Origin of the sequence: Bacillus sp. FSL K6-0069 (assembly GCF_038007785.1) — a bacterium.
Lineage (GTDB): Bacteria > Bacillota > Bacilli > Bacillales > Bacillaceae_G > Bacillus_A > Bacillus_A mobilis.
Genome location: NZ_JBBOXN010000001.1, coordinates 3706243 through 4628988 on the forward strand (window position 1 = coordinate 3706243; position 922746 = coordinate 4628988).

988 protein-coding genes, 3 tRNA genes, 17 pseudogenes, 9 riboswitches and 15 other annotated features (1 of these 1032 only partly in view) are annotated in these 922746 nt (G+C 36.3%); of the genes and pseudogenes, 264 read left to right on the forward strand and 744 right to left on the reverse strand.

The features are described 5' to 3' along the window. The 14 genes from rsgA to MHB74_RS18945 form a co-directional block, all read right to left on the reverse strand. Positions 1–92, reverse strand: partial view of a ribosome small subunit-dependent GTPase A gene (gene rsgA / locus MHB74_RS18880; protein WP_001113938.1) — the 5' end (the start) only. It extends 790 nt beyond the left edge of the window; 92 of the gene's 882 nt are visible here — the first part of the coding sequence; it begins with the start codon at positions 90–92; its stop codon lies off the left edge, out of view. Positions 93–360: 268 nt separating this feature from the next. Continuing rightward, a complete protein-coding gene (gene prkC, locus MHB74_RS18885) occupies positions 361–2334 on the reverse strand; it encodes a serine/threonine protein kinase PrkC (protein ID WP_061678217.1) in 1974 nt (657 codons plus the stop codon). Positions 2335–2342: 8 nt separating this feature from the next. Then, the gene (locus tag MHB74_RS18890) at positions 2343–3095 is read right to left on the reverse strand and encodes a Stp1/IreP family PP2C-type Ser/Thr phosphatase (RefSeq protein ID WP_061678218.1); all 753 of its coding nucleotides are present in this window, start codon (positions 3093–3095) and stop codon (positions 2343–2345) included. Positions 3096–3099: 4 nt separating this feature from the next. Then, positions 3100–4188 carry a 23S rRNA (adenine(2503)-C(2))-methyltransferase RlmN gene (gene rlmN / locus MHB74_RS18895; protein WP_000450538.1) on the reverse strand — a complete coding sequence of 363 codons (1089 nt, stop codon included), beginning with the start codon at positions 4186–4188 and terminating at the stop codon, positions 3100–3102. Between the two features lie 4 nt (positions 4189–4192). Continuing rightward, positions 4193–5527 (reverse strand): 16S rRNA (cytosine(967)-C(5))-methyltransferase RsmB, encoded by a 1335-nt coding sequence (gene rsmB / locus MHB74_RS18900; RefSeq protein WP_061678219.1) that lies wholly within the window; start codon positions 5525–5527, stop codon positions 4193–4195. After that, positions 5524–6468: a methionyl-tRNA formyltransferase gene (gene fmt / locus MHB74_RS18905; RefSeq protein ID WP_061678220.1), complete on the reverse strand. Its 945-nt coding sequence runs from the start codon at positions 6466–6468 to the stop codon at positions 5524–5526. Before fmt ends, rsmB begins: the two co-directional genes overlap by 4 nt. Positions 6469–6491: 23 nt before the next feature. Beyond that, positions 6492–6962 carry a peptide deformylase gene (def, locus tag MHB74_RS18910; protein WP_061678221.1) on the reverse strand — a complete coding sequence of 157 codons (471 nt, stop codon included), beginning with the start codon at positions 6960–6962 and terminating at the stop codon, positions 6492–6494. Between the two features lie 11 nt (positions 6963–6973). After that, on the reverse strand, positions 6974–9379 hold the full coding sequence (gene priA / locus MHB74_RS18915; protein ID WP_061678222.1) for a primosomal protein N': 2406 nt from the start codon (positions 9377–9379) through the stop codon (positions 6974–6976). Continuing rightward, entirely contained in the window at positions 9376–10581 is a 1206-nt protein-coding gene (coaBC, locus tag MHB74_RS18920; RefSeq protein ID WP_061678223.1) for a bifunctional phosphopantothenoylcysteine decarboxylase/phosphopantothenate--cysteine ligase CoaBC, read from the reverse strand. Before coaBC ends, priA begins: the two co-directional genes overlap by 4 nt. Before the next feature lie 172 nt (positions 10582–10753). Beyond that, complete coding sequence (gene rpoZ, locus MHB74_RS18925; protein WP_000933965.1) at positions 10754–10966, reverse strand: DNA-directed RNA polymerase subunit omega; 213 nt, start codon at positions 10964–10966, stop codon at positions 10754–10756. 2 nt (positions 10967–10968) lie between these two features. After that, entirely contained in the window at positions 10969–11586 is a 618-nt protein-coding gene (gmk, locus tag MHB74_RS18930) for a guanylate kinase (protein ID WP_001257740.1), read from the reverse strand. Between the two features lie 13 nt (positions 11587–11599). Further along, positions 11600–11863 carry an extracellular matrix/biofilm regulator RemA gene (remA, locus tag MHB74_RS18935; RefSeq protein ID WP_001251456.1) on the reverse strand — a complete coding sequence of 88 codons (264 nt, stop codon included), beginning with the start codon at positions 11861–11863 and terminating at the stop codon, positions 11600–11602. A gap of 67 nt (positions 11864–11930) precedes the next feature. After that, complete coding sequence (locus MHB74_RS18940; RefSeq protein ID WP_061678224.1) at positions 11931–12806, reverse strand: YicC/YloC family endoribonuclease; 876 nt, start codon at positions 12804–12806, stop codon at positions 11931–11933. Positions 12807–12906: 100 nt separating this feature from the next. Then, the gene (locus MHB74_RS18945) at positions 12907–15630 is read right to left on the reverse strand and encodes a calcium-translocating P-type ATPase, SERCA-type (protein WP_061678225.1); all 2724 of its coding nucleotides are present in this window, start codon (positions 15628–15630) and stop codon (positions 12907–12909) included. Positions 15631–15734: 104 nt separating this feature from the next. On the opposite strand from MHB74_RS18945, the gene MHB74_RS18950 reads away from it, so the two are divergent. The 3 genes from MHB74_RS18950 (at position 15735) to MHB74_RS18960 (ending at position 19469) form a co-directional block, all read left to right on the forward strand. Further along, positions 15735–17444 carry an Rqc2 family fibronectin-binding protein gene (locus MHB74_RS18950; protein WP_000863265.1) on the forward strand — a complete coding sequence of 570 codons (1710 nt, stop codon included), beginning with the start codon at positions 15735–15737 and terminating at the stop codon, positions 17442–17444. A gap of 345 nt (positions 17445–17789) precedes the next feature. Next, a complete protein-coding gene (locus tag MHB74_RS18955; protein WP_061678226.1) occupies positions 17790–18860 on the forward strand; it encodes a M24 family metallopeptidase in 1071 nt (356 codons plus the stop codon). An 84-nt stretch (positions 18861–18944) separates the two neighbouring features. After that, on the forward strand, positions 18945–19469 hold the full coding sequence (locus MHB74_RS18960; protein ID WP_061678227.1) for a DinB family protein: 525 nt from the start codon (positions 18945–18947) through the stop codon (positions 19467–19469). A gap of 32 nt (positions 19470–19501) precedes the next feature. On the opposite strand, the gene MHB74_RS18965 is transcribed toward MHB74_RS18960, so the two are convergent. Then, positions 19502–19870 (reverse strand): YoqO family protein, encoded by a 369-nt coding sequence (locus MHB74_RS18965; RefSeq protein ID WP_061678228.1) that lies wholly within the window; start codon positions 19868–19870, stop codon positions 19502–19504. 15 nt (positions 19871–19885) lie between these two features. After that, positions 19886–20251: a YoqO family protein gene (locus MHB74_RS18970; RefSeq protein ID WP_061678229.1), complete on the reverse strand. Its 366-nt coding sequence runs from the start codon at positions 20249–20251 to the stop codon at positions 19886–19888. A gap of 156 nt (positions 20252–20407) precedes the next feature. Here MHB74_RS18970 and MHB74_RS18975 point away from each other — a divergent pair, with 156 nt between their 5' ends. From MHB74_RS18975 to MHB74_RS18985, 3 genes are all read left to right on the forward strand, one after another. After that, the gene (locus MHB74_RS18975) at positions 20408–21793 is read left to right on the forward strand and encodes a hypothetical protein (protein WP_061678230.1); all 1386 of its coding nucleotides are present in this window, start codon (positions 20408–20410) and stop codon (positions 21791–21793) included. Between the two features lie 167 nt (positions 21794–21960). Then, positions 21961–22215, forward strand: a complete 255-nt coding sequence (locus tag MHB74_RS18980; protein ID WP_025689243.1) for a YbeF family protein — start codon at positions 21961–21963, stop codon at positions 22213–22215. A gap of 22 nt (positions 22216–22237) precedes the next feature. Then, positions 22238–22915, forward strand: coding sequence for an HAD family hydrolase (locus tag MHB74_RS18985; RefSeq protein WP_061678231.1), 678 nt, complete (start codon positions 22238–22240; stop codon positions 22913–22915). Between the two features lie 38 nt (positions 22916–22953). On the opposite strand, the gene pyrE is transcribed toward MHB74_RS18985, so the two are convergent. From pyrE to panE, 39 genes are all read right to left on the reverse strand, one after another. Then, positions 22954–23586, reverse strand: coding sequence for an orotate phosphoribosyltransferase (pyrE, locus tag MHB74_RS18990; RefSeq protein ID WP_061678232.1), 633 nt, complete (start codon positions 23584–23586; stop codon positions 22954–22956). Next, positions 23583–24299, reverse strand: coding sequence for an orotidine-5'-phosphate decarboxylase (gene pyrF, locus MHB74_RS18995; protein ID WP_000083496.1), 717 nt, complete (start codon positions 24297–24299; stop codon positions 23583–23585). Before pyrF ends, pyrE begins: the two co-directional genes overlap by 4 nt. Continuing rightward, a complete protein-coding gene (gene pyrD / locus MHB74_RS19000; protein WP_001081057.1) occupies positions 24284–25213 on the reverse strand; it encodes a dihydroorotate oxidase B catalytic subunit in 930 nt (309 codons plus the stop codon). The genes pyrF and pyrD overlap by 16 nt, the downstream gene beginning before the upstream one ends. Beyond that, the gene (pyrK, locus tag MHB74_RS19005; RefSeq protein ID WP_061678233.1) at positions 25210–25989 is read right to left on the reverse strand and encodes a dihydroorotate oxidase B electron transfer subunit; all 780 of its coding nucleotides are present in this window, start codon (positions 25987–25989) and stop codon (positions 25210–25212) included. Before pyrK ends, pyrD begins: the two co-directional genes overlap by 4 nt. Beyond that, positions 25986–29204 (reverse strand): carbamoyl-phosphate synthase large subunit, encoded by a 3219-nt coding sequence (carB, locus tag MHB74_RS19010; RefSeq protein ID WP_061678234.1) that lies wholly within the window; start codon positions 29202–29204, stop codon positions 25986–25988. Before carB ends, pyrK begins: the two co-directional genes overlap by 4 nt. Next, positions 29189–30286, reverse strand: a complete 1098-nt coding sequence (locus MHB74_RS19015) for a carbamoyl phosphate synthase small subunit (RefSeq protein ID WP_000828668.1) — start codon at positions 30284–30286, stop codon at positions 29189–29191. Before MHB74_RS19015 ends, carB begins: the two co-directional genes overlap by 16 nt. Next, on the reverse strand, positions 30283–31569 hold the full coding sequence (gene pyrC / locus MHB74_RS19020) for a dihydroorotase (RefSeq protein ID WP_061678235.1): 1287 nt from the start codon (positions 31567–31569) through the stop codon (positions 30283–30285). Before pyrC ends, MHB74_RS19015 begins: the two co-directional genes overlap by 4 nt. Beyond that, a complete protein-coding gene (pyrB, locus tag MHB74_RS19025; RefSeq protein ID WP_000018864.1) occupies positions 31553–32467 on the reverse strand; it encodes an aspartate carbamoyltransferase in 915 nt (304 codons plus the stop codon). The genes pyrC and pyrB overlap by 17 nt, the downstream gene beginning before the upstream one ends. A gap of 148 nt (positions 32468–32615) precedes the next feature. Continuing rightward, positions 32616–33899 carry a uracil permease gene (gene uraA / locus MHB74_RS19030; protein ID WP_061678236.1) on the reverse strand — a complete coding sequence of 428 codons (1284 nt, stop codon included), beginning with the start codon at positions 33897–33899 and terminating at the stop codon, positions 32616–32618. Between the two features lie 152 nt (positions 33900–34051). After that, a complete protein-coding gene (gene pyrR / locus MHB74_RS19035; protein ID WP_001156490.1) occupies positions 34052–34594 on the reverse strand; it encodes a bifunctional pyrimidine operon transcriptional regulator/uracil phosphoribosyltransferase in 543 nt (180 codons plus the stop codon). Positions 34595–34798: 204 nt separating this feature from the next. Then, the gene (locus MHB74_RS19040) at positions 34799–35707 is read right to left on the reverse strand and encodes an RluA family pseudouridine synthase (protein ID WP_061678237.1); all 909 of its coding nucleotides are present in this window, start codon (positions 35705–35707) and stop codon (positions 34799–34801) included. 4 nt (positions 35708–35711) lie between these two features. Next, positions 35712–36170: a lipoprotein signal peptidase LspA gene (gene lspA / locus MHB74_RS19045; RefSeq protein WP_000642179.1), complete on the reverse strand. Its 459-nt coding sequence runs from the start codon at positions 36168–36170 to the stop codon at positions 35712–35714. 124 nt (positions 36171–36294) lie between these two features. Then, positions 36295–36624, reverse strand: a complete 330-nt coding sequence (locus MHB74_RS19050) for a molecular chaperone DnaK (protein ID WP_001004659.1) — start codon at positions 36622–36624, stop codon at positions 36295–36297. A gap of 157 nt (positions 36625–36781) precedes the next feature. Further along, positions 36782–39547: an isoleucine--tRNA ligase gene (gene ileS2, locus MHB74_RS19055; RefSeq protein ID WP_061678238.1), complete on the reverse strand. Its 2766-nt coding sequence runs from the start codon at positions 39545–39547 to the stop codon at positions 36782–36784. A 71-nt stretch (positions 39548–39618) separates the two neighbouring features. Further along, positions 39619–39842: a binding site (T-box leader), on the reverse strand. 51 nt (positions 39843–39893) lie between these two features. Further along, positions 39894–40400: a septum site-determining protein DivIVA gene (divIVA, locus tag MHB74_RS19060; protein ID WP_001131611.1), complete on the reverse strand. Its 507-nt coding sequence runs from the start codon at positions 40398–40400 to the stop codon at positions 39894–39896. Positions 40401–40489: 89 nt separating this feature from the next. Beyond that, complete coding sequence (locus MHB74_RS19065; protein WP_061678239.1) at positions 40490–41257, reverse strand: YlmH family RNA-binding protein; 768 nt, start codon at positions 41255–41257, stop codon at positions 40490–40492. Positions 41258–41272: 15 nt separating this feature from the next. Further along, a complete protein-coding gene (locus MHB74_RS19070; RefSeq protein ID WP_061678240.1) occupies positions 41273–41536 on the reverse strand; it encodes a YggT family protein in 264 nt (87 codons plus the stop codon). Positions 41537–41542: 6 nt separating this feature from the next. Further along, positions 41543–42013 (reverse strand): cell division protein SepF, encoded by a 471-nt coding sequence (locus MHB74_RS19075; protein ID WP_000119136.1) that lies wholly within the window; start codon positions 42011–42013, stop codon positions 41543–41545. A gap of 19 nt (positions 42014–42032) precedes the next feature. Next, entirely contained in the window at positions 42033–42707 is a 675-nt protein-coding gene (locus tag MHB74_RS19080) for a YggS family pyridoxal phosphate-dependent enzyme (RefSeq protein ID WP_061678241.1), read from the reverse strand. Next, complete coding sequence (gene pgeF / locus MHB74_RS19085; protein ID WP_061678242.1) at positions 42704–43522, reverse strand: peptidoglycan editing factor PgeF; 819 nt, start codon at positions 43520–43522, stop codon at positions 42704–42706. The genes MHB74_RS19080 and pgeF overlap by 4 nt, the downstream gene beginning before the upstream one ends. A 121-nt stretch (positions 43523–43643) precedes the next feature. Then, positions 43644–43928 carry a YlmC/YmxH family sporulation protein gene (locus tag MHB74_RS19090; protein WP_061678243.1) on the reverse strand — a complete coding sequence of 95 codons (285 nt, stop codon included), beginning with the start codon at positions 43926–43928 and terminating at the stop codon, positions 43644–43646. 165 nt (positions 43929–44093) lie between these two features. Continuing rightward, positions 44094–44873 (reverse strand): RNA polymerase sporulation sigma factor SigG, encoded by a 780-nt coding sequence (sigG, locus tag MHB74_RS19095; RefSeq protein WP_000197753.1) that lies wholly within the window; start codon positions 44871–44873, stop codon positions 44094–44096. Between the two features lie 157 nt (positions 44874–45030). Then, positions 45031–45750 carry an RNA polymerase sporulation sigma factor SigE gene (gene sigE, locus MHB74_RS19100; protein ID WP_000976947.1) on the reverse strand — a complete coding sequence of 240 codons (720 nt, stop codon included), beginning with the start codon at positions 45748–45750 and terminating at the stop codon, positions 45031–45033. 19 nt (positions 45751–45769) lie between these two features. Further along, the gene (gene spoIIGA / locus MHB74_RS19105; RefSeq protein WP_061678244.1) at positions 45770–46687 is read right to left on the reverse strand and encodes a sigma-E processing peptidase SpoIIGA; all 918 of its coding nucleotides are present in this window, start codon (positions 46685–46687) and stop codon (positions 45770–45772) included. Positions 46688–46987: 300 nt separating this feature from the next. Beyond that, complete coding sequence (ftsZ, locus tag MHB74_RS19110; RefSeq protein WP_000888981.1) at positions 46988–48142, reverse strand: cell division protein FtsZ; 1155 nt, start codon at positions 48140–48142, stop codon at positions 46988–46990. A 39-nt stretch (positions 48143–48181) separates the two neighbouring features. Next, the gene (gene ftsA / locus MHB74_RS19115) at positions 48182–49489 is read right to left on the reverse strand and encodes a cell division protein FtsA (protein WP_001087544.1); all 1308 of its coding nucleotides are present in this window, start codon (positions 49487–49489) and stop codon (positions 48182–48184) included. Between the two features lie 400 nt (positions 49490–49889). Then, the gene (gene divIB / locus MHB74_RS19120; RefSeq protein WP_000798232.1) at positions 49890–50660 is read right to left on the reverse strand and encodes a cell division protein DivIB; all 771 of its coding nucleotides are present in this window, start codon (positions 50658–50660) and stop codon (positions 49890–49892) included. 98 nt (positions 50661–50758) lie between these two features. After that, the gene (gene murB, locus MHB74_RS19125; protein ID WP_061678245.1) at positions 50759–51664 is read right to left on the reverse strand and encodes a UDP-N-acetylmuramate dehydrogenase; all 906 of its coding nucleotides are present in this window, start codon (positions 51662–51664) and stop codon (positions 50759–50761) included. 61 nt (positions 51665–51725) lie between these two features. Then, positions 51726–52820, reverse strand: coding sequence for an undecaprenyldiphospho-muramoylpentapeptide beta-N-acetylglucosaminyltransferase (murG, locus tag MHB74_RS19130; RefSeq protein ID WP_061678246.1), 1095 nt, complete (start codon positions 52818–52820; stop codon positions 51726–51728). Between the two features lie 104 nt (positions 52821–52924). Next, positions 52925–54016, reverse strand: coding sequence for a stage V sporulation protein E (gene spoVE / locus MHB74_RS19135; RefSeq protein ID WP_000753515.1), 1092 nt, complete (start codon positions 54014–54016; stop codon positions 52925–52927). 89 nt (positions 54017–54105) lie between these two features. Further along, positions 54106–55458: a UDP-N-acetylmuramoyl-L-alanine--D-glutamate ligase gene (murD, locus tag MHB74_RS19140; RefSeq protein ID WP_061678247.1), complete on the reverse strand. Its 1353-nt coding sequence runs from the start codon at positions 55456–55458 to the stop codon at positions 54106–54108. Then, a complete protein-coding gene (mraY, locus tag MHB74_RS19145) occupies positions 55459–56433 on the reverse strand; it encodes a phospho-N-acetylmuramoyl-pentapeptide-transferase (protein ID WP_000893058.1) in 975 nt (324 codons plus the stop codon). It lies immediately after the preceding gene. A gap of 22 nt (positions 56434–56455) precedes the next feature. Continuing rightward, the gene (gene murE / locus MHB74_RS19150; RefSeq protein ID WP_061678248.1) at positions 56456–57931 is read right to left on the reverse strand and encodes a UDP-N-acetylmuramoyl-L-alanyl-D-glutamate--2,6-diaminopimelate ligase; all 1476 of its coding nucleotides are present in this window, start codon (positions 57929–57931) and stop codon (positions 56456–56458) included. 207 nt (positions 57932–58138) lie between these two features. Next, positions 58139–60055 carry a stage V sporulation protein D gene (locus MHB74_RS19155; protein WP_061678249.1) on the reverse strand — a complete coding sequence of 639 codons (1917 nt, stop codon included), beginning with the start codon at positions 60053–60055 and terminating at the stop codon, positions 58139–58141. An 81-nt stretch (positions 60056–60136) separates the two neighbouring features. Beyond that, a complete protein-coding gene (locus tag MHB74_RS19160; protein ID WP_081110249.1) occupies positions 60137–62284 on the reverse strand; it encodes a penicillin-binding protein in 2148 nt (715 codons plus the stop codon). 21 nt (positions 62285–62305) lie between these two features. Then, the gene (gene ftsL, locus MHB74_RS19165; RefSeq protein WP_000067081.1) at positions 62306–62668 is read right to left on the reverse strand and encodes a cell division protein FtsL; all 363 of its coding nucleotides are present in this window, start codon (positions 62666–62668) and stop codon (positions 62306–62308) included. A 15-nt stretch (positions 62669–62683) separates the two neighbouring features. Next, on the reverse strand, positions 62684–63616 hold the full coding sequence (gene rsmH / locus MHB74_RS19170) for a 16S rRNA (cytosine(1402)-N(4))-methyltransferase RsmH (protein ID WP_061678251.1): 933 nt from the start codon (positions 63614–63616) through the stop codon (positions 62684–62686). A gap of 368 nt (positions 63617–63984) precedes the next feature. Next, positions 63985–65601 (reverse strand): bacillithiol biosynthesis cysteine-adding enzyme BshC, encoded by a 1617-nt coding sequence (gene bshC / locus MHB74_RS19175; protein ID WP_061678252.1) that lies wholly within the window; start codon positions 65599–65601, stop codon positions 63985–63987. 79 nt (positions 65602–65680) lie between these two features. Then, a complete protein-coding gene (gene panE / locus MHB74_RS19180) occupies positions 65681–66571 on the reverse strand; it encodes a 2-dehydropantoate 2-reductase (RefSeq protein ID WP_081110250.1) in 891 nt (296 codons plus the stop codon). Positions 66572–66945: 374 nt separating this feature from the next. Here panE and MHB74_RS19185 point away from each other — a divergent pair, with 374 nt between their 5' ends. Then, positions 66946–67419 carry an N-acetyltransferase gene (locus MHB74_RS19185; RefSeq protein ID WP_061678253.1) on the forward strand — a complete coding sequence of 158 codons (474 nt, stop codon included), beginning with the start codon at positions 66946–66948 and terminating at the stop codon, positions 67417–67419. 34 nt (positions 67420–67453) lie between these two features. Here the strand turns inward: MHB74_RS19185 and MHB74_RS19190 are convergent, their stop codons facing one another. The 3 genes from MHB74_RS19190 to MHB74_RS19200 form a co-directional block, all read right to left on the reverse strand. After that, positions 67454–67960: an RsfA family transcriptional regulator gene (locus MHB74_RS19190; RefSeq protein WP_061678254.1), complete on the reverse strand. Its 507-nt coding sequence runs from the start codon at positions 67958–67960 to the stop codon at positions 67454–67456. A 128-nt stretch (positions 67961–68088) separates the two neighbouring features. Then, positions 68089–68262: a 50S ribosomal protein L32 gene (gene rpmF, locus MHB74_RS19195; protein WP_001984764.1), complete on the reverse strand. Its 174-nt coding sequence runs from the start codon at positions 68260–68262 to the stop codon at positions 68089–68091. A 61-nt stretch (positions 68263–68323) separates the two neighbouring features. Further along, a complete protein-coding gene (locus MHB74_RS19200; RefSeq protein WP_061678255.1) occupies positions 68324–68824 on the reverse strand; it encodes a YceD family protein in 501 nt (166 codons plus the stop codon). A 153-nt stretch (positions 68825–68977) separates the two neighbouring features. Between MHB74_RS19200 and MHB74_RS19205 the strand changes: the two genes are divergently transcribed. Continuing rightward, positions 68978–70219: a nucleotidyltransferase gene (locus MHB74_RS19205; RefSeq protein WP_168216093.1), complete on the forward strand. Its 1242-nt coding sequence runs from the start codon at positions 68978–68980 to the stop codon at positions 70217–70219. A 25-nt stretch (positions 70220–70244) separates the two neighbouring features. On the opposite strand, the gene MHB74_RS19210 is transcribed toward MHB74_RS19205, so the two are convergent. Together MHB74_RS19210 and MHB74_RS19215 are read right to left on the reverse strand one after the other, a co-directional pair. After that, positions 70245–71270, reverse strand: a complete 1026-nt coding sequence (locus MHB74_RS19210; RefSeq protein WP_061678257.1) for a SepM family pheromone-processing serine protease — start codon at positions 71268–71270, stop codon at positions 70245–70247. Next, complete coding sequence (locus tag MHB74_RS19215) at positions 71263–72054, reverse strand: patatin-like phospholipase family protein (RefSeq protein WP_061678258.1); 792 nt, start codon at positions 72052–72054, stop codon at positions 71263–71265. Before MHB74_RS19215 ends, MHB74_RS19210 begins: the two co-directional genes overlap by 8 nt. A 113-nt stretch (positions 72055–72167) precedes the next feature. On the opposite strand from MHB74_RS19215, the gene ylbJ reads away from it, so the two are divergent. Beyond that, positions 72168–73397 (forward strand): sporulation integral membrane protein YlbJ, encoded by a 1230-nt coding sequence (ylbJ, locus tag MHB74_RS19220; RefSeq protein ID WP_061678259.1) that lies wholly within the window; start codon positions 72168–72170, stop codon positions 73395–73397. Here ylbJ and coaD read toward each other — a convergent pair. Then, positions 73389–73880, reverse strand: coding sequence for a pantetheine-phosphate adenylyltransferase (gene coaD, locus MHB74_RS19225; protein WP_000200598.1), 492 nt, complete (start codon positions 73878–73880; stop codon positions 73389–73391). The genes ylbJ and coaD overlap by 9 nt on opposite strands. Then, positions 73877–74443, reverse strand: a complete 567-nt coding sequence (rsmD, locus tag MHB74_RS19230) for a 16S rRNA (guanine(966)-N(2))-methyltransferase RsmD (RefSeq protein ID WP_001266982.1) — start codon at positions 74441–74443, stop codon at positions 73877–73879. The genes coaD and rsmD overlap by 4 nt, the downstream gene beginning before the upstream one ends. Positions 74444–74950: 507 nt before the next feature. Here rsmD and MHB74_RS19235 point away from each other — a divergent pair. After that, positions 74951–75340, forward strand: a complete 390-nt coding sequence (locus MHB74_RS19235; RefSeq protein ID WP_000616014.1) for a DUF7147 family protein — start codon at positions 74951–74953, stop codon at positions 75338–75340. Positions 75341–75394: 54 nt separating this feature from the next. Here MHB74_RS19235 and MHB74_RS19240 read toward each other — a convergent pair whose 3' ends face one another. The 6 genes from MHB74_RS19240 to MHB74_RS19265 all read right to left on the reverse strand — a co-directional run bounded on the left by MHB74_RS19240 (position 75395) and on the right by MHB74_RS19265 (position 78925). Next, positions 75395–75661 carry a YlbG family protein gene (locus MHB74_RS19240; protein ID WP_061678315.1) on the reverse strand — a complete coding sequence of 89 codons (267 nt, stop codon included), beginning with the start codon at positions 75659–75661 and terminating at the stop codon, positions 75395–75397. A 126-nt stretch (positions 75662–75787) separates the two neighbouring features. Further along, positions 75788–76237, reverse strand: coding sequence for a YlbF family regulator (locus MHB74_RS19245; RefSeq protein WP_061678260.1), 450 nt, complete (start codon positions 76235–76237; stop codon positions 75788–75790). A 116-nt stretch (positions 76238–76353) separates the two neighbouring features. Beyond that, positions 76354–76926 (reverse strand): histidine phosphatase family protein, encoded by a 573-nt coding sequence (locus tag MHB74_RS19250; protein ID WP_061678316.1) that lies wholly within the window; start codon positions 76924–76926, stop codon positions 76354–76356. Positions 76927–77008: 82 nt separating this feature from the next. After that, positions 77009–77254 carry a YlbE-like family protein gene (locus tag MHB74_RS19255; RefSeq protein WP_001200991.1) on the reverse strand — a complete coding sequence of 82 codons (246 nt, stop codon included), beginning with the start codon at positions 77252–77254 and terminating at the stop codon, positions 77009–77011. A 12-nt stretch (positions 77255–77266) separates the two neighbouring features. After that, positions 77267–77704: a YlbD family protein gene (locus MHB74_RS19260; protein ID WP_061678261.1), complete on the reverse strand. Its 438-nt coding sequence runs from the start codon at positions 77702–77704 to the stop codon at positions 77267–77269. A 186-nt stretch (positions 77705–77890) separates the two neighbouring features. Further along, positions 77891–78925 carry a CAP domain-containing protein gene (locus tag MHB74_RS19265; RefSeq protein ID WP_061678262.1) on the reverse strand — a complete coding sequence of 345 codons (1035 nt, stop codon included), beginning with the start codon at positions 78923–78925 and terminating at the stop codon, positions 77891–77893. A 206-nt stretch (positions 78926–79131) separates the two neighbouring features. Between MHB74_RS19265 and MHB74_RS19270 the strand changes: the two genes are divergently transcribed. Beyond that, positions 79132–79497 carry a YugN family protein gene (locus tag MHB74_RS19270; protein ID WP_061678263.1) on the forward strand — a complete coding sequence of 122 codons (366 nt, stop codon included), beginning with the start codon at positions 79132–79134 and terminating at the stop codon, positions 79495–79497. Between the two features lie 36 nt (positions 79498–79533). Here MHB74_RS19270 and ctaG read toward each other — a convergent pair whose 3' ends face one another. The 6 genes from ctaG to ctaB form a co-directional block, all read right to left on the reverse strand. After that, positions 79534–80439, reverse strand: coding sequence for a cytochrome c oxidase assembly factor CtaG (gene ctaG / locus MHB74_RS19275; protein WP_061678264.1), 906 nt, complete (start codon positions 80437–80439; stop codon positions 79534–79536). 85 nt (positions 80440–80524) lie between these two features. Then, complete coding sequence (gene ctaF / locus MHB74_RS19280) at positions 80525–80857, reverse strand: cytochrome c oxidase subunit IVB (RefSeq protein ID WP_061678265.1); 333 nt, start codon at positions 80855–80857, stop codon at positions 80525–80527. 3 nt (positions 80858–80860) lie between these two features. Next, positions 80861–81484, reverse strand: a complete 624-nt coding sequence (gene ctaE, locus MHB74_RS19285; protein ID WP_000557861.1) for a cytochrome c oxidase subunit III — start codon at positions 81482–81484, stop codon at positions 80861–80863. Further along, positions 81484–83319 (reverse strand): cytochrome c oxidase subunit I, encoded by a 1836-nt coding sequence (gene ctaD, locus MHB74_RS19290; protein WP_170955056.1) that lies wholly within the window; start codon positions 83317–83319, stop codon positions 81484–81486. The genes ctaE and ctaD overlap by 1 nt, the downstream gene beginning before the upstream one ends. A 60-nt stretch (positions 83320–83379) precedes the next feature. Beyond that, the gene (coxB, locus tag MHB74_RS19295) at positions 83380–84429 is read right to left on the reverse strand and encodes a cytochrome c oxidase subunit II (protein WP_000745278.1); all 1050 of its coding nucleotides are present in this window, start codon (positions 84427–84429) and stop codon (positions 83380–83382) included. 93 nt (positions 84430–84522) lie between these two features. Then, positions 84523–85446, reverse strand: a complete 924-nt coding sequence (gene ctaB / locus MHB74_RS19300) for a protoheme IX farnesyltransferase (RefSeq protein ID WP_001015058.1) — start codon at positions 85444–85446, stop codon at positions 84523–84525. A 497-nt stretch (positions 85447–85943) separates the two neighbouring features. On the opposite strand from ctaB, the gene ctaA reads away from it, so the two are divergent. Beyond that, complete coding sequence (ctaA, locus tag MHB74_RS19305; protein ID WP_061678266.1) at positions 85944–86879, forward strand: heme A synthase; 936 nt, start codon at positions 85944–85946, stop codon at positions 86877–86879. Between the two features lie 112 nt (positions 86880–86991). Here the strand turns inward: ctaA and pyc are convergent, their stop codons facing one another. The 3 genes from pyc to MHB74_RS19320 form a co-directional block, all read right to left on the reverse strand. Further along, positions 86992–90438, reverse strand: coding sequence for a pyruvate carboxylase (pyc, locus tag MHB74_RS19310; RefSeq protein ID WP_061678267.1), 3447 nt, complete (start codon positions 90436–90438; stop codon positions 86992–86994). A gap of 333 nt (positions 90439–90771) precedes the next feature. Beyond that, positions 90772–91953, reverse strand: a complete 1182-nt coding sequence (ftsW, locus tag MHB74_RS19315; protein ID WP_061678268.1) for a putative lipid II flippase FtsW — start codon at positions 91951–91953, stop codon at positions 90772–90774. A gap of 125 nt (positions 91954–92078) precedes the next feature. Beyond that, the gene (locus tag MHB74_RS19320) at positions 92079–92366 is read right to left on the reverse strand and encodes a YlaN family protein (protein WP_000135698.1); all 288 of its coding nucleotides are present in this window, start codon (positions 92364–92366) and stop codon (positions 92079–92081) included. 150 nt (positions 92367–92516) lie between these two features. Between MHB74_RS19320 and MHB74_RS19325 the strand changes: the two genes are divergently transcribed. Next, positions 92517–93014 (forward strand): hypothetical protein, encoded by a 498-nt coding sequence (locus MHB74_RS19325; RefSeq protein ID WP_061678269.1) that lies wholly within the window; start codon positions 92517–92519, stop codon positions 93012–93014. Positions 93015–93059: 45 nt separating this feature from the next. Here the strand turns inward: MHB74_RS19325 and MHB74_RS19330 are convergent, their stop codons facing one another. Continuing rightward, positions 93060–94388: a PhoH family protein gene (locus MHB74_RS19330; protein ID WP_000358079.1), complete on the reverse strand. Its 1329-nt coding sequence runs from the start codon at positions 94386–94388 to the stop codon at positions 93060–93062. A gap of 246 nt (positions 94389–94634) precedes the next feature. Further along, on the reverse strand, positions 94635–95090 hold the full coding sequence (locus MHB74_RS19335; protein WP_061678270.1) for a pyridoxamine 5'-phosphate oxidase family protein: 456 nt from the start codon (positions 95088–95090) through the stop codon (positions 94635–94637). Between the two features lie 145 nt (positions 95091–95235). Between MHB74_RS19335 and MHB74_RS19340 the strand changes: the two genes are divergently transcribed. Next, positions 95236–95436, forward strand: a complete 201-nt coding sequence (locus tag MHB74_RS19340) for a YlaI family protein (protein WP_001995040.1) — start codon at positions 95236–95238, stop codon at positions 95434–95436. Positions 95437–95471: 35 nt separating this feature from the next. On the opposite strand, the gene MHB74_RS19345 is transcribed toward MHB74_RS19340, so the two are convergent. From MHB74_RS19345 to typA, 3 genes are all read right to left on the reverse strand, one after another. Beyond that, positions 95472–95747 (reverse strand): hypothetical protein, encoded by a 276-nt coding sequence (locus tag MHB74_RS19345; RefSeq protein WP_061678271.1) that lies wholly within the window; start codon positions 95745–95747, stop codon positions 95472–95474. Positions 95748–95761: 14 nt separating this feature from the next. Then, a complete protein-coding gene (locus MHB74_RS19350; RefSeq protein WP_000893660.1) occupies positions 95762–96064 on the reverse strand; it encodes a YlaH-like family protein in 303 nt (100 codons plus the stop codon). 156 nt (positions 96065–96220) lie between these two features. After that, complete coding sequence (typA, locus tag MHB74_RS19355; RefSeq protein ID WP_000914755.1) at positions 96221–98065, reverse strand: translational GTPase TypA; 1845 nt, start codon at positions 98063–98065, stop codon at positions 96221–96223. Positions 98066–98205: 140 nt separating this feature from the next. Here typA and MHB74_RS19360 point away from each other — a divergent pair, with 140 nt between their 5' ends. Next, positions 98206–98385: a DUF5325 family protein gene (locus MHB74_RS19360; protein WP_000400130.1), complete on the forward strand. Its 180-nt coding sequence runs from the start codon at positions 98206–98208 to the stop codon at positions 98383–98385. A 44-nt stretch (positions 98386–98429) separates the two neighbouring features. Here MHB74_RS19360 and MHB74_RS19365 read toward each other — a convergent pair whose 3' ends face one another. Then, positions 98430–99221, reverse strand: coding sequence for an inositol monophosphatase family protein (locus MHB74_RS19365; RefSeq protein ID WP_061678272.1), 792 nt, complete (start codon positions 99219–99221; stop codon positions 98430–98432). An 88-nt stretch (positions 99222–99309) separates the two neighbouring features. Next, positions 99310–99498, reverse strand: a complete 189-nt coding sequence (locus MHB74_RS19370; protein WP_001250166.1) for a hypothetical protein — start codon at positions 99496–99498, stop codon at positions 99310–99312. A 206-nt stretch (positions 99499–99704) separates the two neighbouring features. On the opposite strand from MHB74_RS19370, the gene MHB74_RS19375 reads away from it, so the two are divergent. Further along, positions 99705–100331 (forward strand): YktB family protein, encoded by a 627-nt coding sequence (locus tag MHB74_RS19375; RefSeq protein WP_000175088.1) that lies wholly within the window; start codon positions 99705–99707, stop codon positions 100329–100331. A gap of 81 nt (positions 100332–100412) precedes the next feature. On the opposite strand, the gene MHB74_RS19380 is transcribed toward MHB74_RS19375, so the two are convergent. After that, positions 100413–100682 carry a UPF0223 family protein gene (locus tag MHB74_RS19380; protein WP_000456541.1) on the reverse strand — a complete coding sequence of 90 codons (270 nt, stop codon included), beginning with the start codon at positions 100680–100682 and terminating at the stop codon, positions 100413–100415. 366 nt (positions 100683–101048) lie between these two features. Here MHB74_RS19380 and speA point away from each other — a divergent pair, with 366 nt between their 5' ends. Further along, positions 101049–102521: an arginine decarboxylase gene (speA, locus tag MHB74_RS19385; protein WP_061678273.1), complete on the forward strand. Its 1473-nt coding sequence runs from the start codon at positions 101049–101051 to the stop codon at positions 102519–102521. 75 nt (positions 102522–102596) lie between these two features. Next, entirely contained in the window at positions 102597–103427 is an 831-nt protein-coding gene (locus MHB74_RS19390; RefSeq protein WP_061678274.1) for a protein-glutamine gamma-glutamyltransferase, read from the forward strand. 38 nt (positions 103428–103465) lie between these two features. Here MHB74_RS19390 and MHB74_RS19395 read toward each other — a convergent pair whose 3' ends face one another. The 4 genes from MHB74_RS19395 to MHB74_RS19410 all read right to left on the reverse strand — a co-directional run bounded on the left by MHB74_RS19395 (position 103466) and on the right by MHB74_RS19410 (position 104446). Further along, on the reverse strand, positions 103466–103594 hold the full coding sequence (locus tag MHB74_RS19395) for a GapA-binding peptide SR1P (RefSeq protein ID WP_000536796.1): 129 nt from the start codon (positions 103592–103594) through the stop codon (positions 103466–103468). A gap of 45 nt (positions 103595–103639) precedes the next feature. After that, positions 103640–103768: a GapA-binding peptide SR1P gene (locus tag MHB74_RS19400; protein ID WP_061678275.1), complete on the reverse strand. Its 129-nt coding sequence runs from the start codon at positions 103766–103768 to the stop codon at positions 103640–103642. A gap of 58 nt (positions 103769–103826) precedes the next feature. Further along, positions 103827–103955, reverse strand: coding sequence for a GapA-binding peptide SR1P (locus MHB74_RS19405; protein WP_000536778.1), 129 nt, complete (start codon positions 103953–103955; stop codon positions 103827–103829). Between the two features lie 194 nt (positions 103956–104149). Continuing rightward, positions 104150–104446, reverse strand: coding sequence for a DUF3055 domain-containing protein (locus MHB74_RS19410; protein WP_033656384.1), 297 nt, complete (start codon positions 104444–104446; stop codon positions 104150–104152). Positions 104447–104575: 129 nt separating this feature from the next. Between MHB74_RS19410 and MHB74_RS19415 the strand changes: the two genes are divergently transcribed. Further along, on the forward strand, positions 104576–104968 hold the full coding sequence (locus MHB74_RS19415; RefSeq protein WP_061678276.1) for a DUF1885 family protein: 393 nt from the start codon (positions 104576–104578) through the stop codon (positions 104966–104968). A 1-nt stretch (position 104969) separates the two neighbouring features. Here MHB74_RS19415 and MHB74_RS19420 read toward each other — a convergent pair whose 3' ends face one another. The 5 genes from MHB74_RS19420 to pdhA form a co-directional block, all read right to left on the reverse strand. Then, entirely contained in the window at positions 104970–105197 is a 228-nt protein-coding gene (locus tag MHB74_RS19420) for a hypothetical protein (protein WP_061678277.1), read from the reverse strand. Between the two features lie 236 nt (positions 105198–105433). After that, complete coding sequence (gene lpdA / locus MHB74_RS19425; RefSeq protein WP_061678278.1) at positions 105434–106846, reverse strand: dihydrolipoyl dehydrogenase; 1413 nt, start codon at positions 106844–106846, stop codon at positions 105434–105436. A gap of 5 nt (positions 106847–106851) precedes the next feature. After that, positions 106852–108144, reverse strand: a complete 1293-nt coding sequence (pdhC, locus tag MHB74_RS19430; RefSeq protein WP_061678279.1) for a pyruvate dehydrogenase complex dihydrolipoyllysine-residue acetyltransferase — start codon at positions 108142–108144, stop codon at positions 106852–106854. A gap of 93 nt (positions 108145–108237) precedes the next feature. Beyond that, positions 108238–109215: a pyruvate dehydrogenase complex E1 component subunit beta gene (gene pdhB / locus MHB74_RS19435; RefSeq protein WP_000068166.1), complete on the reverse strand. Its 978-nt coding sequence runs from the start codon at positions 109213–109215 to the stop codon at positions 108238–108240. A 3-nt stretch (positions 109216–109218) separates the two neighbouring features. Continuing rightward, a complete protein-coding gene (gene pdhA / locus MHB74_RS19440; RefSeq protein WP_000536893.1) occupies positions 109219–110334 on the reverse strand; it encodes a pyruvate dehydrogenase E1 component subunit alpha in 1116 nt (371 codons plus the stop codon). A 579-nt stretch (positions 110335–110913) separates the two neighbouring features. Here pdhA and MHB74_RS29230 point away from each other — a divergent pair. Further along, a pseudogene (locus MHB74_RS29230) lies at positions 110914–110994 on the forward strand (YjcZ family sporulation protein); the annotation flags it as partial. A gap of 165 nt (positions 110995–111159) precedes the next feature. Then, positions 111160–111714, forward strand: a complete 555-nt coding sequence (gene def, locus MHB74_RS19450; protein WP_061678281.1) for a peptide deformylase — start codon at positions 111160–111162, stop codon at positions 111712–111714. A 58-nt stretch (positions 111715–111772) separates the two neighbouring features. Here the strand turns inward: def (MHB74_RS19450) and MHB74_RS19455 are convergent, their stop codons facing one another. Then, a complete protein-coding gene (locus MHB74_RS19455) occupies positions 111773–112546 on the reverse strand; it encodes a Cof-type HAD-IIB family hydrolase (RefSeq protein WP_061678282.1) in 774 nt (257 codons plus the stop codon). 547 nt (positions 112547–113093) lie between these two features. Here MHB74_RS19455 and MHB74_RS19460 point away from each other — a divergent pair. Both MHB74_RS19460 and rnjA read left to right on the forward strand, forming a co-directional pair. After that, positions 113094–113306 carry a DNA-dependent RNA polymerase subunit epsilon gene (locus tag MHB74_RS19460; protein ID WP_000576434.1) on the forward strand — a complete coding sequence of 71 codons (213 nt, stop codon included), beginning with the start codon at positions 113094–113096 and terminating at the stop codon, positions 113304–113306. A 4-nt stretch (positions 113307–113310) separates the two neighbouring features. Beyond that, positions 113311–114978: a ribonuclease J1 gene (gene rnjA, locus MHB74_RS19465; RefSeq protein WP_000670372.1), complete on the forward strand. Its 1668-nt coding sequence runs from the start codon at positions 113311–113313 to the stop codon at positions 114976–114978. Positions 114979–115016: 38 nt separating this feature from the next. Here rnjA and MHB74_RS19470 read toward each other — a convergent pair whose 3' ends face one another. The 10 genes from MHB74_RS19470 to MHB74_RS19515 form a co-directional block, all read right to left on the reverse strand. Continuing rightward, positions 115017–115682, reverse strand: coding sequence for a potassium channel family protein (locus MHB74_RS19470; RefSeq protein WP_000504032.1), 666 nt, complete (start codon positions 115680–115682; stop codon positions 115017–115019). Between the two features lie 83 nt (positions 115683–115765). Then, positions 115766–116632, reverse strand: a complete 867-nt coding sequence (locus tag MHB74_RS19475; RefSeq protein WP_061678283.1) for a hypothetical protein — start codon at positions 116630–116632, stop codon at positions 115766–115768. A gap of 254 nt (positions 116633–116886) precedes the next feature. Then, entirely contained in the window at positions 116887–118017 is a 1131-nt protein-coding gene (locus tag MHB74_RS19480; protein WP_061678284.1) for an N-acetyldiaminopimelate deacetylase, read from the reverse strand. A 61-nt stretch (positions 118018–118078) separates the two neighbouring features. After that, a complete protein-coding gene (dapD, locus tag MHB74_RS19485) occupies positions 118079–118801 on the reverse strand; it encodes a 2,3,4,5-tetrahydropyridine-2,6-dicarboxylate N-acetyltransferase (RefSeq protein ID WP_061678285.1) in 723 nt (240 codons plus the stop codon). Positions 118802–118872: 71 nt separating this feature from the next. After that, positions 118873–119757: a LysR family transcriptional regulator gene (locus tag MHB74_RS19490; protein ID WP_061678286.1), complete on the reverse strand. Its 885-nt coding sequence runs from the start codon at positions 119755–119757 to the stop codon at positions 118873–118875. A 141-nt stretch (positions 119758–119898) separates the two neighbouring features. After that, positions 119899–120342 carry a cyclic-di-AMP-binding protein CbpB gene (gene cbpB / locus MHB74_RS19495; protein WP_016086509.1) on the reverse strand — a complete coding sequence of 148 codons (444 nt, stop codon included), beginning with the start codon at positions 120340–120342 and terminating at the stop codon, positions 119899–119901. 168 nt (positions 120343–120510) lie between these two features. Then, positions 120511–120702, reverse strand: a complete 192-nt coding sequence (gene abbA / locus MHB74_RS19500) for an antirepressor AbbA (RefSeq protein ID WP_000818083.1) — start codon at positions 120700–120702, stop codon at positions 120511–120513. A gap of 108 nt (positions 120703–120810) precedes the next feature. Next, positions 120811–121329, reverse strand: coding sequence for a ribonuclease H-like YkuK family protein (locus tag MHB74_RS19505; RefSeq protein ID WP_000896653.1), 519 nt, complete (start codon positions 121327–121329; stop codon positions 120811–120813). Positions 121330–121403: 74 nt separating this feature from the next. After that, positions 121404–121553, reverse strand: coding sequence for a hypothetical protein (locus MHB74_RS19510; RefSeq protein WP_061678287.1), 150 nt, complete (start codon positions 121551–121553; stop codon positions 121404–121406). Between the two features lie 215 nt (positions 121554–121768). Then, the gene (locus tag MHB74_RS19515) at positions 121769–122005 is read right to left on the reverse strand and encodes a YkuJ family protein (RefSeq protein WP_000055151.1); all 237 of its coding nucleotides are present in this window, start codon (positions 122003–122005) and stop codon (positions 121769–121771) included. A gap of 233 nt (positions 122006–122238) precedes the next feature. Here MHB74_RS19515 and MHB74_RS19520 point away from each other — a divergent pair, with 233 nt between their 5' ends. Continuing rightward, positions 122239–122475 carry a glutaredoxin family protein gene (locus tag MHB74_RS19520; protein WP_000717880.1) on the forward strand — a complete coding sequence of 79 codons (237 nt, stop codon included), beginning with the start codon at positions 122239–122241 and terminating at the stop codon, positions 122473–122475. Between the two features lie 110 nt (positions 122476–122585). Here the strand turns inward: MHB74_RS19520 and MHB74_RS19525 are convergent, their stop codons facing one another. The 3 genes from MHB74_RS19525 to fadH form a co-directional block, all read right to left on the reverse strand. After that, positions 122586–123074 (reverse strand): DUF3993 domain-containing protein, encoded by a 489-nt coding sequence (locus MHB74_RS19525; protein ID WP_061678288.1) that lies wholly within the window; start codon positions 123072–123074, stop codon positions 122586–122588. Between the two features lie 182 nt (positions 123075–123256). Further along, entirely contained in the window at positions 123257–124474 is a 1218-nt protein-coding gene (locus MHB74_RS19530; protein WP_000564301.1) for an EAL domain-containing protein, read from the reverse strand. A 254-nt stretch (positions 124475–124728) separates the two neighbouring features. Continuing rightward, the gene (fadH, locus tag MHB74_RS19535) at positions 124729–125493 is read right to left on the reverse strand and encodes a 2,4-dienoyl-CoA reductase (protein ID WP_061678289.1); all 765 of its coding nucleotides are present in this window, start codon (positions 125491–125493) and stop codon (positions 124729–124731) included. A gap of 244 nt (positions 125494–125737) precedes the next feature. On the opposite strand from fadH, the gene MHB74_RS19540 reads away from it, so the two are divergent. Together MHB74_RS19540 and MHB74_RS19545 are read left to right on the forward strand one after the other, a co-directional pair. Then, a complete protein-coding gene (locus tag MHB74_RS19540; RefSeq protein ID WP_061678290.1) occupies positions 125738–126598 on the forward strand; it encodes a metallophosphoesterase in 861 nt (286 codons plus the stop codon). Positions 126599–126692: 94 nt separating this feature from the next. Beyond that, entirely contained in the window at positions 126693–126929 is a 237-nt protein-coding gene (locus MHB74_RS19545) for a hypothetical protein (protein ID WP_061678291.1), read from the forward strand. Positions 126930–127104: 175 nt separating this feature from the next. Here the strand turns inward: MHB74_RS19545 and MHB74_RS19550 are convergent, their stop codons facing one another. Further along, positions 127105–129213 (reverse strand): polyphosphate kinase, encoded by a 2109-nt coding sequence (locus tag MHB74_RS19550; protein WP_061678292.1) that lies wholly within the window; start codon positions 129211–129213, stop codon positions 127105–127107. A gap of 107 nt (positions 129214–129320) precedes the next feature. After that, positions 129321–130859 (reverse strand): exopolyphosphatase, encoded by a 1539-nt coding sequence (ppx, locus tag MHB74_RS19555; protein ID WP_061678293.1) that lies wholly within the window; start codon positions 130857–130859, stop codon positions 129321–129323. Positions 130860–131036: 177 nt separating this feature from the next. Here ppx and MHB74_RS19560 point away from each other — a divergent pair, with 177 nt between their 5' ends. Then, positions 131037–131495 (forward strand): YkyB family protein, encoded by a 459-nt coding sequence (locus tag MHB74_RS19560; RefSeq protein WP_000804861.1) that lies wholly within the window; start codon positions 131037–131039, stop codon positions 131493–131495. 31 nt (positions 131496–131526) lie between these two features. Here the strand turns inward: MHB74_RS19560 and MHB74_RS19565 are convergent, their stop codons facing one another. Both MHB74_RS19565 and MHB74_RS19570 read right to left on the reverse strand, forming a co-directional pair. Continuing rightward, complete coding sequence (locus tag MHB74_RS19565; protein ID WP_061678294.1) at positions 131527–132189, reverse strand: YkyA family protein; 663 nt, start codon at positions 132187–132189, stop codon at positions 131527–131529. 659 nt (positions 132190–132848) lie between these two features. Then, entirely contained in the window at positions 132849–133490 is a 642-nt protein-coding gene (locus MHB74_RS19570) for a diguanylate cyclase domain-containing protein (RefSeq protein WP_061678295.1), read from the reverse strand. Positions 133491–133654: 164 nt separating this feature from the next. On the opposite strand from MHB74_RS19570, the gene MHB74_RS19575 reads away from it, so the two are divergent. Further along, positions 133655–133888 (forward strand): phage holin, encoded by a 234-nt coding sequence (locus MHB74_RS19575; protein ID WP_061678296.1) that lies wholly within the window; start codon positions 133655–133657, stop codon positions 133886–133888. A 32-nt stretch (positions 133889–133920) separates the two neighbouring features. Here MHB74_RS19575 and MHB74_RS19580 read toward each other — a convergent pair whose 3' ends face one another. Next, the gene (locus tag MHB74_RS19580) at positions 133921–134421 is read right to left on the reverse strand and encodes a hypothetical protein (protein ID WP_061678297.1); all 501 of its coding nucleotides are present in this window, start codon (positions 134419–134421) and stop codon (positions 133921–133923) included. A gap of 421 nt (positions 134422–134842) precedes the next feature. Here MHB74_RS19580 and MHB74_RS19585 point away from each other — a divergent pair, with 421 nt between their 5' ends. Together MHB74_RS19585 and MHB74_RS19590 are read left to right on the forward strand one after the other, a co-directional pair. Beyond that, positions 134843–136390 (forward strand): MDR family MFS transporter, encoded by a 1548-nt coding sequence (locus tag MHB74_RS19585; protein WP_061678298.1) that lies wholly within the window; start codon positions 134843–134845, stop codon positions 136388–136390. Positions 136391–136481: 91 nt separating this feature from the next. After that, entirely contained in the window at positions 136482–137039 is a 558-nt protein-coding gene (locus tag MHB74_RS19590) for a PadR family transcriptional regulator (RefSeq protein WP_061678299.1), read from the forward strand. 186 nt (positions 137040–137225) lie between these two features. Here the strand turns inward: MHB74_RS19590 and MHB74_RS19595 are convergent, their stop codons facing one another. Beyond that, the gene (locus tag MHB74_RS19595; protein ID WP_061678300.1) at positions 137226–137657 is read right to left on the reverse strand and encodes an NUDIX hydrolase; all 432 of its coding nucleotides are present in this window, start codon (positions 137655–137657) and stop codon (positions 137226–137228) included. 329 nt (positions 137658–137986) lie between these two features. Next, a riboswitch (cobalamin riboswitch) is annotated at positions 137987–138174 on the forward strand. A 128-nt stretch (positions 138175–138302) separates the two neighbouring features. On the opposite strand from MHB74_RS19595, the gene metE reads away from it, so the two are divergent. Then, entirely contained in the window at positions 138303–140591 is a 2289-nt protein-coding gene (gene metE / locus MHB74_RS19600) for a 5-methyltetrahydropteroyltriglutamate--homocysteine S-methyltransferase (protein WP_061678301.1), read from the forward strand. A gap of 37 nt (positions 140592–140628) precedes the next feature. Here the strand turns inward: metE and comJ are convergent, their stop codons facing one another. Together comJ and nucA are read right to left on the reverse strand one after the other, a co-directional pair. After that, positions 140629–141018, reverse strand: a complete 390-nt coding sequence (gene comJ / locus MHB74_RS19605) for a competence protein ComJ (RefSeq protein WP_061678302.1) — start codon at positions 141016–141018, stop codon at positions 140629–140631. A gap of 36 nt (positions 141019–141054) precedes the next feature. Beyond that, on the reverse strand, positions 141055–141489 hold the full coding sequence (nucA, locus tag MHB74_RS19610) for a DNA-entry nuclease (RefSeq protein ID WP_000811502.1): 435 nt from the start codon (positions 141487–141489) through the stop codon (positions 141055–141057). A 237-nt stretch (positions 141490–141726) separates the two neighbouring features. Here nucA and MHB74_RS19615 point away from each other — a divergent pair, with 237 nt between their 5' ends. Next, positions 141727–142476 carry a DUF3967 domain-containing protein gene (locus MHB74_RS19615; RefSeq protein WP_061678303.1) on the forward strand — a complete coding sequence of 250 codons (750 nt, stop codon included), beginning with the start codon at positions 141727–141729 and terminating at the stop codon, positions 142474–142476. 53 nt (positions 142477–142529) lie between these two features. Here MHB74_RS19615 and kinB read toward each other — a convergent pair whose 3' ends face one another. Beyond that, entirely contained in the window at positions 142530–143804 is a 1275-nt protein-coding gene (gene kinB, locus MHB74_RS19620; protein ID WP_061678304.1) for a sporulation sensor histidine kinase KinB, read from the reverse strand. A 310-nt stretch (positions 143805–144114) separates the two neighbouring features. Between kinB and MHB74_RS19625 the strand changes: the two genes are divergently transcribed. Both MHB74_RS19625 and MHB74_RS19630 read left to right on the forward strand, forming a co-directional pair. After that, the gene (locus MHB74_RS19625) at positions 144115–144315 is read left to right on the forward strand and encodes a hypothetical protein (protein ID WP_000929281.1); all 201 of its coding nucleotides are present in this window, start codon (positions 144115–144117) and stop codon (positions 144313–144315) included. A 124-nt stretch (positions 144316–144439) separates the two neighbouring features. Next, positions 144440–145603, forward strand: coding sequence for an aminotransferase A (locus MHB74_RS19630; protein WP_061678305.1), 1164 nt, complete (start codon positions 144440–144442; stop codon positions 145601–145603). 14 nt (positions 145604–145617) lie between these two features. On the opposite strand, the gene malR is transcribed toward MHB74_RS19630, so the two are convergent. The 4 genes from malR to MHB74_RS19650 form a co-directional block, all read right to left on the reverse strand. After that, on the reverse strand, positions 145618–146640 hold the full coding sequence (gene malR, locus MHB74_RS19635) for a maltose operon transcriptional repressor MalR (RefSeq protein WP_061678306.1): 1023 nt from the start codon (positions 146638–146640) through the stop codon (positions 145618–145620). Positions 146641–146920: 280 nt separating this feature from the next. Beyond that, positions 146921–147763: a maltosaccharide ABC transporter permease MalD gene (gene malD, locus MHB74_RS19640; protein ID WP_001022594.1), complete on the reverse strand. Its 843-nt coding sequence runs from the start codon at positions 147761–147763 to the stop codon at positions 146921–146923. Next, entirely contained in the window at positions 147764–149062 is a 1299-nt protein-coding gene (malC, locus tag MHB74_RS19645; protein WP_061678307.1) for a maltosaccharide ABC transporter permease MalC, read from the reverse strand. Positions 149063–149126: 64 nt separating this feature from the next. Continuing rightward, positions 149127–150386, reverse strand: coding sequence for an extracellular solute-binding protein (locus MHB74_RS19650; RefSeq protein ID WP_061678308.1), 1260 nt, complete (start codon positions 150384–150386; stop codon positions 149127–149129). 324 nt (positions 150387–150710) lie between these two features. On the opposite strand from MHB74_RS19650, the gene MHB74_RS19655 reads away from it, so the two are divergent. Continuing rightward, positions 150711–152471 (forward strand): alpha-glycosidase, encoded by a 1761-nt coding sequence (locus MHB74_RS19655; protein WP_061678309.1) that lies wholly within the window; start codon positions 150711–150713, stop codon positions 152469–152471. Positions 152472–152509: 38 nt separating this feature from the next. On the opposite strand, the gene malL is transcribed toward MHB74_RS19655, so the two are convergent. Next, positions 152510–154186 carry an oligo-1,6-glucosidase gene (malL, locus tag MHB74_RS19660; RefSeq protein WP_061678310.1) on the reverse strand — a complete coding sequence of 559 codons (1677 nt, stop codon included), beginning with the start codon at positions 154184–154186 and terminating at the stop codon, positions 152510–152512. Between the two features lie 260 nt (positions 154187–154446). On the opposite strand from malL, the gene MHB74_RS19665 reads away from it, so the two are divergent. Next, positions 154447–155547 carry an ABC transporter ATP-binding protein gene (locus tag MHB74_RS19665; protein ID WP_061678311.1) on the forward strand — a complete coding sequence of 367 codons (1101 nt, stop codon included), beginning with the start codon at positions 154447–154449 and terminating at the stop codon, positions 155545–155547. A 66-nt stretch (positions 155548–155613) separates the two neighbouring features. On the opposite strand, the gene MHB74_RS19670 is transcribed toward MHB74_RS19665, so the two are convergent. The 3 genes from MHB74_RS19670 to MHB74_RS19680 all read right to left on the reverse strand — a co-directional run bounded on the left by MHB74_RS19670 (position 155614) and on the right by MHB74_RS19680 (position 157076). Then, positions 155614–156123 carry an SDR family NAD(P)-dependent oxidoreductase gene (locus MHB74_RS19670; RefSeq protein ID WP_000218416.1) on the reverse strand — a complete coding sequence of 170 codons (510 nt, stop codon included), beginning with the start codon at positions 156121–156123 and terminating at the stop codon, positions 155614–155616. 64 nt (positions 156124–156187) lie between these two features. Continuing rightward, the gene (locus tag MHB74_RS19675; protein WP_061678312.1) at positions 156188–156286 is read right to left on the reverse strand and encodes a hypothetical protein; all 99 of its coding nucleotides are present in this window, start codon (positions 156284–156286) and stop codon (positions 156188–156190) included. A gap of 334 nt (positions 156287–156620) precedes the next feature. Next, a complete protein-coding gene (locus tag MHB74_RS19680) occupies positions 156621–157076 on the reverse strand; it encodes an RDD family protein (RefSeq protein ID WP_061680451.1) in 456 nt (151 codons plus the stop codon). A 131-nt stretch (positions 157077–157207) separates the two neighbouring features. Between MHB74_RS19680 and MHB74_RS19685 the strand changes: the two genes are divergently transcribed. Beyond that, positions 157208–157639, forward strand: coding sequence for a DUF3997 domain-containing protein (locus MHB74_RS19685; RefSeq protein WP_000758776.1), 432 nt, complete (start codon positions 157208–157210; stop codon positions 157637–157639). A 46-nt stretch (positions 157640–157685) separates the two neighbouring features. Here the strand turns inward: MHB74_RS19685 and MHB74_RS19690 are convergent, their stop codons facing one another. Next, positions 157686–158450: a hypothetical protein gene (locus tag MHB74_RS19690; protein ID WP_061680450.1), complete on the reverse strand. Its 765-nt coding sequence runs from the start codon at positions 158448–158450 to the stop codon at positions 157686–157688. 36 nt (positions 158451–158486) lie between these two features. After that, positions 158487–159215 (reverse strand): DUF4184 family protein, encoded by a 729-nt coding sequence (locus MHB74_RS19695; protein ID WP_061680449.1) that lies wholly within the window; start codon positions 159213–159215, stop codon positions 158487–158489. A 148-nt stretch (positions 159216–159363) separates the two neighbouring features. Here MHB74_RS19695 and MHB74_RS19700 point away from each other — a divergent pair, with 148 nt between their 5' ends. Together MHB74_RS19700 and MHB74_RS19705 are read left to right on the forward strand one after the other, a co-directional pair. Then, positions 159364–159633, forward strand: a complete 270-nt coding sequence (locus MHB74_RS19700; RefSeq protein ID WP_061680448.1) for a hypothetical protein — start codon at positions 159364–159366, stop codon at positions 159631–159633. 10 nt (positions 159634–159643) lie between these two features. Continuing rightward, complete coding sequence (locus MHB74_RS19705) at positions 159644–160396, forward strand: AAA family ATPase (RefSeq protein WP_061680447.1); 753 nt, start codon at positions 159644–159646, stop codon at positions 160394–160396. Positions 160397–160424: 28 nt separating this feature from the next. Here MHB74_RS19705 and MHB74_RS19710 read toward each other — a convergent pair whose 3' ends face one another. From MHB74_RS19710 to MHB74_RS19720, 3 genes are all read right to left on the reverse strand, one after another. Then, complete coding sequence (locus MHB74_RS19710) at positions 160425–161600, reverse strand: acetyl-CoA C-acetyltransferase (protein WP_061680446.1); 1176 nt, start codon at positions 161598–161600, stop codon at positions 160425–160427. Positions 161601–161739: 139 nt separating this feature from the next. After that, a complete protein-coding gene (locus MHB74_RS19715) occupies positions 161740–162189 on the reverse strand; it encodes an NUDIX hydrolase (RefSeq protein ID WP_061680445.1) in 450 nt (149 codons plus the stop codon). 110 nt (positions 162190–162299) lie between these two features. Next, positions 162300–162593: a DUF3928 family protein gene (locus MHB74_RS19720; RefSeq protein WP_000288327.1), complete on the reverse strand. Its 294-nt coding sequence runs from the start codon at positions 162591–162593 to the stop codon at positions 162300–162302. A gap of 160 nt (positions 162594–162753) precedes the next feature. On the opposite strand from MHB74_RS19720, the gene MHB74_RS19725 reads away from it, so the two are divergent. Then, positions 162754–163371, forward strand: coding sequence for an ImmA/IrrE family metallo-endopeptidase (locus tag MHB74_RS19725; protein ID WP_061680444.1), 618 nt, complete (start codon positions 162754–162756; stop codon positions 163369–163371). A gap of 78 nt (positions 163372–163449) precedes the next feature. Here MHB74_RS19725 and MHB74_RS19730 read toward each other — a convergent pair. The 4 genes and pseudogenes from MHB74_RS19730 to MHB74_RS19745 form a co-directional block, all read right to left on the reverse strand. Then, positions 163450–163545 (reverse strand): annotated as a pseudogene (locus MHB74_RS19730) (DNA-binding protein); the annotation flags it as partial. Positions 163546–163567: 22 nt separating this feature from the next. Then, positions 163568–164329 (reverse strand): DUF1129 domain-containing protein, encoded by a 762-nt coding sequence (locus MHB74_RS19735; protein WP_061680443.1) that lies wholly within the window; start codon positions 164327–164329, stop codon positions 163568–163570. Between the two features lie 13 nt (positions 164330–164342). Beyond that, complete coding sequence (locus MHB74_RS19740; RefSeq protein ID WP_061680442.1) at positions 164343–165110, reverse strand: DUF1129 domain-containing protein; 768 nt, start codon at positions 165108–165110, stop codon at positions 164343–164345. Next, positions 165110–165442 (reverse strand): PadR family transcriptional regulator, encoded by a 333-nt coding sequence (locus MHB74_RS19745; RefSeq protein ID WP_000107987.1) that lies wholly within the window; start codon positions 165440–165442, stop codon positions 165110–165112. The genes MHB74_RS19740 and MHB74_RS19745 overlap by 1 nt, the downstream gene beginning before the upstream one ends. A gap of 194 nt (positions 165443–165636) precedes the next feature. On the opposite strand from MHB74_RS19745, the gene MHB74_RS19750 reads away from it, so the two are divergent. Further along, the gene (locus tag MHB74_RS19750; protein ID WP_061680441.1) at positions 165637–166413 is read left to right on the forward strand and encodes a 3-hydroxybutyrate dehydrogenase; all 777 of its coding nucleotides are present in this window, start codon (positions 165637–165639) and stop codon (positions 166411–166413) included. Positions 166414–166587: 174 nt separating this feature from the next. Here MHB74_RS19750 and MHB74_RS19755 read toward each other — a convergent pair whose 3' ends face one another. The 4 genes from MHB74_RS19755 to MHB74_RS19770 form a co-directional block, all read right to left on the reverse strand. Next, on the reverse strand, positions 166588–166725 hold the full coding sequence (locus tag MHB74_RS19755) for a YvrJ family protein (protein ID WP_000393345.1): 138 nt from the start codon (positions 166723–166725) through the stop codon (positions 166588–166590). A gap of 219 nt (positions 166726–166944) precedes the next feature. Continuing rightward, on the reverse strand, positions 166945–168006 hold the full coding sequence (gene mtnA, locus MHB74_RS19760) for an S-methyl-5-thioribose-1-phosphate isomerase (RefSeq protein WP_061680339.1): 1062 nt from the start codon (positions 168004–168006) through the stop codon (positions 166945–166947). Beyond that, complete coding sequence (gene mtnK, locus MHB74_RS19765; RefSeq protein WP_061680349.1) at positions 168003–169184, reverse strand: S-methyl-5-thioribose kinase; 1182 nt, start codon at positions 169182–169184, stop codon at positions 168003–168005. Before mtnK ends, mtnA begins: the two co-directional genes overlap by 4 nt. 88 nt (positions 169185–169272) lie before the next feature. Continuing rightward, positions 169273–169415: riboswitch (SAM riboswitch) on the reverse strand. A gap of 71 nt (positions 169416–169486) precedes the next feature. Next, positions 169487–170266 carry a carbon-nitrogen family hydrolase gene (locus tag MHB74_RS19770; RefSeq protein WP_061680340.1) on the reverse strand — a complete coding sequence of 260 codons (780 nt, stop codon included), beginning with the start codon at positions 170264–170266 and terminating at the stop codon, positions 169487–169489. Between the two features lie 99 nt (positions 170267–170365). Here MHB74_RS19770 and MHB74_RS19775 point away from each other — a divergent pair, with 99 nt between their 5' ends. The 6 genes from MHB74_RS19775 (at position 170366) to MHB74_RS19800 (ending at position 175386) form a co-directional block, all read left to right on the forward strand. Continuing rightward, a complete protein-coding gene (locus MHB74_RS19775) occupies positions 170366–171544 on the forward strand; it encodes a pyridoxal phosphate-dependent aminotransferase (RefSeq protein ID WP_061680341.1) in 1179 nt (392 codons plus the stop codon). A gap of 64 nt (positions 171545–171608) precedes the next feature. Then, positions 171609–171714, forward strand: a riboswitch (SAM riboswitch). Between the two features lie 64 nt (positions 171715–171778). Further along, positions 171779–173023, forward strand: a complete 1245-nt coding sequence (mtnW, locus tag MHB74_RS19780; RefSeq protein WP_061680342.1) for a 2,3-diketo-5-methylthiopentyl-1-phosphate enolase — start codon at positions 171779–171781, stop codon at positions 173021–173023. Next, a complete protein-coding gene (locus tag MHB74_RS19785) occupies positions 173020–173679 on the forward strand; it encodes a 2-hydroxy-3-keto-5-methylthiopentenyl-1-phosphate phosphatase (protein ID WP_061680343.1) in 660 nt (219 codons plus the stop codon). The genes mtnW and MHB74_RS19785 overlap by 4 nt, the downstream gene beginning before the upstream one ends. Further along, entirely contained in the window at positions 173676–174314 is a 639-nt protein-coding gene (locus MHB74_RS19790; protein ID WP_061680344.1) for a methylthioribulose 1-phosphate dehydratase, read from the forward strand. Before MHB74_RS19785 ends, MHB74_RS19790 begins: the two co-directional genes overlap by 4 nt. Beyond that, positions 174292–174804: a 1,2-dihydroxy-3-keto-5-methylthiopentene dioxygenase gene (locus MHB74_RS19795; RefSeq protein ID WP_061680345.1), complete on the forward strand. Its 513-nt coding sequence runs from the start codon at positions 174292–174294 to the stop codon at positions 174802–174804. The genes MHB74_RS19790 and MHB74_RS19795 overlap by 23 nt, the downstream gene beginning before the upstream one ends. A gap of 306 nt (positions 174805–175110) precedes the next feature. Continuing rightward, entirely contained in the window at positions 175111–175386 is a 276-nt protein-coding gene (locus tag MHB74_RS19800) for a hypothetical protein (RefSeq protein ID WP_000054671.1), read from the forward strand. Positions 175387–175428: 42 nt separating this feature from the next. On the opposite strand, the gene MHB74_RS19805 is transcribed toward MHB74_RS19800, so the two are convergent. From MHB74_RS19805 to MHB74_RS19825, 6 genes and pseudogenes are all read right to left on the reverse strand, one after another. Continuing rightward, positions 175429–175761: a DUF3909 family protein gene (locus tag MHB74_RS19805; RefSeq protein WP_061680346.1), complete on the reverse strand. Its 333-nt coding sequence runs from the start codon at positions 175759–175761 to the stop codon at positions 175429–175431. Between the two features lie 5 nt (positions 175762–175766). Further along, positions 175767–176645 (reverse strand): NAD(P)-dependent oxidoreductase, encoded by an 879-nt coding sequence (locus tag MHB74_RS19810; RefSeq protein WP_061680347.1) that lies wholly within the window; start codon positions 176643–176645, stop codon positions 175767–175769. Between the two features lie 4 nt (positions 176646–176649). Then, positions 176650–177786, reverse strand: coding sequence for a serine hydrolase domain-containing protein (locus tag MHB74_RS19815; protein ID WP_061680348.1), 1137 nt, complete (start codon positions 177784–177786; stop codon positions 176650–176652). 343 nt (positions 177787–178129) lie between these two features. After that, entirely contained in the window at positions 178130–179485 is a 1356-nt protein-coding gene (locus MHB74_RS19820) for an RNA-guided endonuclease TnpB family protein (protein WP_061679122.1), read from the reverse strand. A 36-nt stretch (positions 179486–179521) separates the two neighbouring features. Beyond that, positions 179522–179664, reverse strand: a pseudogene (locus MHB74_RS29235) (transposase); the annotation flags it as partial. A gap of 244 nt (positions 179665–179908) precedes the next feature. Further along, positions 179909–181201: a GGDEF domain-containing protein gene (locus MHB74_RS19825; protein WP_061679121.1), complete on the reverse strand. Its 1293-nt coding sequence runs from the start codon at positions 181199–181201 to the stop codon at positions 179909–179911. Positions 181202–181532: 331 nt separating this feature from the next. Between MHB74_RS19825 and MHB74_RS19830 the strand changes: the two genes are divergently transcribed. The 3 genes from MHB74_RS19830 (at position 181533) to MHB74_RS19840 (ending at position 183224) form a co-directional block, all read left to right on the forward strand. Continuing rightward, a complete protein-coding gene (locus MHB74_RS19830) occupies positions 181533–182150 on the forward strand; it encodes a nitroreductase family protein (protein ID WP_061679120.1) in 618 nt (205 codons plus the stop codon). Positions 182151–182440: 290 nt separating this feature from the next. Next, the gene (locus MHB74_RS19835) at positions 182441–182659 is read left to right on the forward strand and encodes a hypothetical protein (protein WP_000100490.1); all 219 of its coding nucleotides are present in this window, start codon (positions 182441–182443) and stop codon (positions 182657–182659) included. Between the two features lie 196 nt (positions 182660–182855). After that, complete coding sequence (locus MHB74_RS19840) at positions 182856–183224, forward strand: DUF3915 domain-containing protein (protein WP_000468032.1); 369 nt, start codon at positions 182856–182858, stop codon at positions 183222–183224. 97 nt (positions 183225–183321) lie between these two features. On the opposite strand, the gene ptsP is transcribed toward MHB74_RS19840, so the two are convergent. The 4 genes from ptsP to glcT form a co-directional block, all read right to left on the reverse strand. Next, positions 183322–185034 carry a phosphoenolpyruvate--protein phosphotransferase gene (ptsP, locus tag MHB74_RS19845; RefSeq protein WP_061679119.1) on the reverse strand — a complete coding sequence of 571 codons (1713 nt, stop codon included), beginning with the start codon at positions 185032–185034 and terminating at the stop codon, positions 183322–183324. Then, positions 185034–185297: a phosphocarrier protein HPr gene (ptsH, locus tag MHB74_RS19850; RefSeq protein ID WP_000411080.1), complete on the reverse strand. Its 264-nt coding sequence runs from the start codon at positions 185295–185297 to the stop codon at positions 185034–185036. Before ptsH ends, ptsP begins: the two co-directional genes overlap by 1 nt. Before the next feature lie 135 nt (positions 185298–185432). Further along, positions 185433–187496 (reverse strand): PTS glucose transporter subunit IIABC, encoded by a 2064-nt coding sequence (gene ptsG, locus MHB74_RS19855; RefSeq protein WP_061679118.1) that lies wholly within the window; start codon positions 187494–187496, stop codon positions 185433–185435. A gap of 339 nt (positions 187497–187835) precedes the next feature. Beyond that, positions 187836–188684, reverse strand: a complete 849-nt coding sequence (gene glcT, locus MHB74_RS19860) for a glucose PTS transporter transcription antiterminator GlcT (RefSeq protein WP_061679117.1) — start codon at positions 188682–188684, stop codon at positions 187836–187838. 165 nt (positions 188685–188849) lie between these two features. Between glcT and MHB74_RS19865 the strand changes: the two genes are divergently transcribed. Continuing rightward, entirely contained in the window at positions 188850–189656 is an 807-nt protein-coding gene (locus MHB74_RS19865) for a Cof-type HAD-IIB family hydrolase (RefSeq protein ID WP_061679116.1), read from the forward strand. 70 nt (positions 189657–189726) lie between these two features. Here the strand turns inward: MHB74_RS19865 and phnF are convergent, their stop codons facing one another. The 6 genes from phnF to scpA form a co-directional block, all read right to left on the reverse strand. After that, on the reverse strand, positions 189727–190458 hold the full coding sequence (phnF, locus tag MHB74_RS19870; protein WP_002194085.1) for a phosphonate metabolism transcriptional regulator PhnF: 732 nt from the start codon (positions 190456–190458) through the stop codon (positions 189727–189729). Next, complete coding sequence (gene nagB / locus MHB74_RS19875; protein ID WP_001024205.1) at positions 190388–191176, reverse strand: glucosamine-6-phosphate deaminase; 789 nt, start codon at positions 191174–191176, stop codon at positions 190388–190390. Before nagB ends, phnF begins: the two co-directional genes overlap by 71 nt. 4 nt (positions 191177–191180) lie before the next feature. Next, positions 191181–192323, reverse strand: coding sequence for an N-acetylglucosamine-6-phosphate deacetylase (nagA, locus tag MHB74_RS19880; protein ID WP_002107769.1), 1143 nt, complete (start codon positions 192321–192323; stop codon positions 191181–191183). 208 nt (positions 192324–192531) lie between these two features. Then, positions 192532–193434, reverse strand: a complete 903-nt coding sequence (locus tag MHB74_RS19885) for a ComEC/Rec2 family competence protein (protein WP_061679115.1) — start codon at positions 193432–193434, stop codon at positions 192532–192534. A gap of 78 nt (positions 193435–193512) precedes the next feature. Next, positions 193513–194085 (reverse strand): segregation/condensation protein ScpB, encoded by a 573-nt coding sequence (scpB, locus tag MHB74_RS19890; RefSeq protein ID WP_061679114.1) that lies wholly within the window; start codon positions 194083–194085, stop codon positions 193513–193515. Between the two features lie 159 nt (positions 194086–194244). Then, complete coding sequence (gene scpA, locus MHB74_RS19895; protein ID WP_061679113.1) at positions 194245–194988, reverse strand: segregation/condensation protein A; 744 nt, start codon at positions 194986–194988, stop codon at positions 194245–194247. A 169-nt stretch (positions 194989–195157) separates the two neighbouring features. On the opposite strand from scpA, the gene MHB74_RS19900 reads away from it, so the two are divergent. Continuing rightward, positions 195158–195253, forward strand: coding sequence for a YjcZ family sporulation protein (locus tag MHB74_RS19900; RefSeq protein ID WP_000510194.1), 96 nt, complete (start codon positions 195158–195160; stop codon positions 195251–195253). Between the two features lie 97 nt (positions 195254–195350). Further along, entirely contained in the window at positions 195351–195869 is a 519-nt protein-coding gene (locus tag MHB74_RS19905; protein ID WP_061679112.1) for a DUF309 domain-containing protein, read from the forward strand. 20 nt (positions 195870–195889) lie between these two features. Here the strand turns inward: MHB74_RS19905 and ribT are convergent, their stop codons facing one another. From ribT to MHB74_RS19920, 3 genes are all read right to left on the reverse strand, one after another. Beyond that, positions 195890–196258: a GNAT family N-acetyltransferase RibT gene (ribT, locus tag MHB74_RS19910; RefSeq protein ID WP_000908397.1), complete on the reverse strand. Its 369-nt coding sequence runs from the start codon at positions 196256–196258 to the stop codon at positions 195890–195892. Between the two features lie 67 nt (positions 196259–196325). Next, on the reverse strand, positions 196326–196508 hold the full coding sequence (locus MHB74_RS19915) for a hypothetical protein (protein WP_081110333.1): 183 nt from the start codon (positions 196506–196508) through the stop codon (positions 196326–196328). Between the two features lie 221 nt (positions 196509–196729). Further along, positions 196730–197167: a peptidylprolyl isomerase gene (locus MHB74_RS19920; RefSeq protein ID WP_000853785.1), complete on the reverse strand. Its 438-nt coding sequence runs from the start codon at positions 197165–197167 to the stop codon at positions 196730–196732. A 187-nt stretch (positions 197168–197354) separates the two neighbouring features. On the opposite strand from MHB74_RS19920, the gene MHB74_RS19925 reads away from it, so the two are divergent. Beyond that, entirely contained in the window at positions 197355–198221 is an 867-nt protein-coding gene (locus MHB74_RS19925) for a DUF1002 domain-containing protein (protein ID WP_000850509.1), read from the forward strand. A 31-nt stretch (positions 198222–198252) separates the two neighbouring features. Here MHB74_RS19925 and MHB74_RS19930 read toward each other — a convergent pair whose 3' ends face one another. The 14 genes from MHB74_RS19930 to dacF form a co-directional block, all read right to left on the reverse strand. After that, entirely contained in the window at positions 198253–199056 is an 804-nt protein-coding gene (locus tag MHB74_RS19930; RefSeq protein ID WP_061679111.1) for a Cof-type HAD-IIB family hydrolase, read from the reverse strand. A gap of 96 nt (positions 199057–199152) precedes the next feature. Continuing rightward, the gene (gene spoVAF, locus MHB74_RS19935) at positions 199153–200625 is read right to left on the reverse strand and encodes a spore germination protein SpoVAF (RefSeq protein WP_061679110.1); all 1473 of its coding nucleotides are present in this window, start codon (positions 200623–200625) and stop codon (positions 199153–199155) included. Then, complete coding sequence (locus MHB74_RS19940) at positions 200612–201181, reverse strand: stage V sporulation protein AE (protein WP_061679109.1); 570 nt, start codon at positions 201179–201181, stop codon at positions 200612–200614. The genes spoVAF and MHB74_RS19940 overlap by 14 nt, the downstream gene beginning before the upstream one ends. Before the next feature lie 5 nt (positions 201182–201186). After that, a complete protein-coding gene (gene spoVAE, locus MHB74_RS19945; protein ID WP_061679108.1) occupies positions 201187–201537 on the reverse strand; it encodes a stage V sporulation protein AE in 351 nt (116 codons plus the stop codon). A 3-nt stretch (positions 201538–201540) separates the two neighbouring features. Further along, the gene (gene spoVAD, locus MHB74_RS19950) at positions 201541–202557 is read right to left on the reverse strand and encodes a stage V sporulation protein AD (RefSeq protein WP_061679107.1); all 1017 of its coding nucleotides are present in this window, start codon (positions 202555–202557) and stop codon (positions 201541–201543) included. A 13-nt stretch (positions 202558–202570) separates the two neighbouring features. Further along, on the reverse strand, positions 202571–203029 hold the full coding sequence (gene spoVAC / locus MHB74_RS19955) for a stage V sporulation protein AC (RefSeq protein ID WP_061679106.1): 459 nt from the start codon (positions 203027–203029) through the stop codon (positions 202571–202573). Between the two features lie 14 nt (positions 203030–203043). Continuing rightward, positions 203044–203460: a stage V sporulation protein SpoVAB gene (spoVAB, locus tag MHB74_RS19960; protein WP_061679105.1), complete on the reverse strand. Its 417-nt coding sequence runs from the start codon at positions 203458–203460 to the stop codon at positions 203044–203046. Further along, entirely contained in the window at positions 203453–204073 is a 621-nt protein-coding gene (gene spoVAA / locus MHB74_RS19965) for a stage V sporulation protein SpoVAA (protein ID WP_061679104.1), read from the reverse strand. Before spoVAA ends, spoVAB begins: the two co-directional genes overlap by 8 nt. A gap of 116 nt (positions 204074–204189) precedes the next feature. Then, positions 204190–204288, reverse strand: a complete 99-nt coding sequence (locus tag MHB74_RS19970; RefSeq protein WP_000016829.1) for a methionine/alanine import family NSS transporter small subunit — start codon at positions 204286–204288, stop codon at positions 204190–204192. Beyond that, a complete protein-coding gene (locus MHB74_RS19975; protein ID WP_061679103.1) occupies positions 204288–205814 on the reverse strand; it encodes a sodium-dependent transporter in 1527 nt (508 codons plus the stop codon). Before MHB74_RS19975 ends, MHB74_RS19970 begins: the two co-directional genes overlap by 1 nt. Positions 205815–205951: 137 nt before the next feature. Beyond that, on the reverse strand, positions 205952–206710 hold the full coding sequence (sigF, locus tag MHB74_RS19980) for an RNA polymerase sporulation sigma factor SigF (RefSeq protein WP_000350734.1): 759 nt from the start codon (positions 206708–206710) through the stop codon (positions 205952–205954). Positions 206711–206722: 12 nt separating this feature from the next. Then, complete coding sequence (gene spoIIAB, locus MHB74_RS19985; protein WP_001243399.1) at positions 206723–207163, reverse strand: anti-sigma F factor; 441 nt, start codon at positions 207161–207163, stop codon at positions 206723–206725. Then, positions 207164–207514, reverse strand: a complete 351-nt coding sequence (gene spoIIAA, locus MHB74_RS19990; protein ID WP_000059133.1) for an anti-sigma F factor antagonist — start codon at positions 207512–207514, stop codon at positions 207164–207166. Between the two features lie 170 nt (positions 207515–207684). Then, entirely contained in the window at positions 207685–208875 is a 1191-nt protein-coding gene (gene dacF / locus MHB74_RS19995; protein WP_061679102.1) for a serine-type D-Ala-D-Ala carboxypeptidase DacF, read from the reverse strand. A 166-nt stretch (positions 208876–209041) separates the two neighbouring features. On the opposite strand from dacF, the gene MHB74_RS20000 reads away from it, so the two are divergent. The 3 genes from MHB74_RS20000 to MHB74_RS20010 are packed head-to-tail and all read left to right on the forward strand — an operon-like array spanning position 209042 to position 211386. Continuing rightward, positions 209042–209461, forward strand: a complete 420-nt coding sequence (locus MHB74_RS20000) for a GntR family transcriptional regulator (RefSeq protein ID WP_061679101.1) — start codon at positions 209042–209044, stop codon at positions 209459–209461. Continuing rightward, positions 209427–210308, forward strand: a complete 882-nt coding sequence (locus MHB74_RS20005; RefSeq protein ID WP_061679100.1) for an ABC transporter ATP-binding protein — start codon at positions 209427–209429, stop codon at positions 210306–210308. The genes MHB74_RS20000 and MHB74_RS20005 overlap by 35 nt, the downstream gene beginning before the upstream one ends. After that, positions 210298–211386 (forward strand): ABC transporter permease subunit, encoded by a 1089-nt coding sequence (locus MHB74_RS20010; RefSeq protein WP_061679099.1) that lies wholly within the window; start codon positions 210298–210300, stop codon positions 211384–211386. Before MHB74_RS20005 ends, MHB74_RS20010 begins: the two co-directional genes overlap by 11 nt. Before the next feature lie 218 nt (positions 211387–211604). Here the strand turns inward: MHB74_RS20010 and MHB74_RS20015 are convergent, their stop codons facing one another. Together MHB74_RS20015 and MHB74_RS20020 are read right to left on the reverse strand one after the other, a co-directional pair. Further along, the gene (locus MHB74_RS20015) at positions 211605–212150 is read right to left on the reverse strand and encodes a hypothetical protein (protein ID WP_061679098.1); all 546 of its coding nucleotides are present in this window, start codon (positions 212148–212150) and stop codon (positions 211605–211607) included. Between the two features lie 102 nt (positions 212151–212252). Then, positions 212253–212672, reverse strand: a complete 420-nt coding sequence (locus tag MHB74_RS20020; protein ID WP_061679124.1) for a MarR family winged helix-turn-helix transcriptional regulator — start codon at positions 212670–212672, stop codon at positions 212253–212255. Positions 212673–212831: 159 nt separating this feature from the next. Between MHB74_RS20020 and MHB74_RS20025 the strand changes: the two genes are divergently transcribed. Then, a complete protein-coding gene (locus MHB74_RS20025) occupies positions 212832–213503 on the forward strand; it encodes an SIMPL domain-containing protein (RefSeq protein ID WP_061679097.1) in 672 nt (223 codons plus the stop codon). Positions 213504–213637: 134 nt separating this feature from the next. Then, a complete protein-coding gene (locus tag MHB74_RS20030; RefSeq protein WP_061679096.1) occupies positions 213638–214927 on the forward strand; it encodes an NCS2 family permease in 1290 nt (429 codons plus the stop codon). Positions 214928–214961: 34 nt separating this feature from the next. On the opposite strand, the gene corA is transcribed toward MHB74_RS20030, so the two are convergent. From corA to spoIIM, 9 genes are all read right to left on the reverse strand, one after another. After that, on the reverse strand, positions 214962–215924 hold the full coding sequence (gene corA, locus MHB74_RS20035; protein ID WP_061679123.1) for a magnesium/cobalt transporter CorA: 963 nt from the start codon (positions 215922–215924) through the stop codon (positions 214962–214964). Positions 215925–215986: 62 nt separating this feature from the next. Then, positions 215987–217291 carry a pyrimidine-nucleoside phosphorylase gene (locus tag MHB74_RS20040; RefSeq protein ID WP_061679095.1) on the reverse strand — a complete coding sequence of 435 codons (1305 nt, stop codon included), beginning with the start codon at positions 217289–217291 and terminating at the stop codon, positions 215987–215989. Between the two features lie 7 nt (positions 217292–217298). Further along, positions 217299–218120, reverse strand: coding sequence for a purine-nucleoside phosphorylase (locus MHB74_RS20045; RefSeq protein ID WP_001078444.1), 822 nt, complete (start codon positions 218118–218120; stop codon positions 217299–217301). Between the two features lie 12 nt (positions 218121–218132). Next, positions 218133–219317: a phosphopentomutase gene (deoB, locus tag MHB74_RS20050; RefSeq protein WP_061679094.1), complete on the reverse strand. Its 1185-nt coding sequence runs from the start codon at positions 219315–219317 to the stop codon at positions 218133–218135. Between the two features lie 554 nt (positions 219318–219871). Next, the gene (locus MHB74_RS20055; RefSeq protein WP_061678132.1) at positions 219872–220612 is read right to left on the reverse strand and encodes a FixH family protein; all 741 of its coding nucleotides are present in this window, start codon (positions 220610–220612) and stop codon (positions 219872–219874) included. A 147-nt stretch (positions 220613–220759) separates the two neighbouring features. Next, positions 220760–221650, reverse strand: a complete 891-nt coding sequence (gene xerD / locus MHB74_RS20060; RefSeq protein ID WP_000390083.1) for a site-specific tyrosine recombinase XerD — start codon at positions 221648–221650, stop codon at positions 220760–220762. 6 nt (positions 221651–221656) lie between these two features. Next, positions 221657–221887 carry a YqzK family protein gene (locus MHB74_RS20065; protein ID WP_001250433.1) on the reverse strand — a complete coding sequence of 77 codons (231 nt, stop codon included), beginning with the start codon at positions 221885–221887 and terminating at the stop codon, positions 221657–221659. 103 nt (positions 221888–221990) lie between these two features. Then, a complete protein-coding gene (gene fur, locus MHB74_RS20070; protein ID WP_000392657.1) occupies positions 221991–222446 on the reverse strand; it encodes a ferric iron uptake transcriptional regulator in 456 nt (151 codons plus the stop codon). 106 nt (positions 222447–222552) lie between these two features. Further along, positions 222553–223170 carry a stage II sporulation protein M gene (gene spoIIM, locus MHB74_RS20075; RefSeq protein ID WP_226544967.1) on the reverse strand — a complete coding sequence of 206 codons (618 nt, stop codon included), beginning with the start codon at positions 223168–223170 and terminating at the stop codon, positions 222553–222555. A gap of 155 nt (positions 223171–223325) precedes the next feature. On the opposite strand from spoIIM, the gene MHB74_RS20080 reads away from it, so the two are divergent. Then, a complete protein-coding gene (locus tag MHB74_RS20080) occupies positions 223326–223877 on the forward strand; it encodes a GNAT family N-acetyltransferase (RefSeq protein ID WP_061678131.1) in 552 nt (183 codons plus the stop codon). Between the two features lie 24 nt (positions 223878–223901). Here MHB74_RS20080 and MHB74_RS20085 read toward each other — a convergent pair whose 3' ends face one another. Continuing rightward, complete coding sequence (locus MHB74_RS20085; protein WP_061678130.1) at positions 223902–224441, reverse strand: NUDIX hydrolase; 540 nt, start codon at positions 224439–224441, stop codon at positions 223902–223904. Between the two features lie 74 nt (positions 224442–224515). Here MHB74_RS20085 and mciZ point away from each other — a divergent pair, with 74 nt between their 5' ends. Together mciZ and lolS are read left to right on the forward strand one after the other, a co-directional pair. Continuing rightward, complete coding sequence (gene mciZ, locus MHB74_RS20090) at positions 224516–224644, forward strand: Z-ring formation inhibitor MciZ (RefSeq protein WP_000870295.1); 129 nt, start codon at positions 224516–224518, stop codon at positions 224642–224644. Positions 224645–224697: 53 nt separating this feature from the next. After that, on the forward strand, positions 224698–225612 hold the full coding sequence (gene lolS, locus MHB74_RS20095) for an aldo/keto reductase (RefSeq protein WP_061678129.1): 915 nt from the start codon (positions 224698–224700) through the stop codon (positions 225610–225612). Positions 225613–225641: 29 nt separating this feature from the next. Here the strand turns inward: lolS and MHB74_RS20100 are convergent, their stop codons facing one another. The 3 genes and pseudogenes from MHB74_RS20100 to MHB74_RS20110 all read right to left on the reverse strand — a co-directional run bounded on the left by MHB74_RS20100 (position 225642) and on the right by MHB74_RS20110 (position 227379). Continuing rightward, positions 225642–226469, reverse strand: a complete 828-nt coding sequence (locus MHB74_RS20100; RefSeq protein ID WP_061678128.1) for an aldo/keto reductase — start codon at positions 226467–226469, stop codon at positions 225642–225644. A 121-nt stretch (positions 226470–226590) separates the two neighbouring features. Then, a pseudogene (locus MHB74_RS20105) lies at positions 226591–227045 on the reverse strand (GrpB family protein). 70 nt (positions 227046–227115) lie between these two features. Beyond that, positions 227116–227379, reverse strand: a complete 264-nt coding sequence (locus MHB74_RS20110; RefSeq protein ID WP_000727552.1) for a YqkE family protein — start codon at positions 227377–227379, stop codon at positions 227116–227118. Between the two features lie 202 nt (positions 227380–227581). On the opposite strand from MHB74_RS20110, the gene MHB74_RS20115 reads away from it, so the two are divergent. Next, on the forward strand, positions 227582–229171 hold the full coding sequence (locus tag MHB74_RS20115; RefSeq protein ID WP_061678127.1) for a bifunctional metallophosphatase/5'-nucleotidase: 1590 nt from the start codon (positions 227582–227584) through the stop codon (positions 229169–229171). Between the two features lie 124 nt (positions 229172–229295). Here MHB74_RS20115 and MHB74_RS20120 read toward each other — a convergent pair whose 3' ends face one another. Further along, positions 229296–229772 carry a ribbon-helix-helix domain-containing protein gene (locus tag MHB74_RS20120; RefSeq protein WP_061678126.1) on the reverse strand — a complete coding sequence of 159 codons (477 nt, stop codon included), beginning with the start codon at positions 229770–229772 and terminating at the stop codon, positions 229296–229298. A 121-nt stretch (positions 229773–229893) separates the two neighbouring features. Between MHB74_RS20120 and MHB74_RS20125 the strand changes: the two genes are divergently transcribed. Further along, positions 229894–230892, forward strand: coding sequence for an alpha/beta fold hydrolase (locus MHB74_RS20125; protein WP_061678125.1), 999 nt, complete (start codon positions 229894–229896; stop codon positions 230890–230892). A gap of 281 nt (positions 230893–231173) precedes the next feature. Then, on the forward strand, positions 231174–232493 hold the full coding sequence (locus MHB74_RS20130) for a Na+/H+ antiporter family protein (RefSeq protein ID WP_061678124.1): 1320 nt from the start codon (positions 231174–231176) through the stop codon (positions 232491–232493). A gap of 23 nt (positions 232494–232516) precedes the next feature. On the opposite strand, the gene MHB74_RS20135 is transcribed toward MHB74_RS20130, so the two are convergent. Then, positions 232517–233380 carry a LacI family DNA-binding transcriptional regulator gene (locus MHB74_RS20135; RefSeq protein ID WP_061678123.1) on the reverse strand — a complete coding sequence of 288 codons (864 nt, stop codon included), beginning with the start codon at positions 233378–233380 and terminating at the stop codon, positions 232517–232519. Positions 233381–233482: 102 nt separating this feature from the next. After that, a complete protein-coding gene (locus MHB74_RS20140) occupies positions 233483–233962 on the reverse strand; it encodes a GNAT family N-acetyltransferase (protein ID WP_061678122.1) in 480 nt (159 codons plus the stop codon). A gap of 81 nt (positions 233963–234043) precedes the next feature. Between MHB74_RS20140 and MHB74_RS20145 the strand changes: the two genes are divergently transcribed. Beyond that, positions 234044–234967 carry an alpha/beta hydrolase gene (locus MHB74_RS20145; protein ID WP_061678121.1) on the forward strand — a complete coding sequence of 308 codons (924 nt, stop codon included), beginning with the start codon at positions 234044–234046 and terminating at the stop codon, positions 234965–234967. A 10-nt stretch (positions 234968–234977) separates the two neighbouring features. On the opposite strand, the gene MHB74_RS20150 is transcribed toward MHB74_RS20145, so the two are convergent. After that, positions 234978–235223: a DUF2552 family protein gene (locus MHB74_RS20150; protein WP_061678120.1), complete on the reverse strand. Its 246-nt coding sequence runs from the start codon at positions 235221–235223 to the stop codon at positions 234978–234980. A 139-nt stretch (positions 235224–235362) separates the two neighbouring features. Here MHB74_RS20150 and MHB74_RS20155 point away from each other — a divergent pair, with 139 nt between their 5' ends. The 5 genes from MHB74_RS20155 (at position 235363) to ribH (ending at position 239636) form a co-directional block, all read left to right on the forward strand. After that, entirely contained in the window at positions 235363–235569 is a 207-nt protein-coding gene (locus tag MHB74_RS20155; RefSeq protein WP_001151582.1) for a CDGSH iron-sulfur domain-containing protein, read from the forward strand. Positions 235570–235758: 189 nt separating this feature from the next. Further along, positions 235759–235902, forward strand: a riboswitch (FMN riboswitch). A gap of 309 nt (positions 235903–236211) precedes the next feature. Then, the gene (ribD, locus tag MHB74_RS20160; protein ID WP_061678119.1) at positions 236212–237324 is read left to right on the forward strand and encodes a bifunctional diaminohydroxyphosphoribosylaminopyrimidine deaminase/5-amino-6-(5-phosphoribosylamino)uracil reductase RibD; all 1113 of its coding nucleotides are present in this window, start codon (positions 236212–236214) and stop codon (positions 237322–237324) included. After that, on the forward strand, positions 237306–237950 hold the full coding sequence (ribE, locus tag MHB74_RS20165; RefSeq protein WP_061678118.1) for a riboflavin synthase subunit alpha: 645 nt from the start codon (positions 237306–237308) through the stop codon (positions 237948–237950). The genes ribD and ribE overlap by 19 nt, the downstream gene beginning before the upstream one ends. A gap of 12 nt (positions 237951–237962) precedes the next feature. Beyond that, complete coding sequence (gene ribBA / locus MHB74_RS20170) at positions 237963–239156, forward strand: bifunctional 3,4-dihydroxy-2-butanone 4-phosphate synthase/GTP cyclohydrolase II (protein ID WP_061678117.1); 1194 nt, start codon at positions 237963–237965, stop codon at positions 239154–239156. Between the two features lie 18 nt (positions 239157–239174). Further along, on the forward strand, positions 239175–239636 hold the full coding sequence (gene ribH / locus MHB74_RS20175; protein WP_000230897.1) for a 6,7-dimethyl-8-ribityllumazine synthase: 462 nt from the start codon (positions 239175–239177) through the stop codon (positions 239634–239636). Between the two features lie 29 nt (positions 239637–239665). Here ribH and MHB74_RS20180 read toward each other — a convergent pair whose 3' ends face one another. From MHB74_RS20180 to MHB74_RS20215, 8 genes are all read right to left on the reverse strand, one after another. Continuing rightward, positions 239666–239986: a hypothetical protein gene (locus MHB74_RS20180; protein ID WP_000549787.1), complete on the reverse strand. Its 321-nt coding sequence runs from the start codon at positions 239984–239986 to the stop codon at positions 239666–239668. A gap of 181 nt (positions 239987–240167) precedes the next feature. Next, positions 240168–241166 (reverse strand): biotin synthase, encoded by a 999-nt coding sequence (bioB, locus tag MHB74_RS20185; RefSeq protein ID WP_000815865.1) that lies wholly within the window; start codon positions 241164–241166, stop codon positions 240168–240170. A gap of 1 nt (position 241167) precedes the next feature. Continuing rightward, positions 241168–241977 (reverse strand): malonyl-ACP O-methyltransferase BioC, encoded by an 810-nt coding sequence (bioC, locus tag MHB74_RS20190; RefSeq protein WP_061678116.1) that lies wholly within the window; start codon positions 241975–241977, stop codon positions 241168–241170. Beyond that, complete coding sequence (locus tag MHB74_RS20195) at positions 241943–242683, reverse strand: alpha/beta fold hydrolase (protein ID WP_061678115.1); 741 nt, start codon at positions 242681–242683, stop codon at positions 241943–241945. The genes bioC and MHB74_RS20195 overlap by 35 nt, the downstream gene beginning before the upstream one ends. Then, positions 242680–243867: an 8-amino-7-oxononanoate synthase gene (gene bioF / locus MHB74_RS20200; protein ID WP_061678114.1), complete on the reverse strand. Its 1188-nt coding sequence runs from the start codon at positions 243865–243867 to the stop codon at positions 242680–242682. Before bioF ends, MHB74_RS20195 begins: the two co-directional genes overlap by 4 nt. Beyond that, positions 243833–244561: an ATP-dependent dethiobiotin synthetase BioD gene (gene bioD, locus MHB74_RS20205; RefSeq protein WP_061678113.1), complete on the reverse strand. Its 729-nt coding sequence runs from the start codon at positions 244559–244561 to the stop codon at positions 243833–243835. Before bioD ends, bioF begins: the two co-directional genes overlap by 35 nt. Beyond that, positions 244561–245949 (reverse strand): adenosylmethionine--8-amino-7-oxononanoate transaminase, encoded by a 1389-nt coding sequence (gene bioA, locus MHB74_RS20210; protein WP_061678112.1) that lies wholly within the window; start codon positions 245947–245949, stop codon positions 244561–244563. The genes bioD and bioA overlap by 1 nt, the downstream gene beginning before the upstream one ends. Positions 245950–246071: 122 nt before the next feature. Beyond that, positions 246072–246428: a hypothetical protein gene (locus MHB74_RS20215; protein ID WP_061678111.1), complete on the reverse strand. Its 357-nt coding sequence runs from the start codon at positions 246426–246428 to the stop codon at positions 246072–246074. A gap of 142 nt (positions 246429–246570) precedes the next feature. Next, positions 246571–246791, forward strand: a binding site (T-box leader). A 277-nt stretch (positions 246792–247068) separates the two neighbouring features. Here MHB74_RS20215 and nhaC point away from each other — a divergent pair. Beyond that, complete coding sequence (nhaC, locus tag MHB74_RS20220; RefSeq protein WP_061678110.1) at positions 247069–248442, forward strand: Na+/H+ antiporter NhaC; 1374 nt, start codon at positions 247069–247071, stop codon at positions 248440–248442. Between the two features lie 45 nt (positions 248443–248487). On the opposite strand, the gene cpdB is transcribed toward nhaC, so the two are convergent. Next, positions 248488–250830 (reverse strand): bifunctional 2',3'-cyclic-nucleotide 2'-phosphodiesterase/3'-nucleotidase, encoded by a 2343-nt coding sequence (gene cpdB / locus MHB74_RS20225; protein WP_061678109.1) that lies wholly within the window; start codon positions 250828–250830, stop codon positions 248488–248490. Positions 250831–251194: 364 nt separating this feature from the next. On the opposite strand from cpdB, the gene MHB74_RS20230 reads away from it, so the two are divergent. Continuing rightward, the gene (locus tag MHB74_RS20230) at positions 251195–251974 is read left to right on the forward strand and encodes a GDSL-type esterase/lipase family protein (RefSeq protein WP_061678108.1); all 780 of its coding nucleotides are present in this window, start codon (positions 251195–251197) and stop codon (positions 251972–251974) included. Positions 251975–252048: 74 nt separating this feature from the next. Next, positions 252049–252495, forward strand: coding sequence for a MarR family winged helix-turn-helix transcriptional regulator (locus tag MHB74_RS20235; RefSeq protein WP_000445817.1), 447 nt, complete (start codon positions 252049–252051; stop codon positions 252493–252495). A 24-nt stretch (positions 252496–252519) separates the two neighbouring features. On the opposite strand, the gene MHB74_RS20240 is transcribed toward MHB74_RS20235, so the two are convergent. The 7 genes from MHB74_RS20240 to argC form a co-directional block, all read right to left on the reverse strand. Continuing rightward, the gene (locus MHB74_RS20240; protein ID WP_061678107.1) at positions 252520–252726 is read right to left on the reverse strand and encodes a hypothetical protein; all 207 of its coding nucleotides are present in this window, start codon (positions 252724–252726) and stop codon (positions 252520–252522) included. 58 nt (positions 252727–252784) lie between these two features. Beyond that, on the reverse strand, positions 252785–253345 hold the full coding sequence (locus tag MHB74_RS20245; RefSeq protein ID WP_061678133.1) for a DUF2062 domain-containing protein: 561 nt from the start codon (positions 253343–253345) through the stop codon (positions 252785–252787). Between the two features lie 180 nt (positions 253346–253525). Beyond that, a complete protein-coding gene (argF, locus tag MHB74_RS20250; protein WP_061678106.1) occupies positions 253526–254476 on the reverse strand; it encodes an ornithine carbamoyltransferase in 951 nt (316 codons plus the stop codon). A 12-nt stretch (positions 254477–254488) separates the two neighbouring features. Next, the gene (locus MHB74_RS20255; RefSeq protein ID WP_061678105.1) at positions 254489–255649 is read right to left on the reverse strand and encodes an acetylornithine transaminase; all 1161 of its coding nucleotides are present in this window, start codon (positions 255647–255649) and stop codon (positions 254489–254491) included. Further along, entirely contained in the window at positions 255646–256413 is a 768-nt protein-coding gene (gene argB / locus MHB74_RS20260; RefSeq protein WP_061678104.1) for an acetylglutamate kinase, read from the reverse strand. The genes MHB74_RS20255 and argB overlap by 4 nt, the downstream gene beginning before the upstream one ends. 11 nt (positions 256414–256424) lie before the next feature. Beyond that, complete coding sequence (gene argJ, locus MHB74_RS20265) at positions 256425–257648, reverse strand: bifunctional glutamate N-acetyltransferase/amino-acid acetyltransferase ArgJ (RefSeq protein ID WP_061678103.1); 1224 nt, start codon at positions 257646–257648, stop codon at positions 256425–256427. Positions 257649–257658: 10 nt separating this feature from the next. Further along, the gene (gene argC, locus MHB74_RS20270) at positions 257659–258702 is read right to left on the reverse strand and encodes an N-acetyl-gamma-glutamyl-phosphate reductase (RefSeq protein WP_061678102.1); all 1044 of its coding nucleotides are present in this window, start codon (positions 258700–258702) and stop codon (positions 257659–257661) included. A gap of 224 nt (positions 258703–258926) precedes the next feature. On the opposite strand from argC, the gene MHB74_RS20275 reads away from it, so the two are divergent. Beyond that, positions 258927–259112 carry a YqzH family protein gene (locus MHB74_RS20275; protein ID WP_061678101.1) on the forward strand — a complete coding sequence of 62 codons (186 nt, stop codon included), beginning with the start codon at positions 258927–258929 and terminating at the stop codon, positions 259110–259112. A gap of 30 nt (positions 259113–259142) precedes the next feature. Here MHB74_RS20275 and MHB74_RS20280 read toward each other — a convergent pair whose 3' ends face one another. Together MHB74_RS20280 and MHB74_RS20285 are read right to left on the reverse strand one after the other, a co-directional pair. After that, positions 259143–259937 (reverse strand): SDR family oxidoreductase, encoded by a 795-nt coding sequence (locus MHB74_RS20280; RefSeq protein ID WP_061678100.1) that lies wholly within the window; start codon positions 259935–259937, stop codon positions 259143–259145. Positions 259938–259946: 9 nt separating this feature from the next. Further along, the gene (locus MHB74_RS20285; protein WP_061678099.1) at positions 259947–260900 is read right to left on the reverse strand and encodes an MBL fold metallo-hydrolase; all 954 of its coding nucleotides are present in this window, start codon (positions 260898–260900) and stop codon (positions 259947–259949) included. 165 nt (positions 260901–261065) lie between these two features. Here MHB74_RS20285 and proI point away from each other — a divergent pair, with 165 nt between their 5' ends. Beyond that, positions 261066–261905: a pyrroline-5-carboxylate reductase ProI gene (gene proI / locus MHB74_RS20290; protein WP_000027261.1), complete on the forward strand. Its 840-nt coding sequence runs from the start codon at positions 261066–261068 to the stop codon at positions 261903–261905. A 53-nt stretch (positions 261906–261958) separates the two neighbouring features. On the opposite strand, the gene sdaAA is transcribed toward proI, so the two are convergent. From sdaAA to rnz, 4 genes and pseudogenes are all read right to left on the reverse strand, one after another. Beyond that, complete coding sequence (gene sdaAA, locus MHB74_RS20295; RefSeq protein WP_061678098.1) at positions 261959–262837, reverse strand: L-serine ammonia-lyase, iron-sulfur-dependent, subunit alpha; 879 nt, start codon at positions 262835–262837, stop codon at positions 261959–261961. Positions 262838–262855: 18 nt separating this feature from the next. After that, entirely contained in the window at positions 262856–263515 is a 660-nt protein-coding gene (gene sdaAB, locus MHB74_RS20300) for an L-serine ammonia-lyase, iron-sulfur-dependent subunit beta (protein ID WP_061678097.1), read from the reverse strand. A 79-nt stretch (positions 263516–263594) separates the two neighbouring features. Then, positions 263595–263831 (reverse strand): annotated as a pseudogene (locus MHB74_RS29240) (hypothetical protein). Positions 263832–264150: 319 nt separating this feature from the next. Further along, entirely contained in the window at positions 264151–265074 is a 924-nt protein-coding gene (rnz, locus tag MHB74_RS20305) for a ribonuclease Z (RefSeq protein ID WP_061678096.1), read from the reverse strand. A gap of 189 nt (positions 265075–265263) precedes the next feature. Here rnz and MHB74_RS20310 point away from each other — a divergent pair, with 189 nt between their 5' ends. The 3 genes from MHB74_RS20310 (at position 265264) to MHB74_RS20320 (ending at position 269716) form a co-directional block, all read left to right on the forward strand. After that, complete coding sequence (locus MHB74_RS20310; protein WP_061678095.1) at positions 265264–265515, forward strand: DUF3932 family protein; 252 nt, start codon at positions 265264–265266, stop codon at positions 265513–265515. Positions 265516–265702: 187 nt separating this feature from the next. Beyond that, a riboswitch (M-box (ykoK) riboswitch) is annotated at positions 265703–265870 on the forward strand. A 328-nt stretch (positions 265871–266198) separates the two neighbouring features. Continuing rightward, positions 266199–268904 (forward strand): magnesium-translocating P-type ATPase, encoded by a 2706-nt coding sequence (mgtA, locus tag MHB74_RS20315; RefSeq protein WP_061678093.1) that lies wholly within the window; start codon positions 266199–266201, stop codon positions 268902–268904. A gap of 110 nt (positions 268905–269014) precedes the next feature. Further along, a complete protein-coding gene (locus MHB74_RS20320) occupies positions 269015–269716 on the forward strand; it encodes an MgtC/SapB family protein (protein ID WP_061678092.1) in 702 nt (233 codons plus the stop codon). Between the two features lie 41 nt (positions 269717–269757). Here the strand turns inward: MHB74_RS20320 and MHB74_RS20325 are convergent, their stop codons facing one another. After that, positions 269758–270996: a DNA polymerase IV gene (locus MHB74_RS20325; RefSeq protein ID WP_061678091.1), complete on the reverse strand. Its 1239-nt coding sequence runs from the start codon at positions 270994–270996 to the stop codon at positions 269758–269760. Between the two features lie 141 nt (positions 270997–271137). Here MHB74_RS20325 and MHB74_RS20330 point away from each other — a divergent pair, with 141 nt between their 5' ends. Continuing rightward, positions 271138–271338 carry a hypothetical protein gene (locus tag MHB74_RS20330; protein ID WP_061678090.1) on the forward strand — a complete coding sequence of 67 codons (201 nt, stop codon included), beginning with the start codon at positions 271138–271140 and terminating at the stop codon, positions 271336–271338. A gap of 44 nt (positions 271339–271382) precedes the next feature. On the opposite strand, the gene MHB74_RS20335 is transcribed toward MHB74_RS20330, so the two are convergent. Both MHB74_RS20335 and MHB74_RS20340 read right to left on the reverse strand, forming a co-directional pair. Beyond that, on the reverse strand, positions 271383–272501 hold the full coding sequence (locus MHB74_RS20335; RefSeq protein WP_000609805.1) for a tripeptidase T: 1119 nt from the start codon (positions 272499–272501) through the stop codon (positions 271383–271385). A gap of 127 nt (positions 272502–272628) precedes the next feature. Beyond that, positions 272629–273174, reverse strand: a complete 546-nt coding sequence (locus MHB74_RS20340; RefSeq protein ID WP_061678089.1) for a GNAT family N-acetyltransferase — start codon at positions 273172–273174, stop codon at positions 272629–272631. 189 nt (positions 273175–273363) lie between these two features. On the opposite strand from MHB74_RS20340, the gene prli42 reads away from it, so the two are divergent. Next, on the forward strand, positions 273364–273456 hold the full coding sequence (prli42, locus tag MHB74_RS20345; RefSeq protein ID WP_000549040.1) for a stressosome-associated protein Prli42: 93 nt from the start codon (positions 273364–273366) through the stop codon (positions 273454–273456). Positions 273457–273528: 72 nt separating this feature from the next. On the opposite strand, the gene MHB74_RS20350 is transcribed toward prli42, so the two are convergent. The 21 genes and pseudogenes from MHB74_RS20350 to MHB74_RS20450 all read right to left on the reverse strand — a co-directional run bounded on the left by MHB74_RS20350 (position 273529) and on the right by MHB74_RS20450 (position 294071). Next, positions 273529–273768 (reverse strand): DUF3894 domain-containing protein, encoded by a 240-nt coding sequence (locus tag MHB74_RS20350; protein WP_061678088.1) that lies wholly within the window; start codon positions 273766–273768, stop codon positions 273529–273531. 131 nt (positions 273769–273899) lie between these two features. After that, complete coding sequence (locus MHB74_RS20355) at positions 273900–274460, reverse strand: L,D-transpeptidase (RefSeq protein WP_061678087.1); 561 nt, start codon at positions 274458–274460, stop codon at positions 273900–273902. Positions 274461–274476: 16 nt separating this feature from the next. After that, entirely contained in the window at positions 274477–275445 is a 969-nt protein-coding gene (locus MHB74_RS20360) for an aromatic acid exporter family protein (protein ID WP_061678086.1), read from the reverse strand. A gap of 100 nt (positions 275446–275545) precedes the next feature. Beyond that, on the reverse strand, positions 275546–276268 hold the full coding sequence (locus MHB74_RS20365) for an amino acid ABC transporter ATP-binding protein (protein WP_061678085.1): 723 nt from the start codon (positions 276266–276268) through the stop codon (positions 275546–275548). Then, entirely contained in the window at positions 276261–276920 is a 660-nt protein-coding gene (locus tag MHB74_RS20370) for an amino acid ABC transporter permease (protein WP_001046924.1), read from the reverse strand. The genes MHB74_RS20365 and MHB74_RS20370 overlap by 8 nt, the downstream gene beginning before the upstream one ends. 36 nt (positions 276921–276956) lie before the next feature. After that, positions 276957–277736: a transporter substrate-binding domain-containing protein gene (locus MHB74_RS20375; RefSeq protein WP_061678084.1), complete on the reverse strand. Its 780-nt coding sequence runs from the start codon at positions 277734–277736 to the stop codon at positions 276957–276959. Between the two features lie 355 nt (positions 277737–278091). Next, positions 278092–278505, reverse strand: a complete 414-nt coding sequence (locus MHB74_RS20380) for a BrxA/BrxB family bacilliredoxin (protein ID WP_002008492.1) — start codon at positions 278503–278505, stop codon at positions 278092–278094. Positions 278506–278648: 143 nt separating this feature from the next. Beyond that, positions 278649–279056, reverse strand: a complete 408-nt coding sequence (locus tag MHB74_RS20385; protein WP_061678083.1) for a YjdF family protein — start codon at positions 279054–279056, stop codon at positions 278649–278651. Positions 279057–279177: 121 nt separating this feature from the next. After that, positions 279178–279642 carry an NUDIX hydrolase gene (locus MHB74_RS20390; protein WP_061678082.1) on the reverse strand — a complete coding sequence of 155 codons (465 nt, stop codon included), beginning with the start codon at positions 279640–279642 and terminating at the stop codon, positions 279178–279180. Positions 279643–279711: 69 nt separating this feature from the next. Further along, positions 279712–280416 (reverse strand): DUF421 domain-containing protein, encoded by a 705-nt coding sequence (locus MHB74_RS20395; protein WP_061678081.1) that lies wholly within the window; start codon positions 280414–280416, stop codon positions 279712–279714. Positions 280417–280574: 158 nt separating this feature from the next. Then, a complete protein-coding gene (locus MHB74_RS20400) occupies positions 280575–281732 on the reverse strand; it encodes an RNA-guided endonuclease InsQ/TnpB family protein (protein ID WP_098373992.1) in 1158 nt (385 codons plus the stop codon). Further along, positions 281729–282141: pseudogene (locus tag MHB74_RS20405) on the reverse strand (IS607 family transposase); the annotation flags it as partial. The pseudogene MHB74_RS20405 and the gene MHB74_RS20400, both read right to left, overlap by 4 nt. A 133-nt stretch (positions 282142–282274) precedes the next feature. Further along, on the reverse strand, positions 282275–283453 hold the full coding sequence (locus MHB74_RS20410; protein ID WP_061677489.1) for an FtsW/RodA/SpoVE family cell cycle protein: 1179 nt from the start codon (positions 283451–283453) through the stop codon (positions 282275–282277). Between the two features lie 340 nt (positions 283454–283793). Next, positions 283794–285110, reverse strand: coding sequence for a dihydrolipoamide acetyltransferase family protein (locus tag MHB74_RS20415; protein ID WP_061677488.1), 1317 nt, complete (start codon positions 285108–285110; stop codon positions 283794–283796). 15 nt (positions 285111–285125) lie between these two features. Continuing rightward, positions 285126–286109: a 3-methyl-2-oxobutanoate dehydrogenase subunit beta gene (gene bfmBAB / locus MHB74_RS20420; protein WP_000290073.1), complete on the reverse strand. Its 984-nt coding sequence runs from the start codon at positions 286107–286109 to the stop codon at positions 285126–285128. A 13-nt stretch (positions 286110–286122) separates the two neighbouring features. After that, on the reverse strand, positions 286123–287124 hold the full coding sequence (gene bfmBAA, locus MHB74_RS20425) for a 3-methyl-2-oxobutanoate dehydrogenase subunit alpha (RefSeq protein ID WP_061677485.1): 1002 nt from the start codon (positions 287122–287124) through the stop codon (positions 286123–286125). Between the two features lie 27 nt (positions 287125–287151). Next, positions 287152–288573, reverse strand: coding sequence for a dihydrolipoyl dehydrogenase (gene lpdA / locus MHB74_RS20430; protein WP_000090438.1), 1422 nt, complete (start codon positions 288571–288573; stop codon positions 287152–287154). Positions 288574–288577: 4 nt separating this feature from the next. Beyond that, positions 288578–289681 carry a butyrate kinase gene (gene buk, locus MHB74_RS20435; protein ID WP_000056195.1) on the reverse strand — a complete coding sequence of 368 codons (1104 nt, stop codon included), beginning with the start codon at positions 289679–289681 and terminating at the stop codon, positions 288578–288580. Between the two features lie 87 nt (positions 289682–289768). Beyond that, complete coding sequence (locus tag MHB74_RS20440) at positions 289769–290869, reverse strand: leucine dehydrogenase (RefSeq protein ID WP_000171356.1); 1101 nt, start codon at positions 290867–290869, stop codon at positions 289769–289771. 34 nt (positions 290870–290903) lie between these two features. Further along, positions 290904–291803 carry a phosphate butyryltransferase gene (yqiS, locus tag MHB74_RS20445; RefSeq protein ID WP_061677483.1) on the reverse strand — a complete coding sequence of 300 codons (900 nt, stop codon included), beginning with the start codon at positions 291801–291803 and terminating at the stop codon, positions 290904–290906. Positions 291804–291998: 195 nt separating this feature from the next. Then, a complete protein-coding gene (locus MHB74_RS20450; RefSeq protein WP_061677481.1) occupies positions 291999–294071 on the reverse strand; it encodes a sigma-54 interaction domain-containing protein in 2073 nt (690 codons plus the stop codon). 136 nt (positions 294072–294207) lie between these two features. Here MHB74_RS20450 and MHB74_RS20455 point away from each other — a divergent pair, with 136 nt between their 5' ends. Next, the gene (locus tag MHB74_RS20455; protein WP_001190187.1) at positions 294208–294441 is read left to right on the forward strand and encodes a DUF2627 domain-containing protein; all 234 of its coding nucleotides are present in this window, start codon (positions 294208–294210) and stop codon (positions 294439–294441) included. Between the two features lie 153 nt (positions 294442–294594). On the opposite strand, the gene MHB74_RS20460 is transcribed toward MHB74_RS20455, so the two are convergent. Next, the gene (locus MHB74_RS20460) at positions 294595–295323 is read right to left on the reverse strand and encodes a glycerophosphodiester phosphodiesterase (protein WP_061677478.1); all 729 of its coding nucleotides are present in this window, start codon (positions 295321–295323) and stop codon (positions 294595–294597) included. Between the two features lie 50 nt (positions 295324–295373). On the opposite strand from MHB74_RS20460, the gene MHB74_RS20465 reads away from it, so the two are divergent. Further along, positions 295374–295520 carry a YycC family protein gene (locus tag MHB74_RS20465; RefSeq protein WP_001247671.1) on the forward strand — a complete coding sequence of 49 codons (147 nt, stop codon included), beginning with the start codon at positions 295374–295376 and terminating at the stop codon, positions 295518–295520. Between the two features lie 186 nt (positions 295521–295706). Here MHB74_RS20465 and MHB74_RS20470 read toward each other — a convergent pair whose 3' ends face one another. The 15 genes from MHB74_RS20470 to accB all read right to left on the reverse strand — a co-directional run bounded on the left by MHB74_RS20470 (position 295707) and on the right by accB (position 312047). Further along, the gene (locus tag MHB74_RS20470) at positions 295707–297233 is read right to left on the reverse strand and encodes a hypothetical protein (RefSeq protein ID WP_061677476.1); all 1527 of its coding nucleotides are present in this window, start codon (positions 297231–297233) and stop codon (positions 295707–295709) included. Positions 297234–297520: 287 nt separating this feature from the next. After that, positions 297521–298315, reverse strand: a complete 795-nt coding sequence (gene spo0A, locus MHB74_RS20475) for a sporulation transcription factor Spo0A (RefSeq protein ID WP_000411416.1) — start codon at positions 298313–298315, stop codon at positions 297521–297523. 287 nt (positions 298316–298602) lie between these two features. Then, positions 298603–299901 carry a SpoIVB peptidase gene (spoIVB, locus tag MHB74_RS20480; protein WP_061677474.1) on the reverse strand — a complete coding sequence of 433 codons (1299 nt, stop codon included), beginning with the start codon at positions 299899–299901 and terminating at the stop codon, positions 298603–298605. A gap of 118 nt (positions 299902–300019) precedes the next feature. Next, positions 300020–301759 (reverse strand): DNA repair protein RecN, encoded by a 1740-nt coding sequence (gene recN / locus MHB74_RS20485; protein WP_061677473.1) that lies wholly within the window; start codon positions 301757–301759, stop codon positions 300020–300022. A gap of 267 nt (positions 301760–302026) precedes the next feature. Further along, positions 302027–302476, reverse strand: a complete 450-nt coding sequence (gene argR, locus MHB74_RS20490; protein ID WP_001032581.1) for an arginine repressor ArgR — start codon at positions 302474–302476, stop codon at positions 302027–302029. A 142-nt stretch (positions 302477–302618) separates the two neighbouring features. Continuing rightward, positions 302619–303458: a TlyA family RNA methyltransferase gene (locus MHB74_RS20495; RefSeq protein ID WP_061677472.1), complete on the reverse strand. Its 840-nt coding sequence runs from the start codon at positions 303456–303458 to the stop codon at positions 302619–302621. A 3-nt stretch (positions 303459–303461) separates the two neighbouring features. Further along, the gene (gene dxs, locus MHB74_RS20500) at positions 303462–305354 is read right to left on the reverse strand and encodes a 1-deoxy-D-xylulose-5-phosphate synthase (RefSeq protein ID WP_061677471.1); all 1893 of its coding nucleotides are present in this window, start codon (positions 305352–305354) and stop codon (positions 303462–303464) included. A 301-nt stretch (positions 305355–305655) separates the two neighbouring features. After that, positions 305656–306546: a (2E,6E)-farnesyl diphosphate synthase gene (gene ispA, locus MHB74_RS20505; RefSeq protein WP_061677470.1), complete on the reverse strand. Its 891-nt coding sequence runs from the start codon at positions 306544–306546 to the stop codon at positions 305656–305658. Further along, positions 306546–306776, reverse strand: a complete 231-nt coding sequence (gene xseB / locus MHB74_RS20510) for an exodeoxyribonuclease VII small subunit (RefSeq protein WP_000428423.1) — start codon at positions 306774–306776, stop codon at positions 306546–306548. The genes ispA and xseB overlap by 1 nt, the downstream gene beginning before the upstream one ends. Further along, positions 306766–308124: an exodeoxyribonuclease VII large subunit gene (xseA, locus tag MHB74_RS20515; protein WP_061677469.1), complete on the reverse strand. Its 1359-nt coding sequence runs from the start codon at positions 308122–308124 to the stop codon at positions 306766–306768. The genes xseB and xseA overlap by 11 nt, the downstream gene beginning before the upstream one ends. A 26-nt stretch (positions 308125–308150) precedes the next feature. Continuing rightward, entirely contained in the window at positions 308151–309011 is an 861-nt protein-coding gene (folD, locus tag MHB74_RS20520; RefSeq protein WP_061677468.1) for a bifunctional methylenetetrahydrofolate dehydrogenase/methenyltetrahydrofolate cyclohydrolase FolD, read from the reverse strand. Positions 309012–309034: 23 nt separating this feature from the next. After that, entirely contained in the window at positions 309035–309427 is a 393-nt protein-coding gene (nusB, locus tag MHB74_RS20525) for a N utilization substance protein NusB (RefSeq protein ID WP_061677465.1), read from the reverse strand. Positions 309428–309774: 347 nt separating this feature from the next. Next, positions 309775–310167, reverse strand: a complete 393-nt coding sequence (locus MHB74_RS20530) for an Asp23/Gls24 family envelope stress response protein (protein WP_000807630.1) — start codon at positions 310165–310167, stop codon at positions 309775–309777. A 22-nt stretch (positions 310168–310189) separates the two neighbouring features. Beyond that, on the reverse strand, positions 310190–311542 hold the full coding sequence (accC, locus tag MHB74_RS20535; protein ID WP_061677463.1) for an acetyl-CoA carboxylase biotin carboxylase subunit: 1353 nt from the start codon (positions 311540–311542) through the stop codon (positions 310190–310192). 16 nt (positions 311543–311558) lie between these two features. Beyond that, complete coding sequence (gene accB / locus MHB74_RS20540) at positions 311559–312047, reverse strand: acetyl-CoA carboxylase biotin carboxyl carrier protein (protein WP_061677461.1); 489 nt, start codon at positions 312045–312047, stop codon at positions 311559–311561. A 470-nt stretch (positions 312048–312517) separates the two neighbouring features. On the opposite strand from accB, the gene MHB74_RS20545 reads away from it, so the two are divergent. Further along, on the forward strand, positions 312518–312712 hold the full coding sequence (locus tag MHB74_RS20545; protein ID WP_081110186.1) for a DNA recombination protein RecO: 195 nt from the start codon (positions 312518–312520) through the stop codon (positions 312710–312712). A 99-nt stretch (positions 312713–312811) separates the two neighbouring features. Here the strand turns inward: MHB74_RS20545 and MHB74_RS20550 are convergent, their stop codons facing one another. From MHB74_RS20550 to MHB74_RS20590, 9 genes are read right to left on the reverse strand one after another with little or no spacing between them, the layout of a single operon-like run. Next, positions 312812–313468, reverse strand: a complete 657-nt coding sequence (locus MHB74_RS20550) for a SpoIIIAH-like family protein (protein WP_061677457.1) — start codon at positions 313466–313468, stop codon at positions 312812–312814. 15 nt (positions 313469–313483) lie between these two features. Further along, a complete protein-coding gene (gene spoIIIAG / locus MHB74_RS20555) occupies positions 313484–314146 on the reverse strand; it encodes a stage III sporulation protein AG (protein WP_061677455.1) in 663 nt (220 codons plus the stop codon). Further along, positions 314136–314768: a stage III sporulation protein AF gene (gene spoIIIAF / locus MHB74_RS20560; RefSeq protein WP_061677453.1), complete on the reverse strand. Its 633-nt coding sequence runs from the start codon at positions 314766–314768 to the stop codon at positions 314136–314138. Before spoIIIAF ends, spoIIIAG begins: the two co-directional genes overlap by 11 nt. Before the next feature lie 12 nt (positions 314769–314780). Then, a complete protein-coding gene (spoIIIAE, locus tag MHB74_RS20565) occupies positions 314781–315953 on the reverse strand; it encodes a stage III sporulation protein AE (RefSeq protein WP_000943696.1) in 1173 nt (390 codons plus the stop codon). A 10-nt stretch (positions 315954–315963) separates the two neighbouring features. Continuing rightward, entirely contained in the window at positions 315964–316347 is a 384-nt protein-coding gene (spoIIIAD, locus tag MHB74_RS20570) for a stage III sporulation protein AD (RefSeq protein ID WP_079998460.1), read from the reverse strand. A 23-nt stretch (positions 316348–316370) separates the two neighbouring features. Continuing rightward, positions 316371–316574, reverse strand: a complete 204-nt coding sequence (gene spoIIIAC, locus MHB74_RS20575; protein WP_000020914.1) for a stage III sporulation protein AC — start codon at positions 316572–316574, stop codon at positions 316371–316373. 14 nt (positions 316575–316588) lie between these two features. After that, positions 316589–317104 carry a stage III sporulation protein SpoIIIAB gene (gene spoIIIAB / locus MHB74_RS20580; protein WP_000238690.1) on the reverse strand — a complete coding sequence of 172 codons (516 nt, stop codon included), beginning with the start codon at positions 317102–317104 and terminating at the stop codon, positions 316589–316591. Beyond that, positions 317098–318024, reverse strand: a complete 927-nt coding sequence (spoIIIAA, locus tag MHB74_RS20585) for a stage III sporulation protein AA (RefSeq protein ID WP_061677451.1) — start codon at positions 318022–318024, stop codon at positions 317098–317100. Before spoIIIAA ends, spoIIIAB begins: the two co-directional genes overlap by 7 nt. Positions 318025–318051: 27 nt before the next feature. Next, complete coding sequence (locus MHB74_RS20590) at positions 318052–318333, reverse strand: YqhV family protein (protein WP_000816054.1); 282 nt, start codon at positions 318331–318333, stop codon at positions 318052–318054. Between the two features lie 190 nt (positions 318334–318523). Here MHB74_RS20590 and MHB74_RS20595 point away from each other — a divergent pair, with 190 nt between their 5' ends. Together MHB74_RS20595 and MHB74_RS20600 are read left to right on the forward strand one after the other, a co-directional pair. Beyond that, the gene (locus MHB74_RS20595) at positions 318524–319102 is read left to right on the forward strand and encodes a GNAT family N-acetyltransferase (RefSeq protein WP_061677449.1); all 579 of its coding nucleotides are present in this window, start codon (positions 318524–318526) and stop codon (positions 319100–319102) included. Beyond that, a complete protein-coding gene (locus MHB74_RS20600; protein ID WP_061677447.1) occupies positions 319083–319391 on the forward strand; it encodes a hypothetical protein in 309 nt (102 codons plus the stop codon). Before MHB74_RS20595 ends, MHB74_RS20600 begins: the two co-directional genes overlap by 20 nt. A gap of 35 nt (positions 319392–319426) precedes the next feature. Here MHB74_RS20600 and efp read toward each other — a convergent pair whose 3' ends face one another. Genes efp through MHB74_RS20620 form a run of 4 tightly spaced genes read right to left on the reverse strand, consistent with a single transcriptional unit; the run spans position 319427 to position 322053 of the window. Further along, on the reverse strand, positions 319427–319984 hold the full coding sequence (gene efp, locus MHB74_RS20605) for an elongation factor P (protein WP_000626520.1): 558 nt from the start codon (positions 319982–319984) through the stop codon (positions 319427–319429). A 21-nt stretch (positions 319985–320005) separates the two neighbouring features. Beyond that, complete coding sequence (gene pepQ / locus MHB74_RS20610) at positions 320006–321067, reverse strand: Xaa-Pro dipeptidase (protein ID WP_061677445.1); 1062 nt, start codon at positions 321065–321067, stop codon at positions 320006–320008. 4 nt (positions 321068–321071) lie between these two features. Continuing rightward, positions 321072–321512 carry a type II 3-dehydroquinate dehydratase gene (gene aroQ / locus MHB74_RS20615; protein WP_061677443.1) on the reverse strand — a complete coding sequence of 147 codons (441 nt, stop codon included), beginning with the start codon at positions 321510–321512 and terminating at the stop codon, positions 321072–321074. 52 nt (positions 321513–321564) lie between these two features. After that, positions 321565–322053 (reverse strand): YqhR family membrane protein, encoded by a 489-nt coding sequence (locus MHB74_RS20620; RefSeq protein ID WP_061677441.1) that lies wholly within the window; start codon positions 322051–322053, stop codon positions 321565–321567. Positions 322054–322297: 244 nt separating this feature from the next. Here MHB74_RS20620 and MHB74_RS20625 point away from each other — a divergent pair, with 244 nt between their 5' ends. Both MHB74_RS20625 and MHB74_RS20630 read left to right on the forward strand, forming a co-directional pair. Then, on the forward strand, positions 322298–323218 hold the full coding sequence (locus MHB74_RS20625; protein WP_000807116.1) for a DUF1385 domain-containing protein: 921 nt from the start codon (positions 322298–322300) through the stop codon (positions 323216–323218). A gap of 79 nt (positions 323219–323297) precedes the next feature. Continuing rightward, positions 323298–323699: an SA1362 family protein gene (locus MHB74_RS20630; protein WP_061677439.1), complete on the forward strand. Its 402-nt coding sequence runs from the start codon at positions 323298–323300 to the stop codon at positions 323697–323699. Here MHB74_RS20630 and MHB74_RS20635 read toward each other — a convergent pair. From MHB74_RS20635 to splB, 3 genes are all read right to left on the reverse strand, one after another. Beyond that, on the reverse strand, positions 323696–324358 hold the full coding sequence (locus MHB74_RS20635) for an HAD family hydrolase (RefSeq protein WP_061677437.1): 663 nt from the start codon (positions 324356–324358) through the stop codon (positions 323696–323698). The two genes, MHB74_RS20630 and MHB74_RS20635, sit on opposite strands and share 4 nt — an antisense overlap. Before the next feature lie 53 nt (positions 324359–324411). Next, positions 324412–324840: a transcriptional regulator MntR gene (gene mntR / locus MHB74_RS20640; protein WP_001143071.1), complete on the reverse strand. Its 429-nt coding sequence runs from the start codon at positions 324838–324840 to the stop codon at positions 324412–324414. 144 nt (positions 324841–324984) lie between these two features. Then, a complete protein-coding gene (gene splB / locus MHB74_RS20645; RefSeq protein ID WP_061677432.1) occupies positions 324985–326010 on the reverse strand; it encodes a spore photoproduct lyase in 1026 nt (341 codons plus the stop codon). 156 nt (positions 326011–326166) lie between these two features. Between splB and MHB74_RS20650 the strand changes: the two genes are divergently transcribed. The 3 genes from MHB74_RS20650 (at position 326167) to MHB74_RS20660 (ending at position 328201) form a co-directional block, all read left to right on the forward strand. Continuing rightward, positions 326167–326484 (forward strand): PadR family transcriptional regulator, encoded by a 318-nt coding sequence (locus MHB74_RS20650; RefSeq protein WP_061677431.1) that lies wholly within the window; start codon positions 326167–326169, stop codon positions 326482–326484. Positions 326485–326489: 5 nt separating this feature from the next. After that, positions 326490–327161: a DUF1129 family protein gene (locus tag MHB74_RS20655; RefSeq protein WP_061677426.1), complete on the forward strand. Its 672-nt coding sequence runs from the start codon at positions 326490–326492 to the stop codon at positions 327159–327161. 200 nt (positions 327162–327361) lie between these two features. After that, entirely contained in the window at positions 327362–328201 is an 840-nt protein-coding gene (locus MHB74_RS20660; RefSeq protein ID WP_061677424.1) for a hypothetical protein, read from the forward strand. A 27-nt stretch (positions 328202–328228) separates the two neighbouring features. Here MHB74_RS20660 and MHB74_RS20665 read toward each other — a convergent pair whose 3' ends face one another. Continuing rightward, entirely contained in the window at positions 328229–329065 is an 837-nt protein-coding gene (locus MHB74_RS20665) for a lipoate--protein ligase family protein (RefSeq protein WP_000514071.1), read from the reverse strand. Positions 329066–329235: 170 nt separating this feature from the next. Here MHB74_RS20665 and MHB74_RS20670 point away from each other — a divergent pair, with 170 nt between their 5' ends. Further along, positions 329236–329619 (forward strand): rhodanese-like domain-containing protein, encoded by a 384-nt coding sequence (locus MHB74_RS20670; RefSeq protein WP_048531103.1) that lies wholly within the window; start codon positions 329236–329238, stop codon positions 329617–329619. A gap of 39 nt (positions 329620–329658) precedes the next feature. Here the strand turns inward: MHB74_RS20670 and MHB74_RS20675 are convergent, their stop codons facing one another. Next, the gene (locus tag MHB74_RS20675) at positions 329659–330195 is read right to left on the reverse strand and encodes a hypothetical protein (RefSeq protein WP_061677526.1); all 537 of its coding nucleotides are present in this window, start codon (positions 330193–330195) and stop codon (positions 329659–329661) included. 321 nt (positions 330196–330516) lie between these two features. On the opposite strand from MHB74_RS20675, the gene MHB74_RS20680 reads away from it, so the two are divergent. The 5 genes from MHB74_RS20680 to MHB74_RS20700 all read left to right on the forward strand — a co-directional run bounded on the left by MHB74_RS20680 (position 330517) and on the right by MHB74_RS20700 (position 333165). After that, complete coding sequence (locus MHB74_RS20680; protein ID WP_061677422.1) at positions 330517–331494, forward strand: LacI family DNA-binding transcriptional regulator; 978 nt, start codon at positions 330517–330519, stop codon at positions 331492–331494. 96 nt (positions 331495–331590) lie between these two features. Further along, the gene (locus tag MHB74_RS20685; RefSeq protein ID WP_002073006.1) at positions 331591–332172 is read left to right on the forward strand and encodes a TetR/AcrR family transcriptional regulator; all 582 of its coding nucleotides are present in this window, start codon (positions 331591–331593) and stop codon (positions 332170–332172) included. Between the two features lie 71 nt (positions 332173–332243). After that, positions 332244–332576: a DMT family transporter gene (locus tag MHB74_RS20690; RefSeq protein WP_061677420.1), complete on the forward strand. Its 333-nt coding sequence runs from the start codon at positions 332244–332246 to the stop codon at positions 332574–332576. 1 nt (position 332577) lies between these two features. Beyond that, positions 332578–332892, forward strand: coding sequence for a DMT family transporter (locus MHB74_RS20695; protein ID WP_000312621.1), 315 nt, complete (start codon positions 332578–332580; stop codon positions 332890–332892). 15 nt (positions 332893–332907) lie between these two features. Beyond that, complete coding sequence (locus MHB74_RS20700; protein WP_061677417.1) at positions 332908–333165, forward strand: DUF3975 family protein; 258 nt, start codon at positions 332908–332910, stop codon at positions 333163–333165. Between the two features lie 16 nt (positions 333166–333181). Here the strand turns inward: MHB74_RS20700 and MHB74_RS20705 are convergent, their stop codons facing one another. After that, positions 333182–333370, reverse strand: a complete 189-nt coding sequence (locus tag MHB74_RS20705) for a hypothetical protein (RefSeq protein WP_081110183.1) — start codon at positions 333368–333370, stop codon at positions 333182–333184. A gap of 409 nt (positions 333371–333779) precedes the next feature. Between MHB74_RS20705 and tnpA the strand changes: the two genes are divergently transcribed. Then, positions 333780–334184: an IS200/IS605 family transposase gene (gene tnpA, locus MHB74_RS20710; protein ID WP_061677413.1), complete on the forward strand. Its 405-nt coding sequence runs from the start codon at positions 333780–333782 to the stop codon at positions 334182–334184. Positions 334185–334187: 3 nt separating this feature from the next. Next, positions 334188–335276, forward strand: a complete 1089-nt coding sequence (gene tnpB, locus MHB74_RS20715; RefSeq protein WP_061677411.1) for an IS200/IS605 family element RNA-guided endonuclease TnpB — start codon at positions 334188–334190, stop codon at positions 335274–335276. A 127-nt stretch (positions 335277–335403) separates the two neighbouring features. Here the strand turns inward: tnpB (MHB74_RS20715) and MHB74_RS20720 are convergent, their stop codons facing one another. The 11 genes from MHB74_RS20720 to gcvT all read right to left on the reverse strand — a co-directional run bounded on the left by MHB74_RS20720 (position 335404) and on the right by gcvT (position 344101). Then, positions 335404–335997: an ABC-2 transporter permease gene (locus MHB74_RS20720; protein WP_061677409.1), complete on the reverse strand. Its 594-nt coding sequence runs from the start codon at positions 335995–335997 to the stop codon at positions 335404–335406. Positions 335998–336014: 17 nt separating this feature from the next. After that, the gene (locus MHB74_RS20725; protein WP_061677405.1) at positions 336015–336638 is read right to left on the reverse strand and encodes an ABC-2 transporter permease; all 624 of its coding nucleotides are present in this window, start codon (positions 336636–336638) and stop codon (positions 336015–336017) included. 32 nt (positions 336639–336670) lie between these two features. Continuing rightward, positions 336671–337303 carry an ABC-2 transporter permease gene (locus tag MHB74_RS20730; protein WP_061677404.1) on the reverse strand — a complete coding sequence of 211 codons (633 nt, stop codon included), beginning with the start codon at positions 337301–337303 and terminating at the stop codon, positions 336671–336673. A gap of 14 nt (positions 337304–337317) precedes the next feature. Next, complete coding sequence (locus MHB74_RS20735; RefSeq protein WP_061677403.1) at positions 337318–337986, reverse strand: ABC-2 transporter permease; 669 nt, start codon at positions 337984–337986, stop codon at positions 337318–337320. After that, the gene (locus MHB74_RS20740; RefSeq protein WP_061677402.1) at positions 337967–338839 is read right to left on the reverse strand and encodes an ABC transporter ATP-binding protein; all 873 of its coding nucleotides are present in this window, start codon (positions 338837–338839) and stop codon (positions 337967–337969) included. Before MHB74_RS20740 ends, MHB74_RS20735 begins: the two co-directional genes overlap by 20 nt. Positions 338840–338842: 3 nt before the next feature. After that, entirely contained in the window at positions 338843–339217 is a 375-nt protein-coding gene (locus MHB74_RS20745) for a GntR family transcriptional regulator (RefSeq protein ID WP_061677401.1), read from the reverse strand. Positions 339218–339335: 118 nt separating this feature from the next. Beyond that, positions 339336–339527, reverse strand: a complete 192-nt coding sequence (locus MHB74_RS20750; protein ID WP_000535935.1) for a hypothetical protein — start codon at positions 339525–339527, stop codon at positions 339336–339338. A 70-nt stretch (positions 339528–339597) separates the two neighbouring features. Continuing rightward, positions 339598–339801, reverse strand: coding sequence for a DUF3929 family protein (locus MHB74_RS20755; RefSeq protein ID WP_061677400.1), 204 nt, complete (start codon positions 339799–339801; stop codon positions 339598–339600). Positions 339802–340164: 363 nt separating this feature from the next. Continuing rightward, positions 340165–341640, reverse strand: coding sequence for an aminomethyl-transferring glycine dehydrogenase subunit 2 (gcvPB, locus tag MHB74_RS20760; protein WP_061677399.1), 1476 nt, complete (start codon positions 341638–341640; stop codon positions 340165–340167). Further along, positions 341637–342980 (reverse strand): aminomethyl-transferring glycine dehydrogenase subunit 1, encoded by a 1344-nt coding sequence (gene gcvPA, locus MHB74_RS20765; protein ID WP_000903236.1) that lies wholly within the window; start codon positions 342978–342980, stop codon positions 341637–341639. Before gcvPA ends, gcvPB begins: the two co-directional genes overlap by 4 nt. Positions 342981–343000: 20 nt before the next feature. Further along, positions 343001–344101 carry a glycine cleavage system aminomethyltransferase GcvT gene (gcvT, locus tag MHB74_RS20770; RefSeq protein WP_000631760.1) on the reverse strand — a complete coding sequence of 367 codons (1101 nt, stop codon included), beginning with the start codon at positions 344099–344101 and terminating at the stop codon, positions 343001–343003. Between the two features lie 392 nt (positions 344102–344493). Between gcvT and MHB74_RS20775 the strand changes: the two genes are divergently transcribed. Together MHB74_RS20775 and MHB74_RS20780 are read left to right on the forward strand one after the other, a co-directional pair. After that, positions 344494–346176: a DEAD/DEAH box helicase gene (locus MHB74_RS20775; RefSeq protein WP_061677397.1), complete on the forward strand. Its 1683-nt coding sequence runs from the start codon at positions 344494–344496 to the stop codon at positions 346174–346176. Continuing rightward, on the forward strand, positions 346163–346957 hold the full coding sequence (locus tag MHB74_RS20780; protein ID WP_061677395.1) for a YqhG family protein: 795 nt from the start codon (positions 346163–346165) through the stop codon (positions 346955–346957). Before MHB74_RS20775 ends, MHB74_RS20780 begins: the two co-directional genes overlap by 14 nt. A 38-nt stretch (positions 346958–346995) precedes the next feature. On the opposite strand, the gene MHB74_RS20785 is transcribed toward MHB74_RS20780, so the two are convergent. Together MHB74_RS20785 and MHB74_RS20790 are read right to left on the reverse strand one after the other, a co-directional pair. After that, positions 346996–347127 (reverse strand): hypothetical protein, encoded by a 132-nt coding sequence (locus MHB74_RS20785; RefSeq protein WP_061677393.1) that lies wholly within the window; start codon positions 347125–347127, stop codon positions 346996–346998. Between the two features lie 96 nt (positions 347128–347223). After that, positions 347224–347451, reverse strand: a complete 228-nt coding sequence (locus MHB74_RS20790) for a hypothetical protein (protein WP_000032702.1) — start codon at positions 347449–347451, stop codon at positions 347224–347226. A gap of 73 nt (positions 347452–347524) precedes the next feature. Between MHB74_RS20790 and MHB74_RS20795 the strand changes: the two genes are divergently transcribed. Continuing rightward, positions 347525–347641 (forward strand): hypothetical protein, encoded by a 117-nt coding sequence (locus MHB74_RS20795; protein WP_003279814.1) that lies wholly within the window; start codon positions 347525–347527, stop codon positions 347639–347641. 140 nt (positions 347642–347781) lie between these two features. Beyond that, the gene (locus MHB74_RS20800; RefSeq protein ID WP_001073110.1) at positions 347782–348414 is read left to right on the forward strand and encodes a VC0807 family protein; all 633 of its coding nucleotides are present in this window, start codon (positions 347782–347784) and stop codon (positions 348412–348414) included. A 67-nt stretch (positions 348415–348481) separates the two neighbouring features. Here MHB74_RS20800 and MHB74_RS20805 read toward each other — a convergent pair whose 3' ends face one another. The 10 genes from MHB74_RS20805 to comGA form a co-directional block, all read right to left on the reverse strand. After that, complete coding sequence (locus tag MHB74_RS20805) at positions 348482–348682, reverse strand: YqzE family protein (RefSeq protein ID WP_000106081.1); 201 nt, start codon at positions 348680–348682, stop codon at positions 348482–348484. Between the two features lie 38 nt (positions 348683–348720). Further along, positions 348721–349218, reverse strand: a complete 498-nt coding sequence (gene aroK, locus MHB74_RS20810; RefSeq protein ID WP_061677391.1) for a shikimate kinase AroK — start codon at positions 349216–349218, stop codon at positions 348721–348723. A gap of 118 nt (positions 349219–349336) precedes the next feature. Then, positions 349337–349987 carry a 2OG-Fe(II) oxygenase gene (locus MHB74_RS20815; protein WP_061677389.1) on the reverse strand — a complete coding sequence of 217 codons (651 nt, stop codon included), beginning with the start codon at positions 349985–349987 and terminating at the stop codon, positions 349337–349339. Between the two features lie 175 nt (positions 349988–350162). Next, a complete protein-coding gene (gene comGG, locus MHB74_RS20820; protein WP_061677387.1) occupies positions 350163–350534 on the reverse strand; it encodes a competence type IV pilus minor pilin ComGG in 372 nt (123 codons plus the stop codon). Further along, a complete protein-coding gene (gene comGF, locus MHB74_RS20825; protein WP_061677385.1) occupies positions 350531–351001 on the reverse strand; it encodes a competence type IV pilus minor pilin ComGF in 471 nt (156 codons plus the stop codon). The genes comGG and comGF overlap by 4 nt, the downstream gene beginning before the upstream one ends. After that, positions 350971–351273 (reverse strand): competence type IV pilus minor pilin ComGE, encoded by a 303-nt coding sequence (comGE, locus tag MHB74_RS20830; protein ID WP_061677523.1) that lies wholly within the window; start codon positions 351271–351273, stop codon positions 350971–350973. Before comGE ends, comGF begins: the two co-directional genes overlap by 31 nt. Continuing rightward, positions 351266–351721: a competence type IV pilus minor pilin ComGD gene (gene comGD, locus MHB74_RS20835; RefSeq protein WP_061677384.1), complete on the reverse strand. Its 456-nt coding sequence runs from the start codon at positions 351719–351721 to the stop codon at positions 351266–351268. Before comGD ends, comGE begins: the two co-directional genes overlap by 8 nt. Then, positions 351718–352017 carry a competence type IV pilus major pilin ComGC gene (gene comGC / locus MHB74_RS20840; protein WP_061677382.1) on the reverse strand — a complete coding sequence of 100 codons (300 nt, stop codon included), beginning with the start codon at positions 352015–352017 and terminating at the stop codon, positions 351718–351720. Before comGC ends, comGD begins: the two co-directional genes overlap by 4 nt. An 11-nt stretch (positions 352018–352028) precedes the next feature. Further along, a complete protein-coding gene (gene comGB, locus MHB74_RS20845) occupies positions 352029–353060 on the reverse strand; it encodes a competence type IV pilus assembly protein ComGB (RefSeq protein WP_081110180.1) in 1032 nt (343 codons plus the stop codon). Continuing rightward, positions 353053–354096: a competence protein ComGA gene (gene comGA, locus MHB74_RS20850; protein WP_061677380.1), complete on the reverse strand. Its 1044-nt coding sequence runs from the start codon at positions 354094–354096 to the stop codon at positions 353053–353055. The genes comGB and comGA overlap by 8 nt, the downstream gene beginning before the upstream one ends. A gap of 205 nt (positions 354097–354301) precedes the next feature. On the opposite strand from comGA, the gene MHB74_RS20855 reads away from it, so the two are divergent. The 3 genes from MHB74_RS20855 (at position 354302) to MHB74_RS20865 (ending at position 356867) form a co-directional block, all read left to right on the forward strand. Next, positions 354302–354997 carry a helix-turn-helix transcriptional regulator gene (locus tag MHB74_RS20855; protein WP_061677379.1) on the forward strand — a complete coding sequence of 232 codons (696 nt, stop codon included), beginning with the start codon at positions 354302–354304 and terminating at the stop codon, positions 354995–354997. Positions 354998–355123: 126 nt separating this feature from the next. Continuing rightward, positions 355124–355366, forward strand: a complete 243-nt coding sequence (locus tag MHB74_RS20860) for a DUF2626 domain-containing protein (protein ID WP_000440714.1) — start codon at positions 355124–355126, stop codon at positions 355364–355366. Positions 355367–355472: 106 nt separating this feature from the next. Beyond that, entirely contained in the window at positions 355473–356867 is a 1395-nt protein-coding gene (locus MHB74_RS20865) for an L-cystine transporter (protein ID WP_001094339.1), read from the forward strand. Positions 356868–357022: 155 nt separating this feature from the next. Here MHB74_RS20865 and MHB74_RS20870 read toward each other — a convergent pair whose 3' ends face one another. Both MHB74_RS20870 and MHB74_RS20875 read right to left on the reverse strand, forming a co-directional pair. After that, positions 357023–357430, reverse strand: a complete 408-nt coding sequence (locus MHB74_RS20870; protein WP_061677378.1) for a hypothetical protein — start codon at positions 357428–357430, stop codon at positions 357023–357025. Positions 357431–357517: 87 nt separating this feature from the next. Next, positions 357518–357733, reverse strand: coding sequence for a DUF3912 family protein (locus MHB74_RS20875; RefSeq protein WP_061677377.1), 216 nt, complete (start codon positions 357731–357733; stop codon positions 357518–357520). Positions 357734–357985: 252 nt separating this feature from the next. On the opposite strand from MHB74_RS20875, the gene MHB74_RS20880 reads away from it, so the two are divergent. Then, on the forward strand, positions 357986–358297 hold the full coding sequence (locus MHB74_RS20880; RefSeq protein ID WP_001093241.1) for a hypothetical protein: 312 nt from the start codon (positions 357986–357988) through the stop codon (positions 358295–358297). Positions 358298–358335: 38 nt separating this feature from the next. Here MHB74_RS20880 and MHB74_RS20885 read toward each other — a convergent pair whose 3' ends face one another. From MHB74_RS20885 to MHB74_RS20910, 6 genes are all read right to left on the reverse strand, one after another. Further along, positions 358336–358824 (reverse strand): hypothetical protein, encoded by a 489-nt coding sequence (locus tag MHB74_RS20885; RefSeq protein WP_061677376.1) that lies wholly within the window; start codon positions 358822–358824, stop codon positions 358336–358338. A gap of 79 nt (positions 358825–358903) precedes the next feature. Then, on the reverse strand, positions 358904–359278 hold the full coding sequence (locus tag MHB74_RS20890) for a nucleoside 2-deoxyribosyltransferase (RefSeq protein WP_061677374.1): 375 nt from the start codon (positions 359276–359278) through the stop codon (positions 358904–358906). A gap of 94 nt (positions 359279–359372) precedes the next feature. Next, positions 359373–359633, reverse strand: a complete 261-nt coding sequence (locus tag MHB74_RS20895) for a DUF3966 domain-containing protein (protein WP_000817963.1) — start codon at positions 359631–359633, stop codon at positions 359373–359375. Between the two features lie 96 nt (positions 359634–359729). Further along, complete coding sequence (murG, locus tag MHB74_RS20900; protein WP_061677372.1) at positions 359730–360788, reverse strand: undecaprenyldiphospho-muramoylpentapeptide beta-N-acetylglucosaminyltransferase; 1059 nt, start codon at positions 360786–360788, stop codon at positions 359730–359732. A gap of 18 nt (positions 360789–360806) precedes the next feature. Continuing rightward, complete coding sequence (gene metH, locus MHB74_RS20905; protein ID WP_061677370.1) at positions 360807–364205, reverse strand: methionine synthase; 3399 nt, start codon at positions 364203–364205, stop codon at positions 360807–360809. Next, positions 364205–366037 carry a bifunctional homocysteine S-methyltransferase/methylenetetrahydrofolate reductase gene (locus tag MHB74_RS20910; RefSeq protein ID WP_061677368.1) on the reverse strand — a complete coding sequence of 611 codons (1833 nt, stop codon included), beginning with the start codon at positions 366035–366037 and terminating at the stop codon, positions 364205–364207. The genes metH and MHB74_RS20910 overlap by 1 nt, the downstream gene beginning before the upstream one ends. A 70-nt stretch (positions 366038–366107) precedes the next feature. Continuing rightward, a riboswitch (SAM riboswitch) is annotated at positions 366108–366217 on the reverse strand. A 203-nt stretch (positions 366218–366420) separates the two neighbouring features. After that, positions 366421–366530, forward strand: a riboswitch (SAM riboswitch). Positions 366531–366770: 240 nt separating this feature from the next. Between MHB74_RS20910 and metI the strand changes: the two genes are divergently transcribed. The 4 genes from metI to MHB74_RS20930 all read left to right on the forward strand — a co-directional run bounded on the left by metI (position 366771) and on the right by MHB74_RS20930 (position 370439). Then, complete coding sequence (gene metI, locus MHB74_RS20915; RefSeq protein ID WP_061677367.1) at positions 366771–367883, forward strand: cystathionine gamma-synthase/O-acetylhomoserine thiolyase; 1113 nt, start codon at positions 366771–366773, stop codon at positions 367881–367883. Beyond that, entirely contained in the window at positions 367880–369043 is a 1164-nt protein-coding gene (gene metC / locus MHB74_RS20920; RefSeq protein ID WP_061677365.1) for a cystathionine beta-lyase, read from the forward strand. The genes metI and metC overlap by 4 nt, the downstream gene beginning before the upstream one ends. Positions 369044–369202: 159 nt before the next feature. Next, positions 369203–369715: a cysteine hydrolase family protein gene (locus MHB74_RS20925; protein WP_061677363.1), complete on the forward strand. Its 513-nt coding sequence runs from the start codon at positions 369203–369205 to the stop codon at positions 369713–369715. 433 nt (positions 369716–370148) lie between these two features. Further along, positions 370149–370439, forward strand: a complete 291-nt coding sequence (locus tag MHB74_RS20930) for an ArsR/SmtB family transcription factor (RefSeq protein WP_000894375.1) — start codon at positions 370149–370151, stop codon at positions 370437–370439. Positions 370440–370584: 145 nt separating this feature from the next. On the opposite strand, the gene MHB74_RS20935 is transcribed toward MHB74_RS20930, so the two are convergent. Continuing rightward, the gene (locus MHB74_RS20935) at positions 370585–371697 is read right to left on the reverse strand and encodes a class I SAM-dependent methyltransferase (RefSeq protein WP_061677361.1); all 1113 of its coding nucleotides are present in this window, start codon (positions 371695–371697) and stop codon (positions 370585–370587) included. Between the two features lie 9 nt (positions 371698–371706). Beyond that, a complete protein-coding gene (locus MHB74_RS20940; RefSeq protein ID WP_061677359.1) occupies positions 371707–372336 on the reverse strand; it encodes an MBL fold metallo-hydrolase in 630 nt (209 codons plus the stop codon). Positions 372337–372506: 170 nt separating this feature from the next. On the opposite strand from MHB74_RS20940, the gene MHB74_RS20945 reads away from it, so the two are divergent. Then, positions 372507–372680 carry a DUF2759 domain-containing protein gene (locus MHB74_RS20945; protein ID WP_000524846.1) on the forward strand — a complete coding sequence of 58 codons (174 nt, stop codon included), beginning with the start codon at positions 372507–372509 and terminating at the stop codon, positions 372678–372680. An 80-nt stretch (positions 372681–372760) separates the two neighbouring features. Here the strand turns inward: MHB74_RS20945 and glcK are convergent, their stop codons facing one another. The 14 genes from glcK to MHB74_RS21015 form a co-directional block, all read right to left on the reverse strand. Next, the gene (gene glcK / locus MHB74_RS20950) at positions 372761–373744 is read right to left on the reverse strand and encodes a glucokinase (RefSeq protein ID WP_061677357.1); all 984 of its coding nucleotides are present in this window, start codon (positions 373742–373744) and stop codon (positions 372761–372763) included. Positions 373745–373763: 19 nt separating this feature from the next. Continuing rightward, entirely contained in the window at positions 373764–373964 is a 201-nt protein-coding gene (locus tag MHB74_RS20955) for a YqgQ family protein (protein ID WP_000253699.1), read from the reverse strand. Positions 373965–374067: 103 nt separating this feature from the next. Next, positions 374068–374646, reverse strand: coding sequence for a 5-formyltetrahydrofolate cyclo-ligase (locus tag MHB74_RS20960; protein ID WP_061677355.1), 579 nt, complete (start codon positions 374644–374646; stop codon positions 374068–374070). A gap of 104 nt (positions 374647–374750) precedes the next feature. Beyond that, the gene (gene rpmG, locus MHB74_RS20965) at positions 374751–374900 is read right to left on the reverse strand and encodes a 50S ribosomal protein L33 (protein ID WP_001265616.1); all 150 of its coding nucleotides are present in this window, start codon (positions 374898–374900) and stop codon (positions 374751–374753) included. A 69-nt stretch (positions 374901–374969) separates the two neighbouring features. Then, positions 374970–377324, reverse strand: a complete 2355-nt coding sequence (locus MHB74_RS20970; RefSeq protein WP_061677353.1) for a sugar phosphate nucleotidyltransferase — start codon at positions 377322–377324, stop codon at positions 374970–374972. Between the two features lie 380 nt (positions 377325–377704). Further along, on the reverse strand, positions 377705–378361 hold the full coding sequence (gene phoU, locus MHB74_RS20975; RefSeq protein WP_033656402.1) for a phosphate signaling complex protein PhoU: 657 nt from the start codon (positions 378359–378361) through the stop codon (positions 377705–377707). A 163-nt stretch (positions 378362–378524) separates the two neighbouring features. Continuing rightward, positions 378525–379340, reverse strand: coding sequence for a phosphate ABC transporter ATP-binding protein (pstB, locus tag MHB74_RS20980; RefSeq protein ID WP_000226681.1), 816 nt, complete (start codon positions 379338–379340; stop codon positions 378525–378527). A 28-nt stretch (positions 379341–379368) separates the two neighbouring features. Then, a complete protein-coding gene (gene pstA / locus MHB74_RS20985) occupies positions 379369–380235 on the reverse strand; it encodes a phosphate ABC transporter permease PstA (protein ID WP_061677351.1) in 867 nt (288 codons plus the stop codon). A 1-nt stretch (position 380236) separates the two neighbouring features. Next, entirely contained in the window at positions 380237–381187 is a 951-nt protein-coding gene (gene pstC / locus MHB74_RS20990) for a phosphate ABC transporter permease subunit PstC (protein WP_061677345.1), read from the reverse strand. A gap of 27 nt (positions 381188–381214) precedes the next feature. Beyond that, positions 381215–382132 (reverse strand): phosphate ABC transporter substrate-binding protein PhoX, encoded by a 918-nt coding sequence (phoX, locus tag MHB74_RS20995; protein WP_061677340.1) that lies wholly within the window; start codon positions 382130–382132, stop codon positions 381215–381217. A gap of 328 nt (positions 382133–382460) precedes the next feature. After that, positions 382461–384590 (reverse strand): peptidoglycan D,D-transpeptidase FtsI family protein, encoded by a 2130-nt coding sequence (locus MHB74_RS21000; protein WP_061677339.1) that lies wholly within the window; start codon positions 384588–384590, stop codon positions 382461–382463. A 109-nt stretch (positions 384591–384699) separates the two neighbouring features. Continuing rightward, positions 384700–385977, reverse strand: coding sequence for an MFS transporter (locus tag MHB74_RS21005; protein ID WP_061677338.1), 1278 nt, complete (start codon positions 385975–385977; stop codon positions 384700–384702). Between the two features lie 117 nt (positions 385978–386094). Then, on the reverse strand, positions 386095–386706 hold the full coding sequence (sodA, locus tag MHB74_RS21010; RefSeq protein WP_001052034.1) for a superoxide dismutase [Mn]: 612 nt from the start codon (positions 386704–386706) through the stop codon (positions 386095–386097). Positions 386707–386927: 221 nt separating this feature from the next. After that, positions 386928–387001 (reverse strand) — tRNA-Ile (locus MHB74_RS21015). Between the two features lie 242 nt (positions 387002–387243). Between MHB74_RS21015 and MHB74_RS21020 the strand changes: the two genes are divergently transcribed. The 3 genes from MHB74_RS21020 (at position 387244) to ispG (ending at position 389689) form a co-directional block, all read left to right on the forward strand. Next, positions 387244–388008: a DUF1189 domain-containing protein gene (locus MHB74_RS21020; protein WP_061677337.1), complete on the forward strand. Its 765-nt coding sequence runs from the start codon at positions 387244–387246 to the stop codon at positions 388006–388008. A gap of 53 nt (positions 388009–388061) precedes the next feature. Then, positions 388062–388427, forward strand: coding sequence for a hypothetical protein (locus MHB74_RS21025; protein ID WP_061677335.1), 366 nt, complete (start codon positions 388062–388064; stop codon positions 388425–388427). Positions 388428–388591: 164 nt separating this feature from the next. Beyond that, positions 388592–389689, forward strand: a complete 1098-nt coding sequence (gene ispG, locus MHB74_RS21030) for a flavodoxin-dependent (E)-4-hydroxy-3-methylbut-2-enyl-diphosphate synthase (RefSeq protein ID WP_131802508.1) — start codon at positions 388592–388594, stop codon at positions 389687–389689. 78 nt (positions 389690–389767) lie between these two features. Here ispG and MHB74_RS21035 read toward each other — a convergent pair whose 3' ends face one another. The 4 genes from MHB74_RS21035 to MHB74_RS21050 all read right to left on the reverse strand — a co-directional run bounded on the left by MHB74_RS21035 (position 389768) and on the right by MHB74_RS21050 (position 392920). Continuing rightward, the gene (locus MHB74_RS21035; protein ID WP_001054512.1) at positions 389768–390181 is read right to left on the reverse strand and encodes a Fur family transcriptional regulator; all 414 of its coding nucleotides are present in this window, start codon (positions 390179–390181) and stop codon (positions 389768–389770) included. Positions 390182–390194: 13 nt separating this feature from the next. Further along, a complete protein-coding gene (locus MHB74_RS21040) occupies positions 390195–391028 on the reverse strand; it encodes a metal ABC transporter permease (RefSeq protein ID WP_061677330.1) in 834 nt (277 codons plus the stop codon). After that, positions 391028–391798 (reverse strand): metal ABC transporter ATP-binding protein, encoded by a 771-nt coding sequence (locus tag MHB74_RS21045; protein WP_061677328.1) that lies wholly within the window; start codon positions 391796–391798, stop codon positions 391028–391030. The genes MHB74_RS21040 and MHB74_RS21045 overlap by 1 nt, the downstream gene beginning before the upstream one ends. A 243-nt stretch (positions 391799–392041) precedes the next feature. Next, entirely contained in the window at positions 392042–392920 is an 879-nt protein-coding gene (locus tag MHB74_RS21050; protein ID WP_061677326.1) for a YitT family protein, read from the reverse strand. A 149-nt stretch (positions 392921–393069) separates the two neighbouring features. Between MHB74_RS21050 and MHB74_RS21055 the strand changes: the two genes are divergently transcribed. Then, entirely contained in the window at positions 393070–393324 is a 255-nt protein-coding gene (locus tag MHB74_RS21055; RefSeq protein ID WP_061677324.1) for a DUF2624 domain-containing protein, read from the forward strand. Between the two features lie 26 nt (positions 393325–393350). Here the strand turns inward: MHB74_RS21055 and MHB74_RS21060 are convergent, their stop codons facing one another. Together MHB74_RS21060 and MHB74_RS21065 are read right to left on the reverse strand one after the other, a co-directional pair. Continuing rightward, a complete protein-coding gene (locus MHB74_RS21060) occupies positions 393351–394247 on the reverse strand; it encodes a deoxyribonuclease IV (protein ID WP_061677322.1) in 897 nt (298 codons plus the stop codon). A gap of 275 nt (positions 394248–394522) precedes the next feature. Then, a complete protein-coding gene (locus tag MHB74_RS21065; protein WP_061677320.1) occupies positions 394523–395833 on the reverse strand; it encodes a DEAD/DEAH box helicase in 1311 nt (436 codons plus the stop codon). 180 nt (positions 395834–396013) lie between these two features. Between MHB74_RS21065 and vrrA the strand changes: the two genes are divergently transcribed. After that, on the forward strand, positions 396014–396760 hold the full coding sequence (gene vrrA, locus MHB74_RS21070) for a VrrA/YqfQ family protein (RefSeq protein WP_061677318.1): 747 nt from the start codon (positions 396014–396016) through the stop codon (positions 396758–396760). Positions 396761–396849: 89 nt separating this feature from the next. Then, the gene (locus MHB74_RS21075) at positions 396850–397803 is read left to right on the forward strand and encodes a 4-hydroxy-3-methylbut-2-enyl diphosphate reductase (protein ID WP_061677317.1); all 954 of its coding nucleotides are present in this window, start codon (positions 396850–396852) and stop codon (positions 397801–397803) included. A 37-nt stretch (positions 397804–397840) separates the two neighbouring features. Here the strand turns inward: MHB74_RS21075 and MHB74_RS21080 are convergent, their stop codons facing one another. The 32 genes from MHB74_RS21080 to gpr form a co-directional block, all read right to left on the reverse strand. Then, positions 397841–398962: a Nif3-like dinuclear metal center hexameric protein gene (locus MHB74_RS21080; RefSeq protein WP_061677315.1), complete on the reverse strand. Its 1122-nt coding sequence runs from the start codon at positions 398960–398962 to the stop codon at positions 397841–397843. Beyond that, positions 398959–399666, reverse strand: a complete 708-nt coding sequence (locus MHB74_RS21085; RefSeq protein WP_061677313.1) for a tRNA (adenine(22)-N(1))-methyltransferase — start codon at positions 399664–399666, stop codon at positions 398959–398961. The genes MHB74_RS21080 and MHB74_RS21085 overlap by 4 nt, the downstream gene beginning before the upstream one ends. 165 nt (positions 399667–399831) lie before the next feature. After that, the gene (cccA, locus tag MHB74_RS21090; protein WP_000828145.1) at positions 399832–400188 is read right to left on the reverse strand and encodes a cytochrome c550; all 357 of its coding nucleotides are present in this window, start codon (positions 400186–400188) and stop codon (positions 399832–399834) included. A 385-nt stretch (positions 400189–400573) separates the two neighbouring features. Beyond that, a complete protein-coding gene (gene rpoD / locus MHB74_RS21095) occupies positions 400574–401701 on the reverse strand; it encodes an RNA polymerase sigma factor RpoD (protein ID WP_000764063.1) in 1128 nt (375 codons plus the stop codon). A 59-nt stretch (positions 401702–401760) separates the two neighbouring features. Next, positions 401761–403557 (reverse strand): DNA primase, encoded by a 1797-nt coding sequence (gene dnaG / locus MHB74_RS21100; protein WP_061677311.1) that lies wholly within the window; start codon positions 403555–403557, stop codon positions 401761–401763. Between the two features lie 330 nt (positions 403558–403887). Next, positions 403888–404043 (reverse strand): hypothetical protein, encoded by a 156-nt coding sequence (locus MHB74_RS21105; protein WP_169833821.1) that lies wholly within the window; start codon positions 404041–404043, stop codon positions 403888–403890. 367 nt (positions 404044–404410) lie between these two features. Continuing rightward, a complete protein-coding gene (locus MHB74_RS21110; RefSeq protein ID WP_000368939.1) occupies positions 404411–405223 on the reverse strand; it encodes a pyruvate, water dikinase regulatory protein in 813 nt (270 codons plus the stop codon). A 29-nt stretch (positions 405224–405252) separates the two neighbouring features. Next, positions 405253–405885 (reverse strand): helix-turn-helix transcriptional regulator, encoded by a 633-nt coding sequence (locus MHB74_RS21115; protein ID WP_000583755.1) that lies wholly within the window; start codon positions 405883–405885, stop codon positions 405253–405255. A gap of 107 nt (positions 405886–405992) precedes the next feature. Beyond that, complete coding sequence (gene recO, locus MHB74_RS21120; protein WP_000487012.1) at positions 405993–406739, reverse strand: DNA repair protein RecO; 747 nt, start codon at positions 406737–406739, stop codon at positions 405993–405995. Positions 406740–406772: 33 nt separating this feature from the next. Beyond that, positions 406773–406916, reverse strand: a complete 144-nt coding sequence (locus MHB74_RS21125; protein WP_000883924.1) for a YqzL family protein — start codon at positions 406914–406916, stop codon at positions 406773–406775. 176 nt (positions 406917–407092) lie between these two features. Next, a complete protein-coding gene (gene era, locus MHB74_RS21130; RefSeq protein ID WP_061677310.1) occupies positions 407093–407998 on the reverse strand; it encodes a GTPase Era in 906 nt (301 codons plus the stop codon). Beyond that, positions 407991–408389, reverse strand: coding sequence for a cytidine deaminase (locus MHB74_RS21135; protein WP_061677309.1), 399 nt, complete (start codon positions 408387–408389; stop codon positions 407991–407993). The genes era and MHB74_RS21135 overlap by 8 nt, the downstream gene beginning before the upstream one ends. Positions 408390–408488: 99 nt before the next feature. Beyond that, the gene (locus MHB74_RS21140) at positions 408489–408842 is read right to left on the reverse strand and encodes a diacylglycerol kinase family protein (RefSeq protein WP_000715483.1); all 354 of its coding nucleotides are present in this window, start codon (positions 408840–408842) and stop codon (positions 408489–408491) included. Then, positions 408839–409309 (reverse strand): rRNA maturation RNase YbeY, encoded by a 471-nt coding sequence (ybeY, locus tag MHB74_RS21145; RefSeq protein ID WP_000054689.1) that lies wholly within the window; start codon positions 409307–409309, stop codon positions 408839–408841. The genes MHB74_RS21140 and ybeY overlap by 4 nt, the downstream gene beginning before the upstream one ends. Continuing rightward, positions 409306–411450, reverse strand: coding sequence for an HD family phosphohydrolase (locus MHB74_RS21150; RefSeq protein ID WP_000942638.1), 2145 nt, complete (start codon positions 411448–411450; stop codon positions 409306–409308). The genes ybeY and MHB74_RS21150 overlap by 4 nt, the downstream gene beginning before the upstream one ends. A 193-nt stretch (positions 411451–411643) precedes the next feature. Further along, the gene (locus MHB74_RS21155) at positions 411644–412603 is read right to left on the reverse strand and encodes a PhoH family protein (protein WP_061677308.1); all 960 of its coding nucleotides are present in this window, start codon (positions 412601–412603) and stop codon (positions 411644–411646) included. A gap of 3 nt (positions 412604–412606) precedes the next feature. Beyond that, a complete protein-coding gene (gene yqfD / locus MHB74_RS21160) occupies positions 412607–413806 on the reverse strand; it encodes a sporulation protein YqfD (RefSeq protein WP_061677307.1) in 1200 nt (399 codons plus the stop codon). Positions 413807–413984: 178 nt separating this feature from the next. Then, entirely contained in the window at positions 413985–414278 is a 294-nt protein-coding gene (gene yqfC, locus MHB74_RS21165) for a sporulation protein YqfC (protein ID WP_000732264.1), read from the reverse strand. Between the two features lie 108 nt (positions 414279–414386). Next, positions 414387–414830: a GatB/YqeY domain-containing protein gene (locus MHB74_RS21170; RefSeq protein WP_000054579.1), complete on the reverse strand. Its 444-nt coding sequence runs from the start codon at positions 414828–414830 to the stop codon at positions 414387–414389. Positions 414831–414845: 15 nt separating this feature from the next. Beyond that, a complete protein-coding gene (gene rpsU / locus MHB74_RS21175) occupies positions 414846–415019 on the reverse strand; it encodes a 30S ribosomal protein S21 (protein ID WP_000048061.1) in 174 nt (57 codons plus the stop codon). 484 nt (positions 415020–415503) lie between these two features. Further along, positions 415504–416856 carry a tRNA (N(6)-L-threonylcarbamoyladenosine(37)-C(2))-methylthiotransferase MtaB gene (gene mtaB, locus MHB74_RS21180; protein ID WP_061677306.1) on the reverse strand — a complete coding sequence of 451 codons (1353 nt, stop codon included), beginning with the start codon at positions 416854–416856 and terminating at the stop codon, positions 415504–415506. Between the two features lie 6 nt (positions 416857–416862). Then, positions 416863–417612 carry a 16S rRNA (uracil(1498)-N(3))-methyltransferase gene (locus MHB74_RS21185; protein WP_061677305.1) on the reverse strand — a complete coding sequence of 250 codons (750 nt, stop codon included), beginning with the start codon at positions 417610–417612 and terminating at the stop codon, positions 416863–416865. Positions 417613–417756: 144 nt separating this feature from the next. Continuing rightward, on the reverse strand, positions 417757–418695 hold the full coding sequence (gene prmA / locus MHB74_RS21190) for a 50S ribosomal protein L11 methyltransferase (protein WP_061677303.1): 939 nt from the start codon (positions 418693–418695) through the stop codon (positions 417757–417759). A 28-nt stretch (positions 418696–418723) separates the two neighbouring features. Then, on the reverse strand, positions 418724–419842 hold the full coding sequence (gene dnaJ, locus MHB74_RS21195; RefSeq protein ID WP_061677301.1) for a chaperone protein DnaJ: 1119 nt from the start codon (positions 419840–419842) through the stop codon (positions 418724–418726). Between the two features lie 193 nt (positions 419843–420035). After that, positions 420036–421871, reverse strand: a complete 1836-nt coding sequence (gene dnaK / locus MHB74_RS21200) for a chaperone protein DnaK (RefSeq protein WP_061677299.1) — start codon at positions 421869–421871, stop codon at positions 420036–420038. Positions 421872–421897: 26 nt separating this feature from the next. Further along, entirely contained in the window at positions 421898–422464 is a 567-nt protein-coding gene (gene grpE / locus MHB74_RS21205; RefSeq protein WP_061677297.1) for a nucleotide exchange factor GrpE, read from the reverse strand. 114 nt (positions 422465–422578) lie between these two features. Further along, on the reverse strand, positions 422579–423595 hold the full coding sequence (gene hrcA, locus MHB74_RS21210) for a heat-inducible transcriptional repressor HrcA (RefSeq protein ID WP_000954946.1): 1017 nt from the start codon (positions 423593–423595) through the stop codon (positions 422579–422581). A gap of 133 nt (positions 423596–423728) precedes the next feature. Then, positions 423729–424868, reverse strand: coding sequence for a radical SAM family heme chaperone HemW (hemW, locus tag MHB74_RS21215; protein WP_061677295.1), 1140 nt, complete (start codon positions 424866–424868; stop codon positions 423729–423731). Between the two features lie 51 nt (positions 424869–424919). Next, positions 424920–425294 (reverse strand): winged helix-turn-helix transcriptional regulator, encoded by a 375-nt coding sequence (locus tag MHB74_RS21220; protein ID WP_001293536.1) that lies wholly within the window; start codon positions 425292–425294, stop codon positions 424920–424922. 150 nt (positions 425295–425444) lie between these two features. Beyond that, entirely contained in the window at positions 425445–427268 is a 1824-nt protein-coding gene (lepA, locus tag MHB74_RS21225; protein ID WP_061677293.1) for an elongation factor 4, read from the reverse strand. A 210-nt stretch (positions 427269–427478) separates the two neighbouring features. Then, entirely contained in the window at positions 427479–427844 is a 366-nt protein-coding gene (locus MHB74_RS21230) for a YqxA family protein (protein ID WP_081110177.1), read from the reverse strand. Further along, complete coding sequence (gene gpr / locus MHB74_RS21235) at positions 427841–428944, reverse strand: GPR endopeptidase (protein WP_061677289.1); 1104 nt, start codon at positions 428942–428944, stop codon at positions 427841–427843. The genes MHB74_RS21230 and gpr overlap by 4 nt, the downstream gene beginning before the upstream one ends. Before the next feature lie 181 nt (positions 428945–429125). Between gpr and rpsT the strand changes: the two genes are divergently transcribed. After that, positions 429126–429383, forward strand: coding sequence for a 30S ribosomal protein S20 (gene rpsT / locus MHB74_RS21240; protein WP_001274014.1), 258 nt, complete (start codon positions 429126–429128; stop codon positions 429381–429383). Positions 429384–429465: 82 nt separating this feature from the next. Here the strand turns inward: rpsT and holA are convergent, their stop codons facing one another. Beyond that, on the reverse strand, positions 429466–430476 hold the full coding sequence (gene holA, locus MHB74_RS21245) for a DNA polymerase III subunit delta (protein ID WP_061677286.1): 1011 nt from the start codon (positions 430474–430476) through the stop codon (positions 429466–429468). Positions 430477–430823: 347 nt separating this feature from the next. On the opposite strand from holA, the gene MHB74_RS21250 reads away from it, so the two are divergent. Continuing rightward, entirely contained in the window at positions 430824–430958 is a 135-nt protein-coding gene (locus MHB74_RS21250; RefSeq protein WP_000997609.1) for a YqzM family protein, read from the forward strand. Between the two features lie 29 nt (positions 430959–430987). Here the strand turns inward: MHB74_RS21250 and MHB74_RS21255 are convergent, their stop codons facing one another. From MHB74_RS21255 to MHB74_RS21265, 3 genes are all read right to left on the reverse strand, one after another. Further along, positions 430988–433309 carry a DNA internalization-related competence protein ComEC/Rec2 gene (locus MHB74_RS21255; protein WP_061677284.1) on the reverse strand — a complete coding sequence of 774 codons (2322 nt, stop codon included), beginning with the start codon at positions 433307–433309 and terminating at the stop codon, positions 430988–430990. A 14-nt stretch (positions 433310–433323) separates the two neighbouring features. Then, positions 433324–433881 (reverse strand): ComE operon protein 2, encoded by a 558-nt coding sequence (locus MHB74_RS21260; protein WP_061677282.1) that lies wholly within the window; start codon positions 433879–433881, stop codon positions 433324–433326. A 63-nt stretch (positions 433882–433944) separates the two neighbouring features. After that, complete coding sequence (locus MHB74_RS21265; RefSeq protein ID WP_061677280.1) at positions 433945–434544, reverse strand: helix-hairpin-helix domain-containing protein; 600 nt, start codon at positions 434542–434544, stop codon at positions 433945–433947. Positions 434545–434621: 77 nt separating this feature from the next. On the opposite strand from MHB74_RS21265, the gene comER reads away from it, so the two are divergent. Beyond that, positions 434622–435449, forward strand: a complete 828-nt coding sequence (comER, locus tag MHB74_RS21270) for a late competence protein ComER (protein WP_061677278.1) — start codon at positions 434622–434624, stop codon at positions 435447–435449. 171 nt (positions 435450–435620) lie between these two features. Here comER and MHB74_RS21275 read toward each other — a convergent pair whose 3' ends face one another. The 8 genes from MHB74_RS21275 to MHB74_RS21310 form a co-directional block, all read right to left on the reverse strand. Continuing rightward, positions 435621–436370: a class I SAM-dependent DNA methyltransferase gene (locus MHB74_RS21275; RefSeq protein ID WP_000873065.1), complete on the reverse strand. Its 750-nt coding sequence runs from the start codon at positions 436368–436370 to the stop codon at positions 435621–435623. Further along, on the reverse strand, positions 436367–436723 hold the full coding sequence (gene rsfS, locus MHB74_RS21280; RefSeq protein WP_061677276.1) for a ribosome silencing factor: 357 nt from the start codon (positions 436721–436723) through the stop codon (positions 436367–436369). Before rsfS ends, MHB74_RS21275 begins: the two co-directional genes overlap by 4 nt. Next, entirely contained in the window at positions 436720–437289 is a 570-nt protein-coding gene (gene yqeK / locus MHB74_RS21285; protein ID WP_061677275.1) for a bis(5'-nucleosyl)-tetraphosphatase (symmetrical) YqeK, read from the reverse strand. Before yqeK ends, rsfS begins: the two co-directional genes overlap by 4 nt. Next, positions 437279–437848 carry a nicotinate-nucleotide adenylyltransferase gene (gene nadD / locus MHB74_RS21290; protein ID WP_061677274.1) on the reverse strand — a complete coding sequence of 190 codons (570 nt, stop codon included), beginning with the start codon at positions 437846–437848 and terminating at the stop codon, positions 437279–437281. The genes yqeK and nadD overlap by 11 nt, the downstream gene beginning before the upstream one ends. Positions 437849–437986: 138 nt before the next feature. Further along, a complete protein-coding gene (gene yhbY / locus MHB74_RS21295; RefSeq protein ID WP_000955226.1) occupies positions 437987–438280 on the reverse strand; it encodes a ribosome assembly RNA-binding protein YhbY in 294 nt (97 codons plus the stop codon). 5 nt (positions 438281–438285) lie between these two features. Then, complete coding sequence (gene aroE, locus MHB74_RS21300) at positions 438286–439119, reverse strand: shikimate dehydrogenase (RefSeq protein WP_061677273.1); 834 nt, start codon at positions 439117–439119, stop codon at positions 438286–438288. 15 nt (positions 439120–439134) lie between these two features. After that, positions 439135–440241 carry a ribosome biogenesis GTPase YqeH gene (gene yqeH / locus MHB74_RS21305; RefSeq protein ID WP_000140794.1) on the reverse strand — a complete coding sequence of 369 codons (1107 nt, stop codon included), beginning with the start codon at positions 440239–440241 and terminating at the stop codon, positions 439135–439137. A 3-nt stretch (positions 440242–440244) separates the two neighbouring features. Further along, positions 440245–440757 (reverse strand): YqeG family HAD IIIA-type phosphatase, encoded by a 513-nt coding sequence (locus MHB74_RS21310; protein ID WP_000765309.1) that lies wholly within the window; start codon positions 440755–440757, stop codon positions 440245–440247. Positions 440758–441004: 247 nt separating this feature from the next. Here MHB74_RS21310 and MHB74_RS21315 point away from each other — a divergent pair, with 247 nt between their 5' ends. Beyond that, positions 441005–441160 (forward strand): sporulation histidine kinase inhibitor Sda, encoded by a 156-nt coding sequence (locus MHB74_RS21315; RefSeq protein ID WP_000853283.1) that lies wholly within the window; start codon positions 441005–441007, stop codon positions 441158–441160. A 148-nt stretch (positions 441161–441308) separates the two neighbouring features. On the opposite strand, the gene MHB74_RS21320 is transcribed toward MHB74_RS21315, so the two are convergent. Beyond that, entirely contained in the window at positions 441309–442097 is a 789-nt protein-coding gene (locus MHB74_RS21320; RefSeq protein ID WP_061677272.1) for a phosphatidylserine decarboxylase, read from the reverse strand. A 290-nt stretch (positions 442098–442387) separates the two neighbouring features. Further along, entirely contained in the window at positions 442388–443101 is a 714-nt protein-coding gene (gene sigK, locus MHB74_RS21325; RefSeq protein WP_000051382.1) for an RNA polymerase sporulation sigma factor SigK, read from the reverse strand. Positions 443102–443288: 187 nt separating this feature from the next. Here sigK and MHB74_RS21330 point away from each other — a divergent pair, with 187 nt between their 5' ends. Beyond that, positions 443289–443993: a hypothetical protein gene (locus MHB74_RS21330; RefSeq protein ID WP_061677271.1), complete on the forward strand. Its 705-nt coding sequence runs from the start codon at positions 443289–443291 to the stop codon at positions 443991–443993. 158 nt (positions 443994–444151) lie between these two features. Here the strand turns inward: MHB74_RS21330 and MHB74_RS21335 are convergent, their stop codons facing one another. Continuing rightward, positions 444152–445648 carry a YcdB/YcdC domain-containing protein gene (locus MHB74_RS21335; RefSeq protein ID WP_061677269.1) on the reverse strand — a complete coding sequence of 499 codons (1497 nt, stop codon included), beginning with the start codon at positions 445646–445648 and terminating at the stop codon, positions 444152–444154. Positions 445649–445720: 72 nt separating this feature from the next. After that, on the reverse strand, positions 445721–445870 hold the full coding sequence (gene rpmG / locus MHB74_RS21340; protein ID WP_001265617.1) for a 50S ribosomal protein L33: 150 nt from the start codon (positions 445868–445870) through the stop codon (positions 445721–445723). Between the two features lie 337 nt (positions 445871–446207). Here rpmG (MHB74_RS21340) and MHB74_RS21345 point away from each other — a divergent pair, with 337 nt between their 5' ends. Then, entirely contained in the window at positions 446208–446858 is a 651-nt protein-coding gene (locus tag MHB74_RS21345; protein WP_001978618.1) for a GTP pyrophosphokinase, read from the forward strand. A 77-nt stretch (positions 446859–446935) separates the two neighbouring features. Here the strand turns inward: MHB74_RS21345 and MHB74_RS21350 are convergent, their stop codons facing one another. After that, positions 446936–447403, reverse strand: coding sequence for a hypothetical protein (locus MHB74_RS21350; RefSeq protein ID WP_061677267.1), 468 nt, complete (start codon positions 447401–447403; stop codon positions 446936–446938). Between the two features lie 54 nt (positions 447404–447457). Beyond that, positions 447458–448843 (reverse strand): alkaline phosphatase, encoded by a 1386-nt coding sequence (locus MHB74_RS21355; protein WP_061677265.1) that lies wholly within the window; start codon positions 448841–448843, stop codon positions 447458–447460. A 261-nt stretch (positions 448844–449104) separates the two neighbouring features. On the opposite strand from MHB74_RS21355, the gene MHB74_RS21360 reads away from it, so the two are divergent. Together MHB74_RS21360 and MHB74_RS21365 are read left to right on the forward strand one after the other, a co-directional pair. Next, positions 449105–449938 carry a GNAT family N-acetyltransferase gene (locus tag MHB74_RS21360; protein ID WP_061677263.1) on the forward strand — a complete coding sequence of 278 codons (834 nt, stop codon included), beginning with the start codon at positions 449105–449107 and terminating at the stop codon, positions 449936–449938. 15 nt (positions 449939–449953) lie between these two features. Then, entirely contained in the window at positions 449954–450838 is an 885-nt protein-coding gene (locus MHB74_RS21365) for an alpha/beta fold hydrolase (RefSeq protein WP_061677262.1), read from the forward strand. Between the two features lie 41 nt (positions 450839–450879). Here MHB74_RS21365 and MHB74_RS21370 read toward each other — a convergent pair whose 3' ends face one another. From MHB74_RS21370 to MHB74_RS21380, 3 genes are all read right to left on the reverse strand, one after another. Further along, positions 450880–451380, reverse strand: a complete 501-nt coding sequence (locus tag MHB74_RS21370; protein WP_061677260.1) for a DoxX family protein — start codon at positions 451378–451380, stop codon at positions 450880–450882. Between the two features lie 263 nt (positions 451381–451643). Beyond that, positions 451644–452180 (reverse strand): hypothetical protein, encoded by a 537-nt coding sequence (locus tag MHB74_RS21375; RefSeq protein ID WP_061677258.1) that lies wholly within the window; start codon positions 452178–452180, stop codon positions 451644–451646. A gap of 18 nt (positions 452181–452198) precedes the next feature. Beyond that, the gene (locus MHB74_RS21380) at positions 452199–452801 is read right to left on the reverse strand and encodes a phosphoglycerate mutase family protein (RefSeq protein WP_061677256.1); all 603 of its coding nucleotides are present in this window, start codon (positions 452799–452801) and stop codon (positions 452199–452201) included. Positions 452802–452972: 171 nt separating this feature from the next. Here MHB74_RS21380 and MHB74_RS21385 point away from each other — a divergent pair, with 171 nt between their 5' ends. Then, positions 452973–453311 carry a hypothetical protein gene (locus tag MHB74_RS21385; RefSeq protein ID WP_061677254.1) on the forward strand — a complete coding sequence of 113 codons (339 nt, stop codon included), beginning with the start codon at positions 452973–452975 and terminating at the stop codon, positions 453309–453311. Positions 453312–453380: 69 nt separating this feature from the next. Continuing rightward, on the forward strand, positions 453381–453503 hold the full coding sequence (locus MHB74_RS21390) for a DUF4023 domain-containing protein (protein WP_061677252.1): 123 nt from the start codon (positions 453381–453383) through the stop codon (positions 453501–453503). A gap of 455 nt (positions 453504–453958) precedes the next feature. Here the strand turns inward: MHB74_RS21390 and MHB74_RS21395 are convergent. Next, positions 453959–454219: pseudogene (locus tag MHB74_RS21395) on the reverse strand (RNA-guided endonuclease TnpB family protein); the annotation flags it as partial. A 376-nt stretch (positions 454220–454595) separates the two neighbouring features. Continuing rightward, complete coding sequence (locus tag MHB74_RS21400) at positions 454596–455834, reverse strand: eIF2A-related protein (protein WP_061677248.1); 1239 nt, start codon at positions 455832–455834, stop codon at positions 454596–454598. Positions 455835–456131: 297 nt separating this feature from the next. On the opposite strand from MHB74_RS21400, the gene MHB74_RS21405 reads away from it, so the two are divergent. The 3 genes from MHB74_RS21405 (at position 456132) to MHB74_RS21415 (ending at position 461819) form a co-directional block, all read left to right on the forward strand. Beyond that, positions 456132–458879: a S8 family serine peptidase gene (locus tag MHB74_RS21405; RefSeq protein WP_061677246.1), complete on the forward strand. Its 2748-nt coding sequence runs from the start codon at positions 456132–456134 to the stop codon at positions 458877–458879. A gap of 220 nt (positions 458880–459099) precedes the next feature. Continuing rightward, positions 459100–459328: a binding site (T-box leader), on the forward strand. A gap of 50 nt (positions 459329–459378) precedes the next feature. Further along, positions 459379–459606: a binding site (T-box leader), on the forward strand. A gap of 163 nt (positions 459607–459769) precedes the next feature. Next, a complete protein-coding gene (locus tag MHB74_RS21410; protein WP_061677244.1) occupies positions 459770–461524 on the forward strand; it encodes an aromatic amino acid hydroxylase in 1755 nt (584 codons plus the stop codon). Then, positions 461505–461819, forward strand: a complete 315-nt coding sequence (locus MHB74_RS21415; protein WP_016086202.1) for a 4a-hydroxytetrahydrobiopterin dehydratase — start codon at positions 461505–461507, stop codon at positions 461817–461819. Before MHB74_RS21410 ends, MHB74_RS21415 begins: the two co-directional genes overlap by 20 nt. Before the next feature lie 15 nt (positions 461820–461834). On the opposite strand, the gene MHB74_RS21420 is transcribed toward MHB74_RS21415, so the two are convergent. Together MHB74_RS21420 and MHB74_RS21425 are read right to left on the reverse strand one after the other, a co-directional pair. Beyond that, entirely contained in the window at positions 461835–462692 is an 858-nt protein-coding gene (locus MHB74_RS21420) for a VOC family protein (RefSeq protein WP_061677242.1), read from the reverse strand. A gap of 20 nt (positions 462693–462712) precedes the next feature. Further along, on the reverse strand, positions 462713–463117 hold the full coding sequence (locus tag MHB74_RS21425; RefSeq protein ID WP_061677240.1) for a DoxX family protein: 405 nt from the start codon (positions 463115–463117) through the stop codon (positions 462713–462715). A 156-nt stretch (positions 463118–463273) separates the two neighbouring features. Between MHB74_RS21425 and MHB74_RS21430 the strand changes: the two genes are divergently transcribed. After that, complete coding sequence (locus MHB74_RS21430; protein WP_061677238.1) at positions 463274–463819, forward strand: helix-turn-helix domain-containing protein; 546 nt, start codon at positions 463274–463276, stop codon at positions 463817–463819. Positions 463820–463853: 34 nt separating this feature from the next. On the opposite strand, the gene MHB74_RS21435 is transcribed toward MHB74_RS21430, so the two are convergent. The 13 genes from MHB74_RS21435 to MHB74_RS21495 form a co-directional block, all read right to left on the reverse strand. Continuing rightward, on the reverse strand, positions 463854–464231 hold the full coding sequence (locus MHB74_RS21435; RefSeq protein ID WP_061677236.1) for a MaoC/PaaZ C-terminal domain-containing protein: 378 nt from the start codon (positions 464229–464231) through the stop codon (positions 463854–463856). Positions 464232–464340: 109 nt separating this feature from the next. Continuing rightward, positions 464341–464799, reverse strand: coding sequence for a GNAT family N-acetyltransferase (locus tag MHB74_RS21440; protein WP_061677234.1), 459 nt, complete (start codon positions 464797–464799; stop codon positions 464341–464343). Between the two features lie 56 nt (positions 464800–464855). Beyond that, positions 464856–465362, reverse strand: coding sequence for a GNAT family N-acetyltransferase (locus MHB74_RS21445; RefSeq protein ID WP_000469127.1), 507 nt, complete (start codon positions 465360–465362; stop codon positions 464856–464858). 309 nt (positions 465363–465671) lie between these two features. Beyond that, positions 465672–466067, reverse strand: coding sequence for an ankyrin repeat domain-containing protein (locus MHB74_RS21450; RefSeq protein ID WP_061677232.1), 396 nt, complete (start codon positions 466065–466067; stop codon positions 465672–465674). Continuing rightward, a complete protein-coding gene (locus MHB74_RS21455; RefSeq protein ID WP_061677229.1) occupies positions 466034–466852 on the reverse strand; it encodes an ABC transporter ATP-binding protein in 819 nt (272 codons plus the stop codon). Before MHB74_RS21455 ends, MHB74_RS21450 begins: the two co-directional genes overlap by 34 nt. Next, positions 466839–467867, reverse strand: a complete 1029-nt coding sequence (locus MHB74_RS21460; RefSeq protein ID WP_061677522.1) for a FecCD family ABC transporter permease — start codon at positions 467865–467867, stop codon at positions 466839–466841. Before MHB74_RS21460 ends, MHB74_RS21455 begins: the two co-directional genes overlap by 14 nt. Before the next feature lie 5 nt (positions 467868–467872). Then, positions 467873–468820: an ABC transporter substrate-binding protein gene (locus MHB74_RS21465; RefSeq protein ID WP_061677227.1), complete on the reverse strand. Its 948-nt coding sequence runs from the start codon at positions 468818–468820 to the stop codon at positions 467873–467875. Positions 468821–468977: 157 nt separating this feature from the next. Continuing rightward, positions 468978–469205, reverse strand: coding sequence for a YrhC family protein (locus MHB74_RS21470; protein ID WP_061677521.1), 228 nt, complete (start codon positions 469203–469205; stop codon positions 468978–468980). 126 nt (positions 469206–469331) lie between these two features. Then, positions 469332–471935 (reverse strand): bifunctional acetaldehyde-CoA/alcohol dehydrogenase, encoded by a 2604-nt coding sequence (adhE, locus tag MHB74_RS21475; RefSeq protein ID WP_061677225.1) that lies wholly within the window; start codon positions 471933–471935, stop codon positions 469332–469334. Positions 471936–472194: 259 nt separating this feature from the next. Continuing rightward, complete coding sequence (locus MHB74_RS21480) at positions 472195–473328, reverse strand: bifunctional cystathionine gamma-lyase/homocysteine desulfhydrase (protein ID WP_061677223.1); 1134 nt, start codon at positions 473326–473328, stop codon at positions 472195–472197. A gap of 3 nt (positions 473329–473331) precedes the next feature. Continuing rightward, entirely contained in the window at positions 473332–474255 is a 924-nt protein-coding gene (locus MHB74_RS21485; protein ID WP_061677221.1) for an O-acetylserine dependent cystathionine beta-synthase, read from the reverse strand. A gap of 82 nt (positions 474256–474337) precedes the next feature. Next, positions 474338–475033 carry a 5'-methylthioadenosine/S-adenosylhomocysteine nucleosidase gene (gene mtnN / locus MHB74_RS21490; protein ID WP_061677219.1) on the reverse strand — a complete coding sequence of 232 codons (696 nt, stop codon included), beginning with the start codon at positions 475031–475033 and terminating at the stop codon, positions 474338–474340. A 14-nt stretch (positions 475034–475047) separates the two neighbouring features. After that, the gene (locus MHB74_RS21495; RefSeq protein ID WP_000536334.1) at positions 475048–475686 is read right to left on the reverse strand and encodes a class I SAM-dependent DNA methyltransferase; all 639 of its coding nucleotides are present in this window, start codon (positions 475684–475686) and stop codon (positions 475048–475050) included. Between the two features lie 136 nt (positions 475687–475822). Between MHB74_RS21495 and MHB74_RS21500 the strand changes: the two genes are divergently transcribed. Further along, positions 475823–476038 (forward strand): YrzA family protein, encoded by a 216-nt coding sequence (locus MHB74_RS21500; RefSeq protein ID WP_000010984.1) that lies wholly within the window; start codon positions 475823–475825, stop codon positions 476036–476038. Positions 476039–476073: 35 nt separating this feature from the next. Here the strand turns inward: MHB74_RS21500 and MHB74_RS21505 are convergent, their stop codons facing one another. The 12 genes from MHB74_RS21505 to alaS form a co-directional block, all read right to left on the reverse strand. Further along, on the reverse strand, positions 476074–476721 hold the full coding sequence (locus MHB74_RS21505; RefSeq protein ID WP_061677217.1) for a YrrS family protein: 648 nt from the start codon (positions 476719–476721) through the stop codon (positions 476074–476076). Between the two features lie 116 nt (positions 476722–476837). Beyond that, positions 476838–478592 (reverse strand): peptidoglycan D,D-transpeptidase FtsI family protein, encoded by a 1755-nt coding sequence (locus MHB74_RS21510; RefSeq protein WP_061677216.1) that lies wholly within the window; start codon positions 478590–478592, stop codon positions 476838–476840. Positions 478593–478684: 92 nt separating this feature from the next. Then, on the reverse strand, positions 478685–479161 hold the full coding sequence (greA, locus tag MHB74_RS21515) for a transcription elongation factor GreA (protein ID WP_000179964.1): 477 nt from the start codon (positions 479159–479161) through the stop codon (positions 478685–478687). Positions 479162–479439: 278 nt separating this feature from the next. Continuing rightward, positions 479440–480078: a uridine kinase gene (udk, locus tag MHB74_RS21520; RefSeq protein ID WP_000537082.1), complete on the reverse strand. Its 639-nt coding sequence runs from the start codon at positions 480076–480078 to the stop codon at positions 479440–479442. A gap of 17 nt (positions 480079–480095) precedes the next feature. Further along, complete coding sequence (locus tag MHB74_RS21525; RefSeq protein WP_061677215.1) at positions 480096–481376, reverse strand: peptidase U32 family protein; 1281 nt, start codon at positions 481374–481376, stop codon at positions 480096–480098. An 18-nt stretch (positions 481377–481394) separates the two neighbouring features. Continuing rightward, on the reverse strand, positions 481395–482324 hold the full coding sequence (locus MHB74_RS21530; RefSeq protein ID WP_061677214.1) for a peptidase U32 family protein: 930 nt from the start codon (positions 482322–482324) through the stop codon (positions 481395–481397). A gap of 7 nt (positions 482325–482331) precedes the next feature. Further along, a complete protein-coding gene (locus MHB74_RS21535) occupies positions 482332–482973 on the reverse strand; it encodes an O-methyltransferase (protein WP_000389094.1) in 642 nt (213 codons plus the stop codon). A gap of 202 nt (positions 482974–483175) precedes the next feature. Then, on the reverse strand, positions 483176–484246 hold the full coding sequence (mltG, locus tag MHB74_RS21540; protein ID WP_061677213.1) for an endolytic transglycosylase MltG: 1071 nt from the start codon (positions 484244–484246) through the stop codon (positions 483176–483178). A gap of 219 nt (positions 484247–484465) precedes the next feature. Beyond that, the gene (locus MHB74_RS21545; RefSeq protein WP_000392245.1) at positions 484466–484744 is read right to left on the reverse strand and encodes a DUF1292 domain-containing protein; all 279 of its coding nucleotides are present in this window, start codon (positions 484742–484744) and stop codon (positions 484466–484468) included. 12 nt (positions 484745–484756) lie between these two features. Further along, on the reverse strand, positions 484757–485170 hold the full coding sequence (ruvX, locus tag MHB74_RS21550; protein WP_061677211.1) for a Holliday junction resolvase RuvX: 414 nt from the start codon (positions 485168–485170) through the stop codon (positions 484757–484759). A gap of 3 nt (positions 485171–485173) precedes the next feature. After that, complete coding sequence (locus MHB74_RS21555) at positions 485174–485440, reverse strand: IreB family regulatory phosphoprotein (protein WP_000348590.1); 267 nt, start codon at positions 485438–485440, stop codon at positions 485174–485176. Positions 485441–485516: 76 nt separating this feature from the next. Next, the gene (gene alaS / locus MHB74_RS21560; RefSeq protein ID WP_061677209.1) at positions 485517–488159 is read right to left on the reverse strand and encodes an alanine--tRNA ligase; all 2643 of its coding nucleotides are present in this window, start codon (positions 488157–488159) and stop codon (positions 485517–485519) included. Positions 488160–488199: 40 nt separating this feature from the next. Further along, positions 488200–488419: a binding site (T-box leader), on the reverse strand. Positions 488420–488641: 222 nt separating this feature from the next. Here alaS and MHB74_RS21565 point away from each other — a divergent pair. After that, a complete protein-coding gene (locus MHB74_RS21565) occupies positions 488642–488986 on the forward strand; it encodes a PH domain-containing protein (RefSeq protein ID WP_061677208.1) in 345 nt (114 codons plus the stop codon). Between the two features lie 38 nt (positions 488987–489024). On the opposite strand, the gene MHB74_RS21570 is transcribed toward MHB74_RS21565, so the two are convergent. Further along, positions 489025–490092, reverse strand: coding sequence for an AI-2E family transporter (locus MHB74_RS21570; protein WP_061677207.1), 1068 nt, complete (start codon positions 490090–490092; stop codon positions 489025–489027). 176 nt (positions 490093–490268) lie between these two features. Here MHB74_RS21570 and MHB74_RS21575 point away from each other — a divergent pair, with 176 nt between their 5' ends. Then, the gene (locus MHB74_RS21575; protein WP_000242555.1) at positions 490269–490481 is read left to right on the forward strand and encodes a hypothetical protein; all 213 of its coding nucleotides are present in this window, start codon (positions 490269–490271) and stop codon (positions 490479–490481) included. 35 nt (positions 490482–490516) lie between these two features. Here MHB74_RS21575 and MHB74_RS21580 read toward each other — a convergent pair whose 3' ends face one another. From MHB74_RS21580 to cymR, 7 genes are all read right to left on the reverse strand, one after another. After that, positions 490517–490645 (reverse strand): YrzQ family protein, encoded by a 129-nt coding sequence (locus MHB74_RS21580; protein WP_001053553.1) that lies wholly within the window; start codon positions 490643–490645, stop codon positions 490517–490519. An 18-nt stretch (positions 490646–490663) separates the two neighbouring features. Continuing rightward, complete coding sequence (locus MHB74_RS21585) at positions 490664–490852, reverse strand: hypothetical protein (RefSeq protein WP_000469281.1); 189 nt, start codon at positions 490850–490852, stop codon at positions 490664–490666. A gap of 127 nt (positions 490853–490979) precedes the next feature. Continuing rightward, positions 490980–493316 (reverse strand): SF1B family DNA helicase RecD2, encoded by a 2337-nt coding sequence (recD2, locus tag MHB74_RS21590; protein ID WP_061677206.1) that lies wholly within the window; start codon positions 493314–493316, stop codon positions 490980–490982. 97 nt (positions 493317–493413) lie between these two features. Beyond that, positions 493414–494073, reverse strand: a complete 660-nt coding sequence (locus MHB74_RS21595; protein ID WP_000066395.1) for a tetratricopeptide repeat protein — start codon at positions 494071–494073, stop codon at positions 493414–493416. Positions 494074–494183: 110 nt separating this feature from the next. Further along, positions 494184–495299 (reverse strand): tRNA 2-thiouridine(34) synthase MnmA, encoded by a 1116-nt coding sequence (mnmA, locus tag MHB74_RS21600; protein WP_048531354.1) that lies wholly within the window; start codon positions 495297–495299, stop codon positions 494184–494186. Between the two features lie 16 nt (positions 495300–495315). Then, the gene (locus MHB74_RS21605) at positions 495316–496461 is read right to left on the reverse strand and encodes a cysteine desulfurase family protein (protein ID WP_061677205.1); all 1146 of its coding nucleotides are present in this window, start codon (positions 496459–496461) and stop codon (positions 495316–495318) included. A 35-nt stretch (positions 496462–496496) separates the two neighbouring features. Next, positions 496497–496913: a cysteine metabolism transcriptional regulator CymR gene (cymR, locus tag MHB74_RS21610; RefSeq protein WP_000704116.1), complete on the reverse strand. Its 417-nt coding sequence runs from the start codon at positions 496911–496913 to the stop codon at positions 496497–496499. A gap of 292 nt (positions 496914–497205) precedes the next feature. Here cymR and MHB74_RS21615 point away from each other — a divergent pair, with 292 nt between their 5' ends. After that, positions 497206–498492, forward strand: a complete 1287-nt coding sequence (locus MHB74_RS21615) for a replication-associated recombination protein A (protein WP_000812939.1) — start codon at positions 497206–497208, stop codon at positions 498490–498492. 37 nt (positions 498493–498529) lie between these two features. After that, complete coding sequence (locus MHB74_RS21620) at positions 498530–499171, forward strand: RsfA family transcriptional regulator (RefSeq protein WP_061677204.1); 642 nt, start codon at positions 498530–498532, stop codon at positions 499169–499171. Between the two features lie 480 nt (positions 499172–499651). On the opposite strand, the gene MHB74_RS21625 is transcribed toward MHB74_RS21620, so the two are convergent. From MHB74_RS21625 to MHB74_RS21675, 11 genes are all read right to left on the reverse strand, one after another. Next, positions 499652–500419 carry a tRNA threonylcarbamoyladenosine dehydratase gene (locus MHB74_RS21625; protein ID WP_000903182.1) on the reverse strand — a complete coding sequence of 256 codons (768 nt, stop codon included), beginning with the start codon at positions 500417–500419 and terminating at the stop codon, positions 499652–499654. A 346-nt stretch (positions 500420–500765) separates the two neighbouring features. Next, positions 500766–502541 (reverse strand): aspartate--tRNA ligase, encoded by a 1776-nt coding sequence (gene aspS, locus MHB74_RS21630; RefSeq protein ID WP_000840887.1) that lies wholly within the window; start codon positions 502539–502541, stop codon positions 500766–500768. Between the two features lie 12 nt (positions 502542–502553). Then, positions 502554–503825: a histidine--tRNA ligase gene (hisS, locus tag MHB74_RS21635; protein ID WP_033656406.1), complete on the reverse strand. Its 1272-nt coding sequence runs from the start codon at positions 503823–503825 to the stop codon at positions 502554–502556. Between the two features lie 69 nt (positions 503826–503894). Next, positions 503895–504125, reverse strand: a binding site (T-box leader). 54 nt (positions 504126–504179) lie between these two features. Beyond that, positions 504180–504356: a hypothetical protein gene (locus MHB74_RS21640; protein WP_001242605.1), complete on the reverse strand. Its 177-nt coding sequence runs from the start codon at positions 504354–504356 to the stop codon at positions 504180–504182. A 214-nt stretch (positions 504357–504570) separates the two neighbouring features. Further along, positions 504571–505011 (reverse strand): D-tyrosyl-tRNA(Tyr) deacylase, encoded by a 441-nt coding sequence (locus MHB74_RS21645; RefSeq protein WP_061677203.1) that lies wholly within the window; start codon positions 505009–505011, stop codon positions 504571–504573. A gap of 17 nt (positions 505012–505028) precedes the next feature. Then, positions 505029–507212 (reverse strand): GTP diphosphokinase, encoded by a 2184-nt coding sequence (relA, locus tag MHB74_RS21650; RefSeq protein WP_001262800.1) that lies wholly within the window; start codon positions 507210–507212, stop codon positions 505029–505031. Positions 507213–507422: 210 nt separating this feature from the next. Then, the gene (locus MHB74_RS21655) at positions 507423–507935 is read right to left on the reverse strand and encodes an adenine phosphoribosyltransferase (protein ID WP_000346221.1); all 513 of its coding nucleotides are present in this window, start codon (positions 507933–507935) and stop codon (positions 507423–507425) included. A gap of 47 nt (positions 507936–507982) precedes the next feature. Continuing rightward, positions 507983–510322, reverse strand: a complete 2340-nt coding sequence (gene recJ, locus MHB74_RS21660; protein ID WP_061677201.1) for a single-stranded-DNA-specific exonuclease RecJ — start codon at positions 510320–510322, stop codon at positions 507983–507985. Positions 510323–510423: 101 nt separating this feature from the next. Continuing rightward, positions 510424–511317, reverse strand: a complete 894-nt coding sequence (locus tag MHB74_RS21665; RefSeq protein ID WP_061677200.1) for a cation diffusion facilitator family transporter — start codon at positions 511315–511317, stop codon at positions 510424–510426. A gap of 306 nt (positions 511318–511623) precedes the next feature. Continuing rightward, entirely contained in the window at positions 511624–513888 is a 2265-nt protein-coding gene (gene secDF, locus MHB74_RS21670) for a protein translocase subunit SecDF (RefSeq protein ID WP_061677198.1), read from the reverse strand. A gap of 270 nt (positions 513889–514158) precedes the next feature. After that, on the reverse strand, positions 514159–514443 hold the full coding sequence (locus MHB74_RS21675; RefSeq protein WP_000890213.1) for a post-transcriptional regulator: 285 nt from the start codon (positions 514441–514443) through the stop codon (positions 514159–514161). 185 nt (positions 514444–514628) lie between these two features. On the opposite strand from MHB74_RS21675, the gene spoVB reads away from it, so the two are divergent. Next, a complete protein-coding gene (gene spoVB, locus MHB74_RS21680; RefSeq protein ID WP_061677197.1) occupies positions 514629–516188 on the forward strand; it encodes a stage V sporulation protein B in 1560 nt (519 codons plus the stop codon). A gap of 29 nt (positions 516189–516217) precedes the next feature. Here the strand turns inward: spoVB and MHB74_RS21685 are convergent, their stop codons facing one another. Further along, the gene (locus tag MHB74_RS21685) at positions 516218–516874 is read right to left on the reverse strand and encodes a DUF421 domain-containing protein (protein WP_061677196.1); all 657 of its coding nucleotides are present in this window, start codon (positions 516872–516874) and stop codon (positions 516218–516220) included. A gap of 103 nt (positions 516875–516977) precedes the next feature. On the opposite strand from MHB74_RS21685, the gene MHB74_RS21690 reads away from it, so the two are divergent. Beyond that, positions 516978–517361 (forward strand): TIGR04086 family membrane protein, encoded by a 384-nt coding sequence (locus tag MHB74_RS21690; protein WP_000349143.1) that lies wholly within the window; start codon positions 516978–516980, stop codon positions 517359–517361. Between the two features lie 36 nt (positions 517362–517397). On the opposite strand, the gene yajC is transcribed toward MHB74_RS21690, so the two are convergent. From yajC to ruvA, 6 genes are read right to left on the reverse strand one after another with little or no spacing between them, the layout of a single operon-like run. After that, complete coding sequence (gene yajC, locus MHB74_RS21695) at positions 517398–517658, reverse strand: preprotein translocase subunit YajC (RefSeq protein ID WP_001068068.1); 261 nt, start codon at positions 517656–517658, stop codon at positions 517398–517400. Positions 517659–517685: 27 nt separating this feature from the next. Further along, entirely contained in the window at positions 517686–518825 is a 1140-nt protein-coding gene (tgt, locus tag MHB74_RS21700) for a tRNA guanosine(34) transglycosylase Tgt (RefSeq protein WP_000125362.1), read from the reverse strand. Positions 518826–518837: 12 nt separating this feature from the next. Further along, a complete protein-coding gene (queA, locus tag MHB74_RS21705) occupies positions 518838–519890 on the reverse strand; it encodes a tRNA preQ1(34) S-adenosylmethionine ribosyltransferase-isomerase QueA (protein WP_061677195.1) in 1053 nt (350 codons plus the stop codon). A gap of 19 nt (positions 519891–519909) precedes the next feature. After that, positions 519910–520110, reverse strand: a complete 201-nt coding sequence (locus tag MHB74_RS21710; RefSeq protein WP_000138162.1) for a DUF2905 domain-containing protein — start codon at positions 520108–520110, stop codon at positions 519910–519912. Then, complete coding sequence (gene ruvB / locus MHB74_RS21715; RefSeq protein ID WP_061677194.1) at positions 520107–521108, reverse strand: Holliday junction branch migration DNA helicase RuvB; 1002 nt, start codon at positions 521106–521108, stop codon at positions 520107–520109. Before ruvB ends, MHB74_RS21710 begins: the two co-directional genes overlap by 4 nt. A gap of 5 nt (positions 521109–521113) precedes the next feature. Then, positions 521114–521731, reverse strand: a complete 618-nt coding sequence (ruvA, locus tag MHB74_RS21720; RefSeq protein WP_061677193.1) for a Holliday junction DNA helicase RuvA — start codon at positions 521729–521731, stop codon at positions 521114–521116. A gap of 188 nt (positions 521732–521919) precedes the next feature. Between ruvA and MHB74_RS21725 the strand changes: the two genes are divergently transcribed. Beyond that, a complete protein-coding gene (locus MHB74_RS21725; protein ID WP_061677191.1) occupies positions 521920–522864 on the forward strand; it encodes an iron-hydroxamate ABC transporter substrate-binding protein in 945 nt (314 codons plus the stop codon). Positions 522865–522874: 10 nt separating this feature from the next. Here MHB74_RS21725 and MHB74_RS21730 read toward each other — a convergent pair whose 3' ends face one another. The 9 genes and pseudogenes from MHB74_RS21730 to nadB all read right to left on the reverse strand — a co-directional run bounded on the left by MHB74_RS21730 (position 522875) and on the right by nadB (position 533479). After that, positions 522875–523405, reverse strand: coding sequence for a BofC C-terminal domain-containing protein (locus MHB74_RS21730; protein ID WP_061677189.1), 531 nt, complete (start codon positions 523403–523405; stop codon positions 522875–522877). A gap of 120 nt (positions 523406–523525) precedes the next feature. After that, complete coding sequence (locus MHB74_RS21735; protein ID WP_061677186.1) at positions 523526–524455, reverse strand: DMT family transporter; 930 nt, start codon at positions 524453–524455, stop codon at positions 523526–523528. Positions 524456–524522: 67 nt separating this feature from the next. After that, the gene (locus tag MHB74_RS21740) at positions 524523–524843 is read right to left on the reverse strand and encodes an ArsR/SmtB family transcription factor (protein ID WP_061677185.1); all 321 of its coding nucleotides are present in this window, start codon (positions 524841–524843) and stop codon (positions 524523–524525) included. Positions 524844–525186: 343 nt separating this feature from the next. Further along, a complete protein-coding gene (locus tag MHB74_RS21745; protein ID WP_061677183.1) occupies positions 525187–526869 on the reverse strand; it encodes a hypothetical protein in 1683 nt (560 codons plus the stop codon). A 162-nt stretch (positions 526870–527031) separates the two neighbouring features. Then, positions 527032–527679, reverse strand: a complete 648-nt coding sequence (locus MHB74_RS21750) for a YhcN/YlaJ family sporulation lipoprotein (RefSeq protein WP_061677182.1) — start codon at positions 527677–527679, stop codon at positions 527032–527034. Between the two features lie 1897 nt (positions 527680–529576). Beyond that, a pseudogene (gene safA / locus MHB74_RS29245) lies at positions 529577–529733 on the reverse strand (SafA/ExsA family spore coat assembly protein); the annotation flags it as partial. 226 nt (positions 529734–529959) lie between these two features. Next, on the reverse strand, positions 529960–531066 hold the full coding sequence (gene nadA / locus MHB74_RS21760) for a quinolinate synthase NadA (RefSeq protein WP_061677180.1): 1107 nt from the start codon (positions 531064–531066) through the stop codon (positions 529960–529962). A 30-nt stretch (positions 531067–531096) separates the two neighbouring features. Beyond that, on the reverse strand, positions 531097–531930 hold the full coding sequence (nadC, locus tag MHB74_RS21765; protein ID WP_001092213.1) for a carboxylating nicotinate-nucleotide diphosphorylase: 834 nt from the start codon (positions 531928–531930) through the stop codon (positions 531097–531099). Positions 531931–531949: 19 nt separating this feature from the next. After that, positions 531950–533479 carry an L-aspartate oxidase gene (nadB, locus tag MHB74_RS21770; RefSeq protein WP_061677179.1) on the reverse strand — a complete coding sequence of 510 codons (1530 nt, stop codon included), beginning with the start codon at positions 533477–533479 and terminating at the stop codon, positions 531950–531952. A 151-nt stretch (positions 533480–533630) separates the two neighbouring features. On the opposite strand from nadB, the gene MHB74_RS21775 reads away from it, so the two are divergent. The 3 genes from MHB74_RS21775 (at position 533631) to MHB74_RS21785 (ending at position 536046) form a co-directional block, all read left to right on the forward strand. Further along, positions 533631–534773, forward strand: a complete 1143-nt coding sequence (locus MHB74_RS21775; RefSeq protein ID WP_061677178.1) for an IscS subfamily cysteine desulfurase — start codon at positions 533631–533633, stop codon at positions 534771–534773. Continuing rightward, complete coding sequence (locus tag MHB74_RS21780) at positions 534773–535315, forward strand: transcription repressor NadR (protein WP_000812273.1); 543 nt, start codon at positions 534773–534775, stop codon at positions 535313–535315. The genes MHB74_RS21775 and MHB74_RS21780 overlap by 1 nt, the downstream gene beginning before the upstream one ends. A gap of 83 nt (positions 535316–535398) precedes the next feature. Beyond that, entirely contained in the window at positions 535399–536046 is a 648-nt protein-coding gene (locus tag MHB74_RS21785) for an MOSC domain-containing protein (protein WP_061677176.1), read from the forward strand. Between the two features lie 62 nt (positions 536047–536108). On the opposite strand, the gene pheA is transcribed toward MHB74_RS21785, so the two are convergent. The 32 genes from pheA to hemA form a co-directional block, all read right to left on the reverse strand. After that, positions 536109–536960 carry a prephenate dehydratase gene (gene pheA / locus MHB74_RS21790; RefSeq protein WP_061677174.1) on the reverse strand — a complete coding sequence of 284 codons (852 nt, stop codon included), beginning with the start codon at positions 536958–536960 and terminating at the stop codon, positions 536109–536111. 96 nt (positions 536961–537056) lie between these two features. Further along, the gene (locus tag MHB74_RS21795; protein WP_061677172.1) at positions 537057–538970 is read right to left on the reverse strand and encodes an ABC transporter permease; all 1914 of its coding nucleotides are present in this window, start codon (positions 538968–538970) and stop codon (positions 537057–537059) included. Positions 538971–539019: 49 nt separating this feature from the next. After that, positions 539020–540942, reverse strand: coding sequence for an ABC transporter permease (locus MHB74_RS21800; protein WP_061677170.1), 1923 nt, complete (start codon positions 540940–540942; stop codon positions 539020–539022). Further along, the gene (locus tag MHB74_RS21805) at positions 540917–541693 is read right to left on the reverse strand and encodes an ABC transporter ATP-binding protein (RefSeq protein ID WP_000114530.1); all 777 of its coding nucleotides are present in this window, start codon (positions 541691–541693) and stop codon (positions 540917–540919) included. The genes MHB74_RS21800 and MHB74_RS21805 overlap by 26 nt, the downstream gene beginning before the upstream one ends. Positions 541694–541786: 93 nt before the next feature. Then, a complete protein-coding gene (locus tag MHB74_RS21810; protein WP_061677168.1) occupies positions 541787–542869 on the reverse strand; it encodes a HAMP domain-containing histidine kinase in 1083 nt (360 codons plus the stop codon). Further along, the gene (locus MHB74_RS21815) at positions 542859–543566 is read right to left on the reverse strand and encodes a response regulator transcription factor (protein WP_061677518.1); all 708 of its coding nucleotides are present in this window, start codon (positions 543564–543566) and stop codon (positions 542859–542861) included. Before MHB74_RS21815 ends, MHB74_RS21810 begins: the two co-directional genes overlap by 11 nt. A gap of 138 nt (positions 543567–543704) precedes the next feature. Then, positions 543705–544991: a GTPase ObgE gene (gene obgE / locus MHB74_RS21820; protein ID WP_061677166.1), complete on the reverse strand. Its 1287-nt coding sequence runs from the start codon at positions 544989–544991 to the stop codon at positions 543705–543707. Next, positions 544991–545539 (reverse strand): sporulation initiation phosphotransferase B, encoded by a 549-nt coding sequence (locus MHB74_RS21825; protein WP_061677164.1) that lies wholly within the window; start codon positions 545537–545539, stop codon positions 544991–544993. The genes obgE and MHB74_RS21825 overlap by 1 nt, the downstream gene beginning before the upstream one ends. A 63-nt stretch (positions 545540–545602) precedes the next feature. Further along, entirely contained in the window at positions 545603–545893 is a 291-nt protein-coding gene (rpmA, locus tag MHB74_RS21830) for a 50S ribosomal protein L27 (protein WP_000944957.1), read from the reverse strand. 3 nt (positions 545894–545896) lie between these two features. Then, positions 545897–546241: a ribosomal-processing cysteine protease Prp gene (locus MHB74_RS21835; protein WP_061677162.1), complete on the reverse strand. Its 345-nt coding sequence runs from the start codon at positions 546239–546241 to the stop codon at positions 545897–545899. Positions 546242–546252: 11 nt separating this feature from the next. Then, positions 546253–546561 carry a 50S ribosomal protein L21 gene (gene rplU, locus MHB74_RS21840; protein WP_000270907.1) on the reverse strand — a complete coding sequence of 103 codons (309 nt, stop codon included), beginning with the start codon at positions 546559–546561 and terminating at the stop codon, positions 546253–546255. A gap of 14 nt (positions 546562–546575) precedes the next feature. Continuing rightward, positions 546576–546653 (reverse strand) — a sequence feature (ribosomal protein L21 leader region). Positions 546654–546730: 77 nt separating this feature from the next. Then, positions 546731–548119, reverse strand: coding sequence for an Rne/Rng family ribonuclease (locus MHB74_RS21845; RefSeq protein WP_061677159.1), 1389 nt, complete (start codon positions 548117–548119; stop codon positions 546731–546733). Between the two features lie 67 nt (positions 548120–548186). Then, positions 548187–549047, reverse strand: coding sequence for a stage IV sporulation intramembrane metalloprotease SpoIVFB (spoIVFB, locus tag MHB74_RS21850; protein ID WP_061677157.1), 861 nt, complete (start codon positions 549045–549047; stop codon positions 548187–548189). Then, a complete protein-coding gene (gene spoIVFA / locus MHB74_RS21855; RefSeq protein WP_061677155.1) occupies positions 549040–549786 on the reverse strand; it encodes a stage IV sporulation protein SpoIVFA in 747 nt (248 codons plus the stop codon). Before spoIVFA ends, spoIVFB begins: the two co-directional genes overlap by 8 nt. Positions 549787–549919: 133 nt before the next feature. Next, positions 549920–550717, reverse strand: coding sequence for a septum site-determining protein MinD (minD, locus tag MHB74_RS21860; RefSeq protein ID WP_000503310.1), 798 nt, complete (start codon positions 550715–550717; stop codon positions 549920–549922). Between the two features lie 2 nt (positions 550718–550719). Continuing rightward, positions 550720–551406 carry a septum site-determining protein MinC gene (gene minC, locus MHB74_RS21865; protein ID WP_000391511.1) on the reverse strand — a complete coding sequence of 229 codons (687 nt, stop codon included), beginning with the start codon at positions 551404–551406 and terminating at the stop codon, positions 550720–550722. Between the two features lie 35 nt (positions 551407–551441). Further along, positions 551442–551987 (reverse strand): rod shape-determining protein MreD, encoded by a 546-nt coding sequence (gene mreD / locus MHB74_RS21870; RefSeq protein WP_061677153.1) that lies wholly within the window; start codon positions 551985–551987, stop codon positions 551442–551444. A gap of 14 nt (positions 551988–552001) precedes the next feature. Then, a complete protein-coding gene (gene mreC / locus MHB74_RS21875; protein WP_061677151.1) occupies positions 552002–552853 on the reverse strand; it encodes a rod shape-determining protein MreC in 852 nt (283 codons plus the stop codon). Between the two features lie 41 nt (positions 552854–552894). Continuing rightward, positions 552895–553914 carry a cell shape-determining protein MreB gene (mreB, locus tag MHB74_RS21880; RefSeq protein ID WP_000466737.1) on the reverse strand — a complete coding sequence of 340 codons (1020 nt, stop codon included), beginning with the start codon at positions 553912–553914 and terminating at the stop codon, positions 552895–552897. 157 nt (positions 553915–554071) lie between these two features. Then, positions 554072–554749: a DNA repair protein RadC gene (gene radC, locus MHB74_RS21885; protein ID WP_001013378.1), complete on the reverse strand. Its 678-nt coding sequence runs from the start codon at positions 554747–554749 to the stop codon at positions 554072–554074. A gap of 47 nt (positions 554750–554796) precedes the next feature. Continuing rightward, positions 554797–555372, reverse strand: coding sequence for a Maf family protein (locus MHB74_RS21890; RefSeq protein WP_061677149.1), 576 nt, complete (start codon positions 555370–555372; stop codon positions 554797–554799). 221 nt (positions 555373–555593) lie between these two features. After that, positions 555594–556556: a hypothetical protein gene (locus tag MHB74_RS21895; protein ID WP_061677147.1), complete on the reverse strand. Its 963-nt coding sequence runs from the start codon at positions 556554–556556 to the stop codon at positions 555594–555596. 165 nt (positions 556557–556721) lie between these two features. Then, positions 556722–558023, reverse strand: coding sequence for a bifunctional folylpolyglutamate synthase/dihydrofolate synthase (locus tag MHB74_RS21900; protein WP_061677145.1), 1302 nt, complete (start codon positions 558021–558023; stop codon positions 556722–556724). 92 nt (positions 558024–558115) lie between these two features. Continuing rightward, positions 558116–560761: a valine--tRNA ligase gene (locus MHB74_RS21905; RefSeq protein WP_061677143.1), complete on the reverse strand. Its 2646-nt coding sequence runs from the start codon at positions 560759–560761 to the stop codon at positions 558116–558118. 38 nt (positions 560762–560799) lie between these two features. Then, positions 560800–561031, reverse strand: a binding site (T-box leader). 120 nt (positions 561032–561151) lie between these two features. Then, a complete protein-coding gene (gene ysxE / locus MHB74_RS21910; RefSeq protein WP_061677141.1) occupies positions 561152–562177 on the reverse strand; it encodes a spore coat protein YsxE in 1026 nt (341 codons plus the stop codon). 63 nt (positions 562178–562240) lie between these two features. Further along, positions 562241–563224: a stage VI sporulation protein D gene (gene spoVID, locus MHB74_RS21915; protein WP_061677139.1), complete on the reverse strand. Its 984-nt coding sequence runs from the start codon at positions 563222–563224 to the stop codon at positions 562241–562243. 109 nt (positions 563225–563333) lie between these two features. After that, complete coding sequence (gene hemL, locus MHB74_RS21920; RefSeq protein ID WP_061677137.1) at positions 563334–564623, reverse strand: glutamate-1-semialdehyde 2,1-aminomutase; 1290 nt, start codon at positions 564621–564623, stop codon at positions 563334–563336. After that, positions 564623–565612 carry a porphobilinogen synthase gene (hemB, locus tag MHB74_RS21925; RefSeq protein WP_001087079.1) on the reverse strand — a complete coding sequence of 330 codons (990 nt, stop codon included), beginning with the start codon at positions 565610–565612 and terminating at the stop codon, positions 564623–564625. Before hemB ends, hemL begins: the two co-directional genes overlap by 1 nt. Positions 565613–565681: 69 nt before the next feature. Then, the gene (gene hemD / locus MHB74_RS21930; RefSeq protein ID WP_061677135.1) at positions 565682–566434 is read right to left on the reverse strand and encodes a uroporphyrinogen-III synthase; all 753 of its coding nucleotides are present in this window, start codon (positions 566432–566434) and stop codon (positions 565682–565684) included. Positions 566435–566436: 2 nt separating this feature from the next. After that, entirely contained in the window at positions 566437–567366 is a 930-nt protein-coding gene (hemC, locus tag MHB74_RS21935) for a hydroxymethylbilane synthase (protein WP_061677133.1), read from the reverse strand. Between the two features lie 15 nt (positions 567367–567381). After that, positions 567382–568215, reverse strand: a complete 834-nt coding sequence (locus MHB74_RS21940; protein ID WP_000008998.1) for a cytochrome c biogenesis protein — start codon at positions 568213–568215, stop codon at positions 567382–567384. Positions 568216–568232: 17 nt separating this feature from the next. Next, the gene (gene hemA / locus MHB74_RS21945) at positions 568233–569567 is read right to left on the reverse strand and encodes a glutamyl-tRNA reductase (RefSeq protein ID WP_061677131.1); all 1335 of its coding nucleotides are present in this window, start codon (positions 569565–569567) and stop codon (positions 568233–568235) included. A gap of 415 nt (positions 569568–569982) precedes the next feature. Here hemA and MHB74_RS21950 point away from each other — a divergent pair, with 415 nt between their 5' ends. Together MHB74_RS21950 and MHB74_RS21955 are read left to right on the forward strand one after the other, a co-directional pair. After that, positions 569983–570435 carry a MarR family winged helix-turn-helix transcriptional regulator gene (locus MHB74_RS21950; protein ID WP_061677130.1) on the forward strand — a complete coding sequence of 151 codons (453 nt, stop codon included), beginning with the start codon at positions 569983–569985 and terminating at the stop codon, positions 570433–570435. Between the two features lie 2 nt (positions 570436–570437). Next, the gene (locus MHB74_RS21955; RefSeq protein WP_061677128.1) at positions 570438–570854 is read left to right on the forward strand and encodes an organic hydroperoxide resistance protein; all 417 of its coding nucleotides are present in this window, start codon (positions 570438–570440) and stop codon (positions 570852–570854) included. Positions 570855–570890: 36 nt separating this feature from the next. On the opposite strand, the gene ysxC is transcribed toward MHB74_RS21955, so the two are convergent. From ysxC to MHB74_RS21990, 7 genes are all read right to left on the reverse strand, one after another. Then, entirely contained in the window at positions 570891–571487 is a 597-nt protein-coding gene (gene ysxC, locus MHB74_RS21960; protein WP_000869114.1) for a ribosome biogenesis GTP-binding protein YsxC, read from the reverse strand. Beyond that, entirely contained in the window at positions 571484–573814 is a 2331-nt protein-coding gene (lon, locus tag MHB74_RS21965) for an endopeptidase La (protein ID WP_061677126.1), read from the reverse strand. Before lon ends, ysxC begins: the two co-directional genes overlap by 4 nt. A 183-nt stretch (positions 573815–573997) precedes the next feature. Beyond that, positions 573998–575668, reverse strand: a complete 1671-nt coding sequence (gene lonB, locus MHB74_RS21970) for an ATP-dependent protease LonB (RefSeq protein WP_061677509.1) — start codon at positions 575666–575668, stop codon at positions 573998–574000. Positions 575669–575774: 106 nt separating this feature from the next. Continuing rightward, the gene (clpX, locus tag MHB74_RS21975; RefSeq protein WP_000472283.1) at positions 575775–577034 is read right to left on the reverse strand and encodes an ATP-dependent protease ATP-binding subunit ClpX; all 1260 of its coding nucleotides are present in this window, start codon (positions 577032–577034) and stop codon (positions 575775–575777) included. A gap of 264 nt (positions 577035–577298) precedes the next feature. Next, a complete protein-coding gene (gene tig, locus MHB74_RS21980; protein ID WP_061677124.1) occupies positions 577299–578576 on the reverse strand; it encodes a trigger factor in 1278 nt (425 codons plus the stop codon). 309 nt (positions 578577–578885) lie between these two features. After that, positions 578886–579884 (reverse strand): hypothetical protein, encoded by a 999-nt coding sequence (locus tag MHB74_RS21985; protein ID WP_061677122.1) that lies wholly within the window; start codon positions 579882–579884, stop codon positions 578886–578888. Positions 579885–580081: 197 nt separating this feature from the next. After that, on the reverse strand, positions 580082–580330 hold the full coding sequence (locus MHB74_RS21990; RefSeq protein WP_081110174.1) for a hypothetical protein: 249 nt from the start codon (positions 580328–580330) through the stop codon (positions 580082–580084). Positions 580331–580835: 505 nt separating this feature from the next. On the opposite strand from MHB74_RS21990, the gene MHB74_RS21995 reads away from it, so the two are divergent. Further along, a complete protein-coding gene (locus tag MHB74_RS21995) occupies positions 580836–581450 on the forward strand; it encodes a PH domain-containing protein (RefSeq protein WP_061677120.1) in 615 nt (204 codons plus the stop codon). 83 nt (positions 581451–581533) lie between these two features. Here the strand turns inward: MHB74_RS21995 and MHB74_RS22000 are convergent, their stop codons facing one another. From MHB74_RS22000 to MHB74_RS22040, 9 genes are all read right to left on the reverse strand, one after another. Next, complete coding sequence (locus MHB74_RS22000; protein ID WP_000124458.1) at positions 581534–581734, reverse strand: hypothetical protein; 201 nt, start codon at positions 581732–581734, stop codon at positions 581534–581536. A gap of 412 nt (positions 581735–582146) precedes the next feature. Beyond that, positions 582147–582220, reverse strand: a tRNA-Arg gene (locus tag MHB74_RS22005). Between the two features lies 1 nt (position 582221). After that, positions 582222–582295, reverse strand: a tRNA-Gly gene (locus tag MHB74_RS22010). A gap of 109 nt (positions 582296–582404) precedes the next feature. Further along, entirely contained in the window at positions 582405–582908 is a 504-nt protein-coding gene (locus MHB74_RS22015; protein WP_061677117.1) for a metallophosphoesterase, read from the reverse strand. A gap of 13 nt (positions 582909–582921) precedes the next feature. Beyond that, on the reverse strand, positions 582922–583530 hold the full coding sequence (locus MHB74_RS22020) for an XTP/dITP diphosphatase (RefSeq protein ID WP_061677116.1): 609 nt from the start codon (positions 583528–583530) through the stop codon (positions 582922–582924). Between the two features lie 11 nt (positions 583531–583541). Next, entirely contained in the window at positions 583542–584279 is a 738-nt protein-coding gene (gene rph / locus MHB74_RS22025) for a ribonuclease PH (protein WP_061677115.1), read from the reverse strand. Between the two features lie 128 nt (positions 584280–584407). Further along, a complete protein-coding gene (gerM, locus tag MHB74_RS22030) occupies positions 584408–585457 on the reverse strand; it encodes a spore germination protein GerM (protein WP_061677114.1) in 1050 nt (349 codons plus the stop codon). A gap of 130 nt (positions 585458–585587) precedes the next feature. Further along, positions 585588–586397 (reverse strand): glutamate racemase, encoded by an 810-nt coding sequence (gene racE / locus MHB74_RS22035; protein ID WP_000774000.1) that lies wholly within the window; start codon positions 586395–586397, stop codon positions 585588–585590. A gap of 211 nt (positions 586398–586608) precedes the next feature. Beyond that, positions 586609–587934 (reverse strand): MFS transporter, encoded by a 1326-nt coding sequence (locus MHB74_RS22040; protein WP_061677113.1) that lies wholly within the window; start codon positions 587932–587934, stop codon positions 586609–586611. Positions 587935–588310: 376 nt separating this feature from the next. On the opposite strand from MHB74_RS22040, the gene MHB74_RS22045 reads away from it, so the two are divergent. After that, positions 588311–588994 (forward strand): type 1 glutamine amidotransferase domain-containing protein, encoded by a 684-nt coding sequence (locus MHB74_RS22045; RefSeq protein ID WP_061677112.1) that lies wholly within the window; start codon positions 588311–588313, stop codon positions 588992–588994. Positions 588995–589044: 50 nt separating this feature from the next. On the opposite strand, the gene MHB74_RS22050 is transcribed toward MHB74_RS22045, so the two are convergent. The 6 genes from MHB74_RS22050 to MHB74_RS22075 all read right to left on the reverse strand — a co-directional run bounded on the left by MHB74_RS22050 (position 589045) and on the right by MHB74_RS22075 (position 594161). After that, positions 589045–589683, reverse strand: a complete 639-nt coding sequence (locus tag MHB74_RS22050) for a TetR/AcrR family transcriptional regulator (protein ID WP_061677111.1) — start codon at positions 589681–589683, stop codon at positions 589045–589047. A 156-nt stretch (positions 589684–589839) separates the two neighbouring features. Continuing rightward, positions 589840–590502 (reverse strand): type 1 glutamine amidotransferase domain-containing protein, encoded by a 663-nt coding sequence (locus MHB74_RS22055; RefSeq protein ID WP_061677110.1) that lies wholly within the window; start codon positions 590500–590502, stop codon positions 589840–589842. A 157-nt stretch (positions 590503–590659) separates the two neighbouring features. Then, a complete protein-coding gene (locus tag MHB74_RS22060) occupies positions 590660–590947 on the reverse strand; it encodes a hypothetical protein (protein WP_061677109.1) in 288 nt (95 codons plus the stop codon). Between the two features lie 188 nt (positions 590948–591135). Then, the gene (gene gerE / locus MHB74_RS22065; RefSeq protein ID WP_000659484.1) at positions 591136–591360 is read right to left on the reverse strand and encodes a spore germination transcription factor GerE; all 225 of its coding nucleotides are present in this window, start codon (positions 591358–591360) and stop codon (positions 591136–591138) included. Positions 591361–591525: 165 nt separating this feature from the next. After that, positions 591526–592821: a purine/pyrimidine permease gene (locus MHB74_RS22070; RefSeq protein ID WP_061677107.1), complete on the reverse strand. Its 1296-nt coding sequence runs from the start codon at positions 592819–592821 to the stop codon at positions 591526–591528. Positions 592822–592919: 98 nt separating this feature from the next. After that, a complete protein-coding gene (locus MHB74_RS22075) occupies positions 592920–594161 on the reverse strand; it encodes an amidohydrolase family protein (protein ID WP_061677104.1) in 1242 nt (413 codons plus the stop codon). Positions 594162–594348: 187 nt separating this feature from the next. Here MHB74_RS22075 and MHB74_RS22080 point away from each other — a divergent pair, with 187 nt between their 5' ends. Further along, positions 594349–594534 (forward strand): PspC domain-containing protein, encoded by a 186-nt coding sequence (locus MHB74_RS22080; RefSeq protein WP_000044433.1) that lies wholly within the window; start codon positions 594349–594351, stop codon positions 594532–594534. Positions 594535–594599: 65 nt separating this feature from the next. On the opposite strand, the gene MHB74_RS22085 is transcribed toward MHB74_RS22080, so the two are convergent. Beyond that, positions 594600–595172 (reverse strand): helix-turn-helix domain-containing protein, encoded by a 573-nt coding sequence (locus MHB74_RS22085; protein WP_061677102.1) that lies wholly within the window; start codon positions 595170–595172, stop codon positions 594600–594602. Between the two features lie 100 nt (positions 595173–595272). Here MHB74_RS22085 and MHB74_RS22090 point away from each other — a divergent pair, with 100 nt between their 5' ends. Together MHB74_RS22090 and MHB74_RS22095 are read left to right on the forward strand one after the other, a co-directional pair. Beyond that, positions 595273–596238 (forward strand): DMT family transporter, encoded by a 966-nt coding sequence (locus MHB74_RS22090; RefSeq protein WP_061677100.1) that lies wholly within the window; start codon positions 595273–595275, stop codon positions 596236–596238. A 143-nt stretch (positions 596239–596381) separates the two neighbouring features. Continuing rightward, positions 596382–597047 (forward strand): MIP/aquaporin family protein, encoded by a 666-nt coding sequence (locus MHB74_RS22095; RefSeq protein WP_000913204.1) that lies wholly within the window; start codon positions 596382–596384, stop codon positions 597045–597047. Positions 597048–597106: 59 nt separating this feature from the next. Here the strand turns inward: MHB74_RS22095 and MHB74_RS22100 are convergent, their stop codons facing one another. The 3 genes from MHB74_RS22100 to MHB74_RS22110 form a co-directional block, all read right to left on the reverse strand. After that, a complete protein-coding gene (locus MHB74_RS22100) occupies positions 597107–597538 on the reverse strand; it encodes an Rrf2 family transcriptional regulator (RefSeq protein WP_000512998.1) in 432 nt (143 codons plus the stop codon). 118 nt (positions 597539–597656) lie between these two features. Then, positions 597657–598877, reverse strand: a complete 1221-nt coding sequence (locus MHB74_RS22105) for an ABC transporter permease (RefSeq protein WP_061677098.1) — start codon at positions 598875–598877, stop codon at positions 597657–597659. Between the two features lie 2 nt (positions 598878–598879). Next, the gene (locus MHB74_RS22110) at positions 598880–599764 is read right to left on the reverse strand and encodes an ABC transporter ATP-binding protein (protein ID WP_061677097.1); all 885 of its coding nucleotides are present in this window, start codon (positions 599762–599764) and stop codon (positions 598880–598882) included. A gap of 343 nt (positions 599765–600107) precedes the next feature. Between MHB74_RS22110 and MHB74_RS22115 the strand changes: the two genes are divergently transcribed. After that, positions 600108–600935 carry a 5'-nucleotidase, lipoprotein e(P4) family gene (locus tag MHB74_RS22115; protein ID WP_061677096.1) on the forward strand — a complete coding sequence of 276 codons (828 nt, stop codon included), beginning with the start codon at positions 600108–600110 and terminating at the stop codon, positions 600933–600935. A 25-nt stretch (positions 600936–600960) separates the two neighbouring features. Here MHB74_RS22115 and motB read toward each other — a convergent pair whose 3' ends face one another. After that, positions 600961–601749: a flagellar motor protein MotB gene (gene motB, locus MHB74_RS22120; RefSeq protein ID WP_001256741.1), complete on the reverse strand. Its 789-nt coding sequence runs from the start codon at positions 601747–601749 to the stop codon at positions 600961–600963. Then, positions 601739–602533: a flagellar motor stator protein MotA gene (gene motA, locus MHB74_RS22125; protein ID WP_048562183.1), complete on the reverse strand. Its 795-nt coding sequence runs from the start codon at positions 602531–602533 to the stop codon at positions 601739–601741. Before motA ends, motB begins: the two co-directional genes overlap by 11 nt. Positions 602534–602797: 264 nt before the next feature. Here motA and MHB74_RS22130 point away from each other — a divergent pair, with 264 nt between their 5' ends. Continuing rightward, positions 602798–603577: a M15 family metallopeptidase gene (locus MHB74_RS22130; protein WP_061677095.1), complete on the forward strand. Its 780-nt coding sequence runs from the start codon at positions 602798–602800 to the stop codon at positions 603575–603577. A 36-nt stretch (positions 603578–603613) separates the two neighbouring features. Here the strand turns inward: MHB74_RS22130 and MHB74_RS22135 are convergent, their stop codons facing one another. The 4 genes from MHB74_RS22135 to sdhC all read right to left on the reverse strand — a co-directional run bounded on the left by MHB74_RS22135 (position 603614) and on the right by sdhC (position 607340). Continuing rightward, positions 603614–604060, reverse strand: coding sequence for an acyl-CoA thioesterase (locus MHB74_RS22135; RefSeq protein WP_000822734.1), 447 nt, complete (start codon positions 604058–604060; stop codon positions 603614–603616). 92 nt (positions 604061–604152) lie between these two features. After that, positions 604153–604914, reverse strand: coding sequence for a succinate dehydrogenase iron-sulfur subunit (sdhB, locus tag MHB74_RS22140; RefSeq protein WP_001291830.1), 762 nt, complete (start codon positions 604912–604914; stop codon positions 604153–604155). Next, positions 604907–606700 (reverse strand): succinate dehydrogenase flavoprotein subunit, encoded by a 1794-nt coding sequence (gene sdhA, locus MHB74_RS22145; protein ID WP_061677094.1) that lies wholly within the window; start codon positions 606698–606700, stop codon positions 604907–604909. Before sdhA ends, sdhB begins: the two co-directional genes overlap by 8 nt. Before the next feature lie 13 nt (positions 606701–606713). Beyond that, entirely contained in the window at positions 606714–607340 is a 627-nt protein-coding gene (gene sdhC, locus MHB74_RS22150; RefSeq protein ID WP_000678354.1) for a succinate dehydrogenase cytochrome B558, read from the reverse strand. Between the two features lie 300 nt (positions 607341–607640). Here sdhC and MHB74_RS22155 point away from each other — a divergent pair, with 300 nt between their 5' ends. Next, entirely contained in the window at positions 607641–608090 is a 450-nt protein-coding gene (locus MHB74_RS22155) for a YslB family protein (protein ID WP_000042227.1), read from the forward strand. Between the two features lie 114 nt (positions 608091–608204). Here MHB74_RS22155 and uvrC read toward each other — a convergent pair whose 3' ends face one another. The 8 genes from uvrC to MHB74_RS22195 form a co-directional block, all read right to left on the reverse strand. Further along, entirely contained in the window at positions 608205–609989 is a 1785-nt protein-coding gene (gene uvrC / locus MHB74_RS22160) for an excinuclease ABC subunit C (RefSeq protein WP_061677093.1), read from the reverse strand. 148 nt (positions 609990–610137) lie between these two features. Then, positions 610138–610452, reverse strand: coding sequence for a thioredoxin (gene trxA / locus MHB74_RS22165; RefSeq protein ID WP_001018946.1), 315 nt, complete (start codon positions 610450–610452; stop codon positions 610138–610140). 211 nt (positions 610453–610663) lie between these two features. After that, complete coding sequence (gene etfA, locus MHB74_RS22170) at positions 610664–611641, reverse strand: electron transfer flavoprotein subunit alpha (protein ID WP_061677092.1); 978 nt, start codon at positions 611639–611641, stop codon at positions 610664–610666. Between the two features lie 36 nt (positions 611642–611677). Further along, complete coding sequence (gene etfB / locus MHB74_RS22175; protein WP_061677091.1) at positions 611678–612451, reverse strand: electron transfer flavoprotein subunit beta; 774 nt, start codon at positions 612449–612451, stop codon at positions 611678–611680. A 78-nt stretch (positions 612452–612529) separates the two neighbouring features. Next, the gene (locus tag MHB74_RS22180) at positions 612530–613306 is read right to left on the reverse strand and encodes an enoyl-CoA hydratase (RefSeq protein ID WP_061677090.1); all 777 of its coding nucleotides are present in this window, start codon (positions 613304–613306) and stop codon (positions 612530–612532) included. Between the two features lie 11 nt (positions 613307–613317). Continuing rightward, positions 613318–613905 carry a TetR/AcrR family transcriptional regulator gene (locus tag MHB74_RS22185; RefSeq protein ID WP_081110171.1) on the reverse strand — a complete coding sequence of 196 codons (588 nt, stop codon included), beginning with the start codon at positions 613903–613905 and terminating at the stop codon, positions 613318–613320. A gap of 106 nt (positions 613906–614011) precedes the next feature. Beyond that, positions 614012–615697, reverse strand: a complete 1686-nt coding sequence (locus MHB74_RS22190; protein ID WP_061677088.1) for a long-chain-fatty-acid--CoA ligase — start codon at positions 615695–615697, stop codon at positions 614012–614014. A gap of 191 nt (positions 615698–615888) precedes the next feature. Further along, entirely contained in the window at positions 615889–617232 is a 1344-nt protein-coding gene (locus MHB74_RS22195; RefSeq protein WP_061677087.1) for a BclA C-terminal domain-containing protein, read from the reverse strand. 536 nt (positions 617233–617768) lie between these two features. Between MHB74_RS22195 and MHB74_RS22200 the strand changes: the two genes are divergently transcribed. Both MHB74_RS22200 and MHB74_RS22205 read left to right on the forward strand, forming a co-directional pair. After that, the gene (locus MHB74_RS22200; protein WP_061677086.1) at positions 617769–618272 is read left to right on the forward strand and encodes a DinB family protein; all 504 of its coding nucleotides are present in this window, start codon (positions 617769–617771) and stop codon (positions 618270–618272) included. 138 nt (positions 618273–618410) lie between these two features. After that, positions 618411–618743, forward strand: a complete 333-nt coding sequence (locus MHB74_RS22205) for a YfjL-like protein (RefSeq protein ID WP_061677085.1) — start codon at positions 618411–618413, stop codon at positions 618741–618743. Between the two features lie 63 nt (positions 618744–618806). Here MHB74_RS22205 and MHB74_RS22210 read toward each other — a convergent pair whose 3' ends face one another. From MHB74_RS22210 to MHB74_RS22240, 7 genes are all read right to left on the reverse strand, one after another. Beyond that, positions 618807–619499, reverse strand: a complete 693-nt coding sequence (locus MHB74_RS22210) for an ABC transporter permease (RefSeq protein ID WP_061677084.1) — start codon at positions 619497–619499, stop codon at positions 618807–618809. A 24-nt stretch (positions 619500–619523) separates the two neighbouring features. Further along, the gene (locus MHB74_RS22215) at positions 619524–620396 is read right to left on the reverse strand and encodes a DUF4097 family beta strand repeat-containing protein (protein WP_061677083.1); all 873 of its coding nucleotides are present in this window, start codon (positions 620394–620396) and stop codon (positions 619524–619526) included. Between the two features lie 34 nt (positions 620397–620430). Continuing rightward, complete coding sequence (locus tag MHB74_RS22220; RefSeq protein ID WP_061677082.1) at positions 620431–621135, reverse strand: ABC transporter permease; 705 nt, start codon at positions 621133–621135, stop codon at positions 620431–620433. Positions 621136–621169: 34 nt separating this feature from the next. After that, positions 621170–621331 (reverse strand): hypothetical protein, encoded by a 162-nt coding sequence (locus MHB74_RS22225; RefSeq protein ID WP_270400522.1) that lies wholly within the window; start codon positions 621329–621331, stop codon positions 621170–621172. Further along, the gene (locus MHB74_RS22230; protein ID WP_061677081.1) at positions 621324–622247 is read right to left on the reverse strand and encodes an ABC transporter ATP-binding protein; all 924 of its coding nucleotides are present in this window, start codon (positions 622245–622247) and stop codon (positions 621324–621326) included. Before MHB74_RS22230 ends, MHB74_RS22225 begins: the two co-directional genes overlap by 8 nt. A gap of 125 nt (positions 622248–622372) precedes the next feature. Beyond that, positions 622373–623308, reverse strand: a complete 936-nt coding sequence (locus tag MHB74_RS22235; protein WP_061677080.1) for a HAMP domain-containing histidine kinase — start codon at positions 623306–623308, stop codon at positions 622373–622375. 1 nt (position 623309) lies between these two features. Further along, a complete protein-coding gene (locus tag MHB74_RS22240) occupies positions 623310–624002 on the reverse strand; it encodes a response regulator transcription factor (protein WP_000018026.1) in 693 nt (230 codons plus the stop codon). Between the two features lie 170 nt (positions 624003–624172). Between MHB74_RS22240 and MHB74_RS22245 the strand changes: the two genes are divergently transcribed. After that, positions 624173–624346, forward strand: coding sequence for a hypothetical protein (locus MHB74_RS22245; RefSeq protein WP_001293586.1), 174 nt, complete (start codon positions 624173–624175; stop codon positions 624344–624346). Next, entirely contained in the window at positions 624347–624541 is a 195-nt protein-coding gene (locus MHB74_RS22250; protein WP_001014310.1) for a YwbE family protein, read from the forward strand. It abuts the gene before it with no gap. 39 nt (positions 624542–624580) lie between these two features. Here MHB74_RS22250 and MHB74_RS22255 read toward each other — a convergent pair whose 3' ends face one another. After that, positions 624581–625780: a class I SAM-dependent rRNA methyltransferase gene (locus MHB74_RS22255; RefSeq protein WP_061677079.1), complete on the reverse strand. Its 1200-nt coding sequence runs from the start codon at positions 625778–625780 to the stop codon at positions 624581–624583. 301 nt (positions 625781–626081) lie between these two features. On the opposite strand from MHB74_RS22255, the gene isdG reads away from it, so the two are divergent. Then, a complete protein-coding gene (gene isdG / locus MHB74_RS22260; RefSeq protein ID WP_000587815.1) occupies positions 626082–626405 on the forward strand; it encodes a heme oxygenase in 324 nt (107 codons plus the stop codon). A gap of 69 nt (positions 626406–626474) precedes the next feature. On the opposite strand, the gene srtB is transcribed toward isdG, so the two are convergent. The 13 genes from srtB to zapA form a co-directional block, all read right to left on the reverse strand. Continuing rightward, positions 626475–627239, reverse strand: coding sequence for a class B sortase (gene srtB / locus MHB74_RS22265; protein ID WP_061677078.1), 765 nt, complete (start codon positions 627237–627239; stop codon positions 626475–626477). A 31-nt stretch (positions 627240–627270) separates the two neighbouring features. Further along, positions 627271–628041 (reverse strand): ABC transporter ATP-binding protein, encoded by a 771-nt coding sequence (locus MHB74_RS22270; RefSeq protein WP_016086040.1) that lies wholly within the window; start codon positions 628039–628041, stop codon positions 627271–627273. Further along, positions 628031–629014 carry a FecCD family ABC transporter permease gene (locus MHB74_RS22275; RefSeq protein WP_061677077.1) on the reverse strand — a complete coding sequence of 328 codons (984 nt, stop codon included), beginning with the start codon at positions 629012–629014 and terminating at the stop codon, positions 628031–628033. The genes MHB74_RS22270 and MHB74_RS22275 overlap by 11 nt, the downstream gene beginning before the upstream one ends. A gap of 27 nt (positions 629015–629041) precedes the next feature. Further along, positions 629042–629923 carry a heme ABC transporter substrate-binding protein IsdE gene (isdE, locus tag MHB74_RS22280; protein ID WP_061677076.1) on the reverse strand — a complete coding sequence of 294 codons (882 nt, stop codon included), beginning with the start codon at positions 629921–629923 and terminating at the stop codon, positions 629042–629044. Positions 629924–629992: 69 nt separating this feature from the next. Then, positions 629993–633133, reverse strand: coding sequence for an NEAT domain-containing protein (locus tag MHB74_RS22285; RefSeq protein ID WP_068987163.1), 3141 nt, complete (start codon positions 633131–633133; stop codon positions 629993–629995). Positions 633134–633165: 32 nt separating this feature from the next. Next, positions 633166–633624, reverse strand: coding sequence for an NEAT domain-containing protein (locus tag MHB74_RS22290; protein ID WP_061677075.1), 459 nt, complete (start codon positions 633622–633624; stop codon positions 633166–633168). A 23-nt stretch (positions 633625–633647) separates the two neighbouring features. Beyond that, entirely contained in the window at positions 633648–634370 is a 723-nt protein-coding gene (gene isdC / locus MHB74_RS22295; protein ID WP_061677074.1) for a heme uptake protein IsdC, read from the reverse strand. A 497-nt stretch (positions 634371–634867) separates the two neighbouring features. Further along, positions 634868–636193, reverse strand: a complete 1326-nt coding sequence (gene brnQ6 / locus MHB74_RS22300; RefSeq protein WP_061677073.1) for a branched-chain amino acid transport system II carrier protein BrnQ6 — start codon at positions 636191–636193, stop codon at positions 634868–634870. Positions 636194–636307: 114 nt separating this feature from the next. Beyond that, positions 636308–636558 (reverse strand) — a binding site (T-box leader). Positions 636559–636666: 108 nt separating this feature from the next. Beyond that, on the reverse strand, positions 636667–637356 hold the full coding sequence (locus tag MHB74_RS22305) for a 23S rRNA pseudouridine(2604) synthase RluF (RefSeq protein WP_061677072.1): 690 nt from the start codon (positions 637354–637356) through the stop codon (positions 636667–636669). A 195-nt stretch (positions 637357–637551) separates the two neighbouring features. Further along, positions 637552–639912 (reverse strand): endonuclease MutS2, encoded by a 2361-nt coding sequence (locus MHB74_RS22310; RefSeq protein WP_061677071.1) that lies wholly within the window; start codon positions 639910–639912, stop codon positions 637552–637554. A 19-nt stretch (positions 639913–639931) separates the two neighbouring features. Then, positions 639932–641650, reverse strand: coding sequence for a DNA polymerase/3'-5' exonuclease PolX (gene polX, locus MHB74_RS22315; RefSeq protein ID WP_061677070.1), 1719 nt, complete (start codon positions 641648–641650; stop codon positions 639932–639934). 55 nt (positions 641651–641705) lie between these two features. Next, positions 641706–642245: a CvpA family protein gene (locus MHB74_RS22320; RefSeq protein ID WP_000565411.1), complete on the reverse strand. Its 540-nt coding sequence runs from the start codon at positions 642243–642245 to the stop codon at positions 641706–641708. A gap of 1 nt (position 642246) precedes the next feature. Beyond that, positions 642247–642516 (reverse strand): cell division protein ZapA, encoded by a 270-nt coding sequence (gene zapA, locus MHB74_RS22325; RefSeq protein WP_000082701.1) that lies wholly within the window; start codon positions 642514–642516, stop codon positions 642247–642249. Positions 642517–642640: 124 nt separating this feature from the next. Here zapA and rnhC point away from each other — a divergent pair, with 124 nt between their 5' ends. The 3 genes from rnhC to MHB74_RS22340 all read left to right on the forward strand — a co-directional run bounded on the left by rnhC (position 642641) and on the right by MHB74_RS22340 (position 644228). Next, a complete protein-coding gene (gene rnhC, locus MHB74_RS22330; RefSeq protein ID WP_061677069.1) occupies positions 642641–643576 on the forward strand; it encodes a ribonuclease HIII in 936 nt (311 codons plus the stop codon). Positions 643577–643693: 117 nt separating this feature from the next. Further along, the gene (locus tag MHB74_RS22335; RefSeq protein WP_061677068.1) at positions 643694–643963 is read left to right on the forward strand and encodes a hypothetical protein; all 270 of its coding nucleotides are present in this window, start codon (positions 643694–643696) and stop codon (positions 643961–643963) included. A gap of 13 nt (positions 643964–643976) precedes the next feature. After that, a complete protein-coding gene (locus tag MHB74_RS22340) occupies positions 643977–644228 on the forward strand; it encodes a hypothetical protein (protein ID WP_061677067.1) in 252 nt (83 codons plus the stop codon). Positions 644229–644271: 43 nt separating this feature from the next. Here MHB74_RS22340 and MHB74_RS22345 read toward each other — a convergent pair whose 3' ends face one another. The 6 genes from MHB74_RS22345 to MHB74_RS22370 form a co-directional block, all read right to left on the reverse strand. Next, entirely contained in the window at positions 644272–644406 is a 135-nt protein-coding gene (locus MHB74_RS22345) for a YuzL family protein (RefSeq protein ID WP_061677066.1), read from the reverse strand. 83 nt (positions 644407–644489) lie between these two features. Continuing rightward, positions 644490–645392, reverse strand: a complete 903-nt coding sequence (locus MHB74_RS22350) for an SDR family NAD(P)-dependent oxidoreductase (RefSeq protein WP_061677065.1) — start codon at positions 645390–645392, stop codon at positions 644490–644492. 175 nt (positions 645393–645567) lie between these two features. Beyond that, entirely contained in the window at positions 645568–646959 is a 1392-nt protein-coding gene (gene asnS / locus MHB74_RS22355) for an asparagine--tRNA ligase (protein WP_000432171.1), read from the reverse strand. Positions 646960–647011: 52 nt separating this feature from the next. After that, positions 647012–647263, reverse strand: a binding site (T-box leader). 134 nt (positions 647264–647397) lie between these two features. Beyond that, entirely contained in the window at positions 647398–649818 is a 2421-nt protein-coding gene (gene pheT, locus MHB74_RS22360) for a phenylalanine--tRNA ligase subunit beta (protein WP_061677064.1), read from the reverse strand. 18 nt (positions 649819–649836) lie between these two features. Next, on the reverse strand, positions 649837–650871 hold the full coding sequence (gene pheS / locus MHB74_RS22365; protein WP_000388220.1) for a phenylalanine--tRNA ligase subunit alpha: 1035 nt from the start codon (positions 650869–650871) through the stop codon (positions 649837–649839). 43 nt (positions 650872–650914) lie between these two features. Continuing rightward, positions 650915–651143: a binding site (T-box leader), on the reverse strand. 48 nt (positions 651144–651191) lie between these two features. Continuing rightward, complete coding sequence (locus MHB74_RS22370) at positions 651192–651989, reverse strand: TrmH family RNA methyltransferase (protein WP_061677063.1); 798 nt, start codon at positions 651987–651989, stop codon at positions 651192–651194. A gap of 82 nt (positions 651990–652071) precedes the next feature. On the opposite strand from MHB74_RS22370, the gene sspI reads away from it, so the two are divergent. The 3 genes from sspI to MHB74_RS22390 all read left to right on the forward strand — a co-directional run bounded on the left by sspI (position 652072) and on the right by MHB74_RS22390 (position 654020). Continuing rightward, positions 652072–652281, forward strand: a complete 210-nt coding sequence (gene sspI / locus MHB74_RS22375; RefSeq protein WP_000009509.1) for a small acid-soluble spore protein SspI — start codon at positions 652072–652074, stop codon at positions 652279–652281. Between the two features lie 328 nt (positions 652282–652609). After that, positions 652610–653167 carry an HD domain-containing protein gene (locus tag MHB74_RS22385; RefSeq protein ID WP_061677062.1) on the forward strand — a complete coding sequence of 186 codons (558 nt, stop codon included), beginning with the start codon at positions 652610–652612 and terminating at the stop codon, positions 653165–653167. A 139-nt stretch (positions 653168–653306) separates the two neighbouring features. Then, entirely contained in the window at positions 653307–654020 is a 714-nt protein-coding gene (locus tag MHB74_RS22390; RefSeq protein WP_061677061.1) for a CPBP family intramembrane glutamic endopeptidase, read from the forward strand. 27 nt (positions 654021–654047) lie between these two features. On the opposite strand, the gene MHB74_RS22395 is transcribed toward MHB74_RS22390, so the two are convergent. Continuing rightward, the gene (locus MHB74_RS22395) at positions 654048–655073 is read right to left on the reverse strand and encodes a DUF4179 domain-containing protein (RefSeq protein ID WP_061677060.1); all 1026 of its coding nucleotides are present in this window, start codon (positions 655071–655073) and stop codon (positions 654048–654050) included. Between the two features lie 21 nt (positions 655074–655094). Beyond that, positions 655095–655637 carry a sigma-70 family RNA polymerase sigma factor gene (locus tag MHB74_RS22400; RefSeq protein WP_061677059.1) on the reverse strand — a complete coding sequence of 181 codons (543 nt, stop codon included), beginning with the start codon at positions 655635–655637 and terminating at the stop codon, positions 655095–655097. A 145-nt stretch (positions 655638–655782) separates the two neighbouring features. Between MHB74_RS22400 and MHB74_RS22405 the strand changes: the two genes are divergently transcribed. Then, on the forward strand, positions 655783–656160 hold the full coding sequence (locus MHB74_RS22405; protein WP_061677058.1) for a hypothetical protein: 378 nt from the start codon (positions 655783–655785) through the stop codon (positions 656158–656160). A 38-nt stretch (positions 656161–656198) separates the two neighbouring features. Then, on the forward strand, positions 656199–656555 hold the full coding sequence (locus MHB74_RS22410; RefSeq protein ID WP_061677057.1) for a hypothetical protein: 357 nt from the start codon (positions 656199–656201) through the stop codon (positions 656553–656555). 21 nt (positions 656556–656576) lie between these two features. On the opposite strand, the gene MHB74_RS22415 is transcribed toward MHB74_RS22410, so the two are convergent. Beyond that, positions 656577–658376, reverse strand: coding sequence for a DHA2 family efflux MFS transporter permease subunit (locus MHB74_RS22415; protein ID WP_061677056.1), 1800 nt, complete (start codon positions 658374–658376; stop codon positions 656577–656579). A 12-nt stretch (positions 658377–658388) separates the two neighbouring features. Continuing rightward, positions 658389–659042 carry an HlyD family secretion protein gene (locus MHB74_RS22420; RefSeq protein WP_016080108.1) on the reverse strand — a complete coding sequence of 218 codons (654 nt, stop codon included), beginning with the start codon at positions 659040–659042 and terminating at the stop codon, positions 658389–658391. Between the two features lie 297 nt (positions 659043–659339). Here MHB74_RS22420 and MHB74_RS22425 point away from each other — a divergent pair, with 297 nt between their 5' ends. After that, positions 659340–659957: a TetR/AcrR family transcriptional regulator gene (locus MHB74_RS22425; protein ID WP_061677055.1), complete on the forward strand. Its 618-nt coding sequence runs from the start codon at positions 659340–659342 to the stop codon at positions 659955–659957. Between the two features lie 40 nt (positions 659958–659997). On the opposite strand, the gene MHB74_RS22430 is transcribed toward MHB74_RS22425, so the two are convergent. From MHB74_RS22430 to MHB74_RS22520, 19 genes are all read right to left on the reverse strand, one after another. Further along, positions 659998–661083, reverse strand: a complete 1086-nt coding sequence (locus MHB74_RS22430) for a M42 family metallopeptidase (RefSeq protein WP_061677054.1) — start codon at positions 661081–661083, stop codon at positions 659998–660000. A gap of 69 nt (positions 661084–661152) precedes the next feature. Then, positions 661153–661644 carry a dUTP diphosphatase gene (locus MHB74_RS22435; RefSeq protein WP_061677053.1) on the reverse strand — a complete coding sequence of 164 codons (492 nt, stop codon included), beginning with the start codon at positions 661642–661644 and terminating at the stop codon, positions 661153–661155. Positions 661645–662115: 471 nt separating this feature from the next. Beyond that, positions 662116–662472, reverse strand: a complete 357-nt coding sequence (rplT, locus tag MHB74_RS22440; protein WP_001138364.1) for a 50S ribosomal protein L20 — start codon at positions 662470–662472, stop codon at positions 662116–662118. 37 nt (positions 662473–662509) lie between these two features. Beyond that, entirely contained in the window at positions 662510–662710 is a 201-nt protein-coding gene (rpmI, locus tag MHB74_RS22445) for a 50S ribosomal protein L35 (RefSeq protein ID WP_001125946.1), read from the reverse strand. A gap of 21 nt (positions 662711–662731) precedes the next feature. After that, positions 662732–663235: a translation initiation factor IF-3 gene (infC, locus tag MHB74_RS22450; protein ID WP_000973214.1), complete on the reverse strand. Its 504-nt coding sequence runs from the start codon at positions 663233–663235 to the stop codon at positions 662732–662734. A 62-nt stretch (positions 663236–663297) separates the two neighbouring features. Then, positions 663298–663418 (reverse strand) — a sequence feature (ribosomal protein L20 leader region). Positions 663419–663628: 210 nt separating this feature from the next. Then, complete coding sequence (gene thrS, locus MHB74_RS22455) at positions 663629–665566, reverse strand: threonine--tRNA ligase (RefSeq protein WP_000786073.1); 1938 nt, start codon at positions 665564–665566, stop codon at positions 663629–663631. Positions 665567–665613: 47 nt separating this feature from the next. Then, positions 665614–665842, reverse strand: a binding site (T-box leader). Positions 665843–665873: 31 nt separating this feature from the next. Continuing rightward, complete coding sequence (ytxC, locus tag MHB74_RS22460) at positions 665874–666755, reverse strand: putative sporulation protein YtxC (RefSeq protein WP_061677052.1); 882 nt, start codon at positions 666753–666755, stop codon at positions 665874–665876. Positions 666756–667032: 277 nt separating this feature from the next. Continuing rightward, a complete protein-coding gene (dnaI, locus tag MHB74_RS22465) occupies positions 667033–667971 on the reverse strand; it encodes a primosomal protein DnaI (RefSeq protein WP_000400114.1) in 939 nt (312 codons plus the stop codon). A gap of 33 nt (positions 667972–668004) precedes the next feature. Continuing rightward, on the reverse strand, positions 668005–669411 hold the full coding sequence (locus tag MHB74_RS22470; protein ID WP_061677051.1) for a replication initiation and membrane attachment family protein: 1407 nt from the start codon (positions 669409–669411) through the stop codon (positions 668005–668007). 152 nt (positions 669412–669563) lie between these two features. Beyond that, positions 669564–670025 carry a transcriptional regulator NrdR gene (gene nrdR, locus MHB74_RS22475; protein ID WP_001203687.1) on the reverse strand — a complete coding sequence of 154 codons (462 nt, stop codon included), beginning with the start codon at positions 670023–670025 and terminating at the stop codon, positions 669564–669566. Positions 670026–670310: 285 nt separating this feature from the next. Then, positions 670311–670694 carry an adenosylmethionine decarboxylase gene (gene speD / locus MHB74_RS22480; RefSeq protein ID WP_002003660.1) on the reverse strand — a complete coding sequence of 128 codons (384 nt, stop codon included), beginning with the start codon at positions 670692–670694 and terminating at the stop codon, positions 670311–670313. A 387-nt stretch (positions 670695–671081) separates the two neighbouring features. Continuing rightward, positions 671082–672110 (reverse strand): glyceraldehyde-3-phosphate dehydrogenase, encoded by a 1029-nt coding sequence (locus MHB74_RS22485; RefSeq protein WP_061677050.1) that lies wholly within the window; start codon positions 672108–672110, stop codon positions 671082–671084. A 109-nt stretch (positions 672111–672219) separates the two neighbouring features. Continuing rightward, entirely contained in the window at positions 672220–672822 is a 603-nt protein-coding gene (gene coaE / locus MHB74_RS22490) for a dephospho-CoA kinase (RefSeq protein ID WP_061677049.1), read from the reverse strand. 53 nt (positions 672823–672875) lie between these two features. Continuing rightward, a complete protein-coding gene (gene ytaF, locus MHB74_RS22495; RefSeq protein WP_061677048.1) occupies positions 672876–673508 on the reverse strand; it encodes a sporulation membrane protein YtaF in 633 nt (210 codons plus the stop codon). Between the two features lie 72 nt (positions 673509–673580). Then, positions 673581–674411: a DNA-formamidopyrimidine glycosylase gene (gene mutM / locus MHB74_RS22500; protein WP_061677047.1), complete on the reverse strand. Its 831-nt coding sequence runs from the start codon at positions 674409–674411 to the stop codon at positions 673581–673583. A 12-nt stretch (positions 674412–674423) separates the two neighbouring features. Next, entirely contained in the window at positions 674424–677057 is a 2634-nt protein-coding gene (polA, locus tag MHB74_RS22505) for a DNA polymerase I (protein ID WP_061677046.1), read from the reverse strand. A 283-nt stretch (positions 677058–677340) separates the two neighbouring features. Beyond that, positions 677341–679104, reverse strand: coding sequence for a sensory box histidine kinase PhoR (phoR, locus tag MHB74_RS22510; protein WP_061677045.1), 1764 nt, complete (start codon positions 679102–679104; stop codon positions 677341–677343). Then, complete coding sequence (phoP, locus tag MHB74_RS22515; RefSeq protein WP_061677044.1) at positions 679097–679816, reverse strand: two-component system response regulator PhoP; 720 nt, start codon at positions 679814–679816, stop codon at positions 679097–679099. Before phoP ends, phoR begins: the two co-directional genes overlap by 8 nt. Before the next feature lie 159 nt (positions 679817–679975). Continuing rightward, a complete protein-coding gene (locus tag MHB74_RS22520; protein WP_061677043.1) occupies positions 679976–680212 on the reverse strand; it encodes a hypothetical protein in 237 nt (78 codons plus the stop codon). 91 nt (positions 680213–680303) lie between these two features. On the opposite strand from MHB74_RS22520, the gene MHB74_RS22525 reads away from it, so the two are divergent. After that, positions 680304–680435, forward strand: coding sequence for a hypothetical protein (locus MHB74_RS22525; protein WP_081110167.1), 132 nt, complete (start codon positions 680304–680306; stop codon positions 680433–680435). A gap of 56 nt (positions 680436–680491) precedes the next feature. Here the strand turns inward: MHB74_RS22525 and MHB74_RS22530 are convergent, their stop codons facing one another. From MHB74_RS22530 to MHB74_RS22550, 5 genes are all read right to left on the reverse strand, one after another. Beyond that, positions 680492–680965: a MaoC family dehydratase gene (locus MHB74_RS22530; protein WP_000914190.1), complete on the reverse strand. Its 474-nt coding sequence runs from the start codon at positions 680963–680965 to the stop codon at positions 680492–680494. Between the two features lie 216 nt (positions 680966–681181). Continuing rightward, complete coding sequence (gene mdh / locus MHB74_RS22535; protein WP_061677042.1) at positions 681182–682120, reverse strand: malate dehydrogenase; 939 nt, start codon at positions 682118–682120, stop codon at positions 681182–681184. Positions 682121–682139: 19 nt separating this feature from the next. Next, on the reverse strand, positions 682140–683432 hold the full coding sequence (gene icd, locus MHB74_RS22540; RefSeq protein WP_000206899.1) for an NADP-dependent isocitrate dehydrogenase: 1293 nt from the start codon (positions 683430–683432) through the stop codon (positions 682140–682142). Positions 683433–683592: 160 nt separating this feature from the next. Further along, positions 683593–684741, reverse strand: coding sequence for a citrate synthase (citZ, locus tag MHB74_RS22545; protein ID WP_170956880.1), 1149 nt, complete (start codon positions 684739–684741; stop codon positions 683593–683595). Positions 684742–685127: 386 nt separating this feature from the next. Then, on the reverse strand, positions 685128–685589 hold the full coding sequence (locus tag MHB74_RS22550) for a DUF441 domain-containing protein (protein WP_000625507.1): 462 nt from the start codon (positions 685587–685589) through the stop codon (positions 685128–685130). A gap of 421 nt (positions 685590–686010) precedes the next feature. Here MHB74_RS22550 and ytvI point away from each other — a divergent pair, with 421 nt between their 5' ends. Continuing rightward, positions 686011–687129, forward strand: a complete 1119-nt coding sequence (gene ytvI, locus MHB74_RS22555; protein ID WP_061677041.1) for a sporulation integral membrane protein YtvI — start codon at positions 686011–686013, stop codon at positions 687127–687129. 625 nt (positions 687130–687754) lie between these two features. Here ytvI and MHB74_RS22560 read toward each other — a convergent pair. From MHB74_RS22560 to dnaE, 8 genes are all read right to left on the reverse strand, one after another. Beyond that, positions 687755–688144 carry an FxsA family protein gene (locus tag MHB74_RS22560; RefSeq protein ID WP_061677040.1) on the reverse strand — a complete coding sequence of 130 codons (390 nt, stop codon included), beginning with the start codon at positions 688142–688144 and terminating at the stop codon, positions 687755–687757. A gap of 197 nt (positions 688145–688341) precedes the next feature. Continuing rightward, positions 688342–690099: a pyruvate kinase gene (gene pyk / locus MHB74_RS22565; RefSeq protein ID WP_061677039.1), complete on the reverse strand. Its 1758-nt coding sequence runs from the start codon at positions 690097–690099 to the stop codon at positions 688342–688344. A 53-nt stretch (positions 690100–690152) separates the two neighbouring features. Continuing rightward, complete coding sequence (pfkA, locus tag MHB74_RS22570) at positions 690153–691112, reverse strand: 6-phosphofructokinase (RefSeq protein WP_000821161.1); 960 nt, start codon at positions 691110–691112, stop codon at positions 690153–690155. A 128-nt stretch (positions 691113–691240) separates the two neighbouring features. Next, positions 691241–692215 (reverse strand): acetyl-CoA carboxylase carboxyl transferase subunit alpha, encoded by a 975-nt coding sequence (gene accA, locus MHB74_RS22575; protein WP_000818786.1) that lies wholly within the window; start codon positions 692213–692215, stop codon positions 691241–691243. Then, positions 692203–693072, reverse strand: a complete 870-nt coding sequence (accD, locus tag MHB74_RS22580) for an acetyl-CoA carboxylase, carboxyltransferase subunit beta (RefSeq protein WP_000942872.1) — start codon at positions 693070–693072, stop codon at positions 692203–692205. The genes accA and accD overlap by 13 nt, the downstream gene beginning before the upstream one ends. A gap of 185 nt (positions 693073–693257) precedes the next feature. Then, a complete protein-coding gene (locus tag MHB74_RS22585; RefSeq protein ID WP_061677038.1) occupies positions 693258–693902 on the reverse strand; it encodes a FadR/GntR family transcriptional regulator in 645 nt (214 codons plus the stop codon). 14 nt (positions 693903–693916) lie between these two features. Beyond that, positions 693917–695125 carry an NAD(P)-dependent malic enzyme gene (locus MHB74_RS22590; RefSeq protein ID WP_161940843.1) on the reverse strand — a complete coding sequence of 403 codons (1209 nt, stop codon included), beginning with the start codon at positions 695123–695125 and terminating at the stop codon, positions 693917–693919. Between the two features lie 133 nt (positions 695126–695258). Continuing rightward, positions 695259–698585, reverse strand: a complete 3327-nt coding sequence (gene dnaE / locus MHB74_RS22595) for a DNA polymerase III subunit alpha (RefSeq protein WP_061677036.1) — start codon at positions 698583–698585, stop codon at positions 695259–695261. 42 nt (positions 698586–698627) lie between these two features. On the opposite strand from dnaE, the gene MHB74_RS22600 reads away from it, so the two are divergent. Continuing rightward, the gene (locus MHB74_RS22600; RefSeq protein ID WP_073516695.1) at positions 698628–699041 is read left to right on the forward strand and encodes a YtrH family sporulation protein; all 414 of its coding nucleotides are present in this window, start codon (positions 698628–698630) and stop codon (positions 699039–699041) included. Continuing rightward, a complete protein-coding gene (ytrI, locus tag MHB74_RS22605) occupies positions 699038–699541 on the forward strand; it encodes a sporulation membrane protein YtrI (RefSeq protein ID WP_061677035.1) in 504 nt (167 codons plus the stop codon). Before MHB74_RS22600 ends, ytrI begins: the two co-directional genes overlap by 4 nt. Positions 699542–699592: 51 nt before the next feature. Here the strand turns inward: ytrI and MHB74_RS22610 are convergent, their stop codons facing one another. After that, the gene (locus tag MHB74_RS22610) at positions 699593–700525 is read right to left on the reverse strand and encodes a DHH family phosphoesterase (RefSeq protein WP_061677034.1); all 933 of its coding nucleotides are present in this window, start codon (positions 700523–700525) and stop codon (positions 699593–699595) included. 159 nt (positions 700526–700684) lie between these two features. Between MHB74_RS22610 and MHB74_RS22615 the strand changes: the two genes are divergently transcribed. Then, the gene (locus MHB74_RS22615; protein ID WP_001144772.1) at positions 700685–700981 is read left to right on the forward strand and encodes a YtpI family protein; all 297 of its coding nucleotides are present in this window, start codon (positions 700685–700687) and stop codon (positions 700979–700981) included. Between the two features lie 18 nt (positions 700982–700999). On the opposite strand, the gene MHB74_RS22620 is transcribed toward MHB74_RS22615, so the two are convergent. The 4 genes from MHB74_RS22620 to MHB74_RS22635 all read right to left on the reverse strand — a co-directional run bounded on the left by MHB74_RS22620 (position 701000) and on the right by MHB74_RS22635 (position 704214). Then, positions 701000–701263, reverse strand: coding sequence for a DUF3949 domain-containing protein (locus MHB74_RS22620; RefSeq protein ID WP_061677033.1), 264 nt, complete (start codon positions 701261–701263; stop codon positions 701000–701002). 89 nt (positions 701264–701352) lie between these two features. Then, positions 701353–702294 carry a phosphotransferase enzyme family protein gene (locus MHB74_RS22625; protein ID WP_061677032.1) on the reverse strand — a complete coding sequence of 314 codons (942 nt, stop codon included), beginning with the start codon at positions 702292–702294 and terminating at the stop codon, positions 701353–701355. Between the two features lie 126 nt (positions 702295–702420). After that, entirely contained in the window at positions 702421–702744 is a 324-nt protein-coding gene (locus tag MHB74_RS22630; protein WP_061677031.1) for a hypothetical protein, read from the reverse strand. 156 nt (positions 702745–702900) lie between these two features. Further along, positions 702901–704214 carry a CBS domain-containing protein gene (locus tag MHB74_RS22635; RefSeq protein ID WP_061677030.1) on the reverse strand — a complete coding sequence of 438 codons (1314 nt, stop codon included), beginning with the start codon at positions 704212–704214 and terminating at the stop codon, positions 702901–702903. A 244-nt stretch (positions 704215–704458) separates the two neighbouring features. On the opposite strand from MHB74_RS22635, the gene MHB74_RS22640 reads away from it, so the two are divergent. Further along, entirely contained in the window at positions 704459–704620 is a 162-nt protein-coding gene (locus MHB74_RS22640; protein ID WP_000976299.1) for a hypothetical protein, read from the forward strand. Between the two features lie 40 nt (positions 704621–704660). Here MHB74_RS22640 and MHB74_RS22645 read toward each other — a convergent pair whose 3' ends face one another. Continuing rightward, positions 704661–705344 carry a metal-dependent hydrolase gene (locus MHB74_RS22645; protein ID WP_061677029.1) on the reverse strand — a complete coding sequence of 228 codons (684 nt, stop codon included), beginning with the start codon at positions 705342–705344 and terminating at the stop codon, positions 704661–704663. Between the two features lie 149 nt (positions 705345–705493). On the opposite strand from MHB74_RS22645, the gene pepQ (MHB74_RS22650) reads away from it, so the two are divergent. After that, positions 705494–706591 carry a Xaa-Pro dipeptidase gene (gene pepQ, locus MHB74_RS22650; protein ID WP_061677028.1) on the forward strand — a complete coding sequence of 366 codons (1098 nt, stop codon included), beginning with the start codon at positions 705494–705496 and terminating at the stop codon, positions 706589–706591. Here the strand turns inward: pepQ (MHB74_RS22650) and MHB74_RS22655 are convergent. Both MHB74_RS22655 and MHB74_RS22660 read right to left on the reverse strand, forming a co-directional pair. After that, on the reverse strand, positions 706574–706969 hold the full coding sequence (locus tag MHB74_RS22655; RefSeq protein WP_061677027.1) for a DUF3221 domain-containing protein: 396 nt from the start codon (positions 706967–706969) through the stop codon (positions 706574–706576). The two genes, pepQ (MHB74_RS22650) and MHB74_RS22655, sit on opposite strands and share 18 nt — an antisense overlap. Positions 706970–706989: 20 nt before the next feature. Then, positions 706990–707364 carry a hypothetical protein gene (locus MHB74_RS22660; RefSeq protein ID WP_061677026.1) on the reverse strand — a complete coding sequence of 125 codons (375 nt, stop codon included), beginning with the start codon at positions 707362–707364 and terminating at the stop codon, positions 706990–706992. Positions 707365–707456: 92 nt separating this feature from the next. Between MHB74_RS22660 and MHB74_RS22665 the strand changes: the two genes are divergently transcribed. After that, complete coding sequence (locus MHB74_RS22665) at positions 707457–708284, forward strand: DUF2785 domain-containing protein (protein WP_061677025.1); 828 nt, start codon at positions 707457–707459, stop codon at positions 708282–708284. A gap of 14 nt (positions 708285–708298) precedes the next feature. Here MHB74_RS22665 and MHB74_RS22670 read toward each other — a convergent pair whose 3' ends face one another. From MHB74_RS22670 to MHB74_RS22705, 8 genes are all read right to left on the reverse strand, one after another. Continuing rightward, positions 708299–708505 (reverse strand): hypothetical protein, encoded by a 207-nt coding sequence (locus MHB74_RS22670; RefSeq protein WP_001248905.1) that lies wholly within the window; start codon positions 708503–708505, stop codon positions 708299–708301. A gap of 63 nt (positions 708506–708568) precedes the next feature. Continuing rightward, complete coding sequence (locus MHB74_RS22675) at positions 708569–709573, reverse strand: anti sigma factor C-terminal domain-containing protein (protein WP_061677024.1); 1005 nt, start codon at positions 709571–709573, stop codon at positions 708569–708571. Beyond that, the gene (locus tag MHB74_RS22680) at positions 709554–710063 is read right to left on the reverse strand and encodes an RNA polymerase sigma factor (protein ID WP_061677023.1); all 510 of its coding nucleotides are present in this window, start codon (positions 710061–710063) and stop codon (positions 709554–709556) included. The genes MHB74_RS22675 and MHB74_RS22680 overlap by 20 nt, the downstream gene beginning before the upstream one ends. A 123-nt stretch (positions 710064–710186) precedes the next feature. Next, positions 710187–710531, reverse strand: a complete 345-nt coding sequence (locus MHB74_RS22685; protein WP_061677022.1) for a DUF6176 family protein — start codon at positions 710529–710531, stop codon at positions 710187–710189. A gap of 2 nt (positions 710532–710533) precedes the next feature. Continuing rightward, on the reverse strand, positions 710534–711322 hold the full coding sequence (locus MHB74_RS22690; RefSeq protein ID WP_061677021.1) for a GNAT family N-acetyltransferase: 789 nt from the start codon (positions 711320–711322) through the stop codon (positions 710534–710536). Next, complete coding sequence (locus MHB74_RS22695; protein ID WP_061677020.1) at positions 711319–711651, reverse strand: cupin domain-containing protein; 333 nt, start codon at positions 711649–711651, stop codon at positions 711319–711321. Before MHB74_RS22695 ends, MHB74_RS22690 begins: the two co-directional genes overlap by 4 nt. A gap of 139 nt (positions 711652–711790) precedes the next feature. Further along, a complete protein-coding gene (ald, locus tag MHB74_RS22700) occupies positions 711791–712924 on the reverse strand; it encodes an alanine dehydrogenase (RefSeq protein ID WP_061677019.1) in 1134 nt (377 codons plus the stop codon). A 213-nt stretch (positions 712925–713137) separates the two neighbouring features. Next, positions 713138–713929 (reverse strand): SDR family oxidoreductase, encoded by a 792-nt coding sequence (locus tag MHB74_RS22705; protein ID WP_061677493.1) that lies wholly within the window; start codon positions 713927–713929, stop codon positions 713138–713140. A 147-nt stretch (positions 713930–714076) separates the two neighbouring features. Here MHB74_RS22705 and MHB74_RS22710 point away from each other — a divergent pair, with 147 nt between their 5' ends. From MHB74_RS22710 to MHB74_RS22720, 3 genes are all read left to right on the forward strand, one after another. Beyond that, the gene (locus MHB74_RS22710; protein ID WP_061677018.1) at positions 714077–714535 is read left to right on the forward strand and encodes a universal stress protein; all 459 of its coding nucleotides are present in this window, start codon (positions 714077–714079) and stop codon (positions 714533–714535) included. Between the two features lie 547 nt (positions 714536–715082). Then, positions 715083–715535: an ArsR/SmtB family transcription factor gene (locus tag MHB74_RS22715; protein ID WP_061677017.1), complete on the forward strand. Its 453-nt coding sequence runs from the start codon at positions 715083–715085 to the stop codon at positions 715533–715535. 104 nt (positions 715536–715639) lie between these two features. Then, positions 715640–716929 carry an MFS transporter gene (locus tag MHB74_RS22720; RefSeq protein WP_061677016.1) on the forward strand — a complete coding sequence of 430 codons (1290 nt, stop codon included), beginning with the start codon at positions 715640–715642 and terminating at the stop codon, positions 716927–716929. Between the two features lie 95 nt (positions 716930–717024). On the opposite strand, the gene MHB74_RS22725 is transcribed toward MHB74_RS22720, so the two are convergent. The 6 genes from MHB74_RS22725 to MHB74_RS22750 form a co-directional block, all read right to left on the reverse strand. Continuing rightward, a complete protein-coding gene (locus tag MHB74_RS22725; protein ID WP_061676303.1) occupies positions 717025–719541 on the reverse strand; it encodes a class III lanthionine synthetase LanKC N-terminal domain-containing protein in 2517 nt (838 codons plus the stop codon). 68 nt (positions 719542–719609) lie between these two features. Next, positions 719610–720119: a GNAT family N-acetyltransferase gene (locus tag MHB74_RS22730; RefSeq protein WP_061676302.1), complete on the reverse strand. Its 510-nt coding sequence runs from the start codon at positions 720117–720119 to the stop codon at positions 719610–719612. Between the two features lie 63 nt (positions 720120–720182). Beyond that, positions 720183–720272, reverse strand: coding sequence for a class III lanthipeptide (locus tag MHB74_RS22735; protein ID WP_270400605.1), 90 nt, complete (start codon positions 720270–720272; stop codon positions 720183–720185). A gap of 44 nt (positions 720273–720316) precedes the next feature. Beyond that, positions 720317–720406, reverse strand: a complete 90-nt coding sequence (locus MHB74_RS22740) for a class III lanthipeptide (RefSeq protein ID WP_000994777.1) — start codon at positions 720404–720406, stop codon at positions 720317–720319. A gap of 82 nt (positions 720407–720488) precedes the next feature. Then, complete coding sequence (locus MHB74_RS22745; protein ID WP_270400608.1) at positions 720489–720578, reverse strand: class III lanthipeptide; 90 nt, start codon at positions 720576–720578, stop codon at positions 720489–720491. Positions 720579–721132: 554 nt separating this feature from the next. Next, positions 721133–721828: a hypothetical protein gene (locus MHB74_RS22750; protein WP_061679883.1), complete on the reverse strand. Its 696-nt coding sequence runs from the start codon at positions 721826–721828 to the stop codon at positions 721133–721135. Between the two features lie 95 nt (positions 721829–721923). On the opposite strand from MHB74_RS22750, the gene MHB74_RS22755 reads away from it, so the two are divergent. Continuing rightward, positions 721924–722103, forward strand: coding sequence for a hypothetical protein (locus tag MHB74_RS22755; RefSeq protein WP_052943339.1), 180 nt, complete (start codon positions 721924–721926; stop codon positions 722101–722103). A gap of 71 nt (positions 722104–722174) precedes the next feature. On the opposite strand, the gene argH is transcribed toward MHB74_RS22755, so the two are convergent. After that, on the reverse strand, positions 722175–723563 hold the full coding sequence (argH, locus tag MHB74_RS22760) for an argininosuccinate lyase (protein WP_061679882.1): 1389 nt from the start codon (positions 723561–723563) through the stop codon (positions 722175–722177). After that, positions 723560–724765: an argininosuccinate synthase gene (locus MHB74_RS22765; protein ID WP_061679881.1), complete on the reverse strand. Its 1206-nt coding sequence runs from the start codon at positions 724763–724765 to the stop codon at positions 723560–723562. Before MHB74_RS22765 ends, argH begins: the two co-directional genes overlap by 4 nt. A 166-nt stretch (positions 724766–724931) precedes the next feature. Here MHB74_RS22765 and MHB74_RS22770 point away from each other — a divergent pair, with 166 nt between their 5' ends. Next, a complete protein-coding gene (locus MHB74_RS22770; RefSeq protein ID WP_061679880.1) occupies positions 724932–725249 on the forward strand; it encodes a hypothetical protein in 318 nt (105 codons plus the stop codon). A 28-nt stretch (positions 725250–725277) separates the two neighbouring features. Here MHB74_RS22770 and MHB74_RS22775 read toward each other — a convergent pair whose 3' ends face one another. After that, positions 725278–725472, reverse strand: coding sequence for a hypothetical protein (locus MHB74_RS22775; protein WP_061679879.1), 195 nt, complete (start codon positions 725470–725472; stop codon positions 725278–725280). An 853-nt stretch (positions 725473–726325) separates the two neighbouring features. Here MHB74_RS22775 and MHB74_RS22780 point away from each other — a divergent pair. After that, on the forward strand, positions 726326–726988 hold the full coding sequence (locus MHB74_RS22780) for a YitT family protein (RefSeq protein WP_001244511.1): 663 nt from the start codon (positions 726326–726328) through the stop codon (positions 726986–726988). 32 nt (positions 726989–727020) lie between these two features. Here the strand turns inward: MHB74_RS22780 and MHB74_RS22785 are convergent, their stop codons facing one another. Next, positions 727021–727854 carry an EcsC family protein gene (locus MHB74_RS22785; protein ID WP_061679878.1) on the reverse strand — a complete coding sequence of 278 codons (834 nt, stop codon included), beginning with the start codon at positions 727852–727854 and terminating at the stop codon, positions 727021–727023. A gap of 137 nt (positions 727855–727991) precedes the next feature. Here MHB74_RS22785 and MHB74_RS22790 point away from each other — a divergent pair, with 137 nt between their 5' ends. Then, positions 727992–728627: a DUF1796 family putative cysteine peptidase gene (locus MHB74_RS22790; RefSeq protein ID WP_061679877.1), complete on the forward strand. Its 636-nt coding sequence runs from the start codon at positions 727992–727994 to the stop codon at positions 728625–728627. Between the two features lie 72 nt (positions 728628–728699). After that, positions 728700–729113, forward strand: a complete 414-nt coding sequence (locus tag MHB74_RS22795; protein WP_061679876.1) for an NUDIX hydrolase — start codon at positions 728700–728702, stop codon at positions 729111–729113. A 46-nt stretch (positions 729114–729159) separates the two neighbouring features. Here MHB74_RS22795 and ackA read toward each other — a convergent pair whose 3' ends face one another. The 5 genes from ackA to MHB74_RS22820 form a co-directional block, all read right to left on the reverse strand. Continuing rightward, positions 729160–730353: an acetate kinase gene (ackA, locus tag MHB74_RS22800; RefSeq protein ID WP_000034584.1), complete on the reverse strand. Its 1194-nt coding sequence runs from the start codon at positions 730351–730353 to the stop codon at positions 729160–729162. Between the two features lie 299 nt (positions 730354–730652). Then, positions 730653–731639 (reverse strand): class I SAM-dependent methyltransferase, encoded by a 987-nt coding sequence (locus MHB74_RS22805; protein WP_000084362.1) that lies wholly within the window; start codon positions 731637–731639, stop codon positions 730653–730655. A gap of 199 nt (positions 731640–731838) precedes the next feature. Continuing rightward, positions 731839–732339 (reverse strand): thiol peroxidase, encoded by a 501-nt coding sequence (tpx, locus tag MHB74_RS22810; protein ID WP_000024525.1) that lies wholly within the window; start codon positions 732337–732339, stop codon positions 731839–731841. A 134-nt stretch (positions 732340–732473) separates the two neighbouring features. Next, complete coding sequence (gene ytfJ, locus MHB74_RS22815) at positions 732474–732869, reverse strand: GerW family sporulation protein (RefSeq protein WP_000350003.1); 396 nt, start codon at positions 732867–732869, stop codon at positions 732474–732476. Positions 732870–732881: 12 nt separating this feature from the next. Next, positions 732882–733520: a DUF2953 domain-containing protein gene (locus MHB74_RS22820; RefSeq protein ID WP_061679875.1), complete on the reverse strand. Its 639-nt coding sequence runs from the start codon at positions 733518–733520 to the stop codon at positions 732882–732884. A 205-nt stretch (positions 733521–733725) separates the two neighbouring features. Here MHB74_RS22820 and MHB74_RS22825 point away from each other — a divergent pair, with 205 nt between their 5' ends. Further along, on the forward strand, positions 733726–734529 hold the full coding sequence (locus MHB74_RS22825) for an NAD kinase (protein WP_000785179.1): 804 nt from the start codon (positions 733726–733728) through the stop codon (positions 734527–734529). A gap of 96 nt (positions 734530–734625) precedes the next feature. On the opposite strand, the gene MHB74_RS22830 is transcribed toward MHB74_RS22825, so the two are convergent. From MHB74_RS22830 to MHB74_RS22865, 8 genes and pseudogenes are all read right to left on the reverse strand, one after another. Beyond that, entirely contained in the window at positions 734626–736194 is a 1569-nt protein-coding gene (locus MHB74_RS22830; protein ID WP_061679874.1) for an amidohydrolase, read from the reverse strand. Positions 736195–736282: 88 nt separating this feature from the next. Then, on the reverse strand, positions 736283–736714 hold the full coding sequence (locus tag MHB74_RS22835) for a VOC family protein (protein ID WP_061679873.1): 432 nt from the start codon (positions 736712–736714) through the stop codon (positions 736283–736285). 91 nt (positions 736715–736805) lie between these two features. Beyond that, entirely contained in the window at positions 736806–738392 is a 1587-nt protein-coding gene (gene mbcS / locus MHB74_RS22840; RefSeq protein WP_061679872.1) for an acyl-CoA synthetase MbcS, read from the reverse strand. A 176-nt stretch (positions 738393–738568) separates the two neighbouring features. Next, entirely contained in the window at positions 738569–738763 is a 195-nt protein-coding gene (locus MHB74_RS22845; RefSeq protein WP_061679871.1) for an alpha/beta-type small acid-soluble spore protein, read from the reverse strand. An 80-nt stretch (positions 738764–738843) separates the two neighbouring features. Beyond that, a complete protein-coding gene (thiI, locus tag MHB74_RS22850; RefSeq protein ID WP_000989279.1) occupies positions 738844–740058 on the reverse strand; it encodes a tRNA uracil 4-sulfurtransferase ThiI in 1215 nt (404 codons plus the stop codon). 6 nt (positions 740059–740064) lie between these two features. After that, positions 740065–741207: a cysteine desulfurase family protein gene (locus MHB74_RS22855; RefSeq protein ID WP_000638956.1), complete on the reverse strand. Its 1143-nt coding sequence runs from the start codon at positions 741205–741207 to the stop codon at positions 740065–740067. 228 nt (positions 741208–741435) lie between these two features. Beyond that, positions 741436–743148, reverse strand: a complete 1713-nt coding sequence (gene ezrA, locus MHB74_RS22860) for a septation ring formation regulator EzrA (protein WP_061679870.1) — start codon at positions 743146–743148, stop codon at positions 741436–741438. A gap of 216 nt (positions 743149–743364) precedes the next feature. Then, a pseudogene (locus MHB74_RS22865) lies at positions 743365–744198 on the reverse strand (LysR family transcriptional regulator); the annotation flags it as partial. 124 nt (positions 744199–744322) lie between these two features. Here MHB74_RS22865 and MHB74_RS22870 point away from each other — a divergent pair. After that, positions 744323–745267 (forward strand): DMT family transporter, encoded by a 945-nt coding sequence (locus MHB74_RS22870; protein ID WP_061679868.1) that lies wholly within the window; start codon positions 744323–744325, stop codon positions 745265–745267. Between the two features lie 11 nt (positions 745268–745278). On the opposite strand, the gene refZ is transcribed toward MHB74_RS22870, so the two are convergent. Further along, complete coding sequence (refZ, locus tag MHB74_RS22875) at positions 745279–745917, reverse strand: forespore capture DNA-binding protein RefZ (protein ID WP_061679867.1); 639 nt, start codon at positions 745915–745917, stop codon at positions 745279–745281. A gap of 147 nt (positions 745918–746064) precedes the next feature. Between refZ and MHB74_RS22880 the strand changes: the two genes are divergently transcribed. Further along, positions 746065–746544: a GAF domain-containing protein gene (locus MHB74_RS22880; protein ID WP_061679866.1), complete on the forward strand. Its 480-nt coding sequence runs from the start codon at positions 746065–746067 to the stop codon at positions 746542–746544. Between the two features lie 62 nt (positions 746545–746606). Here MHB74_RS22880 and megL read toward each other — a convergent pair whose 3' ends face one another. After that, complete coding sequence (gene megL / locus MHB74_RS22885) at positions 746607–747782, reverse strand: methionine gamma-lyase (RefSeq protein ID WP_061679865.1); 1176 nt, start codon at positions 747780–747782, stop codon at positions 746607–746609. Between the two features lie 398 nt (positions 747783–748180). On the opposite strand from megL, the gene rpsD reads away from it, so the two are divergent. Continuing rightward, positions 748181–748783 (forward strand): 30S ribosomal protein S4, encoded by a 603-nt coding sequence (rpsD, locus tag MHB74_RS22890; protein ID WP_000135322.1) that lies wholly within the window; start codon positions 748181–748183, stop codon positions 748781–748783. 168 nt (positions 748784–748951) lie between these two features. On the opposite strand, the gene MHB74_RS22895 is transcribed toward rpsD, so the two are convergent. Beyond that, entirely contained in the window at positions 748952–749089 is a 138-nt protein-coding gene (locus MHB74_RS22895) for a hypothetical protein (protein WP_179885497.1), read from the reverse strand. Between the two features lie 282 nt (positions 749090–749371). Here MHB74_RS22895 and MHB74_RS22900 point away from each other — a divergent pair, with 282 nt between their 5' ends. From MHB74_RS22900 to MHB74_RS22915, 4 genes and pseudogenes are all read left to right on the forward strand, one after another. Then, positions 749372–751057 (forward strand): T7SS effector LXG polymorphic toxin, encoded by a 1686-nt coding sequence (locus MHB74_RS22900; RefSeq protein WP_340844498.1) that lies wholly within the window; start codon positions 749372–749374, stop codon positions 751055–751057. Positions 751058–751079: 22 nt separating this feature from the next. Continuing rightward, on the forward strand, positions 751080–751298 hold the full coding sequence (locus MHB74_RS22905; protein ID WP_061680126.1) for a bacteriocin immunity protein: 219 nt from the start codon (positions 751080–751082) through the stop codon (positions 751296–751298). A 440-nt stretch (positions 751299–751738) separates the two neighbouring features. Continuing rightward, positions 751739–752341, forward strand: a pseudogene (locus tag MHB74_RS22910) (T7SS effector LXG polymorphic toxin); the annotation flags it as partial. A gap of 559 nt (positions 752342–752900) precedes the next feature. Then, positions 752901–753365 carry a hypothetical protein gene (locus MHB74_RS22915; RefSeq protein ID WP_061680127.1) on the forward strand — a complete coding sequence of 155 codons (465 nt, stop codon included), beginning with the start codon at positions 752901–752903 and terminating at the stop codon, positions 753363–753365. Positions 753366–753431: 66 nt separating this feature from the next. Here MHB74_RS22915 and MHB74_RS22920 read toward each other — a convergent pair whose 3' ends face one another. Further along, a complete protein-coding gene (locus MHB74_RS22920) occupies positions 753432–753560 on the reverse strand; it encodes a hypothetical protein (RefSeq protein ID WP_000050944.1) in 129 nt (42 codons plus the stop codon). Positions 753561–753710: 150 nt separating this feature from the next. Between MHB74_RS22920 and MHB74_RS22925 the strand changes: the two genes are divergently transcribed. Beyond that, positions 753711–754013, forward strand: a complete 303-nt coding sequence (locus MHB74_RS22925; protein ID WP_061680128.1) for a YjdJ family protein — start codon at positions 753711–753713, stop codon at positions 754011–754013. Between the two features lie 78 nt (positions 754014–754091). Here MHB74_RS22925 and tyrS read toward each other — a convergent pair whose 3' ends face one another. From tyrS to acsA, 6 genes are all read right to left on the reverse strand, one after another. Further along, the gene (gene tyrS, locus MHB74_RS22930; RefSeq protein ID WP_000512075.1) at positions 754092–755348 is read right to left on the reverse strand and encodes a tyrosine--tRNA ligase; all 1257 of its coding nucleotides are present in this window, start codon (positions 755346–755348) and stop codon (positions 754092–754094) included. A gap of 70 nt (positions 755349–755418) precedes the next feature. After that, positions 755419–755647 (reverse strand) — a binding site (T-box leader). 77 nt (positions 755648–755724) lie between these two features. Next, positions 755725–755970, reverse strand: coding sequence for a hypothetical protein (locus MHB74_RS22935; protein ID WP_061680129.1), 246 nt, complete (start codon positions 755968–755970; stop codon positions 755725–755727). After that, on the reverse strand, positions 755951–756496 hold the full coding sequence (locus tag MHB74_RS22940) for an RNA polymerase sigma factor (RefSeq protein WP_000057187.1): 546 nt from the start codon (positions 756494–756496) through the stop codon (positions 755951–755953). Before MHB74_RS22940 ends, MHB74_RS22935 begins: the two co-directional genes overlap by 20 nt. Further along, positions 756477–756932 (reverse strand): hypothetical protein, encoded by a 456-nt coding sequence (locus tag MHB74_RS22945; protein WP_061680130.1) that lies wholly within the window; start codon positions 756930–756932, stop codon positions 756477–756479. Before MHB74_RS22945 ends, MHB74_RS22940 begins: the two co-directional genes overlap by 20 nt. A gap of 66 nt (positions 756933–756998) precedes the next feature. Next, the gene (locus MHB74_RS22950; protein ID WP_048544469.1) at positions 756999–757556 is read right to left on the reverse strand and encodes a maltose acetyltransferase domain-containing protein; all 558 of its coding nucleotides are present in this window, start codon (positions 757554–757556) and stop codon (positions 756999–757001) included. Positions 757557–757645: 89 nt separating this feature from the next. After that, positions 757646–759364, reverse strand: coding sequence for an acetate--CoA ligase (acsA, locus tag MHB74_RS22955; protein ID WP_016130337.1), 1719 nt, complete (start codon positions 759362–759364; stop codon positions 757646–757648). 176 nt (positions 759365–759540) lie between these two features. Here acsA and acuA point away from each other — a divergent pair, with 176 nt between their 5' ends. From acuA to MHB74_RS22975, 4 genes and pseudogenes are all read left to right on the forward strand, one after another. Next, entirely contained in the window at positions 759541–760173 is a 633-nt protein-coding gene (gene acuA, locus MHB74_RS22960; RefSeq protein ID WP_061680131.1) for an acetoin utilization protein acetyltransferase AcuA, read from the forward strand. 17 nt (positions 760174–760190) lie between these two features. Next, positions 760191–760835, forward strand: coding sequence for an acetoin utilization AcuB family protein (locus MHB74_RS22965; protein WP_061680132.1), 645 nt, complete (start codon positions 760191–760193; stop codon positions 760833–760835). Beyond that, a complete protein-coding gene (acuC, locus tag MHB74_RS22970) occupies positions 760832–761998 on the forward strand; it encodes an acetoin utilization protein AcuC (RefSeq protein WP_081110423.1) in 1167 nt (388 codons plus the stop codon). Before MHB74_RS22965 ends, acuC begins: the two co-directional genes overlap by 4 nt. A gap of 174 nt (positions 761999–762172) precedes the next feature. After that, positions 762173–763031 (forward strand): annotated as a pseudogene (locus tag MHB74_RS22975) (alpha/beta fold hydrolase). 217 nt (positions 763032–763248) lie between these two features. Here the strand turns inward: MHB74_RS22975 and MHB74_RS22980 are convergent. The 3 genes from MHB74_RS22980 to MHB74_RS22990 form a co-directional block, all read right to left on the reverse strand. Next, positions 763249–763476: a hypothetical protein gene (locus MHB74_RS22980; RefSeq protein ID WP_257144621.1), complete on the reverse strand. Its 228-nt coding sequence runs from the start codon at positions 763474–763476 to the stop codon at positions 763249–763251. A 169-nt stretch (positions 763477–763645) separates the two neighbouring features. Then, a complete protein-coding gene (locus tag MHB74_RS22985; protein WP_061680135.1) occupies positions 763646–764335 on the reverse strand; it encodes a response regulator transcription factor in 690 nt (229 codons plus the stop codon). A gap of 1 nt (position 764336) precedes the next feature. Further along, positions 764337–765791, reverse strand: coding sequence for a sensor histidine kinase (locus MHB74_RS22990; protein ID WP_061680136.1), 1455 nt, complete (start codon positions 765789–765791; stop codon positions 764337–764339). A gap of 149 nt (positions 765792–765940) precedes the next feature. On the opposite strand from MHB74_RS22990, the gene MHB74_RS22995 reads away from it, so the two are divergent. The 3 genes from MHB74_RS22995 to mscL all read left to right on the forward strand — a co-directional run bounded on the left by MHB74_RS22995 (position 765941) and on the right by mscL (position 768157). After that, complete coding sequence (locus tag MHB74_RS22995; protein WP_061680137.1) at positions 765941–766621, forward strand: ankyrin repeat domain-containing protein; 681 nt, start codon at positions 765941–765943, stop codon at positions 766619–766621. A 79-nt stretch (positions 766622–766700) separates the two neighbouring features. Beyond that, positions 766701–767627, forward strand: a complete 927-nt coding sequence (locus tag MHB74_RS23000) for a Gfo/Idh/MocA family protein (protein WP_061680138.1) — start codon at positions 766701–766703, stop codon at positions 767625–767627. Between the two features lie 128 nt (positions 767628–767755). Beyond that, complete coding sequence (gene mscL / locus MHB74_RS23005) at positions 767756–768157, forward strand: large-conductance mechanosensitive channel protein MscL (protein ID WP_061680139.1); 402 nt, start codon at positions 767756–767758, stop codon at positions 768155–768157. Positions 768158–768205: 48 nt separating this feature from the next. Here the strand turns inward: mscL and MHB74_RS23010 are convergent, their stop codons facing one another. Further along, positions 768206–768478 carry a DUF3917 domain-containing protein gene (locus tag MHB74_RS23010; RefSeq protein ID WP_061680140.1) on the reverse strand — a complete coding sequence of 91 codons (273 nt, stop codon included), beginning with the start codon at positions 768476–768478 and terminating at the stop codon, positions 768206–768208. Between the two features lie 300 nt (positions 768479–768778). Between MHB74_RS23010 and dhp61 the strand changes: the two genes are divergently transcribed. The 3 genes from dhp61 to MHB74_RS23025 all read left to right on the forward strand — a co-directional run bounded on the left by dhp61 (position 768779) and on the right by MHB74_RS23025 (position 769757). Then, on the forward strand, positions 768779–769075 hold the full coding sequence (dhp61, locus tag MHB74_RS23015; protein WP_061680492.1) for a protein Dhp61: 297 nt from the start codon (positions 768779–768781) through the stop codon (positions 769073–769075). Positions 769076–769156: 81 nt separating this feature from the next. Further along, entirely contained in the window at positions 769157–769393 is a 237-nt protein-coding gene (locus MHB74_RS23020; protein ID WP_061680491.1) for a DUF3949 domain-containing protein, read from the forward strand. A 1-nt stretch (position 769394) separates the two neighbouring features. Then, entirely contained in the window at positions 769395–769757 is a 363-nt protein-coding gene (locus MHB74_RS23025) for a DUF4288 domain-containing protein (protein WP_061680493.1), read from the forward strand. A gap of 35 nt (positions 769758–769792) precedes the next feature. Here the strand turns inward: MHB74_RS23025 and ccpA are convergent, their stop codons facing one another. The 4 genes from ccpA to MHB74_RS23045 form a co-directional block, all read right to left on the reverse strand. After that, positions 769793–770791, reverse strand: a complete 999-nt coding sequence (gene ccpA / locus MHB74_RS23030; protein WP_061680490.1) for a catabolite control protein A — start codon at positions 770789–770791, stop codon at positions 769793–769795. 587 nt (positions 770792–771378) lie between these two features. Further along, a complete protein-coding gene (locus MHB74_RS23035) occupies positions 771379–772395 on the reverse strand; it encodes a CamS family sex pheromone protein (RefSeq protein ID WP_061680489.1) in 1017 nt (338 codons plus the stop codon). Between the two features lie 116 nt (positions 772396–772511). Continuing rightward, the gene (gene ytxJ, locus MHB74_RS23040) at positions 772512–772838 is read right to left on the reverse strand and encodes a bacillithiol system redox-active protein YtxJ (RefSeq protein ID WP_001057490.1); all 327 of its coding nucleotides are present in this window, start codon (positions 772836–772838) and stop codon (positions 772512–772514) included. Beyond that, positions 772838–773350, reverse strand: a complete 513-nt coding sequence (locus MHB74_RS23045) for a DUF948 domain-containing protein (protein WP_001197726.1) — start codon at positions 773348–773350, stop codon at positions 772838–772840. Before MHB74_RS23045 ends, ytxJ begins: the two co-directional genes overlap by 1 nt. A 187-nt stretch (positions 773351–773537) precedes the next feature. On the opposite strand from MHB74_RS23045, the gene MHB74_RS23050 reads away from it, so the two are divergent. Continuing rightward, positions 773538–774653 (forward strand): aminopeptidase, encoded by a 1116-nt coding sequence (locus tag MHB74_RS23050; RefSeq protein WP_000654740.1) that lies wholly within the window; start codon positions 773538–773540, stop codon positions 774651–774653. Positions 774654–774689: 36 nt separating this feature from the next. Here MHB74_RS23050 and MHB74_RS23055 read toward each other — a convergent pair whose 3' ends face one another. The 6 genes and pseudogenes from MHB74_RS23055 to MHB74_RS23080 form a co-directional block, all read right to left on the reverse strand. Continuing rightward, on the reverse strand, positions 774690–775124 hold the full coding sequence (locus MHB74_RS23055) for a hypothetical protein (RefSeq protein WP_061680488.1): 435 nt from the start codon (positions 775122–775124) through the stop codon (positions 774690–774692). Positions 775125–775140: 16 nt separating this feature from the next. After that, positions 775141–775323, reverse strand: a complete 183-nt coding sequence (locus MHB74_RS23060) for a hypothetical protein (protein WP_061680487.1) — start codon at positions 775321–775323, stop codon at positions 775141–775143. Beyond that, complete coding sequence (locus MHB74_RS23065) at positions 775320–775724, reverse strand: PH domain-containing protein (protein ID WP_061680486.1); 405 nt, start codon at positions 775722–775724, stop codon at positions 775320–775322. Before MHB74_RS23065 ends, MHB74_RS23060 begins: the two co-directional genes overlap by 4 nt. A 171-nt stretch (positions 775725–775895) precedes the next feature. Next, positions 775896–777022: pseudogene (tnpB, locus tag MHB74_RS23070) on the reverse strand (IS200/IS605 family element RNA-guided endonuclease TnpB). Between the two features lie 347 nt (positions 777023–777369). Then, positions 777370–777876 (reverse strand): GNAT family N-acetyltransferase, encoded by a 507-nt coding sequence (locus tag MHB74_RS23075; RefSeq protein WP_061680498.1) that lies wholly within the window; start codon positions 777874–777876, stop codon positions 777370–777372. Next, complete coding sequence (locus MHB74_RS23080) at positions 777873–778421, reverse strand: GNAT family N-acetyltransferase (protein WP_061680499.1); 549 nt, start codon at positions 778419–778421, stop codon at positions 777873–777875. The genes MHB74_RS23075 and MHB74_RS23080 overlap by 4 nt, the downstream gene beginning before the upstream one ends. Positions 778422–778565: 144 nt before the next feature. Between MHB74_RS23080 and MHB74_RS23085 the strand changes: the two genes are divergently transcribed. Together MHB74_RS23085 and MHB74_RS23090 are read left to right on the forward strand one after the other, a co-directional pair. Continuing rightward, positions 778566–778910 carry a PadR family transcriptional regulator gene (locus MHB74_RS23085; RefSeq protein WP_000414140.1) on the forward strand — a complete coding sequence of 115 codons (345 nt, stop codon included), beginning with the start codon at positions 778566–778568 and terminating at the stop codon, positions 778908–778910. Next, a complete protein-coding gene (locus MHB74_RS23090) occupies positions 778907–779569 on the forward strand; it encodes an HAAS signaling domain-containing protein (protein ID WP_061680500.1) in 663 nt (220 codons plus the stop codon). Before MHB74_RS23085 ends, MHB74_RS23090 begins: the two co-directional genes overlap by 4 nt. Positions 779570–779623: 54 nt before the next feature. On the opposite strand, the gene murC is transcribed toward MHB74_RS23090, so the two are convergent. The 10 genes from murC to MHB74_RS23140 form a co-directional block, all read right to left on the reverse strand. Then, entirely contained in the window at positions 779624–780934 is a 1311-nt protein-coding gene (gene murC, locus MHB74_RS23095) for a UDP-N-acetylmuramate--L-alanine ligase (protein WP_000219461.1), read from the reverse strand. A 252-nt stretch (positions 780935–781186) separates the two neighbouring features. Then, positions 781187–782305, reverse strand: coding sequence for a nicotinate phosphoribosyltransferase (locus MHB74_RS23100; RefSeq protein WP_000658380.1), 1119 nt, complete (start codon positions 782303–782305; stop codon positions 781187–781189). Between the two features lie 61 nt (positions 782306–782366). Continuing rightward, positions 782367–786368, reverse strand: coding sequence for a DNA translocase FtsK (locus tag MHB74_RS23105; protein WP_340844513.1), 4002 nt, complete (start codon positions 786366–786368; stop codon positions 782367–782369). A gap of 155 nt (positions 786369–786523) precedes the next feature. Continuing rightward, positions 786524–787480, reverse strand: a complete 957-nt coding sequence (locus MHB74_RS23110) for an N-acetylmuramoyl-L-alanine amidase (protein ID WP_061676821.1) — start codon at positions 787478–787480, stop codon at positions 786524–786526. A 40-nt stretch (positions 787481–787520) separates the two neighbouring features. Beyond that, on the reverse strand, positions 787521–787865 hold the full coding sequence (locus MHB74_RS23115) for a hypothetical protein (protein ID WP_061676820.1): 345 nt from the start codon (positions 787863–787865) through the stop codon (positions 787521–787523). Between the two features lie 194 nt (positions 787866–788059). Next, entirely contained in the window at positions 788060–788674 is a 615-nt protein-coding gene (ytpR, locus tag MHB74_RS23120) for a YtpR family tRNA-binding protein (protein ID WP_061676819.1), read from the reverse strand. Beyond that, entirely contained in the window at positions 788671–789483 is an 813-nt protein-coding gene (locus MHB74_RS23125) for a DUF1444 domain-containing protein (protein WP_000784608.1), read from the reverse strand. The genes ytpR and MHB74_RS23125 overlap by 4 nt, the downstream gene beginning before the upstream one ends. A gap of 78 nt (positions 789484–789561) precedes the next feature. Next, positions 789562–789876 (reverse strand): thioredoxin family protein, encoded by a 315-nt coding sequence (locus MHB74_RS23130; RefSeq protein WP_000838193.1) that lies wholly within the window; start codon positions 789874–789876, stop codon positions 789562–789564. An 83-nt stretch (positions 789877–789959) separates the two neighbouring features. Continuing rightward, positions 789960–790469: a DUF84 family protein gene (locus MHB74_RS23135; RefSeq protein ID WP_061676818.1), complete on the reverse strand. Its 510-nt coding sequence runs from the start codon at positions 790467–790469 to the stop codon at positions 789960–789962. A gap of 261 nt (positions 790470–790730) precedes the next feature. Continuing rightward, entirely contained in the window at positions 790731–791804 is a 1074-nt protein-coding gene (locus tag MHB74_RS23140) for a M42 family metallopeptidase (RefSeq protein ID WP_002123132.1), read from the reverse strand. 148 nt (positions 791805–791952) lie between these two features. Between MHB74_RS23140 and MHB74_RS23145 the strand changes: the two genes are divergently transcribed. Beyond that, positions 791953–792264: a PepSY domain-containing protein gene (locus tag MHB74_RS23145; protein WP_000118541.1), complete on the forward strand. Its 312-nt coding sequence runs from the start codon at positions 791953–791955 to the stop codon at positions 792262–792264. Between the two features lie 174 nt (positions 792265–792438). Here MHB74_RS23145 and MHB74_RS23150 read toward each other — a convergent pair whose 3' ends face one another. Both MHB74_RS23150 and trmB read right to left on the reverse strand, forming a co-directional pair. Next, positions 792439–793293 (reverse strand): YtnP family quorum-quenching lactonase, encoded by an 855-nt coding sequence (locus MHB74_RS23150; RefSeq protein ID WP_061676817.1) that lies wholly within the window; start codon positions 793291–793293, stop codon positions 792439–792441. 69 nt (positions 793294–793362) lie between these two features. Continuing rightward, positions 793363–794016, reverse strand: a complete 654-nt coding sequence (trmB, locus tag MHB74_RS23155) for a tRNA (guanosine(46)-N7)-methyltransferase TrmB (protein ID WP_061676816.1) — start codon at positions 794014–794016, stop codon at positions 793363–793365. A 232-nt stretch (positions 794017–794248) separates the two neighbouring features. On the opposite strand from trmB, the gene MHB74_RS23160 reads away from it, so the two are divergent. Then, complete coding sequence (locus MHB74_RS23160) at positions 794249–794527, forward strand: YtzH-like family protein (RefSeq protein WP_001122236.1); 279 nt, start codon at positions 794249–794251, stop codon at positions 794525–794527. Positions 794528–794530: 3 nt separating this feature from the next. On the opposite strand, the gene MHB74_RS23165 is transcribed toward MHB74_RS23160, so the two are convergent. The 4 genes from MHB74_RS23165 to pepV all read right to left on the reverse strand — a co-directional run bounded on the left by MHB74_RS23165 (position 794531) and on the right by pepV (position 799981). After that, positions 794531–795328: a phosphotransferase family protein gene (locus MHB74_RS23165; protein ID WP_061676815.1), complete on the reverse strand. Its 798-nt coding sequence runs from the start codon at positions 795326–795328 to the stop codon at positions 794531–794533. A gap of 227 nt (positions 795329–795555) precedes the next feature. Beyond that, positions 795556–797697: a type I pullulanase gene (gene pulA, locus MHB74_RS23170; protein ID WP_061676814.1), complete on the reverse strand. Its 2142-nt coding sequence runs from the start codon at positions 797695–797697 to the stop codon at positions 795556–795558. Between the two features lie 113 nt (positions 797698–797810). Then, positions 797811–798356: an RNA 2',3'-cyclic phosphodiesterase gene (gene thpR / locus MHB74_RS23175; protein WP_061676813.1), complete on the reverse strand. Its 546-nt coding sequence runs from the start codon at positions 798354–798356 to the stop codon at positions 797811–797813. A gap of 218 nt (positions 798357–798574) precedes the next feature. Beyond that, entirely contained in the window at positions 798575–799981 is a 1407-nt protein-coding gene (pepV, locus tag MHB74_RS23180; RefSeq protein ID WP_061676812.1) for a dipeptidase PepV, read from the reverse strand. A 357-nt stretch (positions 799982–800338) separates the two neighbouring features. Between pepV and MHB74_RS23185 the strand changes: the two genes are divergently transcribed. Next, the gene (locus tag MHB74_RS23185; protein WP_000805512.1) at positions 800339–800560 is read left to right on the forward strand and encodes a DeoR family transcriptional regulator; all 222 of its coding nucleotides are present in this window, start codon (positions 800339–800341) and stop codon (positions 800558–800560) included. Between the two features lie 82 nt (positions 800561–800642). On the opposite strand, the gene MHB74_RS23190 is transcribed toward MHB74_RS23185, so the two are convergent. Together MHB74_RS23190 and MHB74_RS23195 are read right to left on the reverse strand one after the other, a co-directional pair. Beyond that, positions 800643–801371 carry a pseudouridine synthase gene (locus MHB74_RS23190; protein ID WP_061676811.1) on the reverse strand — a complete coding sequence of 243 codons (729 nt, stop codon included), beginning with the start codon at positions 801369–801371 and terminating at the stop codon, positions 800643–800645. 41 nt (positions 801372–801412) lie between these two features. After that, entirely contained in the window at positions 801413–803065 is a 1653-nt protein-coding gene (locus tag MHB74_RS23195; protein WP_061676810.1) for a putative polysaccharide biosynthesis protein, read from the reverse strand. Positions 803066–803362: 297 nt separating this feature from the next. Here MHB74_RS23195 and MHB74_RS23200 point away from each other — a divergent pair, with 297 nt between their 5' ends. Next, on the forward strand, positions 803363–804634 hold the full coding sequence (locus MHB74_RS23200; RefSeq protein WP_061676809.1) for a BaiN/RdsA family NAD(P)/FAD-dependent oxidoreductase: 1272 nt from the start codon (positions 803363–803365) through the stop codon (positions 804632–804634). 242 nt (positions 804635–804876) lie between these two features. Next, the gene (locus MHB74_RS23205; RefSeq protein WP_061676808.1) at positions 804877–806316 is read left to right on the forward strand and encodes an MDR family MFS transporter; all 1440 of its coding nucleotides are present in this window, start codon (positions 804877–804879) and stop codon (positions 806314–806316) included. Positions 806317–806348: 32 nt separating this feature from the next. Here MHB74_RS23205 and MHB74_RS23210 read toward each other — a convergent pair whose 3' ends face one another. Then, positions 806349–806672 (reverse strand): ArsR/SmtB family transcription factor, encoded by a 324-nt coding sequence (locus MHB74_RS23210; RefSeq protein ID WP_000098837.1) that lies wholly within the window; start codon positions 806670–806672, stop codon positions 806349–806351. Beyond that, on the reverse strand, positions 806673–807104 hold the full coding sequence (locus tag MHB74_RS23215) for an SRPBCC family protein (protein WP_061676807.1): 432 nt from the start codon (positions 807102–807104) through the stop codon (positions 806673–806675). Positions 807105–807529: 425 nt separating this feature from the next. Here MHB74_RS23215 and MHB74_RS23220 point away from each other — a divergent pair, with 425 nt between their 5' ends. After that, complete coding sequence (locus MHB74_RS23220; protein ID WP_061676806.1) at positions 807530–807757, forward strand: DUF3973 domain-containing protein; 228 nt, start codon at positions 807530–807532, stop codon at positions 807755–807757. A gap of 34 nt (positions 807758–807791) precedes the next feature. Here the strand turns inward: MHB74_RS23220 and MHB74_RS23225 are convergent, their stop codons facing one another. Further along, positions 807792–807974, reverse strand: coding sequence for a sporulation protein Cse60 (locus MHB74_RS23225; RefSeq protein WP_000621751.1), 183 nt, complete (start codon positions 807972–807974; stop codon positions 807792–807794). Between the two features lies 1 nt (position 807975). Then, the gene (locus tag MHB74_RS23230; protein WP_000533797.1) at positions 807976–808212 is read right to left on the reverse strand and encodes a DUF2553 family protein; all 237 of its coding nucleotides are present in this window, start codon (positions 808210–808212) and stop codon (positions 807976–807978) included. A gap of 256 nt (positions 808213–808468) precedes the next feature. Here MHB74_RS23230 and MHB74_RS23235 point away from each other — a divergent pair, with 256 nt between their 5' ends. After that, entirely contained in the window at positions 808469–808963 is a 495-nt protein-coding gene (locus tag MHB74_RS23235; protein ID WP_061676805.1) for a CarD family transcriptional regulator, read from the forward strand. A gap of 72 nt (positions 808964–809035) precedes the next feature. Here the strand turns inward: MHB74_RS23235 and MHB74_RS23240 are convergent, their stop codons facing one another. The 7 genes from MHB74_RS23240 to moeA all read right to left on the reverse strand — a co-directional run bounded on the left by MHB74_RS23240 (position 809036) and on the right by moeA (position 813713). Then, on the reverse strand, positions 809036–809821 hold the full coding sequence (locus MHB74_RS23240; RefSeq protein ID WP_061676804.1) for a glucose 1-dehydrogenase: 786 nt from the start codon (positions 809819–809821) through the stop codon (positions 809036–809038). A gap of 13 nt (positions 809822–809834) precedes the next feature. Then, entirely contained in the window at positions 809835–810692 is an 858-nt protein-coding gene (glcU, locus tag MHB74_RS23245) for a glucose uptake protein GlcU (RefSeq protein WP_061676803.1), read from the reverse strand. A gap of 36 nt (positions 810693–810728) precedes the next feature. Further along, on the reverse strand, positions 810729–811148 hold the full coding sequence (locus MHB74_RS23250; RefSeq protein ID WP_061676802.1) for a DUF3888 domain-containing protein: 420 nt from the start codon (positions 811146–811148) through the stop codon (positions 810729–810731). A 93-nt stretch (positions 811149–811241) separates the two neighbouring features. Beyond that, on the reverse strand, positions 811242–811475 hold the full coding sequence (gene moaD, locus MHB74_RS23255) for a molybdopterin converting factor subunit 1 (protein WP_061676801.1): 234 nt from the start codon (positions 811473–811475) through the stop codon (positions 811242–811244). A gap of 2 nt (positions 811476–811477) precedes the next feature. Beyond that, positions 811478–811942: a molybdopterin synthase catalytic subunit MoaE gene (gene moaE / locus MHB74_RS23260; protein WP_001994514.1), complete on the reverse strand. Its 465-nt coding sequence runs from the start codon at positions 811940–811942 to the stop codon at positions 811478–811480. After that, positions 811939–812454, reverse strand: a complete 516-nt coding sequence (mobB, locus tag MHB74_RS23265) for a molybdopterin-guanine dinucleotide biosynthesis protein B (RefSeq protein WP_061676800.1) — start codon at positions 812452–812454, stop codon at positions 811939–811941. Before mobB ends, moaE begins: the two co-directional genes overlap by 4 nt. Beyond that, the gene (gene moeA, locus MHB74_RS23270; protein WP_061676799.1) at positions 812424–813713 is read right to left on the reverse strand and encodes a molybdopterin molybdotransferase MoeA; all 1290 of its coding nucleotides are present in this window, start codon (positions 813711–813713) and stop codon (positions 812424–812426) included. Before moeA ends, mobB begins: the two co-directional genes overlap by 31 nt. Before the next feature lie 83 nt (positions 813714–813796). Between moeA and moaC the strand changes: the two genes are divergently transcribed. Continuing rightward, complete coding sequence (moaC, locus tag MHB74_RS23275) at positions 813797–814282, forward strand: cyclic pyranopterin monophosphate synthase MoaC (protein ID WP_061676798.1); 486 nt, start codon at positions 813797–813799, stop codon at positions 814280–814282. Between the two features lie 37 nt (positions 814283–814319). Here moaC and MHB74_RS23280 read toward each other — a convergent pair whose 3' ends face one another. From MHB74_RS23280 to MHB74_RS23305, 6 genes are all read right to left on the reverse strand, one after another. Then, positions 814320–815333: a molybdopterin-synthase adenylyltransferase MoeB gene (locus MHB74_RS23280; RefSeq protein ID WP_061676797.1), complete on the reverse strand. Its 1014-nt coding sequence runs from the start codon at positions 815331–815333 to the stop codon at positions 814320–814322. Between the two features lie 16 nt (positions 815334–815349). After that, positions 815350–816363: a GTP 3',8-cyclase MoaA gene (moaA, locus tag MHB74_RS23285; protein WP_061676796.1), complete on the reverse strand. Its 1014-nt coding sequence runs from the start codon at positions 816361–816363 to the stop codon at positions 815350–815352. Positions 816364–816535: 172 nt separating this feature from the next. Further along, the gene (locus tag MHB74_RS23290) at positions 816536–819391 is read right to left on the reverse strand and encodes a BclA-related collagen-like exosporium protein (RefSeq protein ID WP_061676795.1); all 2856 of its coding nucleotides are present in this window, start codon (positions 819389–819391) and stop codon (positions 816536–816538) included. A gap of 121 nt (positions 819392–819512) precedes the next feature. Then, positions 819513–819836: a hypothetical protein gene (locus MHB74_RS23295; protein ID WP_061676794.1), complete on the reverse strand. Its 324-nt coding sequence runs from the start codon at positions 819834–819836 to the stop codon at positions 819513–819515. 20 nt (positions 819837–819856) lie between these two features. Further along, the gene (locus tag MHB74_RS23300) at positions 819857–820081 is read right to left on the reverse strand and encodes a spore germination protein (RefSeq protein WP_002067672.1); all 225 of its coding nucleotides are present in this window, start codon (positions 820079–820081) and stop codon (positions 819857–819859) included. Between the two features lie 76 nt (positions 820082–820157). Further along, a complete protein-coding gene (locus tag MHB74_RS23305) occupies positions 820158–820463 on the reverse strand; it encodes a rhodanese-like domain-containing protein (protein WP_061676793.1) in 306 nt (101 codons plus the stop codon). Between the two features lie 198 nt (positions 820464–820661). Here MHB74_RS23305 and MHB74_RS23310 point away from each other — a divergent pair, with 198 nt between their 5' ends. Further along, entirely contained in the window at positions 820662–820844 is a 183-nt protein-coding gene (locus MHB74_RS23310) for a hypothetical protein (protein WP_016085879.1), read from the forward strand. 49 nt (positions 820845–820893) lie between these two features. Here MHB74_RS23310 and MHB74_RS23315 read toward each other — a convergent pair whose 3' ends face one another. Further along, positions 820894–822018, reverse strand: coding sequence for an alpha/beta fold hydrolase (locus tag MHB74_RS23315; RefSeq protein WP_061676792.1), 1125 nt, complete (start codon positions 822016–822018; stop codon positions 820894–820896). A gap of 152 nt (positions 822019–822170) precedes the next feature. Here MHB74_RS23315 and MHB74_RS23320 point away from each other — a divergent pair, with 152 nt between their 5' ends. From MHB74_RS23320 to MHB74_RS23340, 5 genes are all read left to right on the forward strand, one after another. After that, on the forward strand, positions 822171–824483 hold the full coding sequence (locus MHB74_RS23320; RefSeq protein ID WP_081110141.1) for a spore germination protein: 2313 nt from the start codon (positions 822171–822173) through the stop codon (positions 824481–824483). Positions 824484–824499: 16 nt separating this feature from the next. Continuing rightward, positions 824500–825594 (forward strand): spore germination protein, encoded by a 1095-nt coding sequence (locus tag MHB74_RS23325; protein WP_061676791.1) that lies wholly within the window; start codon positions 824500–824502, stop codon positions 825592–825594. After that, complete coding sequence (gene gerHC, locus MHB74_RS23330) at positions 825570–826649, forward strand: spore germination protein GerHC (RefSeq protein WP_061676790.1); 1080 nt, start codon at positions 825570–825572, stop codon at positions 826647–826649. The genes MHB74_RS23325 and gerHC overlap by 25 nt, the downstream gene beginning before the upstream one ends. A gap of 90 nt (positions 826650–826739) precedes the next feature. Next, the gene (locus MHB74_RS23335; RefSeq protein ID WP_000038782.1) at positions 826740–826925 is read left to right on the forward strand and encodes a hypothetical protein; all 186 of its coding nucleotides are present in this window, start codon (positions 826740–826742) and stop codon (positions 826923–826925) included. A 195-nt stretch (positions 826926–827120) separates the two neighbouring features. Next, positions 827121–827543, forward strand: coding sequence for an HAD family hydrolase (locus tag MHB74_RS23340; protein WP_048540789.1), 423 nt, complete (start codon positions 827121–827123; stop codon positions 827541–827543). 44 nt (positions 827544–827587) lie between these two features. Here the strand turns inward: MHB74_RS23340 and MHB74_RS23345 are convergent, their stop codons facing one another. Further along, positions 827588–828541 (reverse strand): hypothetical protein, encoded by a 954-nt coding sequence (locus tag MHB74_RS23345; RefSeq protein ID WP_061676789.1) that lies wholly within the window; start codon positions 828539–828541, stop codon positions 827588–827590. Between the two features lie 150 nt (positions 828542–828691). Between MHB74_RS23345 and MHB74_RS23350 the strand changes: the two genes are divergently transcribed. Further along, positions 828692–829120 carry a GNAT family N-acetyltransferase gene (locus MHB74_RS23350; RefSeq protein WP_061676788.1) on the forward strand — a complete coding sequence of 143 codons (429 nt, stop codon included), beginning with the start codon at positions 828692–828694 and terminating at the stop codon, positions 829118–829120. A gap of 26 nt (positions 829121–829146) precedes the next feature. Here MHB74_RS23350 and leuS read toward each other — a convergent pair whose 3' ends face one another. The 10 genes from leuS to MHB74_RS23400 form a co-directional block, all read right to left on the reverse strand. Further along, a complete protein-coding gene (gene leuS, locus MHB74_RS23355; protein WP_061676787.1) occupies positions 829147–831555 on the reverse strand; it encodes a leucine--tRNA ligase in 2409 nt (802 codons plus the stop codon). A 66-nt stretch (positions 831556–831621) separates the two neighbouring features. Next, positions 831622–831841 (reverse strand) — a binding site (T-box leader). A gap of 188 nt (positions 831842–832029) precedes the next feature. Continuing rightward, the gene (locus MHB74_RS23360) at positions 832030–833223 is read right to left on the reverse strand and encodes an MDR family MFS transporter (protein WP_061676786.1); all 1194 of its coding nucleotides are present in this window, start codon (positions 833221–833223) and stop codon (positions 832030–832032) included. Positions 833224–833477: 254 nt separating this feature from the next. Beyond that, positions 833478–834701: a cation:proton antiporter gene (locus MHB74_RS23365; RefSeq protein ID WP_000380190.1), complete on the reverse strand. Its 1224-nt coding sequence runs from the start codon at positions 834699–834701 to the stop codon at positions 833478–833480. A gap of 3 nt (positions 834702–834704) precedes the next feature. Further along, complete coding sequence (locus MHB74_RS23370) at positions 834705–835202, reverse strand: cation:proton antiporter regulatory subunit (protein WP_001026050.1); 498 nt, start codon at positions 835200–835202, stop codon at positions 834705–834707. A gap of 34 nt (positions 835203–835236) precedes the next feature. Further along, positions 835237–835803: a tyrosine-type recombinase/integrase gene (locus MHB74_RS23375; protein WP_000454199.1), complete on the reverse strand. Its 567-nt coding sequence runs from the start codon at positions 835801–835803 to the stop codon at positions 835237–835239. A 345-nt stretch (positions 835804–836148) separates the two neighbouring features. Beyond that, on the reverse strand, positions 836149–838008 hold the full coding sequence (locus MHB74_RS23380) for an FtsX-like permease family protein (RefSeq protein ID WP_061676785.1): 1860 nt from the start codon (positions 838006–838008) through the stop codon (positions 836149–836151). 16 nt (positions 838009–838024) lie between these two features. Further along, a complete protein-coding gene (locus MHB74_RS23385; RefSeq protein ID WP_000165844.1) occupies positions 838025–838786 on the reverse strand; it encodes an ABC transporter ATP-binding protein in 762 nt (253 codons plus the stop codon). 449 nt (positions 838787–839235) lie between these two features. Further along, complete coding sequence (locus MHB74_RS23390) at positions 839236–840258, reverse strand: DUF418 domain-containing protein (RefSeq protein WP_061676784.1); 1023 nt, start codon at positions 840256–840258, stop codon at positions 839236–839238. 136 nt (positions 840259–840394) lie between these two features. Further along, positions 840395–840544 carry a hypothetical protein gene (locus MHB74_RS23395; protein WP_060750066.1) on the reverse strand — a complete coding sequence of 50 codons (150 nt, stop codon included), beginning with the start codon at positions 840542–840544 and terminating at the stop codon, positions 840395–840397. 15 nt (positions 840545–840559) lie between these two features. Next, positions 840560–840823, reverse strand: coding sequence for a YtzC family protein (locus tag MHB74_RS23400; RefSeq protein WP_061676783.1), 264 nt, complete (start codon positions 840821–840823; stop codon positions 840560–840562). A 111-nt stretch (positions 840824–840934) separates the two neighbouring features. Between MHB74_RS23400 and MHB74_RS23405 the strand changes: the two genes are divergently transcribed. From MHB74_RS23405 to MHB74_RS23430, 6 genes are all read left to right on the forward strand, one after another. Further along, a complete protein-coding gene (locus MHB74_RS23405; protein ID WP_061676782.1) occupies positions 840935–841894 on the forward strand; it encodes a TIGR01212 family radical SAM protein in 960 nt (319 codons plus the stop codon). After that, positions 841891–842463, forward strand: a complete 573-nt coding sequence (locus MHB74_RS23410) for a class I SAM-dependent methyltransferase (RefSeq protein WP_061676781.1) — start codon at positions 841891–841893, stop codon at positions 842461–842463. Before MHB74_RS23405 ends, MHB74_RS23410 begins: the two co-directional genes overlap by 4 nt. Before the next feature lie 198 nt (positions 842464–842661). Then, positions 842662–843495, forward strand: a complete 834-nt coding sequence (locus tag MHB74_RS23415) for an ABC transporter ATP-binding protein (protein WP_061676780.1) — start codon at positions 842662–842664, stop codon at positions 843493–843495. 18 nt (positions 843496–843513) lie between these two features. Further along, positions 843514–844194: a hypothetical protein gene (locus MHB74_RS23420; RefSeq protein WP_061676779.1), complete on the forward strand. Its 681-nt coding sequence runs from the start codon at positions 843514–843516 to the stop codon at positions 844192–844194. Between the two features lie 24 nt (positions 844195–844218). Continuing rightward, positions 844219–844893 (forward strand): aspartate/glutamate racemase family protein, encoded by a 675-nt coding sequence (locus MHB74_RS23425; RefSeq protein WP_061676778.1) that lies wholly within the window; start codon positions 844219–844221, stop codon positions 844891–844893. A gap of 158 nt (positions 844894–845051) precedes the next feature. After that, positions 845052–846353 (forward strand): PepSY-associated TM helix domain-containing protein, encoded by a 1302-nt coding sequence (locus tag MHB74_RS23430; protein ID WP_061676777.1) that lies wholly within the window; start codon positions 845052–845054, stop codon positions 846351–846353. A gap of 35 nt (positions 846354–846388) precedes the next feature. Here MHB74_RS23430 and MHB74_RS23435 read toward each other — a convergent pair whose 3' ends face one another. Genes MHB74_RS23435 through MHB74_RS23445 form a run of 3 tightly spaced genes read right to left on the reverse strand, consistent with a single transcriptional unit; the run spans position 846389 to position 848568 of the window. Continuing rightward, entirely contained in the window at positions 846389–846622 is a 234-nt protein-coding gene (locus MHB74_RS23435) for a hypothetical protein (RefSeq protein ID WP_141658041.1), read from the reverse strand. A 40-nt stretch (positions 846623–846662) separates the two neighbouring features. Next, on the reverse strand, positions 846663–847727 hold the full coding sequence (locus MHB74_RS23440) for a tetraprenyl-beta-curcumene synthase family protein (protein ID WP_061676775.1): 1065 nt from the start codon (positions 847725–847727) through the stop codon (positions 846663–846665). Between the two features lie 37 nt (positions 847728–847764). Further along, on the reverse strand, positions 847765–848568 hold the full coding sequence (locus MHB74_RS23445) for an alpha/beta hydrolase (protein ID WP_061676774.1): 804 nt from the start codon (positions 848566–848568) through the stop codon (positions 847765–847767). A 74-nt stretch (positions 848569–848642) separates the two neighbouring features. Between MHB74_RS23445 and MHB74_RS23450 the strand changes: the two genes are divergently transcribed. The 3 genes from MHB74_RS23450 (at position 848643) to MHB74_RS23460 (ending at position 850987) form a co-directional block, all read left to right on the forward strand. Then, positions 848643–849155, forward strand: coding sequence for a gamma carbonic anhydrase (locus MHB74_RS23450; RefSeq protein WP_000640195.1), 513 nt, complete (start codon positions 848643–848645; stop codon positions 849153–849155). Positions 849156–849298: 143 nt separating this feature from the next. After that, complete coding sequence (locus MHB74_RS23455) at positions 849299–849832, forward strand: phosphatase PAP2 family protein (protein ID WP_061676773.1); 534 nt, start codon at positions 849299–849301, stop codon at positions 849830–849832. A gap of 12 nt (positions 849833–849844) precedes the next feature. Next, the gene (locus MHB74_RS23460) at positions 849845–850987 is read left to right on the forward strand and encodes a glycosyltransferase family 4 protein (protein ID WP_061676772.1); all 1143 of its coding nucleotides are present in this window, start codon (positions 849845–849847) and stop codon (positions 850985–850987) included. A gap of 282 nt (positions 850988–851269) precedes the next feature. Here MHB74_RS23460 and MHB74_RS23465 read toward each other — a convergent pair whose 3' ends face one another. Together MHB74_RS23465 and MHB74_RS23470 are read right to left on the reverse strand one after the other, a co-directional pair. Further along, positions 851270–851872 (reverse strand): molybdenum cofactor guanylyltransferase, encoded by a 603-nt coding sequence (locus MHB74_RS23465; protein WP_061676771.1) that lies wholly within the window; start codon positions 851870–851872, stop codon positions 851270–851272. Beyond that, the gene (locus MHB74_RS23470; RefSeq protein ID WP_061676770.1) at positions 851869–852378 is read right to left on the reverse strand and encodes a MogA/MoaB family molybdenum cofactor biosynthesis protein; all 510 of its coding nucleotides are present in this window, start codon (positions 852376–852378) and stop codon (positions 851869–851871) included. Before MHB74_RS23470 ends, MHB74_RS23465 begins: the two co-directional genes overlap by 4 nt. 101 nt (positions 852379–852479) lie before the next feature. Here MHB74_RS23470 and MHB74_RS23475 point away from each other — a divergent pair, with 101 nt between their 5' ends. From MHB74_RS23475 to MHB74_RS23485, 3 genes are read left to right on the forward strand one after another with little or no spacing between them, the layout of a single operon-like run. After that, positions 852480–852695, forward strand: a complete 216-nt coding sequence (locus MHB74_RS23475; protein WP_071724541.1) for a hypothetical protein — start codon at positions 852480–852482, stop codon at positions 852693–852695. A gap of 15 nt (positions 852696–852710) precedes the next feature. After that, complete coding sequence (locus MHB74_RS23480) at positions 852711–852890, forward strand: hypothetical protein (RefSeq protein ID WP_000424805.1); 180 nt, start codon at positions 852711–852713, stop codon at positions 852888–852890. Between the two features lie 6 nt (positions 852891–852896). Further along, complete coding sequence (locus MHB74_RS23485) at positions 852897–853076, forward strand: hypothetical protein (RefSeq protein WP_061676769.1); 180 nt, start codon at positions 852897–852899, stop codon at positions 853074–853076. Between the two features lie 41 nt (positions 853077–853117). On the opposite strand, the gene metK is transcribed toward MHB74_RS23485, so the two are convergent. Next, positions 853118–854317 (reverse strand): methionine adenosyltransferase, encoded by a 1200-nt coding sequence (gene metK, locus MHB74_RS23490; protein WP_000163118.1) that lies wholly within the window; start codon positions 854315–854317, stop codon positions 853118–853120. A 169-nt stretch (positions 854318–854486) separates the two neighbouring features. Next, a riboswitch (SAM riboswitch) is annotated at positions 854487–854608 on the reverse strand. Between the two features lie 228 nt (positions 854609–854836). Between metK and pckA the strand changes: the two genes are divergently transcribed. Both pckA and MHB74_RS23500 read left to right on the forward strand, forming a co-directional pair. Beyond that, a complete protein-coding gene (gene pckA / locus MHB74_RS23495) occupies positions 854837–856423 on the forward strand; it encodes a phosphoenolpyruvate carboxykinase (ATP) (protein WP_061676768.1) in 1587 nt (528 codons plus the stop codon). A gap of 266 nt (positions 856424–856689) precedes the next feature. Further along, on the forward strand, positions 856690–856887 hold the full coding sequence (locus tag MHB74_RS23500; RefSeq protein ID WP_061676767.1) for a hypothetical protein: 198 nt from the start codon (positions 856690–856692) through the stop codon (positions 856885–856887). Between the two features lie 257 nt (positions 856888–857144). Here the strand turns inward: MHB74_RS23500 and MHB74_RS23505 are convergent, their stop codons facing one another. Beyond that, positions 857145–857528 carry an ATP synthase subunit I gene (locus MHB74_RS23505; protein WP_000624932.1) on the reverse strand — a complete coding sequence of 128 codons (384 nt, stop codon included), beginning with the start codon at positions 857526–857528 and terminating at the stop codon, positions 857145–857147. Positions 857529–857973: 445 nt separating this feature from the next. Here MHB74_RS23505 and MHB74_RS23510 point away from each other — a divergent pair, with 445 nt between their 5' ends. Then, the gene (locus MHB74_RS23510; protein WP_000639043.1) at positions 857974–858195 is read left to right on the forward strand and encodes a hypothetical protein; all 222 of its coding nucleotides are present in this window, start codon (positions 857974–857976) and stop codon (positions 858193–858195) included. Positions 858196–858223: 28 nt separating this feature from the next. On the opposite strand, the gene MHB74_RS23515 is transcribed toward MHB74_RS23510, so the two are convergent. Continuing rightward, on the reverse strand, positions 858224–859129 hold the full coding sequence (locus MHB74_RS23515; RefSeq protein ID WP_061676766.1) for a DMT family transporter: 906 nt from the start codon (positions 859127–859129) through the stop codon (positions 858224–858226). A 226-nt stretch (positions 859130–859355) separates the two neighbouring features. After that, complete coding sequence (locus MHB74_RS23520; protein WP_000289561.1) at positions 859356–859679, reverse strand: iron-sulfur cluster biosynthesis family protein; 324 nt, start codon at positions 859677–859679, stop codon at positions 859356–859358. Positions 859680–859799: 120 nt separating this feature from the next. Here MHB74_RS23520 and MHB74_RS23525 point away from each other — a divergent pair, with 120 nt between their 5' ends. Both MHB74_RS23525 and MHB74_RS23530 read left to right on the forward strand, forming a co-directional pair. After that, positions 859800–859973, forward strand: coding sequence for a hypothetical protein (locus MHB74_RS23525; RefSeq protein ID WP_080467724.1), 174 nt, complete (start codon positions 859800–859802; stop codon positions 859971–859973). Between the two features lie 181 nt (positions 859974–860154). Continuing rightward, positions 860155–861297, forward strand: a complete 1143-nt coding sequence (locus tag MHB74_RS23530) for a collagen-like protein (RefSeq protein ID WP_061676765.1) — start codon at positions 860155–860157, stop codon at positions 861295–861297. A gap of 77 nt (positions 861298–861374) precedes the next feature. On the opposite strand, the gene MHB74_RS23535 is transcribed toward MHB74_RS23530, so the two are convergent. After that, on the reverse strand, positions 861375–862595 hold the full coding sequence (locus MHB74_RS23535) for an ATP-binding protein (protein WP_061676764.1): 1221 nt from the start codon (positions 862593–862595) through the stop codon (positions 861375–861377). Next, positions 862592–863848: an ATP-binding protein gene (locus MHB74_RS23540; RefSeq protein ID WP_061676763.1), complete on the reverse strand. Its 1257-nt coding sequence runs from the start codon at positions 863846–863848 to the stop codon at positions 862592–862594. The genes MHB74_RS23535 and MHB74_RS23540 overlap by 4 nt, the downstream gene beginning before the upstream one ends. Positions 863849–864034: 186 nt before the next feature. On the opposite strand from MHB74_RS23540, the gene MHB74_RS23545 reads away from it, so the two are divergent. Beyond that, positions 864035–866065 (forward strand): catalase, encoded by a 2031-nt coding sequence (locus MHB74_RS23545; protein WP_061676762.1) that lies wholly within the window; start codon positions 864035–864037, stop codon positions 866063–866065. A gap of 16 nt (positions 866066–866081) precedes the next feature. Next, complete coding sequence (locus tag MHB74_RS23550; protein WP_061676761.1) at positions 866082–866891, forward strand: alpha/beta fold hydrolase; 810 nt, start codon at positions 866082–866084, stop codon at positions 866889–866891. Between the two features lie 231 nt (positions 866892–867122). Here MHB74_RS23550 and MHB74_RS23555 read toward each other — a convergent pair whose 3' ends face one another. The 3 genes from MHB74_RS23555 to MHB74_RS23565 form a co-directional block, all read right to left on the reverse strand. Next, on the reverse strand, positions 867123–869267 hold the full coding sequence (locus MHB74_RS23555; RefSeq protein ID WP_061676760.1) for an LTA synthase family protein: 2145 nt from the start codon (positions 869265–869267) through the stop codon (positions 867123–867125). A 425-nt stretch (positions 869268–869692) separates the two neighbouring features. Further along, the gene (locus MHB74_RS23560; protein WP_061680460.1) at positions 869693–869923 is read right to left on the reverse strand and encodes a hypothetical protein; all 231 of its coding nucleotides are present in this window, start codon (positions 869921–869923) and stop codon (positions 869693–869695) included. 11 nt (positions 869924–869934) lie between these two features. Further along, positions 869935–870231, reverse strand: a complete 297-nt coding sequence (locus MHB74_RS23565; RefSeq protein WP_000455571.1) for a DUF3986 family protein — start codon at positions 870229–870231, stop codon at positions 869935–869937. Between the two features lie 120 nt (positions 870232–870351). Here MHB74_RS23565 and MHB74_RS23570 point away from each other — a divergent pair, with 120 nt between their 5' ends. Genes MHB74_RS23570 through MHB74_RS23580 form a run of 3 tightly spaced genes read left to right on the forward strand, consistent with a single transcriptional unit; the run spans position 870352 to position 872934 of the window. Beyond that, entirely contained in the window at positions 870352–871359 is a 1008-nt protein-coding gene (locus tag MHB74_RS23570) for an ABC transporter substrate-binding protein (protein WP_061680461.1), read from the forward strand. Between the two features lie 11 nt (positions 871360–871370). Continuing rightward, positions 871371–872135 carry an ABC transporter ATP-binding protein gene (locus MHB74_RS23575; protein ID WP_061680462.1) on the forward strand — a complete coding sequence of 255 codons (765 nt, stop codon included), beginning with the start codon at positions 871371–871373 and terminating at the stop codon, positions 872133–872135. Then, on the forward strand, positions 872128–872934 hold the full coding sequence (locus MHB74_RS23580) for an ABC transporter permease (protein WP_061680463.1): 807 nt from the start codon (positions 872128–872130) through the stop codon (positions 872932–872934). The genes MHB74_RS23575 and MHB74_RS23580 overlap by 8 nt, the downstream gene beginning before the upstream one ends. A 33-nt stretch (positions 872935–872967) precedes the next feature. Here the strand turns inward: MHB74_RS23580 and MHB74_RS23585 are convergent, their stop codons facing one another. Further along, the gene (locus tag MHB74_RS23585) at positions 872968–873195 is read right to left on the reverse strand and encodes a hypothetical protein (protein WP_061680464.1); all 228 of its coding nucleotides are present in this window, start codon (positions 873193–873195) and stop codon (positions 872968–872970) included. A gap of 212 nt (positions 873196–873407) precedes the next feature. Next, the gene (locus MHB74_RS23590) at positions 873408–874520 is read right to left on the reverse strand and encodes a hypothetical protein (protein WP_061680465.1); all 1113 of its coding nucleotides are present in this window, start codon (positions 874518–874520) and stop codon (positions 873408–873410) included. 93 nt (positions 874521–874613) lie between these two features. Here MHB74_RS23590 and MHB74_RS23595 point away from each other — a divergent pair, with 93 nt between their 5' ends. Next, on the forward strand, positions 874614–875285 hold the full coding sequence (locus MHB74_RS23595) for an HAD family hydrolase (protein ID WP_061680466.1): 672 nt from the start codon (positions 874614–874616) through the stop codon (positions 875283–875285). Positions 875286–875385: 100 nt separating this feature from the next. Here the strand turns inward: MHB74_RS23595 and MHB74_RS23600 are convergent, their stop codons facing one another. The 3 genes from MHB74_RS23600 to MHB74_RS23610 all read right to left on the reverse strand — a co-directional run bounded on the left by MHB74_RS23600 (position 875386) and on the right by MHB74_RS23610 (position 876919). After that, positions 875386–875925, reverse strand: coding sequence for a DUF3267 domain-containing protein (locus MHB74_RS23600; protein ID WP_061680467.1), 540 nt, complete (start codon positions 875923–875925; stop codon positions 875386–875388). A gap of 112 nt (positions 875926–876037) precedes the next feature. Continuing rightward, on the reverse strand, positions 876038–876517 hold the full coding sequence (mutTA, locus tag MHB74_RS23605) for an antimutator 8-oxo-(dGTP/GTP)ase (protein WP_000276386.1): 480 nt from the start codon (positions 876515–876517) through the stop codon (positions 876038–876040). Between the two features lie 84 nt (positions 876518–876601). Then, entirely contained in the window at positions 876602–876919 is a 318-nt protein-coding gene (locus MHB74_RS23610) for a hypothetical protein (protein WP_061680468.1), read from the reverse strand. 83 nt (positions 876920–877002) lie between these two features. Here MHB74_RS23610 and ytzI point away from each other — a divergent pair, with 83 nt between their 5' ends. The 6 genes and pseudogenes from ytzI to MHB74_RS23640 form a co-directional block, all read left to right on the forward strand. Beyond that, complete coding sequence (gene ytzI, locus MHB74_RS23615; protein WP_000912935.1) at positions 877003–877152, forward strand: YtzI protein; 150 nt, start codon at positions 877003–877005, stop codon at positions 877150–877152. After that, positions 877145–877369, forward strand: a pseudogene (locus tag MHB74_RS23620) (hypothetical protein); the annotation flags it as partial. The gene ytzI and the pseudogene MHB74_RS23620, both read left to right, overlap by 8 nt. Before the next feature lie 16 nt (positions 877370–877385). Further along, positions 877386–877619: a YczI family protein gene (locus MHB74_RS23625; protein ID WP_061680469.1), complete on the forward strand. Its 234-nt coding sequence runs from the start codon at positions 877386–877388 to the stop codon at positions 877617–877619. A gap of 28 nt (positions 877620–877647) precedes the next feature. Next, positions 877648–877881, forward strand: a complete 234-nt coding sequence (locus tag MHB74_RS23630; protein WP_061680470.1) for a DUF3953 domain-containing protein — start codon at positions 877648–877650, stop codon at positions 877879–877881. Positions 877882–878320: 439 nt separating this feature from the next. Further along, the gene (gene tnpB / locus MHB74_RS23635) at positions 878321–879448 is read left to right on the forward strand and encodes an IS200/IS605 family element RNA-guided endonuclease TnpB (RefSeq protein WP_340844533.1); all 1128 of its coding nucleotides are present in this window, start codon (positions 878321–878323) and stop codon (positions 879446–879448) included. A gap of 102 nt (positions 879449–879550) precedes the next feature. Further along, a pseudogene (locus MHB74_RS23640) lies at positions 879551–879663 on the forward strand (DUF3953 domain-containing protein); the annotation flags it as partial. 27 nt (positions 879664–879690) lie between these two features. Here the strand turns inward: MHB74_RS23640 and MHB74_RS23645 are convergent. From MHB74_RS23645 to luxS, 4 genes are all read right to left on the reverse strand, one after another. Further along, complete coding sequence (locus MHB74_RS23645) at positions 879691–880005, reverse strand: DMT family transporter (RefSeq protein ID WP_061677528.1); 315 nt, start codon at positions 880003–880005, stop codon at positions 879691–879693. Between the two features lies 1 nt (position 880006). Next, on the reverse strand, positions 880007–880702 hold the full coding sequence (locus MHB74_RS23650) for a DMT family transporter (protein WP_081110193.1): 696 nt from the start codon (positions 880700–880702) through the stop codon (positions 880007–880009). Beyond that, entirely contained in the window at positions 880699–881463 is a 765-nt protein-coding gene (locus MHB74_RS23655) for a MerR family transcriptional regulator (protein ID WP_061677531.1), read from the reverse strand. The genes MHB74_RS23650 and MHB74_RS23655 overlap by 4 nt, the downstream gene beginning before the upstream one ends. 127 nt (positions 881464–881590) lie before the next feature. Then, a complete protein-coding gene (gene luxS, locus MHB74_RS23660; RefSeq protein WP_001141371.1) occupies positions 881591–882064 on the reverse strand; it encodes an S-ribosylhomocysteine lyase LuxS in 474 nt (157 codons plus the stop codon). A 128-nt stretch (positions 882065–882192) separates the two neighbouring features. Here luxS and yidD point away from each other — a divergent pair, with 128 nt between their 5' ends. Next, a complete protein-coding gene (yidD, locus tag MHB74_RS23665) occupies positions 882193–882429 on the forward strand; it encodes a membrane protein insertion efficiency factor YidD (RefSeq protein ID WP_000809334.1) in 237 nt (78 codons plus the stop codon). On the opposite strand, the gene MHB74_RS23670 is transcribed toward yidD, so the two are convergent. Continuing rightward, entirely contained in the window at positions 882426–882989 is a 564-nt protein-coding gene (locus tag MHB74_RS23670) for a beta-class carbonic anhydrase (RefSeq protein ID WP_061677533.1), read from the reverse strand. The two genes, yidD and MHB74_RS23670, sit on opposite strands and share 4 nt — an antisense overlap. 224 nt (positions 882990–883213) lie before the next feature. On the opposite strand from MHB74_RS23670, the gene cydA reads away from it, so the two are divergent. Both cydA and cydB read left to right on the forward strand, forming a co-directional pair. After that, positions 883214–884563 (forward strand): cytochrome ubiquinol oxidase subunit I, encoded by a 1350-nt coding sequence (cydA, locus tag MHB74_RS23675; RefSeq protein WP_061677535.1) that lies wholly within the window; start codon positions 883214–883216, stop codon positions 884561–884563. Next, a complete protein-coding gene (gene cydB / locus MHB74_RS23680) occupies positions 884553–885581 on the forward strand; it encodes a cytochrome d ubiquinol oxidase subunit II (RefSeq protein ID WP_061677536.1) in 1029 nt (342 codons plus the stop codon). The genes cydA and cydB overlap by 11 nt, the downstream gene beginning before the upstream one ends. A 167-nt stretch (positions 885582–885748) precedes the next feature. Here cydB and MHB74_RS23685 read toward each other — a convergent pair whose 3' ends face one another. Together MHB74_RS23685 and MHB74_RS23690 are read right to left on the reverse strand one after the other, a co-directional pair. Next, positions 885749–885982 carry a spore germination protein gene (locus MHB74_RS23685; RefSeq protein ID WP_061677538.1) on the reverse strand — a complete coding sequence of 78 codons (234 nt, stop codon included), beginning with the start codon at positions 885980–885982 and terminating at the stop codon, positions 885749–885751. 82 nt (positions 885983–886064) lie between these two features. Continuing rightward, positions 886065–886838 carry an S-layer homology domain-containing protein gene (locus tag MHB74_RS23690; RefSeq protein ID WP_061677539.1) on the reverse strand — a complete coding sequence of 258 codons (774 nt, stop codon included), beginning with the start codon at positions 886836–886838 and terminating at the stop codon, positions 886065–886067. 711 nt (positions 886839–887549) lie between these two features. Here MHB74_RS23690 and MHB74_RS23695 point away from each other — a divergent pair. Together MHB74_RS23695 and MHB74_RS23700 are read left to right on the forward strand one after the other, a co-directional pair. Next, positions 887550–888584: a YdcF family protein gene (locus MHB74_RS23695; protein WP_061677540.1), complete on the forward strand. Its 1035-nt coding sequence runs from the start codon at positions 887550–887552 to the stop codon at positions 888582–888584. A gap of 187 nt (positions 888585–888771) precedes the next feature. Next, positions 888772–889644 carry a YitT family protein gene (locus MHB74_RS23700; protein ID WP_000411242.1) on the forward strand — a complete coding sequence of 291 codons (873 nt, stop codon included), beginning with the start codon at positions 888772–888774 and terminating at the stop codon, positions 889642–889644. 95 nt (positions 889645–889739) lie between these two features. Here MHB74_RS23700 and MHB74_RS23705 read toward each other — a convergent pair whose 3' ends face one another. From MHB74_RS23705 to MHB74_RS23725, 5 genes are all read right to left on the reverse strand, one after another. Beyond that, positions 889740–889958, reverse strand: coding sequence for a hypothetical protein (locus tag MHB74_RS23705; RefSeq protein ID WP_061677546.1), 219 nt, complete (start codon positions 889956–889958; stop codon positions 889740–889742). A gap of 98 nt (positions 889959–890056) precedes the next feature. Continuing rightward, positions 890057–890872, reverse strand: a complete 816-nt coding sequence (locus MHB74_RS23710; protein WP_061677556.1) for a DUF4247 domain-containing protein — start codon at positions 890870–890872, stop codon at positions 890057–890059. Positions 890873–890884: 12 nt separating this feature from the next. Continuing rightward, positions 890885–891391, reverse strand: a complete 507-nt coding sequence (locus MHB74_RS23715; RefSeq protein WP_061677557.1) for a DUF4178 domain-containing protein — start codon at positions 891389–891391, stop codon at positions 890885–890887. A 21-nt stretch (positions 891392–891412) separates the two neighbouring features. Next, a complete protein-coding gene (locus MHB74_RS23720; protein ID WP_061677558.1) occupies positions 891413–891817 on the reverse strand; it encodes a DUF350 domain-containing protein in 405 nt (134 codons plus the stop codon). A gap of 80 nt (positions 891818–891897) precedes the next feature. Further along, positions 891898–892563 (reverse strand): PspA/IM30 family protein, encoded by a 666-nt coding sequence (locus tag MHB74_RS23725; protein WP_000110287.1) that lies wholly within the window; start codon positions 892561–892563, stop codon positions 891898–891900. A 402-nt stretch (positions 892564–892965) separates the two neighbouring features. Here MHB74_RS23725 and MHB74_RS23730 point away from each other — a divergent pair, with 402 nt between their 5' ends. Then, positions 892966–893544 carry a lipoprotein BA_5634 family protein gene (locus tag MHB74_RS23730; protein ID WP_061677560.1) on the forward strand — a complete coding sequence of 193 codons (579 nt, stop codon included), beginning with the start codon at positions 892966–892968 and terminating at the stop codon, positions 893542–893544. Positions 893545–893588: 44 nt separating this feature from the next. Here the strand turns inward: MHB74_RS23730 and MHB74_RS23735 are convergent, their stop codons facing one another. From MHB74_RS23735 to MHB74_RS23745, 3 genes are read right to left on the reverse strand one after another with little or no spacing between them, the layout of a single operon-like run. Further along, positions 893589–893756: a FeoB-associated Cys-rich membrane protein gene (locus MHB74_RS23735; protein ID WP_061677562.1), complete on the reverse strand. Its 168-nt coding sequence runs from the start codon at positions 893754–893756 to the stop codon at positions 893589–893591. 16 nt (positions 893757–893772) lie between these two features. After that, the gene (gene feoB, locus MHB74_RS23740) at positions 893773–895761 is read right to left on the reverse strand and encodes a ferrous iron transport protein B (protein WP_061677564.1); all 1989 of its coding nucleotides are present in this window, start codon (positions 895759–895761) and stop codon (positions 893773–893775) included. Further along, positions 895758–895985 (reverse strand): FeoA family protein, encoded by a 228-nt coding sequence (locus MHB74_RS23745; RefSeq protein ID WP_061677566.1) that lies wholly within the window; start codon positions 895983–895985, stop codon positions 895758–895760. Before MHB74_RS23745 ends, feoB begins: the two co-directional genes overlap by 4 nt. Before the next feature lie 194 nt (positions 895986–896179). After that, positions 896180–896281, forward strand: a riboswitch (TPP riboswitch). Between the two features lie 85 nt (positions 896282–896366). On the opposite strand from MHB74_RS23745, the gene thiT reads away from it, so the two are divergent. After that, entirely contained in the window at positions 896367–897035 is a 669-nt protein-coding gene (gene thiT, locus MHB74_RS23750; protein ID WP_061677568.1) for an energy-coupled thiamine transporter ThiT, read from the forward strand. A 208-nt stretch (positions 897036–897243) separates the two neighbouring features. Here the strand turns inward: thiT and MHB74_RS23755 are convergent, their stop codons facing one another. The 6 genes from MHB74_RS23755 to MHB74_RS23780 all read right to left on the reverse strand — a co-directional run bounded on the left by MHB74_RS23755 (position 897244) and on the right by MHB74_RS23780 (position 901946). After that, positions 897244–899094, reverse strand: coding sequence for a sensor histidine kinase (locus MHB74_RS23755; protein WP_061677571.1), 1851 nt, complete (start codon positions 899092–899094; stop codon positions 897244–897246). After that, positions 899091–899780 (reverse strand): response regulator transcription factor, encoded by a 690-nt coding sequence (locus MHB74_RS23760; protein ID WP_061677572.1) that lies wholly within the window; start codon positions 899778–899780, stop codon positions 899091–899093. Before MHB74_RS23760 ends, MHB74_RS23755 begins: the two co-directional genes overlap by 4 nt. Before the next feature lie 37 nt (positions 899781–899817). Continuing rightward, positions 899818–900438 carry a class D sortase gene (locus tag MHB74_RS23765; RefSeq protein ID WP_061677573.1) on the reverse strand — a complete coding sequence of 207 codons (621 nt, stop codon included), beginning with the start codon at positions 900436–900438 and terminating at the stop codon, positions 899818–899820. A gap of 89 nt (positions 900439–900527) precedes the next feature. Beyond that, positions 900528–901037: an LPXTG cell wall anchor domain-containing protein gene (locus MHB74_RS23770; protein WP_061677574.1), complete on the reverse strand. Its 510-nt coding sequence runs from the start codon at positions 901035–901037 to the stop codon at positions 900528–900530. Between the two features lie 177 nt (positions 901038–901214). Next, positions 901215–901547 (reverse strand): hypothetical protein, encoded by a 333-nt coding sequence (locus tag MHB74_RS23775; RefSeq protein WP_061677575.1) that lies wholly within the window; start codon positions 901545–901547, stop codon positions 901215–901217. Between the two features lie 183 nt (positions 901548–901730). Then, positions 901731–901946, reverse strand: a complete 216-nt coding sequence (locus MHB74_RS23780; RefSeq protein WP_061677576.1) for a hypothetical protein — start codon at positions 901944–901946, stop codon at positions 901731–901733. Between the two features lie 161 nt (positions 901947–902107). Between MHB74_RS23780 and hpt the strand changes: the two genes are divergently transcribed. Both hpt and MHB74_RS23790 read left to right on the forward strand, forming a co-directional pair. Next, a complete protein-coding gene (hpt, locus tag MHB74_RS23785; protein WP_001019292.1) occupies positions 902108–902635 on the forward strand; it encodes a hypoxanthine phosphoribosyltransferase in 528 nt (175 codons plus the stop codon). An 83-nt stretch (positions 902636–902718) separates the two neighbouring features. Further along, positions 902719–903621 (forward strand): diacylglycerol/lipid kinase family protein, encoded by a 903-nt coding sequence (locus tag MHB74_RS23790; RefSeq protein ID WP_000167910.1) that lies wholly within the window; start codon positions 902719–902721, stop codon positions 903619–903621. A gap of 76 nt (positions 903622–903697) precedes the next feature. Here MHB74_RS23790 and MHB74_RS23795 read toward each other — a convergent pair. After that, positions 903698–903823 (reverse strand): annotated as a pseudogene (locus MHB74_RS23795) (DUF7003 family protein); the annotation flags it as partial. 141 nt (positions 903824–903964) lie between these two features. Between MHB74_RS23795 and MHB74_RS23800 the strand changes: the two are divergent. Continuing rightward, positions 903965–904912, forward strand: coding sequence for an Rpn family recombination-promoting nuclease/putative transposase (locus tag MHB74_RS23800; protein WP_061677577.1), 948 nt, complete (start codon positions 903965–903967; stop codon positions 904910–904912). A 39-nt stretch (positions 904913–904951) separates the two neighbouring features. On the opposite strand, the gene MHB74_RS23805 is transcribed toward MHB74_RS23800, so the two are convergent. From MHB74_RS23805 to MHB74_RS23815, 3 genes and pseudogenes are all read right to left on the reverse strand, one after another. Beyond that, positions 904952–905170 (reverse strand): hypothetical protein, encoded by a 219-nt coding sequence (locus MHB74_RS23805; protein ID WP_002203737.1) that lies wholly within the window; start codon positions 905168–905170, stop codon positions 904952–904954. 43 nt (positions 905171–905213) lie between these two features. Beyond that, on the reverse strand, positions 905214–905393 hold the full coding sequence (locus tag MHB74_RS23810; RefSeq protein WP_002096244.1) for a hypothetical protein: 180 nt from the start codon (positions 905391–905393) through the stop codon (positions 905214–905216). A 74-nt stretch (positions 905394–905467) separates the two neighbouring features. Further along, positions 905468–905819, reverse strand: a pseudogene (locus tag MHB74_RS23815) (YxeA family protein). A gap of 216 nt (positions 905820–906035) precedes the next feature. Between MHB74_RS23815 and MHB74_RS23820 the strand changes: the two are divergent. The 3 genes from MHB74_RS23820 to MHB74_RS23830 all read left to right on the forward strand — a co-directional run bounded on the left by MHB74_RS23820 (position 906036) and on the right by MHB74_RS23830 (position 907163). Beyond that, the gene (locus MHB74_RS23820) at positions 906036–906494 is read left to right on the forward strand and encodes a helix-turn-helix transcriptional regulator (protein WP_000360680.1); all 459 of its coding nucleotides are present in this window, start codon (positions 906036–906038) and stop codon (positions 906492–906494) included. 122 nt (positions 906495–906616) lie between these two features. After that, the gene (locus MHB74_RS29250; protein WP_061677578.1) at positions 906617–906832 is read left to right on the forward strand and encodes a hypothetical protein; all 216 of its coding nucleotides are present in this window, start codon (positions 906617–906619) and stop codon (positions 906830–906832) included. Positions 906833–906983: 151 nt separating this feature from the next. Beyond that, positions 906984–907163, forward strand: coding sequence for a cold-inducible protein YdjO-related protein (locus MHB74_RS23830; protein ID WP_000289929.1), 180 nt, complete (start codon positions 906984–906986; stop codon positions 907161–907163). Between the two features lie 542 nt (positions 907164–907705). Here the strand turns inward: MHB74_RS23830 and MHB74_RS23840 are convergent. The 10 genes and pseudogenes from MHB74_RS23840 to MHB74_RS23885 form a co-directional block, all read right to left on the reverse strand. Further along, a pseudogene (locus tag MHB74_RS23840) lies at positions 907706–907819 on the reverse strand (LPXTG cell wall anchor domain-containing protein); the annotation flags it as partial. Between the two features lie 145 nt (positions 907820–907964). Further along, positions 907965–908621: a YkyA family protein gene (locus tag MHB74_RS23845; RefSeq protein WP_061677580.1), complete on the reverse strand. Its 657-nt coding sequence runs from the start codon at positions 908619–908621 to the stop codon at positions 907965–907967. A 17-nt stretch (positions 908622–908638) separates the two neighbouring features. Continuing rightward, positions 908639–909460 (reverse strand): peptidoglycan-N-acetylglucosamine deacetylase, encoded by an 822-nt coding sequence (locus MHB74_RS23850; protein WP_061677582.1) that lies wholly within the window; start codon positions 909458–909460, stop codon positions 908639–908641. Positions 909461–909543: 83 nt separating this feature from the next. Next, positions 909544–911406: an FtsX-like permease family protein gene (locus MHB74_RS23855; RefSeq protein WP_061677585.1), complete on the reverse strand. Its 1863-nt coding sequence runs from the start codon at positions 911404–911406 to the stop codon at positions 909544–909546. Positions 911407–912048: 642 nt separating this feature from the next. Beyond that, complete coding sequence (gene mreC / locus MHB74_RS23860) at positions 912049–912810, reverse strand: rod shape-determining protein MreC (RefSeq protein ID WP_001198151.1); 762 nt, start codon at positions 912808–912810, stop codon at positions 912049–912051. A 200-nt stretch (positions 912811–913010) separates the two neighbouring features. Then, a complete protein-coding gene (locus tag MHB74_RS23865) occupies positions 913011–913364 on the reverse strand; it encodes a YxeA family protein (protein ID WP_000724320.1) in 354 nt (117 codons plus the stop codon). 112 nt (positions 913365–913476) lie between these two features. Then, a complete protein-coding gene (locus MHB74_RS23870) occupies positions 913477–914985 on the reverse strand; it encodes a sensor histidine kinase (protein WP_001225801.1) in 1509 nt (502 codons plus the stop codon). After that, a complete protein-coding gene (locus MHB74_RS23875; RefSeq protein ID WP_000033681.1) occupies positions 914969–915670 on the reverse strand; it encodes a response regulator transcription factor in 702 nt (233 codons plus the stop codon). Before MHB74_RS23875 ends, MHB74_RS23870 begins: the two co-directional genes overlap by 17 nt. A 28-nt stretch (positions 915671–915698) precedes the next feature. Further along, complete coding sequence (locus MHB74_RS23880; RefSeq protein WP_000418951.1) at positions 915699–916313, reverse strand: DedA family protein; 615 nt, start codon at positions 916311–916313, stop codon at positions 915699–915701. Beyond that, on the reverse strand, positions 916313–916891 hold the full coding sequence (locus MHB74_RS23885) for a class I SAM-dependent methyltransferase (RefSeq protein ID WP_001176096.1): 579 nt from the start codon (positions 916889–916891) through the stop codon (positions 916313–916315). Before MHB74_RS23885 ends, MHB74_RS23880 begins: the two co-directional genes overlap by 1 nt. 308 nt (positions 916892–917199) lie before the next feature. On the opposite strand from MHB74_RS23885, the gene MHB74_RS23890 reads away from it, so the two are divergent. Continuing rightward, positions 917200–917658: a hypothetical protein gene (locus MHB74_RS23890; protein ID WP_001064712.1), complete on the forward strand. Its 459-nt coding sequence runs from the start codon at positions 917200–917202 to the stop codon at positions 917656–917658. Positions 917659–917725: 67 nt separating this feature from the next. Here MHB74_RS23890 and MHB74_RS23895 read toward each other — a convergent pair whose 3' ends face one another. After that, positions 917726–919675, reverse strand: a complete 1950-nt coding sequence (locus MHB74_RS23895; protein WP_000176143.1) for an ABC transporter permease — start codon at positions 919673–919675, stop codon at positions 917726–917728. Next, entirely contained in the window at positions 919662–920432 is a 771-nt protein-coding gene (locus tag MHB74_RS23900; RefSeq protein ID WP_000859659.1) for an ABC transporter ATP-binding protein, read from the reverse strand. The genes MHB74_RS23895 and MHB74_RS23900 overlap by 14 nt, the downstream gene beginning before the upstream one ends. A 306-nt stretch (positions 920433–920738) precedes the next feature. Here MHB74_RS23900 and MHB74_RS23905 point away from each other — a divergent pair, with 306 nt between their 5' ends. Further along, positions 920739–921611: an AraC family transcriptional regulator gene (locus MHB74_RS23905; RefSeq protein WP_000377706.1), complete on the forward strand. Its 873-nt coding sequence runs from the start codon at positions 920739–920741 to the stop codon at positions 921609–921611. A gap of 147 nt (positions 921612–921758) precedes the next feature. On the opposite strand, the gene MHB74_RS23910 is transcribed toward MHB74_RS23905, so the two are convergent. Together MHB74_RS23910 and MHB74_RS23915 are read right to left on the reverse strand one after the other, a co-directional pair. Then, entirely contained in the window at positions 921759–922394 is a 636-nt protein-coding gene (locus MHB74_RS23910) for an SdpI family protein (protein ID WP_061677587.1), read from the reverse strand. Next, positions 922391–922663 carry an autorepressor SdpR family transcription factor gene (locus MHB74_RS23915; protein ID WP_001070523.1) on the reverse strand — a complete coding sequence of 91 codons (273 nt, stop codon included), beginning with the start codon at positions 922661–922663 and terminating at the stop codon, positions 922391–922393. Before MHB74_RS23915 ends, MHB74_RS23910 begins: the two co-directional genes overlap by 4 nt. Positions 922664–922746 lie beyond the last annotated feature (83 nt).

Below are 922746 nucleotides of genomic sequence, written 5' to 3' on the forward strand. Positions count from 1 at the left end.
AACACACCACGCCCGCGGCATTGGGTAATCCCTTCTTCATGCTGCACATAATAAAACCCACTTAGAGCTTTTACAATTTTTCCTTCTGGCATATAATTCTCCTTTATTTTGTATAAAGTGAACCTGTAATTCATATTGAATGGATTAGAATTCTTTAAATACTTATTTCAAAACCCGTCATATATACAAGTTAATATATTTAATCTACCATCAAATTCAACATATTATTTATAACAGTATCACTTTTATAACTTTTTGAATCATATATTTTTGCCTGTTATACATTCCACTATAAGTGGACAGCATAACAGGCAAGAGTAATACGTTCCATCCCCTCTAGAAAGAAAATGGAAGTCATCATTATTGAGTTGGGTATGGTACTTCTTTGTCGATAATCGTTACACCATCTCGTACAATTTTATAGTGTCCTTTTGTACCTTCTTGAATTACAAATTCTAAAGAAATAGTTGCCGACTCTGAAATTGTTCTAGTTTCAATTGGTCTATCCATTTTTTGTTGCATATCTTCTTTATAAATTTCTATCGTTTGCGGTTTTTTCTCACCTATTATAGAAGACTCATACGGAATAGAAATATTATCCACTTTCACTGTTTTCGTTACTTTCGGCTTAGGACCCTCTGAGATGACAATCGTCACTTTATCTCCTTCTTTTAACGGTGTTCCTGGTTTTGGAGATTGCGAAATTACAAGTCCTTTATCAACAGTATCGGAATACTCTCGTTTTATATCTGGAGTTAGTTTTCTCTCATTCAAATAACCATTTACGCTATTTTCAGTCCATCCTGAAAAATCACCTGGCCTAATTTGATAAGGACCTTTACTTACCCAAATTTTCAGTTCTTGTTCCGCCTCTACTACCATTTGATCCGGCGTTGGGATTTGCTCTACGATTTCACCTTTCGGCCTATCATTTTCAATATAATTTATTGTAACTTGCTTATATTTTTCTTCTAATTCAGCCCTTATACTCTCAAAATCTTTTCCTGTGAAATCACTCATCTTACTTTTCTTTTTTCCGCCTGATTGATAGATAGTAATTTTAGAGTTTTCTTTCACGACTCTTCCTGCCACAGGGTCTGTTTTTATCACATCACCGGCTTCAACATCATCTGTATATACAATATTAGGTTCCGTAACCTCAAAACCCTTTTCAACTAATTTATTTACCGCTGTCGCGTACTTCATACCAGCCACATCAGGGACTTTTACATCTTTTGGAATAAAGAATCCTGGAATTACAGTAAGCGCTAACGTTATTCCAATTGCTAAAAGTAAAAATGTCGTTATTAAAACCTTGATCCATTTATTACTTCTTTTTTTCTTCTTATTTGATTCCGTTTCTTCTTTTCTTTTCTGTTCATCCACTTTACTTCCTTTTAAAACAATTGTTTCATCAGTTACATTTTCGAATAATTGTTCTTGTTGAATAATAGGAATCGCTTTTGTCGCTTCCATATCTTCCGGTATGTAAAATGGCTGCTCATTTATCCTCTCTGGATATAGCGCAGTTTCAATATCTCGTTTCATCGCATTGGCAGATTGATATCGGTGAAACGGATCTTTCGCAGTTGCCTTTAATATAATATTTTCGACACTTTGCGGAATATTTTCATTCCATCTCTTTGGAGACGGAATTTCACTTTGTAAATGTTTTAAAGCTATAGCAACAGCAGATTCGCCAGAAAACGGTTGTCTTCCTGTTAACAACTCAAACATAACGATTCCTAGAGAATAAATATCTGATTGTTTATTTGCTATCCCGCCGCGTGCTTGTTCTGGTGATAAATAATGCACCGAACCGAGTACCGAATTTGTATGTGTAATTGTTGTTGCACTTGTAGCTGTCGCAATTCCAAAATCTGTTACTTTTATTACTCCATCAGCTCGAATTAAAATATTGTGTGGTTTAATATCACGGTGCACAATTTCAAAATGATGGGCGTGTGCCATGGCGGATGTTAACTGCTCCATAATATCAAGAGCTTCTCCTATAGGTAACATCCCTCTCTCAATTATGTATTGCTTCAATGTTTGTCCTGGTACATACTCCATTACAAGATAATATATACCATCTTCTTCTCCGACATCATACATATTCACAATATTTGGATGCGACAACGTTGTAACAGACTGCGCTTCTCGATGGAAACGTTTAATAAACTCTTCGTTATTTGAATAGTCGAGTCTTAATATTTTTACCGCTACATCTCGGCCAAGTATATCATCATGAGCTAAATACACATTGGCCATTCCACCGCCACCAATCATTTTCAGTAGCTTATAACGGTCATTTAAGCGTTTTCCAATCAGCACGTTGCACTTCACCTACTTTCGTTTGTCGAACCCGCATAATCAATAAGAACAAGGGTGATATTATCTTCCCCGCCACGATCATTCGCCAATTGAATGAGACGTTGTCCCTTAGCTTCAAGCTGTTCATTTAGCTGTAAAATTTGTTGCATATCAGCAATAGAAACTTTGTTAGATAATCCATCAGAGCAAAGAAGTAACTGATCATCTTCCTCAAGCACCAATGTTTTCACATCTAATCCGACTTTTTCTTCTGTTCCTAATGCTCTTAACAAAACATTCTTCTTCGGGTGATATTCTGCGTCTTCTTTTGAAATTTCACCATGTCTCACAAGTTCATTTACAAGGGAATGATCTTCCGTTACAAGCGAGATTTCCCCCTCTGATACCATATAACAACGACTATCTCCTATATGACCTATTGTCACAAAGTTTGGCGTACAAATCGCTATTATAAGTGTTGTTCCCATACCATTACATTCTACATGTTGTTTAGAGTACTCATATATACGCTCATTAATAATCCCAACACTCGTATGTAACCACTCTTCTACTTTTTTTGGTTCATTCATATTATGCGTTTGCTTCCAATAATCATGGAATAATTGAATGGTCATCGAGCTAGCCACATCACCAGCTCGATGACCTCCCATTCCATCTGCTACTACCGCTAAAATATTTCCATCTAAATTGTGAAAAACTCCTGCACTATCTTCATTATGTTGACGAACTTTTCCTTTATCCGATAGAAACACGGCTTTCATCTCGTCACCTCGTCTCTTCTTTACGCTCCTTCGCACGTAACTGACCGCAGGCTGCATCAATATCATGACCTTGTTCACGGCGAATTGTTACATTCACTCCACGATCTTTTAACGTTTTTTCAAATAAGAAAATTTGTTCACGTGGCGTACGTACATAATCACGTTCAGGTACGTAGTTTACCGGAATTAAGTTTACATGACATTTTACACCTTTTAAAAGCGCAGCAAGTTCTTCAGCTTGCTCAACTTGGTCATTTTCTCCTCCAAATAAGCCATATTCAAACGTAATACGACGCCCTGTTTTATTTACATAGTATTTAACAGCTTCCATTAAGTCTGGTAGCTTATAAGCACGGTTAATCGGCATTAATTTTGAACGTAACTCTGTATTTGCAGAATGCAATGAAATCGCAAAATTAATTTGCATATCTTCTTCAGCGAACTTATAAATTTTTGGAACAATTCCACTTGTTGAAACTGTCATATGTCTTGCGCCAATATGAATTCCTTTTTCATGGTTTATAATGCGTAAGAATGACATTAAGTTGTCGTAATTATCAAACGGCTCTCCAATTCCCATAACAACAAGTGAACTTACACGTTCTTCTGTTTCATCAAGTGCACGTTGCACTTCTACTACTTGCGCTACAATCTCTCCAGCCTCTAAGTTTCGTTTTAACCCACCAAGTGTAGATGCACAGAACGTACAACCAATACGGCATCCGACCTGTGTTGTTACACAAATAGAATTTCCATATTCATGTCGCATTAACACTGTTTCAATAGAATAACCATCATATAATTGGAATAAGAATTTAATTGTTCCATCAGAAGACGTTTGTTTTACCAATGTATTTAAAGTAGTAATATCAAAGGAATTCGACAATTTATCGCGTAATCCTTTAGAAAGATTCGACATGTCGTCATAATTTTTTACACGTTTTTTATATAGCCAATCAAAGATTTGTCCTGCACGGAACTTTGGTTCTCCTTGTTCCTTTAACCAATCTTGCATTTCATGAAGTTGTAAAGAATAAATTGATGGTTTCTTCGTTTCTAGATTTTTCTTTTGTTTTCTCACAGTCGTTTCCACGATGCTACACCTTCTTCCTTAAACAAGCAATATAAAAGCCATCTGTTGCAAAATAATGCGGTAAAATTCGTACTTGACCTTCATCAATATACGGATTTAACTTTTCTGGCATGCGATCTTTTATCGTAGTATCCCATTCAAATTCAGGATGCTCTTGTAAAAATTGCTTAATTACTTGTTCATTTTCTATTTTTTCTATTGTGCACGTACTATAAACAAGGCGACCACCTTGTTTTAACAATGGTGCTATTTTTTCTAGTATTGCAAGTTGAATCGTCGATAATCTTTCACTATCGCCTTTATTTTTACCTAACTTAATATCAGGTTTACGTCTAATCACACCAAATCCAGAACATGGTGCATCTACTAATATTTTATCAAATGTTTCATTTGCAAAGTGTTCTTGCACTTTTCTAGCATCTAGTGCTTTTGTTTCGACATTTTCTAGACCAAGTCGCTCTGCTTGTTGTTTAATTAAACGTACTTTGTGTGCATGTAAATCAAGAGACATAACTTGACCTGTTCCTTTTAATCGCTCTGCAATGTGCGTTGTTTTTCCGCCCGGAGCAGCACAACTATCAAGAACTACATCTCCCTCATTTGGTTCTAAAGCGCGCGCTACAAGCATAGAACTTTCATCTTGAATAGAAAGAAAACCTTTTTTGAACGCATCTGTATGCGCTACATTCCCTCTTTCAATTTGAATTGCATCCTCTGATAAATCGCCGCGCTTCGCTTCAATACCTTCACTAGCCAACAACTCAATCGCTTCTTCTACTGTTATTTTATCAACATTTACACGCGCTGTTGGTACTGGGGGTAACATGTTCACTTCACACATTTTCTCTGCTGTATCTAAACCATATTCAGATGCCCAGTCTTGAACAAGCCACATTGGATGACTTGTTGCAATTGCCAAACGTTCTACTGGATCCTTGATTTCATCTACAGAAGGTACCCCTTCTCTCTGAATCGAACGTAATACCCCGTTTACCATACCAGCAATCCCTTTATGCCCGCGACGCTTTGCAATTTCAACTGCTTCATGAATAGCCGCTCTTTCGGGCACTCGATCTAAATAAATCATTTGGTATAAAGATAAGCGAAGTAATACTCTTACCCACGCCTCAACCTTCTTTTTTAAAAAAGGCTGTAAATAATAATCTAATGTGTCACGACGTTGAATCGTTCCATATACAATTTCAGTTAACAAACCAATATCTTTTCTATCAATTGCATTTTTTTCAATTAGATTGTTTAAAAGTAAGTTACTGTATGCACCACTTTTTTCTACTTGAATTAAGCCATCAAGAGCTAACTCACGAACATTTTTACTCATGCATTTTCTCCTAACTTCGTTCCAATTTCAGGTTTTGTGCCGCGTAAAAATTGTGAACAACTCATACGTTTTTTACCAGAAGGTTGCAATTCAGTGATTTTAACACTTGTCTCATTCCCTGTTGCAACAACAAATCCATCTTCTTCAAGAGCTACTATTGTACCTGGTTCAGCTTTCTCTGTAATAGAGACCTTCTCTCCCCACCATACTTTAATAACTTGTCCTGCCAAAGTCGTATAAGCAACTGGCCATGGATTCAATCCGCGAATGTGATTGTATACTTCTTCACCTGTTTTTGTCCAATCAATTTTCTCTTGCTCACGTTTTATATTATATGCAAACGTTACTTCTTCTTCGTTTTGTTTAATTGGTTCTAACTTACCTTGGATTAATAAAGGTACTGTTTTAGATAGAAGGTGTGCCCCTGCTTCACTTAACTTATCGAATAAAGAACCTGTCGTTTCACGCTCTTCAATCTCCACTTCTACTTGCGTTAAGATATCACCAGCATCCAATTTCTCTACCATATACATAATTGTAATACCCGTTTTTTCTTTACCTTCCATAATTGCATAATGGATTGGTGCACCACCACGAAGTTCAGGTAGTAAAGACGCGTGGACGTTAATACATCCATACTTCGGTGCTTCTAAAATTTCATTTGGTACAATTTGACCGAAAGCAGCTGTTACAATTAAATCTGGCTCTAATGCCAAGACTTGTTCATATTCGTCTTTTTCACGAATTCTTAACGGTTGTAACACCGGAATACCATGTTTTTCTGCTTCAACTTTAACAGGTGTAGGTGTTAATACTTTTTTTCTACCTACCGGACGATCAGGCTGCGTCACAACACCTATTACATCATAGCCATCTTCGATAAGACGACGAAGCACCGGCACTGAAAAGTCCGGTGTTCCCATAAATACTACTTTTATCATTAAAAAACCGCTCCTTTTAATACCTATTCTAATTCGTTTTCTTCATAATATCTTGTCACTTTCGATGTAAATAACACACCGTGTAAATGATCGATTTCATGTTGAATGGCACGTGCTAAAAATCCTTCTGCTTCTAGTAAAAATACTTTACCTCGGCGATTTTGCGCACGTACTTTAATATAATCCGCACGTTCCACTTCACCATAAAGTCCCGGGAAGCTTAGACAACCCTCGGGACCTACTTGTTCACCACGTTTTTCTAGTATCGATGGATTGATTAACTCGATTTTCCCCGTATCATCATCGATATCAACTACCGCTACTTGCAAGCTTACACCTACTTGAGGCGCGGCTAAACCGACTCCGTCCGCAATTAACATTGTTTCATGCATATCTTTCAACAATTTCACTAACTTTTTATCAAAGTTAATTACTCTTTCGCATGGTGTTTCTAACACTTCATTTGGATGCTTTACTATTTCTAAAACTGCCATATTTCCCTCCGCTACATTAACATTGTTGGATTAAAATCAATTGAGATTTGTAGCTCTTTTTGCATTTCTGCTTGATAATGTTCATTTACCATTTTGAGCACGTTCTTTAAGTTTGGTTCCCGTTTGTATTTTATCATGCATTGATAACGATATCTATCTTTTATCCTTGGAATTGCTGAAGCAACCGGTCCTAACACCATCGTTTGCTGCGTGCAGTGCGCCCGTAAATGACCGACAATTTTTTCCGTCACTTGCACTGCCTTTAATAATTCTGGATGAGATACTGTTACAAGTACAACATAGTAATAAGGTGGATATTGTCTTGTTCGTCTCATTTGCATTTCTTGATCAAAAAACACATCATAATGTTGGTTCTTTGCTAATTCTATACTGTAATGTTCTGGCGTATACGTTTGAATTATAACTTCCCCTGGCAATTCATGTCTGCCTGCCCGTCCACTTACTTGCGTCAATAACTGATACGTCTTTTCACTCGCTCGAAAATCAGGTAAGTGAAGCATCGTATCTGCAGTTAAAACCCCGACAAGCGTTACTTTAGGAAAATCTAATCCTTTCGCAATCATTTGTGTTCCAAGTAGTATATCTGCTTTTTCTTCCCCGAACGCCTTTAATAATTTTTCATGCATTCCTTTGCGACTTGTCGTATCTACATCCATTCGAATGACTCGTGCCTCTGGAAATAGTTTTGTAATTTCTTCTTCTACCTTTTGTGTACCTGTACCAAAGAAACGAATATATGTACTTTGACAAGCAGGACACTCAGTCGGCATATTCTCTTCGTGACTGCAATAATGACATTTTAAACGATGGTTCATTTTATGATATGTCAGCGAGATATCACAATGCGGACATTGTACAACATACCCGCAATCACGGCACATAACAAATGTAGAATGACCTCTTCTATTTAAAAAGAGCACCATCTGTTCTTTCTTTTCTAATCGATCTGCTATTTTTTCATGCAATGCCTTCGAAAACATTGAACGATTCCCGTCACGAAGTTCCTCACGCATATCAACAATCTCTACTGTTGGTAAAGCTTGTTCGTTCATACGTTTTTCCATCGTTAGTAATTCATACACACCTTTTTTCGCCCTTGCAAACGATTCAAGTGTCGGTGTTGCACTACCAAGAACAATAGGACATTTATGATATTGTCCCCTCCACACAGCTACATCCCTTGCATGATACCTCGGATTATCTTCTTGCTTATAGCTCGATTCGTGCTCCTCATCAATAATAATAATCCCTAAATTTTCAAAAGGTGCAAATACGGCTGAACGTGCACCAACTACAACTTTCACTTCTTTTCTTAAAATCTTACGCCATTCATCATATTTTTCTCCAACAGACAGCGCACTATGAAGAACCGCAACTTGCGAGCCAAATCTACCTTTAAAACGATCTACCATTTGAGGCGTTAGTGCAATTTCAGGAACAAGCACAATAGCTTCTTTCCCTTTCGCGAGTACCGCTGCTATAGATTGTAAATACACTTCTGTTTTTCCGCTTCCTGTAACACCATATAGTAAAAATGGATTGTAAGTTTCATTTGTAATTGATGATAAAATCGGTGTAATAACTTGCTTTTGTTCCTCCGTAAGTGGGAATGGTTTCGTTTGTTCAAAATCATCATCGTCATACGGATTCCGATATACTTCCACATACTTTTCTGAGATTATCCCTTTTTTAACAAGTGCTTTAATCGGAGCATCTGTTATTTGCAACTCTTCTGTTATCACTTTCAACGGCACACTTTTATAATTTTCCACAAAATAATAGAGTACATCTTGTTGTTTTTTACTTTTCAGTTCAAATGCTGCTAATTCCAATTTATCTTCTGGCAACTCCGGTTGGACGACTCTTTGTTTCTTCTTTTGCACTTTATCTTTTACTTGATAAACAACTTCAATCGTGCCATTTTTAATTTCTTGTTGAATCGTGCGGTATAGATGTGGCTGCGTCTCAATAACTTCCCAATCTATCGCTTCTTTGTCCTGAAATAAAAACAGTAGTTCAGGTGCTACTTCTTCTTGTTTACGAAGTTGTAGACGCTTTTTATACGTCGCTTTTATCGCCGTTGGAAGCATGACTTGAAAGGCTGAAATCATATAACATAACGTTTCGCTTGTAAGCCAATATCCAAGCTTTAATAATTCCTCGTTTAAAACTGGTGTTACATCTAATATTTCATGGATTGTCTTTAATTTCTTACTTTCTACTTCAGCCGAATCTTTGATCCCAATAATAAAGCCTTGCAATTTCCTTGGGCCAAATGGAACTACTACACGCATGCCTGTCTGGACAATATCTTCCCACTTTTTAGGGATAATATAATCAAATGGTCGATCTGTCTGACGTGCAGGTACATCAACAATTACACTTGCAAATTTCATAGACGATCATCTTCTAACATCATTTCAATTTGCTTTAATATTTCACGAGCAACCTCTTTCTTCGTTAAAAGTGGCAACTCTATAACTTCTCCATCTTTTCTATACATTGTTACAATGTTCGTATCTGTACCAAATCCAGCTCCTTGCGCCTTTACATCGTTCGCAACAATCATATTCGCATTTTTCTCACGTAATTTTTTTGTTGCGTATTCTTCTACGTTTGTCGTTTCAGCCGCAAAACCGATAAGTAACTGTTTGTCCTTCATCTCACCTAACGTTTTTAAAATATCTACTGTTCTCTCGAGTTCGATTACAGCATCACCATTTTTCTTTTTCATTTTATTATCATGAACATATTTCGGGCGATAATCTGCAACTGCTGCTGTTTTAATGACAACATCTACGTTTTGATACTGTTGCAGAACTACTTCTAACATATCTTGTGCAGATTCCACTTGTACCGTATTTACATGTAATGGTGGGTTTAATGCTGTCGGTCCCGAAACAAGTATGACATCAGCACCTAAGTTCGCTGCCACTTCCGCAATTGCATATCCCATTTTTCCAGAAGAAAAATTCGTCATAAAACGAACTGGATCAATCTTTTCACGAGTTGGGCCAGCTGTTATTAATATTTTTTTTCCTCGCAATGGTTTTTGTTCTGAAAAAGCCTCTACTAATCGTGCAATAATTGCTTCCGGTTCTTCTAGTCTCCCCTTCGCTACATAACCACACGCTAAAAAACCTTCTCCAGGCTCAATAAATGTATATCCTAACGTTTTTAACGTCATCATATTTTTTTGAACAATTTTATTTTCATACATATGCACATTCATAGCAGGTGCAATCCACACTGGGGCTGTAGTAGCTAACAAAGTAGTTGTAATCATATCGTCTGCAATACCGCCAGCTAACTTCCCAATACAATTGGCAGTAGCAGGTGCAACAAGTACTACATCTGCCCAATCTGCTAAATCGATATGTGCAATAACAGCTGAGTCTTTCTCATCGAATGTATCTGTATATACGTCATGGCGAGAAAGTGCTTGAAATGTAAGAGGCGTAACAAACTTCATTGCCGACTCACTCATCATTACTTTTACAATAGCACCAGCTTGTGTCAATTTACTAGTTAACGCAGCCGCTTTAAAGACCGCAATGCCTCCTGTTACACATAGAAGTATCTTTTTCCCTTTTAGCATATGGCTCGTCCTCTTTCTTTTTCAAACTTATAATACTGAATCAGAATTCCCAGCTCGTCAGTACCAATATTTCTTCCCTATCGTAAAAAAATAACAACCTACTTGTAAATAGGTTGTTACCGTTACATAGAAAATTATAAAGTCTATGTTTTCATTTGTCGAAAAGAATGTCTTAATCGATGATTTTGCCTTCGCTTGGTACATATTTTAATACTTCTGCATCGATTTCTTCTAGTGATTTACCTACACATTTATGAGAAACAGGTTGCTCGATAACACAGTTATCAGCAAGTTGCATTTCACGCGCACGTTTTGCAGCTACTGTTACAAGTGTATATTTAGAATCGATTTTTGTTAATAATGAATCAATTGATGGATTTAACATAATTATAGACCCTCCGTCATTTCTTTATAATATTTTGCTACTCTTTCGCGGCGGCAATGTTCACCAACCACAATTGCTTTAATTCTTTCACAAGCTAGTTCAACTTGATCGTTTTCTACAACATAGTCGTAAGCGTCCATCATTTCGATTTCTTCTTTCGCTACCGTTAAACGATTTTCAATAACATCTTCAGTTTCTGTACCACGACCGACAATACGGTTCTTTAGTTCAGATAAACTTGGAGGTGCTAAGAAAATAAATACACCTTCTGGGAATGCTTTCTTAACTTGAATTGCTCCTTGCACTTCAATTTCTAAGAATACATCTTTTCCTTCTTGTAATGTTTTTTCAACATAGTCAATCGGTGTTCCGTAATAATTACCTACGAACTCAGCCCACTCAAGTAATTTTTCATTACGAATCATTTCCTCAAATTCTTCTCTCTCTTTAAAGAAATAATCCACACCATCTACTTCACCTTCACGTGGCTTACGTGTCGTTACTGAAATCGAGTACTGAAAACGTGTATCCTCATGACTAAACAGCTCTTTTCGAACCGTTCCTTTACCAACCCCAGAAGGTCCTGAAAGAACGATGAGCAATCCTCTTCTACTTCTCATAAATATGTAAAACCTACCCTTCCTCACTTAAATCTTCTTTATTATTCAAACGATGTGCAATCGTCTCTGGCTGAATTGGACTTAATACCACATGCCCATCATCCATAACAATAACCGCCCTTGTTTTTCTCCCATACGTAGCATCAAGCAAAGCATTATGTTCGCGTGCTTCCTGTACTGTTCGTTTAATAGGAGCTGACTCCGGACTTACAATAGCAATAATTCGATGAGCAGATACAATATTTCCGTATCCAATATTTAAAAACCGCATGGCCATAGTTTGCGCCTCCTAGTAAGTCTATCCGATTTCTCCACCACGTATAACTTTATATATTTTTTGAAAGCTACTCAATATTTTGTACTTGTTCACGAATTTTTTCAAGGTTATTTTTCATTTCTACAACATATTTTGAAATTGTTAAGTCATTTGCCTTAGAACCAATCGTATTAATTTCTCTATGCATCTCTTGTACGATGAAATCCATTTTCCTTCCAACAGGCTCTTCAATCTGCAGTGTTTCACGAAATTGCTCTAAATGACTTTGCAAACGAACTAACTCTTCGTGAATATCACAACGCTCTGCAAAGATTGCGACTTCTGTTAACAATCTTTGTTCATCTAGTTCTTGATTATGTAATTCTTTTAAGCGATTTTCTAATCGTTCACGATATTTTTGCGTAACAATCGGTGCATGCGGAATAATTGCATTTACACAATTGTGAATCTCTTGTAAACGATACGCTATATCTTTATGTAATCGTTCTCCTTCGCCATCTCTCATCGTTTTTAACATATGAGCAGCTTGGCGAACAGCCTCATATAAACTGTTCTCAAATTGTTCATTTACATTTTCCACTTCTTCAATCGCTGTTACTTCTGGCATTGCCATTAATTGCTGAAGTGTAATAGAATCTTGTAATTGAAATTTTCCTTTTATATCTTCCATAATCGATTGGTACTGCTCAAGAAGCGACCAATTCACACTTAATTTTCTTTCAACAAGCCCTTCACCCGTTATACTAATAGACACTTCAATGCGCCCACGTCGAACTTGTTCTGCAATTATTTTACGAATTTTGTCTTCAAATACCATCATTTGCTTCGGAAGTCGAATACTCATCTCTAGAAAACGGTGGTTCACCGATTTCATTTCTACTGTAATTTGAAAAGTATCATTTTCTACTCTCGATCTTCCAAATCCTGTCATACTACAAATCATTTTTTATCACATCCAAGCCATGAAATAACTCAATGAAAAAGGTAATAGAGACAAGGCTCTACTACCTTCTGTAAATTATATCACATTTTCATATCATTGACTATTTCAAGTTTAATCCCTTCTTATATAATACTGGCTTTTCCTTCTTCCCTTTTTTCCCTGTTAATAAAGAACCTACTAATAAGAAGGTCGGAATTGATGACAAACCTCCAATTAACAACCAATCTCTCGCTTGTATTGGCATTGTACTAAAGATCGGTTGTAGCGGTGGGTAATATATAACCACTAACATTAACAGTAAAGAAATGATAACCGCTCCTACTAAATACACGTTCCCAAACGGATTACGGTGGAAAATAGAATGTTCACTTCGGCAATCAAATACATGAATAAGTTGTGCAAGTACCAACGTCGCAAACGCCACAGTTTGTGCATATTTCAGCTCATTTGGGTGTTGATTATAAGCAATAATAAACGCCACTAACGTCACTGCTCCAATTAGAAAACCACGGCTTATAATTTTCCATGCAAGCCCTCTAGCAAATACCCCTTCTTTCGGATGACGCGGCGTTCTCTTCATCACGTCCCCCTCCGCCTTATCCAATCCTAATGCCATCGCCGGTAAACCGTCAGTAACTAAGTTCACCCATAAAATTTGAATGGGAACCATCGGCAGCGGTAATGCAAGTATCATTGCAAATAACATGACTAAAATTTCTCCTACGTTCGATGCTAATAAATAACGAATAAACTTACGTATATTCTCGTATATATTTCTACCTTCTTTAATTGCTGATTTAATTGTAGCAAAATTATCATCTAACAAAACAAGAGAAGAAGCTTCTTTCGCAACGTCTGTTCCTGTAATTCCCATCGCTATCCCAATATCCGCTGTTTTTATAGCCGGAGCATCGTTTACTCCATCACCTGTCATCGCTACTATATGCCCTTTATTTTGCAACGCCTTAACAATTTTCAATTTATGTTCGGGTGATACTCGAGCAAATACATACGTATCTTCTACAACACTTTCTAGTTCCTCTACATCCATATTCGCGAGTTCTACTCCTTCAACAACACGTCCACCAGGTGGTAAAACCCCTAATTGTTCCGCAATTGCCATTGCTGTTACTTTATGATCTCCTGTAATCATCACTGTTCGAATACCAGCTTCTCTGCACTCTTTTACAGCCTGTTCTACCTCTGGTCTTGGCGGATCAATCATTCCCTGTATCCCGACCAACATAAAATCTTTTTCAACGTCTCTTTCATGTTCAATAGAATCCGTTACTTTTAACGGCTTAAATGCTACTGCAATTGTTCGAAGCGCTTGACTACCTAAGCTATGAATAGCTGCCTGTACTTCTTTTCTATATAACTCACTTAACGGTTGTTGCTTATCCCCCCATAAAATCGTTTGACTCATTTGCAGGAGGACATCTGGCGCTCCCTTCGTAACAAGAAACTTTTTCCCTTCTCCATCTCGCACAATAACACTCATCATTTTCCGAGTTGAATCGAATGGAAATTCACGAATAATTTCAAATTTCCCTTTCAGTGCCTCACGCGTTATCCCTGCTTTCATTGCTGCAGCTACAAGCGCTCCCTCAGTTGGATCTCCATCTAATACATACGCCTTTTTCTTTTGAATAATATTTGCGTTATTACATAATGAACCAAATGTGAGTAGTTGATAAAGCGCTTTCGTCTTAGCTGGATTGATTTCTTTTTCACCTTTCAAAAAAGAGCCATTAGGTTCATATCCTTGCCCCGTCACTTTCCATAACTCTCCACCTGACCACATATGTGTTACCATCATTTTGTTTTGCGTCATTGTTCCTGTTTTATCAGAGCATATAACAGAAGCACATCCTAACGTTTCTACTGCTGGTAACTTCCTTACAATTGCTCTCTTTTTAATCATACGCTGTACGCCAAGCGATAAAGCTACTGTAACGATTGCTGGTAATCCTTCAGGAATAGCAGCAACAGCTAGCGACACGCCTGCTAAAAACATATGATATACTTCATTCCCTTGATACACACCGGCTAATACGACAAGTGCTGTCAAAATAAGTGCCACAATAATTAATATTTTTCCGAGTTGCTCTAATCTTCTTTGTAGTGGCGTTTCCATTTGCTCTGCATTTTGTAACATATTTGCAATTTGGCCCATCGCTGTATTCATACCCGTTGCTACAACGACTCCTGTTCCAGCTCCTCGTGTAATCATCGTACCCATAAAAGCCATATTTTTTTGATCACCAATTGAAACATCTTGCCCCTGCAGAGCTTCTACCTTCTTCTGCACTGGTACTGACTCTCCTGTCAAAGCTGATTCTTCGATATATAAACTTGATGCCTCAACAAGACGTACGTCTGCCCCAATACGATCACCACTAGAAAATTTAATAACATCCCCTAAAACGAGTGCTTTAGATGGTGCCTTTACCCACTTTCCATTCCGCAGCACAGTAACTTGCGGGGCGGCTAGCTCTTTTAAAGCTTCCAGTGATTTTTCAGCCTTTCTTTCTTGAAAAAATCCAAGAATACCATTGATAATAACAATTGCCACAATCGCAATAGAATCAATGTATTCACCTAAAAAAGCCGACACTATTGTTGCACCAAATAAAACAAGTACCATAAAATCTTTAAATTGCGCCAAAAATACCATCAGTGCAGAAGGCCTTTTTGCTTCATCCAATTCATTTGCACCAAATTTTTCTATTCGCCCTTCTGCTTCTTTCTCTGTAAGTCCAACCTTCACATTCGTATTCGTTCTTTCTTCCACTTCATGTGCGCGCATTCCATACCAGTTCATCCCACTATCGACCTCCTGATTCCAGACATACTCTATTGAAAGCTTATTCAGCCTCGTCCAAAAAAATGCTATAATTAACTTTTAGTTAGAAAGGAGTGTTTTTTATGGCATTCGATGGATTATTTACAAGAGCAATTACACATGAAATTGCAAATTCTCTTTACACGGGCAGAATTTCAAAAATATATCAACCTTCAAAATATGAGATTTTATTACATATTCGAGCAAACGGAAAAAATCAAAAACTAATTCTTTCCGCTCATCCGACATATGCACGTTTACACTTAACAAATCAAAATTACGATTCACCTGCACTTCCGCCAATGTTTTGTATGCTTCTTCGTAAGCATCTAGAAGGTGGTTTCATTGAAAAAATTGAACAAATTGATTTAGAGCGCATTATTCAAATTACAGTTCGCAGCAGAAATGAAATTGGTGACGAATCGCTAAAAACATTAGTAATTGAAATAATGGGACGACATAGTAACATCATTTTGGTAGACACAAAAACAAACAATATTTTAGATAGCTTAAAACACGTTTCTTTAGCAGTGAACCGACATCGAACGGTATACGCTGGAGCTGAATATGTTGCGCCACCAGCACAACATAAAATTAACCCACTTCAGATTGAAACAAATGAGGAATTTATTAGACCACTAGACTTTCTATCTGGAAACATGGATAAACAGCTTGTCGGCACCTTTACTGGGATATCGCCGTTATTCGCAAAAGAAGTAGTGAAAAAAGCAGGTATGGTAAATGAAAAAGCATTAGCGGACGCTTTTTTCTCCATACAACGACCATTACTAACTCATACATATTCACCAACGATGACCACTTCAAATGGGAAAGAATTCTTCTATCTTTTCCCTCTTGCACACTTGCAAGGAGAGGACAAAGCATTCTCATCTGTTAGTGAATTGCTAGACCGTTTCTTTTTCGGAAAAGCAGAGCGCGACCGTGTAAAACAACAAGCTTATGATTTAGAGCGCTTTATGCAAAACGAAAAAAATAAAAATGAGAAAAAACTCATTAAACTAGAAAAAACATTACAAGATGCTGGAAAAGCAGATAAATATCAACTATTTGGCGAACTACTTACAGCCAATATGTACGCCTTGAAAAAAGGTGATAAAGATATTGAAGTCGTTAACTATTACGATGAAAATGGTGGAACTGTAAAGATCACATTAGATCCTTTAAAAACGCCTTCTGACAATGCGCAACGCTATTTCCAAAAGTATCAAAAGGCGAAAAATTCAGTTGTTGTTGTAGAAGAACAAATCGAAAAAACAAATGAAGAAATTCTTTATTTTGATAGCTTACTTCAACAAATGGAAGCTGCTTCTTCAAAAGATATTGAAGAAATTCGTGAAGAATTAGCTGAAGAAGGTTATATGCGCAATCGTAAAACGAAAAACGCAAAGAAAAAGCCTACTAAACCAGTATTGGACAAATATTTAGCTAGTGACGGAACAGAAATTTTCGTCGGTAAAAACAACAAGCAAAATGATTATTTAACAACGAAGTTTGCCCGTCGTGATGAAATTTGGTTACATACGAAAGATATCCCTGGGTCTCATGTTGTCATTCGTTCTCTTGAACCTACCGAAGAAACTGTGTTAGAAGCTGCTAAAATCGCTGCCTATTTTAGTAAAGCAAAAGATTCTAGTTCTGTTCCTGTAGATTTCACTAAAATACGCCATGTCAAAAAACCGAGTGGTGCAAAACTTGGTTTTGTTACGTACGACAATCAGCAAACCGTATATGTAACGCCGGATGCTGATACTGTAATGAAATTAAAAGCGTAAATATAAAAAAAATGCGTTGCTTATAAGCAACGCATTTTTTATTTATTTTCAATGTAGTTGCTATATCCATTCAATATTGTCAAAAAAATTGACAGTGTCATTTCACATTTGTATAAAATTTTTTACAGCATGTAAATAAAGTACGAGGGTAACTCCAATCAATATTTTTTCATCCCCTGCTATTTATTGAAGCAATCTGGATTTTATGAATAAACCGTCTCCCGCAAATGGCGGGCTATTTTCTTATCTCCCCTAAAATATATGTTTTCCCTACTATCCTTTCTTCAAATATACATTTTGGCACGCTATTTGCTTTATTCAATACTGTGAATAGGGGGAATTAACATGACTTTGAAAATTAATAAAATCCAAAATCAACTTCAAAACTATGAAATTGACGGATTACTGATTACAAAAAAAGAAAATCGCCAATATGCAACAGGCTTTACAGGTAGTGCTGGCGTCGTCTTAATCTCTGCGGATAAAGCTGTTTTTATCACTGATTTTCGCTATGTAGATCAAGCGAAATCACAAATAAAAGATGCTGAAATTATTATGCATACAGGAAATTTAGAAAAAGAAATTGCAAATCAAGTATCGAAATTAAACATTCAAAAACTCGGAATTGAAGAAAACAACATGACATTGCAACAATATAAAAACTTACAAAAATACGTACATGCGGAAATGGTTCAAGTGTGCGAAATCATCGAAAATATTCGTATCATTAAAGACACGCCTGAAATAGAAACAATGAAAATCGCAGCTAATATTGCTGACGAAGCATTTCACCACATCCTTACGTTTCTAAAACCAGGAATTAGTGAAAATGATGTACGAGATGAATTAGAATTTTTCATGCGAAAAAAAGGGGCTACATCCTCTTCCTTCCAAATCATTGTAGCTTCTGGCGTCCGTTCTTCACTCCCTCATGGAGTTGCATCAAATAAAATAATCGAACGAGGCGACGTCGTTACATTAGATTTCGGTGCACTTTATAATGGATATTGTTCCGATATAACACGTACTGTAGCAATTGGGGAACCGTCAGAAGAATTCAAAAAGATATACAATATTGTACGAGAAGCGTTAAAACGTGGGACGGAAGCAATTAAACCTGGGGAAACTGCGAAAAATATCGATGATATAACGAGAGATTACATTACAGAACATGGATACGGTCAATATTTTGGACACTCTACTGGTCATGGTCTTGGGTTAGAAATTCATGAGCCTCTCCGCTTATCCCAAGAAAGTAAGGCTACTTTAGAAGCAGGTATGGTTGTTACAGTTGAACCTGGTATTTACATTCCGAACTGGGGCGGTTGTAGAATTGAAGACGATATTGTCATTACAAAAGACGGATATGAAGTTATTACAAAATCAAATCGGGAACTAATTGTTATTCCTTGCTAAAATCATGACCTTTTTTAAAAGGAGTTTTTCTCTGCACATAGAATTCTTTCTCTGGAGTCATCGTTTAAAGAGGGGGAATTTAAATTGAATTTTGTAATTGATAAAATAGATGGTTTACAGCCTGAATTTTCAAAACTTGTTTCCATGATGAATTACGCTCGCCATACAACAATGCAAGCGGTGGAAGGTTTAACAATTGAAGAACTTGATTACTTATATGATGAGGAAGCAAACTCAATCGGCATGCTTTTGTACCATATGGCCGCTATTGAATTTTACTACCAGATTCATACTTTTGAAGACCGTGAACCTACGGAGGCTGAGTTAGAACGGTGGTTACCTGCTATTGAGTTAGGAGCTCTTGGCCGCGAGAAAATAAAAGGAAACTCTATAGAATTTTACATAAACACATTACAAGAAGTACGTTCCAAAACGATCGAGACTTTTCAATCGTTACCTGATGAATGGCTATTTAAAACGACAGACTTTTGGTATGACAAACCAGCAAATAACTACTTTAAGTGGTTTCACGTATTTGAAGATGAAATCAATCATCGCGGACAAATTCGTTTAGTTAAAAAGATGCAAAAAGCTCATTCAGTAAAATGAGAAAATGCCACCGAATAAGGTGGCATTTTCTTTTATTCATTAGCGAATAGCTTTTCATTTACTTTTTTGGCGACTACCGCTATCAACATTAAAATGCATATTAAATATATCAATTTCGCAATAAATAACCAGCCTTGAAACATTACAATTCCATCTATTATCTCATTTCCTTTCAATAACAAAAATGGAATCGTGCTTATTACAATGATAAACTCGATGCTGAAAACAATTTTCTTTTTTCGGCTATATGCCTTCCATTCTTTCCAGCGATACATAGGTGCAAAAATCAATACTCCTATACATAATATAACTGGCACCCATTCACTTTTAAGAAATTGCCCTGAAATAACAGATAACAGTAAACAAACGAGCACACCATAATAACCTATTCTCTCTCTCATTCATACTCCCCCATTCTACTTTCCCTTTAATATGTAACTTGCTATGCTTATAACAATTTTTAGAAAAATAACTACTACAATGACAATATAAAGACCTTTTGCAGACGACATCCATTCTTGAAAAATAGACATTTTCTCCATTTGCTTCTGACCTTCTATTAAAACAAACCCTATGACAAACGAACTAACAACAATGATACCTATCATAATTCCAATACTTTTCTTCCTATATTGTTTCATATCATCCCAGTTATATAAAAGTACAAATACAAACCCGAAAACAGGTATGATACTGATCCATTCATTGTTTGTAAACAGGTTTAAAATGATTAATAGACTACAAGATATAATGAATCCCCAAAATCCAATTTTTTTGTGCATAAGCCCTCCTCAAATTCCATTTTTAGGATTAATTGTATTGTAACATCCATTTACCATTACAGTACATGAAATTTCACTTTTTCTTTTTCCTATACTCACATACTTTCACTGCTTTCATACAATAAACTACACGAATGCCTAAAGGATGTGAATGTTATGGGAGTTGAATTAACGCTGTTACACGCTCTCTATATTCTTTGTTTACTCTCTATTATCGCCTTTTTTATTCTCCGGAAAGATACGACGATTATTTGTATCGTTTTTATCTTTTTATTAGCATTAACCGCTACAAGTTCTATCCCTCTTGCCATTAGCGGTATTTTTCAAAGTTTCATTTACGCTATTACTGAGCTATTACCAACTATATTAATCATCTCCATTATCGTATCAATGAGCAATCTACTCGTTCATACAGGCATAAATGATACGATGATTTCACCATTTACAAAAATGATTCGTACCCCTACCCTCGCCTACTGGATTATCGGCCTTTTGATGATGACAATTTCTTTCTTCTTTTGGCCTTCCCCAGCTGTCGCTTTAATGGGAGCTATTTTATTACCCGTCGCTGTACGCGTCGGTCTTCCGCCAATTGGAGTTGCCATTGCTATGAACTTATTCGGACACGGCATCGCCTTATCTGGTGACTTCGTTATTCAAGGTGCACCGAAATTAACAGCGGATGCTGCTGGTCTTCCTGTTTCCAGCGTTGTTTCTGCCAGTGTTCCCCTCGTAATCGTTATGGGCATTGTGACAACTTCCATCGCATTTTTCTTCTTACGAAAAGAATTTCATACAGGCTTATCTATACAAGAATCTATTCCATCAACTGAGTCTTCTAAAACGCTCACTTCATTATCTTCTCGGACAAAAAAATGGCTCGCTATTTGCATTCCGATCGTATATGCCATCGATATCCTTTGCATGATTCAATTTAAACTACAAGGAAGCGACGCAACTGCACTTATCGGCGGGACGACTGTTATTATGATTATCATCATTTCCCTTATCGCCTACAAAGGTAATGGACTAAATAAAACGACCGATTATTTTATAGAAGGGCTCCAGTTTGGATTTAAAATCTTTGGTCCAGTTATCCCAATTGCTGCACTCTTTTATTTAGGAGATAGCGGGTTTGTGAAAATTATCGGGGACTATTTACCGAAAGGTTCACATGGAATCATTAACGACTTAGGGATCGCCTTATCTCAAACTGTCCCTTTAAACCAATATGTATCAGCGGGAACATTAACTATCGTTGGTGTCATAACAGGCTTAGATGGATCTGGCTTTTCTGGTATATCACTTGCTGGTTCGATTGCCAATCTTTTCGGAACAGCACTTGGGCATGGAACAGCTACCTTAACAGCACTCGGGCAAATTGCTGCAATCTGGACCGGAGGCGGGACTTTAATTCCTTGGGCGCTTATTCCTGCCGCTGCCATTTGTAAAGTGGATCCGTTTGAACTTGCACGCCGAAACTTTTTACCAGTTGTGATTGGCTTAATTGTCACCACCATCGTTGCTATGTTTATCCTATAACATAAGCAAGTGTTCTCTTGCTTATGTTTTTTCATTGTAAAATTCATCATGAATTATTGGCTTTCAAAAGGGATTATGTATATGTTAGCGAAGTTATATTAGGAGAGTATTTATTTCAAAACGTTTACGAGAAACAGATTACTTCCATTCGCAAAGGGGACATAACTATGAATGAATTGATTTTCGTCTTATTAATTTGTCCATTACTTATCTTTATCGTTTCTGTTATTGGAACACGCAAGACGAAAACGTATTACGTCATGCCGATTGTAACGTTTGCTAGTTTTTTAATAATAGGTGTTATCGCCTTTACTCCAAAATTTTTCTTTTGGGTTGGCATGTACAGCATCTTCTCATTTATTGTTTCTTATATGACGCTATTGTTTGTGAAAGGATATGAGGTTGCGGAAAACGCTAAATAGTTATTAACGAGGAGATTGTCATATGATTTTTTTTGATATCGACGGAACTTTACTTGATTATGAGGCCGCGGAAAGAAATAGTATTATAGATTTCTTTCAAGTATATAGTACTATTTTTTCAGATAATGAATTAGAGGCCACGAAAGTCTGGCATGAATTATCCGAAGAATATTTCAACAAATTTTTATCCAAGGAATTATCTTTTCAAGAACAACAAGGGATGCGAATGTATCATTTATTTAAAACATATGGATTAAACTTATCACCCGAGGAATCTCAGCACAGATTCAATCAATATATAGAACTATATAAGAACAACTGGACCTTGTTTGAAGATGTACACTATACATTACAGACCTTGCAGCATGGTGGACACTCATTAGGTATCATTAGTAATGGTGACTATGAACAACAAGTCGAAAAATTAACCGCTCTAAACATTCTACAATATTTCAAATGCATATTTACTTCTAGTGAAATTGGTATATCGAAACCAAACCCTGAAATTTTTCAAAGAGCTGTATTACAATCGAATCTTGAAATGAAAGATTGCTATTATATTGGCGATCGATTAGAAACAGATGCAATTAGTAGTACAGCAGCTGGAATGCAAGGGGTATGGTTAAATCGGGATAACTTGCAACTCAATTGTGATGTTCCTATTATCTGTTCTTTACATGAATTTTTAACAATAATATAAAAAAACGACCGCGTTCCCCCGCGGTCGTTTTTTTCGTGTTACGCTGTGATCCAAGCTTCGTTAGCTGGATTTTTACGCCACTCTTGTAATTTTTTCGTTTCAGCTTGTCCGATCATACCTTTTTCTGCTGCTACTTCAGTTAATGCACTGTAGTCGCTTAAAGAATATGATGCTACGTTAGCTGATTCTAGTTTTCCTTTTCCTGCTTCTAGCTCGTATGTGAAGATTGATACGATTCCTAATACTTCACAGCCAGCTTCGCGAAGTGCTTCTACACATGTAATTGCACTACCGCCAGTTGAAATTAGGTCCTCTACTACTACTACTTTTTGACCTTTTTCAGCTTTTCCTTCGATTTGGTTCCCTTTACCGTGACCTTTTGCTTTACTACGTACGTAGCACATTGGTAAATCCATACGATCACTTACCCATGCAGCGTGCGCAATACCAGCAGTTGCTGTTCCTGCAATAACTTCTACAGTTGGGAAGTACTCTTTAATTAACTCTTCTAATCCAGCTGCAATTGCTTGACGTACTTTTGGATAAGATAAAGTTAAACGGTTATCACAATAAATTGGTGATTTCATACCTGAAGACCAAGTGAATGGATCATTCGGTTGTAAAAATACTGCTCCAATTTCTAATAAATGCGATGCGATTTCTTTTTTCATACTGTTACACCTTCCCACTGTTGTTTTACTGTTTTATACGCTTCAAGCGGATTTTCTGCTTTTGTAATACTACGTCCAACTACGATGTAGCTTGAGCCAAGTTCCCTCGCACGTTTCGGTGTTGCTACGCGCACCTGGTCATTTACATCATCGCTTGCAAGACGAATCCCCGGTGTTACTGTTACAAATTCATTTCCGCATACTTCACGTAATTTTGGAACTTCAAGTGTTGAACAAACAACGCCATCAAGTCCACTTTCTTTCGTTAGTTTTGCATAATGAGCAACCGCTTCTTCTAACGTTTTCTCAATGCCGATCTCTTTTTTCATCATAGCTTCCGAAGTGCTTGTTAGTTGTGTAACTGCAATACAAATCGGTCTCTCTTTTCCTTCTTGCTTACCTTCCTCTAATCCCTCAATCGCAGCTTTCATCATACTGCTTCCCCCAGCAGCATGAACATTTACCATATCAACATCTAGACTAGCTAGGCTACGCATAGCGCTTTTTACTGTATTCGGAATATCATGAAGTTTTAAATCTAGAAAGATCTTATGTCCTTTTTCTTTTAAGTACGTAATAATCGCAGGACCTTCTTTATAAAATAATTCCATACCAACTTTGACAAATAACTCTTCCCCTTCAAAGTGGCGCAAGAATTGTTCTACATCTTGTTTCCCTGGAAAATCTAGTGCAACGATTAACGACTGTGACATGTTTGCTTCCAGCTCCTTCCTTGACATTCCGAAATGTGATCAAATCCTAATTCATCTAATAGTGCTGGTAACTCTTCAATAATCGTTGGACATACGAACGGATCGATAAAGTTCGCTGTACCTACTGCAACTGCGCTTGCGCCAGCGTAGAAGAATTCAATTACATCTTCCGCTGTTTCAATACCACCCATTCCGATAATTGGAATGTTAACCGCTTGGCTTACTTCATGTACCATACGAATCGCTACTGGCTTAATCGCAGGACCTGATAATCCGCCTGTACGGTTTGCTAAAATTGGTTTAGCTGTTTTTAAATCTAGACGCATACCAAGCAATGTATTAATCATCGTTAAACCGTCTGCACCTGCATTTTCAATCGCTTTTGCAATTTCCACAATGTTTGCCACGTTCGGTGACAACTTCACGTATACAGGTACTTCAGAAACCTCTTTTACTCGCTTCGTTAAATCAGCAGCAATTTCAGGATTTGTACCAAAGGCGATACCACCTGTTTTTACGTTCGGACAAGAAATATTTAATTCTAGTGCGTGGACATTAGGCGCTTTAGAAATTTCCTTTGCAACCGCTACGTAATCCTCAGCTTGTGAGCCTGCAACGTTCGCAATAATTGGAAGATCAAATTGTTCTAACCATGGTAATTCAGAATTCATTACTTTTTCTAACCCTGGGTTTTGAAGTCCGATTGCATTTAACATGCCGCCCGGTGTTTCAGCAACACGAGGCGTCGGATTTCCATAACGTGGTTGTTCTGTCGTCGCTTTGATCATGATTGATCCTAGTACACTTAAATCGTAAAACTGTGCATATTCACGACCAAATCCAAAGCATCCAGATGCCGGTATAATTGGATTTTTTAATGACAATCCCGGTAATTCAACTTGCAATCTGTTCATAGTACAACCTCCCCGATTGGAAATACTGGTCCGTCGCTACACACCTTCTTGTAAGAATGTCCACTTGGATCTTCTTGTAAGTGGCATACACATGCGAAACAAGCTCCAATACCACAGCCCATACGTTCTTCTAAAGAAATATAAGCTTTTTTCTCTTTGTAACGTCCTTCTAATGCACGAAGCATCGCTAACGGACCACATGAATAAAGAATATCAAAGTCAATTCCGTAATTATCAATTACATCTGTGACAAATCCTTTTGTGCCGTGTGTACCGTCTACTGTCGCAACGTACGTATCACCAAGTTCTGCAAATTTCTCTTCATAGAAAACGACATCTTTCGTTTGAAAACCTAAGATGTGAATTACGCGTACACCTTTTGCAACAAGGCGCTGTGATAATTCATAAAGTGGTGGTACGCCAATCCCCCCGCCGACTAGTAAAGCTGTTTGACCAGCTTCTGCTTCTTCTACAGGAAAACCGTGTCCTAGTGGTCCTAGTACGTCTACCATTTCACCTTTTTTTCTAGTTGCTAATGTTTTTGTCCCTTGTCCTTCTGCACGATATAGCATTGTAAATTCGTTCTTCTCTTGATCTACATTACAAATACTAATCGGGCGGCGCAGAAGGGGCGCAATGCCCTCTGCTACCTTAATGTGTACAAACTGCCCTGGTTCGTTCATTTGCTGTACTAACGTTCCTTGAAGCACTAATTCGTAAATGTTTTTTGCGATTTCTTTTTGATTAACGACGATCATATTTTGCTTTTGCATCATGCATGTACCACCTCGTGACGCTTTGTTTGCGTAATTTCTTTCATTGAATGAGCTGAGAATGTCATAGATTCTAGTACTCGTAAGATTGCTCTCGTTGTATCAAGTGATGTTAAGCAAGCCACACCATTTTCTACTGATTCACGGCGAATGCGGAAACCATCACGCGCTGGTTGTTTGCCTTTTGTTAATGTATTGATTACAAACTGCGCTTTTCCTTGACGGATAATGTCTAGTAAGTTGTAGTCTTCAGAATCAATTTTGTTTACAACTTGTACTGGAATGTTTTGCTCTGCTAACGATTGTGCTGTTCCAGCTGTTGCTAATAAGTTATAGCCGATTTCATGGAAACGTTTTGCAATTTCCATCGCCTCTTCTTTATCTTTATCCGCTACAGTAATGATTACTGATCCGTGCGTTGGAATGTTAATTCCAGAAGCAACTAACCCTTTGTATAATGCTTTTTCAAGTGTTAAGTCTTTCCCCATTACTTCCCCTGTTGACTTCATTTCAGGTCCTAATGTTGTATCAACTGAACGTAGTTTCGCAAATGAGAATACCGGTGCTTTTACATACACTTCTTTCTCTTCTGGGTGATAACCAGTTCCGTATCCTTGTTCTACAAGATTTTGACCTAAAATAACTTTCGTTGCAACATTCGCCATCGGTACACCTGTAATTTTACTTAAGAATGGTACTGTACGGCTCGCACGTGGGTTTACTTCAATTACATACACTTGATCTTCAAATACTACAAACTGGATATTTAGTAATCCAACAATATTTAAACCTTTTCCAAGTGCAATTGTATGTTCAATAATTTGTTCTTTCAGTTTTGCAGATAAGCTTTGTGGTGGATATACTCCGATTGAGTCACCAGAGTGAACTCCAGCGCGTTCAATATGTTCCATAATACCTGGAATGAATACATTCTCACCGTCTGAAATTGCATCTACTTCAATTTCTTTACCAACCATGTAACGATCGATTAATACTGGGTGATCAGCGTGAACTTTAACCGCATTTTTCATGTAGTGCAGCAGTTCTTCTTGACGATATACGATTTCCATCGCACGTCCACCTAGTACGTAAGATGGTCTTACTAATACTGGGTAACCAATTTTGTCAGCGATTGCTACTGCTTGCTCTACAGTCGTTGCTGTTTTACCAACTGGTTGCGGGATACCAAGCTGTGTTAGAGCTGCTTCAAACTTATCACGATCTTCTGCACGGTCTAAATCTTCAAGTGATGTTCCTAAGATTTTCACACCGTGAGCTTCTAATTTAGCCGCTAAGTTAATTGCCGTTTGTCCACCGAATTGGACGATAACACCTTCTGGCTTTTCTAAATCGATAATGTGCATTACATCTTCGATTGTTAATGGTTCAAAGTATAATTTGTCAGAAATACTGAAGTCTGTTGAAACTGTTTCTGGGTTGTTATTAACAATGATTGCCTCATATCCAGCTTCTTTAATTGCCCATACAGAGTGAACTGTTGCATAGTCAAACTCAACACCTTGACCGATACGGATTGGACCAGACCCTAGTACGACAACACTCTTACGATCTGTTCTAACCGATTCATTCTCGTCACCATATGTGCTGTAGTAGTATGGTGTTGCAGATTCAAACTCTGCCGCACAAGTATCTACCATTTTATAAATAGGAGTTATATTGCTTTCTTTACGCATATCGTAAATTTCACGCTCTGTTTTGTTCCAAGCTGCTGCAATGTAGTGATCACTGAAGCCCATTTCTTTCGCAGATTGTAGTACTTCCATATTTCCTACATTTGCTTTTACTTCGCGTTCCATATTTACGATGTTTTCAACTTTTTGTAAGAAGAAGAAGTCCATTTCACACCAATCGTTGATTTCTTCTTTCGTTACACCTTGACGAATTGCTTCTGCCACAATAAACAGTCGCTCATCATCAGCTTTTATAATGCGTTTTTTCATTGTCTCTTTATCAAGCTCTTTTAAATGCGCTAACTCTAAGTGATAAACGCCAAGTTCTAAAGAACGGATCGCTTTTAATAATGATTGCTCTAGGTTACGTCCGATTGACATAACTTCACCAGTTGCTTTCATCTGCGTTCCAAGCGTTCTATTTGCTGATTCAAACTTATCAAATGGCCAGCGCGGAATTTTTGAAACAACATAGTCTAATGCTGGTTCGAAACAAGCGTATGTTTTTTGTGTTACTGGATTTATAATTTCATCTAATGTTAAACCGACTGCAATTTTTGCCGCTAGCTTCGCAATTGGATATCCAGTTGCTTTAGATGCTAGTGCAGATGAACGACTTACACGTGGGTTTACTTCGATTACATAGTATTGGAAGCTATGTGGATCAAGTGCAAGCTGAACGTTACATCCACCTTCAATTCCTAATGCACGAATAATTCGTAATGAAGTGTTTCGTAACATTTGATATTCACGGTCACTTAATGTTTGGCTCGGTGCTACAACGATAGAATCACCTGTGTGAACTCCAACTGGATCGATATTTTCCATGTTACATACTACAATCGCGTTATCATTTGAATCACGCATTACTTCATATTCAATTTCCTTACAACCAGCAATACTCTTTTCTAATAAACATTGTGTTACTGGACTATGTTTTAATCCACCTGATACGATTTCAATTAGTTCTTCTTCATTACTACAGATTCCGCCACCTGTTCCCCCCATTGTAAATGCTGGGCGAACAATAACTGGATATCCAATTTCTTTTACAAATTCATGTGCTTCTTCTAGCGTATGGATAATGGTACTAGATGGAATTGGTTCATTTAATTCCTGCATTAATGTACGGAATAAATCACGATCCTCCGCTTGCTCAATTGCTGATAATTTTGTTCCTAAAATTTCAACTCCGCACTCTTCAAGTATGCCTGATTTCGCAAGTTCAACAGCCATATTCAGGCCTGTTTGACCACCTAATGTTGGTAAGATTGCATCTGGACGTTCTTTACGAATGATTCGGCTTACGAATTCTAATGTTAAAGGCTCAATGTATACTTTATCTGCTGTTGCAGTATCTGTCATAATTGTTGCTGGGTTAGAGTTAACAAGGATTACTTTGTAACCTTCTTCTCTAAGAGATTGACAAGCTTGTGTACCAGAGTAGTCAAACTCTGCTGCTTGCCCAATTACAATTGGTCCTGATCCGATTACTAAAATTGTGTTAATGTCTAGGCGTTTTGGCATAACTCTTCCCCTTCTTTCTTGAAGTTTTCAATCATTGCTAAGAAATCTTCGAATAAATCATTTGCATCTTCTGGTCCTGCTGAAGCTTCTGGATGATATTGTACTGTAAATGCTGGGAACTTCGTATGACGAAGACCTTCTACTGTTCCATCATTTAAAGCGACATGTGTAATTTCAAGCTCTGTATTTTTAACTGATTCTTCTTCTACTGCGTAACCATGGTTTTGAGATGTAATTGCTACTTTTCCAGTTGCAAGATGTTTTACTGGATGATTTAAACCACGGTGACCGAATTTTAACTTACTTGTATTCGCACCAGATGCTAGAGCGAACAATTGATGTCCTAGGCAAATTCCGAATAAAGGAACTTTACCGATAATGTCTTTTAACATTTCAATTGCTTCTGGTACATCTTTTGGATCCCCAGGTCCGTTACTTAACATAATTCCATCTGGGCTAAGGCGTAAAATCTCTTCTGCTGTTGTATTGTAAGGTACTACAATTACATCACAATCACGTTTATTTAATTCTCTTAAAATACCATGTTTCATTCCGAAGTCTACAAGTACAACTCGGTGTCCACGGCCTGGGCTTGGGTATGGATCTTTCGTTGATACGCGTTTCACGTGATCTGTAAATACTGTCGCTTTTAATTGGCTCACGATGTATTCTACATCTGCATCCATGTTACATAGACGCCCACGTAACGTACCGTATTGACGAATTTTTCTCGTTAATTTTCTCGTATCAATTCCTGCTAAGCCTGGGATATTTCTTTCTTTTAAGTAATCATTTAACGAAATTTCATTACGGAAGTTTGATGGGTGATCACAAATTTCGTTTACGATTAAACCATTTACAGATGGATGAATCGATTCAAAATCGTCACGATTGATGCCGTAGTTTCCGATTAATGGGTACGTGAATGTTACGATTTGACCGCAATATGATGGATCAGATAATGTTTCTTGATATCCAGTCATTCCTGTTGTAAATACAACCTCACCTGACTTTTCGATTTCTCCTCCGAAACCTTTTCCAATTAATACTGTTCCATCTTCTAAGATAAGTTGTCTTTTCATACTAATGCACTCTCCTTTTGCCATGCGATCTTACCACCAACGATTGTCATTACCGGCCATCCTTGGCATTTCCAACCTGCGAATGGTGTATTTTTTCCTTTTGATAAGAATGTTGTTGGGTCAATCTCTTCTTCTTGTTCTAAATCAATGATTGTAATATCAGCTGTTCTGCCTTCTTTCAGGCGACCTGCTTCTAAGCCGAATGTATCAGCTGGCTTTTCTGTTAAGAATTGAATTAACTGTTCTAATGTAATAATTCCTTTTTTCACAAGGTTTGTGTATAAAAGTGGGAATGCTGTTTCAAAACCAGTAATTCCGAATGGTGCTCTTTCAATTCCTTGTGCTTTCTCTTCCGCTGTATGCGGTGCATGATCAGTTGCGATCATATCGATTGTTCCATCTAGTAGACCTTCAATTAATGCTGCGTGATCTTCTTTTCCACGAAGCGGTGGGTTCATTTTAAAGTTAGGATCAGCTGATGGGATATCATCTTCACATAACACTAGATGGTGAGGTGTTACTTCTGCTGTTACTTTAATTCCAGCGCGTTTCGCATCACGGATTACACGTACAGATCCTTTCGTACTTACGTGACATACGTGATAGTGACAATCTGCCGCTTCAGCTAGCAGTATATCCCTTGCAATATGTACAGATTCACATACTGATGGGATACCGTTTAATCCGTGTTTCTCAGAAAACTTCCCTTCATGTACACAACCTTTATTAATAAGAGTATTCTCTTCACAGTGCGCAACCACTGCCATATTTAATTTCGCTGCACGCTTCATAGCAGCTAACATCATGCTAGCATCTTGTACGCCTACACCGTCATCAGTGAAAGCAAATGCTCCAAGTTCTTTTAACGTCTCGAAATCTGTCATTTCAGAACCCGCTTGGCGTACTGTAATTGCTCCGTATGGTAGTACGTTGACATGCGCTTTTTCTTTAATACGATTTTGCAAGTCTTCCATATGTTCTCTGCAATCTGGTACTGGGCGTGTATTTGGCATTGCACAAATTGTAGTGAATCCACCTTTTGCCGCTGCTAGTGTACCTGTTTCAATTGTTTCTTTATGTTCACCACCTGGTTCACGAAGATGTACGTGTACATCTACTAATCCAGGTGCGATTAACTTTCCGTTCACTTCGATTACTTCAGCATTATCTGCCGTAATATTTTCTGCTACCTTAGCGATTTTACCGTCTTGTACGAGAAGATCTGTTGCTACGATTTTTCCTTCTTCATTCATATAACGACCATTTTTAAACAAGTAATTCATGTTTCATTCCTCCTAATACATTTGGTAAGGCGCGTTTTAGTACAGCCATTCTTACGTAAACTCCATTTTCCATTTGTTTAAATATGCGTGAACGCTCACACTCAACAAGTTCACTTGCAATTTCAACATCACGGTTTACAGGAGCTGGATGCATAATAATGCTTCCTTCTTTCATACGCTTTTCTCTTTCCACTGTTAATCCGTGTTTCTCATGATACTCTTTCATAATGTCTGTTTCATAATGATCATGACGCTCATGTTGTACACGAAGTAACATCATTACATCCACTTCTGGAACAAGTTCATCTAATGGTTTGTATGTTCCAAATGTGCTGTCTTCATCTTTCCACTCTTCTGGACTTGCAAAGTAAATTGTTGCACCCAGTTTCGTTAATGCTTCTGCATTAGAACGTGCTACTCGGCTATGACGAACATCTCCTACTATCGCAATCTTTAATCCTTCAAATCTTCCAAACTCTTGTTTAATTGTAAGAAGATCGAGTAGGCACTGCGTTGGGTGGTTTCCACATCCATCTCCAGCGTTTAAGATTGGGATATTTACCTGATCTTTCAGTTCATCGAAGTAGCGATCTTGCTCATGGCGGACGATTACCGCTTTTGTTCCGATTGATTCTAGTGTTCTTATCGTATCGTATAAGGTTTCTCCTTTTTGTACGCTAGATGCATCAGCTGAAAAATTTAAAACTTCAAGTCCTAATCTCTTCTCAGCAACTTCAAAGCTAAATCTCGTTCTCGTACTATTCTCAAAGAACAAGTTCGCAACAAAAGTTTGCTCTGTCGTTTTGCTCTCTTTTCCATTCGCGAAATCTTCTGCGTCTTTTAGGATTTCTGAAATTTCTACTTCCGATAATTCACTCATCGTTAACAAATGGCTCATCGTCATCCCTCATCTTTCTGATTTTTATGTTACCACTTTTGTATATTTATAACAACCTTTGTATAAAAATACCCTAGTCATGTGAGACTAGGGTGCAAGAAAGAAGCCACCCTTTCCGGTCTCACAGGACTGAATTAAAAGGTTATTATTATGAAGCAATCTGCTTAGATTGTGTTATTTGTTTCGTTTCTGGTAGTAGTAGATTTAACAGTACACCTACAATTGCTGCTAGTGCCATTCCTTCAACTTGGAACGATTCTCCTACGTGAAGTACCGCTCCACCAATACCGATTACTAGTATTACTGATGCAATCATTAAGTTTCGTTTGTCACTTAGGTCTGTTTTATCATCTACCATCATGCGTAATCCGCTTGATGCGATTACACCGAATAGTAAGATTGATACGCCACCCATAACCGGTGTTGGGATCGAATGAATCAGTGCAGAAATCTTACCGATAAACCCGAACATGATTGCGAACACTGCTGAACCGATGAATAAGTATACACTGTATGCTCTCGTAATTGCTAGCACACCGATGTTTTCACCATACGTTGTATTCGGTGGCCCACCGATAAGGGATGCGATTAATGTTGCTACTCCATCACCGAAGATTGAACGGTGTAAACCTGGTTTTTCAATTAAATCTCTTTTAATAACATTTCCAAGTACAATTTGATGTCCGATATGCTCTGAAATTGTTACTAGTGCAACTGGTACCATCAAGAGTACAATCTTCCACGAAAACTCCGGAGTATATGTTACAAATGGTACTGTGAAATCTGGTACAACAAACCATTTTGCCTCAGCTATTGGCTTTAAGTCTACTAGCCCTTGGAAGTAAGCGAAGATATATCCGCCGATAATGCCCAGTAACACTGGTATGATACTGAAAAACCCTCTTCCGAATATAGAGCAGATAATTGTAATTGCTAATGTTACTAACGCTACTGAAAAGTGTGTAAAGCTATATTTGCCATCCGCGCCGTTCATCGCCATGTTAACTGCTGTATGTGCTAAAGCTAGACCGATTACCATTACTACTGGACCAACTACGATTGGCGGAAGTAATTTCATAATCCACTGTGATCCTGACTTCTTAATTCCGAGTGAAATTAAGATGTACACAAGTCCCGCTAACAAACCACCGAGCATTGCTGCTCCAGGTCCACCTGCTGTTTTCGCTGTTATTATCGGTGCGATAAAGGCGAATGATGATCCTAGATAGGCAGGTACTTGACCTTTCGTTATAAGAAGAAACGCTAGCGTTCCTAATCCACTTGATATTAATGCTACTGACGGATTCAATCCTGTTAAAAACGGAACCAGCACTGTTGATCCAAACATCGCGAACAAATGTTGTATACTTAAAAATAACCATTTTCCCGGTTTCGGTACTTCATTAACGTCTAACACTGGCTTTTGTTCCATTGTTACATCCTCCTTCAGTTTAAGTTTAATTCTTTGCAATAAAAAAACTCTTTGTGCCTGTGCACAAAGAGTCCTACACTTTCGTATGCCAAATTTGACATATGAAAGCCAAGACCCTTTGGCAGCCTCACAGGACTACATTTAAAAGGGCTTTACTTATCGTATATGCTTACTCGATCTTGTTGATCTGTCTCTTGCAAATCAACTTCGATACGCTCTTCACTTGATGTTGGAATATTCTTCCCTACATAATCAGCGCGAATTGGTAGTTCACGATGACCTCTATCAACAAGAACCGCCAGTTGGATTTGTGATGGTCTACCTAAATCCATAAGAGCATCCATTGCTGCTCGAACTGTTCTTCCTGTATATAATACATCATCTACAAGGATAACTTTTTTCTTCGTAATATCTACAGGGATATCAGAACCTTTTACAAGTGGTTCTTCATTTTTTGATTGTAGTGTTAGATCATCACGATATAACGTAATATCTAGCTCTCCAACTTCCATTTCTTTTCCTTCAATTTGACCAATTCGTTCTGCCAAACGTTGTGCAATAAAAATTCCACGAGTTTTAATTCCGACAAGAACACAATTATCGACACCTTTATTTCGTTCCACGATTTCATGACTAATTCGTGTTAAAGCGCGGCGAATCATTTGGTCATCTAAAACGACTGCTTTCTCTTGCATGCTCTACACCTCCAAGCTTTTTTTCTTGCGTGAGAGTAATGGTATAAAAAAAGTCCTCTCAGCGTGTGCGAGAGGACTTTTGAAAAAAGGGTACATCATACCCTATGTATTTCAAACCGTTACCTTCTCAACCTCACGGGGCTGTGTTAAAGGATCATTATTTAACTGTTGTCAGTATCTCAGTTTTCTTATGATTTGTCAATACTATTTTCTTAAAATATTTAATGCATCTTCAAACACTTCTGGAATCGGTGCCTCAAACTGAATATACTCACCCGTGCGAGGATGATCGAATCCTAAAATACCTGCGTGAAGCGCTTGTCCATTCATGTCTAATGTTTTCTTCGGACCATACTTTGGATCTCCAGCAAGTGGATAACCAATATATTTCATATGAACACGAATTTGGTGCGTACGTCCCGTTTCTAAGCGACATTCTACAAGCGTAAAGTCTTTAAAACGTTCTAACACTTGGAAGTGCGTAACAGCATTCTTACCATTTTCATCAACTGTCATGCTTTGACGCTCTTTCTTATCGCGACCAATTGGTGCATCGATAGTTCCTTTATCATGCGGAATAACACCGTGTACGATCGCTTTGTAACGTCTTGTTACTGTTTTTGCTACAAGTTGATTTACAAGTGATTCATGCGCCACATCATTTTTAGCAACCATTAATAGGCCTGATGTATCTTTATCAATACGATGCACGATACCTGGACGCATTACACCGTTAATGCCTGATAAGTCTGTACAGTGGTGCATAAGACCGTTCACAAGCGTACCACTTGTATGACCTGGTGCTGGATGTACAACCATACCACGCGGCTTGTTAACAACGAGTACATCTGCATCTTCATAATAAATTTCTAAGTTCATATCTTCTGCTTGAATATCTAACTCTTCTGGATCAGGAATCGTTACTGTAATTTCATCGTTTTCTCTAACTTTATAATTCACTTTTACCGACTTTCCATTAACTGTAACAACATCATCTTTAATCCATTGTTGTACTTGTGAACGTGACCATTCACTGTTTATTTCTGCAACGAATTTATCAATTCGCTCGCTTTTTTGTTCTTCTGCAACTGTTACTTGTACTACTTCACTCATTCAATTACTCCTTCGTTTTCTTGCCTTCTAATAATGTTTGAATAATAATTAATACAACACCAATACATAATGCTGAATCAGCTATATTAAATACTGGATAGTTGTACGAGAAAATATACACGTGAATGAAATCCACTACTTCTTGTCTAAATACACGATCAATGAAATTACCAATTGCTCCGCCTAATATTAGACCTAATGAAATTCCTAGAAGTTTGTCTGTTTTCGCATATTTTTTCATATAAATTACGATAAATGCTACAAAAACGACTGTAATAATGTAGAAGAACCACATTTTGTTTTCTAAAATCCCCCAGGCAGCTCCTCTATTTCGATGTGATGTTATGTATAATACATTATCGATAATCGGAATGCTCGTACCCAATTCCATGTTCTTTACAATTAGCCATTTCGATATTTGATCGATGGCAATGACAAATAACGCTATTACATAATATATCATTTTCATTTCCCCCACAAAGACAGTGTACCTCAAAATTTTAGCATAGCTGCAACCTTTTCACAATGAACCTTTATAGAAGAATAAAATAAATTAAAAAAAGGTAATATAATATCGTTGTGCGCATTCATACATTTACTTTTTCATAGAAAAATTCATGAATGGTACGGGCAGTCGGCATCGTCTTCATTTGTTTTACCGAGATTACTCTCCCTGTCTCTTCACAAATACCATACATATCTATTTCCATTTTAAATAATGCACGTTCTACATCTTTTAAGTCCTCTTTTATATCATGTAATAGGAGTTTTTTCTTTATCTCTTCCTTAATTTCATATCCAAGCTCTTCGCTAAACTCTGTATCATATTTGTGCATGACCTCTTTAGCTAGCCTCTCTTGTAACTCTTTTCGCATCAATTGCAATTCTTCTTTGATTTCCATATACATTTCATTCACGTGTACATTCCTCCCAGCTGCAATGTACGATTAGTGTGTCCGAAATTTCTATGCTTACCTCACACACATTTTTCCTTCATAGGAAAGAGAGTGAAAGTTATTTCAATATATCGTCAATAAAAAAACTGACTGCACTTAGGCACAGTCAGTTTTTTTATTATTTTACATAGTTTTCTTTAACAACTGTTGCACAACGCTCACATAATGTTTCATGTTCAGCATCTTTACCAATTGTTTCTGAAACTACCCAACAACGTTCACATGTTTCACCAGTTGCTTGAGCAACAACAACCGCTGTATGCTCATACTTCGGCGCATCTGCTGGCGCTTCTTCCATCATGCCACCAAGTTTATACTCAGAGACGATGAATAATTGCTTTAAGTCTTCACTAATAGACTCTAACATAGCTTTCATTTCTGCAGTTGGATATAGTGTAATGCTTGCATTTAATGACTTACCGATTACTTTTTCATTACGAGCTACTTCTAACGCTTTTAATACATCATCACGTAATGTCATAAATGCATCCCATTTTGTTTTTAATTCTTCCGCACCATCTAATTGTACAGCTTCTGGCATATCAGTTAATTGTACACTTTCTTCTGTTACACCTGGAACGTATGGCCATACTTCATCAGCCGTATGCGGTAAGATTGGTGTTACAAGTTTCGTCAACGCAACAAGAACATCATATAATACAGTTTGAATTGCACGACGATCTTCATGGTTTGCACCTTCAATGTATAAAATGTCTTTTGCAAAGTCTAAGTAGAATGAACTTAAATCAATTGTACAGAAGTTATGAATTGCATGATATACAGCCGCGAAGTCGTATGTTTCATATGCTTCTTTTACTTTTGTAATTAAGTCATTTAATTTCACTAACATGTAACGATCTACTTCACGAAGTTCAGCTACAGCTACTGTATTTTCACTTGGCTTAAAGTCATCTAAGTTTCCTAATAAGAAACGGAATGTGTTACGGATTTTACGATACACTTCTGCTACTTGTTTTAAAATATCATCTGAAATACGTACATCAGATTGATAGTCAACTGAAGATACCCATAAGCGTAAAATGTCTCCGCCTAGTTGATCCATAATTTTCTTCGGTACGACGATATTTCCAATCGACTTACTCATTTTACGTCCTTCACCATCTAATACGAAACCATGGCTTAGTACGCCTTTATATGGAGCTTTACCTGTTACAGCAACTGCTGTTGATAATGAAGAGTTAAACCAACCACGGTACTGGTCAGATCCTTCTAAATATAAATCAGCTGGACGTTGTAAGTCATCGCGCTCTTCTAATACCGCTTGGTGAGAAGAACCTGAATCGAACCATACATCCATGATGTCTGTTTCTTTACGGAATTCACCATTCGGGCTACCTGTATGTGTAAATCCTTCTGGTAATAGATCTTTCGCTTCACGCTCGAACCATACGTTAGAACCGTGCTCACGGAATAAATCTGCTACATGGTTAATTGTTTCATCTGTAATAATTGGATCGCCATTCTCTGCATAGAATACAGGGATTGGTACACCCCATGCACGCTGACGAGAAATACACCAGTCACCACGGTCACGAACCATATTATGAAGACGAGTTTCTCCCCATGCTGGTACCCATTTTGTTTCCGCAACAGCTTCTAATAATTCTTTACGGAACGCTTCAATAGATGCAAACCACTGTGCTGTCGCACGGAAAATAATTGGTTTTTTCGTTCTCCAATCATGTGGGTATGAATGCGTAATGAATGTTAGTTTCAGTAACGCGCCTACTTCTTCTAATTTCTCTGCAATTGGCTTGTTAGCTTTATCATAGAATAAGCCTTCAAATCCAGGTGCTTCATTTGTTAATACACCTTTATCATCAACTGGACAAAGTACTTCTAATCCATACTTTTTACCAACAACAAAGTCATCTTCCCCGTGTCCTGGTGCTGTATGAACACAACCTGTACCTGCATCTGTTGTTACGTGATCTCCTAGCATAACTAATGAATCACGATCGTAGAATGGATGTTTTGCAACTGTATACTCAAGTTCGCTACCTTTTACCGTTTTCACAACTTCAGTATTTTCCCACTCTAACGTTTTTGCAACTGTCTCAAATAGTTCAGAAGCAATAATATATTTTTCATCATTTACTTTTACAATAGCGTATTCAAGTTCTGGGTGAACAGAAATACCTAAGTTTGCAGGTAACGTCCAAGGTGTTGTTGTCCAGATAATGAATTTCTCATCACCTTCTAATACGTTCTTTCCGTCTTTTACAGGGAATGCTACGTAAATAGATGCTGATTTTTTATCTTGGTATTCAATTTCAGCTTCTGCTAAAGCAGATTCACTCGTTGGAGACCAATAAACTGGTTTTTGCCCTTTATAGATATAACCTTTTTTCGCCATATCACCAAACACTTTAATTTGTTGCGCTTCATAAGCTGGCTCTAAAGTAATGTATGGGTTATCCCAATCAGCACGTACACCTAAACGCTTAAATTGTTCACGTTGACGTTCTACTTGTTCATATGCATACTCTGCACATAACTTACGGAACTCAGCAACTGTCATTTCTTTACGCTTTACACCTTTATTTGTTAAAGCTTGCTCAATTGGTAAACCGTGTGTATCCCAACCTGGTACATATGGTGCACAGTAACCAGTCATTGATTTATAACGAACAATAAAGTCTTTTAACACTTTATTTAACGCATGTCCCATATGAATGTCACCATTCGCATATGGAGGGCCATCATGCAATACAAATAAAGGACGACCTTTCGTATGTTCTTGTACCTTTTCATAAATATTCATTTCAGCCCACTGTTCTTGCATTGCAGGCTCACGTTTTGGTAAATTCCCACGCATTGGGAACTCTGTTTTTGGCATTAGTAATGTATTTTTGTACTCCATGCTCAATTCCTCCTTACATGTATAAAAGAAACACTTAAAAAACGGAATAAAAAAGAGACCTTCTCATCCCAAAAAGGGACGAGAAAGTCTCCCGCGGTACCACCCTAGTAGATCCTATACATATGTATACAATCCTCTTTATATTCTTAACGCGAATATACGCCTACGCTTACTCTATTTGTTCAGCGCGGAACTCCAGGGTGATATTCCCATTATCTCCTTATCCTGAGCTTACACCATCCTCAGTTCGCTATATAAGGTATGAAAAGGTACTTATCCCTATCTTCGTTTTTCTTAATAAATATGTTGTTTAAAATTATATGTAATAATGAGAAAAACGTCAAGCTTACACTGTTTCTTCTTTTTTCAACAGTTCATCTACTTCGTCTTCTAGCTCAATTAGTTTATCCCAATCATCGTTGTTTAACATTTCAAGCTGTGTTTCTAGTAACATACGGAAACGAGTGCGGAATACTTTCGCTTGTTTCTTTAGCTCTTCAATATCAAAAGCAACTTTTCTTGATTTTACTAACGCTTCGTTAATAATACGGTCTGCATTCTTTTCAGCTTCACGTACGATTAATTTTGCTTCTTTTTGCGCATTACGTTTTACTTCTTCCGCTGCTTCTTGTGCAACAACGATCGATTTGTTTAACGTATCTTCAATATTAGAGAAATGATCTAACTTTCCTTCTAATTGCGCAACTTTTTCTTCTAAAGCTTTTTTCTCACGAATGACTAATTCATAATCTTTGATAATTTGATCAAGAAACTCATTTACTTGATCTTCATCATAGCCACGGAATCCGCGACCAAATTCTTTGTTATGAATATCTAATGGTGTTAACGGCACAACGCCACCTCCAAGTAATTATCTAAATTTCCTCTTTCAATTATATCTTTTCTTCGACAAAATAGGAGGATTTCCTTCTAAAAAACCAATCATTTTAGTATACCATACAAAATTCTCCATTTGTCGCGCTTTGTTCTACCTTCTACAGAAAACAATTTACTTCGCCCATATCCTCTCACTGAAAAAACATCTCCTGGATAACATTCATAAGAAGTTTGCTCCACTGTTTTCCAGTTCACTTTTACTAAACCATTTTTTATGAAAGGTTGTACTTTTTGTCTGGATATATGTAACATTTCAGCTAACATAACATCTAAACGAAGTGAAGAAACCGTTCCAGATTTCTCTCCCCATGTTTCTTGCATCTGTAGAATTTTTTCTCCTTGCACTGGCGCTAAGGAAACTTTCGTTTTCCCTATAGATTGTAAGTTCATCTCAATATAAGATACAACTTCTTTTGCGACTACAATTTGGGCACGATCTTCTTGAAGCAAAATATCACCACACTTTTCTCTCGTTAAACCGAGAGACATAAATGTACCTAATATTTGCCTATGTTCTAGCGTATAAAACTTGGAAGGATAGTCAATTTCCAATACTTCTACTTGAAATTCTTCTTCATTTACTACTAGATAGTCCGGATAAATGAGTGCTCTTTTGCGCTCCGCATGAGGCGTTGCACCATCAAACTGTACAGAAACATCCCCTTGTCCTATCACCATAGTGACAATTTGTTGTTGTCTTGGATCAAGGAAGTCTGTTAACTTCACTTGATGGTACTCCGCTACTCGCTTCCACTCTAACACCTTATCCACAAAGACCTCTTCATCGGGTCTGAAATGTTCATAGATGCTCATGTATTTAACCTCTTACTATAAGAAATAGCCGAATATACTTACTAAACCCTTCGTAGCAAGCTTTAATGTAAAAATCGCAACGAGTGGAGAGATATCAATCATACCAAGCGGCGGGATAAATCTGCGAAATGGTTCTAAATACGGTTCACAAATACGCGCAAGAACATCTCCAAAAGTTGATTCCTTTGCACCTGGGAACCATGATAGGAGAATGTAAATAATAAGTGCCCACGAGTAAATCTCGATAGCATAAACTAAAAGCCTTAAAACTGTTTCCATGGCGTATTACCACCTCTTTATATTTGTGTCTTCTTCTTCACCGAATAACTCTGAAATTGCACCAACAATATCTACATTTTCAGGGGTACACATAAATGTTTTCGGTCCTATTTTTTGAATGTCCCCGCCTATAGCGTATACAGTACCACTTAAAAAGTCAACGATACGTACAGCTTGATCAGTAGACATTCGTTGTAAATTAATTACAACAGCTCGTCTACCTTTTAAATGGTCCGCAATCCCTTGCGCCTCTGAATATGTGCGTGGTTCTAATAAAACAACTTTTGAAGATTGCTTTGCCGTTTCAATGCTCACAACATTTTGTTTCGGTTGCGCTTTTGGAAACGTAACATCTTGTTGTTCTGGCGGATCTTGCTGCTTCTTCATGTCTGTTTGCTCCTTTTCATAACTATATTGAGCTGCTTCTTTTTCTTCCGGTGTATCAAAAAAGAAGTATTTTACTTTTGACCAACTCATAATAAGTTTCTCCTTCCTTTTACGCTTTTCCTACTAAAATCGTCCCCAAACGAATATATGTAGCACCTTCTTCAATTGCAATCGTGTAATCATTGGACATTCCCATTGATAACTCTCTGCATGGCGCATGTAATAATTCTAGCTCCTGCACCTCTGTTTGTAGCTTACGTAACTCCTTAAAACAGCGTCTGATTTCTCCCTCTTCTTCTGTAAACGGAGCCATTGTCATTAGTCCAACCACTTCAATCTTATCCAGTTCTTGCAAACTTTGAATAAAAGAAATAGTTTCTTCTATTGCCAATCCTTGCTTTGATTCTTCAGATGATGTTTTCACTTGAATAAAACATTTCACTTTCTTATCAGCACGTTTTTGAATTTCTTTTGCAAGTGAAAGGCGATCTAACGAATGTAAATAATCAATTTCATTAATGATTTCTTTTACTTTTCTCGTTTGTAATGATCCAATAAAATGCCAATTCACTTTTGAACCGAAATGTTCGTACTTCTGTAAGAAACCTTCATTTCTATTTTCACCTAAATCAATAATTCCAGCTTCAATTACTTCGTTTGTCTTTTCAATTCCTACCGTTTTTGTAACTGCAACGAGTTTAATATCTTGCAACGAACGTCCTGCTCGTGCGCAAGATTGTTTAATTGCTTCGTTTACAGTTGTTAAATTTTTTTGTACTGTCACTTGCTTTCTTCCTCCTTAAAACCTATGAAACTCAACATTCTCCCTGTCTTACCTTGATCACGGCGATGAGAGAAAAATAGTTGCTCTTCACAGCTTGTACAAAGAGATGACATTACAATATTCTCTTCTTTTATGCCTGCTTGTACACATAATATACGATTAATTTCTTTTAAATTAATTGCGTACTGCCCATCAGAAATTTTTTTATAAGGGACAGAACCGTTTACTACTTGCTCTGCTGCTGTTAACACTCTATCATCAACAACGTAACAACAAGATCCAATTGCTGGTCCAATTGCAACATGAATTTCATCACTTGAAATCCCTTCTGCATTCCATTTTTGAATCATTTCCTTTGCAATCTCTTTTACAGTCCCTTTCCATCCAGCATGCGCAAGTCCTATCATACCATGTGATGGCGCATAAAAATAGAGTGGAACACAATCCGCGTAACATGATGTTAAAAGAACATCATTATCAGTCGTATAAATGCCATCTGTTTTTGAAATACCGTCTTCATATGAATAGACGCCACTTCCTTTTTCCTGTTGTCCTACTTTTTCAACATGATGATCATGAACTTGTTCAGAGCAAATCCAGTTTTCTAATGGTTTTTGTAACTTATTTGCTAAAATACGTCTGTTTTCATGAACGTTCTCCACGATATCATTCACATGTAATCCTAAATTCATCGCATGAAAGGAGCCCGTACTTATCCCATCATTTTTTGTCGTAAATCCAGCAGTAATGTTTCCAAGTTCTTTCCACGCTTGTAAATACAGTATACCGTCCACATATTTAAATGGTTCTCTCATAACAAAGCGACCCCTTTTTAATTAAAATAACATAAAAAAGCATGGTACTTCCTGTCTATTTTACCATACTTTTATTTTTTCATAATCCCAACAGAAAAAAAAGAGGAATTTGTAATATTCTTTATGAAATTGTCGGTGTTTGTATTGATTCTGTTACAGAATTAACCGGATTTACTCTAACAAGTATGACATCTTCCCCAATTTTCACAATTTCCTTCCAAGGAATTACAATTTCTACATCTTTCCCAAAAATCCCTAACATGCGTGCCTGTTTGGAAATAATAATAGACCCGATCTTCCCTGTGTTTATATCGATTTCGATATCTCCAATATTTCCAAGCCTTTTTCCATCTGAAACATTTATTATCTCTTTCATCTGCAACTCCGAAATTTTTATCACTTTCATCCTCTCCCTTATATATGACGAATTGAAAAAACACCGTTTCTCAAATTTACAGGAAGCACCTCTACTAACCCCATATGATTTTCATTATATGAACACAACTTCCCTACTATGAGCGAAGACAAACTATATTACATATAAAAAGGTTTCACCATAAATGGTGAAACCTTATCCTTGAATCGTCTTATTCATTTGTTTAATAGCCGATTTCTCTAAACGTGACACTTGCGCTTGAGAAATCCCAATTTCTTCTGCGACTTCCATTTGTGTTTTTCCTTGGAAGAAACGTTTTCGAATAATCATTTTCTCACGATCATTTAAACGCTTCATTCCTTCTTTCAATGCTAACTCTTCAACCCACTGCTCGTCCTTTTGTTTTTCATCACTTAACTGATCCATAACAAAAATAGGATCTCCCCCATCGTTATAAATCGGCTCAAATAATGAAACTGGATCTTGAATCGCATCTAAAGCAAAAACAATTTCTTCATGAGTCACTTCAAGCACTTTTGCAATATCCATTGCTGTTGGTTCTTTTGAATTTTCTGCAATCAATTTCTCTCTTACTTGTAACGCTTTATACGCAATATCTCGTAATGATCGAGATACGCGAATCGGATTGTTATCACGCAAATATCTGCGTATTTCCCCAATAATCATCGGCACAGCATACGTTGAAAATTTTACATTTTGGCCTAAATCAAAATTATCAATGGATTTCATAAGTCCGATACAACCAACTTGAAATAAATCGTCAACATATTCTCCTCTGTTATTAAATCTTTGGATGACGCTCAGTACAAGACGTAAGTTTCCATTCACTAATTTCTCTCTTGCGCTTATCTCTCCACTTTGCATTTCACGAAATAATTTACGCATTTCATCATTTTTTAGTACGGGAAGTTTAGCTGTATCAACACCGCAAATTTCTACTTTGTTTCTCGTCAAAGTGTTCCCTCCTATCGGGAGTTGCTGTACAGTGTAAAGTATTTCCTTTGGAGGGGATTTTATGCATGCGGTTTTCTCTTCATTTTTCATTTTCGTTGTCTCTTCCCATACAACGAAAGAGAAGAAGACCAGCCTAGATAACGGCTGGTCTTCTTCTTTACACCATTTTATTAAATTCTTTTCGTAATCTTTTTATGATTCTTTTTTCTAAACGCGAAATGTATGACTGTGAAATCCCAAGCATATCTGCCACATCTTTTTGCGTCTTTTCCTCTTCGCCAGCAAGCCCAAACCGGAGTTCCATAATTTGTTTTTCACGATCATTTAATTGATGCAATGCTTTCATTAGAAGATGACGATCTACAGTAGCTTCTAAATCTTTTGTAATAATATCATCGTCTGTACCTAATACATCCGATAATAAAAGTTCATTCCCGTCCCAATCGATGTTAAGCGGTTCATCAAAAGAAACTTCTGATCGGTTTTTATTATTTCGGCGCAAATGCATTAAAATTTCATTTTCTATACAACGTGAGGCATACGTTGCTAATTTTATTTTCTTTTCTGGATTAAATGTATTAACCGCTTTAATAAGGCCGATTGTTCCAATACTAATCAAATCTTCAATATTTATCCCTGTATTTTCAAACTTTCTTGCTATATATACAACTAGCCGTAAGTTTCGTTCAATCAGTAACGACCTTGCTGCCTGATCTCCTTTTGGCAATTTATTCAAAAGAACTTCCTCTTCTTCTTTCGTTAACGGTGGTGGCAACGCTTCACTTCCACCAATATAATAAATTTCATCGGTCTTAATTCCTAATTTCAACAATACTTTATACCAAAGGTATACTAAATAAAATTTTAATTTCATCATATTATCCCGCCTCCCATTATTAAGCAATTACTACTTTTTGCGAAATTAACATTTTCGGATGCACAATACATTGATACTCTCCATTGGTTGACAACTGTTGTGTATTTAATCCAATCAATACTTTGCTGACTACAATAGAACTACCTTCATAATCAATTTGCACACTGTCTGGCTTAACGGCCCATAAAAATTGACTCTCTACTCCTACTGCTCGGAAAGGAATTAATCGTAATTTTGTCGCCCACCCAGAATCATTCTCTGGTATTTGAGGAATCTCTGTTTTGGAATAAATTTGTTCTGTTAACCACGCTGGCAAGCAATGTTCTAATGATGAAATATGCATAATCATAACGGGTGTTTTTGTTAACGGGTCGTAAAGTTGGTTCCCACTATCAATTAAACCTGCAAGTTCTAGTTCCTCTTCAGCTAATTGAATTTTCAATTTCACAATTTGATCATAGTGTATTTTTGTAACCTCTACGCTTTCAATACGCTTTTTAGAAAAATAATAAATTACTGGAAAACCAAAAACGACAAACAACCAGCTAATTGGATCACCATAAGAAATGGATTGAGATTGAACCAATCCATTTACCATTTCATTCGTTTGCAAAAAGAAATGAGTGCCAATTAACCCTCCGCCAACCATAAAGGTTACAAAGTAAAAAGTAAAAACAGTTTGTGCATAATTTCTAAACGTTGTAAACCCAAATGCTGTATACACAATTAGTAACGAGTACAGTAGTTTCATAATTGGATGTGTCATCATAGAAGCAAAAGGAGTAAAGGCAAAAATAACAATGGTTGAACCTATAAATGCCCCTAACACAAGCCTCCATCTTTTGATCTTCTTTTTTAACACGGTAGCTGTTAATAAAAGTAAAAGAAAATCAATGCAGGCGTTTAGCAACCAAACAACGTCGGCGTAAACAACCAAACAATTCACCTCTTTTTTTGAGTTGAGACTAGTATAATGCATATCCAATAGGAAAGTGTGTCAATTTGCGGAGGTGTTTTTTTGTTATTTTGTGCTTTCTAGACAGAATCTGTCGGTAAAAAATAAAAGTATATGTTTCATAGAATACTATACTTGTTTGCTTTCGCCGAATTTTCAGGTTGGGGGCTTACTGCCCGAAAAACAGCTGGATAAATCGAAATATATAAAATAAAAAAAGACCTGCTTAGCAGATCTTTTTCCTTTATAAAACAAAAAAGGAGCATGAAAGCTCCTTTTCTTTTATCGTCTACGACGGTTACGTAAGAATGCTGGAATATCGATGTCATCTGAATCTGTATGACGCTCATGCACAACCGGCTCTTCACGTTTCATTTCACGCTTAACTTCACGTTGTTTTGAAGGTTGAGCTACTTGCTGTTGCTGTTGTTGCGTGTGATTCGCAGTCGGACGGATAATTGGTTTTGGTGGCTGCGTCGCAGCACTATCATCAAAACCAGTTGCAATTACAGTTACAACGATATCATCTTTTAATCCTTCATTAATAACAGAACCGAAGATCATATTTACTTCTGGATCTGAAGCTGAAGCTACAATGTCTGCCGCTTCTTGTACTTCATATAAGCTTAAGTTAGCTCCACCCGTAATATTCATGATAACACCTTGAGCTCCATCAATAGATGTTTCTAATAATGGACTAGAAATCGCTTTTTTCGCAGCTTCAGCAGCACGATTTTCTCCATTACCAGAACCAATACCCATTAAAGCAGAACCTCTATTAGACATAATTGTCTTTACGTCTGCGAAGTCTAAGTTAATTAAACCTGGTGTTGCAATTAAATCAGAAATACCTTGAACACCTTGACGTAATACGTTATCTGCTTCACGGAATGCTTCTAACATCGGCGTATTTTTATCAACAATCTCTAATAAGCGATCATTTGGAATTACAATAAGTGTATCTACATTTTCTTTAAATGCCGCAATACCAGATGCTGCTTGTGTTGCACGCTTGCGTCCTTCAAATGTAAATGGACGTGTTACAACACCAACTGTTAATGCACCTAATTCTTTTGCAACTTGGGCAACAACTGGAGCTGCACCAGTTCCAGTTCCGCCGCCCATACCAGCAGTTACGAAGACCATATCTGCACCACGAAGTGCTTCTTGGATCTGTTCTTTACTTTCTTCTGCAGCTTTTTTCCCTACTTCAGGGTTTGCACCTGCACCAAGTCCACGTGTTAATTTTCCACCAATTTGCATTTTTGTTTCAGCTTTTGATAGATTTAATGCTTGTGCATCAGTATTCACAGCGATAAAGTCTACACCTTGTACACCGTGTTCAATCATACGGTTTACAGCATTGTTTCCGCCACCGCCGACACCGATAACTTTTATATTCGCTAATTGATCTTGAGTAGTATCAAACTCTAACATGTCGAAATCCCCCTAGAACCTCATTTTTCGTGTCCAATTTTAATCCCATAAATAACGGAATACACGTTTTACTTTTGACATCATACGGTCATCATTTTGATTATTATTGTTTTGATTACGAGTTTTTTGTTTCGCAGGTTGCTGTTGTACCGGCGTTGGTGCTGGTGCTGGTACTGGTTCAAAATGTTCTTGCTTTTCCTGCACATTTTTTCCACGTAATTTAGCTTTTTGATAAGAATGTTTAATTAATCCTACTCCACTTGTATATTGGGGCTCACGCACACCAATATAATCAGGAGTCGCTATACGAACATTTTCATGTAAAATATCATATGCAAGATCAAGAACACCAGGCATAGAAGCAATTCCACCAGTTAGTACATAACCAGAAGCTACTTGCTTTACTCCTAACTTACGCACTTCATCTTGAACAAACATTAAAATTTCCTCTACACGAGCCTCTATTATATCCGATAATTCCAACTGAGAATATTGTTCTGTTTGATCGCTTCCCATAATAGGAACCGTAAACATCTCTTCTTCAGATGCTGTATCATAAAAAGCATGTCCATATTTCAACTTAATTTGATCTGCATTTTCTGTTGAAGTTTTCAACCCAATCGCAATATCCTTCGTTATATGGTCTCCACCTAACGGTAATACGCTCGTCGCTTGTAACTCTCCATCTTTAAAAATAGATAAAGTTGTAGATCCTCCCCCCATATCAACAAGGGCTACTCCTCTATGTTTTTCATCTGAAGATATAGCAACTGTTGCAGCCGCTAAAGGTTGAAGACAAATATCAACTATTTCAAGACCTGCTTTTTCTACACAACGAAGTAGGTTATGTAGTAAAGTTCTCGAGCCTGTTATAAGTGTACCTTCCATTTCTAATCTTACACCGATCATCCCGCGTGGATCGTTAATCTCGTCAAGACCGTCTACAATGAACTGTCGAGGTACCACATCAATAAACTCACGTTCTGGAGCAATTGACACAACTTGTGCTGCATCTAGAACGCGTAAGACATCTTCATTCCCGATTTCACGATCTTCATTTGAAACAGCGACTACTCCATGACAAGGAAGTAGCTGTACCTGGTTTGCATTGACACCTACTACAACTTGCTCAATGTGGATTCCCACCATGCGCTCAGCTTGTTCAATTGCTTTTTTAATTGATCGAACAGTCTCGTCTATATCAACTATCGATCCCTTCTTTAAACCATTTGATTTTACATTTCCAACACCAATAATGTTTAAGCTGTCATTAACCATTTCACCAATGATGACTTTAACATTGGATGTACCGATGTCAAGACTAACATATATTTCATTGCTGTTCATTCTTTGGCACCTCCTTCTTTATTTATACCATACAACTCAATATATGGAACAACAATCGCAACTTTACTATTTATAAGAAAAATATTCAACGTCTTTATACGTTTCCCTTTTTTAACCCTATATTTTTCTTATTTTTATTTAACATTCATTTAAGAATATCGCAGTAAACTGTGAATAACTGCTTATCTTGAAATAATTCTATTTCAAGTGTAAAGATTACCGCCAAGTATAAGTCTACACTAAGATGTACTCATAGAAAAGTGAAACTTGTACCAATCCTAGTATGAATCTAAGAATTTTTACATCTTTTTCATCAAATGAACCATTCTTGTAAATTCAGATGCATCAAGCAGAACATTCGTTTCGTTTTTTCTACCATGACGTAGTGAAAACTATCTTTCTATTCTTTTTTTTCTTCCGCTCCTAATTCTTTCGTATATGCCCCTACTTCTAAGTCAATTAATACCTTTTTACCCGGCTCAATTGTTTTTAGGATAAGCGGATAAGCTTCCATACGCTTTGCGAAATTTTGAATCGTAGTGCTCACTTCGTATCCTTCGTTCATATATAAAGTAAGATGATCTTCATTCGCATTCGTCGGTGAATAACGAATCTCAGAAATAGATCTTAAAATAGTTGGTGTTAATTTTTCAAGCTCAGCAATTAACTCCTTCATTTTCTCCTCTTTAAAAGGTTCAAAAATTGGCGCTGCAACAGGGAGTTTTCCGTTCGGAAGTACATCGAGTGTTTTCCCGTTCTCTAATAACGGTTGTAATTTCCCATCTTTGTTTATATAACCAATCGTTAAATATTCTTCAATATGAACATCAATTTTATTTGGAAAACGTTTTTTTACATTTACCGCTTTAATTTCTTTTCGTTTCGTTAGGTTTTCTTCTGCTTTATGTGCTGTCACTCGGAAATAACTTGTATCATACGTCACACCTGATTCTTTCATCACTTGTTCATCTGTCATATAATGATTTCCAAACACACTTATCTTTTTGATATTGCTTAGTGGAGACCGAAAGTAAATTAAAAAGAGCACTAATAAAAATAAAATTGATATGTATAAAATCAACCGATGATTAACATTTTTCTTGTTTTTCTTCTGTTGATTTTTTAACTTTGGTACACGATCCTGTAGTTTAATCACTTTACTATTTTTCATGTACGATCCCCCTACGTAACATAAAGAACGGCATGTTCCTCATGCCGTTCTTATCTTCTTATTATAACATAAATGATAATGAGCGGAACGAATAACCGTTATCTTCCAATGATTTCTACTTCTGTATGCATTTCTACGCCAAATTTATCCTTGATTGTTTGTTTTATGAATGCAATTAAAGATAAGACATCTTGCGCACTGGCTCCCCCAGTATTAATAATAAAATTCCCATGCATTTCAGAAATTTGAGCTCCGCCTATTTGATAACCACGAAGCCCCGCCTTTTCTATTAAGTTTCCTGCAAAGTATGGAATTGGGTTCCGAAATATACTTCCTGCACAAGGATGATTCCACGGCTGTGTTTCACGGCGGTAGTCTTTATTCTTTTGCATGACGCTTACGATTCCTTCACGCTCTCCTACCTGCAATTGAAACTCAGCTTCCAAAACAATACCAGGACGTTTCGTTTGCAATACAGAAGTACGATAGGAAAACCCCATTTCTTCATGCGTTAACCAATCAATTGTTCCGTTTTCAAACAAAATAAGAGCTTTTGATAATATGTTTGATATATCCGATTGATGTGCTCCTGCATTCATATACACTGCACCACCAACACTTCCTGGAATACCACTGGCAAATTCCAGACCGGATAACCCTTGACGACTAAGTAAAGTTGATAATTTAATAAGGGGATACCCACCACCAACTCTTACTCTATGTTTTTCGACTTCTAAGTGGTCTAATCCTTCTCCTAAACGAATAACGACACCTTCTATACCTAGATCAGATACAAGAAGGTTCGAACCGCGACCAATTACTGTCCACTTTGTTTTATATTTTTTTACTAACTGCAACGTTTTTTCAATACCGGCAACATGCTTTGGCACAATTAAAATATCAGCTGGTCCACCTATTTTCATAGTGGTATAACGCGCTAATGCTTCATTCACTAACACGCGACCAACATTTGCTTCTATAAGCTCATTTACTAATTGCTCCATAAACAATCTCCCCCATACTAATTATCCTTATTACAGTAGTATGCAGGGCGTTCACCTAACGTTATTTTTTTACAAGCTTATTCATTACTTCATACAGCTTATTTGCTGCATCTGGAATACCTAATTGTGCCGCAGCCAGCTTCATATTTTGTAATGTTTGTGCATCTAATAAAATTTCATCAATATCACGAATAAGCGTTTCTGCTGTTAAATCTTTTTCAAGTAACATTTTTGCTGCTCCTTTATCGACAACAGAACGCGCATTTTTTTCCTGATGGTTATTTGTTACGTAAGGACTCGGAATTAACACACTTGGCTTACCTAGCGCTGTTAATTCTGCAAGTGTTGTTGCCCCCGCTCTTGAAACAACAAGGTCTACACCTGTAAGTACCTCTGGCATATTATGAATGAAAGGTTTAATAATAACATTATTCGGATTCCCTTTTTGCTTCACAGCTTCCATCACTTTATCATAATGAACTTCACCGGTTACATACAATATTTCGTAACTTTTATTTCCAAACTGTTCAATTGCCTCAACGAAAGCATCGTTAATTGGTCTAGCCCCACGGCTTCCACCAAAAATAAGTACGGACTTTTTAGGAAGAGATAAACCTACGGAACGTTTTCCTTTCATTCCATTCTGATCCATTACTTCTGATGCTCGTGGATTTCCTGTCATTACCACTTTTGACTGTGGAAAATGTTCTGCAGCCGCTTCAAAACAAACTGCAACTTTATCAACATAGCGGCTTAAAAATTTATTCGTTACACCAGGTACACTATTTTGTTCATGTACAATAGTTGGAATACCTAATTTTGCCGCAGCATATACAACTGGTCCACATACATATCCACCCGTTCCAATCACAATATCCGGATTAAAACGACGAATATATCGTTTACTATCTTGTACACCCTTTAGGAAACGCATCACCGTTTTCACATTATCTAACGATATTTTACGCTTAAATCCACTTATAACAATAGATTGAAACGGTATACCTGCTTTTGGAACGATTGTGCTCTCTAATCCACTCTCCGTACCAATATATAAAAACCTTGCTTCCGGATTTAATTTTTTTATTTCTCTTATTAAAGCAAGAGCCGGATAAATATGACCTCCAGTGCCCCCACCACTTACTAATACACGCACTACTAACTCCTCCGCTTCTCTTTTCTGATTTCAGTCGTATTTATTTCTATATACATCATGTTTCTTCTTGCACATACGAAAAACCCTGTCTTATAAAACAGGGTTTAGTAGCGAGAATGGCGACTTATATTTAATAATACACCTACTGCCATTAACATTAATGTCAAACTTGATCCACCATAACTTAAAAACGGCAAAGTAATACCCGTAACAGGCATCAATCCTGTTACAACACCAACATTAATCATTACTTGAATCGCAATCATCGCCACAATACCTACTGCTAAAAACGTACCATATAAATCTGGCGCTCCTAAAGCTATACGAATCCCACGCCATAATAACAGACTAAATAATAATAACACAAATGAACCACCAATAAAACCTAATTCCTCAGATAAGATTGCAAATATAAAGTCTGTTTGTGGTTCAGGTAAATAAAGAAACTTTTGTCTACTTTGTCCAAGTCCGAGCCCGAATAATCCACCAGGTCCAATTGCGAGTAACGATTGAATAATTTGAAATCCACTTCCAAGCGGATCTGACCACGGATCTAAATATGATGTAATACGTTTCATCCGATACGGTGCTGATGCAATTAGCCCTACAAATCCTGCTACACCAAGCAAACCAAACATTGCAAAGTGAAAGACCCTTGCTCCCGAGACAAATATCATGATGATACATGTCCCAACCATTACCGTTCCTGTCCCAAGATCTGGCTGTAACATAATCATTCCAAAAGCAAGAAATACAAAACCTAGTGCTGGTAGTAAGCCACGTTTAAAAGAGGTAATTAATTTTTGTCGTTCCGCTAAAAACTTCGCTAAAAAAATAATCATCGCAAACTTCATAAATTCTGACGGTTGAATGGAAAATGCCCCGATTCCAATCCAACTTCGCGCTCCTCCTCGAACAAGTCCTACTCCAGGAATAAGAACAAGAATAAGAAGAATGAAGCAAACTAGCAAAATTACTTTTGAATACGTACGCCACACCCAATAATCAATCTTCATAATAAAAAACATAGCCACTACACCTAGACTTGCAAATAGTAATTGCCTTTTTGCAAAAAAGAATGAATCCCCCATTTTATAAGAGGCCCAAACCGCACTCGCACTATACACCATAATCATTCCGATTGTTAACAACGCAAGTGTAACGATGATGAGAATAAAATCAGGCGTTTTCTTCATTACCCATAAACACCACCTCTTTAGGCAGAAACTTTTGCCTATGTAACAAAACATCAGTAGGTGTTAGCCTACTGATGTTTTGATTTACTTTATATAAGTTTATGCACAGCTTGTATAAAAATGTCTCCTCTTTCTTCAAATGTTTTAAATTGATCCCAGCTTGCACATGCTGGAGAAAGAAGGATTACATCGCCATCTGTAGAATGAGCATAAGCTTTCACTACAGCTTCATCTAAAGTATCGACACTTTCAATTGTATCTAATCCCGCTTTTTCTGCAGCTCTTACTAATTTTGGAGCTGTTTGTCCAAATGTCACAATTGCTTTTACATTTTTGAAATACGGAATTAAATCATCGAATTCATTTCCACGATCAAGCCCACCTGCTAATAACACAATCGGTTGTGTAAACGCAGATAAAGCTTTCTCAGTCGCTAACATATTCGTTGCTTTTGAGTCATTATAAACCTTACGATTGTTAATAGTTGTTACATATTCTAAACGATGTTTTACACCTGTAAAACGTTTTAACACCGCCGTAATCGCTTCATTAGAAACACCCAATAATTTTGCGATACTCATCGCTGCTAAAATATTTTCTAAATTATGTTGACCAGGTAAAACGATATCGCCTACTTCAACAACTTTTTCACCTTTAAAATAAAGAGCATTCTCTTTTATACACGCACCATCTTCAATTTCTTTCGTTGTCGAGAATAGTACTTTTTGCCCTTTACTATAAGCAGATAAAGCCATCACATCTGCATCATCTGCATTTATTACACTATAATCATTTTCTGTTTGGTTTTTAAAGATATTTGCTTTTGCTAAACCATATTCCTTCTTCGTCCCGTGATAATCTAAGTGGGCCTCAAATAAATTTAAAAACGCAGCAATTTTAGGTTGGAACAATTCTACTCCCATCAATTGGAAAGATGAAAGTTCTGTAACTACAACTTCATTTTCTTTTGCATCCTGTGCTACTTCACACGCTACAGTTCCAATGTTCCCTGCAATTACAGGATGCTTTTGTCCTTCTTTTAGCATTTCAAATGTAAGCATTGTCGTCGTCGTTTTACCGTTAGACCCCGTAATCCCAACAAATGGAGCTTCTGAAATACGATATGCTAATTCCACTTCCGTAACAATCGGAATTTGCTTTTCTTTCGCAGCTACTAATATTGGATTAGAATACGGGATTCCTGGATTTTTTACTACAAGAGAAATATTTCTCTCTAACAATTCTAAAGGATGACCACCGCATACAACGTCCATTCCTTTTGCTTGTAATTCTGCAGCAAGTACATTATCCGCTAAAGGCTTTCCGTCATTTACAATAACATTTGCCCCTAATTTTTGTAACAGCGTCGCTGCTGCATAACCACTTTTTGCAATGCCTAATACAAGAATATTTTTATTTTGAAATTCAGTTACAGTTTTCAATTACATCCACACCCCGATATAAATTCCTAACACAGCTAATAAAAATCCTACAGACCAAAACGTCACAACAACACGCCACTCTGACCAACCACATAATTCATAATGATGGTGTAATGGACTCATTTTAAAGACACGTTTTCCTGTTGTTTTAAAAGAAATGACCTGAATAATAACAGATAAAGTTTCCATTACGAATACTCCACCAATGATTACAAGTAGTAATTCTTGTTTTAATAAAATCGCTACAGCTGCAATGGCTCCACCTAAAGCTAAAGAACCTGTATCTCCCATAAACACTTTCGCTGGATTTGCATTGAATACTAAAAATCCAAGTACAGCTCCTACAACTGCCATACAGAATATAGCTACTCCAAATTGCTCTTGTGCGACTGCAATAATACTAAACGCTCCAAATGCAATAGCAGCTGTTCCTGATAATAAACCATCTAAACCGTCAGTTAAGTTAACTGCATTTGATCCACCAATAAGCATAAATAATACAAGTACAAAATACGCCCAACCTAGTTCAAACTTAACGTCTGTTCCCGGAATCATGATGTATGTGTGGAACGCTTGCCCTTTTCCAATTAAAAAGAACGCAATAGCAATAACAAGCTGACCTACTAGTTTTTGTTTTGATGTTAAACCAAGATTTCTCTTCTTAACTACCTTTATGTAGTCATCTAAAAATCCAATTAATCCGTAGCCAAAAGTCACTAATAATAATAACGAAACCTCTGCACCTAAATGATTAAATTTAATTGCCATAATAAGTGAAGTTACCATCATAGATACGTATATGACAATACCACCCATTGTCGGTGTCCCTGATTTTTTTTGATGTGACTTTGGTCCCTCATCACGAATACTCTGTCCGAACTTTAATTTCCTTAAAAATGGAATAAACAATGGCGAAAGGGCAACAGAAATTAAGAATGCTACCCCAGCCGTTACTAATAAACCTTGCTCAAGCACATGTAGTCCTCCTCTCACGTTGTTACTCTTCGTTGTTTAAACGCTCTGTAATTGCTTCTTTAGCGACTTCACGATCGTCAAAATGATGAACATCTTTACCAATAATTTGATACGTTTCATGACCCTTACCAGCAATAATGATGATATCTTCAGCTTTCGCGTTAGCAATTGCATGGTATATCGCTTCTTTTCTATCAATAATTACTTCATAATTATTCCCATTTGCACCCTGCACCATATCATCTAAAATAGCCCCCGGCTCTTCACTTCTTGGGTTATCTGAAGTGTAAATTGCGTGAGTTGCATATTTTGTTGCAACACTTGCCATGATTGGTCTTTTTGTTCGATCTCTATCTCCGCCACAACCGACGATACAATATACATCGCCTTTTGCAAACTGTTTTGCTGTTTTTAATACATTCTCTAAGCTATCTGGTGTATGTGCATAATCAACAATAACTGTATAATTTTGTCCACCATCAACTACTTCAAAACGTCCCGGAACTCCAGCTAGTTGCTTGATTACATCAATAACCGTTTCTAAACTTACACCAGAAACAAGTCCTGCCGCTGTTGCCGCTAATACGTTATATACATTAAATTTCCCAATCAATTTCATCGTAACATTTACACTTTCATACGGTGTGACAAGCGTAAATGTAGTTCCACCACTCGTCATAACGATATCTTTGGCCATAATATCACTTGTTGTATCAATTCCATACGTTACAACAGTCGCCGCAGTACTTCTCATATATTCCGGAGTTACAGCATCATCGTTATTCAGTACCGCGTACTTTTCACGATTATGATTATAACTATTGCCAAGTTGTGCAAATAGCAACCCTTTTGCATGTTTATATTCTTCCATCGTTTTATGATAGTCTAAATGATCTTGTGTTAAATTTGTAAACACTGCTACATCGTAATCACATCCGTGTACACGACCAAGATCTAAAGCATGTGACGAAACTTCCATTACTGTACTATCTACACCGTGCTCAACCATTTTTGAAAATGTCTGTTGAAGTGTTAGTGCATCTGGTGTTGTATTTTTCACCTCAAATGTTTCATCACCGATTTTCATATTAATCGTTCCAATTAACCCCGTTTTATGACCATGTGCGCGCATAATCTCATCCATAATATGCGATGTTGTTGTCTTTCCATTTGTACCTGTAATTCCGATTAAATGTAACTTGTGTGTTGGTTGACCATAAAAATAATCAGCTAAAATCGCTAACGAACGAAAAGTGTTTTTCACAAGTACAACTGGAACGTCAACATCAATTGGTCTTTCCGCAACAATAGCAGCCGCTCCTTGTGCCGCTGCTTGCTTAGCAAAATCATGGCTATCAACCGTATATCCTTTCATACATATAAATAAGCTTCCCTCTTTCACTTTACGTGAATCAGCTTCTATAGATGTGATTTCTGGATTTTCTTTTGGAACAACTGGAAAATCATGCAAACATGATACAAGTGTATGCAACTTCATTTCACTAAACCCTCTCTACATTGTGTATTTATCTCTTTTTTAATAAGCAACACGTTACCTCCTAAATATGTAAAATAGGAGGTAAGTGCTACTGTGTCTAATAAATAGACTTATTTATAATTGAAACTCTTACGGTCTCAAATTAAGTAACTCTTCTATAAAGAACTCACTTCCACCAATTGTACCATAAAACGTACTAGGTTACCTTTAATTCCCGAAGTAAATTCTAATTTTTGAGCCCTCTTTTACTTTAGCTCCTGCTTCTGGGGATTGTTTAATAACTTTATCTCCGTCTCCGCTTATATCAAGCTTCAAATCGACGAGTTGCGTCTGTAAATCTTTCTTTTTCATACCAATTAAATTCGGAACTTCCACCGTTGGTATATCGCCCCATTTATATTCTCTCTCAACTTGTTCTGTTCTCGGTTTCACGCCCATAACAGGAAGTGCATCACGAAGAATGTTCCCAACAATTGGCGCTGCTACCACTCCACCAAATTGCGTTACACCTTTCGGATTATCAACAGCAACATAAACAACAATTTCCGGATCGTCCGCTGGAGCAAAGCCGATAAAAGATACTATATAATTATTCTCTAAATATTTACCATCTTTCACTTTTTGAGCCGTACCTGTTTTTCCACCTACACGATAGCCATCAATGAAAGCACCTTTACCAGATCCCTTTGCTACAACATTCTCTAATGCATACCGAACTTTTTCTGAAGTTTCCTTGGAAATAACTTTTCTTTTTTCCACAGGTGTCTTTTTGCTTACAACTTGATTGTTCTTCGGATCAATAAATTCCTTAGCTATATACGGTTGATACAATGTTCCACCATTCACAGCCGCTGCTACTGCCGCTACTTGTTGAATTGGCGTAACAGAAACACCTTGACCGAATGAAGTTGTCGCTTGCTCGACTGGACCGACTTTATCTAAATTAAATAAAATCCCACTACCTTCACCTTGCAAATCAATTCCGGTTTTCTGTCCAAAGCCGAAATTACGAATATATTTAAACAATCGGTCTTTACCAAGACGATCACCAAGTTCAATAAATCCTGGGTTACATGAGTTTTGAACTACTTCTAAAAACGTTTGGCTACCATGGCCTCCTGCTTTCCAGCATTTCAATCTAGCTCCACCCACTTCAGCTGCTCCATCATCATAAAACGTATCTTTCTCTAAGTCTACTAAATTTTCATTCAAGGCTGCTGCTAACGTAATGATCTTAAATGTTGAACCAGGCTCATACGTACTCCATACTGGTAAATTTCTATTATACACTTCTGGAGAAACACTTTGAAAATCTGCTGGATCAAAGCTCGGCCGACTCGACATACCTAAAATTTCACCATTTTTCGGATTCATTGCAATCGCAATCATACCATCTGGATTATATGTCGACTCTGCAATATTCATTTCTCTTTCCATAATTCTATTAATACGTGCATCAATTGTTAAACCTAAATTCAAACCAGCTTCTGGTTTTTTGAAATCATCACCAACATTAGGCATCCTTTGTCCTTTTGCATCTGCAAAAAAACGCACATGACCGTCATCACCATTTAACTCTTTATCATAATATTTTTCTAGTCCCATAAGACCTTGGTTATCACTACCTGCAAATCCTAATACGTGTGATAAAAAGTTGCCAAATGGATAGTACCGGATCGAGTCCTCTGCGATATAAACACCTTTCAAACTTAATCCTCGTACCTCTTTCGCTTTATCATGCGATATTTTCCTTCCGCCTTTATCTAACCTTACAATTGATTCTTTTTTTGTAATTCTTTTATAAATCTCATCTTTTTCCACACCTAATACTGCAGCTAACTTCTCTGCAGTCTCTGCTGGTTTTTCAATTTGCCTCGGTACAACAAAGACAGTTGGGGCACTTTTATTCGTAGCAAGTTCCACACCATTTCGGTCTAAAATTTTCCCACGTTCAGGTTCAAAAGTAATATTACGACTCCATGAATCCTTCGCACGATCTGTTAACATATTGCCAAGAAAAAATTGCACATACCCAAGACGAATATCGATGATAGTGAAAATAAGTATACCTGATATGAGTATAAAAATAAGTCGTTTTCTAACCGTTACATTTGATACACGCATATTGGAACAAGCCTCCCTTACGCCTAGCTTGTTCCAATATATGCTTGTACTTATGTAATTAGAACTTCTTCTCTTTTACCATTACGGCTTTTCCGCTTCTTGTTGTGGTTCAAGTGGCGGTACAAGTGTTACACCTAACTCTGTACCAGGTTGCAACAATGTTCCTTCTGCCACACTTTGTTCAGTTACGTATCCTGTACCAGTAGGTTTTAGGTTAAGCTTTAATGTTTTCGCTAAATTCATAACATCACGCAGTGCCCAGCCTTGTATATTTGGCATTGTAGGTTTATCTCCTACTAAGAAGACTCGGTCACCCTTCAATGTTTGCTCAGTCGCTTTCGGCACTTGCTGCTGCACTTTCCCTTCACCTAATACGATTGGACGAAGTTTTGCTTTATCAATAGCTTTTTTCGCTTCTTCCATCGTTTTTCCGGTTACATCTGGAACAGCAGTTTGTTGTTCCTTCACATATTTCTTCGGATCTTTTACTTCATTAGGCTTAATCTTTAAATACTCTAAACTATTCTTCGTTACATATTTAAAAATATCAGCTAAAGGTTGTGCGCCACTCTCATCATCTTTTAATTTCGGTTGTTTAACAGCTACATATACAACAAGTTGCGGATCATCCATAGGTGCCATACCTAAGAACGAGAATATATAATTCTCTCTTCCTGTCATATAGCCACCTTTTCCATCCGGAATTTGCGCTGTTCCCGTTTTACCACCAACTGAATAACCATCGACTTTATAAGCAGTTCCTGTTCCTTTCGGCGATGTAACAACGCGTTCTAATAACTGTCTTACTTGCGCTGCTGTTTCTTTTGTAACAGGTTTTCCCACTTCTTCTGGCTTATGTTCTAATTTCACTTCGCCTGTTATTGGATTTACAATTTTATCAACCGTATAAGGTTTCATCATTTTTCCATCATTTGCAATAGCAGTTGCAGCTTGCACAAGCTGAATTGGCGTTACAGTAGAACCTTGTCCAAATGCTGTTGTTACTTGCTGTATTTGCTGATCGAATATAATTGTATTTGAACCTTCACCAGGTAAATCAATGTTTGTTTTTTCATCTAATCCAAAGCTATGAATATACTTTCGGAAACGTTCTGGACCAAGTTTTTGATCCCCTAAAATCGCAAACGCTACGTTTGAAGAGCGCTCTACCCCTTCATCAAATGTGATAGAACCCCATCCAGCGCCGCCGTTATGATCTTTAATTTTTCGGTTTCCGACTTGATATGTACCAGACTGATAATAATCTTGTCCTTTATACACACCTTCATTAATAGCTGCTGCTAACGTGAATATTTTCATTGTTGATCCAGGTTCAAATGCATTTGCAATTGCGTCATTATAAAAGTACTTATTATTCTCTTGGTTCGGATCATAACTAGGCTTACTAGACATCCCTAGTATTTTCCCTGTTTTTGGATCCGCAACAATCCCTATTAAACTTTCTGGTTCATAATGTTTACTCGCTTCTTTCATTGCGTCTTCTAAATAACTTTGAATACGCTGGTCAAGCGTTAAATATACATTTTCTCCATTTTTAGGTGCCTTTACATTCACTTTTCCGCCGTCAAGAGATACGCCTCTACGATCGCCTGTATAAGCTACTTCTCCGTTAGAAGCTCCTAAATACTTATCCAAACTCTTTTCTAAACCAAATTGTCCTATAGCAATCCCCTTATCATCAGGTCTCGCATGACCTACGACATAAGATGCGAAATCACCGTTTGGATATACTCTGGCATTTTCAGTAATAAAAGTTATACCTGGCAATTTTAATGCTTCTATTTGATCTTTCTGTTCTTTCGTCAAGCCCTTACCTAATTTGCCGAATTCCACTTGACTTTTATCTTTATTTAACGCAGCTAAAATATCCTCTTCGCCTTTTCCAAGTACTCCTGCAATTTTCTTTGCAGTGTCCTCTTTATTCTCAACCGGCTTCGCACCTTTTAATTCCGCTACAAGTTTATAAGAGTTTGCATCTTGCGCTAATACATGACCATTTTGGTCATAAATCGTTCCTCGATTTGCTTCGAGAACTCCTGCTTTACTATGTTTTTGCTGAGCGAGTTTATCCAAATCCTGATTATGCACTGTTCCTGTTGCTTGTATGTAAAAAAATCGGGCTAATAATAGCAAAAAGAGCAGGAGGAATAAAATCATAAAGTACCCTGCTCCCTTATTGGTATGAAATTTAGTCATATTTCTCTTCATTTTCCCTTCACACCTATTGCCTTATTTGAGGCCCTTCACATTATTCGCATTAATTTCTAGCCCGTGTTTTTTTGCAACTTCAGCGATTCGTTCATAGCGACTTAACTTCTCTACTTCAGCCTGTAACTCTTGATTCTCTTTTTGCTGCTGCACAATCTTTTGTTCTATCGTCGCTGCTTCTACATTAACTTGATAAAGGCCTGCTTTATTTCCAATAAACGCTACACAGGCATACAATAAAAAGCCAATAAATGCTACATACAACAGTTTTTCGATTCTTGTAATCTTCGCTTTAGCTTTTGGCTGAACCATTTGCTGTGGGGGCGTTTGAATCTGTACCTCTTCTTGCGCTTGTTGTTTGTACTTTACAGCTAAGTTACTCATACCTCTCTCCCCTTTTTATCGTTTTTCAGCGATTCTCAATTTCGCAGAACGCGCTCGATTATTTTCTTCTAACTCTATATCAGAAGGTAAAATCGGTTTTCTTGTAATAAGCTTTAATTTCGGCTTAAATTCGTCAGGAATAATCGGTAATCCTGGTGGCAATTGTGGAGTTGTACTATTTCGCTTAAACGTCGTTTTACAAATACGGTCTTCTAAAGAATGGAATGTTATAACACTAACTCTTCCGCCTGGCTTGACCATCTCAATTGCAGATTCCAACGCTTCTTCAAATACTTTCAATTCATCATTTACGGCAATACGGATTGCTTGGAACACTCGCTTCGCAGGATGTCCACCCGTTCTACGAGCAGGAGCTGGGATACCCTCTTTAATTAGTTCTACTAATTCCGCTGTCGTTTCAATAGCTTTATTCTCACGGTATGCTTCAATTTTCCTAGCTATTTGTTTTGAAAATTTCTCTTCACCATACTGGAAGAAAATTCTTACAAGTTGCTCATATGACCAGCTATTTACAACATCATATGCTGTTAAGGGGGCATCTTGATCCATTCGCATATCTAACGGTGCATCATGATGATAACTAAAGCCACGCTCTGGTGTATCTAATTGCGGGGATGAAACACCTAAATCAAATAAAATACCGTCTACTTCTGTTATACCTAATTCCTGTAGTTTTTCAGATAAATAACGGAAATTACTTTTTACTGTTATGAACTGCTCACCGTATGAAGAAAACTTTTCTTTCGCATTTTGAATCGCTATCTCATCTTGATCAAACGCGATTAATTTTCCACCTTCAGTTAATTGGGATAATAAATAAGAACTATGTCCTCCTCCCCCCAGTGTACAATCTACATATGTACCACCTGGCTTTATATCTAAGCCGTCTACTGTTTCCTTTAAAAGCACTGTTACGTGTTTAAACATTGTTGCACCTACTCTTTTTTCAATTAATTATGTTGAATGCATCTCTTCCCCTAAACGCACATTTCACGATTAGAGAACGAAATACTATGAAAGAACGACTCATTTAACTTACCTACAAAGGCAGCATACTATACAAATCGCTATTTTCTTTTATTATATACTAAATTTTATCATCTTTTGCGGGAATTTAAATAAAAAACTGTCGAAAAAGATAATAATACGTTTACATTTTGTGCTATTTTGTCATATATTTAAGTATCCTGCATAATTACGATATCCATCGTTTTTAAATTAATAATTCAGAAAAATTTCACTTCACAGTAAATTCAACGGGACAAAAATAAAATCCTGCTCCTAAGAGCAAGATTCTATAGTTTTATAACATGATGTTTTCCATCCCAAGAAAACGGGTTTTCCATTACACGATCAACAAAATCCAAACCGAACTGATTTAAATAGTAACATACATTCCACACACGCTCTTGCGGCGCCCCTAATGGACGAAGCGCAAATTGTATGCGACGGAATTTATTTAACTGCACTTCATGTTTTTTCTCAACATTTCTTTTCAACATTCTTTCCAACAGTTCAATTTGTTCATTAATTTTGAATTCATTTTTCCCTGCAAACGTACTTAATCCAGGATCTATTTTCTTCACAAACTGTTGCAATGACGTATGGATATCAATGATTTCTTTTTTCGCCTCTACAAATCGATCATCTATCGGTTCCTCTATTTGATTAGATAACCAGTTTTCACGCAGCGTATCCACGTTATTTAAAAACGGATCACTGTCTTGCAATTGTAAATCGTGTAAATCTGTCGCAATATCCCTCTCTATATAAGTGATTGTAATACGCGGAACGACAGGTGGCATTCGGAAACCGATAGTATGGAAGACTTGTTGTAATTCACTCCAGTAAGCTAATTCCCCTGGCCCTCCAATAAACGCGAGCGTAGGAAATACATACTCTTGCATAAGAGGGCGCGTTACGACATTATTACTAAAGCGTTCCGGGCTTCTCTCCATCTCTTCCATCAATTCCTCATACGAAAAGGAATACGCTCCATCCTTCCCAACGAACTTTCCTTGATTATCTTCAAGTAACACTCGCTCGTTATCAATTTCCATGAATATATGCACTGCATTATACTTTGTTTCAATAATCGGTTTATATCCTAATTCTTTAATTACTTCCTGTTGGTTATGAAGCCCCTCTTGCACTTCTTTATACTTACCTATAATTCGCTTGAAAAACGGCACTTCTAATTTTCTTAATTCAGGATGATGCGAATCGACAAGAATTAAACCAGAATTCACGAACATTTTCATAATAAGATGGCCAAAGAAATCTACATACGTATTCGATTTCCCCAAAGAATCATCAATAAATTGCAATACATCCTTTGTAAAATTCGTTTCAGGGTATGTTTTGAAAATTTCTTCAATCCACTTTCTACAGTCTTCCAAAGAAAGCTCAGACTCTGAAGCACTCGCTTTTTTCGGATTACGATCATGAAAAATAGTCTTTTTTATTTTTTTATTCTTCGTTACAAAAGTATGATTAATTTCATCCATATCATGGTCTTCACCAGCAATCCAGAAAACAGGAACAACTTTAACACCTAAACTTTCTTCCTTTTCTCTGGCAAGCTGTAAAACTGAAATAATTTTATGAATTGTATAAAGTGGTCCAGTTAATAACCCAGCTTGTTGTCCAGCTATAACAACATATGTATTTTCATCTCCAAGCGCTTTTACATTTTGAATCGTAGCTTCTCCCGCTTGTAATTTTGTATTATATTCTAATAAATGCGCTACTAAATCTTGGCGGAAAAACTCCCTCTCACGCAAATCATGTACACGCTGCTTAAAAGCATCTTCTGTTAACATATAGTCAAAACACGACTGTATCTCTTTTTTACCGTTCATATAGTCCGCTACAACACCTTGTTGCGGAACAGAGATCTCTTTTATCTCCATATAATTCTTCCTTTCGTATCCTGTTCTCTCACCAATCCACATTGTAGTCAATGTTGCACGTAAAAGCAAAGAATTACACTTATTCTTTTACTTCTAATCCTTTTATTGCATCGAACAAAAATTGAAGTGTTGGAACAGATCGTTGCTGTTTCTTAGCTTCTTCTATCACATATCCAACAATCGCACCAATTTCCGTTTGTCTATTCGCTCTGACATCTGCCAGCATAGATGATGTATTATGAGACGTTCTTTCACATACGCGGCGTACCATTTCCCATACCATTTCTTTTTCTTCTTTAACGAGAAAGACGACTTCCTGAAATACTTGTTCCATCAATCGATAAAAAAATGGGTTCGTAATCAACTCTCCGTTCTGAACTTGTAATAATGCTGTCAAAGGATTAATACATACATTAACTACTAATTTTTTGTGCATAACATTCTTCCAATCATCTTCTATTTGAATCGGAAAATGAGGAAAAGGAAAACAATTAAATATTTTTTCAAACTGCATAGACTGGCCGTGCACGATTCCAAACTTCGTTACACCTATCCCTGTATGATAAACGATATGTTTTTCTTCTTTTTTCGCACCATGCTCTACAATCCCAACCGCAATATTTTCATTCCCGATTTGCTTCATAGCATGAAGATGCGACATTCCATTTTGCAAAAAGATTAATGAGGATTCCCCTCGCACAAAAGGCAGTATGTCCGTTATATGATATTGCTTAACAGCAATAAATATATAGTCTAGCTTCTGATCTAGCATACTTTCTATTGGTAAAACAGGCGGGAATACCGTTTCACATTCCCCCTCCCTCATACAAGTTACACCCGTTACATTCAATTCCTCAGCCTGTTTAGCTGTCCTTGTAAACAACGTAACATCTTGCTTACTTTTTTGTAAATAAAATGCATACAATAGACCGATAGCTCCTGGTCCTACAATTCCGATTTTCATTTTCACACAAGGAACTCATATGAACACGATACATAAGTCCCTTTTCCCTCCCCCTTTTCATCCCGCAAAAACCTGATTGGTGCGGAATCATAATTAACTACAGGTGAACAAATCCCACCGATTACAGTTTCACTTTATCTTCCTTAATTGCATGAATACAGTTTACAATTTCATTGCTCTTTGACAAACAAATGCAACCTCTTCTTCAATATGTATATACTACCTATTCATATACTTCTACTCTTAGTTTAGCAAATCCTCAAAAAAATAATAAAAGAAATATACTATAATCTTCATAAAAATAAAAAAATGAGTTATAATATTATTATAAATATTTTTACTTTTCTGCATTCAACGAGACAAGAAAAGGATGTGATGTTATGGGATTCCCAAAAGTTGAGCGCTTGCTCATCAATTATAAAACATTAGACGAGTTTAAAAAATTTAAAGGTTGCGGAGCTCAAGAACTATCCATGTTAGAAGAATTACAGGCAAATATTATTGAAAATGATAGTGAATCTCCATATTACGGTATTTATTATGGCGGATCACTAATTGCACGTATGAGTCTATATATGAAAAGGAACGGCGGGGAACCATTCGAAATTACAGGTACTTACCTAGAACTCTATAAACTTGAAGTGTTACCAACTTTCCAAAAACAAGGATTCGGAGAAATGCTTGTAAATTATGCGAAGGGGCTACAGTTCCCAATTAAAACGATCGCACGTATCCATTCAGCTGGTTTTTGGGATAAATTAAATTTCCAGCCTGTATCAGTACCCGATGGTGATTTTTATGTTTGGAAACCAGAAACAAATTTGAATGCGGTTACAAATGAAGAGTCTGCATAAGAAATAAAAAAACAGCTACATAGCAGCTGTTTTTTTATTTCTTTAACTTTTCTAACTTCCCATTCGAACGAGCACTATTTCTTTCTGCTACCATTACACTTCTTTTTTGATCGATATAATCAAGCAATGTTCTATATTCTTCCTCATATACTGATAATCGCTCCAAAAGACTCTCTCTCTCTGTTTGTAACGATTCAATTTGCTGTTGCAACACCATTAAGGAGTTTTCATCTTTATAATTTTGCAAGAAATCAATAACATCATTCAAAGTAATTGACGTGGGCTCTAATACCTTCGTCTCTTTCACTTCATAATTTTCTACTTTACGTAGTTGCTTCGCTTCTTCGATACGTTCTTTGTATTGCTTCCTAACGTAAGAATTCCATCTAAATCCACATGCTGCTGGTGTACGAGATAAATGTCTTCCCACTTCTTTAAAGGCAGATAATTGCGTTCCACCTTCTTGAATATGCCGGAGTACTACTTCTGCCAGAAGCAAATCTTCATCATCAGTCCAAGCATCTTGTCTTGTTGTCGCCATCTCTCTAGTCCTCCCTATGCATTTTTTATTAAACATATGCAGTTACTAGAAAAGATAGAATACAACAAATGAAGAATAAGACAAAAAAAATAAACGCAGAAGATATCTTCTACGTTTATTTCCCGCAATTACTTGCTGATTACTTCTTTACCTTTGTAAGTACCGCATGCTTTACATACACGGTGAGCTAATTTCGCTTCACCACAGCTTGGGCACTCTACCATACCAGGTACTGATAATTTGAAATGCGTACGACGCTTTCTTTTTACTGTTTTAGAAGTTCTTCTAAAAGGTACAGCCATTCTTCCCACCTCCTTAAAAGAAATAGTTATTTTCATATGAAGGCCTAAACCAGTCTTCCGATTATTTGTCAAAAAACTTTGCAAGTCCTGCTAATCGTGGATCAACAGTCTTTTCTTTGTTTTCTTCCGAAATCACTTGCCAGTCTTGACCTTGCATCGGTGCTCCACCAGAAACATCATCACTGAAAATTTGCATTGGAATCTCCAAAAGTATATTTTCCTTGATTACGGGCAGTAAGTCAAGTACTTCTCCTTCTAAACAATGAATTTCAGCTTCAGTTTCAAATTCTTCTTGTGAAGTTTGGAACACCTCAGTTGTTTTAATGTCAAATGGTAATGTCACATCTACTAAAGAGCGAGAACATGGTAAAACCATGCTTCCAGTTATATGTAGATGGAACGTAAACTTACCGGAGCCAAAATCAACCCTTCCTGTTACATGAACAGGATTAATTTCACGAATATCTTTCTCGACCTCTTGTAGCTCACTTACATCTACCATCTCATCCAATGTCAATCCTTTATTTCTCAATTTATTCAATTGATGGATGGACCATTTCATATCATATCACCTCAAGGCAACAAACAAAATTATAGCTAGCCATTTTATATTTGTCAATGTTTTTTCTTTACACTATAATGAAGTCATCATAGTAAATAATATATAGAGTATCACGTTTTTCAAAAAGATGCTACATCGAAAGGAGAGATTACCATAAAAGCCAGTGGTATTGTTGTTGAATATAACCCTTTTCATAACGGTCATGATTATCATGTGCAACAAACAAAAAAGTTAACACACGCTGATATTACAATCGCTGTTATGAGTGGCCCTTTTTTACAGCGTGGTGAGCCAGCGCTCCTATCCAAATGGTATCGTACCAAAATGGCCTTATCATGCGGTGTAGACCTTGTTGTAGAGCTTCCATATGCCTTTTCAACACAAAAGGCTGAAACCTTTGCAAATGGTGCTATTTCCATTTTAAACGCCCTACACGTTTCTGAAATTTGTTTCGGTAGTGAAGATGGACAGATCGAAAATTTTCATAACACCATCTCTGCGCAAAAAAATGAAGAAGAGACTTTTAATCGTCTTGTAAAGCAATTTATGAATGCGGGTAACAGTTACGCAAAAGCTACATCTGACGCCTTCCTACACATTTTACCATCCGAAAAAAACATAGACATGTCACAACCGAATAACATATTAGGATTCCAATACATGAAATCAATTTTCTTACAAAATAGTTCTATACAAGCACAAACGATAAAAAGATTCGCATCTCATTATCATGATGAAACATTTAGCGATCAACATATTGCAAGCGCAACTAGTATTCGCAAGCAACTTTTTAGCGAAAATAGTTCTTTTGCAGAAATTAAACCTTTTATCCCAAAAGCGACTGCTTCTCTTTTAGCAAGTTACAAACAAAACTACGGGATTTTACATAATTGGGAACAATACTTTCCATTTTTCAAATACAAACTCATGACGATGTCTCCGGAAGACTTACGACATATATATGAAATAGAAGAAGGTTTAGAGCATCGTATTTTATCAAAAATACAAACCAGTTCCTCCTTCCATTCATTCATGGAAGCATTAAAAACGAAGCGTTATACGTGGACTAGATTACAAAGAGCTTGTACACACATTTTAACAAATACAACAAAAGAAGAAATACATAGCGCAAATATAGAGCAGCATGCACCGTACATTCGTCTACTAGGCATGTCACAAAAAGGACAAACTTACCTTTCAAAAAACAAGAAAAAAATAGAACTTCCCATCCTTACCCATACAAAAACATTTGACCATCCTATTTTACATATAGAGAGAAAAGCCAATTCTGTATATTTCTCCATCATGCAAGAACCATTACGAACACAACTACTAAAACAAGATGCAACACACCACCCAATTCGTTATGATGAATCAACTGCAAAATTTCTATAAAAAAACCTCTCTTTTTCAGAGAGGTTTATTTTTTCTCGCCCATTTTTTCCAAATACAGTAATGCATCATCCAGCGTATCAACTGGCACAACTTTCATTTTTGTTTTAATATCTTTCGCAGCCTCAAGTGCATCTTTATAATTCGATTTCTCCGCACCTTTTTCATTTGGCGCAAAGAACACTTCAGCACCAGCATCACTTGCAGCGACCACTTTTTGCTGAATACCACCAATCGGTCCAATTTCTCCCTTTTCATTAATCGTCCCTGTTCCAGCTATTTCATGCCCTCTTGTTAAATCATCTTCCACAAGTTGATTATATATTTCTAATGTAAACATTAGGCCTGCCGATGGTCCGCCTATTTCATGAGAATCAATTTTCACTTTCGGATCTACCACTAATTCTCTTTCCGTAACGATAGAAACCCCTATGCCAACGCGTCCATTTCCATTTGGGATGGTCTTTGCATTTAGATCTTCTTTTAACTGTTTTCCATTCCTCTTGTACTCAATATTTACTGTATCTCCTTCTTTTTTCCCTGTCATATATTCAATAAATTGCTCCGTCTTTTCAAAAGTTTTTCCGTCGACAGCTACGATAACATCTCCAAGTTTAAGCTTTCCTTCTGACGGCATCCCTTTCGCTACACCAGCAACCAATACACCTTTATTTTCAAAAGAAACAGTACGATTTGCACGTTTATAAGCATTATAGATGGCTGCATTTTGCGAATCTTTCATCGCATAATTTTGCCGAAATTGATATTCTTCATCACTTTCACCTTTTTGCAATATTTCTTCCGCTTTCGAAATATGTGTATATTTATTAAACTGTGCCGCTATTAAATTCACCACATTTGCTGGTCCCATTGAAACCGTAACAAGCATAAAATCACCAGATTCTTTCGTTCCACCCTCCACTTGAACGTAAGGCTCTAATTTGGCCGCCATCCCTGGTTTTGTTACATAATACGGTAAACGTACGTAAACAAGTAACATCGCCAATATAACCCCTATTAAAATTGCATATATAAACCGAAAACGCTTAAACATTATGTTTCTCCTTCCATTGCTCAATTAATAAAAAAATATTTGCAACATGTTTTTCAGCTTCTACTTCTCCAACTCGAATAATGTCTTCAATATTTGTAAAAGCACGTGAACTAAATTGTTCTACAGCTGGTCGCATCATTAAATCCGATGCAATTTGCCGATTCATCACAAGCTCATGTTGCATAATTTCAATACTCTGCATAATTACATCATAAATAGACGTAACCTCTCCATTCACTTTAATCGGGGATACATCAACAGCAATAACAATATCGGCACCTAACTCTTTCACAACCGATACTGGAATGCGATCAATCACTCCACCATCCACCAATAATCGTCCATCTATTTTTTCTGGCACAAACACTCCAGGTACAGATATGCTAGCTCTCACCGCCTCTGCAACAGGACCACTTGTAAAAACTACTTTTTCCCCCTTCAAGATGTCAGTAGCCACAACAGCCGTCGGGATATCTAACTCTTCTAAATTTTTATTATATGTAAACATTTTAATCATATCTTTGACACGTTTTCCAGCAATAAATCCCATTTTCGGAACCGTAAAATCTAAATAATATTTCCTCTTAAAAACATTTGCCAGTTTATACAGCCTTTCAACGTTTGAGCTAGCTGCATAAAATGTACCTACTAATGCCCCCATACTACTTCCTGCAATCATATGAATCGGTATACCATTTTCCCTTAAAACTTTTATAACACCAATATGAGCAAATCCTTTTGCCCCCCCAGACCCAAGAGCTAAACCAATTTTCGGTTCTTTCATTTTTCTCACCCTTTATTTTTTTTCATTCCTTTTTTCATACTTATGGTCTAAATTCACCACGTATCCACGTATACTGAAATGAACGTTTTTGGGACAAAGGGGGATTTACTTACATGTATGAAAAATGGAAAACGGCTTTCCTTACCATATCAACATTGTTTTTAACCTTTTCTCTTGTACTTCACCCCCAAGCTGCTTTGCAAGCTTCCATTCGAGGGTTAAATATATGGTGGGAAGTTGTATTCCCTTCACTTTTACCGTTTTTCATCATTGCGGAACTTCTAATTAGTATTGGTGTTGTAAAATTTATAGGTGTTATATTAGAACCACTCATGCGACCACTTTTTCGCGTTCCAGGGATAGGCGGATTTGTCTGGGCAATGGGAATGGCTTCAGGATTCCCTGCTGGCGCCAAATTAAGCGCTAGACTGCGTAAAAGTAATCAGCTAACACAAATCGAAGCAGAGCGCCTCGTATCTTTTACAAACTCATCTAATCCACTCTTTATTTTTGGAGCTGTTTCTATCGGTTTTTTCAATAATCCGAAATTAGGAATCGTGTTAGCTACTGCACATTATTTAAGTAACTTTGCCGTCGGGTTATTGATGCGTTTTTACGGCAATAACAACGTTTCCACGAATGATAAACATACTACTAAAAAACGTCCTTTTCAAAACCCTTTTTCAATCCTACACGAGACACGCATGCAAGAAAAAAGACCAATAGGAAAATTACTTGGGGACGCTATCGTTTCTTCTATTCAAACGTTACTTATGATTGGTGGATTTATTATTTTATTCTCTGTTTTAAATAAAATGATTACTGTATTCCATATTACAGCAGCACTTTCTTTTATTATGCAACATATTTTATCATTCTTCCAACTAACTACAGAATTTAGCCTTCCGATATTATCAGGCATTTTTGAAATGACACTCGGAAGCCAAATGATTAGTCAAGTAAATGAAACACCCCTCCTGCAGCAAGCTATGGTAACAAGCTTTATTTTAGCATTTAGCGGCCTTTCTATTCAGGCACAAGTTGCTAGCATATTAGCTGAAACAGACATCCGATTTAAGCCCTATTTTTTCGCGCGAATTATTCAAAGTATTCTTGCTCCTATTTTCACTCTTGTATTTTGGAAACCATTTTATGAAAAAGTAACCTCTTTTTCACCTATGCAAAAAGATATCCCCGTATTTTTACCAAATCATTCTTCTATATTGCATGAAATTTGGACATCTTTTGTGCATTATGGACCGATATTCACATTATTTTGTTTATATGTATATGTTATCTTATTATTTTTTCGTAGCAACAAAGAAAAACCCCGTTCACTTTAACGGGGTTTGAAACTTTTCTTTTAAAGCACGTTCTACAACAGGAGGTACAAGATCTACTACGCTTCCGCCATATCTCGCAACTTCCTTCACAATGCTCGAGCTTAAAAATGAATATTGATTGTTTGTCATAATAAAAAATGTTTCAATATTTTCATCTAATTTTCGATTCATAGAAGTAATTTGCATCTCATATTCAAAATCAGAAACCGCTCGTAACCCACGTAAAATCGCGTTTGCATTACGCATTTTCGCATACTCCACTAATAGTCCACTATGTGAATCTACCTTTACATTCGGGATATCCTTTGTTGCTTCTCGAATTAAATCTAAGCGCTCTTCAACTGAAAAGAACGGTTTTTTTGACGAGTTGTTTAAAACTACTACGTATACCTCATCAAATACTTTTGCTCCCCTTTTAATAATATCCAGATGCCCAAGGGTAATTGGATCAAAACTTCCCGAAGAAATAGCTATACTAGTCATTCCGTCCCCTCACCTTCATACTTATAAATCGATATTGCTGTAATCCCATAATTTTCAGCTCTTACTTTTACAAGTCTCCCTATAGACTCAGGTAAAACCACATCATTACCATGCTCTGACATAATTAATCCATCTCTATGTAACAATCCATGTTGATCCATCACACTAATTAAAGATACAATTTTTTGATCTTTATATGGAGGATCAATTAATATAAGGTCGAATGATATTTCACGTTTTATAAGAGCCTTTACCGCACGTTCTGCATCATTTCGATATACTTCAGCTTGTTCCTGAATTCGACAACTTTCTAAATTTTGATGGATTACCTTTATCGCTTTATTATCTCGATCAACAAAGATTGCTTTATCAATCCCTCTACTTATAGCCTCGATTCCAAGACCACCACTACCGCCAAATAAATCAAGAGCGGTACCGCCATCAAAATAAGGGCCTATCATATTAAAAATTGATTCTTTTACTTTATCTGTCGTTGGACGTGTTGTATTACCTGGCACCGCTTTAAGTGGATGCCCTTTACATTTTCCTGAAACTACTCTCATCTGTTGTCACTACCTTTATTTCAATCTATCGAGCAATTATAGAAAGCCTTTCTCCATTCGGTAACCGCTACCAAACTATACGATTCCATTCATCTTTCAACAAACATTAGAAGAACTTAGCTTAAAATAATCGCTCAGCATTTTTATGTATTCATCTCACTATTCGCTAACACGAACTATTCATTTCACTTTACCTTTTTTATCCTATCATAAAATAAAAAAAAGAAAAATAAAAAGCCAAACATAAAATTTAATTTCATGATGTATATCTTCATTTAGATTGGACATAAATAATTATAACAACATCACCTTCGATGTTGTTGCCAACCGCGGAGAAGACTTACGTTTCCCCATAAGTTCTTCCTCCGGTTTCTCCTCTCCCTTTGCCTTCTTACTAGTACAAGCTAGTATAAGAAGGGCCCTGCTTTGCAGGGTTTTTTTTCTTTGTCTACTTTTCATTTAAAAAGTGAGATGGTACAGTAAGTAAAAGAAAGAGGAGGAAAAAATATGATTCAACGTTTTATAGAACTCGGAGAAGGCTACTCTGATTTATATGAATTACTTGAAATTGCCAAATCAAATCAAGAACGTATAACACATATGTTACAATTTGAAACGATTAAAAATGAAAAAAAAGTGTGCTCACTTGTTGTAATATTAAAACCAACTACTACTGGTGATTTCCAACCATTATACATATGTCGTGAAGGTATTCCTGTACTTGAAAATAAAAAAAGTAAACGCGTCATTTTATTTGAAGAAACAGCTGAACAACTAGGAAAAAAAGTAACTACCTTTACGGTAAAACCATCCACAACTTTCCCAGAAAAAGAACTATTCTTCAATCATTTAATTGGTATTTTACGAATGAATAATTTCATTCCTCCAATGAAATAACACTTTATTTCAAACGAAAAAATCCCCCGCTAAAATTAGCAAGGGATTTTTTTATTAGCTATAATCGTATTCTTTTGCCCGATCAGGACGTGAATTTTCAAATTCCGTTTTTAAATACGGGCGGTACGACGGTTCTATCTTTTTCACAAAAGGAAGTTTGTTCAACTTTTGCATCATATGCTCAATTTGTTCCATATCACAATATACTACTGCGTATTTTAAGCGTTTTGATATGTAATGTATGTTACCATATTTCCTTAAAATCTTGGCATGTTTCAATGAATGTAAATAAACAATCATACTTTGTCGTTGCCCGAACATAATCTTCTCCATCTTCTCCTTTTAAAAACATATATTTTATATTTTATGAAAACCAATCAGAAATTTATGACATTACAGGACAAACTCTGTATACGTTTTCTTCTACCTTCTAAAAAACGGGGTGATTTACCCCGTTTTACAGCCACAACCTCCGCCGGTACCACAACCGCCACCACAGCCACCAGCATCAAAAAATGGATTTCCTGTTGGAACTTTGATGGAAGAAGACACCTCCGAACCGATTGCTACACTAACTTCATCTAACAACTTTTGCAAAGCTGTTTCTACTCGTTTAAAAGCTGCAATCTTGTCGTGTAAGTCTATAGAACGCTTTAACTCCCTCATTTTCGTCGAAACGAAAGTATAATCAGGATGGTATTTACCGAAACGTTGCACTTCTTCATATCGTTCTTTCATCGCTGTAAATTGCTGAATTAACGTCTGAACTTCCACATCTTCATGCAATTCTTTATAACACTTACGATAATCTTCTGCTATATCTGAACAGATGATCGCTTTTGCAAGCTGCTCTGCCTTATCTAATATCAATACGCTTTCCAGCGTCGCTACAATCATGAGAGACACCTCCGAGTATTCATCATACCACATTTAGAATAGAACTACTAATTGAAGTGCCTCACTAAACAGAAAGATATCACTCTAACTATTTTCCATATAATTCTAGCACATACTTATACATTAATATGTTCCGCAATATTATATTTCAGAACATCCCATTTCCCACTATTTTCTTTCACGTAACTAATACATGCGTTTTTTAATGGTGTCTTAAACGAAATATCTTCCGGTGCAATTGCATGTAAAATTGCTTTTATCGCATGTGAATGAGCTACAATGATAATACGTTTGCCAGAATGAGTTTCTGCAACATCTTTTACAGCAGCAAAGCAACGAGTTACAATCTCTTCATCTTGCTCCATACCTTCTACTTTACCTTCTGCAATTAGCTCCCTAACAGTCGCAACCGGCTTCCCAGAAGCTTCACCAAAATTACGTTCAACAAATCGCTCATCTAATAAAATCGATTCCAGTCCTGTAGCCCCTGCAATTTCCTTAGCTGTTTCGTGCGCTCTAATTAATGGGCTACTTATAATCACATCCCATGCTTCCGCTTGCAAAGCAACTGCACTTTGACTTGCTTGCTTCTTTCCCACTTCATTAAGTGGAATATCTTCACGTCCCTGAATAATCTCTTGAAAATTCCAATCAGTTTGTCCATGTCGTACTAAACAAATTTCCGTCATGCTCATGCTGCAACTCCTTTTTAAATAATCCGCTTCTATTGTATCAAAAGTTCTGCATGACGGACATAGTTTTCCCTTCCAATTATGTTGTATTTTGCTGCTTCATATACTGAAACATATCGATCATAATGGAAGCCACTGCCAATTGATTTTGAAATTTCTCAACTTTATCTGGTATCGTTTTTTTGAAATGTTGCATAGCCGCTAACTCAAATGCCTCTTTTTCTTCAGGGTTTCGCGTTAATTTTCTATACCAGTACGGTTGCTCCCTAATATAGCGAGATAAATCCTCATCCGCCTTTATAAACTCCATAATTTCTGCTCTCATCCGCTTTCCCCCCTAATCCTTCTGAAAGAAAAATGGATTATTTTCGGAAGTACTTTCTTCTTGCCGCGCGGGCTTCCCTTGAAATTGTTGAAACACTTGTTGCACACTACCAATAGCACTCGTCACATTCGCTAAATGGTGTTGCATCTGTTCCACATCTAGCTTTTTAAAGAAAGAAAGCATTTGTCCCATCACATCAGCAGTTTTTTCCTCTTCAGTTCGATTATCTTTTTCTTGTTTATTTTCCTTTACCGAAGAAAAAGCTGGCGCTCCATCCGGTCTGAAAGTTGCCCATATCGGATCTTCTTCACCAAGTAAGTACCATTCTTCATAAAACTGTTGCCAAGTTTTGTGACCACTTCTAACCTCATGAACCATTTTAGGGTGATGGTTTACAAACTCTTTAAACTGTTGAACCGATGGATGTAACGGTCCTTTTGTTGTTGGCATAATCCTCACCTCTTCATGTATATCTACTATATAGTAAGAAAAAAAAGGCACATGGTTCGCCTATTTTTAGACGATTCATGCACCTTTTTATCCTGCTATTTGCATACGGTAAGATTCTCACCTACAATTCAGTAAATACGAAGTACTGAAACGCCAGGTGTCCCCTACACAACTTAAAGTTTCACTTTATTTCCGAATAAAGTTTTGTGTATAAAACTTATCGTATACCCCAACACCTAACCCTGTAAATTGTTCATTTAATACATTCTTTCTATGCCCTTCACTATTTAACCAACCTTGCACCGCCGCAATTCCATCACTATGTTGCGCCGCTATGTTCTCACCAGCAAGTTGAAACCCTACTTTCCCGCGCTGTAAACGATCTCCTAACGTACCTTGTGTAGGTGAATCGTGTGCAAAGTAATTATTATCCTTCATATCTTTACTATGCCCTATAGCCACATCTGCTGTTTCTTGATCCCAAGCTAACAACGGTAACTTATGACGACTTCGAATAATATTTGTTAAATCAAAAATTTGTTGCATATTCCCATTCTCTATTTGTTTCATTTTATCTGGAGTCAATGGTTGTTCCGCTAGTAATTCACCTGAATAAACAAGCTGATACGGTTTTTGGCGTAATAATGTTTCATCATCCATATAACGAACACCAACAAGCTCATGTGTAAAATGATCAAAATATAATTGTGCCCAGCCATCTTCTACAGGTATTAATGGTTGTTCCATCACTTCCGTGTCAGATAACTCAAATTGATAACTATTTTTCCCTCTTTTTAACGAAATCTCATGCGAGAGTGGATTCTTTTTATACACTTCTTCATACTTTTCATTTATATAATAAGGCGGCACCTTAACTTGCTCTCCAGCAACATACGCCGTTACAACTTTTCGTTCTGCAACCCCAAATTGCACATACTGAGTTAAATCTTGATTGTATACCCACCATTCATATCCGTAAGCAGATGGCTCTATTCGAGATGGTTCGCCCCATTTTGCTAATAAATTTTCAGAGTCCCCACCAATTATACTTAAAACAGTATCGGACGAGTCTTCATTTACTTGTTTTTTCTTTTTCACAATTTTATTTTCTTGCTTTGATTGAGATGGGGTTAATATATATTGTGAAACGAGTAATTTCCCGTATAAATCAATAGCTAAAATTAAAAATGTAATCATTACGATACGCAATAATTTCTTCACTCGATATACCTCCTGCACAAAACATAAAATTGAGATATACACAAATCCTTTTCTTTCCTTTTTTGTGTGTACCGTACTCTTTTCACTATATCATATTTTCGCAAAAAAAGTCTGGATTATCCCTTTTCTCTCAATATGAATTGCACTTTCTCATTATTCATACTATTATAAAAACAATGACATAACATGAAAAGAGGAGGTATTATATGCAATTTACAAATACGAAATTTAATGGGGCAGTCGTTGATTTAACACTATTAACAGAAATTATGGAAAAGAACCATTTTGTACTTGCTGGACAATGGGATTATGAGCGGGTTACATACGATTATAAATTCGAAATATTAGACGATGTTTATTATTTGCGTGTACAAGGTTTTGCTGTTGAAGGTGACATTGGTAGCAGACACGCTGAAGTAAAGTTACTTCCTCCCTTATTAGGAAAACATTATTATCCTCATGGCGTTGAATATGGTGATGGTGAAACTTTCCCAACGAATGTACTTCAAAAAAGCGAACAACTCCTACAAAATGTCGAAAAAGAGTTAAAAGAGTTCCAAATCATTGAATAAAATAAAAGTGAGTGCATCAATATGATGCACTCACTTTTATTTCGTTTGTAAATACGGTGGCAATTGTTGCAACTGCTCTTTATCCTTTTCACGTTCTCGACGCGCCCATCGAAAGAATACATAGCCGATAATTGTACCATACACTATTTCCTGGACAATTTTCATAATGATGCCGCCTGTTTGTTGGTCTTGTACGACTGGCATCCAGTGTAAAAATTCTGGTCCTGTTATATTTAAATCTGATAAAGTTCCCGCCGGTACACATAGTTCCATCGCCTTCATCCAAGCAGCTGAATCCGTATACGTTGCAAATAACGGTGCAGTCGCAAAAATGATTAACGCGCAAGCTGGCGTTAATAATATACCGTTAGCAAACATATAACCAAGTTTCTTTATATCACTTAACGTTTGATATTCGGGTAATGGATTTAGCATCGGCCACCACATCATGATTGCCGTAAAGAACAATATAGCAAGACAAATAGGATGTGCAATTTGACTTTGTTTTACTGTATCGAAAACAACTGGTAAATGATAAAAAGAAAACAGGCCATTAAATACAAACAATGCAATTAGCGGCTTAGCAAATACCTTTAATATAATTTGAACGAACTTAAAAGAAGTAATATAACGATATAACCAAACTGGTATACCAAGCAACAATAACGGCGGAACTGCAATATACATAACTGCCATTTCAAACATATGTGCACTAAATATAATATGACCAATTAAATCAATAGGCCCTCCCTTTACAAAGTACAAAAGAACAATCCCGGTCGTAAAATAAAAAATTTGCTTCTTACTTACCTTCGTCGCATTTTCAAATCGCGTTCTATATGGCCCAATAATTAAAAAGTACCCAATAAGAATCGAAAGCATAAATAATAAAAAGATCGGACTCCATAAAGCTTGAAAACCAAATATCCACAAGTTGCTCATTGCCACACCCACCTTCTGAAGGTTACCCTTTCACATAATATGAAGAGGGAGCTGTGACAACACAAGCTCCCTTATTTTTCACTTTTCAAATCCACACAATTGTCATAAAAGCTAAAATTGTAATTAACCCGATTAACAGACCAGAATAAAGAAAGAAACTCGCCGCTTCATGTCCTTTATGACTCATATGCATAAAATAATACAATTGAAAAATTACTTGTACCACTGCTAATAGTAAAATAAATGGTACTGAGAAAGTCGGACTAAAAGTTTTCGGATATGCTACTGCTGCAAATGCAACTAATGTTAAAAAAATCATTAATGTAAATGTAATAACTTGATGCTTCATTTCCTCCGCACTTTTTCTCTTCCGATAAACAAGATCAACTTTAGGATTATTCGTTTGCTTTATCGCCATTGTTTATCCCACCATTCCCATCAAATATACTACAGTGAAAATAAACACCCAAACTACGTCAATAAAGTGCCAATAAATCGATGCAACATAAAACTTCGGTGCATTGTATAAATTTAGCCCTCTCTTCGCATTTCTAAAGATTAATGTTAAAATCCAACACAATCCAAACAATACGTGGAGTCCATGCGTACCAACAAGAGCATAAAACGCGGAACCAAACGCACTACTTCTCATAGTATGCTTAAATTCATGCGTATAATGATAAAACTCATATATCTCAAACCCTAAAAATCCTAAACCTAGCAACACTGTTACTAGTAGCCAAAGTTGCATTTTCTTAAAGTTAAAGTTTTTCATATGATACATCGCATATACGCTCGTTAAACTACTCGTTAATAAAAGCATCGTCATAATGAAAACGAGTGGCATTTGGAACATCTCTTGAGATGTCGGTCCACCATTTGTAGAATTTTTTAACGCTAAATATGTGCCAAACAAGGAAGCGAACAATACTGTTTCGCCTCCAAGAAATAACCAAAAACCGACAAACTTATTTTTTCCCTCAAGGGTTGCTTTTTCAGGCTCTGCTGGAAATGTTTCATTCGTTAATTTTTCATCTACATGCATTATGCCTTGCCCCCCTTATCTTCTAAATCTTCCTTATGAATATGATATCCATGATCATCGATTACTGAACGTAGGAACATCGTTCCAAAGGTAATGATTAAACCAATAATTGCTACTAATAACCAAAACTTATCTTTTCCGCCCTGCATATACATTGCACCGAAAGCCGCTATAAACAATCCTAACGAAATGATAAATGGTGAAAACGATGGATTTGGCATATGAATATCGCCAACTGGTTCCGCCGCTGTCATCTCTTTATTCCCTTCACGTTTTTCAATCCAAAACGGATCTAATCCACGCACAAATGGTAATTGTTTAAAGTTATATTCCGGTGTAGGTGCTGGCATTGTCCATTCTAATGTACGTGCATCCCATGGATCACGACCAGCCTTTTCTTTTGATACCGTTGTTTTAATTACATTGAATAGAAGAACAATCGTTCCAAGAGCCATAAACACCGCTCCAATAGAACTAATCATATTCCCCATTTCCAATCCTTGACCTTCAAGATATGTGTAGTAACGACGAGGCATACCAATTAACCCTAGGAAATGCTGAATAAAGAACGTTAAATGGAAACCGATAAAGAATAGCCAAAACGTTATCTTCCCTAACGTTTCATTCAATACTTTATTAAACATCAGTGGCCAATAATAATGAGCTCCTGCTAGTAAACCAAATACAACACCGCCGACAATTACATAATGAAAGTGTGCTACTACGAAATAGTTATCATGAAATTGATAATCAGCTGGTGCAGATGCTAGCATAACACCTGTAACTCCACCCATTACAAATGATGGAATGAAAGCTACTGCCCACATCATCGGTGTCGTAAAACGAATACTTCCGCCCCACATTGTAAAGAGCCAGTTGAATATTTTGATACCGGTCGGAACCGCAATCGCCATTGTTGCAACTGAGAAAATAGCATTTGCAACTGGACCAAGCCCAACAGTAAACATATGATGCGCCCATACCATAAATCCTAAGAATCCAATTAATACCGTCGCAAACACCATCGATGAATAACCAAATAATCGCTTTTTCGAAAATGTCGCGAAGATTTCTGAGAATATTCCGAAAGCTGGGAGTATAAGAATGTATACTTCCGGATGACCGAAAATCCAGAATAAATGCTCCCATATAATTGTATTCCCGCCCAATGCTGGATTAAAGAAACTTGTTCCAAATAAACGATCTAACATTAAAAGTCCTAATCCTACAGTTAACGGCGGAAAAGCGAATAATATTAGCGAAGATGTTACAAATGTCGTCCATGTAAACATCGGCATACGCATATACGTCATCCCTGGCGCACGCATATTAATAATGGTTACAAGGAAGTTAATACCTCCAATTAATGTACCAATACCAGAGATTTGCAAACCGAGTACATAAAAATCAACACCATGGCCTTTAGAGGCTAAAGCTAAAGATGCATAAGACGTCCATCCTGCATCAGGTGCTCCACCTAAAAACCAACTTAAATTTAAAAATACTCCACCAAAGAAAAACAACCAAAATCCGAGTGAATTCAAAAACGGGAACGCTACATCGCGTGCACCAATTTGAAGTGGTACAGCGGCGTTCATAAATGCGAACACGAGTGGCATAGCTGCGAGGAAAATCATTGTTGTACCGTGCATCGTTAATACTTGATTATAAGCATCCCCAACAAGAAAAGCGTTGTTAGGAATCGCTAATTGAAGGCGAATAAATAGAGCTTCTATTCCGCCTATTACAAAAAACAATCCACCTGCAATTAAATAGAGAATGGCAATCTTTTTATGGTCTACTGTCGTTAAATAATCCCATATGACAGCACCCATCCCCTGTTTTTTTGCTACAGAACTCACGTTTTCAACCTCCCCTTCGCGAATAATCCCTCTTTACTTTTCAACTTTTAACGTTTGTAAGTATGCATTTAATGCATCAATTTGATCATCCGTTAAGTTGCCATATTTACCAGTCATTTTATTTCCTGGTTTCATATTTTCAGGATCTTTCAGCCATTTTTTTAAGTTTTCTTCATTGTTTTCGGCAATACCGGCAACCATATCGCGATCCGCAAAGTTTGCTAAGTTTGGTGCGATACGAGCGGAAGGTGGTCTACTATCATTAGATCCAACTGCGTGACAACCAATACAGCTTTTATTAAATATTTCTTGGCCCTCTTGCGCCTTTGTTGAAGCTACTTCTTTCTTCCCATCAATCTTCTTCATATCAGCAAGCCATTTTTTGTACTCGCTTTCATCTAAAGCTTTCACTTTGAATTGCATTAAAGAATGTGATGGGCCGCAAAATTCTGTACAAAAACCATTATAAGTGCCCGATTTATCTGCCTTTAACCACATTTTGTTCACATTATCTGTATTTGTATCCATTTTCCCAGCTAAAGATGGAACCCAAAACGAATGTTTAATATCGGCACCCTTCAAATTCAAATACACTTTCTTACCTGTGGGGATGACTAAATCTTGAGAAGTTACTATTTTTTCTGATTTATAAGAAAATTCCCACCAATAAAGATTCGCTGTTACATCAACAACGATAGTATCTTTATCAATATTCTTTTTCTCCATCGCACTTACATCAGCAAGTTTGAATGTATATGTAACCGTTGGAACAGCTAAGATTAACAAAAGAATAATCGGAATAACTGTCCATATAATTTCTAGTTTGTGATTCCCTTCAACTTGCTCCGGAATATAATCTTCCTGACCCTTCTTTTGTCGGAAACGCACAATTACATATAAGAAAATAATAGTAACTACTAGTACTACTCCTACCATAATCGCAGTTGCTAGTAAGAGCAAATCATATTGCATTTTTGCTACTTCTCCTTGCGGAATTAAAGTAGATTGAAAGGCTTTACCGCATCCCCCTAACAGTAAAGCCAGCAGTGAAACGAACGAAAGCAGTCGCCACTGTTTCTTCATACAAACAACCCCCACTTTCCTTGTGAATTAGATTGTACTTTATAGTTAAGTAAAGTAAATCTCAACGTAAAGAAATCCAATTATGTCGTTGTCTTAGAAGAATGTAACTACAATCATTGATACAAATAAGATTGTTAAATAATTTAGGGAATAAACAAACATTTGTACGGACCATTTGATGTCATCTTTCTTACGGAAGCCATAAAATCCTAAAACGATCCATCCGATGTTTAACAATGTTGCAATTACCATAAATGTTATCCCTAGACCACTCATATAAAATGGTAGTGGTAATAAACATACTGTCCAAATCATAATTTGGCGTTTCGTAATTTCAAATCCATGAACTACAGGAAGCATTGGAATTCCTGCATTTCGATATTCATCAACACGTTTCATTGCTAATGCAAGGAAATGTGGGATTTGCCAAATAAACATAATCAAAAATAGCATCCAAGCAATTGGATGGCCTAAAGATGGATCGATTGCTGCCCATCCAATTAAAGGTGGAACTGCACCAGAGATACTACCTACAACAGTATTTAGTGTATACTTTCTCTTTGTCCATAAACTATATAGAACAACATATGTGAAAGCACCAATAAAGCCCATTAATACTGCCATTGGTGTTGTTAATAATAAAAATACAAACCCAAGAAGTAATATAACTAATCCAAATGTAAGTGCAAATCCTGGTTTATACTTTCCAGTAACCGTTGGACGGGTCTTTGTTCTTTCCATTAATGGATCGATGTCTCGATCAATGTAGTTGTTTAAACAACATACCCCTGCCATAACTAATCCAGAACCAACGATTGTAAAAAATAACTTATCCAGATTGTCCATCACACTTAATCCATTAAAGTGTAATGCCAACCAAAATCCTGTAAATACAGTAAGTGTATTTGAGTTTACAATCCCCATTTTAACGAGCGCTTTTAAATCTTGTAACCGAGTTGTTTCCGGTACACTTGTAACAGCAGACTCATCATGCAGCTCACTTGTTGCATGGTTCATCACTTTAACCCCCTCTTAAAACTTTCATCTTTCTTTTCGCGCCTATTTCGAATGAAATATTTCGCTTCTATATAGCAATATTATTACAGTAGAAACATTGTTAACCCATTCTACTACTAATCTACGCCCATACTCCAATATATTAAATCATATTTCCCGAACATTTTGTGAAGAAAACATGAACTTTTTGTGTCGAACATAAAAAACTTAATTCTTACTTGTCCTTATCATAACATGATGTTACCTTCTATCATAAACTTTTTTGTCATATTTAACACGTATTCTCCCCATTTCTTTTCAAAATAGCCTATTTTCCCCCTATTTTTTTCCTTATATATCCTATTTCTACACCCATTTTCTCTCCCCTGTCTTCCCCCGCCATTTCTTTGCTATTTTATTATTTTTTATATATCATAGGAACTAGCGCGTTTTATTCTATACATAATGGAATGAAAATATTTCGCAATAACTTCATAGCAGAAAGATGGTGAAAGAGATTGCAACGCTTTATTAAATGGTTAGCAGTCATTACAAGTCTTGATTTATTAATAGTTTTACTAGGAGGCGCCTTAGTTACAAAAACGGGTTCTGGCCAAGGCTGCGGTAAATCATGGCCACTTTGTAACGGTGAATTTGTTCCATCTAATTTATCAATGGAAACTATTATTGAACTGAGTCACCGCCTTACATCAGGATCCGCAGGAATTCTTGTCACTCTCCTTTGTATTTTGTCCTGGAAATATTATAAACATGTGCGCGAAACAAAAACGTTAGCAATTTTATCCTTCGTATTTTTAGTTGCACAAGCATTAATGGGGGCTGCAGCAGTTGTTTGGGGACAAATGCCAGCTGTACTTGCTATCCATTTCGGTATTTCCTTAATTTCATTTGCTTCTGTTATTTTATTAACGTGTCTTATCTTTGAAATTGACCAAAAATTTGATGCACGTTCACTTATTATGGACAAAAAAATGAAATTTCATATTTATGGTGTAACAATTTACTGTTATCTCGTTGTCTACACAGGAGCTTTAGTACGCCACGAACGAGCTAGCTTAGCCTGTCCAGACTTCCCTTTATGTAGCAAAAATAGACCTATGCCAACTCAACTCCATGAATGGGTTCAAATGGGACATAGAGTTGCAGCGATGTTAATTTTCGCTTGGATACTATACGCGATGATTCTCGCTATTCGCCATTACAAACAGCAGCCTGTCGTATACTGGGGATGGATCATTTCATTTATCCTTGTTACACTTCAAGCTATCGTAGGAATTTTAGTCGTATTTACAAATGCTAGTTTAGCAATGGCATTATTACATTCACTATTCATTTCTTGCTTGTTTGCTGTACTATGCTATTTAGTTATGTTAGGTACAAGAAGTAAAGCGAATGCAAAAGAAGCTGAATCAACTTCTAAACAAACAAAATAAATTCAAATTAAAATACCTTGCCGAATTGGCAAGGTATTTTTTGCGATAAAGTGAAACTTTAATCAATGGGGATAAAGAAAAAGAGCTGCATGTACACAGCTCTTTTTCTATTTTAGTGATCTAATTCAATCAGTAAATCACCCGTTTGAATTGCATCTCCATCGTTAACATATACTTTTTTCACTTTACCATTGAACGGCGCTTGAACTGTCGTTTCCATTTTCATCGCTTCTGTAATTGCCATAGAATCGCCTTTTTTCACTTCATCGCCTTCTTTAACAACTACTTTAATAACCGTTCCTGGCATTGTTGCACTAATGTGGTTTGGATTTTCACGGTTTCCTTTCACACGTTGTGCCACTGTTGCTTTCACACTTTCGTCTTTCACAACAATCTCACGTGGTTGACCGTTAAACTCCAAGTAAAGAACACGATTTCCATCTGGCTGAGGCTCTCCGATTGATACTAGTTTTACCATCAATGTTTTACCTTGTTCGATTTCCACATTGATTTCTTCACCAAGTCTCATACCATAGAAGAATGTCGGTGTATCAAGCACAGATACACTTCCATAAAGCTCAGCAACTTTTTCGTAATCCATAAATACTTTTGGATATAATGCATATGCAACGACATCAAAAATCGTCACTTCGCGTCCAAGTTTATGGAATAGCTCTTCTTTTAACGCATCGAAATCTACTGGCTCTAATAATTCACCCGGTCTTACTGTTAATGGCTCTTTCCCTTTTAAAATAATTTCTTGTAATTGTTTCGGGAAACCACCGTATGGTTGTCCTAAATCTCCTGAGAACATTTCAACAACAGATCCCGGGAAGTCCATAGAATGCCCACGTTCTAAAACATCTTGTTCTGTTAAGTGGTTTTGAACCATAAATAATGCCATATCACCGACAACTTTAGATGATGGTGTTACTTTAACAATATCGCCAAACATGTCATTCACACGGCGATACATTACTTTCACTTCATCGAAGCGATCTCCTAAGCCAACCGCTTTCGCCTGTTGTTGTAGATTACTATACTGTCCGCCTGGCATTTCGTGCATATATACCTCTGTATGGGGTGCATTCATACCACTTTCAAACGGTGCGTAGTATTTACGTACATCTTCCCAGTAATGAGATAATTTTTCTAATGAATCTATATTAACGTCTGGCTGTCTTTCGTTTCCACCTAATGCATAGTATAGCGTGTTCGCACTTGGTTGTGACGTTTGACCAGCCATAGAACTTACTGCTACATCGACAATGTCAACACCTGCTTCAATTGCCTTTGTATACGTTAATATACCATTTCCACTCGTATCGTGTGTATGCAAGTGAATCGGAATCGATACCGTCTCTTTTAATGCAGAAACTAAATCATATGCCGCATTAGGTTTTAATAAGCCTGCCATATCTTTAATTCCTAATATATGTGCTCCTGATGCTTCTAACTCTTTTGCTAAGTTTTTATAGTAATTTAAATCATATTTACTACGTAACGGATCATGAATATCTCCTGTGTAGCACATTGTTGCTTCTGCAATTTTGCCAGTATCTCGCACAGCATCAATCGCAACTCTCATACCTTCTACCCAGTTTAAGCTATCAAAAATACGGAACACATCAATTCCAGCTTGAGCAGAACATTCCACAAATTTTTGAATTAAATTATCTGGATAGTTTTTGTAACCAACTGCGTTTGAAGAACGCAGTAACATTTGGAATAAAACGTTTGGCATTTTTTCACGAAGATCTAGTAATCGTTCCCATGGATCTTCCTTTAAGAAACGATATGCAACATCAAACGTTGCACCGCCCCACATTTCCGCTGAGAATAGGTTCGGTAACATTCTCGCTGTCGGCTCTGCAATTTGATGTAAATCTTTTGTACGAATACGCGTTGCAAGTAATGATTGATGCGCATCACGGAATGTTGTATCCGTTAAAAGTACACGATTTTGATCTTGTACCCACTTTACTAATCCGTCTGCTCCACGCGCATCCAAAATTTGTTTCGTTCCATCTTGGATCGGCTCTGAGTGTAATACATTCGGTATACGAGCATCCGGGAAAATTGGTTTCTCTTTTTTTCCTACTCCTGGGAAGCCATTGACCGTTACTGTCCCAATGTAATTTAACATTTTCGTTCCGCGGTCTTTACGTTTCGGGAACAAGAATAGTTCAGGTGACGCATCAATAAATGAAGTGTCATATTCTCCTGATAAGAAGTTCTTATGTTTTACTACATTCTCTAGGAATGGAATATTTGTTTTAATACCACGAATACGGAATTCTTTTAAGTTACGTTCCATTTTCGCAGCAGCTTGTTCAAAAGTAAGTGCCCATGTTGTAACTTTTACAAGTAAAGAATCGTAGTACGGTGTAATAACAGCACCTTGGAAACTATTACCTGTATCAAGACGAACACCGAAACCACCACCTGAGCGGTATGCCATAATTTTCCCTGTATCCGGCATAAAATTATTTAATGGGTCTTCAGTCGTTACACGAGATTGTATTGCAAATCCATGTACAACTACTTCCTCTTGCTTCGGAACACCCACTATTTTACTATGTAATGCATGTCCATCAGCTATTAAAATTTGCGATTGAACGATGTCCACTCCTGTAATCATTTCTGTAATCGTATGTTCAACTTGAACACGTGGATTTACTTCTATGAAGTAAAACTCATCACCTTTTACAAGAAATTCTACTGTTCCTGCGTTTAAATAATTTACATTTTTCGTTAACTTAACAGCAGCATCACAAATACGCTGGCGCAAATCATCTGAAAGTGACACACTAGGTGCAATTTCTACAACTTTTTGATGACGACGTTGTACAGAACAGTCACGCTCGTATAAATGAACAACATTGCCCTCTTCATCTGCTAAAATTTGAACTTCTATATGTTTAGGTTTTTCAACGAATTTTTCTACGTATACTTCATCATTACCAAAGGCTGCTTTTGCTTCTGACTTCGCTCGATTATACGACTCTCTTAATTCTTCACTAGTACGTACAATGCGCATACCACGACCGCCACCGCCAAGGGAAGCTTTAATAATAATCGGGTAATCATACTTTTCAGCAAATTCTTTGACTTCTTCTATTGAATTTACTGGCCCATCACTACCAGGAATAACTGGAATTTGTGCTAGCTGCGCTTGTGTTCTTGCTTTCACTTTATCTCCAAACATATCTAAATGCTTACTCTTTGGACCGATAAAGATAATTCCCTCTTCTTCACAACGTTTTGCGAATTGAATATTTTCTGACAAGAAACCATATCCAGGGTGGATTGCATCTACATGATTACTTTTCGCAATCTCAATAATGCCCTCAATATCTAGATAAGCATCAATTGGCTTTTTCCCTTCCCCAACTAAATAGGACTCATCGGCTTTATAACGATGATAAGAACCACTATCCTCTTTAGAATAGATTGCAACTGTTTTTAATCCAAGTTCCGAACAAGCTCGAAACACACGAATTGCAATCTCTCCACGGTTAGCTACCAATACTTTTTGAATACGTTGCAGCTTTGTCATGATTTTCCCCCTCTACTTTCCTACCACTCTAGAGATAAAATATATACACACCATAAAGAGCGTGAAGTTCTTCACTTTCTACATTATATTATACTTAGAAAGCTTCACTTTATTTTTATCCATCATACCTTATTTTTTAACAAATGATAAGTTTTCTGATCAATTTGTTTCACAAAAATAGTATAGCATACCTCTTCCTTTTCTAACAACCTAATTGTATATCACATTAGTTTGAATGTGATATATTTTTTATTATAAATACTGATTAATGTATCCTATTTAATATTTTTAAAAAATAAAAAACACATCGCGCTCTAAAGCACAATGTGTTTTTTATTTTACAACAACAAGACGCGGTCCATCTTGTTCTCTTTCTTTCATTTCCTCATTTTGCTGCTTTTCTTGTCGTTTTACATGACTAGCAATATTTAACAATATACCCATCGAGATTAGATTAGCCAACAGGGAACTACCACCATAACTAATAAACGGTAAAGGTACCCCTGTAAGCGGTATTAATCCAGACATACCACCAACATTAACAAAGGTTTGTATCCCAAGTAAACTTGCAATTCCAATCGCAACTAAACTTCCAAATGGATCTTTACATTTTTGTGCCACTCTAAACGAACGAATAATAATAAGTAATAAACAGATTAAAATGATAGCTACTCCTATAAACCCGAGTTCTTCAGATATAATCGCCATAATAAAATCCGTTTGCGGCTCTGGCAAGTAGCCATACTTTTGTATACTATTTCCTAATCCTCTACCATTTAACCCACCTGAAGCAATTCCAATAAAAGAATTAACTAATTGAAATCCATCATTTTGAGGATCACTAAACGGATCAAGAAAAACTGAAAATCGAGCTTTTTGGTAGTCACTTAATTTGTAGTTTCCAATAAAATACAACGCTGGAATCCACACGACAGATGTTAATAAAAATCTTTTTATCCACAAGTTCACATTAACCCCTGAACAAAAGAACATGATTAACACTGTTCCACCTATTAAAATGTCAGTCCCTAAGTCATTTTGTAATAAAATTAATACCATCGATCCACCGACAATAACCAAGGGAGGTATTATCCCTTGGAAAAAAGGGGTTTGCCTCTCTTGTTTCTTAGCAAAAAAGGTTGCTAGCGTAATAATAACCGTTATTTTTACAAACTCAGCCGGTTGTATACCTAATATCCATCCTTTTGCACCATTTATAACCTGCCCGAAAACTAAGGCTGCTGTTAGTAAGGCTAGACTCCCGAACCCAATTGCTGCTAGAACTATTTGTTCTCTCCAAAATTTATAAGGGATTATAACGACAATCACTAGTATTACCGTTCCAATAGCAAGAGCAACTAATTGTTTTTTAAAAAAGTGATCTGCTGGCCAGTTATTTTTCGACGAAATCGCGACAATGGAACTAGAACTATATACCATTATAACTCCCAAAACACATAAGATAACAAGAGGAAGTAATAATGAATAATCCATTGATTTCCATACTCTTTTCATTTCATTTCCTCTTTCTGTTTCAATTTAATTATTGTTGTATTCCATATGTACATTGATTCTTCCTGCTTTATTATACAAATAAAAAGCCCAAACTATTTCAGTTTGAGCCCCCCTATTTGAACCCGTTATTGTTGTTTGTTTGTAAATGCTTCATGAAGTGCAGATAACTCACGTTCAAGCTCTCCTAACATTGCTTTCCCTTGTTCTTCTGCAATAAGACCAAGGCGAACTGCAAAATCGACCTCGCGGGATAGTCCAAACATTTGTGTGTCTAACACTTCTTCATATAATGGACATTGCGGCATTGTAAGATTGTCCATTTGCACCTTAATAAGTCTTAAAATCTTCTCCGCATCCGCTTGTAGAAGGGCTAGTGCCTTTTCCTGATGATTTGATACTGTCTCAGACGCCAAATTGATTCCCTCCGTTTCCGTCCTACTCTCTCCTATCTATTAATATTAGCGATAGTTTTAGTAAATTGCAATAGAAACATTTTTTGTGACAACCGTGTCTAATGCTATTATACTGAAAAGTGGGAGTATAATACAAATGGGGGAACAACAATGAGCGAAATTTTATTTATTAATGGAAAAGTTCGTTTTCCAATCACTATCGATCCAACTGTTTGGATCTTTGATGATCGAAAAGTAGATTTGACAACTTACTTTAATGAAACAAGAGAAAACACATCAGAACTAGAAACTTATTTAAAAAACACTTCAGAACATTGGGATCGCGAAATTCGTGATGGTGCTGCGTTTCCACCGATACAACAAAGTGTAAAAAAATATAAAAAAGAACAACTAATTACTGGAACGTTCGGTATACCATTTCATCCATTCCTTGCTAACGCCGAAATTTCAGATGACGCTACGCAAGTCGAAATTGAAACAGTAGATCAAACGATAATACTTCCATTAGAAACTGTAGAAAATGCTATTCTTGGTTTTTCAAAAGAAGGAAAGCCATTAAAAGAGGATGGACCTGTTCATCTATATTACAATGATGGATCTAATAGACAAAATCCAATCCGTAACATCCGTAAATTCACAATTATTTAAAGTGTATAATTGGAAGAAAAAGGAGTGAGCCTCAGCTCACTCCTTTTATAATAAATCTGCTGCTAGTTGAGCTAAATTCGATCGCTCCCCTTTAACAAACTTTACATGACCACTAATACGCTGCTCTTTAAACTTCTCTACAACATATGTTAAACCGTTATTATACTCATCCAAATACGGATGATCAATTTGCTGAGGATCTCCCATTAATACGATTTTACTTTTTTCTCCTACTCTCGTTAGTATCGTTTTCACTTCATGTTTCGTTAAATTTTGTGCTTCGTCAATTATAATGAACTGATCCGGAATACTTCTCCCACGTATATAGGTAAGAGCTTCTACTTCAATCGAACCCATTCCAGCTAAAATAGCATCTAACTCTCCTGGCTTTTTCGTATTAAATAAATACTCTAGATTATCAAAAATCGGTTGCATCCACGGTCTTAACTTTTCTTCTTTTTCTCCTGGTAAATAACCGATATCTTTTCCGACTGGAACAATTGGTCTTGCGACGAGTAATTTTTTATATAGCCCTAAATCTTCAGTTTGCATGAGCCCCGAAGCTAAAGCTAGTAATGTTTTTCCTGTACCAGCTTTCCCTGTTAATGTTACTAGCGGAATATCTTCACGAAGCAACAATTCTAATCCCATAATTTGCTGCACATTTCGTGGTCGTATCCCCCATACTTGTTCATTGTGAAAAATAAGTTTCTTTACCTTCTTACCTAAGTGATCCACAATACCAAGTGCTGAACTAGATCCCCCTAATGCATCTTTCATTACTACAAATTGATTTGGATAAAAAGGGTGATTTGCAATTTCGGATAAAGGTAATTCACCTTTTTCATAAAAATAATCCAATTGCTCTTTTGATATATACCCTTCTAAAAATCCTGAATATATATTATCTACTTCAATTACACGATCACTTAAATAATCTTCCGCCTTCAAACCAATTGCATCAGCTTTTACCCTTACGAGTACGTCTTTACTTACTAAAATAACAGACTTCCCATCCTCTTTTTCTTGCTCTTCTAAAGATAAATTTTTTGCTACAGCTAAAATTCGATTATCATTTGTTTTTTCTACAAAAATATCTTGTAGTTGAACAAATGAACGATGATTTAATTCTATACGAAATGTACCGCCGTTTTCTAGCGGAATACTTTCATGCAGCTTTCCTATTTCACGAAATTTGTCTATTAACTTAGATACATAACGAGCATTTCGTCCTACTTCATCCATATAACGTTTTTTCGAATCAACCTCTTCTAATACAACTGCTGGAATCACTACTTCATTTGTTTCAAATGAAAAAATAGATAAAGGATCCTGCAAAAGTACATTCGTATCTAACACATAAATTTTATCCAACCTGTTACCCCCTGACTCCACTTTTAAATTTGTAGAACAAGGGTTTCATCCATAAAATATGGACGAACCATTGTTATAATTATATGTACCGTATAAACGAGGTAGAATCGAAATCCATAGTCATTAAACCTTTTATTTATTTTTTATTCATTTCTATTCAATATATTACTTTTAATTATAATTATTAACATAAAATCACAATAACTAATTACAAAAGTTAATAACTGACTTTCTTATTTATCACATTTATAATTCTTTTATTCCTACTAACACCTGGTTATCCAACTTCTTCGCTGCGCGAATATCATATGTTTTTTCATACGTTGGTTCAGTTGCAAGTTTCGCTCCATAAAACATAACATCACGTACTTCTTGTACATTTACTTCTATTACAGTTAATTTTAGAGGAATGCCTTCCATTCTATCAGTCAAAATTTCACCTACACCACTTATGGAAAATACGGATTCATTCGCCATTATAGTCAATACCACCCCAGTACTATGCCGTATATTTTCCACAATACGTGAACGCTGATCTACTGCAAATCGAATACTAGTTTTACTCACTGCATACACCCAAGAAATAGCACTTACGTTAGGAACTTGTTTTTCGAAGTCTGTTGTTGCTATCATAACAATACATTCTTTACGTAACGTTTGTACTAAATCATCTGTTAATGTAGGCTCTACTACATTCGCCATATTTCCACCTCCAAATATACTTAATATATCCTTATCATAACTTATTTTTCGAATTGCGAAAATATTATTTTTTCCCGCTATTATTCAAAAACATTATACTTCCATGATATACTTATACTGATAGAATTCGTATTGAGGTGACGAAATGAGAGTCAAATGTATGATTTGTGATAAAAAAGATATGTTAGATGATGAAAATCCTATGGCAAAAAAACTGCGTAACCGCCCTATTCATACATATATGTGCATGGAATGTTCGGAACGAATTGCAGAACGTACGATGGAACGTCATGCAAGTGGTAATTTCCGATTATATCGTGATAAAAAAGTCGAAGACGATTGGTAAAATGTAAATAAGTCCTTAATCACATAGATAAGGACTTATTTATATTTTTCAGGCTCACGATTCATTTGATCCAAAAAGCAATCAATAGCTTCTAATGGAAACCTGGCAGTTTTTTTTTCTCCATTTATTTCATATGTAATCAAATACATTTCTTCGTTCTTTTTAACTTCCACATCCGTTAATTTATGTTCTTCATATATCATATTTTGAAATAACAAATACGTTTCTTTTGCAGCACGATCATCTGGACGTGCTTCGGCAACTGTTTTAATTGTTAACCAATTATATAGTGCATCTTGTACTGAACGCATAAAAATCCGCCCCCTCACCCTGCTTTTTGTTGTCTTGCTTGACGTAAACGCAACCTATAAATCCCAAGTACAATCGCCGCTACAACAAGCCCCTCTCCAACAGGTAAAAAAACTGCAAAGAAAGTTAAAACTGTACACCCAATCGCTAACGATATATATATCACTATATTTTTTATTATTGATAGTTTTCTTGCAAAACCTAAATTATACACAAGTGCGCTTAATATAATAATGGTGCCATATAGTAACCACATCCCTAGTTCTGGATTTTCATCAACTTTACATAATTTCGCAAAAAACGACATTCTTTCTAACATCATTCATCCCCCTTTCTCACAAAAAACAAATTTTATTTATGTACTTAATACAAGAGTAACCTGCAAAAAAAATACTGTCCACAAAAAAGAGTAAATATTCCAAAAATAAATACAATAAAAAAACAGCTACCCCTCAAAGGTAGCTGTTCTATTATTTTACGCTTCTACAGATTTCTTTTTCTTAGCAGCTCTTTCACGCTCACTCTTATCAAGAATCTTTTTACGTAAACGAATTGATTCTGGAGTTACTTCACAGAACTCATCATCGTTTAAGTACTCTAATGACTCTTCTAAAGTCATTAAGCGTGGCTTTTTCATTGTTGAAGTTTGATCTTTCGTCGCAGAACGAATGTTAGTTTGTTGTTTCATTTTCACAACGTTAACTGTTAAGTCGTTCTCACGAGTGTGTTCTCCGACAATCATACCAGCATATACTTCTGTACCTGGTTCAACGAAGATTACACCACGGTCTTCAACTTGCATAATACCGTATTGTGATGCTTTTCCTGTTTCAAGTGAAACTAGAACACCTTGGCGACGTCCACCAACTTGTCCAGCGTGTACTGGTTGGTAGCAATCGAATGTATGGTTTAAAATACCGTAACCACGAGTTAATGTTAAGAATTCTGTTGTGTAACCAATTAAACCACGTGCTGGAACCATGAAAGTAAGGCGAACTTGACCGTTTCCGTTATTCACCATATCTAACATTTCACCTTTACGTGCACCCATAGATTCCATAATAGAACCAGTGTATTCTTCAGGTACATCGATTTGTACGCGCTCTACAGGCTCACATCTTACGCCATCAACTTCTTTAATAATTACTTCAGGCTTAGATACTTGTAGTTCATAACCTTCACGACGCATGTTTTCAATTAGGATAGATAAATGTAATTCCCCACGTCCAGATACGATCCACGCATCAGGAGAATCTGTATTATCTACACGTAAACTTACATCTGTTTCTAATTGTGAACGAAGACGCTCTTCAATTTTACGAGATGTAATGAATTTACCTTCACGACCTGCAAATGGGCTGTTGTTTACAAGGAATGTCATTTGTAGTGTTGGCTCATCAATACGTAATAATGGTAAAGCCTCTTCATGCTCAACCGGACATACTGTTTCACCTACGTTAATGTCTTCCATACCTGAAACAGCTACTAAATCTCCAGCTTTTGCTTCTTCAATTTCTTGACGTTTTAATCCAATGTAACCAAATAATTTCGTTACACGGAATTGTTTTACAGTTCCGTCAACTTTCATTAATGCAACTTGTTGTCCTACTTTCATTGTACCACGGAATACGCGTCCAACCCCGATACGACCAACATAGTCATTGTAATCAAGAAGTGCTACTTGGAATTGAAGTGGCTCTTCGCTGTTATCAACTGGTGCTGGAATATGTTCAATAATTGTGTCAAATAATGATTTCATATTCTCTTCTTGATTTGCTGGATTTGAATCTAAGCTTGCTGTTCCGTTCATTGCTGATGCAAATACAACTGGGAACTCTAATTGATCTTCGTTTGCACCAAGTTCGATGAATAAGTCAACTACTTCATCAACTACTTCATCAGGGCGAGCGAAGTCACGGTCAATTTTGTTTACAACAACGATTGGAGTTAAGTTTTGCTCAAGAGCTTTCTTTAAAACAAATCGTGTTTGTGGCATACAACCTTCGTATGCATCAACAACAAGTAGAACACCATCAACCATTTTCATGATACGTTCTACTTCTCCACCGAAGTCAGCGTGACCAGGTGTATCTAAAATGTTAATTCTTTTATCTTCATAGTGAATCGCAGTATTCTTCGCTAAAATTGTAATACCACGTTCTCTTTCTAGATCGTTTGAGTCCATTGCGCGTTCTTCAATATGTTCATTCGCACGGAACGTCCCCGCTTGACGTAATAACTGGTCAACAAGTGTTGTTTTACCATGGTCAACGTGGGCAATAATTGCTATATTTCGTAAATCTTGTCGTTTTTTCAACATGTCCAACTCCTAATGTCTTTTTAATCCTTCTCTATTATAAGAGCGAAGGGGATACAATGGCAATCAAAATAAAATCAAGAATGAAAATATAGTTGTATTCTTACTTTTGTGAAAGTAAAATAAAATTGGAGGGTGAAGAAATGGAACACATTCAATATCGCTTTTTATTAACTGCAATTATCGGTGTTATTTTCTTAATCGGTATCGGTATTATGGTTGCTGAAAATAGTCCCATCGGTGTTATTATTTGCATTATCGGCACATTTGTTACAGTTGGATACGGTTTTGTAACAAAAAGAAAAATGCGTAAATCGCAATAACGTCAAAAAGTAAGAAGCGCTTATACAGCCTCTTACTTTTTTTGTTACTCCGCTATAAATCGTAACACCTCTTCATACACTCCTGGTTTTGCAACTAATACGCTGCTCTTTTCTACGATAGAAAGCGAGGATCCAGCAAATGTTGTCGCCTTGCCTCCAACTTCCTCTACAATTATCTGTCCCCCACCAAAATCCCATGGTGATAATCTCGGCGTTACATATGCATCTATTCTTCCTGTTGCAACGTATACCATCTCTAACGCTGCACAACCATATGATCTCGTGCCTCTTGCTTTCTTAACCAGTGCCATCATACTTTCCTTATTCAGCAATGGATTGTCGGTAAGCCATATCGCATTTAAAGCTACAATACCTTGCTCTACAGTTCCTTTTTCCAATAAAGGTATTGGTACTTCATTACAAAATGCTCCAGCTCCCTTTACCGCATGGTATAATTCATCATGAACTGGATCATAAATGAGTCCAACCTTTCCGATACCGTTCTCATAAATTCCAATTGAAATTGCGAAATTTCTTTTTTGATGAACAAAGTTCATCGTGCCATCAATTGGATCAATTAACCAAACAACCCCATCAGACGAAGTTACCTCATCTCCATAACCTTCTTCTCCTAAAATATTATGGTTCGGGAATGTTTCTTTAATTTTCCCAATTAAAAACTGTTCTATTTCTCGGTCCATATTTGTTACTAAATCAGCTGCATTAGATTTCGTTTCTATAATAAGTGCGTTTTCCATTGATGCCATTAAAAACTCTCCTGCATCTCGAATCCACTGTTTGGCGTGTGCATCGATGTCTTTCCATACTTCTTGCATGTTTAAACACTCCGATCTATACTGTTCACAGAAAAAACGAACCCTTTATAAGGTTCGCACCAACTAATTTTTTATACATATACTATTATTACGCCTCTAAACGAATCATTTCAAGTCTTAACACTTCTAACTTTTGTACACACTCTTCTTTTTTCAGTTTATCATTTTCCATCATCGCATCATATAAAGTTGCTAATTCATAATCTAGCTCCAAACGTAGCACCGGTATTCTCTTTTCAGCATCTGTTCTCTTTAACGCATTAATCACCTGTCTCATATTATTTGCCTCCTCCCAATATTCGTCTGCCCTCGGACTATAATTGATTCAATTTTCTGATTTTTTGTTTTATACTATACTATGTTGGATAAATCATCTATGCAACAAAATTATATTTTTTTATTTAAATTTTTTTGTGCTGTTTTTTTTATGAATAGTACAAGCTATGCTAAAATAAAAGCAAAATAGGAGTTGGAGGAACAATCATGACACTACAAACATTCAAGTCAACTGATTTTGAGGTCTTTACAGTTGATGGTCTCGAAGAACGAATGAGTGCAATTAAAACGAACATTCATCCTAAGCTGGAAGCTTTAGGGGAACAGTTTGCAACGTATTTATCCAAACAAACTGATGAGAACTTTTTTTATCATGTAGCAAAACATGCACGTCGCAAAGTCAATCCACCAAACGATACTTGGGTTGCTTTTTCAACAAATAAACGCGGATATAAAATGCTACCACATTTCCAAATTGGATTATGGGGTACTCATGCCTTCATATACTTTGGATTAATCTATGAGTGTCCACAAAAAGTGGAGACGGCTCACGCCTTCTTAGAACATTTAAATGATTTAAAAACAAATATTCCAAATGACTTCGTTTGGTCCATTGACCATACTAAACCAAGTGTAAAATTACATAGAACACTTGAAACAGAAGACTTACAAAAGATGATTGAACGTCTAGCTACTGTGAAAAAAGCAGAATTATTAGTTGGTATTCATATATCACCAGAGGAGTTTTCAGCAATGACCAACGAACAATTCCTTGCTAAGATTGAATCTACGATGCAATCACTCCTTCCTTTATATGCACTTTGTAATCGATAGTAGAAAACGGACAATTTATATTGTCCGTTTTTAGTTGTTATCACATTATATCACTTCAGTTTTCATTTTTCAAAATATTTTTTACATTTTCACAAGCTTTTGTTCTTCAGTTTCTTTTGCCCTTTGAATCGCACGATATATAGAATATCCACTTACTTCTTGGAACTCTTTATCAATTTTCTTCTCTTCTGCTTTAGATGGAACAATCTCTTTAAAACGACGATATAATCCCATTAATTCTTCTCTTATAATTCCTTTTTCGTATGCTTTCTCAATTGCTTCATAAAACTTCACAATTGCAACCATTTCCTCATTTGACCAATCATAATCTAGCGGATATTGATATTCCATTTTGCACCTCATTTATCATTTCTTCTTATTTCAATATGCTATCTTAAAGGAATTTTTTCTTCTTCACTATAGCCACTTTGCATTATACACTATTTATTCCTTATGATGGAATTGTCTTCCTCTATAAGATAATTGGAAATAACTATTTAACATACTCACTGTAGAAATATTTTTTTCTATACATCTATAATTATTGGTGATATAATGCTTTTGTTTTATAGAAAACAAAGTGAACCTACCATCTCAAAAACACTTTTGTGAATGGCAGAAAAACAAGCCTCATACTAAAAAGGATTTAACTTTTTTAGAACAGGATTATATAAAACAAATAATACTAAATATTATGAAGAAGAAGGGGTGTATAGATTGTCCCAATACGAAACACCATTGTTTACCGCTTTAGTTGAGCACAGTAAGCGAAATCCAATTCAATTCCATATTCCTGGTCATAAAAAAGGACAGGGTATGGATCCTACATTTCGCGAATTTATTGGGCATAATGCATTAGCAATTGATTTAATTAATATTGCGCCGCTCGATGATTTACATCATCCAAAAGGTATGATTAAAGAAGCACAGGATTTAGCAGCCGCTGCCTTTGGTGCGGATCATACTTTCTTTTCTATTCAAGGTACAAGTGGTGCAATAATGACAATGGTGATGAGCGTTTGCGGTCCTGGTGACAAAATCCTAGTGCCACGAAACGTGCATAAATCAGTAATGTCAGCTATTATTTTCTCAGGTGCAAAACCGATTTTCATGCATCCTGAAATCGATCCAAAACTTGGTATTTCACATGGAATCACAATTCAATCTGTCAAAAAGGCACTTGAAGAGCATTCAGATGCAAAAGGCTTACTTGTTATTAACCCAACATACTTTGGCTTTGCTGCGGACTTAGAACAGATTGTCCAATTAGCACATTCTTATGATATCCCTGTACTAGTTGATGAGGCTCATGGTGTTCATATTCATTTTCACGATGAATTGCCGATGTCAGCGATGCAAGCCGGTGCAGATATGGCAGCAACAAGTGTTCACAAATTAGGAGGATCTTTAACACAAAGTTCTATTCTTAACGTGAAGGAAGGCCTTGTGAACGTAAAACATGTTCAATCTATTATTAGCATGCTTACGACGACATCAACTTCTTACATCTTGTTAGCATCCCTAGATGTTGCTAGAAAACGTCTTGCTACAGAAGGAACAGCACTCATAGAACAAACAATACAATTAGCGGAACAAGTTCGTGATGCTATTAATGCTATTGAGGATCTTTACTGTCCTGGGAAAGAAATGCTAGGTACGGATGCTACTTTTAACTATGATCCTACAAAGATAATCGTATCTGTAAAAGATTTAGGTATTACAGGCCATCAGGCTGAAGTATGGCTTAGAGAGCAATATAACATTGAAGTAGAACTCTCAGATTTATACAACATACTATGTCTTGTCACTTTCGGAGATACAGAAAGTGAGACAAATACACTTATTGCAGCATTACAAGATTTAGCAGCAACATTTAGAAATAAAGCCGATAAAGGTGTTCAAATACAAGTAGAAATCCCAGAAATACCAGTGCTAGCACTTTCTCCTCGAGATGCTTTTTATTCGGAAACAGAAGTCATTCCATTTGAAAATGCAGCAGGTCGTATTATAGCTGATTTCGTTATGGTTTATCCGCCAGGGATTCCAATCTTTACTCCGGGGGAAATTATTACACAAGATAACTTAGAGTATATTCGTAAAAACTTAGAAGCAGGTTTACCTGTACAAGGTCCTGAAGATATGACATTACAAACATTACGTGTGATTAAAGAGTACAAGCCTATCAGTTGATAGGCTTTTCTTTCACCCTTTTCCCCTTTTCTCATACGATATGAAGTAATGTAATGTATAGGTGGGGATACTATTATGATTGTAATAGGCCGTTCTATTGTACATCCTTATATCACAAATGAATATGAGCCATTTGCATCTGAGAAACAACAAATTTTATCTATAATGGCAGGAAATCAAGAAATCTATTCCTTCCGAACAGCTGATGAACTCAGCTTTGATCTAAATTTGCGCGTTAATATTATTACTTCTGCATTAGAACTTTTTCAAAGTGGATTTCAGTTTCGCACATTCCAACAGTCCTTTTGCAACCCCCAGTATTGGAAAAGAACGTCACTTGGGGGATTCGAGCTCCTCCCAAACATACCCCCTTCCATTGCCATACAAGATATTTTCAAAAACGGAAAACTATATGGAACTGAATGTGCCACCGCTATGATCATTATTTTTTACAAAGCTTTACTATCCTTGTATGAGGAAGAAACGTTCAACCGTCTCTTTGCAAACCTTTTACTTTATACGTGGGACTACGATCAAGATTTAAAGCTCATAACAAAAACGGGTGGCGATCTAGTTCCCGGCGACCTCGTTTATTTTAAAAATCCACAAGTGAATCCAGCTACAATCGAGTGGCAAGGAGAAAATACAATCTATCTAGGAAACTTCTTTTTTTACGGACATGGCGTAGGTGTAAAAACAAAAGAAGAAATTATATACGCGTTAAATGAACGACGCGTCCCTTACGCTTTCATTTCAGCTTTCTTGACCGATACTATTACCCGTATTGATAGCCGTCTCATGAGCCACTACGCCTCTCCTAGCACTCCACAGACATCGATAGGATTTATTCCGATTAGAGATGATGCAATCGTTGCAACAGTTGGTCATACAACTACAATTTATTAAAAAAGCGCCTACAGATGTATGTAGGCGCTTTTTCTTATTTAAGCTTTTGTATGTTCTTTATGGTCACATTCGCAATGAGATCCACATTTCCCGTATAGTACTGTTGATTTTTCATCTTCAAAATGTCCGATTGTTCCTTCACATACTTGGCATACGATTGTTCCCATTTTTCATTTCCCCCTGAGTTTTAATAATAATCTACTTATTTATAATTAAGCTTTCGCTTTGTCTTTATTAGCACAGTCACAATTTGTACCAAATTTTCCGTAAAGCACTGTCGTTTTTTCATCTTCAAAATGACCGATTGTTCCTTCACATACTTGGCATACGATTGTTCCCATTTTCATTTCCCCCTAAGTTTATGGTCCTAAAAACTTTTAGCTGTCCGTTTCCTATCCATTATTGGGCTTTTGTATGCTCTGTGTGATCACATCCGCAAGATCCACATTTCCCGTAAAGTACCGTTACTTTCTCATCCTCGAAGTGTGCAATTGTACCTTCACAATCTTGACATACGATCGTTCCCATTTTTCATTTCCCCCTAAGTTTATAATCCCAAAAACTTTTGTAACCGCTTAACTTTCTGTCTTTATTTTAATATGTTATACTTTTTACGTCAATAGGTTTTTAGTATAACACATTAAATATTTTTAATTTAAATTAGTATGCGATATTCAAACAAAAAAACAGCCATATTTATACGTACGACTGTTTTACATTAATTATTCTTCATATTCCGCATGCAAAGAAGTAGATGGGACTAAAAATTTAAAAAACTGCGCTAACTCTGCTGCTTCCTCTTCTGATCCTAATTTAAAAACTTCCTGTATATGTTGCACATTCTCTACATCATCTCGTCCAAGTAAAGTAGATCTTCCTGTTTGCATGCAAACAATGAGTGGCTTTCCAAAAAACATATTTGTATAAATAACACCAAAATCATAACGAGTATCATGTGTCATAAACCCCAAAAATCGTACCTTCACACTTTCATGCTCATCATACAATTTTTCAAACATCGGTTTCCACCTTTCTACATCACCTTTCATTAGTATATTAAACAAAAAAAGGAATACTCCTTTTAATTGTCAAAAAATTCAGTAGGATGTAGAATGAGAGTATTCTACTAAGGTTAGGAGGAAATTTATATGCAACATGCCTTTATTACGCTTGTACCTAAATCCAATCAACAAGCTGTTTCAACAGATGATATAAAACAACTTTTTCAGTACTATAAAACAGTTACTTCCAAAACTGGTGTTCAAATCAACTACGCTTATACAAATACCGCTTTTCCTTATGAAATTTTGGATACATCAGCAACAACATTAAAACTACAATCTACTCACGATCGATATGACTCTATTTATGTTGGTGTTGGTATAGAAAAGGAACAATCTTTTATTCAAATTTCTTTACCACCTAATGCAACATTTGGTGATAAAGGAAAAGCAAATGAATTTTGCCGTTTTCTAGCGAAGAAATTAGAAGGAGAATTACAATTATTTAATGGAAGAACAATGTATTTCTATAAACGTTAATTTAAAAAACAGAAAATATAATTAAGAAAAGTATGCAATTTGAACACGTAAGGAATAAAGCCTGCTTTCTGATATGCAATACAAAATATGCAATCACATATGCTAAATAAAGGAATACAAAAAATAGAATGACTTTGTAATGCAACTTATCACCATTTGACAATGATAATACAACAGAAAAACCACTCCATAATAAAAAATGATAAAATATAACATGTAATATTCTCATGGAATCTTCTCCTTTGACATGCTCTATTTTATTAATATATGGGATTATGTTTGAATCAATTACATATTATACGAAAGCATGTATACAGCTTTTGGATTCATATATGTTCTACCGATTCATTTAAAGTATTATATATTCATTCGACAAGTACATTTAAAGACCTTGCAAGCCATTTTATTAAAATAAAAAATAGCCCATCTCTTTAAATAAGAGATGGGCTATTTTCATTACTTAAATTATTTTACAATGTGAATTGGCATTCCAAGAGCAACTTCAGCTGCTTCCATTGTAATCTCACCTAATGTTGGGTGAGCATGGATTGTTTGAGCGATATCTTCTGCAGTCATTCCTGCTTCGATAGCTAAACCAATCTCAGAGATAATATCAGAAGCGCCTGCACCTGCAACTTGAGCACCTACAAGAAGACCGTCTTCTTTACGTGTTACAAGTTGTAGGAAACCGTCAGTGCTGTTTAATGATAACGCACGACCGTTAGCAGCGAATGGGAACTTAGATACAGCTACTGTCATTCCTGCTTCTTCTGCTTGTTTCTTAGTGTAACCAACAGATGCTAATTCTGGATCAGTGAAGCATACTGCAGGAATTCCGATGTAATCGATTGCTGATGCATGGCCACTAATTGCTTCAACAGCTACTTTACCTTCGTAAGAAGCTTTGTGAGCTAATGGTGGTCCAGGAACGATATCACCGATTGCATAGATGTTTGGTACGTTTGTACGACATTGCTCATCGATTTCGATGATGCCGCGGTCAGTCATTTTAACCCCAACTTGCTCAAGACCGATTTCTTGAGTGTTTGGACGACGACCTACAGTTACTAATACGTAATCTGCTTCTACAGTTTGGATTTCACCTTTAACTTCAAAGCTAACTTTTACGCCAGTTTCTGTTTCTTCAACGCCTTTAGCCATAGCTTTTGTATGGATATTAACGTTACCTTTCTTTTGAAGAGCACGTTTAACAACAGAGCTCATAGCTTTTTCGAAACCAGCTAAGATTTCGTCGCCAGCTTCTACTACAGTAACTTCTGTACCGAAGTTAGCATATGCAGTTCCTAATTCCATACCGATGTAACCGCCGCCGATTACAACAAGTTTTTTAGGAATTTCAGGTAAGCTTAAAGCACCTGTAGAGTTGATAACACGTTTAGAGTATTTGAATCCTGGAATTTCGATTGGTGTAGAACCAGTTGCAAGAACAGCATTTTTAAACGTATACGTTTGAGCTGCATCTTCAGTCATTACGCGTAATGTGTTAGCATCTACGAAGTAAGCTTCACCGCGAATGATTTCAACTTTGTTACCTTTAAGAAGGCCTTCAACACCGCCAGTTAATTTCTTAACTACGCCGTTTTTCCATTCTTGAACTTTTGTAAAGTCAACTTTTACGTTCTCTGCAGTGATACCCATGTCATCAGAATGCATTGCATTCTCATAACGATGACCTGCATTGATTAACGCTTTTGAAGGAATACATCCAACGTTTAAGCATACGCCACCAAGGTTAGCTTTTTCAATGATTGCTACCTTTTGACCTAATTGTGCTGCACGAATTGCCGCAACGTATCCACCAGGACCTGCACCAACAACGACTGTATCTAATTCAATTGGGAAATCTCCTACTACCATTGTTATTACGCCTCCATTACTAATAATTGTGGGTCATTCAATAGACGTTTAATTTGGTTTAATGCTTTTTGAGCAGTTGCGCCGTCAATTAAACGATGGTCAAAGCTTAGAGATAATGCTAATACTGGAGCTGCAACGATTTCACCGTTTTTCACAACTGGCTTCTCAGCGATACGGCCGATACCAAGGATTGCTACTTCTGGGTGGTTGATAACTGGAGTGAACCATTGTCCACCTGCAGAACCAATGTTTGTAATTGTGCAAGAAGCACCTTTCATTTCAGCCGGAGCTAAACGACCTTCACGTGCTTTACCAGCAAGATCATTGATCTCGTTAGAAATAGTGAAGATTGATTTACGATCTGTATCTTTAACAACTGGTACTAATAGACCTTTGTCTGTATCAGCTGCGATACCGATGTTGAAGTAATGTTTATGAACGATTTCTTGAGAAGCATCGTCTAAAGCAGTATTCAACATTGGGAATTCACGTAATGCAGATGTTAAAGCTTTAACAACGTATGGAAGGTAAGTTAATTTAATACCTTTGTCAGCTGCAACAGCTTTGAACTTCTTACGGTGAGCAACAAGCTCAGTTACATCAACTTCATCCATTAATGTTACGTGAGGAGCTGTGTGCTTAGAGTTAACCATTGCTTTCGCAATCGCTTTACGGATACCACTCATTTTCTCACGAGTTTCTGGATATTCACCAGCTGGGATAGGTTGTGCTTTTGGTGCTGCTTCTTCTTTCGCTGCTGCTGGAGTAGCTTCTACTGCTGCTGGAGCCTCAGTTGCTGCTACTGCTTGTCCACCATTTGCAAATGCATCGATGTCAGCTTTAACGATACGGCCGTTCTTACCAGAACCAGCTACTTTATGAATGTCTACGCCGTTTTCACGAGCATATTTACGAACAGATGGCATAGCGATTACGCGCTCATTTACTACTTCTGCAGTTGCTGCTGGAGTAGCTTCCACTGCTGGAGCTTCTACTGCTGCTTCTTCAGCTTTTGGAGCTTCGTCATGATCGTCACCTTTAAATTTAAGGTTTTCGTATCCAGGAGCATCAAATTTAATTAATGTATCTCCTACAATTGCAACTGTTCCTTCTTCTACAAGTACTTCAAGTACTTTACCTTTAACAGGAGAAGGGATTTCTACTACTGCTTTATCATTTTGTACTTCAAGAAGTACATCGTCTTCGTTTACTTCATCGCCTGGTTTAATAAACCATTTTACGATTTCACCTTCGTGGATACCTTCACCGATATCTGGTAGTTTAAATTCAAATGCCACGGAATTCAGCCCCCTGATTCATATCATTATTATGGAATATGTACAAAAGAAACCAGCATGTGCTGATTTCTTTTGCACATGAAAAGCTAAAAATTAGAAGTTCATTACTTTGTTAACAGCTTCAACAATATCTTTATGGTTTGGTAACCATACGCTCTCAGCTTGAGAGAATGGGAATACTGTATCAGCAGCTGCAACACGTACAACTGGAGCTTCTAAGTTTAAGATTGCACGGTCGTTAATTTCCGCTACAACGTTAGCTGCAATACCAGCTTGTTTTTGCGCTTCTTGAACTACAACTACGCGGCCTGTTTTTTCAACAGAAGCGATGATTGTTTCGATATCTAATGGTTGAACTGTACGTAAGTCAACAACCTCTAAAGAGATACCTTCTTTTTCAAGTTCTTCAGCAGCTTTTAATGCAGCGTGAACCATAGCACCGTAAGCGATAACAGATACATCTGTACCTTCACGTTTGATATCAGCTTTGCCTAAATCAATTGTGTATTCGCCTTCTGGTACATCTTGACGGAATGAACGGTACAATTTCATATGCTCTAAGTAGATAACTGGATCGTTGTCACGAATCGCAGAGATTAAAAGACCTTTTGCATCGTATGGAGTAGATGGAATAACAACTTTTAGACCAGGTTGTTGAGCCACTAATCCTTCTAAGCTATCAGCATGTAGTTCAGGAGTATGAACACCGCCACCGAATGGAGAACGAACTGTTACTGGAGCAGTCCAACGTCCACCAGAACGGTAACGCATACGAGCTAATTGACCAGAAATTGAATCCATTACTTCATAAACGAAACCGAAGAATTGGATTTCTGGAACTGGACGGAAACCTTCTAATGCAAGTCCAACTGCAAGTCCACCAATACCAGACTCTGCAAGTGGAGTATCCATTACACGATCTTCACCGAATTCAGCTTGTAAACCTTCAGTAGCACGGAATACACCGCCGTTTACACCAACGTCTTCACCAAACACAAGTACGTTAGGGTCATTTTTCATTTCAACGCGTAAAGCATCAGTGATTGCTTGAATCATTGTCATTTGAGCCATGGCTTACTTCGACTCCTTTTCTTTGTAAATTTCATATTGTTCAGCTAAGTTGTAAGGCATTTTTTCGTACATGATTTCCATTAAATCAGTAACTTTTTGTTTTGGAGCTTGGTCAGCCTTAGCAATTGCTTGTTTGATATCTTCTTTTGCTTCTTCGATTACTTTCTCTTCAACTTCTTGAGACCATAGGCCTTTGTTTTCTAAGAATGCACGGAAGCGTACGATTGGATCTTTTTGTTCCCATTCGTTCTCGATATCTTTTGTACGGTAACGAGTTGGGTCATCACCAGCCATTGTATGTGGACCGTAACGGAATGTTAAAGTCTCGATTAAAGTAGGGCCTTCGCCATTTACTGCACGCTCACGAGCGAAAGCAGTTGCTGCGTATACAGCTAATGGATCCATACCGTCTACTTGAATTCCGTAAATACCTGCTGCTACTGCTTTTTGTGCTACAGTTTTAGCTGCAGATTGCTTTTCTACTGGAGTAGAGATTGCATAACGGTTGTTTTGTACAACGAAGATTGCTGGAGCTTTGAAAGCACCTGCAAAGTTCATACCTTCGTAGAAGTCACCTTGTGAAGCACCACCGTCACCAGTGTAAGTAATTGCAACAGATTTTTTACCACGTAGTTTCATACCTAACGCAACACCAGCAGTTTGGATGATTTGCGCACCGATAATGATTTGTGGAGCAAGTGCATTTACATTCTCAGGCATTTGGTTACCCATGAAATGTCCACGAGAGAATAAGAATGCTTGGTATAATGGTAAACCGTGCCATACTAATTGTGGCACATCACGATATCCTGGTAAGATGAAATCTTCTGCTTCAAGTGCGAAATGACTTGCTAATTGAGAAGCCTCTTGTCCAGCTGTTGGTGCGTAGAAACCTAAACGTCCTTGACGGTTTAAAGAAATAGAACGTTGATCTAGTACGCGAGTATACACCATACGGCGCATTAATTCTTTTAATTGATCATCTGATAATTCAGGCATAGCTGCTTCATTCACAACTTCGCCTTTTTCATTTAAAATTTGTAATGTCTCAAATTGAGCTGCGATAGCTTTCATTTGCTCATCAACATTAAATAGGGTCTTTTTTGTTTTAGTACCCATTCCGTTCACCTCTTCCTCTCTTGAACCATATTCTGAAACGCTTTCACTATCTATTAGCTAGACTGAAAACGCAACAATGTAAACCAACAAATTTATCTGTCGGTTGAGAATAATTTTGTGTACCTAACAATCTGTACTAATGTTTTTTCAGAAACATATTAATACAATCTTGATCACGTTTTTTAGTTTACAACTATTCTAATTACGATGTCAATTACTTTGAATACGTTTTTTTATAAATAATCTGCAGGTTTCTTCTACACAAACGTGTTTTTATTTTTCACATCTGTATTAGTAAGCATTAACCTGCTGTTATATTATTCCCTTTTTAACTTGTTTTTTCTCTTAGAATAATATGTAAACGATTTAATTCTTTTTAGTTTTTCTCTCTTCTTAACAAAAATATACAAACTCTTCTTCCTTTTATAGGTAATTACCCATACATTTCTACTCTTCCCTCCATACATTATAGTAACCGCAATATTAGCGGGAAATGATAAAGGAGGTCATCTCATGTACGGATACTCATATTGCTATCCAACTTGTTCATATCCTTCCTACGGTTATGGCGATTCTTGTGGTGGGTCTGGACGCGGCTTCGCCTTAATCGTTGTGTTGTTTATTCTTTTAATTATCGTTGGTGCTGCTTGCATTCGCTAATGTAAAATGAAACAACTATGGAAAAAAACAGACGGCTTTGCCGTCTGTTTTTTTATTACATACATAAATATTCTATAGTAAAAACGCTTTCCAAAGTGCTTCCCTACTTGTCGATGACTTTTTTCATCTCCTTTGGTAGACTAAAGAAGAAAGGAGAGATTACATATGCTTACAATGAAAGATGTCATTCGCGAAGGGGATCCTATTTTGCGAAACGTTGCAGAAGAGGTATCAATGCCGGCGAGCGAAGAAGATACAACTGCCCTTAAAGAAATGATTGAATTTGTAATCAATAGCCAAGATCCTGAAATGGCTGAAAAATATAGTTTACGCCCTGGAATCGGATTAGCTGCTCCGCAAATCGGTATTTCAAAGAAAATGATTGCAGTTCACGTAACAGATACGGACGGTACGTTATATAGTCATGCATTATTCAACCCAAAAATCATTAGTCATTCTGTTGAACGTACATTTTTACAAAGTGGGGAAGGCTGTCTATCAGTAGACCGCGAAGTACCTGGTTATGTCCCTCGTTACACAAGAATTACAGTGAAAGCAACATCTATCAACGGCGAGGAATTAAAATTACGTTTAAAAGGTTTACCAGCAATCGTATTTCAGCATGAGATTGACCATTTAAATGGTGTTATGTTCTATGACCACATTAATAAAGAAAATCCATTTGCTGCTCCTGACGATTCAAAACCTCTAGAGCGATAATAAAAAAGGCGGGAGTAATTCTTCCGCCTTTTTTATATGAAATGGGTTCCATATTCACTTATAGCAATCCAGCCCATTTTAAGCCATGATATATGCCGTCTTCACTAACATCCTTCGTCACATGATTTGCAAGTTTTTTCAAGTCTTCATGACCGTTCCCCATCACAATACCTGTCCCAACTGCTTCAATCATTTCTAAATCATTTAAGCCATCTCCAAATGCATACACTTGTTCACGGTTAAATCCTAATTTTTCAATGAATTTCTCTATTCCTTTTGCCTTCGAACCACCATTTGGAATAATATCCATTGAATATGCATGCCAGCGAATAAAATGAAAGTCTGGATACTGATTAATAAACTTTTCCTCTTCATTCACTTCACAGAAAAGAAGCGTTTGATAAATATTACGTTTCTCATAGAAATCAGGTTCATATGCCGGATGCTCAAAATTTAAGCTTCCAAAACCTTCTTTCACATAATCATGATATTCCACTGATGCTCTCATTTCTTGATGATCAAGATATACAAGTGGATATCCTTCTTGTTTTGCAAATTGAGTAAACTTATGTAAGGCAGCTGGATGTAACGGGTTATTAAATACTACCTCATCTTCAAATACAACGTACTGCCCATTAAAGCTAACATAATTGTGTATATTGAGTTCCTCACGAATATCTTCAAACATAAATGGCGCACGTCCTGTCGCAATTGCTACATGCACGCCTTTTTCTTGTAAATGTCTTACTGCATCTCGTGTAGATTGCGGAATCTTCTTATCATGATCTAATAATGTTCCATCAATATCAAAAAAGACAATTTTATCATTCATTTGTCAAAATCCTTTCTGTTACTCTATATTCCCATTTTGATTATCGCTTTTCAAATTCTAAAAAAAAGTATAACATATTAAACATCTGTGAAGAAAGCGTTCACTTTCTGACCTTATTTATGAAACCTGCATATATATATTAGTAAAAAATGTGGATACTTGTTCGTATGAATTTTCTTTTCTATTCTTTCTCATACTATACCTATAACTAACGGCTACTAATCGTTGCTATAGAATAACTTTCCCTGTATGAGAAAGGACAAGATTCAACATTCCCTGTTGTCTTCTTTCTTATATCAGAGGCGGAGTTTTCACTAGTAATATGCATGTTTAAAATAAGGAAAGGAAGGAGTAATCATGCTGAAGAAGCTGAAGAAAAAGCTCAAGCGTTATTTAAAAGGTCTAGTCCGTAAAAAGACAATCGCTTAAATTGTGCCCATTTCGGGCTTTTTCTTCATTCTCATTCGAAAAAACATGAAAATCGTGACTGTTTGCTTTATAATAAGTAACAGATAATGCAAAACATAGACAAGGAGAGGTTTTCCAAATGATTTTTAAAGTATTTTATCAAGACAAAATGACTGAGGTTCCAGTACGTGAAAATACAAAAGTTTTATATTTAGAGGCTACGTCTGAAAAGGATGTTCGTAAGAAATTAAATAAGTTCGCATATAATATCGAGTTCGTTCAGTCTGTTACTGGTGCTCATCTTGAATATGAAAAAGAAAACGCTGATTTAACATTAGCGGAAATCGTATAGTCATATGAAATTTCTAAAGAATGATCAGGCTGCCGTTTTTGCTTTAGGTGGACTTGGTGAAATCGGTAAAAATACATATGCTGTTCAATTTCAAGATGAAATTATTATTATTGATGCTGGAATTAAATTCCCAGAAGACGAACTCCTCGGAATCGATTATGTAATACCAGATTACACTTACTTTGTGCGAAACGAAGATAAAATTAAAGGATTATTCATTACACATGGTCACGAAGATCATATCGGTGGAATTCCTTACTTATTACGTCAAGTAAACATCCCGATTTATGGCGGGAAATTAGCAATTGCGCTAATCAAAAACAAATTAGAAGAGCACGGATTACTTCGTAAAGCAAAACTTTATGAAATTCAAGAAGATGATGTTATTAAATTTAAAAAGACATCTGTTTCCTTCTTCCGTACAACTCACAGTATCCCAGATTCATACGGAGTTGTTGTGAAAACACCTCAAGGACAAGTTGTTCATACTGGTGATTTCAAATTTGATTTCACACCAGTTGGTGAACCAGCTGACTTAACAAAAATGGCTGAAATCGGAAAAGACGGTGTACTTTGTCTCTTATCTGACAGTACAAACAGTGAAGTTCCAAACTTTACAATGTCTGAGCGCCGTGTTGGTGATAGTATTCAAGATATTTTCCGCAAAGTAGAAGGTCGTATTATCTTCGCAACCTTTGCATCAAATATCCATCGTCTACAACAAGTTGTTGAAGCGGCTGTTGAAAACAATCGTAAAGTTGCTGTGTTCGGTCGCAGTATGGAAGCAGCGATTGAAATCGGACAAAACCTCGGTTATATTCGCTGTCCGAAAGATACATTCATAGATACATCTCAACTAAACCGCCTACCGGCTAATAAAGTTGTTATTTTATGTACAGGTAGTCAAGGTGAACCAATGGCAGCACTTTCACGTATTGCTAATGGTACTCATCGTCAAATTCAAATCATTCCTGGCGACACAGTTGTTTTCTCTTCTTCACCAATCCCTGGTAACACAATTAGTGTAAGCCGTACAATTAACATGTTGTATCGTGCTGGTGCTGATGTAATCCACGGAAAACTGTCAAACATTCATACAAGTGGACACGGTGGACAAGAAGAACAAAAACTAATGCTTCGTCTAATTAAACCGAAGTATTTCATGCCAATTCATGGTGAATATCGTATGCAACGTATGCATATGAAGTTAGCAAATGATTGTGGTATTCCAGAAGAAAACTGTTTCATCATGGATAATGGAGATGTTCTTGCTCTTCGTTCAGATGAAGCAAGCGTAGCTGGTAAAATACCATCCGGATCTGTCTATATTGACGGAAATGGTATTGGAGATATCGGTAATATCGTATTACGCGATCGTCGTATTCTTTCTGAAGAAGGACTTGTTATTGTAGTTGTAAGCATTGATATGAAAGAGTTTAAAGTTGCAGCAGGACCTGATATTATCTCACGTGGTTTCGTGTATATGCGCGAAAGTAGTGATTTAATTAATGATGCTCAAACATTAATTACAACTCATTTAGAAAAAGTAATGGAGCGTAAAACAACACAATGGTCTGAAATTAAAAATGAAATTACAGACACATTAGCACCATTCCTATATGAAAAAACGAAACGTCGCCCAATGATTTTACCAATCATTATGGAAATATAAGAAAAAGGACAATACCTTCATGGTATTGTCCTTTTCTCTTATCTTAAAAAGTGTTTAAAACGATCTACTTCATCGTCATGACCAATTACAATTAATATATCTCCCGCTTGAATATTTTCCGTAGCTCGAGGAGATACAATAACTTCTTTACCACGTTTAATCGCTACAATATTCAATCCAAACTTCGCACGAATATCTAATTCGATTAAAGAATGACCATCAATTTTTTTATTTGCAATAATCTCTACAATACTATGCTCATCTGAAAGCTCAAGATAGTCTAATACATTACTTGATGCAATATTATTAGCAATCCTTTTTCCCATATCACGCTCTGGGTGCACAATGTGATCTGCCCCTATTTTACTTAACACTTTTTCATGGTAATCATTTTGAGCTTTTACAGTAATATTTTTTACACCTAACTCTTTCAGAATTAATGTTGTTAAAATACTTGAATTTAAATTGTCTCCAATAGCAACGACTACATGGTCAAAATTACGAATACCAAGACTTTTTAATACCATCTCATCTGTCGAATCTGCAATTACAGCATGTGAAGCTATATTTGCAAACTCATTAATTTTATCCTCATCTGAATCAATTGCCATTACTTCCATACCTAATTGAGCAAGTTCTCGGCAAATACTTCCACCAAAACGTCCAAGCCCAATGACAGCAAATTCTTTCTCTTTTTCACCCACAGGAATTCCTCCAATAACATCGAATACTATGTATTTTTATTGTAACATACTTTAGATTTGCTACAAAAACCTGTATATCATTCTTATTTTTGTTTTTGCATATAAAAATACTGTTGTAAATAAAATGCTATACTGAAAATTAACATACCAAATACAAATATATTTCCAAATGAACTAAATGTTTCAAAAACGAATAATAACGTTTCTTGTCCGAAGAAAGCAAATAATAATTGTGTAAATGCGAATAGTAATGCCAATATATAATGATGTTGATGGAATAAATAATGTGTTGCGCCTAAAAAAGCGATAAACGAAATGATGAAAATCCACCAATTTTCTAAAAATAGTTGCCAATTAGTAAATTGATATCCATTTACTAATATCGCAATAATCCCTATAACCGCCATCGTTGGCACACTCCAAAATAATGCTCGTCCTCTAAAGAAGAGAGTTCCTTTAACATCACCTTTTTCATGTGCAATGTATGTTAGTACTACCGTACTTATATACAAAACTGAAAGAATTGTTAAAACGATAATAAGCCAAAAATGCAATTGATAATACTCATGCTCTATGTTTGTCACAATAGCCGCTAACATACACGGGATTAGCATTCCAGTCCAACCATCTACTTTTCTTTCATTCCAAAACACCGTGTTACCAATCCGTATTCCTAACAACATAAAAATAATGATACCTAGTACAAATAATGTCGTTTTATTCCCTACTAAACTCGTTGAGAAAGCAATCAATCCAATAAATAAAAAAAGCACAAACCCATTCATAATTTCTAATACAGGTGATAAATATCTCTTCACCCATTTATATGTTTCGTCATATTCATGATTATCTACTAAACGGTAGGCATAAAAACTTATCCCAAAATACACCGCCGCAATAATTACATACGCATATAAGACGAAACACAAGATTGCACTGCTAATTTGCACGTAATTCCCCACCCTTTTTTCTATGTTTCACATTGATTTTACACACTTTTTACACGAAATGTAAACATATATAAGCTAGTTAACTAACCATCTTCTCAATAAGCGATAATGAATAATGAGCAGCGGCTCAAAACCACTGCTCATTACTTTATCCATTTGTATGCCGATGAATATCCAAAACAAATATAAAAGATGTTTCCATCTTGGAACTAACAAGTACCCACTTTAAATTTTTGCAAATTTGGCGAGCAAGTTTACTTTCTAGTCCCTTTCCACTTCACATATTGATCTAAAAATGCGATAGCTTTCTCAATAGCCTCTTCATCTGGTTTTAATTTTGCATGGTGTAAACCATATTCTGAATTTACCCCAAGCCAAAACATAAATCCAGGAATCTCTTGAAGCATATAACCAAAATCTTCTCCTGTCATTGCCTCAGTACATGTAATTACATTCATATCAGTTTGTTCACTTACAAACTGCATAAACTCTCTCGTTAATGCTTCATGGTTATATACTTGATGATACATCGCCCCGTAGTCAATGGCGGCTTCACATTGAAAGGAAGCTTCTATACCTGCAACAATTGCCTCAATCCTACTTTTAACACGACTCATTGATTCCACTGATAACGTTCGGATCGTTCCTTCTAACCGAGACTTTTCTGCTATGATATTTTGAACTGTACCACCTGTTATTTTTCCGATTGTAATTACTGCACTATCAAGAGGATTCACATTACGACTAATAACGGATTGAAGTTGTGTAACAAGGTGACTTGCTGCAACAATCATATCATTTGCAGTATGCGGGTAGGCTGCATGTCCACCTTTCCCCTTTAAATCAACATATAACTCTGATGTATTCGCAAATAATAGCCCCTCTTTTGTTGCAATTGTTCCTACAGCATATTCAGGTGCAATATGAAGGCCAAGAATTATATTCGGCTTCCATTCTTTTAACTCTTCACTCTCTAACATAGGAAGAGCCCCTCCTGGACCTTCTTCAGCTGGTTGGAATAGAAACACAAGGTCATCATCTATTCGCTCTGTTACAGCTGCTGTTAGAAGGCCTAAACCGATTGTTGTATGTAAATCATGTCCACATGCATGCATCATTCCTTCATGAATAGAAGCGAATTCATATCCAGTTTCTTCGGTAATTGGTAAACCGTCTATATCTGCACGATAACCAATAATTTTTTCTGGATTCTTTCCATTTACTTTAACAATGACACCCGTTTTCCATACTTTCACTTCCACATACTCATTCGAAAGCGTTCCTATGTAATCTAAAATATACTGTTGTGTTTTCCACTCTTTAAATCCAATTTCCGGTATTTTGTGTAAGTCTCTACGTATTTGAATGAATTTGCTTACTGCCATTTTTGCACCTCTATCTATAAAAAGCGTAAGAGCCAGTTATGCTCTTACGCTTTTTTTGTTTTTATTTCTCTGGGTTTAATTGACGAAGCTCTTGTTTAATTTCAGTTTTTGCTTTTGTCTTCTCATCAATCTCTTTAATTACACGTGCTGGAGTACCCGCAACAACTGTATATGGAGGCACATCTTCTGTTACAACAGCGCCTGCTGCTACAACTGCACCTTTACCTACTGTAACGCCTTCTAACACAACTACGTTAGCACCAATTACAACATCATCTTCAACAATAACTGGTTTTGCTGACGGCGGCTCAATAACACCTGCAAGTACTGCACCCGCACCTACGTGACAGTTCTTACCAACTGTTGCACGTCCACCAAGTACCGCGTTCATGTCAATCATAGTACCTTCACCAATTACAGCACCGATATTAATTGTTGCATTCATCATAATAACAGCGTTGTCGCCGATTTCAACGTGGTCACGAATAATCGCGCCTGGCTCAATACGAGCTTTAATACCTTTTAAATCAAGCATTGGAATCGCAGAATTACGACGGTCATTTTCAACAACGTAATCAACAATGTGCTTGCTATTTTCATCAAGAATTGTCTTAATATCAGACCATTCTCCAAATAATACACCAGACTTTTTATTTACAAATGCTTGTACCGTTTCAGGGAATGTTACTTCTTTTAAATCCCCTTTTATGTATACCTTTACAGGAGTTTTCTTTTCACTTTTTTGAATAAACGAAATAATTTCGTTAGCGTCCATCATTTTCATTCTTGTTGCCTCCTAAATCCATTTATAATGTTACTCTACCAAACGATAGAGCGAGTAGCAAGATAATAATCCTATTTTTCCATTTGAATTTCTTCTATAATTTCTAAAAACGCCCGTACTTGCTTCAATTGTCTGGCCGATTCACTCGTCAATAACCATGTTTCTCTCGTTAATTGAACAGGTGTTTTATACATATTTTCCTGTACTTCTTTTAAAACAGTAGAAGGTAAAAGAGCATAACCTATACCATTTAAAACGAGTTGTTTGCAAGTCTCAATTTGATCAACCACAATTGTTCTCTTAGGCGGATTAGAAAATAAACCATACCACCAATTTTGTATTTGTCCATAATAAGTCGAATCACTTTTAAATTGAATAAATGGTCTATTTGTTTCTTTTAACATCGAAATATCTTTTATTTCTTTGTCCACTAAATAAAGTTCATCTTCAAATAATTGTTGTTTCTGACCTTTATATTCTTGTGTGCCTCTCAATATAGCAACATGAACGTCCCCTTCATAAAATTGCTTTTGCACTTCACTACTCCAGCCAGTAAACAGCGATATTTTCACAGAAGGGTATTTATGTACAAACTTCTTCAAAACGGGCGGAAGCCAATATTGACCAATAACTGATGCAACAGCTATTTTTAACGTTCCGTGAGTTTCTGTTCTAAAAACAGCTAGCTCACTTTTAATATCCTCTTCTTTTTGTAGCATCTCTTTTGCATAATTTGCGACTTTTTCCCCTTCAGGTGTAATTGTCAATCCTTTTTGTGAGCGAATAAAAAACTTCATTCCCCATTGCTTCTCCATAGATTGTAATCGTTGACTAAGCGCAGGTTGTGAAACAAATAAACGTTCCGCCGCTTTTCTCATATTTGATTCCTGAGCTAACACAACCATCATTTGAAAATCATCAATTTGCAACTTTCTCCCTCTTTCCTTAGCTTCCATACACCTTATCTCAATAAGCTTTTCATCCTTAATTTAACTATATACTCTTATATTTTTTATCTTTTTAAATATAATACATACACAACTGATATGCACGAAAAAAAGTGACTTCTCCGCTTCTATGAAGTCACTTTTCTCACATTATCGATTATGTTGTCTTACTTTTTTATTCAACAATTTTAAAATAGCTCGACGTGTTAAAATCCCCTCAAAATATCCCTCTTCATTAACAGCGCAAATAAAAGGATGATCAATTGTCATTTCTAAAGCTTTCGCAAATGAATCTTCTAACTTAAGAACCGGAATGTCTTCCTTCATCACCTGTTCTACTTTCATTTCGTCAAGTCTTTCAAACTCAATGCGCTCTAGCCCTAACATACCGTCTAAAATCATAGCAGTACTAATTAACCCGTGCAATTTATACATCGGGTCTAAAACAGGTATCGCCGAATATCCAGATTTCACAAGAACGAGTAAAGCATGCTCTAAACCATTCCCCATTTGGACATGTGCTACTTTTTCTGATGAAATCATTAAATCTTTCACAAAAATTTGTTGAAACTCGTCTTTCGGAATACTAATCATGTTACATCCCCCATCTTCCCTTTTTCCTACTTTTAATCACCGACTCTATTCACATTTTATGATAGCGTTTTCATATTATTATTTTGTCCTTACTTTATTTCAATAAAAACAAAATTACACAGCTATTTTAGCATACAACACAAAAAAAGACTACCATTCCGGTAGCGCTTAATACCCCTTATTTTTTAATCTGTAAAATAACCTTGTAATTTTTTTATATTGCGTCACATCTGTCCGTTTTAAACCATTCTCAATATCTGTAAGTTCCACAGCTAAAATTTCACTCGCATAATTTTGCTGAAATAAAATATCTAGTAACAAACTCTCTTCTTCTTCTGTTAAAACAACTTCCCTTTTCATATACCCCTCTCCTTATACTCGCATCGTTACTCTTATTATATAAAATTTCCAGCCTATTTAATAGATGTAATATTCAGTTTTTAGTGAAAGATATATAAAAATTGTTTTTTATTTCGTATATCGATTTGCATAACTAAACGCCGCATAAGCATCTGGCTTAATTTTTGCAGTTAATCCCATCGCTTGAATTTTCGCTGTCATATCTAGAATAAATTCTTTTGTTAAACCATCATTTCCGATATCCAAGTGAATTTCCATTATAAATCCAGCCCCATCTTGAGCATATGGATGCAATAAATCCCATATTGTTTGTATATGTTTTGGAGTAAATAGGCATGCGATTTCTTGGCTAAACTGCGTCTCTAAATATATTTTCTCACGTAAAGTTGCTGGCTTATCTTTCACTGATTTATGGTGTAAACACCCCCAGGCACCTTTTCCAACGCGATGAATATGAATTGCCGTAATAAACCTCGTATCCTTTTGATGTGCCTGTGAGTCTGTCCCAATAGATAAGCGATACAAATTTCGTGGATCCTTTTCAATGAAGCTACAAATACGGCTAAAGACCATATCAAAATTTAAATGTCTCTCTGAAACATTATAAAATGTATGTTCACCGGCCACATAGTCACGTCCTTTCAATTAGACAGACTTTTCGTATTCTCATTGTATGGGACAAAAATAAAAATTATAACTTCCTATCCTTTATTCGTTTCAATATTTCGAATTACATACTGGCAAACTTGGCACGTATAAATTACATTTTGATTCGATTGAGCCGTTAATACATGAATAATCTCAGCAGAATTGTGACATTTAGGACAAATCACAACTGGTAAACGTTCCATACAACACACCTCCTCGTTATCTTTATCACGCTTTTGCTATCTGTAAACAACTAATTGGTGATGGCTAATAATCAGTATAGGACGAAGAATCCCTACTGATTACAATGTTACTTTATTACCATTGTAGGAAAAATGAAAAATCCCTATACATATATGCTAAAAAGTAATAGAACTAAAAAAGGTGTTGCCATATGGCAACACCTTTTTTATATGTATCAAGAAATGATATCGTAAATCTCAATTGCAACCATGTCGATATTATCGAATTGATACACTTGAGGTTTTTCACCTTGTTGATACACTTCTAACTCATACATTTCACTTTTATCGAAAAATTTCACGCTACATTTGCGCTCACCGTTCACTTCAAAATAGCGTTGTGCTACTTCACCGCTTTCAGCTTGTTCTTGTAGACTAACAAGTCGAGTTAAAATTCCTTGGAGTAGAGACATGAAATCTCTCCTTTCTCTGATCTTCCTACCAATAGGTTTTACAGCTATACTCATTCTATCCGTCATAACAGAAAAAATGTTCCACAGTCTAGGATAAAGGTTATTGGCCAGAAACTCAACTAAAAATTTGTCGAAATGCGAAGGAAAAAACAGAAAGAACATCTTTTCCCTTCTTTATTGCGATTTTTATACTGGAAGAATATAATAAAAAACAGAAAAAAGGAGGAATTACAATGAAAAAAATTGAGGTTTACACACAACCTGATTGTCCGCCATGTGTCATTGTGAAAGAATTTTTAAAGCATAATAACGTTGTATATGAAGAATTTGACGTAAAAAAAGACGCTGCTGCACGCAATCGTCTTTTATATGACTATGATTCATATTCAACTCCAACAGTTGTAATTGATGGAGAAGTTGTTGCTGGTTTTCAAATTGAAAAATTACAACAGCTACTCAATATTGAATAAGAATAGGTGAAGGCCTATTCTTATTCAATATTTGTGGGTAGTAATAGCCCAATTGGTGCAGGCTATTACTCAGTTAGAAGTGAATATCCCCCACCAATTAAAATTTTACTTTATAATTGTTGTAATCTTTTTATTTCAGTTAAAAGTTCTTGACTTTCATGATATCCAGCCATTTTCCATTTCCCTTGATCTCTTTGCAATGTTACAATTTGATATTGTCCACTTTTTGCCCGCTCATATACATATAAAATTTTATGCTCTTCATCATATGACATTTTCGTTTCTGAATGAAAAGAAAACGGTGCTTCTTTTGCCGGAAGTAAATATTCACCACTTTGTTTATCACTTCTACTATTTTCATCTGTAAATACTTGAAGGAAATTCTCTGTAAAATATGGTGATAACGTTTCTATCATCTTATTCATCGGCAAATGCTTCCCACGAATTGAGAATTGGGTTTCATAGCCTTTTTGTATCGTTGTAAACACTTCTTTCTGATCGATTTTCACTTCCTCTTTACCTAAAACAGTTGTGACACTATAACCAACTAGAAAGGCAACGCATACAAATAGAACTAACCATATTCCATATTTCCTCATTTTTTCACCTTCCTTTTAAGAGAACTTGTCTTTGTAGTATTCATTGTAACAATGATTATGCCAAGAAAGGGCTGGTTTCGTTCGTAAAATCTTTACAACGATAGACAGCATTTTCATCACCATTTTCACTATTACCAATTTATGATAAAAACAAACAAAAAATGCACGAATCTCTTCGTGCATTAAAATAAAACATCTTCTTCATATAAATATTCATACGATAAATCTATAAATAAAAAGTTTTCATCATCAATTGGGAAAGAAAATGTTCGTACCATCTCACCGGTTTCAATATCAGCATATAAATCTGAAAGTCTTGCCTTATTCTCAAAACGCATTTTCATAATATTTTCTAGAAAATACGGACGCCAACTCCAGTTTTTCATATAATACTCGGGCATCACAATCCATTCCCCATCTTTTTTCATAACGTTTCCTGATTGTTGGAAACCATCTTCGTTACAAATAAATATGCGGAAACTATACTGTGATACACTTTGGCTAAATTGTAATAACCAATCATTTATATCTTCATTCTTTTTCTGTTTGGCTAGAACATCACCAATTCGATCACGTAACATTTCTGTTAAATTATAAATTTTTTGTAATTTCTTCTTCTCATGTTGAATAAATTGATGACACTCATTACCAAGTCGTTCTTTCAAAACGTTCGTTTCAATAAAATCAGGTAAGCACTCTTTCAAATAATTCCCTTGATAATATCTACCACCGTTTTTCCAAGCATATTGTAGTTGATAAAAAGCATCTATCTCTTCATACAACAATGTCGCACCAATTCTTCTAGCAAGTAATGATAAAGAATATAAAATATCTTGATAAGATTGTAAAAGTGCAGTTTGCCTTAAGTTTGTTAAATCTACTTTTAAAATATCTGGCGCTAACACGCTAATACGTTCTAAATTACTTGTACCCGTTCCGACTTTATTAATCGAAATTTGAATACCATATGTACGATAATACATAAGCAAATGATTAAATTGCTCTATATCTTCTTTGCATTCATGTTCTGTAATTTCTAAAACAATGTGTTTCAAATTTAAACCTTGCTCTTCATACATCAATAAAAGTTGAAGTAAACTTTCATCATCATCGTTCATTAATACGTTAGCATTCCGATGTATAAATAATAATAGTTTTTGATCACTTTCTAAATAACGATTTAAAGCTTTTTCTACTATAATATTGTCCGCTTCCAGTTGAAACTCACTTGGAATAGAATCATCATGAAAGAAAGAAGCTAAACTTTGTATGCCCTCTTCTGTTTGAATACGTCCTACTACTTCATATCCGATTACAGTATGCTCATCAGCACTAAAAATAGCTTGATAATAAGGAAGGACTTTATCCAAGTTACTCATTACATCTAATGCATCTATCAACGTGCTTCCCTCCCTTTACTTTTCAAAAATTATAACATGATATTTACGGAAAAATAATAAAAAATCCCTTCAGTTTTCCTGAAGGGATTAGAGGGGTAAAATGCTAAGGGGAATTAGCAATTCTACTATGAAGAAAAAAGAGGTCTTAAATATAACGTATATATGACCTCTTGTAAACACCTTTCTTTCATATGTCACAATTCCGTCACATTTAACCGTAGAAAAATGAATCAACATTCATTTTCTCATCCCTTTTAAAATGGATATTGATGTAAATGTTGTCCTCCATCCATTGTCATGCAAGTTCCATTTATGTACGCAGCTTCATCTGAACATAAATAATAAGCTAAACCTGCGATTTCTTCTGGCGTACCCAGCCTTCCAAGCGGAACACTTTGTATCGTACGCTTAGCCATTTCTTCTGAAATCCATAATTTATCAGCACCGCCCGTACGTTCAATTGGTCCTGGTGCGATAGCATTTACTCGTATTCCATATTTACGTCCCCACTCAACAGCAAGCGTCTTCGTCATTGCTAATACTCCAGCCTTCGCTGCAGCCGAATGAATAACTCCTGGACCTGCATCCCATGCATATGTTGCTACCATGTTAATGATATTCCCTTTTATCCCTTTTTCAATCCAATATTTTCCGACAGCCTGGCTACAGTAAAATGTACCATTTAACACAATATTAATGACCGAATTCCAGCCATTTACGGATAAATCTTCTGCTGGACAAATAAAGTTTCCAGCTGCATTATTTATTAAAATATCAATTCGGCCAAACTTCTCATCAATCTGTTCAATCATTTTCTGAATATCGTCCGTACTCCTTACATCCATTTGTACAGGTAATATTTGTCCTGGAAATTGTTCAATTTCCAACTTTGTTTCCTCTAGTTTTTCCTTTGTACGTCCTGTAATAACAACTCGTGCCCCTTCTTTTGCAAAACGAATTGCCATTCCTTTTCCCATTCCGCTTGATCCACCTGTTATAATAACTACCTTTTCTTTCACATACATCCCCTCCAAAAAATGAATACACATTCATTTTATCATTTTATTTGATAGAAATCTTTATATTTTTAAACTTTTCTGATATTTTAACGTAAAGAGGTTTCTTTTCATTTGTTTATTTCGTAATCTATACTACTTTTTTATTATTTAAAATATATTTTAAATAAACTGAAAGGAGATTTGAGTAACCTGCAAATGTAACAAACATATGTAATATAAGTCAAATAGGTATACTCATATTTTTATGAAGAAAATTACAAGAAGAGATTTTTTAAAAGTTGGCATGCGCACTTGTCTATATTCATTTATAACCACTAGTATCGGATACTATTACGCTAAATATATTGAGCCTCATTTACTCGCTTTGACAGAACATACACTTACATCACAGCTCATACCAAAAAGTTTTCATGGTATGAAGATTCTTCAATTTAGCGATTTACATCTTGGATACTATTTCTCTCTCCAACATTTATCTCAAATCGTTTCTAAAATTAATGATGTAAAGCCAGATATTGTTCTTTTTACTGGTGATCTCATTGATAATTATCAAACATATACTGACACTCCTTTCGTTGCATCTATTTTAAAAAATATACAAGCACCCTTCGGTAAATTTTCTATTTATGGTAACCACGATCACGGTGGATATGGGACGGAATACTACGAGCACATCATGCGTGAATCTGGATTTGAACTATTACTAAATAGCGAAAAGAAAATTCGTCTACTGGATAATAGTGAAATCTCCATTTTCGGGCTCGATGATATACTACTAGGTAAACCAAAAATAGAGGCGACACTACAGCACGCAAGGGAACACACTTATAACATTGTTCTTGTTCACGAGCCAGATATTGCACCTCAAATAGCGAAGTATCCAGTTAACTTGCAACTTTCTGGTCATAGCCATGGCGGACAAGTACAAATTCCTTTTGTAGGCGCTATTATTACCCCATCACTTGCTAAAAACTATGTTGAGGGCTTCTATACGATTCAAGATTTAGCTCTCTATGTCAATCGAGGCCTTGGAAGAACACGTGTCCCATTCCGATTTATGTCAAAACCTGAAATTACGATTTTCACGCTCCAACATTCGCAATAATTCGCCTATTTTCTTACATATCCTTTCTTGTACGCGCTCATCCACGTTTCATTTACCATATGATAAAAGTGAGTCCAATAAAGGAGGTTTGTTCATGTATCCATATTATCAACCAATCCCAGTCCGTTCAGCACCTATTGGTCCAGTAGGCGACTCACGCTTCTTTCCGTTTTTTGGCGTCCCATTTCTAGCTGGCATTGCTGGTGGACTGCTCGGCGGAGCATTGGCTTTCGGTCCTAGACCGTATTACCCACCATATCCACCACCTTTCCCACCGCCAACACCTTTCCCTTGTTATGGTGGACCTTGTCAACAACCATACTATTATTAATGTACTGTAACAATTCTACCAATGTTATTCCCTCTCTTGACTAATCTATAATCTATTAACATGCTTACAATAAAAACTATTCTCTCTACAGATTCTTCTATTTAGAGAACGTATAATAAGTAGAGAACAAAGTAAAAAAACCTCTTTTTTTAAGAGGTTTTTTTCTTTGTTCTCATTATTCAGCATCCGTGTTTTGATACGCCATCTTAAACAACTTCACTTGGCTATCAATTTCTTCTGTACTACTATTAATAACATAATAATAATCACCAGTTTTATTTTGTTCACGCGTTTTCACATTATCAGCTAATGTAAGCTGTAAAATCGCCTTAATTCTCGCCTTCATTTCAATATCTAATATCGGGAAAGATATTTCTACTCGCTTTTCCATATTTCGCGTCATCCAATCAGCTGAAGATAAATATATCTTTTCCTCTCCATTATGATGGAAATAATAAATTCGGCTATGTTCTAAATATCTCCCGACAACACTAACTACCCGAATATTTTCACTTACATTTGGAATACCAGGCCTTAAACAACATGTTCCTCGAACGATGAGCTCTACCTTCACTCCAGCTTGTGATGCTTCATACATTTTTTTTATTAATGGCTTATCTGTTAATGAATTCATCTTAGCAATAATATATCCATTTCCATATTGCCTATGATAACGAATTTCTTCATCTATTAAATCCATAAATTGCTCTCTTATATCAAATGGTGCAACCGATAAATGATGAAAATGTGGCTTTGTTGTATAACCACTCAAATAATTAAAGAAATTTGTTGCATCGACCCCAAAGTCTTTTCGTGATGTAATATACCCGAAATCAGTATATAACTTTGCTGTTGCGTCATTATAATTCCCAGTCCCAAGATGTACGAACCTTTCAATTTTTCCGTTTTTTCTTCTTACAACTAGTGTAATTTTACTATGTGTTTTCAAATGACTTACACCGTAAATAACGTGACAGCCTGCCTTTTCTAATTCTTTAGCCCAATGCACATTATTTTCTTCATCGAATCTTGCCTTTAACTCAACTAATACCGTCACTTGCTTTCCTTTTTCAGCCGCTACTTTTAGCGCCTGAATAATCGGCGAATCCCCACTTACTCGATATAATGTTTGTTTGATCGCAAGTACATTCGGATCGTCTGCCGCATCACGGACAAAATCAACTACTGGCTGAAACGATTCAAAGGGATGATGTAATAAAATATCATGCTCAATTGCTTTTTCAAATACATCTTCCGCATCCCCTAAGTCTTGAGGTCTTTGCGGAATAAGAGCCGGATATACTAAATGTTCATATAAAGGAGCTAGTTTTTTATATAAAGAAAATAGACATGTTAAATCTAGCGGTCCATCCATTATATACACATCTTCATCTTTTACTTCCAACACCTCATATAATAATGCTAATACTCTTTCATCAATATGCTCTTTGCCAACTTCTAAACGTACAGCAGCTCCCCACTTACGCTTCTTTAATTCTTTTTCAATTACCTTTAATAAATCCCTCGCACCTTCTTCATGAATTGTTAAATCCGCATTGCGTGTAATACGGAAACGAGTAACAGATGATACATTATATCCTGTAAATAATTTATGAGTAAAACCACTAATTACATCTTCTAATAAAATAAATTTATGCTTTTGTCCTTCACTCGGTAAAAATATGAAACGTTCAAGTAATGAAGGAACTTGTACAATTCCTAACTTTGTACGGTTTTCCTCCTCCACTTGTTTCTCATCATATAAAAGAGTAGCTAAATTCAAACTTTTATTTAATAACATTGGAAATGGACGATATGCATCTATAGCTACAGGTGTTAAGACTGGGAAAATTTGCTCATCAAAATACTCTTCTATAAATTCTCTCTGTTCCTTCGTCAAATCATGGAATGTTAAACGCTCAATTCCTTCTATCTCCAGCGCTGGTAACACATAATTTTTAAACGTATTATATTGTACAGTCATTAATTCATGGGCCTTTATCGCAATTTTGTTTAATTGCTTTTTTGGTGTTAAGCCAGCCTTATTTTCTGGTTGGTTAAACCCAGCACTCACTTGATCCTTCAATCCTGCCACGCGTACCATAAAGAATTCATCTAAATTTGAGCTGAAAATGCTAATAAACTTTAATCTTTCCAAGAGCGGATTCGTTTCATCCTGTGCTTCTTGCAGTACACGTTCATTAAATGCTAACCAACTTAATTCTCGATTATTGTAATAAGCTGTATCATTTAAATTAACTATATTCCCCTTCAACATTTCCATCCTCTTCACACTTCCCTTGAAACTTTTTTACTATAATTTAGTTACTTTCATTTTAGCAAATTACAATATTCCAAAGTGTTAATTTTTTGTAAAGACATCCGTACAACCTAACAGTTTGATTCGAAGGATAAGTGAATAGTCGTTTTCAACACTCTTTCCAGCTGCTTTTTTTGCTTTTCAGCTTGCACTTTTTCCGCTAATACCGATTGCTCACATACAATTGTAAATGTTAATCCCTCTTTACTATCTGTTATAGATATCGATTCAACAAGCGATCTTTGCCTTATATTTAGAGCTGCTGAAAATTGTAAAACAGCCCCTAATAGACGAATTTTTTTTTGTTCATTTTTATCGAACCATCCTTCAAATGGGGACAAGTGTTGTTTAAATAACATTTTTGATTTATAAGACGCAATAAGCGCTAATCTAACTCGCTCTTTATGCATCATGCCATCGATTGTTTTATTCGCTAATAAATAAAACGTATGTAAGCGGCTCGCTTCTTCGTCTATATATTTACCTATATTAAATACTTTCGCCGCTTGATGGAATACTTCCCAGTCTTTTTCTGACATAGAAATTAGCCCTGTTTCCTCAAGCTGTTGACAAATCAATCTTCCATGTTTAATAAGCTGAATTACAAATTCCATATCCATTTCATATTCATGTGATAATAAATGCAGACTTTCTTCGACTACGTTCGGATAATATGAAATCCCCAAATCTTTTGTCAACTCTTCATAGAAAACACCTTCTCGTAACCCTTTTCTACTTAATACAAATGCCGGTGCCTCTATAACGTTAACAAGCGTATGAAAAACTTCGACTGCTGGAATAATTGTATCTGCTCGATCTTTTGCCAATCCTTCCAATTTTTGAAGTTCTATGAACGACAATGCTTCCAATTCTTCTTTCACATTTTTAATATCTTCTTCTTTCATTTTATATAAATGTACCCCTGCTATAGGATAACAAATTAAATTTTGATGGATTTTCACTAAGTTCCTCGCACTACCACCAATTGCAATAAGAGGCAATTTCTTATCAATTAACCATGGTAATGTTCGAAATTGATATTCTAAGTACGTTTGAATCTTTTCTAACTCGTCTTCAGTAGGTATATCATCTTTAATAAATTGTTGCTTTAAAGAAAGTGCTCCAAAAGGAAAGCTATGGTACTCTAAAATTTCTCTATTTCGAAAGTATGTAACTTCCGTACTTCCTCCACCAATATCTACTGTAACTCCTTCAGAGAACGAAGTTGAATTCATAACTGCTAAATAGCCGTAACGTGCTTCCTCATATTCTGATAATACTCTAAGAGTAAAGTCTGTTTCTCCTTCAACAAGCTTTTTAATAGCCTCTTGATTCTCAGCCTGTCTAATTGTTGCTGTTGCAACACAAAGTACATGATGCAACTGGTGGAATCGTGTACTTTCTTGAAATTGAAATAATGTTTGTAGCAATACCTCTATTCCTTCTTCAATCAACACACCATCGATTAAGTAATTCCTTAACCGAGCAACTACTTTCGTATTTTCAATCTCCTTATAAAAACCACCGTTTTGCTTTTCATAAATAACTAAACGCATTGTATTAGATCCAATATCTATAATGGCATATTGCTGTTTTAATATTTCTTTCAAACTTCTCACTCTTTCATTATCAAATTTCTAAAGCACATTCTATTACTATTATACAAAATAGTTGTTTTTTGTAACAATATTGCTTTAATATTGAAAATATATACAATCACTTTTTGCATATAATAAAAATCTATTTTATTTATGTTATAATAATGAAAAATTGAAAGGAGATTCCATATGAAACCTTCACAACCACAATCTCAATTACAAAACCAACATTCTATTAATCGACTAGCCCAATCTATTTTCGTTGTGAATCGTCATGCTAAAGCTGCAACTAACCCGAAGTATTTATATTGGTTAAAAAAGACGGCTTTAGAACGCTTAATTGCTGAAAAAAAAGCTATTAAAGAAGGATTACATTTTTCTAGAAATCCACGCTTTAGCCAACAACAATCGGATGTTCTTATCCGTTTAGGTGATTATTTTTTCCATATTCCTCCTACAAAAGAAGATTTTCGAATCCTACCACATCTTGGTCATCTTGAATCCTCCTATCGAAACCCGAAAACAAACTTATCTTTAACAGTAGCAAAAAAGACACTTCAAGATTATATTGGTCCTGAAGCACTGAAACAAGAGAAAAAATTAAGTGAACCTGTCCCATGGTATAGTCGTACTTATACAAAAAAATAAAACAGTTTGGCCAATTGTAGGCCAAACTGTTTTATTTTTTCTCTTCTTTAATTTTAATATTTGCTTGTTTATAAAAAGCTATTTTTTCTGTATTATAAGTTTTCGTAAATTCATTAAACTTGTCTTTTTCTGATTCAATATCTTTATAAGATTGATTTACTACTTTTACTTTTTCACTAATATCTTTTAATTTTGTACCTTTATCTTGTAGCATTGTATATAATTCTTTTTCTTGTTTTAACGATTTACTATAGCTATCATACATTTTGTTAAACGAGTCATGACGTTTCTCATACGTGCTTTTCACTTTATCCGCTTGATCTTTCAATTTCTTATCTTCAATTTTCTTCACATACTTATCTGCTGATTTCACTTCTTCTTGTGCCTTATTTAAAGATTCTTTTTCTTTTGTAAGCACTTTTTCTCGTTCATCTGTATTTTTCACTGCTTGATTCAGTTTTTCCTTAACAGTTTGATTATTATCTTTTCCCTCTTGAACAATCTGGTTATATAATTCTTGTCCCTCTTTCTCTAAAGTTTCAAGTTTTTTTGCATCTTCAAACATTGTTTTTTCTTGCTTTGCAGCATTTTCAAACGAAACATATAATTCCTCTTCTGGTTTCGGCCCAAAACAACCGGCTAATAAAGTCATTGATAATGCAGTTACAATTGCTAATTTACTATACTTCAACATCTTTTCCTCCTACTTATATACGATCATCGTGTAAAAAGCTATGAAAATTATATACCCTTCTATAAACTCCACACTCGCACCTTTTTTACGAAAATCATTGATATTATTTATTAATACTTGTCAAATTGTATTGCTTGAAATTACATTTTACGTCTTTGAACTCAATAGCAATTTCGTATCCATCTTTACATATACTTTTACTTGGCACTTTTTAAAACTTGTTCATACTATGTATTACATAAAAGTACAACGGAATTCATCACAGCCATAATAATTTGAAGAACAACAGTAATAATTCACCTGATAAAAGATGTTCGTTGTTCTCTCACGTCTATCATTCTATCATTCCCTTTCCGCTTTCTATCAAATAATTTCTTTGTTCATTTTACACAGTTTAAATGCTACCTTGCAACAACTTACAATTATTCTTATTATCCCCTAAAAAGGAAAAGTGTAGAGCATGCTTTCCTCTACACTTTTAAAATGAAACACATTGTGCAAAATGCATTGACACATCCATCATAATTATATGCTTATTCCATATATTTTTAAAGACTTTTATTACAATAAAAGTTCTTTTTGTAATAAAAGTCAAAAAAATGTTACATTTAAAACTTCTTCATATCATATTTCTTCAAATCAAAGTTTCACTCATTTTCTTACAAATCCCTATGTTGGTACAATTGATTTTGTGCCTTTCTTAACAATTCTTCAAAAGTTTTTCCTTCTATTGGATAACTAGCAGCTCCAAATAATAAGGTTATACTTAACAAGCCATTTTCTATTTCGCTTTCAATACTTCTCATTAATCGGTTTGTTATTGTCGACTTTTCATGTCCGTTATCAATCGCCACAATAACATACTTATTTTCATCCCACTTCGTAACGACATCTCCTTTACGAATTGTCTTTACAATCGTATTTTCCAATTTTTGTACTAGCACCTCCAATTTTTTTTCTTGCACTGTTTCTTTTAGTCCTTTCCATTCTTTCACAGAAAGAATGTACACTGTAATATGATGAGAATCCCGCTCTGATAAAGCAGCTACTTTCTCAAAGAAATCAACTACAAAATCATTACTTGCCATTCCTCCTACTTCCGTATCCAGACGCCCACTCGCTCTTTTATCATACCAATGTCCAAAATAATAGCTGAGTATCATTTGCAATATATAAATAATAAAGACGGTATAAAATGATCGCGAATCCAGTTTTGTAATCACATCCTGAAGCGCAATCCATTCTGTAACTGCCACTGTATTCCCAAGTAATAATCCACTAATTTTCCCTTTATGTTTCATACTTTCCCTCCCTTCTATACCAATATATGTTTCTATAACAATTATGTTTTTCTACAAAATAAAAAATGTACATATTGAGTGTACATTTCCGCTTAAGCTTGTCTACCATTTCTATTCCATTTCATATATATACTATATATCGTTTTTAGGAAGAGGTGATCTGTATGCTACAAAAAGAAAATCTATCAGATATTATACGTTTACTAGCAGGCTTTCTATTATCATTAAAATTACTGTTTAATTCTTTCGGAGTGAACTTTATTACAAACGATCAAATAGACGCTATTGTAAATGTTGCTTCCTTTCTTTTCATCCTATATTTTGGTTATACAAATAATTATGTAGGAAAAAAAGGAATCGAGCAAAAAAAAGTACTCAAAAAACACAACCTTCATTAAAAAAGGGAACCTTTCGTACAGGTTCCTTTTTATCATTGCCGCACTACAACTTCATTTGTTTGCAGTGGACCATATGATACTCCTTTATATTGAAATGTATATGTAGCCTGAAATAATGCGTTTTTAAGTGCTTTATCTTTATTTGCTTTTATTTTACAAATTAGTTGTACCTTCTCATTTGGTAACAAATTATCAATCCGCCATCTTACAAGCTGGAACAGGAACTCACTCATCCCCTTATCAGCCTTTAATGAGTTTGGAATATAGGCAAAATAATCTCGAATCATATGACTTACTACAACTCGTGAAATCATTTCCATTCCTTTATTTTCAACTTCCATTCGAATAATAAGTATGTCATTTACATCATAGGTCAGTTCATATGAAAATTTTTCTTTATACATACTACGGATTTGCAATGTAACTGCTACATTAGGACATTCGTTTTCCTTTTTTGAGCCATCAATCCATAACACCGGTTGTAGCGGTATTGAACGCCTTCCTTGATCCGAAATTCGTTTCCATATTTTCATAATAATATTCACCCCATTTCAGATGCATCATATCCATACGACCTTATTCTGCCTCTCTACACCATATTAATAAAGCTTGTTACAAACGATATATAGTTATTACTCTTCCTTTTATCCTATTCGACAATGTAAAGAAAAAACCATTTTTCCTCTGTTCACAGACGGTATTCTTACTGAAATATTTTTTTACAATTTCCTTCATTGACTTTATACCAATATTAAGTATTACTCACTCTTTCACAGTCCATACAACAGAATATTTTGACGGAAGAAAAAATTTGCCTTTTAGTCAAATTTGACTATAATATTCTTTATGGCTTGTGCACTTGTGTAAATTGATTTGAAAGAACTATACTTTACATTTTTATGCGCTGCACTCAAAACTTCATATAGTTTACTTATTATTAAAGGAGGGTTATATTTGGAATCTCAATTATCAAAAAAAGACTCCAACAATACAAAATTTGTTGTTGCAGGTTTATTACTTGGTATTTTAATGGCGGCAATGGATAATACAATCGTTGCAACAGCAATGGCAACGATTGTTGGAGACCTAGGAGGATTTGACAAGTTCGTTTGGGTCACGTCTGCATATATGGTGGCAACAATGGCAGGGATGCCTATCTTCGGAAAACTTTCTGATATGTACGGACGGAAACGCTTTTATATTGGTGGTCTCATTCTTTTCTTATTCGGTTCTGCACTTTGCGGAACCGCATCTAGTATCGAGCAACTAAGTATTTATAGAGCAATTCAAGGAATCGGTGGCGGTGCTCTTATGCCTATCGCCTTCACAATTATGTACGATATATTCCCACCAGAAAAGCGAGGAAAAATGACAGGGCTATTCGGTGCGGTTTTCGGGACATCTAGTGTATTCGGTCCTTTATTAGGTGCTTATATTACAGACTATATAAGTTGGCATTGGGTCTTCTATATTAATATTCCATTAGGACTTATCTCCTTCTTCTTCATTACTAAATACTACAGTGAATCTCTAGAATTTAGAAAACAAAAAATCGATTGGGCCGGCGCTATTACACTTGTTATTAGTATCGTATGCTTAATGTTTGCCTTAGAACTTGGCGGTAAAGAATATGCATGGAATTCCACTGTAATTATCGGTTTATTTACAACAGTTGTTATTATGCTTATTATTTTCTTCTTCGTAGAACGAAAAGCAACTGAACCTATCATTTCTTTCCATCTATTTAAAAAGCCTTTATTCGCAGCTAGCCAAGGCGTTGCCTTTTTCTATGGTGCCGCTTTTATTATCTGTACTGTTTATATCCCAATCTTCGTTCAAGGTGTTCTCGGTGGTTCAGCCTCAAATGCTGGATTAATTTTAACACCTATGATGGTTGGCTCTGTAATTGGAAGTCAAACAGGTGGACAGTTAGCTTCTCGAACAAGTTATCGTAATATCATGGTGGTATCTGGTGTTTTCTTCGTAATTGGTATTTATTTACTAAGCACGTTAACAATGGATACACCTCGTCTACTTGTAACGCTATTTATGGTTCTCACTGGACTTGGAGTTGGTTTCTCGTTCTCAGTTTTAAGTATGTCTTCTATCCACAAGTTAGAAATGCGAGACCGTGGTTCTGCTACATCAACAAACTCATTCTTCCGTTCACTCGGTATGACTCTTGGTGTAACAATTTTTGGTACCATTCAAAATCATACTTTTACGGATAAACTAAACACTGTATTCCCTCCTGAACTAGCAAAATTAGCTCCAAAAGGTGGAGACACAAGTTTCTTATTATCACAAGGTGCTACCGAGAAAATACCAGCTGAAATATTAACTGGTATTAAAGAGGCTCTAGCAACATCTATTGCCAGCACATTCTTCTGGGCACTTATCCCCGCTGTACTAAGTATTATTTGTATTTTACTTATGGGAAATGAACGCCTCTTTACAGGTCCAAAAACGAAACAAAAACAAAAACAAAAGCAAGTAAGTTAATATAGAGAAAAGAAACGGCATATCCCTTTATGAAAAAGGGTATGCCGTTTATAATATGTATAAAGTTTTTATTTATAGGAGTTGAGATAGCATGAGCATGAAATTAGTCATTCTCGGCTTGCTACTCGAAGGGGATAAACATCCATATGAAGTGCAACACATCATGAAAGAAAGACAAATGGATTGTTATATTAAATATGCAAAAGGATCACTTTATTACGCCTTCGAGCAATTAGAAAAGCAAGGTGCAATTAGTATTACAACTATTGTTCGAGATACGAATAGACCAGATAAAACAATCTTTCATATAACAGAAGAAGGTAAACAATTATTTCACAAGTTACTATTAAAACAATTCGAAGCAAAAAATCAAATATATAAACCAATTTATTCGGCACTCTCTTTCGCTCATTTTGGTGATGACCAAGAGTTAGTTCCGATTTTAGAAAAAAAGAAAAATGATACCGTTCAATATTTACATAAAATGCAAACTATTTATGATTGTAGCAAAGGACAAATCCCACGTGCACAACTATATATTTTACAAAGTGTTATTGAACATATTACAGTTGAATTGCAATGGTTAAATACCCTCCTTACAGATGCAGTTGCAGGACGCCTTTCAGAAATTGATAAAAATGAAGGTTGAGGTTATACAGAAGCAACTGTAAAAGATAATAAAGTTATTTCATTTGATAATCTAAAACAAGCATAGCCCCGTTCTAATTTAGGACGGATTATGCTTGTTTAATTTTGGTTATAAGATACTTCACTGCGCTCAAAAATATAACAAGGATTTCTTCATCACCATAGTCCCATAATGGAAGATTATTTCTTAAAACTCTATATAAAAAGGTTGTCGATTTTCATCCAAGCTATATTCAATTCTATGTCTGAAATTCATAAAATTCACCATCTCTAACGCCTGCTCAATAGGATAAAACCCTACTTCCAAACTTTCTGGTGTAGTCGTTAATTTACCCCCAACTGGTCTAGCTAAAAACAATGTGTTACATATTGAATGGTTCACATTTTGAAATACTCCACAAAATTTTAAAACTTCAATATCAATACCCGATTCCTCTTTCGTTTCCCTTATTGCAGCATCTTTCAAAGACTCCCCTTCTTCAACTTGTCCACCTGGCATTTCCCTTCCTCTTCTAGGTCCTTTAATTAATAGGATTTCATTTTGTTCATTCATTACAATTGTCGCTGCTGAAACTATATGTTTTGGCGGTGAATATATATTTTGTGTACTTTGTTCCAATTGAAATTCCCCATTTCTATAAACTTAGTTTATGTATCTTTATACAGAAATCTTGTTCTTTCTTGTAATAACTTACTATTTCCAAATGAACCATCCAATTCCCTTCCTCATTCCAAAATATGGACGAATTTTCAAATAACATAACTATCATCTTATCTCTGCACAAGTACATTTTCTTTGTATGTTTAACCGCGATTCACCCCATAAAAAATCAGAAGAATCCGAATAATAAAAATAAAAAACTTTAGAATTTTCTTATTTTAAAACAGTAGACAAAATTCCAAAAATTGTGTTAGAATTTGTTTCAATATCATATCGCTTGTTAAATTCCTTTCAAAAGGAAAATAGGTACACGAAAATTTCGTTTCGTGTTTAAAAGGGAAGATTGGTGAAAATCCAACACGGTCCCGCCACTGTAAATGCTGAGATTTCTTTTTAGTGCCACTGTGAAAACGGGAAGGTGAAAGAAATTATATGAAGCATAAGTCAGGAGACCTGCCTGTTTTAACAACACTGATAGATTCACGGATGATGATGAGGTGTTAAAACAAAAAGGAAGGCTTATTTTCTATGCCTTTATACTTTTTGTTATAGGTATTTCCTAGTAAACGGAAATGCTTACTTTCAATTAGGGAGGAATTTGAAATGGCAATTCAAACAAGTAATTTAGGTTATCCACGTATCGGACTACAACGAGAGTGGAAAAAAACATTGGAAGCTTTTTGGTCCAATAAAATCGATGAAGAACAATTTTTAACAACGATGAAAGAAATTCGCCTTCAACACGTTAAAGTACAGCAAGAAAAAGGGATTGAACTCATTCCAGTTGGCGACTTTACATATTATGATCACGTTTTGGATACTGCTTATATGCTAGGATTTATCCCATCACGTTTTTCTGAGTTTACATCTTACCTTGATGTATATTTCGCAATGGCGCGTGGCTCTAAAGATCACGTAGCTTCCGAAATGACAAAATGGTTTAACACAAACTATCATTATATCGTTCCTGAATATGAAGAGGGATTACAAATCTCTTTAAAAGATAATCGTCCACTTCGCTTATACGAAGAGGCAAAACAAGAATTAGGAGTAGATGGAAAGCCTGTTATTTTAGGACCATATACTTTCTTGAAATTAGCTAAAGGGTATACACAAGAACAATTCGCTACAATTTTAAAACAATTAGTTGCACCATACGTACAACTGCTTTCAGAACTACATGCAGCTGGTGCACAAGTCATTCAAATTGATGAACCGATTTTCCCTTCTTTAACGAAAGAAGAAGTGCAACAAGCAAAAGAAATTTATGAAGCTATTCGTAAAGATGTTCCAAATGCGACTCTTCTTTTACAAACATATTTTGATAGTGTAGAAGAAAACTATGAAGAAATTATTACATTCCCTGTATCCGGTATTGGATTAGATTTCGTTCATGGTAAAGAAGGTAATCTACATGCTATTTCAAAATACGGATTCCCAGCTGATAAAACTTTAGCTGTCGGTTGTATAGATGGCCGTAACATTTGGAGAGCTGACCTGGATGAAGTTCTTACGTTATTTACAACGTTACAAAAACAAGTCCAAACGAAAGATTTCATCGTTCAGCCTTCTTGTAGCTTATTGCATACACCAATCGATAAAACAGAAGAAACTCACTTATCGACTGAGCTATTTGATGCGTTAGCATTTGCAAATCAAAAATTAGAAGAGTTAGTTCTTATTCATTCCGCTCTGACTCAAGGTACAGAAAGCATTAGTAATGAGCTGGAAACATACCGAAATGTACATCATACAATTCGTTCGTCTGCTGCACGTAACCGAGAAGATGTGAAAGTAGCACGAACAGCACTAAAAGAAGAAGATTTTTCACGTCCTCTTCCATTTGAAAAGCGATACGAATTACAACAAGTTGCCCTAGAGTTACCATTGTTACCAACAACGACTATCGGTAGCTTCCCGCAAACAACTGAAGTTCGTCAAACGCGAAAAGAATGGCGTAACGGTGTTATTTCAAATGAACAATATGAACAATTCATTGAAAAAGAGACAGAAAAATGGATTCGTTACCAAGAAGAAATTGGTCTTGATGTCCTTGTACATGGTGAATTCGAAAGAACTGACATGGTCGAATATTTCGGTGAGCGTCTTGCTGGTTTCTCATTCACTAAAAACGGTTGGGTGCAATCATACGGTTCCCGCTGCGTAAAACCACCTGTTATTTATGGAGATGTAGCCTTTATTAACGGAATGACTATTAAGGAAACTGTTTATGCACAAAGCTTAACAGAGAAAGTTGTAAAAGGAATGTTAACTGGACCTGTTACAATTTTAAATTGGTCCTTCGTTCGAAATGATATTCCAAGAAAAGAAGTTTCGTATCAAATTGCATTAGCTCTTCGTCACGAAATTGAATTACTTGAATCTTCCGGAATTCGAGTAATCCAAGTCGATGAGCCAGCACTTCGTGAAGGAATGCCACTAAAAGAAAAAGATTGGGACGCTTATATTACATGGGCAGTACAATCCTTCCTTTTAGCAACTTCTTCTGTAGCAAATGAAACACAAATTCATACTCATATGTGTTACAGTAACTTCGAAGATATTGTTGACGCGATTCGCGCATTAGATGCAGATGTGATTTCTATCGAAACTTCAAGAAGTCACGGTGAATTTATTGATACATTAAAACATACAACATATGAAAAAGGCATCGGTCTAGGTGTATATGATATTCATAGCCCACGTGTACCGAGTAAAGAGGAAATGTATAAAATCGTAGAACAATCTTTAGAAGTATGCGATCCTAAATATTTCTGGATTAATCCTGATTGTGGTTTAAAAACGAGAAGAACGGAAGAAGTTATCCCCGCTTTAGAACACATGGTGCAAGCAGCAAAAGATGCTCGTTCCCTACTAAAAACAAACGCATAACAAAAATGGGTTATCCTTTTTGAGGATAACCCATTTTTTATTCTTTACTTTCAAAAAAGAATTCGTATTGTATTTTATATAATTCATCATCCGTTGGTTCTTCAAGAGGAGTTGCCTGTAATACAACTGTATACTCACCATTTGGAATAGGGATTTGAAATTTATTTGAAAGAATACTTGTTACAACGATACATTCATTTTCAACTATAAAAGGAACTGTAACTGTTCTAATCGCTTCTTCTTTTTCAATATGTTTCCCTGGGGTCACTTTTACTTCACAAGTATAATCAGAGAGTGCTTCAAAAATAACAGTTCCATCCGCCTTCGCATAACCTCTTTCAAAATCTTCATCTGTCCAGTCAACGTAAGGCTGCTCACCGTCATAGTTCATCAACATTAATTGCGAATACGAAATTGTTAACTCCATCGTTCCCCTTCTCCTTCATTATGAAATATGTAACTACTACTTTACGTCAAATTTCACACGCGTACCATCTGGGTATTTGTCTAACTTATTTCCTACCCAAGACCCTGCCCCGCGGTTATCTGCCGGACTTATATATTCAATATGTGCTCCTTTTCCGCCTTCTTTACACATCGCCATTGGCCATTCATCACGATCATACCCTTTTTTTGATGGGTATGGAGCTAACGATAATTTTCTTCTATCCGCAGCACCGCCACGGTCGATTGTACAAACTTCTGAATGTCCTTCTTTTATAGCATCCGTAATATGTTTCCCTGTCTCTGGATATCGCTCTTTCGGAAATTCTAGAACTTGATCATACGCATTTGTTTTTTTGATACTTGTTTCCTCTGGAACAAGTACTTCATAAACCGCTACTACAATAGAAAGAATTGCAATAATTGAAATGATAATACCTTTTAATTGCTTCATGTATACCTCCATGATTCTACCAGTTTCTTTTCCTCAGTTATTATAACAAACTTCTCCTGTATATGTTTTCAGACATTATTTTAGCTCTTCTTCGCCATTCCGCCAAAAAACTCTCATTTTCCTTCATCTTTTCACTAATGCTGTAGAAAACTAATAACCTTCCGACATTCTTTTTCAAAGGAAGTCCTCATAAAAGATTGAAATGATATATACGATACTTTTTGGGGAGGAAATATTATGGAAGCTACCTATAAAACGAAAGATGTCACGAATAAAACAGGCATCCCAAAACATATAGTTCGCAAATATAGTCAACTGTTAGAGGAACATGGTTATATGATTTCCAAAACAGCTGATGCTCGTATTTATAAATTAGATGATTTAAAACTATTGAAATCTATACATGAAAGAGCTGCTACATTGCAAGAAGACATTTCAGAAACAATACCCCTTATTTTAAAAGAAAAAGAGGCCCCACCTGTACCAGTTATACAAGATACGCAAGAAATACAACCGAAAGAAAAAGAAGATGGGCGTAACTTTGAGGAGTTCATGTTAAAGCTTGAAATGCTCGCTCAATTAAATGAAGCAATTATTCATCAAAATTCTACCCTTATTACCCAAAATCGTTTAAAAGATGAAAAGCTAGATGAATTGATGCAACAAGTCTATGTAAAAGAAGGCTCTCAAGAAAAAATGCTACAAGAGTTAGTAGATCATGCCGCTCAAACAGATGCCCTACAAAAAGAAAAGATGGACTTATTAATGAATCATATGTATAAACGAGAATCTAAGCAAGAAGAAAAAATGAATAAACTCGTAAATCAAATTTATAATAAAGACAGCAACCGCGATGCACAACTTATGCAAGTGATTCGTGAAATTCAAGAAACAAAACGATTAGTCGCAGCTTCAAAAGAACAAAGCTTTTTCCAATCATTTAGAAGTTTATTTAGCAGAACAAAACAAGAAAAAACAACTGAATAAAATAATATATTTTTTCCTATATAAAATAAAAAGTTACCTTCCAACGGTAACTTTTATTCCTTATTTCGTACAGCTGGCAATATAATAATCGCTTCCGTCCCTTTCCCACTTTCGCTTTTATATTCCAGCGTACCATTATGCGCTTGTAAAATACTAAATGTTACCATAAGCCCTAATCCTGTTCCTTTTTCTTTTAAAGAATAATATGGTTGTCCTAGCCTAGCTAACTGTTCTTTCGTCATTCCAACACCACTATCTTTAACTCTTATTACAATCGTTTCATCTTTTTGCATAGCCGTTACTTTTAAATATCCTTTATTCCCTTGAATTGCTTCAATACCATTTTTAACAACATTCATAATAGCTTGTTTCAATTTCGTCTTATCACCGATCGTATAAAGACTTTCAGAAATCTCAACTTGCAAATATACACCTTGCATCGCTGCAAATGATGACATCAGAGTTGTCATTTCTATCAATTGAGCTGATAAGCAAATGTGTTCTTTTTTCTCAATTTGTGGCCTTGCTAAATTTAAATAATCTGAAATAATTTGTTCTGCCCGGTCCAATTCTGCTAAGACGAGACGCATATAATCCTTATTCTTCACATCTTCCGTACTTTCTAGCAATTGAATAAAGCCACGAACAACAGTGAGCGGATTCCGAACCTCATGTGCAACACTTGCTGCCAACTCACTTACAATATTAAGCTTTTCTGACTTTTGCATCTCTGTACGTAGTATTGCATTTTCGTTTAAATATTCTGTTAAGTACACCTGAAATACCATTGTCATAACCATAATAAGCGAAGCAAATATATATCCGCTATATATGTGCGAAATATGCGGTGTAAACCCCGTTTCTAACAGAACAGTAATTATGCCAATCACTAGAGAAACAAGTACGTACAATGATGAAATCATAAATGCTAAAATTAGCTTCTTATCTCTTGAAAATAGAGACCATTTCTTTGATAAAAATAATGGAACGATTAATAGAAATATTACTTCTATGACTGGAAGAAGGTTCATTCCTTTTAGTGCCCATTCATATGCAACAAAAATAACGGCCGGGATTAAACCAACAATCCCACCATATAAAAAACCACTAACAATCGGGATTGGGTGAAAGTTATACCCACAAATGTCACCAAAACAAATAGAGTATGTCATGGAGAGAACGAGTGTAATGCTAGATAGAAACATAATAAAGTAGCGGTTCGGCTTCGGAGGCATTTCTTGATAACGATTTAGGCGAATCGCTTCATATAAAAATAGTGGCAAAATAATGATGGCAATTTGGATCATTAAATCACGGATAAGCTCCATAGCCTCTCATCCCCTATATGTATTTTGATATGATTATATCATTTTACGGCTTTATTTGTTTTAAAATTTTGATTTTTCTTAACATATTTGTTAATTCTTTGTTAACATCACATAATAATTGTTACAGATTTTCGAAATGAATGTAAACCCTGTACCAAATTTCTGCCTGGCAGTATACAATGAATACGGATTACAAAGAAAATAAAAAAATACTTCATGAGACGGACAACTATAGCAAAATACAGCATATAATCCATACTATCTATGTTTACAAATAAGTGATCATTATTTTAGTAGGAGGAAGATAAATATGGCGGGTACTACGCTTGTTTTAAAAGAAGAAAATTTGGTCGTTCTAGAAAATGTTGAAAAATCGGTATATGAAGAGTTACAGCATAAAACAGGAGATGAAAATTGCACATGTGCTGTGAATGAATCAGTTGTTCACCTTGGCAAAGTATCCTCTGTACTATGGAATGAAGATGAAATAGATTGGGAGTACGGATATTAAAAAGTCGCTTATAGCGGCTTTTTTTTCTATTCTCTCTCTCTTTCTACATAACATATACGCAAGCGAAATCATAGAAAATATGTTAAAATGAACTTAATTTTCAAACGGAAGAAAGGGAGATACAATGGAACAATTCATTAATCCTAGAGTAAAGGACATCCAAATTTCTGGAATCCGTCAATTCTCTAACATGATTCAAAACTATGATAATCTTATCTCTTTAACAATTGGACAACCCGATTTTCCTACACCTTCTCTCGTAAAAGAAGCGGCAAAACGGGCTATTACAGAAAATTACACGAGCTATACACATAACGCTGGTTTATTAGAATTACGCAAGGCAGCTTGTAACTTTGTAAAAGATAACTACGATTTACAGTATTCACCTGAAAACGAAACCATCGTTACAATCGGTGCCAGTGAAGCTATTGATGTAGCATTCCGAACAATTTTAGAGCCAGGAACAGAAGTTATTTTACCTGCGCCTATTTATCCAGGATACGAACCAATTATTCGATTATGCGGCGCAACACCTATTTTTATCGATGTTCGTGAAACTGGCTTCCGTTTAACAGCCGAAGCACTAGAAAATGCTATTACAGAAAAAACAAGATGCGTCGTTTTGCCGTATCCTTCTAATCCAACTGGTGTAACTTTATCAAAAGAAGAACTACAAGATATTGTAGATGTTTTAAAAGATAAAAATATTTTCGTCCTTTCTGATGAAATTTATAGCGAACTTGTATATGAACAAAAACATACGTCTATCGCTCATTTCCCAGAAATGCGTGAAAAAACTATCGTCATTAACGGTTTATCAAAATCTCATTCTATGACTGGCTGGCGTATCGGTCTATTATTCGCACCAAGCTATTTAGCAGGACATATACTAAAGGTTCATCAGTACAACGTAACGTGCGCTACTTCAATCGCTCAGTACGCTGCAATTGAAGCATTAACAGCTGCTAAAGATGCACCAAAAATGATGCGTCATCAATACAAAAAGCGCCGTGATTACGTATATAATAGACTCATTCAAATGGGCTTAACAGTTGAAAAGCCCACAGGTGCATTTTACTTATTCCCATATGTTGGGCATTTAACATCTTCATCATTTGATTTTGCACTTGATCTTGTAAAAGAAGCTGGATTAGCTGTCGTTCCTGGGACAGCATTTTCTGAATATGGTGAAGGCTATCTTCGCTTGTCCTATGCATATAGTATTGAAACTTTAAAAGAAGGCTGTGATCGATTAGAGGCCTTTCTACAACAAAAAGCTAAGAGTTAAACTCTTAGCTTTTTTTATGCATAATGATCGCAAGTTTGGCGCTTCAGTAATTTATGAGGAATAATAATACACTTTGCAGTAGACTCCGCATTCTCTACTTTATCCACTAAAGCTTTTGCTGCCTCATACCCTAGTTGATATATATTCACATCAACTGTCGAAAGTGGCGGACTCGCAATTTCTGATAATAAAGCATTATTAAAGCTTACAATAGAAACATCCTTCGGTACAACGAATCCTTTTTTAGAAAGTGCACTTAACACACCAAGTCCAATTAGATCATCCGTTGCCACAATTGCTGTCGGTGGTTGCTTCAGCCCCATTAGCTCCTCAACGGCTTGTTGACCACTTTCTCTCGAAAAATCAAAATGTAAAATATACTCTTTTGGTAATACAATGTCTGCTAATTTTAAAGCATCACTCATACCAGCCAAACGATCTCTCGTTACAAGTAAATCTGATCCACCGCCGATGAACGCGATTTGTTTATGACCTAATGAAATCAAATATTCTGCTACTTCTCTTGCAGCTGTATAATTGTCATTATCTACATATGTAATTTCATCTTTTCGATCATACGGTTTCCCGATTAAAACAAACGGGAAATTTTGTTCATGCAAATATTGAATAATCCGATCATTCTCTCTTGAATATAAAAGAATAATGCCACCAATTTGGCGTCCCTGTACCATCTTTACAACACCATTAAAAATTTCATCTTCCGTTTCACCTGTCGACATATAAAGCGCATACCCTTCCACATGTGCAAATGAACTAATCCCTCTTATAACTTCTGGGAAAAACGGATTTTGAAAAGCTTTACTTGCAGAACTTGGCATAACAAGTCCAAGTGTTTTCGTTGTTTGGTTAGCTAGATTTCTTGCGTTTAAATTGGGATGATACCCTAGTTCACTCATTACTTTCCGAACACGACGCTTTGTTTTTTCACTTATACTTGGATTATCAGCAATTACACGAGAAACGGTAGATGGTGCTACATTAGCCTTCTTCGCCACATCTTTAATTGTAACTGTCATAAAAATCCCCCTCCTCTCACTTCTCTGTCATTTTTTATATTTTAACCTTGCACCCGTTGCAAGTAATTGGAGAAGTCATTAACTTTTATTGAGTCTATCTTGTAAAACCTATCATATTCTCCCTCTCCATGTATTGTAAGGGATATAGCTCTTTTTTCCTATACTATAATATACTATTTATTTCACTTCTTTTCATATGTGATGTCAAATCTCTTTTCATCGCCCTATAAAATTTTTTATAGGGCGATGAAAAGAAAAATGGGACGTAACGTCCCATTTTTCATCCTTTCGTACCTCCAGCAGTTAAACCAGAGATAAAGTATTTTTGTAGTGATAGGAATAAAATTGAAATTGGGATTGCAATCAATACTGAACCCGCTGCGAACGTTGTAAATTCATTACCAAATTTCTTCGCTACCATTTCATATAAGCCAACTGCTAACGTATAATTTTCTGGTGTGCGCAAAATAACACTCGCTAAAATGAAATCTGTAAATGGACCGATGAAAGTAAATAACGCCACAACCGCTACGATTGGCTTTGCAAGTGGCATAATGATTTGCCAAAAAATACGGAAATGTCCTGCCCCATCCATACGAGCTGACTCATCCAATTCTTTCGGAATCGTATCAAAATATCCTTTCATAAGCCATGTATTCATTGGAATTGCCCCGCCTACATAAATTAAAATTAATGCAAGGTGCGTATCGATTAACCCTGTTAACTGTGCTAATACGTATAGAGCGATTAGCGCCGCAAAGTTCGGGATCATTTGTAGAATTAAAAATGTTAATAATCCATTTTTTCTTCCAACAAAACGGTATCTTGAAAATGCATAAGCAGTAAAACTAATTGCTAACACTGAGAAAATCATCGTTATAACACTTACTTTTAATGTGTTTTTATACCATAGTAAATAATTACTATTCTCTAAATCTAATAACTTACGATAATGATCTAACGTTGCATTTTGCGGAATAATACTTGATCCAGATAAACTATCACCTGGATTAAACGATGAGCCAATAATCCATAATAACGGATAGAAAATGATGGCACACATTACGAAAATAACGAAATAACTTAATGAGAGACGTAACATCTTTTGTCTTTTAATATTCATTTACATCATATCCTCTTCTTGGAATGATTTTGTTCTCTTAAATTGCCATAACGCAACTGTAATAACGATTAACGATAATATCATTGTAAGAGCTGCTGCTTTCCCGTACTGCGCTGAAGTCATCGTTAACTTATAAATCCATGAAATTAAAATATCCGTTCCACCTGCGTCTTGTCCAGCTACAGCAGGACCTCCGCCATTAAATAGATAGATGATACTAAAGTTATTAAAGTTAAACGTATATTGCGTAATTAATATTGGTGCTGTTGCATATAGAACAAGTGGCAATGTAATTTTACGAAACTGTTGCCAAGCTGTAGCTCCATCTACTGTAGCAGCTTCATATAACTCCCCTGGAATCGATTGCAGTATACCTGTTGTCATTGCAAAGACGAACGGGAATCCAAGCCACGTTTGAATCATAATTAAAGCGATTTTTGCCCAAAACGGATCTGTCATCCAAGCAATCTTTTCGATTCCAAATAACGCCAATACTTGATTGTTAATTGCTCCAAATGTTTCATTAAACATACCAGAGAAAACAAGAATAGATACGAATGCTGGGACCGCCCACGGTAAAATGAAGATTGTTCGAATAATTGCCTTCCCTTTAATACCAGGCTGATTTACGATAATCGCTAAGAAAATACCAAGCGCAACTTGTAATGTCGTTGCAACGAATGTCCAAATGACAGTCCAAGAAAATACGCTTAAAAATGTCTCTCTCCACATCGGTAATGTAAAGATATCAATAAAGTTTTTGAAGCCCACCCAATCTACTAATTTAGCTGGAGGAGAGTGGTATAAATCATAATTCGTAAATCCAATTAAAATTACGAAGATGATTGGAAATACAACTACAAAGATAAGTAATAGAAAACCTGGTGAAACCATTAAATATGGAAAACCTTGATCTAGTAAATTACGGTATTGCTCTTTTACAGAGTTTAATGGGGTTCCTATATCACGTTTCTTCCCGTTTTGGTATGCATCATATAAATTAAATGCATATATTCCAAGTCCAAACGCGATGACGATAAGTGCCAAGATTCCTTCTACTAATAGAAAGACAGAATGGTCACGTGGAACTTCTGTACCAAGCGTTACAATTCCCCATAATCCCATATTTAATAAATCAGCAAATGCTACAATAAATGAACCTGTTAATACTAGAAAAATAAGACCTTTTACAAATTGTTTATTATACATTTGGCCCATGCCTGGAATGATTGATAACATGGTTGCCATTTTCCTATGTTTTGAACCGTTTAAGCCGTTTGCTGGTTCCAATGTTTGCATGTTCCTTCCCCCTTTTTTCTGGGAGAGAATTCGTGCCTCTCATATTAGAGGCACGAATTTCACCTTATTTTTGCTTACTATGGTTTGCCTCAATATTACCTTTAATTAGCTTCACAGCATTATCAAGTGCTGCTTTTGGTGCCTCTTTCTCCGTAACAACTAATTGAAGCGCATCTCCAGCTGGTTTCCATACTTCTTGCATTTCCGGAATGTTTGGCATTGGAATTCCATTTTCAGATTGCGTTGCAACTGCTTTTGCAGCTTCATTATCTTTAATAATTGGATCTTCCATCACTGATTTTACTGGAGGAATTTCTTTTGTTTTCTCAAATCGAATTTTTGCGTTTTCTTCATTCGTTACCCATTCAGTGAACTTTGTAGCTAAATCATTTTGTTTAGAGAAACTTGTTACATGCCATCCTTTAACCCCAACAAATGTTTTCATTGGTTGACCATTTGGTAATTTTGGCATTGGAGCAACACCATAATCAATTCCGTTCTTTTCCATTGCTTGGAACGCCCAAGGTCCGTTCATGATAGATGCTGCTTTTCCTTCGTTAAATAGTCCATCAGCAGCAGGTCCACCAGATTCACCAATAATACCTTTCGGGAATAACTTTTCTTTGTACCATTTTTGAAGGTATTCCGCACCTTGTACTGCTCCGCTATTATTTAATCCAACATCACTTGCATTTGGCTTTCCATCTTTTTCACCAAACACATAGCCACCCATACCTGCCATGAATGCATTAGCAAAGTAGAAGTTATCTCCTAGTGTTAAAAATCCGTACTTGCCATCCTTCGTAAATTCTTTCGAGAAGTTAAACAGCTCGTCCATCGTTTCTGGTGCTTTTGGCATTAATTTTTTATTGTAAATAAAGATTGGTGTCTCAATTGCTTTTGGTAAACCATATAATTTCCCGTTATATGTCTGTGCTGCTATTGATGAATCAGTAAATTTACTCTTTACAGCATCATCAGCTTTCACTTCTGAAAGTAAACCTTCTGTTACTGCGTTTCCGATTTGATCATGTGGCAATGTTACAACATCTGGTCCAGTCCCCGCTGGTCCATCAAGGCGTAACTTCTTCACTTGATCTGTCATTTGCATTTCAACAACTTTTACTTTTACTTTATATTTTTCCTCAAAACTTTTCACTGCTGGTTCTAAAGCAACACCTTTTTTATCATCTTCCCAAACGAGAAGATCGTAATCTTTCTTTGCTTTACTTTCTTCTTTCTTCCCTGAATCTTTCGGTCCACATGCAGATAACATACCAATTGATAATGCTGAAATCGTTAATAATGATAATGCTTTCTTCATCCCAAAAACCTCCCTAAGTTGTATATGTACCTTACTAATTGAAAACGTTTGCATTGAATGGTTTAATAGAAGCGCAAACAATATCTCAATCTATGAAAACGTTTGCGCTATTTGTCTATCATTATACATTCTTTTATTCATTTTGCAAATATTAATTTTTAAAATATTATTACTATACTCCTTATACATTGACTTTATATGAAATGAATACTACTCTTATAAGCAATATTAAAGCTATGCAAAAGGCAATCGTTTGCAACATATGCTTTATTATTACACGTAAGGGAACAATAAGTATGGGGATATTAAAGGGGGATTTTCTATATGCTTAAAGAAGCCATTTATCATAGGCCAAAAGATAATTACGCATACGCTTACGATGAAAAAACGATTCACATCCGAATACGTACTCAAAGAGACGATGTTCAAAGCGCCACTCTTATTTACGGTGATCCTTATGACTGGAAAGACGGGAAATGGATTACATCAAATACACCGATGAAAAAAACTGGTTCTACCGCATTGTTTGATTATTGGTCCATTTCTATCGAACCGAAATTTAAGCGCTTACGTTATGGATTCGAATTAAAAAATGATACAGAAACGCTTATTTATTCAGAACGCGGATTTTTCTCTACCATTCCAAATGATGACGTTGGTAACTTTTTCTGTTTTCCATTTATTCATGCAAATGATGTATTCAAAGCACCTTCTTGGATTAAAGAAACCGTTTGGTATCAAATTTTCCCAGAACGGTTCGCGAATGGTGATCGTGCACTAAATCCAGAAAACACTCTTCCTTGGGGCAGCGCTGAGCCAACTCCAACTAATTTTTTCGGTGGAGATTTTGCTGGTATTATTCAAAACCTTGATTACCTTGTGAAGCTTGGAATTTCAGGGATATACTTCACACCTATTTTCAAAGCACATTCAAACCATAAATATGACACCATTGACTACATGGAAATCGATCCGCAATTCGGGACGAAAGAAACGTTCAAAGAACTCGTTCAGGCATGTCATACACACGGTATAAAAGTAATGCTCGATGCCGTGTTTAATCATAGTGGATACTTTTTTGATAAATTTCAAAACGTACTAAAAAATGGTGAGCAATCAGCATATAAAGAGTGGTTCCATATTCATGAGTTTCCAATTAGAACTGAGCCACTTCCGAATTATGATACTTTTGCGTTTACACCATTTATGCCTAAATTAAATACAGCACACCCGGATGTAAAAGAATACTTACTTGAAGTTGGGCGTTACTGGGTAAGAGAATTCAATATAGACGGTTGGCGCCTTGATGTAGCAAATGAAGTCGATCACAGCTTTTGGAGAGAATTCCGAAGTGAGATAAAGACATTAAATCCTGAAGTATATATTTTAGGAGAAATTTGGCACGATGCACTTCCATGGCTACAAGGAGATCAATTTGATGCTGTAATGAGCTATCCTGTTACAAACGCTCTACTGTCTTACTTTGCTAACGATTCCATTAAAGCAAATGAATTTATGAAACAAATTACAGAATCTCTACATTCCTACTCTATGAACGTAAATGAAGCAGCGTTTCATTTATTAGACAGCCATGATACACCAAGAATATTGACAACATGTAACGGAGATAAAAATAAGTTAAAGTTACTTTATGTATTCCACCTTTCTTTCATCGGCTCTCCTTGTATTTATTATGGAGACGAAATTGGTATGGATGGCGGTATGGATCCAGCTTGCCGCAAATGTATGATTTGGGATACGAAAAAACAAGATCATACATTATTTACACATGTACAAACATTAATTTCATTACGAAAGCAATATAGAGCATTTGGAGGACATGGTACTTTCCAATTCATCGAAGCAAATGATGAACATAATTATATTTCTTATACGAAAACATATGAAGATGAAACTATCTTTTTCGTTTTAAATCCGACTGATAGTGAAATCACTGCTTCACTCCCTCTCCATGTTACCGGAAAGAAAATCATTAACATTTATACAAACGAAGAATTTTCAGCGGAAGCAAGTGTATTACAAGTTACACTTCCTCCATATGGATTCTCAATCTTAAAATGGTAATCAAAAAAGCCTTATACCAAGTGGTATAAGGCTTTTTCTTATTTCAATTTAAATACCATCGCTTCATACGGACGTAATGTCATGTTATCTATCGATCCATTTTCTACGTCGTAATTGTGTATGAATAACTCTGCTTCACTATACTTAATGTCCTCAGGCAATTCAAATACACATTCTTCCGCCGTAAAGTTTGCAATGACAAGAAGTTTTTCTTCTCCATATGTTCTTACGTATGCAAAAATAGAAGGGTTATTCTCTAATATTAAATCATATGATCCATACACAATAATCTCATTATTTTTACGTAACTCAATTAATTTTTTATAGTAATAAAAAATTGAATCTTTATTTTGGATCGCTTGTTTCACATTGATTTCTTTATAGTTAGGGTTTACCGTAATCCAAGGCTCACCTGTTGTGAATCCAGCATGATTCTGATCATCCCACTGCATCGGTGTTCTAGCATTATCTCGGCCTTTTATATAAATAGACTGCATCACTTTATCTATATCTTCACCGCGCTCTATCACTTTTTCCTTATACATATTTAATGTTTCAATATCTCGATATTCATCAATCGATTCAAATCGAACGTTTGTCATTCCGATTTCTTCTCCTTGATAAATATACGGTGTTCCTTTCATCATATGAAGTACCGTCGCTAACATTTTAGCAGATTCAATGCGATACATTTCATCATTACCAAAACGAGATACAACGCGAGGCTGGTCATGGTTATTCCAATATAGGCTATTCCATCCGGTATGCTCTAATGCTTTTTGCCATTTCGTTAAATTCTCTTTTAAAGTAAGGAGTGAGCATGGTTTTACATCCCATTTTCCGCCTTCTCCTGAATCTAAATCCATATGTTCAAATTGGAATACCATCTGCAGTTCTTTTCGTTCTTCCCCAGTGTACATTTTCGCCTCTTCTGTCGTTACACCAGGCATTTCACCAACCGTCATAATATCATAATGAGACAATACTTCTTCATTCATTTCATGTAAATATTTATGAATGTTTGGACCGTTCATAAAATGCTTATGACCTGAAACATATCCCTCTTCTTCTGTTTCAACAGCTGGTAATCCCTCTTCTTTAGAAATAAAATTAATAACATCCATACGGAAGCCATCAATTCCTTTTTCTAACCAAAACTTCATCATTTCATAAACATCTTGTCTTACCTTTTCATTATCCCAATTTAAATCCGGCTGTTTTTTAGAAAACAGATGTAAATAATATTCATCTGTCATTTCATCATACTTCCATGCTGATCCACTAAAAGCTGCTCCCCAGTTGTTCGGCTCTTTTCCTTCTTTTCCAGGACGCCATATATAGTAATCTCTATATTTATTATCTTTTGATTTACGTGATTCAATAAACCAATTATGTTCATCAGAAGTATGATTAACAACTAAGTCCATCATAAGTTTCATATTACGTTCATGCATTTCATGTAATAGCTCATCCCAATCTTCCATCGTTCCGAACTCATTCATAATTTTACAATAATCACTTATATCATAACCATTATCATCATTTGGAGATTCATAGACTGGCGATAACCAAATGACATCAATCCCTAATTCTTTTAAGTAATCTAACTTTGAAATAATACCACGAAGATCACCAATACCATCACCGTTACTATCCATAAAGCTACGAGGATAAATTTGATATACTACACTTTCTTTCCACCATTGTTTTTCCATTATGCTACCCCATTTCATTAATAATTCGATTTTCTTTTTTAAGGCGCAAACGTTTTCATTAATGAATGATAACAGATTCTATCTTAATTTAAAATAGCGCTTACAACTTTTGTTCTTATTTTTCTAAGAAAACATATGAAAGTTACTAATATTCCTCCAATAAATGAAAACGTTTTATTTTTTTGTTTATTTTTTAAATCTATTAGTTTATAATGAACTCAAAGAAAACGTTTGCATAATTATTTCTAGGGGGAAATACCATGGCAGAACTGAAATTAGAAAACATTTATAAAATATATGATAATAACGTAACAGCTGTAACAGACTTCAATTTACACATTCAAGATAAAGAGTTTATCGTATTTGTCGGTCCTTCTGGATGCGGAAAATCTACAACATTACGAATGGTGGCTGGGCTTGAAGATATTTCAAAAGGAGAGTTTTCAATTGATGGTAAGCTAATGAATGATGTCCCTCCAAAAGATCGCGATATCGCAATGGTCTTCCAAAACTATGCTCTATATCCACATATGAGTGTGTATGATAATATGGCATTTGGATTAAAACTTAGAAAAATACCAAAAGATGAAATCGATCGTCGTGTGAAAGATGCAGCAAAAATTTTAGGACTGGAACAATATTTAGATAGAAAACCGAAAGCATTATCTGGTGGACAACGTCAACGTGTTGCGTTAGGTAGAGCAATTGTTCGAGACGCGAAGGTTTTCTTAATGGATGAGCCTTTATCCAACTTAGATGCTAAATTACGTGTTGCAATGCGCTCAGAAATTTCTAAATTACACCATCGTCTTGGAACGACAACAATTTACGTAACACATGATCAAACAGAAGCAATGACAATGGCTTCACGCCTTGTTGTTATGAAAGACGGAAAGATTCAACAAATCGGAACTCCAAAAGAAGTATATGAAACACCTGAAAATATCTTCGTTGGTGGATTTATCGGCTCTCCAGCGATGAATTTCTTCCGTGGTAAATTAACTGAAAACGATTTCGTTATAGACAATACAATAAAGGTCAAAGTATCTGAAGGAAAAATGAAGATGTTACGTGAACAAGGCTATGTAAATAAGGAAGTTGTTTTAGGCATTCGCCCTGAAGACATTCATGATGAACTCTTATTTTTAGAAGCTTCACAATCTACTACTTTCAAAACAAAAATCGAAGTTGCTGAGTTACTTGGTGCTGAATCTATTTTATATATGAAACTTGGAGATCAAGATTTTGCAGCACGTGTTGATGCAAGACATACATTTTCACCTGGTGACGAAATTAAACTAGCATTGGATATGAATAAAGCACATTTCTTTGATAGCCAAACTGAACAACGTATTCGTTAAAAAGTAATTTTCTACTATATAACATACAAAAAAACCGTCCACATATTTTGAGGGCGGTTTTCATTATTATACGAGGGCTTCTACTGTATGAAATGATTGTCCTTTCGTGCCAATAATACCGAAAATCGGTAAGTCACTCAGCACCACTTCTTCTTGCTGTTTCATAAAAGATGACGTTAATTGTTTTATCTCTATCCAAACGTCATTAATACAAAGTACATTGGAATCGTTCTCTTGTTGGCGAGAAAAAATAGAATCTATTTTATATAAACCAGCATTTTGAAAAAGCATATCAATGCGACTGAATGCATTCAAAGTAATACTGATAACGCGTTGCCAATCTCCTTGCTTCTCCATATCATAGGATACAAAAAGTGCTTCTCCGCCTAGATTCGTAATTTCCTCCACTGTTGCTTGTCCACTTTCTTGATCAATGTCCGTCACAATTACTTTTGCGCCTTGTTTAGCCAACAAAAGAGCTGTATTACGTCCAATACCGATGCCACCGCCAGTTACGATAGCAACTTTTCCTGCAAGCTTCATTTTCATTACCCCTTCTATAAGTCTTACCGTTATTCAGTATACTGCTTTATGAGATTAGTCTGCAAGCAAGAAAAGTTGCTTATTCATTTGTAAGCGATTACTTTTTTATTTCTTCTTTTTTCTTACTATTACGCTGATCGAAAACTAAACCGATGAAAATTAAAATCCCCCAAAAGATTACGCTACCTCCAGTCATTTCAATTTCCCCCTTATTATATAAAGATATTATTTTAATTATTATAACATTTTCTTAATTTTCAATCTATTAAAACCAAAAATGATATGGATTAACTTTTTCTTATTATATATCCTTTAAAATATATTTGAATAATAAAGTGAAACTTTAATCAGTTGGGGTTTTCTTCATCCCCCACTGATTATTAGCCCTCACCAATCGGACTTTTATAGGCAGCCCGACCCCCACCTAACGTCTTTGCTTTCGCTGAATTTTGAGGTGGGGGTCTTACTGCTCATTAAATCGGGACAAAAAAAGACCTTCTTATTTTATGTATAAAAAGGTCTCTGTTTTATTATACAAGACTTATCACTTTTGTTTTTGTAATTAAATCTTGAAAACCACAATTATCTTTGCGGAATAACATCATATATACGTTACATAATATCGGAATTCCAAGTAGAAATATGTTCGGTAATAACAATACAAAAAATCTTATAATTAATGTTTGTATTGTTAATTTTTCACTCTTCAATGAAATTAATTTTATTCTCGTTACCTTTTTACCAAGTGTAACACCGTTCCAAATAAAGGGTACCAAAATAAAATATATCGCCATTAATATAAAAACTACTGCGAGATCATATCTATAATCACCAAAACTAATATTAAAGCGATTAAAAATAGCACTATAATTTCCGGTCATAATAGCTACTACTGCACCATACATAACCGAGATTAAAAACATGTCAATTAGGGAAGCACCTATGCGATTCATTACAAGCGCTGGACGATGCATCTTTAACTTCATTTTATGTCGACTCCTTCATATCCTTCTTTACCCGTCTCATCGTACCACTTCTAAAAAACATTGTAAACTAGCGTTTCTCTTACTTTTCTTGTACAATGTGTTACAACAGCATTATAAAGGAGGTTCCCATATTGAAAAAATGGATAATCCTATTCGTCGCATTCCTATTAGCCGGTTGTGCTGGAAATACAAATCATATAACTTATACGATTAACGATGAATACGAACTCATACGTACTTCTGGAAATGCATTTGAACTTTTCCCATCGCAAGATGCTGTATATGCCACACAATACATTCCTGCAAAACTTACAGACATAGCTTGGGATGATAAATACATTATTGCAAAACAAATTGAGGAAAAATCAGATCCGAATAACCCTGACGGGGCAATTGCAAATAAAAAAAGTGAGCATTATTGGATTATCGACGTAAAGCATAATAAACGGTTTGGCCCGTATAATGAAAAGCAATTTAATGAACAAAAAGATGCGTTTAAAATTAAGGTACCTTTTCAAAGTGTAGATTCATACATAAAAGAACAGAAAAAACAGTCAGCATAGTTGTTTGAGCGCTGACTGTTTTTTCTTACATATTTTTAAAAAACTCTTACTCAGAAAGTGAGATGTTAAAAGTTTGTGGCTCTTTTACAACATCTTGCGTTTCTGTATCTGCTGCGATTACATTATCTGTTGTAAACTTAATATCCTTTACCTTTTCTTTTCCATCATCAAGTATTAAGCCGATAATACCATCTCTTGTTTCACCAGGCTTATAGTCTTCTCTTGATACATTTTTTGTACCAACGAGCGTATCTTCATCATATAAAAAGTTTTGAGTTGCTACTTTAAAATGTTGCTTATCATTAATCGTAACATCATTCATAGAGAAAAATTGCATATTTTTATTCCCGCTATTTTCCACCTTATATGTAATTTCAACGTAACGAATCGTATCACTAATCTCAGTACCACTGATCGATGCATATAACTCCGCATCTTCTTGACTTACTTTATCTCCTAATCTACGCTTTACTTCTTCAGGAGTTAATGCCGTATATACTTTTAATGTATTTTTTGCATCTTTACTCATCTGCGATAAAGAGATTACTTTCACATCTTGTACGTGAATTTTCATTGGTGCTACTTCAAATGTTTGATTCACAGAATGGATCTGTTCTAATTTAAAAGTACCCCATCCTGTTTCTTTCACTTTTTGTCCTACTTTTTTCAGCTCACGCCCACCATATTCTTTTGTTTCAGGAATAGATTCTTTCTTCTTCGGTTCAGCTTTCTTTTCTTCTTGATGGAAGCAACCACTTAACATAAGAAGAAAACTACATAAAACAAAAATACTTTTCCATGCTTTCATCATATAATTTCTCCTAACACTATCATTCAGTAATGTAAATTAGTCCCTTGCTTTGTAAACTATAGAAACAATGAGAAGTCCACAAAATGAACTTGTCAGTCCAGATACTATTATACCTCCTATTTGGAAAATATGAAAATAGGGATCTACGAACGCGTGAACGATAAATACTAGAGCTGCGACAATGCTTGACGAAACCCAATACTTCCTTTTTTCTGAAGCTATCATAATATCTTTCCCAGTTTCATCTTTATACTTCCATAGTACGTATAATAGTAATAATAAACCTACACATGTACTTCCGTGTTGCATGTATTTATACACTGGAATACTATGTAATTCTCTTTGTAACAATGCTATTTTCATAACGAAATAGCCTGTATAATGAGTAAACGCATCCCAAACGACATGCGTGAGCATACCAAATACAGCGGAATAGCAAAATACAAAGAAATCCTTCCATGTATGAAGCCCCCACCTCTCATCTACTGCATATATATAGTAGCCAGCAAACGGTTTAGGTAAATGTGTTATAAACGGCTTTTTTAAAATGTAATGATATATGTATGCGAGTAAAAATACAAGGGGTAAATTTAAATATAAGAACCCAAGCCATGTATGGCCAATAACACCATACGGTCTAAAGTGTAAAAAATATTCAAAATCAGGCGCCATACTCCCTAATATAAGAGCCGTTACTGAAATATATTGAGAACGCCTTTTCACCAAAGGAAGAATTGCTGCTGGATGTGCAAATGTAAACGGCATGTTTTAACTCCTTTTCAAATCTTCAATAGGATACCATCTATCATAACGAGAGAATTGATCTTGATGCAATATTTATTTTCACATTGGAATATGGTAGTTTACATGTTATAATCCACATGAAATATTCAGAAAATAAGGAGGGGTTCACGTGTCATTAACACTTGTCTTTTTTCTCATTCTGCTTATCTTCTTTGTACTTACATACATCGGCTTTTTTCTGTGGAAGCACTTACAAATTATAAAATATATGCCTGCTCTCGTTGGTTTTATAAGCGTTCTTTTTATTTTCATATGGAAGAGAATGACTTTCGGCTGGGAAGGTCTTGGCTTTGGCGCACTTCAATATACAATACTATTTGCAAGTTGTCTTACCCTTGTATTTGCTACTTTTTTAGAATCAAAATCCGTTATGAATTGAGGTTTATATATTGATTGACGTACCCTTTTTAAAAAATGTCACATTAAAAAAAGAAAATATCTCTAGTTTTTCTGCATATCCTTACTGTCTACCCGCTATCCGAACATTACAATCTCTAGCTTTCCACCCAAATGTAACATTCATTATTGGAGAAAACGGAACGGGTAAATCAACATTACTCGAAGCGATTGCAATCGCTTTAGGATTTAATGCAGAAGGTGGAACGAAAAATTTCCGCTTTAGCACAAACGATTCACATTCATCTTTACATGAATACCTTCGCATTTCCAAAAGTTTCAATACACCAAGTGATGGTTTCTTTCTTCGCGCTGAATCATTTTATAACGTTGCTTCTTATATTGATGAAATGGATGCCGATCCATACGCACGTGGAAATCCAGTTATTGACTCATATGGCGGCACCTCACTACACAACCAATCACACGGTGAATCATTTTTCTCCTTATTTATGCATCGTTTTTCAGGACAAGGTTTATACATTTTAGATGAGCCTGAGGCCGCTCTATCACCAATGAGACAACTTTCCATGCTCATTCGAATGCACGAACTAGCGGAACAAGGTTCACAATTTGTTATCGCGACGCATTCTCCTATTTTAATGGCTTACCCTGAATCCACTATATACTCTTTAACACAAGAAGGGATTCATGAATCCGCCTTAGAAGACACTGAGCATTACCAAACAACAAAACTTTTCTTTGAAAACCGTGATCGACTATTCCAGCATCTATTTGAATCGTAAAAAAGAAGCAGCAAGCGCTGCTTCTTTTTTATAGTGCTTCTATAAATAATGCTACCCCAATACCGCCGCCGACGCATAGAGAGGCAATTCCTTTTTCTAAACCACGTCTCTTCAATTCATGAATTAAACTTACCGTAATACGAGCTCCTGTACAACCGATTGGATGTCCAAGTCCTACACCACTACCGTTTACATTCACTTTTTCACGGTCTAAACCTAATTCTTTCTCTACAGCTAGGTATTGAGCCGCGAAAGCTTCATTAATTTCAAGTAAATCTGCATCTTCTAATGACCAATCTACTTTTTCTAATCCTTTACGAATTGCTGGTGCTGGTCCAATACCCATAATTTTCGGATCTACTCCAGCTACTGAATATCCAACAATTCTAGCTAACGGTTGTAAGCCTTTTTCTTTCGCTTTTTCTTCGCTCATTAATACTAGAACCGCACTTCCATCATTCAGGCCAGATGCATTCCCTGCCGTTACTGATCCGTCTTTACGGAAAGCTGGTTTTAATCCTGCTAATTTTTCCGCTGTAATATCTGCACGTGGATGTTCATCCTTCGAAAATACTATTTCTTTTCTACGTTCTTTTATCGTAATAGGAACAATTTGATCGTCAAAGTATCCAGACTCAATTGCTTGCAGTGCCAATGTATGACTACGAAGCGCAACTTCATCTTGTTCCTCTCTTGTAATTTCATATTGGTCAACTAGATTTTCAGCTGTTTCACCCATCATAATATGGTGAATCGGATCTTCTAGTACTTCCCACACCGTATCACGAATTTCTCCGTGCTGTAGACGTTGTCCCCAGCGGTGCTGTTTTAATGCATAAGGGCTTGAACTCATTGCTTCTACTCCACCTGCAATAACAACATCACTTACACCTAATTGAATTTGCATTGCAGCTGACATAATTGCTTGCATACCTGAAGAACATTGGCGTTGGATTGTATAACCCGTAACTGTGTCAGGAAATCCTGCCGCTAATGCAGCTGTTCTTGCAGTATTTGCTTCATCAGTTCTTTGAATACAATGACCTAAAATTACTTCATCAACTTCGTGTGGTTCTACCCCGCCTCGTTTTACAGCTTCCTGAAGTACAGGAACCGCTAATTCTACTGGCGTTACATTTTTTAGCGCTCCTCCAAAAGTTCCAATTGGCGAACGAACTGCAGCTGTAATAACAACATTATGCATTTTGCACTTGCCCCTCTCTTATGTACCCTAGTCAGTTTTTAGGTGAAATTCCATAAGATGTATGTCTACATCTATCATACTATAAACATACTAAAAAATCAAAATATTTAATATAATAAAAATAGAAGGAATTAACCTTCTATTCTGTTAATGCATATAAAAATTTTTGTAAAATTTTCTCTGTCGTTTCATTCAATTTTGGTAACTTATCTACCTGAAAATATTGAAGCTTCAATCCCTCATGATCAAGCCTTAATTCTCCACTCACATGATGCCCCTGATACAGATGAATAACATTAAAAATTTCATCCCCATTAGGATAACGGAAATATACTTCTTTTCCTGATAAGACACCTAGAAATTGCATTATTTTTGCAGTTAATCCCGTCTCCTCTAATAATTCTCGGCGAGCAGTTTCTTCTGTCGTTTCTCCTAGTTCCATCGCACCGCCAGGTACACCCCAATCATATGTATCTGAACGATATTGAAGCAATACTTCTTGATTATCATTTAGTATAATTATTGCTGATCCAACGAGAATAAGTGGTCTTGTCCCAACGACTTTGCGTAACTCTTCAATATACCCCATTATGTAAACTCTCCTTTCCTCACCCTCCCTTATCATAACAAAATTTTTCTCCTTTTGTTGATGTAATTTCCAAGAAAAAAAAGGAAGCTTTCGCCTCCCTTTTTTCATCCTTATTTCTTAAAACTTTCATATTTTACAGCTTCAAAAGCTTCTTCAATTTCATCATTACGATAATGAACATATGTAAAACGTCCTAACTCTACTAATCTTGCTATTTCTTGTAACGCTTTATGTTGCTCATATGTTTCCTCCAGCTTAATATGTACATAAAACTTCATTAATGGATGTTCATATAAAGGTTCTCCCACCTCTACATATACATCTTCAACCCCTTGTACAACTCTTACATAACTTGCAAATTGATAAAGAGCTTCTCTGTCTGAAACGATTTTTAATGTATACATATATTCTCCCCCTTTTCTTTACTATATCAAAAAGATGATCACACTACGTTATAGAACTATGAAATTTTTTCGACTTGTAATAAACAAGGCGTTTATCCATACATCGGGTCTTTTCCTAACATATATTATAAGAAGAATTTTTTCAGTTGAGGTGTTCCTTATGGATCCATACGTCAATATATGTATTTGCATTACTCCAGGCGCCGATATTTCTGATGACCGTATCGCAAAAGATTTAGCAGTTGCAGAGTCAATTTGGCACCCGATTACATTTCAAATTAAAGACGTAATTATTTTAAATGAACTTTTTCGTTTTTCTGACCGTGAAATTAGTTATAAAAATTCTATTCAAAGTCAGGAAAAATTAGCATCCTTTTTCCAAACGTGTGTAAATGAAGCTCCTGAATGCGACCTTTACATTTGTTATATTGGCAGTGATTATTTCAAAGAAACAGCAGTAATTGCCTGCGCTTACTCTTTAGCAAAACAACAGCAACTTACTGGTTATATCGTTTTAACAAATTCGGCTGCTCCTATGAAAAATATATATACGCTCGCTCATGAAATCGGTCATATTTTATTTACAAGACGTATTCATGGAAAACTTACTCACGCAGATCCTCATTCCCCAACTGGCTCGGAGCACCATCCTTCTCCATCAAATCTTATGTATCCAATAGTCCCGCACCCTGAAAATGTCCATATTCAGTCCCTATTAACGAACGAACAAAAAACACTCTCTTTACAAAGTTCTTTATTACAAAGAAAAAAACAGTAACCGTCATGTTACTGTTTAAAAACAACTTATTCCAATTAACAAACGAAAGCACGGCTGCAAAGGATACACTACACACCTAAACCGAATCCCTCTAAAAATCAAAATATAGTATTTCTTTGGAAATAATTTTTTGTATATCCAGAGCAGCCCTTTTCCTATAATAAAAAAATTCAATTCGTTCACTATTAATATAAAGCTAGCTTACAGTCTTTTTCTCCTCATTTTTCAAAGACCATCGCATTAATACATATAAACTTCCGTACAGAAGTAACGGCTCTAAGATTCCCCAATATGGGTTTTGCTTCCCTAATTCTTTAAATACAAAGATAATTAATAGTGGTACGATAACAGCCAATATTCCAATCCACCCCAGTATGTACGCTTCCCCAATTAACAGTACTAACAAGATAAACCCAGCTAGTATATAACTTTGTATAGTCGTTAATTGTAATACAGGCGTCCCGTACCATTTATTCATAAACATTAATAATACTAGTAATAAGATTGGTAGCAAAGCTGCTACATAAATGATGCTAAATTCTTTTATTTTGCTCTTAAATGATGACATCTTAAAAGCAAATATAATTCCTACAATCGTAATCATTAAAACAATTGGATACCCAATCAACTGTACATTTGTTAATGTAAATTCATGATTAGGATTTTCGAATAATATATTAGTTAGTAGCCAATATCCACCAATACCAATAATCATTCCTAAAATACTCTTTATACTCCCGCCTTTATCCTTCTCCATCTCTTTCGCTAATTCTTCCGCATACTCTTTTGGTGAATCACCGAATATATCCTTTACCGTCTTTCCCTCTTTCTCGCCTTCTATTAAATGAAGTTCTGCATCTTCTAGAAAGGCGTCCACATCTTCCTCTTTCATTCCTTTTGTTATTAAATACACTTTCGTATCGATTAAAAACTTTTCTCCCTCTTTAGAAATCTGCATGATAACCCCTCCCTTATTTAACCGTTTCTCTTCTATTCGTCTTCAGCATAATTTCAAGGAAAATTAAAATAAACAAACTTCCGTATAAACATATAATTTGAAATAACATTGGCATGAGATCTTCCGAAGTAAATGTTTTAAACAGTAACATAATTGAAAGTGGAATGATTAAATATAAGTTTTTAAACCATCCTTCAAAATATATATTTATTGCTATTGTGATAATAAAAATAGCTCCAGCTAATATATAACTTTGCGTTTGGGTGAATGTAAACATTTTTGTAGGATAGGTCACATCTAATATCGTAACAACTCCTATTAAAAACATTGGCGCAATCATAACTAAAAACCACATAGAAAACCACGTTTTTGTAAAACTTGTTACGAAGGTCATTTTACGAAGTAGAAAATTAGGACCTATAACAACTAAAATCAATGACAAACTATACCCAACGCACTGAATAATTGATATCTGTAACATTCCGTTATTCACTATTAAGATAGAAGCAATAATCCAAAACGATACGATATTCATTACTGTAAAACCAATTTGCTTCCACGTTTCCTGTCTATCCTTTTCCATTACTTTTACAAGTTCATTTGCATATTCTTTCGGTGAGCTTCCAAAAATATCTTCTACACTTTTCCCATCACTCTCACCCTCGATTAAATGAAGTTCTGCATCTTCTATAAAATTTTCAATATCGCTTTCTTTCACACCCTTTGCCACTAAAAATAATCTCATATCTAATAAAAACTTTCGTGCTTCTCTTGATAGCATTATTTTTTTCTCCCCTTCCCCTCAAGTAGACGCTCTACACTACTTTGCATCGCTTCCCAGCGATCCATAAATTCATTAAGCGCTTCCTCGCCTTTTTCTGTTAATGTATAATATTTTCGCTTTGGGCCAGATGGAGATTCCTTCATTACACTTGTTATTAATCCTTCCTTTTGCATTCGTATTAATAACGGATAAATACTTCCCTCACTCGCCATTGTAAAGCCATATTTTGCTAGCTTTTCACTCATTTCATAACCGTATATTTCACCTTCAGAAATAATAGCAAGTAAGCATCCTTCTAAAATCCCTTTCAGCATTTGACTTGTCGACATAATTCAAATCCTCCCACTATCTTGTTTTACAAGATAGATAAGCGTAAGTATCTTGCTTTACAAAGTAGTATAGCAGAGACTATTTTGTAAAACAAGATAGCTAACAATTTTTTCCAAATCTTTGCAGGATTTTTATTATCCGCCCTCTAAATAGAGCAATATGAGAACTTTATTACGAAGGGATGTTTTTCACCATGGTTACAAATCGTGTTGTCTTTTTAACAGGTGCTGCAAGTGGTATTGGTTATGAAATGGGAACCGCTTTTGCAAAAGAAGGTGCAAAGGTTGTGATTACCGATCGTCTTGAAGAACGTGCAAAAGAAGCTGCTGACCAATTACAAAAAGAAGGCTATCAAGCTATCGGTTTAAAATGTGATGTTACATCTGAAGAAGAAATTACAGCTGCAATTTCTCAAACGGTTAATCATTTCGGTTCATTACATATATTAATTAATAACGCAGGAATGCAGCACGTTTCACCAATTGAAGATTTTCCAACCGAAAAGTTTGAACAACTTATTAAAATTATGCAAATCGCTCCTTTTATCGCAATTAAGCATGCCTTCCCAATTATGAAAAAACAAAAGTATGGCCGAATTATTAATGTAGCCTCCATTAATGGCCTCGTTGGATTTGCAGGAAAATCTGCCTATAATAGCGCGAAACATGGCGTAATTGGATTAACAAAAGTCGCCGCTTTAGAAGGCGCTACTCACGGAATTACCGTTAATGCGCTTTGTCCTGGTTATGTGGATACCCCTCTTGTACGTAATCAACTACAAGATTTAGCGACTACACGAAATGTACCACTTGAAAATGTTTTAGAAGCTGTTATTTATCCACTTGTACCGCAAAAACGCTTATTGCAAGTACAAGAAATCGCTGATTATGCTATGTTTTTAGCGAGCGAAAAGGCGAAAGGTATAACTGGTCAAGCTGTCGTTATCGATGGTGGTTATACTGCTCAATAAAGTGAAACTTTAATCAGCCCTCACCAATCGGACTTTAATGGGCAGCCCGACCCCCACCTAACTTCTTTGCTTTCGCTGAATTTTGAGGTGGGGGTCTTACTGCCCATTAAAGCGGGATAAAAAATAAAGTTTGCTCCCGAAGAGCAAACTTTATTTTTTACCGCAAGGACCTTCCTACTTTAGTAATTGCTTAGGGAGTTTCTCGATTGCAACAATTACCCCATCTAATTTGCTTTCAATACGGTGGAGTAAATACAATGTTACAACAATCGGAAACCCTACATTACCTACCATCCTGATCCACTCTTCCATCTTTTCCGCCTCCTTCCACTATATAAATAAGAGAAAAGAAAACATTTAGGCATAAAGTGAAACTTTAATCAGTGGGGGTTTTGTTCATCCCCCACTGATTATTAGCCCTCACCAATCGGGCTTTTACGGGCAGTTGACCCCCACCTAACTTCTTTGCTTCCGCTGAATTTTGAGGTGGAGGTCTTACTGCCCGTTAATGCGGGATAAAAAGACAAGCTATTATGTATTAGCTTGTCTTTCAAATAATGATGCAATTTCCTGTTCATAATCTCCTCGTATAATACCTTTCTCGGTAATAATACCTGTAATTAATTCATTCGGCGTTACGTCAAATGCAGGATTATAAACATCAGTTCCAATTGGCGCCACTTGTTTTCCAAAAATTTTCGTAACTTCTGTTTCATCTCTTTCTTCAATAACAATTTCAGTACCTGTTTGTTTCGTAATATCAAATGTGGATAGCGGAGCTGCAACATAGAACGGGATATCAAAATACTTTGCTAATATAGCTAAATTCATTGTTCCAATTTTATTTGCTGTATCTCCATTTGCGACAATTCGGTCCGCTCCTACTATAATCGCGTTTATTTCTTTCGTTTGAATAGCATGAGCTGCCGTATTATCTGTAATAAGTGTTACATCAATATTTGCCTGTTTTAATTCCCAGGTTGTTAAACGCCCACCTTGTAAAACCGGTCTCGTTTCACACGCATACGCATGTAAACGTACACCTTTTTCTTTCCCAATATAAAACGGTGCTAATGCAGTACCATATCTAGCAGTTGCAATACTGCCAGCGTTACAAATTGTTAAAATGTTATCATCGTCTTTAAAACATGTTAATGCATGTTCTCCAATACTCCGGCATACGGATTCATCTTCTTGCTGAATGAGAAGCGCTTCTTCTTCTAATTTTTTTTGTGCTTCTTTTATTGTAGTAATTTCTCGAATGGATTCTCTCATACGATCGATTGCCCAAAATAAATTGACTGCTGTTGGGCGTGATGTTCCTAAATAATTACAATCTCTATTAAACTTCTTTTGAAATTCTTCAATATGTACAGTGTTATATTTTTTGGATGCAAGCGCCAAACCAAATGCAGCTACAATTCCAATTGCAGGTGCACCTCTTACTTCTAGCATGATAATACTTTTCCATACCTCTTCAATCGTCGTTAATGTTTTGTATTCTGTACTGTGTGGCAACTTTGTTTGATTTAATACTGCAATAGCATCCCCTTTCCAACTAACAGACCTCGGAATAGTAACAATTGTACTCATGCTTTTACCCCTCCAGAAACTGTCTGTTGGAATAGTGTTCGGAACAGTTGAATATCAGCGTTCTTAGATTCATATTTTATTAGTTCTCTACCTAAGGATAACGCTTGTTTCTTAGCTTGAATTCTCGTTTCTTTATTTGCTATTTCATCTAAATCAGCTACATGCGCTAAGCCAATCGTTCTACGGATAAGCTCACATCCAGCGAATCCAACGGCATCCGTAAAAATATTTTGCAAAATAATTGGCAACCATTGTTTCTCTTTCGTATATGCTTCTACACCTTCTCCAATCCATAACTTCGTAAAAGTTTCTACAAAATAACTCCATGTTTTTTCAATATGGAAAAATAGCACATTTCTTTTTGCCTCTTCACGTGATAACGTATTTAATAATAAATTTGCAATAAATTGCCCAAGATCGAATCCAAATGGACCATATGTTGCAAATTCTGGATCAATCACTTTCGTTTCAGAAGGTGATGAAAAAATACTTCCCGTATGTAAATCTCCATGAATGAGTGCTTCTTTTCTCGTTAAAAATTTATATTTATACTGTGCCACTTTTAGTTTGACAGTTTTGTCACTCCATAGTTCATCTACAGCTAGCTGCAAATCTGGTTCATAATCATTCGTATCGTAATGACCAAACGGATCTGTAAACACTAAATCTTCTGTAATTTTGCAAAGGTCTGGGTTTACAAATGCACCTTCTAGTACCCTCTTCTCTTCTGACTCTAACCCGAAATCTGAAGTATAAAACAACACATGTGCTAGAAAATGACCGATATGTTGGGATAAAAGTGGGTACTCCTCTCCATCTATAAATCCTTTTCTTGTAATTGTTAGTCTTGATAAATCTTCTATAACTGTTACTGCTAACTCTTCATCATGACTGTACACTACCGGCACATATTCCGGCACATACTTCGCAAAAATTTGTAATGCTTTACTTTCAATCGTCGCTCTTTTTATAGACAATGGCCAGCTCTCACCAACTACTTTCGCATATGGCAGTGCTTGTTTTATTATAATAGACTTCTCTCCATCATCTAATTTGAACACGTAATTTAAATTGCCATCTCCAATTTCATGACAAACTACATTTGCTTTTTTATCAAAATAACCATGTTCTTTCGCATATTGTATAGCTGTCGTTTCAGTTAATGAATAATATCCCATCGTCTTCTCCCCCTTTTTATTCAGAGGTTTTTCTAAAATAGAAAAACCTCTTTCCACAAAGAAAGAGGTTTGAAGTTTATCTTCTCCCCTCTTATCTGCCAGAAAGTTTTACTTTCTGCTGGAATTAGCACCGTGCCTTTCGGCGTAAATAAACGCCCCATTTCACAATGGTATTACGGTCGGTTGCTGGGCTTCATCGGGCCAAATCCCTCCACCTGCTCTTGATAAGAGTTGTATAATTTTTTGAATTTTTAACTTTATGTTGAAGACTATACCAAGAATAAAAATCATTTGTCAATATTTTATTTGTATAATTCTGGACGACGATCTGCAAAAACTGGAATTCCTTTGCGTACCTCTTTAATTTTCTCGAATGTAAGCTCTCCAAATAAAATTGATTCTTCTTCATTCGCTTCTACAACAACTTCACCCCAAGGATCGATAATTAAAGAATGACCCGCAAACTCATTATTCGGATCCTTTCCTGCCCTATTACATGCAACAACATAACATTGATTTTCAACTGCTCTTGCTTGCAGTAGCAAACGCCAATGCGCTAAACGAACTAATGGCCATTCTGCTACAACAAATAGAACTTTTGCACCTTTAGCAGTATGAACACGCATCCACTCCGGAAAACGAATATCATAACAAATTGTACCAGCGCACTCTATATTATCTAACTTAAATTCGCCTGTACTATTTCCAGCGATTAAATATTTATGTTCATCCATGAGCTGAAATAAATGCACTTTGCTATATTCATTGACTAGCTGACCTTTATTCGTTACAACATACATTGTATTTGTAACACCTTGATCTGTTTGCTTCGCTATAGAGCCACCGACAATATGTACACCATATTGTTTCGACCACTCTTTCAGCTTTTCTTTCGTTTCTAATCCATCCCTATCTGCAATTTCAGAAAGCCTAGTTAAATCATATCCTGTTGTCCACAGTTCTGGTAAGACAATCACATCTGGTCTTTCTTTCATCGCTTCACTTATTTTATTTTTAGCATTTTCAATATTTTTTTCTACATCTCCAAAGACAATATCCATTTGAATACATGCGACTTTCATTTTGTCAGCCCCATTCTTAATTTTTTTCTTTACAAAATACTGGAAAGATTATATCATTTGTCACTAGAATTGTAACAACTTTCAAAAGAGGTGGAAAGTATGAAATTATTTCAACCTTCTGAGATAGTAACATCATTGCCAACACAATTTTTCGCTTCACTTGTTGCAAAAGTTAACAAAGTCGTTGCAGCAGGTCACGATGTTATTAATCTAGGACAAGGTAATCCAGATCAACCAACACCGCAGCATATCGTAAAAGCTTTGCAAGACGCTGCTGAAAAGGCCATTCATCATAAATATCCGCCATTTCGTGGACATGAAAGTTTAAAAGAAGCTGTGGCAACATTCTATAAACGTGAATACGGCGTAGAATTAAATCAAAAAACAGAAGTTGCTATTTTGTTTGGTGGAAAGGCTGGATTAGTAGAATTACCAATTTGTTTTACAAACCCTGGTGATACCATTCTCGTTCCAGATCCAGGATATCCAGATTATTTATCTGGAGTTGCTTTAGCAAAAGCACAATTTGAAACAATGCCGCTACTTGCAGAGAATAATTTTTTACCGGATTATACGAAAATTGATGACACTATCGCTGAGCGTGCAAAGTTAATGTTTTTAAATTACCCAAACAATCCTACTGGTGCTACTGCATCAAAGGATTTCTTTGATGAAACGATTCATTTTGCTAATGAACATAATATATTAGTCGTTCATGATTTTGCTTACGGTGCGATTGGATTCGATGGTCAAAAGCCTGTTAGTTTCTTGCAAGCAGACGGTGCTAAAGATACAGGTATTGAAATTTACACTTTATCAAAAACTTTCAATATGGCTGGATGGCGTATTGCTTTTGCTGTGGGAAATGCAAGTGTCATTGAAACAATTAACTTATTACAAGATCATATGTATGTTAGTATTTTTGGTGCAGTTCAAGATGCTGCCCGTGAAGCACTATTAAGTTCACAATCTTGCGTCGTAGACCTTGTAAATAGTTACGAATCTCGAAGAAACGCTCTTATTTCAGCTTGTCACTCAATTGGTTGGGATGTAGACATTCCAACAGGATCATTCTTTGCATGGCTTCCTGTACCAGAAGGTTATACATCTGAGCAATTTTCTGATATTTTACTAGAAAAAGCACACGTTGCAGTTGCCCCTGGTGTTGGATTTGGTGAACATGGCGAAGGGTATGTCCGTGTTGGTCTCTTACATACAGAAGATAGATTACGAGAAGCCATTAATCGAATTGATAAATTAAATTTTTTCAAAAAGTAATTGACAACACGAAAAATATCTGACAAAATTCAGTTATCTTAAAAATTTAAACATTTCTAAATACTTCTTATCAAGAGCAGGTGGAGGGACGAGCCCGACGAAACCCGGCAACCGATCTACAATTGTAGACACGGTGCTAATTCTCGCAGCGTTATGCTGACAGATAAGGAGCTGGTTGTAAAAAAACCTCTCCTTAGCTGAGAGGTTTTTTTATTTAACTAGGAGGTTTTAACAATGAGCGGAATTATAGCAACGTATTTAATCCATGATGATTCACATAATTTAGAAAAAAAGGCCGAGCAAATTGCACTCGGTTTAACAATTGGCTCTTGGACTCATTTGCCACACTTATTGCAAGAACAATTAAAACAGCATAAAGGCAACGTCATTCATGTTGAAGAATTAACTGAACACGAACATACCAATTTGTATTTACGTAAAAAAGTTAAACGCGGGATTATTAAAATTGAATATCCGTTATTAAACTTCAGTCCAGACTTACCAGCAATTTTAACAACTACATTCGGAAAGCTATCACTTGATGGCGAAGTGAAGTTAATTGACTTAACCTTTTCAGACGAGTTAAAAAAGTATTTCCCTGGTCCAAAGTTCGGTATAGATGGTATTCGAAATCTTTTACAAGTGCATGAACGTCCCCTTTTAATGAGCATTTTTAAAGGAATGATTGGACGAAATATTGGGTATTTAAAAACACAATTACGTGATCAAGCAATTGGTGGTGTAGATATCGTAAAGGATGATGAAATATTATTTGAGAATACATTCACACCACTTACGAAACGCATTGTATCTGGAAAAGAAGTTTTACAATCCGTATATGAAACATACGGCCATAAAACGCTATATGCCGTAAATTTAACAGGTCGAACCTTTGATTTAAAAGAAAATGCGAAACGCGCCGTGCACGCTGGAGCTGACATTCTATTATTTAACGTATTTGCTTATGGACTAGATGTACTACAATCACTAGCAGAAGATGATGAAATCCCAGTTCCTATTATGGCACACCCTGCTGTAAGTGGCGCTTACTCAGCCTCCAAATTATATGGCGTTTCATCTCCATTATTACTCGGAAAGCTATTACGTTATGCTGGGGCTGACTTTTCATTATTCCCATCTCCATACGGAAGTGTTGCACTAGAAAAAGAGGAAGCTCTTGCTATCTCAAAATATTTAACTGAAGATGATCCGTTTTTCAAGAAGAGTTTTTCTGTTCCGTCTGCTGGTATTCACCCTGGTTTCGTTCCCTTTATTTTACGAGATTTCGGTAAAGATGTTGTTATTAATGCTGGCGGCGGGATACATGGACATCCAAGCGGGGCGCAAGGCGGTGGTAAAGCTTTCCGTACTGCAATTGATGCTACTTTGCAAAATACACCACTCCATGAAGTGGATGATATAAATTTGCATAGTGCACTACAAATATGGGGAAACCCTTCTCATGGGGTGAAATTATGAGTATTCAAGTATTTTGTGATTTCGATGGCACGATTACAAATAATGATAACATTATGTCCATTATGGAAAAATTTGCACCACCAGAAGCGGAAGAAGTAAAGAATAGAATTTTATCACAAGAGTTGTCTATTCAAGAAGGTGTTTCTCAATTATTTCAATTAATACCTACTAGTCTACACGATGATATGATTCAATTTTTAATAGAAACTGCTGAAATCCGTAGTGGCTTTCATGAATTTATACAATTTGTAAATGAAAATAACATTTCTTTTTACGTTATATCAGGTGGAATGGACTTTTTCGTCTATCCACTCTTACAAGAAATCATTCCAAAAGAGAAAATTTACTGTAATGAAACAGACTTTTCACGTGAATTCATTACCGTTAAGTGGCCTCATCCTTGTGATCACCATTGTCAAAATCATTGCGGATTATGCAAATCATCGTTAATCCGTAAATTAAGTGATTCGAATGACTTCCATATTGTGATTGGAGATTCAATTACTGATTTACAAGCTGCGAAACAAGCAGATAAAGTATTTGCTCGTGACTTCCTTATTACAAAGTGTGAAGAGAATGCTATTGCTTATACACCGTTTGAAACATTCCGTGATGTTCAAACTGAATTAAAACATTTGTTGGAGGTGAAATCATGAAACAACTTTTTCGTCAGTGGTATGACTTAAGCGAGATAAAAAAAGAGTTAACAATACGAAATTGGTTTCCAGCAACGAGTGGTAATATTTCTATAAAGGTTAGTCATGAGCCACTTACTTTTCTTATTACAGCAAGTGGTAAAGATAAAACAAAAACTACTCCAGATGATTTTCTATTAGTAGATCATCTGGGGGTTCCCGTATTAGAGACTGAATTACGCCCTTCAGCAGAAACAATATTACATACACATATTTATAACAATACGAATGCCGGGTGCGTACTTCATGTTCATACAACTGATAATAATGTCATCACAAATTTATATAGTGATGCAGTCACCCTTCAAAATCAAGAAATTATTAAAGCTCTCGATATTTGGGAAGAAGGCGCAACAATTCACATTCCTATTATCGAAAACCATGCCCATATCCCAACGCTTGGTGAAAACTTCCGCAAGCATATACAAGGAGATTCTGGAGCAGTATTAATCCGTAACCACGGTATTACCGTATGGGGCCGAGATAGCTTTGATGCAAAGAAAAGATTAGAAGCTTATGAGTTTTTATTCCAATTTCATATAAAACTATTATCAATTCAAGGAGGCGTTTCTAATGGCGCAAATTCGTATTCATGAAGTAAATACTCGCATCGAAAATGAAGTGGAAGTATCTAAATTTCTACAAGAGGAAGGTGTTTTATATGAGAGATGGAATATCGCTCATCTTCCTACTCATTTAAATGAAAATTATTCGTTAACAGATGAAAACAAAGCTGAAATATTAGCTGTGTTTTCAAAAGAAATCGCTGATGTTTCAGCGCGCCGAGGTTATAAAGCACATGATGTAATTTCCCTTTCAAATAGCACACCTAACCTTGACGAATTATTAATTAATTTCCAAAAAGAACACCATCATACTGATGATGAAGTTCGCTTTATTGTTAGTGGGCATGGCATCTTTGCCATTGAAGGAAAAGATGGGAAATTCTTTGACGTTGAACTTGAGCCAGGCGATCTCATATCTGTTCCTGAAAATGCAAGACATTATTTTACCTTGCAAGATGATCGTCAAGTTGTAGCTATTCGTATTTTTGTTACAACTGAAGGCTGGGTTCCAATTTATTAAGGTAGTTAGTTGAATAAAAGGACTTGGATCCCCTTTTCCAACCTTTTATTCACTCTACATATATACATCCTCCTATGGAACAGGCTTATTTCGAAAAATGAAATAAGCCTGATTTTTTATTTTCTCAAACATATGAGTCCTTCTATTCAAAAACAATCTCTCCTTCTATTTTTTAAGTGATTTTTTTAACACTTTTTGAACATTTATTGAACTTTTTTTGAATTTTTTCTGAAAATTCTGTTTTGTATATGATATACTACAATTAACTAATAAGGAAAAGAATATCGCAAACAGAGGGGGATAATCATGAGTTTACTTATCGCACTTATACTAGGGGTTACGTGTGGAGCACTTCCTGTTATTCTAGGAGCTATTATGGAAGAGTTGGAAGTTGGTGTTTTAGGTTTTGTCGCATCTTGTGTAAGCGCTTTATTTTTCGGCTTATTCGGTGCTATTCCTGTTTCAATTCTGTGTGCATTTTATATAGTACGCCATGCTCGTGCAAAACAATTCGGTCCTAATCATATCGCACAAGTTATTCCATTCCCAATCGAACGATGCCGCCGAGCTTCTAGCTTATAATTATAAAATTAAAAATAAATAAAAGTCCTCAAATGAGGACTTTTATTTATTTTCTTCTAGAAATTGAAATAATTCTTGTAGGTGCAAGACGTCTTCACTATAGCTAACAGATACGTGACATATACCATCAATCTCAGCTTGCATATATAGATCAACTCCATCTCGATCATATTTCAATGCCAAATAAAATTCCATTTCTTCTAGCATCTTTTTTGAAGATCGAATAACATAATGCCCCTTTTCATCTCTTCCATATTCGAATTTCGGCTCAAAATCATATTTTTGTTTAAAAGCTTCTTTTTGTTTTTCATTAATTTTTATACAAGTTGCTCGTTGTACAGTATCAATCATCTCATCAAATTTTTGAAGATCCATCTCATTTACCCCCTTATGTACTTCTTGTATAACACTTGTGTTCCGCTATTCTCTTCCCCATCTTTCATTAACTCTTCATACAATTCCTTCGCCAAACTTAAACCTGGTACTGGTAATTGCAAGTTTTCCGCCTCATCTAAAGCAATCTTCATATCTTTCATAAAATGCTTTACATAAAACCCTGGTTCAAAATCTCCCTTTAACATTCGAGGAGCTAAATTACTCAATGACCAGCTACCTGCTGCTCCCGTTGAAATACTTTCTAATACTTTATCTGGATCTAGTCCAGCTTTTTTCGCATAAGCAACAGCTTCACATACTCCAATCATATTTGAAGCAATCGCTATTTGATTGCACATTTTTGTATGTTGTCCACTTCCAGCTGGCCCTTGCAACTGAATATTTGTTCCTAACTTTTCAAATAAAGGTAAACATTTTTCATATATTTCTTTCTCGCCACCGACCATAATTGCAAGTCTTGCTTCTTTCGCACCAACGTCTCCTCCTGATACAGGTGCATCTAGCGTATATACATTCTTACTTTTACCAATTTCATTAATACGTTTTGCCAATGTTGGTGTAGATGTCGTGAAATCAATTGCTATCGTACCTTCATTTGCATTCTCCAAAATTCCATCTATCCCAAAGTATACTTCTTCTACATCATGTGGATATCCAACCATAGTCATTACAACATCAACTTGTTTTACTAACTCTTTCGGTGTATCACACCAATTTGCACCATCTTGCACTAAAGAGTCTGTCTTCGCTTTTGTTCTATTATATACATATACTTTATAACCGTCTTGCATTAAATGACGCACCATACTTTTTCCCATTACACCAATACCGATAAAACCTATTGATACATTTTTACGTTCCATTTTCTCATCCCCTTTGTTCTAATAAATCACTTACCATCTTTCGAAACTCATTATTAAAATCATCATCTATACTATTTTTCACATTTGAAAATAAAATAACAAAAGTGCCTTTTTCTTTATTAAAATTATTGAAAGTATTCCAACCAGATAGTACACCATGATTATAAAAATAATCCGGATATATGTAAAAACTAAATGCATATTTTCGTTCTGTTGAAGGTGAAAACATCGCTTGTATACTTTGTTCAGAAAGAAGTTTCCCATTTATAATTGCTTCGTCTAATTTCTTCATATCGCCAACTGTCGTATACATCTCACCGCATCCGTATAACCACTCCATTAACAATTTTTGTGCAGGTTCAAGGACATTCTCTTTCTTTACATATCCTTTAGTAAAATGCTGATCTCCCTGAGCCATATTTCCCATACCAGATTCATGCATTTCTGCTTTAGTAAATATATTTTCTTTTATGTAATCTCCTAAAGTTTTTTTTGATATGCTTTCTATAATATAGGCAAGCACCATATAATTATAATCTGTATATCTCCAACCTGCGCCTGGTGGAAATTCTAATTTTTGACTTCCAATCCAATTTACTAAGTTTATACGAGAAGCGGCATTCACTTTCCCTTTTCCGCTTTCTGGTAAACCTGATGTGTGTGTTAACAAATGATATAAGGTGATATTTTTATCTACCGGAAAAGAGGGAATATATTTATTTACATTGTCTTGAATATTTAACTTCCCTTGTTCCTGCAGCTGTAAAATAGATGTGGCCACGACTGTTTTCGTAATAGAACCGATACGATATTTGGTTTGAGGCGTATTTTCTATCTTATTTTGAACATCAGCATACCCATATCCTTTATTCAATATAACATGCTCTTTATCTGTCACTAAAACTGTTCCATTAAATTGCTTTCCTATTAAATATTGATCTAACTTTTGAGATATACTAGCATAATCAATTTGTTGTTCTTCTTTTTCTTCTATATTCTCTTGTACTTCTGATTCAATAGTAGGATTCACCTTAGTTGTTAATACAGTACTTTCCTTTATATTGGGATTATAGAGAAAATAGTATACTCCACCACCAACTACAGCAGACAGCAAAGCCATCGTCATTATTTTTTTTATCATATTGTTCCTCCATAATTCCTTCGTTCAAAATCCCCCTCACATTCTATTATCAAACAGTCAATTTCCCGCACTGATTTGAAACGTTTCAGTGGGGGCTTGAGTTATAACGCTAGGTCTTTTCGTCTATCGCTAGACAGTTGACGCTCTAGCATTCGTGCCACCTTATGGTAACACCCCAAGTATGTTTTTGGTTGGTACTGGCAACGAACGATTGTTTTCCCACTTGCACCACCCTTTCGAAAAAGAGCAGTTCTTCCTTGTGGAAGAAGCTACCACTCAGATGAATCTGGCGTGTGCTACAAGCCCCGACAAGTCGAGTACACATGGATGGTTGACGCACCCACTAAGCTATGCATGAAGCAACAGCCTTACGTTTTTGCACTTCTAATAGAATCGGCGTTTTCACTTTAAGATTTTCATCCAATTCTATAACTTTTGATTTTTTCAAGGTATTCAATGCACCGTTAATATCCGCATGAATACATCTTCCAGCTTTACTTTGGTACAGACCACGAGTCATTCGTTTGCCACTAAAGTGATAATATGTCTTATCATCCTTAGTCCAAACTGGAACCGGATCTTTATCAAGAAAACTAGCTTTTGAAGTATAGCTTTCTTCTTGTTTGAAAAATCGGATGCCTTCTTTTATACATTTATTCTCAATTGCTGCAATCAGTTTATGAAACGGGATTTGTACAAATGTTTGATTATTCTTTTTTCCCATATCAGATTTTTGTTTCCATCCAGCGTTATACCCTACGACAATCGTATCTATATCGAATTCTTTCGCTTTTTTGAACAACAGGCCTACCGTTTGTGAAATGTAACCATTTATTTGCTTTTCTCGTTTATGCCAAAGTGCAGCCATTTTATTCGTTACAACGCGTTTTGAAATTCCGTTTTCAATATTTTTTTGCTGTAAATTACGTATCTTTTTGTTGAAGTACTGGTTAATGGATTTTAATTTTTTCCCATCAATTAAAAATGTATCACCTGTATTTGTCACGCAACTTACTAATCTATCTACACCTAAATCGCAACTCAAAGCGTTACTCGTAGTCGTGGATTGTTTCTTCATTTGAGAAACGTGCAGTTCATATGTGTAATGCACCTCAAAGAACCGACCTTTTTGCTTCGGTACAATCTCAATGTAAGAGATTTTTTTATTTCTTATGTTTTTTGGCATACGTATTTTAATGGAACCGAATTTTTGCCTAAACACAACACTCATCGGAATCATCCAATACCCGTTCTCATCCACTTTGGGTACTTGATAGATTTCAATAATTCGTTTGTCCGTTGAACGAGAATAATTCGGAAACTTCGGACGCCCTGTGAACTTCTCAGGATTTCCCTTCCACTGTTCCATTGCTTTAAAAAAGCTCTTCACTTCTGTAAATAAGACTCTACGAATCGCTTGAACAGAATTTGATTGAATGCCCCAGTAGTTCATATCAGCTTGCATGGCGGTGTCCACTTCTTTTACAGTAGCCATTTTATTATGGTTCAAATAACTTTGTTTAATCGTGTACAATCCAACATTTCGTAATGCTTTTGAACTATGTGACATGCGTTGCAATAAGCGAAATTCTTTTGCAGTTAGGCAAGCTCGTCCGATATTTTGCTTCTGCGTGAAACGTCGCAGCGTTTCTCTTTTCTTTTGTTTCCGTAATACTTTCACAGCCTTCTTTCTAGCCATTGTTTTCACCACCTTTTTTAGAGAGTTTATTAAAATTATTTCTTTCTTAAGATCATGTTTTATCTTAGGAAATCTCGTTTCACGGAACAAGAACTAACACTTTTATAACTGTTAATTCCTTTTGACAAATCAAAATTGGGAACGAAACAGAACAAAATGTGAACATGGTCTTCATCGTAATCCCTTTTGGCCCAAGTAACCAAATTATTATTATTATTATCCAATTTCGTTGTCTTACGATATACTCCCTCCTTATCTACCACCGATTATATCGTAAGACAAAAAGAAACAAAAGAGTTCAGCCTACCTTCTGACGGTAATTCATCTCCCCCTGAATTGTTGGGTTTCATCCGTAACAAAAATCAGATGGAGTCTTCTTTCCGAAAGGAATAAAAAAAAATCGCAACAATTTGTTGCGAAAAATTATTTTTTTTCTTTTCTATATACACATACTTGATTTTTTCCATTTTTTTTCGCTTCATATAATGCAATATCCGCTCGTTGCATTAATTCTTCTCTTGTAATCCCTTGTTCATATAATGCAACTCCAAAACTGGCTGTTAATTTCGAAATTCCTGAGAATTGCTTTGTTTCAATGAAAAATCGTAATGATTCCGCAACCTGAAATGCCTCTTTTTCTACAGTATTCGTTACTAATATAATAAATTCTTCTCCTCCCCACCTTGCAAATACATGTTGCTGCTCCACTTTAGATTTCATAAGCTCTGCAAGCTGAATTAACGCTAAATCACCAAAATCATGACCATACGTGTCATTTACTGTTTTAAAATTATCTATATCAAATAAAATGAGCGCTATTTTTTCATCGTTACGCATTGCATTATCCCATTCTGCCTCTAGTATTTGTTGGAACTTCAAACGATTATAAATCTCTGTTAACGAATCTATCATCGCAAGCCTTTCTTGTTCTTGATAGATTTCATCTAATTCTGTAATCTCTGTACACTTCACAATAAATCTTGATAAATCTTCTGGCAGTGGTGTCGCACGCAATAAAAAAGTTGACACTTCCCCTTCATAATTGGACATCTTAATTCTTCTATCATATGATAATGTATCATCTAACCATGTTATATCATGGGTTGTTGAATAGTATCCATTTTCTCTAATAAAATGTTCAGCAAATACTAAATGTTGCTCACGATAGGCAAACAAATTTTCATATCCGAAAAACTCTAAAAAGTTTGTATTACAATCAACGATCTCATCATCTTCTACTATAAATAATAGATCATTTTGAAAATCAAACATCATTTGAAGTAGTTCTTGTTGCAAACTTACTTGCCGTACTAAAGAAAGCTGATACAAACTCTTATTCACTTCCTCTAACACCATTTGTGGGGTCACAGGGGCTATCACAATATTACGTATTCCTAACGTAAGCACCTCTGCAAACTCGCTTGTTATTTGTTGATCCCAAATGACAATAAATGTACTCTGTGGATTATACATATTCTTTATATATTTTATTTGAGAAAAATCTGTTACATACATAATTACAATATGTGGTTTAGTCCTCTGAAACAATAATTCTCCTTCTTCAAAACTATTTGCTATAAACATACATTTTGGATGAATATTTTCTATCGTTTGTTGATGTGTACATCCATTTTCTATATAAAGGACATTTAACTGAAGATCTTGTAATACATTTTGGAAAACCGTATTCTCTAATAAAAAATGTAGTATGTTCATCACTAGTCTTCACTCACTTCATATATCTTGTTCTACTGAATTCCTCACAAACATTTTATAAAAAGCTACTCTCAAAAAATTTTAATGAGTGAGGGATACATATTAACAAGCTAATTGAGAATGTTCTCTTTTCTTTTTCACTCTATAAATTCCTTTTTTAGTGTATGATTATCGGAATTGTATCGTTTGTATGAATGCCCTAGCTTCCTCTTTAAAACTTGACAATTAAAATAAAGATATTATATTCTTAAATTCAATAACTTACAAAATGTAAGTAGAATATACTACATGTATTTTTTCATAATTTGATATGTAATTTGGAGGATATATAATGACAAACGATAATTTTTTTAATGTTCTATATGAACGCACATCTACACGTGCATTCAACCCGGAGAAAGAAATTTCATCTACAGAGTTACACGAGATTTTAAAGGGAGCTGCTCAAGCACCTTCTGCTTGGAACTTACAGCACTGGAAATTCCTCGTATTCCAAGGTGAAGATGTACAGAAACGATTACATCCAATTGCTTATAACCAGCAACAAATACTTGATGCTTCTGCTGTAGTCGCTATTTTAGGTGATTTAGAAGCTTATAAAAACGTTGAACCAGTTTATGGTCCAATTGTAGAACAAGGATTCATGAAAGAAGAAGCTAAAGAGCGCTTAGCTAAAAATATTGAGTCTGCATATGCTCGTGAGCAATTCCCAAGAGATGCAGCCTTTTCAAATGCATCTTTAGCAGCAATGCAACTTATGCTTGCAGCTAAAGCAACTGGCTGGGATACTTGTGCTATTGGTGGTTTCAACCCACAAGCACTTATAGAAGAATTCAATGTTTCATCTCGTTACGTACCAATTATGCTTATTACAATTGGTGAATCAACTTTAAAAGGCCACCCTGCACCACGAATGAGCGTAGAACAAGTGAGTGAATGGGCAAAATAAGAAAGTGAACCTTTAGTCAATATGAGGGGTTTACTGCCTGTTAATACGGGATAAAAAAGAAACGAAGGTAATTTCATTACCTTCGTTTCTTTTTCTTCTGTCACACATCCGTAATATTACAATGTATTATTCGACAGCTTTACATAAAAAAATAGTAAATTTTATGCTATTCCCATAAACAAAAATGGCGTTTCATGTCGAAATTTGTTAAAACAGCGAAATATAACCGTGTGTTTTTGTTACAATTATGATACAATGATAACAAATAGATAACAAGAGAGGGATTTTCATTGAGTTCATACGGAAGCTTTATCGCACTTTTAAGCTACATAGTAACTGTACTGCTGTTATATTTTATTGGCGATGCTGCAAACATATCAGTGTTACAATTCCCAAAAGAAGAAGCGTTTCAATTAGAAGCGGAAAAACATACTGCAAGATCCATTGCACCACTACTCTTAGCTCTTCCTGTATACATCATCGTTTTATATAAAAGCAAAAAAGTGTAAAGGCTACCTATTTCATTCATTTCGGTGGTCCTTACACTTTTTTGTGATATCTATCCTATTTTAAACATCATCCCGTAATAAACACCCAGCTAGTCATTTAAAATGAGAAAATCCCCTAGAAAAAATTCCACTCTCTGTCCAGTCACTCACTACCGAACTTACATAGATTATAAGTGTGAAGGGGGTGATGAGGATTATGTTTGGATCATTTGGATGCTGTGATAACTTTAGAGACTGTCATCATCGTGAAAGAGAGTGTGACCATCGTGACCATCGCGAGAAAGAGAGAGAGGTAAAACCACAACAACCAGCTGTATGTAACGTACTTGCTAGCATTTCAGTTGGAACAGAGCTTTCTCTTTTAAGCATTAGAGGTAACGGCACATTCAACAATGTAATTTTTGAAGGTTTCGCTAATGGTGTTGCTCTTTTCTCTGCTTTAGCTCGTAATAACGACAAAGATAACAAAGATAACAATAAAGACGATAAGAACAATCAAAACCGAAATACTTTTACTGGTATTTTACGTGTATGCCCAACTGATATCGTTGCTATCGCTATCTAATTCTGTTCCTTATCCTCTATAGTAAGAAAATAAGATTTACTTTTCTCATAGAAAAAACCTGAGACCGATTTCAAATCGACTCAGGTTTTTTTATTGATTATATGCTTTTAACTAGTTCAACAACTTCTTCAGCAGTTGACATCATTAATGCTTTTTCTGCTAATGTTTCCATTTCTGCTTTTGACAACTTGCTTAGTTGTGTTCTTGCAGGAAGAATAGATGTTGCACTCATACTGAACTCATCTAAACCTAATCCTAATAATAATGGGATAGCAAGTGAATCTCCCGCCATCTCACCACACATACCAGCCCATTTTCCTTCTTTATGAGCCGCTTCGATAACCATTTTTACAAGACGTAAAATAGATGGGTTATACGGTTGGTATAGGTAAGCTACTTGTTCGTTCATACGGTCTGCAGCCATTGTGTATTGGATTAAGTCATTTGTTCCGATAGAGAAGAAATCAACTTCTTTTGCGAATTGATCTGCTAATACTGCTGAAGCTGGGATTTCAACCATCATACCCACTTCAATAGAATCAGAAACAGTTGTACCCGCTTCTACAAGTTTCGCTTTCTCTTCTAATAAGATTGCTTTCGCTTGACGGAACTCATCAAGAGTTGCAATCATTGGGAACATAATTTTTAAGTTACCATATACGCTAGCACGAAGTAATGCACGAAGTTGTGTACGGAACACATCTTGCTCATCAAGACATAAGCGAATTGCACGGTATCCTAAGAATGGGTTCATTTCTTTTGGTAAATGTAAGTATGGAAGCTCTTTATCTCCACCGATATCAAGTGTACGAACAACAACAGGTTGACCTTCTTTTACACCTTCAAGAACTGCTTTATACGCTTCGAACTGCTCTTCTTCTGTTGGAAGATTGTCACGGCCCATGTATAAGAATTCTGTACGGTATAAACCAACGCCTTCTCCGCCATTATCGATAATACCTTGTACGTCATTTGGTGTTCCGATATTTGCAACAAGCTCAACGTGATGTCCATCACTTGTTACAGTAGCTTGGTCTTTTAATTTTGCCCATTCAGTTTTTTGCTCTTCAAATTTCGCTTTCTTTTCTTCAAAAGAACGAAGAGTTTCTTCTGATGGATTTACAATTACTTCTCCATCTAAACCGTCGATGATTACGATATCGCCGTTTTGGATTTTCTCCATAACAACTTTCGTACCAACAACTGCTGGAATTTCCATAGAACGAGCCATAATTGCAGAGTGAGATGTACGTCCACCGATATCAGTTGTAAAACCTTTTGCATACTTACGGTTTAACTGAGCTGTATCAGATGGTGTTAAATCTTCAGCAATGATGATTACTTCTTCAGAAATTGTACCAGGGTTCGAGAAGTTAATTCCTAGTAAATGTGCAAGAACGCGTTTTGTTACGTCACGAATGTCCGCAGCACGTTCTTTCATATATTCGTTATCCATGTTTTCAAACATAGAAATAAACATTGATGCAACTTCATCCATTGCAAATTCAGCATTTACTTTTTCGCTATTTACTTTATCTTTTACTGGGTTTACTAGTTCTGGATCATTTAACACTAATAAATGTGCTTCAAAGATCGCAGCTTTATCAGCACCTAGCTCAGCAAAAGCGTGGTCCTTAATAGCTTCTAATTCAGTTTTTGCTTTCTCAAGCGCAGCGTCTAAGCGTGCAATTTCAGCAGCTTCGTTTGTAATTGATTTCTTTTCAATGTTAAATTCAGGATTCTCAAGTCTGAAAGCCTTTGCAATAGCAATCCCACTTGATGCAGCGATCCCTTGAATGTTAAGAGTCATTATTCTCCTAATCCTTCGTTTTTCATAGTTTCTTCGATAGCTGCTAGTGCTTGAGCTGCATCATCACCATTTGCAGTGATTTTAATTTCTGCGTTTTGTTGAATACCTAAAGACATAACGCCCATGATTGATTTTAAGTTAACGTTTTTTCCGTTATACTCTAAGTTAATGTCAGAACCAAATTTGCTTGCAGTGTTTACAAGTAGAGTTGCTGGACGAGCATGAATTCCTGAGTCGCTAGTTACTTTAAAGATTTTTTCCATGATAATTTATCTCCTTTAAATTACAGTATTTTTTAGTTGTATAGACGTGAGTACTACATCATCTATTGTATATAATAGGCGATGTTCGGTCAACCACATCGCCTATTATAATTATAAACATTTTGCGTCAAATTCCTACTGAATGTCAATAATAGCGTTTTCGCCCTTCTTAACATTTCCATCTTTTTTCAATTCGACTTGTTGTCCTTGTTGTAAATTCGTAAAGACAATTGGTGTAATGATAGATGGTGCATTTTCTTTTACAAATGCAAGATCTACTTTTAATAATGGTTGTCCTTGTTTCACTTTGTCGCCTTGTGCTATAAGTGCTTCAAAACCTTCACCATTTAATTTTACAGTATCAATACCGAAATGGATTAAAATTTCTTTTCCGCCTTCAGATTGAATGCCAATCGCATGCTTTGTAGGGAATACGTTGACGATCTCACCGTTAACTGGAGAAACTACTGTTCCTTCTGTTGGCTCGATTGCAAATCCGTCTCCCATCATTTTTCCTGAGAATACTTGATCAGGTACTTCTGTAATCGGTAAGATTTTCCCTTCAATTGGTGAAACGATTGTTTCGTTTTCATCAACTTGCTGAGGAGCTTCTTCTACTTTTACAGGCTCTTCTTTTTCAACATGAGGTGTACGACCTGACATAATATCATGAATTTGTGATTTTAATGTGTCAGATTTAGGTCCGAAAATAGCCTGAATGTTATTTCCTACTTCAAGTACACCAGCTGCTCCAAGCTCTTTTAAGCGATCTTTGTTTACATTCTTTTGTTCGTTAACTTGCACACGTAAACGAGTAATACAAGCATCTAAAGAAGCAATGTTTTCTTTACCGCCAAGTGCCACTAATACCTCACGAGGAAGTTCACCCGCTTCAGTTTTTCCTGCACCGTCATTCGCATTTGCTACTTCACGACCAGGTGTTTTTAAATCCCATTTACGGATTGCAAAGCGGAATCCGAAGTAGTAAATAACTGCTAGCACAAGACCAACAATAATTACCCACCACCATGCTGTACGGCCCGGTAGTACTCCGAATAACATAAAGTCGATTAAACCACCAGAGAATGTCATACCAATTTTAACACCTAAAATTTGCATTGTCATAAATGATAGACCAGCGAATACGGCATGAATTCCGAATAGTACTGGTGCTACGAATAAGAATGAAAATTCAAGTGGTTCTGTAATACCTGTTAAGAAAGATGTTAATGCAGCAGAACCTAAAATACCTGCTGCTAATTTTTTATTTTCTGGACGTGCTTCATGGTACATTGCTAATGCAGCTGCCGGAAGACCGAACATCATGAACGGATACTTACCAGTTGTAAATGTACCTGCTGTTAATTCTACACCGTCTTTTAACTGTGCCATAAAGATTTTTTGATCACCACGGATTAATTCGCCAGCTGCATTTGTGTACTGACCGAATTCGAACCAGAACGGTGAATAGAAAATGTGATGTAATCCAAATGGAATTAATGAACGTTCAATTAAACCGAATATGAATGCTGCTAATGTTCTATTTGCATCAATCATTTGATGTGAGAACGTATTTAAGCCACCTTGAATGTATGGCCAAACGAAACACATGATAATACCTACTACTAAAGAGAACGTTGCAGTTGCGATCGGTACGAAACGCTTACCTGCGAAGAAACCTAAGTATGATGGTAATTCAATGTTGAAGTATTTATTGTAGCAATATGCGGCTACTATACCGACGATAATACCACCAAATACTCCCGTTTGTAGCGTTGGAATTCCTAATACGTTTGCATATGCTGGATCAGAAAATCCAATTTTTACTGGATCTGCTCCAGAACTTGTTACTTTCACTAGCTTATCTACTTCTAAGAACACACTCATCGTTTTGTTCATAATTAAGTAGCCGACGAATGCTGCTAATCCAGCTACTCCGTCTCCACCAGCTAAACCAATTGCTACCCCAACTGCGAATAATAATGCAAGGTTAGCGAAAATAATATCACCAGATTGTTCCATAATTTTTGCTACCATTACGAACCAATCTGCTTTTAAAGCAGGAATAACATTTGTTAACTGTGGATTTTGAAATGCATTACCAAATCCAAGTAAAATACCTGCTGCCGGTAAAATCGCTACTGGAAGCATTAACGCTTTTCCGACTTTTTGAAGAACACCAAAGATCTTCTTAAACATGGAAACCCTTCCTCTCTTATCTATATTGATACCTTCCGACAAACGCCAAAAAGACATGAGGAAAAAAAGATAGAACGATAGCTATACAAAGGGTAGTATATCCCTTTCTCAAGCTTACATTCCTTACTTTTCTCCACTCATGCCTGATCGAATCAGTAACACGTGTCAAAAATAGGATTACTTATAAGTTCACTATAATTAAGGCAAACGTTTTCGTTACTTACCTTAATGTGTTTGTCGAAATTTGTATAACTTTGCATTAGTTATTATACATAACTATTGTAAGCGATTCAATGATTTTTTTTAACGTTTTCATTTTAGACAAAAATATACGTCTTTTTACACATGCTCTGCTTTCACTAAGCGCTGCAGGTGCATCGTTAAATATATGCTCTCTGCTTCATACACAGGAAGTTGCAATTCTTTTTGCATGACCTTTACTAGCTTCCAAGCTAAATTATAACAGACGGGATATTCCGCCTTTAATAAATCAGCAAAGCTTTGTGATTCCTCTACTTTCTCCCCTTTTTTCACCCGTTCAATAGCATATTGTAAATGACGGATAAGGCGTAAGTAGTGGATACTTTCTTGGTCTAATGTAATTTGTAAGTTTGTCTCAATTAAAGATACAAGCTGTGCAATGAGACGGGAGTTTTGATTAACTGAAGATAAATCTGAATTTGTAAGTGAACTGTAAATATGGAGTGCAATGAACCCAATTTCTCCTTCTGGCAATATAATTTGCAAACGAGAATTTAAAAGGTCTACAACACCTTCAGCAACTTCATATTCCTCTGGATAGAGCATTTTCGTTTCAACTAAAAAAGGATTATCAATTGTAAGTCCTTGTTTTAATCTCTTAATTGCAAAAGAAATATGATCTGTTAAAGCGATATGAATATGTTCATTCAATGGTGATTTTGCTTTTTCTTGAATGTAGAACATAATATCATTCATTAATTCAATTAATTTTTCACTTATATGCGGCACTAACAGTTTGTATTGTTCACGATCACGTTCATTTTTCAAAACAAACATTTTTTCAATTTGTTCTTGCTCCAATACGTCTTTCGCTTTTTTCCCAAATCCAATTCCTTTACCAATCACTACTACTTCCTCGTGTTCAGGATGGCTAGCAATGATGACATTATTATTTAAAACTTTTTTAATTTCTAGATAATTACTCATATAACACCACCCTCGTACTTAAATAGCCTGCTTTTATGTTACAGAACATTCTTCTTTGTCGTCAATGTAAAACATCTACCATTTCATAAAAATTCATTTTTTAGACATGTTTATATATGATGCGTATAATGTAAGAGCAACTGTACATAGAAAGGGGATAACAACATGATTAAAATGTTTGTAAGTGATATCGATGGTACAATGATGCAACACGGAGGATTAATTGACGAACAGGATTTTGTAGCACTTCGTAGTCTTGCTGAGCAAAATGTTATTCTTTGTTTCGCTTCTGGCCGACTTGATAATGAGATTGCAGACTTAATGAAAGCTATAAATACAAATTTCCATCGCATTAGTGTAAATGGTGTTTTCGTGTACACACATGAAAACGAGCAACTATTATCCGCAACATTCGATTCGAGTATTCTACCTGATCTGTTAGCAATGACAAATGAAGATCCTTATTTTCGTTATGTAAGTGATGAGCATAATTATTACATTGAAGAAAAAACACCGTTTATTCATGAGCTCGAACAACAAGTCACGATGACTTCTGTTGAAGAACCGCATCTATTACAGAAAATTGATGATACAATTTTTCCAAATAAAATCTCTGTCGGTGGAACAAAGGAAAGCTTACAAATCCTTCAGAAAAAAATCGATGAAAAATTCCACGGAAAAGTTAGTACATTCATTTCAGCAGAGCAATGTTTAGATGTAATGCCACCTAATATTAGTAAAGGGGCTGCTATTTCTGTTTTATTAAAAGAGTTTCAAATACAGCCAGATGAAGTTGCTTGCATAGGGGATTCTTATAATGATATCCCAATGTTTTCTTTAACTCCTCACAGTTTTGCTATGTCTCAAGCAGATGACGCAGTAAAAGAACACGCTCACTATGTAGTAAATACAGTTAAAGATGCTGTTAACCACGTAATTGCTCATAATAAAAATACGACTCACTCCTTGTAAGGATGAGTCGTATTTTTTCTTTACATGTTAAACAATTTGACATTAACTGTACTTCACGAACTGAAATATATTATTTGTTACGTGCGATGTTTGTAATAAACTTATAACGATCTCCACGATAAATACATTTCACATACTCTAACGGTACTTCACCTTCTGAATATGACCATTGACGCATTACAAGCACTGGCGCCTTTTTAGGAATATGCAGATGTTCCGCTTCATTATCCGTTGCAATTGAAGCTTCAATTGATTGAGTAGCGCTAACAAGTTTAAAGCCCAGTTTTTTCTCTAAATGTTCATATAAAGATTGTTGCAATATTTCTTCGTTAATATCTTTTACAAGAGCTGGCGACAAATATGTCGTCTCAAAAGCAATCGGTTCATCATCAGCTAAGCGAATACGCCTCACTTCATAAACCGACTCTCCCTCCTGTATTCTCAACCGGTCTGCGATTTTCGCAGTAGCTGGAACTAGGCGGAAACTAAGTAATTGACTACTTGGGTTCATCCCACGAGAAATCATATCTTCTGTGAATCCCGTCATTCCTTGCAATTTTTGTTCCACTTTCGGAAGTTGGACAAACGTACCGATTCCACGTTTCCGATATAAATAACCTTGTTCCACTAAATTATTAATCGCCTGTCTGATTGTCATACGACTCACTTCGAACTTATCGCAAAGTTCATTCTCAGATGGGATTTTATCTCCCGGCTTCCATTCGCCGTCCTCAATTAGCTGTTTCACCCACTCTTGAATCTGATAATAGATCGGAAATGGTGAATACTTGTCGATGTTCATCAGCAATCGCCTCACTGCATAAAGATAGAGCTTCTTGATCAGCGATTACGGTTACATTCGGATGACGTTGTAAAACTGTAGCAGGACACGCTTCACTATATTCACCTTGCAATAATTCTTTAACAGCTTCTGCCTTTTTAGAACCCATAGCAACAAGTAGAATTTGTTTCGCTTTCATAATGCTTCCGATTCCCATTGTAATCGCATGAGTTGGCACATCTTCTTCTTTTTCGAAGAAGCGAAGGTTTGCTTGGCGTGTAGATTCTGTTAATTCAACAATGTTTGTTGGAGAATTAAATAGTGTTCCTGGTTCGTTAAATCCGATGTGACCGTTTTCACCGATTCCAAGAATCTGTAGGTCAACTGGGTTAGCAGCTAGAATGCCCTCGTAACGTTTGCACTCTTCCTCTAAATCACTTGCCATCCCGTTTGGTACATAAGTTTGTTTAAATGGAAGATGATCAAACAACTGTTCTTGCATAAAATAGTGATAGCTGTTTTTATCTTCATGTGGTAAATTTACGTACTCATCTAAGTTTACAGTGGTTACACGGCTTGTATCAAGTTTATTTTTTCGCATTTCTGCATAAATACCTAATGGAGAGCTTCCTGTAGCCATTCCTAATGTTGGATTTTCTTTTGTTTTTACAACTTCTTCAATTAATTTATAACCTGCTTCTGCTAGTTCTTCTGGAGTTTTTACAACAAGAATATTCATTTCATTACTTCCCTTCCTTCATATGAATTCCTAAACGAACCGTATCATATACATGTAAATCTTCATTCATCACAACAAAGTCTGCATCTTTTCCTACCGCTAATGCACCTTTATGATTTAATCCAAACTCTTCTGCTTGGTTAACTGATGTCATTAGTACCGCATCTTCGATTGAACAACCTGTAAATTCAATTACATTTCGGAAAGCTTGATCCATTTTTAGAATACTACCAGCTAACGTTCCATCTTCTAATCGAGCACTACCATCTTTTACATGTACTGGCTGTCCGCCAAGCTCATATAATCCATCTTCAAGACCTTTTGCACGCATTGCGTCAGTAATAACACTTACTTTTTTCGGTCCTTTTAATTTATATGCTAATTTCACCATATCAGGGTGAATGTGAATACCATCTGTAATTACTTCAACCATTACATCTGGATTTAATAACACATGACCAACAACTCCTGGTTCACGGTGATGTAATCCACGCATTTGATTGTATAAATGCGTTGCATGTGTAATGTTTCTATTTTTTAGTTGCGCATCAATTGCATCTGTATGACCCATTGTGCCCACAACACCAGTTTCAGCAAGATACTGTTCAAACTCTAACGCACCTTCTTCTTCAGGTGCATATGTTACTAATTTAATTAGATTCCCGCTTGCTTCCTGCCATTGTTTAAATTGTTCAATATTCGCAGGAACAATATGTTCAAGTGGTTGTGCACCTGCACGTTTTTTTGAAACATACGGTCCTTCTAAGTGAATATATTCGAAATGTGCTCCTTTTTCTTTCGCTTCCTTCGCAGCATGTAGTGCTGCTTCGATTGCTTCTGGAGCTTGTGTCATTGTTGTTGGAAAGTAAGTTGTAACTCCTTCTTTTAACATTTCTTTACCTAGAGTTACTAATCCATCGCTATTTGCATCCATCGCATCAATATCGTATCCACCATGAATATGAACATCGATCATACCTGGAATCACAATTTTACCTGCCGCATCTAAAACCGCTTCATTTTCTTGTGATACATATTGAGCCATCAAACCAATTTCTTTAATTGTTTCTGCGTAACGAATAAATCCGTTTTCCACTACTTCTTGACCTGTATAAATTTTGGCATTGATGACAACTTGCGTTTTCATTTTCATCGATCCTTTCCCATGAAATACCTACTTGTTATTATTACCTTATTCGCCTAATTCCATCTTAATATATGCACGAGTAGTTGTCTAGACATTCGAATGAAATTTCCTTTTTGTTTAACAAAAAGGACACTTGCTGCGTCTCTCTCAATTATAATATATGTTATTCAGTTTTCCAAAAAGGGAGAATATCCTCGTATCCTATTACTCATTTAAGTAATGGCATTAATCCACTAGTGCCTATTGTAATATGCTCGCCGTCTGTTTCCATTTCTACTGTACGTTTATTTGTTCCATATATCATTATACCATGTCTGTTTAAGCGTCTCACTACACTTTGGTGCGGATGCCCATACGGATTTCTGCTTCCATATGAAAGAATTGCGAACTGTGGCTCTACTTTCTTAAGAAACATTTCACTTGTTGAAGTATATGAGCCATGATGTCCCACCTTTAACACATCTGCATGTACATCAAATTGCTTTAATATTTCCGTTTCCGTCCGCACATCAGCGTCACCCATTAGTAAAAAATCCGCTTTTCCATATCGTACCTTTAACACAATTGAAGATTCATTATTTTCATCTTTTGATTTCCCATTGTTTAATACTTGTATGGAAACATGCGGATCTAGTGGTATGTATTGTCCCTCTTTTACTGAAACGAAAGGAATTCCTCTTTTTTTAATATGATTCCGGTATGTGTGATACGTAAAAGAACTATACGTTTTTCCACTATCTAATATAAGTGATACCGGCATTTGCTCTACAATCGGAATCAATCCTCCAATATGATCCATATCAGGATGCGTACTGACGATAGCATCTAAATGATTAATCCCTTTTTCGATTAGTTTTTGAATAATAACCTCACCAGCTTCATAAGGTCCTCCGTCAATTAACATCGTTTGTCCATTTGGCAATGTAATAAGTGTTGCATCACCTTGGCCAACTTTTAAAAAACTCACTTTCATTTTACCAAGATGTTGCCGCTGCGTATGTAAAGGAGACGTGGTATGAATAGACATCATATATCTTTTGGCCGATGTACTATTTAAAGAAAAGCATAACAAAACAGAAACTAACAATAAGATACTTCGCATACCTCTCATAACTCGTCTCCTTTTTTCAATTAGTATGGCACGGTATAAAATTGATATACAAAAAAAGCTTAGCAAAATGCTAAGCTTTTATTTCGATATCTCCTGTAAAGAACCAAAGAATAAATCTGCTTCATTCATTTGTTCATTCTCTTCAGAAAGTGCTGGTAAATCATCTAATGTTTTCAGTCCAAATGTATCTAAAAACTCTTTCGTTGTTCCATATAAAATAGGACGCCCGGGCCCTTCTGCTCTTCCCATTTCTTTTATAAGTAAGTGTGAAACTAACGTTTGTAACGCCTTATCGGTTTTTACGCCTCTAATCTCTTCCATTTCAGTCCTTGTAATGGGTTGACGGTATGCCACAATCGCTAACGTTTCTAGAGCAGCCTGAGAGAGTGAAGCAGCTGTTGGGGTATCTATTAATTTTTGATAGTACGAAGCATGTTGTTTCTTTGTAGCAAAACGATATACTTTTGCATACTGTACAATTTGCAAGCCTCGGTGTACACCTTCACATTCCTGTTGCATTTCTTCTAAAATATCGATTACTTCATTTCCTTCAATTTCAAGGACTTTCGCTATTTGTTCTGGATAAATTCCTTCGTCACCAGACACAAATAAAAGCCCTTCAATGATTGATTTCTGTTCTGCTCTATCCATTTTACGAGCTCCTTCCTCCTATTTTCTCCATAAAAATACACATCAAAAAACCGAATCACAATTCATGCGTTCGGTTCAATATTTTTTCTCTTGTTCCAAACGATACATTCAAACCTAGCATGAGATATAACTATTTCTATCTCATTTACCATACTAACTCTATGCAGATTTAGTAGAGCTTGATACGAAAATTTCATCAAAATTATGTTCTTGTTCAATTATAATTTGTTGATTTTTCATAAGCTCAAGAACCGCTAAAAATGTTACAACCATTATTTCCCGTTCATCATCAACAAACAAATCATAAAAACTTTGACGACCACCTTGTATTTCTAACTGCTTTAAAATATCAGTCATGCGCTGTGAAATTGGTATTTCTTGACGAGTAATACGTGTTGTTACAGGTTTCTTTGCTTTTTTACGGCGCATTAATTTTTGAAATGCCGCTAGCATATCATATAACGTAACATCAAGAGGCAAGTTTGTCTCCTCTTCTTGTTGCAATGATGTAAAATCAATTGGCGGACGTGTATATAGCTGTGCTCTTTCTAGTTCTCTTTCTTTTAGTTCAGTAGCAACTTGCTTATATTTCTTATATTCAATTAACCTCTCCATCAATTCTTGACGAGGATCATCTATAAAGTCATCACCGTTATCAAGTACATCTTCTTCATGTTTCGGCAACAACATTTTACTTTTAATTTGTAATAAAGTCGCAGCCATTACTAAATACTCACTTGCAACATCTAATTGTAGTTCTTTCATCGTATGTACATAAGATAAATATTGCTCTGTAATTTCCGCTACAGGAATATTATATATGTCAATTTCATAACGATGTATTAAATGTAACAATAAATCTAAAGGCCCTTCAAAAGCCTCTACTTTAAAATTATACTGCACAAAGCATCCCACCACATTTTTTCTATAACATCATAAGTATAGAGCATACTCATGTTCTATCCAACCTTTTTAAGAAATTTAATTAAAAATAGACCGATGCCTATGTCATAATGCCCATCGCTTCATATGATAACAGTGTAGTAAGAACAATGTAGGAGGTCAAAAAACTATGGGTCACGTTGATTGCGGTTTTAGCGGTGGGTTCGCATTACTTGTTGTATTGTTTATTTTACTAATTATTGTAGGGGCAGCTTGCTTCTGCTAATATGAACAATAACGACTAGGGACATTTCCCTAGTCGTTTATTGTTCATATTTCTATGATACACTTGTATTTATAACCGTTAAACAGGGGTGAAGAACATGTATCCTACCGAATACATACAATTTTTAATTCATTTTCACGGAGATTATGATTATTTTGAATGCCATGAAATACTGGAAGAATATTGGAAAGGAAAACCAAAAGGAGATCGCGATCATTATTTAGTTGGTCTCATTCAAATTGCAGTTTCTTTATACCATCAAAGACGCTCTAACTGGAATGGCGCAGAAAAAATGATGAAAAGTGCCATAACGATTTTAGAAAAAAACAGTGCACCTTTACTACGTTTAGGAATAAATGCCACACAACTCCCATTCTTACTCAAGGATAGATTGCAATCTATACAGAAAGAAGAAAATTTCACACCGTTATTTTTACCATTATCAGATACAACATTAGAAAAGCATTGCATGGAATTATGTCAGAAACAAAACCTCCCTTGGAAAGACGTGAATGCTTCTCCTAGTGAATATATAGTACATAAGCACACATTACGTGATCGAACAGAAGTCATTACTGAACGAAACGAGCAATTACAAAAAAGAAAGCAGAGATAATAAACTACTTATCTCTGCTTTCACGAATGTATATTTTGTTCAAGCCCTTTACACTTTTTGCAAAAACTTGCTGTCTGCTCATTTCCGCAAATTGTAAACTCAAGAAATTTGCTCTTTAACTCTTGTACCATCTTCGTCCCAATACCCATATGACGGTGAGATGGATTCACACTCAAATGCTGAATTTCCAAAACTTGATTCTCTTTTTTTACAATCCCCATTATCCCAACAAAATCTTCGTTTTGTTTCCACAAATACAATTGCCAATCATCTTTTGCTTCATAATCTTTCATAGTCAATTGTAATGTTTTCACATCTTTTTCCGTTGGCATAAATGAAAGAAGCCCCATTGCAATCTTTTCATAACTTTTTTTAAAACGAATTAACATAACCCTTATCCCTTCTTACAAAAGTTACAAACTATTAATCCCCTCAACCACTCTTTTCATATCACATTCATTTTACAATATTTTCAACAGAGTGAGAAGGGCTTAAAACAACTTGATAATCATACAAAGCGAAAAGAAGAAAGTCAAATATATGTTTCAGTACTATTTTTGCTAAGTAGATAGAAAGTGAAACGTTGTTATATGAAAGCGAAAAGATACAGCCACCACTCATTATCACTTCAATATTCATCACCTGAGAGCAAATGAATTCTAGCGAAATGAATGTAATAAAAAATATTTATTGAAACATGTAATCTAATGTATTCTATGTAATATGTTAAAATTTTGTTCTCATAAGCGCCATATTTTCACTACAATAACAGTACTACTTGTATCATGTACCGCAAACGAAATCCCCATTCCTATTAAAAAAAACAAAAAAGAGAGCCATAGCTCTCTTTTCCCATTAACTTATTCTTCCCAAACTTTAACTTCTTTCATTACATCGCCTTGACGCATGTTTAATACTGTTTCAATACCGCTTGTTGCTTTACCGAATACAGTATGTACACCATCTAAATGTGGTTGTGGCTCATGAACAACAAAGAATTGGCTACCGCCAGTGTTACGGCCAGCGTGAGCCATAGAAAGTGATCCTACAAGGTGTCTATGAGGATTTCCATCAGTTTCACATGGGATAGAGTAACCTGGGCCACCTGCACCTGTTCCTGTTGGATCTCCACCTTGGCTTACGAAGCCAGGAATAACGCGGTGGAATGTCACACCATCATAAAATCCTTGCTCTGCTAGTTTTTTAAAGTTTTCTACTGTTTTTGGTGCCTCTTCTGGGAAAAATTCTAAATCGATTTTTTCACCATTTTCCATTAATATGTATCCTAAAGTTTTCATATGTATATGTCTCCTTTCAACTATCTCAGCACTATATTACCACATTCATGACTAGAAACAAAAAGAATCCGACAATCTACATACTTCTTTTTTGAAATGTGGTAAAAGCTAGGTGACAAATAAGAAATATATACTATAATAACTGTGTTGCCCGAAAATTTTAGAAAGAGAAAGGGAGCGATTTTTCGTGAAAACGAAATTACTAGCTCTGCTATTAGCTGTAACGGTATTTATGATGCCAACAGCTTCGTTTGCAGACATCATCGAAGGAGAATCAATTGTTACACTAGGAGAAAACTTGTCTGAACAACAAAAACAAGATCTGTTAAAAGAAATGAAAGCACCAAAAGATGCTACAATTATTACTGTGTCTAATGCGGAAGAACATAAATTTCTAGAAGGGATTGTTCCAAAAGCGCAAATTGGTACGAGAGCAATTTCCTCTTCTATGATTACATACACAAAGCCAGGATCTGGTCTCATTGTACGTTCAAAAAACATTAATTCGATAACAGATGCAATGTACACAAATGCACTTATTACAGCAGGTGTAAAAGATGCAGAAATTCAAATTACTGCACCATTTAAAGTTTCAGGAACTGCTGCTTTAACCGGTTTAATGAAAGCCTACGAAACAACATCGAACAAAGCAATTCCTGAGGAAGTAAAAAAAGTAGCCAATGAAGAAATGGTGCAAACAGCCCAGCTCGGCGATAAAATTGGTGAAGAAAAAGCAGTTCAACTTGTTGCAAAAATTAAAGAAGAAATTGCCAAAGAACAGCCAAAAACGACTGAAGATTTACGTTCATTAATTAAAAAAATTGCGGATCAACTTGGTATTACATTAACGGATGAACAGTTAGATAACTTAGTTGCGTTATTTGATAAAATGAAAAATCTTAATATCGATTGGAATCAAGTTGGCAGTCAGTTAAATAAAGCAAAAGAACACGTTTCTGCCTTTTTAGGATCTGAAGAAGGGCAAGGTTTCCTAGATAAAGTTAAAGATTTCTTCTCAAGTATCATTGATTTTGTTAAATCGTTATTCAAGTAAAAAGAAGCTCGCTAGTAGCGAGCTTCTTTTTTTATACAAGTAACGGCAATTTCATAACAGCTTCTTCAACCGAACGAACAACATGATTTGCCTTCTCCTTCACATATGGATGAGCATGATGAAGAGTAAATGAATGCGGGGTTACTTCAAACATAGAAATATCATTGAAAGAATCTCCAATGCATGCAACTTCATTTGCTTCAATTTGTAAATGTTCCATTAATCGCCTTAAAGCACTTCCTTTACTTACTCCCCTTGGCATAATATCAACATAGCGTTTACCAGACATAAAAACTTCTGCTTCGCTCTGAAATGTATCTCGTAACTCTTGATCTAATGCTGCAATTGTCTCCTCTTCCCCAAAAACAAACAATTTCGCAGGATGTACAGTCTTACCAAATTCCTCTTCTAATGCTTCTATCTCAGCAATATGCACGCCCATATACGTTTCAAAATTATGATGATGTTCATTCTTTCTTTTTGTATACCGTTGCTCATTTGCACAAACAATATCTGCTAGTCCTTTTTTATGGATATATCGATATATTTCCTGGGCAATCCCATCTTCAAAACTTGATTCATGAAATATTTGTCCATCCGGCAGTAACATCGTCGCTCCATTTAAACTCGTTGTGTAATACGGGAATGCAAACCTATTTACGACTTCATCAATTCGATGAGTAAAGCGGCCAGAGGCAAAACAAATATTTGTCCCTTTTTCAGCTAACCAACTAATTGCACGTTCATCTTCTTTTTGCATATGATTCACATTATAAACGAGCGTGTCATCTAAATCACTTACAAATAATTTAATCATGTCCTCTTCCCCTTCCATACACAATATCTACTCTAAGTGTACACAAAAAATGTTTAATTTTTGTTAAAAAACAATAAATTTTTGCTAAAAAAATAAACGGGTGTATAATCCCGTTTATTTTTGTCTTTTTACATTTTGAGGTCTTACAATACTTGGACGTACTTTTAAACTAGACATTGTTGGGCGAATTAGAATCTTCGTTAAAGCTCCCCAATCAAATGGCAGAAATGGCCATAAGTATGGTGTTTGTAAACTCTTTATCGATGTTAAAAATAAAAGTAATATTGTCATACCTATTACAAATCCCATCTCATGGAAGAGACCGGTTAAAATAATAACAAATAATTTTCCAATCTTATTTCCGAGTCCTAATTCATAACTCGGTGTTGCATATGCACCAATCATAGAAACTGCTACATACAAAATAACTTCTGGTACAAACAAACCTACATCAATTGCTATTTGACCAATTAATATGGCGGAAATTAATCCTGCTGCAGACGATAACGGCGTTGGAGTATGAATGGCTGCCATCCTTAAAAACTCAAGTCCGATCTCGGCCATCAACACTTGTAATAAAATCGGTAAATGCGTCATCTTATTCGGTCCAATGAAAGCAAGATTTGCTGGTAAAAGAGTTGGATCAAATACAAATACTAACCAAAATGGTAGTAAAAACAAGGAAAATAAGACACCCAAAAAGCGTACCCAGCGTAAAAATGTACCGACAGCCGGATTTTGTCTAAACTCTTCTGCATGCTGTAAATGGTGAAAATATGTTGTTGGAGTAATCATAGCACTTGGTGATGTATCAACTAGTACTAACACATGTCCTTCTAATATATGATTCGCCGCCACATCCGGTCTTTCTGTATACCGAATAAGTGGGAATGGATTATAGCTTTGCTTTACAACAAATTCTTCCACTGTTTTATCCGCCATCGTAATTCCATCGACATCGATGTTATTTAATTCTTGTTTTATAATCTTAACTAAATCCGGGTTTGCAACATCTTGTACATATGTAATACAAATATCCGTTTGCGATCTATCTCCTACTCGAATCATTTCATTTCGAAGACGCGGGTCACGTATCCTTCTACGGATTAACGCTGTATTTACAACAATATTTTCAACAAATCCATCCCTTGCACCACGTACTACCTTTTCTGTATCTGGTTCTGTCGGCGTTCGGCCCGGATAACTACGAACATCTATTGCAAACGCTTCTGTTTCACCTTCCACAAATATAATGATGAGTCCTGATAATACTTGGAGCATTACCTCATCCATCGTTTTCACTTTACTTACTTGTTGATGAATTAAACGATTCTCTAAAAGCTTCACTGTATCTTCTTCTACATCCCTTATTTCATTTGTATCCACCGCTTCTTCTAAAATAGGGATAATATAATTCGTATCACAAAGTCCATTTACAAATAACACACCAATTTCTTTATTTAAAATTTGAAATTTACGTATGCCAACATCATATGTAACCCCTAGTCCAACTGTTTGCTTTAAATAATTTTCATTATCGCTCAAAAAAGATGAAATAGGGATATCCACTTTTTTAGGCTTCGTCATAAAATCCACTCCTTTCCAAAATTAATTGAATTGCTTTTCTAGTAATAGGTGATCCTCTCTCCCATTCGTCATTTCCACACATCTTACCAATATCACCAACTCCAACAATGACAGGGACATTCAAATCATCTAAACAATAAATCGTATCTCCGCTAATCCTGCCAATTTCACCATCTGGAAGTCCAAATTTATCAACACCGTATTCGGTTAAATCCCCGTTTCGATCTACACTTACATCTACACGTGCCCATTCCCAATGATGTGTATTAGACGCTACTGCCAAAATCCCCAGTACATCAATTTGTTTATGTGTAGCTACATATTTTAAAGCTTTTTCACCAGATCCTTCTCCAATAAATCCACTGTCATCAAACATAACAAATACAGGGTCATATGGCGTTTGCATAATAAGCTCAACAACTTTCTTCCCTGTCAATTTGGTTGGATTACTTTGTGATGCTGAAATACACCTTCCCCCAAATTCCTTCGTTAAAAGCTCAATTGTTCGCTTTGCATATTCATCTCCATCTGTGACCAAAACAACCCTTCGTCTCATTTGATTTATCCTTTCGGTTTACATATAAGTGCTACAAAAAATGAAAATAATATCGCTGCCGAAATGCCTGCAGACGTTAAACTAAACATACCCATACCAATCCCTATATATCCGTGTTTTTCTGCCGCATGCATTGCCCCGTGTAATAGGGAATGTCCAAAACTTGTAATAGGAACTGTCGCCCCAGCACCTGCAAACTTTATAAGCTTATCGTACAATCCGAATCCATCTAAAGCTGCTCCTAGTACTACAAAGGTAGCCATTAAATGGGCCGGTGTTAACTTTGCAAAATCTAACAATACCTGTCCAATTACACAAATAGCGCCTCCTACAAGAAATGCATATATAAAATCCACAATTCACTCTCCCTTCACTCTCTCAAATACAACACCATGTGCAATTGTTGGAATCGTTTCTTTCTGTTGCATCATCATCGGGCTTAATAACGCACCAGTAGCAACAACAAAAATCCGTTGTAAATTCCCTTTTTGCATCTCGCTTAATAAATGACCATATGTGACAACAGCTGAACAAGCACAGCCACTACCACCAGCAAATACTTCTTCTTGATCGGAATTATAGATCATTAATCCGCAATCATTATATATATGCCCAAGATCATACCCTTCTTCCAGTAACAGTTGTTTCGCAATCGGTGTCCCAATAGCTGATAAATCACCGGTAACAATCAAATCATAATCTGCTGCACTTCTCTTCAAATCTTCAAAATGTTGTTGAATTGTGTGGGCAGCAGCAGGTGCCATCGCTGATCCCATATCTAAAGGATTTGCAATCCCTAAATCTTGCACTTTTCCAATCGTAGCTGCCGTAATTTTAATGGCACTTTTTTCTTTACTAATTAATATGGATCCCGCACCTGTAACAGTGGAATTTGCTGTTCCTGGTTTTTGTCCCCCATACTCTGTTGGATAACGGAACTGTCTTTCAGCCGTCGCATTATGACTACTTACTGTCGCTAAAACACGATTTGCGAATCCACCATCTATAAAGGCTGATCCAACCGCTAAAGTCTCCATCGAGGTTGCACAAGCACTAAACATCCCTAAAAAGGGAATCTCCCACTTACGCGCAACATAATTCGCTGTCACTGTTTGATTTAATAAATCACCCGCTAGAAAGAAATCAATTTGTGATGTTTTTACATTTCCTTTTTGCAAGACTTGTTGAATTGAATCTGACATTAATCTTCGTTCAGCAAGTTCCCAGTTTTCCTCTCCGCAATGTAAATCATCGTATGAAATATCAAAATCCTTTCCAAGAGGGCCTTCAGCTTCTTTTGGACCGACAGCAGTACCGGTTGCATTCACATAAATATCATTTTGAAATACCCACGTTTGTTTTCCGGTCAACCTCATACTAGCCCCTCCTTTAAGACATAAAAATGTTAAAAGTATATCGTATTAACCCAATAACGTATGCACCAACGACCCCAAAAACGATAACACTTCCCGCTAGCTTAAACATATTTGTAGCAACCCCAAGCACAATCCCTTCACTCTTATGTTCTAGCGCAGCGCTCGCCATAGAATTCGCAAATCCCGTAACAGGTACTGCAGATCCCGCTCCAGCAAATTGACCAATTTTATCATATACACCACAACCTGTTAAAATCGCCGATAACAATACAAGCGTTGCAACTGTCGGATTTCCTGCCTCTTGTTCACTGAAATGAAAATAATGTATATAAAATTTCATCAATACTTCTCCGACAGTACAAATGAGTCCACCTACAAGAAATGCCTTAACACAATTTATGAAATAATTTGGTTTCGGATGGTACTCCTTCACTTTATTTATGTAATCATCCTTTAGTTTTCGCCCTGTCATTTATATATTGCCTCCTACTTTACGAAATAAATCCAGTGAAACAACGAGCCTATTACTTTCCCAAGTACAAGAGCAACGAGTAAAACAACAATTTTCCCCTCTACCCCTACTCGTTTCGCTAAAATAGGTAAAACATTTAACACTTCTGTTAATGCGGCTGCAAGCATTCCTACGAATGTGCCACAAAATATCCCTAATATAACAAGCCAATATTGCGACGTTTGAAATGTAAGGTTTTTCAAACTACACCAAGCCCCTGTTAACGTACCTGCAATAACTGCCCACTCAAAATATTGAATGTGCTTTCCACTTCTCGTTAATTGAGCTAGACGAGGGATTATGCCAAGTACAGCTAAAAATGCGACATATCCGCTACCTACTGCAATCCCTCCCGCTAAACCAATTAAAATAACAAGCCCAGACTCAATCATCGGCAAGTTGTTTCATATTGTCCTTGTTTTCATGAACAATTACATATTGGTCAAGTGACTGCTGATATTGGAACATCTCCACTTCTAACGGACTCGGCTCTTCATTAATTCGCTTTTGAAATACATGATTAAAAAATAAGACCATACCTAACCCAAGACCTAATGAATAAGGAATTTGAAATAAAAGTGGTTGTGCCTTAAATTCTCCCGTAATCATGTAATATAGGCGCTGGTGCACTTGTTGCATGCTTACATCTTCATGGAAATAAATGATCGCAAGGGCCGCTCCAATGAAAAGTAACAACCATACAAGTCCGAAGAAAATTGGATGCACTTTCTTTTTTTCATATATAATTTCAACAAGAGTTTGTCCAGAACCGAGTAAATTAATTTGTATATGAGCCGCTTTTTGCCTAATAATCTCAATTATTTTCATAACATCAATTACGACATGCGTCTTATCATGAGCTGTTATTTTGTAAACTACCTCATCCTGTAACGACTGAACTACGAGAGCGTCTCCCGCAAGTTGAGCAACATCACCCAGCTTCACTTCATACATAGGAGAAACTTTTAATCGATTACGCATTTTAATATAAATTGTTTGTTCCAATTTTCATTCACCTCTTCACTCTTCCTCGTAGTTGTAGTATGGTTATTGAATTTTTTTCTAATACAATTTTTTCATAAAAAAACATCTGTACCATTTCGGTACAGATGTTTTTTAGTTTATGCCTTTTTCTTAAATAAATTTGCAATACTTAATGCGAGTCCTCCCCAAATGACTACCATACCAATAACCATCATCATAATCGCTGATCCACTCATTATGAAACACCCCGATCTTTCCATTCTTTTTCAAGCTTAGCAGAATCTGAATGTATTTGTGCATTCCATTTCTTCAGACTAATGATTAGCGCAATGATAAGGAACGCTGCTGCAATTGACCAACCATATGTTACGACAAACTCTGTTGGATAATCTCCGTAGTTCTTTTTAATATTTTGGATTGTACCATCAATTAACATGTACCCTAACATAAGCGGGGTAATAACGAGTAGACTCACTCTCCAAAACGTCCCTAACTTAATATCAGATACGAAGTTTGCGTGATTTTGATAAACTGGTAAACGGCGTAAAATGAGTCCTATCGTAACTACTTCCGCTAATGCAATTGAAATTAATCCGAAGTTATTAGCGAAATAATCAACAACATCTAGGAACATAAGCCCGCCACGTGTTGCAAAAACAAGAGAAACTAGCACGAGAAGCGTCCCCATAATTCCAATTGTTTTTTGGCGACTTAAGCTGAACTTTTCAGATACGGCAGCAAAACATACTTCCGCAAGCGAAATGAGGGATGTAATTCCGGCAACCGTTAATGATAAGAAAAATAATACGCCAAATAACGGTGACATCGGTAATTCATTAATAATTTGCGGGAATACTACGAATGCAAGTCCTACACCAGCACTCGCTACTTTATCAACTGGTACTCCCATATTGTTTGCCATAAATCCAAGAGCTGCAAAGACCCCAATCCCTGCTAATAATTCAAATCCTGAGTTTGCAAAACCAGTAATAAAGGCATTATTTGTTGTATCTGAGTTTTTCGGTAAATAACTAGAATACGTAATCATAATTCCAAATGCTAAAGATAAACTAAAGAAAATTTGACCATAAGCAGCAAGCCATACCTTTCCATCAAAAATACGACTCCAATCTGGTTTGAAAAATGCATCTAATCCTTGCATCGCACCTTCCATCGTCACTGCACGAACTACGATAATAAGGAACATAACTACTAGTAAAGGGATGAAAATACGGTTAACTACTTCAATTCCTTTTTTAACTCCTTTGAATGCAACACCAAGCACAATAATCCAAACGAGAGCTAATGGAATTAATACTTCCGGCACAAGCCCCCCAAACTGCCCTGGCTTATCTGCAACATGTAAGTACTCTTTAAATAAAAATGATTGCGTGTCTTTCCCCCATGCTCCAGTAATTGCAAAGTACGTATATGAAATAGACCAAGCAATAATTACTGCATAATATGTTGAAACGATAAACGTTACACACATTTGCCACCATCCAATGAATTCAGCACGCCGATGAATACGGAAGAACGTAAGTGGCGCTGAACCACGGTGACGATGCCCAAGAGCAAATTCAAACGCCAATAATGAAATACCAGTCGTTAATAATGCGAATAAGTACGGTAAAAAGAATGCGCCTCCTCCATTTTCATACGCTGTATAAGGAAAACGCCATATGTTTCCTAATCCAACGGCAGAGCCGACCGCTGCGAAAATAAATCCAGCCCTCGTTCCCCATTGTTGCCTCGTTTCCATATTTCCTTCCCCCTTTGTGACAAGTTCATAATTGGATTATATTTTAAATTTACTAAATTATCAATAAATTCTGTAAACTTTTACGAAAGTTTACAATCTACTCCTATTTAAATCCATAAAAAAAATCGAATAGATAGCTATTCATCTATTCGATCTTTCATCTGTTTTAATATTTTCTTTTCGAGTCTTGAAACTTGTACTTGCGAAATACCTATTCGCTCCGCTACTTCCGATTGCGTTTGGTCTTTATAGTAGCGCAAATACACAATTAAACGTTCTCGCTCATCTAATTCTCTAATTGCTTCTTTTAAAGCAATTTTATCAAACCATTTCGTTTCAGATTGATCTGCAATTTGATCTAAAATAGTAATTGGGTCCCCGTCGTTTTCATACACCGTTTCATGTATAGATGAAGGAGCTCGACTCGCTTCTTGCGCCAGAACCACTTCCTCTGGCGTTAGTTCTAACGCTTCTGCTACTTCATTAATCGTTGGGGCCCTTCCGAATTCTTTCGAAAGCTCGTCTCTCATCTTTCGAATTTTATTTCCTGTTTCTTTTAAAGATCTACTTACTTTCACCGATCCATCATCACGTAAAAATCGTTGTATTTCTCCAATAATCATTGGAACTGCATATGTTGAAAATTTCACGTCGAAAGATAAATCAAATTTATCTACCGATTTTAAGAGCCCAATACATCCAATTTGAAATAAATCGTCTGGTTCGTATCCTCGATTAAGAAAACGCTGCACAACCGACCATACGAGACGCATATTACTTTGAACGATTGTATCTCTCGCTTGTTGATCTCCATCTTGACTTTGTTGAATTAACGCTTTTAGCTCGTGGTCCTTTAACTGAGGTTTCTTCTTCTCATTTTTGACCTCTATGTCCATAGGCTATTCTCCTTAATTGCATAGAGCGTTACTATTTGATAAGTATTTTGTCAAATGGATTGTTGTCCCGAAAGATTCGTTTGAAATAACTTCTACTTCATCCATAAAATTTTCCATGATAGTAAATCCCATTCCGGAACGCTCTAATTCAGGTTTAGTTGTAAAAAGGGGTTGTCTTGCTTCATCTAAATCAAAGATGCCAATCCCTTCATCTCGAATCGTGAGTTTCACCATTGCTTCTTCCAAAATTACAGAAATATAAACAACACCTTCTGCATTTCCTTCGTACCCATGAATAATTGCATTTGTAACTGCTTCTGACACAACTGTTTTAATCTCCGTAAGTTCTTCCATCGTTGGGTCTAGTTGCGCAATGAAAGCAGCTACTGTAACGCGAGCGAACGATTCATTTTGACTTAATGCTGAAAATTGAAGGTTCATTTCATTTCTCATTTATGCCACCCCCAACGTCGCGAGCGCATGCGCTTCACTTTCTTCTAAGCGAACAATTTTAAATAAGCCCGACATTTCAAATAAACGTTTAACAGGTGGTGAAATTGCACAAACAACCATTTCTCCACCTAATCCCTTTACATGCTTATATCGGCCTAATATAACACCTAAACCAGAACTATCCATAAACGATAAGTTCTCTAGGCTCAAAACAATATGATGAACACCATGTGTCTCAATCATATCTGTTACTTTCGTTCGCAACTCTTCAGCAGTATGATGATCTAATTCACCCGCTAGTCTCACACATAGGACGTCACGTTTTACTTCTAATTGCATGGAAAGACTCACACGATTTCCTCCTTATGCTCAAACTTTACTCATTTACATACATAAAGATTTTCGTGATTCAACATAAGAATCCTTCCTACTGACAAAAGAAGAACTATTTCGCCATAAAGTGAAACCATTCAGCAATTATTTACTTTCATACGAATAGAAAAGCGGCAAAATGTTTGCCGCTATTTTGATGTTGAAAACATCCCAAAACTTCTTTTAAATAACTCCCACCAGCTCGCTGCAGCAACATCTTCTTTTGCTACAATTGTTTGTTTTAATAAAACATCTTTGTCTTTTTTAATAACAAGTGTACCAAGTGCATCGCCCTTTTTAATCGGCGCTTTCACTTTCTTTTCAGCAATTACTTCTTGCTTTACTTTGTCCATATTTTCGCCCTTCTTCATAAGAAGAGACACATTGTCTGACGCAACTAAATCTACTTTTTCTTTTTTCCCTTTTCCTACTTGGACAGTCTTAATTTTTTCGCCTCGTGTATACAATTTCTTTGTCATATATTGACCAAATGCATAGTCAAGAAGCTTCGTTACTTGATTGTTCCGTTCTTTCGATGTAGGTGCACCCATAACAACTGAAATAACACGCATCCCATTCTTTTCAGCCGATGCTGTTAAACAATATTTTGCTTCTGTCGTAAAGCCAGTTTTCACGCCATCTACTCCAGGATAAAAACGTACTAACTTATTCGTATTCACGAGCCAAAACTTCTTATCCGTATCTTCACGTAAATAGTCTTCATATTTACCTGTGTATTTGCGAATAAGTGGGTACTTCATTAATTCTCTCGCCATTATAGCCATATCATTTGCTGTAGAATAATGGTCTTTAGCCGGAAGACCTGTTGGGTTTTGAAAATGAGTGTTTTTCAATCCTAAATCTTTCGCTTTTTTGTTCATCATATTTACAAAACCTTCTTCTGAACCAGCGATATGCTCCGCTACTGCAACAGATGCATCATTTCCAGATGCAATAGCAATACCCTTTAGCATTTCATTTACAGTCATCTCTTCCCCAGGCTCTAAAAAGATTTGTGATCCACCCATTGAAGCTGCATGCTCACTTGCTCTAACTTTATCGGTCAGTTTTAGTTTTCCTTTTTCAACTTGTTCCATAATTAATAGCATTGTCATAATCTTCGTCATACTAGCAGGTGGTAACTTCTCATTTGGATTTTTATCAAACAAAACTTCACCTGTATCTTGTTCAATTACAATTGCTGACGACGCTTGTTCCGCTAACTTCGGCGTTGTTTCTTCTGTTTTCTCCTGCTTCGTTTTCTCAGATTGTGCGAAACTAACTGAAGTACCAGAAAGCAATAACATGAAACAAACAAGTATTCCAAAAACTCGCTTCATGACTAACCCTCCATTCTATATCAGACCTATTTTTTCCAATTTCTCATTTTTTAATACCATATTTTTCTAATGTTTTCAGTTGACAAATACATTTATCACCTATATTGTATTAAGTGTATTACATGAAGTAGTACACTTAATACAAGTTAGAAAGGAGACATTGCTCTTGCATATTCAACTTGATCCAAGAAGCAACACTCCGATATGGGAACAAATTGTTCAAAATATAAAAGAACTCGTATTAAAGAACATGTTAGCTCCAAGTGACAAACTACCTTCTGTACGCGAACTCGCTTCTTTACTCGTTATAAACCCAAATACAGTAAGTAAAGCGTACCAAGAGTTAGAGCGACAAGGGATTATTGAAACATTACGAGGAAAAGGAACATTTGTATCCCAATCGATTACCCCAACATTAGACGAAAGGAAAATCGCTATGGTTGAAAAGCAATTTCATCAATTACTATTAGAAGCCTCTTATCTTGGTGTTACGAAAGATAAAATTCATGATTGGATAGATTCATACTATAAAGAGATTGGAGGAAATACGGATGCTGAAAGTGACGAACGTGAAGAAAACAATTGATAATCAAACAATTTTAGATGATGTTTCTTTCACATTACAAAGAGGAAGTATCATCGGATTACTCGGAAGAAACGGCGCAGGGAAAACAACTTTATTACGAACGATGGTCGGCATTTTAGACCCTGATGCAGGGACTGTTACATATGAAGATACAAACATTCATCAGTGTCCTGAAATAAAGCAAAAAATCGTATATGTTCCGGATTCTACTAACATATTGAACGGATATACGGTAAAAGAAATTGTAAAGTTTTACAAGCAAGTTTATACCGCATTTGATGAAGCATATTTCTATGAACTGTTAGAACGTTTTAACTTACCAAACAAACGAATTCGTAGCTATTCAAAAGGAATGAAAGCACTGCTTGCCATCATTTTAGCTGTTTCTACAAAAGCAGACTATATCATTTTAGATGAACCGACAAACGGACTTGATCCTATCGTCAAACGGCAGATCCTCCAATTTCTCGTTGGAGAAGTTGCAGATAAAGAGATTACCATTTTCATCTCAACTCACCATTTAGATGAGGTGGAACAAATCGCAGATACAATCATTATATTAAAAGGCCATACTATCTCGTCTATTACATCACTAGACGATGCAAAATCACGATTTGCAAAAATACAAGTAGCTTATGAACGGTCATTACCTCAAAAACTAGAAAACTTAAGCAATATTAAAATATTAAATCAAACAGGAAAAGTATTTACAATCTTAATTGAGGGAAATGTAGCAGCTACATTAGAAAAGTTTCATAAAGAACAGCCACTGCTCATTGAGGAATTAACCATGTCGCTCGAAGATATTTTTATCACAACGTTTGAGGAGGATTCGCATGTTTCATAAAGCTTTATGGATGAGGCAATGGAAGCAAGGAAAATATATAATTCTATTATTTTGGTTAATTAGTTTATATCAACTACCTTATAAATATTATCAAGAAGCGCAAATGCAGCTAAAACAATCAGAGATGAAGTTTGGTGACTATGCATATTACTACTCCTACTATTTTCAGACATCTGATGGTGCCGTCTTCTTTCAAGGAGCTACTCTTATTGCACTTGCTTGTCTTTTAATTGGATGGGAACGTAACAATCAATCAACTGATTTTCTATTCTCGATGCCTTTTAAACGAAAAGATATTTTTTTAACAAAATGGTGGCTTGGTGTTTTGAATATTATTACAGTGCAAATTGTTTGCTGGATTAGCATGTACGCAATAAAGAACATGTCGTTTCACAACGAGTATCAAAACTTTGCTCCGTTCTATAGTTACTTTCTATACGCTACCGTTGTACTTATCGCTATTTATACATTCACCTTATTTATCGGAACCATTACTGGACATATATTCTCTCAAAGTAGTTTAACTATCATTCTATTATTTTTACCATACGGTTTGGGATTGTTAATTTCCGGATTCATTTATTCCCATACACAATGGTCTTTAGATGCAATGGGAGAAATAGAGAACCATACTCATGAATACTTACAACATATAGGTATCATTTCACCATTAGAATCTTTTTCTATTACTTATGATTACCACCCGATAGAAACATTTGATGACTATGGCAATAAACTTTCTAGTGTACCACAGGACAATCCAATGGAGCGTACTTCTGTACCTTCTCCTTGGACACTATTAACACCATTTGCTTACATCATTATCTTTTTATCAATGGCAACCTTTCTATACACACGTACATCGAACGAACAAAACGGAAAAATACTATTGTTTCCTAACTTGCAAAAATGGTTCATGATTTGCACTGTTCTATGCTTCGGACTGCTTGGCGGTAGAATATTAGGCGGACGAGATGCACTACTGTCTTATTATGTTGGATTTTTCCTATTCGCTACCATAAGTTACTTCATTTTTACACGTCTATTAAAATTGAAGTTTGCTTTTGCAGGGAAATAAATATGCATTAAGGTGGTGGATACATGTTCCAAAAAGCATTATAGATGTGAAACTATAAACACGGAACAATGACATTAAATAGAAGCTGACGAAAAAGTTATATAATGACAAAAGAAATATGTTATGAATTATTTAACTCTTATATGAACCAAATAAAAAAAAGCATTGCACAAGAGCAATGCTTTTTTATTATATATATCCCGATCTAAATAAAGGGGTTATTTCACATTCTCTCTTCTTTTCCCATACTCTTTTTCTTGCTTCGTTCCAAATCCATCACCATTTGCCACGATTTGATCTGTTGGAGCAACTATGCTTTCAGCAATTCGCCATTCCCCCCCTTGTTGAATAAACACTTGCATAAAATAATTCATTCCATTTAACTGATACGGATTTTCTTTTTTCACTTCATAACGAGCTGCAACATAATATACTTGCACATTCTCAGCCTCAAACTTAGAAATGTATTGTGATAATCTCGGGATGTACTGCGATGCTTTTTGAAGTGGCAGTTGTTTTACTTTTACAAGAGAAGACTTTGTTACATTACTGATCGTGTCTTCATGCCGAATGTTATCACTATGATGAAATAAAATAGCATTCTGCATTGAACGAATCCATAGTTTTGAATATAAAACAGGTTGCTTATTTGAAATATGTTGTAATTCTTTCTGCACGACTTGAAGAGGCGTTGCGGCATCTGCGAATTGATAAAAGCAGAAAAAACTTCCAATCATAATAAGAAGCATAGAAAAACGTTTCATAATTTTTCACTCCGATTCTTTTTAATTAAAGTATTGGAGTTTCAAAATGTTTTTATTCAAAAGAAAAAGGATAGGAAAGCTTTCGCTTCCTATCCTCATTTATTATAATACGCGGCCAAATAGCTCTAATACCATTTCTATTTCTTGGTCGCTCCAACCTTTAAATCTATCTTTATAATATTCTTTACGCACAGCTTCAAGTTTTTCAGTTACTTCTCTTCCGTGTTCTGTAATTTCTAAGTACACGATACGACGGTCTGAATTTGAACGCTTTCTTTCTACAAACCCTTTTCGTACGAGACGATCAGTAACAGCTGTAATATGACTGGAGGTTACGTTTACTTCACTCGCAATTTGCGAAGCCATCTGTGGACTGTTTAAAAATAACGCGCGTAATACAGAAAATTCATTGTATGGCATATGTTCTGCAAAACGTGTATTAATATCATTTTGTAATAAACGTATCATCTTTCGAAATGATCCGGATAATTCTAAAATCAGTGTTTCTCTTTTTTCGTTCACTAGCCTCGTCCCTTTTTTATCATATTTACACATATTATAATCTATAAATACCCTCGTTGTATATGCTTTCTTTCTGTAACATTCCCATTTATGTAACTTTTTCATACAAATTTCTTTTTTGTTCACACATATACATATAAATAAGGATGGTGATGGAAAATGCAAGGTGGAATGAACCCTTATTTACACAATGTACGTACAGCTAATACTGGAAAAGAAGCTACCATTACAGTGCAAGGGGAAGGTGTTGTAAAAGCAAAACCAAATGTTGTTATATTAACGATTGGTATTCGTACAGATCATAAAAATGTAAAGCAGGCACAAGAAGAAAATGCAGTGCAATCACAACAATTATTAGATGCACTAAAACAACTAGGTATTGCCGACAAAAATATAGAAACCATTTCATATACGATTACGCCCCAGTACGAATATGTAAATGATAAAGCATTACTACAAGGATACCGTGTGGAACATTTGTATGAAATTACCGTTTTAAATGTACAAAAAGCAGGGGAAGTATATGATATAGCCGTTTCAAATGGAGCAAACTTAGCAAAAGGTTTACGTTTTCGAATATCTCACCCAAATAAATATTATGAGCAAGCTCTCATTCAAGCTCTGCAACAAGCGGTAGAAAAAGCTCGTGCTATTGCGAGTACATACAATTTAAACATTAATCCTGTTCCACTCTCATTCGTTGAAGAATCTGCCCAATTACCACGGGAAGTGACGTCCTTTGCTACTTTACATGCGCAAGCAGCTCCGCCCATTCAATCGGGAGAATTAGAAATCATTTCAACAATACGGGCGATTTTTACGTATTTATAAATAATTTCATTTATAAGTAAACGTTATCATTTTCCTTGTTGTAAAAACATGATGTTCTGATATAATAAAGGACGGTGAGCTCTTACAAAAGAGATATCACGGGTGGGAGAGGGATATGAAAAAGAAGGTTTAACATGAAAGGAATACTTGAAAGAACATTTAAATTAGGTTTACACGAAACATCACCAAAACAAGAAGTTTTAGCTGGAGTTACGTCATTCTTCACGATCGTATATATTATGATTGTAAATGCATCAATTTTATCCGATGCTGGCATTCCTCTTGAAGCTGGAATTTTAGCAACTGTTTTCAGTTCATTTGTCGGATGTCTGCTCATGGCATTTTGGGCAAATGCACCTGCTATTCTTGTCCCTGGTATGGGTGTAAATGCATTCTTCACGTACACTGCTGTGCATACGCTTGGATTAACTTGGCAGGAAGCATTAGCGGCTGTCTTCATCTCTGGTATTATTTTTGCAATTGCTGCGTTTACACCAATCGCTCGCGTGCTTTCAGTATCGATTCCAAAGTCATTAAAGGAAGCTATTACTGTCGGCATCGGATTATTTTTAGCATTTATCGGATTGCAAAAAGGTGGTTTAGTCGTTTCGAATCCAAATACTGCTGTTGCAATGGGTAAATTAAGTAGCCCTGTCGTTCTTGCGACAATACTTACTCTTATCATTGCACTTGTACTATTTATTCGTAACGTACGTGGAAGCTTTTTATGGACGATTGCAATAGGAACTGGTATTGCATGGCTATTTGGTCTTGTTGATACAAGTCAAATCGGAAATAGTTCATTCTCATTCGCGAGTTACGGCGATGTGTTTGGAGCTATGTCATTTGGCAAACTTTCTTCCTTACCGTTTTGGATTGCAACATTCTCCTTAAGCATGGTGCTTATTTTTGAGAACATGGGACTTCTGCACGGTTTATTAGAAGATGACCGTAAATTCCCACGTGCTTACCAAGCCAATGCAATTTCAGCAATGACATGTGGTCTATTTGGCACAAGCCCTACCGTATCAACAGTAGAGAGTGCCGCAGGTATTACTGCAGGCGGAAAGACAGGTCTGACGTCTATCGTTACAGGGTTGTTATTCTTTGCATCATTGTTTGCACTTCCGTTTGTCAAACTAATTCCTGATAGTGCCATTGCACCAATCTTAATTATTATTGGCGGCCTGATGATTACAAGCATTCAGCAAATTCCTCTGAACGATTTTTCAGAAGGATTTCCAGCATTCTTAATTATCGTCATGATCCCGCTCACATATAGTATCGCTGATGGCATTGCGTTCGGATTTATTGCTTATCCTATCTTAAAAGTTGCTCTTGGAAAGCGTAAAGAAGTCGCACCGTCTATGTATATCGTTACATGCTTATTCTTAGCCATGTTTATATTACATGCTATTGGTTAAGTAAAAAACACCGAGGAATTTTCCTCGGTGTTTTTTACTTAAACCATCCTTTTTTATAAAACCAAGCCATCATGCCACCGCCAATTAGTGCCATTAGAAGTAGACAAACAAAATAACTATATTGTCCACCAAGCTCTGGCATATGCGTAAAGTTCATTCCGTATACTCCCGCAATAAATGTTAATGGCATGAAAATAGTCGAGAATACTGTTAATGTTTTCATAATGTTATTCATATGATGTGAGTTTAATGAAAAATAGCTATCTCGAATATCTGCCGTTAACTCCCGGCTTGCCTCAATCATTTCTGTCAGTTTCAGTAAATGATCATGTATATCTTTAAAGTAAATTTCATGATCACTTATACCGTAAAAACGAGTCGAATTTAAAATACGATACAATAAATCACGCATCGGAATGATTGTACGCCTTAGTTTCGATAAATCTGCACGTATATCAAATACTTCTTCTAGCACACTTCCTGCTGTCTCACCCGTTAAATTATCATCAATGGCATTTAAATGATCCTCAATGTAATATACAGGTGCAAAATAGTCGTCCACAATTTGGTCGATAATGGTATGCGCTACGTGTAAAGGACTATTTTTAATACGCTTCTTTTCTCCAAGTGTTTTCCATACTCTTTCGATTGCATTATTATGAGAAAAGTGGAAAGAAACAATATAACGATCACTTATAAATAAATCAATCTCGTGCGGTTCTAATCCATCCTCACCAAATGCATGAAGAACTAAAAAGTTATATCCATCATAAAAATCAACTTTTGGCCTCTGTACATATTCTATACAGTCTTCAATCGCAAGAGGATGGAATTTAAAATGATCTTGTAAAATGTATGTATACTCTTCTTTCGTCGGCTTATATAAATCTAGCCAATACCATACAATATGGTCTTTCTTTGTTTCCTCTAGCGAAACATCATATAATACTTCATTTGTTTTTGTTATTGCACAAATTCTAATCATAATTTCACCCATTATTATTATAAACAAAAAATAGCAAAAAAAGCCAAGGAGAAATACTCCTTGGCCTTTTTTTATTACTTCGTTACAATACCATGCACTAAAGTTGGTGCATCTACGTGGTCTGTAGAGATCTTCATGTTCTCATAAATTTTTGCTTTTACATCTTCCACATTTTCACGGTTTGCGTAAATGGTAACAAGGGATTCACCTTTTTTCACGCTGTCCCCTACTTTTTTGCGAAGCATTAAGCCAACTGCTAAATCAATTTCAGATTCCTTCGTCGCACGTCCTGCTCCTAAAAGCATTGCTGCTGTTCCGATTTCATCTGCAACGATTTCTGATACATAACCGTCTTCCTTCGCTTCTACTTCAATTTTAAACTGTGCTTGTGGTAATTTAGAAGGATCATCAACAACAGATGCATCGCCGCCTTGCGCTGATAAGAACGTTTTAAATGATTCTAGCGCTTTACCGTTGTTCATGACTTCGATTAATTTCTCACGTGCATCTTCTAAAGATGAAGCTTGTCCAGCAAGGTATACCATTTGACTTCCAAGTGTTAAACATAACTCTTCTAAATCTTTCGGTCCTTTACCTTGTAACGTATCAATTGCTTCTTGTACTTCAAGTGCGTTACCAATCGCCTCACCAAGTGGTTGACTCATATCAGAAATAACAGCCATCGTATTACGACCAACGTTATTACCAATGCGCACCATTGCTTCTGCTAAACGTTTTGCATCTTCATCTGTTTTCATAAATGCACCTGCTCCAGTTTTTACATCAAGAACAATTGCATCTGCACCAGCAGCAATTTTTTTACTCATAATCGAGCTTGCAATAAGCGGAATTGAGTTTACTGTTGCCGTTACATCACGAAGTGCATACAATTTTTTATCCGCAGGTGTTAAGTTTCCACTTTGACCAATAACTGCGATTTTATTTTCATTTACAAGACGCATGAATTCATCATTTTCGATTTCAACATGGAACCCTGGAACTGCTTCTAATTTATCAATTGTACCACCAGTATGTCCTAGACCACGTCCAGACATTTTTGCAACCGGTACACCTAAAGCGGCTACTAATGGACCTAATACAAGTGTTGTTGTATCACCAACGCCACCTGTTGAGTGCTTATCTACTTTTACTCCTTCAATAGCTGATAAGTCGATTGTATCACCGCTATTTACCATTGCCATCGTTAAATCAGCACGCTCTTGATCGTTCATATCTTGGAAGAAAATTGCCATTGCAAGTGAACTTACTTGATAATCAGGAATATCACCATTCGTATATCCTTCAACAATAAAGTTAATTTCTTCTGTCGTTAATGCATGTCCGTCACGTTTTTTTGCAATTAGGTCCACCATTCTCATTGTGAGGTCACCCCTTCATTTGTTTTACAATTGCTTTTACTAATGCTAAGAAGTTAGCTTTAACACGTTCTGTCGTTTCGATTACTTCATCATGGTGAAGTGGCTGATCTAAAATACCAGCTGCCATATTTGAAATACAAGAAATACCAAGTACTTTCATACCAGCATGACGCGCTACAATTACTTCAGGTACTGTTGACATACCAACTGCATCTCCGCCAAGTGTACGAAGCATACGAATTTCAGCAGGTGTTTCATATACAGGACCTGTCATTCCAACGTATACACCTTCTTGTACTTTAATATTTAAGTCTGCTGCGACTTGTTTCGCCATTTCACGAAGCTCTGTCGTATATGATGTAGACATATCAGGGAAACGTACACCCATCTCAGAATCATTTGGTCCGATTAATGGATTTGTACCCATGAAGTTAATATGATCTGAAATTAACATAAGATCGCCTGGCTCGAATGATGTATTCACACCACCAGCTGCATTTGTTACAACAACTGTTTCTACACCTAGTTCTTTCATAACACGAACTGGGAATGTTACTTTTTGCATGTCGTATCCTTCATAGAAGTGGAAACGTCCTTGCATTGCTACTACTGTTACACCTTGAAGTGTACCGAATACTAATTGACCTGCATGTCCTTCTACAGTTGATACTGGGAATTCAGGGATTTCACTGTAAGGTACTGTTACTGCGTTCTCGATTTCATCTGCTAATACACCTAGTCCTGATCCAAGGATTAGTCCTACTTGTGGCGTTTCTTGAAATTTCTCTTTTAAGTATGAAGCTGATTTTGTAATAAGTTCACGATTCATTTGTTTATCCCCCTATTTCTTTAGCTCGTTTAAGAAGCTTGTTCCGTGTTCTGGCATTTTCACACCGAAGTTTTCTGCTACCGTTGCACCAATATCAGCAAATGTTTGGCGAAGTGATAGTTCTTGTCCGCCATCTTTCATGCTTGGGCTATATGCTAATAACGGTACATATTCACGTGTATGATCAGTACCGTGGTGAACTGGATCATTACCATGGTCTGCTGTAATTAATAATAAGTCATCTTCTTTTAGTTTTTCGAATACTTCTGGAAGACGAGCATCATATTCTTGTAGAGCTTCTCCGTATCCTTGTGGATCACGGCGGTGTCCAAATAATGCATCAAAGTCAACTAAGTTCAAGAAGCTAAGACCTGTAAAGTCCATATTTAATGTATCTACAAGCTTATCCATTCCATCCATATTAGACTTCGTACGAAGTGATTCAGTTACCCCTTCACCATCATAGATGTCAGAGATTTTACCGATAGCAATCACATCGTAGTCACTATCTTTTAATTCATTCATTACCGTACGGCCGAATGGTTTTAATGCATAATCATGACGGTTTGGTGTACGTGTAAAGTTTCCAGGCTCACCAACGAATGGACGAGCAATAACGCGACCTACCATGTACTTTTCATCTAACGTTAATTCACGTGCAATTTTACAAATTTTATATAACTCATCAAGTGGCACTACTTCTTCGTGTGCTGCGATTTGTAATACGCTATCAGCAGAAGTGTAAACGATTAAAGAGCCTGTTTCCATTTGTTCTTGACCAAGTTCATCAAGAATCTCAGTTCCAGAAGCCGGTTTATTACCGATGATTTTACGACCTGTTTTTTCTTCTAATTCATCAAGTAATTCTTTCGGGAATCCTTCAGGGAACACTTGGAATGGTGTATCAATGTAAAGACCCATGATTTCCCAGTGTCCTGTCATTGTATCTTTACCAGTAGATTTTTCTTGCATTTTTGTATAATATCCAAGTGGCTTTTCTACTTTAGAGATACCTTTCATTTCACGAATGTTACCAAGACCTAATTTCACCATATTAGGCATTTGTAATCCATTCATATGTTCAGCAATGTGACCGATTGTGTCAGATCCTAAATCACCAAATTGTTCAGCATCTGGTGCTTCACCGATTCCAACAGAATCCATTACGACTAGGAATATACGTTTATATTTATTCATAACTGCGACCTCCTATAAGTTCAGTTCTACTTCTTGTAGTATGTTCAAAACGCTATAAAGTGAAACTGTTCTCCATAAGAATTATCTTTCGTTCTCATTGTCAAACAGTACTTCTTTAAATGATTCTCTAACCTATTTCGTATACTTTGAAACGACTCAAAAACATTTCTAGTTTTTTCTAAGTCAGATGTCAGACATCTGATACGGATATCATACCATGTTTACGCTTTCTTTTTAATACATTTTCGTAGATTTTCTCATTTTCTTCACACTTCTATTGTAATCCATTATGCAAAGAAGTGCTAATTATTTCATGATTTATTTCTTCATATAAAGTAAAAAATTAATTAGCTCACAAATAACGAGATAAAGTGAAACTTTAATCAGTGGGGGTTTTCTTCATCCCCCACTGATTATTAGTTGAACCAATCGGACTTTTATGGGCAGTTGATCCCCCACCTAACTTCTTTGCTTTCGTTGAATTTTGAGGTGGGGGTCTTACTGCCCATTAAAGCGGGATAAAAATAAAAAAAGCAGCTCTAAAGAGCTACTTTTTATTTTACTTCTACTGTTTCTTCTTTATGTTCATGCAGTTCGCCTTTTTTAACATGAACTTTCACTTTGTAAGCACCGTTTTCTTTGAAAGTATGTTTCGTTTCATACTCTCCTTTATTTCCTTCTTTCGCTGGAATAAATTCGTGTTTTTCAACACCATCTTTCCAAATCTCAAGTTGTACTTCAGCACCCGTTAACGCTTCTTCTTTTTGCTTTAAATGAACTTTCATAGTCGATTCAGCGTTTGCTTTTATGTCACCAGCCATAAGGTGGATCATTGTATCACTTTTATGATCGCCATGCCCTGCACCGTGATCACTATTTTCTTTTTTCGCATCTTCTACTTTCGCATTTCCTACAGCCACTTTTACTTCTGGCATAACATGCATTTCACGCGCATTTGTGTGAGCGATAATATGGTACACTCCATCCGTCTCGAACGTTTTCTCTACAGCATAAACACCTTTACCTTTATGCTTACCATCTAACATTTCGTGCTTTTCGTCGCCAGCTTTCCAAATTTCAAATTTTACATCATCAGCATCTGTTACTTTTTCTTTTCCTTGCGTAACAAGTGCTTGTACTTCTGTTTTTTCACCAGGTTTAATTTCTTTCGGATTTGTTTGAACTGCTACTTTTACAGCTTCTAGTTTCTGTTCTTTTTTCGGTTCTTCTTTGTTTGTATTACAGCCAGCCAATGCTAGCATCGCGATAAATAAAGTCATAATAAGTTTTTTCATCTGTATTTCCTCCTTCATACTTTCCTTAGTATAGAGGAAATACATTATAATATTCTAGTCTTCTGCTGAAAACAATGTACGAAATGTTTGTGAAGTTTTTGTGAAGTACTATAGCCTTTTGAATCTATGAAAAAAAGAGCATAGTCACTATGCTCTCGGATGAAACTGTTTATATACATCTTTTAATCTAGCTTTTGAAACATGCGTATAAATTTGCGTCGTTGAAATATCTGCATGTCCTAGCATTTCTTGCACAGCACGCAAGTCTGCTCCATTTTCTAATAAATGCGTAGCAAAAGAATGGCGCAACGTATGCGGCGTAAGCTCTTTTTCAATATTTGCTTCTTTCGCTAATCGTTTTAAAATTTTCCAAAATCCTTGTCTTGATAATCGATTCCCATGATGGTTTAAAAAGAGTGCATCTACTACTTTTTTACCCATCAATTCTCTTCTTCCCTTTTCAATATACTTTTGAATCGCTTCCGTCGCTAAACTTCCTAGTGGAATAATTCTTTCTTTATTCCCTTTCCCTATGCAACGAACAAATCCCATCGTTAAATGTACATCTTCTAAATTTAAGGCAATTAATTCCGAAACTCGAAGCCCTGTCGCATACAATAACTCTAGCATCGCTTTATCACGAACCCCAAAAGCACTCGTCATTTTTGGTGTCTGAAGTAACGCTTCTACTTCATCGATTGATAGTACTTTCGGTAATTTCCGTTCTCCTTGCGGCGTTTCAATATGTACGGATGGATCGTGCTCTACCGCTCGTTCACGAAGTAAAAACTGGTGAAACGAGCGAATCGATGCAATATGACGTGCTAATGTTTTCGAAGATTTCCCGTTTTCTTTTAAGTGCTGCAGAAAATTAACAATGTGCAAGCGCGTCACTTCATGAAAGCTTTTCGCCTGTTCTACATTTTGCAAATACTTTACATAACTTTTTAAATCACGTTCATAAGATACTACTGTATTTTTCGCAAGCCCTTTTTCGACAACCATATAATGAATAAAATCTTTTAATTGATCTTCCAATCTACACTACTCCCCATTTTCATAGAAAAACATCATTCTATTTACGAAAGCATCCTTTGCCGGCTCTTCATTCCCTGATACTTTTTCTACAGTCTCTTCTTGTGGCTTTTCATAACGATGATAGCTTTCATATTCTTCATTTATCCATAGTATAGCGAAATAAAACAAAATCGTACAACTTGTAAATAATAAAAATACTTTTATTCCATCAAAAGTTAATTTTAAAGCTCGGCGCATTGTAAACTCCTCCAAAATATAAGTTATTACAACATATGCCAAGCTTTCACCAATTTATACCTTATTCAAATAAAAAACCTCTTCCTAGATAAATAGGAAAAGGTTATTTTTCATCCGTTTCATTTTCTTGACAATTTTTACAAATCCCATGGAATGTTAAACGATGATCTTTCACCTTAAAGCTCCAGTCACGTTCTACTTTCCTTTCCACTTCACCAAGTAAATCTTCTTGTATTTCTTGTACAGCACCACATTGTGTACAAATCAAATGATGGTGGAAACGCTGCGCACCTTCTTGGCGTAAGTCATAGCGTGAAACACCGTCTCCGAAGTTAATCTTATCGACAACTTTTAACTCAGATAATAGTTCTAAAGTTCGATAGACGGTTGCTAGTCCGATCTCTGGCGACTTTTCTTTTACAAGGAGGTAAACATCTTCTGCGCTTAAATGATCTTCTTCATTTTCTAGCAGCACACGAACTGTTGCTTCACGTTGCGGTGTTAACTTGTAGCTCGCTGCATGTAATTGCTTCTTAATTCGTTCAATTCTTTCTTCCATTCGGTACTACTCCCTCCTCGCCACTCTTACACCATTATATCAGAAGAAGGGCTTCTGTCAAAAGAAAAACAATAAAAACAAATTGATAATTATTCTCATAAAGTATTTATTGTTTATTAATAGCCTCAACGACTTCTTTCATTAAAACTGGTGATGCATAAGCTTCTACACTAGAAGCAAGAGCTAACACCGCTCCAATTACAAGAAAGAAGCATGTATAACGAATTAATAACGGTAATAGCGGCTCGGTTATTTTCCGAATAAATTGATGCCTAATCATGCGTAAGGAAAAGCTTGCGGCAATTGTTGTCATAACAAGAAATACTGGAATAATAATGAGGTTTTGTGGCAATACAGAAACGAATGCTAATAATAATCCATTCCATCCATGCTGACTGACTAAAAAACCGACTGTAAATCCGACAACTACTCCTTTTACAAACAATAAAATAAAAATAAGTGGTAATCCAATAATTGAAATCCCCAAAATCCAAATAAATCCAATGTATTTTAATTGCGAAAAGTAACTTTCTCGAAACATTTCGCTTGCAATAGCAAATTCTCCTTTAGAAACTTGTCCAAAAAAACGTTGTAAATAAAATGATAAATCTTGTTTTTGATTTAACTGTAGACTATTTACGAGAATGGCCCCAAATATTACTCCCATCAATAATAAAACAGCGTTAAATATATATAATGAAGAGTTTTCCTGTATGTGAGACATTACACGGTCTTGCCAAGTTTTTCTCCACATTTTTCTTCCCTCCGTTCACACTCTTACTAAAAATGTATGAAAGAAAGAAAAAAGTATGACGAATTAACATTGAAATTCCGCTCTACTTTGCTAAACTAAAAAGTAGAGAATAGGAGGGATTTCACTTGAAACCATTATTATTAGATTTTCCAACATTATTTCAAACTGAACGCTTACAAGTTCGTAAGCCATTTCCAGGTGATGGTACAGAAGTGTATGAAGCAATCCAAGCTTCTCTAGAAGACTTAGTACCGTGGATGCCAATTAACGCTGAAACAGAAGAAAGTGCTGAAGAAATCGTTCGTAACGCTCACGGACAGTTTTTACTTCGTGAAACACTTGATTTTCACTTATACGATAAAGTATCTGGTACATTCATCGGGGCTATAACGCTTAAACCTGAAAACTGGGATATTCCAAAGTTTTCACTTCACTTCTGGCTGCATAGTACGTATACAAAACAAGGCTATATGACTGAAGCTATTAAAGGTGCCATTCAATTTGCCTTTGATAAGCTAAGTGCTAGAAGAATTGAAATTCGTATTGATGCAACAAATACAAATGCATGTAACCTAGCAGAACGTTTAGAATTTATTCTAGAAGGTACAATGGAAAATGATTTCATAGCACCAGATGGTAGCTTACGTGATGCACGCGTATACGCAAAAATCAATTAAAAAACACTCGCCTTTGGCGAGTGTTTATTTTTGTAGTTGTAAATATTGTACTGCAAACATCGTTTTCGCATCATGAATACGAAGATCTTTCATAAGAGTAGTCGCTTCTTCTAACGATACTTCCATCAATTCCACAAACTCATCTTCATCTAACTCGGCTTTATTTTCTTTTTTCGTCAAACCTGTCGCTTTATATACATATAAAATTTCATCTGCAAATCCTGGAGATGTATAGAAAGAAGTAATAAGCTCCATATTTTCACATACATATCCTGTTTCCTCTTCTAATTCACGAACTGCTGTCACCTCAGGTTTTTCACCAGGTTCTAACTTGCCGGCCGGAATTTCTATAATCGCCTTTTCAAGCGCTTTACGATACTGCTCAACAAGCACGATTTTCCCCTCATCAGTAATAGCAATAATAGCAACTGCACCAGGGTGATTTACAATTTCACGTTTACTCATTGCTCCATTTGGTAATACTACATCATCAACACGAACTTTTATAACTCTACCATCAAAAATTGGTTCAGTTTTTACTGTTCTCTCTGCAAGATTACTCATACTACTTCATCTCCCTGTTCTATTTCCTATTCTTTCCTCATACATTTTACCACATTGAAAGGAGCGTGATAGAAATGAAAGTTTATATTTTACCAAATCGCGTCACTTTAGTCGGAAAAGCATGGCAAATTCGCCATAAACTAAAACAATATGGCAAAGAGTATACAACTGTACAAGAGTGGATTACAGCAAATAAAAAGTAAACGTTTGTCAACCTCTTTTCCCTTTCGTACAATAAAGGTAAGGAGGTTGACCTATGAAAAAACGTCAATTAGGAAACTCAGATTTGTTTGTTACAGAAATGGGCCTTGGCTGTATGTCTCTCGGTACATCTAAAACAGAAGCTATGCGTATTATCGATGAAGCAATCGATTTAGGAATCAATTTTTTTGATACAGCGGATTTATACGATTATGGATTAAACGAAGAATTTGTTGGAAAAGCATTAAAAGGGAAACGAGACCAAATTGTTCTTACAACGAAAGTTGGAAATCGATGGACAGAAGAAAAAAACGGCTGGTCTTGGGATCCTTCTAAGAATTACATCAAGGCTGAAGTGAAAGAAAGTTTACGTAGACTTCAAACTGATTATATTGATCTTTATCAACTTCACGGCGGGACGATTGAAGATCCAATAGATGAAACAATTGAAGCCTTTGAAGAATTAAAAAAAGAAGGTATCATTCGTCATTACGGTATTTCTTCTATACGTCCAAATGTCATCCGTGAGTATGCAAAACGTTCAAATATCGTTAGTGTGCTAATGGAATATAGCCTTTTAAATCGTCGCCCTGAAGAATGGTTCCCACTTTTCAGTGAACATCAAATTAGCATTATTGCTCGCGGACCACTTGCAAAAGGAATTCTAACTGACAATAATGCAAGAAAGATAGAAAGAGTAAAAGAAAAAGATTACCTTTCTTATTCTTACGATGAATTATATGCGACACTCGCAAGTGTAAAAGAGATAATCAGGGAAAGCTCTTTAACAGGAACAGCTATTCAATATTGCTTACATAACGAAACTGTTGCAGCAGTTATACCTGGTGCAAGCTCTATCAAACAGTTACAAGAAAATGTACAGGCTAGTAAACAAACACAGTTAACAACAGCAGAATATATACAACTTCAGCAAATTGCTAAATGTGATACTTACGCTTTACATCGTTAAAAAGACGCTACCATACTGGTAGCGTCTTTTTATAGCGTATCATATTTATCAGGATTCGTTCCTACATGTAAATTACGATTTAACGTATTAATTTGAGTCATCTCTTCTTCTGTTAGTGAAAAATCAAAGATAGTAAAATTCTCCTTAATACGAGATGGTGTAACAGATTTAGGAATTGTCACGACTCCGCTTTGAATATCCCATCTTAATATAACTTGCGCAGGTGTTTTTTCATATTTAGTAGCAATGGCTTGAATAATCGGGTGCTCGAATACTTCCCCGCCTCTCATTAATGGGCTCCATGCTTCCATTTGAATTTGCTCACCTTGACAGAAATTACGCAATTCAAATTGCGCTAACATAGGATGAAGTTCTACTTGGTTTACCATCGGCTTTACTTTACAATTTGGTAATAATAGCTCTAAATGATGTTTATGAAAATTAGAAACACCAATCGCGCGCACTTTACCTTCTTCATACAGTTTTTCTAACGCTCTGTACGTATCAACATACTTCCCTCTTATTGGCCAATGTATTAAATATAAATCTACATAGTCCATTTGTAATTTCTTTAAGCTTTTTTCAAACGCCTCAAGTGTTTCTTCGTATCCTTGATCATCGTTCCAAACTTTTGTTGTAATAAATATTTCTTCTCTCGGAATTCCTGATTCACGAACCGCTTCTCCGACACCGCTTTCATTTTCATATACAGTCGCTGTATCAATCGAACGGTATCCAACTTCTAACGCTGTTTTTACTGCTTGTTTTACTTCGTCGCCTTCTTTCGCTTTATAAACGCCTAGACCAATCATCGGCATTTTCACGCCATTATGAAGTGTAGTTGTTGGAATGTGCACAGTCGTCTCCCTCTCATTCTTACATTTTTTATAAGCCACCACTTTATTTGAACAAGATTCAACCAAAAAGTCAAAACATATGTACAGTTTACATAATAATTTTATACACTAAAACGTGAACTCAATTATTCATATTTCCTTCTTTCCATTCTTTCGCTTTTTCATCAACATTACGTACAAATTCAGTTTTCCCTTCCGAATATAACGTGCCATCATATAATCACGAAATGCTAAATGCCTTACTATCTCAGGGTTTCCTTTTTCAAACACGTGTAAGTGATACGAGCGTTTTTCCTCAGTTCCATGAATAAAATAACGACGTCTTGAAATACCATTTTCCCCTTTTACGATGTAACCAAGCTCTATAAAACGTTCATTCCAATGATCTACTCTGTCGATACTCTCTACTTCCATAATCATATCTATAATTGGTTTAGCTGCCAGTCCTGGCACTGACGTACTTCCAATATGATGAACTTTCACCATTTCTGGCATCGCCGATTTTAATCGTTCAGCCTCTATTTGAAATTTTTCGTTCCAATGATTTTCATGCGGAACGACTACAATTCTTCTCATTTTACACTCCCCTTTTCTTACAAGCTCGTCAAAAAAATGATCAGCGATATACACTGATCATTTTTTTATATTATTTAAAGTCTTTCCAAGTAAGGCTACTTTCACTTAACAGTTCTTCAAATGATTTATTCTTTTCACGCTCTTTTTGTTCTTGGCGCTTTCTTTCCAGTTCAGCTGCCTCTTTTTTCTCTTCTCTCACTTGCAATTCTTTCTTCTTATTCTTTAATTGCTGCATGAGTGAATCATTTAATTGATCGCCTAATGTAAGCGACTCTTTCTCTGGTTTATTCACTTGTGATTGTCTTTGCATTTGTCTTTGTTTCTTTTTCTTCATGCTACTCACCTTTTACTTTTTTCTCCATTATAGTAGATACACAATGAACTCGACAATAAAAAAGGTTCTTTACTCTATTATTCAGCTTTTGTAAATATGTTAATTTTTCGAAAAAACTAAATTTTTATATAGATATAATCCTATGAATCTATTAAAATTATGTCGTATGATGTCAGATTATAAAAAAAAGGAGAAATGAATTATGTGGAAAAAAATCATTCCTACTGTTGCCGTTTTAAGCACCATAACTTTTTCAACTGTATTTGCCGCTCCCCCATCCCAGACTCCAGCTGAACAAAACCGCTACGTAGACGTACAAATGCTTGGTATTAATGATTTCCATGGACAACTAGATACTGTTAAAAAAATTAATAACAAAGAAGCCGGTGGCGCTGATTACTTAGCTACTTATTTAAAAGAACGTAAAAAGCAAAACCCAAATACACTTCTCGTACATGCTGGCGATATTGTCGGAGCTAGTCCACCAGTTTCAGCATTGTTACAAGACGAACCAACGATTGAATTTTTGAATGACTTAAAATTCGATGTTGGTACAATCGGAAACCATGAATTTGATGAAGGTATCGATGAAATGAAACGCCTCATTTACGGTGGATATCACGAGAAAACGGGAAATTTCAAAGGTGCTAACTTCCCTTATGTCGCCGCTAACTTCTATAACAAATCAACTGGTCGTTTATTTTTACCACCATTTACTGTAAAAATGGTAGATGGTGTTCCTGTAGGATTCATTGGAGTTGTTACAACTGATACACCAAATGTCGTGATGCCTACTATGCTTAAAAATGTACAGATTACTGACGAAGTAGAAGCAATTAATAAATCAACGCAACAATTAAAGCGTCTCGGTGTTAAATCCATCGTCGTCCTTGCTCATGTCGGCGGAACAACTGATGAATCTGGCGTGACAAATGGAGACCTTACTCGAATTGCAAATGAAACAGATCCAGAAGTTGATGTTATTTTCGGTGGGCATAGTCACACGTATGTAAATGGTACTGTAAATAATAAATTAATCGTCCAAGCGAACTCTTATGGAACAGCTTTCTCAGACGTAGATGTAACAATTGATCGTAAAACAAAAGATATTGTAAAGAAAAAAGCTGAAGTGATCACAACATATCATGAAGGTGTGGAACCTGATAAACAAGTAAAACAAAAAATAGATCAATATAAAGAAAAGATTGCACCACTTGTAAATGAAGTTGTAGGAAAATCTACAGCAGCTATCGACCGTAAACAAAATGATGCTGGTGAATCTACTCTTGGGAATGTAATTGCCGACGCACAGCGTCAAACAATGCAAGCTCAAATCGCACTTATGAATCCAGGTGGCATTCGTAATGACTTAGATGCTGGCGATATTACTTGGGGCGAATTATATGGCATTCAGCCTTTTGGAAACCAATTGATTAAAGTAGATTTAACAGGTCAAGATATTCGCGACATTTTAAATCAGCAATGGCAAAAAGGAACAACAAGAATGCTTCAAATTTCAGGCATTCAATATACGTGGGATGCAAATAAACCAAACGGTGAAAAGGTTACGAATATACGCTTAACAAATGGCGAGGAGTTATCTCCAACTAAAACGTATAGCGTAGTTGCGAATGCTTTCTTAGCTTCTGGCGGTGACGGATTCGTATCATTTAAAAATGGGAAGAATTCAGAAACTGGTCCAAACGACTTTGAAGCGCTAGTCGATTATGTAAAACAATTAAAAGAACCAATTCAGCCAATTATTGATGGTAGAATTCAAAAAATAAATTAAGTATTTCCCTAATATGCGATCCAGATTTTTATTGTAAAGGGTACACTTATACTTACTTAATCCAAAATATTAGTAAAACCTAAAAAGGATACTCGTTCTTACAATGAACTTAGTATCCTTTTCTTTAGTCATCCAAACGTGCTGTTTTGTTAAAGTCATATTGCTGTAAAAATTGTTGTAACGCCTCTTCTACAAGTTTAGATTTTTGAATTCCTTTCGCTTCTGATATAACATCTAGTTTTGCTAATATTTCTTTATTAATAGAAAAAGTACGTTTCTTTTTTTCTGTACTTATACTCATAATTGGCGCGATTACTTCTTCTCTCTTTCTTAGTAATTCATAAATACTTTGTAATTGTTCATAAATTAATAATTGATAATCCGTTTTCGCATATTGAAGGGCTGTCGCTTCTTGGAGTTGTAAGTGACGAGGTTCTTCTCCATCTCCTACAAAAATACGTTTCTTCTGTTCTCCATCATATTCATATCCAATCAATCTTAACTTCTTTGATAATGTATACGGGCTTATTTCAAGACGTTTTGCTATGATAGCGATGGATTCACGTCTATTTAAGCAATCTATAATTTCTCCAATCGTCACAATTTCCCTCCTCCCGTGTTGAAATGACACTAGTATGATATGTTACAATGATTTTCTAACAGTATATGCAAAACAAATAGCCTGTGCGATTCATACGATTTCAGAAAAGGAGGTTTTCAATATGCTTTTTCGTAGCCATACCCCACAGTTTTATAATGAAAATAAACAACTCATTCCTAATAGTATTGCTACGATGGAAAGCGTTATGATTCATAATCGAAAACAAACTCTCCTTATTCGCGGGCAAAACATAGAGCAACCTATTTTATTATGCTGCCATGGTGGACCCGGCATGGCACAAATCGGATTTATTCGTCATTTTCAAAAAGAATTGGAGAAACACTTCATCGTTATTAATTGGGATCAGCGCGGGGCAGGTAAATCCTTTTCAATGAAAGATTTCGGAGCGAATTTTACAATTGAACAATTCGTTTCCGATGCAAAAGAAGTGATTCAATACGTACTTAAAAAGTTCAATAAACAGAAACTATTTCTCGCTGGTCATTCTTGGGGAAGTATTATTGGGCTTAACATAGCACATCAATATCCACAGTATATCGAGGCTTACATCGGTATTGGGCAGATTGTACATATGAAACAAAACGAAGAATTGCTATATCAGCATTTAATTCGTTCTGCAAAAAAACATGATCACAAAAAAGCATTAGCGTCCCTTTTAAAATTAGGCAAACCACCATTTTTAGATACGAGACGCCTTATTATTCAAAGAAAATGGCTTGGTACATTCGGAGGAGCAATCCAAAACGGATCTTCCTTTTCTTTCATACGAAAAGGCTTCTTTTCTCCTGAATATACACTATTAGATTGGTTCAAGTTTCTCGCAGGAAATTTAAAATCTGGTGTTTTATGGGAAGAAATGCTGACAATCGATTTCTTTTCTTCTATTTCAAGTTTATCTATTCCGGTTTATTTTTGTTCTGGTCGCTATGATTATCAAACTCCTTATGCACTCGTTCAGGAATATTGCGATGTGATAGCAGCACCCATAAAAAAAATGATTTGGTTCCCAAATTCAGCACATTCTCCTGATTTAGAAGAACCAGCATTATTCGCTAATTCTTTACAAGCAATTAAACAAGAGCTAGCTTTTCAGCATTAGTAACAAAGGCTCTTTTACATTTCATAGAAAACAATTTATAATAATATGTCGCAACTATGTATAAAGTGAAACTTTAATCAGTGGGGGTTTTCTTCATCCCCCGCTGATTATTAGTTGAACCAATCGGACTTTTATGGGCAGTTGACCCCCGCCTAACTTCTTTGCTTTCGCTGAATTTTAAGGTGGGGGGCTTACTGCCCATTAAAGCGGGATAAATATAGCAAAGTGCTTCATATTTACTTGCCTTAGCACAATAAAAATTTAGGGAGATTACATTTATTATGAATGCTGTACTCGTCGCAGTAGCAGTTATGCTATTGCTTAGTTTGTTACGTGTCCAGGTCATTGTCGCCATCATTGTTGGAGCTTTAACAGGCGGCATTATCGGCGGACTCGGTATTTCAGAAACGATTAACACTTTTACAACTGGCCTTGGAAACAGCGCCCCAATCGCTTTAAGTTATGCAATGCTTGGCGGTTTCGCTATTTCCCTTTCCAAAACAGGACTTCCAGATGCCATGATTCAAACTGCATTAAAATGGATTGGCAATGAACAAGACACGAAAAAACAAGTTTATTCTAAAATACTTATTTTATTCATCATTTTAACGATGGCTTGCTTCTCACAAAATGTGATTCCTGTTCATATCGCTTTCATCCCCATCTTAATTCCAGCACTATTAAAAGTACTAAATGAGCTGAAAGTGGATCGCAGACTTGTTACATGTATTATTACATTCGGATTGATTACTCCTTATATGTGGATTCCAGCGGGGTTCGGAAAAATTTATCATGACGTATTGCAAACAAATGCTGCGCAAAGCGGCCTTACATTTGATGTTACACTTATTCCAAAAGCAATGACTATTCCAGCAATCGGTATGATTATTGGATTATGTGTAGCGGTATTCATTACGTACCGGAAACCTCGTACGTATGAAACAGAACAAGTTCATACCACTGCAAATGAAATCGTTCCCTACACAAAACGTAGCATTACTTTCGGATTATTATCTATCATAGCTACATTAACTGTTCAATTAGCAACAGAATCAATGATTTTCGGTGCTTTAGCAGGGATTATCGTCTTATCAGTAAGTGGTAGCCTACCTCTTAAAGAAGCAGATGCAATATTAACAAGCGGCATGCGCATGATGTCCTTTATTGGTTTTGTTATGATCGCTGCCGCTGGATTTGGCGCTGTTCTTCGAAAAACAGGACATGTTGAATCTCTTGTGCAAACGAGTGCACATATAATTGGAAATAACAAACCACTCGCTGCATTTCTTATGCTTGTGATTGGACTTCTCGTTACGATGGGAATTGGTTCATCCTTTTCAACTATCCCTATCTTAACAACAATTTTTGTACCTCTTTGCATGCAGCTTGGATTTAGTCCAATGGCTACAATTGCAATTATCGGTACAGCCGGAGCGTTAGGGGATGCAGGATCACCAGCATCAGATAGTACACTTGGACCAACATCCGGTTTAAACGCTGATGGTCAACACCATCATATATGGGATACATGTGTACCAACGTTTCTACACTATAATATACCGTTACTTATATTCGGCTTTATTGCCGCCATTACATTATAAAAGGTGCGTTTTATACGCACCTTTTACTTTTTTATTTTTCCTTTTAATTGTTGCAACGCTATTTTCCCATTTTCTTCGACACAACTCTCCATTTGCATGAATGACGGACCTGTCCACTCACTGTCTATACTCCCGTTCAGTCCAATAATTCTCAATTTATCTGGTATACGGATATTTAAATTTTTCGCTGCTCGCATTAACTCAAAAGTAATCTTATCACTTGAAGTTACAATGCCATCTATATACGGATAAGTTTGCAATAATGTAATAAACTGTTTATTCGTATACCCTTGTACACATTCTTCTCGATAAGAGATTCCTTCCTCCCAAACAGTATCTAAAAACCCTGATACGTGCTCTTCCATTTCTTCACTATCTTCTCCCTCACCGAAATAAGCAAGGAAGTGACAGCCTTTTTCTTTTAATAAAGAAACCGCTCTTTGTCCACTTTCATAATAATTTGTATGGGATTTTTTTTCGTCGATCACAACAAACGGAAATGGAATTTCTCCTATACTTTTAAAAACTGATTTTGTTAAAATAACACCTGCAACGTTATTTTCCTTCAACATATGTATGTATCTATCTTTATTCTCTATATTACAAACAATGATTTGATATCCTTCTTTATATGCTATTTCCTCAATACAATGTAGCAAAGTGATGTTTGATGGGTTATATAAATTATCTACAAGTAATGCAATTATCGTTGAATTCTCTTTAAACAATGGCTTTGCTGTACTATTTGGCCTATAATGTAATTCCTCAATTGCTTCCTTTACTTGTTTTACTGTGTCCTCATGAACGTATCCTTTTTCATTAATAACTCGTGAAACAGTTGCGACTGAAACACCTGCCAATTTTGCAACATCACGTATAGTTGCCACATCGTCACCCCTTAATATGGTAATAGATTACAATTTTACGGTAACCGAAATTACAATATTCGTCAAGGTTAATAACTTATATTTCTGAAAATTGTTACATCATCATACTAAACGATACTCTAACTGAATTTCATGTAAAATTAGGATATTATCATACCCAATACGTGGAATTTCTTTCTTGATTTTTCGTGCCTCTTCTACTGCATTCACATATAAATTTGTCATCACAAAATTACGTTTTTGGTAAAAACGTAACGCATTCATATTATCATTTGTTGTTATGAGCCAAACCCGCCCGCACCGTTCTTCTTCTGCAACTTGTAATACACAATCCACAAGTTTTGTCCCTATTCCTTTTCTTTCTTCAAAGCTATCTAACGACACAATTTCACACATATTTCCGGTCACTTCATACGTTATAATTCCGATTATTCTGTCATCCAAGAACGCAACAAACCCTGGCAACTCTTCTAACTGATGCCCCTTCCCACGTGACACCATCAATGAACTCCCCCAGTTCTCACACATGAACATTCGGATTGTTTCTTTCATCGCTGGCGTAATTTTTTGTATATACATCATTTCCTATTTCTCCCCTTTTCTATCATTGTGATACAATATAAGTGTATCACATGTAACGGTATTTGGAGGATGAGGTAAAGTATGAAACGTTTTTTTGCAGCATTGTTTACTATACTAGGTGCGATAACTGCCCTTGGGATTTTCTTTACAAATAAAGTGATGTACTTAAAGAAAAAAACAGAGGAAGAAGTACTCGAAAGAGAAACGAAAAAACATTTTCGTATAGAGGATTTTGATGCTCTTCATAAAGAAGAAATTCACATTCCTTCGCAATTCGGCTATGATCTTCACGGATATTACATTCCTGCTGGTCATTCCAATAAGTTTATGATTTTTTGTCACGGCGTAACTGTAAATAAAATGAACTCTGTAAAATATGCACGGTTATTTTTAAACAGAGGGTATAATGTCGTTATTTATGATCATCGTCGTCATGGTAAAACTGGCGGAAAAACAACAAGCTATGGATACTATGAAAAACATGATTTAAAATCAGTAGTTGACTGGCTAAAAAGTCGTTTTGGAACAAATATAACACTCGGTATTCATGGTGAATCTATGGGAGCTGCAACACTTCTTCAATACGCAGGACTTGTAGAAGATGGTGCTGATTTCTATATTGCAGATTGTCCTTTCTCTGATTTCTACGGGCAATTACAACACCGTTTAAAGGTTGAATTCCATTTACCTAAATGGCCTTTATTACCTTTAGCAAATGCTTTTTTAAAAGTGCGTGACGGTTATACGATTCGCGAAGTTTCACCAATCGATTGTATAAAAAATATTAACAATCCCATCCTCTTTATTCACAGTAAAGATGATGATTATATTTTAGCTGATATGACGAAAGCACTATATGAAGCAAAAGAAAACAATAAACAACTTTATATTGCAGAACGCGGCGCACACGCTTGCTCTTATAACGAAAATAAAGAAGAGTATGAAGCAGCCGTTGATCAATTTTTAAACTCATATGTAAAAGAAACAAAAAACAGGCTTGCATAAGCCTGTTTTTTTATTGCGCTAAAACGTCTGTAACTTGTTCCATATTTTCAGAAATCCATTGCATTGCATCATCTAACGTTGGAAATTCTGTCGTTTGAAATGTTACCTCATCTTGAAGTAACCAAACATCCTTTAACTCTTGTCCTACACCTGCAATGGACCAGTGTAACAAACTATATGGATGATTATCATTCAAAAATGATGCCCACGTGCGCTCATTTGCAATATTTCGTAATGTACGTAATTGTTTATCCATCTTTCGTCACCTTACTCTAGTCAGTTATAAAAAACATTATAACACTCTCTTCTCTCCCAAAGAAAGTGCTCATTTGATATTGTCAAGTACTTCTCTTGATTATATGATGAAATTAAGCGTTTGGGAAGGAGGGATAGCGTTGGCTAAAGTACAAATTAAAGTAAATGATAATGGCTCTTTTCGCGTTACAGGGGACGTGGAATTAGTCGATTCACAAGGGAATGTATTCCCAGCAAAACCGGCTTTTTCTTTATGCCGTTGTGGTTTATCAAAAAATATGCCTTATTGCGATGCTTCGCATAAAGGTAAATTCGAATCTGTTGTTAGAGCACCAGAGGCAGAATAATTTCACATGTGACATGCACATTTTTTTGTGCATGTTTTTCTTTTTTACACCTCCGTTATATCCCTTCTCCTTACAACATTTCTCACACTTTTGTCTCCACGCTAGGCTACATATACTTTCACACAATTCTTCACATTCGAATATTTTTCACTAGCCTTTTTTCTTTTTTGTGCTATAATTTGAGCAAACAACATCCTTCGGGGTCGGGTGAAATTCCCAACCGGCGGTGATGAAGTGCAAACTTCTAAGTCCGTGACCCGTTTTCAACTCGAAAACGGTGGATCTAGTGAAACTCTAGGGCCGACAGTATAGTCTGGATGGGAGAAGGATATGTTTTCTAGTAATTTTATATAGCGAATACACTTTTATTTCAGTATGCATATTTTTAAAGTTTCATTTTGAATCTTTATATATGTTTTATTTTGTATACTTATGTTTCTATACTGGAATAAAAAGATACGACTAGCGTTTGAAAAATTCGATATTTTGCTAGGTTTTTTCCTTATGCAAAAATATCAATCATCGTTAGGTTTCTTTCCTATACTTTCGTATTCGAACTATATTTCTAGAAATCACGTCTCCCAAACCCCAAGGATATAAAATCCTTGGGGTTTTTTGATTTTTTCAGGAGAGGTGAAGAGAATGACAGATCAAGAATATATGAGGATTGCCCTACAGTTAGCAGAAGGAACATCCGGACAAACAAGTCCAAATCCTATGGTTGGTGCTGTTGTTGTAAAAGATGGAAACATCGTCGGTATGGGCGCTCATTTACGTGCTGGTGAAGAACACGCAGAAGTTCATGCTCTTCATATGGCTGGTGAAAAAGCAAAAGGAGCTACCGTTTATGTAACACTTGAACCTTGTAGCCATTTCGGAAAAACACCACCTTGCTGTGAATCGCTCATCAAAAACGGAGTCAAACGGGTTGTAATTGCCACTCTTGATTGCAACCCTCTCGTTTCTGGTAATGGAAAAAAGAGATTAGAAAAAGCTGGCATCGACGTAACTACCGGTGTTCTTGAAGCAGAAGCCACCTTATTAAATCGTTTCTTTTTTCACTACATGAAAACGAAACGTCCATTTGTAACCATAAAAACAGCGATGAGCTTAGATGGGAAAACAGCAACTGTCACTGGTGAAAGTAAGTGGATTACAGGTGAAGAAGCACGTGCTGATGTTCACCAATATCGCCATACACATGATGCGATTCTCGTGGGAGTAAATACAGTTATAGCTGATAATCCGCATTTAACGACAAGAATTCCTAACGGGGGTAAACATTCTATACGCGTTATTTTAGATACCCATTTACGAACACCACCATCTTCTCATGTCATAACAGATGGTTTAGCACCGACATGGATTTTTGTCGGTAAGGATGTAAATAAAGAGAAAATAGCTTCTTATGAATCTGAAAATGTAGCTATATTCCAAATGAAAACGAAGCAAATTGAAATTGAGGATCTCCTTTTCTTTCTTGGAGAGAAGCAAATTCTTTCTATATTCGTTGAAGGAGGCCAATCGATTCATGCAAGCTTCTTACAAACAAAGCATTTCAATGAAATTATAACTTATATAAGCCCGATATTAATTGGCGGGAATGATGCCCCTACTTTATTTGGCGGAAATGGTTTCGCAGCATTACAAGATGCACTTTCCTTGGAAATTCAAGAGATGAAACAAATTGGCGATGATATAAAAATCGTTGCGAATGCCCGAAGCGAGGTGACGGAATGTTTACAGGAATTGTAGAAGAGTTAGGAACGATTGCAAACATGCAACAAAGCGGAGAAGCGATGAAGTTAACGATCCACGCAAATAAAATTTTATCAGATGCTCACTTAGGTGATAGTATCGCGGTTAACGGGATTTGCTTAACTGTAACGAGTTTCACAACAACTTCATTCACAGTGGACGCAATGCCTGAAACGATGCAATCCACATCACTTCGCATGCTTAAACCACACTCTAAAGTAAATTTAGAACGGGCGATGGCTGCAAACGGACGATTCGGTGGACATTTCGTTTCAGGACATATTGATGGCATCGGAACGATATTAAACAAAAAACAGCACTATAATGCCGTCTATTACAAAATAGCTATTGCTGATGAATTGCTACGCTATTGTTTGCATAAAGGATCCGTTGCTATTGATGGAACGAGTTTAACAATATTTGATATAGATGAATCTTCCATCACCATCTCACTCATCCCGCACACAGTAAGTGAATCTGTTATCGGAGAAAAGAATGCCGGTGACATCGTAAACATTGAGTGTGACATGATCGGTAAATATATCGAGCGCTTTATTTCTAAACCTGTAAAACGAACAGGTTCAATGAACGAAAGCTTTTTACAAGAAAACGGATTTCTATAAGGGGGAAGCATGATGTTCCATCGTATTGAAGAAGCTCTAGAAGATTTAAAACAAGGAAAAGTCGTCATCGTATGTGATGATGAAAACCGTGAAAATGAAGGCGATTTTATCGCATTAGCAGAGTATATTACGCCGGAAACGATTAACTTTATGATTACACATGGGCGTGGCCTCGTTTGTGTACCTATTACGGAAGGGTACGCAGAACGTCTACAGTTAGAACCAATGGTAGCTCATAATACAGATTCGCATCATACTGCATTTACGGTGAGCATTGATCACGTTTCTACAACAACAGGAATTAGCGCTCACGAACGGGCAACTACGATACAAGAATTGTTAAACCCTGCATCAAAAGGTGCTGATTTCAATCGTCCTGGACATATCTTTCCATTAATCGCGAAAGAAGGTGGTGTCCTGCGCCGCGCTGGTCATACAGAAGCCGCTGTCGATTTAGCACAGCTTTGCGGAGCAGAACCAGCTGGAGTTATTTGCGAGATTATCAATGAGGACGGTACGATGGCACGCGTACCTGATTTACTACAGTGTGCAAAACAATTTGATATAAAAATGATTACAATAGAAGATTTAATTGCTTATCGCCGCCACCATGAAACATTAGTGACGAGAGAAGTAGAAATTACATTACCTACTGATTTCGGTACTTTCCATGCAATTGGCTATTCTAATTCATTAGATACGAAAGAACATATCGCACTCGTAAAAGGTGATATTTCATCAGGAGAGCCTGTACTTGTACGCGTTCATTCAGAGTGCTTAACAGGTGATGTATTTGGCTCATGCCGTTGTGATTGCGGACCACAACTCCATGCTGCACTTGCTCAAATTGAGCGTGAAGGAAAAGGCGTTCTTCTTTATATGAGACAAGAAGGACGAGGCATCGGCCTTCTTAATAAGCTTCGCGCTTATAAGTTACAAGAAGAAGGATTCGATACTGTAGAAGCAAATGAAAAACTTGGATTCCCAGCTGATTTGCGTGATTACGGTATTGGTGCTCAAATTTTAAAAGATTTAGGTTTACAACATTTACGATTATTAACAAATAACCCGCGAAAAATTGCTGGCTTACAAGGTTACGATTTAGAAGTAATCGAGCGTGTACCGTTGCAAATGCCAACAAAAGAAGAAAATAAAACGTATTTACAAACGAAAGTAAACAAATTAGGACATTTACTAAACTTATAATAAAGGGAGAGATTCATTATGGTATTCGAAGGTCATTTAGTTGGTACAGGATTAAAAGTTGGGGTTGTTGTTGGACGTTTTAATGAATTTATTACAAGTAAGTTACTCGGCGGAGCTTTAGATGGATTAAAGCGCCACGGTGTAGAAGAAAACGATATCGATGTTGCTTGGGTTCCTGGCGCATTCGAAATTCCTTTAATTGCTAAAAAGATGGCTAGTAGCGGAAAATATGACGCTGTTATTACGCTAGGTACTGTAATTCGCGGTGCTACAACACATTACGATTACGTTTGTAATGAAGTAGCAAAAGGGGTTGCATCTTTATCACTACAAACAGACATCCCAGTTATATTCGGTGTATTAACGACTGAAACGATTGAGCAAGCAATTGAACGTGCAGGCACGAAAGCTGGTAATAAAGGCTATGAATCTGCCGTTGCTGCGATTGAAATGGCTCACTTATCAAAACAATGGGCATAAAAAAATAAAAAGAGGCTGCGGCCTCTTTTTTATTTTTTTACTTTTTTCCGTACATCTTTTATTAATTCATCCATTGTTTTTCCTTCTGTTTGTATACGAAGCGTTTGTGCTGTTCTCCATACATTCTCTCTTTTCTTCGCTTCTTCTATAATAGTAATTTCTTTTCGAACTTCCTTTAAATCTTTCCCTTCGGTTTTCAATCCAAAATGTTCAGCTTTCGTTCGAAAATGTTGCTCAATTCGTTGTTGCATCTCTTTTTGTTCAGGATTTTCGGCGGCCTTAACTGGATCAGTACTTATTGCTTTTAGTAAAATTAGACAAGTCATAATCGCTAATATATATTTGTGCATGTAAAATCCTCCAACCCAATATAAATTACATATTTACTATGTACAATTGGGGCTTGGAAAATTCGTCCACCAAAATTCTTTTTTCCGCTCAAAAACCAATAATATCAAGCGTTCACAACTATTTATTACATTTTATTTACAAAAAACGCAAACTCTTTTACAAGTTTGCGTTTTACCTACCTTATAATGCACATTCTTCAATCTCAAACCCTAAATCTTCAATCATACCCCAGTCTGCAGTTGGTTCTTGTCCAGCTGTTGTTAAGTAATCTCCAACAAAAATAGAGTTTGCTGCAAATAAACCGATTGGCTGCACAGAGCGTAAATTGATTTCACGTCCTCCTGAAATGCGAATTTCTTTCGTTGGGTTTACAAAACGCATCATCGCCAGCACTTTTAAACATTCTACCGGCGTTAATTCTTTTTGTCCTTCAAGCGGCGTACCCTTTACAGCAACAAGGAAATTACATGGAATTGAATCTGCATCTATACGTTGTAATTCAAATGCAATTTCAGCACGTTCTTCTATTGTCTCGCCCATTCCAAAAATCGCCCCTGAGCATGGTGAAATACCCGCTTGTTTCGCTTTTTGAACTGTATCAACACGATCGTCATACGTATGAGTGGAGCAAATACTTTCGTAATTATTTGCATGTGTATTTAAGTTGTGGTTATAACGATGTACACCCGCTTCCGCTAAACGTCCTGCTTGATCTTCGTTTAAGAAACCTAAACAACAACAAATCTTTAAATCTGTCGTTTCACGAATCTCCTTAACAGCTCCAATTACGTGATTCACCTCTTTATCCGTCGGGCGACGACCAGATGCTACAATACAATATGTACCCGCTTTACGGCGAATTGCTTCATGTGCTCCTTCTACAATCTTTTCCTGCGTTAACCATGCATATTTATCAATCGGCGCCTCTGAAATAATAGACTGTGAACAATATCCGCAATCTTCAGGACATAATCCAGATTTCGTATTAATAATCATATTTAATTTTACTTTCTTACCAAAGTGATGATGACGAATGATGTAAGCTGCATTCATAATTTCTAAAACTTCGGTCTCATCAGCTTCTAATATCGCTATTGCATCCTCTTTCGTAATCATTTTCTCTTCTACTACGTCATATGCAAGTTTTTTCCAATCCCTTTTTGTTTGTACTTGTTTCATTTCATCTCTTCCCCTCTTTAGTTATATGCATAAATAAAGCGTGATACGTCGCCATTATCCCTTCATTTTCCGTGAAGTCTCTTTCGTATATGCGAAGCATCGCACGAAAGAGTGAGGGACTTTGACAATAGGATTCTTCATTACTATTAGTCGCTCCTACTTTTCGAATAGAATGTAGAAACTCCCTAACTTCTGTAAATCTCTCTATGTAACATGTTTCAGAAACATGCACATCCCCTGTTTCTATTTCACATATATGGCGCAACTGATTTTTCGAATAAAAACGTTGTCCAATCGATGTTTCATTTTGTATATTTTTTTCTTCTTTCGCCCGCTGGAACGAAGCATGCAATTCTTGAAATGTTTCGTGTCCAAACGTCGAAAAGAGTAATATCCCATCTATAGACAAATGATGAAATAAATTTCTTACCACTTGTTTTAAATCATTTAGCCATTGAAATGTGGCATTCGAAATAATGACATCATACGTTTCTTCTAGTCGTAATCTTTCGATATCCTCACAGTAAAACATTACATTTTTTACATTTTTTCTAGTTTTCGCAACCTCAATCATACTTTCAGCAAAATCAATAGCTGTAATATGCGCTTTCGGAAATAAACTTGATAATTGCTCTGTAACATATCCTGTCCCGCATCCAAGTTCTAAAATACGTATCCTTGAATTTGCACTATATCGCCGCTTCAATGTAGAAAGTAATAAATGTGCCATCTTTTTTTGTACATTTGCATATTGATCGTAGGATACAGCTGCCACGTTAAACCGTTTTTGTAGTAACGTTTTGTTGATCATGTCGTATCCCCTCTACAAATTGAATTATTTCATTTCCACAATATTCAAAATTCGTTACGCATAATGCGTGTCCAGCCTTACTTACTACCTTGAGCGTGGCAGTCTCATTCTCAGCCATACTACGCGCTGCAGATAATGGGCATATGACATCCTGCTCTCCGTGAATAAGTAGTATAGGTACTTTAACTTCTTTCAGTTCTTCCCTCATATCTGCTTCGATTAAATACTCCAAACCTAATTGCAAAGACTGAATAGAATCACCTTTAAAGCGTTTTATCATATCTTCAAACCTTTTATTCTCTTTCAGCTCATTTTTTGTAAACATATTTTCATAAAACCGCTTGAGCGTATCTTCTTTCTTTCTCGCTACATTCTTTTTCAGCCGTTCTACATGCAAAGCATTCCATCCACACGTATAGTCGCTCGTATTTGTAAATTTAGCAGTGCCACCAATTAATACGATACCTTTCGCCTTAACCTTTTTATGAGCTTGAACTGCCGCTAACGCTCCTAGTGACCATCCAACTAAAATCACATTTTCATCTTTTGCTGCATCTATTATTCGCCCCGCAAATTCACTTTGTTCTTTCACATTACGCCAATTGATACATTGAACAGAATATCCTTTAAAATACGGCAGAACTAAAGTCCAAACACCCTCTTCCATTCCCCACCCAGGAATAAAAATAATCTTTAGCTCTTTCATACTAAAAACCCCTCTTCTTTACCAATACGTATAATATGCTGAATAGCCCAGTTCAAATCAGCAATTGTATGTTGGGACGTAACTGCAAAACGGACCCGTGAACTATTAACTGGAACCGTTGGTGGACGAATTGCAATTGCTGCAATACCTACTTCTTGCAACCTTTTACTAAACCGTAAAGCTGTTTCATTTGAACCGACTACAATCGGTACAATATGAGTTGAGCTATTCCCAATATCAAAACCAGCTTCTTGCAAATGTGTCCTAAAATAGGCTCCATTCTCTATAAGTCTCTCTCTTCTTTCATTATCTTCTTTCACAATTTCAATTGCCTTTTGTACCGCCCCTAACGTTCCTGGTGGTAAAGAAGTAGTAAAAATAAAGCTTCTCATCGTATTTTGTAAATACTCTATATAAATTGCATCGCCTGTCAAATACGCACCATAACACCCTAAAGCCTTACTAAACGTCCCCATATGTATATCAATTTTTTGAGCAACATCTTTTTCTATATGAGACAATCCTGCTCCATTCATTCCATATATTCCACTCGCATGTGCTTCATCAACTATAATTATTGCTCCGTATTTCTCTTTTATGTGCACTAACTCTCGTAAATATGCAGTATCACCATCCATACTAAAAACAGTATCCGTTACGATTAATTTCTTCTTTTTTGGCGGCGCTACTTGCAACAGCTTCTCTAAATGATCTAAGTCATTATGACGATATCTTTTATGCTCTGCTCCGCTTAATATAATTCCATCAACGATGCTTGCGTGATTTAATTTGTCACTAAACACAATATCGTGACGACTAGCTAATGAAGAAATCACTCCAACATTTGCCGTATATCCACTATTTACAACTAAGGCTTTTTCAGTGCCTTTCCAATCGCATATATTTCTCTCAACCTCTTCATACAGTGAATAATTTCCTACAACGAGCCTTGATGCTGTCGCCCCAGTTCCATATTTTCTTGTGCATGCTATAGCAGCTTCTTTTAACCTTTCATCTCCAGCTAACCCTAAATAATTATTTGACGCTAAATTTAGCATCCTTTTTTCATCTCGAATAAGCCATGTCTCTTCTGCTCGTTCTGTTACATGCAAATTGCGATACTGCCCTTGCTCATTTAATTGTTGCAATTTAGATTGAAGATGTGTGCGCCACGTTTGATTCATTTCGGATAAACTCCTCTAATTTTGAAATCATTATATACTCTTTAGCAGATTCCAAGACTTCTTCTTTTGTAAACGCACCTTCAAAGAATGGTAATAATCCTAAAACCGGTACCCCACTTAGTTCTTCAATCATTTCTTTATTTTCTTGTACTCTTTCCATTTCACATTCTTTGCAGCCGGATAAAATTACACCTGCTACTGTTAAGCCCTGTGCCTTCGCATAAGCAATCGTTAAAACGGTATGATTTACTGTTCCTAATGTAGGACGTGCTACTACAATAAGAGGAAGCTGTAATTCTTTTGCGAAATCAATTACTAAAGCATCTTCTGTATACGGAACAGCCAGTCCGCCTGCTCCTTCTACAAGTAGACTATTAAACTCTTTCAATCGTTCATTATAGTGATCCATAATGTCCTTTAAATGTACTACTCTTCCAGCTCTTTTCATGGCAAGTCTCGGAGCAAGCGGTTCTTCAATAGAATAAGGGCAAATTTCATCTTCTTTTGTCGGTACACCCGATAATGCTTTTAGCCTTGCTGCATCTCCCTCTGGATTAGATGCAACATGTCCACTTTGCAACGGTTTATATACCCCTATGTTATATCCCAATTCTCTAAATACACCTGCTAATGCACCTGCAACTACAGTTTTTCCCACTTCAGTATCCGTTGCTGTTACAAAAAAACCACTCATTATACTCCCTCCGTAACATCCGAGATTGCTTTATATAAAATACGTAACATATCATCAATCTCATCAATTGTAGAAGCAAGAGGAGGCATAAATACAATCGTATTACCGAGCGGTCGCAAGATCATGCCAAGCTCTCTTGAGCGTTTACACACTTGAACACCGACTCTCTCTGTCCATTCAAACGCTTCTTTCGTTTCCTTATTCTTCACAAGTTCAATTCCAACCATTAACCCGCACTGACGAATATCCCCTACATGTTTATATGCAAAGAGTTCTTCTAATTGCATCGCCACATATTCTGTTTTACGTGCCACTTCTTCTATTAAATTTGTTTTCTCATATAGTTCTAAATTTGCAATTGCTACCGCACACCCTAACGGATTCCCTGTATAACTATGACCGTGGAAAAACGTTTTTTGTTCTTCATAGTCGCCTAAAAAGGCATTATAAATTTCATCTGTCGTTACGGTGATTGCAACTGGTAAATATCCGCCCGTTAAACCTTTTCCGGCTGTTAAAATGTCCGGCGTTACATTTTCATGTTCACATGCAAACATTTTCCCGGTACGCCCAAATCCAGTCGCTACCTCATCTGTAATAAATAAAACATTATATTTTGTACATAAATTACGTAGCCCTTTTAAGTATCCTTTTGGCATTGTAATCATACCGCCAGCACCTTGCATTAAAGGTTCTACAATAATCGCCGCAATTTCTTCATGTTTGTCTTTCAGCAACTCTTCCATTTCTTCTAAATGTTTTTTTACAATTTCCTCCTTATTATTTCCATAAGGAGAACGATATGTATATGGATAAGGCATTTTAATTGCTTCAAATAAAAGTGAACTATACACTTGGTGAAACAAGTCTATTGCTCCTACTGAAACAGCTCCAATTGTATCACCGTGATACGCTTCTTTTAATGTAACAAATCTTTGTTTCTTCGGTTTTCCTTTATGCTGCCAATATTGAAAGGCCATCTTAATTGCAATTTCGACGGCACTAGAACCAGAGTCTGAATAAAATACTTTCTTCAAACCTTCTGGTACAACTTCAATTATTTTTTCTGCTAATAAAATAGATGGAACGTTAGCAAGTCCTAGCATAGTAGAATGGGAAATTTTATTTAATTGCTCACGAATTGCTTCATCTAACTCTGGTACTTGATGTCCGTGAACATTTAACCAAATAGATGAAACACCGTCCCAATATTCATTTCCATTTACATCGTATAGCTTTCTTCCCTCTCCACGTTCAATAATGACAGGATCTTCTTCTAAATAATCTTTCATTTGTGTAAACGGATGCCATACATAAGCTTTATTTTTCTCCGATAATTCTTCATATGTATAAGACGATTTTTCAGTCGTATTACTATTAACAGTCACAATTGTCACCCCTAATGTTAACTAGTTTATAAATATAGTTAACATTAAATTCAAATGACTGTCAATTATTTTTAAATCAAATAGTTCTTAAAAAAGAACAACTTATCATACGATAAGTTGTTCTACTTTCCGTGTTGTATCTTTCCGATTTCTAAAATAATCTCTTCATCTTTTTTTCCTTCTGTATCAATTCCAAGTTGTTTTGCATGTTCAATTAATAAATCATGGCGCTGCTCAAATCTAGCCTTATCTACTTCTTTCGTAACTTCTTCTTTTGTTTTCCCTTCAGTAGAAACTCCTAGTTTCTCAGCTGCTTTTTCCATCGACTTCTTCTCTTCCGTTTCTTTCACTTTCTTCACTTCTGACTGCTGTATTTGCTTTTGCTTCGCCTGCTCTGATTCAGCTGCAAAAGCTGTGTAAATTCCAGCACTTCCGCCAATGACTAGTAAGGTGGTAAAAAGAATTATTTTTTTCTTCACTCTTTCCTCCCCTTTCAAATTCATTATAACGTACAAATTTAGAACATTAAAAACATTTAACCTTTATTTCCCTAAAAAAATATTGCACATTTTTATTGACATATAAGTTGAAAATGTGTTAAAAATTTAACTAACATCATATGAATCGGCATTGATAGGATTTAGTAGTATTTCGATTTCTGATTTCAGAGAGCTGGTGGTCGGTGCGAACCAGTACAGAGCGAATTATGAATTACCCCCTGGAGCTTCTTTTGCGAAACGTAAGGAGTAGTGAAAGACGGTTATAGACCGTTATATCTAAAGAGTGGTGAAACGAAACTGTTTCACAATTTAGGGTGGTACCGCGAATTTTTCGTCCCTGCATATATTGCAGGGGCGTTTTTATTTTATTAGCGCATATCATACGACCCTTTATTTTGTGATACATTCATTTCACAAGCTAGGGTGGTACCGCGATTTCTTCGTCCCTGCATAATTATATGCAGGGACGTTTTTTTATCCAATCATTTCCGTATCATATTGAAGGATCAACAATTACCAGTAATTTGTCACAAAATTCTAAATTTTAGAAGGAAATAAACAATATTGGCGAATTTTATATAAAAAAGAGCTATTTTAGATTACTTAGGAGGGAAAAACAATGGTTTCAAAAATTGAATCTGTTCTTTTAACATTATTTATCTTTTTCTGTATTGGCTTTAGTGTTATTCAATTAGAAGTTTCACCACACATCCCAATTTTATTTGGTATCGTTCTTTTATTAGCATTTGGATTTATGAAAAAAATCTCTTGGTCTACTATGGAAAAAGGGATGATCAGTAGTATTTCAGCTGGTATTCCATCTATTTTTATTTTCTTACTTGTAGGCGTATTAATCAGTGTTTGGATCGCTGCTGGAACAATTCCAACTTTAATGGTGTACGGCTTCCAACTTGTATCTCCAAAGATTTTCGTTCCGACTGTTTTTGTTGTTTGTGCAATTGTTGGAACAAGTATCGGTAGTGCCTTTACAACTGCCGCAACTGTAGGACTTGCCTTTATGGGCATGGGTAGTGCTCTCGGATACGATCCGGCTCTAATCGCTGGTGCAATTATTTCTGGTGCATTCTTTGGAGATAAAATGTCTCCTTTATCTGATACAACTAACTTAGCTCCTGCTGTTACGGGTGTAGATTTATTTGAGCATATTCGTAACATGCTTTGGACAACAGTTCCAGCATTCATTATTGCTTTTATCGCCTTTTTCATTTTAGGAGGCGGCACTAGTGGAGACGTTGACTTCACAAGCTTTATTAGCACATTAGAGAAAAATGCAACGATTTCTATCGTTACACTTATTCCAATTTTATTACTGTTCTTATTCGCATTTAAAAAAGTTCCAGCAGTTCCAACATTACTTGCAGGAATTGTGGTAGGAATTATTATTCTCTTTATTTTTAAACCTAGCACTTCTTTAGCTGATTTAATGAAAATTATGCAAGACGGCTACGTTTCTAAAACTGGTATTAAAGACATTGATAGCTTACTATCTCGCGGTGGCCTGCAAAGCATGATGATGTCGATTGCCCTTATTTTCCTAGCTCTTTGTATGGGAGGATTATTACAAGGAATGGGTATTATCACGCAGCTAATGAATATTATCTCTAGCTTCGTAAAAAATAGCACACGTTTAATTATTTCTACTGCTTCAACTGCAATTGGTGTAAACTTCTTACTTGGTGAGCAGTACTTATCCATCGTTTTAACAGGACAAGCATTTGCTAATAAATACGATGAAGTCGGTTTAGAGCGTCGTAATTTATCACGCGTATTAGAAGATGCAGGTACAGTTATTAACCCGCTCGTACCATGGGGAGTAAGTGGTGTATTCTTATCGAACGTCCTTGGCGTTCCGACATTTGATTACCTTCCATTCGCAATTTTCTGTTTAGCTTGCCCAGTCTTAACAATTATCGTTGGCTTTACTGGATTTGGCCTTTCATGGAAGAAAGAAAAAGCAGTTACAATCTCATAATAAAAAAAGGATTACCTGAATCGGTAATCCTTTTTTATTTCTCGACTATCTATTTGCTTTCTTTCTTCTAAATAACAGAAGTAATCCCGCTCCAACAAACGCCAAGCCTGCTCCAATTGTAGAAGCAACACTTGTACCAGTTTTCGGTAAATCACGTTCTTCTTTATTTTCACTTACAGTTGTTGTTTCTTTTAAGTTTTGATTATCCGTTGTAGTTTGTCCAGATCCTGTATTATTACCTTCATCTGTTGGTGGTGTCGTTGGATTCTCTCCATTATTTCCTTCACCTGTTGGCGGTGTCGTTGGATTTTCTCCATTATTTCCTTCACCTGTTGGTGGTGTCGTTGGATTTCCTCCATTATTTCCTTCACCTGTTGGCGGTGTTGTTGGATTCTCTCCACCAGTTTCCTTATCATCATCGTTCTTCTTCGTTATATCAATTGCATATTTAGCAAATTCATTTTCAGATGGCCCAACATATGATATTTTTCCATCTTTCTTTATATACTTTTGTGCATTTGGTGAAGAATCGAATGTTGTATTTAATTTATCTGCAACAATCGGTTTAAACGTCCAATTTTTATCTGCTGCTGGATCAATAACTGGTGTTTCTTGCATATACTTCACAATGATTTGACGTGTTTCATCTTGTGATTGGTATACAACTTCCCCTTTACTTACACCCGGGAACGTTTGGCTACTTCCACGATAGTTATTTGTAGCAACGATAAACTCTTGATTGTCAGCTACTGGCTTACCTTCATATGTCATATTTATAATACGATTCGTATTTGCATTTACAACTTTTCCATCTTTATCGTATTTCGCTGGTTGTGTTACATCAATTTCGTATTTTACGCCATCTAAAATATCGAAGTTATATGTAGGATAGCCTATATTTACTAATGGTTGTTCTTCTGTTTTCTTTGGATCGATTTGATTAAACTGACCTGCAGACATTTCAAGCCATTCTTTCACTTGTGCCCCATTTACTTTTACAGCATATAACGTATTTGGATATACATATAAATCTGCAACGTTTTTAATTGCTAACGTTCCAGCTGGAATATCCGTATAATATGTAGCACCGTTTCGGCCACCTGCTTTAAATGGTGCGCCTGCAGATAAAACTGGAATTCCTTTATATTTGCTGTACTGTCCATTTTCAGTAAATAACTTTTCTACATACCATTTTTGTGCATTTGTTACAAGTTGTACAGAAGGATCATCTTGTACTAATGAGAAATAACTATTAATTGGCGCTGTCGTTTTTCCTACAGCTGTATTCACATAATCAATTGTCGCTTGGTGATCATCTTTAATTTCATTAACTAATTTTTCATCAGATTGTACTAATGGGTTCCCTTTACTATCAGCAATCGGACGAAGTTGCGGCTTCGATTGCTCTTTTTGTATTTCCCATTTTCCGTTTACCTTTTTCAATTGCATATCAATAATACCTAAGTTACTTCCAAAGACACCAGGCATTACAACTGGAACACCATTAAATACATCCTTCACTTCAGTATGTGAATGTCCCATTAATACTGCATCTACACCAGGAACTTCTGTTAAATAATACGAAGCGTTTTCCATGCCAACGTTGTATCCACTCTTATCAACACCAGAATGCGCTAGTGCTACGATAACATCTGCACCTTCTGCTTGCATTTTTGGCACCATTTTCTTCGCTGTTTCAACTATATCTTTTGCTTTCACTTTTCCTTCTAAATTCGCTTTATCCCAGTTCATAACTTGAGGTGGAACAAATCCCATTACACCAATTTTCACCTTTTGTTTTTGACCTGATTCATCTTCTACTTCTTTTTCAAAGACATGATATGGTTTAAAGTAATTTTGATCGTTCTCTTCATTATTATCTTTATCATCTTTATAGACGTTCGAGTTAATAACTGGGAACTCTGTTTTACTAATTACTTTGTTTAAATAGTCTAAACCGTAGTTAAATTCATGATTCCCAAGAGAGATGACGTCATACTTCATTAAATTCATTAAACGATATAATGGATGTGTATAACTAGGATCCACAGGCTTCTTCGGATCATTTATTTTATTCGCTACGTAATCTCCAAGCGGTGTCCCTTGTAATGCATCCCCATCATCAAATAGGACAGAGTTCTTCGCTTCTTCACGTGCTTTATTAACAAGTGTTGCCGTTTGTACGAGACCTACTTTATTATCTGTTTTCGTTTGATAATAATCGTAATTCATTAAGTTAACGTGAATATCTGATGTTTCTAGAATTCGTAAGTTAACCGTACTCTCCCCATTGTTCTCTTCCGCATAAGCTGTTGTTGGCAACACTTGTGGTGCTATTACACCAATAGCAAGAGTTGCTCCAGCTAGCATTTTTTTTGACTTTTTCACAAAAAATCCCCCTTATACAATTACCCAAAATAATGAAATGAATCTCTATTTGTCTCTAACCACATACCTTTTTTTCTTTTATTAGAAACAAGATTTCCATTTCATCCTGCGCTAATGAGTAGTCCCCCTTTAACGCCCGATTGTTGAAATTTTAATTAGAAGGAAATAAAGTCCTACTCATTAAAATTTCACCTTATCTGACATTATCATATATAATGTACTTTCATATCGTCAATATTTTTTGACATACTTCTACAAATTTTCTGTAAAGTTATTGTAAACTTTTCATAAATATATAATATGCCCTTACATTGTTAATACTGCTGAATATGATACAATTACCAATTACAAGGAGGATGAATTTATGAAAAAAGTCATCTTAACAATTGTTTGTCTCCTCCTTCTAATCATTTCTTATTCTTATTTTGAGAAGAACGATGAGACAAAACAAAATGAACCTGAAGAAAAAACAGAAAAAACATCTACTCCAAGTTGGATTGATAAACAAACAAACGATTCCTTTTATCATCTCGTACTAGGTGATTCACTCGCCAAAGGATATGGGTCGACACAAGGGGGATTTGCTGAATTAGCTTCTAGACAAATAGAAGCACAAATTCATAAACCAATTACCGTAGAAAACCTTGGAATAAACGGTCTTACAACAGATCGTCTCGCAAAAAAAGTTCAATCAGAAGATGTAAAACAAAAGATTAGAGCAGCAAATATCATTACGATTAATATTGGCGGAAATAATTTATTTCGCTTAAATCGTGATGTCGGTGTTATAGACGGTATTAAAATGTTAAATAAAGAAAAAGCTCATTTTGAAGCGGATATAAAAACTATTGTAAAGACAGTTCGCGATCAAAACCCGGACGCTTTACTCATTCTCTCAGAGCTCTATAACCCGTTACAACTCGATGACTCCATCGCCAGTTATGCAGATATGTTTTTAGATGGCTGGAATGAATCCGTTTATTCCATTTCAAAAGCAAATCAACCATCTATCGTTTTACCAATTCGTAAATTAATATCAAATGATAAAAAAGATTTACTCTTTGACCAAGTACACCCAAATGATAACGGCTACGCGATTATTGCTAATACGTTTACAAAGCAAGTGTTATCCTACAAATATTAAAGCGGTCATGAAACAATTCTATTTTTATACCCTGTCTTTTTTGTTACAATGATAGTGTGGAAGGGGGCCTTTATATGGAATCACGCGAGTGGGAACGTATTGTTGATCATCTTCTTTCGCTAGTGCCTCTTTTTTATCGCAAATTTATGCTTCCTGGAGAATTTTCTTCTCAAAGACATATGCCGCCATCACATACACAAGTATTACTACTTCTGCATGAAAATGGCACATTAGCAGTTTCCGAAATCGGCAAGCGGCTAGCGATTTCAAGGCCTAACATGACACCTCTATTAAACAAACTAATTCAAGAAGAACTAATAGAGCGTCATTATAGCGAAAAAGATCGACGGGTCATTTTAATTTCCCTAACAGCTGAAGGGAAATTGTTAGTAAATCAATATCAACAATTCATTTTAGACAAATTAAAAGAAAATTTCCAAACTTTATCTGAGGAAGAACGTGAAAAACTCATTCACTCTCTTCAAACCATTCAAAATTTAATTTTGAAAACAAACGCATAAAGCTGCTTCTAAATAGAAGCAGCTTTATGATTCGTAATAATTACCATAGTATACATTTGAATATGGCCATGTTGTTAAATATGGTTTTTGTTCTTGAGTAGATTGTTGTGGTGGTATTTGTGGTATTTGCTGTAATGGCTGTTGTCGATATAATTCGTATTGTCTATTCATATCATAAACCGGATAATAATTTACATATGGATATACTTGTGGTACGTAATAATAATACATTCGTTCTCTCCTCCTTTTTCTTAAACATATTCCGAGGAGAAAATGAATGTGACACTCTTTATATTTGCACGAGCGGTTCTCTCACTCGTTTCTTTCTGTTCTTCAAACGTAACTTACGGTTCTTTTCATATAAATAATGCACAACGAAATATGAAATTACCCCAAACACAACTCCTATTATCGTCATACCAATTAATACATACACTTCACTCTGTAATAAGCTCTTTAACATTGTGAAAATATGGCTTGAAAACAAGTCAGATATCGTAAATGGTTCATGATGTATTTTTTTTACATGAAATGGATAAATCATTTTTCCTAACGCATAAGCAACTGGAAATAAAAATACCGGTAAAAACGATATTTTCCCAATAATATTGCCAATAACCGCAGCAGGAAAAGATCCCTTTGCTAATCGAACGATCGGATAAAATATTACATATACGAGCGATGCCGTATATATGACCAGCATCTCTAAACCAAACCCAATTGCAAAACCTAACGATACTTTCTTTGCTCCTTCTGGTGATCGAAGCAACTTATAATATTGAAACTTTAATATTCTCCACATCCGCTGAAAAAACGAATATGTTTTCTTAGGTGCTTTCAAATTCATCATCTCTTTAACTATATTTTTTCTATCTAGTATGTCCTTACATGATATGAAAAACAAATGTAGTTTACTCCTTTTATTATAAATGATATAGAGATGATTAACCAAATATACATACGACATTTCAATGTAAAAAAGTACACCTCCAATTGTTATTCATGTCTAACAACTGGAGATGCACCTCATTTAAGAAAGTTCTTCTACATTTTTAAATAAACTTACTAATAATGCTTTTTGCGCGTGCAATCGATTACCAGCTTGCTCAAACACGATAGACTGTGGTCCATCTATAATTTCTCCTGTTACTTCTTCTTCACGATGGGCGGGTAAACAATGTAAGAAACGATATGTTTGCTTCGCATGCATAACAAGTTCTTTATTAATTTGGTAAGGTTGAAATAAAGTATATTTCTCTTCTTCTCCTTCTTGCCCCATGCTCATCCAAACGTCAGTATAAATGAAATCTGCTTCACTCACCGCTAATTCAGGATTATGCAAAATTTCAATTTCAGCTCCTGTTTCTTCAGCAATCCTTAACGCTTTTTTTACAATTTCCTCATTCGGTTCATATCCTATAGGCGTCGCAACAGTCATATTCATTCCGACTTTCGCACTCGCTAACAACAATGAATGACATACGTTATTCCCATCACCTACATAAGCTAATTTAATTCCTTTAAATGTCTTCACTTCTTCATAAATCGTCATTAAATCTGCCAACGCTTGACAAGGGTGGTGATCGTCCGTTAATCCATTAATAACAGGTATGCTCGATTCTTTTGCAAGCTCTTCTACATCGGCATGTGAGAATGTACGTATCATGATCCCGTCAATATAATGAGATAATACTTTCGCAGTATCTGAAACGCTCTCCCCCCTTCCAATTTGCATCTCTTTCCCACTTAAAAACATGCCATGTCCTCCAAGCTGTACCATTCCTGCTTCAAAAGATACGCGAGTACGAGTTGAATGTTTATCAAAGATAAGCCCTAATATTTTTCCTTGTAATAAAGGCTCTTGCTTATTCTTTTTTAAATAGATAGCGAACTCAATTAAAGAAATGATTTCTTTTTGCGTCAGTTCTTCTAATGTTAAAAGATCTTTCGTATTTAATTTCGGTACTTGTACAGTTGACATGGAATTTCCCCCTTATATGATTGATACGTTTTTTGTACAAACTACTTTTTTTATCATATATACTGCCTGTTCTAACTCTTCATTCGTTACAATAAGTGGTGGTAATAGTCTTATCACATTAGGTCCTGCTTGTAATACGAGAAGTCCTTCTTTCTCTAGTTGTTCTATAAAACTTGCAACTTCATGCTTACACTCAATCCCGATCATAAGCCCCTTACCACGTATATTTTGAATACATTCAACATGTCTTAATTCCTCTCGCAACTTCTCTAATACGTATTCGCTCTTTTCCTTTACTTCTTTTAAAAACGATGGTTTCTTACTTACTTGCAATACTTCTTTCGCTGCAGCCATTGCAATATAATTTCCACCAAACGTTGAGCCATGTGATCCTGTAGTAAACGATGTTCCAAGTTCTTTCCGGCCAATCATCGCTCCAACGGGTATGCCATTTCCAAGCGCCTTAGCGGCAGTAACGATATGAGGATCTATTCCCATTTGTTCGTAAGCAAATAATGTCCCTGTTCTTCCAATCCCTGTTTGTACTTCGTCTATAATAAATAAGGAACCGAACTTATTACATAATGTTTCAATTGCTTTCAAAAAAGATAGATCAGCAGGAATGACTCCTCCCTCTCCTTGAACAACTTCTACCATTACCGCCGCTACTTCTTCATTCATTACTTCCTCTAACGCCTTTATATCGTTAAAAGGGGTATGTAAAAAAGAAGGAAGGAGCGGACCAAATCCTTCTTTCACTTTATTTTGCCCCGTTGCACTCATCGTTCCGAATGTTCTACCGTGAAAAGACTGCTGACATGTTATGACGAGAGATTTTCCAGTATGCTTACGAGCTAGCTTCAAAGCAGCTTCATTCGCCTCTGCCCCGCTATTACAGAAAAAAACAGAATCTAACGCTGTATTTTCTGTTAATAATGACGCTACTTCTTCTTGTAAGCTGTTTGTAAACAGGTTAGATATATGCCACATATCATGAAGTTGCTCTTGAACAGCTTTCATAACCGTAGGATGACAATGTCCTAAATTACATACGCCAATTCCTGATGTGAAATCTAAATATTGTTTACCATTTTCATCAATAACTTCCGTTCCCCTTCCCTTTACAAGCTCAATATTTCTTCTCCCATACGTTTGAAAAAGATGACTTGTCATACGATACTTACTCCTTTCGTTACCGTCGTTCCAATACACTCGCCCGTAACTTCAGTAAAATCTTTTGTACCGTTCACAATACTTATCTTTTGCACTCCCATTTTTAATGACGTTAGTGCCGCCTGTACTTTCGGGATCATCCCGCCTGTAATAACTCCTTTTTTTATAAAAGTAATAATTTCCGATTCATCCGTTTTCTTTACTAATTTCCCTTCATGTAATATCCCATCTACATCCGTAATAAAAATGAGTTCTTTTGCGGATAATGCGGCCGCAATTCCAGCTGCAGCTGTATCCGCATTTATGTTATAAATCTCATTGTCATTTATCCCGACCGGAGCAATAACAGGAATATAGTTCAAATTTATCAATCCTTTTAGTAAGGATGTTTCAACATAACTTACTTCTCCCACATATCCTATTTCTTCGCTGACAGGTTGAACTTGAAGTAATTTGCCGTCACACCCTGAACAACCTACCGCAAGTAAATTATGCCTTTGCAACTTCATTACAAATTTTTTATTCGTACTTCCGCATAGCACCATTTGAACAATATCCATAACTTCTTTTGGTGTTACTCGTAACCCATCTCTTTTTTCTACTTTGATATTACAATCTTTTAATTGCGCATCAATTTCTGGGCCGCCACCATGGACAATCACTACTTTATACTTCTGTTGCAATTTCTTTATACAATCAAAAAACACATCATTTAATTGATCCAACATACTACCGCCGCATTTCACTACAATATAATCGCTCATCTTCCCTCTCCTTATGTACGATAACAAGCGTTTATTTTCACATATTCATAGCTTAAGTCACAGCCCCAAGCTGATCCGTTCTCTTCTCCTAAATGTAAATGCACATCAATCATAATTTCATGTTCTTTTAATTTCTTTTTCATTTCCTCTTCAGAAAACATTTGAGGTTCACTATTTTTTAACACAGTGATAGATTGAAGAGTAATATCAATTGTATTTGGATGAATCGCTACTTCACTTTGTCCCATACTGCTTATTATTCGGCCCCAATTTGGGTCTTCACCATGTATTGCTGTTTTCACAAGACTCGAACCGACTATTTGCTTTGCAATTTTCTTTGCCTCTTCATTCGTTCGAGCTCCTAGCACATTTACTTCTATTAACTTCGTAGCGCCTTCACCATCTTGTGCAATTTTTTTTGCTAAATCTTCACATACCTTTTGTAAAGCAAATACGAAAGTTTCCCAATCTGCATGTTCCATATTGATTGGTTTCGTTTCTGATAATCCACTTGCCATAACGATGACCATATCATTCGTAGAAGTATCCCCATCCACCGTAATTTGATTAAATGTATGATTCGTTATTTGTGATAATGCTGTTTGCAATACGTCATGCTCTATATGAGCATCTGTCGTAATAAAACTTAGCATCGTTGCCATATTTGGATGAATCATCCCTGAACCTTTCGCAACACCAGCAATCGTCACTTTTTTCCCCTCAATAATCATCTCATAGCACGTTTCTTTCGTTATAAGATCCGTCGTTAAAATCGCTTCAGAAAAAGAATGAGCTTCACTTACTTCCTTCGTCGGGATAAGAGTTACAATTCCCTTTCGAATTATATCCATCGGCAGCTGAACACCAATTACACCTGTTGAAGCTACTGCAACGTAATGTTCTTTCACTCCAAAATGTTCCGCCCCTAATGCACGCATCTCGTAAGCATCTTGTAAGCCTTTCATTCCTGTACAAGCATTTGCATTTCCACTATTGACGATAATAGCTTGTAATTTTCCCTCAGCCGCTATACTTTCTTTCGTTACTTGCAACGGGGCTGCTTGTATTTGATTCGTTGTATAAACAGCGGCACATGATGCTGGCACTTCACAAATGATTAAACCTAAATCCTTTTTTTCTTTTTTCAAACCATTTGCAGTACCGATTGCCGAAAATCCTTTTGGTGCTACAATGGAACCATTTTCTAATTTTGTAATAGACTCTACTTTAATCATCATGTCCCCCTTATAGATAAAGCGGCATATGTTGTAAACCTGTTGTTTCTTCTAGTCCCGCTACTATATTTGCATTTTGAACCGCTTGCCCAGCCGCACCTTTCATCATATTGTCTATAACAGAAACGACTGTCACTCTTCCTGTTCTTTTATCGTAAGCTATACCCATATCACAATAATTTGAGCCCCTCACTTCTTTCGGACTTGGAAACTCTCCTTGTGTGCGAATTCGAATGAAAGGCGATTGTTCATACGTTTCTTCATATAACTTTTGAAGCTGTTCTATTTCTATTTCTATTTCTCGTTTTACTTTCGCATAAAGTGTAATCATAATCCCTCGTGATATCGGTATTAAATGTGTACTAAACGTAATTGGCTTCGTTTCCCTATTCCACTCTGCAAGCATTTGCTCAATCTCAGGAACGTGTTGATGCTCATTTACTTTATAAATACGTAAGTTATCGTATAACTCAGGAAAGTGAGTCATCGTTGTTGGCGTTTTTCCTGCTCCAGATACGCCTGATTTCGCATCAATAATAATGGAGTCTTCTTCAATCATACCGCTATGTAATAACGGCAATATCGCTAATAACGCAGCTGTAGCAAAGCATCCTGGGTTTGCAATTAAATTTGCATTTTGAATTTCGGACCTTTTCCATTCGCTTAACCCATATACAGCTTCCCTAAGAACTTCTTCTTTTGCAGCTGTCCTTTTATACCACTGTTCATATGTCGAAGGATCTTTCATACGAAAGTCTCCAGATAGATCAATTACTTTTAAACCTACTGCTAATAATTTCGGAGTTAACTCTGTTGATACTCCTGCTGGGGTTGCTAAAAATACAATTTCTGCTTTCTTCTTTATTTCCTCCGCATCAATTTCTTGTAACGTATGAACAAGAACATTTTGAAAATGTGGATATACATTTGTAATACACTCGCCAACTTGCGAAAAAGAATGAAGAGATGCTATCGAAAAATATGGATGTTGCTCTAATAACCGAATTAACTCAATACCTCCATACCCAGTTGCTCCAATAATTGCGACTTTCATATGCTCCTCCTCATATCAATTCTTTAAATTAAGTATGATTATAATATTGTATATTTATAGAGTCAATTAAATATTTATAAATTTTATAAACTTAAAAAACTTAATTTTACTAGAAAAACAATATACACATCCGAATTTTTATACATAAATATTGCATAGTAGTTTTTTTATTTCACTTCAAGTACAATAAAACAATACATACGTACATATAGGCGGGGAAAAACATGAATGAGAAATTCATTGAGAAAATGATTATAAAAAGTTTTCAACAATATCAATGTAATCCTATGTCAAATGAGGATCAGGAAATGCTAATTAAACATATTCAAACTATAATTCATTCAAATACTGAAATTGATGTATACGAGGCAGTTGAGGATATCGTTTACGATTATGTGACTGGAAAATAAAAAAATAGGAGATTTCCATATGGAAATCTCCTATTTTTTACTTAATGATTTGCCTGCAACACGCTCAAATAAACCTGGGAATAGAGCATAAAGTTTTGGACCCATGCCCATCCACTTCGGTAAGTTTACTTCACGCTTTTTCGTTTGCATCGATTTTACGATTTGCTCTGCAACATATGTTGGTTTTAACATGTATCGTCCCATATTTTTCACATATGTACCGGATTGATCAGCTATTTCAAAAAAGTTCGTATCTATCGGACCTGGATTAATCGCTGTTACGAAAAGATTTGTACTAGATAACTCCATGCGTAAACTATTCGTAAACCCTAATACTGCATGTTTCGTCGCAGCATACGCACTCGATTTCGGAGTTGCAATTTTCCCAGCAAGTGAAGCAATATTAATAATATGCCCTTCGTTTCTTTTCACCATATAAGGTAGTACCGCTTTCGTACAAGCTACTAATCCAAATACATTTACTTGGAACATATCTTTCACTTCATCCATTGACGCCTCTTCAAACGTTTTAAAAATACCAAATCCCGCATTGTTTACTAATATATCAATACGTCCTACTTCTTGTAATACCTTTGAAAAAACAGATTGTACTTCCGTCTCTTCACTTACATCTAATACATAGTAATAGCAAGGCGTATTATACGTTTCTTTAATTTTCTCTGCTAACGCTTTTAATTTTTCTTCTGTTCTAGCCATTAATACTGGAGTCGCTCCCAGCTCTGCAACTTGCATTGCAACTTGCTCTCCAATTCCACTAGAAGCACCTGTAATGACGATTACTTTATTTTGTAAACGTCCTGTCATTGCTGTCACCTACTTTGCATAATAAATCAATTGTTGTGAAGATTCATCAATCATCACTTGTTGATTATATGCTAAAAAGTCTAATTGTCCAACAGTTTCTGAAATAGTAAGTGGCAATTGTTCCTTATATAATACTGGAAATAGTTTTACACATACTTCAAATGCTGTCATTGGTTTTTCCTTTAATAACTCAAGCACTTTAAACGCACGTGTTTCTTGCTTTTGAAATCTCGTTTCAATAAGTTGTTTCACATTTAGAACATCTTCTCCATGTCCTGATAAAATGCGTGAAATCTTCATTTCACTTAAACGTTTTAACGTTTGATTATATTGTAATAATGGGCGTGCCCTTTCTGTTTGTCCTTCATATGGTGGTTCTAATATGGGATTCGAAGAAATATGACTAATGAGAGCATCCCCGCCAATTAATATTCCATCAGATTCTCTATATAATGAAATATGAGTGGAAGCATGACCTGGTGTTTCAATAACTGTAAACCCAGGTAAAGAATCAATACGATCTCCCTCTCTCACAGTATGCGTTAACGATCTATTACAAGAATACTTCAATGTCTTTGACGTCAATAACGCCTCGTCTTTCAAAAATGCTGCTGGAACACCAAATTGCAAAGCTGTCTCTCTAAAAAACTCATGATAACGCTTTAGAAATTCTGGATTTTGCGTGATCCAAGGCTCATTCCAAGGGTGCCCAATAATGTTCGTCTTTTCAGAAAATATATTTAAAAGCCCACAATGATCCGCATGATGGTGCGTAATGACTACTGTTTCAATATCTTCTATCGTATATCCTAATGCACCTAATTGACTTTCTAACGCACTTCTTGCCCCTTCTGTCTTCGTCCCTGTATCAATTAATGTTAATGTCTCCCCCTCAACTAAAAACACATTCACAGTTTCAACTGCAAATGGCACAGGAATCTCCATTCGGTGAATCGCCGTCATGCTTAGCCCCCCTGTCTCTTTCCGGTTCAAAAATGAATACTTCTTCAGTTTACATCTTCTACATATATTTGTCATTATTTTCAGATAAAAAGAGGTGTTTCCTATAAAAAAACGAATGTATGTACATTTACAAGAATTTCTAACCAAATTTAAAGGAGGAACATCATGTCTATTCAAAACATTTCCTTTCTCGGTGCAGGCTCTATTGCTGAAGCTATTATTGGTGGCTTGTTACATGCAAATGTTGTGAAAGGCGAACAAATTACTGTAAGTAATCGTTCTAACGAGACAAGGTTGCAGGAGCTACATAAAAAATACGGCGTCAAAGGTACACATAATAAAAAAGAGCTACTTACTGATACAACTATTCTTTTTCTAGCAATGAAGCCGAAGGATGTTGCAGAAGCACTGACTCCTTTTAAAGAAGATATACATAATAACCTGCTTATTATTTCGTTATTAGCAGGTGTTTCTACTCACTCAATTAGAAACCTACTTCAAAAAGATGTTCCGATTATTCGTGCGATGCCAAATACATCTGCAGCTATTTTAAAATCAGCTACTGCTATCTCGCCTTCAAAACATGCAACAGCGGAACATATTCAGACTGCCATAGCCTTATTTGAAACGATCGGTCTCGTCTCTGTTGTAGAGGAAGAAGATATGCATGCTGTCACTGCATTATCTGGAAGTGGACCTGCTTATATTTATTACGTAGTGGAAGCGATGGAAGAAGCCGCAAAAACAATTGGTTTAAAAGAAGATGTTGCAAAGTCACTTATTCTTCAGACGATGATTGGTGCTGCTGAAATGCTAAAAGCAAGTGAAAAACACCCTTCTGTTTTGCGAAAGGAAATTACTTCTCCTGGCGGAACGACCGAAGCAGGCATTGAAGTATTACAAGAACATAAATTTCAACAAGCACTTATTTCTTGTATTACACAGGCTACACAACGATCACATAATCTTGGGAAAACATTAGAACAACTAACAAAAGAGAAATAAAAAAATGGAGCTCAATCTTACTTGAGCTCCATTTTTTTATAAATATATATTGTTTAGTTATTAGTCTTCCCGAAAATCTCTTCTTGCAGACGACGACCAGTTGGTGTTGCTGCAAGTCCACCTTCAGCTGTTTCACGAAGTGCTACTGGCATCGTTTGTCCGATTCTAAACATTGCCTCAATTACTTCATCACATGGAATTGTACTCGTTACACCAGCTAATGCTAAATCAGCTGAAATCATCGCATTCGCAGCTCCTGCTGCATTACGTTTTACACAAGGTACTTCTACAAGCCCTGCAACAGGATCACATACTAAACCAAGCATATTCTTTAATGAAATCGCCATCGCTGTAGCTGCTTGATCTTGTGTTCCACCAGCCATCTCCACTGCAGCTGCTGCTGCCATTCCACTTGCTGAACCAACCTCAGCTTGGCATCCTCCCGCTGCACCAGAAATACAAGCGTTATTTGCAACAACCATGCCGAAAGCTCCTGCTGTAAATAAGAATTCAATCATTTCTTCACGTGTAGGCTGCAATTTTTCTCTTAGTGCAAATAGTACACCTGGCACTGTTCCAGCAGACCCTGCTGTTGGCGTTGCACAAATAATTCCCATCGCTGCGTTTACTTCATTTGTTGCAACAGCTTTACTCACTGCGTCCAAAATCGTATCTCCAGATAAGCCTTTTCCGCTATTCATATACGTCTGAACTTTTACAGCATCTCCACCAGTTAAACCAGTTGGTGATTTCACTCCGCGAATACCACGTTCTACTGCTTGCTCCATTACGACTAAGTTCTTTTCCATACCAGCAATTACTTCTTCACGTGAAATATTTCTTGTTTCCATTTCACATTGAATCATAATTTCTGCGATTTTTACATTTTGTTCTTTAGCTTGCGCCACTAGTTCCGCTGCGTTCCGAAACATGGTGTGTCCCCCCTGCAATTATTCCATAATAGTTACTTGACAAATATTTTGTTGCGCGTTTATCTCTTCAATCACTTCATCTGCTAATAATTCATCTGTTTCGATAACCATAAGCGCTCTTCTTCCTTTTTCTTTACGAGAAACACTCATTGTACTAATGTTAATCTCGTGTTTCGCAAGGATTGAAGCTACTGCTGCAATAGCACCGAAGCGATCGTTATTTACAATAAGTAGTGCTGGACTCGTGCCTGTTAATTGAAGATCGAACCCGTTTAATTCTACAACTTCAATTTTACCGCCACCAATTGAGCAAGCAACAACTTCAATTTCTTCTTCACCTTTATACAAACGAATTCTCGCTGTATTTGGGTGAGGTGCATTTGCATCTTCTTCAATAAATTCTACTTCAATTCCGCGCTCTTTTGCTATGTCTAGCGCCTCTGGAATACGTAAGTCATCTGTTTCAAACCCTAATATCCCACCGATCAGTGCTACATCTGTACCATGCCCACGATACGTCTTTGCAAATGATCCATATAATGAAATGCTTACTCTTTCTGGTTCATGACGAAACAGCTGGCGAGCAACTTGCCCCATTCTTGCTGCGCCTGCTGTATGTGAACTTGATGGACCAATCATAACTGGACCAATAATATCAAATACTGAGCGATACTTCATCATAACTCCCCCTAAACCTCTATGAAAAAATTTTTTACTATTCTATTAAGCTACCAAATCGGTTGCTTTTCCAGTTGTACTACGAACTTATTCCGCTATACGAATTGGATTGTTTTTGAGTAACAGTGAAACAATATATCCTGAAATAATACTAGTGACCATAATAAATAAGAAACTTCGCATTACCTTCATTTAAAAATAATATAAGCTAATCCAGAATAAAGTCTGGTAGCAATCCAAAGTTTAACACAGAACCACTTACAAGGATAGCATAAACAAGTGAAACTTTAATCGGTAGAGATCTTATCCATCCCACTGATTATTAGCCCACAAATAGCGGATAAATTATAATCTGCCCTCATTATAGCTTGTTTTTAATAAAACGCTTACTTTTAATGAATTTTAAAAGTTCTGAATAACAATCCATTTTTGGTATTTGTACCACTCGTATGTCGTCTGACTTATATAACAGTTTCTCTAAATAATCGGTACTATGTATTTTTATCCTATATCTTCACATCATAAAAATTTTCTGTTTCATCCCATATAAGTATAAAATGATAACAGATTTATTTTAATTTTTTTTTAGAAATAAAAAAATGGCGACCTTTTGTCACCATTTTTTTACACCATTATTATCTATCCACTGGAAATGATTTCAAATCCGTAGCTATTTCCGTATTAGAAAATAGCTCTCTTGCCTCTTTCCATAATTCCTTATATGTATCTCCTTGATAACGAGAACTAATATGAGTCAATATTAATCGTTTTGCATTTGCCTGAAGTGCAATACTCGCAGCTTGCTTAGATGTAGAATGAAAATAATCATACGCTTGTTGTTCATCTTCTGCCGCAAAAGTTGCCTCATGGACAAGTACGTCAGCGTCTTGTGCCAGCTCTCTACTCGCTTCACAATATCTTGTATCACCTAAAATGGTAATAATTCTTCCCTTTTGAGGCGGACCAATAAAGTCTTTTCCATTTAGTATCGTACCATTTTCTAATTCAACTACTTCTCCATCTTTTAAACGTTTAAAGAGCGGGCCTGGTTTCACACCCATCTCCAACAATTTATCGACTAAAAGAGCACCTTGTATATCTTTCTCTACGATGCGATACCCAAAACATTCAATGCCGTGTGACAATCTTTTCGTTTCCACGTGAAATTCATTATCTTCAAATACAGTACCTTCTTCTGTTATCTCAATAATTTCAAGTGGATATTTTACATGTGTCGTACTTACTGATAATGCCACTTCAATAAATTGTTTAATTCCTTTTGGTCCATACACTGTTAAAGGTGTAGTCCCTCCTTGAAATGAACGGCTTCCTAATAAACCAGGTAAGCCAAAAATATGATCACCATGTAAATGCGTAATAAATATTTTTTCAATGCGGCGTGGGCGTACTGATGTATGTAGTATTTGATGTTGCGTCGCCTCGCCACAATCAAATAACCAAGTCTGTCCTCGTTCTTCTAACAATTGCAAAGCAATTGCCGAAACGTTCCTTCCTTTCGAAGGAACACCTGCACCAGTTCCTAAAAATACAAATTCCACTTTCTTTCCTCCAGCTCTTTATATAATCTACCTTTCATCTTACGGAATGTTATTTCAAATGGCAAATCGAATTTACATAACCAATCATCTAGACAACTATATATCACGAACGTTATACTCAAAAAACTTAGTAATCGTTCGTGTTTTGTGTTAAAATGATTATATTACATTTTAAGGGAGCGTTTTATTATGAAAGAAGCATTTCGTTTACAAACTAATTTTTCATCTTCATTTGATCGCTGGGTAAGTTCTTTCGTGTCTGATCACCCAGCACAATTAGAATGGACGACTTTGAAAGAATTAATCCATGAATATACAACAACACATACAAATGATTCGTTACCAACATATATTTCTTCAGCTTTAACATATTACGCACAACGCGTTTCAACAACAAACAGTTCAGAAATTGTTATTTTTGAAAATGCCACAATCTCATAATCTATAAATAAAAAGCACTGTAATCAGTGCTTTTTATTTATGTTCATTACAGTATTTATTTTCCAATCCTATTTCAAAAATACTCCGCTTATTTCCTACTATATAACCATCGTAAACCTATTTGATTTTTCAAAAAAAGATATTGACACTATAAATTTACAGTGCTAACATTCAAATTGTAATTGAATATGGTCTCTGTTAGGTGAGGCTCCTGTATAGAGAAACGCTGCTGCCCAAAAATGTCGAGAGACGCCAATGGGTCAACAGGAAAGGTCGGAATGAAGGCCTTTCTTAACGTAGCTGGTTTCAGTACCTATGCTATACAGTGCTAAAACTCAACGAGGGAGAGGTGCATGTATTTTTGTCATACACAAAAACTGTTTTTATCTATGTTTACTAACAGTCTTTGTTGTGGACTCTTTTAACTGCGAATTCAGACCTTTACTCGTTTTGAGTAAAGGTCTTTTTATATATGCACCTTACTATGAAACAAACATAGCATATTCAGAAACTACTAAATTGTACGGAGGTGAGGAACAGTTGGCAATTGATGATTCGGCCCAGATACCCATATGTATTACATTAATATTTCATCATGTAGGTAGGAAAGAAGCTGTTCCTCCTAATTTTAAATAGTCGAGTAACAGATTGTTTCCTCCTTCATGAAAAAGGAGGAACTACCGATGTTAAATTTACAAAGACAAGAAACAAAACATTCATACGATCAAGATCGCATGAAAACAAATAACGAATTATTGGTGGAAGTCGCAACACAAGGTGCAAACAAGGCGTTACAACTTTTAGAAACAACAGAAGATGGACTCTCTAAACAAGAAGCGGCTCGTAGACTTACTTTATATGGCCCGAATGAAATCGCTCATAATAAAACATCACCGTGGTACATTCAATTTCTACTGGCATTTAAAAATCCATTTATTTTTGTTTTATTAGCTCTTGGCGCACTCTCTTTTTTCACAGATGACATACAAGGAACCATTGTCGTATCTGTAATGGTAATGCTAAGTGCAACGATTCGCTTTCTACAAGAATTTCGTTCTCAAAAAGCTGCGGATCAGTTAAAAGCTATGGTTCGAACAACGGCAAGCGTCTTTAGAATAGATGGATTTGTACACGAAACAAAAAACGTAATGAATTTGAAGCAAAATGATTCAACCGAAATTCCAATTGAAGAACTTGTACCTGGCGATATTATTTCACTTTCAGCCGGTGATATCGTTCCGGCTGATGTGCGTATTTTATTAGCTAAAGATTTATTTGTGAATCAGTCTTCTTTAACTGGGGAAGCACTTCCTGTGGAAAAGTATGAAAACTGCTACCATACAGAGAATAAACATATGTTACCGAAAAACATGAAAAAAAATTACAATCCACTCGATATGGAAAACCTTTGTTTTATGGGTACAAATATTGTAAGTGGTAGTGCAAAAGCTGTTGTCATCTCCACAAGTACCGATACGTATTTCGGCTCTTTAGCAAAAAAGGTAATCGGCAAACGAGTAGAAACAAGCTTTGATAAAGGTGTAAACAAAGTAAGCTGGCTCTTAATTACATTCATGCTTATTATGGCGCCTATCGTTCTTCTCATTAACGGATTCACAAAAGGGGATTGGCAAGAGGCTTTCTTCTTCGCTATCGCAATTGCTGTTGGTCTCACACCTGAAATGTTACCAATGATTGTAACTGCTAATTTAGCAAAAGGTGCCGTTAACATGTCTAAACAGAAAGTAATTGTAAAACAACTGAATTCTATTCAAAACTTAGGTGCTATGAACATTCTTTGTACCGATAAAACAGGTACTTTAACAGAAGATAAAGTCGTACTTGTCCGGCATTTAGATCCAAACGGTAATACATGTAATCGTGTATTACACTTCGCCTATTTAAATAGCTTCTATCAAACAGGATTGAAAAATTTAATAGATAAAGCTGTTATGAAACATACAGAAGAAAACCAGAAGTTTAATCCATCCATTTTTCAAAAACTAGATGAAATTCCATTTGATTTTGCACGCCGGCGTATGTCTGTCATCGTGAAAGATATTTCAGGTGAACATACAATGGTTTGTAAAGGGGCAGTAGAAGAAATTTTATCTATTTGTAACTACACTGAAGTAGATGGAAAAGTTGATTCTCTTACCGATGACATGCGCTCACATGTAAAACAACTAAGTGAGACATTAAATAGTGAAGGTATGCGTGTTATTGCTGTAGCTTATAAAAAAGATAGACCAATACATGATACAGAGTACGCGGTACAAGATGAAAATGATATGATTCTCGCTGGATATATCGGCTTTTTAGATCCACCGAAACCATCTGCAGCTACTGCCATTCAAGCATTACAGAAACATGGAGTACAAGTGAAAATTTTAACTGGCGATAACGAAATCGTGACAAGAAAAGTTTGCAAAGAAGTTGGATTAAATATCGGTGAGCCTGTCCTTGGTTACGAAATCGATTCTTTACCTGATAAAGCATTAGCAAAATTAGCCGAAGAAACAACTGTATTTGCTAAACTAAATCCAATGCAAAAATCTCGCATTATACGAGTATTACAAGGAAACGGACACACTGTAGGTTATATGGGAGATGGCATTAATGATGCCGTAGCTTTACGTGAAGCTGATGTTGGCATATCTGTTGATACTGCTACCGATATTGCAAAAGAGTCTTCCGACATTATTTTACTCGAAAAAAGTTTAACCATATTAGAAGCAGGTATTTTAGAAGGACGCACTACATTTGGAAAAATTTTAAAATATATTAAAATGACAGCTAGCTCTAACTTTGGAAATGTATTTAGTGTGTTAGTAGCAAGTGCTTTCATCCCCTTCTTGCCGATGCTTGCCATTCACCTTTTAATTCAAAACTTGCTTTATGATATTTCACAACTGTCTATTCCATGGGACAAAATGGATAAAGAGTTTTTAGAAAAACCAAGAAAATGGGATACTGCGAATTTACGGAACTTCATTATTTGTATCGGTCCAATTAGTTCCATATTTGATATCATCACATATGTAGTCATGTGGAACGTCTTCGGCGCAAATACAGCTAGCGAACAATCATTATTCCAATCTGGTTGGTTTGTTGTTGGATTACTAACACAAACTTTAATTGTTCACATGATAAGAACACAGAAGATTCCATTTATTCAAAGTACTGCATCAATACCGGTTCTTTTATTAACCGCTTGTATTATGGCAATCGGAATATATATTCCATTCTCGCCACTTGGAGCAGCTGTTGGATTACAAGCATTACCACTTAGCTATTTCCCTTGGTTAATAGGAATACTATTAGGCTATGCTTTCTTAACACAGTTCCTAAAAAAAGTTTATATTAAAAAGTTTCATAGCTGGTTATAAAGTGAAGCTTTCATCAGCCCGCAAATAGCGGGATAGAAATGAGAATGAGTGGGAGTACCCACTCATTCTGAAAAACATAACATGGACTTATATGTATGGAGGTGACCATGATGGTATGGTATGACATTGTATTAAGATTATTTATCGCAATTATTGTAGGTGCTTGCATCGGAATGGAACGGCAATGGAGACACAGGATGGCTGGATTACGGACAAATGCTCTCGTATCACTTGGTGCCTGTATATTTGTTTTATTATCCGTCATGCTTGATCACGATGCTAGCCCCTCACGTATTGCCGCTCAAGTCGTTAGTGGGATTGGTTTTTTAGGAGGCGGCGTTATTATCCGCGATGGTTTTAGTATTAGAGGGCTTAATACTGCGGCTACTCTATGGTGCGCAGCTGCTGTTGGTACTCTTACAGGCGCTGGTTTCCTCGTTGCAGCTATATTAGGTGCAACCGGCGTTTTACTGGCAAATATACTACTCCGTCCAATCGCTCTCTTTATGAATCAAAAATCAAAAGAAGAATCACCTGAACAAACGAACTACTTCCTTTCTCTTACTTGTTCAGAAGAACACGAAGCCCATATTCGGTTTTTACTTATGCATATGGTCAGTTCTGAAGGCATCGGTTTAAAAGAATTGTATAGTGAAGACGTAGATTCTAAGCAAAAAGTGTGTATACAAGCTACATTACATTGCAATACAAATGCAGCAGTCTTAATTGAAAAAATAGTGAGTAGAATGCTATTAGAAGCTGGCGTTACTGCAGCTGGTTGGAAAACTTCATTAGATTTAGAAGCAAGTTAAAAATGAAAGGTGTCATGATATGTACAGCTTCATGACACCTTCTACATAAACTTATTTTCTAATTTTTGCTGAAAAGACTTTTCTTGCTTACGTAACAATTGACTACCTCGTTGTAAAAGGGGCATTCCATATTTATCATTAATTTGATCGATGACAGCAAGTAGTGGCTCTTCTTTCGCATCTTCTTCAAATGAAAACAAATCTAATTGTTTCACCGATTCTGTCTTCCACTCTATTTCAGTAGCTGTAACACCTAGTAAACGGACGGAATCACCGTCCCAATGTTGCTTCCATAAGCGAGATGCTGCCTGAAAAATATCTCGTTCTTCCCAAATCGCATTTTTCAATTGCTTACTCCGCGTTACTGTCCGCCTATCATGATATTTAATCATAATTTGAATATTATAGCTGACAAGAGTTCGCTTTTGTAATCTTTTACTCACTGATTTTGATAGCCGTTCTAACATATCAAGTAATTCTTTCTCTTCATCCATATCCTTTGAAAAGGTCATCGAATTACCAACACTTTTATGCTGTCCCATTTGACTCGGATCAACTTCCCTATCATCCATACCGTTTGCCCGCCGCTTTAAATCAACACCATGCTTTCCAATTTTAGCGCGAATGATATGTTCGTTTCCTTTTGCTAACTGCTCAATTGTTTGTATATGAATATCATTTAATTTTTCAGCTGTTTTTTCTCCAATTCCATGCATTGCTCCAACTGGAAGTGGCCAAATTATTTCTGGAATATCTCGTTTTCGAAGCACAGTAATACCGAGAGGCTTTTTCATATCAGAAGCTGTTTTTGCTAGGAAAAGGTTTGGAGCAATTCCGATGCTACACGGCAGCTGTAACTCTGTTAATAATGCTTGTTGAATCATCTTTGCTATTTCAAGAGGCGAACCGAGTGCGTAACAATCTGTAATATCTAAATACCCTTCATCTATTGAGACTGGTTGTATTTTTTCAGTAAAACGGGAAAGGATTTGAAACATTTGAAATGAAGCTTCACGATATAATGTAAAATTAGGACGCCTTACAACTAATTGCGGGCATAACCTTTTCGCTTCCCAAAGAGGCATCGTTGTACGTATTCCATAGTCTCTCGCCTCATAACTACATGTTATGATAATTCCTTTTCTTTCTTTTTCATTTCCAGCAACCGCTAACGGCTTTCCTTGTAATGATGGGTCATGAGCAATTTCAACAGATGCGAAAAAACAATTCATATCTACATGTAAAATAACACGACCCTTTTTCGGATACATTTCTCGCATAGTACTCACCCCTTCAAAGAACATTTGTTCCTTCATTATATCAAATTCATGCACAATATAATAATTACTTATTCTTTTTATCCCTATTTTTTCTATACTTAATACGAGTGATGGATATTATTGTAAAAGGAGTGATTTGTTATGAAATCACACAGTAAACTCAACTATACATTTCTCATTATTATATTAATCATTTTAATTAATTATTTATTACTCCCTATTTTTAATATAAACGTAGCAGGGATTCTTCCAAGTCTACTGGGCATTATAACAAATGATATACTGCCATGGATTTTCTTATATTGGCTGATCCGCCTTGTAAAAGCAATCGAATCAAAATAAAAAGCGTGTAAATCAATTATGATTTACACGCTTTTTCTATTACATTACTTCGCTACTTCTTCAATAATTGCAACAACTAATTCTGCTGTTTTCGCTAATTCTTCAACAGGAATCTTTTCGTTTGTTGTATGAATTTCTTCATAACCAACCGCTAAGTTAACTGTTGGAATACCGTGTCCTGCAATTACGTTTGCATCACTTCCGCCACCACTTTGGTGAAGAGAAGGTGTACGGCCAATGTTTTCAGCTGCACGTTTTGCAACTTCTACAACGTGATCGCCATCAGCAAATTTAAATCCTGGGTACATAACGTTTACTTCAACGTCTGCATGACCACCCATTTCTTTTGCAGTTGTTTCAAATGCTTCTTTCATTTTCGCAACTTGTACTTCCATTTTTTCATTGATTAAAGAACGTGCCTCTGCAAAGATTTGTACATGATCGCAAACGATATTTGTTTGTGTACCACCTTCAAAACGTCCAATATTTGCAGTTGTTTCAGAATCAATACGACCAAGTGGCATCTTCGCAATTGCCTTTGCTGCAATAGTAATTGCAGATACACCTTTTTCTGGTGCTACACCAGCATGAGCTGTTTTCCCGCGAATAATTGCATTCACTTTCGCTTGTGTTGGAGCTGCAACAACGATTTCACCAACTTTTCCATCGCTATCTAATGCGTAACCGTATTTCGCTGTAATGCGCTCACGATCTAATGCTTTTGCACCAACAAGACCAGATTCTTCTCCAACTGTAATAATAAATTCAATTTTACCATGCGGGATATTTTTCTCTTTTAAAACACGAATTGCTTCGAACATTGATGCTAATCCTGCTTTATCATCTGCACCTAAAATCGTAGTACCATCTGATACGATATATCCATCTTTAATAGAAGGCTTAATTCCATTACCAGGAACTACTGTATCCATATGAGAAGTGAAGTAAATTGTATCAACACCATCTTTTGTTGCTGGTAAAGTACAAATTAAGTTACCTGCACCATGACCAGTAACAGCCATTGTGTCATCTTCAAATACTTCTACACCTAAATCTGTAAATTTCTTTGTTAATACTTTGCAAATTTCTGCTTCAAATTTCGTTTCAGAATCTACTTGTACTAATTCCATAAATTCATTTACTAAACGTTCTTGATTAATCATAAGACTGCGCCTCCTGCACTACCATTATGTATGTAACACTATTAATTATAACAGAATTTCGCAAAAGTTTCGAAATACAAGACAAAAAACAGACGGTTTATATGTCTAGATAACCATCTGCTTTCGATTACTCATTTAACAATACCCAGCGCATATGATCTTCCCATACTCCATTTACCATTAACATCTTCCTAGACACGCCCTCATATTGAAAGCCTATCTTCGTCACTACTTGTATAGATGCTAGATTTCGCGGCATAATCGGTGCTTCTATACGATGTAACTGAAACTCTTCGAAGGTAACTTGAATAGCTTTTCTAAGTGCTTCTGTCGTATAGCCTTTATTTAATTCTGCCTTATCTAATTTATAGCCGAGCACACAAGATTGATAAATGCCGCGAACAATTAAATTAAATGAAATACACCCAATAACTTTTGTATCATCACCCTTTTTAAAAATCCAAAGTCTGATGATTTTACCTTCTGCAAACTCTTTTCTATCCTTTTGTAACTTTTTCTTCTGATAATCTAACGTAAAAAAATCATCCGGTCTATACTCTTCCCAAGCTTTTAAAAATTCACGATTTCTGTCGTAATATTGAAGAACTTTTTCAGCATACGACTCATCAATTTCCCTTAAATGTAAACGATTTGTTTCGTATATTTTCATCATCGTATCTCCATTCTTCAGCTTGCATAGCAAAAAACTTATATTCTATCATTATTATATATTCTCTACATACATACAAATTTCCTGTTATACTTTACACACACTTCTCGAATTTTGTCACTTCTCTCCCCTTGTCCACAATATCATTTCTCGTTACAATGATATTGTACTGATTTGCAAGGAGGTTTAACGATGCATAAAAAAGCTCAAAAAGTTATGGTTTATGTCATGCTAATTTCTATGCTTGTAACAACATTACTTGCTGGCGCAAGTATGTTTTGGTAAAAAGGACGATGTTTTCGTCCTTTTTTTACTTTTTATACATAACAAAATAAACCATCTCGATATCGAGATGGTTTATTTTATATAAAGCACAATCGCTACAATACTAAAGGAAAATGACATTATAAGTGCTGTTATAAAACTTGTATATTGTTTCTGCTGAAATGCTCCAATAACAAAAGTAAGATTGAGTAATGCCATACATACAATTGCTACGAGATAAGAACATATATTAAAAGTTGCCAATATGAATGTAATAACAAATAGAAATCCCATAAAAAATTGCATATACGAAATTTTTGGATTCAAGTACATATGAGCAACCCCTTTATCTAATTTTTACCCCGATTGGTGCGGGCTGATAGTCAGCGGGTAAAAACCTTCCACTGATTAAAGTTTTACTTTATCTTTCTATACTCTCATTAACTCATGGTTATGTACACATGTCAAGACAACTTATTACAATAGAAAAAGCCAACCTTTTCGTTGGCTTTTTCATATGCAATGGCTCCTTTTTGTTTTGCCAATTGCTGAAATGATTGTTTTGACTTCACAATCCATACTTTCGTTCCAATTGGAATGCGATCAAATAAATACTCCACATCGTTTTTCTTCATCCTTATACATCCTTGTGAAATATACTTTCCAATTGAACTAGGTTGGTTTGTTCCATGTATTCCATATTTACTTCCATCAGTTCCTCTTGCATTAAATCCAATCCACCTTGACCCAAGCGGATTTTTCGGTGATCCCCCGGGAATATTCTTTGCAATATAATACGGATCCTTCGCTTTCATTACAACATCAAAAGTTCCCTCTGGAGTTAATTCATTTGTTTTCCCTGTCGCTACTGGAAAAACCTTTTGAATCTTTCCATCGTCAATATAAGCTAGTTTATTCGTCGCTTTATTTACAATAATGAAAGGATCTCCGGCACGTGGATTATCACCAAGAGGCCAAATAGGCGATAAAGAAAAACATAATATGAAAGAGAGAAGATACGGCATAAGTAATTCCTACCTTCTATATAAGTTCTTTTATATTATCCTTTCCCTTAAAACGACTTTTAATGAGTAAATATTGCTCCATTTCATACACAAGTTGAACAAGCTTCGCACGTATCTCAAACTCTTCACGTGTAACGGGCAATGGCATGTCTCTAAATAATTCTCTCATTTCTTGCAGCTGTCTTAAGGAAATAACCCCAGTACTCTCAGGGCTAATAGCATTCCCAATGTTTTCAACCACATCCGCAATCATGTCAGCTTGTTCATATGTCCATGATAAAGAAGCTGCTAATGGTATCATCCGCTCTAAAATTTCGAATTGCTGCATACGCATATTAAAGTAACGATAGTAATAGCCATCTTCTCGCATAAATGCATTCTCAAGTTTCTTAAACGATAAATCCCTTGCTTCATTTAGCATATTTTCAGTTTCAATAAGTTCTGCCCCGCTCCAACTACTTTCTCTGTTTCGTAAATAAACGACCATTTCAAACAAAATTGTTTTAAAATTACTTTCTATTGTATCCTGATACTCTTTTAGCTTATTTTCACTACTTGGCATATACATATTCACTAATAAAGCCACGCTAATTCCTATCGTTAATATCGCAATTTCATTTCCAACAATAAGCCATGTAATTTCTTTCAATGAATATAGATGCATCACAATAACTGAACTCGTGACAATACCTTCTTGAATTTTAAGCATAACTGCAGTCGGAATAAATGTAAGTAATAATATACTAATTGCTAGCGGTGTATATCCAATTGTTTCAAAAATACAAAACGCGAATACCATTGATAATACACAAGCTAAAAAACGATGTAACGATACTTGAAGTGATTTACGTTTCGTATTTTGTACACATAATATAACTAAAATGCCCGCTGAACTATAAAATTCTAATCCTAATAACTGAGCAATAAAAACTGCTGCGCCTGTCCCTATTGCTGTTTTTACTGTACGGTATCCAATTTTGAACATAGCACTGCTCCTATATGTATAAACGTATTTACAGTTAGTATAAAAAAAGGATGACACAATGTCATCCTTTTCTACTTATTATTCACGTAACCTTTACATATTACAATATTTTTTGTAAAAATTGTTGCGCACGTTCACTTTTCGGTGCTGCAAAAAATTCTGCTGGCGCACTATCTTCTACAAGCTTTCCACCATCTAAAAAGAGAACACGATCTGCTACTTCTTTTGCAAATCCCATTTCATGTGTAACAATCGCCATTGTCATTCCTGTCGTAACTAATGATTTCATAACTTCTAACACTTCTTTTACCATCTCTGGATCTAGTGCTGATGTTGGTTCATCAAATAACATAACTTCTGGTTCCATCGCTAACGCTCTCGCAATTGCCACACGTTGCTTTTGTCCTCCCGAAAGACGGTTTGGATACGTATCTTTTTTATCTAATAAACCGACCTTTTCTAAAAGTTTCTCGGCTTTCTTGTCAGCTTCTTGTTTCGTTACTCCTTTTACATTGATAGGAGCATACGTAATATTTTCTAATACAGTCATATGAGGAAATAGGTGAAAATGCTGAAATACCATTCCGACATTTTCACGAACGTGCATAATATTCGTTTTCGGATTCGTTACTTCTTCCGTTCCAATCCAAATGTGACCATTTGTCGGTGCCTCTAGCACATTCATACAACGTAAAAATGTTGATTTCCCTGATCCAGACGGTCCAATAATTGCTACTACTTCCCCTTTTTCAATCGTTGTTGTAATTCCTTTTAATACTTCGTTTTTTCCAAATGATTTATGAAGGTTTTCAATTTTAATCACTTTTCTTCATTCTCCCTTCAATTGCCTTCCCGACTAATGTAAGAATAATGACTAGCATATAATAAATTAGTCCAACAAAAAGTAATGGTTCAAGATATTTAAACGTCTCACCGCCTACAATGTAAGCACGGCGCATTAAATCGGTCGCTCCTATTACTGTTACTACAGCCGATTCTTTCGTAAGTGTCGCAAACTCGTTCACAAGCGCTGGTAATATATTTTTTAATGCTTGAGGGAAAATAATATTTCGCATCATTTTTCCGTAAGGAATCCCTAAAGCCATCGCTGCTTCTGTTTGTCCATTATCAACCGCTTGAATGCCGGCACGAATTACCTCTGACATATATGCACCTGAATTTAAGCTAAATGCTAATACAGCTGCTACGAAGGCTGGTATTTCATAACCAATTATTTGCGGGACACCGAAATAAATAATCATTAATTGCAATACAAGTGGTGTACCACGGAAGATTGATGTATAAAAATCTGCCGCTATATTTAATGCTCGTATTCTAGCAATTTTGCAAAGCGCTAATAACGTTCCTAAAATAAACCCAACTAACGCTGATACTGCTACAATTTTCAAAGTAACTTCTAGGCCTTTTAGTATATATGGTATCGAAGGCGTAATCGCCGAAAAATCTAAGTTCATTCTGTTCATTCCCCTCACAGAAAAGTGAAAGGCAGCTTATTTTTCGCTGCCAAACCATTTCTTCACTAATTTATCCATTTCTCCATTTTCTTGCATTTTTTTAATTACTTTATTAAATTCAGCTGTTTTATCACTGTTTTTCGGAAGGGCAATTGCTGCTCCTACTTCTTCTGGTGCTTCTTGAATTTCAATTCCTTGTAATTCTTTCATTTTTTCTAAATAATTTTTAGCAACTGTGTCTTCTATAATTGCAGCGTCAAAACGACCAGCTTTAATTTCTTGTACGATTTCTGGTATACGGTCACGTCCCTCAACTTTGAAATCTACTTGTTTTTTAAATTCTGCCGCTTTCTCTTCTTGAATAGATCCTGTTTGTACCCCTACTTTTTTCCCTTTTAAATCCTCTACAGATTGAATGTTAGAATCCTTTTTAGAAACGACCATGTTTTTCGCAACAAAATAAATATCTGTGAAATCAACATTATTTTTACGCTCTGCAGTCGGCGTCATACCTGCCATTACGAAATCAACTTTTCCTGAGCTAAGAGATGCTAATAAACCACCAAAATCCATATCTTTCACTTTCACTTCATAACCAAGTTCTTTTCCGATATATTTAGCAACATCAACATCAAAGCCGATAATTTCATCACTTTTTGAAGCTTCCACGTATTCATATGGTTTATAATCTGCTGAAGTCCCCATAACCAGTACTTTTTTATTTTTTCCACTAGCCTTTTCTTCCCCATTACTACAAGCGCTGAACATACTTACAATTAAAATAAGTGCAAACGATATCGATAATAACTTCTTCATCTTTCTTCCCCCTAACGATGTATATTTAAAAGTTTAATAGAATATTTATTCGATGTTTGTATTGTATCAGCACTTTCATTTTTATGCAATATATAAAATAAAAATAAATAAAATAACAATATTAATAACGTTTATCATGTATAAAATATTGCATAAAACAACATAACTATGCATGTCCCATAAAGTGAAACTTTAATCAGTGGGGGGGTTCTTCATCCCCCACCTAACTTCTTTGCTTTCACTGCATTTTGAGGTGGGGGTCTTACTGCTCATTAAAGCGGGATAAATTTTAATACTAAATAAAAAAAGGCGGTACATCCACTTCATTGTGGACGTACCGCCTTTTCACTTATATTTATAGTTCTTCACAATTCTCTTCGAAATAAGATTGTAGCTTTGCAATAACTTGCATTGGTTCATGACCTTCAATTTCATGACGTTCTACCATCGTTACAATTTTTCCATCTTTTAATAAAGCGAATGATGGAGAAGAAGGTGGATATCCTTCAAAATATTCACGAGCTGTTGCTGTTGCTTCCTTATCTTGACCTGCAAACACCGTTACAAGATGGTTAGGACGTTTATCATAATGTACGGAATGCGCAGCAGCAGGACGAGCAATACCACCTGCACAACCACATACAGAGTTTACCATTACAAGTGTTGTTCCATTTCTTTTAAACGCTTCTTCTACTGCTTCCGGCGTCGTCAATTCTGTATATCCAGCAGAGACAATCTCTTCACGCGCTTGGCGGACAACATCATTCATAAAAAAGTTAAAATTAATCAATCTTTTCCCTCCTCTAAAACTACCTATTTGTATCTTACCAGTTAATGTTTATGAAATACAAGTAAGTTTACTTGTATTTGGGTATAGAAAAGGTGTTAGAGCTCTTGCTCTAACACCTTTTCTTAATGGCCACGATGCTTTTGCTTTGCTTTTTGTACTTTGATTAAACGTCTTCTTTGTTTTTCAGCTTCTCGCATCTCTTTAGACCGCACTTTCTTTTCTTGTTTATGCAGTTCATAAGATAAGCCAATTGCCTCTTGTGCCTTAGTAAAACGTTTTACATTTACTTCTTTTGCCGCTTGTCGTATGATACGTTTTATATTTTTTGGACGTTGTTTTCCTTTCACTTCCACACCGCATTTTGCAACGTGCTGGAAATACGCTAACATTGGACCATTCACAAATATAAGTACTTCTTCATCTGAAGGTTCCATTCCAAAAATATACCGTGCTCCATACAATTTCCCTTTTTCTTTATGCGTAATAATTCCTACGAAAAATTGACCATCGTGATATACTGTCAAATCCATTGACAGCCCCTCCTTTAAAAAAATTAGAAATACTGGACATCCCGGAGGGGAAGGTTACTGACATGTAATCATGCGTCTGGACTACCGACCAGAACTGTGTTTTTGTATCTCTTTCATTGTATTATATCTTGTTTCCCATAATTTTTATATATTCCACAATCATTTTTTTATGCGATCCTACAATATAGTCAGGTAGTTCTGTTAGTGGAAAGAATGTAAGCTGAACCGCTTCTTCTTTATTCATAACAAACTCCCCTTCGTATTCCTCGGTATAATAGGCTGTCGTTACGGATTGAAATTCATCACCATTTGCTAGTTTTGTAAAATAGTTCGCTCCTGAAAATACATTAATTAATCGAAGGTTCTTCACTTCTATTCCTGTCTCTTCATATACTTCACGGCAAGCTGTTTCTTCTGGTGATTCGCCAAGCTCCATTAGCCCGCCAGGCAATCCCCATTTTCCGTAAGGCTCTGTTCTTTGCTGTAATAATACATATCCATGTTCATTTATAACGAGTACAACAGCACCAACTAAAATTAAAGGGCGATGACCAACTACTTTTCGTAACTCCTCTACATATCCCATCGTATCCCTCCTTTTTCGTTGTCCACACTATTGTATCATATGTATGAAACGACAAAATGCGTATATTTTTCATTTTTTTAACAAAATATTTATTTTATGAGCTTCATCTACTGTAGCTAACATAATGGATTCAACTTCTGCGCTCTTCTCTAAAAATTCTCTCGCCCACTCTTCTGTTTTTCCTACTAAAGCTAGAACATCTTGCTGAATGCTCCCATCCTTTACTAATACAAAAGAAACTGGAGATCTTCTTCCCGCCACTTTCAGATCAAGTCGTGAAGCTGCTTCATATTGGGGATACTGAAATATAGAAACAACACCGCTTGCTTCCCATAATGCTAATTTAACCGTTTGAATATCGCTCACATTTCGCATACGAAGTTCCGAAAATAAATATTCCACCGTAATTCTCGCTTTTTTCAAATTGCTAAAATCAATGGAACCATTATGTATAAGAATAATAGGTGCCGGCTCTAAAAAGCGTCTCCATCTATCCCATTTCAACATTAAGACTGAGCTTATAATGTGAAGTACAACGAGTATGAACGTTGTAATCATCGAACCGAGTAATCCCACTTTTTCATCAGATAATGCGTTAGAAATATTCCCACCAAGCAATAACACTAATACGACATCTAAAAAACGAAGTTGTGCGATGGACCTTTGTCCCATCGCTTTCGCAACTAATATTAAAAATATGTATGCTATAATAGCCCGAATAACCCACTCACTATTAGAAAGATGCCGTGCCCCTTCAAAAATATGCATATGCATCACTTTGCACTGCTACTAAAAATATAGACAAATGTATATTCTTAGAGTTTTCCTGCTTCTACGTGCCCTGCCTCGCTAATCGCTTGCTACTACAGTTTGCTGTGACACTCCACAGGCGTAAATTCCGATGTAGCCCACCGTACATATATACAATCTATTTACGTTAGTATTGTATATTCTTCTGCTTGTAAAAGGTTGATCGCTGCGTTCAAATCTCTATCCATTACAGTGCCACATTCACATGTATATACTCGGTCAGATAGCTTTAAATCCGCTTTCTTTTGACTGCAACATGAGCATAACTTTGACGATGGATAAAACCGGTCTACTTGACGTAATTCAATTCCATATTCCTCACATTTCGTCAAAAGCCACGTTTTAAAAGCAAAAAAAGACTGCTTGGCAATTGTTTTAGATAAATGTTTATTCTTCATCATACCTTTCACATTCAAATCTTCCACTGTAATAAACGTTGGCTTGGTTTTCACCACATTCGTTACAATAGACTTTACATACTCTATTCGAATATTCGCTAATCGAGCATGCAACTTTTGCACTCTAAGAACATTTTTATCTATATTCACTCTTTTATTAGTAACAGATTTTTCACCTCTCTTTTTTAGATTTTCAAATTTACGTGCTAAAGAGCGTTGTTCACGTTTTAACCGTTTTTCTATCTTTTTTACTTTTATTGTTTTGTTGATGTTTTCATGAACGATACCATCGCTACGTGTAGCAAAATCCTTCACTCCTAAATCAATCCCTAGACCTATTTTATTGAGTGCTAACTTTGTTGCCATTTCTTCCAATTCGCAAAGTACAGATACAAAATATCTTCCTGCTCTTTGATATACTGTGCCACTTTTTACAGTTGCATTTTTAGGGATATATCCATATTCTTTTAACCTTATCCAACCAATTGTGGGGATTTTTACTCTATGCCTTTCTACTGTCCAATCTGTTTTGTTGTTTTTCGGAAAGTAGCACTTCACATTTTGCTTCTTCTTTTTTTTATATTGCGGAAACTTAGATAAACCTTTAAAAAATCGCTTAAAAGCTTTATCTCCATTCATAATCGCTTGTTTTACCGCTTTGCTCGACACTTCTTTAATCCACTGGTCACACTCTTTTGTATGAATGTTGTTTAGCCATTTAGAAAAGTCATAGCCACTAAGAAATTTCCCCTCCGACTCATATGCCTCTTTATTTTTAGAGATATACAGGTTATATACATATCGACACACCCCAATAGTTTGATGGATTTTACTAACTTGTTCAGTTGTCGGTTTGATTTCTATTAAATATGCTCTTTTCATAAGTCTCCATCCTCCGACATTTTCTTTTTGTATGTTCTCAACCCATATATTCTACAGCTAAATACATGAATGATAGATATTAAATCCTGAACAAGTTCTTCTTGAGGAGATAGTTTTTCATTGTTAACAATCATAATTTCCACTCCCATTTTACGAAGAAACTTTTCAAACCAATCATATCCAAAACGTACAAATCTATTTTTGTGTGCCATGATGATCGTCGAAATATTTCTTTCCATACAACTGTCAATCAGGTTTATTCCACTGTTTTCTTTTGTAGTTTAATCCGCTACCAATACCTTTGATAACTTTATCTACAATTATCCCTCGTGCATTTGCGAAACTCAACCTGATTTTCTAAATCATCTTTCTGACCTGGATTTGATACTCTTGTGTAAATAACTACTTTGCCTACTTTTTTCTATGTTTTTGTTTGCTGTTTCTTTCTCCTTACCCGTCTCAAACTGCTATTCTGTTTTAGTTTGCAACGTTTAAGAGCATATATGTAAAAAAGCTGGTTCGTATTTAAACGAACCAGCTTTTTACTTAACAGAAAACATATACTTTTTATACGTTTTCCGTACCGATAATATGAGACCCATCATAATCATATTTGAGAACAAGGAACTTCCCCCATATGATAAGAAAGGTAATGCAATCCCTTTTACAGGCATTAACCCAACGATCATACCGATGTTTTGGAATATTTGAACCGTTAATATTCCAATTGATCCAGCACATAATAATGTACCGAATAAATTATCAGCAGAATAACCGATAATAATTGTTCGATAAAGTAGTAATAGGAACAAGAATACAACTAACGCTGCTACGATAAATCCACCTTCTTCGGCAATTGTAGCAAAAATAAAGTCAGTATGCTTCTCAGGGATATAAACGTTCCCTTCGCCAAACCCTTTCCCTTCCATACCACCACTACCTACAGCTAAAATCGATTGCTGCGTTTGATAACCTTGATCTGCATTTTCAAATGGATTTAACCAACCTACAATACGTGATTGTTGGTGAGGTTTTAGTAACGTAACTAAATTATTAAAGAAGAAATCCTCATACCTTACGTAAATAAATATTAACGCAGATAAAACGGTCACCGGAATAACTGTACATAACGCTATCAATTTCTTCTGAATACCTGACATAAATAAAATACATGCAATAGCAGCAGCATATAAGAACACCATCCCTGTATCCGGTTGGCTATATACAACAGCCATAGGCGGGAGAGATACTAGCATAATTTTACCTACTAATTGTAAATCTGTTTGGAATGTTCTTGCCATATACTGTGCATTATGTTTCACTGCTATACTTGCTACTACGAGAAGCAAGGAAATTTTGAAAAACTCAGATGGCTGAATTTGTCCAACTAATGGAAACACAAACCATCTTTTTGCACCTAATTTTTCAGGTGTAAAAGTGGAAACCGGTAGTATTTTCAAAAGAATAAGTGAAGCAAATCCAACGATATAAAGTGGCCAAGACAATTTTTGTAATTGATCTAAGTCAATGCTTGCAACAAGCAGTAACAATACAACTCCAATTATGTAGTTCAAACCCTGTTTCATCGCAAAGTTTGCCTCTCCATATTGGCCAGTTTGCTGACTGCTATATATAGCAGCTATACTCGTAACACATAATGCAAACAAAATTAATATTAATTTTACATCTAAACTTTTTAGAAACTCGGTACTTCTTTTCATGACATCCTCCTGAAACATTGTTACAGCAAAATAAAAAACCAGGAGTCAACATTCTTCATGTTTTGACGACTGATTACACATTATCTATAAAACACTTATATAGAATAACTCTCTTTTTCATACAATACAATATATTATACTACAGTTTCGTCAGTAAGATTTGCCAAAAAAATTATTCTTTTCTTATTTTATATCTATATACCATATATCAGCAATGTATTTTCGTAAATTTCTAATACATACTCGTTCATTGTAAGATTGCCGGGAAAAGTGTTGTACATATAGTAGGATGCAAATGAAGAAATAAGATGATAAAAAGCTCGCATAAGCGAGCTTTTTATTAATATACAGATGTATTATTTTCTGACGTATTTTCTAGAATTTCTTTTACACGTCCTAAGAACTTGCCACAAATTAGGCCATCTAGTACACGGTGATCAAGTGATAAACATAAGTTAACCATGTCGCGAGCACCGAACATACCGTTATCCATAATAACTGGGCGTTTTACAATTGATTCAACTTGTAAAATAGCCGCTTGTGGGTAATTAATAATACCCATAGATTGAACAGAACCGAATGATCCTGTGTTATTAATTGTAAATGTTCCACCTTGCATTTCGTCCGCTTTTAACGATTTCGTGCGTACTTTTCCTGCAAGCTCTGTAATTTCACGAGCGATACCTTTAATCGTCTTCTCGTCCGCGTGTTTAATTACTGGTACAAATAGTTCGTCCTCTGTTGCAACAGCGATAGAAAGGTTTATATCTTTCTTCTGAACAATCTTATCGCCAGCCCACATTGAATTGATTTGAGGATACTCTTTTAACGCTTGTGCTACTGCTTTTACGAAGAAAGCAAAGAACGTTAAGTTAAAGCCTTCGCGTTTTTTGAAATCACCTTTAATTGAATTACGGTATGACACAAGGTTTGTCACATCTACTTCAATCATCATCCAAGCGTGTGGTGCTTCGTGTTTACTACGTAACATGTTCGCTGCAATTGCTTTACGCACACCTGTTACTGGAATTTCGATATCGCCAGGCATTGTTGGTACAGAAACTGGTTTTGCCGCTTCTACTTTTTGTGCGACTGGCGCAGCTTTTGGTGCTTCTGGACGAGCTTCTACTACTGCTGCTACCGCTTCCTCTTTCTTCGCACCTGCTTGCGGAATATTTCCAGATTCCACTAGCGTTAAAATATCTTTACGAGTGATACGGCCATTTGCTCCCGTACCTTCTACTAGATCTAAATCAACGTTATGCTCACCCGCAAGTTTTAAAACAGCTGGTGAAAAACGTGGTTTTCCATCAGTTGGTTGTTTTGCTTTCGGTGCTTTTGCAGACGTAGCTACTTCTGCCTTTGGTTCTTCTTTTGTTTTTTCTTCAACAGCTGTCGCTGCTACTTCATCTGCGCCTTCTACTTGAATAACACAAACTACTTCGCCTACAGCTAACGTCTCACCTTCACCAGCGATTAACTCTTTCACAATACCAGTGAAAGAAGATGGTACTTCAGCATTTACTTTATCAGTCATTACTTCTGCAAGCGGATCATACTTATTTACGTGATCGCCAACATTAACGAGCCATTTACTAATTGTACCCTCTGTAACGCTCTCCCCGAGCTGAGGCATTGTGATATTTTCTACAGCCATGTATAGTCCCCCCGATTAAAATTCCGCAAGTTCACGCATTGCTTTTTCAACTTTATCTGGATTTACCATAAAGAATTTTTCCATTGTTGGTGCATATGGCATCGCTGGAACGTCTGGACCTGCAAGACGTGCGATTGGCGCATCTAAATCAAACAGACAGTTTTCCGCAATAATTGCTGCCACTTCACTGATAATACTTCCTTCTTTATTGTCTTCTGTTACAAGAAGAACTTTACCTGTTTTAGAAGCTGCTTCAATAATTGCTTCTTTATCTAATGGATATACAGTACGTAAATCAAGAACATGTGCAGAGATGCCATCTTGTGCTAACTTTTCAGCTGCTTGAAGAGCAAAATGAACACATAATCCGTATGTGATAACAGTAATATCATCACCTTCACGTTTTACATCTGCTTTTCCGATTGGTAATACGTAATCATCCTCTGGCACTTCACCTTTAATTAAGCGATATGCACGTTTATGTTCGAAGAATAATACTGGATCTTCATCACGAATTGCTGCTTTTAATAAGCCTTTTGCATCATATGGTGTAGAAGGGATAACAATTTTTAAACCTGGTTGGTTTGCAAACATCGCTTCCACAGATTGTGAATGATACAATGCACCGTGGACACCCCCACCAAATGGTGCACGAATTGTAACTGGACAAGTCCAATCGTTATTAGAACGATAACGAATTTTTGCTGCCTCAGAAACAATTTGGTTTACTGCTGGCATGATGAAATCAGCAAACTGCATTTCAGCGATTGGACGCATACCATACATTGCCGCACCAATTGCTACCCCAGCAATTGCAGATTCCGCAAGCGGTGCATCAAGCGCACGATCTTCACCAAATTGATCATACAAACCATGTGTCGCTTTAAATACGCCACCTTTTTTACCAACATCTTCACCTAAAACGAATACTTTCTCATCGCGTTCCATTTCTTCGCGCATTGCTAATGTAATAGCATCAATATAAGACATTACAGCCATGAAACGTTCCCCCCTATTCTGCGTATACGTGCTTCAATGCATCTTCAGGTGCTGCATACGGAGCATTTTCTGCATATTCTGTTGCTTCATTTACGATATGCATAATTTCGTCTAACATTTGTTTTTCAGATTCCTCAGTTAACACGCCAGCTTCTTTTAAATAAGCAGCAAATGTTATAATTGAATCTTTTTTCTTTGCTTCTTCTACTTCTTCTTTATCACGATAAACACGATCATCATCGTCACTAGAATGTGCTGTTAAACGATATGATACTGTTTCAATTAAAGTTGGGCCTTCACCACGACGGCCGCGGTCTGCAGCTTCTTTTACGGCTGTATATACTGCAAGTGGATCGTTTCCGTCTATTGTATATCCAGGCATACCGTAACCAATTGCACGATCTGATACATTTTTACATGCTAATTGTTTTTCAACTGGAATAGAGATTGCGTATTTATTATTTTCACACATGAAAATAACAGGTAGTTTGTGTACGCCAGCAAAGTTTGCGCCTTCATGGAAGTCACCTTGGTTTGAAGAACCTTCTCCAAATGTAACAAACGTTACTAAATCTTTCTTTTCCATTTTTCCAGCTAATGCAATACCAACTGCATGTGGTACTTGCGTTGTTACTGGAGATGATCCTGTCACAATACGATTTTTCTTTTGACCGAAGTGACCAGGCATTTGACGACCACCAGAGTTTGGATCTCCAGCTTTCGCGAAAGCAGACAACATAAGTTCTTTAGCTGTCATACCAAACGCTAGTACAACACCCATATCACGGTAGTATGGTAATGCATAATCTTTCTCTCTATCAAGAGCGAATGCTGCTCCAACTTGTGCCGCCTCTTGTCCTTGACAAGAAATTACGAATGGAATTTTACCAGCGCGGTTTAATAACCACATACGTTCGTCGATTTTACGTGCAAGTAACATCGTACGGAACATCTCTAATACTTGCTCATCACTTAAGCCAAGCTCTTCATGGCGCTTTTCTTTTACTTCTGCCATTTTTCATAACCTCCTAAATCCACATTTTTATGCGTGTAACGCTTTTCCATCTACAGCTAATGCTGCTTCACCAATCGCCTCAGATAATGATGGATGCGGATGAATTGTATGTGCTACTTCCCACGGTGTTGCATCAAGTACTCTTGCAAGACCAGCTTCAGAAATCATATCTGTTACATGTGGTCCAATCATGTGAACACCAAGAATGTCATTTGTTTCTTCATCAACTACAAGTTTTACGAAACCATCTGATTCGCCGTATACAAGTGCTTTTCCGATTGCACGGAATGAGAACTTACCTACTTTTAACTTATAGCCTTTTTCTTTCGCTTCTTGTTCTGTTAAACCGACAGAAGCAACTTCCGGACTGCTATATACGCATTTTGATACCATAGAATAATCAATTGGTGTAACTTCTTTACCTGCAATATGTTCTACTGCAACAATTCCTTCATGAGAAGCAACGTGAGCAAGTTGTAAGCCACCGATTACATCTCCAATTGCGTAAATATGAGATTCTTTCGTTTGATAAAACTCATTTGTTTGAATGTATCCTTTTTCCACAACGATATCCGTATTCTCTAAACCAATATTTTGCGTATTGGCTTGTCTTCCTACAGATACAAGCATTTTTTCTGCTTTAAATTCTTTATTCTCACCGTTATGTTCAGCTTGAATTGTTACTCCATTATCTTTTACCAATGTTTCTGGTAATACTTTTGCACCAGTTACCACTTTAATACCTTTTTTCTTGAATAGACGTTGCATTTCTTTTGAAACGTCCTGATCTTCAAGTGGTAGTATCGTTTTCGCATACTCTAATACTGTAACTTCTACACCGAAGTCAGCAAGCATAGATGCCCACTCAATACCGATTACACCGCCACCAACGATAATAATCGAACTAGGAAGCGTTTCCATTTTTAGAGCATGATCGGAAGACATTACATACTCTCCGTCTAATTCTAAACCTGGTAATGAATTCGGACGAGAACCTGTTGCAACAAGTACATTTTTTGGAATTAACATTTCATTCTCTTCTCCACTTGCAAGTTCAACTGAAATTGTCCCTGGCATTGGAGAGAAAATAGATGGGCCAAGAATACGGCCAATACCTTCAAACACATCAATTTTACCTTGTTTCATTAGGTGTTGAACACCTTTATGAAGTTGCGTTACAATCTTCTCTTTACGCTCTTGTACTTTCGCAAAGTTTAGTTCTACATTACTTGCAATAACCCCGAACTCTTCGCTTTTTTTAGCAGTTGCGTATACTTCCGCACTACGTAAAAGAGCTTTACTAGGAATACATCCTTTGTGCAAACAAGTACCACCAAGATTTTCTTTTTCAACAAGTGCAGTTTTTAAACCTAGTTGCGATGCTCGAATAGCAGCAACATAACCACCAGTACCGCCGCCAACGATGACTAAATCATATTCTCTTGCCATTATCTCAACCCCTAGCTACTGTTTGTTTTTCTCGTACAACATACTCTTTCGGCGCTTCTTCTTCACGTAATACACGAAGTGCTCCTTCTGCTAATGCTTGTAATTCATCTTCCCCTGGATGTACGATAACATCAGCAATCCAGTCCACACGTTCTTTTATTTCATCGACAAGAATTTTACTGTACGCAAGTCCACCAGTTAGAACGATTGCATCAATTTTCCCGTGAAGTACAGCGCTAGCTCCGCCAATCTCTTTCGCAACTTGATATGCCATTGCTTTATAAATAAGAGTTGCTTCCGGATCACCTTTTTCAACCATTTGTTCTACTTTGATTGCATCATTTGTACCGATTAGACTTACAAGTCCACCTTGTCCAACAAGCTTTTTAACCATTTCGTCACGGTAATACTCACCAGAGAAACACATCTCAACTAATTGTCCTACCGGTACTGTACCAGCACGCTCTGGACTAAATGGTCCTTCACCGTTTAAGCCGTTATTCACATCGATAACTTTTCCTTTTTTATGAGCACCAACTGTAATACCGCCGCCCATATGTGTAACTAATAAATTTAAATCCTCGTATTTGTGATTTAATTCTTCAGCTACTTTACGAGCAACTGCTTTTTGGTTTAATGCATGGAAAATGCTTTTACGTTCCATACCAGCAATACCGCTTATACGAGCAATCGGCTCCATTTCATCTACAACGACAGGATCTACTATGAATGCCGGAATATTTAATCCAGAAGCGATTTCATATGCTAAAATGCCTCCAAGATTTGAAGCATGATGACCGCTAAAGCCATTTTTTAAATCTTCTAACATCGAATCGTTCACTGTGTATGTTCCGCCTTCGATTGGACGAAGTAATCCCCCGCGCCCACAAACTGCGTTTAACTTTGAAATGTTAATACCGTGAGAATGTAGAACTTCTAAGATCGTTTCTTTACGAAATTCATATTGGTCGATAATTCTCTTATATTTTCCAATTTGTTCTTCGTCATGACGAATAGTCTCTTCTAAAACGGGTCTTTCATTATCAAAAACACCAATTTTTGTGGATGTACTACCCGGATTAATAACAAGAATTCGATTTAAGGACACTGTTGCTACCTCCACTAATAAATTCAAAAGGAAGTGGAAACCTCGTAAGAGGTAACCACACCTTTTGTAAAAGTAATATATGAATGATTAGCGACGGCTAATAATGTCGTGACCGTTGCGTAAGTATGTGCTACGAGAGTTTTTCAAGCTTGCAATGCGCTCTTCAGCTAAACGATCTGCTGCTACATAAGTTGCAATGCCATCACGTTTTGAAATTTCGATTACTTTTGCAATTGTGTCATAAATTGACTCAACACGTTTTAGTGCACGTTCTCTATTGTATCCATATAACTCGTCTGCTACGTTAATTACACCACCAGCATTGATAACATAGTCTGGTGCGTATACAATACCCATTTCATGAATCACGTCGCCATGACGATCTTCTTTTAATTGGTTATTTGCAGAACCTGCGATTACTTTTGCTTTAAGTTGTGGAATAGTTTCGTCATTAACTGTTGCGCCTAATGCACATGGTGCGTAAATATCACATTCAACACCGTAAATTTCATTTGGTTCAACTGCTGATGCACCGAATTCTTCTACCGCGCGTTGTACAGCTTCTTTATTAATATCTGTAACGATTAGTTTTGCTCCTTCAGCGTGTAAATGTTTGCATAGGTGATATGCTACGTTACCAACGCCTTGAACAGCAATTACTTTTCCTTCTAAATTATCAGTACCGAAAGCCTCTTTCGCAGCTGCTTTCATCCCACGGTAAACACCGTATGCAGTTACTGGAGATGGGTTACCAGAAGAACCGAATGATGGTGAAATACCTGTTACAAAGTCAGTTTCTTCGTGGATAATATCCATATCATCTACTGTTGTACCAACATCTTCAGCTGTGATGTAACGTCCGTTTAGTCCTTGAATGTAACGTCCTAATGCGCGGAACATCGCTTCGCTCTTATCTTTACGTGGATCACCGATAATTACTGTTTTCGCACCACCTAAGTTTAAGCCAGCTGCTGCGTTTTTGTATGTCATCCCTTTTGCAAGACGCAATGCATCTTCAATCGCCGCTTCTTCAGAATCATATGTCCACATTCTTGTTCCACCAAGAGCTGGTCCAAGTGTTGTATCATGAATTGCAATAATTGCTTTTAAACCAGATTCTTTATCTTGACAAAATACTACTTGCTCATAATCATATTTTTCTAAGTATTCGAAGATTTCTAATGTCATTGTCGTTTCCCCCTAGTGTTTTACCCTTTTTGGTTTATTTTGAAGCAGTCGCAACTGCCAATGCTAATGAATATACTTTTGTTTCTGCTGAATCAGCACGAGATGTTAAAACAATCGGTGCTTTTGCGCCAGCAATCATAGCTCCTACTTTTGCATCCGCAAAGTATACGAGTGATTTGTATAGCACATTTCCAGCTTCAATCGTTGGGACGAGTAAAATGTCTGCCTTACCTGCTACATCACTTACTATGCCTTTATGTTCTGCTGCAATTTGTGATACTGCATTATCTAAAGCAAGTGGTCCATCAACGACACAATTTTTAATTTGTCCGCGGCGATTCATTTGAGTTAACATCGCTGCATCAATTGTCGCTTGCATCGCAGGATTCACAACCTCTACCGCTGCAATTGGCGCTACCTTTGGCAGATCTATTCCTATTGCCCGGGCAACTTCTACAGTATTCTGTATAATAGCAGCTTTCTGTGTTACATCAGGTGCAATGTTCATCGCTGCATCTGTAACAAAAATTAGACGATCGTAATTTGAAACTTCAAATGCTGCAACGTGTGAAAGTACGCTCCCTTTACGAAGTCCCCACTCTTTATTTAATACAGCTTTCAAAATATTTGCTGTTGGGATGTTTCCCTTCATAAGCACATCTGCTTCGCCATTTCTTACAGCTTTAACAGAAAGCTCTGCAGCCTCAGCACTTGATGCTGCTGCAATCACTTCAATATGTTCTGAAGTTTGTAAACCATGTTCTTGTAACATCCCCATTATTTTTTCTTGATTTCCATATAGACGAAATTGAGCTAGCTGTAATGTAATTGCTTTCGCTACAGCTTCAATTACTTCATGATCTTCAGCTACTGCTACAGCCACAGTTTTTTTAGGCTGGCCTGCTGCTTGATCAATTAAGTGTTCTAACTTCATATTTTGTAATCAACCCTTTCCGTCGTCCCTCGTCTTTTTATAAAGCAAATACCGTGCCAACTTTTCAAAGTGGTCTTACCAATAATGAAAACGCATTCAAAATGCAGTAAAATCAATACTTTGGAAAATAACAAAATATTCTGTCTTGATTTGTCGTATTTTGTATACCATGCAATAAATTGCATGGTACGCAATTTATTGCATGCTATTTTTTGCACACTCATACTTTTCTAGCTTGTAATATAAATTTCGGACCGAAATTCCTAACGCTCTTGCCGTTTGTGTTTTATTTCCGCCAAACCTCTCTAAATATTCATGAATGATATTCCCTTCAAACTCTGTCACTAAATGGTCAAGTGGCTTTTCCTCTAACTCGGGTAATAAATGAGTTTGCTTTGACTCCACCTGCTCTTCATTATGTAATGGCGGTAAATGGTGTACATCAATATAGGTCTCGTTATAATTCATAAAGATAATAGCTCTCCCCAAAATATTTTCAAGCTCCCTCACATTTCCTGGCCATTCATATGATTGTAAATATAAAATAGCCGAATCAGTGAGCCCCTCTATATTTCGGCCATAATCTTGATTAATTTTTTGAATTAATCTTTCTGCAATTGCCGGTATGTCCCCTTTACGCTGACGAAGAGATGGAATTTGAATTGGAATTTTATTTAATCGATAATATAAGTCCTCCCTAAACTCGCCTTCTAGAATGCCTTTTTCTAAATTCACATGTGTCGCTGCAATTACTCGAACATTGATAGGAATCGCTTTCGTTCCACCAACTTTTACAATCTCTTTTTCTTGCAACACGCGAAGAAGTTTCGCCTGCGTATTTGCAGATAGTTCCCCTATTTCATCTAAAAAGATACTACCGTTATTCGCTTCCTCAAAGAATCCACGTTTTCCGCCTCTTTTCGCGCCAGAAAATGCCCCTTCCTCATAACCGAATAATTCACTTTCTAGCAAAGTCTCCGAAATAGCTGCACAGTTTACACGAACGAACTTATTATATTTTCGATTACTTCCATTATGGATTGCATGCGCAAACAATTCTTTACCTGTCCCTGACTCTCCGCGTAGTAATACTGTCGCTGGTGTATTCGCCCCAAGTTTTGCCTGCTCGATAGCCGCCGTTGTTTCATCAGAATTTCCGACAATGTCATCAAATGAATATTTCGCTTCTAACGTTCGAATAATTTGCCTTGCCCTATTCAATTCATTTGTTAACTTTTGAATTTCTGATACGTCACGAATTACACCAACGCTCCCTTTCAATATCCCATCCACAATGACTGGTGCTACGTTTACAATTACATCTCGCTTTTTTTGCCCAATCTTCATATGTATTCCTCTTACCGCCCTACGCGTTCGAAGTACTTTCATATGCATACTTTCACCTTCTACAATATCAGTTGTAGCTGGCTTTCCAATAATGTCCTCTTCTGTTAAACCTGTTAATTTCGTATAGGCAGGGTTAATCACTAACCCTCTTCCTTTTTCATCCACGACTGAAATCGCTTCTTCAGATGAGTTAATAATTGCCTCAAGTAACGTTTGAATCTCTTTTAAATCTGTAACTTCTTCCGCAAGATCTACAACTTCTGTTATATCTTTAAAAATCGCAAATGCCCCTTGTACCTCTCCTCCTTCTTTTAATATCGGAATACGGGTTGTAATAATTTTCTTTTCATTCTCTAATGTCAGTTCATAATTTACTTCTATTTGTTTCGTACGTATAATACGAAGCAATTTACTAGTCGGAATAACTTCTAAAATATATTTCCCTACCGCATCTTCTTTTTTATATCCGATAATACGCTCTGCACTTTTATTAAACAGGCGAACTTGTCCCTCTCGATCAATCACAATCATACCGTCATGTGTAGAATTTAAAATTAAATCCCCTTGCTGCGTTTGTTCTTCTAACTTTCCAATTAAATCTTCCTTCTCATGTGCTAATCTCGTAACAATTTTCGCAATATCACCTGGTATAAGCAGCGTATCTTTATGCTTCTTCTTTAATAAAACTTTATGTAAATCAGCGTCACCTGTCATATCAAACATTACATCAATGTGCATAGTAAGAAACTGCGTTACACTCTCTCCAATCGTAACCCCATATTCCGTAGCCATTTGTAATCCTTTCGCTAACGGATTTATATCAATAATCCCTATAATTTGAAATATATTTGAACTTTGTAACAGATTGAGCAGTGTACTGCCACCTTCACCGGCACCAACAATTAACACTTTTTGTTTCATATGTTACACTTCCTCTCGAAGTATCTCTGCAAAATTTTTCACACCCTTATCTTACTCGTTCAGCCCCCTCTTGACAAACCCCCTTTCCATATAACATCATTAAAATAAACAAAATAATCTGAAAAGGAGCGTTTATATGCAGCGTTACCTTGCTCTATTATTAGCACTCATTCCTATTTCATTAGCTGTGTTTGGCATTAAGTTAATGAGAGATACTGTATTTGGGATTCTATTTCCTCCACTTTCTATACTGTGGTTACAATTTTTAATTGGCGCTCTTTGCTTCGCGCTCGGGTTTTATATTTTTGGTGGCTTCGTCTTACACCGAGACCGTAAACGAAATAAAGTACAAGCTCGCTTTAGAAGATAAGAAAGCCCTACTGATTATCAGCCCTCACCAATCGGGCTTTTACGGGCGGTTGATCTCCCACCTAACTTCTTTGCTTTCACTGAATTTTGAGGCGGGGTCTTACTGCCCGCAAATAGCGGGATAAATAAAAAAATGAGACCGTTACACGCGGTCTCATTTTTTTATTGGCAATAAGATTCTTGCCGTTTCAGGGTAATCAGTAATAATCGCCGAAATATTCATATCAAAATATTTTCGCATAAGCGTTTCTTCATTAATTGTATAAGGACGAACCTCTACACCACTCTCCATCGTTAATTCAGCAACAGCATCTTGCAGATAACGATAATTTGGGTGTACTGCTGTAGCACCCATTTTTTTTGCATACGCCCATGGACTATGCAAACCTTCGCGATATAAAATCGCTGTTTGAATATCAGGAGCCATCATATGACACTTTTTCATACTGTAGTGATTAAATGAAGAAAATATAACACGATCTTCTAGATTATATTTCCGCACAAGCGTTATAACTTCTTCTTCTAAACCTCTGTATGGAATTTTATTATTTTTAAGTTCAATATTAAGTAGCAACTCTGTTTTTTCAATCCATTCTAACACCTCTTCTAAAAGAGGGATTTTACAAAATCCTACTTTATCACTGAATGTGTAGCTCGCATCTAATTTACATAAATCCTCATATACATAATTTCGAACCGCACCTTTTCCATTTGTTGTCCTGTTCACTGTTTCATCATGAATGACGACAACCTTTCCGTCTTTCGTTAATTGAACATCAAGTTCAATTCCATCTGCTCTAAAAGATTCAGCTGCTTCAAATGAAATCATTGTATTTTCTGGGTACGTTCCCGCTGCACCACGATGCGCAAATATAAGAGTCATCCTCACTCCCCCAATCTTATGCTATACTATACGAAAAAGGAGGTACTTCTATGAGACCATTACAAATTTCTCCAGACACTGCAGTCCGCCTATCAAAGGCATTAGGTGTTCCACTCGAACAACTTATGCATATGCCGCAGCACATTTTAATTCAAAAGTTAGTTGAATTAGAAAAACAAAATAAAGACGAAGAATAATACAGTCCTGTTTTGCAGGGCTTTTTATTATTTTCTATTATATCACGGATGACTTCCCCGCTAAAATCCTTTAACAGATATACTATGATTCCGTTTAATCTTTTCTTCAAACATTTATAATCAATAAATGAAACCCCCTCTTTTAATAAAAGAGGGGGTTCTTACTACTCGTTTCAGTTACTCAAATTATGCAGTTTTCTTTTCTTTGTTAAAAATCATAAACAATTTATATAATCCTAAAGAAGCTGGAATATTCATAAATGCAAATGCCTCATAAGTATAATGAGGAGCTGTTTCCCATAGTAATAAGAAAGTAAACACACCTAACGTACTAATCATCGCAATACGTATAACTTCCGATTCATTTTCATCTTTCTTTTTATAAAGTATAACAGCCGCCAGAACAGCTACATAAACGAATAATTTGATAACATACGAATATATAGTAACGATTTCATAATTCTTTGTACTATAGTTCGATACGTAATTAGTTATCGTGTCATTCTTCTGCTCAAACCATTCTCCAATACGGTACATGGAGAACTGACTTGATACCCATTCTCTAGTTATTTTTTCATTTAAATGTTGTACATAACCCGTTACACCAAGTTCACTGAAACGTTGCACTATAACTTCTTTATTGTGTTCATTCAAATCCTTTGTATTCTTTATGTTTTCATCATCAATATAATCTGCATCTGCCTGATTCCACACACCATACGTATCTTTGTTCAGCCCCATTTTCACCCAATGAGTGAATGGAATTTTTTCAATTTCATTATCGGTACTAAGATTTAGCTTTGTCGTTATACCTTTAAAACTTATAATAAGGATTAAACAAAATAAAACACTACTTAATACCTTTACGGAATACTCCTTACGAAACTTAAAAATATTTTCAATTAAAATCGCTAACGCTACCGCCAATGCTGTCGGTCTTATAATATAAGTACAAGCTGCGAAACCCCCTAATAAAATCCATAAAATAATCTTCATTCTTTTTGTTTCCGCCGTTTTTAAACACAAATATGTATACATCGTTGCTGAAATAAAAAATATTACTAATGTATGTGTATAGAAAACTGGCGCCTGCCAATATATAAAAATGTTTAGCACAGATAACACGATCGATATGTGAGCAACTTTAAAGTTTGTAATTTTCCTTACAATCAATACATTTAAAATAATACTACCTGTTATACACACTATCGGTAATATTTTCATCGCTACATCTACGCTTCCTATCAATTTCGCAAAATATCCTCCTAATAATACAATATGTGTATTATATGGATAAAATAGAAGCTGTCCCATTTCTAAAAATTGATTATCTCCATTAAACACAGAAACAATTCCTTGTTTAAGGATGGCATAATCTCCTATAACAGGGTTAAATGCGATGGAAGTAATCATTATTTCCGTCGTCAAAATGATTACGATACCTAAAGCAATCATAATATTTGTGTGCGTTCTTTTCATTTTATTAATAACCCTTTTATAATACATAAAGAAGAGCGCAAATAAAAGCAACGTTGCCGCTATAACAGCACCGACTTTTTGGGGAGTATACTCCTCAGTCGGATAAGGAAATTCACCACTCATTAATATTATTTTCGGGATAAAAAATTTACTTACTATCATTGAAAATATAGATAAAAACACCGTCATAACAATGATTGGGTAAGCTCGATTCACTATTTTTTTTAAAGTCATTCATCCATTCTCCTATATCTCTTAACTTTCCCAATCAATGATACGTTATAGAAATTATGATGTCAAACCCACGTATTTCCTATACATATCCTTATGTTCATTGCAATTTTCTATTTAAATATGTATACCTTCAAAATCCTAAAATCGAAGTAAATAAAAAGACCAACGAATTCTAACATTCATTGGTCATTAAATAAAAAGTTCATTGGTTTTAAATTTAATATCGAGTATAAGTTTCAAGAATGTTTAAGCTTTACTAAAACTTAAACTCCTTACCGATTCTACTCTCAGCTAGCCTTATGTTCAAGTCTCAGCTTATCCGCAACCATTGCGATGAACTCTGAGTTCGTAGGTTTTGCTTTTGACATGGATACTGTATAACCGAATAAGGACGAAATAGAATCAATATTCCCACGACTCCATGCTACTTCAATTGCGTGACGGATTGCACGCTCAACGCGGCTTGCTGTTGTATTATATTTCTTCGCAATATCTGGATACAATACTTTCGTAATAGATCCCAGTAATTCGATATCATTGTACACCATAGAGATTGCTTCCCTTAAATACATATACCCTTTAATATGAGCAGGCACACCAATTTCATGAATGATACTCGTAATGCTTGCATCTAAGTTTTTCGGTTTTCCATCTATTGTCGTTGCTGAACGGAAAGATGGAAGTGGACGTTTAATGGTAGCGTTCGCCTTACCGCTCACTTGACGAATATGACTCGTTAAATTCTCCATATCAAATGGTTTTAATATGAAATATGAAGCACCTAAGTCAACTGCTTTTTTCGTCACATCTTCTTGTCCAAATGCTGTCAACATAATTACGCTAGGCTGTCTTAGCCTTTCAATATGTCGCATTTTCTCTAGTACAGCTAAACCATCTAAATGTGGCATAATAATGTCTAAAACAAGTACATCCGGCTGCTTATCAGTTAATAAATTTAAACACTCTTGACCATTATAAGCAGTACCGATTACTTCCATATCATCTTGAGCAGCTACATAACTCTCTAGCATTGATACTAATTCTTTATTATCATCCACAAGACATACTTTAATTTTCTCCACAGCTTTTCCTCCCTTACCGAATCGATTCTCCGACATGTGTATCCTTCTAGGCTACATGAATTGTTCGACAATTGTGTGAAAATTCCCTTTTAAAGTTTGTTACTTTCCGATAAAATCACAAAAAAATATGTTTATCGTTCATTTATTCCCTTTCGCAACACATTCCATCATAGAAATACAACGAAACGTTCAACCCTTTTCTTTTATTTTACAACAAAAAACACCTCTTGCGGAGCTTTTACAAAATTTCAACGAATTTTTCAACAGAAAAGCGAGCTAATTAATAATTAGCTCGCTTTTCTTTCTTGTTCATAAATGTTAATTCCAGCCTCATGTAACATCCATTCAATATGAACACCATATCCTGATGTTGGATCATTTACAAATACATGTGTAACAGCACCAATTACTTTCCCATTTTGTACAATTGGACTTCCGCTCATGCCTTGTACGATACCACCCGTTTTCGCTAATAAACGTTTGTCTGTGACTTTTATTACCATGCCTTTTGTAGCCGGAAACTTTTGCGGTACTGTACTAACAACTTCAATGTCAAACGCTTCCACTTTATCTTTATCAATAACTGTTAATATTTTTGCTGGTCCCTCTTTTACTTGATGAGATAGCGCAATCGGCATTGCTTTATCCATTACGCCATTTGGTATATTTGTATTTAATTTCCCGAATATTCCAAACGGACTATTTATTGTAATATTACCAATCACTTCACGATCTGGTGAGAACCTCGCTAATTTCTCTCCTGGATTCCCATGACTACCTCTTTCAATTGATGTAACCGTCGAACGCATAATTTGTCCATCTTCGACTTGAATCGGCTTTTTCGTATCGTTATCAGAAATGACATGACCAAGTGCCCCATATTTCATAGAATCAGGATGAACAAATGTCATTGTTCCGATTCCAGCTGCCGAATCACGAATATATAAACCAATGCGATAAGACGATTCTCCACTATCTTTTTGTGGTGTTAACTTAGTGCGGATGTGTTTTCCATCTCTTAACAAAACAAGATTAAGCGGTTCACCTGTTTCACCACTATTATGAATAAATGGTGCTACATCACTCATTCTTTCAATTGTTTTACCATTAATTTCAGTAATCATATCTCCAATTTGCACACCAGCTGTCTCACCAGGAGATACTTTCCCTTTTTCAGTTTGAATTAAATGATGGCCTACAACAAGTACCCCTTTTGTATTTAACTTCACACCAATTGATTGTCCACCTGGAATAACTTTAAAATCTTTCAATACTCTCACATTTACTTTTTTCACTGGAAAACCAGCAAGCTGAAACACCATATCTGCTTCACCATTTTGATGAGAATTTACCATAAGTCCTTGTTTTTGTTCATTTGAACTTACTGTAAACACATGACGATCTGTAGATGAAGCTTTAAAAACTGGTAATGACGCTATTTCTGATTGTTGTCCTTCAAAAACAACAAGTTGCTTCGGAGATGAAATAAACGTCCGAAGCGGTTTAAAACACCCAATAAAAACTAAAGAAACAAGGAGACAAATACCTATTATTTTGCGAAATCTTTCTAATTTCAATTTGTTCACTCTCCTCGCTCCTACCCCACATTCAGCCTTTTGGCTTCACTTTTTAATCTCTCCTTGCAGTGCTTTATTTATAACCGGAAGAATTAAGAAATCATTATTTGAGAAAAAAAGCTATCCATTACTGGATAGCCTCTGCTGTCTGTTTAAAATGATGCGCTTGCGTAAGTAATTCTTTCGCATGTTCTGTCGTTAAATCTGTAATTTCCACACCAGAAATCATTCGAGCGATTTCCGTTACTTTATCCTCCATAGTTAAAACGGTAACTGATGTAATTGTTCGATCATTCGCTACTTGTTTTCTAATAAATAAATGCGAATCCGCCATTGAAGCCACTTGAGGTAAGTGCGTAATACAAAGTACTTGCGAGTTTACTGATACTCGATAAATTTTTTCCGCAATAGCCTGTGCAACTCGACCACTTACACCAGTATCCACTTCATCAAAGATAACTGATGCAACACCTTGATGCTTAGAAAAAATGCTTTTTAATGCTAAAATAATACGAGATAACTCTCCGCCAGAAGCGACCTTTGAAAGTGGTTTTAGCGGCTCACCTGGATTTGTTGAAATATAAAATTCCACATGATCGTAGCCATCCGCCGTAAGTCTTACCGGCGCTCCCTCTACAAGAGGCTCTTCAGCATTTCCTACTCGCTTCATAATTCTCACTTCAAATTTTGTTTTTTCCATATACAATTCTTTTAATTCCTGATGAATGGCATTTGTAAGATGCTCTGCAAGCTCATGACGCATATTACTCAACAACGTTGCTTCTTTCAGAATAACACTTTCTAATTCCTTTAATTGCTTCTTCGTTGTTTCAATATGAACGTCTTTATTTTCAATCGTAAAAATTTCTTGTTCAATTTTATCAGCATACGCTAAAATCTCTTCTACAGTATTTCCATATTTTCTCTTTAGCATACGAATTTCATTTAAACGCGTTTCTATTTCGTCTAAACGATTCGGATCATATTCCATCATATCGAGCTTTTCTCTAAGTTGATATGCAACTTCTTCTAATAAGTAATAGCTATTTGCAATTGAATCATGGTTTTCTTGATACACTTCATCTAAATGTGTAATACTCTCCATTTGTCCCATTGCGCTTCGTATATTATCTAACCCTTGTCCGTCAGCGCTTAATGAGCGATATGCATCGCCTAATGCTTTGTAAATTTTTTCGAAATTAGAAATTTGCAATCGTTCTTCAGTTAATTCATTTTCTTCATCCATCTTTAAATCCGCCTTACGGATTTCTTCATGCTGGAATTGAATTAAATCTAATCGATGCGCCATTTGTTGTTCATTTTCACTTAACGATTTTAACTGTTTTTTTAACTTCTCATAGTCAGCGTATACATTTTGATATATACCTAATTGTTTAACAATGCGATCTCCATCAAAATGATCAAGCATAAACATATGACGCTCTTCATTCATTAAATCTTGTGTTTCGTGCTGCCCATGAATATCAACAAGTGTTTTTCCAATTTCCTTTAATATACTAAGGGTAACCAGTTTCCCATTTACACGACATACACTTTTTCCGTTTGCAGCGATATCACGCTTCAAAATAATCATGCCGTCTTCTATTTCTATATCCAATTCTTCTGCCTTTTCAATACACGGATGCTTATCATCTTCTACATAAAATAACCCTTCTATCTCAGCTTTTTCTGTTCCGTATCGAACAAATTCCGCTGAACCACGGCCACCTACAAGTAAACTAATCGCATCAATAATAATCGATTTTCCGGCTCCTGTTTCACCACTTAAAACCGTTAATCCTTTTTGAAAAGAAATATTTAATGCCTCGATAATAGCAAAGTTTCTAATCGATAATTCCGATAACAATGCCCCATTCACCTCGTTATAAACTAATCCCCTATTAAGGGCTTTTCTCAGTTCTTTATTCAAATAGTCATACTATATGTTTGTATGTATAAATTACTTTTCTAACCGCTCCATTGTACCAAACATTTGTTTTACGGGTCAATCCACCTATTTTCTAATTTTATTCAAAGAAAATATTATATTACAATTAAGAATTCACATTTTTAACCAATAAAAATATCCTGTTCACTTTCCACTTTACAGAGGAAAGCAAACAAGATTTTTTTGTTACAACATATTTAAGAAACGATCAGAGACAACACCTGTATCTTCAGGTGTACGGCAAATAATTAAGCAAGTATCATCACCACAGATGGTTCCGATGATCTCATCCCACTCTAAATGATCAATAAGTGCTCCAAGTGAATGAGCGTTACCAGGCAATGTTTTTAGCACAAGCATATGTCCTGCCGTGTCTAATTTTACAAATGAATCCACTAGATTGCGTTTTAATTTTTGTAACGGGTTAAATCGTTGATCTGCTGGCAAGCTATATTTATAGCGACCATCATGTAATGGCACTTTCACTAAGTGCAGTTCTTTAATATCGCGCGATACTGTTGCTTGCGTTACATTAAATCCCTCATTACGTAAAATATCAACTAATTCATCTTGTGTTTCAATTTCTTTGTTCGCAATAATTTCCCTGATTTTAATATGGCGCTGACCTTTATTCATACATTTGCACCTCACACTATCTCTTACCATAGTTTAAACATTGGTATACTTCACTTATTTATGTTAACTTATAATTCGTTGCTTGTACACAATTGTTTTTACAATCATTATACAATTACAACAAAAAGAGGAACAACATATGTTATTCCCCTTTTCCTTTTTGTTTTAGGACATCATGCGCCTCTGTAACTACTTGCTCAACAGAAACTGGAGAATGATTTTCGCCATTCTCGCGTTCACCATGCCATTTCAGATGAATTAAAAATTCAATATTACCATCCCCGCCCGTAATTGGTGAGAATGTTAAACCTTCTACGTCGTACCCTTCTTTTATAGCAAAGTCGACAATCATTTCCACGACAGCCTCATGTACTTTTCGATCACGAACGATACCTTTTTTCCCAACTTGCTCTCTTCCAGCTTCAAACTGTGGTTTAATTAACGCCGCTACATCTCCATTAGGCATAAGCATTGTTTTTAAAACCGGCAGTATGAGCTTTAATGATATAAATGAAACATCGATACTAGCAAATTGCGGTAAACCACGGTCTAAGTCTGCTGGTGTCACGTAACGGAAGTTTGTCCGTTCCATTACGACAACACGCTCATCTTGACGCAATTTCCATGCAAGTTGATTGTATCCTACATCTAATGCATAAGATAATTTCGCTCCGTTTTGAAGCGCACAATCTGTAAAGCCACCAGTTGATGAACCAATATCTATCATAACTTTATCTTGTAAATCCAGATGAAATGTCTCTAGTGCCTTTTCAAGTTTATAACCACCACGGCTTACATACGGCATAACTTGTCCCTTCACCGTAATCTCCGTATCTTGTGGGATCTTCTCTCCTGGCTTATCAAGTCTCATCTCATTCGCATATACAAGTCCGGCCATAACGGCGCGTTTTGCTTTCTCACGTGTTTCTATAAGTCCTCGCTCTACTAATAGTACATCTACTCTTTCTTTTTTTGCACTCATTTGTTACGCCCTTTTTTGTTTTGATGGAATCATTGTATGAATACGGTCTACAACAGCTTCTGTCGTTAAACCTATTTCTTCTAATAATTTTGTTACACTACCGTGCTCTATGAAACGGTCTGGAATACCCATTCTTTCAACTAACGCACTATGGTACCCGTTCTCAGATGCAAATTCAACTACTCCCGTTCCAAAACCGCCGATTAAGCAAGCTTCTTCAATCGTTAAAATCGGTATATTTTTTCCTAAGAGGTCATGTAAATATGCTTCATCCATCGGTTTAATAAAGCGAGCGTTCACTACTTTCACTGAAATTCCAGCCTTTTCAAGACGCTCAGCTGCTTCCATTGCCATTGGTATTGTCGTACCAAATGTTAAAATAGCCGCTTGTGTACCTTCTTTTAACGTTTCCCATGAACCGATTGGAATCGCCTTTAATTCTTCATCCATATGAACACCAAGTCCATTACCGCGTGCATAACGTAATGCGATTGGTCCATCTTCATATTGCATCGCCGTATATACTAAATGTTGCCCTTCATTTTCATCTTTCGGCATCATAAGTACCATATTCGGCAAATGACGTAAGAATGAAATATCAAACACACCTTGATGCGTTTCACCATCTGCTCCTACTAAACCAGAGCGATCGATTCCGATAAAGACATTTAAATTTTGGCGGCATATATCATGAACAACTTGGTCATATGCTCTTTGTAAAAATGTTGAATAAATCGCTAAGAATGGCTTCATACCTTGCGTTGCCATACCCGCTGCCATTGTTGTAGCATGCTGTTCTGCAATACCAACATCAATCATACGATCCGGGAATTCTTTTTGGAATTTCTCAAGTTTCGATCCAACAGGCATTGCAGGTGTAATTGCAACGATACGCTCATCCGTTCTCGCTAGCTTAAGTACTGTATCACTAACAACAGCACTCCATGCTGGTGCAACTTCTTTCGGTTTAACGAAGTCACCTGATTCAATTTTATAAGGCCCTGTTCCATGCCAAGTTCCAATAACATCACTCTCAGCTGGTGTATAACCTTTTCCTTTTTTCGTAATAACATGAACAAGCACTGGGCCTTTTGTTTTCTTTGCATATTGCAACGTTTCGAATAACTTTTCATAATCGTGCCCATCAACTGGACCTAAATATGTAAAGCCTAATTCTTCGAAAAAGACACCCGATACTAATAAATATTTAAGACTATCTTTTATTTTCTCTGCTGTCGCAGCAACTTTCCCACCGACTGCTGGGATTTTCTTCAATATATACTCTAGTTCATCTTTTACCCAATGGTATTTCCCTGCGGTACGTAGACGTCCAAGCACATTATGAAGCGCACCAACGTTTGGTGCAATTGACATTTCATTATCATTCAAAATAACAATCATGTCTGTTTTTTCATGTCCAATATGGTTCAATGCCTCTAAAGCCATTCCGCCTGTTAGAGCACCATCTCCAATGATTGGTATAACATATTCTTTCGTTTTCTTTAAATCACGTGCTAGAGCCATTCCCATTGCAGCAGATAATGATGTCGAGCTATGGCCAGTTTCCCATACATCGTGCTCACTCTCGCAACGTTTTGGGAAACCACATAGGCCCTGATATTGCCTTAATGTACCGAATTCCTTTGCACGTCCTGTTAAAATTTTATGTACATAGGATTGATGTCCTACGTCCCATAAAAATTTATCTTTCGGACTATCAAATAATTTATGCAGAGCAATTGTGAGTTCTACTACACCTAAATTAGGTGCAATATGTCCACCTGTTTGAGAGAGCTCTTCAATTAAAAATTTACGAATATCCTCACTCAATCCCTCTAGTTCACCGATAGACATATCTTTCAAAAAACTAGGGTTTTGAATTTGCGTTAGATCCACATGGATCACTCACTTTCATTTCATAATCTGTCAACATGTCAAATATTATAAAAAACATTTACACAAAACAAGAAATTATCTTTTTTATTTTTCACCTTGTCCTGCAATTAACCAGTCTATTGCGCCCTAATCCTATTATAAACCATATTTCTTTAGGCGATGAAAAAAATAGCCGCTAACACGAAGTGATAACGGCAATGTAATCTACATATATTTTTGCCAATAACAAGAAAAGAAAAACCTTTTCCTACATTTATATCATAAAATGATGAATGACTCAACAAATGGAAACGCTGTTATATTAGTTATTACGTTTTGCAATCAAATCGCAAATAGATAGTAAATATTCATCTTGTAATTGCAAGGAACCAATAGCATCTTTTGCTTTTGCAATTGTATCTTCTAAAATATCCTTTGCTCTATCTAGAGTAAATAACGTCGTATATGTGCTCTTTTCGTTGGAAACATCACTACCAATCGGTTTTCCAATCTCTTCTTCGGTTCCTTCCACATCTAGAATATCATCTCGAATTTGGAACGCTAGGCCAATATATTTCGCAAACGCAAGTAATTTTTCTTCTTGTTCTTCTGTGGCATCAGAAAGTATCGATCCGGCAAGTACAGCGAATTCAAGTAGTTTCCCAGTCTTATGCTTATGAATATACTCCAACTCATCAATCGTAAGCTGTTTCCCTTCAGCTTCCATATCTGCTACCTGTCCGCCAACCATTCCTTCTGGTCCTGCCGCTTTTGCAAGCTCAAGTACAAGTCTTACTTTTTTTTCTGCAGAGATTTCCTTTTGTTCATATGCCATAATAACTTGAAAAGCATACGTCAACAAACCATCGCCTGCTAAAACTGCCATCGCTTCACCAAATACTTTATGATTTGTGGGCTTCCCTCTTCTTAAATCATCATCATCCATACAAGGTAAATCATCATGAACTAACGAGTATGTATGTATCATTTCAAGGGCACAAGCTGCACCTACTCCAAGATTTCTTTCTTTACCAAACGCTTGTAATGTCGCAAATAAAAGTAACGGGCGGAGACGCTTTCCACCCGCTTCCAAAGAATATGCCATCGCTTCACGAAGTACATTTGGACATTGTAATTCATTTGCATAGCTTACAAGCTTCTCTTCTACGAAAGTTTTACTTTCTTTCAAAAAAGTATCAAAAGCAACAGTCACTATGCTTCATCTCCTAAAGCAGTAAACGGTTCAAGCTCTCCATCTTCCCCAAGAATAACTGCCATTTGTTCTTGTACGTTCTTCAACTTCTCATCACAAAGCTTAGATAATTCCATACCCTCTTTAAAATAAGAGATTGCTTCTTCTAAAGGTACGTCACCTTGCTCTAGCTTAGAAACGAGATGCTCAAGTTGCGAAATTGCCTCTTCAAAGCTTAATTTATTTTCCATTATTCAATTCACGCTCCTCTATGCCTGATACGCTACAATCTAGTATTCCATCTTGTAATTGAACTGAAACAGCATCTCCAAGGCTGACATCTTTCACACTTTTTAACACTTTCTTCTCTTCATCATATACAAGCCCGTACCCTCTCATCATTACTTTAAGCGGACTTAACGCTTCAAGTTTTTGAGCTACTCTTACAAAGGCAAATTCTTTCGTTTGAAGTAATGTTTGCATTTCACGTTGCAATTGCTTTTGCAATGTTTCAACCGCTACCTTTGTTTGCATAATTTTTTGAGCTGGGTGGTGCTTCTCTAAATAAAATGAAAGTTGTTTTAACTGATTTACCTTTTTATCAATATAGCGCTCTTTCGCTAAAACAAGCTGTTCTAACGCTCTATCTAATTGCTCTTCTTTTTGCTCATATACTTGTCTTGGATAACGGAACGCATAAGATTTTTGCAATACTTGTAGTTTTTCTTCTTTTTTATGTACTAACTCTCTCATTGCTCTTTGCAATCTTAGAGTTCTTTGTAATACCTTTTCTTGTAACTCTATAATGTTAGGCGCTGCCAGCTCAGCTGCTGCAGTCGGTGTTGGCGCACGTAAATCGGCAACAAAATCCGCAATTGTAAAGTCCGTTTCATGGCCTACTGCCGAAATAATAGGGATCTCACTCTTAAAGATTGCCCTTGCAACCATTTCTTCATTAAACGCCCATAATTCCTCAATAGAGCCTCCCCCTCGCCCAACGATCAGGACATCTATCTCTCCCATTTCATTCGCTGTACGAATCGCTTGTACAATTGAGGGAGCTGCTGACTCCCCCTGTACAAGTACTGGAAACACAATAATATTTCCAATTGGATAACGACGTTTAATCGTTGTTATAATATCACGAATCGCAGCTCCTGTTGGCGACGTAATCACACCTATTGTTTTAGCATAAGGAGGAATTGTTTTTTTATAAACTTGAGAAAATAAACCTTCTTCCTCTAAACGAACCTTTAATTGTTCGTAAGCTAAATGCAGGTTTCCGATTCCATCCGGCTGCATGTCTTGAATATAAATTTGATAAGAACCGCTCGCCTCGTAAACGGAAATTTTCCCTTTCACAAGTACCTTCATCCCATTTTCAGGTCTGAATTTAATATTACGATTATGACCCGCAAACATAACCGCTGCGATTCTTGCATTTTCATCTTTCAATGTAAAATACATATGACCACGACTATGATTTTTAAAATTGGAAATTTCACCTTTTAACCAAACAGACTGCAAATGCGGATCATATTCTATTTTTGTTTTTATATAGCGTGTTAACGCTGTAACGGTTAAATATTGTTTCTCCATTTCTCTCTCCTCATAGCCGACTCAAATTATTTACAAACGACACCTGCACGTTTAGCAGATTCAACAGTATTATGAAGAAGCATTGTGATCGTCATTGGACCTACACCCTTTGGCACAGGTGTAATGTAACCAGCAACATCTAACACGTTGTCAAAATCAACATCACCACAAAGTTTGCCTGTTTCTAAACGGTTTACACCAACGTCAATTACAACCGCTCCTTCTTTCATATAATCAGCTGTTATCATCTTAGGTCGTCCAACTGCTACGATTAAAATATCAGCTAACTTCGTTAACTCTTTCATATTTTGCGTCTTAGAATGACAGTATGTGACAGTTGCATTTTCATTTAAGAACAATTGTCCCACTGGCTTGCCGACAATATTACTTCTTCCAATTACTACAACATGTTTTCCTGAAATATCAAGGTTTGTTTCTTTTACTAATTCTACAATACCGTGCGGTGTACATGGAAGGAATGTATCTTGTCCCGTCATCATACGTCCCACACTGATTGGGTGAAATCCATCTACATCTTTTTCTGGTGAAATTCTTTCAATGATAGCTTTTTCTTCAATATGTTTTGGTAAAGGTAATTGCACTAATATGCCGTTAATACGGTCATCGCTATTTAAGCGATCGATTTCAGCAAGCAAACGCTCCTCAGTAATTGTTTCAGGAAGTTCAATTAGCTCTGAATAGATTCCTACTTGTTCACAGCCCTTTTCTTTTCCTTTTACATAAGAACGAGATGCTGGATCTTCTCCAACTAGAATAACTGCTAATCCTGGTACAATCCCTTGCTCTTTCAACTTCACAACTTCTTCTGTTAATTGTGCTCGTTTTTTCTCCGCAACTTCATTTCCTTTGATGATTACTGCTACCATTTTAAGATTCCCCCTTAAAGAAATTACAGTGTATCTTTTATATTAGATAAAACGCCGTTAATAAAACGACGAGATTCCTCATCCCCAAATGTTTTAGCAATTTCAATTGCTTCGTTAATTGTTACGTTGTGTGGAATTTCTTCCATGTATTTCATTTCATACACAGCTACACGTAAAATACTGCGATCAACAATACTAATACGCTCAAGCTTCCATTTTTTTAAGTTTTGACGAATCGCTTCATCAATTACTTCTTTATTTTCTACAAAACCTACTACAAGTGATTCTAGAAATTCATTTGTTTCTTCACCTTCATCTAGCGCGTTTTCCACAGCTACTTTCGGTTCTAATTCACCTGTAATATCCATTTGATATAATGCTTGCATCGCTCTTTCTCTAGCCGTCCTACGTTTCATTGTAACTCTCCTTTATGCTTCAAGTCTTTCCTTATGCTTTGTTATATTATTATAATTTATAAGCCGTCAATTCACTTACTCTTACAGTTTTCATTGATTTTCCAACCTTATAATACAATGATAATAACACAATTTATCGTTTCACACACGGGTTACAAGGCTGAAAAATAATAAAAAGATTAACTTCAAGTTCCATATCTTATCACAATGTACGTTTTTTGGAAAAACGAAACATTCCCTTTTTGATTTCTTATTTTTTGAAATAGTATAATAATTAGAGGGTTTTAATTTGTGAAGAAATGAAACGATAAAAAAGGTGCCTATGTTACTAGGCACCTTTTTCATTCTTACACTGGTTCGATTTCTGTTTTTTGTGTTTCGAATGTTACGCCAACGATGTGAACATTCACTTCTTTTGGCTCAAGCCCTGTCATTGTAAAGAGTGCCTGGCGAATGTTGTCTTGAATCTTTTGTGCAACAACCGGAATTGCTACGCCAAAATACATCACAACATAAAGGTCAACGATAATATCTTCGTTTGCTAATTCAACCTTTACACCTTTACCATGATTTTTCTTACCTAACTTCTCAACAACATCTGTAGCAAAATTACCACGCATTGCCGCTACACCTTCTACCTCAGCAGCTGCAATACCTGCGATTACTTCAATTACTTCTGGTGCAATTTCTACTTTACCAAGAGTTGTATCTTGACCCATATCTAACATATGTTCAGCCATGAAAAAAACCTCCTTTAATGTATCACTGCGTCACAAGTTCATGCTCTTCCAAAAATTTCGTATTAAACTCACCTTTTACAAAATCAGGATGATCTAGCAATTGCAAATGGAACGGGATTGTTGTATGTACGCCTTCAATGACAAACTCACTGAGTGCACGCTTCATTTTTGCAATTGCCTCTTCACGTGTTTTTCCGTGAACAATTAATTTAGCAACCATCGAATCATAGAAAGGTGGGATTGAATATCCCGGATATACAGCTGAATCGACGCGAATACCAAATCCGCCTGGTGGCAAGTACATTTCTACTTTACCTGGAGATGGCATAAATTTTTTGGCAGGGTTTTCCGCATTAATTCGGCATTCAATTGCCCAACCATTAAATTGTACTTCTTCTTGCTGTAACGATAACTTTTCTCCAGAAGCAACACGAATTTGCTCTTTAATTAAATCCATCCCTGTTACCATTTCAGTAACTGGATGCTCAACTTGAATTCTCGTATTCATCTCCATGAAATAAAAGCTTTTCGTTCTATATTCATAAATAAACTCAACCGTACCAGCACCTGTATAATCAACCGCTACCGCTGCTTTAACTGCCGCCTCACCCATCTGCTTGCGAACATTTTCATCAAGTGCAGGTGATGGACTTTCTTCTAGTAGTTTTTGCAAACGGCGCTGAATTGTACAATCACGCTCTCCTAAATGAATGGCATTTCCGTGTGTATCTGCCATTATTTGAATCTCAACATGGCGGAAATCTTCAACGTACTTTTCTAAGTATACACCAGGGTTCCCAAAAGCGGTACTAGCTTCTTGCTGTGTAATTTGAATTCCTTTTACAAGCTCTTCTTCATGGCGTGCGACACGAATACCTTTTCCGCCGCCACCTGCAGTCGCTTTAATAATAACTGGATATCCAATTTGATTCGCAAGCTCAATCGCTTCTTCGGTATTTTTAATAATCCCTTGTGAACCTGGTACAATCGGAACCCCTGCTTCTTTCATTGTATCACGAGCAACGTCTTTTGTGCCCATCTTTGAAATAGCTTCTGGACTTGGACCGATAAAAATCAAGTTACATTCACGGCATAACTCTGCAAAATCTGCATTCTCTGCTAAAAATCCGTATCCCGGATGAATAGCATCACAGCCTGTTAACTTCGCAACACTAATAATGTTCGTCAAATTTAAATAGCTTTCTTTCGAAATCGTTGGTCCTACACAATACGCCTCATCAGCAATTTGTACGTGAAGTGACTCTTTATCTGCTTCTGAATAAATCGCGACTGTTTCAATATCCATTTCTTTACAAGCACGAATAATTCGTACAGCAATTTCCCCACGATTGGCTATTAATACTTTTTTTATCATCACAAAGACTCCCTTATTACGCTTTTACAAGAAATAGCGGTTGTCCATACTCCACAAGTTGGCCATTATTAACAAGAATCTCAACAATTTCACCATCTACATCAGCATCGATTTCGTTAAATAACTTCATAGCCTCGACAATGCATACGATAGAATCTTTCGATACTCTATCCCCTACACTTACATATGCAGGTGTATCAGGCGAAGAAGAAGAATAGAATGTACCTACCATCGGTGATGTAATTTTATGTAGGTTTTCATCTTGAACAGCTTTTTTCTCTTCTTGTTTTGGTACTTCCACTTGTGCTGCCGCTACTGTTGTTTCAACTTCAACAGGTGCTACTGGTTGCACGACTTGTTTTGCTACAGGTGCTTGCACAGCAACAACTTCATTACCACGCTTTTTCATTTTGATTGTCGTACCATCTTTTTTGTATTCAAATTCATCAATATTAGAGCTATCAATTAATTTAATTAATTCACGAACTTCTTGAATTTTAAACATGTAAAATCCACTCCCATACTCTTGTTTGTCCCGTTTTTACAGATTCTCGTCATTAAAACTAGATTGACTGTAAAAATACGATGTACTCTATTAGAAAATGCATTTCATTTACTAATAGAAATAATTGCTATTTCCATCTTACGATAAATTTTTTAAACATTCCAATTTATATTTCTTTATAATAAATCGAAACTCCTGTAAAAATATTATTTCAATAAATATTTATTACCTAGTAATAATACCAAGTTTCATGTGAAATTGGCAAGACCACTTCCAAAAAAAACATTCCTTACTTTTTCAAAATGCTACAAAGTAAACGTATCATTACCGCTTCACTCTTCACCTCATCTATAGTCAATAACATATTTTTACCAAATATTATTTTTTTGTTTACACGTCGTTCATCATTCCTTCATATAAGAATAGTATGTTCAAAGTGTAGAAAATATATCGTATCGAGGTGTGGACATATGATATGGCTCATTCTCTTCTTACCTGCCGTAATGGTCTGGGCATTCGTTCTCTTCATCCACGTCAAATCTGGAAAAAGTAATCATCGTTACCATGAACCGCTAATCTTTTACTCACAACGTATTTCTCCGTTCCGAGTTGAACATAGTAAAAACAACTACAAAGACGAAACGGAAAAAGGCTATCGAAAATGATAGCTTTTTTCTATTATTATTTTTATCTAACTATTTTCACACAATCCGATTCGTAAAAACTAATAATCCGCGGAGGATTTCCCCGCGGATTATTAGTTTTTATTTTGCTGGTGGATCAAATTTCACACCTACATCTTTTGATCCGCCTTCACTTCTTACAAGCTGTATAATTTTATTCGCTTCTTTTTGTGAATGCTTTGCTGCTTTCACAGTTACTCTAATGTCAGTTCCATCAGCTCTTACAAGGGCATCTTTATATCCTCCTTGAGACTTAATTACTGTCTCAAGTAATTCTTGCTTCGTTTCCATTGTAGTAATTGCATCAAAATTATCTTTTGCTTTACTCTTTTCTGTTGCTGAAGATTTTGCTGAATTCATCACTTCTTGTAATCTTGATTTTTCTTCACTTCGCTGATCTTCCATTTGCATACGTAACGCTGTGAAATTTTCATCGCTTGATTGAACTGTTACGTTAGCATCTTTTTTACTTGTTTCTTTGTTAGCACTCTCTTTTTTGTCTGTTTCTTTATTTGTTTCTTTATTTGATGTTTCTTTGCTTGTAGTTTCTTTTTTTGGCGTTTCTTTCGGTGCTTCATTTGTTACTGCTTTATCAGTACCTTGTTTTTCTTGTCCAATCTTTTCACCTGTTGCTGGTGATGCAGTATTCATTTTGTCAGGAGTTGTTACGTAATAAACAGATAGTACAACAACTAAACTTAACATCGTTAATAGCCAAACCGTTTGTTTTTTTAACACTTTATTTCCTCCCTATCAATTTTTCGGTGATACTGAAACGCGATGAGCTGGTACATCTAGCAGCCGTATTACAGCTTCCTTTACCATCGCTTTAACTTGTATATTATCCACTCCCTTTGCTACAACAAGAACACCTCGCACTTTCGGTTTCTCTGTTCGTAAAACAACGGGAGTTTCTTTATCACCTTCACGTATAATAACTGTCTTTTCATCAAGGGACTCATCTTCTACTTCCCTCTTACCACCTGTCTTATCTGTTTCACCTGTCGTTTGTGAACGTTTCACTGTATTTTTTTCTAATATTTTTTCTTCAGATGAATCTAAATTCACTTTAATTGTTACATCTTTTACTCCCGCTATTTCTTCTAAGGCTGCTTTTAATTCTTGTTCATACGCTTTTTCATACTTTTCTACATTTGACATACTATCGTTATTTTTTTGTCCAAAAGTTGGTACGTCTTTTTCTTGGTTTTGCGTTTTTTGTTCTTTAAATACAGGTACTTCTTCTTTTTTACTTGAAAATAAACTACTAGAAAACATAAGCAAAATCCCAAGTATGAGTAGGACAAGTAAAAACTTAGGTGTTACCTTTTTTCCCTTCTCATTGCTTTCTTTGTCATCCCCATTCAATAAGTTTCGAAAAAATGAGAACTTCGAATTTTTATCTTTATTGTCCATTTACTCTACCTGTCCTCCCTTCCATTTGAACTTGGATTTGTTTATTCTCTAGTTGCCACCTGCTTGAAAAGAAGTCTTTCATTTCTACATTCGTTTCTTCCACTTTTTTCGGTGGTTCTTTCGTGTTAATTTCAACTGGTTTTACTGTTTCGATTGCATCATTTTTACTACGTTCTTTTTCTTTCAGCGTCACAACAACAGTTTGAATATCTTTCGCTGCCTTTACTTCCGCTGTACTTTCCGCTGCGACTATTTGTATTTCAGAGACTGTCATACCATACTTTTTCTCGAATTCTTTTCCTACTTCTTTTTTCATTTTGGTAGCCATCTCTTCTAAACTATATGCACGTGTTAGAGCTTGTATTTCTTTTTTCTTCGAATCTATTGAATTTTTTACAGATCCTTCTGCTACGTACTTCTCTTCATTAAAATTTGCGATTACTTCATTCACATCTGTTTGCAATAGTTTAAAAAGAGGCGTTAAAATTAAAACAACTAATAATAGACTTACAACGAATTTGACGTACTTCTGCAAATTAGAATTTGGAAGAATAAGATGCAGCATTGTCGCTAAGAGTAAAAAAACGATAATATTTCTAATCCACTCTGTAACAAGTTGCATACCCTTCACCTCCTACCGCATCATAAGTGTAATGTTCCCCGCAGCAATAATAATTGTGATACTTAAAAAGAACATAAATGATACGATAGCTAAGCAAGCAAATACATAAATGATGCTTCGCCCGATAATATCTAAACATTGAATAATTGCTCCGCTGCCAACTGGCTGTAATACTGCTGCTGCGAATTTATAAATAAACGCGATACAAAAAATTTGAATCGCTGGAAAAGCAACAATTAAGCATAGAATGACGAGCCCGATAATTCCGACTGTGTTTTTTAATAATCCGGATGCACTAATAACAGTGTCCGCCGCCTCTGTAAACATTCTTCCTACTACAGGAATAAAGTTCCCTGTTACAAATTTAGCAGTTTTCACAGCGATTCCATCAGCAACCGCTGTCGCTGTTCCTTGTACAGATAATACCCCTAAAAAAATCGTTAAAAAAATACCAATAATCCCAACGCTAACGTTTTGCAGAAGCTTGGACAATTTCGTAACTTTATATTGATCACTCATCGTACTTACAATACTTAATATCGTTGCAAGTAATAAAAGTGGTAGGACGATATAATTCATCAAAAGCCCGCTCGTGTTCATTAAGAAGATGATAATCGGATGAAAAAACGATACAGATACAACACCACCTCCAGTTGCTATGAGTGCAAGCAAGATTGGCAATAGCGCTAATATGAAATCTACCATTGTTTGTATCGTTTCTCTTGCATATGTCATGACGACATAAAAACTATTTAATGCGAAAATAATCAGTACCATATATACAACAGCATCCGCAATTTTACTTACACTACTCTTTGAAAATGCAGATTGCAGTGATTGCAACAATGCACTAAAAATTGTAAGCATAATGAGCGTTCCAAGTAGCTTCCCATTTGCAACAAGCTCGTGAAATAAATACTTTAATAAACCTAGCATCCACTCTTTTATAGAAATTTCTTTTTCTCCCTTTACGAACTCCATAAAGCTACCTTTTTGACTCTCTGGTAAATAACCTCCATATTTTGTAACAAGCCCGTCCCAAAATTGCTTCACATCTTCAATTCCGAGCTTATCCAATTGTTGATCAACGACGTTTGTTTCTACAGGAGAAGCTTGTACAACAACCGGTAAAGAAAAGAAAAGGAAGCAAGCAAATAGCAGCTTAGCTCCAAACCCCCTCAACATTCACTCCCCCTTATCCCGTCGGTAAAAATCCGAGAATAGTCTCAATTACAACCGTCAAAATAGGAATTGCCATTACTAGAATTAAGATTTTTCCAGCCAATTCAATTTTCGAAGCGATTGCACCCTGCCCTGCATCTTTTGTAATTTGCGCTCCAAACTCAGCAATATAAGCAATCCCAATAATTTTCAGCAATGTTTCTACATATACATTGCTAACTTTCGCTTCACTCGCTACCCTCTCAATCATTTGTAAAATAGAGTGAATTTGATCAATTAAAAGAAGAAACATCACGCTACCTACGAACACAATAAATAACGACGTAATGCTAGATTTATGCTGATTCAATACAGCTGCTAAAAACGTAGCAACGAGGCCTAATCCGACAATTTGTATAATTTCGATTCGAACCGCCTCCTTTACTGGAAGAGAAAGACACTCTTAATCTTGTCGAATAGCGTATTAATTAAAAATGCCACATGAAATAAAATAACGACAAAACCGACAAGGATAACCCAATTTGCAATATCCTCTCGCTTTAATTCTTTTAGTACAGTATGAATAAAAGCTAAAACAATGCCGATTCCGGCGATTTGAAATATTAATCCAACATCAATGGACATCGCCTTTCTCCCTCCTATAGCAGTAAAATTACGATAAGTAGCCCCGCTAGTACCCCTAAGCTCTTAATCATTTTTTCATATTGCAGTTGTAACGCTTTCGCTTCTTCTTCTTCTCTCTCTAAATGTGTAATGCATAAGCGTATATGTTTTTGTTGTGATTCACGATCATGTTGTCCGAGCGTTTCGCCAAATTGCTGCAAAATCTCGTACTCAGTTTGTTGAAATGCTGTTAGCTTCCAATTTTCTTTCAAACTATCTATCCAAGCTTCTCTTACTGTTTGTTCTCCGCTTTCTAGCCTTCTAGCGAAACTTTGAAATATCCAATTTAACGGCTTCGGCATTTGTTTCACTAACCGCTCGGCGGCTTCAGACAAAGGTGTATGTCCATACATAATTTCTGCCTCTAATGATTGAAGTGCCGCTTTTAACAATCTAAGTTGCCGCGGCCTCTCGCTATATTTTTTTGCGTATGAAAATCCGAAAAAGGTGCTGACTGCAACGATTAACACTGCACCAAATATTTTTACCATACGCCCTCAGCCTTTCTATGAGGTAATACCGATTTTCCATATTTATCTTTCACTTGCATAACTGTTCCTGGTCCTCTTGCTTTTGATAGCTCCACAAACCTATCAAATATACCGAGCTCCAGCACCGCTTTTAGTGATGGACGTTTCACAACATCATCATAAGAAAATCCATGTGCACTTATAAAAAGCTGAACCCCTGCATGCACCGCCTCCATAATTGCTTCACTATCTTCTTTACGTCCGATTTCATCTACAATCAACACATCTGGACTCATAGAACGAATCATCATCATCATTCCTTCAGCTTTTGGACATGCGTCTAACACATCTACTCGCGCTCCAAAGTCATATTGCGGAATGCCTTTCACGCAGCCTGCAATTTCTGACCGTTCGTCTACAATCCCAACTTTACAAGAAGGAATTTTTGAAGCACTTACACCTTGACTCATGCAACGTGCTACATCTCGTAAAAGTGTTGTTTTCCCCGTTTGCGGCGGGCCAATAACCATCGTGTTTAACCATCGTGATTCATACAAATACGGCAAAAGTGGTTCAGCAATTCCTATTTTTTGACGAGCGATACGAATATTAAAGGAAGAGACATCTCGAATCATTTTCACTGCGCTTTTTTCTGTAATGACCTTTCCCGCCAAGCCGATTCTATGTCCTCCTCGAAGTGTCACATACCCTCGTTTTAATTCCTCTTCCATCGTATAAATTGAGAATTGACTTAACTTATTCAATAAGTAAATGGCATCCTCTGCCGTAACGATATAGTCATAAAAAAACACTTCGCCATGAGCAATACACTCTAGCGGTCTTCCAATTCGAACACGAATTTCCTCTAGAGCATCGCACCACTTACAACTTTCCACTAGCTGCTTCATCGTTTTCGGTAAAACTTCTAATACTTCTTTCATCAGCTTCTCCCCACTATACTCGACTTACTATTTCAACAACGCGATAAAAATGCAGCCAATTCCAAGCGCTAGAAAAAAGAGTTTCAAGAAAGAAATCTCACTTGCCACACTCGCTATGCCTATTGTCATTGTTAAAATTAATACGGTCGGTCCAACAAACGCCAACATACCATTTATAAACAATGCTTTCTTCGCATCATTCACATAAAGCATAAGCAAAGCGGCGAATATTTCCGCGCTACCTGAAAACAACCGAAGTAACCCCATTACAAGCACGGATGTTTCCATTGCCGCTAGCCACTGTTTCATTCTCCCACCTTCTCCCATAACGGTTACTAATGCTGTCTGCTACAAAAGAGTATATTTGTACAACCATATGCAAAGGTTGTCTATTTCAGAAGTAAAAACATAATTTTTATCTAACGCCTTTTCAAAATCAGAATATTTGTATTATTAAATGGTATATTATGGTACATTTAATTTAAAAGGGGTATAGACGATGCAGCACGTTACTTTAGTACCACTCGATTTACGCTATGCAAATGTGATTTTTAAGCTATCAAGTGATCCACATGTAAAAAATGCATTAGGAATAAAAGTAGAAAAGATTGAAGACACGAAAGCATTTCTTCTTTTCGCAATAGAAGAAGAGCGCCAAAAGAGGTCTTTATCGAGAATGATTGTAAATGACGAGAATGAAATAATTGGCCTCACCACGCTTAAACATATTAATTCTGAAAAGAAACAATCTCACATTGGCAGTTGGCTTGGTTATCCATACTGGGGGAAAGGATATAATGAGGCTGCTAAAAAAGAAATCTTTAAAATTGCTTTTTTAGACTTACAACTTTCCTACGTATTTGCTGGTGCTAAAACGAATAATGTCCGCTCGTTAAAAGCACAAGAAAAACTACCTTATATTTCATTGCATGTGGAAGATAGATTCCCTGATGAGCATTCTGCCTTAGAGAATGAAATAAACTCTTCTTGTGTACTACATGTTGTGTCACGTGAGAAATTTCTAAATTGGCTAGACTTACAAAATAAGGGGGAAAAATATGAAGGTATTAAAAATTAGTTTAACGATTGTAGTAGAATTAGCTCTTATTTATCTTTTTTCATTATTGGTCAGTTGGTCATTTATGGAGGCCTTTTTCCTTGGTAGTTTAGCAATATTTGCAATTACGTGGCTAATTATTATGAGTAATCATAGAAACAACATTACAGATCATGCCATCAGTAAAACACTGACTGGCGAGATAAAACCATTTCAAATTGTTTTGACTCCGTACATTATGGGTACCCTTTCACTTGTCTTAGTTAGCTTTGTTATAACCACGATTTATTATCTGCCCTATTTCCTATAAAAAAAGCACTCGTGATAATCACGAGTGCTTTTCTACTATGCACGAGAAACGTATTTACCTTCACCAGTGTTGATGATAAGCATTTCGCCTTCGTTAATGAAGATTGGTACTTGTACAACAAGACCAGTTTCTAATGTAGCTGGTTTTGTTACGTTAGAAGCTGTATCTCCTTTAATACCTGGCTCTGTTTCTGTAACTTGTAATTCAACTGTGTTTGGAAGTTCAACACCAAGTACTTCATCTTGGTATGTCATAATAGATACTTCCATGTTTTCTTTTAGGAATTTAAGTTCGCGCTCGATTTGTTTTTCACCAAGTTCGATTTGCTCATAAGTTCCGTTATCCATAAATACGTGAGACTCACCGCTCGCGTATAAGTATTGCATACGACGGTTTTCGATGTGTGCTTTTTCTACTTTTTCACCTGCACGGAATGTTTTCTCTTGAACAGATCCTGTGCGAAGGTTACGTAGTTTAGAACGAACGAATGCAGCACCTTTACCTGGCTTTACGTGTTGGAAATCCATTACTTGCCATAGGGCATTGTCCACTGAAATTGTTAAACCTGTACGAAAATCGTTTACTGAAATCATGTAAAAAAATCCTCCTGTATATTACAAAATAATAAGTTCTTTTGGTGATTTCGTAATTACTTCATTACCTTCACTTGTTACAATGATATCATCTTCAATACGTACGCCGCCAATACCTGGAATATAAATACCTGGTTCTACTGTTACAGCCATACCTGGTTCAAGAACTGTATCAGAACGGAACGCTAAACCTGGTGCTTCATGGATTTCAAGACCGATTCCATGACCAGTAGAGTGTCCGAAGTATTCACCATATCCTTTTTCCGTTATGTAATCGCGCGTTAACGCATCCGCTTCACGGCCTGTTAAACCAGCTTTAATACCGTTCACACCACATAGTTGTGCTTCTAAAACGATATTATAAATTTCTTTCAATTTATCAGATGGTTCACCAACTGCAATCGTACGAGTAATATCAGAGCAATATCCTTTGTAATAAGCGCCGAAGTCTAATGTAACGAAATCTCCTGTTTCTATCACTTTTTCAGATGCCACGCCGTGCGGTAATGCCGAACGAAGACCTGAAGCAACGATAATATCAAACGAAGAAGATGTTGCTCCTTGTTTTCTCATGAAAAATTCAAGTTCATTTGACACTTCAATTTCAGATACTCCCGGACGAATGAATGATAGAATATGTTCAAAGGCAGCATCTGCAATCTGTGCAGCTTCCTTTAATATCTTAATCTCTGAATCAGTCTTTATCAAGCGTAACTTTTCTACAAGCCCAGAAGTTGGGATAAATTCAGCATCGATCGCTTCTTTATGCGCTGAATAAGAACTATATGTAAGAGTATCTTGCTCAAAGCCAAGCTTTTGAATTCCTAGTTCCTTCACTTGCTTTGCAACTTCATCAATGATTAATCCTGCATGCTGTACAATCTCGTATCCAACTGCTTGTTTACTAGCCTGCTCTACATAACGGAAATCTGTAATAAATTGAGCACGATTTTTCGAAATCAGTACAACACCAGCTGTTCCTGTGAAGTTAGCCATATATCTACGACTATGTTCATTTGTTAACAAAATACCGTCAATACCAGCCTCATCAAATGCACTTCTTACTCTTTCGATTTTCCCCATTACTTTATGCCTCCCTCAATTTCTCCATTACTGCAAATAACGCTAACTTATAGCCATAAAAACCAAATCCAACAATTTGTCCCGCACAAACAGCTGCCGTCACAGATTCATGACGGAACGACTCACGCTGGTGAATGTTAGAAATATGTACTTCAATAACAGGAATCGAAATGCTCGCAATCGCATCTCGAATCGCATAGCTATAATGCGTAAATGCTCCAGGATTTAAAATGATCCCTTCATATATATCTTCCGCCTCATGAATACGATCGATAATCGCACCTTCATGATTCGATTGGAAACATTCTAACTCCACTCCCATCGTTTCTGCTTCTTGCTTCATGTCTGCTTCAAGTGTCGCTAGCGTGCCCTTACCATATACATTTACCTCCCTGACACCGAGGCGATTTAGGTTAGGACCGTTTACGAGGAGTACCTTTTTCATATGCTTAAAACTCCTTAATATTAAATATCTATACAACATTTTAACATAGGAGTTACTTATTTGAATAGTTCGTCTTCTCTTCTCCTTCTCGCTCAGCTTTATTGGTATTTACTGCGTAGGAAACAGAGTATGCTATAAACACACCATACAATATAAAAATGCATATCGTCGTCACAATTGTTTCTTTCGGTAAATGAAGTGCGCTTTTAATAGCAGGCGCTATTAACCCCATTCCGAAAAATAGTAACGCCCACCAAAATAGGCCATAAATCATCCCTGGAAGAATTCCTTCAAACTTTGCCAAAAACGCTTTATACAAAAAGGCAATTAAAATCGAAAGTAGTCCCATACAAACAATTCCTGACACATTGCCCCATACCCCTTCTTTCCAGCTTCCAAAGGCAAATGGTAAAAGTAAATAGTTCGGTCCCGCTTCCGTAAATGAAAATATATGAAGGAAATACCATATCCCTCCCCAAAAGATTCCACCAAATAAACCAATTTGTACAAAATTTCTTGTTCCTAATTGTTCTTGACTCACATCGACACCTCCGCTCAATAGTATGCCCGAAACTATTTTGAACCATGTTTAAATACTGCGAAATTTGTCTATAAAAAGAATAAGAAATGTCCGACTCTCGTAACATTTTTCCTTGTCATATACTTGTATTTGTCGATAAAATAAAGGAAACTCGGTGATTGTCTTATTTCAAAATGACAGAACCCAGTATGACAATTGCCTCTTTTTCTACATAAGAGAGAAACAAATACAGGTTGGTGTTAACATGGCAGAAGAGTCAAAACAAATATATGGCGGGCAAGCAGTCATAGAAGGAGTTATGTTTGGCGGTAGAGAATATACTGTTACAGCGGTTCGTCGTAAAGATAAATCGATTGAATTTTATCGATTACCACGCGTTCGTAATAAAGCATTATCTATCCTGAAGAAAATTCCATTTTTACGAGGTATTGCCGCTATTGTGGATGCAAGTGCGAACGGAGCAAAACATTTAAACTTTGCTTCAGAACGATTTGATGTTCACCCAGAAGAAGACGAACAAATTGCAAATAACAAAGAAGAACAATCGAAATTAACGATGGTATTAGGAGTTGCAGCAGTTGGTGTTTTATCTTTCATATTTGGTAAAGTCATTTTCACAGCAGTTCCTGCACTACTAGCTGAATTAACGAGACCGATTTTCCCCTCTCATACAGGGCAAATCATTGTCGAAAGTGTCATTAAGCTCATGCTATTATTGAGCTATATATACTTTATTTCTTTAACCCCACTTATTAAGCGGGTATTTCAGTACCATGGTGCGGAGCATAAAGTAATTAATGCCTATGAGAATAACCTTCCAATGACTGTGGAAAATGTACAAAAACAAACTCGCCTTCATTATCGCTGTGGCAGTAGCTTTATTATATTTACAGTCATTATTGGCATGTTTGTTTATTTCCTTGTCCCTACAGATCCACTTTGGGCCAGAGTCGTAAACCGAATTTTATTAATTCCAGTCGTTCTCGGCATTTCTTTCGAAGTGTTACAATTTACAAATCGATTACGCGATATTCCAGTATTACGCATACTTGGATATCCCGGATTATGGCTGCAACTGTTAACAACGAAAGAACCAACAGATGATCAAGTGGAAGTAGCCATTGCATCGTTTGAAGAATTATTACGTTTAGAAAACAAACAATAATTATTTAAAAATGGTGTTCAACTCCTTTCCTCATCGTTAATATACTATTTTTAATATATGTTTTTAGGAGGTGTCCCTTATGAACGGTCGTTCGTTTACTTTCGCTATATTTGTGCTTATTATCGGATTAGCAATATTCGGCCTTGTTTCATCTGTCATTACAGACCCAATGGGAGTGTTAAGAAATATTGGTATCATGTTGGCTGTCGTTGGTATCTTTTATTTACTCTACAAAATGTTTACAAACTCTAGTGGTTCTGCAAATTCGCAAAGCTCTTATAAGCGTGCTGCAAAACAATCGAACCGCAAACATGGGAAACAAAATGTAGCACCCCTAAGCAATTCATTATTTAAATCAAACGCTTCTAATGAAAAAGGAAAAAAAGGCACTCCTTCCACTTTGAAGCGAAAAAGAAAACAATCTCATTTAACTGTCATTGAAGGTAAAAAAACAAAAAAGAAAGACCGTGCTTCCTTTTAGGAAATACGGTCTTTTTTTATATTTTGCAGTACTTCTTTCAAACTTTTATCTTTCATACTTTCAATTCGAAGGTGATGATTTTCAAAGGGTAAGTTCCGTGTCACATCATTAGGTACTACGACACACTTTAATCCTGCTGCAATCGCTGCCTTCAATCCGTTTAACGAATCTTCAAATACAACAGCTTCAGACGGATCAATCCCTAAATCTTCTATTGCAAATCGATAAAGTGCTGGATCCGGTTTTACCTTTTCAACATCGTCTCTCGTTTTAATGACTTCAAAATAATCTCGAATTTGTAGCTCTTCCAAAAAAGGAATAATCCATTCTCTAGATGAACTGGAAGCTAATGCGATTTTCAATCCCATTTCTTTCGCTTCCTCTAAATATTCTTTTACCCCGTCACGAGCTTCTGGTATTTTCATTTTCTCTTTATGTAAAGTTTTCACTTTTTCTTTTAATGTATGCTTATTAAATTTCTCTTTTAATTGCTCATTTAAATATGCATATAGTACATCATCTGTCGTTCCAATACATTTTGCAAATTCCTCTAAAGGTAACTCCCCGCCATACTCACGAACGGCGTCTCTGAAAGAGTGAAACCATATTGTTTCTGTGTCCACAATTAATCCATCAAAATCAAAAATAATTGCTTTCATAATTCTCCCATCCTTTTCGATTGAAATAAAAAAGGAAACGACATACGTTCCCCTTAATTACTTTTCTCTTCATTTGCTTTTTGAACACCACGAAGTGTTTCCACTCGAACCTCATCTTGTTCAAAGTATTGCACTAAATCACCGATGCGGTCAATTGCTTCCCAACTTAAATGATGTTCAATTCCTTCTACATCATTGTAAATCTTGCTTTCATCCAAACCGATAATACGCATAAATTGCTCTAGCAAGTCATGACGGTATACGAGACGTTCTCCGATTTTTTTACCTTTTGATGTTAATACAAGCCCTCTATATTTTTCATAAATTAGATATTCATCTTTGTCTAATTTTTGCACCATTTTTGTTACAGAGGATGGATGTACACTCAGCGCTTCAGCAATATCAGATACGCGGGCATAACCCTTTTCATCAATCAACAAATAAATTTGTTCAATATAATCTTCCATACTAGGGGTAGGCATCGGTTTCCTCCATCCAATTTCATTTTGCTCATTCCGTACGAAGCAATCAATAAAATGATACACCAGAAAGAATAACGTGACAAGTTGAAAACAAGCTTAAATATATAAAACAAAAAAGAATCTGTATTTGTATACAGACTCTTCTTAAGTAAAGTATTGTATTTCTGCATCAGGAAAAAACTCATGTATATAACCTCTTATTGTTTCTTCTAATACTTCCGCATCATCTTTTTTATATACGTATTTCCCGATTCCGTATCGTCCCCATTTATATTTACGCTTCTCTTCATCCATTTCAAGTTTCGAATTAGGATAACGCTCTTGAATGACCTTTTTTGCCGGTTTTGTAAAGCGATGTTGAATTAATTCAAACGTTAAATTCGGTATCGACAAATCTTTTAGCGCATTGTACAGTCGCTCAAATAGTTCACGGTATCCTTCTTCCCATCCTTCATGCATATAAAGTGGCGCAACTATAAAGCCAAGTGGATAACCCGCGCCTGCTACTTTACGTGCCGCCTCAATACGCTCTTCAAACGGTGATGTCCCCGGCTCAAAATTTTTAATCACATACCGTGAATTAATACTGAAGCGAAAACGAGTTTTCCCATTATGTTTTGCATCTAATAAATGATCAACGTGCGAATATTTCGTAACGAAACGTAAACGCCCGTGCTCACTTTCTCCAATGAATTCAATCGCCCGCTTTAATGCATGTGTTAAATGATCAATCCCAACGATATCTGATGTACAAGCCGCTTCAAATCTTGTTATTTCAGGTGCTCTTTCATCCATATATTGCTTTGCCTTCTCAAATATTTCATCAAGATTAACATACACGCGAACGTAAGGCTTACTCCCAAGTGTCGTTTGCAAATAACAATAATGACAATGCCCCATACACCCTGTTGCAAGCGGGATTGCATATTCAGCTGACGGTTTTGACGTATCAAACTTTAATGTCTTCCTAACCCCAACGACAAGCGTTGCCTTTGCAGTACGATACTTTTGCAAATCATTTTCACCTGGCAAATTTCTAATTTGATTATGAGATGTCGTTTCACGAATTTCTAATCCCATCTTCGTAAACTTCTCATACAGCTCTTTTCCAAGCGGATATTCAAGTGCCTTCGGTTCAAAATAAACGAGTTTTGGCATAAATGGTTTCATACGTTTCCCTCCTCTCGTTAGTATGGGGAATGTTGAAAAATTAAAACTCATAAAAGTTTTCCACGTCAGTAACTTGCGTTGCAAGTTACTGAATGCTATAATTTGGATATCAGCTACCTTGCAACGCAAGTTACCTGAATAAAAGGTGGTGAAATCATGCACAGCCAAATGTTAAAAGGTGTGCTCGAAGGTTGCATCCTATACATCATTTCACAAGAAGAAGTGTACGGATATGAACTGAGTACAAAATTAAATAAACACGGATTTACATTCGTAAGCGAAGGAAGCATATATCCGTTATTGTTACGTATGCAAAAAGAAAAGTTGATTGAAGGAACATTAAAAGCCTCCTCACTCGGTCCAAAACGTAAATATTATCACGTAACCGAAAAAGGATTAGAACAGCTTGAAGAATTTAAACAAAGCTGGGGAATGGTTTCAACAACCGTAAACAACTTATTACAAGGGGAGTGATAGGGATGAATGCACAAGACATGATTGAGTTGAATAATAAAAAACGTGAGCTTTTAACTTCCGAAAACGAAACTGCTTATGGCGATATGTTAGTATACCTTCGGTTATCTAATGTACCCGAACATCAAGTGGAAGAACTTTTGTTAGAAATATTAGACCACCTTATCGAAGCACAAACAGAAAATAAAAATGCTTACGACATTTTCGGAAATGATTTACAATCTTACTGCGATGAACTTATATCAGCTTTACCAGCCCAAACAAAATTAGAAAAAACTTCTTTAATCGGTTTTGTTATTAGCTTACTTCTTGCTATACAGTTTGGAATGGATGCCCTTGCTTCTCTTTTCATTTTCCTGTTTGAAAAAAATACCGATATAACAAGCCCACCTTTTAGCATCCCTGGAACTACTTTGTCTGTTTCACTCATTATTCTAGGAATACTGCTTATATTACATTTATTAAAGCGTTACTCTTTTAATAAAAAGATAAATTGGAAAGGACGAATTCTATTCGGACTCGCTTTTGCTACTCCATTTTGTTCAGCTATATTTGTAAATATTTATTTTAGAAAGCAACCTTATTTCCTTTATCATCTAACCTTTTGGCAAAATGCCTTAATTGCTATCTTATTTTTTGTTTTATATAAATTACTATATAAAAAATCAAATTTTTAACAGCCTTTCAAAAGGCTGTTTTTCTTCTGTCTAATTTTACAAATTGAAAAATTTCATAAAGAAAATAAGAAAAATGCAAAATAATTAAAGTTAATTGTTGACGTGATGCTTTTATTATCGGTATCATAAATCTTCGTGAGCAATTATTTTTCGTTATACGATTTTTTTATTATTACTGAATTTTTGAGAGGAGAAATTAGATGTCAGTTAAGAAGAAAACGCAAGTACGCACCGGCAAAATGGTACGTGAACTAATGTTAGCAGACGAAGATGTAAATGCTTCGCTAATTATGGTATATAGTGAAAACGGTGTAAACGCAGAAATTAAAATCGAGGGCTTAACGCCGAAATGTAACGAAGAATTATTTTTGAGCGGAAACGTGGATTGGAACAAGAGTGTTATTTATAAAATTGTTGATTTCACTGGGAACGCTGAAGTTGGTAAAGTTACATTAACAGCGATGAACAAAAATAATGTTTCTCTAGAAGTTGAGCGCGTTATGTGGAGCAAAGAAAATAAAGAAGCTGCTGAGCAAGAAGAAACAGTTGTAGAACCTACTCCGAAAAAAGAAGTAGTTGTAGAAGCTCCAAAAGCAGTTACACCTGCTCCAAAACCTGTTACGCGAGTAGAAACACCTGTAGCACCTAAACCTACTCCGGTACCAACGCCGAAGCCAGTAAGTGTAGAAGCAGCTGTGGAATTATCTACTCCAGCACCTGTGAAAAAAGCAGTACCAACTCCAGTTACAAAGCAAGAGACAGCACCGGTTGCGCCTGCAAAACCGAAGCACCCTGCTTTGACTGAAACAAATACAAAACTACAAGAAAATTATGTGAAACTCGTGAAAAAGACAATTGAAGTTTGTCAAGATTACGAGCTTGGCATCGACATAGATGATTCTATTGAAAGCTTAAAACAAGAACTACAAAGCCAAGGTATTAGCGTTACATTCGACAAAGAAATTATGGACGTTGTAAATCGCCTTCGTTCTTTACAAGATAAAGGAATCAAAGTAGAAAAAGTACTTAATTTACTATAAAAAATAAGAGGTGGCAATTGCCACCTCTTATTTTTTATAATTCCATTCCTTACTTTCATACTTCTCTTTTGCTAATGTTTGCACTTCATGTAACTGTTCTTCTGTTAATTCATACGGAACAAGCTCTACATCTAATCCTTTTTCAAACCCAACCTCAAACGCTTTAATTAACTGCTCGATTGTAAACGTACGGTCTGTTAATTCATTAATTGCTACCGCTTTAGAAGAGAACATACTCTTCATACGTTCTTTTACACGTTCATTCGGGAATAAAAACAGATCATATAATTCATCTAAATCTATTTCTAACGGAATCGATCCGTGCTGTAAAATCACACCTTTTTGACGTGTTTGAGCACTACCTGCGATTTTTCTTCCTTCTACTACAATTTCATACCAAGACGGTGCATCAAAGCATACGCCTGAACGTGGATTTTTTAAATTTTCACGGTCTGCTTCCGTTTTTGGAACTGCATAATACGCTTCTAATCCTAATGCCTTAAAACCGTCTAATAAACCTTGCGAAATAATACGATACGCTTCTGTAACTGTTTTTGGCATATTTGGATGATCTTCAGACACAATAACACTGTACGTTAATTCTTTATCATGTAGTACACCCCTGCCGCCTGTTTGACGACGAACAAATCCGTATTTCTTTTCGTTAACTACATCCATATTAATATCTTTTTCAACACGCTGGAAATACCCAACTGTTAATGTTGGTACTTCCCATTCATAAAAACGAATGGTTGGTGGCATTTTCTTTTCACTTTGCCAATTTAATAAACATTCATCTAACGCCATATTAAATGCCGGTGAACATTGACCAGAGTTAATATAACACCATTTTTCTTTTCCCATCCTGCACCTCATATAACCAATTATTTTTCACATTCTCTAGTCTACCAAATTCGACAAAATTTGTGAAAGAATACGAAATTTCTTCTTATATGCAAATGAATCTGTTGCATAAATACATACGGGCATTATAATATTGAAAGTAGGATAAGAAAAAAGGGAGCGATAGAACCGTGTCAACAACTTGGATTATTTTATTAGCCGTAATCGTAGCGTTCATCGGTTACACTGTATGGATGTATTTCTATCAGAAAAAATTAATTAAAACACTTTCAGAAGAAGAGTTTCGCGCTGGCTACCGTAAAGCACAGCTTATCGATATTCGCGAAGCAGACGAATATACTGCAGGGCATATTTTAGGCGCACGTAACATTCCGTTATCACAAATTCGCCTTCGTCATAAAGAACTTCGTAAAGATCAACCAGTTTACTTATACTGCCAAAGCGGATTCCGTACTGGTCGTGCGGCTCAATACTTAAAGAAACAAGGCTACAAAGATTTCTACCAATTACAAGGTGGATTCAAAACGTGGACTGGAAAAATTAAAAAGAAATAATAACATACAAAAACTAGCTGAATAATTCAGCTAGTTTTTTCATTCCATATTATTCGCAATGTATAATAAATTTTGCTTAATTACATTTTTATCATTCTCTTGTGCATTACGATACAAAATCTGATATTCAAGTCCTTTCTCTTTCCAGATAAGCGTAGCAAATTCGTCTCCTCGCTCAGTATCATCCTTATTTTTAAAATAAGCGAGTGCTCCATTATTCAATTTCATTTGTTCTTGAAATCGCTTCTCTTCCACGAGATCCGGAAAACTATAAGGAAAGTTCGCAACATTTAACTCAATATACTCATTTCTCCCCGACTCCCGCTGTTTATATTTAATCATCAAAACAGTGTTCTTTTTTCCAATCGTTCTGACTTCCCCCTTCACATCACTCGTAATGTCATACGGTAAAAACGCCGGAACTTTAAATTTCACTGGAAAATATTTTGGGAGCTCCTTCAGCGGAATTGGATCCGTAACACGATCCATAGCTCCCCCTGTTGTTCCCACAAAGTTTTTCTCTCCTTGCATCGTTTGCTGAAACGAACATGAACTTAGCACTAGACTAGAAAACACGAAACAAATGATTCTTTTTTTCAATTTGTTTCCGCCCTTTCTTCATACCGCTATCTTTACGAATGAAGCGTTTATATGCTATTCATATTCGCTTCATTAACAAACTCCCCCTTTGAAAACTTTCCACGTTATTCTCACACATTTTGACAAAATCTCTTTTATAGACGCAAAAAAGACCCCCATCATTCTCACGCCCAAATGAAAAGGTTACGCGAATAAAAAGAAGCCTTATTAATACCATAGTTTGTGAAAAGCTTTTCAGGTCAAGATTTTTTCATTCTTATTATTTTCCCTTTATAATAGGGAGAAGAGGTGATACATATGGCCAATATAAAACAAATTGCAAAAACCGCTGGTGTATCCATATCAACTGTTTCCCGCGTCCTTAATAATCACCCTTACGTGAAAGAAGAAAAACGTAAGCGTGTTCTAGATGCTGTTGAAGAATTGAACTATGCCAAAAATATAAATGCTATTCATTTAATAAAGGGAAAAACCTATACGATCGGGGTTATGCTCCCTTTCATTAACCTTCCATACTTCAGTACCATTATTGAAGGAATCGGCAACGAAGCGTTAGCAGCTGGATATCACATTAATTTATGCCAAACGAACTACGATAGTATTGAAGAAATTCGCGTTCTTGAAATGATGAAAATGAAACAATTCGACGGAATGATTATTTGCTCTCAAACGAGTTCATGGGAACAAATTGAACCTTTCGCCAAATTTGCCCCTATTATTTCATGCGAAAAAATGAACCACCCCCTCATTTCATCTATCTATGTAGATCATTACGAAGGCTTCCGTCTCGGTACTGCCTATTTACTCAGTAAAGGGCATGAGAAAATCGGGATATGTTTAGCAAGAAAAACGAGTGCAAATTCTATAGAGCGCGAAAAAGCATTCGCAGATACACTTCGTGACGCAGGTAAAACGGCACATCCTGATTGGATTTTTCATCAATGCTATACAATGCAAGACGGTGCACAAATACTCCACCGTATTTTAAACATGAAAAATCGTCCAACTGCTATTTTTACAGCGAACGATCAAGTTGCAGCTGGTTTATTAACAGAGGCGCGAAAACATGGCATTCGAGTCCCTGAAGATCTCGCTATCCTTGGATTTGATAATCATGAAATTTCAAAGGCGTTAGAAATTTCAACTATTGAGCATCCTGGTCTCGCAATGGGCTCACATGCTTTTTCTTTATTCCATAAACAAATCCAGAGCGAGCAAATTGTCGGGAACGCAAAAGAGCTTTCATTCCATTTAATTGAGCGAGATACTGTCTAAAAAGAGCGTTACCTATTGCGCTCTTTTTCAGCTTTTCCCCTATTGACTTTATATTTTCCATCTCATATAATGAACCTAACGAACGGTAGGTAGGGGATGAAAATGACAGCAAACCGCATTAAAGCTGTAGCACTTTCTCATTTCGCACGCTACGGCTATGAAGGAACTTCATTAGCAAATATTGCTCAAGAAGTTGGGATTAAAAAACCATCGATTTACGCACACTTTAAAGGAAAAGAAGAGCTATATTTTATATGCTTAGAATCCGCTCTTCAAAAAGATTTACAGAGCTTCACAGACGATATCGAAAATTTTTCAAATTCGTCTACTGAAGAATCGCTCTTACAGTTACTAAAGGGCTACGCAAAACGATTTGGTGAAAGTGAAGAATCAATGTTTTGGTTACGAACTTCCTATTTTCCGCCCGATGCATTTCGCGAACAAATTATCGAAAAAGCGAATACACACATTGAGAACGTCGGAAAACTTTTATTCCCTATATTTAAACGTGCAAACGAGCAAAGTGAACTGCATAACATTGAAGTAGAAGACGCTCTAGAAGCTTTTCTATGCTTACTAGACGGACTTATGGTTGAGCTACTATTTGCAGGTTTAAATCGCTTTGAGACTCGTTTAAACGCCTCTTGGCAAGTATTTTGGCGAGGCCTTTCAAACTGACGGATTGCTCCTTTGCAATGCGTCGTTTTTAAGCCCTTTACCTAACGACTGGTAGGAAGGAGAAATGACATATGGCATGGATTTATGTAATCATAGCTGGTATTATTGAAATCTTTTGGGTCATTGGACTAAAACACGCGGAGGCACCACTTGAATGGGCTGGCGTTGCATTATTAATTACAATTAGTTTCGTTTTATTATTTAAAGCTTATAAAGATTTACCTGTCGGCACTGTATATGCAGTCTTTACAGGAATTGGAGCTGGTGGGATCGTTCTGACAGAGATTTTCATCTTCGGAGAACCTTTCTCTATTGTAAAAGTTTTATTAATCGGTTTAATCTTCTTCGGAGTAATTGGGCTAAAACGAGTAACAGAAGAAAAAGAAGCGAAGGAGGCCGCATAAAATGGCTTGGGTATTTTTAATTCTAGCTGGTATTTGTGAAATTATTGGTGTACTCTTTATGAAAGTAGCCACTGAAAAGAAAGGCTGGGCACCAAAAGTTATTTTAATCGCTAACTTCGGCGTAAGCTTCTTCTTCTTATCTCTTGCGATGGACACATTACCGATGGGAACTGCTTACGCGATTTGGACTGGAATCGGAACTGCCGGAAGTGCACTTCTAGGTATTCTTATTTTCCGTGAATCAGCGGATTGGCGTCGACTTGCCTTCTTAAGCTGCATTCTATGCGGCGCTGTTGGCTTAAAACTATTAAGCTAACGTGAGGTGAATGTCATGTGGAAAGAAAAAGGAAAACAAATGTTAGCATGGATTACACTCGGGATTGTCATTCTACTGCAAATCAGTTTTCATATAATAGAATGGTTGTTTCATAGAGTCGTATCCATTCTTACATTTCTTCCTAACATGGCACTTGAAATTGCATCTATTGCTTGGTCTATTATTGCCTCCATTGCAATCGTCATTATATGGAGTATCGCCAAACTATGGAATAAATTATTTAAAAAGGACAGTACTTCTGAAAAAGAGTAACTGTCCTTTTTTATATTCATTCGGAATTTCTGTAGAAGTTTGATGTGATAAGACAAAGAAGACCAACTATGACAATACTGATACCAATCCCTTTATGCAAATTAGGAAATGGTGATGGTATATCTGAATAAAAATTTGCTAATACGAGACCGATCGAAAATAAAAATATCCCTATTCTATATAACCATTTTCTTTTGTTCATCATTCTCCCCTCCTAAAATTCTTCATACACTCCTTTCTTTTGGACATACTACCTAAAAAAGGAGTGAATAATATGCAAAACTCTATACATAAGCAGATCCTATTTTTATTTTTCTTCTTTCTCATTCTCGTTATCATTTTCAGCTTTATATTACATACTCCGAAAGATGTTGTACCAAGTAATCTCTCTGTTTATAAACTTTTACTTTCCTATTGTCGTTATTGAAGAAGGTGCCTTATATAAGGCACCTTTTAACGAATTCCCCGAAAGAATTCTCCTTCCTCAAGCGTGTGAAGGGCGTAGCCCAACGATAGGTGGGAGATGAATTTCGGTTTGGCGTAGTCAAAAGGCTTTTCCTTTTATTGTAACCTCCGATATAATCAGTCTTATAAAGGGGAAATTTGGTATATCAATGAAGTTAGATAGTAATAATCATTCAGTTTCCTTGTTGTATTATCACCTTGTATTGGTCGTGAAATACAAAAGAAATGTATTTGATGATGATATGTCGGACTATGCAAAAGAAATGTTTGTCCGACTATCTGAAAACTATAACCTCACATTAGTTGAACGGAATCATGATGTAGACCATGTACATATCTTATTCAAGGCACATCCGAATACAGAAATGACAAAGTTCATTAATGCTTATAAAAGTGCAAGTTCTCGACTAATCAAGAGAGACTTTCCCCATGTGAGAAAGAAACTTTGGAAAGAAATGTTTTGGTCAAGAAGCTTTTGCTTGATTGCTACGGGTGGTTCACCGATAGATGTAGTAAAGAAATATATTGAAAATCAAGGAAAAAGTGAGGTGTAGGAAATGTTAAAATCATACAAATATCGTATCTATCCAAATAAAGAACAACAAATGTTTTTCTCAAAAACATTTGGATGTGTTCGATTTGTATACAACAAGATGCTTGCAGAGAGAATCAAATCTTATCAAGAATCACATGATAAACTTGATAAATCTGTTAAATATCCCACACCTGCACAATATAAGGCTGAATTTCCATTCCTAAAGGAAGTTGATAGTCTTGCATTGGCGAATGCTCAAATGAATTTGAATAAAGCATACGCTAACTTTTTCCGTGATAAATCTGTTGGATTCCCGAAATTCAAAAGTAAGAAAGATAACCATCGTAGTTATACAACAAGTAACCAAAAAGGCACCGTTTACATTGAGAGTGGTTATATCAAGCTGCCAAAACTAAAGACCTTGGTAAAGATTAAACAGCACAGACAATTCTTTGGATTAATTAAGTCTACTACAGTGTCTCAAACACCTACTGGTAAATACTTTGTATCGATTTTAGTAGAAGAAAATGAGCAATTGTTTCCTAAAGTTGATACAAAAGTTGGTATTGATGTTGGGCTAAAAGACTTTGCAATATTGTCTAATGGCAAGAAATACGAGAATCCTAAATGGTTGAGAAAAGCCGAAAGAAGATTAGCTCTTCTGCAGCGCTCTTTGTCGCGTAAAAAGAAAGGTTCAAATAATAGAAACAAGGCCAGGTTACAAGTTGCAAGAATTCATGAAAAGATTGCGAATCAACGCAATGATTTTCTTCACAAGATAAGCAATGAAATCACAAACGAAAACCAAGTAATTGTGATTGAGGACTTGAAAGTGAAGAACATGCAAAAGAATCACAAATTAGCAAAAGCAATCAGTGAAATATCTTGGGCAAAATTCAGAGAGCATCTTGACTATAAAGTAATATGGAAAGGTCGCGATTTGATAATCGCACCTAAAAATTATGCGAGTAGCCAATTGTGTTCTTGCTGTGGTTATAAAAATAATGAAGTCAAGAATCTAAACCTTAGAGAGTGGACTTGCCCTGAATGCAATAGCCATCATGATAGAGATGTAAACGCAAGTATAAACTTACTAAAATTAGCCATGTAATTGGTATTTTCTTTAGGGGTAGGTACTACCCTTATAGCTTGGTAAATATAGATAGCTAATAAAAGTATCTACTTCCCAAGAAGCTCCCACTTCAAACAGTCCGTAAGGACGTTAAGTGGTGAGTAGTTCACAATTCTCTCTTCTCATACAATTTCACTGAAACGAAGATAGATACTATGAACATGCATATTGAACTAATGAATAACATGCTGTTATATAGTTGAATTTGTTCTAGGTTGATTTCAAACAAAGTTTCTAAAATAACAATCGGTGCCATGAATATTACTATCGTAATAAAAATGGTTTTTTTATACCCTAGCCAAAACGCTATCGGTAGAACAAAACTTAAATATACTAAAATGAAGCTAATACTAGTAAACACTGTCGTTTCAATAAATTCAAATATATTAGTTCCATTTTTCATTACCATCGTAAAACAACCAATTGATACACTTATGAAAAGAATAATAATCGATACGACATATTTGGCAAATACAATTTCTTTTTTCAATATCGGTAAACTATTTACTATTACTTCACTCTCATTTTTACCATCGGCTTCAAACGTTTTTATCGTCGCCATAACTGTAAAAATGACCGACATAATTACGAATACATTTCCCGTCTCTTTTAAGGCCATATAAAAGAGAATAGGGTATAATATGTACCACATTAAAAACTTCCACTGAATAATAAAATCTTTTAAAATTAGTTGTTCCAAAACTATTCTCCTCCCCCTTACAAATCACGCTCACTATACAAATTAATTGAGAGTAACATAGACATAACATATAAAAGAAGCAGCACTGCTATAAAACAAATATTTACGACTAAACTCGTGCTCCAAGCATTCTCAACATCTAACCATACACTACTTACAATCACTCCACTTAATCCCCCAATTATAACTCCCATAAAATAAGCGGCCTGTTTCGAACCGCTATATTCTACCGAAAATTCAATTGGAAGTACGATCATGATATAAACTAATCCTCCCGTTATTCCTCCGAGAATCGCTCCCCACAGCATAAATCCAGTTATATGTTCATTTTGTAACTGAATTAGACCAACTAAAAGTGAGAAAACCACACCTAAAAGAACTAAAATGCTTACAAATATGTATTTTGCTATGACAATGTCTGTACGATTAAACGGTAAACTATTTAATATCTTTTCACTCTTATTCCTAGCCTCATAACTCGTCGACCATATTGTTCCAAGGATAGGTATAGTTATACTAAGCTTCAACAGAAAGGTGTCGCTACCGAAATCAACAATTGCTAGGAAAAGCAAGCATATAAAACCAACAACCCCTACCTTTCTTTGCAACATCATATCTTTTAAAACTAATTGCTTGATCATGTATTACACCTCCTAGTATGAAAATGTCACTTCTATAACTCTGCCTCCTGAAACATTTTCATTGAGAGCAACATTGATATGACTACACTTACTAACACTCCGATACCAACAACACTCATTGATAATGTAGCATCTTCAGAGTGAAGTACTTTTAGCATGATTATTTCATCACCAAAAATATTGCACATAAGGCCAATCATACCCATTAAAGGAAAAATCATAATCACATTCAAAACAGTAATAGCTTTATATCCTCCAATGTAACTAGTAGGTATCGTTACTACACAATAGATCAAAGTTGCTACTATGCCTGAAAATATTGCATATCCAGGAATAACTATATCTCTGTTCAACAAAATATTTCCTAATATTACGACTATAGAAGTTATACTCAAACCGACTATAATAAATAATGTGCTTGAAATATATTTAACTATAACTATCTCTTTTCTCATTATAGGCAAACTCACTAATACTTTTTCTGTTTTACTTTTCTCCTCATGATAAAAAGAAATATAAAGAATTGTACTACATGTTATAAATAACCCTATTGCAATCCCCATTGGTTGAACGGAATCCCTAAAAATAGATAACATAGGTATTAAAAAATAAAAAGGAAATATCTTCTTCTGTAAGAAAAACTCCTTCAAAATCAACTGTTGCATATGAATTCTCCTCTCTATAAATCACGTGTTTCATAAATTTTAATTGTAAGAAACATAGAAGCGATATAGACACTAGCTAATATGATTCCTCCACCTATAAATAAACCAACATGCATTGGATTCATAATCCACTCAATGAATGAAGGTGTTGTTGCATTCAATCCATCTCCTATGAATATCCAAGCAATTCCACCAACTGCCATTGATGCTCCTGACACTATACTCCGTGCTATCTTTGACTTTGTAACATAATAACTAGGAAAGAATATTACAACAAAAAATATGGCGTAAACAGCTCCATTTATTATTTCATACCATGGAATTTCAATGTATAGATTCGGATGATAGGCACCTATATCACCAATAACCACAATGCCCCTTATAAGAAAAACAACTAACATCGTAGAGAGAATGGCACCAACAATAAATATTGCACAGGAAATATATCTAGCAATGACGATATCCTTTCGGCTTACCGGTAAACTATTTATAACAATGTCACTTTTATTCCTTTCATCCATAAAGGTTAACGTCATAACGGAAGAAAGGGTTATAAATAGACAACTCATCGGAAATAACAATTCACCACTTGGATCTAACATAAATAATACAAACGGCATAATTAAATACACTAACCACATCACCCGAAAAAAGAACAAATCTTTATATACGAGCTGACGCATAGGCACCTCTCCCTTTCGCGGTGTAAACGATGATATCATCTAATGTAGGCTTTTCTAGTACAACCTCACTTCCAAACCAATCGATAATTGCTTGTTTATCCTTCGCTAAACCTTCGAAACCGAATTTATTTTTTCGTAATCCAACAAATAGTTCTTTTCCTTCTCGGTCTAATAAATCGTTACTTCCTTTTACGATTACGTAGTTCTCCATTAAATCGTCTTTTTCACCAGTAAATATAATTTCTCCATCGTTGATGAACGTAATATAATCTGCGATGCGCTCTAAGTCTGTTGTAATGTGCGTTGAGAATAATACAGATACTTCATCTTCCATTACAATTTCTTGCAACATATCAAGTAATTCACTTCGAACAACTGGATCTAACCCTGCTGTCGGTTCGTCCATAATAATAAACTCCGCGTGGTGCGAAAGTGCGATGGCAATCGCAAATTTCATTTTCATCCCTTTTGATAGTTCTTTAATTTTTTTATACTTCGGAACTTGCAATCTATGCATATACGATTGATACTGCTCTTCGTCCCACTTTTTATATAACGGCGCAATAATACGCTTCATTTGTTCACACGTTAAATCTTCATAGTAATGATTTTCATCATATACAAAACCGATATTTTGTTTTATTTCTTTTTCGGCTTTCTTATTGTCCTTGCCAAAAATTTTTATATCGCCGCTATCTTTTCGAATTAAATTCATAATCATTTTGATCGTCGTACTTTTCCCGGCTCCATTCGGTCCGACAAATCCCATAATATATCCGTGTGGTAACGTAAAACTTATATTTTTCACTGCAAAATCTTGATAACTTTTACAAACATTTTTTAGCTCTAACATCTCTTATTCCCCCTCATATAAACACGCAATCATCTGCTGTAAATCTTCAAGTGACAGCTGCAACGCTTTACTTTCATTCACAATCTCTTCCGCTTTATTTTCCAGTAAACGTAGCCGCTGTTCTTTTAGTAGTTCATTATTTTTACGTGAAACATAAGTCCCCTTCCCAGCAACAGTTTCTATATATCCTTCTTTTTCAAGCTCCTCGTACGCACGCTTCGTTGTAATTACACTAATTTGTAATTCCTTCGCTAAGCTACGAATAGACGGTAATTGGTCTCCACCCTTTAAACCACCATTTAAAATAAGCTGGCTTAATTGTTTTCTTATTTGCACATAAATAGGGTCTTGGGAAGAATTCGAAATAATAATATTCATGTTTTCCTCCAGTGTGTGTATATACTGTATATACCTTATATATACAGTATATACACACCATCCTATTTTTGGCAAGAAAAAAAGACCAACATTTTCCTGTTGGTCTTTCGTATATGTATCACTTTTCAAAGCGATCTAACATCTCATCTCTCATTCCGAAACTCACTACCGCAATTCCTACATACATAAACAGAAGGAACGCAGGATGAACTGTGTTGTACCAAGTGCTATCAACAATTAAATAAATCGTTAATGCGACAACAAGAACAAACGCTAAGATAAACATATAAAAGTGTCTTGTGCTACCCATGATAAACTCCTCTCTTCTCACTTCACCATTCAACAGTATATTTTATCGAATAATTCGATATGACTCAAGGTTAACTTTCTGTTATGTAATCAAGTTCCACCTTTACAATGTCCTCACATGCTATCGAAATGATCGTTCCTTGCTTATCAATTGCCGTCACTTCTCTATTATCCATTACACGATGAGCTACTCTTTCTAGTACTTTTCCCTGGTCTCGATAACAAAATTCTTTTATATCTTTAATCGTTTTTCCGTTTTCTAAATGGTATATCATTCTATAACACCGATATCCCACATTTCCACCCCCAGATTGCTCGTTTTTTCACATATACATAAAAATGAGTCATTCCTATCTCATTACATCTTCTTAATTTCAATAAAATTCTAACAAAAATAAATACTTTTATCAAACCGACTTTTTCAACAAAATCACCTATGAAACTGCTTCTTTACGCCATTATGAAACAAAAAATATAAAATAGTAACATTTTCTTCATCACTTCTGCATAAAGTGAAACTTTAATTAGTTGGGGATTTTTGTTCATCCCCATTGATTATCAGCCCGTAAATCGCGGAACAAATTCTCTATACAAAAAAAAGAACCCGCATATAGCAAGTTCTTCCTTTGTTATTCTAATCAAACTTGTACAGGAGCTGGTTTTTCATAACGTAAAACTGGTTTACGTGCAGCCATCGTTTCGTCTAAACGTTTAATGACTGTTGTATGAGGTGCTTCTTGTACAACTTCTGGATTTTCTTCTACTTCTTTAGCAATTTGAATCATCTTATCAATGAAACCGTCTAATGTTTCTTTTGATTCTGTTTCTGTCGGCTCAATCATAATACATTCTTCCACATTTAATGGGAAGTAAATTGTTGGTGGATGGTAACCGAAATCAAGCAGGCGTTTTGCAATATCTAATGTACGTACACCAAGTTTCTTTTGACGACGACCTGATAATACAAACTCATGCTTACAATGTCTATCGAATGGAAGATCATAGAATGGTGCTAATCTTCTCATCATATAGTTCGCATTTAATACCGCATACTCCGTTACTGCACGTAGTCCATCTGGACCCATAGAACGAATGTATGTGTATGCACGAACGTTAATTCCGAAGTTACCATAGAACGGTTTTACGCGCCCAATTGCTTCTGGACGATCATAGTTAAAGCGATAGCCATTTTCCGTTTTCTCTAAAATTGGTTTTGGTAAGTACGGAATTAAATCAGCTTTCACACCTACTGGACCAGAACCTGGGCCACCGCCGCCGTGAGGACCTGTAAATGTTTTATGAAGGTTTAAATGCACAACGTCAAATCCCATATCTCCTGGGCGTGCTTGGCTTAATACCGCATTTAAGTTTGCACCATCATAGTATAATTTACCGCCTGCATTATGGACGATTTCTGCCATTTCTAAAATATTTTCTTCGAATAAACCTAATGTATTAGGATTTGTTAACATAAGTGCTGCTGTTTCTTCATTTACAACACGTTTTAAATCTTCTAAGTCAACAAGACCATTTTCATTTGATTTTACTGTAATTGTTTCAAAACCAGCTACAGTTGCAGATGCTGGATTCGTTCCGTGAGCAGAGTCAGGAACAATTACTTTCGTACGGTTAAAGTCACCATTTGCTTCATGATATGCACGAATTAACATTAAGCCTGTCCATTCTCCATGTGCACCGGCTGCTGGTTGTAATGTAACAGTATCCATACCTGTAATTTCAATTAAATGCTCTTGTAAGTCGTACATTAATTCCATTGCACCTTGTACCGTCTTTTCGTCTTGTAACGGATGAATATTTGCAAATCCTGCAAAACGAGCTACATTCTCATTAATTTTCGGATTATATTTCATCGTACAAGATCCAAGTGGATAGAATCCAGAATCAACACCGTGGTTACGGTTTGAAAGTGCTGTATAGTGGCGCATAATGTCAAGTTCAGATACTTCTGGTAGCTCTGCATCTTCTACTCGAATATAATCGCTCTCAAACACGTCTTCTAGTTTCACTTCTTCTACATCTAATTTTGGTAGGCTATATCCTATGCGTCCTTCTTTACTCACTTCAAAGATAAGTGCTTGGTCTTGGTTCTTCATTGGATAGCCCCCATTTCGTTTACAAGTGTGTCAATTTCCTCTTTTGTACGAAGCTCAGTTACTGCTACAAGCATATGGTTTTCATGCTCTTTATAATCACGGCCTAGGTCGTAACCACCGATAATATTCTTTTGTAATAATGCATCGTTTACTTCTTTCACTGGGCGCTTGCAATCTACAACGAACTCATTGAAGAATGGTCCAGCAAATGTTACAGTGAAGCCTTTCGCTTCAAATTGACGTTTTGCATATTGTGCTTTAGAAATGTTTTGACGTGCCATTTCTTTCACACCTTGTTTACCAAGTGCCGTCATTGCAACTGATGCTGCTAATGCATTTAACGCTTGGTTTGAACAAATATTAGACGTCGCTTTGTCACGGCGAATATGCTGTTCACGCGCTTGTAACGTTAATACAAACCCACGTTTACCATCTGAATCTACAGTTTGTCCAACAAGACGTCCTGGAATTTTACGCATAAATGCTTTCGTTGTTGCAAAGTAACCACAGTGTGGTCCACCAAACTGCGTTGGAATACCAAATGGTTGTGCATCACCGATTACAACATCAGCACCAAATTTTCCTGGTGGTGTTAATGCGCCTAATGATAATGGATTTGAAGAAACGATAAATAATGATTTTTGTTGATGAACGATTTTTTCAATATCAGCTAATTTTTCAACTTGTCCGAAGAAGTTTGGATATTGAACGATTACACAAGCAACTGTATCATCTACTTCACTTTGTAATACGTCTAAATCTGTTACACCATCTTTATGATTAATTTCAACAACTTCAAGATGTTGACCTTTTGCATACGTTTCAAGTACTGCTCTTGATTCTGGATGAACTGCGCTAGATACAAGAATTTTCTTTTTACGAGTATGGCCAGCTGCTAGCATTGCCGCTTCAGCTAAAGCTGTACCTCCATCGTACATAGAAGAGTTTGCTACATCCATTCCTGTTAATTCACAAATCATTGTTTGGAATTCAAAGATTGCTTGTAATTCCCCTTGTGAAATTTCTGGTTGGTATGGCGTGTAAGCTGTATAAAATTCTGAGCGAGAGATAACGTGATCTACAATTACTGGAGCGTAATGATCGTATACGCCTGCTCCTAAGAAAGAAGCGTATTCTTTTAAGTTAGCATTTTTACTAGCCATTTGAGATAACTCTTTTAACAGCTCTGGCTCTGATTTTGCTTCTTTAATTTTTAAATCCCCTTTAAAACGAACACTCTCTGGAATATCAGAGAATAACTCATCGATCGTTTGAACGCCGATCGTTTGTAACATTTCTTTTTTGTCTTCTTCTGTCATTGGAAGATAACGATGCAACATGAAATCTACCCCTCTCCCCGTTACTTTGAACGTTTATAAAATGGTGTTGGAACAACTACTGCTTTGACGCGTTTATTACGAATTTCAATTTCTACTTCTGTATCAACTGCTGCGTATTTTACATCAATTAGTGCTAAACCAATGCTTTTCTTTAACGTTGGAGATTGTGTACCACTCGTTACTTCCCCGATTTTTTCTTCTCCAATAAATACAGGGTAATGTGTACGAGGAATTCCACGTTCGATTACTTCGATGCCGACTAACTTACGAGGCGCACCGTTTTCTTTTTGCTCTTTTAACGTTTCTTTTCCAAAGAAGTCTGCTTCTTTATTTGGTTTTACCGCAAAGCCAATTCCAGCTTCAATCGGTGTAATATCTTTTGATAATTCTTGACCATAAAGTGGTAATGTTGCTTCGAAGCGAAGTGTATCACGAGCACCTAAACCACATGCTTTTAAGCCTTCTTCTGCTCCAACTTCAAGAAGTTTCTCCCAAAGTTTTGCAGCATCTTCACTCTTACAGTAAATTTCAAATCCATCTTCACCTGTGTAACCCGTACGAGATACAAGTGCTGGAATTCCATCTACAAGAATATCGTTTTTAAATTTAAAGAACTTAATTTCTTTCAAATCTTCTGACACAACTTTTTGTAAAATGCCTTCTGCTTTTGGTCCTTGAATTGCAAGCTGTGCAACTTCACTAGAAACATTGACTACTTTCGCATCGCCAATTACATGGCTAGCTAACCATTCGTAATCTTTCTCGATATTTGATGCGTTGATTACTAATAAATAGTCTTCTTCACCACGTTTGTAGATTAATAAATCATCTACTGTACCACCATTTTCGTAGCACATAGCTGTATATTGTGCGCCTCCTACCTTTAAGGTAGAAACGTCATTTGTAACAACACGTTGTAAAAATGCTAAACTATCTACACCTTTCACCTCAACTTCTCCCATATGAGACACATCGAACAAACCTGCAGCCGTACGTACAGCTTCATGTTCTTCTTTAATGCTTGAAAATTGAACTGGTAATTCCCAACCACCGAAGTCGATTGTTTTCCCACCATACTTCGCGTATACATCAAATAACGGTGTACGTTGTAATGTAATCATGCTCTCTCCCCCTTATGCTTTGACAAATCAATAAAAGTTGCTCGCCATATCTAAACATTTTCACTCTGAAAAGATAGGATATACGGAATCTCATTGTATTTTTTTATGAAAGCGTAAATAAAAAATCACTTTCTTGGATAAAATACGAAAGATTCCACACATTTCACACCATTATCCTAACATTATTCGCTATATTTCATCAATATTCTAGCATAAAAAATAATTTAGAATTTTTTATTCTTAAACTTATTAAATACAACTTTCAAAATTTAACCCTTTATCTTTGCCTATTCTTTAACTTTTAGTATGTGTAATAGTGCCTTATTACAAGGTTTATATAATAACGATTTTTTTAATAATTACTTTAGATTATAAAAGGTGGGAGAGTCGTAATGAATGTCGATATTTCCGTAGATCGAACGTGGCAAAACAATTTTTTAAATAGAATTGACGAAGATGGCCCTTGGACAAACTGGGATTTATATCATTTAGCTTATAAAACAGAAAAATCGTTACTTGTTCCTACTTTCGATGGATTACAAGCACCGAAACATTTATCTCATTTCACACCACTTCCTCATCAATTAGAAGTCGCTCAAAATGTCATTGAACAAATGAATGGTAAAGCGATACTGGCAGATGAAGTGGGACTTGGGAAAACGATTGAAGCTGGGCTTATTTTAAAAGAATATATGGTCCGCGGCCTTGTGAAAAAAGTGCTTATACTCGTCCCTGCCTCTCTCGTATCACAATGGGCATACGAACTAAATACAAAGTTTTTCATTCCAGCTGTAGCCCAAAGGAAAAGCTATTCATGGGAACAAGCCGATGTGATTGTATCATCAATTGATACTGCAAAACGTTCACCGCATCGCGATATCGTTTTGAACTTAGAATATGACCTTATTATTATCGATGAAGCACATAAACTTAAAAATAATAAAACAAAAAACTATGAATTTGCACAGCGTTTAAAAAAGAAATTTTGCTTATTATTAACTGCTACTCCTGTTCAAAATAAGATCGATGAAATTTTCAACCTTGTTTCTTTATTAAAGCCAGGACATTTAGGCAATCAATCCAACTTTGAAGAATATTACGCTTCAAAAAATCGTTCAGCCGAATCTGATGAAGATTTAAAAGCTCTTATTAATAAAGTAATGGTCCGAAATCGACGGCATAATACCGGGATTGATTGGCCAAAAAGACATGTACGTACAATTTTCGTTGAGTTTAATGAAGAAGAGCAAGCTTTGTATAACGGGATTGAAAATTGGCGAGGACAAGACGCCTTCACATCCGCTTTCTCATCGTTAACTTTAAAACGAGAAGCTTGCAGTAGTCGTGAGGCCGTTTACTATTCATTAAAAAAACATGTAGAAAAACGACAGAAGGAAAATGAGCATTATATAAAAGACCCGCATATTGATGTGCTAATGGATAAAATTAATCATATTCCTTTCAACTCAAAAGCGAATAAAGCTCTTGAGCTTATAAAAGAAATTGACGATAAAGTCGTCATCTTCACAGAATATCGAGCATCACAAATGTACTTACAATGGTTTTTACAACAACACGGCATTTCTTCCGTTCCATTCCGCGGCGGATTTAAACGCGGGAAGAAAGACTGGATGAAGGAGCTTTTCCAAAACCACGCACAAGTATTAATTGCCACTGAAGCTGGTGGTGAAGGGATTAACTTACAGTTTTGTAGCCATATGATCAATTATGATTTGCCATGGAATCCAATGCGCCTTGAACAAAGAATCGGACGTATTCACCGTCTTGGTCAAAAGAATGATGTTCATATTTATAACTTAGCTACAAAACACACTGTTGAAGAACATATTTTGAAACTGTTATATGAAAAAATCAATTTATTTGAGCGTGTTATCGGTGAACTTGATGAAATTTTAACGAGAATTAATATGAAAAACATCGACGCGCACATTCAAGAAATATTTGCGCAGTCAAAAAGCGAAGGAGAAATTCGAATTAAGATGGAAAACTTAACATCTATTATCGACTTCGCGAAACGAAATGAAGCTGAGGTGCAAGGCTATGCAGCAACATGAAATTCATAATTACTTATACAATTTTTTCGAGGCGAATAACTGTGAAATTTTACAGCGCTCCCCTCATCTATTAGATGTGCAGTTAACAATTGAGATGGATAAATTATTAATGAATCGCCCTTTTTATTGGCACTATCTTGAGAAAACGGGAGGCGTACCGAATCCGATGCGCCTTACTCTTATTACAAATCCAGAAAATGAAGAAAACGATGGCGAGCTTATTCACTACGGTTCACCACGTCTTCATCAAATTTTTCAAACGACTAAAGAATTAGGCTCTTACATACGTTTATATGAGGAAGTACGGCATAGCGGGGCAACACATACACCGCTCCACCCTTGGCTCGGTGTAAATATTAAAGTTTCCTATCAATGTGATCGCAAAAAAGACATCCTTCACTCCATTGGGATTCATCTCATTTCTGGCACAATGATCGCAAACTTTCATGAAACATTAGCTAAAATTAAACTTACACCGAAAATACCTGACTTTTGTTTTACGCTCTCGCCTATCATTAAACCGCAAAGTGGTTTACAACGTATAGAGGACGCGTTAAAGAATATTATTGCAGAAGATGACCATACGTGGGCGAAAGAAGCAAGAGTGCGCTGGAATCACGATTTAGACCTTTTAAATCGTTTTTATGAAGAAAGTGATGAACTTCCCGAAAGCTACGAAATTGAAAAACAAGCACTGCAAGAACAATACGAGCCACGTATTACAGTGCAAATTATTAACGGTGGACTTTTTTATGTTACCGCGAATCACTTTTTATCTTAAAAGAGCTCCTTCTGCTTTAGAAGGAGCTTTACTTTGAGTTATCCTCTATCGCTATTACGCTCTTGTTGTTTTTGCTTTGCCATACGTTTTTGATGCGCACGATCCTTTGCACTCACATGATTTGCATCAGTTGGAAGATTTTCTTTTGAACGGCCAATTCCATTGCTCATCTGTTTCACTCCTTTTATATCTTTCAAAATACACCCTTATTTTCAGCTAGAGATACAATCCTTATACAAAAAAATAAGAGCAGCCATTGGTCACTCTTACTCACTCACGTATTTTTGAAACATATCATGGATGCCTTTATTTACAAGGTTCGAGATCTGCTCGTCAGATTTATTCGGATAACGATCACGCAATCTGATAGATGCCTTCACCATTAAATTTTCTAATACAGAACGGCCACCTTCTCCATAAATAATTTCAGCATATTTAACAAGCCTTCCATCCTCTACTGTTGCTGGATTATGATTGAAGAAAAATTTACTCATTGTCTCCACCTCTCTCTTTTGATAACGTTTACATTTATATAGATTATTTATGTTATTTATTTCACAATATTGTATGCATGTATATTTAATTAGTTTCATTATAAAGCAACATATCGATAGTAAATATGTGATTTTCCGTCCATTTTGTGAACAAACTAAAAATGAAAGCGTTTCCTTTATTATATACTAAAAAAACTTACTACGCTAGGGGCAATTTTTTCAATCTACTAATCCCTCAAAAAACGATATATTTTTTCTTTTCACATTAAACCTTATACAATTTTCAGAAATTATATTATAAAATATATGTATGACTTAAGGAGGCCCTATATGAATCAAAATAAAAAAGCTATATTAGATCTTGTCTTTTATCTCGTAATCCCATTCCTCATTTGGAAATTTGCAAAACCTTATATCGATCCTTATTACGCGATGTTACTTTCCTCTGTTCCGGGGATTATTTATACACTGTATACCTTTAAAAAAGAAAAACAGTTTAACGTAACAGGGTTCTTTATTTTAATTACACTCATTTCTAATACAACGGTAGATTTATTATCTGGATCAGCTGAACGAATGTTATGGAACGATGCGTATTACCACATCGTACTAGGTATTATCGTTATATGTACCATTTTTATAAAAAAACCACTTATGTTATATTTCGCAGCAGATATTGCCGCACTCCAAGGTCATGACCGTGATAAAAGTCGTGAACTGTATCGTGATAGTCGTATCTATCCAGCACTACAATATTTAACACTATTTTTTGGGCTACAATTCATCTTAAAAAGCTTCTTAAAAATTTATTTCATCTCTGTTTTCGGTGTAGATGGCTATGGTGAAATGAGAGCGATTATGACCGCTGTTGGATGGGGCATTTCCATTTGTATCGGAATTGGATTTGTCTGGGTAAACAATAAAATACATGCCGTTACAGAAGAAAAAGAATCCGTACAGTAAATGAAAATCCCCTAGTAGCATCATACTACTAGGGGATTTTCATTTTGCTACACATATTACGAAATCGTTAACTTGATTTTTTTCTTTTATTTTTTACATTTCGATAAAACAAAGCAGCACTTAGCGGCATAACACCAAACCACTTATTCATAAATGGCTCTTTTTCAGCACGGCGTTGTTCTTTCTTTTGTTTACGATCTTCTTTTGGAGCATCCATATACGACACAAACTGCTGTGTCACAAAGCGAACATAATCATTAGTAGACATATTATCATCACCTCTACTTGATTAGTATGTCCACTTTTTTATTCATTAATCTTTTCTTTTAATTCATTCATAATTTGCTTTACAGACTTATTCGTCGTATCGATATGAATATGAGCCTCTTCATAATAAGCTCGGCGCGATTCAAATTTTGCCACAAATGCCTCTATATCTTTCTTCTGAAATAGTGGACGTGTCGTATCTTCACGAAGCCTTTCTGCAATTACATGTGGATCACAATATAAATACACGACAGTTCCATTTTCCTTCATCCACTTTCGGTTTTCCTCTCGTTCAATGATGCCGCCACCAGTTGTAATAATTACATTACAACTCGGTAGTGAACGTAACATTTCACTTTCATATTCCCGAAAAGCCATTTCGCCTTCTTCAGCAAAAATATTACGAATTGCCTTCTCCTGCTTCTCTTCAATTTTTTGGTCTGTATCGACAACATCCATATGAAGTTCTTTACTTAACGCTTTTCCAATTGTTGTTTTCCCAGCTCCCATATAACCGGTTATGTATATAGATTTCATGTTCGTTCCTCTCAATCATCCGTTATTATTTGTTATTATAACGAATGATTACATTATTTAATAAAAAAACGTTTTGTTCTTCTTATATAATGAAGAACAAAACGTTTCATACACGCTTTTACTTATAAGCGCCTCTTCTTACCCACTGCGTTGCAATCCATTTCTCACCTTTCGTTACAGGTGCCCCTCCATGTAACGTAAGCTCATTTAATGATTGGTCTTGATAAAAATACTCAAAGTATACTGCCATTCCCTTTCTAGGGTGCACAGAAAGATTTAATTTAGGGAAGAACGTTTCTCCGCCCTCTTCTACATCATTTAAGTACATGACAAGCGTACTAATACGATTATTAGCAGCTGATCTACTATGTTCTGCAAAATAATCATAGTGCGCTTTATATTGTTGATCTACTTCATAATTTAAAATGTGTAATCCTTCTCCATGCGACGCGGGAACATTCATGATAGATGAAATTCGTTTTTCAATCTTCGCAGTAAGTTCATTATCGTCCAAAAATGCACCACTACTCGTTCGAATATCATTTACATCACGTGATGAACCAACTTTAGAACGTGCCAACTTACTTTTAGACAATTCAATTAATTCATCACACTCTTCATCGCTTAATACATTTCCTAACACGACAATAAGAGGTTCTTCGAATTTTGAAATAATGTGTATTTCCCTATCTTCTGTCATAATTGCATTTCCTTTATGATCAAAAATAGTTTGTTCCTTATTTTCACCTATTTGATTGTTATTTGTCATTTCCCTATTCTCCCTAAAAAAATATGTTTGGATAGCTTGAATATATCACATTCTTTCTACCTTTCTCTTTTTTGAGAAAATTTAAACTTTCAACTGTTTTATTTATCCATTTCCTTTGAAAAAACAGCCTGTTTTAAAATGAGAAATTATGGTTTTTATCCGTATATTTCACAGACTATCCTTCTATCCAATCGAATATTTTTTCATCCTTTTTTCTATACCGAAAGCTTACTTTATAGAAAATTTCCTGCTTTATTTTGCACTGCAACAAAACGAGTATATCGTCGCTTTCAAAAACGTAATTTCCACTTGCTTCGCCCTTTTCATATTGAAAGAAAAATGTATCTTCCTTTTCTTTTTGCTGTAAGTCTTTTTTTATACTTGTAATCGATCGATTTAGTAGTTCCTCCATTACAAACTTTTGCTCTATTTCAATATAAAATTTTTTATCTATAAGTAACATATTCGTTTCGTATACAAAGAACGAAGTTAATAATACAAGAAAAATGATTGTTCCTGGCATCGTAAATCCATCTTGTTTTCTCATATATTTATTTCCATTTCACTATACCTTACAGCTACACCTTCATATATTTTCCCACTCCTATCTTTCACATTTATAAAAAGCAAATGAGGTGTTACTTCATACGAAACCATTCCAACATTTTGTAATATAATTTCTCTTCCGCGCATATTTACTTTTCTTATCAGATGATTATTCAATTTTTCATACGTCACTTCATCTCCAGTGCGAAGGCGGAAGCGCAAAAGACTATCTTTATTTTCATTGACTACTTTTTCTACAAAAGATACTTCACGAAACTCTAACTGTACTTGTCCTAAAAACACATCCCATTCCCAATTATTTAATCCTTTTGATTGGTTATTTTCTATCCCAATAAAATTTAAACGTGGCAAGAGTAAAAAGAACAGTGATAACAGAAAAAAACATACGATCATTTCTATTAATGTAAACCCAACTTCTAATTTATTTGTTCTCCTGCATAAAAGCATTGTTCCACCATTCTTCCCTTCACATCTTTCCACATAGCACAAACTTCATTTCCTCCCCAATATGTGTAATATACATTCCCGTTTACGACTTTTTCTTGCTGTTGTTTCGCACCATCCTCATACATATATAAAGCTGCTTCTCTTTTTAATAATACAAATGCTTTATAACGAATTTGTATGTTTTTTCGTTCTTGCATAATCAATACTGTTTGCGGAAGTAGTAAAGACACTGCCATCATTACTATACTTAACGCTACAAGCATCTCAGCTATCACTGACCCTTTTTGACATTTCACGATACGTAAATCTCCCTCTTCCAAGCTGAAATACAATCTCATATTTATAACTTCGATACGAAAGTAAAATCGTGCCACCTCTATTAATATTTCCACTCGGATTATATGTCATCGGATTTGGAAAAGTATTCAAATCAATTTGTATATCGCTATCATATTCTCTTTTAATGATAGTAGGATTCGTACTTAGCTCCCCTATATAATACGTATGTCTATCTTTATGCCATCGTAATGTATAGTGTTTTTGACGACTTATCGCTAATTGTTGCATATACAAAATATCATTTGAAAACTGTCTTAAAAATTGGTCGACTTTTTGTTTTTCATGTAATGAATGTACGTTAAAATACGTGATCATACTTAGTACAGAAATTGCAAATAGAACGAGTAGCATTTCTAAAAGAGTAAAACCTTTTTCTTTCACAGTTTCCCAGTTGTTACTGTGCCATCATTTGAAATATGAATGGATTCACCATTCGGACACTCATCAGCTGTAATATATTTTCCATCCCTTAACTCTTTTAGCGAGGGGATTTTGTTATGCTGTAATTGGTATACCTGTATTTGAGCTTCTATAGATTTCACATAGGCTTTACATCCTGTTCCTTCGACGGATGAGCGCTGTGTAACTACATTCGGAATAATTAATAGTAATAATACAGTTATTACGACCATAACTAATAACATTTCTAAAAGAGTAAATCCCTCCTCATTCTGCATGTAAACACCCCCTAAATAGAATTCATCATTTGAAACATTGGCATAATCATCGCTAAATACATAAGAACGACTATTCCTCCAATACACGTAAATAAAATTGGTTGAATGATCACTAGCATACGTTTAACTTTTTGCTCCATCTTTTCCATAATAAGATCGCTGTAGTCACCTAATTCAATCGCCAAATTGCCGTTTGCTTGTCCATGCGTAATAATATAAGAAAGTTCTTCCTCATAATATCCACTTTTAGCAATAATAGATTGCAACGGTTCTCCCGCAATTAATTGGCGTTCAATTCGGCCCGCTTCATACTGAAAGAACGGATGATATTTTTGCTCAATCATTATTGTTAGAGCCTCAAGTACTGATAGTCCACCGTGTAATAAACCGCTCAATTGAGTGGCGAAATAATGTGAATGCTTTAAAATAAGAAATGTTTTTACGAGGGGGATACGAAGCTTAAATTTTACCTGCTGAATATGCGGGAGTTTCCGAAAGTAAAATATATATACGCTACAGCCAATCATAACGATAAAAATAATGCTAAAAATAAGATAGGGTAGTAGCTTAATTGCACTTAATATTTGTTCTGTAAATAACGATGCTGTAGAACCAAATGAACTATATACCATGTCAACCTGCGGTAATAAAATGCGATTAAAAATCCACATCATGATTATTAAAAAGAACGCCAAAAACATAGGATACTGCATGATTTTCATCATATCTTTCCTATACTTATCCTTTTTATAAAGAAGTGCGCTCCCTTGTTGCAATGCAAAAGAAATATCACCATGTTGCTCGGCATAAAATAAATAACTTAACATCTCCTGATGAAACTTTAATTGATGAAAAGAATCGTGTAGACTTTTTCCATCTTTTAATCCATCAATCATACACTGTAATTGTACTTTTTTTTCTAAAGGTAATTGAAACCGTAAAAATTCTAATGCCTGTAAAAGGGAGTATCCTTTTTCTAATAGTTCTCCTAATCGTTTCAGCAATACTACTTGATCACTTAAACTCCATATTTTCTTAAACATACACATCCTCTTCTAAAAATCCTAAAGCGTATCCTTTTCGTATTGAAGATTCTAATGTTTCGTGCTTGTATGTGACACATTCCCCGTTTGCTTCTTTAATCGCTTGTTTTAACTCATATCCATATAACAACTCATAAATACTCGCTTGTCTTACTTGCCTCATTGATTTACATAAAGTTGAGCACTTTCTTTTACAAAACGGACACTTCAATTCGACAAGTCGTTGTGCAGCTATAGCCAATAAAGATTGTTCAATTTCTTGCCTCGTTATACCAAAATCCATGAACCTGAGTATCGCCCCTTTCGCATCATTCGTATGCAGTGTCGTCATTACTAAATGTCCAGTCAAACTTGCTCTTATAGCAATTTTCGCTGTTTCTTCATCACGAATTTCACCGACTAAAATAATATCCGGATCATGACGTAAAATAGCCTTTAATCCTGCCTCATATGTGATACCTGCTTTTTCATTTATTTGAATTTGTAATACATCGTCATTTCTTTTTTCAACTGGGTCCTCCAGTGTAACGATGCGACGTGTTTTCTTTTTTCTAATTACCTCTAACAATGCATACATTGTTGTTGTCTTTCCAGAACCAGTTGGTCCAGTAAATACGAGTAACCCATGTGAATAGTGTAAAAAAGAGAGTAGTTTCTTCGCTGTACTTGGAAATAACGAAAGATGCGATAACGGCTGAATAGATGCTTGTAAATGAAGACGAATAACGAGACTTTCTTGATATACAGTTGGTAGCGTGGAAAGGCGTAAATATACTTCTTGCCCATCCATTTGTAAATACAGTGAACCATTTTGAGGCTTCCGCCTCTCCCCTATATCCATGGATGCTAAAAATTTAAAGTGTGAAACAAGTTTTTCTCCAAATTCCTTTTCGATACAATATCTCGTCATTAAATCTTTTCCTATACGCAGTTGAACCGCTACATCCTTCTTCCGGGGTACAATATGTAAATCCGAAGCTTGTACCCTACACGCTTCTTTCAAAATCGTATTCGCAAAACTTTCAATTCCATTCATCATTTTTCCCTCCCCACTATGTATATAGCATGAAAAAAATTATAAGAAAAATCAGCATTTTTGTATTTTCACCAGAGGGAAAAGGGAAAATATGTTTGTGAAATTATGAACAATTTCCGAATTATTGTCTGAAATTACCTATATGAAAGTTTATCTGTATTATAATGTTATTATCTTGGATAAAGTGATAAAGGTGGAGATCCTCATGGAACAAGCTTTAAAAATTACAGGTGTATTATCTGACCCAACTCGTTATTACATTTATAAATATATTTCTCAAAAACATAGTTACGTAACTGTACAAGAAATTGCAGATGAGTTTGACATTCATCCAAACGTAGCGCGTTTACATTTATCTAAATTAGAAGATGTTCATATGCTGAAATCTGAAACGAAGAAAACTGGAAAAGGCGGACGACCAAGCAGATTATATGTATTATCTGAAGATGTGATTCAATTACAATTTCCATTCCGTGATTATCAATTGTTAGCAAGAATCGCATTTAATTCTTTACTTAGTCTTGGCGCTGCTGGTGAAAAAGCGCTATACGAAACTGGAAAACAGTTCGGAGCCGAATTAATGCAACAACATATGCTGCGTTTAAATGTGAATGAAGATGCTTTAACAGTCGAGCAAAAAGTTCAAATTGCAAAAGAAGCTTTCTCAACAGCTGGCTTATCACCTGCATTTGAATTAAGTGCAGATGGAACGAAAATTTTCTATGATGTACACAATTGTCCATTTAAAGAAGTTGCTGTTCATCATCCAACTGAGATTTGTAATATGCACGGAGATATGATGAAAGGAATTTTTGAAATCCTATTCCCTAACACGGAATTAACACGAAATGACAGTCTACTAGATGGATGTAAATCTTGTAATTATAAACTAACAATTTAATTTTCTCATATAAAAAGAAGCCAATTATAATTGGCTTCTTTTTATATGAACGAATATTTACAATAGTAAGAAAAATAAACTATAATGAAGTGAGGTTTACTTTTTTTAGAAAAGGAGGGAGATGGCATGGAGCGCATGTTTCGCGTTCTCGGCTTTTGGACTGGAATTTTCTCGGTTATGTTTTACGTAGGGGATATGCATTCGACCGCACTACTATTTTTAGGACAAACAGGATTCTTCGTACTTTTAAGCTATTTAAATTTAACAGAGCGTATGTATATATACGTATTTGGGGCATATTTAACTGTTTTCTTCATAGGATTTACATACTACACGACGTTCTTACTTGTCCCTGGAGCTGGACATTAAAGATGGCATTTTGCCATCTTTTTTTTAATTCCGCAATTTCCTAGTTGACTTATAGGTTTTATTACCTTATATTCTATATAACAGATTGGAATTAGGGGGAATTAACATGAATACACTGCTTGTCGGAATTAACGTTGCAGTCATGCTCATCTTAGTTGGCGTATTATATTATATGCAACGTAAGCATGTATCTTTTAATAAACGTGTATTTACTGCTTTAGGAGTCGGAATTATATTCGGTCTTATATTACAATTTATTTATGAGCCAACTTCTAAAGTAATTATTGAATCAAATACTTGGTTTGGCTTAATCGGTAACGGTTATGTGAAATTACTTCAAATGATCGTTATGCCACTTATTTTAGTATCTATTATTTCAGCCTTTACAAAATTACAGTTAACGAAAAACCTTGGTAAAATTAGTGGTCTTATTATCGGAATTTTAATTCTTACTACAGGAATCGCTGCAGCTGTCGGTATCGCTGCAAGTGCAGGATTTGATGTATCAGCAACAGGCCTGCAACAAGGTGATGCAGAATCTGCTCGTCTGAAGCTAGTTGAAGAAAGATTTACTTCTATTGAAAAAACAACAATTCCAGATAAATTATTAGAACTATTGCCTACAAATCCGTTTCTTGATTTAACAGGAGCTCGTCCAACATCAACAATTTCTGTTGTAATATTTGCAGCCTTTATCGGTATCGCCTTTATAGGTGTAAAACGAAAATATCCAGAACAAGCAGAACTATTTAAGAAAATGCTTGATGCTGTATATGCAATCGTAATGCGTATGGTAACATTAATTTTACGTCTTACTCCATACGGCGTATTAGCTCTTATGGCAAAAACAGTTGCTGGTAGCGATATTAATGCTATTTTAAAACTTGGTAACTTCGTGTTAGCGTCTTACGTAGCACTTATCGTAATGTTCGTTATCCACTTATTATTAATTGCTCTATCTGGTTTAAATCCAATTCAATATTTAAAAAAGGTATTCCCTGTATTAACATTTGCATTCACATCTCGCTCTAGTGCTGGTGCAATGCCATTAAATATTGAAGCGCAAAAAGAAAAGCTTGGTATTTCCGAAGGGATTGCCAACTTCGCAGCATCATTTGGAGTATCTATCGGGCAAAACGGTTGCGCAGGTATTTATCCAGCAATGCTTGCAATGATGGTCGCTCCAACGGTAGGAATCGATCCATTACAACCACAATTTATTTTAACTTTAATCGCTGTCGTTGCTATTAGCTCATTCGGTGTTGCCGGTGTTGGTGGCGGTGCAACGTTCGCAGCGTTAATCGTACTATCTACAATGAACTTACCAATCGGTATTGTCGCTCTTGTTATCTCAGTTGAACCATTAATCGATATGGGTCGTACAGCTCTTAATGTGAGTGGTTCTATGACAGCAGGTCTTATTTCTAGTAAATGGCTTGGTGAATTAGATCAAGATACGTACAATCAAGATGATACAAAAACTGGTGAAATTGCTTCATAATGAAAAGGCCGCTAACAAAAACTGTTAGCGGCCTTTTTTAGTTCTTTTCATCTTTCTCTTTGTCTTTTATACATAAGGCATCACGTATAAATATAACGAAAATATACCGTTTTTCATTTTTTAATAACTATTTGTTTTAAACTAAAGACTAACTATTATTCCTCATCTGCAAACTGTAAAAACTCTTCCAAGCGCTCCTTTAACTCCTCTTCTATCTCACAATAAGATTCATCAACAAGCTCACCACTTAACTTACTTCCCCAAAGCCTTATTTGAAGCGGTACTCCTAAAAAATAATTACAACATTCCCAGATAGGAACAGTATAAAATTCAATCATCTTCCCTTCTTCATCTAATACAGCTATCGAAACGGATGAAGAATATCCTGTTTCAAAAGGATATTCTTTATCTCTGATGAGTTCTATAAATAATTCCATGTTTTTCTCTATGTACAAATGTGAATAATCTTTAAAAAGTTTAAATGATATTCTCTCTATTTCCTTCTCCATGCATTGAATCTTCTCTTTTAACTCCAATGTAAAATCTCGTTCTTTATACTTCATTTCTATCTCCTTACACATAGAAAAAGAGAATATAATAACATATTCTCTTCTCTCAAATATATTTCATTATCTCACAGCCCGTCCTTTTCACAAATAACCATTTTGTTCACACCATTTATGAAATTGTCCTACATCTACTCCAACTAACACAATATCCTTTAGCTCTACATCAATGATTTGTTCTCCAATTACAATAGCAAACTGCGATTCTAATTTTGTCTCGTCTTTCTTTACAATTCCAATTCGGTTCCGATGCGGTCCATCTTTTATATATGCTTTTTGTCCTACAATATCAAAGTTCAAGATTTTCACCTCTTTTACTGCGCTCAAATTGGAAATACGATCTCCACCTCGGAAAATTTCCTTTCATTGCACTATTTCTCTATATATATGACGAAACAATAAAAGAGTCCTTCCTTCTTTACAATTATTTTTTCTTTGTTTCATTTTTGTGGTTGAAACGTAAAGTTTATAATAAAATACACTTGGAAGCGCTTTCTATGTAATTTTTTATGTTATACTATAGAAGTAGAACTTCGTAAAGAGGGTTAAAAAATGAATACAAAAATGATAAAAAAAGTAATTGAAGCATTAAAAGTATATGGCTTTCAGAATGTATCATTCTGTGACAAAACGAAGCAATTTTTATTTCATAACGAAATGGATATTATGAGCGGCTATGCAGAAATAACATATAGTAGTCAATTTGAAAAATTCAACGTACAAATTCATCCGATTGAAACACATCACCAAGCAGAGTTGCAAGAGGTTGAAAGACATATACAGGCCTGTATAAGAAAAGTGGAATATTTAAACGCACTTCTTAGCGGACAGACAAAACTAGATGACAAAATTATTATAATGTAAAAAAAAGAACGTGATAGCCTCACGTTCTTTTTTTTACATTATACGTTCATCTTTTCCTTCAGTTGTAATCCTGTAATGGATTGTAATACATCCATTGCTTCTCCAAATGTCATATCAAAAATTGTTTTATCTTCTATGTATGGAAACTGTCTAAAACGCTTTTCTAACATTTTCACGGCGTCCGACGTAAAGTTTGCACTATCAATTCCAAATTCTGTTTCAAGAAGAACGATCCAATCTAACACGTGAAAACCTAATCCATTTACGAATGAAATAAGTTTTTCTTCTGGCTGTGAAGATAAGAATACGCATCGTTCCATCTCACTAAAAAGTTCTTCTCCTAAAATATCAGCTAATTCCTCATCATGTTCACGGTCAATAATTTCTTCATAACCATAATCATCAACAAGCTCCTCAACTTCTTCACTATCCTCACAAAGCAATTGACTAAGCAGTGCATCTTTCTTAAATTCACTATTTTGTACGACTTCTAAAAAGCTCGTTTCCCATCCATTTTCTAATTTCATATTATATACTCCTTTATATACGTTTCTTATCATCACTGTACCCAAAAGATCACTTTTATAACCTTTTAGACAGTTATTATTATTTCACGTCATCCATAACATAAGATGCAAATTCAGTTGCATCTCCTTCAAAAATATTTATTTCTGGCAAATGATAGAACGTTGTTTGAAGCGGGTTTCTTTCATGGTATACATATATCTTTTTCTCTAGCGCAATCGCCATTCCAAACTCTGTATGGCTCCCGTTTCCGCCATCTAATATAAGTAAAAAGACATCCGCTTCTTTTATAGCATTCTTTTCTGCCTGACCAATTTCTCTTAATTGATCTTGATTCACTGCTCTTTCGTTTCTTGTCCAATCATATGTATGGTGCCATCCTGCATGTTTCAGTTCATTTGCTATAGAACGTACAAGATGTTTATTTTGGAATCCTGAGGCGACATAAAAATTCATTTATATACACTCCTTCATTATGTATGGGAAACTCCTTTTAGCGTTACTTGCTATACACATAATAAAGAACGACTTCAAAAAAAAATCCCCATCTTTAAAACTTATTTGCGTTTAAATGATGGGATTCTTCATGCTCTTCTTTTATTTTTTTCTTTTTATAACTTTCATCAGCTAACATTTCTAGTTCAGCTGTTATTTCTGATTTTTCAAGTTCTCTTTCTTGCGAAAATTTCCTTGAAATATAAACAATAACACTACCAACGTACAACACAAAGCATATAATAAGTGCAGTATTTTCATAGAGACTTAGCTCCAACACAGTCACTCCTAATCCATTCGTATTTTCACGCTTCATTAATTGGAATTTCCCTACTAATCCATTTGTTATTGTAACATAAAAACACTGTTTCTTGGAATCTTTCATCCTATTAAAAGAGGCATGATTGTTTCATCATGCCTCTGAAATATGTTGAATGATTGTTTGAATTGCTTCTTTTCCATTATATTTTTTTAGAGCTGTTTTATACATCTCATTATTTTGATTTAATTCTTCAACATGCTTTATAAGAGATTTCACAGTCACATCTTCTTCATACAATACGGAAGCATATCCTTGTCTTTCAAAAGACTCTGCATTTAGTATTTGATCTCCACGACTTGCAAATTTCGATAGCGGAATTAAAACCATCGGCTTTTGCAATGTTAAAAACTCAAAAATGGCATTAGAGCCCGCACGTGAAATAACAAAGTCTGTTATCGCTAATATATCTGGCAGCTCTCCATGTATATATTCAAATTGCCTATATCCTTCTTTATTTTGTAAACTTTCATCAAGATTACCTTTTCCGCAAAGATGAACAATTTGATATTTTTTCAGAAGTTCTGGTAACGCCCCTCGAACCGTTTCATTAATTTTCTTTGCGCCCAAACTTCCTCCCATGATTGTAATAACTGGCTTTTTACGTGAAAAACCTAAAAATGCTAAACCTTTTTCACGATTTCCCTTTAGCACTTCTTCACGTACAGGAGATCCTGTATAAATTACTTTTTCTTTCGGTAAATGTTTCGCAGCTTCTTCAAATGTAACAAATATTTTCGAAGCAAAACGGAGCGCAATTTTATTTGCTAGTCCTGGCGTCATATCAGATTCATGTAATAAAACAGGGACTCTATTTAGCCATCCTCCAATTACGACTGGTACAGATACGAAACCACCTTTTGAAAAAATCACATCCGGTTTTAGTTTTCGGATCCTTACATACGCATCCATAACACCCTTCATTACAAGAAATGGATCTTTTATATTTTTCAAATCAAAATAACGACGTAGCTTTCCGCTTGCAATACTATAGTACGGAATGCCTTCCTTTTCTATAATCGTTTTCTCAATTCCTTGATGAGAACCGATATAAGAAATATCCCAATTCTGTTCTTGTAAATGTGGAATGATGGCTAAATTAGGTGTTACATGCCCTGCCGAACCGCCACCTGTAAAGACTATTTTCTTCATACGTCTCCCCCTTCTACACTATAATACACTAAAATATCTTGCCTCAGGGTGAGAAAATACCATAGCCGTCACAGATGCTTCTGGCTCCATCATAAATCCTTCCGTTAATGAAATACCTATTTCTTCTGGGTGAATTAAGCGAAATAACTTTTCTTGATCTGCAAGTTCTGGACATGCTGGATAACCGAAGGACACGCGTATCCCTCTATATTTCGTACGGAAACGTTCTTCCATCGTCAGTTCTGGTGAATCTGGAATACCCCAGCGATCACGAATGAGCATATGTGTTTTTTCAGCAAGTCCTTCTGCTAGTTCAAGTGCTAATGATTGAATGGCATGACTGCGTAAATAATCACCCTTCACCTTCCACTCTTCAGCAATGTCTCGAACACCTTCTCCAACCGTAACAGATAGGAAAGCAACATAGTCCATCTCATCTCCAACCGGGCGTAAATAATCGCCTAAAGTACGATATGGTGCTTTTCCTTGTCTAGGGAATGTGAAACGCTCTATAACACGCGTATGATCTTCTGGATCATATATTACAATATTTTGTCCGTCGCTTTGCGCTGGGAAAAATTGATACACTGCTTTCGGTTTTAACCAAGATTGTCCTTCCTGCAATAGTTCGTCTATTAAATCATTTAATTCGTGTGCTCTTTTATCTCCCTCTCGCAGAAGCTTCTTCACATTTCCTTTTAATCCAAGGTGATGTCCAAGTAACATCTGTCTATTTAAAAATGGAGCGAGATGAAGGGCTGGAATATCACGTAATACAATTCGCTTTGTTGAATCAGGCACTATAACCTCTGCCTTCGCTAATGGCTCAATTACTGCTGGAATCTCTACTTTCTTCTCCTCTTTTTCTACGATATGAAGATGACGCTCTTTTTTATCTTGTTTCATCTTCTCGCGCTCTTCTTCCTTTTGAAGTTTATTAATAATATCAAGACCAGTCATCGCATCACTCGCATAACATACAAGTCCTTTATATGATGGTGAAATTCGGTTATCTGTAAACTTTCTCGTTAGCGCTGCCCCGCCTACAACGATTGGAACATCAATATTTGCTGCTTTTAAATCTTCAGCAGTCGTTACCATTTGTTGCGCTGATTTTACTAATAAACCAGAAAGACCAATAATGTCAGGCTTCTTTTCTTGTACTTCTTGTACAATTCGATCCGAGCGAACATTGATTCCTAAATTAATAATCTCATATCCGTTATTCGATAAAATAATTTCAACGAGGTTTTTCCCAATATCATGTACGTCACCTTTAACAGTTGCTAATAATACTTTCCCTTTTTTCGCACTATCGCTAGATTCCATATGTGGCTCTAAATAGCTTACGGCAGCTTTCATACTTTCAGCACTTTGCAATACTTCAGCAACGATAAGCTCATTATTATTAAATAATCGTCCCACCTCATCCATTCCTGTCATAAGTGGGCCATTAATAATATCCAAAGGTTTTCTTCCTTCTGTAAGTGCAAGACTTAAATCTTCTTGTAACCCTTGCTTCGTACCTTCTACAATGTAGTTTGCTAGCCTTTCATCAAGAGTTAATGTTTCTTGGATAACGACATCTTTCTTTTTTGCCACGCGATAGAAGTTTGTGAATTCTTCCAACGTCGCTTGCGTCGTTTCAAAAAGCAATGCATCTGCAAGACGTTTTTCTTGCTCAGGAATTGACGCATACCGCTCTAATTTTTCCGTATTCACAATCGCATAATCTAATCCTGCTTTTGTTGCATGATATAAAAAGACGGAATTTAATACTTCGCGTCCAGCTGGTGGTAAACCAAATGATATGTTACTTACACCTAAAATCGTTAAACACTCTGGTAACGCTTCTTTAATAAGACGAATCCCTTCTATCGTCGCTGCCGCCGAACCAATATATTCTTCATCACCTGTACCTACAGGAAATACAAGTGCATCAAAAATAATATCTGACGGGCGTATACCATATTTCGTCGTCAATAACTCATAACTTCTTTTCGCAATTTCGAGTTTTCGTTCTGCACTAACCGCCATACCATCTTCATCAATTGTTCCTACAACAATAGCAGCACCATATTTCCGAAGGAGCGGCGTCACCTTTTTAAATCGTTCTTCTCCATCTTCTAAATTAATTGAATTAATAACAGCTTTTCCTTGAATATAAGTAAGAGCTCGCTCCATCACATTTTCATCTGTTGAGTCAATCATAATCGGTACTTTTAACACTTTCGTAACTTCTGCCAAGAAGTTTTCCATATCTTCTATTTCATCGCGATCAGGATCTGCCATACAAATATCAATAATATGAGCATTTTTCTTCACTTGCGCTCTTGCGACTTCAGCAGCCTCTTCAAACTTCCCTTCTGCTACTAATCGTTTAAATTTACGCGATCCAATAACGTTTGTTCTTTCACCAACAAATAACGGTCTCATAGAGTCATCATATTGAAGTGCCTCTAATCCACTAACCCCATGTCCAGCTCTTTCTTGCTGTTCACGCGGCTTAAGAGACCCTAACGCAGATTTCATTGCTTTTATATGTTCTGGTGTTGTGCCACAACAACCACCGATAATATTAACCCATCCTTCTTCAGCAAATCGCTTCACTTTTTCAGCGAGAGAAGATGGAGATTCATGATAATGTCCATCTTCATCAGGAAGACCTGCATTTGGATAACAAGAAATGTAACACTCCGACAAATCAGATAGGGAACGAATATGATCTCTCATAAACTCTGGACCAGTCGCACAGTTTAATCCAACAGACAATGGCTTCATATGTTCTACCGATAAGTAAAAAGCCTCAATGGTTTGCCCAGCCAGAGTCGTTCCCATCGGTTCAATCGTTCCTGAAATCATGATAGGCACAATTTTATTTAGTTCGTCAAAAGCAGCTTGAATTCCAATATAAGCAGCCTTCACATTACGCATATCTTGACTCGTCTCAACGAGTAATACATCTACGTCGCCATTTAATAATCCTCTTGCCTGCCGTGTATAGGCTTCTATTAATTCTTCAAACGTCACACCACCAGTAACACTAATCGCTTTCGTTGTCGGTCCCATTGCTCCCGCAACATATACTTCCTTCCTGCTTTCGTTGACCGCTTGCTTCGCTAAACGCGCTGCCTTCTCATTTAGTTCCTCATCTAAATGCGACAACTCATAATCACTTAATACAATATTTGTCGCCCCAAATGTATTTGTTTCAATAATATCCGCTCCAGCTTCAATATAAGCTTTATGAATCTTTAAAATGACATCAGGCCTTGTTTCTACTAAATATTCATTACAACCTTCGTACTCTTCTCCTCCGAAATCTTCCGCAGTTAAGTCCTCTTGCTGAATCATTGTTCCCATTGCCCCATCTAATATTAAGATGTTATTTTTTAATTTTTCTTCTATACATTTCATCAGTTAATACCTTCTTTCACTTCTTGCTTTTCTCTCACATATTTAACAAGATGTTCTGTAATTTCATATTTTAGAAATGGTGTAATAAGATAAATGCCGTTAAAATATTTCATCGCCGCATCGATTAATTCTTGTGAAATGCGAATTCCTTCCTCAATTGCTGCCTCTTTCGTTTCATGTCCATCCATTCTCTCCCTTATTTCTTCAGGTAGCGTAATGCCTGGCACCTCAAAATGAAGAAAATCTGCATTTCGTTTACTTATTAGTGGCATAATCCCAATAAAAATAGGTTGTTCCAAATGCTTTGTCGCTTCATATACTTCTTCAATTAACGCGATATCGTAAATCGGCTGCGTTAAGAAATATTCCGCTCCAGCATCTATTTTCCGTTCCATTCGCTTAACCGCTGCCTTTAAATGTCTTACATGCGGATTAAACGCACCTCCCACTGAAAATCTTGTTGCTGGCCCTATTGATTTCCCTAAAATGGAGCGCCCATCGTTCATTTCTTTGATCATTTTAATGAGCTCAATAGAGGACAAATCATATACAGAAGTGGCACCTGGAAAATCACCAACACGTGCCGGATCTCCAGTTAAAGCTAGCACTTCTTCCATGCCTAACGCTGATAAGCCTAATAAATGAGATTGTAGTCCGATGACGTTATGGTCTCTACACGTTAAGTGAGTCAATACCGGAATATCGTGCTTCGTTAATAATGCTCCCATTGCCATATTCGAGACGCGAGGCGATGCTAATGAATTATCTGCTAGAGTAATAGCATCTGCTCCAGCTCTTTTCAATGCTCTTGCGCCTTCAAAAAATCGCTGCGTATCTAACGTTTTCGGTGGATCTAATTCCACTACTACTGTCGTTTGTTTTTTTGCTTTCTCTGCTAATGTGACATGAGCTTTCGAACGTTTCTCGTGTGTATGAACTACTTTCGGTCTTTGAATCGTATCCTTTTCTATTACAGGCGTTACATTTGCAATTGCACGTTTCATACTTTCAATATGCTCTGGAGTCGTGCCACAACAACCACCTAATAGCCGAATACCTTGCTCAATAAATTTCGGTGTCATCGCTTCGAAATAAGCTGGACTTCCCTCATATACGTAACGTCCCTCCACATAATTTGGGAGACCTGCATTCGGATATGCTGACAAGTAGCCATTTTGCGGAATCGATATCATTTTAAAAGCTTCCGTCATATGAAGTGGTCCTAATTGGCAGTTCAATCCAACCACATTTGCACCATAATCTAAAAGCTGTTTTAATATTTCATTTACATCATTTCCATTTTGAGTCGTACCTGCCTCATGTAACGCTAATTGAGCTACAATTGGAATATTCGTTTGTTTTCGTAACACCTGAACAGCATGAAGTAATTCAAACTCATCATAGAAAGTCTCTAATAGCAGTCCATCAACCTGTTCTTCTAGTAATGCACTTGCCTGCTCAAGTAGCATAAATTCTCTTTCTATATCAGTCGTTGTAACAGCTCCGATATGTTTCATACCACCAATTGTTCCTAAAATTGCATTTCTATCTGTCACAGATGCTTTCGCCAATTTCACTGCCGCTCTATTAATTTCAGTAACTTGATTTTCTAAACCATACATACGTAATTTCGCTTCATTTGCTCCGTACGTATTTGTTTGAATTACATCAGCCCCAGCAGCTACATATTGCTTATGAATCGATATAATTAAATCTGGATCAGATATATTCAATTCTTCAAAACTACTTTGCAAGCCATGTGAATGTAATAACGTCCCAACCGCACCATCACCTATTACAATTCCTTTTGATAATAAATCTAGTAATTTCACAAATCTCCCTCATTTCTATCAATATAAAAACCCCCTCTTCACTTTGAAGAGGGGGACATAATCGATCCTCCTCTTATCATGCAAAACATTCGTTTTGCAGGTATTAGCACCGTTTCAAACATTTAGTTTGAAGGTTGCCGGGTTTCACAGGGCCTTTCCCTCCACCGCTCTCAATAAGAGTTTGTCTTTATTATTTTATTTATGTAGCTAAAAGGAAATGCGTTCCCCTTTTAACAATGTTTGTTAATTTTTTAATAAATTTAGCATGCACAAATACAAAAGTCAATGACACTTGCGGAAAAATAAAAATTATTTAAAATAAAGTTGCAATTCAATTATCTTTTGTTGTAAAGTTAAAAACATAATAAAATTTCATACGAACATTCTTATCTAGAGAGGTAGAGGGACTGGCCCTATGACGCCTCAGCAACCATTAACATTTGTTAATAAGGTGCTAATTCCAGCAAATTGTGAAAAATTTGACAGATGAGAAGAAGACTCTATTCAAACCGAAAGCCTTCTTCTTAGAAGGCTTTTTTTATTTTACCCCGCATTAACGGGCAGTAAGATTCCCAACTCAAAATTCAGCTGGGGCAAAGAAGTTAAGTGGGAATCGACTGCCCGTAAAAGCCCGATTGGTTCAACTAATAATCAGTGGGGGATGAATCCCTCACTGATTAAAGTTTCACTTTACATTCACTTAATTGTTAATTTAAAAAGGAGGAATTTTCACATGTCAACTATTGAAACAAAACTAGCACAAATCGGAAACCGGAGCGAAACTACAACAGGAACTGTTAATCCGCCTGTTTATTTCTCAACTGCTTATCGTCACGAAGGAATTGGTAAATCTACTGGTTTTGACTATTCACGAACTGGAAATCCAACTCGCGGTCTTTTAGAACAGGCAATCGCAGACTTAGAGTACGGCGAACAAGGTTATGCCTGTAGCTCCGGAATGGCGGCTGTTCTTCTCGTCCTTTCGCTATTCCGTTCTGGAGACGAACTTATTGTGTCTGAAGATTTATACGGGGGCACTTATCGATTATTTTCTGAGCACGAAAAGAAGTGGAATGTTCGATGTAGATACGTAAATACACAATCTATTAAACAAATTGAGAAAGCCATCACAACTGAAACGAAAGCTATTTTCATAGAAACTCCGACTAATCCATTAATGCAAGTTACTGATATTGCCGCTGTCGCAACTGTAGCAAAAAGACACGGACTACTCCTTATTGTAGACAACACATTCTACACGCCTTATATACAGCAGCCATTAACAGAAGGTGCTGACATTGTACTGCATAGTGCAACGAAATATTTAGGTGGGCATAACGATGTACTAAGCGGACTTGTCGTTGCAAAAGGAAAGGAACTTTGTGAGGAAATCGCTCATTATCATAATGCCTCTGGTGCGGTCTTAAGCCCATTTGACTCATGGCTATTAATTCGTGGTATGAAAACGTTAGCGCTTCGTATGAGACAACATGAAGAAAATGCAAAAGCAGTTGTTGCTTATTTAAATGATGAAGACGGGGTGACAGATGTATTTTATCCTGGAAGAGGCGGCATGATCTCATTTCGCCTGAAAGATGAAACATGGATTAATCCATTCTTACAATCTTTATCCTTAATTACATTCGCTGAGAGTCTTGGTGGTGTTGAAAGTTTAATGACATATCCAGCAACGCAAACACACGCTGATATTCCTGAAGAAATCAGAACAGCAAACGGTGTATGCAATCGTCTTCTTCGATTTTCCGTTGGCATTGAAAATAGTAACGATTTAATTCAAGACTTAAAGCAAGCCATTAAACTTGTAAAAGAAGGTGTAAGAATATGAGTTATTCTATAGATACACTCTTACTCCACAACCAATATAAACATGACTCGCAAACAGGAGCTGTTAACGTTCCCATCTATAACACATCAACATTTCACCAATTTGATGTAGATACGTTCGGGAAATATGATTATAGCCGATCTGGTAATCCAACGCGTGAAGCTCTTGAAGATATCATTGCTTTATTAGAAGGCGGAACAAAAGGATTTGCCTTCGCATCGGGAATTGCAGCGATTTCTACTGCATTCCTCCTTCTTTCACAAGGTGATCACGTACTCATTTCAGAAGACGTATATGGAGGCACTTATCGAATTATAACTGAAGTTCTCTCCCGTTACGGTGTTTCACATACATTTGTTGATATGACCAATTTAGAAGAAATAAAGCAAAACATTAAGCCAAATACAAAACTCTTTTATGTGGAAACACCTTCTAATCCACTTTTAAAAGTGACAGATATTCGTGCTGTTTCTAAACTTGCAAAATCTATTAATGCCCTTACTTTTGTTGATAATACATTTTTGACACCACTATTCCAGAAACCACTTGATCTTGGTGCCGACGTCGTTCTTCATAGTGCCACAAAATTTATTGCTGGTCATAGTGATGTTACTGCCGGATTAGCAGTTGTAAAAGATGCCGAACTCGCCCAAAAACTTGGATTTTTACAAAATGCATTCGGCGCTATTTTAGGTCCTCAAGATTGTTCTCTCGTGCTTCGCGGCCTAAAAACATTGCATGTACGTCTTGAACATTCAGCTGCTAACGCCAATAAAATTGCGCACTATTTACAAGAGCACACTAAAGTTCAAAATGTCTATTATCCTGGTTTACAAACACATCTTGGATTTGATATTCAACAATCTCAAGCTACATCAGCCGGAGCTGTCCTATCTTTCACTTTACAATCAGAAGACGCACTCCGCCAATTTTTATCAAAAGTAAAATTACCTGTCTTTGCCGTTAGTTTAGGAGCTGTCGAATCGATTCTTTCCTACCCAGCTAAAATGTCACATGCAGCACTATCGCAAGAAGCTCGTGATGAAAGAGGGATTTCTAATTCATTACTTCGATTATCCGTCGGCCTTGAAAATGTTGACGATTTAATATCCGATTTTGAAAATGCCCTTTCTTATGTAGAAGAACCTGTAAATGCATAGAGAAAAAAGAAGATATGAAATTAAATTTTCATATCTTCTTTTTATGCTGTTGCGTATATTTTACTTTTCGTATAGTTCATAAAAAAACGAAAGAGAACCATCTATTTCCAAGTAATAAATTAATTGATATATTAAGAAGTAAAAAAAGGGGCAAAAATAATGGATACTTGTGCAGATGTTTTAATCGTTATCGATCTACAAAATGGAGTATGTTATAGCGAAGAACATTTATTTGATTTACAAAACTTACTTACAAAAGTAAATAACAGAATTTCTTCATACAGAAAAGCAAATAAACCAATTCTTTTCGTTCAACATTGTGATGATGATTTAGTACCCGAAAAAGAGCTTTGGGCTATTCATGCTGATTTAGATGTTCAAGAACAAGATTTTTTTGTAAGAAAGACACATGCCAATTCATTTTATAAGACAAACTTAAAAGAGGTTTTAGATCGATTATCTGTACATCGTATTGAATTTTGTGGTGCCCAAACAGATTACTGTATGGATGCTACGATTAAATTCGCTCATGGACTAGGATACGAAAACTTCATGGTACAGAAAGCAACCTCTACGTTAAATAATCCATTTATGTCTGCAAAAGATACAATTGATTTTTATGAAAATATATGGAATCACAGATTTTTACAGTTGATACAAGGTGAACGCTAGAATATATAACTAATGTCTTGGTAATTCTAAAATTTATCAGCTATATTCAAACATTTCGTTTTCACCATAACGAAGCTGACTACGTTCAGCTTCTTTTCTTATAACCTGTTTTATATTCTATATATAACATTATAATTCCTTTGTCATATTATTTTAAAAATTTTGTATATTCATTTGAAAGAATAAGAAATTCATGATAAAATTGTGTTACAAATATATCTATATCTTTCAATTTTTAAAACGCATCGAAATTTTCACCCAAAAATGTCATTTTACAAAACCGTGCTAATTTATCTACTTTATTTACATCAGGGTCTCTTTTCTTACAATTTCTTTACTTTAGGACTTTTTTTCTGCAACAACTGTTTTCTTTTCTTTAATTTTTTGGTATGTATAGTATGGTATAACAGCTCACACGGAGGTGGAAAAGAACATGTTAGAAACCTTTCAAAAAGAAATAGAACTATATGAAAGCAATGCAGAATTATTGAAAGTACTTGCTCATCCTGTTCGCTTATGTATTGTAAAAGGATTAATTGAACGTGGTCCAAGCAACGTTTCTACAATGTACACTGGCTTAAACATGCCACAATCTACAATTTCACAGCATTTAGCAAAGTTAAAAAGTGCTAAAATCGTTTCAAGTGAAAGAAAAGGATTGGAAATTTATTACAAAGTAGAAAACGAGACAATTATTCAACTCGTTCGCGTATTATTGGGTTAGGGACTCATAAACAGAGAAAAAGGGCGTATTCTATATTTTTTATCTCATATCTTTAATATAAATATATATCATGAGAGGAAATATATGATGCTACATAAGTCGTATTAAAAAACAAGACACAGAAATATGCTGTGTCTTGTTTTTTTTATATTTTCAAATACCGTTCCAAGCGTAACTGTTGCATATGTTTCGTATGTATAACAACATCAAATGCACTCCCTAATCCTCCGCTCAAAATCATAGAACGAACTGCACGATTTTGTTTTTGAGTTTCAGAAAAAGGATTTCTATCTTGGTGACCCGTAAGCTGATCTAATATTCCTGCTGCTAACAAAAATTCAGACTGCTTCTTATGCCATACTGTATTCATGCCTTGCAAGCTAAACATCTCTTTCAGTTCGTCCCAATGAATATGAGTAGTAAGATCCATTTCACCTGGATGTGCTAAAGGATTACGGATTAGCTTATGCTCGTAATACCCTCGTAAACTTCCTTCTTGATGTGCAGGATGCATCCATTCTTCTTTTGTATATCCATAATCAACTGTAATACATATACCTTTTTGAAACCATTTCGCAATTTCTTTTATATATTCTTCCATCGCAATTGGCACTTCAAAACGTTGACCTTCTGCAAGATGAATATTATATTTCAATAAGTATCGACCGATGCTTTTATGTAACGGCCTCCATACTTCTGAAAGTTTCCCTTCCTCCGTGTACGTAACACGTACCTCATACAACATTCCATTTCTCTTCTCAATTACTTCAACAGGAAATGCATCAAATAACTCATTCGAAAAAAGAATCCCATCGAACGATTCTCCCATTTCACTATGCGACGTATAATACGACACATTTGAAAACGAACAAAGATTTTTCTGCTGCAAGTTTCTATGAAAAGGGCTCATTTCGATCATTGAATAACTTAAATCAATAAAGGTTTCTGGAGATAATTGCTTCCATTCTTTTAAAACATCATAGGCAAACCTTCCTGTTCCCCCACCAATCTCACAAATATTCGGAGCAACTTCACCATTTTCAACAAGACGAATAAAAAACTTAGCAAAGGTTTTTGCAAAAACAGAGGATACATTGCTACTTGTAAAAAAATCCCCTTGCCTTCCAATTTTTTCACGTTCTTTCATATAATAGCCATGCCCCTCTGTATACAATACAAGGTTCATATACGTACTATACGAAATTGAATAATCCTTCTCTTTCCCCATCCGTTCTTTTAAAATGAGCTCCATCCCCATCATGACTCCTTACTGTAAAAATGGATTATTTTCTTTTTCAAAACCAATGCTTGTTTCTGGACCATGTCCACATAGCACCGCTGTTTCATCTGGTAATACAAATAATTTTCCTTCAATACTTCCAATCAATTCAGCAAAACTTCCACCAGGTAAATCTGTTCTTCCGATGCTCATTTGGAACAATACATCTCCAGAAAATACAGCATTCGCCTCTTTAGAGTAATAAGAAATACTGCCCGGAGAATGTCCTGGCGTCTCAAAAATCTCAAAATTAAATGAACCAATTGCTAGTGCACCTTCTGCATCAATAATATTATCTGCTGGTTTTGCTGTAATGCTGCGATTCATCATAAAAATTTGAGAGCCATTTACAGTTGCATCGCCTAACCAATCTGCTTCTTCTTTATGTACGTACACAGGAATATGAAAAGCGTCTCTTACCGCATCAACAGCGCCAATATGATCGAAGTGAGCATGTGTTAATAAAACAGCCAGTGGCTTTAATTGTTCTTCTTGTAAATATGTAACGAGCTTCTCTCCTTCGTGACCAGGATCAAAGATAATACACTCATGTTGATCATTCGTTAAAATATAAGCATTCGTTTGTAATGGGCCTAACGGCATTTGTATCCATTTCATATGAAAATCTCCTCCAATTATTAAACTTACTTTCAATGATACAACATTTTTTTCTCTTAGGAAAAGAAAGGATGCTATCTCGACAATCATTTTTAAAACATGTACAATATAAAAGAGTAAATTTTCCAAAAACTCATATTGAAGAATGGGTAGACAGAGGAGGATATTGTATGGGCCTTGTTATTATTTTTGCGTTAGTCACTCTGTTAGCTGTATTTGCTACACTTAGAACACTTCGTGAAAAGAACTTTTTCGCAGGTGGCTTTGCAATTGCAACTGTACTCGTTTTCGGATGGTTTACGATCATGACTGTTCTATATAACGGGTACCCACCAGCAGCTTAATTCATTAACATCTTATTCTTCATCAAGATTTCACACAAAAAGAGGAAGGGTTTCCCCTTCCTCTTTTCATATTTCACAACTTATACCATCTTCGCTTCGTATTTGTGCTTTTTTACAAGCCAAGCTCCTCCGATAACACCTGCATCATTACCAAGTATTGCAATCGCTAACTTCGTGCTCTTTACAGCACGTGAAAAAGCATATTGCTCGAAATAGCGTTGAATTGGCTCTAATAGTGCATCTCCAGCTTTAGACACACCGCCACCAATAACAATCTTCTCTGGGTTCAACGTACTAGCAAGGTTCGCTACAGCTAATCCTAAATAAGAAGCTACTTTTTCTACTACTTCGCTTGCTAGCTCGTCACCTTGTCCAAGTGCTTCAAACACATCTTTTGATGTAATGCGCCCTTCTTCGGCTAACATAGAACGTAGCATACTCTCTTTATCAGTCTCTTGTATTTTTTGCATAGCAACACGCACAATACCTGTTGCAGATGCTACTGTTTCTAGGCAACCAAACTTCCCGCAATTACATGGGAAAGCATTTTCTGTAACGACTGTAATGTGTCCAATCTCACCAGCAGCACCGCTTACGCCGTGTACAATCTCACCATTGGCAATTACACCGCCGCCAACACCAGTGCCAAGTGTCATACAAATTAAATCTTTTGCTCCTTCACCAGCACCTTTCCACATTTCACCAAGCGCTGCTAAGTTTGCATCATTATCAATAACAACAGGTAATCCTGTTTCTACTTCTAATAAATCTTTTAACGGATAGTTTTTCCATCCTAAGTTAACCGCTTCGTAAATCATTCCAGATGCCACGTGTACAGGACCAGGAGCTCCCATACCAATACCGATTAACTTGCTTTTCAATTCGCCTAACTCTTCTAACTTTTTATCAATAGCTTTCGCTACATCAAGCGTAATATGTTTTCCTTGCTCATTTGTATTCGTAGGGATTTCCCACTTATGTAAAATTTCACCGTACACATTAATAAATGCTAATTTAATCGTTGTACCACCAAGGTCAACACCAACTAACCATTTCTCTTCCATGTTGCTTACCTACCTTTATCTAATTCTTATTTAGCTCTTTTTGAATTTCTTGCTTCAATAAAAATAAAGCTGTTTGATAGTCTTGTGGATCGATTAGCTGTGATTGATTTAATTCACGCAATTCATCTTGCATTAATTGTAAATCTGCAATTCGATCACCCGTATAAATAATCGTACCAAATTTCTTTAGCAATTGCTGAATATCATAAATAGATACCATTTCATCACCCTCTATGCTCACTTACTATAAAAAATTATAATAAGAAAACGTTCACATATTTTATTATAATCAAGAAGAAAAAGTCTCGTCAATTTTTATTTGTCTATACAAGCCCATTTTTAACCATTGTTCCTTTTTCTGTAATAATTTTTTCTACATTTTTATCAAACGGCTCTACTGGAATATGTTCCACCATTTGAAAACTATAAGCTAATGATAGCGTTTTCCCTTTATAATGCACGAGATAACGATCATAATAGCCACCGCCATATCCAATCCGTTCTCCTCGCCCTGTATAAGCTACGCCCGGCACGATTTGAAGATCAATTTCATCTGCACCAACTTCTTCCGTAAGCGCTGGAATTGGTTCACGTAAATTCATATACACTGTTTCTAATTGATCAAAATTACTAATTTGTCGGAAGGACATTGTTCGTGTTCCTTTATTACACTTCGGAACAACAACGTTCTTTCCCTCTTCCCAAGCTTTTTCGATAATAGGATATGTATTCACTTCATTTTCCATTGAGAGAGTGATTCCGATTGTTTTAGCTTCAACCCACTCTTTTTGCGCATACAACGAAAATGCAATTTGCTCTGATAAAGTTGTATACCGTTCTTCTGATAAAGAATTCATGTGCTCTATTATTTGTTTACGTAAACGTAGTTTCTCTTCTCTCACACATTTTCCTCCTCACAGTGATACTTGTCTCTACGATGATAGTGTATCACTTTTAACAGAGGAATCGAATAAAAAAAGAAACAGTAGGAAAATATTCCTACTGCTTACTTTGTTTCACGGTGTAACGTAGACTTCTTGTCACGCTTGCAATACTTTTTAAGCTCGATACGCTCAGCGTTGTTACGTTTGTTTTTCTTTGAGATATAGTTACGATCTCCGCATTCTGTACATGCTAGAGTAATATTCACACGCATTCTTATTTCCCTCCAGTACTAATAACTTAAATCAGACTATACTATAATACCACTTTTAAAATAAAAATTCTACACCTTTTGATATTGTCTAATTTTTTCTATAAGATTTTTCATGTTTTCCCTTGCTATTACTGGGTTTCTAGCATGCGAATACACTAAAAATTTCGGTTGTTTTGTGTCGGAAACGATATAAGACCACTCTTTTTCGGTATATTTGAACTGTACTCCTTCAAATATACCTTCTTCTTTTCTTTCCATATCAGCTAATAATTTCCTCATTACTTTCCCTTTTTCATTCCATGAACATACAACTTCATCACACAGTAAGTAAAGTGGGGGCGATTGTTCTACTATGCTGAGAAATGTTTTTCCCTGCAATGCTATTAGCTCAAATAATTTTCCTATTCGATATAAAATATCTCTCTTCCATCTCGCTTGAAATGACTTCTTTTCATCCTGCGTATAAAATAGAAGGTAACATTCTCCTAATTTCAAAGACATTGGGTAAATATTTCCTGTCGATTCGAGCAATAAATCTGGAATATCTACCTCCTCAAAATCTGTACCTTGGTAAATATTACTATGATTATCATATAACTCGAAATAATTTCCTTGCTCCGAAAACATAAGTGCCATATTTGCTTTACTTGATTTCATCAAGGCTTTCACATGATCCTTTTGTTCACCTGCATAAATCCATGTAACTGTGCATCCGAGCCTTTGCAAAAAGAGCATAATTAAATGTTGTAACATATCATTTCTTTTATTAATAAGAAGATGAAACTTCTGTTTTTGTATTTTTTCAATATCAATGCGTTCTAATACAGCCTCTATATAATCATGTAAAGAAACGTGGACTAGCTTATTCCGTCCCATTTCCTTCTCACATACGTAATAAAACGACTCAGACATATATACTTGTTCTATCGCTTTTTGCTGCTTATACGTTAATTGTACCCCATCCTTACCATACAACTTTATTACAACCTCTTTTTCATTTTCCACTTGAATGAAAACCCCACCTGCACATTGCAAATCCTGAATACTATACTGAAAAAGCGACTCGTTCATTTCTTTGCATTCCATCGTATGAACCCCGATACCATGAATCGCATGAAGAAAGAGATTTTTATAAGAAGTCGTTTCTATATGTTCTTGACTCCCGATTAATATACTTTCTCCTTTAGCAAAAAGAGATCCATACGCCATCGCAACCTTCACAATAAATTGAGGAGTGATCTCAACATTACCTCTTCCTACAATGCGGCTTTTTTGCAACCACCCTGCACTTTTTTCACTTTCTTGAACACCAGCCGACCCTACTACCGAATAGCTGTCAATCGCCTTATATGGCCATAGTTTTCCCTTTTGCTTAATTACAGTACTTTTCCCTATATGACAATGATCCGCTACAATGCTTTTTTGAAACAGTGTAACGTCATCTTCCACCATTGTATGCTCTCCTATTATCGTTTCTAATAGCTCGCAATACTGCCCAATGTGCGCATTTGCAAAAACAATACTTTTTTGAAGATGAGAATAACTTGAAACAATACTATTTTTCCCGATAATAGAGTACGGCTCAATTACAGCCCCAGCACCAATCTTTGCTCCTTCTCCAATAAAAGAAGGGCCATGAATTTTCGTTCCTTTTCCAATCGCCACACCTTCCCCCATCCATACCATCGGCAATACTTCCGTATAAGGAATAGGTACTTGCAATTTTTTCGTTAACAAATCAAATTGTGCTTGTCGATATTGATCAAATGTACCAATATCTAACCAATAGCCTTCTGACAAATATGCAAATAACGCGTTCTTATTTGCCAATAATGGAAACACATCTTGACTGAAATCAAAAAATTCTCGGGGCGGTATATAAGAAAAAATTTCTGGCTCCATAATATATATACCTGTATTCACAATATTAGAGACTACTTCATTCCAGCTCGGTTTTTCTATATATCGTGTAACCTCTTGTTCTTTGCTCATTACAACTAAACCGAATGAGAGTGGATTTTCTACTTCCTTTACAAACATAGTTACCATTCTTTTCTTTTGCTCATGAAACGTAATTCCTTCTGATAATTGAAAATCAGTTAACGCATCCCCGCTTATCACAACAAACGTTTCATCTAAAAATGTTTCCGCTTGTTTAATACTCCCTGCGGTTCCAAGCGGTGGAGAGTCTTCAAAGTAGTACAAATTAACGCCCCATTTGCTACCGTCACCAAAATATTGCTTAATGGCTGTGCTCATATACTGAACAGTAATTGCAATTTCACGAATACCATGCTGACGTAATAATTCAATATTGTATTCCAAAACTGGCTTTTCTAATAATGGCAACATCGGCTTTGGAGTATTACATGTTAATGGTCTAAGGCGTCGTCCTTTTCCTCCAGCTAAAATAACCCCCTTCATATACTTCAGCCTCCACTTATATAATGTTCAGTAACTTCATATACGATATGTATATTATCTACCCCGCATTAACTAGCAGTATAAAATGAAACTTTAATTAGTAGGGATTTTGCTGCATCTCCCACTGATTATTAACCCTGACCACTCAGGCTTTTACAGGCAGTAAAACTCCCTATATACATGTACCTTTTAAACACCTAATAGGAAAGCGCTTACTATTAATTAGGTAAAATATTACTTATGAAATGAATAACATATATGCCCTATTTTTTCCATTATATTATGATACATCTTATCATCATAAACTAAAGGAAACAACGAGCTTTTTTTGTCATGTTTTGACTAAAAAAAGCAGGTGATGTTTCACCTGCTTTTTTTCTTTATTCATTTAATAAGTAATGCTTTCCTTTTACTAAATAAAAAACATTTTCAGCAATATTTGTAATATGATCTGCTACACGCTCGATATATCTCGCCACAAAGGATAATTGTGTAATTTGTGTAATCGCTTCTGGTTGTTCTGGAACTGAAGATATAAATTCACGAATCGCTTTCCCATATATTTCATCAACTGAATCATCCATTTCAGCAATTTGTTTCGCAAAAGTTAAATTTTCTTGCTCATATGCTTCCAATGCTAACTGTAACATCTTATCTGCAATTGCAAACATTTCATCAAGATTGTGCAAACTAACAACCACTTCTTTTTCCCCAAGACGAATTGTTGATTTCGCAATATTAACGGCATGATCTGCAATACGCTCTAAATCTGTCGCTGTTTTAATTGAAATGAAAATCCTTCTTAAATCACTTGCTACAGGTTGCTGCTTCGTAATAAGCATAAGCGCAAGATCATTTATTTCCTCTTCTAAATTATCCATACGATAATCACCATCTATTACCTCTAACGCTTTCTCTACATCCCTTTTATGAAGACCTTCCATAGCAAGCAATAAAGCCTCCCTCGCTAGCTCTCCAAGCTCAATCACCTTTTGCTGTAACGTTTTTAAATCACACTGAAACTGTTCTCTTACCATCGTTTCTTCCCCCTCAATATTATGTGCCATTATATATATAAATCTCCTATTTTAAGGCCTCTTCTCTCTGTAATCAGCCTTAAAATAGGAGAAGTATTCCTTCTCAGCAAAATAAGAAATACCCTCTGTTAAGAGGGTATTTGCTCTTAGCCTTGCAACGACATCAACCAAATCGGCCTGTAATATAATCTTCTGTACGCTTATCTGAAGGTGTCGTAAATAATTTATTTGTATCTGTATACTCCACAACTTCTCCACTTAAGAAGAAAGCAGTTTTGTCTGAAATACGTGCTGCTTGTTGCATATTATGCGTTACGATAACAATACTAAAGTCTTTCTTTAACTCTTGAATTAATTCTTCTACTTTTAATGTTGAAATTGGATCTAGTGCCGATGTTGGCTCATCCATTAAAATAACGTCTGGTTCAATTGCTAAACAACGTGCGATACATAGACGCTGTTGCTGTCCACCAGATAAACCGTATGCATTATCATGCAAACGATCTTTTAACTCATCCCAAATCGCTGCTCCACGTAAACTTTTTTCAACAATCTCATCCAATGTTTTCTTATCACGAATACCATGAATTTTCGGTCCATATGCTACATTTTCATAAATAGATTTTGGAAATGGATTTGGCTTTTGGAACACCATTCCCACATGAGTTCTTAATTCTTCAACTGGGTATGATTTATCAAATATATTGCGTTCTCTATATTCAATTACACCTGTAGTTCGCACGATCGGTACTAACTCTACCATACGATTTAATGTTTTTAAGTACGTTGATTTACCACAACCACTTGGCCCGATAATTGCTGTCACTTCATTCTCATGAATGCTTAAGTTAATATCCTTTAAAGCGTGGTCTTCTCCGTACCATAAATTTAAGTTTTTCGTATCAAATACTACTTTCTTTGGTGCAGTCTCGATTTTCTCCTCGTTTTTCACCTGTACATTTACTACTGTTGCTACCATTTGAATTCCCCTTTCATCCATTTCCAACTTATTTTCGATTTCGTAACCATAAGACAAATATATTAATAAAGAGCAACAAACCTAACAAAACAATCATTCCAGCAGCTGCTACATACTGAAATTCTTCTTGCGGCCTACTCATCCAATTAAAAATTTGAATTGGTAAAACTGTAAATCTATCAAACATACTAAATGGAACATAATTTGCAAATGCAAGTGCCCCGATAACTAATAACGGTGCCGCTTCTCCAATCGCTCTTGATATCGCTAACGTACAACCCGTTATAATTCCTGGGAAAGCATATGGCAATACAATTTGATACATCGTTTGCCACTTCGTAGCACCTAATCCGTAAGAAGCTTCTAATAATGAACTTGGCACAGATCGTATCGCTTCTTGACTCGCTACAACAACTGTCGGTAAAACGAGTAAACTCATCGTCAGTGCCGCCGCAATAATACTCTCACCTAAATGAAGAGCATATACAAAAATAGTTAAGCCGAGTAATCCAAATACAACGGAAGGTACTCCTGCTAACGTTTGATTATTAATTTCTATTACCTTTTTAAATATAGATTCCTTCGCATATTGCTCTAAATAAAGAGCAGTTCCGACCCCAAATATAAAGGAGACTGGTATAACAATACTCATAAATAATATTGTTCCTGACAAAGCTGCAGCAATCCCAGCTTCTTTCGGATTACGCGAAGCGAAGTTTATAAAGAAATCTAACGAAAGGTAACTTATACCTTTTTCAAAAATTTGAAAAAGTAAAATAAGCAGTATTACTATTGAAAATAAAATTGCTATATAAAATATCAATTTGTAAACTCGGTCTTTTAAAAAGCGTGATGCCATATTCTCTTGTATTTTTTTATGATTCAACATTCGCATATTATGTCACCCTCCTAAAGCGGCGCATAATAGACTGCGAAATGATGTTCATGATAAAAGTAAATAAGAATAAAGTTGCGCCTACAGCATACATGCTGTAATAAGTAATTGTTCCATGTGGAGCATCACCTAAACTCACTTGCACAATATAGGCTGTTAGCGTTTGAATAGAGTGTGTCGGATCGAGTGATACATTCGGTGTGGATCCCGCTGCAATTACAACGATCATCGTTTCACCAATTGCTCTGGAAGCAGCTAATATGATTGCTGCCATAATTCCTGTAAAAGCCGAAGGAAACACGACTTGTTTTACCATCTCAAACCGAGTTGCTCCAAGTGCTAACGAAGCTTCTTTCGTTCCTTTCGCTACAGCTCTCATCGCGTCTTCAGATAGAGACGCAATTGTAGGTATCATCATAAAGCCAATAACAATACCTGGACTGATCGCATTAAAAAACTGTAAATCTGGTATAATCCGTTGTAAAAGCGGTGTGACAACTGTTAATGCAAAAAAACCATATACAATTGTCGGAATACCTGCTAATAGTTCTAACATCGGTTTTAATACTTTCCTTGCACCGTTTGAAGCATATTCACTTAAAAATACGGCACACGCTAAGCCGATAGGAATTGCTACGAGCATGGCAATTGCTGTTACAAGGAACGTTCCACATATAAGTGGTAATATACCGAATTTAGGATCTTCAAAAAAAGGTAACCATTCTTTTCCCGTCAAAAAGGAGAGTAATGGTATTTTTTGAAAAAACATTAATGTTTCATTTGCCAATGTAAAAATAATTCCAAGTGTCGTCACAATAGACACGCTAGCAATTATTTTTAGTAATAATGGAACGATTCGATTGATTCGCTGCGTTTTTTTTCTTTGTTTTGTATTTCTTTCAATCAAATGTTGTACAGAAAATGTGATTTGACTTTTGTCATTATGAGCCAAAGATGAAAACCCCTTTCCACCCTGACATTACCTTTTTATTTCTGTTAACATCCGCAGCTGTTCATTGTATTTTTCTTTTGGTAATTTTACATATCCAACCTCTTCAGCAAGATTACCTACATGCTGAATCATAAACTCAATATAATTTGCTACATTCATTTTATTTCGGATAGATGCATCATTCACATAAGCAAATAGCGGCCTAGATAATGGCTTATACTTACCTGATTGAATGGTATCTTTCGTCGGAAGTACACCATTCACTTTTATTGCTCTCACCTTATCTCGATTGGCCATATAATAAGCATATCCTACAAAAGCAATGGCATTTTTATCATTCATTACCCCTTGCATAATAACTTGATCATCTTCAGACAAAGAGACTTTTTTTACAATGCGACTATTTTGTAAGATGACATTTTGAAAATAATCAAACGTACCAGAGTCTACACCTGGCGCATAAAACTTCACCTGTTCACGTGGCCATGATGAATGAATTTGTGACCATCGCTTTTCGCTTCCATCTTCACTCCATAATAGACGTAACTCGTCTACCGTCGTATTGTCTACCCAAGTATTTTGGCGACTCACAACGATCGTAAGGCCATCGTAAGCGACTTCAAACGGTGTAAACTGAATGGAGTTTTTCTTCATTTCATTTTCTTCCACTTGTTTCATTGATCTCGAAGCATTATTTATATCTACTTCTCCTTTACTGAAACGATTAAATCCTCCTCCTGTTCCAGAAACACTGATGGAAATTTTCACGTTTGGATGCACCTTTGTATATTCCTCTGCTACCGCTTCTATAATAGGAAAAACTGTTGAGGATCCATCAACTCTCACTTCTCCCATTTCATTCACAGCAAATGCAGTAGACGTGCCAACATAAAGGAAACATGTCGACAGTATGAAAACTTTAATCGATGCACTTATCCATTTCACGTGTTCTTCCTCCTAGAAGTAACCGGAAATAACAGGATTACAGATATAAGAATACTGCTAAACTATTAATTCGGTTTTAATTGTTTGTAAAAGTTTTGTAAAGTTCCACAAGAATCAACATTAAGTAAAAATTTAATCCGTAGCCATTGTTCATCTTCACTGATGATTGGTCCATAAAACCGTTATCCTCCAGAAAGATGTACAAGTATCAATTATGAGGCCCTTGATTTTCCGATTTGATATGCTTGTCCACTTTATTAAAACGTATGCGTGAACCATAAAAAAAAGCACACTATCTTTTCAGATAGTGTGCTTTTTTACAACTTTTTTATTCATCATCTTGCTTTTTATTTTTATTTTTCTTATCTATTTCCTCTTGTGTAGCTTCGCCATTTTCTACTTTTTTCAAATCAAAGTATGCATCCATAATGTCACGGCTAATATATCCGTTAATACCTGATTTATCATCTACCCAAGGTACAACAACAGAAAATGCTACTTCAGGGTCTTCAAGTGGCGCATAACCTACTAATGTTAAGTTATATGTTTCTTTACGCTCACCGTTTGCTTTTCTACCAATCTCTTTATCTCCGCCATACACAGTTTGAGCTGTACCTGTTTTACCAGCAGCTTTATATGGTGCACCTGCAAAGTATTTCGTAGCTGTACCACCAGAATCGTTAAATACTTGTCTAAATCCTTCCTGAACACGTTTAATTTGTGATTCAGGCATATCAATACGGTTTAGTACTTTCGGTTCCATTGAATGAACAACTTTTCCAGTTTCTTCTGGTTTCACTGCCGGTTGACTAATTTCCTTTACAACTTGTGGCTGCATACGATAACCACCATTTGCAATTGTCGAAACATACTGTGCTAATTGAAGTGGTGTATACGTGTCATACTGTCCAATTGATAAATCTAATAGGAAACCTGGCTGATTTCCTTTACCTGTTTGACCCGCAGATTCATTCGGTAAATCAATACCTGTTTTTACGCCAAGTCCAAACTGTCCGAAATAATAACGCATCGTATCAAATGCTTTTTGTGGTATATCTAACGTACCACCTCTCACATATTGAACGCCTGCGAGATTCATCGCTGTTTTAAACATATATACGTTAGAAGACATTTTTAATGCTGTCAAATCATTAATATATCCCATCGTCTTCCACGAAGCTTTTTGTGGTGTTCCCTTTAATCTGATTGGTTCATCCAGCTGAACTGAACCTGGTTGAATCGCACCTGTTTGGTATCCAGTAAGTACTGTCGCACCTTTTACAGTCGATCCCATCGGATAAGAGCTTGTCATCGTTCCTAATGCGAAATCTTGCACTTTCGTTTCGCCATTTTCTTCCACTAACTGTTTCCCTGCCATAGATAAAACTTCACCATTTTTTGGATTCATCATTACAACGAATGCACGATCTAAAAGAGGTTGTCCCCCTTTATATCTCAATAAATTTTTAGTGATAATTTCTTCTACACGCTTTTGTAATTCCATATCAATTGTTAAATTCAGATTGTTACCACTTTGCCCTTTTGATACATTAATCGTTTCTAAAATATTACCGTTTTTATCTGTAATATTTTTCACTTCTGCTTTATTACCGTGCAAACTATCTTCATATTGCTGCTCTAGATAACTTTTTCCTACGCGGTCATTTCGATTATAATCACGAACAAGATAGTAATCTAGTCTTTCTCTAGGTAAACCTTCATCAGAAGTTGTTACACCACCAAGTACACTTCGGAACAAATCACCATCATATGCATATTTTCGTTCCCAATCGACACTCGTATCTACTCCCGACAATTCCGCTAAATTTTCACTAATAATCGCATATTCTACTTCTGTAGCATCCTTTTTAATGACTTGTGGCGTCATTGCATATCCGCCATCCATTTTGCTTTTAATCGCTAGTACTTCTAAATCTTTTGCGGATAATTGATTCATTTCCTCTTCTGTCACACGATTTCGTTGACGCTCATCTAACTCTTTATCGTCAATTTTTTTATCTTTTAACTCTTGACGATCTTTATTTGTAATTTTTTCTTTCGCTTCCTCTTTATGCATAGCAAGCCAATAATCTTTTTTATCGCGATCTGTTAATTTATCTGTCGGTACTTCAATCAAATCTGCTAGCTTTTTCGCTGTTTCTAAGCGAGCCTCTGCAGTTGATCCTTTCATTTTTGTAAATGTAATCGTACGTACAGCTGCATTATCTACTACAGCTCGTCCATAACGGTCAAATATTTTCCCACGTGGTACAGGATTACTTATCGTCGAGTTCTCTTTCCTCTCCACTTCATTCTTATATTCCTCACCGCGAACAATTTGTACATATCCAAGCCTTACAATAACCGCGGAGAACAATAAAAACACGCAGAAAAACAGCACGTTTAACCGAAAAGGAACGTGAGTCTTTTTCTTTTGTTGTTTCTGCTTCTTGCTCATACAAACCCCCTCTACCAACAGCTATGTAATGTGAAAGGGACACCTTCATACAGGTGTCCTCACTGCTGTCTTACATCTTTTTCTATTCTAGCATAAAACAACCGAGAAGTTAACCTTCTGGTTCTGTTTGGTTCTGCGCAGTCGCTTGCGTTACAACACTTGTTTTACTCGCATTTCCCTCATCATATTTGACATTTTTAACTGCAAAATAGATAAGAAAATGTCCTGCGCCTAAAATACATAATAAGTAAGGTAAACTTTTTTCAGGCGGAAAGAATAGTACAGCACATAAAAAACTTAAAATCGAGCAAATTCTTCCTGCATTTAACCATAATTCCCGGACAACTACATACTCTACACGCCACTCTCTCGCATTTTTCGCTCTGCCAATTACATCATATGTCATGGACCCGTACGGAACGAGCAAAATAGGGTATGCAATCGCAATACACGCTGCATAAATAAGTAATTTTGCGTATGTAACGTTGAATATAACTAAAAATACGACAGCATATAAAATAATGCCTCCAAGCAAAATTGCTTTTTTTCGCCATTCTTTCTTTAACATACGAGTAACTAAATAGTAACACACAAATGATACAGCCGAATTTACTAAGCTATACTTCCCTAATGCGAGTTCGCTATCAGTTGCTAAATACACGTACACGGAAATCACAAAAATAAACGTTCCCTCTCTCAGCCCTTGGAAAAAATGAGCACGTGTAATTCTTCCCCAATTTTTATCAATCTGCCGCTCTTTCAATACTTGTACAATTTCATACCGTCCTTCACATTCTCTCTTAGATACAAAAAAGCTTAAAATGACAGCAATTGCAAATAACAGTAACGAAAGAAAGAATATGACTGTATAGCCACTCCATTTTTCCATACGTGAAATTGTGTATCCAGCGGCTATCGGTCCAATCATGCCAGAGAAGGATGTAAGAAGCCCAAGAAACCCATTAAAGAAATCTCTTGTTTCTGGTTCTGTAATCTCAAATGTTAATAAGTTAAACGCGAGCCAGTAAAAACCATATCCGACTCCTAAAAGAGCCCCCATTAATAAAATATAGTGAGAAGCGCTTTTTCCCGCTACTAAAACAACGATAAAAAAAATTGCTAACGTGCCTACGCCTATTCGTAACAAGATTGAGCGATCAATACGTTTCGCTAATTTCCCACCTATAAGAAATGTGAGAGGCTGTAATACAACGCTGGCCAAATTATACAAGCCAAGATTCACATAATTTTGTGTTTGTTTCCATAAATAAATGTTAACAAACGTATTCGATAAAGAAATTGCGAGCGTGTATAAACCTCCAATAAGGAGCAATAACACTAAATCCCGATTTACTTCAACGTCACCAATTATATGTTTCAACTTCATACACAACTCTCCTTTACTTCATGTTCTAGTCTTCCAAAGACAAGCCCAATTATGTAAAAGGAAAGCATAGAAAAAAGCTAGGAGCATTCTCCTAGCTTTTTTCTATCGTTATGACAATTATTTAGCTTCTTGGTAACGTTTTTCAGCAGCGTTCCAATCTACAACGTTCCAGAATGCACCGATGTAGTCCGGACGACGGTTTTGGTAATTTAGGTAGTAAGCATGTTCCCAAACATCTAAACCAACAACTGGAGTTTTACCTTCAGTTAGAGGAGAATCTTGGTTTGGCGTGCTTGTTACTTCTAACTCACCATTGTTTACTACTAACCAAGCCCAACCAGAACCGAAACGAGTTGCGCCAGCTTTTGCGAATTCTTCTTTGAATGCATCGAAGCTACCGAATTTCGCTTCAATTGCAGTTGCAAGTTCGCCTACTGGTTGTCCGCCGCCGTTTGGAGATAAGATTGTCCAGAAGAATGTATGGTTAGCATGTCCGCCACCATTGTTACGTACTGCTGTACGGATTGCTTCTGGTACTTCGTTTAAGTTTGCAACTAATTCTTCTACGCTTTTGTCAGCTAATTCTGCATGACCTTCTAAAGCAGCGTTTAAGTTTGTAATGTACGTGTTATGGTGTTTTGTATGATGGATGTTCATTGTTTCTTTGTCAAAGTGAGGCTCTAAAGCATCATACGCATAAGGTAAATTTGGTAATTCGTGTTTTGCCATTGTTATATTCCTCCCAGTTTATGTATTGCCACTTAAGTGACATACAACTTCATTCTACCCTAATTGCCATAGGGTGCAAACAAATAAATCACATTGTCTTGCTATCATTAACGTAGCAAAATTCCCACTTCTTTTCAATTAAAATGCTCATATATTCCGTAAAAAAAGCTCCCTTCTACAAGGAAGCTTCCTACTGACGTAATAAACATGTGAAATGGATATGGACCCTGTAGGACTCGAACCTACGACCGGACGGTTATGAGCCGTCTGCTCTAACCAGCTGAGCTAAGGGTCCACAATTATGTATGTAACAACATATCAAATAAAGGAATTCCTATCGGATATATCCTTTAAGAAATGTAAGATAAATTTACCATATGGAAAAGAAAAGTGTCAATTGTATTTTTCTCATTTAAAAGAAGAAAATTAATAAAAAGAAATTTAGTTATCTCCACTATATGTAAATATAATATATCTTGAGATTCTCTAGATTCCTACGTTACAATGATTTTATACATACACAAAGGAAGTGAATCTATGTCCATATTTACCCAATTAGCAAAAAGCGTATATTCGCCTAAAGATATGGCGCTATTCCGTTTTCAAAAAATCGGAAAAACCATTTTGTATATTATGCTACTTTGTCTAATCACTACTATTCCAAGAACATTCTTTTACGGTAGCTTTATCCAAGATAGTGTTACTATGGTAAATCAAGCAATTGAAAAAGATTTACCTGATTTTAAAATTGAAAACGGTGAACTAAAAGCAGATATTGAACAACCTATTCAAAAGGAAGAGGGAGATGCTCTTTTCGTATTTGATCCCAATACAACAGATATAGAACAATATCAAAACAAAACTGGTTTATTTATTTTAAAAGATAAAGTAGTTTCTATAGGAAATGGTCAGCAACAAACATACTCCTATAATGATTTATTAGGGACATCTCTTGAGAAGAAAGATTTGCAAGATTTTATTTCTGTATTCGATAGTATTTATCCAATTTTACTAGCCGTTATCGGCGTGTTAGTATACCTATTCCAATTGTTTATTACTTTCTTAGGAATTACTTTACTTGCGTTTATAGGTTCTGCTATGAGTGGTCAACGTAAATTATCTTATAAGCAAGTATGGACGTTAACTGCATACAGCTACACAATTCCAACAATCTTCTTTATGATTATGGATTTATTCAAAATTGTTGTACCTGGTTCTACATTCATTTATATCGCAGTTGTTTTAATTGTTCTATACTTAACGATTAAAGAAGTTCCAAAACCGAACGAAAAAAATGCCTAAATAGGCATTTTTTTTTTGGACAAGCATATATTCCTAGCAAAGGAGTGAAGAATATGAAGAGATTAGGTATATTCTTATTCGTGCTTGTTCTTGGTTATATATTTTATTACGATATAAAAATCGGCACTTTACCGATGTTAAGTTCATATAAAAAAACAAATGCGGCCCAAACGATAAAACAAGAAAATACAGATACAAAACAAAATAAAGAGAACAAAACAGAAAAAGAAGCAAATGTCACTTATAAAACAATAGAAGTCAAAACAGGTGATACGGTTCTTTCCATTACAGAAGCGATTAATAAGAAGAAAATTCCTTCTATCGAAAAAGTAATTGATGATTTTAAACAATTAAATAAAAATACATCTGCTACAAAAATACAAATTGGAAAGTCTTATAAATTCCCGTTATATCAATAAGCAATCACTTAATCCTTGTCAATTACATAAAGGCGCTGATACAATAGTAAAAGTGAAACCGAGCACTTCGGTTTCTATAGCCCTGTATCACGTATACTATCATTGATATGAGGGACTAAATAAGAAACTTCTTTTATAAGGAGAGCGATCTATTCGTGAATGAAATGACTCATCGTACAAAAACACGTCCAGTTAAAGTCGGTAATTTAACAATTGGCGGTAATAATGAATTAATTATACAAAGTATGACAACAACAAAAACACATGATGTTGAAGCAACAGTTGCTGAAATTAAACGTTTAGAAGAAGCTGGCTGTCAAGTCGTTCGTGTTGCTGTTCCAGACGAACGCGCAGCAAATGCTATTGCTGATATTAAAAAACAAATCAACATTCCACTTGTTGCTGATATTCATTTTGATTATCGCCTTGCTTTAAAAGCAATTGAAGGTGGCATTGATAAAGTACGTATCAATCCAGGTAACATTGGTCGTCGCCATAAAGTAGAAGCTGTTGTAAACGCAGCAAAAGAACGCGGTATTCCAATCCGTATCGGTGTAAACGCAGGTTCATTAGAGCGTCACATTTTAGAAAAGTACGGATACCCAACTGCAGATGGTATGGTCGAGAGTGCCCTACATCACATTAAAATTTTAGAGGACTTAGATTTCCACGATATTATCGTATCTATGAAAGCCTCTGATGTTAATTTAGCAATTGAAGCATACGAAAAAGCTGCACGTGCTTTTGATTATCCATTACATTTAGGTATTACAGAATCTGGAACATTATTTGCCGGAACTGTAAAAAGTGCCGCTGGTCTTGGAGCAATCTTAAATAAAGGCATCGGAAATACACTACGTATTTCATTAAGTGCTGACCCAGTTGAAGAAGTAAAAGTTGCACGTGAACTATTAAAGTCATTCGGCCTTGCATCTAATGCAGCAACACTTATTTCTTGTCCAACTTGCGGTCGTATTGAAATTGACTTAATTAGCATCGCTAACGAGGTAGAAGAATACATCTCTACACTAAAAGTACCAATTAAAGTTGCAGTACTTGGCTGCGCTGTAAACGGTCCTGGTGAAGCTCGTGAAGCTGATATCGGTATTGCCGGTGCACGTGGAGAAGGATTATTATTCCGTAAAGGTCAAGTTGTTCGTAAAGTACCAGAAGAAATCATGGTAGAAGAACTGAAAAAAGAAATCGACGTAATCGCTGCTGAAATGGCTGCTGAACGAGAAAAAGAAACACAAGAACAATAAAAAGAAGGTTGCCACAATATTTGTGAGCAACCTTCTTTTCTACGTAAAAAGCTCGTCAGTTATATAACTGACGAGCTTTTACTTTGCACATTTTGGACAACGGCCGTATATTTCAAACTTATGACCGGTTACTTCATAACCGTTAAAATCTTTATTCATAAAATCCATCGGGCAGGAAGTAATCTCTTTCGTCCCCCCGCAATCTAAACAAATAAAATGATGATGATGTTCCATAATAGAACATGTAAATCGAAAATGTTTTTCACCATTTAATTCCGTTTGTTCCAGAACACCAATTTCAGCAAACACCGTTAAGTTACGATAAATCGTATCAAAGCTAAGACCTGGATAATCATCCTTCATATGCTCTAAAACGTCTTTCGCCGTTAAATAACGATTGTGAGCTGCAAATAACCTGAGCATTTCTTCCCTTTTCCCAGTATGTTTGTATCCTTTATCTTTCATTAGGCGTAAAGCTTCTGTTAGATTCATATCTATCCCTACTTTATGCAGTTTTTTTCTTTTTCCATAAAATCGCACCAATTAAAATAAGAACTGCTATCATAACAATTGTACCACCTGGCGCTAGATCAAGTTGATATGAAGCAAACATTCCACCAATTACTGCAATTTCACCAAATAAAATGGAAAAGAAAATTGTTTGTTTAAATCCATTCGCAATACGAATACTTGCTGCAACTGGTAAAGTCATTAATGATGATACGAGCAGAACCCCTACTACACGCATTGATACTGCAATGACAAGAGCAACCAATATAATGAAAATAAAGTGAATCCACTTTGCACTCAAACCAGTTGATACAGCGTATTCCTCATCAAACGATAGTAAAAATAACTCTTTGTATAATAAAGTAATCGTTGCAATAACAACAATTGCTACAATGCCAATAATGATTAAATCTGTACTTGTTACAGCACTTACACTCCCAAATAAATAACTAAATAAATCAGTGTTAAATCCATTTGCAAGTGATATAAAAATAACCCCAATCCCCATTCCTGCTGAAAGAATAATCGGAATTGCTAATTCTTGATAATGTTTATATACAGTACGTAATTTTTCAATTAGTAACGCCCCACCAATAGAAAAAACCATCCCCATATATAAAGGATTTAAAAATCCTCCTGTAAAAATTGTTTTTTCTAGTAGTAGACTTGCAGCAATACCTGATAATGTCACGTGACTTAATGCATCCGCAATAAGCGACATACGGCGAATGACAACAAACACACCGATAAGCGGTGCAACAAGTCCTATTAAAATTCCTGCATATAAAGAGTTACGTAAAAAGTCATATTGTAAAAAATCTTGTATCATTATATCCTCCCGTGATGCTCATGCTCGTGTTCTAAACGATGAACATGATGTCCATATAAGACCGACATTTCCGCATCTTCTAACTCTCGGAACTTCTCTACATTTCCATGGAAATGTAGATGTTGGTTTAAACATGCAACATGTGTTACCTTTTCCGTAACAGCTCCCATATCATGAGTAACGAGAATTAATGTGATTCCTAACCTTTTGTTTAAATCCTCTAATATCTCATAAAAACTTTCTACATTCTTCACATCGATTCCAACAGTGGGCTCGTCCAAAATAAGTAATTCAGGATCACTAACGAGCGCACGAGCAATAAATACACGCTGTTGTTGTCCACCAGAAAGTTCTCCGATATTGCGCCCCTGAAACTCACTCATCCCCACATCAGCAATCGCTTTTTCTACCTTTTCCTTATCTTTTTTCGTAAAAAAGCGAAACAGCCCTTTTTTCGAAACGAGTCCCATTGATACAACTTCAAAAACAGTTGCCGGAAAACCAGAATTAAAGCTATTTGCTTTTTGCGACACATAACCAACTTTGTTCCATTCTTTAAACTTCTTACTATCAACACCAAACAAACGAATACTTCCCTGCTTTGGCTTTAAAACGCCTAATAAACATTTTAGCAAAGTTGATTTCCCAGAACCATTTGGCCCAACTAAACCTAAAAAAGCTCCCTTCGGAACTTGCAAATTAATATCTTCTAACACATTTCGATCTTCATATCGAAATGACAATCCTTCTATTTCTAATATATTATTCATAGCATCTCACCTATTTTAATTCAGAATGATTCCGATTTATATCTATTTGAATTATAGTACAGCTTATTATAGTTGTAAACCAATCTGCCTAAAATATATCATTTTTTTCAAGAAACCTTACTATTATAACAAAAAGCAGAGAAAAATTCTCTGCTTTCGAAAAATATCCCTATAAAACGTAACCTTAATCAGATGAGGCCATCTCCTACCGATTATTTGCCCTCAAATAGCGGGATACATGTTTTAGTGAATAGCCGATTTAAACTTACCACCATTTGTCTCTTGCGTACTCATAATCGTAACAAACGCATTCGCATCAATTTCATACACAATTGATTTTAACTTTGTCACTTCCAGACGCGTTACAACTGCATAAATAACTTCTTTTTCTTTATCCGTGTAACCGCCTTTCGCTACAAGCTTTGTAGTTCCACGACCAAGACGATGCAAAATCGCATTTGATACTTCCTCATATTGATCTGATACAATTAAAACTGCTTTCGTTTCATCTAAACCTTGAATGACTGTATCAATTGTTTTGAAGGCAATATAGTACGCCATAACAGAATACATAGCTTGTTCAACACCAAATACAAATGCCGCCCATGCAAAAATAAATAAGTTCACAAACATTACAAATTCACCAACAGAGAAAGGTAATTTCTTCGTTAATAAAATACCCATAATTTCTGTTCCGTCCATTGATCCACCATGACGAATAACGAGTCCTACACCAAGACCTAAAATAAGACCACCAAACACTGTCGCTAAAATTGGCTCTGTTGTAAATGGTGGAACAGCATGTAACGTTGATTCAATAAATGCTAAAGCTACAATACCGAACGCCGAAGATAGCATGAACGTTTTTCCGATTTGCTTATAGCCTGAATACATAAATGGGATATTGAGAATAACGACTAAAGTAGAGAAACTTAACCACCAAATATTAGGAGTAAGATAATCTAATATAAGAGAAATACCAATAATTCCACCATCAATAATTTTATTTGGCATTAAAAATAGTTCAATCGCTACCGCTGCGCATGCCGCCCCAAAAATAATCATAACTAAACGATAAATAAGATGGATAACACTTTCTTTTCGATGTTGCTTCTGCTCCATAAATCCTCCCTATACTCTTTTTCTATAGTTTTGTCCTTATATTATAACATACGCTTCTTTTTCTCATGAAAAAAGAAACTCTATACGAATATGTACAAGCTACGTACTCATATATTTCGATAGAAGAACGTGTGAAGGAGGATAACTCGATGAACCTCATTAAACAACTCGTAAATAAAAAATTAAATCATATTTCTACAAAAGAGTTATTGAAATATAGCAAAGAATATGAAGTCTCTATTACGACTGCCCAAGCCGATCAAATTGTTTTACTTATGAAAGGAAAGAATATTAACATTTACGATAATGACGAACGGCTAGCGCTCTTAAAACAAATAGCAAAAGTAACCTCCCCTGCTACTGCCCAACAAGTAAATACTTTATTTCAGCAACTACTAAAATAAGGAGGGGAAAATCCCCTCCTTATTGCTTATTGCGCTTTAATTTTCTCAAGAATTCCTTCATCAAAAGTACCATTTTTCAGCATTTCGATTTCTAATTTATATGGTGGCTTCTTATCTTTTTTATCTTCACCTACATATGGCGTTTCAAGAATTTTTGGTACGTGCATTAACTGCGGATGATGCACAATATGATGTAACGCTTTATAACCGATATGACCGAAGCCGATATTTTCATGACGGTCCTTTCCTGCGCCGCGTACATTTTTACTATCATTAATATGAAGTACCTGCAAACGATCAATACCAACAATCTTATCAAATTCGTTTAATACGCCGTCAAAATCATTTACAATATCATATCCTGCATCGTGCGTATGACACGTATCAAAGCATACTGATAATTTCTCATTATATTTTACACCATCAATAATCTTTGCAATTTCTTCAAAGCTACGACCGCATTCCGTTCCTTTTCCTGCCATCGTTTCTAACGCAATGTTAACCGTCTGTTCTGGCGTTAACACTTCATTAAGCCCTTTAATAATTTGTTGAATACCAGCATCCGCTCCTGCCCCAACGTGCGCACCTGGGTGAAGAACGATTTGTTTCGCCACACCTAATGCCGATGTTCTTTCAATTTCCATGCGAAGGAAGTCTACACCTAATTGGAATGTTTCTGGTTTCGTCGTATTCCCAACATTAATAATATATGGCGCATGTACGATAATGTCCTCAATACCGTTTAGTTCCATATGTTTTCTTCCTGCTTCTATATTCAATTCTTCAATTGGTTTTCTTCGTGTATTTTGTGGCGCACCTGTATAAATCATAAACGTCGTTGCACCGTATGAAACAGCCTCTTCACTTGCTGCTAATAACATTTTCTTACCACTCATGGAAACATGAGATCCAATCTTTAACATACAATCACCTCTTCAATATACAATAGATATAATGATAGCATAATTTGTAGAAATATGTAGTGAATTGTTTGTTCCTAAAACACTACGCAAATTGTAACTGGCTACACCGAAACTTTAATCAGTGTTTTTTCCATTCCCCGCTGATTATTAGCCCTCACCAATCGGACTTTAATGGGCAGCCCGACCCCGACCTAACTTCTTTGCTTTCGCTGAATTTTGAGGTGGGGGTCTTACTGCCCATTAAAGCGGGATAAAAAAAGATAAGGGGGCTCCCCTTATCTTTTTTTATTGCTATATTTTTTCTTCACTTTGTCACGTTCTGTTGCAAGTTTACGTTTATAGTTTGGTTTTACTTTTTTCGGCTTTTTAATAACTTTTGTTGCCATAACGTCAAGTTCATCATTTGGTTTCTTACGGCTCTTACGACGACGACGTTCACCTAAATCCGCCCACTCATCTCCACGTAAATCTACATGCTTGAATTCAATATGACGTTGTTTTTCTAAACTATCTAACGCTTCTTCGTTTGCTGGATCATAAATCGTCACTGCAATACCTGAATGCCCTGCACGTGCTGTTCTTCCAACGCGGTGAACGAAGAAATCTAAGTCTGATGGAAGTTCGTAGTTAATAACATGACTAATTCCTTCAATATCAATACCACGTGCTGCTAAATCCGTTGCAACAATATATTGGAATTCAAGGTCACGAATTTGTTTCATCATTTTTTTACGATCACGCGGTGATAAATCTCCGTGAATTCGTCCAACTTTTAAGCCACGTTCCATTAATCCGTCAGCAACCTGATCCGCCATCTTCTTCGTATTCGTGAAAACAACTGCTAAATATGGTTTAAATTGTAGCAACATTTTGTTCACTAAATCGATTTTGTTACGATGTTTAGAAGGTACTAAATAATGTTCAATATTCCCAGCCGCAACTTGTTTTGGATTGATATGAATATGCTCTGGATTCTCCATATATTTCTTCAGAAACGGTTTTAGTTTTTGAGGAATTGTTGCAGAGAAAACTAGCATTTGCAAGTTTCTAGGCATGCGTGCTGCAATTTTGTCTACATCATGAATGAATCCCATATCAAGCATTAAGTCTGCTTCATCGACAATAATCGTATTTGCTTTATGAACAAATAGCGCTTGCTCTTCTACTAAATCTTTAATACGTCCTGGTGTTCCAACTACAACATGAGGTTGCTTTTTCAACTTTTCAATTGATCGTTGTTTATCAGTTCCACCAATTAAACAACGTGCTGTAATCATTTGATCTTCCGCACAAAACTTTGTTAATTTCACGATTTCTTCGTAAATTTGTTGTGCTAACTCACGAGTAGGCGCTGTAATAACAAGTTGTACTTCTTCACGACTTGCATTAATTCTGTTCAATGTAGGAAGTAAGTATGCATGTGTTTTCCCAGAACCTGTTTGGGATTGTCCAATTACACTTACACCTTTTTTCACAACCGGGAAAATTTTCTTTTGAATTCCTGTCGGCTCTGTAAAGCGTAGTTCACGAACTGCATCTATTAAAAATGGTTTAAAATCATACTGTGTAAAAGTTTGTTGTGTCATAAGTTACACCTTCTTTCTAAATTTCTACTGCGCGCACAAATCAGTCAAGTCTACATTATATCGAAATCTACAAGTAAAATCCATCTTTAGTTTAGGTTTTTCCTTCAAAAACTAACCTTCTTCCCTCTTATTGCATATTGTATGTGTATATACCTAACTGAAGAAAGGAGGATTTCTCACATGTTTCCAAAATCTCCTACAAGGCAAATGTATCCGAATCCAGGACAGCAACCTTATACACCATATCCAATTCCACAACTACCACCGATGGCACAAAAAAAGAAAGGTTTCCTTGCTAAACTCTTTAAAAAAAATGATCCCACCGAGCCTTTCATGCAAATGGTTCCACCTTATCGACAAATGGAAGGACCGCCGCCAATGATGCACCAGCACCAGCGCCAGCAACCGCCGCCCCAATATCAACAACAATACCAATACCAACAACAATACCCGCAGCAATACTCACAACAATATCAACCATACATGCAGCCGCATCCAGAGCAAATGATTCCCCCTCAAATGTATGAATCAAATGAAACGCGCGGCGGTGCAGCAACTACAGCAGCATCCAGTAGCGGCATCGGCAGTTTTTTTGCGAATTTAATTTCGAATCCAACTAATATGATAAACAATATTGAAAAAGTTTCCCAAGTCGTTCAATCTGTAAGCCCTGTCGTCGAACAGTACGGTCCTATTATGCGTAACTTACCAAGCATTGTTAAAATCCTCACCTCTGGAAAAAGTACGGAAGAAGATTCAACTGAAGATCAAGCTGAAGACATAGCAGAAAAGGTTGAGGTAGCAACTCCGCCTCCTCCACAAAAAAAAAGAAAAAGAAAAAAAATAGTGATTGAGCCTGTCATAGAAAAAGAATTACGAGAGGAGCCTGTTCAAAAAATAGCAACAAAACCAAAACTATATGTGTAACAATCCTTTGTTTTCTATCCACTCCTCCTTTATAATGTAAAAGACTATGCACAAAAGTATCCCTTGTTTAGAAGGAGAGGATTACTCATATGAAAATTGTTAAAATTTCCCCTCGTGGTTATTGCTACGGTGTTGTGGACGCGATGGTTATTGCACGTAACGCCGCATTAGATACATCATTACCAAGACCTATTTATATTTTAGGTATGATTGTTCACAACAAACATGTAACAGATGCGTTCGAAGAAGATGGCATCATTACATTAGACGGTCCAAGTCGATTAGACATTTTAGATAAAATCGAATCTGGTACTGTTATTTTCACTGCACACGGTGTTTCTCCAGAAGTTAAACAACGTGCAAAAGAAAAAGGTTTAACGACAATCGATGCCACTTGTCCAGATGTTACAAAAACACATGACCTTATCGAAGCAAAGAAAGCTGAAGGTTACCATGTCATTTATATCGGCAAAAAAAATCATCCAGAACCAGAAGGCGCAGTTGGTATCGCACCTGACATCGTTCATCTTATTGAAAGAGCTGATGATTTAAAAACATTAGAAATTCCAACGGATAAGATTTTAGTTACGAACCAAACGACGATGAGCCAATGGGATGTTCAGCATTTAATGGAGGACATTCAGAAGAAATTCCCAACAGCAGAATTCCATAAGGAAATTTGTTTAGCAACTCAAGTTCGCCAAGAAGCGGTCGCTAAACAAGCTGATGTTGCCGATTTAACAATTGTTGTCGGTGATCCAAAAAGTAACAACTCAAACCGTTTAGCACAAGTATCACAAGAAATCGCTGGTACGAAAGCATACCGCGTTGCAGACGTAAGTGAGATTAAATTAGAGTGGCTACAAGGTGTAGAAAACGTAGCTGTTACAGCAGGTGCTTCTACTCCAACTCCAATTACGAAAGAAGTTATCGCTTTCTTAGATCAATATGATCCAATGAATCCCGCTACGTGGGAGAGAGTTCGAAAAGTACCGTTACAAAAAATATTACCTCGTGTAAAAGTGAAAAAAGAACAAAAATAAAAACCGTTGCCTATATGGGCAACGGTTTTTATTTTTCTTATACAAATGTAAATGGGTCTGTATGTAATTGCGAAGCATGAATGTGTACATTGAGTTTCTTTGCATCCACTTTTTCTTGTAATTGCTTTTGCACACCTTTCTTCATTACTTTTTCAACGTTATGTCCTGGGTCAACTATATTTAAGCCGAGCATCATCGCATCATGAGCAACATGATAATACATGTCACCCGTTACATATACATCCGCTCCCTTAAATTTAGCTTGATTGATGTATTTATTACCATCGCCACCAAGTACAGCTACTTTGCGCACTTTATCATCTAATTTCCCAACAACTCGTGCACCCTTTACATCTAATGATTTCTTTACATGTTCTGCAAACTGTCCAAGTGTCATTTCTTCTTGTAAGTATCCTATTTTCCCAAGCCCTAATGTTTCGCCTTTGTTATCAAGCGGATACACATCATACGCTACTTCTTCATATGGATGTGCCGTTACCATTGCTTTAATCACTTTTCGCTGTAGTGAAGCTGGAATAATCGTTTCGATTCGCACTTCTTCTACGCGCTCTAACTGTCCAGTTTCCCCGATATAAGGATTTGTCCCCTCTTGAGGTACAAACGTACCTGTACCCTCGCTACTAAACGTACAGTGGCTATAATTGCCGATATGACCAGCACCTGCGTCTCCTAATGCTTTCCGTACTTCTTCTGCATGAGTTACTGGCACAAACACAACAATTTTTCCCATTTCTTCTGCATATGTCGGTGCCAGAACTTCTGTATTTTGCAATCCTAACGCCTCAGCAAGTAAATCATTTACCCCACCCTTAGCGACATCCACATTTGTATGTGCTGCATAAATGGCAATATCATTTTTAATACACGTTTCAATAATTCTTCCGTACGCTTTATCTGTATGAATCGCTTTTAACGGATTAAAAATTAAAGGATGATGCGCAATAATGACATTTGCTCCTAATTGAATTGCTTCCTCCACAACTTCTTCCGTTACATCTAACGCAATCAATACGTGCTGTACAGGTTTATTAAGCGCTCCAATCTGCAGGCCAATCTTATCTCCTTCCATTGCCAAATGCTTCGGATACATACTTTCAAATAAAGAAATAATTTCATGGCCGTTTGGAATTTTACTCATGATAAAACCTCCCCTATCATTTTCATTTTCGCTTCTACTTCCGCACGCTTCGCTTTTGTTTCTTCAGAATCAGCCGCACGTTCTAACTGCTTTAAAATATTTTGGAAGTTTTTCAATTCTCCCTCCCATTTCTCAACGAAAGCTTCACCTTTTTCTTTTATTAAAAATGGACCCATAAACAATTCAGCTTGCTTATTCTCAGAGTAAGGCATCGCAATGTTTCCACGCTCTCCTACTAAGATCTCGTAAATTTTCCCATCTTCTTTTACGATTTTTTCATGGATAAGCTCCCATCCATTTTCAATAAACCATTCACGGATGTGATGCGCTGCAATATTCGGTTGTAAAATTAAACGCGTTACACCTTCTAATTTTTCTTTACCACTTTCTAAAATGTCACGAATTAACGCTCCGCCCATTCCGGCAACCGTAATTACATCTACTTCTCCCGGCGCGATAACAGCTAATCCATTCCCTTTACGCACATCCACTTTATCTTGTAAGCCACTTTCAGCTACAGTTGCTTGTGCAGAGCGAAATGGTCCATCTACAACCTCTCCTGCAACTGCTTTTGTAGCAATATTATTTATAATTGTATAACACGGTAAATACGCATGATCCGATCCAATATCAGCAACTGTAGATCCTACTGGTATTTCGCGCACAACTTCTTCTAATCGTTTTGAAAGCTTTACTTCATTCATGTATTTCCATTACTCCTTCTCTTGTCAGTCTGTCTCCATGATAATGAATTTATAGTAGTTGTTGCAAGCCCATAACAACAATTCACTTCTCGATCACTCATCGTATTTTAGAAAATATAGAAAAACAAGCCCTTTGCATAAGCAAAAGGCTTGTCATACGAAACTTTATTTTTTCTTCGACAACCAATCAGCTACTTTAGCCGCTTGATCAGCTGGAACTATATTTGGTGGCATATTTCCTTTTCCTTTCGAAAGAATTTCTTTAATTTCATCTTTCGAAAGTTTCCCACCAATCTTTTGTAAATTAGGCCCTACTGCCCCTTGTAACTGGTCACCGTGGCAGCTCGTACAGCTTTGCTTCACAATATCCTCTGGCTTCGATGCTGTTTGCGCTGGCTTCCCACCATTTTTTGCATCAGCTAACTCTTTAGATTTATTTAGCCCCTGAAATGAAAATACAAACATAACGATAATACCCAATGCTGCAATAAGAGCGAACGGAATCAGCGGATTACGTTTCATATCTCTTCTCCCCCCTCTATACCCCTAAATAGTTAGATGATTCAGTCATTTCCATTGTACTTGAAAACGCTCTATCAGAAAAGAGTAAACTACTAATCGTTAAAAATATTCCATAAATTCAGTTTATTGTTTTTTATTGTTATATCGCTTATTATTTCGATAATTATTAACGTTTCTCATCATATTTTTCACTTTTCTACATATATTTTTGTATAGAATAAACAAAATTAATCGAAAAATCGAAAAATGAGCATTTGCAAATCAAAAGACAATTCTGTAAAATAAATTACAAGAAATTGTAATCGTTGCCGATAGCTAAAGTTTAACAAAAGTTAACAAAATAAAAAAGTTTACTTCACAAAGGTGAAGTAAACTTAAAAAGAACCTATTCTAAGAAATCCTTAAGACGCTTACTACGGCTTGGATGTCTTAATTTACGAAGTGCTTTTGCTTCAATTTGACGGATACGTTCTCTCGTTACGCCGAATACTTTCCCAACTTCTTCAAGCGTACGAGTTCGTCCATCATCTAAGCCAAAACGAAGACGTAGAACATTTTCTTCACGATCTGTTAGTGTATCTAACACATCTTCTAATTGTTCTTTTAGCAATTCATACGCTGCATGGTCCGCAGGCGATGTTGCTTCTTGGTCTTCAATGAAATCACCTAAATGGGAGTCATCTTCTTCACCAATCGGTGTTTCAAGAGAAACTGGCTCCTGTGCAATTTTTAAGATTTCGCGTACTTTTTCTGGAGCAAGATCCATTTCTTCACCAATCTCTTCAGGAGATGGTTCGCGTCCTAAATCTTGTAATAATTGACGTTGTACACGAATTAACTTATTAATCGTCTCAACCATATGAACTGGGATACGAATTGTTCGTGCTTGGTCTGCAATCGCACGTGTAATCGCTTGGCGGATCCACCAAGTTGCATACGTACTAAATTTGAAACCTTTACGATAATCGAACTTTTCAACCGCTTTAATTAGACCCATATTCCCTTCTTGGATTAAGTCTAAGAAAAGCATACCACGGCCCACGTAGCGCTTTGCAATACTTACTACAAGACGTAAGTTTGCTTCTGCAAGACGACGTTTCGCTTCTTCATCGCCATCTTCAATACGCGTTGCAAGTCGAATTTCTTCTTCTGCAGATAGTAAATCTACACGACCAATTTCTTTTAAATACATACGAACAGGATCATTGATTTTAACCCCAGGTGGTACACTTAAATCATTAAGGTCGAATTCTTCTTCCGTTTTTGAAATTTGGCGATTATTAGGACCTTCTTCGTTGTCATTGTCACCGACTAAGTCAATCCCTTGTTCACCTAAATATTCATAGTATTCATCCATTTGATCGGATTCAATTTCAAATCCATTCATGCGTTCTGCAATCTCTTCATATGTAAGAACGCCACGTTTTTTTCCGAGCTCAGTGAGTTGTTCTTTCACTTGCTCAAGGGTCATTTCAGTTTCAATTTGTTTAGAACGAGCTGGTTTGTCAGCCATCTGTTCCCCTCCTTACGCGAGATACAAACATTCATTATACTAAAAATTTATCAAAAAAGCTATTTTCTCGCTTTTTGATTTTGTAAATATGCTACATAATATTTAGCAGCCTCTACAGGATCTGTTTTTTCCATCTGTTTTATCTTAAAGATGATTTCCGTCTTCTCAAGTTTTTCTTGATGACGTCTAAGCGTCTCCAAATGGCCTTGTAACACTTCTTCTGTGTATTCTGGATTAATAAATTCATCCGTCGAAATATCAGTGATAATATTTTTCAACTTCTCATCAGAGAGCCAACTTAAAAATGTTCCGACTGAAGGTTCATTTCCCTTTTCATAATATGCGTATAGTTCATATAAAATCCCTTTATGTTCTTCTGTGTGAAAATCTTCTATATGGGATTCCATACGAACAGCCACTTCTGGACTTTGCAACATATGGTAAATAATTTCTCTTTCTGCCCTTTCAAAACCTGTTAACTTCGGTTTTGTTTGAACAATTTGAGACGGCTTAGAAACCTGCTTTACTTGCTTTTGCTGTACCTTTTGTTCTTTGCGATATTGGTGCAATTGATTCAAAAGTGTTTCCATTGAATACGAAAATTCTTGCGATAATGACTTCAAATATGATTCTGCCTGCATCGCATCCTGTAGCAACGATAACTCTTTTAAAACACTTTTCACATATTCTTCTTTGCCAGACTCATCTTGCAAATTTTTCCCTAAACGCAAATAATTTATTTTAAAACCAACAAAACTTATACTTGATTTCACAAGATTTTCAAAAGCAGTTGTCCCATATTGTTGCACATATTCATCAGGGTCAAGCTTATCTGGCAAGGATATAACTTTCACTTGGCAACCGACTTTTAGCAATAATTGCCCTGCTTTCATCGTTGCTTCTCGCCCTGCTTTATCACCATCATAGCAAAGAACAACAGTTTCAACGTTACGTCGCAGAAGTTTTGCTTGTTCTTCAGTTAAAGCTGTTCCCATTGTCGCAACAGCTTCTTCCACACCACTTTTTACCGCAGCTAGTACGTCGGCATACCCTTCAAAAAGAGCCACTTGCCCACGTTTTCTAATAAACGGCCTCGCTTGGTGGAAGTTATACAACAATTTACTTTTATGAAAAATCGGTGTTTCAGGGCTATTTAAATATTTCGGAGTATCATCTCCTAGCGCCCTTCCACTAAACGCTATCACTTTACCTTGTAACGTATAGATTGGAAACATAACCCTTCCACGGAAGCGATCATAATGACTACCATCCTTCTCGCTTCTTATGAGAAGACCAGCTTGTTCCATACTAGACAGCGATAAGCCTCTTTTTTGTAAAATTTTCGTTGCTGCATCCCAAGCAGGTGACGCATAACCAATTTCAAACTTCTCAATCATCTCTTTCGTAATACCACGTTTTAACAAATACGAAAGTGCTTCATTTCCTTCTTCTGTATTTACTAATAAATGATGATAATACTTTTTCAAAAGTTCATGAGCCTGTTGCATGATGACAGTGTCATCAGATATGTCTTCTTGTTGTCCTTGCCCTGATGTATACTCTGCAACCGCAATTCCATTTCTTTCACCTAGCTTTTGAACAGCCTCGGTAAAAGCCAATCCTTCCATTTTCATTAGAAAGGAAAATACATTTCCACCTTCTCCACATCCGAAGCAATGAAAAATTTGCTTATCCGATGAAACAGAGAATGAAGGAGAATTCTCACCATGAAATGGACAAAGGCCGAAATAGTTACGTCCCTGTTTTCTAAGTTGAACGTATTCACCAATCACTTCTACAATATCCGATGACGTCCGAATCTGTTCAACAACTTCTTCGGGAATTCTGTTCCCCATAAATCCATCTCCGTGTCGTATTTTGTATTCGATATAAATTAAAAAATTCCTTTATAATTCGACAATATTTTTTCTAAACTTATTAGAAAGTGTTGTCGATCACGTTATCAAACGATTTTGCAGGCCCTTTTCTGCGTAATTTCGCAGATATATACCTACTATATAAAATTGTATCCATTTGCTCACCTGTTACAAATGTACCTCCTGGAGACAATACATATACACTTTTTTTACAAGAAGACTAGCAAGTACCATATCCTATGTGATCACGAGATCTGTTTCTTTTGCATGTTGATACATATAAAAAATCAACTTTAGCTTATTCAGCATCTACATAGATCCAATTTCCCTTGCTACTTCCTTAAACGATGAGCATACGATGTGACAAACAAAATTTCGACATGAACTTTCGTTCCAACTTGCACAATTTTCAGCATTCACAGGATATGCATCTGCATCAACTAATACGATATTGATGTTTTGCATATTTCTGTATTCTACATCCCTTCTGCGAATCCTTCCATAATGTGCGTTTTCTTGTATAGATTTTGTCGATTTAACGTAATTACATGTCTTTTCGTAAATCCTATCCCTAGTTTATTCTGAAAAATTAAAGTCTAAACGTAAAATATAGGTTTTTATCACAATTTTTTATTATAATATATTTTCTTCAACTGCGCTACATATCCCTTTATTTTTTCATCTTCTATTTCAGGATAACGAAACCCTACCTTTAGCCTAATAAAAAGACAGAAGAATATAAGTATAACCACTCCGCTATAATCTATTACGAAATCAACAGGCATTGCTTTTTTCATGAGCGAAAAAAGCACATTCACCTTTGGTAAATGTGCTAAAACAATTTTTGGTTTTGCACTGCATTCACAATAATGTTAGCTGTTTCTTCAATCGCTTTATTCGATACATCAATTACTTGACAATCTATTTTACCGACTACATTCTCAAAGTGATCAATTTCTTCTTTAATACGATTAATATTGGCATATGTTGCACCGTCACTTAATCCAAGTGATTTCAATCGCTCTTTTCGAATATGATTCAACTTATCTGGCGTAATTTTCAAACCGAAGCATTTTTCTTTAGCCACTTGATATAACTCTTCAGGTGGATCTACTTCTGGTACGAGCGGTACATTGGCAACTTTCAAACGTTTGTTATGAGCTAAATATTGAGAAAGTGGTGTTTTTGATGTTCGCGAAATCCCAATCAACACGATATCTGCTTTTAAAATACCACGTGCGTCTCTACCATCATCATACTTTACAGCAAACTCAATCGCTTCAATCTTTTTAAAGTATTCTTCATCTAATCTACGAACAACACCCGGCTCATATCTTGGTACTTGCCCTGTAATTTCTTCAATTTGATCGATAAGAGGCCCGATAATATCATATGCCTCTACGCCTTCTTTCGCAGCCTCTGTCACTAAATACTGGCGCATGTCAGGCTTTACTAACGTGAAACAAATAAGCGCTTGATTGCTCTTAGCAATTGAAATCACTTCTTTTAATGTCCCTGTATCTTCTACATACGGTACACGTCTAATATCAGGAGCGAATGGGAATTGCCCCATCGCTGCTCGAACAACCAAATCAGCCGTTTCTCCAACAGAGTCAGATACGACATATACGATTTTATTATCCATTACATTACCTCACTTTAAACAAATTACACTTATTCGTTATTTACTAAGTTTACAAACGCACGTGTAATATTTGTTTTTGTAATTCGTCCAATCACTTCTAAACCTTGTTTCGTATCTTTTACAACTGGCATCGCATCAATCTGTCTTTCTATTAATTCCATCGCAATATCATATAAAGAATCTTCTCTACGACACATCGCAATGTTTGGCATCCTTGTCATGATAATATTAACCGGAAGAGAGGTTAAATCCTGCTTTCCTAGGCTAGCTCGTAATAAATCTTTACGAGATACAACGCCAACTAATAGAGTCGATTGATCTACAACGAATAATGTACCTACGTCCTCTAGAAACATCGTACAAATCGCATCGTATACTGATACATTTTTATCAATTACAGCCGGTCTAGATTGATAATCTTGTACTTTAATTTTCTTAACAGCTTCAGATAATAGCTGCCCCCCAGTTTTACCCGTATAAAAATAACCTACGCGTGGACGCGCTTCTAAATAACCAGCCATCGTTAAAATTGCTAAGTCTGGTCTTAGCGTTGCACGTGTTAATCCCAATTGCGCAGCAATTGACTCCCCTGTAATAGGACCGTGATCTTTTACAATCTGAATGATATGTTCTTGCCGTTTATTCAGCTCTATGATAATCACCACCTTCAGTGCACAACGAAAAAAGTTATACTATCTCTTAAATATTATATACTAAATATGCTATTTGAAAAAGATAGGATGTAAAAAGGACCGTATACGGCCCCAAATTATATTTGAAACTTATCAAGTTGTTCTAAGAAACGTCTTGATTTCAAATAAATCCCGCAATATTCATCATAATATGTATTCAATACTAAACGCATTTGTTTTTTTGTGCTATCCTTCACTGATACATTCCCAAGTCTATGTAAATCGAAGTGGTAGAAAAGACGTAATAATTTATGTACAGCTTCCCCCACTGGTATACGATACTGGTCTTGTTCAGCATGACGCGAGCACAGAAAACCGCCTTCCCGGACAGAGAAGGCGACAAAATCTGTTTCTTGATGACAAATCGCACATGTATCAAAATACGGGCGCATCCCTAATACCGGAAGCATTTTCGTTTGATAAATTAATGATAATACTTCTGAATCAACACCCTCACACATATAATGCAACGTTTGATATAACATTTCAAATAAATATGGATTATGTTTTTTATCTTCTGTTGCTTTATCAGTTAACTCAACAATAAATGATGCATAAGCAGTTAAAAATATATCCTCGCGAATTTCTTTCATAGTTGAAATAATCTCGCCTTGTTGTAAAGTTCCAAGTCCAGATCCCATTTGAATAAGAAAATTACCATGTGTCATAAGTTGCGAAACAGATGCTAACCGGCTTTTCGGTTTTTTCGCTCCTCTTGCCATTGCACTTACCTTACCCAATTCTCTTGAGAATATTGTAACAATCTTGTTCGTTTCTCCGTAATCTGTCGTACGGATAACGATGCCCTCAACTTTTTGAAACATGTTCGTCACCATCCAAGGTTTGAACAAAACGGGTCAAGAAATTGGAGAGTCTAGATGTGCTAGCTCCTCTTCATGTTGATCCATCTCATCGTTTACGTCTTTTTCCATTTCTTTCAAAAGCAAGTACGTTTCAATGCTTCCTGTTTTGGAGAAAAACTTCCAGGTAAAATCTAGCATAAGAATCCACCTTTCTCAATAAGCGTAGCCTATAAACCAATTTCCTTTGTTGTTATTAAATTGACCCATTTTGTCCATTTTCATGTGAGAAAAATTTTTCCTAATTTATCAAAACTCATAAAAACCAATAATCAGCGGATGAACAAAACATCCGCTGATTACAGCTTTACTCTATTTTAGTACTCGTCTTCGCGGAAACCAAGGTCACGAAGCTGAGACATTTTATTACGCCAATCTTTTTGCACTTTTACCCATACTTCTAAAAATACTTTAGAACCAAGTAATGCTTCAATATCAAAACGTGCTCGCTTACCAACTTCTTTTAACATCTTCCCTTGTTTCCCGATAATAATCCCTTTTTGCGATGGACGTTCCACAACAATCGTTGCATTGATATAAACTGCCCCGCCTTCGCGTTTTTGAATTGCATCGATAACAACAGCCACAGAATGCGGCACTTCTTCACGTGTTAAATGTAGTACTTTCTCACGAATAAGCTCTGAAATAATAAATCTCTCTGGATGATCCGTTACTTGATTATCTGGATAGTATTGTGGTCCTTCTGGTAAATACTTTTTAATTGTTCCAATTAAAGCGTCCACATTATTACCGTCTAATGCAGAAATTGGTACAATCTCTGCAAACTCATATAGTTTGCGGTATTGATCGATTAACTCTAATAATTGCTCTGGATGAAGTTGGTCGATTTTATTAATTACTAAAAATACTGGTTGTTTCGTTTCTTTTAATTTCTCAATGATAAATTCTTCACCACGACCAAATCCTTCAACTGCATTGACCATAAACAGAACAATATCAACTTCTTTTAATGTCGTTTGAGCCATCTTCACCATGAAGTCGCCTAATTTATGTTTAGGTTTATGTATTCCTGGTGTATCAATGAAAATTACTTGTGAATCATTTTCTGTATATACGCCTTGAATTTTATTACGAGTTGTTTGTGGCTTGTCACTCATAATGGCAATTTTCTGGCCGATAATACGATTTAAAAATGTAGATTTTCCAACATTCGGTCTGCCAATAATAGAGACAAAACCTGATTTATAACCTTTTCTATTCATGTAAATCCTCCGCTAAAAATGCTCCTGGCAACAATTCTCCGACTGTCGTCTCTTGAACGTCACCATGTAAATTTGATAGGTATACTTTCGTATCCTGTTTACATAATTCTACCATAACTTGGCGACATGCTCCACAAGGAGGTACCGGACGCTTTGTATCCGCCACAATTGCGATAGCTACAAACTCTTTATCTCCTTCAGAAACCGCCTTAAATAAAGCTGTTCTTTCTGCACAGTTACATAAGCCATATGATGCATTCTCAACATTACATCCACGATATACTTTTCCATCCTGTGTTAATAATGCTGCACCTACTTGAAATTTAGAATATGGTACGTACGCTTGTTCACGCGCTTCGATTGCTTCTTGAATTAATTGTTCACTATTCATGTTCCCGCATCCTTCCTGTCCACAGCTGTGAATAGATACACTCTCTGATTAAAGGCCTTTACGGCACTTCCAAAGCTTAATAAAAGCTTTGGAATGCAACTATACCACATACGGCAAAAAGATAATAGCACCAATTATAACGGCTATTATCGCAAACAATAAAACCGCTCCGGCTGCGACATCCTTTGCAATTTTCGCAAACGGATGTATATCAGTAGTCGCTAAATCTACTGTTTTTTCCACAGCCGTATTTACCATCTCTAAACTCATTACAATTCCTATTACAATAAGTAATACCATCCACTCTACTTTCGTAATATGGAAATAAAAGCCGCAGCATATAACAATGACTGCGGCTAAATAATGAATTTTCATATTTCGTTCATGACGAAGACAAAAGAATATACCTGCTATAGCATATCCAAAACTATTAATAAGTTTTCCTTTTTTCATCGACCTAATCCAAATGCCTCTAAAATTTCTTTTTGTCTTCCAAACATTTCTTTTTCATCCTCTTCTGTCATGTGGTCATAACCAAGTAAATGTAAAAAGCCATGTAACGCTAAAAAGCCAAGTTCACGATCAAAAGAATGTCCATACTCTTCAGCTTGTTCTTTCGCTCTCGGAATAGAAATAATAAGGTCACCTAACATACGAGGCATCTCTGCACCTACAATTTCCATCTCTCCTTCTCCCATTTCTTCCATAGCAAAGGAAATGACATCAGTAGGCTGATCCTTATCTCGGTAATCACGATTAATCTCGCGAATGCGTTCATTATCTACAAATGTCACTGATAACTCCGCACCATCCTCTATTTTTTCCATTTGAGCTGCTTTTTCTAATATCTCACGAATTAAATTCACATATTCTTCTTTCACTTCTTCTGTTTCATCAATGAAATCAATTAATAAACTCATTCTTTCTCCTTCTCTTCCGGTAGTTCCGGATATGTAATACGCGAATGGAAAATACCATTTAACGTTTCACATAACGTTTTTCCAACGATTTGTAGTTCCTTAAACGTCAAATCACATTCACTAAATTGCCCATCTTGCAGGCGATCTTTAATAATACTTTGTACTAAATTATTTATTTGATCTGGCGTTGGGTGATTCATAGAACGTACCGCCGCCTCAACACTATCAGCAATACCAACAATTGCCGACTCTTTAGAAGTTGCTTTTGATCCCGGATAGCGGAACATCTCTTCTGTATATTTTTCTTTATCTTCTTTAATCGCCTTATAATAAAAATATTTAAGTAATGTTGTACCATGGTGTTGTCCAGCAATATCGATAATTTCTTGCGGAATATGGTATTCTTCGAGCATTCTGACTCCATCTGTTACGTGAGCAATGATAATATCTTTACTCGTCACAGGATCTAATTTATCATGTGGATTCTCAATTCCCATCTGGTTTTCAATAAAGAATTGCGGTTGTACTGTTTTTCCTACATCATGATAATACGCCCCTACACGTGCTAATACACCATTTGCTCCGACCGCTTCACATGCTGCCTCAGAAAGATTCGCTACCATTACACTGTGGTGATATGTTCCTGGCGCTTCTAACAAAATTCTACGCAAAAGCGGATGATTCGGACTTGATAGTTCCATAAGCTTCATGCTTGATACAATCCCAAGTCCACTCTCTAAATATGGTAATATCCCCATCGCTAAAACGGATGAGATAATACCTGAAACGGAAGCCATCAATAATTGTGTTCCAATTTCAAGAGGTGAAAAATTCCCATTACGTAATAATAATAACGCCGCTAAGACGACTACATTTAAGATAGAAACGAGTATACCTGCTTGCAAAATCATCGTACGACGATTTTTTTCTCTTAAGAAAATGCTTACTGATAATGAACTTAATAGCACATAAATACCTACACTATAATTCAGTGTACTTGTTACTCCTTCATTAAACATAATACTTCCGCACACAGAAAAAATCATACTTGTTAAGAATACAAATCGATCGCCAATCATTAGTTTTACAAGTATTGTTCCCATCGCAACTGGGACAACATACGCAATTCCTGCATATTCAAGCTTTTGAAACAAACTAATAATTTTCATTAAAACAATCGTGATAGACAAAATTGTAATATACGCTAAAATGTACGGTCTGTCTTCTCTTTTGCGCTGTAAAAATACTTCAAACTGCTTATGCATAAAGTACAGTAACACACCAATGAGCACTGCTAATCCAACATAAGGCTGAAAACTATTACCTTTCTCTAATAAACCGACTAATTTCAACTGATTATACATATCACTTGAAATTGTTTCACCTTCTCTAACAATAACTTGTCCTTGAAGAATATAAACAGGTGGAACTAAGTCCTCTTCTGCTTTCTTCTTCTCTTTCGTTACAGCTGGATCATAAAAATAATTTGCTGTAATCGCATATGATCCTAGCGCATTCACAGCTTCCTTCAAGCCGCTATTCACATTGAGGCTTTTCATTTCATTAACAAATCGCTCTTTTGCTGCTATTTCTTCGGACATTTTAATATTTCCACCCATAATAACACTAACAGACGTTAAAGCCGCGTTTTTTGCTAATTCTAATTGATCTGGTTCTGCATTAATAAAGTATAATAAATTCTCATCCGATAATTCTTTTGTTAAATTAGATGGTAACTTCTTCTTCAACTTTTCTAATTTATTTGCATCGGTCATCTTTTTTTGCTCTTCAGGTCCAGCAGCTTTCATCTCCTGAATTACTTCATTTACCTTAGCAAAAACATCATTTACAATATCTACTCTATTTTGTTTATATTCACTTCTATATGTATATTGATCCCCGACTTTTTGAGCGGCCTCTTGTTTTTTTCTGTCCGTTATAACCTTATCTTCAATTTTAATAGGAGAATGAATTGTTTTTTTCGCAATAGAATACATATCAACATCTAATTGCTCTGGTTTTACATTATTCATAAGTGCAAAAAACAGCACTGCTCCTAACAAAACGTAAGAAATCCAACTTAGTTTTTTCGAATGTTGTAAATTACGAAACCACTTAGAAATTTCTTGAGCTCTTAACATGATTTCAATACCTTCTCCTCTCCAGAAATAAAGTGAAACTATTTATAGCTTTCATTTCTTCTAGCCAACGATACTTTTAGAGAACACTTTGATACACCAGTACCTATAGTTTATTTCTCTTATCTTTTATGATAGTAAAAAATATGCCGTTCGCCAACCTTAATACAAAAAGAAATGATCCTGACAAATAGGATCATTCCATTTTATCATATGCCTCAATAATACGTTGCACCAGCGGATGCCTCACAACGTCCGTTTGTTCTAATGTAATGAACGAAAGACCTGATACACCAGATAAAATGTTAGAAGCTAGCGAAAGCCCTGATTTTACCCCTTTTGGTAAGTCTACTTGTGAAGGGTCTCCCGTAATAACCATTTTAGAACTAAAACCTAATCTAGTTAAAAACATTTTTATTTGTGCACCCGTTGTATTTTGCGCTTCATCTAAAATAACAAATGAATCATCGAGCGTACGCCCTCTCATATAAGCTAGAGGCGCGATTTCAATTACACCTCGCTCCATCATACGCTGTGTATATTCTTGTCCAAGAATATCGTGCAACGCATCATACAATGGACGTAAATATGGATCTACTTTCTCTTTCAAATCACCTGGTAAAAACCCTAAACTTTCTCCAGCTTCTACAGCCGGTCTCGTTAAAATGATTTTCTTTACATACCCTTGCTTTAGAGCTCTTACAGCCATTACTACAGCTAAGTATGTTTTCCCAGTCCCAGCAGGTCCTATTCCAAATACAACATCATTCTTCTTCATTGCATGAATATATCTTCTTTGCCCCATTGTTTTTACACGAATGGATTTACCTTTTGCCGTTTTAAAGATTTCTTCTTCATATAACTCTTCAAATTGAGCAATTTTCCCTTGTTGTGCGAGCTGAATTGCATACGCAACATCTCTTTCTGTAATTGATACACCTTTTCGAATAACAACAAGTAATTGCTGTAAGATTTTTTCTACGAGTGTCACAGTTTCAACTGCTCCAGATGCATGAACAGTTTCACCTCTAGTTACAATCGATACATTCAGTTCCCGTTCAATTACTTTCAAATGAGCATCATTGACTCCAAAAAGAGCGATTGCTTCGTTAGTATTTTCCAATTGTTGGTTCATTTCTACTAATTGTTCTGCCATTACTCAGTCTCCTTGAATATCGGATTCGGATATCGGTTGTGGCTCTGCAATATTTTCGATCACAGTATAATGCAATGTGACTTTTAGTTGATCCGCCTCAACCTGTTTACTCAAAATCTTATCACTTACAATCATAGCATGTTCATCCAATTTTTTCTTTAGTTCTTTTTCAGCCATCTCTTTCGCTACTTTCATTGCCTGTTTTTCTGTATATTCCCGATTCGCCTCTTCCTCTTCTCGTACGATATCTTTTTCGTACGCGATTGGCAGTGTAAAACCAAATAGTTTCACATCGTGTTTTACACTTTCCGTACGAGAGCGTTTATACTTATCATGTTGAAATCCCCATATTTTTATTTTCGTACTCCCAAATGCAAGGTAATGCTCATTATATGCATTGCCAGTATATACTTGAAATTGCGTCTTTAGTGGCACATTCACCTCAGATGTGTACCACGTTTCTCCATATACAATACCTTGGGCCGAAACAATCGTCGGACTCTCCTCATTACCGTATATCCCTGATACGAGAAGCTGTCCTTTTTCAACATGGTCATTTTTCAAGACAACTGGTTTTCCTACTTCAACAAATGTTTTTGTCACAATCGCTTCTTTTTTTGCTACTAAATTTTGTGGCCTTTGTTCCTTTTCTTTTTTCGGCTCGTTTTTTTCAACAATTTTAAAATGGTACGTCGTTCCTCTTATTTCTAGTCCCGCCCAAGTAATCGCATTAATATTGTCTGTCAAGTGACGCTGTACATCTTCTACATTAGGCATCTGGAATTGTAATTTTCCTTTTTTAATACCCATTTTATCCAATTCTTTCATCAATATATATTCTGTTTCAGGTTTCGCTCCTGTAATTTCAATTTTCCAAACCATATTAGATAATGCAATCATACCAAAAAAGAAAATTAAAAAACCAATTAAGAATCCACTATTTTTAATTAAACGCTTATTCAAAAAAGGAAAACCGTAACGCCCAATAAAATATAGTTTACATTCATTTTTTCTATAAATTGGTTTTATTTTCTTCACATCTCGTAATAACATACAAAAAACTAACGTTTCATCAGCAATCTTCTTAACATCCCAAACTAATAATTTTCTACGCACACATTCATTAACGAACCGTTCCGCTCCTCTACCTTCAATTCGTACTTTTACATATCCAAGCCACTTTATAAACCATTTATTTTTCATCTACTATCTCCACTACCTTTCCAAAAGTATACACACTACTTTTTTCGCTTTAATTAGCAAAATAGCTCGTACGAAAATGAAATAAAGAGTTCTACCACCCATAAATAGCGAGATAAAATGAATAGTAAGGTCGAATCACGAAAATAACGAAGAAAAACTTCACATATGGAAGTTTCCCTCACTCCTCTTTTTTTTCGTTTTCTAAAAACGTCACTTGCTCAATTATTCCTTCAAGTAAAAGTTCTTCTGGAAGGATTGTTTTAATAATAAAGGATTGCCCTTTAATTAATAATTGACCGTGCTTTAATAACAATCTTACTTCTTTATCTGAAAACACTAATAAACCTCGATGATTTTCTATATAGATATGCACTTGCCCAACAAGCGTGATCCGAGGTAGATCCATTAGCACATCCACTGGCAGGTCTATTTGCTTTGTTAACCAATTCTTCATTTGTTCTAATTTTTTCATCTCAAAAGACCCCCTCTCATCCCATATGTATGAAAAAAGAGCTTGTAATATCACGTCCAAACTGAAAAAAAGCATAAAAAAACGTCTCATACGAAATGAGACGTTTTTTTATGCTAATAGTTGGATAACCAACTTATTCACAAGTGATCCGTCTGTTTTACCTTTTACTTTCGGCATAACAGCAGTCATCACCTTACCCATATCTGCTTTAGATGTCGCACCAACTTCAGAAATAACTTGCTTAATTACATTCGCTAGTTCTTCTTCTGTTAATTGCTCCGGCAAATATGCGCTTAAAATCTGAATTTCACTTTGCAGTTTATTAACAAGGTCTTCACGACCAGCTTTTTTAAATTCAAGGAGGGAGTCCTTATACTGTTTTACTTCACGAGCTAAAACTGTTAGTTCCTCTTCTTCAGTAAGAGTATGTTGCAGTTTAATACCTTCATTTTGTAAAGCAGCCTTAACCATACGAATAACGGTTAATTTTTCTTTTTGTTTATTCTTCATCGCTTGTTTCATATCATCGTTTAAACGACCGAGAAGACTCATAACTTACACCCTCTCTTAGAATTTACGCTTTCTTGCCGCTTCAGATTTCTTCTTACGTTTTACACTTGGCTTTTCATAAAACTCGCGCTTTCTTGCTTCAGCAAGTGTACCAGTTTTAGAAACCGATCTTTTAAAACGGCGAAGTGCATCCTCCAAAGACTCGTTTTTACGAACGACTGTTTTTGACATTCTCTTTCCCTCCCTCCGAAACATCACACTTACATACTAATTTCAGCATGCAAAAAGAAACCCTTCTTCAGCATGTCTTTTACGATTATAATACATTTTATCACTTCAGGTCAACTATTTGGCAGAATAAAAGAAGAATAGATGCCCTTCCCTGTTCAAAAGCTATGTAGATAGCTATTATTCTTTCCCTCTGAAGACAACTATATTTTTATCTTTACACCTTTTTTAATACAAGAAAATATTAAATAACTACTCATTCCATGTACCTGCCTTTTCAGCACTTAAATTCTCCACAAAAAAAGCATGCAAATCGTTTCCGTTTGCATGCCTTTTTATGCCGCTATTTACCAGGGCAGTAAGACCCCCACCTAAAAATTCAGCCAAAACAAAGAAGTTAGGCGGGGATCGGGCTGCCCGTAAAAGCCCGATTGGTGAAGGCTAATAATCAGCGGGGGATGAATCCCCCGCTGATTAAAGTTTCACTTTATGCGCTTGCTGATTCTTTTTTTACATCATCTTCAAGAACACGAACAAATTGCGCTTCGTTATATGGATAACCAGCTTTCGTAATTTTCACTTTCACTAGTTTACCAATTAATTCTTCTGATCCTTCAAATACAATTTTCAAGTAGTTATCTGTATAACCTACATATAACCCTTCGCGGTCGCCCTCTTTAAATTGCTCTTCTGGAATGATTTCAAGTACTTCGCCTTCAAACTGTGACGCATACTCTTTTGCTAATTGATTAGATAGTTCAATTAAACGGTGAACACGATCGTTCTTCACATCTTCAGGAACTTGATCTTCCATACGCGCTGCAGGTGTTCCCGTACGTTTTGAGTAAGGGAATACGTGTAACTCAGAGAAGCGATTCTCTTTAATGAAATTGTATGTTTCCATGAATTCTTCTTCTGTTTCACCTGGGAAACCAACGATTACGTCCGATGTAATCGCAAGACCTGGTAACGCTTCTTTCAAACGATCTAAACGCTCTTGGAAAAATTCCATCGTATACTTACGACGCATACGTTTTAATACTGTATTAGATCCAGATTGCAACGGAATGTGTAAGTGACGTACAACTACTTCAGACTTATCTAACACTTCAATTACTTCATCTGAAATCTGACTCGCTTCAATAGAAGAAATACGAAGACGTTTTAATCCGCCTACTTCCGCTTCCATATCACGAAGTAATCCAGCTAAGTTATAATCTTTAATATCTTCACCGTACCCACCTGTATGAATACCTGTTAATACGATTTCTTTATAACCTGCATCTACTAATTGCTGCGCTTGTTTAATAACTTCTTTCCCATCACGAGAGCGCATTAAACCACGCGCCCAAGGAATAATACAGAATGTACAGAAGTTATTACAACCTTCTTGTATTTTTAAAGATGCACGTGTACGATCCGTGAAATAAGGTACATCCAGTTCTTCGTATACACGTGTCTTCATAATGTTGCGGACGGCATTAATTGGCTGACGCTCTTTGCGGAATTCTTCGATGTATCCTAACATCTTTTCGCGATCCTGTGTACCAACTACAATATCTACACCTGGAATCGCCATAATTTCCGCTGGAGATGTTTGTGCATAACATCCAGTTACACAAATAACCGCATCCGGGTTTTGGCGAACAGCACGTCTAATAACTTGACGACTTTTCTTATCTCCCGTATTCGTTACTGTACACGTATTAATAACGTATACATCAGATTTCTTTTCATATTCAGTTCTTTCATATCCACCTTGTTTAAACAATTGCCAAATGGCTTCTGTTTCATAGTGGTTTACTTTACAACCTAACGTATGGAACGCAACAGTTGACATTGATCATCACCCCATCAATTCAAAATGATACGAAGCAGCACTTAACGCGTATAACGGCGCCGTTTCTGTTCTTAAAATTCTTGGTCCTAAACTACATGGTACAAATTTATGTTCACGAAGCGTTGTAATCTCTTCCTCAGCTAAACCGCCTTCTGGGCCAAATACAATCAATAGCTTTTGACCTGGTTTCATCGTCGTTAAAGCTTTCGCAAAGTTAGATTTCTCGCCTTGTTTTGCTTCCTCTTCGTAAGCAACAAGACAAACATCATACTCACTACTCATCGAAAGCAATTGTTTAAATGATGCCGGAGCATGTACTTCTGGAACTTCACTTCTATGTGATTGTTCCGCAGCTTCTTTCACAATTTTTCTTAAACGCTCAACTTTTTTATCAGCTTTTTTCGCATCCCATTTTACAATAGAGCGAGATGCTTGAAATGGTAAGAATGCAGCTGCCCCAAGCTCAGTTCCTTTTTGAAAAATTAACTCTAGCTTGTCTCCTTTCGGCAGTCCACTTGCAATCGTCACGAAAACAGGAAGTTCACTTGACGCCTCTACCCATTCTACAATAGCCGTATTAATAAATTCACTGGTAATTTCATCAATTGAACATACGGCTGTTTTTCCGTTTACACAGCAATAAATGTGATCACCAGCTGACATACGCATCACTCTTGCGATATGATGTACGTCATCACCTACAATGCGAATACTTGTCTCATTTACATATTTCTCTTCTACAAAATAACGTTGCATATAATCACCTTAGTAGAGTTTCGTTCCTTTCGTAAGTCAATACTTACGAAAAGAACGAAACGTTATCATTTTTCATATAACAAACGGCAAGTCCCTCACTTTATAGTGAGAGACTCCCCTTTTCATTATAGACTAAAATCTATATTACGCATTTCGTGCAATAATTGCTACCCAATCTTCCATTCGTAACACTTCTTCAATTGTAAATCCGGCTTTTTCTAGCGCTTCAGAAATTACTTTTTCCTTCGCAGCAATGATACCCGATGTAATAAATAATCCGCCCGACTTCACAACTCTCGCTGCATCTTCAGGGAATAATAGAATAATTTCTGCTAATAAGTTAGCTACGATTAAATCAACAGGACCTTCAATGCCTTCTAAAAGACTATTTTGCCCAACAGACACGATATCATCTGTTTTATTTAAACGTACATTCATTTCTGCACTTTCCACTGCAACCGGATCTAAATCATACGCTTGAACAGAAGACGCACCTAATTTTGCTGCTGCAATACTAAGTACACCAGAACCTGTTCCTACATCAATAATAGTGTCACCTGGCTGAACTGTTTTTTCTAAAGCACGAATACACATCGTTGTTGTCGGATGAGTTCCCGTTCCAAACGCCATACCTGGATCTAATTCAATAATTTTTTCTTCCGGAGAAGATGGTGTATATTCTTCCCACGTCGGCACAATTGTGAATGTATCAGAAATTTGTACTGGATGGTAATACTTTTTCCAAGCAGTAGCCCAATCTTCTTCATTGACTTCGTTAACGGTAATATTTCCAGTACCAATTTCGATGTCGTAAGATGGAAGCATATCAATAGATGATTTTACACCCGCAATCGTTTCCTGTAAAGAATCCGTTTGCGGGAAATATGCTTTTATTAATACACCTTCCGCCGGATATTCATCTGGGTTCAATGCATAAATTTCACCATATTGTTGCTCGCGCTCTTTCGTCAACTCCGCTGGATCCTCAATCGCAACTCCACTAGCACCAGCTTCATGTAAAATATGAGAGACAGCTTCTACTGCTTCTTCTGTTGTATGAATACTAACTTCTGACCATTTCACAATTTACCAACTCCATTTTTTATTTCCATTATTCCCCTTTGAAAGCACGTTTAAGCTTTCCAAATAGACTATCATCCTGCTCTTCTTGTCCCGCAAATTCACGTAATAAATCTTTTTGATGTGAAGTTAATTTCGTCGGTACAACAACACGAACAACTACATATTGATCTCCTTGACCGTATCCGCGTACGTTCGGAGCACCTTTTCCTTTTAGGCGGAATTCTGTTCCTGTTTGTGTTCCTGCTGGAATTTTCAGCTTCACTTTCCCATGAACAGTAGGAACTTCCACTTCAGCACCAAGTGCCATTTGCGCAAATGTTAATGGCATTTCGCAAATAATGTGATCTCCTTCACGCTCAAAGAATTCATGATTTCTCACATGAACAACAACATATAAATCTCCTGCTGGTCCGCCATTTACGCCCGCTTCACCTTTTCCAGATACGCGAATTTGTTGACCATTATCGATACCTGCTGGAATCTTAACGTTAATTTTTTTACGTTTACGCACTTTACCAGAACCGTGACATGTCGTACATTTTTCTTTAATCATTTGACCAGTTCCTGAACAATGACCACAAGCTTGACGGTTTACGATACGACCAAATGGTGTATTTTGTTCTACACTTACTTGCCCTGAACCTGAACAATGTTTACATGTTTCTTTTGAAGTTCCTGGTTTCGCTCCGCTACCTTTACAAGTATCACATGGATCTTCAACTGGAATCTCGACATTTAATTCTTTACCAAAAATAGCTTCTTCAAACTCTAAAGTAACTTGATATTGTAAGTCAGCACCTTGACGCGGAGCATTTGGATCACGACGTCTACCGCCACCACCGCCGCCAAAGAACGAACTAAAGATATCTTCGAAACCGAAGCCACCGCCGAAGTCTCCTCCGCCGCCAAAACCACCGAAACCTTGATTTGCACCAGCATGACCAAATTGATCATATTGCGCGCGCTTTTGATCGTCGCTTAATACTTCATATGCTTCTTGTACTTCTTTAAACTTTTCAATTGCATTTTCTTCTTTACTTACGTCTGGATGGTATTTTTTAGCCAAACGACGATACGCTTTTTTTATTTCATCTTTTGAAGCACCCTGGCTAAGTCCAAGGACCTCATAATAATCTCGTTTACTCATAAATTTACAACCCCCGAATCTTTCACATAAACGTAATTTTAACACCGAAAGAAAGTGCTTTGCAACAAAGTTTCCTCACTTACAGTATGCAAAGTAAAAAACTTAAGAACCTCACACTTTTCTTCTCATTCATGAAAAAAGCCAAAGCCAAGGCACGCTTGACTTTGACTTTTTGTCATCTTACTTATTTATATTACTTATCTTCTTTTACTTCTTCAAACTCAGCGTCTACTACATTGTCTTTCTTCGCGCCAGCATCTTGTGCTCCTTGTGCACCTTCTGCTTGCCCTGTAGCTGCTTGAGCTTGCTCGTATAATTTAACACTTAATTGTTGTACGATTTCTTGTAAAGCGTCTTTTTTCGCACGGATGTCCTCAAGCTCGTTCTTCTCGATCGCAGCTTGTAGTGCTTCTTTCGCTTCTGTTGCTTTTGCAACTTCAGCTGCATCCACTTTACCTTCTAAATCTTTTACAACTTTATCCGTTTGGAATACAAGTTGGTCCGCTTCGTTACGAAGTTCAACTTCTTCCTTACGTTTTTGGTCAGCGTCAGCATTTGCTTCTGCTTCTTGTACCATACGATCTACTTCTTCATCAGAAAGACCTGAAGAAGATTGGATTGTAATAGCTTGCTCTTTACTTGTTCCTAAGTCTTTTGCACGTACGTTAACAATACCGTTCGCATCAATATCGAATGTTACTTCGATTTGTGGAATACCACGTGGTGCTGGCGGAAGGTCTGTTAATTGGAAACGACCTAATGTTTTGTTGTCAGCTGACATTGGACGCTCACCTTGTAATACGTGAATGTCTACTGCCGGTTGGTTATCAGCAGCTGTTGAGAATACTTGTGACTTACTTGTTGGAATTGTAGTGTTACGCTCGATTAATTTCGTGAACACACCACCCATAGTTTCAATACCTAAAGAAAGTGGAGTTACGTCTAATAATAGTACGCCTTCTACATCACCAGTAAGTACGCCACCTTGAACTGCAGCACCTAATGCTACAACTTCATCAGGGTTTACACCTTTATATGGTTCTTTACCAGTTTCACGTTTAATAGCTTCTTGTACAGCTGGGATACGAGTAGATCCACCAACAAGGATAACTTTATCTAATTCACTTGGAGCAAAACCAGCGTCTTTTAATGCACGACGAGTTGGCTCTAACGTTCTTTCAACAAGACCTGCTGAAAGCTCTTCGAATTTCGCTCTTGTTAACGTTAATTCTAAGTGTAATGGACCAGCAGCTCCAGCACTAATGAATGGTAATGAAATTTGTGTTTGTGTTACGCCAGAAAGATCTTTTTTCGCCTTTTCAGCTGCATCTTTCAAACGTTGAAGCGCCATTTTATCTTGGCTTAAATCAATGTTATTTTCTTTTTTGAACTCAGCTACTAAGTGGTCAATAACAACTTGGTCAAAGTCATCTCCACCAAGACGGTTGTCACCAGCAGTTGAAATAACTTCGAATGTTCCGTCTGCTAACTCAAGGATAGATACGTCAAATGTACCGCCACCTAAGTCATATACTAAGATTTTTTGCTCTTCATCTTGTTTTTCTAAACCGTAAGCAAGTGCTGCTGCTGTTGGTTCGTTAATGATACGCTCAACTTCTAAACCAGCGATACGACCAGCATCTTTTGTTGCTTGACGTTCTGCATCGTTGAAGTATGCAGGTACTGTAATAACAGCTTTCGTAACTGTTTCACCTAAGTATGCTTCAGCAGAAGCTTTTAGGTTTTGTAAAATGATTGCAGAAATTTCTTGAGGTGTATAATCTTTACCTTCAACTTCTACTTTGTAGTCTGTACCCATATGACGTTTAACAGACATGATTGTATTTGGGTTTGTAATTGCTTGACGCTTTGCAACTTCCCCAACTTGACGCTCTTCATTTTTGAAAGCTACAACAGATGGTGTTGTACGGTTTCCTTCTGGATTTGGGATAACCTTTGGTTCTCCACCTTCCATAACAGCTACACAAGAGTTTGTTGTACCTAAGTCAATACCGATAATTTTACTCATGGCGAATCCTCCTACTTTTATGTAAATTATTGATTTACTTTTACCATTGATGGGCGAATCACACGGTCTTTTAGTTTATAACCTTTTTGGAATTCTTCAACTACCGCGTTTGATTCAAATTCACTATCTTCCACTTGCATAATAGCTTGGTGTTCATTAGGATCGAACTGTTTACCAACAGATTCAACCACTTCAACGCCTTCTTTAGTCAACGCTTCTAACAATTGACGATGCACCATTTCCATACCTTGTAACAAGGATTTCGTTTGCTCATCAGTCGCTTCCACTTGCATCGCTCTTTCAAAATTATCAAGAGCTGGCAAAATGTCTGAAACTAGACTTTGTGCTCTATATTTTTCAGCAGCCTGTTTATCCATTTGGACACGACGCTTATAATTTTCAAAATCAGCTTGTAGACGTAATGTGCGACCTTCCGTTTCCGTTAGTTTCGCTTGTAACTCATCTACTTTTTCTTGTAAAAGAGCAGCCTCACTTTTTTCTTCTACAGTTTTTTCACTGTTTTCTGTCGTGACAGCTTCTTCAACCTGCGCTTCTTTTACTTCTTCTACCACTTGTTCGTTACGCTCTTCCACAATATTCACCTCCTTAAAAGGTATTAGGTATTATGCTGAACACAATTACCTAAGCATTATATATTACACACAGCAATGAAAATTTCATTACTTGAGCGAATGTATTACTCTCATTTACTTTTTAAGTCCATCAGTAAATTGTCTCGTAAATAACTGTAACAAACTAATTACCCGAGAGTATTGCATTCTTGTCGGACCTAAAATAGCAATTGTTCCAAGTTGCTCTTCTCCAATCGAATATGTTGCAGAAATTAAACTACAATCTTCCATAGCCGTCGCAGAGTTTTCCCTACCTATTTTCACTTGAATACCTACTTGTTTATGACGCAAAATGTCATAAAACTCGGCTTCATTATCAATCATCGTCAGTAAGGATCTTACTTTGTGAATGTCATGGAACTCTGGTTGCGAAAGCATATTTGCTTTGCCTCCAAAGTATATCTTTTCCGATAAAGGAACTTGAAATGTACCATCTAACATTTTTATTGCACTATCGTAATTATGAACATACCCACGTAAAACTGTAACAATCTCTTTAAAGATTTTGTTATGCAATTCTGCCATTGGTACGCCCGACAGCTTTTCATTTAAAATATTAACCATTTTTTCTAAATCTGATAAATCAACAGATTCCGGAACGGTAATCGTTTTGCTTTGTACATGCCCTGTATCCGTTACAATAATAGCGACTGCAGTTTGACGATCAAGCGGTACAATTTGTACGTTTTTAAGTTTATTTGTGCTTAACTTCGGCCCAAGAACAATGGCCGTATAATTCGTAAGCTCTGATAAAATTTGAGCCGATTGCTGTGCAATCTTTTCTGCTTCAAAAATTCTTTCAGCAAATAAATCTTTAATTTGTACAATTTCATCGTTCGGTAAGTTTTGCGGCGCTAAAAGATGGTCTACATAAAAACGATATCCTTTTTCAGAAGGAACACGCCCTGAAGAACTATGCGTTTTTTCAATAAATCCTAGTTCTTCTAAATCAGCCATTTCATTTCGAATAGTAGCTGAACTAAACGTAATTTCATCTTTCTTAGCCAACGTCCTCGACCCAACAGGTTGCGCTGATCCAATAAAGTCATCAATAATTGTTTGTAAAATTAAGAGCTGACGTTCCGTAAGCATCTCATCATCACCTCTGTTAGCACTCTTTGTCTTCGAGTGCTAAATCTATTAATAACTTACCAAAATTGACATTCAATTGTCAACGGAAACGTCACGAAATAATGAAACTTTTTCACGTCAATGGAACATTTAATTAGTCAATCAAAAATGATTGGAATACTTCATTCCCTAATAATTTTCCTTTTCGCGTTAAATGAACATATCCATCGCTCTCTTCAAGCAACCCTTGTTCTTCGTTGCTTTGTAACTGCTTCGCGAAAACTTGATCCATTTCCATATTAAATTTCTTTTGAAATCCTATTTTAGATACACCTTTTGTTTTTCGAAGTCCTAAGAACAACTCTTCTTCCATTCTTTCTTTCTCCGTCACCGCGTGAACATCTAAATACGGAAATCCAGTTTCATCGATTTTATTGAAGTATTGCTTGAGCGGTCCTACATTTTGGATACGTTCTCCATTTACATAACTATGTGCCCCAGCTCCAAATCCATAATACTCTTCATTATTCCAGTATGTGAGATTATGTCTACTTTCATTATCACCTTTTGAGAAATTGCTAATTTCATACTGGATATAGCCGTGTTTCTCCATTTCATCCATTACCATTTCGTACATTTTTGCTTCATGGTCTTCACCTGGAAGTCTTAATTTCCCTTTATTCATTAAGTTATAAAACACAGTTTTCGGTTCCACAATTAATGAATAGGCCGAGAAATGTTGTACACCGAGCGTAAAAGCAATGTCTAGCGTTTCTTTCACGTCTTCTATCGTCTGCCCTGGCAGAGCATAAATAATATCCACATTTATATTTTTGAAGCCCACTTCCTGCGCTTCTCTAATCGCTACAAATGCATCTTCCCTCGTATGCTTGCGCCCAATTTTCTCAAGCAATTCATCTCGAAATGTTTGCACACCAAAACTAATGCGGTTCACTCCACCTTCTAGCAATACATGTAACTTCTCTTTCGGTAAATCACCTGGATTCGCTTCAAATGTTAATTCACAATTCGGAGCAAATGGACGTAAGCGACGGTTTATAATATCGAGTAACTTTTTTGTCTGCTCCATATTTAACGCTGTCGGAGTTCCTCCACCAACAAAAATCGTTTTCATACTATCAAATGGTACCTTTTGGACTGTATTTATTATTTCTTTCTCTAAATACTCTAAATATTGATCGACCGGTTGGCGTTCAATAAATACTTTATTAAAATCACAATAGTGACAAATATGCTGACAAAACGGAATATGAATATATGCAGCTTGCACCAAATATAACTCCTACCTTTCTAAAAAGAAAACCTCCGCGCTCGGGAGGCTTCTTTACTTCTCTAACGTATTACGAATTTGCTCCATTCGCATTTTTCCCCAATCATACATCATTTCAACGATTGGTAAAAGCGACATGCCTAATTCCGTCATATAATACTCCACTCGCGGAGGAATTTCTGGGTATACTGTTCTGTCAACAATCCCATCTTCCATTAACTCTTTTAATTGATTTGACAAAACTTTATGAGAGATGCTTGGGAATAATCGTTGTAATTCACTAAAACGATGAGGCCCTTCCACACCAAGATGCCACAGTATCACAACTTTCCACTTCCCACTAATAATAGAAAGCGTCAATTCCTTTTCACAATTAAAATTACCATTTTGTATTTTCTCGTGAATATCTTTTCGAATATTTTCGGACATTAACAAACTCCTAACTCTATATGAACTAAAAAGCTCTCTCACTATTGTAAATGAGAGAAACTACGTTGTCTAAAAAGTAATGATATAAAAAAGAAGCCGTATAGACGACTTCTTTTTTTATATCAATTCGCATGAAATAACAATCAATTATTAATTATCATCCATTTTCAGTACAGCCATGAATGCTTCTTGCGGTACTTCTACAGAACCAACAGACTTCATACGTTTTTTACCTTCTTTTTGCTTATCAAGAAGTTTACGCTTACGAGAAATGTCACCACCGTAACATTTTGCAAGTACGTTTTTACGCATCGCCTTAATTGTAGAACGTGCTACAACTTTGTTTCCGATAGTCGCCTGAATTGGCACTTCGAACTGTTGTCTCGGAATTAATTCTTTTAATTTCTCTACGATTACTTTACCACGGTCATACGCTGAATCACGGTGTACGATAAATGATAAAGCATCCACTTGTTCATTATTTAAAAGAATATCCATTTTCACAAGTTTAGATGGTTTATAACCAATTAACTCGTAATCAAATGATGCATACCCTTTTGTATTTGATTTCAATTGATCGAAGAAATCATATACGATTTCTGATAATGGGATTTCATACGTTAATGTAACACGTGTTTCATCTAAATATTGCATATCAATAAACGTTCCACGTTTACCTTGGCAAATTTCCATTACAGCTCCAACATAGTCATTCGGCACCATAATTGAAGCCTTCACAAAAGGCTCTTCTACGCGATCGATAGACTGTGGATCTGGCATATTAGATGGATTATCAACAATTACATCTTCACCGTTTGTTAAATACACTTTATAAATAACGCTTGGCGCTGTTGTAATTAAGTCAATTTTAAATTCACGTTCAATACGCTCTTGAATGATTTCCATGTGAAGAAGTCCTAAGAATCCACAACGGAAACCAAATCCTAGTGCTTGAGATGTTTCTGGTTCAAACTCAAGTGCAGAATCGTTTAACTCTAATTTTTCTAACGCATCACGTAAGTCGTTGTAACGTGCAGAATCGATTGGATATAAACCACAGAATACCATTGGATTTAATTTACGATAACCTGCTAACGGCTCTGCAGCTGGACGTTTCGCATGTGTAATCGTATCACCAACGCGTGTGTCACCAACATTTTTAATCGATGCCGCTAAGAAACCTACATCACCTACAGTTAACTCATCACGTTGCGTAGTCTTCGGTGTAAATACACCTACTTCTGTTACTTCAAATTCTTTACCAGTTGCCATCATACGTACTTTATCGCCAACTTTTACCGTTCCATTTATAACACGGATATAAGCAATTACACCGCGGTACGGATCATATAAAGAGTCAAAGATCATACATTGTAACGGCTCTTCTGAATCACCTGTTGGTGCTGGTACTTTTTCAACGATTTGTTCTAAAATATCTTCAATACCAATACCAGCTTTCGCTGAAGCAAGTACAGCTTCTGATGCATCTAAACCAATTACATCTTCTACCTCTTGACGCACACGTTCTGGGTCTGCACTTGGTAAGTCGATTTTATTAATAACCGGTAAAATTTCTAAATTGTTATCAAGCGCTAAGTATACGTTCGCTAACGTTTGCGCCTCAATACCTTGCGCTGCATCCACTACAAGAATTGCACCTTCACAAGCCGCTAAACTACGAGATACTTCGTACGTAAAGTCGACGTGTCCTGGTGTATCAATTAAGTGAAGAATATATTCTTCACCGTCTTTTGCTTTATACGTTAACTGTACTGCGTTTAATTTAATTGTAATACCACGCTCACGCTCTAAATCCATAGAGTCAAGCAATTGAGCTTTCATTTCACGTTGTGTTAACGCGTTTGTTTTCTCTAAAATACGGTCTGCTAACGTTGATTTTCCGTGATCAATATGAGCAATGATAGAGAAATTACGAATTTTGGACTGTCTTTTTGCTCTTTCTTCTTTGTTCATCTATGTTCTCAACTCCTAATAGTCTCGCCAATATACACTAGCACTGATTATATCAATAGAGCAGCAAAGATTCAATGAAAACTCGTGCTGCTTACAATACAAATCATTCTATCTATATCTTATGCGAACAAACCATAAGAGACAAACCTTTTTCAAATTAAAAAACGGCTGTCGTACAAAATGGTAAGACAACCGTTCTTCTTGCTACCCTTAACTAAAGATCTCTTTCACTTTCCCAATAACTATATCCGTTCCAAACTTTGTTACTTCATAAGTAGCACTTGCTATTGCCATACCAATTCCTTCTACAACATTAAAACTCTTTAAGCTTTCTAATTGTTTTTGTTTTTCGGTAACGGAAAACGAACTTCCCAAAATTTCTGATTCGGCACCCGCACCCTCTGTTCCTGTCATATGAGCGATTTGTTCATACGACATTTGCTGATAACCTTTCATACTTTTCAAACCATGATTAGCAAGTGCCACCCCTGCTATTATCATGAGTAAACATATGGCCACACTACATATACATAAAAGCGAAAAGCGGCTTACATGATGATCGTCTCTTCCCATCAATGCGTATATGCGCCTGTATTATCTTGGTCAATTTGATGATGCAAGGCTGCATTTAAACCACTCGCTATTACATTTGCCATATCTTCTATGAAAGCATCCACTTCTTTCGGAGTCACCATTAAATTATGGCCAAGAGGAGATAACACTTCATAAATTAATTTTCTCTTCTCTTCATCTTCCAGTGTACCTACAGCACCTAAAAACATATTCCGACTCTTTTCATCCGGCATATCTTCTTCTGTTAACTTTTTCTTTTCTCCAAATGTAAAGCCAGCTGGTAACAAAGATCGGGAAGGTTTGTTTCCTTCCTTCATCTCCCGTCCAAAATGTTTCAAAATAAAATCAATTGTATCGCTTGTAATCGAAACGGCATCTACCACAGTCGGGACACCAATCGCAATAACAGGAATACCCAATGTTTCTTTACTAAGTTCCTTACGCTTATTCCCAACACCCGATCCAGGATGAATTCCCGTATCAGAAATTTGTATCGTGCTATTTACTCGTTCAATAGAACGAGCAGCTAATGCATCAATTGCAATGACAAAGTCTGGCTTTGTCTTCTCAATGATTCCATAAATAACATCGCTCGTTTCAATCCCTGTAATTCCCATTACTCCCGGCCGAATTGCACTAACAGGTCTAAACCCTTCTTCTACACTTTCAGGCTGCAATTGAAACAAGTGTCTCGTTACCAATACATTTTCTACAACTATCGGCCCAAGCGCATCTGGCGTTACATTCCAATTCCCCAGACCAACAATTAAACAACTCGCTTCTTTCGTAACACCAACATCTTCTAAGAAATAAGAAAATTCTTTTGCAAAAATGCGCTCTACTTTTTGTTGCAGCTCTGTATCTTGTTGACGTATACCTTGTACTTCAAGTGTTAAATAATTTCCAGGTTTTTTACCCATTGATTCAGAGGCAACTTCATCAATCGTTACTTTCGTAATGGTAATACCTTCTTCTTCCCTCTCTTTTACAATAACTCCTTGTATTCCATTTTGCTCTTCTTGGCGCTCTTGCAACATTTGATGTGCCTCTACAGCAAGGTCAGTTCTAACACTATATTTACTTAAATCTAATGGTTCTTTCATCGTATCTCCTCCGTAATTCATAGTAAATATCGTTAGATTTCCCAAAGTTATATAAGGTCATTCTTTCCTTTACGTGAAATTTCATTGATATACTATTGCAATTCTCTTCACCGTTTGATAGAATATCACTTGTTCTATGTTAAGAATCGAGTCATTCGATTGCACCAGGGAGGTGAAAAGTATGGCAAACATCAAATCTGCTATCAAACGCGCTAAACTTAGCGAAGAGCGTCGTTCACATAACGCTTCTATCAAGTCTGACATGCGTTCTGCTGTTAAAACTGTAGAAGCTTTAGTTACTAATAACGATCTTGAAAATGCTAAAGAAGCTTTCAAAACTGCTTCTAAAAAACTTGACAAAGCAGCTCGTAAAGGTCTTATCCACCAAAACGCTGCAGCTCGTCAAAAATCTCGCTTAGCGAAACAAGTAAACGCGTAAGGCGTTTAAAAAACGATCCATTTGGATCGTTTTTTTATATACAAAAAAGTTCACGTGCTAAGCACGTGAACTTTTTGTTTCATTACATATGATTTAACCGCATTAAGAAAAACTCAAGCACAAGTTTCTTATCCATTTTTCCAGTTTTCATACTATAATCAGCTTCCGCTAATTCTATAATCACTTTTTTTAATTCTTCAAAAGAGAAAAACTTCGTTTGATTCATCGCTAACTTTACACGATATGGATGCACACCAATATGAGACGCAATTTGATTTTGTCCATAACCACGCTGCTGTAACTCTTTCACTTGATGCAGCAAGCGGAATTGACTTACTAATAATGCAAGCAGTTTAATGGGTTCTTCTTGCTGCGTAAATAATCCATCCAATATTTGCATCGCACCCGCGATATCTTTTTTTACCACTTTTTCTGTCAAAGCAAACACATTTTGCTCAACTGATTTTGGCACCAGTTCTGCAACAAGTTTCGGGCTAATCTCTCCGCCCATACCGACGTATAACGTTAACTTGTCCATTTCCTTCGCCAACATCGTTACATTACTTCCCACAAGCTCTAACAACAAACTAACAGCTGCATTATCAATATGCACGTGCACTTCATCTGCACGAGCCACAATCCACTTCTGAACATCCTGCACTTGCATCGCATTCGCTTCTACTACGTCCGCTGTTTTCTTTAATAATTTTGTAATTTTTTTTCGTTCATCAAGTTTTTCATAAGGCGCAACAAAAACAAGAATAGAAAATGGAGACGGCTCCCCAATATATTCTTCCAAAATTTTTATATTTTGCTCTAACTTTTCTTTTTGTGAAGTTAAAAATAGTGGTGATTTTATTAATAGCACTTTACGTTCTCCGAAAAAAGGAAGTGTACGTGCATCCTCAACCACATCTTCTAAATATGCTTCTTCTAAATCGTATGTCACAACATTAAACTCGCGATCTTCCTCTTCAAGCGCTTCTGTTGTAATAAGCTTTATCGTTTCATTTATAAAAAACGCTTCCGTTCCATACACTAAATACAACGGAGCAAACTGCTTTTTTTTAATCTTTTTATGTACATCACTCATACTTTTTCCTACTCCCTAACTTGGCAATATATATTTATACTAATGCCCTAGCTTTCGTTTTACAAGTACAAAGGAACAGGCTGTATAACCCGTCCCTTTATTTATATTAAACGCCACGCAATAAGTCCCGGGTTTCTTATTGGTGTGCGGTAATCACCTTCCCTTTATTATTCACAATAAAAATTCGAGTATAAGTGCCAACTGTTAACATGCTTGGAAACAAAAAACTCACGTTCCTTCATGATCTAAAAGTAGTAAGAACGCTCGATTTCTCTTCACACTGGAAATTGTAGATTTTTTTCTGACAATATTTTATACTAAAGTGGAATGTTGGGGAGGGATTCTAAATGAATGATTTTGAACAAAACGTTCAAAGTAAACGCAATGACGCTATTGATTCAGGGGTAGGATTTATCGTCTCATTTGGTTTTTTCGCAACACTTTTCATCATTGCAACTGTTATTAAATTTATCGGCTCTTAAAGACTGCTGCTTACTGGCAGTCTTCTTTTTTATCTATTATGTGTTTCATCATATGTGATTTTGCTACGAAAGGTTCCGTGTTCCGCTTTAAAAACATAGGAAATGGCGCCCTGCTTATCTGTACGCCATATTTCAATCCCCATCTTCTCAAAACGCTCTATAACTTCCTTATGAGGATGCCCATACCTATTACGTTCACCGACAGAAATAATCGCTACATCAGGCTTTACAGCGCTCAAAAAAGGCGCTATAGATGACGTGTTACTCCCATGATGAGCAACCTTTAAAACATCGGCCCGTAAATCTGGATACGTAGCTACTAAAAACCGCTCTCCTTCTTCTTCTAAATCACCCGTAAACAGCCACGTTAACCCTCCTAATTTTGCCCATATTACAATTGAAGCGTTATTTTCACTTCTTGCTTTTCCTGTTGGAGCTAACACAAAAAATTCCGCTTCATTTACACTCCAACTCTCTCCTTCCCCCATTTCACTTATTTTCACTTCCTTTTCTAACGCCTGTTTCTTTAACACTTTTTCTAATACCGCCTCTTGTTCTTTTCGGCCAAATACAACTTCTTTTACAGTTATATTTGATAATAACTCTTGCGCAGCACCTATATGATCCGCATCTCCGTGCGTTACGATTAATTTATCGATTGTTTTAATCCCTTCCTTTTGTAAATAAGGGATTAAAATATCATTTCCAACAGAAAATTCATGCTTTTTCCGTTGCCATTCTTCCTTATTTACACGAATTGTTCCACCAGTATCAATAAGATAAATCTCTTTGTCATACGGGAGGCGAATTAATATTGCGTCTCCCTGTCCAACATCAAGAAATGTCACACTCCCACTTTCTCGAAAATACGGATATACATAATGACATGTACAAACAAAAAGAAATATACCCGAAGCTATGAACATAATTTTCTTCGACACTCGCCTTTCCCAAACCATCAATATACTAACAATACTCGCGCAATATAGAGCTACAAGAAGTAAAGGCGTTTGTCCGAAAACAAAGCGAATAAACGGTAAATTTTCACAATGAATTAGAAAATCATTAGAAAGATTCAAACCTATCGATAGTACATTCGCAAGTCCTTTTGCAAGAAATGGGACGATTGGTATGCATACCAAAATAATAATACTACACGGCAATACAATGAGAGATAAAAACGGAACGTATATGATATTAAGAAAAATACTATATGGGGAAAAATAACCGAAGTGATATAACAAAATCGGAGTACTAACGATTTGTGAAATAAGAGAAATATAAATGGAATTTCGGATTACTCCATTACTACTCTCTAGTAAAAGCGGGGCTGATAAAAGTAAAGCAAAACTACCAACGAAAGAAAACTGAAAGCCGATATTAAAAACAAGATACGGATCAAATATAAGCATACATATAGCTGTGGCACTTAAAGCATCTAAGCTAGATAAACGAATAGAACATATGAAAGCAATCAACATGAAAACCCCTGTTATAGAAGCTCTTATAACAGACGGGGATGCTCCTGCTAAAATCATATATAGAGGAATGCAAAAGATAAGACATACTGTCGCTATCTCTCTCGTCACACCACTTCTTAGCAAAATAAAATACACAATCACCATTAACAATACGATATGCGATCCTGAAATCGCCAACAAATGTACAAGACCAAATTGCTGATATTGCTCTTCAACTTCAAATGTCATTTGTTGTCTATCACCAAATACTAACGCATTCATAAAAGCACCTGATTGCGCCGGAAACATTTCTGTAACTCCCGAGATCACTTGTTGTCTCAAAAGAAGAATCCATTGCACGAGTGACAACGATGTTTTATGGCATTCAGAAATATATGTAGCCTCCAATATGAAATGAATATTTTGCTTATACAAATAATCACGATAATTAAAACCATGAAAATTCCGAGCTATTGGTGGTTCTTTCCTCTCCCCTTCGAATACACATGATACTCCTGCATGTAATTGTCGCAGTTGTTTCTTTTCCGAGGCTGATTTAATTTTGTAACTTAACTGCACTATATTTTTATTCTGATCTTCAACTTGAAATGATAGGCGATCCCCGTTAATAAGAGGTGTATTGTGTATCACCCCTCTTGTAGCTTCGTAGGACTCTCCTAAAGGCTTGTTTTGCCCTTGAACATACGTAGTGTACATAGCGCCACTAAAACACGCTATCATACAATATAGGAAGGTTTTACGCGAAGTACGATATAAACAAAAGAAAACATACAAAACGAGACAACAAGTCAGCACTAAAACTGAAGTGGAAAAGGCAATTGCAATCCCTATTATAAATGAGATTGCAACATAGCCCCATTGTCCATGCAACTTATACTCACTCCTTATAGCATCATTTTTGCTTTCGTGAATACATGCTGTAATTCTTCCATCGATAAGTTCTCTTTTTCTAAAGATGCAAATAGTTCTTTTAACTCGATATGACGCTTTTGATCCTCTAATGCTGCAATATCATATTCTAGTGGAACGTGTTTTACCTTTACATTCGCTTTTTCAAATAACTCTACTGCATATGGATGATTTTTATAATCCTGCGCATAATAAACTGCCGTAATACCACTTTGAATAATCGCCTTACAACATTGCAAACAAGGGAAATGCGTAACATAAATTTCCGCTTCCTCCGTTTTCACACCAAACTTTGCACATTGTAATAAAGCATTCATTTCTGCGTGAATTGTACGAACGCAATGATTATCAATAACGTAGCATCCGTCATCTATGCAATGCACGCCACCTTTAATTGAGCCATTATATCCACCAGCAATAATTCGTTTATCACGAACGATTGTCGCTCCTACTGCAAGCCTTGTACATGTACTACGTAAAGATAGCAAATGGCTTTGCGTCATAAAATATTGATCCCATGAAATTCGTTCCATCTTTTTCACCTACTTTTTTGTCTACTTGTAGTGTAGCGAATGAAGAAAAACTTCGTCAATCTTTTACGGAATAATAATTTGATCTTTTATTTTTTCCAATGACTTCACGCCGATCCCATCGATCTCTAACAAATCTTCTATTTTCTGAAACGGACCATGTTCCTCTCGATATTTCAAAATACTTTCTGCTTTCCGAGAACCAATGCCTGTAATTTTTTCAAGTTGTTCTTTAGAAGCTGCATTTATTTGAACTTTCCCCTCTCCCTTTAAGGCAGCCGTAACTTCTTGTACTTGTTCGTTTTTATTCGGTACATAAAGGATCATTTGATCTTGTACCATCTGTGCTAAATTTACCTTCATCCTATCTGCCTCGGGTAAAAAACCGCCTGCCTTTTCAATGGCATCCTTGACCCGATCCCCTTCTTTCATTTCATAGACCCCCTCTTTAACAACAGCCCCTTTCATATCAATTACAATTATTTTTTTCTGCTCTTTTGTATCCGATATTTTCGGTTTACTTTTTTTCTCTATCTCTTTCGCTTGCACATCCGTTGCAATGACCGCTCGCTCTGTGTACTGGTTTGTTTTCCAAAACAGAAGAAAAAGTACAGTTCCAATAATAGCTACTAATCCCAACCATTTCTTTGGAAAATCCCACATCATTTTTCACCTCTAATCATAAATTTATAACATCATTCATATTGTTTAGGAGAAAGCTGTTACGAAGGAGGGATGAAACATTGAACATAGGAATTATAGGGACAGGAAACATGGGGAATATACTAATCGATGCATTTTTAGAAACCCGTGTTGTCAAACCTTCGTGCCTTACAATCATTAATCGAACGCCCGCCAAAGCATATCATATAAAGGAAAAATACCCTTCTGTTCATATAGCCAAAACTATTGATGAGGTAATTGAACGATCGCATCTTATTTTTATTTGTGTAAAACCGATAGATATATACCCGATCTTACAAAAGTACGCTGAACATTTTTCTGATGAAAAGTGCTTAGTTTCTATCACAAGTCCAATATCTCCATCACAATTAGAGACACTTGTACCTTGCCACGTTGCACGAATCATTCCGAGTATTACAAACCGCGCGCTGTCTGGCGCATCACTATTTACATTCGGAAGTAAATGCTCTGAAGAGTGGCAACAGAAACTATTTCGCCTATTCAAAAACATTTCTACTCCCCTTGTAATAAAAGAAGATATAACGCGCGTTTCATCTGATATAGCGAGCTGCGGCCCTGCATTCTTTAGTTATTTATTACAATCTTTCATTAACGCTGCTGTAGATAAAACAAATATTACACATGAAGAAGCCACTACTTTAGTAAGTGAAATGGTCGTTGGAATGGGGAAACTACTTGAAAAAGGGATTTTCACACTGCCTACTTTACAAGAAAAAGTATGTGTTAAAGGCGGCGTTACAGGAGAAGGCATTCGTGTTTTAGAAGAACATGTTGGGGATATGTTTCATAAATTAATTGAGCGGACACACGAGAAATTTGATGAAGATTTAAACTGCGTTGATCAGCAATTCAATAAACACACATAATAAATACGTCATCGTCATTCCAAATCCTTTTTATAAATATTTACTTTTTTACATTACATCTTTACTTAAACTAGCATTTCCATACTTCACGTATATCATCTTCTTATTATGTTAGAACGAAAATTACATCTTCTTTACAAAACAAAAGCAACCTCCTCGGTTGCTTTTGTTTTATCCGTTTTTCTTCGCCATGAAGAAAATACGCTCTGTTTGTTCTGTAACTTCAAGTCGCTCGAAGTCACCGGTCACGCGAAGCACTGTAAAACCAGCTTCTTCAAGCCATTTCGTTAACTCTTCAACCGGATATGCACGTTGCACGTGACATTCGTCAAAACGATGGTACACATCTTCTTCTGGGTCTTGAACAAAGAATGTTAAGTCATGTTCTACACTATTTGATTCTTCACCAGGGAAGCAATTCCAAATAAGAGATATTTCTTCTCCATTCACTGTGTATGTTTCATTTTGAAATACATGATGTATTTTATATAAAGAATGCACATCAAATAAAAACAAACCATCTTGACGTAAATGGTGAAACACTCTTCGAAATGTTTCTTGTACTCCATCTTCTTGCAATACATAATTTAATGAATCACAAAAGATCGTTACACAGTCGAACTCACCCGGAACATCTAGCTCTCGCATGTCTTGTTGGTAAAAAGGAATAAAATGTCCTTCTCCGCCTAGTTTTTGCTGAGCGACCGTTAACATTTCTTCTGAAAGATCGACACCGATTAAATCGTAACCCTTTTGTACAAGCGGAAGTGTTACATTACCAGTACCGCATGCTACATCAAGAATCTTCGCCTCTTTCATATCCGCTTGCTGTAAACTTTCCTCTGTGAATTCCACCCATTTATCATAAGGAACATCATTCATTAGTTCGTCGTACAACAATGCAAATTGTTCGTATTTCATTGGTCTAGCTCGTCTGTAATATCTTCACGCGGCACATCGCCCCAAAGACGCTCTAAATTATAGTGATTACGCTCATCTTTATGGAATACATGAGCAACTACATCTCCAAGATCAACTAATACCCAACGTGCTTCGTCAAAACCTTCCATACGTTGTACGTCGATTTGGAACTCATGTGCTTTTGATTTAATTTCACGCGCAATTGCTTGCACTTGCTTATCTGAGTTACCGTGACAAATAATAAAATAATCTGCAATTGGTGAAATACCTTGCATATTTAGGACAACCATATCTTCTGCTCTCTTATCATCAGCTGCTTTTGCTGCTAATACTAATAAATCTTTATCGTTCATTTACTAATTTCCTCCTTGATAACTGCGTTGTATGTTTGGAATGTTAATGGATAAATCGTTTGATTTTTTTCCATTAAAAATTGAATTGTTCGCTTTAACGCAAATAATAAAGCTTGATTTATATCCATATATGCGAGTTTACGAGCTTCCTCCACACCTGGAAACTTTCGCCCAGGCTCAATGTAATCAGCTACATAAATTACTTTATCTAACATCGTCATGTTCTCATGACCACTTGTATGATATGTAATAGCTTGCAGGATTTCGGGATCCGTAATGCCTACTTCTTTTTCTACTAAGTATGCCCCAACAGGTGCATGCCATAACTCTTTGTTATAACAAAGTAAATCTTTCGGCAAATCTTCACTTTTAATAATCTCTTCCATCTCAGAAATCGCTCTACACTTCGCATAATCATGGAATATAGCTGCAACTTCAGCCTTTTTTTCATCCACACCGTATAACTTAGCAAGTTCAATTGCTGTCTCCATTACACCAATTGTGTGTATATAACGTTTTTCATGCATTTGTTGTTTGACAATATGAAGTGCTTTCTCACGATTCATACAACCCATTCCTCTCGATATACACCTGTACTTTTTCAGGAAGTAAATATTTACATGTTCTCTTCTCTTTATATCTCTCACGCAATAAAGATGAAGAAACTGCAAACTCCGGAATTTCCACAGTGGTGATAGGATAAGGTGTACGCAATGTATAACCAGGTCGCGCAACCCCTACAAACGTTACAAGATCAAATAACGCTTCAATGTTATACCACTTCGGTAAATACTCAACCATATCTCCACCAATAATAAAGTGAAACTGCACATCCGGATACTTCTTCGTCAATTGTAACATAGTGTCATACGTATAAGATGGGCCCTTCCTGCTTAGCTCTTCTAAACAAATAGAAAAATGTTCTTCCGCCTCAGTCGCAAGCTCTAACATTTGCAAGCGATTTTCTACACTTGTAATATTCCGCCCTTGTTTATGCGGTGGAATTTGGTTCGGTAAGAACCATACTTCTTCTAAATTCAAAGCATGATATACTTCATTTGCAATTAGCAAATGACCATAATGTGGCGGATCAAATGTACCGCCAATGATGCCAATTTTTCTCAAAAGAAACGCCCCTTCCTTTTACGTACAGCAACTCTCTTCATTCCTATCCGAAGAGAGTTCACTGTTAATAAAAGTTCAATTGGTTTCGCTCTCTACATCATTACACACTAACGATAAAAATAGCGTGTGCTAGTCTTTTTATCGTGGAAGTTTAATTTGTTTATTTTCTCTAGATTCTTTGTATAAAACGATTGTACTTCCAATTACTTGAACGATTTCAGCACGTGCGCCTTGTGCAAGTTCTTCTGCAACTTCACGACGATCGAATTCACAGTTTTGTAGCACACTTACTTTAAATAATTCACGAACTTCTAAAGTATCTGCGATTTGTTTAATCATATTTTCATTTACTCCGCCTTTTCCTACTTGAAAAATTGGTGTTAAATGATGTGCTTGTGCACGTAAAAATCTTTTTTGTTTTCCTGTTAACATATATGTTAGCCTCCAAGCTTTCTTATAACTAATTGTTTCATTCTATCGATATTCGGTACACGCCCTGTCCACATTTCAAATGCAAGTGCCCCTTGATAAACAAACATATCAATACCATTTTGAACCACTGCACCTTGCTCTTTTGCCTCACATAAAATTTTCGTTTCAAATGGATTATAAATGATATCTGATACAATCGTCCCTTTTTTTAACGAAGAAATTTGTAATGGCGTATGTTCGACGCGTGGATGCATACCTATTGTTGTCGTCTGAATGATAATATCATAATTCCCTTGTTCTTCTGTTGCTTTTTCTAGCGATAAAGCAACAGAATGAACAGTAGCCGTACACGCAGCAATAAGTTCTTTCGCCTTATCTACTGTACGATTAGCTACATCAATCTCTTTCACACCTACATCAGCAAGCGAAAAATAAATAGCTCGACTAGCACCACCTGCGCCAAGCAATAAAATACGTTTCTCTTGAAGCGGTTCACTACTAATTGACTGCAATGCTCGGACAAAACCAATTCCATCTGTATTGTAGCCAATCAGTTTTCCATCCTTATGAACCACTGTATTTACTGCACCAATTTGTTTTGCTAGTGGGTCAATCTCATCCAAATAATCCATAATAGCAACTTTGTGCGGAGTTGTTACATTAAATCCTGAAATACCTAATGCTTTTAAACCTCTTACTGCTTCCCCTAGCACTTCCTCTTTAACAAGAAATGCATGATAATGGGCATCCATATTCAAGTGTTCAAATGCATCGTTATGCATAACGGGTGATAATGAATGTCCAATTGGATTTCCGATTACACCATATAATTGTTTCATAAATCCCTCTCCATATTAAATTAAAGATTTACGCAATGAAACACTTACTCCTTTTGGTACGTGTGCAACAATTTTTGCTCCCGGTTCGTTCACAGTAACCCATCCTAATCCAGAGAATACAACATCCGTTTTTGGTTCACGAATATTAAATTCGTATTTCACTAACTCTGGCATATTTTCTAATTCTTCTGGTGTTGGCGGGCTTAGTAAATCCCCAGCATGATTTTTATACAATTCATCTGCTTTCTCGAGCTTTGTACGATGGATTGTTAAACGATTCGAGAAGTGACAAGTAAATGCACGACGACCACCACTTACATAATCAAAACGTGCCAATCCACTGAAGAATAATGTTTGTTCTTCATTTAATTGGAACACCATTGGCTTAATTTCTTTTGTTGGTGTAATAAGCTTTAAGCTTTCTTTTCCAACATAATGAGCCATTTGATGGTGGTTAATAATACCCGGCGTATCATATAAAGAAGATTCTTCGTCTAACGGAATATCAATTAAATCAAGTGTTGTTCCTGGGAAATGAGATGTTGTAATTACATTTTCAGTCTCATCACTAAATTCTTTAATCATGCGATTAATAAATGTTGATTTCCCTACATTCGTACATCCAACAACGTAAACATCTTTTCCGCCGCGGTAATACTCAATAGCATCTGCCAGCTCAGCAATCCCTTGTCCCTTTGCTGCACTAATTAAAAAGACATCTTCTGGTTTTAATCCTAGCTGCTTTGCACTATAGCGCATCCAATGCTTTACTTTATCATGTTTTACTGACTTAGGTATTAAATCAGCTTTATTTCCAACAAGTAATACTTTATTATTTCCGACGAAACGATGTAAGCCAGGTAACCAGCTACCATTAAAATCAAAAATATCTACAATCTTAACTACTAATGCATCTGATTTTCCAATTCCGTTTAGAATGCGTAGGAAGTCATCATCTGTTAATGATACATCTTGAATTTCGTTGTAATGCTTCAAGCGAAAACAACGTTGACAAATTACTTGTTCTTTCTCTAAAGATGAGGCAGGAGCATATCCTACTTCATTTTTATCTTCTGTTTGAATTTCTACACCGCAACCAATACATTTAATTGTTTCAGTCAAACTTTATTCCTCCCAGTTAATTAAACCTTTTTTCTTCATATTTCTCATAATTCTTCGTTCAATTTTTCGATTAAAGCGCGTTACTAATCCGTCCGTTTGTGCTACCGGTACAACTAAAATCGTATGAAGTCCCACTCGGTTTCCACCTAAAACATCCGTTAGTAACTGATCTCCAATTACTACAACTTCATCTGGTTGCAGTTGCATCTCTTGTATCGCACGCTTAAATGCACGAACAAATGGTTTGCGCGCACTATGAATAAACGGAATACCTAATGGATCAGCAAAGTCTTTCACACGTTGCTCATTATTATTTGAAACGACCGTTACTTGAATGCCTTGCTCTTTCATTTTCAAAAACCATTCTTCAAGTTGTGGCGTTGCATTTGGACGGTCCCATTCAATTAACGTATTATCTAAATCAGTAATAACACCTTTAATTCCACGTTTTTTCAAATCTTCTGGTTGAACATGATATACATTTTTCACGTATTCGTTTGGTAAAAATAGCTTCAATTTCTTTCACCTCTTTGAGGAGTTTTCATAAAAATTTTTCGACAACATATTTCGATATATGACCTGTGGATAAAATTGTACACATTTTCCACACTAATTTTTCAGTCAATTTGGAATTTACTAACAATCTATACACATTTTATCCACCTAGGTATGTGGATAACCACTCGTTTGTGACTGTCATATTTTTTTGGTACATTAAATGCAACAACGAATCAATCCTTAAATTATTAGGAGGTGACTCACCTTGAAAACAAAATATATGGAACAGTTATCTACTGAGTTACTCACTGAGTCTTATTATAAAGCAAAAGAACTAAAATTAAATCCCGACTTCATTTTACTTATAAAACAAGAAATGATTAGACGCTCATTAGAGGACAAGCTTGTCAAATCGTCTTGATTACATATAAAGTGAAATCTTAACTAGCTAACTTGTAAAAAGAGCCATCCTGCGATGGCTCTCGAATAAACAAGTACTCCCATCTAGGGAATTTCATCATTAAGCATCTTTGTCCATAACTCTTACTTACAGTTATAAAATGTTTTCTTTACTTATGAGCCAATCGAGTAGCAATTTTTTCACCAAGACGAAGCTCTTGTCCACTCTTCAAATTCTGCACTACTTCTATCATATCTTTTTCAAACAATAACACAACTGTTGAACCAAATGTAAAGTATGCCATTTCTTCACCTTTTTGAACAGTGTCTCTTTCATGCAGCAGCTCAATACTATTAACAAACATAGCTCCTACTTTTACAAGCGCCATATGTTCACCGTCACTATTTACTTCTGTAACAGAGCGATAATTTTTTGACAATGGCTCTTTCCCGTATTCCATACCAGCTGCATTTACCGGATATGATTTTCTACCGAGTACAAATCTTTCAGTCACGGAACCAGAAAGCGGACTATGAATACGATGATAATGACTTGGGCTTAAATAAATAACCATGCATGTACCACCTGCATATCGCTGTGCACGTTCTTCATTACCTAGCATATCCACGATTGAATAACGCTTTCCTTTAATATCAAATGTTTTTGTGTCCTCAATAGGACCGTGATCAGCAAAAACACCATCAACAGGACTAACGATACTCGATGCATCTGTATCAATACTACGCTTTCCTTCTTTTAGCTTACGTGTAAATAGTTCATGCAATGTTCTATATTCCTTCAAACCCTTTTCCATCTCATCTTGATTAATTTGAAAAACTTTCGCATACGATGGAATAATGATAGAGCTCAAACGAGATTGTGCAAATTTACGTAATATATAAGAAGTAAAACGACCATTTGTAAGTTCGATCATAAGTCGATATAATGTACGTCGCAAATTGCGAAACCTCCTAATCAGTCTATAACTTTAGCTTCCCCTTCTTTTCCTTCTATATCATATGTAAAATTGGTTCTTATTCCCACATATCATATAGAACTGCCATATTATACATGCGGAAAACTAAGTATGGTATTATTCTTAAATTGTTTAGCACCCTCTAATATTACAGATAGAATCCGTCATTTTCAACAGTGAACATAGATTTCTTCTGAACACAACTCTTTTTCCTTCCTTATTTGCAAAAAGAAAAGCAGCCCATTTTAACATAAGGCCGCTTGTAATATACATTATTCTTTCGCTTTTTTCTCTTTCTCAGCTCTTACAAATTCGTGGAACATTTTCATTAAAGCGCGCTTTTCAATTCTTGATACGTAGCTTCTGGAAATACCAAGTGCCTTTGCAATTTCTCGTTGCGTTTTCTCCTTATCAAGCCCCAGTCCAAAACGCTTCACGATTACTTCTTTCTCTCGTTCGTCTAAAATATCGATATACTCTTTAATCTTTTCTAACTCCATACTAAGCTGGATCATATCAATTACATCTTCAGACTCTGATTTTAATATATCAATAAGCGATATTTCATTCCCCTCTTTATCTTGCCCGATTGGATCATGAAGTGAAACGTCTTTTTTCGTTTTTTTCAGTACACGTAAATGCATCAAAATTTCATTTTCAATACAGCGTGCTGCATACGTCGCAAGTTTTGTGCCTTTTCCTGCCGAATAGCTCTCGATTGCTTTAATGAGCCCAATTGTACCAATTGAAATTAAATCTTCTGCATCTTCCCCTGTGTTTTCAAATTTTTTAACGATATGAGCTACAAGCCGTAAATTATGTTCAATTAACAGATTTCTCGCTTGAGCATCACCTTGCTCCATTAACTCTAAGTACTTTCTCTCATCGTCTGATGATAACGGCTGCGGAAACGCATTATTCTTCACATAAGAAACAAAGACAAACACTTCTCGAACCATATATCCAATTGCGGCGAATAGACTCAAACCTTTCACCTCCGCCAAAATAGTGGTCTTTACTATGTGTATGTGGGCGTGAGGTTGTTTGTGTCTGTACGATATAAATATGGAATCCTTAGCTTTTTGTCGAACGAAATACGTCTTTCATACCTTGAATATTTTTTCCAATGTATTACAATATGTAAGATTCCAAAATTTTGAAAGAGGTGTTTTCATGCGATACGCCACGTCACAAATTAGAAACCTTGTAATACTCACATCATCATTTTTCTTACTTTCAGCTTGTGGACAACAAACGTCTCCTACAAAAACCGAAGCTACTAAACAAGATACTGCTGTATCAAAAGACAGTACAAAAACGGAAGATAGCAAAAAAACTGAAGACAGCGCAAAAGCTGAGAACAATGTAAAAAACGAGAACAACTCAAAAACTGAGAACAACTCAAAAGCTGAGAACAACTCAAAAGCTGAGAACAACTCAAAAGCTGAAAACAACTCAAAAGCTGAGAACAACTCAAAAACTGAGAACAACTCAAAAGCTGAAAACAACTCAACAACTAAAAACAACCCAAAAACTGAAAATAATACAAAACCTGAAGCAGAATCTAAAAACACACAAAAAGAGCAACAACCAGCTAAGCAACCAAATAAACAAACTGATACTATTACATTCACAAGTGAAGATGCTATAAAAGTTCTAGAAAAAAGAATGGGAGCTCGCTCAAATGAAATTCGTTACGGCTCCAGCGAAGACAAACTAATTGGCACAATAAATGGTATTAAGCTATACGACGTCTTATACGGACGCGAATCTCCTGAGAACTCTCGTGCTCTAAATTTTGCAGTGGGATCTGACGGAAACCTATATAATTGGTCAAAAGCTCAAGATGGTATTCTTCAACCACTCAACGGCAATTAATAAAGTGAAACTTTAATCAGTGGGGGTTTTCTTCATCCCCCACCTAACTTCTTTGCTTTCGCTGAATTTTGAGATGGGGGTCTTACTGCCCATTAAAGCGGGATAAATGCTTCTAAGAACATAGTAAAAACCAATCGATACGTATCGATTGGTTTTTACTAGTATTCACTCCAAATTTTCTCCCCGGTATGCGCATCAATATAACGCAGTTCTCGACTACACTCGAAGGGTTCTTTATAATTTTGATCCGTCGTTTGTTTATACAGTAGTTCGTAGTTCGTTTCCTCTACATCATTTTCTAAAAACCATTCTAAATGAACTCGCATGGCCCCTCTGTATATCGCTAACGCTGTTTCCTTTGTTACTTTTGGTATTGTTTCGTATGTGAGTAATTCTTTTATAAAGTTGCTAGATTCTCCTGAATAATGCATCACAGCTCCATTTTCTGTATTGATGTTGACCATAAATTGCTTACACTCTGCTGGAATACCATTCACATATACGGAAAAGATAAATCTTTCAATCCCATCTTCTGCTTCTTCACGTTCTTCCCAAAGACGTAGATATTGTGTGACATCTGGAATAACTTGTTCCAAAAATTGAACTGCTTTTTGTAAACATACCTCTCTAGACAATATTTGCTTTACTTCTTTATCATCTGTCAGTTTTATAAAACCAGTTAATCCATTGGTAGACTTATCAATCATAATGCAAACAAAATTATTATATTTTAACATCGGTAGATGCTTCTTAAAAAATTCATTCATTAAATATGGATTTTTTTCTTCTTTTTGTTTCTGTAATTCCTCTTTCGGAACAAATTTCATCCTTATTTCATAATCATCTTCCGCCTCAGCTACTTTTGTAAAACTTTCTTTATCCCAGTCAAACAAATCGAATATATCATCTTGTCGGTTACCTTTTTTCGGTTTTTCAACAGCTACTGTCGGCGGTAATTTATAATGTTCTGGTCCAAATAAACTTTCTCCCGTACTTGCCTTAATAAACGCATGACTAGGTTCTGGTTCATATACAAGATGGTACCCTTTTACTTCCTCTCCATTTTCATACTCACATGAAGAGTGTGTTAAATCCACAAATACAAGTCTCATATCTTGTCTAGCTTTCAAGTTTTCTAAAACGACGTTCTCTTCAACGATTTCACTTGGCCATAAAGGTTTTTTCTGGATAGCTTTTTGTCCATTATAACGAAAATGCACAACATTACCTGAAGGATGAACTTGCACAACACACCCTGTATTCGGCAATGGGTAGCCATTCACTTCTTGCATATAATTTACTTCTTTCCGACCACACCTGCAGTCCTTAACCGTTTCATATGTATAAAACTCATATCCTTCTTTTGTATATTTTTTTAAGAATGCATTTGCAATCTCTCTTGCTTTATTCTCCTCTAGTGCTTTCATATCGCTCGAAAAAGAATTTTCATCATCTATACTAAATTCAATTAAATTACCAGTATGTCTATTCAACGTAATTTGTATCGTTCTCTCCTCATCCTCTTTATGCTCCCACCATAATAGATGATATGGGTCATCCACGCCTTCTTCATCATCTACAACAAGTCTATAATCATCTGGAATATCAATCATATGAGCCACTTGCTCTTTTCTTGCTTTATCTTTTTGATTCATCATACCTCTCCCCTTATTACAATTTAAGGTAATTATAACAAATAAAAAAGACTAGAGATTATCTCTAGTCTTCTACTTCGTCTCACGATGTAACGTTACTCGCTTTAATCGCGGACAATATTTTTTTAATTCGATGCGCTCTGGATTATTTCGCTTATTTTTTTTAGAAATATAATTACGATCACCGCACTCCGTACAAGCTAGTGTAATATTTACACGCATATGTCATTCTCCTTTCTTTCAAAGATCGCAAACTAAAACGTAATGATTACGATTTATACATTATATAACTTTATTCCATTTGTCAATTATAAAAAAAGACAAAAATCTGAAACAATTAGTTCATACGAAATTCACACGAATCTATTACTATAGGAATTGTACATAGTGAACTTATTAACAATCACGTTTATTCATATAGAATCTTACTCGAAAGGAGTTGAAAGTATGAAAACTAAATATCGTTTTATGATCTCATCATTTGCTGCTTGCGCTTATATGCTTTGGTATTTAGTATAATAACAACCTCACTTGTAAATAGGAAAAGGTGTGTATATAAATGGAATATAATCAATCAACAGTTAACTACTGGAAAGCTTTTGTACTACCATATACATTTGCTTTAGAAGAGTTAAAAACTAAATTTGAAATTATGAACCGGGAAGCCCAATTTTTAGAGGATTACAACCCGTTTGAACATATAAAAACAAGATTAAAGCAACCTGAAAGTATTATTAAAAAACTTGAGCGTAAAAATTTATTACCGACAATTGAAAATGCGCAGACGCATTTACAAGATATCATCGGCATTCGTATTACATGTTGCTTCGTAGAAGATATTTATCATTTAAAAGAAGTCATTCAAAAGCGTGAAGACATGGAAATCATAGAGGTAAAAGATTATATCGCTAATCCAAAAGGAAACGGCTATAAAAGTTTACACATGATTATTAAATATCCTTTATCACTGAATTCTGGTACAAAAGAAGTCTTTGCAGAAATTCAGTTACGTACACTTGCAATGGACTTCTGGGCAAGTTTAGAACACAAACTTTATTATAAATATGAAGGGAAAATACCTGAGTATTTAAAAGATGAACTACATGATGCAGCAATGAAGGCTGAAGACCTCGATAATAAAATGGCAACAATCCGCCAAGATATTGATGATATCGAAGCATGCTCAAATCAAATTATGTTACCACTATAAAAAAAGGTTCTCGCCAATGAGAACCTTTTTTATTTCGCTATTTACAGGCAGGAAGACGCCCTGATTAAAGTTTCACTTTATTTCTTCCCTATCGTGCGAACCTCTTCAATTTTCCATCCATCCTCTTCTTTTCCAAGCGCATACTGTACTTTCTTCTGAAGGGTGATCTCGCCCTCTATTTCTTTTTCCTTTGTCTCAACAACAACATACCCTGCTTTACTAGCTTTCATGTCTATATGTTCCAATTCAATTTTCTTATTTCCCTTTTGAAAAGCTGCTTCTTTTTGTGTTTTTAAATCCTCAGCACTAGGCATTTTCTTTGAAAATAACTCCATATGTTCAGCAAGATTTTTTTCATTTGTTGTCCGTACAAATTTCTCCATAACATCTTGAATCGATTTCTCTTCTTCTTTCGTTATTTGTACCTTTTCCTCAGCTTTTGTAGTAGTAGATTTTTGTTCTATATGACTCTCCTTGGATTGACACCCAACTAGTAATAATGCACCTATTAGAAGGGATCCTATCCCCTTGAAAAAAGCCCTCATCTTTCCATCCCCTAAAAAGAAAAGTGAGGCATTTCGCCTCACTTTCATTTATAATTAGCGTCTTCCTTTATTCGGATCGCCACCGCCGATAATATCAAAGACACGTTTAGCAATATTTGTATTCTCTTGAACACCAGAGAACAAGTATTTACCTGGGCCAAATGCATATACATTTACATCTTCACCTGTATGTCCGCCCGTTGTCCAGCCTGTAACCGAACGCTTATTGAAAATATCCTCAATCGCGTTATCAATCTTTGTTACATCTTTTGAAGGAGCAATATCATTCACCGCTTTAATTTCTTCTGGTGTTAATTGTAAATCAATATATTTTTTCAATGTTTCTTCTACATTTGCACCTTTTGCAATCTCGTTTGCCATGAAGTCTGGTGTGCGTTTTGCAGCTTTAATTGGATCTACTTTAAAGTTATACTCGCCATTCGCACCTAAAGATAATCCGCCAGTAGCGTGGTCTGCCGTTGCAACGACTAATGTATTTTTATCTTTTTTCGCAAATTCAATCGCTGCTTTAAATGCTTTTTCAAAGTCTTCCATTTCACTCATTGCACCCACGATATCATTATCGTGTCCAGCCCAGTCGATTTGACTTCCTTCAACCATTAAGAAGAAACCATTTTTATTTTTGTTCAAACGCTCAATTGCTGCATTTGTCATTTCTTCTAATGAAGGTGTTTTATCAGTACGGTCAATCATTTTATCTAAACCACCTGGTGCAAATAAACCTAGAATTTGATCATTTTTATCATTTAACAATTGATTACGATCTGTTACATAGCTATAACCAGATTTCTTAAATTCTTCTGTAAGATTGCGATCTTTTCTAACAAAGTTATTTACTCCGCCGCCAAGCATAACGTCTACTTTATGCTTCCCTTTAATTTTTTCATCAAAATAATCATTTGCAATTGCGTCCATATTTTTACGACTAATGTCATGCGCACCGAAAGCAGCTGGTGTTGCATGTGTAATTTCAGAAGTAGCAACAAGTCCCGTTGATTTCCCTTTTTCTTTCGCTTGTTCAAGAACAGTTTTCACTTCTGCTTTATCATTATCAACTGCAATTGCCGCATTATATGTTTTAATTCCTGCTGACATAGCTGTTGCTGCTGATGCAGAGTCTGTGATATTTTCATGTTCATCTTCCGGATATGTCTTTTGTGTTCCTACAAGATGCTTATCAAACTCTGTAGATTCCATCTCGAATGTTTTTGGATTATCTTTCATATAACGATGAGCCGTCATGTATGAAGGACCCATACCATCTCCAATTAACACAATAACATTTTTAATCTTTGCATTGCTTCCGCTCTCATCTGCATTTACTTCACTAGAACGAGTAAAATTCCATGTTGCCACCGAAGTAACTGCTAACGACGCCACAACTGCAAATGGCCATGCTTTTTTCACAAACTTTTTCACTGTCTTGTCCCCCTAATTAGGTTATTCATTTCCCACTATCAAATTTAATAGAATACTGTTAAGAGAAAATTAGTTATATGTAAATTTTTTGTTAACTTATGTAAATATCAGTTATAATTTGTATAACTTTGTCTTTTCATATCAACCATCTTCCCCTTTACAATCAAAATATAAACAAATTGGATTTCATGTAACATAAATCTCTTATTTAACATTTTCAATCTACTTTCATGAAAATTAATAGAAACGTGGTGAACATTTATGAAAACAATACAGCTAGATAAATCTTTTATTTTTGATCTACTCGACCTTTGTAAAGCTGTTGGATGGTTACAAGATAAAACATTTATGAAAAAACAATTCGAAATGTACCTTTCTCTTGGCACACTTATCGGTTATATGCATGAAAATAAACTGATTGCAACTGGAGGAGTATTTCCTTTTAAAGATAGTTTTTCTACTATTGGTATGTTAATCGTCCATCCTGATTTTCAAGGCCAGGGCATCGGGCGTATGTTGCTTAATCGCTGCTTAGAACGCACCTACCCAAAACAACCAATTGCACTTATTGCAACAAAGGCTGGCGAGCCTCTTTATACATCGTGCGGATTTCAAACTGTCACGACGATTCATCGTTTCGAAAAACAAACTACTAAGACACATATTGCTCATACACAACAAGTGAAAGAACAAGATCTTGTCTCACTTATTTCTCTCGATCAAATTACAACTGGTGCTAATCGTTCCTTACTTTACTCATCGCTATTACCAAGAACGAGCCACTCTTTTAAAATTGAGAGAAATAACTGTATAGAAGCTTTTTCCTTATGTGTACAAAAAGGTAATATATTATGCGTCAATCCACTTATCGCAAAGCAAGAGAAGGATGCTATTCAATTATTCAAGAGAATCTGTGAAAGCTGGAGTGGCACAGTAAGGATTGATGTCCCACATTTACAATTTTCATTTCGTCAATTTCTTCAAACAGAAAATTTCCAAGAAACGCTCCTTTCACCTCTTATGATAAAAAATGGTAGCCAACTTCCTGGAAATCGTAATATGCTATTTGCTATGATAGATACAGCGTTATGTTAGAAAGGGGACACCTCATTGAAGCGATTTAGCTATTTTATGGTAGGTTGTCTTACTCTTACACTATTAGTAGGATGTAGTGCAGCAGAAAAGCCAGTAGAACAAGTAAAACAAGTTAAAAATACACTTACAGCGAAACTAGCTACCGAGGAAAAGATGGTGGAAATAGATGGTCAAACCATTTATTTTAAAAAGATCGGTAATGAAAAACCACCTTTACTTCTGATTCATGGATTTGGAGGATCTTCGGATGGTTTTCAAAAAATTTATTCAGACTTAGCGAAAGATCATACAATTATTTCTGTAGATGCTTTAGGGTTCGGGCGCTCATCTAAGCCGATGGATTTTTATTATTCTTTCCCAGCCCATGCAAATTTGTATTATAAATTAATGAAAAAACTAGGTTATGATTCGTTTGCAATACTAGGACACTCAATGGGCGGAGAAATTTCTCTTAATTTAACATATTTATACCCCGAAGCCGTTACTCACCTTATTTTAACTGATGCTACAGGCGGTCCGCATACACTCGTTAATAAACAAGGTTCACCAAAACCACAGTTGTCCACTGATTTAAATACCGTCTCTGCTATTGCAGATTATGATGAAAGTAAAGTGAAATTTAAACGTAATGATGAAGAGCATTACAATAAAATGAAATTATGGCCTAGACGTCTTCAAATCAATGCAAATGAAATGAAACAACCAACCTTAATTATATGGGGAAGAAATGATAGTAGCGTTTCTTGGAAAGAAGGAGAAACGTATCATCAATTCTTAAAAAATAGTACTTTCCATATTATCGAAAAAGGTTATCATGCACCATTTCGTCAAGAGCCACAAGAATTTGTAGGTTATGTAAAAGAATTCTTTAAGAACAATCCAATCAAAGTTGAAAAATAACATAAGCGGGTATCTCATTTTGAGATACCCGCTTTCATATATTAAGCAGCTTGCTTTTGGCGTTTTTGAGTTTTTGATCCTAGTACTTTCGGAATAACGAAACCATCTATTCCAAATTTACCAGCATTCATACTAGAGACCAGAACGAACATTGATAGGATAACCATTTCAGGGTTTACACCAATTGACCCACTAAGCATATAGGAAAAGTTCATTACAAGGCCGAAAAAGACCGTTGTTTTTGTTAAACAGCCTACAATTAAACCAATCCCAACTAAAATTTCTCCCCACGTTACAAGTGAATTAAATAGATCAACGTTTGGAATTGCGAAATCTTGTAAAAATGATGCCCACCAAGATTGAACAGCCGGTTGTGCTCCTTTAGATTTTTCAATTGCACCTTGTAAATAACCAGTTGCATCGAATCCTTTTCCTTGTAGTTTACCGATTCCAGCCATTAACCATGTGTAACCAAGATATACTCGAATTATTGCTAACACAAAAGAAACTGCTTTGTTTTCTCTTAAAAATTGAATAACCATATCTTCCTCCTAAAGTTGTAATTAAGTTAGTTACAGATAATATAATAACATTAGTTACTTATTTTTAAAATGTTAATTACGAATAATTTGTGACATGTGTATGAAACATTAAAAACTAACGTTTATATAGTAACTTTTTTTACCTGTAAAAACTTGAACATATCATACCATAGGTGATAATCATTTTCATTGAAGAAATTGTAAAAAAAATGTGAGTTAAATGTGAAACGCCTTTATTCGAATATAAAATAAAGGCGTTTTTTCTATTTATAGAATTGAAATGTACGTGTCTCCTCATCGATTAATATCGCCTCTTGAAAAGCATCTTCTATCGTTTTTTCATGGTTAATAAGCCCATAAAATAAGCGTATTGTAAACATAAGTGCCGCATTCCCATCTACATAATCTATCGATCCAATATACGATTTCGCTCCACTACGCAAAAAAGATTCTGCTAGTTTTCGATCCCCTAACGTACACCCGCTATTTACAATATGTGTATTATGCAATTTTGCATATTTATAAATTTCTGCAGCACCAAAGTATCCCCTCGGTTCATCTTGTTCATATATATCTTCACCCAACTCTTCCATAACAAACTTTCCTTCCTCACCATGAAAGCAAAAGACAACATAATTGATATCATTATATAAACCTTTTCCAGAAAGAATATCGATGAACTCTTTCGGTCTACCAATCCAGTATGTTATAACTTTTGCCCCAAAATATTCAAGTGATGCCCGGATTGATTGCGCCTCTAAATCAGAGTTAAAGCCAACTACTAGTGCAACATTCAACATATACCCTCCATCCTATCATTAAATCTCATCAATCAAACTTTTAAGGGATACCTCCATTTCATATATACCCGTTTCTTGCAAAAAGTCTGATCTAGTTAAAACGACCTTCTGTAAATATTGCCTATATGCTGTAATCGTCCCGTCGTGAGATACAATACAAATTCTTTCAGCGCCTAGCTCATAACACCAAAGAAGAAATTCATCTACTATTTGCTGAAAGCTACTCTCTGAAATAATATTTATACCCTCCGTCCATAACTGCTTATTTGTGCTTTTCTCTATCAAAAAATGTGGAAATAAATTTGCTATCATTTCCTGATCTACTATGTGATCACATGGTAATGTTTTCGCTCCTTCTCGATAAGGAAAAATACGTGGGGATACATATGGATGAACAATTGTTTGACAAGATACCTTCTCACTCCATATTGTCGCCGTTTGTAAAGTTCTAATTGTAGGACTGGCAACTAATATATCCGTTTCTTGCAATGGCACATTGCATTGAAGTAATTTAGCCTGATTCCTTCCTTCATCCGTTAATGATGGATGCAATACTTGTAAAGTTGACGGCAAATCTTTTGTATGTTCACCTTCTCCATGCCGAACAAAGACGAGTTTCATACTCATCCTCCTCTCTCTATGAAATCCTTCAACATAATTCCTTCCCTATCTCATCCATTATTCCTGCTATAAGAAAAAACGATATGTAAAAAAGATTTGACACAAACAATTGGGAAATATTACAATCATATATGTAAAATACTTTTTACAAGAGAGAGGGGAATCACAAATATGAAATGGATAACTATCTTAATCGGAATGATTATATGGGGATATATAAACGGATTTTTTAGTAGTGATAAAACTGCTAATCCTTGGATTACAGATGATGAACGTGAAACAAAAATTAAACAGAAGGCAATTATTGCAAGCTGGTCTGGTGTTTTTATGTTTTGTACCATTAACCTCTTAAACAAATGGTTAGGTATAGGAACGAGCGATACATCCCCTTACTTACCATCTTCTATCTCAACTATTTTAAAAGAAAATGTTGAGTTACAAATTTTATTTATGCTATTTATTACGTATGGCATATTTTATATATATTATCGAAGAAAATTAAGTGCTTAACTTGTATCTCATGATTCTCCTCCTAAATGGTTATAGTAATTAGGACAAAATAAAAGGAGCGATATAAAAATGAGTAACTCGAATGATTTTTTAGATACACTGCATGAAAAACAAACAAAAGATGAGCAAAACAGAAAGCGTCAGGGAAACGGGAACCCCGCGAAGAAAAAGCCGAATAAAACTCATAAATAACAGTCAACTACCCCCACTGAGATGAAGCCTTTCAGTGGGGGCTTGAGTTCGAACGCTAGGTCTTTTCGTCTATCGCTAGACAGTTTGACGCTCTAGCATTCATGCCACCTTATGGTAACACCCCAAGTATGTTTTTTGTTGGTACTGGCAACGAACGATTGTTTTCCCACTTGCACCACCCTTTCGAAAAAGAGCAATTCTCCCGTGTGGAAGAAGCCACCACTCAGATGAATCCCGGCGTGTGCTACAAGCCCCGACAAGTCGCGTACACATGGATGGTTGACGCACCCACTAAGCTATGCGTGAAGCAACAGCCTTACGTTTTTGCACTTCTAATAGAATCGGCGTTTTTACTTTCAGATTGTCATCCAATTCTATAACTCCTGATTTTTTCAATGTATTCAGCGCACCATTAATATCCGCATGAATACATGTTCCTGCTTTACTTTGATACAGCCCGAGTAATTCAAATCGGCTTGCATGGCAGTGTCCACTTCTTTTACAGTAGCTATCTTGTTATGATTCAAATAACTTTGTTTAATCGTGTACAATCCAACATTTCGCAACGCTTTTGAACTATGTGACATGCGTTGCAGTAAGCGGAATTCTTTTGCAGTCAAGCAAGCTCGTCCGATATTCTGTTTCTGCGTGAATCGTTGCAAAGTTTCTCTTTTCTTTTGTTTCCGTAATACTTTCACTGCTTTCTTTCTAGCCATTGTTTTCACCACCTTTCTTAGAGAGTTCATTACTTTTGACAAATCAATATTTGGAACGAAATGAGACAACATGCGAACATGTTCTTCATCGTAATTCCTTTTGACTCAAGTAGCATAATGATAATCATTATCATTATCTAATTTCGTTGTCTTACAATCTATTTCCTCTTTATCTACATGATATCGTAAGAAAAAAAGAAACAAACATTCGCCCTCAAACATTATTATGAGCGAAACAACAGAGTTCGGCCTACCTTCTGATAGCAATTCATCTCCATCTGAATTGTTGGGTTTCACCCGTAACACAAATCACATGGAGTCTTCTTGCCGAAAAGGATAAAAAAACGTGCCTAAAATCATTTTTTAGGCACGTTTTTTATTCTTCTTTCACCGAGATAACATTTTCCCAGTTCCATTTCTCATAATACCACTCTGGTACATCTATATTTTCAATCCACTTCTTTTCTTGCTTTCCATCACTATTTGCAATCCATACATTGGCTTTCTTACGGTCTGAACGTATCCATATTAATTGATTGCTCTTCTTCATAAAAATCGGATGATAATCACCTTGCTTATGAGGTGGCTTTGTAATTTGATGTTGTTTATCGCTTGTACAATCAATCTCATATAAAGATGGCAGTGGTCTTTTTTCCGGCGGAGTTTCTATTCCTGCCTCTTTTGCCCTTGAAACGATAATTACTCTCTCGTTCTTCCATACAAAATCCCAATCAACATATCCTTTCGGCGTAAATGTGTTCTGCTGAAGTACTGGCAATTCTTTTACTTTTAAATGTTTATTCTCTAACGCAACTCTCCCGCTTCCTTCAATATAGGCTAATATGTTGCTAGATGGTGCCCATTTGAACCATTGTGTGTTTAATAACATTTGATCTATCTTTTCAAATCGACTGCCATCTGCTCGAATTAAGCAAAGCGTATTGCTATCAGCTGACCATGAAGCTGTCGGTACCGCTAAAAATGAAATCCACCTTTGATCTGGTGACCACTCAAACCCACTTGCAACTAGCGCTAGAAAATCATCATGTTCATTTGGTAATGCATACAAATGCTTCATTTTGTGAGGATTCATGTGTGCATCTTTTTGCACTTCATATAGCTGAGCTCCTGTCCATCCTGTTGGAAGTATGTGTGCTTCAGAAGATACAAGAAACTTCTTTCCATCAGGGTACCATGCATAATCACCTACACCCGCTGATACATTTTCAAAATCTGTATTCTTTTTTTTGACATCAAACGTATTTAATGTATTCATAAATACAAATGCAATTATATTCTCTTTCGGTGACCATTGATAATTCGATACTTCAGATTGCGATGGCCTAACTTTCTTTCCATCTTCCAGTTGGTACAACTCCAAGGTGTTTTGCTTCTTTCCTTTAGCATAGGCAAGCCATTCTCCATCATGGGACCATTTCGGCCCTGTTATGTACTCGCCTTTTGTTATTTGTTTTTCTTTCCCATCAATTTTAATCCAAAGGTCATGATGACGAATAAAAGCAACTTTCATCTCATTATGTTCCGCTCTAGTACTAAAAACTGAAGATAGAAAAATAAACAAAACCACACTACTACTCACGATAATTTTTTTCATACGTCCCTCCATTTTTCTTATAGCATTCCTCATATTCCGCTTACTATATGCGAATTTCACTCCAGATTAATTGCACAATTGTTGTCGATTTATGCCCAGTAAGGGTGGGCCTCCCCACACTGAATATTATCCATTCGACATAATACCAAAAAATTTCCCAAGAAATTTTTAATTCAAAGAGGATTGGTATGAATTATGTCGAAAGTATAGTTTAGCCAACATTCAATTTTATATTTCATAACAAAAATGTAAGATAACTTTTCTGAATATTGGCACTTTTTATTAGGGGGAGTTTCAATGAAAAAAACTACATCTGCACTATTAAGTATGGCGCTTGTCTTTTCTAGTTTTGGAGCTTTAAGCGCGCATGCTGAATCGCTGCAAAAAGAGAAGCAATTTAGTCCACAGTTAAAGGCAAATATTGAGCAATGGGGAGAAAACAAAATCGCGCAAAATGTTGAAACAAAAACATCAAAAGAAATTTCAGTCATTGTAGAATTACAACATGCTCCGCTCGCTTCACAAAGTAACATTCAGCATGCTCCAGATTTAAAAAATGGAAATGTGCAATCATACCATGCACAACTAAAAAAAGCACAAGAGGATACTACAAAGAAAATTAAAGAAAAAGCACCCAAAGCAAAGATAAAAGAAACGTATAGTACGTTATTTTCTGGATTCTCTATTTCTGTACCAGGAGATCAAATTGCTGCTCTAGCTTCTTTGCCTGAAGTAAAAGCTGTTTATCCGAACTTAACATATAAATTGCATGAAACAGCAAAAAGCGCTACTAAAGAAGAAGCGCCAAATATCGGCGGACCGACAATCGGTGCTCCTGAAGCATGGAATTTAAAAGATCCATCTGGCAAACCGCTTGATGGAAAAGGTATGAAAGTCGCTATTATTGATTCTGGCGTAGACTATACACATCCTGACTTACAAGCAAATTATATCGGTGGCTATGATGCAGTCGATGAAGATAATGATCCGATGGATGGGAACGTACATGGTACTCATGTAGCTGGCATTATTGCTGGTAACGGAAAAATTAAAGGCGTTGCTCCAAATGCGTCTATTCTAGCCTATCGTGTGATGAATGATAGCGGTACTGGTACGACCGAAGATATTCTTCAAGGTATTGAGCGCGCGATTCAAGATGGCGCTGACGTTTTAAATTTATCTCTCGGTCAAGATTTAAATGTCCCTGATCAACCTGTAACAATGACGTTAGAACGTGCAGCAAAACTTGGTGTTACTGCAGTCGTTTCAAATGGAAATGATGGACCAAAGCCTTGGTCTGTTGATGCTCCTGGTAACGCGAGTAGCGTCATCTCTGTTGGTGCATCTACTGTTTCTATTCCATTCCCAACATTCCAAGTAGCTGGTTCTAATAAATCTTATCAAGGATTACCATTATCAAAAGCAGACTTCCAAGTAGGAAACGATGCTCAGCTTGTCTATGTTGGCTACGGTAATTCTAGCGATTACGCTAAACAAGATGTGAAAGGTAAGTTCGCCCTTGTTTTACAAGGAACTTCGAGCACGTTAGTAAAGGCAGAACAAGCAAAACAAGCTGGTGCTCTCGGCGTGCTATTAATTTCTAATGAAAAAGAAATTAATATTATGCCCGAATATTTTGGACGTGAAGATATAGCTCTTCCAGTTATGCAACTATCCAATACAAATGGCGAAGAGTTGAAAAATTTAATTACAAAAAGAAAGAAAAATATAAAGATTGGACAACCAAATAAAACCGAACTGATTGGTAACTTCAGTTCAAGAGGACCATCACAAGGAAGTTGGCTCATAAAACCTGATGTTGTTGCACCTGGCGTACAAATTACTAGTACAGTACCAAGAGGCGGCTATGAATCTCACAACGGAACAAGTATGGCTGCGCCACAAGTAGCGGGAGCCGTTGCCTTACTACGTCAAATGCATCCTGATTGGACGACAGAACAATTAAAATCTGCTCTTGCCAACACTGCAAAAACATTAAAGGATGTCAATGAAAATACATATCCTATCATGGCACAAGGATCAGGTTTAATTAACATTCCAAAAGCAGCTCAAACGGATGCGTTAGTGAAACCGAACAACGTAAGCTTCGGTCTTATTAAACCAAATAGCGGCAAACTGAAACTAACACAAAATATTACGTTAGAAAATCTTTCTAACAAAAAGAAAAACTTTTCAACTCGTATTGAATTATTAGATACAAAAACAAAAATCCAGACTTCTTTCCCTTCTTCAATTAGTTTGAAACCGAATAGTAATATTGAAAAACCTTTTACTATTACTGTAGATAGCTCCTTACCACAAGGCGTATATACAGGGAATCTGTATGTAAAAGAGCAAGGGAAAACTGAAGAAATGCGTATTCCATTTACATTTAGCATCGATCCGAAAGAATACAAGCGTATTGATGGCCTTGAAATCGTTAATTCTACTTTCAGTCCAAATAATGACAACATACTAGATGACAACCTAATCAATTACTATTTAGTTACACCAGTTGAAGATATAGCGTTTCATGCCAATTTAATTACGAAAGACCGTGTGACATATCAAGGCACGGTATATCAAGGTAAAAACGAAACACCAGGTTATAAATCTTTCAAATGGAATGGTACAAGAACTGACGGATCACCGTTGCCTGATGGCTTATACCAAATCGAAGCTGTTGCTTCTAACTCTGGTGGAGAAACAAAGCAAACAGGAGCTGTGTTTGTTGACCGAACAGCACCTAAGTTAACGCACGAAGTTGATCAAGAAAACCTCATAATTAGAGGGAAAGTTGACGATATTCTACTCGATTGGATGACAGAATCCGGTTGGATTGCACCTGGTATTCCAGTGAGAATGCAATATGAGATTAACGGAAATGGTGTATGGGAGAGTGCGTTCCTAAACACTTGGGAGAAAAACTACGAAATTTATTTCGATCGTAATCAATTACAACAAGGAAAGAATACAATTCATATTGTTGCAACAGATGCAGCTGGAAATACAACTAATTTAAATGTTGATTTAGAAATGAAATAAAGTGAAACTTTAATCAGTGGCGATTTCATTCATCCCCACTGATTGTTAGCCTTCACCAATCGGGGTTCACGAGTAGTTAGTCTCCCATCTAACTTCTTTACTCCCACCGAATTTTGAGGTAGGAGTTTTACCGCTCATTAACATGGGATAAAAAATTTTTATTGACAATTTTTTTAATATAGTTTTTTAATACAAAACATAGTTTAGTTGAACGAATTATATATCGGCTTTGAAGGAATACTAGTAGCGACTTATATCACTGTCTCAGAGAACTGATGGTTGGTGCGAATCAGTACATATACAAGCGTGAATTACAATTCTGGAGCTTCTTTCCCGTAATGCTTTTTATGCATGAAGAGAAAGACGGATTTTTCCGTTATCGTAAAGTGAGTGGTAAACAATTAGTTGTTTACAAATAGGGTGGTACCGCGATTTTTATCGTCCCTATCGGATTTTCCGATAGGGACTTTTTTGCGTCCAACCTCTTACACAATTTCATATATACGCGTTGAAAGAATCGCAGTAGTATCTTATATCCCTGTTACAGAGAGCTAATGGTCGGTGGAAATTAGCACATATATAAGTATGAATTACAATTCTGGAGCTTCTTTTTCGTAGTGCTTTTATGCATGAAGGAAAAGACGGAATTTTTCCGTTATCATTAATTGAGATGTAAGTATATTTTCACTTACAAATAGGGTGGTACCGCGATTCTTTCGCCCCTATCGGATTTTCCGATAGGGGCTTTTTCTATTTCTCACAGAAACAGATGTTAAATAATTCCGAATCTTATGATAAAATTTTATAAGCGCTTACAAAAAATGAAAGGAGGTGATACAAGCTATACGAAATCGATATTCAATTTTATTGAAAAAAAGGAGGATGTCTAAATGACAAAGAAAACAGAAATTCCATCGCATTTAAAACCATTCGTATCCACACAACATTATGATCAATACACACCGGTGAATCACGCTGTGTGGCGTTATATTATGAGACAAAATCATAGCTTCTTAAAAGACGTTGCTCATCCAGCCTACGTGAACGGACTACAATCATCTGGTATTAATATAGATGCAATTCCAAAAGTAGAAGAAATGAATGAGTGTTTAGCACCAAGTGGCTGGGGCGCTGTAACGATTGACGGACTTATTCCCGGCGTAGCATTCTTCGATTTTCAAGGACACGGATTACTACCGATCGCAACAGATATTCGGAAAGTAGAAAATATCGAGTACACACCAGCTCCAGATATCGTACACGAAGCAGCAGGACACGCACCGATTTTACTTGATCCTACATATGCAAAATATGTGAAACGTTTTGGGCAAATTGGTGCAAAAGCTTTCTCTACAAAAGAAGAACATGATGCATTTGAAGCTGTTCGTACATTAACGATAGTAAAAGAAAGCCCTACTTCTACTCCTGATGAAGTTAAGGCTGCTGAAAATGCTGTAATTGAAAAACAAAACTTAGTTTCTGGTTTATCAGAAGCTGAACAAATTTCACGTCTTTTCTGGTGGACAGTAGAATATGGATTAATTGGAAATATAGATGATCCAAAAATATATGGTGCTGGCCTCCTTTCTTCTGTTGGCGAAAGCAAACATTGCTTAACTGACGCTGTAGAAAAGGTTCCATTTTCTATCGAAGCATGTACAGGGACAACTTATGACGTAACAAAAATGCAACCACAACTATTTGTTTGTAAATCCTTTGAAGAATTAACAGATGCGCTTGAAACATTTTCTAAAACGATGGCCTTTAAAACAGGTGGAAAAGAAGGTTTAGAAAAAGCAATTCGCTCCGAGAACTATGCAACAGCTGAGCTAAATAGCGGATTACAAATTACTGGTACATTTAGCGAGACAATTGAAAACGATGCAGGTGAATTAATTTACATGCGAACAAATTCGCCAACGGCATTAGCGCTTCATAATAAACAGTTAGCGAATCATTCTACTTCTGTACACAGTGATGGATTTGGAACACCGATTGGATTACTCACTGAAAATATTGCATTAGAAACTTGTACAGACGAACAACTACAATCATTAGGAATTACAATTGGAACTATCGCTGAGTTTACTTTTGCAAGTGGTATTCATGTAAAAGGAACAGTAACAGATATTGTAAAAAACAATAAGAAAATTGCTCTTATTTCCTTTATCGATTGCACAGTTACTTATAACGCCCGCGTTTTATTTGATGCTTCATGGGGCGCATTTGATATGGCTGTTGGCTCACAAATCACTTCAGTATTCCCAGGTGCCGCAGATGCAGCAGCATTTTTCCCAATGGATGAAGAAGTTCAAGAAATTCCTGCTCCACTTGTACTGAATGAACTTGAACGTATGTATCAAACAGTTCGAGATATTCGAAGTGAGGGGATCTTACACGACGCGCATATCGATCAATTAGTAGCAATTCAAGAGGTATTAAATAAATTTTATGCGAAAGAATGGTTGCTGCGCCTTGAAGTATTAGAGTTACTTTTAGAGCATAACAAAGGGCATGAAACATCGGCAACATTACTACATCAACTTTCTACTTTCACAACTGACGAAGCTGTAACACGCCTTATTAACAATGGTCTTGCGTTACTTCCAATAAAGGATGTGAAAAATGATGCTACGATTAACTGAGGAAGAAGTTCAAGAGGAATTATTGAAGGTAGATAAATGGATGGTAAAAGATGAGAAATGGATTGAACGAAAATATATGTTTTCCGACTACTTAAAAGGAGTCGAATTTGTCTCTGAAGCCGCCAAACTATCAGAAGAACATAATCACCACCCATTTATCCTTATCCAGTATAAAGCAGTCATTATTACTTTGTCATCTTGGAATGCAAAAGGTTTAACGAAACTAGATTTTGAGCTTGCAAAGCAATTTGATGAACTATTTTTACAAAACGAAAAAGCAATTATAAGAAAGTAAAAAAGAGAAGCCTTTTTAGGCTTCTCCTTTTACTTTGAATTGGATACAATGTCCAAATGGATCCTCGACTTGCAATATTCCATCTTTGTACGTAGCAATCTTGCCAATATTTTTTAAACTTTCACATACTTGCTCTTTTTGTTTTTCATCCGCTAGTACAATTGTGAAATATTTCAAGCCAACGGAATTTGGCATTTGCGGTGGTATTCCTTCACCTTGCCACGTATTTAAACCAATATGGTGATGATAGCCACCTGCCGATACGAACAACGCGCCATTACGAGCTGGGATTGTTACTTCAAAACCAAGACCATCCACATAGAAACGTTTTGCTTCTTCTAAATCAGCTACATGGAAATGAACATGCCCCATCACAGTACCCGCTGGAAAACCATTCCACGCACTTGCTTGTTGTAATAACTCTTCACCAGCTAACGGATTGCTAACAAATGGTAGTTCTCCATTCTCATCACGCCAAACTTCTTTTTGGCGATCATGATAAATTTCAATCCCGTTTCCATCTGGATCAGCTAAATAAAGGGCTTCACTAAAGTAATGGTCGGCTCCGCCGTGCAGTGGATATACCATTTCTACAAGATGACGAAGAATATTCGCTAAATCCTGTCTACTTGGTAATAAAATTGCGTAATGATATAACCCCGTTCTCCCTCTTTGCTTTGGTATGGCTTCTTTCTTTTCTTCAATGATAAGGAGTGGTTCGTTATTTTCATTCCCAAATGTAACAACCATTTCATCTTCTTTTAGTACTTTCATACTTAGTACTTCTGTATAAAACTCTAGTGATTTCTTTATATTTGATACATATAAATGAACAACATCAAGTGTTGTGTCGGGATGAAGTTGAAAACTCATCTTGTTAGCCCCCATTTCATTTAGTTCTTCTTTAACATTTTCTCTTTTAAGAAATTATCTACAAAACCGTCTGCTTTCGCAACAAATAAGTACGCACCCATCGCTAACAATGCAAGCTCTAATTCGAAGCCAGGATTTTTTCCATCTCCTAATAAACCAGCTGACCATTTTACTTTCACAATTGCTCCAACCATAACAAGTGCAAATAATAATCCAATATATCTTACTCCTAGACCTAGTATTAACAATATACCACCAACTACTTCCGCTGTTGCTACGCCGTATGCAAGTCCTCCTGGTAAACCAATGCTTGTGAACCACCCTGCAATATTGTCAATCCCCGATTGGAATTTTGTTAAACCGTGCATAAAGAACGTTACCCCTAACACGATACGAATAATTAAGTTACCGATATGTTGATTCATTTCATTCTCTCCTTTATAGTTTTCTTATACAAAACTTTTATTTACATTACAAAACATACACTACTTTTTTTTATTCGTCAATTCATTTTCACTGGGAAAATATATATTTTTTTTGCTATGATACAAATAGTTGTTTACAAAAAGGAGCTTGATTTTATGAATATTGGTTCTGCAATACGTGAAATTCGTCAACGTAGAGGCATAACAATCGCACAAATTTGTGAGGGAACAGGTCTTTCTAAAGGATTTATGAGTCAGGTTGAAAATAATAAAACTTCACCATCTATCTCAACTTTAGAAACGATCTCCAATTTTTTAAACGTTCCTCTTCCTTATTTATTGTTAGAACAAAAAGATCGATTGAAAGTTGTCAAAAAGGTAGAGCGTAAATACAGTGTATACGGAAAAGATGAACAAAGAATTGAACATGTTGCAGAGCAAGGTGGCCTTCGCCTAAATCTCGTAGAAATTCCTGCTGGGTTTCCGAAAGAAAACACACCAAATGCCCATGAGGGGGAAGAGTGTCACCTTGTATTACGCGGAAAACTAGAAGTTCAACACGGAGAAGATATTGCAATTGTAGAAGAAGGTGATTCTTTCTCTTGGAATGCATGTGTTCCTCATATCGTTCGTAATATAGGAGACGAAACGGCATTATTACTCATCTCTAGTCATGCAGAAAATCGAAAACGTGTTTATTAAATAAAAAAGAAGCCTGTAAATTAGGCTTCTTTTTTTATCCCCTTATAACTCCATAGCTTGTACCAACTAGTACAGTCTTTTCGTGTTGATTGCGATAAACTGACTCGATTGAAACCTTTTTGTATCCTTCCATCTGTTCAACATTTGTTAAAGTCAATTCACAAGTGACCGTATCCCCTGTAAAAACCGGTCTAATAAACTCACTTACTAATTCTCTTGCTATGTAATGTAATTCTTCGCCTACTTTCGTTCCAATACTAGCAGTCAATAAACCATGAACCATTAAACGTCCATTTTCATCATATTCCATATGATGCCTGCCTTTATCTCCTGTAATATTTGCAAATTCAAAAACCTCTTCCTCAGTAAATCTTCTTTCATATTTAAATACATCCCCAACTTTTACATTCATTTTTATCCCCCTGACAATAAACAGAATTTTCTTTCATTTTATCATAAAATGAGTCTCAGTTCAGTTTATATTATTAAAATAGTGATCCTTTTTCTACACTACCTTACTTTTATCGGTGCCCATCTTTTTTTGCTGCTTGATACCCGTAGTACGCACATGTTCCATTTCTTGATAACTCCCTCACCTCAAAGCCACAACTTCTATAAAAATCAAAATTACTAGCCGATGTATGCGCAAACCAATCGCCATGTGGTAGCTTTTGCAAACAAAGAGCGACAAGTTTCTTACCTAATCCCTTCCCTCTATATTCACATTTCACAACTAAATTTACTATGTTCGCGACCATAATTCCATCAGAAATGACTCTAACCATTGCAATCATCTCTTCTTCATCCCAAATTGTGAATGCCCATGTTGAATTTTCAAATGCTATCGTGAATTTTTCAATTTGCCAGGAAGGGATATCATCATTGCTCCAACCGGCATCTTCGAATAAAGTTTTAATTGCATATGCAGGTACACCATTCGTTCCCTCACGAATAATAAGTCCATTATGATAAATATACATGTAATCCCCCCTTTATTTTTATATACCATTCTTCAAAAGATGCAATTTACCCTTTTTCATCCAACGCGCTTAATGGAATAAACGAGAACATCCATACCATGAAATGAAGTTGTTTTCTCATAACTAAGTCCTGTTTTTCTAGCAACAAAGATGGAGGCCGGGTGGTCCGGATTAATAAGAGAAATTAGTTTATTCATTCGTAACGCTTGGAAGCCATAGTCTCGAAACGCTGCCGCTGCTTCTTTCGCATACCCTTTTCCCCAATACTGAGGCAGTAACCAATACCCAATTTCAATTTCCTCTTTTCCATCTATCTGCTGCTTTACTAATCCTGCATGACCAATTCGTATTCCTGTTTCCTTTTCAATCAATACAAATAAACCAAGGCCGTTTTTATAGCTAGGAATCACCCACTCCTCCAAACTTTTTTTACATTGCATATATGTTTTTAACGTCCCATTTCCAATATAGCGCATTACCTTCTCATTTCCCCATAGTGAAGCGTAGAACTGTAAATCATCCATTGTATATTTACGAATTTGTAAACGATCTGTATGAAACATCTCTGCACTCCTTCCCACTCATTTGTGCTTAACTACACGACCATGTTTTGAATATATACTAAATGTTACTGTCTATTATAAAGGAACTAGCAACAAAATACAGAATATTCAATCTCAAAAGAATTAAAAAAAGGCAGTAGACAAATATTGTCTACTGCATCCATATCATAACTAGCATAAAGAAAACTACAATTGAGGGGGGTGTAGGATTTTCAAATATACTAGATACTTATCCCGTTCTAACGGGCGGTAAACTTTTCAATTATATGAAAGTGAAAAGTTTACCGCACATAAGAACCTTTGCGGTCATTAAGAGAGTACCGTTAAGTACTCAAACACACGCTGCGCTTTTTCTCCACCCATTCGTGCATGTTGAAGAAGGGAAATACCATGTGGACCCGATGCACGCAATGCCTCTGGTTGTGCCACTAAAATAGCTTGTACGACTTCTAATTCTCCAAGCATCGCGGCTGCGAAAATATCCATTCGAGCACCCTTTTCTAGTAAATAGAGAGCAATATCCTTACGACCTACATGTGCCGCTGCTCCTAACGCACTTTCCCAATCTGATCCGCCCCAATTGTAAGAGGCATGAAGTAAGCTTGGTGATTCAGCCAACAGTTCTTGTACTTTTTCTAAATCTCCGTGAGCTGCCATAACAAATTCTCTTACTAACTCAGTGGTAATACGTTCTTCTGTTCGCATCGCGATTCTCTCCTTTTAGAAATTCTTTTCGGTGTAAAAAATGGCTTGTCGCTTCCTTGAAAAATATCTACCTCGATGCCGAACACACGTTGAAACATTTCATGACATAACACTTCTTCTGGTATACCGTCATACTGAAGCTGCCCTCGCTTTAATACAAGTAAACGATCACTATATTGAGCCGCTTGGTTAATATCATGTAAAACCATTACAATTGTCATGCCAAACTCCTCGTTTAACCGTTTCACAAGTTCCATCACTTCCAATTGGTGAACGATATCCAAAAAAGTTGTTGGCTCATCTAATAATAAGACATTTGTACGTTGTGCTAGCGTCATTGCAATCCAGGCACGTTGTCTTTCTCCTCCTGATAAAGATTGTAAAAGACGATATTCATACCCTCCAAGATTTGTAACTGACAATGCCCAATCAACAATTTCTTCATCTTCTTTATTTAAGCGACTGCTCCATGATTTATGAGGGCCTCTTCCAAATTCAATTAATTCTTTCACTGTTAAATCTAATTGATGATCATGCATTTGTGGTAACATCGCTAATTGCTTCGCTACATCGGCACTTTTCATCGTATGAATATTTTTTCCATCTAGAATGATATCCCCTTCGCTTTGTTTAAGTAGTCTTGCCACTAAACGAAGCAAAGTAGATTTTCCAGATCCATTCGGCCCAATTAAACTAACGACCTCTCCAGCTTTAATATGTACATTCATATTTTGTATTTGAAATCTTTCAGAATGTGCGTAAAACACTTTATTAACGGAAATCACGTTGTTTTCCTCCTCTATGAATTAAATATAAGAAGAACGGACCGCCTAAGAAGGATAATAAAATACCAACAGGCAATTCAATTGGATCGAACCAACTTCGAGCTATCGCATCCGCGAAAACAAGTAATATCCCTCCGCCAAGACATGATAATGGCAATAAATATTTATAATCATTTCCAACTAATAAACGTAACATATGTGGTACGACAAGACCGACAAATCCAATAAGACCAGAAACACTAACCGCAATTCCAGCTAATAATGTACTTACGACTATTAAATAAAACCGGCTTCTCTCCACGTTATGACCTAATAATTTCGCCATTTCATCTCCAAGCATTAACACTCGAATATGTTTAATACCAAAGAAGGCTAATATAATAGCGAATATTGCATAATAAATAATCATGTTTAAATGTGCCCAACTTACACCACCAATGCCACCTGCTAACCATGGCAACACGGATTGTACTTTATCACTATGTAATAACATTAACGCTGACGTGGCTGCACCAATTAATGCATTGATTGACACACCTACTAAGACAATCCTTGAAGGTGGTGCCCCCTTTTGCCATGATAAAGCATAAATGACCATCGCCGTTATGAAAGCTCCTAAAAATGCTCCGAGCGGTAAAAAAGCCATATGCTGAGGGAATAAAATCATAATTACAATTGCTACAAGGCCTGCTCCAGATGAAACCCCGATTATACCAGGATCTGCAAGAGGGTTTCTCATAACCCCTTGTAGCAGGGCACCAGATGCTGCTAAACATGTTCCTACTATAAATCCAATGAGCACTCTCGGTATACGAAGATCCCATACAATTCGATGAACTGTCGAATCTTCATCTTGTATCCCTATCAGAATATCTCGTAATGAAAAGGATAAACTTCCTGCGAAAAGGCCGTAAAAAAGACCTAAAATCGTTAATACTACTAAAGTAACTGCTACTATCCATCTTTTTTTCGCAAAAGGATGTTCCTTTTCCCTTACTACTTCACTACTTTCCATACGTATCATTTCCTTACATCTTGTATACTTTTATACATAAAGTCCATCGCTTCTGTAACTTTTGTTCCCGGATTTGATCCAAATAAGTCGGGGGGCAAAATCACTACACGATTTTGTTTTACTGCATCTAAATTTTTCCACGCTTCATTTTTCATCATTTCGCCTTCAAATGCTTTTTTAACGCTACTTGGATCTCCATGTGTAATTAAATAAATCACATCTGGATTTGCCTCAATAATACGTTCTACACTTAACTGCGCATATTGCGGATATTCCTTCATTTCCGGAAATTCAGCTGCAATATTTTTCCCGCCTGTTTTTTCTAAAATATCACCTGATAAAGATGTTGGTAATGCCGCTAAATAAGTACCTGGTGCTCCATACACTAGCAATGCTTTCACATCGCTTTTTTTCTCATATGTCTTCATTTGATCATTAATCTTTTGGTTAAGTTCTTTTGCTTTATCCTCTTTCTTCATAATTGTTCCGTATAATTCAATATTCTTTTGAATATCTTGTACAGAATTTGCAGAAGAAATCATTACTTTCGTTCCTTGTCCTTCAACCGTTGGAATATTCTTTTGAAACCCATTATTAGCAATAAGTACATCCGGCTTTAAGCTAGCAATTTGCTCAAAATTCGGCTGATGCGCATTCCCGATTACTCGTACTTTCTTTATATCCTCTGGAAGAGTTATTTTTGCATCCGGACGACCTACTATTTTTCCGCCTAACGCATGAATAATATTCATGTCACCCATACTTAATGTTGCAAAACTCTCTGGCACTTTATCGAATGTTACCTTTCTTCCTGACAGGTCGGTAACTTCGATTTTCTCTTTTCCTTTTTCTGTTTTTGTTGCAGATGCTTTTTCGTTTTCCTTTGCATTGCAACCTATTAACAAGAAAAAAATAGATAAAATCGCTGTGAATAGCGTAATAGATTTTTTCATTCTTTCACCTCTAACTGATAATGATAATCATTAACTACTATTCTACTTTAATTGATAAGGATTATCATTGTCAATATAAAACGCATACATTTTCTAGAAAAAACAAAAAGCGTTACAAAAAGGATTCCTTCTTTTTGTAACGCTTTATTTATCAATATTATTCACATTCGTTTCCCTCTAACTCGTCTCGCATCACTTTCACACGCTGGAAGAAAAAGTAGGATAAACTTAAAAATATAACGATGCTCCCCATCATAACAAAAGATTGTATTGCTTCTTTTGCTCCATTCGGAATCAACAAGCCGACCATTAACAATGTACTTACAGCGAGAAGGATTTGTCCGAACCGAGTATAATCTGCTATTTTTTCTTGCAATTCTTTCATCATATTCTCACTCCTCCATTTCACTGTATCATATTCTATTACACTTAAAGACAAGTAAATACAGACATTCTGGGAGATGTTTTCCAAATGAAAAAGAGCCGCTTTATCGCGACTCTTTCATAAGCATTACTCCCCTTTATATGCTTCCATATAAATTTCTTTGAGCTCTGAAATAAGAGGTAATTTGGGATTAGCTGTTGTACATTGATCTTCAAAAGCTCTTTCTGCTAATAATCCAACAACCTCTTCAAACTGCTCTTTAGCAACTCCTTGTCCCGCAATACTCATATTAATATTTAAACTTTTTCCAAGTTCAATAATTGCTTGGACGAGTGATTCCACGCCTTCCACTGTTGAGCTCGCTGGAAGCCCGAGCATTCTCGCAATATGTGCATAGCGTTCATCAGCTACAAAGTGCTCATATTTTGGGAACAATGCGTGTTTTCTTGGCTTAATAGCATTATAGCGAACTACGTGCGGCATAAGAATTGCATTCGCACGCCCATGCGGAATATGAAATTCTGGTCCAATTTTATGTGCTAAGCTGTGGTTAATACCTAGGAAAGCATTTGCAAATGCCATCCCTGCGATTGCAGAAGCATTATGCATTTTTTCTCGTGCTTCTTCGTCATTTCCATCTTTAAATGCTCTTGGTAAATATTTAAATACGAGATCAATGGCCTTTAATGCTAATCCATCTGTATAGTCATTTGCTAGAACAGACACATACGCCTCGATTGCATGCGTTAATACATCCATACCAGTGTCTGCTGTTACATGTGGTGGCACTGTCATTACAAACTGTGGATCAACAATTGCTACATCCGGTGTTAATTCATAATCTGCGAGTGGATACTTTATATTATTTTTCTTATCTGTAATAACCGCGAATGGTGTCACTTCTGATCCTGTTCCTGATGTTGTTGGAATAGCAACAAACTGTGCCTTACTCCCTAATTCCGGATATTTACATGTACGTTTTCTTATATCTAAAAACTTCTGTTTAATTCCATAGAATGTTGTTTCTGGGTGCTCATAGAAAAGCCACATCCCTTTCGCTGCATCCATCGCTGAACCACCACCAAGTGCAATAATTACATCTGGCTTAAAACTTCTCATCATTTCCGCCCCTTTAAAGACAGTTTCATCTGATGGATCTGGCTCGACCTCAAAGAAAACTTCAACTTTTACATCATTTGCATGTTTACGTAAATAATGCGTAACCGTATCTACATATCCGTGCTCAACCATTCCTGGATCCGTTACAATAAATGCACGTGAAATGTTAGGCATATTTGTTAAATATGCTGTCGCATGTTTTTCAAAATAAATTTTTGGTGGCAATTTGAACCACTGCATATTCTTTTTTCTATTTGCCAACCTTTTTATATTTAATAAATGCGTCGCTGTTACGTTTTGAGAAACTGAATTTTTCCCATACGAACCGCAACCAAGCGTAAGTGATGGAATAAATCCATTATATATGTCACCGATTCCACCTTGTGATGAAGGGGCGTTTACAATAAGACGGCAAGCTTTCATACGTAATCCAAATTGCTTTTGTACTTCTTTACTTGTAGAATGAATGACTGCTGAATGTCCTAGGCCACCAAGGTCTAACATGTCTTCGCAATATATAAATCCCTCTTCTAGTGAATTTGCTTTTACACAAGCTAATACTGGACTCAGTTTCTCACGAGATAGTGGATATGCTGCTCCGATACCTTGTATTTCAGCTACAAGCATTTTTGTATTTTCAGGCACAGTAATTCCAACTAATGCGGCAATGTACTGTGCGGATTTCCCTACAATATCACTATTTACTGCACATGTATTTTCATTAATAACAAGCTTTTCTAATTTTCTTCTCTCTTCTTCTGTTACAAAGTAACAATTGTTTGCAATCATTTCTGTTTTCACATCATCATAAATTTCCTTGTCTACAATGATTGCTTGTTCTGATGCACAAATCATACCGTTATCAAATGTTTTTGATAAAATTAAATCATTAACAGCTCGTTTTATGTGCGCTGATTTCTCTATATAGCATGGTACATTACCAGGACCTACGCCTAGCGCTGGTTTTCCAGTAGAATAAGCTGATTTCACCATACCTGCTCCTCCAGTTGCCAAAACAAGCGCAACACCTTCATGGTTCATTAATTGTTTCGTTGCTTCGACAGAAGGTTTTTCAATCCACTGAATACAATGTTTTGGTGCACCGGCCTTCACCGCTGCATCGTATACTGTTTTCGCCGCTGCAATGGAACAGTTTTGTGCTGAAGGATGAAATGCGAAAATAATTGGATTTCTCGTTTTTATCGCGATTAACGCTTTAAACATTGTTGTCGACGTTGGATTCGTTACTGGCGTTACCCCAGCTACTACACCGACAGGTTCCGCAATTTCTATTATTTCTTCATGAGGATCTTCATGAATAATCCCTACTGTTTTATCTTTTTTTATGCTATGCCAAATATATTCAGTAGCAAAAATATTTTTAATACATTTATCTTCATATACACCACGACCCGTTTCTTCAACAGCCAACTTCGCAAGCGGCATATGTTGATCAACACCTGCTAATGCCATTTCATGAACAATGTTGTCAATTTGCTCTTGTGTAAAACTTTCTAATGCTTGTAAGGCCTTTTGACCGTTATTCACTAACGTATCAATCATCTCTTTTACTTCCTGCATTTCATTTACAACTTTCTCTTTGACTACCATGTAAATTCCTCCTATTCTGCTAACGTGGACTAAATAAGACCCTATAGGTCATAATAAGTCCCGATTAGCGCAAAAAAAATAGAGTTGCTTTCCTACATGAACCTCATTGTTTGTGAAATATTTCGCAAGTTTGTTCGTGAGTAACACTTCATGAACTTAATATACATGAAACTATTTCATTTGTGTATGTCTATTTTGTGAATTTTTTCACAAAATAACGTAATAAAAATGCACTGCCTATATAAGCAGTGCATTTTTATTATGCTAACGCTTGTGCTAAATCTTCAATTAAATCTTCACCGTCTTCAATACCGACAGAAATACGAATTAATGTATCTGTAATTCCTAATTCTTTGCGGCGATCTGCTGGGATTGATGCATGTGTCATTTGAGATGGGATAGAAATCAAACTTTCTACTGCTCCTAAACTTTCAGCAAGTGTAAAGTATTGTAATTTCTCTAGTACTTTATTTAATGTTTCTTCACTATCTACATCAAATGAGATAATAGCACCAAATCCATTTGCTTGTTCTGTTGCTAATTCATGGTTTTGATGTGATGCAAGACCTGGATAATATACTTTATTTACTTTTGGATGGTTATTTAAAAACTCAGCAATTGCACGTGAATTCGTTTCATGCTCTTCCATTCGAATTCCTAATGTTTTTAAACCACGAAGTAGTAAGAAGCTATCTTGCGGGCCAAGAATGCCTCCTGTTGAGTTTTGTACAAAATGAAGGTCTTCTGCTAATTGCGGGCTATTTACAACTACTAGGCCTGCAACTACGTCACTATGACCTCCTAAATATTTCGTTGCACTATGAAGTACAATGTCTGCTCCTAAAGAAATCGGCGACTGCCAATATGGCGTCATGAATGTATTATCGATAATTGTTAATAAATCTTTCTCTTTAGCAAGAGTAGATATTTTCTTAATATCAGTAATTTTCAGTAATGGGTTCGTTGGTGTTTCCACATAAATCGCTTTCGTGTTTGGACGAATTGCTTCTACAACTTCCTCTAGATTTGTTGTATCTACAAATGTATGCTCAATACCGAAGCGGTTTAATACTTTTGTGATAACGCGGTACGTTCCACCATACACATCATCTGTTAAAATAACGTGGTCACCTTTTGAGAACAACATAATTGTAGCTGTAATAGCAGCCATTCCTGAACCAAATGCAAAACCAGCATGACCGTTTTCTAATACAGCAATCATTTCTTCTAAAGCTGCACGTGTTGGGTTTCCTGTACGTGAATATTCATATCCTTGATGCTTACCAACTGCTTCTTGTTTGTACGTACTTGTTTGATAAATCGGTACATTTACAGATCCAGTTGAAGGTTCTCCTATGCGAATACCATGAATTAACTTTGTCTTTGCTCTCATTTTTTATTCCCATCCTTTGTATATGTCTTTACTTAAATAGCGCTCACTACTATCAGGAAAAATCGTTACAATGTTTGTACCTGGCGCCGCTTTCTCTGCTTCAAGTAAACTTGCATGAAATGCTGCTCCTGACGAGCTCCCAACAAGAAGTCCTTCTTTTTGGGCTAATTCCTTCACTCGTAAAAATGCATTTCGATCAGAAATTGTATGAATTTCATCAAAATAAGATGTTTTCAAAAATGGTGGGATGAATTCAAGGCCAATCCCTTCTGTTTCATGCGAACCAGCTTTACCACCATTTAAAATGGACCCTTCTGGTTCCACAATAACCGTTTTTATATCTACATTTTTTTCTTTCAAATAAGATGCAGTCCCCATGAATGTACCACCAGTTCCTGCTCCAGCAACAAATATGTTAATCTCTCCGTTCAGTGCCAACCAAAGTTCAGGACCTAGTGTTTTGAAATAAGCACGCGGGTTTGCTTCATTCGCAAACTGACTTGGAGAGTACGAATTCGGTATTTCATTTACTAATTCTTTTGCTTTCGCAATTGCACCAGTCATTCCTTGCTCAGTTGGTGTATGCACAACCGTTGCGCCTAGTGCTTTCATTAATTCTTGTTTTTCAATACTAAATTTCTCTGGTACACAAACAATAACGCGTAAATCATGTTGTAACGCTGCAAGTGCCAGTCCAATACCAGTATTTCCAGCAGTCGGTTCAATAATTGTTCCACCCTGGGTAACAAGCCCTTTTTCTAGTGCATCTTCGATTAATTCTCTTCCTAAACGGTCCTTAACGCTTCCACCTGGGTTATAAAATTCAAGCTTTGCAAATAAACGGACCCCTTCTGGAAGTGAAAAACGAGTAATTTCTACAATTGGTGTATGACCAATCAACTCATGAACTCCACGATATACATTCATCGTGTTCTCCCCCTTATTTGCCAATAAAGAAAAGGCAACTGTATGTATTTTCTTTATATGAGACAGTTGCCTTTTTGTTACATTACTTTAACTCTTCTAGTACTTTTACGATAAAGTTTGTAGAATGAAGAGCTGCTTGATCTAAAAATTGATCAAATGAAACATTTGATTCTTTACCAGCAATATCAGAAAGTGCACGAATAATAACAAACGGAACTTCATATTGGTGGCATACTTGTGCAACAGCTGCTGCTTCCATTTCTACTGCATAAAGATCTTCAAATTTATCACGAATTGCTGCAACGCGGTTCGGATCACTCATAAATGAATCACCTGTTGCAATCATACCTTTTACAACTTGAATATTTTCTTCTGCCTGCATACATTTCTCAGCTAATGCAACTAATGCTTCATCAGCTTTGAATCCAGGCGGCATTCCTGGTACTTGACCATACTCATAGTTAAATACTGTTACATCTACGTCATGATGACGAACTTCTGTTGAAATAACTACATCTCCAACATTTAGAGAATGATGGAAGCCACCAGCTGAACCAGTATTAATTACTTTTTCAGGCTTATATCTTTCTAATAAAATTGTCGTTGACATCGCTGCATTTACTTTACCAATACCAGACTTTAACAAGATTACTTCATGTCCTGCTAATTGTCCTTTCGTAAATTCACAACCCGCAACCGTTTCTGTTTCTGCTTGTTCTAATTTGTCACGTAAAATACGTACTTCTTCTTCCATTGCTCCAATTACAGCAATTCTCAATCTAATCCCTCTTTCTATTGCTTAGTTGCCTCCATTACCCAAACGAAATGATTTAATCTCGTAAACGTTACATGGAAGCCATTGTTTTCAAAAATAGACTGCATGACCGGAATACGTGTATAGTATTCCGTTTGCAAATCGTTTGCTAACTGATGGAAACCTCTTTGTTTTGCTGTTTCAACAGTTTTATCATATGCATCTTGATCTGCAAATATCGTATCAGCAAACACTATTTTACCACCTTTGTTTAGCAATTGACTATACTTCGCAATCGCTACATTTTTTTCATCATCTGTTAAATGATGAAATGCATAGGTGCTTACTATGGTATCAATTGAATTTGGGACTTCAAACGAAAGAAAATCACCTTCTGTAATGGAAAACTCTTGCGGTAATTTCTCTTTTGCAATCATACGCATTTCACGTGACGGTTCTATACCGTAAACTGTGCGGCCAGCAAGTAATAATTTATTTGTTAAATTACCTGTACCAACACCAAATTCTAATACATTACCAAATGACTTGTTAACTACATCCTCTAGAATGTCCTCATAACGGGCGAAAACTTCTTTATATTGTATATCTTCGCCTTGTACAAATGAGTCGTACGTATGAGCCCACTCATCAAATAAACCATTAAATTCTGTACCCATAAAAATTCCCCTTTTTCTTATCGGTTTTATCAGTATAATATGCCCTCTTTCCAAAAATGTCAATTGAAATGTACATGGTATTTCCTTCTTTTCTTTGTTACACTATAGTTGATTACATAGGAGAGGGGTCGTCTTCGTGTCATTTACCTTTGAAATGTTAGAAGATAAAGTAGAGTTTTTCGAAGCAGGAGACTTAGCTTCTTTGGAACGAAAAATTAGTGAACAAATCGATAATAATAAAGCACTTATGCTTGAAGTTCATCACATCTCGCATCAAATGGTTATGGATCCCGAAAGCAAAAGACCATATTATAGCGCGGTTGTTCATTTTAAATTAAAGAAATTACGCTAACTAAAAAAGAGAAGCTCCTAAGGAGCTTCTCTTTTTTAGTTTAGAGTTTGAACAAGTACTGGTTTCCAGCCCTCATTGTCTACCCAATCAATATTCACATAATATTTTTTGCCTGATTGTTTATCTTGTACGTTACCGTAAGCTTTATTCTTACCGTTATTTCCAATTCTATGGATAACTAATTGCTCTACTGGAACGTCAATTGCAGCTGAAATAGCTTGATTCATCTCATTCCAATCTGCTGTACCTTTTTTAAACGTCATCGCAGGTGTTGCACCTTGCTCTGTACCTACTGGCTTCCAAGAAGGTTTCGTATAAGCGTCAGTTGCCTTTGGCTGTGTTTTTTCAGCTGATACTTTCTCGTTAGCTTTCGCTTCTTCTTCAGCTTTTTTCTGTTCTTCTTCAGCCTTTTGCTTCTCTTCTTCCTGCTTCTTAGCATCTGCCTTATCTTGCTCGTTCTTCTTCGTCTCTTCTTTGCCTTTAGCTTTCTCAGCCTTATTCTCTTTCGTTGTTTGCTGAGCTACTTTTTTATCACTAGAAGACGCTTGTTCTTTTCTTTCAGGAACAAACAATTGATATGATACAATAGCTACTAATATTAATACAATTGCAATTGCAATATTTAAAACACCGTTTTGACGACGTTTTTGTTGTTTCTGTTGGAATCTAGATCCTCCTGCCATTCTTCAAACCTCCATGCAGTTTTTCATACTTGCTATTGTAACATTAAATCTAGAAAGGTTGAACATTTACAATAATATTTTCACGAAATGAAAACATTTCACTATGAATTGCAAGATTACTTTTCATTCTCTAATCGATAGATTGATTCTACGATATCTTTGAAAATAGGTGTAACTTTATTTTCACTGCTATTCGTTTCTATATCCACGACAACTAAAGCATATCTTGGATTTTCATATGGAAAATAACCTGCAAACCAACGATTCACTTTCGCCCCTTTTCCTGTTTGCGCTGTCCCAGATTTTCCGGCGACACTTAATGGTAACGACCTGAATGTGGCTCCTGTTCCTTTCTCTGTTGTTACAACGCCCCTTAATAACTCTTGTAATGTTTTCACCGCTTCATACGAAAGCTGTTTTCCACCTAATGTATGGTCTTCAAATGTATAAAAGTCCGTTCCATTTTTATATATTATTTTTTCTACAGCTTTCACTTCCATCTTTTCTCCATCCCTAGCAATCGTCGCCATCATATTTGCAATCGCTAGAGGTGATATACGTACATCTTTCTGTCCAATTGCTGTTTGCGCTACCGCCTTTTTACTATTCTTATTTCCTTCACTTCCCCAAATCGTAACCTTCTTCTCCTCTGGCATTTGCTCAAAATGAGTTGTATGAAATACAGAACCTTTCCATCCAACCTTTCCAGCGGCTCCTAACGCTGCTACGTAAGTTTCTAACACCATCTTATCCTTTTGTATTAGCTCATTACCTAACTCTGAAAATGTCCTGTTACAGCTTCTAGCAAAGCTCTCTTTAAAACTAAGTGTCCCCATCATAACTTGCGGGTGGTCTTCACCATATAAATCTTGATTACAATTAAATGTACGATTCAACACATTTTCATTTTGATCAATCACTGCTGCTGCCACTATTGTTTTAAAAACAGAACCGGGAAAATGTGGTGTTAACATTTGATTTTCAAGTGTAGTTGTATATAAACGCTCATCCTTCACCTGTGCAGATGGTTTACTGACCATCGCTAAAATTTCATTTTTCTTTACATCAAGTAATACTAGTCCTCCCTTCTTTATTTCGCTTGCTTCAACCACTTCTTCTGCTTTTTGCTGTAATCCGTTATGTAAAGTAGTTTGAATCGTCACCGGATAAAATGGATTTCCAGGCGCAGTATATTTCGCTTGTTTTCCAAAAATCGGTTCTCCTTGTCGGTCCACTTGATACAATACTTTCGCCTCTCCATCGGTCAAAAGAAATTCATCAAATGATTGCTGCAATCCTGAAATGCCAATTGGCGTTTGCCTTGAAATTCTTCTTACTTCTCCGTATCGTTTTTGAAATTCTCGTTCATTCTCCCCTACATTGCCAATTAAATGATTCATCGCGCCAGTTTGCCGTAAACGAACTTCAGCTGCTACAATACCTAATACATTTAATTGATTCACCTTCTCCATCTGCTCTCGTGCCAAGTGAAATGGACCATTTCCCCTTTGCATGATAAATGCACTTTTCTTGTCTTTCATTTGACTTTCAATCTCTTGTCTCGACACACCAATGATATGCGCAATTTTCTCTAACATGTCATTTTTTATTTGTAGAAATGGAAAAATAATCAAAACCGGATACTTTTTCTCACCTATTTCCTTACCGTTCCGATCTATAAAATGGCCTCGTCCATCATCTACCGTAACGGACTGCGTCCGTTGTGTAACACTTTTTTCAATTAAATTTATCTTACGATTTGTAAATGATTCTGTATCTATAATTTGTATTTGAATTAAACGACAAAGTAAAATAAACATGACACCTATAAAACAAATTAAAACAATTGTAATTCTCCGTTTTATTTTCATAAAAAAACACCTCGTCTATTATAGTTTAGACGGAGTGTTTCATCTTTTATACAAATAAAAAAATCACTCGCTTTTACACGAGTGATTTTTTATTATTTTACAGAGATAATCTCTACTTGCATTTCTCCACCTGGAGTTTGGATTGCTACCTTCTCACCAATTTGCTTACCTAATAAGCTTTTTGCAATTGGAGAATCGTTAGAAATTCTTCCTTCAAATGGATCTGCTTCTGCGCTACCTACGATTGTGTAAGATTCTTCATCTCCACCTGGTAACTCTTTAAATGTTACTGTTTTACCTAGTGTAACAACTGTAGATTCTTCGCCATTATCTGTGATGATAACTGCGTTACGAATCATGTTTTCTAATTGTGTAATACGTCCTTCTACGAACGCTTGCTCATCTTTCGCTGCATCGTACTCAGAGTTCTCAGAAAGATCTCCGAAGCTACGTGCAATCTTAATGCGCTCTACAACCTCTTTACGTTTTACCGTTTTTAAATCTTCAAGTTCGTTCTCTAGCTTTTGCTTACCCTCTTGCGTCATAGGGTATGTTTTTTCTGTTGCCATATTTTCCACTCCTTTTATATACCAATCCCCCGAAAAAAAGAGGAGTTCCATATGAAAACTCCCCCACTTATATGTATAGCGGAGGTTTCTAGCACGCCTGTACTAGCGGAGTTGTCACATACAACCCCGTATTCCCAATTCTTCTTTATATAAAGAAGATATGTATGGAAAGTTGATATAAATATGCCCTCACCTATATATAGATGAGGTTGCATGTTTCATTGTATTCGATAGGAAGGGAAAAAATCCCTTCCTATCGTATATCTTTTACTATGCTATTACAAATTTACTTTTTGTTCAAGAATTGTTGCAATTTTTGTCACCATAATATCAATTGCAACATGGTTTTGTCCACCTTCAGGGATAATAATATCCGCAAATTTCTTAGAAGGCTCAATAAATTGATTGTGCATTGGACGTACAACACTTACGTATTGATCAATAACTGAATCCATCGTACGACCGCGCTCTTTAATATCACGCTGCATGCGGCGTAAAATACGAAGATCTGCATCTGTATCAACGAATAGCTTAATGTCCATTAACTCACAAAGACGTGGGTCTTCTAAAATAAGAATTCCTTCTAAAATGATTACATCTTTCGGCTCAACTGGAATAACTTCTTCTGAACGCGTATGCAATGTATAGTCATATACAGGCTTATCAATTTGCTCATATGCAAGCAACTGCTGTAAATGTTCAATTAACAGATCATTATCAAACGCAAGCGGATGATCATAATTTGTTTTTAAACGCTCTTCCATTGGTAAATGGCTTTGATCTTTGTAATAATAATCTTGCTCTAAGATTAAAATAGAATGACCTTTAAAATGGTCAAAAATCGCTTTCGTTACACTCGTTTTACCTGATCCCGAACCACCAGCAATTCCAATTACAACAGGCTTATTCGTCCCCATTCGACTATCACTCTTTCTTATTGAAGTATGTTTTTGCGCATCATATTATTCACATACACTGGTTGATCCACTTTGAATTTCACGATTTGCAACGGATGTCTCGCTGCATCTAATTCGTTTCCATCCTCATCCCAAATTTTCTCCACCGTCTGCGTAAAGTTTTCTATTTCTGGTCCAAAGAACTCCACTTCATGTCCTGGTTTGAAATGATTACGTTGCTCAATCGTTACGATGCCCGTTTCTTCATTATAATCTAACACTAAACCAGCGAAATCATACGTTGTTTTCTTACTATGATTTCCAAACATTTGCTCTTGATGTCCTGGAACCCCTTCAAAGAATGCGGGAGCTGTATCACGATTTGCACATTTATCAAGCTCATCTAACCATTCTTGTTTAAACTCAAAATTATCCGGATCCGCACAATACGCATCAATTACTTTACGGTATACTGTTGCTACAGTCGCTACGTAATGGATTGATTTCATACGTCCTTCAACTTTTAAGCTATCAATTCCAATTTCAATCATTTTCGGAATTGATAAAATTAAATTTAAGTCTTTTGGACTCATTGCAAAGTGAGCATCTTCTTCTTGGAATAGAGGCAACTCTTTTGCATCTTTATGTTGTGATACTGTTTGAACTAAGTCATAGTCCCAACGGCAAGATTGACAACAACCACCACGGTTAGAGTCACGTGCTGTCATATGGTTACTTAACGTACATCTGCCTGAATATGCGATACACATTGCACCATGGACGAATGCTTCAATTTCAATATCCACTTTTTCTTTAATTTCTTTCATTTCTTCATAGCTTGCTTCACGAGCTAATACAAGACGATGTAAACCTTCTTCTTTCCAATACTGTGCTGCTTTCCAGTTGGATAGTGATTGTTGTGTACTTAAATGCACTTCAACAGAAGGCGCTACACGTTTACAAGTCTCAATAATAAGCGGATCAGCAACGATAATTCCCGTCACGCCAGCTTTTTCAATCCCTTTTAAATATTCCTCTAGCCCGTCCATATTTTCATTATGTGCAAAGATATTTGTTGTTACATATATTTTTGCTCCATATTTCTTTGCAAATTCAACACCTTCTGCCATATCCTCCAGTGTAAAGTTACCTGCATTCGAACGAAGACCAAATTCTTGTCCACCTAAATATACAGCATCTGCCCCGTAATGGATAGCTACTTTTAATTTTTCTAAGTTACCCGCAGGGATTAACAGTTCAGGTTTCTTCACAATAACGCGTTTGCCATCGACTACTCGTGAAATTTCTTGTACAGTCATTTCCTACACCCTCCTCGTTTAGTAAACCGTCTCTTTAAAGAAGAATCCCGTGTCTAACGGACGATTCACTGGTTGCATTTCTTCTATCTCTTTATATAAATCGTCTTTCACGTCATAATACGCATCACGATCTTCTACACATAAATCAATTGCTTTACGATATTTCTTCGTTACCTCAATAATGTATGCAGAGCTTTTTAGTACACCATCAATTTTTAAGCTAGCGACTTCAGCATCAATTAGCTCTTCTAACTCATCGATGAAACAAATATCGTTTGGACTCATAATGTGAGTGCCATTTTCATCTTCATAAATTGGATATTTATTGTTACGCTCTGGGTCATATAGGAACATATTCTCTTCATATTTTTTCTTTTCAATGTCAAGATTACGTCCTTGGTACTCAAAGTAGTTTCCTACTAATGAACGCTTCGATTGGAACATACAAGTCATACCGTGAATTTGCACTTCAAGTTCCACTTCAGCATTTTCTTTTAATTCAACAATTTCATCTAAGCTAAGCTCACGAGCTAATACAGCACGTTTTGCTCCCCTTTGTCCCCAGTAGTTACAAGTAAACCAGTTAGTTGCTGTTGTTTCTGTATTCCAGTGCAATTGCATATTTGGCGCTACTTCTCGGACCGCCATTAATACTGCTGGATCTCCGAAAACAATTGCATCTACACTTACTTCGTTTAAAAATGCAACATAATCTGTTAATTCATCTACTTTATCATTGTGGAACATAGCGTTCATTGCTACGTATACTTTCACACCGTTCTCATGCGCAATCTTCACAGCTTGTTTCACATCTTCACGTGAAAATTCCCCCGCTAAACGTAAACCAAACTTTTGCTCACCGATCATTACCGCATCAGCTCCTGCTTTCGCAAGAGGTTCAATATCCGCCACTGCTTTTGGCGTTACTAACAATTCAGGTTTCTTCATACCTTGGTCACCCTCTCTTTTTACTAACAGCTACTCCATCACCAATTGGGAAAATCGTTGTATCATATCCTTCATGATTCATAAGCCATTCATTGTACGTCTTAATACGACGGATTAAACCACGTGTACGTCTGTTTTCAATTTTCTCTTTTGTCGTTACAAGCCCATGGTACATAACATTATCTGAAATAATTACGCCACCAGGATTTAATAACGGTTCATATAAGTCAAAAAAGCGACGATATTGTCCTTTTGCTGCATCAATAAAAATAACGTCAAATGTTCCATGTTCTTCTACTTGCTCGCCCGTTTCTAACGCATCACCGTAAATAACGGAAATACGTTCTTTAACTGGTGAACGTTCTATATATTCAAGTGCTTTTTCATATCGCTCGCGATTGCGTTCAACTGTCACAATACGAGAATTTGGAATAGCTTGCATCATACGAATACTAGAATAACCAATTGCTGTACCAAGCTCTAAAATACTTTTTGGTCCAATTAAACGTAAAAATTGCAACATAAATTCCATTCCAAGTCGATCCATAATCGGCACATGATTTTCTTTCGCATAGTCTTCCATTTCAAGAATTAATTTATCTTTCGGATCAATAAATGATAATAGGTACTCGTTAACTGCATCCTCCATAATGGTCCTCCTTATTTACATGGAGAAGTGCCTCTATGACGTCTTTTCACACATAGAATGCAATAAAAATACAAGCCATTTTCACCCTTAGCTTGTACGTCCCGTTTTGATATTAAAAACGATTCTTCTGCCAGTTTTTAACCCGATATATTTTACCACAAAAAAGAGGGATGTGCGACCTTTTTCGCTCTCCCTCCCCATTTCACTGTTTTTTCGTAATATATTTTTGCTTTAATGCATTATGCTCGTCTAATGTTTTCGCATAATACACTTCACCAGTTGGTGCAGCTAAGAAATAATAATAATCTGTTTGCGCAGGTTCTAACGCCGCCTCCACTGAATGTTTACCCGAGTTTGCGATTGGACCAACTGGCAATCCTTTCACAACATACGTATTGTATGGTGAGTTAATCTTTAAATCTTCGTATAATACACGTTGTTTATGCTTTCCAAGTGCATATAATACCGTTGGATCAGTTTGCAGTGGCATACCTTTCGCTAAACGATTGTAAAAGACACTAGAGATCTTTTGACGATCTGTAAAGCCTGTTGCCTCTTCTTCAATAAGTGAAGACAATGTTAAAAGCTGATGAACATCCCAGTTCTTCGCTTTCATTTTTGCCTCGTTTTGAACAATGATTGCATTCGTTTTCTCAAGCATTGGAATTACGATTTCTTCTAACGTCGTATCTTTTTTATAGAAAGAGTATGTCGCAGGATATAAATAACCTTCTAATGGATATTTAATATTGCTATCAAAGATTTTATCCGTTAATAACTTCGGATACTTTTGCTGCATTTTTTGAATAAATGCTTTATCGTTTAATTGACGTACAACATCATCTTTATTCCACTTTAATTCGTTTGCAACCGTTTCTGCAATTTCAGTTACTTGCGCACCTTCTTTTATCGTCACTTTATAAAGAGCTGGACGATGAACGTTACCAGATGACATTTGTTCAATCACATCTGAGGCACTCATTGAAGGATTTAATAAATATGTACCCGCTTGTAAATTTTTCGATTTAGCCTTTGTATAAAAACTAAAAACTGTACCGTTTTTCACAGCACCTTTTTCTTCTAAAATCTCACCAATTTTACTAGTAGATGACCCCTTGGGAATTTCTACTTCAATCTCTTTTTTATTCCCGCTATCAACTGGTCCTAATGCGGATGAAATATACGCATAGACTGAACCACAAACTAAAAGCAGTGCAATAATCGAAAATAAAAAAAGACGTCTACGCTTCTTTTTCACTTGATTCTCTATCAACACTCTTCCTCCTTAATTAAATTGTAGACCGCATGTATATCTTTCTATACAACACGACATAAAAACACAATAAATTTATTTATCTTTTTTAGATAGACATTTTATTTTTCTACAATCCGTCTCATTATACTACAAAGGATTGCAAGGTTTCGACAAAAAATCTTTCATTTTACATATAAAAAAAGATGGACTATATGTCGTCCATCTTTTCAGTACTTATTATTCAGCTTCTTGCTCATCAGCTAGAGTGTTGAACATTTCTTGTACCATTTCCCACTCTTCTTCAGATTCGATTGGAAGTAAACTTCCGCCCTCTTCTTCATTTTGCTCATAAGCCATTGCGTCATAAATTGGGTCTCCATCTTCGTCTACTTCACCGATTGGAGAGAAGACTACGTATGATTTTTTGCCAAATTTTTCAGCATCAAAAGTGAAAATAATTTCACATAAATGTTCGTTACCTTTTTCGTCTACAATTGTAATTTGATTTTCTTCCATTTTGGTCACCTCTTATTTACTATCTAAAAATCCTTGTAAGATTACGACTGCAGCCATCTTATCGATTACTTGCTTTCGCTTCTTACGGCTTACATCAGCTGAAATGAGCAGACGTTCCGCTGCCATCGTCGACAAACGCTCGTCCCACATTACAACGTCTAATTGTAACAGCTCTCGTAGGTTTTCTGCAAATTGTTGGCACGCTTCACCACGTGGGCCAATTGTACCATTCATATTTTTAGGTAAACCTACTACTATTTTGTCCACATTGTACTGCTTTACTAACTCAGAAATACGGTCAAAACCAAAGTTGCCTCGTTCTTCGTTAATCCTGATTGTTTCCAGTCCTTGCGCTGTCCAGCCCATTTCGTCGCTCATTGCAACTCCGACTGTTTTTGTACCTACATCTAAACCTAATATCCGCATAAACTACTCCTCACGATGATGTTTCAAGTAAGACTTCACAAGCTCTTCAATTAACTCATCACGTTCAAGCTTGCGAATGATGCTGCGTGCATCTTTATGGCGAGGTATGTATGCTGGGTCTCCACTTAATAAATAACCGACGATTTGGTTAATCGGATTATAACCTTTTTCTTGAAGTGCATCATACACAGTTAAAAGTACATCATTAACATGGACACTCTGTTTTTCATCTTGAATGCTAAACTTCATTGTTTTATCAAAACCGTCCATTTCAAGCACCTCACTTATATAGTAAGTATAGGGAGAAGAACTTCTCCTCTCCCTACCATTGTACACTACTATCTCTTTATTTTGAAACAGATTTAACGTACTCTTGTACAAATGCTAAAGCTTCCTCAACTTGCGCTGGGTTTTTACCGCCCGCTTGTGCCATATCAGGACGGCCACCACCGCCACCGCCACAGCGAGAAGCTACTTCTTTCACAAGTTTACCAGCATGGTATCCTTGGCTAATTAAATCTTTCGTTACGCCAGCTAAGATGTTTACTTTATCATCATTTACAGACGCTAATACGACAACTGCAGATTCTAATTTATTTTTTAGGTCATCCATCATCGTACGTAAGTTGTTCATATCTGCAACATTTACTTTTGCTGCTAATACGTTTACACCATCAACTGTCATTACTGAATCAGTTAAGTTTCCAGCTTCAATATTGCTTAATTTTGCTGCAAGAGATTCGTTTTCTTTTTGAAGTTGTTTTACTTCAGCAAATAAACCATCCACTCTTGTTAAAATATCTTTCGGATTTGTTTTCATTTTTCCTGCTGCTTCTTTTAATAAACCTACTTGATCGTTCATTAATTCGTATGCAGACTTACCAGTTACCGCCTCAATACGACGAGTTCCTGCACCGATACCAGACTCAGCAACGATTTTGAAAATACCGATAGAAGCTGTGTTATCAACGTGACAGCCACCGCAAAGCTCTAAGCTGTAATCGCCAACTTGTACAACGCGTACAACATCACCGTATTTTTCACCGAATAATGCCATTGCGCCCATTTCTTTCGCTTCTTCAATTGCTTTTTGAGAAATCTCAACATCAATACTTTCCCAAATTTTCTCGTTTACGATACGCTCAATTTTTTCTAATTCGTCAGCTTGTACTTGACCGAAGTGAGAGAAGTCAAAGCGTAAACGTTCAGAAGTTACAAGAGAACCCGCTTGGTTTACGTGCGTTCCAAGTACGTCTTTTAACGCTTGGTGTAGTAAGTGAGTTGCTGTATGGTTTTTCACAACGCTACTACGGTTCTTTGTATCAATGATTGCTTTCACAGCAGCATCTTTCGTTAATGTACCTTCTTCAACAACAACTTTGTGCAAGTTTTGGCCGTTTGGTGCTTTTTGTACGTCTTTTACAAGAACTTTCACGCCGTCAGCAAGAAGGTAACCACGGTCTGCAATTTGTCCACCGCTCTCAGCATAGAATGGTGTTACATCAAGCATTAATTGTCCTTCTTCGCCAGCTTGTAAGCTGTCTGTGTATTCGCCGTTTTTCACAAGTGCAACAACGTTACTTTCTGTTGCAACTGTACCGTAACCAACGAACTCACTCGCTACTTTCACTTCTCCAAGGACACCGCCTTGAACTTGCATAGAGTCAACGTCTTGACGAGCAGCACGTGCGCGCTCACGTTGTTTTTCCATTTCATTTTCAAAGCCTTCTTGATCAACTGTCATACCAGCTTCTTCTGCATATTCTTCTGTTAATTCAATAGGGAAACCGTATGTGTCATATAGACGGAACGCATCTACTCCAGAAATAACAGTTGTTTTTTCTTCTTTTGCTTTTGCGATAACTTCAGCTAAAATTGCTTCACCATCATGAAGTGTTTCGTGGAAACGCTCTTCTTCGTTTTTCACAACTTTTGCGATGAAATCTTTCTTCTCAAGTACTTCTGGGTAGAAGTCTTTCATTACTTCTCCAACAACCGGCACTAATTCAAACATGAATGGACGGTTGATATTTAATTTCTTCGAATAACGAACAGCGCGGCGTAATAAACGACGTAATACATAACCACGGCCTTCGTTAGATGGAAGAGCACCGTCACCAACAGCAAATGTTACTGTACGGATATGGTCAGCAATTACTTTAAACGCCATATCTTTTTCTAAGTCACCATTACGATACTTCTCACCAGAGATTGATTCTGTTGCACCAATCATCGGCATGAATAAGTCTGTGTCAAAGTTTGTAGGTACATCTTGAACGATAGATGTCATACGCTCTAGACCCATCCCTGTATCGATGTTCTTCTTAGGGAGTGGTGTATATGAACCATCTGGATTATGGTTAAATTGAGAGAATACAAGGTTCCATACTTCTAAGTAACGCTCATTTTCTCCGCCTGGATATAATTCTGGGTCACTAAAGTCATTACCGTAAGCTTCTCCGCGGTCATAGAAAATCTCTGTATTCGGTCCACTTGGTCCTTCACCGATATCCCAGAAGTTTTCTTCTAAACGGATGATGCGCTCTTTTGGAACACCCATTTTCTCATTCCAAATTGTGAATGCTTCTTCATCTTCTGGATGGATTGTAACTGAAAGTAATTCTTTATCGAATCCGATCCATTTGTCGCTCGTTAAGAACTCCCAAGCCCAAGTAATTGCTTCTTCTTTAAAGTAATCACCGATTGAGAAGTTCCCTAACATTTCAAAGAATGTATGGTGACGAGCTGTTTTCCCTACGTTTTCAATATCGTTTGTACGAATTGATTTTTGAGCATTTGTAATACGTGGATTTTGCGGGATTACACGTCCATCAAAATATTTTTTTAACGTTGCTACACCACTGTTAATCCATAAAAGAGATGGATCCTCATGTGGAACTAGTGATGCACTAGGTTCTACTGCATGTCCTTTTTCTTGGAAAAAGTCTAAAAACATTTGACGAATTTGTGCGCCTGTTAGTTGTTTCATTGTATTTTCCTCCTTAAATATAAAAAACTCCCGCCCCTATAAAAGGGACGAGAGTTAACTCGCGATACCACCCTAATTATGAATTGATTACTATAACAATCAACTCATCACCTCATGGTGCCGTAACGTGGCAAAACGGCAGTGATTAGCTGCTCTCAGGATTAGCTTTCTGTTACCCTTCATTTAAAGCTTCTTTCAGCCATATGGAAGCTTCTCTCTATAAATGGACTGTAACGTACTTGTTCCGTCATTGATTTAATGTATTATATGACTAAATATAATAGAATTCTCTTAAGTTTGTCAATGTAGATAATCATTTATATTATATCAATTGCTTATTAATCATAGCTATTCTACTAGTCATTCTTAACAGCCTTTTCATATATTATGCATGTATTAACAAATTGTACTACCTCTACAAACTTTTCTGAATATTATATTTTTGTTATAATTAAATTATCAACAATAAAGGAGCGATTACAATGACAACCTTATTAAGCAAAGCCAAAACTATATTAATGACTGACGAAACAATATTATTTTACGTAGCATGTTCATTAGATATATTTATTTATCGCTCCGTCACAAGGCCAGGGCTGTTAATTTTAACGAACAAACGGCTCTTCTTTTATGGACCAGATGTAAGTAAGAATCCATTATTTGAGGAGTACTCTTTCGAAAAAATTTCTGACCTAAAAGAACAAAAGCGCCTTTTCAGCAATCAAATTATCTTTATGTATGATCATGAATGGAAAAAAATAAAACATATTCAAACAAATGATGTAAGCTCTCTCGTTCAACAAATACACGAGCAACTCTCAAAATAATGAAAGCCCTCTACCTTTATAGGTAGAGGGCTTTCTTATTACACATTTTCTTTTTTCCAAAGAGGTCTTACATGAACGAACACTGTACGAATGACTGCTAAAATTGGAACTGATATGAGTAATCCTACAATTCCTGCCACTTCTCCTCCAACTAGTAATGCCAGCATAATAATAACAGGATGCATACGAAGCGACTTACCAACGATGTAAGGGGACAAAATGTTACTTTCCAAAAATTGCAAAATAGCAATTGTAATTCCCGCCTTAATAAGTAAACTCGTTGATACCGTTGCCGCAATCATTAATGTCGGGATTGCTCCTAAAATCGGACCGAAGTACGGGATTATATCCGTTACCCCAATAATAATGCCGAGTAATAATGGATATTTCATACCGATAAACCAAAAGGAAAGAACAGATACGCCCCCTAATACTAAGCAAACAAATAACTGTCCTCGAATATAACTTCCGAGTGACTTATCAATTTCTTTCGCTAGCATTTGTCCAGTACTCCGCCACTTACTCGGGACTAGTTTCCAAAAGATATGATAAAACTCACCGTAATCTTTTAATATGTAAAATACAATGAACGGTATTAAGAAAATAATGAGTAACGAATCGAGTACACCACGAGCTGTGCTCATCACTTTATTCAAAAGTGACTGTATCTTCGTTTCTACCCCACCAAAAATTTGTTTCACCTTTTCATGAATAAATGACGGAAAATTCGCTGTTTGTTCCGTAACGCCATCCATCCAAGAATCATACATTTTTGTAAACTGCGGGAATTGTTCATTGATTTCTTGTAATTGCTTAATCACAACTGGCGTTCCTTTATAAATTCCATAACCAATTCCACCAAAGAAAAGGATGTAAATGAGCAAAATAGCGAGTGTGCGTGGCATCCCTTCCTTATGAATTTTTTCAATTAAAGGATGCAATAAATACGCAATAAAACACGCAATAAGAAACGGTGTAATGGCCACTTTAAATACAAAAATAATCGGTGCCCATAGCGGCTTAATTTTTAAAAAGACGAGCAAGCAAAGAAATACGAGTAACAATAACCCTAAACGATATATCCAAATAATTTTAAGATTCTTCACACGAAAAACCTCCTCCACCTTTATTTTGAAAATAAATAGGGTAGGTTATGTGCAAAAGTTTTAAAATCTTTTTATCCAGACCATACTGTTTTGTAAAGACGTACATATACATAACATAAAAAGGACAACCACCCCTGAGAATGCATCATGAAACAATATAATCAGGAGGGTTCATAATGGTTTTATTTATGCTCGTATTATCAGCACTTTTTATGATTCTTGAATGGGTTTGTATCGGGTTTGGTATTTGGAAAGGTTTCTTTATTCGTTCCTCACGAAAAGAAAGAGCGAAGCAATTATTTCATTACGGAATGCTTGGCGTTGGATGTTACGGCCTATCTTATCTCTTCTCTGAAATTGGACTTTTATATTTGCATACAAGTGCATAAAAAAACTCCCTTATGATGAAGGGAGTTTTTTGCGCTTATAGATAAGATTTAATCATCTTACGTGCTTTTTTCATATTGCGTTTCGAAAATACATCTTGCTTGCGAGCATATTGGTATGCTGCCGCTCCAACACCTAATGCGATTAATGAATTGCGTAGATTCAAAGTAAATCCCCCTTTTCGTTATCCGATCGTTCTTTCGTTCTCATCAAATAAATCATCAAGTGAGCTTAATGAACCATCTTCTTCTACTTGATGCGTATGGATTTTCCCCTTTGAAACCGATAATTCGATATAACAATTCCAGCAATAAAATTGGTTGACACCTATTTTTCCAATGTCTTTCCCTTTGCAATTTGGACAAATGAACATATGGCTTTCATCTCCTTACAGTCTCCCAGATTCTATTCGCCATTATGTCCAAACCGCATTCATTTATACATTGCTGGAGCCTTTCAACGTTATACGTTTGAAAGTTTCACTATATAATTTCACCTTGTTACATGAAATCATACGGTGAAATGTTTTCCACGTCCATTTCTTCACCATTAACTGTTACCATCTGTACTTCTCCTTGTGATTCTTGCAAGCGACTCGCTAAAGTCGTTTGACGCATTGCATCATCAAGGCGATTTACACCAGACTGGAATGCGGCTTCCTCCCCGCAAATAATAAGGAACTTCTTACTTCTTGTAATACCAGTATAAATTAAATTACGACGTAACATACGATTGTAACTTTTTACTATCGGCATGATTACGATTGGGAACTCACTACCTTGCGACTTATGAATCGAACAGCAATAGGCATGTGTAATTTGATTTAAGTCTGGCTTTGTATACGTTACTTCAATTCCATCAAATGAAACGATAATCATATCTTGTTGCTCAACGTTTTCTTTCGCATAAAACACCGAAACAATTTCTCCAATATCACCATTAAACACTTGGCTCTCCGGCTGATTAACGAGCTGCAATACTTTATCGCCTCTTCGGTATACAACATCACCGTAAGCAATTTCTTTACTCTTTTCCCTTTTCGGATTAAACACTTCTTGCAACGCTTCGTTTAGTACATTAATACCAGCAGGCCCACGGTACATCGGCGCCAATACTTGTACATCTCTTGCGCTAAACCCTTTTGTCTTAGCATTGTCACAAACCTTCTTAACAACCTCAACAATTTGAGCTCCTGTACACCCGATAAATGAACGATCTTTTTGATTTTGCGCTAAATCTGGCGGGAGCGTTCCATTTTTTATCGCATGGGCAAGTTGAATAACAGATGAGCCTTCCGCTTGACGATAAATTTCAGTAAGCTTTACTGTCGGAACTGCACCTGCATTCAATAAGTCTTTCAACACTTGTCCAGGGCCTACGGATGGTAATTGATCTTCATCGCCTACAACGATAACTTGAATATTAGTCGGCAATGACTTAAACAGCTGATTTGCAAGCCAAATATCAACCATTGAAAATTCATCAATAATGAGTAATTTCCCTTGTACCGGATCCGTTTCATTACGCTGGAAAGACCCTTCTGGCGTCCAACCAAGTAAACGGTGAATTGTACAAGCTGGAAGCCCTGTTGATTCACTCATTCGCTTCGCTGCTCTTCCTGTTGGAGCCGTTAATAATATCGGAAATGGATTATCATCACTGTATTCATTCGGATTTAACGATAGCCCGTGAAGTGATGCATACATTTCAACAATTCCTTTAATAACTGTTGTCTTCCCTGTTCCCGGTCCACCTGTCAATAACATCATCGGTTTATGAAGTGCCGTTTGAATTGCTTCTTGCTGAAATGGTGCATACTGCACATTCAGTTGTTCTTCAATTTGACCTAACGTCTTTAACACTTCTGCTTCAGGAAATGAAGGTGTTTCCTCTTGATTCATGAGCCTGCGGATAGACTTTACAACACCTTTTTCAGAGTAGAATAACGAAGCTAAATACACTCGTTCTTCTTCTATGATAACTTTCCCTTCACTTTGCATCATTTCAACGCAACCTACAATATCTTCCTCTGTCACTCTTCCTTCTTGATTATTTAAAAGTGACATCGTTTCTCTTACGAGTTGATCTTTCCCCATATAAACGTGACCAAGTTGTAATGATACATTTTCTAACGTATAAAAACATCCCGCACGTACACGATCATCATGATTACCCGATATCCCTAACGCACGTCCTATATCATCCGCTCTTCCAAATCCAATACCATCCACTTCTTCAATAAGCTGATATGGATTCTTACGGATCACTTCTAATGTCATCTCTTTATATTGTTGGTAAATCTTAATAGAAAGCTTCGTTCCAAAACCGTAGCCATTTAAAAAGCTCATTACTTTCTCTAGCCCTTGATGTTCAACAATCGTCTCATATATTTCCTGAGCTTTTTGTTTGTTGACAACACCATTTAGCGCATCAGGATCATCCATAATTTTAGAAATGGCATGTTCCCCGAGATGGTCCACAATTTTTTCAGCTGTACGCTTTCCGATCCCTTTAAATAAATCACTCGCTAAATATTGCACCATACCAGCTTTTGTTTGCGGTAATTCTTTCTTAAACGTTTCAACCAAATATTGTTTCCCATACTTCGGATGGTCTTTAAAATGCCCTGTCAATGTAAACACTTCATCTTCATGCATGCGGGGAAAATGACCGTTTATCATCACTTTTTTTTCGTCGTACGTTTCATTCGTTTCAATGACTTTCATACTGACAACGGAATAGAGGTTTTCTTCGTTGTGGAAAATGGTATGAAGAACTTGCGCTTTTATAAACTTTTTCTCTTCCTCAAACAAATCCATTGCATGTTGATTTCCCATTCTTCCTCTCCTTTCCGGTTTCATTTCACTTTAATGAGCAGTACATCCCCCACCTTTTTAGATGAGGGATAACTACCCATTAAACTATATTTTCATCTTATTCAGCTTCTTGCTCTAATAAACGAACACCATTACCCGCTAAAAAGTGATCTGGTTGAATTTCAGTTGCTTTCTTAAATAAAGCAAGAGCCTTCTCGTTATTTTCTTCAAATACGTACGCAACACCTAAATTATAATACGCATCTGCATGCTCTTCATCCATTTCTAATACCTTTTCAAAATAAGGTTTCGCCTCTTGAATATGTTCTAAACGTGCAAAACAAAGTCCGCACTGGAACACAGCTTCTACATCGTTTTCATCTAATTCTGTTGCTCTTTGTAAAAATGGCAGCGCAAGACGATCATTTCCAAGTTGCACATGTGTAATACCTAGCATAAATGTTACATCAGCTGATTGTAATCCAGCTTGCATCGCTTGTTCAAATACAGCTTTAGCCTCTGCAAATTGCTCTTGACCGTAATATACGTTTCCTAATCCATAATAAGCAGCAGCAGATTTATCATCTAACTCTAATGCACGTTTATAAAACAAAATTGCTCTTTCACTATCACCTAGTACATCTAATAAGTTCGCAAAATTAATGTATCCAAGCGCATCTTTCGGATTTTCTTCGATTGCTTCTGTGAAATTTTTAGCAGCTTCTTCCCAGTTTCCTTCTTGCATATATTGAATACCTGTTTCAAGTTTGTTTGACATGTCCTTCACCTCTACAACAAATTATAACAAAGAATGTATTTTCCAAGCGAACGAAAATTCGCTTTATGTAAAAGAAACCTCTAACCGCGAATCGGCAGAGGCTTCTCGTTTTATCCTAAATAATCCAATTTCTTACCGCTACGGTACACTTCATCAATTGTAGCACCGCCTAAGCACTCATCTCCATCATAGAAAACAACTGCTTGTCCTGGTGTAATTGCACGAATTGGCTCGTCACAAAGAATGCGAACTGTATTTTCATCAACGATTTGAACCGTTACTTTATTGTCTTCTTGACGATAACGGAATTTCGCTGTACATTTAAATTCTTTTTCTTTCGCTTCATTACTTACCCAACCGATATTCGTAGCAATAACTTCATCACCATATAGCAGTTCGTTATGGAATCCTTGGTCAACATATAAAATGTTTTCTTTCAAGTTTTTCCCAACAGCAAACCACGGATCACCGTTACCACCAATACCAAGGCCATGACGTTGTCCAATTGTATAGTACATTAAACCGTCATGCTTTCCTTTCACTTCACCAGATAATGTTTGCATCACACCTGGTTGTGCTGGTAAATAATTACTTAAGAAATCTTTAAAGTTACGCTCACCAATGAAGCAAATACCAGTACTATCTTTTTTCGCCGCTGTCGCTAAACCAGCTTCTTTCGCCATTTCACGAATTTGCGGTTTCTTCAGTTCACCGAGCGGGAACATTGTTTTTGATAATTGCTCTTGGCTTAATTGATTTAAGAAATACGTTTGGTCTTTATTGTCATCAACGCCGCGAAGCATTTTATATTCGCCGTCCATATAAGCAACGCGTGCATAATGACCTGTCGCTACATAATCAGCACCAAGCGCAATTGCATGCTCTAAAAATGCTTTAAATTTAATTTCTTTATTACACATTACATCTGGGTTTGGTGTACGACCAGCTCGGTACTCGTCTAAGAAGTACGTAAATACTTTATCCCAGTATTGTTTTTCAAAGTTTACTGCATAATACGGAATGCCAATTTGGTTACACACTTCAATTACATCATTGTAATCTTCTGTTGCTGTGCAGACACCATTCTCATCTGTATCATCCCAGTTTTTCATAAAAATTCCGATTACATCATAACCTTGCTCTTTTAATAAAAGGGCTGCTACAGATGAATCGACGCCACCGGACATCCCGATGACAACGCGTGTTTCTTGAGGTAGTTTGTTCATCATGTCACCTCCTATGCTAATTTTGTGTTAATCGCTTCACGATTTTCACTGTTTCGTACGCCGCTTTCTCAATTTGCTCTTTCGTATTTCCAAGTCCGAAACTAAAGCGTACGGATGAACGTATTTGATCGGAGTCTTTTCCGAACATCGCTACTAATACATGTGATGGATCAATCGAACCAGCTGTACAAGCAGAACCACTTGATACCGCAATGCCAGCTAAGTCTAAGTTCACAAGAAACGGTTCAATGTTCATTCCTGTAAAACTAATATTAAGCACATGCGGTAAGCGATATTCTAAGTTTCCGTTTACCTCGAAAGTAATGTCTTCATTTTTGAAGACAGATACCATTATATCTTTAAACTCTTCATATTGGGCATTTTTTTGCTCACGAGTTTTTTCAGCTAGCAAAATTGCTTGCTGTAAACCAACGATACTCGGTACATTTTCAGTACCAGCACGGCGTTTTCTTTCTTGCTCCCCGCCTATTAATAACGGTTCAAATTTCACATTTGCACCAGCGAATAGGAACCCTACACCTTTTGGCCCATTAATTTTATGAGCTGAAATCGATAATAAATCAATGCCAAACTCTTTCACATCTATTTCTACTAATCCGTAAGCTTGTACCGCATCTGTATGGAAATAAGCTTGATGCTCTTTTAACAGCTTACCTATTTCCGCAATTGATTGCATCGTTCCAACTTCATTATTCCCAAACATAACGGATACGAGAATTGTCTCTTCTGTTAATGCCTTTTGTATGTCAGAAACTTGAACGCGTCCTGTTTCATCAACAGGTAAATATGTGACTTCAAACCCTTCACGCTCTAACAATTCACACGTATGCAAAATTGCGTGATGTTCAATTTGCGTCGTTATAATATGGTTACCTTTATGACGATTCGCACGTGCTACACCGATAAGTGCTAAATTATCAGCTTCTGTACCACCACTCGTAAATATAATTTCATTCGGATTCGCATGAATGCTACGTGCACACACACGTCTCGCCCCATCTACTGCATGGCGCGTTTGACGTCCATAAAAGTGAATACTAGACGGGTTCCCGAATGTTTCTGTCATATATGGAATCATCTTTTCGACCACTTCTGGGTGAGTCGGAGATGTCGCAGCATGATCTAAGTAAATGCGTTCCATTAAATCTCCTTCTTTCCAAATCGTTTCACAAGGAATTAAATGTAAAACATATAGCCCCCGTGATTTTCTTCCTCATAACGTACTAAATCTTCTAACGTTGTACTATCTAACACTTCTTGCACCGCATCACGAACACGCATCCATAATTGGCGTTGTGCTGGTTCTTCTTCTTCTATCATTTCTACAACACTAATTGGACCCTCTAGTACACGGATTACATCCCCAGCTGTAATGTTAGCTGGCTGATCTGACAATACATATCCGCCATATGCCCCGCGCGTACTCTTTACTAGACGAGCGTTACGAAGTGGTGAAATTAATTGCTCTAAGTAATGTTCCGATAAGTCATGTGCCTGCGCAATTGATTTTAAGGAAATCGGACCTTCACCAAACTTTTTTGCAAGATCGATCATAATTGTTAAGCCGTAGCGGCCTTTCGTTGAAATCTTCATCTATTTTGCACCTCTTTTCAAATTTTCACTTCTATTGGTTATATCTTATTTATAAAAGAACACAATTTAAAATCCTATGAAATTATAGCATAATATAGTATTATAAGAAATTTCAACTTGTGTATCAAAATGATAACATAAAATCACATTGAAAAACTCGGAAATTATTACAATTGAAAGAAAAATGAAAATATTCATATTCATTTTTCTCACAAAACGGCATCCTATTTCAAATTCCACTAAAAAAAATGATACGATAGAAAGAGATTATACATTAAGGGAGACGGTAAAAATGAAACAACCACTCGCACATCGAATGCGCCCTACAAATATTCAAGAAATTATCGGACAACAACATTTAGTTGGTGAAGGAAAAATTTTATGGCGAATGGTCCAAGCAAATCATTTTCAATCTATGATTTTATACGGTCCTCCAGGCACTGGAAAAACATCCATTGCGAGCGCAATTGCAGGAAGTACCGGAACCCCTTTTCGCCTATTAAACGCTGTTACTCATAATAAAAAAGATATGGAAGTTGTCGTACAAGAGGCAAAGATGCATCGACACCTCGTTTTAATTTTAGATGAAGTACACCGTCTAGATAAAGCAAAACAGGATTTTCTATTACCTCATTTAGAAAGTGGACTCCTTACCTTAATTGGTGCAACGACGAGTAATCCGTTCCATGCTATTAATTCTGCTATTCGAAGTCGTTGTCAAATCTTCGAATTACACGCATTAACAGAAGATGATCTTTTAATTGGCTTAAAACGAGCACTTGAAGATAAAGAAAAAGGTCTTGGAGAATATGATGTAACTGTTACGCCTGAAGCATTACATCACTTTGCAAATGCATCAGGCGGAGATATGCGTTCCGCTTATAATGCACTTGAACTAGCTGTTTTATCTAGCTTTACAACAGATGACAAAGCTGCGGAAATTACGCTAGAAATCGCAGAAGAATGCTTACAAAAAAAGAGCTTCGTTCACGACAAAGGTGGAGATGCTCATTATGACGTATTATCGGCATTTCAAAAATCGGTGCGCGGAAGTGATGTAAATGCAGCACTTCATTATTTAGCACGCCTTATTGAAGCTGGTGATTTACAGAGCATTGGTAGACGGCTTCTTATTATGGCATATGAAGATATCGGACTTGCTAGCCCACAAGCCGGACCGCGTACACTAGCAGCCATAGAATCGGCTGAACGAGTTGGGTTCCCAGAGGCACGTATACCACTTGCAAATGCTGTTATCGAGCTTTGCCTATCACCAAAATCAAACTCAGCTTATAAAGCACTTGATGCTGCACTACACGATTTACGTAACGGTCAAACAGGCGACATCCCAAGTCATTTAAAAGATAGTCATTACAAAGGCGCAGAATCACTTGGCAGAGGCATTGGATACTTATATCCACACGACAATCCAAATGGCTGGGTACAACAACAATACTTACCTGATAAAATTAAAAACAAACAATATTATAAACCGAAAACGACAGGGAAATTTGAGCAAGCACTTTCTACTGTATATGAAAGATTACAAAGTTCGAATAAAACGAAAAATAAAGGGTAACATAAGCGAAAACGTCACCATTATGGAGGCTTCGCTTATGAAAACACGTCAAGATTCATGGACAAAAGAAGACGATCTCCTTTTAGCAGAAACTGTTTTACGACATATTCGTAGCGGCAGTACACAAATAAAAGCATTTGATGAAGTCGGCGATACATTGAACCGCACTTCAGCAGCTTGCGGCTTTAGATGGAATGCTGAAGTACGACCGAATTACGAAGATGCGGTGCAACTTGCAAAAAAACAACGTAAAGAATTAAAACGCTCTGAAGCTAAAATAGAAAAAGAGCATTTCACGCAAACGAAACAACTCGTAATCGATGCCGAGTTTTCAGAAGATATTACGCCAAATAAACAAGAACTTACAATGCAAAGTGTCATTTCATTTTTGCAAAACTTAGAGCATACCAACCCTTCACTCGCAAAGTTACAAACTGAAAATGAAGTATTACAGGCTCAGCTCACATCCCTGCAAAAAACGAATCATGAACTCGAAGCAAAATTAGCAGTACTCTCAAAAAAACAACAAGCAATCGAAGAAGATTATGCAATGCTTGTTAGAATTATGGACCGTGCTCGAAAACTCGTTTCCGTTGAAGAACAAGAAGAACAGATTGCTCCCATTTTCAAGACAGATCAAAATGGAAATTTAGATATTATATATTCTGCTGAGAATTAGAAAAGGGATGTCACTTTTTTGACTGAGTGACATCCCTTTTTGTTTTTTTGGTGGAGATTATATATGTATGTGTGTGTCGGTAAATGAAATTATATTAACGATTTTTCAAATATATCGACGATTCGACAAAGAATATCGACTTACCGACAAAAGTTGACAATAAAAACCCTTAAGTTCACACAAGGAAAAACCAGGAAATAATTGGATATTTTCCACTTAAATGTTATTATAAACATATACTTTTAAAGGGAGCTGGTTACTATTTCTTTAATAGTTTTCAAAATAACACTCGGTGTTCTCGTCCTAACTTTGGCTCTTTTCACCATTAACAGTTTAAAAAAGACGTCCGCCTATACATCAGATAAATATGATCATTACTTACTAGCCTTACTTACATTTGAACTAGTAGTAATGCAAATATCCATTTTTCTTTAATACATACAAAAAAGCATATATCCGAAATGGATATATGCTTTTACTTTATTCTTGCCCTACACGTTTCACTTCTACGTTTTTAATGCGTTCACGTACAACATGACTTGCCATAATTAAGCCTGCCACAGATGGTACGAATGCATTTGATGAAGGTGGTAATTTCGCTTTACGAATTTTTGCATTTTCGTCTGGTACGATTTCTTTACGTACTTCTTCACGAATTACGATTGGGTTTTCGTCAGAGAAGACAACTTTTACACCTTTTTTAATACCCTCTTTACGAAGTTTCGTACGAATTACTTTCGCAATTGGATCTGTATGTGTTTTAGAGATGTCCGCAATACGGAAACGAGTTGGGTCCATTTTATTCGCTGCACCCATACATGAGATAATTTTAATTTTACGACGTAAACATTGTTTAATTAAATGAATTTTGAACGTAATCGTATCAGATGCATCTACTACGAAATCCAAGCCATGTTTGAAGAACTCTTCATATGTTTCATCAGTATAAAACATTTCTAGTCCGATTACTTCACACTCTGGATTAATATCTGCGATACGCTCTTTCATTAATTCTACTTTTGAACGTCCTACAGTAGATACTAACGCGTGAATTTGACGGTTTACGTTTGTAATATCTACAACGTCTTTATCAACTAATACGAGACGCCCAACGCCAGAACGCGCTAACGCCTCTGCCGAAAATGACCCTACGCCGCCAATTCCTAAAATACCGACTGTACTATTTTTTAATATTTCAAGTCCTTCTTTACCGAAGGCTAATTCATTACGTGAAAATTGATGTAACATTCAGCTCTACACTCCTATTACAAAAATGGTCTACCATGTATTCTAGCGTTTTTCCGACTATTTGTATAGAAAAAGTTATAGAATTCCTAAAAATACATATTTCAAGCATAAAAACATAGTATAAACCGGATTTTATTCCTTCCTAAATACACGTTTTAAAAAGAGAATCCAGAGAACCGAGCAGATCGAGGCACGTATGCTAGGAGGAGCGCAGTGTAGGAGTACTACTCGAGCACCGGACTAGCGTACGTAACGATGAGTTGCGACAGTTATCTAAACCGGACTTTTTAAACTTCCTCTCAAAAAAAGTCTAGACGGCTATAGTATAACCATCTAGACTTCATTCTTACTTCTCTTCTTTTAAGCTTAATTTTAAGTTCAACTCTTCAAGCTGTGCTTCTGCAACTGGGCTTGGAGCTTCTGTTAATAAGCAGCTTGCGCTTGCTGTTTTCGGGAATGCAATTGTATCACGAAGGTTCGTACGGCCTGCAAGTAACATAACAAGACGGTCTAAACCTAATGCGATACCGCCGTGTGGTGGCGTACCGTATTCAAATGCTTCTAATAAGAATCCGAATTGCTCTTGTGCTTCTTCTTGTGAGAATCCAAGTGCTTTGAACATTTTTTCTTGTACGTCACGCTCGTAAATACGAAGTGATCCACCACCAAGCTCATAACCGTTTAATACAAGGTCATATGCTTGTGCACGTGCTTTTTCTGGTGCTGTTTCTAATAGCTCAACATCTTCACGGAATGGCATTGTGAATGGGTGGTGAGCTGCGAAGTAACGATCTGCATCTTCATCGTACTCAAGAAGTGGCCAATCAGTTACCCATAGGAAGTTAAATTTACTTTCGTCAATTAACTCAAGCTCTTTACCTAGACGTAAACGAAGTGCACCTAAGCTATCTGCAACAACGCTTTTCTTATCTGCTACGAATAGTAATAAATCGCCAGCAGTAGCTTCTAATGTAGCCATTAACGCGTTTGCTTCTTCTTCACCGAAGAATTTCGCAATCGGTCCTTTTAAGCCGTCTTCTTCAACTTTAAGCCAAGCTAGACCTTTTGCACCGTATACTTTTACGAATTCAGTTAATGCATCAATATCTTTACGAGAGTATTTGCTCGCAGCACCTTTTGCATTAATTGCTTTTACTTGTCCGCCGCTTTCTACAGCACTTGTAAATACTTTAAAGCCACAACCTGCTGCAAATTCAGATAGGTCTGTTAGTTCCATTTCAAAGCGTGTATCTGGCTTATCAGAACCGTAACGAGCCATTGCATCAGCGTATTTCATACGAGGGAATGGTGCACTCACTTCTACACCTTTTGCATCCTTCATAACTTTCGTCATCATGCGCTCCATCATATCTAAAATTTCATCTTGTGTTAAGAATGAAGCTTCGATATCGATTTGCGTGAATTCTGGTTGACGGTCTGCACGTAAATCTTCGTCACGGAAACAACGTGCTACTTGATAGTAACGCTCAAATCCGCCGACCATAAGAAGCTGTTTAAATAACTGTGGAGACTGTGGTAATGCATAGAATTCACCATCATGTACACGACTTGGTACTAAATAGTCACGAGCTCCTTCTGGTGTGCTCTTCGTTAAAATTGGTGTTTCCACTTCTAAGAAATCTTCTGTGTCTAAGAAGTTACGAATTGTTTTCGTTACGTCGTGACGCATTTTGAATGTGTTGAACATTACAGGACGACGTAAGTCTAAATAACGATATTTTAAACGCACATCTTCTGATGCATCTGTATCATCAGCAATAATGATTGGCGTTGTTTTCGCTGCATTTAATACGTTTACTTTCGTTGCTTGTACTTCAATACGACCAGTTGCCATATTGTCATTAATTGCGCCTTCACCACGCTCAACAACTGTACCTTCTACGTGTAATACGTACTCGCTACGAATTGTTTCTGCTACTTCTAGTGCTTCTTTTGATGTTTCTGGGTTAAATACAACTTGTACGATACCTGTACGGTCACGTAAGTCGATAAAGATTAATCCACCTAAATCACGGCGTTTTTGTACCCAACCTTTTAATTGAACTGTTTGTCCAACTGCTTCTACTGTTACTTTTCCACATGCATGTGTTCTTTCAGCCACTGTAAGTTCCCCCTATATTAATTTCTCTGCTACGTATGAAGCAAATACATCTAATGCTACTTCTTCTTGTTCGCCTGTTGCCATATCTTTTAAGTTAATGATGCCTTTATCTAGCTCATCTTCCCCTAATACAGCTACAAATTTCGCTTTTAGACGATCTGCTGATTTAAATTGTGCTTTCATTTTGCGATCTAAATAATCTTTTTCAACTGATAACCCAGCTTTACGAAGATCAAACGCAACTTTCGCAGCATGGTCTTTTGCTTTTTCACCAAGAGCTACAACGTAACAATCGATACTATGTTCAATTGGTAATTCGATGTTTTCAGCTTTTAGTGCCATAATTAAACGTTCAATACTCATTGCAAAACCGATACCTGGCATTTCTGGTCCACCGATTTCTTGTACAAGTCCGTTATAACGTCCACCACCGCTTAATGTAGTGATAGCACCGAATCCTTCTGCTTCACTCATAATTTCAAAAACAGTATGTTGGTAGTAGTCTAAACCACGTACTAAGTTCGGATCTTTTTCAAATGGAACATCCATCATCGTTAATAGCTCTTGAACTTTGTCGTAGTATACTGCTGAATCTTCGTTTAAGTATTCTGTAATAGATGGTGCTGTTCCCATTAATTCATGGTTACGGTCCTTCTTACAATCTAAAATACGAAGAGGGTTCTTTTCTAAACGAGATTGACAGTCAGAACAGAACTCGCCAATACGTGGCTCGAAGTGTGCGATTAACGCATCACGGTGCGCTTGACGGCTCGCCGCATCACCTAAGCTGTTTAATACAACTTTAATATTTTTTAAGCCCATGCCGCGGTAAAACTCTACAGCAAGTGCAATTACTTCTGCATCAATTGCAGGATCGTTACTGCCGATTGCTTCAATACCGAATTGTACGAATTGACGATAGCGACCTGCTTGTGGTCTTTCGTAACGGAACATTTGGCCGATATAGTATAATTTCGTTGGTTGTGTTGCGTCACCGAACATTTTGTTTTCAACGTAAGAACGTACAACAGGGGCAGTACCTTCTGGACGTAATGTTAAACTACGCTCTCCACGATCTTGGAATGAGTACATTTCTTTTTGTACGATATCTGTCGTATCACCAACACCACGTAAAAATAGCTCAGTGTGTTCAAAAATTGGTGTACGAATTTCTTTATAATTGTAACGACGGCAAATTTCGCGTGCTTGCCCTTCGATATACTGCCATAACTCAACAGTGCCTGGAAGAATATCTTGCGTTCCGCGTGGGATTTGAATAGACATATTCAGTTCCTCCTCAAATTGTTTTAATCTTAATAAAAATAAAAAAACTCCCGCCTCTACTGTTTGAACAGTAGGGACGAGAGTATTATACCCGTGGTGCCACCCTAATTGAAGCACGTATGCTTCCACTTTTTTAATAACGCTTAAATGTGCGTTCATCTCTACTAAGCATATACGCCGTTCAAGTTGAAACCTCTAGAGTGTCATTCAATCAGTCATCATGTAGAAATGTTTTCAGCCTAAGACATTTCTTCTCTTGCCATGTGTGTCTCATTTACTCTTCTCTATCAACGGTTATATTCATATGTAAATATAAAATTACTATACGTTTGTTGAGTAGGATTGTCAAGTACTCTAAGAGCGTTCAATCTGCTTCTTTAAACGCTTTACATCTTGAAGAGAAATTCCAAACTCAGAAGCGAGCTCCATTGAAGTATTGTTTTGCTCTTTTGAAATAAAATCATGAAAATTCACGTTAAACAATTGATTTGCACCATTTGTAACAGAATGCCCTTTTTCATTCATACGCATACGTATATCCCTCACATTCAATATGGATGTTTTACTCTTTATTGTTCCATATTGATTAGAGAGTTATACATAAACGAAAACGCTATTAATTCCAAAGTAAGTGAACCTTTCATCCGTGGGAGTTCACTTTCCACAAATAGTGTGATAAATGAACAAAACATACAACAATGTATAAAAAAGAGAGGATGATACCACCCTCTCTTCTTAAATAACACTATTTACTATCCACAATTAAGGTCACCGGACCATCATTGATTAAAGAAACATCCATCATTGCTCCGAACGTCCCTGTTTCTACATGCAATCCTTGTTTACGAACTTCCTCATTAAAGAAATCGTATAAACGCTCTGCATAGTCAGGTTTTGCAGCATCCATAAAGTTTGGACGTCTTCCCTTGCGGCAATCTCCGTATAATGTGAACTGCGAAATTGATAGAACTTGTCCTTCTACATCAAGTACAGAATGGTTCATCTTTCCACTCTCATCTTCAAAAATACGTAAGTTCGCAATTTTTTCTGCAATGTAAGTTGCATCTTTTTCTGTATCTTCATGCGTAATGCCAACTAGTAATGTTAAACCGAACGGAATTTGTCCTACGATCTCACCGTCTACTTTGACAGACGCTTCTTTTGATCGTTGTAAAACAACTCTCATCTTTTCTACACTCCCTATTAATGCATCATGCGTCGTACTGCATAAATTTCTGGAACACGTTTAATGCGTTCTACTACTTTTTTCAAATGCTGTAAGTTACGAATAGAGATTGACATATTAATTGTCGCCATCTTATTACGGTCACTTCTACCAGAAACTGCCGAAATGTACGTTTTCGTCTCTGTAACAGCTTGTAATACTTCATTTAATAAGCCACGGCGATCGTAACCTGAAATTTCGATATCAACGTTATACTCAATTTCTTTTTCAGGGCTACCTTCCCACTCTACTTCTAATAAACGTTCTATAGCTTCTTCTGTATGAACATTTACACAATCACGGCGGTGAATCGATACACCTCGGCCTTTCGTAATATACCCAACGATATCATCACCTGGAACCGGGTTACAGCATTTTGATAAACGAATTAATAAATTATCCGCACCACTTACTTTAACGCCAGAATCCCATTTTCGAATTTTCATCGGTTTACGAACTTCTTTAACTTCAACAATCTCTTCTTCTTCACGTTGCTTACGGAATTTGTCCGTTAGTCGCGTAACAATTTGCGACGCTGTAATCCCGCTATATCCAACTGCTGCAAACATATCTTCTTCATTTGCAAAATTGAACTTCTCAGCAACACGTTTTAAATTGTCAGGAGCTAGCACTTCTTTCATTTCATACTCTAAGCCACGTACTTCTTTTTCAACAAGTTCACGGCCTTTTTCAATATTTTCATCTCTACGTTGCTTCTTAAAGAATTGACGTATTTTGTTTTTCGCATGAGATGTTTGAGCAAGTTTCACCCAATCTTGACTTGGTCCATACGAATGTTTCGATGTTAAAATTTCAATGATGTCACCAGTTTTTAATTTATAATCAAGTGTCACCATTTTCCCATTTACTTTTGCACCAATTGTTTTATTTCCAATCTCTGAATGCACGCGATACGAAAAGTCAATCGGAACAGATCCAAGTGGCAATTCCATTACATCGCCTTTCGGTGTAAAGACGAATACCATGTCAGAGAATAAATCAATTTTTAATGACTCCATAAACTCTTCTGCATTAGAAGCTTCATTTTGCCATTCTAATATTTGACGGAACCAAGTAAGTTTCTTCTCTAATGTACCTGTTGTTTCTGCTGTTTTTCCTTCTTTATACGCCCAGTGCGCCGCGATCCCGAATTCTGCAATCTCATGCATTTCTTTCGTACGAATTTGCACTTCAAGCGGATCACCTTTCGGCCCAATTACAGTCGTATGAAGAGATTGATATAGATTTGCTTTCGGCATCGCAATATAATCTTTAAAACGACCTGGCATCGGCTTCCAGCACGTATGAATAATTCCAAGCACTGCATAACAATCTTTAATACTATTGACAACGACACGTACAGCTAATAAATCGTAAATTTCATTGAACTGTTTATTTTGCAGTGCCATCTTACGATAAATGCTGTAAATATGCTTTGGTCTTCCAGAAATCTCAGGTTGAATTGAAACCTCTTTTAATTTCTCACGAATACCAGTCATTACTTCGTCTAAATATTCTTCACGCTCTGCACGTTTACGCTTCATTAAATTTACAATACGATAGTATTGCTGTGGATTTAAATAGCGAAGTGACGTATCCTCTAACTCCCATTTAATAGTACTAATTCCGAGTCTATGTGCTAAAGGTGCAAAGATTTCTAACGTTTCATTCGCAATGCGACGCTGCTTCTCTTGAGGCAAATGTTTCAATGTACGCATATTATGAAGACGATCAGCTAGTTTAATTAAAATAACTCGAATATCTTGAGCCATTGCAATAAACATTTTGCGATGGTTTTCTGCTTGTTGTTGCTCATGAGATTTATATTTAATCTTTCCGAGCTTTGTTACACCATCGACAAGCATAGCAATTTCTTTATTAAATTCCCGTTCAATATCTTCTAATGTAATTTCTGTATCTTCCACTACATCATGTAAGAAACCTGCTGATACTGTAGCTGGATCCATGTGTAAATCAACTAAAATACCTGCAACTTGAATTGGATGAATAATGTACGGTTCACCCGATTTTCTGTATTGTTCGCTATGCGCATCACGTGCATATTCATAGGCACGTGCCACTAGCTCAATATCTTCATCTGCTAAATATTGACTTGCTTTCTCGAGTACCTGTTCAGCTGTTAGTACCTGCTCATTTGCCATCGAATCACCTTTTATTGAAAATTGACTTTATCTTAATTAAGTAGAATAAATTATATTCTATCATTATAACCTAATGATTGTGAATTGTGAAAAGGAAAAGATTTTACTGACATTTCACCTTATTTTTTTGTGCAATTATACAAAAGTACCCGCTCCTCTCCAAGAGATTCACGGGTACTTCTTATCACCGTAGTTTTACCTATATAGTGATTAGTATTTTTCTAATACTAATACATCGTAACCATCTAACATTTTACGACCATCTAAGTAAGTAAGCTCTACTAAGAATGCAATTCCAGCTACAACTCCGCCAAGTTCTTCAACTAGCTTAATTGTCGCTTCAATTGTTCCACCTGTAGCTAATAGATCATCTGTAATCAATACGCGTTGACCTGGCTTAATTGCATCTTTATGGATTGTTAAAACATCTTTACCATATTCTTTACCGTAGTCAACTGTAATTACTTCACGTGGTAATTTTCCTAATTTACGAACTGGTGCAAAACCTACTTCTAACGCATAAGAAACTGGGCAACCAATAATAAAGCCACGTGCTTCTGGCCCTACTACAACGTCAATGTCTCTTTTCTTTGCATACTCAACGATTGCATCTGTTGCTGCTTTGTATGCTTTACCGTCGTTCATTAACGGTGTAATGTCTTTAAATACAATACCTTCTTTTGGATAATCCGGTACAATTGCGATATGTTGCTTGAAATCCATATTTCTGAATCCTCCTCAGATCTAAAAGGTTTGTAAATACAAATCCTTTACCCTAGCTGTTCTACTTCTTTATGATTACGAATCGTTTCAAACCATGTATATAGTTGCTGATATGTGCTATAAACCAATTCTTTTTCTAATTGTAAGTGGTTCATTTTCTCACGATATGTGTTCGATTCAATTAAATCACGCTTTTGTTTTTTGTCTGCCATAAAAATGACGCCATCTTTTATTGTAACAAATTCTAACTCAAAAAACACCTGTGTCATGAAATTTACTGTATCTTTTGACCAACCTTTATGTTGACAGAGTTGTGCTCCGTATTGTCTTAAAGAAAATGGTGCTTTTTGGCTCAAGAACGAATAGTACCATTTAAAGTGTTCTCTCGTTGGAACAGTACTAAATAAATGATTATTCTCTTGATAAAATAGCGTATAAATTCGTGACGGGAACCCAACTTTAAATAAATCTCGTAATTCATCTGTTCCTTTTGGTAAATCAAGTAACACGATGTATTGATCATCTAATTGGGTGACTTCGGATGCATGCATCATATGCTCTTTATAGTCTTCTAAAGAAAATTTATTCAATACTTCTTCAGAAAAATACACCATCGTTATTTTTTCTTTCGGAAGTTCTGCTACATTCGCTTCTACGTTACGCATACTACGCCAATCAAATAATTGCCACGCCTCTACAGCAATATCTTGTACCATTAATTGCGGCTTCTTAAAATTATTCCATTCATTGATAGATGCTTCCCCTATTACAGATACCTTTGCAACTGGAGAAATTTCTTTCGCATACGCACCAAAACCAAATCCGATTGTATCCAGTGTCGCTTGTCCATCGCGAAGAGCCATTTTCAAATGTGAACCATCTGATCCGATTGCACGAATACTTTCTAGCTCTGCGTCCTTCACTGCAATACGTGGTTTTGGATTTCCAACACCAAATGGTGCTAACTTTTGCATATCTTCAATTGCTGCAAGTGTTACATCTTCCACTTTACAAAAGGCATCAACAGCTGTAATTGGAATAAAATCTTCTTCCGTTAAAATTACTTCTGCTTGTTCATTTAAGCGGCGGCGCAATTCAGCTACATCATTCATATGTAGCGTCATTCCCGCTGCCATCGGGTGTCCTCCGAAGTGTGGCAATAACTCTCTACAATCTGACAAGTTTGCAAATAGATCAAATCCTGCAATACTACGTGCTGAACCTTTTGCTGTTTCTTTTACAGGATCAATACATAATACAATCGTTGGACGATAAAAACGTTCAACTAATTTAGATGCGACAATTCCAATTACACCTGGATTCCAGCCTTCTTTTGCAAGCACTAATACTTTATTGTCTTCTGGCGGAAAATTATTTTCCACTTCAGCGATAGCTTCTTCTGTAATTTGCTTTACAATATCTTTTCGCAGTTTGTTCAACTCATCAATTTCTTCAGCTAACTCTTTTGCTTCTTCTGGGTCATCTGATAATAAAAGATGTACAGCCGGTGTAGCATCTTCTAAACGTCCAACTGCATTAATACGCGGTGCAATCGAGAAGCCAATGCTCTCTTCTGTAATTTCACTTTGCGAAACGTTAGCAACTTTAAACAGCGCCTTTAGTCCGATATTTTTTGTCATGCGCATATGTTTTAAACCGCGCTTCACTAACAATCTATTCTCACCATGAAGTGATACTAAATCGGCTACTGTACCAATCACTGCAATTTCTAATAAATGTTCTGGTACACGGCCTAATAGTGCATGCGCAACTTTAAACGCAACACCTACACCAGCTAAATAGTGGAACGGATACACACCGCCATCTAATTTCGGATGAATAATCGCAAGTGCTTCTGGCAATTCCGGTGGTGGCTCATGGTGATCTGTAATAATCAGATCTACTCCAAGCTCCTTCGCTACCTTCGCTTCATGCACTGCTGCGATACCAGTATCAACAGTAATAATTAGCGAGAACCCTGCGCTATGTGCCCAACGAAACGCTTCTTCGTTTGGTCCATACCCTTCTGTAAAACGGTTTGGGATATAAAATTCTACGTCCGCCCCTAATTCTTGCAAGGCAAGATATAACACAGTCGTACTACTTACTCCGTCCGCATCGTAGTCACCAAATATTAATATTTGCTCTCCATTTTGAACCGCCTTATTTACACGTTCTACCGTTCTATCCATTCCTTCTAATAAAAATGGATCATGAAATTCTTGATTTTCTGTATTTAAAAAATCTAAAATCTTATCTTCTGTATCTAGTCCTCTACCGAGGAATAACGAAACGACAAGTGGTGATAATTGTAATTTACTTGCTAATTCACTCACTCGCTCATTATTATATTCTTTTTCTTTCCAACGCGTCTTCGGTTGTAACACGAAATCACCCCTTAACCTGTTCATTATACAAGACAGATTAAGGGGTGACAATATAATGCAAACTACGATGCAATATCTATATACTAAAATGTTAATAATGTTTAATTTGGAGAATACGGATTTATATGTACAAACACATTTTGTACGTTATCTTGTTCCATCAGCGTTTCTTTCACATGCTTTCCAATGCGGTGCCCTTCTTCTACAGTAATGTATGGGTCTACAGAAACTTTAATATCAACAATAACGTAATGGCCATGCTCCCTTGCATATAAAGAACCGATTTTTTTCACACCATCTATTTGAAGTACTGCTTCCCTAAGCGGAACAACATCTTCCTCATGCAGAACATGATCAAGCGTTGCATGAATTGCTTCTGCCCCAATACTCCATGCCATTTTAGCAACAAGAAGTGAAACAAATAATCCTGCAATTGGATCGGCATATACAAGCCAATCTATCCCAAACTTACCACCAATAATCGCTGCACAAATACCGATTAAAGCTGCAATTGAAGAAAATACATCCGAACGGTGCTCATATGCATTTGCAATAATTGCATCACTATTTACTCTCTTCCCTAATCGGAATTTATATTGAAACATTCCTTCTTTCACGACAATCGAAAGAACAACAGCAAAAATCGTAATTCCTTTCGGTGGTTCTAGTTCTTGCGAAAAAGCTTTTATAGACGAAATTGCTATCTCGATTCCCACAATAAATAATAATACTGCAACAATAATAGCTGAAATCGATTCCGCTTTACCATGACCATACGGATGATCTTCATCAGGCGGCTGCTTTGCTGCTCGCAATCCAAACAGTACAGCTAGCGAACCAATTACATCTGATGCAGAATGCACGGCATCCGCTAATAGCGCTTTACTGTTCCCAATATAACCAATTACCGCCTTTACAATCGCTAATATAATATTACCAACGATCCCGACAATAGCACCAAACTCGGCCTGTTTAAAACGTTCATCTTTTTCCATAATTAAAATCCCTTCTTTTCTTAACCTATCTTTTTATCACACTTTAATGGGCAGTAAGACCCCCACCTCAAAATTCAGCACAAGCAAAGAAGTTAGGTGGGGGTCGGGCTGCCCATAAAAGTCCGATTGGTTCAACTAATAATCAGTGGGGGATGAAGAAAACCCCCACTGATTAAAGTTTCACTTTATTGTAGCAAAAATAGCGATAACACCACCAGTTTCTTCCATTTAACCATTTCAAAGTTGCTATCTTATTGTATCCACAAACGAAAAAAGAGATGCCTCATAAAGAGACATCATCTTTTTTTATACTTGCGGTTCAGATTCTACTTTCTCAACCTTTTTCTTGTTTTTACCCTTTTTCAAACGACGGTTTTCAAGCATTAACCAAATTTGAGAAGCGACGAAAACAGAAGAGTACGTACCTACAACTAATCCGACAAGTAAAGCAAACGAGAAGTTACGTAATGACTCACTACCGAAGATAAGTAACGCAATTACCGGGAATAACACTGTTAATACGGTGTTAATCGAACGACCAAGCGTTTGGCGAATACTTGCATTTACGATTTCTTCTAAGTCTTTTATATCGCGAACTCGTTTTTTCTGTTTGTATAATTCACGGTTTCTATCAAATGTAACAATCGAGTCATTAATAGAATAACCGATGATTGTTAATACCGCAGCGATAAACGTTAAGTCTACCTCTAATTGGAAAATACTAAATATAACAACCATAACGAATGCGTCATGTAGTAATGCAAGTACTGCAGATAATGCATACGTAAAGCGGAATCGAATACTTACGTATAAGATGATAACCGCAGAAGCAATCAGTACAGCGATAAATGCATTTCGTGCAATTTCTTTACCAATTGTCGGTGAAACTGTGCTTACGTTTGGATCTGTACCATATTTATCGTGGAAGAATGTTTTTGTTTTCGCAATTTCATCTTTTGATAGAACACCTAAAGTACGAACTGCGAACCCTTTATTGTCATCTCCAGTCGGTACAATGTTTTCTTCCTTCACATCGATGTTCAATTCTTTAAAATCTTTATGAACATCAGACACAGTAACCGCTTGTTTTGATTGCAAGTCGATACGTGTACCACTTGCAAAGTCAATACCAAGATTCAATTTGAAAATTGGAAGAATAATTGCACCTGCAATTACAACTACAATCGAGAAAACAAGGAATTTATGACCGATATTTACAAAGTTAATACGATCAAATTTCGTTGGTGGATGTACTACACCTTTTGTTAACGGAATAATATCCTTTTGTTTCACACCAAAATATCCTGGTTTTTTATCGAAGTAACGGCTCTTTACAAGTAATCCTAGTAAGAAACGAGTACCGAATACGTTCGTAATGAAACCGACTAAAATACTTACAATTAAGCTTGTTGCAAATCCCTTTACAGAGCTATTACCATAAACGAATAATACACCAGCTGCTGCAAGAGTCGTAACGTTCGCATCTAAAATTGTTGCTAATGAACGATGGTTACCAGCGCGAAATGCTGACATCATGGATTTACCAATTTTCAGCTCTTCTTTCAGTCTCTCGTACGTAATAATATTCGCATCAACTGCGATACCTACCCCGAGCACTAACGCCGCAATACCTGGCAATGTAAGAACTGCATGCATCCAGTTAAAGACAAGTAATGTAACAAAAATGTATAGACCTAACATAATAACCGCTACAATTCCTGGTAGACGGTAATACACAAGCATAAATAAGAAAATAAGAGCGATACCAATCGCACTAGCGAAAATTGTTTGTTCTAATGCTTGTTGACCAAATTTCGCTCCAACTGATGTTGAATACATTTCTTTCAAATCAACAGGAAGTGCACCTGCATTTAATAAAGATGAAAGTTGTTTCGCACTTTCAACTGTGAAGTTTCCACCTACGATAGATACTTCAGCCTGGTTAAATACTTGGCTTACTGTTGCTGCTGATAAGAACTTCGGATTCGGTTTTGCAGATTCTGCTTTATACGAATCTTTTCCTTCTTCAAAGTCTAGCCAGATTACCATTAAATTCGTTGGTGGTGGCATTTTTGAAATTTTTTCAGTTACTTCACGGAATTTTTCAGCGCTTTTTAGTGTAAGACCTACGCTCGCACGACCTTGCTCATCAAATGTTTGCTTCGCTCCGCCGCCTTTTAAATCCGTTCCGTCCATAAGAAGGTTGTCATCTACATCACGGAATGTTAATTTCGCTTGCGTTGATAACATTTCACGTGCTTTTTGCTGATCTTGTACACCAGCAAGCTGTACACGAATTCGATCTTGCCCCTCGATTTGAATGTTCGGCTCACTTACACCGAGAACATTGACACGATTTTCAAGAGCACCTACTGTACTTACAAGTACGTCTCGATCGATTTTATCACCTTTTTTGGCTGGTTTTACTTCATACAGAATTTCAAAACCACCGCGAAGGTCTAGTCCTAGACTAATTCCTTTTGCTATGTCTTTTCCTGCCGCACCAATTACTCCACCGATTAATAAAACGATGAGGAAAAAGGCGGCAATTCTCGTACCACGCTTTGCCATATGTACCCTCTTTCTGCTACTAACACTTTAAATAAATCTCTTACGATTCACTTTTACACGTGTGCATACGCCTAGTTAGTAGACTTCCTTTCTATAATTTTGCTAGTTCATCACTAGCTGTGTCGGTAAGTTTTTCACAATACCTACACTTTCATTATTTATTTTTTCTCTTCACTACCCCCTTTATATATAATCTTAGACATAATTATTTCCTCATTATCAATACCTATCATTATACTGCAAAAGGAAGAACAAACCAATTGCAGTCGGTTATTTATTTTCATATTCATCAAATGACCAAAGTGGCGCTTGATATGCTTCAACAGTTAAATAAGTCATATATTCATTAGCACTTACTCTTAATACATCATTTACTAATTCATATAACCTCACATCGCTGTCTATCTTCTTCCACTTTTTCACTTTAAGAAACTTCCAAATGTCATCATCTGTTACTCGGTCATAACCGAACATGTGGAACTCTTCTACTTTGCTTTCTAAAACGACTTGTAACTGTCCGCGGTATGATTCTACCAAAGCCTCTTTTTCTAACATACATAACATCTCCTTCTTATTTCAGCACGAAAAGTCGCTTTTAATCCCGCTCTAATGGACAGCAATAACTACTTTCAAGAGCACAATCATACTTCACTCTCTCAAATGCTTGTCATTCTTGTCTCGTACGTGCATATAAATTATTGTAAATCATTCCACTGATTTTGAGAAGGTAGGAGAAGAGCATGACGAGACAAAGCTTTTTAAAAGGCGCATTTATTTTAATGATTGCCGGCTTTATTACCAAAATCCTTGGATTTATTAACCGGATTGTAATGGCACGTATTTTAGGAGAAGAAGGCGTTGGCCTTTATATGATGGCCGTTCCTACATTCATTCTAGCAATTACATTAACACAAATCGGCCTTCCTGTCGCAATCGCAAAATTTGTAGCAGAAGCAGAAGCTGTGAATGATAAACAAAGAGTTAAAAAAATATTAACAGTATCATTAGCAGTTACATCCGTTATTAGTATCATTTTAACAATTGGAATTATGCTCCTCACACCTATTTTAGCAAAAACATTATTAACTGATGAAAGAACGTACTATCCATTAATGGCCATTTTACCTGTCGTTCCTGTTATTGCCGTTTCTTCTGTTTTACGCGGCTATTTCCAAGGGAAACAAAACATGAAACCTAGTGCTTACGCCCAAGTTATAGAACAAGTTGTCCGCATTACAATTATCGCTATATGCATTCAGTTATTTTTACCTTACGGTGTAGAATACGCTGCAGCTGGTGCTATGTTATCAGCCGTTCTCGGTGAAGTTGCATCGTTATTATTTTTACTCACTTTATTTCAGCGCGAAAAACATTTATCTATACGCTCTGGATTTTTCACTACTGTAAAAGAAAGCAAAGGGACATTTTATTCGCTTATGGATATCGCTCTTCCAACTACAGGAAGTCGTTTAATCGGTTCCGTTTCATATTTCTTTGAGCCTATCGTCGTTATGCAAAGCTTAGCGATTGCCGGCGTTGCTGCCTCTGTCGCAACCCAGCAATACGGTATATTAAACGGTTATGCCTTCCCACTTCTTTCACTGCCAGCCTTTATTACATACGCCCTTTCTACAGCACTCGTTCCATCTATTAGTGAGGCGATGGCTAAAAGACAGCATAAATTAGTGGAACACCGCCTACAACAAGCTCTTCGGATCTCATTAATTACTGGCGGGTGGTCAGTTGTTATATTATACGTATTCGCTTCTCCTATTTTAACTCTTATGTATGGATCAGATAGTGCAACAGCATTCATCCAGCTTCTTGCACCTTGCTTTTTATTTCATTACTTTCAAAGTCCACTTACATCTGTTTTACAAGCTTTAAACTTAGCACGGGCTGCGATGATGAATACATTTATTGGCGCAATCGTGAAATTAATCGTTATTTTTGTACTAGCTTCAAGGCCAGAATTTCAAATGATGGGGGTTGCACTTGCAATTGCAGCAAATATAGTAACCGTAACATTCCTTCATTACGCTACTGTTTTAAAGAAAATTACATTTACCATTTACGCGAAAGATTACATTTTCGGCGGACTTGCCATCGGTATTGCAGGCTCCTTCGGGTTTTACCTTCATAAGTACATTATTTTTTCTCATTCACTTGGCGTACAAACCTTATGGGAAATCACTTTAACAACACTCGTGTATATCGTTCTCCTCTTCACTTTCAAACTCATTCGAAAAGAAGAGTTAAGTAGGCTCCCTATCATTCGAAAACTTTCATTTTTGAAATAAACAGGCTTACTATTTCATATAGTAAGCCTCTAGTTTTCTTTCACATCAACAAAAAATTGTCCATTTTGAAAGCTGCAGTATAAAATTTGTTTGATATCGTTATAACCTAAGTTTTTTAATTTCTCAATCAGCCATTCATCTGTATGTTCAATCATTTGTAAATGATTCGATTGGATTTCTCCATCAATAATTAACGGGAGTGTAAAAACCGGCGTATCATTTTTACTCTTTTTACTTTTTTGTTTTTGAAAGACAGATAACTTTCCTGAAGGTTCTAAAATGGCGTATTCTACATCCCTTACATCTCCGACTCCCTGCTCCCTTAATTGCATCATTAAATCATCTATATTATAACGTTGCTTTCTCATCTTCTTTTCATCAATCTTTCCCGCATTTACAAGAATAGCCGGCTCACCTTCTATTAAATGTCGAAAACGTTGATACTTTAACGAAATAACTGACAAAATGATTTGTATACACATAAGAAAAGTCATCGGAACTAATTGGTGCCAAAGTGATTTATCGGTATTTTCAATTGCGACTACAGCCATTTCACCAAGCATAATGAATACGACTAAATCTAATACACTTAGCTCTCCAATTTCACGTTTACCCATAAGACGAAAAATAATTAATATGATGATATACAAAAGCATCGTCCGACCAATGATTGATACCCATTCCATTTCTACATCTCCTTTTTTACATATAGACTCCCCTATAAAAAATAAACTAGTCTAACTTCAGCAAAAAGAAAATATGCTTGTATTAAAAAGGGGGAATGTATAAATGGATGGAACGAAAAAATTATCAACTGCAATCGGCTTTGGTATCATTACCTTATTAATTTTGGCAACAATTATTAGCATGGTCATGGCTCTTTTATTAAAATTTACAGATATGAATGAAGGAACATTAGCCGTCACTATTTTTATACTTGCTCTTTTATCTATGCTTATATCCGGATTTACTGCCGGCAAAAAGGCACAAGGGAAAGGTTGGCTAGTAGGTTTCACAACAGGTCTTACATTCGCTATACTTGTTTTTCTAGTTAACTATTTAGGCTTCTCTCAAACTTTATCGAACTCACAGTTACTTTATCAATTAGCATTAATGGGGGCGAGTACACTCGGTGGTATTTTCGGGGTAAATATGTCAAAACAAAATAACTAAAAAAAGCCCTGCACATTTCATGCAGGGCCTTCCTCATTAGTTTTTCACAACTTCACGAATCGCATTGCGATCGAAAGTTAAGTGTGAACCACCAGATTTAATAACGATTTTCGTATCATCTACTGATTCGATTGTACCGTGTAAACCACCGATTGTTACGATAGCATCACCTTTTGATAACTCACTTTGCATTTGAGCAACTGCTTTTTGACGCTTTTGTTGCGGGCGAATTAATAAGAAATAGAAAATCGCAAACATCGCAACAATCATAACGATATTCATCATACCTGGATTCATCTTTGTTTCCTCCTTTTAAATTATGTATTAGAAGTTTTTAGCATTCGGTTTATTAAAGCCATACTGTTCAAAGAATTCTTCGCGGAAATCGCCAAGACGGTCTTCACGAATAGCTTGTCTCACCTGCTCCATTAAGTTTAACAGAAAATGAAGGTTGTGATAAGACGTTAAACGAATTCCGAACGTTTCATCACATTTCATTAAGTGACGAATGTACGCACGAGAGTAATTTTTACATGTATAGCAATCGCAATTTGGATCAAGCGGACCGAAGTCTCTTGCGAATTTCGCATTTTTTACAACTAGACGACCTTCACTTGTCATACATGTACCATTTCGAGCGATACGAGTTGGAAGTACACAGTCAAACATATCAATACCACGAATTGCACCGTCGATTAACGAGTCAGGAGAACCTACTCCCATTAAGTAACGCGGCTTATTATCTGGAAGAAGTGGTGTTGTAAACTCAAGTACACGGTTCATAATATCTTTTGGTTCTCCAACAGATAAACCACCTACAGCGTAACCAGGGAAGTCCATTGAAACAAGGTCTTTTGCACTTTGACGACGAAGCTCTTCGAACTCTCCACCTTGTACGATACCGAATAAACCTTGATCTTGCGGACGCTCATGCGCTTTTAAACAACGTTCTGCCCAGCGGCTTGTACGCTCTACAGACTTCTTCATATATTCAAAAGTAGCTGGGAATGGTGGACACTCATCAAATGCCATCATAATATCTGATCCTAATGCATTTTGAATTTCCATCGCTTTTTCTGGTGATAAGAATAATTTATCTCCATTTAAGTGATTGCGGAAGTGAACACCTTCCTCTTCAATACGACGGAAGTCACTTAAACTGAATACTTGGAAACCACCAGAATCCGTTAAAATTGCACGATCCCAGTTCATAAATTTATGCAACCCGCCTGCTTCACGAATAATTTCGTGACCTGGGCGTAGCCATAAATGATACGTATTACTTAAAATAATGCCAGAATCCATTGCTTTTAATTCTTCTGGTGACATTGTTTTAACTGTTGCAAGTGTACCAACTGGCATGAATGTTGGTGTATCAAATGAACCGTGCGGCGTATGTACGCGTCCTAAACGGGCACCTGTTTGTTTACAAGTTTTAATAAATTCATAACGAATTGCTGTCATAATTTACTCCTTTTATTTGTTTCCCATTTTAGCGTGAGATGCAACGAACATTGCATCACCAAAGCTAAAGAAACGATATTTTTCTTTTACTGCTTCATTATAAGCATGAAGTACATTATCTCTGTTTGCAAATGCACTTACAAGCATAATTAATGTTGATTTCGGTAAATGGAAGTTTGTAATTAAACCATCAATTGCTTTAAATTCATAACCTGGGTACATGAAAATATCTGTCCAGCCAGAAGCAGCACAAAGCTTGCCGTCATGATCTGTCGCAATTGTTTCTAACGTACGAGTCGAAGTCGTACCTACCGTAATAATACGTCCACCACTCTCTTTCACACGATTTAATAATGCCGCTGTCTCTTCAGACATATGGTAATATTCTGCGTGCATATGGTGTTCTTCAATCGTATCGGCAGAAACTGGTCTAAATGTTCCAAGTCCTACGTGAAGTGTAATGAAAGCTAACCCGACGCCTTTTTGTTTTAACTTCTCCAGTAACTCTTCTGTAAAGTGAAGTCCTGCAGTTGGCGCTGCTGCTGAGCCGATTTCTTTCGCATATACTGTTTGATAGCGATCGCGATCTTCTAGCGTCTCTTTAATATATGGAGGAAGTGGCATTTCCCCAAGTTCATCTAAAATTTCATAGAAGATGCCGTCATATGAAAATTCAAGCTGACGTCCACCTTGATCTGCAGTCCCTGTACAAGTTGCTTTTAATTTCCCTTCGCCAAAAGAGATAACAGTTCCTTCTTTTACACGTTTCGCTGGCTTAACAAGCGTTTCCCACGTATCACCTTCTTCTTGTTTTAAAAGAAGTACTTCAATGTGTGCGCCTGTATCTTCTTTCACACCGTGTAAACGAGCAGGCATAACTTTCGTTTCATTTAAAACTAAGCAATCCCCCTCATGTAAGTAAGAAAGAATGTCTGAAAAATGTTTATGCTCAATATCGCCTGTTTCACGGTCTAACACCATTAATCTTGATGTTTCACGATCTTCTAACGGGACTTGTGCAATAAGTTCTTCTGGTAAATGAAAATCAAACAGATTTATATCCATAACTATATCCACCTATTTCTTATTTGAATCGATTTATTATATACATAATAAAAGATAATACAATACTTAACACAATACATGTAATGATAGGAAAATAAAAGGTAACGTTTCCTTTTTTCACAAAAATATCGCCTGGAAGTCTTCCAATGAACTTCCAAGCTAATCCGACAACAATGAGCAAAATACCAGCTGTAATAAGCAGCTTTGGCATCTCCGTCATACTTTTGGCATCTCCATTCCGAAATGTTCATATGCAAGCGGCGTTACAATTCGGCCCCTTGGCGTTCGTTGTAAAAAGCCAATTTGTAATAAATACGGCTCATACACATCTTCAATCGTATGCGATTCTTCTCCAATCGTTGCCGAAACTGTTTCTAACCCGACTGGGCCACCGCGGAATTTCTCAATAATACCAAGCAATAATTTATGATCGATATGATCTAAACCTAATTTATCTACTTGCAGTAGTTCTAACGCCATTTGAGTAATTTCCATTGCAACTGTTCCGTTACCACGAACTTGTGCGAAATCTCGTACACGTCGTAATAAACGATTCGCAATACGAGGTGTACCACGAGCACGTCTTGCAATTTCTAGTGCCGCTAACGAATCAATTTCAACTTCAAATACTTCTGCTGTACGTTCTACAATCTCAGACAACTGATCTACTGTATAATACTCTAATCTTGAAAGTACACCGAAACGGTCACGAAGTGGTGCTGATAATGCACCTGCACGTGTCGTTGCTCCAACTAATGTAAATGGAGGCAAATCTAAACGTACAGATCGTGCTGACGGTCCTTTCCCAATTACAATATCAAGGCAAAAATCTTCCATCGCAGGATATAGCACTTCTTCAATTGATCTATGCAAACGATGAATTTCATCAATAAATAATACATCTCCTGGCTGAAGCGCTGTTAATACAGCTGCTAAATCTCCTGGTCTTTCAATTGCTGGGCCTGAAGTTGTTCTAACATTAACGCCCATTTCATTTGCTATAATATTTGCAAGCGTCGTTTTACCAAGTCCTGGCGGTCCATATAGAAGCACATGATCTAACGTTTCTTCACGCATTTTCGCTGCTTCAATAAACACCTCTAAATTATGTTTCGCTTTATCTTGGCCAATATACTGACGGAGCGTCTGTGGCCGTAATGAATATTCTAAATCCGAATCTTCATATGCAGATTCCCCTGAAAGGAGACGTTCGTCCATTATACTCACCTCTTACCATTTAGTAAAAGACTAAGTGCCTTTTTAATATACTGATCCGTCGTTAATGATTCTTTTAATAACTCTGGTACAACGCGAGAAACTTCTCGTTCTGCGTATCCAAGTGCGCGCAGAGCTTCCAGCGCCTCATCAAGCTCAGCTGATGAACCTTTCTTCTCATCAAAACGTTCTGTATCTGAGAATAAATCAACAAATGCATCTGGTACGACGTCAGCTAGTTTTCCTTTTAAATCTAAAATCATTTGACGCGCTGTTTTCTTTCCGACGCCCGGGAATTTCACTAAAAACTTCTCGTCTTCATGTTCAATCGCTTGAACGACCTGTCCTGTTTGACCAGAAGCTAAAATTGCAAGAGCGCCTTTTGGTCCAATGCCAGATACACCTAGCAACTTTGTAAATAATAAACGCTCTTCACGTGTTTTAAACCCGTAAAGCGCCATAATATCTTCTCTCACATAATGATATGTAAAGACACGGATTTCTTGCTTACTTCTTTGAAATACATACGGATTTGGTGTGAAAATTTGATACCCAATTCCATTATGGTCAATTACGACATATTCCGGTCCTACATAGTCCACGTAACCTGTAACATATTCAAACAAAATGCGATCTCTCCCTCTTAAATCATGTATTCCATTTTAACATATTTAATGATAGAAAAGCGAGACTACCCCAACAAATGTTCTCTATTAGAAACTTCTGTTATTTTCCATTGACAGAAAGCGCGAAGCACCTTAATATACAGAAGTCGATAATGATTATCAATATTAATTAAAGGGGTTACATCAGGATGAAACAGAAGCTATTTATTTTATTTACTATTATGCTAGTTGTACTTTCTATCGTTGGCTGTTCTTCTCAAAAAGAAGAAGCAAAAGCGAAAGAACAACCGAAAACAAAAGTTGTAAAACACGCTAAAGGGGAAGCTACAATTCCAGTAAATCCAAAAAGAATTGTTGACTTATCTGGATCAACAGAAGAATTATTACTTCTTGGACACAAACCTGTCGGTACAGCAAATACATATAAAGATAAAATCCAAAATCACTTAACAGAGAAATTAGATGGTGTAAAAGCAGTAGGTTGGTACTGGGCACCTAAAGTTGATTTAGAAGCTGTTACGGCTTTAAAACCAGACTTAATTATTTTAAATAATCGTCAATTGAAGATTTATGATCAATTAGAAAAAGTTGCACCGACAGTTGTTCTAGAAACAAACTTAGAAGACTGGCGTGGTAAGTTTAAAGAAGTAGGTAAACTATTTGACGAAGAAAAGAAAGCAGACAAATGGATTGCAGACTACGATAAAAAAGCAGACTCTTTATCTAAAAAGATTAAAGAAAAAACAAAAGATGAGAACTTTATGTTCATCGCAGTTACGCCACAAAACTTCCGTGTATACGGTAGCTTCGGATACGGTGACATCATCTTTAACGACTTAAAACTTCCAGCAACAAAAGGTACAGATTTAAAACAAACGATGGCACAAGTATCACTAGAAGGTCTTGTTGCATTCCAACCTGATCAAATGTTTATTGTAAACTTTGGCGGTGAAGCTGATAAAGTTTACAAAGACTACAAAAACAGTGCCGTTTGGAAAGACAACAAAGCAGTTAAAAATAATCATGTATATGAAGTATCAAATGAAGTCTTCAATACGAAAGCATTCAATCCAATCGGAAAAGACATGCTAATTGATGAAATCGCAAAACAAATTTTAGATAAAAACAAGTAAAAAAAGCAGCTCACCATGAGCTGCTTTTTTTCTTATTTTGCACTGCATATTGCTTCATTTTTTCAATCGTCTTCACAAAACCCTCTTTTGATTTAATACGAATACCACGCTTTAATTTCGCACGCTCATAACTCTCCAGCTTTTTCATATCAATTTGAAAGAAGGAATGAATCGCATTATCACTTTTCGGTACACCTTTGAAAATTTGTAATATCCCTTCCTCTGACACACCAAAATAACCGCTCGTCTTTAATAACGGAGAAATATCATCAATTTTCTTTTGTAATACGATTTGTACATCATCACGATCAACGAGCTGCCATTCTTTATATTGCTGTAAAAACTTTTCTAAGTCCGCTACTTTTTCTGTAAATATTTCCTCACTTACTTCTCCATCAACATACATTCGCTCTAATAAAATTGTAACTTCAGGCTCTTTTTCTGTTACTTCTGGTACTGGACCTTCCGCCTTCACATTCGTTTCATAAACGAAACAAAACATCATAACGAAAGCTTGCATCGCAATCAGTATCCATCTCATTTCCGTTCACCTCTTTTAGGAAAGATCAAACTTTCATTAGTAGTTTTTCCGGAAATGGGGGTTTTATCCCTAACTCATAGATTACTCTCATTAAGACTTATAGAGTGCAATGATTTCTACCTATTTCGAAACGTATTGATTACGTGAAAACTTTTTTATACCTTTATTTGATTGTACCGTTGCTATATAAACCCCAATTAATACGATTATCATCCCAACTATTTGTTGCCACGTAACAGCTGCTCCATACAATACAACTGATATACCAGTAGCCACAATAGGAGTTAGATTTAAATACATACTAGCTTTGCTTGCACCTAGTTCTTCAACCCCTTTATTAAACACGATATATCCAACTAACGTCCCGCATACGACCATATACAACATTTCTATCCATCCCTGTAAAGAGAGCGTTGCAACCTTTCCCCACCCATCTTCATATAGAGAAAGGCCTGCTAAAAACACCGCACCCAATACCGTCATACTCATTGTTGTTAACAAAGGGGAGACACCACTCATAACCTTTTTTCCTGTTAAGCTATATAAAACCCCACAGGTTAAAGCAGCTATAAATAAAAGATCTCCCTTATTAAATGACAAAGACATAAGTATATTCATTGAACCACCCGTAATAACCACTATTACACCGACAAGGGACAAAGTTAAACTTATTCCGACTTTTATACTCCAAGACTCTTTAAAAAACAATATTGCTCCCAATGTTACAAAAACGGGCATTGTAGCAATAATAAGTGAGCCATTCAGAGTGGAAGTATAGTGAAGTCCCATAAAGAAAAAAACATTGTAGCCAAAAATACCTGTTAACGATACAAATAACAGCCCTTTCCAATTCTTTAATAACAAACTTGTATTCCACTCAGATTTCATAAACACGATGCCTATTAAAATACAACCTGCTAAACCAAAACGAATTGTTGCCGCAGTAATAGGTGGAATTTCAGTAATAACATGCTCTGCTGTTGCAAAAGATCCACCCCAAAATAACGGAACAAGCAACATAATGAAATACATACTATTTATTCTGTTCATTTTTATTACCCCTTTCACGTAAACAGGTTTAAAAGTTTAAACTTATTTACGTGTTAGTTAAAAAAAATTAATAATTTGATTCTATTGCTTGAAGTAAATCCTTCACCTGTTTTAAAAATTCTCCAGCTATTATAGAATAAAAAATTTCTTTTCCATTGCGATCCGCTACAATTAGTTCTGCTTGTTTTAAAATTTTCAAATGATGCGAAACAGCTGGTCTAGAAATCCCCATTTTATCTGTTATTTCTGTTACATTCATCCGTTTGTTTTCTAATAACAGCATAATAATTTGCTGACGATTCTCATCTCCTAACGCCTGAAATATAGGTGTTACAACCTGAAATTTCTCTAATACAACTTCTGTATTTCTACATTCAAAGTTCTCCATATACTATTCATCCCAACCTTTTATACCTAAAAAACTTGTAATATATTACCATTAAATAGTAACTCTTTCACATACACTTGTAAATAACTTTATTTTCCGACTTTTATTCCAATAAAAAAGGGAAGCTTGGATTCCTCCATTCTTCCCATTACATTCATATAAAATGAAAGACGCCTGCAAAGCAGGCGTCTTGATGCGTTTACGGCGAGAGACCAGGCGACCACATTCGCGTGTTTAGCACTTAAGCATATCTCTCGTCTTACGTAAATTAGCTCATCGCTTTGCTAATATAACATTAATAGAATGGGAAAGCAAGAGATTTATATACATTTAACAAAAAACTTTATATGCTCATTATTATTTTTCCGTTTTCGAACACGTTGATATCCCCGTCTTCCGATATTTTTATTGATAAACCAAATTTCGAGGCACTGATTGCCGCAGAGGTTCTTGCACCTCTTTCAATTTCTTTTTTCTTTTCTGAATCAGTTTTAATAAGTTCACCATAAGAGAGGATATTACAGCTGGAATCCAATAAGATTGCTCCATCTATAGAAGCAATTAACTCAAATAAATATTTATCACAACTTCTAATATTCAGGCCTTTACTTTTTTCTGTTTTAATAACTACATCATACTCTCCAGTTGTCAAACTCCCATCCTTAAGCATTTCTCTATAAATAGTTGTTTTTCTTCTTCTATCTTTTTTTAATAGACATACCAAAGAACCTATATTCTTTTGCGATAATCCCTTTAATAGATTAAATAAATCCATAACTGTCGGAGTTAAACGATTTATTTTCCCTAGAATGTAATCAAGATCTTTTTCTAAATTAAGAGGTCCTATGGTATATTGCTTTATAATAAAATTAGAAAGCACATTCCCGAATAAAATATAGTTTTTTAATTTCCAATGTCCATTTTTATAATTTAATATATTGCTATCACTTAAACTCCAATAAATTTGCCTATCATTGATATATACAAAATCTACTGCATCATGCTCCATCAATTGATGTCGATCCGTCGAAGCTGCAATTTCTTCAAGGAATTGCAATTTCTTTTCCTCCGTATGTAGCTTTGTCTCGATATCAACTCTTTTTATATTTCTCCCTACAGTATTATACAGTTCTATAGCCTTTATGTATTCTTTATATTTTTCCAAATTATCTTTTTCCATTTCTTTAATAAGCTTACTTAAAATTTGATCAAATGTATAATTAGTATTAAACTGAAGATTAAACATATTCACTATCTTTTCTTGCAAGTTCATTAGCATCTCTATTAAATTTTCTTCTTTTTCTTCTTTTCCTACCTCTGTTTTTTCTGTGTGAATAGTTTCTACAAAATGACTATATGAATTGACTTTAAAACGATTCTGTTCCTCTACTCTATACCTATTCATCATAATATCCATGATACTTTTTTTCTCACTTTTCTTTTTAGCCAATCCAACTATTTCAAAATTTTCATTTAATACATAAGATAATGATAAACCATCTATTAGTTTTAAAGTTTGCTTATCCTTTATTACCTCTAAAAGCGGTTTTCTCTCTCCCGAAAATGGGATGAAATTTACATGTAACTTACTTAAATATAAATTAATATCAATATTTTTTTTCATTACAATAAAACTCATTTTTGTACATTCATTCTCATATGTTTTCGAACTTACTTGCTTCAAGTCTTCAAGAAACGCACCTAGTTGAGCTTTACTCCCAAAATCTTTTTGTATCAAGTTATAAATACACTCCTCAATTAATAATGACTTAAATAAAGGCTTAAATTCTAAATTTGAGTACTCCTCATAAAATTCCTTCATTGTATCATTAATTACATAAAAAACATTTTTCAAAGGGTGTTCATTAATGTTAAAGATTTCTTCTGCAATATTTAAAATTGTGAAATCTAATCCAGTTTCCTCCCTATTTAACTTCATTTTAAATTCAATACCTAACAATTGCTCTAGTGCGCTTTTATATTTATTATAAAAATTCAAATATTCCGTACCATTTGCAGTTTCCATTACTTCCTCCGTATTCTAAAATTCATTAATTTATTCTTAAAATCAAATATTTTTTCCACTTACCTTTATCTAGTATTTTAAAACAATTTAAAATGAATTAGTATAACAATTTATAAAGTAAAAACAAAAGAGGAAGGGCTACCCCCTTCCTCTTTTGTTTTGCTATCGCATAGTACCAGTTAAACCGTAACGAATGTCTCGGAACATATTTGTTATGTCACGATTAAAATCGTTTGTAACTGTACCGTTACGTAGTCGTGTACTCATTGCATCGACACGAGTAAACATGTCATTTCTTACAGAAACATATACGTTTCTGTTTCCAACTTCATTTACAACCGCTTGACGAACTTCATTTGCAAGCGCTGTTTCATTCGATACTGGATTACGTGGTTTCACCGCAATCGCTACATCGTTTCCATATACAACTGTAGACACACGGTCTACGTTATTCATACGTTTCACACGATTTGTAATTCTTTCTGCTGTTTTACCATCATTGTTAATGTATGAATTGTTCATTGTAATATTACGTGTTGGATGCGGATTTGCAATTTGACCGTTGTAATTTACATCACGGTAATAATTGTTATATCCTGTATCGTTACGACCATTTCTATATGTTACATAATCTGTATAACGATCATTACGCGTTACATTATCACGATACTGATGTGTATCATTATAAGATGTACGCTCGTAATTGTAGTTACGTCCATCCATTGCATTGTTATCTTTTGGTGTACCACATGCAGCTAACGCACTGGTAACTAACAAAGAAGCAGCAATCACTTTTACTTTCGTATTCAATACAAAAACCCCCTCTGTTAGAATGAACTTCTCTTCTGAAAAGCTCCCTCTTATGATGAGTAAAGGAGAAGGTTTTTACACTGTTAATATTTCACTGGGGATTTTCTAACATTTGATGTAAATCTTCCATTTTCAGAACGACTCTACATACAAAAAAGGTGGGAATAATCCCACCTTTTTTAAACTTCTTCTTCATCCTCTTCTTCTGGAACCGGCTCCCCAAATACATTTGGTGGATCTGGTTGATAATACATCGTTCCTGGCTGCGGTGCATATGCCGATTGAGTTGGTTGATAATATAAAGGATTCGCATATTGCGGACCGCCTGGTTGCGGACTATATAACCTACTCTCTCCTCCGCATCCACAATCTTCCTCACCTTGCACGAGCGGCGGCATATTATTATCCATTGGCATCATGTTTGGATTTGGCATAGACGTATATTGCGGTCCAAACGGTGCTCCTTGTTGATACGGCATTTGATATGGATTTGGTGGCATCATAGGCTGTTGGTATGGCATTTGATATGGCATCATATTCGGTGGTTGATTGTTATCCATGATTGGCATCATGTTCGGCATTTGATTATTATCCATGATTGGCATCATATTTGGCATTTGATTGTTATCCATGATCGGCATCATATTTGGCATTTGATTGTTATCCATGATCGGCATCATATTTGGCATTTGATTGTTATCCATGATCGGCATCATATTTGGCATTTGATTGTTATCCATGATTGGCATCATATTCGGCATTTGATTATTATCCATTATCGGCATCATATTCGGCATTTGATTATTATCCATTATCGGCATCATATTTGGCATTTGGTTGTTATCCATGATTGGCATCATGTTTGGTATTGGGTTATTATCCATAATTGGCATGATGTTTGGTGGTTGATTGTTATCCATGATTGGCATGATATTTGGTGGTTGATTGTTATCCATGATTGGCATAATATTCGGTGGTTGGATATTGTCCATGATTGGCATGATATTTGGTACTTGAATATTTGGCGGTATGACTTGTGGAATAACTACATTTTCTTTCGATACATTTGGTGACACTATGTTTCCTACATTTTCTTTCTTCACTTGTGGTGACACGATATTCCCTACATTTTCTTTCTTCACTTGTGGTGACACGATATTCCCTACATTTTCTTTCTTCACTTGCGGCGATACGATATTCCCTACATTTTCTTTCTTTACTTGCGGTGACACGATATTTCCTACGTTCTCTTTCTTTACTTGCGGTGACACGATATTTCCTACATTTTCTTTCTTCACTTGCGGTGACACGATATTTCCTACGTTTTCTTTCTTCACTTGTGGCGACACGATATTATCTTTTTTCGTTTTCGGAGAAATGATGTTATTAGGTTTCATTTTAGTAATTTGAGGAGCAATTAACTCGCTTCCTTTTTTAATTACATCTGAAATTTTATACTCTTTTTTCGCTTTGATTGGTGGTTGCGGAGGCTGTGGTAACACATTTACCGAAAACTTTGTGTTTTCTTTTTCTGCTGGTTTTTGTTTTTCTATAACAGGTGGTTTTTGAATAACAGACGGTTTTTCAACTGGTTTTTCTATTTGAATTGGCTTTTCTTTTTGCACTTCTTTTTGTGGCTTTACCTGTACCTCTTTTTGCGGTTTCACTTGCATTTCCTTCTGTGGTTTTACTTGAACTTCTTTTTGTGGTTTCACTTGCACTTCTTTTTGTGTTTGTTGCATAGCAGGTTGCTGTGTAATTGGCGCTGATTGATACGTAACTTCTTCCTCATCTTCTATTCCAAGCGGAGTTGGCGTTGATGCAAACTCTTTTTGTTGCACTTCTTTTACGTATTGCTTCGGAGGCGCTGAACCTGCCCCAGCATGTTGTTTTACGTGAACGCTGTTTGATGGTACTTTAATTTTCATACCTGGCATGATTAAATCGGGATTACTAAGTTGTGTATTTGTATTTTTCAACGTATCAAAATCCACTCCGTACTTTTTCGCAATTTTCCAAAGGGTATCCCCTTTTTGCACGATATGAATTTTCAAATTTTCCCCCTCCTGTATAACTTATCTATAAGTAACAAATCTCATGAAGTAACCCTTTCTAAATAACGTTTACTTCTTTTCACTTGTATCACTTCTTCGATTTTCAATATCATTAGAAGTGGAATAAGCATAAGAAAATCGCAATGATTTCTTCACAACAATGTATGCCCATTTCATTCTCGTTATGATTATATGTACGAAAAAAAGCAACGGAAACCCCGCTGCTTTATACACGCTCTAACATACGATTTAATGCAAGAACCGCTTCTTCGGTCACTTGTTTATCTACGCTAATAACGTTAATTCCTTCTCCTCTTTCTACCGTTTCAAGCACCCATAATAAGTGCGGCAGATCAATTCGGTTCATCGTTAAACACGGACACATAAATGGATTAAGTGAAACAATTTCTTTATCTGGATGTTGCTGAATAATTCGATTCACTAAATTCATCTCTGTACCAATTGCCCATTTACTTCCAGGTGGCGCTGCTTCAATCATATCAATAATATATTTCGTTGATCCTGCGTAATCCGAAGCATCAACAACCTCATAACAGCATTCTGGATGTACAATAATATTCATATCCGGATGATTCTTCCGTACATTCTCAATGTTTTTCACCGTAAAGTTTTGATGAACCGAACAATGCCCTTTCCATAAAATCACTTGAATTTCTTCTATATCTCCATCGTACTCTAATGAATCTGTATGCGGGTCCCATACTGCCATTTTATCTAACGGGATACCTAAATCGTACGCTGTATTTCTTCCTAAATGTTGATCCGGTAAAAAGACAAGACGCTCTTTTTGTGTAAACGCCCAAGATACCATTTGTTTTGCATTAGAAGAAGTTACTGTCGCTCCGCCATTACGACCGCAAAACGCTTTAATTGCAGCTGTAGAGTTAACATACGTTAACGGAATCATCGTATCTCCAAATAACTTCGTGAGCCCTTTCCACGCTCTTTCTGTCTGTTCAATATCTGCCATATCTGCCATCGAACAGCCTGCACGCATATCTGGCAAAATAACGATTTGATCGTCTGTCGTTAACATATCTGCTGTTTCTGCCATAAAGTGTACGCCGCAAAATACAATATATTTCGCTTCTTTATTGCTCGCTGCAACTTGCGCAAGCTGAAGTGAATCTCCTGCTGCATCAGAAAATTGTACCACTTCATCTTTTTGGTAATGATGTCCTGGAATAAATAGTGTTTTCCCCATCTTTTCTTTAATTTCACGAACACGCTTTTCCATATCTTCTGTTGACATCGTGTAATAACGCTCTGGTAACATCGTTTCAATCGGTTGTACTTTTTCTAAAATACTCATATCCCTTTCTCCCCCTCTAAGCCACTTTCCTTACGCCTCAATATTGAAACTAATATCAAGTGCTTTCACTGAATGTGTTAACGCTCCAAGTGAAATATAATCTACCCCTGTTTTTCCGTATTTCGATAAATCTTCAATTGTAATGCCTCCTGATGCTTCCGTAACGATGGCACTTGGTACAATCTTTGAAAACTCCCGAATCTCATCTGGCGTACGATTATCAAACATAATGATATCCGCACCAGCAGCTACAGCTTCTCTCACTTGTTCCTCTGTTTCTGTTTCCACTTCTACTTTCACCATATGTCCTAATTTTTCTTTCACCGATGTAACAGCTTTCGTAATAGAACCAGCAAAAGCAATATGATTGTCTTTAATCATGACACCATCATATAAACCGAAACGGTGATTAAATCCGCCTCCGCACACGACTGCATACTTATCAAACATACGTAGCCCTGGCATCGTTTTTCGCGTATCACAAATACGTGTATGGCCGCTATCTAAAGCAAGCACAGCTTTATGTGTCATCGTAGCTATCCCGCTCATACGCTGGATAACGTTTAATATAACGCGCTCTGCCGTTAATAAAGAAGCAATTGGTCCTTGCGCAGTTGCTATTATTTCGCCCTTTTCTACAAGATCTCCATCTTTTTTATGAAGCTCCACTTCAATTCTTTCATCAATTAATTTAAATCCTTCTTCAATTACTAAACGCCCTGCAAAGACCCCTGTATCCTTCGCAAGAAACGTTCCTTTTGAAAGTAAATTGTCTGGAAAAATAAGCTGAGATGTTACATCTCGTTCTCCTATATCTTCTAGAAAAAATCGATTTAATGCTTCTTTAACCTTTATCGTGTTCATAAAGCCCCTCTTCCCTTCATCACACAAGTTGTAGTTTTCTTTTCACTCGAACGATTTCTTTTTTTACTCTATTTCTATCCGGATAATCACTTCGATAATGACCACCAATGCTTTCTTCTCTTTGCAAAGCTGATACGACTATAAGCTCACAGACTGTTAACATATTAATGAGCGTTATCTCTTCATTTGTAAGTGCCTCATGTTGTAAGATCATATTTCGAACACCGTACTTACTAAGCCATCTCTTTGCAGAAGATAAACTTTGCTCTGTTCGCACAATCCCAACATATTTCATCATGCATTCTTTTATTTCTTCCTTCGCCGGCAAATGATTCAAAACGATAAACTTCTTTTCCTTCTCAGCTAGGGTGTTCAATCTGTCTTTTGCCGCTTTCGTTAAAATATGTTGTCCTATTCTTTTTCCAAACACAAGACCTTCTAATAATGAATTACTTGCTAACCTATTTGCACCGTGAACGCCATTACAAGCTACTTCACCGACCGCATATAAATTTGGAATGGACGTCTCTCCATCACAGTTCGTTTTCACGCCACCCATATGAAAATGAGCTCCGGGTACGACCGGAATGCGTTTTTCATTTATATCGACACCATTCTTTTTACACAATGATGCTACAGTCGGAAAACGTTCTTCGAAATTTTGGATAGACTCGATATTTACATACACCTTTTCACCCGCCAAAAGCTGCTCATGAATCGCTCTTGCTACTACATCGCGCGGCGCGAGATCGTGATCAGGGTGTATATCCATCATAAAACGCTGCCCTTTTCCATTTATAAGGACAGCTCCTTCACCACGGACAGCTTCAGAGACGAGGCCGCAGCATCTCCCGTTTGCATATAACATTGTTGGATGAAATTGTACAAACTCTAAATCCACGAGCTCCCCACCTGCGCGGTATACCATCGCAAGTCCATCACCCGTAATTGTCTTATCGTTAGAAGTAAAGGCGTATAAACCGCCAATCCCACCTGTTGCTAACACCGTATAATCTGCAACGTAACGCTTCAACTTCCCTTCACTAGTTCTTGTTAAAACTCCAACACATTTATCATTTTCTATAATAAAATCGAGCACCATTTCCTGTTCCACTACCGTAACGTGCGGAGCTACTTCTTGAATGAAATGCTCTAATAAATTCTTTCCTGTTGCATCGCCACCTGCATGTAAAATACGGCGCTTTCGATGTGCGCCTTCTTTTCCAAGATGAGGACCCGTTTCATCTCCATCAAATTCCATTCCACTTTCGATGAGATGATTCATTTCTTTCGGCCCTTCCTCGACTAAATAACGGACCACATCTTCATTGTTATAATGACATCCTGCTACTAACGTATCTTCAAAATGATCATTTGGATTGTCATATGTAGCAACCGCTGCTGCAATTCCACCTTGCGCTAAATATGTATTATTATTACGATTCGTTCCCTTTGTGATAATAATCACATTCTTTTCGTGACAAATCTCTTTCGCAACACGAAGTGCCGCAACGCCACTTCCAATAATTAAGACATCTGCACTTGGCATAATTGTTGCCTCCTACTTTACACTTTTCAATTGTCTTGACACCTATATTTACATAGTTTTAAAATAATGACAAGAGTTTTTTTATAATTCTTATTTTCACTACCATTAAAAAATACAAGAAATGTAACTCTTACTAGGGAGAGGAACTTACATGATGATATATCTTGACTATGCAGCTACTACACCTATGAGTGAAGAGGCGTTACAAACATATATGAAAGCAGCATCGCAATACTTCGGAAATGAACAAAGTTTACATGATATTGGAGGAACAGCTTCTTCTTTACTACAAGTTTGCAGAAAAACATTTGCTGACATGATTGGTGGAAAGGAACAAGGGGTATTCTTCACGAGCGGTGGTTCGGAATCCAACTACCTTGCGATTCAATCCCTTTTAAAGGCTAGAAGCGAGAAACATATTATTACAACACCTATGGAGCACGCATCCATTCGAAGTTATTTTCAATCCTTACAATCAGAAGGGTATACAATTACTGAAATTCCTGTTGATGAAGGCGGGCTCATTCATTTAGATGATTTAGAAACAGCTATTACAGAAAATACTGTTCTAGCAAGCATACAGCACGGAAATTCTGAAATTGGAACCGTTCAAAACATCGCAGAAATCGGAGCACTTTTAAAAAAATATAACGTTTTATTTCATTCAGATTGTGTGCAAACATTTGGTAAACTTCCTATCAATGTTTTTGAGATGGGAATTGATAGTCTTTCTGTTTCAGCACATAAAATATACGGACCAAAGGGTGTTGGTGCTTGCTATATAAATCCGCAAGTTCGCTGGGCACAAATATTTCCGGGAACTTCTCACGAAAAAGGGTTTCGCCCAGGTACAGTAAACGTTCCTGGCATCGCATCTTTTTTAACAGCTTCTGAGAATATATTAAAAAATCAACAGGAAGAAAACTTACGTTTTAAAGAGTTACGATCCTACTTTTTAGAGCGATTACAAACACTTCCTCTAGAAATTCAAGTGGAAGGTCATTCTACTTCTTGTTTACCACATATTATTGGGGTTACAATAAAAGAAATAGAAGGTCAATATACAATGCTAGAATGTAATCGCCATGGTATTGCCATTTCCACCGGAAGTGCTTGCCAAGTCGGTAAACAAGAACCTTCGAAAACAATGCTTGCAATTGGAAAAACGTATGAAGAGGCGAAACAATATGTCCGCTTCTCTTTCGGGCAACAAACAACGAAAGATCAAATTGATACTACTATTCATGCACTACACACAATTGGAAATCAATTTTATAGAGGTGTTAAATCATAATGAAACAAAATGAACAAAAAAAGATTTTAGGCGAAGAAAGACGACAGCTTATCCTTCAGTGGCTTCTTGCTGCAAATGAACCGTTATCTGGGAATGAACTATCGAAAAAGACAAACGTAAGTCGACAAGTGATCGTGCAAGATATTTCCTTACTCAAAGCACGAAACGAACCGATTATTGCAACTGCTCAAGGATATTTATATTTAAAACCACAAGAGAAACAACAAGCTTTCGAACGCGTAATCGTATGCCAACATAAACCAGCGGAAGTACGTCAGGAACTTACAATGCTTGTTGACCACGGCGTTACGATTAAAGATGTAAAAGTTGAGCATCCTGTATACGGTGACTTAACAGCATCCATCATGGTAAGTAATCGCTTTGATGTAGAGCAATATTTACAAAAAATCGAAAACACAAATGCTTCCTATCTTTCGCAACTAACAGATGGTATTCACTTACATACAATTGAAGCAGATTCTAAAGAAAAGCTAGACGCTGCTTGTAAGGCGCTAGATAAAGCAGGATTTCTCGTTTATTAATTCATGCAAAGCACAGAGTTTTTATCATTCTCTGTGCTTTTTTAGTGCTATAATATTGTAATCAATCGTAAAGGAGATCACATATGGGAATTGAACTCGTTCACTTTAGCATTGGCAAACCGAAACAAATGAAATATGGCGAAGATAAAGAAATGATAACAGGTATATGTAAAGATTCTACAGAAGAAGCTTTTCTCTCAAAAGATGGCTTCCTTGGTGATGACGTAGCAGATTTAAAACATCACGGTGGGCCTGATCGCGCTGTTTGTGTATACCCACATGAGCATTACGCACTATGGGAAGAGGAATTTCAAACAACGCTTCCAGCTTCCACATTTGGCGAAAACTTTACCGTAACAAATATGTTAGAGCGTGATGTTTGCATCGGAGATACATATCAACTAGGTGAAGCAATCATTCAAGTGACGCAAGCCCGCGTACCTTGTAGCACAATTTCAAAACGTCTTGGCATCCCTGGCATTTTGCCGCGCATTGTAGCAACTGGATTTACTGGCTACTTATGCCGTGTTCTTCAAGAAGGTACTGTACGTAAAGATTCAAAAATTACATTACTAGAACGTCAACCGAGCAATGTATCTGTTTTATTCTCTAACGAAATTTATTTTCATAATAGAAAAGATAAAGATGGCATTGAAAGGATTCTTGCTGTTCCAGAACTAGCTGATATTTGGCGTGGTCAGTTAGAAGATCGTCTTGCGAAGTTAAAATAAAGAATCCCACCATTTATAGGTGGGATTTTATTTATCTATCAGACGGTATAACCTCCCCCCCCTTACAACCAATAAGAAGAATAACTCCCCAGCACAGTAACAGAAAAACCGAGCGCTTCAAGTTCCATCGTTACGCCTGGCAATAATACATCATCGTATGCTTTATCGACATCGATTAAGAAAAAGTAATTTCCAAGACCTGTTTTCATCGGGCGAGATTCGATTTTTGATAGATTTAATTTTCTCCATGCGAAAGCTGATAACACTTGGTATAGTGCCCCTGCATAATCAGCAGGTAACGTTATCATAAGCGTCGTTTTCTCTCCGCGGTTTTCTCCGTTATTTGGGAGTATCGCTTTCTTTTTCTTATGCAGCACGAGAAAGCGTGTATGATTATTTTTATGCGTATGAATACTACGTCTTACAATCGTTAATCCGTATTTTTCTGCAGCTGCTTCATTTGCAATAGCAGCGATTTTTTCTTCAGGATGTTCTTTCACATATTGTGCAGCAGCACTTGTTGATGTCATATCTCGGACAGTGACCCCTTTTAATTCTTCATTTAAAAACTTATGACATTGCGCAATAGCGTGCGGATGAGAATGCACTGCATATACTTCTTCCCACACTTTTGCATACTGCGGATGTACAAGTAAATGTTGCTGAATAGGTACTGTAATTTCTCCTACAATAGAAAGTGGTTGCTCATGTACAAGATAATCAACCGTTATATTCACTGAACCTTCTATAGCATTTTCTAACGGTACAACTGCGAAGTCTACATTTTCATCTGCAGCTGCATCTATACAATCTGGAATCGTGCGATACGGTACATGCTCTGCTTCCGGAAAAAAACGACTCACCGCCATATTTGTAAATGTTGCTTCTGGTCCTAAATATCCTACTCGAATCATCGTCTTTTCCCCTCTTTTTCGTTTTCTTACTGTTATACCATACTTTTTTATATTCTTCTATGTAAATTTCGAATATTAAAAAAAGACTAGCATTTGCTAGTCTAAATGTTTCCTATATTCTCTTTGAGCGAAAAAGAAATACATGATGCACGCAGCGATATAAAATAGAATAAACAAGCCTACTTTTCTTAATGAGCCATCCATAAAGAGCGTATTATGAAACGTATATAACGCAACTGCACTATGCATACTCCCTACTATAATTGGCGCAAAAAATAGCATACACAATTGCCAGCGAGAAATCTTCCATACTTCTTCCTTCGTCATTCCCAGTTTAGAGAGTGCCCCGTACTGCTTTCTATCCGATGAAATATTATGAAACCATTTAAAATATACGATACTACATGATGTAAGGAAAAATAATATACTAATGAATGAGCCTATAAATAGAGTAATATTGCCGAACTCTTTCATATTCACATATAACTCCATATTACTTCGAAATGCGTTATTATCATCTTGTTTCATATGTTTCCGTAAATCTTCATTTAATTTTTTCGTATTTTCGATATTCGGTAATGTGTAGCCTCTATATATCATCTTTTCAGAATCAGGAATCTTATTTGCTATACTGTCAAAGTCTTCATCATTCATGACGAAAAACAAACCGTTAATGTGCGCGAGATGATAATTAAATTGCGCCCCTTCTTTCTGACCGTTAAATACGAATTGATACGTTTGATTCATTACTTGTAATTGAATCTCTGTTTGATTATATACATTCGGATACTTACTTTTATTATAATAAACAAGTGTAACTGTTCCTTTTTTCGGATGATACGTTTTCTGTTTTTGTTTTCTTGCCTCCTGATTGTATTCACTTTCTTTAATGAGTGGCGCTACTTCTGTTTCTCCTTTATTGGACTGAAAAGATGCATACACTCCAACAAAACTCATAGTTTGAAAATCATCATACCCATATTGGTCCAATAATTGTTCAACCGTACCTTCCTCAAAGACTTCATGGGTAGAAATACCTTTTTCTATGTATGAAAATGAGTGTGCGCCCCCATCCCGCCACATATCTTGCATGCTAGAAAAATATAAGAACACCGTACCTGTTGCCGTAACTACAAATGTCGTTGCCATAGAAAGCATAAAGAAAAAGCGACCATTTTCCTTCATTCGATGTGACAATTGATTCACTATAAATAAATACGGATATGTATACATAATCTTTTTATTTCGTTTAATCATTTCTAACAATTGGATTGTACCGTGTGTAAAAGAAAAGTACGTTCCCAAAAAGACAAGTATAGACACAGGAAAGAAATATAACGCTATCGTTGGCATCGTCGCTTGCAACGCTAACGCATATCCTATCCCTAAACAAATAAAACCGAATATACAAAGCCACATTGATGGTTTCTTCTCTTTTTTATCAGTTCGAAATTCTTTCAATAACCGAATGATTTTTATATTCCATATACGTAAAGCACTTATAAAAGATAACAGAATAAAAACAACCATATATGTAATAAACGTTACCCCAATCGCTTTCACGTCAAATATGACAGGGAGTTCTTTTGGAAGACGCATTAGCATGCTAAACACCATAAAAAAGAGTTTCAAAAAGATCATGCCAATCCCTATACCGAAAATATTAGCAAATACCCCGATCAACATTTGCTCGGTCATAATCACTCCTATTACGTTTGATTTCGTTGCTCCCATTAACATATATAATCCTAACTCTTTCTTACGTGCCTCTATAAAAATAGAAGTAGAATACAAAATAAATATGACGAAAAAAGAAATGATTATAACATTACATATGATAAATCCCCAGCGTACATTTTGATACCACATCGTCTCTTGCATATACGGATGTACAATAACAGACATGTATGCAAAAGACGCAAATATTGCAAAACAACTACTTAAGAAAAACACTTTGTAATTACGCCAATTTCCTTTTATATTTTGCAGCGCTAGTTGCCGAATGTTCATCTATCGTCCCCCTATAACTTACTACATAGCCAAAAAGCTAGAGGTTTCCCTAGCTTTGCACGTGTTTCAAATATCCCCTTTGCGCGATCATAAAGTAAATCGCAGAAGCTACAACGTATGCCCCAATTACAATCGCACCCGATTTCCATAAATCGATATAAAGCATTTTCCCTAACGTATGAAGAGCAAATCCACTATGAATTGCACCGATTACAATTGGGATAAAGAAGATAACACCCATTTGTCGAATTGCAATTTTTCGAATTTCTTTATCTGTCATACCGATTCTCTTTAACGATTTAAATTGAATACGATCTTGCTCTTTATCATTAAACCACTTAAAGTATGTCATACTACAAGCGAAGAAGAAGAACAGTACCGCTACAAAGAAACCGATGAACATCGTAATTGCTCCTGATTCCCTTATATTTTTATAAGTGAGCACCGAGTTGTTTAATTCCGCTTGCTTATCTGGTGCAATTTCCTTTTTCAAATCTAACACAAGATCTTCGGTACTTTTCCAATCTTCTATATAATAACCGTAATATTTCGTCTTTTCTTCATCTGGTACGAGCTTTGCGTATTTCTCAAAATCTTGATCATTCACAATGAGATATTCACTATCATTAAAAACAGAAAATGAAGTTGGCTCATTTAATTGAACAGACTGCATTTGTCCGTTCATTTTAAATTCATATGGTTTCGTAAGATCCACCTTCATCATATCTTTCGCCATATCCATTATGACCATCGTTGCACTACCTGGTGCATTATGAACTTCTCTAACTTGCTCTCTCTTTTGTTTACGCACTTCAGCGTTATATTCTTTTTCTGAAACAATCGCCATTGGTACTTCATGTTCACCGTTAAACATCGTGATTTTTTGAGTTCCAGGGAGTTTTACGTACGTTACTTCTCGCGCTTCTTCAAATCCGTGTTTTTTTATTAATTCTTTTGTTTTTCCTTCTTTTATGACATTATGCGTATTTATTCCTTTTTCCTCATACGAAATAGCATGCGGGGTACTAGTTACTGCCTTATAACTCATATCCTCAAAGAATACGTATAGTGTACCAACTGCTGAAGATACAACGGCCGTAATGATAGAAATTACAAATAGAAAACGAGCATTATCTTTCATTTTATAAATCAGATTGCTAAGTACGAACATATTTGGATATGTATAAAAAGATTTTTTTCGTTTTTGTAACGCCTTTAATACGACTGTACTGCCTTGTGTAAACAGTAAATACGTTCCGCCTATCGTCAGCCCTACAATCGGTAAAAATAGAATGATAAAATTCATAAATGTCACTTGGAAACTAAGTACATATGCAACAATAATACATCCTATCCCCGCTATACATAACCATGTAAATGCAAAAGGTTCTACTTTTTGTTTTCTTGCTTCTCTTAATAAATCAATAATTTGCAAGCGTCCTACTGCCCACACGCTAAACAATGATAGGATTAAAAATAGAATAAAGTATACACCCGCTGTAATCAAAACTGCTTTACTATTCCATACGAGTGGAAGTGTTTTATCTATTTTCAATATTACACTTAATGCTTGGAAAAATAATTTTGAACAAAGCATACCAAGCCCAATACCTACTACAATTGCAATACTACCTAACATAAGCTGCTCTAATATAATCATTCGTCCAAGTTGAGATTTTGTTCCGCCTATTAATGTTAGTAGACCAAACTCTTTTTTCCTTGCTCGTAAAAATGTTGAATTTGCATATAAAATAAAGAGTGCTGAGAAGATGACTACAATATAATTCATCGATTCTAATCCTTTTGAAATCATCTCCCTCATACTAATATTACCGCTTACGACATCTGGATGATAAATAAAGGAAGCATACATGAAAAATACGACTATCGATAAGCAACTACTTATAAGAAACGCTTTATAATTACGCCAATTTCCTTTTACGTTATTAAGCGCGAGCTGGCGAAAGTTCATGATATTCTCCTCCTAGCATCGCAAGTACGTCCAGAATTTCTTGGAAAAATGCTTGTTTCGTTCTTCCTTTATGTATTTCTGAGAAAATTTCTCCGTCGCGAATGAATAGAATACGTTCGCAATAACTCGCCGCTACTGGATCATGCGTTACCATTGCAATTGTTACTTTCTTTTGTTCATGTAAGTCTTGCAACGCGCTCATTAATGATTTTGCTGACTTCGAATCTAAGTTTCCAGTTGGTTCATCCGCTAAAATTAACGTAGGCTCATGAATAATTGCTCTCGCTGCTGCTGCACGTTGTTGTTGTCCACCTGATACTTCATATACTTTTTTATTTAAAATTTCTTCGATATTTAAAAACTTTGCAATCTCAAGCACCTTTGCATCGATTTCATTTACAGATTTCTTCGCCATGACAAGTGGTAAAATGATATTTTCTTTAATCGATAACGTATCAAGTAAGTTAAAATCTTGGAAAATGAACCCTAAATGTGTACGGCGAAACTCCGCTAATTTTGCAGCACGCATTTGATTAATTTCTTCGCCATTTACAAGCACATGACCGGAAGTTTGCTTATCAATTGTTGCTAATAAATTTAAAAGCGTTGTTTTCCCGCTTCCTGAAGGACCCATAATCCCTACAAATTCGCCTTCTTCTATTTTAAAATTTATATCATTTAAAGCAGTCGTCGCTACTGAACCTTTTGATTGGTACACCTTCGTTAATCCTTTTACTTCAAGAACACTCATTTCTAATCCCCCTATGTGTTTTCTTCTTACATTTACTATAAGAAAAATAAGAAATAGAAACGAGTGATTTCCCTTACAAAACGTTTTGTTATCTTACAGTTTTGTCATTTTTCTCATTAATGTATGATATTCTTCATCTTTTGCAAATTGGAACGTGAATGTTGTCCCTTCCCCTTCAGCCGATTGCACATAAATACCGTGATGTAAATTATCACAAATTTCCTTCGTAATATATAAACCCATCCCAGTCGCTTCTCTCGTTTTACGGCCATTTATTCCTGTAAAGAACGGATCAAATACTCGCTTTACATCTTGCTCTGGGATACCAATTCCATTGTCCTTAATATGTAATAACACCTTTTGGTCTTTCTCTTCAATTTGAAATTGAATTTCCTTTTTCTCTGCTTCTGAAATTTTCGTATACTTAATTGCATTTACAACAATTTGCCCTATAGCAATACTGAGCCATTTTCTATCAGATGCAACCATACAAGTATCTTCATCAAACATTACTTTCGGAAATACAGACGATTGAATGAACGACTTTCTATTTTCATTAATAATGCCTCGAATAATATCTACCACATTTACTACTTCTACTTTATAATCTTTCGCAAACTGCTCTAACCTTGCCATATGTAACGCTAAATCTAAACCATTTAGTATACGGTTATTTTCTTCACGAATACTTTCAACTGTTGCTCTTGCTTCACGATGCTCTTTACCAAACTTCTGTAACAGTAATTCTATAACCGATACTGGTGTTTTCATTTGATGAATCCACTGGTTCATAAATATCATTTGCTGTTGTTCTTTCGCATGTTGTTTATGAATTTCATTCATATATTGCTGTCTTAATAGCGTAAACGATTCAACGACCATCTCTTGCTCTGACGTATAAGAAGTATCAATAAGTAAAGAATCGTGTAATGTATTTCCGCCAGTAACATACTTTTCAATCCTATTTAAAAACACACTCCGTTTTCGATAATCGTAAATGAGGTATACAGCAAATACAACTGTCCCTAATAAAAGTCCATATAACCACGTACTCCAATCAATGGATCGTTTTTCTAAAAGACTTTGCAACTGCAGTACAAGCCCAAATAAACAAAGGCTAACAATATAAGAAAGAAGTAAAGAAAAGCGGTCCATGAGGTAATTTTTAACCTTCATGCCCTTCGCCCCACTCTGTAAGAAGCGCATAACCATATCCACGTTTCGTTACAATCGCATTCTCAATGCCTAGCTCCTCTAGTTTCTTCCTTACGCGTTTTACATTAACGGTTAATGTATTATCATCAACAAAAGCTACCTCATCCCACAGGGCTTCTAACAGTTCTTCGCGCGTTACATATTGATTTGCTTGTTTCATTAAACACTCTAATAAGTAAAATTCATTTTTTGTCAGCTCCGTTTGTTGCCCCTGCCACTCAACAATGTGTTGTGACGGGAATAACAACAGTCCATTTACACCTAAACAATCACTCTCAGCAACAGAGGCATACTCACCATACCCACGGCGAAGTGCGCTTTTCACCTTTGCCATTACGATATCTAAATGGAAAGGCTTCGTAATGTAATCATCACCGCCATTTTCAATTGCCATTACTTGATCCATTTCCCCTGTTCTTGCAGAAACAAAAATAATCGGCGCATTCGATACAGTACGAATTTGACGACACCAATAAAACCCATCAAAGTATGGTAAATTAATATCCAGTAATACGAGATGCGGATTTATTTTGACGAACTCATCTTTTATATGACGTAAATCACTTGCTCTAAATGATTGATACCCATACCTTTCTAAATGCTCCTCTAATATTCCCGCTATTTTTTCATCGTCTTCTACAATTAATATTTTATACATGTTCGTTTTCTCCCCATAAAAAAATTCTTCCAACACCACTCCTTGTTCTATTATAAATTGAAAATTTAATTAGTGGGTATTTTTTCCTATACGAATCAGACATTTACATAAAAAAAAGACTGCCATATTTCGGCAGTCTTAGTCGATAAATTCAAATTCATATTCAAGAATTTTTACAATATCTCCATCTTTTGCACCGCGTGCACGAAGCGCTTCATCAATACCCATTCCGCGCATTTGGCGAGCGAAACGACGTATAGATTCATCACGTGAGAAGTCTGTCATTTTGAATGTCTTCTCAATATCGTAACCAGAAATAACAAATGTGCCGTCACTTTCACGTGTAATTTCAAATTTAAGGCTTTCAGCATCAAATTTGTACATTACACTTGCTTCAGACTCTTCGACAGCATCGTACATTGGGAATTCTGGTGTTGTTTCTAATAAGTTCGCTACTTCAAATAATAAGTCACGAACACCTTGTTTTGTTACAGCTGAGATTGGGAAGATTTTTACTTCGTCTCCCACTTTCTCTTTAAATGCTTGTAAGTTTTCTTCTGCATCTGGCATATCCATTTTGTTTGCAACAACAACTTGTGGACGCTCTGTTAAACGCATATTGTATTCTTTTAATTCATTATTGATTGTTACGTAATCTTCATATGGTTCACGGCCTTCTAAACCAGACATATCAATAACGTGTACGATTACACGTGTACGCTCAATATGACGTAAGAATTGGTGTCCAAGTCCGACGCCGGCATGTGCACCTTCAATTAGTCCAGGAAGGTCAGCCATAACGAAGCTGCGGTTATCACCCGTTTCAACAACACCAAGATTTGGAACGATTGTTGTAAAGTGATACTCTGCAATTTTCGGACGCGCTGATGATACAACAGATAATAATGTAGATTTACCTACACTTGGGAATCCAACAAGTCCAACATCCGCTAGCACTTTAAGTTCTAGAATGACATCACGTTCTTGACCTGGTTCCCCGTTCTCAGCGATTTCAGGCGCTGGATTCGTTGCTGTTGCGAAACGTGAGTTACCACGGCCACCGCGGCCACCTCTTGCGATTACAGCTGTTTGCTCATGCGTTACTAAATCGGCAAGAATTTGTCCTGTTTTTTCATCTTTTACTATTGTTCCTGGTGGAACCTTTACGATTAAATCTTCAGATTTACGACCGTGCTGACCTTTACTCATTCCGTGCTGACCACGATCAGCTTTGAAATGACGTTGGTAGCGGAAGTCCATTAATGTACGTAAGCCTTCCTCAACAACGAAAACAACATCTGCACCTTTACCACCGTCGCCACCTGCTGGGCCACCTTTAGGTACATATTTCTCACGACGATACGCAACCATTCCGTTACCACCGTCGCCGCCTTTTACATATATCTTGACCTGATCTACAAACATTATTTCACCACACTTTTTTCAATTGGTTGTAATATAACTGAGACTTCTTCGTCTCGTACTGTATAAGAAATGGAATACCATTTATTGTTTTGGGTCGCAAGCCAATTCTGTAGTTCTTCTACACTCGTTAGCTTACCACGAAAATCAAAAAAGAAACGAGCATTCTCCGCGTCACATTCAATTGTGATACAAACATAATTTTCAACATATACGTCTAAACTATGCTGAAGCATTGAGAAAAATTGATTCGTCCATGTACATACAGTCTCATCTAAGTGAGATAAGTTATGTAATTTCCCTAATACTTCGTACTCCAATAAGCACGGCTGCTGTTTCCAATTATATGTTAAAATCCACTCTGAAAATAAAGGCATTGATAGCCCTATCAGATTGGATTCTTGTCTCGCTTCTTGGACAAAACGATCGATGAGACTATGAATCTCTTCCACTTTTCCAAGGGAAAGGTTTCCTTTCACCATCTGCATACGATTGAGCCAATCATGTCTTGAATGACGCAATGCATCTATAATTGTCCATTTTTCATTCATTTAGATACCCCTTAATATAGAAAAACTCTAACCTGCACTCAGGTTAGAGTTTTCCGTGAGTTCTTATGCTTCTTGAGCAACAGGATATACGCTCACTTGTTTGCGGTCACGGCCAAGACGCTCAAAGCGTACTACGCCGTCAACTTTCGCGTATAAAGTGTCATCGCCACCACGACCAACGTTAACACCTGGATAAATTTTTGTACCGCGTTGACGGTAAAGAATTGAACCACCTGAAACCGTTTGACCATCTGCGCGTTTAGCACCAAGACGTTTTGACTGAGAGTCACGACCGTTCTTTGTACTACCTACACCTTTCTTAGATGCGAAAAACTGAAGATCTAATCTTAACATACGTTACACCTCCTGCACTTTTTCTATTAAACGGATATACTTTCCGTAATCAAGTTCGATCGTCTTAAGCGAAACAACCAATCCTTCTAAAAGCGTTTGTGCTTTTTCTGCTGCATGAACGTCTAAATCATTAGGCAATTCATACGTTAAGAATCCGCCATCACTTCCGAGTTCAATAGTTGCCTGCACATTACAAAGTTCTTCCACTGCATTTATAGAACCAAACACAACCGCTGTAGTTCCAGCACAGACAAGGTCTTGTCCATGTGGCGCATAATTGGCATGTCCAGTCATTTTAAATGATTGGATACTTCCTAATTTCGTGCGACTTATCGTAATTTTAATCATGTTAACCTGGATTAAGCGTTGATAGCTTCAACAACTAGCTTAGTGTAAGGTTGACGATGACCTTGTTTCTTACGATTGTTCTTTTTCGCTTTGTATTTGAAAACGATGATTTTCTTAGCGCGACCTTGTTTTTCAACTTTCGCAGTAACTGTTGCACCTTCTACAACTGGGCTACCAACTTTAACGTTTTCGCCACCAACGAAAAGAACTTTGTCAAAAGTAACAGTTTCACCAGCTTCAACATCTAATTTTTCAATGTAGATTGCTTGACCAGCTTCAACTTTAATTTGTTTTCCACCTGTTTCGATAATTGCGTACATACTTGCACCTCCTCTTAATTACTAAGACTCGCCAAAAACGAGGTAGACATAAATGTCTTTAGGGAACCTGTTTTGTGCGGTTGTAGCATATAGCCGTTTAGGTGCTATAAACTATAACATAAAGATGTTATCATGAATCATAGACGGTTGTCAATAAATGTTCTGCTAACTATTTTTTCCGTTCTACAATTTCTTTTTTGCTTCCAAAACGGATAATGGCGTACTTTTCGATCATATCATCTTTGAAATAAATTTCAAATGGAATATTTTTTTGTAATTCTTTTTGCAAAAATTGTTTTTGTAATTCTTTAGGTGCAGCGATTAATACTGCCTCATCCTCTATATCGCCATATGTAATTAGCTCTCTCTCTAACTCGTACGCAATTGTTTCATATGACATTACATATCCCGTTGCTTTGCACGGTACACACTCTTCTAGCAATACGTCGCGTAAAGAATGTTTCTTACGTTTACGTGTCATCTCCAAAATCCCTAACTCTGTAAAACCGAGCACCCTTGTATATGTGCGATCATTTTGCATAGCAGCCATGAGACATTCTCTTACCTTTTCTTTATCTTCTCTTCTTTTCATATTAATAAAATCAATTAATATCATACCACCGATATCACGCAATCTTAATTGACGTGCAATCTCTTCAGCTGCCGCCTCATTTGTACGAAGAACTGTATCTTGTAAATTTTGTTTTCCAGTAAACTTGCCCGTATTCACATCAATTACAGTCATCGTCTCCATTTGTTCCACAATTAAATAAGCACCATTCGGGAGCCACACAATTTTTTGAAGTGCTTTCTCAATCTCACGCTCTATTCCAAAATGGTTAAACATTGAAGATTTTTCATTATAAAAAGATACTTTTTCTTTTCCTACTTTTTCTTCTAATTCTTTCACTATACTTCTTGTATCTACAACTACTTTTTCAATCGTTTCAATTGGATTTTCTTGAAATACACGATCTAAAAAGGTGGCCGGTCGATGAAGTAACAACGGTGCCTTTCCCTGGCCCTCTTTTCTTTTTAACTCTTCATATAACTGCTGTAACCTTTGCATTTCAGCTTGTATTTCTTCAATTTCTCCTTTTTCAGAAGCAGAGCGGAAAATGTACCCTCCTGTCCCTTCTACCTCAATTTGGAGTAGCTGTTGCCTTCTTTTATTATTTTTTATCTTTCGAGAAACTGCACGCATTTCATCATATGGCATATAAACGACATATTTCCCGGTAAATTCTATGTTTGCTGTCAATTTCGGCCCTTTCGTATCAATCGCCTCTTTCACAACTTGTACGAGTACCGCTTGCCCTTCATGTATACGATAGGAAGATGGTACATCATCATATGAAAGGTACGCATGTTTTTCTAAACCGATGTTTACAAATGCTGCGTTCATTCCAGCGATTGTTCTTACGATACGTCCGGCATAAATATGCCCAACAATCTCTTGTTCTTCATTTCGTTTCCATAAAAACTCAACAATTTTTTTCTTCTCTTCAATTGCAACGCGTTTTTCCGATCCTGCGTAGTTCATATATAACGTTTTCAAAATTCTTTCCTCACTTTATAATCTTCTTTGCTTTTACAATAATAAAAGGTTAGTGCTATCGTCAACACTAACCGATTAATTCTTCAACCGATGAAGTTGTTCGTTTTTCAGTAAAATACGCATAGAGTAATTCATTTTCATCCAATGTGTAATGTTCTTTATATTTTCCATGGACGATAATAGAGTGCTTATACCCTCTACGAAATTTTGTGAAGATCGTATATAAACGATCTTCTGATTGCACTTCAATAGGTGCAATCTTTTCAATTCCTCTTTTGTTCCCATAATAACGTTCTAATAAAAAACGCATAAAGGCATACTGTTTTTGTTTCCACTCTTGATATAACGACACCGCTAAAAATATGAGTAGTACCCACATCATAATATTGTTACTATTCCAAAGTAACTGCCATATTAGTATTACACTAAAAAAAACACATGATAATTTCATCATCTTTTCATGTGCTTGTAAATAAGGAAAACGATATGATAATACGTTAAACAATACTTTCCCGCCATCAAGCGGCCAAATAGGCAGTAAATTAAATGCTAAAATAATTATATTATTCCACATAAAGAAATAATATAAATCCGCACCAAGCCAACCAGCTTCAAACACTATATAACCTACCGCCATCATCCAAATATGTTGTATAGGTCCTGCAATTACGACAACGAGTTCCTCTTTCAATGACTTATTCCCATGTTCCTCAAGCTCAGCCACACCACCAAACGGTAAAAGTTGAATCTTTTTAATACGCCAATTGTAGTGTGCCGCCGCAAAGGCATGCCCAAGTTCATGGATAAGAACGATACAAAATAACAGTAGTAACTCTTTAAAACGTGCTGTAAAAATACCAATGGCAATAATAACCCAAAACAACGGATGCACTGAAATCTTCGTTAAAACTTCTCTATATTTAATCAAATGAAATCACCTGAATCGGGTCAATAAATTTTTCATTCTTTTTTATCGCGAAATAAAACTTACCATTTTTATTATCTGCATCATTATTCACCGTTCCAATTTTTTGTTTCTTTGAAACGTAATCATATAATTTCACTGACATGTCATTTAAATTCGCATACCACGATTCCGTTCCATCTGCATGCTGAATTTGAACTGTATTACCAAGTTCCTCTTTCTTTCCTGCAAAAACAACTAGCCCTTCATTCACTGACTCAACAGTTGCATTTGTAGCTGTTTGAACAAATACACCTTGGCCATTTTTTTGAAACCCTTGCATTACCTTTCCGGAAGCAGGAATTGCATAATCTTTTTGCTGAATGGTTCCTTCTTTTTTCTCAGTAGGTGAATAAAATACGAGCGGTTTTCCAAACTGCTTTTCGTACCATTTCGCTACAGTAGCAAACTGAAATTCTTCTTTCATCACTTTCTCTGTAACAGCTTTAGCACTATCGAAAGAAGAGGGTGCATTCTTATATAAAATAGCGACAGAAAGAACTAATATTGCTGATAACAAAACTTTGAAGAAAAATACTTCTTTTCGAAATAAAGGATGAATTTCTTTTTCTCCATCTTCAATAAATACTGTTTCACTATCAAAATTCCCTCCAGCAAAATATTGCTCTTCCTCCATCCTTTCTTGCTCTGCCTTCCTTTTCGCAATCCGTTTTTTAATTTCTTCTACACGTTTATTCTTCATACTGTCTCCTTTCTTTCTTTAAGCTAATTAAAATAGAAACAGTTGTATACAGTTTGTACATATGTATGAGCTAAGAAAGAAAGATATTCGTGTGAAGAAAAAAGAAAGCACTTCGCATATGCGCGAAGTGCTTTTAACGGATTCCAAAGAAGTTTTTCATCTTTGTAAATACCGATACCTTTTCTTGTTCAAACGCTTGCAATGGTACATTCTCACCCAACAAGCGTCTTGCAATATTACGATAAGCTAACGCTGCTTTTCCGCTCGGTTGCAACGCTACAGGTTCACCTGTATTTGTAGCACGAATAACTTCATCATCATCCTCGACAACACCAAGAAGCTCGATTGACAATGTACGTACGATTTCATCAACATCTAACATATCCTGCTCATGAAGCATATGACTACGCACACGATTAATAACAAGTTTTGGTGGTTCAATATCCTCTTTTTCTAAAAGCCCGATAATACGATCTGCATCACGCATTGAGGATACTTCTGGCGTCGTAACAACGATTGCTTTATCCGCACCAGCTACCGCGTTTTTAAATCCCTGCTCAATCCCCGCAGGACAATCAATTAATATGTAATCATAATCTTGTCGTAATACTTGTATTAATTCATCCATTTGTTCAGGTGTTACCGCTGATTTATCACTCGTTTGTGCTGCAGGTAATAAATAAAGATCATCAAAACGCTTATCTTTAATAAGCGCCTGAGGTAAACGGCAACGCCCTTCAACGACATCAACAAGATCAAATACAATACGATTTTCCAGCCCCATTACTACGTCTAAGTTTCGAAGACCGATATCTGTGTCAATTAAGCACACTTTCTTTCCAGATAACGCTAGGGCTGTACCAATGTTCGCAGACGTTGTAGTTTTACCTACTCCGCCTTTTCCAGATGTAATTACTATTGCCTCTCCCACAGCTATACAATTCCCCTTTCTAACTTTGTTAAATTAGGTCTAAGATGAGTGAGAAGTTGCAGTCGATCGACAACAATGTGATTGTTCTCATTAATATACGCACATTCTGCCGCCTCCGCTCCGTCTTCTTTCTCTTCCGGAGCCCGCATTGCCACATCACTAATTCGAAGTTGCATCGGGTTCATATCAGATGCAGCGATTACAGCATCCGAATCCCCATAATACCCAGCATGTGCAATTCCTCTTAATGATCCTACGACAAAAATATTCCCCCCAGCGATAACCGTTCCGCCTGGATTAACATCTCCAATTAACAATAAATTTCCTTTTACATGTAAAACTTGTCCAGAGCGAACAATTTTGGAAATAGGGACAATTTCTGTTTCTTCTTTCCAAGCTATTGCTTCTGCTTTCGTTATAACATCACTTTCAATTGAATCCACAACAAGATTCTTTTTATTACGAATTAACGTACGAATCTCTTCTTGTTGGACTTCTGTTAAATAACGATTTCCCACTTTCACATGCACTTCAATTAAAGAGCGCCCATCACCATCATAGTAATGTGTAGAAAGCTTTTCATCCAATTCCTCTAGTAATTCAGAGAATGAACAACAATCATCTAAATGAAGCGTTATTCCGTCTTTTGTCCCTTTTATTGTTACATTTTGTTGCTTTTTTTCTTCCACTAAAGTTCACCCCACCGATTCAATTCGACATAAAATTAGAAAATCCTTTTTTCTTTTTCTTCCATCGCTTTTGAAAGACGCACTAAATATCGTCTCAGTGGGAAACAAACTATCAATAAGAAAATTGCATTTAGCAATACAGTAGACAGGAGACGATCTGTGAAAAAGACATACGCTGACATATGAGTACGTCCTAACAAAGTTAAAAATCCATACACATAATACTCTAGTGCTACAATACCAGCTAGTACAATAGAAGCAACAATAAATAAATTTGATTGTAATACCTTCATCACACTATAAACTAAATAAGCTAAAATCGGATACGCAAAAATATATATACCGACAAGTTCTGTGTATACGGTATCAAATAAGAAACCAAATAAGAGTCCGTAATAAATCCCTTGGACCGGACTATAGTACACAGTAATAAAACATAACACAATTATAAAGAAATGAGGTGCTGCTATACTGTCTTTCCAAAAAACCTCTGTTGGAACGATAGTTGCAAACATATTTTCAAATAGAAAAACAAAAAGGAGCAAAAGAGGAAGAGCTGCTCTTTTTAAAATCTTCATCATCTCTTCTCCCCCTCCTATTCTAATGGCGCTGAAGGCGTTGCACGTTTAGCAACCACAATATGCTCTACGTCATTCAAGTCAGCGGCCGGTTTTACATAAGCTGTTTGTGTTAAGCCGTATGGATCTGGCTGCACATCAACGATTGTCCCAATTACAAGACCTTTCGGGAAAATATCACCAAGTCCAGATGTTACAACTAATTGATCTTTCGCTACCTTAGCATCAGAGCCAATCTTTGTGAAAAGAAGTAAGTGCTTTTCTTTGTCGTAACCTTCAATCAATCCGAAGATTTTCTCATCACCTTGTACGATAGCAGAAACACGATTTGTTCGGCTCATAGAGCTTAGCAATTCTACTGATGATGTAAACTGAGATACACTTTTCACTCGTCCAACTAGACCTTGTGAAGTTACTACAGCCATATCTTTTTTAATTCCTTGCTGTGCTCCTTTATCAATTCCGATTAAATCGTACCATTTATCTGGATTACGAGAAACAACAGTAGCTGGAATTTCAGTATATTGGCTATTTAACTCTTTTTTACCCGTTAACTCTTGTAACTTCTTGTTATCATCTTCTAATTGTTTTACTTTCCCTGATAAACCTGCATAATTATCTAATTTTGCTTTTAATTCTTTATTCTCTTCATACGTGCGCTTTACATCCTCTACATTTTCGAAGAATCCAGCTACGTATTTCGCTGGCTTTTGGAATACACGTTCTACAACACCGACAGTGTCTTTAACAAACTGCTCTGGCCATGTTAAACTGTTCCGTTCTTTCAATGAGATTCCAATCAATGCCACGAGAAGAATAATACTAACTAACAAAACAATTAATCTTTTGTTTAAGAAAAACTGTGGCACGTTCACACCCTCTTAATTTCATTGATTTTTATTTTGCAATATTATCGAGCAGCAGTTTTGAAAAGATCGATATTGTCTAATGCTTTACCCGTTCCAATTGCTACGCAATCTAATGGGTCTTCTGCAACAAGAACTGGCATATTTGTCTCTTCACTAATCACTTTATCTAAGTTACGTAGTAATGCTCCGCCACCTGTTAATACGATACCACGGTCCATAATGTCTGCCGCTAATTCAGGTGGAGTTTTCTCTAACGTATTTTTAACAGATTCTACAATTGCATCTACTGTATCTTTTAATGCATCTGCGATTTCTTCTGGCTGAATTAGTACTGTTTTTGGTAAACCACTTACTAAATCACGACCGCGAATTTCCATAGGCTCGATACCTTCTGGCTCGCCTGCAGAACCGATTTCTAATTTTAATGCTTCAGCTGTTCTTTCACCAATCATTAAGTTGTAGCTTTTCTTAATGTACTGAATGATTGAATCATCCATATCATCACCAGCAACACGAACTGATTGACTTGTTACAATACCACCTAAAGAAATGATTGCAACTTCTGTTGTACCACCACCGATATCAACAACCATACTACCAGTTGGTTCCCAAACAGGTAAGTTTGCACCAATTGCTGCTGCAAATGGTTCTTCAATCGGATAAGCATCACGAGCACCCGCTTGACGAGTCGCATCGATTACTGCACGTCTTTCTACAGCTGTAATACCAGACGGTACACATACCATTACGTATGGTTTACGTGAGAAGAATCCATTTGATTTTTGAGCTTGTTGAATGTAATATTTCATCATTGTTGCTGTCGTTTCGTAATCAGCAATTACACCGTCTTTCATCGGGCGAAGTGCCACAACGTTTCCTGGTGTACGACCAATCATTTGTTTTGCATCGCTACCTACAGCAACGATTTGTTTCGTATCAGTTTGTAATGCTACTACTGAAGGTTCACGTAAAACTACACCTTTTCCTTTTACATATACAAGCGTGTTCGCAGTTCCTAAATCTATTCCAAGATCGCGAGTAAAGCCACCAAATCCAAACATATTATTTATCTTCCTTTCTTGTTTTCACGGACTCATTTTTTCTTACTTTATATTATAAAAACAGTACGTTTTTTATATCTTTATCCTTCTTGTAGATAAATTTCTACAAAAAACTCATAAATCACATTATAAAACAAAATAAGTAAAAAGCATAGTCTTAAATATGACCTTTTTCCTTTAAACTCACGAATTTATGGTCACCTATTATAATATGGTCAAGCACTTCAATTCCGATAATCTGGCCACATTCTACTAAGCGTTTTGTTACTTCAATATCCTCTCGGCTCGGCGTGGGATCTCCTGAAGGGTGGTTATGAAGACATATGATAGAGGCTGCTGCACGGCGGAACGCTTCTTTAAAAACTTCCCTTGGATGTACAATTGATGTGTTTAAACTTCCAATGAAAATCGTTTGCCTATGTATAACTTGATTCTTTGTGTTCAAATATAAACATACAAAATGCTCCTGCTGCAGGAAGCGCATTTCTTCCATCATATATCTCGCACAATCTTCTGGGCTTCGAATGCTGTATCTATTTTGATATTCTAAACGTACCATTCTTCTACCAAGTTCAAAAGCAGCTATAAGCTGGGCTGCCTTTGCAATCCCAACACCATGTATACTGACAAGCTCTTCTAACGTTGCATCTTTCAACATACGTAAACCATCAAAGTGATGTAAAATTTTATCTGATAACTTTAAAACTGTTTCTTCTTTAGAACCTGTTCTGAGTAACACCGCAAGAAGCTCCCGATTCGATAAACTTCCTGCTCCTTCTAACAATAAACGCTCTCGTGGCTGTTCTTCTTTGACAACATCACGAATACCGTTCATTTCTCCACCCCTTTTATTTGTTCTCTCAAAGAAAATCCCATGCAATTTTACGCATGGGTTACATCAATATTGAATTGTTTTAATTCCCGAACAAGACGTGAAATCGGTAAACCAACTACACTATAATAGTCTCCTTGAATATGTTGAACAAAAATAGATCCTTTACCTTGAATTCCATAACTTCCTGCTTTATCAAGAGGCTCTTTTGATGCAACGTATGCGTCAATTTCCTCTTCTGTTAATTCCCAAAACGTAACTTCTGTACGCTCGTAAAAAGTGATTGTTTTGTCTTTTGTTATAATTGCAACCCCAGTATACACTTCATGTGTTTTCCCTGATAATAATTGCAACATTTCTTTCGCCTCAGCTTCATTAGAAGGCTTTCCAAGAATACGCGATTCATATGTAACAATTGTGTCTGCACCTAACACAATATGATCACTGTTATTTTCCGCTACCGCAGATGCTTTTTGCAGGGCAAGGGACATTACAATATCAGAAGGTGATGAGTACGCACCAATCGTTTCTTCTACTTCACTTACAATGATTTTAAATGGTACATCCGCTAACTCAAGCAGTTCCTTCCTGCGAGGCGAACCTGATGCTAAAATAATTTTTCTCATATTTTCTCCTTCCTTTCTCACATGAAGCAGAATCATTTATATCAATCGTATCAAAGGAATAGTTTGCCCACAAATAAAAGAAATATTATTTTCCCTAAACAAAATAATACTTTTTTACTAAAATACGATTATATTCCTGCCGTAGAGAAAGCACTTTTCTCTAAATTCAAAAGAAAAGAAAGAAGTACCTATACTTCTTCCTTCGTCATTTCATTATCCTATTATTTCACCTTTTGTGAAACAATTTTTTCATATGAAAGTATACCATCAATAATAACTTGATTTAATTTCGTCAAAGATTCCTTATCACCTTTTCCATCCTTCACTGTTTGCACAGCTACTGACGTGTACATATACAATTTCTTCGCTTCTTCCTGCTTCATACTTTTTCCTTCTTTTTCAATTGCTTTCCACTCTTTTTCAATCGCACCTATATCTTTTGTATTATTTTTTCCACTAGATTGTACGCTAGAAGCATATTTTGCTAAATGAGTATATAATGGCTGTACTTTTGTTAAAAATGCTCCAACTTCTTTATCATCTTTAAGTAACGCTTTATCTGTTATATCCCAGTTCTTTTTTAATACAGAGACATTATCATTTTTATACTTCGTCATTAATTGGTTGATATCTTGTTCATCGCTAGCAATACCAACAACTAATGCATACTTATCACCACTCGGTTTTAAAGCTGCTACGCCTCCATTACCTTTCCATTCTTCAAGAGCGGCCTGTCCCTTTTCTTCGGAAGAATAAATCCCTCCTTGAACAAAAAATAATTTCATTGGATCTAATGACGTTCCTGTCTGCGCTTTTTGTTTTTCCTCTTTTTGTGCTGGTGTTTGTTCTGACGTTCCACCCACCTTTGATTCTTCATTTTGCACCTGCTTCGAAGCTGTTACTTCACTTCCCCCTGTCGCTCCTTGCCCTTTAAGTAACTGTAGCATTCCCATCCCAAAAGCCGTACCAATAACAATCGCAGTTGCAACGATTGCAATTAACGTATTGCTCCACTTCTTTCGTTTTTTTTCCGTAGACGCTAATTTCGCTTTTTGAAACGGAACAACATTTTTCGGTCTTTCACTTTCTACTACCATCCATTCAAATTCATCTTTCTTCTTCTCCTCATACTTCGCTTCTGTTCCATTCACTTTCACTGAGATCGTTCGTGATTGCTTGTCCATACACTCACACCTCACCTCTTATCGTTGTCCGCATCATATCATATTCCTTTCACAAAAAAACGAGATATTTGTCAGAGGAATTCGCCAAATAACCCTATATATTTATCTTAAATGTATGCATTTGACTTCATTTGTAGAACAAAAAAACTAGATAGCAAAGACTATCTAGTTTTTCTCGCGAATATATTTTCGAACTTCCGAAATGAAATAAAGAGAACCTGTTATGATAAAAACATCATTTTCTCCAATCATTTTAACCTTCGTATCAATTGCCTCTTTCCAATTTTCAAAAACTAGTTTTGACTCTTTCTTTGCATACGATGCAAGAGTGTCAGCAGAAATAGCTCGATCAAAGGCGAATGTTGTAAAAATAATTTCATCGGCAATTGTTTCTAATTGACCTACCATATTATGCAACTGTTTATCACCAAGGGCAGTAAATAAAACTATTACATTTTTATCTTTGTAATGTAATTCTACTGTTTTCACAAGACTTTCAATACCTTCTGGATTATGGGCACCATCTATAATAACATCTGGATTACTTTGCAGTTTTTCAAATCGCCCAATCCAATACGCTTCCTGTAATCCAGTTCTTATTTCTTCTTCCTCAATTAAAAATGATAAGTATGTTTTGACATACATGACTGCCATAAGTGCAAGTGCTGCGTTTCCTACTTGGTGACTACCTTTCATTGAGATTCGCACATCTGCAAAAGTGGCGAAAGGACAAGTGAAATCGAACTGTTCTCCATCTTTGCTAGACTGTTTATGTAACGCTGTAAAATGGTTACCTATCTCGTATAAGTTTGCATGATTTTCCTTTGCAACCTTTTGAATGACTTGCAATGCTTCTTCATCTTGTACACCAGTAATAACTGGAACACCAGACTTAATAATTCCCGCCTTCTCATATGCAATTTCTCCTAGTGTATTCCCTAAAATATGCATATGATCGTGGCCGATATTTGTAATAATCGTGAGAACAGGATGAATAACATTCGTAGAATCAAAGCGTCCTCCAAGCCCTGTTTCAAATAAAACAACATCACAGAAATTAACTTTACTGAAATAACAAATTGCCATAACAGTAATAATTTCAAACTCAGTCGCTTCTCCTAAATCCGTCTCATCTAGTTTTTCAACGACTGGCTTTACCATCTTTACAAGTTCAGTAATCTCTTCATCTGCAATTGGTGTTCCGTTCACACTAATACGTTCGTTAAATGTTTCAATATAAGGAGAGGTAAATGTTCCTACCTTATATTTTGCATCTTCTAACATGTAGCGCATATATGTTAACGTTGAACCTTTTCCATTTGTACCAGCAAGATGAACACATTTTATGTGACGCTCTGGATTTCCGAGCTCTTCTAGCATCCATCTCATTCTTTCTAATCCTGGTTTAATACCAAACTTCAATCGGCTATGAATCCACCCTATCGCTTCTTCGTATGTATGTATCACGTATGCTTTCCCCTTTCAAAAGACAACTTTCATACTCCTATTATACGCAAAGAAAAGAGACTCACCAATATAGTGAGTCTCTAAAAAACATTTTACTTTTCAAGATCTGCTAGACGTTGGCGAACTGCTTCACGTTTTTCTAGGTAGTCTTGCTCTTTCGCACGCTCTCCGTCAATAACTGCTGCAGGGGCTTTCGCTACGAAACCTTGGTTTGAAAGTTTCTTCTGTACACGTTCTACTTCTTTGTCAAACTTCTCAAGTTCTTTCTCAAGACGCGCTTTCTCTTCATCAAGATTGATAAGATCAGCTAACGGTAAGAATAACTCTGCACCTGATACGATTGCAGTCATTGCTTTTTCTGGCGCTTGTAAATCCGTTTGAATTGTTAATTCGCTTGGGTTACAGAAACGCTCAATGTAAGAGCTGTTTTTCGTAAGTTGAGCAAGTACAGCCTCATCTTTTGCTTTAATTTGCATTTGAACTTTTTTGCTCATTGGCGTATTAACTTCTGCACGGATGTTACGAACAGAGCGAATGATATCAACTAGAAGGTGCATTTCTGCTGCTGCTTCTTTATCTTGTAAATCTTCGCGAACTGTTGGCCACGCTGCTACTGTAATAGACTCGCCTTCATGCGGTAAATGTTGCCAAATTTTCTCTGTTACGAATGGCATGAATGGGTGTAATAGACGCATTGTTTGGTCTAATACGTAAGCTAAAATAGAACGAGTTGTTTTCTTAGCTGCTTCATCTTCACCGTATAAAGGAAGCTTTGCCATCTCAATGTACCAGTCACAGAAATCGTCCCAAATGAAGTTGTATAATGAACGACCAGCTTCACCGAACTCATATTTATCCATGTTACGTGTTACGCTTTCGATTGTTTCGTTTAAGCGAGTTAAAATCCACTTATCCGCAACTGATTTTTCACCAGTTAAATCGATTTCTTCATACTTCATATCATCCATGTTCATTAATACGAAACGTGATGCATTCCAAATTTTATTAATGAAGTTCCAAGTAGATTCTACTTTCTCCATGCTGAAACGTAAATCTTGACCTGGTGCACTTCCTGTTGATAAGAAATAGCGCATTGCATCTGCACCGTACTTCTCGATAACATCCATTGGATCAATACCGTTACCAAGAGATTTACTCATTTTACGTCCTTGCTCATCACGAACTAACCCGTGAATTAATACATCTTTAAATGGACGCTCGCCTGTAAACTCTAAACCTTGGAAAATCATACGAGATACCCAGAAGAAGATGATGTCATAACCCGTTACTAGTGCATCTGTTGAATAATAACGTTTGAAGTCTGCTGCATCTTCATTTGGCCAACCAAGTGTTGAGAATGGCCATAGCGCTGAACTGAACCACGTATCAAGTACGTCGTTATCTTGATTCCAGTTTTCAAGGTCTGCTGGTGCTTCTGTACCTACGTATACTTCACCAGTTTCTTTATGATACCAAGCTGGAATGCGGTGTCCCCACCATAATTGACGAGAAATACACCAGTCGTGAATGTTCTCCATCCAGCGTAAATATGTGTTTTCGAAACGCTCTGGTACGAACGTTACTTTCTCTTCTTCTTTTTGTTGAAGCGCTACTGCCTTCTCAGCAAGTGGAGCCATTTTTACGAACCATTGTGTTGATAAGTAAGGCTCAACAACTGCACCACTACGCTCACTATGACCTACTGAATGCATATGAGGCTCGATTTCTACTAATACGCCCGCTTCTTGTAAGTCTTTTACTAACGCTTTACGACATTCGAAACGATCCATGCCGTTATACTTACCAGCCTTTTCATTCATCGATCCATCTTCGTTCATTACTAAGATACGTGGTAAGTCATGACGATTACCTACTTCAAAGTCATTCGGGTCATGAGCTGGTGTAATTTTTACAACGCCTGTTCCGAAATCTTTTTCTACGTACTCATCAGCAATAATTGGAATCTCACGGCCTACGATTGGAAGTGTAACTGTTTTTCCGATTAAATGCTTGTAACGATCGTCTTCTGGATGAACCGCTACCGCTGTATCACCAAGCATCGTTTCTGGACGAGTTGTTGCAAGACGAATATGACCAGAACCATCTGTTAATGGGTAGTTCATATGGTAGAATGCACCTTGAACTTCTTTATGAATTACTTCAATATCAGAAAGGGCTGTGCGTGTTGCTGGGTCCCAGTTGATAATATATTCACCACGGTAAATTAAGCCTTTTTCATATAATTGAACGAATACTTTATTAACTGCATCAGATAAACCTTCGTCTAATGTGAAACGTTCACGAGAATAGTCTAGTCCTAAACCAACTTTCCCCCATTGTTGACGAATGTGAGACGCGTATTCTTCTTTCCATTCCCAAGCTTTTTCAAGGAACTTCTCACGGCCAAGATCGTAACGTGAAATACCTTCTTCACGAAGTTTTCCTTCTACTTTCGCTTGTGTTGCGATACCCGCATGGTCCATTCCTGGAAGCCATAATACATCGTATCCTTGCATACGCTTCGTACGAGTTAAAATATCTTGAAGAGTTGTATCCCAAGCATGACCTAAGTGTAACTTACCAGTTACGTTCGGAGGTGGAATTACAATTGTATACGGTTGTTTCTTCTCGTCTCCTGTTGCTTCAAAATATTTGCCTTCTAACCACCACTGATAAAGGCCTTCTTCAACGGACATATGATCATATTTAGTTGGTAAATTCTTTTCCGTGTTTGACATTATTTTCCCTCCTTAAAATAAAAAATGCCCCTCATCCAAAAAAGGACGAGGGACATCGCGGTACCACCTTTATTTACAAACAAATTCAGAATTTGCTTATACTCTTAATTTGATAACGGACAAATCCGTCTTTTCCTAATGAGAACTATTCCGTTCAGAAAAGATGCTCCAGGGCTACCTTCTAACATAACTATCTAGAGAATCTCCCAGCTAATGATTCTCCTCTCTGAAGACGTTTCTTGTTATACTCTTCCCCTTCAAGGCATTTATATGATTGTTAATTATTATATACAATAGTGTAAAAAACGAAACCCTATTCGTCAAGATAAATTTAAGACTACGAACTTTTTGACGCACAAAAAAGATAAGTAGAGGATGCTACTTATCTTTTTATCCGTTCCCTTGCTGGGCAGCTTGTAATTGCGAAAGGAAATATTCTATATTGCTAACGAGCCAATGCGATTGTTGCAAGCTCTTTACTCCAAGAAGTTCATTTTCCTCATTACGACTCTCTCTTCTTTTCTTATAAGACTGGATTTGCCGAATAAATTGTGATGGATACGTCATATACGCAAACATGAGTAGTTGCTCTTCTTTCGTAAAAGGAAAATTTTTTTGGTACATTTGATACCATTCAAACCGATCACTTCGCGCAATTGGATATGTGTTTAACGACCTAGAATAAAACCCTACTATATCTTGCACCGGTGTTGCAAACTTCGATTTTTCTAAACTAATAAAATAGCCGTTCCGTTCATAATCAAATAAAAAATGATTAAGTGATACGTTACCATGCACAAAAGTAATACGTGTTTTTTCTTTTTCTTTCATCGCATCGTTCCACTCATTTAATTGCTTCGTTGCGAACTCACGCGCCCTCATTACATGATGATAATACGTACAATATTGCAATTCAAACGGAGACATATACCACTTCGATTCCGATTCTACAAGAAACTCTTCTAACATCTCACCATCATTTTCCCAACGATCAGATATATTTGTATAATGTTTCTCTAAATCTTCTTCTGTATACGTTTCTTCTTTTACCGTTTTTTGATGCAACGCCCCGAGAGTCTGGAACATTTTATGGTATTGATCATTATCCTCGCCGTTCCCTTCCGCACGTTCTAACCAAGGCATTAAATAATAATTATACGTACCATCATTTAAAATATAATTTCCATCCGTCGCATGGTATATAGGTACATAATTCGAAAAACCTTTCTCCTTCAAATATTGAATATGATGCAGAAAGTTATTCCGCTCTAACTTTCTGCCTTCTATTTTCTTGAGCGCATATGGGCCTTGATTCGTGTAAATTTTCGTTACACTTCCGTGCTCTTCCATATGCTGCGTATCCAATCTATATTGCCTTACAATGGGTTCATAGCGATTTCGTAATTCCATATCCATACGAATAACCCTTTCTATTCAAAACATAGCCTTTAGAAAAATAAGTGAGTGAAAAACACTCACTTATTTCGCTTTTGCTCTTGAAACAGGAATATAAATAATTTGTCCTGCCGTTAAATATATATCTTCTGTTTGATTGACACGATATAAGTTTTGTACAGACGTTTCATAACGATCTGCAACAGATTCAATCGTATCTCCTTCTTGCACGAAATACATTCTTAACTTTGTAAATTCTTCTTCCGGTTCTTTCGTAAATAGTTTCGTTAAATACAGCGCATTTTCATCTCGCTGTGAATAGGCTTCTTCTTCTTGCTCTTCTTGCTTTTTCTTTTTCTCTTTTTCTTTCTTGAAATCTTTTCGTCCGAACAATTCAAATTGCGGCGTTGTTTCTTTCTCTTCTTCACGCTCTACAAATTCATGTTCTTCTATTTCCGCTTCCTCTACTTCCTGCTCTTTTCTTTCTTCTAGTTGGAACGGTTCAAATGCGTAATCTTCCCACTCATCTGATTCCTTATAAGCTGGTTCTTCTACGTGCGGCGTTGGTCTAGTTTCATACTCTTGTGCTGCATCATCCTCTAACTCAGCATACGCCGTTTCTTCCTCTTCATCCTCAATTCTTTCTTCATCACATAAACCTGTAATAGATATATCCGCTAATAATTGTAAGCAACCATTTTCCTTTAATTCATAATCAAATTCCTCGATAGATACATATAGTTCTTCAATTACTTTCACACGGTTTCTCGGAATTGATATTTCAAGCGGAAAGGAATGAACAAGTTCATTAACCCCATCTTCTCTTGTTTCTACATAATCAATTGACTTCGCTGGTGATAGATCTCTCAGTGAATAAGCCGAATCATCTTGCCTTGCAACATACTCTCCCGTTAAATCTAATTGCCCTCTCACGATAACTTCATGATCAAGCTCTTCTATCTCAACGTCTGGATCTAACGAAATTGACAAAAGTTCTTCGACTTCCTGTCCTTTTTGGAACCAAACAGATTCTTTTAATGAAAAACGTAATGAATGATCTGTTGCCACTTCTTTTCCCCCTCCCAAACTATATGTCATTACAGATTTATGTACGGAAAGCTGACTTTATGAATAAAAAAAATCGCCCCCCTTATGGAGAGCGATTTTCTTTATTCAATTAAGCTTTTAATTTTGACATGGCAATCTCAGCCGCTGCAATTGTCGCTTCAATATCTGCATCACTATGCGCTGTCGATAAGAATAAGCCTTCAAATTGAGATGGCGGCAAGAATACACCTTGCTCTACCATTTCACGATAGTAAGCTGCAAAGAATTCTAAGTTTGAAGATTTTGCTGCATCGTAATTAATAACTTGTTCATCTGTAAAGAAGATACCAATCATAGAACCCGCACGGTTAATATGATGCGGAATGCCATGTTTTTCAGCCGCTTTACGTAAGCCAGCTTCTAACATTTCAGCTTTACGCTCGAATTCTACATATGATTCTGGCGTTAACTGTACTAACGTTTCATAACCTGCTGCCATTGCAAGTGGGTTACCTGATAAAGTACCTGCTTGGTAAATCGGTCCACTCGGTGCAACTTGTCGCATAATTTCTGCTTTACCACCGTATGCTCCTACTGGTAAACCGCCACCGATTACTTTACCTAAACAAGTTAAATCAGGTGTTACACCGTAATAACCTTGCCCACAATTATAAGCAACTCGGAATCCTGTCATGACTTCATCAAAAATAAGTAATGCACCATTTTGCTCTGTTACTTCACGAAGACCTTCTAAAAATCCTGGTTGCGGAGGAACAACACCCATATTCCCTGCTACTGGTTCTACGATGACACAAGCAATATCATCACCGAATTGTTCGAAAGCGTATTTCACACTTTCTAAATCGTTATACGCTACTGTAATTGTATTTTTCGCTACACCTTCTGGTACACCAGGACTATCTGGTAAACCTAACGTCGCCACACCAGAACCCGCTTTAATTAATAACGAATCACCATGACCGTGGTAACAACCGATGAATTTCAAAATTTTGTTACGGCCTGTATAACCACGAGCTAAACGTAGCGCACTCATTGTCGCTTCTGTTCCTGAGTTAACCATACGTACAATCTCAATTGATGGTACGCGCTCAATAACAAGTTTCGCTAATTCATTCTCAATTTCCGTTGGAGCACCGAAGCTTGTCCCTCTTTCAGCAACAGATTTTAAAGCTTCCACAACACGGTCGTTTGCATGACCATGAATTAAAGGACCCCATGATAATACGTAATCGATGTATTCATTCCCATCGATATCGTATACTTTAGAGCCTTTTCCACGCTCCATAAACAACGGATTCATACCGACAGACTTAAAGGCACGAACAGGGCTATTTACGCCTCCAGGCATTAAATCTTGCGCCTCTTCAAATGCCGCAATCGACTTATCAAACTTTTTCATTATTTAGCGCCTCCTTCTTGTAACCATCTTGCTGCATCTTTCGCATGATACGTAATAATTAAATCTGCTCCTGCACGTTTCATACTAATTAATTTTTCAAGTACAACTTCTTTTTCATTAATCCAACCATTTTGCGCTGCCGCTTTAATCATCGAATATTCACCACTTACGTTATAAGCAACGACTGGTAAATTAAAGTTATTTTTCACATCACGAACAATATCTAAGTAAGAAAGAGCTGGCTTTACAATTAAGAAATCTGCCCCTTCCATTACATCTGATTCAGCTTCACGGAATGCTTCCATACGGTTCGCTGGGTCCATTTGATATGTTTTACGGTCACCAAATTGTGGTGCACCGTGCGCCGCATCACGGAACGGCCCGTAAAACGCTGATGAATATTTCACAGCGTATGACATTACTGGCACATGCCCAAAGCCATTTTCATCTAATGCGTGGCGAATCGCTGTTACAAATCCGTCCATCATGTTTGATGGCGCAATAATGTCTGCTCCCGCTTTCGCTTGGCTGACAGCTGTTTTTGCAAGAACTGCAAGAGACTCGTCATTTAAAATAATACCATCTTCGATTACACCGCAATGACCATGGCTTGTGAATTGACATAAACATGTATCCGCAACTACTACTAACTCAGGGAATTCACCTTTAATTTGCTGAATTGCACGTTGCACAATTCCATGATCACAATATGCTGATGATCCAACTTCATCTTTTTCAGCAGGTAAACCAAATACAATAACAGAACGGATACCTAAATCAACAACCTCTTGCATTTCAGCTTGCAATAAATCTAAAGACATTTGATATACACCTGGCATAGAAGGCACTTCATTACGAACATTTTCTCCTTCTAATACAAAAATAGGGTAAATAAAATCTTCCGTATGTAAAAACGTTTCACGCACAAGCGCACGCATATTACCACTTTGTCTTAAGCGACGATGACGATTAAATTGTAAAGAGTTCATAGATTTCTATCCCCATTCTTTTATTTTATCCCGCTATTTGCGGGCAGTAAGACCCTACTAATTAAAGTTTCACTTTATAGATTCACAAATACATTGTAGTAATGCTTCTACAGTGTACTCTTTCGGCATAATAATATGCGGAAAATAAAGGCTCGCCTCTTTTTCCGTAATAGGCCCTATACAAGCAATTGTACATTTTTTTGTCCATTCTCTCCAGTTTGTACCCTCAAGTAAACGAACAAAACTAGTAACAGTGGAAGGGCTCGTAAATGTAATAACGTCTACTTTCCCTACTTCTAACGCTTCTATCAGCTCTCGCTTTTTCTCTACATTTTCTTTCGTACCATATACGATTAGCTCATCTAGAGAAACACCAATTTGGCGAAGTGCAACTGGAATTACATCTCTTGCTAAATTCCCTTTCGGAAATAAAATGCATTCGTTTCCACTTAGTCTTTTTACAAACTCTTCTGCAAATACTTCTGCAACAAATGAAGTTGGAACAAAGTCCACTTTATAGCCCTGTTTTTCTAATTCTAACCTTGTCTTCACGCCTACTGCAGCAATTTTAGTCGTTACAGGGAGCCTCTTTCTCAAACGATCTAGAAAAAAATTTACCCCATTTTTACTCGTAAAAATAACCCAGTCATACGAATGTAGTTGCCCTGCTATATGTTGAATCTGTCTATGAGACATACCTTCCATACGCAAAAGCGGAATTTCCAATGGAATTCCGCTCTTTTCTTTCACCACTACACTCATTTGTTTTGCTTGATGCTGGGCACGTGTAATCAATACCGTTTTGCCAGCGAGAGCGTTCATATTTATTGTTGCCCCTTATTTGCAGCAAGAATAAGTTCTTTTGCGCCTTGTTTAATTAAACGGTCCGCAGCCTCTAATCCTACTTCCGCTGGATTAGTTCCTACTACTGTCTCTTTCAATAAAACAGAACCGTCCATAGAACCGACAAGAGCTGTTAATTCGATTGCATCGTTTTCTGTAAGGGTTGCATATCCAGCGATTGGAACTTGGCATCCACCTTCAAGTTTATGAAGAAATACTCGCTCTGCTGCCACTGTTTTTTCTGTTACTGCATCATTCATATGCGCTAACAGCTGTAGTAAATCCTTATCATCCTCACGGCACTCAATCGCTAATGCACCTTGTCCTACAGCAGGTACACATAACGTCTCATCTAAATGCTCTGTAATAACTTCATTATCCCAGCCCATTCTTTGTAATCCAGCTGTCGCTAAAATGATTGCATCGTAATCTTCTTCTTGTAATTTACGTAAACGTGTATCGATATTCCCTCGAATCCACTTCACTTGTAAATCTGGTCTTGCAGCTAATAATTGTGCACTGCGTCTTAAACTACTTGTACCTAAAATAGCGCCTTCTGCTAAATCTTTAAACGATGCTCCGCTTTTTGAGATAAAAGCATCGCGAGGATCAACACGCTTCGGTGTACAACCAATCATTAATCCTTCTGGAAGTACGGCCGGCATATCTTTCATACTATGTACAGCCATATCAATTTCTTTCGTAAGTAACGCATGTTCAATCTCTTTCACAAACAAGCCTTTTCCGCCTACTTTTGAAAGAGTAACATCTAAAATAACATCACCTTTTGTGACGATTTCTTTCACTTCAAATTCATATGGTAAACCTAGCGCTTTTAGCTGATCAATAAACCAGTTTGTTTGCGTTAATGCTAATTTACTCTTTCGTGACCCTACAATAATTTTGCGCATAATTCTCTCTCCTCATTATAAATACCAAAAGTGGAAGTTGGATAAACTGCTTAATAGAAAAATATTGATTAGCATTACGAGAAATGCTCCGATGTTCCACTGCACGATTTTCTTTCCTTGCAACACATCTGCCACTCGTAAATATAGGCCAGCACAATATACAAATAGAACGACAAAAGATCCGATCACTTTCGTATCATACCAATGGAAATTGTCCAATTTCGTATATCCCCATATGCATCCTAATAAAATAGCTAATAAGAAAAATGGAACAGAAAATAAATTTAATCCGTAAGACATCGATTCTAGCTTCGGTAAATTCCCTAACCTTCTTAATCTCGCATTCCATTTTTTCTTTTTTAATAGGCGATATTGTAATAAATACATGATAGAAAAAATGAACGATACAGTGAAAGTTGCATAAGAAATAATAGCCATACCGACGTGTACATATACAAGTTCCGAAACTAATTGCTCCGCAAGTACCGGCGACATCTTTCCGAGCGGTGTAAAAATAGAAAAAGCGCTTACGCCAAATGCGACAACATTTGTAAAAAAGACTAGAAAATCAATTCTCATAAATCGATTAATGACTAACGACATCGTAATCAATAGCCAAACATAAAAATAAATCCCTGATAGTAAAGTTAATATAGGGTTCGTTTCTGAATCTGTAGCCCGAAGTAACATGAAGATAGACTGCAGAACCCATACAATCGAAAGTAACCAAAAAGCAAATCGGTTCGCCTTTCGGTTACTTTGGAAATAATCTATAAAATATAAACTAATGCTACAAGCATATAAAATAATTGCAATATGATAAATAATACTGTTATTTAAAAAACTCATCCGATCATCCTTCCAAATTATAAAGATGGAACGGATGGTGTCCACGCTCTTTTATGTTCAACTTCTTCCGCACTACTCTCTACGTCTTCCATGTCTAAATCGAAAATCTTTGCAAATAACGCTAATTTTTCGTCTGCTCCCTCTTCAGCAGCTATTTCTTTCGCTACTAAAATTGGGTCTTTTAATAATTGATTAATAATACTTTTCGTATGCTTACTAATTACTTTTCTCTCACGATCACTAAGATTCGGTATTTTGCGTTCCAAACTTTCCATCGTTTCACTTTGGATAGCAAGTGCCTTATCACGAAGAGCTGCTATTAACGGAACAACACCAAGTGTACTTAACCACGTTTTAAATAAAACAATTTCCTCTTCAATCATAAATTGAATTTTCTCTGCTTCTTTCAAACGCTCAGCACGATTTGCTTCCACTACTCCTTGCAAATCATCAATGTCATATAAGAAAGAACCTTCTAGTTCATCAATTGCTGGATCAATATCACGCGGCACTGCAATATCCACCATAAATAACGGACGACCCGAGCGCATTTTCTCTACCTTTGTCATCATCTCTTTCGTAATGACATACTCAGATGCACCAGTTGAACTAATTAAAATATCTGCTTCTAATAATGCACATTGCAATTCACTTAAAGGCTTTGCATGTCCCATATATTTCTCAGCCATTACTTCCGCTTTCGTAAACGTCCTATTCATAACTGTTACTTTTCGAGCACCGCTTCCATATAAGTTTTGTAGTGCCAGTTCACCCATCTTACCAGCACCAAGAATAAGTACGTGACAATCTGTTAGCTCGCCGAATATTTTCTTCCCAAGCTCAACAGCAGCATAACTAACAGACATCGCACTTTCACCAATTGTCGTTTCTGAGTGCGCACGTTTCGCTAACGTCACCACTTGCTTAAACAACTCATTAAAAATTGTGCCTGTCGCTTTTACTTGTTGCGCTTCTAAAAAGCTATCTTTTATTTGACCTAAAATCTGCGTTTCTCCAACTACCATAGAATCTAAACCGCACGTTACGCGGAATAAATGATCTATTGCACCATCTTGTTCAAAAATAGTTAAATATGGTGCAACTTCCTCTATTTCAAGCTGAAACCAATCAGCTAAAAACTTCTTAATATAATACCGTCCCGTGTGTAATTGATCGACAACAGCGTAAATCTCAGTGCGATTACAAGTGGATACAATGACATTCTCTAACACGCTCTTTTGATTTTGTAATGTAGTCATTGCTTGCTCTAGCTCTGCTGCCTGAAATGTGAGTTTCTCACGAAATTCTACAGGGGCTGTTCGATAATTTACACTAACAACAAGAATATGCACGCAGCATGTCCCCCTTCACCCGTTTTATCACTTTATCTACTATCATAATACAACTTTCCTCTTATGAATCTGACAATCGTGTGAACAACCGATTATTTTTTATTTATTCTCCGTATGTAATAAAGGAGATTCAGTAAAATTAATAAAGACTTCCTACTTTATAATGATTATAAATTAATAACTCTATTTGTACGTTACCAAAAAAAGCACTCATAATCAAGTGATGGAAACTATTCCATATGAATTATAACATCATCTTTCCTATCTTCTTTCATCATGAAGGAAAATATGTATGATTGTTCCAAATTGTAGCACAACCTTTCTCAATACAATGTATTTGACATTGTATTTCTTTTCCGTTATATTGATTTTACAAAATTAAATTGTGCACAATTCAACCAGAGAGGAGCTATGTATGACAGAGAATTCTTTACATCTAGATAATCAACTTTGTTTCTCCATTTACGCCTGTTCTAAAGAAGTGACCCGCTTTTATCGACCATATTTAGAAGAGATGGGTATTACGTATCCCCAGTACATTACTTTACTCGTACTATGGGAGCAAGATGGACTAACAGTAAAAGAAATTGGAGAACGTCTATTTTTAGATTCCGGTACGTTAACACCTATGTTAAAACGAATGGAATCATTAAATCTTGTAAAACGCGTTCGTTCTAAAGAAGATGAGCGCAAAGTTTGTATTGAATTAACAGAACAAGGTAAAGATTTAAAAGAAAAGGCTTGTTCGTTGCCGACAACAATGGCAACAAATTTAGGAATTACAGAACAAGAGTATCGTTCTTTATTAATTCAATTAAATAAACTAATGGAAACAATGAAAACAATAAATGATAGAAAAGGGGAATAAACATGGATAAATTATATACTGCTTCAGTAACTGCTACAGGTGGAAGAAACGGAAAAGTAGTTTCAGATGATGGCATATTAAATCTTGATGTAAAAATGCCGAAAGCACTAGGTGGTGCAGGCGGAGAGGCAACGAATCCAGAACAACTATTTGCTGCTGGTTATGCCGCTTGTTTTGATAGTGCATTACAACTTGTCATTCGCACAAAACGCGTGAAAGTAGAAAGCACAGAAGTAACTGCTCACGTTTCTATCGGAAAAGATACAGACGGTGGTTTTGGCCTATCTGCTGTACTTGATGTACACGTTGCTGGCGTTTCTCACGCTGAAGCACAAGAACTTGTAGAAGCTGCTCACGGTGTATGTCCTTATTCGAAAGCAACAAGAGGTAATATTGAGGTTACATTAAACGTAAAATAAAAAAATGTAGTAAATAAAAAAAACGCGCGACATTCGTCACGCGTTTTTTGTTTTTGTCATTTTATGAATTGCCTTCCACGCTTCTTCTTTTCCAAGTCCTGTTTCAGAAGAGAATAGAACAATTTCATCGCCAATTTCAACAGCAAGCGTTTCTTTTACAACTTTTAAATGCTTTTGCCATTTCCCTTTCGGAATTTTATCGGCTTTCGTCGCAATAATAATTGTTGGGATTTCATAATGCTTTAAGAAATCATACATCATCACGTCATCGTTTGTTGGTTGGTGACGTAAATCAACTACTAATACAGCTGCGTCTAATTGCTCACGCGTTGTAAAGTATGTTTCAATCATCTTGCCCCATGCTGCGCGCTCTGATTTAGATACTTTCGCATATCCATAACCTGGAACGTCAACAAAATGCATCATCTCATTGATTAAGAAAAAGTTCAGCGTTTGCGTTTTCCCTGGTTTAGAAGAAATACGTACTAACTTTTTACGATTTAAAATTTTATTAATAAAGGAAGACTTCCCGACATTTGAACGACCTGCTAATGCAATTTCTGGTAAATCACTGTCTGGATATTGTTCTGGTTTAACAGCACTAATTACAATATCTGCTTTTGTTACTTTCATTGTTTCACTCCTACTAATGCGTGCTCCAATACTTCATCTAAATGAGATGCAAGCACAAACGTAAGGTTTTCTTTTACGCTTTCTGGAATATCATCTAAATCTTTCTCGTTTTCTGCTGGCAAAATAATTTTTGTTAAGCCTGCGCGGTGAGCACTTAATGTTTTTTCTTTTAAACCACCAATTGGTAATACACGACCACGAAGTGTAATTTCACCTGTCATCCCCACTTCTTTACTTACAGGAATACCTGTTAGTGCAGAAATAAGTGCCGTTGCCATCGTAATACCCGCTGACGGTCCATCTTTTGGAACTGCTCCTTCTGGAACATGAATATGAATATCATTTTTCTCATGGAAATTCGGATCGATCTGAAGCTCTTCTGCACGAGAACGAATATAGCTAAACGCTGCTTGTGCGGATTCTTTCATAACATCCCCAAGTTTCCCTGTTAAAATTAATTTCCCTTTACCTGGTGCTACAGACACTTCAATCGCTAGTGTATCGCCGCCTGCTGCTGTATACGCTAACCCTGTCGCCATACCAACTTGGTCTGTTTTTTCAGCTTGCCCATAACGGAATATGTGCTTACCAAGTAAATCAACAATGTTTTTCTCTGTTACTACAATACGCTTGCGTTCTGCTGTAACGATAATTTTTGCTGCTTTACGACAAACTTTTGCAATTTGGCGCTCTAGTGTACGAACACCAGCCTCACGTGTATAATAACGAATAATTTCAAGAAGCGCTTCATCACGTACTTGTAAATTACCTTTTCGTAAGCCATGCTCTTTTAATTGTTTCGGCAATAAATGTTCACGGGCAATGTGAACTTTTTCAAGTTCAGTATAACCGGCAATCGAAATAATTTCCATACGGTCAAGCAATGGACCTGGAATACTTGAAAGTGTATTCGCAGTTGCTACAAACATAACTTTCGATAAATCATATGGTTCTTCAATGTAATGATCACTGAAGTTATGATTTTGTTCTGGGTCTAACACTTCAAGTAATGCTGCTGATGGATCTCCACGGAAATCGTTAGACATTTTATCAATCTCATCTAATAAAAAGACTGGATTAACTGTTTTCGCCTTTTTCATACCTTGAATAATGCGTCCTGGCATCGCTCCAACATACGTACGACGGTGACCACGGATTTCAGATTCATCACGTACACCACCAAGGGATACACGGACAAAATTACGATTTAATGATGTTGCAATTGAACGCGCTAATGAAGTTTTCCCGACTCCAGGAGGTCCTACTAAGCAAAGGATAGGTCCTTTTAATGAATTCGTTAACTTCTGTACAGCTAAATATTCAAGTACGCGCTCTTTCACTTTCTCAAGACCGTAATGATCTTTGTTCAAAATCTCTTCAGAATGAGCAAGATCAATCATATCTTCTGTTGCTTCTGTCCACGGCAGAGCTAATAACCAGTCCATATAATTACGAATAACACCGCTCTCAGCAGAACTTGCTGGTAATTTTTCATAACGGTCTAATTCTTTCAGTGCAGCCTTCATTGTTTCTTCCGGCATTCCCGACTGTTCAATCTTCTCACGAAGTTCTTCAACTTCCCCGCCCTTACCTTCTTTATCGCCAAGTTCAGTTTGAATCGCCTTCATTTGCTCACGTAAGAAATATTCTTTTTGCGTGCGCTCCATTGAACGTTTCACTTTTTGTCCAATTTTCTTTTCTAAACTAAGTAACTCTTGTTCATCTTGAATAATTGAAATAAGTGTATGTAATCGTTCCTTCACAGATACAATCTCTAAGATTTCTTGTTTCTGCTTCGTTTTAATTGGCAAGTGAGAAGCAATTAAATCAGCTAATCTTCCTGGCTCTTCTACATCAGCTACCGTTGCAAATGTTTCATTTGAAACTTTTTTCGAAACTTTAATATATTGTTCGAAATGCTCCAGTAATGTGCGCATAAGAGCTTTCTCTTCTAGATCATCTTCCACTTCTTCCGTTACCGTTTTGATGGAAACTTGCACTATATTTTCTTCTTCGATAAACTCTACTACTTCAGCTCTATGTAAACCTTCTACAAGGACACGAAGCGTACCGTTCGGCAATTTTAACATTTGCTTCACTTTCGCCACTGTACCTACACTATATATGTCATCTTCTTTCGGATCATCGATATTCATTTCTTTTTGCATCGCTAAAAAGATGATATTTTCATCCATTGCCGCCTGCTCTAGTGCTTGTATCGATTTATCACGTCCTACATCAAGATGCAGAACCATCGTTGGATATACGAGAACGCCTCTTAATGGTAGGAGGGGTACGATTCTTTCATTCGTATTCATACTAGACATAGCACCTCCATAATAAATTAAACTCCTGTTCAACTATTTTATATTACAATACATCTAGATGCAATTGCAGAGATTTTCCGCAATTGTAAATCCCTCGTTTTTCTCCCTGTTAAAAAGGAAAAAAGACTCCGCTTAAGCATACAAACTTAAACGAAGTCTGGCAAATTTTATTATCGTTCATTCTCACATGGATTGTGCATCTGTTTCATCTACAGTAGTATGTATATCAATGTCTCGATGCATATTTTCCTGCATAAATGTTAACTCAAATACTTCTTTTAACTTACGAACAGGAATGATTTCAATTCCTTTTATTGTGTACAAAAACGGTTGCATGTTTTCAGCAGGAATAATAACTTTCTTCGCACCTGCTTTTTTCGCAGCTTTTATTTTTGCGTACACACCACCAATAGGTTTCACTTCACCGTGTATACTTATTTCACCGGTCATCGCTACTTCATTATTCACATACGTACGATGCACTGCTGAATATACACCCGTTGCCATAGCAATACCTGCAGAAGGCCCATCAATTGGGATACCACCTGGAAAATTAATATGTATATCGTATCCTTCTGGCAACACATCTAGAGAACGAAGTACCGTTAATACATTATCTACAGAACCTTTCGCCATACTTTTACGGCGAATGGATTTCGTTTGACTACCAATACTTTCCTCTTCAACAATTCCGGTAACATTTACCGATCCTTTATCTTTCGCCTTGATTGCTGTTACTTCAATTTCTAATAACGCGCCTGTATTTGGTCCGTATACAGCAAGTCCATTTACAAGGCCGATTCTTGGAATAGGATAAATACGTTTTTCATATTTTGGTGTAAGTTGGCTAGAGTGAACAACCCACTCTATATCTTCATCTTTAATGAAAGAACGTTCTTCATTTATTGCCATTCCAGCAGAAATTTGCACAAGATTAATCGCTTCTCGTCCATTTCTTGCATACATCCCAATCATTTCAATACCATTTTCGCCCATTTGCATTTCCACTTTGTCAGCTGCATTCTTCGCTACTTTTTGAATCTCTTCTGTATCTAACTCACGGAAAAATACTTCTAAGCAGCGTGACCGAATAGCAGGAGGAATCTCCTCCGGCGAACGTGTCGTCGCCCCAACTAAGCGAAAATCAGCTGGTAAACCTTTTTGAAAAATGTCATGAATATATGTTGGAATCATCGTATTCTCTTCACTATAGTATGCACTTTCCAAAAACACTTTCCGGTCTTCTAGCACCTTTAACATTTTGTTCATTTGAATCGGGTGTAGTTCACCAATCTCATCAATAAACAAAATACCACCATGTGCATCTGTTACCGCACCTTTTTTCGGTTGCGGAATACCCGCTTGCCCCATTGCACCAGCACCTTGATAAATCGGATCATGTACCGAACCAATTAAAGGGTCTGCAATACCACGTTCATCAAACCTAGCTGTCGTCGCATCCAGTTCAATAAATGTTGCATTCGTGCGAAATGGAGATTTTGGATTTCGTTTTGCTTCCTCTAAAACAAGACGTGCTGCCGCTGTCTTTCCAACACCTGGTGGACCATATATAATCACATGTTGCGGGTTCGGGCCACAAAGAGCCGCTTTTAACGACTTAATCCCGTCCTCTTGCCCTACAATATCTAAAAAGGATGTAGGACGCACCTTTTCCGCAAGCGGCTCTGTTAAAGAAATCTCGCGCATTTTACGAAGCTGTTCTAATTCTTTTTTCGATTCTCGATCAATTGAAACTTTTTGTGTTCGCTGATTTCGAAGTAAATGCCAAAAGTACAATCCGACAATTACACCAAAAACAAGTTGAACAAGTAAAAATATATTTGTCCAGCTCATCATTTATTTCCTCCCGCAATGTTTTATCTCTTAGTATTTCCGCGGAGGAACATAGCTAAACATAAAGAAAAACAGCAATTATAAAAATTGCTGTTTCTCCTTCGCACTATGCAGATGTTTTTGTATCAAGTACAGTACCGTCTTGTAACACCAATTTCGGCGGTTCATTATCAGCTACTGTTTCTTTTGTAAGAATACACTTCTCAATATCTTTGCGAGATGGAAGTTCGAACATTACATCCAGCATTAAGCCTTCAATAATAGAACGAAGTCCACGAGCACCTGTTTTACGTTCAATTGCTTTTTTCGCAATTTCAATTAGTGCGCCTTCTTCAAACTCTAACTCAACATCGTCAAGCTCCAATAGTTTTTGGAATTGCTTAACAAGTGCATTTTTCGGTTTCGTTAAAATATCAACAAGAGCATCTTCATCAAGCGGCTCTAGGTTCGCAATAACTGGAAGACGACCGATAAACTCTGGAATTAAACCAAATCTTAAAAGGTCCTCTGGTAATACGTGAGATAAAACATGCTTCTCATTTACATCAGCATTTTTCTTCTCAGCACCAAATCCAATTACTTTTTCACCAAGACGACGTTTAATAATTGGCTCGATGCCATCAAACGCTCCACCACAGATGAATAAGATATTCGTTGTATCAATTTGAATAAACTCTTGGTGCGGATGCTTACGACCACCTTGAGGTGGAACGCTTGCTACAGTACCTTCTAAAATTTTCAGAAGTGCCTGCTGCACACCTTCACCAGATACATCACGTGTAATTGATGGATTTTCGGACTTACGTGCCACTTTATCAATCTCATCAATATAAATGATTCCTTTTTCCGCTTTTTCTACATCATAATCAGCTGCTTGGATTAATTTTAGTAAGATGTTTTCTACATCTTCCCCAACATATCCAGCTTCTGTTAAAGATGTTGCGTCCGCGATTGCAAATGGAACATTTAAAATACGCGCTAATGTTTGTGCCAATAATGTTTTACCACTACCAGTTGGCCCAATAAGTGAAATATTACTCTTCGCTAATTCTACATCATCAATTTTGCTGTTAGAATTAATGCGTTTGTAATGGTTATATACCGCTACCGCTAGTGCTTTTTTCGCGTTATCTTGTCCGATGACATACTCATCTAAGATTTCACGAATTTCTACCGGTTTCGGTACATCTTTGAATTCTACTTCTTCGTCCTTCGCAAGCTCCTCTTGTACAATTTCAGTACAAAGTTCAATACACTCGTCACAAATGTAAACACCTGGACCTGCAACTAACTTTCGAACTTGCGTTTGTGTTTTACCACAGAAAGAACATTTTAATTGACCTTTTTCATCATTAAATTTAAACATATTTTCACACCCCTTACAAAGTGCTAACCTCTTGCCTTCGTATGTACACGATAAATGTATCGTATGTAAATACATATTATGTCACTACGTGGCGAGAAATACAAATAATATGACTAGTTATGTACAAATAAAAAAATTTTAAAACTTTTGAAATATGTATATTCGACTTGTAAAGGAAGTTTTCCTTCTTCATCGAAAAGTTTTATAAATATATTTCTATATTTATAAAACAAGGCACGATTAAAATCGTGCCTTGTTATTTTATTATGCAGCGTTTTCTACTAAGAAATCTACAGCTTTACGCACTTTAAGATCTTCAGCTAAAGCGTCTACACTTCCAAGAGCTTGCTTGATAGCGTCTACTGGCATACCGTACATTTCAGCCATTTTTTCAACTTCTGTAGTTACTTCTTCTTCAGTAACTTCGATGTTTTCAGCTTCAATGATAGCTTCAAGAACAAGGTTGATTCTTACGCGTTTTTGAGCGTCTTCTTTCATTTGCTCTTTTAACTTGTCAGCGTCAGTACCTGTGAATTGGTAGTAAAGCTCAAGGTTCATACCTTGTTGGCTTAAACGTTGCTCGAATTCACGAACCATACGATCTAACTCAGTGTCGATCATAGCTTCTGGAATTTCGATTTCAGCGTTAGCAGCAGCTAATTCTACTACTTCGTCACGTACTTTGTGCTCAGCTTCGTGCTTTTTGCCTTCTTCTAAGTTTGTACGAAGTTTTGTTTTTAATTCATCAAGAGTTGCAACTTCTTCGTCAGCTTCTTTAGCGAACTCGTCGTTTAACTCAGGAAGTTCTTTTGTTTTGATTTCGTGAATTGTTACTTTGAATGTAGCTGGTTTACCAGCTAATTCAGCAGCGTGGTACTCTTCTGGGAATGATACTTCAACTTCTTTAGAATCACCAGATTTAAGACCAATTACTTGCTCTTCGAAACCTGGGATGAATGTACCAGAACCGATTGCAAGAGAGTAGTTTTCGCCTTTTCCGCCTTCAAATGCTTCGCCATCAACGAAACCTTCGAAGTCGATTACAGCTGTATCACCGTTTTCAACAGTTCCTTCTTCTTTAACAACTAGTTCAGCTTGACGCTCTTGTAAAGATTTTAATTCGTTCTCTACATCTTCGTCAGTTACAGTTGTTTCAACTTTTTCTACTGCTAAACCTTTGTACTCACCTAATTTAACTTCAGGTTTCACTGTAACTTTTGCAGTGAAGATAAGGTTAGCATTTTTTTCGAACTTCTCGATGTTGATTTCAGGATGATCAACTGGGAAGATACCAGCTTCATCAATCGCTTCACCGTATGCTTTTGGTAAGATGATATCTATAGCATCTTGATATAAAGATTCGATACCAAAGCGTTGTTCGAATAACGGACGAGGCATTTTTCCTTTACGGAAACCTGGTACGTTGATTGTTTGTACTACTTTTTTGAATGCAGCGTCGATAGAGTTGTTTACTTCTTTAGCATCAACTTCGATTGTTAAAACGCCTACGTTACCTTCTAATTTTTCCCATTTTGTAGCCATTTATTCTTTCCCTCCAACTATAATAATGTATGCACATACCTCTATAGATTAAAATCTTCATTATCTCTTTTTTGAAATAACAAAAGTACAAATAATCCTCTAGCAAAAGCTTTCAGATATAATGTTCCAATCTACTAATTGTCTAAAAGACAACTACGGTATATTTTGTTCGAGAATAATATGAAACATATTAAGTAAGAGAATTACACTTCTCTTCTCTTACAAACAGGCAGATTTCTGCCTTTTGCAACCCTTACATTATAACATAGAATATGCTCGTTTCAAGAACCGAACGATTCTTTTTCATAATTATACGGGCAAATATCCTTCTCTTTCAACACGTAATAACCATTGATAGGCAATATGAAACTCTTCTAATTCAATATTATACGCTGTCATAAGCTCTTCTTCATTAATAGTCAACCCGAAACGCTTTCTTCCAATTCTCTCTAAAACAGCAGCCCAAATCTCTACTTTATCCATTAATAGAGCGAATGGGAAAATGCTAATTCGCAATTCTTTCCAATATGTAACCATCGCTTCAAATATATCAGGATAATTTTGCTCTAATCGGCTTGATAATGTATGTATAATGTTATCGGATTGCTCCTCATTATGACCTGTAAATGCTGGAATCACCTTCATCGTATTTCCAAACTTTTCTACCTCTATTTCTTCTTCTATTTGATTTTCTATCATTTTATACAAAATAGAAGTTTTCAAATAAGGGTGTTGTTTTTCGTCTATTAAAAATTTCTTTAAAATAGGTAATGCAAGATCCAAATCTTTTAACGAAAGTTGCTGAATTGCTCTTAGCTTTTGTCCAAAGTTTTCTCCAAACATTTCATTAGTAAACTCATCTAATTCAAAATTCGAATCGACTAGTGACGTATCTACTTCATTTAACATACCTTCTGCAAATAAAGCGAGCTGTGCTAATTTTTCCTTTTGCTCAGGCATTATATCTTTCGTTTGCAAAACTTTTTCGACGGTTTCAATAACACCTTCATAATCATTTGTTTGAACTAAAATCGTCACATACGTTTCAAGAATATCACCAAATAATACAGCTCCCGTTTCAAGTAACTGTTCACATTTGTCTTTCGCTTCTTCCATATGCTTTAATTCTAACAAACAAATAACAGAAGCAAGTTCCGTTTGTTCCGTTTCTGCATTATACTGACGTAATATTTCAAAGCAGCGCAATGCATCTTCGAATTTCCGCTCTTTCAGCGCTAAAAAACCTTCATCAATATATCGCTCTGATAGCTGCGGAAACAATACGACCGTATTTTCTTTTTTATCCATACGTCCGCCTCTTTTTCTAGATTTTAATTATCTTTAAAGTAAATATATCAAATGAGTAATGAGAACACAACATCCCAAAACCCTTTGTTTGAAATATGAAAATATTTAATTTTTATATTTCAATATAAACAAACCCTTACTAAAAATTAAAAATGTGCAAACAAAAATCCTCAGCAATTCAGGCAGAGGATTCATCATTAATGGAAAGCTTTTATAATAGTGGGGTATATAACAAGGGTAATAATTTGGAGAACAATAATTGCCATAACAATCATGCTAAAATAGAAGATTAGTTTACTTCGCTTCATTAAAAACATAATAATAAGCATCGTACACGCAAACAAACTTAAGAAGAACAAACTCGTTGTCGAACTAAGTATACCACTCGGGACAAAGAACAATAACACTACACTACAAGTACCTATAATTCCAAATAACCATTCCATTCATTCACTCATTCCCTTTCCCTCTCATGGCCGTTTTTTAACTAAGCGATTAAATGTTTTACAACATCAACTACATACGTTAATTTCTCATACGCTACAAATCCAAAAGCAACTGTTAAACCCGTTACGATTAATCCCTTCATCATTTCTTCCTCCTCGTTTTATCGTTGTTACCTTTATTATAGAGGATTAGCAATTTGTTACCATCGAACTTCCTTACAGTTACCTTACAGAATTGTAAGATTTCAAAAGGGAGAGAAAAACACCCCCTATTACTTCAGATGGCATCACGGAATTTCTCTGTAATCACTTGTTTTTCTCGTAGTTATTTTTCAGAGAATCCACCCTTAAACTAATAGATTTACTAAATAACTTAGGATTGAAATAATTATTCGTTACTTTCCTTCACTTACCTTCAAATGTTTTCATTTATAAGAAAACACTGTATTAAAATCGTGTTAATATATTTTTGTACAATTAAGAACTTAAAAGGGGGATTATATATATGTTTAAAAAAATGGCTGCAGATGTATTAGGACTAAGCGATGTAGGATCTGTCATCACACCGAAAGATTACGATAAAGTTGATGCTGATGATTATGTGATGCATGAAGACAGGGAAAAAATTTATTTTCTAATTAAATCAAAATCAGATGAATATTGCTTTACAAACAAAGGATTACTCCACTTAGATGGTACAAGCGCAACGAGTAAAAAACGCACACTACGCCGCTTTAGCTATAGTAAATATCAAATTAAAAACGTAGCACTTGAAACTGCCGGAACAATTGATTTAGATATAGAAATTAAGTTCCAAATGGGAGATGAGCATTATTCAATTGATGTTCATAAAAAACATATTGAAGAATTAAAAGATTTATATAAAGCTTTACTTAAAATAGAAGAAATCGCATACGACAACGATATTACATTGCAGTATGCACACAAAAGTCTAGATATGGCATCTAACGCTTTTAGCCGCATTTCAAACGCACAAGTAAATTTAGCAGAACAGTTTAAAGAAATGAACGAAATCGCCTTTAATTGGCTCGTTGATACGAAGAAACAATATAACGTGAAAGATTATGGTTTTGTATTTGAGAAGTTTATTAATAACTAAACAAAAACCCTTGTTATCAAAAGATAACAAGGGTTTCTTGGCGCCCCAGGAGAGATTCGAACTCCTGAGCACCCATTTCCGTACTATTTTATATATTTTGATCGCAGTCTTAATATATCTTCGCCTTCGCGAATGCCTGCCGATCCCTTCCTCACATTTTTTACGACAGTCCAATCCGGGTTAGTTTCATCACCGATGTTCTGTACTGTAAAGTTGCCATCACCATATTTTCGGTGACCTTCTGCCAATTTCTCCGTTAAATCATTCTCATTTGATCTCGCCATCTTTGCGCCATCTCCCTTTTTTATACAACCTTCTTAAACTGTCCAACCCATCACACGTCCAGTCAATTGGAGATTCTCGCTTTCCGCTTCTATTAATTGTAACACACTGTCGGGGATAAGTTTCGATCACAGCTGCTCAATCGTACTAGAATTGTAAAAAGTTTTATAACATTCTAAGTGATTAATTAGGGGAATCTGGATATGAATTCGAGTTCCATCATAAACCTATTGATTCTTTAAATTAAATATGAGGAACAGGGCGCATAAACGGCGCTCTTTTTAATGCACTTTAATCTGTTGTATATAATAATTATCATATGTTACGTTATATTTTTTACACTTCTTGCACATACATCAATTTTTAGACAAACAAAAAACCTTGTTATCAAAAGATAACAAGGTTTTTTGTTAGCGTCCCAGGAGAGATTCGAACTCCCGACCGTACGCTTAGAAGGCGTATGCTCTATCCGGCTGAGCTACTGGGACATGGAGCGGGTGAAGAGAATCGAACTCTCGACCAGAGCTTGGAAGGCTCTTGTTTTACCACTAAACTACACCCGCATATGTTATTTTGTTTTTCTTCGTTAGCGCTGTTGCCCTATCGACAATATTTATTATATGTATAACCATACATAAAGTCAACACCTTTTTTAAAAGAGGATAATTTTTCTTATCCTCTTTTAAAAACTGCTTGTTCAACTAGTTGTCCGTCTAATGTTTCAAAACGAACTTCCATTTGATTTTCATCCATTTCTAATAAAGCAAATGTCTTTTCTACACGCTGACGTGGTAATAAAACACTGCCTGGATTAATAAATAAAACGCCGTCGATTAATTCTGCACCTAATACGTGAGAGTGTCCGAAGCATGCAACTTGCGCCCCTACCTCTTCTGCGTGGTACGCTAATGTTTGTAATGTCATTTTCACGTTATGACGATGTCCGTGCACAACTACGAAACGAATGCCATCTACATCAGTTACAATTTCATCTTGAAAGTTAGCATAATCACAGTTCCCTTTTACAACATGGAAACCTTGCAGCTCTTCGTGAGCAGGCGTTAGCTCTGAATCACCGCAATGAATCATGATATCTACTTTCCCTTCATATTTCTCTTTTAACTGCTGTAATTCCTTCACAGAGCTATGACTATCGCTTACGATTAAAGCTTTCATCAATCTCTCTCCCTTATTCTCCTAAAAACCATTCAGGGATTTTTTCTTCTAGCTTACGAAGAGCACGTCCGCGGTGACTAATGGCATTTTTCTCATCTGAGCTTAGTTCCGCCATCGCTTTTTTATATTCTTCCACATAAAAAATCGGATCATATCCAAAGCCGTTGTCTCCGCGGCGCTGTTCTAAAATATACCCTTCACACGTCCCGTTTACAATGACAGGCTTTTTATCACCTTCAGGGAAAGCCACTGCTAATGCGCAGTAGAAGCGAGCTTTACGCTTATCAAACGCTATCTCATTTAATTCTTGTAACACTTTATCAATATTCGCTTGATCATCCTTCGGCTCTCCAGCAAAACGAGCTGAATACACACCTGGCTTTCCATTTAAGGCATCTACAATAAGACCTGAATCATCCGCAATTACAATCGCATTCAGCTGTTTGCTCAGACTATCCGCTTTTAAGATTGCATTTTCTTCAAATGTTTCACCAGTTTCTTCGACTTCTTCAATATGAGGAAAATCGTGTAATGATTTTACTTCTAAATCAAATCGCTCAAATAACTCAGCAAATTCACGTACTTTCCCCGTATTTTTTGTCGCTACAACAACTTGTTTCATACTTTCCACCTCTACTCTATATGAGATACGATGTCGCCTAACGCTTCTTTTTGCATGTCAATCAGTTGGAAAACACCTTGTTCCGCAGCATCAAGTAATTCATTTAACTGTGCTCTGCTAAACGTCGCTTCTTCTCCAGTTCCTTGTACTTCAACAAACTGGCCTTTTCCAGTCATAATTACGTTCATATCAACGTCTGCTTTAGAATCTTCTACGTAGTTTAAATCTAAAACAACACCTTGTTCTTCAACAATCCCTACTGACGTTGCTGCTAAATAATCTTTTACTGGAATTTTAGATACTTTTTCTGCTTGTAATAACTTCTCAAACGCTAATACCATTGCTACATATGCACCTGTAATAGAAGCAGTTCTCGTTCCACCATCCGCTTGAATAACATCACAATCAATCCAAACTGTTCTTTCACCAAGTGCTTCTAGGTCAACTACCGCACGTAAAGCTCGTCCAATTAAGCGCTGGATTTCCATTGTACGTCCTGTTACTTTCCCTTTACTTGACTCCCTAATTGTACGTTGTTCTGTTGCACGTGGAATCATCGCATATTCAGCTGTTACCCAGCCCTTTCCTTCTCCACGCATAAACGGCGGGACACGCTCTTCAATTGTCGCTGAGCAAATTACCTTTGTATCCCCAACCTCAATTAATACTGATCCCTCTGGATTTTTTAAATAATTCGTATGAATATGTATATGGCGTAATTCTGTTTTCTCTCTACCATCTACTCGCATAAAAATAACCTCCTCATAACTACTTGTTAGTATAGCCAAATTTAAATGTATGATATGTATACAATAAAAGAAGAGGAACCCAAAAAGCAATTCCCCTTTCTTACTTAAGTATATCAAATTATTGACGATTAAAAACTACCTGTATTCACGTTTTCTGGACGATCTACAGGTTTTATTAACTTTCCGCCCTTTTCATCTATCAGATTCGCTTTACCATTTACTTCAATAGAAACACTTTTCACGCCTTTCTTTTCTGTTAAAGATAAAACTAACGACTTCAATACGTAATTTGAAACCATATTTTTATCTGGGTTTATAAATATATTTTCGTTAAAGTTTAATGTAAGATTTCCATCTTGTAATTTCGGATTCGTAATAAGCTTAACTCCTGGATTAAAATCATTCAGAAGCGACTGATGAATCGGTCCTTTTACAAGCTCATCTATAATTGCTGCATAATCACTTTCTTTCCCTTCCACCACGCGGCGTGTTACCGGTACGTAGTATTGCTGTTTATTATTATTTTGCGCCATAAAATAAAGTGTAACTGGTTTTGTATTTGTCACATCCGCTACTTGTTCATCATCGAAGTTGATACCATTAGCACGGCTCACCCCTTCACCAAGCGGTGTACCGCCAACTGGCATCTTCGCCAATTTCTCGCCATTTATTTGGAACTGCACTTGTTTTACTTCTTTAAACTGCGTCAACGTCCACGCTATTGACTCAACAATTTGACGCTCTTCTTCTTTTGCATAGTTTTTCATTTCTTTAGAGAAATCAATGACTACCGTCCCATCTTTTTTCAAATCTAAGGTCATTGATGTATTCGCTGGAATGACTGCACGGAACCCATTCGGTAATAAATTCGTTACCGGTCCATCTTTCACAAGGTACTCTAACGTTTGCTGCATAACCTCATTTGCTTTTGGAGTAGGTACAGCTAACGTTTGCGGTACAACATAACCATTTTTATCAACAAGGTATAATTCTCTATTCACTGTTTGTCCTTGCTTATCTTTCTTAACTACTTCTTTCTTTCCACCCTCTGTATACGTAACTTGTTTTGGCGGATCAATTTGTTCCGTTGCTTTCTCCTGATTTATAAAGCCACACCCTGTTAGTAAAACAGCGCTCACAGTAGCACCAACAACCCATTTAAAAGTGGATTTAGGCATGCCATTCCCCCCTAAAATCTAAGTTTGTACTATTATGTATACGAGCTGTTTCATGTTTTAGAACAAGCTATGCTTCTTACAAACAAAAAACTCCTGATTTCTCAGGAGTTCACGTATATGAATTCTACTATTATTCTTTTTCTAAATGAATATGTTTTACATTTTCAATCGGTTGGCCAAACCATTTCGATGCAATTTCTTTAAATAGGCCTATTTTCCCTGTTGTTAAGAAGAGATGATCACTTTGTTCTTCTCCCTCATTCAACATTTTACTATGGTATAAAATTGTACTTACTTCGCGCGCTGTTTCATCACCTGAACTAATGAGTTGTACTTTATCTCCCATTACTTTTTTAATAACAGGACCTAAAATCGGATAATGTGTACAACCTAAAATAAGTGTATCAATATCAGTATTTTTCAGCGGTTGCAACGTTTCTCTTACAACTTCATATGCCATTTCACTTTCGAAATTGCCACTCTCTACAAGCTCAACGAAAGGCGGACATGCTAAACTTTCTACCATAACACGGTTATTAATAGACTTTAACGCTTCTTCGTATGCACCACTTTTCACCGTTCCAATCGTTCCAATAATCCCAACATGATACGTGTTTGTCACTTTTAAAGCTGTACGTGATCCTGGGTGAATAACTCCTACCACTGGAATTGGTAATTGTTTCTGCATCTCTTCTAATACAACCGCAGTTGCTGTATTACACGCAATAACTAACATTTTGATATTCAAATCTAGTAAATGCTCCGTCATTTCCCACGTAAATTGACGCACTTCTTCTCGAGAACGTGGACCATAAGGGCAACGTGCCGTATCCCCTAAATATATAATGCGCTCTTTCGGCAACTGACGAATTAATTCCTTCGCTACTGTTAAACCGCCAACTCCTGAATCGATAACACCGATTGCTCTATTCAACTTCATCACCCGTTTTCTCATTCATCATCTTATTTTATCATTATATTTTACACACTTTAAGTTCGCTCACTTAAAGTGCTTCTGTATGAAAATTTTCATTTGTCCCTGTATAGACTAGGACCTTTTTTATTTTGCTCCTTTTTTTCATAATTTGCAAGACAGAAAAATAACCGACCTTCTATACGAAATTCGGTTTCTTCTATAATAAAGTACGTATTTATTGCTCCATCTTTTTTTGAAAAGAAGACATTCCTATTAATAAGAAGAAATGAGCAGAAATTAACATGACAATTAAAATAAAATTCAAACGATAACTATTTGTAGATTCCATAATTTTGCTCGCTACAGCTGGTCCAAATGCCATACCGAAAAAGTTAATTAAATTGTATAAACCAAGACCGACTCCAACTTTAGCTGGATGTAATGTTTTCGGTATAAATGTGTTTACTGATACTTGAATAGCTGAATAACTCATAAACGTTAAAATAATCGCCAATACAATAACAGCAATGTTCCCGTTTGGAATAAGCCCTAAAATTAAAAAGCCAACGATCATAATGGCAGACGCTACATAAATCATATTCACATTTCCAAACGAAGGGACGATCTTTCCAGTAAGAAAACTAGATACAATACCAAAGAGTGATGCAACAAACAGTGCAATTCCGATAACGAATGGAGATAATCCGTGCTCTCTTCCTAACAATAATGGTAATAATAATAAACTAGCGCATAGCGCCACATTCATTATAAATCCGACCGCTATTAAACGAAGAAATGGTTTATTTGTAAACAACTCAATATCAATAAATGGATGTTCCACGTTCTTCATACGAACTGTGAATAAAAATAAGAAAGCAACCGATAACACAAATAGCCAACTATTAATATTTACCCCTAATAAAACAGTCGTAATGAATGCAAATAATAACGCCGCTCCGGTGTAATCAAAATGAAACGCTCCATCCGTATGCTGCGCTTCTTCCGGCATAAATTTTAAAAGCAAGAAAATCCCCACTACTGAAATAACCATAAATAAAAATAAATATGGCCACCCCAATGTGTTCGTAATAGCCCCGCCAACTAAAGGACCAATACCTATTGCTAATGCAATAGAAGAACTAATCATCGCTAACGCACCAGGCTTCTTAGCAGGAACAACTAATTTCTCCACCGCAATCATACTAAGTGCAATAAACGCTGCTCCTCCACTCGCCTGCACTAACCTTGCAAGAATGGTAATCGTATAAGATTGATTCACAAATCCAATAATAGAACCCGCTACAAATATGATAATTGAAATAATTAATAGTTTTTTCACGCTATAACGATCAGCCAGCTTCCCATATATCATCGAGCCAATACCGACAACTAAGGAATACCCTACTACAACCCAACTTACCTTCGATTGGCTAATGGATAAATCACGAGCCATATCCTCTAACGCTACATTAAATAAAACTGCATTCATCGGTCCTAATAAAACGATAAAACATAATGTGAAAACAAACCATTTTGAATGGTTACTTATATCTTTCCCCATGTGTAACACCTCTCCTAATTGTAGTAACTGTAAATAAAAATGAAAAATAAAGTTGTTTAGCTCCTCTATTACCACTAAACAACTTCATCAAATGTATATATTCATCGCGCGACAAACTGAATTTGAAACGAAACATGTACGTTGTTCGATATTCATGGAACTATCATAATTTCAGCATTACAGTTTGTCAACGAAAAATATACAAAGTAAACTAATTAAGTGTTTTTAGTTTACTTTGTATAAAGATTGTTATACACTAATTTCGAATCCGATATAAGGAGGACTGACATGGTTATTCAAATTTGCACTTTCTAACTTAATAAACTCAAGTAAATAAAGAACTTTTATATAGAAGAAACATTACAGGAGGATTATGATGAAGAAAAAAATGTTAGTCGTATTAACGAGCGTAGAAAAATATCCAAATTTAAATCGAGCTACCGGCCTTTGGCTTGGTGAAGCTGTCCATTTCATTAAAAAAGTTGAAGAGGCTGGTTATGAAGTAGATTATGTTAGCCCACAAGGCGGCTATACACCGATTGATCCGCATAGTTTAGCAATGGCGGAGAGCATCGATTGGGAATGGTATCACAAGAAAGAATTTATGAATCGTCTCGGTTCTACAATGAAGCCGAGTGAAGTAAATCCAGAAGACTACGCTGTTATTTATTACGCAGGTGGTCACGGTGTAATTTGGGACTTCCCAGAAAATAAAGAACTTCAAATGATTAGCCGCAATATTTATGAAAATGGCGGAATTGTTTCCTCTGTTTGTCACGGAGCTGCTGGTTTATTTCATATCACATTAAGTAATGGAGAACGTTTAATTAGCGGCAAAAAAGTAACAGGATTCTCAAATGAAGAGGAGAAATTAGCTGAATTAGATCAATTCGTTCCATTTTTAACAGAAGATGAACTCATTAAAAATGGAGGGCTTTACGAAAAAGCTACGCAGCCTTGGGAAGCTTACGCTGTAGAAGATAATCGTGTTATCACTGGTCAAAACCCAGCTTCAGGTGGCCCAGTAGCTGAATTAGTATTACAACACGTAAACAAATAACAGGTAATAAAAAAAGCAGGTTTTCCATTACTATAGGAAAACCTGCTTTTTTACGAAATCATTTGCAAAATAGCAATAACTTCTTTTTCAACTTCAGAATCATCAATTGCTTCTATATACTCTGGTTTAAACAGTTGATACTTCTTCAATTGATAAAAATCAAGTATCGCTTTTTTTAACGTAATATCATACTGAATACAAAAAGAATGATCTATAATACGTCTTAACATCACGTCATCTTGCACCATAAATAATTGTGCGTTCATTTTATTAAAGTAGCCTTGTTCCATACCAGCTTCAAAAAACATTTGCAAATTATGATTACGATTTTGTTGTGCAGCGACTAACTGATCAGATAAGTGCGGATATGCCTCTTTCAAATCTTGTAAAAAAACATCAGAAATATATGTCACACATTTTAAAGAGTGGATAAACGTCTTTTGGAAACGTTCTGCAAAAGACATACTTTCATCTTGATTATCCGCATCTCCTTCAAGAAGGTAGTTCATAAAGTCTTCTACCACAGCTTCAATAATCTCATCTTTTGAAGAAAAACGTTTATATAAAGTAGCTTTACTAATATCCATATATTTCGCAATTTCATCTATTTTCAACTGGCTAAAACTCGTTTTTCTAATAACGGGCTTTATTTTATTAATATAAGTGTTTGCACACGCAACTTTTCTCATTAAAAGAGCCTCCCCTTTTGTCCATACAAAATAGTATAGCAAATTCACGATTAATTATAAATGAAGTCACTATACGCAATACATCTTTTTAGTTTAAGGAGTCATTTATACTATAGAAAAAATGCCCGCTACCTTTATGAGTAGCGAGCACTTTTTCTATAATTTATTTACAGCGCTTCTTATAGCTTTCCCTATTTCCATGCTAGACTGCGGATTTTGCCCTGTAATTAAACGCCCATCTACTACAACATGCGGCGTGAAATTTGGAGCAACATAAAACAAAGCTCCTTCTTCTTTCAATTTACTTTCTAATAAAAAGGGCACTCGATTTTCTAAATGTACAGCTTTTTCCTCATCATTCGTATAACCTGTTATACGCTTACCAGCAACAAAAAACGATCCGTCCTTATTTTTCACACCGACTAAAGAACTTACTCCGTGACAAACAGCTGCTACAATCCTGTTATTGTTGTACATATTCTCAATCAAATTTGCAACATATGGATTACCTGGAAAATCTACAATCGCTCCGTGCCCACCACCAAATAAAACTGCATCATAATCCGAAAAATGAACCGTTGAGATCGGCTTCGTATTTTGCAATAAAGAAGCAACATGCTTAAATTCACGAGGTATCCCGTTCGGAATAGAAACTCTATCAATAGGTACTCTACCACCCTTTATCGACACAATATCAACATCGAACTTAGCCTTTTTAAATACATGATAAGGAGCTGCGAGCTCTTCCAGCCACAAACCAGTCGGGTGTCCATTCATATCATGAGCGCTTGTTGAAACTAACAATATACTTTTCAACATATCCCCTCCTTACTACCTATTTATGTATGGAGTGTTCTTATCATTCATACAGTAAGCGGAAAAAAAACGAGAACAACAAGCTGACCTTTTTTATAAAAGTCTGCTTGTTGTTCTCGTTTGAATTCTTTCGTACAAAGATGTTTACAACCCGATAGCTTTACCTCCAACGCCATGCAATCGTGTTATCCTCCATATGAATAGCAGGTATATCAATCCCTAAATGCCGCTGATTGTCCTCATCAAAAATTGACCAATTTTCTTCATATAAAAATTCAGGGTCTATGCTTTCAAAATCAAATACACTATCTTCATCTACCATCTCACGAAAATATTTTTGGAACGGTTTACTATTCTCGTATAGACGAATTGTTCCATACATCCATGGCATGTCTCCAAAAACATCTTTAATTTCACCTATCTCCATATCCTTAAAATACAACTTCATACTTGCACCTTCTTATTTGTGAATGACAAGGATACCTATCCTAAATACCTCGTCATGTTCTAAAGTAGTTATTTTTTAACGTTTCTTTCTTAAACATATCTTCCCTCTCAAAGTCTGAGATACCTTTTTTAAGTTCAAAATATAAACAGAAAAATAGCCGACTCTTCATTTAAAAGTCGGCTTTCTTTTTATAGTTCGAGCTCTCCCATGCGAAGAAGCTCAACAACTGCTTGTGAACGTCCTTTAACTCCTAGCTTTTGCATTGCGTTTGAGATGTGGTTGCGTACTGTTTTTTCACTGATAAAAAGTTCACCTGCAATTTCCTTCGTTGTTTTATCTTGAACCAGTAATTCAAATACTTCTCTCTCTCTCTTTGTGAGTAACGGTTTAGATTGATACGCTTTTTCCTTCAACTGGTATAACCCTCCTTGCTTAAGCCAGAGCCGTGTATGTGTAAGTTGGGTGTTTATTTAGTCAAGATATTGTATGAACGAAATGTGCAGGTGGTGAATGAAAATGGGCTTTATTTCACATGTTATTTTAGACTTTTATACAGTGCGCACACTGTTTGTATCCACTCACTTTTCTGTACGCCATATTTGTTCTAGTAATATGCTGACAACAGTACCTACGAATAAACCATTTCCGAATATATATTGCATAACAGACGGCAATGATTGAAGTGCTCCAGACGGTAAAAACATAACACCGCTTCCAAATAATACAGCAACTCCTAAAATCGTTACATTCCTTTCGCTCATCGGCACTTGTTTTATATTATGAAATCCAATTCCAATTAGCTGTACGAACGAAGCCATTAAAACCGCAGACGCGACAGCGGATGGCAATGATGCTAAGTAACGAATAATACTCGGAAACAGCGACATTACGACTAGTAACATACATGCTAGTAAGAACGATCGTATATATTTCTGTTTCGTTAAACGTATAAACCCTGCCGTTGCTGGTAATGGCACGACACCTACAGTTGAAAATACAGAAGAAATGATATGCGAAATCCCTCCAACCCACGTTCCATCCTTCAACTGTTTCTGTTCAATAGTCCCTTTTTGAATGGTAGCTTGATTAATTGCTATAATAGCTGCCACTGTATTAGAAACTAAAATACACACCATAACGAAACTTGATACAGCCATACCTGTATTCCACTTTGGAAGTCCCCAAGCAAATATTTGTGGAAGTTGCACAAAATGAGTTACTTGAGATGGAATCGTCACTTTTCCTGCAATTAGAAAAAGAATCCACCCACTAATTAATCCGATTAAAACCGCATAACTTTTGACAAAACCTTTTCCGAAGTTAGATAGTATAATAACGAAAAGAAATATGCTAAATGCAATTATCGCTGTAAATCCATCGATTTGAGAAACAGTAGCAGTAATTCCTAGCATCCCTTTTAGGAATACACCGCTTAATTGTAAACATAATAAAAGTAAAAACGTCCCTGTCACAAGCGGCGTAAATAAAAATAAAATACGTCCTATAAAACCAGTTACTCCTAATCCTATTAAAATAACACCGGAAATTATCATTCCTAATTCTAAAATTTGCAACGTACTATGTAATTGATTTTGTCCGGCCGTTGCGTAAGCAAGTACGGTAAATACTCCAACCCAAGATCCAGCTGGTCCATCCGCAATTGGTAGTCTATGTCCAAGCCACCCTTGTAAAAAAGAAGATATACCAACTACAAAGAATGTACGCTGCATTAAATAAAATATTTCTTCCGTCGTAAGATGAAATAATCCGCCAACGACAATTGGTAATGCGATTGAATTCGCTAATAAAAATATAAACCATTGCAAAGTTCCCATAATATGATTTTGATTATGTTGATTGTCCAATTTTTTCATCCTTCCTAGCTAACCTATAAGAAATACGTTGTAAACACAAAAAAGAAGAGTTCTACACTCACAATTAGAACCCTCATCAAAACATTTAAACGATTCTTTTATACAAGATTATTTAATTCCACCTCACTTAAACTTCCAACAACAATATTCCCTTTATGCACCACTAAACGCTTCTCTGTTTGACGTGCCACCGCTTCAGCAGTACATGTTGCATTCGTCAAAACAAAACTCGCTTCATCTCCTACATTCGGCCATGCTCGCTTCCCTTCATCGTTTAACGTTTCCTTTCCTCCCGTAATAAAGCGAAGGGCTTTTCCTAAAGACCTTTCATCACTCCATCCAAAACGTTCCGCTAATCGATTTGCCTTTTGCAGCATATCACCCGTTCCAAACGGTGACCAATGATCAGTAATACTATCATTTCCTAATGAAACTTTCACACCTTTTTTATCTAATAACGGAATTGGGATTACTTGTTTCCCAATTGGCACCGTTGAAGTAATATCAATGTTTAAAGCAGCTAGTCTTTCCGCCACTTCTTCAGCTTCTTTATCCGTAACACCACCAAGTCCAAGCGCATGACTAATCGTTACGCGCCCTTGCCATCCCGCTGCTTCTGTTAGACTTGCTAATCTCTTCATCGTAAACGTTCCAAGATTATTCGCATCATGCAGATGAATATCAACATCCGCATTAAATTCTACTGCGATATCCATAATAGTATGTAATGATTTTTCAATATCTTTATCCACTGTAGCTGGATCTACTCCACCGACTAGATTCGCACCCATACGCATCGCATCTTTCACAAGTTGCACAGAATTACTACGCAATAATCCATGTTGCGGAAAAGCAACAATTCTACCAGAAACCTGATTTTTATATGTTTCCAATGCCGCTAACGTCGCCTCCAAATTACCAAGTCCAATTACCGGATCCACATTACAATGCGTTCTTATATTCGTTGCACCATTTCGGAGCAATAACGTTAACATATTTTCCGCCCTATCTTGAGCAGTTGCTAATTGCTTCGGCAAAATTTCCTCTTCTTCATTAAAACGTGTGAAAATATTCTCTGCTGGCATACATGCCTTCCAAGGGCCACTATAATAGGTTTTATCAATGTGAATATGCATCTCTTCGAAAGCAGGCAAAATCAATAAACGATTGGCATCAAAAATTGATACCCCTTCCTCTTGAACAGCCCCTACTATTATTTTTTTAATTCGTCCATCTTCAATGAGTAAACTACATAACTCTGTTTCTGTTTGGGAAATTCTCCCCTCTTCATATGTATACCCTGATTCAAGCATTACATTAGTCAACCAATATACTGTCATCTCTATTCCCCCACCCTTTATTAAAAGTTACCTCATACCTCTTACTATAATTTTAATATCAACTGAAAATTAAGACAATTAATACGACTGTTTCCTAAAAAAATTGTAATACAACCGCATAGTCTTCTCATAAATTTCCATATAGAATAGAAGTATATAGTTTGCTAAAAAAGGAGTGAATTGGAAGATGTCAAAAAGATTATATAAATCCGAAACTGATAAAATGCTATTTGGTATATGCGGTGGTTTAGGGGAATATTTTGATATTAGCTCTACCCTCATTCGCATACTTTGGGTCATTGCTGTTTTATGTTTTGGGACTGGTTTTTTAGTTTATTTTATTTGTTTATTACTTATGCCACGTTCGTACTAGTGGCATCCTGCATATACTTAATCGAAATATAAAAAATCACCTATAGAATTCTATAGGTGATTTTTTTATGAAGAATATTTCATCGTTAAATGTAATACTGCTACTTCATCTTCTTCATTTCTATAACTATGTTTTTTGTTCGCTTCAAATTGAATAGAGTCAAACGCATTCAATTCGTATACATCATTTTCCACTTGAATCGATACTTTCCCTTTCATTACCGTTACAAGCTCAATAGCACCTTCATGATGAGCTTCTGGTTCATATATACTATTCGCCCTTAAACAAGCACGATGCATTTCCATTCCTGTTTCTTTCGTATAACGGAACATCGTTTCTAAATGCCATGCTTGTCCTACATCTACTGCAAATCCTTCTCCGCAGCGTGCAACAGCTACAGGTTCTCCAACAACCATCAATCTGGATAAAGGAATCGATAACCCTTTCGTTATTTTCCAAATGACAGCTAACGTCGGATTTGTTTCTCCTCTTTCAATCTTTCCTAATGTTAATTTACTAACTCCTGTTTTTTGGGCTAATTCTTCTAAACTTAATTTTTGTTCATTTCGAATTTGTCTTAATAACTGACCTACTTGCTGAATGACCTCTTTCGTTTGCATATCTTCATGTTCTTTCATCTATAAAACCACCTTAAAGTATAAAATAGTTTACTTTTATCATTTTTAAGTATATCATACTATACATAATCATCAATTTCCGAAAGGAGTGCTACACTTCATGCGCGCAATTTTATTAGGCCTTTTATCATCAGCCTTTTTTTCCGCAACCTTTATTATTAATAGAGCGATGAATGTATCTGGAACGAGCTGGGCTTGGACAGCTTCCTTCCGTTTTTTATTCGCTCTCCCTATTTTATTCCTTATCGTTTTATTTCGCAAAAACTTAAGGGGGTTATGGGAAGAATTAAAGAAACATCCATTAGCGTGGATCGGATGGGGTTCTGTTGCTGGTATTGGATTCTATTCTTTATTAAGTTTTGCAGCTGTCTTTTCTCCAGCGTGGCTCGTTGCTGGAACTTGGCAAGTTACGATATTAGCAGGATTACTTTTATCGCCATTGTTCTTCGTTAAAATAGAAACGAAATCAGGAACAAAACTTGTACGTGGAAAAATTCCACTTCGTAGTTTATATGTTGCATTATTTATTTTACTTGGTGTAATTTGTATGCAAGCGACTGCAGCAGGTCATATTACAATGGCTCAGTTTATTTCAGGATTTTTACCTGTCGTAGTGGCTGCTTTCTTATATCCATTCGGCAACCGAAAAATGATGGAGCTTGTTGGCGGCCGTCTCGATACGTTCCAACGCGTATTAGGAATGGCAATAGGCAGTCTTCCTATAACAATTTTACTTGGTATATATGGATTTTCTACTACCGGTATTCCAACATCAAGCCAAATGCTGCAAGGATTTTTGTTAGCATTATGTTCTGGCGTAATTGCAACGATGACATTTTTCTTTGCTACTGACTTAGCAAAAGATAACCTCGCCCTACTTGGAGCTGTTGAAGCAACACAAGCTGGAACGATGGTCTTTACCGTGCTTGGCGAAATTGTTTTCTTGAATGGTTCATTCCCTGGTGGGCTTTCCCTACTTGGAATGATTATTATTATGTTAGGAATGGTTGCAAATAGCATTTTAAATCGATCTATTCCAATCGTTAAGCAGAAAAAAACAGCATAAAAAGGAGTATGGTTCTATCCCAAAGAACCATACTCCTTTTTTATTGTCCCCCTATTTCGCCTTATCAGAATAGTATTTCATTAGCTGTTTATACTAAAACCTATGTTATAATACGTTTCATGCGCAATATTAGGAGGTAAATTATGTTAAAAAAAGCAATCGCTGAATTTATTGGTACATTTGTACTTGTATTATTCGGAACTGGAGTAGCTGTCATTGGCGGCGGAATTGAAGGAATTGGAACATTAGGAATCGCTATGGCTTTCGGTCTATCTATTGTGGCTATGGCATATAGCATCGGAACAATTTCCGGATGTCACATTAACCCAGCAGTATCAGTAGCTATGTTCATCAACAAAAGAATGAACGCTATGGAACTTTGTTATTATGTATTAGCTCAAATTTTAGGTGGTTTATTAGGAACTGCAACGTTAGTAACGATTTTACGCTCTGCTAAAACACCTTTAGATAATTTAGGACAAAATGGTTTTGGAACTCTTGGTTTATCTGGAGCATTTCTAGTTGAATTCATTTTAACTTTCGTATTCATTTTAGTTATCGTTGCTGTAACAGGTAAAAAAGGAAGTTCTTCTCTAGCAGGATTAGTAATTGGTTTCACATTAGTTTTAGTTCACTTATTAGGAATTCCGTTAACTGGAACTTCTGTTAACCCAGCTCGTAGTATCGCACCAGCTTTATTCGCTGGCGGAGAAGCACTTTCTCAACTATGGGTATTCATCGTTGCACCAATTCTTGGTGGTATCGTAGCAGCTATTGTTGGTAAATTTATTTTAAATACTGAAAAATAGAATTTTCAATATTTCTGAATAAAAAAAGGCGAGCCCTCATTATGAGGTTGCTCGCTTTTTTACTCTTTCATTTTGGACTTTAAGTTTGTAACTAATTGATCTACCGTTACATTTGCAAGTACGTTTTCCATCGCTTCTTGCGCTTGCATTAAAATAATTTCTAATACTGATTGAATATTAGCTCCTACTGGACATTCAATGTTGGGATTTTCATGGAAGGAAAATAGCTGTCCTTCTTCTACAACTTCCACTGCTTTATATACATCAAGTAATGTAATTTCTTCTAAATCACGAGCAAGTGTCGTACCACCTTTACCAGCTTGTACATCAACAAGTCCTGCTCTCTTCAACATTCCTGTAATGCGACGAATCACAACTGGATTTGTATTCACACTACCAGCAATCCATTCAGAGGTACAGCGAGAGTTTCGATCTATCGCAAGTAACGTTAACATATGAACACCTACTGTAAAACGACTACTAATCCCCATCTGCACACCCTCCTTTGTATTCATTCTATTAAAAGACGACTCTTATTATTATATACTATTTTTAATTTATACATAAAGAAAAAGCATGATTCCAATAGGAAATCATACTTTTCTCTCATTATTGACGCTTTATAAACTTCGCTAAATCTTTAAATTTCACTTTATCTGAGTAATTCATTACGCCGTTTACATAAATGCGGCTTGCAAGCATATTGATGATAACGATAGTCACCAATAAAATTACTAACGTCACACCAATTTCGACAGCCCCAGCTTCACCAGCTACAAGTCTTGAAAATGTAACCATAGGTGTAAAGAATGGAATATATGAACTAACTACAGCTAATGTACTATTAGGATCAAATAATGATTTAATACTAATGAAAAATGCTGCTACACCTAACATTGTAATTGGGAACGAAAGAGATTGCACATCCTCAATTTTTGATACAACAGCCCCAACCGCTGCATATAACATTGCATATAGTAAGTAGCCCGTAACAAAATATACAACGAACATACTAATTACTACCGCATCCAATTTAGAAAAGTCTAGTGTAAGTCCTATTAAAGATGCGTTTTCTAAATCTACCCAACCTAATAAATATGGTACAAGAAAGCCGAAGGAAGCAATAACTAGTAATAGTAAAGCACTAGAAACAATTGCTAAAATTTTAGCATGTAGCATTGTTAATGGTTTTACTTTCGGAAGCATTAACTCCATAACACGAGATGACTTTTCAGATGCTATCGTCATCCCAATTGCAGTTCCAAACACAATAATAAACATATATAAGGCAAACGAGAAAACATAACCAATTCCAAAGGAAGATGCATGATCCTTTACTGCCTCTTGCTTTAACGGAATTTCCACCTGTAACTGTTTGGCTACTTCTGCAGATACATTATTTTTTTTAATCATTACCGCTGTATACTGTTCTTTTAAATAACTTGCCATAAGTGTAGCCGTTGATTGGCTCGGAAAACCACTATACATATACGTCACTTCTGGAATACCATTCTTTTCTGTAATATGGAATAAACCGTCTAAATCCCCATCTTCCACTTGCTTACGTAGCTCATTAAATTTATCCTTATTTTCTACAGTTACTTTAGCAGACGGAAGTAACTTTGTTACATCACTTTCTTGCACTTTATAAGTATCGCTTTCAGTTACTACCGCAAATTTATCTTTTCCTTTATCGTTATCAGCAGTGAAATGATTAAATGCGAAAAGCCCAAACACAACTAAAAATAAAATCGCACTCGTAATTAATGATTTTTTAGATAAAAACGCTTCCCTGAAATAAAATGAAAATACATGAGAAAATTTACGCATCGTTATTTCGCCCTCTCTACAAAGATTTCGTTTAACGTCGGCTCTAACATTTTAAATTGTCGTAAGGTAATACCTTGTTCTTGCAATTGTTGCAAAATCCTTAGAGCTTCTGCATCATCTTGTACTTGCACATAAAGAAGGCCTTGTTGTTTTTCATACGATACATGTATAGCTTCTAATCCCTTCTCATTCTCTTCTGTATCTTCAATCGTTAAATTACGGAAACCGTATTCTTTTTTAATATCACTTAACTGGCCTTTTACGACTGCTTCGCCTTTTTTCAAAATACATACATGTTGGCAAAAAGCCTCTACTTGTTCCATACGATGACTGGATAAAATAATTGTCTTTCCGCTCTGTACTTGTTCTTCAATAATGCTAGCTAACATCCCAGCATTAACTGGATCCAGTCCGCTAAATGGTTCATCTAAAATGAGAAGTTCAGGATTATGAAGAAGAGCAGCAATTAATTGGATTTTTTGCTGATTTCCTTTTGAAAGCTCTCCTGCCGTTTTAAATTTATATTCCGGTATCGCTAATCGCTCTAACCAGTGATCAATAGCAAGGTCTACTTCTTTTTTCGTCATTCCTTCTAATCTACCAAAATATCGCAACTGATCTATTACTCTACTTTTTGTATATAAACCTCTCTCTTCTGGTAAGTATCCAATTGTTACCCCACTAGTCCCAAATGATTTTCCATCCCATGTAATAGATCCTTCATTAGGCGTTAATAATCCGAGAAGCATTTTGATTGTCGTTGTTTTCCCTGCACCATTTCGCCCAAGTAATCCTAGCACTTCACCTTTAGGTAACGAAATTTGCAAGCCGTTAACTGCTTTTGATTCCCCAAATAGTTTCGTTAAGTTTTGAATTTGTAAACTCAAAGTATAAAGCCTCCCCTTTAGTATCATTCATACTCTCTTTCAAAGACTATGTTTATGTAGGATAAAATATAGCACTACGCTTCATCCTTTTAATATGTAGCACCGTCTTAATCCATCATTTGTTCTATTTAGTTAAAATTGTAAATAATATCATGTGATTTGTCAATTATAATTGTCATTTCGACAATAAAACTTGTCAAAATGATTCCCAACATTTTTCTCATCTTTCTAATATAGGACATACTACTATATATACAAAAGACAATATGCAAATGTTCATACAAAAAATATTATTTTTCGATATATAATATTAACTGATTTTCTAACATCGAGGAGGATACATATGAAGATGAAGAGGCGCATTACCACTTTATTATCTGTAGCAGTTCTATCTACATCGCTTGTAGCATGTTCAGGAACACAAGAGAAAACTGTGGCGAAAGAAGAGAAGGCAAAATTAACAGACCAGCAATTAATGGCTGATTTATGGTATCAAACAGCTGGTGAGACGAAAGCACTTTACTACCAAGGATACAATATCGGTCAATTAAAGCTCGATGCAATTCTTGCAAAAGGGACAGAGAAAAAACCTGCTATCGTACTGGATTTAGATGAAACTGTTTTAGATAACAGTCCTCATCAAGCAATGAGTGTAAAGACAGGAAAAGGCTATCCTTACAAATGGGATGACTGGATTAATAAGGCTGAAGCTGAAGCTCTTCCAGGCGCAATTGATTTCTTAAAATATACAGAATCTAAAGGTGTAGATATTTACTACATCTCAAATCGTAAAACGAACCAACTAGATGCAACAATTAAAAATCTTGAGCGTGTAGGTGCTCCTCAAGCAACGAAAGAACATATATTACTACAAGATCCGAAAGAAAAAGGAAAAGAAAAACGCCGTGAACTCGTTTCGCAAACACATGATATCGTCTTATTCTTCGGCGATAACTTATCTGATTTCACTGGTTTTGATGGAAAATCTGTAAAAGATCGAAATCAAGCAGTCGCAGATTCAAAAGCACAATTTGGTGAGAAATTTATTATTTTCCCGAATCCGATGTATGGTGATTGGGAAGGCGCTTTATATGATTATGATTTCAAAAAATCAGATGCAGAAAAAGATAAAATCCGTCGCGACCACTTAAAATCATTTGATGCAAAATAAAGAGGATGGCATTCGCCATCCTCTTTTATTTTACTTTCTCTGTTAAAGGCAAGATAAATACTTCCACACGTCTATTCTTTGCCTTTCCTTCTTGTGTATCGTTTGGAGCAATCGAACGGTATTCTCCGTAACCAATCGCACTAAATTTTTCTGGTTGTAATTCTTTATTTTGCAGTAATACTTGCATAAAATTAACTGCCCGCTGCGTACTTAATTCCCAGTTTGACGCAAACTGCGCATTGGCAATAGGGACATTATCCGTATGACCCGATACTGTAATTTCACGAGGTGACGCTGAAACAAGTAAGCTAGACATCTCTTTTGCAATCCCTAAAGATTCTAATTTCACATCTGCTTTCCCCGAATCAAACAGTATATTCTCTAATATTGTCACCATTAATCCCTTTTCAGTTAATTTAGTTTGAAAAGAAGAGGATAATTGTTTCTCATTAATATATTGATCAATCTTTTTTTGTAATGCTTTCAATTCATCCATCTCTTTTTTTTCTTTCGCTCTAGCTTCTTCTTGTTTTTTTGCTTGTTCTGCCTCAAGGCTACTTGCCGATAACTCTTTCTCTTCATTCGGCTTCTGATCACTCAAAAATTCTTTATTTCCTGTTCCACCTGCTAGTTCACTTCGAAACGCTACCGCCATCTGTTTGAACTTCGCAGCATCTATACTACTCATTGCGAATAAAACGATAAACAATGCAAATAACAACGTTAACATATCAGAATAAGGGATTAACCAAGTTTCGTCGATATGCTCATCATGTTTTTTCTTTTTGCCTCTTCTATTTTTCTTACTCCGCATTTTTTTCTGCTCCTTTTTCTAGCTTTTTACGCTCAGTTGCAGAAAGTGAACCTAAAATGCGGTTCTTCATAATAAACGGATATGTACCCTCTTGTAACATTAATAAACAATCAATAATTAAACGTTTTTTCTCTAATTCAGCTGCAGATTTTTGCTTTAATTTATTTGCAAATGGATGCCATAATACATAGCCTGAAAAAATACCAAAAATCGTTGCAATAAACGCACCCGAAATAGCATGACCTAACTTTTCAATATCAGTTAAATTGCCAAGTGCAGCTACAAGACCAATAACAGCACCTAAAACCCCTAATGTCGGTGCATATGTACCAGCTTGAGAAAAAATTGCTGCTCCTTTTGCATGCCTTTCTTCAATTGCTTCTAATTCAGCTTCTAAAATCTGCTCTAGATCTTCTGCGGATACGCCATCAATCACAAATTTCATACCACGCAAAAGAAATTCATCTTGAATTTTGTCTAATTGTTGCTCTAAAGACAAAATACCATATTTTCTACTTTCTGATGTCCAATGAACAAACAATTCTAGCAACTGTTCATAACTTAAATCCTTTTTATTTGAACCAAAAAGAACTTTAAATAATTTTGGAACCCTTTTTAGTTGATTCATCGGAAATGCTATACATACTGCAGCAAATGTACCGATAAAAATAATTAATGCTGCGGCAGGATTCAATAAGGCATTTACGTCAGCGCCCTTGACGACCATCCCTACTACCACTGCTACAAATCCTAAAATGAGTCCAATAATTGTTGCAAAATCCATTCCCATTCACTCCTAGTCTATACAAGAAGTTCTTTATTCTCGATAATCGCTACATCTTCTTATGTATATATATTACATAAAAAATTCATTTCATGAAAGATAAGAAATGAATTAAATGAAAAAATACTACAATTTCACACATTTTCTGACATTTTCTTTGCATTTCTATTACGTTACGACTCTTATATTTCTTTTTCAACAAACTAGACTTATAATAAAAACAATACATATTTTATGAAGAAAGGACTGTGATTACAAGGCATCATGAAAAAAATAATCATTATTTCTGCCGCTACTATTGTAATCGGTATCACTTCTTTCGCTTACTTTGGTTCTAAATCACCGCTACAAAATGGGGCGAAAGCTGTCGAAAGTCAACAGCATAGTAATCACCAAAAAGAAGAGATTCCTGCTTTTCCAAAAGCTGATCATAATGCAAAGAAACTAGACAATGATTTTTCCGTTGTAACAAATCCAGAGTCTAATCTTGTCTTAGTTAATAAACACCGAAAACTACCAGACGGATACACACCTGAAGACTTAACAAGACCAAACGTACCATTTACTAGTCCAAAAGATAAAGAAAAAACATTGCTGCGTAAAGATGCTGCAGATGCGCTTGAAAATATGTTTGAAGCGGCAAAGAAAGAAGGGCTTGAACTTACAGCTGTATCTGGTTATCGTTCCTACAAACGCCAAAAATCATTACATGATACATACGTTAGACGTCAAGGAAAAGCTGAAGCTGATTCAGTAAGTGCCATCCCGGGTACAAGTGAACATCAAACTGGTTTAGCAATGGATATTAGTTCAAAATCTGCTAAATTCCAATTAGAGCCTATTTTTGGAGAGACAGCCGAAGGAAAATGGGTTGCAAAACATGCCCATGAATTTGGCTTTATCATTCGTTATTTAGAAGATAAAACAGAAACAACAGAATATGCATACGAACCGTGGCATTTGCGCTACGTGGGCAATCCATACGCTACATACATATATAAACATCATTTAACATTAGAAGAAGCGATGGAAGACAAAAAATAAGAGAGCAAATTGCTCTCTTATTTTTCTTTCACTCTATCATTGTAGTAATTTTTTCTTCCACTCTTCAGGCCACGGTTCGCCTCTTCCCGTTTTTTTCGATGCTTGAACCATCATTCCACGACCAACTAAACAAACTTCTCCTGCTGCATTCTTCACCATATAATGCAAATCTAAAGAAGAATTCCCAACCGATCCCGCTTTTACATATACTTTCAACTGTTCATCAAAATATATTTGCTTAATAAAATTGCATTGTAAATCTGCAACAACGATCATCGTTTCTGATGATGCATGCGTCCATTCTTGCATAAATCCAAGTTCTTTAAACAATGCGATACGTGCTTCTTCAAAATAAGTAAAGGCAACGACATTATTTACATGTCCAAACATATCTACTTCACCAAAACGAACTTTCACAGGATTATAAAATGAAAAACCACTTTCCCATTGCTCAAAGTCTTCAATATAAGAAATTCTCTTCATTGTTCCCTCTCCTTTTCGCCTTAAAATAAACAGAATAAACAGAAAAATAAAGTTATAAATATTGCCTCTTCAACATGAAGAGGCAATATTTATTAATAGTTATTGTCGCTACCAAAGAAATCTTTGAACGATTGAATTGTTGTATCACGGTTTAATGCCGCAATTGAAGTTGTTAATGGAATACCCTTTGGACATGATTGCACACAGTTTTGAGAGTTACCACAGTTTGCAAGTCCTCCATCTCCCATAATTGCACGTAAGCGATCTGCTTTATGCATTTCACCCGTTGGATGTGAGTTGAATAAACGAGCTTGTGATAACGGTGCTGGTCCAATAAAGTCAGATTTACTATTTACGTTTGGACATGACTCTAAGCAAACACCACATGTCATACATTTTGAAAGCTCATAAGCCCATTGACGTTTCTTCTCAGGCATTCTTGGTCCTGGTCCTAAGTCATACGTACCATCAATTGGAATCCAAGCTTTAACGCGTTTTAGAGCGTTAAACATGCGACTACGGTCAACTTGTAAGTCACGTACAACTGGGAATGTCTTCATCGGCTTTAAGCGAATTGGTTGTTCTAACTGATCGATAAGAGCTGTACATGATTGACGTGGTTTTCCGTTAATCACCATCGAACATGCGCCACATACTTCCTCTAAACAGTTCATATCCCATGCAATCGGAGTCGTCTGGTTTCCTTTTGAATCAACAGGATTACGACGAATTTCCATCAGTGCCGAAATAATGTTCATATTTGGACGATATGGAATTTCAAACTCTTGGTCAAACTCTTGTGCATCTGGTCCATCTTGTCTCGTAATGATGAGGCGGATTGTTTTCTCAGACATGTTGCTTATCCCCCTTCTCTTCACCCTTAGCAGCTACATCATGTTTTGAGGAATAGTCACGTTTACGTGGTTTAATTAATGAAACATCCACTTCTTCGTAATGGAATGCTGGTGCTTTTCCTTCTCCCTCAAATTTCGCCATCGTAGTTTTTAAGAAGTTTGCATCATCACGATTTGGGAATTCTGGTTTGTAATGTGCTCCGCGGCTTTCATTACGGTTATATGCGCCAATTGTAATAACACGTGCTAACTCAAACATATTTGCAAGTTGGCGTGTAAATGAAGCACCTTGGTTACTCCATCTCGCTGTATCGTTAATGTTAATGCGTTTGTAACGCGCCATTAACTCTTCAATTTTCGCATCAGTTTCTAGTAATTTTTTATTTTCACGAACTACTGTAACGTTATCTGTCATCCATTCTCCAAGCTCTTTATGAAGAACATATGCATTTTCGTTACCATCAAGCGTTAAAATATTGTTAAATTTCTCTGTTTCGATTAATTCATTTTGCTCATATACAGTAGATGAGACAGCATCAGATGATTTAGAAAGACCTTTCATATACTCAATTGCGTTCGGTCCTGCTACCATACCACCGTAAATTGCTGATAATAGTGAGTTCGCACCAAGGCGGTTACCACCGTGCATAGAATAATCACACTCACCTGCTGCAAATAAACCAGGAATACTTGTCATCTGCTTATAATCAACCCATAGTCCGCCCATTGAATAGTGAACTGCTGGGAAGATTTTCATTGGTAGTTTACGAGGATCATCACCTGTAAACTTCTCATAGATTTCAATAATTCCACCAAGTTTAATATCTAGTTCTTTCGGATCTTTATGAGAAAGATCTAAGTACACCATGTTTTCACCGTTAATACCTAGTTTTTGCTCTACGCAAACATCAAAGATTTCACGCGTTGCAATATCACGAGGTACAAGGTTTCCGTAAGCCGGATATTTTTCTTCTAGGAAGTACCATGGTTTACCATCTTTATATGTCCAAACACGGCCACCTTCACCACGTGCAGATTCACTCATAAGACGTAATTTATCGTCTCCAGGAATTGCCGTTGGATGAATTTGAATGAACTCACCGTTTGCATAATATGCGCCTTGTTGATATACAGCAGAAGCTGCTGTACCTGTATTAATAATAGAGTTAGTTGATTTTCCAAAGATGATACCAGGGCCCCCTGTTGCCATAATCACGGCATCAGCTTGGAAACTTTTAATCTCCATTGTTTGTAAGTCTTGTGCAACGATTCCTCGGCATACACCTTCGTCATCCACAACAGCTCGTAAGAAATCCCAACCCTCGTATTTCGTTACAAGTCCTGCTACTTCGTGACGACGTACTTGCTCATCTAATGCGTATAGTAATTGCTGTCCAGTTGTTGCACCAGCAAATGCTGTACGGTGATGTTGTGTTCCACCAAAACGACGGAAATCAAGAAGTCCTTCTTCCGTACGGTTGAACATAACACCCATACGGTCCATTAAATGAATGATACCAGGTGCTGCTTCACACATTGCTTTAACTGGTGGTTGGTTCGCTAAGAAGTCCCCACCATAAATTGTATCGTCAAAGTGAATCCATGGAGAATCCCCTTCACCTTTCGTATTTACGGCACCGTTAATTCCACCTTGGGCACATACAGAATGCGAACGTTTTACTGGTACTAAAGAAAACAGTTCAACATTTACTCCTGCTTCCGCCGCTTTAATCGTTGCCATTAAGCCAGCCAAGCCACCGCCGACTACTATAAGTTTCCCTTTCATGCTCTCCCACTCCTTACTGGTTTGCTAGCTGTGGATCGATGAACGCTAATAATGCACTCACACCTACATAAGATAGACCTAAGAAAATAGCTAATGTTACATAAGTAGAGATTCTTTGTGAACGTGGAGATACTGTAATTCCCCAGCTGATGCAGAATGTCCATAGTCCATTTGCAAAGTGGAAAATTGTTGAAACAACACCGACTAAGTAGAATGCAAACATAGCTGGATTGTTTAAAATATCTGCCATCATATCATAGTTTACCTCTTTACCTAACATTGCTTGAATACGAGTTTCCCAGACGTGCCAAGAAATGAAAATCAGTGTAACGATACCTGAAATTCTTTGGAAGACGAACATCCAGTTACGGAAATAACCGTAAGAAACCGCATTGTTCTTAGCTGTAAATGCAATATATAAGCCATATATAGCATGGTACAGTATCGGTAAAAAGATGATGAAAATCTCTAGCGCGTACCGGAATGGAAGGAGCTCCATAAAGCCTGCAGCTTTGTTAAAAGCCTCTGCTCCTCGTGTTGCAAAGTTGTTTACAATTAAATGTTGCGTCAAAAAGACACCAACCGGGATGACCCCCATTAATGAGTGCCACTTACGAAACGTATACTCGCGGCCTTTCATGTCCCCATTACCCCCCTTGAATGTTTGACTGCTGTTTTCAGATTAGTTTACAACAATAATGTTTTTTCACTATTGGCATAAGAAAAACTGAAAAAATTATTCGAAATATTTCAGCATAATTTGATACCAAGTTCATTTTACTCCTATTTTTGTCGAAGCGTCAAGAAAACGTATACATAATTTGCATATAATTTGCCAATTCTTTTTTTCTTCTTATATATTCAGATTTTCCCAAAGAAAAATCTGTTTTTATAAATGAGAAATGTTATATAATAATCCCTATAGAAAGAGGGGAATATTGTGAGTAAAAATACAATCGATACAACATCTTTAGAAGATGTTTCATTGAACGCCTTCGCTTATGAATTGCTACGTGAAGAATTACTACCAGATTTAATCGGTAACGATTTAGATGGTATTTTATACTGGTCCGGTAGAAACCTTGCAAGAAAATATCCACTAGAAACAACTGAAGAAGTCATTCAGTTCTTCGAAAAAGCTGGCTGGGGCACTTTAAGCATTATTGAACATAAGCGTCGTGAAATGCAGTTCCAACTTAAAGGCACACTCATCGCTGAACGCCAAAAACAAAACAGACATTCTTCTTATCAATTAGAAGCTGGATTTATCGCTGAACAAATTCAAAAACAACGAAACGTCGTTGCAGAGTCCTATGAAGAAAAGAAAAAACGTTCAGACTCTATTACATTTCTTGTGAAATGGGATATAAAAGATCTCATCGAAGTGTAGCATTACCTACAGTCAACTAGACATATAAGTTTAGTTGACTTTTTTGTATTTTCATTCAGTTAGATTTATTTTAAATCTTCAGAAATTATACCAGAAAATAGAAGACGTTGTAAACTACAACGTCTTCTTATCCGCTAAATAAGTATAAATCGTTTCTGCGACATTTTTCGGCATACCCGCTTCGACAAATTCAGCTACAGAAGCTTCCTTCATCTTCTTTAATGAACCAAAATGTTTCAACAATACCTTTTTCCGTTTATCACCGATTCCTGGAATATCATCCAGTGCTGATTGAATAACAGATTTCCCGTGTAATTGACGATGAAATGTAATCGCAAATCGATGCACTTCATCTTGAATGCGCTGCAATAAATAAAATTCTTGGCTATTTCTCTCAAGCATCACAGGTTCAGGTGGGTCCCCAATAATTAAATGGGAGGTTTTATGTTTGTCATCTTTTACAAGACCTGCCATCGGAATATATAAACCGAGTTCATTTTCTAGAACATCACTTACAGCTGCCAGATGACCTTTTCCACCATCAATAATGATTAAATCTGGTAAAGGCAAACTCTCTTTCAGTGCCCTTGTATAACGGCGTCTTACAACTTCTCTCATAGACTCATAATCATCCGGTCCTTGAACCGTTTTAATTTTATATTTCCTGTATTCTTTCTTAGCTGGTTTCCCATCGATAAAAGCAATCATTGCAGAAACAGGATTCGTCCCTTGAATATTTGAGTTATCAAACGCCTCAATACGATAAGGTGTTTCAATCCCAAGCTGCTTCCCTAACTGATCTACCGCTTTAATCGTTCGCTCTTCATCACGTTCAATTAAGTAGAATTTCTCTTCAAGAGCAATCTTCGCATTTTTATTTGCTAATTCTACAAGATCTTTTTTCTTACCACGTTTCGGCTGTGTCGCTTCCACTTCTAAAAAGCGCTCTACTAACTCTGAGTCTATACTTCCTGGAACGACAACTTCCTTCGGCTTAAAATGACTACTGTTCTCATAAAATTGACCAATGAACGTTAAAAAGCCCTCTTCTGGTTCATCGTAGATCGGAAACATAGAAACGTCACGTTCAATTAGCTTTCCTTTTCGAACGAAGAAAACTTGAACACACATCCATCCTTTATCAACTGCATATCCAAACACATCACGATCCACTAAGTCACTCATGATCATCTTTTGTTTTTCCATAATCGCATCGATATGCGCAATTTGATCACGTAACTCTTTTGCACGTTCAAATTCTAGTTTCTCTGAAGCTTCATACATCTTTGTTTCTAATTCTGAACGAACTTCTTTATGTCCACCATTTAAAAACTTAATAATTTCATCTACAATTTCTTTGTTTTGTTCTTCCGTCACTTCTTTCACACACGGTGCTAAACATTGACCCATATGATAATATAAACAAACTTTATCAGGCATATTTGAGCACTTACGAAGCGGATACATACGATCTAGCAATTTTTTCGTTTCATGAGCTGATTGTGCATTCGGATAAGGGCCAAAATACTTTCCTTTATCCTTTTTTACGTTTCGTGTAATGAGTAATCGCGGCTGTTTCTCAGCTGTAATTTTAATAAAAGGATATGTTTTATCGTCTTTTAATTGAATATTATATTTTGGATCATGTTTTTTTATTAAATTTAACTCTAAAATGAGAGCCTCTAGATTTGAGGAGGTTACAATATATTCAAAATCTACAATTTCTCCTACAAGCCGAAGTGTTTTTCCATCATGTGAACCAGTAAAGTACGAGCGCACACGATTTTTAAGCACTTTTGCCTTTCCGACATATATAACCGTTCCTTGCTTATCTTTCATTAAATAACAACCAGGTTGATCTGGTAAAATAGCCAGCTTCTCTTTTAAATGTTCGTGCACTCGTCACCCTCCATTTCTACATGCTTAGCATTTTTATTTTCACATGAAAACATACTATGCCAAAACACCCAACATACGTTCTTTCATTGTAACGGAAAGGTGTAAAAAAAGAAAATAAAAAAAGCTGCCAAGTGGCAGCTCCTTTATTTTAGAAGTGTTTAGAAACTAATTCTACTAACGCTTCTTTCGGTTTGTAACCTAACGCTTGATCAACTACTTTACCGTCTTTTAATACGAAAAGAGCTGGAATGCTCATTACTTCGAATTGACGAGCAGTTTCTTGGTTTTCATCCACGTCTACTTTTACTACTTTTACTTTTTCGCCTAGTTCTGCATCAATTTCTTCTAATACAGGAGCGATCATTTTACAAGGTCCACACCATGGTGCCCAGAAATCTAATAATACAACACCTTCGCTAGTTTCAGATGCGAAGCTTTGGTCATTTGCGTTTACAATTGCCATTTTATTTCCTCCTTCAAGTATATTCTACCAAGAGTATATCATTAACTTATATACGTGGCGAATAATATGTATCGTTATGTATTGTAACAAAAAAGTGTTCCTTTATACTATATAAAAATACGGATTACATACTAAAAAGATGAGAGACAGGGGATCTCTCACCTTTTTCTATATATAGGGGTACTTCACTTGGAACTCAAGGGTACTCAAATCATGAATGTACTTTTAACTTTTTAAACTCTTCTGTTAAAAGAGGTAAGACTTCAAATAAATCGCCAACAATACCATAGTCAGCTACTTTGAAGATACTTGCTTCTGGATCTTTATTAATCGCAACGATTATTTTTGAGTTAGACATACCAGCTAAATGCTGAATCGCACCAGAAATACCGCATGCAATGTATAAGTCTGGCGTAACAACTTTACCAGTTTGACCAATTTGTAATGAGTAATCGCAATACTCAGCGTCACATGCACCACGAGATGCTCCAACAGCACCGCCTAGTACGTCAGCTAACTCTTTTAATGGCTTGAATCCTTCTTCACTCTTCACACCGCGTCCGCCAGCGATAATAACTTTCGCTTCAGAAAGATCAACACCTTCTGCAGTTTTACGGACGACATCTTGAATAATTGTACGTAGGTCTTTCACATCTACTGTAATAGAAGATACGTCACCACTGCGAGACTCATCTTTTTCAAGCGTTGCAATGTTATTTGGACGCACTGTCGCAAATAAGATACCGTCTGTTACAATCTTCTTCTCAAATGCTTTTCCAGAGTAGATTGGACGAGTGAAGATAACATTTCCACCTTCAACTTCTAAAGCAGTTACGTCAGAAACTAGACCAGCTTCAAGTTTCGCTGCTAATTTTGGTGATAAATCTTTACCAAGTGCTGTATGTCCAAATACAATACCCTCTGGCTTTTCTTCAGCATATACAGCTAAAAACGCTTGTGCATACCCATCAGATGTATATGATTTTAATTTATCATTTTCAACTGTCACAACGCGATCTGCACCGTAATGAATCAATTCATTTGCAAAAGAGGCAACGCTGTCTCCAACTAGAAGCCCTACTACTTCACCGCCTTCTGCAATTGTTTTTGCTGCTGCTACCGCTTCAAACGACACGTTACGTAGCGATCCATCACGAACTTCACCCATTACCAATACTTTACGAGCCATAGATTTTCCCTCCTGCATATATAATTTCGTATTTTATTAGATTACTTTCGCTTCTGTATGGAGCAACGATACAAGTTCTTTTACTTGATCTTGCAGCTCGCCTTGTAACACTTTTCCTGCATCTTTCTTAGGAGGCAAATAGATTTCAATTGTTTTTGTCTTTGCTTCCACATCATCTTCTTCTAAATCTAAATCATCTAATTCTACTTCTTCTAGTGGCTTTTTCTTCGCTTTCATAATACCTGGAAGCGATGGATAACGCGGTTCATTTAAACCTTGTTGTGCTGTTACTAAAACTGGTAATGAAGTTTCAATTACTTCCGTATCACCTTCAACATCACGCTCAATCTTCACATTTGTACCGTCAATTTCAAGTTTTGTAATTGTCGTTACGTATGGAATATTTAACGCTTCAGCTACACGTGGACCAACTTGTCCAGATGCACCATCAATTGCAACGTTCCCGCCTAAAATTAAATCTGCATCTTTATCTTTTAAATATTCAGCAAGTACTTTTGCTGTCGTGAACTGGTCACCATTTTCAACATCATCTTCAATATTAATTAATACCGCTTTATCGCAGCCCATCGCTAATGCCGTACGAAGTTCTTTCTCACTTTCTTCGCCACCGACTGTTACAACAGTAACTTCGCCACCTTGTGCGTCTCTTACTTGAATTGCTTCTTCAATCGCATATTCGTCGTAAGGGTTGATGATGAATTCCGCTTCGCCATCGTAAATTGCACCGTTTTGAATTACGATTTTTTCTTCTGTATCAAATGTTCGTTTCATGAGTACGTAGATGTTCATTCCATTTACCCCCTTGTTTTTCAGAAAGATTCTATCAATTTTAATTTTCTGTTAATTCATATTAAAAAAATAATTGAACTACCTGCCACTAAATGAAGGTTTACGCTTTTCTAAAAACGCTGCTACACCTTCTCTTCCATCTTCACCTGTAAATACTTCACCAAAGATTTGAGCTTCGCGTTGTACACCTTCATAATAATGAGACGATTTCGTCGTTTGCAATAACTCTAGTACAGCACGAGTCGTCGCTGGGCTTTTTCCAGCAATCTGTTTTGCAACTTTAAGCGTATCATCTAAAAATGTTTCTTCAGCAAAAACTCCATTAACCAGTCCCCATTTTAATGCTTCTGCACCAGTAATCGGTGTACTTGTTAACATCATTTCACAAGCTTTCGCTTTCCCAACATAACGTGGTAATCGCTGTGTACCTGCAAATCCAGGAATTAAGCCAAGTGTTAATTCAGGTAAACCAAGTTTTGCACTTTCAGTTGCAAAGCGCATGTGGCAAGACATAGCAAACTCAAGGCCGCCGCCAAGTGCCGCTCCATGAATTACCGCGATAACTGGTTTTGAACATTTTTCAACACGCTCAAACGTAACTTGTCCAAGCTGCGCTAATTCTGTCGCTTGCTTCGCTTCAGTAACAGATGTAAATTCTTTAATATCTGCTCCCGCCGAGAAGAAGCGCCCTTCACCGTGAATAACAACAACACGAATGTTATCATCCTTCTCCACTTGATCAATTAATTCAGTAACGTCATGCATAACTTGTGAAGACATCGCGTTAGCCGGCGCATGATTTAACGTCGCCACCGCGATATGATCTTCAACTCTTACAGATAGGAATTTCAACATGATCCCTCCCATTATTGACGATAACCACAAGCTGCAATAAGTAGCCCATGTACCGTTTTTGAAAGTGCGACCAGATCATACTTATGATCGCTCATTACCCAATTGGTCACAACTTCATCTACTGTTCCAAAGATCATTTGTCTTGCCACGCGAACATTTAAATCCGCTTGGAATTCACCTTGCTTTATACCTGTCTCTAAAATCTCATCCATAACTTGTAAGTAGCCTTTTAATACTTCATTTATTTTCAGGCGTAAGTCTTGATTGGACTGTCTTAGCTCTAATTGCGTAACGATAGCAAGAGGATCATTTTGTGACAACAGCAAGAAGTGCGTTTCTACCAACATGAACAATTTCGATACAGCGCTTTCAATTCCTGCTGTTTTTTGACGAATTGTTTCGACAAATTCTCCCATCTTCTCTTGGAATAAGGATATTAATATATCTTCTTTATTTTTAAAATATAAGTAAATCGTGCCATCAGCTACCCCAGCTTGCTTTGCTATTTTAGAAACTTGCGCTTGGTGGTACCCCTTCTCCGCAATCACAATGACTGCCGCATCAATAATTTGATTGTATTTCGGTCTATTTTTCTTCACTTTACTGTCCCCTTCAAGAAGATGACTGAATGAATAGTCATTCATATTCTTATAATACTGACTATTTAGAAAAGTGTCAATCCCATTTTTTCAAAAAGAAAGGGCCTTAGCCCGTTTGCTCATCCTCATTCTTTCTTTTCTCTTCATCTATTAGGACACGGCGTAAAATTTTTCCGACTGTCGTTTTCGGCAGTTCATCTCTAAACTCATATACTTTCGGCACTTTATAAGCCGCTAAATATTTACGCGCAAACTGGTTTAATTCTTCCTCAGAACACTCCGCACCTTCTTTTAACACAACAAATGCTTTAACTGTCTCTCCTCGGTACGGATCGGGAATCCCAATCGTCACTACTTCTTGCACCTTTTCATGCTCATATAATACTTCTTCTACTTCACGAGGATATACATTAAAGCCACTCGCAACAATCATATCTTTCTTACGATCTTTCACATAGAAAAATCCATCTTCATCCATGTAACCAACATCCCCTGTATGAAGCCACCCGTCTTGTAATACAGCTGCTGTTTCTTCTGGCTTATTCCAATACCCTTTCATAATCTGAGGACCTTTTACTACAATCTCACCAATTTCACCCGGAGGTAAAGCCTCTCCAGTTTCAAGTGACATAATGTTTGCCTCTGTATCTGGCCACGGCACACCAATACTTCCTGGCACGCGTTTTTCCCACAAAAAATTCCCGTGTGTAACTGGCGACGACTCCGTTAATCCATAACCTTCTACCAATTTGCCACCTGTAACTCTCTCAAACTCTTCCTGCACTTCTACAGGAAGCGGGGCAGATCCACTAATACAAGCCTCGATAGAGGAAATATCATATTCTTTTAAGAGGGGACTATTTAATAGAGCAATATAAATGGTTGGTGCCCCTGGAAATAGTGTGACTTTATGTTTTTTTATTGCTTCAAAAACCATCTTCATATCAAACTTCGGAATCAGCACCATTTTATACCCTTGCATAATACTTAAATTCATTACAGCTGTCATCCCATACACATGAAAGAACGGAAGAACACCAAGAATTACTTCTTCTCCTTCTTTACAATTATATAGCCAATGCGCTCCCATTAAAGTGTTCGAAACAAGGTTTTTATGCGTCAACATAACCCCTTTTGGAAATCCCGTTGTTCCCCCTGTATACTGCAAAAGAGCTAGATCATTTTCAGGATCACAAGGAACTTCAACATTAACATTACTTTCTCGTTCTACTGATTTCCATAGATGAATCGTTTCACTTTCCGACACATTCACAACAAGATTTGCCTGCTTTTTTTGTACAAATGGATAAAGTAAATTTTTAGGGAATGGTAAAAAGTCCGCAATACGGGTTACGATAATATGTTCAATTTTTGTAGCAGCTTGAACATTCGTTACTCTTGGAAACACTAAATCAAGACAAAGAATTACTTTTGCTCCCGAGTCATGAAGCTGGTATTCTAATTCTCTTTCTGTATATAGTGGATTTGTTTGTACTACGATACCTCCCGCAAGTAATGTACCATAATAACCAATTACAGATTGCGGACAGTTCGGCAACATAATAGCAACTCGATCCCCCTTTTCCACACCGAGCTTTTGAAGATAATTTGCAAATCTCTTCACCTTATCGTGGAAGTCTGAAAATGTAATATCCTTCCCTAAAAAGTGAAGCGCTTTCTTTTCTGGATAGCGAGAAGCCACCTGTTCCACGTATCCATGTAGCGGCTGAAGATCATAAGAAATCGTACTTGGAATTTCTTCTGGATAACTTTTCAACCATGGTTTTTCCACCTTCATTCCCCCTTCAAATACATAAAAAATAAATGAATGTTCATTCATGATGGTTGTTTTCATTATATTATAGTCGCCATAACGTTACAATCATAATATTCTGACTTTTATATAACTATGCTTCACTCCATTAACTTCTTATTATATGTATAAACTCTCCTAATCTATAAAAGAAGTAAGAGAGTTATTATTTAGCTTAATCTTATTATCGTTAACACAGCTCCTGGTGTAGTTGTTGATAATGTGGCAACAGCTAACAAACCAAATAGTTGCAAACTAATAGCATCCCCCGCTGCAAGAGTTGTAATGATTGTTGCGCTAAATGATGTAGTTGCTAACGCAGGAGAATTGATCGTGCCAGCAAGTGGTGTTCCATTAATTGTAATCCGTGAACTGACTAACAATGAAGCCGTTATATTAATCGTATATGAAATATAATAATTACCAGCATTTGCAACCGTAAATACTGTATTCCCTCCAGAAACAGTGATACCTGGGCCTATGTTTTGATTATTTGGAAGCGGGACATTCGTTCCACCTAGAAGTACCGATATCGCTGTTCCTGACGTATTATTTGCAAATGCATACGTCGCCGTGATACTTGTACCTGTTACTCCCGTAGGACCGGTCGCTCCTGTCGAACCCGTTGATCCTGTTATTCCTGTCGCTCCTGTTGGACCTGTTGCCCCTGTTGGACCCGTTGCTCCTGTTGGACCTGTTGCCCCTGTTACTCCCGTTATTCCCGTTGCTCCTGTTGGGCCTGTCGCTCCCGTTATTCCCGTTGCTCCCGTTGGACCCGTTGATCCTGTTGGACCCGTTGATCCTGTTGGACCCGTTGCTCCTGTTATCCCTGTCGCTCCTGTTGGACCTGTTGGACCTGTTGCTCCCGTTGCTCCTGTTATTCCCGTCGCTCCTGTTGGGCCTGTCGCTCCCGTTATTCCCGTTACTCCTGTTGGGCCTGTCGCTCCCGTTATTCCCGTTACTCCTGTTGGGCCTGTCGCTCCCGTTATTCCCGTTGCTCCTGTTGAGCCTGTCGCTCCCGTTATTCCTGTTGATCCTGTTGGACCTGTTACTCCCGTTATTCCTGTCACTCCTGTTGGACCTGTTGCACCTGTTGCACCTGTTATTCCCGTTGCTCCTGTTGGACCCGTTATTCCTGTCGCTCCCGTTGGACCCGTTATTCCTGTTGATCCTGTTGGACCCGTTGCCCCTGTTGCTCCTGTTGCTCCCGTTGCCCCTGTTATTCCCGTCGCTCCTGTTGCTCCTGTTATTCCCGTCGCTCCTGTTGGACCTGTTATTCCCGTTGCTCCTGTTGGACCTGTTATTCCCGTCGCTCCTGTTGCTCCCGTTGCTCCTGTTGGACCTGTTGCTCCCGTTGGACCTGTTGGACCCGTTGCTCCTGTTGGACCCGTCGGACCTGTTGGGCCCAGCTTAGGAACTGTCCCATCACAACTAAAACAGCATGAATCAACATGTACACCATTTTGATTATTACACCCACAATATCCATTTTGATTATTACTCCATGAATACATGTTGATCCCTTCCTTCAAATTCAATCTTTTAAGTATAAACAACAACTTAGAAAACGCTTATCAAATAACACGGAAAAACTTTACTCCATACATTCTAATAATTATTACATGCGATTCTCACTCCTTTTGCTTGTACTTTCGCCTTCTTGCTCAAACGAAATTCTTTTTCTCCATTCTGCATATACATATAAACTTCAATCCAATTGGTGCATTCATTGGAGGACTACTTACAGTTGAAATTGTCTTTTCTTTTCATGAAAATTAGGATTTAGCCCCACAGCCCTTTCTTTAATAAGAATCGTTATTTCAGCTCCCGACTCAGCGATAATTCAAATCTTTATCGTTAGCACAAACTTGAACGTTGCTGTACTTGAAGCACCTTATTTCTTATGGTTGATGAGGAAGAGTGGGAAGAAGATTAATTAAAAAAGAGGCTTCTTGTCAAAAGCCTACTTTTTTATTCGTTCTTATAGGGCAAAAGGAAACTATCTTTTTTTCACGAATGTAACTTATGAACATAACTAGGAGGGATAAATATGTACCAAACTATTGAAGGCTTCTTGCAATCATGGACATACGAAGCTGAGTCTACTCAAAAGATGCTCGATGCATTAACAGATGAGTCTTTATCACAAGAAATTGCACCTGGGCACTGGACGTTAGGCAGAGTTGCTTGGCATATCGTGACGGCAATGCCTGTTATGCTATCTGGCACAGGACTTAAGTTTGACGGAGAGACGAAAGATTATCCTGTACCAACTTCTGCAGCAACAATTGCATATGAGTATCGTAAAGTGAATGCGGCTTTTGTTGAAGCCCTTCAAGGTGCATGGACTGATAAAGACTTAGCTACTATTAATGACTTTTTTGGTCGTCCTATGCCGAATTCTATATTTTTAATGACACTCATCAATCATCAAAATCATCACCGCGGACAAATGACAGTTTTAATGCGACAAGCTGGCTTAACAGTTCCTGGCGTATATGTCCCAGCAAAAGAAGAGTGGGCTGCAGCTGACATGGAAGCTCCTAAAATGTAACTATAAAAAAAGACAAGGTGTTTACACATCTTGTCTTTTTCTGTAACTTGTTTCATGTGAAACTATTTTTTACTAAATGGTTGTTTTATGGAAAAGATAGGTTAAAATGAATACATATTATGAAGAGGAGCAACCAAATTGAATACAAAAAATAAAAAAATAGTTATGGGAACTATTTTACTACCTTCTATTATTGGGATTATTAGCGCATCTCTTTATTTCACAAGTTATGGCACCCCTTGGGGAAAACAAACAGCAGTTACGGAATCAAAAGAATATATTACAAAATACTTTAATCTAGATGCGGAAGTCAAAAAAACTTCTTACGATGCTAAAATGAATAGCTATGCAATCTCCTTTGAAACAAGTAAAGACGGAGAGTTTACTATCGAATATAAAAGTCCTAATAACTTTAATATCTCTCCAGGAGTGCAAGAGTATTTAAGCAAACACTCCAAATTTACAGAGTAGTAACGAAGCATACATATACAAAAAAGAGTTGGTGTAACGCCAACTCTTTTTTTCTTATTCTTGTCATACAGTTATATCTTCCTTCTCTATATTTTTAATTCCGTAACATGCAATCACAACTCCAATTGCTGCCAATGCTAGTTGAAGAGGAAGAAAAGTTGCTACAGAAAACGTAGTGCTATTCATTGCAATTGATACAACGATAAGGGATGAAACAATTGTAGTTGGCACTGAACGTTTACGCATTCCGAAATATAGTGGGATTAAACTTATTCCCGCAGTTGCGACGGCTAAAGGAACAAGATTTATCCCTTCTCGCATCAATTGATCTACTGTGAATGAATTAGGAAGAATTGAAAAATAGCTATCTATCCCAAAGAACACTCCTACTACTAAAATATTAGATAAAATAACTGTTATAAATGTTAATGCTGCTGTAATAACCAATTTACTAACCATCATTTTCTTTCGATTAATTGGATAAGAAAACATAAGTAGTATTGTTTTGTTTTTATATTCACCAATTATTAACCTTGCGATTAACACACTACCAAAAATAATAAATGTTGCTCTTACTAATGTACTAGCCATTAACAAAACCATCTGTGGATCTCTCATTTCTGGATCTCCTTCTATTTGAGAAACGATGCTCGTAAAGATCAGTAATGCCAGTATAGCGATATTTGCAATAATCGCTCCCCTCACATACCATCCAATCTTAAATTTCTTCAGTTCTAGCTTCATAAGACGTAGCATGATAGTCCTCCTTTCATTTACATTTTAGTCGATATAAATTACCCCTGTTTTACTTAAAATCTCCACTTTATTTTTTGCATCACCAATGGTTCCTGCTTTTACCTTTTCTGTATTTTTATCTTTCTTAAGTCCTTTTACATTCACCATTACGTCAGACGAATTACTTTTAGCCGTAAGTTTTAAAGATGTCGGAACACCTTTATACCATACGCCAATATCTCCTGATTTTGTTTCTACAAATAGTGATTTTCCTTCTTTCATATCTTTCAGTAATACTTCACCAGATGTTGAAGTGATGTTCATATTTTCGTTTTTTATATTTTTCACATAATTATCGCCAGTAGTAGAAGTTATATTTACTTCTTGTAACGAACTATCTTTTAACATTAAATCTCCACTTTCGGATGTGAATTCACCCTTATCTGCCGATAGTCCTACAACCATTTCATCTCCAGACTCACTTTTTGTCACAATATTTTTCACTTCTATATCCCTTATTTTCACATCACCCGATTTATTATTTAATACAATTTTATCTATTTCTTTCTTGGGAATAGCTATAGATATACTATTTTTCTTCCGAAACGTAAAACCATTAAAGAATCTGATCGCCTTTTGTTTTTGCTTAACTATAACTTTATTCCCTGCTTGTTCTATTTCGACAGGATCTACCTCTTTATCTACTCGTTGACCTTGAGCGGAAATTACTATTTTATTAGCGTCTGTACTTTTAAATTCAATATCCCAGTTTTCATTGTCCACTTCTATTTCTTTTATATCATTTATCTCAAAAGACTGTTCTTTCTTAAAATCTTTCCCCTGAAATGTCTTAAAACCAAAAATCACACTAGCAATTGTCAGAAATAAAATTGCAATTACTATTATTTTTTTCAACATTCATACCCCAGTTCATTGTTGTTTTATGCTTGCTTCACGCCACATCAATCTTGTCGATTTTACGATACGATAGATAACTAATGAAAATCCCTAATAAACAGAGCACTATTGGGATAGCTATAAAATCAAACATACTTACTTGATCGCTTCCAGCCCCAACGTTACCACTAATTAGCATCCCAATTATTACTGCCGAAGTAATCGTTGTCGGTGTTGATTTCTTTCTCATCCCAAAAAATAAAGGAATTAAACTTATACCAGATATCATAAATGCACTCATAATAGTAGTTGGAACGATAGCTATTATTTCACCTATCGTAGCTGGCGTTTCAATCAGTCCCATCATTGGACTCACAAAATATACGAGCAAACTAATAATAAAAGTAGCGATAATCGTGCTCACAAAACAAAAACAAAAAACAATTGTTAATTTCGCTCTCATTAACATTTTCCTTTGCAGTGGGTACATAAATGATAGTTGTATCGTTTTGTTCTTATACTCATCAATTACTAAACGTGATAAAATAACCGAACTAAAAATAATGAATGTTATCCTAATAAAAATATTTGCTAAAGCCATGTTCTGTGTGAAATCAGAGAAGAGCACGTCTCCCTCAGCTTTCATTCCTAATGCCATAAGGCTTACTACAGCGAAAATTGCTATAATACAAATTGCTACACTTTTAAAGTAACTAGATAATCGATGCTTTTTCCACTCAAGCTTCATTAATCTAAGCATACAAACCACTCCTCCATTCTTTATATAACTATCTCTACGCTGCTAACATTCTAATTCCAGCAGTAACGAAGCTTAATATTCCTATCACTAGTAAAATTAACAACCATTTCCGCTCTGGTTTTCTATAATATAAAATCCCACTTATGAACATTACAATCAACCCACTTACTAGATTCACTAACAATCCATTAAGCATGAATGCCCTCTCCATCCATTACATTTAAGAAATATTCTTCTAAGGAACTATGTTTCTTATTAATACTTTCAATTTCTACATCGTTCATAATAAGTGCTTTTGAAATAGCTTGCTGCGTCGCCTTCAATTCATACACACGAATCATGTTTCCACTCATTATTTTGTAATTTTTTATACCGAGTTTATCTTCTAAAATATAAGCTGCGCGCTTCACATCAGGAACAGTAATTTCAATATACTCTGTTTGTTTTCCGTTAATACTCTTCATTGAAACTTCTTTTATTAGTTTTCCATTTTGAATCATACCGATTGTATCTGCCATTAGTTCCATCTCGCCTAAAATATGACTAGAGACTAATAACGTAATGCCATATTCTTTGCAAAGCATTTTAAATAAGTCTCTTAATTCTTTAATACCAATTGGATCTAAACCGTTAATTGGCTCATCTAAAATAAGTAGTTCTGGCTTTGTCATGATCGCCCTTGCAATACCAAGTCGTTGCTTCATCCCTAATGAAAAATCTTTTACTTTTTTATCATCTATACCGTGCAGTTTTACTAAATGTAAAGCATGATCAATTGCATTTTTATCGTAATAGCCCATATATTCACAATGTAATTCTAGGTTTTCCTTCGCCGTTAATTTATCATAAAAGATTGGATATTCGATAATGGTCCCCATGCGCTTTAACAATTCATAAGATGTATCTGTTAACTTCTCACCAAAAATTTCAATATCACCGCTCGTCGGTTTTATTAAATTTGTGATCATTTTCATAATCGTTGTTTTACCTGCACCATTCGGTCCTAAGAAACCGTATATCTCTCCCTTTTTCACATGCATGTTGACGCTAGAAATAACTTCTTTCCCTTTAAACACTTTCGTTAACTGATTCGTTTTTAATATATATGTCATGTCACTGTCTCCTTTCGCACTACCTTATACTTCTATAATAGACAACGGAATTCTCTTTTTTCTTACCCGTTCCTTACAAATTCCTTACGCTGAAAAAAAGCTTGTAGAATCTACTTCTCTACAAGCTAAAACAGCATCTTTTTTAATACAACTGTAAAAATTGTTTTTTCATACGGCTTACTAGAAAGGTGAATTTTTCCATCCATTGCTTCCACAAGCCGTTTTGTAATCGTTAACCCTAGGCCACTTCCTTGGTACAATCTATTTCTAGAATCTTCAAGTGTGTACATACGTTCAAATACTTTATCAGCATGAGATTCGTCAATTCCTTTTCCTGTATCCCATACATCTATATACACACTCGTTTCATCATCTCTTAACGTCATACCAAGTGTCTTTCCATCGTCTCCATATGTAATCGCATTTGATATTAAATTATTCAATACTCTACCTAATACTTCTACATTTCCAAGTGCATATATATTTCTTTCTGGTATATCAATATGAACTTGAAACCCTTTCGTTGTCACTAAATCATAAAAAGATAAAATCTTCTCCCGACAAACTTCATTCATATTTACTTTTGTCATCTCGATTGCCTTGTCACCAGATTCTAATTTTGCTAAATCAAAAAACTTATGAATTAGTTCCATTACTTCTAGTGTTTTCACATGCACCTTTTCAAGTAATATTTGCTGTTCTTCTTTACTTATCGTTTTATCCTTATTTAACATTTCTGTATATCCAAGAATAACTGTTAGTGGCGTCTTTAAATCATGTGAAATATTTGAAAGCATTTTTCTCATCGAAATTTCTACTTTTGCATGATCTGCATTCGTTTTTTGTTTTGCATCTAATAGTTGATTAATTGCTACTAATAATTTTTGTAATTCTAGATCATCTGTCATAACGAGTAACTTCTCACCTGTTTGTCCATTTACAATACTTTCTAACTTTTCATATGTGTATCGTAAATTTTCACTACTATTTTTTCTCATTTTATATTGTATGTAAATGATACATAACAATATAAAAATAATACCTAGTAACAAATTGACCATATTACATCACTTCCAATTTATAGCCGATGCCCCATAACGTTTTAATATATTCTGGATTAGATGGATCACTTTCAATTTTCTCACGCAATCTTCTCATATGAACATTAATAACGTTATCATCACCGTAATACTCTTCGTTCCAAACTAATGAATATATTTGTGCTTTCGTAAATACACGATTTTGATTTTTTACGAACAGTTTTAAAATCTCAAATTCTTTTAAAGTAAGTTTGAGAGATTTCCCGTTTTTTTCTACGGTAAAATTAATTGGATCGATTGTTAGATCGCCAATTTGAATCATCTTTTCTGTTTCTTCTGTAGCCGAGTATTTCGTAGATCTCCGAATACCTGCCTTTACACGTGCAGCTAATTCAATCATAGAAAATGGCTTACAAATGTAATCATCTGCTCCAAGTCCTAATCCAACAGCTTTATCAACATCTGTATCTTTTGCCGACATCATTAAAATCGGAACAGCACTTTTTTCTCGAATGATTCGCACAACCTCTAAGCCATCTAGCTTTGGCATCATAATGTCGAGGATAATCAAATCAAATGAACCTTTTAAATATGTGTTCACGCCCTCTTCTCCATCAGACGCAATTGTTACTTGAAAGCCTTCTTTTATTAAATACTTTTCCACCATCTCTTGAATTGAGATGTCATCTTCAACTAATAAAATATGATGTGACATATGTCTATCCCCTTTTTTACAAACATTAACATTTTAATTGTATCGTAACGAATGAATACTGTGAAGAATTATATGAATTTTCAAACCAACTTCCCTTCCTTCCATAACAATGATATGATGAAATTTACGACGATAGTTCATAATTAACTTTATATAAAGGAGACTTTATCATGTCAGAAAATAAAAAAGTAAGCTTAGCTGATTTAATGCGTGAACAACTTGCAAAGAAAAAGCAAGGTAGCGGTAATGGTCAAAATGCCAAAAACCAAAGCCAAGAAACAAAAAAATTACAAAACCAACAAACGAAGAAAACAAACAACCAACGTAGACGTACAGGTGTATAAATGAACGGACAAAAACGTTCTAATATCGCACCCGGCCTTGAAGTTGATATTGTATTAAAACAAGATCAACGCACAGGCAAATTAACACGTGGAATTGTAAAAGATATTTTAACAAACTCCCCTTCCCATCCGCATGGCATTAAAGTGCGATTGCAGGACGGGCAAGTCGGTAGAGTACAAAATATCGTTCAATAAGAAAAGGAGCTCAAGTAAACTCGAGCTCCTTTTTCTTTATTAACCTTTAATTTTCTCGATGAAAACTACTTTTAAATAGTCTCCTTCTTTAAATTGATCAATGGTACGGAAATCTTCTGGTAAAGAATGTTCTTCTAATATTTTATATTTGCCATTCATTTCTTTAAATGCCGTATCGATAAATCCTTTAAACTTTTTCATATCAAATGCGCTACAATTTGTAGAAGCAACGATAATCCCGTTATTTTCCGTAATCGCAATTGTTTCTTTTAATAAGTTTTTATAATCTTTCGCTGCACTAAATGTATATTTCTTTGAGCGTGCAAAGCTTGGAGGGTCAAGTACGACCATATCAAATTTCATCTTTTTCTTAGCTGCATATTTGAAGTACAGAAAGACATCTTCTACAATAATGTCTTGCGCTTCATAATCAACTTCATTTACACTAAACTGCTCAATCGTTTTACTTAAACTACGATTTGCAAGGTCGACACTCGTCGTTTTGCTCGCTCCGCCAAGCGCTGCAAATACAGAGAAAGCACCTGTATAAGAGAACATATTTAACACGGTTCTTCCCTTTGCATACTTATCACGAATTTGTTTTCGAACGTTACGCTGATCTAAAAATACACCAACCATCGCTCCGTCGTTTAAATACACCGCAAAGTTCACACCATTTTCTTTTACGATAAGCGGGAACTCGCCGCGCTCTCCTGCTACGAAATCATCGCCTTCAATGTATTTCCCTTTCGTATCAAAGCGCTTTTTCTCATAAATGCCTTTAAAGTTTGCTACTTTTTGAAGAGCTGCTATAATCTCATCTCTGAAAGTATAAATCCCTTCACTATACCAACTTACTACATAATAGCCATCATAATAATCGATGATTAAGCCACCAAGACCATCACCTTCACCGTTTAGGGCGCGGAATGCTGTCGTATCACTTGCTTTGTAAAATTGCTTTCGTTTATGTAAGGCAGATTTAATTTTACTTTCAAAGAAAGATTGATTAATTTGTTCACTCTCTTTTCTCGTTAAAATCCAGCCGTATCCTTTATTTTGTTTTCCATAATAGCCTTTTCCAATGAATTGATTCTTCTCATCTACTACTTTAATGATTGTTCCTTCTTCCTGAACATCATTTAAATTTTGAATTGCATCTTTTAAAATAAGCGGATATCCACTTTTAATTTCTTTTATAAATTTAGGTTTTATTTTTACAGTTACTTCTGATCGCATATAATAACTTCCTTTCCATTTGCATGCTTTCTAATTCGTAGGAAGCATATAAAAAACGAGGCTAAAAAATAACCTCGTTTCACTATACCATATTATTGCTTTGCTAGTACAACTCGCTCATTCTCTCGCTTAACGGCCACATATTTACTACATTTTGAAATGGAAATCTTACTGTCCAACATAATAGAAAAAATACTTATATATTTCACATTTACCATTGACAATGATAATGATTTTCATTATCATTTAATGTATATGAGTTCTCGAAAATACAGGCTACATTTAATAGGAGGAATAAAACATGATTATTGTTACAAATACAGCTAAAATTACAAAGGGAAATGGACATAAATTAATTGATCGTTTTAATAAAGTAGGTCAAGTTGAAACGATGCCAGGCTTTTTAGGATTAGAAGTTCTTTTAACGCAAAATACAGTTGATTATGATGAAGTAACAATTAGCACACGCTGGAATGCAAAAGAAGATTTCCAAGGTTGGACGAAGAGCCCAGCATTTAAAGCAGCTCACTCACATCAAGGTGGAATGCCAGATTATATTCTTGATAATAAAATCTCTTACTATGATGTGAAAGTTGTACGTATGCCAATGGCTGCAGCACAGTAAACATATTTCTTTTTTTAAAGTATAGAATATGAGAAGCATTACCACTTCTCATATTCTATACTTTTTTATTTACTGTCTTTTTACTAGTTTCGCATGCACGACTAACCTTCCTGCTTCCGGATCAAGTGCATAGTCACACGTCGAAAGTGTTACGATTTGATCACTTGCTGCCAATTTTGTATCCGTTTTGTACAGCGATTTTTCTTGGATTTTCTCCAAAAATGATGTGTATTCCATATCACTGCTAAAATCCGTTTCAATGTAATAAAAATCAGTTGTTGTTGTATACACCGAGAACACTTCAAGATCATATCCTTCAAATAATGTATCGTAATATAATTTACGATGTGACATGAAGAACTCTTCATCTAACATTTTCTTTAAACTTCCAAACATAGAACCATCTTTCATACGGTGACCATATAAAATAGTATTTCGATTTTGAGATTTCACATCATTACGATAGTCCATAAAGATGCTTCCTGCTCTCATATCTTCACCTTTATAATTACGAAATAAATAGTAATCATTGTCTTTCGCTTGAACGATTGGATAATTAATTTGTGTATCATCCATCGTAATCCATCCAACTATTTCTTGGTTAATTTGCTGCAAAGCTTTGAACTGTTTACGCACTTCCCCGTCTTGTGATTGCTCTTCCATCGGACTTTTTTCATAAATGTTTTGTGCTTCGGCCATTACTTTACGATTTTCATAATAATCCATGAAAATATCACCTAATTCATATACTGAATAGAAAAAGGTACCTAAAAAAACAACTGTAAGTATTCGTTGAAAAAAAGAATTCTTCTTCCGTTCTTTTTTACTACTCAAATTATCACCTCAAAACGGATTGTTCGCATATTTAAATACCCATTGGGACCATATACAATCCTGTATCTTCATCTTGCTTTACAACGACATCTACACCGTATATCGTCTTTATCATACTTTCTGTCACAACATCATTCGGCTTACCTTTCGTAACAATCTCGCCGTCTTTCATAACGATGATATGATCACTATAGCGAATCGCTTGATTAATATCGTGTAATACCATAACAATCGTCAATCCATGTACTTCATTTAACTCTTTTACTAACTCTAATATTTCAAGTTGATAATAAATATCTAAATAGGTGGTCGGTTCATCTAAAAAGAGCATTGGTGTTTTCTGAGCTAACGTCATAGCAATCCAAACACGTTGTCTTTCTCCACCAGATAAAGCATGAATCTCTTTATCACGTTTGCTTAGCAAATTCGTACATGCTAAAGCCCTTTCGATTGCTTCTCTATCTTCATCAGTTTGTGAGGAAAAGATATTTTTATGAGGCATACGACCAAAACTTGTTAATTTTTCCACCGTCATATCTGCCGGTGCTTCATTTTGTTGATGGACAACGGCTAACTTTCTAGCAAACTCTTTCGGTTTATATTGGCTAATCGCCTTTCCATCCAGTATTACCTCTCCGCTACGAGGGTCGTGATTTCTTGACATCACGCCAAGTAATGTCGATTTCCCGCAACCGTTTGGACCAATAATTGTTGTAATTTTACCAATTTCTATTTCACTACTAACCGACTTTAATCGATCCGTTACATTATCATACGAAAAGGTTACATTTTTAATTTCCATGAACTTTATCACTCTTTCTAAGCAAGAATATTAAGAATGGTCCACCAATAACTGCCATAATCGTCGCCGCTGGAATTTCGTTAGGTGGCACAATTAACCTTCCAATCGTATCCGCCGTCAAAATTAATAACGCTCCTGCAAGAGCAGAAAATGGAATTAATACTTTATGATCTGAACCGACTAGTTGTCTTGAAATGTGCGGAACGAGTAATCCTACGAAAGCGATAACTCCTGCAATCGCTGTTGATACTGCCGCTAAAAGTACTGCAATCGCAGAAATAATAAGACGAACTCTCGTTACGTGCAAACCTAAGTTTTTCGCAGTCTTATCTTGTAGCGATAATAAGTTACACCAAGCTCCTACAAACAGAGCAAGAATAAGACCAATTGTTCCATACGTAACCATTATTTCTACATCACCCCACGTCTTCATCGTTATGTTAGAAGTCGTCGTTTGCTTAATACTCTTAATGAAATATCCGCAAATCGTAATGAATGATTCATTTAATCCAGTGAACATCGCATTAATAGCTATACCAACTAGAATAATGCGAAGTGGACTTAACCCTGACTTCCACGAAAATGCATAAACGAGATAACATGCGAACGCACCACCTAAAAAGGCGAATACTGGTGTCCAGAAAAAGAATTGCGGGAATAACGTAATAATAACAAGTGTCATAAAACTTGCTCCTGAAGAAATACCGATCACTCCAGCATCAGCAAGTGGATTTTTCATAACAGCTTGAAAAAGCACACCTGAAACAGCAAGAGCCGCCCCAGTAAACAGCGCAATAATAATACGCGGGAAACGTAAATCTTTAATTACTTCAACATCTTCATTGGCCCCTGTAAATATCCCATGTACGAGGTCCACTATCCCTATTTCTAAACTTCCTTTCGTTGCTGACAATGACGTCATAACAATAAGTAATACAGTAACAATGAAGAAACTCCAAGTTTTTTTATTCATTCCACTCTTCCTTTATATTAAAATGCATCACGGATACATCATTTTCTTCAATTCATCTAACGCTTCAATTGCTTCTAAATTTCCTGTCGTTCCAAATAAACGCTCTTCTAAATCGTAAACACGATTATTTTTAACTGCCGCGAAGTGTTTCCAAATATCATTTGTTTTAAATTCTTTATCAAACATTTTTACAACTTCATCAGGCATACCATGCGCTGCTCGTAAAATAATGTCTGGATCTTCCTTTTTTAAATACTCTGTATTAGAGGCTAAATACTCTACTTGCTCACCTTGTACAATGTTTTTACCACCTAATTGTTTCACTAAATCTCCAATGTAAGAATGCTCTGTTGCTACTAAATAACTCCCCGGCACACCTAATAAAATAAGCACTGTCGGTTCTTTCTTTCCCTTTACTGCTTTTTGAATCTCTGCAACTTTTTTATCTAACTTCGTTACAACTGCTTCCGCCTGCTTCTCACGTCCATATTGCTTACCTAAATTACTAATGGAATTTTGCATATTTTTTAAACTAGTTAAGTCTACAAAGTTTGCTTTCATACCTATACCATCAAAAACTGGCTTTAATTCATATTCAAGTGTTGTCACGGATAATACTTCTGACGGCTTTAATGATTTTACCTTTTCCATATCAGGACTCATCGGATTCCCGACTTCAGGTAAACCTTTATATCTCTTTGGTAAATCTTTCGTACTCGTTGGAACACCAACTAAATCGACTTCTAACGCATCCATAATTTCAGTAACAGCGACTGTCGTGGCAACAACTCTCTCTTTACTCTCACTCTTTACCTGCTTTGTTGCTTCTTTTTTGGGCGCCGAGCATCCAGCTATACTCACTAATAAAATGATAGCCATTAGTACACTTGCAAGTTTCTTCACTCTCAATCACCACTCCTTTCCGAACAATATGAAACAAGTCTTGATGCATGCGGACATGCATCAAGACTCCAAAAATTACAATCTACCTGCTCTATATTTACGAACTAGTAAAGCAAGTGACCCAAGCAGTAGCACCATGTATAAACCTAGTTGTGCTGTATCTGCCGTTTTTGAGTTTTTCTCTTTTTTCGGATCATTTTTTTGTTCTTCTTTTTTCTTCTTATCATCTGCATTTCGGTTAAAATCAGGATTTTCTACTTTTTTTACATTATCTACTTGCGGTGTAATCACTGGATTGTTCGAATCATTTTTCGGATCTTTTTTGGGATCCTCTTTAATCGTTCCTAACGCACCAATATTATTTGTATCAAATTGAATTTGGACATCATAGAAATGATGGTAGTTCATTTCGTTGATATCAACTTTTACTTTTGCATTTAATTTTGCAAATAAATCACTTACTTCAAATTGCACTACTCTCGTATTTGCATTTTTATCTTCACTCACTAGCTTTGCATCAGCAAATAGACCATTTTTTTCTGTTTGGAATTTCGTAATCCACGCACTATTTTTCAGCGTCATTTCAATGTACTTTTTACCATCCTTCACGATTAATTTTGCTGGATGTACAGTGTAGTCATGCATCTTTGAAATCTCATTTGTTTTATCTTTTAACACTTTAAATGGAATATCATATTCACCATCTACTAAATTTTTTGGATCAACTATTACTTTTGGTTGATTATTTCCACCTTGGTTATCGTTTCCGCCCTGATTGTTATTTCCACCTTGGTTGTTGTTTCCGCCTTGGTTATCGTTTCCACCTTGGTTGTCGTTTCCACCTTGGTTATCATTTCCGCCTTGGTTACCTAAAGCTTTAATACTATTTTCATCAAATACAAATTGAACATCGTAGAAATGGTGATAATTCATTGCATCAATATCTACTTTTACTTTTGCATTTAATTTTTTCGATAAATCATCTACTTCTAACTCTACTACTTTTGTATTTTTCTCTTTATTCTCACTTAACACTTTTGTGTTAACAAAAGAACCATTCTTCTCAAACTCAAATTTTGTAATCCATGCACTATTCGTTAATGTAAACGATACATACTTCTTGCCATCTTTCACTTTTAGTACAGCTGGACTCTTTGTATATGTGTTCATGATTGAAATTTCTTCTGTTTTATCTTTTAACACTTTAAAGCCAATACTGTATTCACCATCTTTAAGAGCTTTTGGATCAATGGTTGTATTATTATCTTGGTTATTGCTTCCACCTTGGTTATTGTTTCCACCTTGGTTATCGTTTCCGCCTTGGTTGTCGTTTCCACCTTGGTTATTGTTCCCGCCTTGGTTGTCGTTTCCGCCTTGGTTATTGTTCCCGCCTTGGTTATTGTTCCCGCCTTGGTTGTCGTTTCCACCTTGGTTGTCTAATGGTTTAATGCTACCTTTATCAAATGCAAATTGAATGTCATAGAAATGGTGATAATTCATTGAATCGATATCTACTTTTACTTTTGCATTTAACTTTTTAGCTAAATCGCCTACTTCTACTTCCACTACGCGTGTATCAGCTTTTTTATCTTCACTTACTACACTTGCATCAACAAACGAACCATTTTTCTCAAATTCAAACTTTGTAATCCACGCACTGTTCGTTAATGTGAATGATACATACTTTTTACCATCTTTCACCTTTAACACGCCTGGACTCTTCGTGTACGTGTTCATCATTGAAATTTCTTCTGATTGATCTTTTAACGCTTTAAAGTTAATGCTGTATTCGCCGTCTTTAATTGTTTCAACATCCGGCTTCTCTACTTCTGGTTGCTTTTCTTCGTTTTTAATTGACTCAAGTTTTTCTTCATTAAATTGAAGTTGTAATTCATGCGTTTGTTTATAATTTCTTGATGCCACTTCAATAAATACTTTTGTATTTAACTTTTTAGATAAATTGTCTACTTCGAATTCTACTACTCTTGTATTTTTCTCTTTATCTTCACTCACTACTTTTGCATCAACAAATGAACCATCTTTTTCTGTTTGGAAATTTTTAATTGATACACTATCTTTTAACGTTACGACCGCTTTTTTCTTACCGTTTTCCACTTTTAATACTGCCGGGCTTACCACGTTTTCTTTCATTCTAGATTCTTCATCTGTCTTGTCTTTTAACACTTTAAATGGAATGCTATAATCTCCATCTTTAATTGTTTCAATAGTTGGTTTTTCTACTTCTGGTTGTTTCTCTTCGTCCTTAATTGGCTCAAGTTTTTCTTGATTAAATTGAAGTTGTAATTCATGCGTTTGTTTATAATTTTGTGATGCCACTTCAATAAATACTTTTGTATTTAACTTTTTAGATAAATTGTCTACTTCAAATTCTACTACTCTTGTATTTTTCTCTTTATTTTCACTGATTACTTTTGCATCAACAAATGAACCATCTTTTTCTGTTTGGAAATTTTTAATTGATGCGTTATCTGTTAATGTTACAGTCGCTTTTTTCTTACCGTTTTCTACTTTTAATACGGCTGGACTTATTAACTTGTCTTTCATTCTAGATTCTTCATCTGTCTTATCTTTTAACACTTTAAATGGAATGCTATAATTCCCATCGTTAATTGTGTTAGAATTGGGTTGTTGATCTGAGTCAGGCTTTTGGTCGGGCTTCTGACTTGTATCCGGTTTTTCATTTGGATCTGGCTTATTAGCTGGGTCCTCTTTTTCATTTGGTTGTTCTACATGAATCGGTGTAATACTATTTTGATCAAATGCAATGCGCACATCATAGTCATGATGATAATTTAAAAAGTCTATGTCTACTTTTACTTTCGCATTTAATACTTTCTCTACATCGTCCACTTCAAATTCTACTACTCTTGTATCTTTTTCTTTATCTTCACTACTTACATTTGTCGCAACAAACTGTCCATTTTTTTCTGTTTCAAACTTTGTAATCCATGAACTATGTTCTAACGTAAAGGATACCTTCTTCTTCCCATCCTTCACTTTTAAAGTTCCTAGACTTACAGAGTATTGATTCATCATAGATTCTTCATCTGATGTGTCCTTAAGAACTTTGAAACCGATTGAATATTCACCGTCAGCCAACTGGGTAGCTGCTTGAACTGCAAGTGGTTGTAATGTTGATACGAATGTAAATACCATTAAAAACATAGCAACAATAATTTTTACATACCTGTTCAATGGAACGACTCTCCCTTTTGAAAATTTTTTAATTATTTAATACTGTTCCCATCAAATACAAAACGAATATCATATGAAGCATCATAATTAATAATTGGGATATTAATTTTCACCTTGCCATTTAGTTTTTTTGACAAATCAGCAACTTCAAATTCTACTACTCTAGTATTCTCTTTTGTATTTTCACTTAACACAGTAGCTTCTACGAATTGACCATTTTTTTCTACTTGTAAACTTTTAATAGAAGTACTATCTTTCACCTTGAATGAAACATATTGTTTTCCATCTTTAACTGTTACTGTTGCCGGACTTTCAAAATAACTATTCATTCTAGATGATTCATCTTTATCGCCTTTCCATACAGTAAAAGCAATATTATATTTTCCATCAGCCAATTTTGTAGCAGCCTTTGTATCTTGTAAACCTAGTGTTGCTATAAACGTAAATAAAACAGCAAATACGGCAATAATCATTTTAAATTGTTTAAACATATATTCATCACCCTTCAAAATATTTATTTACTTAACTTCACTTTACGAATTAAGAAAACACCTGAAATAAGAATTAACGCTGCAAATAATCCGATGCGTGATTCATCGCCAGTTTTTGGGTTATCTGTTTTCTCAGCTTTTCCACTTTCATTTGTTCCTTTGCTCGCCTCTTTATTTGCTTCTTTACTCTCTTCTTTACTCTCTTCTTTCTTCACTTCTTCTTTTACTTGTGTATCTGTTTTTGTTTGATCATTCTGCTTTGTTACAGTAGTTTCTTTATTTTCTCCACCTACCGCTTTTACATTTGCATCAAACGCAAAGCGGATTGTGTAGTTATGGTCATAATTTACGTTTGGTACAACAACGTGAATTTTTGCAGCTGCTGGTTTAGATAAATCGTCTATTTTAAACTCTACAGTTCTTTTATCTGCAGATTCATCTTTACTAACAACTTTTGCATCAACAAAATTCCCGTTCTCAGGTGCTTTAAATTCTGTAATCCAAGCACTATGATTCATCGGAATTTGTACTCTCATTTCGCCATTTTTCACAACTAGCTTAGCTGGTTTCTCAAAATAATCATTTGCCATAGATGCTGAAGCATTTTCCGCTTTTTGAATGACATAGTTAATATCATAAGTACCGTCAGCTAGTTGTGCTGAAACTTTCCCATATGGCATGACAAGAAAAGCTAGCATACATACGAACGTTATAATAAAAGCGGGTAATACAGAAATCTTTCTCATTTGGCTTACTTCCTCCTTGTTTATCCTTCATCCATACTTTTTGAAAATGATAATTATTCTCAATTTATGAGAAAAAAATAATAATCCTCTATCATTATTTACCTGTAATTTGTTTATGTAACATAGATATTATTGATTATCATTCTCAATGTATGTTAAAAATAATATCCCTCCCTATTCCTTATAAAGAGCGATTCGCATTTTAACATAAGTCCCTATCCCTTTTGTTGATTATCATTCTCAATGAAGCTCAAAAAAAATAAAACTACCATTCAACTACACTATCACCTCTATCTACAAAAATGATATCGTTATAGAAAACTTTATACCTTTCACTCCTCACTTCCTTCCAATATTTCCACAACTAAGTCAATCTTAGCCTAATGCTAATTTTTTTGTCAACTATATTACGTATAAATTTTTTAATATCTAAATTTCCCTATATGTAATTTTTTCTACAAAAAAAGAGACTTTCTTTCACAGAAAGCCTCTTTTCTCTATTTTTCTACAGCAACTTCTTGCTTTTGAAACAAAGAAATGACATATCCAATTACAATACCTACTAGAGCAGGAACTAACCAACCGATCCCTACACTGTATAACGGAATTTTATTTAAGACAGGTGCTAATGCCTCAATTTGAAGATTCGCATTGTGCAATCCATCGAAGAAGCTGATCATGAATGCTCCTACAATACCACCTACATACATTACTAAAGGAAGACGAATATAGTTTTCAACAAGTGATAATACGATTAGCACGATACCAATTGGGTAAATCGCTATTAAAATTGGTAATGCTAATGCATTTAACTGAGTTAACCCAAGATTCGCTACCATAAATGCTAATACACAGAAAATGAAAACCACTTTTGGATAAGAAAGCTTTGGTAATAAGGAAGAAAAATATTCCCCACAAGCTGCAACAATACCTACAGAAGTTGTTAAACATGCTGCTGTAATTGCGATTCCTAGTAATAGAGTGCCGTAGCTACCAAATAAATGATTTACAACGTTTGTTAAAATAATTCCTCCATTTGCTCCCATTCCAAGAGACACACTAGAAGCTCCAAGGTAAGCAAGCGCTAAATAAACAAGAAGTAATCCGAGCGCTGCAATAAATCCTGCAAAGATTGTTACTTTTGCAATGCTGTTCTTATTTGTAACACCTTTTGCTTTTAACGAATTAATAACAACATTTCCGAATACAAGTGCTGCAAGTCCATCTAAAGTTAAATATCCATCAATAAAACCTTTAAAGAGCGGAGCACTATATGCTTCTGTCGGTGCACCAAATTCTCCAATTGGTGTAATAAGTGCTTTCACTACAATAATTGCAATAACAGCTAATAAAATCGGAGTTAATACTTTACCGATACGGCCCACTAATTTCGATGGGTTTAAAGCTAAATAGAAAGTTACGGCAAAGAAAATGAATGTAAAGATAACAAGTGGATACGATTGACCAGCTATCTCACTTGGTAAAAACGGTGCAACACTCATTTCATAAGCAACAGTTCCTGTACGTGGAACACTTACGAATACGCCTAAACATAAATAAATTGCAGTGATAAAAACAAGTGCGAATACAGGGTGTACACGTCCCGCTAGCTCATTAATATCTCCCTTTAGAGCGATAACGATAACTCCTAATAAAGGCAACCCAACACCTGTTACGATAAAGCCAAACAACGCAATCCATACATCTGTTCCAGCACCTTGTCCTAGCGCTGGCGGAAAAATCATATTACCTGCACCGAAAAATAGTGCAAATAACATTAAACTTATTGCAAACATCTCAGAAAACTTTAAAGATGATTTCATTTCTACTAACCTCCTAAATGATTTATTGACAAAATATTCTGAATCAAAACCCGTCATATGTCCCCTTTCAAGCATACTTCCCCGTAAAAGAACGCAAAAAACACCCGTCCCTAACAAAGGGACGAGTGTTGAAATCGTGGTTCCACCCTTATTCTAATAAAATGAATTTATAGCAAAATAAGCTCATTTTATAGCTCGTGTAAATTGATAACGGTTTTATCCGCCAAGAATTACAATGCATCATGCAGTTCACTCTTGAAGTTTAGAGGTGGTAAGTTTGTCTTTCCGTATTAGGAAGCTCACAGCCTAGGCTCCCCTCTCTGAGAATCGTCAAAAACAACTCATGTCCTCATCATTACTTTTATAAAATATCTTGTCGAAACTTGTTGTTTTTTATTATATGGGCTATTTTTTAAAAAATCAATAGTTTTATTTTTTCTGACAAAAAAATATAGGGAGAAAATTTTTCCTCCCTATAACTGCCCTATTAATATTTCTAATTCCTCAGCTGTAACGCTACGCCATTTTCCCACTTCTAGATTATCTAGCTCTATATTCATAATGCGAATTCGCTTTAGCTTAGTTACAGTAAACCCGAAAGCACGACTCATCCTACGAATTTGTCTGTTCATTCCTTGTGTTAAAACGATGCGAAATGTAGATTGATCCACTCTCGTCACTTTACATGGCTTCGTCATTCCATCTTTAACCTTTACACCGCTGGACATCTCATTAATAAACCAATCTGTAAACGGCTTATCAACAGTAACAACATATTCTTTCTCATGCTCATGATCACCATGTAAAATTTGATGGGCGATTCCGCCGTCATTCGTTAATAAAATAAGTCCTTCCGACGCTTTATCTAATCGTCCAACAGGAAAGATACGCTCTGGATAATTAATATAATCAATAATATTATCTTCAATATGATCGGCTGCTGTACAAGTAATGCCAACTGGTTTATGAAAGGCGATATACACCTTTTCCTTCTCTTCTTTGGCAATAACCTGTCCATCAATCGTTACAACATCACCATCACTCACGAGTACACCGTGCTTACAAATTTCACCGTTAATAGCTACGCTTCCTGCTTTAATAAGGCGGTCTGTTTCGCGTCTTGAGCAAGATTTTGCTGCGCTTATGTATTGGTTGATTTTCATATTTTATTCCTTTTCATATATATTAAAAGCGTCAATCTATGGCAATATCATTATGCCACAATTGACGCTCGTTTACTTCGCAAAAACAACTAAATAAATAACCCCAATCACCAAAAATATTCCACAACAAGCTAACAATACTTTTGCAAGTTTGTCCATAAACATATAATGGTTTCCCCTTTGTTTCGTTGTTTGCTATTTTAATTCGACAACTGTTACGCCTAGGCCTCCCTCGCCCATGTCACCGTAACGGTAATTCTTCACACCGCGATGCTTCTTCAAGTAATCTTGTACACCTTGGCGAAGTGCTCCTGTTCCTTTACCGTGAATGATTGATACACGAGGATAGCTTGCAAGCTGTGCATCGTCTAAATATTTTTCAACGCGCATCATTGCATCTTCATAACGTTCACCGCGAAGATCAAGTTCCAATGAAACGTGGTAATCTCTACCCTTCACACTTGCAACTGCTTTTTTCTCAGTTTGCTTCGGTGTATTAATGTATTCCATATTGGATTCTTTCACTTTCATCTTCAGAATACCAATTTGTACGCTCCACTCTGTATCACTTACCTTTTCAAGTAATTGACCTTTTTGACCGAACGTTAATACTTTTACTTCATCGCCTGCACGTAATTGTTGTTTTGGCGCTGTGTTTTTCACGTTTACTTTTTGTTTCTTCACAAGCTCTGGCGCCGCACCTTCTAGACGGCTCTTCGCTTCAATAAGCTCATGGTCTTTCACGTTTATAAGCTGTGCTTTACGCAATTGACGAAGTTCTTGAATAATGCCTTCTGCTTCTTTCTTTGCAGCTTCGACTTTTTCTTCCCCTTCTTTTTGCGCTTTTAATAATTTTTCATCGCGCTCATCATTAAATTCAATAATTTGACGCTGTAATTCGCGATGTAGTTTTTCAGATTGCTTGCGAAGTGCTTCTGCTTCGTTCCAGTCACGCTCTGCATTCTTTTGACTTTCTTCTAACTTCGCAATCATATTTTCAATTTTGTTTGTATCTGTACTAATGTGGTTACGAGCTTGATCAATCACGCGATCAGATAAGCCAAGGCGCTTCGAAATTTCGAAAGCATTACTACGTCCTGGTACACCGATTAATAATTTATACGTTGGGCTTAACGTATTCACGTCGAACTCAACGCTCGCATTAATAACTTGCTCACGATTATATCCGTATGCTTTTAATTCTGGGTAATGCGTCGTAGCAACAACGCGAGCACCACGATTACATACTTCATCTAAAATTGAAATTGCTAGTGCAGCCCCTTCTTGCGGGTCTGTTCCAGCACCTAATTCATCGAATAAAACTAAGCTTTCAAAATCAGCTTTTTCTAAAATATCAACAATGTTCACCATATGTGAAGAGAACGTACTTAAACTTTGTTCAATCGATTGCTCATCACCGATATCAGCAAAGATATTTTTAAATACACAAATCTCTGACTCATCCATTACTGGAATGTGAAGGCCAGATTGCGCCATTAATACACAAATACCAACTGTTTTCAGCGTAACTGTTTTACCACCTGTATTCGGTCCTGTAATAACAATTGTCGTGAAATCTTTACCTAACATAATGTTATTTGGCACGATAATTTCTGGATCAATAAGCGGATGGCGCGCTTGTCTTAAATCCATATAACGCTCGTTATTTACGATTGGCTTCGTTGCTTTAATACGCTTCGCATAAAAAGCTTTCGCAAAGATGAAGTCAAGATTCGCAACTACTTCTACGTTAGATAAAACGATATCCGCTTCTACTGCCACTTCTTCTGTTAACATCAATAAGATGCGTTCAATTTCTTGTTTTTCTTTCACTCGTGCTTCTTGAAGCGCGTTATTTAATTCTACAATGACTTGCGGTTCAATAAATAACGTTTGCCCAGAAGCTGATTGATCGTGAACAATACCGCCATATACGCCTCGGTATTCTTGTTTTACTGGGATTACGTAACGTTCGTTACGGATCGTTACAATCGCGTCAGATAGCATCTTTTGCGCGTTTGAAGAACGCGTCATATTTTCTAACTTTTCACGAATACGGCTTTCTGCAGTACGAATTTGAGTACGAATACCACGCAGTTTATCACTTGCGCTATCGACTACTTCACCGCCATCACCGATACAATTTGTAATTTTCTTTTCTAAATCATATAAAGACACAATTTGAGCGACATGAGTTGCTAAAATTGGCAACTCGACACCATTATCAACCATATCTTCAATGAAACGTTTCATATTGCGACTACCGTACATTGTATTTGCAATATCAAGTAGTTCATTTGGGCTTAACATACTTCCAATCTTTGCACGCTTCACATTTGAGCGAATATCCGTAATACCACCTAATGGTGCACTACCTTTTAAACGAATGACTTTCGCCGCTTCATCCGTTGTATCTTGCATTTCTACAATTTCTTCAAAATCAGTGCTCGGCACTAAATGCTTCACTTTGTCACGACCAAGTGAAGAGGCTGTATGTTCAAGTAATTGTTCTTTTACTTTATTATATTCTAATACACGCAACGTTCTTTCTAACATGTTGCAGGTCCCCCTTGTGTTACTTATTACGTTTAATATAGTCTAATAAACGTTCAATATCCCACGTGTTAATCACGTTATCTTTTTGAATCCAACCTTTACGTGCTGCCGCTACACCTGTTTCCATATCTTCTAACATTTCAAGCGTATGAGCATCCGTATTAATTGCTACTTTTACACCAGCATCTTGTGCTTGTTTTAATAATTTCGCGCTTAAATCTAGACGGTTTGGATTCGCATTTAATTCTAAAACTGTATTTGTTTCTTTTGCGAGTTCGATTAATAAATCTGTATCCACATCATAGCCTGCGCGGCGTCCAAGAAGACGTCCTGTCGGATGAGCAATCATTGTGACATGCTTATTCTCTAGCGCAGTGCGAAGACGTTTCATAATCGTTTCACGGTCTTGTGAGAAGCTAGAGTGAATCGCTCCAATAACATAATCTAATTCTGCTAATACTTCATCATCAAAATCAAGTGTTGCATCCGGTAAAATATCCATTTCAATCCCGCGTAAAATTGTAATGTCTGGATACTTTTCATTCATGCGTTCAATTTCTTTCGCCTGTTCACGAAGGCGCTCTTTCGTTAAACCGTTCGCTACTTTTAAGTATTGTGAATGGTCGGTAATCGCCATAAACTTATATCCACGAGCACGACATGCCTGTACCATTTCCTCAATTGAAAAAGCACCGTCACTCCATGTTGTATGCATATGTAAATCACCTTGTATATCAGAGAACTGAATTAAGTTTGGATACTCTTTAATTAATTCAATTTCTTTTCCATCTTCACGCACTTCTGGCGGGATAAATGGAAGACCAAAATGAGCGAAGAATTCCTCTTCTGTTTCAAATGTCTTCACTTCACCTGTTTCTAAGTTTTCTACACCGTACTCACTAATTTTCTCGCCTCTATCTTTCGCGATTTGACGCATTTTTACGTTATGGTCTTTTGATCCTGTGAAATGGTGAAGAGTTGTAATAAATTCTTCTGGTTGTACTAAACGGAAATCAATTGAAATATCATATTCATATTGAAGACGAACAGAAACTTTCGTATCTCCACTTGCGATTACCTCAATCATATTATCAAATTGCAGTAAATGCTCACGTACTGCAGCTGGTTCTGTCGTTGCAATGATAAAGTCTAAATCTTTCACTGTTTCACGAACACGGCGCAAACTACCAGCGCGAGAGAAACGAATTACTTCAGCAATATTCGACAATTTCTCCTCTATTTCCCCGGCAATAGGCAATACCATTGCGATTGGTAAACGCTCTGGACGAGATCCTACTTGATCGATTGCTTCTAATATTTTCTCTTCTGTTTTCTTACCGAAACCTGCTAAAGCTTGTACTTTATTTTCCTCACAAACCGCTTTTAGCGATTCCATATCAACAACACCAAGTTCTTTATATAACTTAGCTACCTTTTTACCACCAAGGCCTGGCAATTTTAATAACGGTAATAAGCTACTTGGCACTTCTTGTTCAAGCTCTTGTAACACTTCAGATGTTCCCGATTCTATATATTCTTGAATAACTGCTGCTGTTCCTTTTCCAATGCCCGGAATCTTAGTGAAATCTTCAATCTCAGAAAGACTACGATCATCACTTTCTAGTGCTGCTGCCGCTTTACGAAATGCAGATATTTTAAATGGATTCGCGCCCTTTAGTTCCATAAACAGGCCGATTGTCTCTAATAATTTAATAACTTGTTTTTTATTTACTTTCATCATTACCCCGCCTTTCTTTCATAGAAAAAAACTCCTCTTTCCGAAAAAAGAGAAGTTATACTCTGCTACCTGTCTGCCATAGTTCCTTCACCTTTTCAGAGAGAATCGGTGTATCGTCTACAATTATTTTGCTAATTGATGATTTTTGTAATGGTGTTTGTATTTGTTCAATCGGAAGGATGTTTCCAACGATAATTAAAACAAACAAAATAATATATACTTCTAAAAATCCGAGGATTGCCCCCGCAAACGCATTGACTTGCTTTAAAACCGGTATTTCTGCAAACATATTTAACAAATTACCAAGTAATGAAAGTGCAATTTTTGTAATAATAAACAATATGATAAACGCAAGTGCTTGATAAAATACTGTCTCAATATTATTTGCATCAATCCATTCTGGAACAGATACGTTTTTATCAAATGGATACGGAATAAATTTCGCAAGTGCTGGCGCTAAATCTTTACAGTACCAGTATGCAACAAGGTATGCGATAATAAAGCTTGTTAACTTTACAAGTTGCAGAATAAACCCTCTGCGTAAGCCGAGGAAAAATCCCATAACAAGCAGTAAAATGATAATAATATCAATCATGTTATTCCATTCCTTTTTTTGTCATACTTTCTTTCAATTTCTCATGTTCTTCTTTTAATTTTATGTAATCGTGTATGACGTTTACCGCCGTCAATACCGCTAGTCTACTCGTGTCAAGCGAAGGATTCTTGGCATTGAGTTCGCGCATTTTATCATCCACAATCGCTGCTACCATGCGGATATGACTTGTACTTTCATCGCCAACAACTGAATATTGTTGACCATAGATTTCTACATTAATTCGACTTTTCTTTCCCTTTTGTTGTGACAACTCACCGGCCTCCAATCACGTACAGAATCCTAAAGTTTATCATACCATGAACCATCATATTATGGAAACAGAAAGAACAATCCGATATGATAAAAATAACAATATAAAAAAAGGAGCGACCATCTTGTCAAATTCTATCGTAATACAAACAAGTTCTACAGTAATTGAAGACATGAAACAACAATATAAACAATCGCTTAGCCCGAAAATTCCACAAGGCGGGATCTTCATGGCAAAGGTGCCATCTTGCACGATTACAGCTTATAAATCTGGAAAAGTAATGTTCCAAGGAGGACGTGCTGAAGCAGAAGCTTCTCGTTGGCAATCTGTCTCTCAAACACCGAAAACAGCTGTAAAAAAATCTGTCGATTCACACCGTTATGCACCGCCTGCTTCCATCGGTACAATGTCTATCGTAGGGTCAGATGAAGTTGGTACTGGTGATTTCTTCGGACCGATGACAGTAGTTGCTGTATATGTGGACGCTAAGCAAATTCCACTTTTAAAAGAACTTGGTGTAAAAGACTCTAAAAACTTAAATGACGATCAAATTTCTGCCATTGCGAAACAACTTCTACACGTCGTTCCTTACAGCTCTCTTGTCCTTCATAACGAAAAATATAACGAACTATTTGATAAAGGAAACAACCAAGGTAAGTTAAAAGCTTTACTACATAATAAAGCCATTACAAACTTATTAGCAAAAATCGCACCTACAAAACCTGAAGGCGTCTTAATCGATCAATTCACACAACCTGATACATACTACAAATATTTAGCAAAACAAAAACAGGTACAGCGTGAAAATGTTTACTTCGCAACGAAAGGTGAGAGCGTTCATTTAGCAGTAGCCGCTGCTTCTATTTTAGCTCGTTACTCATTCGTAAAACAGTTTGACGAACTAAGTAAAAAAGCTGGTATGCCACTTCCAAAGGGTGCCGGTAAACAAGTTGATATCGCCGCTGCTAAACTCATTAAGAAGCTCGGAAAAGAAAGATTACCTGAGTTTGTGAAACTGCATTTTGCTAATACAGAAAAGGCGTTTCGCTTATTAAAATAGTATCGACAAAAACAGGAGCCTACAAACTCCTGTTTTTTTGTTTCACCCTACTATTGTCCTTATAATTTTGTTACAATTAAAATATACAGATTATTCTAACATAGGAGAGGATTCCCATTGCTACTTCTACAAATGATTCTAAATATTTTATTAGGTGATCCACACGAAAGACAGTTTGAAATTAGAGAAAACATTCAACTACTAAGTGAACAACCATCGTTCAACAATTTAATAGAGCGATATGGCCGGTCTTTCTTATTAAACTTTCGGATTCGAAGATTTATCGGGAAACACGATGCCCGCTTGTTAATACATAATCCAGCAAAGCTACAACACTTCTGTGAGGAACTTGAATGTATGATTAGAAGAAAAAGATTATTTACATAGGGAGGGAAATCATATGAACGCTTTAAAGGTTAAAAAGTTATTATATGTTTTCGTACATCTCGTTGGTCCGCTTTCTTACCTCACTATTTCTACCATTTGGGGAGCTTTTTTCACTACTAAATCCACATTCGAAAATATATCTGATAATCTTGGTGTGATGGCCATCTACTACGTGCTCATGAGCTTACTATGGTTTTTCTATTTAGATCGATTAGACAAAGATGTAGATAAGATTACAAAAGAGATTAATGATAATAAGGTGTAATACATAAAAAAAAGGAGAGCCACCAAGACTCTCCTTTTTTATGTTAACTTCTTTTCTGCTTCTTATTTGATGAAGATACTTTATGAGAACCTGTTTCATGTGCCGTTGTTCCTTGTCCTTCTACTTCTGGAGAACCAAGGCTTGATCTTGAATGGTCTGTTTTCACTTTTTTACTCATTGCACTCACCCCCCAAGATTACTTTTTACTTAAGGGTAAAAAACTATTCAACATATTAGTCTGAACAGACGCTCACTACTCTGTTACTCTCGTGTCTGTTTTTCACTAATGTCCCATAGACGTTTTGCAACACCCTTATCCAAAGCGGCTTCAGACGTTTTTCCTATTTGCTTATCAGCATAGTAACAGCCACTATGTTCAATAATTCCATTTGATTCTGCTAGCCATATCAAAGTTTCAGCACCTTCCTCGGGCGTACGAGAGAAAGGTTTCATTGCCGCCATAGTTAAGCGAGCAACCAGACCATTGTCCTGGTTAAAATTCGTATTCACTAGCCCCGGATCAAAGCTATAAGCACTAACACCCGTTCCCTCCAATCGCTGTGCCAATTCAGAGGTGAATAAAATGTTAGCTAGTTTTGTTTGCGCATAACGCATTGTAGGACCGCCCATGAACTTCTTAACACCGCGATACAGTTGTTCTGCATCTAGGTCACCGAAATCAATTCCCTTTTTAGCCATTTTGTGACCGTGAGATGCAGTGGTAATGACACGAGCAGGAGCACTTTCTTTTAAACGCTCCAACAACAAATCTATGAGCAAAAATGGTCCTAAATGATTTACCGCCCAGGTCATCTCCAAACCGTCCTCCGTAATTTTCCTTGTTTGAAATAAAGCTCCAGCATTATTCACTAATATATCAATTCTCGGACACCTTTCTAAAATGTCAGTGGCTACCCGGCGTATAGATTGTTGGGAAGCCATATCAGCGAAAAATATATCTACCACTGTATTCCCATTCGTTAGATGTTCAAGTTGAGTCATAACATCATTCGCTTTTGCTTCATTGCGTGCAATGATTCCTAGCTTAGCACCGCGTTCTGCAAATACCTTAGCTGCCGCTAATCCAATACCACTTGTTGCACCAGTGATTACTATATACTTGTCACGCAATGACCACTTTGTATGATTTGAAATTTCTCCCATTGCATCAAAACCCCTTCCCTATAAATGTCGCATTCGCTTTACTTATATATGAAGTGGGAAGAAAACTATGAACAACATCTTTTCCAATTGTGAAATACTTAATAAAATTTGGGTTGTAGTTACACCCTTTCCCAATAAAAAAAGCGAGAGCAGTTGCTCTCGCTTTTTTCATATCTTAAAACTCAGAAGAACCTGGAGTTCTTGGGAATGGAATTACGTCACGGATGTTAGCCATACCAGTGATGTACATTAGGAAGCGCTCGAAACCTAGACCGAATCCAGCGTGTTTTGTACCGCCGTATTTTCTAAGTTCTAAGTACCACCAGTAGTCCTCTTCGTTCATACCTAATTCTTTAATTCTGTCTACTAAAACGTCCATTCTTTCTTCACGTTGACTTCCGCCGATTAATTCGCCGATGCCAGGAACTAGAAGGTCAGTAGCAGCTACTGTTTTTCCATCTTCATTCATACGCATGTAGAACGCTTTAATGTCTTTTGGATAGTCAGTTACGAATACAGGACGTTTGAAGATTTCTTCTGATAAGTATCTTTCGTGCTCTGTTTGTAAGTCAATACCCCATTCTACTGGGTATTTGAAGTCAGCACCTGACTCTTGAAGAACTTTAATTGCTTCTGTATATGTGATACGACCGAAGTCAGAGTTGATTACGTTGTTCATGCGCTCTAGAACTGTTTTATCAACGAAGCTGTTGAAGAATTCCATTTCTTCTGGTGCATGCTCTAGTACGTATTTCATCGCATATTTCAGCATATCTTCTGTAAGATCCATTACATCGCCTAATTCAGCGAATGCAATCTCCGGCTCAACCATCCAGAACTCAGCAGCGTGGCGAGTTGTGTTTGAGTTTTCCGCACGGAATGTAGGTCCGAATGTGTATACGTCACGGAATGCTAAAGCATAAGCTTCAGCGTTCAGCTGTCCACTTACTGTTAAGTTTGTTTCTTTGCCGAAGAAGTCTTTTGATTCATCAACTTGTCCGTCTTCGCCTTTTGGTACGTTGTTTAAATCTTGCGTTGTTACGCGGAACATTTCGCCTGCACCTTCTGTATCACTACCAGTGATGATTGGTGTGTGAACATGTACGAATCCACGCTCTTGGAAGAACTGGTGAATCGCAAATGCTGCGACAGAACGTACACGGAACGTTGCAGAGAATGCATTTGTTCTTGGACGTAAGTGAGCGATTGTACGTAAGTATTCAAAAGTGTGACGTTTCTTTTGAAGTGGGTAATCAGAATCTGATAAGCCCTCGATATCAATTTTTTCTGCTTTAATTTCAAATGGTTGCTTCGCTCCAGGCGTTGCAATTACTTTACCTTCTACTTTAACTGAAGAGCTAAGTGGAAGTTTTGCAATTTCTTTGAAGTTTTCTAACTCTGTATCGAAAACGATTTGAACGCTTTTGAAGAAGCTACCGTCGTTTAATTCGATGAAACCAAATGCTTTTGAATCACGTAAGTTACGAATCCATCCTGATACTTGTACTGTTTGACCTGCGTATTTATCTGTATCTCTATACAGACTTTTTACTAATGTGTTTTCCATAGTGAAATTCTCCTTTGCTGATATATTTAAATACAAAAAAACCTTTCATCCATAAAGGGACGAAAGGTTAAACTTCGCGGTACCACCCAATTTGTCATAAAGACCAACTTTAACTCGTATGTAATACATACTTCCCGGTTTGTAACAGGCCGGATTCCCGTCTAAGTCTACTCTTGAATACAAGATTCAATTTCGGTTAGCAACTCCAAGGTGTTCTTCACATATACCGCCTCATCAGGCTCTCACCGTCCCTGACTCGCTTTGGATTATAGTATATACTACTTTTCCTTATCATCGTCTTTCATTTTGTTAAACTAAAATTAATGTACTACATTCGAGAGAAAGATGCAAGATGCCTTAATATTTATCGGCGATTTTTATCATATATCGACAATCATGTCATAAAAAAATTGCCGGAATTAATCCGGCAATTTCTCATTACTTACGTAACTCCGCACCAAATTTCTCTTCTACCGTTGTTAATACACGGTTATGTGCTTCTGTTACTTCTTCATCTGTTAACGTACGTTCTGCATCGAAGTAAGTCATAGAGAATGCAATTGATTTCTTGCCTTCTTCCATTTTTTCACCTTCGTATAAGTCGAATAGTGTTACGTCTTTCAGAAGTTGTCCGCCAGCTTCAGCAATGACTTGCTTCATTTCACCAGCTTTTGTTTCTTTTGTTACGACAACAGCCATATCACGTGTCATAGATGGGAAACGTGGAATTGCTGCGTAGTAAGTTTCTTCTGCGTCTGCACCAAATACTTTTACAAGAGATAGTTCGAATACGAATGTATTTTTCACATCTAATTGTTTTTCTGCTTCAGGGTGCAATTGACCGATGAAACCAATTACTTCGCCATCTAATACGATGTCAGCTGTACGACCTGGGTGCATACCTTCACGTTTTGCTGGTGCATAAGTGATTTGGTTTGCAACGCCAAGTACGTCGAATAATCCTTCTAGTACACCTTTCACAACGAAGAAGTCTACTACTTTCTTCTCACCTTGCCATGCATGGTGAAGAGCAAGACCTGTCATAACACCTGCAAGATGTTGTTCTTCTTTCGGAAGTTCTCCTGCTTCTGTTGGTAAGAAGATAGAACCTACTTCGTATAAAGCAACGCTATCGTTTTTACGTGCAACATTGTATGAAACTGCTTCTAACAATTGTGGCACTAAGCTTAAACGAAGTTGGCTGCGCTCTTCACTCATTGGAAGTGCAAGATTTACAGGCGCCTTTTCGTTTGGCTCAACCATATATTGTTTCGCTTTGTCAGCACTTGTTAATGAATACGTGATTGCTTCATATAAACCAGCACCTTCTAAGAAGCGACGTACTTTACGACGTTTCGTTTGTGCTGATGTTAATTTACCACGAGTCATTGTTCCAGACGGTAATGTAACTGGAATGTGGTCATAACCGTATAGGCGACCCACTTCTTCTACTAAGTCTTCTGAAATTGTAATATCAGGACGACGTGCTGGTACATTCACATGGAATGTTCCTTCTACTTCTGTGAATGGGAATTTTAAGTTTGTGAACATTGTACCCATTTCACTTGCAGAAATATTTGTACCTAATACACGGTTTACTTTTTCAGCAGTAACAGATACTGTACGCTCTTGTACTTGTAAGTTATCAGCTTCTACTACACCTTCAAGTGCTTCTCCGCCAGCGTATTTCGCCATTAAAGCAGCTGCGTGTTGAATTGCTTCAAATGTACGTGTTGGATCGATTCCTTTTTCAAAACGTGCACTTGATTCACTACGAAGACCTAAGTCTTTTGATGTACGGCGTACTGTTTGACCTGCAAAGTATGCAGACTCGATTAAAACGTTCACTGTCTCATTTGTAACTTCAGAATCCGCTCCGCCCATTACACCAGCAACAGCTAAAGCTTTTGTTCCGTTTGTAATTACAAGGTGGTGTTCTTGTAATGTACGCTCTTGATCATCTAACGTTTCAATTTTTTCGCCTTCTTTTGCAAGACGAACAACGATTTCTTTTGAACCTAATTTATCGTAATCGAATGCATGTAACGGTTGACCGTATTCCATTAAAATGTAGTTTGTAATATCAACTACATTGCTAATTGGACGAATGCCAGCTGCCATAAGGCGCGTTTGCATCCACATTGGTGATGGACCAATCTTTACGTTCTTCACCATTTTTGCAATATATAATGGATTTTCTTCTTTCGCTTCTACACTTACAGAAATGTAATCAGAAGTTTTTTCTGCTGCTTCTTGTAGGCTGATAGCTGGAAGTTTTACTTCACGGCCATAAATAGCAGCGACTTCATATGCAACACCTAACATGTTTAAGCAATCTGCACGGTTTGGTGTTAAACCAAGCTCAAGTACTTCATCGTGTAAGTTTAAAATTTCAAGTGCATCTGCACCAACTTCAGCGTCACTTGGGAAGATGAAGATACCATCTGCATATTCTTTTGAAACTAACTTTCCATCAATACCAAGCTCTTGAAGAGCACAAACCATACCGTGGGAAGCTTCACCACGTAGTTTTGCTTTTTTAATTTTAAAGTTACCAGGAAGTACAGCGCCAACTTTTGCAACTGGTACTTTTAAACCTTTTGCAATGTTAGCAGCTCCACAAATAATTTGAACTGGTTCTTCTTCACCGATATCGATTAAGCATTTGTTTAATTTATCAGCTTCTGGGTGTTTTTCACATTCTAATACGTGACCAACTACAACACCTTTTACACCTTTATTTAATACTTCAACACCTTCTACTTCAATACCACTTTTCGTGATTTTGTCTGCTAGTTCTTGTGCTGTTACATCTTTAATATCTACATACTCTTGTAACCAACGATATGATACGAACATATTTATCCTCTCCTTCCCTTACGCTCGTTTGAATTGTTGTAAGAAACGTACATCATTTGTATAGAAATGACGAATGTCATCTACGCCGTATTTCAACATTGCGATACGCTCTGCGCCCATACCGAATGCGAAACCTTGATATTCTTTTGAATCATAACCAGCCATTTCAAGTACGTTCGGGTGAACCATACCTGCGCCTAAAATTTCGATCCAGCCAGTTCCTTTACAAGTGCCGCAACCTTTGCCGTGACACATCATACAAGAAATATCCATCTCTACAGATGGCTCTGTGAATGGGAAGAAACTTGGACGAAGACGGATTTCACGGTCTTCACCGAACATCTTTTTCACGAATACTTGTAGTGTACCTTTTAAGTCACTCATACGAATGTTTTTATCAATTACAAGACCTTCAATTTGCATGAACTGGTGTGAATGCGTCGCATCATCGTCATCGCGGCGATACACTTTACCAGGACAAATAATTTTAATCGGGCCTTTTTCTTTATTATTTTCCATCGTACGTGCTTGCACAGAAGATGTATGTGTACGTAGTAACGTTTCTTCTGTAATGTAGAATGTATCTTGCATATCACGCGCTGGGTGATCTTTCGGTAAGTTTAATGCTTCGAAGTTGTAGTAGTCTTTTTCTACTTCTGTTCCTTCAGCTACTTCATAACCCATACCGATGAATACATCTTCAATTTGTTCAACAACAGCTGTTAACGGATGGTGACAACCTGTTTCAACAGGACGACCTGGTAGTGTAACATCAATTGTTTCAGTAGCTAATTTCGCTTCAATTACTGCTTTTTCTAAGTTACCAATTTTGTCTTCTAGACGCGTTTGAATCGCTTCACGTACTTCATTTACTAATGCTCCCATACGTGGACGCTCTTCTGCTGATAATTTTCCCATGCCGCGTAATACTTCTGTAATTGGACCTTTTTTTCCTAAGTACGCTACGCGTACGTCGTTTAAGCCTTTTAGCTCTTTCGCTTCTTCAATAAGCTCTAACGCTTTTTGCTTTAGCTCTTTTAAACGTGCTTCCATTTGGAACCCTCCTAATTTTAAAAATAAAAAAACCTCGCTCCCAAAAAGGGACGAGGTAAATTCGCGGTACCACCCTAAATTGACAGAACAAGTCTGCCCACTCATTAGTTATAACGATCAATTCTGACCGGAACGCCTTTACATATATATGGTCCTGGCGTCAACTCCAGAGGTGAATTCACTTCCGTCTACCATAAGAATGCTTTCAGTCTAAGGCATTCTCTCCCTATATGGCGATTTTGTAAGTTACTCTTCTCTATCAACGTTTTTCGTTATTTAACTTTTAATATAATATACTTCAACTTATTATAAGAAGTTTTTTATTTGTTCGCAACTGGGCTTTGCAAATAATACGTTAAAATCCCTGCTGCAACCGCAACATTTAATGATTCTGCCCCGCCGTAAATTGGAATATACAAGTTTTGATCCGTTTTTGCAAGAATTTCTTGGCTTACGCCGCTTCCTTCATTTCCTACAATTAATGCAAAACTACCAGCTGGTGTTACTTCAACGTGCGGAACTCCATTTTCAAGAGCTGTTCCATATACAGGAACGTTTTGTTCTTTTAGCTTGTCTACCCATTCTTCTAAGTTACCTTTTACAACTGGTAAATGGAAAATAGAACCTTGTGTAGAGCGAAGCACTTTACTATTATATGCATCAACGCATCCTTCTCCAAGCACAACGGCATGAATACCAGCTGCATCAGCTGTACGAATAATTGTCCCTAAGTTACCTGGGTCTTGAAGGCCATCTAATAAAAGAAACTTCCCATCAGCAAGAGCTACTTCACTCTCGTGTTTCTCACAAACAGCAAATACGCCTTGCGTCGTTTCTGTTTCGCGAAGTATTTTTACGATTGCTTCAGGTACGATATACATTTCCACATCATTAACTGTCCAATCTTTCGGAAGATCTGTCTGATCAGAAACGATAAGTTCTGTTACAACTCCTGCTTTTAAAGCTTCCTCGACTAAGTGGAATCCTTCTACAAAAAATAAACCTTTTTTATCGCGCTCTTTTTTCGTCTGCAGCTTTTTCCACTGCTTTACACGCGGGTTTTGTACTGAATCAATGTTTTTCATAATATGTATTTCCCTCTCTTCTTGTCTTATCATTATAGCCTATTTTTCATACATATTTACATAAAAAAGAACAAAAACTAACGTCAGTTTCAATTCTGAAGAAGAGGTGAAAGCAATGAGTTTTAATTTACGTGGTGCTGTATTAGCAAATGTATCTGGAAATTCACAAGATCAATTGCAAGAAACAATTGTCGATGCGATTCAAAGCGGTGAAGAAAAAATGCTTCCAGGTCTTGGTGTTTTATTCGAAGTCATTTGGAAAAATGCTGATGAAAATGAAAAGCACGAAATGTTAGAAACATTAGAGCAAGGACTAAAAAAATAAGCAATTTGAAAATCACCTTCGCATAAGCTAAGGTGATTTTTTCACGAAAAAATTTTTTCTTCTCCTAAACATTTCTACTTTACGAACGCTACCCCAATGGAGTACAATGTTCAAAATACATTTAAACCGATCGATTTTTCTTCATATGCATCATTAGATAAAGTGAAACTTTAATCAGTGAGGGGGATGTCCCCCCACACTGATTATTAGTTGAACCAATCGGACTTTTACGGGCAGTTGATCCCCCACCTAACTTCCTCGTATTCGCCAAATTTTGAGGTGGGAATCTTACTGCCCGTTAAAGCGGGATAAAAGGAGTGAATGTTTTATGCAACGTATTACGCTTGAACAAGTTTTTAAACACCACATTACACAAAAATATGTGAACCGTTCTGGAATGGTCCACGCGATTGCTGTCGCTTACCATGCGTTTCACTTAGCAAAAAAGCATCATGCCTCAGTCGATGCTGCAACAAAAGCTGGTTTCCTTCATGATATCGGACATCACACATGGTACAGTGAGGGTGAATGGGACTATGACTTGTATAAAAAGAATGATATCCATGCGATTAAAGGAGCAGAAAGAGCTCATAAATTGCTTATTAGATTAGGAGAACATCCGAAACTAGCAAAAGAAATTTCTATCGCGATTCTTCTTCATACAGATTCTTTCTTAGTACAGCAAGAAATTGAAAGAACCTCTCTTCAAAACATTATTAAATGGGCAGACGAAGCAGATGAAGAACCGGGCGGAGCGCACCATTATAGAACGATTTCTTATGAAAAAGCATTAAAAGCTATTCAACAGTTAGACCGATTGGTAGAACGTGAGTTGCAAATAGAGCAACAAAAATCGAATAATAAAGCAGAACATAGTTATCAATGAGAAAGAGGCATCACTATAGGGTGATACCTCTTTTATTATTTTATGGAAAATACACCTTTATATGTAATATTAAATTGTTACATATAAAAACTAAATACTTTATAATTAAATATACAAATATAAAGAGGTGATTTTATAAATGCAACCCGCTACACAACTTTCTAATGAACAGAAATACTCTATGTCATGGGGACAATTTATTAGCTCCGTTTTATTCGCTTTTTTCGGAACCGGACTTATTACTGTGTTCCTCGCAATGCCCTTAACAATTTATACAGCAGGTCTTACAGATAAAAAACAAATTGCCCTGTATGAATCGATCGTAAATACTGCAAGTATCGTATTACAACTAGCCGTATTGTTGTTCTTCATTTTTAAATTCGAACCCGCAAAAAAATTACTACTACAATCATTTAACTTTAAAGCACTTAAAGAATGGCGTACATATGTATACTTACTTCTTTTCTTCGCTATAAACATTTTACTCAATTACATCTTGTTAAATTATGTGTTCCAAGACGCAACAAAGCAGCAATCTTCCGCACTAAACTTAGACGTTTTTAAGCAGTATCAAGTATTATTACTTCTCGGTTTCGCAATACTTACACCAATCTTTGAAGAGCTTATTTTCCGTGGCTTTATACTTCGCTTCTTCTCAGAGCGCTTTCCATTTTGGATTGCAGCCATCATAACAAGTTTCTTCTTCGGTATCGCTCATACATACTCTCTTGGCGTAATGGTCATTACTTTCTTCATGGGATTATTAATGGCTATTTTATGTAAAAAAACAAAATCCATTATTCCAGCTATGTTATTTCATATTATGAATAATGTGTTAGCCTTTTTAGGATAAAGAGAGGTATCATCACGATACCTCTCTTTACTCTTTTATAATAACTTCAAACTCTTCTTCCGTTAACACTTTTCGATAATTCGTTTTCTTTTCTCCTTCGTCACCAGAAGTTAAGACAGGTGTCAGTACAATTTTCGTTACACTGTCTTCTAGTTTTTCAAAACGCCAATAACTATTTTTCGATAATGTAAGACCTGAATGTGGTATTAACTCTTTTCCATCTTGATCTTTCGGGATAAATCTCACCTCTAATTTCGTTCCATTCAACATTTTATAGTTCAACTTCGCAGATATAGGAGAAATTTTTAAATCTTCCACTTCTATTTTTTGACCATTTTCTAATTTGAAATGCTTATGGATTGGGATTGTTTTCGTTTCAGCTTTTATTTTGTCTCCAGACGCTTTGAAGGAAAAGCCCCATTCTCCTTTCCATGTTGAATTGCCCTCTTTTAAAGAAATATCCCTATATACAACTTGTACATCACATTCTCCACGAATTTCTAGAGGATTCATTTCATCATCTTTTAAATCTATATTTGAGAAAAATGTATACGTGTACTCATTTATTTTCTTGTCTCCACCACTACCACTGCCATTTAACTGTTTTCCATTTATATAAATATCAGGACTAGGATAAGAACCCTCTAAATTGATTCGACTAGACTTAAACGTACTATTAACAATAATCTGCCCTTCATCTATCATCACTTCATCTAATCGCACTTCTACACCGTTATCATAAACTGTTTGCCCTATTGTCGTTTTATATTCTTTTAAAGGTTCTCCTCTACTGTTTACGTAGTCTTCCATTTTACTTCCGATTAACGGTATATCCGCAATCATCCTTCTCATATCTACAGTCATCATCATAATAAATAATGCCGCAGCCGATGTTACAATCGCTATATTCCGTTTCGTATGAACTTTGTTCTTGTTTATTTTTTTACGAACTCGCTTTTTTATTTTCTGTTTCTCTATGTGAGTTAAGTTAACCTCTTCATATTCATTCTCATCCATTTTTATATCATTTAACATTTCATATGGATCTTTCATTTTCTTCACCTCTTTTCTTATTTATTTCATCCGGTTATGTAAAAATAATGACCTTAACTTCTTCCGTCCTCTCGATAGACGATTGTATATAAAAGAAGTTTTCACTCCCATTTTCTCTGCAATATTTTCTACACTATCTTCTTCCACGTAATGCTTCATAAAGATTTCTTTATCATTCTTCTTTAAATGATCTAATATATGTTCCATATCATTACTAATTTCATTTTTAATCGTATCGGTATGCATCGCGATTTCACCTATTTGATCTAACCCTTTTTCATTTACTGTTTTCGCATATTTCCTCGCATAATCGATAGATTTGTATTTTGTAATAGCCGCGATCCAATTTTTTAAAGTATTTTTCTCTTCATCATACTTTTCAATATGATTCCAAATTGCCAATAACACATCATCCATACATTCCTCTTGTACATCTTGAAACGAAGCTAAATGCTTCTGAATAATACTTTTTATAAGTCCACCGTACTGGTCGACAATAAAGTATAATGCTTTTTCATTCCTTTTCCTTAGCTGCATTGCAACATTCTCTTCTGTAATTTTCATATGCACCCTCCTCTCTAACGTTCTCTATATCCATTAATTCGTATCATCACTTCTCATTTCTATCAATTTATACATATTTATTAATAATATCCAAAATAAACCTCATGTAGTAAAATATAACTGATTACATAGAAGGAGATTATATATGTTGAGCTTACTTTGGGTTGTTTATATGCCACTTCTAGTTTTATGTGGATTTTTCGGTGGTATTTTCTTAATGATTACTAGCATGAAACATCGTAAATTATTTGTCGGTTTAATGGGGTTACTTAGCTTCTCCTTTGTCACACTACCTTTTGTTTTTTGGGGCATGGGCATGGGAGTGGAGAGCAATACAATCCTCCCTATTTCAACAACTTTATATTGGATACTGTTTTCTTTAACTGGATTATTAGCAGGGGTAAGTGGAGTCCAAGGCAAAATTAAGAGTATACGTAATATGGGATTCATTATTTTTATCGTTGGAGTATTAGGGGTTATCTTCTGGTTACTCATGACTGTAGGTGATTCATACTATATATAATAGTTTTTAGAAACGCATAAATCGGAGGTAATACAGAAGTGTTTGGAATATTAACTTGGATGATTTTAGCTCTTACTTTGATGCTATGCGCATTTATCGTTGGCATTTTTTTAATTATCGCTGGTATTAAATGTCGTAAGTCATTTACTATTATAGCTGGTTTAATTAGCATATCTCTTATCGTTGTTCCTATCATTTGCATAGGTTATGGAATGGATTTAGAGGGAATCGTTCCAATTTCAGGAACTTTATATTGGAGTTTTTTCTCTTTAGCTGGAATATTAGCTATTATAAGCGGAAGACAAATATCAAGTATTCGTTCTATGGGAACAATTTTGTTTATAACAGGTCTGTGCTCCGTAACTGGTTATCATTTTTTATATCTCACTCTTTAAAAAGACAAAAAAGCAGGGAAATTAATTCCCTGCTTTTCTATTTGGTTTATTGCCTGATGGTAAGAAGAACGATAATACCCAAGCAATCCCTGCGAGTATCGTTGCAATTAAGAAGGCATCGTTAATACCGTTAATTGCAGATAACTTCGAAATTTGTCCAAATAATAGCTGCGTGCTCATCGCATCTCCTGCTTGAGCCGATCCAGCTAAGGCTGCTAAACTTTGCCCCATACCGTGTACTTTATCAACTAAAATTGGATTTGACGTTGTTAACATGTTGCCGTAATCTGCTACGTGAGCAGTCGTTTGTTGCGTCATAAGTGTAATTAATATCGCTGTTCCAATTGAACCAGCTACTTGTCTTGACGTATTTTGCGTTGCTGTACCGTGAGAAATTAATTTCATCGGCAATGCATTCATACCAGCTGTCATAATTGGCATCATAATGAATGACATACCAATTGAACGTATAATATAATCCGTCATAATAACGCTATATGGTGTATCCATCGATAACGTTGTGAATTTATATGTCGCAAATGTTGTAATGGCTAATCCAACAATCGCTAACGGACGAATACCATATTTATCAAATAGTTTACCTGCAATAGGTCCCATGATACCCATAATTAATGATCCTGGTAGTAATAATAAACCTGATTCAATCGGCGTAAAGCCGCGAATGTTTTGCAGATATACTGGAAGTAATAACATACCTCCGAATAATGCCATCGTAACGATTGCGTTAATTACTAAAGTAAAAGTAAATACCGGATATTTAAATACTTGTAAATCAAGCATTTTATTGTCTGTTGTTAACTCTCTCCAAATAAATAACGCTAAACCAATTACACCGATAACAAGTGAAATAACAACTTCGGCACTAGTCCAACTATTATTTCCAGCTTCACTAAATCCATACAGTAAGCTACCTAGTCCAATACTTGAACTAATTACACCAAATACATCTAATTTCGTATTAGACACTGGCTGAGCTAGTGTAAAGAATTTTAAAGATAAGAACGTAATAATTAAACCAATTACAAACATTCCGTAGAACATTAAGTTCCAGCTGTAGTTTTCAATAACCCAGCCCGTTACAGTTGGCCCGATAGCTGGTGCTAAAATCATTGCAACGCCTAGTAATCCCATCGCTGCTCCGCGCTTATTAGGCGGGAATAATGTCATAAAGATATTCATACCAACCGGCATTAAAATACCTGCACCGACCGCTTGAATAACACGACCTGTCATCATCATTGTGAAGTTTCCTGATGTAGCACAAATGATAGATCCTACCGTGAAGAATAACATGGCTGCTACAAATAATTTACGGTACGTAAATCGTGAAACTAAAAAGGCACTAATCGGTACTAAAATACCATTTACAAGCATGAATCCTGTAATTAACCACTGTGCTGTTGATGTTGACACGTTAAATTCGTTCATTAACGGAGGCAATGCAACGTTAATGATCGTTTGGTTTAAAATAGAAACGAACATACCAAGAATTAATACTGTTACAACTGCTTTTACATTTACATTCTCTATAGGCATAGACGTTTGTTTTTTCGGCATTTCTTTTTCTTGTTTTACTTCTTCTTGCTTGCCTGTTTCTAATTCAACTACATTAGAAATTTCTACTTCTTGCTTTTGTTCTATTTCTTTCTCTTCTGTTTCTACTTTACTTACTTCTATTTTACTTACGGCTGGGACTTGTTCTTCTCCCGCGTTCGTTTTTTTCTTTCGTAAAAGACGATTTACAAGGAAGAAGACGATTATACAAAATAGTGCATATCCTACAATTGCAATTGAGGACATCTCATCTCCCCCTTACTTATGAATACGAACTGACACATTCATTCCAGGAACAATATTTACTGATTTACTATGGTCTAAAGAAATTTTAACTGGTACAACTTGCTTTACTTTTGTATAGTTCGCTGTTGCGTTACTTGATGGTAACATTGAGAATGTATTTGCTGTTGTTAATCCAACTTGTTCTACTTTCCCTGTTAACGTTGTATCTGGGTATGCATCTACATACACATCTACTGTTTGACCTTTTTGAACATCGTCAATCACTGTTTCTTCAATGTTTGCTGTTACCCATAAATTGTTCATATCAAATGCATAAGCAATTGGGCTACCCGCTCCAACGAAAGCATTTGTCGTCGCGTTTGATTGTACAACTGTTGCATTTTGCGGAATTGTTACATCTACTGTTTGTTCCCCATTTGCTGCCGCTACAGTAACCGCACCTAATTTATCGTTCTCATTGTAGTTCTTACCTACTTCAGCTTTCCAGTCCGTTAATTTACCTGCTACTGGTGAAGCAACCGGAATTACCTTTCCATCAATTTTTGCATTGTCTGTTTTCAAGTAATTTTCCGTTTGGTTGTAATAGTAGTAACCGCCAATACCGCCGCCAACTAGTACAATTAATGTGATAATGTTGATAATTACCATTCTTCGAAACTGATTCATTGCATTCCTCTCCTTATATCGCATATAATTTTTTTCTAAACTATTTACGTCCTTATTGTTTAGACTGTTTAATTGTTAATTATATTAACTTTTAAACAAAAAAATCACACCATCTGCGGTGTAAATCGAAATTTATCTACCTGCGAGCGGTGCTGATTTCTGAAGGACTATCGTTTATAATTATAAATAATTATTTCGAATCTACAACCGACAATTTACGTATGAAATGTTGCTTAAACAACAATATAATAACAATATGTTGTTTAAGTATATAAAATTAAACGAGGAGAAGTAAAAATGTCTATTAAAAATACAAATGATCCACGTGTAAAGCGGACGAGACAACTCATACAGGATGCTTTTGTCGCTTTAGTAGGCGAAAAAGGATTTGACGATGTAACTGTTCAACATATCGCAGAACGTGCTCCTGTAAATCGTGCTACGTTTTATAGCCATTACCATGATAAGTATGACCTATTAGACAAAAGCATCGAAGAAATGTTAGAGAAATTAACAGAAGTTATTAAACCAAAAAATAGAAATAAAGAAGAGTTTCAACTTACATTTGATTCACCAAATCCAACCTTTTTAGCTTTGTTCGAACATATTGCAGAAAATGTGAACTTCTATAACGTTATGCTTGGTGATAAAGCCGCTGGAAACTACTCTTATAAAATGATGAAAACAATACAAACTCATTTAACGTTAAGCTTATCGATTTCACAGCCAGATGATAAAGATCTTATGGTTCCTCGTGACATTTTGATTAGCTATGTGACAGGAGCTCATATCGGGATGATTATGTCATGGTTAAAAAAAGGGATGATATACACTCCGCATTTTATGGCCATGCAATTAACTCGTTTAATTATTTTAGGAGCTCATACTGCCGCTGGATTAGAGCGACCTTTTTAAAACATAAAAAAGCGAAGGAGAGGCTCCTTCGCTTTTTCTATTAATTAAATGTAATGTTATGTACAGCCTCTTTATCAAGACGTTTAATAACTTCTACAATTAACTTCACTGCATTTTCATAGTCATCACGGTGTAACATTGCCGCATGAGAATGAATGTAGCGCGTTGCAATCGTAATCGCCATAGACGGAATACCATTTACAGCAATGTGAATTGCCCCAGCATCCGTTCCACCGCCCGCTACTGAATCATATTGATATGGAATTTCTAATTCGTCAGCAACATCAACTACAAAGTCACGTAAACCAGTATGACCAATAACAGACGCATCATATAAAATAATCTGTGGTCCATCACCCATTTTACTTTGCGCTTCTTTTGCCGTTACACCAGGCGTGTCACCAGCGATACCAACATCTACTGCGAACGCGATATCTGGTTTAATATAGTTTGCAGATGTTTTCGCACCACGAAGACCGACTTCTTCTTGTACAGTCCCTACGCCATATACAACGTTTGGATGCTTTTCATCTTTTAATTGTTTTAATACGTCAATTGCAATTGCACAACCAATTCGGTTATCCCATGCTTTTGCAAGTAACATTTTTTCATTCTTCATCACTTGGAATTCAAAGTAAGGTACAACTTGATCTCCTGGTCGTACGCCCCACTCCATTGCCTCTTCTCGGCTAGAAGCACCAATATCGATGAACATGTCTTTAATATCTACTAGCTTTTTACGCGCTTCTGGAGGTAAGATGTGCGGTGGTTTTGAACCAATTACACCTGTTACATCTCCTTTACGCGTTACAATTGTCACACGCTGTGCAAGCATAACTTGTGACCACCAGCCACCAACTGTTTGGAAACGAAGGAAGCCTTTGTCATCAATTTGCGTAATCATAAAGCCCACTTCATCTAAATGACCTGCAACCATAATTTTCGGGCCGTTTTCTTCCCCTACTTTTTTCGCAACTAAACTTCCTAAATTATCAGTAGAAAGTTCGTCCGCAAACGGCTCAATATATTTCTTCATTACTTCACGTGGTTCACGCTCGTTACCCGCAATACCACGTGCATCTGTTAATTCTTTTAGCATTGTCAATGTCGCGTCTAATTTTGTCATTGCCAACACCCTCCTTTTTCTTCAGTCACTTCATTATACAAAAGGAAATTGAAATATTCAAAAATTAAATTAGTATCCTTGTGTTTGACGCTCATGATTTACTTCATTTTTATCTAAATATGCCTTTTCAATCTCTTCTTGTTCAAACTCTAGTGCTTGACCAAGTCGAAGGTAGCTTGTAAATAATTCAATATAGTTCGTAATAGATGGTTGATCTGTAAAGCGAATCACCTTCGCATATGTGTCTAAGAAAATTTCTACTTGTGTTTTATTCGTTTGTGCACATTTATAGAATAGGAAGTTTTTATCAATACCTAAATCAATTCCGATTGATAAAATAAAATGCAAACCATCTACGTATTCTTCTAATATTACTTCACGTTCTGATGCTGGTTTGTTGCTCCAATATTTAAAACAACGTGTTTCATTTGCAAGTTCTCCAATTTCTACAAGAAGAGCTAACATTTTTTCTTTTAACAATTTTTTTGGTTGTAAGCCATGCTCTTTCACAATACGGTCATCTAATTCTTTTTGTAATTTAAATAGTTGTAGTAAGTCCATTCTATTGTCCTCCTCCAACATCGCATTTTACGCAACAATGTTGTTTCATCTCAAAGTTCATTATTATTTTTCGTTTCTTATTAATAAGTCAGCCATTTATCTCTTTACAAAATAGCTTGTCCTTAATTTACAAATACGTTTCAATCATCACGATTAGATTGTTCACTCCGATTGGTGATAGTTAATCATTATCCGGGGATTGTCCACTGATAAAAAAATTTATTTTATCTGATGAAAGTTCCATATCATCTTTCCATTATAGCAGTGTCGTTTCAGGTAGGAAAGATACTCTTCTTTCCAAAGGGAGATAATTGACAAAAGCCAGGAGAATTCTCCTGGCTTTATATCTATATTCTTCTATATCGCTATAGCTTTTATATTGATTTTGTCATATCGATAACGACATACTTCTCTTTGCATACAAATAAAAAAACCTTAGAAGAAAAATCTTCTAAGGTTTCAACTAATTAATTAGTTAATGTTGTTTTTTGCAACTGTTGCTAATTCAGCGAAAGCTTTTTCGTCATGAACAGCTAAGTCAGCAAGCATCTTGCGGTTAACTTCGATGCCAGCATTTTTAAGACCGTGCATTAAGCGGCTGTAAGAAAGACCATTCATACGAGCTGCTGCATTGATACGTGTAATCCATAATTTACGGAAGTCACGTTTCTTTTGACGACGGTCACGGAATGCATACATTAGAGATTTCATAACCTGTTGGTTAGCAACCTTGAATAATGTACTCTTAGAACCGTAGTAACCTTTTGCTAATTTTATAACTTTTTTACGACGTTGACGAGTAACTGTACCACCTTTTACTCTTGGCATAATATTACCTCCTAATTGTTCTATATATCAGCCGAACTTATTTTAAGTTGTCAAGCATTTGACGAATGCGTTTGAAGTCACCAGCGCTTACTACACCAGCTTTACGTAGTTTACGTTTAGCTTTTGTAGATTTGTTAGCGAATAAATGGCTTGTGTAAGCGTGAGAACGTTTCAGTTTACCTGATCCAGTCTTTTTGAAACGCTTTGCAGAGCCGCGATGAGTTTTTTGTTTAGGCATAGGTATTTCCTCCTCTATCTATTACTTATCGTTTTTCGGTGCTAAAACTAAGAACATACTACGTCCTTCCATTTTAGGCTTAGATTCAATTGTACTAACTTCAGCACAAGCTTCTGAGAAGCGATCTAAAACACGTTGACCGATTTCTTTATGAGTAATGGCACGTCCTTTAAAGCGAATTGACGCTTTAACCTTGTCGCCTTTCTCTAAAAACTTGATAGCATTACGAAGTTTTGTGTTAAAGTCGTGTTCATCAATTGTTGGACTTAAACGAACTTCTTTCATGCTAATTACTTTTTGATTTTTGCGCTGTTCTTTTTCTTTCTTCTGTTGCTCAAAGCGGAATTTACCGTAGTCCATAATGCGGCATACTGGCGGTTTCGCATTTGGAGCAACTAATACTAAATCAAGATTAAGATTTGCAGCTAAGTCTAAAGCGTCATTACGAGACTTGATTCCAAGTTGATCGCCATTTGCACCAACTAAACGTACTTCACGTGCACGAATTTGCTCGTTAATCATCATATCCTTGCTAATAGTAAGCCACCTCCAAGGTTTTTTCAGAACATCTTTTGTAGTCATAGAACCCGACAAAAAAAGTGCGGGCATACGACACCCACACTTGTAAATTCTTAAGTAAGAAATACATTTACCTGTAAACTGCGAATGCGTCCATCAGGTGAGAAGCGGGTGCTTCTACTTGTTCCACAAAACAATATTCTATTATCCTTGATGAGTTTATCATAGGACATGACGTCTGTCAAGAAGACGCGATGTGTTTTACTAACAACAAGAAATATTGTAACAAACAACTAACATACTTGCAATACTTTTTTATGATAAGTATTGTTTGGTTATTTTTTCTAGTTTTTCTTTTTTATAATACATACGAAAGCCGCGGTATACCGCGGCTCTGTCTTATCGTTTTCCTTCTACTTTAATCATATCAACAAAAGCATCTAATGCGATTGTTTCTGATTTTTGTTCACCGTATTTACGTACGTTTACGCCGTTTTCAGTTACTTCATTGTCACCTACTACAAGCATGTACGGAATTTTTTGCATTTGTGCTTCACGGATTTTGTAACCAATTTTTTCTTCACGAGTATCTAATTCAACACGGATGCCAGCACGGCGTAGTTCATCTTGCACTTTCTTCGCATAGTCTAAATGTACTTGCGGAGAAACTGGAATTACTTGTGCTTGAACTGGAGCTAACCAAGTTGGGAATGCACCTTTGTATTCTTCAATTAAGAAGGCTACGAAACGTTCCATAGTTGATACAACACCACGGTGAATTACAACTGGACGATGTTGTTTACCGTCTTCACCAACGTAAGCTAATTCAAAGCGTTCTGGAAGTAAGAAGTCTAATTGTACAGTTGAAAGTGTTTCGTCTTTTCCAAGAGCAGTACGAACTTGAACGTCAAGTTTTGGACCGTAGAATGCCGCTTCACCTTCAGCTTCATAGTAATCAAGACCCATTTCATCCATAGCTTCTTTTAACATACCTTGTGCTTTTTCCCACATCTCGTCATCAGCATAGTACTTTTTAGTATCAGCTGGATCGCGATAAGATAAGCGGAATGAATAGTTCTCTAAACCGAAATCTTTATACACTTCTAGAGTTAAGTTTACAACACGTTTTAACTCTTCTTTAATTTGATCTGGGCGAACGAAAATGTGCGCATCGTTTAAAGTCATTCCACGTACACGTTGTAATCCAGATAACGCACCTGACATTTCATAGCGGTGCATTGTTCCAAGTTCCGCAATACGGATTGGTAGTTCACGGTAACTGTGAATATCATTTTTATAAACCATCATGTGGTGAGGGCAGTTCATTGGACGAAGAACTAACTCTTCATTATCCATTTCCATTGATGGGAACATACCATCACGGTAGTGATTCCAGTGACCAGAAGTTTCATAAAGCTCTCTGCTTCCTAGTACTGGAGTGTATACGTGATCATAGCCTAAGCTTGCTTCTTTATCAACAATGTAACGCTCGATAATGCGGCGAATAGTTGCACCTTTTGGTAACCAAAGTGGTAAACCTTGTCCTACTTTTTGGCTATTAGTAAATAGTTTTAATTCTTTACCTAATTTACGGTGATCGCGCTCTTTCGCTTCTTCAAGCATACGTAAGTGCTCATCTAATTCTGCTTTCTTAACGAATGCAGTACCGTAAATACGTTGTAGCATTTTATTATTGCTATCGCCGCGCCAGTAAGCACCCGCAACGCTTAATAATTTAAATACTTTAATTTTCCCTGTAGATGGAAGGTGAACACCACGGCAAAGGTCGAAGAATTCGCCTTGCTCATAGATTGAAATAACCGCATCTTCTGGAAGATCGTTAATTAAATCTAATTTTAACTCATCGCCGATTTCTTCAAAGCGACGAAGTGCTTCTGCACGTGGTACTTCATGACGAACGATTTCTAAGTTCTCGTTCACGATTTTTTGCATTTCTTTTTCAATTTTCTTGAAGTCTTCAACTGTAATTGCTTCTTCCATATCAATATCGTAGTAGAAGCCATTTTCGATTACTGGACCAATACCAAGCTCAAGCTTAGCATCTTTATATAAACGTTTTAACGCTTGCGCTAAAAGGTGGGCTGTTGAATGGCGTAAAATGTATAAGCCATCTTCAGAATCTAATGTAATAATAGAAACTGCACCATCTTCTTCGATTGGTGTAACAAGATCGATCATCTCATCGTTTAATTTTCCAGCCACAGCTTTTTTCTTTAAGCCTGGGCTAATAGAAGCTGCGATTTCTTCAGTTGTTACGCCTTTTGGAAACTCCTTCACAGCTCCATCAGGGAAAGTAATTTTAACTACATCTGCCATCACTGGTCACTCCTCTTTTTTTCAAAATAAAAAACACTCATCCCGTAAAAAGGGACGAGTGTTGAATTCGTGGTTCCACCCTTGTTCCAATTAACCTTATTGTTAATTGCTCAAGTTCAACATAACGGTGTTGTCCGTTAGCAATTACTAGAAAAACCGTTCACTGCTAAAGTTTAGAGGTGGTAAGTAATAATCCCGTACTAGGAAGCTCACACCCTAAGGCTTCCCTCTCTGAAAATCGTAGAAAACTACTCATGTCCTCATCATGACATTTCAATATATTTCATTTATGTAGGTAATTATATGCTCAAAAACTTAGAAAATCAAGGGCGTTACCTTTATTTTTTAAATTTTTCACATTGCGCTCAAACTCATGTAATCCATGTAATTGGACCCGTTCTTGAAATACATTTCGCAAAGTAATAATCATATTATGGTCTTGTTCTTTCGTATATAAATAAATTTTTTTCGGCGAAATAGAAAGCAGTGGTGCAATTATTTTCGTATCAATATATACATCCTTTTGCTTTAATAATTCCTCATCTATATATTGGACCAATTTCTCCTGTTTTAAACGCCTACCTTTATCATCATAGAAAATAAAGCTTTCATCAAAAATAAGATGCACACAGGACAAACGTGATTTTCGGCTACGCACTTGTTGCCTTAGCGTCTCAATAAACATTTGATATTCTTGTTCCAACTTATACTCATCAATCGACACTTCAGCAAGCTTAGCTACCATTTCCCTATATGTACGAAGGCGAAAACGAACATATGATGAAAACGAGAACGAAAGTGGATCACAAAGCCAGTTATTTAAAGAAGATTTAATATATGATTCAAATGTATGACGTGTTAATTCATGAGCAATCCCTTTTCTTCTTCCCTTTAAAATCTCTTGTGCCATATGCAATATTTGATGACACTCTTCCTCTTCTTCATAAAAAAACTTTTCTTTTAAGATCGTATAAATCCACTCATTTTGCTTTACATTCACAATGAAATATACCATGACTGGCAATAAAATCTTTTCAATATAATTCGATTCACATACTGGTATGTGAATCACCACTTTTTGTTCCTGTAAATACACACTCGTTTCCTTATATAACAGTTCAGCCCTTTTCAATAGTTGTCTATATACATGCATAGCATCATTTTTTTCTTCGAAGCAAATTTCAATCACTTTTGTCCCCCCTTTTATCCCTGCTCTAAAGGATTGTATCTATACGTTACAAATCCTATAAGAGTCCGTCCCGCGTGAAGTTCACTCTTAGTAGAATTACATTTCCTATCGCTAGAAGATCCACTCGATATGGCTTGCTAATTTTATATATATTAAGGGAGGGAGAAAAAAATGATACAAGCTACAATGAATTTTCCATAAGAACTTTTCGTTTTACAATTCACCTAGTCTAAAAAGTGTTCAAAACGAAAAAAGAGCAAGCTTTTCAGCTTACTCTTTACTTATGACGTCGGTTTTTCCCACCAATTGGAATTGGCTTCGCTAAATATTTAATTCGTTCCATAATACGTGCTGCTTTCATTTGCTCTGCTTCACCACGCTGTGTATACGTTAAATGATGTTCCAATTCCTTGAAATCAAAGTTAGACGTAAAGAACGTCGGTAAGTTTTCTAACATACGGAATTGCAAAATTGCACCAAGCACATCGTCACGTACAAAGCTTGACATCGCTTCTGCTCCGATATCATCTAGCATTAAAACTTGTACGCGTTTCACCGCATCAATCTTTTCCCCAATCGAATTATCTTGAATCGAACTTTTAATTTCACGTAGAAATTCAGGGAAGTATACGAGCATCGAACTTATTTTCTTTTGAGCAAGTTCATTCGCCATTGCTCCTAACAAATACGTTTTCCCTACACCAAATTTACCGTACAAATATAAACCTTGTACTTTTTTACCAGGTTCATATGTACTTAAAAATTCATTGGCTGCACCAATGGCATCAATACGCGCATCTAAATCTGAAGGATCTAAGTTTTCCATCGTTGCCTGTAAAATATCAGTTGGCATATATACACTTTGAACGAGTTTTTCATATTTCTTTCTCTCATCATATGCCACTTTTCTAACGCAACGATCGTATTGAATATCAATCATCTTCCCTTGGATAACGAGCTTTGGCTCATATCCTTGCAGCATGTTTTTACACGAACCTAGATCCGGACAATCTGCGCAACCTACACTTTGTCCGATATATTCGTATAACTTCACAAGGCTGCGCTCAATCATAGAAGTTGTTACTTCACCTTGATGTTCGTCTATAAATTCTTTCACACGCGGATGCGCCATTACTTCCGCCTTTAATACTTCATATCTATTTTTAAAATTTTTATTTTCCATTAACTTTGCAAATGAATTTTGAATATGCTCCATTTTCTCACCTCAAAGAGCGTTCATTCTCTTCTATTAATCACGCTTATATTTTTTTAACACTTCTTCTAGTCGTTTTCGTTCATCATCTAACGTACTTGCATCTTTTTTCTTACTTACATCTTTCTTCACTGTTTCTTTCTCTTGTTCTTTCGGCTCTTCTTTCAGCCAATCTGGTACCATTTCTTTTCTTATCGTTTTCTTCGACGTACGGCCTTTTTTCTTCGTCTCAGCCCATTCTTGATATTGACGATTTTCTTCTTTCGCTAACGCCATTGCTTCCGCTACTGTACCGACCTTTTTACGTGCCCAATGCCCCGCAATTTTCTCCACATACGTTTTCGCAAGTTTCATATCTGAGCGTAGCATAACGTAATAAATAAGTACATTCACAACACCTGGCGTTAATTTTTGGTTGATCATTACATCTTCAACGATTTGCAAGTCAGCCTTTGTCGCCTCTGCACCACCAGAGATTTCTTTCAATAGTTGTTTTGGTGAGATTTCCTCTAACTGCTTTATTAACATCTCTTCTTGCGTAGAAGGCTCTTTCCCTTCCATCATACGTGCAGCGTGAGGTTGTACTCTTTCACTTAATACAGGTAACGCTTGACCGTTTTCGAACTGATACCAATCACGCGCTCCTTTTCTAAGCCTTTCGATATCAATTGTCTGCATCTCTGTCACCGTACCAAGAACGATATTTTGCATCGATAACACATCTACATCATACACGTAAGCAAGTGTAATGACACATTCTCGCACTTGATCTGTAATCGCCTTTTTAGGGACAAGAGCGGACAAGCCATCTACAAATAAGGAGAAATCAAAGAAATCATTCCAAACTTTCGGAGCGTCTCCCTTCTCATTACTTGGCATAGCTGTCGTTTTTGGAATACGAAGATCTTCTTGCGCATGCTCAAGCTGCCCTGGATTAAACGAACCAAACACATCATTGAAAGAACGCGTAACATTTTCATAAGAAGCAAAATCAAATTCTTCTTCTAAGAAATATTGCTTTACTTGATTATATTTTGTCCGACTCAATCGATTGTATAAAAAGATACTTAACACAATATCATCAAAAAACTGTTTCGGAGATAAAGGTGGTTGCAATTCGTATATAAACATTCGAATATCTTTTTCTTTCTTAATATATACCTTCAAAAGCCCAATTGCCTCTAACTTTACTCGTTCCTCATATACTTCAGGAAGCTGCGTTTGCATGGTCACCATAAGGGAATGATGTGTATTCTCTTTTCCAAACACACGATCTTGCTCTAACTCTCCCCATAGCGTCATGTACAAGCTAAAAGCTCTACTACCTACTAACGGCTGATACAACATCGTTAACACTTTTCGGTCGTAATTATGCAGTAACCCTTTCGCACTTGCTTTGTAACGATCAATTGGCAATAGCTCCATCCATGACTGTTTTTCCATTCTTGCTTTTCCTTTCTCTCATCCAATCTATCCTCTACTTCATTCGTTCTATCTTCATTATATAATTTCTTAGCGAAAAAGAGCTATTAGCTTTCGCTTCTAGCTCTCTTATCTCATTCCTTACGGTATGTAAAGAGAATAAAATACAACTTCTACTCTCTTTCTTTTTGCAGTATATCTTTTAATTCTTCAATAAATACATTTAAATCTTTGAATTGGCGATATACAGAAGCAAAACGCACGTAAGCAACATCATCAATATCACGCAGTTCTTCCATAACAATTTCACCAATCATATCACTTTTCACTTCTGATATACCTAAATTACGAAGTTCACGTTCCACACTTTGAGTTACTTCTTCTAATTGCCTTAAAGATACTGGTCTTTTTTCGCACGCTTTAATTAAACCGCGCAAAATCTTTTCTTTATTAAACTCTTCACGTGTGCCTTCTTTTTTTACAACGATAAGAGGTGATTCTTCTACTCTTTCAAATGTCGTAAAGCGACTTAAACAACTTTCACACTCTCTCCTTCTTCGAATAGAGCGCCCCTCGTCTACCGGACGCGAATCTAACACTCTTGTACCATTATGAGAACAGGATGGACAACGCAATATATTCACTCCTTTACACTATACTCTTTATTTTTCCTCTACTTACTTCATCTGACAATATATATACAATATTATATAACTCATTCTAACTCTCTTACCACTTTAAGTTTACGCACATTATTTTATCATCTCGTTTTCAAAAATAAGATGGGAGACGCGGCGTTAACTTATTCATAAGAGCTCAATTTATCTAACTAACGAGTACGTTATATTTTTCCTTTTTTATAAACTAAAAAAGAGGTGCATTATACACCTCTTTACATTTTAAATCAATTATGTTCTTTTTTAAAGAGCTTTTGTTTCTCTCTGCTTAATTTCGAAGCTACCAGTGCCTCGAGGAAGCTCGATGCTCTCACGCGTTTTCGCGTTTAAACCTTCTGCAATATATTCTGCAGCAACATTTGGATCAATACGATCCCCACAAGTATAAACATCAATACTTGCGTAACCGTGCTCCGGAAAGCTATGAATTGTTAAATGTGATTCCGAGATAATTACTACTCCACTTACACCTTGTGGTGCAAATTTATGGAAAGCCACCTCACGCACTTCAGCACCAGCTCTCAGTGCTGCATCCACAAATAATTGTTCAATATACGGCATGTCATTAAGCTTGTCGAAATCGCAATCCCAAAGTTCAGCGATCACGTGACGACCCATCGTATCCATAGTATCCATTCTACAGTTCCCCCTTGTAAATTTATTCTAACTGTTCGAATTGAAAACTAATTTGCAATTTGGCTTGCTCCACTACCACGGGGGAAAGTTAGTCCAGAGAGGTCCTAACCCTTTAAGTAGTGACTACGTACCTCAGCTCTTAAGTTTACGAGTGTTAGTATACTTTGTTTATTTTCATTTTGCAACAACAGTTTTTTCGATTTTCTGTCATATTTTCCTCTTTACTTTTCCCTAAAAAAAATAAATGATTCACAAATACAGTAAACACAACGTTTCGTGGTATGTCCACTTTCAAAAATATACTTATATAATTTTTTTCCTTTTCAGAAAAAAATAAAAAAAGAGGGCAAATATTCAATTGCCCTCTCCCTTATTCACTTAAATATGTTGCACATTTTCTTGTTTCGCTAATTCGTCAACAACTAACGTTACAAGATCCACAACACGACGAGAGTAGCCCCACTCGTTATCATACCAAGCAAGTACCTTTACTTTACGATCACCCATTACCATTGTAGATAAACCATCAATGATAGCTGAGTGTGTATTTGTATTGAAGTCAATAGATACTAAAGGCTCTTCACTGAATTCTACAATACCTTTTAATGCACCGTTTGCAACAGTTTTGAACGCTTCATTAATAGCTTCAACTGTCACATCACGTTTTACATCTACTACTAAATCAACAAGAGACACGTTTGGTGTTGGTACACGAAGTGCCATACCATGAAGTTTTCCGTTTAAGTGCGGAAGAACTTTTGCAAGCGCTTTCGCAGCACCTGTCGTTGTCGGAATGATTGATTGTCCGCAAGCACGCGCTCTTCTTAAATCTTTATGTGGGTTATCAATATTTTTTTGGTCATTTGTATAAGCGTGAACAGTTGTCATTAAACCGTTTTCAATTCCAAACTGCTCATCTAACACCTTAACAACAGGCGCTAAACAGTTTGTTGTGCAAGATGCATTTGAAATAACAGTATGTTTTGTAATATCTAATTGGTCTTCGTTCACACCAACTACAATTGTTACATCTTCATTTTTACCAGGCGCTGTTAAAATAACTTTTTTCGCTCCAGCTTCAACATGAAGAATTGCTTTTTCTTTTGAATTAAATTTACCAGTTGCTTCAATTACAACTTCAACACCTAAATCTGTCCAAGGCAATTCCTTTGGATCGCGGTTGTTTAAAAGGCGAATCATTTTCCCATCAACTAATAAGTGATCTTCAAATGCTTCTACTGTTCCGTCAAACTTACCGTGAACTGTATCATATTTAATTAAATGTGCTAACGTTTCAGATGGATAGCTTGCATTGATTGCTACAATTTCGAATGCGCTTTCTTTTATTGCCTGACGAAATACCATTCTCCCAATACGTCCAAATCCATTAATTGCCACACGAGTCATAATATGTTATCCCCCTTGAATGCGTTATACTATTTATCTCCAATCCCAATAATAGTATAACACAAAAAGGGGATATGTCACTAAGCATTTTCATTAATTTCACAATTTTTTAGTCAATAATGTTCCAATTCTTTAAAATCACCTGTAATTGTGTTTTCGTTCCCATAATTGTGCCATCATTATTTATCACTTCATCTGCATTCTTCACTTTTTCTTCTAACGGCATTTGAGATTGAATACGCGCCGTTGCTTCTTCTTCTGAAAAATTATTTCGTTTCATTAAACGTTCTAATTGTGTATGTGGCTTAACTGCTACAACTAAAACACGATCAACGAGACTTGTTAATTTCCCTTCAAACAGAAGAGGAATATCTAACACAACCGCTTGCATGCCTTCCTTTATGTACATTTCCTTTTGCATATTCATTTCCTCACGCACTGCAGGATGAACAATTTTATTTAACTGCAATCGTTTTTCTTCATTATAGAAAACGACACTTCCTAATTTCGGCCGGTCCAGTTCTCCATCTTCTTGTAATACTTCCGTTCCAAACACTTCTACTATTTTGTTATATGCTGGTTTTCCCCGCTCTACAACTTCTCTCGCAATAATATCTGCATCAATAACTGGTATACTCAGTTCACGAAACATGTCTGATACCGTACTTTTCCCGCTTGCAATGCCTCCCGTTAATCCAATTACTACTGTCATAATAATCCTCCTCACAATATAAAAGGCGCGAAACTAATGTTCCACGCCCATACTTACATTTTCCAAATTCCAATAATAATGAGTAATACCCCAGGCAGGAATGTAAATTTTTGTAACCATTTCATGTTTGATAAAACCGTTCCAAGTTTCATTCCAATAAATAAAAACAAAGAACTCATAACCGCAACTAACATCGCCATCATAGCAGGTGCATACCCTAATAAAGATGCACCAATTCCAGCACCGAACGAATCTATAGAAAGAGCGATACCAAGAAGTAACGCTTCTCCTGCAGAAATGGTGCCTGATTTATCAAAATCTGCAACAGTCGGTTTCCGTAAAATTTGAATCACTAGCCCGAGCGAAGCAATTTCTAATTTCCATACCTTCTCCTCTTGCTTCGGTTCTTCTTTCTTCTCACTTCGAAAAAATTGGTATAATACCCAAATTCCTATTCCAATAAGAACAAGCCCACCGATACGCGTTGCGATAACAGGTGAAAATACTTTCGCGATCATATGTCCAATTCCCATTGAAACAAGCATAACAGCCGCTGAACACATTCCGATAATTATAATTGATCTTAGTGGAATTCTTACGCTTCTTAAACCATATGTTAGCCCTACACTACAGCTATCTAAGCTTAATGTAAAAGCTAATAAAATAAGAGATAAATAAAGGTACATCGGTAAGCTCCTCCCTTATACATAGCTCTGCTGTATGTATATGACAAATGCCTATCCGATGTTATCTCTTTTCTATATTCTTGGCTGACAAATTGGGCAGTAATGCGTTCCTCTTCCCCCAACAACTGTTTTTTCTAATATCGTACCGCAAGTTACACATGGTTCTCCCTTTTTTCCGTATACATTTAGAAGTTCTTGGAACGAACCAATTTGCCCTTGCGAGTTGATATACGTTCGAATTGTACTTCCGCCACGCTTCACTGCTTCGCCTAGCGTTGTAACAGTCGCCTCGTAAATTCGTTCAATTTCTTCTGCTGTTAAAGACGACGCTTCTCTTTCCGGATGAATTTGAGAGCGGAATAAAACTTCATCTACATATATATTTCCAAGCCCTACTAAAAGTCGCTGGTCTAATAATACAACTTTGATTTTACGATTGGTCTTTTGCAATCTTTCTTGTAAATACTGCGGTGTCAATTCAGCATCAAATGGCTCCGGACCTAAGTCAGCAAGAGGCATTTGATTCAACTCTTCACCTTTCTTAAAGAGATGCATCGTACCAAACTTTCTCACATCTTTATAATGTAATTCAGTTCCATCTGTAAATAAGAAACGGACGTGCGTATGCTTATCAATTGGTTCACCCTCTTGATGCAGTAAAAACTTACCTTCCATACGCAAGTGCGAAACAATAACATAATTCGTTACATATAAAAGCAAAAACTTTCCTCTTCGCTTTATATTTTCAATCTTCTCGCCTCTTAGCATTTCTTTAAAAATTTCTGCATCATCCGGTCTTTTTACTATTTTCGGATACGTAACAATGACATCTTCAATCGTTTTTCCTGTTACAAGGTTTTCAAGTGTCCGTCTGACGTTTTCAACCTCTGGTAATTCAGGCATCTCATCACTTCCTTATTTTGCGTCGTACCAAGTTGGACCGTAAGAATAATCAACTTTCAGCGGAACTGCAAGTTCAATCGCATGCTCCATTACTTCTGGTACAAGCTTCTCTAATTTTTCAATTTCTTCTTGTGGTGCTTCAAATATCAATTCATCGTGTACTTGCAGAAGAAGACGCGCTTGTAATCCTTCTTCTTCTAAACGATCTGCCATAATAATCATCGCTTTTTTAATAATATCTGCTGCAGTACCTTGAATTGGTGTATTCATAGCTGTACGCTCAGCAAAGCTACGTAAATTGAAATTACGACTCGTAATTTCCGGAATATAACGGCGGCGATTTAATAATGTAGCCACATATCCTTTTTGTTTCGCATCTTTTACGATGTCGTCCATGTATTCTTGTACACCAGGGAAGCTTTCTAAATACTTTTCAATAAATTCCGCTGCTGCTTTTCTTGTAATTCCTAAGTTTTGTGAAAGACCGTAGTCACTAATACCATACACAATTCCGAAGTTAACAGCTTTCGCTTGTCGTCTCATATTTGAAGTTACTTCATCTTTTTCAATGCCAAATACATCCATAGCTGTTTTCGTATGAATATCCATGTCATGTTGGAACGCGTCAACTAGCCCTTTATCATTTGCAATATGAGCTAATACACGAAGTTCAATTTGCGAATAATCTGCCGCGTACATAATCCATCCTTCTTCTGATGGAACAAATGCCTGACGAATCTTTCTTCCTTCTTCTAATCGAATCGGGATATTTTGCAAGTTCGGATCCGTTGAACTTAATCGACCTGTTTGTGTTAATACTTGATTGAAACGAGTATGGATTTTAGATGAATCTTCATGTACAACTTTTAATAAACCTTCGATATAAGTTGAATTTAGTTTCCCTAATTGACGATAATGTAAAATGTTTGGAATGATTTCATGGCGATCCATAAGCTTTTCTAGTACATCAGCTGACGTAGAATAACCTGTTTTCGTCTTTTTAATAACTGGTAAGTTTAAGTTCTCAAACAGAATAACACCAAGCTGCTTCGGTGAATTAATATTAAATTCTGTTCCCGCAAGCTTATAAATTTCCTGTTCCATTTCCTTTAATCTACCTGCAAGTTCTTCTCCCATATTACGAAGACGCTCCGTATCAACTTTTACACCTTTTACTTCCATATCAGCTAATACACGCGCAAGTGGTAATTCTAACTCTGTAAACAGTTCATATTGCTCATTCTTTTGCAACTCTTCTACGAATGTTTGCTTTACATCATATAATACGTGCACTTTACGAGCTACATGCTCCGCTACTACTTCTAGCTCTGGAACAGCACGCTTTGCACCTTTTCCGTAAACTTCTTCATCGGATTTCACGGCATGCGTTTCTTTCATTTTCGCTACAGTACGGAAATCTTTATCCGTATCAGCTGGGTCAAGTAAATAAGCAGCGATTAATAGATCAAAGTCAATCCCTTGCATATCTATATCATTCCATTTAAGTGCCACAATTGCACGCTTCGCATCAAATGTGTGCTTTCTCATTTCTCCATCTGCAAGCCACGCTTTGAAAGCATCCGATGCAAATGCAATGTCCTTCTGAATAAAGTAACAGCCATTTTCATTTTGAATACCAAAACCTTGAATGTCCGCTTTATGATAGTTATCTTCTTGCACTTCAACAATAAGCGCACTATCTTGCTGAAGCATTTCTTCTGTAACTTCTTCCACAATATCAAATGTAATATCATCTAATTCAGCTGGAGCCGTTTCTTCTGGCGTAACACCTAATTTATTTAAAAGAGATGTAAATCCTAAATTCTCGAACATTGGAATGACATCACTTGCTTCATATCCTTTATACTCCATATCATCCACATGCACTGTAATCGGCGCATCTGTAATAATAGTTGCAAGATCTTTACTCATAAGAGCTTGGTCTTTATTTGCTTCTAGCTTTTCTTTTAATTTCTTTCCGCTTACTTGCTCTATATTTTCATACACTTCTTCAACCGTTCCAAACTGTGTTAACAATTTAATCGCAGTTTTTTCACCAACTCCTGGTACCCCTGGAATATTATCTGATTGGTCTCCCATTAAACCTTTCATATCGATAATTTGCTTTGGTGATAAGCTGTATTTCTCAAATAAAGCTTCTTTCGTATATTCATCTACTTCTGTAATCCCTTTTCGAGGAATGCATACAAGCGTGTTATCAGAAACAAGCTGAAGTAAATCTTTATCTCCTGAAATAACTTTTACATTTGCTCCTTGTTCACTTGCTTCTTTCGCTAGCGTTCCCATAATGTCATCCGCTTCATAATTTTCTAATTCATAACGCGGTACATTGAATGCATCCAGCATCTCACGAATAAACGGGAATTGCTCTGACAATTCAGGTGGAGTCTTTTGACGTCCTCCTTTATAATCACTATACGTTTTATGACGGAACGTTGTTTTACCCGCATCAAACGCTACTAACATATGCGTCGGTTTTTCTTCCTCTAAGATTCTCATTAACATCATTGTAAAACCGTAAATTGCGTTCGTATGTATACCTTTGTCGTTATTTAAAAGCGGTAGTGCAAAGAAAGCACGATACGCGATATTATTACCATCTACTAATACGACCTTTTTTTCCAAAACAGAAACCTCCCCATACAAATTTGAAATGATTTTTTTCACAGAAAAAAACCGTTCCTTTCCTCTCTCTATATTAACATGACTAATAGAGAGAAGAAAAATAACGGCTATTTTCTATTATATATACAAACGTTTACTAATATAAAAGGGAAGTGACGAGAACAGCATAACTATTCTCGTCCAAAATTACTCCTTGGATGAAGGGGTTTTCATGTATTATATTAACAGAGCTTTATTAATATTTAATTAAGCCATTGTTAATATATTGTAAACATCCTTCATCCTATTTTTCAGTTGCTGATTTTGGTAAAACAACTGTAAATGTTGTCCCTTCCCCAACTTCACTATCCACTGTAATCGTACCGTGATGCGCCTCAACTAAATGCTTTACAATTGATAACCCAAGGCCTGTACCACCAGTATTTCTACTTCTCGCTTTATCCACTCGGTAAAAGCGTTCAAAAATACGCGGAATTTCATCTTTACTAATACCAATTCCCGTATCAGATACCTTTATATAAGCATTATATTTATCTTCTGCTAATTCTACAGAAACAACGCCTCCAGCCGGCGTATATACGATTGCGTTATTCATTAAATTAATAAAGATTTGCTTCAAACGACTCGGATCTCCAATGACCGAGACTCCTTTTAGCGCATTTACTTGTAAAGAAATTTCTTTTTCTCCTGCTTTGTTATCAAGCATCATATGAATGTCTTCAAGAAGTCCCTTCATATCAACGGTCCCCATACTCAATTTAAATCCTTGTTGCTCAATCTTTGATAAATCTAATAAATCTTCAATTAACCCTTGCATGCGTTCACTTTCTTTTAAAATAATGTGCAAGAAATGTTCGCAGAATTTTTTATTATCCATCGCACCGTCCAAGAGCGTTTCTGAAAAACCTTTAATAGAAGTAATCGGTGTCTTTAGTTCATGAGAAACATTCGCTAAAAAGTCTTTTCTCATTTGTTCTAATTTCTTTAGCTCAGTAATGTCATGGAATACAAGAACAATCCCTTTCCATTCATGGTTCGTCCCGATAATTGGTGCTCCATATACTTCGAAATGCTTTCGCTCAATTCCAAGCGGCAATAACATTTGTTTACGCACTTTCACTTCTGTCATAAAGATTTCTTCCACGAGCTCTATAATTTCTGTATGATGAAACGACTCATAATATAAACGATCTAAATATTCTTCATCTGTTACGTGGAAAGTCTCCTTATACGAACGGTTTACAAGGTTTATATAACCGCGGCTATCAATTAAAATCATTCCGCTGCCCATATTTTCAATTAACGTATGCAGACGATCTTGTTGCATTTCTTGCTCAAGTGTCATCTCTTGTAAATTACGGGCTAAAATATTAATCGCTTTACTCAGCATTCCTGTTTCATCCGAATGACTTTCATAAGCGCGTGCTTTATAATTTCCCTTCGCTAATTCAATAGCCACTTTCGTAACGGATTCAATCGGCCTAATATATTGCCCTGTAATTTTCATACCTAAAAATACGACTACGAGACAAGCGATAACAAATCCGATAATTAATAATCCCCACGTTTTTTGATGAACAGCTTTCAAAGGCTCAATTGTACTTTTCACCAAAATATACCCTTGTTTCCCTGCCACATCTTGAACGAACACCGCATGGTAAAATTCATTATTCTGATCTGTTTCTTTCGTAATGACTTTATTTCTTTGTTTCGTTGTTTCAGAAGTAAGTTCTTTCATTATCCCTTGGCTAAACGCAGACTGTTCTCCGCCGCTATATTGCACTTTCTTTTTTTCATCTACAAATGCAATAGAAGCCTGTATTTTTTCTTCTAACTTTTCAAATACATATGGATTTTTTAAGACATCATCAAAACCTTGTTCTTCTGCTAATACTGCAACATACTCTGTCTCTTTTACCATTCTCTCTTTTGCATGTTCTATATAATAGTTTTCAAACACAGTTTCCAGCAATAGACCTAGTCCAACTAAAATAAAAACAATAAGAGAAACAAATGTAAAAAGAAGCCTGGAACGAAATTTATTCATCCCCTTTTGGCTCCTCTAATTTATATCCTAAACCACGTATCGTTTTAATGTACGTCGGTTTTTTCGTATTTTGTTCAATTTTATCGCGCAAATGGCTAATATGAACGTCAACAATTCGTGTATCACCAGCAAAATCATAGTTCCATACAGCACTTAATAATTGATCACGTGTCAACACGCGACTTTTATTTTTCGCAAGATAAACAAGTAGTTCAAATTCTTTTGGTGTTAATTCAAGCTTTCTTCCTTGGAAATAAGCCTCATAAAATTCCGGCAAAATTTTAAGTTCAGCAATTGTGATGCTCTCTTCATCTGATGTTTCTTTAACTTGTTCTTCTTGTTGCAATTTCGTGCGGCGCAAAATTGCCTTCACACGCGCAACAACTTCCCTCGGGCTAAACGGCTTCGTCATATAATCATCTGCCCCAAGTTCAAGACCTAGCACCTTATCAAATTCATCATCTTTTGCTGTTAACATTAAAATAGGCGTCATAACGCGCTGCAATCGTAATTCTTTACACACTTCCATACCATCCATTTTTGGAAGCATTAAATCTAATATAATTAAATCTGGGCGTTCTGTTGTCGCTTTTTGAAGCGCCATCTCTCCATCCATCGCTGTTATAACCTCAAACCCAGCTTGTTGTAGATTAAATTCAATTAAAGTTAAGATAAACTCCTCATCATCAACTACTAAAATACGATTGTTCATTCTTTTCCTCCAAGTTATAGACTTGAAACCTTCTTCATCCTAGTATTTTCCCCGTTATTCTCATCATACTAGAAAACAAGGTCCCTCTCAATATAATTGTCTATACATGGAGCTCATTTGTACTATCATTATTCCTAAAAACAATTACACTCAGCTTCATTAACTTATTATTATCCATACTTTATACACTTCTATAGTTTCATTACATTCTACTTCCGTATAAATATTAAATTCTCGATTTTTCGCTAACAAAAACGCAAGAGCATACGCTATTTTATAGTCTAGCGTTTCATATCCATCAAATACTCTTCCGTACATTTCATTCGCGACCGCGTCTGCCCACACTTCAGCTTCTCTCATCGTTTCAAAGATAACGTCTTCTTTTTTCCACTTCACCTTAAAAATCACACCTTTCATTGACTTCAATTACCAATAAATATATTATTAATTTAAATATATAAATAAATAGAATATAGAGAGGTCTATTATGCGAATATTACTACCTATTTTAACTTTAGTAGTTACATGTTTCCTTACCTTTAACGTACCGAGCTGGGATACGATTAAAACAGGTTGTTCAGAATTTGCTGAAGGGTTCAAAGAAGGGTTCCTCAACTAAAAATAGCGCTAGCCCCTTATATTAAGGTATGCTAGCGCTATTCATATTTTCATGTTTTAAAAATTATCTAATGCTTTTTCCATAATAGAAACTGATTTAAAAGGTGGCGTTACTGTTAAAGAGCCCTTTACAACCGTTTCTCCTTTTTCATCATGGGCAGATACAAGCATATCAATTGTATGTTCCTCCTCGGAAACAGCCACAACTTCAAAGTGGATTTGTAACGTTTCATAATGGTGAACATGCTTCACGAACGTAAGGTCCTTCCTTGTAATATGACTACCTGGACCTGGTAAATATTTCGTAACTGCCGTTGTAATCATTCCCGTTAGCATAATGCTTGGTACAATCGGCTTTTCATACGGAGTTTGGGATGCGTAATCATGCTGAATATATAATGGATTGGCATCATTTGTTAACCCTAAGTACAATAACAAATCTTTATCCTCAATTTTTTCAGTGATAGATAATTTCTCTCCTACTGTAATTTCATCCATTCTACGACCAATTTGAACTTTTTTCTTTAACATGTTACAACCCCCTCCGATTTTTCCACCTTATTATCCTACTAAAACCGATACCTAATCCGAAATTTACTATGATGAGGGCAATGTATAGTATAAATCTATAGTTTCATTATAGGATACACCAAATGATAGCGTTTTCATATTATTTCAAAAAAACATTTGAATAAATAGTAGAAAAAGATTCGGGGCCCCGAATCTTTTTCCGCTCATATTTAATTATTAAACAAGAACCTTCATAACATTACGTACAGATTCTACAGAGCGATCTAACGCTTCTCTTTCATCTGCAAGAAGTTCTAACTCAATAATTTTTTCAATTCCGTTACCACCTAGAATTACTGGTACCCCTAAGTAAAGGTCGCTATAACCATATTCACCTTCAAGGTACGCAATAGCCGGTAATACACGGCGTTGATCTTTTAAGATTGCTTCTGTCATTTCAACTAAAGAAGCAGCTGGTGCGTAATATGCACTACCGTTTCCTAATAAGCCTACAATTTCGCCGCCACCTTTACGGGTACGTTCTACGATTGCTTCTAAACGCTCTTTCGGAATTAACGTTTCTAACGGAATGCCACCTGCATAAGAATAACGTACAAGAGGTACCATATCGTCACCGTGGCCACCAAGAACAAATCCTGTAATGTCTTTCACAGAAAGATTTAATTCTTGTGCAATAAATGTACGGAAACGAGCTGTATCTAATACGCCCGATTGACCGATAACACGCTCTTTCGGAAATCCTGCTTCTTTAAATACAGAATATGTCATTGCATCAACTGGATTTGTTAATACAAGAATAATCGCATTTGGTGAATGTTTTGCAATGTCGCGCGTAATACTTTTCATAATTTTAGAGTTTGTTGCTACTAAGTCATCACGGCTCATACCAGGCTTACGTGCAATACCTGCTGTAATAACGACAACGTCAGAATCAGCAGTATCTGCGTAATCAGATGTTCCAATAATGTTAGCATCAAAACCTTGTACTGGGCTCGCTTCTAACATATCTAACGCTTTCCCTTTTGTTGGATTTTCCAGTTGTGGAATGTCCACTAATACAACATCTGCAAGTTCTTTTTGTGCTAATAAGAATGCTGTTGTTGCTCCTGTAAATCCTGCACCGATGACTGAAACTTTCTTGCGTTTGATTGTCATAATTTACCCCCCGCTTTAATTATGCGTTTTTGATTATCGCTACATCCATGTTTTTAATAAGTTCATTAGCGAACTCAGAACATTTCACTTCTGTTGCACCTTCCATTAAGCGTGCGAAATCATAAGTTACTACTTTTGAAGCAATTGTGTTCTCAACAGAAGCAGTTACTAATTTCGCAGCTTCGTTCCATCCTAAGTGCTCTAATAATAATACACCAGAAAGAAGAACTGAAGATGGGTTTACTTTGTCTAAACCTGCATATTTTGGAGCTGTACCGTGTGTAGCTTCAAAGATAGCATGTCCAGTCACATAGTTAATGTTTGCACCAGGTGCAATACCAATTCCACCTACTTGTGCAGCAAGCGCATCAGAGATATAGTCTCCGTTTAAGTTCATTGTTGCAACAACATCGAACTCACGTGGACGAGTTAAAATTTGTTGTAAGAAGATGTCTGCAATAGAATCTTTTACGATGATTTTTCCAGCCACTTCAGCATCTGCCATCGCTTTATTCGCTGCATCTTTACCATCTTTCTCAACGATACGGTCATATTCAGCCCAAGTAAATACTTTATCGCCGAATTCTTGTTCCGCTACTTCGTAACCCCAGTTTTTGAAAGCACCTTCTGTAAATTTCATAATGTTTCCTTTATGAACTAATGTAACAGAAGAACGTTTTTCGTTAATTGCATATTGAATTGCAGCACGAACAAGACGCTTTGTCCCTTCTTCTGAGATTGGTTTAATACCAATACCAGATGTTTCTGGGAAGCGGATTTTATTAACGCCCATCGCTTCTTTTAAGAAAGCAAGAACTTTTTCTGCTTCTGGAGATCCTTGTGCATATTCAATTCCAGCATAAATGTCTTCTGTATTCTCACGGAAAATAACCATATCAGTATCTTCCGGACGTTTTACAGGTGAAGGAACACCTTCAAAATAACGAACTGGACGTAGACATACATATAAATCTAACTCTTGACGAAGCGCTACGTTTAGAGAACGAATACCACCGCCAACTGGAGTTGTAAGTGGACCTTTAATCGCGATTAAATATTCACGGATTAAATTTAAAGTTTCTTCTGGTAACCACTCGCCTGTTTGGTTGAATGCTTTTTCCCCTGCAAGCACTTCTTTCCAAACGATTTTCTTCTCACCATCATAAGCTTTTTCAACTGCTGCTTCTAGTACACGAGATGCAGCTGCCCAAATATCAGGACCAATTCCATCTCCTTCGATAAATGGAATAATCGGATTGTTTGGTACATTCATAACACCGTTAGTTACAGTAATTTTTTCACCTGTCGTCAATGTGATAACCCCCATGTTTGAAATTTCATATGTATGAAACTGAGGGAATAACCCCTCAGTTCAAACCGTTATTCAAATTAAAATATTCTAATCATTACGTCTTTCCGAAAAAATCAGACTTTTGAAAGCGTATTTTCACTATCAAAATAGTGTTTTTCGCTTATCGTTGTGCAATTGGAACATACACTTGATGTGTTGGCCCATTATAATCAGCACGTGGACGGATTAAACGGTTGTTTTCATATTGTTCTAGAATATGAGCTAACCAGCCTGACATACGGCTAATTGCAAAAATAGGTGTAAATAAGTCATGGTCAATTCCTAAACAATGGTATACAGAAGCTGAATAGAAATCAACATTTGGTGGAAGACCTTTTTCTTTTGTTACAATGTCTTCAATTTTGATAGACATATTATACCATTTGTCTTCTCCTAAAAGCACGCATAATCTCTTGGACATTTCACGTAAATGTTTCGCACGCGGATCACCCTGCTCATATACACGGTGGCCAAAGCCCATGATTTTCACTTTATTTTGAAGAGCATTATGAATATATGATTCTACATTTTCTTCTTCGCCAATTTCAGTTAACATCTTCATTACATTTTCATTTGCCCCGCCGTGAAGAGGACCTTTTAACGCACCGATTGCTGCCGTAATACCAGAATATACATCTGACAGTGTAGCTACACAAACACGTGCAGTAAATGTAGAAGCGTTTAACTCATGATCTGCATGAAGTACAAGCGCCTTATCAAAAGCTTCAATTTCAACTTCATTTGGCTCGCGATCATTTAACATATACAAGAAGTTTGCAGCTAATGATAAATCGTTTCTAGGCTCAACAACATCTAAACCTTTACGAATTCTCGCATAAGCAGCAACTAAAGTTCCTACTTGAGCCTGCAATTTAACCGCTTTCAAATAATTGGAGTTTTCATCCATAATTTCAGCGCTCTCATCGTATAATGATAGCATGGAAATTGCAGTTCGTAAAACAGACATCGGATGTGCAATTTTTAAATCTACTTGTTTCAAATATGTTAAAATCTCACCTGGAACTTTATAGTATTCCGATACAGTCTCTTTAAATTTCGCTAGTTCTTGTTCATTAGGAAGCTTGCGATGCCATAATAAGTACACTACTTCTTCAAATGTAGCATTCTCAGCTAAATCATCAATATTATACCCAACATACGTTAATGTATCATCAATAATAGAGCTCACAGATGATGTTGTTGCTACTACCCCTTCTAAACCTCGAATAACAGTCATGACATTCTCTCCTTTTCCTGAAAATTCTCCCAACCTTGCTCCTTATATCTATTTGCTCCCCTTTTGAATTATGAACGCCCGTTCACTCTTTAGGCAAGCAAAATGCACGATCATGCAAATTTGTTGCGATGTTCCCCTCTTATGTCCATTGTTTACATGGAAAGCATGAGCGTGAATGTCTCCCCGAATCCTCACGCTCAAAACAACAAGTTAGTGAGGACAATTAATTCCGAAGAGTTTTATGATAAAAACAACATAAAACAATATCATTATAAAATTGTTTTATGTTGTTTTTATTTTATCTGGTGTAAAGTCTCTGCTGTTATGTAACTTTTCAAAGTTTCTAATCCTATTATAAACAATTATCTGACTTTTGTGAACAGAAAGAATTCAAAAATTTTATATTACTATAAAATTCCTTATTTAAACATCTGTATAATACTCATAACTGCATAGGCAATTCCAGCCCCAATTAATGGACCTACAGCAACCCCATTAAATAAAGCAACCGCTATAATTGTACCGAAAACGAGCGCAGTTGTAATATGAGGATCCGTCGTCAATAATTGTACGCCGCCTTTCGCTAACAAAGCCACCGCTACCCCTGAAGCTAAAGCAATCCATGCATAATACGATTTCGCCGCTTCTCCAAGTTGTTTAAAACCTATTTCCCCTGTCGCAATCGGTACGAGTACTGCTATTGTAATAACCGTAACACCGAGGTTAATCCCTTTCGTTTGTAGATAAGGAAAGACTTTATCTCCTAAAAACGTAAATTTCAATAAAAATAACACACCAATGGCTACAGTAAGCGATTGGTTTTTCGCAATAAGTCCTATAATAAGTAGTATGAATAAAAATAACGTTGACTGACTAATCATGTTTGCACTTCCTTTCTGAAAATAATGAACTCATTTCCAAACAAAAATACCTTTAAACCTATCGTTATACATGCTATATCGATGTATATGCAACAATAACCACTTCATTTTTCACATATTTTAAAATGCCAAATCGAAACGCTAACCATCAAAAATTTAAGCATATATACATTTTTAAAAATGGTCGTCTCTCCTTTCTTTTCTAATAAGAAACAGGTAAAATAAAAAGAAGAGAAAATGAAGTTTTTACCATATAGTAGAAGCATCAACACCAAGCTTTTCCGGTCACTCATATACTGAAAAAGCAGGAAAAATCCATCATTCCACTATAACATAAAGTGAAACTTTAATCAGTGGCGACACACTCGTTATAAGTTGAACGAACTAGGATAATCCAAATTGGAATGGGAGGTATACATCTTTGAACCGAAACTTACTATATATGATATTGCGACTCATATTTGTCATTGTAGCAACGGTAGCCGGGTTCTATGCATTACTATATATGTCAGGACTTATCTACCCTTTTATTATCGCTTTCGCATTTGCTTATTTGATTAATCCTGTCGTCAATTTCCTTAATCAAAAACTACAATTTCCTCGCGCACTAGCAGTACTCGTTAGCTTAATTCTCGTATTCGGAGCTATCGTCGGACTCGTTACATATCTTGTAACAGAAGCAATATCTGCCACAACATACTTACTACAACTTGTTACAGTAAAGTTTCCAGATATCGTTGCATTCGCGCAACAATTTGCACTTAATCATATTATGCCTCTCTATGATGATTTAATTTCTAAATTTAATCATCTTGGGGAACCACAGCGCTATACGATTACACAAAACATTCAAAACTTAGGAACCGAAGCAACGACGCAAATGAAAGAACTTTTAACTGCTATTATCAGCGGGTTAACAAATTTCATTAGTGCATTACCAACAACTTTAACTGTTCTTGTATTCGTTTTATTAGCCACTTTCTTCATTAGTTACGATTGGCACCGTCTTGCTCAGAAAGTAAGAAAATTTTTGCCAAATCGTGTTCATGGCTATGGAAAAACTATTTTTGTTGATTTAAGAAAAGCATTATTTGGTTTTGTTAAAGCTCAACTTACACTCGTATCTATGACAACTGTTATTGTACTAATCGGACTGTTAATATTACGCGTACCATACGCCATTACTATCGCGATTATTACAGGGGTTGTAGATTTACTCCCCTATCTAGGAACAGGCGCCGTCTTCGTTCCTTGGGTTATATACATATTTTTCACTGGCGACACTGCTTTCGCCATCGGTCTTCTCATCTTATACATCGTCGTGATTGTCCAAAGACAAATTATGGAGCCTAAAGTACTTTCTTCTAATATCGGCCTCGATCCATTAGCAACACTGATTGCTCTATTTGTCGGCTTTAAACTCTTTGGCTTTTTAGGATTAATCATCGGTCCAGTCACCTTAGTACTACTTAATACATTGCACAAAGCTCGTGTATTCCATGATTTGTGGAAATATATTAAAGGCACACCTTCAAAATAATAGTTTCTAATTCATATACAACAAAAACTTACATGTAATCAGTGGGAAAATCCCACTGATTATTCCTTGTACTTATTTTTCATACTCATTACATCCAACAAGAGAATTGCACCCAAAAAGGATCATTCTCTTGTTTTTTTGTATAAAAAACGCATATTTTGATGTCTTTTTACATATTTATTCTATCGTTTTCATAATTATTACTTACATTTATTACTTTTTATGTAAATGAATAAATATACAAAATAGCTTAGAATGAGACTTAAACTAATAACTCCCCTACTCGTATCTAACTTTTTCGATGACAATGGATTCTTTTTATATACAAAACAAGTTTGAGTTCACATTTTTTCTTGCAGCACACTCATTAAGAGCTATCAACTCCCCAAATCACATATCCAATCACAAAACACACAGCAAATATACTAAAGTAAGATAACAATTAATACGGATTTTTCCCACCACCGATTATTAACTGTCATGGGCAATCCGACTTCCACTTAACTCCTTCGCACTCATCAAATTTTAAAGCATGATATAACAAAACTTTAATCAACAGAGCTTCATCCACCCCCATCCTTTTGCGGGCAAAAAAAATAGTGCTTAGATCGCTATAATCTAAGCACTATTTCTGAACGATAATAGTAGAGTTCTTTCTAAACTTCCATTCCATCCATTTCATAACAAACGGCTTCAATAAAGCCCTCGTCACAGGAAGAACAAAGATAAAGCCTATTATATCCGTTACATATCCAGGAAGTACCAAAAGAATACCTCCTACAAAGATAAAAATACCATCGAGTACTGCCGCTCCTGGCATTTCTCCTCTATTCAACTTAGATTGAATCTCTCCAAGTACTTTAAATCCTTGCCTTTTCGCCAAATAGACACCTACAACACCCGTAAATACAATCATAGCGAACGTAGACCATAAACCTATTACATGACTCGATCCAATTAAGACTGTAATCTCAATCGCCGGTATTAAAATAAACAAGAATAGTAACCACTTCATAGTTCTACACTCCTCTCATATACCATCGCTTTAAACGCCCTCACAACGCTCATATACACCATATAAAAGCCGAATACATTTCTTATCAAACCTCATAATAAATAGCTTTTAAAAGCAATTTCAGACGTCTCAAGCTAGTTATAACTCATTTTTGTGTAAAAAAAAGAGAAGGACTCCGATCCTTCTCTCCGTATTACTTATAGCACTTCCGCATGTCCATTATAAACAATTCCGCGTGCCGCATCAACTGTTACTTCTTGGCCATTTTTTAAAGTTGCTGTTACGCCGTTTACACCAACGATAACAGGAATACCGATTGATACACCTACAACAGCCGCGTGGCTTGTTAGGCCGCCTTCTTCTACAACTAGAGCAGCAGCTTTTTCAATTGCAGGAATCATATCTTTATCAGTGCTTGTTGTAACAAGGATATCACCTTTGTTTACGTTCGCTACAGCTTCAGCAGCTGTTTTCGCTACAACTACTTTACCTTTTGCAGCTTTACGACCGATTCCTTGTCCTTTTGCAACTTCTTCACCAACAACGTGGATTTTCATTAAGTTTGTTGTACCTGTTTCAGCAACTGGTACACCAGCAGTGATTACTACAGTGTCTCCAAGTCCAATTAGACCTGCATCCATACCTGTTTGAATTGCAGTATCTAACATTTCGTCAGTAGACGCTGCACGTTTTCCAGCCATAAATGCTTGTACACCCCAAACAAGTGCAAGACGACGTCCTACTTGCTCGTCAGATGTTACAGCTACGATTGGAGATTTTGGACGGTATTTAGAGATCATTTTTGCAGTATATCCACTTTCTGTTGGAGCTACGATTGCAGCTACATCAAGAGCAAGTGCTGTATGCGCAACAGATTGGCTAATTGCATCTGTAATTGTTGGAGTGAACTCTTTAATACGTTTTTTGAACATATCTTCATACTGTAATGATTTTTCAACACGTACTGCAATGTTAGCCATCATTGTTACTGCTTCTACTGGGTATTGACCAGCAGCTGTTTCACCTGAAAGCATGATTGCATCTGTACCATCGAAGATTGCGTTAGCTACGTCACTTGCTTCCGCACGAGTTGGACGTGGGTTACGTTGCATAGAATCTAACATTTGTGTCGCAGTAATAACTGGTTTACCTAACACGTTACATTTTTTGATTAGACGTTTTTGTACTAATGGTACTTCTTCTGGTGGAATTTCTACACCCATATCACCACGAGCTACCATTAAACCGTCAGAAACTTCTAAGATTGAATCGATGTTATCGATACCCTCTTGGTTTTCGATTTTTGGTACGATTTGGATATATTGAGCTTTATGCTCTTCTAATAATTCACGGATTTCTAATACGTCAGATGCTTTACGTACGAATGAAGCTGCGATGAAATCAACTTTTTGCTCGATACCGAAAACGATATCTTTTACGTCTTTTTCAGTGATACCAGGAAGCTTAATGCTTACGTTTGGTACGTTAACACCTTTTTTGTTTTTTACAGTTCCGCTGTTAAGAACTTTTGTACGGATGTTTCCGTCAGCTTTTTCGATTACTTCTAGTTCGATAAGACCGTCATCGATTAGAATACGAGAACCTGGGTCTACATCGTCATAAAGACCAGCATAAGATACAGAGAACTTCTCTGCAGTACCTAATACTTGCTCAGTAGAAAGAACTACTTCTGCACCTGTTACAAGCTCAGCTTGTCCGTCTACGAAGTCGTGAGTACGGATTTCTGGACCTTTTGTATCAAGTAAGATACCAACTGTTTTACCAGTTTTCTTTGAAGCTTCACGAATGTTTTTAATACGAGCGCCGTGCTCTTCATGGCTACCATGAGAGAAGTTTAAACGAGCAACGTTCATACCCGCTTCGATTAATTGTTCTAATTTCTCAATACTTTCACTAGCAGGACCTATAGTACATACAATTTTAGTTTTACGCATATTGCACCTCCGAAAATTATGAAACCGTTCCCAAATATCCGACATTAAGCCGATTAGATGGATAATTCTTTAGATAATTGATACATATCTTTATCGATTGTATGCTTTTGAGCTAACGCTTCGATAATGTCATGATCAACAAGTTTATTATCTTGAATACCTACACAACGTCCACCTTTACCAGCAATTAATAATTCAACTGCTCTTGCGCCAAGACGACTTGCTAATACACGGTCTTGAGCACTTGGTGATCCACCACGTTGTACGTGACCTAACACAGTTACACGAGTATCAAAGTTTGTTGCTTCTTCAATATGCTTACCGATGTCAATTGCACTTCCAACACCTTCAGCCACAATGATAATACTGTGTTTTTTACCACGTTCACTACCACGCTTCAGACGAGCAATAACATCTTCCATGTCATACTCTTCTTCTGGAATTAAAATTGTTTCAGCACCATCAGCTAAACCAGCCCATAATGCGATATCTCCAGCATGACGTCCCATTACTTCAATAACATATGTACGTTCATGAGATGTAGCTGTGTCACGAATTTTATCAATTGCATCAATAACAGTATTTAAAGCTGTATCGAAACCAATTGTGAAGTCTGTTCCAGGAATATCATTGTCGATTGTACCTGGTACACCAACACATGGGAATCCTTGTTCAGTTAATTTTTTAGCACCTTGGTAAGAACCATCTCCACCAATAACAACAAGTCCTTCGATACCGTGTTTCTTTAATTGCTCGATACCTTTTAGTCGTACTTCTGGATCTTTAAACTCAGGACATCTTGCTGTATATAATTTTGTACCACCACGGTGGATAATATCGCCAACAGAACCAAGTTCTAATTTTTCAATATGACCAGAAATTAAACCAGCGTATCCATGGTAAATACCATATACTTCAATATCATGGAAAATCGCTTTACGAACAACTGCACGAATGGCAGCATTCATACCAGGTGAATCTCCACCACTTGTTAATACACCAATACGTTTCATTTGTACTCACCTCATAAAGATTATTTGCCTTATAATAAAATAACACGAAAAAATATAAAAACACAATGGAGAAGATGTGTCTTTTCATAATAAAAACGTGCATTCGCGAAGAGGAACGCACGCTTTTATTATTTTATCCCAATGGAAGCGTTTGAAAACGAAACTTGCCCAATTTTCATATATTTTTCATAACGTTTTTCGATTAATTCATCTTTCGAAATTCCGCTTAATTGTTCAAAAGTTTTCTTAAGCATTAAATCTATATTTTCTGATTGTTTTAAAATATTACGATGTGCTCCGCCTTTTGCCTCTGGAATGATTTCGTCAATTACACCTAATTCTTTCAAATCTAATGCTGTAATTTTCATCGCTTCCGCAGCTTCTTTTGCTTTACCAGCGTCTTTCCAAAGAATTGCTGCCGCACCCTCTGGTGTAATAACAGAATACGTGGAATTTTCCAGCATATGAATGTAATCTCCTACTCCAAGGCCTAACGCACCACCACTACCACCTTCACCGATAACAATACAAATAACAGGTACAGTTAAACCCGCCATTTCAAATAAATTACGGGCGATCGCTTCACTTTGTCCACGTTCTTCAGCTGCTTTCCCAGGATAAGCTCCCTTCGTATCAATGAAACAAATAATAGGACGATTAAACTTTTCCGCTTGTTTCATTAGACGAAGTGCTTTTCGATATCCTTCTGGATGAGGCATCCCAAAATTACGACGAATATTTTCTTTCGTATCTTTTCCGCGTTGATGCCCAATTACAGTTACTGGCATCCCCTTATATTTCGCAATGCCGCCGACAATCGCTGCATCGTCGCCAAATAGGCGATCTCCATGACATTCAAAAAAATTAGTAAATAAGTGCTCAATATAATCGAGCGTTGTCGGTCGTTCTGCATGACGAGCAATTTGAACACGGTCCCATACTTTCATATTGCCGTATATATCTTCCTCTAATTTTTCTAACTTGTCTTCCAAAATACGAATCTCCTCACTGAAGTCCATCTGGCTGTTTTTCGTATAGTCTTTCAGTTCACGAATCTTATTTCTTAGCTCAACAACTGGTTTCTCAAATTCTAGCTCTGCCATACAGCCATTTCCCCTCCTTGATGAACTTCTAAAATCTTACGGAGCGATTCTCTCATATCATCACGATGCACCACCGCATCTAATTGACCGTGCTCTAATAAAAATTCTGCCGTTTGGAAATCTTCCGGTAGTTTCTCACGCACTGTTTGTTCAATTACACGTCTACCAGCAAATCCGATAAGTGCACCTGGCTCTGCAAGATTGTAATCACCAAGTGAAGCGAAACTCGCTGAAACCCCGCCCGTCGTTGGGTGAGTCATAACAGAAATAAATAACCCTCCTGCATTACTATGCTTTTTCAAAGCTACGCTTGTTTTTGCCATTTGCATTAAACTTAATATCCCTTCTTGCATACGGGCACCACCCGACGCAGTAAAGATAATAAATGGAACTTGTAAGTCGTATGCTTTTTCAACTGCACGGGCAATTTTCTCTCCTACAACAGAGCCCATGCTGCCCATTCGAAAACGAGAATCCATTACTGCAACAACAACAAGCATGTCATCAATTGTTCCTTCACCAGTTACAACCGCTTCGTTCAATTCAGTCTTCTTACGATCGCTCTCTAGTTTCTCTTCGTATCCTGGAAACTCGAGTGGATTTAATGAAACCATTTCTTTGTCATACTCACGGAATGACCCTTCGTCCAATATACTATCAAGACGTTCCCATGCATTCATAGGATGATGATATCCACAATTCACACATACTTTTAAATTTTTTAAAACCTCTTTCGTATACATGATTTTTTTACATTTCGGACATTTTGTCATAACGCCATCCGGTACATCTTTTCGTACTTGTTCTGAAGGTATTGCAGCGTACTTTTTCTTTTTCACGAATAAATCTCTTAGCACAATTTGACCCCCTTCGTTGAGAGCTAAGGTTAGCGCAAGAAGAAAATTGGGCTAACACCAAAGTTTGATGTTAGCCTTATCTTCTCAATCTGTCTAATAACCTCACTCTTTACGTTTAACTTTAACCGCTACGCGATAGAATGTTTGTCATAACGTGTCATGGTCATTTCGACAAATTTTATACATTACGAGTGAAACTGTATATTCTCTACTAATTCATCGTAAATTTTTAGTGCATCATTTTCTTGTTTTTCTTCCAAAGTAGCATAAAGCTTTCTATACATATCGATAGAATCTCCTGAAACTTTACAAGAAAGAGTTGATACGTAATCATTTACGATCATCCAAATGCGATAAAGTAAATAATTATCGACTTGTTCAATAAGTGTTTTAAAGAACGTTTGATGAAGCATTGGAATTGAGTTTTCATTTTCTTCAAGTACTTTGTGTAATTTACTTAGCACTTTAGAAAACGTTTCTTTCGGTAAATTACATACAATTCGAATCATATCTTTCTCAAGCAATCGTTTTGTTTGTAATAAATCACGAATTGTTTTCTCATCTTGCAGCAAGAACGGCGCAATCAATTGTACAAGACCGTTATCGTAAAAGTTTCGAATAAACGTCCCTTCACCACGTCTCGTTTCAATCAATCCTACCAGTTCTAAAGCACGCAATGCTTCTCTTACAGAGGAACGCCCTACGTTTAAACGTGAGCTTAACTCACGCTCAGACGGCAAACGATCCCCCGCCACCAATCCATCTTCTTCCATAATGGAACGGATTTTTTTTACAATTTCGAGATATACTTTTGTATTTGATGATGTCAATGGAAATTCCTCGCTTATTCTTTACCAATCAGCGCTAATTGTTTTGTTTTCTCAGCAATCTCATTTGGATCTACTTGACGGCGAGCTACTCCTGTCTCCATTGCAGCTTTCGCAACGTAAGCTGCCACTTGAGGCGCTACACGCGCGTCAAACGGTGCAGGAATGATATAGTCTGCATTCAACTCATCTTCTGCTACAAGCTCAGCAATAGCCTGTACAGCTGCCATCTTCATTTCTTCGTTAATTTGTGTCGCATGTACGTCAAGTGCACCACGGAAAATACCAGGGAACGCTAGTACATTATTTACTTGGTTTGCGAAGTCAGAACGACCCGTTCCAACAACAGCTGCGCCCGCTGCTTTTGCCAATTCTGGCATAATTTCTGGAACTGGATTCGCCATTGCAAAAATAATTGCATCGTCATTCATTGTACGAACCATCTCTTCTGTTAATGCACCTTCTGCAGATACACCAATGAATACGTCCGCATCTTGTACAACATCAGCTAAAGAACCTTCGATACGATTCTTATTTGTATATTTTGCAACTTCATCCTTCACAGGATTCATACCTGTAGGACGACCCTCATAGATCGCACCTTTACGGTCACACATAATAATGTCGCGTACACCATAGCGATATAAAAGTTTAATAATTGCAATACCTGCTGCACCTGCGCCATTTGCGACAACTTTAATGTCAGACATTTTCTTTCCAACTAATTTTAGCGCGTTCACAAGACCTGCTACTGTTACGATAGCTGTTCCGTGTTGATCATCATGGAAGATAGGAATATTTGTTTCTTTTTTCAAACGTTCTTCAATAATGAAGCAGTTTGGTGCTGCGATATCCTCTAAGTTAACGCCGCCAAAAGTTGGCTCCATTAATTTTACAGTTTCAACAATTTTATCTACATCGTTTGTATTTAAGGCAATCGGGAATGCATCTACACCAGCAAAGCTCTTGAATAATACAGCTTTACCTTCCATTACTGGAAGAGATGCTTCAGGTCCAATGTTACCAAGACCAAGTACAGCCGTTCCATCAGTCACAACTGCTACCATATTTCCCTTCATCGTATATTCATATACCTTACTTTTATCGTCATAAATTTCTTTACAAGGCTCTGCAACCCCTGGAGAATATGCAAGACTTAAATCTTTTGCATTTTCTACTTTTACTTTTGATACAGTTTCTAATTTTCCTTGATGCACTTTATGCATGTGAAGTGCTTCTTCACGAAGTGTTGACAAACTATCCACTCTCCTCAAATTATTCTAGCTGATATCAATTTCTCCAAGTGGTCTGACCACGAACACTACTACTATAATAATCGAAGTGTAGGGAAATTGTCCATTATATTTTCACAACCACATTTTCTTCCCCGACAATTTCACGAAGTGCTCCTAAACATTCTTCACTTGGATGAATCGATAAACTTCGTGATAATTGTACCATTTTATGTTCCTTTTCATAATAAATTAGTACTTTCGCAAAACCCGAATAGTCAAACAATATTTTAGTAACCTGATTTAACAACTTTTTCTCATACTGAGACGGCAATTTCACGTAAACAGATGCGTCTTTCTTTTCTTCATACACATCCATTTCTTCTAACGGATATAGCCCATTTACAATCCATTGCAACTTATGATTTCTAAGTTCAATCATGCCGTCAACTAATACAATTGCGCCTTCTTGTAACTTATCTGAGAAATGTATATACGTTTCAGGGAAAAGAACTGCTTCCATTTCATCATTTTGATCACAAAATGTAATAAACGCCATCTTTTGCAACTTTTTCGTACGAATTACTCTCACGCTTGTTATATACACGATTGCTCTTTGTACTTTTTTCTTATGCCGCATCGCCTGAGCGAGAGATGGAATTTCTAATTCTTTCGCTAACTTTACATACTGCGCTGTCGGATAGCTTGATAAATAAAAGCCTAATGCTTCCTTTTCTTTATTTAACTGTTCAATAAAAGAGAGCTCTTCTCCTTGTACGTATTTCGATTTCGGAACAGCATCTCCTAAATCACGTGCAAGATTTGCGTACTCTAACGCTCCTTTAAGGCTTTTCCATAAATTCGTTCTCGAAACACCAAAATCGTCAAAACATCCAGACCAGACGAACGCCTCTAAATTTCGCTCTGTTACAAACTTTGATGGCATGCGAAGACAAAATTCAAATAAATCTTCAAACATTTTTTTCTCTCGTTCTTCAAGTAATGCTGTCACTGTAGCCATTCCGATGTTTCGAATGGAAAGCAAGCTGTAACGTATCGCATTGCCTTCTATTTGGAAATTATAACCACTCCTCTGAAGAGATGGCGGTAAAACGTGAAAACCTTTTCGCTTCGTTTCTCGTATATACTGCACAATCTTATCTTCATTTCCAATTGCACTTGATAATAGTGCTGTCATAAATTCCAGCGTATAATTCGCTTTTAAGTAGGCAAGCTGATATCCAATCATACTGTAGGCAACTGCGTGACTTCGGTTAAAACCGTAATTCGCAAATCTTACAATTAAATCGTAAATTTTCTCTGCAGATGTCTCGTCATAACCATTTTGTAAACAACCTTGCACAAAATGCTTACGTTCCTGATCTAAAATATCACGATTTTTTTTACTCACTGCACGGCGTAATAAATCTGCTTCTCCGAGCGAGAATCCTGCTAATTTCGACGCAATTTGCATAATTTGTTCTTGATATACAATTACACCGTACGTTCTTTCTAAAATTGGCTTTAAGTCCGGATGTAAATATTCAATTTTTCTTTTTCCATGCTTTGATTCAATAAAGGTCGGAATTTGTTCCATTGGGCCTGGTCTATATAACGAGTTAACAGCGACAATATCTTCAAATTCATTCGGTTTTAACCCACGAAGTACATTTCGCATACCACCTGATTCAAGCTGGAATACACCTGTTGTATCCCCTCTACCTAACAATTGGAACGTTTTTTCATCTTGAAGTGGTAAATTTCTTATATCAATTTGTGTCCCCGTTTTTTTCACGATAAACTTTATAATATTTTCAAGTAACGTTAAATTACGTAATCCTAAAAAGTCCATCTTTAACAAACCAAGTTCTTCTAATGCATCAGCTGGATATTGCGTCACATACACATCGTTATGCCCTTCTTGAATTGCAACACTTCCTGTTAACGGCTCTTGGCTCATAATAACGCCAGCTGCATGAATAGACGTATGACGTGGTAAGCCTTCTACACGTTTTGCAATTTCAAACACACGCTCATGAAGAAGATTCCCTTGTATGAACTCACGGAGTGATTGCGATTCCTCATATGCATCTTTTAACGTTATACCAAGCTTTGATGGGATAAGCTTTGAGAATATGTCAATATCTCGCGGCGGAAGCCCCATTACACGCGCAATATCTCTAATTGCTGCTTTTGCTGCAAGTGTCCCAAACGTTACGATTTGTGCAACACGAAGCTGACCATATTTATCTTTCACATATCGAATCATCTCGTCACGTCTTATATCTGGAAAATCGATATCAATATCTGGAAGTGTCACACGTTCGGGGTTTAAAAACCTTTCAAATAATAGATCATATTCAATTGGATCAATATCTGTAATTTCTAATACGTAAGAAACAAGTGAGCCAGCTGCCGATCCACGTCCTGGTCCTGTTAAAATATGATTTTCATGCGCATACTTCATAAAATCCCATACGATGAGGAAATAATCACTAAACCCCATACTAGAAATAACGTTTAATTCATGATTTAAACGCTGGATATGTACTTCTTTCGGCGTACCATAACGTTTCTGCAACCCTTCTTCACAAACACGGCGTAAATACATATCATTCGTCTCGTTAGCTGGAACAGGAAATTTCGGTAATTGATTTACATGAAACGGTATTTCTACTCTGCAACGTTCTGCAATTTCTACTGTATTGTAAATCGCCTCTTCTACGTGAGAAAATAGTGCTTCCATTTCATCTGATGATTTTAAATAATATTGATCTGTTTTCAGCCTCGGCCTATCTGGATCCGTCATTTTCGATCCACTTTCAACAGATAATAAGCACTCATGAACAAGTGCGTCACTTTGATTGATGTAGCGTACATCGTTTGTTGCAACGACTGGAACATTTATCCTACTCATAAATGCAGGTAATTTCTCTTGCAGAAGCAGTTCATCTTGAATCGCATGATGCTGCAAACTCATATAAAAATTACCGAACATACTTTGGTACATGCGAGCTACTTCTTCAGCTTCACTCTCTTTGTCTTCTAATAATAATTGTTCAATTTCTCCATCTTTACCTGGCGAAATAGCAATTAATCCTTTCGCATAATGGGCAAGCCACTTTTTCGGAATACCTTCTTTTGACTTCGTCATAATGCTACTAGAAATCTTTAATAAATTTTGATAGCCTATTTCATTTTCAGCAAGTAAAACAAGCGGATAAGATTTTTCATCTTCTTCACTAAAAATAGAAGCTGTTAAGCCGATAATAGGCTGTATACCATGTTTCTTACATGCTTTATAAAACGGAATAACGCCATACATAACATTTTCATCCGTAATAGCCAGTGATGAAAAACCAAGTTCTTTCGCTCTGACTACAAGCTCATCAATTTTACAAGCACTTTTTAATAAACTAAAAACGGTTTGACATTGTAAATGCACAAACTTCACTGTTGTACCCTCTCTTTACCAATTTGACTACTTTTATTATAGGTGATGAGGAAAGCGGAAATCAAAACATACTTCTTATACTTTGTCCATATATATGAAGAAGAAAGGGGAATGACGATGGATGTAAGAGAACACACTTTTTTCTCTCTGCTTATTATTAGTTATTTTATTGCCTTTGGTGTTATACTCGGTGGTTCATTAATTGGCGGCTTTGGTGCATTTCTTATCGGAAAACCAACTCTAACCTACATTAATCAATTCGCCCAAAATTTAAGGATTTGGGCACTCGTTGCAGCAATTGGCGGAACATTTGATACTTTTTATAGCTTTGAAAGAAGTTTCTTTGGCGGAGATATGAAAGATATCGTAAAACAAATTCTCCTTATTTTTTTCGCAACGGGTGGTATGCAAACAGGTCTTACTATTATTAAATGGCTAACGCAGGAACATGTATGAGAGTACCAAGTGCCAATACAGCAAAAAAATGGTATTTAGTTTTAGCTGGTGCTGCTGTTGGAGGCGTGTTGAGCTGGTTTATTTTTTTGTACATATACGGTGTTTTTCAAGAAGAACAAGCTAGTAAAATAGCAGAGCAACGAGAAATTATAGAAAAACAGGAAGCAAAGCTCCACGTCCTTCTCGAAGATCAAGAAAAATTGAATACAGAAAATAAACGACTCTTAACTATTCAAGAGATTAAAATAAAAATAATTAATCGAGAAAAATACGATTTAGACAATCTTACACTCGAAAATATGACCACTTCTATTCATAATGACCTCCAGCACCTTTTAACGAAAAACATACAAAGTATCGCAAAAAATAAAGACCTGCTCAAAAAAGCAATCGAAAATAAAACGTATAAACATTACGATCGTCTATACCGCTTTAAAGTCGATACAATATCTTTTGATACCGTGCTTGAAATTAGCATTACTATAGAGAAAGAAAAATAAAGAAGGAGGGCTTTAACGCCGCTCCTTCTTTTCGTTTTCATATATAATCTCTTATCTACACAACTCACATAAATCAGCAAAAAGACGATCCGCTTCTTCCCAAGAAGATGCTTTTGCACCAGAAGCCATCGGATGCCCTCCGCCATTATATTGCATTGCTAATTTATTTATCACTGGTCCTTTTGAACGAAGACGAACACGAATCACATCGTCTTCCTCTAAAAATAGAACCCACGACTTTAATCCATCAATATTACCAAGTGCTCCAACAACGCCAGATGCCTCAGAAGGAAGTACATCAAACTTTTCTAATACTTCTTTCGTTAATTTAATGTAAGCTGCTCCTTCTTCTACCATCGTAAAGTTTTGTAAAATATAGCCGTTTAAACGAGCAATCTTTTCTTTCGTCTTATACATTTCATTGTATAAATCTGTGAATTTCACATCCATATCAACAAGCTCACTTACATAACGAAGTGTTTTCGCTGTTGTATTCGGGAGTAAGAAACGACCTGTATCCCCAACAATACCCGCTAAAATAAGACGAGCTGCTTCTTTTGTTATCTGTAATCCTTTATCTTTTCCATAACTGTAAAACTCATAAATCATTTCACTTGTAGAACTTGCTGTCGTATCTACCCACGTAATATCTCCGTACGGATCTTCATTTGGATGATGGTCAATTTTAATTAACATCTTCCCTTTTGCATAGCGTTGATCGTCAACACGTTCTTGGTTCGCAGTATCACATACGATAACAAGTGCATTTTCATATACACTATCTTCAATATCATCCATTACTCGTAAATATGCTAGTGACGGTTCATTGTACCCAACCGTATAAATATTTTTCTCTGGAAACGATTCTTGTAGGATGGTACCAAGACCGCCCTGTGAACCTAACGCATCTGGATCTGGACGCACATGGCGATGAATAATAATTGTATCAAACTCTTTAATTGCTCCTAAAATTTGCTCATGCATATGTATAATCTCCTTTTTACTCAACTTCTTCACTTTATCTTCCATTATAACGGAAAGTATTTCATACATGCGAACAATTGCTTTATAATAAAAGTTAGAAAGTTTAGATATTTCTTTTTTCTCCACTATTATTTTTACAAAGCGATGGGAGTGTGCATTATGCCAGTATTAGTCTTCTGTATTATCGTCTCATTTATGTTGTACCTCTTCTACAAAACAAAATACTTTCGTACAAACCGCCCAATGGAGAAAGGTTGGCTCTCAGGAAAATCCGCAATGGCACTCGGTTCATTCGTCTTATTCTTCGGGATAAACCAATTCTTTTTAGAACTTTCAACCGCTCGTATTATCGTTGGTGTTTTATTTGTTCTATTTGGTAGTGCAAGTGTATTTAATGGATTTCGCCAATACAAACATTTCTTACCATTAGCCGTTGAAGAAGCTGAATCTGTCTGAAGCAACGTAAAAAAAGCATCAATATTGTGATGCTTTTTTACGTCCCCTAACCTTTAAAATCATATATGCGACAAACGCAGATGGTATATTAAAGGGATTTCCTTGTACGTGAAAATGTAATTGTTCTTCCTCAAAAGACATTTTTTCATACAGTTCTCGCTGAGATAATCCTGTTCGTTTCTTTTTTTCATGTAAACCTTGTAAGTATAAATATTGAAACGGTATCATCACAAGAAAGTAAAATAGTGCGATTCCACCAAAAAAGAGCACTTCTGATGACATAATGCATACCACCTTCTCAAAATCCATTTTCTTACAATCCAATTGTAACATAATATAAACTATAATTGAATTAATATTCTGTTTTTTATCTATACAATTGTCTCACCGCACAATTCCTCTTCAGCATACCGAACATATCGCCGAGTAAAAGCACCGGGATCTTTTCTAATAGGCTCGATATCAAGCCTTAACGGAATCTTTCCCGCCATATAAAAAATTCTTGAGGCAGTCCCAAGTCGAATGGCTGCTTCCGAAATATTTTCCCCATATCCCATCATGAAATTCCCCCATACGTCTTCTAACTGTCCCGAAGCAATTAAATGTAATCTCGGAACACCAATATCAAACTCTTTATACCCAAATCCACATTCATCAAAATCAAGTACATACCAATCCTCTTTGTCTACAAGAACATTACCAAAATGCATATCACCATGAACAAATTGTTTTTCTCCTAGTTGAGTTGAATTTGTGAGCTCTTGTATTCTTTCTGCAATTTTCATGCATTTATGCTTATCAGCATGCGATAGAAATGAAGCATTTAGTAATCGCTGTAAAGGCTCGTGGATTAGCTTTTGCTCACTATATATTGGCCTTTCGTAACCTCTCCAAGTTTGCGGCACTCTTTTGAGCACTTCATTTGTTTTTTCATGAAACATTCGCATTAGTGACCCAAGTTTTTCATAGTCCTTATCCCTTGGTTCTAAAATTTCACTTCCGTTTATAAACCTAAAGACAACAAAATACTGAATACTTACCCCATCTTTCATAACGGATGTGATCCAATCACCATTTTTATTTGCAACTACTTCTGGTACTAACATTTGTTTTTGCATCGCTATTAACCAATGTATTTCAGCCTCTATTTGCTCAGCTATATAACGTCCTTCTCTATACTGCCTCACTACAAATTTATTTTTGTCCGATTCGAATATATATGTTTGATTCTCTCCCCCATGCAACAATGAAACTTCCGTAAGACTACTTAAATTATATTGCTTGCATAACTGCTCTTTAGTGTGAAAATCCATTCCTCTCCCCCTAGTTCTTATAGTGAAGCATCGTTTCCCTATCCAATTACACGATTGGTATCTCTTAACGATTAGTAGCGTAATCGACTAACAACCAATTTTCTATCCACATTGATACATATCCTTCTATTTTTTCACTTCTCTATCCGAACTCTTACATAGCTTAAGCATTAACTTCAAAACCCAATAAAACAAAATAAAGTTAAAGAAAAAACCTAATGGATTAAACGAAATTTCCCATCCACCATAATAAATGAAATTTTCTGCTGGTATACCAAAGTAAAGAAAATCACTCTTATTTTCTCCAGTTGTAGGGATAAAGGAACAAATAATAGCGAAAACCAAACTCACTACATACAATTTCTTTTTATTTGCATCCATTCTTCTATGTGTTAACACATGAAAAGTTATTGCAAATACTACCCCTAAAACGAGAACTATTACTCCCATTTGACACCTCCACAATTATTGTTCAAGCATCTTCAAGTGATTGCGTGCCCCTACAACAGAACGTGATAGATTCAGTTGCTAACTACATTTAAAAACTCCCTACTATAGCGTTCTTTAAAAAAAATGGAACAAACCAAAGCGGCTTGCTCCATCTTTTTATTTATCGATCAACTGCACCATAAGTAATGCTTTCCCGACAACATTACCTTCATGATGTACTTCTACATCCACCTTACCAAATTTACGTCCAATTTCTAATACTTTCGGATGAACCGATACAACATTGTCAATTTGAACTGGTTTTACGAAATAAATTGTTAAGTTCTCAACAATTAAATCACTTTTCTTTTGCGCACGAATAACACGGTTCGTTGCTTCCGTCACAATCGTTGTGAATACACCGTAAGATAACGTTCCGATTGAATTAGTCATTTGCGGCGTCACTGAAAATTGATATAGATGTTCATTTTTTGCTTCTTTCGGTGTCATGAATTGATTCGTTACAATATCATCAATTGTTTCCCCGACTTGTGGTTGACGCTGAATCATTTGCAACGCCTGAAGTACATCTTGACGGCTAATAATACCTTGCAGTTTATTTCCTTCATCAACAACAGGAAGTAACTCAATACCTTCCCACACCATCATGCGTGCCGCAGCCGCGACAGACATTTTTCCATTTACCGTAATTGGATGTTTTGTCATCACTTTATCAATTGGTGTTTCTTTCGCTACACCGATCATATCTTTTGAAGTTACAATACCTAATACCTTTTTGTTTTCATCAACAATTGGATATCTTCCGTGCATCGTCTCTTCGTTATACGCATGCCATTGCTGTACTGTATCACCTGGTTTTAAATATAGTGTCTCTTCAATTGGTGTTAAAATATCTTCAACGAGTACTATTTCTTTCTTAATAAGCTGATCGTAAATCGCACGGTTAATTAACGTCGCAACTGTAAATGTATCGTAACTACTTGAAATAATCGGCAGTTTTAATTCATCTGCTAATTTCTTCACATGATCTTCCGTATCAAATCCACCCGTAATCAATACGGCAGCTCCGGCTTCTAACGCTAATTGATGTGCATTCGTACGATTACCGATAATCAGTAAGTTTCCTGCTTCTGTATAGCGCATCATCGCTTCTAATTTCATTGCCCCGATTACGAATTTATTTAACGTCTTATGTAGTCCTTCTCTGCCCCCAAGTACTTGACCATCGACAATGTTAACAACCTCAGCGTATGTCAGCTTTTCAATATTCTCTTTCTTCTTTTGTTCAATTCGAATTGTTCCGACACGTTCAATCGTACTAACATATCCTTTATTTTCTGCATCTTTAATTGCACGGTAAGCTGTCCCTTCACTTACACTCAAATCTTTTGCAATTTGCCTTACAGAAATTTTATGCCCTACTGGCAGGCTATTAATATGTTCTAAAATTTGGTTATGCTTGGTAGCCAAATGGTTTCACCATACTTTCTTTTCCCTAAATTCTTCATGTGTTGTATTTTCAGTATACTATATTTTCAAAACTGTTACACTCTCTCTTTGTATATCTGTACTATTTTTTTTATAACAAAATACGCCTTACATTATACTGCTGCTTCCATTACAACAATGTAATGGTATTGTCATCTCGTTCGATAGTTTGTCCAGCCGCTCCAATATACAATGAAGACAAGAAATGAAACAAAGGAGCGAATACATGATGAAAAAATTATTAGAAGTTGTAGGTGCTGTATTTTTAGCTTTCGTAGACGGAAAAAAAGTTGCAATGGAATTGAATGAAACACCTGAACAGCCACTTCCAAAAAGAAAAGAATCACCAAAACAAGTACAAACTTTAAAAGCTGTCCTACACACGTAAAAAACCCTTCACTTGTCTTTTCAAATGAAGGGTTTCTTTTCTATAGTGTAATACTTTCTCCAGCCTCTAATACTTTCCCTGTACAATTTTGTAGCTTTTCTACAAATTGATATGGGTCTTGTTCAATTACTGGGAACGTATTGTAATGCATCGGTACAACAGTTTTCGCCTGAACCCATTTTGCTGCTAAAACAGCATCTTCTGGTCCCATTGTGAAATTATCACCAATTGGTAAAAATGCTATATCAATGTTGTTCAGTTCCCCAATTAATTTCATATCAGAGAATAGAGCGGTATCTCCTGCATGGTACACAGTTTTCTCTTCTGCTGTAAATAAAATTCCTGCTGGCATACCTGTATATGTAATCGTCTTATTTTCTTCATCAATATAACTAGAACCGTGGAATGCTTGTGTAAACTTCACTTTTCCGAAGTCAAATTCATGCGAACCACCAATATGCATCGGATGTGTATTCACATCTTGCCAACTTAAAAAGGTCGCTAGTTCAAATGGTGCCACAACAACTGCATTATTTTTCTTCGCAAGCTCTACTGTATCTCCAACATGATCGCCATGTCCATGCGATAAAAGAATCGCATCTACTTTGACATCTTCAGCCTTTAAATCTGTTGTAGGATTTCCAGTTAAAAATGGATCAATTAAAATCACTTTTCCATTCGTTTCAATCTTTACAACTGAATGCCCGTGATAAGATACTTTCATTACTACATTCCTCCCCTATTCACATTCTCACTTTTTATTCTACATGATTTTTCAATTCCCTGTCTTTTCTAACATCTATTTACTTGTCATAACGCTTTCCTCCGATGTAAAGTTATATTTGTAATTAAATATCTCGGGGGTGCCAATCGATGAATGCTAGATTAGAAAATTTAATGCAATGGCTAAAAGAAAAAAACGTAGAAGCTGCGTTCTTAACTTCTACACCAAACGTTTTCTACATGACAAACTTCCACTGTGAACCACACGAAAGACTTCTTGGTATGTTTGTATTCCAAGAAAAAGAGCCTATTTTAATTTGCCCTAAAATGGAAGAAGGTCAAGCGCGTAACGCTGGCTGGGCACATGAAATTATCGGATTTACTGATACTGACAGACCATGGGATATGATTGCAAAAGCAATTAAAGACCGCGGCATCAATGCAAACGCAGTTGCAATTGAAAAAGAACATTTAAACGTAGAACGTTACGAAGAATTAACAAAACTATTCCCAAATGCAGCTTTCAAATCAGCTGAAGAAAAAGTTCGCGAACTTCGTTTAATTAAAGATGAAAAAGAACTTTCTATTTTACGTGAAGCAGCTAAAATGGCGGACTACGCTGTTGAAGTTGGTGTAAATGCAATTAAAGAAGATCGTAGCGAGCTAGAAGTACTAGCAATTATTGAACACGAATTAAAAACAAAGGGCATACATAAAATGTCATTTGATACGATGGTATTAGCAGGTGCAAACTCTGCTCTTCCACACGGTATTCCAGGTGCAAACAAAATGAAACGCGGCGATTTCGTACTATTTGATTTAGGCGTAATCATTGAAGGTTATTGCTCTGATATTACACGTACAGTAGCATTCGGTGAACTTTCAGAAGAACAAACTCGCATTTATAACACTGTACTTGCTGGACAACTACAAGCAGTTGAAGCATGTAAACCAGGTGTTACACTTGGCGCAATCGACAACGCTGCTCGTTCTGTGATCGCAGATGCAGGTTACGGCGACTTCTTCCCGCACCGCCTTGGTCACGGACTTGGAATTAGCGTACACGAATATCCAGATGTGAAAGCTGGTAACGAGTCTCCATTAAAAGAAGGTATGGTCTTCACAATCGAGCCAGGTATTTACGTACCAAACGTAGGTGGCGTTCGTATTGAAGATGATATTTACATCACAAAAGACGGATCAGAAATTTTAACGAAATTCCCGAAAGAATTACAATTTGTGAAATAAGAAAAAAGGCAGCGCGATTGCTGCCTTTTTTCTTATTTCAAACTTCTCTACAATCATTTTTGCTGGATAGCTTTCAAGCGTTTGAGAAGTCCATACTTTTATTTTATCCCCTGTTTTTAACTGTTTATATGCACCTTTATCTTTAAAGCTCAAAACTATATGTGATGGATACTCTTTATTCATTTGTTGTTCTATATAATTTTGTAACTCTATTTTTGTTTCATACGTTTTATCATTGACGAAAAATACCGTGTCATTTCTTACTATGACATACCCTTCTTCAGGTACTTTTTTTACCTCTACTTGTTTTGTAGTGCACGCTGATAATATGATTAGAAATACACTTAAAAACATTAATTTTTTCATATGCCTATTCATTTTCAACTCCTTATTCTAGGCTATTTCAAATTTAACACCATCTTCTCTTCATACTTATCATCCCATTTAATCACAATTTCTATCGGTTCATCTTTAGAAAGAGGTGCACAACTTACGCAAGAAGACTTCATTTCAATCCTTGCTCCTTTATGAACTTCTGAAGTTTGTGTCATTGTACTAAAGGTTTCAGTAATAGCAATCTCTAAATTTTTAAATTCTGTATTTCCATCTCCGCCCTTATATTGAAACGTAAACATTCCATCTTCACTGTCATCCTTAATATACCCTTTATATTGCCCCGTCCAACTTTTGCTCTCGCTAGAAAAAGTAACATACGAAAGCGAACAGCTTCCTAAAAAGAAAATACTGATGAAAAAGAATAACACTCTCTTCATAATGCCCCCCATTCAAAAGCATTTATTTATTGTCTATTTCTTCCTCTTATTATACTATTAAAATACAGAATTTTCTAAAATAGGAGGTTTATATGTTACAACAACAGTTAGAAGAAATTCGTAATAATAATTACATAATGGATAACACAATTAACATTGATTCTTTAAGTTCAAATTTGCTTAAACACATTGGTGTTACTGATAGCTATTTAAGGGACAAACTTATTTACTCTACTTTTTACCATCTCATCAAAAAGGACTACATTTCACACACACACTTACAGAAATTATTATTAGAAAGCATTAGTGAAAACTATTTATTGTATAACATTCATTCAGATGACAAAGATGCTGTATTTACCCGCGCATTTACGACATTATTACTTACACTCATTATTGATGCGGATACAAAATATAATTTCTTATCACAGAATGATATTTTAACTGTAAAAGATCACTTAATTCTATATATGAACAATGAACATGATTTCCGTGGATATGTTCAAGACCACGGCTGGGCACATAGTATCGCTCATGCTTCTGATACATTTGAGGCGCTTGTGAATAGCCCTAAACTAGAAACTTTATATTACGAAGAAATATTACAAACTTTATTAAACAAAGTTTGTGTCCATTCTATTTACTACAAATATGAAGAAGACGAGCGCCTCGTTTATCCGATTGTCTCAATGCTACAAAATGGTCTAAAGGAAGAGGCTCTCATATTAGCCCTTCATGATTTAGTAGCTCAATTACCTGCCCAAAAACAAACATTACATATTAAATCGTATGAGTACTTATACGGAAATATAAAATCTTTCTTACGCAGCTTATTTTTCAGACTACGTACACTGTCTATATGTAAAGAAACCGAATGCGAAATTGAAAAATTGCTACAAGAGCTTCCAAAATATTATTAAAAAAAGAAGGCCACTTAAAAAGTGCCTTCTTCTATTTCACTAATATTTAATTGAAATTTCACGATCCAAACTGAGAAAAGGTGGACAAGAAGCGCAAACGCCATACATGCTCCGCTTAAAAAAGTTAGTATAGGATGCGAATACACGTGCCCTAATCCATAAGATATAGCCACGAAAAACATTGTTATGTAAATATAAATTGCTCCATGTATTTGCCTCATATGAACCTCCTTTTCCCATATTATAACATAAATTTTCTGATTATTCACATTAATCGTTTGTGATTAATATTTCTCAACTGTTACACCTCTAACAGCAGCCTTAATATATGGTGCTCCTTGTAAACTTTGTAAATCCTCTGTTTTGCCTGTTACAACTACACCGTATATTGGTAGGTCTTTTGGTTTCGTGTTTTTGATTTCTTTATACGAATCTTTCGCATCATCCATATGTCGTTCATCTTCTGCTAATGTTTTCATTGCTCCTATAAATTCTTTTGAATTCCTCTCAAAATCCATTTTCATTTCCTCTTCTTTTTTTGCATGACTTCCCGTAAATCCATAAACCCGATTAGACATTATCGCATTTAAAACTGCACCTGTTGAGTCTATTAAGCCAACATATTTATCCGCTTTCTTTTCATCATATGTATCAACCCAAAACCAAACTGGTTGTACATTTTTTGGTAGTATTCCCATAATTTCATCCATCGTATACGCTTTATCAAACGATAGGGCCACTTCCGCAACTTTATTTTTCAAATCCCCAATTTGTTTTAAATCATTCACGTAATTTTTATATTTCGTGAAAGGCAAGTAAAACCTCATTTCGCGTTGCATCGTTTGTATATTGTAATCCGGCAATTTCTCAGCTGCGTCTACATTAAATCGCTCTTCCTCTAAATGCGTATTTCCATTATGACTTCTTGACATATATCCCCACACATCATATTCATATATTTCATCTATCCACTTAACTGGTTGACCCGAAATATTTTTATATGAACTATACATAATAGAGTCGCTCATTAAACCCATATTTAATTTTCTGTGAGAATAAAACTTTATGTTGGGACCCTTTACAGTTTGCTCTGCAAATACTCTTCTTTCCATCTCATTAAAGTTTTTTTGTTTTAAATATACTATTAAAGTGAAAGATCCAATAATCACTAAAGTAGATGCAAAGATTGAGATGACAAAATTTCTAAAAAACTGTTTCCTTTTCGCTCTCTTCATCAAAGTCTTCATCTGCTTATCATCCATATTCAAATCAAAGTCCTTCCGACTCATCGTTTCTCCTCCTATACAATTTTTTAAATTGATTTCTTGCACGGTACAAACTTGTTTTCACTGTTTCTTCTTTCATACTTAATAAAATGGCAATTTCCTTATAAGATAGTTCATACTCATATTTCAACAGTAAAATATGACGATAATCCTCCGTCATCGTCTCCAATATTGCTTGTACCTCGCCTTGTAGTTCACTTGTTAAAAGCACTTCATCTAACGACTTTTGACCAATAAGAACAACAGATTCAATCGCAATGGGATTTAATCTTTTTTCTTTTCGATGTAAATCTCGGTGCTGATTGATCGCAACTCTAAAGAGCCACGGTGTTAAATGCTCTAATGGTATTTCCTCCATAAGTAATAAAGCTTTGTACAACGTATCTTGCACAATATCTTCTGCTTCTTTTCTATCTGCTCCAATCTTAATTAAATATCCAAACACAACTTTTGACTTCTCTATTAATAATGTTTCAAACGTATCATAGCTCATCCTGCTCTCCTTTCTATATACTCAACGTTTGAGAGCGTAAAATGTATACAGCTTTTCTATAATTTTTTTCAAAATAAAAAAGCACACCTGTTTTGATGTGCTTCTCTCCAACATACTATTCTATTATTTCATCGCTTCCTTCACAACATCTTGAATCATAACAACTTCTGTTTTCATATCAACAGACTGTACTTCTTCATCAATACATTCATACCAAAACGCTAAATGCTTTTTATCAATTTCATGATGAGAATTTTCGACAAGAGCCCCGCCTTCTCCTTGCACAGAATACCAATATAAGTACTCTTCTCCATCTCTTATTTCCCGGAAAATTGTCTCAACGTACATCTTTTCGTCATTTAGTGTCAAAAGTACTTCTCTCATATTGTCATTAAGAAGCTGCATCCATTCATCTACACGATGACTTTTACCTTGCTTCACTTTAAATCTCGTTAACTCCACATTCATTTTTATTCCCCCGTTTTCTTCCGTACAAACAATCTATATTCTATCGGATGATTAAAACTTAATTTACGAGCTAATTTTTGCGAAGGAATATTAGCTACATAACAATCCCAACACGGTGTAATATCATTTTGCATGCAATGTTCAATGAACCGTGTCGCAACAGCTTGAGCTAACCCTTTTCCTTGATATGCTTCATGCGTCACAATATCAATTTCAGCAAACCCATTCCCATTAAATATCGAAACGCATTCAGCTACAATCATCCCACCTTGTTCTATACAAAATCCAAAACCACCGTCCCAAAATGTTTCTTTTGATCCCCAATATTCTTTATAATACTCCGCTGTAAATTCATTGCTTCGTTCTATATTACTTCTATCAATACGCTTCACTTCATATGTATTTTTGTTACAATCTTGTTTTTTCTCTTCAAAGGTTATGCTTTTAAATTTCATTCGCGGCATATATCGAAGTGCATTACTAAAACGCCCTTCAATCATCATTTCCCACTCTTCACTTGAAGCGAAGAGTGTAAATCTCTTCTCTGTTTTTTCAATAGCCATTTTTAAATACATAAATAAATCTTCATTATAATTTTGATCATTCGTATCACCAAATAAATAATAGATACCGTTAGCTGTACGAATTAATCCTGCTGTTAACTTCTCGTTAGCAAAAATCTCACCATCTATCACTTGGTCACATACCGCATAAGCAAACGTCGTCGTTCTTGTATTACTTTCTAAAATCGGAATGATTTTTCTATACTCGGCTACAGATAATTTTTTCATAACTGCTCCACTTTAATCGTATCAGCTTCTATATTTTCAAAACAAAGATTTACTGTTCTCTTTAATGCTCTCGTTCTATGAATCGTGCATGCTGGAATTAAGATCGAATCATTCGGCTTTAAAACCGCTGTTTCTCCATCTTCAAAATCGATAAGTAGTTCTCCCTCTAACACAATAAATAATTCATCCGAATTAGAATGATAGTGCCAATCATATTCACCCATAAATACAGCGATTCGTAAGCAATGACTGTTTACATTTGAAACGACGAAATTTTTATGTTGATCTTGAATGTCCTTTGTTAATTCTAATAGATTTACTTTCTCCACATTTATCCCCCTTCTTCTGCGCTCATTTTACACATAATTCTAAATTATCATAAATATCTACTACTAACAGCAATTTTTTTACAATCTTTTCATATAAAAAAGACCCTCCTCATAAAGGAAGGTCTCGAATGTATCTCTATTATGATAACGCAGGAGCTTTTTCAAGTAGCTCTTTTGCATCAGCGTATTGTAAACCGTGAGCTTCCGCAACTGCTTCGAATGTTACATAGCCATCTAATGTGTTAATACCTTTTAATAATGCAGTGTTGCCTAGGCAAGCATCTTTGTAGCCTTTGTTCGCAATTTGTACTGCATATGGTACTGTTACGTTTGTTAATGCAAGAGTTGATGTACGTGGAACCGCACCTGGCATATTAGCAACTGCATAATGAACAACGCCATGTTTTTCGTAAGTTGGGTTGTCATGAGTTGTAATACGGTCAGTTGTTTCGAAAATACCACCTTGGTCAATCGCGATATCTACAACGACAGAACCTGGTTCCATAGATTGAATCATTTCTTCTGTTACAAGTTTTGGCGCTTTTGCACCCGGAATTAATACTGCACCAATGACAAGGTCAGATTCTTTTACAGCTTCTGCAATGTTGTATGGATTAGACATTAACGTTTTTACTTGATTACCGAAAATGTCATCTAGTTGACGAAGACGTTCTGCACTTAAGTCGATGATTGTTACATCTGCACCTAAACCTACTGCAATCTTCGCTGCGTTTGTACCAGCTTGACCACCGCCGATAATTGTTACTTTGCCGCGTTTTACCCCTGGAACGCCTGCAAGTAAAATACCTTTACCGCCTTTGTTTTTCTCAAGGAATTGTGCACCGATTTGTGCAGACATACGACCAGCTACTTCACTCATAGGTGCAAGTAATGGTAAAGAACGATTGTCTAATTGCACTGTTTCGTATGCAATTGATACAACTTTGTTATCAATTAATGCTTTCGTTAATTCTGGTTCTGGAGCTAAGTGTAAGTATGTGAATAAAATTAAACCTTCGTGGAAATAACCATACTCACTTGCAACTGGCTCTTTTACCTTCATAACCATATCCTGATTCCATGCTTCTTCAGCAGTTTCAACAAGTTTCGCACCAGCTTGTACGTATTCTTCATCTGTAAAGCCTGATCCTATACCTGCTCCTTTTTGAACAAAAACTTCATGACCATTGTGTACTAAATGTACTGCTCCCGCTGGCGTCATTGCCACGCGGTTTTCATTGTTTTTAATTTCTGTTGGAATACCGATACGCATTATTAGTTCCCCCTTGAGTTATGAAATGACCCCTGAATCATTTTTTAAAGCGCTTTCTACGCTCTTATATTTTAACATAATATCTCAATATTTGACAAAAAATAATACGAGTTTTCCGATAGATTTAATTTTATATTAAAGGACAGTATTATCCTCACCTCTCAGCGTACAAGATAAACTGTCCAATTATTCGAAACCTCACTTTATTTCGCTCTATCGATGTCTATGAATAACATCTACTGCACCAGTTACTTCAATAATTGTACCGGTAATCATATCGGAATCGTCCTCACATAAAAACGAAATCGTTCTTGCGATATCTTCACCTGTTCCAGATCTACCGATTGGTGTGTTATGTTCTTTCAACTGACGCGCTTCTTGAATTGTCGCTTCTTTCATTTCACCAATAATATCACCAGGACATACCATATTTGCAGTGATACCATATTCTGCTTCTTCGTAAGCAACTGTTTTCGTTAATGAAACAAGTCCTACTTTCGCTGCCGCAAAAGCTGAACGATAAATCCATCCCGGTGCGCTATCTGCTCCTTGGAATCCGTAATTAATAATACGGCCAAAGTTTTGTTTTCTCATAACAGGAACGACAAGTTTCAACAAATGAAACACCGCTGTTAAATTACCCTGAATCATTTCATTCCATTCGTCTTCTTCATAATCAACTAACTTTTTTCGTTCAAATACATATGGACCAGCATTATTAATTAAAAAGTCAATTTTGCCAAAACGGCTTATCGCTTCTTCTACTATTTTATGTAAATCTTCTTTTTTCGTGACATCCGCTTGCACGAATTGTAGACGCTCTTCCATATTTTTATATGTTTCTTTCATCGTTTCCATAGCCGCTATATCGCTATGATATGTTACTGTTACTGAATATCCTTTAGCCAATAGCTTTTCTGTTACTTGCTTTCCTAAACCTTTCGTACCGGCTGTAATGAGCGCGTGTCTCACAAACATGCCTCCTTTTAAATTGCTATACTTCATATGTAACAAGTTCTCGCACCAATTACAACTAAAATGAATTAAAATAAAGTTTTCAAAATTCTGTAACGTTTCCGACAAGCACATTACCAAAATTTGTTTTATAATAAAGTTGTAAACGGTAATAAAAATGATTGGGAGGAATTTACTATGAATAATACATATACAAATATTTTAATCGCGGTGGATGGTTCTAAAGAAGCAGAAAAAGCCTTTAAAAAAGCAATTCAAGTCGCAAAACGAAACGATGCAACATTAACAATTGCTCATATCGTTGATGTAAAAGCATACTCAGCAGTAGAAGCTTATAGCCGTGCAATTGCTGAACGTGCAAATCTATTTGCAGAAGACTTATTAGAAGACTACAAAAAAACTGCGCTTGAAGCTGGCCTTGAAAAAATTGAAACTGTATTAGAATTTGGTAATCCTAAATCTAAAATTTCAAAAGAAATCGCTCCAAATCATAAAGTAGATTTAATTATGTGTGGTGCAACTGGTTTAAATGCTGTTGAGCGTTTCCTAATTGGTAGCGTCTCTGAACATATTATTCGCTATGCGAAATGCGATGTCCTTGTTGTTCGTGGTGATGAGGAGCAAGGTGAGCTTTAAATTTATAAATAAAACTTCAACTCTAATTCGTAATACTGGATCTAAAGTAATTAAAGATAAATACCATATACCACTCGACAACACATGTTTTTTAACAATATATTTTTAAGGCGTACCTAATGATGTTTTAGATACGCCTATTTTTTATGCATTTATTACTTGTTTATTACTATATTTAATGCTTTTTAATCCTCTCTATTTTCTGAATAAATATCATCATTCATACTAATATTAGAAGGGGTTATGAACGACTAAAATAACAAAGAAATACTAAATCAAATAAATTTTTTTGTTTCTTATACAACCAAAGTTCATTTTTACCATTTTGAGAAAGAATGTGTTTCTTTATTTTATAATGATGTAACGGTACTTCAAAATGATTAATAACCATAACTGAAAATATCTCATTTTAATAAATCGTGAAATTCGTATAGATGGGATACGTATAGTCTATCAAAACCACAAAAAAAAACGTTACTGTTTAAAAAAATTGACTGTTATGAAAATTAATGATATACTAAAAAAAATTGGAAGGAGGGTATTATTAATGAAAGAGATTTACATGATAGATAACTTAGAACAACTTAAAAGTATTAGCGATCCTCTCCGAGTGAAAATTATACACCTAATTGGTATAAAACCCCTAACAAGCCAAATGTTGAGTGATGAACTTGAAGTTCCTCGTTCTAAAATTCATTATCATTTAAAAGAATTAGAAAAAAACGGTTTAATAGAAGTAGTCAAAACTGAACAAGTTCGAAATTTTATACAAATGTTTTATCAGCCAATTGCTCAATCCATTATCGCTTCTCCTGATTTGCTACTTAAACAAAATGAATCTAATAATAATTTTATTAAAGCATTCAACGTTCAATTTGGTGAGAGTCTAGCTGAAGAATTTTATGAATCCCTTAAACAGCTTTGCAAAAATTTTGAAGAGAAATCATCTCAAAATGATTCGAAAATACAAATGCATATTTCTTTAACAAAAGTAGATTAAAAGTACTTATATAAGTACTTTTAATTTTTAATACACCGTTTATTTTTTTTTACTGTAACAAAAAAATAAACGGTGTAAGAACTAAAATGAAGGGGACATGTGTTTTGAAAAAATCATCTTTATTTCAAATAATAAAAGTATTAACAAGCCACTTTATTAGTAATTTTGGTAGCCAAGTGTTTTCATTTGGTATAGGTTTATTTGTCTTAAAAGAAACTGGATCTGCATTAAGTTTTGGGATAACAATATTGATTGGACCTTTAATATCCCTTCTACTAACACCCTTAGTGGGATATACGGTGGATAAATTAAATCGCAAAATAATTGTACAAGGAGCTCAAATATTAAGCATATTATCATTGATATTCTTTTTTATTTTTTCAAAATCATTTGATTCACATATGTATATTACAACTATATTATTATTAATTGTTTTACATACGTGTGATAAATTTTTAAGTGTTGCATTTAACGCTTCCATTAGCTCTCTTGTCTTTAATAAAGATATTCAGAGGACTAATTCCTTTCTACAAGTATCATCATCTTTATCTATGATTTTAGCACCAGTGTTCGGCAGTTTGTTGTATGCCTACCAAGAATTCCCCTCATTTGTATTAACAATAATTTTTACAGAAGCACTTTCTTTTGTTGTTAATATCATTATTAATTTTAACTTTAATAAAAGTGTTAACGAATCCACTGAATACGAAAAAAATGAAGAGGGCATTTGGGTATCTTTTCTTTCAGGTATGAATTATATGAGAGGGAATTCTATTATTACATTTGTTATTGGTATTGCGGTATTTGTTAACTTATTCATTACCGCTTTGTTTATAGGGTTACCTTTTGTAGCAATTACAACCTTTCAGGTCAACGATATTCAATATGGATTAATTGAATCAGGAATCGCAATTGGGATATTTATAGCCGGTATTATTATGGGTATAAGAAAAGATATAGAAGATCCTTTAGGAAACTTACAACTTGGTATTATCGGTATTGGCATATTAGTATCTTTAATAAGTATTCCTTTCATATTCTCGTTAAATAATACATGGATAACTGTATACTATTTTATAATAAATGCCTTAATTGGAGGTATAACTACAAGTGTAAATGTACCAATTATGGTCATCCTACATAAAACTATTAAAGAAGAATTTAAAGGAAGGGTTTTTAGTATATTTTTTACTTCCGTTCAATTGTTTAATCCACTAGGAATAGTTATTTTTGGTATTCTTTTCGAAAAGATAGATCCTAATATGATATTTATTTCTATAGGAATCTCGATACTTCTAACAGTAAATCTTTCTACCTATCAACTCTTAAAAAAAGAAAGAAGGTTAACCTTAGAGAAAAGTGTGTTACGTAAAGATAACAAGATTATTTCTTAGTTGAAAATATATTTAAAATCCTTTCATATAGAGGAGAAAGCCGGATGGTATCTAATACCATCCGGCTTTCTCCTCTATATGAATATTATGTATAATCAACAGGAAGCATTTTGTAATAAAGAATTACCTTTAGATTTCATTGTTTGATTTAATTTTTTATAAAAATAAAGAATACCCGCTAATCCTTTTTCAAAATCCAAACCTAAATTCAGTAAGTCAACTCCTGGATAATAATGATTCCCTTCAAATGGCACCTTAAATAATTGTATACTCTGGAATATTTCATATGCTTTTTTCAGATATAATTCATTATTAAAATAATGGTAAGCATCAAGAAAAGCATCGCCAATACCAGCTAATCCATAGAAGTATGACGGATTAGAGACGAATTTACTATCTATTCCATCCAAGAGTAGGAGTAGATATTTTTCAAATACATCTTTACTTGCAGTACTATAGTTCAAATGCCTTATTATTGTTTTTACTAATCCAGCTCCACCATTGGCTAAATATGGTGAAAAAACATTTGAATTAGATTTAATTGGAAGTGCAGTTCCCTTAAAAATATTTCTTTTATGAGACAGTGTTTTTTTTATAAGAGATTCAGACAAAACTAAATATTTAGTTTCTAAGGTAAATTCATATAAGTACGTATAGAAATATGCAACCCCCGTCAGCCCATCTAACAATCCTAAGTTTATTCCTATTAAGTCTTTTTCAAGTTCAGAGATAACTAATTTCTGAATCATTTTTTCTAAATCTATAGCCTTAGTAAGAAATGATTTATCTTGTGATTTTTTATACATGTGTAAGTAAGTAACACCAATACCACATAAACCATTGCGTATATTTATATCAGATAAATGTTTAATTTCATTATCAATTTTTTTTATATAGCTTTCAATATCTTTGAATTGACCGATTAAAGACTTGTAAAATAGGTATCCAGAAATACCATTAGCTAGGCTTATATCATTAATTTTTAAAATTTGATCCCTCATATGATTTTCTTCTGAAATATGAATTCCACCCATTAAGGATATTAATGGATATCCATATAATAAACTATAATCATTTTTCTCAGGAGAATTAATAGGGTAAAGAGCTTTGCTATGTTTATTATAGTGGTATTGGATAGTTTTTTTTAAGCTATTAATTTCGTCCGATAAACAAGGATAAATTTCTTTTTTGATAGAATTATCATATGTAACTTTTAAATCATCATTTTCAAGTAATTTCAAGACATATTCAAGCTCAATATTTTTAGACTTTATCAGCAGATTTGTGATTTCCACAAAAATTTTCGGTACTTGATATTCAATAGCAAAGGATTGGAAAATACGATCTGTCATCCCTCCGGATTGATCTAAATAGAGCAGTTTATTACTATTACTAAACATATTTAAGAATAAATATCCTAACTTTTGTTTATCTTGATTTTCAAGACTTAATTCATCTATTCCCTCATTATAAAATCCAACTGTTTTGGCATTAAATTGAGGCTTTTTATCAATTAATTGTGCATCTTCTAGATCAATAAAAGTAATACTCGTATTATTTACTATTATATTATCAGAAGAAATATCTCCTAATACTATTTCAGATTTATGAAATTCAATAACCGCTTTTAAAATATTTATAAATATTTCTTTAATTTTTTTATAACAATGAATAAGTTCTTGTTTATTTTCTTTATGCATCACCGCTGGTCCAGCTGATGCAGCATAATCACTGAAATTAATACCTTCAATATATTCTAGAGCTATATAGTAATGTTCCCACTCCCAAAATTCATCTATTATATTAGGAGTATAAGGAGACGAAGCCAATATTTCAAGATTTCTTTTCTCATTCTTCCGAAAAAATATACTTGTTAGTTCTTCTGAAATCCCAACGTATGGACGTGCTTCTTTTAAGACCACTTTTTTATGCATCTCTTTTGCATAAGCTATATATATTCCTCCACTATTATTAATATTTATAGCACTTTCAACTAAATACTTTTTAGATAAATATTTAGGCTCCTGTATCACCTCCTCACTAAAAGGAGAGGTAACAAAATCCGGCTGAAAATAATAACAGTCTTTTAGATCCTTTATTGTCTCTCCATCAGGACCAATTAAATAATCTTGATAGGAATCACTTTGAGGATTAATTAAACCATATCTATAATATATGACTTTTGCATCAAGATATCTTTTATCAGTCAATATGTATGGACCATTAAACAATTTTAAGTCATCATATAAAGATTCTAATATGTATTTGAATCTTTTTTCATCATCTGGATAAATTGTAATGTATTTACCAGCACTAAATCTGTTAGCAGATTTCTCAAGAAGAGAAAAAAGAATATTCGTGTTATTTATGTATTTAAATGTAATTTTATTTCTAAAACAATAATCGCTAACTATATTTAATATATCTTGATAGTTATCATAGTAACAGGAAATATGTATTTTCCAGCCCTGTCTAGGTAATGGTTTAAGCGACAAATCAAATTGAGTGAAGAAATTATAATCACAAGATACATCGTTCATAAACGAGTTATCTATATATATATTTTTTTCCGTTTTATTATTTTGACTATAATAAAAAAAAGAATCATTCATTTGCGATAAATCCCGTTCGTTCAAATTATTCACACTACTTTCTATATTTTTTCTTATACATTTTAAATTTAAGTTAACCAAGTAGAATATATTTTAAAGTCATAAAATTGATTATTTTTCTTTATATGTTTTTGAAAAGTACATTCATTTATAAACCCTTTTTTTTCTATAAATCGCATTGCAAGTGGATTATATTCAAATACCTCTGCTGAAATTTTAATAATAGCTTCTTTTTCTTTTAACTTCTTCATTAAAAAATTAAAAATTAAGCTTCCAAACCCTTCGTTAGTGCAGTCTTTCAATAAAGATATTCCAATTTTTGCCCTTTGATGAAACTTGGAGTAATCGTAAATTATACCAACACCAATGGGTTTAGTATGATTTCTAACAATATAAAGGGCTCCATTAGATTCGTCTCTTAAAAATTCTATCGTATCTAATAAATTTTCAGGATTATTTAACTTGATGTCTGGACTTAATGCCTGCTCCACAACTTCATCTGATGTATATAATTTAAAAAGAAAATCTAAATCCTTTTCTTCAGCTTTTTTAAAAGATATATTTTGATAATTCCCCATCTGAATTCCTCCAAAAAATTATAGAAAAAATGGATAGATCAATATCTATCCATTTTCACTCTATTAATCAGCCATTTTGCATCTTTTAGTAATAATGATACCTTTTTTCTCAACTTCTACATTTATTTTTTGTAGGTTTAATACAGCATTCATTAGAATCCCTCCTAGTATTTGATTTATTAGTAATTTCATTTAAATTAACCTTCGTATTTGCATTTACGAGTATAAATAATACCTTTTTCTTCAACTTTAGCACTAATTTTTTGTAAGTTTAATACAGCATTCATTAGAATCCCTCCTAGTATTTGATTTATTAGTAATTATATTTAATACAAATAAACCAATATCCGTATATTTCTGATCTATTAATTAGCTATTTTGCATGCATTTTTTGGTAATAATGACACCTTTTTTCTCAACTTCTACATTCATTTTTTGTAGGTTTAATACAGCATTCATTAGAATCCCTCCTAGTATTTGATTTAAGATTAAATTTTTTCAGTAAATTCAATCTGTTGATAATATCTTATCATTTAATTTTAACTTTATCAATAAAAAAAAATAAATAGTTATTTTTTTTTTATTACTGTTTGTTTTTTTAAACAGTAGACTTTTTAAAAAACATATTTTTCATATAAGTTAACTATGATATAAAATATTAAATCACAATTTTAATAAAATATAAAGGCTGATGAAGCAGATTATACAGCAACATCTGTTACTATCAATTAAGTTAAATTATTTTCTTTTACTATTTATAAAAACATATTAAACTACTTCCCCTCTAAATTTCTGATTAGCCTTCAAAATTTAATTCACATAAGTGCCAGGCTCGTGGCCATTCACTTAAAAAATTACTTATTCTCAAAAACAAAAAACGATTTAAATTCCCCGAAATAATTGTAAAGATATAAAATTTCATACTATGCTAAGAATGAATTTTTTCACCAAATTTAAACAAACATACCCCCGTATTAAATTTAGTACGGGGTTTTAAAAAATTTTTAAACTTTTTATGTAAAGTACTTCACTATAAATACAAAACAAACCACAACAACAATAACGATCGCCAACACATAAGGCGGAAGAAACTTCAAAGACCACAATGCCATCATAATCGTAGCTACTGTTAAATAAGATTGCCTTGCATCTTCTGTCATTTTTTTACGAAGGCAGAATACATACAAATAACCGATTGGCGGCGTGATAAAGCAAAGAACATATATGATTTTAGATTTTAAATACCGTTTTTGTTCTCCGAGTTTCTGTATGTCTTCTTCTATTCTCTTATGCTCTTGTTCTCTTGCTTCTTCTACAAGCGGATCTTCCTCTTCTCCTCGCTTTTCTTTCATATAAGGAAGAAAGTGCATGAAAAAATAGTATGCAAATACGAACGCTCCAAATCCAATATTTAATCTTTCTAATGGAATATGCTCACTAAAAAAAACAGCAGTAAGTACTAAAGAAAAACAGTACGTCGTCATCCAAAAGGAACGTTTTCTCTTTTTTCGTTCCATTTCTTTTTTATTTTGTACATGTTTTCTTTTCGAAATCCATATTGAAATACAGCAATCTACTATAAATAGAATAAGGATAAATATCCCAACGTGTACTGTTTCTACATCCTTAAATGAAAAGATGTTTGGGAATGCAGCGTGTAATACAATTAATGTGTACAAAATTATCCCTATAAAATAAATACGTCTCATTTTCCATTCCTTTCTTATTTCCTAACTTTAGGTTAACATACATTTTTTAGAAATAGACGGACAAAATATAGATGTTAAAAAAAGGAGGATGCTACATGGATGATTCTGAACGTATTATTTTAGATGTGAATGGAAAAGAAATTGAAATGCTAGAGACGATTCGTGCACATTTTAAAGAAACACACGGAATTGAACTAAGTAACGGTGCATTACTACGAGATTTAATGGATATTGAATATATTCGAATTACGGAAGATCGACATAAGTATGATTAATTTTGGGCTATAAAAAAAGAAGGTAAGCTTCTCTCCATCAAGATTAGCGTACCTTCTTCCCTATAAATCAATCAACTTCCAACGAACTCTCCAACTAACCCCTTCGCCTTCTCCAAAGCTTTTTCAATTTGCTCAAATCCTGTCCCGCCAGCACTGTTACGACGTTTCACAGCTGCATACGGTGAAAGAACTTCATACAAATCTTCTTCAAATAACGAACTCATTTCTTTATACGTTGCAAGTGGTACATCTACTAAATAAATCCCTTTTTGTGTGCAGTGTAGCACTAACTTCCCAACAATTTCATGAGCTTGACGGAATGGTAGTCCTTTACTTGCTAAGTAGTCAGCAATTTCTGTTGCGTTTGAGAAATCTTTGGTTACAGCTTGCCCCATCTTTTCTTTGTTGACTGTCATCGTTTCTAGCATGCCTGCCATAATATGAAGGCACCCTTCTACTGTTTTTACTGTATCAAACATTCCTTCTTTATCTTCTTGTAAGTCTTTATTATAAGCGAGCGGTAATCCTTTCATGACTGTAAGTAAACTAAATAAATTACCGTATACTCTGCCTGTTTTACCACGAATAAGTTCCGCCATATCTGGATTTTTCTTTTGTGGCATAATGCTGCTTCCCGTTGCGTATTGATCGCTCATTTCAATAAATTGAAACTCTTGGCTACTCCATAAAATAAGTTCTTCGCAAAAGCGTGATAAGTGCATCATGAGCATAGATGAGTTACTTAAGAACTCCAGTATGAAATCACGATCACTTACTGCATCTAAACTATTTTCATAGATTCCATTAAATCCAAGAAGCTCCGCACTATATTCTCGGTCAATCGGGAATGTTGTCCCAGCTAACGCTCCTGCTCCTAATGGCGAAATGTTAATACGCTTTAACGAATCTTCATAACGATTCACATCACGCTCTAACATCCAGAAGTAAGCGAGAATATGATGAGCAAATGAAATTGGCTGGGCACGTTGCAAATGCGTATAACCAGGCATAATGGTTTCAATATTATTTTCTGCTTGATGAACAAGAACAGTTTGCAATTGTTTTGTAGCTTTTATAATATGTTCTACTTTTTCTTTTAAATATAAATGCATATCAGTCGCCACTTGATCATTACGGCTTCGGCCGGTATGAAGTTTCCCTCCTACTTCACCGATTTGTTCAATTAACATTTTTTCAATGTTTAAGTGAATGTCTTCCGCTTCAACTGAAAAATGTAATTTATTTTGTTTCGCTTCTTCTAATAAATATTGAAGCCCTACCTTTATTTTCCCTGCTTCTTCTTTCGTAACGATGCCTTGCTTTGCTAGCATCGTTACGTGTGCAATACTCCCGTTTATATCTTGATTTACTAATTGTTGATCGAAGGAGATGGATGCTCCGAACTCTTCAACCCATGCTTCTGCTTCTTCTGTAAAACGTCCGCTCCAAAGTTTGCTCACGCTTCCACCTTCTTTTGATTCACTTGGCTGTATACTTTCGTCGGTAAACCGAATAATGAAATGAATCCAACTGCTGCATCATGGTTAAATTCGTCCTGGGCAGTATATGTTGCTAGTTTCTCATCATATAAAGAGTACTCAGATTTACGTCCTTCTACAATCGCATGGCCTTTAAATAATTTCACACGTACTGTACCTGTTACATTCTTTTGCGTTTCTTGTAAGAAAGCATGAAGTGCTTGTTTTAAAGGAGAGAACCATAAACCGTTATAAATAAGTTCTGTTATTTTCTGCTCAATCACCGGTTTAAAATGCGCTACTTCTTTTACGTGCGTTAAATCTTCCAGCTCTTTATGTGCTGTGATTAACGTCATTGCAGCTGGACATTCGTACACTTCACGCGATTTAATACCAACAAGACGATTTTCTACGTGATCGATACGTCCAACGCCATGCTTTCCAGCAAGTGCATTTAACGTTTTAATTAATTCTGAAAGTGAATATGCAGTGCCATTTAAAGTCGTCGGTACGCCTGCTTCAAAACCGATTTCTACAAACTCTGGTTTATTCGGTGTATCTTCTAATGCCAATGTCATCTCATATGCATCTTCTGGCGGCGCTGCCCATGGATCTTCTAAAATGCCACATTCGTTACTGCGTCCCCATAAATTTTGATCGATTGAAAACGGGCTATCTAAATTAATCGGAATTGGTACATTGTTTTCTTTTGCATAGGCAATTTCTTCTTCACGTGACCATTTCCATTCACGTACAGGCGCAATCACTTCTAAGTAAGGATTTAATGCTTGAATAGAAACTTCAAAACGAACTTGATCATTCCCTTTCCCTGTACATCCATGCGCAACTGCAGTCGCTCCTTCTTGTTCTGCAATCTCTACTAATTTTTTCGCGATAAGCGGGCGTGATAAAGCAGAAACGAGAGGGTATTTCCCTTCGTATAACGTGTGTGCTTGCATCGCCATCAATGCATATTCATTTGCAAATTCTTCTTGAACATCAATCATATATGATTTAATTGCACCTACTGAAAGTGCCTTTTCTTTTACAAATGCTAAGTCTTTACCTTCCCCTAAGTCTAAACAAAGCGCGATAATATCATAATTCTTCTCTTGTAACCATTTAATTGCAACGGAAGTATCAAGACCTCCGGAATATGCTAATACCACTTTTTTCTTCTCCATTTTGCATCCCCCTAAAGAATAAATATTCATTTTCTTTTATAATAATTCACACTTTAACACCTTTTACAAAATGTATCAAGAGTCATTTTCAAATTTTTTCAAACAATTCCGTCGAGCTTCTTTCTGTTTTCATGTACAATATAAGCATGACAACGGGGGTGAACTTATGGAAAAATATTTCTTATACGATGATCACCTAGGAATTGAAATTCCTCATTTACAAGAAGATTGGGAAGATATCCCCGAAAAAATGCAGCATGCTATTTTATTGAAATGGGAACAAGTTCGCGGAAAGATTCCTGATCGAATAAAAGAACTCGAGCACTCTATTAATACAAAACAGCATCATTTAAATAACGAAGAAGACTTCGAAATTTCTTGCAAACTGAATTCAGAAATTGCCGATCTCGCTTCCATCATTAATGACCTTTGGCTTTGGTATCGACTCACTCAAAATGTATCTGAGGGGAAAGCACACCAATGAAAAAAGCATGCCCCTCAATTACTTTGGGTCATGCTTTTTTGTCGTAACACGATTTACAATATATTTCTTGTGCTGTTTTCGCCAAACACACATCAAATGGGCCGACTAATATACTTCTTTCTTTCGGCAACTTTACAAAAGCGACAAGTTCTTCTTCATATCGAATCTTTTTCTTACATGAAACGCATGTTAATTCTTTTCTTTTGAACATGTCTTTTAGCATATCTCCACTCTCCCTTTTATCTATCTATATTAATATAATCTCATAATAGTTAAGACTTGTAAAAAAATGGCACATTCCAAAGTGAACGATTCATATACTGTGTACAAAAGGAGGTCTAAAATTTATGCGCGCTTTCGTTATTATCGCTTTAACGTTTTTAAGTGTGATTAGCTGGGATACGTTTTTTAAAGATAAAAGTGATGAAAAGAATACAACTGAATAAAAATTCTTCTTTTCTTACTTATTGGACAAACTAAAAAACTGTCCGACTTAGCGAAATAACTTAGGCTTTTCTACAAAAATATTTAAACATAACAATTTTTGTAGATTCCCTCCGTTTATTGTCGGTTTCCATCCGCATACATTTTTTGAAAGTATGATATAATAATATAAATCTTGAAGGAAGGGATTTTGATATCATGATCGCTCGAAGGAGCATGTGGCATCGTATTGACGAATCATACACGTAGCGTATTTTTCAGCTCAGATACTTTAGTCTAGCGAAAAAAATACGAGAGTGGGGAAATTATGATTGCCCGAAGGATAATTTGGCAAAAAAAAGACTCTTCTTACACATAGCGTTTTGTTTAGGACTTAATTGTTACTAGCTAAACAAAACAAAGAAGAGAAGGATTGCTAAATGAAGAATCCTACTCCACGTTTTGTTTAGTCGTTTTAAGACTTAAACTAAAACGAAGGTAGGGAGAATTGATGGACGAGAGGATTATTCGTTATTTCTTCAGCGACATATAGCGTAGTTAGTTTTTTCGTAAACTAACTGAAAGCTACATGTGAGCTCGTAGTTAGTTTACAACACAAACAGGACTACTAACTACGGAAAGAAGGAATAACGATGAGGAACATCCAAAGTCGACAAATTATTAAAGAAATTTTTATGGTTTTAATCGGTTCATTTATTTTAGCAGCAGCGCTATATCACATTCACTTCCAAAACCACTTAACAGAAGGTGGCTTTGTAGGAATTGCACTATTCATCCAAAATTTTTATGATATTTCACCATCTATTTCAACTGTAATTATGGATATCCCAATTATTTTACTATGTGCTTCATTTTTAGGTAGAAAAATGGTTGGCTATTCATTCCTAGGTTCGATTTCATTCGGAGTATTTTATTCTCTTATGGAAAATTATTCTCCATTTACGGTCGATTTATCAAACAATTTATTTATAGCTGCAGTAGTTGGCGGTGCATTAGCTGGGATTGGACTCGGTTTTATATTGCGATTTGGCGGTGCAACCGGCGGGGACGATATTTTAACAATTGTATTAAGTAAACGAACTCGTTTTACAATTGGGCAAATTTTCTTCGTCTTTGACGCGATTGTTCTTGCGCTTTCATTATATTATTTAAATTGGACAGAAATTGCTTTTACTATTCTTTCGATTGCCGTACAGGCAAAAACATTGGATTTAATTTATTATCCAAAAGCAGAGAAGAAAGCAGAAAAGCAACCAGTATCTATTCCAATGTCCAAAAAGCATGCAACAAATTAAAAAAGCGAAAGGCTTCGGCCTCTCGCTTTTTTTTACGCTCTTTTTTCCTTCTCGACTATGTGGCGCACTTGATAAAATCTATTTGCAAATTCAGTAACGTTTCTTGTTAAACGATAATTCACTGTAGACCCGATTGCCATTCCAATTACCGGAATACCTTGGAATAATTTACGACGAAGAGCATAAATCGAAAATGTTTTCAAAATTTGTTTTAACACAACTTCAGTAGAAGCTGGTTGTAACACCGCTTCGTCTCCTTCGTAGAAGAACGAATCTTCTTGCTCTAACTCTTGCAGTAAATTGTACCATGCATATTGCTGAAGTCTTCCTGGTAGTAATGACGCATGAAACACCTTTAACGCAAGCATCATTTCATAAGGCTTGTTCACATCATGTCCAAACGATGTGGCAATAAGTTGGACAGCCTTCACATTTAACGCAATCATAACTGGAAAATCAGCCGTTAATAATAATAAGCCTCCAGCACCCGTTGCTCCGCCTTGTACGAATGAATATAAGCGATGTCGTGCTGTTTGCTGCTCTGCTATGTATGTTAACTGATCAATAGATAATGCTTTTAAATCTTCTAATTGCTCAATCGATTCATCAAACAATCTCGACGTTCCTAAAATACGATTACGCGCATCTAACTGTGATTGTGAACTTTGAATCAATGCATGCAAATGAAAGAGCCATCCATCTGCTTTCGTAAAGAAATCTTTTCGTTTTTTCTCAGGTAATTTCGCAATTGTCGTATGTACCCATTTATCAAACATTTTTTGAAAATCAGTCGCTTCTTGCTCAATTAATTGCGATTCCCATTCTTTTATATTGTCTAAAATGGCTTGTTCTCGCTTCGATCGCATCGTAACAACCACCTCGTTCGATTTTTTTCTATTGTAACATATTTCTGCTTATTCTTTGCAAATATGCTTGTCTATCTTGATTCACATACCATTTTTTAATGACATAAAATATTAACAAAAAGGATGAGATGAACCACATGAATCTATCCAATATAAAAAAAGAATATAATGCAGTATTCAGCTTAGGGCAAAACTGCTGGCCTGCTTGGGCTTTATATCAATTCAAATTATCACCATTTTTTGGTGTTATCGATTTTATGCTAAGCCCTTCATTAGAAAAAGTGAATGTATTATTACAAAATCGATTTGACCGTTTTTTACAGTTCGAAAACTTATCCTTCATCTCATTTTGGGATGATGGTGCAAAATTAAGACTCCGTGACAACCTATATGAAATTGACTCTTGCCACGACTTTAAAACAGATGTAAACACACCAACTTCTTGGCCTTCTTATACAGAAATTAAGTTAAACTATGAGCATCGAATTCATCGTTTTCTAACGACAATTGAAACGGAAGAATCCATATTGTTTATTCGAACTGGAGGAACATACGAAGAAGCTCGTTCCTTGGAACACATTTTATCTCGAATAGTTAAACATACATTCTCTGTCCTATTACTCATTCCTGATGATGTATCAACTGTTGTAGAAGAAGATTGGGGATTACAAAATATTTGCGCTATAAAATGCCCTATTATGGATGTATTTCAGTATAATGAAGCATTTTGGAATGACTTATTTGATGGGATAACGATTAGACCACAGGCTTAAATACACGAGACCTTTTATTACAAAACACATTATAATCATCCTTATACAAAATAAATAAGGAGTGATTGCAATATGTATCCACGTGCAAAAGCTTTTGGTCTTGCTACACATCAAGGTCGCCTTCTCGTACAAGAATATCATACAGGCGATGAAACATTTTACCGACCTCTTGGTGGATCAATTGAACTTGGTGAAAAATCAGCACATACCGTTATTCGTGAATTTCAAGAAGAGCTTCATACAGAAGTGGAAATCACCAATTATTTAGGCTGCTTAGAAAACATCTTTCATCTTGATGGAGAAATTGGTCATGAAATCATTCAACTATATTCTGTACGCTTATTAGACATATCACTATATGAAATGGAAAAAATGAATATACAAGATGAGCAAACAGTATCGTATGCAAAATGGATTCCCATTACTGCATTCATTCAGGAGAAGAAAGTACTATATCCAGATGGAATTTTAAACTATATCCAATAAAAAAAGACGAGATCCTATAGGATCTCGTCTTTTTTTATATAGTATATTAACCAATATTTCCAAGACGTAGTACGTCACGAGCGATCATAACTTCTTCGTCAGTTGGAATTACAATAATTTTTACTGGAGAGTGTGGGAAGCTGATGAATGCTTCTTCACCGAATACGTTATTACGTTTTACGTCGAAGTATACGCCCATGTACTCAAGGCCTTCTAATACGCGCTCACGAATAATCGCACTGTTTTCACCTACACCTGCTGTGAAGATGATTGCGTCTACACCTTTCATACGAGCAGTGTAAGAACCGATGTATTTGTGGATACGGCTTACGAATACATCAAGTGCTACTTTCGCACGGTGGTCGCCTTCTTCTTCTTTCGCAATGATGTCACGTAGGTCACTAGAGTAACCAGTAAGACCTAACATACCACTCTTCTTGTTTAATACGCTAACTACTTCTTCTACTGTTTGGCCTGTTTTTTCCATGATGTATGGAATTAACGCAGGGTCAATGTTACCAGAACGTGTACCCATTGTTACACCAGCAAGTGGAGTGAAGCCCATAGAAGTATCGATAGATTTACCGCCTTCTACTGCTGCGATACTTGCACCGTTACCTAAGTGACAAGAAAGTAAGCTTAAGCTTTCAAGTGGACGACCTAATAATTCAGCCGCACGCTCAGTTACGTATTTATGAGAAGTTCCGTGGAAACCGTATTTACGGATACCGAACTTTTCATAGTACTCATACGGTAAGCTGTATAGGAATGCAGATTCCGGCATTGTTTGGTGGAATGCTGTATCGAATACTGCTACTGCTGGTACGTTTGGTAATACTTCTTGGAATGCTTTAATACCAACAAGGTTTGCTGGGTTATGAAGTGGTGCTAAATCGCTTAATTCTTCGATATCAGCTAATACTTCATCAGTAATTAAAACAGAGTCAGCAAATTTTTCGCCGCCGTGAACAACACGGTGACCGATACCGCCAATCTCATCTAGAGATTTAACGATTCCGTTTTCAGTTAATTTGTTAAGAAGCATATTAACTGCTACTGCGTGATCTGGAATGTTTGTAATTTCTTTTTGTTTTTCGCCATCTACAGTAATAGTGAAGATACTATCTTCTAAACCGATACGTTCTACTAAACCTTTTGTTAATACTGTTTCACTTGGCATTTCAAATAATTGGAATTTTAAGGAAGAGCTTCCTGCGTTAATCGCGATGATTTTTGACATCTAGTCTTTCGCCCCTTTTTCTCTTGGTAGTTGTGTGGATGTTTCCACAAACCGCTCGATTTTATCTAATTAAATTCACTACATATGAAAACGTTTCATCATTAGCAAATTTTATACTCACGATTTTAATTTAAACATCGTCCGACATATATTTCAAGTGAAAAAATTGTAACACCAAGAAAAAATATATATTACAGATTTCAAAAAAATTCAGTTAAATCTAGTATATATTTAAAAATATGACATATCATATAAAACTGTACTACATGAATTACCAACCCTGTTACATATACCTAGCCTTATTTATGCGTTGCAAACCAAGTATTTAATTGATCCATAATGTTCTCCATCGCCTTCATGTTGGAGAATTTAGGTAACTCCACTAATAACGCCTGTTTTGGCATCGTTACACTAGGGCCTTTCTTTTGGAGAACAAATATACTTTTTGCATTTTTTTCGTTTTTAAACATGGAAACAGGTAGCTGTAATAACCCCTGAATAAAACATGTTTCTTTAATAAATGCATGTAATTTTGGTGCTTGATCACTTTCAAAGATGAAGTTTGGCACTAGGAAGAATAAGTACCCGCCTTCTTTCGTATGTTTCACACTTTGTTCAATAAATAGGTGATGCGCATACGACATTCCTTCATCTGCTTTTAACTTATATTCACTTGCACCGATTTCATTTGGATAGTAACCAATCGGTAAGTCTGAAACAACTGCATCAACCGGATCGATATAAAGTGGCGCTAGTCCATCTTGATGGAAGAATTCGATTGCATGCTTTTGTAAATTCGCATTTACTAAAGCAAGTTTAATTAGCACTTCATCCACTTCTACACCAAACCCACTCATTGCTAGTCCTTCTTTGGCGCTATTAAACACTGTAGTCATTAAGTTACCTGTTCCAATTGCAGGGTCTAACACCGTAATTTCGTTTTGACCTTGCATAAATTTATGGAATAAGTAGCTCATGAACATGCCAACTGCATCAGGCGTCATTTCGTGATTCGCTTGTACGCCTTCTTTCATTCCTTTTAAAATGGCTAACTGAAATGCTTTACGAATTTCTTCACCTTTATATGTTTCTTCATTAAACGTACTATATTCACGATTCAGCCTTTCAATTGCTGACTCAGATAATTCCTCTTGTAAAATCGCTCCTTCAAACAAGTTATCACCTGTTTCTACAAGCGCCTCTAAATATGTTACATCTAATTCTTTACGTAAAACTACCGCAGAAGAATCAAAAATAGAAAATAATGTTTCTACTGTCTGACTCACGTACATTCCTCCTTCTCTCTTTTACACATAACTTATATCATACCACAAAGTGTTTTTTTCCAAAAAGAAAAAGCGACCTCCTGCAAAGAGCTCCCCTTTCAGTTATATATGATATAACGTTTTTTCTCATATATTGGTAACGTTACGCAGCAATATATGAGAAAAAACGACCTCTTTATAAGAGGTCATTTCCTTCACATTATTTTGCAGATTTAGCTGCTTCTAATGCTGCTTCATAGTTTGGATGGCTTGTACCTTCGCTTACGTACTCTGCGTAAACTACTTTGTCGTTGCTATCTACTACGAATACTGCACGAGCAAGTAAACGAAGCTCTTTCATTACTAAGCCGTAAGCTTCACCGAATGAAAGGTCACGGTGGTCAGAAAGTGTTACAACATTTTCTAAACCGTTTGCTGCACACCAGCGTTTTTGAGCGAATGGTAAGTCAGCGCTAATTGTTAATACTTTCGCGTTTTCAATACCTGCTGCATCTTGGTTAAAACGACGTGTTTGTGCATCACACACACCTGTGTCGATTGAAGGTACAACACTAATTAATTTCACTTCGCCTTTGTATGTTTCTAAACTTACTGGAGATAAGTCGTTTGCTAATACTTGGAAGTTTGGCGCTTGATCGCCAACTTTAACTTCTGTTCCAACTAAAGTCATTGGATTACCTTTAAAAGTTACGTTTGCCACTTGAAAATCCTCCCTTATTTAAACAAAATATGTACACTGTAAATGATAGTTTGTCCCTATCGATAATGCAAATAAAATCGCTTTATTTACAAAAAAATTAAAGAAGCCAATCCATTGATCAGCTTCTTTATTCGTTAAATTTGAAATTCAGGATCGTCTTCTTTTCGTTTATCCATCATTTCCTTCACTTTATCAACAGCTTGTGGCGCTAATTCAATTATTTTATCAATGACGTGTGTTTGCTTATCTAAATGCAACACTTTTACACCGTCTCCATTTATAACAAGAAAAGCAACAGGATTAATAGAAACTCCTCCACCACTTCCCCCGCCAAATGGATGACGGCCTGAATGTTCTACTTTACCAAATTCACTTCCACCAGCAGCAAAGCCGAAACTAACTTTCGAAACGGTAAGAATTACACTTCCATCTGCCGCTTTAATCGGATCACCAACAATTGTATTTACATCAGTCATTTGTTTTAAATGCTGCATTGCGGTTGTCATTAAACCTTGAATTGGATGGTCCATTCTATATCCCCCCTATGCTTGAACAGATTTTTCTGTCATACCAGATTTTTGCTTTCTCATAAACATGAGCAATTTCACCGCTGTTTTTATAGTACGGAATATACGAAAAGATGCTGTTAACTCACATCTTGACGCAAATCCTTTCCCTTGAAAAACAGGCGTAATTTCAAACTCTGGTACATCGACAATATGCATATATTGTCCTACAACTCCAGCAGCCATTCCTTTTGTCCCCCATGCATATCCAGTGACAATTCCAGTACTAGCTGCATCACCTGCACCAATTTGCGTGTGCCATCTCCAACCATTGATTTTCACTCGTTTGAGAAAATCTTTAACAATAGTATGAACTTCTTGCAGCTTTTTTATCAGCTCCCCCATACTATCAAGTTGCGCTATAATTTTATTATCTAATCCGCCGTCCTCTTCAGCCTTCTCGATCTTTTGTCCTGTTTTCTTCTGTTGCTTTTCAATTCTTTCCAATACATCGAATGTATATCGAATCATCCATATTTTCACTTGAAACAAACATTGCTTTTCCATTTCTGAATATAAAAATGTCACTTTAAGCTTTATTTTCGACAATAGTATAAGCAAAATAAAAAGGAGAAGAATTATTATTCCAATTACGAGCCACTTCATACGTATCATCCTTTCACTCCGTACCCATTATCGACAAGTTTATTCATCATTAAACAGAATCTCATAAGATTGAATATAAAAATTTTTCTAAAAATAAAAAGGGATTTTGACATTTTATATCGAAATATATTATTTGAACATATCGTCAGGGAACATATTCTGATGATATGTAGCACGAAGAACAGAAAATTTAACTGCAGTGGAGGGATACATAATGGCAGATCGTCGCAATTTATTTTTCTTTTATGGTGATGACAAAGCAACGCTCGTTGAAAAAATGAAACCAATCTATCGTATTTTAGAAGAGAATGGATTTACCATATTAGATCATCCAAAAAATGCAAACGCTATCGTCAGTGTTGGAGATGATGCAACTTTCTTACAAGCCGTTCGTAAAACTGGTTTTAGAGAAGATTGCTTATACGCAGGGATTTCTACGAAAGATGAAATTTCGTTCTACTGCGATTTCCATATTGATCACGTTGATACAGCCCTTCAAGAAATTACAAAAAATGAAATTGAAGTGCGAAAATACCCGACCATTCAGGTAGATGTAGATCACGGTACATCTTTCCATTGTTTAAATGAGTTCTCATTACGTTCTAGCATCATTAAAACATTCGTTGTAGATGTTCACGTTGATGATCTATATTTCGAAACATTTAGAGGGGACGGTTTAGTTGTTTCTACCCCAACAGGAAGTACAGCTTACAATAAATCATTACATGGTGCCGTTGTTGATCCGCTTATCCCATGCTTCCAAGTAAGCGAACTAGCATCATTAAATAACAACACATACCGTACGCTCGGTTCACCGTTCATTTTAAATCACGAACGTACACTAACTTTAAAACTAAGACCAGACGGTAACGATTATCCTGTTATCGGTATGGATAATGAAGCGCTTAGCATTAAACAAGTAGAAAAAGCTGTTGTACGCTTAAGCGATAAACAAATTAAAACAGTTAAATTAAAAAACAATTCCTTCTGGGAAAAAGTACAGAGAACGTTTTTATAGAAGGAAAAACCGCCGCATTATGATAATGCGGCGGTTTTTTTATTTCTCTCGCTATCGGTCAATATTGGTAGCTTTTGTCGGTAAATCGATATATTTTCACACGTCTTTCCTATACACAATCTTCCCATCAATTACGGTCATTTCTGCTTGTACTTCTTTTATTTCTTCTGCCTCTATTTCAAAAATATTGCGATCTACTATCGTAAAATCCGCTTCATATCCTTTTGCAATTTGTCCTCGCTTCGCTTCTTTTCCGATTGCATAGGCACTTCCTGTTGTAAATAAAGAGACAGCCTCATATACCGTTAATCTCTCTTCCGGCATATAACATATACCGTCAATAAAACTTCTACGTGTAACAGCGCTATATATGCCTAAAAACGGATTCACTTGTTCAATTGGCGCGTCAGATCCACCGTTGCAATGTAATCCCGCTTCCAGTAACGTCTTCCAAGCGTACGCATAACGAAGACGATGCTCTCCTAGTTTTTCAATGACTGATGGAAAATCTGATGAAACAAAAACTGGTTGTATATCAATAATGGCTTGTAAATTTTTCATTCTCTCAATCAACTCTTCACGAGCGAGCTGACAATGAATAATGCGGTCACGTAATCCTTCTGCTGGTGGATATAATTCAAGTGCATCAATGACATATTCTAGCGATAAGTCACCGATTGTATGAATCGCTACTGGCATATGTAAATCTCGTGCTTTTTTCACTAACTCCGCAAGCTCTTTGCGTGAGAAGATCGTAACTCCATTTGTGTCCTGCGCATCTTCATACGGTTCACTTAATAAAGCTGTTCTTCCGCCAAAAGAACCATCAGAAAAAATTTTCATCGCCCCAAATTCAATATAATGCTCATTTTCATATTCTTTTCGTTCATGTGCTACCTCATGGTGAACGAGTAAATGTGCTTTAAATGGCATTTCCTTTATAACATGAGAAAACGCATTGTGCGTTTTTCTAAAACCACCGTAATAATTTAAATCTTCCGTATGCCCACCAACGAGACCATATTGCCAGCAGTCTTTAATCGCTGTTTGCAAAGCTCTTTGTAAATAAACTTCATCAATTTCTGGCTGCACATGTTTAATTAATTCTTGCCCTTGTTCATATAGTAGCCCTGTCAACATATTTGATGAATCACGGCCAATTTTCCCGCCTTTCGGGTCTTGCGTCGCTTCTGTTATGTCCGCTTCTTGCAGTATGTATGAATTCACCCATGTCACGTGACGACAAACACGCTTTAATAAAATGGGGTGTTCTTTCGAGATTTCATCTAAATCTTTCACATGAACATCTTTCGTATCTATAAAGTTATTTTCATTCCATCCTTCTCCAATAACCCAAGAGCCCTTTGGAGCTTCTTCCACTCGCTTACGCACGAGAGTCAGCACTTCGCTATAAGATGTGCAGTTTGATAAATCTAGACGGAGTAACCTCTCTCCATGCCCAATAAGATGCATATGACTATCAACGAGACCTGGAATCATCGTTTTGCCTTCTAAATCGTGCAATTTAACCGTAGCATATCGGTCTCCTAACTCTTCTTTACTCCCGACAGCAACGATCATACCGTTTTCAACATAAACAGCGTCTACTTTTTCATTCTCTTCTCGCATCGTGTAAATGGTGCCACCATACCAAATTTCTCCCATATACTCATCCCCCTTTTCCCTCTAGTCTACGAAATTCATTCGTATAAAAAAAGCACCATTTCGATTAAAAACGGTGCTTTTCCAAAAATTATTTTTGTTCAGTAGTAGACGTTGTAATTTGCCATTCAATGCTAAATTTATCTTTAAGTTGTCCGTATGCTGGGCTCCAGAACGTTTCTTGAAGTGGCATAATAACTTCTCCGCCCTCTTGTAACTTTTCGAATACTTCTTTCGCTTTTTCTGCATCACTAATTTGAATTGCAATTGTTACTTGAGACCCGATTGCATGCCCTTTACCTGGGAATGTATCAGAAATCATAAGGTCCGTATTTCCAACTTTTAAAGTAGCATGTAAAACGCGCTCTTTTGCTTCAGCTGGAATCGGATATTCTGGATTTTCAGGCATGTCACCAAAAGTTTGCATGACTTCTACTTTTGCATCTAACGCCTCTTTATAAAACTGTACAGCCTCTTGCCCACCACCATCTAAAACTAAGTACGGATTGATACCTAAAATCATACGGACACCTCTTTTTTCAATTTATAAAATCGAACTTACGTTCGCTTTTATAATACCATACGGTTTACAGTTCATTCAACTATTTTCGAAATTATTTTGATGGAATCTCCATCTCTTGTTTTCTAAGTTCAATACGGCGAATTTTTCCGGAAATCGTTTTTGGTAGTTCATCTACAAATTCAATTTTGCGAGGGTATTTATATGGTGCAGTGAGTTCTTTGACGTGTTGTTGGAGTGCTGGAATTAATGTTTCTTCGTTCTTGTCTATATTCTCTCTTAATACGATAAATGCCTTCACGACACTGCCGCGAATTTCATCAGGGCTTGCAACAACTGCGCACTCTCTTACGTAAGGATGTTTTACAAGTGCATCTTCTACTTCAAACGGTCCGATTGTATAACCAGAGCTAATAATAATATCATCACCGCGCCCTTCAAACCAGAAATAGCCGTCTTCATCTTTCTTCGCTTTATCACCGGTAATATAATAATCACCACGGAATTGCATCGCTGTGCGCTCATCGTCTTTATAATATTGTTTAAAGAGGGCTGGTGTTTCAATGTGAACTGCAATATCACCAACTTCTCCTACCTGTACCGGCATACCTTCCTCATCTACAATATCAACGTGGTTGCCTGGCGTTGGTTTTCCCATTGATCCTGGTCTAATATCCATCCCTTTCATTACACCAACAAGTAATGTATTTTCCGTTTGCCCATAGCCGTCTCTCACTGTAATATTAAAGTGCTTTTGGAATGTTTCAATGACTTCTCTATTTAACGGCTCACCTGCCGATACAGCGCTATGTAACGCTTCTAAATTGTACTCACTTAAGTCTTCTACTTTTGCCATTAATCTATACTCAGTTGGCGTACAACAAAGCACATTCACCTTATTCTCACCTAATAAATTTAAATACGTTTTTGGTTCAAACTTACCGTGATATACAAACCCTGTTGCTCCTGATCCGAGAGTTGCTACAAACGGACTCCAAATCCACTTTTGCCAGCCTGGACTAGCTGTTGCCCACACAACATCATTCTCTTCAATTCCGAGCCAATTTGGAGCGCTCGTACGTAAATGAGCGTATGCCCACGCATGCGTATGAACAACACCTTTTGGATTTCCTGTCGTTCCTGACGTGTAAGATAAAAAGACCATATCTTCTTTATCTGTCTTCGCCATTTCTAACAGGTCACTTTCTGTTTCTAACGCTGTTTTTAAATTAATCCATCCATCTACTGACTGCTCGCTCAGAACGAATTTTTGAAGAGACTCCATCGCTTCTATATCATCAAACTGGCCAATGTACGGCTCATAACTTACGATCGCTTTTACTTCCCCATGCTCTATTCGATATTCAATATCTTTTTTACGTAACATTTCCGAACTTGGAATTACGACAAATCCTGCTTTAATTGCAGCGATATACGTCATGTACGCTTCAATTAAACGCGGCATCATGATAAGAAGCTTGTCCCCTTTTTGTAGACCACTCTTTATAAAAGCGTTTCCAATTTTATTCGCACCTTGCATTAACTCAGTGTATGTAACTTCTCGTCTATTCCCTTTATCATCTTGCCAAATTAAAGCAAGCTTCTCTTTATCACCTGTATATTTCTCTATTTCAGAAACTAAATTATAAGACGGCGGCGCCAACAATTCTTCTCTTTTCATACAATATCCTCCTCCATTTCTATGCCTCCCTTATATAATAAAGAATTTTCAGTTAATTTTGAACCCTCTTCTTTTGACAAATTTTTTATAGCTATGTCGAAATAAATGTATAACAGTGCAAACAACAAAAAGAAAGAGCGGGAGAACCCGCTCTTTCTAAGCCATCATATATGGGATTATTTTTGGTAACCGCCTAATTGTTGCTCAGCTAATGAAACTAGACGTTTAGTAATTTCACCACCAACAGAACCGTTAGCGCGAGCTGTTGCATCTGCTCCAAGTTGAACACCAAACTCTTGAGCGATTTCGTATTTCATTTGATCTAATGCTGCTTGAGCACCAGATACTGCTAATTTATTGTTGCTTGCCATGTTGTATCACCTCCTTGTGAGTATAGAGTGTGATAAACAACATGACTTCATACATGTTTTAGATATGGTAATTTATGGTTTTAGAAAAGTTCTTCGAATTTTTCTTCTTCCGCCACTACTTCTACCGTTTGTAATACCATTGTTTCTTTGTTCGCTACAGCTTCATCGATTAATGGTGTGAAATCATATTTCGCTTCAAAACGATTCGCTTTTTCACGCTTCGGCTTCGTCGCTGGGCTTGCTGGTGTGAATACTGTACAGCAATCTTCGTACGGACGAATTGAAATATCATATGTGCCGATTTCTTCAGCAATTTTAATAATTTCTAATTTATCCATCGTAATAAGTGGACGAATAACTGGATAGTTTGTTACTTCGTTAATCGTATGCATACTATCTAATGTTTGGCTTGCTACTTGTCCAAGACTTTCACCCGTCGTGATTGCAAGCGCATTACGCTCTTCTGCGATACGCTCTGTAATACGCATCATCATACGGCGCATAACTGTCATTGAATAGCTAGATGGAATTTCTTTATTAATCGTTTTTTGCACGTCTGTAAATGGAACAAGGTGAAGCGTTACACGTTTACAGTACTTCGTTAACTCTTGTGCTAAATCGATTACTTTTTGTTTTGCACGCTCACTTGTGAAAGGTGGGCTATGGAAGTGAACTGCTTCCACAGACACGCCGCGTTTCATCGTTAAGTACGTTGCTACTGGGCTATCGATACCACCAGAAAGAAGTACCATTACTTTTCCGCCAACACCAACTGGTAAACCGCCAGCTCCCATATGCTCACCGCACATAATATATGTGTAACCACTGCGAATTTCTATACGTACATTCACATCTGGATTATGAACATCTACTGTGATATCCTCTGTGTTTTCTAAAATGTGCCCACCGATTTCTGGAAGTAACTCCATCGTCTTCATCGGGAAGCGTTTATCAGAACGGTGCACTGTAATTTTAAATGTTTTCACATCGCCTTTTACTTGTAAGAAAGCCGCTAATGCACCTTTTTTAATATCTTCTAATTCTGATGGTACTTTCATCGCTAAGTTAAACTTATGAATACCAAATACATCTTTCAATCTTTCAGAAATTGCTTCATGGTCTTCGCCATTTAATTGGATGTACATACGATCATGTGTTGCATCGATTTTAATATTTGGGAACTTTTTCAGTTTGAACTTTACGTTATCTTTTAATGTGCTTACAAATTTAGAACGGTTCTTACCTTTAGTCGTCATCTCTCCATAACGAACTAAAATATATTCATATGTCATCATATTTCTTTACCTCATCACTTCATATAATTTTGGCATCGTCTCTTTCACAATACCTTCAAATTGTTTTACTTCTTCCATCGTGTTTTCTGGTGCCAAACTAATGCGAATAGCACTCGCAGCAGCGGCATGCGGTACTCCCATTGACACTAACACTCTGCTCACTTCATTTGCTTTTGAAGAACAAGCAGACTTCGTCGATACATATACACCGTACTCTTCTAAAGCATGAACGACTACTTCTGGTTTTAAACCAACGAATGATACATTTAAAATATGCGGTGCTGCATAGGCAAGCGACGTATTAATCGTGACATCTTCCATCTCTTTAAAGAAACGGACAAGCTCTGTTTGTAAATTGTGCAAATGAGCTATCTTTTCTTTCACTTGTTCCATTGTCATGCGAAGTGCTTTCACCATCGCTACAATGCCAGGTAAATTTTCTGTACCAGAGCGATACTTAAGCTCTTGTTGACCACCTGATAAAATTGGATCTAACCTTACGCCATCACGCACATAAAGAAGACCCGTTCCTTTTACACTGTGAAATTTATGTCCAGATATTGAGCAAAGGTCAATATGAGAAGCATATAAATCAAGCGGTACTTTTCCTATCCCTTGTACATGATCCACATGGAATCTTATTTTCGGATAGTTCGATAATAACGTTCCAATTTCAGCAACAGGCTGAATTGCTCCAGTCTCGTTGTTCACGTGAATAATTGACACAAGAATCGTATCTTCACGAAGTGCTCGTTTTACATCCTCTACCGATACAACACCATGCTCATTAACCGGTAAATATGTTACATCAAAACCGAGATCTTCTAATTGTTTATATGCTTCAAACACAGACGCGTGTTCAATATTTGTTGTAATGATATGTTTACCGCGCGAACGATTCCTCATCGCTATTCCTTTAATCGCAAGATTATTCCCTTCCGTTCCACCTGATGTGAAAATAATTTCAGAAGGTTTAACGTGAAGAAGCTGCGCTGCAATCGTTCTTGATTGTGTTAATAGACGCTCTGCCTCTCCCCCAAGCGAATGAATAGAAGAAGGGTTTCCAAAATATTTTCCAGCAACCGTTACGTACGATTGAAGGGCTTCTGGATATGGCTTCGTCGTCGCACTATTATCAAAATAGATCATCATTCTTCCCCTTTCAGCGCTATCACATCATATAATCATATCACAAATACGTGTAATTACGCTAAGACTACTCAAAGGTTCCATTTTATCCCGATTGTGAAGGCCGATAATTAGTGAGGATGGCCCTACCGATTACAGTTTCACTATATTTTAAAACGAATAACCTTACTGTATTCCGCTATTCATTATAGCAACATCGTCCCCAAAATTACACAAAAAAACAAACCCTTATGAAAGGGTTTGTTGATTGTCTACATATTCAGCTATTTTTTGAACAACGCCAGGTTCAAGTTGCTCTAGTACAGAAGCCGCTTGTTCTAAAGCTGCATCGTATTGATATTCACGGAATAATTTCTCCGCATAATTTAAGCTCTCTGCAAGGTTCTCATCATGACTGCGGTAACGATTACCGTATTGAATTAATTTTTCAACTAAATACGCTTGTCCAATTAACTCTTCTGTCATTTCAGCTACACCATTAACAGTTGTGTACGCTTCTTCTAAACTGCTATTTACAGCGTTCATATTTAACGGTTTCACTTCTAGCTGTTCATATACAGCTTGCATTGCCATTTGTCCTCTTTTTAAATCTTCCATAATGCTTTCTGGAAGACCCGGCAAATTCGACTTTTGCATAAAACGTTTCGTTTCAAAAATGATATTTCGCATTTCTTGCAACTTCTCACGCGCTTCAAATTCCTCTTTACGCATCGTTTGCAGCATTTCTTTATATTCTGCATGAAGTACTTTTAACGTTTCACATTGCTCATAAACCTCTTCTAGTTCCTCACGAATAATAGAGAAGGCAATATCTTGTTCCGCAACGCGTAATTGCAGCATTTCAAAACGTTTCGTTAAAATATGCATTTGCTTTTCAATTACTTTTTGAGACTCAATGTCCTTATCTTGTAGCTGATAACTTTGTTTCACAAGTTGTGTTTCTGCTTTTGTTTCAATCGTTTCATTGCGAATTTCTTCTAAGTCTTCATAAACAGAAAGTGTTTTTTGCTCCACATAATGTCTCGCATGTACTTCTTGTTCCAATTGATCATAGAAGCCATCTAAACGCGTTTTTAAGTTTTCTACTTTTTCGGCTGCTTCCGTTATATGAAGCTCCTGTATATCCATTAAACATGTGTGTAGTTGTGTCGTCATATCACGAACTTCTTTAGGGACTTCCAAATACTCTAATACATAACCTTGTCTTACCATATCATTATGTCCGTGTAATAAATCTTCCAGCTGAACTGGTAACGTCGCTTGACACTCTACCAATAAATCTGGAATTTGGTGAATAATGATTTCTAAGCTTGCCAAACCTTCTTCTAAACTAATAACAATTTCTCTCGCTTTTAAATAGTCACCATTATCTGTTGCCTCTTCAAAGCTTTTAAATTTATTAGATTCAGCATCTAGCATCTCTTCGATTTTCTGCTCTGCTGCTCCATACATATGTCTATGAGCAAGAACACTCTTCTTCATACTACGATATGTATCACGTAACTCTTCAATTTCCGAGCTATTTTTTTCATGGCTTTCTAACAATTGCTGTAATTCATTTAAAATGTCTGTAATACGATTATCAGCGTCATCTAAACCACTTATGGATTCATTCATCGCATGCTTTGCTTTTCGGAAGGAGAATTGCGAGGCGAATTTTCGCGCTTGCGCTAAATCTTTGTCAGCTTTCGGAAGGGTTGTTGATACAATCTCATCCCATTCTTCACGCCATTTACCAAACAGTTCTTCTGTTTGACCCGTCATGTTTAAATCTTTCACCCGTTTTAGTTCATCTGCCACAGGTTTATCTTTTATCTCTTGTTTCCACTGCTCAAGTGCTTCAATATCTTTATATGAACGATTTCTTATCACAAGCTCTATCATGAGCAGCACTAGAATAGAGCTTACTACAATGATAACGATCGTCAGGATAGAATCCATGCAAAAAAGCCTCCTAGTTATATCTCTTTTTTTGTCCGTTCCGTTTATGAAATGGAAGGCATTATGTATAAAAAGGGAATTCCCCTATATTTAACAACTAACAATGTACTAATCATACCATGTAATGGCTTGTTTTTGACCTAGTTTTTTTTAAAATTTCATGTTTCTTTCAATGCAATTGTAATCTTTCTCAATCTTCTGTTTGGATTGGCTTCCATCATCAAATGATTGCAATAACAGGTTCTCTTCCATATGGGATACGAAATAAATTTTGCGTGCAAGTGGTGGTTCAATAGAAATCGCATGCACATTCCCTTGCTTTACCGCTTGCTTTACTGACATTGCTGGAAGTAACGTAATACCAAGTCCAGCTCCGACCATCGCAAGCATCGGTTCTGCATAAGAAGTTTCAAATGCAATGATTGGTTTCGCACCTATCCCCTGAAACATATTCGTAATCATTTTCCTTACATCACAGATTTCTGGGTATACGATTAACTTTTCATTTTGCAAATCTTCCATTCGGATCACTGTTTTCTCTTTATAAAGATGATCATTTGAAACGACACAAACAATTTTTTCTTCTCGCATTTCTTTTATACACGTAGCGCCTTCTACTACTGAATCGACGAACATCGCTTCAATCTTCCGCTCTTTAAAGAGTCCCATTAGTACTTTCGTATGCTCAATTTTCCATTCTACTTCGAATTCTTCACCTAATACATCTTTACATTTTGATATGTAATGAGCTGCTAAACTTGGTAATATACCTATAGAGATTTTCCGCTTCTCTTGAAAAGTCTTCATTTCGGCTTTCACTTCATATATGTGTTTCAAAATCGGTAACATTCTTGTTATAAATAACTCTCCAGCCTCTGTTAACTCCACTCCTTGCGCAGAACGCTTCAGTAAAGTAACCTCTAAATCCGCTTCTAATCTTTGAATTTGCTTACTAAGCGCCGGTTGAGAAATATGTAAAAGCTTACTCGCCTTCGATAAACTTCGCGTATTCTTTACTTCAATAAACGATCGTACTGCCTCCAAATCCATCGTACACACCTCTAACAAAAAGTTATAACTGTCATAAAAAATCGATATTTCCTTCTATAAACAATTACTCTTTATACTTATTTCATCAACTTACTATAACGAAATATAAAGGGGAATGAAACTCTTGAACAAAAAACAAATGCTACTCGGATCCCTCTTATGCTTACTTGCCGTAACTGCTTGGGGATTTATGTTTCCTGTCATGGCAAATGCCCTGCAGTTTATCGATCCGTTTTTCTTCACAACTATCCGATACGGATCAGCAGCTATTATTTTTCTTATTTTGCTATTCATTACTGAAGGAAGAACTTCACTACGCTTAGAAAAAAGAACACTTTCGTTATTCTTTTACGGAACGGTCGGCTTCGCTGGATACGGTTTTCTCGTTTTTTACGGTCAACAACTTGCCGGACCTTCTGGAGCCATCCATGCCGCGATGATTCAATCTCTTATGCCGCTCATCGCTTTATTATTGCAGTGGCTAACAAAAAATAAACGTCCACAAAACTACACATTCCTTTGTATGTTCGTTGCATTACTCGGTGTTATGCTTGTCATTTCAAAAGGAAATATTCACTTATTATTTGGAGCTGCCAGTCACCTCTCAACAAATATACTTATGCTATGCGGCGTTACTTGCTGGGTCATTTACACGAACGGCGGTGCTCGTTTTCAATCTTGGTCACCACTCAGGTATACGGCGTTAACTTGTCTATTCGGCTCAATTTCACTCATCGTTATCGTCACTTTCTTCACTTACACAAACGTCGTTACTGTACCTTCACTACGTACAATTATGAACGTTCGTTTTGAACTCTTGTATATGTCGATTATTGCAGGTGTTATCGCTGTATTTTGCTGGAACACAGGAAATCGCTATATTTCATCTATTAACGGCATATTATTTATGAATTTAGTTCCTGTACTTGCACTTATCGGTTCCATCTTTCGAGGTTATACAGTCGACAAAATCGAAATTTCCGGAGCCTCTTTAACAATTATCGCGCTAATATGCAACAATATATGGCAAAGAAAAGAAAGCACAAAAATCCCCACCTCAGTTCGTTAGGTGGGGATTTTTTACATATGAACAGCTCTTGGCCATTCCTGATACATATTCGTTATACATAATGTTTGTTCCATCCATTGTTCAATTTCCTTCGTGTACATTTCTATGAAAAATGTCTCAGACGGAAAAGAATGCAACACTTCTGATATATATTGCGGATATAAAAACGGCATATTCATCATGCCTTTTAATTGCGTCATAAACATTGTAAAAGATACCTTCTTAAACTCTCGTTTCATTTGTCCTTGCTTTATGATTTGCTCTATATAATATCTTTCTTTGGAAAAATAAATGGTCATCACTTCGCGAATTAATGTCGTATCCAGTGAAAGCTCTCGGTAGAAGAAACGTGTCAGTTCCCTATTTTCAAATTGATATCGTAAAATCCCACGCACCATTTGCACCATCACATCTTTAGCCGACAAATACTCTCTCTGTTCAAAGGACGTTTCAATCACATGAATATACCCTTCTAAAAAATCCGTAATAAGCTGCTCTAATAGGCCTTGCTTTCCAGCAAAATAATATGAAATATTCGCTACATTCACATCCGCTCGCTTTGCAATGTCTCGCACCGACGTTCCATCATAACCTTTCGTGTTAAACAACGATATTGCCGCATCAATTACTTTTTGTTTCGTCTGTTTCATGCGCTCACTTCCTCTCACTGAACAGCTATAGTTTAAATTTCTTGACTTTTAAGACAAATTCCTTTAATTTTCTATCGACAAAGTCATGTGAAATACATTGTATTTTGCTAATATTTTACACATCTCGATAAAAAAGGGGCTGTTTCCATGTTTACTAAAGAAAGTTATGCAGGATCTCGTGAAGAGCAATATGAGACAGTAATTAAACAACTGGATGCATTATTAACTGGCGAATCAAACGTAGTCGCAAACTTATCAAATGCGTCCGCACTATTAAACCAATTTTTTGATCGTGTGAATTGGGTTGGCTTTTATGTAACAGAAGGAAATCAGCTTGTTCTTGGACCATTCCAAGGGATGCCTGCTTGCGTGCGCATTCCATTTGGACGAGGCGTTTGCGGCGTTGCAGCTGAAACAAAAACAACGCAGCTTGTAGCAGACGTTCACCAATTCCCAGGACATATCGCTTGCGATAGTGCTTCGAATTCAGAAATCGTTGTACCGATTGTAAAAGAAGAAACTGTCATTGGTGTACTTGATATTGATAGCCCTGAAAAAAATCGTTTTGATGAAGTAGATCAGCGCTATTTAGAAAAGTTTGTGGAAACACTCTTAAAACATATTTAAAAAAGAAAAGAGCGAGTTATCGATTGCGTACATCACGTACGAAACCGATAGCTCACTCTTTTTTATTGATTCACAGTAGATATTTTCTTTAACGCCTGCTCTAAATCAGACACGATATCTTCCCATGATTCTAAACCGACAGATAAACGTATTAAATTATCGTAAATACCCATTTCTTGTCTTAACTCAGCTGGAATCGCAGCGTGCGTCATCGTTGCCGGATGCTGAATTAACGTTTCTGTATCCCCTAAACTTACGGCAATTGTAATAAAATGAAGGTCATTGATAAACGCTTGCGTCTCTTCTTTTCCGCCTTTTACTGAAAAAGAAATCACACCGCCGCCTCGTTTCATTTGGCGAGATGCTAACTCACCTTCTGGATACCAAACACCTTCTACCGCATCATGATTTTTCAGGAACGATACAATTTTTTCGGCATTATCACAATGGCGGTCCACTCTTACCGCTAACGTCTTTAATCCGCGTAACAATAACCATGCATCAAACGGCGCCATAATACCACCAATATCTTTTCGCATCGGGCGAATTTTTTCAGCTAACGCTTTCGTTTTACAAATCGTTACACCCGCCACTACATCGCCATGACCGCCAATATATTTTGTCGCACTATGCACAACTGCGTCACAACCAAGCTCAAGCGGTCTTTGTAAATAAGGTGAACAAAACGTATTATCAACAACGACAAGTAAGCCATTTCGCTTCGCAACCCGAATCACTTGTTTTAAATCGATTAATTTCATCGTTGGATTAATCGGTGTTTCAACGAAAATAACTTTTGTATTTGGACGGATTTTATTTTCGACATCATCCTCTGTCTCCATATCACAAAACGAATGCGTAATCATGAACTTCTCTTCTAATACTTCTAAAAAACCGTACGTGCACCCGTATAATCCATTTGAACAAATAATATGATCTCCAGCTTTTAGAAAACCAATTAATGTTGCGGAAATAGCTGCCATACCAGATCCAAAGGCAAGAGCTTCTTCTCCTCCTTCTAACACCGCCATACGTTCTTCAAATAATTTTACGGTTGGATTTCCAAGTCTTGAGTAAATATAAGACGGATCCACTCCCGCAAAACTCGCCTCCCCTTGCTGCGCAGTCTCAAATGTAAATGTAGACGTCTGAAATAACGGTGGTGTTAAACTTCCTTTATGTTCCTCAGATGTATAACCATGATGAATTAACGCTGTCTCCATATGCTTCTTTTTCATAAAAACATCCCCTTTTATGTTTTTATCCCGCATATCCATCAACAAAAAATTAATGAACATTTTTACTACATTTTATGTAAGCGTTTTATTTGTGTTTCTATCACTTCTTTTATATCGTTTTAAATTCCTTCTTGTTCATTTCCAAAATTTATATGCATAAAACAAAAACGTACTTGCTTGACGAAACTCTGGGTAAAAGATATAATAGCGTTTGTGTAAAATAAAAAGGCAGCCTTGTAATGTGAGTTTATCGTTTGTATTTTGTTCCTCTACGGAGGTGTATCTCGTAACTCCCTGCTGCTGGAGCGAAGGTACATGAAAACAAAATGCCCGTAAATATCGATTACGTCTGTTTTTATTTTACGTAAATAAAAACATTTTTAAAGGAGGAGTCAACTATGGCTCGTTATACAGGTCCAGCTTGGAAACTGTCTCGTCGTCTTGGAATCTCTCTAAGCGGCACAGGAAAAGAATTAGAAAAACGCCCTTACGCACCAGGTCCTCACGGTCCTAACCAACGTAAGAAACTTTCAGAATACGGTTTACAATTACAAGAGAAACAAAAACTTCGTCACATGTACGGCATGACTGAGCGTCAATTCCGTCGCACATTTGACCAAGCAGGTAAAATGCCTGGTAAGCACGGCGAAAACTTCATGATCCTTCTTGAAGCTCGTCTTGACAACTTAGTTTACCGTATGGGCTTAGCTCGCACTCGTCGCGCAGCTCGCCAATTAGTAAACCACGGCCACATCACAGTTGATGGATCTCGCGTAGATATCCCATCTTACCGTGTAAAACCTGGTCAAACAATCAGCGTTCGCGAAAAATCTAACAGCCTTGTTGTTGTTAAAGAAGCGATCGAAGTTAACAATTTCGTACCAGAATACTTAACTTTCGATGCTGATAAATTAGAAGCTACTTACACTCGTCACGCTGAGCGTTCTGAGTTAGCAGCTGAAATCAACGAAGCATTAATCGTAGAGTTCTACTCTCGTTAATCTCGGTACTCTGCAAAGAGTATTATTAAAAGCCTTAGGAACCTTGTTTATCAAGGGGCCTGGGCTTTTTTTATTGAATATAGCCGGTATATGTATAAAAACGGAACAATGTAACAAAATAAAGTGAAACTTTAATCAGTGGGGGTTTTCTTCATCCCCCACTAATTATTAGCCTTCACCAATCGGACTTTTATGGGCAGTTGATCTCCCACCTAACTTCTTTGCTTTCGCTGAATTTTGAGCTGGGGGTCTTACTGCCCATTGAAGCGGGATAAAACTTAACCCTCTCTCTAAAATTTCAGCCATTTTTATCCACATTAATAAAAACCTATCCCATAACTCATTTTTCTTTGCTGTACTCTCCTTTTGTTAACATTATTTTTACAACGTATTTATTTGTACATAATCTATACCTTCCCTTTTTCTATTTACACTCAACTTAAAAACCTCTTCATCACCCGAGCATCTGAATAAGATTAAAAAAACTTAATGAACTAGTATCTCTTTAACCATAGAATTATTAGAATATTCAATTTACACTTCCTCCCTTAAATTGGTATTATTTTCTTGTACGGGGAGGGAAAGTTCATGTCTTTAAATATGTATCTCGGTGAAGTACAAGCTCAAACAGAAAGTATGAACGCTTTCTGTAACGCTACTATTCAAGGAATGGAACAAATTATTCATTCTATTGATGCTTTTGCATTGGATACTGTTCTACAAGGACAAACATATAGCAGTGCAAAAGCATATTTCTTACAAACCTTTCGTCCGTTAGCACAAGGAATCATTTACTTATGCGAAGAATTAATCCGTCAAAATGATGCTTTTCCAAGAGATTTTCAATCACAGATAGCTTCTACAGATGTTATCGAACAGGAGATATTAGAACAAATTCGAGAAATCGATCGAATGATAGCAAGTACAGAAGCGCTCAACCAAACTATGCCGATCCCAGGTATGGACGCTATGGTAAATCTTTTTACTGTCATGAGGCAAAAACTGCAAGAAAAATTAGAACATCTATATGAATTTAATTATACTTCTAGTAATAATTATGATACTGCACTCCAACTAGCCGCTAGCATTGCGACAGGTTTGGCGGAAGTTCAAAGTGGAAAAGGTTTTAGTCCTGCAAGTGGTACATTTAGTACGCAAGGGTTGAATATGGAGTGGACGGGTCCTATTCAAGCAATTACAGAAGAAAAAAAACGAAAAGCTGATTATTTAATTAAAGATGGAGAAATGTGCGGTAGGCTAGAAGAAACATCTGCGATTAAAAAAGCGTGGGGCGATAAGGTAGACAGTGTAGTTAAAATGTTCGAAACAGTAAAAAAGATATGGAATGGTACTGTAATCGGAACAGGGAAAGCTGTTGAAGATACAATCAAGTCCATGGAAACTTTAAGTAATATGAATATAAGGAATATGGATATAGAAACTTTTATTAATGTTACATATGCGATTTTACATTTGGATGAAACGGCGAAAAATATGTGGCATACATTTTCAAGTACCGTGAAACGAGATATGATAAATGGAGATGCAGAGAGCCGTACGCAATGGATTACTTATGCATTAACCCAAATAGGTATTGGTCTAATCACCGACAAGGGAGTAGGTAGAGCAGGACTTGTTATAAAAGGAGTAAAAGCATCAAGTGGAGCAAGTACATTAACAAAAGGAGTAACACTAATAAAAGAAATGAGGCACGCATCTGAGATTTTACAATCTTTTAAGAAAGATGTTTCTTATGCTTTCTCTGGTGGAACTATCATAACCAAGATACCTCAAAGCGAATTGAATCAAGCCTACTATAATTTTGCAAAGACTACGATTTCAAGTGCACAAAAAAGAAATTCTCCAGGAACAGTAACTTCAAGTTTTAATCTTGAACGAAGTTTAGGGACTCAAAAGAAACTAATGTATAATAAAGGTTCAATTGGTGTTATTCCACAAGAAATTCGAAATAAGCTAATTGGAAAAAATTTCAACTCCTTTGATGATTTTAGAAAAGAATTTTGGAAAACAGTTGCTGATTCAGACTATGCGACAGAATTTAACCAAAGAAATATAAACCTTATGAAAGAGGGTAAAGCTCCATTCGCTCCATTATCTGAGAAGTATGGTCAGCACAATCAATATATTTTGCACCATAAACAACCAATTCACCAGGGTGGAGATGTGTACAATCTCGATAACTTAATAATTGTTTCTCCTAAAATGCATCAAAATGTTTTAGATCGTTCATATCATTTCGGTAAAAAAGGTTAATGATTATGAAAGGATGGTTAGTATGTCACTCAAAATGACAAAAGAAGAACTTATTGAACTTGTAACAAAGATTTGTAATCCTAAATTACCTGAAGAAGAACTTAATGAATACGTAAACCAATTTAATAATAGCGGTGTACCTCATCCCGCTCCAAGTGATATAATCTTTTGGGATTTTAGGGATTTAACACCGGAAGAAATAGTAGAGATTGCATTGAATTACAAAGAAGAAGAAAACTAAAACATGTAAAGAATAAGCCGCCCCGAAAAAACGAGCGGCTTTCTTCATTATCTAATTCATTTTATACTGCCCTATTTGTTCTAATGTTAGTATTTCTTTTCAATGCTAATACAACATTAGAATTATCATTTCTGAATTTAGCCAGTGTACCTTCTTCTAACACTAAAAAACACTACATTCTACCCCATAACTCATTTTTCTTTGCTATACTTTCTTTTTGTTAACATGATTTTTACAACGTATTTATGTGTACATTCTCTATACCTTCCCTTTTTCTATTTACATTCAACCTTAAAAACCTCTTCATCACCCGAGCATCCGAATGAGATTAAAAAAACTTAATGAACTAGTATCTCTTTAACCATAGAATTATTAGAATATTCAATTTACATCCCCTCCCTTAAATTGGTATTATTTTCTTGTACGGGGAGGGAAAGTTCATGTCTTTAAATATGTATCTCGGTGAAGTACAAGCTCAAACAGAAAGTATGAACGCTTTCTGTAACGCTACTATTCAAGGAATGGAACAAATTATTCATTCTATTGATGCTTTTGCATTGGATACTGTTCTACAAGGACAAACATATAGCAGTGCAAAAGCATATTTCTTACAAACCTTTCGTCCGTTAGCACAAGGAATCATTTACTTATGCGAAGAATTAATCCGTCAAAATGATGCTTTTCCAAGAGATTTTCAATCACAGGTAGCTTCTACAGATGTTATCGAACAGGAGATATTAGAACAAATTCGAGAAATCGATCGAATGATAGCAAGTACAGAAGCGCTCAACCAAACTATGCCGATCCCAGGTATGGACGCTATGGTAAATCTTTTTACTGTCATGAGGCAAAAACTGCAAGAAAAATTAGAACATCTATATGAATTTAATTATACTTCTAGTAATAATTATGATACTGCACTCCAACTAGCCGCTAGCATTGCGACAGGTTTGGCGGAAGTTCAAAGCGGAAAAGGTTTTAGTCCTGCAAGTGGTACATTTAGTACGCAAGGGTTGAATATGGAATGGATAGCCTCTATAAGGTATGGAAAGCTCTTCAAACCAAATGGAAACTTGAGGGATTTAATAAGGGTCCAGAAGTTGAAATGGAAGTTGGAGGAACAACTTTCTACTCAAGTATTGCAGAGTTTTGTCTCGAGAAACTTCCAGCTGCCATTGAAATAGTTTCTAGTAACCCTAAAAGATTTACAATCATTGCAAGTAAAAATAGTGATATAATTGCGTAAGAAAATGTTAGAAAAATCTTCAAAAAAGCATTTAATGAATATAACAAATGGAAAGATGAAATAGATTATTTTAACCTTTCCATTCATCTCTGCCCAAAAGACGATATAGTTTTTAGATAGGGAGATTCATTAGAGGAAGCGGAAATAGCTGCTATATTTAAGGCAAATATACTTACACTTTTAAATAGCTAACTGCAAAACCTTGCTAAAAATAACTACATTTCAATTAACAATTATATTATTTTAATAGAATTAAACTAAGAAAACTCCGAATCACAAAAGGCGGATTTCTTCATGTATCTAACATGTATACTGTTTTATTTGATCTAATATTAAAAATTAGGGAGGAGTAATTATTGGCGTATTCATTACAACCTGAAATACAAGCCTGCCTTACAAAAATTGATTTTATTCAGAGATATAAAGCATTATCAAAACTATTTCCAGATAGAGAAAACACATTTGAAAACTATGTAAACGAAAAAGTAATTGCAGTATTTGAGTCTCTTGGCTATAAAGCTCGTTTTATGAAAAAAGAAAACTTTTTTATTGTTGGTGAAGTAAAGAACAAGGATTTCTATACTTTCAGATTCAATATCAGCTTAAAATATGGGCTTGTTGAGTTCATTTGGTCTGCAAGGTATAATGGTGAAGTTAGAGTTAGGAATTCATGGGATATGTTTGTAAAATTATTATCCAATGGTTCTGAAAGATTGCCGGCAGTATGCTTCCACAGTTACGATGAACTCAAAGAAATCATGAAAATCGCCTTTGAAATGTACGAAGATTTTAAGCGAGAATTAATTCCTATTTATTCATAATGTAAAAAGCTACCGAAGACAACTAAAACAGTTACTTCGAGTAGCTTTTATTTATATATATTAAAGTTATTTATTTTCCTCTTTTTGAACATATACATAAGCATCTTTCTGCTCTTTATGTACATCCACCTTCGAATTCTCTGCAAGCTGACCCGCGTTTAGCAAAGAAAAAATAATGAGCGCTTCTAGTGACATTTTGTTTTACCACTCCTTTCTAGTTGTTATACATTTATCATACCGCTTACATGTGATTTCCGTATGAACTCGAAAAGGAGATTACAACAAAAAGGTTACAGGAATATGAATGCACGCTATAATAACCATTAAATAGGAGGTCGATTCATTTTGACAATAAACCAAATGGTTCAATTAGGTAGTGCATGTATGCTATTTATTACTTCCGCACTTATTAATTGGTATCAGGGGAGTAATTTAATAGATGATCCTGATGAATGGAAATATAGCGCTAAGTTTACAAATTACTTTAAAGGCACCGTTTCAAATTACGAAGATATTTATCAAATCGATTTCTTTATATATGCGGCAAAATTTTATCCAACAGCATTTGTTGTTATGCTCATTAGCTTACTTTATATGCTCGTATTAATTCTTTATATTCTATTTAAAAGAAAAGATCCGGCGATTTAAATCCATACATAAAAAAACCGAATCATGGACTTTTCAGCCTACAATTCGGGGTACTATTTGTTTTATATTCGTTTCTAATTAGTAACGGATTAAGAAATATTTCTTTTTACCGCGGCGAATGATTGTGAATTTACCTTCGATGCGGTCGTTTTCTGTTACAACGTAGTCTAATGCTTGTGTACGCTCACCGTTTACGTAGATTGCGCCGTTCGTTACATCTTCACGTGCTTGACGTTTTGATGGAGAGATTTTGCTTTCTACTAGTAAGTCGATTAATACTGTATCTTCTGCAGTACGTTCTACAGATGGTACGTCCTTGAATCCTTGCTCGATTTCGCTTGCAGTCAGTTCTGCTACAGAACCGCTGAATAATGCAGCTGAAATTTTAATCGCTTGCTCTAACGCTTCTTCACCGTGAACAAGTTTTGTCATTTCAGAACCTAATGCTTTTTGTGCTGCACGTTTTTCTGGCGCTTCAGCTACTTGCTTTTCAAGCTCAAGAATTTCTTCATGAGATAAGAATGTGAAGTATTTTAAGTATTTAACAACGTCGCGGTCATCTGTGTTAATCCAGAATTGGTAGAACTCGTAAGGAGTTGTTTTCTCTGGGTCTAACCAAATTGCGCCGCCTTCTGTTTTCCCAAACTTCGTACCGTCTGATTTCGTAACTAGTGGAATTGTTAAACCGAATGCTTTCGCATCTTCTTCTGATTTACGGATTAATTCAAGACCAGCTGTAATGTTACCCCATTGGTCACTACCACCGATTTGCAAGCGGCAATTATGGTTTTGGTATAAGTTTAAGAAGTCGTATGATTGTAAAATCATATAACTAAACTCAGTGAATGAAATACCAGTATCTAAACGAGATGCTACTGTATCTTTTGCTAACATATAGTTTAAACCGAAGTTTTTACCGATATCGCGCAAGAATGAAATGACATCTAAGTTACCAAGCCAGTCATAGTTGTTAGCCATTGTTGCTGGGTTGTCCACGTTTTCGAACTCTAAGAAGTTTGAAAGTTGGTTTTTAATGCTTTCTGTGTAGTAAGCAACTGTATCTTTCGTATTTAATGTACGTTCTGCTTTTTTACCACTTGGGTCACCGATCATACCAGTACCACCGCCAACAAGTGCGATTGGTTGGTGACCAGCTAATTGGAAACGACGTAACATTAATACTGGTAACATATGACCGATGTGTAAGCTATCCGCTGTCGGATCGAAACCGCAGTATAATTTAACGCTTTCTTTTTCTAATAATTGCTCAAGTCCCTCAGCATCTGTTTGCTGATTAATTAAACCGCGAAATTCAAGATCTTGTAAAATACCCATATCCTACATACTCTCCTTTAAGTTCATTACTGGCGTGAAGGTTGAAAACATAAAAAAATCGCCCCTTGAAATAAGGGACGATTTTGATTATCGCGTTACCACCCTAGTTGCAGGCCAAAAAAGCCTACCACCTTATTTACATAACGGCTTAGCACCGTCTTTTCCCTTTTGAAGACCATTCAATCGAAAAAAGATGCTCTAGGGGCGTAATTCGCGATCATCTATGTGCTGATTTTCACCGGCCATCAGCTCTCTAAAACAGGGAAATGATCACTACTTCTCCCTTTCCACGCTCAATTATTCATATACTTTTCTTTATACCATCATTTGTATAGGCGTGTCAAATAGAGGTCGGGTTTCTCTTCTTGCCAATCCTTTACAACGTCGCAAAGAGTATCGTAATAAGAGAAAGAATTGGAACCCCAACTAATAACGATACGTGAAACACAACTGATAAATCATTCCCAATCATCGCCTCCACAGGATCTTTCGCTGGAGAACCAAGAAAGCCAATGAATCGGTCGAAGCGACTTACCGTTTTTGGAAAATCCGGTATTTCTACATGGTCACTATCTAAATGCTGTTTTAATTTATATTCACTCTTAAAGGGATTTTCGCTCAATTTCATCCACCTCCAGCAATTGTTTCAATTTCTTTATCCCGTTATGAAGTCTCGACTTCACTGTTCCAATCGGAATGTTTAATATCTCTGCAATTTCTTTCTGCTGCATATCATGATAATAAGAAAGAATAAGGACCGCTCGCTGTTCTTCAGGAACTTTCAAAATTGCTTCTCTTACTGTGAGCCGATCTTCGTGAGAAAATTCTTTTTCCTGAATCGGCACTAAAAATGGCAAAAGCGTACGCCACTTTTTTCTTCTATTTAATTTATTAATCATAAGACGATAACCAATTTGAAATAAATACGTTTTTATTTTACCTTTTTCAAGTTCATACATATGTTTCTTTCGTTCTAGCGTCAAAAACGTATCTTGCACAAGGTCTATACTTAATTGTTCATCTCGGTTAAATCGATATAAAAATGTATATAGCGCTGGTTTGATTAAAACATATAGTTTTTCTCCCGCCTGTTTATCTCCACTTTGATACGCAAGCATGAGTTCCTCCTCAATCCCAATCTGCGCCATGATTTTTGATCTCCTTTATTCCTTTTAACGTTAATGAAATGCGGGAAATTAAATAGCAACTTGCGACAATAATCCATACTTGTGATTGATTCGTAAAAAATTGAACATACGGGTTTTGTATTGTCTGTCCGGTTGAAACTAAAATATTTAATGCTTGCACACATATGCACGCATACACTGCAAGACAGGCCGAAATCGTATCAAATACATTCCAGCGAAAATACACTTTTGTTTTTGTAAAATCAATTTTATATCCTTTTTTCCGTACTATATGTTTTCTATCAAACGGAATAATGATTGAAAACATAACAATCATCATGATACCGGCTGTAATCATTGATACTTTAAATCCAATTGGCATTGGTAAAAACATTCCACAAGAAAATACAACTATAATTCCAAGTAAAGCAAAAGCAAGAAGTAATTTATTAGACATAAAAAAGCCTCCCTCATCTATTCTTTCATAAATGTATACAGACGAGGAAGGCACTTCGTTCAAATATTATTTTATTTTTTTAATAATCTTTGCAGGATTTCCGCCAACTACTACATTATCCGGCACATCTTTCGTTACGACGGCGCCAGATGCGATCACCGCGTTGTCTCCAATTGTGACACCAGGATTAATAATCGCTCTTCCGCCAATCCATACGTTATCGCCAATTGTAACTGGTTTTCCGTATTCTGATCCGCTTATGCGCTCTACTGGGTCAAGCGGGTGTGTTGCTGTATAAATGTGAACACCTGGAGCTAACATACAGTTCACTCCGATTGTCACCGGGCATACATCTAAAATTGTACAATCAAAGTTCGCGTAAAAATTTTCACCAACGTGAATGTTATAGCCATAATCACATCTGAAAGAAGATTCAAGATGAATGTTATCTCCAGTCGTTCCGAATAATTCTTTTACGATTTCGCTACGCTCTTTTAAATGCACTTCTGGCGTTTCATTTAATTTTCTCGTTAGTATACGAGCTTGCTCCCTCTCTTGAATCAAAACAGGATCAGCTGGTATGTACATTTCCCCAAGTATCATCTTTTCTTTTTCTGTTTTCATTTTCTTCTCCCCTTTAACTCATATATATAAGTTTATGATACCATAAAAAAAGAAAGGCCTGAACGTTATTTCGTTCAGACCTTCCTCTCTTAATCTTCCATCGTTGATAAGTCACCTGTTGGTAAGTTTAATTCCCACGCTTTTAATACGCGGCGCATAATTTTACCACTTCTCGTTTTCGGTAATTTATCTCTGAATTCAATTTGTCTTGGCGCTGCATGGGCTGCTAGGCCTTTCTTTACAAATTGACGAATCTCTTCTTTTAATTCATCAGATGGTTCGTATCCTGCCCGAAGCGCGATAAATGCTTTAATGATTTCTCCGCGCACTGGATCAGGAATACCAATTACACCAGCTTCTGCAACAGCAGCATGCTCGATTAATTTGCTTTCTACTTCAAACGGACCAACGCGCTCACCTGATGTCATAATTACATCATCAATACGCCCTTGGAACCAGAAGTATCCATCTTCATCCATATAAGCAGAGTCACCTGATACGTACCAATCTCCCGGCATAAAGTAAGATTCATACTTTTGCTGGTTATTCCAGATTCCGCGCATCATCGCTGGCCAACCTTTACCAATTGCTAAGTTACCCATTGTGTATGGAGGAACTTCATTTCCTTCATTATCAACAATCGCTGCTTTCACACCTGGAATTGGTTTACCCATTGAACCTGGACGAATTTCCATACAAGGGTAGTTACAAATAACTTGTCCACCTGTTTCTGTCATCCACCACGTATCATGAATACGAAGTCCAAATGCGTTCATACCCCAGCGAATTACTTCTGGATTTAACGGTTCACCAACGCTTAATACGTGACGAACTTGTGATAAATCATATTTTTTAATTGCGTCTTGTCCAGCTCCCATTAACATACGGAACGCAGTTGGCGCACTGTACCAAACTGTTACACCGTAATCTTGCAGTGCTTCATACCACGCTTCTGGACTAAAGCGGCCACCTAAAACAACATTTGATGCCCCAACTAACCACGGTGCGAAAATACCGTAAGCTGTTCCAGTTACCCAGCCTGGGTCAGCTGTACACCAATATACATCGTCTTCTTTTAAATCTAATACCCACTTCGCCGTTTGATGGTGCTGCACCATTGCATTTTGCGCATGAAGCACACCTTTCGGCTTACCAGTAGAACCAGACGTGTAATGTAGAATTAAACCGTCTTCACGGCCTAACCATTCAATATGTAATTCTTTTGAAGCTTGTTCAAATAAAGGGTTAAACGCTACCGTTTTACCGCCTTCTTCTACATTATCTCCAACAAGGAAGACTGTTTTTAAAGCTGGTAAATCATTTAATGGTACGCGCTCTAACAATTCAGGCGTTGTAATTAACACCTTTGCTTCGCTATCTTCTAAACGATCGCGAACTGCGCCTTCCATAAATGCTTCAAATAGCGGACCAACGATTGCCCCTAATTTCACTGCACCTAAAAGCGCAAAATATAATTCTGGAGAACGCGGCATAAAAATAAAAACGCGATCGCCTTTTTCTACATCGCCATAATTTTTCAGGACGTTTCCTGCTTTATTAGAAAAATCCTTCATTTCCTTAAATGTATACTTCTCTTTTCGCGATCCATCTTGATAATAAAGGGCTACTTTATTCTTTCGATCGGATTTCGCATGCTTATCAATTGCCTCATACGCCATATTTACTCGGCCTGTCTCATTCCAAGTAAAATTTTTATTAACCTCTTCCCAGTTAAAATTCGCGTATGCCTCATCATAATTCGGCAAATTATTTTCTCCTTTAATGACAGGAAGCGTTTCTACTTTCATACTTTACATCCCCCTCCTATGTATTCTATTATCTATTATAATAACATTATTTAAAATTTTCAGTATATTTGTTGATTTTTAGACAAATTTTTAATGACAAATTTCGATTCACATCGCATATATTATAAAGTACGATATGAATAGATTCACAAACCCTCAAGGTGGTGAGCAATACATTGATTCATAAAAAAATATATAATGCTAGAAACTTAAAAACAGCGAAAGGCACTTTAATTATTGAAGGTCCTGTCTCTACACATAACTTAGAAATGTATGAATTTCATCCAGACTTAATTGCGTTTCGTCCTGCCGAGCAGCAATATAAAGCAATTGTCGAAATTTCTAAATTACCAGAAGCTCGTCTCATTATTGCTAGACATGACCAAACGATTGTTGGATATGTTACATACTTGTATCCTGATCCACTCGAACGATGGTCAGAAGGAAAGATAGAAAACTTAATTGAACTCGGGGCAATTGAAGTTGTCCCTGCCTTCCGCGGTTGCGCTGTCGGAAAGAACTTATTAGAAGTTTCAATGATGGACGACCATATGGAAGATTACATTATATTGACGACTGAATATTATTGGCACTGGGATTTAAAACAAACAGGCTTAAATGTTTGGGAGTACCGAAAAGTAATGGAAAAAATGATGAATGCTGGTGGCTTACAATGGATGGCTACAGATGATCCTGAAATTTGTTCGCACCCCGCTAACTGTTTAATGGTCCGCATCGGTAAACGCGTTGATACGGATTCTATTCAAGCATTTGATCGTCTACGTTTTCACAATCGTTTTATGTATTAATAAAGGGGGCAACTGGAATGATTGTAGAAGAAATTATGAATCAAGATGTGGTGACACTGCATCCAAACGATACAATCGAAACAGCAATCCGAACGATACGCACGAAAGGCATTCGGCACATTCCAATTGTCGATCAAAATAATCATGTCTTAGGTATTATTTCTGATCGGGATGTAAGAGATGCAAGTCCGTCTATTTTAGATGAACAAGTTTCACTCGATATGCTGAAGCAACCACTTGAACTAATTATGAAACATCCTGTTATGACTTGCCATCCTCTTGATTTCGTTGAGGAAATTGCTACTTTATTTTTTGAAAATAAAATTGGCTGTCTTCCTGTTACAAAAGCAGGAAAGTTAGTAGGAATTATCTCTGAATCTACTGTACTGCACACGTTAGTAAAATTAACAGGAGCACATCAACCGAGTTCACAAATTGAAATTCAAGTAAAAAATGAACCTGGCATTCTCGGAAAAGTCGTTGCCATTTTTAGTGAGTTACAAATCAATATCGTGAGCGTTCTCGTCTACCCAGCAAAAGATGAGAATGATAAAGTACTCGTTTTCCGCATTCAAACGATGAATCCGCTAAAAGTGATTGATGCACTTGAAGCAGAAGGCTACCGCGTATTATGGCCAAACATTATGGGGATGCAAGCATGAGTAGCGCGTTTATTTATTCGGATGACTTTCGGGGCTATTCTTTTAGCCCTGATCATCCTTTTAACCAACTGCGCGTCACACTCACGTATGATTTATTACAAAAGGGCGGTTTTATCTCTCCTTCCCAAATCATCGCACCACGGATGGCTACAGATGAAGAGATTGCCTACGTTCATACAGAGGAATACATAAATGCGGTAAAACGTGCTGGAGAAGGTAAGTTAGAAAAATCGATTGCGATGACATATGGACTCGGAACAGAAGATACACCGATGTTTCCAAATATGCACGAAGCAAGTGCATTACTCGTTGGCGGTACGTTAACCGCTGTCGATGCTGTTCTTTCCGGGAAAGTAAAACACGCACTTAATTTAGGCGGCGGCTTACATCACGGATTCCGCGGCAAGGCATCTGGCTTTTGTATTTATAACGATAGTTCTATCGCCATGAAATATATTCAGAAGAAATACGGTTTACGTGTTTTATATATTGATACAGATGCTCATCACGGTGATGGTGTACAGTGGTCTTTTTACGACGATCCTAACGTATGCACCATTTCACTACATGAAACTGGGCGTTATTTATTCCCTGGAACTGGCGCTGTAAATGAACGCGGACAAGGAAATGGCTACAGTTATTCTTTTAACGTTCCACTCGATGCTTTTACAGAAGACGAATCGTTTTTAGATTCATATCGAACTGTCGTAAAAGAAGTTGCCGCCTACTTTAAACCGGATATTATTTTAACGCAAAATGGCGCTGACGCACATTATTACGACCCGCTTACACACCTTTGTGCAACAATGAATATTTACCGTGAAATACCGAAGCTCGCTCGCGAAATCGCTAACGAATATTGCGAAGGTCGCTGGATTGCTGTCGGCGGTGGTGGCTATGATCACTGGCGCGTCGTCCCAAGAGCTTGGGCACTCATTTGGCTCGAAATGAACAACATCCAAAACATCTCAGGTTATCTCCCTCCAGAATGGATTGACGCTTGGAAAGGACAAGCCGAAACAGAACTTCCCCTCACATGGGAAGATCCAGACAACATGTATAAACCTATCCCCCGCAAACCAGAAATTGAAGAAAAGAATGCATTAACTGTAGCGAAATCTCTTGAAATAATTCGGAATAATATGACAAAATCTTTATACTAAACGAAAAGGAGGCTCGTTTTTGAATAGCCTCCTTTTATTTATAGCTTGCTAGTATTGTCGTTTTCTGTCGGTAAGTCGATATATTTTGATAATCTCTGATATATTTCGAGTTGCGCTGATATATTTTAATAATCGCCGATATATTTTATTTCACAATTAATCGGTCCAATTTTTATGAGAAAAGGGCGTGATATTATGTGGACACAACATATAATCAACACGAAACGTGGCACATTTGAACTCTTTACAAAAGGAAATGGCGAACCACTTTGCATTACACATCACTATTCACAATTTAATGAAACTGGTGATTACTTTGCTGATATTTTCACCACTACGCATCGTGTATTCCTCATTAATTTACGAGACGCTGGTAACTCAGCAAAAGCCAATTCAGAAAAAGAATTACGTATGATTGAAACGGTTCATGATTTAGAAGCAATACGAGAAACGTTACAACTTCCAATATGGCATTTCGCCGGTCATTCAACAGGCGGTATGCTTGGACTTTTATATGCAATTACATATCCAAATTCCTTACAATCATTAGTCGTGGCCGGAGCTGCAGCAAGTAATTATACCGAAACATCATTTTGCATTTATCATCCAGCACATCCACAGTTACTATATGCAAAAACTCATCGAAAACTTAAAAAGCCCTCACCTTACAAGTGAAGAACAGAAAGAACTATCTACTGAGAGAACAAAATTATCATTGCATAAACCAGAAAACTACAACTCTTATTTTTGTAAACCAATCCAAAAAACTATGTCTACTAGCCGGATGAACGCTTTCGCCAATGAATATCCGTCATTTGATTTAAGAGAATCTTTACCTTCCATCCAAACAAAGACACTTATTATATGCGGAAGACATGATGTACAGTGCCCGATTCAATATTCTATCGAGATGCATAAGGGTATACGTAACTCTATCTTCATTCCATTTGAGGAGAGTAACCATTATCCTTTTTTAGAAGAAGCTGCTCAGTTTACTTCTACTACTCAGACATTTTATAAAGTGAAACTTTAATCAGTGGGGGGTTCTTCATCCCCCACTGATTATTAGCCCTCACCAATCGGACTTTTATGGGCAGCCCGACCCCCACCTAACTTCTTTGCTTTCGCTGAATTTTGAGGTGGGGGACTTACTGCCCATTAAAGCGGGATAAATCGTTAACTAGTACCGCTATTATTAAGGAAAGCTCACAGTCTCTATAAGACTATGAGCTTTTTTCAAAAGAAATATTTCAACTAGTAACAATTAAAAGAAGAACACACAAAATCACTAAACCTAAATCAATAAATACTGCCTTTTTATCTCCTTCTTTTAAGCTTATTATAAAACTAGAAATTATTTTTATTCCAAAAAAGACCATCATAAATAACCCACCGAAATGATCATTTGTAGGGTCTTCATCATAAAACATTTGTATTGCACCAATAATTAATAAGATAAGTAAGATATTAGTTCCAATCTTTAAAGCCTTGTTTGATTTATTATTTTTTCATGTATCTCCCAAAATGTAGCACGCCCTCTCATACTCCCCTATGTTTTATCGCTCTTTATATTTTAACATAAATTTCCTATTTTTTTCCTTTTCGTTCGAATAACATAAAAAACCTGCCAATTACTCGGCAGGTACGTTACACGTTAAAGCGATAACCAGCTCCCCACACCGTTTCAATATATTGCGGATGGGCAGGATCTCTTTCAATTTTTTCACGTAGCTTTCTAATGTGAACAACGACAGTGGCTAAATCGCCAGCTGAGTCTAGTCCCCAAATACGTTCAAATAACTGTTCTTTATTTAATACTTGGTTTGGATGTGTTACAAAGAATGTTAATAAATCAAATTCCTTCGTTGTGAACGCAATTTCTTGATTGTTTATAAAAACTTTTCTCGCTCGCTGATCAATAGAAATTCCGTGAATGTATAACGTATCGCGTTGCTTACTCACATTTCCTGATAATCTTTCATAACGAGAAATATGTGCCTTTACCCTTGCGACTAATTCACTTGGACTAAATGGTTTCGTTATATAATCATCCGCCCCTAAACCGAGTCCGCGAATTTTATCTATATCTTCCTTCTTTGCTGAAACAAGTAAAATCGGAATGTCTTTTATAGCACGTATTTGTTTACAAATTTCAAATCCATTCATTTTCGGAAGCATAATGTCCAAAATAATTAAGTCGTATTCTTCCTGAAGAGCCATTTGTAGACCTATTTCTCCTGAATGTTCTACATCGACTTGAAAATCACTAATTTCTAAATAATCTCGCTGTAATTCTGCAATACTTATTTCATCTTCTACTAGTAAAATTCTCTTCATTCTACTCACCACATTCCTGTACTTTTTTCAATGAGAAGAAAATACTTGTACCTTCTCCAAGCTTACTTTCCACCCAAATTTCTCCGCCATGTTCTTCAACAATTTGCTTCGCTATCGCTAAGCCAAGTCCACTTCCACCTGTGCTAGAATTTCGCGATTGCTCGGCACGATAAAAACGCTCAAATATATACGGTAGCGTATCAGCTTCTATACCTAACCCATTGTCCATCACTTTCACAATGACAGTATTGTTATCACTCAATACTGTTACAGTAATTTTCTTCTCTTCTTTATCCATGTTTTTCACACTATTATGAATTAAATTAGATATCACTCTATTTATCTTTTCACAATCGGCCGTTACATATAGTGGTGCTGGATGTAATTGTAAGTGAACTTCTATACCTTCCTCACTTAAATCCATCTGCATCTCTTCTAATAATTCTTGCATAAACATGTTTAATTCTATCGTTTCAAACTGAAAGGGAACTCGATTCAAATCAAGCTTCGAAAACAAAAAGAGCTCATCAATGAGTGTATCCATATGTTTTGCTTTCGTATGAATGGTCGTTAAATACTTATCCATTTTTTCTGGCGTATTTGCGACTCCATCTTTTATGCCTTCTACATATCCAATAATAGAAGTAATCGGTGTCTTTAAATCATGAGATATGTTTGAAATGAGCTCTTTTCGATTTTCTTCATACTGCGTTTGTACTTCAATCGATTCTTTTAACTTCTTCCTCATTTCCTCAAACCCTTGATTTAATTGCCCGATCTCATCATGAGATGTAACTGGAATTTGAAAATCTAAATCCCCTTCTTTAATTCTACCAGTCGCATCTTTCAATATAAATATTGGTTTTATCACACTTCTTGAGACGAAATAACTTACTAATCCAATGAGTAATATCGCTAGCAGTAAAAGCGCTCCGAATAAAATCGGAAATAATTTTTGTGTAAGATCAACAAATGAACTTTGCCTTTTTAGTACAAATATACTCCCTTCTTCATCTCCGGGAAAATAAAAATCAAATTTTACATATCGATAAAATGTATCGCCTAGTTCCGCTGTACCACGACTATTAATATTTGCTGATTCAAATTTCGGAAGAGCTTCTTTTAAAGATATACTTTCAAATATTTTTGTAGCATAAGAAATGGTTTCTCCCTTTCTTACAACTATCTTCACACCTTCTTTTTCAAGCGATGAAACGAACGATTCATCTAATAGTTGTGATTGATTTTTCTTTGCCGCCAATTTCAATTCAATATACGTATTTTCTTCTTCTGGCGTAAGCGGCTTTTGAATATAGGAACTTTTATAGAAATTTTTCACTGATTCCAAGTCTCCTGTTATGGAAAAAACAATTAAAAATCCCGCAACTAATATGAGCGTAATGGAAACGAGAATAACAGCAATATAAGAGAATAAAAATCTTGTTTTAATAGACATACCTTACATCCTCACTTTACGAAACCTTCTTTCCCATAAGCATAAAAATATATGTTCAAATACTCAAGCGATTTTATAGTAATTTTAGCGTCAGTTTATAAAAATTTAATGTTCTTATTTTACAGTTGAAATGAGGAGGTTGAAATTCCATGTTCAAAAAAACAGTAAGCATGATCTGTTGCGTAATTTTTTTGCAAGGATGCTCGCAAGAACAAGAAGTTAAAAAGGAGATGACAAACATGGAGACAGCGCTACTAGTAGCTACTGAGAAACAAGAAACGAATACTATTATATCGTTACTCAAAAAAGGGGCTAACATAAATATAAAAGACAATAAAGGACGTACTCCTCTTATGATTGCTACATACAAAAATGATGTAAAAACCGCAAAAGCGCTTATTGAAGCTGGTGCTGATGTAAACATCCAAGATGATATGAAAAATAATCCTTTTCTATACGCCGGTGCTGAAGGTTACTTAGATATTTTAAAATTAACGATTGATGCTGGCGCAGATGCATCGCTTACGAATCGTTACGGCGGAACAGCTCTTATCCCTGCCTCAGAACATGGCTATATCGATGTTATTAAGGAACTCCTTACGCGAACAACTATTGATGTTAACCATGTAAATAATCTCGGATGGACTGCTTTAATGGAAGCCATCGTACTAAGTAACGGAAACGAAACACAACAACAAGTTATTCGCCTTCTTATTGAACACGGTGCAGATGTAAATATTCCAGACAACGATGGTGTTACCCCACTAGAGCATGCTCGTGCTCATAACTTTGAAGAGATAGAGAAGATTTTGTTAGAAGGACGTAAGTAAAAAGCTAATTTTTGCCTTCCTCCCCCGCCCTATGCTACATTTAACCCGTTACTTCAATATTAATAAGGTGGGAATATACATGAACAAACCTAAAATTGGGATGATTGGACTTGGAAGTATTGCGCAAAAAGCCTACCTTCCAACACTTACAAAAGAAACAGATTGGAATTTTGTCGGGGCGTTTACACCTAACGCAGGGAAAAGAAAACAAGTTTGCCAGCAATACCGCATGCAAGACTTTCATTCTATTGAAACGTTAGCTTCGGAATGCGATGCAATCTTCGTTCATAGTTCAACTGCTACACATTATGAAATCGTTTCTGAACTTCTTAAAAAAGGAATCGACGTTTATGTTGATAAGCCGCTAGCAGCTACAGTAGAACAAGCTGAGCAACTAGTCGAGTTGAGCGAAAAGCATAACCGAAAATTAATGGTCGGATTTAATCGCAGGTTCGTTCCTATGTATGTTGCGGCAAAAGAGCAAGCTCATAATATTTCATGGGTTCGAATTGAAAAGCATCGCACAAATAAAGTTGGGCCATATACGTACGACTTTACTATGTTAGATGATTACTTACATATTGTAGATACTGCTCGTTGGTTAGCTAACGATGATCTTAACGTCGTTCATAATATGATGCAAATGAATGAAAAGAATGAACTTCTTTACGGACATCATACATATACAACGCCAAGTGGACTGTTACTTTCCACTGCGATGCATCGCCATGCTGGTACAAATTTAGAACAAATTGAACTTGTAACGACAGGGAAAATCATTCGCGTAAAAAATATGAACACATTTGAAGTTGAGCAGGATAATACAGTTTCTCAAAGCGGTTCACCATCATGGGATACGACGTTAAAGCAACGTGGTTTTGAAGATGCTGTTCATCATTTTATTGAATGTGTACAAGGCGATACAAAGCCTGTTGTAGATGGATTAGAAGGATTAAAAACGCAGCAACTATTGCAATCTCTACTGGAGAATGTAAATAAAAATTAAAACGGATACATTTTTCAGAATTTACTTTCATTCCCATTTCCTCTTTATTTCTGTCGCAAATTTCTATAGAATATGTTGATAGGAATTATAAATTTCATAATGAATCGTGGAAAGGATGGGATTAACACATGTGGAACGAGTTTAAAAAATTCGCATTCAAAGGGAATGTAATCGATTTAGCTGTCGGGGTTGTAATCGGTGCTGCATTCGGTAAAATCGTTAGTTCTTTAGTAAAAGATATTATCACACCATTACTTGGTATGGTATTAGGTGGCGTTGACTTTACAGATTTAAAAATTACATTCGGCAAATCATCTATTATGTATGGTAACTTCATCCAAACTATTTTTGATTTCTTAATTATTGCAGCGGCTATCTTTATGTTCATTAAAGTATTCAACAAACTAACATCTAAAAGAGAAGAAGAAGAAAAAGAAGAAGAACTTCCAGAACCAACAAAAGAAGAAGAACTTCTTGGCGAAATTCGCGACTTATTAAAACAACAAAACTCTTCTAAAGATAGAGCATAATTGAACGGATAAAAAGGCATGCCCCTCGGGACATGCCTTTTCTATATGCTATAACGTTTCCGAATTCATATGAATAAATAAAATAATACCAGCAACCATAAGTACCATTACACTACCTGCAAATAGTGTAATACCCATGAACATTAAGCTTGTGCTCATGTCCACTGATACACTTTCAATAAAAATAGAAATTACATACGTGATAAGGGCAATTCCTGCAAGAATACTTCCTGGAACAAATCGCTTTAAGCCATTTTGTTTTAACGTCATATATGCAAAAATAGCAGTCATACAAAGCGTAATTATCCAAAGAACGATCATCTCTTCCCCCCCTCACAAGCCTTTTCTTTCTATTATACATGACATTGCCCTATAATAGTTAAATTTGCACTTATGTGACATATAACAAGGAATCATACAATCTATAGAGAAGTCTTCCAGATAAAGTGAAACTTTAATCAGCGGGGGTTTTGTTCATCCCCCACTGATTATTAGTTGAACCAATCGGACGTTTACGGACAGTTGATCTCCCACCTAACTTCTTTGCTCCAACTGAATTTTGAGGTGGGAGTTTTACTGTCCGTTAACGCGGGATAAGCTATATACTCGGGAGGATTTCAATTGGAAGATGATATTGTAGGATATTTTAAACAAGTAGAGCGATTCGATTATATTATAATCGACTTAGACAAAAAGTTTTTTTATATCGAAGTTGTACAAATAGAAACAAATATAACTTTGCTAAAAATATCAATTAACTTATATAAAGATGAAATTATTATTGCTGGCAATGTGAAACAATACGATTCTTCTAGGTTAGAACAACTAATACAAAATTTTAAACGCACTGCACAAACATGCCTTGAACATAATTTACGAAGTCCTGAAGAACTTTTTGCATTTTGGAAAGGAAATTGACCGCTATAAAAAAATGGATATATTTCATATAAATTGATATAATTACCATATACAAATATTCTTTATAAGGGAGTGTTCATAATGATTTGGATTTCACTAATCGTATTAGCCTATTTCATCATTCTCGTCCCAATACAATATAACTATATTAAGATGATCAAGACAAAACAGAAAAAAATGAACATGTCACAAACCGAACTATACGACAACATGTCTTATGAAGAATCCCAAATACATTATCACTATCAAAGTAACGTATTTACAATACCTGCTTCGCTTGTCGCAAGTGTTATTTATAAGGTGAAACATGCAGCATAATATGTACGCTGTAAAATTATTGTTTGAATCTGTTCATTCTGGTGAGCCTAATCCTGCGAAAATGGATGAGCATTATGAAGCGAATCACGATACACTTTTTGAAGAAAGTATTATTCTTGTTAAAGCAAACAGTTTAGAAGAAGCACAAAAACTAGGTGAAAAAATCGCGATGCAATCTGAGGATACGTACGATAACATGTATGATGAGCAAGTGAAATGGACCTTTCGAAAAGTGCTGCATGTGTTTGAATTAGACGATACACCATTTGAAACTGGAAAAGAATTATACGCAAGATTTTTACACGTTAAGAAAAATGAAACGGTAGATACAGTCGTACAAAAATACTATCCCGAATACGAATAAAAGCTCACAGCGAATGCTGTGAGCTTTTTTTATACTTACTTCGTTGAATCTCTAAATTGGATACGGTGAGGTAAGATAACAGTGTGATCTTCCACTTTTTCTTTGTTCATATACTTTGTTAATAGACGCATTGCTACTGCACCGATATCATACATTGGTTGTACAACTGTTGAAAGTTGTGGACGAACCATTAATGCAAGGCGTGTATTATCGAAACCAAGTACTTCTACATCAGTTGGTACGTTTAAACCAGCGTCTTGTGCTGCATGGATTACACCTAGTGCCATTTCGTCAGAAGATACGAAGATTGCTGTTGGCTTTTCATCGCTGCCCCAAAGCTTTTCGAATGCTTCGATACCTGAATCATATGTGTAATCTCCATCGATTATAAGATTTTCATCATATGAAATACCGGCTTCTTCTAAAGCTTTTTTATAACCTTGTAACTTCTTCGCGCTTCCCGCTTTATCAATGAAAGGACCAGAGACGAAACCGATACGCTTATGTCCTTGCTCAATAAAGTGCTTCATTGCGTCGTAAGCTGCTTGTGTATAATCAATATTTACTGATGGCGTTTCATTTTGCTCATCAAATGACGCTGCTAATACGATCGGTACTGGAGACTTTTTGAATTCTTCAATATGAATGTCTGTAATATCTTCACCCATGAAAACAATTCCGTCCACTTGTTTTCCAAGCATCGTATTTAATAAATGGAACTCTTTCTCTTTGTTTTGGTCAGAGTTACTTAAAATGATGTTATATTTGTACATTGTTGCGATATCTTCAATTCCACGAGCAAGTTCTGCATAAAACGTATTTGAGATATCAGGAATAATAACACCTACTGTAGTTGTCTTCTTACTTGCTAGTCCACGTGCTACCGCATTTGGGCGGTATCCTAAACGATCAATTGCTTCTAATACTTTCTTTCTTGTTGTAGGCTTTACATTTGGGTTACCGTTCACAACGCGTGATACGGTAGCCATTGAAACGTTCGCTTCGCGCGCTACATCATAGATTGTTACGTTCATCTCTTCGCACACTCCTTCTATTTTTGTTATCTATTTTTATGTATCGGTTACTTGAATGAAAAAAAGACATCAACTCTATTTGCAGATGCCACCAATCGTCCCGAGTTCTTCCTTTTACTAATGATACGATAAAAACGCAGGCTCATACAATATTTTCCCGCAAAAGTTTCGAAAAAATTCGCTTCTTTTCTCGTATTTTCGTATTTTTTATGAAAAAAAGGGCATTTTTTGTAAAAATATAGATATTTCATACGGAGAAACCTTATTTTAAGCAGTACGATAGTAAATGAAATTTATATCGACCGCAACTCAAAATATATCAGTGGTTTTCCAAATATATCAACCACAACTCTAATTATATCAGCGATTTTTTTAATATATCGACTTATCGAAAGAAACCAACAATGATAGTCATTTGATGCGCTGGATTTGGAGATGCGTGGCGCTCTGTAGAATGCGTTATATCAAGAACGGAAGGGGTAACTATATTTCTTCCTTTATAATTGGCACAGCGGAAATATGACGCGCTCTTTCCCATCCTATATTTTCACTTTCAATAAAAAAGACAGTGTAAACACTGTCTTTTTTTATAAGAAGGAAACAAACGGTTTATCGCTGTTTTTCTCTTTTATAATAATTGCCTCGATTTTACTCTCAGACTTGATCTGCAATTGCACTTTCGCATCTTTAGGTAATTTTTCTAACATACTTTGAGCAGCCATTTGGGTAAGGGCCATTAATTCTGTTTTACCGTTATATTTAATAACAATATTCATATTTAATGCATCCATTTGATTTTTCTTATAAGAAACTTTAGCATTGACTGGGATAAAATCTGCCGGAGAAAAATCTTTCATTGCCTTAGCAAATTCAGTTATTTTTGTATTATCTTCTCCATGTGCTTGTTTAAATTCATCAGAAGGATATGAAAACGCTTGTTCATCAATCGTAATCCAATTTCCAAGGTTCGTATCATTCTTTTGAACAGTAGCACTAGCAATATACGTACCATTTTTTAAAGAACTTGTACTTTCTTGCTTAAAGATAGCAAACGTAATTGGAGATTTATTATACTTGTCATTTTTATTAATCGCTTCAGTAAGTTGCTTAGCAACTTCAGCGCCCTTAGACATTGCTTCTTCATTCGATACACTTGAAGACATCGCTAGCCCAATCACCACACCAGATAAACTTAATTCATTTGAATTCTGCTTCCCAAAATAGTCTTGTTCTATAATATTTGTCAAAACTGGCGCTTCTACTTTCGCGACTAGTTCATCAACTAATTTCTCAGGGATATACTGATTTAATTGCAGTACATGACTTTCTGTATCAAATTGCTCTTTCGCAATATTCATTAAACCATTTTCATACTCTGCTAAATCTAATTTAGAATTTGTTTTTATATTAGCTGTATTTATAACCTTTTGTTCTTTTAAAGGAATTACAGTTCTATAATAATCTTTAGAAACAGCGGTTCTCGGAATCATGCTTTTTTCTTTCGTATCCTTTTGTATAACTTCATCCTTCTTACTAATCGTATCATTACTACAAGCTCCTAGTAATAAACTTACGACCGCGAAGGATAATGCCATTTTCTTCATTACTTAAAACCTACTTTCAACAATCTATTTATTTAATTTGAACTATTAACAGTGTACCATTAAATATATTTCAACAAAAACAAAAAAAGAAGCAAGCACCTTTAGCTTGCTTCCTTTTACTTAATATTCTCTTCTAAAGCGTCTTTTTTAATGTTCCAATGAGACGTATTCCATACTACCATCCCATCTTTTATGTATAATACTTGCGGAGATTCATGTTTAATGCTGTACTGTTCTGCAACACGATTCGAAACATCTCTCGCATCTTGTACGTATAAGTAATACGCTGGTACTGCTCTTTCTTCACTACAATACGCTTGAAATTCTGTATATGCACCGTGACTAATTGGGCATGTCGTACTATGTTTAAAAAGAACATAAGGCTCATTTTTTTCTACTAATACTTCAAGCTCTTCAATTGTTTCTACTTTTGTCATATTCATCACGATTCACCTCTCATACGAAGTCTAGAGCGCTTCTCTTTCTTTTCAGCTTTTTTCTCAAGTCTTTCTAATTTACGCTCTTCTTTTTCAACCTTTTTCTCTTGTCTTGTCGCACGATAATGATTGTATACTTCAATTGCTGCGCTGCTCCACTGTACAACTTGCGCTACTTTATCTGCATTGTTTTCAATTTCGTCTGTAACAGATTCTGATACATTACGAAGTTTCGTATTTAAAGAATGGATTGTCGTTCCAATTCCATCTACACCCGATACTACTTTGTTTAATGATTGTGACTTCTGTTGAATGTCATCAGCTAACGCATTTGTTTTATGTAATAATTGCTCCGTCTCTACACTAATCCCTTGCATTTGCTTTTCTAAACCTTCTAACGTGCTCGCAACGTTTTCTAACGTCTTTTGAACCGATAACAACGTTCTGCATACATACACTACTAATACAGCGAAAGCAACCGCGATAATAGCCGCACTTACATATAAAAGAACTTGCATTTCATCACTTCCTTTATCTTTTTCATACTTTCTCCTATTATACAATCATTTTCCGTTTCGTTCTAATCCTTATCTTTTCATTAGAATTTTCATACTTATTCGTTAACTTTAACATAAATGATTCAACAAATTCCACTAAGTAGGTTACAATAGGAGAGGATACATAATTAGTAGGGAGGCTTTACATATGAAAGATCCACGCATTGAAAAGTTAGCATACAATTTAATTAACTACTCTATTCGCTTACAAAAAGGCGAAAAAGTATTAATTGAAAACTTTGGCTTACAAAAAGAACTTGTAACTGCACTTGTAAAAGAAGCATATGCAGCTGGTGGTTTCCCATTCGTTTCTTTAAAAGATCATCAAGTAGATCGCTCTTTATTAATGGGTGCTACTGAAGAACACTTCGAACAAATCGCTGCATATGAAGCAAGCGTAATGAAAGATATGGACGCTTATATCGGTCTTCGCTCTGGCGATAACATTAACGAACAAGCTGACGTACCAAGTGAAAGAATGCAAATTCACGGTCAAACAGTTGGTAAGAAAGTTCATAGAGACATCCGCGTTCCGAAAACGCGCTGGGTTGTTCTTCGCTACCCAAACGCTTCTATGGCGCAGCTTGCTAAAATGAGCACAGAAGCTTTCGAAGACTTCTACTTCGAAGTTTGTAACTTAGACTACGGTAAAATGGATAAGGCAATGGATAGCCTTGTTACATTAATGAATAAAACAGATAAAGTTCGTTTAACTGGTCCTGGAACTGACTTAACATTCTCTATTAAAGACATTCCAGCTATTAAATGCTCAGGTCATTTAAATATTCCAGACGGTGAAGTATACTCTGCACCAGTTCGCGATTCTGTTAACGGTACAGTTTCTTACAATACACCATCTCCTTACAACGGTTATACATTTGAAAATGTACAACTTAAGTTTGAGAATGGCCAAATCGTTGAAGCAACTGCAAACGATACAGAGCGCATTAACAAAATCTTCGATACAGACGAAGGCGCACGCTACGTTGGTGAGTTCGCAATCGGCGTAAACCCATACATCTTACATCCAATGGGAGACATCCTATTCGATGAAAAAATCGATGGCAGCTTCCACTTCACTCCTGGACAAGCTTACGACGATGCATGGAACGGCAACAACTCGAATATTCACTGGGATTTAGTATGCATCCAGCGCCCGGAATACGGCGGCGGCGAAATTTACTTCGACGACGTACTAATCCGTAAAGATGGACGCTTCGTTGTATCTGAACTAGAAGCTTTAAACCCAGAGAACTTAAAATAATAAAAAAAACGCTCGGAATTTTCTCCGAGCGTTTTTTTAATACTTTAATAAGTCTTTCGCCACATCTTCTGGCACTTTAAAACTCATCTTCTTATTTTTCATTTCAACTTCGACATAAGGGACATCTTTATATACTGTCATTGTACCAATTTCATGTAACTCTTTTTTATCTTTACTCGACTCTGATAATTTTGGTGTATCTTCTTGATACATTTTAAATGTTTTCCCTTGCGGAGTATCTAAAGGAGCCGATTGCATTTCCCACTTATCCATTTTCATGACTTCAAACAGCTTTTCAATTTCTTTCTTATCGGTAATTACTTTTTTATCACTTGAATCTGTAAGTGATTCAATCTCAACCTTTTGTGCCTTTTCAAAGTTCATATCAGTCTTTTCCTTCTTCGCACTACACCCTATTAAAAGAACGGATGCGGTTAGCAGAAGGAAAAATAACGTAAGGACTTTTTTCATTTCTAATCCTCCTGTACTATATAGAACTACTTTTCTCGCTTTTTGTTTGCTGAAAGTGAAAATAATATAAAAGCGCCACTGCGATAGTACCTATTAATATCGGTTCATATAAGGGCAGATCCCATTTCATATATACTCTAGTACAAATAGCAAACACAAGCAAAATTTCCAAACAAAACAAAGGTTTTACATACTTCATTTCTTACCTACCATTTCTATTTTCACATGTGGATTTTCTTTCTCGATAAGCGCCAAGAATTCATTCATATGTTGCGGCATCGCAATCATATGTACTTTATATGCATTCGTCGTAATTTCAAGGGATTTCCCAACTTGACGAATGATCCTTATCTCTTTCAATACAACATCATCATTTAAAATGCCGTACTTCAATACACCATTTTCTACTTTATGCTTTTTAATAAATACTTCCCAAACGAGTGGGACATTTACAAGGAAGCATAAACCCATTCCAATTAACGCTGACATCCACTGCTCTTTATTTGCGAAAAGCATGACAAGTGGATATACGAACATAAAAACTAACGTGAGACAAACGAAAATTACTACCGACTTACTTCTTTGAATCGGAATGTTCATACACGCACCCCCTACCCTAAATTATACCATTTTCTTCCGTTTCAGTTCATAAAAAAAGGCCATTTCTACATGACCTTCTTAAACAATATATCTTTGAACTACCCCCACTTAACACTCTAACGAGCTGTTTGAAGTGGGGGATTCCTACGAACACCAAGGTATCCCTCGGTTTTATGAGTAGGCAATCCCCGTAATCCCTACGGTTAGGAGCCTTATGGCCTCTTTTCTCAGATTTTCCGCTGCGTTCACATCTCTATCATGATACATACCACAAGAAGGACACTTCCATTCACGCAGGTTCAGGCTTTTCACATCTTTATTTTTGTAGTCGCAATGCGAACAAGTTTGGGAACTAGCGAATGTTTTCGACACCACAATCACTTGTTTCCCATACCAGCATGCCTTATACAACAACATCGCTTTGAATTGTGACCATGATACTTCTTGAATCGCTTTCGCTAGTTTGTGATTCTGTAACATATTCGATACTTGCAAATCTTCTATCCCAATCACATCGTGGTTTTTGATGATCCTTGTAGAGAGTTTTTGCAAGTAATCCGTTCTTGCATTTTTGATTCGTTCATGAATACGAGCGACTTTCATTCGCTGTTTATGCCAGTTCGCTCCGCCTTTTGTACGTCTAGATAGAATACGCTGGGCATGAGCGAGGTTCTTTTCTAATACCCGAGACCATTTTGGATTATCGAATACCTCACCTGTTGAAAGAATAGCAAAGTTTTTCACACCAACATCTATACCAACAGCAGAATCGGTCTTCGGCAATTCTTGTACTTCTGCTTCAGCAAGAATCGAGACAAAATATTTCCCACTTGGATTCCTTCTGACAGTAGCACTCAAAATTCGTCCTTCTACCTCACGACTTTTGACAAATTTGACAAGACCAAGTTTCGGTAACTTCAATTTATTATCTATAATCGCAATGTTTCCATTTGTATGTTTCGTTGTATAGGATTGGACTTTATTGTTTTTCGATTTAAACCGAGGTGCTTTGTTTTGTTTTTTGAAGGACCTTGCATACGAGTCAGCGAGGTTGTGAAGAGAAGATTGAAGAGCGATACTGTCCACTTCTTTTAGCCATACAAATTCTTTTTTGAGAGTAGGCAATTGCGAAGAACAAGTGCCATAGGATAACCCTTTTCCTGTTTCTTTATATCTATCATTCCACTTTTCCAAAAAGTAGTTAAATACAAATCGTGAACAACCAATTGTTTTCGTAATAGCTATTTTTGTTCTACACTAGGATAGATCCGAAACTGATACGCTTTATGGATAAGCACCGCTTTTCACCTCACTTCCTTTTTTTATTTGTTTACAATCTTTTTCATGATATACACGGGAACGATATCATGATATAACCAAAAAATACTGATCACGTATCATTTCTTCTTTTTTTGTCGAAAGTCCTCTGTCCCTTTCAAAAAAAAATACAAATGAAAGAACTTTTACAATGAAACCATTTCGTAGATGTAAAAATGCCTCTGAGCTATAACATTTTCTTTCCATAGGAACGAACTGATTACGATACCGGTACCTTATACTGATTCTTCACCAAGAAAAACCTTTAGGCTTTTACCTAACCGTCATTCAGCTCCCACCTACTCATTGGAACATGTCCTACCCATTCCTAGAGGTGGGAGTTTTCTGTCGGGAAATGATAAAATTTCTTATCCACCTGCAACACTGGAAAACTTTTTGGTAACTCGTCTATACTCACACTTTGAAAATTATTCTTTTCATAAAAGCGATGCGCTGCTAAAAATTTCACTGTCGTTCCTAAGTAAATATCTTTCAGCTTTTTATTCTCAGCCCACGAAATTGCTGTTTGGAGCAACTTATGTGATGCGCCCCATTCTTTTCCGCGAAATTCTTTTTTTACGAACATTTTCCTTAGCGCTACTTGATCGTTCCCAATATCTAATAAAGCTACTGTTCCAACTACTTTCCCATCATAAGTTGCAACCCAAAAGTTTCCATAATCCCTTTGATAGAACGTTTCTATTTCAAGTAGGTCTGGCTGTTCTTCTTTCGTAATAGGAACATTGTACTCTTTTTGCTGAATATGAACGATAAGATCTACTACTTCATCTTGAAACGTACTTTCATACGGAATAATGCGTATCTTCTCGTTCATCGAATCTCCTTCCATTCAGAAGCTAGTAAACTATATACAGCGATATCATGGAAATGATCGTATAACCATTCATCATCTCTTAAAATACCATCTAACTTAAAACCTAAACGCTCTGGAATAGCGCGGCTTTTCACATTTTCAACACCGCATCTAATTTCCATTTTATTTAATTTTAAATTCTCAAATGCATAGTGAAGTACAGCCTTCACGCTACGCGTCATAATGCCTTTCCCGCCAGCATCTTCTGCAAGATAATATCCGAGACTCGCCGCTTTCTTCCCCCAACTTACCGGATGAATGCCTACCATCCCAACGAGCTTTCCTTTATAACGTATGCCACTTTCAAAACCGTCTCCCTCTGCAAACTTCTTTAACCACATCGGACAAATCTCATCATACGCACCAGCAGATTTCATCCCATCCACCCAAGGAAGCCATCTTCGTAAATGACTACGGTTTTGGTTTATTAATTGATATAGTTCCTCTTTATGATGCTTCTCTAATAACTGTAATTCGATTTCATCGTCTACTCGAAGTGTGAACATGTTTTATAGCCCCTTTTAGTTTTCTTATTATTCTAACACTTACAGATGTAAATTGTTAAATATTCACACTTTCTTTTAAATTTTATATATGAACAACCACTATATATGATTGATATCTAGATATGAATCATATATAGTTAAAGTATGGAAAAAAATGATAATTTTATAATTCAATTACGTAAAGGTGTTTTTGATCTCGCTATTTTGTCTTTAATAAGCAAACAACCTATGTACGGATATGAAATTACAAGTGCATTACAAGATATCCCTGTGTTTCATATCCCAAATGGTTCGATTTACCCTATATTAAATCGAATTACGAAAAACAATTGGGCTGTTTCCTATTGGGAAGAGTCCGGTGATGGCCCAAAAAGAAAATACTATCGCATTACAGACGAAGGGAGAGAAATTTTAAATAGTCGCTTACATGATTATGATGCAGTGTATCATGCTCTAATGTTACTAGCTAAAGGAGAGGATAAAAAATGAACAAAGAACAATTCTTTTCAAATGAACTCATTACTTCTTTCTTACACGATCTTCATAAAGGTTTAATGAACTTACCTGCGTCAGCAAGAGAACAACATGTGCTAGAGATCAAATCGGATTTATATGAAAATGCATTAAGTAAAGAAAGCGAAGGGATACCATTAGAAATCATCCCTTCACAAGTGATTGAAGAATTTCTTCCTCCAAAAGAATTAGCAAAGGAAATTGCAGGAGAATATACAGATGTTATTCAAGATGCACAGCAATCTACAAATACATTTATTAAATATTATTCCGGCCTCTCTATCGGTCCACTCGGCGCTTTATCAGTGCCTATTGTACTCGGTTTTATAAATTTTTCTACTAATTTACCATTTTTACTAGCCTTTATTGCAAGCAATATTTGGCTTATCTTTAGAGAAAACCATTGGAATATGGATTTATTAAAATACTTTAAAACAATTATTTTCATCAGTTCAAGACTGCTAATTGCTCTCCCATTCAGCTTTTTTGCGATTCGAATTATGATAACAAAACAATTCGATATGTTTTCATTCTATTATTTAATCGGATACGTACTTTTTAGTTCACTATATATCTTCTTATTAAAACAACTATACAAAAAGAATGAACAATATCAACATATCAACGCTTTTTAAAATATATTGAACACAACAAAAAAGACGCACAGCCTCAGCTATGCGTCTTTTCTATTATTTCTCTGCAACTTGAACTTCTTTTACGTAAGCTGCTTCGAATTTTTGGATGTCACCTGCGCCCATGAAAATTAGAACGCCGTTTTTATGTTTCTTTAATACATCCGTTGTTGTATCTGTAATTAGTTCTGCACCGTCAATACGCTTTTGCAGATCTTCGATTGTTAATTCACCTTTGTTTTCGCGTGCTGATCCGAAAATATCACATAAGTATACTTGGTCAGCTTTGCTTAAGCTTTCAGCGAACTCATCTAAGAACTTTTCTGTACGTGAGAATGTATGCGGCTGGAATACAGCGACAACTTCACGCTCTGGATGTTTTTGACGAGCTGCTTCAATCGTTGCATTAATTTCTGTCGGATGGTGTGCGTAGTCATCGATAATAACTTGCTCTCCCATTGGCTTTTCATTAAAGCGACGTTTTACGCCTTCAAAAGTTGTTAGCTGATGCTTAACTGCTTCTACATCAACGTTTTCATAATGGCAAAGCGCGATTACTGCTAATGCATTTAATACGCTGTGATTGCCGTATCCTGTAATTTTGAACGTGTCATAGTACGTATTACGAACGAATACATCGAAAATAGTACCATCTGTTCTCTTTTGAATGTTACGTGCTTGGAAATCATTATCTTCTCCAAATCCATAGAAAATAACAGGTACTTTCGCTTGAATTTTTTGAAGTTCTTCATCATCTCCACATGCAATAATGCCCTTTTTCACTTGCAATGCCATCTCTTGGAATGCATTGAATACATCATTGATATCTGAGAAATAATCTGGATGATCAAAATCAATGTTTGTCATAATCGCATAGTCTGGATTGTAAGACAAGAAATGACGACGATACTCACAAGCTTCAAATACAAAATACTTACTATTTTCTACCCCATGCCCTGTTCCATCTCCAATAAGGTAAGATGTAGGGTGTGCACCTTGCATTACATGGGCTAACAAACCAGTTGTTGATGTTTTTCCATGTGCACCAGTTACAGCAACACTTGTGTATTGGTTCATAAGGTCACCTAAGAAGTGATGGTAACGATGTACTGGGATGTTTAATTCTTTTGCTGCTACGATTTCTTCATGCGTATCAGGAAATGCATTTCCTGCAATAATCACTTGTCCTTCTTTTACATTATTTTTATCAAAAGGAAGGATCGAGATATTACGCTTTTCCAACGCTGTTTGTGTAAAGAAACGCTTTTCATAATCAGACCCTTGAACAGTATGCTTCATGTCATGAAGAATTTGAGCTAATGAACTCATTCCTGTTCCTTTAATTCCTACAAAATGGTAAACTGTCATCTTAAAGAACCTCCAACATTTCGAACTAATACAACGGCCTATCTATAAGACAGTATATGAATCTTTTCTTATTTTGGTAATCATCATACATTTTTGATGTAGTGAAGTTATTCTTCCCTTCACTTATCAGGATAAACTCGTACGTACTTCTTTTTTATGTCCATAACAAATCCATTATAGCAAAAAAGAAGCCGCTATACTATGATAACAGAAAAACTGATAGGGTCAATCACCTATCAGTTTTTCTCTCTTTTACATATCTTCTCTTTTTTCTAATTGAACACGCTCTAAACGTGGGTTTGGACGATATTTACGACCAGCTTTCGCTTCTGGTTTTCCATTTAATTCTACGTTATCACCAGTAAAGCCAATATTCATTTTTAATAAGCTACTTCCTACTCCGTATATATCAACAGGTACGTTTTGAGCTTCAAATTCACGAATACGCTTCTCATCAAATCCACCAGTTACAACGATGTCTACATGCTGGAATCCTTCTTCATCAAGTGCTTTACGAAGTGCGAATACAAGTGATGGGTTTACACCACGTGGATCAAATGTTCCAAGTACTTCTGGGTGGCGAATGAAGTATTGATCAATCATCGTACGCGACGTATCTACACGTACACCTTTTAATGTTGATCCAAATTCACGCGCTACGCGAAGTGCATCTGTAATGACATCATTGTTGTAATCAATTAATACAACTAATTCATCTTCTGGGAATTTCTTATGATATGCTTTTGCCGCTTCCACAACATCACCATTAAACATTTGAATTAATGCGTGAGGCATTGTCCCCATACCACTTCTGCCCCACCATTCATTCATCGCATGCGTCGCTTGTGCGCTCATACCTCCGATGTATGCTGCATAACCGTCACCAGCTTGTTGTGTATAATGATCGTCACGGTCTCCCATGAAAATAACTGGTTTTTCTTTATCTACGCTACGCGCAGCTTGGACAACGTTATATACGTTTGTCGCAACTGATGTACGACGAGCTAAAATCCCATCAATAACACCTTCTAAAAATCCGAAATTTTCATAAGGCCCATGAATTGTTAACACTGTTTCAAACGGACTAATATTATCGCCATCTTTTAAAGAGTTAATTTCAAGTTCCTCAGGATTTTTAGCGAATGTTTGTAGCAATGCAATTACTTCATCTGTTCCGCAAAGAACTGCATTTTCCTTTTGGAAAAATTGCATCGTTACAACACTTTTCGGGCGAAATTCTTCAATGATTTCTCTAGTCTTTAAAAAGTAAACGGCAGAGAACCAACCTTCTCCAACACGTTCGTCAAATTTAAATGTTCTATTTGTTAGTCTATTTATTTCACCTTTTAATTTTAATTCAATTTCTTTCATGTCGCTTTACTCCCTACTTTACTATCCAACATTTTCTCTTAGTATACAGCAAAACCGTTTACTATACATTTGTTTCCTGCATAGCAGCGAATTCATCCTCAGAAATAAGGACATCTCTTGGCTTCGTTCCTCTTGCTTCAGAAATAATTCCTTGCGATTCCATCTCTTCAATGAGACGTGCCGCGCGATTATAACCGATGCGGAATTTTCGCTGTACAGAAGATGTGGACGCTCCCCCTTGTTCTACAACAAATTGACATGCTTCAAAGAACAATTCATCTTCCGACTCAGCCTGTTCTGTTTTCGCTAATAAATCCTCTTGCTTAAATAAGTAATTCGGTTTCATTTGCTTTTTCACATGATCAACTGTCTTTTCAATCTCATCATCCGATACATATACACCTTGTACACGAACAGGCTTAGATGTACCGTTCCCTAAGAATAACATATCACCACGGCCAAGTAATTTCTCCGCGCCACCAATATCGATAATCGTACGCGAATCAACTTGAGATGATACAGTAAACGCAATACGCGTTGGAATGTTTGACTTAATTAAACCTGTAATAACATCTACAGACGGACGCTGCGTCGCTACTAATAAATGAATACCACAAGCACGTGCTTTTTGCGCAATACGACAAATCGCTTCCTCAACATCACCAGGTGCTACCATCATTAAGTCAGCTAACTCGTCAATGACAATAACGATATAAGGTAATGTCTCTCCCGGAATTTCTCGCCCACTTACAATCGTATTGTAACGAGTTAAATCACGAGCCCCTGCATGCGCAAACAATTCATAACGGCGCTCCATTTCTTCAACTGCCCACTTTAATGCAGCTGTCGCTGCTTTTACATCTGTAATAACAGGTGCTACAAGATGTGGAACAGAATTGTATGGTGCAAGCTCAACCATCTTCGGATCGATTAACATTAACTTCACTTCATGCGGTTTCGCTTTATATAAAATGCTCGTTAAAATTGCGTTAATACACACACTTTTACCAGAACCCGTTGCACCTGCAATAAGTCCATGTGGCATTTTTCGAATATCCGTTACAATTGGATCGCCTGAAATATCAAGTCCTAGCGCAACTGTAAGCGGTGATTCGCTCTTTGTAAACACAGGACTTCTTAAAATTTCACGAAGAAATACTGGCTTACTTTCTTTATTTGGAACTTCGATTCCAATTGCACTCTTCCCTGGAATCGGTGCTTCAATACGAATATCTTTCGCCGCTAAACTCAGTTTAATATCATCACTTAAGTTTGTAATTTTATTTACTTTCACACCTGGGTCTGGCTGTACTTCAAAACGAGTTACTGCTGGACCTTGCGATACGTTAATAACATGTGCGCCAACATGAAAATTATTAAACGTTGTATCTAATAATTCCTTCTGCTCATCCAACCATTCCGTATTATCCAACGCCGATTGCTGCGGAATCGATAGCAATGTTAATGGCGGAATTGCATATGTCGGTGGTGTTTGCAATACATTTCGCATATCGTTCTCTCTTTGATTTACAACATATGCTTTCTCTTGTACTTCCGTACTTGAAATTGGCTTTTGTACTTGCTCTTCCACTACTTGTTGCACTGGTTGCTCTTCCACTTGTGGTTCTACTACCTCTTGTTGCACTAGCGTTTCTTCCACTCGTGATTCTACCACTACTTGCTGCATTGGTTTTTCTTCCACTTGTGGTTCTACCACTACTTGCTGCATTGGTTTTTCTTCCACTTGTGGTTCTACCACCACTTGTTGTGCTGGTGTTTCTTCCACTTGTGATTCTACCACCACTTGTTGCACTGGTTTTTCTACCACTACTTGCTGCATTGGCCTTTCTTCCACTTGTGGTTCCACTACCACTTGCTGCACTGGTTTTTCTTCTACTTGTTGTACAGGCTTATTCTCTACCCGTTCACTCATAGAAGATTGCATTGCATTCGTTCTAGCCGCATGTCTTTCCATTAATCGCGTTCTGTCTTGTTTCAACATAACAACATTAAATGGTACATGACGCTTCTTCTCACGTTTTGGTTCTTCTTTTTGGACAACTGGTTGCTCTACTGCGACCGCTGCTTCTTCTATAACTTGTTGTTCTTCTGCAATTGGTGCTTCTTCTACAACTGGCTGTTCTTCTGCAATCGGTGCTTCTTCTACAACTGGCTGTTCTTCTGCAATCGGTGCTTCTTCTACAGCTTGTTGTTCTTCTGCAATCGGTGCTTCTTCTACAACTTGTTGTTCTTCTGCAATCGGTGCTTCTTCTACAACTTGTTGTTCTTCTGCAATCGGTGCTTCTTCTACAACTGGCTGTTCTTCTGCAATCGGTGCTTCTTCTACAACTGGCTGTTCTTCTGCAATCGGTGCTTCTTCTACAACTGGCTGTTCTTCCGCAATTAAAACATCCGCAAAGCTTTGAACATCTTTCTTCGTTTGTTCATCAGCCTCAGCAACATGTATGAATTCATTCTTTTGTGCAATTGCTTCATCTAACAATATTTCTTGCTGCGTTTCCTCAAGTTCTACAGGTTGCGCTTCTTCTCGCTCTTCTGTTTCCGCAATTACTTCCACTTCTTCTAACTCTTCCGTTTCCGCAATTACTTCCACTTCTTCTAACTCTTCCGTTTCCGCAATTACTTCCACTTCTTCTGACTCTTCTGCTTCCGCAATTACTTCCACTTCTTCTGGTTCTTCCGCTTCTGCAACTACTTCCACTTCTTCTTGCTCTTCTGCTTCCGCAATTACTTCCACTTCTTCTGATTCTTCTGCTTCTGCAATTACTTCCACTTCTTCTGACTCTTCTGCTTCTGCAATTACTTCCACTTCTTCTGACTCTTCTGCTTCTGCAATTACTTCCACTTCTTCTGGCGCTTCTGCTTCTGCAATTACTTCCACTTCTTCTGACTCTTCTGCTTCTGCAATTACTTCTACTTCTTCTGGCGCTTCTGTTTCTGCAATTACTTCCACTTCTTCTGGCACTTCCGTTTCTGCAATTACTTCCACTTCTTCTGGCGCTTCTGCTTCTGCAATTACTTCCACTTCTTCTGGTATTTCCACAATGATTGTTTCTTCAAGTTTCTCTTCTGCTTTAACAATCACTGATTCTTCTGGAGCTTGCTTTTCTACTTCAATAGTAGGTTGTTCTATTTCTGTATTACGTTTAGTTTCATCTAATAATATTGTATCCTCGTGCTCTACTTTAGAATCTACTAATTCTGCTTGTAAAGTGTTTTTGGCCACTACATCACTTTCTTGCTGAAGTAATTCAGCCGCTGGAACTTCCTGCGGTGCACTAATTTCTTGAACCACTTCTTTTTCTTCTACTATAGGTTCTTGGCGCTCAATTTCATAACCGTTTTTCTCTAGCCATTGATCGACAACTGACTTTTCTTCCTTTTTATTTTGTTGATCTCGCTGATCAACGCCTTCATGACTGGAAGAATTCGTTGCTTGTCCTTCTGAGAAATCAGATAATGCATACCCTTTTTTCTCTAACCATGCATCAACGACTGATTTGCCCTCTACAGATATTTCAAGGTCTTCTCTTTCCTTTTCTTCCTCCTGCTTTTCTACCTTTTTCTCTACTGAAGGACGATTATATCCATAAATTGGCGAAATCATTTCTGTTGGACGAAATGGTCTACGGTTACTTTCTTGCGTAGGTACAGATGCTTTCTTTACGACAGGCTCTCGCTCCGGTTCATATTGCATTTCCGGCTCTTCATATGTAGAAACTACCTTCTCCACATACTGTCGTCTACTTCTTTCCACTTTGATTCCTCTTTGAGTAGGCTGATTTTCATATGTTACAGCTTGAACAGGTTGTTCTTCAAAATGCCCTGTTTCTATAACATCCTCTTCATCGAACCCATTATCCGGTACTAATGGAAAACGGCATTTACCTGCATTCCTACTTGCCATTTGTGCTTCTCTTGCTTCAGTGTAGTGGTTTACGCGAGGAATTTTCGGCTGACTTTCAACTTGCTTTAACACTTCTTTATTCATCGCTGTTTGTTCTTCCTCTTTGTTAAACAGCTTTTTCATCCAATCTAACATGTTTACCACTCTTTCTACTAAATAGTAACATCCTTTATTGTATCAGCATTCGGCAAAAAGTGCAGGTAAAATTAAGCATGTCATATTTATCCATAACATTCTAATTTACGAGTATTTTCATACAGAAAAACGCACCCTTACATATAAGACTGCGTTTAAGCTTTACTCTTCCGATATTCCTCTACACTATCTGTTACACTTTGCAATAAAGAATTTACATACTGCGAGTCAGATAATTTTTTATCTTCTTCAGGATTTGACATAAACCCAAGTTCTAATAGTACACCAGGTACTTTGGACCAATTAAATCCAGAAAGATCATCCCTGAATTTAATTCCATTCACTTTCACTTGCTGATTCTCTCTCATTTTATTTACAATCGTTTGAGAGATTTGAAGACTTTCAGCATAAATCTCTTTCGTATACGGACTTCCTTCTGCCGGCGTTAATACAGCAAATCCACTTTGATTCGGATTTTCAGAACCATCTGCATGAAGACGTAAAAACAAGTTTGCCTTATGATCATTCGCAAATGTCGCGCGTTCTTTATTACTTATATCCACATCTTGTGACGTTCTCGTCATTAATACTTGTATTCCCTTTGCTTCTAACTTTTCTTTTAATACGAAAGCCATTTCTAATACGAGAACAGCCTCTCTTTTTTTCGTCACAACACCAGTTGTACCATCTGTTACTTTATATTTTTGCGTCGCTGCTCCTGGCCCAATCGGCTCTAAATTTAAATTCGCTTTTTGTTGATGCCCCGGATCAATAACAACGAGAAACTTCCCTTGTTTTTCATTACTCTCTACTTTTTGTTCATTATTTTGCAGTGGTTGCTCAGCTGGCTGCACTGGCGTAGCTTCCTCTTTCTTTTCCTCGGTAGGTACTTCCTCCTGCTTATGCCCCACTTGCTCAGTTGTTTGAACTGCTTGCGATTCTTCTTTCTTTTCTTGTTCTTCTTGCTGCTTTTCTACCGGTGCGTCTTCCTTGCTATCTTTGTTTTTTTCCTGCATAGAAGATGTTACTTCTTGTTTCGGCTCTTCTTGCGAACAACCGCCCATATATATGCCAATGAATGCAATCATGCTCATTATTTTTATATACTTCATATTTTTCTCCCATCACTTTGCACCGGTCTCAAAGTTTTTCTTATAATTGTTTTATAATCTCATCCATATTTCCAATGTGAACAGGTTGCCACGTCTCTGTACCACGCTCTGCAGTATAAACTAAATACGTATCATCAGACACATTTACGAAAACTGGATCCCCCATATCTGTTTCGTATCCGATAACAATCCATTCCTCTTTCCATTTTCCATGTTCTTCACTTATTAATGAATTTTTATATTTATCATATCGATAACCGGTTTGTCCTTTTTCTAATTCATTTTCACTAAACAAATATATTTCATAGGAACCTAACTCGATATCTTGTTGTTTTGAAGTTTCAATTCGTTTCAGAAGTTCTGCGATTTTTAGTTGTTGTTTCATACGTCTATCTCCTTCTATTTTTCTAAATTTTAACTAGTTTGTTTATAAAATACAATATTGATTTTAAGAAAAAAGGTGACATCCTTATGAATATGAACGATTTTCTACATATATCTATTACAACTCACAATATATTAACAATTCAATAGAAAAGAGAGGCTGTCCAAAAGGACAACCTCTCTTTTTTACATCAATTAAAATTTAAACTCTTGTCCAACTTCAAAGCTATCTTCTAATACAAGAATACCTTTTTCTTGTGGAGCATCTGGAAGCTCTAATTCACGTGCTGAGCAAATCATTCCTGAAGAAGGAACTCCGCGAAGTTCCGCTGGTTTAATTAACATACCGCTTGGCATTACAGCGCCGATTTTTGCAACGACAACTTTTTGTCCTGCATCAACGTTCGGTGCGCCACATACGATTTGTAATGTTTCTGTACCGATTTCTACTTTACAAATGTTTAACTTATCAGCATTTGGATGCTTCTCTTTTTCAGCTACATAGCCTACAACAAATTTCGGAGAAAGATCTGCTTCTACTGTTTCTTCAAAGCCGTTCTTCGCTAAAATTCCGTTGATTTGTTCTACAAGCTCTTTAGTTAACGTTAAGTTACCTGTTTCTTTTACTTCTAAGTAAGAAGATGCATGAAAGATGTTGAATCCTGCTGTTTCGTTGCTTTCACGATCGTATACACGTGCAACATCTCCTTTGCGATCAAAAGTACGGTTCTCTAAAGTAATATCTTGTAAGGCAACAATTAGAGTGTCACCAATTCCTTCAAGGTTGTAAAAAACGTTCACTTCGTTCATCCTTTCTCTTTTCCATCTGTCTTCTTCCGATTTTTCGCTAAAATAAAGATTGGTTCAAAGTCCCCATCTTCATATACGAATGAAAGTGATGTAATCGGAACATGCCCTTCGGCAAAAAATTTCATTGTCATTTGTGCAATAATATCATAACCGATTTCGTTGACGATATCAGCAATAATTAATACATCTTGGTGAGGAACAGCAACAACCATATCACCAGAAATTTTTTCCCGCATCGATTGTAGTAACGATTCGTTTAAAATACGCGTCGCATCATACCCATCATTTGTGTTTAAAAAGTAGAATGTATTCCCTGCTACTGTGTCTTGTTTAAATTCATAACCTAATGAGCGAGCGTTGAATAATGCCATTTCACGCACTTGTTGCTCTGTCAGTCCTAATTTTTGTAATAAACGTTCATCAATTAATCGATACGTTTTATTCGAATCTAACGCGTAGTAAATACGTGTTTCCGCCGTATGATCCGTCATAATAAACGGATTTCCTTCTTCTGCTTGTTTCGGGAAAGAAGTAGAGCGAATAACAGGTAAAATTTTCGCCGTGCTATTTTCTTCTTTATGCATCGCAATTAACGCTTCTTGTACGTAATAAGCAACCTCTTCAATTGCTTTTTCTTTATTCACTTCCCATTTTGCCACAACTCCTGGAAGCGATACGTTAATACCTTTTTTCGAGTCTTTTTGCTCTATACGTAGAACTTCTTTCTCGCTATCATACTGAAAGTCCCATTCCGGGCGAGATAATTTCTTCATTAACTCGTCTTTCATCTTTTTACTTGTCATCTTCATCTCTTTTTCCTCCCTTCCAAAAAAATAACCTCCCCCGCGAAGGTAGAGGTTGTTTTACAATTCAATTGGCAAATTGCCTTATTTTAAACCTTCAATAAACTCTTCGATTTGTTCTTGTGTTTTACGGTCTTTGTTTACATAGCGACCTGTTTCTTCACCTTTATTGTACGCTACAAAGCTCGGAATGCCAAATACGTCTAATTTTACGCATAGATCAATAAACTCATCACGATCTACATAGTAAAATGAGAAATCACTATATTTCTCTTCTACTTCTGGCATAAATGGATCTACAAAACGGCAGTCAGGGCACCATTCTGCTGAGAACATAAAGACTACATTCTCTTCATTTTTCAATTGTTGGAATTGCTCCATGCTTTCTAATGATTTCATCTATATTTCCTCCTCTAACGAGTGCATTTTTTCATGTTATAATCTTTCTTTTATACTACCATACATCGCGCATGGTGCAAGGTTTATGCTTGCTTTTCGTCATACTTATATTGCCCAACAAGTAACTTAACAACGTGTACAAATAATTCCGTACGGTCGACATAATCATCTGTAAAAATACCGATTGCACCTTCGTGACTACGAATATCTTTTCTCTGCACAAACTCTTCCATCACTTCACTTAACTCTTTGCCATCTTCAAGAGGTGCTAAAAAATCATCCGGTAACTTAATACGCGCCCCGCCGGCAACGAATGTTTTACCGTCACTTGTTGCTAGCGCGCCCCAGTTACACATAAATAAACCGTGCTCCGTTTTCATTACGCCGCCTTCTAGCCCAATACCAATTTGAGCTTCTCCTTCTTGCAGCGCTCGCTTCGCTCTATTAACCGCTCCTTGCATCGTCTCTTCATCTGAAAATGGCTGGTTCGCTACTCCTGAAGGAACAGAAAGAGATGTAATTATAGCATCATTCCAAACCTTCTCCACAGCTCCAACTTTCGTTTTATTCTTCGATCCAACTACTACTTTCATTTCATTCACCTCTATATACATTCATCATTTCGCCCTACTTAAATTAAACATCAATCACTACCATACATCACCGGCGCATCTATCCAATCTAAAAAAGAAGGTGGATTTCCTCACCATTGCCGACCTCGAACACAAAACAGCCTTCCTACCCAGTGTCTTAATACACCATTCGAGCACCAATTAGGCACTGACCGCCACCACACATGGATGGGTCATCTATTCAAGCCAAAAAAAGAAAGGCTCTTCAGCCCTTCTTCCTCTCTACGCGTTATTCTTAATTGTCTCTAACGTCGTTTTATCCGTTGCCCTTACAAGCTTCGTAATTAACTCTTTCGCTGCCGCATAATCATCAACATGTAAAATAGAAGCATGTGTATGAATGTAGCGCGCGCAAACGCCAATTACTGCTGATGGGATACCTGAGTTACTTGTATGTACACGGCCCGCATCTGTACCGCCTTGTGAAATAAAGTATTGGTACGGAATGTTGTGTGTTTCTGCTGTATCTAAAATAAATTCGCGCATTCCTCTATGTGTTACCATCGTACGGTCGTAAATACGAAGAAGAGCACCTTTTCCTAATTGACCGAACTGCGTTTTGTCACCAGATGCATCGTTTGCTGGGCTTGCATCAAGCGCATAGAAAATATCTGGTTGAATCATATTTGCAGCAGTTTGCGCACCGCGAAGACCAACTTCTTCTTGTACAGTCGCGCCAGAGTATAATGTGTTTGGTAATGTTTCGTCTTTTAATTCTTTTAGTAATTCGATTGCAAGGCCACATCCGTAACGGTTGTCCCAAGCTTTCGCCATAATTTTCTTTTCGTTTGCCATCGGCGTAAACGGGCAGATTGGCACGATTTGTTGTCCTGGTTTTATACCAATTTCAATCGCATCTTCATAGCTGTCTGCACCTATATCAATTAACATATTTTTTATATCCATCGGTTTTGCACGTTGCGCGTCACTTAATAAATGAGGAGGAATAGAACCAACAACCCCAATAACAGGACCATTCTTCGTCATAACTTGTACACGTTGTGCTAATAGAACTTGGCTCCACCAGCCGCCTAACGTTTGAAAACGAAGCATCCCGTTTTTCGTAATTTGCGTAACCATGAAACCTACTTCATCCATATGACCTGCTACAAGAACACGTGGGCCAGTTTCGTCCCCTTTTTTCAGACCAAATACGCTACCTAAACCGTCTTGCACAATTTCATCCGCATATTTGCTTAATTCTTGCTTCATAAAACGGCGTACATCATGTTCGAAACCTGATGCACCTTGTAATTCTGTTAACGTACGAAATAATTGTAATGTCTCTTTATTCACGAAGTCCCCTTCTTTCAAACCTTAGTAGAATACCTCTTTTATTGTAACGAAATTTTCGAAATGTTTCTAGTTTCTTCTTTTTTAGCTGTATTTGCTTTATAATTATTATTGGTACACTATTTTTATTTTATAGAATTGAGGTGAATATATGAGCTGGAAAGGTTTAGTAGCAGGTCTTGGCGTTGGATTTGCAGCTGGTTATCTTGTTGCAAACAAAGTCCAAGAACAATCCCATATTTCTTCAGAAAAAGCATTGAAAATGGTGAAACAAGCATTAAGTCATAAAGGTGAAATTACTGGCTCTTGGGTACATATGGTTCCAGAGACATTTGAAAAATATGATGTCGCATATGAAGTTTATCGCGGCGGTCTTACAACGATGTTAGATGATATACAAGAACGATTTGAATTTTTAGTTGATGCTAAAACAGGTACTGTTTTAGAGGTTATAGCAGCATAAAAAGGAGGGTTCCCATTAGGTGAACCTCTTATTTTTTAATTATGGATAGTAATTGAAATTATATCGGTGCAACTCAGTTTATATCGGCGTTTTTTGAAATATATCGATTTACCGACCAAAAAAGCCAATAATAAAAAGGTTGCCCCAACAGACTGCTGGAACAACCCCCTCTGTTTATGCTTCTATACTCGTTTTCCGCTCTATTTTTTCTACGATATGCCCTTCCTCATTCCACTTTACGGCACGGTAATATGCGTCATGATAAAACGTAAACCAAGCATCGTTTTCAGCGCCGTACTTCATCCACTTTTGCTTATTTTCAATCGATGTCATTGGATAATCATCGTATGCCATTACCCATAGTACATTTTGATGGGCGTGTGTCGGCAATAGGTCTGCTAAATGAAGCATCGTTTCACCTTTGCTTTCTAAAGCAATAACTGCATGTCCATCGCTATGACCGCCTGTATGCGCCATTTTTATTTCATCTGTAATTTCTATTTTTTGCTCAAACGTAATAACTTGATCTACAATTGGCTCCCAATTTTCCTTCCAATATGTATTACGTGATCTAATATTTGGGTTCCTCATTTCATTCCATTCTGTTTCGCTTACGTAAATTTTCGCATTCGGAAAAGCTGGTACAAGGTGATCACCTTCCCATTTTGTTAAACCAGATGCATGATCAAAATGAAGGTGCGTCATTAAAACGTAGTGGATATCTTCAGGCTTTAATCCTAGTTTTTCTAATGATTCATAAACCGATGATTCTTCGGTTACACCTTGATTTCGCTTCATCTTCTCATTCAATTTTCCGTTTCCTATTCCAGAATCAATGAGCATATTTCCGTCTTTCGTTTGCAAAAGTAACGGATCTGTTCGTAAATAAATATGATTTGTATCATTATGTTTATACTTACGTGACCAAAGTACTTTCGGCACAACTCCAAACATCGCTCCCCCGTCTAAATGTGTGTTCCCACCTTTTAGCCACGTCACTTTTATATCTCCAATTTGTAACTGTTCCATTACGCATCCCCCTTTTAAATTAATATTAACATAAAATTCTGATTGTTTTATCTACAAAAAACCTATGCATTACTGCATAGGCTCTGTACGATATGTCGCTTCCACTCGGTAAATACGATGACCTTTACTAGAGAATTTCTCTTCGTATTCAGTCATGATATTACCTTCATAATCACTATTATGAAGATCTAGGCTAAGGTAAGTTAATAACATACCATACTCAGCCATACTCATTAGAGAGTATTCAAATAAACCTTGGTTATCTGTTTTGAAATGAATTTCTCCGCCTTCTACTAACACTTCTTCATAATTGCGTAAAAATGTTTTATACGTTAAACGACGCTTCGTATGACGTTTCTTTGGCCATGGATCTGAGAAGTTTAAATAAACGCGATCAATCTCACCTTTTGCAAAGAAAACTGTTAAATCTTCAGCATCTTTATTAATTAACTTTAAGTTCGGTAATTCTTCTTCAATTAATTTATCAAGTGCATCTACAACAACACTTGTGAATTTTTCAATTCCAATATAATTAATATGCGGATTCGCTTTTGCCATATCATACATAAAGCGGCCACGACCTGTACCTACTTCAATATGAATTGGTTGTTCATTTCCAAATACTTCTTTCCAGTTACCAGCGCGCTCCTCTGGGTTTCCGATTACGATATGTGAATACTCATTAATTCGATCCATTGCATATGGTTTATGTCTTAAACGCATAGATGTTTCCCTCTCTTTACATAGCTATTTTAAAGGAATAATTCCTTCTTTCTGTTTTAATCAATCTACCAAACAAAAAACCAAGTACGTACGAGCACTCGGTCCGTTTCTTTCAAGTATAAGATGTACCATTTTGATAAAAACTACATACAGCATTAAACATTCCATGACGAAACAGCTTTTTCTCTTACATTTCTAGGGAGAGAAAAACAATCGAAAGGATGATCCGTTCATGCCAATTAATCAACAACATCAATTAGAAGTGCTGAAAGATATTTTAGTCAATCACCAAAGTGATTGTTGCGGGACAGTTTCTGAATGCGAGCAATTAGAGCGTCTCATTCAATCGTTACTCGCAAACGATAGTATAAGTAGTGACGCTAAAGCAATGCTAAACGATGTATATTCTTATAGTCAATCGGGTAAATCTTCCTCTAATTTGGACAACCACATTTCCAATAATCAAGAACAACTTACTCAGTGGATTGCTGGAATGGACAATTTTTCTTAAGTATTACTCCGAAGCAAGTAGTTGCTGTAAATATTGATGCCAATATTCAGCTTCTGCTTGCTGCTTTTTTGTTGTGTGCCATTGAATAGACAAAATCGTTTGCGCTATTACATACCACCTCATACGCCTAAGCAGCAATTCATCCATTTCAATATCATAATATTTGAGCCACTCGCTCCATTCGTGGCGCGGAATGTACCAATATAATAACATACCGAGATCTAGAGCTGGGTCAGCAATTACAGCTCCATCCCAATCAATTAAAAACAGTTCATCTTCATCCGACAATAGCCAGTTGTTATGGTTTACATCACAATGGCATACAACGAATTCATTGTGTTCAATATCTTTTAATGAATCCATTAAATATTGGAGGCCTTGCTGAATTGCTTCATCATCCCTTATATCTCCTCTTAAAACAAGTTGCAGTTGTTGTAATAACTCTTGTGCGTGAAGCGGCTGCTTCCCAAGTCTTTGAATCATCTGTACAAGCGCTTTAGAGGAGTGTATTTTCTTCAAAAGTTTTGCAACACGTTCTAGTTTCATATCCTCTGGCTCTAGCTTCTGTCCCGGAAGCCATTTTTGAGCAGAAATTACATCACCGTTCGTTACCCTTCTTGTCCAAAGTAATTTTGGAACAATTCCTTCTGCTGACAATACCGCTAAAAAGGGCGATGTATTCCGCTTTAAAAATAACTTCTGTTGTCCGTTTTGCGCAATATATGCATCGCCCGTTACTCCACCAGCCGGTACAAGACTCCACTCTTTTCCTAATAATTGTTCCAACCATTCCATATTCATTACCCGTTAACAAATCCTTATCTTTTATAGTTATGAAAAGAAAAACCGCAACATTTCTACACATGTTGTGGATTCATATATTTTACTGTAAATGAAAAGAAAACTTGGCATAAGCCAAAAACTCTCTATTTTATTTTACAAAACCAGTCATAGAATGACAACTTATCAAAATCGTCACCTTTGTCAATTCTACATTTATTACATTCTCATCGTCAAGTAGCGATTTGTCACATTATCGTCAATATATACGTGCTAATTGGAGCCAGCTGAAGTTCCTTTCCTCTAAATGAAGAAATTGGCTCTATTTTTGCTTGCTTTTCGTTTACTAACACATGCCACGTTTCTTCTTTCGGAAGTTGCACCGTTTTAGCTTCTAAACCGCTATTAAATAAAACTACAATCTCTTTCCACGGTCCAAACGATTCTGCATGCACTAGGTGATATGCAAGTACTTCTGGAGAGGTTTCCAAAAAAGTCATGTGCTTTTTTATAAGGTCTGCGTTTTGTAATCGGAATGCCCCGTGCTCTTTACGAATCGCAATTAAACCTTTTATATAGTTAACGGTCTCTATCTCGTTCTCTTTTTGATCCCAATCTAATTGATTAATTTCATCATTTGCATTATAACTATTTTCATTTCCTTGCTTCGTACGATAAAACTCTTGCCCCGCATGTAAGAATGGAATACCTTGCGAAAGAATCACCATTGCGCTCGCTAGAAGGTGACGTTTTTTTAGAATCTCTTCTGGCTCTTCATTACTGCGCATTAGTTTATCCCACATCGTCATATTGTCATGACATTCTACATAGTTAATACTTTGCACAGGCTCTAAAAACAAACCTGTTTCTTTCCTACTCAAAAGGCTTCCTGATGCTATATACTGCAAATGATTACAGTCTACATGCCCACCAAATGCAAAACCACGTTTATTTATATGAAAGGTACTCCCTTTTATTCCATCACGAAATTGATCATTAAATTGCGCAATATACGGCATTTTCTTTGCATTATTTAACGTTGCTTTTCCCTCTAGAGGAAGTGGTGTTTGTAGGTCCCACCCTTCTCCTAATAACAATGCATCTCGCTTTATGTTTCGCACTTCTTTTTCTATTATATTCATTGTATCGACATCTAAAATCCCCATTAAGTCGAATCGAAATCCGTCAACATTGTATTCAGTAAGCCAATATAAAATAGACTCCACAATGAATTTCCTCATCATTTTCCGTTCAGATGCTATATCATTCCCGACTCCCGTCCCATTAGAAGGCATCCCATCTTCGCCATGACGAAAATAATATCCTGGGACAAGTTTTTCAAATGATGATAGCTCTCTTTCATACACATGATTATATACAACATCTACAATCACCCTAATGCCATGCTCATGAAATGTTTCGATCAACTGTTTACACTCTACTATCCTGTTATACGGATTAGAGAGGTCTGTAGCATAATATCCCGTTGGCGCATTGTAATATAATGGATTGTAACCCCAATTATATGCAGAGGAAGGATTCGCCTCATCTACACCACCGAAACAATATAAAGGTAATAATTCAACATGTGTAACACCCAAATCTTTTATATGAGACAAGCCTGTTAACGTCCCATTTCGCCCTGTTGTTCCTTCTTCCATTAGCCCCTTATATGTTCCTTTTTTACTCACTCCGCTGCCCGGATGAATAGTAGCATCGCGAATATGCAGTTCATACAATATGGCATCTGTCATTGCCTGTAATGGTGGTAATTGCACTTTCTTCGTTACATTTGTCTTTTCTAAATCGATAACAACGCCGTACTTCCCATTTACAGTCACTGACTTTACGTAAGGGTCCACCGCTTCATTCCATATTAAATTAATACAAACAAGAAATGTATACTTTGCTCCAGCTAAATCGCCTTGTAATGTATGAGTCCAAACTCCATTTTCTCCTCTGTACATTTCATGATCGCTATATTCTTTATCACTTTTATAAATCCTTACTTTCGCAAGCCTCGCAGTTGGAGCCCACACTTTAAATGTCGTTGCTTCTTTTTGATACACAGCCCCTAAATCGGTACCTTCGTAATAATACTTTTCATCGAAAATCGCTGTTCTTATGACAGCACCTATTTGTAAATCTGTTTCTTCATTCCGTTCATCTCGTACTGTATAATACTTCCCCACATCTAGCGGCTCTTCTATAAAGCACTCATACTTCGTTGCATCCGGAAGCGCAATTGTATGAGCAATCGGTAAATCTTTCACGTTACTTCCTTCTTGCAAACGAAATGTCCGACTTGTTCCATACGCATGTGGGAGCAAAATTGTAATTTTATTCATTTCATCTAAATAGGCATCAAATGGACGTTTTACTTTCAACATAAAAAAATCACCATCATTCTTAAAGTTAAAATGAAACGAGCTGCAAAGCTCTATACAGTAACACATTATTCTTTATAGTATATTCACCTGTATAAAAAACGTTTTCATACATTCTATTTTTGTAATTTTATTTCAGCAATCGCTTTATACTTCGGTGTCTCCTTCACGTGAGATTCGTATAAAGTAATTGTATCCGCTTGAAATGATATTTCTGGCACTTCCTTTATATGTTCTAAATCAAACTTCTCTTCTCCTACCCATTTACGAGCAACAGTAATATGCGGATGATATGGGCGCGTTTCTAAAGAAAATCCATTCCCTTCACAAATAGCGTGTACTTGCTTTTGTAACTGGAACAAATCGTGACTCTCACTTACCTTCGACCCAAAAATACGTGGCCTATCTTCCATACCAAACGTTGAAAATCCTTGTAATGTGAAAGATAGTTCCTTTGTTTCTGTAAGTGTTTGTAATCCATTCTTTATTCCTTCTAATTGTTCCTCTGTCGCACTTCCTAAAAATGAAAGGGTAATATGGTAGTCTTCTTTATGTACCCATGAACGAAATGGTAATTCTCCCTGCATTTCCTCTTTATAGTTAGACAGCACTTCTTTTATATGATTTGGTAAAGTGATTGCGACAAAATAATGCGTCTCCATGTACATCTTCTCCTTCTTTCTATTGTTGCTTTTCTTTCGTATCTCATTCAATGAAAAAGAATCAAACTTTCCTAACAGTCTAACCAAGTTAAGATTGCAATACGAAATGAAATTATATCGACATTTCGACAAGAAATATCGCCTTACCAACAAACGATACGTAACAGAAAACCGTCCCAAAATATGTATCGGGACGGCTCTTATTATTTATATATCTATTACTTCGCTAATTCATGAATTGCTTGTGCGTAAATTGCTGTCGCTTTTAATAAGTCTTCAATTTCAATGTACTCGTCTTTTTGATGCGCAAGTTCTTCTTTTCCAGGGAATAGCGGACCAAACGCAACGCCAGCTTCCAATGAACGAGCGTAAGTACCGCCGCCAATCGCTAATAGTTCTGCTTTTTCACCTGTTTGTTCTTCGTATACGCGCTGCAACGTACGAATTAATACGTGGTCTTTATCAACGTGATGCGGACGAGAATTTGAATAATCCGCTACTTCAAATCCATGAGTACCAACGTATTCTTTTAACTTCGCAATCATCTCTTCAAAGTTAGTCGTAACTGGGTAACGTACGTTTAATCCTAAATTACCACCAGTCTCTTTCGTATAAGAAAGACGACCAACATTCACTGTTAACGGACCGCTAACTTCATCTTTATAGGCGATAGTAGCCTTTTCACCATAAATATCACCAGTAAATGTCTCTGTTGCAAATGTTGCAAACGAAGCTCCTTTTCCATCAAGAGCGACTTTCGTTAAGAAGTTTGCTAGTAATAAACCTGCATTCTCGCCCTTCTCTGGAGTAGATCCGTGAGCTGAAATCCCTTTAATTTGCAACGTCACCGTATTACCTTCTACAATTGCTTCACCTATTTTTTTAGCAGTTTGTAAATACTCTTCATATGCTACTGTAAGTGCATTTACATCTTCTCCTGTAATAATCGCTTCTGCAAAATCAGGAACCATATTTAAACGGCGACCTGATTCAAATGAAACAAGTTCATATGTACCTTTCTTCTCTTCACTACCACTTTGCACAACTTGTATATCAGAAATTCCTTTTTCTGCATTAATAATTGGAAAATCCGCGTCTGGCGCAAAACCGATTGTTGGCATTTCTTCGTTTTTAAAATAGTGATCTACACATTTCCAATTACTTTCCTCATCTGTTCCTAAAATCATACGAACTCGTTTTGAAAGAGGTAAACCTAATTCTTTCACAATTTTCATCGCATAATAAGCTGCCATCGTTGGGCCTTTATCGTCAATTGCACCACGTGCAAAAATCTTTCCGTCGCGAATATCTGCACTATATGCAGGAGTCGTCCAGCCATCTCCTTCTGGTACAACGTCAACGTGACAAAGAATACCTACTAATTCTTCTCCTTGTCCCATTTCAAGATGACCTGCATATCCTTCTAAATTTTTAGAAGTAAAACCTTCAGCTTCTCCTTTATGTAACATGAAAGATAACGCTTTTTCTACGCCTTCACCGAATGGTGCGCCCTCTTTCGCCGATTCTTCTTCCCATACACTTTTAATTTGTAAAAATTGTTGTGTATCACGAATTAAATCTTCTTTTCGTTTTGCAACCTCTTCTGTCCAATTAATTGCTGACATCACGCATCCATCCTTCACTATATTGTTTCTTTCATCATAACAAACCGAAATCTCTTATGCTATACACGAAACTTAAATACCGAACAATTGTAATATTTCAGATATTTCCCATTAGTTTTTCTTTTATTTTTTCAAAAAAATTTGCAGGAATTTGGCGTTTTACGTAGAATTTTATGTGTTAGTTGACTGACCATATATACAATGTCAACTACCAATATTTTTCTATATGAATATTTGTTAAACTTTTGTAAAATTTAAGTAGATTAAAGCATGAATTTTATCATGTAGAGTACAATGGTAGTAACGACCTTCTTTCCTGAATGGGGTCAAAAAAACTAGTAGAGGAGTGGTTTTCTCTTGAAACCTACAACTACTCGTATGCTAACACGCATTAAATCAATTTATATGTACATCAATGAAAACGGAACGGTAACGACGAAAGACCTTGTAGATGAGTTCGGGATCACACCGCGAACGATACAACGTGATCTAAATGTGTTGCAGTTTAATGAACTCGTGTATAGCCCTTGCCGCGGTAAGTGGACAACAACAGGAAAGAAAGTGAGAATGACCTCATAATGAAAAAATAATTGTATGTAAATAAATACATACCCCTTTCTAACTCATTAGAAAGGGGTCTTTTCTGCGCCGAAAAACAGCACTATTTCTCAGTATCTACTTGATATGTTTTTAACATTTCTACTTCTTCATCTGATAGCTCTCGGTATTCTCCAAGTTCTAACTCTGCATCTAATACTAACGGTCCCATCTCTGTTCTCTTTAGGTAGACTACTTTTTTCCCTACCGCTTCAAACATACGCTTCACTTGATGGAACTTTCCTTCTGTAATGACAAGCTCAATTTCAGAAACCTCATCGCTTTTTAATATTGTAAGTGCACCTGGCTTTGTTTCATAGCCATCATCTAAAATAACACCTTTAGCAAACTCTTTTACATCCTCTTCTGTTACGACTCCTGCAACGTGTGCATAATATTTTTTCGGCACATGCTTTTTCGGAGATAACAATTGATGTGATAACTTCCCGTCATTTGTTATCAATAAGAAACCTTCCGTATCAATATCAAGTCTTCCAACTGGGAACGGATCAAAGATTGCATCTTCTAACTCTAATAAATCTATTACTGTTTCATGATTATCATCTTCTGTCGCTGAAATAACGCCTTGTGGTTTATGCATCATTAAGTAAACAAACTCTTTATATTCCACAACTTCACCGTGAATCATAACTTCTTGTTCTTCTACATTTACATGAACCTTTGCATCTTTCACTGGCGTTCCATCAATTTTCACAACGCCGTCTTTCAATAATTTCTTTACTTCTTTTCTACTTCCATATCCCATATTCGCTAATAATTTATCTAATCTCACGCTTTTCACCTTCTTTGTTTATCATAGAAAAGGGGACGTAATTACGCCCCTTTTGATTTCAACTTTATTTTGAATCTATTGCCAAGTTTACGTTGGATTTTCTCTAACGCTTCTCCGCCAAATACTCTTTCCAGTACTCCTGTGCGAATCGCTAACAATCCGTACACAAGACCACCAATACCTGCACAAATCACAACTGTAATAAGAGCACCCATTCGTCCATCAGGCGAAATCATGAAGGATAGAATCCATTGTGATAACTTTACAGCAATGACCATTACAAGTGTTAATACTGCAATTTGGAATGTTCTCTTATATACAACACCAAATGAATAGTGTACATGTTTTTTGATTTGTCTATTCGTATACCATACAGAAGCTAAGAATCCGACTGCTGTTGCTAAAATTGCTCCAACTGTACCGAAATAACGAATAAAGATTACGTTACATACAAATTTCAAAATAACACCCATAATAAGCGCGACAATCGCATGTTTTTGTTGGTTAATCCCTTGCAGAATTGCTGCTGTTACTGTAAATAAAGCGAATAACAACGCAACCGGTGCATACCACATTAACACTTGTCCACCTAATGGATCTGAGTCATAGAACGCAGTATAAATTGGATATGCAAGTGTTGAAATACCGACAACCGCTGGCAATGTTAAGAACATATTTGCCTGGAATGTTTGTGTAATTTGTAACTTTAAATAACGGTATTGTTTTTCAGTAAATGATTTTGTAATCGCTGGTACAAGCGTTAAACTAAACGCTGTTGCAAGTGATACAGGAATCATAATTAATTTATGCGTCCACATTGTGAAAATACCAAGTGCTCGCTCTGCGATATCACCTTGGCCAATCGCTTGCATAATTGAGTTAAATGTCAATGTATCAATTTGTTGATATAAAGGAATTGTTAACCCAATTACAACGTAAGGAATCGCATATGCAAATAATTCTTTAAATAATTGAACAGTACTCACTGTCGATTCTGGTACAGTTTGTTCAATTAAATATTGATCCAAATGTTTTTTACGTTTTAACCAGTACCAAATTAATACGCCGAGTGCTCCAACTGCTGAAACGAACGCAGCAAATGTCGCTACCCCAACCGCTGTTGCAACTGTACCGCCAAGTACTTTAATAACGATAAAACTACCCGCTAATAAAAAGACGATACGAATAATTTGTTCAATAATTTGCGAAACAGTAGTCGGTCCCATAGATTGGTGACCTTGGAAATAACCACGAATTAAACTCGCTGCTGGTACAACAATAAGTGCAAAACTTACAAGACGAATAATCGTCGTAACTTCTTCTACATTACTGTGTATACTTTGTTTACCAAGCATTGCTTCTGCAAACAATGGCGCCGACATATATAGAACTAGGAATGAAAGGACTCCTGTTACTATCATCATAACCATTCCCGAGCGGAACATTCTCCGGCTCGTTTTATAATCGCCAAGCGCATTATATTTGGAAACAAATTTTGAAACAGCAAGCGGCACCCCTGCCGTTGCAATACTTAAAAAGATCGTATATGGAATGTATCCATATGTATAGAGCGTTCCGCCTTCTGTACCTACTAATGCATGAAACGGAAAGACGTAAATCATGCCTAAGAACTTTACTAAAAATGTCCCTAACGTAACAATAAGCGTCCCGCGCAGAAATTTCGAATCGGACATACAAAAATCCTCCTACATCTACATAAAGTGAAACTATAATTTGCAGGGAAGGTGTTCACTCCCTACTCTTTATTAGTTGAACTATTCGAGCATTTACGGGCTATCAAATCCCTTTTTATTTCTCTTACATCACAAGGTTTTCATCTTATGGCCCACAAATAGCAGGATAGTGCTGAACTCTAACTTTTGTATTGTACCACAATTCTCTCATTAAGCAGTACTTCACTCTATTTTTCTTTTAAGGGAAAACATGCTATTCTTTTAGGCAGGAAATGTAGAAAATGAGGTCGATATATTATGCATTATGATGTTATTGTCATCGGCGGCGGGCCTTCTGGGCTAATGGCTGCAATCGGTGCTGCAGAAGAAGGCGCAAATGTCTTACTTCTTGATAAAGGAAATAAACTAGGACGTAAACTTGCGATTTCTGGTGGTGGCCGTTGTAACGTAACGAACCGTCTACCACTTGATGAGATTGTTAAACATATACCAGGAAATGGCCGCTTCTTATACAGCGCTTTTTCTATTTTCAATAATGAAGATATTATTACGTTCTTCGAAAATCTCGGTGTAAAACTGAAAGAAGAGGATCATGGTCGCATGTTCCCTGTATCAAATAAAGCACAATCAGTAGTAGATGCACTTTTAACACGATTAAGAGACTTAGGTGTAAAAATCCGTACGAATACACCTGTTGAAACGATTGAATATGAGAACGGTCAAACGAAAGCAGTCGTACTGCAAACTGGCGAAGTGTTAGAAACGAATCACGTCGTTATCGCTGTTGGCGGAAAATCTGTTCCTCAAACTGGTTCTACTGGAGACGGATATGCTTGGGCTGAAAAGGCTGGACATACTATTACAGAATTATTCCCAACAGAAGTACCAATCCTTTCAAACGAACCATTTATTCGTGATCGCTCCTTACAAGGTCTTGCTTTACGCGATGTAAATTTAAGCGTATTAAACCCGAAAGGAAAAGCTATCATTTCTCACAAAATGGACATGCTCTTCACTCATTTCGGCCTATCTGGTCCTGCTGCTCTTCGCTGTAGTCAATTTGTCGTGAAAGCACTGAAAAAGTTTAAAACGAATACGATTCAAATGAGCATCGATGCATTGCCAGAAGAAAATAGTGAACAACTATTCCAGCGCATGCTGAAACAAATGAAAGAAGATCCGAAAAAAGGAATTAAAAACGTTTTAAAAGGTTATGTACCTGAACGTTACTTCCTATTCTTATTAGAAAAAAATGAAATTGACGGTAGTGAACAAGCTGGACAAGTTTCTCACGAGAAGATTCGTGCACTTGTGAAAGACTTTAAAGAGTTTACTGTGAATGTAAATGGTACGCAGTCAATTGAAAAAGCATTCGTTACTGGCGGCGGTGTATCCGTTAAAGAAATTAACCCGAAAGAAATGTCTTCTAAATTCACGAACGGCGTATATTTCTGCGGAGAAGTTCTTGATATCCACGGTTATACTGGCGGATATAATATTACATCTGCTCTCGTTACTGGTCGAATTGCCGGAACTACAGCTGGAGAAAATGCGAAAATGAAATATTAAAAAAGAAACAGGGATTCCTGTTTCTTTTTTTATAGGTACATGAAGTTATATCGGCGATTTCTCAAATATATCAGCGATTCTGCGACTTATATCGGCGATTTTTCAAATATATCGACTTACCGACAAGAAGCGACAAATATACGCTCCACCTAACTTCCCATTGCTTTTTTGTTGCTTTATATACCTTAGTACCTTTATATTTTATATTGTTGAATATTTGAAAAAGGGTAAGGGGAAAAAATATGAGAAAAAAAGTCATGATGTCTTTAATGCTAATGACGTTTCTTTCTGCGGTAGAAGGAACGATCGTTAGTACAGCAATCCCTCGTATAACGAGTGATTTGTCAGGCGTCGAACTTGTTAGTTGGGTATATGCAATTTATATGCTTGCAACAGCAGTTTCGACTCCAATATACGGAAAGCTCGCTGATTTATTCGGCCGTAAAAAAGTTTTACTTATCGGAGCTACTATCTTCTTAATTGGTTCTGCACTTTGTGGAGTCGTTACATCAATGGAACAATTGATCTTCTTCCGCGCTCTTCAAGGTATTGGGGCTGGTGCTGTTATGCCGATCACAATGACGATTATCGGCGACTTATATAGCGAAGCAAGAGACCGCGCGAAAGCACAAGGCTGGATGAGTGCCGTTTGGGGTGTATCTGGTGTTATCGGACCGTTAGTCGGCGGATTTTTAGTTGATTCTCTTTCTTGGCGTTATATTTTCTTCTTAAACGTTCCATTTGGAATTATCGCTTGCTTAATGATCGCCATTTATTACAAAGAATCTATTAAATCATCTAAGCAACATATCGATTATCTTGGGGCTACAGTCTTTTCATTAAGCACAATCGCTTTACTATACGCATTATTAACAGGTAGCAGTAAGCAAAACTGGGGAGACATAACAATTATCGGCCTATTAATCTTCGCCGTCGTTTCATTCATTATTTTCTTATTCATCGAGAAAAAATCTCCGGAACCATTAATTCCGTTAGCACTTTTCTCTAACCGTACATTATCTACGATAAACATACTAACTCTCATTGCCGGTGCCATGATTATTAGTATTACAGTATACCTTCCAATCTGGAGCCAAGGTGTATTAGGAAAAAATGCGACAGAAGCCGGACTCATTTTAATGCCGATTCCTGTTATGTGGACATTCGGTGCCATGTTCTCAGGTAACTTAGTTGGCAAATTAAAAACGAAACAAATCATTTTACTTGGAGCTAGCATTTTATCAGTCGCTACGTTCTTATTATTTACATTATCAACAAATTCACCATCGTTCCTTATTTATGTAGCAGTCGGATTATTCGGCTTAGGAATGGGGCTTGTGACACCGATTTACATGGTAACAATTCAAGCCGCCGTACCAGCTCATACACGCGGAACAGCCGTTGGTTTAAACACATTTATTAATACATTTAGTCAAACATTAGGTGCTGCAATCTTTGGAACTATCTTCAATACGATGATTCACGCACGTGGTATTAAAAATCTTGATCTTGTATCTGGTGGCGGACACGGAGGAACTACAGCAAATGTAGTAACCGAATCGCAAGAGGCATTAGCATCAAGTGTACACGTCATTTATATGAGTACTTTCGTATTAGCAGTATTCACATTAATTATCGCTTGGCTTTTATTAAAGCCAGCTACACAAACAAGTGAGCAATAATAAAGAGGATGACCAAAACGGTCATCCTCTTTTTATTCTTCATTCTCCACAATATGTTTCAGCATGGACAATTTATTATCCCAAAAACGCTCATAATACGAGAGCCATTGTTGTAATTCCTCTAATGGTTCCGGATGCAAGCGATATATCTTCTCTCTTCCGCTTTTTCTTCCGCTTACTAGATTCGCTTCTGAAAGAATATGAAGGTGCTTTACAACCGCAGTACGACTCATCGGAAAATGATCCGTTATTTTTGAAATCGGTAACTCTTTATCACTTAATAACCGTATTACTTCTCGGCGGGTTGGATCAGCAATTGCTTGAAATACATCGTATTTCGCTGCCGATGAGGACACTTAGCCTTCGACAACCTTTTTCAGTTTTTCATTTACAATCGCTACCCAGCCGCCGCTCATTCTTTCGTGAATAATAGAGCTCTTCGCATTTGGTTTTGGAAGGATTTCATCAGGATGTTTCCAGCCGCCGTGAATTAACGTAAATTCTGTTTTATTATCTCCTAGGTCTTTCAGATTAAATGAAACGACCCAGCCATCTGTATCCCATGAGAAAGATAGATGGTTTGGCTCATCAATTTCTAACACTTTACATGGCGATGGCCCAAATGGTGATTGCACATGAAATTCATGTCCTACCTCTAATGCGAAATCATTTGGCATAAACCATGACGCGATTCCATCTGCAGTTGATACTACATTCCATACTTTTTGAATAGACGCGTTGAAAACGATTGTTTGTTTAATATCATTTAATGTATTTTGTTGTTCCATTCTCATTCTCCTTTATTCAGCGATAAAATATAACACCTTTTGGTTACATTTAGATAATATAACACCTTTTAGTTTCATGTCAACTTTAATTCTTTTTTTACTGTTGAGAAATTCTCAACATTTTTTCAACAGGACAAACACCCTCTCAGCATTCCTTCATAAGATACTCACAAAGGCAACAAAAAATAAAAACTTCTCTCAACATGAAACTCCATCATTCATCTTGAAAGAAGAGCCTTACGTATATCATGCGTATTTCGTCTCTCCTCCTTCCCTCGGGGACACTACGCGAGATATGAAAAATCAGAAGGAATATGCCCACCATTTGAGTAGGTAGTTATTTCTCTTCTCCTCAACATTTCCTTAGGAGCGAAATGACTACCGACTCACTTTTTTCAAACAAAAATAAAAAGGGGATGAAAGCTATGTTCTATTGCATTAACTGCTCTGATATTCATCATGAAAAACATCCGAATGATAAAGTATTCAAAAACGGTTTTTATATTGATCCATTTTTAGGTGATCGTTATCACCTTGGTATGTGTACAGATGCCCAAAACCATGAAACAGAGGAGCCTCTTTTAACGACAAAGAAATTAGGTACACCCCAATCTATTATGAACGTATTACCGACACATGTTGTCCCAACATAAAGCATAAAAAAGAGCTGGCTCACCCAGCTCTTTTTTATGCTTTATAAACGATCATTGCTGAAAAACAATAAATTTGGTTCTCATCATCGTTAATGGAAACACCAACTTGATACTTAATATCTACAAAGTTACTATCATCAATCTTTTTCAAAAACACATTTACAGCGTCTTCTAAGTCTTTTTCGTGACTTTCGTCAAACACTTTCACACGAATCATGTTAACACCATCCTAGATCGCAGCCCTCCGCCGCTTGATTATTGCCACGGTGCGTATCTATGATGCGATAAAATTTTCCGTCTTCATATATATATCCGTCTTCTAACACATATTGTTTACCTTCAGTATAGACATAAAACTTACCTATCATAAATTTACTCGTATATAATTCCAAACAATCTGGTCTAAATTTAGCTACAACTTTATTTGTAATATCAATTTTTATTGTGCGCCCCACCTTCTCTCCCTCCTTTGCAAAGAACGGATTTAGGTATATTGTATTAGCGATTTTACATTTTATGCTTAAAAATAAGTGGATATGCCTCCCTTCTTCACCTGTACTATTTTTCTAAAAAAATCATTAATAAGTAAGAGCAAAAAAATATATATATAAAAAGAGATTTTACTTATTGACTCGAATATAATTATTATGGTATTATATAAAATTTGACATATTTATCATCTTGTGCTATCATTAAAGGTGGTAACCACATATGGAGGTGGATGATTTGTTTCAAATTGGTGATAAAATCGTTTATCCAATGAACGGCGCAGGAGTCATCGAAGCCATTGAAGAGAAAGAAATATTAGGAACAATACGTCAATATTGTGTGATACGTATCATTAGTAAAGATATGCAAGTAATGCTTCCTATGGATCAATTACAAAAATCAGGTATTCGTTATATCGTAGATAAAGGTACGTTAGATGGTATACTTCTTGACTTTCAAAACGGGGAATCAGACACATCACTTTCCTGGAAACAAAGATATACAATGAATATGGAGAAAATGAAAAACGGCAATCTGCAAGATAGTGCAGAAGTTGTTCGCGATTTACTTCGCCGCAATAAAGAGAGAGCTTTAAATGCGAGCGAAAAACAAATGCTAGATAATGCCCGAAAAATGATGATTAGCGAAGTTGCACTCGTACAAAATGTTTCTGAACATCAAGCAACAGAATTTCTTCAAGATACAATTAATCATTAAATTTAAAATAGCTGGCCGCTATTTTTTTTTGTAAAAAAAGGACAAAGAGCTAAAACTCTTTGTCCTTTTCTATTACCCACGCCCTGCTTGGAACGATGGATATAACGTCATTCCACCATCTGCAAATAACGTAATTCCAGTTACGTAACTTGCCTCTGATGAAGCGAGCCACGTTGCAACAGCTGCAATTTCTTCCGGTTTTCCGATGTAACCCATCGGTATCATACTTTCTACGTCAGCACGTTTTTTAGGATCAGCAAACTTCTCTGCATTAATTGGCGTATTTATTGCACCTGGGCCAATATTATTTACTCGAATACCTTTTGGTGCATATTCTAATGCTAACGTTTCTGTCATCAGTTTAATGCCACCCTTACTGGCCGCATAGTGCACAAATAGCGGCCACGGAATTTTCTCATGAACACTAGACATATTAATGACAGACCCTTTAATATCATGTTCTACAAAATATTTAATCGCTTCACGGCTTCCTAAAAAAGCACCTGTTAAATTTGTATTGATTACTTTATTCCAATCTTCGAGCGGCATTTCATGTGATGGTACCGAATTTTCTATCCCTGCATTATTAATCATAACGTCAAGTGTACCAAACTCTTTCACAGCAGATTGAATGAGGTTCACAACATCAGATTCATTCGTGACATCTCCTTTTACAGCAATCGCTTCTCCGCCTACTTTTTTAATTTCTTCTAATACATCATGCGCTTCTGACTCTCGTGAGCGATAGTTAATAACCACCTTTGCTTTCTCCTTAGCAAACCTTACTCCCATCGCTCTTCCAAGACCAGTTGCCGATCCTGTAATAACGACAACTTTCCCTGCTAAATCACTATACATTTCAATACCCCCTTTAACTTTTTGCAACACCTAACATAATTCCGGCTGCAATAATAAAAACGATACCGGCAACAATCCCCATTAATTGGCGTTTCGTTTTCTTTTCACCTAATATAAGAATCCCGCCAAGCGTTGAAATAATAATTCCCATTTGTGATAGTGAGAAACTTGTTGCCACTCCAACACGCGGCTGTGAAATGAATAAAAACATATTTCCAGCTGCCCAAATTAATCCTGGAATAATATTTCGTATCGCATATTTATTAAATGGATGATGTTTGAACGTAAGCAAAATGCCTCCTAACACCATACCAACTGCTTGTGGCAATAAAGCTGACCAACCATCTACATTAAATAGTCTAATTACTACTACGTAAACTAAATAACCGACTGTTGAAATCAATAAAATGATAATACCTCTTTTAAAATTTCCCGCTTGCTCTGCACTCTTTTCTTCCTCACTTTGAAGTGATGTTAAAATAACACCGATAATAATACAAACGAGTGCCAAAACGCCAAGGACGACTGATATTGTCGTGGACCACTCATGAAATACGATGACTCCAAATAAAGTCGTCGCAACTAATTGCAGTCCTGTCGAAATGGGCATTGTTCTCGAAACGCCCATTAAATCAATACTTTTTAATTGATTCGCCTGTCCAAGTGCCCAAAATAAACCTGACACAATCCCAACTCCAATAACAGTAGGAGTTAATACTGGCTTCACAAAAATATAAACAATAATCGAGAAAATAAGTGCGCCAAGCGTTGTACCGAGCGTTTGACTATACGGTCCCCCACCCAGTTTCACGTTAAATAGCACAATACTTCCCCAAAATAGAGCCGGTAAAATCGCTAAAAGTATGTCCATCGCTCATTACCTTTCTTTACTGAATGTCATGGGTTATTACTCTGAATCATTAGAGTGAGCTTTTATTTTTTCTTTTTCGCGTTCACAAACCTTTTCTGCAACATCACCAGAAACATTCTTTTCTCGCTCCACCTTCTTTATCTTTACGTGATCTAAATGATCTTCCAAAGCAAGTGTAACTTTATCATTTGGCGGATTATGTGCACCTTGGAATGTGAGAAATTGTAGCGTAATTTCAAATCTAGGAACGAACTCATCTTTCTTGCCAAGACGCTTTATATTTATAACTGAAGCACATTCATATTGATCTTCTGTCACTTGTCTGATAATTGAATAGTACCTATTCGATAATGCACTTTCTAAAAGCTGTTCCCTTGATTCTTTCGCAAAAGAATCACTTGGAGAAGAGAAAAAGACCGAACATATCATTGTAATAACTACACATATTTTTTTCATAATACCCTCCTTTTTCTATAAATTAGTGTTCGCAAAAATGCCATAAAAAAACGACTTCCCCTATGTAGGAAAGTCGTTTTAATAAATCCAATATTAACCACCGCTCACCGGTGGGATAAGTGCAACAATATCACCAGATTGAATCTTGTCATCTTCATTTGCATATTCTTCATTTATCGCAACCATAATTGGTTCTGTCACTGGCACATTATATTCTTTAGCAACAACATCTTTTAACTCTGCAACCGTAATATTTTCTTTCTCTATTTGTAATTCACTTGTTCCTGCTTCCTCTTGCAAGTGCGCAAATAACAATACTCGAATCATACTTATAGCTCCTTCCCAGGCTCTCCCGCCGGATATGGCGTTTTTTCTAATTGATCACCAATCCAAGAGTCTCCATCTTCCCAAAACTCCTTTTTCCAAATTGGAACAATTTGTTTTATGCGTTCCATAATATATTCATTCGCTTCATAAGCCGCTTTACGATGCGGTGTTGAAACAGCAACAACAACCGCGATATCAGAAATTTGCAGTGTACCGATGCGATGTGTAATCGCAACGTGTGTACCTGGCCACTTCTCTTTCACTTCTAAGCCAATTTTCTCTAGCATCTTTTCTGCCATCGTTTTATAAGCGACGTATTCTAAGTATAATGTACGACGCCCTTTCGTAAACTCTCTAACCGTTCCAATAAATGTTGTAACGGCACCGCATTCACGGCGAATTACTTTTTTCGCTACCTCTTCAACCAAGATTTCGGTATCAATTACTTCATAATACGTATTTGTCATTGCGGACTCCTTACCGTTTGTACAAACCAGTCTATATACAACTCTTCTTCTGTTATATGAAATACTTTATATTCTTCTCGTAAGTTTGCGGGAGCATCATGCCACGTAATAACCGCTACTATATTTTCTACTTTATGTAAAAGTTCAACGTCTTCGGCAGAACGAAGTAACACTACTTTCGGATAGCTCTCTTTTTTATAGCCCTCTATTAAAATTGTATCCACTTCAAAAAACTCATATAAGCGAATAATTTCTCGCAGGGACCATTCCTCTTTTAATGACGACAGCGAAAGTAATCCCGCACCTTCTACACTACTGACAACCGCACCCGCCTTTCGGTGCCTTTCACTATCTTTTTGCGCTACTTCTGGAAAACCTCCGTGCCCGTGATGTTTAATGGTAGCAACTTTCATTTTCCGTTCAGCTAACGCATGCACTATTTTCTCAACAAGCGTTGTTTTCCCGCTATTTTGATACCCTACTATTTGTAAGATTGAAGGGGCTTTGCCCATGGCCAATCACATCCCTCGGTGTGCTCTAACAATAATACCGATACTTTCATTCCTGCCTCAAATCCTCTCGTTCCTCCAGGCAACACAATAAAAGCATTCGCATCAGCAAGTGAAGATACCGCACTCGATTTATCTAAACCAACCGGCATTGCTTGTAATGCCCCGTCCACAATTGTCACGTTTGCTCTTACAAAACGAGTAAACGGATTTGGCTTTGGAAAATCTTTTTGTAAAATGGCATCAGCTCTATATACGTGAGGCTCCTTCGCATACAAATATGTTTTTATAACCGGATGCACAAATAGTTCAAAGCCTACATAGCAAGCTGAAGGATTTCCTGATAAACCGAAAAGTAACTTCCCATCAACTTCAGCTACTGTCGTTACACTACCTGGTCTCATCGCTATTTTATTAAAGAGTACATTCGCTTGTAATCTTTCATAAATGGCCGGCAAGTAGTCATAATCTCCTACCGACACACCGCCTGTCGTAATTAAAATATCAACCTCATTCATTGCTGATTGAACGGCTGTAAAACATGCATCTAACTCGTCGGCAAGTTGGCCATAATAACGAACTTTCCCTCCAGCTTTCATAATTTGAGCGGCAATCATATACGAGTTACTATTTCTAATTTTCCCCGGCTGTAACGACTCATGTACTTCTAATAATTCACTTCCTGTCGTCACAATACCAACAACAGGCTGTTTTACAACCTTCACAGTACTATATCCAAACGTCGCTAATAAGGCCGCAACACCTGGATTAATTGCAACACCTTTCTTAACGAGAACTTGATTTTGTTTTATATCTTCCCCTTTAAATGACACGTTGTCACCACTATGAAAAGGACGCTTTAACTTCATATATGTTTTTCCGTTCTTCTCAAAACCTTCTGTCAGCTCTAGCATTACGACTGCATTACAACCCTCTGGAATAGCTGCTCCTGTCATAATACGAACCGCCTGAAATGCCCCTACTGCTTCTGTAAAAACAAATCCCGCCCCAATTTCTCCTATTACTTCAAATTCAATCGAATTCTCTTGATTTGCTTCTTTCGTATCTTCTGCCCGAATTGCGAAACCATCGTAAGGAGAACGATCAAAATGAGGAACGTCATGATCAGAGACAACATCCTCTCCAAGAATTCTCCCGTAACTTTCCGTAATAGAAACTTCTTCTACTTCACCATTCTTCGCATATTCCATTACTCTCTCCACTGCCTCAGCAACCTGAATCGGAATTCGTTTTTCTACCATCGTTTCTCACCTCATATTTGCAATTTTTTTTATCTCGATTAAACTTTATATATTAAATAGAAATTACTTCAAGGAGGAATTCCATGTCTTCATTCACACACTTTAATGACCAAGGACGCGCGAAGATGGTTGATATAAGTGACAAAGAAACAACCGTTCGAACTGCAATTGCGTGCTCTAGCATTGTCGTTACAAAAGAAATTTACGATAAAATCTCTCACAATGAAATCGGGAAAGGTGACGTATTAGCAGTTGCACAAATCGCAGGTATTATGGCTGCGAAACGTACTTCTGATATTATCCCAATGTGCCATCCTTTATTATTAAAAGGTGTTGACGTTTCTTTCGATTGGAAACAATCCGAAGAACAATATCGATTACTTATTGAAGTAAAAGTTAAAACAGAAGGTAGCACCGGTGTTGAAATGGAAGCTTTAACAGCAGCTTCCGCTACTGCTCTTACTGTGTACGATATGTGTAAAGCTGTTGATAAAGGTATGATTATTGGCGAAACGTACTTACTTGAAAAAACAGGTGGAAAAAGTGGAGATTATACGAGAAAATCTTAATCTTTTCTCTGTTGAATCTAAAGGGTTTCCTTTAGATTCAACCTATATATCTTGCATATAAACGTTTTGCCACATTGATATCATTCGTTCCATGAATAAACGCCCTGCCATCTGTAAATAAAACAAAACGGAATTCCTCTACCGGAAATGATAATAAATACGGAGTAGCTTTTACATCCACACTTCTTTGTAAGCGCTTTTTAATTTCCTCTAAATTAAATTCATTCCGCGTACCTGGACGGATTTGTACTGTATTTCGACCACATAACACTTCTGTTTTCGTTTGTGCTTCAAATGTTAAACTCGGATATGTACGTAATCTTCCACAAGATAAACACGTGTCTTTTTTCTGCCTATTCACTTTAAATGCCATCTGTTGATTATTCCAAAGATCAAACGATAACATCGTTTCGCGAAGTGCTCCATAGTCTTCTACTAATATTTTCAGCGCTTCCGTTATTTGATGTGCAACTACTAATTGTACTGCCGGTTGTATAATGCCAGCCGTATCACATGTTGCTCCGCTCGCCGGATGCTCCATTAAACAGCGGAAACATGGTGTTTTTCCTGGTAAAATTGTATACGTTACTCCGTAGCTTCCTACACAACCACCATATATCCACGGAATATTATACTTTTGTGAAATATCATTAATAAGAAGACGCGTTTCAAAATTATCTGTCGCATCTAATATTAAATCTACATCATTCACTAGCTCTTCCATTTCTTGCACTGTTACATCTGTCACAACTGGATTTATTTCCACCTCAGAATTAATCGCCTTTAAATGTTCTGCCGCTGCTACCGCCTTCGGTTTATACTGCTTTGCATCTTCTTCTGTATATAATTGTTGCCTTTGTAAATTGCTCCATTCTACATAATCACGATCTGCAATTGTTATTTTTCCAACACCTGCTCTCACAATCGCTTCTGCATTTGCTGCACCAAGAGCTCCAGCCCCAATAATAAGCACATGTTTCTCTCTAATTTTTTTCTGTCCTTCTTCTCCAACACCAGCAAATAATATTTGTCTTGAATATCGCTCCTGCATACGATAGCCCCCTTTCTTATCCTCCTATATAAGACATTTCAATTTTCGGACGATTTTTTGCACTTTCTTCTGTCCGTTCATCCGAATATCTATCTTTTCTATTCATCCATACATCTTGTATAACACTTACTAACTCATCATCCGAAAGATTCCCTCTAAGAAGTTCCCTTATATCCAATCCTTCGGTCGCAAATAAGCAAGTATAAAACTTTCCATCTGCCGAAATTCTCGCTCTCGTACAAGAGGAACAAAACGATTCAGAAACAGAAGTAATAAAACCGACTTCGACATTTGTTCCAACGTAACGATATCGCTTCGCAACTTCACCGAAATAATGCACTTCAGCCGGCTCAAGCGGATACACGCTATGAATCATTTCAATTAATTCTTGCTTTGTAGCAACTTGATCAAAGTTCCATCCATTTGTACTACCAACATCCATAAACTCAATAAACCTAAGTGTGATTCCTTGCTCTTTAAAATAAGCAGCCATCGGAAGTACTTGATGGTCATTCATCCCTTTTTTCACAACCATGTTTACCTTTACATCAAGACCGGCCTCTTTTGCAGCCATAATTCCCTTTATAACAGGTTTCGTATTAATATTCCGGCCATTAATACCCTTAAATACATCATCATCTATTGCATCTAAACTAACATTTACTCTATGTAATCCAGCTTCTTTTAATACTTTTGCTTGTTTCGTTAAATGAATCGCATTTGTCGTTAACCCTATATCTACTAGCCCGTCAATTTTCACGAGACGTGCAATAAGCTTTGTTAAATCTTTACGAAGCAGCGGCTCGCCACCAGTAAGTCTAATTTTTCGTACACCGATGCTAACAAATAGTTTTGCCAAACGCTCAATTTCATCAAACGTCAATAAAAACTCATCTTTCAAAAAAGCATAATCTGGCCCAAAAACTTCCGCTGGCATACAATATGTACATCTAAAATTACAACGATCAATGACAGATATGCGCAAATCTTGAAGTGGGCGTTCAAAAAAATCTGTAACCATCTCCTGCATCGCCACCCTCCCTTTCTGCCAAATTTCTCTCTTTTCATTCTATTATAATATATTTTCGAACTGCGATGTTTTTGCTTAAGTGAATAAAGTAAAACTTTCCTAACCAATTAGACTACCTACAAATAATGAGATAAAAACCTTGAAGCATAAAAGCTCCAAGGTTCTCTTCTTATTAACTTAATCTAATAATAGTTAAAGTAGCTCCTGGCGTTGTCGTAGATAATGTAGCAATTGCAACTAATCCAAATAACTGCAAACTAATAGCAGCTCCAGCAGGCAAATTAGCAATGATTGTCGCATTAAATGAACCTGTGGCTACTGCTGGTGAATTTATTGTTCCTGCGAGCGGACTGCCATTTACAGTTATACGAGAACTTACAAGTAAAGAGGCTGTTAAATTTACTGTATAAGCTATATAGTAATTCCCCGCATTCGCAACTGTAAATACAGTATTTCCTCCGCTAACGGTAATTCCTGGACCAATATTTTGATTGTTCGGTAACGGTACATTCGTACCACCTAACAGAACAGAAATAGCACTTCCTGATGTGTTATTCGCAAATGAGTACGTTGCAGTTGTACTAACTCCGGTCACACCAGTTGCTCCAGTAGCCCCAGTTGCTCCAGCTCCAGTTGGACCTGTTGGACCTTGGATTCCTTGTGAACCGGTTGGACCCGTATCCCCTGTTGGGCCTTGGGTACCAGTTGCTCCTGTGGCCCCAGTTGGACCTTGGGGACCCTGGATTCCCTGCGGACCTTGAATTCCTTGTGGACCTGTCGCTCCGGTTGCTCCCGTGACTCCAGTTGGACCTTGGATTCCTTGCGGGCCTTGTGCTCCAGTTGCCCCAGTGTCCCCTGTTGGGCCTTGGGGACCTTGTAACCCTTGCACGCCTTGCGGACCGGTTGGACCTATGTCACCTTGAACACCTTGTATTCCAGTTGGACCTTGTGCACCTGTCGGACCCTGCACTCCTTGGATTCCTTGAATTCCCTGTGGACCTTGTGCTCCCGTGGCTCCGGTTTCTCCTTGTATCCCTTGGGGACCTTGTGCACCTTGAATTCCTTGGGGACCTGTTGGACCTTGAATTCCTTGAGGACCTTGGATTCCCTGTGGACCTTGATCTCCTGTCGCCCCAGTTACTCCTTGTATCCCTTGAGGCCCTTGCACTCCTTGCGCGCCTGTTGGACCTTGGATCCCTTGCACTCCTTGTATTCCTTGCGGGCCTTGTAAACCCGTAACCCCAGTTGCTCCTGTTGAGCCTGTCGCTCCTGGCACTCCTGTTGAGCCTGTCGCCCCAGTATCTCCAGTTGCTCCTGTCACACCGGTTGCTCCTGTCGGTCCAGGTGGTCCACCGGATGGACCTGTCACTCCAGTCGGACCTGATGGCCCCGTTGGACCACTCGGTCCTGCTGGTCCTCCAGAAGGACCTGTTATCCCGGTTGGACCTGTTACTCCTGTCGGTCCTGTAGTTCCTTCCCCTGTCGCTCCGGTTACACCCGTATCCCCTGTTACTCCTGTTGGACCTTGGATCCCTTGTATTCCCTGCGGTCCTTGCACTCCTTGCGCACCCGTCGGACCTTGGATTCCTTGAATACCTTGCACTCCCTGCGCTCCCATTGGACCTGTTGGACCTATCGCCCCTTGAGTACCTTGCACTCCTTGTGGACCCTCTGGACCTGTTGCCCCTTGAGTACCTTGAACCCCTTGAATTCCAGTTGCTCCTTGTGCTCCAGTTGCTCCTGTTACACCTTGTATCCCTTGTATTCCCTGAATTCCTTGCGGGCCTTCTGGTCCTGTTGCTCCTACTGGTCCTTGAATTCCTTGGATTCCTTGTGGACCCTCTGGACCTGTTGCTCCAGCTGGTCCTGGCACACCTTGGATTCCTTGTGGACCTTGAAGTCCTTCTGGTCCTTCTGGTCCTGTTGGTCCTATATCTCCCATCGGCCCTTGTATTCCTTGCACTCCTTGTGGTCCTGTTTCTCCTGTTGGACCTGGTACCCCTTGTATTCCTTGTGGACCTTGATCACCTGTTGCTCCTGTTACGCCTTGAGGTCCAATAGACCCCTGTATACCTTGCGGACCTTGATCTCCAGTTGCACCTGTTATCCCTTGAATCCCCTGAACCCCTTGGATCCCTTGCTCACCAGTTACTCCCGTCGGACCAGGAATACCTTGAATACCTTGCGGACCTTCTGGACCTGTTGGTCCAATTGGCCCTTGAACTCCTTGTATTCCTTGCAAGCCCTGTGCTCCTGTGCTTCCAGTTGGACCTGTAGTTCCCGCTGCTCCAGTTACACCTGTACTTCCTGTTGCCCCTGTAGTTCCCGTTGCTCCCGTCGCTCCTGTACTTCCACTCGGTCCACCACCCGGGCCTGTCGCACCAGTTGGCCCCGTCGGACCAGGAGGTCCTCCTGATGGGCCAGTGATTCCTGTTGGACCTGTTATGCCAGTTGAACCTGTAACCCCTTGACCAGTTGCTCCTGTTGGACCAGTACTTCCAATCGGTCCTTGTGGGCCTTGTATCCCCTGTACTCCTTGTATTCCTTGTGGACCAGTTACTCCAGGTAATCCTTGCACACCTTGAATTCCTTGAGCTCCCTCTGGTCCAGTAGCTCCAATCGGTCCCTGTAACCCTTGTATCCCCTGTATACCTTGTGCCCCTGTCGCTCCTGTTGGACCAATCGGACCTTGTAACCCCTGCACACCCCCCGGTCCTGTCGCTCCTGTTTCTCCTTGTGGACCTCTCAATCCTTGTGGTCCCTGCTGTCCTTCTGGTCCAGTTGCACCTATTGGTCCAACTGGTCCTTGTATCCCTTGCACACCTTGAGGTCCTGTCGGGCCCATCTCCCCCATCGGACCTTGTAATCCTCTTGGTCCTTGAGGTCCTGTTGGACCTTGTGGACCAGTTGGGCCAGTAATCCCAATGCCAGTAAATCCCGTTGGAACGGGTGGAAAGGTAGGCCCAATAAGATTTGGTGGAATTCTGAAATTAGAGTTTAATGAATGTTTTTTATCGCGCTCTCTCACACTTTCACCACCTGCACACCATCTTTTTTACATTAAACAAACCTCTTCTTCTTAATATGTATTTACAAAAACAAACTCAAAGACTATTTTTATTTGAAATAATAAAAACTCCCTTAAATCCTTAAGGGAGTCCAGCGACTGAATCCATATTATCTGTATTTGGGACAGCTTGTGCTATACTCGATGTGTTTACACTTTGCCCCGTATTTGTGCCTGTTACAGTACCAGCAGGAGTACCCCTTGTATATGTTGTCGTCACCGAATCTCCTGGTTGCAAGCAAAGCTTCGTCTCCGTTCCTATTACTGTAACAACATCAATCCACGTACACCCCATTGAACCACTATACGATTTCGAAGCAGTAAATGACGTATCACTCAAATTATCACCGGTAAATATATTACCAGTGTTATTCACAATAACAAACTCTTTTATATGAGCAGGCATAATTACACTCTACCTTTCCTCTATGAACCTAATGTACGTGTACTCGTTGCTAACGGCGGAAGAAACACTGATGTTCGAATCACTGCTTCTGGCTGCCTTTTCCCATTTAAAAAAACTGCCGCACTCGAACCTCCAGCACCTGCATATATTTTTGCTACAGCTAAAGGTGCGATATTATAACAGTCGCCAACATTAACAGCTCCTGTATTGTTAATAATTTTTACTTTACGCATGTTAATCCCCATTTATCCCTCCCCCTTTTGTATACTGTATGCAAAAGAAAAAAACTTGAAACAAACACGTTTCAAGTTTTTAAACTACTTATTTCGTTTCACCTTCATATTGAAGCATACCGCCAACCATGTTCATTGTTTTATATCCTTGCTCATTTAAATAATGGCATACATTTTCACTGCGCATTCCCGAGCGACAAATAAAGATATATTCATTCTCTTTATCAAAGAAATCTACTTTATTTGGGATATCACCCATTTTAATATGTACAGCTTCTGGAATTTTCCCTGCTGCTACTTCTTCATCTTCCCTTACGTCTACTAAAAATAACGTTTCACCATTTTCTAAACGTTCTTGCACTTCTTCTGTAGTAATTGTTTTAACTTCTGTCATATTTCGTTCCTCCTTATATACAATAAAACCTTTAGTCTCTTCCTTAAAAAGCATGTCTAATCAATTTTAGCATGCGAAAGAAAGAACGCAAAGAATGCAAAATTTATTTCTCAATTTTCTCGCAAAACTTATTCTTTACAAACATAACTCGTGCATTGTATCCTCAATATACTTGTTTTATGAAAGGAGCCAATGAAAATGACACTTTTTCTTTTCATTACCGGCATCATTTTCTTAATCGCTGCAATTATTGCTCTTAGTATGAAAAATAATAAAAAGATAAAATCGCCACAAGAAATATCATTCTTATTTTTATTACTTAGTATAGCGTTCTTCGGTATAGCAATTGCCACATATATTTTCCGTCTACAAATCATGTAAAAAAAGGTGCCTACTACATACATTGCACCTTTTTCACACCATTTCTTTTCTACACAAAACTAGATACTTTCCGATTTAAAAACTCATAAACCTTTTTTTCAAATAAATGAATATCAAATGCTCCCGCCATATGCCCATTTATACTTTCTATCTCATACACTTCCGCATACTTCCCTTGTTTTTGCAACATGTCTACCATTTTATAATTATAACGTGACGGCTGAAGCAAATCTTGTTTACACGGAATCATAAGTACATTTGCTTCTATATGAGACAGCGCCTCTTCTAAAGACGAAAATCCATGCGCAATATCATGTAATAAAACTGCTTTCGCCGTGTATATCCATGAATTTGCATCTACTAACTCTATACCTCTATATGTCACTTTATTTATTTCTTTCTCAAATGATGTCAATGTAGAAACCTTTTCATAAGGGTCTACTTCTATACTATTACGAGGGAATGTTGTTTCATAAAAATGCTCATCAAACGCGTTCATAAACATCATTCTATTTGCTAAATGAAGCCCCTTCATTGGCTGCTCTTCTCCATATTTTCCGCCCCTCCAACTTGGATCTAGTTGAATGGCCTCAATAGCATTTTGCGCTACATTTACTGACGTAATAATTGGATTTTGTGGGTTCGTAATAACACCAATCATCCGCTCTACCATATGAGGATAATGAATAGCCCATTGCTGCGCAATCATCCCGCCGGCTGACGGTCCCATTACAGCATGTAGCCTTGCGATTCCCATATCTTTTATTAACTCATATTGCATACGAGCTACATCAAGAAATGTAAAAACCGGGAAATCCATCGCATATTCATCTCCAGTTTTCGGATCAATTGATTTCGGTCCTGTTGTAATCACATAAGGGTTCTTTACCTGCACATTACAAAGGTTATCAGTGCATATAACAAAGTATTTATTTGTATCAATTGCTTTTCCAGGTCCAATTAAACCATCCCACCAACCAGACTCCTCATCATGCGCTGTATATTTTCCTGCCGCGTGACTCGTTGCACTAAAATGATGACAAACCAAAATCGCATTTGACCTTTCTCTATTTAAAGTACCATACGTCTCATACCCCATTTGAACAGGAATTTCCCTACCATTTTCAAACGTAAATTCTTTTAAAATAAACTTCTCTTTTTTTACAATTTGCACAGACTCTCCCTCTCCCCGTTATAGTATGAACTGCTTACTAAAGGATTTTTTCTATGCAAACCAATCTCCTCCTTCTTTTCATAAATAAATGAATAATATACAAAATTAGCCACAAAATAGCACTATATTACACAATTAAAGAGGGAATACATATGATTTGGAATTGGCTACGTAAGAAAAAAAAATCAAATACAACAGAGAAAAACGAAACAGATAACTTGGAGCAACAACCTAACAATCAAGAGGATGATAACAAAGAACAAACTAGAAGTATGAAACATAATAAAGGTAACAATAGCGAGCAACAAAAAGAGGAGCACAAAGAGCCTTCTCAGGATCAACAACAACACTCTAAACAAGACAACTCGAATCAGCAGCAACACTCTAAGCAAAGCGACTCGAATCAGGATAAACAACAACATTCTAAGCAAAGCGACTCGAATCAAGATAAACAACAACATTCTAAGCAAAGCGACTCGAATCAAGATAAACAACAAAGCTCTAAACAAGACGACTCGAATCAGGATAAACAGCAAAGTTCTAAGCAAAGCGACTCATCTCAGGATAAACAGCAAAGTTCTAAGCAAAGCGACTCATCTCAGGATAAACAACAAAGCTCTAAACAAGACGACTCGAATCAAGATAAACAGCAAAGCTCTAAACAAGATGACTCGAATCAGAATAAACAGCAAAGTTCTAAACAAGACGACTCAAATCAGGATAAACAACAAAGCTCTAAACAAGATGACTCGAATCACAATCAACAACAACATTCTAAACAAGACGACTCGGATCAGAATAAACAGCAACATTCTAAGCAAAGCGACTCGAATCAAGATGAACAACAACATTCTAAACAAGATGACTCGAATCAAGATAAACAACAAAGCTCTAAACAAGACGACTCGAATCTGGATAAACAACAAAGCTCTAAACAAGGTAACTCGGATCAAAATCAGCAGCAAAACGCTGGAAATAATAGTATTTATGATTTTACGAAACCAGGAAAAGACCGTATTCATTCTCTACAAGATTTAATAGAAAAGCTCAAAAAGTCTAGTGATTTTGTTAATTACCATACATCTGATGATGAAACGATGCCTTATTGGATTTCTTACTATCGACCTTCGCTTGATGGAGAGAAATTGCAAAAATATTTAATGCCTACTCTTTTAGAACGACCTAACGCCTCACTAGAAGAGCTGAAAGAACATATTCCGATGAGCGGGATTACAATTACGAACGATTTACAAAAAATTGAGGATATGGTGTTAAAGGGACATGCGATTATTCAATTGAACCAGCAAGATCAAAAATGTATGCTTGCAAACATCGCGATTGATAATTATCGTGCACCAACTCCTCCTTTAAACGAATCGACTGTTATCGGTCCTCAAGAAGGTTTCGTAGAAGATATTGATACAAATATTAATTTAGTTCGAAAACGGCTTCCTGTTTTAGATTTACAAACAAAAGAAATGATTGTCGGTGAGTTTTCCAAAACAAAAGTTGTCATGATGTATTTAGACAACCTCGCTGAAAAAGATAATGTAGATTTTCTCGAGGAGTCATTACGCGCTCTTGAATATGATCAAATTAATGATAGTGCTTATATACAAGAATTAATGGGTGAAAAGTCAATTTTCCCTCTCTATATCAATACAGAACGTACTGATAGAGTTACAAAAGCACTCATTGATGGGAAAATCGCTATTTTTGTGGATGGTTCTCCAAGCGTTTTACTAACGCCTGTATCCTATTTCGATTTTTTCATTTCGCCAGAAGACTATAACGTCTCTTGGCTATATGCTACATTTTCAAGGATTTTAAGATTAATCGCCGTTCTATTTTCAATCTGTGCTACACCGTTATACGTTGCAGTTTTAAATTATCATTATGAACTTATTCCGAGCGATTTACTTGAAACTTTGATTTTATCAAGAGCTCAAGTACCGTTCCCACCTTTAATTGAAGCACTATTTTTAGAACTTGCAATCGACTTATTGAGAGAGGCTGGCGCAAGGTTACCCATGAAAGTTGGTCAAACGCTCGGTATTGTAGGCGGTATCGTAATCGGACAAGCATCTGTACAAGCTGGTTTAACGAGTAACATTTTATTAATTATCGTTGCCTTATCAGCACTCGCTTCCTTTATTACACCTATTTATAAAATGGGTAATGCAGTTCGATTACTACGTTTCCCGTTTCTAGCATTCGCAGAAATAGGAGGGCTCTTCGGTATCTCTCTTGGATTTATCTTTTTATTTACTCATCTTTTTAGACTTACTTCCTTGCGTAAGCCGTACGCTTTGTTTTACCCGACAAGACAACAATCTGTTAAAGATTCTTGGATTCGTTTTCCATTAACAATGATTGATACAAGGGATGTACAAGCAAGGCCACAACATGTAAAGAAAGCAGCAAAAGGGATTTCAACAAAACATAGATCGGATTTTGATGATTAAAGAATGAGGTGCATTGATGAGTAAAGTTCAAGAAAAATATCAAATATCTCCTGTCTTTGTTTTCTTCTTAATTCACGGTGCACAGTTTGGAGCTGGCGTTCTCGGCTTCGCTCGAATTATTGCGAAAGCTGCTGGATACGACGGCTGGATAGGGGTTCTAATCACAGGAATATGTATCCACATTCTTATATGGATGATGTATTTTTTATTAAAAGAAACAAACGGGAATTTAATTGATTTACAACGACAAACATTTGGAAAGTGGATAGGGAACCTCTTTAATATCATCTTTGCAGCATATTTTTTAATCGTCAGTATTTCCGTCATTCGAACGTATGTTGAAATTATTCAAGTATGGATGTTCCCAACTGCTTCCACCTTTATGTTAACACTCTTTTTATGCTTAGTTAGTTATTACATTATTTCTTCTGGCTTCCGTGTCATTACTGGTATTTGCGTCATCTCTGTTGGGGGTACATTAGGATATTTATTTCTAAGCTTATTCGTTTTGAAATATTCACATTGGGAGAATTTACTACCTATATTCACACATTCTCTTTCAGACATTTTAAAATCCGCTCAACTGTCAATCTACAGTATGACAGGATTTGAGATTTACCTCATGGTGTATCCATTCGTGAAAAAGCCTATGCAATCTCATAAGTATGCTCAACTCGGGGCACTATTTTCAAATCTTCTATATTTATTTAGTACCCTTTTAGCCTTTGCATTTTTTAGTGAGAAACAATTGTTAAAAACGATATGGTCGCAACTTTCCATGACTCAAGTCATTCAATTACCCTTCATAGAAAGACTAGAATATATCGCAATATCAGGCTATGCACTCGTTATTATTTCAAGTTTTATCCTCCCTTTATGGGCGTCAATAAGAGCAACTCATGAAATATTCCGTGTAAAACAAAGAGGTGTTTTAATCGCTTTTATCATTATCACTCTCATTGTTTCACAACTTTTAACGAACAGACACGATATTAATAACTTTATTAGTAATGCATCAAAAGTTAGTTTTTGGCTCATTTATGTATACATCCCAATCCTATTTATTATTGTGTGGGTGAAAAGAAAATGGAAAAAATCAAAAGCAAATTAATACTTATTTCTTGTATAGCACTTTTCAGTTTAACTGGATGCTTACAAAAAAATATTATCGATGATGTACAACTTATTCAAGGCACCGTTTTTGATACAGCAAAGGATAATAAAGTAAAAGTAACATTCGTTTGTCCCATTCAGAAAAAAGGAAATAAAGTTCAAGTTTTTGAAGGCACCGCAAATGCGGTAAAACAAGTAAAAGCAGACACATCTTTAGAGTCTTCTCAACCATTTGCTAGTGGACAAATGCGTGTTGCTCTATATACTATACCACTTGCAAAAAAAGGAATGTCTACTTCATTCGATACATTACTTCGAGATGTGAACATAGGGAATGCTTTATATGTTGCTTTACTTGAAGGTAACGGCACAGAACTTTTAAAAGGGAAATATACAACTTCATACAACGTTGCAATTTATATGAAAAAATTGTTAGAGCATAACATGGAAACTGGTCCTTTACCAACGGATAATCTGCATGTAGGAGCATTCCGTTATTATCAAGAAGGACAAGACTACTATATTCCAATTTTAAAAAAACATGGTGATAAAATAAAAATCAATGGAATTGGTCTTTTTAAAAAGGATAAATATATCGGTAAAATTGCGGAAAAAGATATGTTCATATTTAAAGGACTATTGGAGAAGCATAAATTAGATTCACATGAATTTAAAACCGATTCTGCATACGTAATGATTAATAATATTCGTTCTGTTCCAACTTACGATATTAAGATTAAAAACGGAAAGCCTTCTTTCTTCATTCACGTTCATCTTGAGGCGCGCATTCAAGAACTATCGAAACAAATTAACTTAGAAAATAACAAGAACTCAAAAAAAATTGAAAAAAATGTACAAAAACAATTAGATACACAAGCTGCTAAATTAATTAAGCAGTTTAAATCTTTAGACGTTGATCCCCTCGGACTAGGAGCAAAATATAAACAACATTACCGTCCATTCAAGTTAGAAGAGTGGAAACAGATGTACAAAGATGTCCCTGTTACTGTAAAATACACCGTAAATATTACAAATTCTGGTGTAATCGAATGAGAAATGATTGAACTCCTCTCTCCGGCATGATACAACGGAAAGAGGAGTTTTTATTTTAGATAGAGAGAGAAGATATTTATGGGGGAGCTTATGTCTAAAAAATTAGTAAAGCCTATTTTAAATGGTATTTTATTTCTCGGCGTCTTTTTATTTGCTCATACATACTTAAAAAATGTTTCCTTTACACGTTATTTACTTGTCGTTATACCAATGTTGCTCGTTGGTATGTTTGGCATCGACCTTATTTTATCCATTTTAATAAAAGAAGAAAAATAACGAGCAGGGCCGTCCCAAAAGTATTCCGGGATGGCTTTCTTTTATTAACAGGCTATGTTCTGTCGTTCAGTCGATATAATCTTTCACTAACGCTATCTGAACTAAAAGATGCAACTTTTGGACAGTCCCTTTTCATTTCATAATCACCTTATGTTACAATGAGATTCGGCACAAAGCGAGAAAGGATGAAACAACATGATAAACGAAAAAGGTTTAGATAAAGGGTATGAACTTGTTGCAAAAATGCATGAAGAGTTCGGACATCCTGTGACAAATACTCCAACAAAATTAACAGAAGAACGTGCAAAAATCCGTGCAAGTTTTATGCAAGAAGAGCTAGAAGAATTTCTAGAAGCGACGACTGTTGAAGATCAATATGATGCACTGATTGACCTTATTTACTTTGCATTCGGAACGTTTGCCGAAATGGGTGTACGTCCAGATAAAGGATTCGAAATTGTAAATAATGCAAACATGGCAAAATTATTCCCTGATGGGAAACCTCGATTCCGCGAAGGCGATGGCAAAATTCTAAAACCAGAAGGCTGGCAAGCACCAGAGCCACAACTTCGTGCTGAAATCGAACGCCAACGCCAAGAAGCTGAAAAAAACTGCTAGGATTTCCTAGCAGTTTTTTATTATGTCTTTTTTTCTGCAATTCATTAATGACCCACGTGTCCCGCGTGTCCTGCTGCTCCACCAATACTAGCCGCTCCTGCTGCTGCCCCTGCTCCTCCTGCTCCAATTCCACCTGTCCAAGGAGAAGATTGTTGCTGTTGTTGATATTGCTGATATTGTTGGTGTTGTTGGTGACCCTGCTGACCTTGTTGGCCTTGGTGTCCGTGATGTTGATGACCTTGTTGGCCTTGATGGCCTTGGTGGTGATGACCATGGTGACCTTGTTGGCTTTGGTGGTGATGATGACCATGCTGACCTTGTTGGCCTTGATGGTGATGATGACCATGCTGACCTTGGTGACCTTGGTGGTGATGACCATGGTGGCCTTGATGCGTTTGGTAAAGAACAGCTTGTGGATGAATGTGGTGTTGACCGTGGTGATGTACTTGTTGTTGATGTCCGTGATGGTGGTGATGACCATGCTGACCTTGGTGATGATGACCATGATGGCCATGTTGGCCTTGGTGGTGGTGACCATGATGGCCTTGGTGATGATGATGTACATGATGACCATGTTGGCCTTGATGATGGTGATATACATGGTGACCGTGAACACCTTGCGGATAACCACCTACTCCGCCTGCTACAACACCTACTCCTGGCACCGGGAATCCTGTCTGCACTCCTCCAACGAAAGAAGGAAATGTAGTCGGTACTCCTACTGGAATTCCTGTCTGTACGCCAGCTACTGATGTCGGAAATCCTCCTGTTACTGTAGGCATTCCAGCCCCTGATGTTGAAAATCCTCCCATTGATGTAGGCATTCCAGTTTGCATGCCAGCTACCGATGTTGGAAATCCTCCTACTGCTCCACCCATCCAGCTCGGAATTCCACCGTACCCTTGTTGGCCAGCTCCTCCCATTAACATCATTTGTGTATAACTGTCCGATTCGCCTCCGAAGAAGCCATGTGGTGCATTATTGTCCATCCCTTTCATTCCTTTCACCTCTTCTACTCAATTTAGCCTACCTTTTTTATCATATTTCCTATAGAAGAATAGGTGTTTGTCTGTATTGGAATTCCGCTCCTTTTTCTTCATTCATGATAAAATTAATTAACTAAATATTTCTTCTAGGAGGTATTTCTATTGAAAAATGTAACAAAGGCTTCTATCAAAGATTTAGATGCAATCTTACATATAGATATTGATGTAATCGGAGATGATAGTAGACGAGATTATATTAAACACACTATCAATGAGGGCAAATGCATCATTGTAAAAGAAGACAATTCTATTTCTGGTTTTCTAACATACGATACAAATTTCTTTGGTTGTACTTTCCTCTCATTAATTATTGTTTTGCCAGCAAAAAGAAGGAACGGCTATGCAAGCTCGTTAATCTCATATATGTTAAGTCATTCTCCTACTCAAAAAATCTTTTCTTCGACGAACGAATCGAATACAAGTATGCAAGCCGTTTTTAATACGAATGGATTTGTACGTAGTGGAATAGTTGAAAATTTAGATGAAGGGGATCCTGAAATTATTTTCTACACAAAAAAGCTCAAAGCATAAATGCTCTGAGCTTTTTTTAAAATACATTAGTTTGCAACAATGTTAACAAGTTTGCCAGGAACTACAATTACTTTACGAACTGTTTTTCCTTCGATTTGGTCTTGAATTGCTTCAAGTGCAAGTTGTTCCATTTCTTCTTTTGATGCGTCTTTACTCATTGTTAGTTTTGCGCGAACTTTGCCCATAACTTGAACAACGATTTCAACTTCATCTTCTACAAGTTTAGACTCATCAAATGTTGGCCAGCTTGCATATGTGATTGTTTCATTGTATCCAAGTTTGCTCCATAGTTCTTCTCCGATGTGAGGTGCAACTGGTGCAATCATTTTTACGAAACCTTCTACGTATTCTTTTGGAAGTGTTTCAGCTTTGTATGCATCATTGATGAATACCATCATTTGAGAAATCGCTGTGTTGAAGCGAAGCTCTGCATAGTCTTCTGTTACTTTCTTCACTGTTTGGTGGTAAGCTTTTTCAAGCTCTTTATTTGGTGCATCAGTAATTTTCTCACTTAATTCACCGTTATCTTGAATGAATAGACGCCATACGCGGTCTAGGAAACGACGAGCTCCGTCAAGACCATTTTCAGACCAAGCGATTGAAGCATCTAATGGTCCCATGAACATTTCGTATAGACGAAGTGTATCTGCACCGTGGCTTGCTACGATATCATCAGGGTTTACAACGTTACCTTTTGATTTACTCATTTTCTCGTTGTTTTCACCTAGAATCATACCTTGGTTGAATAATTGTTGGAACGGCTCTTTCGTTGGAACTACACCGATATCGTATAATACTTTATGCCAGAAACGAGCATATAGTAAGTGAAGTACAGCGTGCTCCGCTCCGCCGATATAAATATCAACTGGAAGCCATTGTTTTACTTTCTCAGGATCTACAAGTGCTTCGCTGTTGTTTGGATCGATGTAACGTAGGTAATACCAGCAGCTACCAGCCCATTGTGGCATTGTGTTCGTTTCACGACGACCTTTTTTACCAGTTTCAGGATCAACAACATTTACCCACTCTTCAATGTTCGCAAGTGGTGATTCACCTGTACCTGAAGGACGGATGTTTTCTGTTTTCGGAAGAACTAATGGTAATTCTTCTTCTTTCACAGCTGTCATTGCGCCATCTTCCCAGTGGATTACTGGAATTGGCTCACCCCAGTAACGTTGACGGCTGAATAACCAGTCACGTAGACGGTACGTTACTTTTTGATTTCCTGCGCTCGTTACTTCAAGCCATTCAATCATTTTTGCGATTGCTTCTTCTTTATTTAAACCATCAAGGAATGCTGAGTTTACGTGTGCACCATCGCCTGTGTACACTTCTTTCGTAATGTCTCCACCTTTTACAACTTCCTTCATTGGAAGATTGAATACTGATGCGAATTCATAGTCACGCTCATCGTGAGCTGGAACTGCCATTACAGCACCTGTTCCGTAAGTTGCAAGAACGTAATCAGCGATCCAGATTGGTAATTTCTCACCGTTTACTGGATTAACTGCGTAAGCACCAGTGAATACACCAGTTTTTTCTTTCGCAAGCTCTGTACGCTCTAGGTCACTCTTCATTTTTACAGCGTTAATGTAAGCTTCTACTGCTTCTTTTTGTTCCGCCGTTGTAATTTCAGCAACAAGTGCATGTTCCGGAGCAAGTACACAGTATGTTGCACCGAATAATGTATCAGGACGCGTTGTGAAAACTGTGAACTTCTCATCTGTACCGTCGATGTTGAAGTGTACTTCTGCACCTTCAGAACGACCGATCCAGTTACGTTGCATATCTTTTAAGCTTTCTGGCCAATCAAGCTCATCTAGATCTTCTAATAGACGATCTCCGTAAGCTGTAATTTTTAACATCCACTGTCTCATCGGACGACGCTCAACTGGATGTCCGCCGCGCTCACTCTTACCGTCAATGATTTCTTCGTTTGCAAGTACTGTACCAAGTGCTGGGCACCAGTTTACAGGTACTTCATCAACGTAAGCTAAACCTTTTTCAAATAGTTTTAAGAAGATCCATTGTGTCCACTTATAGTAGTTTGGATCTGTTGTATTTACTTCACGATCCCAATCGTAAGAGAAGCCTAATGCTTTAATTTGATTACGGAACGTATTAATATTAATCTCTGTAAATTCTGCCGGGCTGTTTCCAGTATCAAGTGCATATTGCTCTGCTGGAAGACCGAATGCATCCCATCCCATTGGATGAAGAACGTTATATCCTTGCATACGCTTCATACGAGATAAAATATCTGTCGCTGTATAACCTTCTGGATGTCCTACGTGTAGGCCTGCACCTGATGGATATGGGAACATATCTAGTGCATAAAATTTTGGTTTTTCTGTCTCATCTGGCGTACGGAATGTTTTATTTTCTTCCCAGTACCCTTGCCACTTCTTCTCAATATCTTGATGATTAAAGCTCATGAGATAACCCTCCTTGAAATTCTATTTATTTTCACCGCCCAAAATACAAAAAACCTCTCATCCCTAGAAAGGGACGAGAGGTTATAGATTCCCGCGGTACCACCCTAAATTAATGTACAAATATACATTCGCTTAGATCCGTAACGTGGATTAACGGCAATTGCTACTAATAGTTTCACAACTGCAACTCAAAGGCGAGTTCATAACGAAACGTGGATTGACTTGCACCGACCGTCAACTCTCTAAACCAGCTTCTATTACTACTACTCCTTCTCACTGTTATTACAAATATGAGTTAATGTGAACTACCCACCACTTCGTATCTCTAAAGAGCTTACTTAAAGCGAAGGCTTCTCGGTTAATCGTTACTGTTAATCACTAACGAATTCGTCTTAGGACAGCCGAGCTATCTCCCTTGTTCTAAAGGTTGTTTTATTTAAATATATTCTAAAACATGTTACATGTTCCGTCAAACTAAACTGCAATTTTTTCTTCAACTGTTTCTTCTACTTTTACTCGTTTATCATACATGCTCGTTGCTATAAGCGCTACTACAAGCATTACCATGATTGCTATAAACAATACTTCCATATCGTATAAATCAACAATCGCTCCGCCAACGACCGGTCCGAACATTTTCCCTACAGTCGCCGCGCTATTTACAACGCCCTGATAAAACCCAAGTTTATCTTTTGGCGCAAGTATATTTGCAATGGTCGGAACTGCTGGCCATACAAATAACTCACCAATCGTTAATGTTACCATCGCAACGAGGAACATCGTAAATTGCTGCGCCTGACTTAACACAATGAATGACGCCGCAAAAATGACGATCCCAATCATAATTTGTTGTTTTAAAGAACGCTTCATCCAGCGAATTAACATACTAACAAGTGGCTGCGCACAAACGATCATCGCTCCGTTTATCGTCCATAATAAACTATAATGACGAAGGCTAATATTTAATTCCCGCATATGAGTCGCAATCGCTCCTTGCCACTGTACATATGTAACCCAGCATAAAGCATATGCTACACATACGATAAGAAGTGCTTTGAATCCAGGTGTAAGCGACCAGCCTTTTTTCGTTTCGACTTCTTTTTGTACGCCCGGCTCTTTTTTGTCTTCCATACCACGGAATCCGATAAAAGCAATTAAGAAGAAAACAAAGTATAAAATAAAGTTCGCTAAGAAAATATAATCAAAACGATACGATGCAACTAATCCACCACATGCTGTTCCGATCGCAATACCAACGTTTTGTCCAACATACATCGCATTAAATGCTCGTCTTCCGCCCTCTGGCCAAACCGTACCAACCATCGCATACATCGATGGGAAGACCATTCCAGAACCAAAACCGATTAAGGCTAGCCACACAACATATAACGGCCAACCGTGGAAGAACACAAGACCTAAAATCGATACGAGTGTAATGACAATCCCTACTAAAGTTGATTTATAACCGCCCCATTTATCAAATAAAACACCGCCGAGCAAGTTTCCAATTACACCAGTAAGCGAGTTGATCATTAATACCATTCCGGCCACAGATAAAGATTTCCCTAGGTGATCATGCAAATAAATTGTATTAAAAGGCCATAAAAAAGAAGCACCCGTGACATTAATAATCATCCCAGCTACTAATAGCCATACTTTCCTTGGCATAGTCTCCCCTCCTATTCTATTTTTTCGTTCATCTATAACAGTAAAATTGTAGTCGTTTTTAAATAGGAAGGCAACTGATTAATAGTTGATGAAATTCAGATAACGGTATGTTGGTAAATGAAATTATATTGATTGCCACTTAAAAATATATCAGCGATTTATGAAATATATCGACTTACCGACAAAAACGACAGCAGTAACAATATAAAAAAGAGGAGATTACATGAAGTTCATGCAGTCTCCCCTTTTTTATACTATCCAACTTCTTTTTCTCGCTTCGCACGTTCTTTCGCACTCCATTTAAATATCTTATCTAATAGAGAGTATATTCTCCCAGACTCTTTCGTTAATAACGGACCTAACGATGCTAATATTAAAACGTACAGTGCAGAGAACGGTTTAATCGCTGCCATTAAACCACCCGCAATGCCGATATTGGCTACAATAATAGAGAATTCCCCGCGTGATACGAGTGTTAAACCGATATTCGTAGAAGCCTTATGTGATAACCCGGCTTTACGTCCCGCCATCATTCCAGCTGTAAAATTACCGATGAGTGTAATAAGAACTGCTCCTAACGCCAACCACACTGCTCCTCCAAGTGAAAACGGATCTATACTTAAACCGAAGCTGAAAAAGAATATAGCCCCAAAGAAATCACGAAACGGGACGACGAGATGCTCAATCCGATCGCTATGCTCTGTTTCAGAAAAAACGAGTCCTAACAAGAGCGCTCCAATCGCCTCAGCAACATGAATCGTTTCTGAAAATCCTGCTACAAAGAATAAAATAGCGAATATTACGATAATAAAGATTTCATTTGACGAAATATCTAATATTTTATTTAAGAACGGCGTAGCTTTTCTAGCGACTACAAAGAATAGTAGCATATATCCTACTGCGATTAATACCGATGTAAGAGCACCTACAAATGATGTTGCGCCCCCAAGTACTAATCCTGAAACGACTGATAAATATACAGCTAAAAAAATATCATCAAACATAATGATTCCTAATATTAATTCAGTCTCTTTATTACCAGATCTTCTTAAATCAACAATTACTTTTGCAACAATTGCACTCGATGAAATTGTAATGATTCCAGCAATAATTAATGTTTCTAATAAGGGGAAGCCCATCACATATCCATAAAGCAAACCTAATATGAAATTAAGTGATATGTGGACGGTTCCCCCGAAAGCAATCGACTTTCCTGATTTAATTAATTTTTTTATTGAGAATTCTAAGCCTAAATAGAATAGGAGGAATATGACGCCAACGCGGCCGAGGAAGGAAATAACTTCTCCGCTTTCAATAAACCTTAAATCGATAAGTCCTAAATCTGGGGCATGAGGCCCCACTAACATACCGAGTATAATGAGAAACGGAATAATCGAGAACTTTAACTTCGCAGCGAGGATAGCTGCAAAAGCTACTAATACTAACGCAGTTCCAACTTCAAAGATTAAAGTATCCATCGATTAGGAATCACCTCCTGCTGAAAGCAATTCATTAATAATTCTTTTCACTTCATGTCTCGCGCCTGATAACACGAGCATATCGCCAGCTTCAATAATAGAGTCTGGACCTGGATTAAAGAATTTCTTCATATTCTTTTTCAAAATAGCAATAATCGTTACGTTATATGTTTTTCTGACATGTAAGCTACCAATTGTTTGTTGTACTACTGGTGCCTTATTCTCCACCTTAAACCATTCAATTGATAATCCTTCAAAAGCCATCTCAATTGTATCTAACGCTTGTGGTCTATATACCATTCCGCCTAAAATAGCTGCAATTTGTCTCGCTTCAGAATCGCGAAGAGAAACGCTTGAAATACTCTCATCATGATCCGCATCAAAATGATACATTTCTCTCCGGCCATCATCATGAATCACGATAACCATTTTTTCATTACCTTTTGTAATTACTTCAAACTTACAACCAATACCCGGAAGTTCACTTTCTCTAATATTCATATTTTCCGCCTCCTAAATTTTTTAGTTACGGCTTTTACAAATCTACATCAATCTCTGTTTTAAACTTTTCATCTTTTGAGATTCCTAAATACTTGAGTGTTTCTGATGGAGTTGCGTGATGAAAATGCTTTTGCAATAGCGCAATCGCTATTCCTCTTTTGTACGCGTGATATCCAAATGTTTTTCGCATTGAGTTCGTTCCAATCTTCCCAACAATCCCAACCGCTTCAGCTGCGCTATGAATAACGCGATACGCTTGTTGGCGTGAGATTGAATTTGTCGTTTTATTAGATTGAAATACGTAATTTTCTCTTTGAGCATCAATAGTTTGTACGTACTCTAAGAGAGCTTCTTTTACTTTTGTATTTAAATAAATATCTTGTTTAAATTTTTCATCTTTCACAGGAAGGGAATAAAACTCTTTAACAGTCTTATCTTCATTTAATACCTCTTCAAATTTCATACTAAGTAGTTCAGTAATTTTTAATCCCGTGTTAATTCCAATAACAAATAAAAGATAATCTCGCAGCGAGTGCTCTTTTAAATACTTTTTCATAGCCTCAATTTGGCTTATATCTTTTAATGCCTCTACAACTTCCATACATGTATCTCCTCATCTTATGAACGGTAATTTTCTCATTATCCTGTCCATTTTACCTTATCATGCTATGAGATTTCCATGTATTATCCATTATTTTCACAATATACGACTTAGGTCTGACAATTTTTCATTTGGAAATTTATGATTGTACAAATACGGTGTGGGTAGAAAAATAGGGGATACAAGTTCAGCTTCTTTCTACAGATCGGATTCCTCCTTTCATTTTTCGGTTGCTGATACTCACATATCATGTTACTTATTTACATTATATTATATATTTCAGTAACATTAAAGTGTTTTTTCTGAAAATAATAAAAACCGAGCATTTTTGCTCGGTTTCTACTATTAATCTTCTTTCGGAAGAACAATTCCTTTATACAATTGAACTGTAATGAAGTAATAAATCGCATAAATAACTACGAAAATTACGATTGGTACCCAAATACGGAAGTACGGATCAACTAAAATAAATCCGAAAATATTCATACCCACTAATACGTGCGCGATACCTAGAATTGCTGGGAATAAGAATACTAAGAATAACTCTTTATAAATCGATTTCGTTAATAACTCACGACGCACACCGATTTTACGAAGCATTTGATAGCGCGTAATATCTTTTGATGCACCAGAAAGAATTTTAAACATTAAACAACTTGCCATCATTGCTAAGAACGCAATTCCAAGGAAGAATCCCATAAACACTGTTCCGCTTGCAATGCCATAGAACCCATTATAAGCTTGATATTTACTATCCATTCTTTCAGCTTTTACATTTTTATATTTAACTAGCTGCAACTCGTCAAGTTTTTTCCACTCTTTTGTATATGTTAAGAAGTCATTTGTTTTTCCGATAAATGCTATACCTTCTTTACCATTTATCCCATCGTACATTTTTTGATCTACAATTTTAATTGCATGATCTCCGTATATATAATACGGATGAATTGTACTAAAAGCATCTACCCATTCTGCTGAAAGTTCTTTAGCGTTCGCATCTTTTTCATTCATTTCTCTAGAAACTGCACCTACTTGTAGTTCCTCTGAAACGTTCTTCGTATTCACTAAATCTTTCATTGACTCCATATTTGCCATATCTCTTACTAAAGGACGATTTTTCTCTAAATCTTCTTTTACATAGTAAACATATTTATCATCTACTTTGTAACGATATTCACTTTTCTCTTTAAATGTAATACCATCTAATATTTTCTTTTCTTCAGCTGTTGGATTATGAACTACTGAATCATAGATTACTAAACCATCAACCATTTTTATAACGTTATTTTTAAACGCCATACCACCTGAAATTGCACCAGCTCCAAGCGCTACTAACATCGCTACTGTCGCAAGCACCTTTGTTAAGCTATTAATACGGAAGTTTAATTGTGCAAAAGTAAAAGCGTTAAGTCCTTTTTCACTACGTTTTTTATTACTCTTTAACTTTTTAATAATAACTGGAAGAAGTGATCCAAATAGCATGTAAGTACCAGCTGTTGTTGTAACTAATGCAATAAGGATTCCCATTTCTCTTAGTTTTTCCATATAAATCATTGATGCATAGCCAATTCCTAATAAAATAACTGCTAGGAATGCAACTAAACCTGTCATTTTTCCTTTTACCGCAACACGCTCTGTTTGTGCATCTGCATGTACTAGCTGCAGTACTGAAATACGTGATAACTTAATACTGTTCATAATTGCTGATAATACAAATAGTGCAAAGAAAAAGATGCAAGTAACAGTCATAGATGGAAGGTAAAATGCTTTATATCCTTCACCAGCAAATTCAAGCTGTTTCATTAATAACTGTCCAATACCTTCTGCAAGTCCTACACCAACTGTAATACCAATCGCAAGAGACGCAGCGCCTAATACGATCGTTTCAATAAACATAAGTAATGTAACTTTATGCTTTTTTGCTCCTAACATCATATACATTCCGAACTCTTTTTGACGAAGAGATAATAAGAATGAGTTTGCATATAAAATGTAGAAGAACGTTATAATTGCTAGTAAAAATGATCCCGCTTGGAATACGAATCCAATAGATTTAATCATTGAGTTAGATTCAAGGAACGCTTTATTAAGCGATAACGTTTGAAACATATAAAAAATTGAAATCGACATGACAAGACCGACAAGTAAGACGATATAATCTTTCAGCTTACTTTTCAGCCCCGACATGGAAAGTTTAAATAACATACTGAAACCTCCTTCCTTACGCTTTTTGTGTACCTAAATCTGCAAGTACATCTAAAATTTCTTTATAGAACTCTTCACGCGTACCACCGCGATGAATTTCTTTATATAACTCACCATCTTGAATGAATAAAATACGCTGACAGTAACTTGCACTATATGGATCATGTGTAACCATCATAATTGATACACCTTGATCTTTATTTAAGTTTGTCATCGCATCAAGTAAACTCGTTGCATTTTTAGAATCAAGAGCTCCTGTTGGCTCGTCCCCTAAAATAATTGCTGGCTCATGCACAAGTGCACGCGCTGCTGCCGAACGTTGTTTCTGTCCACCAGATACTTCAGATGGATACTTTTGAAGTATTTCTGTAATCCCTAGCATGTCCGCTACTTTTTCTACTTTCGGTCCAATGTTACGTGATGGAACACCTTGAAGAGAAAGTGGAAGTGCAATATTTTCGTAAATAGATAAGTTCTCTAATAAGTTAAAGTCTTGGAAGATGAATCCTAACTTTTGTGAACGGAAATCAGAAAGCTCACCTTGTTTCATTTTCGTAATATCCGTACCCGCAATTTCAACAACGCCGCCCGTTGCTTTATCAAGCGTTGAAATTACATTTAATAATGTCGTTTTACCAGAACCAGATGGTCCCATAATCCCAACAAACTCACCCTCTTGAATTGAGAATGAAACACCTTTTAACGCGTGTGATTGGTTCTCACCTTTTTTACCGTACACTTTTTGAACATTTTTCACGTCTACAACTGGTTTCGTCATATATATCCTCCTACGCTTGTTTTTCCATTACCTATTTTGCGCTTTTTGGGGGTGAACTGCTATTTGTTAACATTACATTTACCTTACACTTTTGTAATATAAAAAATGGGCGGGTGTAAGGTTCGTTTTTTTCTATTTGATCAACTTCGTTGGTAAATGAATTTTTATCGGCGATTTTTCAAATATATCGGCGATTCTTCCAGTTTTATCAGCGGTTTTCAAAATACATCGACTTACCGACAAAAGATAACAATAAAAATAGGCTGTTCCACAAAAGGAACAGCCCACTTCTCTCTTTATCCCGCTTTAATGGGCAGTAAGACCCCCACCTCCAAATTCAGCGAAAGCAAAGAAGTTAGGTGGGGGATCAACTTGCCCATAAAAGTCCGATTGGTTCAACTAATAATCAGTGGGGGATAAAGAACCCCCCCACTGATTAAAGTTTCACTTTATTTCTTTAAAGGTGTTACCGTCCAATACGTAATAACACGCCAAATCCACTCTAATGGACCCATCTTAAAGATTTTCATCCAAATCATACTAAATACAATTTGAATTGCATAAATTGCGATACACACATATAACGTCTGCATGTAAGTTAAGTTTTCTGCAAAGTTAAATACACTGCCTGCGATTAAAATCATTGCAGTTTGTCCGATATAATTTGTTAAAGCCATACGACCGTAGTATTTCAATGGCGCTAACAATGTTTGAACCGGTTTTAATTGAAGTAATAAAATTAACGCTCCTACATAGAAAGCTGAAATAATTGGTCCAACTGTAACACCAATTTTTAAGAATTGACCTGCGGCATCCATTGTTCCATCCTCATTCATGAGCATCATATTTACAAATGCCTCAGCAGGAACGTGCCCATATTGATACCATAAAGCCACTACACTTAAAACAAACATAACACCTGTAAAAATAGCGACTTTCTTTATATTCTTTGAAAGGTTTTCAAATACACGATACTGTCCTGCAGCGAGGCCTAATAAAATTAAACCTAGTGGTAATAATTCCTTAAAAGCCATAATACTAAAAGCTATCGTAAGAATAAGACCGATTACTACATTCACTTCTTTTTTCGCTTTATAAAACGGTAAAACGACTAATCCACAAATTGCGTATAACGCTAATGCTTCCCCAGGCTGAAACATTTGATGAATTAAACCAAAAATAAATAGTGCAACTACGCGGCGTAGAAATAGAACGTATCCATTCTTCCCTTTTGCAATTGCTCTTGTAATAAAGATATAGAATCCTACTCCAAATAAGAATGAGAAAATCGAGAAGAAACGACCTTCTACAAATAAGTATAGAAACCTTTGATAACTAGCATCTACTGTATTAGGATCTGGCACTTTAATATTCAGTAGTGCAAGAATATTTACTAAAATAATCCCCAGTAATGCGAAGCCACGAATATAATCTAATTCATCAATTCGTTTGTTTGTAATATTGTTCCCCATAAAGCAACTCCTTGTCCAAAATTTAATCCTCCCTTACTCTACTGGAAAAGTTAGCTTACAACTATCGGAAAACCTTACAGAAATCTTACATTATTGTCATATAGCAAAATAAAACCAGGTCATATTGCGACCTGGTTTACTCTGATTGCTTCGATCTTTGCGGTTGTCCTTTTTTGCTATTACGCTGTTTCACTTGTACAACCGGATCAAGCTCATTTGAAAACTCAGCGTTATGTCCATTTTGCGTTTTTTGCTCTGGATTATTTTGATTTGAACGTTTCGCCATTACATTCACTCCTTATTAGTGCGGTGTAATAATCATTTGATGTTGCAGTTGGCGAATTGCCATGCGCGCTCTATTTAATTGCTCACGTTGCTCATCATTCGCATGTTGTTGCATCGTTTGTAAATCGTTATATGCTTGTTCTAATTGTAACTGTGCATCTCCATACTCCAACGTATTGTAATGCTCTTGTCTCATACCAAGATCTAATTGTTCTTTCGCATATTCCACAGCTTGCTCCGCTTGTGTAATATACGATTCAAGTGATTGACGCTCTGCCATAATTGTCCCTCCTTGCTTCAATTCCCCTTTAGTGTGTCCCTTCCATCTCTACCTTATGAGTATGTTATAATGGATTTTGTTTCATTTTGACTCGGCTTAGGAGGGAAAGTAATGAAGGTTCAAAACCCTTTTCCATATACAAACGACAATAAACGTTATCATACATGGAATTACCATTTACGAAATGAATTTGGTGAAAAAATCTTTAAAGTTTCATTAGATGCTGGCTTCGATTGTCCAAACCGTGACGGTACAGTTGCTTATGGCGGTTGTACATTTTGCAGTGCTGCCGGATCTGGTGACTTCGCTGGTGATCGCCGCGATGATGTTATAACGCAATATCATGAAATGAAAGAAAAAATGCGCTCGAAGTGGAAAGATGGAAAATGTATCGCTTATTTCCAAGCGTACACAAACACACATGCACCACTTGAAGTGTTAAAAGAAAAATTCGAACCGCTTCTAGCAGAAAAAGATGTTGTCGGTCTTTCTATTGCGACTCGTCCAGATTGCCTACCAGACGATGTCGTTGAATATTTAGCGGACTTAAATAAACGCACGTATCTTTGGGTTGAACTTGGACTACAAACCGTTCATGAACGCACTGCAAACCTTATTAATCGCGCTCACGATTACCCATCTTACGTGGAAGGCGTAAATAAATTACGTAAGCACGGCATTAGAGTTTGCTCTCATATTATTAACGGTCTTCCACTTGAAGATTACGAAATGATGATGGAGACAGCTCGTGAAGTAGCGAAGCTTGATGTACAAGGAATCAAAATTCATTTACTTCATTTATTAAAAGGAACGCCAATGGTGAAGCAATATGAAAAAGGACAACTCGAGTTCCTTTCTCTTGAAGATTACGTAAGTCTCGTTGTTGACCAACTTGAAATAATTCCAGAAGACGTAATTGTGCACCGTATCACAGGTGACGGCCCACCTGATTTAATGATTGGTCCAATGTGGAGCTTAAATAAATGGGAAGTATTAAATTCCATCGATGCAGAATTTGTACGCCGCGGGAGCTGGCAAGGAAAATATGCAAATGAGGAGAAACAACAATGAAATTAGAACGTGTATTACCGTTTGCGCGCACACTGCTGCAAACGGCTGTTAAAGAAGGCGATTACGCTGTAGATGCAACCCTTGGAAATGGACATGACACTTGCTTCCTAGCTGAAATCGTTGGAGATAACGGAAGAGTATTTGGATTTGATATTCAAAAAGACGCAATTGAAAGCTCAACTATCCGTTTAAAAGAAAAAGAGCTTTTCGAACGTACTGTTTTAGTTCACGATAGTCACGATACCCTTCTATCCGTATTACCAGAAGATGCAAAAGGAAAAGTAACAGGCGCTATCTTCAACTTAGGTTACCTTCCTGGCGGTGACAAGCATATCGTTACAAAACCGAACTCAACAATTTCGGCAATTGAACAATTACTAGAAGTAATGGCACCTGAAGGAATCATCGTCCTTGTCATTTACCACGGACACCCCGAAGGACAAGTAGAACGCGACGCTGTTCTCAAATTTGCAGAAGAACTAGAACAAAAACAAGCTCACGTACTAAGGTACGGCTTCATTAACCAGCAAAATAACCCGCCATTTATTGTGGCGATTGAAAAGCGATAAATATATCGACGATTTTTCAATTATATCTATCGTAACTCCGAATATATCAACGATTTTGTCGATATATCGACGATTCGACACACTATATCGACTTATCGACAAAACATAACAAAAAAAGACGTGCACTCATTGCACGTCTTTTTCTTATTCTCCTATATAATGGATGTATACAATATTTGAAGAAAGAAGGATAGAACTTTGCTAGTAGAACTAAGGGGAATTCAAAAGAAGTACGGCAAATCACTTATACTAGACAACATTGATTTATCCATTTCAGAAGGAGAGGCACTCGCTATTATTGGCGGGAACGGTACTGGAAAAAGTACTCTACTCAAAATAATTGCAGGATTTATTTCACCTACAGCAGGGGCACTTCAAAGAAAAGAACATATACAAATCGGCTATGTACCTGAACATTTTCCTGAAGGGATTCGTTTTACATTAGAGGATTATCTATATCATCTCGGTCACATTCACGGTTTATCAACAAAATATTTAAAAGATAAAATTCCGATGCTTCTTGAATCTTTTCATTTACATCATGCAAGGCATTCCGTTGTACGAAACTTTTCAAAAGGTATGAAACAAAAAACTGGCATTATGCAAGCATTGCTTACAGACGTCCATCTATTAATTTTAGATGAACCTCTTTCTGGACTTGATCCTAACTCTCAGCAAGAACTAGAACATATTTTACTCTCATTAAAACAACAAGGCATATCTATACTCTTCACATGTCACGAAAAACAACTACTAGAAAACTTCGCCGATAGAATTGTGACATTAGCAAATCATACAATCACAGAAGATATCTCTGTGCACAAAGTGGCAGAACAAGTCTATATTGAAGCAATCGTTCACGAAACGTTTTCAGCGATAGAACTACAGAAACAATTAGGTTTTATACACGTTACGCACAATTCAAATCAAAACCTTATTCAATTACAAATCGAAAAAGAATATACAAACGAAATGCTTCAGTTTTTATTACATAAAAAAGCATCTATCACACTGCTACAACCTAACTTTTAAATCGAAAGAAGGTTTATTATGTTTGCTCTTATTCGTTACCATTTTCTCGACTATACAAAATCATATAAGTACGTCCCTCCTATTGCGATGTACTTTGTGAGCTTACTTTTTGTATATACATATAAACCGACTCCTATTGTACCGACATACTTAGAAACAGCACTCGCACTTTACTTATTATCCGCCTGGATTACGGTTACGATTTTCCATACCGAAGACCCTGTACAAGAACAAATCACCATTTCACATACAAATAATATTTCCGCACTATATGTTGGTAAATATATTACGGCTCTTCTCATTTGTACTGTGTTATCTTTTATATCTGTAATCTATCCAATTATTTTGCAAATGTTTAATGAAGAAATGACAGTTTCTTTATTTTTAGTCGGATTTCTCGCTCATATGTCTTTCTCTATACTTGGAATTTCAATCGCAACTTTATTTACTAGAAATATTATTCCAAAAGCAAGCACCGCTTGGCTTAGCCTTACATTCATATTACTTATAACGATCGCCTCCATCCGATTTAAAAAAGAGTTACTATGGTTTTTACCACCTGTCGAAAGCTTTCTAATGCTTGGTCAATACAAATATAATATACTGACTCACACGCTATGGCTCACAGCTTGGGCTATCGTATATTCATTTTTATTACTTACTTTATTTCTTTTTATCGTTCGCAAAAAACGTTTTTAATTACATTTTAAAGGAGACAAACCAATGATCGGAATACTAGCAGGAATGGGACCAAAATCAACTGGGCCATTTGTTGATACAGTTGTAGCAAAGTGCCAAACAATATACGGAGCAAAGCATGATATGGACTTTCCTCATATGATGATTTATTCTTGCCCAACACCGTTTTATATGGATCGCCTTATCGATCACGAAGCAATGAAAAAAGCGATTATTGAAGGGGCACAAAAACTTGAAAGTACTGGCGTAGAATTTATCGCTATGCCGTGCAATACGGCGCATCTTTATTTTGAAGAATTACAGCATTCTCTGTCCATTCCGATTTTAAATATCGTCGATGAGACATTACAAGCAATTCCTGAAAATACAAAAAAAGTCGCTCTCCTCGCAACAGAAGCGACAATTCAAGCTAGTATTTATCAAGACGGGATTTCCAAACGTAATATAGGATACATTCATTATGAAAAATGGCAGAAAACGATTAATCAAATTATTACCTATATTAAATCTGGAGAAGTTGAAGCAGCTCGAGAATTATGGAATGCACTCGTTGTACAGTTAAAAGATGAAGTAGATACCGCAATTATCGCATGTACTGATTTGAATGTTGTAGCGGATGAGGATTTTGTTGATTCTTCTCAATGTCTTGCTGAGGCGGTTGTTAGGATGTATGTATCAAATATAAAGAAATCTTCGTAAACATAGAAAACATCCTTTCTGAAATGTGGTTTATGTTTGATGGAAATCCCCAAAAACTTTTAACATTTTTCACAATTCCTTCAAAATATCCACACTTAATCTCGCTATATTAAAATGAGGAATCTATTCATATAGGGAAGGTTAGGGGAACTGAAAGTATGAAAGTAAATCGTTCGCTTCATTACATTTTTTGGCGTTGGCATTTTTATGCTGGGCTTTTTATTACGCCGCTTCTTATTACGTTGTCACTGAGCGGAATTGGGTATTTATTTCGGGAAGAAGTTGAAGATTTCATCTATAAAGATTTATATTTTGGGAAGAGCGCCCAAACAGAATCTATTTCGATGGCTGATTCTATTTCCTTAACAGAGAAAAAATATCCACATTATAGTGTGGCGAAAATTAGTGAGTTTAATGGGGATTATAATACGAGACTTACTATTGCAAATGAATATACGGGGCAACAAAAGTATGTATATTTAGACAGTAATAATCGAATTGTTGGGGATCAAAATGCAAGTGAAACGTTTGCGAATATAATGAGGGAATTACATAGTTCTCTTTTAGTTGGTGGCACTGTCGTTAACTATATTGTAGAACTTGCGGCGTGCTGGACAATCTTTTTAATTGTGACCGGATTGTATATGAGTATACGCCAATTCAAAAACACACCAGCATCCAATAAGCGAGAAAAAGCAAAACGACGTCATTCTATTATCGGTATTATATTTACAATTCCACTCGTTCTGCTAGTCGCATCTGGATTGCCATGGTCAGGTTTTATGGGTAATCAAATTTATAAAATTGCATCGTCGAATGAATCGATTGGGTATCCGAAATTGTATACGGCACCGCCTGAATCAAAGGTAAAAGAATTGCCGTGGGCAACAAGAAAAGAAGCTCCTCCTGAATCGAATTCAAATGAACCGAAAGCAATTTCTGTCGATGAATTACAAAAAGGAATTGAAATAAAGAAGCCATATGTTATTTCACTACCAGCTGATCCGAAAGGTGTATTCACTGTTTCGAAATCAAGTGGTTCTGGTATTACGGGTATGCATGTCGCACCAAATGAAGAAATAACAGCTTACTTTGATCAATATAGCGGAGAACTCATTTCAAAAACAGACTATCGTGATTATGGCTTATTTGCACAATGGTTCACTTACGGTATCCCGCTTCACGAAGGACATTTATTCGGATGGCCAAATAAAATATTATGCTTACTAACGACATTATCTTTATTATTTCTCATTTATTACGGAATAAAAATGTGGTTAGCAAGAAAACCAAAAGGAAAATTAGCAGCACCGCCAAAGCAAAGAGATAAGAAAAGCATAATCGTTTTCTTTATCATGATGGTTATACTAGGCGTTGTCATGCCTTTATTCGGACTATCTGTTTTAGTGATTTTCGCGATTGAACTTCTTATATATGTATTTTCAAAAATACGATCATAATAAAAAGCATTTGTACTCCCGTGTACAAATGCTTTTTATTTACTATTTTCTTTTTTTCTACCACTTATTAAAAAGAAAATATCTACTATAATAATCAATGCAATAATAACTTGGGCTACATAATCCATTGTTGTAGGACCACCAGCTTTTTTCATCATCACATACATTCCAGTTACAAATGAAATGGAAAGTAGCACGAGTAATGTTACTTCAATATTGTCATATAGCTTTTGAAACAATCGCTTCACTTCGATCACCACCTTTACCATATTATAACAAAAAACCACTCTACAAGAGTGGTTTCCTTCATCACTGCGCCATTTTCTTTCGGTACATCTTCCCGTTCCAATAGAAGAATCGTGAAGTGAGGCCTCCGTACTTTACAATGCGCCTTGCCATTTTGTGCATATTCTTTTGTGCTGATACTTTTTGGTCTGATAAATAAATACCAAGTAACCCTCGGCTTATGAGACGATGAAACTTCGCATGAGGCAAATCACCAATGCTCTTCTCTGCTTCTTCTACAAAGTGTTTCATACGATCTAATATCGCTTGCTCGTTTTCATAATAACTACAGAAATTCAAATCCCCGCCCATACGGTCTTCTTCTTGATCGATGAAATAATCAAGTAAAATGTGAAGTCCTTGTACGTAAGGGAAATACCCTTGTCTAATTTTCGCAATATCTTCATCATGTAACTCATCATGAAATGCATATGCGACAAGACAGAAGATTCCAAGCGTAGAACCGGCACAGGCTGAAAATTCAAACCAACTCATCTCAGGTAAGTTTTCTTTATGTGCTTCAAACCATTTTTGTAAGCGTGGTTCTCTTTCTTCTAACTTCACGTGTTTATGAATTTGCAAATCACAATAATAACAAGCAAGTTCATGAAGAACAGGAGCAATTTTGTCATAGTGCTTCGTTTTCTTTAAAACATCTTGGCATGTTTCAACAAGCTCATCTAAATAACCACCATCATCTTGATCATCACGATAGCGATAATAATTACCCCCACCTTCTACTTCAGGTGATAATGCCATTAACATCGATTCATGCAGTGCGGCAAAATCATTTGGATCAAGTGATGTACTGCGATCACATAAATTATCTAAATAGTCGCTGATCGTTTGATACGCTACGATAAAACGAATACATTCCTCTCGGTGTTCATCTGCTAATAGCGCTAAAATGCCTCCGCCTTCGCAATGAAACGTTTTATGCTCAATACTTGCGATTGCCTGACTATGAAGCTCATCATTCGGAATATGGTAGGCACGCTCTTTCCACATCGCTAGCTCATGGTGTACAACCGGAAACACATCACGGTATACTTTCGCCATGAGCGTTATGGGATTACTCGGTACGTTCACTTCTTCCTTCATCTCCTCTATTCAATGTACAAATAATTTACTTATTTGTTTCTATTATGTTATTGATGCGTATTTCAGTAAATGACTGAATATAATTCAAAATTTCATCACGCTCATACTCGTTTAATAACTCGTGATAACAATTCGGCCATTCTTTAAAAGCCTTATCACTTATTTTAACATTATCAAACCAAGTGCGGACACGTGTTTTATCTACAAGTTTATCCTCACAAGCTTGCATTAGCAAGAGCGGAACATCTGGAAAATCATCTATTTTCTTATGAGCAATTTCGATAGACTTAATCAATTCACTATACCAACGTACTGATACTTTGCGCAAGAACAATGAATCATTCTCCATCGCGTCTCGAACTTCATGATTACGAGTAGACATTTCCACTGTAAGATTCGTTGCAAATTGCAGTTTTGGAGCGATAATATTTAATATTTTTGAAGCAACTTGAAGCGGTGCAGAAGGTCCAGCTACTACGCCTAAACATGGCGAACTTAAAATAATGCCTTCTACATCTTCTCTCTTCGTTTCTTGCATCATACGAATAACAATAAGACCGCCCATACTATGACCGAATATAAAAATAGGTAATCGATACTTTCTTGCCTCTTTCACCCATAATTTAACTTCCTCTATGTATTCATCAAACGAATCAATATGTCCTCTATTTCTTGAAGTCGTTCCATGTGACGGAAGGTCCCCCATCACGACGTGGTAGCCGCTATGATTCCACATTTCCGCAACTGCTTCGTAACGTCCGTGATATTCCATGGCGCCGTGCACGATAACAACGACAGCTTTCGCTTCCTCTGCTTCATAATTCCACATACGGCTCTCCTCCATTTCACTCTTTCTTATAATTTGATACACTGAAACTAGTCTCTAGGAAAGGAAGGCTTTACATGATATACCCTTATAAAGAAAAAAATCCGAAAATTGCGAGTAGTGCTTTTATCGCTGATTATGTTACCATTACAGGCGACGTTTCCATTGGCGAAGAATCAAGTATTTGGTTTAATACAGTCATACGTGGTGATGTTTCACCAACAATCATTGGAGACCGAGTAAATGTACAAGACCAATGTACACTTCACCAAAGCCCACAGTATCCTCTTATTTTAGAAGATGACGTAACTATTGGGCATCAAGTTATTTTACATAGCTGTCATATTAAAAAAGATGCTTTAATTGGAATGGGATCTATTATATTAGATGGTGCTGAAATTGGCGAAGGAGCCTTTATCGGTGCTGGAAGCCTCGTTTCACAAGGTAAGAAAATTCCACCAAACACGTTAGCTTTCGGTCGCCCAGCTAAAGTCGTTCGTGAGCTAACAGAAGAAGACCGTAAAGACATGGAGCGCATTCGCACACAATATGTTGAAAAAGGCCAGTATTATAAATCATTACAGAAGTAACTTTTCCAGCTGCCATTAAAGTGGCAGCTTTTTATATAAAAACTAACTTTTTCTTTACAAAACATTATTACTCCCTCAATAAAATCTTATTAAAATAAAAGCTAATATCTCCATATATATGTAAACGAGGGAGGAGAATTTTCATGAAGGTCAGTGGACTGTATAAAATAGAATGCTACATTTTCAAAGGAATTAACCGATACTTTGATCAAAAAACATTAAATATCTTTTTCAGCAATATTACTCATATCGGTGGCGCTACTTTCTCAATCGCACTCACACTTTTCTTTTTAATTTTTGCAAAAGGCACTTTGCATCAAGCTGCAATCGCAACTGCTATTTCTTTAGCAATTAGCCATATTCCTGTACAAATATTAAAAAGATGGTATCCACGAAAACGTCCTTATTTAACAATTCAGGATGCGAAATATCCAGTCCATCCATTAAAAGACCACTCTTTCCCGTCTGGTCATACAACAGCCGTTTTCTCTGTCTTCATTCCATTTATTTGCTATAATCCAAACTTACTTGTTTTTCTATTACCTTTAGCATTATGCGTCGGTATTTCTCGTATTTATTTAGGGCTTCACTATCCGTCTGATGTATTCGTCGGTATGTGCCTCGGCACTTGCTCTGGCATCATCTCTTTTTATCAATTCATCCCACTTTTCACATAAAGGAGTGATATGATGAGAGTCGCCATTTTTACCGATACTTTTACACCACAAGTCAACGGGGTTGCGAAAACATTAGAACGATTAACACGTTATTTTCAGAAAGAAAAGATCGCCTATTCTGTTTTCGCCCCTCAGCATACAGCTGAAGATGATTTCGTAGCTAATGTGAACAAGATGAGAAGTATCCCGTTAACAATATTATATCCAGAATGCCGCTTTTCTTTTCCTACTCCGCGTATTAAACGGGAACTTCTTTCCTTTAAACCTGACATGATTCACATTGCTACACCTTTCAACATGGGACTTTGTGGATTGTATTATGCCAAAAAATTAAACCTCCCAGTTGTCGGTTCTTATCATACTGATTTCGATGCTTATTTACGCTATTACAAAATCGAATTTCTCTCTAATATGCTTTGGAACTATTTAAAATGGTTTCATAGTCATATGCAAAAAAATTTCGTTCCTTCCTTTGAAACGTTACACCAACTAAAAAACAAAGGTTTTCAGGCCCTCTCCATATGGGGACGTGGTGTAGATTGCACACTCTTTCATCCATCTTACAATACAGACCTATTCCGAAAAAAATATAATATTACAGCGAAGTATGTCCTTTCCTATGTTGGACGGATTGCCCCTGAAAAAGATATTGATACGTTGCAACACCTTGTCGTGAAAACGACGCATACTCGAAACGACATTCATTGGGTCATCGCTGGAGACGGTCCGCTAGCAACAAATTTTTGTGAATCTGTTCCGAGTACAAATATTACTTTTACTGGGTATTTACAAGGGAAGGATTTAGCTGAAGCATATGCTTGTTCTACCATCATGGTATTTCCATCTGCTACTGAAACGTTCGGAAATGTCGTTCTAGAATCACTTGCATGTGGTACACCTGTCATTGGTGCAAATAGTGGCGGAGTTAAAAATATTATTACAGATGGAAAAACGGGAGTTCTTTGTCCGCCCAAAAATACGGATTCATTTCTATCATCCATCTATTCTTTATTGCAAAATGAAGAGCAACTTACACAAATGGGCATCGCGGCTTCATCTTATGCCCAATCCCAAAGTTGGGATGAGATCTTTCGTGGCTTACTTGACCAATATGAAGAAGTTCTTCAGCACACCGCATCAGAATTACTCGCCTAAACAGAAAAACTCCCTTCAAAAAAACGAAGGGAGTTTATTACACAGTTATAAATTTTAGTTTACTAAATGATACACAAGGTGAAATATCTATTTATTTTCATATTTATTATAACAAAAAGACACATAAATAAACAGACTTGTAATAAAAACCCATAAAAATTAATATATGGTTATACAGTATTTTTACTGTATGATGATTTTAAGAGATTCCCCTTAAAATCAACTTACTCACATACCTTTATACAGTAATTGTTCCCCAATTTCTGTATATCAAAAAACCTTTCATTCATTTGAAAGGTCTTTTTGAGCCTGCACATATTCTTCTTTCGTATTTACGTTCATAAACCAATCCGCATCCGCTTGTACATCTTCTCCAGCAATATATTTCACATTACATTGTGATAAAAGCTGACCCATACTTCTTTTTTCTTCCTGAAGCAAAGCATAAATCTTTTCTTTCACGCGGTTATGGTACGCTGCAAGTAACGGCTGTTTCCTTCCATTAATAATAGGGACAACTGCATCATATTCATTACTCGTTTGCTCTAGTAAAATGGTAAACCATTCTTGCAAAACATTTGGCGCATCGCAAGGCATAATAGCATACCAATCTGCTTCTATATATTCCATTCCTGATACAATTCCAGCAAGTGGTCCATTTCCTTTATAATGCGGAATATCTTCTATAACAGAAACTTGTACAAGTTTCTCTACCCTCTCTTTTATATCGGAGTGACTAATGACTACAACTTCTTGCAACGCAGTCGTCATCACTTTCACAATATGCTCAATAAAAGTACTACCTTGCCAGCTCGCTAATGCTTTCGGCTCACCGAATCTACTCGACATACCTCCTGCCAATACAATTCCAGCATACTTACTCATTGGCGATGCAGCTCAAATGTAATATGACCTAATTCCGGTAAAATTAATTTATTCATCGCAAGACGAACTGCTCCGCTAGACCCTGGCATAGAAAAGACAACTTTGCGCCCAATTGTACCGCCAATCGCTCTACTTAACATTGCGCTGCTTCCGACATCTTCTATATAACTAATCATGCGGAACAACTCACCAAACCCGACAATTTCTTTATCTAATAACGCTGACACTGCTTCAATCGTTACATCACGCTTCGTAATGCCGGTACCGCCATTTGTTAACACGACATCAACATCTTCCTTACGATAACCAGCTAACACCGCTTGCTGAATACTTTCTTTATCATCCTTTACAATTTCATAAGAGGTCACTGTATGCCCTGCTTCTTTTAATAATTCATGTAAGAGTTGTCCGCTCTTATCCGTCTCTTCTGTACGTGTATCAGAAATTGTCACGATCTTGCAGCGCACTTCTTTTGGCGCTTGTTTTTTATGTTCATTAACACTCATTTTTCATCTTTCCTTTCGTTTAACTTTGTAAAATTATGTATAAATTAAAGAATTCAATATGATACAATATAAGTATATTTATCCATATAAAGGAGCTTTATATGATTCAAAATATGAAACGATACGTACCCATTATACCATTCCTAATTATATTATCCCTTTTTCAATGTATCGCTTACGGGTTTGATATTAACTTTTTAAAATTGTATGTGCTTATGCCTGATGGTGGTATTCGTTACTATTTGACTAGCACATTAATTCCTCTCGTACTTGCCTACATAGTAGATTTTATATTTAAACGTTCTATCTCTAAATAAGGAGGTCTACATATTATGGAACTTTACAAAAAACTAACAACAACATTCATCCTCTTATTCGTCGCTTCCATTACTGTCGGCTTTTCTCTAAAAGGCGCAATTCCATACGCTACATTAGTAAGCATTATATTCGCAACACTATTTTTACTAAGCAGTGCCTTTTGCGCGGGTAAAGCACGTCAAATGAAAGGTTGATTACATATGTTCCAAAAGAAACCAACCCTTTGCAAATCATGTGAAACAGAAATCCAAACGTATGAAAAAGCATGGATTCATATGCCCTTTCCGACAAGTGGCATGACGAATATGAAAAAGTATATTGAGCTAGACGGCGAAGTGTATTGTAGCTCATGCATTCAGATTGTAAGTAAAACAAAATAAAAAAAGCTTTGCGCTCACCGCGCAAAGCTTTTTTTCATATATTATAGACCAGCTTGCTCTTTTAAAGCTGCAGCTTTGTCTGTACGTTCCCATGTTAGATCTACATCAGTACGTCCGAAGTGGCCGTAAGCTGCTGTTTGTTTGTAAATTGGGCGACGTAAGTCTAGCATTTTAATAATACCAGCTGGGCGAAGATCGAAGTTGTTACGAACTAGTTCTACTAGTACGTCTTCAGATACTTTACCAGTGCCGAATGTATCAACTGAAATTGATACTGGTTGTGCTACACCGATTGCGTATGCAAGTTGTACTTCTGCTTTGTCAGCAAGACCAGCTGCTACGATGTTTTTCGCAACATAACGAGCTGCATATGCTGCAGAACGGTCAACTTTTGTTGCATCTTTACCAGAGAATGCACCGCCACCGTGGCGAGCGTATCCACCGTAAGTATCAACGATGATTTTACGTCCTGTTAAACCAGCATCACCTTGTGGTCCACCAATTACGAAGCGACCAGTTGGGTTAATGAAGAATTTCGTTTCTCCATCCATTAATTCTGCTGGAACTACAGCTTTAATTACATGCTCTTTTAAATCGCGATCGATTTCTTCCCATGTAACATCTGGATGATGCTGTGTAGAAATTACGATTGTATCTACACGTACAGGTTTACCATTTTCATCATACTCAACTGTAACTTGCGTTTTTCCATCCGGACGTAAGTATGATAATGTGTCATCTTTACGTACTTCAGTTAAACGGCGAGCTAATTTGTGAGCAAGCGAGATTGGAAGTGGCATTAATTCTTGTGTTTCATTACATGCGAAGCCAAACATTAAACCTTGGTCTCCTGCACCAATTGCCTCAATCTCAGCGTCAGTCATTTGACCTTCGCGTGCTTCTAGCGCTTGGTCAACACCCATAGCGATGTCAGCAGATTGCTCATCGATAGATGTTAAAACTGCACAAGTTTCTGCATCGAATCCGTATTTTGCGCGTGTGTAACCAATGCCTTGAATTGTTTCACGAACGATTTTTGGAATATCTACGTAAGTAGAAGTCGTAATTTCCCCCGCTACCAATACTAAACCAGTTGTTACAGTTGTTTCACAAGCTACACGTGCATTAGCGTCCTTTGATAAGATCGCATCTAAAATTGAATCAGAAATTTGGTCACAAATTTTATCTGGATGTCCTTCAGTTACAGACTCAGATGTGAACAGATGACGTTTTTTTGTCATGTGGTAAACCTCCCTACAGTAATTGTATATATTGTACGGAACTCATCCTTAATTTGCCACAAACTGCGACATACATTTATTCTCCCACACAAGCATACAGAAAAACCTTTCCTACTTTACATAGAGGAAAGGTTTAATTTGCTACTTGCATACTGCTTTTTGCCCTTTGCTCTTATCGTTCGAGACCGTTAGCCTCGCACAGGTTTTAGCACCTATTCACCTGTATTTACCACTACAAGTGAGGTTGCTGGGCTTCATCGGGCCTGTCCCTCCGCCAGCTCGGGATAAGAGAGTATCCGTCCCAACCTATACTAAAGAAATGATATTCATTTGTCAATTAATATTCACATTTTCCTGAAAGTTTTTCTCAATACGCCTGGAATGAAATATTAATAAGGAAATAATGCATTCACACAAACAAAAAGAAATAAATAGTATACATTATTTATATAATTGTGTTATACTCTTGTTGGGGATTACGAGAAATATTTCATTAAATGAAAAGGATGGTATATAAATATGAGTACTGTGAATGTCCAAATTGGTTTACACGAATTATTGAACGGAAGCAATGCACAGATTCAACTAAGTGTTCCGCAATTAGTGGAAAAAGTATTAATGCGAAATGAAGGGAAATTAACTTCTACTGGTGCCGTTTCTGCTTCAACAGGAAAATATACAGGACGTTCTCCTAAAGATAAATTTATTGTGAAAGAAGCATCGGTTGCTGACAAAATTGCTTGGGGAGCAGTGAATCAACCGATTTCTGAAGAACATTTTAATAAATTATATACTAAAGTTTTAGAATACTTAAAAGAAAAAGAAGAGTTATTCATCTTCAATGGATTTGCAGGCGCTGACCGCAATTACCGCCTACCAATTCAAGTTATTAACGAATATGCATGGCACAATTTATTTGTACATCAATTATTCATTCGTCCAACTGAAGAAGAATTAACAACTCATGAATCAGAGTTCACAATTGTTTCTGCACCGAATTTCAAAGCTGATCCAGCTGTTGACGGTACAAACTCTGAAGCATTCATTATGGTTTCATTCGAAAAACGTATCGTACTAATTGGTGGTACAGAATACGCTGGAGAAATGAAAAAATCAATCTTCTCTATTATGAACTTCTTACTACCTGAACAAGATATTCTTTCTATGCATTGCTCTGCAAACGTAGGTGAAGAAGGCGACGTAGCACTATTCTTCGGTTTATCTGGAACGGGTAAAACAACATTATCTGCTGATCCAAACCGTAAATTAATCGGTGATGATGAGCATGGCTGGTCTGATAACGGTGTATTCAATATTGAAGGCGGTTGCTACGCAAAATGTGTAAACCTTTCTCACGAGAAAGAACCACAAATTTTCGATGCAATCAAATTTGGATCTGTTTTAGAAAACGTTATCATTAATGACCAAACGCGTATCGCAGACTACAACGATACTACTTTAACAGAAAATACTCGTGCTGCATACCCTATGCATGCGATCGACAATATCGTACTGCCAAGTGTTGCTGGACACCCAAATACAATCATTTTCTTAACTGCTGATGCATCTGGCGTATTGCCTCCAATCAGCAAGTTATCAAAAGAACAAGCTATGTATCATTTCTTAAGTGGTTACACTAGTAAACTAGCAGGAACAGAGCGCGGCGTTACATCACCGCAAGCAACATTCTCAACTTGCTTCGGTTCACCATTCTTACCACTTGATGCATCTCGCTATGCTGAAATGCTTGGTGAAAAAATCGAGAAACACGATGCGAAAGTATTCTTAGTAAACACTGGCTGGACTGGTGGCGAATACGGCGTTGGTAAACGTATGAACTTAGGTTACACTCGTGCAATGATTCAAGCAGCATTAAGCGGCGAACTTGCGAAAACAGAAACAGCTAAACATGACATCTTCGGCCTTGAAGTTCCACTTCACGTACCAGGTGTACCTGACGAAGTGTTAATGCCTGAACAAACTTGGGCTGATAAAGCTGCTTACAAAGCAAAAGCGATCGAGCTTGCGAGCGAATTCAAAGAGAACTTCAAAAAGTTCGACAGCGTTTCTGAAAATATTATTAACTTAGGCGGTCCAATCGCTTAAGTACAAACTTTCTGTTGGAATAACCCTTTTACTCATATGAATAAGTGTCGTGTAACCGTAAAGTTCCGCGTACTCACCGACAAAACCCAATGCGGCTTAACGGTTATACACACTTACATAAAAAAGAAGCTTACGTTTTTTACGTAAGCTTCTTTCTTTATATTCTCTATTCATCTGTGACTTAGTTCATAAAATTACAGAAAATTCATTTTATATTTTTTTGTTTTTTATGATAAAATTTACATATACAGGAAAGGAGGAGTACTATGAAAAACTTTTCTCGTACAGGAAAAATTTTATTCAGTTATGGAGCGATCCAAATGTTTTGGGGACTTGTGATGCTTAACGTTACTTTATTTGAGCATACAAGTGAAACGATAAAATATATTATTCTAATTACCGGAATAGTTTGTTGTATTATATCCACCTTTTTTAAAGAACATAAGAGTGATGCTAATAAGTAACTTCATGTTAACTCATTGGAAGCAGAAACATGTATTTTATGCAAAGTTTCGCTTCCGTTGTAACTATCCATCACTGAATCACTTATCCCAGAGTAAGCCCATTTCCACACAGACAATCCACAGCTTCGTACTTATAAATTATATCCCTACTCACTACATCCCTCTGGTTTCACACCGCATGGGGCTAAAATAGGCCCTAACCGCTTCTATCCGTGGCTGGATCATCTATTCCATCAAAAAAGAGGTCTTTTATCTTTTTAACTCTTCGTTAATTCTTCCTCGTCTTTCATACTATAGTAGCCTAAATTCACAACGATTAAGAAATAGCCACCCAGAATCCCTACTGCAAATGCCCACATAACCATGTGGTGCTCAATTTCGTACATAATAATAGCACCTAAAATAGCAGCTGCAAAACGATTAAACATACCGAGCGTCGGTGCTTTCGTTTTCTTTACGATACTATCCCCAAGCTTCTCAATTCGTCTCCCTAAAAGCCAAACGCAATACATACTTACAATCAGTCCAATTCCTGCACCTAGAAAATGAGCTGAAAACGGCGTTAACATCCAGCCTAATAAAAGAAAACCTAGTAAATAATATGATTGAATTTTAAATGATCTTAATGACATACTAATCATGCTGTTCTCCTCTTCAGTAATTTTTACCCCGCATTAACGGGCAGTACGACCCTCACCTCAAAATTCAGCGAAAGCAAAGAAGTTAAGTGGAGGCTCAACTGCCCGTAAAAGCCCGATTGGTTCAACTAATAATCAGTGGGGGATGAATAAATCCCCCCACTGATTAAAGTTTCACTTTATCTATCCAACAAAAGCTGTATAACTCAGTTCTTTCGAGTTCATACTACTTAAAATTCATTTCACTCAAATTAAAAACAACATAAACAGTTTGTTTATGTTGTTTTTAATGTTTTCAGGAAATAATATTATACAAGATTTCAAACATCATATTCTCATAATTTGTGACGTTTTTCCAAACATTTTTCGTCCATTTATGAAAAAAATGATATCAATCTATGAACATACGGATATGATGTAATAAGCACACAAATAAAGGGGGCGTCTAATGATTTATTTTTTAATGGCTCTCATTCACCTCATTATCCCTGCACTTATTGGACTTTCATTGTATTGGTACACGAAAAATCACAGTATTTTTTACGCTGTCCTCGGTGTTCTTCTTCCAGGTATTATTCTTATCACACTCTTCCGTATTCCATTTTTAAACTTAATTCCTCTTATTACTGCTATCTTATTTCTCGTCTTCTTACCAAAAATAAAAAAATAGGAAAGCAGATCATAGGTGATCTGTTTTCCTATTTTGATATAGGTTCTCCCGCAGCAACATGAACTTTTACTTTCTCCGATTTCACAAACCATAGACCGAAGAAAATAATAATACCACCGATTATTTGTTGAAACGATACATATTCATTTGCCCATACAGCTGCAAATAAAACAGCTACAAGCGGCGTTATATACATATATACCATCGTATGTGACGCGCCAATTTTTTGAATACCAACATACCACATTACTAAACCAAATACTGTTACAAAGAAAATAGAATATAGTAAAGCAAATAGTGTCATTCCGTGTGTAATGTGAAATGGCATTATAAATACCTGTGGTCCACTTAACAATAAAAGCGGAATCGCGCCAACTAATGCTGACCATGCGGTAACACGTAGTGCTGAATATTTTTTAATTAATGGACCTGCTAAAACAGGATACAGTCCCCAGCATATTGATGTAATAAGTCCAATTCCATTCCCGTAAAAAGAACTAGTAAGTGAATGCCCTGCTACTAAAACTAATGCGGCACCACCAAAGGCAATAATAGAACCGATGAGCTTTCGAGAAGAAAACTTTTCTTGTTTCAAAAAGATCGCAAATACAGTTGTAAAAATAGGTGAAATAGAAATGAGTAAAGAGGCATTTGTAGCGGACGTATATTTGACAGTTTCCATAAATAATGTTTGATACAGTACAATACCTACAACGCTAACGATGATTAATCTAGGTATATCCTTTCGTTCCATGTAAACCGACTTTTCAATAAAAAAGGTAAGGAGTAACATAAGCGGTGCCGCCGATATCATCCGAAGTGCAGTAAACTCAATTGCTGTAAATTCTAAAAGCCCATATTTCGCAATCGTAAAATTTATCCCCCAAATAATAACGACTGTTAAAATTAAAAACTCAATCCCCCATCTTCTCATGTGTATCCCCTCCGCAAATAAGATTATACAGAAAATTCAATCACATGTACATTTCATTATGTGAAAAAATCTTTGTATTGTCTGGAGTGAACCCGAATAGTGGTACATGAAATTATATCGGCGATTTTTTAAATATATCGACTTATCAACAAAAAACGACAATAATAGCGACTCCTACAATAAAAAAGGTGGTTCCAAAACACATTTTGGAACCACCTTTCCTTTACTACACTCGAACGTGTAACTTCATATTCGGATTATAAAATTGACTTGGACTCTTCAGCTGAAAAGTGCCTCCACCTTCATGCCAATCAACTGTTAACTTATCATCCATAAATACAAGCTTTGTACGATCTGCAATAAAATTCATTGCGCTAGATTCGATATCCACATCGCGCTCATCTTTTTCTGCTACAGCTACTAAATCGATAATTCCGCTCATGACACAACCGCAACCTTCATTATCGTAAAATAACTTTATATATTTCGCTTCATTTGGAATCGTATCCATAATCTTTTTATATGCTGCTTCTGTTACAGTAACGTACATATGTTAATGCTCATCCTCTCTCGTATCATTCATATATTGTACCACTATTTTTCTAAAACATTGTATACAGAAAATTAAGAATAATATACAATATATGTCATAAAGGAGGTTGTATCACTTATGTTCAAATTACTGCGATACCCCATCTTCTTAGGTCTACTCGGTAGCTTTTTTACTTCTAGCGGAATGGTATTACAACATATACTTCCCTACTCTCCTTCTATTGGCTGGATTTCAGGTTTTATTTGTTTCCTATCCGCTTCCTATTTTGCGATGAAAAATAAGAAAAATTAACAAGGCTGGAATTCTTTTAAGCAGGAGAAACAAACATGTCACTCATCGCTAGAATTCTCCCCCATTTTTGAAATCTAGACATACAATACGATCGACCACACAAAAATATAGAATTCATAATATATATATAGTAGTTCTATTTTTAAAAATAGATTTTCAAAATATAGAAAGGAGAGCGTACATGTACCCACGTAATTGTTTTAGTTGCGACGGCAGACGTAACAGTGGTTCTAACGGAAACACTGGGCCTACGGGCAGTATTGGGCCCACTGGTAGCACTGGAGCTACTGGACCCACTGGAGCTACCGGACCTTCGGGGAGTGCTGGATCTACCGGGGCTGGTTTACAAAGTACTACCGCCTTTAGTCTAGCAGCCGCTCCCACCTATAAAACAGGACAAGTTGTCACTTATACGAGCAGCGGCTATGTTGTAAAAAAAGATGCACCTCAAGGGTTTCCGAATATATCTCCAGATTATATCGTATTGGTAGAAAGTGGACCTACGGGTAGTACTGGACCTTCGGGGAATACTGGAGCTACTGGCATCACTGGACTTTCGGGGAGCACTGGACCTTCCGGGAATACTGGAGCTACTGGCATCACTGGACCCACTGGCATTACCGGACCTTCCGGCACTACTGGACCCACTGGCGTTACCGGATCTTCCGGCATCACTGGACCTTCGGGGAGCACTGGGCCTACTGGGAATACCGGACCTTCCGGCATCACCGGACCTTCGGGGAGCACTGGGCCTACTGGGAATACCGGACCTTCCGGGAATACTGGAGCTACTGGCATCACTGGGCCTTCCGGGAACACTGGACCTTCTGGAACTGCCGGTAGTGCATCAGCAAAAAGTATTGTTTTTCAAGGAACAAATGCTGGTTTTCAACGTATAGCGGGTTCTCCTGGAATTGACTCCAATGTTATTCCATATGTCACTGCCGGAACCGGTAGTATCGTTGGATTTGCTGCGTCTATAAATGTAAATAACTTACCTGCTGCTGTTTATACGATTGATATTTGCAGGAATGTCCCTACAAACCTCACTGCCCCTACTGCTAGTTACATCCTATCTACCATTACCTTAACTACTACTGACAAGATTACCGGAACTATAGTGTTTTCAATTAAACCGACGGATACTGGATCAGGACAAATTCAAGTGTTTAATCCCACTCCAGCGGTAGGTCCCGCTACTGTAACTTGGACTAGCGTTACAACTGGAAACCCCGTCTCGAGAGGAGATGCTATCTCCCTTTATATTAACCCTGGAATTACTGCCAGTGCTGTATATTCTATTTTTCTAATCAATGATATATAGTTCCCTCTTAAAAGTAGTTTATTTAACAAAAGGAAGATCACTCTCAAATAAGTGATCTCCCTTTTAAAAATAGTTTTTCATGATATCGGCAACATAACCTTCACTGTCGTTCCAACCCCAACTTCACTTTCAAAACTCATTTTACCGTTGTGGTCTTTAATAATTTTTTCTGTAACTACTAAACCTAAACCTGTTCCTGTTTCTTTCGTTGTGTAAAAAGCTTCATTTAGCTTCGGAATTTTGTCTTTTGGAATGCCGCAACCCTCATCCTTAACTTGAACAATGATTGCATCTTCTACAGTCACCTTAATCGTAATCGTTCCACCAACTGACATTGCTTCAATCGCATTTTTAATTAAGTTAAAAAATACTTGCTTTAATCGTTTTTCATCGCATGTAATCGATGGTATGTCTTTACTATAAATACCTTGTATGTGCACTCCTTGCTTTAAAGCAGGCTTCCCCATAACTCGAATAACATAAGCGATAATTTCTTCTATATTATGAACTTCTGATTCTAGTGATTTAGATTTCTCAAATCCACTAAGTTCTGTAGCGATTGTATGAATTCGTTCTACTTCTTGTTTCATAATATCACTATATATTTTATCCTCAGGATATTTATTCGCTTGCTTATTCACAAATTTATCTAAATTCGCTAGAGGTCCTCTAATTTTGTAGCCAATAACTGTTGCCATTTTCCCAACAGTTGCTAGTTTTTCTGTTTGTTCTATTTCTTTATCCATCATCTCAAGCGTACGAACGTAAGATTGAAACCTTAAAAACATAATCCAACATATGATAGTAAATACGCTATATAATGCCATCGGGATTAAAACGAGTGACGATTGAATCATGATTCCTATAAGAGCATATTTCCCAACAAGTATACTCGGAACTAACCAAAAATATCTTTTATTCACAAAGAGTGGGGCAAATAAAATAAAAAATCCTTCTACTATATTCCCACCATCAAACTCAGCATCACTACCGTAGTAAATCATAAAATTATGGATAAAATCTAATAGATTATATCCAATTAGAATAATATATTTTACTGCAAATGGGTTTCTCCATTTCATAAAGTATATTCCAGTGCAAAATAAGATTACCATCAGAAAATAAAGCCATAACCCTAAACCATCTTCTAATTGTCCTACGCCCTCTTGCTCTCCTCCTATTAAAGGTACAATAAATTCGTAGGCAAGATCGTATACAAAAAATATAATAAAAAATAAACTTAAAAATATTTTCAGTGCCTTCATTTCTTCATTTTTAAATATATCGTCTTTATTCATATGGTAACTCCTAGCTTTTCTCCCTCTTGGATTTCATTATTTCCACGTTGCTTCGGGAGCATAATATCTATTCTAGTTCCAATATCTCTTTCACTTGAAATATGTAATTCACCAAGATGCTGCTCAGTAACAAGCCGATTCGCTACCGTAAGGCCTAGGCCAATTTTATCTTGTTTCGTTGTATAAAAGGCCTCTTTCACACGAGCTAAATTTTCTTTCTTAATACCGTAACCATTATCAATTACACTTAGCATTACATAATCTCGTCCTTTATTTTCTAACCGTAACTCTAATGTGCCACCTTGCTCCATCGCCTCCAGAGCATTTTTTATGACATATAGAAAGACTCCTCTTATTTTCCGCTCATCACATTCAACTTCTATCGTCTTTTCTTCCACATTAGAAATAAGCTGAACGCTAGATTCATTCATTTTTTCACGAACAATTGTTACTGCTTGTAATGCAATTTCACCTATATTATGTTTCTTATAAACAGAAGGTTTACATGTAGCAACTTCCATTAACTCACTTATCATATTATTCATATTTTCTATTTCAAAAATCATCTGTTTGTAAATATGATCCGCCCCATGCTTCTCTCGTTGTAATTGCGTAAACCCTTTTAATGAAGCAAGTGGATTTTTAATTTCATGTCCCACTGTCGCTGCCATTTTTCCAATTACCGCTAATTTTTGTGATTCACTAGCAATCTTAATACTTTCTTTTACCGCTGAAAGGTATTGTATAAATCGATTTAAAATGATGTATGCCGCTATTAATACGAGTGTATACATAATGAGGAACATAAACCCTTTTACTTCTTTTAATACAAATAAATAAATAACATATTTCCCTACAATGGTCGAAAGTACAAACACAAAGTATTTTGTATTTAAAAATATAGGTACAAAGAAGATGAAAATAATTTCTATTATATTTACTCCATCAAATGCCGCCTCATTATAAAGCATATACGAAAGTATATTAACGATTTCTATTCCTATGTATGCAAATAAACATGTATATTTAACAAGGTTCGCTTTCTCTTTTTTTATTAAATATACATTCACACCGAGTATTGCAGTTCCGCAAATAACTTGCCATAGTATACTATGTCCCTTATCCGTTAGCGATTTATTCTCTAATACGATTGCGTAGAAAATTTGGTATGAAACAACCATGACATACAACACCCATAAAAAAATTTTTGCATTCCTTTCTTCTTCTTTATATGATAGAAAACTTCCTTTCACTTCAACACCCCTTCAAAATAATATCTCGAAGAATACCATTTATTATAATAAATGATTTTCATAGACAAACAAAGATAAATCGAACATTTGAGGAAAATCATCCCAATAAAGCAAAGCATCTTCAGACTATATATATAAGCATAAAAGCTATAAACAATAATACGTATATTATGGGAGGTGTTTTATATGGACGGCAAAAAAAATAAAAAAACAGAACAACTGGAAGCCTTCACCCGTGAAAATGAAGGAAAGAAAATGACGACAAATACAGGTGTTACAATTTCAAATGATGAAAACTCTTTAACCGCTGGCGATCGTGGCCCTACCCTTCTAGAAGATTTCCTGATGCGAGAAAAGCTGGCTCATTTTGACCGTGAACGAATTCCTGAAAGAGTCGTTCACGCACGTGGATACGGCGCACATGGTATATTCGAGCTATATGAATCTTTAGAAGAGCTAACAATGGCCCACTTTTTACAAGACCCTTCAAAAAAAACACCCCTTTTTGTTCGCTTCTCTGAAGTGGCTGGATCAAAAGGTGCGAATGAAACAAATCGAGATGTACGAGGGTTCGCCGTTAAATTTTATACAGAAGAAGGAAATTTTGATTTAGTCGGAAACAATATTCCCATTTTCTTCATTCAAGATGGCATTAAATTCCCTGATCTTATTCACGCCCTTAAACCTGAGCCGCATAATGAAATTCCACAGGGACAAACAGCACATGATACATTTTGGGACTTCATCGCCAATAACCAAGAATCTGCTGCGATGATGATGTGGATTATGTCTGATCGTGCCATTCCAAGAAGCTTTCGAATGATGCAAGGGTTTGGTGTTCATACATTCCGCTTAGTGAATAAAAATGGCAAGTCGCGATTCGTAAAATTTCACTGGAAGCCGAAACTTGGTATTCACTCATTAATTTGGGATGAAGCTCAAAAATTAGGCGGCGCTGATCCAGATTACCATCGTCGTGACTTATGGGAAAATATTAATGCCGGAAATTACCCTGAGTACGAACTTGGCATTCAAATTTTAGAAGAAGAGGATGAATTTAAATACGATTTCGATATATTAGATGCGACGAAAATTTGGCCTGAAGAAGATTTCCCCGTTAAAATCATTGGAAAAATGACATTAAATCGCAACGTCGAGAATGTATTCACTGAAACGGAACAAGTCGCACTTCATCCTGGAAGTATCGTCCGTGGTATTGATTTCACCAATGATCCGCTCTTACAAGGTAGGCTCTTTTCTTATACAGACACTCAATTGGCACGCGTCGGTACCAATTATCAAGAATTGCCGATTAACCGTCCGGTATGCCCATTTCATAACAACCAAAGAGATGGTGCCTCCAAATATATAATTGATAAAGGAAAAGTCGCTTACCATAATAATTCCTTAGCAAATAACACTCCTTACACGGTCCCCGGTACAAAGGGTGGGTTCGTTACATATCCTTCCACTGTATCAGGACATAAAACGAGAGAAACAGCCGCCAGTTTCAAAGATCATTTCTCTCAAGCACGTTTATTTTGGAATAGTATGAGTAACGTCGAAAAGGTTCATATTATGCAAGCCTTCTCCTTTGAATTAGGAAAAGTAAAAAGCAAATCTGTCCGTCAACAAGTCGTAAATATGATTGGACATATTAGCACTGAATTAGCTACGTTAGTCGCTGAAGCGGTTGGAGCAAAAGTCCCAAATATTCAAGAATCGAGCGTTACGAAATCATCGCCAGCACTCAGTATGGCAAATACGACATTTAGTCCTAATACATTACGAGTAGGTGTCATTGTTGCAGATGGATATGACGGACAAAACGCGCAATATATACTAAATCAATTCAAACAAGTTGGGTTGCAGCCAGTGATTGTTTCCGAGCGGTTAGGTATTGTGCAAGGAACGCAAAATGTACGTTGGGACGTGAATGATACTTTTTTAACAGGATCTTCACTTCTTTATGACGGGCTACTTCTTATTGGAGGAAACTTTGATGAAAAGTGTCTTAATAAAGCGACTTCATTTGTCGTAGAATCCTATAATCACTTTAAGCCAATTGGTGCCTTCCAAAATGGATCTACTGTTATTCAATCTTTAAATATTAATGGAAAGCCTGGTGTCTTAGTAGAACAGAACCCTACGCTCCTGGCGAATGAATTTATTAAAGCTATGACAAAACAACGCTTTTGGGATAGAGCATATGAATAGGTTAGGAGGATAATTTATGTTTGTTACCGTCGAGAAGGATGTGCATATTTTTGTGCAAGACGTAAATCCCGGACCCGGTAGTAAAACTGTGTTCTTCGTCCATGGCTGGCCTTTAAATCATCAAATGTACCAATATCAACTCAATGTGTTACCACAGCACGGTTTCCGCTGCATTGCTATGGATATACGCGGAAACGGGCAATCTGATAAACCATGGACCGGTTACACATACGATCGTTTAGCAGACGATATCGCCATCGTTCTAGAAGCGCTTCAAGTAGAAAATGCTACATTAGTCGGTTTTTCCGTAGGTGGCGCCCTTTCTATTCGGTACATGTCCCGCTATAATGGTCATCGCATTTCTAAACTTGTATTAGTCGATGCTGTTTCCCCCTCTTTCGTTAAAAATCAAGAATCCCCCTACGGTGTCCCAAAAGAACAAGCAGATACCCTCATTAATCAAATGTATGCCAATATGCCTAAATTTTTAAATGATGTATCTTTATCATTTTTTAATAGAAACTTAGGATCTGCTACGTTAGAATGGTTTTCTTATCTCGGTATGCAGTCTGCTTCCTACGCTCTCATCAAAATATTGCAAGCAGCCGCACATGAAGATGTAACGAAAGATCTAAATAAAATTAACGTCCCAACAAAAATATTCCACGGTGTTCACGATCAATTGATCCCTTACAAAAGCGCTGAACTCACACAAAAGCGGATTAAAAATTCTCAGTTACATCCTCTTACAAATAGCGGTCACGGCTCTCCAATCGATCAAGCGGATGAATTAAACGAAGAACTCATAAAGTTTTTGCATTCATAAATGTATCCATATGTAAAAAAATTAAAAATCAATGATGTATTTTACACATATGAATGGAGTTTTGATAAGAACTAAAATTCACATATTTCTCACAAATCTATAAATAAAACGATCACATTTTCATTTATACTAAATGTACAGGTAATACTCCCTAAACCCAGCTTGTCTGGTTACCCCGTTAAATACTATAAAAAAAGAACTTGTATCGTTATACAAGTTCTTTTTGTTTTTCTATTTAAAAAGTATATCTTTACTATACTGCTTTCCAGCAAGTAAATCATATTGAATCATTTTATATTGCTCTAACATTTCTTTTTGTTCCTTTGTTAAATCTGTTATCTCTTCTCCATCTTTATTAACCTTTAACTCATCTCTAAGAACTGGTATTTCTTTATGCATTTCCGATAAAAATTGATAAAATGGTGATTGATTTAATCCTGCATAATCAAAAACAAGACTAGAAAAATAAATCGGACTTACTAAACCTAAATTGTCATTTGGCAAATCGAAATTTGCGTACATTAACAATGGCGTTTCTGACATAAGTAATCTTTCTCTTACTGTCTCTTCATTCTCTATATATCCTGCTTCTTTATAAATAGATTTATTAGTTCCTAACATAGGCAAATGGTCTCCAAAGAAGACTAATAAAGTAGGCCTGTCTAAATCATCAAGCTGCTCAATTAAATATTGCAACGCTTCATCAGACAATCTTACCCCTTCTGTATATGCTTCTAACTCTGCCTTCGATTCCTCTTCTGTTAATCCACTAATTTCTACTTTATTTTCTCCAAACATATTTGGCGTATATGGAAAATGATTTTGCATCGTCACTGCATGAATAAACGTAGGTTGTTTTCTCTTCTTTAATTCATCTATAATTTCTTTACTCATAGATAAATCACTAACATTATCTCCAACTACTTCTGTATTTTTCATCGTGTCTTCTGCATTAAAATTATCGAATCCCAATGTTTTATATACATCATCTCTTTTATAAAACGATCGATTAAAAGCATGAATTGCACTTGCATAATATCCTTGCTTTTTCAATTCACTGGCAATGGATGGAACTTCTTTCTGACTTGGGATAGCTTGTTGATATGGTATAGAACCAGGCATTAAAAGACTCATCGAGTAACTCGTTAATGCTTCAAATTCTGTATTTGCTGTATTTCCTCCAAATGTAGGAGCTATCGTTTGTCCCCCTGGGAAATTCTCTGTATAATGATGTAAATTCGGCACTGGATCTTCGCTAAATGAAAGATTCGCTAATTTTGTCGGATCCCAGAATGCTTCACTCATAATAAATATAATATTCGGCTTCTCTGCCGTTTTTTGCCCTTTTACTTTACCGCCATATTGCTTCTCTATATCCTTTGCAATTTGCTGCATATTTTCTTTTGAGTATTTTTCTGGCTCTTGGATAACTGTCGTATCTAAGTTACTTAAAAACCCTATAACAAAACCATTTCCCTTATAATTTATAACTTGATTCCACGCGCGGATGTCTACCCCAGCTTTTGTAAATATATTATTCATAAAGGTATTAGGGGCGTTACTATATGCATACAACATAAACGCAGATCCACATACTAAAATAATTCTCATAATAATATGCGATTTTATAACTGGAATGTACTTTCTTATATACATAACTACAAAGATAAGTAAAACAATACTAGCTACCATCAGGAACACATTCCAAAAACTGAAATAATCCATGACCATCGGTATAACCGTATCCATATGACCAATCTGTGTGAAATCAGACGGATAGAATGGCTCTCCTCTAAAGATGAGCTTAAAATGGTTCACCATTACAAAAATAAGTAAAACTAAGCTAGTTATCGTTGTACTTAAGAAAACTCTTCCAAGCAAATTATATGCAAAAACGTATACCATATAAATAAATAACAGGCTTAATATATACTGTCCATATTGTAAGTATACCCATGTATTTACTAATAGAAGGCTCATATCCTCCTGCACTAAGATATACATCCAACTCATTGTATGAGCAATTAAAAATAATACGATGTGAACTCGAATAGCTGGCCTAAGCTTGTGACCAATACCTTTATTTAAATGAATCGTGTTTAGTAGTACACCCCACAAAATAATAATGAGTATACTTAGCTGTATTGTTCCATTGAAAAATTCTTTAGTTTTCTCAAATTCGAAAAACCTTAACATAACAAAGAATAGCGTTTCTAAACAGATCGCCCACATTCCACTAAGAATGATAGAAATTAATAGATTCTTTCTCGGTTGCTGAGCCGAAAAACTAAAATGAAATTCATCTCTTCTTCGTCGCTGTGTAAAAACATTAAAACGCAATTGATTCCCTCTTTCCTTTACCCCTTCGTCTCGCATCAACAAACATATTGTCCTATACAAAATACCATATTTGTATCCAGCTAGTCTCCCTATGTGCTTGTAATATACACATGTATCCTTAATTTCCCCTTAAAAATACAATGAAACTTTCATGAGTCCGCTCCATTCAAGATTGAACGGGATGGACCTTCTTCGCTCTATATTCTAGCAGCATAAAGTGAAACTTTAATCAGTGGGGGTTTTCTTCATCCCCCACTGATTATCAGCCCTCACCAATCGGACTTTTATGGGCAGTTAATCCCCCACCTAACTTCTTTGCTTTCGCTGAATTTTGAGGTGGGGGTCTTACTGCCCATTAAAGCGGGATAAATGAACTATGCTTCACAAAATTATTATCATAAGAAAAGAACCTATCAACACTGACAGGTTCTCCTTCATTTTAACAGACATGAGCATATGTATTATAGAAGAGAATACATCCATACTTTCCATATAATACATACAAGTACGATAACTACAAAATCAAAAAGATCTAATCTCGGGCCCTTTTTCATATTCATTTCGAGCCACATATGAACCCATTTCACCTTTGTATATTTTTTGATATTTTTCTTTGCAAATCGGTAAATGAGTACTTGCATAATAAAAAAACCGACTACGAAAATGAATAAGAAAATGAGAAAATCGACCACAAAATTCCTCCCTATTTTTGCAGCGATTTTTCTACTATTTGATTTCTCAAAACCCATTCTTCAAATTGAGCACTTCCAAATTCCCAACTAAGATCACGAGCATGTACAGAAAAAACGTAATGACCAGCATATTCGTCCATAAATCTACCTGTCTCGATTTCATCTTTCTGAAGACCATATGCTCCAAAATTAAAATACACATCCCACACGTCTTCATTCTTCCGCTTATAAGCAATCGATTCCATATCACATTCTGTTCCGAAATAATCAAGATGTAAATGTACGCTATCATCATATTCGTACTCCATTTTATCACCCCTTATATTTGTACTTCTTTATCACCCAAAAAATTCCTGCTATCTACACTCACATATGGGCACTTACCTACATATCATGCTTGTAGAGTGACTTCTAGGAGGTGTCATATAGTGAAAAAATTTATAGCTGTTTTTTGCATCATGTTACTAGCTGTTTTCACATTTGCTGCTTGCAGTAGTAAAAAAGAAAGTACGAAAGAACAAACGCAAAACATTCGCATCGGCGAAGTTACCCACTCTCTCTTCTACGCCCCGTTATATGTTGGGATTGAAAAAGGATTTTTTAAAGATGAAGGATTAAATATTGACCTCCAAACAACAGCTGGCGGAGATAAAACGATGACCGCCTTATTATCTGGCGGAATTGATATTGCTCTCGTCGGTTCTGAAACATCTATTTATATTCATCAACAAGGTGCAAAAGACCCTGTCATTAACTTCGCACAACTTACACAAACAGACGGAACATTTTTAGTTTCGCGTAAAAAATTAGACTCTTTTAATTGGAATGACGTAAAAGGTGTTACGTTTTTAGGACAGCGTAAAGGCGGCATGCCGCAAATGGTTGGAGAATACGTTTTAAAGAAAAATGGCATTGATCCTCACAAAGATACAAACTTAATTCAAAACATCGAATTTGCTAACATTGCAAGTGCCTTTGCATCTGGTACTGGGGAATTTGTACAGCTCTTTGAACCGACTGCAAGTATATTCGAAAAAGAAGGTAAAGGATATATCGTCGCTTCGTTCGGAAATGAATCTGGAACTGTTCCGTATACATCGTTCATGGCAAAAGAAAGCTTCTTAAAGAAAGATAAAGATGCTGCTGAAAAGTTCACACGTGCGCTCTATAAAGCACAACAATGGGTTGATACACATAGTCCAGAAGAGATTGCTGATGCCGTGTCTCCGTTATTTAAAGACACTTCAAAAGACATTACAGTAAAAGTAATTGAACGTTATAAAAAGCAACATTCTTATGCGACAAATCCGCTATTAGATGCTGAAGAATGGAAACAGCTCCAAACGATTATGAAAGAAGCTGGCGAATTACAAAAAGAAGTTCCACATGAAGCGCTCGTCAATACAAAAATTGCCGAAAGCGTTATTAAGAAATAGAGGCGAAGTGTATGAGTTTTTTACAAATACGTAACGTTTCTCACTGCTTTTTCGCAAAAGAAAATGCCAAATTGATTCTCGAAGATATGAGTTTACAAGTGGAAGAAGGCGAATTTATTTCTATACTCGGTCCAAGTGGTTGCGGCAAAACAACACTCCTCTCCATTATTGCCGGACTGCTTGATCCAATTGAGGGCATCGTCTTTTTAGATGGTGAGCCCATTACAACGAAAACTTCATCTATGGGGTATATGTTGCAACAAGATTACTTGTTCCCTTGGAAAACAATTGAAGAGAATATTATGCTTGGACTTCACACCCGAAAAATCTACAATGAACAGACGAAAGAACATACTTTACAACTTTTAAAACAAGTCGGTCTACATGATGTAGAAGAGCAATACCCTCGTGAACTGTCCGGTGGTATGCGTCAACGTGCCGCTCTCGTTCGAACGTTAGCGACCGATCCGAAAATTTTATTGCTAGATGAACCTTTTTCGGCTCTCGATTATCAAACGAAGTTGAAACTAGAAGATCTTGTTTTCAGCTTACTACGCACATATAAGAAAACTTCACTGCTCGTGACACACGATATTGAAGAAGCCATTGCGATGAGTGATCGTATTTATTTACTACAAGCGAATCCCGGGCAAATTGCAAAAATATTTATCGTCCCAGAAAGCATCCGTTCCTTATCACCGTTAGAATCACGCCACCACCATGACTTCCCATCCCTCTTCCAAGATATATGGAAGGAGCTGGAGCGACTTGGATAATATAAAGCAACTACATGAACAGTTTCGGAAAACAGAACGCAGGCGCGCATGGTTAGCACGCTCACTACAGCTTTTACTGCTCATTCTTTTCTTTGCACTATGGGAAATAGCTAGCAAAAAAGAGTGGATTGATCCTTTACTCTTTAGCTCCCCTTCAAGCATCTGGAATCTCTTCCTTAGTAAATGGATTGACGGTTCGCTTTGGGTCCACATATGGACGACATTACTTGAAACGGGAGTAGGCTTCATTCTTGGAACAGTGCTCGGCGCTATTATCGCTACTTTGCTTTGGTGGATGCCGCTTCTCGCCCGCGTACTCGATCCCTATCTCGTCGTCTTAAACGCCATGCCAAAAGTGGCACTTGGACCTATTATCATTGTAATCTTCGGCCCAAATATTTCTTCGTCGATTGCAATGGGGGTAATCATTTCCATCATCATTACCATTCTCGTTATTTACAGTGCATTTCAAGAAGTCGATTCTAACTATATAAAAGTGATGGACACATTTGGTGCAAATAAGTGGCAATGTTATAAGCAAGTCGTTCTCCCTGCATCCTTCCCAGCAATTATTTCAACGTTAAAAGTGAACGTTGGTTTATCATGGGTCGGTGTTATATTCGGCGAACTTCTCGTCTCTAAACAAGGTCTTGGCTACTTAATTAGTTACGGGTTCCAAGTATTTAATTTCACGCTCGTCTTACTGAGCGTACTACTCACCTGTGTCCTCGCAACACTTATGTATGTGTTTGTTGAGGCATTTGAAAAACTTCTAATTGGAAAACGAAAAAGAAGCTGACTTAGAGCGATAAACTATAGTCAGCTTCTTTCTTTACTTTTTATCACACATCTTTGTTTCATTTGTCACGTTGCCATTCGCAACCGTAACTGTATGGAAACAATCTTTCACACGTACTGTAACGACATTTTCTTTTCGATCTATTACATGATAATCATCATACTTTTTATTTAATGCACTACGAATTTGCTCTCCTTCAAAAATCGGAAAACCGTGAGACATTACCCAAATGAGACCAGCAACCGCAAGAATCGTTTTCATACGTTTCATTACCTCCTTGAGAGTAAACTTTTAGTCCCTATAATATGCGCATTATAATTGTGTCTAATTTGTGACATTTTTATACTAATTCTCTTTTAAAGCTTCAGTTCCTTCTTCTTTTTATAAAAAGACAGAATTTTCAATTTTATCAACAAAAAAACGCAAAGAACTAAAATTCTTTACGTTTTCTTGGCTAAAATATATAACTCGTATTAGTGTCCACTTTGTTGTTCTATCGTTTTCGAAACATCATATAATCCCGTCAACACTTCCGCTCTCATTTTCACAAGTTCAGGGAACTGATAGAAGAATGCAATTTTTTTATACTTTAACTCCGATCCTTCTTTCACCTTTTTGGAATCTTGCAAAATAAAAGCTGTAAACGTATCTGCAATATCTTCCGCTACATTGGTCGTTCCATACTGTGATACAAACTCCTCATGCTTTTCTTTAAAAAATTCAATTTGAGTTTCTTCACTTTCTTCCACTTTCTTTTCTGTCCACTCCTGCTCAATATCCTTCCAGAAAGAGTTATAAAATTGATTAATATAAGATTTCTCCCTCGCACACCCCTCTTGTAAGAAAAGCGTTTCACAGTTACTTCTGTACGTTGAAATATCTTTATCTTCTTCAAAATCCTTCAAATACTTTTCATCTACTGGTATTTGCTTATGTCCGAGTGTCAACACATGAGCCGTCTCATGAATTAATGTTTTCATCACTTCATCGATATTTACCGCAGAATCAAGTGTATCTAAGCTTAGCGTCCAATCTTTCGGATTCTCCATACTAGGCATAACATGGGCAACAACACCGTCATAACCATCCGTTATTAAGTCGAATTCTGTTATATTCCCGCGATATTTAGCTGGGATAAGAGTGCGGTACATATCCCATAAGTCTTCATGATAGCCCCTATCTTGACGTTGTTGTAGCACTTCTTCTTTCGCTTCTTTATCTTCAGCGAATACTTTATTTAAACGTTTCCGTTCTATTTTTTCAAAATAAGGATCTACAATTTCATCACCATCAATATAATAAGAAGCTAAAAAGAAGTAATTTTCATCTTCTTCTTTTTTCTTATCTGCTCCTTTCATATCCACACTTTCATGCTCTTCTATATCATAATCTTCTGCTGCCTCAAGCTCAGATAATCCATCTATTTTTTCATATATCTTTTGAAGTTTATTATCTCCTATTTCCACGCATTCTTCTTCTGTCTTACAAATTTCTTTTTCCTTCACACTCTTCATAGAACTATCGCATCCTGTTATTAAACCAATTGCGACGATAAACCCTACTAACTTTCTATACAGTTCCTTCATATAAACCTCCGTCGTTCCATTCTACAAAAATATAATAATCAATTTCTGACGAATATGCGATAATTAATTATACAAACTGTAAGGAGGTTTCCCATGATTCGAGCAGTCTTATTCGACTTAGATGGAACGCTATTAGATCGACGCCAATCTCTAAAACAATTTATTCATGATCAATATAATCGCTTTGCCTCTCACTTAATGAACATAGAACAATCAGAGTATTGTTCTCGATTTCTTGAGCTCGATAATAATGGCTATACGTGGAAAGATAAAGTATATGCTACTCTCCTTTGCGAATACAATATTACCACTTTAACGCCAGAGCAACTGCTGCACGACTATATTACCAACTTTCAACATCATTGTATTCCTTTCCAAAACATGCATGAATTACTTCAGCGTTTAACACAACAAAATATTAAAATTGGCATTATTACAAACGGCTTTACTGACTTTCAAATAAACAATCTTCGCGCACTAAACATACATACGTATACAAACACAATTCTCGTTTCAGAAGCGGAAGGAATTAAAAAACCACATCCTGAAATTTTCGAACGAGCTTTACAAAAGCTAGACGTTAAAGCCACAGAATGTCTTTACGTTGGAGATCATCCAGAAAACGATGTGCTTGGTTCTGAACGAATAGGGATTCTTGGTGTGTGGAAGAGAGATTCATTTTGGGATGACTTTGAGCATCCACGTGTAGTGAACGATTTGTTGGAGGTGCTTTCGTTTTTAGAAATAGAAATGAAAACAAAATAATAGTAAATAAATTACATCGGCGATTTTCACAATATATCAACTTACCAACAAAAAATGACAATAAAAAGAGGAGTTCGCTACTCTAGCGCCTCCTCTTACTTTATGATTCATATACTGTAAACTGCGGTTTACTCGGATGATCTTTCACTTGCGCATCCTCTGGAAACTTTGATACTTTTTGATATAGGGCAATGTCACCGATACAACCTGCTGTTAGTAAAATCCCTAAAAATGAGATGGATTGCACGTTCGTAGCTAACCCAATTACAATTGGCAAAATTCCAGTTGGTAAAAACGGCAGCATTAACACTTTTTTCATTTGCTTTACTGTAATCGCCTGTTTAGAATGAGCATATGCAACACCTAACTTCCAATTAACCCCCCATTTCAGTTCACTCCACGGCACACCACCAATATAGTGAAACCCTATTAAATGTATCGCTTCATGAATACAAACGAGAACAATCATTGCGATAATAAAAAGAAACAGGGTTGGTAACGTAATTTCAATTTGAAACCCGCCTGAAAGAAGTGAATGTACAAAACTAACTCCAATCGCCAGAGCGAATGCTATACAACATGAATAGAAATTTAATTTAACCATCGAAACAGTAACAGTCGTTTCTTTTCCTTTATCCATCTTTCCCCTCCTACAATGTAAATATATCTTTACAAAATTGTATAATATATCCAAAATAATATAAAGATATATTTACATTTATTCTTACACACAAAAAAAGAAACCGGCCACTTTACTTCGTAAAACAGCCGATTTCTTCTATATGTTTCATCGTGCGCGCCAATACATCGTCACGCATTATAAAGCTAAATTTTCTATCCGTTTTAATATTGTCAGGAATGTCTGTTAATAAAACAGATCCTTTCGTTTCTTCGTAATGCGTATGTTCTTCTACCGCACTAATTGTTGCAAAATAAATGTTTTTAATGATTATTTTGTCTTTTCCAGATACTTTATATTGTCCTAAGTAAGTTAAATCAGAAACTATGCCGCCAGTTTCTTCATGAACCTCTCGAACTGCCGCTTCTTCCGGTGTTTCCCCTAGTTCTACTTTACCACCTGGAAATTCAAGACCGCGACGTAAATGATGCGTTAATAACCATTGATCCCCGTACCGGCATACAACCCAAACATGCTTTGGCTCAGGAGAAAATGGATAACGTTCAAACGATAATTGTACAGTGTTGTGGTAATAATCTTTAAATTTGTACATGCCATTACTCCCCTATTGATGGTTACAAGTTTTTCCTACCACAAATTGTAGCATATTCTCGCTTTTCTGCATAATATTATCCAATTACAATCCATTGATTATTCCCATTTGCGCGACTAATTCTTTCGTCTCATGATTTCCTAAATTGTAAATCATTTTATATGCTTTTTGTAGTTGTTCATCATATCGGTCATTATTTGAATCGTGATGATACTCAACAAATGGAACGTGAGAACGTACAAACGAACCTAAATCCTCTACATATGCTTGATCGAAGTACTCTCTTAACTCCGTAATTTCCTCATCACTTGCGGAAATTTCAAAATTATACGTATCCGCCGTCTTCACTTGTGAAATTTGACCGTTTCCTATTGATATATAATATGTTTTTTTCGTCTCCATGTAACACCCTTCTTTCATCCTTTTATTTTCTATTGTTTTCATCAATTACAAAATTATGTAAAATAAAGAAAAGGAGGGATTTTATGCTCAAAATATTAATTATCGGTATTATAATCGTCCTAGTCATACTAGTACTTTCCGTCATGACAATTAATAAAGGCTATGCATATAAACATTCTGTTGATAAGCCAGAAGATAATCCTTATACAAAAAACAGCAAAAAGAATTCTTAATACGCTTCATATACTACTTATTTTACCCCACATCATAACCAGCATTCGTTTACTGGCAGGACAACATAACTTTCTACTACTTTCACACTTTCTATTAGGGACTTTACTGTTTCTTATTACCATTGAACAAATAGGGGAAAAGGATTCAGGAACAGGCTTTATTTGTATTGCCGCTCGAGCCTTCTCTTATATTGTTCTTATCATTACCTACATAAAAGAAAAGGAGGGTTTTTATGTTAAATGGCGTTCGGATTACTTTTGCACTTATCGCTTTATGTATAGCAATCTATGGTTTTATTAGCGGTAACAGAGACATTATTATGCCTTATATGTTCTTTTTCTTAGGATTAATGGCTTTCACTGTAGCGATAGGAGAAATAAAACAGCATAGAAAATCTAGCGGTATACTCGCTTTCATGGCTGGCTCTGGTGCTTTATTTCTTAGCTTATCAGAACTATTTCGGTAAATACTCTATTTAAAAGGGGGAGATTTGTATGCTAAAAACATTACGAATTGTATCCGCTCTTATCGTCATCGCTCTCGCTCTATCCGGAATGTTTACAAACGCACTTGTTACATTGCCTTATATGCTCATCGCCTTATCTATTATGACCTTCATCGTGAGTGCAGAAGAAAAACAGAAAGAAAAGAAAGTACATAGTATACTCTCCTTCTTTTCTGGCGTATTCACTTTCGTTGTTGCGATTATAATTTTTGTCTCTCGGTAATTATCTTTCTACTAGGAGGTTCAAATGCATATAAGAAAGTTACAGATAACCATTGTTTTTATTACGTTGATCTTATATTTATCATTTCCCGACAGAAAACTCCCACCTCAAGGAATGGGTAGGACATGTCCCAATGAGTAGGTGGGAGCTGAATGACGGTTAGGCAACAGCCTAAAGGTTCTTCTTGGTGAAGAATCAATATAAGGTACCGGTATCGTAATCAGTTTGTTCCTATAGAAAGAAAATGTTATAGCTCAGAGGAATTTTTAAATCTACTAAATTGTTTCATTTGTATTTTTTTGAAAGGGACAGAGGACTTTCGACAAAAAAGAAGAAATGATACGTGATCAGTATTTTTTGGTTATATCATGATATCGTTCCCATGCATATCATGAAAAAGATTGTAAACAAATAAAAAAAGGAAGTGAGGTGAAAAGCGGTGCTTATCCATAAAGCGTATCAGTTTCGGATCTATCCTAGTGTAGAACAAAAAATAGCTATTACGAAAACAATTGGTTGTTCACGCTTTGTATTTAACTACTTTTTGGAAAAGTGGAATGATAGATATAAAGAAACAGGAAAAGGGTTATCTTATGGCACTTGTTCTTCGCAATTACCTACTCTCAAAAAAGAATTTATATGGCTAACAGAAGTGGACAGTATCGCTCTTCCATCTTCTCTTCACAACCTTGCTGACTCGTATGCAAGATTCTTCAAAAAACAAAACAAAGCACCCCGGTTTAAATCGAAGAACAATAAAATCCAATCCTATACAACGAAACATACAAATGGAAACATTGCGATTATAGATAATAAATTGAAGTTACCGAAACTTGGTCTTGTCAAATTTGTCAAAAGTCGTGAGATAGAAGGACGAATTTTGAGTGCTACTGTCAGAAGGAATCCAAGTGGACAATATTTTGTCTCGATTCTTGCTGAAGCAGAAGTACAAGAATTGCCGAAGACCGATTCCGCTGTTGGTATAGATGTTGGGGTGAAAAACTTTGCTATTCTTTCAACGGGTGAGGTATTCGGTAATCCAAAATGGTCTCGGGTATTAGAAAAGAAACTCGCTCATGCCCAGCGTATTCTATCTAGACGTATAAAAGGTGGAGCGAATTGGAATAAACAGCGAATGAAAGTCGCTCGTATTCATGAACGAATCAAAAATGCAAGAACGGATTACTTGCAAAAACTCTCTACAAGGATCATCAAAAACCACGATGTGATTGGGATAGAAGATTTGCAAGTATCGAATATGTTACAGAATCACAAACTAGCGAAAGCGATTCAAGAAGTATCATGGTCACAATTCAAAGCGATGTTGTTGTATAAGGCACGCTGGTATGGGAAAAAAGTGATTGTGGTGTCAAAAACATTCGCTAGTTCCCAAACCTGTTCGCATTGCGACTACAAAAATAAAGATGTGAAAAGCCTAAACCTGCGTGAATGGAAGTGTCCTTCTTGTGGTATGTATCATGATAGAGATCTGAATGCAGCGGAAAATCTGAGAAAAGAGGCCATAAGGCTCCTAACCGTAGGAATTACGGGGATTGCCTACTCATAAAACTGAGGGATACCTTAGTGTTCGTAGGAATCCCCCACTTCAAACAGCTCGTTAGAGTGTTAAGTGGGGGTAGTTCAAAATATTCTTTTAAAGGAGGATTATATGTTTATCTTTTTTGGAATTGATGAAATAAAGAACCAAGAAAAAGCAAAAGCATTTGTTTATTTTCTTGATTCTTTATTTTGTATGTTGGGGTGTCTAGCATACTTTCATAAAAAAAGAAGAGCATGTTTTGCTCTTCTTTAACTCACCATTTTCAATCCAATAATCGTCCCCATAATTCCAACGATACAAATAATTCGAAATGCATTTTTCGGCTCTTGAAAGAATAAAATACCGACAACTGCTGCACCAAGCGTCCCAATTCCAGTCCAAACTGCATATGCAATTGATAACTGAATTTCTTGAAGCGCCATCGTTAAAAATTGAAAACTAATAATAAAGCCACCTATTAAAATAATATTATTCGTCCAATTATTATCTTTTGCTACTTTCTTTATCCCAATTACACCGACAATTTCAAGGAGCCCGGCTATAATTAAATACATCCACGCCATTTTATTTCACCTCTTCCTTGCCGCCGCTAAATTTCAATCCGATAATAAATAGTGCTAATAAACACACAAGGAAAATTTTAATAAACGAAAATGGCTCTTTAAAATACACAATATCTACTACTATCGTTCCCACTGTCCCAATTCCAGTAAATACTGCATATGCGGTTCCAATTGGGATTCTTTTCGTCGCTTCAATTAATAGATGAAAGCTAACTAAAATTGCAATAAGTGTCAAAATACTCATCGAATTTGTTTTTAATCCAGTTGCCCAATATATTTCGATTAAACCGCCAAATACTAAATACAGCCAAGCCCGATTTGTACTAACCTCCTTTTTCTTTTGCACTTCTTCTTTTACCTCTTGTCGTATTTCTTGTTTTGAAGAGCTACGTTTCTTTTTCGGAAAAAGAATGTAAGACATCGCCCATATAAAATGAATCATAAGTACCGATGTCCAAACACTGACAATGGTATTAATAGTTTCATTTTGATAAAAGCCGATTCGTTTATTCAAAATCCATTCTTTCATATGAAAAATATAAGATCCACTTGGTAGCTCTTGAGCTGGTACAAGTCCTATTACAAAAATAAATAAAAGCTGTGCAAGAATGAAAATACCCACATGTTTATAAAAGTATTGCCGCTCTAATCTCGCGTGCTCCTTTCCATATAGCTTCTCTTTTTGCATAGCTGTCATTTATCTTCCTCCTTTTTCAAATAACACTCTACCATTTCATCTATATACTTCATTGTTTCCGAATCAAGTCCATATACTTTTGCAATCTCGCCCTCTTCAGGTCTAATTAATTCCCAATACTTATTTATTAATTGTTCATCTTCTTGAAATACATGCATAGAAAAACCCACTACTTTTTCCGCCAATTGTTGAACTTCTGGTGAATCTACTGGTTCATTTATACGCTCACGAATTTCTCTCAATACTTGCAACCACTCTTGCGTTCTTTTATCGTTTTCTTCAAATGTTGGTAAACCCTGAATAATATGCTGCTCTTCCTCATTAAAATACCTTTTCCAAAATTTCTCCCTCTGATCAATTCCCTGTACAGATTTTATAAATAACATTAAATCTTCTGTTCTAAGCTCCCCTGTTAATTCAATGGAATGAAATGTTGTATATAGTAGTTTTTCTAAATCCTGTAATCTTTTTACTTCCCCTTGTATCGTTTGAATTTCATTTTGAATCGCATTTTTCCATATTTCTTCTTCTGAAATCCCCTTTTCTTCTTTTAATACTTCTTTTATTTCTGAAAGCTTAAAACCGAGCTTTTTAAAAGTTGTGATTTGCTGCAATGTAATTACATCATCTTTTGAATAGTAACGATATCCTGACTCGGCAACATACGAGGGTGTTAACAATCCAATTTCCTCATAATATCTAAGTGTTCTCGTCGTTACATTCGTTTCTTTTGAAATTTCGCCAATGCTATACTTATCCATCATTTCCTCCCTTTACCTTACTTTATTTATCCTCACTATAAACTTTGACGTTTACGTTAAAGTCAATACTCTTCATAACATATATTTCTACAAATAAAAAAACTGCCCTTTCACAGGCAGTTTCACTTTATCCAAATACTTTCTCAAGTTCATCTTTATCTTGGCTTAACCAGAAGTTCATTAAGCGTTGTGCGCCTTCTAAGTCGTGAAGCTTCGCTTGGCCACATTGTGTTTCATTTGCAGCTGGAATTTCTGTAATTTGAACCGCATCTTTTAATGTTAGTTCTAATAAATCAATGATTTCTCGAACTGTTGGTGTTCCGCTTACTACAAGATAATATCCTGTTTGGCAGCCCATTGGTGAAATATCGATAATATCAAAATGCGGATAACGATCAATATATTTACGTAAATTAAATGCTAATAAATGTTCTAACGTATGAATAACATCTGGTTTCATTGCTTGTTTATTCGGTTGGCAAAAACGAATATCAAATTTATTTACAATACCGTCACTACCTACGTTGTGAACTCCGCAATGTCTTACATAAGGCGCCTTTACAATCGTATGATCTAATTCAAAGCTTTCTACTGATGGCATACAACATCTCTCCCGCTTTTAATTTAATTCCGTTATATCCAATATGATATAACGGAAATCAACATTAGTAAAGTATTATGTACAGTCGTGCTATAATACTTTAAGACTATGCTGAAAAGGAGACCATTATGAAACAGATTTTTATTGGGATTATACGATTTTATCAAAAATTCATTTCTCCAATGACACCACCAACGTGCCGCTTTTACCCAACTTGCTCTCATTATGGATTAGAAGCATTTCAAAAGCATGGTGCCCTGAAAGGATTTTGGCTAACTTGTAAGCGTATATTAAAATGTCACCCTTTCCACCCGGGAGGATTTGATCCTGTCCCAGATAAAAAGGATGACAAAGTAAATTCTTAATTGTCGTAGCCATTCACAACTAAATCTAATTTTCCTGTGTCAGGGTGAATAACAAGACCATGAACAGGTACTTCTTCAGGAAGTAATGGATGGTTACGAAGTACTGATACGCTATGTTCTACACTTTCCTCTACACTAGAGAAACCGCGTAAGAATTGTTCTAAATCGATTCCAGAATAACGAAGTGTATCTAATTTTTCTTCTGTTACACCGCGTTCTTTCATCTTCTCAATTGTGCTGCTCGCTTGAATTTTAGCCATACCGCAATCGTGGTGACCAACTACACATACTTCATCAGCACCAAGTTCATATACAGCAACTAAAATACTACGCATAATACTTCCGAAAGGATGTGAAATAACAGCGCCTGCTACTTTAATAATTTTCACATCACCGTTACGCATATTCATTGCTTTCGGTAATAGTTCAACAAGACGTGTATCCATACAAGAGATAATAACCATCTTTTTGTTTGGAAATTTCCCTGCTACAAATTCTTCATATTTTTTCTCTTCAACGAATTTTTCATTGTACTGCATAATCTCTTCTAATGACTTCATAGTAAGGAACCCTCTTTTCTCTCATTTACACTACATAAACAGTGTACCAAAATATGAAAAACACAAAAAGTATATTGTATTATTATAAAAGCAATATATTTTCAGATAACCGACATAATTCTTTCAAAATATACACACAGCTTTGTAACAAGTCTCACATACTATACTCCTATTTTCACTATAAACTAATTGTAGATAATGTAAAAAAGGAGTGAATATTTATTATGTCCGACGTTCTGTTACTGAGTCGTTTTCAATTTGCAATTACTATTTTTTATCACTTTTTATTTGTACCTTTGACAATCGGACTTGTTATTTTAGTGGCATGTATGGAAACGCAATACGCCCGCACATTGAATCCAACATACCGCAAAATGGCAAATTTCTGGGGTAAATTATTTACAATTAACTTCGTCATGGGGATTATAACCGGGATTACGATGGAGTTCCAATTTGGAACAAACTGGTCTGAGTACTCCAAATATATGGGAGATATTTTCGGATCCCCTCTCGCAATCGAAGCACTCGTTGCCTTCTTCTTAGAATCTACTTTCATGGGAATATGGTTATTCGGTAAAGACAAAATCTCACCAAAGTTCCGTGCCTTCTGTATGTGGATGGTTGCACTTGGAACAAATATTTCCGCCCTTTGGATTATTACAGCAAACGGCTTTATGCAAAATCCAGTTGGCTACGTCGTACGTAACGGTCGCGCTGAATTAAATGATTTCTGGGCACTTGTTACAAATCCATACGCTTGGAATATGTTCTTCCATACTGTAATTGGTTGTTATATCGTTGGTGCTTTCTTCGTTATGGCAATTAGTGCCTATCATTTATTACGTAAAAATGAAGTAGAATTCTTCAAAAAATCATTTAAATTTGGCTTACTGTTAGGCTTATTTGCCGCAACTGTTACGCCGTTTATGGGACATCAGTCTGGTGTATCCGCAGCTAAATATCAACCAGCAAAAGGAGCTGCGATGGAAGCAGTTTGGGAAACGGGAAAAGGACAAGGCTTCTCGATTGTTCAAATTCCTGATGTAAAAAACGAAAAGAACTTTGAATTCCTTACGATTCCAAAGCTAGGAAGTTTCTTCTACACAAACTCATTTGATGGAGAGATTGTTGGTTTAAAAGATATTCCGAAAGAAGATCGTCCAAACGTTAACCTCGTGTACTATAGCTTCCGCTTAATGGTTGCACTTGGTATGTTCTTTATGGCATTAACTTGGTATGGCTTCTATTTAAACCGAAAAGGAAAACTAGAAAACTCAAAACGTTATTTAAAAATTACAATGTGGTCTGTTTTACTACCATATATCGCAATTAACGCTGGTTGGATTGTTGCCGAAGTAGGTCGTCAACCATGGACAGTTTATAAACTAATGCGTACAGCAGAATCTGTATCACCTATATCTGTTCCCCAAATTTGGTTCTCATTAATTAGTTTAATATTATTCTATACTCTACTCTTAATTGCAGACGTATACTTAATGCTAAAGTTCGCGAAAAAAGGACCTGCTGCATTAGAAGAGCCTGCTACTGAAGGAGGTACAGCTCATGTCTCATGATATGCTTGCGATCATCTGGTTTGGTTTATGGGGCGTAATTTGGACAGTCTACTTCATTCTTGATGGGTACGCACTTGGTAACGGAATGATTTTTCCTTTCGTTGCGAAAGACCGACAAGAACGAAATCAATTACAAGAAGCAATCGGCCCGTTCTGGGGTGGTAATGAAGTATGGTTAATTACAGCTGGTGGTGCAACATTTGCTGCCTTTCCAATCACGTATGCAAATATGTTTAGTTACCTATATACACCACTATTTTTAGTATTACTCGCACTGTTCGCTCGTGCTGCCGGGCTTGAATTTATGCATAAAGACGATTCACCAATTTGGCAAAAAACTTGCAAATGGGCATTTACAATTGGTAGTTTCCTAATCGCCTTCTTATTTGGCGTTACGTTCGCTAACCTTTATTACGGACTACAAATTGGAAAAAATGGTTATGAAGGAAATTTACTTAGCTTACTAAATCATTACGGTATTTTAGGTGGCCTTTTCTTCACTGCTATATTCGTCGTATCTGGTGCCCTTTGGGTTATGATCAAAACGACTGGTGAAGTATCTGATCGTGCTTATAAAATTGCAAGACCATTTTCAATGGCAGCTGCTATCATTTTGGCTATTTTCTATGTAGCAACTGCAAATCGTACAAACTTATTCCAAAACTTCACAGAGTATCCGGTACTATTCATTCTTCCAGTACTTGCTATGTTAATGAGTGTACTCGCACTTATTATGGTGTACAAACATAAAATCGGTCTTGCCTTCACATTCGTTTGCTTAACAATCGCGATGTTTATGACAACTGGCTTTGCAGGCATGTTCCCAAGAATGTTACCGTCACGTATTAACGACGCATACAGCACAACGCTATACAACGCAGCAGGTAGTCAATTAAACTTAAAAATTATGTTCTTCGTTGCAATGGTTATGGTACCAATTGTTATTGGATATCAACTTTGGAGCTACAGTATCTTTAAAAATAAAATTCATAAAGACTCTGCTAAAGGGTATCACTAAAATGAAAAAAGACACTTCGTTTGAAGTGTCTTTTTTGTACGTATGATTTTCAATAAGATGTTATATTTCCAATCTAACAACTATAATACAGAAGAATCATTAACAGCTCACAGCTAAAGTGTAACACACAACAAACATGTTACTTTATGCAATTTTGCATATGAAAATTATAACGTGGATTGAATGACTTGATCATACACATCGCTATCCCTTACATCTGCTGTACTAATACCACTAAATGTTTGTACCTTTATTCCTGTATTCGATGATCCCGATCCATTATAAGCTTTCGTTTTTTCAATTGGCTGCACGTTATATTTATCACCTAAGTTAATTGTTCCGTTACAATTTTCAATAATAACACCTTCCACAATTGACGGCATTTTGTCACCTACTTTCATTTCGTTACTTTTATTTTATGAGAATCGCCTAAAAAAATAGCTTGTTTCCATAAGAAAAAGCACTCAGATTGAGTGCTTTTTCTTATTTACCGCTCTTATTTCTCTCACAAGCAATTCCATCGCCATCACGATCTAAATGCTTACCGTAGTATGGACTATCTCTTGTAATATCATAAAATCCAGCATCGTTTGCTTCTTTACAATTAGCAAAGCGCTTTGACTCTTGATTTGCTCCTGGTCTTTCCTCATATGGTAATGTCGCATTATATAAGAACTGTACATATTGTTCACGAGTTACATTCATCTTAGGTGAAAACATATTATCGCCTGTTCCAGCAGCAATTTTATTAGATTGTACAGCGCTAACCGCTTTATTCGACCATGATTTTCTATCCACATCTACAAATGTATGCTCTGATTTTGCCACTAATTTATAGGCATTTGTTAATACTTGAGCCATTTCTTCACGAGTCAAAGAGGCTTTTGGTCTAAAGTTCCCTTTGTCATCTCCTGCAAAAATCCCCATTTCTGTTAATGCTAAAATTTCCTTTTTAAAACTTGTTGAATGATCATTAATATCATTATATGGATTATTGTAATTCTCTTTCGATTCCGGCTTTAGCTGAAGATACATAAGTCTAGCAACTTGCTCACGAGTCACGTCATCGCCGAATCCAAAAATCCCATTTCCGTACCCACTAACAATATTTTTGCTTGATAAATCTAAAATCGCTTTATAAGACCAATGCCCTGTTGGAACATCTTTAAAACTACTACTTGCCTGTGCCGTTCCAATAGATGTAAATGCAGTTGTTACGACAATCGCACCTGTTAAAAACATTTTCTTTAAATTCATTCCAAGGTCCCCTTTTACTTTTCTTAATAACCATTTAACATAATAACAAATTATAATAATACAATTTGTCATATCATGTCGAACACAAAAAAGAATCCAGCAGGATTCTTTTTTTGCTAAGCATGAATGGCAAATTTGGAGACAGTTGACTTCTTCAAAAATTTATTAGGGGTAATATTTTGAAAAAGAAAGCCTTTCATATGTAGGTTAACACCACTGGAATATATAGTAAATTGATAATGTTTATACGGAAGATTGCTAATGTTTAGTATAGATACTTTCCACTATATCAACAGTGAAAAGTATCTACGTTAAACAACATAAAGGTGCCTTCAAAGAAGGCACCTTTCATAAACAGACGCTATAAAACAGAATTATTTATTGTTATACGATTGTTAGATACAAAAAGTAGAGGGAAATGTTTGTAAGAAATTCTGCTTTATATAGTCTGCCTACCACTTATATTTTAATCCTCTTCACTTGAAAATAAATATAATATGCATAATTACATGAAAAAAAGAAAAGACACTCCATAGAGTGCCTTTTCAACCATTTTACTTTTAATATATCGCTTTCCATACATTGTAACATATGTATCTATATATTTTATTGAGAAAATTCTAAATCATTTTTTCTTTCATTTTCAATTATAAAATCATGTAATATAAAGGGTATGTCAAATTATTATACAAATTGAGGTGTACTATATTTATGTATTTTGGAATTATTCCTCTTATATTGTTTATTATTTTTCTTATCTCTTACTTAAAGGATCCGCGAAAAATAATAAACGGCTTTTTATTTAATGTTTTTTTCTGTTTTTTCCTTCTTTTTTGTGTGATTATATCTGTAAATTCAAGTATTGATGTCCTACGCTATAGTATAATTTTACCTATTTTAGCACTTATTCTTATGATTCCTTTCGGTGTTGTTGCTTTAATGTTTGGGCTATTTCTGAATGCGAGAATTTTAATGAAACGAGAAGGACGACGGTTCACTAACTGTTTAACACTCATTGCTGCTTTAGGTATTTTATTCTGTATATTATTCTTTTTCATAAGTCCAGCAAGTTTCTTCTCACCGCATTTGCAACCTATTTTTGGTGGAATTTCTCTTATAACCTTATATTTCTTTATACACTTATCTAACTTCTTAAGCGCTTATTTTCTATATCAATTCAACAGACCAAGGCGTAATCAAGATTTCATCATCGTTCTTGGTAGCGGCTTAATTAATGATAAAGTACCACCTTTACTTGCAAGTCGTATTCATAAAGCAATCGACTTTTACTGGAAACAAGCCGCTGTGAATACACCACCAACAATCATTTTCTCTGGTGGACAAGGTCCAGATGAAGGTCTTCCAGAAGCGGAAGCGATGCAAAAGTACGCTGTTGAAAAAGGAATCCCGCTTGAACATACAGTGCAAGAAAATCGCTCTGTAAACACATATCAAAATATGTCGTTCTCTAAAGAAATTATGGATTCTTTAAAACCTGAAGGTAAGTATAGAAGTATTTTTACAACGAATAATTTCCATCTTTTCCGCGCTGGTATATATGCAAGACAAGCGGGGCTTAATAGCCAAGGAATAGGATCAAAAACTGCATTTTATTACTGGCCTAATGCAATGATTCGTGAGTATGTCGCAATCGTTGTGATGGGACGTAAACGTCATATGAAAGTTTGCGGAGCTATTTTAGGATTTTCTTTATTCCTATCCGTGCTTAGTTTTATCATTTCTTAATAACCTCCCATCCTTTGAAAGGATGGGATTTCTTATACTCATTTCAAAAATATTTTAAAGATAATATGGTGATAATATTCCCTGCATACATCCATTAAAGGAGAGATTTTTCAAATTAAATGTTAAAATGAAATTTAGGTGTGAATTATGTAACAAATAAGAAACTAGTTTGAAACGAGGAAATTACATGGAGAAAATTATCAAAAACAAGCCCAATAAGCTAAAAATCGCTTCAAAAGCTTTGATGATTATTATTGGGGCATTTATTACAGCATACGGATTAGAAGCGGTATTAATTCCAAATAACGTATCAGACGGTGGTGTGACTGGTTTAAGTATCGTTAGTTCAAGATTATTTGGATTGCCATTAGGAGCTCTAATCGCAGTTATTAACATTCCTTTCGTTTGGTTAGGATATAAACAAATAGGTAAAAGCTTTGCAATTTATTCTATTATCGGGATTGCTTCATTAGCAATAGGTACCGTTGTTATGCACGGAATACCTACTATTATTGAAGGCGATACATTACTTGTTACAGTTGTTGGTGGTATTATTATCGGTTTCGGTATGGGACTAGCATTACGTAACGGCGGCGCGTTAGATGGAATCGATATGCTAGCCGTATTACTTTCTCGTAAGTTACCATTTGGAACGAGTGACCTTATTTTATTCTTAAACATGTTCGTATTTATTTTCGTATCAACAGTATTCGGTCTTCAAGGAGCTATCCTTTCGGCAATTGCTTACTTTATCGCTTCGAAAGTGATTCATATCGTTGAAGTTGGTTTAAGTGGTTCGAAAACATTTAAAATCATTACAAAAGAGCCTGAATTAATGGTAGAAACAATTCGTGATCGTTTAGGCCGAAGCGCAACGTATAACGAAGTATATGGTGGTTATTCAAGAGAGAAATTCAAAGAAATTTCTTGTGTAATTAACCGTTTAGAAGAAAGTAAAATGAAAGACTTGATTAATGAAATCGATCCAAATGCCTTTATTACAGTTTATGATGTAGCAGAAGTAAAAGGCGGTAACTTTAAGAAACGTGATATTCATTAATCATTATGAATAAAGAGGGTGTGCCAACAATTTGGCACACCCTCTTCTTATTATTAAGTTGCGGTCGATATATTCTAATAATCGCTGATATAATTTTACTCTCCCCATCTTCCTCCTCTCTGAATCCATGCTACATATTTTTGAAAGGCAGGCACTTCATGTTGGAAGCGAAGCGGAACATATAGAAAGAGAGTGCATGTACATAATATCCATAGAATACCTACTACAAAGTGAAATTTCATCGTTGTGCTAATAAACAAACTGAGGAATAAGACGAGGAACATAATTAAACTAAACCTTTTATATAGAGTCATAATAATCTCCTCCTTATAACTTAATTGTACCAGCTACAAGGAATTAATTTCCATAATAAAAAGACCGAAAAGCAACTTTCACTTTCCGGTCTTTATAACTACCTTCTTTTCGTAATCTTTCCTGAACCACCAACCCTCGTTTTTGGGGGAGATGTATTCTTTGGCGGCGTTTTAATAGATGATTTCGGCTTCACATCTGATCCGCTCGAGCCACCTGGTGTTTTTGTAATTGTCCCTTTGCTTCCAGTAGACGGCGGAGGGGTACTACTTCCTTTTTTCGTAATACTTCCTGTATCTCCTACAGAAGATTTCGAATCTACATTATCGCCTCGCTTAATGATAGATCCTTTCCCTTCCTTCGTAATTGGAGGTGGGGTTTTCTTTTCTTCTTTCGTAGGTGGTCTCTCTGGAATAACTGGTTGATGATTTTGTCTGTCATTATATCCTCGGTAATCACCGGATGATGATCTTTTTGAACCGAATATATCGTTTAATATGCTTCCCATAATATATCCTTGCAGGAAGGATGGTTGATAATTTTGACGGACAAATTCTTCATTACTTACTTCAATTAATGTATCAGATGGTTTCTCTTTATCCTTTTGCAAATTATACATTTTATCAGAATAAACGAGGAACATTTGATTTTCGTCTTCTTTAGATGCTTGCTTCGGTTTCCTTTCGGCTATAAGTTCCTTTGCGACTTCAGGAACTGACCGATTGACGGCCCTATACACGTAAGATTCTTGTTTACCTTCTTTTGCAACAGACTCAAGTGGATAACGATCTTGAATCGACTTTGTCTGCCCGCCTTGACAACCTGATAAGGCATATCCAGCAACAACAAGTAATGTAACGATAGCAAGTATAGGGATCACGAACGATTTAATCATGGTAAACAATCGGTTTGACATGATTACGCCCCCTTACGTTGCTCTTATAATTTGTACATCAGCAGGAATAATTGCTTCTCCCTCATACATCATTGTGCGACCATTTTGCCATTCAATACGCAATAATTTTCGGTTATCGGATTGGAATTCCCATACATGCTGTTCCTCTGAAGCAGAGAATGGTGTTTTCCCCATCACAACAACACGTCCGTTATATTGCTCTTCCATATGGTACTCTGTATCATCCATTTCAATTGTCGTCGGAATTTCATCAATCGAATCTAAGCGACCATCAATGGGTGTATATAATTTGTAATACGTATTTTCACGGTCTTCAATTTTTAAATAACGAATATCTTTCCCGTCTTGCAGCGTTAAAATAATTTCTTTACGAGAATGCATACTCGTTTTCCCAGTTAATTCGTACATAACTAATGACACTTCAATCATATCGCCAGGAGCTAACGTTAACAAACTTTTCTCTGGTTTCGGCGGCTCTGGGCTCTTCATTATATTTTTAATTCGTTTAAATAAACTCATGATGTACCCCTCCTTCTCTCTTTATAAACAAGCACCTAAAATAAGTGCACCAACGATATGTAATGATCCGGCCAACATCGCATGTGCAACACTGCCTTCTTTCGTACCTTCTTCTAAATCTAAACCAGCCATTTTCTTTAACACAAATTCGATAAACATTTCTACCACTAATAAAATAACGAAAGAAACTGCTGATGCAAGTAGTGCTTGCCATAAGTCGTTCGCTTTCGTTATGGATTGAGATAAAATGTACCCTTGTGCGAATAATTTCATAACGAAACGCGTTGTTACAGCTGTGTTCCCACTCTTTATTTCTTTTAAATCATTGTATTTCGTAAAAATTGAATCAACCCACATAATTGCAAATAAAAGTACTGCACTTGCTCCAGTCCATACAAGCATGGCTAACACATTTGTCCATGTCATTGCAAAACCTCCTCTAAAAAAATAATAGAAAACCGACATGAATTCTCTTCAGACATGTCGGTTTCTTTGTCTATTCTATATTATTTCTCATACTGCTTCATAATACGAGCTAATTCATCGTCAACAGCAGAATTTTTGTTTAAGCTTGCGAATTCATCATCTAATGATTTTTCCTTCTTATACACTTCGCCGCTTGCTTCTGCTTCAGCTTCTAATTGAAGAGCTTTCTCTTCCATACGGCTTAAACCAGCTTTTGCTGAATTTGAATCAAATCCAGACATCGCCTGATTAATATTCTTTTGTGCTTTCGCTGCATTTACACGTGCTACAAGTGTTTCACGTTTATTTTTCAGCTCTGTTAATTGCTTGCGCATTTCTTCTAGCTTCAGGCGAAGATTATCAGCAGCAGCTTTATTTTGCTCGTAGCTTGCTTTATATTCATTCATCTTTTGCTCTGCGTTTTGTTTTTCTTCAAGAGCACGACGCGCAAGGTCAAGATTGCTTGCTTGAACAGCCATATGAGCTTGCTCTTCACGTTTTTTCACAAGTGCTTCTTGCTCTTCAAATAATATTTTGAATTTCTTCTCAAGTGCGATTTGAGCTGCTACACTTTTCTCAGCTTCTTGTACATCAGCTTGCATATCGCGTAAATATTGATCCGTCATCTTAACTGGATCTTCCGCTTTTTCAATTAATGAATACACATTCGACATAGTTAAATCTCTTAATCGTTTAAATACAGACATCCAAATTCCTCCTATGATATACCTCATATTTCAAATTCACTACTTGGAAAACTGAAAAATCTCCCTTTACAGTAAAGAATATTCATTTTTACAACCTATGTGTTTATTATAACAAAACTAAGATGTCCTTACATGTTATTTCCAAAATACAGCCAATATAATATGACATTCCATATAAAACATTGTATTCCTAATATATTCTCATTCATTCTCTTTAGAATTGACTTATTTTTATGCACTTTCACTAAATTACATTATTGTAATGTTACTGTAAGCTAACTCGATAGTTACGTTTCAATATTTCTTATACACTAATACCAGAAGCAACAAACAAGCTTCTCATCATTTCGGAACTAATACAAAAATGTATTGACTATAAAACATATAAAAGGAGAAATCATCATGAAAAAATTAGTAGGAATCGGATTAGCGGCAGCAATTTCACTTGGAGCATTATCAGGTTGTTCTTTATTAGGAGAGAAAGCAAACGGACTAGTATTATACGGATCAGAAGAACAAGTTCAAAAAATTACAGATCAAAATAAGAAAGAAGTAAAAGAAAAAGACTTCTATAAAATGAAAATGACAACATTAGAGGGTAAAAAAGTACTTGTAATGGATAAGAAAACTGGTGATGAACTTGTTAAGAAAGAACTACTAAAAAAAGTCGGTAACAATGATGATACAAAGGCAATCGATAAATTACCAGCTGTAACAGCAGAAGAAGGCGTGCTATTTGCAAAAGAAAAGGTAGAAAATGCTACGCTTGATGGAGCAAAATTAAAATATGAAGGCAACACAATCATCGGTGATGGCCGTTCTTATGCAGATATGTTTGCTATCGTTGATGATGCAACATATGTAAATGTAAAAGGTGAAGAAAAATCTGTAGGTATTTTGAAATTTGATAAAGACCCAAGCAAAGAGCTACCTGGAGCAAATGGAGTAGAAGCTTCTCAACTTGTAAAAATTAAAAAGTAAAAAGTAAAACAAAAAAAGCTTTGCGAAATTCGCAAAGCTTTTTTCTATTTATGAGCAATGTGCTCCATATCCGGACTACAAGTTTGCGACTGACATGACTTATTTAAAGAACATGCTGCGCATTTTCCTTTTTTACTTCTCTTTACAAAATTAACTAACGTGTATGCTGCATAACCAAAAATGATAGCTCCAATTATAATATTGACCATCACCCTAATACATCTCCTTCTAGAATCCGAGTAAGGATCCAACTTGGTATATAATGAGCGTTAATATATAAGCAACAACAAGTGGATACACGACAGAGAAAATCGTCCACTTCGCTGACCCTGTTTCACGTTTAATAACGGCTACTGTCGCTAAACACGGAACATATAATAAAACAAAGAACATAAATGCATATGCTGATAGCGCAGTATAGTGTGCTCCCATTACATTTCCTAGCACATCTTCTTTCACCGCATAAATAATTGCCATTGTAGAAACGACAACTTCTTTCGCTAAAAATCCTGTTAACAGGGATGCCCCAGCTTGCCACGTTCCAAAGCCGAGCGGTGCAAATAGTGGTGCGATAAATCCACCGATCATCGCTAAATAACTGTCTCCCATATCAACACCAAATCCTGATGGGCCTGCATAGTTTAATAACCAAATGACAACAGAGCCACCGAAGATAAATGTACCTGCTTTACGAACAAACCCTTTCCCTTTCTCCCACGTGCTTAGCCATAACGTTTTCGCTTGTGGCACGCGGTAAGGAGGTAATTCAATGACGAAAATGGACTTTTCCGCCTTTAAAATTGTAAGAGACATAATTTTTGTAACTAATAACGCAAGAACAATACCTGCAACATATAAAGAAAATACAACAGTTGCCTGACTATTAGGGAAGAACACTCCCGCAAATAATGCATATACAGGTAAACGTGCTGAACAAGACATAAACGGTGTTACAAGCACTGTAAGTAAACGTTCTTTTTCTTGTTCAATCGTTCTCGCTGCCATAATACCTGGAACATTACATCCAAAACCGATAATCATCGGAATGAATGCTTTTCCGTTTAAACCGAAGAACTCCATAATTCTATCCATAACAACTGCAATTCGCGCCATATATCCGGAGTCTTCTAATAATGAAATGAAAAAGAATAGTGCAAAGATTTGTGGAACGAATACTAATACTGCACCAACACCGGCAATAATACCTTCTGTAACGAGCGCTTGAATAAAATCAGATGCTCCAACACTTGTGAGCCCAGCCGTCACCCAATCTGTAAGCTGTCCACCAAAAAAGCCATCTAACATATCCGATAAAGGTGTACCAATCCACGTAAACGTAACCTGAAAAATAAAAAACATAACTGCTAAAAAGATTGGAAGTCCTAAAATTTTATGTGTAATTAATCTATCAATTTTTTCCGAAAAAGGAATTTTTCCTTCTTTCTCTTGCTGCATAACATTTGTTTTTAACTTTTCAATATACGCTTCACGAGTTTTGTAAATGTGCTCTTCCAACGTACAATCAAGTTTTCCTTCTAAGTGAGATCGAACGGCTACAAGTTCCTTATAAATTGGTAATGCTTTCATTTCTTTTTCTACTACTTCGTTATTGCTTAAAAATTGAAGGGCTAACCATCTTGGATGCTTATAATTCGCTGTCTCTAAAAGAGTTATTACCTCTCCAATTCCTTCATCCATTTGTACACCATATGAAATAATGAATGGCTTTTTCTCTTTTTTGTCATTTTCTTTAAGAGTCGCAAGTAGTTCTTCACAGCCTTTTCCGCTTCTTGCAACGACAGGAACGACTGTTACACCTAATAGTTCTGATAATCGTTTTACATCAATTACAATTCCTCTTTGCTTCGCCACATCCACCATATTTAAACCAATCGAAACTGGTTTACCAAATTCAAGCAATTGTAATGTTAAATGCATATTTCGCTCGAATTGCGAAGAATCCACTATATTTAACATATGATGAAATTCGTCTGTTAGTAGAAAATTCGTAACGACACCTTCATCACGTGAAACTGGATTTAAATCATAAACGCCTGGTAAATCAATTAATGTTCCTTGCTTATCTTTTAATTTACCAACCTTTTTTTCTACTGTTACACCGCTCCAGTTTCCTACATACTCATAAGAACCAGTAAGTGCATTAAATAATGATGTCTTCCCTGTATTCGGATTCCCTAGCAAAGCTACCTTATTCACGCTAATTCCACCTTTATCATTTTCGCGTCACAATGACGAATACTAATTAACTGTCCACGACACTCCAATGTACAAGGACCTTTAAACATCGCTTTCTGTTTCATGCGAAGTTCGCTTCCTTCCGCGAGGCCGAAAGCAGCTAGTCTGCGCTTTAATAACTGATCTAAAGACTGAATACTTTTTACTAACACTTTCTCGCCAATTTTAATATCTACTAAGCTCATAACCTTCCCCCTCAGAAGAGAATGATAATTATTTTCAGAAAAATTATATCATACTCTATTTCAATTGGACTATACCCTTTTGCTTCATATTTATTAACATTTCGCTACAATTCTATTTCAATCATTGTCATACTGTATTCATTTGCCATTCTCATCCATTTCACTTACAATAAACAATAGCAAATAAAGAATCTCGTTATCACAGGGGGAGCCATGCCGCTGAGAGGGAACACTTCGTTCCGACCCTTCGAACCTGTTAGTTAATGCTAACGCAGGGATTGTGCAAACGTCCGAAATACATACCTCTTTTTATTTACGTATTTCGTATCCTCCTATGATATCTATTCTTTTTTGTACAACTTGGATTTAGGGGGAAACAACATGCGTAACACCAATTTACAAGCGATGATCGAATCTGCTATTCTTGCAGCCTTCGCCTTGGTCATCGACATTTTACCAATATCAATCAAACTTCCAACAGGCGGTTCCATTTCATTTGCTATGATTCCTATTTTTATTATCGCATACCGCTGGGGCTTCAAAATGGCTTTCTTAGGAGGCTTAATTTGGGGATTATTACAAATTGTCGTGGGCGATGCCATTATCGTCACACCAATTCAAGTACTAATTGAATACTTCGTTGCTTTCGCATTCATTGGATTTGCTGGTTTATTCTATCGTCCAATTCAAAAAGCACTTTTAACATCCAACGAAAATAGCTTAGAGCAATCCAGTTTAGGTAGCCGTAAAGACAAACCTTCACAAAAACAAAACGAAGGAAAGAAAGTTATTGGTTACATTATTCTTGCTACATTTGTTGGTAGCTTTGCTCGCTATTTCTGTCACTTTATCGCCGGTATTATTTTCTGGGGACAATATGCACCGAAAGGTCAATCAGCTGTGCTATATTCATTAATCGTAAACGGTAGTGTAATGATTGGTTCCTATATTCTATGTACCGTTTTACTTATATTTTTATTTCTCACTTCACCACGTTTATTCAAAAGCATCAATGCTTATCAACTGAATTCGAAGAAAAAGAGCGCTTAATGAGCGCTCTTTTTTTCATATCGTAATATCAATTAAAAATACAATAAATGCACAAAAGAAAATAAATACCATTATACTTAGCCAATTGCTATGCACGGTTCATCGACTCCTTACATAACCTCATTTTCTATCCAAAGTATACTGTTTAAAAATAAAGATTAGGTAAAGATAATATGAAAAAAATTTAAAAAAGCGTAGATTATATTATCTACGCTTTTTTCGGTAAATAGAAGTAAAATAACACACCGTCTTCTGTATTTTCTACCCCATATTCAGCATCATGTAGTTCTAAAATGTTCTTTGAAATAGCAAGCCCAAGCCCCGTTCCACCTTGCGAACGCTGACGAGCTGCATCCACGCGATAAAAACGATCCCAAATTTTATCTAATTGCTCTTCTTCAATGTGAGTACCTTTATTTTCAATACACACTTTTATATGGTCCTTCTCATCTATTGTAGAAATAATAATATCTTCTTTATTTGGTGTATAACGTATAGCATTCGTAATGAAGTTCACGATGACTTGCTCAATCCGGCCTTGATTTGCGACTACTTCAAATGAACATATATTTTTATGCACATGGAGTTCTTTTTTCTCTATTTCTACAGAAAGGTGTTCACATATGTCTTCAATTACGGCATCAATATAAAATGCATCCTTTTTCATTTTATATGTACCTGACTCAAATTTAGCTAACTCCAGCATATCCAAAATTAACGTATCCATTTTATCTACTTCTCGTTCCATCGCCTGAAAATAGTATTCTTTTTTATGCTCAGCTACTCCATCTTTTAAAATAGAAATACAGCTTTTCATAATACTGAGCGGTGTTTTTAATTCATGCGACACACCAGAAATGAATTCTTTCCGCGTATTTTCTAGCTTTCTTTCCTTTTCAATATCTTGTTCTAGCTGTCCAATATGCGAATGAAGCTTATTGGATAATACATTAATATTTTTCGATAAATCACCAATTTCATCTTTTGAAGTAATCGGTATTTGTTCTGTAAAATCTAAATGCGCTATTTTTTTCGTCGTATCATTTATTTTTAATAACGGCTTTGCAATTTGTTTAGAGTAGTAGAACGAAGCTAGAAAAATGAGAACGACTACAAATGCAATGATGTAAATGTAGTAATCTTGCACCATTTGTACAGCTTCATCTACAGGCTGTAAAGAAGCCATCGCATATATATATGTAACTGATCCGTCTCTTTCTGTTATTGGTTTCATTAATAATTTATATTTTATATCATTTTTTTCATAGTCCATTGTTTGTATTGCATATTGTATTTGCTTGCTCTCTTTTAATAATAAATTAGTTTGAAATTCTTTTATGTTATCTAAGAAGATGCTATTTTTATAAATTGGATTTATAGGACCTGTTACATCAGGAAGCTGAACTTTCGTAACACGCCCACTTATGTAAGCATCTAATTCTTGAGCAGATTCTTCCTGGACAGCCGGTTTCTTTTCCTTAGCAAGTTGTTCCCCGGCTGCTCTCTTTTCCTCCTCATTTAATTTCATTTTCTCCTGAAACGCTTTTTCTAACGGTTTATTAGATCCGCTTAAATTTTGCTTGCCTAACGCGAAAGAGAATGGAATATAACTATCATCTTTTTTCACGCCAGAAAAATAAATTTCTTGTCCTAAAAATGCATTTGATGATTTATTATCAATCTCCTCTATATTGATGAGATTGTATAAAGGAATTTTGAATATTTGTTGTCCAAAACTCTTTTGTTGCCTACGATCTATCGCTACCTCAAAATAGAAATCATCCGCATGTTTTAAATTCCCATTCTGGTCTAATGTCGTAATCCACGTATTATTTTCTCTTAAAAAATCTTGCTCCAGTCGCTTAATTTCTTCTGTATTTCCTACATAATTCAAATAACTCTTCTCAAAGGAATTTAAGTTAACTTTAATATCTTCCACTTTTCGATTCGCATAATATTGTTTAAAAAATATCGTTTGTCCAATAAATATCGTCGCTAAAATTAACATGCATAATGCTGTTGTGAGAGTAAATAATTTGAGAACAATCCCTTTTCTCATACATTCCCCTCAAATTTATATCCCGTTCGTACTACAGTTGTAATGTACTTCGCTTTCTCTCCTAATTTATTTCGCAAATTACGAATATGACTATTAACCGTTCGATCATCACCGGCAAATTCGTATCCCCAAATTCTTGAAATTAATTGCTCTCGTGTTAAAACAATCCCTTGATTTTTCATAAAATACGCTAATATTTCAAACTCTGTATGTGTTAAATTAATGTCGGTTCTATCTATCATAACAGTACGCGACGGGAAGTGGACTTGAATACCGTGGATGGATAATGTATCATCTTCATTCTCTAGCAGTTGCTTTGTTACTTTTCTACTTTCTAACAATCTTTTCGCTCTTGCTAATAAAATTGGTGGGCTATACGGCTTCGCCACATAGTCATCTGCTCCAAGTTCAAATCCAAGTAACGTATCATCTTCATCTACACGTGCCGTCAGCATAATAATAGGAACCTCAGATGTCTTACGGATTCTTCGGCAAACAGACCATCCATCTAGTTCCGGTAACATAATATCTAGAATAACTAAATCTACCTCTTCTTCCGCAAATACAACTAAAGCTTCTTTCCCATCTCTTGCTTCAAACACTATATATTGCTCACTCAAAAAATAATCTTTTAATATTTCACGCAAAATATCTTCATCTTCTACAATTAAAATTTTTTTTGCCATAACTTATATCCCCCTCTCGCTTTCAGAAACTACAATTTCATTTTGAATAACTAGCCGTTAACTTCGCCTCGATAATATATCTGTCTGGTGCATCCCCTATATAATCAAATGGATAGCACGTCGTCAGTGTTAATATCGGTTCTTCTTTTTTTATAATAACAGTACGATCATCCGCATGGGTAATCCATATTTTTTGAATTTCGTATGTGTAAGTTTTATTATCATACTCTAAAACAAGAGTGTCTTTTTCTTTTAACTCTCCTAAATCAGTAAATACAGTATCCCGGTGCCCACTCAGTACAGTATGTCCCCCTCCAGATGGCGTTGTCGTTACATCACTAACGAACATTCCAACTCCTTTCTTCAACGTTGCATTATTCGCTCCCCAATATATAGAAAACTTCTTCTTTATTTTCGGTATATGTAACATCGCTACCTTTTCTCCTTCTTTATGTTCTGTTTGAGAAGAAGGTACTTGGGAAGTTACATGTGTTTCATGAGAAGGTTTATTATCTTGTATATTGGTAAGGCTCTTTATTTCTTCTTTCGTCAATTGTTGAGCAGAGCTTTTTCCTTTATACCATTCCATAGCGTAATATGATCCCATACATAGTCCTATCGCCATCAATATGATACCGATATAATTGAGTAACTTCATGTTTCATCCCTCCATGCCAAAAATGGTAGGAATAACCTACCATTTTTAATATATGAAATTATCCCATTCTTTATAGGACAATATTTTATTTATGCCTTAACTTTATTACGGCGATTCAAACCAAATAGTGTACCTAGTGCTACAAGACATGCGCTTAGTCCCATCATTGCTACATTATTAGATGCCGTGTTTGGTAATTTCTCTCCAGCTTTTTTTGCAATAGCTTCCTTTTCTTTCACCTGTGGTGCTACTACTTCTTTAGCCATATTACTTTTTTCTTGTACTTGTTCCGCTTGCTTTTTCGCTATATCATTCTTTTCTTGGGCTTGCGCCGCTTGCTTTTTCGCTACTTCATTCTTCTCTTGGGCTTGTGCCGCTTGCTTTTTCGCTACTTCATTCTTCTCTTGGGCTTGTGCCGCTTGTTTTTTCTCTGTATCATTTTTTTGCTGCGCCTGAATCGCTGCTTCTTTTTTTGCTATATCTTGCTGTAATTGCGCTGCTTCTTCCTTTGTCAATGTTCCAGTTGAAGCACTTGCTACTGAAGAATATCCTACTGTTAACAGTGCCATTGCACAGATTGGTAATAGTTTCTTTTTCATTTTATATCTCTCCTTTTATACGTTTTACATCACTTCGCATCGGATGTATCACTAGAATAAACAAGAGATATAAATATAAGATGCAGATGAAATATATTTCATTTAAAGATTTCATTGTAGAAAAATAAAAAAACATCGCAATATATACGATGTTTTTTCGGGTGTGTGTCTCATTATTTACATGTTACTTTCGCGTGATTTAGAAGTAGAATGGGCCGGAGCGATAACTAATTGTCTCGGCTCAGTTTTCTTTAAGTGATTTTTGACGTTACACTTACGACGTTGAACAACCCACGCTTTAATAGGGTTTGTCAAAATAATCTTTTGCTCTTCGTTAGGGGTCTCTTCTTTAAACCTACAACTTTCGCTCCATTTCTTCCATTTCATTGTAAATTTAGAAGAAGAATGATCGTCTTCTCGATCAAACAAGTGCAAAAAATCCATTTCGCCAGCTAGCATTACGGTGTTGCTAGTTGCTAAAAAAGAAAAGGTCGTCCAACGTTTCTCCATGCCCTCCTACTCCTTTTTCACATATAGAGTGCCTAAAACTTAATTTACCTAAAATATGCTTGCCTTTTACCTTACACCTATAGTTTATCCAAAACACTACTAGGCAACTATCGATTTGCCTTACAACTACCTTACATTTTTGTAAGAAACAAAAAACCTTCACTCTCTATACGTGAAGGTTTCTCATTTCTCATCTATATGATCTTTCATATGATCCACTCCAGCTTCTTGCAACTGTGACATCATACCGTGGGAAATTGCGCCTAATACTAAAGTCATTCCAATTAGTGAAATCCGAATCGCTGGTACATCAATTATGTAAGCCAAACTACCAAGAACAATTGTTAAAAGTAATGCTTTTATAAATGTTGCACTTGTATACTCTTTCTTTCTCATCATAATCACCCTTTATGGAAGCGTTTTCTTAATATAATCAGTATATCATATCATCTGACTATTTTGTGGGGATTTCTGTAAAAAACTTATATCTTCTTTGACTTTTCCCTTTCTTTCCTTTACAGTCGAAATGTTCACAAGTTTTACACTGTAGGAGGGCTCCAATGAATATTGAAATAAAAGACACTTTAATTTCTGAAGAAAAATTACAAGAAAAAGTAAAAGAACTAGCACTTCAAATCGAACGTGACTTTGAAGGAGAAGAAATCGTAGTAATCGCCGTATTAAAAGGATCTTTCGTATTCGCTGCTGATTTAATTCGTCACATTAAAAACGATGTAACAATCGACTTTATTTCTGCATCTAGCTACGGAAATCAAACTGAAACAACTGGAAAAGTAAAACTATTAAAAGATATCGATGTAAACATTACTGGTAAAAACGTAATTGTCGTAGAAGACATTATCGATTCTGGTTTAACACTTCACTTCTTAAAAGATCACTTCTTTATGCATAAACCGAAAGCATTGAAATTCTGTACGTTACTTGATAAACCTGAGCGACGTAAAGTGGACTTAAAAGCTGAATATGTTGGCTTCCAAATTCCAGACGAATTTATCGTTGGCTACGGTATCGACTGCGCAGAAAAATATCGTAACTTACCATTTATCGCTTCAGTTGTAACGGAATAATATAATAGAATAAACTTCCATCAATTACTGGTGGAAGTTTATTTTCTATCACGATTCGTAAAAGACAAAGGGAGAGAATAATAATGACAAAGACAAAATTTGAAAAAGTACTCCTCATCGTAAATCCGAAAGCAGGACAAGGTGATTTACATACGAACTTAACGAAAATCGTACCACCTCTTGCGGCAGCTTTTCCTGACTTACATATCCTTCATACGAAAAAGCAAGGTGATGCAACAAAATATTGCCAAGAGTTTGCTAGTAAAGTAGATTTAATTATCGTCTTTGGTGGTGACGGCACAGTATTTGAATGCACAAATGGCTTAGCACCTCTTGAAACTAGACCTACACTTGCAATCATTCCGGGCGGCACTTGCAACGACTTCTCTCGTACACTTGGCGTTCCGCAAAACATTGCAGAAGCAGCAAAGCTTATTACACAAGGACATGTAAAACCAGTTGACGTCGCAAAAGCAAATGACCTACACTTCTTAAACTTCTGGGGTATTGGACTTGTCTCTGAAGTATCAAACAATATCGATGCAGAAGAGAAAGCTAAGCTTGGTAAAATCGGTTACTATTTAAGCACCATTCGAACTGTCAAAAATGCTGAAACATTCCCCGTAAAAATTACGTACGATGGACAAGTATATGAAGACGAAGCTGTCCTTGTTATGGTTGGAAACGGTGAATATCTTGGCGGAATCCCGTCCTTTATTCCGAACGTAAAGTGCGATGACGGAACACTTGATATTTTCGTTGTAAAATCAACAGGCATTCAAGCGTTTAAAGATTATATCGGAAAGAAACTATTTGAAGACTCAAATGAAAATGACATCTTCCACGTAAAAGCGAAATCCATTCATATTGAAACCGAAGAAGAAAAAGAAGTAGATACAGATGGAGAAAGCTCGCTTCATACACCTTGTCATATTGAACTATTACAAGGACACTTTACGATGATTTATAATCCTGCGGTTGTGTAATGCAAAAAGCCGAACTAAAGTTTCAACACTTTGGCTCGGCTTTTTTTATAAAAAAAGCATTTTGATTTACTTATAATTACAGGTTTTCGTAATCAAACTCCACCCAATCTTTCCAGTGCGTATTAGAATCCTTATTCACAATAATACTTGGGTCTTTCTTCTCTATAGCCGCCGCTACTGATTGGAAGAATTCAATTTCACTAGAGTATAACATAGACATAATTGCCTTTTACTTTCTAATAATACTTCTAATAAAATAGCAGAATGGTCTATTTGCATGCCCTATTTATTTTTAGGTACAATGAAGGAAAGAAGCACCTTAATATAAGGGAGAGGACAAACTTTGTTCAACCAACAGTTAGTTAATTTACGCATTGATTTTGCATTTAAACAATTGTTTGGTACGAATGGTAGTGAAGATATTCTAATTGCATTTTTAAACGCTATGTTACAAAAGTCTTTAGAATCACCCATCGCTTCTCTACAACTAGAAGATCCACATTTACATCGGGAATATGAAGAGGATAAGTTATCTATTTTAGATATTTCAGCGACATTAAACACAGGAACAAAAGTAAATGTAGAAATACAACTCAATAATAATCACGATATGATGAAACGTAGTTTATATTATTGGGGAAAATTATACACATCTCAATTACAAAAAGGTATGCCTTACAGTTCGCTTCATAAAACCATCACCATTAATTTATTGAACTTTATAATGTTCTCAGACCACAAAGAATTCCATACAACAGGCACATTATGGAATTCACAACAACAGAAACTCTTGAGTGATGACATAGAAATTCACATTGTAGAAATTCCAAAGTTAACAAAACAATGGCATGAAGAAAAAGTAAATCCGTGGAAAGATCCATTTGTTCGTTGGCTTTTATTGCTTTCAGCAAATGAGGATGAACACTTAACTAAAACATTGGAGGATATTGCTATGAACCGAGATCCTATTTTACAAAAAGCAATAAACAAGTGGGAACGTATGAGTCAAGATTCCTCTTTCCGACAAGCCTATGACGCGAGGGAGAAAGTTTTAATGGATGAAGCAGCAAAATTCGCCCACGCAGAGACAGAAGGTATGAAAAGAGGTATGGAAAAGGGCTTGGAAAAAGGCTTGGAAAAAGGCTTGAAAAAGGGCTTGGAAGAAGGGGTTCAACAAGGGAAAATTCAAATGATTAAAAGTATGCATGATCTTGGTGTACCACTTGAAACAATTGCTAAGGCAAGTAAATTAAGTGTGCATGAGGTTGAGCATATTTTAAAACATAAATAGTAATAAAAAAGGGCTTGAGTTGTTTCAAGCTCTTTTTTATCAACTTTCCTCGATATCATCCAATTTAGTCTTATAACATTCATTACACTCTAGCATAGTAGAAAGAATCCCTCTTTCATCAGGTAATAACACCCTCAAAACTTCTCGATCTATCTCTACGAAATACTTCATAATAATGGGATATCCTTCAATAATATTCGTATACTCAATTCCTTTTTTAAATTTTTTTCCGCTCTTTATTTCTTCTATTTTCAACATAAAAAATCCGAAACCATACAAAATGATTTCGTATTTCCTATAGTTAAAATATTAAATTACATTTCGAACAAAAAGGAGCAGAATTTCCTCTCCGAATTTTCGCATCACATTTTGGACAATATACATATCGCTCTTCTATCCTTTGTCGTTCTATCATCTGTAAAGATACGACTCTCATACTACACATAATCCCAATTAATATAAGGCTAACGATGAGTAGCATAACCCTCACTCCCCTCTTTATATTTTACCATAAAATAACAAAAGCGATTTCCTTATTGAGAATCGGTTTTATCTTTATAATCCTAACTTCGCCTTCGCGCCATCAGCAATTTTATCTACCTCTATTTCTACTTTATCATGTAAAAACTTACCTCTCGTAATGACATGCCAGTATGAGCCTTTTTGTAATTTATCTACTCCATCAATTGTTACTTCTTTCTTATCTCCATTCTCATCATAAGCTGTAACTGTATATTCAAACCCTTTATTTCCACCTAACTCTTTTTCATCTGTATCAATAATTGCGTAACGATATTCTAAATCAAGGAATGGATGGATTCATTCTATCAATCGCAGCACTCCCGTTTAATAAATATGCCGCTCCTGCGACGATAACAAGTAATGATCCAAAAATAAACCTTTTCATCTATATTCCGCCTTTCATTATGTTTTCTTTAAGATGTTTCTAAGTATAGAGCGTATTTCTTAATAAAAACTCATACGGTTTCTTAACATCTCCTTAAACTAAAAGTGAAATATTAATTAAAAAGATCCAAACAGCAAAAAGTAACTTTTCACACTACCATTGACAAAATCACACCCGTAGTGTAATTTTACACCACAAGAAAAAAGGAGCTGCATTATGGATAAACAAGAATTTATTGAACTCGTTAATTCAAAATTAAAACTCATTCGTGTTGAGAACGATTTGTCACAAGAAAAAATGTCAGAAGTTATTGGTTTATCGAAGAAAACATTAGTAGAAATTGAAAAAGGAAGACGCACGCTAACATGGTCAGGTGCAGTTTGCGTCGTAACACTCTTCGAACAGAGCGATACAGTCCAGATGACATTCGGGGATGATGTGAATGAAATTATAAAAACAATCGCTTTTACACATTACAATACGCCCTTCCCGAAGACGTTAGGAGGAAAAATGTGGTGGCGACAAATAAAAGAATTAAATGGTTACCAAATACAACAAAATATTTTATCTCAACATTACAGAATTTTAGATAAAGAAGACCGCAGAATATGCCATTCATTCGAATTGGATGAAATTGAAAAGCGATTTATGGAAATGGCAAAAACATCTCAATAAAGTTCAACTAATCGGGCTTTTAAGGGCAGCCCGACTCCCACCTAACTTCTTCGCTCCAACCAAATTTTGAGGTGGGGTCCCTACTTACCCATTTATGCCGGATAAATTTATTAAACTTCATAATGTTTTCAAAACAAAAAGTCTTCCATGCAACGAGCATACTATGGAAGACACAACAGCAGAAACGCCTAAGTGATGACATAGAAATTCCAAATTTAACAAAACAATGGCATGAAGAAGATGTAGAAAAACACCGAGAAGGTTGCCGGTATACACTGTATCAAATTGAATTATTACCAAAGCTTTCAACGATGATTTATAATCCTCAGCTTATATAAGCCTTATTTTGCTATACTTTAACAATTACTAACCTTCGCATTTTTTCAAAAAATAAAGTATAATGAACTAATACAAAAAAGGTTGTTAACAAAATCGTTAACAACCTTTTTTGTTTTTCTGAAAAACTTTTCAATTTAAGGGAGCGATCACATGTATTGGAGAAAAAATGATAAACCTGTAGTAGAACCAGAAGCAATTGCTGTATGGGAATGCCTAGAAGAAAACTGCCGTGGATGGATGCGTAAAAACTTTGCATTAGAAGCAGAACCGAAATGTCCGTTATGCAAAAGCGATATGGAAAGCGGCGAACGCTTATTACAAAAGATATAATAAATTCTCTTCTTCACCTTTTATAAACTGAAACATAGAGGATTCTCTTTCTCCTTATTTACAATGTGCATCGAAAGCAAATAAACTATACAAAAAGTTTTGCGTATCCTCGCAAAGCTTTTTCAATATCTCAAACTCATTCCAACTATCATTCTTTACAAAAAAAATAAATTACATTTTGAATAAAAAGGAGCAGAATTCCCATTTCCAGTTCTCCCATTCCCCTTAAGACAATACACATAAAAATCTTTTTTTCTCTGTACCTCTACTATCAAAGAAATTACTACTTTCATCCCGGTCATAATTCCTATCAAAATGATGCTAAGAATCAATAACATAGTGTATCCTCACTTACAAAAAAAGTGAAATATTAGGAAATCTTATGTCATATTTTATACCCCTATATTCATTAGATCAATTCGCTACAATCATTTCTATATGGTTTCAAAACAATCTAATATAAACTTTTACTAGATTTATATCTAGGATTACATACTACACCTCTTTCGGAAGGACAATTTTTTATAGGCTCATACAAAATTTTATGCTTGAATCTTAAGACGAGTAAATCCAAATACAGATCCTAACGCTACAAGACATGCACTTAGCATCATCATTGTTACGCTATTTGATGCTGTATTTGGTAGTTTTTCTCCTTAAGAATATTAAAAAGCCCCAAACTATAATAGTTTGAGACCCTTGAATTCTATATTCTATTTTTGAGTAAGAAACAAACTTTTATTTTTGATTTTTTCCTTTTGTACTTAATAAATAAGATTAAATGATATAGGAATAAAGTATTTACTTCTCATCTTTAATTTTAATTTTCGCTTGTTTATAAAAATCTAATTTCTCTTTGTTATATTCTTTTGTATATCCATTAAATTTCTCTTTTTCTCGTTGAATGTCCTCATTCATTTGATTTACACCTTTAATCTTTTCACTAATCTTTTTTAAGTTCGTTTCTTTTTCGCCTAAGCTTTTATATACTTCTCTTTCAAATCCCATTAATTTTTGATACGAATCATTTATCTTATTAAAAGATGCATAGCGCTTTTTATAAATATCCTGTATGTTTTTTGCTTGTTTTTGAAGAGCAGCATCTTCCATTTTATCTATAGTTTTATGAACTGATTTTATTTCTTCCTGTGCTTTTTCAAAAGCTTCTTTTTCTTTGTTCCATACTTTTTCACGTTCGTCCATGATTTTTGTAGCTTGCTCTATCTTCGGCATAATTGCTTGGTTACTATCTTTACCATCATTTATAATTTGATTGTATAACTCTTGACCTTGTTCTTCTAAACCCTCTAGTTTTTTCGCATCTTCAGAAACCGCCTTTTCTTGCTTCGTTGCATTTTCAAATGCGACGTACAATTCTGCTTCTGGCTTTGCGCCAAAACACCCTGTCAATAAGCTTATAGATATAATTCCGGTAATCGTTAACGCTTTATAAGTCAATGTCAATTCCTCCTATGTTACATTCGTTTATCATGCATAAAGTTCAAGGGGAAATGATCATCTTCATGATATGCTTCAAATTCATACCCTTTTTCTTTTAAACCTTTAATAATAGCCGGTACTGCAGCGATAGATTGCGGATGAATATCGTGCATTAAAATAACTTCTTTGGGATTTGTCGCACTAGCAAGTACATTTTGAACAATTTTCGCTTTCGCAGTATCAATTGGCATACTATTATATTCCCAATCTAATGAATCAATTGTCCAATCCCATACTCTAAGACCATTTTCTACAACTTTATTACGAAGTTCTTCGTGTAATCCTGGCTTTGAACCATATGGTGGGCGTGTTAGTTTTGGGGCATGTCCGAGAATACTAGCAATTAAGCCTTGATCCTCTTTCATTTCATCTACGTAGCCACCTTGGGCATATAATTTTCTATTATTGTGCGTCATACTATGCATACCAACATAGTGTCCTTCCGCTTCTTCTCGTTTTACTAAATCAGGGTATGATTTTACATTTTGACCGATTAGAAAAAATGTTGCTTTTGCATCATTTTCCTTTAATATGTCTAGTAACTGTGCCGTATATTTTCCTGGTCCGTCATCAAAAGTAAGATAGGCAATTTTCCTAGTTTGACCATTAAATTGCGTTGGTGCAACCTTATTCATCTCCACTTTTATTTGTTCATTTGCATTTTGAACTGGATTCTCTTGATTTGCTATCGCTTTTGCAGGTGAAGTTATTGCTTGAAATACAAAAAAAGCCCCTCCCACTACAACTATAGCTACCATCATTACAACTATATTCTTTACCTTTAACAGTTTCCCCATTCTATTAATTCCTTTCTACGTCCATTACTTACTTATACTAAAAATATTACTCTAGTTTTTTACCCCTTCCCCCGGCATCCATTCTATTTTTCCTTTGGAAGCACAATCCTCTTATATAATTGAACAGTGATCAAATAGTAGACACCGTAAATGATTAAAAATATACAAATCGGAAGTCCAATATTCACATATGGATTTACAAAAAACTTAACAAATGTAAATATATTCATTCCTACCAAAACGTGTATAAGACCCAATATGGCTGGAAATAAAAATACAATGCCTAATTCTTTATACATAGATTGTATAAGTAATTCTTTACGTACCCCAATTTTCCGAAGCATCTCATACCGCCCTATATCTTTCGTAGCTCCAGAAAGGATCTTAAACATTAAACAACTTGCCATCATAGCTAAAAAAGCAAGACCTAAAAAGAATCCCATAAAGGAAGTTCCTTTTGAGAAGTCGAGCATAGATTCATAATCACCATAGTTTGTTGGTAAATATACGTCTTCCTTAGGCTTATTAATAGCAACGGCTATTTTTTCGATTTGACGATTATCCATCTCTTTTAACTCTGTCTTATACCGTAAAATATTATCGATTTTAGCAATAAAAAACGTATGCTCATTACCTTGAATTGCTTTATACCGGTTTTCGTCGACGATATATACAGGTTTACGATTATATACAGTAATATTCGATCTAAAATCACTATCCATACTCTTATCCCAATTCAGTGGTAACGTAGAACTAGATGGATCAACTTCCTCTCCCTTAAACATCCTATAGCTCGAAGATGGAAGTTGTTCAGAAATATGTGTTGTCTCTTTCTTTCCGAACAGAAGTGGCGGATTCTCTAATAATTCCTCTTTTAAATAGTAAACAGCCTCATTATCAACTTTATATTTATATTGTCTTTTATCTATAATTTTCATTTTTTCCATAGCTTTATAATCCGCTGCTTCTGGATCATGAATTGTAATATCATACCCTGACATTCTTTCTGCTGTAAGGATTACGTTTTTCTGTAAAGACATGCCACCAGCCATTGCCCCCACGCCAAGACCAATTAACATCGTTACCGTTCCTAATATTTTCGCCAAACTACTTACACGGAACTGCAATTGTGCAAATGTAAATGCATTTAATTTCTTCTCATTTAAATAGCGCGTTTTCTTTAGCCTATTAACAATCATAGGTAAGAACGAAATAAATATAAGATATGTCCCAATTGTAATCGTGAATAATGGCAGCATAATGGCGCCAGCACCTTTTATTCCTACGAAGATTACGAAATAATATCCTACACCTAGTCCTAGCAAACTACATAAGAGTAACAATATCGTGGCTGGTCCTTTCATTCGTATGCGCTCCGTTTGCTGCTCTGTACGAATTAAATCTAGTTCTGTTTTAAGTGCTATACGAATGGCATTCACAACGGATGTAAGTAGAAATAACGCACTAAAGAATATAAATGTTATTTTGAATGCAGGACCATAAAATGCTTGATAACCTTCCGCTGAAATTTCCAATTGTTTCGTTAGAAATTTGCTAACGAAATTGGAAAGAATAGCTCCGAATACACTCCCTAATGCTAGTGAAATCATTCCCATAAACAATGTCTCAAAAAATAAAAGTTGGCTGATTTTACTCTTTTTGGCCCCTAAAATAAGATACATGCCGAGTTCCTTCCGCCGGAGTGAGAGAAGAAATGAGTTTGCATAAAAAATATAAAAGAATGTAATAAATGCCACCAAAATCGATCCTATTTGAAATACAAATACGATTGAACCAATAATACTGTTATTCATTGTAAACTCTTTATTTAACGCAAGCGTTTGAAACATATAAAAAATAGAAATTGAGATGACAAGACCTATTAATAAAACGATATAATCCTTAATCATTTTTTTCATACTAGAAATAGAAAGTTTTAATAACACACTCTACACCCACGCTTCTCTACAGTGTGGTATACTACATTCATCTTTTTACTATAACCTCTTTGTACAACGTTCTCTTCAAATATTAAAGTTTTCATATTGCCTCCTGTCATTTGGCTAGTGCTGCGATCATGCTATTTTCATAGCCACTAACTATCATTTTATCTTTTCCCTACAAACAGCAATATTGATTCCTCTTACATTATCCTTACATTTTTGTAATGTACACTTCCGAAAAAAACATTACAATATACAAATCAAACATTTTATAATCCGATTCATATACCTTTTGACATCAATATTCTCACGCTCAAATAATATATTTACACATATAAAGTCGAAGGATATTATATAGGTTTTCTAGCCTATTTAAGAGGTTATATAAATAATTAATATTAAAAATGTACAAAAAAAAAAGCCCCACTGTAATACTTAATAACTTTGCACTTATCATCAGTTTACCTCTTCATTATAATTGTCCGAGATAAAGATAAGATAAAGATAAAATAAAAACATTATAAATATATAACCATATATTATTAAATTTAGTACCGTTTTACTTTTCCTTATCCCTCTTACTCTTTATTTTACGTTCATTCTCTTCGTTTCTAATTCACCTCTCAAAGGCACTACATAAAACTATTATTTAGGTTCTATTAAAATTACATCTTCTAAATCATATAAATTCGCCTTTGGTTTTGCATAAATAATATAAGCAAGACCATATTGATCCGGTTCTTGCTCTATCACCTCTGCTACTTCAAGGCCAGGTGGTATTTTCTGACTCAATTCAGAGGTAATAATACTATCACCTATTTTTATTTCTTTCGCTTTATCTGATGGAATATTATCAATTCGAAGAGCCTGTTTTTTCTTATCATACCCTGTAACAAATCCTAAAATGGATGAATTATTTTGAAGGGTGATTGCTAAACGATTCGTTCGTTCATCATTCGTAATTAATTTCACAACAGATGTATATTGATCTACACTCTCTACCTTTCCAATAAAACCTTCCACTGTAATAACAGCCATACCAACCTTTACACCATGTTGTGCTCCTCTATCAATAGTGACTTCTCCATACCACTCTTCTGCTACACGAGTTACTACTGTAGCTTGAATTAAATTGTATTTTCCTTGTTCCTTTAATTCTTTCGTTTTGTTGATAAGTTTAGTAAGGTTTTCTTTCTCCTCACTTAATATTTGCACTTTACTCTTTAACGATTCTTGATGTTCAATTTTCCCTTTCAATACCTGATTCTCTCTATATACTTTATAGATGTCTTCTATATTATGAACAATATTTTGGACATGCTTATTATTTGTACATACATACACCATCAATAAAGCCAAAAGAATAATTGAAAGAAATAATAATATTTTCTTCTTAGAAACCTGCATAATTATCCTGCTACTCCCTACTATTTTTTATCTACATACTATAGAATACTAGTCATTGTACACAGAAGAAATGCAGTTTAAATAAAGTTAAGATAAACTTTATCTTCTTTATAAAAAATTTAGAACTTATCATATACTGCTACAATCTTCGAAGTTTGCTCGTTACCTTATCCATGGAATGCCACTTATAATTTCTATAACTAATTATGTTGTATTTGTACTTTCTTAGGTATTTCATCTATTTGTACTTCTTCCCATTCCATACCATAACTTCCTTTAGATCTAATCTTTAAATATGCTCCTATTCTTAAATGTTTTGAAGCAGTCATCGCAATCTTTTGCTCTTGACCAGATTCATTATATCCTTTGAATTTATATTCCCATCTAGCAAAACCTTTGTTTTCAGCTCCATATTTACCATCATTATCAACAACAGCATAATAAATATCTTCTTTAATAAATGGATTGAATTGATCTACAATCGGTCCCCCCTTTCCTATAAGTAATGTAACTCCAACTATAATCAATACGATAAACGAACTTATTTTTTTCATGAAACTTTCTATTCTCCTCTTCTCAGATACTTCCCCTTAAAGGACTTCCTCTAAATCCATCGCAGCGCTATTACGTATTAAAATGTAACCAAATTTCCTAGTGCTCTTCTAATTAAATTGGCAATAAGATAATAAATTGAATAACCCCATTTTCATATTCTGCTCGAATTTCTCCTTTGTGCAATTCAACAATGCTTTTTGCAATTGCAAGTCCCAAACCTGAACCTTCTACAGCTCTACTTCTCGATTGATCTTTTTTATAAAAACGCTCAAACAAATTCTCTAATTCTATTTTTGTAAATTCTTCACTATGATTCGCTATAGAAATTTTGATATGCTGTTCTTCTCTTTGAAGTAAAACCCGAATTTCTGCTTTATCTATACTGTATTTAATTGCATTTATTAAAAGATTTTCAAACACACGTACCATTTTTTCTGAGTCCACAACAGCATATATACGATCTTCTTGAAATTCTTTTACAAAAGAAATATTATGCTCCTCCGCTTGTGGTACTAGCTCTTCTATTAATTGATCAAGTAGTTCATTTATACACACTTCTTGCGAATCTAACGCCATATTTTCATCTGTTAGTTTTGTATACTCAAACAAATCTTCTATTAACATCTTCAACTGCTCTGATTTTGAAAAGGCAATTTTTATATACTCATCATGCTGTTCTTTATTTTCATATTTCGCATCACCTAGTAAACGTAAATACCCCATAATAGAAGTAAGTGGTGTTCTTAAATCATGTGATACATTTGTAATCAATTCACTTTTTTGCTTCTCTATTTGTTTTTCCTTTTCTATATTAGCCAAAAGCTTTTCTGCCATTTGATTAATATTAGAAGTTAATAAACCTATTTCATCTTGACCTGCCTGTTTGATTTTATATTGTAAATTACCTTTCGAAAACTCCCTTACTCCTTCTGCCATCGCTTCAATCTGATTCATCTTCCTTTTCGTTATATAAAAGAAAGATAGTATAAAAGTGATAAAACCTAGTAAAGATGGAAATGGGCTGCTATCATTCACTATATACTTCACATTTCCTTGTGGTATACCACTTGCAATGATATACATATTTTCCGTATTAACAGTAACCGGATAAAAAGTTGTAAACTCCTTACGCTTTTGTTCAGTTCCATCTTGAATTAAATTTTGCGCCTCTACATATCGTACTTGATCCATTTTAAAATCCATCACATTACGCATCGTCTCATGAAGATTGATTTGTTCTTCCGGCGCTCCCTTTGTTTTATAAACAACTTTCCCATTCTCATCTATTATTAAAATCTTCAGTTGATTTTGGTGATTCAATTGATCAAGCAATTCTTGTATATTAATTTCCTTACCTTCCTCGGTTATACTTTCAACAAGCCTTTGTGTCTGTCCATCAATGGCTTCCATACCTGATGCATAATCAATGATAGAAATTTTATTCGCATCCTCGAAAAAAGAAGATGAAGACCATCCTACTAATACCCCGAGTAACGTACAAAAAGTAAATGTAGCCATTAGCTGTATCCGTATGCTCTTTTCCAAATAACTCACTATTTTACCTATCATTTTTTTAAAAACTTGATTCATCCATATTATCGGTTCAAATATCTTTCTCAATCTTATAGCCAACTCCCCATACCGTTTTAATGTACCGAGGCTTCCTTGGAATCGCCTCTATCTTTTCACGTATTTTCCGAATATGTACCATCACAGTATTATCGGATTGGAAAGCTTGCTCTTTCCATACTCTTTCATAAATTTGTGCTGCATTTAATACCATTCCTTGATTTCGTGCAAGCAATTCTAATACCTCAAACTCTCTCGGTGTCAATTTCGCCTCTTTATTTGCAATAATGACCTGCCGTGTTACTATATTAATTTTCATATCTCCAATTTCTATTTCATTTTCATCCTGTACACTTGTCCCGCTCATTTTCATATATCTCCGAAGTTGTGATTTAATACGAGCAATGAGTTCCAGTGGATTAAATGGTTTGGCTACGTAATCATCTGCCCCAGTTGTTAATCCTAAAATCTTGTCCATATCTTGCGTTTTTGCCGAAAGCATAATAATAGGCATTTCCGCTATTTCTCTCACTTTCATACACATATGAATACCATCTATTTTCGGCATCATAATATCAAGGACGATTAGATGCACGTCTCTTTTCTTTACTATTTCTAAACCCTCTTCACCATCTCCAGCTTGTAATACTTCGTAACCTTCATTCTTCAAATAGATAGTGATAAGTTTTCTAATTTCCTTCTCATCGTCCACGATAAGTATCGTTCCTTTACTCACAAAATCTCCTCCAGCATCATTTACCAAACTATGAATGTTGCTTTATTTCACTCACTACTGCATTCCTCTTTTGAATGTACACATAAGAAATGATAGTAATAATCATAATGCCCCCACCTAAATACATCCCATATTTCGTCGCAAGTGCTACAATCGTTTCTATCTGTTTTCCGAATAGAGAGCCCAGCATAAAATAAGCTAGCGTCCAAACAAGTCCTGCCATATAGGAATACAATGCATACGTTTTAAATGACATATTATTCATTCCAACCAAATACGGTACGATATGTCTCACAACGGGGATAAAATAACTTATTACTAATGCATAATGACCATATTTCCCTACTATTTCTTGTGATTTTAAAAGGTACTTCGCCTTTTTCTTTTTCATCAATTTATTAAGCACTTTTATGCCAAATATTTTCCCCAGTATATACCCTAAAGAAAGACCTGATACAACACCTAAATACGTTAATAAAAAGGCTGGAATCATACTTAATATCCCCATTGATGATACAAATCCACCGCTCATGACAATCATTTCATCTGGAATCGGCATACCGATAATACCAAGCCATAAACAAAAAAATAGTGCCCAATAACCATACTGCTCAATGTATGACATTAATTCATGTAACTCCATTATGCATATGCTCTCCTTAGCTCTTTTCTACAACTAAAGACGTAAGCTGGTGGGAAATTAAGCCACACCTTTTCTAGTGTAATTTCAGGAAAGAAATTCTGTATAAATCCTTTTTTCACAAGTGAATATTGAAATGTAATAAATTCCCCGTTCTCATGTATCGTTTCCATTACACTGTTTAAAATGCGCTTTGAAACCTCTTCTCGTAAAGAAGTAAAAGGCAATCCTGATAAGACGTAATCAATACATTCTATATTTAATTGTTCCATATACTTCTTTATATTTTCAGCTGAACCGTGTATAACAATCACGTTCTGCTCATCTTTAAATTTTCTCTTTAACTCTTTAAAAAATACTTCATTAATTTCAACAAGGAGAAATATTGTCTCCTTCTTCTTTCTCTTCATAATCTCTTTCGTAAAAGCTCCTGTACCAGGCCCTAGCTCTACAATGCATTTCGCTCTATTAAAATCAATTACATCTACCATTTTCCTTGCTAATATTTTTGAGCTCGGTACAACCGCACCAATATGTTTCGGATGTTTTATAAATTCAGTTAAGAATGTTATGAGCTGCATATACTCCCTCTCCATTCGTTCAATAGTTTTTAACTTGTGTTTAAGTATAACTATCGTTTCTTAACAAATATTGAGGAGATTTCTTAAGATTTTATGAAGATGAAGGAAATCTTCATCTTTACTATAAACAAACATAAAAAATTGAATTCCAAAGATAAGCGCATCAAACATATACAAATAAGTCAGCTTGTTTATTTACCATGAATGATCATGATCCTACTCCGATTTTGTATAGCGAAGTTACTATTTTTATGTTAAAATCCTCTAAGATATTTGGAATTAGTATAGAAATCATTTTTGGAGGCTTTATGAATAATCAAAACGATAATAAATCAAATGCATTATTTGCAGCTATACAAATAGTGCTACCACTTTTATTACCTATTCTTGTCCCTACCTTTTTAATAGTGGGAATGAAAAAGTGGATGCCCGATGAAGTTAAGTATCCAAGCATAATATCATTGTTCGCATTATGTATGGGATTTTTCATAGTAGGAATTCTCTTCTCTATTGTTTTACGTTTATGTAAATTATCTGAGGAAAAATTAAAGGAATTAGGATTTTTAGGATTTACACTTTCGGCTGTTAGCACATTTCTAAGTTTTTATGTAGGTTACTTTTGGTTGGCAGACCTTAACTTCACATCAGTTGAATTATCACCTCATGCCGTATTAATTTTCGCTATTTTATGTACCTTGCTATTAGAAGGTATTTTTAAAGTAATGGACATGTTTGATAGTTCGGACGAAAATAAAGCTCACGTATAGACAAAAAAAGCATTCGACTAACATGTTAGTCGGATGCTTTTTTACTAAGATAAAAACAACTCTTGCATTACTTCGCACTCACAATCTTATAATAAGAACGAACTGTTAAGAAGTAATATCCGATATAAATAACGCTATATACTCCGATACTAATTAGAAGCGGAACCATAATTTCAAATGGTAGTATGTTTCCTAAACCTTTTAATGCAAACAAACTGTGTAGAATTCCGATTACTAGTGGAATTGCAAAGATAAAGCTCACTTGTTTTGCAATAGCTTTCTTCATCTCTTGTTTCGTTACACCAACTTTATGAAGGACAATGTAACGATCACGGTCAGCACTTGCTTCTGTAAGCTGCTTGAAGTAAATAATGGAGCCTGTCGCTAATAGGAAGACTAAGCCTAAGAATAGTCCGATGAACATCATTAGTCCAGTTGCTTCAAGTCCCATATGGAAACCAGTGTAGAAGTCTCTAAATGGTGGTGCCATTTCTGATTCACCAGCTGGCATCACTTTTGTTAATTTTTCTGTTAATACTTTACTGTTTCTTTCATCTTTTACATCAATATTTTTTACAACACGTGTTCCAAATGCTTGCTTCGCTTGTTCATACATTTCATCTGGAACGACAACAACTAATTCACCTAAGTTCGTAATTGCAGTATTATTTACACCTTGGATCGTCAATGTCTTCGTTTCATTTCCAATTTGGAATACCGCTTTATTTCCTTTATATTCAGGGCTAAACTCATACCCTTCCATATAAGAACTATCATATATAAATGCTTCGCCAGTAGCTACATTCACTGTTTCCGCATCGATTTTTTTCGCAATTTTGTTGAATTCAGATTGAGATATAAACTGATATTTCTCTGAGATCGTGTAATTCATATTAAGAATGAAATCAACTTTATCTCCTTCGAACTTCCCTTTGACAGGAACCGTTTCAATTTCAAATTGATCTTTAACAGGGTGATCCTGCTTCTCCTCCACAAGAATTGCATTTACTTTCTTATCCAATTCTGCATCTTTTTTTTCATAAGAGTAACTGTATGGCATGGATGTTTTTGATTGCGTAAATGTGTTGTAATACATCGTAACTGACGTACCAACCGCTGTTAATGTCACTGCACTTAAAATAGATATTGTCGCAAGTGACTTTGCATTTCCTTTAATACGGTATAGTAACTGTGACGTCGTTATCATATTCATACCATTATAAAACGCTGACTTATTATTTCTTGCACGTTTCAATACGAATACTGTAAAGAACATAAATAGTAAATACGTACCTAATACTGTTGCAAGTAATATATAAAGTGCAACTACCATAAAGTTTGCATACATAACTGCCTTCATAAACATTAACGCTAAGAAATAACCTGAGCCGATTAAGAAAACTGAAATTAACGCCATAATGACAGAGCCTTTTGGCATTGCTTCTCCTTCACGTTCTGCTCGGAAAAGTTCAATTAGCTTAAATCGATAAATTAAACGATATCCTTGAAGTGATGTATACAAAATAATTACAAAGAAAATAATTGCTGTATCAATAACTGCAGCCATCGGTACTTCAAAATGAACATTTAAGTTTATTCCCATCATATTTATTAGTAGTTCAAGGAATAGTTTTGAAAGAACGCTACCGATGGCAATACCGATTACTAATGACATTAATCCCATTAACATATTTTCATAAAAGAGCATTTTACCAATCTGTCTTTTACGAATACCTAATAAAGAATATAACCCAACTTCCTTTTTTCGCTTTCGTGTAAAGAAACCGTTCGAATATATAATGAACACTGCTACGAAAATAATAAGCATCACGCTTGAAACTTGGAACGCTCCACTAATCTTTTTAGAAGCTTCCGCTGCTTTTTCCATTTGTGAATTGTATTGCAGTGCTTTAAATGTAAAATAAATGACGATACTAAAAATCATAGATGCAAAATATACAAAGTAGTCTTTAAAGTTCCGCTGTATGTTGCGGAGGGCAATGCTAGATAAGGTCATCAGCCATACCTCCAGAAATGGAAGACATTACGTCAACGACTTTTTGGAAGAACTGTTTACGTGTTGATTCACCGCGGTGCAATTCTTTATATAACTCACCATCTTTAATGAAAATAACTCGTTTACAATAACTCGCCGCAAACGCATCGTGCGTTACCATTAAAATTGTAGAGTTATCATATTCATTTAACGACTTCATACTTTCTAATAAATCTGTCGCTGATTTAGAATCAAGCGCTCCCGTCGGCTCGTCACCAAATATCATACTAGGACTTGTAACAATCGCACGCGATGCTGCGCAGCGCTGCTTCTGTCCGCCCGACACTTGATATGGGAACTGACTTAAAATATGATCAATACCGAATTTCTTTGAGATTTCAAGAACGCGGCGATCAATCTCACTTGCTTTCACCTTTGATAACGCAAGAGGTAACGCAATGTTCTCTTTTACCGTTAACGTATCTAATAAATTATAATCTTGGAAAATGAACCCTAAATGATCGCGGCGGAATAACGCTAACTTATCATCGTTCATCTTCACGATATCTTTTCCATCAATTAAAATTTCACCGTTCGTCGCATTATCAATTGTAGAAAGAACGTTTAGTAAAGTAGTCTTACCCGAACCAGAAGGTCCCATAATTCCAACGAACTCACCTTCTTTTACTTGTAAGTTAATACCTTTTAACGCTGCAAATTTATTACCACCCGTGTCATACACTTTTTCAATATTCTTTGCTTCTAACACTGTTTTCATCTCGACATCCCTCATTTCTTCTATTCTCTATTTTCAACTATATACACTCTCTACTCTTGCCACTATCGATGTTTCTTACACAAACATGACAGTTATGTAAGGCCGGTAAGTAGAGAAATCAAAATTTAACATACTGAACAAAAGTACTTTGTTACTATAACATTGGGATATCATGCCATCCATTCATTCTCCTTACAGGAACATTACAATTTTGTAAGGTTAAAAATGTACCCTACAAAGTTGTGCATGAAATGTCGGATGGACCTGTTTTTTTCCTGCTATTCTATTTAACAAGGAGGTCATGATATGGATTCACTTAAAAACATGAATGCGGCAATGCAATATATTGAAAACAACCTAACAGATGAAATTGATTTTAAAGAAGTCGCAAAAATAGCTTTCTGCTCCGAATATCATTTCAAAAGAATGTTCTCTTTCCTAGCTGGCGTATCACTATCAGAATATATTCGCTGTAGACGTCTTACTCTTGCTGCTTTTGAACTAAAAGATAGCGCTGCAAAAGTCATTGATGTTGCTATAAAATATGGGTACAACTCGCCAGATTCTTTTACACGTGCTTTTCAAAACTTGCACGGCATAACACCTTCAGAGGCCCGAAATAGTAGTCATTCTTTGAAAGCTTATTCACCAATGACCTTCCAGTTATCGATTCAAGGAGGAAATGAAATGAACTATCGAATTGAAGAAAAAGAGCCATTTCAAATCATTGGTATTACAAAACGCGTACCGATTGTATTTAACGGTGTAAATGAAGAAATTGCTTCTATGTGGAAAAGCTTAGATCCAGGGACCATTCAAACATTAAAGTCCCTTTCAAACATGGAACCTACTGGAATTATTAGTGCTTCTACTAACTTTTCTGAAGGAAGAATGGAGGAAAATGGAGAACTCGACCACTACATTGGAGTAGCCTCAATGAAAGATTGTCCAGAGCAATTCGCACAACTTGAAGTCGCAGCTTCAACGTGGGCCGTATTTGAAGCTGTCGGTCCATTTCCTGAAACATTACAAAATGTATGGGGACGCATTTATTCCGAATGGTTTCCTTCCTCAAACTATGAACTAGCAGAAGGACCAGAAATATTGTGGAATGAACAGAAAGATACATCCTCCCCAAACTTTAAAAGTGAAATTTGGATACCGGTTTTGAAGAAATAAAGTGAAACTTTAATCAGTGGGGGTTTTGTCCATCCCCCACCTAACTCCTCCGCATTCGCCGAATTTTGAGGTGGGAGTTTTACTGCCCGGCGAATAGCGGGGGAAAAAATAAAGCTGCTTTTCCTTAGATGGAAAAGCAGCTTTTATTTACATTTTTAGTTCTTTTTTATAAGCAACATATGAATATCCCATCGTTAGTCCTACTGCACCGATAATAATGCCAACCATTACGAAAGTTTTCCATGCTACTGGTGCAAAAACACTTAAAATCATAATAATTCCTAATGCAACAAAAACTTTTCCGCTAAAACGGTGTGTTTTTCTCCATACCTCTTCGTTACTTAATGTCCATGGCGTCTTTATACCTACAAAGTAATTTGGTTTACATTGTGGTAAATAGTTTCCAATGACTATAAATAAAATACCAACTAATAATTCAGGCACGCGATTAATGAATAAGTTATATCCAAGCCCACTTGTAATAATATCTATATTCCCTACAAATAGTAGTAGCAGTATCCCGTTATTCATCATCATAAAAGCTTTAGAAAATTTCTCGTAGTTTGCTTTCTTTGGATCAATCTTTGGTAATACATTTAGAAATATATATAACCCAATCATAATTCCAACCATCGAGATCATTCCATACAGTTTAGAAGAATAGCCATCTACCTTACCACCGCTCCAATGCGTTGCAATTGTATCTGGTAAATGTGGCCAAGCAAACACCCAAGCTAAACAAGTTATAACAATTAATAAAATTGCAAAAAGATGCTTTTTCATTTCCCCTCTTCCCCCTTATTCGTAAATGTGAACACCCAAGTCAACAAATCTTGAAATACAGTTGTGTTTAAAGAGTACATAACGAATTGCCCCTTTTTTTCATCTTGAATAAGTTCAGCATTTTTAAGTGCGTTTAAGTGGTGTGAAATACTTGGCTTTGTCATATTGAAATGTTCAGCAATTTCCCCAGCGGTTAAATCGCCTTCTTTTAATAAATCTAAAATTTTTCGCCTTGTTGGGTCTGCTAATGCTTTAAATGCTTGATTCAATGTCTTTCTTCCTTTCAGTAATTAGACATTTAGATATTTATCTAAATGTTAAAATGATTTTAGTTAATTGTCAATTATCTATA

Excerpts from the sequence above, each read along its gene's own strand:
- MHB74_RS20865 (WP_001094339.1), top strand. The coding sequence starts at position 355,473 with ATGAATACACTGCTTGTCGGAATTAACGTTGCAGTCATGCTCATCTTA.
- ctaD (WP_170955056.1), bottom strand. The coding sequence starts at position 83,319 with ATGGGTGCTGTCATATGGGATTATTTAACGACAGTAGACCATAAAAAG.
- MHB74_RS18970 (WP_061678229.1), bottom strand. The coding sequence starts at position 20,251 with ATGCACAAAAAAATTGGATTTTGGGGATTCATTATATCTTGTAGTCTA.
- MHB74_RS20275 (WP_061678101.1), top strand. The coding sequence starts at position 258,927 with ATGAATGAGAAATTCATTGAGAAAATGATTATAAAAAGTTTTCAACAA.
- divIB (WP_000798232.1), bottom strand. The coding sequence starts at position 50,660 with ATGAAAAATAGTAAAGTGATTAAACTACAGGATCGTGTACCAAAGTTA.
- MHB74_RS23360 (WP_061676786.1), bottom strand. The coding sequence starts at position 833,223 with ATGCCAAGGAAAGTATGGCTATTAGTAGCTGGGATGATTATTAATGTC.
- spoIVFA (WP_061677155.1), bottom strand. The coding sequence starts at position 549,786 with ATGAAGAATAAACGTGTAGAAGAAATTAAAAAACGGATTGCGAAAAGG.
- MHB74_RS23650 (WP_081110193.1), bottom strand. The coding sequence starts at position 880,702 with ATGACAGCTATGCAAAAAGAGAAGCTATATGGAAAGGAGCACGCGAGA.
- MHB74_RS22525 (WP_081110167.1), top strand. The coding sequence starts at position 680,304 with ATGCGAATATTACTACCTATTTTAACTTTAGTAGTTACATGTTTCCTT.
- proI (WP_000027261.1), top strand. The coding sequence starts at position 261,066 with ATGTCTATTCAAAACATTTCCTTTCTCGGTGCAGGCTCTATTGCTGAA.
- MHB74_RS23105 (WP_340844513.1), bottom strand. The coding sequence starts at position 786,368 with ATGTTAGATTGGATGAAAAAGCTGTTTAACAAAGAGGAAGAACAAACA.
- MHB74_RS20350 (WP_061678088.1), bottom strand. The coding sequence starts at position 273,768 with ATGTACTTGAATCCAAAAATTTCGTATATGCAATTTTTTATGGGATTT.
- MHB74_RS19155 (WP_061678249.1), bottom strand. The coding sequence starts at position 60,055 with ATGCGTGTATCAAATGTAACGGTTAGAAAACGACTTATTTTTATACTC.
- MHB74_RS21950 (WP_061677130.1), top strand. The coding sequence starts at position 569,983 with ATGACAGAGAATTCTTTACATCTAGATAATCAACTTTGTTTCTCCATT.
- MHB74_RS23020 (WP_061680491.1), top strand. The coding sequence starts at position 769,157 with ATGATTTGGATTTCACTAATCGTATTAGCCTATTTCATCATTCTCGTC.
- MHB74_RS22275 (WP_061677077.1), bottom strand. The coding sequence starts at position 629,014 with ATGAATAAAAAAACTTGGAGTTTCTTCATTGTTACTGTATTACTTATT.
- MHB74_RS23365 (WP_000380190.1), bottom strand. The coding sequence starts at position 834,701 with ATGGATACTTTAATCTTTGAAGTTGGAACTGCGTTAGTATTAGTAGCT.
- MHB74_RS21445 (WP_000469127.1), bottom strand. The coding sequence starts at position 465,362 with ATGTTTCATACAGATCGTTTACAAATTCGTAAATATACAATGGATGAT.
- MHB74_RS20695 (WP_000312621.1), top strand. The coding sequence starts at position 332,578 with ATGGCTTGGGTATTTTTAATTCTAGCTGGTATTTGTGAAATTATTGGT.
- MHB74_RS23375 (WP_000454199.1), bottom strand. The coding sequence starts at position 835,803 with ATGGAAGTTGTAGAGGCATTAAAAGATATAAGCCAAATTGAGGCTATG.
- MHB74_RS23485 (WP_061676769.1), top strand. The coding sequence starts at position 852,897 with ATGTTCCAAAAGAAACCAACCCTTTGCAAATCATGTGAAACAGAAATC.
- MHB74_RS23400 (WP_061676783.1), bottom strand. The coding sequence starts at position 840,823 with ATGGCAGAGCGTCAATCACTTGAATCGTATATTACACAAGCGGAGCAA.
- MHB74_RS20415 (WP_061677488.1), bottom strand. The coding sequence starts at position 285,110 with ATGGCTGTAGAAAATATCACAATGCCTCAGCTCGGGGAGAGCGTTACA.
- MHB74_RS19345 (WP_061678271.1), bottom strand. The coding sequence starts at position 95,747 with ATGCGTTCAGTACAAGATGCACTATATAATTGGTTAACAATTAAAACA.
- MHB74_RS21640 (WP_001242605.1), bottom strand. The coding sequence starts at position 504,356 with ATGCGTATGAATGAAAAAGGGCATTCTGTTACAAATGGTGCAAATCAA.
- MHB74_RS23395 (WP_060750066.1), bottom strand. The coding sequence starts at position 840,544 with ATGGCGAAACGTTCAAATCAAAATAATCCAGAGCAAAAAACGCAAAAT.
- ytxJ (WP_001057490.1), bottom strand. The coding sequence starts at position 772,838 with ATGAATATGACAAAAGTAGAAACAATTGAAGAGCTTGAAGTATTAGTA.
- MHB74_RS22040 (WP_061677113.1), bottom strand. The coding sequence starts at position 587,934 with ATGGGGAAAGATATAAGTAACCATTCAAAATGGTTTGTTTTCACATTA.
- speD (WP_002003660.1), bottom strand. The coding sequence starts at position 670,694 with ATGGATACGATGGGTCGTCACGTGATCGCTGAACTTTGGGATTGCGAT.
- ytfJ (WP_000350003.1), bottom strand. The coding sequence starts at position 732,869 with ATGGACCATCCAATTCAAGGTTTAATGACAACCGCAATGCAGCATTTA.
- MHB74_RS19815 (WP_061680348.1), bottom strand. The coding sequence starts at position 177,786 with ATGATAAAAAAAATAATGACGATGGCTTTGCTGTCTGCTGTAGTTGGT.
- MHB74_RS22100 (WP_000512998.1), bottom strand. The coding sequence starts at position 597,538 with ATGGGGATTAGTAGTCGTTTTACAGTAGGTGTTCATATGTTAACGTTA.
- MHB74_RS22085 (WP_061677102.1), bottom strand. The coding sequence starts at position 595,172 with ATGAAAGAACATGAAGATATGCAAACGAAAGAGGTCATTCAGCAAGTA.
- MHB74_RS19190 (WP_061678254.1), bottom strand. The coding sequence starts at position 67,960 with ATGGCGACAACAAGACAAGATGCTTGGACTGATGATGAAGATTTGCTT.
- MHB74_RS21835 (WP_061677162.1), bottom strand. The coding sequence starts at position 546,241 with ATGATTAAAATTACGATAAGTCGCACGAAATTAGGAAGTATCCAATCA.
- MHB74_RS23130 (WP_000838193.1), bottom strand. The coding sequence starts at position 789,876 with ATGAAATCATTAGAAAGCATGGAGCAATTCCAACAATTGAAAAATGAA.
- MHB74_RS23755 (WP_061677571.1), bottom strand. The coding sequence starts at position 899,094 with ATGAGAAAAGGGATTGTTCTCAAATTATTTACTCTCACAACAGCATTA.
- MHB74_RS22255 (WP_061677079.1), bottom strand. The coding sequence starts at position 625,780 with ATGCGATCAGAAGTAACTGTAAAAATAAAACCTAAATTTATAAAAGAA.
- MHB74_RS20755 (WP_061677400.1), bottom strand. The coding sequence starts at position 339,801 with ATGATATACCATTTAGAAAACGGAAAAACGATTAAAGATATAAAAGAA.
- MHB74_RS22405 (WP_061677058.1), top strand. The coding sequence starts at position 655,783 with ATGTTGAGCTTACTTTGGGTTGTTTATATGCCACTTCTAGTTTTATGT.
- MHB74_RS23730 (WP_061677560.1), top strand. The coding sequence starts at position 892,966 with ATGAAAAAATTAGTAGGAATCGGATTAGCGGCAGCAATTTCACTTGGA.
- MHB74_RS23655 (WP_061677531.1), bottom strand. The coding sequence starts at position 881,463 with ATGGATAAGTATAGCATTGGCGAAATTTCAAAAGAAACGAATGTAACG.
- MHB74_RS19695 (WP_061680449.1), bottom strand. The coding sequence starts at position 159,215 with ATGCCGTTTACATTTGCACATCCAGCAGCAATTCTTCCTTTGGTGAAA.
- MHB74_RS20630 (WP_061677439.1), top strand. The coding sequence starts at position 323,298 with ATGAACGGTCGTTCGTTTACTTTCGCTATATTTGTGCTTATTATCGGA.
- accC (WP_061677463.1), bottom strand. The coding sequence starts at position 311,542 with ATGATAAAAAAAGTATTAATAGCCAATCGTGGGGAAATTGCTGTACGA.
- MHB74_RS22630 (WP_061677031.1), bottom strand. The coding sequence starts at position 702,744 with ATGGGAGTAATAGTTCTCGTTTTAGGGGTAGTATTTGCAATAACTTTT.
- MHB74_RS23085 (WP_000414140.1), top strand. The coding sequence starts at position 778,566 with ATGGAAAAAAATGATAATTTTATAATTCAATTACGTAAAGGTGTTTTT.
- clpX (WP_000472283.1), bottom strand. The coding sequence starts at position 577,034 with ATGTTTAAATTTAATGATGAAAAAGGTCAATTAAAATGTTCTTTCTGT.
- MHB74_RS21380 (WP_061677256.1), bottom strand. The coding sequence starts at position 452,801 with ATGAAACTCGTCTTTGTTCGGCATGGAGAAGGTGAACATACAAAAGAT.
- MHB74_RS21735 (WP_061677186.1), bottom strand. The coding sequence starts at position 524,455 with ATGAACAGAATAAATAGTATGTATTTCATTATGTTGCTTGTTCCGTTA.
- MHB74_RS21685 (WP_061677196.1), bottom strand. The coding sequence starts at position 516,874 with ATGGAATGGGTATCAATCATTGGTCGGACGATGCTTTTGTATATCATC.
- MHB74_RS22290 (WP_061677075.1), bottom strand. The coding sequence starts at position 633,624 with ATGTTTAAACAATTTAAAATGATTATTGCCGTATTTGCTGTTTTATTT.
- MHB74_RS21665 (WP_061677200.1), bottom strand. The coding sequence starts at position 511,317 with ATGGAAAAAGATGAACGTTTTAAACAGGCCGAGTTTGGTGCTATTGTC.
- MHB74_RS19260 (WP_061678261.1), bottom strand. The coding sequence starts at position 77,704 with ATGCCAACAACAAAAGGACCGTTACATCCATCGGTTCAACAGTTTAAA.
- MHB74_RS21775 (WP_061677178.1), top strand. The coding sequence starts at position 533,631 with ATGATGATATATCTTGACTATGCAGCTACTACACCTATGAGTGAAGAG.
- spoVB (WP_061677197.1), top strand. The coding sequence starts at position 514,629 with ATGACGAGACAAAGCTTTTTAAAAGGCGCATTTATTTTAATGATTGCC.
- MHB74_RS22895 (WP_179885497.1), bottom strand. The coding sequence starts at position 749,089 with ATGGCTGAAATTTTAGAGAGAGGGTTAAGTTTTATCCCGCTTCAATGG.
- comGF (WP_061677385.1), bottom strand. The coding sequence starts at position 351,001 with ATGCTTTTATGCAGGAGAACAAATAAATTAGAAGTTGGGTTTACATTA.
- gmk (WP_001257740.1), bottom strand. The coding sequence starts at position 11,586 with ATGAGAAGTAGAAGAGGATTGCTCATCGTTCTTTCAGGACCTTCTGGG.
- MHB74_RS21330 (WP_061677271.1), top strand. The coding sequence starts at position 443,289 with ATGCGATACGCCACGTCACAAATTAGAAACCTTGTAATACTCACATCA.
- MHB74_RS22345 (WP_061677066.1), bottom strand. The coding sequence starts at position 644,406 with ATGAGTAAAAAAGTGAAAACAGACCATTCAAGATCAAGCCTTGGTTCT.
- mgtA (WP_061678093.1), top strand. The coding sequence starts at position 266,199 with ATGTTAAATTTACAAAGACAAGAAACAAAACATTCATACGATCAAGAT.
- argF (WP_061678106.1), bottom strand. The coding sequence starts at position 254,476 with ATGTCAACTGTACAAGTACCGAAATTAAATACGAAAGATCTTTTAACA.
- MHB74_RS21940 (WP_000008998.1), bottom strand. The coding sequence starts at position 568,215 with ATGAGTTTTTTAAATAACAGTATTATTTATCATATTGCAATTATTTTA.
- holA (WP_061677286.1), bottom strand. The coding sequence starts at position 430,476 with ATGAGTGATGTACATAAAAAGATTAAAAAAAAGCAGTTTGCTCCGTTG.
- MHB74_RS22645 (WP_061677029.1), bottom strand. The coding sequence starts at position 705,344 with ATGAAAGTATCTTATCACGGGCATTCAGTTGTAAAGATTGAAACGAAT.
- MHB74_RS22655 (WP_061677027.1), bottom strand. The coding sequence starts at position 706,969 with ATGAATAGGCATATGAAAAAATTAATGTTTTTAAGTGTATTTCTAATC.
- malD (WP_001022594.1), bottom strand. The coding sequence starts at position 147,763 with ATGAATATTAAAAGACAAAAGATGTTACGTCTCTCATTAAGTTATTTC.
- ezrA (WP_061679870.1), bottom strand. The coding sequence starts at position 743,148 with ATGGATTCTATCCTGACGATCGTTATCATTGTAGTAAGCTCTATTCTA.
- cydA (WP_061677535.1), top strand. The coding sequence starts at position 883,214 with ATGTCCGACGTTCTGTTACTGAGTCGTTTTCAATTTGCAATTACTATT.
- MHB74_RS23630 (WP_061680470.1), top strand. The coding sequence starts at position 877,648 with ATGCTAAAAACATTACGAATTGTATCCGCTCTTATCGTCATCGCTCTC.
- fur (WP_000392657.1), bottom strand. The coding sequence starts at position 222,446 with ATGGAAGAAAGAATTGAACGAATTAAGAAGCAATTACATGCAGCGAGC.
- MHB74_RS20150 (WP_061678120.1), bottom strand. The coding sequence starts at position 235,223 with ATGGATAAACAATTACGTACATTACGAAATATTGCAAATGAGCGCACG.
- sdhA (WP_061677094.1), bottom strand. The coding sequence starts at position 606,700 with ATGAAAGGGAAACTTATAGTAGTCGGCGGTGGCTTGGCTGGCTTAATG.
- MHB74_RS20700 (WP_061677417.1), top strand. The coding sequence starts at position 332,908 with ATGTGGAAAGAAAAAGGAAAACAAATGTTAGCATGGATTACACTCGGG.
- MHB74_RS19325 (WP_061678269.1), top strand. The coding sequence starts at position 92,517 with ATGAGCGAAATTTTATTTATTAATGGAAAAGTTCGTTTTCCAATCACT.
- MHB74_RS21595 (WP_000066395.1), bottom strand. The coding sequence starts at position 494,073 with ATGTCAAACAAACTTGAAACAGGTATTCAATATATGCAAGAAGGAAAC.
- MHB74_RS19240 (WP_061678315.1), bottom strand. The coding sequence starts at position 75,661 with ATGTTCGGGCAACGACAAAGTATGATTGTTTATTTACATTCATTGAAA.
- lspA (WP_000642179.1), bottom strand. The coding sequence starts at position 36,170 with ATGATATATTATGTAATAGCGTTATTTGTCATTGCCATCGATCAAATA.
- MHB74_RS20925 (WP_061677363.1), top strand. The coding sequence starts at position 369,203 with ATGGATACTTGTGCAGATGTTTTAATCGTTATCGATCTACAAAATGGA.
- MHB74_RS19420 (WP_061678277.1), bottom strand. The coding sequence starts at position 105,197 with ATGAGAATATTACATGTTATATTTTATCATTTTTTATTATGGAGTGGT.
- MHB74_RS23565 (WP_000455571.1), bottom strand. The coding sequence starts at position 870,231 with ATGGAGTACGAATATGATGATAGCGTACATTTACATCTTGATTATTTC.
- mciZ (WP_000870295.1), top strand. The coding sequence starts at position 224,516 with ATGAAAGTTTATATTTTACCAAATCGCGTCACTTTAGTCGGAAAAGCA.
- aroQ (WP_061677443.1), bottom strand. The coding sequence starts at position 321,512 with ATGAAAAAGGTACTCCTCGTAAACGGTCCTAACCTAAATCGCCTCGGT.
- bioF (WP_061678114.1), bottom strand. The coding sequence starts at position 243,867 with ATGAATCAAACGTGGCGCACACATCTTCAATCTAAATTGCAACAATTA.
- yajC (WP_001068068.1), bottom strand. The coding sequence starts at position 517,658 with ATGAATCCAGGTATGATGAATATCGTTATGATTGTTGCGATGTTTGCG.
- MHB74_RS19550 (WP_061678292.1), bottom strand. The coding sequence starts at position 129,213 with ATGGAAATGTTGAAGGGGAATATAGTTAATTTAAATGATACAGCTTAT.
- dnaJ (WP_061677301.1), bottom strand. The coding sequence starts at position 419,842 with ATGAGTAAACGAGATTATTATGAGGTCCTTGGACTTAGCCAGGGTGCT.
- mscL (WP_061680139.1), top strand. The coding sequence starts at position 767,756 with ATGTGGAACGAGTTTAAAAAATTCGCATTCAAAGGGAATGTAATCGAT.
- sdaAB (WP_061678097.1), bottom strand. The coding sequence starts at position 263,515 with ATGAAGTATCGCTCAGTATTTGATATTATTGGTCCAGTTATGATTGGT.
- ctaE (WP_000557861.1), bottom strand. The coding sequence starts at position 81,484 with ATGCATGTAGATGAAAAATTAACGAATGAAACATTTCCAGCAGAGCCT.
- moaE (WP_001994514.1), bottom strand. The coding sequence starts at position 811,942 with ATGACAAATACGTATTATGAAGTAATTGATACCGAAATCTTGGTTGAA.
- MHB74_RS20130 (WP_061678124.1), top strand. The coding sequence starts at position 231,174 with ATGAATGCTGTACTCGTCGCAGTAGCAGTTATGCTATTGCTTAGTTTG.
- MHB74_RS20650 (WP_061677431.1), top strand. The coding sequence starts at position 326,167 with ATGCACAGCCAAATGTTAAAAGGTGTGCTCGAAGGTTGCATCCTATAC.
- MHB74_RS19745 (WP_000107987.1), bottom strand. The coding sequence starts at position 165,442 with ATGTCGACAAGTCAAATGCTGAAAGGGATTTTAGAAGGATGCTTACTT.
- MHB74_RS23685 (WP_061677538.1), bottom strand. The coding sequence starts at position 885,982 with ATGAAAGTAGGTGACAAAATGCCGTCAATTGTGGAAGGTGTTATTATT.
- MHB74_RS21435 (WP_061677236.1), bottom strand. The coding sequence starts at position 464,231 with ATGAATGTAAAAGTTGGGGATGTATTTAAATATGAAAGAAGATTTACT.
- MHB74_RS23525 (WP_080467724.1), top strand. The coding sequence starts at position 859,800 with ATGTTCAAATTACTGCGATACCCCATCTTCTTAGGTCTACTCGGTAGC.
- MHB74_RS21480 (WP_061677223.1), bottom strand. The coding sequence starts at position 473,328 with ATGAGAGCAAAGACAAAGTTAATTCATGGTATTCGCATAGGAGAACCT.
- spoVAC (WP_061679106.1), bottom strand. The coding sequence starts at position 203,029 with ATGACAGGGCGAAAACTAAAGGATGATTACATAAATAAAGTGAAGGAG.
- MHB74_RS23100 (WP_000658380.1), bottom strand. The coding sequence starts at position 782,305 with ATGAAAGAAATTGAATTAAAATTAAAAGGTGAAATAAATAGACTAACA.
- MHB74_RS20470 (WP_061677476.1), bottom strand. The coding sequence starts at position 297,233 with ATGACTTTAAAAAAAATAGTGAATCGAGCTTACCCAATCATTGTTATG.
- MHB74_RS22200 (WP_061677086.1), top strand. The coding sequence starts at position 617,769 with ATGTACCAAACTATTGAAGGCTTCTTGCAATCATGGACATACGAAGCT.
- MHB74_RS21425 (WP_061677240.1), bottom strand. The coding sequence starts at position 463,117 with ATGAATCAACATATCGGTAACTTAATTATTCGTATCGTGTTAGGGGTA.
- MHB74_RS20010 (WP_061679099.1), top strand. The coding sequence starts at position 210,298 with ATGTTTCATAAAGCTTTATGGATGAGGCAATGGAAGCAAGGAAAATAT.
- mdh (WP_061677042.1), bottom strand. The coding sequence starts at position 682,120 with ATGACAATCAAACGCAAGAAAGTTTCAGTCATCGGTGCAGGATTTACA.
- spoVAD (WP_061679107.1), bottom strand. The coding sequence starts at position 202,557 with ATGAGGTTGACCGGAAAACAAACGTGGGTATTTCAAAATGATATTTAT.
- MHB74_RS20400 (WP_098373992.1), bottom strand. The coding sequence starts at position 281,732 with ATGAAAAGAGCATATTTAATAGAAATCAAACCGACAACTGAACAAGTT.
- yqeK (WP_061677275.1), bottom strand. The coding sequence starts at position 437,289 with ATGAATCGTGAGAAAGCACTTCATATTGTCAAACAACAAATGCATGAA.
- MHB74_RS19970 (WP_000016829.1), bottom strand. The coding sequence starts at position 204,288 with ATGAGTGGATCAGCGATTATGATGATGGTTATTGGTATGGTAGTCATT.
- MHB74_RS23405 (WP_061676782.1), top strand. The coding sequence starts at position 840,935 with ATGAAGGTTCAAAACCCTTTTCCATATACAAACGACAATAAACGTTAT.
- MHB74_RS21155 (WP_061677308.1), bottom strand. The coding sequence starts at position 412,603 with ATGGCAGAACAATTAGTAGAAATGAACCAACAATTGGAAAATACTAAC.
- MHB74_RS19365 (WP_061678272.1), bottom strand. The coding sequence starts at position 99,221 with ATGCAAGAAGTATGGAAAGACATCGATGCACACGCCAAACAGTGGATT.
- MHB74_RS23625 (WP_061680469.1), top strand. The coding sequence starts at position 877,386 with ATGTTAAATGGCGTTCGGATTACTTTTGCACTTATCGCTTTATGTATA.
- lpdA (WP_000090438.1), bottom strand. The coding sequence starts at position 288,573 with ATGGCAAGAGAATATGATTTAGTCATCGTTGGCGGCGGTACTGGTGGT.
- pheT (WP_061677064.1), bottom strand. The coding sequence starts at position 649,818 with ATGTTCGTATCATATCGTTGGTTACAAGAGTATGTAGATATTAAAGAT.
- MHB74_RS22625 (WP_061677032.1), bottom strand. The coding sequence starts at position 702,294 with ATGGATTTTCACACTAAAGAGCAGTTATGCAAGCAATATAATTTAAGT.
- mtnW (WP_061680342.1), top strand. The coding sequence starts at position 171,779 with ATGAGCGGAATTATAGCAACGTATTTAATCCATGATGATTCACATAAT.
- MHB74_RS19825 (WP_061679121.1), bottom strand. The coding sequence starts at position 181,201 with ATGAACATACTACATTTTTTATTAGAGAATACGGTTTTCCAAAATGTA.
- MHB74_RS19390 (WP_061678274.1), top strand. The coding sequence starts at position 102,597 with ATGATTGTAATAGGCCGTTCTATTGTACATCCTTATATCACAAATGAA.
- yidD (WP_000809334.1), top strand. The coding sequence starts at position 882,193 with ATGAAACAGATTTTTATTGGGATTATACGATTTTATCAAAAATTCATT.
- MHB74_RS22385 (WP_061677062.1), top strand. The coding sequence starts at position 652,610 with ATGCAACGTATTACGCTTGAACAAGTTTTTAAACACCACATTACACAA.
- MHB74_RS22675 (WP_061677024.1), bottom strand. The coding sequence starts at position 709,573 with ATGAGTCGGAAGGACTTTGATTTGAATATGGATGATAAGCAGATGAAG.
- comGG (WP_061677387.1), bottom strand. The coding sequence starts at position 350,534 with ATGAGAAAACAAGATGGATTTACGATGCCAGGAACAATCATTTTTCTT.
- vrrA (WP_061677318.1), top strand. The coding sequence starts at position 396,014 with ATGTTTCCAAAATCTCCTACAAGGCAAATGTATCCGAATCCAGGACAG.
- MHB74_RS20040 (WP_061679095.1), bottom strand. The coding sequence starts at position 217,291 with ATGAGAATGGTGGACCTAATTGCAAAAAAACGTGACGGACATGCATTA.
- thrS (WP_000786073.1), bottom strand. The coding sequence starts at position 665,566 with ATGGCAGATGTAGTTAAAATTACTTTCCCTGATGGAGCTGTGAAGGAG.
- ptsG (WP_061679118.1), bottom strand. The coding sequence starts at position 187,496 with ATGTTTAAGAAGATCTTTGGTGTTCTTCAAAAAGTCGGAAAAGCGTTA.
- cccA (WP_000828145.1), bottom strand. The coding sequence starts at position 400,188 with ATGAAACGTAATCCGCTGATTCCGTTCGCTCTTATTGCAGCATTGGGT.
- MHB74_RS19905 (WP_061679112.1), top strand. The coding sequence starts at position 195,351 with ATGTATCCTACCGAATACATACAATTTTTAATTCATTTTCACGGAGAT.
- MHB74_RS20465 (WP_001247671.1), top strand. The coding sequence starts at position 295,374 with ATGAGACCATTACAAATTTCTCCAGACACTGCAGTCCGCCTATCAAAG.
- MHB74_RS22225 (WP_270400522.1), bottom strand. The coding sequence starts at position 621,331 with ATGCTTAATGGATTGTTAGTGAATCTAGTAAGTGGGTTGATTGTAATG.
- rsmD (WP_001266982.1), bottom strand. The coding sequence starts at position 74,443 with ATGAGAGTAGTTTCAGGAAAATGTAAAGGGCATCCACTTAAAGCGGTG.
- MHB74_RS21470 (WP_061677521.1), bottom strand. The coding sequence starts at position 469,205 with ATGAAAGAATTGCAAGAAAAAATAGCAGATTATACTCGGTTCGGACAA.
- MHB74_RS21530 (WP_061677214.1), bottom strand. The coding sequence starts at position 482,324 with ATGAAGAAACCTGAATTGTTAGTAACGCCAAAAGCAGTGGCGGATATT.
- MHB74_RS19570 (WP_061678295.1), bottom strand. The coding sequence starts at position 133,490 with ATGAAACATAAAGGGAAAATTAGTGGATTATTACTTGGGAATACAGTG.
- MHB74_RS22950 (WP_048544469.1), bottom strand. The coding sequence starts at position 757,556 with ATGAAAACAGAAAAAGAAAAGATGATACTTGGGGAAATGTACATACCA.
- MHB74_RS19885 (WP_061679115.1), bottom strand. The coding sequence starts at position 193,434 with ATGAGAGGTATGCGAAGTATCTTATTGTTAGTTTCTGTTTTGTTATGC.
- MHB74_RS20730 (WP_061677404.1), bottom strand. The coding sequence starts at position 337,303 with ATGCAACAGTTGATTTTGAAGGAGTTTTTCTTACAGAAGAAGATATTT.
- cymR (WP_000704116.1), bottom strand. The coding sequence starts at position 496,913 with ATGAAGATTTCAACGAAAGGCCGCTACGGCTTAACAATTATGATCGAT.
- MHB74_RS19520 (WP_000717880.1), top strand. The coding sequence starts at position 122,239 with ATGAAAAAAATTGAGGTTTACACACAACCTGATTGTCCGCCATGTGTC.
- MHB74_RS20320 (WP_061678092.1), top strand. The coding sequence starts at position 269,015 with ATGGTATGGTATGACATTGTATTAAGATTATTTATCGCAATTATTGTA.
- spoVE (WP_000753515.1), bottom strand. The coding sequence starts at position 54,016 with ATGAAGAAAACGCCTGATTTTATTCTCATCATCGTTACACTTGCGTTG.
- infC (WP_000973214.1), bottom strand. The coding sequence starts at position 663,235 with ATGATGATTAACGAGCAAATTCGTGCACGTGAAGTACGTTTAGTTGGT.
- MHB74_RS22130 (WP_061677095.1), top strand. The coding sequence starts at position 602,798 with ATGAAAAAAATAATCATTATTTCTGCCGCTACTATTGTAATCGGTATC.
- thiI (WP_000989279.1), bottom strand. The coding sequence starts at position 740,058 with ATGATGACATATGAATATATTTTAGTTCGTTATGGAGAGATGACGACT.
- MHB74_RS22880 (WP_061679866.1), top strand. The coding sequence starts at position 746,065 with ATGTTTACTAAAGAAAGTTATGCAGGATCTCGTGAAGAGCAATATGAG.
- MHB74_RS19625 (WP_000929281.1), top strand. The coding sequence starts at position 144,115 with ATGGCGGGTACTACGCTTGTTTTAAAAGAAGAAAATTTGGTCGTTCTA.
- MHB74_RS21890 (WP_061677149.1), bottom strand. The coding sequence starts at position 555,372 with ATGAGAAAAATTATTTTAGCATCAGGTTCGCCTCGCAGGAAGGAACTG.
- rnjA (WP_000670372.1), top strand. The coding sequence starts at position 113,311 with ATGAAATTTCTAAAGAATGATCAGGCTGCCGTTTTTGCTTTAGGTGGA.
- MHB74_RS20890 (WP_061677374.1), bottom strand. The coding sequence starts at position 359,278 with ATGAATTTTTATGTCGCCTCAGGATTCCAAAATAAACATCTTGTACGT.
- pyc (WP_061678267.1), bottom strand. The coding sequence starts at position 90,438 with ATGACAAAGCTGCAACGTATTCAAAAAGTATTGGTAGCTAACCGTGGA.
- MHB74_RS21040 (WP_061677330.1), bottom strand. The coding sequence starts at position 391,028 with ATGATACAAGATTTTTTACAATATGACTTTTTACGTAACTCTTTATAT.
- MHB74_RS23645 (WP_061677528.1), bottom strand. The coding sequence starts at position 880,005 with ATGGCGTGGATGTATTTAATTATAGCCGGGCTCCTTGAAATTGTCGGT.
- MHB74_RS23510 (WP_000639043.1), top strand. The coding sequence starts at position 857,974 with ATGATTTATTTTTTAATGGCTCTCATTCACCTCATTATCCCTGCACTT.
- hemL (WP_061677137.1), bottom strand. The coding sequence starts at position 564,623 with ATGAAAAAGTTTGATAAGTCGATTGCGGCATTTGAAGAGGCGCAAGAT.
- MHB74_RS20660 (WP_061677424.1), top strand. The coding sequence starts at position 327,362 with ATGTCAGTTAAGAAGAAAACGCAAGTACGCACCGGCAAAATGGTACGT.
- MHB74_RS22780 (WP_001244511.1), top strand. The coding sequence starts at position 726,326 with ATGAGGAACATCCAAAGTCGACAAATTATTAAAGAAATTTTTATGGTT.
- MHB74_RS23165 (WP_061676815.1), bottom strand. The coding sequence starts at position 795,328 with ATGAATATGGAATGGTTGGAACAATTATTAGGAAAAGAGTGGAGTCTT.
- MHB74_RS23425 (WP_061676778.1), top strand. The coding sequence starts at position 844,219 with ATGATCGGAATACTAGCAGGAATGGGACCAAAATCAACTGGGCCATTT.
- refZ (WP_061679867.1), bottom strand. The coding sequence starts at position 745,917 with ATGAAACAGACGAAACAAAAAGTAATTGATGCGGCAATATCGTTGTTT.
- MHB74_RS22845 (WP_061679871.1), bottom strand. The coding sequence starts at position 738,763 with ATGGCAAGCAACAATAAATTAGCAGTATCTGGTGCTCAAGCAGCATTA.
- MHB74_RS22785 (WP_061679878.1), bottom strand. The coding sequence starts at position 727,854 with ATGCGATCGAAGCGAGAACAAGCCATTTTAGACAATATAAAAGAATGG.
- spoIIIAA (WP_061677451.1), bottom strand. The coding sequence starts at position 318,024 with ATGAAAGAAGTATTAGAAGTTTTACCGAAAACGATGAAGCAGCTAGTG.
- MHB74_RS23295 (WP_061676794.1), bottom strand. The coding sequence starts at position 819,836 with ATGCCTGCTCATATAAAAGAGTTTGTTATTGTGAATAACACTGGTAAT.
- spoIIIAE (WP_000943696.1), bottom strand. The coding sequence starts at position 315,953 with ATGTTGAGGGGGTTTGGAGCTAAGCTGCTATTTGCTTGCTTCCTTTTC.
- gerHC (WP_061676790.1), top strand. The coding sequence starts at position 825,570 with ATGGAAAAAATCAAAAGCAAATTAATACTTATTTCTTGTATAGCACTT.
- MHB74_RS19770 (WP_061680340.1), bottom strand. The coding sequence starts at position 170,266 with ATGAAAGTCGCATGTATTCAAATGGATATTGTCTTTGGAGATGTAGAA.
- MHB74_RS19805 (WP_061680346.1), bottom strand. The coding sequence starts at position 175,761 with ATGGATCTTCAAAAATTTGATGAGATGATTGATACTGTACAACGAGCA.
- MHB74_RS19480 (WP_061678284.1), bottom strand. The coding sequence starts at position 118,017 with ATGGCAGTAAGCAAATTCATTCAAATACGTAGAGACTTACACAAAATA.
- relA (WP_001262800.1), bottom strand. The coding sequence starts at position 507,212 with ATGGCAAATGAGCAGGTACTAACAGCTGAACAGGTACTCGAGAAAGCA.
- MHB74_RS20460 (WP_061677478.1), bottom strand. The coding sequence starts at position 295,323 with ATGACTCTTATATTTGCGCATCGTGGTGCAGCGGGAACGTACCCAGAA.
- mnmA (WP_048531354.1), bottom strand. The coding sequence starts at position 495,299 with ATGAACAAACTACCTCAAGAAACACGCGTTGTCATCGGGATGTCCGGT.
- MHB74_RS22115 (WP_061677096.1), top strand. The coding sequence starts at position 600,108 with ATGAAGATGAAGAGGCGCATTACCACTTTATTATCTGTAGCAGTTCTA.
- MHB74_RS20495 (WP_061677472.1), bottom strand. The coding sequence starts at position 303,458 with ATGAGTGCAAAAAAAGAAAGAGTAGATGTACTATTAGTAGAGCGAGGA.
- MHB74_RS20310 (WP_061678095.1), top strand. The coding sequence starts at position 265,264 with ATGAAAGAAGCATTTCGTTTACAAACTAATTTTTCATCTTCATTTGAT.
- MHB74_RS22055 (WP_061677110.1), bottom strand. The coding sequence starts at position 590,502 with ATGTTGAAAAGTATATTGTTAGTTTCAACAAGCGCTCATGATATGAAT.
- efp (WP_000626520.1), bottom strand. The coding sequence starts at position 319,984 with ATGATTTCAGTAAACGATTTTCGTACAGGTTTAACAATTTCAGTGGAC.
- MHB74_RS20395 (WP_061678081.1), bottom strand. The coding sequence starts at position 280,416 with ATGCATATGCATATTTTTGAAGGGGCACGGCATCTTTCTAATAGTGAG.
- MHB74_RS19200 (WP_061678255.1), bottom strand. The coding sequence starts at position 68,824 with ATGAAATGGTCCATCCATCAATTGAATAAATTGAGAAATAAAGGATTG.
- MHB74_RS22235 (WP_061677080.1), bottom strand. The coding sequence starts at position 623,308 with ATGGTCAATTTGTTACTAGGTATTATTTTTATATTGTTATGTATCATT.
- MHB74_RS22965 (WP_061680132.1), top strand. The coding sequence starts at position 760,191 with ATGATTGTAGAAGAAATTATGAATCAAGATGTGGTGACACTGCATCCA.
- recO (WP_000487012.1), bottom strand. The coding sequence starts at position 406,739 with ATGTTTCAAAAAGTTGAGGGCATCGTTATCCGTACGACAGATTACGGA.
- MHB74_RS20930 (WP_000894375.1), top strand. The coding sequence starts at position 370,149 with ATGTTAGAAACCTTTCAAAAAGAAATAGAACTATATGAAAGCAATGCA.
- MHB74_RS22920 (WP_000050944.1), bottom strand. The coding sequence starts at position 753,560 with ATGTCACTAGAAGCGCTCATTATTTTTTCTTTGCTAAACGCGGGTCAG.
- udk (WP_000537082.1), bottom strand. The coding sequence starts at position 480,078 with ATGGGGACGAATAAGCCTGTTGTAATTGGAATTGCTGGTGGTTCGGGA.
- lepA (WP_061677293.1), bottom strand. The coding sequence starts at position 427,268 with ATGAACAAAGAAGAAAGAGCAAAAAGACAGTCCAAAATTCGTAATTTC.
- MHB74_RS22740 (WP_000994777.1), bottom strand. The coding sequence starts at position 720,406 with ATGAATGCTGTATTAAACTTACAAAAAATTAGTGCTAAAGTTGAAGAA.
- MHB74_RS23320 (WP_081110141.1), top strand. The coding sequence starts at position 822,171 with ATGATTTGGAATTGGCTACGTAAGAAAAAAAAATCAAATACAACAGAG.
- MHB74_RS21105 (WP_169833821.1), bottom strand. The coding sequence starts at position 404,043 with ATGCAAAACATCAATATCGTATTAGTTGATGCAGATGCATATCCTGTG.
- MHB74_RS22270 (WP_016086040.1), bottom strand. The coding sequence starts at position 628,041 with ATGGAAATTAAAAATGTAACCTTTTCGTATGATAATGTAACGGATCGA.
- MHB74_RS22995 (WP_061680137.1), top strand. The coding sequence starts at position 765,941 with ATGTTCAAAAAAACAGTAAGCATGATCTGTTGCGTAATTTTTTTGCAA.
- bioD (WP_061678113.1), bottom strand. The coding sequence starts at position 244,561 with ATGAGTGGTTTTTTTGTAACAGCAACGGATACTGAAGTGGGAAAAACT.
- lonB (WP_061677509.1), bottom strand. The coding sequence starts at position 575,668 with ATGAGCTGGACAAATATATTTTTACTTGTTCAACTTGTTTTTGGTGTA.
- bioB (WP_000815865.1), bottom strand. The coding sequence starts at position 241,166 with ATGAAACAAGTACAAACAAAAAGGGATTGGAAAAAACTTGCATATGAC.
- MHB74_RS20115 (WP_061678127.1), top strand. The coding sequence starts at position 227,582 with ATGTGGAAAAAAATCATTCCTACTGTTGCCGTTTTAAGCACCATAACT.
- MHB74_RS22305 (WP_061677072.1), bottom strand. The coding sequence starts at position 637,356 with ATGAAAATCAACCAATACATAAGCGCAGCAAAATCTTGCTCAAGACGC.
- prli42 (WP_000549040.1), top strand. The coding sequence starts at position 273,364 with ATGCATAAAAAAGCTCAAAAAGTTATGGTTTATGTCATGCTAATTTCT.
- adhE (WP_061677225.1), bottom strand. The coding sequence starts at position 471,935 with ATGGTAGTCAAAGAGAAAGTTGTAAATGAAATGCAGGAAGTAAAAGAG.
- MHB74_RS20015 (WP_061679098.1), bottom strand. The coding sequence starts at position 212,150 with ATGAAACGTTTTTCTATGCTTCTTATTATGATTGGAAGTTTTTTCTGC.
- MHB74_RS19790 (WP_061680344.1), top strand. The coding sequence starts at position 173,676 with ATGAAACAACTTTTTCGTCAGTGGTATGACTTAAGCGAGATAAAAAAA.
- MHB74_RS19820 (WP_061679122.1), bottom strand. The coding sequence starts at position 179,485 with ATGGCTAGAAAGAAGGCTGTGAAAGTATTACGGAAACAAAAGAAAAGA.
- MHB74_RS19830 (WP_061679120.1), top strand. The coding sequence starts at position 181,533 with ATGACAAACGATAATTTTTTTAATGTTCTATATGAACGCACATCTACA.
- gcvPB (WP_061677399.1), bottom strand. The coding sequence starts at position 341,640 with ATGAAGAACCAAGACCAAGCACTTATCTTTGAAGTGAGTAAAGAAGGA.
- MHB74_RS21080 (WP_061677315.1), bottom strand. The coding sequence starts at position 398,962 with ATGAGTAAAATTCCAAACGGCCATGAAATTATTTCTTTATTTGAAAGT.
- moeA (WP_061676799.1), bottom strand. The coding sequence starts at position 813,713 with ATGGTAGAAAAACGAATTCCGATTCAGGTTGCTGAGGCAGTGGAGAGA.
- malC (WP_061678307.1), bottom strand. The coding sequence starts at position 149,062 with ATGCAAACATTGGAACCAGCAAACGGCTTAAACGGTTCAAAACATAGG.
- MHB74_RS19810 (WP_061680347.1), bottom strand. The coding sequence starts at position 176,645 with ATGGAACGTAAAAATGTATCAATAGGTTTTATCGGTATTGGTGTAATG.
- MHB74_RS22075 (WP_061677104.1), bottom strand. The coding sequence starts at position 594,161 with ATGACAGTATATTGGTTGACTAATGTAATGCTTGAATCAGGGTATACA.
- MHB74_RS20805 (WP_000106081.1), bottom strand. The coding sequence starts at position 348,682 with ATGTCTACTAATGATTATGTTCGCTTTGTGACACAGCAGTTTGTGTCG.
- mobB (WP_061676800.1), bottom strand. The coding sequence starts at position 812,454 with ATGGGCAAAGCCCCTTCAATCTTACAAATAGTAGGGTATCAAAATAGC.
- def (WP_061678281.1), top strand. The coding sequence starts at position 111,160 with ATGCTTACAATGAAAGATGTCATTCGCGAAGGGGATCCTATTTTGCGA.
- MHB74_RS20360 (WP_061678086.1), bottom strand. The coding sequence starts at position 275,445 with ATGTTCAAAATTGGATACCGTACAGTAAAAACAGCAATAGGGACAGGC.
- mtnK (WP_061680349.1), bottom strand. The coding sequence starts at position 169,184 with ATGGGATATTATTCATTAACTGAAACGACAGCTATACAATATGCGAAA.
- MHB74_RS22755 (WP_052943339.1), top strand. The coding sequence starts at position 721,924 with ATGGATGATTCTGAACGTATTATTTTAGATGTGAATGGAAAAGAAATT.
- dapD (WP_061678285.1), bottom strand. The coding sequence starts at position 118,801 with ATGAAAATGATGGACGCTAACGAAATTATTTCGTTTATTCAAAAAAGT.
- rpmI (WP_001125946.1), bottom strand. The coding sequence starts at position 662,710 with ATGCCTAAACAAAAAACTCATCGCGGCTCTGCAAAGCGTTTCAAAAAG.
- MHB74_RS20025 (WP_061679097.1), top strand. The coding sequence starts at position 212,832 with ATGCAAGGTGGAATGAACCCTTATTTACACAATGTACGTACAGCTAAT.
- MHB74_RS23125 (WP_000784608.1), bottom strand. The coding sequence starts at position 789,483 with ATGAAGATGACAAGTAAAAAGATGAAAGACGAGTTAATGAAGAAATTA.
- MHB74_RS23555 (WP_061676760.1), bottom strand. The coding sequence starts at position 869,267 with ATGCGAGACGAAGGGGTAAAGGAAAGAGGGAATCAATTGCGTTTTAAT.
- MHB74_RS20030 (WP_061679096.1), top strand. The coding sequence starts at position 213,638 with ATGAAAGGAATACTTGAAAGAACATTTAAATTAGGTTTACACGAAACA.
- MHB74_RS20940 (WP_061677359.1), bottom strand. The coding sequence starts at position 372,336 with ATGAAATGGATACAAATGCCGTTAGGCCCATTACAAACGAATGCTTAT.
- MHB74_RS21335 (WP_061677269.1), bottom strand. The coding sequence starts at position 445,648 with ATGAATCAAAAAGATAAAGCAAGAAAAGAGCAAGTGGCTCATATGATT.
- MHB74_RS19975 (WP_061679103.1), bottom strand. The coding sequence starts at position 205,814 with ATGGAAACGAGGCAACAATGGGGAACGAGGGCTGGATTTATTTTCGCA.
- ctaG (WP_061678264.1), bottom strand. The coding sequence starts at position 80,439 with ATGAGCAACTTGTGGATATTTGGTTTTCAAGCTTTATGGAGTCCGATC.
- bioC (WP_061678116.1), bottom strand. The coding sequence starts at position 241,977 with ATGATCAACAAAACGTTACTACAAAAACGGTTTAACGTGGCAGCTGTA.
- dnaI (WP_000400114.1), bottom strand. The coding sequence starts at position 667,971 with ATGGAGCATATTCAAAATTCATTTGCAAAGTTAATGGAAAATAAAAAT.
- MHB74_RS21710 (WP_000138162.1), bottom strand. The coding sequence starts at position 520,110 with ATGACGGAGATGCCAAAGCTGCTTATTACAGCTGGTATTTTGCTCATT.
- MHB74_RS22855 (WP_000638956.1), bottom strand. The coding sequence starts at position 741,207 with ATGATCTATTTTGATAATAGTGCGACGACGAAGCCATATCCAGAAGCC.
- yqfC (WP_000732264.1), bottom strand. The coding sequence starts at position 414,278 with ATGAAAAAATTAGAACAAATGAAGAATTGGTTAACAAAGCAAATAGAC.
- MHB74_RS23805 (WP_002203737.1), bottom strand. The coding sequence starts at position 905,170 with ATGTTGAAAATAGAAGAAATAAAGAGCGGAAAAAAATTTAAAAAAGGA.
- rpoZ (WP_000933965.1), bottom strand. The coding sequence starts at position 10,966 with ATGTTAAATCCATCAATTGATTCATTATTAACAAAAATCGATTCTAAA.
- pheA (WP_061677174.1), bottom strand. The coding sequence starts at position 536,960 with ATGATTCGAGTAGGATATTTAGGACCAGAAGCAACATTTACAAATATG.
- MHB74_RS21390 (WP_061677252.1), top strand. The coding sequence starts at position 453,381 with ATGAGTAACTCGAATGATTTTTTAGATACACTGCATGAAAAACAAACA.
- pstB (WP_000226681.1), bottom strand. The coding sequence starts at position 379,340 with ATGGTAGCAACAGTAGTAAATGTACAGGTGAAAAACGAGGAGAAAATC.
- glcT (WP_061679117.1), bottom strand. The coding sequence starts at position 188,684 with ATGAGTAATTATCTAGAAATTAAAAAAGTTTTAAATAATAATGTCATC.
- MHB74_RS23910 (WP_061677587.1), bottom strand. The coding sequence starts at position 922,394 with ATGAAAAAGCATCTTTTTGCAATTTTATTAATTGTTATAACTTGTTTA.
- ytaF (WP_061677048.1), bottom strand. The coding sequence starts at position 673,508 with ATGTACCTTTATTTATCTCTTATTTTATTAGCTTTTACATTAAGCTTA.
- MHB74_RS20625 (WP_000807116.1), top strand. The coding sequence starts at position 322,298 with ATGGCAGAAGAGTCAAAACAAATATATGGCGGGCAAGCAGTCATAGAA.
- MHB74_RS22725 (WP_061676303.1), bottom strand. The coding sequence starts at position 719,541 with ATGAATGATTCTTTTTTTTATTATAGTCAAAATAATAAAACGGAAAAA.
- MHB74_RS19710 (WP_061680446.1), bottom strand. The coding sequence starts at position 161,600 with ATGCATAATGTTGTTATTACAGCTGCAGTTCGTTCGCCAATTGGAACT.
- spoIIAB (WP_001243399.1), bottom strand. The coding sequence starts at position 207,163 with ATGAGAAATGAAATGAACCTTCAATTTTCAGCATTAAGTCAAAATGAA.
- sigE (WP_000976947.1), bottom strand. The coding sequence starts at position 45,750 with ATGATGAAATTAAAATTTTATTTAGTATACCTTTGGTATAAAGTATTG.
- MHB74_RS19560 (WP_000804861.1), top strand. The coding sequence starts at position 131,037 with ATGAAACCTTCACAACCACAATCTCAATTACAAAACCAACATTCTATT.
- MHB74_RS21440 (WP_061677234.1), bottom strand. The coding sequence starts at position 464,799 with ATGTATATTTATCATAATGGACTTATTATTCGTGAGGGAACGAATGGT.
- mtnA (WP_061680339.1), bottom strand. The coding sequence starts at position 168,006 with ATGAGTACAATTGTTACTATTCCGAGGTCTGTTAGTTGGAAAGGGGAT.
- MHB74_RS23390 (WP_061676784.1), bottom strand. The coding sequence starts at position 840,258 with ATGGGGAACAATATTACAAACAAACGAATTGATGAATTAGATTATATT.
- era (WP_061677310.1), bottom strand. The coding sequence starts at position 407,998 with ATGAATAGAAAAGGTTATAAATCAGGTTTTGTCTCTATTATTGGCAGA.
- MHB74_RS19075 (WP_000119136.1), bottom strand. The coding sequence starts at position 42,013 with ATGAGTTGGTCAAAAGTAAAATACTTCTTTTTTGATACACCGGAAGAA.
- pyrB (WP_000018864.1), bottom strand. The coding sequence starts at position 32,467 with ATGAGCCATTTGTTAACGATGAGTGAATTATCGGAAGTAGAAATTTCA.
- corA (WP_061679123.1), bottom strand. The coding sequence starts at position 215,924 with ATGGGTGAAATTATGATTAGAATTTGTGCAATAACAAAAACAAATGAA.
- ribT (WP_000908397.1), bottom strand. The coding sequence starts at position 196,258 with ATGTTAATTCGTTTTAAAAAAAGTTATGAAAAGATTGCAATGGGGCTT.
- isdC (WP_061677074.1), bottom strand. The coding sequence starts at position 634,370 with ATGAGAAAGATTTCTGTATTACCCGCTTTTATTATAACGTTCGTATGT.
- MHB74_RS22985 (WP_061680135.1), bottom strand. The coding sequence starts at position 764,335 with ATGAAGAGAATTTTACTAGTAGAAGATGAAATAAGTATTGCAGAATTA.
- acsA (WP_016130337.1), bottom strand. The coding sequence starts at position 759,364 with ATGAAAGTAGAAACGCTTCCTGTCATTAAAGGAGAAAATAATTTGCCG.
- spoIIIAB (WP_000238690.1), bottom strand. The coding sequence starts at position 317,104 with ATGGTAAAAATATTTGGTGCAGTGTTAATCGTTGCAGTCAGCACCTTT.
- ybeY (WP_000054689.1), bottom strand. The coding sequence starts at position 409,309 with ATGAGTTTATTAATTGATTTCATTGATGAAACAGAAGAAGTGAAAGAA.
- MHB74_RS22620 (WP_061677033.1), bottom strand. The coding sequence starts at position 701,263 with ATGTCATCAGAAGTGCTCTTTTTTGGTGGAATCGCACTATTTTACTTT.
- carB (WP_061678234.1), bottom strand. The coding sequence starts at position 29,204 with ATGCCAAAACGCCTAGACATTAACACAATTTTAGTAATCGGATCAGGA.
- MHB74_RS23055 (WP_061680488.1), bottom strand. The coding sequence starts at position 775,124 with ATGAAAAAAGTCCTTACGTTATTTTTCCTTCTGCTAACCGCATCCGTT.
- MHB74_RS18955 (WP_061678226.1), top strand. The coding sequence starts at position 17,790 with ATGACTTTGAAAATTAATAAAATCCAAAATCAACTTCAAAACTATGAA.
- MHB74_RS21345 (WP_001978618.1), top strand. The coding sequence starts at position 446,208 with ATGGAATATAATCAATCAACAGTTAACTACTGGAAAGCTTTTGTACTA.
- yhbY (WP_000955226.1), bottom strand. The coding sequence starts at position 438,280 with ATGTTAACAGGAAAACAAAAAAGATTTTTACGTGCACAAGCACATCAT.
- queA (WP_061677195.1), bottom strand. The coding sequence starts at position 519,890 with ATGGATATAAATCTGTTTGATTTTCATTTACCAGAAGAACTTATTGCA.
- phoR (WP_061677045.1), bottom strand. The coding sequence starts at position 679,104 with ATGAATAAATTTCGTTCCAGGCTTCTTTTTACATTTGTTTCTCTTATT.
- nucA (WP_000811502.1), bottom strand. The coding sequence starts at position 141,489 with ATGAAGCAATTAAAAGGTATTATCATTTCAATTATTGCAATTCTTTCT.
- MHB74_RS20790 (WP_000032702.1), bottom strand. The coding sequence starts at position 347,451 with ATGAGTAAATTTTTCTTCAATCATAATCCAGCAACAGTAGAGGATGGA.
- MHB74_RS22660 (WP_061677026.1), bottom strand. The coding sequence starts at position 707,364 with ATGAAGAGAGTGTTATTCTTTTTCATCAGTATTTTCTTTTTAGGAAGC.
- MHB74_RS23480 (WP_000424805.1), top strand. The coding sequence starts at position 852,711 with ATGGAACTTTACAAAAAACTAACAACAACATTCATCCTCTTATTCGTC.
- rph (WP_061677115.1), bottom strand. The coding sequence starts at position 584,279 with ATGCGAGTAGATGGTAGAGAGAAAACAGAATTACGCCATATACATATT.
- MHB74_RS18980 (WP_025689243.1), top strand. The coding sequence starts at position 21,961 with ATGAATGAATTGATTTTCGTCTTATTAATTTGTCCATTACTTATCTTT.
- MHB74_RS21620 (WP_061677204.1), top strand. The coding sequence starts at position 498,530 with ATGAAAACACGTCAAGATTCATGGACAAAAGAAGACGATCTCCTTTTA.
- MHB74_RS21585 (WP_000469281.1), bottom strand. The coding sequence starts at position 490,852 with ATGTTCATTTGTCCAAATTGCAAAGGGAAAGACATTGGAAAAATAGGT.
- megL (WP_061679865.1), bottom strand. The coding sequence starts at position 747,782 with ATGAAAAAGAAGCATATGGAGACAGCGTTAATTCATCATGGTTATACA.
- kinB (WP_061678304.1), bottom strand. The coding sequence starts at position 143,804 with ATGGAGCTTATCCGTGATTTAATGATCCAAATTGCCATCATTATTTTG.
- spoIIIAC (WP_000020914.1), bottom strand. The coding sequence starts at position 316,574 with ATGTCCATTGATGTTGGATTAATATTTCAAATCGCCGGAATCGGCATT.
- argC (WP_061678102.1), bottom strand. The coding sequence starts at position 258,702 with ATGAAAGTCGCAATTATTGGAGCAACTGGGTATGGAGGTATTGAGTTA.
- MHB74_RS22775 (WP_061679879.1), bottom strand. The coding sequence starts at position 725,472 with ATGCTAAAAGACATGTTCAAAAGAAAAGAATTAACATGCGTTTCATGT.
- MHB74_RS23035 (WP_061680489.1), bottom strand. The coding sequence starts at position 772,395 with ATGAAGAAAATGGCATTATCCTTCGCGGTCGTAAGTTTATTACTAGGA.
- MHB74_RS23820 (WP_000360680.1), top strand. The coding sequence starts at position 906,036 with ATGGATAAACAAGAATTTATTGAACTCGTTAATTCAAAATTAAAACTC.
- accA (WP_000818786.1), bottom strand. The coding sequence starts at position 692,215 with ATGGCAGAGCTAGAATTTGAGAAACCAGTTGTTGAGCTAAGAAATAAG.
- MHB74_RS21465 (WP_061677227.1), bottom strand. The coding sequence starts at position 468,820 with ATGAAAAAATCTATTACGCTATTCACAGCGATTTTATCTATTTTTTTC.
- MHB74_RS21185 (WP_061677305.1), bottom strand. The coding sequence starts at position 417,612 with ATGCAACGTTATTTTGTAGAAGAGAAATATGTAAATGAGACAAGTATT.
- motB (WP_001256741.1), bottom strand. The coding sequence starts at position 601,749 with ATGCGGAGTAAGAAAAATAGAAGAGGCAAAAAGAAAAAACATGATGAG.
- MHB74_RS22830 (WP_061679874.1), bottom strand. The coding sequence starts at position 736,194 with ATGGGAGAAATTTGGTATGGTGGCACCATTTACACGATGCGAGAAGAG.
- malR (WP_061678306.1), bottom strand. The coding sequence starts at position 146,640 with ATGACAGTTACAATTAAAGATGTGGCGAAGAAGGCTAATGTAGCACCA.
- MHB74_RS21990 (WP_081110174.1), bottom strand. The coding sequence starts at position 580,330 with ATGGAATGGTTATTTGGAATTATAGGTACTTGTAGTGTAGTGTTATTG.
- yqfD (WP_061677307.1), bottom strand. The coding sequence starts at position 413,806 with ATGAAAAATAAATGGTTTATAAAGTGGCTTGGATATGTAAAAGTACGA.
- comGB (WP_081110180.1), bottom strand. The coding sequence starts at position 353,060 with ATGTTTAAGAAAATATGGAGTTTAAGTGATCAAGTAGTATTGCTGAAA.
- MHB74_RS20885 (WP_061677376.1), bottom strand. The coding sequence starts at position 358,824 with ATGAAATTAGAAAATGGATGGGAAACGAGCTTTTTAGAAGTCGTACAA.
- MHB74_RS22750 (WP_061679883.1), bottom strand. The coding sequence starts at position 721,828 with ATGAGACGTATTTATTTTATAGGGATAATTTTGTACACATTAATTGTA.
- argB (WP_061678104.1), bottom strand. The coding sequence starts at position 256,413 with ATGAGCGATTATATTGTAGTGAAATGCGGCGGTAGTATGTTGGATCAA.
- MHB74_RS21375 (WP_061677258.1), bottom strand. The coding sequence starts at position 452,180 with ATGTTGAATGTTGCACTAGTAGTTGGCTTTAACTCTGATTTAGAGGCG.
- MHB74_RS19715 (WP_061680445.1), bottom strand. The coding sequence starts at position 162,189 with ATGGGGTATATTGAAGAGTTACGCAAAGTCGTTGGGACAAGACCACTT.
- pepQ (WP_061677445.1), bottom strand. The coding sequence starts at position 321,067 with ATGGGGAAAATCGAAAGAGTAAGAAGTGCATTTGATGAGGCTGGTATT.
- MHB74_RS20860 (WP_000440714.1), top strand. The coding sequence starts at position 355,124 with ATGGAGCGCATGTTTCGCGTTCTCGGCTTTTGGACTGGAATTTTCTCG.
- MHB74_RS21905 (WP_061677143.1), bottom strand. The coding sequence starts at position 560,761 with ATGTCAAACACGGAAAAGAATTTACCAACTAAATATGATCATATGTCC.
- MHB74_RS20055 (WP_061678132.1), bottom strand. The coding sequence starts at position 220,612 with ATGAAAAAACTTATTATGACTTTATTTATCGCGATGCTAGCATTGGCT.
- MHB74_RS19525 (WP_061678288.1), bottom strand. The coding sequence starts at position 123,074 with ATGAGGAAATATGGAATATGGTTAGTTCTATTTGTATGCGTTGCCTTT.
- MHB74_RS20255 (WP_061678105.1), bottom strand. The coding sequence starts at position 255,649 with ATGACAAGTCATCTTTTTCAAACGTATGGGAGAAGAAATATTGAGCTT.
- secDF (WP_061677198.1), bottom strand. The coding sequence starts at position 513,888 with ATGGCAAAGCGTGGTACGAGAATTGCCGCCTTTTTCCTCATCGTTTTA.
- MHB74_RS19580 (WP_061678297.1), bottom strand. The coding sequence starts at position 134,421 with ATGAAAATATGGAAACGAATTTCGGATCAAGGAAGGCGTTCAATACCG.
- MHB74_RS21055 (WP_061677324.1), top strand. The coding sequence starts at position 393,070 with ATGAACCTCATTAAACAACTCGTAAATAAAAAATTAAATCATATTTCT.
- alaS (WP_061677209.1), bottom strand. The coding sequence starts at position 488,159 with ATGAAACAACTAACAGGCGCACAAATTCGTCAAATGTTTTTAGACTTT.
- MHB74_RS19405 (WP_000536778.1), bottom strand. The coding sequence starts at position 103,955 with ATGGGAACGATCGTATGTCAAGATTGTGAAGGTACAATTGCACACTTC.
- mutM (WP_061677047.1), bottom strand. The coding sequence starts at position 674,411 with ATGCCTGAATTACCAGAGGTTGAAAACGTCAGACGGACACTTGAAAAC.
- MHB74_RS20410 (WP_061677489.1), bottom strand. The coding sequence starts at position 283,453 with ATGAAAAGAAGTACCGAGTTTCTAAAAAGTTTAGATGTAAAATTAATA.
- ruvB (WP_061677194.1), bottom strand. The coding sequence starts at position 521,108 with ATGGACGAACGTCTCCTTTCAGGGGAATCTGCATATGAAGATTCGGAT.
- MHB74_RS19750 (WP_061680441.1), top strand. The coding sequence starts at position 165,637 with ATGGTTACAAATCGTGTTGTCTTTTTAACAGGTGCTGCAAGTGGTATT.
- MHB74_RS21510 (WP_061677216.1), bottom strand. The coding sequence starts at position 478,592 with ATGAAAATAAAACGGAGAATTACAATTGTTTTAATTTGTTTTATAGGT.
- MHB74_RS19775 (WP_061680341.1), top strand. The coding sequence starts at position 170,366 with ATGAAATTATTTCAACCTTCTGAGATAGTAACATCATTGCCAACACAA.
- MHB74_RS21005 (WP_061677338.1), bottom strand. The coding sequence starts at position 385,977 with ATGAAGTTGAAACATATAATTGGTGACGTTGAAGTAAATCGGGATTTA.
- MHB74_RS22615 (WP_001144772.1), top strand. The coding sequence starts at position 700,685 with ATGCCAGTATTAGTCTTCTGTATTATCGTCTCATTTATGTTGTACCTC.
- thiT (WP_061677568.1), top strand. The coding sequence starts at position 896,367 with ATGCGTAACACCAATTTACAAGCGATGATCGAATCTGCTATTCTTGCA.
- MHB74_RS21260 (WP_061677282.1), bottom strand. The coding sequence starts at position 433,881 with ATGGAACGAATTTCATGGGATCAATATTTTATGACGCAAAGCCATTTG.
- MHB74_RS19930 (WP_061679111.1), bottom strand. The coding sequence starts at position 199,056 with ATGGAAGGGGAAGAGGACATGATTAAATTATTTGTAAGTGATTTAGAT.
- dnaK (WP_061677299.1), bottom strand. The coding sequence starts at position 421,871 with ATGAGTAAAATTATCGGTATTGACTTAGGTACAACAAACTCTTGTGTA.
- MHB74_RS22940 (WP_000057187.1), bottom strand. The coding sequence starts at position 756,496 with ATGGCGCAGATTGGGATTGAGGAGGAACTCATGCTTGCGTATCAAAGT.
- MHB74_RS23090 (WP_061680500.1), top strand. The coding sequence starts at position 778,907 with ATGAACAAAGAACAATTCTTTTCAAATGAACTCATTACTTCTTTCTTA.
- ysxC (WP_000869114.1), bottom strand. The coding sequence starts at position 571,487 with ATGAAAGTAACAAAAGCAGATATTGTAATTAGTGCTGTTAAACCAGAA.
- MHB74_RS22735 (WP_270400605.1), bottom strand. The coding sequence starts at position 720,272 with ATGAATGCTGTATTAAACCTACAAAAAATAAATGTAGAAGTTGAGAAA.
- MHB74_RS22220 (WP_061677082.1), bottom strand. The coding sequence starts at position 621,135 with ATGCTTAGATTAATGAAGCTTGAGTGGAAAAAGCATCGATTATCTAGT.
- ackA (WP_000034584.1), bottom strand. The coding sequence starts at position 730,353 with ATGTCAAAAATCATCGCGATTAACGCAGGAAGCTCTTCCTTAAAATTC.
- MHB74_RS19655 (WP_061678309.1), top strand. The coding sequence starts at position 150,711 with ATGCTTAAAGAAGCCATTTATCATAGGCCAAAAGATAATTACGCATAC.
- dacF (WP_061679102.1), bottom strand. The coding sequence starts at position 208,875 with ATGAAGCGAGTTTTTGGAATACTTGTTTGTTTCATGTTATTGCTTTCT.
- trxA (WP_001018946.1), bottom strand. The coding sequence starts at position 610,452 with ATGGCAATTGTAAACGCAAATGACCAAAGCTTCGCATCTGAAACTAGC.
- MHB74_RS21535 (WP_000389094.1), bottom strand. The coding sequence starts at position 482,973 with ATGGAGGATGCAGTTAACGAGTACCTATTATCATTTATTGATCCGAAA.
- moaA (WP_061676796.1), bottom strand. The coding sequence starts at position 816,363 with ATGCAGGAGATGGTTACAGATTTTTTTGAACGCCCACTTCAAGATTTG.
- MHB74_RS21545 (WP_000392245.1), bottom strand. The coding sequence starts at position 484,744 with ATGGAAGAAAATCAAATTACAATTGTAGACGAAAAAGGTAACGAACAT.
- MHB74_RS23240 (WP_061676804.1), bottom strand. The coding sequence starts at position 809,821 with ATGTATAGTGATTTAGCAGGGAAAGTTGTCGTTATTACAGGATCGGCA.
- rpoD (WP_000764063.1), bottom strand. The coding sequence starts at position 401,701 with ATGGCTGACAAACCAGCTCGTTCTAAACAAATTGAAACTGAAATGACC.
- nhaC (WP_061678110.1), top strand. The coding sequence starts at position 247,069 with ATGGTTTCAAAAATTGAATCTGTTCTTTTAACATTATTTATCTTTTTC.
- MHB74_RS20280 (WP_061678100.1), bottom strand. The coding sequence starts at position 259,937 with ATGACAGGACGTTTACAAAATAAAGTAATCGTCATTACAGGTGCTTCT.
- tgt (WP_000125362.1), bottom strand. The coding sequence starts at position 518,825 with ATGACAGCAATTCGTTATGAATTTATTAAAACTTGTAAACAAACAGGT.
- pepV (WP_061676812.1), bottom strand. The coding sequence starts at position 799,981 with ATGTCAGCAATTAATTGGACAGAAGAGGTTGCAAAACGAAAAGAAGAT.
- MHB74_RS20140 (WP_061678122.1), bottom strand. The coding sequence starts at position 233,962 with ATGATGTATATACAAAAAATTACGCCAGCGATGAAAGAAACAATCCGA.
- rsfS (WP_061677276.1), bottom strand. The coding sequence starts at position 436,723 with ATGAACGATAAAGATTTATTAGTATTAGCAGCAAAAGCAGCTGATGAT.
- MHB74_RS21615 (WP_000812939.1), top strand. The coding sequence starts at position 497,206 with ATGAAACAACCACTCGCACATCGAATGCGCCCTACAAATATTCAAGAA.
- MHB74_RS19210 (WP_061678257.1), bottom strand. The coding sequence starts at position 71,270 with ATGTTTAAGCGTTTTCGGTTTATATATGCAATTTTAATAGGGGTTATA.
- MHB74_RS20545 (WP_081110186.1), top strand. The coding sequence starts at position 312,518 with ATGATATGGCTCATTCTCTTCTTACCTGCCGTAATGGTCTGGGCATTC.
- MHB74_RS19380 (WP_000456541.1), bottom strand. The coding sequence starts at position 100,682 with ATGGAATATCAATATCCGCTAGATTATGATTGGTCAAATGAGGAAATG.
- MHB74_RS22045 (WP_061677112.1), top strand. The coding sequence starts at position 588,311 with ATGAAGAAAAAAATGTTAGTCGTATTAACGAGCGTAGAAAAATATCCA.
- MHB74_RS22000 (WP_000124458.1), bottom strand. The coding sequence starts at position 581,734 with ATGGCGAGATCAAATGAGAATGATTTAACGGAGAAATTGGCAGAAGGT.
- MHB74_RS20785 (WP_061677393.1), bottom strand. The coding sequence starts at position 347,127 with ATGAGCAATGGAATTGGCCGTTCAAAAGAAAATCTTCCAACTGATGCA.
- MHB74_RS21050 (WP_061677326.1), bottom strand. The coding sequence starts at position 392,920 with ATGGAGCAGAAGCAACATCGAAAAGAAAGTGTTATCCATCTTATTTAT.
- MHB74_RS23300 (WP_002067672.1), bottom strand. The coding sequence starts at position 820,081 with ATGGGGATTAACATGCGTAAAGTAAAAATTATTAACAATACAGGAGCT.
- def (WP_061678221.1), bottom strand. The coding sequence starts at position 6,962 with ATGGCAGTTTTAGAAATAGTAAAGCATCCAAATGAAGTGTTAGAAACA.
- murG (WP_061677372.1), bottom strand. The coding sequence starts at position 360,788 with ATGAAGAAAATAGTCTTTACAGGTGGCGGTTCGGCAGGGCATGTAACA.
- MHB74_RS22400 (WP_061677059.1), bottom strand. The coding sequence starts at position 655,637 with ATGAAAATTACAGAAGAGAATGTTGCAATGCAGCTAAGGAAAAGGAAT.
- MHB74_RS21405 (WP_061677246.1), top strand. The coding sequence starts at position 456,132 with ATGAAAAAAACTACATCTGCACTATTAAGTATGGCGCTTGTCTTTTCT.
- rplT (WP_001138364.1), bottom strand. The coding sequence starts at position 662,472 with ATGCCAAGAGTAAAAGGTGGTACAGTTACTCGTCAACGTCGTAAAAAA.
- uraA (WP_061678236.1), bottom strand. The coding sequence starts at position 33,899 with ATGGAACAAAAGCCAGTGTTAGACGTTAATGAAGTACCGAAACCGGGA.
- ribE (WP_061678118.1), top strand. The coding sequence starts at position 237,306 with ATGTTTACAGGAATTGTAGAAGAGTTAGGAACGATTGCAAACATGCAA.
- MHB74_RS20595 (WP_061677449.1), top strand. The coding sequence starts at position 318,524 with ATGCAGCACGTTACTTTAGTACCACTCGATTTACGCTATGCAAATGTG.
- MHB74_RS21150 (WP_000942638.1), bottom strand. The coding sequence starts at position 411,450 with ATGTTAAGAGCTCAAGAAATTTCTAAGTGGTTTCGTAATTTACAACAT.
- MHB74_RS22180 (WP_061677090.1), bottom strand. The coding sequence starts at position 613,306 with ATGTTGAAATTCCTATCTGTAAGAGTTGAAGATCATATCGCGGTGGCG.
- MHB74_RS20935 (WP_061677361.1), bottom strand. The coding sequence starts at position 371,697 with ATGGGGATGGAGCTCATTTTAAAAGAACGGATGGGGAAAGAGAAGGAT.
- MHB74_RS23115 (WP_061676820.1), bottom strand. The coding sequence starts at position 787,865 with ATGAAACAACAACTAAAAATCGCAGAACTTCTGAAACGAATTGAAACT.
- MHB74_RS22665 (WP_061677025.1), top strand. The coding sequence starts at position 707,457 with ATGTTACAACAACAGTTAGAAGAAATTCGTAATAATAATTACATAATG.
- nusB (WP_061677465.1), bottom strand. The coding sequence starts at position 309,427 with ATGAAACGTAGGACGGCTAGAGAAAGAGCGATGCAAGCATTATATCAA.
- MHB74_RS18975 (WP_061678230.1), top strand. The coding sequence starts at position 20,408 with ATGGGAGTTGAATTAACGCTGTTACACGCTCTCTATATTCTTTGTTTA.
- motA (WP_048562183.1), bottom strand. The coding sequence starts at position 602,533 with ATGGATTTTGCAACAATTATTGGACTCATTTTAGGATTTGTAGCAGTG.
- MHB74_RS22685 (WP_061677022.1), bottom strand. The coding sequence starts at position 710,531 with ATGAATGTGGAGTTAACGAGATTTAAAGTGAAGCAAGGTAAAAGTCAT.
- MHB74_RS22415 (WP_061677056.1), bottom strand. The coding sequence starts at position 658,376 with ATGTCCTCAATTGCAATTGTAGGATATGCACTATTTTGTATAATCGTC.
- MHB74_RS20655 (WP_061677426.1), top strand. The coding sequence starts at position 326,490 with ATGAATGCACAAGACATGATTGAGTTGAATAATAAAAAACGTGAGCTT.
- luxS (WP_001141371.1), bottom strand. The coding sequence starts at position 882,064 with ATGCCATCAGTAGAAAGCTTTGAATTAGATCATACGATTGTAAAGGCG.
- gcvPA (WP_000903236.1), bottom strand. The coding sequence starts at position 342,980 with ATGTTGCATCGTTATCTTCCAATGACAGAAGAAGACAAAAAAGAAATG.
- MHB74_RS19510 (WP_061678287.1), bottom strand. The coding sequence starts at position 121,553 with ATGGAACGTTTACCAGTTGTGATTTGTCCTAAATGTCACAATTCTGCT.
- MHB74_RS20045 (WP_001078444.1), bottom strand. The coding sequence starts at position 218,120 with ATGAATCGTGAACTTATTACAAAATCAGCTTCATACTTAAAAGAGAAA.
- MHB74_RS22835 (WP_061679873.1), bottom strand. The coding sequence starts at position 736,714 with ATGATTTTAGGTATCAATCCGTACTTAGTTTTAGATGGTGGTGGGCAA.
- MHB74_RS19675 (WP_061678312.1), bottom strand. The coding sequence starts at position 156,286 with ATGACTGGAGGTAGCGTAATCTTTTGGGGGATTTTAATTTTCATCGGT.
- MHB74_RS21085 (WP_061677313.1), bottom strand. The coding sequence starts at position 399,666 with ATGAATGAAGTAAAGCTTTCAAAACGATTAGAAGAAGTTGTGCGCGAA.
- MHB74_RS22340 (WP_061677067.1), top strand. The coding sequence starts at position 643,977 with ATGAACGCTTTAAAGGTTAAAAAGTTATTATATGTTTTCGTACATCTC.
- MHB74_RS21825 (WP_061677164.1), bottom strand. The coding sequence starts at position 545,539 with ATGAATGAAAAATGGACAATTATAGATGCATTGCGTCATTCAAGACAT.
- splB (WP_061677432.1), bottom strand. The coding sequence starts at position 326,010 with ATGAAACCATTTATGCCAAAACTCGTTTATTTTGAACCGAAGGCACTT.
- MHB74_RS19340 (WP_001995040.1), top strand. The coding sequence starts at position 95,236 with ATGAGAGTCAAATGTATGATTTGTGATAAAAAAGATATGTTAGATGAT.
- nadB (WP_061677179.1), bottom strand. The coding sequence starts at position 533,479 with ATGCCAAGTGCAGATGTCTTAATTATTGGAAGTGGCGTTGCGGCACTT.
- hemB (WP_001087079.1), bottom strand. The coding sequence starts at position 565,612 with ATGAACTCTTTACAATTTAATCGTCATCGTCGCTTAAGACAAAGTGGT.
- MHB74_RS23880 (WP_000418951.1), bottom strand. The coding sequence starts at position 916,313 with ATGGAGTTACATGAATTAATGTCATACATTGAGCAGTATGGTTATTGG.
- pyrF (WP_000083496.1), bottom strand. The coding sequence starts at position 24,299 with ATGTCACAGTCGTTAATCGTTGCACTAGATTTTCCAGGGAAACAAGAT.
- MHB74_RS19455 (WP_061678282.1), bottom strand. The coding sequence starts at position 112,546 with ATGAATGATAAAATTGTCTTTTTTGATATTGATGGAACATTATTAGAT.
- ftsL (WP_000067081.1), bottom strand. The coding sequence starts at position 62,668 with ATGAGTAACTTAGCTGTAAAGTACAAACAACAAGCGCAAGAAGAGGTA.
- MHB74_RS23600 (WP_061680467.1), bottom strand. The coding sequence starts at position 875,925 with ATGGATAAAGGAAAAGAAACGACTGTTACTGTTTCGATGGTTAAATTA.
- coaE (WP_061677049.1), bottom strand. The coding sequence starts at position 672,822 with ATGACAGTAGTAATTGGATTAACGGGAGGCATTGCAAGCGGGAAAAGT.
- MHB74_RS20600 (WP_061677447.1), top strand. The coding sequence starts at position 319,083 with ATGAAGGTATTAAAAATTAGTTTAACGATTGTAGTAGAATTAGCTCTT.
- MHB74_RS22390 (WP_061677061.1), top strand. The coding sequence starts at position 653,307 with ATGCAACCCGCTACACAACTTTCTAATGAACAGAAATACTCTATGTCA.
- pyk (WP_061677039.1), bottom strand. The coding sequence starts at position 690,099 with ATGCGTAAAACTAAAATTGTATGTACTATAGGTCCTGCTAGTGAAAGT.
- MHB74_RS22690 (WP_061677021.1), bottom strand. The coding sequence starts at position 711,322 with ATGAAAAAATTATCTGTAGCCGAGTATAGAAAAATCATTCCGATTTTA.
- MHB74_RS20530 (WP_000807630.1), bottom strand. The coding sequence starts at position 310,167 with ATGGCTGAACATATGTTAGATATGGGTCAAGATACAACTCTTGGTAAA.
- MHB74_RS20735 (WP_061677403.1), bottom strand. The coding sequence starts at position 337,986 with ATGCGTCAGCTCGTATATAAAGATTTGTTCTTTTTTCGGGTGATGTGG.
- recD2 (WP_061677206.1), bottom strand. The coding sequence starts at position 493,316 with ATGGGAAATCAACATGCAATGGATTTGTTTGAGGAAGAGAAAAAGTTT.
- hisS (WP_033656406.1), bottom strand. The coding sequence starts at position 503,825 with ATGTCTATTCAAATCCCACGCGGAACGCAAGATATTCTTCCAGGCACT.
- deoB (WP_061679094.1), bottom strand. The coding sequence starts at position 219,317 with ATGAATAAATATAAACGTATATTCCTAGTCGTAATGGATTCTGTTGGA.
- MHB74_RS22195 (WP_061677087.1), bottom strand. The coding sequence starts at position 617,232 with ATGTATTCATGGAGTAATAATCAAAATGGATATTGTGGGTGTAATAAT.
- MHB74_RS19920 (WP_000853785.1), bottom strand. The coding sequence starts at position 197,167 with ATGAAAACTTTAGGATACATATTAATGGAAAATGGTGAAAAAATCGAT.
- hemD (WP_061677135.1), bottom strand. The coding sequence starts at position 566,434 with ATGAACGCTCTCGCTGGCAAAACGGTATTGATTACACGTGCCCAGCAT.
- MHB74_RS20455 (WP_001190187.1), top strand. The coding sequence starts at position 294,208 with ATGCAGCGTTACCTTGCTCTATTATTAGCACTCATTCCTATTTCATTA.
- MHB74_RS23610 (WP_061680468.1), bottom strand. The coding sequence starts at position 876,919 with ATGGAGACGAAAAAAACATATTATATATCAATAGGAAACGGTCAAATT.
- MHB74_RS22745 (WP_270400608.1), bottom strand. The coding sequence starts at position 720,578 with ATGAATGCTGTATTAAACCTACAAAAAATGAATGTAGAAGTTGAGAAA.
- MHB74_RS21415 (WP_016086202.1), top strand. The coding sequence starts at position 461,505 with ATGATGCTACGATTAACTGAGGAAGAAGTTCAAGAGGAATTATTGAAG.
- cydB (WP_061677536.1), top strand. The coding sequence starts at position 884,553 with ATGTCTCATGATATGCTTGCGATCATCTGGTTTGGTTTATGGGGCGTA.
- MHB74_RS20390 (WP_061678082.1), bottom strand. The coding sequence starts at position 279,642 with ATGGGATATGTAGAGGAGTTACGAAAAGTAGTTGGTCATCGCCCTTTA.
- MHB74_RS19575 (WP_061678296.1), top strand. The coding sequence starts at position 133,655 with ATGCTACAAAAAGAAAATCTATCAGATATTATACGTTTACTAGCAGGC.
- rpsT (WP_001274014.1), top strand. The coding sequence starts at position 429,126 with ATGGCAAACATCAAATCTGCTATCAAACGCGCTAAACTTAGCGAAGAG.
- MHB74_RS21020 (WP_061677337.1), top strand. The coding sequence starts at position 387,244 with ATGTCCATATTTACCCAATTAGCAAAAAGCGTATATTCGCCTAAAGAT.
- MHB74_RS21655 (WP_000346221.1), bottom strand. The coding sequence starts at position 507,935 with ATGGATTTCAAGCAACATATCGCAATTGTACCGGATTATCCAAAAGAA.
- MHB74_RS19515 (WP_000055151.1), bottom strand. The coding sequence starts at position 122,005 with ATGTCTCTACTCCAAGGAATTTTAACTCGACTTGTTAGTCTACAAGAA.
- MHB74_RS20005 (WP_061679100.1), top strand. The coding sequence starts at position 209,427 with ATGCTGAAAGTGACGAACGTGAAGAAAACAATTGATAATCAAACAATT.
- MHB74_RS21220 (WP_001293536.1), bottom strand. The coding sequence starts at position 425,294 with ATGTCCGAAAATATTCGAAAAGATATTCACGAGAAAATACAAAATGGT.
- MHB74_RS23465 (WP_061676771.1), bottom strand. The coding sequence starts at position 851,872 with ATGAGTAAGTATGCTGGAATTGTATTGGCAGGAGGTATGTCGAGTAGA.
- ytzI (WP_000912935.1), top strand. The coding sequence starts at position 877,003 with ATGCTCAAAATATTAATTATCGGTATTATAATCGTCCTAGTCATACTA.
- MHB74_RS19650 (WP_061678308.1), bottom strand. The coding sequence starts at position 150,386 with ATGAAGAAAGCATTATCATTATTAACGATTTCAGCATTATCAATTGGT.
- MHB74_RS21125 (WP_000883924.1), bottom strand. The coding sequence starts at position 406,916 with ATGCTAGATTTTACCTGGAAGTTTTTCTCCAAAACAGGAAGCATTGAA.
- bfmBAB (WP_000290073.1), bottom strand. The coding sequence starts at position 286,109 with ATGGCTGTAATGTCTTATATTGATGCTATTACATTAGCAATGCGCGAA.
- MHB74_RS22680 (WP_061677023.1), bottom strand. The coding sequence starts at position 710,063 with ATGAGCTATGATACGTTTGAAACATTATTAATAGAGAAGTCAAAAGTT.
- asnS (WP_000432171.1), bottom strand. The coding sequence starts at position 646,959 with ATGGAAAACACATTAGTAAAAAGTCTGTATAGAGATACAGATAAATAC.
- MHB74_RS20240 (WP_061678107.1), bottom strand. The coding sequence starts at position 252,726 with ATGTATTATTATTACGTACCACAAGTATATCCATATGTAAATTATTAT.
- pdhB (WP_000068166.1), bottom strand. The coding sequence starts at position 109,215 with ATGGCTCAAATGACAATGATTCAAGCAATCACTGATGCTTTACGCGTT.
- MHB74_RS21785 (WP_061677176.1), top strand. The coding sequence starts at position 535,399 with ATGGGAATTGAACTCGTTCACTTTAGCATTGGCAAACCGAAACAAATG.
- ptsH (WP_000411080.1), bottom strand. The coding sequence starts at position 185,297 with ATGGAAAAAATCTTTAAAGTAACTAGCGACTCAGGAATTCATGCTCGT.
- MHB74_RS23145 (WP_000118541.1), top strand. The coding sequence starts at position 791,953 with ATGAGCTGGAAAGGTTTAGTAGCAGGTCTTGGCGTTGGATTTGCAGCT.
- MHB74_RS21815 (WP_061677518.1), bottom strand. The coding sequence starts at position 543,566 with ATGTATAAAATATTAATTGTAGAAGACGATGAAAAAATAGCGGGAATA.
- MHB74_RS22825 (WP_000785179.1), top strand. The coding sequence starts at position 733,726 with ATGGCAGATCGTCGCAATTTATTTTTCTTTTATGGTGATGACAAAGCA.
- MHB74_RS20235 (WP_000445817.1), top strand. The coding sequence starts at position 252,049 with ATGGAATCACGCGAGTGGGAACGTATTGTTGATCATCTTCTTTCGCTA.
- MHB74_RS22015 (WP_061677117.1), bottom strand. The coding sequence starts at position 582,908 with ATGAAAGCTTTAATCGTAAGCGATAGTCATAGCTCTGTGAAGGAATTA.
- MHB74_RS19400 (WP_061678275.1), bottom strand. The coding sequence starts at position 103,768 with ATGGGAACAATCGTATGCCAAGTATGTGAAGGAACAATCGGTCATTTT.
- ribH (WP_000230897.1), top strand. The coding sequence starts at position 239,175 with ATGGTATTCGAAGGTCATTTAGTTGGTACAGGATTAAAAGTTGGGGTT.
- nagA (WP_002107769.1), bottom strand. The coding sequence starts at position 192,323 with ATGAAAACGCAAGTTGTCATCAATGCCAAAATTTATACAGGTCAAGAA.
- MHB74_RS21110 (WP_000368939.1), bottom strand. The coding sequence starts at position 405,223 with ATGGATAATAAAATCGTATATGTCGTATCTGACTCTGTTGGAGAAACG.
- MHB74_RS23280 (WP_061676797.1), bottom strand. The coding sequence starts at position 815,333 with ATGCAGGAGCGATATTCAAGACAAATATTATTTGCTGGTGTTGGAGAA.
- MHB74_RS20880 (WP_001093241.1), top strand. The coding sequence starts at position 357,986 with ATGAATACAAAAATGATAAAAAAAGTAATTGAAGCATTAAAAGTATAT.
- spoIIM (WP_226544967.1), bottom strand. The coding sequence starts at position 223,170 with ATGTCTCACATACAGGAAAACTCTTCATTATATATATTTAACGCTGTT.
- MHB74_RS19185 (WP_061678253.1), top strand. The coding sequence starts at position 66,946 with ATGGGATTCCCAAAAGTTGAGCGCTTGCTCATCAATTATAAAACATTA.
- argR (WP_001032581.1), bottom strand. The coding sequence starts at position 302,476 with ATGAATAAAGGTCAGCGCCATATTAAAATCAGGGAAATTATTGCGAAC.
- mbcS (WP_061679872.1), bottom strand. The coding sequence starts at position 738,392 with ATGAAAAGAGAAGAATTGTTGGCGCCGCCGTCTTATAATTTAGTTTCT.
- MHB74_RS18985 (WP_061678231.1), top strand. The coding sequence starts at position 22,238 with ATGATTTTTTTTGATATCGACGGAACTTTACTTGATTATGAGGCCGCG.
- MHB74_RS21645 (WP_061677203.1), bottom strand. The coding sequence starts at position 505,011 with ATGAGAGTTGTTTTACAACGATCAAAAGAAGCGTCTGTCAAAGTAGAC.
- MHB74_RS23045 (WP_001197726.1), bottom strand. The coding sequence starts at position 773,350 with ATGCAAGTTCTTTTATATGTAAGTGCGGCTATTATCGCGGTTGCTTTC.
- MHB74_RS20665 (WP_000514071.1), bottom strand. The coding sequence starts at position 329,065 with ATGGGAAAAGAAAAATGGTGTTATATTAACTCTGGTCAATGTTCACCG.
- MHB74_RS20705 (WP_081110183.1), bottom strand. The coding sequence starts at position 333,370 with ATGATGAACAAAAGAAAATGGTTATATAGAATAGGGATATTTTTATTT.
- MHB74_RS19665 (WP_061678311.1), top strand. The coding sequence starts at position 154,447 with ATGGCAGAACTGAAATTAGAAAACATTTATAAAATATATGATAATAAC.
- MHB74_RS23470 (WP_061676770.1), bottom strand. The coding sequence starts at position 852,378 with ATGAGTGTTAATGAACATAAAAAACAAGCGCCAAAAGAAGTGCGCTGC.
- MHB74_RS23305 (WP_061676793.1), bottom strand. The coding sequence starts at position 820,463 with ATGACAGAAGTTAAAACAATTACTACAGAAGAAGTGCAAGAACGTTTA.
- MHB74_RS21795 (WP_061677172.1), bottom strand. The coding sequence starts at position 538,970 with ATGAACATTCGGCAACTAGCGCTGCAAAATATAAAAGGAAATTGGCGT.
- MHB74_RS23220 (WP_061676806.1), top strand. The coding sequence starts at position 807,530 with ATGTTCTATTGCATTAACTGCTCTGATATTCATCATGAAAAACATCCG.
- MHB74_RS23780 (WP_061677576.1), bottom strand. The coding sequence starts at position 901,946 with ATGATGAGAAAGAAAGAGTATACAAGTGCAACATTTATAAAAGCATTA.
- MHB74_RS19915 (WP_081110333.1), bottom strand. The coding sequence starts at position 196,508 with ATGAATATTGAAGTGATAATGAGTGGTGGCTGTATCTTTTCGCTTTCA.
- MHB74_RS20450 (WP_061677481.1), bottom strand. The coding sequence starts at position 294,071 with ATGAAACAAAAAGTGTTAATTGTTGGTGCCGGTGAAGGTGGCAGTACA.
- MHB74_RS23595 (WP_061680466.1), top strand. The coding sequence starts at position 874,614 with ATGATTCGAGCAGTCTTATTCGACTTAGATGGAACGCTATTAGATCGA.
- MHB74_RS23310 (WP_016085879.1), top strand. The coding sequence starts at position 820,662 with ATGACACTTTTTCTTTTCATTACCGGCATCATTTTCTTAATCGCTGCA.
- MHB74_RS23430 (WP_061676777.1), top strand. The coding sequence starts at position 845,052 with ATGAAAGTAAATCGTTCGCTTCATTACATTTTTTGGCGTTGGCATTTT.
- MHB74_RS19490 (WP_061678286.1), bottom strand. The coding sequence starts at position 119,757 with ATGGAAGCTAAGGAAAGAGGGAGAAAGTTGCAAATTGATGATTTTCAA.
- leuS (WP_061676787.1), bottom strand. The coding sequence starts at position 831,555 with ATGAGCTTTAATCATCAAGATATTGAGAAGAAGTGGCAAGGGTACTGG.
- MHB74_RS20870 (WP_061677378.1), bottom strand. The coding sequence starts at position 357,430 with ATGAAGTATAAAGAACGAGATTTTACATTGGAGTTAAAAGAGAAGATT.
- MHB74_RS23150 (WP_061676817.1), bottom strand. The coding sequence starts at position 793,293 with ATGGAACAGTTACAAATTGGAGATATAAAAGTGACGTGGCTAAAAGGT.
- MHB74_RS19090 (WP_061678243.1), bottom strand. The coding sequence starts at position 43,928 with ATGAAAGTGATAAAAATTTCGGAGTTGCAGATGAAAGAGATAATAAAT.
- MHB74_RS20145 (WP_061678121.1), top strand. The coding sequence starts at position 234,044 with ATGAAACGTTTTTTTGCAGCATTGTTTACTATACTAGGTGCGATAACT.
- pyrC (WP_061678235.1), bottom strand. The coding sequence starts at position 31,569 with ATGAATTACTTGTTTAAAAATGGTCGTTATATGAATGAAGAAGGAAAA.
- MHB74_RS21170 (WP_000054579.1), bottom strand. The coding sequence starts at position 414,830 with ATGAGTCTTCTCGGTCGTTTAAACGATGATATGAAACAAGCGATGAAG.
- rplU (WP_000270907.1), bottom strand. The coding sequence starts at position 546,561 with ATGTACGCAATTATCGAAACAGGTGGAAAACAAATTAAAGTTGAAGCT.
- MHB74_RS23225 (WP_000621751.1), bottom strand. The coding sequence starts at position 807,974 with ATGATTCGTGTGAAAGTGTTTGACGAAAGTCACGAAAAAGACTTAGAA.
- MHB74_RS23700 (WP_000411242.1), top strand. The coding sequence starts at position 888,772 with ATGGAGAAAATTATCAAAAACAAGCCCAATAAGCTAAAAATCGCTTCA.
- MHB74_RS19245 (WP_061678260.1), bottom strand. The coding sequence starts at position 76,237 with ATGATTGTAGCGACGCTGGAAAGCGTATTGATATTAGATAAGGCAGAG.
- MHB74_RS20335 (WP_000609805.1), bottom strand. The coding sequence starts at position 272,501 with ATGATTAATCAAGAACGTTTAGTAAATGAATTTATGGAATTAGTACAA.
- MHB74_RS19460 (WP_000576434.1), top strand. The coding sequence starts at position 113,094 with ATGATTTTTAAAGTATTTTATCAAGACAAAATGACTGAGGTTCCAGTA.
- MHB74_RS19735 (WP_061680443.1), bottom strand. The coding sequence starts at position 164,329 with ATGCAGATTTCTAAAGAGGGAGAAAAGTTTTTAATCGATACGAAAGTG.
- MHB74_RS21410 (WP_061677244.1), top strand. The coding sequence starts at position 459,770 with ATGACAAAGAAAACAGAAATTCCATCGCATTTAAAACCATTCGTATCC.
- MHB74_RS19725 (WP_061680444.1), top strand. The coding sequence starts at position 162,754 with ATGGATCCATACGTCAATATATGTATTTGCATTACTCCAGGCGCCGAT.
- MHB74_RS22060 (WP_061677109.1), bottom strand. The coding sequence starts at position 590,947 with ATGAAGTTGTATTTTAAGGATATGGAGATAGGTGAAATTAAAGATGTT.
- MHB74_RS20355 (WP_061678087.1), bottom strand. The coding sequence starts at position 274,460 with ATGCCGTATCTTCTCTCTTTCATATTATGTTTTTCTTTATCGCCTATT.
- coxB (WP_000745278.1), bottom strand. The coding sequence starts at position 84,429 with ATGAAGAAACAGTGGCGACTGCTTTCGTTCGTTTCACTGCTGGCTTTA.
- MHB74_RS20635 (WP_061677437.1), bottom strand. The coding sequence starts at position 324,358 with ATGAAAGCAATTATTTTTGATTTTGATGGATTAATTGTGGACACAGAA.
- MHB74_RS20680 (WP_061677422.1), top strand. The coding sequence starts at position 330,517 with ATGGCCAATATAAAACAAATTGCAAAAACCGCTGGTGTATCCATATCA.
- MHB74_RS23530 (WP_061676765.1), top strand. The coding sequence starts at position 860,155 with ATGTACCCACGTAATTGTTTTAGTTGCGACGGCAGACGTAACAGTGGT.
- murE (WP_061678248.1), bottom strand. The coding sequence starts at position 57,931 with ATGAAGTTGCATACACTTGTATCATGTTTGCATGATTTTCCAGTTGTT.
- MHB74_RS23590 (WP_061680465.1), bottom strand. The coding sequence starts at position 874,520 with ATGAAGGAACTGTATAGAAAGTTAGTAGGGTTTATCGTCGCAATTGGT.
- MHB74_RS21385 (WP_061677254.1), top strand. The coding sequence starts at position 452,973 with ATGAAATGGATAACTATCTTAATCGGAATGATTATATGGGGATATATA.
- pyrE (WP_061678232.1), bottom strand. The coding sequence starts at position 23,586 with ATGAAAAAAGAAATCGCATCGCATTTATTAGAAATTGGAGCAGTATTT.
- sdaAA (WP_061678098.1), bottom strand. The coding sequence starts at position 262,837 with ATGTTTCGGAACGCAGCGGAACTAGTGGCGCAAGCTAAAGAACAAAAT.
- MHB74_RS21400 (WP_061677248.1), bottom strand. The coding sequence starts at position 455,834 with ATGAAAAAAATTATCGTGAGTAGTAGTGTGGTTTTGTTTATTTTTCTA.
- greA (WP_000179964.1), bottom strand. The coding sequence starts at position 479,161 with ATGGCAACAGAAAAAACATACCCTATGACGCAAGAGGGTAAGCAAAAG.
- MHB74_RS23810 (WP_002096244.1), bottom strand. The coding sequence starts at position 905,393 with ATGCTACTCATCGTTAGCCTTATATTAATTGGGATTATGTGTAGTATG.
- MHB74_RS22020 (WP_061677116.1), bottom strand. The coding sequence starts at position 583,530 with ATGAAACAAGTTGTTGTAGCGACAAAAAATACGGGGAAAGTACGTGAA.
- MHB74_RS20085 (WP_061678130.1), bottom strand. The coding sequence starts at position 224,441 with ATGAGTAATCTTGCAGAGAGAACAGTAAAAACTGAACCAATTTTTGAT.
- tyrS (WP_000512075.1), bottom strand. The coding sequence starts at position 755,348 with ATGGGTATTTTACAAGATCTTGAATTTCGCGGTTTAATTAATCAGCAA.
- hrcA (WP_000954946.1), bottom strand. The coding sequence starts at position 423,595 with ATGCTTACGGAACGTCAGCTCTTAATTTTACAAACAATTATTGATGAC.
- MHB74_RS21265 (WP_061677280.1), bottom strand. The coding sequence starts at position 434,544 with ATGATGTGGGATTTTCCAAAGAAATGGTTGGGATTAGTAGCTATTATT.
- ccpA (WP_061680490.1), bottom strand. The coding sequence starts at position 770,791 with ATGAACGTAACAATCTATGATGTAGCGCGCGAAGCGAACGTTTCAATG.
- MHB74_RS19415 (WP_061678276.1), top strand. The coding sequence starts at position 104,576 with ATGCAACATGCCTTTATTACGCTTGTACCTAAATCCAATCAACAAGCT.
- MHB74_RS23435 (WP_141658041.1), bottom strand. The coding sequence starts at position 846,622 with ATGGTAAAGGTGGTGATCGAAGTGAAGCGATTGTTTCAAAAGCTATAT.
- bfmBAA (WP_061677485.1), bottom strand. The coding sequence starts at position 287,124 with ATGGCAGAAGTAAAAGAAAAGCGCCATGAAGAGCTTGGCTTAAGTGAT.
- MHB74_RS23450 (WP_000640195.1), top strand. The coding sequence starts at position 848,643 with ATGATATACCCTTATAAAGAAAAAAATCCGAAAATTGCGAGTAGTGCT.
- ytpR (WP_061676819.1), bottom strand. The coding sequence starts at position 788,674 with ATGAACGAAGTGAACGTTTTTTACAACCTTGAAGGAATTGGTGACACT.
- MHB74_RS19940 (WP_061679109.1), bottom strand. The coding sequence starts at position 201,181 with ATGAGACGAAGGGTTGTTTTGGTCACAGATGGAGATGAATATGCAAAG.
- MHB74_RS22310 (WP_061677071.1), bottom strand. The coding sequence starts at position 639,912 with ATGTTAGAAAGAACGTTGCGTGTATTAGAATATAATAAAGTAAAAGAA.
- spoIIIAG (WP_061677455.1), bottom strand. The coding sequence starts at position 314,146 with ATGGACAATAAAGATAAAAATTCGAAGTTCTCATTTTTTCGAAACTTA.
- mtaB (WP_061677306.1), bottom strand. The coding sequence starts at position 416,856 with ATGTCAACTGTTGCGTTCCATACGTTAGGTTGTAAAGTAAACCACTAT.
- MHB74_RS20895 (WP_000817963.1), bottom strand. The coding sequence starts at position 359,633 with ATGAAGCGTGAAAATACGAATGGATTAGGAGTGACTGTGTTGGAGCTA.
- ysxE (WP_061677141.1), bottom strand. The coding sequence starts at position 562,177 with ATGGATATGGAATTACGAAATCGCTATGAACCCATTGTAAGGCAATAT.
- MHB74_RS23770 (WP_061677574.1), bottom strand. The coding sequence starts at position 901,037 with ATGAAAAAGAAACTATTACCAATCTGTGCAATGGCACTGTTAACAGTA.
- coaD (WP_000200598.1), bottom strand. The coding sequence starts at position 73,880 with ATGACTAGTATAGCTATTTCTTCGGGAAGTTTTGATCCAATTACCCTT.
- MHB74_RS19720 (WP_000288327.1), bottom strand. The coding sequence starts at position 162,593 with ATGTATACATTAAAAATCGTTTCAGACAGAGAAGCTCTTTATCAATTT.
- nadA (WP_061677180.1), bottom strand. The coding sequence starts at position 531,066 with ATGAGTATTTTAGAAAAAGTACAACCGATTGAAACGATGTTACCAGAG.
- pckA (WP_061676768.1), top strand. The coding sequence starts at position 854,837 with ATGAGTACTGTGAATGTCCAAATTGGTTTACACGAATTATTGAACGGA.
- MHB74_RS23535 (WP_061676764.1), bottom strand. The coding sequence starts at position 862,595 with ATGAATAAAGACGATATATTTAAAAATGAAGAAATGAAGGCACTGAAA.
- tnpB (WP_061677411.1), top strand. The coding sequence starts at position 334,188 with ATGTTAAAATCATACAAATATCGTATCTATCCAAATAAAGAACAACAA.
- MHB74_RS19215 (WP_061678258.1), bottom strand. The coding sequence starts at position 72,054 with ATGAAAGAACCGAAAATTGGTTTAGCTCTTGGGTCTGGGGGGGCAAAA.
- MHB74_RS22710 (WP_061677018.1), top strand. The coding sequence starts at position 714,077 with ATGAATAATACATATACAAATATTTTAATCGCGGTGGATGGTTCTAAA.
- radC (WP_001013378.1), bottom strand. The coding sequence starts at position 554,749 with ATGAACGGTATTCGTGATGTTGTCAAAGAAGAACAGCCACGAGAGCGT.
- MHB74_RS23575 (WP_061680462.1), top strand. The coding sequence starts at position 871,371 with ATGAGTTTTTTACAAATACGTAACGTTTCTCACTGCTTTTTCGCAAAA.
- MHB74_RS23545 (WP_061676762.1), top strand. The coding sequence starts at position 864,035 with ATGGACGGCAAAAAAAATAAAAAAACAGAACAACTGGAAGCCTTCACC.
- metE (WP_061678301.1), top strand. The coding sequence starts at position 138,303 with ATGGCAATTCAAACAAGTAATTTAGGTTATCCACGTATCGGACTACAA.
- metH (WP_061677370.1), bottom strand. The coding sequence starts at position 364,205 with ATGAAATGTATAGAAGAAAAATTAAAAAATAACATCTTAATATTAGAT.
- MHB74_RS22990 (WP_061680136.1), bottom strand. The coding sequence starts at position 765,791 with ATGTCTATTAAAACAAGATTTTTATTCTCTTATATTGCTGTTATTCTC.
- sdhC (WP_000678354.1), bottom strand. The coding sequence starts at position 607,340 with ATGAAAGGCCGCGAGTATACGTTTCGTAAGTGGCACTCATTAATGGGG.
- rsmB (WP_061678219.1), bottom strand. The coding sequence starts at position 5,527 with ATGAGTAAAAATGTTCGTGAGTTAGCTCTTGATGGCTTAATTCAAGTA.
- MHB74_RS23200 (WP_061676809.1), top strand. The coding sequence starts at position 803,363 with ATGCATTATGATGTTATTGTCATCGGCGGCGGGCCTTCTGGGCTAATG.
- dnaG (WP_061677311.1), bottom strand. The coding sequence starts at position 403,557 with ATGGGGAACAGAATTCCCGAAGAAGTTGTTGAACAGATTCGGACGTCA.
- MHB74_RS19360 (WP_000400130.1), top strand. The coding sequence starts at position 98,206 with ATGGAACACATTCAATATCGCTTTTTATTAACTGCAATTATCGGTGTT.
- MHB74_RS20780 (WP_061677395.1), top strand. The coding sequence starts at position 346,163 with ATGCAGCAACATGAAATTCATAATTACTTATACAATTTTTTCGAGGCG.
- MHB74_RS19865 (WP_061679116.1), top strand. The coding sequence starts at position 188,850 with ATGATTAAAATGTTTGTAAGTGATATCGATGGTACAATGATGCAACAC.
- MHB74_RS20855 (WP_061677379.1), top strand. The coding sequence starts at position 354,302 with ATGGAACAAGCTTTAAAAATTACAGGTGTATTATCTGACCCAACTCGT.
- MHB74_RS20685 (WP_002073006.1), top strand. The coding sequence starts at position 331,591 with ATGAAAATGACAGCAAACCGCATTAAAGCTGTAGCACTTTCTCATTTC.
- pdhA (WP_000536893.1), bottom strand. The coding sequence starts at position 110,334 with ATGGGTACTAAAACAAAAAAGACCCTATTTAATGTTGATGAGCAAATG.
- pyrR (WP_001156490.1), bottom strand. The coding sequence starts at position 34,594 with ATGCAAGAGAAAGCAGTCGTTTTAGATGACCAAATGATTCGCCGCGCT.
- MHB74_RS22395 (WP_061677060.1), bottom strand. The coding sequence starts at position 655,073 with ATGAAAGATCCATATGAAATGTTAAATGATATAAAAATGGATGAGAAT.
- MHB74_RS20775 (WP_061677397.1), top strand. The coding sequence starts at position 344,494 with ATGAATGTCGATATTTCCGTAGATCGAACGTGGCAAAACAATTTTTTA.
- MHB74_RS19235 (WP_000616014.1), top strand. The coding sequence starts at position 74,951 with ATGATTCAACGTTTTATAGAACTCGGAGAAGGCTACTCTGATTTATAT.
- MHB74_RS22670 (WP_001248905.1), bottom strand. The coding sequence starts at position 708,505 with ATGAGGCAAATACATGGAGCAATTTATATTTACATAACAATGTTTTTC.
- MHB74_RS21350 (WP_061677267.1), bottom strand. The coding sequence starts at position 447,403 with ATGAGGGCTTTTTTCAAGGGGATAGGATCCCTTCTAATAGGTGCATTA.
- MHB74_RS23695 (WP_061677540.1), top strand. The coding sequence starts at position 887,550 with ATGTATTTTGGAATTATTCCTCTTATATTGTTTATTATTTTTCTTATC.
- MHB74_RS23720 (WP_061677558.1), bottom strand. The coding sequence starts at position 891,817 with ATGACATGGACAAATGTGTTAGCCATGCTTGTATGGACTGGAGCAAGT.
- spoIIIAF (WP_061677453.1), bottom strand. The coding sequence starts at position 314,768 with ATGCAACTTGTTACAGAGTGGATTAGAAATATTATCGTTTTTTTACTC.
- MHB74_RS23505 (WP_000624932.1), bottom strand. The coding sequence starts at position 857,528 with ATGATTAGTATGTCATTAAGATCATTTAAAATTCAATCATATTATTTA.
- murC (WP_000219461.1), bottom strand. The coding sequence starts at position 780,934 with ATGACAGTTTACCATTTTGTAGGAATTAAAGGAACAGGAATGAGTTCA.
- MHB74_RS22715 (WP_061677017.1), top strand. The coding sequence starts at position 715,083 with ATGAAAGAGATTTACATGATAGATAACTTAGAACAACTTAAAAGTATT.
- MHB74_RS23215 (WP_061676807.1), bottom strand. The coding sequence starts at position 807,104 with ATGGAACAACAAAATACATTAAATGATATTAAACAAACAATCGTTTTC.
- MHB74_RS22550 (WP_000625507.1), bottom strand. The coding sequence starts at position 685,589 with ATGATTAGTCAGTCAACGTTATTTTTATTCATACTACTTATTATAGGA.
- rpmG (WP_001265616.1), bottom strand. The coding sequence starts at position 374,900 with ATGCGTGTGAATATTACTCTAGCATGTACAGAATGCGGAGATCGTAAC.
- mreB (WP_000466737.1), bottom strand. The coding sequence starts at position 553,914 with ATGTTTGGATTTGGTGGCTTTACTCGCGATCTTGGAATAGATTTAGGA.
- moaD (WP_061676801.1), bottom strand. The coding sequence starts at position 811,475 with ATGATTCGAGTATTGTTATTTGCGCACTTGCAAGAGGAAGCAGGAACA.
- aroE (WP_061677273.1), bottom strand. The coding sequence starts at position 439,119 with ATGAAACAATTATATGGTGTAATCGGAAATCCAATTGGACATTCATTA.
- MHB74_RS21485 (WP_061677221.1), bottom strand. The coding sequence starts at position 474,255 with ATGAATGTATATCGTGGAGTTCATGAGTTGATTGGTCATACACCAATT.
- MHB74_RS23080 (WP_061680499.1), bottom strand. The coding sequence starts at position 778,421 with ATGTTCACACTTCGAGTAGACGATGAAATCGAATTACAGTTATTAGAG.
- MHB74_RS23765 (WP_061677573.1), bottom strand. The coding sequence starts at position 900,438 with ATGAAGTTACTCAATTATATCGGTATCATATTGATGGCGATAGGACTA.
- MHB74_RS23335 (WP_000038782.1), top strand. The coding sequence starts at position 826,740 with ATGTCTAAAAAATTAGTAAAGCCTATTTTAAATGGTATTTTATTTCTC.
- MHB74_RS22090 (WP_061677100.1), top strand. The coding sequence starts at position 595,273 with ATGCGCGCAATTTTATTAGGCCTTTTATCATCAGCCTTTTTTTCCGCA.
- MHB74_RS19160 (WP_081110249.1), bottom strand. The coding sequence starts at position 62,284 with ATGAAGAGAAATATGACTAAATTTCATACCAATAAGGGAGCAGGGTAC.
- MHB74_RS21060 (WP_061677322.1), bottom strand. The coding sequence starts at position 394,247 with ATGTTAAAGATTGGATCTCATGTTTCCATGAGTGGTAAGAAAATGTTA.
- MHB74_RS22705 (WP_061677493.1), bottom strand. The coding sequence starts at position 713,929 with ATGAAGTATAGCAATTTAAAAGGAGGCATGTTTGTGAGACACGCGCTC.
- MHB74_RS22435 (WP_061677053.1), bottom strand. The coding sequence starts at position 661,644 with ATGGACTTACTACAACTATTTAAATTACAAAAAGAATTAGATGACCGT.
- MHB74_RS21370 (WP_061677260.1), bottom strand. The coding sequence starts at position 451,380 with ATGGTTATTCAATTTTTAAGAGAAAACAAAGCAGTTTCTTTTGTGTTA.
- MHB74_RS19590 (WP_061678299.1), top strand. The coding sequence starts at position 136,482 with ATGAGCATGAAATTAGTCATTCTCGGCTTGCTACTCGAAGGGGATAAA.
- MHB74_RS23195 (WP_061676810.1), bottom strand. The coding sequence starts at position 803,065 with ATGTCCGATTCGAAATTTCTGCGCGGGACGCTTATTGTTACGTTAGGG.
- MHB74_RS19070 (WP_061678240.1), bottom strand. The coding sequence starts at position 41,536 with ATGGAAACAGTTTTAAGGCTTTTAGTTTATGCTATCGAGATTTACTCG.
- ftsZ (WP_000888981.1), bottom strand. The coding sequence starts at position 48,142 with ATGTTAGAGTTTGATACTACTCAAGATCAATTAGCGAATATAAAAGTT.
- MHB74_RS22080 (WP_000044433.1), top strand. The coding sequence starts at position 594,349 with ATGTCAAAAAGATTATATAAATCCGAAACTGATAAAATGCTATTTGGT.
- MHB74_RS22240 (WP_000018026.1), bottom strand. The coding sequence starts at position 624,002 with ATGTCACATCATATTTTATTAGTTGAAGATGACATCTCAATTCAAGAG.
- MHB74_RS19370 (WP_001250166.1), bottom strand. The coding sequence starts at position 99,498 with ATGAGACAGGTGATTAATGCGTTAAAGAGAACAGATGCTGAAAAGAGA.
- MHB74_RS23065 (WP_061680486.1), bottom strand. The coding sequence starts at position 775,724 with ATGAACATTCCGATTCAAAGAAGTAAGTCGGTAGTAATTTTCGTTTGT.
- MHB74_RS23000 (WP_061680138.1), top strand. The coding sequence starts at position 766,701 with ATGAACAAACCTAAAATTGGGATGATTGGACTTGGAAGTATTGCGCAA.
- brnQ6 (WP_061677073.1), bottom strand. The coding sequence starts at position 636,193 with ATGAAATCATCTTTAAAGTTTTCTGAGATGTTTGCAATAAGTTTAATG.
- MHB74_RS21135 (WP_061677309.1), bottom strand. The coding sequence starts at position 408,389 with ATGAATAGTGAACAATTAATTCAAGAAGCAATCGAAGCGCGTGAACAA.
- MHB74_RS23460 (WP_061676772.1), top strand. The coding sequence starts at position 849,845 with ATGAGAGTCGCCATTTTTACCGATACTTTTACACCACAAGTCAACGGG.
- mreD (WP_061677153.1), bottom strand. The coding sequence starts at position 551,987 with ATGATGAAGATTTTAAAAAGAGCAGCTCTTCCTCTTTTGCTCCTTTTT.
- MHB74_RS19680 (WP_061680451.1), bottom strand. The coding sequence starts at position 157,076 with ATGAAGTTAAAGATGCATCGTCCAGCGCTTGTAATGAATCGCATAGGT.
- MHB74_RS22560 (WP_061677040.1), bottom strand. The coding sequence starts at position 688,144 with ATGAAGTGGTTACTATTCTTGTTTATTTTAATACCGGCGATTGAGATT.
- sigF (WP_000350734.1), bottom strand. The coding sequence starts at position 206,710 with ATGGACATAGAGGTCAAAAATGAGAAGAAGAAACCTCAGTTAAAGGAC.
- phoP (WP_061677044.1), bottom strand. The coding sequence starts at position 679,816 with ATGAACAATCGTATTTTAGTAGTTGATGATGAGGAGTTTATCTTAACT.
- ileS2 (WP_061678238.1), bottom strand. The coding sequence starts at position 39,547 with ATGGAGTACAAAAATACATTACTAATGCCAAAAACAGAGTTCCCAATG.
- acuC (WP_081110423.1), top strand. The coding sequence starts at position 760,832 with ATGAGTAGCGCGTTTATTTATTCGGATGACTTTCGGGGCTATTCTTTT.
- MHB74_RS21025 (WP_061677335.1), top strand. The coding sequence starts at position 388,062 with ATGAAGAGATTAGGTATATTCTTATTCGTGCTTGTTCTTGGTTATATA.
- lon (WP_061677126.1), bottom strand. The coding sequence starts at position 573,814 with ATGTCTAGTATGAATACGAATGAAAGAATCGTACCCCTCCTACCATTA.
- ribBA (WP_061678117.1), top strand. The coding sequence starts at position 237,963 with ATGTTCCATCGTATTGAAGAAGCTCTAGAAGATTTAAAACAAGGAAAA.
- MHB74_RS21000 (WP_061677339.1), bottom strand. The coding sequence starts at position 384,590 with ATGAGCAAGAAGCAGAAACAACAAAAGAAAAAGACTCACGTTCCTTTT.
- MHB74_RS21730 (WP_061677189.1), bottom strand. The coding sequence starts at position 523,405 with ATGAGATGGATACTGATTGCGATGCAAGCTTTCGTTATGATGTTTTGT.
- MHB74_RS23135 (WP_061676818.1), bottom strand. The coding sequence starts at position 790,469 with ATGAAAGTAGTAGTTGGATCGAAGAATAAAACGAAAGTTGGAGCTGTG.
- ctaB (WP_001015058.1), bottom strand. The coding sequence starts at position 85,446 with ATGAACCATGCAACAAGTGAGCTGCATGATGAGTCTGCTGTTACAAGT.
- MHB74_RS19690 (WP_061680450.1), bottom strand. The coding sequence starts at position 158,450 with ATGATGAAAGCATGGAAAAGTATTTTTGTTTTATGTAGTTTTCTTCTT.
- MHB74_RS19540 (WP_061678290.1), top strand. The coding sequence starts at position 125,738 with ATGAAGAAAATTACAAGAAGAGATTTTTTAAAAGTTGGCATGCGCACT.
- MHB74_RS19795 (WP_061680345.1), top strand. The coding sequence starts at position 174,292 with ATGGCGCAAATTCGTATTCATGAAGTAAATACTCGCATCGAAAATGAA.
- MHB74_RS21065 (WP_061677320.1), bottom strand. The coding sequence starts at position 395,833 with ATGACACAACAAACTTTTACACAGTATGATTTTAAACCATTTTTAATA.
- MHB74_RS20370 (WP_001046924.1), bottom strand. The coding sequence starts at position 276,920 with ATGAACTTAGATTTTTCGGCGATTACGCCTTCGATACCATATATACTA.
- MHB74_RS19065 (WP_061678239.1), bottom strand. The coding sequence starts at position 41,257 with ATGAGCATCTATGAACATTTCAGACCCGATGAAGAGGTCTTTGTGGAT.
- MHB74_RS21780 (WP_000812273.1), top strand. The coding sequence starts at position 534,773 with ATGAAACAAAATGAACAAAAAAAGATTTTAGGCGAAGAAAGACGACAG.
- glcU (WP_061676803.1), bottom strand. The coding sequence starts at position 810,692 with ATGGACATACTTTTAGCGATTTTACCGGCTCTATTTTGGGGAAGTATT.
- MHB74_RS20380 (WP_002008492.1), bottom strand. The coding sequence starts at position 278,505 with ATGAATGATGTTGTCCGCCAAGCGCGTGAAGAGATTGTCTCTGCTGGA.
- MHB74_RS20230 (WP_061678108.1), top strand. The coding sequence starts at position 251,195 with ATGAAAAAAGTCATCTTAACAATTGTTTGTCTCCTCCTTCTAATCATT.
- MHB74_RS21740 (WP_061677185.1), bottom strand. The coding sequence starts at position 524,843 with ATGGAGAACTTTGAATGTAGAAATACAGAAGTTGTATTAGAGAAATTT.
- hpt (WP_001019292.1), top strand. The coding sequence starts at position 902,108 with ATGAATATTGAAATAAAAGACACTTTAATTTCTGAAGAAAAATTACAA.
- MHB74_RS20125 (WP_061678125.1), top strand. The coding sequence starts at position 229,894 with ATGCTTTTTCGTAGCCATACCCCACAGTTTTATAATGAAAATAAACAA.
- MHB74_RS22350 (WP_061677065.1), bottom strand. The coding sequence starts at position 645,392 with ATGGGAGAAATTTCAAATCATACAAAGTGGTCATTGCGTGACAAGTAT.
- MHB74_RS23385 (WP_000165844.1), bottom strand. The coding sequence starts at position 838,786 with ATGACGAAACCAGTTGTAGACGTGAAAAATGTTCAAAAAGTGTACGGT.
- etfB (WP_061677091.1), bottom strand. The coding sequence starts at position 612,451 with ATGAACATCTACGTACTCATGAAACGAACATTTGATACAGAAGAAAAA.
- MHB74_RS23345 (WP_061676789.1), bottom strand. The coding sequence starts at position 828,541 with ATGAAAGGGATGGACAATAATGCACCACATGGCTTCTTCGGAGGCGAA.
- abbA (WP_000818083.1), bottom strand. The coding sequence starts at position 120,702 with ATGAAAAGGGAAGTTGTTTTAACAGAAGAAGAAGAGAGTTTGTTACTA.
- mreC (WP_001198151.1), bottom strand. The coding sequence starts at position 912,810 with ATGCAGGTTTCTAAGAAGAAAATATTATTATTTCTTTCAATTATTCTT.
- MHB74_RS20440 (WP_000171356.1), bottom strand. The coding sequence starts at position 290,869 with ATGACATTAGAAATCTTCGAATACTTAGAAAAATATGATTATGAGCAA.
- lpdA (WP_061678278.1), bottom strand. The coding sequence starts at position 106,846 with ATGGTAGTAGGAGATTTCCCAATTGAATTAGATACAGTCGTTGTTGGT.
- MHB74_RS23670 (WP_061677533.1), bottom strand. The coding sequence starts at position 882,989 with ATGAAGTCATTAGAAGAGATTATGCAGTACAATGAAAAATTCGTTGAA.
- MHB74_RS19410 (WP_033656384.1), bottom strand. The coding sequence starts at position 104,446 with ATGTTTGAAAAATTGTATGATGAGCATGAAAGTGTGAAGGTACGATTT.
- MHB74_RS20690 (WP_061677420.1), top strand. The coding sequence starts at position 332,244 with ATGGCATGGATTTATGTAATCATAGCTGGTATTATTGAAATCTTTTGG.
- MHB74_RS23050 (WP_000654740.1), top strand. The coding sequence starts at position 773,538 with ATGAAAGATCCACGCATTGAAAAGTTAGCATACAATTTAATTAACTAC.
- rpmA (WP_000944957.1), bottom strand. The coding sequence starts at position 545,893 with ATGTTAAGATTAGATCTTCAGTTTTTCGCATCTAAGAAAGGTGTAGGT.
- rpsD (WP_000135322.1), top strand. The coding sequence starts at position 748,181 with ATGGCTCGTTATACAGGTCCAGCTTGGAAACTGTCTCGTCGTCTTGGA.
- MHB74_RS22070 (WP_061677107.1), bottom strand. The coding sequence starts at position 592,821 with ATGAAAAAATTGGACAATCAACATAATCAAAATCATATTATGGGAACT.
- MHB74_RS20195 (WP_061678115.1), bottom strand. The coding sequence starts at position 242,683 with ATGAAAGAGCTAAAGATTATTTTTATTCCTGGGTGGGGAATGGAAGAG.
- glcK (WP_061677357.1), bottom strand. The coding sequence starts at position 373,744 with ATGGAAGAGAAATGGTTAGTTGGTGTTGACCTTGGTGGTACAACGATT.
- MHB74_RS21460 (WP_061677522.1), bottom strand. The coding sequence starts at position 467,867 with ATGGAAAGTAGTGAAGTAGTAAGGGAAAAGGAACATCCTTTTGCGAAA.
- spoVAF (WP_061679110.1), bottom strand. The coding sequence starts at position 200,625 with ATGACGAAGCCTAAAAAAGTGGATATCCCTATTTCATCTTTTTTGAGC.
- MHB74_RS23235 (WP_061676805.1), top strand. The coding sequence starts at position 808,469 with ATGGAGGTGGATGATTTGTTTCAAATTGGTGATAAAATCGTTTATCCA.
- MHB74_RS21725 (WP_061677191.1), top strand. The coding sequence starts at position 521,920 with ATGAAACAGAAGCTATTTATTTTATTTACTATTATGCTAGTTGTACTT.
- scpB (WP_061679114.1), bottom strand. The coding sequence starts at position 194,085 with ATGGATAGAGCAGAACAGAAATCAATCATTGAAGGGCTTTTATTTGTG.
- pheS (WP_000388220.1), bottom strand. The coding sequence starts at position 650,871 with ATGGAAGCACGTTTAAAAGAGCTAAAGCAAAAAGCGTTAGAGCTTATT.
- MHB74_RS22795 (WP_061679876.1), top strand. The coding sequence starts at position 728,700 with ATGTATCCACGTGCAAAAGCTTTTGGTCTTGCTACACATCAAGGTCGC.
- thpR (WP_061676813.1), bottom strand. The coding sequence starts at position 798,356 with ATGGAGACGCATTATTTTGTCGCAATCACTTTACCAAATCATATAAAA.
- MHB74_RS23455 (WP_061676773.1), top strand. The coding sequence starts at position 849,299 with ATGAAGGTCAGTGGACTGTATAAAATAGAATGCTACATTTTCAAAGGA.
- MHB74_RS20180 (WP_000549787.1), bottom strand. The coding sequence starts at position 239,986 with ATGCACAAATATATATTAGCGATTATGACTTGTCTAATTTTACTAAAA.
- MHB74_RS23520 (WP_000289561.1), bottom strand. The coding sequence starts at position 859,679 with ATGTACGTTACTGTAACAGAAGCAGCATATAAAAAGATTATGGATACG.
- MHB74_RS23205 (WP_061676808.1), top strand. The coding sequence starts at position 804,877 with ATGAGAAAAAAAGTCATGATGTCTTTAATGCTAATGACGTTTCTTTCT.
- argJ (WP_061678103.1), bottom strand. The coding sequence starts at position 257,648 with ATGATTAAAGTAGAGTCTATTACAAAATTAGAAAATGGTTCCATTGTA.
- MHB74_RS22250 (WP_001014310.1), top strand. The coding sequence starts at position 624,347 with ATGAACGGACAAAAACGTTCTAATATCGCACCCGGCCTTGAAGTTGAT.
- MHB74_RS22135 (WP_000822734.1), bottom strand. The coding sequence starts at position 604,060 with ATGAAGAGAATTTCTTATATTGAAGACTTTGAGCAATGGGAAAGTGGT.
- MHB74_RS22485 (WP_061677050.1), bottom strand. The coding sequence starts at position 672,110 with ATGACTCGTGTGGCAATTAATGGATTTGGACGTATTGGGAGAATGGTA.
- MHB74_RS23010 (WP_061680140.1), bottom strand. The coding sequence starts at position 768,478 with ATGATCGTTCTTTGGATAATTACGCTTTGTATGACTGCTATTTTTGCA.
- MHB74_RS22095 (WP_000913204.1), top strand. The coding sequence starts at position 596,382 with ATGTTAAAAAAAGCAATCGCTGAATTTATTGGTACATTTGTACTTGTA.
- phoU (WP_033656402.1), bottom strand. The coding sequence starts at position 378,361 with ATGGTAAGAGAACAGTTTCAGTGTGATTTAAAAACGTTACAGCAAAAG.
- MHB74_RS19800 (WP_000054671.1), top strand. The coding sequence starts at position 175,111 with ATGAGTTTACTTATCGCACTTATACTAGGGGTTACGTGTGGAGCACTT.
- MHB74_RS23445 (WP_061676774.1), bottom strand. The coding sequence starts at position 848,568 with ATGTGGAATTATGAAGCAGAGGAAGCGAAAGCTGTCGTTGTTATCGTG.
- MHB74_RS19840 (WP_000468032.1), top strand. The coding sequence starts at position 182,856 with ATGTTTGGATCATTTGGATGCTGTGATAACTTTAGAGACTGTCATCAT.
- polX (WP_061677070.1), bottom strand. The coding sequence starts at position 641,650 with ATGAAAGTAAATAAAAAACAAGTTATTAAATTATTAGAGACAATCGGC.
- MHB74_RS23790 (WP_000167910.1), top strand. The coding sequence starts at position 902,719 with ATGACAAAGACAAAATTTGAAAAAGTACTCCTCATCGTAAATCCGAAA.
- MHB74_RS23370 (WP_001026050.1), bottom strand. The coding sequence starts at position 835,202 with ATGAATATTAGAGAAAGTGAACTTCCGGGTATTGGTTGTAAGTTTGAA.
- MHB74_RS22610 (WP_061677034.1), bottom strand. The coding sequence starts at position 700,525 with ATGCATGAGCAAATTTTAGGAGCAATTAAAGAGTTTGATACAATTATT.
- MHB74_RS23500 (WP_061676767.1), top strand. The coding sequence starts at position 856,690 with ATGAAAAACTTTTCTCGTACAGGAAAAATTTTATTCAGTTATGGAGCG.
- MHB74_RS22730 (WP_061676302.1), bottom strand. The coding sequence starts at position 720,119 with ATGGGGAATTATCAAAATATATCTTTTAAAAAAGCTGAAGAAAAGGAT.
- MHB74_RS23110 (WP_061676821.1), bottom strand. The coding sequence starts at position 787,480 with ATGAAGTATATAAAAATAATGAGCATGATTGCATTCATTGGCATATAT.
- ctaF (WP_061678265.1), bottom strand. The coding sequence starts at position 80,857 with ATGGCGATAAAGCAAACGAATAATCCTAAAGTTGATCTTGTTTATCGG.
- MHB74_RS20385 (WP_061678083.1), bottom strand. The coding sequence starts at position 279,056 with ATGGATTTGACAGTATATCACGATGGTCAATTTTTCGTAGGAATTATT.
- MHB74_RS23550 (WP_061676761.1), top strand. The coding sequence starts at position 866,082 with ATGTTTGTTACCGTCGAGAAGGATGTGCATATTTTTGTGCAAGACGTA.
- MHB74_RS23340 (WP_048540789.1), top strand. The coding sequence starts at position 827,121 with ATGATAAACGAAAAAGGTTTAGATAAAGGGTATGAACTTGTTGCAAAA.
- MHB74_RS20325 (WP_061678091.1), bottom strand. The coding sequence starts at position 270,996 with ATGCGAGAAATGTATCCGAAAAAGGGTCGTGTTATTTTACATGTAGAT.
- ruvX (WP_061677211.1), bottom strand. The coding sequence starts at position 485,170 with ATGCGGATATTAGGTTTAGATGTAGGTACAAAAACAGTCGGAGTTGCA.
- MHB74_RS21985 (WP_061677122.1), bottom strand. The coding sequence starts at position 579,884 with ATGGATAAAAAAGAAAATACGGTCGTATTGTTTCCGCAGCTATCAGAG.
- MHB74_RS22530 (WP_000914190.1), bottom strand. The coding sequence starts at position 680,965 with ATGTTAAAGAAAAAAGTTCAAATTGGTCGTAGAATGGATGAAATTACA.
- metI (WP_061677367.1), top strand. The coding sequence starts at position 366,771 with ATGTCAACTATTGAAACAAAACTAGCACAAATCGGAAACCGGAGCGAA.
- MHB74_RS20815 (WP_061677389.1), bottom strand. The coding sequence starts at position 349,987 with ATGACAAATAACAATCAAATAGGTGAAAATAAGGAACAAACTATTTTT.
- MHB74_RS22905 (WP_061680126.1), top strand. The coding sequence starts at position 751,080 with ATGTCACTCAAAATGACAAAAGAAGAACTTATTGAACTTGTAACAAAG.
- MHB74_RS22210 (WP_061677084.1), bottom strand. The coding sequence starts at position 619,499 with ATGCTACGTCTTATGAAGCTAGAACTGAAGAAATTTAAGATTGGATGG.
- obgE (WP_061677166.1), bottom strand. The coding sequence starts at position 544,991 with ATGTTTGTAGATCAGGTCAAGATATATGTAAAAGGCGGCGACGGTGGT.
- MHB74_RS19040 (WP_061678237.1), bottom strand. The coding sequence starts at position 35,707 with ATGAGTGAAGTAGTACAAGTAACAGTTGCAGAAGAACAAAAAAGCGAG.
- moaC (WP_061676798.1), top strand. The coding sequence starts at position 813,797 with ATGTCTTCATTCACACACTTTAATGACCAAGGACGCGCGAAGATGGTT.
- MHB74_RS29250 (WP_061677578.1), top strand. The coding sequence starts at position 906,617 with ATGTTTTCAAAACAAAAAGTCTTCCATGCAACGAGCATACTATGGAAG.
- ytrI (WP_061677035.1), top strand. The coding sequence starts at position 699,038 with ATGAGAGTACCAAGTGCCAATACAGCAAAAAAATGGTATTTAGTTTTA.
- MHB74_RS23865 (WP_000724320.1), bottom strand. The coding sequence starts at position 913,364 with ATGAAAAAAATAAGTTCGTTTATCGTATTGATTATAGTTGGAGTTACA.
- MHB74_RS19755 (WP_000393345.1), bottom strand. The coding sequence starts at position 166,725 with ATGGAAGAGTGGATCAGGATGGTAGGTAATGTAGGGTTTCCGATTGTT.
- MHB74_RS23905 (WP_000377706.1), top strand. The coding sequence starts at position 920,739 with ATGGATTCACTTAAAAACATGAATGCGGCAATGCAATATATTGAAAAC.
- MHB74_RS23850 (WP_061677582.1), bottom strand. The coding sequence starts at position 909,460 with ATGGGGAAACTGTTAAAGGTAAAGAATATAGTTGTAATGATGGTAGCT.
- isdG (WP_000587815.1), top strand. The coding sequence starts at position 626,082 with ATGATTATTGTTACAAATACAGCTAAAATTACAAAGGGAAATGGACAT.
- MHB74_RS23885 (WP_001176096.1), bottom strand. The coding sequence starts at position 916,891 with ATGCAGCTCATAACATTCTTAACTGAATTTATAAAACATCCGAAACAT.
- spoVAB (WP_061679105.1), bottom strand. The coding sequence starts at position 203,460 with ATGATTGAGTCTGGGCTTGTTATTTTAATTGGTTTAGCGGGAGGGATT.
- MHB74_RS23890 (WP_001064712.1), top strand. The coding sequence starts at position 917,200 with ATGAATAATCAAAACGATAATAAATCAAATGCATTATTTGCAGCTATA.
- MHB74_RS19740 (WP_061680442.1), bottom strand. The coding sequence starts at position 165,110 with ATGCTATCAAGAGAAGCACGAAAGTTTTTATTAGATATGAGATTATTT.
- MHB74_RS20725 (WP_061677405.1), bottom strand. The coding sequence starts at position 336,638 with ATGATCAAGCAATTAGTTTTAAAAGATATGATGTTGCAAAGAAAGGTA.
- MHB74_RS22765 (WP_061679881.1), bottom strand. The coding sequence starts at position 724,765 with ATGGAGAAGAAAAAAGTGGTATTAGCATATTCCGGAGGTCTTGATACT.
- MHB74_RS23745 (WP_061677566.1), bottom strand. The coding sequence starts at position 895,985 with ATGAGCTTAGTAGATATTAAAATTGGCGAGAAAGTGTTAGTAAAAAGT.
- bshC (WP_061678252.1), bottom strand. The coding sequence starts at position 65,601 with ATGGAGATAAAAGAGATCTCTGTTCCGCAACAAGGTGTTGTAGCGGAC.
- lolS (WP_061678129.1), top strand. The coding sequence starts at position 224,698 with ATGAAAAAACGTCAATTAGGAAACTCAGATTTGTTTGTTACAGAAATG.
- MHB74_RS20065 (WP_001250433.1), bottom strand. The coding sequence starts at position 221,887 with ATGCGCCGAGCTTTAAAATTAACTTTTGATGGAATAAAAGTATTTTTA.
- pgeF (WP_061678242.1), bottom strand. The coding sequence starts at position 43,522 with ATGAGAGAACCATTTAAATATGTGGACGGTATACTGTATTTACAAGCG.
- MHB74_RS21675 (WP_000890213.1), bottom strand. The coding sequence starts at position 514,443 with ATGTTAGAAAAAGAGGCTTTGGTAGAATCATACCGCGGACAGTTACAA.
- rpmF (WP_001984764.1), bottom strand. The coding sequence starts at position 68,262 with ATGGCTGTACCTTTTAGAAGAACTTCTAAAACAGTAAAAAGAAAGCGT.
- ptsP (WP_061679119.1), bottom strand. The coding sequence starts at position 185,034 with ATGACTCTTAACATTCAAGGGATCGCTGCATCAAGTGGGATTGCTATT.
- MHB74_RS22050 (WP_061677111.1), bottom strand. The coding sequence starts at position 589,683 with ATGAGAAAAGTTGCGTGTGCAAACACTTATATTAATAAAATAAAGCCC.
- MHB74_RS18950 (WP_000863265.1), top strand. The coding sequence starts at position 15,735 with ATGGCATTCGATGGATTATTTACAAGAGCAATTACACATGAAATTGCA.
- comGA (WP_061677380.1), bottom strand. The coding sequence starts at position 354,096 with ATGAATGGAATTGAAAGTTTTGCGAATACGATTTTGAAAGAAGCGTGT.
- yqiS (WP_061677483.1), bottom strand. The coding sequence starts at position 291,803 with ATGAAGTTAGAACACTTAATTGATCAAGCAGCAGGCCAGCCTAAAAAA.
- MHB74_RS21995 (WP_061677120.1), top strand. The coding sequence starts at position 580,836 with ATGTTTAAAAAAATGGCTGCAGATGTATTAGGACTAAGCGATGTAGGA.
- comJ (WP_061678302.1), bottom strand. The coding sequence starts at position 141,018 with ATGGAGTTAACAATTTCGTATTCGCAATTAATGTTGATGAACTATGAC.
- MHB74_RS20245 (WP_061678133.1), bottom strand. The coding sequence starts at position 253,345 with ATGATGAATTTGAAAGCACCTAAGAAAACATATTCGTTTTTTCAGCGG.
- MHB74_RS20970 (WP_061677353.1), bottom strand. The coding sequence starts at position 377,324 with ATGAAGGGGGTTATTTTAGCTGGAGGAAAAGGACGACGCCTTAGACCA.
- MHB74_RS21360 (WP_061677263.1), top strand. The coding sequence starts at position 449,105 with ATGAAAACAATACAGCTAGATAAATCTTTTATTTTTGATCTACTCGAC.
- mntR (WP_001143071.1), bottom strand. The coding sequence starts at position 324,840 with ATGCCTACCCCTAGTATGGAAGATTATATTGAACAAATTTATTTGTTG.
- MHB74_RS20740 (WP_061677402.1), bottom strand. The coding sequence starts at position 338,839 with ATGTTAGAGCTAAAAAATGTTTGTAAAAGTTATCAAGATTTTGCAGTG.
- etfA (WP_061677092.1), bottom strand. The coding sequence starts at position 611,641 with ATGGCTCGTAAAGTATTGGTAATGGGTGAAGTTCGTGATGGATCGCTA.
- ftsW (WP_061678268.1), bottom strand. The coding sequence starts at position 91,953 with ATGAAAAGAGTATGGAAATCAATGGATTATTCATTATTACTTCCTCTT.
- racE (WP_000774000.1), bottom strand. The coding sequence starts at position 586,397 with ATGAAGTTGAATAGAGCAATCGGTGTTATCGATTCAGGAGTTGGCGGT.
- comGC (WP_061677382.1), bottom strand. The coding sequence starts at position 352,017 with ATGCAGAATGAGGAGGGATTTACTCTTTTAGAAATGTTATTAGTTATG.
- MHB74_RS21035 (WP_001054512.1), bottom strand. The coding sequence starts at position 390,181 with ATGAATCTAACAGAAGCTTTACGCCTAATGAAAGATAAAGGATACAAA.
- sspI (WP_000009509.1), top strand. The coding sequence starts at position 652,072 with ATGAGTTTTAATTTACGTGGTGCTGTATTAGCAAATGTATCTGGAAAT.
- MHB74_RS22230 (WP_061677081.1), bottom strand. The coding sequence starts at position 622,247 with ATGACATATATATTAAAAACGAATCAGTTAACGAAAGTGTTTAAAGGG.
- rpmG (WP_001265617.1), bottom strand. The coding sequence starts at position 445,870 with ATGCGTGTAAATATTACACTAGCTTGTACGGAGTGCGGTGATCGTAAT.
- coaBC (WP_061678223.1), bottom strand. The coding sequence starts at position 10,581 with ATGCTAAAAGGGAAAAAGATACTTCTATGTGTAACAGGAGGCATTGCG.
- MHB74_RS22900 (WP_340844498.1), top strand. The coding sequence starts at position 749,372 with ATGTCTTTAAATATGTATCTCGGTGAAGTACAAGCTCAAACAGAAAGT.
- MHB74_RS23475 (WP_071724541.1), top strand. The coding sequence starts at position 852,480 with ATGATTCAAAATATGAAACGATACGTACCCATTATACCATTCCTAATT.
- MHB74_RS19015 (WP_000828668.1), bottom strand. The coding sequence starts at position 30,286 with ATGAAAAGACAACTTATCTTAGAAGATGGAACAGTATTAATTGGAAAA.
- rpsU (WP_000048061.1), bottom strand. The coding sequence starts at position 415,019 with ATGTCAAAAACAGTCGTTCGTAAAAACGAGTCTTTGGAGGATGCACTT.
- gerM (WP_061677114.1), bottom strand. The coding sequence starts at position 585,457 with ATGCCTAAATCCACTTTTAAATGGGTTGTTGGTGCTACTGTGAGCGCT.
- MHB74_RS22820 (WP_061679875.1), bottom strand. The coding sequence starts at position 733,520 with ATGATACGTATGAAGTGGCTCGTAATTGGAATAATAATTCTTCTCCTT.
- MHB74_RS19375 (WP_000175088.1), top strand. The coding sequence starts at position 99,705 with ATGACACTACAAACATTCAAGTCAACTGATTTTGAGGTCTTTACAGTT.
- MHB74_RS21800 (WP_061677170.1), bottom strand. The coding sequence starts at position 540,942 with ATGAACTTTCGCCAGCTCGCGCTTAATAACGTAAAAGGAAATTGGCGT.
- MHB74_RS21895 (WP_061677147.1), bottom strand. The coding sequence starts at position 556,556 with ATGGACAAGCAATCACGAACGATCTCAGTGAAAGTGAATGGAACAGAA.
- MHB74_RS21525 (WP_061677215.1), bottom strand. The coding sequence starts at position 481,376 with ATGACTGTACAAGAAATTTCACGAGTAGTCGATGGCAAACGCGTTATT.
- MHB74_RS21250 (WP_000997609.1), top strand. The coding sequence starts at position 430,824 with ATGAATGATTTTGAACAAAACGTTCAAAGTAAACGCAATGACGCTATT.
- fmt (WP_061678220.1), bottom strand. The coding sequence starts at position 6,468 with ATGATAAAAGTAGTATTTATGGGAACACCGGACTTTTCAGTGCCGGTG.
- MHB74_RS23775 (WP_061677575.1), bottom strand. The coding sequence starts at position 901,547 with ATGGAGAAACGTTGGACGACCTTTTCTTTTTTAGCAACTAGCAACACC.
- MHB74_RS22370 (WP_061677063.1), bottom strand. The coding sequence starts at position 651,989 with ATGATAAGACAAGAAGAGAGGGAAATACATATTATGAAAAACATTGAT.
- MHB74_RS23725 (WP_000110287.1), bottom strand. The coding sequence starts at position 892,563 with ATGTCTGTATTTAAACGATTAAGAGATTTAACTATGTCGAATGTGTAT.
- MHB74_RS21605 (WP_061677205.1), bottom strand. The coding sequence starts at position 496,461 with ATGGAACGCATTTACTTAGATCATGCTGCGACATCTCCGACTCACCCA.
- MHB74_RS21690 (WP_000349143.1), top strand. The coding sequence starts at position 516,978 with ATGGATGGAACGAAAAAATTATCAACTGCAATCGGCTTTGGTATCATT.
- MHB74_RS22215 (WP_061677083.1), bottom strand. The coding sequence starts at position 620,396 with ATGTTGAAAAAAATAATAGTAATTGCAATTTTATTTCTGACAATTGCT.
- folD (WP_061677468.1), bottom strand. The coding sequence starts at position 309,011 with ATGGTAGCAGTAATCATCAAAGGAAATGAAGTTGCGGAGAAAAAACGA.
- MHB74_RS22420 (WP_016080108.1), bottom strand. The coding sequence starts at position 659,042 with ATGAATCAGTTTCGAAGAATGGTAATTATCAACATTATCACATTAATT.
- MHB74_RS21805 (WP_000114530.1), bottom strand. The coding sequence starts at position 541,693 with ATGAGTGTTCTTGAAGTAAAAGGATTAACGAAGGTGTACCAATCAAAA.
- MHB74_RS19395 (WP_000536796.1), bottom strand. The coding sequence starts at position 103,594 with ATGGGAACAATCGTATGCCAAGTATGTGAAGGAACAATCGGACATTTT.
- MHB74_RS19250 (WP_061678316.1), bottom strand. The coding sequence starts at position 76,926 with ATGACGGAAATTTGTTTAGTACGACATGGACAAACTGATTGGAATTTT.
- MHB74_RS21810 (WP_061677168.1), bottom strand. The coding sequence starts at position 542,869 with ATGAAGGTTAAAAATTACCTCATGGACCGCTTTTCTTTACTTCTTTCT.
- xseB (WP_000428423.1), bottom strand. The coding sequence starts at position 306,776 with ATGGAAAATAAATTAAGCTTTGAAGAGGCAATTTCGCAACTTGAGCAT.
- remA (WP_001251456.1), bottom strand. The coding sequence starts at position 11,863 with ATGGCCATGCGGTTTTTAAATATTGGATACGGAAATATTGTATCTGCT.
- rsmH (WP_061678251.1), bottom strand. The coding sequence starts at position 63,616 with ATGTTTAAACACGTAACAGTGCTTTTAAAGGAAACAGTAGACGGCTTA.
- MHB74_RS21420 (WP_061677242.1), bottom strand. The coding sequence starts at position 462,692 with ATGAGTTTTCAACTTCATCCCGACACAACACTTGATGTTGTTCATTTA.
- nagB (WP_001024205.1), bottom strand. The coding sequence starts at position 191,176 with ATGAATATTCTTGTTGTAAAAACTCCAGAAGAACTAGCAGAAGCAGGT.
- MHB74_RS21575 (WP_000242555.1), top strand. The coding sequence starts at position 490,269 with ATGGTTTTATTTATGCTCGTATTATCAGCACTTTTTATGATTCTTGAA.
- MHB74_RS20375 (WP_061678084.1), bottom strand. The coding sequence starts at position 277,736 with ATGAAGAAGTTATTATCGATATCGTTTGCACTTATTTTAATTGTAAGT.
- metC (WP_061677365.1), top strand. The coding sequence starts at position 367,880 with ATGAGTTATTCTATAGATACACTCTTACTCCACAACCAATATAAACAT.
- MHB74_RS20330 (WP_061678090.1), top strand. The coding sequence starts at position 271,138 with ATGAAATCACACAGTAAACTCAACTATACATTTCTCATTATTATATTA.
- ylbJ (WP_061678259.1), top strand. The coding sequence starts at position 72,168 with ATGTATGAAAAATGGAAAACGGCTTTCCTTACCATATCAACATTGTTT.
- metK (WP_000163118.1), bottom strand. The coding sequence starts at position 854,317 with ATGACAAAAAAACGTCATCTGTTCACATCTGAGTCTGTAACTGAAGGA.
- MHB74_RS23710 (WP_061677556.1), bottom strand. The coding sequence starts at position 890,872 with ATGTCAAACCGATTGTTTACCATGATTAAATCGTTCGTGATCCCTATA.
- MHB74_RS21275 (WP_000873065.1), bottom strand. The coding sequence starts at position 436,370 with ATGAAATACGAACAATTTGCATTGTTGTACGACGAACTAATGAATGAT.
- tig (WP_061677124.1), bottom strand. The coding sequence starts at position 578,576 with ATGGCTACAAAATGGGAAAAATTAGAAGGTAACGTAGGCGTTTTAACA.
- MHB74_RS18965 (WP_061678228.1), bottom strand. The coding sequence starts at position 19,870 with ATGAGAGAGAGAATAGGTTATTATGGTGTGCTCGTTTGTTTACTGTTA.
- trmB (WP_061676816.1), bottom strand. The coding sequence starts at position 794,016 with ATGCGTTTAAGACATAAACCATATGCAATGGATCGAATTAATGAGTAT.
- MHB74_RS18945 (WP_061678225.1), bottom strand. The coding sequence starts at position 15,630 with ATGAACTGGTATGGAATGCGCGCACATGAAGTGGAAGAAAGAACGAAT.
- MHB74_RS22590 (WP_161940843.1), bottom strand. The coding sequence starts at position 695,125 with ATGCATAAAGTGCATCAAGGAAAATTAGAAACTGTATCAAAAGTAAAA.
- MHB74_RS19630 (WP_061678305.1), top strand. The coding sequence starts at position 144,440 with ATGGAACAATTCATTAATCCTAGAGTAAAGGACATCCAAATTTCTGGA.
- pulA (WP_061676814.1), bottom strand. The coding sequence starts at position 797,697 with ATGTTGAAAGTAAAACGTCCATTTGATGCCTATTTAGATGAAATGAAT.
- phnF (WP_002194085.1), bottom strand. The coding sequence starts at position 190,458 with ATGAACATCGACAAGTATTCACCATTTCCGATCTATTATCAGATTCAA.
- MHB74_RS20340 (WP_061678089.1), bottom strand. The coding sequence starts at position 273,174 with ATGATGAAAATATACGAAACAAATCGTTTACATTTAAGGGAAATTGAT.
- MHB74_RS19785 (WP_061680343.1), top strand. The coding sequence starts at position 173,020 with ATGAGTATTCAAGTATTTTGTGATTTCGATGGCACGATTACAAATAAT.
- MHB74_RS21495 (WP_000536334.1), bottom strand. The coding sequence starts at position 475,686 with ATGGGTACAGAATTTAATGGTTTATTTGATGAGTGGGCTCATACGTAC.
- MHB74_RS22470 (WP_061677051.1), bottom strand. The coding sequence starts at position 669,411 with ATGGAAAAACAGTCATGGATGGAGCTATTGCCAATTGATCGTTACAAA.
- MHB74_RS23895 (WP_000176143.1), bottom strand. The coding sequence starts at position 919,675 with ATGACCTTATCTAGCATTGCCCTCCGCAACATACAGCGGAACTTTAAA.
- MHB74_RS23420 (WP_061676779.1), top strand. The coding sequence starts at position 843,514 with ATGTTTGCTCTTATTCGTTACCATTTTCTCGACTATACAAAATCATAT.
- MHB74_RS23705 (WP_061677546.1), bottom strand. The coding sequence starts at position 889,958 with ATGACTCTATATAAAAGGTTTAGTTTAATTATGTTCCTCGTCTTATTC.
- pfkA (WP_000821161.1), bottom strand. The coding sequence starts at position 691,112 with ATGAAACGTATTGGTGTATTAACAAGTGGTGGAGATTCACCTGGTATG.
- MHB74_RS20800 (WP_001073110.1), top strand. The coding sequence starts at position 347,782 with ATGAATCAAAATAAAAAAGCTATATTAGATCTTGTCTTTTATCTCGTA.
- MHB74_RS22320 (WP_000565411.1), bottom strand. The coding sequence starts at position 642,245 with ATGATTGATATTATTATCATTTTACTGCTTGTTATGGGATTTTTCCTC.
- MHB74_RS20945 (WP_000524846.1), top strand. The coding sequence starts at position 372,507 with ATGGGCCTTGTTATTATTTTTGCGTTAGTCACTCTGTTAGCTGTATTT.
- MHB74_RS23515 (WP_061676766.1), bottom strand. The coding sequence starts at position 859,129 with ATGAGAAGATGGGGGATTGAGTTTTTAATTTTAACAGTCGTTATTATT.
- MHB74_RS21505 (WP_061677217.1), bottom strand. The coding sequence starts at position 476,721 with ATGGCAGGAGGATCTAGATTCCAACAGAAACAACAAAAACGTCGTCAA.
- MHB74_RS20590 (WP_000816054.1), bottom strand. The coding sequence starts at position 318,333 with ATGAAACAGTGGCTAGCGGCAATGGAAACATCCGTGCTTGTAATGGGG.
- MHB74_RS23585 (WP_061680464.1), bottom strand. The coding sequence starts at position 873,195 with ATGAAAACGATTCTTGCGGTTGCTGGTCTCATTTGGGTAATGTCTCAC.
- MHB74_RS20110 (WP_000727552.1), bottom strand. The coding sequence starts at position 227,379 with ATGAAGAAAAAGAAACAAAGACAAATGCAAAGACAATCACAAGTGAAT.
- MHB74_RS23160 (WP_001122236.1), top strand. The coding sequence starts at position 794,249 with ATGCCAATTAATCAACAACATCAATTAGAAGTGCTGAAAGATATTTTA.
- MHB74_RS19335 (WP_061678270.1), bottom strand. The coding sequence starts at position 95,090 with ATGGCGAATGTAGTAGAGCCTACATTAACAGATGATTTAGTACAAACG.
- gcvT (WP_000631760.1), bottom strand. The coding sequence starts at position 344,101 with ATGATTACATTACAACGTACACCGTTATTTGATGTATACGCGAAGTAT.
- MHB74_RS23325 (WP_061676791.1), top strand. The coding sequence starts at position 824,500 with ATGAGTAAAGTTCAAGAAAAATATCAAATATCTCCTGTCTTTGTTTTC.
- pyrD (WP_001081057.1), bottom strand. The coding sequence starts at position 25,213 with ATGAACAGATTGCAAGTTGAATTACCGGGATTGTCATTAAAAAATCCA.
- MHB74_RS22105 (WP_061677098.1), bottom strand. The coding sequence starts at position 598,877 with ATGCGTAAATTTTCTCATGTATTTTCATTTTATTTCAGGGAAGCGTTT.
- MHB74_RS21625 (WP_000903182.1), bottom strand. The coding sequence starts at position 500,419 with ATGTTACATCAATTTTCACGTAATGAATTAGCCTTCGGTAAAGAAGGA.
- MHB74_RS20745 (WP_061677401.1), bottom strand. The coding sequence starts at position 339,217 with ATGAATATTATTATTTCGAATTCTTCCCAAGACCCTATTTATGTGCAA.
- MHB74_RS18890 (WP_061678218.1), bottom strand. The coding sequence starts at position 3,095 with ATGAAAGCCGTGTTTCTATCGGATAAAGGAAAAGTTCGTCAACATAAT.
- MHB74_RS19255 (WP_001200991.1), bottom strand. The coding sequence starts at position 77,254 with ATGAGAGCAGAAATTATGGAGTTTATAAAGGCGGATGAGGATTTATCT.
- MHB74_RS20285 (WP_061678099.1), bottom strand. The coding sequence starts at position 260,900 with ATGACGGCGATTCACCGAATGGAGATTCCTGTGCCATTTGCAGTTGAA.
- MHB74_RS18940 (WP_061678224.1), bottom strand. The coding sequence starts at position 12,806 with ATGATTTGTAGTATGACAGGATTTGGAAGATCGAGAGTAGAAAATGAT.
- gpr (WP_061677289.1), bottom strand. The coding sequence starts at position 428,944 with ATGAAAGAACCATTAGATTTAAGTAAATATAGTGTTAGAACTGACCTT.
- sodA (WP_001052034.1), bottom strand. The coding sequence starts at position 386,706 with ATGGCAAAACACGAATTACCAAATTTACCTTATGCGTATGATGCTTTA.
- MHB74_RS23410 (WP_061676781.1), top strand. The coding sequence starts at position 841,891 with ATGAAATTAGAACGTGTATTACCGTTTGCGCGCACACTGCTGCAAACG.
- MHB74_RS21555 (WP_000348590.1), bottom strand. The coding sequence starts at position 485,440 with ATGGACGGTTTTGATAAAACAATGAAGTTTAGCATTCAAGATGAAAAA.
- MHB74_RS20750 (WP_000535935.1), bottom strand. The coding sequence starts at position 339,527 with ATGGGTAGCACAAGACACTTTTATATGTTTATCTTAGCGTTTGTTCTT.
- pepQ (WP_061677028.1), top strand. The coding sequence starts at position 705,494 with ATGAATGCTAGATTAGAAAATTTAATGCAATGGCTAAAAGAAAAAAAC.
- tnpA (WP_061677413.1), top strand. The coding sequence starts at position 333,780 with ATGAAGTTAGATAGTAATAATCATTCAGTTTCCTTGTTGTATTATCAC.
- ispG (WP_131802508.1), top strand. The coding sequence starts at position 388,592 with ATGACTCATCGTACAAAAACACGTCCAGTTAAAGTCGGTAATTTAACA.
- mutTA (WP_000276386.1), bottom strand. The coding sequence starts at position 876,517 with ATGTACAAATTTAAAGATTATTACCACAACACTGTACAATTATCGTTT.
- ftsA (WP_001087544.1), bottom strand. The coding sequence starts at position 49,489 with ATGAACAGCAATGAAATATATGTTAGTCTTGACATCGGTACATCCAAT.
- MHB74_RS19270 (WP_061678263.1), top strand. The coding sequence starts at position 79,132 with ATGCAATTTACAAATACGAAATTTAATGGGGCAGTCGTTGATTTAACA.
- MHB74_RS22770 (WP_061679880.1), top strand. The coding sequence starts at position 724,932 with ATGGAAAAATATTTCTTATACGATGATCACCTAGGAATTGAAATTCCT.
- MHB74_RS21430 (WP_061677238.1), top strand. The coding sequence starts at position 463,274 with ATGAATATTGGTTCTGCAATACGTGAAATTCGTCAACGTAGAGGCATA.
- aroK (WP_061677391.1), bottom strand. The coding sequence starts at position 349,218 with ATGAAATCTATATACATAACCGGTTATATGGGAGCTGGGAAAACAACA.
- MHB74_RS20795 (WP_003279814.1), top strand. The coding sequence starts at position 347,525 with ATGCATGTATATTTAATTAGTTTCATTATAAAGCAACATATCGATAGT.
- ribD (WP_061678119.1), top strand. The coding sequence starts at position 236,212 with ATGACAGATCAAGAATATATGAGGATTGCCCTACAGTTAGCAGAAGGA.
- ald (WP_061677019.1), bottom strand. The coding sequence starts at position 712,924 with ATGCGTATCGGTATTCCAACAGAAATTAAAAACAATGAAAACCGCGTG.
- MHB74_RS23075 (WP_061680498.1), bottom strand. The coding sequence starts at position 777,876 with ATGAACGAGAAGATACGCATTATTCCGTATGAAAGTACGTTTCAAGAT.
- MHB74_RS19545 (WP_061678291.1), top strand. The coding sequence starts at position 126,693 with ATGTATCCATATTATCAACCAATCCCAGTCCGTTCAGCACCTATTGGT.
- MHB74_RS23380 (WP_061676785.1), bottom strand. The coding sequence starts at position 838,008 with ATGTTATTTAAACTTTCCATGTCGGGGCTGAAAAGTAAGCTGAAAGAT.
- cbpB (WP_016086509.1), bottom strand. The coding sequence starts at position 120,342 with ATGATTAGTATTCCGAAAGACGAGTTTCAACAAATTTTTGTGAAAGAT.
- MHB74_RS21140 (WP_000715483.1), bottom strand. The coding sequence starts at position 408,842 with ATGAAAAAAGGAAAACTTATTAATAGTTTTGGATATGCTATAGCAGGT.
- MHB74_RS19350 (WP_000893660.1), bottom strand. The coding sequence starts at position 96,064 with ATGTTAGAAAGAATGTCGTTTTTTGCGAAATTATGTAAAGTTGATGAA.
- MHB74_RS19900 (WP_000510194.1), top strand. The coding sequence starts at position 195,158 with ATGGGTCACGTTGATTGCGGTTTTAGCGGTGGGTTCGCATTACTTGTT.
- MHB74_RS23830 (WP_000289929.1), top strand. The coding sequence starts at position 906,984 with ATGTATTGGAGAAAAAATGATAAACCTGTAGTAGAACCAGAAGCAATT.
- MHB74_RS19565 (WP_061678294.1), bottom strand. The coding sequence starts at position 132,189 with ATGTTGAAGTATAGTAAATTAGCAATTGTAACTGCATTATCAATGACT.
- MHB74_RS21075 (WP_061677317.1), top strand. The coding sequence starts at position 396,850 with ATGAAAATTGTTAAAATTTCCCCTCGTGGTTATTGCTACGGTGTTGTG.
- xseA (WP_061677469.1), bottom strand. The coding sequence starts at position 308,124 with ATGGAGAAACAATATTTAACCGTTACAGCGTTAACACGCTATATAAAA.
- MHB74_RS21450 (WP_061677232.1), bottom strand. The coding sequence starts at position 466,067 with ATGCGAACAGAAGAACGTATTACCACTGAGTTAGTAAGAGAATTTGTT.
- MHB74_RS21745 (WP_061677183.1), bottom strand. The coding sequence starts at position 526,869 with ATGGAAACTGCAAATGGTACGGAATATTTGAATTTTTATAATAAATAT.
- MHB74_RS22425 (WP_061677055.1), top strand. The coding sequence starts at position 659,340 with ATGTCTATTAAAAATACAAATGATCCACGTGTAAAGCGGACGAGACAA.
- MHB74_RS23250 (WP_061676802.1), bottom strand. The coding sequence starts at position 811,148 with ATGAAAAAAATATGTGTAGTTATTACAATGATATGTTCGGTCTTTTTC.
- MHB74_RS22790 (WP_061679877.1), top strand. The coding sequence starts at position 727,992 with ATGAATCTATCCAATATAAAAAAAGAATATAATGCAGTATTCAGCTTA.
- MHB74_RS22430 (WP_061677054.1), bottom strand. The coding sequence starts at position 661,083 with ATGACAAAATTAGACGCGACATTGACAATGCTAAAAGAATTAACAGAT.
- murB (WP_061678245.1), bottom strand. The coding sequence starts at position 51,664 with ATGGAGCAATTAGTAAATGAGCTTATAGAAGCAAATGTTGGTCGCGTG.
- pstA (WP_061677351.1), bottom strand. The coding sequence starts at position 380,235 with ATGCGAATGTTGAATCATAAAAAAATACAAGAGAATATGGCATCACGC.
- typA (WP_000914755.1), bottom strand. The coding sequence starts at position 98,065 with ATGTTGAAAAAACGACAAGATTTACGAAATATAGCAATTATTGCCCAC.
- malL (WP_061678310.1), bottom strand. The coding sequence starts at position 154,186 with ATGGAAAAACAATGGTGGAAAGAAAGTGTAGTATATCAAATTTATCCT.
- MHB74_RS23060 (WP_061680487.1), bottom strand. The coding sequence starts at position 775,323 with ATGAAGTATGTAAAACCTTTGTTTTGTTTGGAAATTTTGCTTGTGTTT.
- MHB74_RS22640 (WP_000976299.1), top strand. The coding sequence starts at position 704,459 with ATGATGAAAAAATTATTAGAAGTTGTAGGTGCTGTATTTTTAGCTTTC.
- accB (WP_061677461.1), bottom strand. The coding sequence starts at position 312,047 with ATGTTTAAAATTCAAGAAGTTCGTGAATTAATTAAATTAATTGATAGC.
- hemC (WP_061677133.1), bottom strand. The coding sequence starts at position 567,366 with ATGCGCAAAATTATTGTAGGGTCACGAAAGAGTAAATTAGCATTAACG.
- sdhB (WP_001291830.1), bottom strand. The coding sequence starts at position 604,914 with ATGTCTGAGAAAACAATCCGCCTCATCATTACGAGACAAGATGGACCA.
- MHB74_RS21955 (WP_061677128.1), top strand. The coding sequence starts at position 570,438 with ATGGATAAATTATATACTGCTTCAGTAACTGCTACAGGTGGAAGAAAC.
- MHB74_RS21045 (WP_061677328.1), bottom strand. The coding sequence starts at position 391,798 with ATGAATAATATATTAGAAATAGAAGGATTGTCATTTCGATATGAAGAT.
- MHB74_RS23025 (WP_061680493.1), top strand. The coding sequence starts at position 769,395 with ATGTACGCTGTAAAATTATTGTTTGAATCTGTTCATTCTGGTGAGCCT.
- MHB74_RS23715 (WP_061677557.1), bottom strand. The coding sequence starts at position 891,391 with ATGAGTTTATTTAAACGAATTAAAAATATAATGAAGAGCCCAGAGCCG.
- pyrK (WP_061678233.1), bottom strand. The coding sequence starts at position 25,989 with ATGATGCAAAAGCAAAATATGATCGTCGTTAATCAAAAAGAAATCGCA.
- MHB74_RS23760 (WP_061677572.1), bottom strand. The coding sequence starts at position 899,780 with ATGGCAAAAAAAATTTTAATTGTAGAAGATGAAGATATTTTGCGTGAA.
- MHB74_RS23690 (WP_061677539.1), bottom strand. The coding sequence starts at position 886,838 with ATGAATTTAAAGAAAATGTTTTTAACAGGTGCGATTGTCGTAACAACT.
- MHB74_RS21565 (WP_061677208.1), top strand. The coding sequence starts at position 488,642 with ATGACAACCTTATTAAGCAAAGCCAAAACTATATTAATGACTGACGAA.
- priA (WP_061678222.1), bottom strand. The coding sequence starts at position 9,379 with ATGAAATTTGCAAGTGTAATTGTTGATGTACCTGCACGTCAGACAGAT.
- MHB74_RS23900 (WP_000859659.1), bottom strand. The coding sequence starts at position 920,432 with ATGAAAACAGTGTTAGAAGCAAAGAATATTGAAAAAGTGTATGACACG.
- MHB74_RS22945 (WP_061680130.1), bottom strand. The coding sequence starts at position 756,932 with ATGTCTAATAAATTACTTCTTGCTTTTGCTTTACTTGGAATTATAGTT.
- MHB74_RS19615 (WP_061678303.1), top strand. The coding sequence starts at position 141,727 with ATGGAAGCTACCTATAAAACGAAAGATGTCACGAATAAAACAGGCATC.
- nadC (WP_001092213.1), bottom strand. The coding sequence starts at position 531,930 with ATGAACACGATAAAGGTTAAAGAAGCATTAAATCGATTTTTTCTAGAA.
- MHB74_RS20955 (WP_000253699.1), bottom strand. The coding sequence starts at position 373,964 with ATGGTATCTATTTATGATATTCAGCAATTGCTAAAGAAATTTGGTACG.
- MHB74_RS22245 (WP_001293586.1), top strand. The coding sequence starts at position 624,173 with ATGTCAGAAAATAAAAAAGTAAGCTTAGCTGATTTAATGCGTGAACAA.